Origin of the sequence: Streptacidiphilus albus JL83 (genome assembly GCF_000744705.1) — a bacterium.
GTDB lineage: Bacteria > Actinomycetota > Actinomycetes > Streptomycetales > Streptomycetaceae > Streptacidiphilus > Streptacidiphilus albus.
Genome location: NZ_JQML01000001.1, coordinates 2,231,726 through 3,154,471 on the forward strand (window position 1 = coordinate 2,231,726; position 922,746 = coordinate 3,154,471).

General features: G+C 71.7%; 772 protein-coding genes, 12 tRNA genes, 1 other RNA gene, 13 pseudogenes and 1 riboswitch (2 of these 799 only partly in view). Of the genes and pseudogenes, 385 read left to right on the forward strand and 413 right to left on the reverse strand.

Annotation, left to right across the window (positions count from 1 at the left end; all coding sequences use genetic code 11):
* The 3 genes from BS75_RS09690 to BS75_RS09695 all read left to right on the forward strand — a co-directional run.
* A protein-coding gene (locus tag BS75_RS09690) for a hypothetical protein (protein WP_034087926.1) crosses the window boundary here: on the forward strand, positions 1 to 1,004 show its 3' portion. 100 nt of this gene lie to the left of the window's left edge; 1,004 of the gene's 1,104 nt are visible here — the last part of the coding sequence; its start codon lies beyond the left edge, outside the window; its stop codon occupies positions 1,002 to 1,004.
* A 1,528-nt stretch (positions 1,005 to 2,532) separates the two neighbouring features.
* On the forward strand, positions 2,533 to 3,879 hold the full coding sequence (locus BS75_RS47965) for a hypothetical protein (protein WP_152646419.1): 1,347 nt from the start codon (positions 2,533 to 2,535) through the stop codon (positions 3,877 to 3,879).
* A gap of 377 nt (positions 3,880 to 4,256) precedes the next feature.
* The gene (locus BS75_RS09695) at positions 4,257 to 4,586 is read left to right on the forward strand and encodes a histone-like nucleoid-structuring protein Lsr2 (RefSeq protein WP_034087927.1); all 330 of its coding nucleotides are present in this window, start codon (positions 4,257 to 4,259) and stop codon (positions 4,584 to 4,586) included.
* 231 nt (positions 4,587 to 4,817) lie between these two features.
* Here BS75_RS09695 and BS75_RS09700 read toward each other — a convergent pair whose 3' ends face one another.
* Positions 4,818 to 5,750 carry a hypothetical protein gene (locus tag BS75_RS09700; protein ID WP_034087928.1) on the reverse strand — a complete coding sequence of 311 codons (933 nt, stop codon included), beginning with the start codon at positions 5,748 to 5,750 and terminating at the stop codon, positions 4,818 to 4,820.
* A 342-nt stretch (positions 5,751 to 6,092) separates the two neighbouring features.
* Between BS75_RS09700 and BS75_RS09705 the strand changes: the two genes are divergently transcribed.
* Both BS75_RS09705 and BS75_RS47970 read left to right on the forward strand, forming a co-directional pair.
* Entirely contained in the window at positions 6,093 to 6,602 is a 510-nt protein-coding gene (locus tag BS75_RS09705) for an acyl-CoA thioesterase (protein WP_042441176.1), read from the forward strand.
* 631 nt (positions 6,603 to 7,233) lie between these two features.
* Positions 7,234 to 7,770 carry a DNA alkylation repair protein gene (locus BS75_RS47970; protein WP_052069304.1) on the forward strand — a complete coding sequence of 179 codons (537 nt, stop codon included), beginning with the start codon at positions 7,234 to 7,236 and terminating at the stop codon, positions 7,768 to 7,770.
* 9 nt (positions 7,771 to 7,779) lie between these two features.
* Here the strand turns inward: BS75_RS47970 and BS75_RS09715 are convergent, their stop codons facing one another.
* Positions 7,780 to 9,129, reverse strand: coding sequence for an IS701 family transposase (locus BS75_RS09715; protein WP_034087588.1), 1,350 nt, complete (start codon positions 9,127 to 9,129; stop codon positions 7,780 to 7,782).
* A 156-nt stretch (positions 9,130 to 9,285) separates the two neighbouring features.
* On the opposite strand from BS75_RS09715, the gene BS75_RS09720 reads away from it, so the two are divergent.
* Positions 9,286 to 9,999 (forward strand): hypothetical protein, encoded by a 714-nt coding sequence (locus BS75_RS09720; protein ID WP_034087930.1) that lies wholly within the window; start codon positions 9,286 to 9,288, stop codon positions 9,997 to 9,999.
* Positions 10,000 to 10,006: 7 nt separating this feature from the next.
* On the opposite strand, the gene BS75_RS09725 is transcribed toward BS75_RS09720, so the two are convergent.
* Positions 10,007 to 10,399: a hypothetical protein gene (locus BS75_RS09725; protein ID WP_034087931.1), complete on the reverse strand. Its 393-nt coding sequence runs from the start codon at positions 10,397 to 10,399 to the stop codon at positions 10,007 to 10,009.
* A complete protein-coding gene (locus BS75_RS09730; RefSeq protein ID WP_034087932.1) occupies positions 10,396 to 11,241 on the reverse strand; it encodes an IS5 family transposase in 846 nt (281 codons plus the stop codon). Before BS75_RS09730 ends, BS75_RS09725 begins: the two co-directional genes overlap by 4 nt.
* Before the next feature lie 418 nt (positions 11,242 to 11,659).
* Between BS75_RS09730 and BS75_RS09735 the strand changes: the two genes are divergently transcribed.
* Positions 11,660 to 12,679, forward strand: a complete 1,020-nt coding sequence (locus BS75_RS09735; RefSeq protein ID WP_034087933.1) for a hypothetical protein — start codon at positions 11,660 to 11,662, stop codon at positions 12,677 to 12,679.
* Here BS75_RS09735 and mobF read toward each other — a convergent pair.
* Positions 12,672 to 17,696 (reverse strand): MobF family relaxase, encoded by a 5,025-nt coding sequence (gene mobF, locus BS75_RS51400; RefSeq protein ID WP_034087934.1) that lies wholly within the window; start codon positions 17,694 to 17,696, stop codon positions 12,672 to 12,674. The genes BS75_RS09735 and mobF overlap by 8 nt on opposite strands.
* Positions 17,697 to 18,013: 317 nt before the next feature.
* Between mobF and BS75_RS09745 the strand changes: the two genes are divergently transcribed.
* A complete protein-coding gene (locus tag BS75_RS09745; protein ID WP_152646301.1) occupies positions 18,014 to 18,502 on the forward strand; it encodes a hypothetical protein in 489 nt (162 codons plus the stop codon).
* A 94-nt stretch (positions 18,503 to 18,596) separates the two neighbouring features.
* Here the strand turns inward: BS75_RS09745 and BS75_RS09750 are convergent, their stop codons facing one another.
* From BS75_RS09750 to BS75_RS09760, 3 genes are all read right to left on the reverse strand, one after another.
* The gene (locus BS75_RS09750; RefSeq protein ID WP_034087936.1) at positions 18,597 to 18,980 is read right to left on the reverse strand and encodes a hypothetical protein; all 384 of its coding nucleotides are present in this window, start codon (positions 18,978 to 18,980) and stop codon (positions 18,597 to 18,599) included.
* 60 nt (positions 18,981 to 19,040) lie between these two features.
* On the reverse strand, positions 19,041 to 19,946 hold the full coding sequence (locus BS75_RS09755) for an RNA polymerase sigma factor sigma-70 region 4 domain-containing protein (protein WP_034087937.1): 906 nt from the start codon (positions 19,944 to 19,946) through the stop codon (positions 19,041 to 19,043).
* 200 nt (positions 19,947 to 20,146) lie between these two features.
* Complete coding sequence (locus BS75_RS09760) at positions 20,147 to 21,379, reverse strand: hypothetical protein (RefSeq protein ID WP_052069305.1); 1,233 nt, start codon at positions 21,377 to 21,379, stop codon at positions 20,147 to 20,149.
* Positions 21,380 to 22,188: 809 nt separating this feature from the next.
* Here BS75_RS09760 and BS75_RS09770 point away from each other — a divergent pair.
* Positions 22,189 to 24,120, forward strand: a complete 1,932-nt coding sequence (locus tag BS75_RS09770; RefSeq protein ID WP_042440640.1) for an alkyl/aryl-sulfatase — start codon at positions 22,189 to 22,191, stop codon at positions 24,118 to 24,120.
* Positions 24,121 to 24,236: 116 nt separating this feature from the next.
* Here the strand turns inward: BS75_RS09770 and BS75_RS09775 are convergent, their stop codons facing one another.
* The 5 genes from BS75_RS09775 to BS75_RS09795 form a co-directional block, all read right to left on the reverse strand.
* Positions 24,237 to 26,699 (reverse strand): tyrosine-type recombinase/integrase, encoded by a 2,463-nt coding sequence (locus tag BS75_RS09775; RefSeq protein WP_331281410.1) that lies wholly within the window; start codon positions 26,697 to 26,699, stop codon positions 24,237 to 24,239.
* Positions 26,692 to 28,269: a tyrosine-type recombinase/integrase gene (locus BS75_RS09780; RefSeq protein WP_331281411.1), complete on the reverse strand. Its 1,578-nt coding sequence runs from the start codon at positions 28,267 to 28,269 to the stop codon at positions 26,692 to 26,694. Before BS75_RS09780 ends, BS75_RS09775 begins: the two co-directional genes overlap by 8 nt.
* Positions 28,244 to 29,293, reverse strand: a complete 1,050-nt coding sequence (locus tag BS75_RS44080) for a DUF2637 domain-containing protein (RefSeq protein WP_160312327.1) — start codon at positions 29,291 to 29,293, stop codon at positions 28,244 to 28,246. Before BS75_RS44080 ends, BS75_RS09780 begins: the two co-directional genes overlap by 26 nt.
* A 2-nt stretch (positions 29,294 to 29,295) precedes the next feature.
* A complete protein-coding gene (locus tag BS75_RS09790) occupies positions 29,296 to 29,865 on the reverse strand; it encodes a hypothetical protein (RefSeq protein ID WP_152646300.1) in 570 nt (189 codons plus the stop codon).
* 107 nt (positions 29,866 to 29,972) lie between these two features.
* Positions 29,973 to 30,245 (reverse strand): ATP-binding protein, encoded by a 273-nt coding sequence (locus tag BS75_RS09795; RefSeq protein WP_269330733.1) that lies wholly within the window; start codon positions 30,243 to 30,245, stop codon positions 29,973 to 29,975.
* A 20-nt stretch (positions 30,246 to 30,265) separates the two neighbouring features.
* On the opposite strand from BS75_RS09795, the pseudogene BS75_RS09800 reads away from it, so the two are divergent.
* A pseudogene (locus tag BS75_RS09800) lies at positions 30,266 to 30,526 on the forward strand (ATP-binding protein); the annotation flags it as partial.
* A gap of 36 nt (positions 30,527 to 30,562) precedes the next feature.
* On the opposite strand, the gene BS75_RS09805 reads toward BS75_RS09800, so the two are convergent.
* Complete coding sequence (locus tag BS75_RS09805; protein WP_160312328.1) at positions 30,563 to 31,150, reverse strand: tetratricopeptide repeat protein; 588 nt, start codon at positions 31,148 to 31,150, stop codon at positions 30,563 to 30,565.
* A gap of 257 nt (positions 31,151 to 31,407) precedes the next feature.
* A complete protein-coding gene (locus tag BS75_RS50130) occupies positions 31,408 to 31,668 on the reverse strand; it encodes a transposase family protein (protein ID WP_081982217.1) in 261 nt (86 codons plus the stop codon).
* A 320-nt stretch (positions 31,669 to 31,988) separates the two neighbouring features.
* Here BS75_RS50130 and BS75_RS47980 point away from each other — a divergent pair, with 320 nt between their 5' ends.
* On the forward strand, positions 31,989 to 32,723 hold the full coding sequence (locus tag BS75_RS47980) for an ABC-three component system protein (RefSeq protein ID WP_152646302.1): 735 nt from the start codon (positions 31,989 to 31,991) through the stop codon (positions 32,721 to 32,723).
* A gap of 272 nt (positions 32,724 to 32,995) precedes the next feature.
* On the opposite strand, the gene BS75_RS09825 is transcribed toward BS75_RS47980, so the two are convergent.
* Positions 32,996 to 33,841 carry an IS5 family transposase gene (locus BS75_RS09825; RefSeq protein WP_034087932.1) on the reverse strand — a complete coding sequence of 282 codons (846 nt, stop codon included), beginning with the start codon at positions 33,839 to 33,841 and terminating at the stop codon, positions 32,996 to 32,998.
* 191 nt (positions 33,842 to 34,032) lie between these two features.
* Between BS75_RS09825 and BS75_RS47985 the strand changes: the two genes are divergently transcribed.
* The 3 genes from BS75_RS47985 (at position 34,033) to BS75_RS09835 (ending at position 35,936) form a co-directional block, all read left to right on the forward strand.
* Positions 34,033 to 34,521 (forward strand): three component ABC system middle component, encoded by a 489-nt coding sequence (locus BS75_RS47985; RefSeq protein ID WP_156164234.1) that lies wholly within the window; start codon positions 34,033 to 34,035, stop codon positions 34,519 to 34,521.
* A gap of 227 nt (positions 34,522 to 34,748) precedes the next feature.
* The gene (locus tag BS75_RS09830; RefSeq protein WP_197091913.1) at positions 34,749 to 35,456 is read left to right on the forward strand and encodes a transposase family protein; all 708 of its coding nucleotides are present in this window, start codon (positions 34,749 to 34,751) and stop codon (positions 35,454 to 35,456) included.
* A gap of 96 nt (positions 35,457 to 35,552) precedes the next feature.
* The gene (locus BS75_RS09835; protein ID WP_034087943.1) at positions 35,553 to 35,936 is read left to right on the forward strand and encodes a hypothetical protein; all 384 of its coding nucleotides are present in this window, start codon (positions 35,553 to 35,555) and stop codon (positions 35,934 to 35,936) included.
* Here the strand turns inward: BS75_RS09835 and BS75_RS09840 are convergent.
* Positions 35,920 to 37,166, reverse strand: a protein-coding gene (locus BS75_RS09840) for an IS3 family transposase (RefSeq protein ID WP_408022524.1) whose coding sequence is annotated in 2 segments (ribosomal slippage) — positions 35,920 to 36,830 and positions 36,830 to 37,166 — 1,248 coding nt in all. Because the reading frame shifts where the segments join, the coding sequence is not laid out codon by codon here. The two genes, BS75_RS09835 and BS75_RS09840, sit on opposite strands and share 17 nt — an antisense overlap.
* A gap of 268 nt (positions 37,167 to 37,434) precedes the next feature.
* Here BS75_RS09840 and BS75_RS09850 point away from each other — a divergent pair.
* The gene (locus tag BS75_RS09850) at positions 37,435 to 39,189 is read left to right on the forward strand and encodes an IS1182 family transposase (RefSeq protein WP_034087946.1); all 1,755 of its coding nucleotides are present in this window, start codon (positions 37,435 to 37,437) and stop codon (positions 39,187 to 39,189) included.
* A 406-nt stretch (positions 39,190 to 39,595) separates the two neighbouring features.
* Positions 39,596 to 40,684, forward strand: coding sequence for a DUF3732 domain-containing protein (locus BS75_RS09855; RefSeq protein WP_231607731.1), 1,089 nt, complete (start codon positions 39,596 to 39,598; stop codon positions 40,682 to 40,684).
* 191 nt (positions 40,685 to 40,875) lie between these two features.
* Here BS75_RS09855 and BS75_RS09860 read toward each other — a convergent pair whose 3' ends face one another.
* From BS75_RS09860 to BS75_RS47990, 4 genes are all read right to left on the reverse strand, one after another.
* On the reverse strand, positions 40,876 to 43,452 hold the full coding sequence (locus BS75_RS09860) for a DEAD/DEAH box helicase (RefSeq protein WP_034087947.1): 2,577 nt from the start codon (positions 43,450 to 43,452) through the stop codon (positions 40,876 to 40,878).
* 1,223 nt (positions 43,453 to 44,675) lie between these two features.
* Positions 44,676 to 46,136 (reverse strand): IS1380 family transposase, encoded by a 1,461-nt coding sequence (locus BS75_RS09865; protein ID WP_081982220.1) that lies wholly within the window; start codon positions 46,134 to 46,136, stop codon positions 44,676 to 44,678.
* A gap of 407 nt (positions 46,137 to 46,543) precedes the next feature.
* Positions 46,544 to 47,758 (reverse strand): Shedu anti-phage system protein SduA domain-containing protein, encoded by a 1,215-nt coding sequence (locus tag BS75_RS09875; RefSeq protein WP_034087950.1) that lies wholly within the window; start codon positions 47,756 to 47,758, stop codon positions 46,544 to 46,546.
* A 20-nt stretch (positions 47,759 to 47,778) separates the two neighbouring features.
* The gene (locus BS75_RS47990; protein WP_152646399.1) at positions 47,779 to 48,948 is read right to left on the reverse strand and encodes a hypothetical protein; all 1,170 of its coding nucleotides are present in this window, start codon (positions 48,946 to 48,948) and stop codon (positions 47,779 to 47,781) included.
* A 1,512-nt stretch (positions 48,949 to 50,460) separates the two neighbouring features.
* Here BS75_RS47990 and BS75_RS09880 point away from each other — a divergent pair.
* Positions 50,461 to 50,703 (forward strand): hypothetical protein, encoded by a 243-nt coding sequence (locus BS75_RS09880; protein ID WP_034087951.1) that lies wholly within the window; start codon positions 50,461 to 50,463, stop codon positions 50,701 to 50,703.
* A 39-nt stretch (positions 50,704 to 50,742) separates the two neighbouring features.
* On the opposite strand, the gene BS75_RS09885 is transcribed toward BS75_RS09880, so the two are convergent.
* From BS75_RS09885 to BS75_RS09905, 5 genes are all read right to left on the reverse strand, one after another.
* A complete protein-coding gene (locus BS75_RS09885) occupies positions 50,743 to 51,786 on the reverse strand; it encodes a UDP-N-acetylmuramate dehydrogenase (RefSeq protein ID WP_042441048.1) in 1,044 nt (347 codons plus the stop codon).
* A 17-nt stretch (positions 51,787 to 51,803) separates the two neighbouring features.
* A complete protein-coding gene (locus BS75_RS09890; protein WP_034087952.1) occupies positions 51,804 to 52,847 on the reverse strand; it encodes a serine hydrolase domain-containing protein in 1,044 nt (347 codons plus the stop codon).
* Entirely contained in the window at positions 52,847 to 54,148 is a 1,302-nt protein-coding gene (locus BS75_RS09895) for a UDP-N-acetylglucosamine 1-carboxyvinyltransferase (RefSeq protein ID WP_034087953.1), read from the reverse strand. Before BS75_RS09895 ends, BS75_RS09890 begins: the two co-directional genes overlap by 1 nt.
* 5 nt (positions 54,149 to 54,153) lie before the next feature.
* On the reverse strand, positions 54,154 to 54,891 hold the full coding sequence (locus BS75_RS09900; RefSeq protein WP_152646400.1) for an LbetaH domain-containing protein: 738 nt from the start codon (positions 54,889 to 54,891) through the stop codon (positions 54,154 to 54,156).
* A gap of 130 nt (positions 54,892 to 55,021) precedes the next feature.
* Entirely contained in the window at positions 55,022 to 55,516 is a 495-nt protein-coding gene (locus BS75_RS09905; protein ID WP_052069308.1) for an ATP-binding protein, read from the reverse strand.
* Between the two features lie 571 nt (positions 55,517 to 56,087).
* On the opposite strand from BS75_RS09905, the gene BS75_RS09910 reads away from it, so the two are divergent.
* The gene (locus tag BS75_RS09910; protein ID WP_156164236.1) at positions 56,088 to 56,984 is read left to right on the forward strand and encodes a hypothetical protein; all 897 of its coding nucleotides are present in this window, start codon (positions 56,088 to 56,090) and stop codon (positions 56,982 to 56,984) included.
* On the opposite strand, the gene BS75_RS09915 is transcribed toward BS75_RS09910, so the two are convergent.
* Complete coding sequence (locus tag BS75_RS09915) at positions 56,966 to 58,729, reverse strand: transposase (protein WP_197091908.1); 1,764 nt, start codon at positions 58,727 to 58,729, stop codon at positions 56,966 to 56,968. The genes BS75_RS09910 and BS75_RS09915 overlap by 19 nt on opposite strands.
* Before the next feature lie 168 nt (positions 58,730 to 58,897).
* Here BS75_RS09915 and BS75_RS49190 point away from each other — a divergent pair, with 168 nt between their 5' ends.
* The 8 genes from BS75_RS49190 to BS75_RS09955 all read left to right on the forward strand — a co-directional run bounded on the left by BS75_RS49190 (position 58,898) and on the right by BS75_RS09955 (position 66,504).
* Positions 58,898 to 59,449, forward strand: coding sequence for a hypothetical protein (locus BS75_RS49190; protein WP_052069310.1), 552 nt, complete (start codon positions 58,898 to 58,900; stop codon positions 59,447 to 59,449).
* Between the two features lie 52 nt (positions 59,450 to 59,501).
* On the forward strand, positions 59,502 to 60,686 hold the full coding sequence (locus BS75_RS09925) for a hypothetical protein (RefSeq protein ID WP_052440085.1): 1,185 nt from the start codon (positions 59,502 to 59,504) through the stop codon (positions 60,684 to 60,686).
* A gap of 437 nt (positions 60,687 to 61,123) precedes the next feature.
* The gene (locus BS75_RS09930; protein ID WP_034087955.1) at positions 61,124 to 61,525 is read left to right on the forward strand and encodes a hypothetical protein; all 402 of its coding nucleotides are present in this window, start codon (positions 61,124 to 61,126) and stop codon (positions 61,523 to 61,525) included.
* 80 nt (positions 61,526 to 61,605) lie between these two features.
* A complete protein-coding gene (locus tag BS75_RS09935; protein WP_034087956.1) occupies positions 61,606 to 62,349 on the forward strand; it encodes an ATP-binding cassette domain-containing protein in 744 nt (247 codons plus the stop codon).
* A gap of 4 nt (positions 62,350 to 62,353) precedes the next feature.
* Positions 62,354 to 63,631, forward strand: coding sequence for a DUF7224 domain-containing protein (locus BS75_RS09940; RefSeq protein WP_034087957.1), 1,278 nt, complete (start codon positions 62,354 to 62,356; stop codon positions 63,629 to 63,631).
* On the forward strand, positions 63,628 to 64,218 hold the full coding sequence (locus BS75_RS09945) for a hypothetical protein (protein WP_034087958.1): 591 nt from the start codon (positions 63,628 to 63,630) through the stop codon (positions 64,216 to 64,218). Before BS75_RS09940 ends, BS75_RS09945 begins: the two co-directional genes overlap by 4 nt.
* Positions 64,219 to 64,333: 115 nt before the next feature.
* Positions 64,334 to 65,320 (forward strand): response regulator transcription factor, encoded by a 987-nt coding sequence (locus BS75_RS09950; RefSeq protein ID WP_331281412.1) that lies wholly within the window; start codon positions 64,334 to 64,336, stop codon positions 65,318 to 65,320.
* Complete coding sequence (locus tag BS75_RS09955; protein WP_152646085.1) at positions 65,248 to 66,504, forward strand: histidine kinase; 1,257 nt, start codon at positions 65,248 to 65,250, stop codon at positions 66,502 to 66,504. The genes BS75_RS09950 and BS75_RS09955 overlap by 73 nt, the downstream gene beginning before the upstream one ends.
* A gap of 512 nt (positions 66,505 to 67,016) precedes the next feature.
* Here BS75_RS09955 and BS75_RS09960 read toward each other — a convergent pair.
* The gene (locus tag BS75_RS09960; protein WP_034087959.1) at positions 67,017 to 67,853 is read right to left on the reverse strand and encodes a MerR family transcriptional regulator; all 837 of its coding nucleotides are present in this window, start codon (positions 67,851 to 67,853) and stop codon (positions 67,017 to 67,019) included.
* 152 nt (positions 67,854 to 68,005) lie between these two features.
* On the opposite strand from BS75_RS09960, the gene BS75_RS09965 reads away from it, so the two are divergent.
* Positions 68,006 to 68,371: a nuclear transport factor 2 family protein gene (locus BS75_RS09965; RefSeq protein WP_034087960.1), complete on the forward strand. Its 366-nt coding sequence runs from the start codon at positions 68,006 to 68,008 to the stop codon at positions 68,369 to 68,371.
* Between the two features lie 130 nt (positions 68,372 to 68,501).
* Here BS75_RS09965 and BS75_RS09970 read toward each other — a convergent pair whose 3' ends face one another.
* On the reverse strand, positions 68,502 to 69,416 hold the full coding sequence (locus tag BS75_RS09970; RefSeq protein ID WP_034087961.1) for a helix-turn-helix transcriptional regulator: 915 nt from the start codon (positions 69,414 to 69,416) through the stop codon (positions 68,502 to 68,504).
* A 195-nt stretch (positions 69,417 to 69,611) separates the two neighbouring features.
* On the opposite strand from BS75_RS09970, the gene BS75_RS09975 reads away from it, so the two are divergent.
* The gene (locus BS75_RS09975) at positions 69,612 to 70,541 is read left to right on the forward strand and encodes an SDR family NAD(P)-dependent oxidoreductase (protein WP_231607732.1); all 930 of its coding nucleotides are present in this window, start codon (positions 69,612 to 69,614) and stop codon (positions 70,539 to 70,541) included.
* Here the strand turns inward: BS75_RS09975 and BS75_RS09980 are convergent.
* Together BS75_RS09980 and BS75_RS09985 are read right to left on the reverse strand one after the other, a co-directional pair.
* Positions 70,521 to 71,165 (reverse strand): GNAT family N-acetyltransferase, encoded by a 645-nt coding sequence (locus BS75_RS09980; RefSeq protein ID WP_081982221.1) that lies wholly within the window; start codon positions 71,163 to 71,165, stop codon positions 70,521 to 70,523. The two genes, BS75_RS09975 and BS75_RS09980, sit on opposite strands and share 21 nt — an antisense overlap.
* 95 nt (positions 71,166 to 71,260) lie before the next feature.
* Positions 71,261 to 71,785 carry a PadR family transcriptional regulator gene (locus BS75_RS09985; RefSeq protein WP_034092746.1) on the reverse strand — a complete coding sequence of 175 codons (525 nt, stop codon included), beginning with the start codon at positions 71,783 to 71,785 and terminating at the stop codon, positions 71,261 to 71,263.
* A 144-nt stretch (positions 71,786 to 71,929) separates the two neighbouring features.
* Between BS75_RS09985 and BS75_RS09990 the strand changes: the two genes are divergently transcribed.
* Both BS75_RS09990 and BS75_RS09995 read left to right on the forward strand, forming a co-directional pair.
* Complete coding sequence (locus BS75_RS09990; RefSeq protein WP_034087963.1) at positions 71,930 to 73,258, forward strand: carotenoid oxygenase family protein; 1,329 nt, start codon at positions 71,930 to 71,932, stop codon at positions 73,256 to 73,258.
* Positions 73,259 to 73,437: 179 nt separating this feature from the next.
* Positions 73,438 to 73,995, forward strand: a complete 558-nt coding sequence (locus BS75_RS09995; protein WP_034087964.1) for a hypothetical protein — start codon at positions 73,438 to 73,440, stop codon at positions 73,993 to 73,995.
* Between the two features lie 29 nt (positions 73,996 to 74,024).
* Here BS75_RS09995 and BS75_RS10000 read toward each other — a convergent pair whose 3' ends face one another.
* Positions 74,025 to 75,173: a PP2C family protein-serine/threonine phosphatase gene (locus BS75_RS10000; RefSeq protein ID WP_042439599.1), complete on the reverse strand. Its 1,149-nt coding sequence runs from the start codon at positions 75,171 to 75,173 to the stop codon at positions 74,025 to 74,027.
* Between the two features lie 179 nt (positions 75,174 to 75,352).
* Here BS75_RS10000 and BS75_RS10005 point away from each other — a divergent pair, with 179 nt between their 5' ends.
* Both BS75_RS10005 and BS75_RS10010 read left to right on the forward strand, forming a co-directional pair.
* Positions 75,353 to 75,787, forward strand: a complete 435-nt coding sequence (locus tag BS75_RS10005) for an SRPBCC family protein (RefSeq protein WP_034087965.1) — start codon at positions 75,353 to 75,355, stop codon at positions 75,785 to 75,787.
* 113 nt (positions 75,788 to 75,900) lie between these two features.
* Positions 75,901 to 76,344, forward strand: a complete 444-nt coding sequence (locus tag BS75_RS10010; protein WP_034087966.1) for a helix-turn-helix domain-containing protein — start codon at positions 75,901 to 75,903, stop codon at positions 76,342 to 76,344.
* Between the two features lie 94 nt (positions 76,345 to 76,438).
* Here the strand turns inward: BS75_RS10010 and BS75_RS10015 are convergent, their stop codons facing one another.
* Both BS75_RS10015 and BS75_RS10020 read right to left on the reverse strand, forming a co-directional pair.
* Positions 76,439 to 77,041 (reverse strand): ClpP family protease, encoded by a 603-nt coding sequence (locus BS75_RS10015; RefSeq protein WP_034087967.1) that lies wholly within the window; start codon positions 77,039 to 77,041, stop codon positions 76,439 to 76,441.
* Position 77,042: 1 nt separating this feature from the next.
* Entirely contained in the window at positions 77,043 to 77,681 is a 639-nt protein-coding gene (locus tag BS75_RS10020) for a ClpP family protease (protein ID WP_034087968.1), read from the reverse strand.
* 247 nt (positions 77,682 to 77,928) lie between these two features.
* On the opposite strand from BS75_RS10020, the gene BS75_RS10025 reads away from it, so the two are divergent.
* The 4 genes from BS75_RS10025 (at position 77,929) to ligD (ending at position 80,829) form a co-directional block, all read left to right on the forward strand.
* On the forward strand, positions 77,929 to 78,378 hold the full coding sequence (locus BS75_RS10025) for a nitroreductase family deazaflavin-dependent oxidoreductase (protein WP_034087969.1): 450 nt from the start codon (positions 77,929 to 77,931) through the stop codon (positions 78,376 to 78,378).
* Between the two features lie 220 nt (positions 78,379 to 78,598).
* Positions 78,599 to 79,102 (forward strand): AAA family ATPase, encoded by a 504-nt coding sequence (locus BS75_RS10030; RefSeq protein WP_034087970.1) that lies wholly within the window; start codon positions 78,599 to 78,601, stop codon positions 79,100 to 79,102.
* Positions 79,103 to 79,270: 168 nt separating this feature from the next.
* Positions 79,271 to 79,720 carry a nitroreductase family deazaflavin-dependent oxidoreductase gene (locus tag BS75_RS10035; RefSeq protein WP_034087971.1) on the forward strand — a complete coding sequence of 150 codons (450 nt, stop codon included), beginning with the start codon at positions 79,271 to 79,273 and terminating at the stop codon, positions 79,718 to 79,720.
* Between the two features lie 86 nt (positions 79,721 to 79,806).
* Positions 79,807 to 80,829 (forward strand): non-homologous end-joining DNA ligase, encoded by a 1,023-nt coding sequence (ligD, locus tag BS75_RS10040; RefSeq protein WP_034087972.1) that lies wholly within the window; start codon positions 79,807 to 79,809, stop codon positions 80,827 to 80,829.
* Positions 80,830 to 80,890: 61 nt separating this feature from the next.
* Here ligD and BS75_RS10045 read toward each other — a convergent pair whose 3' ends face one another.
* Both BS75_RS10045 and BS75_RS10050 read right to left on the reverse strand, forming a co-directional pair.
* Complete coding sequence (locus tag BS75_RS10045) at positions 80,891 to 81,949, reverse strand: ATP-dependent DNA ligase (RefSeq protein ID WP_034087973.1); 1,059 nt, start codon at positions 81,947 to 81,949, stop codon at positions 80,891 to 80,893.
* A 179-nt stretch (positions 81,950 to 82,128) separates the two neighbouring features.
* Positions 82,129 to 82,767: a TetR/AcrR family transcriptional regulator gene (locus BS75_RS10050; protein ID WP_034087974.1), complete on the reverse strand. Its 639-nt coding sequence runs from the start codon at positions 82,765 to 82,767 to the stop codon at positions 82,129 to 82,131.
* A gap of 122 nt (positions 82,768 to 82,889) precedes the next feature.
* Between BS75_RS10050 and BS75_RS10055 the strand changes: the two genes are divergently transcribed.
* Positions 82,890 to 84,488 (forward strand): FAD-dependent oxidoreductase, encoded by a 1,599-nt coding sequence (locus tag BS75_RS10055; protein ID WP_034092748.1) that lies wholly within the window; start codon positions 82,890 to 82,892, stop codon positions 84,486 to 84,488.
* Here BS75_RS10055 and BS75_RS10060 read toward each other — a convergent pair.
* A complete protein-coding gene (locus BS75_RS10060; protein ID WP_081982222.1) occupies positions 84,443 to 87,295 on the reverse strand; it encodes a molybdopterin-dependent oxidoreductase in 2,853 nt (950 codons plus the stop codon). The genes BS75_RS10055 and BS75_RS10060 overlap by 46 nt on opposite strands.
* Positions 87,292 to 88,116 (reverse strand): FAD binding domain-containing protein, encoded by an 825-nt coding sequence (locus BS75_RS10065; protein WP_034087975.1) that lies wholly within the window; start codon positions 88,114 to 88,116, stop codon positions 87,292 to 87,294. The genes BS75_RS10060 and BS75_RS10065 overlap by 4 nt, the downstream gene beginning before the upstream one ends.
* Positions 88,117 to 88,363: 247 nt before the next feature.
* Between BS75_RS10065 and BS75_RS10070 the strand changes: the two genes are divergently transcribed.
* From BS75_RS10070 to BS75_RS10085, 4 genes are all read left to right on the forward strand, one after another.
* Positions 88,364 to 89,905 (forward strand): PucR family transcriptional regulator, encoded by a 1,542-nt coding sequence (locus BS75_RS10070; RefSeq protein ID WP_034087976.1) that lies wholly within the window; start codon positions 88,364 to 88,366, stop codon positions 89,903 to 89,905.
* Positions 89,906 to 90,135: 230 nt separating this feature from the next.
* Positions 90,136 to 91,167, forward strand: coding sequence for an L-threonine 3-dehydrogenase (gene tdh, locus BS75_RS10075; protein WP_034087977.1), 1,032 nt, complete (start codon positions 90,136 to 90,138; stop codon positions 91,165 to 91,167).
* Between the two features lie 49 nt (positions 91,168 to 91,216).
* Complete coding sequence (locus tag BS75_RS10080; RefSeq protein WP_034087978.1) at positions 91,217 to 92,410, forward strand: glycine C-acetyltransferase; 1,194 nt, start codon at positions 91,217 to 91,219, stop codon at positions 92,408 to 92,410.
* Positions 92,411 to 92,414: 4 nt separating this feature from the next.
* Complete coding sequence (locus BS75_RS10085; protein WP_034087979.1) at positions 92,415 to 93,335, forward strand: LysR family transcriptional regulator; 921 nt, start codon at positions 92,415 to 92,417, stop codon at positions 93,333 to 93,335.
* A 102-nt stretch (positions 93,336 to 93,437) separates the two neighbouring features.
* On the opposite strand, the gene BS75_RS10090 is transcribed toward BS75_RS10085, so the two are convergent.
* The 5 genes from BS75_RS10090 to BS75_RS10110 all read right to left on the reverse strand — a co-directional run bounded on the left by BS75_RS10090 (position 93,438) and on the right by BS75_RS10110 (position 98,539).
* On the reverse strand, positions 93,438 to 93,776 hold the full coding sequence (locus BS75_RS10090; RefSeq protein ID WP_034087980.1) for a P-II family nitrogen regulator: 339 nt from the start codon (positions 93,774 to 93,776) through the stop codon (positions 93,438 to 93,440).
* 189 nt (positions 93,777 to 93,965) lie between these two features.
* Positions 93,966 to 95,342, reverse strand: coding sequence for a macro domain-containing protein (locus BS75_RS10095; protein ID WP_042439617.1), 1,377 nt, complete (start codon positions 95,340 to 95,342; stop codon positions 93,966 to 93,968).
* 170 nt (positions 95,343 to 95,512) lie between these two features.
* Entirely contained in the window at positions 95,513 to 96,220 is a 708-nt protein-coding gene (locus BS75_RS10100; RefSeq protein ID WP_034087981.1) for a TIR domain-containing protein, read from the reverse strand.
* A gap of 5 nt (positions 96,221 to 96,225) precedes the next feature.
* Entirely contained in the window at positions 96,226 to 97,728 is a 1,503-nt protein-coding gene (locus BS75_RS10105; RefSeq protein ID WP_034087982.1) for a hypothetical protein, read from the reverse strand.
* 94 nt (positions 97,729 to 97,822) lie between these two features.
* The gene (locus tag BS75_RS10110) at positions 97,823 to 98,539 is read right to left on the reverse strand and encodes a hypothetical protein (protein ID WP_052069313.1); all 717 of its coding nucleotides are present in this window, start codon (positions 98,537 to 98,539) and stop codon (positions 97,823 to 97,825) included.
* A gap of 354 nt (positions 98,540 to 98,893) precedes the next feature.
* Here BS75_RS10110 and BS75_RS10115 point away from each other — a divergent pair, with 354 nt between their 5' ends.
* The 4 genes from BS75_RS10115 to BS75_RS50135 all read left to right on the forward strand — a co-directional run bounded on the left by BS75_RS10115 (position 98,894) and on the right by BS75_RS50135 (position 102,255).
* Positions 98,894 to 99,970, forward strand: a complete 1,077-nt coding sequence (locus BS75_RS10115) for a right-handed parallel beta-helix repeat-containing protein (RefSeq protein ID WP_231607733.1) — start codon at positions 98,894 to 98,896, stop codon at positions 99,968 to 99,970.
* A 54-nt stretch (positions 99,971 to 100,024) separates the two neighbouring features.
* On the forward strand, positions 100,025 to 100,717 hold the full coding sequence (locus BS75_RS10120) for a class I SAM-dependent methyltransferase (RefSeq protein WP_034087984.1): 693 nt from the start codon (positions 100,025 to 100,027) through the stop codon (positions 100,715 to 100,717).
* The gene (locus BS75_RS10125; protein ID WP_034087985.1) at positions 100,711 to 101,718 is read left to right on the forward strand and encodes a class I SAM-dependent methyltransferase; all 1,008 of its coding nucleotides are present in this window, start codon (positions 100,711 to 100,713) and stop codon (positions 101,716 to 101,718) included. Before BS75_RS10120 ends, BS75_RS10125 begins: the two co-directional genes overlap by 7 nt.
* Positions 101,719 to 101,916: 198 nt before the next feature.
* Positions 101,917 to 102,255 (forward strand): RNA polymerase-binding protein RbpA, encoded by a 339-nt coding sequence (locus BS75_RS50135; RefSeq protein ID WP_081983249.1) that lies wholly within the window; start codon positions 101,917 to 101,919, stop codon positions 102,253 to 102,255.
* Between the two features lie 70 nt (positions 102,256 to 102,325).
* Here the strand turns inward: BS75_RS50135 and BS75_RS10135 are convergent, their stop codons facing one another.
* Complete coding sequence (locus BS75_RS10135; protein ID WP_034087987.1) at positions 102,326 to 103,846, reverse strand: CocE/NonD family hydrolase; 1,521 nt, start codon at positions 103,844 to 103,846, stop codon at positions 102,326 to 102,328.
* 288 nt (positions 103,847 to 104,134) lie between these two features.
* On the opposite strand from BS75_RS10135, the gene BS75_RS10140 reads away from it, so the two are divergent.
* Positions 104,135 to 106,099, forward strand: coding sequence for a phosphocholine-specific phospholipase C (locus BS75_RS10140; protein ID WP_034087988.1), 1,965 nt, complete (start codon positions 104,135 to 104,137; stop codon positions 106,097 to 106,099).
* Between the two features lie 50 nt (positions 106,100 to 106,149).
* Here the strand turns inward: BS75_RS10140 and glpK are convergent, their stop codons facing one another.
* The 4 genes from glpK to BS75_RS10160 form a co-directional block, all read right to left on the reverse strand.
* On the reverse strand, positions 106,150 to 107,664 hold the full coding sequence (glpK, locus tag BS75_RS10145; RefSeq protein ID WP_034087989.1) for a glycerol kinase GlpK: 1,515 nt from the start codon (positions 107,662 to 107,664) through the stop codon (positions 106,150 to 106,152).
* Positions 107,665 to 107,710: 46 nt separating this feature from the next.
* Positions 107,711 to 108,541 (reverse strand): MIP/aquaporin family protein, encoded by an 831-nt coding sequence (locus BS75_RS10150; protein ID WP_042439621.1) that lies wholly within the window; start codon positions 108,539 to 108,541, stop codon positions 107,711 to 107,713.
* 66 nt (positions 108,542 to 108,607) lie between these two features.
* On the reverse strand, positions 108,608 to 110,323 hold the full coding sequence (locus BS75_RS10155; RefSeq protein WP_034087990.1) for a glycerol-3-phosphate dehydrogenase/oxidase: 1,716 nt from the start codon (positions 110,321 to 110,323) through the stop codon (positions 108,608 to 108,610).
* Positions 110,324 to 110,504: 181 nt separating this feature from the next.
* A complete protein-coding gene (locus tag BS75_RS10160) occupies positions 110,505 to 111,626 on the reverse strand; it encodes a tetratricopeptide repeat protein (RefSeq protein WP_034087991.1) in 1,122 nt (373 codons plus the stop codon).
* Between the two features lie 127 nt (positions 111,627 to 111,753).
* Here BS75_RS10160 and BS75_RS10165 point away from each other — a divergent pair, with 127 nt between their 5' ends.
* Positions 111,754 to 113,322, forward strand: a complete 1,569-nt coding sequence (locus BS75_RS10165; RefSeq protein ID WP_267970529.1) for an MFS transporter — start codon at positions 111,754 to 111,756, stop codon at positions 113,320 to 113,322.
* A gap of 33 nt (positions 113,323 to 113,355) precedes the next feature.
* The gene (locus BS75_RS10170) at positions 113,356 to 114,231 is read left to right on the forward strand and encodes an MBL fold metallo-hydrolase (protein WP_034092753.1); all 876 of its coding nucleotides are present in this window, start codon (positions 113,356 to 113,358) and stop codon (positions 114,229 to 114,231) included.
* A gap of 7 nt (positions 114,232 to 114,238) precedes the next feature.
* Here the strand turns inward: BS75_RS10170 and BS75_RS50140 are convergent, their stop codons facing one another.
* From BS75_RS50140 to BS75_RS10180, 3 genes are all read right to left on the reverse strand, one after another.
* On the reverse strand, positions 114,239 to 114,784 hold the full coding sequence (locus BS75_RS50140; RefSeq protein ID WP_231607734.1) for a zinc-binding dehydrogenase: 546 nt from the start codon (positions 114,782 to 114,784) through the stop codon (positions 114,239 to 114,241).
* Complete coding sequence (locus BS75_RS50145) at positions 114,712 to 115,245, reverse strand: alcohol dehydrogenase catalytic domain-containing protein (protein WP_231607735.1); 534 nt, start codon at positions 115,243 to 115,245, stop codon at positions 114,712 to 114,714. The genes BS75_RS50140 and BS75_RS50145 overlap by 73 nt, the downstream gene beginning before the upstream one ends.
* A gap of 61 nt (positions 115,246 to 115,306) precedes the next feature.
* Complete coding sequence (locus BS75_RS10180) at positions 115,307 to 116,551, reverse strand: cytochrome P450 (protein ID WP_042439627.1); 1,245 nt, start codon at positions 116,549 to 116,551, stop codon at positions 115,307 to 115,309.
* Between the two features lie 272 nt (positions 116,552 to 116,823).
* On the opposite strand from BS75_RS10180, the gene BS75_RS10185 reads away from it, so the two are divergent.
* From BS75_RS10185 to BS75_RS10195, 3 genes are all read left to right on the forward strand, one after another.
* Positions 116,824 to 117,444 (forward strand): acetate uptake transporter, encoded by a 621-nt coding sequence (locus BS75_RS10185; RefSeq protein ID WP_034087993.1) that lies wholly within the window; start codon positions 116,824 to 116,826, stop codon positions 117,442 to 117,444.
* Between the two features lie 186 nt (positions 117,445 to 117,630).
* Entirely contained in the window at positions 117,631 to 119,322 is a 1,692-nt protein-coding gene (locus BS75_RS10190) for an MFS transporter (protein WP_042439630.1), read from the forward strand.
* A gap of 425 nt (positions 119,323 to 119,747) precedes the next feature.
* Positions 119,748 to 120,872 (forward strand): phosphatase PAP2 family protein, encoded by a 1,125-nt coding sequence (locus tag BS75_RS10195; RefSeq protein WP_063771554.1) that lies wholly within the window; start codon positions 119,748 to 119,750, stop codon positions 120,870 to 120,872.
* A gap of 25 nt (positions 120,873 to 120,897) precedes the next feature.
* Here BS75_RS10195 and BS75_RS10200 read toward each other — a convergent pair whose 3' ends face one another.
* Entirely contained in the window at positions 120,898 to 124,035 is a 3,138-nt protein-coding gene (locus tag BS75_RS10200) for a bifunctional [glutamine synthetase] adenylyltransferase/[glutamine synthetase]-adenylyl-L-tyrosine phosphorylase (protein WP_034092757.1), read from the reverse strand.
* A gap of 456 nt (positions 124,036 to 124,491) precedes the next feature.
* On the opposite strand from BS75_RS10200, the gene BS75_RS10205 reads away from it, so the two are divergent.
* A complete protein-coding gene (locus BS75_RS10205) occupies positions 124,492 to 125,910 on the forward strand; it encodes a DUF2079 domain-containing protein (protein WP_081982224.1) in 1,419 nt (472 codons plus the stop codon).
* A 42-nt stretch (positions 125,911 to 125,952) separates the two neighbouring features.
* On the opposite strand, the gene BS75_RS10210 is transcribed toward BS75_RS10205, so the two are convergent.
* The gene (locus BS75_RS10210; RefSeq protein WP_034087994.1) at positions 125,953 to 127,314 is read right to left on the reverse strand and encodes a glutamine synthetase family protein; all 1,362 of its coding nucleotides are present in this window, start codon (positions 127,312 to 127,314) and stop codon (positions 125,953 to 125,955) included.
* A 189-nt stretch (positions 127,315 to 127,503) separates the two neighbouring features.
* On the opposite strand from BS75_RS10210, the gene BS75_RS10215 reads away from it, so the two are divergent.
* Positions 127,504 to 129,261, forward strand: a complete 1,758-nt coding sequence (locus BS75_RS10215) for an NAD+ synthase (protein WP_034087995.1) — start codon at positions 127,504 to 127,506, stop codon at positions 129,259 to 129,261.
* Positions 129,262 to 129,354: 93 nt separating this feature from the next.
* Here the strand turns inward: BS75_RS10215 and BS75_RS10220 are convergent, their stop codons facing one another.
* The 4 genes and pseudogenes from BS75_RS10220 to BS75_RS10230 all read right to left on the reverse strand — a co-directional run bounded on the left by BS75_RS10220 (position 129,355) and on the right by BS75_RS10230 (position 132,763).
* Entirely contained in the window at positions 129,355 to 130,383 is a 1,029-nt protein-coding gene (locus BS75_RS10220) for an endonuclease/exonuclease/phosphatase family protein (protein WP_052069316.1), read from the reverse strand.
* A gap of 57 nt (positions 130,384 to 130,440) precedes the next feature.
* Complete coding sequence (locus BS75_RS10225; protein WP_231607736.1) at positions 130,441 to 130,845, reverse strand: TetR-like C-terminal domain-containing protein; 405 nt, start codon at positions 130,843 to 130,845, stop codon at positions 130,441 to 130,443.
* An 18-nt stretch (positions 130,846 to 130,863) separates the two neighbouring features.
* Positions 130,864 to 130,992, reverse strand: a pseudogene (locus BS75_RS51405) (helix-turn-helix domain-containing protein); the annotation flags it as partial.
* Positions 130,993 to 131,119: 127 nt separating this feature from the next.
* A complete protein-coding gene (locus BS75_RS10230; RefSeq protein ID WP_034087997.1) occupies positions 131,120 to 132,763 on the reverse strand; it encodes an MFS transporter in 1,644 nt (547 codons plus the stop codon).
* 182 nt (positions 132,764 to 132,945) lie between these two features.
* Here BS75_RS10230 and panB point away from each other — a divergent pair, with 182 nt between their 5' ends.
* The 3 genes from panB to BS75_RS10245 all read left to right on the forward strand — a co-directional run bounded on the left by panB (position 132,946) and on the right by BS75_RS10245 (position 135,817).
* Positions 132,946 to 133,842: a 3-methyl-2-oxobutanoate hydroxymethyltransferase gene (gene panB, locus BS75_RS10235; protein WP_034087998.1), complete on the forward strand. Its 897-nt coding sequence runs from the start codon at positions 132,946 to 132,948 to the stop codon at positions 133,840 to 133,842.
* Positions 133,843 to 133,970: 128 nt separating this feature from the next.
* Entirely contained in the window at positions 133,971 to 134,993 is a 1,023-nt protein-coding gene (locus BS75_RS10240) for a daunorubicin resistance protein DrrA family ABC transporter ATP-binding protein (protein ID WP_034087999.1), read from the forward strand.
* Positions 134,990 to 135,817 (forward strand): ABC transporter permease, encoded by an 828-nt coding sequence (locus BS75_RS10245; protein WP_152646086.1) that lies wholly within the window; start codon positions 134,990 to 134,992, stop codon positions 135,815 to 135,817. Before BS75_RS10240 ends, BS75_RS10245 begins: the two co-directional genes overlap by 4 nt.
* A 2,247-nt stretch (positions 135,818 to 138,064) precedes the next feature.
* Here the strand turns inward: BS75_RS10245 and BS75_RS50155 are convergent.
* A pseudogene (locus BS75_RS50155) lies at positions 138,065 to 139,327 on the reverse strand (BTAD domain-containing putative transcriptional regulator); the annotation flags it as partial.
* On the opposite strand from BS75_RS50155, the gene BS75_RS10260 reads away from it, so the two are divergent.
* Complete coding sequence (locus BS75_RS10260; protein WP_034092761.1) at positions 139,314 to 139,871, forward strand: DUF421 domain-containing protein; 558 nt, start codon at positions 139,314 to 139,316, stop codon at positions 139,869 to 139,871. The pseudogene BS75_RS50155 and the gene BS75_RS10260 sit on opposite strands and share 14 nt — an antisense overlap.
* Before the next feature lie 156 nt (positions 139,872 to 140,027).
* On the opposite strand, the gene BS75_RS10265 is transcribed toward BS75_RS10260, so the two are convergent.
* Both BS75_RS10265 and aspT read right to left on the reverse strand, forming a co-directional pair.
* A complete protein-coding gene (locus BS75_RS10265; RefSeq protein WP_034088002.1) occupies positions 140,028 to 141,671 on the reverse strand; it encodes a bifunctional aspartate transaminase/aspartate 4-decarboxylase in 1,644 nt (547 codons plus the stop codon).
* Between the two features lie 39 nt (positions 141,672 to 141,710).
* Positions 141,711 to 143,393: an aspartate-alanine antiporter gene (gene aspT / locus BS75_RS10270; protein ID WP_034088003.1), complete on the reverse strand. Its 1,683-nt coding sequence runs from the start codon at positions 143,391 to 143,393 to the stop codon at positions 141,711 to 141,713.
* Positions 143,394 to 143,752: 359 nt separating this feature from the next.
* Between aspT and BS75_RS10275 the strand changes: the two genes are divergently transcribed.
* Positions 143,753 to 144,559, forward strand: coding sequence for a site-2 protease family protein (locus BS75_RS10275; protein ID WP_034088004.1), 807 nt, complete (start codon positions 143,753 to 143,755; stop codon positions 144,557 to 144,559).
* 43 nt (positions 144,560 to 144,602) lie between these two features.
* On the opposite strand, the gene BS75_RS49200 is transcribed toward BS75_RS10275, so the two are convergent.
* Together BS75_RS49200 and npdG are read right to left on the reverse strand one after the other, a co-directional pair.
* Positions 144,603 to 144,764, reverse strand: a complete 162-nt coding sequence (locus tag BS75_RS49200) for a hypothetical protein (RefSeq protein WP_169790797.1) — start codon at positions 144,762 to 144,764, stop codon at positions 144,603 to 144,605.
* A gap of 138 nt (positions 144,765 to 144,902) precedes the next feature.
* Positions 144,903 to 145,643, reverse strand: a complete 741-nt coding sequence (gene npdG, locus BS75_RS10280) for an NADPH-dependent F420 reductase (RefSeq protein ID WP_034088005.1) — start codon at positions 145,641 to 145,643, stop codon at positions 144,903 to 144,905.
* Between the two features lie 182 nt (positions 145,644 to 145,825).
* Here npdG and BS75_RS10285 point away from each other — a divergent pair, with 182 nt between their 5' ends.
* Positions 145,826 to 147,202 carry an MFS transporter gene (locus BS75_RS10285; RefSeq protein ID WP_081982226.1) on the forward strand — a complete coding sequence of 459 codons (1,377 nt, stop codon included), beginning with the start codon at positions 145,826 to 145,828 and terminating at the stop codon, positions 147,200 to 147,202.
* 7 nt (positions 147,203 to 147,209) lie between these two features.
* Here the strand turns inward: BS75_RS10285 and BS75_RS10290 are convergent, their stop codons facing one another.
* From BS75_RS10290 to BS75_RS10315, 6 genes are all read right to left on the reverse strand, one after another.
* Positions 147,210 to 147,881, reverse strand: coding sequence for a hypothetical protein (locus BS75_RS10290; RefSeq protein ID WP_052069317.1), 672 nt, complete (start codon positions 147,879 to 147,881; stop codon positions 147,210 to 147,212).
* The gene (locus BS75_RS10295; RefSeq protein WP_034088006.1) at positions 147,878 to 149,275 is read right to left on the reverse strand and encodes a DUF58 domain-containing protein; all 1,398 of its coding nucleotides are present in this window, start codon (positions 149,273 to 149,275) and stop codon (positions 147,878 to 147,880) included. The genes BS75_RS10290 and BS75_RS10295 overlap by 4 nt, the downstream gene beginning before the upstream one ends.
* Positions 149,272 to 150,267, reverse strand: coding sequence for an AAA family ATPase (locus BS75_RS10300; protein WP_408022525.1), 996 nt, complete (start codon positions 150,265 to 150,267; stop codon positions 149,272 to 149,274). Before BS75_RS10300 ends, BS75_RS10295 begins: the two co-directional genes overlap by 4 nt.
* Before the next feature lie 119 nt (positions 150,268 to 150,386).
* Positions 150,387 to 150,935, reverse strand: a complete 549-nt coding sequence (locus BS75_RS10305; RefSeq protein WP_034088007.1) for a hypothetical protein — start codon at positions 150,933 to 150,935, stop codon at positions 150,387 to 150,389.
* On the reverse strand, positions 150,932 to 151,978 hold the full coding sequence (locus BS75_RS50160; protein ID WP_231607737.1) for a DUF4129 domain-containing protein: 1,047 nt from the start codon (positions 151,976 to 151,978) through the stop codon (positions 150,932 to 150,934). Before BS75_RS50160 ends, BS75_RS10305 begins: the two co-directional genes overlap by 4 nt.
* A 227-nt stretch (positions 151,979 to 152,205) precedes the next feature.
* On the reverse strand, positions 152,206 to 152,397 hold the full coding sequence (locus tag BS75_RS10315) for a hypothetical protein (protein WP_034088008.1): 192 nt from the start codon (positions 152,395 to 152,397) through the stop codon (positions 152,206 to 152,208).
* Positions 152,398 to 152,519: 122 nt separating this feature from the next.
* On the opposite strand from BS75_RS10315, the gene map reads away from it, so the two are divergent.
* Positions 152,520 to 153,368, forward strand: a complete 849-nt coding sequence (gene map / locus BS75_RS10320) for a type I methionyl aminopeptidase (protein ID WP_034088009.1) — start codon at positions 152,520 to 152,522, stop codon at positions 153,366 to 153,368.
* Positions 153,369 to 153,389: 21 nt separating this feature from the next.
* Here map and BS75_RS10325 read toward each other — a convergent pair whose 3' ends face one another.
* Positions 153,390 to 154,103 (reverse strand): bifunctional DNA primase/polymerase, encoded by a 714-nt coding sequence (locus BS75_RS10325; protein WP_034088010.1) that lies wholly within the window; start codon positions 154,101 to 154,103, stop codon positions 153,390 to 153,392.
* A 114-nt stretch (positions 154,104 to 154,217) separates the two neighbouring features.
* On the opposite strand from BS75_RS10325, the gene BS75_RS10330 reads away from it, so the two are divergent.
* Positions 154,218 to 154,430: a hypothetical protein gene (locus BS75_RS10330; RefSeq protein ID WP_034088011.1), complete on the forward strand. Its 213-nt coding sequence runs from the start codon at positions 154,218 to 154,220 to the stop codon at positions 154,428 to 154,430.
* A gap of 18 nt (positions 154,431 to 154,448) precedes the next feature.
* Here BS75_RS10330 and BS75_RS10335 read toward each other — a convergent pair whose 3' ends face one another.
* From BS75_RS10335 to BS75_RS10350, 4 genes are all read right to left on the reverse strand, one after another.
* On the reverse strand, positions 154,449 to 155,018 hold the full coding sequence (locus BS75_RS10335) for a hypothetical protein (protein WP_034088012.1): 570 nt from the start codon (positions 155,016 to 155,018) through the stop codon (positions 154,449 to 154,451).
* A 113-nt stretch (positions 155,019 to 155,131) separates the two neighbouring features.
* Positions 155,132 to 155,773: a response regulator gene (locus tag BS75_RS10340; protein WP_034088013.1), complete on the reverse strand. Its 642-nt coding sequence runs from the start codon at positions 155,771 to 155,773 to the stop codon at positions 155,132 to 155,134.
* A 4-nt stretch (positions 155,774 to 155,777) separates the two neighbouring features.
* Positions 155,778 to 157,265, reverse strand: a complete 1,488-nt coding sequence (locus tag BS75_RS10345) for a sensor histidine kinase (protein WP_081982228.1) — start codon at positions 157,263 to 157,265, stop codon at positions 155,778 to 155,780.
* 113 nt (positions 157,266 to 157,378) lie between these two features.
* On the reverse strand, positions 157,379 to 158,119 hold the full coding sequence (locus BS75_RS10350) for a TetR/AcrR family transcriptional regulator (RefSeq protein ID WP_231607738.1): 741 nt from the start codon (positions 158,117 to 158,119) through the stop codon (positions 157,379 to 157,381).
* 11 nt (positions 158,120 to 158,130) lie between these two features.
* On the opposite strand from BS75_RS10350, the gene BS75_RS51410 reads away from it, so the two are divergent.
* From BS75_RS51410 to BS75_RS51415, 5 genes are all read left to right on the forward strand, one after another.
* Positions 158,131 to 158,721 carry an MEDS domain-containing protein gene (locus tag BS75_RS51410; RefSeq protein WP_081982229.1) on the forward strand — a complete coding sequence of 197 codons (591 nt, stop codon included), beginning with the start codon at positions 158,131 to 158,133 and terminating at the stop codon, positions 158,719 to 158,721.
* Between the two features lie 156 nt (positions 158,722 to 158,877).
* Positions 158,878 to 160,323, forward strand: a complete 1,446-nt coding sequence (locus BS75_RS10360; RefSeq protein WP_042440620.1) for an aldehyde dehydrogenase family protein — start codon at positions 158,878 to 158,880, stop codon at positions 160,321 to 160,323.
* Positions 160,324 to 160,369: 46 nt separating this feature from the next.
* Entirely contained in the window at positions 160,370 to 161,455 is a 1,086-nt protein-coding gene (locus tag BS75_RS10365) for a Zn-dependent alcohol dehydrogenase (RefSeq protein WP_034088015.1), read from the forward strand.
* Positions 161,456 to 161,570: 115 nt separating this feature from the next.
* The gene (locus BS75_RS10370) at positions 161,571 to 163,184 is read left to right on the forward strand and encodes a peptide chain release factor 3 (protein ID WP_034088016.1); all 1,614 of its coding nucleotides are present in this window, start codon (positions 161,571 to 161,573) and stop codon (positions 163,182 to 163,184) included.
* A 277-nt stretch (positions 163,185 to 163,461) separates the two neighbouring features.
* On the forward strand, positions 163,462 to 163,995 hold the full coding sequence (locus BS75_RS51415; protein ID WP_197091924.1) for a LapA family protein: 534 nt from the start codon (positions 163,462 to 163,464) through the stop codon (positions 163,993 to 163,995).
* A 21-nt stretch (positions 163,996 to 164,016) separates the two neighbouring features.
* Here BS75_RS51415 and BS75_RS10380 read toward each other — a convergent pair whose 3' ends face one another.
* The 3 genes from BS75_RS10380 to BS75_RS10390 form a co-directional block, all read right to left on the reverse strand.
* The gene (locus BS75_RS10380; RefSeq protein ID WP_081982230.1) at positions 164,017 to 165,156 is read right to left on the reverse strand and encodes an ABC transporter permease; all 1,140 of its coding nucleotides are present in this window, start codon (positions 165,154 to 165,156) and stop codon (positions 164,017 to 164,019) included.
* A gap of 23 nt (positions 165,157 to 165,179) precedes the next feature.
* A complete protein-coding gene (locus BS75_RS10385; RefSeq protein WP_042440619.1) occupies positions 165,180 to 166,865 on the reverse strand; it encodes a sugar ABC transporter ATP-binding protein in 1,686 nt (561 codons plus the stop codon).
* A gap of 136 nt (positions 166,866 to 167,001) precedes the next feature.
* A complete protein-coding gene (locus BS75_RS10390) occupies positions 167,002 to 168,150 on the reverse strand; it encodes a sugar ABC transporter substrate-binding protein (protein WP_160312324.1) in 1,149 nt (382 codons plus the stop codon).
* An 838-nt stretch (positions 168,151 to 168,988) separates the two neighbouring features.
* Here BS75_RS10390 and BS75_RS10395 point away from each other — a divergent pair.
* Entirely contained in the window at positions 168,989 to 169,645 is a 657-nt protein-coding gene (locus BS75_RS10395; RefSeq protein WP_034088018.1) for a TetR/AcrR family transcriptional regulator, read from the forward strand.
* 77 nt (positions 169,646 to 169,722) lie between these two features.
* On the opposite strand, the gene BS75_RS10400 is transcribed toward BS75_RS10395, so the two are convergent.
* The gene (locus BS75_RS10400) at positions 169,723 to 170,640 is read right to left on the reverse strand and encodes an alpha/beta hydrolase (RefSeq protein ID WP_042440618.1); all 918 of its coding nucleotides are present in this window, start codon (positions 170,638 to 170,640) and stop codon (positions 169,723 to 169,725) included.
* Between the two features lie 243 nt (positions 170,641 to 170,883).
* Between BS75_RS10400 and BS75_RS10405 the strand changes: the two genes are divergently transcribed.
* Entirely contained in the window at positions 170,884 to 171,711 is an 828-nt protein-coding gene (locus BS75_RS10405) for an amidase domain-containing protein (RefSeq protein ID WP_034088019.1), read from the forward strand.
* Positions 171,712 to 171,795: 84 nt separating this feature from the next.
* Here BS75_RS10405 and BS75_RS10410 read toward each other — a convergent pair whose 3' ends face one another.
* The 5 genes and pseudogenes from BS75_RS10410 to BS75_RS52180 form a co-directional block, all read right to left on the reverse strand.
* Positions 171,796 to 172,281: a hypothetical protein gene (locus BS75_RS10410; RefSeq protein WP_034088020.1), complete on the reverse strand. Its 486-nt coding sequence runs from the start codon at positions 172,279 to 172,281 to the stop codon at positions 171,796 to 171,798.
* Between the two features lie 338 nt (positions 172,282 to 172,619).
* Positions 172,620 to 173,153: a hypothetical protein gene (locus tag BS75_RS10415; RefSeq protein WP_034088021.1), complete on the reverse strand. Its 534-nt coding sequence runs from the start codon at positions 173,151 to 173,153 to the stop codon at positions 172,620 to 172,622.
* Between the two features lie 115 nt (positions 173,154 to 173,268).
* Entirely contained in the window at positions 173,269 to 173,493 is a 225-nt protein-coding gene (locus tag BS75_RS48000) for a hypothetical protein (protein ID WP_156164238.1), read from the reverse strand.
* Between the two features lie 31 nt (positions 173,494 to 173,524).
* The gene (locus BS75_RS50175; RefSeq protein WP_052069319.1) at positions 173,525 to 173,743 is read right to left on the reverse strand and encodes a DUF397 domain-containing protein; all 219 of its coding nucleotides are present in this window, start codon (positions 173,741 to 173,743) and stop codon (positions 173,525 to 173,527) included.
* Positions 173,744 to 173,822: 79 nt separating this feature from the next.
* Positions 173,823 to 174,571, reverse strand: a pseudogene (locus tag BS75_RS52180) (helix-turn-helix domain-containing protein); the annotation flags it as partial.
* A 148-nt stretch (positions 174,572 to 174,719) separates the two neighbouring features.
* On the opposite strand from BS75_RS52180, the gene BS75_RS10425 reads away from it, so the two are divergent.
* A complete protein-coding gene (locus tag BS75_RS10425) occupies positions 174,720 to 174,998 on the forward strand; it encodes a hypothetical protein (RefSeq protein ID WP_034088022.1) in 279 nt (92 codons plus the stop codon).
* Positions 174,999 to 175,195: 197 nt separating this feature from the next.
* Here the strand turns inward: BS75_RS10425 and BS75_RS10430 are convergent, their stop codons facing one another.
* A complete protein-coding gene (locus tag BS75_RS10430; RefSeq protein WP_034088023.1) occupies positions 175,196 to 175,432 on the reverse strand; it encodes a hypothetical protein in 237 nt (78 codons plus the stop codon).
* Positions 175,429 to 175,752, reverse strand: coding sequence for a hypothetical protein (locus BS75_RS10435; protein WP_042440615.1), 324 nt, complete (start codon positions 175,750 to 175,752; stop codon positions 175,429 to 175,431). Before BS75_RS10435 ends, BS75_RS10430 begins: the two co-directional genes overlap by 4 nt.
* Positions 175,753 to 176,701: 949 nt before the next feature.
* Here BS75_RS10435 and BS75_RS10440 point away from each other — a divergent pair.
* The 5 genes from BS75_RS10440 to BS75_RS10460 all read left to right on the forward strand — a co-directional run bounded on the left by BS75_RS10440 (position 176,702) and on the right by BS75_RS10460 (position 179,934).
* On the forward strand, positions 176,702 to 176,971 hold the full coding sequence (locus tag BS75_RS10440) for a DUF3761 domain-containing protein (protein ID WP_042440614.1): 270 nt from the start codon (positions 176,702 to 176,704) through the stop codon (positions 176,969 to 176,971).
* Positions 176,972 to 177,340: 369 nt separating this feature from the next.
* Complete coding sequence (locus BS75_RS10445) at positions 177,341 to 177,721, forward strand: SAV_915 family protein (protein ID WP_152646287.1); 381 nt, start codon at positions 177,341 to 177,343, stop codon at positions 177,719 to 177,721.
* The gene (locus tag BS75_RS10450) at positions 177,722 to 178,024 is read left to right on the forward strand and encodes a DUF6317 family protein (protein ID WP_034088026.1); all 303 of its coding nucleotides are present in this window, start codon (positions 177,722 to 177,724) and stop codon (positions 178,022 to 178,024) included. It begins immediately after the preceding gene.
* 11 nt (positions 178,025 to 178,035) lie between these two features.
* Positions 178,036 to 179,259, forward strand: a complete 1,224-nt coding sequence (locus BS75_RS10455; RefSeq protein WP_034088027.1) for a hypothetical protein — start codon at positions 178,036 to 178,038, stop codon at positions 179,257 to 179,259.
* A gap of 42 nt (positions 179,260 to 179,301) precedes the next feature.
* Entirely contained in the window at positions 179,302 to 179,934 is a 633-nt protein-coding gene (locus BS75_RS10460; protein ID WP_034088028.1) for a hypothetical protein, read from the forward strand.
* 180 nt (positions 179,935 to 180,114) lie between these two features.
* Here BS75_RS10460 and BS75_RS10465 read toward each other — a convergent pair whose 3' ends face one another.
* Positions 180,115 to 182,568: an ATP-binding protein gene (locus tag BS75_RS10465; RefSeq protein WP_197091925.1), complete on the reverse strand. Its 2,454-nt coding sequence runs from the start codon at positions 182,566 to 182,568 to the stop codon at positions 180,115 to 180,117.
* A 150-nt stretch (positions 182,569 to 182,718) separates the two neighbouring features.
* On the opposite strand from BS75_RS10465, the gene BS75_RS49210 reads away from it, so the two are divergent.
* A complete protein-coding gene (locus tag BS75_RS49210; RefSeq protein WP_034088029.1) occupies positions 182,719 to 183,093 on the forward strand; it encodes a hypothetical protein in 375 nt (124 codons plus the stop codon).
* Between the two features lie 493 nt (positions 183,094 to 183,586).
* Here the strand turns inward: BS75_RS49210 and BS75_RS48010 are convergent, their stop codons facing one another.
* On the reverse strand, positions 183,587 to 183,901 hold the full coding sequence (locus BS75_RS48010) for a hypothetical protein (RefSeq protein ID WP_156164239.1): 315 nt from the start codon (positions 183,899 to 183,901) through the stop codon (positions 183,587 to 183,589).
* Positions 183,902 to 183,913: 12 nt separating this feature from the next.
* On the opposite strand from BS75_RS48010, the gene BS75_RS48015 reads away from it, so the two are divergent.
* Positions 183,914 to 184,108 (forward strand): hypothetical protein, encoded by a 195-nt coding sequence (locus BS75_RS48015; RefSeq protein WP_156164240.1) that lies wholly within the window; start codon positions 183,914 to 183,916, stop codon positions 184,106 to 184,108.
* A 140-nt stretch (positions 184,109 to 184,248) separates the two neighbouring features.
* Here the strand turns inward: BS75_RS48015 and BS75_RS10480 are convergent, their stop codons facing one another.
* The gene (locus BS75_RS10480; RefSeq protein WP_042440621.1) at positions 184,249 to 184,536 is read right to left on the reverse strand and encodes a hypothetical protein; all 288 of its coding nucleotides are present in this window, start codon (positions 184,534 to 184,536) and stop codon (positions 184,249 to 184,251) included.
* A 250-nt stretch (positions 184,537 to 184,786) separates the two neighbouring features.
* A complete protein-coding gene (locus BS75_RS10485) occupies positions 184,787 to 186,799 on the reverse strand; it encodes a UvrD-helicase domain-containing protein (RefSeq protein WP_052069323.1) in 2,013 nt (670 codons plus the stop codon).
* Positions 186,800 to 187,067: 268 nt separating this feature from the next.
* Here BS75_RS10485 and BS75_RS10490 point away from each other — a divergent pair, with 268 nt between their 5' ends.
* From BS75_RS10490 to BS75_RS44110, 5 genes are all read left to right on the forward strand, one after another.
* A complete protein-coding gene (locus tag BS75_RS10490) occupies positions 187,068 to 188,312 on the forward strand; it encodes an IS4 family transposase (RefSeq protein WP_034088031.1) in 1,245 nt (414 codons plus the stop codon).
* A 396-nt stretch (positions 188,313 to 188,708) separates the two neighbouring features.
* Positions 188,709 to 188,939 carry a hypothetical protein gene (locus tag BS75_RS48020; RefSeq protein WP_152646046.1) on the forward strand — a complete coding sequence of 77 codons (231 nt, stop codon included), beginning with the start codon at positions 188,709 to 188,711 and terminating at the stop codon, positions 188,937 to 188,939.
* Positions 188,940 to 189,596: 657 nt separating this feature from the next.
* Entirely contained in the window at positions 189,597 to 189,956 is a 360-nt protein-coding gene (locus tag BS75_RS10495) for an effector-associated constant component EACC1 (RefSeq protein ID WP_052069324.1), read from the forward strand.
* A gap of 2 nt (positions 189,957 to 189,958) precedes the next feature.
* Positions 189,959 to 191,905, forward strand: coding sequence for a caspase, EACC1-associated type (locus tag BS75_RS48025; protein WP_052069325.1), 1,947 nt, complete (start codon positions 189,959 to 189,961; stop codon positions 191,903 to 191,905).
* The gene (locus tag BS75_RS44110) at positions 191,902 to 193,335 is read left to right on the forward strand and encodes a serine/threonine protein kinase (protein WP_052069326.1); all 1,434 of its coding nucleotides are present in this window, start codon (positions 191,902 to 191,904) and stop codon (positions 193,333 to 193,335) included. The genes BS75_RS48025 and BS75_RS44110 overlap by 4 nt, the downstream gene beginning before the upstream one ends.
* Positions 193,336 to 193,450: 115 nt before the next feature.
* Here the strand turns inward: BS75_RS44110 and rnpB are convergent.
* An RNA gene (rnpB, locus tag BS75_RS45460) (RNase P RNA component class A) lies at positions 193,451 to 193,851 on the reverse strand.
* A 144-nt stretch (positions 193,852 to 193,995) separates the two neighbouring features.
* Between rnpB and BS75_RS10510 the strand changes: the two genes are divergently transcribed.
* A complete protein-coding gene (locus BS75_RS10510) occupies positions 193,996 to 194,559 on the forward strand; it encodes a Uma2 family endonuclease (protein ID WP_034088032.1) in 564 nt (187 codons plus the stop codon).
* A gap of 18 nt (positions 194,560 to 194,577) precedes the next feature.
* Here the strand turns inward: BS75_RS10510 and BS75_RS10515 are convergent, their stop codons facing one another.
* A complete protein-coding gene (locus tag BS75_RS10515) occupies positions 194,578 to 196,014 on the reverse strand; it encodes an RNB domain-containing ribonuclease (protein WP_034088033.1) in 1,437 nt (478 codons plus the stop codon).
* Positions 196,015 to 196,230: 216 nt separating this feature from the next.
* Between BS75_RS10515 and yaaA the strand changes: the two genes are divergently transcribed.
* On the forward strand, positions 196,231 to 197,025 hold the full coding sequence (gene yaaA / locus BS75_RS10520; RefSeq protein WP_034088034.1) for a peroxide stress protein YaaA: 795 nt from the start codon (positions 196,231 to 196,233) through the stop codon (positions 197,023 to 197,025).
* Between the two features lie 15 nt (positions 197,026 to 197,040).
* Here yaaA and BS75_RS10525 read toward each other — a convergent pair whose 3' ends face one another.
* From BS75_RS10525 to BS75_RS10535, 3 genes are all read right to left on the reverse strand, one after another.
* Complete coding sequence (locus BS75_RS10525) at positions 197,041 to 198,228, reverse strand: bifunctional RNase H/acid phosphatase (RefSeq protein WP_034088035.1); 1,188 nt, start codon at positions 198,226 to 198,228, stop codon at positions 197,041 to 197,043.
* A 70-nt stretch (positions 198,229 to 198,298) separates the two neighbouring features.
* The gene (locus tag BS75_RS10530) at positions 198,299 to 199,042 is read right to left on the reverse strand and encodes a zinc ribbon domain-containing protein (protein ID WP_081982236.1); all 744 of its coding nucleotides are present in this window, start codon (positions 199,040 to 199,042) and stop codon (positions 198,299 to 198,301) included.
* A 159-nt stretch (positions 199,043 to 199,201) separates the two neighbouring features.
* Positions 199,202 to 200,068: a Nif3-like dinuclear metal center hexameric protein gene (locus tag BS75_RS10535; RefSeq protein ID WP_034088037.1), complete on the reverse strand. Its 867-nt coding sequence runs from the start codon at positions 200,066 to 200,068 to the stop codon at positions 199,202 to 199,204.
* Between the two features lie 504 nt (positions 200,069 to 200,572).
* Here BS75_RS10535 and BS75_RS44115 point away from each other — a divergent pair.
* Both BS75_RS44115 and BS75_RS10545 read left to right on the forward strand, forming a co-directional pair.
* Positions 200,573 to 202,720: an alpha/beta hydrolase family protein gene (locus BS75_RS44115; protein WP_160312291.1), complete on the forward strand. Its 2,148-nt coding sequence runs from the start codon at positions 200,573 to 200,575 to the stop codon at positions 202,718 to 202,720.
* A 243-nt stretch (positions 202,721 to 202,963) separates the two neighbouring features.
* Positions 202,964 to 203,149 carry a hypothetical protein gene (locus BS75_RS10545; RefSeq protein WP_034088038.1) on the forward strand — a complete coding sequence of 62 codons (186 nt, stop codon included), beginning with the start codon at positions 202,964 to 202,966 and terminating at the stop codon, positions 203,147 to 203,149.
* Positions 203,150 to 203,266: 117 nt separating this feature from the next.
* Here BS75_RS10545 and BS75_RS10550 read toward each other — a convergent pair whose 3' ends face one another.
* The 4 genes from BS75_RS10550 to BS75_RS10565 all read right to left on the reverse strand — a co-directional run bounded on the left by BS75_RS10550 (position 203,267) and on the right by BS75_RS10565 (position 208,951).
* Positions 203,267 to 204,211 carry a 3-oxoacyl-ACP reductase gene (locus BS75_RS10550; protein WP_034088039.1) on the reverse strand — a complete coding sequence of 315 codons (945 nt, stop codon included), beginning with the start codon at positions 204,209 to 204,211 and terminating at the stop codon, positions 203,267 to 203,269.
* 92 nt (positions 204,212 to 204,303) lie between these two features.
* Positions 204,304 to 205,383, reverse strand: coding sequence for a zinc-binding dehydrogenase (locus BS75_RS10555; RefSeq protein WP_034088040.1), 1,080 nt, complete (start codon positions 205,381 to 205,383; stop codon positions 204,304 to 204,306).
* Between the two features lie 120 nt (positions 205,384 to 205,503).
* The gene (locus tag BS75_RS10560) at positions 205,504 to 206,373 is read right to left on the reverse strand and encodes a MaoC/PaaZ C-terminal domain-containing protein (RefSeq protein WP_034088041.1); all 870 of its coding nucleotides are present in this window, start codon (positions 206,371 to 206,373) and stop codon (positions 205,504 to 205,506) included.
* A 256-nt stretch (positions 206,374 to 206,629) separates the two neighbouring features.
* Positions 206,630 to 208,951: an acyl-CoA dehydrogenase gene (locus BS75_RS10565; protein ID WP_034088042.1), complete on the reverse strand. Its 2,322-nt coding sequence runs from the start codon at positions 208,949 to 208,951 to the stop codon at positions 206,630 to 206,632.
* A gap of 310 nt (positions 208,952 to 209,261) precedes the next feature.
* On the opposite strand from BS75_RS10565, the gene BS75_RS10570 reads away from it, so the two are divergent.
* The 3 genes from BS75_RS10570 to BS75_RS10580 all read left to right on the forward strand — a co-directional run bounded on the left by BS75_RS10570 (position 209,262) and on the right by BS75_RS10580 (position 213,668).
* Positions 209,262 to 209,636 (forward strand): DUF3592 domain-containing protein, encoded by a 375-nt coding sequence (locus BS75_RS10570; protein WP_034088043.1) that lies wholly within the window; start codon positions 209,262 to 209,264, stop codon positions 209,634 to 209,636.
* Between the two features lie 332 nt (positions 209,637 to 209,968).
* Positions 209,969 to 212,038 carry a phosphocholine-specific phospholipase C gene (locus BS75_RS10575; RefSeq protein ID WP_034088044.1) on the forward strand — a complete coding sequence of 690 codons (2,070 nt, stop codon included), beginning with the start codon at positions 209,969 to 209,971 and terminating at the stop codon, positions 212,036 to 212,038.
* Positions 212,039 to 212,195: 157 nt separating this feature from the next.
* Positions 212,196 to 213,668, forward strand: coding sequence for a M48 family metalloprotease (locus BS75_RS10580; protein WP_034088045.1), 1,473 nt, complete (start codon positions 212,196 to 212,198; stop codon positions 213,666 to 213,668).
* A 75-nt stretch (positions 213,669 to 213,743) separates the two neighbouring features.
* Here the strand turns inward: BS75_RS10580 and BS75_RS10585 are convergent, their stop codons facing one another.
* Complete coding sequence (locus BS75_RS10585; protein ID WP_034088046.1) at positions 213,744 to 214,793, reverse strand: hypothetical protein; 1,050 nt, start codon at positions 214,791 to 214,793, stop codon at positions 213,744 to 213,746.
* A 476-nt stretch (positions 214,794 to 215,269) separates the two neighbouring features.
* Between BS75_RS10585 and BS75_RS10590 the strand changes: the two genes are divergently transcribed.
* The 5 genes from BS75_RS10590 to BS75_RS10610 all read left to right on the forward strand — a co-directional run bounded on the left by BS75_RS10590 (position 215,270) and on the right by BS75_RS10610 (position 220,645).
* The gene (locus tag BS75_RS10590; protein WP_042439183.1) at positions 215,270 to 215,929 is read left to right on the forward strand and encodes a class I SAM-dependent methyltransferase; all 660 of its coding nucleotides are present in this window, start codon (positions 215,270 to 215,272) and stop codon (positions 215,927 to 215,929) included.
* A gap of 99 nt (positions 215,930 to 216,028) precedes the next feature.
* A complete protein-coding gene (locus BS75_RS44120; RefSeq protein WP_052069328.1) occupies positions 216,029 to 217,225 on the forward strand; it encodes a hypothetical protein in 1,197 nt (398 codons plus the stop codon).
* Positions 217,215 to 218,198, forward strand: a complete 984-nt coding sequence (locus BS75_RS10600) for an N-acetylmuramoyl-L-alanine amidase (RefSeq protein ID WP_081982237.1) — start codon at positions 217,215 to 217,217, stop codon at positions 218,196 to 218,198. The genes BS75_RS44120 and BS75_RS10600 overlap by 11 nt, the downstream gene beginning before the upstream one ends.
* Before the next feature lie 93 nt (positions 218,199 to 218,291).
* Positions 218,292 to 219,410 carry a hypothetical protein gene (locus BS75_RS10605; protein WP_034088047.1) on the forward strand — a complete coding sequence of 373 codons (1,119 nt, stop codon included), beginning with the start codon at positions 218,292 to 218,294 and terminating at the stop codon, positions 219,408 to 219,410.
* A gap of 224 nt (positions 219,411 to 219,634) precedes the next feature.
* Positions 219,635 to 220,645, forward strand: a complete 1,011-nt coding sequence (locus BS75_RS10610; protein ID WP_034088048.1) for an LLM class F420-dependent oxidoreductase — start codon at positions 219,635 to 219,637, stop codon at positions 220,643 to 220,645.
* A 167-nt stretch (positions 220,646 to 220,812) separates the two neighbouring features.
* On the opposite strand, the gene BS75_RS48030 is transcribed toward BS75_RS10610, so the two are convergent.
* The 3 genes from BS75_RS48030 to BS75_RS10620 form a co-directional block, all read right to left on the reverse strand.
* The gene (locus tag BS75_RS48030) at positions 220,813 to 220,962 is read right to left on the reverse strand and encodes a hypothetical protein (protein WP_156164241.1); all 150 of its coding nucleotides are present in this window, start codon (positions 220,960 to 220,962) and stop codon (positions 220,813 to 220,815) included.
* Between the two features lie 102 nt (positions 220,963 to 221,064).
* Complete coding sequence (locus BS75_RS10615; RefSeq protein ID WP_034088049.1) at positions 221,065 to 221,427, reverse strand: hypothetical protein; 363 nt, start codon at positions 221,425 to 221,427, stop codon at positions 221,065 to 221,067.
* A 278-nt stretch (positions 221,428 to 221,705) separates the two neighbouring features.
* On the reverse strand, positions 221,706 to 222,488 hold the full coding sequence (locus tag BS75_RS10620; protein ID WP_063771534.1) for a maleylpyruvate isomerase family mycothiol-dependent enzyme: 783 nt from the start codon (positions 222,486 to 222,488) through the stop codon (positions 221,706 to 221,708).
* Positions 222,489 to 222,599: 111 nt separating this feature from the next.
* Between BS75_RS10620 and BS75_RS10625 the strand changes: the two genes are divergently transcribed.
* Complete coding sequence (locus tag BS75_RS10625; protein ID WP_034088050.1) at positions 222,600 to 222,875, forward strand: hypothetical protein; 276 nt, start codon at positions 222,600 to 222,602, stop codon at positions 222,873 to 222,875.
* Between the two features lie 76 nt (positions 222,876 to 222,951).
* Here the strand turns inward: BS75_RS10625 and BS75_RS10630 are convergent, their stop codons facing one another.
* From BS75_RS10630 to BS75_RS10645, 4 genes are all read right to left on the reverse strand, one after another.
* Positions 222,952 to 223,674: a maleylpyruvate isomerase family mycothiol-dependent enzyme gene (locus BS75_RS10630; RefSeq protein WP_034088051.1), complete on the reverse strand. Its 723-nt coding sequence runs from the start codon at positions 223,672 to 223,674 to the stop codon at positions 222,952 to 222,954.
* An 86-nt stretch (positions 223,675 to 223,760) separates the two neighbouring features.
* On the reverse strand, positions 223,761 to 224,849 hold the full coding sequence (locus tag BS75_RS10635; RefSeq protein WP_034088052.1) for a prenyltransferase/squalene oxidase repeat-containing protein: 1,089 nt from the start codon (positions 224,847 to 224,849) through the stop codon (positions 223,761 to 223,763).
* Positions 224,846 to 225,589 (reverse strand): class I SAM-dependent methyltransferase, encoded by a 744-nt coding sequence (locus BS75_RS10640; RefSeq protein WP_034088053.1) that lies wholly within the window; start codon positions 225,587 to 225,589, stop codon positions 224,846 to 224,848. Before BS75_RS10640 ends, BS75_RS10635 begins: the two co-directional genes overlap by 4 nt.
* 102 nt (positions 225,590 to 225,691) lie before the next feature.
* Complete coding sequence (locus tag BS75_RS10645; protein WP_042439179.1) at positions 225,692 to 227,044, reverse strand: glycosyltransferase family 4 protein; 1,353 nt, start codon at positions 227,042 to 227,044, stop codon at positions 225,692 to 225,694.
* A 262-nt stretch (positions 227,045 to 227,306) separates the two neighbouring features.
* Here BS75_RS10645 and BS75_RS10650 point away from each other — a divergent pair, with 262 nt between their 5' ends.
* A complete protein-coding gene (locus BS75_RS10650; protein WP_034088055.1) occupies positions 227,307 to 227,900 on the forward strand; it encodes a TetR family transcriptional regulator in 594 nt (197 codons plus the stop codon).
* Positions 227,901 to 227,980: 80 nt separating this feature from the next.
* Here the strand turns inward: BS75_RS10650 and BS75_RS10655 are convergent, their stop codons facing one another.
* Both BS75_RS10655 and BS75_RS10660 read right to left on the reverse strand, forming a co-directional pair.
* A complete protein-coding gene (locus BS75_RS10655) occupies positions 227,981 to 228,214 on the reverse strand; it encodes a ferredoxin (RefSeq protein ID WP_034088056.1) in 234 nt (77 codons plus the stop codon).
* On the reverse strand, positions 228,214 to 229,731 hold the full coding sequence (locus tag BS75_RS10660) for an aldehyde dehydrogenase (protein ID WP_042439176.1): 1,518 nt from the start codon (positions 229,729 to 229,731) through the stop codon (positions 228,214 to 228,216). Before BS75_RS10660 ends, BS75_RS10655 begins: the two co-directional genes overlap by 1 nt.
* Positions 229,732 to 229,942: 211 nt before the next feature.
* On the opposite strand from BS75_RS10660, the gene BS75_RS10665 reads away from it, so the two are divergent.
* The 7 genes from BS75_RS10665 to BS75_RS10695 all read left to right on the forward strand — a co-directional run bounded on the left by BS75_RS10665 (position 229,943) and on the right by BS75_RS10695 (position 237,932).
* Complete coding sequence (locus BS75_RS10665; protein WP_081982239.1) at positions 229,943 to 231,169, forward strand: MBL fold metallo-hydrolase; 1,227 nt, start codon at positions 229,943 to 229,945, stop codon at positions 231,167 to 231,169.
* 75 nt (positions 231,170 to 231,244) lie between these two features.
* Positions 231,245 to 231,315, forward strand: a riboswitch (adenosylcobalamin-variant (AdoCbl-variant) riboswitch).
* A 60-nt stretch (positions 231,316 to 231,375) separates the two neighbouring features.
* Positions 231,376 to 232,725, forward strand: a complete 1,350-nt coding sequence (locus BS75_RS48035) for a prenyltransferase/squalene oxidase repeat-containing protein (protein WP_152646044.1) — start codon at positions 231,376 to 231,378, stop codon at positions 232,723 to 232,725.
* Positions 232,722 to 233,456, forward strand: a complete 735-nt coding sequence (locus BS75_RS10675) for an SCO2322 family protein (protein WP_042439173.1) — start codon at positions 232,722 to 232,724, stop codon at positions 233,454 to 233,456. The genes BS75_RS48035 and BS75_RS10675 overlap by 4 nt, the downstream gene beginning before the upstream one ends.
* 124 nt (positions 233,457 to 233,580) lie before the next feature.
* Positions 233,581 to 234,708, forward strand: a complete 1,128-nt coding sequence (locus tag BS75_RS10680; RefSeq protein WP_042439170.1) for an energy-coupling factor transporter transmembrane component T — start codon at positions 233,581 to 233,583, stop codon at positions 234,706 to 234,708.
* Entirely contained in the window at positions 234,705 to 236,378 is a 1,674-nt protein-coding gene (locus BS75_RS10685) for an ABC transporter ATP-binding protein (protein WP_042439165.1), read from the forward strand. The genes BS75_RS10680 and BS75_RS10685 overlap by 4 nt, the downstream gene beginning before the upstream one ends.
* A 59-nt stretch (positions 236,379 to 236,437) precedes the next feature.
* Entirely contained in the window at positions 236,438 to 237,232 is a 795-nt protein-coding gene (locus tag BS75_RS10690) for an ECF transporter S component (RefSeq protein ID WP_081983254.1), read from the forward strand.
* Positions 237,233 to 237,293: 61 nt separating this feature from the next.
* Positions 237,294 to 237,932 (forward strand): hypothetical protein, encoded by a 639-nt coding sequence (locus tag BS75_RS10695; RefSeq protein ID WP_034092791.1) that lies wholly within the window; start codon positions 237,294 to 237,296, stop codon positions 237,930 to 237,932.
* Between the two features lie 250 nt (positions 237,933 to 238,182).
* Here BS75_RS10695 and BS75_RS10700 read toward each other — a convergent pair whose 3' ends face one another.
* Positions 238,183 to 238,986, reverse strand: coding sequence for a helix-turn-helix domain-containing protein (locus tag BS75_RS10700; RefSeq protein WP_408022589.1), 804 nt, complete (start codon positions 238,984 to 238,986; stop codon positions 238,183 to 238,185).
* A gap of 52 nt (positions 238,987 to 239,038) precedes the next feature.
* On the opposite strand from BS75_RS10700, the gene BS75_RS10705 reads away from it, so the two are divergent.
* On the forward strand, positions 239,039 to 239,476 hold the full coding sequence (locus BS75_RS10705; protein ID WP_034088058.1) for a DUF2000 domain-containing protein: 438 nt from the start codon (positions 239,039 to 239,041) through the stop codon (positions 239,474 to 239,476).
* Between the two features lie 29 nt (positions 239,477 to 239,505).
* Here the strand turns inward: BS75_RS10705 and BS75_RS44125 are convergent, their stop codons facing one another.
* The 3 genes from BS75_RS44125 to BS75_RS10720 all read right to left on the reverse strand — a co-directional run bounded on the left by BS75_RS44125 (position 239,506) and on the right by BS75_RS10720 (position 243,235).
* On the reverse strand, positions 239,506 to 240,426 hold the full coding sequence (locus BS75_RS44125) for an LAETG motif-containing sortase-dependent surface protein (RefSeq protein WP_052069330.1): 921 nt from the start codon (positions 240,424 to 240,426) through the stop codon (positions 239,506 to 239,508).
* Positions 240,427 to 240,758: 332 nt separating this feature from the next.
* On the reverse strand, positions 240,759 to 241,967 hold the full coding sequence (locus BS75_RS51420) for an adenylyl-sulfate kinase (RefSeq protein ID WP_052069331.1): 1,209 nt from the start codon (positions 241,965 to 241,967) through the stop codon (positions 240,759 to 240,761).
* 98 nt (positions 241,968 to 242,065) lie between these two features.
* The gene (locus tag BS75_RS10720; protein WP_034088059.1) at positions 242,066 to 243,235 is read right to left on the reverse strand and encodes a steroid 3-ketoacyl-CoA thiolase; all 1,170 of its coding nucleotides are present in this window, start codon (positions 243,233 to 243,235) and stop codon (positions 242,066 to 242,068) included.
* A 171-nt stretch (positions 243,236 to 243,406) separates the two neighbouring features.
* On the opposite strand from BS75_RS10720, the gene BS75_RS10725 reads away from it, so the two are divergent.
* From BS75_RS10725 to BS75_RS10750, 6 genes are all read left to right on the forward strand, one after another.
* Complete coding sequence (locus tag BS75_RS10725) at positions 243,407 to 244,639, forward strand: cytochrome P450 (protein WP_034088060.1); 1,233 nt, start codon at positions 243,407 to 243,409, stop codon at positions 244,637 to 244,639.
* Positions 244,640 to 244,710: 71 nt separating this feature from the next.
* Complete coding sequence (locus BS75_RS10730) at positions 244,711 to 246,792, forward strand: MFS transporter (RefSeq protein WP_081982240.1); 2,082 nt, start codon at positions 244,711 to 244,713, stop codon at positions 246,790 to 246,792.
* Positions 246,793 to 246,906: 114 nt separating this feature from the next.
* Positions 246,907 to 247,905: a peptidoglycan-binding protein gene (locus tag BS75_RS10735; protein WP_034088061.1), complete on the forward strand. Its 999-nt coding sequence runs from the start codon at positions 246,907 to 246,909 to the stop codon at positions 247,903 to 247,905.
* A 100-nt stretch (positions 247,906 to 248,005) separates the two neighbouring features.
* Positions 248,006 to 248,992 carry an aldo/keto reductase gene (locus BS75_RS10740; RefSeq protein WP_034088062.1) on the forward strand — a complete coding sequence of 329 codons (987 nt, stop codon included), beginning with the start codon at positions 248,006 to 248,008 and terminating at the stop codon, positions 248,990 to 248,992.
* A gap of 151 nt (positions 248,993 to 249,143) precedes the next feature.
* Positions 249,144 to 250,766: a glycosyltransferase family 39 protein gene (locus BS75_RS10745; protein ID WP_197091927.1), complete on the forward strand. Its 1,623-nt coding sequence runs from the start codon at positions 249,144 to 249,146 to the stop codon at positions 250,764 to 250,766.
* Positions 250,767 to 251,333, forward strand: a complete 567-nt coding sequence (locus BS75_RS10750) for a DUF1697 domain-containing protein (protein ID WP_034088064.1) — start codon at positions 250,767 to 250,769, stop codon at positions 251,331 to 251,333. It begins immediately after the preceding gene.
* Here BS75_RS10750 and BS75_RS10755 read toward each other — a convergent pair whose 3' ends face one another.
* Together BS75_RS10755 and BS75_RS51425 are read right to left on the reverse strand one after the other, a co-directional pair.
* Entirely contained in the window at positions 251,334 to 251,903 is a 570-nt protein-coding gene (locus BS75_RS10755; RefSeq protein WP_042439152.1) for a methylated-DNA--[protein]-cysteine S-methyltransferase, read from the reverse strand.
* Positions 251,904 to 252,057: 154 nt separating this feature from the next.
* A complete protein-coding gene (locus BS75_RS51425) occupies positions 252,058 to 252,183 on the reverse strand; it encodes a hypothetical protein (RefSeq protein WP_267970517.1) in 126 nt (41 codons plus the stop codon).
* Positions 252,184 to 252,302: 119 nt separating this feature from the next.
* On the opposite strand from BS75_RS51425, the gene BS75_RS10760 reads away from it, so the two are divergent.
* The 3 genes from BS75_RS10760 to BS75_RS10770 are packed head-to-tail and all read left to right on the forward strand — an operon-like array spanning position 252,303 to position 255,427.
* Positions 252,303 to 253,532, forward strand: coding sequence for a HesA/MoeB/ThiF family protein (locus BS75_RS10760; RefSeq protein WP_231607741.1), 1,230 nt, complete (start codon positions 252,303 to 252,305; stop codon positions 253,530 to 253,532).
* Positions 253,529 to 254,779 (forward strand): hypothetical protein, encoded by a 1,251-nt coding sequence (locus BS75_RS10765; protein WP_042439150.1) that lies wholly within the window; start codon positions 253,529 to 253,531, stop codon positions 254,777 to 254,779. The genes BS75_RS10760 and BS75_RS10765 overlap by 4 nt, the downstream gene beginning before the upstream one ends.
* Before the next feature lie 48 nt (positions 254,780 to 254,827).
* Positions 254,828 to 255,427 (forward strand): GNAT family N-acetyltransferase, encoded by a 600-nt coding sequence (locus BS75_RS10770; protein ID WP_034088065.1) that lies wholly within the window; start codon positions 254,828 to 254,830, stop codon positions 255,425 to 255,427.
* Between the two features lie 124 nt (positions 255,428 to 255,551).
* Here the strand turns inward: BS75_RS10770 and tuf are convergent, their stop codons facing one another.
* The 3 genes from tuf to BS75_RS50195 all read right to left on the reverse strand — a co-directional run bounded on the left by tuf (position 255,552) and on the right by BS75_RS50195 (position 257,481).
* Positions 255,552 to 256,739 carry an elongation factor Tu gene (gene tuf / locus BS75_RS10775; protein ID WP_034088066.1) on the reverse strand — a complete coding sequence of 396 codons (1,188 nt, stop codon included), beginning with the start codon at positions 256,737 to 256,739 and terminating at the stop codon, positions 255,552 to 255,554.
* Between the two features lie 143 nt (positions 256,740 to 256,882).
* The gene (locus BS75_RS48040; RefSeq protein ID WP_156164242.1) at positions 256,883 to 257,032 is read right to left on the reverse strand and encodes a hypothetical protein; all 150 of its coding nucleotides are present in this window, start codon (positions 257,030 to 257,032) and stop codon (positions 256,883 to 256,885) included.
* 98 nt (positions 257,033 to 257,130) lie between these two features.
* Entirely contained in the window at positions 257,131 to 257,481 is a 351-nt protein-coding gene (locus tag BS75_RS50195; protein ID WP_052069332.1) for a hypothetical protein, read from the reverse strand.
* Positions 257,482 to 257,768: 287 nt separating this feature from the next.
* Between BS75_RS50195 and BS75_RS50200 the strand changes: the two genes are divergently transcribed.
* Positions 257,769 to 258,095, forward strand: a complete 327-nt coding sequence (locus BS75_RS50200) for an EamA family transporter (RefSeq protein WP_052069333.1) — start codon at positions 257,769 to 257,771, stop codon at positions 258,093 to 258,095.
* Positions 258,096 to 258,098: 3 nt separating this feature from the next.
* On the opposite strand, the gene BS75_RS10785 is transcribed toward BS75_RS50200, so the two are convergent.
* Complete coding sequence (locus BS75_RS10785) at positions 258,099 to 258,668, reverse strand: methyltransferase family protein (RefSeq protein WP_034088067.1); 570 nt, start codon at positions 258,666 to 258,668, stop codon at positions 258,099 to 258,101.
* A 201-nt stretch (positions 258,669 to 258,869) separates the two neighbouring features.
* Between BS75_RS10785 and BS75_RS10790 the strand changes: the two genes are divergently transcribed.
* On the forward strand, positions 258,870 to 259,550 hold the full coding sequence (locus BS75_RS10790) for a hypothetical protein (RefSeq protein ID WP_034088068.1): 681 nt from the start codon (positions 258,870 to 258,872) through the stop codon (positions 259,548 to 259,550).
* Between the two features lie 66 nt (positions 259,551 to 259,616).
* Here BS75_RS10790 and BS75_RS10795 read toward each other — a convergent pair whose 3' ends face one another.
* Positions 259,617 to 260,042 carry a nitroreductase family deazaflavin-dependent oxidoreductase gene (locus tag BS75_RS10795; protein ID WP_231607742.1) on the reverse strand — a complete coding sequence of 142 codons (426 nt, stop codon included), beginning with the start codon at positions 260,040 to 260,042 and terminating at the stop codon, positions 259,617 to 259,619.
* Between the two features lie 266 nt (positions 260,043 to 260,308).
* Here BS75_RS10795 and BS75_RS44140 point away from each other — a divergent pair, with 266 nt between their 5' ends.
* Positions 260,309 to 261,736: a hypothetical protein gene (locus BS75_RS44140; RefSeq protein ID WP_052069334.1), complete on the forward strand. Its 1,428-nt coding sequence runs from the start codon at positions 260,309 to 260,311 to the stop codon at positions 261,734 to 261,736.
* Between the two features lie 49 nt (positions 261,737 to 261,785).
* Here the strand turns inward: BS75_RS44140 and BS75_RS10805 are convergent, their stop codons facing one another.
* Entirely contained in the window at positions 261,786 to 262,013 is a 228-nt protein-coding gene (locus BS75_RS10805; RefSeq protein WP_034088069.1) for a hypothetical protein, read from the reverse strand.
* A gap of 228 nt (positions 262,014 to 262,241) precedes the next feature.
* Between BS75_RS10805 and BS75_RS51885 the strand changes: the two genes are divergently transcribed.
* Both BS75_RS51885 and BS75_RS51890 read left to right on the forward strand, forming a co-directional pair.
* Positions 262,242 to 262,475 carry a hypothetical protein gene (locus BS75_RS51885; RefSeq protein ID WP_331281413.1) on the forward strand — a complete coding sequence of 78 codons (234 nt, stop codon included), beginning with the start codon at positions 262,242 to 262,244 and terminating at the stop codon, positions 262,473 to 262,475.
* A 402-nt stretch (positions 262,476 to 262,877) separates the two neighbouring features.
* On the forward strand, positions 262,878 to 263,591 hold the full coding sequence (locus BS75_RS51890) for a hypothetical protein (RefSeq protein ID WP_331281414.1): 714 nt from the start codon (positions 262,878 to 262,880) through the stop codon (positions 263,589 to 263,591).
* Here the strand turns inward: BS75_RS51890 and BS75_RS10815 are convergent.
* Together BS75_RS10815 and BS75_RS10820 are read right to left on the reverse strand one after the other, a co-directional pair.
* Positions 263,575 to 265,740 carry a tetratricopeptide repeat protein gene (locus BS75_RS10815; RefSeq protein WP_331281415.1) on the reverse strand — a complete coding sequence of 722 codons (2,166 nt, stop codon included), beginning with the start codon at positions 265,738 to 265,740 and terminating at the stop codon, positions 263,575 to 263,577. The genes BS75_RS51890 and BS75_RS10815 overlap by 17 nt on opposite strands.
* A 134-nt stretch (positions 265,741 to 265,874) precedes the next feature.
* A complete protein-coding gene (locus BS75_RS10820) occupies positions 265,875 to 267,206 on the reverse strand; it encodes a vWA domain-containing protein (protein WP_034088071.1) in 1,332 nt (443 codons plus the stop codon).
* A 117-nt stretch (positions 267,207 to 267,323) separates the two neighbouring features.
* On the opposite strand from BS75_RS10820, the gene BS75_RS10825 reads away from it, so the two are divergent.
* Positions 267,324 to 269,579 (forward strand): transglycosylase domain-containing protein, encoded by a 2,256-nt coding sequence (locus BS75_RS10825; protein ID WP_034088072.1) that lies wholly within the window; start codon positions 267,324 to 267,326, stop codon positions 269,577 to 269,579.
* A 57-nt stretch (positions 269,580 to 269,636) separates the two neighbouring features.
* Here the strand turns inward: BS75_RS10825 and BS75_RS43290 are convergent.
* Positions 269,637 to 272,821, reverse strand: a pseudogene (locus BS75_RS43290) (S41 family peptidase).
* A gap of 124 nt (positions 272,822 to 272,945) precedes the next feature.
* On the opposite strand from BS75_RS43290, the gene BS75_RS10835 reads away from it, so the two are divergent.
* Positions 272,946 to 275,717 carry an alpha/beta fold hydrolase gene (locus BS75_RS10835; protein WP_034088073.1) on the forward strand — a complete coding sequence of 924 codons (2,772 nt, stop codon included), beginning with the start codon at positions 272,946 to 272,948 and terminating at the stop codon, positions 275,715 to 275,717.
* Between the two features lie 9 nt (positions 275,718 to 275,726).
* Positions 275,727 to 276,692, forward strand: a complete 966-nt coding sequence (locus BS75_RS10840) for an ABC transporter permease (RefSeq protein ID WP_081982243.1) — start codon at positions 275,727 to 275,729, stop codon at positions 276,690 to 276,692.
* Between the two features lie 37 nt (positions 276,693 to 276,729).
* On the opposite strand, the gene BS75_RS10845 is transcribed toward BS75_RS10840, so the two are convergent.
* A complete protein-coding gene (locus BS75_RS10845) occupies positions 276,730 to 277,950 on the reverse strand; it encodes a saccharopine dehydrogenase family protein (RefSeq protein WP_034092801.1) in 1,221 nt (406 codons plus the stop codon).
* Between the two features lie 117 nt (positions 277,951 to 278,067).
* Here BS75_RS10845 and BS75_RS10850 point away from each other — a divergent pair, with 117 nt between their 5' ends.
* Positions 278,068 to 278,802 carry a TetR/AcrR family transcriptional regulator gene (locus BS75_RS10850; protein WP_034088075.1) on the forward strand — a complete coding sequence of 245 codons (735 nt, stop codon included), beginning with the start codon at positions 278,068 to 278,070 and terminating at the stop codon, positions 278,800 to 278,802.
* A 2-nt stretch (positions 278,803 to 278,804) separates the two neighbouring features.
* On the opposite strand, the gene BS75_RS10855 is transcribed toward BS75_RS10850, so the two are convergent.
* Together BS75_RS10855 and BS75_RS10860 are read right to left on the reverse strand one after the other, a co-directional pair.
* The gene (locus BS75_RS10855) at positions 278,805 to 279,041 is read right to left on the reverse strand and encodes a hypothetical protein (RefSeq protein WP_034088076.1); all 237 of its coding nucleotides are present in this window, start codon (positions 279,039 to 279,041) and stop codon (positions 278,805 to 278,807) included.
* Between the two features lie 101 nt (positions 279,042 to 279,142).
* The gene (locus tag BS75_RS10860) at positions 279,143 to 280,717 is read right to left on the reverse strand and encodes a PP2C family protein-serine/threonine phosphatase (RefSeq protein ID WP_034088077.1); all 1,575 of its coding nucleotides are present in this window, start codon (positions 280,715 to 280,717) and stop codon (positions 279,143 to 279,145) included.
* A gap of 585 nt (positions 280,718 to 281,302) precedes the next feature.
* On the opposite strand from BS75_RS10860, the gene BS75_RS51430 reads away from it, so the two are divergent.
* The 4 genes from BS75_RS51430 (at position 281,303) to BS75_RS10875 (ending at position 284,688) form a co-directional block, all read left to right on the forward strand.
* Complete coding sequence (locus tag BS75_RS51430) at positions 281,303 to 281,428, forward strand: hypothetical protein (protein WP_267970516.1); 126 nt, start codon at positions 281,303 to 281,305, stop codon at positions 281,426 to 281,428.
* Positions 281,425 to 282,399, forward strand: coding sequence for a decaprenyl-phosphate phosphoribosyltransferase (locus BS75_RS10865; RefSeq protein WP_052069335.1), 975 nt, complete (start codon positions 281,425 to 281,427; stop codon positions 282,397 to 282,399). Before BS75_RS51430 ends, BS75_RS10865 begins: the two co-directional genes overlap by 4 nt.
* A gap of 148 nt (positions 282,400 to 282,547) precedes the next feature.
* The gene (locus BS75_RS10870) at positions 282,548 to 283,915 is read left to right on the forward strand and encodes a phosphodiester glycosidase family protein (protein ID WP_034088078.1); all 1,368 of its coding nucleotides are present in this window, start codon (positions 282,548 to 282,550) and stop codon (positions 283,913 to 283,915) included.
* Positions 283,916 to 284,067: 152 nt separating this feature from the next.
* Positions 284,068 to 284,688, forward strand: coding sequence for a class F sortase (locus tag BS75_RS10875; RefSeq protein ID WP_408022527.1), 621 nt, complete (start codon positions 284,068 to 284,070; stop codon positions 284,686 to 284,688).
* On the opposite strand, the gene BS75_RS10880 is transcribed toward BS75_RS10875, so the two are convergent.
* A complete protein-coding gene (locus tag BS75_RS10880) occupies positions 284,655 to 285,218 on the reverse strand; it encodes a phosphatase PAP2 family protein (protein ID WP_034088080.1) in 564 nt (187 codons plus the stop codon). The genes BS75_RS10875 and BS75_RS10880 overlap by 34 nt on opposite strands.
* Before the next feature lie 99 nt (positions 285,219 to 285,317).
* Between BS75_RS10880 and BS75_RS10885 the strand changes: the two genes are divergently transcribed.
* The 4 genes from BS75_RS10885 to BS75_RS10900 all read left to right on the forward strand — a co-directional run bounded on the left by BS75_RS10885 (position 285,318) and on the right by BS75_RS10900 (position 289,122).
* Positions 285,318 to 286,661, forward strand: a complete 1,344-nt coding sequence (locus BS75_RS10885) for an FAD-binding oxidoreductase (RefSeq protein WP_034088081.1) — start codon at positions 285,318 to 285,320, stop codon at positions 286,659 to 286,661.
* Between the two features lie 68 nt (positions 286,662 to 286,729).
* Positions 286,730 to 287,485, forward strand: coding sequence for a decaprenylphospho-beta-D-erythro-pentofuranosid-2-ulose 2-reductase (locus BS75_RS10890; RefSeq protein ID WP_034088082.1), 756 nt, complete (start codon positions 286,730 to 286,732; stop codon positions 287,483 to 287,485).
* 293 nt (positions 287,486 to 287,778) lie between these two features.
* Positions 287,779 to 288,285, forward strand: coding sequence for a hypothetical protein (locus tag BS75_RS10895; protein ID WP_034088083.1), 507 nt, complete (start codon positions 287,779 to 287,781; stop codon positions 288,283 to 288,285).
* Positions 288,286 to 288,381: 96 nt separating this feature from the next.
* Positions 288,382 to 289,122 carry a hypothetical protein gene (locus BS75_RS10900; protein ID WP_034088084.1) on the forward strand — a complete coding sequence of 247 codons (741 nt, stop codon included), beginning with the start codon at positions 288,382 to 288,384 and terminating at the stop codon, positions 289,120 to 289,122.
* Here the strand turns inward: BS75_RS10900 and BS75_RS10905 are convergent.
* A complete protein-coding gene (locus BS75_RS10905) occupies positions 289,052 to 290,503 on the reverse strand; it encodes a PP2C family protein-serine/threonine phosphatase (protein ID WP_160312289.1) in 1,452 nt (483 codons plus the stop codon). The genes BS75_RS10900 and BS75_RS10905 overlap by 71 nt on opposite strands.
* Positions 290,504 to 290,856: 353 nt before the next feature.
* Between BS75_RS10905 and BS75_RS10910 the strand changes: the two genes are divergently transcribed.
* The gene (locus BS75_RS10910; protein WP_034088085.1) at positions 290,857 to 291,108 is read left to right on the forward strand and encodes a DUF5133 domain-containing protein; all 252 of its coding nucleotides are present in this window, start codon (positions 290,857 to 290,859) and stop codon (positions 291,106 to 291,108) included.
* 59 nt (positions 291,109 to 291,167) lie between these two features.
* Here BS75_RS10910 and BS75_RS10915 read toward each other — a convergent pair whose 3' ends face one another.
* Both BS75_RS10915 and BS75_RS10920 read right to left on the reverse strand, forming a co-directional pair.
* The gene (locus tag BS75_RS10915) at positions 291,168 to 291,848 is read right to left on the reverse strand and encodes a CDGSH iron-sulfur domain-containing protein (protein WP_034088086.1); all 681 of its coding nucleotides are present in this window, start codon (positions 291,846 to 291,848) and stop codon (positions 291,168 to 291,170) included.
* A 73-nt stretch (positions 291,849 to 291,921) separates the two neighbouring features.
* Positions 291,922 to 292,836, reverse strand: a complete 915-nt coding sequence (locus BS75_RS10920) for a LysR family transcriptional regulator (RefSeq protein WP_034088087.1) — start codon at positions 292,834 to 292,836, stop codon at positions 291,922 to 291,924.
* Positions 292,837 to 293,011: 175 nt separating this feature from the next.
* Between BS75_RS10920 and BS75_RS10925 the strand changes: the two genes are divergently transcribed.
* Positions 293,012 to 293,917 carry an SDR family oxidoreductase gene (locus tag BS75_RS10925; protein ID WP_034088088.1) on the forward strand — a complete coding sequence of 302 codons (906 nt, stop codon included), beginning with the start codon at positions 293,012 to 293,014 and terminating at the stop codon, positions 293,915 to 293,917.
* A 67-nt stretch (positions 293,918 to 293,984) separates the two neighbouring features.
* Here BS75_RS10925 and BS75_RS10930 read toward each other — a convergent pair whose 3' ends face one another.
* Together BS75_RS10930 and BS75_RS10940 are read right to left on the reverse strand one after the other, a co-directional pair.
* Positions 293,985 to 294,848: an SCO6745 family protein gene (locus tag BS75_RS10930; protein ID WP_034088089.1), complete on the reverse strand. Its 864-nt coding sequence runs from the start codon at positions 294,846 to 294,848 to the stop codon at positions 293,985 to 293,987.
* 208 nt (positions 294,849 to 295,056) lie between these two features.
* Positions 295,057 to 295,896, reverse strand: a complete 840-nt coding sequence (locus tag BS75_RS10940) for an alpha/beta fold hydrolase (RefSeq protein ID WP_042439140.1) — start codon at positions 295,894 to 295,896, stop codon at positions 295,057 to 295,059.
* A gap of 119 nt (positions 295,897 to 296,015) precedes the next feature.
* Here BS75_RS10940 and BS75_RS10945 point away from each other — a divergent pair, with 119 nt between their 5' ends.
* Positions 296,016 to 296,735: an AraC family transcriptional regulator gene (locus tag BS75_RS10945; protein WP_052069337.1), complete on the forward strand. Its 720-nt coding sequence runs from the start codon at positions 296,016 to 296,018 to the stop codon at positions 296,733 to 296,735.
* Here BS75_RS10945 and BS75_RS10950 read toward each other — a convergent pair.
* Positions 296,732 to 298,390, reverse strand: a complete 1,659-nt coding sequence (locus tag BS75_RS10950; RefSeq protein WP_197091885.1) for an IS1634 family transposase — start codon at positions 298,388 to 298,390, stop codon at positions 296,732 to 296,734. The genes BS75_RS10945 and BS75_RS10950 overlap by 4 nt on opposite strands.
* Before the next feature lie 369 nt (positions 298,391 to 298,759).
* Between BS75_RS10950 and BS75_RS10955 the strand changes: the two genes are divergently transcribed.
* Positions 298,760 to 299,233, forward strand: coding sequence for a hypothetical protein (locus tag BS75_RS10955; protein WP_152645629.1), 474 nt, complete (start codon positions 298,760 to 298,762; stop codon positions 299,231 to 299,233).
* A 22-nt stretch (positions 299,234 to 299,255) separates the two neighbouring features.
* On the opposite strand, the gene BS75_RS10960 is transcribed toward BS75_RS10955, so the two are convergent.
* From BS75_RS10960 to BS75_RS44145, 3 genes are all read right to left on the reverse strand, one after another.
* On the reverse strand, positions 299,256 to 299,504 hold the full coding sequence (locus BS75_RS10960; protein WP_034088093.1) for a hypothetical protein: 249 nt from the start codon (positions 299,502 to 299,504) through the stop codon (positions 299,256 to 299,258).
* Between the two features lie 122 nt (positions 299,505 to 299,626).
* Positions 299,627 to 300,127, reverse strand: a complete 501-nt coding sequence (locus tag BS75_RS10965) for a hypothetical protein (protein ID WP_331281416.1) — start codon at positions 300,125 to 300,127, stop codon at positions 299,627 to 299,629.
* A gap of 178 nt (positions 300,128 to 300,305) precedes the next feature.
* Complete coding sequence (locus tag BS75_RS44145) at positions 300,306 to 305,246, reverse strand: MSCRAMM family protein (RefSeq protein WP_052069338.1); 4,941 nt, start codon at positions 305,244 to 305,246, stop codon at positions 300,306 to 300,308.
* A gap of 416 nt (positions 305,247 to 305,662) precedes the next feature.
* Here BS75_RS44145 and BS75_RS44150 point away from each other — a divergent pair, with 416 nt between their 5' ends.
* A complete protein-coding gene (locus BS75_RS44150; RefSeq protein WP_052069339.1) occupies positions 305,663 to 306,607 on the forward strand; it encodes a CHAP domain-containing protein in 945 nt (314 codons plus the stop codon).
* Here BS75_RS44150 and BS75_RS10980 read toward each other — a convergent pair.
* On the reverse strand, positions 306,604 to 307,743 hold the full coding sequence (locus BS75_RS10980; protein ID WP_034088094.1) for a Dyp-type peroxidase: 1,140 nt from the start codon (positions 307,741 to 307,743) through the stop codon (positions 306,604 to 306,606). The two genes, BS75_RS44150 and BS75_RS10980, sit on opposite strands and share 4 nt — an antisense overlap.
* Positions 307,744 to 307,888: 145 nt before the next feature.
* On the opposite strand from BS75_RS10980, the gene BS75_RS10985 reads away from it, so the two are divergent.
* Entirely contained in the window at positions 307,889 to 309,289 is a 1,401-nt protein-coding gene (locus tag BS75_RS10985) for a right-handed parallel beta-helix repeat-containing protein (protein ID WP_081982247.1), read from the forward strand.
* Between the two features lie 48 nt (positions 309,290 to 309,337).
* Here BS75_RS10985 and BS75_RS10990 read toward each other — a convergent pair whose 3' ends face one another.
* Positions 309,338 to 309,958, reverse strand: coding sequence for a hypothetical protein (locus BS75_RS10990; protein ID WP_231607743.1), 621 nt, complete (start codon positions 309,956 to 309,958; stop codon positions 309,338 to 309,340).
* A gap of 899 nt (positions 309,959 to 310,857) precedes the next feature.
* Between BS75_RS10990 and BS75_RS10995 the strand changes: the two genes are divergently transcribed.
* A complete protein-coding gene (locus BS75_RS10995) occupies positions 310,858 to 311,769 on the forward strand; it encodes an aminoglycoside phosphotransferase family protein (protein ID WP_034088096.1) in 912 nt (303 codons plus the stop codon).
* A 12-nt stretch (positions 311,770 to 311,781) separates the two neighbouring features.
* On the opposite strand, the gene BS75_RS11000 is transcribed toward BS75_RS10995, so the two are convergent.
* Complete coding sequence (locus BS75_RS11000) at positions 311,782 to 313,218, reverse strand: hypothetical protein (protein ID WP_231607744.1); 1,437 nt, start codon at positions 313,216 to 313,218, stop codon at positions 311,782 to 311,784.
* Positions 313,219 to 313,431: 213 nt separating this feature from the next.
* On the opposite strand from BS75_RS11000, the gene BS75_RS49215 reads away from it, so the two are divergent.
* The 4 genes and pseudogenes from BS75_RS49215 to BS75_RS11020 all read left to right on the forward strand — a co-directional run.
* Entirely contained in the window at positions 313,432 to 314,025 is a 594-nt protein-coding gene (locus BS75_RS49215) for a hypothetical protein (protein ID WP_052069340.1), read from the forward strand.
* Positions 314,015 to 314,317 carry a hypothetical protein gene (locus tag BS75_RS11010; RefSeq protein ID WP_034088097.1) on the forward strand — a complete coding sequence of 101 codons (303 nt, stop codon included), beginning with the start codon at positions 314,015 to 314,017 and terminating at the stop codon, positions 314,315 to 314,317. Before BS75_RS49215 ends, BS75_RS11010 begins: the two co-directional genes overlap by 11 nt.
* A 133-nt stretch (positions 314,318 to 314,450) precedes the next feature.
* Positions 314,451 to 314,648 carry a hypothetical protein gene (locus tag BS75_RS11015; RefSeq protein WP_034088098.1) on the forward strand — a complete coding sequence of 66 codons (198 nt, stop codon included), beginning with the start codon at positions 314,451 to 314,453 and terminating at the stop codon, positions 314,646 to 314,648.
* Between the two features lie 211 nt (positions 314,649 to 314,859).
* A pseudogene (locus BS75_RS11020) lies at positions 314,860 to 315,195 on the forward strand (tyrosine-type recombinase/integrase); the annotation flags it as partial.
* Positions 315,196 to 315,310: 115 nt separating this feature from the next.
* On the opposite strand, the gene BS75_RS11025 reads toward BS75_RS11020, so the two are convergent.
* Positions 315,311 to 315,382: transfer RNA gene (locus tag BS75_RS11025), tRNA-Val, on the reverse strand.
* A 176-nt stretch (positions 315,383 to 315,558) separates the two neighbouring features.
* Between BS75_RS11025 and BS75_RS11030 the strand changes: the two genes are divergently transcribed.
* On the forward strand, positions 315,559 to 316,764 hold the full coding sequence (locus BS75_RS11030; RefSeq protein ID WP_052069341.1) for a coiled-coil domain-containing protein: 1,206 nt from the start codon (positions 315,559 to 315,561) through the stop codon (positions 316,762 to 316,764).
* A gap of 74 nt (positions 316,765 to 316,838) precedes the next feature.
* On the forward strand, positions 316,839 to 317,063 hold the full coding sequence (locus BS75_RS11035; RefSeq protein ID WP_034088100.1) for an FmdB family zinc ribbon protein: 225 nt from the start codon (positions 316,839 to 316,841) through the stop codon (positions 317,061 to 317,063).
* 45 nt (positions 317,064 to 317,108) lie between these two features.
* Here the strand turns inward: BS75_RS11035 and BS75_RS11040 are convergent, their stop codons facing one another.
* From BS75_RS11040 to BS75_RS11050, 3 genes are all read right to left on the reverse strand, one after another.
* Positions 317,109 to 317,948 (reverse strand): HAD family hydrolase, encoded by an 840-nt coding sequence (locus tag BS75_RS11040; protein ID WP_034088101.1) that lies wholly within the window; start codon positions 317,946 to 317,948, stop codon positions 317,109 to 317,111.
* Positions 317,945 to 320,539, reverse strand: coding sequence for a phosphoribosyltransferase (locus tag BS75_RS11045; protein WP_042436979.1), 2,595 nt, complete (start codon positions 320,537 to 320,539; stop codon positions 317,945 to 317,947). Before BS75_RS11045 ends, BS75_RS11040 begins: the two co-directional genes overlap by 4 nt.
* Positions 320,540 to 320,651: 112 nt before the next feature.
* On the reverse strand, positions 320,652 to 321,857 hold the full coding sequence (locus tag BS75_RS11050) for an HpcH/HpaI aldolase/citrate lyase family protein (protein ID WP_034088103.1): 1,206 nt from the start codon (positions 321,855 to 321,857) through the stop codon (positions 320,652 to 320,654).
* Between the two features lie 235 nt (positions 321,858 to 322,092).
* Here BS75_RS11050 and BS75_RS11055 point away from each other — a divergent pair, with 235 nt between their 5' ends.
* Positions 322,093 to 322,941: a TerD family protein gene (locus tag BS75_RS11055; protein WP_034088104.1), complete on the forward strand. Its 849-nt coding sequence runs from the start codon at positions 322,093 to 322,095 to the stop codon at positions 322,939 to 322,941.
* 114 nt (positions 322,942 to 323,055) lie between these two features.
* Here the strand turns inward: BS75_RS11055 and BS75_RS11060 are convergent, their stop codons facing one another.
* A complete protein-coding gene (locus BS75_RS11060; RefSeq protein ID WP_034088105.1) occupies positions 323,056 to 323,784 on the reverse strand; it encodes a Tellurium resistance in 729 nt (242 codons plus the stop codon).
* Positions 323,785 to 324,318: 534 nt separating this feature from the next.
* Between BS75_RS11060 and BS75_RS11065 the strand changes: the two genes are divergently transcribed.
* Entirely contained in the window at positions 324,319 to 325,338 is a 1,020-nt protein-coding gene (locus tag BS75_RS11065; RefSeq protein ID WP_034088106.1) for a DUF2637 domain-containing protein, read from the forward strand.
* Positions 325,339 to 325,371: 33 nt separating this feature from the next.
* Positions 325,372 to 326,550: an ROK family transcriptional regulator gene (locus tag BS75_RS11070; RefSeq protein WP_042436976.1), complete on the forward strand. Its 1,179-nt coding sequence runs from the start codon at positions 325,372 to 325,374 to the stop codon at positions 326,548 to 326,550.
* A gap of 73 nt (positions 326,551 to 326,623) precedes the next feature.
* Here the strand turns inward: BS75_RS11070 and BS75_RS11075 are convergent, their stop codons facing one another.
* The 7 genes from BS75_RS11075 to BS75_RS11105 all read right to left on the reverse strand — a co-directional run bounded on the left by BS75_RS11075 (position 326,624) and on the right by BS75_RS11105 (position 331,396).
* Entirely contained in the window at positions 326,624 to 327,724 is a 1,101-nt protein-coding gene (locus BS75_RS11075; protein WP_034088107.1) for a DUF475 domain-containing protein, read from the reverse strand.
* Between the two features lie 106 nt (positions 327,725 to 327,830).
* A complete protein-coding gene (locus BS75_RS11080) occupies positions 327,831 to 328,409 on the reverse strand; it encodes a TerD family protein (protein ID WP_034088108.1) in 579 nt (192 codons plus the stop codon).
* Positions 328,410 to 328,602: 193 nt separating this feature from the next.
* On the reverse strand, positions 328,603 to 329,178 hold the full coding sequence (locus BS75_RS11085; protein WP_034088109.1) for a TerD family protein: 576 nt from the start codon (positions 329,176 to 329,178) through the stop codon (positions 328,603 to 328,605).
* 149 nt (positions 329,179 to 329,327) lie between these two features.
* A complete protein-coding gene (locus tag BS75_RS11090) occupies positions 329,328 to 329,786 on the reverse strand; it encodes a peroxiredoxin (RefSeq protein ID WP_034088110.1) in 459 nt (152 codons plus the stop codon).
* 122 nt (positions 329,787 to 329,908) lie between these two features.
* Positions 329,909 to 330,073 (reverse strand): hypothetical protein, encoded by a 165-nt coding sequence (locus BS75_RS11095; protein ID WP_197091928.1) that lies wholly within the window; start codon positions 330,071 to 330,073, stop codon positions 329,909 to 329,911.
* On the reverse strand, positions 330,061 to 330,825 hold the full coding sequence (locus BS75_RS11100; RefSeq protein WP_034088112.1) for a hypothetical protein: 765 nt from the start codon (positions 330,823 to 330,825) through the stop codon (positions 330,061 to 330,063). The genes BS75_RS11095 and BS75_RS11100 overlap by 13 nt, the downstream gene beginning before the upstream one ends.
* Before the next feature lie 124 nt (positions 330,826 to 330,949).
* On the reverse strand, positions 330,950 to 331,396 hold the full coding sequence (locus BS75_RS11105) for a DUF3052 domain-containing protein (RefSeq protein ID WP_034088113.1): 447 nt from the start codon (positions 331,394 to 331,396) through the stop codon (positions 330,950 to 330,952).
* A 606-nt stretch (positions 331,397 to 332,002) separates the two neighbouring features.
* On the opposite strand from BS75_RS11105, the gene aceE reads away from it, so the two are divergent.
* The 4 genes from aceE to BS75_RS11125 all read left to right on the forward strand — a co-directional run bounded on the left by aceE (position 332,003) and on the right by BS75_RS11125 (position 337,517).
* Positions 332,003 to 334,753, forward strand: coding sequence for a pyruvate dehydrogenase (acetyl-transferring), homodimeric type (aceE, locus tag BS75_RS11110; RefSeq protein ID WP_034088114.1), 2,751 nt, complete (start codon positions 332,003 to 332,005; stop codon positions 334,751 to 334,753).
* An 80-nt stretch (positions 334,754 to 334,833) separates the two neighbouring features.
* Positions 334,834 to 335,601 carry a G1 family glutamic endopeptidase gene (locus BS75_RS11115; RefSeq protein ID WP_052069343.1) on the forward strand — a complete coding sequence of 256 codons (768 nt, stop codon included), beginning with the start codon at positions 334,834 to 334,836 and terminating at the stop codon, positions 335,599 to 335,601.
* A 116-nt stretch (positions 335,602 to 335,717) separates the two neighbouring features.
* Complete coding sequence (locus BS75_RS11120; protein WP_034088115.1) at positions 335,718 to 335,900, forward strand: hypothetical protein; 183 nt, start codon at positions 335,718 to 335,720, stop codon at positions 335,898 to 335,900.
* Between the two features lie 411 nt (positions 335,901 to 336,311).
* On the forward strand, positions 336,312 to 337,517 hold the full coding sequence (locus tag BS75_RS11125; protein WP_034088116.1) for an alpha/beta hydrolase: 1,206 nt from the start codon (positions 336,312 to 336,314) through the stop codon (positions 337,515 to 337,517).
* Between the two features lie 25 nt (positions 337,518 to 337,542).
* On the opposite strand, the gene BS75_RS11130 is transcribed toward BS75_RS11125, so the two are convergent.
* A complete protein-coding gene (locus BS75_RS11130; RefSeq protein WP_034088117.1) occupies positions 337,543 to 338,559 on the reverse strand; it encodes an aldo/keto reductase in 1,017 nt (338 codons plus the stop codon).
* A gap of 5 nt (positions 338,560 to 338,564) precedes the next feature.
* Positions 338,565 to 338,975, reverse strand: a complete 411-nt coding sequence (locus tag BS75_RS11135; RefSeq protein ID WP_042436971.1) for a MerR family transcriptional regulator — start codon at positions 338,973 to 338,975, stop codon at positions 338,565 to 338,567.
* A gap of 112 nt (positions 338,976 to 339,087) precedes the next feature.
* On the opposite strand from BS75_RS11135, the gene BS75_RS11140 reads away from it, so the two are divergent.
* Positions 339,088 to 339,915 carry a serine hydrolase domain-containing protein gene (locus BS75_RS11140; RefSeq protein WP_034088118.1) on the forward strand — a complete coding sequence of 276 codons (828 nt, stop codon included), beginning with the start codon at positions 339,088 to 339,090 and terminating at the stop codon, positions 339,913 to 339,915.
* 39 nt (positions 339,916 to 339,954) lie between these two features.
* On the opposite strand, the gene BS75_RS11145 is transcribed toward BS75_RS11140, so the two are convergent.
* The gene (locus BS75_RS11145) at positions 339,955 to 340,710 is read right to left on the reverse strand and encodes a pirin family protein (RefSeq protein WP_052069344.1); all 756 of its coding nucleotides are present in this window, start codon (positions 340,708 to 340,710) and stop codon (positions 339,955 to 339,957) included.
* A 365-nt stretch (positions 340,711 to 341,075) separates the two neighbouring features.
* Between BS75_RS11145 and BS75_RS11150 the strand changes: the two genes are divergently transcribed.
* The 5 genes from BS75_RS11150 to BS75_RS11170 all read left to right on the forward strand — a co-directional run bounded on the left by BS75_RS11150 (position 341,076) and on the right by BS75_RS11170 (position 346,145).
* Entirely contained in the window at positions 341,076 to 342,272 is a 1,197-nt protein-coding gene (locus tag BS75_RS11150; protein ID WP_034092815.1) for a PucR family transcriptional regulator, read from the forward strand.
* Positions 342,273 to 342,375: 103 nt separating this feature from the next.
* Positions 342,376 to 343,320: an ACP S-malonyltransferase gene (locus tag BS75_RS11155; RefSeq protein WP_034088120.1), complete on the forward strand. Its 945-nt coding sequence runs from the start codon at positions 342,376 to 342,378 to the stop codon at positions 343,318 to 343,320.
* A gap of 107 nt (positions 343,321 to 343,427) precedes the next feature.
* The gene (locus BS75_RS11160; RefSeq protein ID WP_042437072.1) at positions 343,428 to 344,423 is read left to right on the forward strand and encodes a beta-ketoacyl-ACP synthase III; all 996 of its coding nucleotides are present in this window, start codon (positions 343,428 to 343,430) and stop codon (positions 344,421 to 344,423) included.
* Positions 344,424 to 344,503: 80 nt separating this feature from the next.
* Positions 344,504 to 344,746, forward strand: coding sequence for an acyl carrier protein (locus BS75_RS11165; protein WP_034088121.1), 243 nt, complete (start codon positions 344,504 to 344,506; stop codon positions 344,744 to 344,746).
* A gap of 133 nt (positions 344,747 to 344,879) precedes the next feature.
* Complete coding sequence (locus tag BS75_RS11170) at positions 344,880 to 346,145, forward strand: beta-ketoacyl-[acyl-carrier-protein] synthase family protein (RefSeq protein WP_034088122.1); 1,266 nt, start codon at positions 344,880 to 344,882, stop codon at positions 346,143 to 346,145.
* Positions 346,146 to 346,339: 194 nt separating this feature from the next.
* Here BS75_RS11170 and BS75_RS11175 read toward each other — a convergent pair whose 3' ends face one another.
* The 5 genes from BS75_RS11175 to BS75_RS11195 all read right to left on the reverse strand — a co-directional run bounded on the left by BS75_RS11175 (position 346,340) and on the right by BS75_RS11195 (position 354,254).
* On the reverse strand, positions 346,340 to 348,376 hold the full coding sequence (locus tag BS75_RS11175) for a S53 family peptidase (RefSeq protein ID WP_042436969.1): 2,037 nt from the start codon (positions 348,374 to 348,376) through the stop codon (positions 346,340 to 346,342).
* 432 nt (positions 348,377 to 348,808) lie between these two features.
* Complete coding sequence (locus BS75_RS11180) at positions 348,809 to 350,734, reverse strand: S53 family peptidase (RefSeq protein WP_052069345.1); 1,926 nt, start codon at positions 350,732 to 350,734, stop codon at positions 348,809 to 348,811.
* Between the two features lie 476 nt (positions 350,735 to 351,210).
* Positions 351,211 to 351,708 carry a DUF3145 domain-containing protein gene (locus tag BS75_RS11185; RefSeq protein WP_034088125.1) on the reverse strand — a complete coding sequence of 166 codons (498 nt, stop codon included), beginning with the start codon at positions 351,706 to 351,708 and terminating at the stop codon, positions 351,211 to 351,213.
* 313 nt (positions 351,709 to 352,021) lie between these two features.
* The gene (locus BS75_RS11190; protein ID WP_042437070.1) at positions 352,022 to 353,008 is read right to left on the reverse strand and encodes a LacI family DNA-binding transcriptional regulator; all 987 of its coding nucleotides are present in this window, start codon (positions 353,006 to 353,008) and stop codon (positions 352,022 to 352,024) included.
* 223 nt (positions 353,009 to 353,231) lie between these two features.
* Positions 353,232 to 354,254 (reverse strand): NADP-dependent oxidoreductase, encoded by a 1,023-nt coding sequence (locus BS75_RS11195; protein WP_034088126.1) that lies wholly within the window; start codon positions 354,252 to 354,254, stop codon positions 353,232 to 353,234.
* A 93-nt stretch (positions 354,255 to 354,347) separates the two neighbouring features.
* On the opposite strand from BS75_RS11195, the gene BS75_RS11200 reads away from it, so the two are divergent.
* Both BS75_RS11200 and BS75_RS11205 read left to right on the forward strand, forming a co-directional pair.
* Complete coding sequence (locus BS75_RS11200) at positions 354,348 to 354,818, forward strand: MarR family winged helix-turn-helix transcriptional regulator (RefSeq protein ID WP_042436966.1); 471 nt, start codon at positions 354,348 to 354,350, stop codon at positions 354,816 to 354,818.
* A gap of 192 nt (positions 354,819 to 355,010) precedes the next feature.
* Positions 355,011 to 355,084, forward strand: a tRNA-Ile gene (locus tag BS75_RS11205).
* A gap of 127 nt (positions 355,085 to 355,211) precedes the next feature.
* On the opposite strand, the gene BS75_RS51435 is transcribed toward BS75_RS11205, so the two are convergent.
* The 4 genes from BS75_RS51435 to BS75_RS11225 all read right to left on the reverse strand — a co-directional run bounded on the left by BS75_RS51435 (position 355,212) and on the right by BS75_RS11225 (position 356,892).
* Positions 355,212 to 355,964, reverse strand: a complete 753-nt coding sequence (locus BS75_RS51435; RefSeq protein ID WP_052069346.1) for a DUF4232 domain-containing protein — start codon at positions 355,962 to 355,964, stop codon at positions 355,212 to 355,214.
* A 228-nt stretch (positions 355,965 to 356,192) separates the two neighbouring features.
* Positions 356,193 to 356,642 (reverse strand): type II toxin-antitoxin system PemK/MazF family toxin, encoded by a 450-nt coding sequence (locus BS75_RS11215; protein WP_034088127.1) that lies wholly within the window; start codon positions 356,640 to 356,642, stop codon positions 356,193 to 356,195.
* Positions 356,643 to 356,718: 76 nt separating this feature from the next.
* A tRNA-Asn gene (locus BS75_RS11220) sits at positions 356,719 to 356,791 on the reverse strand.
* A 28-nt stretch (positions 356,792 to 356,819) separates the two neighbouring features.
* Positions 356,820 to 356,892 (reverse strand) — tRNA-Asn (locus BS75_RS11225).
* 299 nt (positions 356,893 to 357,191) lie between these two features.
* Here BS75_RS11225 and BS75_RS11230 point away from each other — a divergent pair.
* A complete protein-coding gene (locus BS75_RS11230) occupies positions 357,192 to 357,491 on the forward strand; it encodes a hypothetical protein (RefSeq protein ID WP_034088128.1) in 300 nt (99 codons plus the stop codon).
* 50 nt (positions 357,492 to 357,541) lie between these two features.
* Positions 357,542 to 358,972, forward strand: coding sequence for an FGGY family carbohydrate kinase (locus tag BS75_RS11235; protein WP_034088129.1), 1,431 nt, complete (start codon positions 357,542 to 357,544; stop codon positions 358,970 to 358,972).
* A 3-nt stretch (positions 358,973 to 358,975) separates the two neighbouring features.
* On the opposite strand, the gene BS75_RS11240 is transcribed toward BS75_RS11235, so the two are convergent.
* The 5 genes from BS75_RS11240 to BS75_RS11260 all read right to left on the reverse strand — a co-directional run bounded on the left by BS75_RS11240 (position 358,976) and on the right by BS75_RS11260 (position 366,108).
* Positions 358,976 to 360,067: an RNA polymerase sigma factor gene (locus tag BS75_RS11240; protein WP_408022590.1), complete on the reverse strand. Its 1,092-nt coding sequence runs from the start codon at positions 360,065 to 360,067 to the stop codon at positions 358,976 to 358,978.
* 503 nt (positions 360,068 to 360,570) lie between these two features.
* Positions 360,571 to 362,493 carry a DNA primase gene (dnaG, locus tag BS75_RS11245; RefSeq protein WP_081982250.1) on the reverse strand — a complete coding sequence of 641 codons (1,923 nt, stop codon included), beginning with the start codon at positions 362,491 to 362,493 and terminating at the stop codon, positions 360,571 to 360,573.
* 46 nt (positions 362,494 to 362,539) lie between these two features.
* Positions 362,540 to 363,799 carry an NAD(P)/FAD-dependent oxidoreductase gene (locus BS75_RS11250; RefSeq protein ID WP_034088131.1) on the reverse strand — a complete coding sequence of 420 codons (1,260 nt, stop codon included), beginning with the start codon at positions 363,797 to 363,799 and terminating at the stop codon, positions 362,540 to 362,542.
* A gap of 115 nt (positions 363,800 to 363,914) precedes the next feature.
* Positions 363,915 to 365,177 carry a deoxyguanosinetriphosphate triphosphohydrolase gene (locus BS75_RS11255; RefSeq protein WP_034088132.1) on the reverse strand — a complete coding sequence of 421 codons (1,263 nt, stop codon included), beginning with the start codon at positions 365,175 to 365,177 and terminating at the stop codon, positions 363,915 to 363,917.
* Positions 365,178 to 365,220: 43 nt separating this feature from the next.
* Positions 365,221 to 366,108, reverse strand: a complete 888-nt coding sequence (locus tag BS75_RS11260; RefSeq protein WP_052069347.1) for a trypsin-like serine peptidase — start codon at positions 366,106 to 366,108, stop codon at positions 365,221 to 365,223.
* 439 nt (positions 366,109 to 366,547) lie between these two features.
* On the opposite strand from BS75_RS11260, the gene BS75_RS11265 reads away from it, so the two are divergent.
* Positions 366,548 to 367,654, forward strand: coding sequence for an alpha/beta hydrolase (locus BS75_RS11265; protein WP_063771406.1), 1,107 nt, complete (start codon positions 366,548 to 366,550; stop codon positions 367,652 to 367,654).
* A gap of 16 nt (positions 367,655 to 367,670) precedes the next feature.
* On the opposite strand, the gene BS75_RS11270 is transcribed toward BS75_RS11265, so the two are convergent.
* Positions 367,671 to 368,630: a proteasome assembly chaperone family protein gene (locus BS75_RS11270; protein WP_034092823.1), complete on the reverse strand. Its 960-nt coding sequence runs from the start codon at positions 368,628 to 368,630 to the stop codon at positions 367,671 to 367,673.
* A 425-nt stretch (positions 368,631 to 369,055) separates the two neighbouring features.
* Between BS75_RS11270 and BS75_RS11275 the strand changes: the two genes are divergently transcribed.
* Positions 369,056 to 369,742: a GNAT family N-acetyltransferase gene (locus tag BS75_RS11275; protein ID WP_034088133.1), complete on the forward strand. Its 687-nt coding sequence runs from the start codon at positions 369,056 to 369,058 to the stop codon at positions 369,740 to 369,742.
* Between the two features lie 249 nt (positions 369,743 to 369,991).
* On the opposite strand, the gene ppdK is transcribed toward BS75_RS11275, so the two are convergent.
* From ppdK to BS75_RS11290, 3 genes are all read right to left on the reverse strand, one after another.
* Complete coding sequence (gene ppdK, locus BS75_RS11280) at positions 369,992 to 372,745, reverse strand: pyruvate, phosphate dikinase (protein ID WP_042436963.1); 2,754 nt, start codon at positions 372,743 to 372,745, stop codon at positions 369,992 to 369,994.
* A 447-nt stretch (positions 372,746 to 373,192) separates the two neighbouring features.
* Complete coding sequence (gene dusB / locus BS75_RS11285) at positions 373,193 to 374,356, reverse strand: tRNA dihydrouridine synthase DusB (protein WP_042436961.1); 1,164 nt, start codon at positions 374,354 to 374,356, stop codon at positions 373,193 to 373,195.
* 62 nt (positions 374,357 to 374,418) lie between these two features.
* A complete protein-coding gene (locus BS75_RS11290; RefSeq protein ID WP_042436958.1) occupies positions 374,419 to 375,324 on the reverse strand; it encodes a helix-turn-helix transcriptional regulator in 906 nt (301 codons plus the stop codon).
* A 108-nt stretch (positions 375,325 to 375,432) separates the two neighbouring features.
* On the opposite strand from BS75_RS11290, the gene BS75_RS11295 reads away from it, so the two are divergent.
* Complete coding sequence (locus BS75_RS11295; protein WP_081983257.1) at positions 375,433 to 376,911, forward strand: MFS transporter; 1,479 nt, start codon at positions 375,433 to 375,435, stop codon at positions 376,909 to 376,911.
* Positions 376,912 to 376,989: 78 nt separating this feature from the next.
* Here the strand turns inward: BS75_RS11295 and BS75_RS11300 are convergent, their stop codons facing one another.
* Genes BS75_RS11300 through BS75_RS11325 form a run of 6 tightly spaced genes read right to left on the reverse strand, consistent with a single transcriptional unit; the run spans position 376,990 to position 383,264 of the window.
* Entirely contained in the window at positions 376,990 to 378,063 is a 1,074-nt protein-coding gene (locus BS75_RS11300; protein ID WP_231607745.1) for an LLM class F420-dependent oxidoreductase, read from the reverse strand.
* Between the two features lie 7 nt (positions 378,064 to 378,070).
* Positions 378,071 to 379,711 carry an ABC transporter substrate-binding protein gene (locus tag BS75_RS11305; protein ID WP_034088134.1) on the reverse strand — a complete coding sequence of 547 codons (1,641 nt, stop codon included), beginning with the start codon at positions 379,709 to 379,711 and terminating at the stop codon, positions 378,071 to 378,073.
* A 52-nt stretch (positions 379,712 to 379,763) separates the two neighbouring features.
* On the reverse strand, positions 379,764 to 380,549 hold the full coding sequence (locus BS75_RS49220) for an ABC transporter ATP-binding protein (protein WP_042436954.1): 786 nt from the start codon (positions 380,547 to 380,549) through the stop codon (positions 379,764 to 379,766).
* On the reverse strand, positions 380,546 to 381,397 hold the full coding sequence (locus BS75_RS49225; protein WP_197091929.1) for an ABC transporter ATP-binding protein: 852 nt from the start codon (positions 381,395 to 381,397) through the stop codon (positions 380,546 to 380,548). Before BS75_RS49225 ends, BS75_RS49220 begins: the two co-directional genes overlap by 4 nt.
* The gene (locus BS75_RS11320; RefSeq protein WP_042436951.1) at positions 381,394 to 382,272 is read right to left on the reverse strand and encodes an ABC transporter permease; all 879 of its coding nucleotides are present in this window, start codon (positions 382,270 to 382,272) and stop codon (positions 381,394 to 381,396) included. The genes BS75_RS49225 and BS75_RS11320 overlap by 4 nt, the downstream gene beginning before the upstream one ends.
* A 47-nt stretch (positions 382,273 to 382,319) precedes the next feature.
* Positions 382,320 to 383,264 carry an ABC transporter permease gene (locus BS75_RS11325; RefSeq protein ID WP_034088135.1) on the reverse strand — a complete coding sequence of 315 codons (945 nt, stop codon included), beginning with the start codon at positions 383,262 to 383,264 and terminating at the stop codon, positions 382,320 to 382,322.
* 867 nt (positions 383,265 to 384,131) lie between these two features.
* On the opposite strand from BS75_RS11325, the gene BS75_RS48050 reads away from it, so the two are divergent.
* The 7 genes from BS75_RS48050 to BS75_RS11360 all read left to right on the forward strand — a co-directional run bounded on the left by BS75_RS48050 (position 384,132) and on the right by BS75_RS11360 (position 391,647).
* Positions 384,132 to 384,965, forward strand: coding sequence for a response regulator transcription factor (locus BS75_RS48050; protein ID WP_160312221.1), 834 nt, complete (start codon positions 384,132 to 384,134; stop codon positions 384,963 to 384,965).
* A gap of 186 nt (positions 384,966 to 385,151) precedes the next feature.
* Complete coding sequence (locus tag BS75_RS11335) at positions 385,152 to 385,913, forward strand: hypothetical protein (protein ID WP_052069349.1); 762 nt, start codon at positions 385,152 to 385,154, stop codon at positions 385,911 to 385,913.
* Positions 385,913 to 387,760 carry an asparagine synthase (glutamine-hydrolyzing) gene (asnB, locus tag BS75_RS11340; protein ID WP_034088137.1) on the forward strand — a complete coding sequence of 616 codons (1,848 nt, stop codon included), beginning with the start codon at positions 385,913 to 385,915 and terminating at the stop codon, positions 387,758 to 387,760. The genes BS75_RS11335 and asnB overlap by 1 nt, the downstream gene beginning before the upstream one ends.
* Complete coding sequence (locus BS75_RS11345; RefSeq protein WP_052069350.1) at positions 387,757 to 388,293, forward strand: flavin reductase family protein; 537 nt, start codon at positions 387,757 to 387,759, stop codon at positions 388,291 to 388,293. The genes asnB and BS75_RS11345 overlap by 4 nt, the downstream gene beginning before the upstream one ends.
* Positions 388,293 to 389,846 (forward strand): 4-hydroxyphenylacetate 3-hydroxylase family protein, encoded by a 1,554-nt coding sequence (locus BS75_RS49230; protein WP_063771404.1) that lies wholly within the window; start codon positions 388,293 to 388,295, stop codon positions 389,844 to 389,846. Before BS75_RS11345 ends, BS75_RS49230 begins: the two co-directional genes overlap by 1 nt.
* On the forward strand, positions 389,843 to 390,688 hold the full coding sequence (locus BS75_RS49235) for a class I SAM-dependent methyltransferase (protein WP_034088138.1): 846 nt from the start codon (positions 389,843 to 389,845) through the stop codon (positions 390,686 to 390,688). The genes BS75_RS49230 and BS75_RS49235 overlap by 4 nt, the downstream gene beginning before the upstream one ends.
* Before the next feature lie 80 nt (positions 390,689 to 390,768).
* Positions 390,769 to 391,647, forward strand: a complete 879-nt coding sequence (locus tag BS75_RS11360; RefSeq protein ID WP_042436948.1) for a helix-turn-helix domain-containing protein — start codon at positions 390,769 to 390,771, stop codon at positions 391,645 to 391,647.
* A 57-nt stretch (positions 391,648 to 391,704) separates the two neighbouring features.
* Here BS75_RS11360 and BS75_RS11365 read toward each other — a convergent pair whose 3' ends face one another.
* Together BS75_RS11365 and BS75_RS11370 are read right to left on the reverse strand one after the other, a co-directional pair.
* On the reverse strand, positions 391,705 to 392,991 hold the full coding sequence (locus BS75_RS11365) for an MFS transporter (RefSeq protein WP_052069351.1): 1,287 nt from the start codon (positions 392,989 to 392,991) through the stop codon (positions 391,705 to 391,707).
* 178 nt (positions 392,992 to 393,169) lie between these two features.
* Positions 393,170 to 393,541 carry a VOC family protein gene (locus BS75_RS11370; protein ID WP_034088139.1) on the reverse strand — a complete coding sequence of 124 codons (372 nt, stop codon included), beginning with the start codon at positions 393,539 to 393,541 and terminating at the stop codon, positions 393,170 to 393,172.
* A 147-nt stretch (positions 393,542 to 393,688) separates the two neighbouring features.
* On the opposite strand from BS75_RS11370, the gene BS75_RS11375 reads away from it, so the two are divergent.
* Both BS75_RS11375 and BS75_RS11380 read left to right on the forward strand, forming a co-directional pair.
* Positions 393,689 to 393,928 (forward strand): DUF6479 family protein, encoded by a 240-nt coding sequence (locus tag BS75_RS11375; RefSeq protein WP_034088140.1) that lies wholly within the window; start codon positions 393,689 to 393,691, stop codon positions 393,926 to 393,928.
* A 107-nt stretch (positions 393,929 to 394,035) separates the two neighbouring features.
* Positions 394,036 to 394,644 carry an NADAR family protein gene (locus BS75_RS11380; protein ID WP_042436945.1) on the forward strand — a complete coding sequence of 203 codons (609 nt, stop codon included), beginning with the start codon at positions 394,036 to 394,038 and terminating at the stop codon, positions 394,642 to 394,644.
* Here BS75_RS11380 and BS75_RS44165 read toward each other — a convergent pair.
* From BS75_RS44165 to BS75_RS11395, 3 genes are read right to left on the reverse strand one after another with little or no spacing between them, the layout of a single operon-like run.
* Positions 394,637 to 395,401 carry a DUF4097 family beta strand repeat-containing protein gene (locus BS75_RS44165; protein ID WP_052069352.1) on the reverse strand — a complete coding sequence of 255 codons (765 nt, stop codon included), beginning with the start codon at positions 395,399 to 395,401 and terminating at the stop codon, positions 394,637 to 394,639. The genes BS75_RS11380 and BS75_RS44165 overlap by 8 nt on opposite strands.
* A complete protein-coding gene (locus BS75_RS11390) occupies positions 395,398 to 396,042 on the reverse strand; it encodes a response regulator transcription factor (protein ID WP_034088141.1) in 645 nt (214 codons plus the stop codon). The genes BS75_RS44165 and BS75_RS11390 overlap by 4 nt, the downstream gene beginning before the upstream one ends.
* On the reverse strand, positions 396,030 to 397,367 hold the full coding sequence (locus BS75_RS11395; RefSeq protein WP_081982254.1) for a sensor histidine kinase: 1,338 nt from the start codon (positions 397,365 to 397,367) through the stop codon (positions 396,030 to 396,032). The genes BS75_RS11390 and BS75_RS11395 overlap by 13 nt, the downstream gene beginning before the upstream one ends.
* A gap of 173 nt (positions 397,368 to 397,540) precedes the next feature.
* On the opposite strand from BS75_RS11395, the gene BS75_RS11400 reads away from it, so the two are divergent.
* Together BS75_RS11400 and BS75_RS50210 are read left to right on the forward strand one after the other, a co-directional pair.
* On the forward strand, positions 397,541 to 397,975 hold the full coding sequence (locus BS75_RS11400; RefSeq protein ID WP_034088142.1) for a hypothetical protein: 435 nt from the start codon (positions 397,541 to 397,543) through the stop codon (positions 397,973 to 397,975).
* Positions 397,972 to 398,463 (forward strand): hypothetical protein, encoded by a 492-nt coding sequence (locus BS75_RS50210; RefSeq protein ID WP_152645625.1) that lies wholly within the window; start codon positions 397,972 to 397,974, stop codon positions 398,461 to 398,463. The genes BS75_RS11400 and BS75_RS50210 overlap by 4 nt, the downstream gene beginning before the upstream one ends.
* Positions 398,464 to 398,533: 70 nt before the next feature.
* Here BS75_RS50210 and BS75_RS11410 read toward each other — a convergent pair whose 3' ends face one another.
* Positions 398,534 to 399,922 (reverse strand): glycine--tRNA ligase, encoded by a 1,389-nt coding sequence (locus BS75_RS11410; protein ID WP_034088143.1) that lies wholly within the window; start codon positions 399,920 to 399,922, stop codon positions 398,534 to 398,536.
* Between the two features lie 291 nt (positions 399,923 to 400,213).
* Here BS75_RS11410 and BS75_RS11415 point away from each other — a divergent pair, with 291 nt between their 5' ends.
* Positions 400,214 to 400,651 carry a Fur family transcriptional regulator gene (locus BS75_RS11415; RefSeq protein ID WP_034088144.1) on the forward strand — a complete coding sequence of 146 codons (438 nt, stop codon included), beginning with the start codon at positions 400,214 to 400,216 and terminating at the stop codon, positions 400,649 to 400,651.
* Positions 400,652 to 400,673: 22 nt separating this feature from the next.
* Here BS75_RS11415 and BS75_RS11420 read toward each other — a convergent pair whose 3' ends face one another.
* From BS75_RS11420 to leuA, 4 genes are all read right to left on the reverse strand, one after another.
* Entirely contained in the window at positions 400,674 to 401,522 is an 849-nt protein-coding gene (locus BS75_RS11420) for an isoprenyl transferase (protein ID WP_034088145.1), read from the reverse strand.
* A gap of 17 nt (positions 401,523 to 401,539) precedes the next feature.
* On the reverse strand, positions 401,540 to 402,319 hold the full coding sequence (recO, locus tag BS75_RS11425) for a DNA repair protein RecO (protein ID WP_034092841.1): 780 nt from the start codon (positions 402,317 to 402,319) through the stop codon (positions 401,540 to 401,542).
* 39 nt (positions 402,320 to 402,358) lie between these two features.
* Entirely contained in the window at positions 402,359 to 403,024 is a 666-nt protein-coding gene (locus tag BS75_RS11430; RefSeq protein WP_034088146.1) for a hypothetical protein, read from the reverse strand.
* Positions 403,025 to 403,246: 222 nt separating this feature from the next.
* The gene (gene leuA, locus BS75_RS11435; protein ID WP_034088147.1) at positions 403,247 to 405,037 is read right to left on the reverse strand and encodes a 2-isopropylmalate synthase; all 1,791 of its coding nucleotides are present in this window, start codon (positions 405,035 to 405,037) and stop codon (positions 403,247 to 403,249) included.
* Between the two features lie 331 nt (positions 405,038 to 405,368).
* Here leuA and BS75_RS11440 point away from each other — a divergent pair, with 331 nt between their 5' ends.
* Together BS75_RS11440 and BS75_RS11445 are read left to right on the forward strand one after the other, a co-directional pair.
* Positions 405,369 to 406,514, forward strand: coding sequence for a M4 family metallopeptidase (locus BS75_RS11440; RefSeq protein ID WP_042436942.1), 1,146 nt, complete (start codon positions 405,369 to 405,371; stop codon positions 406,512 to 406,514).
* Between the two features lie 70 nt (positions 406,515 to 406,584).
* Positions 406,585 to 406,872, forward strand: a complete 288-nt coding sequence (locus BS75_RS11445) for a protealysin inhibitor emfourin (protein WP_034088148.1) — start codon at positions 406,585 to 406,587, stop codon at positions 406,870 to 406,872.
* 31 nt (positions 406,873 to 406,903) lie between these two features.
* Here the strand turns inward: BS75_RS11445 and era are convergent, their stop codons facing one another.
* From era to BS75_RS11455, 3 genes are all read right to left on the reverse strand, one after another.
* Positions 406,904 to 407,896: a GTPase Era gene (gene era, locus BS75_RS11450; RefSeq protein WP_042436939.1), complete on the reverse strand. Its 993-nt coding sequence runs from the start codon at positions 407,894 to 407,896 to the stop codon at positions 406,904 to 406,906.
* Positions 407,897 to 407,962: 66 nt separating this feature from the next.
* Positions 407,963 to 408,121, reverse strand: a complete 159-nt coding sequence (locus tag BS75_RS48060) for a hypothetical protein (RefSeq protein WP_156164243.1) — start codon at positions 408,119 to 408,121, stop codon at positions 407,963 to 407,965.
* 91 nt (positions 408,122 to 408,212) lie between these two features.
* Entirely contained in the window at positions 408,213 to 408,572 is a 360-nt protein-coding gene (locus tag BS75_RS11455) for a cytidine deaminase (protein ID WP_034088150.1), read from the reverse strand.
* 60 nt (positions 408,573 to 408,632) lie between these two features.
* Here BS75_RS11455 and BS75_RS11460 point away from each other — a divergent pair, with 60 nt between their 5' ends.
* Positions 408,633 to 409,529 carry an LLM class flavin-dependent oxidoreductase gene (locus BS75_RS11460; RefSeq protein ID WP_034088151.1) on the forward strand — a complete coding sequence of 299 codons (897 nt, stop codon included), beginning with the start codon at positions 408,633 to 408,635 and terminating at the stop codon, positions 409,527 to 409,529.
* Between the two features lie 58 nt (positions 409,530 to 409,587).
* Here BS75_RS11460 and BS75_RS11465 read toward each other — a convergent pair whose 3' ends face one another.
* Positions 409,588 to 411,027: an MFS transporter gene (locus tag BS75_RS11465; protein WP_042436935.1), complete on the reverse strand. Its 1,440-nt coding sequence runs from the start codon at positions 411,025 to 411,027 to the stop codon at positions 409,588 to 409,590.
* 167 nt (positions 411,028 to 411,194) lie between these two features.
* On the opposite strand from BS75_RS11465, the gene BS75_RS11470 reads away from it, so the two are divergent.
* Positions 411,195 to 412,223 carry an Lrp/AsnC family transcriptional regulator gene (locus BS75_RS11470; RefSeq protein WP_034088153.1) on the forward strand — a complete coding sequence of 343 codons (1,029 nt, stop codon included), beginning with the start codon at positions 411,195 to 411,197 and terminating at the stop codon, positions 412,221 to 412,223.
* A 10-nt stretch (positions 412,224 to 412,233) separates the two neighbouring features.
* On the opposite strand, the gene BS75_RS11475 is transcribed toward BS75_RS11470, so the two are convergent.
* Positions 412,234 to 413,436: a M20 metallopeptidase family protein gene (locus BS75_RS11475; RefSeq protein WP_034088154.1), complete on the reverse strand. Its 1,203-nt coding sequence runs from the start codon at positions 413,434 to 413,436 to the stop codon at positions 412,234 to 412,236.
* Positions 413,437 to 413,548: 112 nt separating this feature from the next.
* On the reverse strand, positions 413,549 to 414,433 hold the full coding sequence (locus tag BS75_RS11480) for a helix-turn-helix transcriptional regulator (protein WP_034088155.1): 885 nt from the start codon (positions 414,431 to 414,433) through the stop codon (positions 413,549 to 413,551).
* Between the two features lie 81 nt (positions 414,434 to 414,514).
* Between BS75_RS11480 and BS75_RS11485 the strand changes: the two genes are divergently transcribed.
* The 5 genes from BS75_RS11485 to BS75_RS11505 all read left to right on the forward strand — a co-directional run bounded on the left by BS75_RS11485 (position 414,515) and on the right by BS75_RS11505 (position 420,300).
* Entirely contained in the window at positions 414,515 to 415,978 is a 1,464-nt protein-coding gene (locus BS75_RS11485) for an MFS transporter (RefSeq protein ID WP_034088156.1), read from the forward strand.
* A 216-nt stretch (positions 415,979 to 416,194) separates the two neighbouring features.
* The gene (locus tag BS75_RS11490) at positions 416,195 to 417,046 is read left to right on the forward strand and encodes a nucleic acid/nucleotide deaminase domain-containing protein (protein WP_034088157.1); all 852 of its coding nucleotides are present in this window, start codon (positions 416,195 to 416,197) and stop codon (positions 417,044 to 417,046) included.
* A gap of 70 nt (positions 417,047 to 417,116) precedes the next feature.
* A complete protein-coding gene (locus BS75_RS11495) occupies positions 417,117 to 417,698 on the forward strand; it encodes an SUKH-4 family immunity protein (protein WP_052069354.1) in 582 nt (193 codons plus the stop codon).
* Positions 417,695 to 418,588: a nucleic acid/nucleotide deaminase domain-containing protein gene (locus BS75_RS11500; RefSeq protein WP_034088158.1), complete on the forward strand. Its 894-nt coding sequence runs from the start codon at positions 417,695 to 417,697 to the stop codon at positions 418,586 to 418,588. The genes BS75_RS11495 and BS75_RS11500 overlap by 4 nt, the downstream gene beginning before the upstream one ends.
* The gene (locus BS75_RS11505; protein WP_034088159.1) at positions 418,585 to 420,300 is read left to right on the forward strand and encodes a WD40 repeat domain-containing protein; all 1,716 of its coding nucleotides are present in this window, start codon (positions 418,585 to 418,587) and stop codon (positions 420,298 to 420,300) included. Before BS75_RS11500 ends, BS75_RS11505 begins: the two co-directional genes overlap by 4 nt.
* A gap of 24 nt (positions 420,301 to 420,324) precedes the next feature.
* Here the strand turns inward: BS75_RS11505 and BS75_RS11510 are convergent, their stop codons facing one another.
* The 11 genes and pseudogenes from BS75_RS11510 to hrcA form a co-directional block, all read right to left on the reverse strand.
* Positions 420,325 to 421,740 carry a hemolysin family protein gene (locus tag BS75_RS11510; RefSeq protein WP_081982255.1) on the reverse strand — a complete coding sequence of 472 codons (1,416 nt, stop codon included), beginning with the start codon at positions 421,738 to 421,740 and terminating at the stop codon, positions 420,325 to 420,327.
* Positions 421,741 to 421,747: 7 nt separating this feature from the next.
* Positions 421,748 to 422,236: an rRNA maturation RNase YbeY gene (ybeY, locus tag BS75_RS11515; protein ID WP_034088160.1), complete on the reverse strand. Its 489-nt coding sequence runs from the start codon at positions 422,234 to 422,236 to the stop codon at positions 421,748 to 421,750.
* A 14-nt stretch (positions 422,237 to 422,250) separates the two neighbouring features.
* On the reverse strand, positions 422,251 to 423,315 hold the full coding sequence (locus BS75_RS11520) for a PhoH family protein (RefSeq protein ID WP_034088161.1): 1,065 nt from the start codon (positions 423,313 to 423,315) through the stop codon (positions 422,251 to 422,253).
* Positions 423,316 to 423,467: 152 nt separating this feature from the next.
* Positions 423,468 to 424,388 (reverse strand): ribonuclease Z, encoded by a 921-nt coding sequence (locus tag BS75_RS11525; protein WP_034088162.1) that lies wholly within the window; start codon positions 424,386 to 424,388, stop codon positions 423,468 to 423,470.
* Between the two features lie 4 nt (positions 424,389 to 424,392).
* A complete protein-coding gene (locus BS75_RS11530; protein ID WP_034088163.1) occupies positions 424,393 to 424,767 on the reverse strand; it encodes a histidine triad nucleotide-binding protein in 375 nt (124 codons plus the stop codon).
* 83 nt (positions 424,768 to 424,850) lie between these two features.
* Positions 424,851 to 425,924 (reverse strand): tetratricopeptide repeat protein, encoded by a 1,074-nt coding sequence (locus BS75_RS11535; protein WP_034088164.1) that lies wholly within the window; start codon positions 425,922 to 425,924, stop codon positions 424,851 to 424,853.
* A pseudogene (locus BS75_RS43295) lies at positions 425,921 to 427,293 on the reverse strand (ATP-binding protein). The gene BS75_RS11535 and the pseudogene BS75_RS43295 overlap by 4 nt, the downstream one beginning before the upstream one ends.
* Before the next feature lie 96 nt (positions 427,294 to 427,389).
* A complete protein-coding gene (locus BS75_RS11545) occupies positions 427,390 to 430,680 on the reverse strand; it encodes a S41 family peptidase (protein WP_034088165.1) in 3,291 nt (1,096 codons plus the stop codon).
* A gap of 58 nt (positions 430,681 to 430,738) precedes the next feature.
* Positions 430,739 to 431,482: a 16S rRNA (uracil(1498)-N(3))-methyltransferase gene (locus BS75_RS11550; RefSeq protein WP_034088166.1), complete on the reverse strand. Its 744-nt coding sequence runs from the start codon at positions 431,480 to 431,482 to the stop codon at positions 430,739 to 430,741.
* A gap of 81 nt (positions 431,483 to 431,563) precedes the next feature.
* Positions 431,564 to 432,708, reverse strand: a pseudogene (gene dnaJ / locus BS75_RS43300) (molecular chaperone DnaJ).
* A 61-nt stretch (positions 432,709 to 432,769) separates the two neighbouring features.
* Positions 432,770 to 433,801, reverse strand: coding sequence for a heat-inducible transcriptional repressor HrcA (hrcA, locus tag BS75_RS11560; protein WP_034088167.1), 1,032 nt, complete (start codon positions 433,799 to 433,801; stop codon positions 432,770 to 432,772).
* A 183-nt stretch (positions 433,802 to 433,984) separates the two neighbouring features.
* On the opposite strand from hrcA, the gene htpX reads away from it, so the two are divergent.
* The 3 genes from htpX to BS75_RS11575 are packed head-to-tail and all read left to right on the forward strand — an operon-like array spanning position 433,985 to position 436,377.
* Positions 433,985 to 434,902, forward strand: a complete 918-nt coding sequence (gene htpX / locus BS75_RS11565) for a zinc metalloprotease HtpX (RefSeq protein ID WP_034088168.1) — start codon at positions 433,985 to 433,987, stop codon at positions 434,900 to 434,902.
* Between the two features lie 57 nt (positions 434,903 to 434,959).
* On the forward strand, positions 434,960 to 435,538 hold the full coding sequence (gene pspAB / locus BS75_RS11570) for a PspA-associated protein PspAB (protein ID WP_034088169.1): 579 nt from the start codon (positions 434,960 to 434,962) through the stop codon (positions 435,536 to 435,538).
* Between the two features lie 8 nt (positions 435,539 to 435,546).
* Entirely contained in the window at positions 435,547 to 436,377 is an 831-nt protein-coding gene (locus BS75_RS11575) for a DUF3097 domain-containing protein (protein ID WP_034092845.1), read from the forward strand.
* Between the two features lie 14 nt (positions 436,378 to 436,391).
* Here the strand turns inward: BS75_RS11575 and BS75_RS11580 are convergent, their stop codons facing one another.
* The 5 genes from BS75_RS11580 to hemW all read right to left on the reverse strand — a co-directional run bounded on the left by BS75_RS11580 (position 436,392) and on the right by hemW (position 440,898).
* The gene (locus BS75_RS11580) at positions 436,392 to 437,348 is read right to left on the reverse strand and encodes a hypothetical protein (protein ID WP_034088170.1); all 957 of its coding nucleotides are present in this window, start codon (positions 437,346 to 437,348) and stop codon (positions 436,392 to 436,394) included.
* Positions 437,345 to 437,779 carry a hypothetical protein gene (locus BS75_RS11585; protein WP_034088171.1) on the reverse strand — a complete coding sequence of 145 codons (435 nt, stop codon included), beginning with the start codon at positions 437,777 to 437,779 and terminating at the stop codon, positions 437,345 to 437,347. The genes BS75_RS11580 and BS75_RS11585 overlap by 4 nt, the downstream gene beginning before the upstream one ends.
* The gene (locus tag BS75_RS11590) at positions 437,772 to 438,821 is read right to left on the reverse strand and encodes a hypothetical protein (protein ID WP_034088172.1); all 1,050 of its coding nucleotides are present in this window, start codon (positions 438,819 to 438,821) and stop codon (positions 437,772 to 437,774) included. Before BS75_RS11590 ends, BS75_RS11585 begins: the two co-directional genes overlap by 8 nt.
* A complete protein-coding gene (locus BS75_RS11595) occupies positions 438,821 to 439,534 on the reverse strand; it encodes a WXG100-like domain-containing protein (RefSeq protein ID WP_034088173.1) in 714 nt (237 codons plus the stop codon). The genes BS75_RS11590 and BS75_RS11595 overlap by 1 nt, the downstream gene beginning before the upstream one ends.
* A gap of 122 nt (positions 439,535 to 439,656) precedes the next feature.
* Positions 439,657 to 440,898 (reverse strand): radical SAM family heme chaperone HemW, encoded by a 1,242-nt coding sequence (hemW, locus tag BS75_RS11600; RefSeq protein ID WP_034088174.1) that lies wholly within the window; start codon positions 440,896 to 440,898, stop codon positions 439,657 to 439,659.
* Positions 440,899 to 440,994: 96 nt separating this feature from the next.
* On the opposite strand from hemW, the gene lepB reads away from it, so the two are divergent.
* The gene (gene lepB / locus BS75_RS11605; RefSeq protein ID WP_034088175.1) at positions 440,995 to 441,885 is read left to right on the forward strand and encodes a signal peptidase I; all 891 of its coding nucleotides are present in this window, start codon (positions 440,995 to 440,997) and stop codon (positions 441,883 to 441,885) included.
* Positions 441,886 to 441,939: 54 nt separating this feature from the next.
* On the opposite strand, the gene BS75_RS11610 is transcribed toward lepB, so the two are convergent.
* A complete protein-coding gene (locus BS75_RS11610) occupies positions 441,940 to 443,868 on the reverse strand; it encodes an AMP-dependent synthetase/ligase (RefSeq protein ID WP_042436926.1) in 1,929 nt (642 codons plus the stop codon).
* Between the two features lie 365 nt (positions 443,869 to 444,233).
* Between BS75_RS11610 and BS75_RS11615 the strand changes: the two genes are divergently transcribed.
* Both BS75_RS11615 and BS75_RS11620 read left to right on the forward strand, forming a co-directional pair.
* Positions 444,234 to 445,967 (forward strand): ABC transporter ATP-binding protein, encoded by a 1,734-nt coding sequence (locus tag BS75_RS11615; protein ID WP_034088176.1) that lies wholly within the window; start codon positions 444,234 to 444,236, stop codon positions 445,965 to 445,967.
* Positions 445,964 to 447,934: an ABC transporter ATP-binding protein gene (locus BS75_RS11620; RefSeq protein ID WP_034088177.1), complete on the forward strand. Its 1,971-nt coding sequence runs from the start codon at positions 445,964 to 445,966 to the stop codon at positions 447,932 to 447,934. Before BS75_RS11615 ends, BS75_RS11620 begins: the two co-directional genes overlap by 4 nt.
* Before the next feature lie 85 nt (positions 447,935 to 448,019).
* On the opposite strand, the gene BS75_RS44170 is transcribed toward BS75_RS11620, so the two are convergent.
* Together BS75_RS44170 and BS75_RS11630 are read right to left on the reverse strand one after the other, a co-directional pair.
* Positions 448,020 to 448,433, reverse strand: coding sequence for a cytochrome P450 (locus BS75_RS44170; protein ID WP_081982256.1), 414 nt, complete (start codon positions 448,431 to 448,433; stop codon positions 448,020 to 448,022).
* 60 nt (positions 448,434 to 448,493) lie between these two features.
* Positions 448,494 to 449,291 (reverse strand): helix-turn-helix transcriptional regulator, encoded by a 798-nt coding sequence (locus BS75_RS11630; RefSeq protein ID WP_034088178.1) that lies wholly within the window; start codon positions 449,289 to 449,291, stop codon positions 448,494 to 448,496.
* Between the two features lie 67 nt (positions 449,292 to 449,358).
* On the opposite strand from BS75_RS11630, the gene BS75_RS11635 reads away from it, so the two are divergent.
* On the forward strand, positions 449,359 to 449,940 hold the full coding sequence (locus BS75_RS11635) for a TIGR03086 family metal-binding protein (protein ID WP_034088179.1): 582 nt from the start codon (positions 449,359 to 449,361) through the stop codon (positions 449,938 to 449,940).
* A gap of 36 nt (positions 449,941 to 449,976) precedes the next feature.
* On the opposite strand, the gene BS75_RS11640 is transcribed toward BS75_RS11635, so the two are convergent.
* The 3 genes from BS75_RS11640 to BS75_RS11650 all read right to left on the reverse strand — a co-directional run bounded on the left by BS75_RS11640 (position 449,977) and on the right by BS75_RS11650 (position 454,551).
* Positions 449,977 to 452,001 carry a serine/threonine-protein kinase gene (locus BS75_RS11640; RefSeq protein ID WP_052069356.1) on the reverse strand — a complete coding sequence of 675 codons (2,025 nt, stop codon included), beginning with the start codon at positions 451,999 to 452,001 and terminating at the stop codon, positions 449,977 to 449,979.
* Between the two features lie 115 nt (positions 452,002 to 452,116).
* Positions 452,117 to 453,988: a translation elongation factor 4 gene (lepA, locus tag BS75_RS11645; protein ID WP_034088180.1), complete on the reverse strand. Its 1,872-nt coding sequence runs from the start codon at positions 453,986 to 453,988 to the stop codon at positions 452,117 to 452,119.
* A 230-nt stretch (positions 453,989 to 454,218) separates the two neighbouring features.
* Positions 454,219 to 454,551: a DoxX family protein gene (locus BS75_RS11650; RefSeq protein WP_042437045.1), complete on the reverse strand. Its 333-nt coding sequence runs from the start codon at positions 454,549 to 454,551 to the stop codon at positions 454,219 to 454,221.
* Positions 454,552 to 454,768: 217 nt separating this feature from the next.
* Here BS75_RS11650 and BS75_RS11655 point away from each other — a divergent pair, with 217 nt between their 5' ends.
* Both BS75_RS11655 and rpsT read left to right on the forward strand, forming a co-directional pair.
* The gene (locus BS75_RS11655; protein WP_034088181.1) at positions 454,769 to 455,074 is read left to right on the forward strand and encodes an antibiotic biosynthesis monooxygenase family protein; all 306 of its coding nucleotides are present in this window, start codon (positions 454,769 to 454,771) and stop codon (positions 455,072 to 455,074) included.
* Positions 455,075 to 455,190: 116 nt separating this feature from the next.
* Positions 455,191 to 455,457: a 30S ribosomal protein S20 gene (rpsT, locus tag BS75_RS11660; RefSeq protein WP_034088182.1), complete on the forward strand. Its 267-nt coding sequence runs from the start codon at positions 455,191 to 455,193 to the stop codon at positions 455,455 to 455,457.
* A 246-nt stretch (positions 455,458 to 455,703) separates the two neighbouring features.
* On the opposite strand, the gene holA is transcribed toward rpsT, so the two are convergent.
* The 5 genes from holA to BS75_RS48070 all read right to left on the reverse strand — a co-directional run bounded on the left by holA (position 455,704) and on the right by BS75_RS48070 (position 461,362).
* A complete protein-coding gene (gene holA, locus BS75_RS11665; protein ID WP_034092850.1) occupies positions 455,704 to 456,687 on the reverse strand; it encodes a DNA polymerase III subunit delta in 984 nt (327 codons plus the stop codon).
* A 156-nt stretch (positions 456,688 to 456,843) separates the two neighbouring features.
* Entirely contained in the window at positions 456,844 to 457,116 is a 273-nt protein-coding gene (locus tag BS75_RS11670) for a hypothetical protein (protein ID WP_231607747.1), read from the reverse strand.
* Between the two features lie 48 nt (positions 457,117 to 457,164).
* Positions 457,165 to 459,675: a ComEC/Rec2 family competence protein gene (locus BS75_RS11675; RefSeq protein WP_042436922.1), complete on the reverse strand. Its 2,511-nt coding sequence runs from the start codon at positions 459,673 to 459,675 to the stop codon at positions 457,165 to 457,167.
* 12 nt (positions 459,676 to 459,687) lie between these two features.
* Positions 459,688 to 460,695 (reverse strand): ComEA family DNA-binding protein, encoded by a 1,008-nt coding sequence (locus tag BS75_RS11680; RefSeq protein ID WP_081982257.1) that lies wholly within the window; start codon positions 460,693 to 460,695, stop codon positions 459,688 to 459,690.
* A gap of 319 nt (positions 460,696 to 461,014) precedes the next feature.
* Complete coding sequence (locus BS75_RS48070) at positions 461,015 to 461,362, reverse strand: hypothetical protein (protein WP_152645622.1); 348 nt, start codon at positions 461,360 to 461,362, stop codon at positions 461,015 to 461,017.
* 221 nt (positions 461,363 to 461,583) lie between these two features.
* Between BS75_RS48070 and BS75_RS11685 the strand changes: the two genes are divergently transcribed.
* From BS75_RS11685 to BS75_RS11700, 3 genes are all read left to right on the forward strand, one after another.
* Positions 461,584 to 461,973 (forward strand): hypothetical protein, encoded by a 390-nt coding sequence (locus BS75_RS11685; protein ID WP_231607748.1) that lies wholly within the window; start codon positions 461,584 to 461,586, stop codon positions 461,971 to 461,973.
* Positions 461,966 to 462,265, forward strand: coding sequence for a 4a-hydroxytetrahydrobiopterin dehydratase (locus BS75_RS11690; protein WP_034088184.1), 300 nt, complete (start codon positions 461,966 to 461,968; stop codon positions 462,263 to 462,265). The genes BS75_RS11685 and BS75_RS11690 overlap by 8 nt, the downstream gene beginning before the upstream one ends.
* A 225-nt stretch (positions 462,266 to 462,490) precedes the next feature.
* On the forward strand, positions 462,491 to 463,153 hold the full coding sequence (locus tag BS75_RS11700; RefSeq protein ID WP_152645621.1) for a hypothetical protein: 663 nt from the start codon (positions 462,491 to 462,493) through the stop codon (positions 463,151 to 463,153).
* A 38-nt stretch (positions 463,154 to 463,191) separates the two neighbouring features.
* Here the strand turns inward: BS75_RS11700 and BS75_RS11705 are convergent, their stop codons facing one another.
* From BS75_RS11705 to BS75_RS11745, 9 genes are all read right to left on the reverse strand, one after another.
* Positions 463,192 to 464,031 (reverse strand): DegV family protein, encoded by an 840-nt coding sequence (locus BS75_RS11705; protein ID WP_034088187.1) that lies wholly within the window; start codon positions 464,029 to 464,031, stop codon positions 463,192 to 463,194.
* Positions 464,032 to 464,114: 83 nt separating this feature from the next.
* Positions 464,115 to 464,696, reverse strand: coding sequence for a hypothetical protein (locus BS75_RS11710; RefSeq protein WP_042436917.1), 582 nt, complete (start codon positions 464,694 to 464,696; stop codon positions 464,115 to 464,117).
* Between the two features lie 200 nt (positions 464,697 to 464,896).
* Positions 464,897 to 467,773 (reverse strand): leucine--tRNA ligase, encoded by a 2,877-nt coding sequence (leuS, locus tag BS75_RS11715; protein WP_034088188.1) that lies wholly within the window; start codon positions 467,771 to 467,773, stop codon positions 464,897 to 464,899.
* 317 nt (positions 467,774 to 468,090) lie between these two features.
* The gene (locus BS75_RS11720) at positions 468,091 to 468,942 is read right to left on the reverse strand and encodes a hypothetical protein (RefSeq protein WP_034088189.1); all 852 of its coding nucleotides are present in this window, start codon (positions 468,940 to 468,942) and stop codon (positions 468,091 to 468,093) included.
* The gene (locus BS75_RS44175; protein WP_052069357.1) at positions 468,939 to 471,158 is read right to left on the reverse strand and encodes a polysaccharide deacetylase family protein; all 2,220 of its coding nucleotides are present in this window, start codon (positions 471,156 to 471,158) and stop codon (positions 468,939 to 468,941) included. Before BS75_RS44175 ends, BS75_RS11720 begins: the two co-directional genes overlap by 4 nt.
* 103 nt (positions 471,159 to 471,261) lie before the next feature.
* Positions 471,262 to 473,184: a glycosyltransferase family 2 protein gene (locus BS75_RS11730; RefSeq protein WP_408022528.1), complete on the reverse strand. Its 1,923-nt coding sequence runs from the start codon at positions 473,182 to 473,184 to the stop codon at positions 471,262 to 471,264.
* Positions 473,181 to 474,512, reverse strand: coding sequence for a nucleotide sugar dehydrogenase (locus tag BS75_RS11735; protein ID WP_081982258.1), 1,332 nt, complete (start codon positions 474,510 to 474,512; stop codon positions 473,181 to 473,183). The genes BS75_RS11730 and BS75_RS11735 overlap by 4 nt, the downstream gene beginning before the upstream one ends.
* A 395-nt stretch (positions 474,513 to 474,907) precedes the next feature.
* Positions 474,908 to 476,935, reverse strand: a complete 2,028-nt coding sequence (locus BS75_RS11740; RefSeq protein WP_042436915.1) for a S53 family peptidase — start codon at positions 476,933 to 476,935, stop codon at positions 474,908 to 474,910.
* Between the two features lie 98 nt (positions 476,936 to 477,033).
* Positions 477,034 to 477,723 carry a lysophospholipid acyltransferase family protein gene (locus BS75_RS11745; RefSeq protein ID WP_034088190.1) on the reverse strand — a complete coding sequence of 230 codons (690 nt, stop codon included), beginning with the start codon at positions 477,721 to 477,723 and terminating at the stop codon, positions 477,034 to 477,036.
* A gap of 89 nt (positions 477,724 to 477,812) precedes the next feature.
* Between BS75_RS11745 and BS75_RS11750 the strand changes: the two genes are divergently transcribed.
* Positions 477,813 to 478,415 carry a dienelactone hydrolase family protein gene (locus BS75_RS11750; protein WP_034088191.1) on the forward strand — a complete coding sequence of 201 codons (603 nt, stop codon included), beginning with the start codon at positions 477,813 to 477,815 and terminating at the stop codon, positions 478,413 to 478,415.
* Between the two features lie 59 nt (positions 478,416 to 478,474).
* Here BS75_RS11750 and BS75_RS11755 read toward each other — a convergent pair.
* Positions 478,475 to 478,547, reverse strand: a tRNA-Ala gene (locus BS75_RS11755).
* Positions 478,548 to 478,754: 207 nt separating this feature from the next.
* Here BS75_RS11755 and BS75_RS50215 point away from each other — a divergent pair.
* Positions 478,755 to 478,958: pseudogene (locus tag BS75_RS50215) on the forward strand (MmyB family transcriptional regulator); the annotation flags it as partial.
* A 157-nt stretch (positions 478,959 to 479,115) separates the two neighbouring features.
* Here BS75_RS50215 and BS75_RS11760 read toward each other — a convergent pair.
* From BS75_RS11760 to BS75_RS49255, 8 genes are all read right to left on the reverse strand, one after another.
* Positions 479,116 to 479,188, reverse strand: a tRNA-Ala gene (locus BS75_RS11760).
* Between the two features lie 36 nt (positions 479,189 to 479,224).
* Positions 479,225 to 479,297, reverse strand: a tRNA-Ala gene (locus BS75_RS11765).
* 122 nt (positions 479,298 to 479,419) lie between these two features.
* A complete protein-coding gene (locus BS75_RS11770) occupies positions 479,420 to 480,070 on the reverse strand; it encodes a histidine phosphatase family protein (protein ID WP_034088192.1) in 651 nt (216 codons plus the stop codon).
* Entirely contained in the window at positions 480,067 to 480,537 is a 471-nt protein-coding gene (gene rsfS, locus BS75_RS11775) for a ribosome silencing factor (RefSeq protein ID WP_042436912.1), read from the reverse strand. Before rsfS ends, BS75_RS11770 begins: the two co-directional genes overlap by 4 nt.
* A 131-nt stretch (positions 480,538 to 480,668) precedes the next feature.
* The gene (locus BS75_RS44180; RefSeq protein WP_052069358.1) at positions 480,669 to 482,582 is read right to left on the reverse strand and encodes an LCP family protein; all 1,914 of its coding nucleotides are present in this window, start codon (positions 482,580 to 482,582) and stop codon (positions 480,669 to 480,671) included.
* Complete coding sequence (gene nadD, locus BS75_RS11785) at positions 482,579 to 483,268, reverse strand: nicotinate-nucleotide adenylyltransferase (protein WP_081982259.1); 690 nt, start codon at positions 483,266 to 483,268, stop codon at positions 482,579 to 482,581. The genes BS75_RS44180 and nadD overlap by 4 nt, the downstream gene beginning before the upstream one ends.
* An 89-nt stretch (positions 483,269 to 483,357) precedes the next feature.
* A complete protein-coding gene (locus tag BS75_RS49250) occupies positions 483,358 to 483,513 on the reverse strand; it encodes a hypothetical protein (RefSeq protein WP_034088193.1) in 156 nt (51 codons plus the stop codon).
* Positions 483,514 to 483,656: 143 nt separating this feature from the next.
* The gene (locus BS75_RS49255; RefSeq protein WP_034088194.1) at positions 483,657 to 483,800 is read right to left on the reverse strand and encodes a hypothetical protein; all 144 of its coding nucleotides are present in this window, start codon (positions 483,798 to 483,800) and stop codon (positions 483,657 to 483,659) included.
* A gap of 201 nt (positions 483,801 to 484,001) precedes the next feature.
* On the opposite strand from BS75_RS49255, the gene BS75_RS11800 reads away from it, so the two are divergent.
* Positions 484,002 to 485,108: a M48 family metallopeptidase gene (locus tag BS75_RS11800; protein WP_034088195.1), complete on the forward strand. Its 1,107-nt coding sequence runs from the start codon at positions 484,002 to 484,004 to the stop codon at positions 485,106 to 485,108.
* Between the two features lie 33 nt (positions 485,109 to 485,141).
* Here the strand turns inward: BS75_RS11800 and BS75_RS11805 are convergent, their stop codons facing one another.
* The 11 genes from BS75_RS11805 to BS75_RS11855 form a co-directional block, all read right to left on the reverse strand.
* On the reverse strand, positions 485,142 to 486,509 hold the full coding sequence (locus tag BS75_RS11805; RefSeq protein ID WP_152645618.1) for an SCO2583 family membrane protein: 1,368 nt from the start codon (positions 486,507 to 486,509) through the stop codon (positions 485,142 to 485,144).
* A 169-nt stretch (positions 486,510 to 486,678) separates the two neighbouring features.
* Positions 486,679 to 487,194 carry an SCO2583/SCO2584 N-terminal domain-containing protein gene (locus BS75_RS44185; RefSeq protein WP_052069360.1) on the reverse strand — a complete coding sequence of 172 codons (516 nt, stop codon included), beginning with the start codon at positions 487,192 to 487,194 and terminating at the stop codon, positions 486,679 to 486,681.
* Between the two features lie 124 nt (positions 487,195 to 487,318).
* Positions 487,319 to 488,704 carry a glutamate-5-semialdehyde dehydrogenase gene (locus BS75_RS11815; RefSeq protein WP_081982260.1) on the reverse strand — a complete coding sequence of 462 codons (1,386 nt, stop codon included), beginning with the start codon at positions 488,702 to 488,704 and terminating at the stop codon, positions 487,319 to 487,321.
* Positions 488,705 to 488,794: 90 nt separating this feature from the next.
* Positions 488,795 to 489,301 carry a hypothetical protein gene (locus tag BS75_RS11820; RefSeq protein WP_034088196.1) on the reverse strand — a complete coding sequence of 169 codons (507 nt, stop codon included), beginning with the start codon at positions 489,299 to 489,301 and terminating at the stop codon, positions 488,795 to 488,797.
* A 73-nt stretch (positions 489,302 to 489,374) separates the two neighbouring features.
* Positions 489,375 to 490,493: a glutamate 5-kinase gene (gene proB / locus BS75_RS11825; protein ID WP_034092865.1), complete on the reverse strand. Its 1,119-nt coding sequence runs from the start codon at positions 490,491 to 490,493 to the stop codon at positions 489,375 to 489,377.
* A 152-nt stretch (positions 490,494 to 490,645) separates the two neighbouring features.
* Positions 490,646 to 491,662 (reverse strand): adenosine deaminase, encoded by a 1,017-nt coding sequence (locus BS75_RS11830; protein ID WP_042436908.1) that lies wholly within the window; start codon positions 491,660 to 491,662, stop codon positions 490,646 to 490,648.
* Between the two features lie 2 nt (positions 491,663 to 491,664).
* Entirely contained in the window at positions 491,665 to 493,137 is a 1,473-nt protein-coding gene (obgE, locus tag BS75_RS11835) for a GTPase ObgE (protein ID WP_042436906.1), read from the reverse strand.
* Positions 493,138 to 493,292: 155 nt separating this feature from the next.
* Positions 493,293 to 493,547, reverse strand: coding sequence for a 50S ribosomal protein L27 (gene rpmA, locus BS75_RS11840; RefSeq protein WP_030250668.1), 255 nt, complete (start codon positions 493,545 to 493,547; stop codon positions 493,293 to 493,295).
* 12 nt (positions 493,548 to 493,559) lie between these two features.
* Positions 493,560 to 493,874 carry a 50S ribosomal protein L21 gene (gene rplU / locus BS75_RS11845; protein WP_034088197.1) on the reverse strand — a complete coding sequence of 105 codons (315 nt, stop codon included), beginning with the start codon at positions 493,872 to 493,874 and terminating at the stop codon, positions 493,560 to 493,562.
* 312 nt (positions 493,875 to 494,186) lie between these two features.
* Entirely contained in the window at positions 494,187 to 497,879 is a 3,693-nt protein-coding gene (locus BS75_RS11850) for an Rne/Rng family ribonuclease (protein WP_456243016.1), read from the reverse strand.
* Between the two features lie 296 nt (positions 497,880 to 498,175).
* Positions 498,176 to 498,967: a TIGR03936 family radical SAM-associated protein gene (locus BS75_RS11855; RefSeq protein WP_034092868.1), complete on the reverse strand. Its 792-nt coding sequence runs from the start codon at positions 498,965 to 498,967 to the stop codon at positions 498,176 to 498,178.
* 213 nt (positions 498,968 to 499,180) lie between these two features.
* Between BS75_RS11855 and BS75_RS11860 the strand changes: the two genes are divergently transcribed.
* Positions 499,181 to 499,540, forward strand: coding sequence for a VOC family protein (locus BS75_RS11860; protein ID WP_034088199.1), 360 nt, complete (start codon positions 499,181 to 499,183; stop codon positions 499,538 to 499,540).
* 62 nt (positions 499,541 to 499,602) lie between these two features.
* Here BS75_RS11860 and BS75_RS11865 read toward each other — a convergent pair whose 3' ends face one another.
* The 10 genes from BS75_RS11865 to BS75_RS11910 form a co-directional block, all read right to left on the reverse strand.
* Entirely contained in the window at positions 499,603 to 501,546 is a 1,944-nt protein-coding gene (locus BS75_RS11865) for a TIGR03960 family B12-binding radical SAM protein (protein ID WP_034088200.1), read from the reverse strand.
* A 100-nt stretch (positions 501,547 to 501,646) separates the two neighbouring features.
* Positions 501,647 to 502,861, reverse strand: coding sequence for a rod shape-determining protein RodA (rodA, locus tag BS75_RS11870; RefSeq protein WP_034088201.1), 1,215 nt, complete (start codon positions 502,859 to 502,861; stop codon positions 501,647 to 501,649).
* Positions 502,858 to 505,110: a penicillin-binding protein 2 gene (gene mrdA / locus BS75_RS11875; protein WP_052069361.1), complete on the reverse strand. Its 2,253-nt coding sequence runs from the start codon at positions 505,108 to 505,110 to the stop codon at positions 502,858 to 502,860. The genes rodA and mrdA overlap by 4 nt, the downstream gene beginning before the upstream one ends.
* Before the next feature lie 143 nt (positions 505,111 to 505,253).
* On the reverse strand, positions 505,254 to 506,000 hold the full coding sequence (gene mreD, locus BS75_RS11880) for a rod shape-determining protein MreD (protein ID WP_081982261.1): 747 nt from the start codon (positions 505,998 to 506,000) through the stop codon (positions 505,254 to 505,256).
* A gap of 168 nt (positions 506,001 to 506,168) precedes the next feature.
* Positions 506,169 to 507,044: a rod shape-determining protein MreC gene (gene mreC / locus BS75_RS43305; RefSeq protein WP_042436904.1), complete on the reverse strand. Its 876-nt coding sequence runs from the start codon at positions 507,042 to 507,044 to the stop codon at positions 506,169 to 506,171.
* A gap of 96 nt (positions 507,045 to 507,140) precedes the next feature.
* Complete coding sequence (locus BS75_RS11890; RefSeq protein WP_034092871.1) at positions 507,141 to 508,166, reverse strand: rod shape-determining protein; 1,026 nt, start codon at positions 508,164 to 508,166, stop codon at positions 507,141 to 507,143.
* A 351-nt stretch (positions 508,167 to 508,517) separates the two neighbouring features.
* Complete coding sequence (gene ndk / locus BS75_RS11895; RefSeq protein ID WP_034088202.1) at positions 508,518 to 508,931, reverse strand: nucleoside-diphosphate kinase; 414 nt, start codon at positions 508,929 to 508,931, stop codon at positions 508,518 to 508,520.
* A gap of 205 nt (positions 508,932 to 509,136) precedes the next feature.
* A complete protein-coding gene (locus BS75_RS11900; RefSeq protein ID WP_034088203.1) occupies positions 509,137 to 509,469 on the reverse strand; it encodes a DUF4233 domain-containing protein in 333 nt (110 codons plus the stop codon).
* Between the two features lie 62 nt (positions 509,470 to 509,531).
* Complete coding sequence (folC, locus tag BS75_RS11905; protein ID WP_034088204.1) at positions 509,532 to 510,917, reverse strand: bifunctional tetrahydrofolate synthase/dihydrofolate synthase; 1,386 nt, start codon at positions 510,915 to 510,917, stop codon at positions 509,532 to 509,534.
* A gap of 134 nt (positions 510,918 to 511,051) precedes the next feature.
* Positions 511,052 to 511,237 (reverse strand): DUF6126 family protein, encoded by a 186-nt coding sequence (locus BS75_RS11910; protein WP_034088205.1) that lies wholly within the window; start codon positions 511,235 to 511,237, stop codon positions 511,052 to 511,054.
* A 128-nt stretch (positions 511,238 to 511,365) separates the two neighbouring features.
* On the opposite strand from BS75_RS11910, the gene wecB (BS75_RS11915) reads away from it, so the two are divergent.
* Positions 511,366 to 512,508, forward strand: coding sequence for a non-hydrolyzing UDP-N-acetylglucosamine 2-epimerase (wecB, locus tag BS75_RS11915; RefSeq protein WP_042436901.1), 1,143 nt, complete (start codon positions 511,366 to 511,368; stop codon positions 512,506 to 512,508).
* Positions 512,509 to 512,576: 68 nt separating this feature from the next.
* Here the strand turns inward: wecB (BS75_RS11915) and BS75_RS11920 are convergent, their stop codons facing one another.
* Positions 512,577 to 515,216 (reverse strand): valine--tRNA ligase, encoded by a 2,640-nt coding sequence (locus BS75_RS11920; RefSeq protein ID WP_034088206.1) that lies wholly within the window; start codon positions 515,214 to 515,216, stop codon positions 512,577 to 512,579.
* Positions 515,217 to 515,365: 149 nt separating this feature from the next.
* Between BS75_RS11920 and BS75_RS44190 the strand changes: the two genes are divergently transcribed.
* Complete coding sequence (locus BS75_RS44190; protein WP_152645616.1) at positions 515,366 to 516,286, forward strand: hypothetical protein; 921 nt, start codon at positions 515,366 to 515,368, stop codon at positions 516,284 to 516,286.
* 85 nt (positions 516,287 to 516,371) lie between these two features.
* A complete protein-coding gene (locus BS75_RS11930; RefSeq protein ID WP_034088207.1) occupies positions 516,372 to 517,142 on the forward strand; it encodes a peptidylprolyl isomerase in 771 nt (256 codons plus the stop codon).
* Between the two features lie 116 nt (positions 517,143 to 517,258).
* On the opposite strand, the gene clpX is transcribed toward BS75_RS11930, so the two are convergent.
* From clpX to BS75_RS11960, 6 genes are all read right to left on the reverse strand, one after another.
* A complete protein-coding gene (gene clpX / locus BS75_RS11935; protein WP_034088208.1) occupies positions 517,259 to 518,542 on the reverse strand; it encodes an ATP-dependent Clp protease ATP-binding subunit ClpX in 1,284 nt (427 codons plus the stop codon).
* 401 nt (positions 518,543 to 518,943) lie between these two features.
* Positions 518,944 to 519,606, reverse strand: a complete 663-nt coding sequence (locus BS75_RS11940; RefSeq protein ID WP_042436898.1) for an ATP-dependent Clp protease proteolytic subunit — start codon at positions 519,604 to 519,606, stop codon at positions 518,944 to 518,946.
* Between the two features lie 52 nt (positions 519,607 to 519,658).
* Complete coding sequence (locus BS75_RS11945; protein WP_034092875.1) at positions 519,659 to 520,297, reverse strand: ATP-dependent Clp protease proteolytic subunit; 639 nt, start codon at positions 520,295 to 520,297, stop codon at positions 519,659 to 519,661.
* Positions 520,298 to 520,633: 336 nt separating this feature from the next.
* Positions 520,634 to 522,055 (reverse strand): trigger factor, encoded by a 1,422-nt coding sequence (tig, locus tag BS75_RS11950; RefSeq protein ID WP_034088209.1) that lies wholly within the window; start codon positions 522,053 to 522,055, stop codon positions 520,634 to 520,636.
* A 281-nt stretch (positions 522,056 to 522,336) separates the two neighbouring features.
* Positions 522,337 to 523,860 carry an MDR family MFS transporter gene (locus BS75_RS11955; RefSeq protein ID WP_063771400.1) on the reverse strand — a complete coding sequence of 508 codons (1,524 nt, stop codon included), beginning with the start codon at positions 523,858 to 523,860 and terminating at the stop codon, positions 522,337 to 522,339.
* Positions 523,861 to 524,092: 232 nt separating this feature from the next.
* Positions 524,093 to 524,166 (reverse strand) — tRNA-Pro (locus tag BS75_RS11960).
* Positions 524,167 to 524,331: 165 nt separating this feature from the next.
* Here BS75_RS11960 and BS75_RS11965 point away from each other — a divergent pair.
* A tRNA-Gly gene (locus tag BS75_RS11965) sits at positions 524,332 to 524,405 on the forward strand.
* A 62-nt stretch (positions 524,406 to 524,467) separates the two neighbouring features.
* Here BS75_RS11965 and BS75_RS11970 read toward each other — a convergent pair.
* The 11 genes from BS75_RS11970 to BS75_RS12020 all read right to left on the reverse strand — a co-directional run bounded on the left by BS75_RS11970 (position 524,468) and on the right by BS75_RS12020 (position 531,549).
* Entirely contained in the window at positions 524,468 to 525,613 is a 1,146-nt protein-coding gene (locus BS75_RS11970; protein WP_034088210.1) for a tyrosine-type recombinase/integrase, read from the reverse strand.
* A complete protein-coding gene (locus BS75_RS11975; protein ID WP_034088211.1) occupies positions 525,613 to 525,822 on the reverse strand; it encodes a helix-turn-helix domain-containing protein in 210 nt (69 codons plus the stop codon). Before BS75_RS11975 ends, BS75_RS11970 begins: the two co-directional genes overlap by 1 nt.
* Complete coding sequence (locus BS75_RS11980) at positions 525,815 to 527,128, reverse strand: replication initiator (RefSeq protein WP_034092877.1); 1,314 nt, start codon at positions 527,126 to 527,128, stop codon at positions 525,815 to 525,817. Before BS75_RS11980 ends, BS75_RS11975 begins: the two co-directional genes overlap by 8 nt.
* Before the next feature lie 77 nt (positions 527,129 to 527,205).
* Positions 527,206 to 527,502: a hypothetical protein gene (locus BS75_RS11985; protein ID WP_034088212.1), complete on the reverse strand. Its 297-nt coding sequence runs from the start codon at positions 527,500 to 527,502 to the stop codon at positions 527,206 to 527,208.
* A gap of 25 nt (positions 527,503 to 527,527) precedes the next feature.
* Positions 527,528 to 527,722 carry a hypothetical protein gene (locus BS75_RS11990; RefSeq protein WP_034088213.1) on the reverse strand — a complete coding sequence of 65 codons (195 nt, stop codon included), beginning with the start codon at positions 527,720 to 527,722 and terminating at the stop codon, positions 527,528 to 527,530.
* 15 nt (positions 527,723 to 527,737) lie between these two features.
* The gene (locus BS75_RS11995; protein ID WP_034088214.1) at positions 527,738 to 527,929 is read right to left on the reverse strand and encodes a mobile element transfer protein; all 192 of its coding nucleotides are present in this window, start codon (positions 527,927 to 527,929) and stop codon (positions 527,738 to 527,740) included.
* A gap of 11 nt (positions 527,930 to 527,940) precedes the next feature.
* The gene (locus tag BS75_RS12000) at positions 527,941 to 528,546 is read right to left on the reverse strand and encodes a DUF2637 domain-containing protein (protein WP_034088215.1); all 606 of its coding nucleotides are present in this window, start codon (positions 528,544 to 528,546) and stop codon (positions 527,941 to 527,943) included.
* 22 nt (positions 528,547 to 528,568) lie between these two features.
* A complete protein-coding gene (locus tag BS75_RS12005; protein WP_034088216.1) occupies positions 528,569 to 528,781 on the reverse strand; it encodes a hypothetical protein in 213 nt (70 codons plus the stop codon).
* A 67-nt stretch (positions 528,782 to 528,848) separates the two neighbouring features.
* Positions 528,849 to 530,225: an FtsK/SpoIIIE domain-containing protein gene (locus BS75_RS12010; protein WP_034088217.1), complete on the reverse strand. Its 1,377-nt coding sequence runs from the start codon at positions 530,223 to 530,225 to the stop codon at positions 528,849 to 528,851.
* A gap of 4 nt (positions 530,226 to 530,229) precedes the next feature.
* Positions 530,230 to 530,580 carry an SCO3933 family regulatory protein gene (locus BS75_RS12015; protein ID WP_034088218.1) on the reverse strand — a complete coding sequence of 117 codons (351 nt, stop codon included), beginning with the start codon at positions 530,578 to 530,580 and terminating at the stop codon, positions 530,230 to 530,232.
* 180 nt (positions 530,581 to 530,760) lie between these two features.
* On the reverse strand, positions 530,761 to 531,549 hold the full coding sequence (locus BS75_RS12020) for a GntR family transcriptional regulator (RefSeq protein WP_034088219.1): 789 nt from the start codon (positions 531,547 to 531,549) through the stop codon (positions 530,761 to 530,763).
* A gap of 107 nt (positions 531,550 to 531,656) precedes the next feature.
* Between BS75_RS12020 and BS75_RS12025 the strand changes: the two genes are divergently transcribed.
* Genes BS75_RS12025 through BS75_RS12035 form a run of 3 tightly spaced genes read left to right on the forward strand, consistent with a single transcriptional unit; the run spans position 531,657 to position 532,886 of the window.
* Positions 531,657 to 532,064 (forward strand): NUDIX hydrolase, encoded by a 408-nt coding sequence (locus BS75_RS12025; protein WP_034088220.1) that lies wholly within the window; start codon positions 531,657 to 531,659, stop codon positions 532,062 to 532,064.
* Between the two features lie 46 nt (positions 532,065 to 532,110).
* Positions 532,111 to 532,545: an ATP-binding protein gene (locus tag BS75_RS12030; RefSeq protein WP_034088221.1), complete on the forward strand. Its 435-nt coding sequence runs from the start codon at positions 532,111 to 532,113 to the stop codon at positions 532,543 to 532,545.
* On the forward strand, positions 532,536 to 532,886 hold the full coding sequence (locus BS75_RS12035; RefSeq protein WP_052069363.1) for a hypothetical protein: 351 nt from the start codon (positions 532,536 to 532,538) through the stop codon (positions 532,884 to 532,886). The genes BS75_RS12030 and BS75_RS12035 overlap by 10 nt, the downstream gene beginning before the upstream one ends.
* Before the next feature lie 1,345 nt (positions 532,887 to 534,231).
* Here the strand turns inward: BS75_RS12035 and BS75_RS12045 are convergent.
* Entirely contained in the window at positions 534,232 to 534,486 is a 255-nt protein-coding gene (locus BS75_RS12045) for a hypothetical protein (protein ID WP_034088223.1), read from the reverse strand.
* A 69-nt stretch (positions 534,487 to 534,555) separates the two neighbouring features.
* Between BS75_RS12045 and BS75_RS12050 the strand changes: the two genes are divergently transcribed.
* The gene (locus tag BS75_RS12050) at positions 534,556 to 535,374 is read left to right on the forward strand and encodes an integrase (protein ID WP_152645615.1); all 819 of its coding nucleotides are present in this window, start codon (positions 534,556 to 534,558) and stop codon (positions 535,372 to 535,374) included.
* A gap of 27 nt (positions 535,375 to 535,401) precedes the next feature.
* Here BS75_RS12050 and BS75_RS12055 read toward each other — a convergent pair whose 3' ends face one another.
* The 7 genes from BS75_RS12055 to BS75_RS12085 form a co-directional block, all read right to left on the reverse strand.
* Positions 535,402 to 537,324 carry a WD40 repeat domain-containing protein gene (locus BS75_RS12055; RefSeq protein WP_034088224.1) on the reverse strand — a complete coding sequence of 641 codons (1,923 nt, stop codon included), beginning with the start codon at positions 537,322 to 537,324 and terminating at the stop codon, positions 535,402 to 535,404.
* 143 nt (positions 537,325 to 537,467) lie between these two features.
* Positions 537,468 to 538,313 carry a nucleic acid/nucleotide deaminase domain-containing protein gene (locus BS75_RS12060; protein ID WP_034088225.1) on the reverse strand — a complete coding sequence of 282 codons (846 nt, stop codon included), beginning with the start codon at positions 538,311 to 538,313 and terminating at the stop codon, positions 537,468 to 537,470.
* Positions 538,314 to 538,346: 33 nt separating this feature from the next.
* Positions 538,347 to 538,916 carry an SUKH-4 family immunity protein gene (locus BS75_RS12065; RefSeq protein ID WP_034088226.1) on the reverse strand — a complete coding sequence of 190 codons (570 nt, stop codon included), beginning with the start codon at positions 538,914 to 538,916 and terminating at the stop codon, positions 538,347 to 538,349.
* Positions 538,917 to 538,936: 20 nt separating this feature from the next.
* Positions 538,937 to 539,503 carry an SUKH-4 family immunity protein gene (locus BS75_RS12070; protein ID WP_160312220.1) on the reverse strand — a complete coding sequence of 189 codons (567 nt, stop codon included), beginning with the start codon at positions 539,501 to 539,503 and terminating at the stop codon, positions 538,937 to 538,939.
* A gap of 19 nt (positions 539,504 to 539,522) precedes the next feature.
* The gene (locus tag BS75_RS12075; RefSeq protein WP_034088228.1) at positions 539,523 to 540,083 is read right to left on the reverse strand and encodes an SUKH-4 family immunity protein; all 561 of its coding nucleotides are present in this window, start codon (positions 540,081 to 540,083) and stop codon (positions 539,523 to 539,525) included.
* A gap of 89 nt (positions 540,084 to 540,172) precedes the next feature.
* On the reverse strand, positions 540,173 to 541,027 hold the full coding sequence (locus BS75_RS12080; protein WP_034088229.1) for a nucleic acid/nucleotide deaminase domain-containing protein: 855 nt from the start codon (positions 541,025 to 541,027) through the stop codon (positions 540,173 to 540,175).
* Complete coding sequence (locus BS75_RS12085; RefSeq protein WP_034088230.1) at positions 541,024 to 541,737, reverse strand: WXG100-like domain-containing protein; 714 nt, start codon at positions 541,735 to 541,737, stop codon at positions 541,024 to 541,026. Before BS75_RS12085 ends, BS75_RS12080 begins: the two co-directional genes overlap by 4 nt.
* Positions 541,738 to 541,880: 143 nt before the next feature.
* Here BS75_RS12085 and BS75_RS12090 point away from each other — a divergent pair, with 143 nt between their 5' ends.
* Together BS75_RS12090 and BS75_RS12095 are read left to right on the forward strand one after the other, a co-directional pair.
* Complete coding sequence (locus BS75_RS12090) at positions 541,881 to 542,285, forward strand: VOC family protein (protein WP_034088231.1); 405 nt, start codon at positions 541,881 to 541,883, stop codon at positions 542,283 to 542,285.
* A 243-nt stretch (positions 542,286 to 542,528) separates the two neighbouring features.
* Positions 542,529 to 543,296: a DUF6348 family protein gene (locus BS75_RS12095; protein ID WP_034088232.1), complete on the forward strand. Its 768-nt coding sequence runs from the start codon at positions 542,529 to 542,531 to the stop codon at positions 543,294 to 543,296.
* Positions 543,297 to 543,348: 52 nt separating this feature from the next.
* Here the strand turns inward: BS75_RS12095 and BS75_RS12100 are convergent, their stop codons facing one another.
* From BS75_RS12100 to BS75_RS12125, 6 genes are all read right to left on the reverse strand, one after another.
* The gene (locus BS75_RS12100; protein WP_034088233.1) at positions 543,349 to 543,546 is read right to left on the reverse strand and encodes a hypothetical protein; all 198 of its coding nucleotides are present in this window, start codon (positions 543,544 to 543,546) and stop codon (positions 543,349 to 543,351) included.
* Positions 543,547 to 543,791: 245 nt separating this feature from the next.
* Entirely contained in the window at positions 543,792 to 544,943 is a 1,152-nt protein-coding gene (locus tag BS75_RS12105; protein WP_034088234.1) for a PP2C family protein-serine/threonine phosphatase, read from the reverse strand.
* 469 nt (positions 544,944 to 545,412) lie between these two features.
* A complete protein-coding gene (locus BS75_RS12110) occupies positions 545,413 to 546,252 on the reverse strand; it encodes an Fpg/Nei family DNA glycosylase (RefSeq protein ID WP_034088235.1) in 840 nt (279 codons plus the stop codon).
* 59 nt (positions 546,253 to 546,311) lie between these two features.
* Complete coding sequence (locus tag BS75_RS12115; RefSeq protein ID WP_034088236.1) at positions 546,312 to 546,800, reverse strand: ribose-5-phosphate isomerase; 489 nt, start codon at positions 546,798 to 546,800, stop codon at positions 546,312 to 546,314.
* Positions 546,801 to 546,868: 68 nt separating this feature from the next.
* Positions 546,869 to 547,465 carry a biotin transporter BioY gene (locus BS75_RS12120; protein WP_034088237.1) on the reverse strand — a complete coding sequence of 199 codons (597 nt, stop codon included), beginning with the start codon at positions 547,463 to 547,465 and terminating at the stop codon, positions 546,869 to 546,871.
* Positions 547,466 to 547,776: 311 nt separating this feature from the next.
* Entirely contained in the window at positions 547,777 to 548,415 is a 639-nt protein-coding gene (locus BS75_RS12125; protein WP_034088238.1) for a mycothiol-dependent nitroreductase Rv2466c family protein, read from the reverse strand.
* A 298-nt stretch (positions 548,416 to 548,713) separates the two neighbouring features.
* Between BS75_RS12125 and pepN (BS75_RS12130) the strand changes: the two genes are divergently transcribed.
* Positions 548,714 to 551,317, forward strand: coding sequence for an aminopeptidase N (gene pepN, locus BS75_RS12130; RefSeq protein ID WP_034088239.1), 2,604 nt, complete (start codon positions 548,714 to 548,716; stop codon positions 551,315 to 551,317).
* Between the two features lie 55 nt (positions 551,318 to 551,372).
* On the opposite strand, the gene BS75_RS12135 is transcribed toward pepN (BS75_RS12130), so the two are convergent.
* A complete protein-coding gene (locus BS75_RS12135; RefSeq protein ID WP_063771399.1) occupies positions 551,373 to 552,488 on the reverse strand; it encodes a helix-turn-helix transcriptional regulator in 1,116 nt (371 codons plus the stop codon).
* 39 nt (positions 552,489 to 552,527) lie between these two features.
* Between BS75_RS12135 and BS75_RS12140 the strand changes: the two genes are divergently transcribed.
* Positions 552,528 to 553,007 carry a hypothetical protein gene (locus BS75_RS12140; protein ID WP_034088240.1) on the forward strand — a complete coding sequence of 160 codons (480 nt, stop codon included), beginning with the start codon at positions 552,528 to 552,530 and terminating at the stop codon, positions 553,005 to 553,007.
* Between the two features lie 117 nt (positions 553,008 to 553,124).
* On the opposite strand, the gene BS75_RS48075 is transcribed toward BS75_RS12140, so the two are convergent.
* From BS75_RS48075 to BS75_RS48080, 3 genes are all read right to left on the reverse strand, one after another.
* Positions 553,125 to 553,322 carry a hypothetical protein gene (locus BS75_RS48075; RefSeq protein WP_042436887.1) on the reverse strand — a complete coding sequence of 66 codons (198 nt, stop codon included), beginning with the start codon at positions 553,320 to 553,322 and terminating at the stop codon, positions 553,125 to 553,127.
* 170 nt (positions 553,323 to 553,492) lie between these two features.
* Positions 553,493 to 557,326 carry a polymorphic toxin type 30 domain-containing protein gene (locus BS75_RS12150; protein WP_152645612.1) on the reverse strand — a complete coding sequence of 1,278 codons (3,834 nt, stop codon included), beginning with the start codon at positions 557,324 to 557,326 and terminating at the stop codon, positions 553,493 to 553,495.
* Complete coding sequence (locus BS75_RS48080; protein WP_156164245.1) at positions 557,323 to 557,475, reverse strand: hypothetical protein; 153 nt, start codon at positions 557,473 to 557,475, stop codon at positions 557,323 to 557,325. The genes BS75_RS12150 and BS75_RS48080 overlap by 4 nt, the downstream gene beginning before the upstream one ends.
* Before the next feature lie 228 nt (positions 557,476 to 557,703).
* Between BS75_RS48080 and BS75_RS12155 the strand changes: the two genes are divergently transcribed.
* Positions 557,704 to 559,344 carry an outer membrane protein assembly factor BamB family protein gene (locus BS75_RS12155; protein WP_034088242.1) on the forward strand — a complete coding sequence of 547 codons (1,641 nt, stop codon included), beginning with the start codon at positions 557,704 to 557,706 and terminating at the stop codon, positions 559,342 to 559,344.
* A gap of 49 nt (positions 559,345 to 559,393) precedes the next feature.
* On the opposite strand, the gene BS75_RS12160 is transcribed toward BS75_RS12155, so the two are convergent.
* Genes BS75_RS12160 through BS75_RS12170 form a run of 3 tightly spaced genes read right to left on the reverse strand, consistent with a single transcriptional unit; the run spans position 559,394 to position 562,703 of the window.
* Complete coding sequence (locus BS75_RS12160) at positions 559,394 to 560,851, reverse strand: S8 family serine peptidase (RefSeq protein WP_052069365.1); 1,458 nt, start codon at positions 560,849 to 560,851, stop codon at positions 559,394 to 559,396.
* A 34-nt stretch (positions 560,852 to 560,885) separates the two neighbouring features.
* Complete coding sequence (locus tag BS75_RS12165; RefSeq protein WP_034088243.1) at positions 560,886 to 562,319, reverse strand: WXG100 family type VII secretion target; 1,434 nt, start codon at positions 562,317 to 562,319, stop codon at positions 560,886 to 560,888.
* Positions 562,320 to 562,364: 45 nt separating this feature from the next.
* Entirely contained in the window at positions 562,365 to 562,703 is a 339-nt protein-coding gene (locus BS75_RS12170) for a hypothetical protein (protein WP_042436884.1), read from the reverse strand.
* Positions 562,704 to 562,943: 240 nt separating this feature from the next.
* On the opposite strand from BS75_RS12170, the gene pepN (BS75_RS12175) reads away from it, so the two are divergent.
* Complete coding sequence (pepN, locus tag BS75_RS12175; protein ID WP_034088244.1) at positions 562,944 to 565,541, forward strand: aminopeptidase N; 2,598 nt, start codon at positions 562,944 to 562,946, stop codon at positions 565,539 to 565,541.
* An 85-nt stretch (positions 565,542 to 565,626) separates the two neighbouring features.
* Here the strand turns inward: pepN (BS75_RS12175) and BS75_RS12180 are convergent, their stop codons facing one another.
* Both BS75_RS12180 and malQ read right to left on the reverse strand, forming a co-directional pair.
* Positions 565,627 to 565,869, reverse strand: coding sequence for a hypothetical protein (locus BS75_RS12180; RefSeq protein ID WP_034088245.1), 243 nt, complete (start codon positions 565,867 to 565,869; stop codon positions 565,627 to 565,629).
* A gap of 170 nt (positions 565,870 to 566,039) precedes the next feature.
* The gene (gene malQ, locus BS75_RS12185) at positions 566,040 to 568,256 is read right to left on the reverse strand and encodes a 4-alpha-glucanotransferase (RefSeq protein ID WP_408022591.1); all 2,217 of its coding nucleotides are present in this window, start codon (positions 568,254 to 568,256) and stop codon (positions 566,040 to 566,042) included.
* Between the two features lie 488 nt (positions 568,257 to 568,744).
* On the opposite strand from malQ, the gene BS75_RS44195 reads away from it, so the two are divergent.
* Both BS75_RS44195 and BS75_RS12195 read left to right on the forward strand, forming a co-directional pair.
* Positions 568,745 to 572,839, forward strand: a complete 4,095-nt coding sequence (locus tag BS75_RS44195) for a beta-N-acetylglucosaminidase domain-containing protein (RefSeq protein WP_052069366.1) — start codon at positions 568,745 to 568,747, stop codon at positions 572,837 to 572,839.
* A 73-nt stretch (positions 572,840 to 572,912) separates the two neighbouring features.
* Entirely contained in the window at positions 572,913 to 573,299 is a 387-nt protein-coding gene (locus BS75_RS12195; RefSeq protein WP_042436882.1) for a YrdB family protein, read from the forward strand.
* A 121-nt stretch (positions 573,300 to 573,420) separates the two neighbouring features.
* Here the strand turns inward: BS75_RS12195 and BS75_RS12200 are convergent, their stop codons facing one another.
* On the reverse strand, positions 573,421 to 573,987 hold the full coding sequence (locus BS75_RS12200) for an HNH endonuclease (protein ID WP_034088246.1): 567 nt from the start codon (positions 573,985 to 573,987) through the stop codon (positions 573,421 to 573,423).
* A 367-nt stretch (positions 573,988 to 574,354) separates the two neighbouring features.
* On the opposite strand from BS75_RS12200, the gene BS75_RS12205 reads away from it, so the two are divergent.
* The 5 genes from BS75_RS12205 (at position 574,355) to BS75_RS12225 (ending at position 580,896) form a co-directional block, all read left to right on the forward strand.
* Positions 574,355 to 575,398, forward strand: coding sequence for a mechanosensitive ion channel family protein (locus BS75_RS12205; RefSeq protein WP_034088247.1), 1,044 nt, complete (start codon positions 574,355 to 574,357; stop codon positions 575,396 to 575,398).
* Positions 575,399 to 575,625: 227 nt separating this feature from the next.
* Positions 575,626 to 576,837: an ROK family transcriptional regulator gene (locus BS75_RS12210; RefSeq protein WP_231607749.1), complete on the forward strand. Its 1,212-nt coding sequence runs from the start codon at positions 575,626 to 575,628 to the stop codon at positions 576,835 to 576,837.
* A gap of 97 nt (positions 576,838 to 576,934) precedes the next feature.
* Positions 576,935 to 578,323 carry an extracellular solute-binding protein gene (locus BS75_RS12215; RefSeq protein WP_034088248.1) on the forward strand — a complete coding sequence of 463 codons (1,389 nt, stop codon included), beginning with the start codon at positions 576,935 to 576,937 and terminating at the stop codon, positions 578,321 to 578,323.
* 153 nt (positions 578,324 to 578,476) lie between these two features.
* Entirely contained in the window at positions 578,477 to 579,760 is a 1,284-nt protein-coding gene (locus tag BS75_RS12220) for a 6-phospho-beta-glucosidase (RefSeq protein ID WP_034092888.1), read from the forward strand.
* A complete protein-coding gene (locus BS75_RS12225; RefSeq protein WP_081982264.1) occupies positions 579,751 to 580,896 on the forward strand; it encodes an N-acetylglucosamine kinase in 1,146 nt (381 codons plus the stop codon). Before BS75_RS12220 ends, BS75_RS12225 begins: the two co-directional genes overlap by 10 nt.
* Before the next feature lie 67 nt (positions 580,897 to 580,963).
* Here the strand turns inward: BS75_RS12225 and BS75_RS12230 are convergent, their stop codons facing one another.
* The gene (locus BS75_RS12230) at positions 580,964 to 581,338 is read right to left on the reverse strand and encodes a cupin domain-containing protein (protein WP_034088249.1); all 375 of its coding nucleotides are present in this window, start codon (positions 581,336 to 581,338) and stop codon (positions 580,964 to 580,966) included.
* A gap of 137 nt (positions 581,339 to 581,475) precedes the next feature.
* Here BS75_RS12230 and BS75_RS12235 point away from each other — a divergent pair, with 137 nt between their 5' ends.
* From BS75_RS12235 to BS75_RS12295, 13 genes are all read left to right on the forward strand, one after another.
* Positions 581,476 to 581,922, forward strand: a complete 447-nt coding sequence (locus BS75_RS12235) for a MarR family winged helix-turn-helix transcriptional regulator (RefSeq protein ID WP_152645635.1) — start codon at positions 581,476 to 581,478, stop codon at positions 581,920 to 581,922.
* 107 nt (positions 581,923 to 582,029) lie between these two features.
* Positions 582,030 to 582,731, forward strand: coding sequence for a hypothetical protein (locus BS75_RS12240; protein ID WP_034088250.1), 702 nt, complete (start codon positions 582,030 to 582,032; stop codon positions 582,729 to 582,731).
* A 135-nt stretch (positions 582,732 to 582,866) separates the two neighbouring features.
* Entirely contained in the window at positions 582,867 to 584,399 is a 1,533-nt protein-coding gene (locus BS75_RS12245; RefSeq protein ID WP_034088251.1) for a hypothetical protein, read from the forward strand.
* 83 nt (positions 584,400 to 584,482) lie between these two features.
* Positions 584,483 to 585,502 (forward strand): glutamate ABC transporter substrate-binding protein, encoded by a 1,020-nt coding sequence (locus tag BS75_RS12250; RefSeq protein WP_042436879.1) that lies wholly within the window; start codon positions 584,483 to 584,485, stop codon positions 585,500 to 585,502.
* 182 nt (positions 585,503 to 585,684) lie between these two features.
* Entirely contained in the window at positions 585,685 to 587,040 is a 1,356-nt protein-coding gene (locus BS75_RS12255) for a hypothetical protein (protein WP_231607750.1), read from the forward strand.
* A 14-nt stretch (positions 587,041 to 587,054) separates the two neighbouring features.
* A complete protein-coding gene (locus tag BS75_RS12260) occupies positions 587,055 to 589,754 on the forward strand; it encodes a serine/threonine-protein kinase (protein WP_034088252.1) in 2,700 nt (899 codons plus the stop codon).
* A gap of 48 nt (positions 589,755 to 589,802) precedes the next feature.
* Positions 589,803 to 591,110 (forward strand): PP2C family protein-serine/threonine phosphatase, encoded by a 1,308-nt coding sequence (locus tag BS75_RS12265; RefSeq protein ID WP_408022530.1) that lies wholly within the window; start codon positions 589,803 to 589,805, stop codon positions 591,108 to 591,110.
* Between the two features lie 3 nt (positions 591,111 to 591,113).
* Positions 591,114 to 592,502: a vWA domain-containing protein gene (locus BS75_RS12270; RefSeq protein WP_034088253.1), complete on the forward strand. Its 1,389-nt coding sequence runs from the start codon at positions 591,114 to 591,116 to the stop codon at positions 592,500 to 592,502.
* Between the two features lie 102 nt (positions 592,503 to 592,604).
* The gene (locus BS75_RS12275; RefSeq protein WP_034088254.1) at positions 592,605 to 593,684 is read left to right on the forward strand and encodes an FHA domain-containing protein; all 1,080 of its coding nucleotides are present in this window, start codon (positions 592,605 to 592,607) and stop codon (positions 593,682 to 593,684) included.
* 87 nt (positions 593,685 to 593,771) lie between these two features.
* The gene (locus BS75_RS12280) at positions 593,772 to 594,179 is read left to right on the forward strand and encodes a globin (protein WP_034088255.1); all 408 of its coding nucleotides are present in this window, start codon (positions 593,772 to 593,774) and stop codon (positions 594,177 to 594,179) included.
* A gap of 124 nt (positions 594,180 to 594,303) precedes the next feature.
* On the forward strand, positions 594,304 to 597,600 hold the full coding sequence (locus BS75_RS51440) for an FtsX-like permease family protein (protein ID WP_034088256.1): 3,297 nt from the start codon (positions 594,304 to 594,306) through the stop codon (positions 597,598 to 597,600).
* On the forward strand, positions 597,597 to 600,365 hold the full coding sequence (locus BS75_RS12290) for a hypothetical protein (RefSeq protein WP_042436870.1): 2,769 nt from the start codon (positions 597,597 to 597,599) through the stop codon (positions 600,363 to 600,365). The genes BS75_RS51440 and BS75_RS12290 overlap by 4 nt, the downstream gene beginning before the upstream one ends.
* Positions 600,362 to 601,348 (forward strand): ABC transporter ATP-binding protein, encoded by a 987-nt coding sequence (locus BS75_RS12295; protein WP_042436867.1) that lies wholly within the window; start codon positions 600,362 to 600,364, stop codon positions 601,346 to 601,348. The genes BS75_RS12290 and BS75_RS12295 overlap by 4 nt, the downstream gene beginning before the upstream one ends.
* 39 nt (positions 601,349 to 601,387) lie before the next feature.
* Here BS75_RS12295 and BS75_RS12300 read toward each other — a convergent pair whose 3' ends face one another.
* Together BS75_RS12300 and BS75_RS12305 are read right to left on the reverse strand one after the other, a co-directional pair.
* Complete coding sequence (locus BS75_RS12300; protein ID WP_034088257.1) at positions 601,388 to 602,554, reverse strand: dihydrofolate reductase family protein; 1,167 nt, start codon at positions 602,552 to 602,554, stop codon at positions 601,388 to 601,390.
* Between the two features lie 49 nt (positions 602,555 to 602,603).
* Positions 602,604 to 603,317, reverse strand: a complete 714-nt coding sequence (locus tag BS75_RS12305) for a 4'-phosphopantetheinyl transferase family protein (protein ID WP_231607751.1) — start codon at positions 603,315 to 603,317, stop codon at positions 602,604 to 602,606.
* 64 nt (positions 603,318 to 603,381) lie between these two features.
* Here BS75_RS12305 and BS75_RS12310 point away from each other — a divergent pair, with 64 nt between their 5' ends.
* The 3 genes from BS75_RS12310 to BS75_RS12320 are packed head-to-tail and all read left to right on the forward strand — an operon-like array spanning position 603,382 to position 605,469.
* The gene (locus tag BS75_RS12310; protein WP_197091931.1) at positions 603,382 to 604,224 is read left to right on the forward strand and encodes a CYTH domain-containing protein; all 843 of its coding nucleotides are present in this window, start codon (positions 603,382 to 603,384) and stop codon (positions 604,222 to 604,224) included.
* Positions 604,143 to 604,991, forward strand: a complete 849-nt coding sequence (locus BS75_RS44200) for a CHAD domain-containing protein (RefSeq protein WP_231608123.1) — start codon at positions 604,143 to 604,145, stop codon at positions 604,989 to 604,991. The genes BS75_RS12310 and BS75_RS44200 overlap by 82 nt, the downstream gene beginning before the upstream one ends.
* 34 nt (positions 604,992 to 605,025) lie before the next feature.
* A complete protein-coding gene (locus tag BS75_RS12320; RefSeq protein ID WP_042437012.1) occupies positions 605,026 to 605,469 on the forward strand; it encodes a YchJ family protein in 444 nt (147 codons plus the stop codon).
* Positions 605,470 to 605,491: 22 nt separating this feature from the next.
* On the opposite strand, the gene BS75_RS12325 is transcribed toward BS75_RS12320, so the two are convergent.
* The gene (locus BS75_RS12325; RefSeq protein WP_042437009.1) at positions 605,492 to 605,803 is read right to left on the reverse strand and encodes an SCO5918 family protein; all 312 of its coding nucleotides are present in this window, start codon (positions 605,801 to 605,803) and stop codon (positions 605,492 to 605,494) included.
* Positions 605,804 to 606,113: 310 nt separating this feature from the next.
* On the opposite strand from BS75_RS12325, the gene BS75_RS12330 reads away from it, so the two are divergent.
* The 10 genes from BS75_RS12330 (at position 606,114) to BS75_RS12370 (ending at position 615,798) form a co-directional block, all read left to right on the forward strand.
* The gene (locus BS75_RS12330) at positions 606,114 to 606,317 is read left to right on the forward strand and encodes a cold-shock protein (RefSeq protein WP_034088259.1); all 204 of its coding nucleotides are present in this window, start codon (positions 606,114 to 606,116) and stop codon (positions 606,315 to 606,317) included.
* A 256-nt stretch (positions 606,318 to 606,573) separates the two neighbouring features.
* Positions 606,574 to 607,044 carry a molybdopterin-dependent oxidoreductase gene (locus tag BS75_RS12335; RefSeq protein WP_042436860.1) on the forward strand — a complete coding sequence of 157 codons (471 nt, stop codon included), beginning with the start codon at positions 606,574 to 606,576 and terminating at the stop codon, positions 607,042 to 607,044.
* 198 nt (positions 607,045 to 607,242) lie between these two features.
* Positions 607,243 to 607,365, forward strand: coding sequence for a putative leader peptide (locus tag BS75_RS51445; RefSeq protein WP_267970411.1), 123 nt, complete (start codon positions 607,243 to 607,245; stop codon positions 607,363 to 607,365).
* Between the two features lie 288 nt (positions 607,366 to 607,653).
* Positions 607,654 to 608,901 carry an LLM class flavin-dependent oxidoreductase gene (locus BS75_RS12340; RefSeq protein ID WP_034088260.1) on the forward strand — a complete coding sequence of 416 codons (1,248 nt, stop codon included), beginning with the start codon at positions 607,654 to 607,656 and terminating at the stop codon, positions 608,899 to 608,901.
* A gap of 22 nt (positions 608,902 to 608,923) precedes the next feature.
* Positions 608,924 to 610,333, forward strand: a complete 1,410-nt coding sequence (locus BS75_RS12345; protein WP_034088261.1) for an NtaA/DmoA family FMN-dependent monooxygenase — start codon at positions 608,924 to 608,926, stop codon at positions 610,331 to 610,333.
* Positions 610,330 to 611,421 carry an LLM class flavin-dependent oxidoreductase gene (locus BS75_RS12350; RefSeq protein ID WP_034088262.1) on the forward strand — a complete coding sequence of 364 codons (1,092 nt, stop codon included), beginning with the start codon at positions 610,330 to 610,332 and terminating at the stop codon, positions 611,419 to 611,421. Before BS75_RS12345 ends, BS75_RS12350 begins: the two co-directional genes overlap by 4 nt.
* A 32-nt stretch (positions 611,422 to 611,453) precedes the next feature.
* Positions 611,454 to 612,599: an LLM class flavin-dependent oxidoreductase gene (locus BS75_RS12355; RefSeq protein ID WP_034088263.1), complete on the forward strand. Its 1,146-nt coding sequence runs from the start codon at positions 611,454 to 611,456 to the stop codon at positions 612,597 to 612,599.
* A 181-nt stretch (positions 612,600 to 612,780) separates the two neighbouring features.
* Positions 612,781 to 614,244, forward strand: coding sequence for an MFS transporter (locus BS75_RS12360; protein ID WP_042436857.1), 1,464 nt, complete (start codon positions 612,781 to 612,783; stop codon positions 614,242 to 614,244).
* Positions 614,241 to 614,951 carry a TetR/AcrR family transcriptional regulator gene (locus BS75_RS12365; protein WP_052069369.1) on the forward strand — a complete coding sequence of 237 codons (711 nt, stop codon included), beginning with the start codon at positions 614,241 to 614,243 and terminating at the stop codon, positions 614,949 to 614,951. Before BS75_RS12360 ends, BS75_RS12365 begins: the two co-directional genes overlap by 4 nt.
* 106 nt (positions 614,952 to 615,057) lie before the next feature.
* Positions 615,058 to 615,798 carry a hypothetical protein gene (locus BS75_RS12370; protein ID WP_052069370.1) on the forward strand — a complete coding sequence of 247 codons (741 nt, stop codon included), beginning with the start codon at positions 615,058 to 615,060 and terminating at the stop codon, positions 615,796 to 615,798.
* Between the two features lie 48 nt (positions 615,799 to 615,846).
* On the opposite strand, the gene BS75_RS12375 is transcribed toward BS75_RS12370, so the two are convergent.
* Together BS75_RS12375 and BS75_RS12380 are read right to left on the reverse strand one after the other, a co-directional pair.
* Complete coding sequence (locus BS75_RS12375; protein ID WP_197091932.1) at positions 615,847 to 616,611, reverse strand: hypothetical protein; 765 nt, start codon at positions 616,609 to 616,611, stop codon at positions 615,847 to 615,849.
* 82 nt (positions 616,612 to 616,693) lie between these two features.
* A complete protein-coding gene (locus tag BS75_RS12380; RefSeq protein WP_034088264.1) occupies positions 616,694 to 617,503 on the reverse strand; it encodes an AraC family transcriptional regulator in 810 nt (269 codons plus the stop codon).
* A 194-nt stretch (positions 617,504 to 617,697) separates the two neighbouring features.
* Here BS75_RS12380 and BS75_RS12385 point away from each other — a divergent pair, with 194 nt between their 5' ends.
* Genes BS75_RS12385 through BS75_RS12395 form a run of 3 tightly spaced genes read left to right on the forward strand, consistent with a single transcriptional unit; the run spans position 617,698 to position 619,474 of the window.
* Positions 617,698 to 618,825 carry an MFS transporter gene (locus tag BS75_RS12385; protein ID WP_152645633.1) on the forward strand — a complete coding sequence of 376 codons (1,128 nt, stop codon included), beginning with the start codon at positions 617,698 to 617,700 and terminating at the stop codon, positions 618,823 to 618,825.
* A 5-nt stretch (positions 618,826 to 618,830) separates the two neighbouring features.
* Positions 618,831 to 619,082, forward strand: coding sequence for a hypothetical protein (locus tag BS75_RS12390; protein WP_034088265.1), 252 nt, complete (start codon positions 618,831 to 618,833; stop codon positions 619,080 to 619,082).
* On the forward strand, positions 619,082 to 619,474 hold the full coding sequence (locus BS75_RS12395; protein WP_034088266.1) for a DNA-binding protein: 393 nt from the start codon (positions 619,082 to 619,084) through the stop codon (positions 619,472 to 619,474). Before BS75_RS12390 ends, BS75_RS12395 begins: the two co-directional genes overlap by 1 nt.
* A gap of 3 nt (positions 619,475 to 619,477) precedes the next feature.
* On the opposite strand, the gene BS75_RS12400 is transcribed toward BS75_RS12395, so the two are convergent.
* A complete protein-coding gene (locus BS75_RS12400) occupies positions 619,478 to 620,275 on the reverse strand; it encodes a DeoR/GlpR family DNA-binding transcription regulator (protein ID WP_034088267.1) in 798 nt (265 codons plus the stop codon).
* 422 nt (positions 620,276 to 620,697) lie between these two features.
* On the opposite strand from BS75_RS12400, the gene BS75_RS51450 reads away from it, so the two are divergent.
* Positions 620,698 to 622,911, forward strand: a complete 2,214-nt coding sequence (locus tag BS75_RS51450; protein ID WP_063771398.1) for an NEW3 domain-containing protein — start codon at positions 620,698 to 620,700, stop codon at positions 622,909 to 622,911.
* 130 nt (positions 622,912 to 623,041) lie between these two features.
* The gene (locus BS75_RS12410) at positions 623,042 to 623,911 is read left to right on the forward strand and encodes an SMP-30/gluconolactonase/LRE family protein (RefSeq protein WP_034088268.1); all 870 of its coding nucleotides are present in this window, start codon (positions 623,042 to 623,044) and stop codon (positions 623,909 to 623,911) included.
* Between the two features lie 37 nt (positions 623,912 to 623,948).
* Here BS75_RS12410 and BS75_RS44205 read toward each other — a convergent pair whose 3' ends face one another.
* Positions 623,949 to 624,593, reverse strand: coding sequence for a hypothetical protein (locus BS75_RS44205; protein WP_052069371.1), 645 nt, complete (start codon positions 624,591 to 624,593; stop codon positions 623,949 to 623,951).
* 339 nt (positions 624,594 to 624,932) lie between these two features.
* Here BS75_RS44205 and BS75_RS12420 point away from each other — a divergent pair, with 339 nt between their 5' ends.
* The 6 genes from BS75_RS12420 (at position 624,933) to BS75_RS12445 (ending at position 636,931) form a co-directional block, all read left to right on the forward strand.
* Positions 624,933 to 626,420 carry a dihydrolipoyl dehydrogenase family protein gene (locus BS75_RS12420; protein ID WP_034088269.1) on the forward strand — a complete coding sequence of 496 codons (1,488 nt, stop codon included), beginning with the start codon at positions 624,933 to 624,935 and terminating at the stop codon, positions 626,418 to 626,420.
* Positions 626,421 to 626,549: 129 nt separating this feature from the next.
* The gene (locus tag BS75_RS12425; protein ID WP_081982268.1) at positions 626,550 to 630,164 is read left to right on the forward strand and encodes a DUF4132 domain-containing protein; all 3,615 of its coding nucleotides are present in this window, start codon (positions 626,550 to 626,552) and stop codon (positions 630,162 to 630,164) included.
* 29 nt (positions 630,165 to 630,193) lie between these two features.
* Positions 630,194 to 631,288 (forward strand): ATP-binding protein, encoded by a 1,095-nt coding sequence (locus BS75_RS12430; protein WP_034092909.1) that lies wholly within the window; start codon positions 630,194 to 630,196, stop codon positions 631,286 to 631,288.
* Entirely contained in the window at positions 631,288 to 633,603 is a 2,316-nt protein-coding gene (locus BS75_RS12435; protein ID WP_034088270.1) for a DUF5682 family protein, read from the forward strand. Before BS75_RS12430 ends, BS75_RS12435 begins: the two co-directional genes overlap by 1 nt.
* The gene (locus tag BS75_RS12440) at positions 633,600 to 634,829 is read left to right on the forward strand and encodes a VWA domain-containing protein (RefSeq protein WP_081982269.1); all 1,230 of its coding nucleotides are present in this window, start codon (positions 633,600 to 633,602) and stop codon (positions 634,827 to 634,829) included. Before BS75_RS12435 ends, BS75_RS12440 begins: the two co-directional genes overlap by 4 nt.
* Positions 634,826 to 636,931: a hypothetical protein gene (locus tag BS75_RS12445; protein ID WP_042436850.1), complete on the forward strand. Its 2,106-nt coding sequence runs from the start codon at positions 634,826 to 634,828 to the stop codon at positions 636,929 to 636,931. The genes BS75_RS12440 and BS75_RS12445 overlap by 4 nt, the downstream gene beginning before the upstream one ends.
* 24 nt (positions 636,932 to 636,955) lie before the next feature.
* Here the strand turns inward: BS75_RS12445 and BS75_RS12450 are convergent, their stop codons facing one another.
* Positions 636,956 to 637,921 (reverse strand): DUF1152 domain-containing protein, encoded by a 966-nt coding sequence (locus BS75_RS12450; protein WP_034088271.1) that lies wholly within the window; start codon positions 637,919 to 637,921, stop codon positions 636,956 to 636,958.
* Positions 637,922 to 638,347: 426 nt separating this feature from the next.
* On the opposite strand from BS75_RS12450, the gene BS75_RS12455 reads away from it, so the two are divergent.
* The gene (locus BS75_RS12455; RefSeq protein ID WP_152645608.1) at positions 638,348 to 638,914 is read left to right on the forward strand and encodes a hypothetical protein; all 567 of its coding nucleotides are present in this window, start codon (positions 638,348 to 638,350) and stop codon (positions 638,912 to 638,914) included.
* Between the two features lie 600 nt (positions 638,915 to 639,514).
* Here the strand turns inward: BS75_RS12455 and BS75_RS12465 are convergent.
* A complete protein-coding gene (locus BS75_RS12465; RefSeq protein WP_034088274.1) occupies positions 639,515 to 640,474 on the reverse strand; it encodes an NADP-dependent oxidoreductase in 960 nt (319 codons plus the stop codon).
* Positions 640,475 to 640,699: 225 nt separating this feature from the next.
* Between BS75_RS12465 and BS75_RS12470 the strand changes: the two genes are divergently transcribed.
* Both BS75_RS12470 and BS75_RS48085 read left to right on the forward strand, forming a co-directional pair.
* Positions 640,700 to 641,557 (forward strand): helix-turn-helix transcriptional regulator, encoded by an 858-nt coding sequence (locus BS75_RS12470; protein WP_034088275.1) that lies wholly within the window; start codon positions 640,700 to 640,702, stop codon positions 641,555 to 641,557.
* Between the two features lie 261 nt (positions 641,558 to 641,818).
* On the forward strand, positions 641,819 to 641,992 hold the full coding sequence (locus tag BS75_RS48085) for a hypothetical protein (RefSeq protein WP_156164247.1): 174 nt from the start codon (positions 641,819 to 641,821) through the stop codon (positions 641,990 to 641,992).
* Between the two features lie 58 nt (positions 641,993 to 642,050).
* Here the strand turns inward: BS75_RS48085 and BS75_RS12475 are convergent, their stop codons facing one another.
* Positions 642,051 to 642,650, reverse strand: a complete 600-nt coding sequence (locus BS75_RS12475; RefSeq protein ID WP_034092912.1) for an acyltransferase — start codon at positions 642,648 to 642,650, stop codon at positions 642,051 to 642,053.
* A 532-nt stretch (positions 642,651 to 643,182) separates the two neighbouring features.
* Between BS75_RS12475 and BS75_RS12480 the strand changes: the two genes are divergently transcribed.
* The 7 genes from BS75_RS12480 to BS75_RS12510 all read left to right on the forward strand — a co-directional run bounded on the left by BS75_RS12480 (position 643,183) and on the right by BS75_RS12510 (position 651,027).
* Positions 643,183 to 644,379, forward strand: a complete 1,197-nt coding sequence (locus BS75_RS12480; RefSeq protein ID WP_034088276.1) for a hypothetical protein — start codon at positions 643,183 to 643,185, stop codon at positions 644,377 to 644,379.
* On the forward strand, positions 644,376 to 645,251 hold the full coding sequence (locus BS75_RS12485; protein WP_231607752.1) for a WecB/TagA/CpsF family glycosyltransferase: 876 nt from the start codon (positions 644,376 to 644,378) through the stop codon (positions 645,249 to 645,251). The genes BS75_RS12480 and BS75_RS12485 overlap by 4 nt, the downstream gene beginning before the upstream one ends.
* Positions 645,251 to 646,507 carry a nucleotide sugar dehydrogenase gene (locus tag BS75_RS12490; protein ID WP_034088277.1) on the forward strand — a complete coding sequence of 419 codons (1,257 nt, stop codon included), beginning with the start codon at positions 645,251 to 645,253 and terminating at the stop codon, positions 646,505 to 646,507. The genes BS75_RS12485 and BS75_RS12490 overlap by 1 nt, the downstream gene beginning before the upstream one ends.
* A 3-nt stretch (positions 646,508 to 646,510) precedes the next feature.
* Positions 646,511 to 647,638 (forward strand): non-hydrolyzing UDP-N-acetylglucosamine 2-epimerase, encoded by a 1,128-nt coding sequence (wecB, locus tag BS75_RS12495; RefSeq protein WP_231607753.1) that lies wholly within the window; start codon positions 646,511 to 646,513, stop codon positions 647,636 to 647,638.
* 151 nt (positions 647,639 to 647,789) lie between these two features.
* Positions 647,790 to 648,626, forward strand: coding sequence for a Wzz/FepE/Etk N-terminal domain-containing protein (locus BS75_RS12500; protein WP_052069372.1), 837 nt, complete (start codon positions 647,790 to 647,792; stop codon positions 648,624 to 648,626).
* Positions 648,623 to 650,191: an oligosaccharide flippase family protein gene (locus tag BS75_RS12505; protein ID WP_231607754.1), complete on the forward strand. Its 1,569-nt coding sequence runs from the start codon at positions 648,623 to 648,625 to the stop codon at positions 650,189 to 650,191. The genes BS75_RS12500 and BS75_RS12505 overlap by 4 nt, the downstream gene beginning before the upstream one ends.
* 17 nt (positions 650,192 to 650,208) lie before the next feature.
* Entirely contained in the window at positions 650,209 to 651,027 is an 819-nt protein-coding gene (locus tag BS75_RS12510) for a glycosyltransferase family 2 protein (RefSeq protein WP_034088279.1), read from the forward strand.
* 15 nt (positions 651,028 to 651,042) lie between these two features.
* On the opposite strand, the gene BS75_RS12515 is transcribed toward BS75_RS12510, so the two are convergent.
* Both BS75_RS12515 and BS75_RS12520 read right to left on the reverse strand, forming a co-directional pair.
* Positions 651,043 to 651,981 carry a glycosyltransferase gene (locus tag BS75_RS12515; RefSeq protein ID WP_034088280.1) on the reverse strand — a complete coding sequence of 313 codons (939 nt, stop codon included), beginning with the start codon at positions 651,979 to 651,981 and terminating at the stop codon, positions 651,043 to 651,045.
* Between the two features lie 4 nt (positions 651,982 to 651,985).
* On the reverse strand, positions 651,986 to 653,995 hold the full coding sequence (locus tag BS75_RS12520) for an O-antigen ligase family protein (protein ID WP_034088281.1): 2,010 nt from the start codon (positions 653,993 to 653,995) through the stop codon (positions 651,986 to 651,988).
* A 92-nt stretch (positions 653,996 to 654,087) separates the two neighbouring features.
* Between BS75_RS12520 and BS75_RS12525 the strand changes: the two genes are divergently transcribed.
* Positions 654,088 to 654,828 carry a hypothetical protein gene (locus tag BS75_RS12525; RefSeq protein WP_174515021.1) on the forward strand — a complete coding sequence of 247 codons (741 nt, stop codon included), beginning with the start codon at positions 654,088 to 654,090 and terminating at the stop codon, positions 654,826 to 654,828.
* On the opposite strand, the gene BS75_RS12530 is transcribed toward BS75_RS12525, so the two are convergent.
* From BS75_RS12530 to BS75_RS12565, 8 genes are all read right to left on the reverse strand, one after another.
* Complete coding sequence (locus BS75_RS12530; protein ID WP_034088282.1) at positions 654,747 to 655,793, reverse strand: glycosyltransferase family 2 protein; 1,047 nt, start codon at positions 655,791 to 655,793, stop codon at positions 654,747 to 654,749. The two genes, BS75_RS12525 and BS75_RS12530, sit on opposite strands and share 82 nt — an antisense overlap.
* A gap of 124 nt (positions 655,794 to 655,917) precedes the next feature.
* Positions 655,918 to 659,310 (reverse strand): DUF4082 domain-containing protein, encoded by a 3,393-nt coding sequence (locus BS75_RS12535; RefSeq protein ID WP_231607755.1) that lies wholly within the window; start codon positions 659,308 to 659,310, stop codon positions 655,918 to 655,920.
* Positions 659,311 to 659,403: 93 nt separating this feature from the next.
* Entirely contained in the window at positions 659,404 to 660,540 is a 1,137-nt protein-coding gene (locus BS75_RS12540) for a DegT/DnrJ/EryC1/StrS family aminotransferase (protein WP_034088283.1), read from the reverse strand.
* A complete protein-coding gene (locus BS75_RS12545; RefSeq protein WP_042436842.1) occupies positions 660,537 to 661,271 on the reverse strand; it encodes an acetyltransferase in 735 nt (244 codons plus the stop codon). Before BS75_RS12545 ends, BS75_RS12540 begins: the two co-directional genes overlap by 4 nt.
* Positions 661,268 to 662,428, reverse strand: coding sequence for a DegT/DnrJ/EryC1/StrS family aminotransferase (locus tag BS75_RS12550; RefSeq protein WP_034088284.1), 1,161 nt, complete (start codon positions 662,426 to 662,428; stop codon positions 661,268 to 661,270). The genes BS75_RS12545 and BS75_RS12550 overlap by 4 nt, the downstream gene beginning before the upstream one ends.
* Entirely contained in the window at positions 662,425 to 663,426 is a 1,002-nt protein-coding gene (locus tag BS75_RS12555; RefSeq protein WP_034088285.1) for an NAD-dependent epimerase/dehydratase family protein, read from the reverse strand. The genes BS75_RS12550 and BS75_RS12555 overlap by 4 nt, the downstream gene beginning before the upstream one ends.
* 51 nt (positions 663,427 to 663,477) lie before the next feature.
* On the reverse strand, positions 663,478 to 664,542 hold the full coding sequence (locus tag BS75_RS12560) for a Gfo/Idh/MocA family protein (protein ID WP_034092919.1): 1,065 nt from the start codon (positions 664,540 to 664,542) through the stop codon (positions 663,478 to 663,480).
* A gap of 58 nt (positions 664,543 to 664,600) precedes the next feature.
* Complete coding sequence (locus tag BS75_RS12565) at positions 664,601 to 666,043, reverse strand: sugar transferase (protein WP_042436839.1); 1,443 nt, start codon at positions 666,041 to 666,043, stop codon at positions 664,601 to 664,603.
* A 648-nt stretch (positions 666,044 to 666,691) separates the two neighbouring features.
* Between BS75_RS12565 and BS75_RS12570 the strand changes: the two genes are divergently transcribed.
* The 3 genes from BS75_RS12570 (at position 666,692) to BS75_RS12580 (ending at position 669,975) form a co-directional block, all read left to right on the forward strand.
* A complete protein-coding gene (locus tag BS75_RS12570; protein WP_231608124.1) occupies positions 666,692 to 667,573 on the forward strand; it encodes a glycosyltransferase in 882 nt (293 codons plus the stop codon).
* A gap of 72 nt (positions 667,574 to 667,645) precedes the next feature.
* The gene (locus BS75_RS12575) at positions 667,646 to 668,926 is read left to right on the forward strand and encodes an MFS transporter (RefSeq protein WP_034088287.1); all 1,281 of its coding nucleotides are present in this window, start codon (positions 667,646 to 667,648) and stop codon (positions 668,924 to 668,926) included.
* Between the two features lie 26 nt (positions 668,927 to 668,952).
* On the forward strand, positions 668,953 to 669,975 hold the full coding sequence (locus tag BS75_RS12580) for a TolB family protein (protein WP_034092921.1): 1,023 nt from the start codon (positions 668,953 to 668,955) through the stop codon (positions 669,973 to 669,975).
* A 46-nt stretch (positions 669,976 to 670,021) separates the two neighbouring features.
* Here BS75_RS12580 and BS75_RS12585 read toward each other — a convergent pair whose 3' ends face one another.
* The 3 genes from BS75_RS12585 to BS75_RS12595 all read right to left on the reverse strand — a co-directional run bounded on the left by BS75_RS12585 (position 670,022) and on the right by BS75_RS12595 (position 673,512).
* Positions 670,022 to 670,672: an adenylate kinase gene (locus BS75_RS12585; RefSeq protein WP_034088288.1), complete on the reverse strand. Its 651-nt coding sequence runs from the start codon at positions 670,670 to 670,672 to the stop codon at positions 670,022 to 670,024.
* Between the two features lie 84 nt (positions 670,673 to 670,756).
* A complete protein-coding gene (locus BS75_RS12590) occupies positions 670,757 to 672,151 on the reverse strand; it encodes a DUF2079 domain-containing protein (protein WP_034088289.1) in 1,395 nt (464 codons plus the stop codon).
* Positions 672,152 to 672,681: 530 nt separating this feature from the next.
* A complete protein-coding gene (locus BS75_RS12595) occupies positions 672,682 to 673,512 on the reverse strand; it encodes a gamma-glutamyl-gamma-aminobutyrate hydrolase family protein (protein WP_042436833.1) in 831 nt (276 codons plus the stop codon).
* 96 nt (positions 673,513 to 673,608) lie between these two features.
* Between BS75_RS12595 and BS75_RS12600 the strand changes: the two genes are divergently transcribed.
* A complete protein-coding gene (locus BS75_RS12600; protein WP_034088290.1) occupies positions 673,609 to 674,346 on the forward strand; it encodes a FadR/GntR family transcriptional regulator in 738 nt (245 codons plus the stop codon).
* Positions 674,347 to 674,432: 86 nt separating this feature from the next.
* On the opposite strand, the gene BS75_RS12605 is transcribed toward BS75_RS12600, so the two are convergent.
* The 3 genes from BS75_RS12605 to BS75_RS12615 form a co-directional block, all read right to left on the reverse strand.
* Positions 674,433 to 675,626, reverse strand: coding sequence for a membrane protein (locus tag BS75_RS12605; RefSeq protein ID WP_034088291.1), 1,194 nt, complete (start codon positions 675,624 to 675,626; stop codon positions 674,433 to 674,435).
* A gap of 185 nt (positions 675,627 to 675,811) precedes the next feature.
* Positions 675,812 to 678,892 carry an SGNH hydrolase domain-containing protein gene (locus tag BS75_RS12610; protein WP_052070610.1) on the reverse strand — a complete coding sequence of 1,027 codons (3,081 nt, stop codon included), beginning with the start codon at positions 678,890 to 678,892 and terminating at the stop codon, positions 675,812 to 675,814.
* Positions 678,893 to 678,998: 106 nt separating this feature from the next.
* Positions 678,999 to 680,819, reverse strand: coding sequence for a glycosyltransferase family 2 protein (locus tag BS75_RS12615; protein ID WP_081982272.1), 1,821 nt, complete (start codon positions 680,817 to 680,819; stop codon positions 678,999 to 679,001).
* A 195-nt stretch (positions 680,820 to 681,014) separates the two neighbouring features.
* Here BS75_RS12615 and BS75_RS12620 point away from each other — a divergent pair, with 195 nt between their 5' ends.
* The 7 genes and pseudogenes from BS75_RS12620 to BS75_RS12650 all read left to right on the forward strand — a co-directional run bounded on the left by BS75_RS12620 (position 681,015) and on the right by BS75_RS12650 (position 686,849).
* Positions 681,015 to 681,659 carry a DUF2461 domain-containing protein gene (locus BS75_RS12620; protein ID WP_034088293.1) on the forward strand — a complete coding sequence of 215 codons (645 nt, stop codon included), beginning with the start codon at positions 681,015 to 681,017 and terminating at the stop codon, positions 681,657 to 681,659.
* A 40-nt stretch (positions 681,660 to 681,699) separates the two neighbouring features.
* Positions 681,700 to 682,323, forward strand: coding sequence for a helix-turn-helix domain-containing protein (locus BS75_RS12625; RefSeq protein WP_081982273.1), 624 nt, complete (start codon positions 681,700 to 681,702; stop codon positions 682,321 to 682,323).
* Between the two features lie 74 nt (positions 682,324 to 682,397).
* Positions 682,398 to 683,033 carry a GNAT family N-acetyltransferase gene (locus BS75_RS12630; protein ID WP_042436824.1) on the forward strand — a complete coding sequence of 212 codons (636 nt, stop codon included), beginning with the start codon at positions 682,398 to 682,400 and terminating at the stop codon, positions 683,031 to 683,033.
* 105 nt (positions 683,034 to 683,138) lie between these two features.
* Positions 683,139 to 683,939, forward strand: a complete 801-nt coding sequence (locus tag BS75_RS12635) for a hypothetical protein (protein WP_052069374.1) — start codon at positions 683,139 to 683,141, stop codon at positions 683,937 to 683,939.
* A gap of 415 nt (positions 683,940 to 684,354) precedes the next feature.
* Positions 684,355 to 685,422 (forward strand): annotated as a pseudogene (locus BS75_RS12640) (RNA polymerase sigma factor); the annotation flags it as partial.
* A 167-nt stretch (positions 685,423 to 685,589) separates the two neighbouring features.
* On the forward strand, positions 685,590 to 686,102 hold the full coding sequence (locus BS75_RS12645) for a methylated-DNA--[protein]-cysteine S-methyltransferase (protein WP_034092928.1): 513 nt from the start codon (positions 685,590 to 685,592) through the stop codon (positions 686,100 to 686,102).
* A gap of 12 nt (positions 686,103 to 686,114) precedes the next feature.
* Positions 686,115 to 686,849 (forward strand): 2OG-Fe(II) oxygenase, encoded by a 735-nt coding sequence (locus BS75_RS12650; RefSeq protein WP_042436815.1) that lies wholly within the window; start codon positions 686,115 to 686,117, stop codon positions 686,847 to 686,849.
* A 10-nt stretch (positions 686,850 to 686,859) separates the two neighbouring features.
* Here the strand turns inward: BS75_RS12650 and BS75_RS12655 are convergent, their stop codons facing one another.
* The gene (locus BS75_RS12655) at positions 686,860 to 687,792 is read right to left on the reverse strand and encodes a DMT family transporter (protein WP_034088294.1); all 933 of its coding nucleotides are present in this window, start codon (positions 687,790 to 687,792) and stop codon (positions 686,860 to 686,862) included.
* 70 nt (positions 687,793 to 687,862) lie between these two features.
* On the opposite strand from BS75_RS12655, the gene BS75_RS12660 reads away from it, so the two are divergent.
* Positions 687,863 to 688,807 carry a LysR family transcriptional regulator gene (locus tag BS75_RS12660; protein ID WP_034088295.1) on the forward strand — a complete coding sequence of 315 codons (945 nt, stop codon included), beginning with the start codon at positions 687,863 to 687,865 and terminating at the stop codon, positions 688,805 to 688,807.
* 76 nt (positions 688,808 to 688,883) lie between these two features.
* Entirely contained in the window at positions 688,884 to 689,183 is a 300-nt protein-coding gene (locus tag BS75_RS12665) for a YciI family protein (protein WP_034088296.1), read from the forward strand.
* A 70-nt stretch (positions 689,184 to 689,253) separates the two neighbouring features.
* Here BS75_RS12665 and BS75_RS12670 read toward each other — a convergent pair whose 3' ends face one another.
* The 6 genes from BS75_RS12670 to BS75_RS12695 form a co-directional block, all read right to left on the reverse strand.
* Positions 689,254 to 691,032 (reverse strand): bifunctional 3'-5' exonuclease/DNA polymerase, encoded by a 1,779-nt coding sequence (locus BS75_RS12670; protein ID WP_042436991.1) that lies wholly within the window; start codon positions 691,030 to 691,032, stop codon positions 689,254 to 689,256.
* A 146-nt stretch (positions 691,033 to 691,178) separates the two neighbouring features.
* Entirely contained in the window at positions 691,179 to 692,396 is a 1,218-nt protein-coding gene (locus BS75_RS12675) for a DNA polymerase III subunit beta family protein (RefSeq protein WP_231607756.1), read from the reverse strand.
* Between the two features lie 84 nt (positions 692,397 to 692,480).
* Positions 692,481 to 693,152, reverse strand: a complete 672-nt coding sequence (locus BS75_RS12680) for a hypothetical protein (protein ID WP_034088298.1) — start codon at positions 693,150 to 693,152, stop codon at positions 692,481 to 692,483.
* Positions 693,149 to 693,568, reverse strand: coding sequence for an acyl-CoA thioesterase (locus tag BS75_RS12685; RefSeq protein ID WP_034092931.1), 420 nt, complete (start codon positions 693,566 to 693,568; stop codon positions 693,149 to 693,151). The genes BS75_RS12680 and BS75_RS12685 overlap by 4 nt, the downstream gene beginning before the upstream one ends.
* Positions 693,569 to 693,722: 154 nt before the next feature.
* Positions 693,723 to 695,387, reverse strand: a complete 1,665-nt coding sequence (ettA, locus tag BS75_RS12690) for an energy-dependent translational throttle protein EttA (RefSeq protein WP_034088299.1) — start codon at positions 695,385 to 695,387, stop codon at positions 693,723 to 693,725.
* A 95-nt stretch (positions 695,388 to 695,482) separates the two neighbouring features.
* Entirely contained in the window at positions 695,483 to 696,049 is a 567-nt protein-coding gene (locus BS75_RS12695; protein WP_034088300.1) for a single-stranded DNA-binding protein, read from the reverse strand.
* 458 nt (positions 696,050 to 696,507) lie between these two features.
* On the opposite strand from BS75_RS12695, the gene BS75_RS12700 reads away from it, so the two are divergent.
* A tRNA-Arg gene (locus BS75_RS12700) sits at positions 696,508 to 696,580 on the forward strand.
* Here BS75_RS12700 and BS75_RS46355 read toward each other — a convergent pair.
* The 5 genes from BS75_RS46355 to BS75_RS12725 form a co-directional block, all read right to left on the reverse strand.
* Entirely contained in the window at positions 696,542 to 698,587 is a 2,046-nt protein-coding gene (locus BS75_RS46355) for a recombinase family protein (RefSeq protein ID WP_331281469.1), read from the reverse strand. The genes BS75_RS12700 and BS75_RS46355 overlap by 39 nt on opposite strands.
* Positions 698,588 to 698,815: 228 nt before the next feature.
* Positions 698,816 to 699,937 (reverse strand): DNA cytosine methyltransferase, encoded by a 1,122-nt coding sequence (locus BS75_RS50240; RefSeq protein ID WP_034088302.1) that lies wholly within the window; start codon positions 699,935 to 699,937, stop codon positions 698,816 to 698,818.
* The gene (locus tag BS75_RS12715) at positions 699,934 to 700,977 is read right to left on the reverse strand and encodes a TRM11 family SAM-dependent methyltransferase (protein ID WP_063771394.1); all 1,044 of its coding nucleotides are present in this window, start codon (positions 700,975 to 700,977) and stop codon (positions 699,934 to 699,936) included. The genes BS75_RS50240 and BS75_RS12715 overlap by 4 nt, the downstream gene beginning before the upstream one ends.
* Before the next feature lie 37 nt (positions 700,978 to 701,014).
* Complete coding sequence (locus tag BS75_RS12720; protein ID WP_034088303.1) at positions 701,015 to 701,911, reverse strand: hypothetical protein; 897 nt, start codon at positions 701,909 to 701,911, stop codon at positions 701,015 to 701,017.
* A 225-nt stretch (positions 701,912 to 702,136) separates the two neighbouring features.
* Positions 702,137 to 702,394: a hypothetical protein gene (locus BS75_RS12725; RefSeq protein WP_152645607.1), complete on the reverse strand. Its 258-nt coding sequence runs from the start codon at positions 702,392 to 702,394 to the stop codon at positions 702,137 to 702,139.
* A gap of 483 nt (positions 702,395 to 702,877) precedes the next feature.
* Between BS75_RS12725 and BS75_RS12730 the strand changes: the two genes are divergently transcribed.
* The 9 genes from BS75_RS12730 (at position 702,878) to BS75_RS12770 (ending at position 714,553) form a co-directional block, all read left to right on the forward strand.
* Positions 702,878 to 703,672, forward strand: coding sequence for a sigma-70 RNA polymerase sigma factor region 4 domain-containing protein (locus BS75_RS12730; RefSeq protein WP_052069375.1), 795 nt, complete (start codon positions 702,878 to 702,880; stop codon positions 703,670 to 703,672).
* Between the two features lie 366 nt (positions 703,673 to 704,038).
* Entirely contained in the window at positions 704,039 to 704,272 is a 234-nt protein-coding gene (locus BS75_RS48090; protein ID WP_174515020.1) for a pilin, read from the forward strand.
* 35 nt (positions 704,273 to 704,307) lie between these two features.
* Entirely contained in the window at positions 704,308 to 706,236 is a 1,929-nt protein-coding gene (locus tag BS75_RS12740) for a hypothetical protein (protein WP_152645606.1), read from the forward strand.
* Positions 706,233 to 707,189, forward strand: a complete 957-nt coding sequence (locus tag BS75_RS12745) for a PrgI family protein (protein WP_042436813.1) — start codon at positions 706,233 to 706,235, stop codon at positions 707,187 to 707,189. The genes BS75_RS12740 and BS75_RS12745 overlap by 4 nt, the downstream gene beginning before the upstream one ends.
* Positions 707,183 to 708,976, forward strand: coding sequence for a VirB4 family type IV secretion system protein (locus tag BS75_RS12750; RefSeq protein ID WP_152645605.1), 1,794 nt, complete (start codon positions 707,183 to 707,185; stop codon positions 708,974 to 708,976). The genes BS75_RS12745 and BS75_RS12750 overlap by 7 nt, the downstream gene beginning before the upstream one ends.
* On the forward strand, positions 708,973 to 711,357 hold the full coding sequence (locus BS75_RS12755) for a type IV secretory system conjugative DNA transfer family protein (protein WP_034088307.1): 2,385 nt from the start codon (positions 708,973 to 708,975) through the stop codon (positions 711,355 to 711,357). Before BS75_RS12750 ends, BS75_RS12755 begins: the two co-directional genes overlap by 4 nt.
* An 11-nt stretch (positions 711,358 to 711,368) precedes the next feature.
* Positions 711,369 to 712,376 carry a replication-relaxation family protein gene (locus BS75_RS44215; protein WP_042436807.1) on the forward strand — a complete coding sequence of 336 codons (1,008 nt, stop codon included), beginning with the start codon at positions 711,369 to 711,371 and terminating at the stop codon, positions 712,374 to 712,376.
* Positions 712,377 to 712,388: 12 nt separating this feature from the next.
* A complete protein-coding gene (locus tag BS75_RS12765; RefSeq protein WP_034088308.1) occupies positions 712,389 to 713,351 on the forward strand; it encodes a C40 family peptidase in 963 nt (320 codons plus the stop codon).
* A gap of 257 nt (positions 713,352 to 713,608) precedes the next feature.
* Positions 713,609 to 714,553: a hypothetical protein gene (locus BS75_RS12770; RefSeq protein WP_034088309.1), complete on the forward strand. Its 945-nt coding sequence runs from the start codon at positions 713,609 to 713,611 to the stop codon at positions 714,551 to 714,553.
* A gap of 198 nt (positions 714,554 to 714,751) precedes the next feature.
* On the opposite strand, the gene BS75_RS12775 is transcribed toward BS75_RS12770, so the two are convergent.
* The 3 genes from BS75_RS12775 to BS75_RS12785 form a co-directional block, all read right to left on the reverse strand.
* A complete protein-coding gene (locus BS75_RS12775; RefSeq protein ID WP_052069376.1) occupies positions 714,752 to 715,159 on the reverse strand; it encodes a hypothetical protein in 408 nt (135 codons plus the stop codon).
* A gap of 319 nt (positions 715,160 to 715,478) precedes the next feature.
* Complete coding sequence (ltrA, locus tag BS75_RS12780) at positions 715,479 to 716,747, reverse strand: group II intron reverse transcriptase/maturase (protein ID WP_197091934.1); 1,269 nt, start codon at positions 716,745 to 716,747, stop codon at positions 715,479 to 715,481.
* Positions 716,748 to 716,849: 102 nt separating this feature from the next.
* Positions 716,850 to 718,553, reverse strand: coding sequence for an IS1634 family transposase (locus BS75_RS12785; RefSeq protein WP_034088310.1), 1,704 nt, complete (start codon positions 718,551 to 718,553; stop codon positions 716,850 to 716,852).
* 929 nt (positions 718,554 to 719,482) lie between these two features.
* Between BS75_RS12785 and istA the strand changes: the two genes are divergently transcribed.
* From istA to BS75_RS12810, 4 genes are all read left to right on the forward strand, one after another.
* Positions 719,483 to 720,757: an IS21 family transposase gene (gene istA / locus BS75_RS12790; RefSeq protein WP_034088311.1), complete on the forward strand. Its 1,275-nt coding sequence runs from the start codon at positions 719,483 to 719,485 to the stop codon at positions 720,755 to 720,757.
* The gene (gene istB / locus BS75_RS12795; RefSeq protein WP_034086704.1) at positions 720,754 to 721,602 is read left to right on the forward strand and encodes an IS21-like element helper ATPase IstB; all 849 of its coding nucleotides are present in this window, start codon (positions 720,754 to 720,756) and stop codon (positions 721,600 to 721,602) included. The genes istA and istB overlap by 4 nt, the downstream gene beginning before the upstream one ends.
* Positions 721,603 to 722,438: 836 nt before the next feature.
* Positions 722,439 to 723,685, forward strand: a protein-coding gene (locus BS75_RS12805; protein ID WP_152646220.1) for an IS3 family transposase whose coding sequence is annotated in 2 segments (ribosomal slippage) — positions 722,439 to 722,766 and positions 722,766 to 723,685 — 1,248 coding nt in all. Because the reading frame shifts where the segments join, the coding sequence is not laid out codon by codon here.
* Between the two features lie 47 nt (positions 723,686 to 723,732).
* Positions 723,733 to 725,142, forward strand: a complete 1,410-nt coding sequence (locus BS75_RS12810) for an IS110 family RNA-guided transposase (RefSeq protein ID WP_034088313.1) — start codon at positions 723,733 to 723,735, stop codon at positions 725,140 to 725,142.
* A gap of 21 nt (positions 725,143 to 725,163) precedes the next feature.
* On the opposite strand, the gene BS75_RS12815 is transcribed toward BS75_RS12810, so the two are convergent.
* The 16 genes from BS75_RS12815 to BS75_RS48095 form a co-directional block, all read right to left on the reverse strand.
* On the reverse strand, positions 725,164 to 725,721 hold the full coding sequence (locus BS75_RS12815; RefSeq protein ID WP_034088314.1) for a hypothetical protein: 558 nt from the start codon (positions 725,719 to 725,721) through the stop codon (positions 725,164 to 725,166).
* 64 nt (positions 725,722 to 725,785) lie between these two features.
* Positions 725,786 to 726,343 carry a hypothetical protein gene (locus BS75_RS12820; protein ID WP_034088315.1) on the reverse strand — a complete coding sequence of 186 codons (558 nt, stop codon included), beginning with the start codon at positions 726,341 to 726,343 and terminating at the stop codon, positions 725,786 to 725,788.
* A 79-nt stretch (positions 726,344 to 726,422) separates the two neighbouring features.
* On the reverse strand, positions 726,423 to 726,761 hold the full coding sequence (locus tag BS75_RS12825; RefSeq protein ID WP_034088316.1) for a hypothetical protein: 339 nt from the start codon (positions 726,759 to 726,761) through the stop codon (positions 726,423 to 726,425).
* A gap of 66 nt (positions 726,762 to 726,827) precedes the next feature.
* Entirely contained in the window at positions 726,828 to 727,010 is a 183-nt protein-coding gene (locus BS75_RS12830; protein ID WP_034088317.1) for a hypothetical protein, read from the reverse strand.
* Between the two features lie 77 nt (positions 727,011 to 727,087).
* On the reverse strand, positions 727,088 to 727,303 hold the full coding sequence (locus tag BS75_RS12835) for a hypothetical protein (protein WP_152646216.1): 216 nt from the start codon (positions 727,301 to 727,303) through the stop codon (positions 727,088 to 727,090).
* Between the two features lie 995 nt (positions 727,304 to 728,298).
* The gene (locus tag BS75_RS46365) at positions 728,299 to 731,220 is read right to left on the reverse strand and encodes a LysM peptidoglycan-binding domain-containing protein (protein WP_081982278.1); all 2,922 of its coding nucleotides are present in this window, start codon (positions 731,218 to 731,220) and stop codon (positions 728,299 to 728,301) included.
* Positions 731,217 to 731,666 (reverse strand): hypothetical protein, encoded by a 450-nt coding sequence (locus BS75_RS12845; protein WP_042440185.1) that lies wholly within the window; start codon positions 731,664 to 731,666, stop codon positions 731,217 to 731,219. The genes BS75_RS46365 and BS75_RS12845 overlap by 4 nt, the downstream gene beginning before the upstream one ends.
* Positions 731,663 to 732,127 carry a TadE/TadG family type IV pilus assembly protein gene (locus tag BS75_RS12850; RefSeq protein WP_160312311.1) on the reverse strand — a complete coding sequence of 155 codons (465 nt, stop codon included), beginning with the start codon at positions 732,125 to 732,127 and terminating at the stop codon, positions 731,663 to 731,665. The genes BS75_RS12845 and BS75_RS12850 overlap by 4 nt, the downstream gene beginning before the upstream one ends.
* Before the next feature lie 40 nt (positions 732,128 to 732,167).
* A complete protein-coding gene (locus BS75_RS12855) occupies positions 732,168 to 732,566 on the reverse strand; it encodes a TadE/TadG family type IV pilus assembly protein (RefSeq protein WP_034088321.1) in 399 nt (132 codons plus the stop codon).
* A gap of 117 nt (positions 732,567 to 732,683) precedes the next feature.
* Positions 732,684 to 732,893: a hypothetical protein gene (locus BS75_RS12860; RefSeq protein ID WP_034088322.1), complete on the reverse strand. Its 210-nt coding sequence runs from the start codon at positions 732,891 to 732,893 to the stop codon at positions 732,684 to 732,686.
* Between the two features lie 70 nt (positions 732,894 to 732,963).
* On the reverse strand, positions 732,964 to 733,890 hold the full coding sequence (locus BS75_RS12865) for a type II secretion system F family protein (RefSeq protein ID WP_034088323.1): 927 nt from the start codon (positions 733,888 to 733,890) through the stop codon (positions 732,964 to 732,966).
* Positions 733,887 to 734,825, reverse strand: a complete 939-nt coding sequence (locus BS75_RS12870; protein WP_052069379.1) for a type II secretion system F family protein — start codon at positions 734,823 to 734,825, stop codon at positions 733,887 to 733,889. The genes BS75_RS12865 and BS75_RS12870 overlap by 4 nt, the downstream gene beginning before the upstream one ends.
* Positions 734,825 to 736,255, reverse strand: a complete 1,431-nt coding sequence (locus BS75_RS12875; RefSeq protein ID WP_081982281.1) for a CpaF family protein — start codon at positions 736,253 to 736,255, stop codon at positions 734,825 to 734,827. Before BS75_RS12875 ends, BS75_RS12870 begins: the two co-directional genes overlap by 1 nt.
* Before the next feature lie 93 nt (positions 736,256 to 736,348).
* The gene (locus BS75_RS12880; protein ID WP_052069380.1) at positions 736,349 to 737,155 is read right to left on the reverse strand and encodes a P-loop NTPase family protein; all 807 of its coding nucleotides are present in this window, start codon (positions 737,153 to 737,155) and stop codon (positions 736,349 to 736,351) included.
* A gap of 7 nt (positions 737,156 to 737,162) precedes the next feature.
* The gene (locus BS75_RS44220) at positions 737,163 to 737,981 is read right to left on the reverse strand and encodes an SAF domain-containing protein (RefSeq protein ID WP_156164249.1); all 819 of its coding nucleotides are present in this window, start codon (positions 737,979 to 737,981) and stop codon (positions 737,163 to 737,165) included.
* Between the two features lie 43 nt (positions 737,982 to 738,024).
* Complete coding sequence (locus BS75_RS48095) at positions 738,025 to 738,318, reverse strand: hypothetical protein (protein ID WP_156164250.1); 294 nt, start codon at positions 738,316 to 738,318, stop codon at positions 738,025 to 738,027.
* On the opposite strand from BS75_RS48095, the gene BS75_RS44225 reads away from it, so the two are divergent.
* Positions 738,308 to 738,589 (forward strand): hypothetical protein, encoded by a 282-nt coding sequence (locus BS75_RS44225; RefSeq protein ID WP_052069382.1) that lies wholly within the window; start codon positions 738,308 to 738,310, stop codon positions 738,587 to 738,589. The two genes, BS75_RS48095 and BS75_RS44225, sit on opposite strands and share 11 nt — an antisense overlap.
* A gap of 307 nt (positions 738,590 to 738,896) precedes the next feature.
* On the opposite strand, the gene BS75_RS12895 is transcribed toward BS75_RS44225, so the two are convergent.
* A complete protein-coding gene (locus BS75_RS12895) occupies positions 738,897 to 739,373 on the reverse strand; it encodes a hypothetical protein (protein ID WP_034088324.1) in 477 nt (158 codons plus the stop codon).
* Between the two features lie 616 nt (positions 739,374 to 739,989).
* Between BS75_RS12895 and BS75_RS48100 the strand changes: the two genes are divergently transcribed.
* Positions 739,990 to 740,151 (forward strand): hypothetical protein, encoded by a 162-nt coding sequence (locus tag BS75_RS48100; protein WP_156164251.1) that lies wholly within the window; start codon positions 739,990 to 739,992, stop codon positions 740,149 to 740,151.
* Complete coding sequence (locus BS75_RS44230) at positions 740,148 to 740,657, forward strand: ATP-binding protein (protein ID WP_052069383.1); 510 nt, start codon at positions 740,148 to 740,150, stop codon at positions 740,655 to 740,657. Before BS75_RS48100 ends, BS75_RS44230 begins: the two co-directional genes overlap by 4 nt.
* A gap of 193 nt (positions 740,658 to 740,850) precedes the next feature.
* Here BS75_RS44230 and BS75_RS46370 read toward each other — a convergent pair whose 3' ends face one another.
* Positions 740,851 to 741,312, reverse strand: coding sequence for an ATP-binding protein (locus BS75_RS46370; RefSeq protein ID WP_331281419.1), 462 nt, complete (start codon positions 741,310 to 741,312; stop codon positions 740,851 to 740,853).
* A 199-nt stretch (positions 741,313 to 741,511) separates the two neighbouring features.
* Here BS75_RS46370 and BS75_RS12910 point away from each other — a divergent pair, with 199 nt between their 5' ends.
* Positions 741,512 to 742,159, forward strand: a complete 648-nt coding sequence (locus tag BS75_RS12910) for a nucleotidyltransferase domain-containing protein (protein WP_034092948.1) — start codon at positions 741,512 to 741,514, stop codon at positions 742,157 to 742,159.
* A 152-nt stretch (positions 742,160 to 742,311) separates the two neighbouring features.
* On the opposite strand, the gene BS75_RS12915 is transcribed toward BS75_RS12910, so the two are convergent.
* From BS75_RS12915 to BS75_RS44235, 3 genes are all read right to left on the reverse strand, one after another.
* Entirely contained in the window at positions 742,312 to 742,788 is a 477-nt protein-coding gene (locus BS75_RS12915; RefSeq protein WP_034088325.1) for a PPC domain-containing DNA-binding protein, read from the reverse strand.
* Positions 742,789 to 742,838: 50 nt separating this feature from the next.
* A complete protein-coding gene (locus BS75_RS12920; RefSeq protein ID WP_408022531.1) occupies positions 742,839 to 743,831 on the reverse strand; it encodes an asparaginase in 993 nt (330 codons plus the stop codon).
* 65 nt (positions 743,832 to 743,896) lie between these two features.
* On the reverse strand, positions 743,897 to 745,438 hold the full coding sequence (locus tag BS75_RS44235; RefSeq protein ID WP_052069385.1) for a helix-turn-helix domain-containing protein: 1,542 nt from the start codon (positions 745,436 to 745,438) through the stop codon (positions 743,897 to 743,899).
* A gap of 172 nt (positions 745,439 to 745,610) precedes the next feature.
* Between BS75_RS44235 and BS75_RS49265 the strand changes: the two genes are divergently transcribed.
* The 11 genes from BS75_RS49265 (at position 745,611) to BS75_RS12975 (ending at position 754,835) form a co-directional block, all read left to right on the forward strand.
* On the forward strand, positions 745,611 to 746,363 hold the full coding sequence (locus BS75_RS49265) for a hypothetical protein (RefSeq protein ID WP_197091935.1): 753 nt from the start codon (positions 745,611 to 745,613) through the stop codon (positions 746,361 to 746,363).
* A complete protein-coding gene (locus BS75_RS12935) occupies positions 746,360 to 747,058 on the forward strand; it encodes a dTMP kinase (RefSeq protein ID WP_034088326.1) in 699 nt (232 codons plus the stop codon). The genes BS75_RS49265 and BS75_RS12935 overlap by 4 nt, the downstream gene beginning before the upstream one ends.
* Positions 747,049 to 747,918 carry an isocitrate lyase/phosphoenolpyruvate mutase family protein gene (locus BS75_RS12940; RefSeq protein ID WP_034088327.1) on the forward strand — a complete coding sequence of 290 codons (870 nt, stop codon included), beginning with the start codon at positions 747,049 to 747,051 and terminating at the stop codon, positions 747,916 to 747,918. The genes BS75_RS12935 and BS75_RS12940 overlap by 10 nt, the downstream gene beginning before the upstream one ends.
* Positions 747,919 to 747,974: 56 nt before the next feature.
* Positions 747,975 to 748,433 (forward strand): NUDIX domain-containing protein, encoded by a 459-nt coding sequence (locus BS75_RS12945; RefSeq protein WP_034088328.1) that lies wholly within the window; start codon positions 747,975 to 747,977, stop codon positions 748,431 to 748,433.
* A gap of 5 nt (positions 748,434 to 748,438) precedes the next feature.
* Positions 748,439 to 749,104, forward strand: coding sequence for a TylF/MycF/NovP-related O-methyltransferase (locus BS75_RS12950; RefSeq protein WP_042440205.1), 666 nt, complete (start codon positions 748,439 to 748,441; stop codon positions 749,102 to 749,104).
* Complete coding sequence (locus tag BS75_RS12955) at positions 749,101 to 750,039, forward strand: NAD(P)-dependent oxidoreductase (RefSeq protein WP_042440187.1); 939 nt, start codon at positions 749,101 to 749,103, stop codon at positions 750,037 to 750,039. The genes BS75_RS12950 and BS75_RS12955 overlap by 4 nt, the downstream gene beginning before the upstream one ends.
* Entirely contained in the window at positions 750,036 to 750,911 is an 876-nt protein-coding gene (locus BS75_RS12960) for a nucleotidyltransferase family protein (protein WP_034088329.1), read from the forward strand. The genes BS75_RS12955 and BS75_RS12960 overlap by 4 nt, the downstream gene beginning before the upstream one ends.
* A 37-nt stretch (positions 750,912 to 750,948) precedes the next feature.
* A complete protein-coding gene (locus BS75_RS12965; RefSeq protein ID WP_042440189.1) occupies positions 750,949 to 752,847 on the forward strand; it encodes a radical SAM/SPASM domain-containing protein in 1,899 nt (632 codons plus the stop codon).
* Positions 752,844 to 753,590, forward strand: coding sequence for a hypothetical protein (locus tag BS75_RS12970; protein WP_034088330.1), 747 nt, complete (start codon positions 752,844 to 752,846; stop codon positions 753,588 to 753,590). The genes BS75_RS12965 and BS75_RS12970 overlap by 4 nt, the downstream gene beginning before the upstream one ends.
* Before the next feature lie 78 nt (positions 753,591 to 753,668).
* On the forward strand, positions 753,669 to 753,830 hold the full coding sequence (locus BS75_RS49270; RefSeq protein ID WP_169790810.1) for a hypothetical protein: 162 nt from the start codon (positions 753,669 to 753,671) through the stop codon (positions 753,828 to 753,830).
* An 84-nt stretch (positions 753,831 to 753,914) separates the two neighbouring features.
* Entirely contained in the window at positions 753,915 to 754,835 is a 921-nt protein-coding gene (locus tag BS75_RS12975) for an aKG-HExxH-type peptide beta-hydroxylase (protein WP_052069386.1), read from the forward strand.
* 133 nt (positions 754,836 to 754,968) lie between these two features.
* Here BS75_RS12975 and BS75_RS12980 read toward each other — a convergent pair whose 3' ends face one another.
* The 3 genes from BS75_RS12980 to BS75_RS46375 are packed head-to-tail and all read right to left on the reverse strand — an operon-like array spanning position 754,969 to position 755,815.
* Positions 754,969 to 755,259 carry a hypothetical protein gene (locus BS75_RS12980; RefSeq protein WP_034088331.1) on the reverse strand — a complete coding sequence of 97 codons (291 nt, stop codon included), beginning with the start codon at positions 755,257 to 755,259 and terminating at the stop codon, positions 754,969 to 754,971.
* Positions 755,260 to 755,317: 58 nt separating this feature from the next.
* Positions 755,318 to 755,593, reverse strand: coding sequence for a DDE transposase family protein (locus tag BS75_RS43310; protein WP_081982284.1), 276 nt, complete (start codon positions 755,591 to 755,593; stop codon positions 755,318 to 755,320).
* A 30-nt stretch (positions 755,594 to 755,623) separates the two neighbouring features.
* Positions 755,624 to 755,815: a hypothetical protein gene (locus BS75_RS46375; protein WP_081982285.1), complete on the reverse strand. Its 192-nt coding sequence runs from the start codon at positions 755,813 to 755,815 to the stop codon at positions 755,624 to 755,626.
* 143 nt (positions 755,816 to 755,958) lie between these two features.
* Here BS75_RS46375 and BS75_RS12990 point away from each other — a divergent pair, with 143 nt between their 5' ends.
* Entirely contained in the window at positions 755,959 to 756,378 is a 420-nt protein-coding gene (locus tag BS75_RS12990; protein ID WP_408022532.1) for a very short patch repair endonuclease, read from the forward strand.
* Between the two features lie 90 nt (positions 756,379 to 756,468).
* Positions 756,469 to 757,344: an NgoMIV family type II restriction endonuclease gene (locus BS75_RS44240; protein ID WP_052069387.1), complete on the forward strand. Its 876-nt coding sequence runs from the start codon at positions 756,469 to 756,471 to the stop codon at positions 757,342 to 757,344.
* 181 nt (positions 757,345 to 757,525) lie between these two features.
* Here the strand turns inward: BS75_RS44240 and BS75_RS52185 are convergent.
* Positions 757,526 to 758,362: pseudogene (locus BS75_RS52185) on the reverse strand (NaeI family type II restriction endonuclease); the annotation flags it as partial.
* 114 nt (positions 758,363 to 758,476) lie between these two features.
* Here BS75_RS52185 and BS75_RS13005 point away from each other — a divergent pair.
* Positions 758,477 to 759,337, forward strand: a complete 861-nt coding sequence (locus tag BS75_RS13005; protein ID WP_152646219.1) for a hypothetical protein — start codon at positions 758,477 to 758,479, stop codon at positions 759,335 to 759,337.
* Between the two features lie 40 nt (positions 759,338 to 759,377).
* On the opposite strand, the gene BS75_RS13010 is transcribed toward BS75_RS13005, so the two are convergent.
* Positions 759,378 to 760,538, reverse strand: a complete 1,161-nt coding sequence (locus BS75_RS13010) for a DNA cytosine methyltransferase (RefSeq protein WP_042440190.1) — start codon at positions 760,536 to 760,538, stop codon at positions 759,378 to 759,380.
* Positions 760,539 to 760,688: 150 nt separating this feature from the next.
* Entirely contained in the window at positions 760,689 to 761,855 is a 1,167-nt protein-coding gene (locus BS75_RS13015) for a DNA cytosine methyltransferase (RefSeq protein WP_042440191.1), read from the reverse strand.
* Positions 761,856 to 763,022: 1,167 nt separating this feature from the next.
* On the opposite strand from BS75_RS13015, the gene BS75_RS13020 reads away from it, so the two are divergent.
* Genes BS75_RS13020 through drmB (BS75_RS13035) form a run of 4 tightly spaced genes read left to right on the forward strand, consistent with a single transcriptional unit; the run spans position 763,023 to position 774,742 of the window.
* Entirely contained in the window at positions 763,023 to 767,717 is a 4,695-nt protein-coding gene (locus tag BS75_RS13020) for a sacsin N-terminal ATP-binding-like domain-containing protein (RefSeq protein ID WP_042440192.1), read from the forward strand.
* Positions 767,702 to 769,624 (forward strand): ATP-dependent helicase, encoded by a 1,923-nt coding sequence (locus tag BS75_RS13025; protein ID WP_034088335.1) that lies wholly within the window; start codon positions 767,702 to 767,704, stop codon positions 769,622 to 769,624. The genes BS75_RS13020 and BS75_RS13025 overlap by 16 nt, the downstream gene beginning before the upstream one ends.
* Entirely contained in the window at positions 769,621 to 772,890 is a 3,270-nt protein-coding gene (locus tag BS75_RS13030) for a helicase-related protein (RefSeq protein ID WP_034088336.1), read from the forward strand. Before BS75_RS13025 ends, BS75_RS13030 begins: the two co-directional genes overlap by 4 nt.
* Position 772,891: 1 nt before the next feature.
* Positions 772,892 to 774,742: a DrmB family protein gene (gene drmB / locus BS75_RS13035; protein ID WP_081982287.1), complete on the forward strand. Its 1,851-nt coding sequence runs from the start codon at positions 772,892 to 772,894 to the stop codon at positions 774,740 to 774,742.
* Positions 774,743 to 775,045: 303 nt separating this feature from the next.
* Here drmB (BS75_RS13035) and BS75_RS13040 read toward each other — a convergent pair whose 3' ends face one another.
* Together BS75_RS13040 and BS75_RS13045 are read right to left on the reverse strand one after the other, a co-directional pair.
* Entirely contained in the window at positions 775,046 to 776,233 is a 1,188-nt protein-coding gene (locus tag BS75_RS13040) for a NaeI family type II restriction endonuclease (RefSeq protein ID WP_231607758.1), read from the reverse strand.
* Positions 776,234 to 776,327: 94 nt separating this feature from the next.
* Positions 776,328 to 777,431: an MrcB family domain-containing protein gene (locus BS75_RS13045; RefSeq protein ID WP_034092962.1), complete on the reverse strand. Its 1,104-nt coding sequence runs from the start codon at positions 777,429 to 777,431 to the stop codon at positions 776,328 to 776,330.
* 411 nt (positions 777,432 to 777,842) lie between these two features.
* Here BS75_RS13045 and BS75_RS13050 point away from each other — a divergent pair, with 411 nt between their 5' ends.
* Both BS75_RS13050 and BS75_RS13060 read left to right on the forward strand, forming a co-directional pair.
* Complete coding sequence (locus BS75_RS13050) at positions 777,843 to 778,958, forward strand: IS4 family transposase (protein WP_052069390.1); 1,116 nt, start codon at positions 777,843 to 777,845, stop codon at positions 778,956 to 778,958.
* Positions 778,959 to 779,006: 48 nt separating this feature from the next.
* Positions 779,007 to 780,253, forward strand: a protein-coding gene (locus BS75_RS13060; RefSeq protein WP_152646220.1) for an IS3 family transposase whose coding sequence is annotated in 2 segments (ribosomal slippage) — positions 779,007 to 779,334 and positions 779,334 to 780,253 — 1,248 coding nt in all. Because the reading frame shifts where the segments join, the coding sequence is not laid out codon by codon here.
* On the opposite strand, the gene BS75_RS49280 is transcribed toward BS75_RS13060, so the two are convergent.
* Positions 780,243 to 780,770 (reverse strand): WD40 repeat domain-containing protein, encoded by a 528-nt coding sequence (locus BS75_RS49280; protein ID WP_197091936.1) that lies wholly within the window; start codon positions 780,768 to 780,770, stop codon positions 780,243 to 780,245. The genes BS75_RS13060 and BS75_RS49280 overlap by 11 nt on opposite strands.
* Before the next feature lie 631 nt (positions 780,771 to 781,401).
* Here BS75_RS49280 and BS75_RS13070 point away from each other — a divergent pair.
* Positions 781,402 to 783,069 carry an IS1182 family transposase gene (locus tag BS75_RS13070; RefSeq protein ID WP_034092494.1) on the forward strand — a complete coding sequence of 556 codons (1,668 nt, stop codon included), beginning with the start codon at positions 781,402 to 781,404 and terminating at the stop codon, positions 783,067 to 783,069.
* Here BS75_RS13070 and BS75_RS13075 read toward each other — a convergent pair.
* From BS75_RS13075 to BS75_RS13085, 3 genes are all read right to left on the reverse strand, one after another.
* The gene (locus BS75_RS13075) at positions 782,978 to 783,889 is read right to left on the reverse strand and encodes an IS3 family transposase (RefSeq protein WP_034087471.1); all 912 of its coding nucleotides are present in this window, start codon (positions 783,887 to 783,889) and stop codon (positions 782,978 to 782,980) included. The two genes, BS75_RS13070 and BS75_RS13075, sit on opposite strands and share 92 nt — an antisense overlap.
* A gap of 115 nt (positions 783,890 to 784,004) precedes the next feature.
* Positions 784,005 to 785,264, reverse strand: coding sequence for a group II intron reverse transcriptase/maturase (gene ltrA / locus BS75_RS13080; protein ID WP_034088338.1), 1,260 nt, complete (start codon positions 785,262 to 785,264; stop codon positions 784,005 to 784,007).
* A gap of 473 nt (positions 785,265 to 785,737) precedes the next feature.
* Positions 785,738 to 786,043 (reverse strand): transposase, encoded by a 306-nt coding sequence (locus BS75_RS13085; RefSeq protein ID WP_052069391.1) that lies wholly within the window; start codon positions 786,041 to 786,043, stop codon positions 785,738 to 785,740.
* Between BS75_RS13085 and BS75_RS51455 the strand changes: the two genes are divergently transcribed.
* A complete protein-coding gene (locus BS75_RS51455; RefSeq protein WP_156164252.1) occupies positions 786,042 to 786,437 on the forward strand; it encodes a transposase in 396 nt (131 codons plus the stop codon). The genes BS75_RS13085 and BS75_RS51455 overlap by 2 nt on opposite strands.
* Before the next feature lie 826 nt (positions 786,438 to 787,263).
* On the opposite strand, the gene BS75_RS13095 is transcribed toward BS75_RS51455, so the two are convergent.
* Positions 787,264 to 793,167, reverse strand: coding sequence for an RHS repeat domain-containing protein (locus tag BS75_RS13095; protein WP_160312224.1), 5,904 nt, complete (start codon positions 793,165 to 793,167; stop codon positions 787,264 to 787,266).
* Positions 793,168 to 794,532: 1,365 nt separating this feature from the next.
* On the opposite strand from BS75_RS13095, the gene BS75_RS13100 reads away from it, so the two are divergent.
* The 13 genes from BS75_RS13100 to BS75_RS43320 all read left to right on the forward strand — a co-directional run bounded on the left by BS75_RS13100 (position 794,533) and on the right by BS75_RS43320 (position 815,122).
* Positions 794,533 to 799,215 (forward strand): LamG-like jellyroll fold domain-containing protein, encoded by a 4,683-nt coding sequence (locus tag BS75_RS13100; protein ID WP_152645661.1) that lies wholly within the window; start codon positions 794,533 to 794,535, stop codon positions 799,213 to 799,215.
* Between the two features lie 407 nt (positions 799,216 to 799,622).
* The gene (locus BS75_RS43315; protein ID WP_042437179.1) at positions 799,623 to 800,108 is read left to right on the forward strand and encodes a winged helix-turn-helix domain-containing protein; all 486 of its coding nucleotides are present in this window, start codon (positions 799,623 to 799,625) and stop codon (positions 800,106 to 800,108) included.
* On the forward strand, positions 800,060 to 800,671 hold the full coding sequence (locus BS75_RS13110) for an IS630 family transposase (RefSeq protein ID WP_042437180.1): 612 nt from the start codon (positions 800,060 to 800,062) through the stop codon (positions 800,669 to 800,671). The genes BS75_RS43315 and BS75_RS13110 overlap by 49 nt, the downstream gene beginning before the upstream one ends.
* A gap of 1,103 nt (positions 800,672 to 801,774) precedes the next feature.
* Entirely contained in the window at positions 801,775 to 802,563 is a 789-nt protein-coding gene (locus BS75_RS13115) for a G1 family glutamic endopeptidase (RefSeq protein ID WP_034088341.1), read from the forward strand.
* A 248-nt stretch (positions 802,564 to 802,811) separates the two neighbouring features.
* Positions 802,812 to 803,834: a LacI family DNA-binding transcriptional regulator gene (locus BS75_RS13120; RefSeq protein ID WP_042437181.1), complete on the forward strand. Its 1,023-nt coding sequence runs from the start codon at positions 802,812 to 802,814 to the stop codon at positions 803,832 to 803,834.
* A gap of 192 nt (positions 803,835 to 804,026) precedes the next feature.
* Positions 804,027 to 805,349 (forward strand): ABC transporter substrate-binding protein, encoded by a 1,323-nt coding sequence (locus BS75_RS13125; RefSeq protein WP_081982291.1) that lies wholly within the window; start codon positions 804,027 to 804,029, stop codon positions 805,347 to 805,349.
* A gap of 56 nt (positions 805,350 to 805,405) precedes the next feature.
* The gene (locus tag BS75_RS13130) at positions 805,406 to 806,134 is read left to right on the forward strand and encodes a ThuA domain-containing protein (RefSeq protein WP_034088343.1); all 729 of its coding nucleotides are present in this window, start codon (positions 805,406 to 805,408) and stop codon (positions 806,132 to 806,134) included.
* Positions 806,131 to 807,240 (forward strand): Gfo/Idh/MocA family protein, encoded by a 1,110-nt coding sequence (locus BS75_RS13135; protein WP_152645662.1) that lies wholly within the window; start codon positions 806,131 to 806,133, stop codon positions 807,238 to 807,240. Before BS75_RS13130 ends, BS75_RS13135 begins: the two co-directional genes overlap by 4 nt.
* 88 nt (positions 807,241 to 807,328) lie before the next feature.
* Entirely contained in the window at positions 807,329 to 809,836 is a 2,508-nt protein-coding gene (locus BS75_RS13140; protein ID WP_034088344.1) for a glycosyl hydrolase family 95 catalytic domain-containing protein, read from the forward strand.
* A complete protein-coding gene (locus BS75_RS13145) occupies positions 809,833 to 810,804 on the forward strand; it encodes a carbohydrate ABC transporter permease (RefSeq protein ID WP_231607759.1) in 972 nt (323 codons plus the stop codon). The genes BS75_RS13140 and BS75_RS13145 overlap by 4 nt, the downstream gene beginning before the upstream one ends.
* A gap of 83 nt (positions 810,805 to 810,887) precedes the next feature.
* Positions 810,888 to 811,685 (forward strand): carbohydrate ABC transporter permease, encoded by a 798-nt coding sequence (locus BS75_RS13150; RefSeq protein WP_081983269.1) that lies wholly within the window; start codon positions 810,888 to 810,890, stop codon positions 811,683 to 811,685.
* Between the two features lie 52 nt (positions 811,686 to 811,737).
* The gene (locus BS75_RS13155) at positions 811,738 to 813,939 is read left to right on the forward strand and encodes an alpha-galactosidase (protein WP_034088346.1); all 2,202 of its coding nucleotides are present in this window, start codon (positions 811,738 to 811,740) and stop codon (positions 813,937 to 813,939) included.
* A 46-nt stretch (positions 813,940 to 813,985) separates the two neighbouring features.
* The gene (locus tag BS75_RS43320; RefSeq protein WP_231607760.1) at positions 813,986 to 815,122 is read left to right on the forward strand and encodes an alcohol dehydrogenase catalytic domain-containing protein; all 1,137 of its coding nucleotides are present in this window, start codon (positions 813,986 to 813,988) and stop codon (positions 815,120 to 815,122) included.
* A 51-nt stretch (positions 815,123 to 815,173) separates the two neighbouring features.
* Here BS75_RS43320 and BS75_RS13165 read toward each other — a convergent pair whose 3' ends face one another.
* Positions 815,174 to 815,491 carry an ArsR/SmtB family transcription factor gene (locus BS75_RS13165; RefSeq protein ID WP_034088347.1) on the reverse strand — a complete coding sequence of 106 codons (318 nt, stop codon included), beginning with the start codon at positions 815,489 to 815,491 and terminating at the stop codon, positions 815,174 to 815,176.
* A 115-nt stretch (positions 815,492 to 815,606) separates the two neighbouring features.
* On the opposite strand from BS75_RS13165, the gene BS75_RS13170 reads away from it, so the two are divergent.
* The 3 genes from BS75_RS13170 to hrpA are packed head-to-tail and all read left to right on the forward strand — an operon-like array spanning position 815,607 to position 821,639.
* The gene (locus tag BS75_RS13170) at positions 815,607 to 816,590 is read left to right on the forward strand and encodes a quinone oxidoreductase family protein (protein ID WP_034088348.1); all 984 of its coding nucleotides are present in this window, start codon (positions 815,607 to 815,609) and stop codon (positions 816,588 to 816,590) included.
* A gap of 57 nt (positions 816,591 to 816,647) precedes the next feature.
* Positions 816,648 to 817,151 (forward strand): GNAT family N-acetyltransferase, encoded by a 504-nt coding sequence (locus BS75_RS13175; protein WP_042437184.1) that lies wholly within the window; start codon positions 816,648 to 816,650, stop codon positions 817,149 to 817,151.
* A 30-nt stretch (positions 817,152 to 817,181) separates the two neighbouring features.
* Positions 817,182 to 821,639, forward strand: a complete 4,458-nt coding sequence (hrpA, locus tag BS75_RS13180; protein WP_169790758.1) for an ATP-dependent RNA helicase HrpA — start codon at positions 817,182 to 817,184, stop codon at positions 821,637 to 821,639.
* A gap of 26 nt (positions 821,640 to 821,665) precedes the next feature.
* Here the strand turns inward: hrpA and BS75_RS13185 are convergent, their stop codons facing one another.
* Entirely contained in the window at positions 821,666 to 822,127 is a 462-nt protein-coding gene (locus tag BS75_RS13185; RefSeq protein WP_042437185.1) for a MarR family winged helix-turn-helix transcriptional regulator, read from the reverse strand.
* A gap of 382 nt (positions 822,128 to 822,509) precedes the next feature.
* On the opposite strand from BS75_RS13185, the gene BS75_RS13190 reads away from it, so the two are divergent.
* Positions 822,510 to 823,481 (forward strand): hypothetical protein, encoded by a 972-nt coding sequence (locus tag BS75_RS13190; protein ID WP_034088349.1) that lies wholly within the window; start codon positions 822,510 to 822,512, stop codon positions 823,479 to 823,481.
* Between the two features lie 96 nt (positions 823,482 to 823,577).
* Complete coding sequence (locus BS75_RS48105; protein ID WP_156164253.1) at positions 823,578 to 823,748, forward strand: hypothetical protein; 171 nt, start codon at positions 823,578 to 823,580, stop codon at positions 823,746 to 823,748.
* 85 nt (positions 823,749 to 823,833) lie between these two features.
* On the opposite strand, the gene BS75_RS13195 is transcribed toward BS75_RS48105, so the two are convergent.
* From BS75_RS13195 to BS75_RS43325, 3 genes are all read right to left on the reverse strand, one after another.
* Positions 823,834 to 824,877, reverse strand: coding sequence for a hypothetical protein (locus BS75_RS13195; protein WP_152645663.1), 1,044 nt, complete (start codon positions 824,875 to 824,877; stop codon positions 823,834 to 823,836).
* A 258-nt stretch (positions 824,878 to 825,135) separates the two neighbouring features.
* Positions 825,136 to 825,405: a GlsB/YeaQ/YmgE family stress response membrane protein gene (locus BS75_RS13205; RefSeq protein WP_034088352.1), complete on the reverse strand. Its 270-nt coding sequence runs from the start codon at positions 825,403 to 825,405 to the stop codon at positions 825,136 to 825,138.
* A gap of 95 nt (positions 825,406 to 825,500) precedes the next feature.
* Positions 825,501 to 826,649, reverse strand: a complete 1,149-nt coding sequence (locus BS75_RS43325) for a PP2C family protein-serine/threonine phosphatase (RefSeq protein ID WP_052069395.1) — start codon at positions 826,647 to 826,649, stop codon at positions 825,501 to 825,503.
* A 174-nt stretch (positions 826,650 to 826,823) separates the two neighbouring features.
* Between BS75_RS43325 and BS75_RS13215 the strand changes: the two genes are divergently transcribed.
* From BS75_RS13215 to BS75_RS13230, 4 genes are all read left to right on the forward strand, one after another.
* Complete coding sequence (locus BS75_RS13215) at positions 826,824 to 827,909, forward strand: PrsW family intramembrane metalloprotease (protein ID WP_063771417.1); 1,086 nt, start codon at positions 826,824 to 826,826, stop codon at positions 827,907 to 827,909.
* A gap of 114 nt (positions 827,910 to 828,023) precedes the next feature.
* Positions 828,024 to 828,821: an SGNH/GDSL hydrolase family protein gene (locus tag BS75_RS13220; RefSeq protein WP_034088353.1), complete on the forward strand. Its 798-nt coding sequence runs from the start codon at positions 828,024 to 828,026 to the stop codon at positions 828,819 to 828,821.
* Positions 828,822 to 829,107: 286 nt separating this feature from the next.
* Positions 829,108 to 829,320: a heavy-metal-associated domain-containing protein gene (locus BS75_RS13225; protein ID WP_034088354.1), complete on the forward strand. Its 213-nt coding sequence runs from the start codon at positions 829,108 to 829,110 to the stop codon at positions 829,318 to 829,320.
* A gap of 92 nt (positions 829,321 to 829,412) precedes the next feature.
* The gene (locus BS75_RS13230) at positions 829,413 to 831,719 is read left to right on the forward strand and encodes a heavy metal translocating P-type ATPase (RefSeq protein ID WP_081982292.1); all 2,307 of its coding nucleotides are present in this window, start codon (positions 829,413 to 829,415) and stop codon (positions 831,717 to 831,719) included.
* On the opposite strand, the gene BS75_RS13235 is transcribed toward BS75_RS13230, so the two are convergent.
* The 3 genes from BS75_RS13235 to recD2 form a co-directional block, all read right to left on the reverse strand.
* The gene (locus tag BS75_RS13235) at positions 831,716 to 832,435 is read right to left on the reverse strand and encodes an SDR family NAD(P)-dependent oxidoreductase (RefSeq protein WP_034088355.1); all 720 of its coding nucleotides are present in this window, start codon (positions 832,433 to 832,435) and stop codon (positions 831,716 to 831,718) included. The genes BS75_RS13230 and BS75_RS13235 overlap by 4 nt on opposite strands.
* A 499-nt stretch (positions 832,436 to 832,934) precedes the next feature.
* Positions 832,935 to 834,224, reverse strand: a complete 1,290-nt coding sequence (locus BS75_RS13240; RefSeq protein ID WP_034088356.1) for a citrate synthase — start codon at positions 834,222 to 834,224, stop codon at positions 832,935 to 832,937.
* Between the two features lie 169 nt (positions 834,225 to 834,393).
* Complete coding sequence (recD2, locus tag BS75_RS13245) at positions 834,394 to 836,661, reverse strand: SF1B family DNA helicase RecD2 (RefSeq protein ID WP_034088357.1); 2,268 nt, start codon at positions 836,659 to 836,661, stop codon at positions 834,394 to 834,396.
* Between the two features lie 186 nt (positions 836,662 to 836,847).
* Here recD2 and BS75_RS13250 point away from each other — a divergent pair, with 186 nt between their 5' ends.
* Together BS75_RS13250 and BS75_RS13255 are read left to right on the forward strand one after the other, a co-directional pair.
* Positions 836,848 to 837,336, forward strand: a complete 489-nt coding sequence (locus BS75_RS13250) for a glutathione peroxidase (RefSeq protein ID WP_034088358.1) — start codon at positions 836,848 to 836,850, stop codon at positions 837,334 to 837,336.
* Between the two features lie 53 nt (positions 837,337 to 837,389).
* On the forward strand, positions 837,390 to 837,845 hold the full coding sequence (locus tag BS75_RS13255; protein WP_034088359.1) for a GNAT family N-acetyltransferase: 456 nt from the start codon (positions 837,390 to 837,392) through the stop codon (positions 837,843 to 837,845).
* A gap of 23 nt (positions 837,846 to 837,868) precedes the next feature.
* On the opposite strand, the gene BS75_RS13260 is transcribed toward BS75_RS13255, so the two are convergent.
* Complete coding sequence (locus BS75_RS13260) at positions 837,869 to 838,213, reverse strand: DUF2218 domain-containing protein (RefSeq protein WP_034088360.1); 345 nt, start codon at positions 838,211 to 838,213, stop codon at positions 837,869 to 837,871.
* Positions 838,214 to 838,393: 180 nt separating this feature from the next.
* Here BS75_RS13260 and BS75_RS43330 point away from each other — a divergent pair, with 180 nt between their 5' ends.
* The 3 genes from BS75_RS43330 (at position 838,394) to BS75_RS13275 (ending at position 840,854) form a co-directional block, all read left to right on the forward strand.
* Positions 838,394 to 838,882 (forward strand): MarR family winged helix-turn-helix transcriptional regulator, encoded by a 489-nt coding sequence (locus BS75_RS43330; protein WP_052069396.1) that lies wholly within the window; start codon positions 838,394 to 838,396, stop codon positions 838,880 to 838,882.
* Positions 838,883 to 838,966: 84 nt separating this feature from the next.
* Complete coding sequence (locus tag BS75_RS13270) at positions 838,967 to 839,806, forward strand: trypsin-like serine peptidase (RefSeq protein ID WP_042437186.1); 840 nt, start codon at positions 838,967 to 838,969, stop codon at positions 839,804 to 839,806.
* A 67-nt stretch (positions 839,807 to 839,873) separates the two neighbouring features.
* Positions 839,874 to 840,854 carry a LysR family transcriptional regulator gene (locus BS75_RS13275; protein ID WP_081982293.1) on the forward strand — a complete coding sequence of 327 codons (981 nt, stop codon included), beginning with the start codon at positions 839,874 to 839,876 and terminating at the stop codon, positions 840,852 to 840,854.
* On the opposite strand, the gene BS75_RS13280 is transcribed toward BS75_RS13275, so the two are convergent.
* The gene (locus BS75_RS13280) at positions 840,835 to 841,650 is read right to left on the reverse strand and encodes a ZIP family metal transporter (RefSeq protein ID WP_034088361.1); all 816 of its coding nucleotides are present in this window, start codon (positions 841,648 to 841,650) and stop codon (positions 840,835 to 840,837) included. The two genes, BS75_RS13275 and BS75_RS13280, sit on opposite strands and share 20 nt — an antisense overlap.
* Before the next feature lie 172 nt (positions 841,651 to 841,822).
* Positions 841,823 to 843,187, reverse strand: coding sequence for a restriction endonuclease (locus BS75_RS13285; RefSeq protein ID WP_034088362.1), 1,365 nt, complete (start codon positions 843,185 to 843,187; stop codon positions 841,823 to 841,825).
* 292 nt (positions 843,188 to 843,479) lie between these two features.
* Between BS75_RS13285 and BS75_RS13290 the strand changes: the two genes are divergently transcribed.
* From BS75_RS13290 to BS75_RS13300, 4 genes are all read left to right on the forward strand, one after another.
* Positions 843,480 to 845,525 (forward strand): hypothetical protein, encoded by a 2,046-nt coding sequence (locus tag BS75_RS13290; RefSeq protein WP_152645664.1) that lies wholly within the window; start codon positions 843,480 to 843,482, stop codon positions 845,523 to 845,525.
* A gap of 148 nt (positions 845,526 to 845,673) precedes the next feature.
* Complete coding sequence (locus tag BS75_RS13295) at positions 845,674 to 846,537, forward strand: hypothetical protein (protein ID WP_034088364.1); 864 nt, start codon at positions 845,674 to 845,676, stop codon at positions 846,535 to 846,537.
* Positions 846,538 to 846,672: 135 nt separating this feature from the next.
* Positions 846,673 to 846,795, forward strand: coding sequence for a hypothetical protein (locus BS75_RS51460; RefSeq protein WP_267970418.1), 123 nt, complete (start codon positions 846,673 to 846,675; stop codon positions 846,793 to 846,795).
* A gap of 148 nt (positions 846,796 to 846,943) precedes the next feature.
* A complete protein-coding gene (locus BS75_RS13300; protein ID WP_034088365.1) occupies positions 846,944 to 848,059 on the forward strand; it encodes an oxygenase MpaB family protein in 1,116 nt (371 codons plus the stop codon).
* Here BS75_RS13300 and BS75_RS46385 read toward each other — a convergent pair whose 3' ends face one another.
* The 3 genes from BS75_RS46385 to BS75_RS13315 form a co-directional block, all read right to left on the reverse strand.
* Complete coding sequence (locus BS75_RS46385) at positions 848,060 to 852,130, reverse strand: ABC transporter ATP-binding protein (protein WP_081982294.1); 4,071 nt, start codon at positions 852,128 to 852,130, stop codon at positions 848,060 to 848,062.
* Between the two features lie 88 nt (positions 852,131 to 852,218).
* Entirely contained in the window at positions 852,219 to 852,641 is a 423-nt protein-coding gene (locus BS75_RS13310) for a PPOX class F420-dependent oxidoreductase (protein ID WP_034088366.1), read from the reverse strand.
* A 107-nt stretch (positions 852,642 to 852,748) separates the two neighbouring features.
* Positions 852,749 to 853,381: an SACE_7040 family transcriptional regulator gene (locus BS75_RS13315; RefSeq protein ID WP_034088367.1), complete on the reverse strand. Its 633-nt coding sequence runs from the start codon at positions 853,379 to 853,381 to the stop codon at positions 852,749 to 852,751.
* Positions 853,382 to 853,503: 122 nt separating this feature from the next.
* On the opposite strand from BS75_RS13315, the gene BS75_RS13320 reads away from it, so the two are divergent.
* The 4 genes from BS75_RS13320 (at position 853,504) to BS75_RS13335 (ending at position 859,701) form a co-directional block, all read left to right on the forward strand.
* Positions 853,504 to 855,132, forward strand: a complete 1,629-nt coding sequence (locus tag BS75_RS13320) for a carboxyl transferase domain-containing protein (protein ID WP_034092979.1) — start codon at positions 853,504 to 853,506, stop codon at positions 855,130 to 855,132.
* Between the two features lie 113 nt (positions 855,133 to 855,245).
* A complete protein-coding gene (locus BS75_RS13325; protein ID WP_034088368.1) occupies positions 855,246 to 857,432 on the forward strand; it encodes an acetyl/propionyl/methylcrotonyl-CoA carboxylase subunit alpha in 2,187 nt (728 codons plus the stop codon).
* Positions 857,432 to 858,448 (forward strand): hydroxymethylglutaryl-CoA lyase, encoded by a 1,017-nt coding sequence (locus BS75_RS13330; RefSeq protein WP_081982295.1) that lies wholly within the window; start codon positions 857,432 to 857,434, stop codon positions 858,446 to 858,448. The genes BS75_RS13325 and BS75_RS13330 overlap by 1 nt, the downstream gene beginning before the upstream one ends.
* 71 nt (positions 858,449 to 858,519) lie before the next feature.
* Positions 858,520 to 859,701: an acyl-CoA dehydrogenase family protein gene (locus BS75_RS13335; protein WP_034088369.1), complete on the forward strand. Its 1,182-nt coding sequence runs from the start codon at positions 858,520 to 858,522 to the stop codon at positions 859,699 to 859,701.
* An 80-nt stretch (positions 859,702 to 859,781) separates the two neighbouring features.
* Here BS75_RS13335 and BS75_RS13340 read toward each other — a convergent pair.
* Positions 859,782 to 860,225 (reverse strand): annotated as a pseudogene (locus tag BS75_RS13340) (universal stress protein); the annotation flags it as partial.
* Between the two features lie 895 nt (positions 860,226 to 861,120).
* Here BS75_RS13340 and BS75_RS13345 point away from each other — a divergent pair.
* The 4 genes and pseudogenes from BS75_RS13345 (at position 861,121) to BS75_RS13360 (ending at position 864,960) form a co-directional block, all read left to right on the forward strand.
* Complete coding sequence (locus BS75_RS13345; RefSeq protein WP_034088370.1) at positions 861,121 to 861,798, forward strand: HAD family hydrolase; 678 nt, start codon at positions 861,121 to 861,123, stop codon at positions 861,796 to 861,798.
* Between the two features lie 628 nt (positions 861,799 to 862,426).
* Positions 862,427 to 863,410: pseudogene (locus BS75_RS51895) on the forward strand (helix-turn-helix domain-containing protein); the annotation flags it as partial.
* A 758-nt stretch (positions 863,411 to 864,168) separates the two neighbouring features.
* Positions 864,169 to 864,771 carry an oligoribonuclease gene (orn, locus tag BS75_RS13355; RefSeq protein ID WP_034088371.1) on the forward strand — a complete coding sequence of 201 codons (603 nt, stop codon included), beginning with the start codon at positions 864,169 to 864,171 and terminating at the stop codon, positions 864,769 to 864,771.
* Positions 864,772 to 864,884: 113 nt separating this feature from the next.
* Positions 864,885 to 864,960: transfer RNA gene (locus BS75_RS13360), tRNA-His, on the forward strand.
* A 106-nt stretch (positions 864,961 to 865,066) separates the two neighbouring features.
* Here the strand turns inward: BS75_RS13360 and BS75_RS13365 are convergent.
* The 3 genes from BS75_RS13365 to BS75_RS13375 form a co-directional block, all read right to left on the reverse strand.
* Entirely contained in the window at positions 865,067 to 866,080 is a 1,014-nt protein-coding gene (locus BS75_RS13365; RefSeq protein ID WP_081982297.1) for a slipin family protein, read from the reverse strand.
* A gap of 104 nt (positions 866,081 to 866,184) precedes the next feature.
* Entirely contained in the window at positions 866,185 to 866,928 is a 744-nt protein-coding gene (locus BS75_RS13370) for a pentapeptide repeat-containing protein (RefSeq protein WP_197091938.1), read from the reverse strand.
* A 112-nt stretch (positions 866,929 to 867,040) separates the two neighbouring features.
* Complete coding sequence (locus tag BS75_RS13375) at positions 867,041 to 868,093, reverse strand: LacI family DNA-binding transcriptional regulator (protein ID WP_042437188.1); 1,053 nt, start codon at positions 868,091 to 868,093, stop codon at positions 867,041 to 867,043.
* A 263-nt stretch (positions 868,094 to 868,356) separates the two neighbouring features.
* Between BS75_RS13375 and BS75_RS13380 the strand changes: the two genes are divergently transcribed.
* The 8 genes from BS75_RS13380 (at position 868,357) to BS75_RS13415 (ending at position 878,427) form a co-directional block, all read left to right on the forward strand.
* Positions 868,357 to 869,901, forward strand: coding sequence for a glycoside hydrolase family 1 protein (locus BS75_RS13380; protein ID WP_081982299.1), 1,545 nt, complete (start codon positions 868,357 to 868,359; stop codon positions 869,899 to 869,901).
* A gap of 193 nt (positions 869,902 to 870,094) precedes the next feature.
* Entirely contained in the window at positions 870,095 to 870,586 is a 492-nt protein-coding gene (locus BS75_RS13385) for a hypothetical protein (protein ID WP_034088372.1), read from the forward strand.
* A 426-nt stretch (positions 870,587 to 871,012) separates the two neighbouring features.
* The gene (locus BS75_RS13390) at positions 871,013 to 872,137 is read left to right on the forward strand and encodes a LacI family DNA-binding transcriptional regulator (protein ID WP_052069397.1); all 1,125 of its coding nucleotides are present in this window, start codon (positions 871,013 to 871,015) and stop codon (positions 872,135 to 872,137) included.
* Positions 872,138 to 872,151: 14 nt separating this feature from the next.
* Positions 872,152 to 873,138 (forward strand): ABC transporter permease, encoded by a 987-nt coding sequence (locus BS75_RS49285; protein WP_034088373.1) that lies wholly within the window; start codon positions 872,152 to 872,154, stop codon positions 873,136 to 873,138.
* Positions 873,139 to 873,141: 3 nt separating this feature from the next.
* Complete coding sequence (locus BS75_RS49290; RefSeq protein ID WP_042437190.1) at positions 873,142 to 874,101, forward strand: ABC transporter permease; 960 nt, start codon at positions 873,142 to 873,144, stop codon at positions 874,099 to 874,101.
* Between the two features lie 56 nt (positions 874,102 to 874,157).
* On the forward strand, positions 874,158 to 875,291 hold the full coding sequence (locus tag BS75_RS13405; RefSeq protein WP_176572875.1) for an ABC transporter ATP-binding protein: 1,134 nt from the start codon (positions 874,158 to 874,160) through the stop codon (positions 875,289 to 875,291).
* The gene (locus BS75_RS13410; protein WP_231607761.1) at positions 875,288 to 876,343 is read left to right on the forward strand and encodes an ABC transporter ATP-binding protein; all 1,056 of its coding nucleotides are present in this window, start codon (positions 875,288 to 875,290) and stop codon (positions 876,341 to 876,343) included. The genes BS75_RS13405 and BS75_RS13410 overlap by 4 nt, the downstream gene beginning before the upstream one ends.
* 386 nt (positions 876,344 to 876,729) lie before the next feature.
* A complete protein-coding gene (locus BS75_RS13415) occupies positions 876,730 to 878,427 on the forward strand; it encodes an ABC transporter substrate-binding protein (protein ID WP_034088374.1) in 1,698 nt (565 codons plus the stop codon).
* A 57-nt stretch (positions 878,428 to 878,484) separates the two neighbouring features.
* On the opposite strand, the gene BS75_RS13420 is transcribed toward BS75_RS13415, so the two are convergent.
* The gene (locus BS75_RS13420; protein WP_042437191.1) at positions 878,485 to 879,426 is read right to left on the reverse strand and encodes a spermidine synthase; all 942 of its coding nucleotides are present in this window, start codon (positions 879,424 to 879,426) and stop codon (positions 878,485 to 878,487) included.
* A gap of 37 nt (positions 879,427 to 879,463) precedes the next feature.
* Positions 879,464 to 879,871 (reverse strand): hypothetical protein, encoded by a 408-nt coding sequence (locus BS75_RS13425; RefSeq protein ID WP_231607762.1) that lies wholly within the window; start codon positions 879,869 to 879,871, stop codon positions 879,464 to 879,466.
* 241 nt (positions 879,872 to 880,112) lie between these two features.
* Here BS75_RS13425 and BS75_RS13430 point away from each other — a divergent pair, with 241 nt between their 5' ends.
* Positions 880,113 to 881,441, forward strand: a complete 1,329-nt coding sequence (locus tag BS75_RS13430; protein WP_034088375.1) for a hypothetical protein — start codon at positions 880,113 to 880,115, stop codon at positions 881,439 to 881,441.
* A 265-nt stretch (positions 881,442 to 881,706) separates the two neighbouring features.
* Entirely contained in the window at positions 881,707 to 881,877 is a 171-nt protein-coding gene (locus tag BS75_RS48110) for a Gfo/Idh/MocA family oxidoreductase (protein ID WP_156164254.1), read from the forward strand.
* Positions 881,878 to 881,942: 65 nt separating this feature from the next.
* On the opposite strand, the gene BS75_RS13435 is transcribed toward BS75_RS48110, so the two are convergent.
* A complete protein-coding gene (locus BS75_RS13435; protein ID WP_034088376.1) occupies positions 881,943 to 882,587 on the reverse strand; it encodes a histidine phosphatase family protein in 645 nt (214 codons plus the stop codon).
* 171 nt (positions 882,588 to 882,758) lie between these two features.
* Here BS75_RS13435 and BS75_RS49295 point away from each other — a divergent pair, with 171 nt between their 5' ends.
* The 7 genes from BS75_RS49295 (at position 882,759) to BS75_RS13470 (ending at position 889,895) form a co-directional block, all read left to right on the forward strand.
* The gene (locus BS75_RS49295; RefSeq protein ID WP_034092993.1) at positions 882,759 to 884,198 is read left to right on the forward strand and encodes a hypothetical protein; all 1,440 of its coding nucleotides are present in this window, start codon (positions 882,759 to 882,761) and stop codon (positions 884,196 to 884,198) included.
* Positions 884,195 to 885,826, forward strand: a complete 1,632-nt coding sequence (locus BS75_RS13445; RefSeq protein ID WP_034088377.1) for a hypothetical protein — start codon at positions 884,195 to 884,197, stop codon at positions 885,824 to 885,826. Before BS75_RS49295 ends, BS75_RS13445 begins: the two co-directional genes overlap by 4 nt.
* On the forward strand, positions 885,823 to 887,178 hold the full coding sequence (locus BS75_RS13450) for an AAA family ATPase (protein WP_034088378.1): 1,356 nt from the start codon (positions 885,823 to 885,825) through the stop codon (positions 887,176 to 887,178). The genes BS75_RS13445 and BS75_RS13450 overlap by 4 nt, the downstream gene beginning before the upstream one ends.
* Positions 887,179 to 887,300: 122 nt before the next feature.
* Complete coding sequence (locus BS75_RS13455; RefSeq protein ID WP_034088379.1) at positions 887,301 to 887,651, forward strand: hypothetical protein; 351 nt, start codon at positions 887,301 to 887,303, stop codon at positions 887,649 to 887,651.
* A 181-nt stretch (positions 887,652 to 887,832) separates the two neighbouring features.
* A complete protein-coding gene (locus BS75_RS13460) occupies positions 887,833 to 888,477 on the forward strand; it encodes a bifunctional DNA primase/polymerase (RefSeq protein ID WP_174515030.1) in 645 nt (214 codons plus the stop codon).
* A 99-nt stretch (positions 888,478 to 888,576) separates the two neighbouring features.
* A tRNA-Lys gene (locus BS75_RS13465) sits at positions 888,577 to 888,650 on the forward strand.
* Positions 888,651 to 888,809: 159 nt separating this feature from the next.
* Positions 888,810 to 889,895, forward strand: coding sequence for a hypothetical protein (locus BS75_RS13470; RefSeq protein WP_034088380.1), 1,086 nt, complete (start codon positions 888,810 to 888,812; stop codon positions 889,893 to 889,895).
* Between the two features lie 88 nt (positions 889,896 to 889,983).
* Here the strand turns inward: BS75_RS13470 and BS75_RS51900 are convergent, their stop codons facing one another.
* Positions 889,984 to 891,051 carry an SMI1/KNR4 family protein gene (locus BS75_RS51900; protein ID WP_331281420.1) on the reverse strand — a complete coding sequence of 356 codons (1,068 nt, stop codon included), beginning with the start codon at positions 891,049 to 891,051 and terminating at the stop codon, positions 889,984 to 889,986.
* A 178-nt stretch (positions 891,052 to 891,229) separates the two neighbouring features.
* Here BS75_RS51900 and BS75_RS13480 point away from each other — a divergent pair, with 178 nt between their 5' ends.
* Positions 891,230 to 893,332 (forward strand): hypothetical protein, encoded by a 2,103-nt coding sequence (locus BS75_RS13480; protein ID WP_034088381.1) that lies wholly within the window; start codon positions 891,230 to 891,232, stop codon positions 893,330 to 893,332.
* Positions 893,333 to 893,505: 173 nt separating this feature from the next.
* Here the strand turns inward: BS75_RS13480 and BS75_RS13485 are convergent, their stop codons facing one another.
* Complete coding sequence (locus BS75_RS13485) at positions 893,506 to 894,111, reverse strand: TetR/AcrR family transcriptional regulator (RefSeq protein ID WP_034088382.1); 606 nt, start codon at positions 894,109 to 894,111, stop codon at positions 893,506 to 893,508.
* A gap of 82 nt (positions 894,112 to 894,193) precedes the next feature.
* Here BS75_RS13485 and BS75_RS13490 point away from each other — a divergent pair, with 82 nt between their 5' ends.
* Positions 894,194 to 895,036 carry an alpha/beta fold hydrolase gene (locus BS75_RS13490; RefSeq protein ID WP_042437192.1) on the forward strand — a complete coding sequence of 281 codons (843 nt, stop codon included), beginning with the start codon at positions 894,194 to 894,196 and terminating at the stop codon, positions 895,034 to 895,036.
* Positions 895,037 to 895,041: 5 nt separating this feature from the next.
* Positions 895,042 to 895,977, forward strand: a complete 936-nt coding sequence (locus BS75_RS13495; RefSeq protein WP_034088383.1) for an NADP-dependent oxidoreductase — start codon at positions 895,042 to 895,044, stop codon at positions 895,975 to 895,977.
* A gap of 96 nt (positions 895,978 to 896,073) precedes the next feature.
* Here BS75_RS13495 and BS75_RS13500 read toward each other — a convergent pair whose 3' ends face one another.
* From BS75_RS13500 to BS75_RS44245, 9 genes are all read right to left on the reverse strand, one after another.
* Complete coding sequence (locus tag BS75_RS13500; RefSeq protein ID WP_034088384.1) at positions 896,074 to 896,646, reverse strand: 3'-5' exonuclease; 573 nt, start codon at positions 896,644 to 896,646, stop codon at positions 896,074 to 896,076.
* A 145-nt stretch (positions 896,647 to 896,791) separates the two neighbouring features.
* Positions 896,792 to 897,130 carry a hypothetical protein gene (locus tag BS75_RS13505; protein ID WP_034088385.1) on the reverse strand — a complete coding sequence of 113 codons (339 nt, stop codon included), beginning with the start codon at positions 897,128 to 897,130 and terminating at the stop codon, positions 896,792 to 896,794.
* A gap of 385 nt (positions 897,131 to 897,515) precedes the next feature.
* Positions 897,516 to 898,448 (reverse strand): aminoglycoside phosphotransferase family protein, encoded by a 933-nt coding sequence (locus BS75_RS13510; RefSeq protein WP_034088386.1) that lies wholly within the window; start codon positions 898,446 to 898,448, stop codon positions 897,516 to 897,518.
* Positions 898,445 to 899,734: a TIGR02679 family protein gene (locus BS75_RS13515; RefSeq protein WP_034088387.1), complete on the reverse strand. Its 1,290-nt coding sequence runs from the start codon at positions 899,732 to 899,734 to the stop codon at positions 898,445 to 898,447. The genes BS75_RS13510 and BS75_RS13515 overlap by 4 nt, the downstream gene beginning before the upstream one ends.
* Positions 899,731 to 903,849, reverse strand: coding sequence for a TIGR02680 family protein (locus BS75_RS13520; protein WP_034088388.1), 4,119 nt, complete (start codon positions 903,847 to 903,849; stop codon positions 899,731 to 899,733). The genes BS75_RS13515 and BS75_RS13520 overlap by 4 nt, the downstream gene beginning before the upstream one ends.
* A complete protein-coding gene (locus tag BS75_RS13525) occupies positions 903,846 to 905,627 on the reverse strand; it encodes a DUF2398 family protein (RefSeq protein ID WP_063771421.1) in 1,782 nt (593 codons plus the stop codon). Before BS75_RS13525 ends, BS75_RS13520 begins: the two co-directional genes overlap by 4 nt.
* The gene (locus BS75_RS13530; protein ID WP_034088389.1) at positions 905,624 to 907,159 is read right to left on the reverse strand and encodes a TIGR02677 family protein; all 1,536 of its coding nucleotides are present in this window, start codon (positions 907,157 to 907,159) and stop codon (positions 905,624 to 905,626) included. The genes BS75_RS13525 and BS75_RS13530 overlap by 4 nt, the downstream gene beginning before the upstream one ends.
* Positions 907,160 to 907,422: 263 nt before the next feature.
* The gene (locus BS75_RS13535; RefSeq protein ID WP_034088390.1) at positions 907,423 to 908,097 is read right to left on the reverse strand and encodes a DUF4870 domain-containing protein; all 675 of its coding nucleotides are present in this window, start codon (positions 908,095 to 908,097) and stop codon (positions 907,423 to 907,425) included.
* 219 nt (positions 908,098 to 908,316) lie between these two features.
* On the reverse strand, positions 908,317 to 909,285 hold the full coding sequence (locus BS75_RS44245) for a LysR family transcriptional regulator (protein WP_052069400.1): 969 nt from the start codon (positions 909,283 to 909,285) through the stop codon (positions 908,317 to 908,319).
* Positions 909,286 to 909,720: 435 nt separating this feature from the next.
* Between BS75_RS44245 and BS75_RS13545 the strand changes: the two genes are divergently transcribed.
* The 5 genes from BS75_RS13545 to BS75_RS13570 all read left to right on the forward strand — a co-directional run bounded on the left by BS75_RS13545 (position 909,721) and on the right by BS75_RS13570 (position 914,953).
* The gene (locus BS75_RS13545; RefSeq protein WP_231607763.1) at positions 909,721 to 910,161 is read left to right on the forward strand and encodes a methyltransferase family protein; all 441 of its coding nucleotides are present in this window, start codon (positions 909,721 to 909,723) and stop codon (positions 910,159 to 910,161) included.
* Between the two features lie 1,148 nt (positions 910,162 to 911,309).
* The gene (locus BS75_RS13555; RefSeq protein ID WP_034088392.1) at positions 911,310 to 912,170 is read left to right on the forward strand and encodes a helix-turn-helix domain-containing protein; all 861 of its coding nucleotides are present in this window, start codon (positions 911,310 to 911,312) and stop codon (positions 912,168 to 912,170) included.
* A 2-nt stretch (positions 912,171 to 912,172) separates the two neighbouring features.
* Entirely contained in the window at positions 912,173 to 912,397 is a 225-nt protein-coding gene (locus BS75_RS13560) for a DUF397 domain-containing protein (RefSeq protein WP_034088393.1), read from the forward strand.
* Between the two features lie 252 nt (positions 912,398 to 912,649).
* On the forward strand, positions 912,650 to 913,663 hold the full coding sequence (locus BS75_RS13565) for a DNA cytosine methyltransferase (RefSeq protein WP_042437194.1): 1,014 nt from the start codon (positions 912,650 to 912,652) through the stop codon (positions 913,661 to 913,663).
* A gap of 132 nt (positions 913,664 to 913,795) precedes the next feature.
* Positions 913,796 to 914,953 (forward strand): DNA cytosine methyltransferase, encoded by a 1,158-nt coding sequence (locus BS75_RS13570; protein ID WP_063771422.1) that lies wholly within the window; start codon positions 913,796 to 913,798, stop codon positions 914,951 to 914,953.
* A gap of 109 nt (positions 914,954 to 915,062) precedes the next feature.
* Here BS75_RS13570 and drmB (BS75_RS13575) read toward each other — a convergent pair whose 3' ends face one another.
* The 4 genes in view from drmB (BS75_RS13575) to BS75_RS13590 are tightly spaced (at most 2 nt apart) and all read right to left on the reverse strand, a layout consistent with a single transcriptional unit that may run on beyond the window.
* Entirely contained in the window at positions 915,063 to 916,931 is a 1,869-nt protein-coding gene (gene drmB, locus BS75_RS13575) for a DUF1998 domain-containing protein (RefSeq protein WP_034088394.1), read from the reverse strand.
* A 2-nt stretch (positions 916,932 to 916,933) separates the two neighbouring features.
* Entirely contained in the window at positions 916,934 to 920,176 is a 3,243-nt protein-coding gene (locus tag BS75_RS13580; protein WP_034088395.1) for a helicase-related protein, read from the reverse strand.
* On the reverse strand, positions 920,173 to 922,125 hold the full coding sequence (locus BS75_RS13585; RefSeq protein WP_034088396.1) for a UvrD-helicase domain-containing protein: 1,953 nt from the start codon (positions 922,123 to 922,125) through the stop codon (positions 920,173 to 920,175). Before BS75_RS13585 ends, BS75_RS13580 begins: the two co-directional genes overlap by 4 nt.
* Positions 922,122 to 922,746, reverse strand: partial view of a DEAD/DEAH box helicase gene (locus BS75_RS13590; RefSeq protein WP_034088397.1) — the 3' end only. 4,151 nt of this gene lie beyond the right edge of the window; 625 of the gene's 4,776 nt are visible here — the last part of the coding sequence; its start codon lies beyond the right edge, outside the window — the gene reads right to left on this strand; the stop codon is at positions 922,122 to 922,124. Before BS75_RS13590 ends, BS75_RS13585 begins: the two co-directional genes overlap by 4 nt.

Genomic DNA, 922,746 nt, shown 5'->3' on the forward strand with positions numbered 1-922,746 from the left:
TCATCCCGGCAGCCGAAGGCATTCAGCAGAGGCTGGAATCCGAGGTCATGCGTTGCCTGCTCGACTACCCCAGCACCTACACAACTCGTCCGCTGCGTGTCGAACGCGTCGTCCCGAGGCCGGATACGCTCATTGTCCGATTCGCCGCTGACAACGATCCGGACGGACTGACCGACCAACTGGCGTGGGGCCTGTTCCCCACCGGAGGGCGAGACGACATGAGAGGTGTACCCGGCCTGCGTCTCCAGACAGCCGCGCACGACCGCTTGGACGTCATGCTCCTGGGAACCTCGGCGCGAATCCGGCTGGAGGGCGTCCCGACGCGCTCATGGCGAGAGATCGAAAGGGTGCGAAGCGCACGCGCACGCGCCAGCAACGAACCCCTGGCAATGCGTCACCCCACTCTGACACCGAACGAATCCGCCTACCTGAACGAGCACGCCAAGTACATCAGCCATGGTCATTCAGCCGCCCCATTGGGCAGTGCGTTGCTGCGCCGCCTCATGATCTTCCGGAGCGCGGCGCACTGGCACGACATGGCCGGCTACCACAAGCACTCAACCACTTTTGCGTTCCGCATGACGTTCACCCGCGCCAGCATCGAACCCCACCAAGCTCTGCTCCAAGCGCTCAGCGACCCACGATGTGGCATTCCCCTCACACTCCGGACTGACGCTTGCCACTGCCAGTGGGGGTATGACGAGTGCAGGCTCTACCTCGAAGCGGATGGATGCGGGGACGGCCGGGTCGAACTGCAATTCCACACGATCAGTGACTGCCACATCCCCGCCGCAGTAGAGGTACTGCGATTCTCCGGTTCGCCGTGCGCGCACATCGTGCAATACCTACCCCCGCCGACAACTGCGTCGCGTTGTGACCACCCAGCCGACTACCACGGAGGGACCATCCGATTCCTCCAGAAGCTGGCGAGAGGTCGCCGGGTGGAGCGCGAGAGCGTACAAGATCCGGTTGACGGCTCCTACGCGGGGAGTGCGGACAGCTGAGTGTCGGCAATGAGTGAACCGTATTCACCCGTCGCCGACACTGAGCACACTTGATCGCTGGGGTGCGAGCGAGCGGCAGCCTCAGCTCAGTTCCCGAACTCACTGCTCTCACGAGTCAGGTCGCGCCAGGTGGCTGTGATGGTGGTGATCCGGTCTCGCTGGAGGGTGTCAAAGATGCGCTTCCACCAGCTGCCTGATGGAGCTGCATAAGTGCCTGGACTTGATCCTTGGGTTCAGCGATCCTGCCGATAGCCAGCAATGCCGCCCGTTGCACCTGACGCTGATCTCGAATCCTCAGCCAAGCACGCATCTCGGAGCTGAGCGGGACCGCCAGACCTACGAGGAGGGCGGCAGTCAGCGCGACCCACCATGGCACCCCGGCAAGGGCGGCGGGCAACCCCACGGCTCCTGCAACGAGGGGGGATTTGATGATCTGGCTCACAGCCAGGCCCTTCCGGCAAGGAACGGCCATGCCGCTCCTTGCCCAGACGTGCCGGAGACCGGCCAGCGGGAAGTGGAGCGGCCCACGAGGGCCAGTGAAAGGAAGTCTGAGTCGTTGCGCCGTGAACCCCGACCGATGAATGTGGCCGGGTTCAGAATCAGGGCAGGCTGAAGCTTCCTCAGAGATCCAAGAGGGCCGGATTTCAGAGGATTTAGATCAGTATTTCTTCTCGTTGTGGAGAAGCTGGAGCTTCGGGGCGGAGGTGCAATTCGGCCTGTTTTTGGGTATCCCGAGGAATTAAGCTGTCCTAGTAAGACGAACTAGGATTGCTTTTCCATTCAAAAACATAAAGCCGATCCATGAACCTCTGACGCCCTCCAATCGCAATCCGCAGTATGGCTACATCATCCGGATCAAGCCGGACCACCCGCCAGTGTGGCGCAAGGGGCAGCATGGGGGCAAGTTGCTGATCGGAGGTCAACTTACGGACCGTTGGCGCTTGATCGGGATGTCGGGTGCTGGGCTGACGGGCTGACCGTCCGCATAGTGGCAACTCCCCGAATGATCCTGTGGCAGGCAGCTGGATCGGGACTCTGGCTGATCGCCGGAAGTTGCACAGCGGCATCCGGGCGGGACGCTGGTGACGCAGTCCTTGGTGGGCTGATCAGTGGTGCGTCCGCCGGGATGACGCAGAGTGGGCGACGTGGCGCGGTTGCTAGGTCGGAGGTGTCAGTGGAGAAGGTAGTGAAGCACCAAGTCTGCGAGGGAGCGAGTAACGCCGGCACATGCACCACGCACAGCGGCGGCGAACAGCACTTGGCGTCCCTGGTGTTGAGCTTCGAACCGATCGGGCACGAGATCTCCATGAGATGCAGAGAGCGAGTTGGGATAGCTCCAAGGCTTGCCCATGCGCCGAGCGGTGGAGCGATTCCTTACGCCACCTGACAGTTGTTGACGAGGCAGCCCAACTGGCGGGCATGTCAGGATGATGAGGACTCGCAACAGAGGGGGGTGGGCGTGCCCGGTATCCGTATGCCAGGGGAGAGCGACTGTCCAGCTGGGCCGCGTAGGAACCTGGTCGTGGCCTTGTATGAACTCTACGGCCTCGCGGGCAAGCCGTCTTTGCGCTGGCTGGCCAACACCATTCGAGAGCGGGACGACCTTCCCGGGTTGCTCAGCCATGCTGCGATCAGCGACACCTTGAGAGGAGTAGGAGGGCTCCCCGGCTGGCCCCGGCTTGAATCATTGGTCAGAATTCTTGCGGAGAAATCAGCCTCGCAAGTAAATATTGAAGAAGCAGTTCTGCGCATTCACGGATTCTGGCTGGAGGCAGATGAGAAGCGCCCAGAACTGAAATCCTCGATTGACTCAACCTTGAAAGGAGTCAAGAGCAGAGAGAGTCTACTTCGGGACTATCACGAGGCGACCGACCAATTCTCTCGGGAGTATACAAGGATTTTGGCGGCTGTCGAGCAGATGAATGATTGGCTGGTATTTCTCCGGGCTGGAGGAATCGAAGCCCTCATCGGAGCCTTGGCGAGTAGAGGGCTGCAAGAGGAAGCCGAGTTTCTAATGTTCCCGGAGGAGTGGGCGCTTGAGGAATTTTGGAAATCTGGAGATCTCCTCGACATGGAGTTAGAGTTGGTCCTCTACTATGGTGCTGCGTGGCGGTCCCCGATCGAAATTGCGCAAGCCGCTGCCGCGCTTGAAGCGCGAGACAAGACGTCCTCGCCTTTGATGATGACTTTGATGATGGCGGCCTTCTGGAGGTCGCCACGGGATGCCGCACTGCTCCTGCGCTGCCTTGACTCGGATGACCACTCCGTGCTGTTTGGGATGGCGCTAGGGGTGAGCTGTCGTCGGGCGGTTAGCGAGATTGCGGAAATCGTTGACGCCTTGCAGCGAATGGGCGGAGGGAGGGCGTTTGATGCCATCTGTGATTTTATCGTTAGGCGGCCTTCTGAATTGCTCCTTCCAGTAGTCAAGGAGCTTAGGGAGATTGAATCAGTTGTTGCCGCAAATAACGTTCTATTCCTCGCTTCGCGTCGTGGTGCAGAAGATGTGATGGCCCTGCTCACTCTGCTCCGGGATGAGGGGATGCACTCTGATGCGCAATATTTTATCAGCACTTGTTGCTATCGCACTCCTAAGGACATGTGCGCCCTTATCGATGCTCTCCGAAGCAGTCGGCGAAGTCGTGCAGCCGTAGATCTTCTGGCTGCCGTACTTCAGACAGGAACCAGCAGGGTGCTCAATATGTTGATGTTCCTGCGGGAGCGGCAACGGTTCGATGACATGAACCACGTATTCGCTGGCGAAGTGCGTAATGAATGTAGGGCGGAGCTGGCAGAAGCCCTAGAACTCCTAGGGTTCTCGGACGAGGCGAAGAAAGTGAGCACAGGTGGCCTCGCCCCATCAATAGACAACCGCTGATGAGTGAGTGAATACTCAGAGTCAGAGCCGATAGACCCACGGATGGCGTCAGAACCTACGCCCAGTCCATTTCCAAGAAGAGGCTGCTGTCGCCCTGGAACTCCCACACGATCAGAAGCGTGGACCCAAAGCGAAGCTGACCAAGGCCGTGGACAAGTGGTGTCGAGAAGAGCCTGACGCCGTCAAAGCCGCCCTTTGCGGAGTCGGCAGCGGAGATTATGGCCGTACTCCAAGAGATCGACCAGGAGCTCTTCGGCCTGGCCTAGCACGATGAGAGTGATCCCCCCGCGATGCGTCCGGCCCAATGCGGGTAGCCTATGGCTAATAGTCAATGACCCCTCTCTCCGTAGAGTGGGCGTCCTGAGAGAGGCACTCCAGTGGCACAAAAGGTTGTAGTTGAACTCCTGGATGACCTGGACGGCTCCGAGGCCGTCGAGACCATCGTCTTTGCCCTCAACGGTCAGTCATACGAGATCGACCTCGGCGAGAAGAACGCAGGCAAGTTCCGTAAGGCCCTCGCCCCGTTCGTGGAGGCCGGACGTAAGCAGGGCGGCGCGAAGCGTGGAAAGACCCGGGTATCCGTTCGCTCCGGCGGTCAGCCGAACCCGGTAGTGGTGCGAGCATGGGCGTCTTCTCAGGGCATCGAGGTGGCCGCGAGGGGCCGGGTGCCGGCCGAGGTCATCACGAAGTATCAGGCGGCCCACTGAGCCCTTCTGGTCACATCCATATGCCCATGGTCGAACAAATGTTCGTATGATCGCAACCCCGTGACCAGCGCCGTTCATTCGATGGCTGGTGTGACTGGTCGAGATAGGTGTCACCTGACCGCGATATCTGTCACCCGCGACTACACGACCTTCCTGCCCTGGCCGGCCCCGCTGTCCTGTCGCATTGAAGCTGTCGGATTCTCACGGCTTCTCGTCCGCGCTGCCAGATTCTCATGCGGTGTGGAGCTCAAGGAAGGTGATGGATTCCGTGGGGTCGCGGTGGCAGGCGATGGATCCGATGCGGTGCTCGGGGACTTCGGCCAGGAGACAGCGCAGGTCTCCTTCGTTGCGGTGCAGAACGAACCAGTCCATCACCGCCTCCAGGTAGGCGGTGTCACGGAAGTAGGTCAGGTGCGGAATCAGCAGCCGTCCGCCGGGTGCGAGAGAGGTGACCAGCGCCCGGGTAAGCGGCATCGCGGTTCGATCGCTGAGGTAGTCGTACAGGCCCGCGCAGGAAATGAAGTGAACCGTCTCCGGCAGGCGGCCAGCACGCATGATGTCCCGCACACCCATGGGCACACCGATCACTCCGTACTGGCTGTACTCGTGCTCGGCGACCTTCAGGGACTCGCGGTCCTGATCGACGGCAAGGTAGCGCGGAAAACTGCCGTTACGGATGGAGACGGACTCGTTGACCTCGCGCAGGTGCCCCGCACCTACAGCAGCGCCCGTGCCGCCGAAGTGGACGGCTGCGGCGGCGTCGGCCCGCTCGCCGCAGTGCACACGCCGGTAGCGGGCAGCGGCAAAGACCGGCAGACGGTAGGTAAAGGAGTACACAGCTCCGGCAAGGCCGTCCGTGGGCACGTTGTCGTGCATGCCGTACAGGAGGTCCATGGTCACGGCGTCGCCCGGGTAGCCGCGGGGCTTACTGAAGGCCCGGTCCGTGAGCGGGCACAGCGTACGTAGCTTGAGGGACAGTGGATGGTGCAGGGTGTATTCGCGCAGGTCTTCCCACTGGGCTGGGGTCAGGAAGCGCCTCTGGTCGCGTAGCCAGTCGCGCACTTGAAACAGGGCAGCATCAAGTTCTTCCTGAGTGATCCCCTCGCGCAGGAGGGCATGTGTGGCGTCGAGGATATCTGTCCTCACAGGGATGCCTGTGGTCACTGGCTGCTCCGAACGCTCTGGCGGGAGACTCTTGCAACTGACCGCGTCATATGTGCGGCATAGTCGTCTACAAACGATGGATCATCCGAATTGGTTGCCAATAGCTGAATTCCGGACAGATTGCAACGGGGTCCCGGTGGTCGCAAGGCGTTTTCTTTGTGTGCTCGTGACTGTGGGGCAGGTGGGATGATCTCCGATCATGGCTCGTGGGATTGGTTGAGACTTCTGATCCTCCTATTCCCGGTGGGCCGCATGTGAGGGTGGCTGATTGAGGCGGGCGAGACTACCGCCAGCGCCTACCTTGGCAGCGACGCCCTCCCTTCTCACGTGCGGTGCTTCACGATGACGAGAATCAGTTTCAGTGATGACGGTTACGGCGACTACTGGGATGCCGTGATTGAATCTACGGAGAAGCTCGATCTGCGCTCCAAGGAATCCGTATATGCGGAAGTCAGCTTCTATCACGCCGTCCAGAGGTACGACATCGACGCATCTGGGATGTGCAGCCCGGCCGCCTTATGGCGCTGGTTCGAGGAAGCTGAAGGTGCCCTTTTGGAAAGGGTGGGACTGGAGCCAGGCTTCTGTTTCCGGCTCCTGGCCGTGCACCAGGAAATGGACTACCGTCGCCGACTCCGCCACGCGGATGAGGTGCAGATCCGTCTGGCAATCGCCGGCGTGGGACGCTCTACCGTCTGCTACCGACTGCGGGCCGAGCACGATGGTCAGATATGTATGTCCGGCCGGACCGTACGCGTGCTCGTCGATCCGGCAACAGGCGGCTGCCAGCCGTGGCCGGACATGGTGCGCACTCTTCTCACGCGGTCGCCGGACAGCGATGATCGCGCACGGTAGTGGAAGCCATGTCCGTTGGCCGTGTACCACCTGGAGCGCGGGCTTCGTTCCCGCTGATGACATCGCCCCGCCCCGCCCCGGATTCCACAGAAGCCAGATGCAATGGGAATCCCGAGCCGAGTGTTCTCATCCGACCTGGCAACCCCGCAGCTCAGCACAAGATCCACAGACAGGCCCAACGCGACCGGACACCCGCCGTGCTGGCGCTGGGCGCGGCCGTCCTGCTGTCCCTGCCGTTGCTGCGCGGACCACGTCCCGGGCTCGACCCGGACGGAAGGCCGACAGTCGGGCGTCCGGCCCTGGTCGGCTTCGCACTGGCGCTCTCGGCGGTAGTGCCCGCCCCCGCGGCCTGGAGTTCGTCGGTGTTCAGTGCGAAGTACAGCCACTCCGGTCGGCCTGGGTCGAGCACAGCTGTGCCACCGTTCCCGCCGGAAGCTACGGCTGCGGAGTGGAGGGACAGCGACTGTACCGCTGCGCGACTGCCTGGCCGGGTGCCCCCGCCACCGAAAGGGCGGCCGGACCGCCCGTCGCTTCCCGTCCGGCCCGCGGGCCGCCGGGGAGCGGGAGCCGCGGCCCGGCCCCCCGAGCATGTGAGGATGACCCTGTGCCAGATCAACTCGCAGATACGATCATGACCAGGCTGGTCAAGCTCTACAGCGCCGCCGCCGACCCCGAGCAGGCTGTCGCGCAGTCCGCCTACCTGCGCAATCGCTTCACTCACCTCGGCATCCCCACCCCGCAGCGCCGCGCCCTCTCGCGCGAGGCGCTGGAGGGACTCCCGCTGCCGGAGGAGGCCGACTGCATCGCGGTGGCCCAGCGCTGCTGGGAGCTCCCTGAACGGGAGTACCACTACTTCGCCGTCGACTACCTGCGCGGCCACGTGGACCGTTGCTCGGCCGAACTGCTCCCGGTTCTCCGCCAACTGATCGTCACCCACTCCTGGTGGGACACCGTCGACCACCTCGCCGCCAACGTGGTCGGACCGCTGGTGGCCGCCGATCCGGCTCTGGTCAAGGCCATGGACAAGTGGATCCGTGACGAGAACCTCTGGCTCAACCGCGCCGCGCTGATCCACCAACTCGGCTATGGCGAGGCGACAGACCCGGAGCGCCTGTTCAGCTACTGCTCGATCCAGGCCCGGGACGAGCACGGCAGCTGTAGATCGTGATCTTTGGGTTCATGGGGTGCTGTCGGCGTAGGCGTGCCAGCGTTGGTGGCAGGCGCGGGCGCGGTGTTGGTGGCGGCGTCGCCAGGCGGACCAGCGCAGGACGTGGCCGGCGTCCCGGCGGGGCGTGGGGAGGATCAGTAGCCGGAGCAGGCGCAGGAGTTCGAAGCTGCTGAGTGGGACCAGCTCGAGCCCGGCGGGTGTGGGTTCGCCTGCTTCGAGGGCGGTGGCGACGGCGAGGAATGCGTAGGCGACCAGGGCGGCGGTGGACCAGCGGTGCCAGCTGGTCCAGGTGGTGACCTGGCCTTTGTCCAGGCCGACGGTGTTCTTCGCGGCTTGGAAGTCTTCCTCGATCTTCCAGCGCAGGCACACGATGCCCACCAGCCGCGCCAGGCTCGCCGGTATCGGGCTCCAGCAACGGTAGTAGGAGACGGTTCCGGTGTAGCGGTGGCGGCGGGCCAGCAGCACCGAGACCCCGCCTTCCGCGTGGTCGGCGGGGGTGTCGTCGGGGTGGACGTCGAGCATGGCCCAGTCGTAGTCGCGTGCGCCCTTGCTGCCGGTTCCGGTGCGCATCCGCTGCCAGGCCCCCTTGGGGACCAGGGCTTTCGCCTTGGCGGCGGACAGCCTGGCGCCCGAGGGCAGGGTGAGGTGGTGGCTGCTGCGGACCGCGACTGCGTAGCCGAGGCCGAGCCGGCGGCAGGTGGTCCGCAGGGCCTTGGCGCCGTAGACCTCGTCCCCGGCGAAGAAGCTCGCGCGGACCCCGGCGGCGTGCGCCTTCTCCAGCATGGCCTGGGCCTGGGCGGTCTTGGTTGCGAACATCAACTCCTCTGGCACGCCCGTGTGTTCGCGACGCTCCTCGTCGGCGGCCCACTGACGGCCGAGGTAGTGGACGCGGTCGACGATGGTGTGGCCGCGGCTGGTGGCGTAGGTGAGGTGGACGGCGACCTGGCACAGGCCGATCCCGCCGAGCGAGCCGGAGTACTGGTGGGCGGCGCCGACCGCGTCGGTGGAGGACTTCGCGTCGCCGGTCTCGTCCGCGATCAGCACCGCGTCGCCGTCGTCCAGCGCGGCGACGGCCCAGGCGGCGGCCGCGTCCAGCACCGCTTCGTCGTCCCAGCTCGCGCGGGAGAGCAGGTGCTGCAGGCGGTGTGGGCCGCTGTGGCCGATCGCCTCGGCCAGGGTCCAGCAGTTGACGTTCTCCAGTTCCATCAGCAGCCCCTCGGCGAGCTGGCGGAACGTCGAACGCGTCTCCCGGCGGGGAAAACCGCTGGCCACAGCGCCCATGAGGTCCTCGAAGAGCTCACGGTGCCAGTCATGCGCTATCGTCGGCGCGGCAGCCGCCGCGTACTGATGTTGAGTCACATCTCGTCATGATCGCGGCGGCTGTCCTCATGCCCGCAGACGGCCCCGGCCTCGCTGACCAGGAGCAACACCACCGAGATCACGATCTACAGCTGCCGTGATATCCCACCTCCCACGTAGGCCAGTCACGGGCAGCGCCGCAATGGAGGATCTGCCATGCACCAGAACCATGCCAGGAAGAACGCCGCCCGCGAGGTGCAACGCCAGCAGGGACTTAAGTACGCAGAGGCATTGAAACTCGCGCGAGCCGAGCGGGCCACCGGTGGCGCGGACGGGACCACCCGTCCCAGCCAGCAGATCCGTCCCGGCGACCCCAGGCCGGTCGAACTGCGCGATCTGGTGGCTCATCACTTCGACTCGATCAGCGCCTATTTCTACGAAATCCTCAGCCACGGTGAGATCGCCCACGACTACGCGGAATACTGCCGGATGCTGGGCTACCGGTTGACCGACGCCCTGGAACACATGCTGCTCCTCGTCGGCACGTACACCGCGCACATGCAGGAGAATCGACTCTCTCCGGACCGCATCCGTACCTATCTCCAAGTCCGAGATCATGCGGAGGTCGACGCCTTCGTTACACCTGCCGCCCGGCAGCAACTCGGCGGGCTCATGGGTCGGCCAGATACCGAAGGCGACCTGAGCGTCTGGCACCACGTAGGTGAAGGTGTGAGAAATCGTGGTGCTTGGGTGGAGGCGGATCGCGAAGCGATGCTCCTCGGGCTCCTGGCCTCCCTGTACGCCAACGTCCCCGATGACAGCCGAGCTCTCGATCACCTCCCGCCAAACGTCCGCAGGTACGCCCACGATGCACTCGCCCTGAGGTTCAACGCCGATGCAGGGCAGGATGCCCCGGAACCGCCCATCTGAGAGGGCGTTAAGTCCGTTTTTGGTAGATGCCTCGTCCGGGTTGGGTGAGGACGCCTTGGCGGACGAGTCGGCCCAGGCGACTTCGGGTGGTGTTCACGGAGGCTTCGTCGGTGGGCAGGTCTAGGAGTTCGTGCAGTTCACGGGCCCGGAAGGACTGACGGGGATGGTCGTTGAAGTGGGCCACGAGGCGCTGGTAGGTATCCGGTGCCGGCCGCGGTTCGGCCCCGGGGCTGATGATGCCGTCGATGACCTTCGAGGTGGTCTGCAGTTCCGTGAGGTGTGCTCGGGCCTCGACGAGGGCCGCCGTGAGGTCGTCGATCTGCCGTTGCAGGTCCTCGGTGTGTGCGGCGGCCTGGTCCTGCTCAGCCTGGAGGTGCCGCAGCAGGTCGGAGACGTTCACGCGGCCAGCTCGAGGTCGCGCCAGGGGCAGGCGGGGACCGTGAGCCGGCGGGCCATGTTCGCGATGGCCGCCCAGTAGACACGGGCCGTGGAGTTCTCGGGACGGTGGTCGTACTCGCGCACCAGTCGCCGGTGCAATATCAACGTGCCGTTGACCTGCTCGACCACCCACCTCTTGGGCTGCGGAACGAAGCCCTTGTCCTCGGGGTTGCGCTTGACGACGTCGACTGTGATGCCCAGCACCGCACCGTGGATGATCACGGCGTCCTTGAAGCCCTGGTCGACCAGCGCCTTCTCCAGGCGGTTGCCACAGCGCTCGGCGGCCTGGTCCAGCAGGGCGATTCCGGCGGTGTTCTCGTGGGCCGAGGCCGGCAGCACCACCACGCCGATGATCAGCCCCATCACGTCCACAGCCAGCCCACGCTTGCGTCCCGGAGTCCTCTTCGCCGCGTCCAGTCCCGTAGTCGTCCTGGGCACCCCGGCAGCCGCCCGCAGCGACTGGGTGTCCAGGACCACCAGGGACGGGTCCTCTAATCGGCGCGCCCGCTCCCGGACCTGGCAGCGCAGCAGTTCCTGGATCCGCTGGTCCAGGCCGTCCCTGCGCCACTGGGTGAAGTAGTAGAACACCGCCGACCAGGCCGGCAGGTCATGCGGCAGATACCGCCACTGGCAACCCGTCCGGTTCTGGTAGAACAGCGCGTTCACGACTTCCCGCAGATCGCACGACCCCGGGTCCCCGGTCGCCGACCGCGCCACCCGCTCCAGCTTCCACGACGTGATCATCGGCTCGATCAAACCCCACTGATCATCCGTCAGATCACTCGGATACGCCCGACGTTCCATGCCCCCATGACACAGCCCAAGCCCCAACGGGCACCCCCGGATGCCGGAGAGTCCCACGAACGAGCGACGCCAAACCATCAAGAACGGGACTTAACGCCCTCTGAGACGACGGTTCCGGAGTGCAATGCCTCGGCTAGCACCCCGGAGGCCGCCGTTCTGGCGCGTCGGAGTAGTTCCCTGGGGCCGTCATCTTGTTACTGCCGTGGGAGTCACGATCTAGCGACGCCTCAGCGAGCCGGCCGCGAGCCTCCTTGCCATGGTCCGCATGATGGGATTGCATAGACGTGGCTTACCAGGGGCCTTCTGTGCACTTGCCCGACCAGCGGGTGTACTGAAAAGGAGCTCGGCTCACCTGTGCTTGTCGTCATGCCCATGGTCATGTTGTCCTTCTTGCCGGGTCGGCGGCTGAGGTAATGACATGCCCCGTGACATCAGTGCGCGCTTGGCTCGCGCCGTGTCCTGCTACACCGGCGAAGCGCACGAGTCTCTGCGTGCGCGCATCCAGGCTGCTCCGCCCGACTCCGCATTGATCCCTGAACCCACACAGGAGCAGGCTTGCCTGGAGCGACAGATCTTCCACACCTTGGCATGGCCGGACGATATGGCGCTCTACCCGTGGGGAATCAAGCGTGTGGTGCCGACGATCCACGGCCTGACTTTGGAGCTCGAAGGCGATCACGTCGCCCCCCACGCCGCCAAGCTGTTGCCTCGAATCGACGAGTACGAGGAGGTCCGTGGCGTCCCTGGGCTGCGGGTAGAGAAGTGGGTCGATGAGCAGCTCCAGCTTCATGTCCTGGGCACTTCGGCAGCGGTGACCCTGACTGGATTGAGTCGGGGTGCCTGGGAGACAGCAGTCAAGAACATGAGTGGCATCGCCCGCGAGGAGGGCGAGACGATGTGCGACCGGGTCTGCTCAGGAGCGTTGACTGAAGGAGAGTGGTGGTTCGCGCGCGGGATGCTACAAACAGCGGCTCCCGTGGCATGGGTCACGAGCGGATTGTTGCGCCGGATCGCGCTCTTCAACACGATCGGGATGCCGATTTACTTCACCTCCTGGCGGGGCTGGGGAGGCGGCGACGAGTTGTGGTGCTTCGATCTAGACCATCAACCCCGTGGCGATGGCTGCGAGCACCACTCCTTCTTGCGCGCGCTGACGGATGAGACCTTCGGGCTGCCACTAACTGTGCTTGACATGCGCTGCGGTGTCGACAAGCCCTGGCACGGCAGTTGCTCACTCGATGTTGGCAGTTCTAGCGGAAGACCGGGGCAGATGAACTTCCGCTTCAACCGGCGCAAGGGCGAGCGGGTAGAGCGCTGGGCCCAGTGGCATCCCGAGTTCATGGAGGCCAAGCAGCAGATGTGGGGCTCGCCCACCCGGCAACCCTTGGCCTCGCTGTTCCGTTGGCAACTCCGGCGGAACCGATTGTCTCTTACCTGAGCCTTGGTCCCTGCCGGTCCTGCCGGGGCTGTTGGGGAGGTTGTGCCAACTGGCGCGGAATTTGGACGTCGGCGCGCTCCGGACGCGACTCAGCTGCTTGTTGCGGAGTTGCCGGGGTCGTGCGCCGTTGCGGTGCATTGGCCGTGCGGGATGCCCTGCCACCGCGGTGCTGAAGTTGCTCGCGGTGGGCCTCTCGCTCGGCGGCGCGGCCGGCCCGGCGGCGCTCAGCGAGGGTGGGTTCCTTGTCGGGGGCGGCGTAGGGCGCCGTCGAGTCGACGGGTGCCGCGCTGCGGGCGGTGCGGCTCTCCTCGGTCAGGTGGCCGGCCTCGGTCATGACGGTCGTCAGGCGTTGCGTGACTGCGGGGGTGCGCAGGGCGGTGTCGTCCAGGGTGGGGTTGTGAGTGAGCCATGTGGCTCCGGTGCGGGTGGCGAGGTCGCGGACGACGGCTGTCTGTTCCTGGGGGGTCAGGGTGCGGAAGAGGTCGGCGGCCAGGGTGCGCCGGGCGGTGTCGTCCCGCGTCGGCGCGGGCGTGTTGGTCCCCTGGGTGCTCTGGGTGAGGTGCTGGGCGGCGAGGGCGGCTGCGGCGGCGGTCCAGTAGGCGGTGTGTCCGGTGCGGCCGGTTTCGATGTAGGGGCCGGCGGGCAGGGCGGGGTCGTTGTCGGTGATCTGGTACTGGTCGCGGTAGGCGGCGATGGTAGCGAGGTGGCGCTGCCAGTCGGCGTGCGCGGACGGGTCCTGGGGAGCGTGGCCCAGGTCGCGGCTCCAGTCAGGGCGCTGGGTGGTGACGCGCTCGGCGAGAGTTGTGAAGCGGTCGGCGATCAGCTGGGCGCGCTCGCTTAGGTAGGCGCGGTGCATCGGGTTCATCGCCTGGTCCGCAAGCGGGGCGGCGACCCACGCGGGCAGATCCGAACGAAGATCCGCGCCTGCGCCCTGAAGTGCGCGGACCTGCCCCATCAGCTCCGGCAGCCGGTTGCCGTGCTCGTGTCCCACGGCGGGGGTGAGGTCGATGCCGTTGTTCTCGGCGGCCTTGAGCGTCCAGGCCAGGGTGCGCCACTGCTCGGTTCCGCGGCCGGAGGCGCGCAGCTCGGTGGCGGGCGTGGGGTCGGTGGCGAGGTAGCGGTTGATACGCCAGGCCAGGACCTGGCTCACGCTGTCGACGCCGGTCACCGCACGCGCCTGGGCCGCTTGGCGCAGCAGTTCATCGGGTTGGTGGCCGCCTGTCTCGGCGCGGCGCAGGGCGGCGGTCAGGGCGGGCCAGGCGGGTTCGGCTTGGGCCTGGAGGGCGAGCTGTTCGCCCAGGGCGGTGTGGGCGGCAGCTCGGTGGCGGAGGGCGGCGGGGATGCGCTGCTCGTGGTCGGGCACGCCGCGTTCGACCAGCAGCGTGCGGCTGTGATGGGCGAGGTCGTTCAGCAGGTCCGGGCCGGGGGCGGTGCGGGCGTGGGCGGTGTCGAGCAGCACGGTGGTGTCGTGGCCGGCGCGGTGGGCGGAGGTCAGGGTGGCTGCGAGCTGAGGCCAGTCACGGTGGGCGGTGACAGTGGCCGGGGTGGTGCCCGTGCTTCCGGCGACCTGGGCGACGTACCGGTCCAGTTCCTCGCTAGACACGTAGGGGTGACCGGCGGGGGTGCTCCCGGAGGCCGCGATGGTCCGTAGGGCCGCGGGGGTGGCGATGGCGGTGGTCGGGGTGAAGTCGCTGGCGGCCAGGCCCAGCAGGGCTGCGTAGCGGGCGGCGTCGGCGGTGGTGGGCCGGTGCAGGTGGGCGGGAGCCTGGTGGTCCTCGGTGTGGTGGTTGATGCGCCAGGACAGCAACTGGGCCGGTGAGTCGGCGGTAGTCAGATCGCCTTGGCGGGCTGCTGCGGCGAGGAGTTGTTCGGGCTGCCAGCCCGCTGCTTGGGCGGTGCGCAGGGCGCGGGTGACGGCGCTGAAGGCGGGGTCCTCGATGATGCGTGCGGCGAGGTCCGGCCCGAGGACGGTGGTGGTGAGCTGGGTGTAGTGGTGGCGGGTGAGGGTGTCGGTGGCGTGGTCGTAGCGCGGGACCAGGGTGGCCAGGGATCCGGCTTCTTCCTGGCTGTTCTTGATGGTCTCGGTGGCGGTGTGCTGGGCGCCTTCGCGGGCCAGGACGCGTTCGAGGACTTCGCGGGCGGCGAAGGTGTCCGGGTCGTGGCGGGTGGCGTCGAGCTGGTCGTCGGTGTCGAAGGCGAGGAGTTCGTGGGTGACGGTGTAGATGGTGGTGCGCTCGCGGGCACGGGAGATCTGGACGTAGAACTGTTCCCGGTTCATGTCCTCGGTGACCAGCGGGTGGGCGGAGTCCACGGTGCCACCCTGGGAGCGCATCACGGTGGAGGCGTAGAGCAGTTGGACGTTGTCGCTCACGTACGCGGCTGGCAGGGTCAGGCGTCCGCCGTGGTCCAGGTGGCGCACCTTGAGTGAGCCGTCCTGGTGGCGGGCCATCACCTGCCAGGCGTCGCCGTTCTTAACGAAGTCGCGACCCCGGTTGGTGGTGATCTTCCGCGCGTTTTCGCGGGTGACGATCCAGTCCCCGCGCCCGGCCCGGTTGCCGTCGGCCAGCTGCACCCCGTCTGCCTCGACCTGCCCGGCGGTCACACGGTCTTCGCGGGCGCGGGCGGACAGGGCGGTGACATCGGTGTTGGTGGCGGTGCTGATCAAGGTGGTCTTCCCCGCCAGCATGTCCGCCTTCCACCCCTCGTAGGCGGCATCGACCATCGCTTGGCGCGACCCACCGTGGATGCGCTCACCGGCCAGGTAGAAGTCCAGGCCGGCCCCGTCGCCAACGCGGATCTTCAGCGTGGCGGCGGCCTCGTCCTTGTCGGCGAATCGGTGCAGTTCGGTCAGCTCGTAGGCGCCGACCTCGTGGTGCACCTGGCGCAGGATGCCGCCCGATTCCACGGCGGCCAACTGGCGGTAGTCGCCCAGCAGCCGCACCACCGCACCGCGGGCGGCGGCGAACTGCACCAGGGCGTCGACGTTGGCGGTGCCCGCCATCCCGGCCTCGTCCAGCAGCACCACATCCCCCGGGCGCAGCAGGAAGGAGGCGCGGCTGCGCGGCACCGGGCGGCCGGACTGGAGAGCCTGGGCGGCGGGGCCCTGGATGTACTCCCACAGGAACTTGTGCAGGTTCTCCGCCGGGCGTCCGAGGTCCTTGGCCAGGACGGCTGCGGCTGCCGCTGAGGTGGCCAGGGGGATGACGCGCTGGCCGGCCTGGGAGGCGACGTGGACGTACGCCTGCATCGCGGTGGTCTTGCCGGAGCCACCCGGTCCCAGGCCCACCACGACCATGCGGGCGTCGGTGGCGAAGCCCTCGACCAGGGCCCGCTGCCCGGGGTCCAGGGCGCGGTGGCCGCTCTCGAAGCCGTCCAGGGCGGCGGCGGTGAACGGTCCGGACAGCCCGACCGCCGTGGAGGTCTTCGCCGCACTGACGACGCGCCGCTCGGCGTCCAGGACAGCTTGGGAGGTGTAGCGGACGGCGGCGTGCTGCTCGAAGACCGAGGCCCCGTCCGAGCGCTGGAGCTCGGCGGGCTCAGAGATCAGTGCGGGTGCGGTGACCTGCACGCTGCGTTCCGGGGCCAGGGCCGCGGCCACGATCCGGGCCGTCCAATCACTGTGCTCCTCGCTGCTGGCGGGGCTGTGGTCGCGCACCAGGCGCTCGGCCTGGGCGCGCAGATTCCACACCGTCCAGGTGGATCGGCCCTCCGCCACGGCGAGGATCGCCCGGTCGGCCAGGGCGCCGAAGTCGAGCACCGGCCGCTCGCTGCCCGGGGCTGGCTGGGGCTGGTGGGCGGTGGTCGGCACAGCAGTCATGAGCTGGCCGATGGCGGCGGGTCCGTGGACCTGGATCAGGCTGCGGGTCCAGTCGGTGCGCATCTCGTTCAGGGAGCGGGCGGCCGTCTTGCCCTCGCGGGTATCGAGGTTGGCCTGCCGCGCCAGCTTGTGCGCAGCCCCCGTTCCGGGGTCGCGGCCGTGGTCGGCCCGGTAGCTGCGCAGCAGTTGTTCGTAGCGGGCTTCGATCTCGGTGCGGCGTGAGGAGAAGTGGGTGATGAACTCGGTCGGGACGCCGACGATCTCACGCACCGGCTCCTTGCTAGAGGAGCCCGGACGGGCGGCGAAGGAGACGCCGAGCCGGGCGGTGAGCTCGGTCTCGAAGCGGGTGTTGTAGAACTCGGAGGCGGCCACCGTGGTCGCGTACAGGGCCCGCGCGTCCAGTGAGCGCCACTTGCCGTCCACCCCCATGACCTTGGCTGAGACGGCGACGTGGGTGTGCAGGTTCGGGTCGCCGGCGCGGGAGTCGAAGTGGTCGAACGCGGCAGCGATCAGGCCCTTCGTCTCGATTTGGGCCTGCCCGGTTGAGCCGGTGCGGGTGAACGCGGCGTGCTGCTCCAGTAGCTCCAGCGCGGCGCCCCGGGCGGCTTCGTGGGCCTGACGCACGGCCGCGCGCACCTGGTCACGCTCGTCTAGCGCCCACAGCAGCGCGGCCGACTTCACCGGCGCGAACACGACATCGAAACCGGCCACGGCCGCGCGCTGGCGGGCGGACTCCTCACGCTGGACCTTCTTGACCTCGGTCGCGGTGGGTTCGCGCCGCGCCCGCTTCTCAAGGACCTCCAAGCGGCCGGCCACGCGGGACTTGAACGAGGCCAGGGCCTTGTACTCGGGGAAGCCCCGGCCCAGGGTGGCGCTCTTCACCGCAGCGGCCACGACCTTCTCCCGCTGCTCCTCCCCCATCCCGGCGGTGACGTTCTCCTCCAGGTAGGCGGCAATCATCCGCTCCGCGTCCGGGTGCTGCCCCAGGCCGAAGAGGTGCTTCATCTGCGCCTCGGTGACGGTCTGCCCGTCCAGGTCCAGCAGGGGTGCGCCGGCGCCCACCCAGATGCCCGCGGGGTTGCCCTTGGCGGTGTAGTAGTCGGCCGCGGACTGGCCGCGCTGGCGCTGCACGTCGCCGCCCGCGACCTGCCGCGTCAGGTAGGTGTAACCCGTCCCCGAGGTGAGCTTGTGGATGGTCATCAACGCGACCACCACTTGACTGATTGCGCCGGGATACAGCGAGGGGACGACGCTATTCGCGCCGCCTTTTCCACTGCTCCCGATCGTGTCATGGGAGCAGCTTATATCCGCGCAGCGGGCCATGCTCAGAATATCTGCAAGAGGTGTCTGGCTGGCTTCACTGATGCTGCGTACCTGCTGCTCAGAGCGTCACTGTGCTCGGATCGTGAGATTCTTCTACGGTTCACCTTCCATTGTTTCTCATTGCTTCTCATCGTTTATCCGCAGCAAGATCCGGGGGTTTCCTGACCTGGGGTTCTGCGGTTATGGTGCGGTGCATGAGTGGACGAATTGCAGCGTCGCGTTCAGCGGCGGTCAAAGCAGCACAGGCGGCGAAGGCGCAGCGAGATGCTGAGCGGCTGGAGCACGAGCGGAAGGTGGAAGCGGCGCTTGCTGACTTCTACGAAGGGATGGCGAAGGCGACTGCTCTGAGGGCGCAGGCGCAGGTTCGCGCGGCGAGGCTGATCGCGGAGGCCGAGGTCTCCGCGGTGGAGCCGGAGAGGGCGGCGAAGGAGGCGTTGCGCACGCTGGCCGGCCTGGGCGAGTCGCGAGATCAGATCGCTGAGCTGACGGGGCTCGCCATCGCGGATGTCCGGGCGGCGCTGAGCACGGCTTCGGCTTCGGCTTCGGCTAAGCGGGGCCCGGGAGGCAAGAGGGCAGCTCCGAGCGAACCGGAGCCCGCAGAGCGGAGCGGTCGTCCGTTGGATCAATCGGAGGGTCGGGAGGTGGCGAATACGTCGTTGGAGGCGGTGTCGGTGCCGCCGTGATCAAGTGCAACCGTCAGGTCGCTGTGCCTAGTCATGCCGATGCCCGGCCCCAGTCTTGCTGGGGCCGGGCATCGGCATGTCCGAGGCGAGTCGCCTATGCGATGTGCGGGACGAAGCCGCCCCGAACGTCGGCTCTGGACACCAGCTCGAAGAGGTGGGTGTCCATCAGCTCCGCGGGGGCCTGGAGGACGAGTACGCCGCCAGCTCCGGCGACTGCGTCAGCCCACTCCGTGCGTTCGGCGAGCTGCCCCTGCTCGCTGATGGTCGGGATGAGGACGCCCACGTCGCCTGGGCCGTCGAGCACGCACATGGTCGGACGGGCGAGGGCGGTCCAGTCCGCCAAGCGGACCGGTGCGCCGCCGTCGTAGAAGGCGAGCGGTGGTAGGTCGGACACGCCTTCTGCTTCGGCGGGTATCACCACGCTGGGAACGGGCGAGATCAGGAAGCGGCAGCTGTCGCCGGGGATGAGGTTGGGCACCTGGCGATTATGACCCGCACGTCCGACAGCATGACGACCACACCGGCCGCCTGCCCCACCTCAGCGCTTCCAGAAGGTGTCGAACTCGCGTGGGTGGTAGCGCTTCACGGGGGCGCCGGGATCTACCGGGCCCGGGGGCTGGTTGCTGGGGTCATCGCTCTCTTGAGCGCGCTTGATCCGCTTGCTGATGGCACTGAGGGTGACCCCGTAGTGCTCGGCGAGTTCGCTGGCGCTCTGCGGGGCGCCGCTGAGCCAACGAAGCTCGTCTGCGGTGGCCTCCCGGGGCTCGGTGATGTATCCGAGCTTGGTGAGTTCGGTGAGGAGTCGGAGGCGGGGCCAGAAGCGCGAGCGGCCGATCTTTCCGATGCTCATCGCGGCCAGCTCGGGACGGCGCATGAGGGACTTGATCGCTTCAACGTTGCGCCCCGTGAGCTCGGCGATGCCATTGATGTCGATGACATCCTCGCCGGCTGCGGTGGTCGGCGCAGGCTGCTCCGTCTCCTGGGGGATGGAGGTCGTCGCGCGAGCACCCCCCCGGGTGCTTCGGCGAGACAGCCACGCTGCGACGTCGCCGGCCCGCCGACGTCCGAGTCCATCTCCTTCGGGGAAGGGGTCCTTCGCCGAGGGTCCGTACATATTGGGGTAGGTGCTGACTGTCTTCGCGTTGAGTCCGGTGCGCTTGGCGACCTCGGGCAGGGTCAGTAGTAGATCTGGGTCCTTCACGAGTTCGCTGACATCGATTCGGCCGGCCTCGTTGTCCCGAAGCCAACCCTCGGCGCCCACCCGGGGATAGTGCTTTTGCCGTCCGGGAGTCTCGATCTCGTCGGGCCAGCCCGGCAAGGTCGTCCAGTTCCGGGCAGTCGACTCGGAGACGCCCGTCGCTTCCGCGAGCTGCTTCACGTTGATCACGTCGGGCAGTCCGGCCAGGCGGTCGGCCAGTGGCACGGGCGGGGTGTCGACTGACATCCGTGGGTCTCCTCGGTGGCTGACGGGGAAGCGATTCCTTCTCCGCTTCAACATGCACTAATTTACCTAGTGCGGGACGCGTCCTTCGGGCAGCGTCTTCGTGGGAGAAGACCGGCGACTTGCCCAAGCCGACCCATCGAGGTCGGTACGTCCCCCTCGGGGGACGTGTCGCCGGTCTTCGTCACGTCGTGCACCTGCTGCTAGGCGGCAAGGTACAGATGATGGCGGGTCGAGTCCGGTTGCCGCTGCTCGTGGACCAGTCTCTCCCACCAGCTCTCGAAGGCTGTGCGCTGCTTGGCCAGCGCTCCGGCAGGTGCGACGGCCAGGGTGCGTTCCAGGGCCGGAAAGCTGGGCCCACGAGGAACGATCTCAGCCCTGGTGATGCCGTAGCCGTCCGCACTGGCGGAAGCTCCTGCCTTGTGAGCGTGCCAGCGCGCGGCTTCCTCCACATCACCTCGCGCCCCCGTGTAACCGATACGGACCGAACGCCAGGTGGCCCCCTTCCTGGTCGGGTCGTCACGTCTTGGGTGGACGATTCGACGCACGTCGTAGAGCGACCACATCTGCTCCGGCTGTTCGAGTCGGTACTCGAATCGCCGTTGAACCTCGTAGAGGCCGTGGAGGCGGACGACGTCCTGCGCGGACCGAGAGCCGAAGAGACGGGACCGCGGGTTCAGGGCCAGCGCGGTGTACTCCAAGGCGAGCGCGTCGGCCCCGATCTCAGGTTCCGCGCGCCACCGCTCGACCAGCTCAGGCAATCCGGCCCGGCTACCCGCGAAGGGACAGTACCCGCACGCCGAACGCGACCAGCGCTGGTTGAAAAGGGAGTAGAGAAAGCGGTCGCACTGCTCCCGGTCCCACCCCCAATCGTTGATCAGGGGGTACTCGGGTTGTCGGCAGGCCGTGGTGTAACTCTGGTCTCGGACCGCCCTTCGTACCTCCTCAGCTGCGAAACCGATCACGTGCCGGAACGGGTGCCCTTGGTACTCGTCGGCATACCAGGCATCCAGCACGGAGCCTTTGGCTCGCCAACTACACAGGCGCCGCTTGGCGGCCACCTGCGGCACAGTCCCACTTGTCTTGAGTTCATCGGACAAGCGCCACGGACCACGCATGATCATCCGCTGGGGCTCCCGGGAGTCGTCCAGGACCACGTACCCCCCGGCCTGGGCTGCACGGGATATCTGTACGAACCGCACCTCAGCTGCACGCATCAGCGGGAGCAGGTGCTGCTCCATCAACCTGCGGGTGATGTCGGGTTCATCGCCGGTCATTGCGGTGACGACCGTCAGCCGGTCCAGAGGGAAGTCTCGCGTCTCCGGCTCGACCAACCAGCGGGCGAGGATGGAGGCGCTGTCCAGCCCCATGCCGAAGCTGAGTGCAACCGGCAGATCGGCGATCGGATTCACGCGGCGCACCCCGTCCCAGGCCACGGAGCAGCACCTGCTCCGCATCCGCGAGGCTCCTCCGACAGAAGGGACCGCGCGCCAGAGAGTTCACTGGCCTCGCTGATGATCTGCTTCATCGACAGGTCGTTGCGGAAGCGGTGTCCGATCTCGTCCTCGACCTCGGCGTACTCCGCAGCAAGCTCCGGGTTCATGCGGGCAGAGATCGTCAGGTCCCTCCGTGACGCGAGAGGGCAGAGCCGGCAGGAGAGTCGACTGACAGAGCGGTAGGCGGGGTGCCAGGGTGCTCCGCTCGCCTTGATCGTCCGCCATACCTCCTCGGTACTGAAGTCGCGTATCGGAAGCCAGCTGGTCACCTCCCTGCGCCCGGAGCTGGCTGCCGTGTCCACGGCGACCGTCGGCCGCCGGGCGCGGGCGCGGCTCTCGGCAGCTCGGAGCCCGAGGGCGGACAGCAGGCGTGCGGGCCGGCCGGGGATTGCCAGCTCCCTGGCGGTCTCGGTGTAGAACTTCCGGGCTACGTCTCGCTTCATCCCGGAAGTGCTTCTCTGCACTTCACCCATTCGGGTGCAACGGGTGGTCCTGAACTCGCTATACCTGGTCGGTGTCAGCTGCTTGTCGCTCACGAGGTCGGCCAGATCAGCTCGTCCAAACCTCCCACCTTGGCTGGACCGGCTCTGATCGTTCCGACCCACGTCGCCGTCCGCCTTGGATACGGGGAGGGACAGCTTGTGCAGGGCCACCCGAATGGGCCTGTCGCGTTGCTGGTCCAGGGGTGCGCGGCAAGCGTGTGGCGTGGGGCATCGTGCCTGCGACCGCGTCGTTGTTGCGGTCGGCTGATGGACGTGACCGATTGGAGTCCTCTCGTGGTCTACTCGCCCAAGCCCGCCACTGCCGCGACCGCCGCATCGAACCGCGAGGCCGTTGCTCGGTTCGACATGGATGACCGGCAAGACTTCGCGGACGCCGACCGGGACCTGATCGCGCCGTTCCCGGACAAGCTGCGCGGCGCGGACGGTCACCTGATCTTCGACACCGCCAAGTTCGACTACCTGTCCGACGACGCCCCGGCCCCCGACACCGTGCACCCGAGCCTGTGGCGGCAGTCGCAGCTGATGCGCAAGGGCGGCCTCTACAAGGTGGTCGACGGCATCTACCAGGTGCGGAACAACGACCTGGCCAACCTCACGGTCATCGAGGGCGACAGCGGCCTGGTCATCGTGGACTGCGCGTCCAATGTTGAGGCCGCCTCCCAGGGCATGGCGATGATCCGTGAGCACGTCAGCGACAAGCCGGTCGCCGCCGTGATCTACACCCACACGCACATCGACCACTACGGCGGGGTCAAGGGCGTCGTCAGCGCCGAGGACGTGGCCTCGGGGAAGGTGCCGATCATCGCGCCGGGCACCATCGCGTCCTTCGACAAGCACGCCATCGGTGAGAACGTCATCGCCGGCAACGCCATGTCGCGGCGGGCCGGCTACGCGTTCGGCAGCCTCCTCGAACTGGACCCCACCGGTTGCGTCACCTGCGGCATCGGCATCACGTCGCTCCCGGGGGTGACCGTCTCCTACATTCCGCCGACCGACCCGATCACCGAGACCGGGACGAAGCGGGACCTGGGCGGGCTTGAGTTCGAGTTCCTCTACGCCCCGGACACCGAGGCGCCCGAGGAGATGCACATCTGGATCCCGCAGCTGGCTGCGCTGACCTGCGCGGAGAACGCCAACCACTCGCTGCACAACATCCAGACCCTGCGCGGGGCCCGCACCCGCGACGCGCGCAACTTCGCCCGCTACCTGGACGAGACCCTGGAGCGCTGGGGCGACGACGCCCAGGTCCACTACGGCCCGCACACCTGGCCGGTCTGGGGCAACGAGAACATCACCGGGTTTATCGAGTCCCAGCGCGACACCTACAAGTACATCCACGACCAGGCGCTGCGGCTCGCGAACAAGGGCTACACCCCGCTGGAGGCGGCTGAGGAGATCGAGCTGCCCGAGGAACTGGGCCGCAAGTGGTTCAATCGCGGCTACCACGGCACCCTGCACCACGACGTGCGCGCGGTGTTCACCAAGGAACTGGGCATGTGGGACGGCGACCCGGTCTCCCTGCACCCCCACCCCCCGGTCGAGTCCGCCCGCCGCTTCGTCGACCTCATCGGCGCCGAGAAGGTCATGGCCGAGGGCCGCCGCGCCATCGACGCCGGCGACTACCGCTGGGCCGCTCAGATCCTGCACACCCTGGTCTTCGCCCAGCCCGACAACCAGGCTGCCCGCGAACTCCAGGCCGACGCCTACGAGCAGATGGGCTACCAGGCCGAGGGCCCGCAGTGGCGCGGCATCTACCTGACCGCCGCCAAGGAACTGCGCCAGGGCGTCCAGGCCGCCACCTTCGCCACCGCCAGCCCCGACACCATCCTGGCCATGCCCCTGGACATCCTCTTCGACTACGCCGCCGTCCACCTGATCGGCGACAAGGCAGCCCAGGCGCACCTGCGCATCGACTTCCACTTCACCGAAGCGGACGAGACCTGGACCATGTGGGTCAACCGCGGTGTCCTGAACGCCCGCCGCGGTGCCTCCCCAGACACCCAGCTCACCGTCACCGGCCCCAAGGCCGCGCTGGTGGGCGCCCTGCTGAAGCCCACCGCTGCCGCACAGCTCGCCCAGGCCGGCCAGCTGAAGCTCGACGGCGACGAGCAGGTTCTGCTGACGCTCGCCGGACTCTTCGACGAGTTCGACCCCAACTTCAACATCATCAGCCCGTGACAAGGGGCTGATGGGCGCGCCCGGCGGGCGTTGGGGCTCTCGCCCAGCTTCTGCGACCACGCAGGCAGCTGGGCGAGAGACGTATTCGGGCTCGCGGGATGGGCGTATGAAGGAGGTCATGCGGGGGGCTCCAAGGGCGGCTGAGTGATTCGGGGTGTCGGGATTCCAAGGTCGACCGCGGGCCTGCGGGCTCGGCGCCCGGCTTCCTCTCTCTTCGTGCGGAGGAAGCTCAGGGTGAGGTCGATGCCTTCGATCTCACCTGCCCAGCCCTCGGCTCGGGCACGGTCGCGTCGGACGATCAGGTCGTCTTCGAGCTCGCCCAGTCGGTCGAGCATTTTCGGGTTGACGTGGAGCATGGGGCAGCGGATGCAGGCGTGTTCGTGCTGGCAGGGGCTGCCGTAGGGTCGTCCGCAGGCGCCGAGTTCGACTTTGCGGCGGTCGAAGTGCTCCTGGAACTCGTTCCACTCCTCGGTGGTGGTGTCGCGGTACTCGTCGGCCGGACGGGTCTCGCGGCGGTGCTGGAGATGGGCCTGGTAGTGGCGGATGACGTCCTCGTCGAAGACCGCGACGTAGCCACGAGTGGTCTGGATGTTCAAGTGACCGAGCAGGGCGGCGCCGATGTGGATGGGCAGGCCGCTGTTGACCAGCTCGGTGATGAAGATTCTTCGGAAGTCGTGCGGGGTGAACGTCAGTCCCTTGAAGCCGGGGTGCTGCTCGGCCAGGGCCAGGCATCGGCGCTGGATGATCTGCGTGATCGCGGCGGGGCTGAAGACCGCGGGGATGGTGCCCTTCTGCCGCTGGAACAGGAACGGCATGGGGGCGCTCCAGACCTTGTCGTGCGGGTCGTAGCGGGTCAGCTGCGGGATCGGCCGGCCGGTGCGGGCGTGGCGGCGGATGATGGACGCGATCACGTGGAACAACTCGGCCGACATCGGGATCACGCGCTCGCGGTCAGTCTTCGAAGGGGCGATGACCAGCAGGGCGATGACCTCACCGCCGGGACGCTGGTACTGGCGGATACTCAGGTGGGTCAGCTCGCACAGTTCCTCGATGCGCACCCCGGAGTGCCGCAGGGTCTCCACGCTGGCCCAGTCCCAGAAGGCGGCCTCCTCGACGCTGGCGATGTGGACGTTCTCGCCGCTGTCCTCGTTGCGAAGCCGGGGCGGGACGGGCGCGCAGTGGCGGCTGAACTTGCGGTCCTGCTCGCTCAGGATGCGGGTGTATGTGGTGCCCGCGAAGGTGAAGGACTCGCCCTCGACGGCCTTCTCGGCGAGTGCCAGCAGTTGGCGGGCGTGGTCGTAGCGGGACTCGACGTGCTCGACCAGCGCGGGCAGCAGGGGTTGGCGCTGCCGGGTGCGGTCGGCGGAGCGCTCGTTGATCCGCCGTCGGCGGGCACCGAGACCGTGCAGTTCGGAGGGCGGGACCGGGCAGGGGGCGACCCACAGTGCCCAGCGTTCGGGCTCCTGGGCTGCCCAGGTGTGCAGGTCGTAGTAGAAGCTGCGGAGCGAGATGACCAGGCTGTCCGCGCCGGCTCGCGGGGCGCCGTTGTCCTTGACGCTGATCATCTGCCGCCAGGCCGCGTAGACCTCGGGGCTGATCCGCAGGTCGGTCTGCTCGGGGTTGATCCGCTCGATCTTCTCCCAGAAGTGGTGGGCGATGTGCAGCACCAGGTTCTTCAAGGTGGCGTAGTCGGTGTCCGCGCGGCGGCGTCCGAAGTAGTCGATGAGCAGACCGCGGACCGCGCGGTTGCGGATCGGGTAGTGGTCGACGAGCTCCTCGATGCTCTTCTGGCCGCGCATCAGGGCGGCGCGCATCGTGGCTGGGGCGGTCGGCGGTAGGTGGCCCACTGCGTGCAGGACATGCCACACGCCCTGGCCGCGCAGCCGGTTCCCGGTCTTCTTCGTCGGGTCCAGGACCGACCAGGCTCGCCGGTTCTCCTGAGCGAAGTGCAGCAACGACGGAGCGGTGACGTCACTCAAGGCGATGCCCTGGACCGTCAGCAGGGCGCACAGGTCGAACAGCGCCTCGGCCCGGTGCGCGTAGCTGTGCTGATGGGCGGTGACCTGCTCGGTGAACGCCGTCAGCAGCGGGTCGCTCTGGGCGGTGACGAACATCGCGGAGAAGCTGGTCATCTGGTGGCGGCGGAACGCCAGCAGCGTGGGCTGGACCACGCGCAGGCAGAACATCGACCGCAGGCCCACGGTGAGAGCGATGCTGGCACTGCTGCGGCACTCCAGATCGTTGACGTTCACCTGCCCCTGGCCGACCGGGCTGGCGTCCCACCGCTCCTGCCAGGTCGCCCCGGGGAATCCGGACAGGTAGACCAGGACCTCGCGGGTCGCGGAGCCGCGCTGGTAGCGGGTGACGGGGGCGCCGTCCCAGGTCTCGACGGCGAGATCGGCGATGGTGCGGGCGGACGCCCCTGCGAGGTTGCCGAACGGCCGGGGTGCGCACGCGGCGACGGCTGGTTCGGGGGTCATCGGGCCGCCGACGAAGCGGCTGGGATAGTCCAAGCCCTCGGCGATGGGGCCGTGGCGGCGGCTGACGCCGGTGGCCGTGCTCAGGATGCTCTTAGGCACCGAATACCGCCTGGATGTCTGCGGCGTCGTAGCCGGTTGGGTAACTGGCTTGTGGGCGTGGGCGGTTGTAGTGCTCCAGCAGGGCGTCGAAGATCTCTTCGACGCGGACAGCCAGGTAGCGGCTGGTGGTGGCGATGTTGGCGTGCCGCATCACGGTCTGGATCTCGGCGAGGCTGAGCTTGCCGCCGGCCGCCATCCGACCCGCGGCGGTATGCCGAAGGTCGTGAAGCGTCCAGTTGGTGGCCGCCTTCTCCTGGGCGCGTTGCAGCACCCGGCGCATCGCCCAGTAGGTCAGCGGCCGGCTCTCGCCGCGGCGGGTCCGCCAGATCGGCGCTCCTGCTCGTGGCACCCCGGACTCGTCGAGGTAGCGGGCCAGGCGCACGCACGCCTCCGGCGAGATGGGCACCAGGTCCCGCTTCCGGGTGCCCTTGGAGATCACATACAGACCCGGGGCCGCCCAGTGGACGTCCTCGATCCCCACGCCCAGCAGTTCCTCCGCCCGCGCCCCGCTGGAGACGTAGCACTCCAGCAGCGCGCCGTCGCGCTCGCAGTTCATGGCCGCGAACAGCTCGTCCCACAGCCGGTCCGGGATCGAGCGCGGCGGACGGTCAGTGACCTTCTGCCGCAGCCGGGACCGGCCCAGGACCGGCTTGTTCTCCAGCGGGCTCAGGTGGCCCAGGGCCCGGCGACGCTGGGCCGAAACGGGCACCGGGTTCACCACCGGACCACGCCCGCAGTGGGCCTGGAACTCGTAGAAGCCGCTTACCACCGACAGCGCGTGGTTGATCGTCGTGGGCGCGTACCCGGCTCGCAGGTAGGGCTTGCCCGTGTGGGCATTGATCGAGCCCGGGACCGCTGATGCCGGGGAGAGTCGACGACGCTGCGGGTTCGGGGCTGTGCGCAGCCAGCCGGTCATCACCGCGGCCTCCGCCTCGGTGGCCTTCTCCCACGCGACATCCAGTAGCCACAGCAGGCGGAACCACCGGAGCATCCCGAAGCCGTAGCTGCGGCCCGTCAATGGGCTGCTGTCGCACAGCGCCAGATCGCGCAGGTACTCGGTAACCGGCCCGATCTCCACGTCGAACCCGTTAAGGACGATGTACGGCGGGTGTGCCTCGGATGTCGGGACTACGGTGCCGACGCGGGGCACCGTTGCTCGACCTTCCATCAACTCGTTGCGTAGATCCATTTCCCACTCCTTGATCGCAGTGACTGGCACGGCGATCAACGAGCAGAAGATGGTGCAGATAACGGTGCAGTACCTAGCCTGCGCACTCATCCAGAGGCCACGGTGACGGACCATGTCCAAGAGGCTGCCCTGCTCACGGCGGCGGATCTCGAAGCGGACGCCGTAATAGTCGGCCTGAGCGCGGGCTACCTCAGCCGCGCCGACCCACTCTGCCGGGCCAAGATCGCAATGGAGCACGACCATTCGTTCGAGCACCCCGGCGTCGTCTGCGAGGGTCGCGGCCTGATGGAGGGCGACTTGGCTGTCCTTGCCACCGGACGAGCTGAGGATCAGGGAGTCGAATCCACGAAGCCAGCTACGGGCCTGTGTGGTGGTACTCATGCTCTTCTTCCTCGGTGCGGGTTGGCGGTCGCTGCCGCTTTCTGGTGTCGCTTTGGGAGGCGCTGGTGGGCGCGGCAGCGGGTGCCAGCGCCGAGCGCCTGGGCAGCATCGCTGTGACCGATGCGAGTGGGGCCGCAGCGCTGGTCTCCGTGGTCAGCTCGGCACTGACGGGCGGCTGGAGAACGGGTGGCTCGGTGCGGATCGCCTCCGCGTACGGCTGACGCCGGGCGTCCTGGGCGATACGGAGCCGCGCCTCAGCGACACGCTTCTCACACCACGAGAGGCTGTAGCCGGTCCGTGCGGTGAGCTCGGTGTAGTCCGGCTTCCAGTCCGCGTCGGCGGTGATCTCCGCGTGCAGGGTGGCGACGATCGCGGCGCGGCTCGGCCGACGCTGTGTACGCGCCCCGGTCTCGGCCCCCGCGGGCTCGGGACCGTCGCTCGCCCGCCGCTCGGAAGAACGGACCGTACGCGCTTGGGCGATGCTCGGCGACAGCTCGGGGGCCTCCGGCTGCCGTACGGGTTCGGCCTCCGGCTGCCGTACGGGTTCGGCCTCCGGCTGCCGTACGGGTACGGGCTCCGGCTGCCGTACGGGTACGGGCTCCGGCTGCCGTACGGGCTCGCTGGAGCGAGTCTCGATGAGGCCAGCCACGGCCAGGAAGGCGAGCTGCGGCCAGGCGGCCATGATGAAGCCCCACACCGTGGGTTGGGCCGTAGCCAGGTTGGCAGCCAAGCTCATGACCACGCCGAGTACCAGCACGCCCCTTGGCCAGTTGACCTGCTCGCCCTGGCGTCGGCGTCGGCGCATCTCGGTGACGGCAGCCAACGCCATCAGTTCGACGCTGGCGGCAATGCCGTCGGCTACCCACCCGATCTGTCCAGACCGCACGGCGAGGCGTTGCACATGGGTGAAGGACACCGCGAATGCGGACAGGCCGAGTACAGCGACCACGATGTTCGCCGTCGCCGCGTCGCGTCTGGAGGCGTCGTCAGGCAGCCGGGGCGGGGCCGTTTCCCCACTGCCCACGGTCACCATGGGTAAGGTCCGAGCGTACGGGCCAGCTCGGTGAAGCAGGCTGCCTGAACGATCAAGTCCGCGCGGTTGAGAAGCGTTCCGTCCGTATCGGCCTCGATGGATGGGCGGACCTGTGCGAGTCGCCTCAGCTGATTGGCGGCGGCCGTGAGCAGGGTGCTGAGCGTCGAAGTCGTCAGTACAGTCCGCCAGGGCGTTGGTGCGCCGGAGCCGCTGCGGTGGAAGCCGTCTGTATTGCGCTGCGCGATGAGTTGGAGCCCCCGCTGCGGCTCCTGCCACCTGAAGGGGTCGGCCGGCTGCGTGGTGAAGTCGCAGGACTTCACCAACCGGTAGTAGTAGCTGGTTCCGCTGGCCAGGTTCTGCCTGTTGGTCCCCGCGTCGTCAAGGGACAGCGCAAGGATCTCGGCGAAGGTCATGAAGTCGATGGGGTCGGGGTCCGCCTCGCTCTCACGGCAGGTCATCAGGTACTCGGCGATGGTCGGGACGACGATGTGCGGGTGTCCGAGCCGGGTGCGCTGGCGGGCGATGGGCTCGCCGTTGTAGTCGTGCCAGTCGATCACTGCCACGGCGGGGAGGTGTTGGAAGGGGATGCGTGCCGGATGTCGGCGGCGGCTGAACTCTGACCCAGTTTCGCCGGTTGAACGCTGACCCTCGGGTCGTCAGTTGATCTTCATTAGCTGGTTTCGTTGACGGCGGTGGGGACGCGGCCCAGGTCGTGGCCGCGCATGCGGTAGGAGTCGCCTTTGAGGGAGTGGACCTCGGCGTGGTGGACGAGGCGGTCGATCATGGCGGCGGCGACGGTCTCGTCGCCGAAGACCTCGCCCCAGCGGCCGAAGGGCTTGTTGCTGGTGACGATCACGCTGGCGCGTTCGTAGCGGTTGGAGATGAGTTGGAAGAAGAGGTTCGCGGCGTCGGCCTCGAAGGGGATGTAGCCGACTTCGTCGATCTATGCCGATATCCGCATAGATCGACGAACTTGGCTACCTCGAACTGGACCGCCGCGGCGCCGAGATGCTGTTCCAGGTGCTGACGGAGAGGGAGGAGAAGAACAGTGTCGCCATCGCCTCGAACGAGTCGTTCAGCGGCTGGACCAAGACCTTCACCGACCCCCGGCTCTGCGCGGCCATCGTCGACCGCCTGACCTTCAACGGCGCCATCATCGAGACCGGCACCGAGTCCTACCGCCTCGCCCAGACCAGAGCCAAACAGCAGAGCGCCGCCCACTAGAAACTCGCGCCCACCGCCTACGGACATCGGGTGTCGTTACTGCCCCTTGCTCTGCTGATTGCGCAGAACAGCAATCATCGACTCACCCCAGCCGACGTCACCGGCCAGCCGGGCCGCCTCGCGGATCTCCTCGAAACTCATCCGGGAGGCGAACTGGAACACCTCATGGATGCCGTCGCCGTTGCCCTTCCCGAGCATCGCGAAGAACCACCGGGCGGCCTGCACCAGGTCGACCTCACCAGAAGAGCCGTCACGGAACCAGCCAGCAACCTTCTGCATGGCGATGACGTCGCCGGCCTCTGCGGACTGCACCATCAATGCGGTCGCCTTGGCTTGGTCTCTGTCGCCCCCCTGCCCTTCGGCATAAAGCCACCCCAGGCAGCGCAGGCCGACGGCGCTGCCCGCCGCCGCCGAACTCTCGAACCACTGACGCGCACGCTTCGGATTTCCCTCGACCTCAAGCTCGATGCCACCAAGGATGTTGCTCGCCTCGGAATCACCAGCCGAAGCCAACTCGGCCAGTTCCGGCATCAACGCTCGGCCCAGCTTCCTCCGGTCCCGACGGCTCAGGTCACCAGGCCCGAGCAGCAGACGGGCACGGCCCTTGATGTCGCCTTCTGCCACTGACTCCGAGCCCATCGAACATCCCCTCGCTACGGCTTGCCGGACATGGCCCGGCGGATCCGGACGATATCACCGAGCCGGCATGTCGCCAGGCCGGCCCTAAGCCATGGAGCTGAGCGGATGCACCTTCACCTCATAGCCGCACCACCGGAGCCACCCAAAACCGGAACCCGGGGCCGAACCAGACCGGAAGACGAACCCCCATCAGGACCGAGTGGGGCCTACTCAGACCGGAAATCCGGGGCCAAATCAGACCATTAACGCCAGACCCGGGCACCGAGGCGGGCCAGAGCGTCCTGCGGAGCGTTCGCGGACCACTGGCCGATGGCCGCATACGAGCGCGCGCCGGCGACCACCGCCGAGGCGGCGACCAGCAGTACCGCCACGAACGGGTGACGCACCCCGCGACGCCGACGCGGGTCGGGCAGCACCCGCAACCGTTCCACCAGCGACAGTCCCGCCACACGGTCCAGCGCGGGCGACTTGGTCAGGCAGACGGTGGCAGACTGACGGCACATCGAAGCTCCGGTGGTTCAGGGCGACTTGGGAAGGTCACCCCGTTCAACCGGAGCTTCGTTGCATTCGTGACGGCCCGGCCTATACTCCTGGCGCCGCCACGACCTGCGGACTCACATGATCACCGGGACTTTGAAAGGCCCCTGGAGCCTGCCTGACGGCAAGCCGGTCAGGTGGGAAGCGGGATGAGGTCGAGGCGCTGAGGCTGCTAGACGCGGCGCGTGCCAGTTCAACGGCCAAGGGCCCGGCTACCCTGGCCAACTTTGCGGCCTGGGACGCCCTGGACGCGGATCAGCGGCTGGACCTACTCAAGCGCATCCAAGTGCTCGACGAAGCCGAAAACATCACCAAGACAGGAGAGCAGTTGCGAGGCCGAGCGGCGCTGGCTGTAGGTCACGCACACGCTCAAGCTTTCCTGCAACGCCTGGAGGGTTGGTTCTTCCAGCGCTCCATCACACACCTGGCGGGTATGGGCTCCGGTCCGGTCACCGGCGTCGAATTCGACGACGTCTTTGATCAGCGCCGCAACCAGTTCAGGCCGGATAACCTTCCCATCGATGCCGACATCGTCAGCCTGACCGGCGAGCCAACTGAGCATGCCGAGAAGACATTTGTACGGCAGCTCGCGCTCGTGGGGATCGGCAACGCCCGCATCCGGATGGCCGTGCGGGACTTCGTCCGAGCATATGAACAGCGCTCCCGGTGGTCTAGCGAGAATCTCCTGCGACCAGGGGAACTCGGCGACTATGAAAGGCGCCTGGTCGAAGAGTGGGAGAGACGCTTCAACGTGATGGTGGACGACCTCGGAGAGGACGCGGCCGAATCGGAGATGCGGGCGCAGGCGAAGTTGATCTATGCATGGGTTGAGCAGAATGCCAGATTCAGAATCAGAGACGGCTGCGACGAGGCCTTCGTGACTACCGGGTCCTATCAGAGGGCGTTAAGTCCGTTTTTGGTAGATGCCTCGTCCGGGTTGGGTGAGGACGCCTTGGCGGACGAGTCGGCCCAGGCGACTTCGGGTGGTGTTCACGGAGGCTTCGTCGGTGGGCAGGTCTAGGAGTTCGTGCAGTTCACGGGCCCGGAAGGACTGACGGGGATGGTCGTTGAAGTGGGCCACGAGGCGCTGGTAGGTATCCGGTGCCGGCCGCGGTTCGGCCCCGGGGCTGATGATGCCGTCGATGACCTTCGAGGTGGTCTGCAGTTCCGTGAGGTGTGCTCGGGCCTCGACGAGGGCCGCCGTGAGGTCGTCGATCTGCCGTTGCAGGTCCTCGGTGTGTGCGGCGGCCTGGTCCTGCTCAGCCTGGAGGTGCCGCAGCAGGTCGGAGACGTTCACGCGGCCAGCTCGAGGTCGCGCCAGGGGCAGGCGGGGACCGTGAGCCGGCGGGCCATGTTCGCGATGGCCGCCCAGTAGACACGGGCCGTGGAGTTCTCGGGACGGTGGTCGTACTCGCGCACCAGTCGCCGGTGCAATATCAACGTGCCGTTGACCTGCTCGACCACCCACCTCTTGGGCTGCGGAACGAAGCCCTTGTCCTCGGGGTTGCGCTTGACGACGTCGACTGTGATGCCCAGCACCGCACCGTGGATGATCACGGCGTCCTTGAAGCCCTGGTCGACCAGCGCCTTCTCCAGGCGGTTGCCACAGCGCTCGGCGGCCTGGTCCAGCAGGGCGATTCCGGCGGTGTTCTCGTGGGCCGAGGCCGGCAGCACCACCACGCCGATGATCAGCCCCATCACGTCCACAGCCAGCCCACGCTTGCGTCCCGGAGTCCTCTTCGCCGCGTCCAGTCCCGTAGTCGTCCTGGGCACCCCGGCAGCCGCCCGCAGCGACTGGGTGTCCAGGACCACCAGGGACGGGTCCTCTAATCGGCGCGCCCGCTCCCGGACCTGGCAGCGCAGCAGTTCCTGGATCCGCTGGTCCAGGCCGTCCCTGCGCCACTGGGTGAAGTAGTAGAACACCGCCGACCAGGCCGGCAGGTCATGCGGCAGATACCGCCACTGGCAACCCGTCCGGTTCTGGTAGAACAGCGCGTTCACGACTTCCCGCAGATCGCACGACCCCGGGTCCCCGGTCGCCGACCGCGCCACCCGCTCCAGCTTCCACGACGTGATCATCGGCTCGATCAAACCCCACTGATCATCCGTCAGATCACTCGGATACGCCCGACGTTCCATGCCCCCATGACACAGCCCAAGCCCCAACGGGCACCCCCGGATGCCGGAGAGTCCCACGAACGAGCGACGCCAAACCATCAAGAACGGGACTTAACGCCCTCTCAGATGCTGGCAGACGAACGGCGCGTCGGCTGGCACCCGGACTTCGAAGCCAGGCTGATGGCGCTTCTGGAGCCCGCAGGGATGAACCGATGACGACGGCCATCGCGCTGAGCCGCGAGGAACGGGCACTCTTCAATCCAGCGTTCATGGCCCTCGTCACCTGCCGCGCGGTCCAAGGCCATCAGCGTATTAGCGGAGCATGCCCACTCCCCATCGCAGTCACCGCCGCAGTCATGGCCCTCCAACCAGCCATCCGGACGCTCCTACCTGGAACAACGGCGGCCAGTCTTGCAAAGTGGACTGAAGACAATCAAGTGGTGCGAGTCCTGATGGCGACCAATGCGCCCGCACTGGCGGCCATGGTTCGCCCCGGTGTTCTTCTCGCTCTACAGACGGATCTGCTCAGCCTCGACGAAGCCGCACACCTAGCCCTAAGGAATCGCGCGATACCGGCGACGATATCGGGTACTTCGGAGACCGTCGTCGCGATCCAGAAGACTGCACAAATGCTCGGCCGGTGGCTCCCCACCGGCGGAAGCACCGCCACGACCCTCACCCTGCTCGGAGTACGCCTGTGACCTTCCAGGAAGGTTATTCAGAACCCTTCGCGGTGGTCTGAACCGCTGTGGGGTGGCCTGGACCGGTTCGCGCTGGCTGGCGGTGGCGCGGACGTGACCGGTCCCCTCGGCGTAGCGTGCGAGGTGACACCCATCAGCACGAGCGCGCGGGGGGACCGATGCGCTTCCACCGTACAACCGGCCTGAGCCCGCATCAGCTGGACGTCCTGCTTTCCCGTGTGGAGCGGATGATCCCCGACTGGGACAAGCCGACGGGCCGTCCGCACGCGCTGCCGCTGTGGAAGGCGGTGGTCGTGCTCTGCTTCCTCCTGCGACACAACAACGCGCAGGTCCTGGCCGCCGAACTGTTCGAGATCTCCCAGCCCACGGTCTCGCGCTACAGCACCCGGTTACGCCCCGTGGTGCGCGACGCGATCAAGGAGTTGGGGTTCGGGCTCGCCCGGTTACCCCGGGACGAGCCGGTCCTGGTGGACGGGTTCCTCGCCGAGTGCTGGGACTGGAAGGCCGCTGAACAGCTGTTCTCCAAGAAGCACATGCAGTCCGGGCACAACGTCCAGGTCGTCTCGGACACCCGGGGCCGGCTGCGGGAGGCGGGGGCGCCGCTGCCAGGGGCCCGCCACGACGCCTTCGCCTATGTCGCCTCGGGCATCAAAGCGAAGATCCAAAAGTACCGCCACCGGCTTGGCGACAAGGGCTACCAAGGCAGCGACCTGCTCACCCCCTACAAGAAGCCGCCGCACCGCAAGCTGACCGAGGTGGAGAAGGCGAGCAACCGGGCGCACTCCCAGATCCGCTCTGCCGTCGAACGCTGCATCGGCCACCTGGAGAACTGGAAGATCCTCGGCGGCTGCTACCGCAGCCCCCTCGACCGCTTCCCCGAGACACTCGACACCGTCGTCCAACTCGAACTCCTACGGACCTACGAACCCGCCTGACCCAGGATCACGCCAGCGCGAACCTCATGATCGACAGAGTTCTGAATAACCTTCCAGATCAAATCGTTGACTCTGTACGGGCGCCACACCGAGGAAATGCGCGTCCTCGCTCTCAATCCGGGTCGGCTCAACATCGTCACAGGCGACTCCCGAACCGGCAAGACCTCCATCTGGACCATCACCGACTACTGCATGGGCAGCAGCGACTATCCTGTCCGCGCGGGCAAGGTACGCGACTACACCAGCGTCTTCGCCCTGCAACTGACGCGTGGCGACCAACAGCTATTCATTGCTCGTCCTGCTCCCGAGAACAGCACCAGCCCCGCCCCCAGACTGTGTCTGCAGTTCCAGAGCCAGGGCGCACCTCCACTGCCTCGCGAGAGCATCGACTTCACGTTCCCGCTCGACGCAGCGCGCCGGCTGCTCGGGCCTTCGCCCGTGATGGTGGACACGCGGTTGGTTGTCACGCGGCGAGGGTGAGTTTAGCGGTGTGGTGTCGGCGTTCGTATTCGTCGGGGCTGAGGTAGCCGTTGGTGGAGTGGCGTCGGCGGGTGTTGTAGCGGGTCAGCCAGGCGAACACGGTTTTGCGGCAGGTGGCGGGATTGCCGTAGTCGCGGGCGCCTTGGAGGGTCTCGCGTTTGAGGGAGGCGTGGAAGCTTTCGCAGGCGGCGTTGTCCGCGCTGGTGCCGACCGCGCCCATCGACTGGGTGATGCCCAGGTCGGAGCACAGGTCCGCGTAGGCCCGGGATCCGTACTGGGCCCCGTGGTCGCTGTGGAACACCGCCCCGTCCAGGCTGCCGCGGGTGGCTGCGGCCATGTGCAGGGCGTCGGCGACCAGCGTGGTGCGCATGTGGTCGGCGATGGACCAGCCGACGACTTTGCGGCTGAAGCAGTCCAGGACGGTCGCCAGGTAGAGGAACTGGCCGCCTGCCAGAGGGAGGTAGGTGATGTCGCCCATGTACTTGCCGCCTGGTTCGGTGGCGGTGAAGTCCCGCCGGAACAGGTCCGGGACCTGCTGCGCTGCCGGGTCCGCGATGGTGGTGCGGACCCGTCGGCGCAGGCGGATGCCGGCGATGGAGTGCGCGCGCATGACGCGGGCGACACGCTTGTGGTTGACCTGCCTGCCGCTCTCGCGCAGTTCCGCGGTCACCCTGGGCGAGCCGTAGGCGCCACCCGAGCCGGCGTGGATGGCGCTGATCTCCTGGGCCAGGGCCTGGTCCGCGCGGCGGCGGGCGGCCCTGGCGTCGGCTCCGGCGAGCCACTTGTAGTAGCTGGACCTGTTGAGGTCCAGGACCTGGCACAGCCGCTTCACCTCGTAGGTGTTCCGGTGGTCGTGGACGAACTGGAAACGGCTCACCAGTTCGTCTCTCCGGCGAAATACTTGGCCGCCTTGCGCAGGATGTCCCGCTCGGTGGCCAGCTTCCGCTCGCTGGCTTCAAGCTCGGCGACCCGGGCCTCCAACTGCCGGATCCGGTCCTCTGGATCGTCGGTCACCAGCGGGCGCGATGCTGCGGGCGTGGTGGGCTGTCCCGGCCGCGAGCCGGCGGGCACGATGCCGCGGCGATCGCGGTCCCGCAGCACCCATTCACGCAGCGTCGCCCTGTTGATGCCCAGGTCAGCGGCGATGTCCTTGTACGTCGCCCCGGGCGTGGACTCGTACAGGGCCACAGCGTCGGCCCTGAACTCGTCCGAGTAGTCCTTCATCGCCATCGGCGGTGTTCTCGCTTCCTCCGGATCAAGCAGATCCAGTATCAGCGTGTCCACCCATCAGGGCGAAGGCCCCTCAGCGAATTCTGCGGCATCGACCAGACGGTTCGTATCCCAGCCGCACGTGGCACCACCATGTCACCGTCCATTCGCCACGCACTGTTCTTCTGCCTCCGACTCTGCTGCGCAATTCGCTGCATGAGCATGATGGTTGAGGGGATGATCGCTTCTGCGGCCACTGTCCTGTCGTGGGGTCGCAGGGGGTGGTGCGATGTCGTTGCAGGTTAGGGGCTTGCCGGAGATTCCGGCGGATACGGTCCGGGTGGCACGGTCGGCGTTTCCGCAGGGGTCGCTGGCGATGAGCGTGCGGGACAGGCTTGGTGAGGTCTTCGCGGACGAGCCGTTCGCGGGTGCGTTCGGGGTCCGGGGTGCCCCGGGGCTGTCGCCGGCCTTGTTGTCGCTGGTCACGGTGTTGCAGTTCGCCGAGGACCTGACGGATCGGCAGGCGGCGGCGATGGCGGTTCGCGCGATCGACTGGAAGTACGCGATGGGGATGGAGCTGGGCGCGACCGGCTTCGATGACAGTGTGCTGGCCCGGTTCCGGGCGCGGCTGGTCGAGCACGGGATGGAGCGTGTGGTCTTCGACCGGCTGCTGGACTGGTGCCGCGGGCAGGGCCTGGTCGGGGCCGGGGGCAAGCAGCGCACGGACTCCACGCACGTGATCAGCGCGGTGCGTGACCTGAACCGCCTCGAGCTGGCTGGGGAATCGGTGCGCGCGGCGCTGGAAGCGCTGGCGGTGGTCGCTCCGGCCTGGCTGGCCCAGGCAGTGAACGTGCCCGAGCTCGCGCTGCGCTACGGCGAGCGGGTGAACGGTTGGAAGATACCTTCCTCCCAGGTCAAGCGGGAACGGCTGGCCACGGTGTTCGGGCAGGACGCCGTCGCCCTGCTGCGGGCGGTGTGGGCACCGACAGCCCCTCCGGTGCTGCGGACCCTGGAGCCCGTTGCGCTGCTGCGGCGGATCACGGTGCAAACGTACCTGGTTGCCACCGACACCCGGGGACGGGAGGTGATCCGCAAGCGGGAGGCCGACAGTGACGGCGTCCCGCCCGGCCATACGCGCCTCGCCTCTCCGTACGACCCGGACGCGCGCTGGGCGGCGAAAGGCGGGGACCTGTTCTGGTGCGGATACAAGATCCATCTGACAGAGAGCTGCGATGCTCCTCCCGAAGCCGAAGCCGAAGCCGAAGCCGAAGCCGAAGCCGAAGCCGGTGGTGAGCCGTCGCCCGGGCGTCTGCCGGTGCGGCTGATCACGGATGTGTACACCACCGACGCGACCGTGCCGGACGTGAACGCCACCGCGCCGGTCCAGGAGAACCTGGCGACGCGGGGCCTGGCACCGGGCGAGCACTACCTTGACGCCGGATACCCTTCCGCCGCGCTGGTCCGGGCCGCCTCCGAGCAGGGCATCACCATGGTCACCCCGCTCCGGCCCGACACCTCGCCCCAGGCCAGGGCCGACACCGGCTACGCCAAGGACGCCTTCCGCATCGACTGGAAGGCCCGCCAGGTCCGCTGCCCCGAAGGCAGGACAAGCAGCGGCTGGTACCCGGTCCGGCAGCACGGCCACGACGCGATCGTCGTCGACTTCGCCCGCAGCGACTGCCGGCCCTGCCCCGCACGCGAGCAGTGCACCGCCTCGCGACGCGGCACCCGCATGCTCACGCTCCAGCCCCGCGAGCTCCACCAGGCACTGACCGCCGCCCGCACCGAGCAGAAGACCGATACCTGGCAAGCCAAGTACGCCCTGCGCGCCGGGATCGAGGGCACCATCAACCAGGCCCTGGACGTCACCGGAATCCGCCGGGCCCGTTACCGCGGCCTGCCCAAGGTCCGTCTCCAGCACGCCTTCTCCGCCGCCGCACTCAACGTCATCCGCCTCGACGCCCACTGGAGCACCGAAGGAACCCCACCTGCACTGTCACGCGCCAGCAGACTCACCCACCTCAGCTACCGACTCACCGCATAACCGAATAGCGCAGCAGAGTCGCCTCCAGGCACAAAACGAGATCGCCAACCCTGATCACCTGTTCCACTCTCAAGGGCACGAGTGGCGGCCACAGGCCATCCGCGACACACTGCCCTACTTCCTAGGAGCAGTCGACCCCGAACAGGCCATACAGTATGCGCGGCTCAAGCAACTACGGACCGACCTGAGGAACATCGAGCGTCAGGTCACCCACGCTGAGCAAGCCGCACCCGCGCCGGGACAAGCCCGCGCCCTGATCGCCGAGGCAGAGAGCGCAGGCATCATTCCAGCTGCCTCACTCGACGGCACCGTCAACTATGACGAAGCACTGCGCACTCTCGCCTCCATCCTCACCTACTCCCCCGGGGAACTCCAAGACCCCGACTCCACCGATCACGCAGCACTGTTGGACCGCGAGCGCCAGGAGCTGCGTTCCCTGCATCAGGTGATCAGAGCCCGAATTGGAGAGCTTCGCCAAACCTTGACCGAGGAGAGCAACTACCTGGTTCAAGCCCGAGACCAGCGCGAACGACTCGCCTCCCTCGGCCTATTGCGCACTACAGGCGATGGTGCCGGCCAGCATTGCCCTGTCTGCGACAGTGTGGTTACCCCGGCGCAGCAGACCGTTCGAGCGATCCGTGAGGATTTGGAGCGCTTGGACTCCGACGTCGCCTTCGTGAGCGACGATGCCCCTCTCATCCACAGCATGATCGCCGCTGAGGAGGAGCGGCTTCAGGACCTACGCACGGAAGTGGTCCGCAACCGTGAACAGCGCGAATCGCTGGACCCCGGCCTGCGCGACGCGGCTCGGTTCCGGAGCCAAGCTCTACGCGCGGCTTCGGTCCAAGGCAGGATCAGTCTCTTCCTCGAAAATGCAGCCCGGGCCGAACATGCTCCGCCCATCGCCGACACCCGTGAAGAACTGCGTCGGGAGATCAGCCACCTGGAGGATCTGCTCGGTGCAGACACCCAGGCGGACCGGCTGACCAGTTTCCTCTCGTTGATCAACCAGAAGATCATGGCGAAGGCTCGCATCCTGGGCCTGGAGCACTCCGAGCATCCGGTCCGACTGGACCTTCGCCGCCTCAGCGTGGTTGCCGACACGCCCCGCGGGCCGGTGCCGCTGAGCGACATGGGCAGCGGCGCGAACTGGCTTGGTTACCACATCGCCACCCTATTGAGCCTGCACGAGTGGTTCGCTGAACAGGGACGCCCGTTGCCGCGTGTCCTGGTCCTCGACCAGCCCTCCCAGGTGTACTTCCCATCCGACTACGACGGGGCACAGGTAGATCTCGAAGGCGAGGATCGAGCATCGCTTCTTAAGATCTACCAAGCGATCAGCGACACGGTCAGCCACCTCGGCGGAACCTTCCAGGTCATCGTCATGGAGCACGCCGACCTGGAAGACGAGATCTTCCGCTCCGCAGTCGTAGAACGCTGGAGAGGCGGCCGTGCAGCTCTCATCCCACCGGCCTGGATCGTTCCGAACAACTGATATCCAGCACTGCCCGAAGGCTTCTGTGCGGCGACAATGCCAACCCGGAGATGTTCGTCCGCGACGGCGATGACGTCATCCGGATCGACGGATCCGATGCCGGCACCTCGGCAACTTGGGCCGTGGACCCCGTGCGCACGAGTTCCATGGTCCACGGCCGTCTCACGCTTGCAGCCTGCACGCGCACTTCATCAGTCGCCCGGACGGATCCGAGTCTGCATGAGGCGGTCGATGACTTGACTCGGCAGGCATCCGTGCTCTGTCATCACCGCTCGGACATGCTGCCGCAGCAGTTGTTCGGCCTGGATGCCTGTCGCGCTGGTGAGCAGATCGCTCCACACCGTGGAGATATCGCCGGCGATCTGCTCTACGGTCTCGGTCGAGGCAAGGTAGACGTTTGCGTTCGCAGCCCGCGCATGTTGAGGATCGACGGTCAGGCGGTCTGACACGATAATCGCCGGACTGCCGGCCGGAGGGTGATCCATGGAGCGATCCCCCGCCAGCTGGTCGAGCTGAGTATTCGCCTGGCGGATGTCATGGAGCGGCAGTAGGCCATCGGGGTGCTGTTCGGACTTAGCCTCGATGGTCATCCAGATTGCGGTGCCCCATACCCAAGCCGAGTCACACCGTCCCTGCCCCCTCGGCTTGGACGCCTCAGCCCCGAGGAACGTGCCGAGGGTGGTGAGCCCTCCTTCGTAGATTGTCGACTCGTCCTGAGCCACCGCCTCACGCATCTTCTGCAGTTCCTCCGTCACGCGGTTCGGGCGGAGCTGACCGCGAAGGCGCGCCACGATCGCGTTGACGGCGATCACGTCCATATCTGCGAGCGGGACTTCCTCGGCCCCGGGGAGCTCCGGCATCTCCTTGAGCCAGGTGCCACGGACGTTTGACGCGGCTGCTGCCTGGCGCACAAGATCTCTCGCTCGCGCGCGCCGGGTCTCATCCTCTGCTCCGAGGTGCAGCCAGACGCCCGCGAGGTACAGCAGGAGACCGCGGTAGCCGCGGGTGCTGTCACCGCCGGTGCCGACTCGTCGTGCCGCCTCCTGGAGTTGTTCGCTCGCGGCGAGCCACTCGCCTCGGAAGGCCATGTGCCACGCCTCGACCTCGAAAGCGGCCGAGTTTCCGAGGGCGTCGGCACTCGGCGACTCAACCTTTAGAGCGTCTTGCCGGAACTCCGCCACGAGCCGTTCGCCGTTCTCACGCCAGGGGGCGTCGTGGGCAAGGAACGTCTCAACGTTCCCGATGACGTCGTCCGCATCCATCCCGCGGCTGTTCCGCCAGCCGAACTCGACCTCAGCCTGCAACTCGGGCTCAAGGGCTGCACGGTTGTCCGGTCGGCCGAAATACCTCGTGATATCCGATCCGAGCACGACGACGACGGCGTAGTCGTTGGGTCCACGGGTACACCGCCCCGCTCCCTGGACGATACGTGTCCGAAGACGTTCAGCAAGTGCGGCACTTGCTTCAGCACGCTCGCTGAGGAACCTCTCCTGCAGACCGACCGCGTCCGGCTTCCCGCCGAGCACAACGATCCGGCAGGCCCGGCCTGGAAGGTCCAAGCCGTCGTAGCGGTTGGCCAACCCGAGTACCCCGAACGGCGCCTTAGCGAAGAAATCGAGAGTCAGTTCGACATCGTCCCGACCCATCACAGGTACGCCGTCGCCGGCCAGTGCAGCCGCAGCCTTTTCCGCGTTCGCCAAAGTCTCCTGGCTCAGCACCAGGGCCTTGTTCGTGAGACCGACGATCCGCTTGGAAACACCGACCGCATCCCCGCCCTCTACGAGGTCGGGAAACACAAACAGGCGACGGCCGGAGCGCGGTGGAGTCTTGGTCGGTAGCGGCATCCTGACGACCTGTGCACGACCAAAGGCTCGTTCTAGTTCACCTCCGGAGCCGAGGGTCGCCGAGAGGTAGATCCGCTGCTCAGTATGCGAGAAGATCCGATTGTCGAACGTCGGCGGGATCATCGGACGGATCTGGATCCCACCGTACGACAGGTACACACAGCAGGACGCCAGGCCCGACCGGATCATGGCGAGATCGAATTTGTACTCCGGAAGAGTGGCCAGGGCGGCGTCGAGCTTCGCGATCGCCTCCGGGCGGATGGCAGGAAGAAGCAGACGAACCTGGTGGTGCGCGCCGGGATCAGGTGCACCTCGGAGCCGTTGGAGCAGCAGTCCGGATAGGAACGGGGACAGCGCGTCGAGGACCATTTCGTAGGCCGCGGGGTTCTCATGGCGGCGGATGGTGACGCCGTACTCCGTGCCGACGAACTGCTCGCCAGCGTGGGCATCGTCGAGGACGATCAGGCGGGGTTGTGGAAGCTTTGGGCTACTGTTGAAGATCGCGCTGTAGGTGGTGACGCCGATCGCTTCAGCACCCTCCACGGCGCTTGCCTCGGTGATGTCCCACTGCCGGTGGTTCCCGATGAGCAGATGACTTGGCACGCCCTCGCGGCGCGCAGTCGCCAGTACCTGCCGTGCCAACTGCTTGGTCGGAGTCGCGTAGATGACGGGGCCTTCGCTCTTCCGGCGCACCCACTCAGCGATCAGAACTCCGGGAATCGTCTTGCCGGATCCCGTCGGTAGCTCAAGGGCGAGGTCTGGCGTCTTCTGATGGTGTTCCGCGTAGGCCCGGATGACATCGCCCTGGTGCAGCCAGAGTCCATCGACTGCCTCGGTCGTTCGAGGCAGTGTGCCACTGAGGTAAAGCTCCTCCGGCGAAGGGAACTGCTGCTGGGCGCGCGTGCTCTTGCCTTGGAACGCCAAGGTCTGGCTCCCGTCAATCTTGTCGAGCCCTAGATCATATGAAGGGTGCGTTAGGTTCTTCGGGCTCTGCGGCCCGGGTGACGGCCTGGAGACCTGCGTACATAGAGGGCGGGATGCCCGAGTTCGGGGTGTGGCCCGAGTTCGGGGTGGGATGTCGCTGGTAGAACCAGTCTATGTACTCCGAGACGAGTATTTGTCTGGTTCTCCGCGTCAGGATCCTGTGTCGGCCGATTGCTGCGACTACGGCAAAACTGGTGTGCTGGGATGCCGGATTCAGCCTCCGGTACCCCGAGGTAGCTGCACTGCACCGTTTTCGCCCGTGGCTTCAGCCATCAGCTCACAGGCTTGCAGTTCAGCCAGCTCCAGGTGTCGATCACGAGCACGCAGACCTACGGGGTTCCTCCAAGCAGTTCAGGCCACGCGCCCGACAAACACGCGGAACTCGCTGTGGCCCGCCATTCGACTAAGCGGGACGCCGACGAAAAGCGGCAGTAGTGCTGCTGTCGTTGGCGATCTCGGGCCTGTGCGAACGGCTCATAGCCCTGACCGGCGCAAAAGCGATCATCGCACTCGCTCAAGTCGTACTCCGCAATACCGCGCACCGCTCCCCAAAGAGTGAAGGCCAGCAGCCAGTCTAAACCGCAGCCAACCCCCGAAGCGCTTCCAGCGTCAACCACCGAGTAGCGCTGCGAAGTGTCCCGCCGCGCACGGTCGGCGCTGCGGTTCTCGTCACCGCTCGATACTTCTCAACGCGTCTCATCAGTTGAAGCTCCGGTGTGTGCACCGGTTGTGCACCGGACCTCTAGGAGGTCGCATACGTGCAGGTCAGAGGCATGTTTGTACTCTACTTCGACCTGTAAAGAGCCTCTGACCAGGGGTTATTCAAAATTACCACAAGCGCGTCGCTGCAGGCCAGAGCTTTTTGGGCCTGCAGCGACGCTGCGTTTGGAGCATCTGGACAGCGCTCCAGCCCCCGTCGTGTGCACCCGTTGTGACCCGAGATCGAACTCACCAGACCTCACTCGGGACGGTCACCTGCGGTTCGGGCATTAGCCTCGATTGCTCAGCGGCCTGACGTCGGTAGTTGGCTCGGCTGCATGACCGGTTTGTCCTCGGCCGTTCGAGGTTGGTCCGTCGCGTGACGCTGCGGGGTGCGCCGGGTTCCACGGCCCGGTGGCTTGCCCTCTCTCCTTGCTGGTCCTTGTCGGGGTAGTGGCCGGCCGTCAGGCGGGGGCCGGAAGCTCGGTGGCGCGCTGCCAGGCGGTGGTGAAGGCCGCTGCCCAGGGCCATTGCCGGTCCAGGTGCAGGGTGCGGCGTCTGGCATGGGCGGTGAGGCGGGCAGGGAGGTGGTAGAGCTTCCTGCGGATCGTTGCCGGTTCGGCGCCTGCCAGTTCTGGCTCGTCATGCAGCAGTAGGAGGCGGGTCCAGGCGTCTAGGTCGGCGGCGAGGGTGGAGGCCACCACCCAGGCCGTGTTGACCTGCCAGGACTTGGAGGGCAACAGCCCGAGTCCGACCCGTTTGATCGCCTTCACCCGGTCCTCCACCTCGGCGTGATCGCGGTACAAAGCGTCGAGGAACCAGGCCTGGCCGGAGCCGGGGACGGCGCAGAGGCCCTGGTGGGCGGGGATGTTGGTGGCCACGATCTGGTAGCGCCAGCCGGTGTGCTTCTCGAAGGCGGTGAGCTTCTTGGAGTCGCGTCGCGAGGGCTTGACTCGGCGCACGATCAGCCGCAACCCAGTGGGCCAGCCCGACAGGTCGCGCAGGCCGGTAATCTCGGCGACCTGGTAGGTGACGGTGCCGCCGTCCTCGGCCTTGATCTCGTGGATGCTGCCGTCCTGGCGTAGTGCCGCAGTCCACACGTGTCGGGGCAGCAGGGCGATGGCCTGCTCGTCGGCTTGGTTGATGGCCCAGCCGGTGACGAAGCGGACCCGGCGTCGTGTGGTGGTCAGGGCCTGGAGGTGGTCGAGCAGGCCGTGGGAGAACGCCGCGCCGTCGATGCGGACCAGCAGTTTCGACCACAGGGGCAGCGGGATCTGCCGCAGGGAGGCGGCCAGGACCGTCTTGTGGTCGGCGATGTCGTTGGGGGCGGCGTTGCCCGGCCGCAGCAGCATGGCGACGCACTCGCGGGTGTTGGCGACCCAGGCTCCCAGCGGCATGTGTCCGAACGATCCTTTGTAGGTGCCGGCCGCGCCTTCCTTCTTGCTGGTGCAGGGCACGATGGTGGCGTCCAGGTCAAGGACGTACCAGCCGGTCAGCACCCGGCCGGCGACCTGTATCCAGGGGAAGCCGCCGGGCCGCAGCGTCAGCCAGGTCCACACCACGCGCCGGATGGCGGCCCGCACCCGTTCGATGCGCGCGGCGACCGGGGCGTCGATCGCCTCCAGGGTGCGGCGCAGAGTGCTGTCGGAGACTGGGCTCGGGAACAACGGGCGCCAGTGGAACTGGAGGTGCTCGGCCTCCAGGAGGTTCGTGGCTCCCAGGGCGATTGCGCAGGCCAGCTGGACCAGTGCCAGGCCGCGGTCCCGCCAGCCCGGCCCGCTGCCTGCTGGGAGTACAGCGGCCAGCGCGCGGGCCAGGCCGAGCCGGTCGGCGACCTTGCGCAGCAGCACGATGCCCGCCTGCCCGACCAGGTTCTTCACGTCGGCCCGCACGGCGAGCCGGTGATCCCATTGGGTACTCTGCACCTGTTGGGTGTCTCTTCTCTGCGGCGTTCTTGATCTCAGCAATCAGATCATCGCAGGTGGGAGGCACCCTTCTGCTGTCGGTGCGTCAGCTCGCATTCTCTGCTGAATATCCGAGGTTAGGGTGGCCCGATTCCACGTCCGCGTCTCACCAGGAGTGTTCGCATGACCCCGCCGCCGACCTCCTCGACCAGGCCGTAGGCCACGTCGAACACCTCCGCATCGCCGGCGCCCGGCCCACCGAGCCCGACGAGGAGCCCGGGCTCGCCCGCTGAATGGAGGGCAGCTCCCGATCTCCACTGCTGTTCCAGACAGGGGGTAGCTACTACCTCCTCAGCAACCGCAGCATGCGGACTCGCAGGCCGTTGGGCGAGGCGGTGCCGCCGCTGGTCATCACCGCGATCGTCCAGTCAGACCGACGCCGCCAGGTACAGGCGCATGAGAGTGTCGTAGTCGATGATGTCGAAGGGTCGGTGCAGACGTGTCGCCTGGCGCACCTCCTCACCATCGAAGTTCTCGTCACTTCCTACGACAAGGCAGAGCGACGGGATAGTCGGTGCTTCACCCAGCAGCTCTTGCGCAGCCATCAGGTTCTTGGAGAACCCGAAGTATTCTTCATAGTTGGCCAGCTGGTGTACGCCGTCAGCCACTGAGAGCGTGAACCGTCGCCGAGCGTGGTTACCTGCAGTCAGCGATTTCTTGTCCAGCAGCGGGAGCTTGAACTCAACGATCTTCCACTCACCGCCCCTGGTGCGGAGGAGCACGTCAGGCTGAATGGACTCCTCAGTTGGATCGGGGTTCCCTTCCCGCCACGCAAGCTCCGGCTGATAGAACACCTTGTCGGCATCAAAGACTCGCTCAATGACCTCGCTGTGCTTCTCCAGGAACGCCGTGATGGTTGTCTCGCGGACACCTTGCAGGTACAGCGTGGCAAAACCAGCTGCCGTCCTGGCTGCTTCTGCCTTCCCAAGCGCCGCTGCTTGAATCCCTGGGACAAGCTTGCCGGGCACTGGTTTGAGAACCGCGAGATCAGCCGCAATCTCGGCCGCATCCGCATCAATCGAAACGGCATAGAGGAAATTGACGAACTTCGGCCGAATCACCTCTTCGACTCGGCTGGTCAGCATGCAGTTGTCGAGCGCGATTGAACGAATCCTCTCAGCGTCGATGGCCAAGAGACTGGGAACCACGCTAAAGCTTACAAGGTTGGGCAGGGCGTCAAAGACCGTGACGCCCGGGAACCTAGCTGCGAGGCTGCCATCCGGGAACGCCCCGAGCAGGTTTTGCCCCTTCCAGTTAAGGTGCATGTTCGTCGGCTGTGCACCTTCAGTTCCCAACACGTAGAAGCTGTCGCTCTTTGGAGAGAAGTTATTGACCACCTGGTTGAGCGAGGTCGCATTACGATCTTTGACTTGAAGGGGGTCAAGCTTGCGCATGGCACCGATCAGCTCGAAGACGTAGTGCGTCTCCGTCTTCGTGTACAGCAGCGTACTGGGAAACAGGAAGATAGCTTCCTCCCCTGCACTCATGATGCCCTTCGAGATCAGGTGCTTCACTTCAACGTAGTGCTCGTCGATGAGCTTCTTGGTTGTCTTCTTGAACTCATCAAAAGAGATGCCAGGCACGAAGTGTTTACTCCCTCGGGTCAGCCCGTGATCGAGACAGAGGACGTAGTCATTCTTGGTGGTGCTACGGAGGGTTCTGTCAGCTCATCGTTCTTAAATTTCTGTGGAGAAATCTCCTCACGGAGCCGCCTCAAGAGAAGTCTGTGCGATGCCTCTTGCGTCATATGCAAGATCCAGTCGAAATCCTGATTAATTGGGCTGGATAGATCAACCAAGTGCCCACCGGGAATGAACTCAGCCCCATGCAATCGGCCAGTATGCACAGTCAGAGAGCGACGACCATACGCGGCTGACATTTGTGCTGCCGTTTCGGAGCCCACAGCAAGCTTCAACGCCTCATTGAATGATTCCGTGAGCTCATCATTCCTATCGCGACCGGAGAGCTCAAGGTAGATAGCTTCGATCGCTGAAACGAATGCTACGAATCCTAGGCTTGGATGGTTCTGCCTGAGGCGCATTCCCTCCATGTGCATAGATACCGCAGTGCTAATCTTCTTCCGCTTCTTGGCGAGCGTCCAAGCACCATGGAACCAGTCGGGAAGGGACTTCTCCGTGCCCATTAAGGAGTCCACCTTCCCTTTCAGAAAGATGGGTTCGGCGATCCATGGGATCGAATCAGGTAGCTCGAAAGCACCACGTTCAAGAGGGTGGGGCAGCTCCCTGATATCCATACACGTCGACCAGGCCAATGAAACCAGACCGACGAGCCTGTTCAGCTCTTGTGAAGCCCGTTCACGTGCATCCCACCAGTCGTACCCTTGAGTCTTTCCATGAACCATAATGGGATTGGAGATCCAAGGCTGCCAACCTACGATCGATCCCGCAACTGGCCGCACCTCTCGCAATTGCTTATCTCCGGGCGTGATACGGAGCCCGTCCAACCTCACGACCTTATCCAGCAAGATTGGATTTCTGTCTCGCACGATCCCTGGCGTTTGCCCAATCACAGCCACCCACGGGAAAGTGTGAGCAGAGCGCCCAGCATCCGAGGCGGCTTTCGTGATCACATCGTCCCAGATCGCAGTCTCGCGCTCGCCCTGCTCTTCTCCCAAGACTCCGGAGATTGTGTACTCGGCATTCACTCCATCCTGGGTGCGAATAATCAACTTAGAAGCTAAGGCTTCGCCGTCGTCGTACAGCGTGGCCTCGATGCGTTGCTCGCCGTACTGTCCTGCTGAGCTCAGATTCACACGAGCTTCCCCTAGGAGCTCAGCTGCACTCTTTGATAGCTGACTTAGCCACTTGCTGCCCCTCTCAGTCCAGTTCACCGGAACTGGCTTGGGTTCTCCAGAGGAGGGATGGGGATCAGGGACGTCATCCGGGACAAGTGACACGCACACCTCACCTTCCGACGCCTATGCGTCGGCCAGAGCGGTCACCGCCCAACGGGCGGGGCCAATCACTCTAGGGCGTTCCGTTCATCCTCAGCCACTGTGATTCACACGTACCGCAGGGCAAGTTGACGATCATCTGCCGGTAGTCCCACCGATGCGGGCTGTACCGCGGGGCGCACTGAATGAGTCCGGCCTAGAGGTCGTGGCCGGCGTGGGTTGGGTGGGGGAGATCCAGACGACCAAGTCCAGCAACTTGAACGGCTGCCCCTGGCCGACCGCCCGCCGTACAGGCCCTATATGGCGCCGCCGGTCTCACCTGGGGCGACTTGATCACCTGGTGGCGCACCCAAACGCCCTTCCCAAAGACGCAACCGATCAAGATGTGGGCCGCGCTCTCTACAAGCGGCTGTCGGCCTCTCATGCCCACATCGGGGTGACCGCGACGGTGTACGCCCACGGCCGACTCTGCCTCCAATGCGACGCCATCGAGTCCTCGGCAACGCCCTCCGGCCTCCCACCGAGCCTGCCGTTCGACCCAACGACGGCGACGACCCACCCGTTTGTGCAGCACCCGTCCGCTGACGTTGCCATCAACTACTGCCGTCAAGCAGGCCGGAAGCCGCCAACACCCTCTCCTACCCTTCGCCGCCGGAGCTGTTGGCTGAGACGCAAGATCCTCGCCTGTCTGGGCAGGTCAGCGACCGACAACGGCGGGTGACCCCAAATAGCCCTGCCTCGCGCAGCGGCGATCATCGCACTGTCCGGAGTCGCGCTCCTCAATACCGCGCCCCGTTTCCCAAAGGGTTGAAGGTTAGCCGCCCCTCCAAACCGCAGCTGGCCCCCGAGACGCTCAGGGCGACAACCGCCGAATAGCGCTCCGTACTGGCCCGCTGTGCACGGTCGGCGCTGCGGTTCTCGTCACCACTCGATACTTCTCCACGCGTCTCATCAGTTGAGGCTCCGGAGTGTGCACCGGTTGTGCACCGGACCTCCACGAGGCCATATACGTGCAGGTCAGAGGCATGTTTGTACTCTACTTCGACATCTGAGCAGGTAGGGCAAACCGGCCCTTGTCCGACAAGGGCCGGAGCCTCGCGAACCAGCCCTGACCTGCGGCGATACACAGCAGCAGTACGCGTTGGTCAGCAGTGGTTTTCGACCTCATGTGGAACGCATGTGGAAGATGATCTTGTTTGGCTGAATACCCGTCAGCGAGCCCCGGGCTCTCGCCACTCACCACCAGGAGCGGCGGGAGCCCGGTGGCGCGGCGCGACCCGTCATTCCACGCTTCACTACAGGCGCCCTAAGCCCCCAGGGCAGCACGGCGACGCCCTATGAGTGACACAGGCCGCGTGGGATCATCTCGGTATGCGCCTGGTTGCCGACGGGACCACCCCGACCTCGCGGTTGGTGCTGGTGAATGACCTTGAGACCGACGACGGCTACGCCTTCCAGTTGGCGAGCCCGCTTCTCCTCGCCCCTGGTGATCGAATCAGCTTCGAGGACGAAAAGCTCGTCGTCGTACGCGTGAGCGGGCAGCGCACACTACCCGCCGGCAATTGGTCCACCCGCTGCCACACGACTCGGGCCACGCAGAGCATCGGCGGGTGAGTCCACCCCGACCAGAAAAGCCCGTAGGCGACACGGATATCAGCGTGCCGCAGGGCGCTTACGGGTGCGCGTGGTCGGTTCCAGGTGCATCTGTATCCCTGTGGCCTGCTCGACCTCTCGGCTTAGCCGGTAGAGGATGCCTAGGTAGTTCTCGCTGGTCACTGAGCCTCTGGCGACAACCGTGAGGGTGCGTTGGGTTGAGCAGTAGATGCCTTCGGCGAGTCGGCAGCCCGGGGCATACCCCACGTGCTGAAGGAGCCATCCGGCACTGACGCGGGCCTCGCCTCGGGCGTCGTAGTGGAGCGGGCCGCCATAGGCCCGGACGTGAGCGGCCTGGTGCTCGTTGACGGTCGGGTTCAGGAAGACGGAGCCGACCTGCCGGGCATCCGGTCCGCTGGACGGCAGGGTGAGGCCCCGTGCCTGCCGGTCGGTGGCCACAGCGACAGCGGCCTCTGCCAGCGGCGGTCGTGTTCCGAGTGGCACGTTGAGCACGTCGGCGAGTAGTTGGTAGGTGACCGGTGCCGCTTGGCTCGCGCGGCGCAGGTGCAGGGTGGTGGTGAGGATGGTGAAGCGGCCGGGGTGCCTCTTGAAGGAGCTGATGCGGTAGCCGAAGCCGCATTCGGAAGCGGGGATCCGGACGATCCTGTGGGTAGACCAGTCGTAGGCCGTGATGCTGGTGAGGGTGTCGCTGATCTGCTGGCCGTAGGCGCCGGTGTTCTGGATCGGGGCTGCTCCAGTGGTGCCTGGAATGCCGACCAGGTACTCGACTCCGGAGAGTCCTTCGGTCAGGGCGAAGTCGACGAGGGAACTCAGTGGCTCGCCGGCCTCAACGGTGACCTCTACCTGGCCTTGCTGTAGCGCTCGGGCGGTGATGCCCCTGGTGGCCATACGGACGACCATGCCCGGGAACCCGGCATCGGTAGCAATGATGTTGCTGCCGCCGCCGAGAATGAGCCGCGGCTGCTTGGGCTCGCAGGCTGCACGGGCGATGTCGGCCCAGTCAGCGGGGTCTGTGTGGGTGATGAAGGAGTTGGCGGGGCCGCCGAGGCGCAGGGTGGTGTGGTCGGCCAGGGGTTCGCGCATCGGGGCCTCCGGGGGAATCAGTTGGACGATGTGGTCTTGAGGGCGAGGGTGCGCAGTGGGGCGAGGCGTTCGCGGGCGGGGCCGTGGTAGATGGCGTTGGTGCAGAGGGCGAGGTAGCGGCCGTTTTCGGGGTTGAGGTAGAGGCTGGTGCCGGTGAAGCCGTGGTGGTAGGCGGTACGGGTGCCGTCGGCGAGGATCCAGGACAGGCCCCGGTCCAGGCCGGGTTCGATGGCGGCTTGGGGGACCTGGCTGGCGCGTAGCCACTGGCCGATCGGGGTGTTGTCGCTGTCGGCGTGGGCGGTGAGCAGGTGTTCGGCGTAGGTGGCCAGGTCGGCGGGGGTGGAGAAGACTCCGGCGTGGCCGGCGATCCCGCCCAGGAGCGCGGCGTTGTCGTCGTGCGGGGCTCCCCAGGTGCGGGGTGTTCCCGGGATGCGCTGTTCGGTGGGGGCGACCTGGGCGGCGCGGGCCACTGGCCCGTAGACGGTGCTGGTCATGCCGATACCGGACCAGAGTTGGTCGGCGAGCGCGTACAAGGATTGGTTGTGGACGTGGGAGAGGGCCAGGCCGAGGAGGATGTAGCCGCGGTTGATGTAGCGGTGCTGGCCGGGTTGTTCGTCCAGGGGTTCGCGGCACATCAGTTCGTGCAGTGGGGCGCCTGCGCCTCGGTACTGGTCGAGGCGGGTGGAGGCGCGCAGGCCTGAGGTGTGGGCCAGGAGTTGGCACACCGTGGCCTCGCCGCTGGGAGCTTCGGCGTGGATGGCGGGGAGGAAGTCTCGGATGGGCGCGTCGAGGTCGAGCAGCCCTTGATCGAGTGCTCGGCCGACCAGCGGCCAGGTGGCGACGACTTTGGTGAGCGAGGCGATGTCGTACAGCGTGTCCTGGTCCGGGCGCGTGTCGCCGCACTCGGGTGCCACCAGTCCGGCGGTGAGGATCCGGTGGCCTCCGTCCCTGGTTCCGAAGACGACCACGCCGCCGGGGCTGCCGCCGCTGGCCACGAGCGCGTCCAGTGCCTCCTGGAGGCGGTCGGCGTCGGAATCGGTGAACGGAGTGCTTTGGGGCATCAGTTGGTCTCCTGGTCGAGGGTGATATCGGCTCCCAGCGTGGCGAGGTTGTCGAGCAAGTGGCCGTAGCCGCGCCGGAGGTGGTACATCCCTCGGATCGTAGAGGTGCCTTCGGCGGCCAGGGCGGCGATCAGCAAGGCGGTCACCGCCCGGATATCGCCCGCCTCAACTGCGGTCGCCCGCAGCGGGCTCGGGCCGACCACACGGGCAGAGGATCCCTGGGCGCTGACCTCGGCGCCGAAGGCGCGCAGTGCGGTGATGTGCGTATCGCGGCGGGGATATATCCGCTCATGGACCAGGGACACTCCTCGCGCTTGGGTGAGCATGGCCGCGAGCTGCGGAGCGGTGTCGGTGGGCAGGCCGGGATGCGGGCCGGTCGCCGCCTCGACTGCTTCCAACGGACCGCTGGAGCTAGCCAGTCCGCCGCTGCGAGCGGTGAGGGCGATGCCTGCGTCGGCGAGGACGTGGCGCAGCCCTTCGGGGAGATCTGCCACCGTGATTCCGTCGAGTTGGACGTCTCCCCCGGTGGCTGCCGTTGCCATGATCATCGTCCCCGCTTCGATCCGGTCACCGGCGACGGCGAACGTACCTCCCGTCAGGTGGCTGGTGCCGGTGACGTGGACCCCTTCGTCGTCCCACTCGATCTGGGCACCGCCTTGTTCCAGGAACCTGGCCGTCTCGACGACTTCGGGTTCGACGCTGGGGTGGCTGATCAGGGAGGTTCCCTCGGCGCGGGCGGCGAGGAGGAGGGCGGTAACGGTGGCTCCGAGGCTGGGGCCGTACGGGGTGTTGACGTCCGTGGTGAAGGCGCGGACGCCGCGCATGGCGCAGGTGGCGCGGAATCCGTTGTCCTCGCACAGCACGTCCGCTCCGGCTGCCTTCATGGCGGCTAGGTGCCGGTCGATCAGGCGCGGGCAGAACGCGTCGCCTCCAGGCGCGGGGAAGACGGCCCTGCCGGTACGGGCCAGCAGGGCTGCTGCCAGCACCACGGTGGTGCGGACCCGCCTGCCCAGCACCGGGTGGACCAGCGACTGCGGGCGGCTGGTGGGGGTGACCCGGAACCAGCCCTGATCAACGGCGACCTCGCTGCCCGTGTGCCGCAGGATCGCCGCGCAGACGGAGGTGTCGAGGATGTCAGGACACCGCTCCAGGGCCGTGGGAGTGTCCGTGGCGAGGGCCGCCGCGTACAGGTGCAGGGCGATGTTCTTGCTGCCCTGCACCTGTACGCGGCCCGACAGCCTTCGTCCCCCGGTGACTTGGATGTGGGCCGTGTCCTGCGTGGTCTGGGTCGGGATTGTCATCGCTTTCACCTGACCCGGCTGCCGGCGGGCAGGATGCCGCCGATGTGGGTGTGCGGGTAGATCACCGTGCCAGGGCCGATCAGAGTGCCTGGTGACAGGACGGTGGCGGCTGGCAGGCCGACCTCGTCGCCGATGACCGCACCGAACTTCGTCTGCCCGGTGCTGATCCGCGCCTCGTCCAGCGTGATCGTGACTTCGTCGACAGCGGGTTCGCGGACGGGACCGGTGCCGTTGCGCATGCCGGTGGTGGAACAGAAAGCGCCCAGGTGGACGTGCCTGCCAAGGATGGAGTCCCCGACGAACGAGACGTGCTTCATGAACACCGCCTCGACCAGGAGGCTCCGGGTGATCTCCGCGCCGAAACCGACTGCGCTGCCGGGGCCGATCACGGAGTGGTCGCGCACCAGGGCACCGGCAGCGATGACCGCGCCAGAGCAGATCAGCACCGGGCCGATAACGTGCGCACCGGACTCGATCCGGGCCCCCTGCTGGAGGTAGACGGGGCCTTCCACGATCGCTCCGGCATCGATGGTGCCTGCGGGGGCATGGTCGAGTCCGCAGGCGGCTGGGTCGTCGAGGTCGGCGACCATGAGCGGCTTGATGTCGAACACCGTCTCCGCACGGGCCAGGAGGCCAACGATGTACGCGCTGGCCAGGTCCTGCTGTCGGTGGATGTAGTAGTCCGGGGTCAGCCGGACGTCGGTCATGGACGTCGTGGATGTCTGGGGGTCGGCGACTGGCATTGCGGACTCCTATGGGTGAGCAGGACCGGCACGGTGCGTAGAAGCGGTGGATCGTCGCGTAGCGGGCGTAGGGAGGACTGAGTAGGGGCGTCCGGCTCCCGCAAGGAGCCACTGGAGGGACAGCACTGGTCTATGGGGTGGTGCTGACCACGTAGGGCTTGGGCCGAACTGCCTGGACCATGCAGTCGAGAACCCGCTGACGGCGCTCGTCGAGCGGCTGAGGCGGCAAGGGCATCGTGGCCAGCACCCGCTTTCCCTGAGGCGTCCGCTGAGTGGTCCAGCGGCCGTCGGTCAGGGCGTTGACGATGAACATTCCTCTGCCGCTCTCGTCGTCCGGATCTGCGCGTCGGAGTTCGGGGACGTCGGGACTGGCGTCGAGTACGTCGATGGTCATCGAGCGTTCGGTGCGGCTGGCGTAGAGGCCGACGGTGATGGGCTGGCCATCCGCATGTGTCAGAGCATTGGTCACCAGTTCGGAGACCAGCAGATCGATGTCTTCTGCGCTGCTGCCCAGGTAGAAGCCCCAGATCTGCAGGGTCGCCACCACCCGTGCCCGAGCAAAGCGCACCGCCCCCTCGAACGACATCAGCGGCCAGCTCGTGCCGAACGTCTCCTCGTCGTTCATGACAACGCCTCGCTAAGTTGCCGTACCTGGTCCTTGGGCTCGTGCCTCGGCAAGGTGTCGAGGGACAGGATGGGTGGATACATGGAGACTCCTGTCGGGGGCGAGGACCAGGCGAACCGCACGGGCCTGTCCAAAAGCGGATCCGAGCCCTTCACGTCTGCTCGGACTACTGACCATGGCCTCTGCCCTCCGCCCGTTCCATGCCAGAAACCCATCCCGGGTATACACGGAACGCATAGATCGCCCACGCTCCAGCACGCAGGTGACTACGCTTCAGGTGACTGGCTGCCGAGTCCCGGACGGGGAGGTGACGATGTCTGCGCCTCTCCCACAAGGGGCTCGTCGCTGCCGACAGTGCGGGGCCGGCCTCGCGGCGGATCATCAGGCACTGACCTGCTCGCCGTGCTCTCGCCGGGGCTCGACAGCAGGACTGCCCAGCCCGCCAGAACTCCCGCTCGAACTCTGGGAATCGTCCTCCCTGAGTGCTGCCCTCGCTACGCGCCACATGGGAGCCGTCATCAGGGCGTACCGGCTCCACCCGTCCCATCTGCCCGAGTACGGGAAGCGCGGAGTGCCGCAGAGCGTCGTCGGCGAGTGGCTCGGCCTGACCCAGGCCCAGATCAGCAGGATTGAGGCGGGCGGTCCGCCGCAGATGCTGGACATGCTGATCCACATCGCCCGGACCTTACGAATTCCGGCCGCTCTCCTCTGGTTTCGCCTCCCCGCCTCAGACCGCCAGGGCCCTGCGGTGGAGCAGGTGGAACGGCCGACCCGTGGAGATCTGCCGGTCGATGTCGAGGTGCGCGCCAGTCAGCGGGCATGGCGCTCGATCCGCCGACATCTGAACACGAACCGCGCCGGACTGGCTGCTGCTGCGGCTGAGCTGTACGACCAGGACACCCGCATCGAACTGACCTCGCTGCTGGCCCCAGCCTCGTGGCTGCCAGCCCAGCCGGTGCCACTGGAGAACGTTACGCTGCGTTGGGATGTGGAGCCCGTCGAGGCGATCTTGGACGGTGCCGCGCCGGAGGGCCAGGCCAGCCGCCCGCTCCGCCTCCCCGGCCAACGCTTCGACCGCTACACGCTGGCGGTTCGCTACCTGGACTCGCCGACCCTCTTCGAGAACCGGCCCAGCTACCGGCTCACCGGGATCCGCTGGGGTGATGGCGGCGGCGAGCTGTCGTTCGGCCTGTCCACCTACTTCGACAAACTGGATCTGTGCGAGGCCATCGGGCACGAATACGCCCTGGCGACCTCCAATGCGCCCATCGGGGAGACGGACCGCTCCCTGTGGCGCCAACTGCCGCTCCGCCGAGCTGTGGGCGATCCGTTCGACCTGCGCATCCGGCCGATGATCCCGGCCATCACCACGCTGCTGCTACGACGGCGCCCCAACGGCGAGGCGACGTTCTTCCTTCACTGGCGCGACGACTCTGCTGCGCTATTCGGTTATGCGGTGAGTCGGTAGCTGAGGTGGGTGAGTCTGCTGGCGCGTGACAGTGCAGGTGGGGTTCCTTCGGTGCTCCAGTGGGCGTCGAGGCGGATGACGTTGAGTGCGGCGGCGGAGAAGGCGTGCTGGAGACGGACCTTGGGCAGGCCGCGGTAACGGGCCCGGCGGATTCCGGTGACGTCCAGGGCCTGGTTGATGGTGCCCTCGATCCCGGCGCGCAGGGCGTACTTGGCTTGCCAGGTATCGGTCTTCTGCTCGGTGCGGGCGGCGGTCAGTGCCTGGTGGAGCTCGCGGGGCTGGAGCGTGAGCATGCGGGTGCCGCGTCGCGAGGCGGTGCACTGCTCGCGTGCGGGGCAGGGCCGGCAGTCGCTGCGGGCGAAGTCGACGACGATCGCGTCGTGGCCGTGCTGCCGGACCGGGTACCAGCCGCTGCTTGTCCTGCCTTCGGGGCAGCGGACCTGGCGGGCCTTCCAGTCGATGCGGAAGGCGTCCTTGGCGTAGCCGGTGTCGGCCCTGGCCTGGGGCGAGGTGTCGGGCCGGAGCGGGGTGACCATGGTGATGCCCTGCTCGGAGGCGGCCCGGACCAGCGCGGCGGAAGGGTATCCGGCGTCAAGGTAGTGCTCGCCCGGTGCCAGGCCCCGCGTCGCCAGGTTCTCCTGGACCGGCGCGGTGGCGTTCACGTCCGGCACGGTCGCGTCGGTGGTGTACACATCCGTGATCAGCCGCACCGGCAGACGCCCGGGCGACGGCTCACCACCGGCTTCGGCTTCGGCTTCGGCTTCGGCTTCGGCTTCGGCTTCGGCTTCGGCTTCGGCTTCGGCTTCGGCTTCGGCTTCGGCTTCGGCTTCGGCTTCGGCTTCGGCTTCGGCTTCGGCTTCGGCTTCGGCTTCGGCTTCGGGAGGAGCATCGCAGCTCTCTGTCAGATGGATCTTGTATCCGCACCAGAACAGGTCCTCGCCTTTCGCCGCCCAGCGCGCGTCCGGGTCGTACGGAGAGGCGAGGCGCGTATGGCCGGGCGGGACGCCGTCACTGTCGGCCTCCCGCTTGCGGATCACCTCCCGTCCCCGGGTGTCGGTGGCAACCAGGTACGTTTGCACCGTGATCCGCCGCAGCAGCGCAACGGGCTCCAGGGTCCGCAGCACCGGAGGGGCTGTCGGTGCCCACACCGCCCGCAGCAGGGCGACGGCGTCCTGCCCGAACACCGTGGCCAGCCGTTCCCGCTTGACCTGGGAGGAAGGTATCTTCCAACCGTTCACCCGCTCGCCGTAGCGCAGCGCGAGCTCGGGCACGTTCACTGCCTGGGCCAGCCAGGCCGGAGCGACCACCGCCAGCGCTTCCAGCGCCGCGCGCACCGATTCCCCAGCCAGCTCGAGGCGGTTCAGGTCACGCACCGCGCTGATCACGTGCGTGGAGTCCGTGCGCTGCTTGCCCCCGGCCCCGACCAGGCCCTGCCCGCGGCACCAGTCCAGCAGCCGGTCGAAGACCACACGCTCCATCCCGTGCTCGACCAGCCGCGCCCGGAACCGGGCCAGCACACTGTCATCGAAGCCGGTCGCGCCCAGCTCCATCCCCATCGCGTACTTCCAGTCGATCGCGCGAACCGCCATCGCCGCCGCCTGCCGATCCGTCAGGTCCTCGGCGAACTGCAACACCGTGACCAGCGACAACAAGGCCGGCGACAGCCCCGGGGCACCCCGGACCCCGAACGCACCCGCGAACGGCTCGTCCGCGAAGACCTCACCAAGCCTGTCCCGCACGCTCATCGCCAGCGACCCCTGCGGAAACGCCGACCGTGCCACCCGGACCGTATCCGCCGGAATCTCCGGCAAGCCCCTAACCTGCAACGACATCGCACCACCCCCTGCGACCCCACGACAGGACAGTGGCCGCAGAAGCGATCATCCCCTCAACCATCATGCTCATGCAGCGAATTGCGCAGCAGAGTCCGCGACCCCGGCAAAGTCGCCACCGCAGGGGGCCTCTACGACGCCATCCCCGCCGGCGAGTTCCAGCCCAGCAGCATCCTCTCCCCGCCCAACGGGCCCGACTTCGACCTGTGGCGCAACATCGTCCGCGAGCTCAACGAGGAACTCCTCGGCGCGCCGGAGTTCGACGGCAGCTCCAGTCAGCAGCTCAACTACGAGCGCTGGCCGCTCTACCGCTCGCTCCAGCGAGGCCGGGAGACCGGCAGAATCAAGGTCTACTGCTTCGGTGTGGCCTGCGACGCCCTCACCCTCGCCGCCACGATCCCCAGCGTGCTGGTCATCGACGACGAGGTCTTCGACGAGTTGTTCGGCGACATCGCGCCGCAGAACGCCGAAGGCATCACCGTCACCGGGCTGGACGGGCAGCCAGCAGCCACGGGAATCCCCTTTTCTCAACAGAACATCACACAATTCCTCAGGAACGAGCCCATGGCTCCCCCGGGCGCGGCATGCTTGGCTCTAGCCTGGAAGCACCGCGGGCTGCTGCTCAGCCGCTGAAGCTGCCGTCATGGCGGTGCCGATGCAGCAGGTCCGCCAGGGAAGGAGCCTCGTGGGGATCGAACAGTCAGCCGCGCCCGAAAGCGGCCCGGAGGCCACCCGGGACCTCTGGCTGCGAACTCGCAAGCACCTCAACGCGCACCGCCACGAGCTGACCAGCCTGGCCCTGAAGGACTTCGAACCCTCACGCTTCATCCCCGGCACCCGCCTGCTCGCGCGGCAGCACTGGGTACCGGAGCAGCCGGTCCCCCTGGAGGACGTACAGCTCCACTGGTCAACGATGGAGACGCCCGCCGCGATCGACGGCGACGCCCCCGAGTTGGATGCCATTCGACCGCTGCACGACGACCGCACTCCCTACCGCCGCTATGCCGAGGCAGTCGGCGACCTCGCCCGGCCCCGGCTGTTCGAGGACCGCACCTGCTACCGGCTCCAGGACGTGCAGGCCAACAGCGAGACGCCGACTCTCACCTTCGGTCGCGGCTCCTACTTCGACGTCATCAACATCTGCGAGGCGGCAGCGCACGAGTTCGCCGCCGCACACCCCGACCTGGACGCCGGCCAGCCCAGTCGCGGCACGCCCTTCCGTCGCGCACTCGGCGACCCCACCGACCTGGATCGGCGCCCGGTGATGGGCGCCATCAGCACCCTCGTCATCCGCCACGACCGCCGAAGCGGCGACGCGGAGTTCGTCCTGCACTGGCGCGACCCGGACAAGGTCGCCAGCGGCGGCAACCTCTACCAGGTCATGCCCGTCGGGATGTTCCAGCCCTCCCACGACGCCCCCTGGAACGAGGCCAACGACTTCGACCTGTGGCGCTCCCTCGTCCGCGAACTCAGCGAGGAACTCCTCGGCAGCACCGAGGACTACGGCAGCAGCCAGCACCCCGTCGACTACGACGCCTGGGAGTTCAACAAATCCCTCCAGCACGCCCGCGACCAGGGCACTCTCCGCGTCCACTGGCTCGGGCTGGGCATGGACCCGCTCACCTTCGTCACCGACATGCTGACCGTCGCCGTCTTCGACGCCGACCTGTTCGACGAGACCTTCCAACGCCTGGTCACCACCAACGACGAAGGCCACCGAGTCGAACTCGAAGACGGCACCGGCCGAGCTGCCGGCATCCCGTTCCGGGCCGACCACGTCATGCGCCTCACCCACGACGAGCCCATGCAGCCCGCCGGGGCCGCGCTCCTCCACCTGGCTTGGAAGCACCGAGCGACGCTGCTGGGCTAGGGAGCCGCTGTTTCAACGTCGGTGCTGACTGCGGGAGGCGTCCGAGACGGCTGGGATGAAGCCAGCGTTACGAGCAACATCACTGGATGCGACTCGCTTGGTCTGCCTGCTGCGGTTGGCAGCTGCCGGTGCACACGACCAACGGCCTCGTCCTGGCTCCGGACACCGAGCTGTCCCAGGTCACCGCGCCGCACACAGTGCTGATTCCCGGCTGCCCGGTCGACCAGGGCGGGGCGGATCGTGTCCATCTGCACGGGCGCCTTCTTCGGCCAAGCCGCCGGACTCCCCCCGATCGGGGTGGCGGCAACCACGCTGTCCGGCGGGGGTCTTCCGGTCGATGGGAGGTGGGTCAGCTGGATGTGTCTCCGTATGTTGATCGTGCAACTGCGGGGGCGTCAGTTCGAGTACCTCCGCGTCGAACCAATGCAAGGAATTACGTGCTCTCGCTCAAGCGTGCCGCCGCCGTCGGCGTTGTCTCCTTCACTGCGGCCCTGATCGCGGCCCCCGCGTATGCCAACGGCGGCTTCAATTCCTACATCTCCGGCTGGGGCACCGGCCACAACTCGCGTACCTGGACCGAAGGGAACGACACCGTGGCCACCAGCGTCGCCCTGTCCGGCTGCAGCGCCTCCGGCGCCAAGTTCGCCAACGTCACCCTGCAGCTCTCGCAGGTCCATTCGCTCACGCCCGACACGGACGAAGGCCACAAGGTCAACTACTGCAGGACATCCTCATGGGGCCGTCAGTCCGCAGCCGACTACCGCTTTGCCGTGGTGGACATCAACGGCAGCGACTACGGCCTGCAGGTGAGCGCGAAGGGGGTCTCAGTCCAGTACTGAGCCCAGGGGGCGGCAGCGGGAACCGTCCGCCGCCCCTCGTCTCTCCGTTCACGGCACATCTCCTTCGGCAAGGTTCGCACATGCCCATCCGCTTTGAGCACTGCACATTCGGCTACAGCAACAGGAGGGACGTCATCACGGACCTCTCCTTGGAGCTCCCCGAGGGCTGCACGGTCCTGCTCGGCCCCAACGGTGCGGGGAAGTCCACGCTGCTCTCCCTGGCCGCGTCAGTCCGGCACCCGAAAGCGGGCAGAGTCTCCTACCGGCACCTCGACCCTGCGCGGGGCCGGAAGCTGGCCGACTACCGGCGGCGGGTGGGCTGGATGCCACAGGACATCACCGCGGTCCCCGGCCTGAAGGTGCGTGAGCAGGCGGCCTACGCGGCCTGGTTGAAGGGCATCTCCCGGCGTGAGTCCTGGGACCGGTCGCTTGGGGCGTTGCGCATGGTCCGGCTGTCCGATCTGGCCGACCGGCCCGCCCGGACGCTCTCCGGTGGGCAGCTGCGTCGACTGGGTATTGCGCAGGCCCTGGTGCACGGCTGCGAGGTCGTGCTCATGGACGAACCGACCGCCGGACTGGACCCGGTGCAGCGCGCGGGGTTCCGCGAGCTGATGGCCGAACTCAACGGCACCGTCCACTGCGTGGTCTCCACCCACCAGACCGAGGACCTGGACGCCGTCTACGACTCCACGATCGTCCTGGAAGGCGGCCAGGTCCGCTACCAGGGCTCGACCGCCGACTTCCTCGCGTACGCCGGACAGCACACCGCGCCCGAGCGACGCGCCGAGGCGGCGTACCTGCAGTTCGTCGCGCGGGAGGCGTGACCGCATGCCCTGGTTCACGCAACTGCGCACCTCCCTGGCCGCATGGCTCTCCCTCCCGCTCGTCTGCGGCATCGTCCTGTACGCCCAGGGGGACCTGGTGCAATGGGCCACGACCGGCTACTGGGAGTCGGCCAGCGGAAAAGCGGCCTACCTGCTGTTCATGATCGCCCCGGCGGCGGCGCTGGCCGGAGCATGGGAAGGCGGCCGCATCCGCCGCGCCCGGGTGGCCGGATGGGCCCCGGCGCGGTCCCAGCTGCGGATCGCCACCGCCCACTTGCTTCCGGTGTTCGCAATGGTGGCCGTCGGCGTCACCGCAGCCTTCGCCGCCACCGCATCGACCGCGCTGGGAGCACCGGGATTCCCGGACCCTTGGATGATCCTGCTCTGCCTGGCTGTCGGCTGCTCCCACGCCGTCCTCGGCTACGCGGCCGGGCTCCTGCTCCCTGTCCCGGTCTCCCTGCCGCTGTGCCTGGCGGTTTCCTACGTGTGGACCGCGTACACGGGCACGGTGGAGCCCTTGTGGCTGAGATACCTGACAGGGATGTACCTCGACGACTGCTGCGCGCTGGACCAGGTACCGAAGACCGGCGTGCTGGTATCGCCGGTCGTCATGGCGCTGGGCCTGGCCACAGCCGGCGGACTGCTCATCGCGGCCCGGCGACGGCTGCCCGCCGCTCTGGGCGCCGTCGTGGCGGTTGCGGTCGGCTTCGCCCTGGCCGCCTGGCCGGTCCATCACCTCGGAGCCGATCCGACACGGGCACGGACCGGCACGCAGTGCGCCGGCACGGGCCCGCAGATATGCCTGTGGCCCGAGCAGCAGCGGGCCGCTGACCGCATCCGTCTCACCGTGCGCACCGGCTACGCCCGTCTGGCAGCGGCCGGCCTCCACCTTCCCGACATCGTCAAGGCCTCCGACGACGCCCGGCAGCACGGCGCGCTCACCCTGCTCGCGTCCACGAGCCCGACCACCCAGGAGATCACCGACGACCTCTCCCAGGCCATCCTGCCCGCCGGCCCCCCAGCGTGCTCCGAGGACACGCCCTACCCTGGAAACGCGGCCTACGGCCCCCTTCAGGCATGGCTCGACCTCGCCCAGGGCGGCACAGGACGGCTGCTCGCCGGAGAGGTCACAGCCACCGACATCCAGCTCGCCGAGCACGTGCGGGCGCTGCCCCGCGATGAGCAGTTGTCCTGGTTCGCCGCCGACATGAACTCGCTGACCCACTGCGACACCCCCATGGCGATGCTGCCCGCCACCGCCGGCAAGGAGCGTGCCCGATGAGGTGGTGGCTCAGGATCCGCCTGGTGCCCTGGACCCTCGCGGCGCTCACCGGATGCGCGATCGCGGCAGCGTCGATGCCCGGGGCGTCGATGCCGATGCCGAGCCTGGCCGGCGGCCTCCTGCTGCCCGTGCCGCTGTCGTTGCTGGCCCCTCTGGTCCCCTCGCTGCTCGCGCTCCACGCAGTGGACCGGGCTGTGACCGCTGCCGAGGACACTGCCACCCGGCCCGTACCGCGCATGGACGGTACCTACCTGCTGCTGTGCGCACTGCTCGCCCTCGCCGCCGGAGGTTGCGGACAGGCTCTGGGCTGGTGGCCGCTGGGTGAGGGATTCGGACGCAACGTCGCAGGCACGATCGGCCTGGGGCTGCTTGCCCGCTGGGTCGCAGGACCGCTGGCAGCGACTACGGCCCCGGTCGCCTTCACCGTCATCTGCACCTTCTTCGGCGTGAGCCTCGGCGGACACGCCCGCGCATGGGCCTGGCCTCTCGCTGCCCCGACCTCACTCAGCGCCCTCGTGATCTCCCTGCTCCTCCTCACGCTCGGCCTCCACGGCATCGGCAGGCGTGGTGCGTGGCTGCGGCATTGAACGCAGCTCGGCACCTTGGCAACCCGCTCCCGGGGCTCCTCGGCGGACCCCCGGGGGCGGGGATTCGCTGTCCGCGCGCTACGCGCCGGGGGAACGACCAGTACGCGTACGCACCATGGATCTGCTGGTCACGCTGAGGGTGAAGCCAGAACTGGCGGCCGTCGTGAACGCACCGGCACCCCCGTTTCCGGTCCTGAAAGGTGGGAAATTCGGCGTGGCCGTGATCCGCGGGCCCGGGCACACTGTTTCAGACGGCGCCACCGGAGCGGCTCCCGTGGCGCGTGGATCTCCTTCCGGTCCTTTCCACAAGCAGCAGTTGTTTCAGAACGGAAAGTTGTTGGGCGAGGGCATGCACGGGGCAGCGCAGGCATTGGACGGCGCGCTCGGCGTTGTGGTGGTGGACGACGAACAGCTGGTGCGTGCCGGGTTGCGGATGATCCTCAACTGCGCACCGGGCCTGGACGTCCTGGCCACCTGCGACGGCCCTGAGGCACTGGCCGCCGTGGACCGGCACCAGCCGGACATCGTGCTACTGGACATCGAGATGCCGGGTACCGACGGCATTGCCGTCCTGCGCCGCATTCAGGGTCTGCCGAAACCGCCGACGGTCGCGATGCTGACCACCTTCGACACGGAGTCGTACGTGCGCGCTGCCCTGGAGCACGGCGCGGCCGGCTACTTCGTCAAGGACACCGACCCCGACCAGTTGATCCAAGAGGTGCACGCCCTGGCCTCGGGCGGCCGGCCCTTGGCACCCGGTGTGACGCGGACCGTCATCGACGGATACCTGGCCGGCAGCCACCCCTCGCCCCCGGACGAAACCACTGCGAGGGTCGCTGCGCTCACACCTCGCGAACGCGAAGCGCTGCTCCTGCTCGGCTGCGGCCTCACCAACGCTGAGATCGCCGGTCACCTGAATATCGCCCCCAGCACCGCCAAGGACCACGTCAGCACGCTTCTGGCCAAAATCGGACGACTCAACCGGGTCCAGGCAGCCGTCTGGGCGGCCCGCGCCGGACTCCTGCCCAGGTGGAACAGCCAACAGCAGCGCGCCGACCGGCCCAGGACCACCGGCCGACCCGCCGCCGGGGCCACCCGATGAAGCCGCGCCGACTCCTGTGGCTACTGACCCCCACCGGAGTGGCGGCCCTTGAGGCCTGGCAACGCACCACCTCACCACCGCTCACCCCGCTGCAGACGGTGCTGCTGCTCTCGACCCCCTTGGTCCTGCTGGCCCGGCGCCGATGCCCCCTGGTCGTCTTCCTCGGCACGCTGCCCGACACGTGCACGGTCTCCGGCCTACCGTCACTGCTCGCGCTCTACACGGTGGCACTCACCAACTCCCGCCGCGCAGTGGCAGTCGGCTGCGCTCTCGCCTTCGTCCTCGCCTTCGAGTACTACGCCGGCGCCAACGATTTCCGGCATGCCTTCCACGGAGAGGTCTGGGAACTGTTCCTCCTGGCAGCGTGCGTCGCCGCACCCACTGCCCTGGGCCTGCTCGCCCGCACCCGGCTCGTACTCTCCGCCCGCCTGCACGACCTCGAACGCTCACGCCATCGCGAGGACCAACTCCTCGCCCAGCAGGTCCAGTCCGCCGAGCGTGCCCGCCTGGCCAGAGAGATGCACGACATCGTGGCCCACAACGTCAGCCTGATCAGCCTCCGGACCGCAGCGCTCCAGGTCAGCACCACCGACCCGCAGATCAAGTCAACCGCCCGCGAACTGCGCAACCTCGCTGCCCGGACCTTGGACGAGCTTCGCGAAATGGTCGGTCTGCTGCGCGCCTCGGGCGGCACCAGCGCCCCCCAACCACGCCTCGTGGACCTGCCCCGGCTCATCGCCGAGAGCCAACTCCCCGTCGAAACCCGGTTCGACATCCCCCTCGCCGACCCGCCGGCCAGCCCCTGGCCCGGTCCTGTCCAGCAAGCGATCTACCGCACCGTCCAGGAATCCCTCACCAATGTCCGCAAACACGCGCCCGGCACCCGTGTACACATCCACCTCTACCTGGCCGACCAACATGTGCATGTAGATGTCCGGAACGGGCCGCCCGCCCCCGAGGCGCCACCACTGCTGCTGCCATCCGGCGGGCACGGCCTCAGGGGCCTCCACGAACGAGCCCACCTGACGGGGGGTGCTCTTGATGCCCACCCCACCGAAGGCGGCGGCTTTCACGTGCACGCCGTCTTTCCCATCGCCCGATCCACGCGGGCCGAGGCTCTGCCGAGACCGGCGTCCGAGACTTCCGTGGACTCCACGCGTCTTCTCAATTGTGACGTCCCCTGAAGTGAACTGACACATCGACTGTCCTCGCTTTGCTGGATCCTCGTCGTACTCCTTGCACTGGGAGGCGGCTGTCCGTCAGTTGTCATGCAGGCCGTGGCCTCTGCCTGGGATCCAGCGCAACCCCCGCGGCAACATCTCGCCTCGCACGGCACCGGCACGGGAGTGTCCTCGAGAACGGCTCCCTTCTCATGGAGCGCCCCGCGGTGAATGCCCTGCACGATGTGGCCATGGCCGGACGCGTTCGCCGGTCAGGCTACGAGCACGCCGAGGGCCTGAGTCTGCAACAGGCTCAACGCGACCTCAGGGACCTCGTCACCGCCCGAATCCTCGAACCAGTCGGCCGAACCCGAGCCCGCTACTACAAAGCCGGGCCCCACTTCCCTCAGGCCGCCCTCGACATCGCCCGCACACCCATGACCTTGACCGATCCCTACGCCAACCGACGGGAGCCAGGACGACCCGGCCGCCGCGGCGGGTTCGAGGCCGAAGCGACCCGGAGAGCCCTGGCGGGATCACGCCGAGTGGGCGGGATGGTTGTCAGCGCGGAAGACGGGCCAGCCGATCTCGGTTTCCCAGCGGGTCTCGTCCGGTGTGTCGTGGGCGTCGCGCAGGTAGGTCTCGCGCAGCGGGCCGTCGACGCTGATCTCGTGGGTGGTGGCGTAGGAGCCGAGTTCGGCATAGGCGAGGTCGACATCGGCCAGGGGGCCGTGGTGGGTGATGACCGCGAGTTCCGCGGCGGGCACCAGGAAGGGCTCCACCCGGCCGATCGCGCGCACATCGCCGTCGACGGGGATGAACACGATGGCCTCTCCTCGGTCGTTCTGGAACAGCTCGCTGTCATACAGGCCGCCGCTCGGCCCGGCCCGGTGCAACTGCTGGGCATGGACGGTGGCGTGCAGTTCGCCCAGGGCGCCGTGCCACCAGGCGAGGATGTCGTCACGGTCCACGGTCTGCCGGATGCCGACGGCCGGGGTCGCGGGCACGGTGCGGTGCTTGATGGACCTGGCCGCCGCTGGGCCCTGCAGCAGGTTGCGCAGGGAGTCGACGGCGGCGCGGGTCTGGGCGAGTTCGGTCTCAAGCCGGTTCAGGTGGGTGGTGATCAGAGCGTTGCGCGCGGCGGTGCCGGGGGCGTTCAGGACGGCCTTGACCTCGGCGACCGGCATCTCCAGGTCCCGCAGCCGACGGATGACCTGGGCGGAGGGGATCTGGTCGGGCCTGTAGTAGCGGTAGCCGTTGCCCGGGTCCACCGTGGCGGGCTCCAGCAGACCCACCTGGTGGTAGTGCCGCAGCGTCTTGACGCTCAGGTGCGTGGCCCGGGAGAAGTCCCCAACAGTAAGACCTTCTTTCATGGTCCCAGTGTCAACCCTCCCCGTGCGGGAGGGTCAACGCGCCACGGTGGTGTTGACCCTCCCCCGGCCGGAGCGCCGAGCTTTGACATCGGGCCGCCGGATCGGTGGTCCGGGAAGCTCGATGACTCGATGACTCGATGAGGAGAAGTGCCATGACCGATACCAGTACCTCGCTCAGTCCGGTGCTCGCGGAGCATGTCCGTGCCGTCAACGCCTTCGACGTGGACGCGATCGTCGCGACCTTCGCCGAGGACGCCCTGGTCAACGACGCGCGACGGGAGTTCTGGGGTGCTGCGGCGATCCGCCGCTGGGTCACGAAGGAGCTGGTCGGGGACAAGGTGACCCTGGAGGTGACCGAGGTCATCGACCACCACGGCGACGCGATCGTGCGTGCGCGCTACGACGGCCAGTACGACAAGACGAACCTGCCCGACGAGCTGATCATGACGAACTACTTCACCGTTCGTGACGGCAGGATCGTCAGCCTCCTCGTCATCCGGAACCAGACAGCGAACTGAAGACAGCGAACTGACCCGACAGTGCGCACTGTGACGCCCGCCCAGGTCCGGTTCCGGCGGCCTGGGCTGCGCGCAGGATCGGCTTTGGCGGTGGCCGCCGCCCAGGGTCGACCCCGGGGTCGACCGCTGGTCAGCCCTGGCCGGGCGCGGGGTCCGGCAGCGGCGCGGCTGTCGGAGGGCTGCTCCAGGTCGGAGGGGTGCTCCAGGCGGCCAAGAGCCGTAGTGCGTCCGCCGACGGTGACCCTGGTTCGGCAGTGTGCAGGCCGAGGGTCTGCTCGGGGTCACCGGTGGGGTTGAGGGCCTCGTAGTCGAGGGTGAGCTCGCCGACCAGGGGGTGGCGGTACCGCTTGCTGCCGTGGCTGCGCTGCAGCACGTCGTGGTCGGCCCACCAGCGACGGAAATCGCCGTCGCGCAGCGAGAGTTCGCCCACCAGCTCGGCGAGCCGGGGGTCGTCCGGGTGCGCCCCTGCGTAGAGGTGCAGCGAGGCGACGGTGCCGCGGGCGGACCGCTCCCAGTCGACGTACAGCTCACGGGCGGCCGGGTCGAGGAACACGAAGCGGGCCATGTTGCGTTCGCGCTGCGGCAGCGCCTCGAAGTCGGTGTACAGGACCCGGGCCAGCCGGTTGCTCGCCAGCACGTCCGAGCGGTGCCCCAGGACCAGGGCCGGATTGCCGGTCAAGGTGTCCAGGATGCGGTACAGGCCGGGCCTGACCCGCTGCGGGGGCAGCGGCCGACGGCGGCTACGGGTGGGCCTGGCCAGGGCGAACAGGTGGCCGCGCTCGGTGTCGTCGAGGCACAGGGCCCGGGCGACCGCGTCCAGCACGCCCTCGGAGACGTTCGTGCCGCGACCGCGCTCCAGCCGCACGTAGTAGTCCACGCTGACCCCGGCCAGCTGGGCGACCTCCTCACGGCGCAGCCCGGGCACCCGCCGGGTGCCCGATCGCGGGGGCAGCCCGGCGTCCTCGGGGGTGATCCGGGCCCGGCGCGAGCGCAGGAAATCCCGCAGCTCGGCGTTGCCGCCCGGATCGGCGGAAGACTCACTCATGCTCCCCAGGTTAGGACCACCCCGGGCCCTGGGCACGGCGCGTGGGAGGTACTGCTGGACCCCCGGTCGAAGCAGCACCCTCTACCCCGCCGCGGAGCCGGTGGCCGGTGGTTCGCTGGTAGTGGGCCGTCCGCCGGGCGACCCCGCGCGCCCCACCCGGGGGCCTGACCGAAGGGCAGTCCGATGAGTGAACCCATGCGCATCACCACACCGTTCGACGAGCGGTCGACCGCTGCCGAGGTGGTGGCCGGCGTCGACCTGACCGGTCGGCGGGCCGTCGTCACCGGTGGCTCGTCGGGCATCGGCGTCGAGACCGCCCGGGCCCTGGCCGCGGCCGGCGCCGAGGTGACCTTGGCGGTGCGGGATCCTGAGGCCGGTCGGCGCAGCGCCGAGGACCTCCGGTCGAGCACCGGCAGCAAGCAGGTCCTGGTCGCCCCGCTCGACCTGGCCGACCAGCGGTCGGTCCGCGCCTTCGTCGCCGCGTGGGAGGGGCCGCTGCACCTCCTGGTCAACAACGCCGGGGTGATGCGGACACCCGAACAGCGCACACCCGAGGGTTGGGAGCTGCAGTTCGCGACCAACCATCTGGGCCACTTCGCACTCGCCGCCGGGCTGCACCCGGCGCTGGCGGCGGCAGGTCACGCCCGGGTGGTGTCGCTCAGCTCCGTCGCCCACCTGCAGGCCCCGGTGGACTTCGACGACATCCACTTCCGGCGGCGGGCCTACGATCCCGGCACCGCCTACGCCCAGTCCAAGACGGCCACCGCACTCTTCGCCGTCGAGGCCCAGCGTCGCTGGGCCGGCCACGGCATCACCGTCAACGCGGTTCATCCGGGGGCGATCCTGTCGAACCTGACGCGGCACATGGACCAGGAGGCACTCGACGCCACGATCGCCACCGGCGGCTACGTGTTCAAGACGCCCGAGCAGGGCGCCGCCACCTCCGTGCTCGCGGCGACCTGGCCGCAGCTCGACGGCGTGGGCGGCCGGTACTTCGAGGACTGCAACCAGGCCCACGCCCACGTGGACGGCACGCCCGGCGGGGTGGCGGCCCATGCCCTGGACCCGGAGGCCGCCGACCGGCTCTGGCAGGCATCCCTGGATTCACTGGCCGGGACCGTGTAGCGCGCGGAGCCGTTGACCGGCTCGGCGCCCGGTCGGCCCGGCCTCCCCCCGGGGTCGGCCGGGTGCGCTCACCGACGGTTCCGGGGCGGCCAGTTGGCTCCAGCGGTCGGTGAGCAGCCCGAAGAGCAGGTCGTCGGTCCACTCGCCCTTGATCCAGGTGTTCGCGGGGCGTCGCCCCTCGTTCTGGAATCCAACCCGTTCCAGGAGCCGTGCGGAGTCCTGGTTGCGGGCGTCGCACTCCGCAGACACTCGGTGCAGGCCGCGCCGCTCGAACAGGTCCTGAAGTACGGCGTTCACCGCCTCGGCGGCATATCCGCGCCCCTGTCGCTCCGGAGCCAGCGTGATCCCCAACTCGGCCTGCATCCGGTTCTCGTGCAGTTTCACTCCCACATCACCTACCAGGCAGCCGCCGTCCTTGAGCTCGACCGCGTACTGGAACCACCCGGGCTGCCCTGGGTCGCCACCGGCGAACTCCCGGACGAGAGCGGTGGCGGACTCCACCGACACCGGCGCCGTCCACCCCTGGTAGCGGGCGACCTCCGGGTCCGAGCGATAGGTGGCGAACGCAGGGGCGTCGTCCGCCCGGAAGCGCCGCAGAGTGAGTCGGGCTGTCTCCAGAAGCATGCGGCGAGCATCTCACCCGTGCCACGCTGCGTCGATCGGATTGCCTGCCCTCAGGGGAGAGCAGCCGGGCGCTGTGGTCGGGCGAGCTGCGGACTTCATTCCGCGGCGGAGGTGATCTGGCTGCTGGCCCACTGCGCCCACTCCTCCTGCATCGCATAGAGGCGCAGGCCGTATTCGAGCGCCAGTCGGCCGTTGGTGGTCAGCGGGCCCTGCTCGGTCCAGTCGAGGGAGTCCTGCAGCTGCCGTAGCGCGGCGTGGTCCGCCGCGGCCTGCTCGGCTGCCTTGGCCAGGTAGTCCGCGGCCTGTTCCGCGTCGAGCACCCCCATGAAGAAGACACGCAGCAGGGCGCTGCTGCGCCGCGGCTCCGGCTTGTCCTCGATCAGCCAGCGTCGCAGCTCGGCCAGGCCCGCATCGGTGAGGGTGTACTCCTTGCGTCCGCGCGGTCCCTCTGCGGCGACGTCGATCAGGCCGCCGTCGGCGAGGCGGGCGAGTTCCCCGTAGACCTGGCTCTGGGTCGCCGGCCAGACGTTGGCCAGCGACGTGTTGAAGCGCTTCATCAGGTCGTAGCCGCTGGCGGGCTGGTCGACGAGGAGGCCGAGGACTGCGTGGCGAAGGCTCATGCCGACCATCCTACATTCCTCTATTGACAGGTCAGATCCCGACATTCTAGTTTCGACATATCTGGATTGGAATATCAGGCCTCCGCCCCCTCTCGCCGGGCGGGACCTCGGCCGCCGAGCCGACCGACACCTTCGGAGTGCGCCATGACCACCACCGCCCCGCACCTACTGGGCAACTTCGCCCCCGTACCCGACGAGCTCACCGTCACCGAGTTGTCCGTCACCGGTTCCGTACCGCCCGAGCTGACCGGCTGGTACCTGCGCAACGGACCCAATCCGCGCGAAGCGGCCTCCGCACACTGGTTCCTGGGCGACGGCATGGTCCACGGCGTGCGACTGGAAGGCGGCAGGGCCGCGGCCTACCGCAACCGCTGGGTTCGAACCGCCAGCTTCACCCGCGGCGCCCGCCCCTACGACGAGCACGGCAACCACGACCTGACCGCCGGCGTCGCCAACACCCACGTCGTGCGGCACGCGGGGCGCACCCTGGCCCTGGTCGAGTCCTCCCATCCCTACGAGCTGGACTGCCGACCCGGGCACGAACTCGACACCATCGGCGCCTACGACTTCAACGGACGCCTGCACACCCCGATGACCGCCCACCCCAAGACCTGCCCCACCACGGGCGAACTGCACTTCTTCGGCTACGGCGGCCTGACCGCCCCCTATCTGACCTACCACCGAGCGGACGCGGCAGGGGAACTGACGGTCAGTCGCCCCATCGACATACCCGCGCACACGATGATGCACGACTTCCAACTCACCTCCGCGCACGTGGTCTTCATGGACCTTCCGGTCGTCTTCGACCTGGCCAAGGCCAGGGCCGGCGCTCCCGGCATGCCCTACACCTGGACCCCCGACCACGGCGCCCGGCTCGGCGTCCTGCGCCGCGACGATCCCCACGGCGCCGTGCGCTGGTTCGAGATCCAGCCCTGCTACGTCTTCCACACCCTGGGCGCCCACGAGGAGGCGGCCGGGCAACGACTGGTCCTGCACGTCATCCGCTGGGACAGACTGGGCGACGGCGTGGACGTCAACGGCCACGGGTCACTGTGGCGCTGGACCATCGACCTGGCAGCAGGGAGCGTCCGCGAGGAGCAACTGGACGACCGGAGCACCGAGTTCCCCCGGATCGACGACCGCCTCACCGGCCTTCCCCACCGCCACGGCCACACCAGCACCGCGAAGGGCCCCGACGGCGGCGCCATCCACCGCTACGACCTTCGCGCCGGCACTGTCACCAGCCACCTCTTCGGCTCGGGCCGCACCCCGGGCGAGGCCTCGTTCGTCCCGGCCGACGACACGCCGGGAGGCCCCGGCTGGCTGATGGCGTACGTCCACGACGCCGCCACCGATCGCAGCGATCTGGTCATCCTGGACGCCGACCGCCTTGCCGACCCTCCGGTCGCCAGCGTTCACCTGCCCCGACGCGTTCCCTCCGGCTTCCACGGCAACTGGCTCCCCGACGCCTAGAGGGGGCGCCCCGGCCCCGCACGGCCCCGGCAGCGTGCAGGCGCGGGCCCTCACCAACGCGGCCACCCCCAGAGCGGCCACCCTCGATTTGGATACTCCTGTCTTGACATGTCGAACTAGGAACTTCTAGATTTGACATGTCAAAACAGGAGTCTTGCCAGAGCCTCAGGGAGTACGTCATGTCGTACCTGCGCACCTTCGCCCCGTGGATCGTCTACGCCGCCATCCCCTCGGCGAACTGGAACGGGGGGGCGCTGGCCGCCCTGCTGGTCTCGCTCCTCGTCATCGGCCGACAGGTCGGCGCCGGCCGGCCCCTGGACGCACAGATCATCGAGATCGGCTCCGCCGTCTTCTTCGCCGCGATCACCGTGCTCGCCTTCGCGGACCCGCACACCGCGCTGCACCCCTATGCGCCGGCGCTCTCGTCGACCGCGCTGGCCCTGATCGCCGGCGCCTCGCTGGCCGCTCGGCACCCGTTCACCCTCGGCATCGCCAAGCAGACCACCCCGCGCGAGTTCTGGGACCAGCCGCTCTTCATCCGCACGAACGTCATCATCACCGCCGTCTGGACGGCGAGCTTCGTGATCGGCGCCATCGTGCTCGCCGCCGTCGCGCATGACTCGACCGCGCGGACCGTCGTCCAGGTCGCCGCATTCGTCGCCCCGGCGACCTTCACGATCCGCTACTCCCGGCACATCCAGGCCAGGACTGCGGCGCTCCGCGCCCTGGCCTCCTGACCCGCAGACGCCCGGCCCGGAAATCGTCACTACCCTTGCGCGCGAGGGCCGCCGCCGTTGCCGAGGGCCCGCCCGCCGCTCCCGGGCAGACCCTCCCGGCGCACCGCCAGCACCGCGGCGTCGTCGTTCATGCCGTCCGGGACGTACGCCCGGACGTCCGCGAGCAGCCGGTCCAGCAGCGGGCCCGGCTCCAACCCGCCGATCCGCCGCAGCCGTTCCGCCAGCGGATAGAACACCCCGGCCGCGTCCCTGGCCTCCGAGATGCCGTCGGTGTACAGCAGCAGGGTGTCGCCCACGGTGAAGTCGAAGCGGCGTTCCTGGTAGGCCGCACCGACCATGGCGCTCATGGCCAGCGGTGGCAGCCGCAGCAGCGGTTCCACCGGGTGCACGCCGCCGTCGTGGCACAGGAAGGGGTCGGGATGGCCACAGTTGACCATCCACGCCGGGCCCTCCCGCTCCGGCAGGCCGAACAGGACCGCCGTGACGAACTCCTCGCTCTCGGGGCGGCGGGCCAGCGCAGCGTCGATGCGTCCGGCGACCGCGGCCAGCTCCGGCTCGGAGCGGGCGGCGTCCCGGAACACCCCCAGCACGTCCGCCGCCGTCTCCACCGCGGGCAGTCCCTTGCCGCGCACGTCGCCGAGGATCAGCCGGATGCCGTACGGCGTGGGGAGCACCTCGTAAAGGTCGCCGCCGATCCGGGCCTCGGCCTCGGCGGCGAGGTAGCGCACCGCGATCCGCAGCGGCCCGAGGCGCTCCGGGACCGGCCGCAGCAGCGCCCGCTGCGCCGCCTCCGAGACCCCGCGCACCTGCGCCAGTTCCCGCTCCCGGGAGGCCACCAGCACGACGGCGGCGGCGCTGGTGCAGGTGATGGCGAGCACCGTGACCGCAGAGGTGACGTGCACCGCCAGTGGCACTCCCCCGTTCTCCAGGGCCAGCACGATCACGCCGATCAGCGCCAGCAGCCCGGCGAGTATCGGCACCCGTGCCCTGCGGGTACCGATACTGGCCAGTACCGGTACTGCGGCCAGTACCGGCGAGAAGGTCGAGCCGGGTCCGGTGGCCAGGTCGGCGCCGATGGCGGCGCCGAGCAGCAGGTAGGCGGCGGCGAGGAACCCGCGTACCCGACGGGACAGCAGGATCGGCGGCAGCCCCACCAGTGTGTCGGACGCGCCTGCCACGGTCGCTCCTCGGTTGCCGGACGGACCTGAGTCCAGTCTCGGCACTGGTCGGGGGCTTCGCCACCGCTCCGGCCGGCGCCGGCCCGGCGGCGCACGGGGTTGCGGCGCCGGGCCGGACGGGCGAACCGGCGGACGGTCGCCGGACGATGGTGCGGTGACCGCGCGCCTACTCTTCGAGCATGGCGTTCTTCGAGATCACCCGTTCCGTCCCGGTCGGCGTCCGGGAGTGCTGGCTGCGGGTGACCGACTGGCCGCGCCACTCCGCCCTGGTGCCGCTGACCACGGTCGCGGCGGTCGGCGGCGGCGCGACCGCACTCGGCAGCGTGGTGACGGCCCGGACCGCGGTCGGCCCGCTGGGCTTCGACGACCCGATGGAGGTCGTGGTCTGGCAGCCGCCCACGGCGCAGGCCCCCGGGCGGCTGCGACTGGAGAAGCGCGGGTCGGTGGTGCTCGGCTGGGCCGAGATCGAGGTGCGCGCCGACGGCGCCGGGAGCCTGTTGCGGTGGCGCGAGGAGATCCGGTTGCGCGGCGTTCCGGCGCCGCTGAACGCCGTGCTGGCGGGCGGCGGCCGCAGGATCTTCGGCCGGGTCGTGGACGGCCTGCTGCGCGGCTGACGCCGCGTCGGCCGCCGGAGGCGGACGCGACGCCTCCGGCCCGGCCGCACGGCTTCGCCCAGGGCAGAGCGCCGTTCCCTTCCCCGAACGCCCCGGATCCCTAGGCTGAAGGGGTGAGCACTCCTGCGCCGAACGAAGCCCACGTCATCCCGCTGCGCCCGCGGGTCCGCCCGCCCGGTTCCGGTGCGGCGCCCCGTACCCCGCAACGACCGACGGGAACGCCTCAGACCCCCCAGGCCCCCGCCGCGAGGGAGCCACTGTGGCGCCACCTGGTCGGCGACGTGCTGCGACGCGAGCGACTCGCCCAGGAGCGCACGCTGAAGGACGTCGCCGAGGCGGCGCGGATCTCCATGCCGTACCTGTCGGAGGTGGAGCGCGGACGCAAGGAGGCCTCCTCCGAGGTACTCGCGGCCGCCGCCCACGCCCTCGGGCTCGGCCTCGGCGACCTGCTCTCGCTCACCCAGGACGAGCTGGCCCGGCACCCCCGCAACCGGGTGGCCGGCCGGGACCGCACGGCGCCTACGGCGCGGTACGACGGCCTGTGCCTCGCCTCCTGAGCGACTGACGCCGGTACGACGGGGCGGCACCACCGCCGTACCGGCCGGCCGGCCGGTACGGCGGCCTGCCGGCCTTCGGCGACGGCTGCGCGGGTCAGCCGAACGCGAGCCGTCGGTGCAGCACCTCGTCGGCGACCCCGTAGGCGACGGCCTCCTCGGCGGTGAGCACCTTGTCCCGGTCCATGTCCGCGCGCAGCGTCGCCGCGTCGTGGTGCGTGTGCCGGGACAGGACCTCCTCCACCTGCGAGCGGATGCGGGCCATCTCCTTGGCGGCGAGGCTGAGGTCGGAGACCGTCCCCTGTTGGCCGTTGCTGGCCGGCTGGCCGAGCAGCACCCGCGCGTGCTCCAGCACGAACCGTCGCCCGGGATCTCCGCCGGCCAGCAGCACCGCCGCCGTCGACGCCGCCTGACCGACGCAGAACGTGGAGATCGGCGCCTGAACGAACGTCATCGTGTCGTAGATCGCCATCAGCGAAGTGAACGACCCGCCAGGCGAGTTGAGATAGATGGAGATCTCCTGCTCGGGATTGGCCGACTCCAGGTGCAGGAGCTGCGCGATGACCACGTTGGCGACCCCGTCGTCGATCTCCGTGCCGAGGAAGATGATCCGCTCGTTCAGCAGCCGGCTGAAGACGTCGTAGGAGCGCTCGCCCTGCGCGGTCCGCTCGATGACGTAGGGAACCGTGTACGACCCCACGTCACAACCCCATCCGCGGGCGGGAGGTGGCCGGGCGGATGCTGGCGAGCGACTCCACCACCTGGTCCACCATCCCGTACTCCCTGGCCTGCTCGGCCGTGAACCAGCGGTCCCGGTCGCCGTCCCGCCTGATCGTCTCCTCGCTCTGCCCGGTGTGCTCGGCGGTGATCTTCTCGATGGCCTGCTTGGTGAACTGGAGGTTCTCCGCCTGAATCTCGATGTCCGCAGCGGTGCCGCCGATGCCCGCGGAGGGCTGGTGCATCATGACCCGCGCGTTCGGCATCGCGAACCGCTTGCCGGAGGCCCCGACGGTGAGCAGGAACTGGCCCATGCTGGCGGCGACCCCCATCACCAGCGTCGAGACGTCGTTCGGGACGAGCCGCATGGTGTCGAAGATGGCGAGACCTGCGGTGACCGACCCGCCGGGGCTGTTGATGTACAGGCTGATGTCGGTGCGCGGGTCCTCCGCAGACAGCAGCAGCAACTGCGCGCACACCCGGTTGGCCGACACCTCGTCGACCTGGGTGCCGAGGAGGACGATGCGCTGGGCGAGCAGCTGGGCCGCGAGGTGGTCGTCGAAGCGGCCGTGCTGGGTGTCGCCCTCCTCCGCGCGGGGCTGGAGGGTGGTCAGTGGAGTCATCTGGGTCTCCTTGTCGGGGTGGTGATGCCGTCGACTCCACTCTTGCCCCCGGGAGAGCCGCGATCGCGGTTCCTCTGCCCGCCGCAGATTCGCCACGGGCAGAGTGAGGCCCGGCCGTGACCGCGCCGCCTCCTACCGGCCCTGCGGCCGCGTGGTGGATCATGGAGGCGACAGATCCGAACGAGGGCCCGCAGCAGCCGACACCCGGCCGGCCGCGGGAGCCCTCCCCTGACGGAACGAGAGCAGCATGCCCCTCAGCGGTGAGTACCAGCCGAGCCCGGACCAGTTCGTGAGCGACCAGGTCGCGCTGTACGAGGCTTCCGGGGGCACCGAGGGCACGACCCTGGAGGGCGTGCCCGTCATCGTGCTGACCAGCCTCGGGGCCAGGAGCAGGAAGATCCGTAAGACCCCGCTGATGCGGGTGGAGCACGAGGGCACGTACGCGGTGGTGGCCTCGCAGGGCGGCGCGCCCAAGCACCCCACCTGGTACCACAACCTGGTCGCGCACCCGCAGGTCGAGCTCCAGGACGGGGCAGTGCGGCAGGACATGACGGCCCGTGAGATCAAGGGTGCGGAGCGGGAGCTGTGGTGGGCCCGCGCGGTCGAGGTCTGGCCGGACTACGCCGAGTACCGGAAGAGCACGGACCGGGTGATCCCCGTCTTCGTACTGGAGCAGACGCCCGGCGCGACCGGCTGACGGCCGCCACCTGCTCGCACCCGGGGGTGCGGTCGGGCCGGGGCGGACCGCCTTGACCCGGTTGCCGGTCTGCGTGCCGGTGGCCGACGCACCGCCGACCGCTGGTCGCGTCCTTCGTGGCCGCCGCGCTGGGCTCCGCGCTGGGACGCCGCCGCTGGGCTCCGCGCTGGACGCCGCCCTCGCACCGGGCCGGGCCGGAGCCCGGCGCTACGCTGGCGCCGTGACGCGGCGAATGGGCACAGTGGTGCTGATGTGCGGACTCCCGGGGGCGGGCAAGACCACCTACGCGATGGAGCTGGTACGGCGCGGCTACGCCCGGATCTCCATCGACGAGGTGGTCTGGCAACGGCTCGGGCAGCGCGACGCCGGCCTGGTCCTGGAGGAGGCGGAGTTCGACCGGCTCAAGGAGGAGGTCCGCCGCGAGCAGCGGCAGGAACTGGTCGAGCTGATGCTGGCCGGGCGCGACGTGGTGGTGGACTACAGCTTCTGGAGCCGTGCCGCCCGCGACGACTACAAGGCCCTGGTCGAGCGCCACGGCTGCCGGTGGGAACTGGTCCACCTCACGGCCGACCGGACCACGCTGGAGCGCCGCCTCCGGGCCCGGAGCGCCATGGCGGGCGCCAACTGCGTCACCGTGGACGAGCAGCTGTTCCTCCGCTACCTGACCGGATTCGAGGTGCCCGAGGGCGAGGGCGAGCAGGTCGTCGAACAGCCGTCGGCCTGAGGCCGACGGGCTGAGGCCGCCCTCGCCCGGCACGCGCTCCGACCGTGCCGCCTACCGGCGGACCGCGGCCTTCTGGGGAATCATGGAGGCGGCAGATCCGATCGAGGGCGCCGCACGGCTGACTCCGACTCAGCCGCAGGGCTCCTCTACCAGCGGGATGGGAGAAGCATGCCTCTCAGTGGTGAGTACCAGCCGAGCCCGGAACAGTGGGTGCGCGACCAGGTCGCCCTGTACGAGGGCTCCGGGGGCACCGAGGGAACGACCATGCGGGGCGTGCCCGTCGTCGTCCTCACCAGCCTCGGGGCGAAGAGCGGCAAGATCCGCAAGAACCCGCTGATGCGGGTGGAGCACGAGGGTGCGTACGCGGTGGTGGCCTCGCAGGGCGGCGCGCCCAAGCACCCCACCTGGTACCACAACCTGGTCGCGCACCCGCAGGTCGAGCTCCAGGACGGGACCGTGCGGCAGGACATGACGGCCCGTGAGGCCGAGGGTGCGGAGCGGGAGCTGTGGTGGGGCCGCGCGGTCGAGGTCTGGCCGGACTACGCCGAGTACCAGAAGAAGACGGACCGGGTGATCCCCGTCTTCGTGCTGGAGCCGACGTCCGGCGCGAACGGCTGACTGCGCCCCGTCGCCGCGCCCCGGCGGGCACCGGCGCGCGGCGGCCTCCGCATGCGGAGGCCGAAGTGGGCACATAGCCTACGTCCATGAGCAGCAGTGAGGCGTTCGTCACGGTCGCCGGGCGTCGCGTACGCGTCTCCTCGCCGGAGAAGGTCTGCTATCCGGCGGTCGGGGTCACCAAGCTGGACCTCGCCGAGTACTACCTCGCTGTCGCCGACGGGCTGATGCGCTCGCTCGCCGAACGCCCGATGGCGCTGCACCGGTTCCCGGGCGGGCTCGACGGCGGCAGCTCCTTCTACACGAAGCACGCGCCCAAGGGCCTTCCCGACTGGGTGGAGACGGCGGAGGTGACCTTCCCGAGCGGGCGCACCGGCCGCGAGGTGTGCGTGACCGAGCCGGCGACCGCGCTGTGGGCGGTGCAGATGAACGCCCTGGAACTGCACCCGTGGCCGGTGCGCCGTGCCGACCCCGACCACCCCGACGAGCTGCGGCTGGACCTCGATCCGCAGCCCGGCACCGGCTTCGCCGAGGCGGTCGAGGCCGCCACCGAGGCCCGGGCGCTGTTCACCGAGCTCGGCATGGCGCCGTTCGTGAAGACCTCCGGCGGACGCGGCCTGCACCTGCTGGTGCGGATCGAGCCGCGCTGGTCCTTCGTCGACGCCCGGCGGGCGGTCATCGCGCTCGCGCGCGAGCTGGAACGCCGCCGCCCGGAGCTGTTCACCACCTCCTGGTGGAAGGAGGAGCGCGGCGAGCGGATCTTCACCGACTTCAACCAGATGGCCCGGGACCGGATGCTCGCCGCCGCCTACTCCACCCGCGCCACCCCGGACGCCCGGGTCTCGATGCCCGTGCGCTGGACGGAGCTCCCGGACGTCGTCCCGGAGGACTTCACCGTGCGCACCGTCCCCGCGCTGTTCGCCGCGCACGGCGACGCGCACCGGGACCTCGACGGGTCGCCCGCCACCCTGGACGCGCTGTTGGAGATGGCCGAGCGGGACCAGCACGACCGAGGGCTCGGCGACCTGCCGTACCCGCCGGAATTCCCGAAGATGCCCGGCGAGCCCAAGCGCGTCCAGCCGTCCAAGGCCCGCCGCCCGGCGGAGGACTGACGGCGCCGGAGCCCGGCTGCGCGGTGTCCGGACCACGCCACGGACGGGCGCCACGGACGGGCTACGCCGCCGACGGACCGAGCACGTCGGCGAGATCGTAGGCGGCGGGCACGTCCAGCTGGTCGTATCCGCAGGACTCGGGCTGCCGGTCGGGCCGCCAGCGCAGGAAGCGCGCGCTGTGCCGGAACCGGTCCGCCTGCAGCTGGTCGTACCGCACCTCGCACACCCGCTCCGGGCGCAGCGCCACGAAGGAGCGGTCCTTGCCCGCGTTCCACCGGTTGAGCACGCCCGGGCGCCGGTGCCCGCCGTCGTCCTCGCCGGTCCAGGGATGGTCCTCCCCCTCGGGCAGCACCAGCGGTGCGAGTTCCTCGACCAGTTCGGCGCGCCGGGCCATGGTGAACGCGCTCGCGCCGCCCACGTAGTTGAGGACGTCCCCGTCGAGGTACAGGCCGAGCATGAGCGAGCCGACGACCGGGCCGCTCTTGTGCAGCCGGTACCCGGCCACCACCACGTCGGCCGTGCGCTCGTGCTTGACCTTCACCATGGCGCGTTCGCCGGGCCGGTACGCGCCGTCCAGCCGCTTGGCGACCACGCCGTCCAGTCCGGCGCCCTCGAAGGCCTCGAACCAGGTCCGGGCGAGGTCGGCGTCCTGGGTGGCCCGGGAGACCCGCACCTGGGGGTGCGGTGCGAACAGCCGAGCCAGCAGCTCGTGCCGCTGGGACAGCGGGCGACCCATCAGGTCCTCGTCGGCGAGCGCCAGCAGGTCGAAGGCGACGAACGTCGCCGGCGTCTGCTCGGCCAGCAGCCGGACCCGCGACTCGGCCGGATGGATCCGGTCGCTGAGCCGGTCGAAGTCGAGTCGGCTGCCGTTGACCACCACGATCTCCCCGTCCAGCACGCACCGCGGCGGCAGCGCCTCGGCCAGGGCGGCGATCAGCTCCGGGAAGTAGCGGGCGAGCGACTTGCCGCCGCGGCTGCCCAGCTCGATGTCGTCACCGTCGCGGAAGACCAGGCAGCGGAAGCCGTCCCACTTGGGTTCGTACAGGTAGCCGCCGGTCGGCACGGCCGCTGCGGACTTGGCGAGCATGGGCTCGATCGGGGGCGTGACCGGCAATGCCATCGCACATCCTCGCTGGTCGTCCTGGCTCGTCGGGCGCCCTGGATCGCCGGGCGTCGTGGCGCGCCGGGCGCCCTGGCTCGCTAATCGTCCTGGAGGCAGCGCACCATGCCCGGCCCGGTGTCGGCACCCGCTGGGGGCCGAACCGGTGACGGCGTCGCCGCCAGCGCCGATCGCGGTGGCTAGCGGGCGGGCCCGGAGATGCCGTTCAGGATGAAGCGGGTGAGCGTGTCCACCGCTTCCCCTTCGCTCAGCTCCCGGCCCAGCGCGGCGGCCTCCCCCTCGCCGAGCAGCCAGGTGGAGGCGAACTGGGAGATCAGCGAGATCAGCGCCGAGGCCACCACCAGCGGGTCGCCCGGCAGCTGCCCGCCGCTCGCGCGGATGTGCTCCAGGTGGTGCGCCATGTCGTGCAGGTTCGGTTCGAGCAACTGCCGCAGCCGCCGGGCGAAGTGCTCGTCCACCATGGCGGCCTGCGAGAGCGCGACCACCACCGGCTTGTTGGCGCTGACGAAGTTCCAGTAGGCGGCGACATGCCAGCGCACCGCCTCCGGGTCGGTGAAGTCGGGGCTGTGGCCCGGATCCTCGACCCGCTCGTCGCTCTCCGCGAGCATGTCCACCAGCAGCGCCTCCAGCAGCTGCTCCTTGCTGCCGAAGTGGCTGTAGAACGAGCCGGCCGCGCGGTCGGCCTCGGCGGTGATGTCCGTGATCTTCGCCTTCAGGTAGCCGGTGCGGGCGAAGACCCGTTTGGCGGCTTCCTTCAGCGCGGCCTCGGTCTCGGCGGACCGCGCCTTGCGCACGCCGACCGTCCCTGAACCGGTCATTCCACCGCGGCCTTCCTCTGCTCACTGCGCGAACCCCGGGCCACGCCTTGCCCAGGACGGTAGCAGCAGCTAATCTGAATCCAGATTCACTGAATGTTGATTCATTCCACTTGGGGAGCATCGTGCCCGACACCGACACCGAGCAGCGGACCCGCGTACTGATCACCGGAGCCGGTCCCGCCGGACTCGTCCTGGCCTGCGAGTTGGCCAGGCGCGGCGTCGCCCACCGGCTGATCGACAAGGATCCGCGGCACTTCGCCGGGGCCCGCGGCAAGGGGCTGCAGCCGCGTACCCAGGAGGTCTTCGAGGACCTCGGCGTGCTGGACCGGGCGCGCGCCCTCGGCGGCCCCTACCCCGCCATCCGCGCCCACCGGGGCGACCAGGTGGTCTGGGAGGGGCGGATGGACGAGGAGCGCGAGCCCACCCCCGACGTCCCGTACCCCAACGCCTGGATGCTGCCGCAGTGGCGCACCGGCGAGATCCTGCGCGAACGCCTGGCCGAGCTGGGCTCCGCCGTGGAGCTGGGCACCGAGCTGCTCTCCTTCACCCAGGACGCCGACGGTGTGACCGCCGTGGTCCGACGGGACGGGCAGGAACAGCGGATCCGCGCCGACTACCTGGTCGGCGCCGACGGCGGGCACAGCACCGTCCGCCGGGCCCTGGGCGTCGGCTTCGCCGGGGAGACCCGGGAGGAGCAGCGCATGGTCATCGCCGACGTCCGCGCCGAGGGCGTCGACGCCGACCGCGAGTTCTGGCACGTCTGGCCCAGGGAGGACCCGGGCCTGGCGATGTTCCCGCTGGCACTGTGCCCGCTCGCCGGAACGGACGCCTTCCAGCTGATGCGGCCCGTGCTCGCCGGCGAGCAGGCGCCCGAGCCGACCCTCCCCGAGCTGCAGCGGGTCCTGGACGAGGCGGCCGGCCCGGGGCGCGTCCGGCTGACCGAGGTGCTCTGGTCCTCGCTGTTCCGCGCCAACATCCGGATGGCGGAGCGCTTCCGGGTCGGCCGGGTGTTCCTCGCCGGGGACGCCGCCCACATCCACTCCCCGGCCGGCGGGCAGGGGTTGAACACCAGCGTCCAGGACGCCTACAACCTCGGCTGGAAGCTGGCCGCCGTCACCGCCGGCGCACCCGCGGGGCTGCTCGACAGCTACGAGGAGGAGCGGCTGCCGGTCGCCGCCGGCGTCCTGGGGATCAGCACCAGGCTGCACGACAAGGGCGTCGCCGGCGACGCCGACGCGCACCGCCGCGACGACCCCGAGCTGCACCAGCTCGGCCACGGCTACCGCGACAGCCCGCTGAGCCGCGAGGAGCGCTCGGCCGTCGGCGCCGTCCGCGCGGGCGACCGTGCGCCCGACGCCCCCGGCAGCGGCCCGCAGGGCGAACCGGTCCGGCTCTTCGAGCTGTTCGCCGGCCCCCACGCCACCCTGCTCGCCTTCGGCCCGGAGGCCGCGCGCTCGGCCGAAGGGCTGGCCGGTCGCGACGGCCTGCGGACGGTGGCCGTCCTCGCCCCGGACGCCCCCGACGCCGTCCCCGACGACCTGTACGTCTTCACCGACGCCGGGAGCAACGCCCGCGCGGCCTACGGCCCGGACGCCGGGATGCTGCTGATCCGCCCGGACGGCTACCTGGGCCTGGCCCTGGACCCGGGCGCGCGGTCCGCCGACCGGATCCGCGACTACCTCGCCGCGCTGTCCGCGGTCGCCGTGCCGGCCGGGCACTGACCTCGCCCACCGGTGCCCGCCTCCACCTCGCGGACGTCGGCGCGGGCGTCGGCGACGGCACCGGCGCGGGCGTCGGCGCGGTGCTGCTCGATGGCCTGCCAGACGCGGTCGCGGAGGAGCGGGACCTCGGTGAAGCGGACGCCGGTGGCGTCGCGCAGGGCGTTGGCGAAGGCCGGGGCGACCGGGTTGAAGGGGCTCTCGCTCATCGACTTGGCGCCCAGCGGCCCGATGGCGTCGGAGGTCTCCGTGAAGTGGACCTCGGTGCGCGGGACGTCGGCGTAGGCGGGCAGCCGGTAGCGGCGGAAGGCGGCGGTGGTCACTCGGCCGCCCTCGTCCACGAGCACCTGCTCGAAGAGGGTCGCACCGAGCGCCTGGGCGACTCCGCCCTCGACCTGGCCGCGGCACTGCAGCGGGTTCATCACCTTGCCGGCGTCGGCCGCATGGACGCTGCGCAGGATCCTGATCTCCCCGGTGTCCGGGTCGACCGCGAGCCGGAACCACTGGGCGTTGAAGGCCACCGAGCGCGGGGTGCCGCCCCAGTGCCCGTCCGCCGTGAGGGCCACCTCCTGGCCGCGCGCGGCCTCGAAGAGCTCCTTGAGCGACACCGACCGGCCCTCGCACTCGACCGAGTCGGCCGTCAGCCGGCACAGGCTGCGCGACACCCTGAGATGTTCGGCGGCGAAGCTGACGATCTGTTCGGCCAGGGCGTTGGCGGCCTTCGTCACGGCCTTGCCCGCCACCACCGTCCCGGCCGAGGCGAAGGCCCCGGTGTCGTGCCTGACCACGTCGGTGTCGGACTGCCGGATGGCGATCCGGTCGACCGTGGTGCCCAGGGCCCCGGCGGTGATCTGCTTGTGGACGGTGGTGGTGCCGTTGCCGAACTCCGCCGTGCCGACCGCGATGTCGTAGCTGCCGTCCTCCAGCAGCTTGACCGTGGCGTCGGCGAAGTGTCCGCCGGGCGGTCCGGTGGCGATCATCGACATGGCGGTGCCCTGTCCGACCAGCCAGCCCTCCGGCGCGTCGGCGGCGCTGCGGTCCTCGGCGATGGCGTTGCGGACCACCTGGAGGCACTGGTCCAGGCCGTAGCTGGCGATGTGCAGGTCCTCCTCCTCGCCCCCCGGGCTGACCATCCGGTCGCCGGGGCCGATGATGTTGCGCTCCCGGAAGACCAGCGGATCGATGCCGAGGCGGCGGGCCAGCTCGTCCATCGCGGACTCGACGGCGAAGGTCACCTGCCCCAGCCCGTAGCCGCGGAACGCCCCGGCCGGCACGCAGTTGGTGTAGACGGAGTAGGCGTCGACCTGCTTGTGCGGCGCCCGGTAGACGGCCATCGACTCGCCCACGCTGTGGAACATCACCGCCGGGCCGTGGTTGCCGTAGGCGCCGGTGTTGGCGACCACCCGGAGCCGGAGCGCGGTCAGCGTGCCGTCCGCCGTCGCGCCCGCCTTCAGACCGATGGTGAAGGGGTGCCTGGTGGTGGCGCCGAAGAACTGCTCGGCCCGGGTGAACTCCAGCTTCACCGGCCGTTTCAGCCGCAGCGCGGCCAGCACCACGACGTCCTCGACCAGCATCTCCTGCTTCCCGCCGAACCCGCCGCCGACCCGCCCGGCCACCACCCGCAGCCGCTCCGGCGGCAGGTCGTACAGCGCGCAGAGGGCACGTCTGGTCAGGAACGGGACCTGGGTGCTGGAACGGACCACGATCCGCTCCCGGCCGTCCTCCTCGCTCTCCTCGAAGTAGGCGACCGCGCCGTGCGTCTCCAGGCTGGCGTGCTGCACCCGCTGGGTGCGGAAGGTCTCCTCGTAGACGATGTCCGCCTCCGCGAAGCCCTGCTCGACGCTGCCGATCTCGCCGTGCACCTCGCCGACCACGTTGTTCTGCGGCCGGGCGATGCGGGACTCGGGGCCCTTGGGGTGGATCACCGGGGCGCCGGGCGCCATCGCCAGCTCCGGGTCGATGACGAAGGGCAGTTCCTCGTACTGCACCACGATCCGGCGGCAGCCCTCCTCGGCGGCCTGCTCGGAGTCGGCGACCACCGCCGCCACTCGCTGCCCGACGAAGCGGACCACGTCGTCCAGCACCCGGGTGTCGTCCGGGTCCTCGGTCGGGTGCTCGTGCCGGGCCGAGGAGTAGAGCCGCTCGGGGGCGTCGTGGTGGGTCAGCACCAGGTGCACGCCGGGCACCCGCAGGGCGGCGGCGGTGTCGATGGAGACGATCCGGGCGTGCGGGTGCGGCGAGCGCAGCAGTTTCATCTGCAGCAGCCCCTCGACCTCGATGTCGAAGGTGTAGCGCGCGGTCCCGGTGACCACCTGCGGCCCGGCCGGCGCGCCCAGGCTGCGGCCGACCGCCTGCCCGGCGGCGGGCTCCTCGGTGTGCTTGACCCCGCGCACGGCGTCCTCGATCGCCCGGTAGCCGGTGCAGCGGCACAGGTTGCCCTTGAGCGCCCGGGGCAGGTCGGTCAGCTGCTCGGCGTTCAGCGCCGAGGCGGTCATCAGGAACCCGGCGGTGCAGAAGCCGCACTGGAAGCCCTGGGCGTCCAGGAACTGACGCTGCATCGGATGCAGCTCGCCGTTCCGGGCCAGGCCCTCGACGGTCCGCACCGACCGGCCCTCGGCCCGCACCGCCGGGTAGAGGCAGCTGTGCACCGGCTCGCCGTCGACCTGCACCGTGCAGGCGCCGCAGTCCCCGGCGTCGCAGCCCTTCTTCACCCCGAACCAGCCGCGCTCGCGCAGATAGGTGCGCAGGCACTGGCCCGGGCGGGGCTCGGCGTCGAAGGCCTCGCCGTTGACGCGGATCTCGAAGCTCATCGTCCGGCTCCTTCGGTCAGTTCGCGGCGGATCTCCTCGGCGAGGCGGAAGGTCAGGTGCCGCCGCCAGGCCGGAAGCCCGTGGATGTCGTCGAAGTACTCCCCCGGCGCGACCGCGTCCTCGATCGCCTCGCGCAGCGCCGCCGCGTTGGGCGCGGGCGGGAGGCGGAGCTGCACCGGCCGCACGGTCGAGGCGGTGACGGTCACCGCGAACGTCCCGTCCAGCGGGTCCAGCGTCCCGATGACCAGGGCGCCGGAGCGGCCCAGACCGTACAGCGACGCCTGCCGGAACGCCGTGCGCCGGGCCAGCGCCCGCGCGGGCAGCGTCACCGAGCGCAGCAGCTCGCCGGCGTCCAGGACGTTGCGGCCGGCGCCGGTGACGAAGTCCGCCACCGGGACCTCGCGCACCGCCCCGGACTGGGAGAGCAGTCGGCAGACCCCGCCGAGGGCGGCCGTGAGGGAGATCATCGGCCCGGCCGGCAGCGAGTTGCAGAGGTTGCCGCCGAGGGTGGCCATGTTCCAGATCTTCCACGAGGCCAGAAAGGCCCGGCAGCACTGTTCGAACAGCGGCCCGGCCGGCCACCACGACGGCTTGGGGAAGCGGGAGAGCTGGGCGATCGTACAGGTGGCGGCGATCTCCAGGTCCCCCTCGGCGGTCACCCGCAGCGGCTCCCAGCCGGTCCGGCTCAGGTCGATCAGCCGGCGGAGGTGCGGCTGCGGCTCGGAGAACAGGTAGGTGCCCCCGCCCAGCCAGGCGTCACCCGGCCGCCAGCCGTCGCGCCGGCGGGCGTCCCGCACCTCCAGCACCGTGTTCAGATCCATCTGGCCCCTGCCTCGTTCGTTCTCCGCCCGGGGCGCTCGGGTTCCGCCCCGGCTCGATTGAAACAGCGGTGCGACGCGGCGGGCCATTGGCGATGGGCACCACGTCCGAGCTGCCGGACTGGTTGATCAAACAAGAGGTGTACCGCCCACATCGGCCTGCACCTACGATGCTCTGACGCATCTCGTCCTCGCATCTGCGGCTGGACCCCTCGACGGACCCCCTGATGCGGAGCACAAGGAGCACGGCATGATCGTCGGAGATCTACTCACCCTGGAGGACCTGCGGCTGGGCCTGGCCTGGGGCACGCCCGAGCTGCTGGACCGGCGGGTGACCGGGGTGACCTCCACCGACCTGCAGGACCCGGCCCGCTATCTGCAGCCCGGCGAGCTGGTGCTCAGCGGCCTGGTCTGGTGGCAGCCCGACGCCGAGGACGAGACCGGACGGACGGACGCCGCGATGCGCTTCGCGACCTCGCTGCACAGTGCGGGGGTGGCGGCGCTCCTCGGCGGCGAGGGCACCCACGGCTCGGTCCCGGCCAGCCTGGTCGACGCCTGCCGCACCCACCGCATCCCACTGCTGACCGTCCCGGCCGGCACCAGTTTCCGAGCCGTCACCGACCGGATCTACCTCCGGCTGTGGGGCGACCTGAGGAAGTCCTCGCCGCAGGCGGCGGCGCTGCCGGAGACGGTACGGCGGGAGCTGGCGACGATGCTGGGCGCGGGCGCCCCGCTCGCCGAGGTGCTGACGCTGGCCGTGGCCCGCCTCGGGCTGCCGGAGTGCTCGGTGCTCTCCGCGGGCGGACGGACGATCGCCGCCTCGGGCAACGGCGAAGGCGGCGGCGAGAGCGCCGGCCATGGCGACGCTGTCGGCGACGGCGCGGTCAACCTCCCGCCGCACCGGCCCCTCCCCCCGCAGGCGATCCGGCTCGGCCCCGCAGGCGGATCGCCCTTCCACGCGCGCTACCTGGTCCCCGGCACCCACCCGATGATGCCCGGCCTCGCCGAACTCCTGGTCCCGGTGGTCGCGTCCGCGCGGTCGACGGCCGCCGAGCGGCGCAACGCGGCGGCGCGGCTGCTGGCCCTGCTGGGCGCCGCGCGGGAGGCCGACCGCAGCGACCTGGCCGACGCGGTCGGGAGCTGCGGCCTGCCGCCGGGCGTGCCGTTGACGGCGGTGACCGCCCGGATCGACCGGGCACCGACCGCCTGGGCGCTGGACGCGCTCACCGAGGCCCTGCACAGCATCGACGCCGTCTTCGCCGCCGGCCCCGACCAGCACGGGGAGGCCACCGCCCTGGTGGTCGGACCCGTCGACCGGCTGCGCACCCTGCCCCCGGTGCTGCAGCGGCAGTTGACCGCCAGTCAGCGGCTGCGCCTCGGCATCGGTCCGGCCGTCGGGCAGACCACGCCCGCGCTGCGGGCGGCCCTGGTGCGGGCCCGCTACGCGCTGGCGGCAGCGGACCCGGTCGGCCACGCGGACGACCTGGACTCGCTCGCCGAGCTGCTCCGGGGCGTCCCGGCCGAGGTGGCCGCCGCCTTCCGGCAGCGGATCCTGGACCCGCTCACCCGACACGACCAGGAGAACGGCGTCTCGCTGCTGGACACCCTGTCCGTGTTCCTGGACTGCGACTGCTCCTGGGCCAGGACGGCGAGGGCGCTGCACATCCACGTCAACACCGTCCACTACCGGATCCGCCGGATCGAGACCCTCACCGGCCGCGACCTGTCCCGGCTGGCGGACCAGTGCGACCTGCGCACCGCGCTGCTCTGCCGACCGCTGCCCGACTGCTGACGACCGGCCGCGCCGACGGTGCCTCAGCCGCCGTCCAGGTCGTGACGGGCCGCATCCGGACGGCCGGTCCGGCGGCGGCCGGTGCACCACTTCGGTCCGCTTCCCGCGCGCCTCCCGATCGTGAAGCTCTGCTGTTGCCAGAGTGAAGAAAACCTCGATGGACTTAACAGTCCGGGCCGGGCAGATTGCTGTGTGCCCCGCCCCGCCCCACCGTGCACAGGAGCCGCCGCGTGAAAGCACTCGTGAAGGACAAGGCCGAGCCCGGCCTCTGGCTGCAGGACGTGCCGGAGCCCGAGACCGGCCCCGGCGATGTCCTGATCAAGGTGCTCCGCACCGGCATCTGCGGCACCGACCTGCACATCCGGGCCTGGGACGGCTGGGCGCAGCAGGCCGTGGCCACGCCGCTGACGATCGGTCACGAGTTCGTCGGCGAGGTCGCCACCGTCGGCCGCGACGTGGCCGACGTCAAGGTCGGCGACCTGGTCAGCGGCGAGGGCCACCTGGTCTGCGGGAAGTGCCGCAACTGCCTGGCCGGGCGCCGCCACCTGTGCCGCGCGACGGTCGGCCTGGGCGTGGGCCGGGACGGCGCCTTCGCCGAGTACGTGGCGCTGCCGGCGTCGAACGTCTGGGTGCACCGCACGCCGGTCGACCTCGACATCGCCGCCGTGTTCGATCCCTTCGGCAACGCCGTGCACACCGCGCTCTCCTTCCCCCTGGTCGGCGAGGACGTGCTGATCACCGGTGCGGGCCCGATCGGGATCATGGCCGCCGCCGTGGCCAGGCACGCCGGCGCCCGCAAGGTGATGATCACCGACGTCAGCGAGGACCGGCTGGAGCTGGCCCGCAAGGTCGGCGTCAGCCTGGCGCTGAACGTCGCGGAGCACTCCATCGCCGAGGGCCAGGCGCTGCTGGGTCTGCGCGAGGGCTTCGACGTCGGCCTGGAGATGTCGGGGCGTCCCGAGGCCATGCAGGACATGATCGCCAACATGACCCACGGCGGGAAGATCGCCGTGCTGGGCCTGCCGACGGCGCCGTTCCCGGTCGACTTCGCCAGGATCGTCACCTCGATGATCACCATCAAGGGCATCTACGGCCGGGAGATGTTCGAGACCTGGTACGCCATGTCCGTGCTGCTGGAGGCCGGTCTCGACCTCAGCCCGGTGATCACCGGACGCTACGACTTCCGGGACTTCGGAGCGGCCTTCGACGAGGCGGCCGGCGGACGCTGCGGAAAGATCGTCCTCGACTGGACCAGCGCCTGACCCGCGCGCCCTTCCCGAACGCACCAGCCCCGAAGAGGAGAGCCTGACCATGTTCGACACGGTCCGTGACGACATCCGCGCCACCCTGGACGAGATCCGCGAGGCGGGCCTGCACAAGCCCGAGCGGGTCATCGGCACCCCGCAGTCCGCCTCCGTCGCCGTCACCTCCGGCGGCCGTCCGGGCGAGGTGCTGAACTTCTGCGCCAACAACTACCTCGGCCTGGCCGACCACCCCGAGGTGGTCGCCGCCGCCAAGGAGGCGCTGGACCGCTGGGGCTACGGCATGGCCTCGGTCCGCTTCATCTGCGGCACCCAGGAGGTGCACAAGCAGCTGGAGGCGCGGCTGTCGCAGTTCCTCGGCACCGAGGACACCATCCTCTACAGCTCCTGCTTCGACGCCAACGGCGGCGTCTTCGAGACCCTGCTGGACGAGCGCGACGCGGTCATCTCCGACGCGCTCAACCACGCCAGCATCATCGACGGCATCCGGCTCTCCAAGGCCCGCCGCCACCGCTACGCCAACCGCGACATGGCGGACCTGGAGCAGCAGCTGAAGGACACCGCCGACGCCCGCCGACGGCTGATCGTCACCGACGGCGTCTTCTCCATGGACGGCTACGTCGCCCCGCTGCGGGAGATCTGCGACCTGGCCGACCGCTACGACGCCATGGTCATGGTCGACGACTCGCACGCGGTCGGCTTCGTCGGCCCCGGCGGCCGGGGCACGCCCGAGCTGCACGGGGTGATGGACCGGGTCGACATCGTCACCGGCACCCTGGGCAAGGCGCTCGGCGGCGCCTCCGGCGGCTACGTCGCCGCCCGTGCCGAGATCGTGGCGCTGCTGCGGCAGCGCTCGCGTCCGTACCTGTTCTCCAACTCGCTGGCGCCGGTGATCGCCGCCGCCTCGCTGAAGGTGCTGGACCTGCTGGAGCAGTCCGAGGGCCTGCGGCAGCAGCTGCGGGACAACACCGCGCTGTTCCGCTCACGGATGGCCGAGGCCGGCTTCGAGATCCTGCCGGGCGACCACGCCATCGCCCCGGTGATGATCGGTGACGCCGCGGAGGCCGGACGGATGGCCGAGCTGCTGCTGGAGCAGGGCGTCTACGTGATCGGCTTCTCCTACCCGGTGGTCCCGCTCGGCAAGGCCCGGATCCGGGTGCAGCTCTCGGCCGCCCACAGCACCGCCGACGTCGAGCGGGCCGTGCAGGCGTTCATCACCGCCAGGGCCGCCCTGGCAGGATGAGAGGGTGATCGATTCCAGACGGCTGCGCACGCTGCGGGCCGTGGCGGACCACCGGACGGTGACCGCCGCGGCGGCCGTGCTGTACCTCACGCCCTCCGCCGTGTCCCAGCAGCTGGCCGCGCTGGAACAGGAGACCGGCCACCGGCTGCTCCAGCGGGACGGGCGCGGGGTGCGGCTCACCCCCGCCGGCGAGATCCTGCTGGTCCACGCGGACGCGGTGCTGGCCCAGCTGGAGCGGGCCGAGGCCGAGCTCGCCGCGTACTCCTCGGGGGCGGCGGGCGAGGTCACCGTCGCCTCCTTCGCCACCGGCATCGCCCTGGTGCTGGCCCCGGCCCTGGTCGCACTGGCCGGGACCGCGCCGGGCATCCGGGTCCGGGTGCTGGACGCCGAGGGCGACGAGAGCCTGCCGATGGTGCTGGAGGGCCGGGCCGACCTCGCGGTCGCGGTCGAGTACCGGGGCGCGCCGCGCGACGACGAGCAACGGCTGGTCCGGGTCCCGCTCTACGCCGAGCCCTTCGACGCGGTGCTGCCTCCAGGGCATCCGCTCGCTGCCGGGGCCCGGGTGCCGATGGCGGCGCTGGCCGAGGAGCCGTGGATCGGCCCCTACCCCGGCAACCCCTGCCACGACGTGGTCGTGCTGGCCTGCGAGCACGCCGGTTTCCAGCCCCGGCTGCGGCACTCCTCGGACGACTTCCGGGCCGTGGTCGCGCTGGCCGGGGCCGGGGCCGGAGTCGCCCTGGTGCCGCGCTCGGCCCTGCGCGACCTGGACCTCTCGCAGGTCGCGGTGCGGCCGGTGGACGGCGTCCCGGCGATCCGCCGGGTCTTCGCCGCGGTGCGGCGCGGCGCGGAGGGGAACCCGCTGCTGCGCCCGGTCCTGGACGCCCTGCGCACCGCCGCCGACGGCTCCAGCTCCACGCCCGACTGACCGACTGACCGGCGACCGGCGACCGGCGACCGGCGACCGGCGACCGGCGACCGGCACAGCGGAGCACGGGACAGGCCGCGCCGGATCGGGCCGCGGGCCCGCTCAGACCGCGGCCGGGCCCTGCTCGCCGGTGCGCACCCGGACCACGGTCTCGACCGGCACCGACCAGACCTTGCCGTCGCCGACCTTCCCGGTGCGGGCCGCCGCCACGATCGCCTCCAGCACCGCCTCCGCCTCGGCGTCCTCGACCAGGACCTCGATCCGGACCTTGGCCACCAGGTCGACCTGGTACTCGGCGCCCCGGTAGACCTCGGTGTGCCCGCGCTGGCGGCCGTAGCCGCTGGCCTCGGTCACCGTGAGCCCGCGCACGCCGACCTCGTTCAGGGCGGTCTTCACCGAGTCCAGACGGAACGGCTTGATGACGGCGGTGATCAGCTTCATGACGCGTGGTCTCGTTCCGGTGGGCCGCGGGCCCGGTGGGTGGGCCCTGGTGGATGACGCCGTGATCGTATGCGGTCTCCGCGGCGCCGGTGGCATCGGGCGGATGCATTCCTCTGAAGGGCGAGCACTACCGGGCGCCGGACGTCGCGGCGGTGCTGCGCCGGCAGACGGAAGGGGACTGAGCGGCCGTCAGCCCTGGGGGCCGCCCACCGCGCTCCGGCCCCGGTCCAGCAGCTGGAGGTACCGCTCGACCGCCGACAGGTCGGTCTTCGCCAGCTCGGCCGGACGGATGACGATGCGCAGCTCCGGCGCCACCGGCGGACCGCTGCGGCAGCTGCGGGCGAAGGTCTCGATGATCAGGGCCATCAGCTGCGAGCGGTCCAGGTCGACGATCCGGGCCAGCCCGGAGCCGACCAGTGGGATCGCCACCGGCTTGAACAGCCCGTGCCGGGCCACCGACCGCCACAGCTCCTCCAGGCTCGCCCGCAGGTCGGCCGGGCCCGAGCGGGCGACCAGGTCGTTGCCCAGCCGCGAGTACGCGGTCGCGAAGACCCGGCGCCCGCCGATCGGGAGCGGGACGGTGGTGCCGATCGGGTAGCGGGTGCGCCGGCCGCGCGGCTTGTCCTGCACCCGCTCGGTGCCGACCGGGGTGAACCCCTTGAGGCCCAGCCGCAGCTTCTCGTCCAGCAGTTGTGGCCGCCCGCCGAAGAACCGGTCGACCAGCTGGCCCTGGACGCTCTCGCTGCTGATCACGTAGTCCTGGTCGGTGGAGGTGTCGAAGGTGTCGGTGAAGCCGACCACCAGGTTGGCGTCCGACTGGTCGAAGAGGTCGCCCCGGCACACCACCACGTCGGCGTGGAGACCGGGCACCGAGTGCCGGAGCAGTTCGTCGCCGTGCCGCTCGCGGAGCCGGGCCCGCAGGGCGCCGAGGACGTCGGCGGCGGCCGGGTCGTCGGGCCGCTCCTCGGCCATCCGTTCGGCCACCGGCAGCGCCAGGTCGTGCCGCCCCAGCTTCATCTGATTGTGGATCAGCTCCTGGCGGGCGGTCTCCTGCAGTTGGCTCAATCGCCGGGTCAGCACCACGGAGTAGCTCTCGCCGCTGACTTCGAGCAGCGGCCGCCCGCGCACCAGGGCGAGCGCCGTCGCCAGCTTCCGCACCGCCGAGGCCGGGGTCGCGTAGAGGGCGGAGTTGATCAGTTCGGTGAATTCGGCCGCATCCAGCTCCCCCGGCCTTAACAGCAGTCGGTACGCGGTCTCCGGGCCGCCGGCGGTGAGCAGTTGCTCGGTGCGCAGCATCCGGGCGCCCTCGCCGGTCTGTTCGGGGTCGAGCGCGCGGCGCAGTTCCAGCACCCGCTTCTGCACCTCGTTCCGGCTGCGCTGCGCCTGGTGCGGCAGCTCGGTGACCAACCCCCAGACCTCCCGCCGGAGTTGGCGAACCGGCACGGCCTCGCCCTCGGCCGCCACCAACCGCACCAGCAGCCGGGTGGTCAGCGGGGTGAGCCGTACCGGGACGTCGTCGACCTCCAGCGTGACCGGCCCCAGAACGCTCACCCGTATGCGCGCCATGCGGACCTCCATACGCTTCGCCCCCCGCGTCGAGTGATCTCGGAAGCGGTGTCGGTCAGCGTATCAAGGCAGCTTGGAGGGGTGTTGTCACTTTCTGCTGTTCATGCCTGACAGGTTCGGCCCGAGTCCGGCGGGCGGTCGGACCGGCCCCCGGCGCACCGGCGGGCGGCTCACGGCCGGCCGGGGCGGCGGCCGTAGGCGGCGAGGTGCCGGAAGGGCCAGGTCTGCCGCCAGTCCGAGCCGGTGTCGTTGACCTGGCAGCCGGCCCGCTTCAACCGCTCCACGACCTTGCCGATGGCGGTCTCCGAACCGTCGAACTGGATCACGTTCCGGCCCGCGATGTCGCTGGCCGGGCGCAGCGTCCCGAACTCGACGATGAGGGTGCGCTCCGGGTAGGCCATCAGCACCATGCCCAGCTCGATCAGCACGTTCGGCCGGGCCTGGCCGGTCGCCCGGGTCTCGTGCACGGGCTCCTCCTCGCGGTGCAGCGAGGGGTGCAGCCGGGCCTCGTCGTCCGGAGTCAGCAGCACCAGCGCGGCCTGCGCGAAGTGCGGCGCCCGGGCGACGACCTCGCCGATGAACGGCGACGCCTGGCCGGTCGCCCCGACCAGGTCCTCCCACTCCAGCGGACGCAGGTCCAGCCGGCGCAGCAGCTCGAACACCTCCCGCCGCACCTGCTCGTCGCGTCCGTGGACGACGAAGACGTTCCGGGAGCGGTCGGCCGGGGACTCCGGGGCGGCGGCCCCCGACTTCCTGGAGCGGTCCGGGAAGCCCACCGTCATCGGCGAGCGGTCGCCCTGGGTCTGCTGTCCCTGGTTGTCGTAACTGACGTTGCCGGTACCGAAGTTGCTCTTGTCACCGAAGCGGGGTCCGGTCATCGCTGCTACTCCTTGCCGATGGATGAGTTGTCGCCCTGGGTCAGCTGGCCCTGGTTGTCGTAACTGACGTTGCCGCTGCCGAAGCTGGCCTTGTCCCCGATGGTCTGGTTGAGGATGTTGGTCTGGTGGGCGTTGTGCTCGTGGAGGTCGACGTTGTTCTCGGCCAGGAAGGTCCCGATGATCTGCAGCAGCCGGCGCTGGACGATCTGCATGTACTTGGTCCGGTCGGCCGCCTGGAAGAACAGCGAGAGGTCGTCGCTCATCGCCATCTCCCGGACGCTGGTGAGCGCGCCGGTATTGACCGCCCTGACCGCGTAGCGGTCCAGGCCGAACTGGCTGGTCTCCTCCTGCCGCAGCTTCCGGCCGCGGGACCGTCTGCGGGGCACCAGCCGGAGGAGCAGCCTGCCCAGCGCCCGGAAGGCGACGCCCGGTGCGCCCTTGAGCACGTGCCAGGCCACCCGCCGCATCAGCGGTCCGTCGACGGTGGCCGGCAGCAGGTCGACCAGGTGGAAGCTCTCGATGATCGGCGTCAGCACATAGGTGTAGAACTCGGTGTGCAGGGTGTCGCCCTGGCGGTCGAACCGGACGAACATCGAGGTGACCAGCTCCTGGTCCCAGGAGCCGACCCGGACGCACAGGTAGTCGCGCTCCTTCTCCCGGTTCTGCTCCGGCCGGGCGGCGGTGTCGGTGCCGGACGACGCACCCCCCGATGCGCCGTCCGGCACCTGGTTGGCAGTGCGGTAGGTCTGCCGCTCGATGGTGAGTCCCTGGATCTGCTCGCCCTCGACGGCCTCGTCACGCAGCTGCCTGGTCATGTGGTCGGTGACGTACGCCGTGATGTCGGCGACCGTGAACGGCTTCACCTGCTTGCGCTCCAGCGCGCCCTCCGGCTCGGACGGGTCGGGTACCGGCCGGGAGATCCGCTTCTCCAGGACGTTGACCGGGGCGCCGATCAGCAGTTCGGTGTTGGCCCAGCCGTCGACACCCACGCCGGCCCCCACGAACGGGGTGTAGTCGCCGAAGAGGACCATGTTCTCGTCGGCGGTCTGCTGCCGGTGGATCTTCGCGACCAGCTCCGCGGTGAGCCGCGAGGTGTCCGGGTAGTCGCCGTCGAAGCCGCCGGCGCCCCGCTGCGGCCGGAGCCGGGTCACCAGGGCCTGGAGCGTGGCGATCCGCCGCAGGTAGGCGGCGCCCCAGAGCAGCCAGAGGAAGAGCAGCACGCCGATGGACGGGTCCAGCAGCCCGGCGTACATCAGCACCAGCAGCACGACGGCGCCGCCGGCCACGATCGACGCCTGGGTGCGGCGCAGCCGCTCCGCAGCGAGGGCGTGCGCCAGCACGGGGACCGCGTCATAGCCGTAGGACGGCGCCACCACCCGGAAGCGGTTGGTCAGCAGCTCTCTGATGACGGACTTGCGGTAGCCGGGGTCCAGGTAGGTGCCGGCGCAGAGCAGACGGGTGGCCTTGCTGGTCGCGTCGCCCTTCGGGGGGACTGCCGTACTGGTCATGGCGAATCGATTCTCCGCTGAGGGTCGAGGGGGTGGGAGCGGGGGTGGACGGGGCCGTGGGGCGGTGCGGACGCCCGGACGGACCCGGAGCGGTTCAGCCCGTCTGCTGCATCCGGGCGCCGGTGATCACGTTCCCGGCCACGGTGTAGGTGCCGCTGAAGCTCTGCTGGCTGCCGTCCGTCTGGGTGGACACCAGGTCCACGGAGACCACGCCGCCGTCGACCGAGAGGATGGTGACGGCGTCCTGCTCGGTGTCCACGTAACCGGCGACGAAGTTGCTGTAGTCCGAGTCGAGGTTCTTCCCCCCGAGGCTCCAGGCGGTCTCGTAGTCCTGGGAGCTGATCGCGGCGAAGTAGGCGGTGACGGTGGCGGCCGGGCCGGTCTCGGAGGGCGAGGGGGTGGCCGTGTCGGTGTCGGTGGCCGCGTCGGTCACGGGGGCGTAGAGGTCGGTCGGGGTGGCGTAGAGGTCGGTCGGGGTGGCGTACGGGTCGGTCGTCGCGGTCGGGTAGTCCGTCTCCGGTGTGGGGACGGACGTGTCGGTCGGATAGGCCGGGGCGCCGTTGTAGCTGCCGGGGACGGCCCCGGAACCGTTGTCCGTCGCGGACGAGCCGCCCGCCCACGACCAGGGGTGCAGCGCCAGCAGCACGATCAGCAGCAGCGGCACCCCGAGCACTCGCAGCACGTACGTCCGGACCGGTCCCGCTCCCGGGATCAGACCCGGGGCGGGGTAGCGGGCCTGCGTGGCCCGGGGCGCGCGCCGGACCAACAGGGTCTCTTCCGCCGGAGTGGACGACGTCTCGAACTCGTCCATGGGCCACCTCATCCGCTACTGAGAAGTCGATCTGGTTCCCGGTGCGGACCGGCTCGCCGGCCGCGCACCTCAACAGGCCGTCGGAGCGGCCGTCCACCGTGTCTCTGCACCCGCACCGGCCCCGGCAGGGGTTGGGTGACCCGGGTGTGGATTCGATGCCACCAGGTACTCCGCTTCCGCAGCCAGCGCCAGGTGCTTCCGGAGTGCTTCCGATCCGCTTCCGGCCCGCTTCGCCCCCGCCGAGCAGATGGCGCATATGACGGTTTTCCGGTGCCCGGGACGATTCGCTCCCATAAGGTTCGGACGGAGCTCGGACAGGACGCGGTGCCGCTACCAGATCCCGGGATGGCGATCATGCAACGGACGAACCGACGCACGCTGCTCGCGGGGGCGCTGCTGGCACTGCTGCTGACCGTGCTGCTCGCCTACTGCTCGGGCACGGCGGACAGTCCGGTCGGGGTCCCGTTACCCGGCCCGGTCGGCAGCCGCCCGGCCGGAACCTCCCCCGGCAGCCCGTCCCCGAGCCGGACCCCGGCGCACAGCCGACCGGCGTCCCCGGCACCGTCCACCGCCGGCACCCCCGGCTCCGACGCCGCCCGCGGCGGCCCCTGTACCTCCCCCGGCGCCTGCGGCTTCCCCGACGCGGCGGACACCGGCCCGCGCATCCCGCTGACCCCGCACAACGTCGGGTTGCTGGAGATCACCACCAACGGCACCACCATCTCCGGCTGGGACATCACCGGGGCGCTCGACATCTACGCCGACGACGTCACCGTGATCGACAGCCGGATCACCTCCTCCAACTGGTGGGGCATCAACCTCCGGGCCGGCTTCAGCGGACTGCGGGTCCTGCACAGCACCATCACCGGCGTGCCGGACAAGGGCCCGGACAACGGCGGCGAGGACTACGCCATCTCCAACATGGGCGGCAGCTCGATCGAGGTCGGCTGGAACAACATCTCGGTCTTCGGCGACGCGCTGTCCATGGGCCAGGGCGACCTGCACGACAACTACGTGCACGACATCGTCCCCTTCGTGAACCTGGACGGCCAGTACCAGCACACCGACGCGGTGATCAGCGACGGCGGCAACAGCGGCACCCTGACCATCCGCCACAACACCCTGCTCAACGCCACCGACGCCGCCCACGGCGCCTCCGCCAGCATCGGCCTCTACGCCGACACCGGGGACGTCGCCAACTGCGTCGTGGACGACAACTGGCTGGCCGGCGGCGCCTACTCGCTCTACGGCGGCGGCGCCGGGGCCAACGGCATCCGGGTCACCGACAACGTCTTCTCCACCGAGTACTTCCCCGGCGCCGGCGTCTACGGCCCGGTCGCCTACTGGAACGCGGGCGGCCGGGGCAATGTCTGGAGCGGCAACCGGATGTCCGACGGCACCGCGCTCGCTCCCCCTCCCCCGACCGGCTGAACCGCGTACCCGCACCGTCCCCGTCCCTCCTCACCCTTTCAGGTGGTTGATCCGATGCCCGGCCCCCGCGCCCTCCGCAACCGTTTCGTCGACGAACCGGGATCCCTCGGCGAGCGACTCCGCGTCGCCCGCTGGGAGACCTTCCGGCGCTTCTTCCCCGACATCGAGTCGATGACCGTGCTCGACCTCGGCGGCACCGCCGAGATGTGGCAGCGCGCGCCGCTGCGCGCCAAGCAGGTGCACCTGGTCAACCTGGCCGAGCACCCGGCCGCGCTCCCGGACTGGATATCGGCGGAGGTCGCGGACGTCACCGATCCCGCCGTCGCCGCCGCCCTCGGCGAGTTCGACCTGGTCTTCTCCAACTCGACCATCGAGCACGTCGGCGGGCACAGCCAGCGCCGCCGGTTCGTGGCCGCCGTCGAGTCGCTGGCGCCGCAGCACTGGATCCAGACCCCGTACCGCTACTTCCCGGTGGAGCCGCACTTCGTGGCCCCGGGCTTCCAGTTCCTGCCGCTGGCCGCCCGGGCCCGGCTGGTCCGGCGCTGGCCGCTGGTGCACAGCCGGCCCGACAGCCCGGCGTCGGCGATGGACGCCGTCGTCAACATCGAGCTGCTGACCCGCGCCGAGATGCGCTACCTCTTCCCCGACTCGGTCCTGGTCAGCGAGCGCTTCCTGGGCCTGACCAAGTCGCTGACCGCCGTCCGCGCCACCGCCCGTCTCCCGCGCCGAGAGGACTCCGGATGCTGAACAACCTGGTCAACCGCCATGACGCGGACCGGCTGGTGCGCAAGGTGCGACGGCTCGAACTGGAGCCGGTGCTGGCCAAGCTCCGGGTGCGCGGCGGCGCCCGGGTGGTGGCCCACTGGTCCGAGGTCGAGCCCTCGATGACCCAGTGGTGGGCGATCCCCGCCGTGATCCGGCGCTGGAACCTGCTGATGACCGGGGACGCCGACACCACCTATCCGGAGTACGTCGCCCGCAGGCACTTCGCGCCCCGGACCGACCTGCGCGGGCTCTCGCTCGGCTGCGGCACCGGCGGCAACGAGCTGAACTGGGCCAGGACCGGCGCGTTCGCGCTGCTGGAGGGGGTGGACGTGGCACCGGAGCGGATCGGCTTCGCCACCGCGACCGCCGCCGAGCAGGGCCTCGGCGACGTCCTCCGGTTCCGGGTCGCCGACGTCGAGCAGATGGAGCACGACGGGGAGCGCTTCGACGTGCTGCTCGGACTCCAGTCGCTGCACCACTTCGACCGGTTGGACGAGACCCTGCCGAAGCTCTCCCGGCTGCTGGAGCCGGACGGGATGTTCGTCGTCGACGAGTTCGTCGGCCCGACCAGGTTCCAGTGGACCGACCGCCAGCTGGAGGCCGCCAACGCCCTGTTACGGCTGCTCCCGGAGGAGCGCCGGCGGCAGCCGGACGGCCGGGTGAAGCACCGGGTGGTCCGGCCGAGCCGGATGTCGATGGTGCTCGACGACCCCTCCGAGGCCGTCGACGCCGCCTCGCTGCTGCCCGGACTGCGCCGGGTCTTCGACGTGGTCGAGGAGCGCCCCTACGGCGGGACGCTGCTGCACATCGTCTTCTCCGGGATCGCCCACAACTTCCTGGAGCCGGATCCGGAGACCCTGGCGCTGCTCGACCGCTGCTTCGCCGCCGAGGACGAGGCGCTGCCGGAGGTCGGCCACGACTTCGTCGCCCTGGTCTGCCGCCCGCGGGCCGGCACCCCGACGGCGGTTCGCTCGGACAGTTGAGCGGGCATGCTCGAAGGGGCGCGGTTGAAAGAGCGCCCCGGAAAGAGTGAGACTCTGGTAGCTGAGCCTCCGGGAGCAGCGAGAACGGCCGCACCGTCGGCCCGCAGGACCCGCTGTCGCTCGGCGGCCCACCGGGAACGTACACTGGCGGCTCGCCGCGGACCGGGCAGCGAGACATCGAGCAGGGGAGTGACCACCGTGGCACAGGGACGAAGCGGCATTCGCGGCAGCAGGATCGGCGCGGGCCCGATGGGTGAGACCGAGCGGGGCGAGCTGGCGGCCCGCACCGTGGTGTCGTTCTGGTGCGGCAACGGCCACCACATCCGGCCCAGCTTCTCCAGCGAGGCAGCCATCCCGGAGACCTGGGACTGCCCGAAGTGCGGCCTCCCGGCCGGCCCGGACCAGGACAACCCTCCGGCCGCCGCGAGCAGCGCCCCCTACAAGACCCACCTCGCCTACGTCCGCGAGCGGCGCAGCGACGCGGACGGCGAGATCCTGCTGAACGAGGCGCTGGCCAAGCTCCGCGGCGAGTTCTAGTCGGAGACAGTGCACGGCAGCGCGCCCGGGGACCGGAATTCCGGTCCCCGAGCGCGCTGCTGACGTCAGGTCAGCCGACGGGCACGGTCAGCGTGCCGCCGCTGAAGGCGTCGGTCGAACCGGTCTGGTCGGCATCGGCGTAGAGCAGGTCCTTGGTGCCGACGACCAGCGCCAGGTGGTCGCCGGCCGGGACGTCGTAGTCGATGGCGTTGAGGTCCAGCGAGACCGACAGCGGCTGCCCGGGGGTGGCGCCGAGGTAGCTGTAGGGCGCATGGGTGACCAGGGCGGCGCTGCCCAGCCAGTTGACGTCGTAGAGGTAGGCCACCAGGGTGCCGCTGCCGGCGCTGGGCGTGACCGTGAGCCGGACGTCGGGGATGCCCCGGACGTCGGCGCCGGACCCGAGCGTCGGCCCCTCCCAGACGGCGGCGTCGGAGCGGTCCACCAGCGGCAGCCAGACGGCCGGCGGGGTGCCGGTGATCTGGGTGAGCCCGTTGGTGACGAAGGGGACTCCGGCGTTGGCCACGGTGTAGTAGCCGGAGTCGATGGTGGTCGCCCCCAGGTTCACCGTGTCCGTGCCGGTGGAGGTCGAGGCCCAGTCCGGGTAGTGCTGCTGGACGCCGGAGCCGACGGCGGTGAGGTCGACCCCGGTGGTGGCGGTGGACGCGCCGTCGAGGTAGGTGTCGAACCAGTCGCCGACATTGGTCCAGACGGTGTTCGGCAGTCCGGCCAGGCCGGTGAGCTCGACCGTGGCGTGGTCGCCGGGGGCGAGGTCGAGCCGCTTGGGGCCGGTGTACTGGTTGAAGAACGAGACGATCTGGTCGGGGGCGAAGAAGCTGTCGCCGAAGGCGTTGGAGATGTAGACGGCCGGGTGGTTGGCGTCCAGCTGGCTCAGGTAGCTGTCGGGTGAGCGGACCGCGGCCCAGGACTCGACCCAGGGAATGTCCGTGTTGCTGCTCAGGTCGCTGAGCGCCTGGGTGAGTTGGGCGTCCGGACGGCCCGTCAGCTGTCCGAGGAAGCCGAGCAGGTCGGCGGCGAGCAGGTGCCGGGTCTGGTTGCCGTAGAGCGAGTAGGTGAGGTCGGTCCAGGCGCTCATCGCGGCGACGGCCCTGATCCTCGGGTCGTGGGCGGCGGCCAGCAGCGAGAGCCCGGCGCCGTAGGAGACCCCGGCGAAGCCGATCCGGCCGGGGTCGGCGCCGGTGTTGGCCAGCATCCAGTCGATGACCGAGGAGGCGTCGGCGACGTCCTGCGGGCTCGCGACATGGATCTGACCACCGGAGTCGAGGAAGCCCTCGGGTGTGTACGAGAACACGACGTAGCCGCGCCGGGCGAGCTGGACCTCCTGCGCGATGTACTCGACGTCGTTGAGAGACCAACTGGAGATGAACACGATGGCCGGGTGGGGTCCGGGGGTGGTCGGCTGGTCGACATTGGCACTGAGCAGCGTCCCGTCCGCCCCCGGGATGCTCAGGAAGGTCGGTCCGGTGGTCGGGAGGGTGGTTGCCGCGGTGGCCGCGCGGGCGGCCGGAGCAAGGCCGACCAGTGCACAGATCAGTGCCGCGACCAGCGACAACAGACTCAGACGCCTGGGCATGGGGGTGCCTCCAACGGGATGTTACTTAGCGGAAACATCGATGGTTACTGGAAGGTAAGGTCTCACGCGCCCAAGCACAATGAACATGACGAGATTTCTGCTCCGACCGGCGCGCGAGACCTACCGCGAGAGCGTTCCGTCATCTACGGTTCACCCGTCGGACAAGAAACATGTCCAGACAAGTGGGCGCCGTTTGCCGCACCTTTCTCTGTGTCGTGACCCACGTGTGCCGCGCGTCCCCCTGGTCGATTCCGTTGGCCCCGCGCTGCCCTGACGAAAGGTCCCCGCATGTCCCCGATCTCCCGTCGGACGCTTCTCGGCTCCGCCGCCGCCATCGGCGCCGGCAGTGCCCTGGGCGTACTGCCGCTCAACGTCCGCAAGGCCATGGCTGCCAGTACCGGTTCCGGTTCGCTCTCCTCGGTCAAGCACGTGGTGATCCTGATGCAGGAGAACCGATCGTTCGACCACTACTACGGAACGCTCCAGGGCGTCCGGGGTTACGGCGACACCTCGCTGCTGCGCTTCCCCAAGGGCTCCAACGTCTGGAACCAGAACACCAAGGGCTCGGCCGGCGGCGGATCGACCCTGCTGCCCTGGCACCTGAACACCGCGCTCACCGACGCCCAGCAGGTGGAGGACCTGGACCACTCCTGGAGCGGCACCCACGGCGCCTGGAACGACGGCCTGAACAACAACTGGATCCCGGAGAAGACCGGGTACACCATGGGCTACTACAACCGCACCGACATCCCGTTCCAGTACGCGCTGGCGGACGCCTTCACCATCTGCGACCAGTACTTCTGCTCGGTCCAGGGTCCGACCAACCCGAACCGGCTGTACCAGTGGACCGGCATGATCGACCCGAACGGCACCGGCGGCGGACCGGTCACCGACAACAGCGAGGACGGCTACTCCTGGACCACCTACCCGGAGATGCTCCAGGACGCGGGCGTCTCCTGGCGGGTCTACCAGGAGCCGGACAACTTCGACGACAACCCGCTGGCCTGGTTCACCCAGTTCAAGTCCGCCTCGACCAGCTCCCCGCTGTACACCAACGGCATGGCCCGGGTCAGCAGCGTCAGCTCGGCCATCGCCTCCGACATCGCCAACGGCGTCTTCCCGACCGTCTCCTGGGTGGTCGCCCCGACCGCGCAGAGCGAGCACCCGGCCAACCGCCCGGCCGACGGCGCCAACTTCGTCAGCGGCGTGCTGTCGGCCATCGCGACCAACCAGGCCGTCTGGGACTCCACCGTGGTCTTCTACAACTTCGACGAGAACGACGGCTTCTTCGACCACGTCGCCCCGCCGACCGCGCCCTCCGGCACGGCCGACGAGTTCGTCAGCGGGCTGCCGATCGGCATGGGCCCGCGCGTCCCGATGACCGTGATCTCCCCCTGGTCGACCGGTGGCCTGGTCAACTCGCAGACCTTCGACCACACTTCACCGCTCCAGTTCGCCGAGCTGGTCACCGGCGTCCAGTGCGGCAACATCTCCGCCTGGCGGCGCCAGGTCGCCGGCAACCTGACCAGCGCCTTCAACTTCGGCGTCAGCCCGGTCGCCTTCCCGACCACCCTGCCGAACACCGCCGCGCTGGTCACCGCCGCCAACAACCAGGAGTCGCTGCCGGCTCCGACCGTCCCGAAGTCCGGCGCGCTGCCCGCGCAGGAGTCCGGCGACCGCCCGGCGCTGCCCCTCGGCTACGTCTTCAACACCACCTCCTGGACCGACACCTCGACCAACCGGATCTGGTTCCAGACGGTCTCGGCCGGCACCCTCGGCGGCGGCTTCACCGCCTACACCGTCAATGACCGCACCTTCGCCGCCTGGCAGTACACCTGTGCGGCGGGCGGCACCATCTCGGACTACTTCTCCGCCAAGACCTACGGCGGCGGCCCCTACGACTTCGACGTCCACGGCCCGGACGGCTACCTGCGCGGCTTCCAGGGCAACGTGCTGACCTGGACCAACAGCAGCATGGCGCACCCCGAGGCGTACGTGGTCGACAACAAGGACGGCGCCACCCTGGCCCTGACCGTCAGCAACGCCGGATCGGTCTCCACCGTCTTCACCATCAACCCCAACGCCGCCTACCTCGCCTCCGGCGGCACCGCCACCACGGTCACCGTCGCGGCCGGCGGCAGCCACAGCACCACCCTGAAGGCCACCTCGGCCGGGCGCTACGACTACACCGTCACCGCCTCCACCGGCGACGGCTTCGCCCGCCGCTTCGCCGGCCGGCTCTACGCCCAGTAGCAGGTCGGTGGGCCGGACACCCCGCCCCGGGGCGTCCGGCCCACGCCGCGTCAGCCGACGTCGGCCCAGTTCAGCGTGCGCTCGACGGCCCGCTTCCAGTCGGCGTAGCCAGCCTCGCGGGTGGCCCGGTCCCACTGCGGGTCCCAGCGCCGGTCCTGCTTCCAGTTGGCCTTGAGCTCCTCGGTGTCGCGCCAGAAGCCCACCGCGAGACCGGCCGCGTAGGCGGCGCCCAGGGCCGTGGTCTCGGCGACCACCGGCCGGATCACCGGCACGCCCAGCACATCGGCCTGGGTCTGCATGCAGAGGCTGTTGGCGGTCACCCCGCCGTCGACCTTGAGCACCGCCAGCTCCACCCCGGAGTCCTTGGTCATCGCCTCCACCACGTCCCGGCTCTGGTAGCAGATCGCCTCCAGGGTGGCCCGGGCGATGTGGGAGTCGGTGTGGAAGCGCGAGAGGCCGACGATCGCCCCGCGGGCGTCGGAACGCCAGTAGGGCGCGAACAGCCCGGAGAAGGCCGGCACGAAGTAGACCCCGTCCGAGCCGTCGACCCGGCGGGCCAGCACCTCGCTCTCGGCGGCGTTGCTGATGATGTGCAGCTGGTCGCGCAGCCACTGCACGGCGGAGCCGGTCACCGCGATCGAGCCCTCCAGCGCGTAGACCGGGGCCTCGCCCGCGAACTGGTAGGCGACGGTGGTCAGCAGGCCGTGCTTCGAGTGCACCAGCTCCTGGCCGGTGTTGAGCAGCATGAAGTTGCCGGTGCCGTAGGTGTTCTTGGCCTCGCCCGGGGAGAAGCAGACCTGGCCCACCGTGGCGGCGTGCTGGTCGCCGAGGATGCCGCTGATCGGGATGCCCGCCAGCGGGCTGGCCTCCGGCGACACCCCGTACCCCTCGGGGGCGTTGGACGGCCGGATGGTCGGCAGCATGGCGCGGGGGATGCCGAAGAAGGACAGCAGCTCGTCGTCCCAGTCGAGGGTGCGCAGGTCCATCAGCATGGTGCGGGAGGCGTTGGTGACGTCGGTGACATGGACGCCGCCGCGGACTCCGCCGGTGAGGTTCCACAGCACCCAGGTGTCGACCGTGCCGAAGATCGCCTCGCCCCGCTCGGCGTCCCGGCGCGCCCCGTCGACGTTCTCCAGGATCCACTGGATCTTGCCTCCGGCGAAGTAGGTCGCCGGCGGCAGCCCTGCCCTGGCCCGGATGATGTCGCCCTTGCCCTCGCGTTCCAGCGCGCTGGCGATCCGGTCGGTACGGGTGTCCTGCCAGACGATCGCGTTGCCGTACGGGCGGCCGGTGCGCCGGTTCCACACCACCGTGGTCTCACGCTGGTTGGTGATGCCCAGCGCGGCGATGTCGGACGGGGCCAGGTGGGAGCGGTTCAGCCCGGTGGCGATGACCGACCGGGTGCGCTCCCAGATCTCGACCGGATTGTGCTCCACCCAGCCCGCGCGCGGCAGGATCTGCTCGTGCTCCATCTGTTCCCGGGCGACCTCGTTCCCGCCGTGATCGAAGATCATGAAGCGGGTGCTGGTGGTGCCCTGGTCTATCGCGGCAACGTAGTCCGCCATGGCGGCTGTCCTCCACAGGTGATGTCGGTCGTCAGGGGTTCGGAGGTCACTCGTCGTCCTCGGTGAGGACGCGTCCGGCCTGCACCTCCTGGGTGGGCAGGAACCGGGCGACCAGGAACTGGTAGATCGCGGCGCCCACCGGGCCGCCGATCAGCGGGCCGACGATGGGGACCCAGAAGTAGAGGTCGCCGTACTGGTCCCGCCAGGCGTGCCGGTAGCCGGTGAGGTAACTCGCCAGCCGGGGGCCGAAGTCGCGGGCGGGGTTGATCGCGTAGCCGGCGTCCGCGCCGAAGGCCATGCCGATGGCCACCACCAGCAGTCCGGTGATCAGGGCGCCCATGTTCGCCTTGGGGGCGGTGTTCCTGATGTCGGTCAGCGCCATGATGACCAGGACCAGGATCGCCGTCCCGATGATCTGGTCGCGCAGCGCGCCCCACTCGCTCACCGGGAAGGTGCCGTTGCCCGGCAGGGTGGCGAAGATGGTCTGGGTCTTGATGGTGTGTCCGGGGTCGGCCTTGGCCAGGATCTCGGTGTAGTTCCAGCGGACCAGCAGCGCGGCGACGAAGGCCCCCGCGGTCTGCGCCAGGGCGTAGGGCAGCACCTTCGACCAGGAGAAGCCGCGGAAGATCGCGAGCGAGAGGGTGACCGCCGGGTTGAGGTGCGCACCGGAGACCCTGGCGGCCACGTAGACCCCGAGCATCACGCCGAAGCCCCAGGCCCAGGCGATGCTGTCGTGGTTGCCGAGATCGGCGGCGACGACCTGGGCGACGACGCCCACGCCGAAGAGGATGAGGATCATGGTGCCGACGAACTCGGAGAGCAGTTCGCCGAGGAGTTGGCGCGAGGCGCCGGGTACCGGCAGGGTGGCCGAGGCCATGGTGGGAGTCCCTTCTCGGGGCGGCGGGAGTCTCGGGGCGGCGCGAGCCTCAGTGCGGCGCGAGTCTCAGTGCAGCGGGAGGATGTCGGGGGCGCCGAGCCTGGCCGCGTCCGCGGTCTGGTCGTCCGGCTGCTGCTGCGCCTCGCGCTCGGCCTCGACGCGCTTGCGGTAGTGCTCGACCTCGTCCCGGATCTGGTCCTCGTTCCAGCCCAGCGGCCCGGCCATCAGCCGCGCCGCCTTGTCCGCCGCCGCGAGGCCGCGGTCCCAGGACTCGATCGAGGCCCGGGTCCGCCGGGTGAGCACGTCGTCCAGGTGCCGCGCGCCCTCGTGGGTGGCCGCGTAGACCACCTCGGCCTCCAGGTAGTCGTCCGCCCCGGCCAGCGGCGTGCCCAGGGAGGGGTCCGCCCGCACCAGGTCGAGCACCTCGTCGACCAGCGAGCCGTACCGGTTGAGCAGGTGCTCGATCCGGGCGACGTGCAGCCCGGCCTCCCGCGCCAGGCTCTGCCGGCGGTTCCACAGCGCGCGGTAGCCGTCCGCGCCGGCCAGCGGCACGGACTCGGTCACCGAGGGCGCGGCCGCTCCCCCGTCCAGGGTGCGGACCGCCTCGTCGACGGCGTCCTTGGCCATCACCCGGTAGGTGGTGTACTTGCCGCCGGCCACCACCACCAGCCCGGGCACCGGGTGGCCGACCAGGTGCTCCCGCGAGAGCTTGCTGGTCTCGGCGGCGTCCCCGGACAGCAGCGGCCGCAGCCCGGCGTACACGCCCTCGACGTCGTCCCGGGTGAGCGGCGTCGACAGCACCGCGTTCACGTGCTGGAGCAGGTAGTCGATGTCCCGCGAGCTGACCGCCGGGTGCTGCTTGTCCAGGTCCCAGTCGGTGTCGGTGGTGCCGATCAGCCAGTGCCGGCCCCAGGGGATGACGAACAGCACGCTCTTCTCGGTCCGCAGGATCAGTCCGGACTGGGAGTTGATCCGGTCCCTGGGCACCAGGATGTGCACGCCCTTCGAGGCCCGGACATGGAACTGGCCCCGGGTGTCGGCCATCGCCTGGGTGTCGTCGGTCCACACGCCGGTGGCGTTGATCACCTGCTTGGCGTGGACCTCGAACTTCCGCCCGGTCTCCATGTCGCAGACCAGCGCCCCGGTCACCCGCTCGCCCTGGCGCAGGAAGCCCTCGACCCGGGTCCGGTTGGCCACCAGCGCGCCGTAGCCGGCCGCGGTCCGGGTGATCATCATCGTGTGCCGGGCGTCGTCGACCTGCGCGTCCCAGTACTGGACCGCGCCCACCAGCGAGTCGGCCTTGAGCGCGGGCACCTCGCGCAGTGCGTGGCGCCGGCTCAGATGCCGGTGGAAGGGCAGCCCCCGGGAGTTGCCCGAGGTGAGGCCCATGGTGTCGTAGAGCAGCACGCCGGCCCCGACATAGGGGCGCTCCCACACCCGGTGCTTGAGCGGGTAGAGGAACTTCACCGGGTGGACCAGGTGCGGCGCGAGCCGCTGGATCAGCAGGCCCCGCTCCTCCAGCGCCTCCTGCACCAGCCGGAAGTCCAGCATCTCCAGGTAGCGCAGACCGCCGTGGATCAGCTTGCTGGAGCGGCTGGAGGTGCCGCTGGCCCAGTCCCTGGCCTCGACCAGGCCCACGGTCAGTCCACGGGTCACCGCGTCCAGCGCGCACCCCGCCCCGACCACGCCTCCGCCCACCACCAGGATGTCGAGCTCGCCACCGGACTCCATGGCGTGCAGTGCGTCTTCCCGGGCCTGCGGCGAAAGGGCGACCGGCTTCATCAGCCATCTCCTCATGGTGTTTCGGACAGAATCCACGCTGCTGTCATTGGAACAACCAGTGGCCGCTGCCGCACTCGGAGCGACGCCCGTTCGGCGCAGCGGGAACGGCGAAGGCCGCCGTCCCGACCCCCTTCGCGGGGGGCGGGACGGCGGCCTTCGGGCAGGTCAGCGCACGGCCGTGTCAGTTCGACCCGGCGAGGCGGCGCAGCTCGGCCGTCTCCTCCTCGTCGGCGCCCAACTCGGCCGCCTGGTCCAGCAGGTCGGCGATGTCGGCGCGGCGGCCCCACTGGCGCAGGAACTCGGCGTAGGCGAGCAGCGCCTGGAGGTCCCCGGCCTCGATCCCGCTGCGGTAGCACTCCTCGGCCGTGCGGCGGTCCTTCCGGTCCTCGTGGATCAGCGCGAGGTTGAGCCAGGCGTTGGTCTCGCCCTCGGCGGCGGCGGCCTGGTACTCGACCACGGCCTCGTCGAAGCGCTCGTGGTCGGCGAGGTAGAGCGCGAAGTCGAAGTGCGCGCCGGGCTCCTCCTCGGCCAGCGCCCGGCGGTACTGCGCCTCGGCGGTGGCCTGCTCCTCGCGGGTGCCGTGCTCGGCGCAGAAGTTGGCCCAGGCCAGCCTGGCCCCCTCGGTGCCGTCCGCGAGCGCGTCGTTGAGGTGGCTGCGGGCGTCCTCGATCCGGCCGAGCAGCTGCTCGGCCTCGGCCATCGGCACCAGCACCGAGCGCACCCCGGCGTCAAGACCGCGCACCAGCCAGGGCAGGGCGCGCTCGGGCTCGTCGCCCTCCAGGTGCATCCGGCCGAGGTTGCCCAGCGCCATCAGGTCGCCGCGCTCGACGGCGAGCAGCAGCACCTCCTCGGCCTCCTCGATCCGGTCGGGGTCCTCGCTGAGGAAGACGCCGAAGTCGTTCAGGGCCTCGGTGTCGCCGGTGGCGATGGCCCGGCGGTACCACTCCTCACCGCGCTCGCGGTCGCCCATCTCGTCGGCGAGCACCGCCGCCGTCCACAGCGCGACCTCGCGGCCGGCCCGGCCGGCCGCGTCCAGCGCCGCCAACGCCTCCTCGGGCTCGTCGAGTTCGAGCAGCAGCACGGCCAGCGCCTCGTAGGCGCCGGCCACGCCCCCGTCCGCGGTCTTCTGCAGGATCTCCAGCGCGGCCTCGACGTCCTCCCAGTCCTCGACGAGGTCGAGGAGTTTGTCCGCGACCTCGTCGTGCCGGCTGTCCCACGCCCGCGCATACAACTCCAGTGCGGCTGCATGGTGTCCCTGGGCAGCCTCTTGGTCCGCGCGCTGCACGAGAACCTGGTCGAGCATGGTGTGTCCCTTCCACGGTGGTGTCCCCCCAAGTATGGGGACTGTCCGTACTGCGGCACCGCAGAGCACCCGGCGGCGGCCCTGTGGGAGGGTGTCGCCGTAAGGACCGTCAGAGGGGTGGATGCTGATGAGTGACGGGGAGAAGCACCAGGACGGCGCCGAACTCTCGGAGCAGCCCGACGGTTCCGGCATATCCGGACCGGACGCCGCGCACCGCCGCCGACGCCTGGTCGTGGCCGCCCTGATGCTGGCGATGGCGCTGGCCGCGATGGACTCCTCCATCGTCTCGACCGCGGTGCCGCAGATCGTCGGCCGGCTCGGCGGGTTCAGCTACTTCTCCTGGATGTTCACCGGCTATCTGCTCACGGTCACGGTCACCCTGCCCGTCTACGGCAAGCTCGCGGACTCGGTCGGGCGCAAGCCGGTGCTGCTGGTCGGCTGCGCGATCTTCCTGCTGGGCTCGCTGCTCTGCGCCTCGGCCTGGAACATGCCCAGCCTGATCCTCTTCCGGATGGTGCAGGGCCTCGGCGGCGGCGCGATCCAGGGAACGGTGCAGACCATCGCCGCCGACCTGTTCAAGCTGAAGGAGCGGGCGAGGATCCAGGCCGCGATCTCCACCGTGTGGGCCGTCTCCGCCGTCACCGGTCCGGCCATCGGCGGGCTGCTGGCCACCTACGCCGGCTGGCGCTGGATCTTCCTGGTCAACCTGCCGATCGGGCTGCTGGCGCTGCTGCTCCTGCTCCGGCACCTGCACGAGCAGGTCGAGCGCCGGGCGGTGCGGATCGACTGGCAGGGCGCGACCGGCCTGTTCCTGGCCACCGGGGCGCTGCTGGTCGCGCTGGTCCAGGGGGGAGTGGCCTGGCCCTGGCTGTCCGCCCCCAGCCTGGCGCTGTTCGCGGCCAGCCTGCTCTCGGCAGCGGCCACGGTGCGGATCGAGCGGCGGGCCGCCGAACCGATCATCCCCTCCTGGGTGTGGCGGCGGCGGGTGATCGTCGGCGGCAACCTGGCGCTCGGCTTCCTCGGCGTGCTGATGATCGCCCCGACGGTCTTCCTGCCGATGTACGCCCAGTCCGTGCTGGGGCTGACCCCGGTCGCGGCGGGCTTCCTGCTCTCCTCGATGACGATCACCTGGCCGCTCTCGGCCGCCCTCTCCAACCGCGTCTACCAGCGCCTCGGCTTCCGCGACACCGCCGTCATCGGCGCGGCCGGCGGCACCCTGGTGCTGCTCGCCTTCACCCTGCTGCCCTACCGGGGACCGGCCTGGGAGCCGGCCCTGGTGATGCTGGCGCTCGGCGCGGTGCTCGGGATGTTCCAGCTGCCGCTGATCGTCGGCGTCCAGTCCAGCACCACCTGGAGCGAGCGCGGCACCGCCACCGCCTCGATCCTGTTCTGCCGTCAGGTCGGCCAGAGCGTGGGCGCGGTGCTGTTCGCCGTGGTCGCCAACTCCACCCTCACCTCCTGGCTGCACCGGGCGCCCGGCGCCCTCCACGGTCGGCTGCCGGGCAGCCTGGACGACGTCTCCAACGCCCTGCTCGACCACGGCCGGCTGGGCCCCTCCGCCACCGGCTACCTCCAGCACGCGGTCACCGCCGCCGTGGACCACGTCTTCCTCGGCGCGGCCGGGGCGGCGGCGCTCGCCCTGGCGGTCCTGCTCACCGTCGCGCCGCGCCACTTCCCGCTTGCCGAGTCCGACTGACCCGCGCCCCGCCGCTGTGGCATGCTCACCCCCATGAACGACGCCACCACCGCCTGGACAGAGGTCGCCGACCGGGTGTTCCAACGCCGCTACCAGCCCTGCGACGTCACCGTCAGCGTGATCCTGGGCGCCGACGGGCCGGCCGTGGTCGACACCCGCTGCAGCCTCGCCGAGGCCCGGGAACTGCGGGAGCACCTGCGGCAGTTGACGGCGGCCCCGGTGCGCTGGGTGGTCAACACCCATGTCCACTTCGACCATGTCTGGGGCAACGCCGAGTTCGCCGCGCCCCGGCAGACGCCGCCGGCCGAGTTCTGGGGCCACACCGCCACCGCGGCGGCGATGAACCGGGCCGCCGAGGACCCGGAGGCGGCGGCGTTCAAGGCCGAGCTGGCGAGCAGGGGGCCGGAGCAGGCCGCCGCCATGGCCGAGCTGGTGGAGATCGCCCCCGACCACCTGGTCGTCACCGCGCACACCCTCGACCTCGGCGACCGCGCCGTCGAGCTGCGCCACTTCGGGCGCGGCCACACCGACGGCGACCTGGTGGTGCAGATCCCCGACGCGGACGCGCTGCTCACCGGGGACCTGGTCGAGCAGTCGGGGACGCCGTACTTCGGCGCGGACTCGTTCCCGCTGGACTGGGCGCCGACGCTGGACGGCCTGCTTGCGGCCACCGGCCCGGACACGGTCTTCGTCCCCGGCCACGGCACGGCGGTGTCCACCGGCTTCGTCCGCGCCCAGCGGGACGCGATCCGGGCGGTCGCCGAGCGCTGCGCCGAGCTGCACGCGGGCGGCGTGCCGCTCGCGGAGGCGGTGGCGGCGGGCGGCTGGCCCTACGAGGCCCGGCTGCTGCACGGTGCCGTCGAGCGGGCCTACGCCCAGCTCGACGGCACCGTGCCCGCCGCAGGTTGACGAGGCGTCAGCCGACGTCGATCAGCACCTTGCCGACGACGGCGCCCTCGACCGCGTCATGGGCGTCGGCGGTGCGCGCCAACGGGTAGTGGTGCCAAGGCAGTCCGGCCTCCTCGCCGCCGCGCAGCGCCCCCTCGGCGACGGCCGCGACGATCGCCGCGACCGCGTCCGCCTTGGCCTCCGCCGGGATGGTGTAGATCAGGACGCCGGACCAGGTCAGGTTACGGACCATCAGTTCCAGGACCGGGAGCACCACTTCGTCGCCGCTGTTGGTGGCGTAGAAGGCGACGGCGCCGCCCGGCGCCAGCACCGCGACGTCCAGCGCGGCGTTGCCGGCGGTGGCGACCTCCACCACCAGGTCCACCCCGCCGGGGACGAGCGCCCGGACGGCGGCCGCGGCGTCCTCGGCCCGGTAGTCGATGACATGGTGCGCGCCTGCGGCGGCGGCGAGCTTGGCCTTCTCCGGGCTGCTGACCGTGGTCAGCACGGTGGCCCCGGCCCAGCGGGCGAGCTGGATCGCGGCGTTGCCGACCGCCCCGGCGCCGCCGGCCACCAGGACGTGCCGGCCCGCGAGCGCCCCCGGGCCAGCCGGGCGGGGGCGCCGGGAGCCAGCGTCAGCGCCCGGTGGGCGGTCATCGCCGGGATCCCGAGGCTCGCCCCGAGCTCGAAGGAGGCGTGCTCCGGCAGCGGCACGGCCTGGTGCTCCGGCAGCACGACGTACTCCTGCGCGGTGCCGTCGGTGCGCTGCCAGGCGGCCTCCCAGATCCACACCCGCTGCCCGAGCCGCGCCGGGTCGACCCCCGCGCCGACGGCGTCGACCACACCGGCGCCGTCCTGGTTCGGCACCTGCTCCCCCGCGCTCCGGCCGCCGGCCCGTCCGCCGGACCGTCCCTTCCAGTCGGTCGGGTTGACCCCGGACAGCCGCACCGCGACCCGTACCTCCCCCGCTCCGGGTTCGGGTACGGGCCGCTCGACGAGCCGCAGGACATCGGAGCCACCACTCTGCGTGAACACGATTGCCTTCATGCTCAACGACAATCCGCACGCCCCGGCCTTCTATTCCGGCGCCACGCCGTCACCTCCCCAACCGCACCGGCAGCTCCGCGTAGCCGCGCAGCACGATCCGGTCCTGCCGCACCGGTACCGCGCCCTCGGCCGGGGCCAGTTCCGGGAACCGGGCCAGCAGCGCCGGAAAGGCCACGGCGGCCTCCAGCCGGGCGAGCATCGCCCCGAGGCAGTAGTGGATGCCCGCGCCGAAGCTCAGCGGGGCGTTGTCGGCACGCCAGGGGTCGAAGCGCTCGGGCTCGGCGAAGCGGGCCGGATCGCGGTTGGCCGCGCCGAGCAGCAGCAGCACCTCCGCCTGCCGGGGCACCGGGACGCCCTCGATCTCCAGCCCGTCGACCAGCGCGACCCGCGAGGTCAGCTGCACCGGCGAGTCGTAGCGCAGCACCTCGTCGACGAAGAGCGCGGGCGCGAGGCCGCCGCCGGCCAGGGCCTGCCGCACGGCGGGGTACTGGAACAGCAGGGCGAGGCCGTTGCCGAGCAGGTTGGTCGTGGTCTCGAAGCCGGCGAACAGCAGCAGCACCAGGTTGGCGACCAGCTCGGGATCCGACATGCCCGAGTCCGGCCCCCCGTCGTCCGGGGCGCCCTCGTCCGGCCGGCTGACCAGGGCGCTGACCAGGTCGTCCTGCGGATCGGCCCGGCGCCGGGCGGCGAGCGCGCCGAAGTACTCGGCCAGCTCCCGGCCCGCCTCGTCCGCCAGGACCAGCTCCTCGGGGCCGACCCGGAACTCCAGGGCCCGGGTCAGGTCGTGGGCCAGCTCCCGGAACCGGTACCGGTCGGCCTCGGGCACGCCCAGCAGCTCGCAGATCACCCGGACCGGCAGGGCGTAGGCCAGGCGGTCCATGAAGTCCACCACCGCCCCGTCCGCCCCGGCTTCGGCCATCCCGTCCAGCAGTCGCTCGACGGCGAGCGTGACGGCCGGCTCCAGCGCGGCGATCCGGCGCGGGGTGAAGACGGCGGCGATCGGGGTCCGCATCCGGGTGTGGCGCGGCTGGTTGCTCTCCAGCATCGAGCGGGCCAGCAGGTCCATCGAGCCGGTCCCGGTCCGGTCGTCCCGCTCGGGGCCGACCTCGCCGCTGCTCGCCCCGAACGCGGTCGTCCGCAGCACCTGGTTGACCGCCCGGTGGCTGCTCACCAGGAACGTGCTCGGCCCGACCGGCACCACCGGCCCAAGCGCCTGCGCCCGGACGTAGATCGGGTAGGGATCGGCCCACCCCTGGGTTCCGAACAGGTCTTCGACTATCGCTCCAGCGTTCAAGGAACACCTCCCCCAGGAGAACCGGGCCCGTGCTTCCCGGGTTCCCGCCGGCCCGCACGGGTGCGGCGGACGGGGCCGGAGGGGCCGGGGGGACGGCGGCTTGTCCGTGTTCACCCGATTGACCGTGACCAATCGGGCGCTTGATCCCCCGGTCCGTCACATACTTGTGCTGTCAGCTTCTTGTGCCTGTCCTCGGGCCGGCTCGGTCGGTGGAGTCACTTTCCTCCGGCATATGCGGAACGCGAGCGGGCACTCACCGGAAGGGGCATTCCATGTCCTCCGCATCCGAGCCCGTCCCCGCGACCAGCTCGACCAGCTCCGTCAACATCGCCGATCCCGCCCCACTCGGGCTGGCCGGCTTCGGTATCACCACCCTGGTGCTCAGCTGCTTCAACGCCGGCTTCCTGAACAACTCGGCCGAGGCGGTCGTGCTCCCGCTCGCACTCTTCTACGGCGGCCTGGGGCAGCTCCTGGCCGGCATGTGGGAGTTCCGCAAGGGGAACACCTTCGGCGCCACCGCCTTCACCTCCTTCGGCGCGTTCTGGCTGTCGTACTACCTGCTGGCCAAGGACATCCTGCCCAGCCTGACCGGCTCCACCGCCTCCAACACCGGCAATGCCGTGGGCCTGTTCCTGCTGGCCTGGGGCATCTTCACGCTCTACATGACCGTGGCCGCGCTGCGCCAGAGCCGGGCCGTGCTGGCCATCTTCGTGGCGCTGACCGCCACCTTCGTGGTGCTGGCCATCGGAGCGTTCGAAGCGAACACCACCGTCACCAAGGTCGGCGGCTGGCTTGGGCTGGTCACCGCCGCGGTGGCGCTCTACACCTCCTTCGCCGGGGTCACCGCCGCCACCTACGGCCGGCCGGTCCTGCCGACCTTCCCGCCGAAGTAGCGTCCGTCACAGCCGGGATCCCGGGGCCGGCGCCCCGGGACCCCGGCGTTTTTTCCAAGTCGGCCGTGCGCGCATCTAGTCCGTACCGACTGGTCGGTCATACCCTCCCTTCACGCCCTCGCCGCCGGATGCGCTTCCCGGCCCCGACTGCGCCCTCCCACCCGAACCGGTGCCATGAGGAGCAGCATGAGCAGCACGCCGTTCACCGCCGACGACCGACCAGCCAGACCCGTGCCCGCGCGCAGCCCGCTCGACCGGCTGCTCCGGCGCGATCTGGACGCCTACCCCGACAGTGGACGCCGCTACGCCTACCTGGCCATCGTGGTGCTGACCACGATCGTGCTGTACTACGCCCTGTACATCCAGTACGCGGTGGCCACGTCGATCATCACCCACTACGGGATGAGCTACCGCTACTTCGTCTGGATATCGGTCGTCGGCAACGCCGTCGGCGCCTTCGCCTCGCTGGTCGCCGGGCTCGCCGACCGCTGGGGCCGGGCCAACCTGGTGGTGTACGGGCTGCTGGTGGTCGGCCTGCTGGTGCTGTTCGGCCTGCCGAACGCCCCGAACAAGACCACCTACCTGCTGCTCTTCGCCGTGGTCGGCTTCGTCGAGGGCATCGTCCTGGTCGCCACCCCCGCCCTGATCAGGGACTTCTCCCCGCAGCTGGGCCGGGCGACGGCCATGGGCTACTGGACCATGGGCCCGGTCGTCGGCAGCCTGGTGGTCACCACGGTCACCAGCAGCACGCTGAACTCCGCCGACTGGCAGGACGAGCTGCGCTACGCCGGCGCGGCCACCCTGGTCGTCTTCGTGGTCGCGCTGCTGGGCCTGCGCGAGCTGGCGCCGCGGATCCGCGACCAGATCATGGTCAGCCTGCGCGACCGGGCACTGGTCGAGGCCCGGGCCAAGGGCCTGGACCCGGAGGAGGCGCTGAAGGGCAGCTGGCGGCAGATGATGCGGCTGAACGTCGTCGGCTCGGCCTTCGCCATCAGCGTGTTCCTGCTGCTCTACTTCGCCGCCGTCGGCAACTTCGTCGTCTACTTCGCCACCGTCTTCGGCTACAGCGAGCAGCGGGCCAACGCCCTCGCCAACTGGTACTGGGCGGCCAACGTCATCGGTCTGGTCGTCGCCGGGCTGCTCTCGGACCGGCTCAAGGTGCGCAAGCCGTTCATGGTGGTCGGCGGCGTCGGCACGGCCGTCCTCACCCTGGTGTTCACCCTGCTGACGACCCACCCGGCGACCGGCTACTACACCTTCGCCTGGGTGTTCGTCGGGATCGGGGTGTTCAGCGGCCTCGCCTACGCCCCGTGGATGGCGAGCTACACCGAGACGGTCGAGACCCACAACCCGGCCGCGACCGCCACCGGGCTCGCGGTCTGGGGCTGGATCATCCGGATCGTGGTCGCGGTCTCGGCCGCGTTCGTGCCGGTCGTGGTGACCTCGGTGACCCCGCTGGTGGACCACGGCGCCCAGGTCGCGGCGGCGGAGCAGCAGGCCGGCCCGGCGCTGGCGATCGTGGACGCCCACCCGGCGCTCTTCGCCGAGCTGTCGAAGTACTCCCCCTCGGCGATCCCGCCGGCCCTGCTGGCCCAGGCCGCCCAGGAGGTCGGCGTGCCCGCGCTGCAGACCGTGCAGCAGGCCCAGCCGCAGCTGGCGGTGCTGCAGAAGTACGGGACCCAGGTGCAGCGGGCCGCGGCCGACAATCCGCGGAACTGGCAGCACTGGTGGTGGGTGGCCTTCGCCGGGCAGCTGCTGTTCCTGCCCTTCATCTTCGTGATGGCGGGGCGCTGGAGCCCGAAGAAGGCGCGCGAGGACGCCGAGGAGCACCAGCGGCTGGTGGACAGCGAACTCGCCGCGCTGAACGCCGCCGGCTGAGCAGCGCGGGCGGCTGTCGTGGCCCGGTCACCCTTTCGAAGGGGCGGCCGGGCCGGACCGCGCTCTCCCCCGGGCTTCCTCGGGGGCCCGAGCGGGCTTCACTCGTTCGGCGGACAGGGCAACGGCCCCGACCTGCACCGACGCAGAAACCACTCACGGATTCCGGCGTCGGCGGTGGCACCGCACCCCGGATTTCGGGTGACAATCAGACGTACACCACGTGGACCTGTGGCCCTGCCGAAGGCTCCGATCACGGGCAGTAGGATCGACAAAGAGTTCGGAGCCGCTGTCCGCTCGGGCAGCGGCTCTACGTGTTCGGACCTGCGGCTGCATACAACCGTAGGACTTCAGAGGGATATCAGGCGGCGAATCCCCAACCAGAGGGTGATCAGGTCGCGGGAGGCTGCATGGCAGACTACTGCCCCATGGGGGAACCTGAGCGGGACCAGGACGGCGGCACGACCGCCACAGCGGTGCGGTCTTCCGGTTCCGTCTCTCCGGACGGAGCCACCCGCGCCGCGGTCCGGCGTTCCCCGGTGACTCGCGGGCTGCGGTACTGCGCCCGCTCGCTGGGCGGGCACTTCCGCTCCCCCGGCCGTCCCCGGGTCTGGTTCGAGCTGGCCCTGATCGGCATCAGCTACTGGCTGTACTCGCTGGTCCGCAACGCGGTCCCGACGATGGAAGTCACCGCCGAGCGCAACGCCCACGACATCTGGCACTTCGAGCAGTTCCTGGGCATCGCCGACGAGCGCGTGATCAACCACGCCTTCGACTCGGTCACCTGGCTCATCGTCGGGATGAACTACTACTACGCGACGCTGCACTTCATCATGACCATAGGCGTCCTGGTCTGGCTCTTCCGCAGCCATCCGGGCCGCTACGCCGCCGCCCGGCTGGCGCTGTTCGTGACCACGGCCATCGCGCTCTTCGGCTACTACTTCTACCCGCTGGCCCCACCGAGGCTGATGACCGGCGGGGACTTCATCGACACCGTCGCCAAGCACCACACCTGGGGCTCGATGGCCTCCGGCGACATGGCGCAGGTCTCGAACCAGTTCGCGGCCATGCCCTCGATGCACATCGGCTGGTCGCTCTGGTGCGGGCTGACCATCGCCTTCCTGGCGCGCCGCCGCTGGGTCAAGCTGGTGGGGCTGCTCTACCCGCTGGCCACCCTGGTGGTGATCATCGCCAGCGCCAACCACTTCTTCATGGACGCCGTCGCCGGCGCCCTGTGCACCCTGGTCGGCCTGCTCGTCTCCCGGGTGGTCTACGGCAAGTGGGCCTACGCCTTCCCGAAGCAGCCGGTGGACGCGACGGCCGAGGCGGAGGCCGAGGCCGAGGCGGAGGCCCGGGAACTGCCGGTCGGGACCCCGGCCGCCGCGCCCGCCGCGGAGTCGGAGCAGGTCGCGGCCGAGGGCACGGCCGAGGACGGGCAGCCCGCCGACCCGGCCCCCGGAGCCGGGCCCGGGACCGACCCCGGGACCGATCTCGGCTCCGGACCGGTCCGCTCGGCCGGCGCCGGCCGGCCGCGGGTCTCGGTCCACCGCTAGCGTCCCAGCCGGACCGAACCGGCTGTCAGCCGTAGAAGACCTCTTCCACCACCAGCCGCGCCCGGCGGGCGCAGCGACGGTAGTCGTCGACCATCTGGCCGGCGTGGCCGCTGCCGTAGCCGAGGTAGCGGGCCACCCCGGCCAGCTCCCTGGGGTCGCCGGGGAAGCTGTCGCCGGGGCGCCCGCGCACCAGCATCACCGCGTTGCGCACCCGTCCTGCCTGCACCCAGGCGGCGTCCAGGTCGGCGGCGGCGGCCGGGTCGATCAGGCCCTCGGCCACGGCGACCGCCAGCGCCTCCCTGGTCCGGGTGGTGCGCAGGCCGGGCAGCCGGTGCGCGTGCTGCAGCTGGAACAGCTGCACCGTCCACTCGACGTCGGCGAGCCCGCCGGGGCCGAGCTTGGTGTGGGTGGTCGGGTCGGCGCCGCGGGGCAGCCGCTCGGTCTCGACCCGGGCCTTCAGCCGCCTTATCTCGCGCAGCTCGCTCTCGCCGACCCCCTCGGCCGGGTAGCGCACCGGGTCGACCAGCTCGACGAAGGCCGCGCCGAGGCCGGGGTCCCCGGCGACCGGCCGGGCCCGGAGCAGCGCCTGGCTCTCCCAGGTCCGGGACCAGCGGCGGTAGTAGGCGGCGTAGGAGGCCAGGCTGCGGACCAGCGGACCCTGTCGGCCCTCGGGCCGCAGATCGGCGTCGATCAGCAGCGGGGGCTCGGTCGACGGCAGCTGGAGCAGCCGGCGGACCTCCTCGAACACGTGCCGGGCCGCATTGCCCGCCTTGGTCTCGTCCGCCCCGGGCAGCGGGTCGTGGACGAACATGACGTCGGCGTCGCTGCCGTAGCCGAGCTCGCCGCCGCCGAAGCGGCCCATGCCGATGATCGCCAGCCGGGTCGGCAGCGGCTCCCCGGCCGCCAGCTCCACGGCGGCGGCGCAGGCCTGCAGCGCTCCGGCCAGGGTGACGGTGTTGAGCGTGGTCAGCGCGTCGGCGGCGGCCTGGAGCGCCTCGCCGGGGCCGTTCGGGGTCCGGGCGTCCTCGCCGGAGAGCCGGCCGAGGACGTCGGCGGCTGCGGTGCGGAAGAGCTCGCGACGGCGGACCGAGCGGGCCGCGACCACGGCGGCGGGCGCGCCGGCGGCGCGGCCGACGGCCGACCGCACCTCGCGCTCCAGCGCGGCCGGGGTGCGCGGCGCCAGGCCGTCGCTGTCGCCCAGCAGCGCGACCGCCTCGGGGGCGCGCAGCAGCAGGTCGGGGGCGAGCCGGCCGGAGGAGAGGATCCGGGCCAGGTTCTCCGCCGTCGCCCCCTCGTCCCGGAGCAGCCGCAGGTACCAGGGGGTGGAGCCGAGGCTGTCGGAGACCTTGCGGAAGCTCAGCAGCCCGGCGTCCGGGTCGGCGGAGTCGGCGAACCAGCCGAGCATCACCGGCAGCAGGGTCCGCTGCAGCGCGGCCCGGCGGCTGACCCCGGAGGCGAGGGCCTGGAGGTGGCGGAACGCGTCGACCGGGTCGCGGTAGCCGAGGGCGGCCAGCCGGGTCCGGGCCGCCTCGGCGCTGAGCCCGGCCTCCGGGCTGACGTCCAGGCCGCCGGTGAGCTCGGCCTCCTCCGTGCCGAGCCGGGCGACGGCGGCCAGCAGCGGGCGGTAGAAGAGCTTCTCGTGCAGCCGGCGCACCTCGCGGCTGTGCCGCCGCCACTCCTGGTTGAGTTCGCTGACCGGGTCGGCGCGCAGGCCCAGCGAGCGGCCGAGCCGACGCAGGTCGTCCTCGCCGGTCGGCACCAGATGGGTGCGGCGCAGCTGGTAGAGCTGGATCCGGTGCTCCATCGAGCGCAGGAACCGGTAGGCGTCGTCGAGCGCGGCGGCGTCCTCGCGGCCCACGTAGCCGCCGGCCGACAGGGCCGCGAGCGCGGTCAGCGTGGTCGAGCTGTGCAGCGCGGAGTCGGCCCGGCCGTGCACCAGCTGCAGCAGCTGCACCGAGAACTCGACGTCGCGCAGCCCGCCGGGGCCGAGCTTCAGCTCCCGCTCGACCTCGGCGGCGGGGATGGCGTCGATCACCCGGCGGCGCATCTGCTGGACGTCCTGGACGAAGTTGGCGCGCTCCGAGGCGTGCCAGACCAGCGGGGTGACCGCGTCCAGGTAGGCCCGGCCCAGTTCGGCGTCGCCGGCCACCGGGCGGGCCTTCAGCAGCGCCTGGAACTCCCAGGTCTTGGCCCAGCGCTGGTAGTAGGCGAGATGGCTGGCGAGGGTCCGCACCAGCGGCCCGTTCTTGCCCTCGGGGCGGAGGTTGGCGTCCACCGGCCAGATGACGCCCTCGCGGGTGGTGTCGGAGCAGAGCCGCATCATCCGGGCCGCCAGCCGGGTCGCGGCCTGGACGGCGGTGGTGTCGTCGGCGGCCGGCTCGCCGGTCGGGGTCTGCCGGGCCTCGCCGACGAAGACCACGTCGACGTCGGAGACGTAGTTCAGCTCGTGTCCGCCGCACTTCCCCATGGCGACGACGGCCAGCCGGCAGATCGCGGCGGCGGCCGGGTCCTCCTCCCGGGCGATGTCCAGCGCGGCCTGGAGGGTGGCCCCGGCCAGGTCGGACAGCTCGGCGGCGGTCCGGCCGAAGCCGTCCTGGCCGCTGCCCGGGACGCCGTGCCCGGGCCGGTCCCCGGTGGCGGTGCCGGTCAGGTCGCGGGCGGCGATCCCCAGCAGGCAGCGGCGGTAGCCGGTGCGCAGGGCGTCCGCGCGGGAGCCGGCCGTGGCCGGGTCCTCCCAGATGTGGGTGTAGAGGGTGCGCAGGAACTCCTCGGGACCGGGGTGCATGTCGCGCAGTTCGAAGGTGACCAGAGTGTGCCAGTCGTGCGGGTGCCGGGCCAGGTGGTCGCCGAGGGCGGCGCTGGCGCCGAGGACGCCGAGCAGCCGGTCCCGCAGCGGCTTGCTGGTGGTCAGGGTGTCGAGCAGGGTCCGGCGGTCGTCCGGCGGGCAGGCCTCGGCCAACCGGGCGAGGCCGAGCAGGGCGAGGTCCGGGTCGGCGGTGGCGGCGAGGGCGTCCAGCAGCACGGTGTCGCCGACGTGCGGGGCGAGCGCGGGCTCCGCCAGCCGGCGGACCGCCGCCTCGGGGTCGGTGAAGCCGCGACGGACCAGGCGCGCGGCGGGATTGCTGCGCCGGGTGCCACTGCTGCGCCTGTCGTCGCCTGTCACGCTGCCGCTCCCTGGCTCCACGCCTGCCTCCGGTGCCGTCCACAGCCGTTCGGGAATCCACTCGACCATCGAACAAGATCCGAGCCTACGTGTCCCTGAGCGGTTCTTCCCCCAGAGGCTGCCGTGACTCCTCCCGGGGCCCGGGTGATCCGGCTGATGCCCCGTCACCCCGATTCCGGCGCCACCCGTCGGCGCCGCCGACCGGGAGCGGAGCGGCCGGAGCCGGGCCTGGCGGCAACCCCGTCCGCTATGCCCCCTGCCGTCGCGGGAGGGGTAGCGCCTAGCCTGTCCTCCGGGCCTTCCGTCGCCCCGCGGGCCCGCCCGCGGCGGAACCGGGCGCGATCTTCCACCGTCCTACACTCGACGTCCGGCAAGGTCCGGCTCCACCCGTACCGTCGCACGCCTTGCCGAGTACCGCGTACCACCGCCGACCACCGCAGCCGGAGAGAGATCCACATGGCCCTGGGAGTTTCGTTCGAGCCGGCACCGGCCGAGCTCAGCACCGACCCGGAACCCGGGACCCGGCTCCGGCGGTCCGCCCCGCTGATACTCGGGCTGGTCTTCTCGCTCCTCTACTCGCTGCTGTCGGCCCTGCGCTACTACCGCTTCGGCGACACCTCCTGGGACCTGGGGATATTCGAGGAGGCGGTACGCCACTACGCGCACTTCCAGGCGCCGATCGTCGACATCAAGGGCCCCGGGTTCAACATCCTCGGCGACCACTTCAGCCCGCTGCTGGCGATCCTCGCCCCGACCTACTGGATCTACCCGAGCGCCGTCTCGCTGCTGGTCGCCCAGGGCTTCCTGCTCGGGATGTCGGTGGTCCCGATCGCCCGGGCCGCCGTCCGGGCGCTCGGCTTCGGCAGCGGGATCGGCATCGGCATCGCCTACGGGCTCGCCTGGGGGCTCCAGCGGGCCGCCGACAACACCTTCCACGAGGTCGCGCTCGCCGTCCCGCTGCTGGCGCTGTGCCTGGAGCGGCTGCTCGACCGGCGCTGGAAGTCCGCCTTCCTCTGGTGCCTGCCGCTGGTCCTGGTCAAGGAGGACCTGGGGCTGACCGTCGCCGCCATCGGCGCCTACCTGATCCTGCAGCGGCAGCAGCGGCTGGGCCTGGCCGCGGTCGCCTTCGGCACCGGCATGTTCGCCCTCACCCTCGAAGTGCTGATCCCGGCGATGAACCCGTCCCACCAGTACGCCTACTGGAACAAGGTCGGCAGCGGCGGCGGGATGCTGTCCTCGGTCTTCAACGGCGCGGACGTCAAGCTGGACACCCTGGTCGTGATCTTCGGTGTCACCGGCCTGCTGGCGCTGCGCTCACCGCTCAGCATCCTGGTCCTGCCGACCCTGGGCTGGCGCTTCGTCTCCACCGACACCGACTACTGGGGCACCGCCTGGCACTACAACGCGGTGCTGATGCCGATCGTCTTCGCCGCGCTGATCGACGCCATCGTCAAGTCCAAGGCCTCGGAGCACCGGCTGCTGCGCGAGTACGCGAGCCACCTGGTCCCGGTCGTCGTCGGCATCGCCGTCACCTTCACCCTGGCGGGCAACCTGCCGCTGAAGGATCTGACCGACTCCTCCTCCTACAGCCGCGGCTCCCGGGGCCCCGCCGAACTGCTGGCTCTCTCCGAGATACCGGACAACGCCAGCGTCGAGACCAACATGACCCTGATCTCGCACCTCTCCGGCCGCTGCGACGTCTACTGGGTCGGCGCCGCCGGCAATGTCGTCCCCGAGTACGTCGTGCTCGACCTCTGGGCCGGCTGGTCCTCCCCGATCAACAACCCGGTCGGCTACGCCGAGTCCCTGCACGCCGGGGTCCAGTACACGATGATCTCCAACGACCAGGGCCTCGCCGTCATGAAGCAGAGCTGACCCACCGGCCGGCGGTTCGCACCGCCGGCCGGTGGGGCGGGGTCAGAGGACCGGGAGGTTCTTCCGGAGCTCGAAGGCGGTGACCTCCTGGCGGTACTCCTCCCACTCCTGGCGCTTGTTGCGCAGGAAGAAGTCGAAGACGTGCTCGCCCAGGGTCTCCTGGACCAGCTCGCTGTGCTGCATCAGGTCGATCGCCTCGCCGAGGTTCTGCGGGAGCGGCTGGATGCCCATCGCGCGGCGCTCCATGCTGCTGAGCGCCCAGACGTCGTCGTCGGCGCCTGGGGGCAGCTCGTAGCCCTCCTGAATGCCCTTCAGGCCGGCTGCGAGGATCACCGAGTAGGCCAGGTAGGGGTTGCAGCCGGTGTCCAGCGAGCGGATCTCGACCCGGGTCGAGCCCTGCTTGCTGGGCTTGTACATCGGGACCCGGACCAGCGCGGAGCGGTTGTTGTGGCCCCAGCAGATGTAGGAGGGGGCCTCGCCGCCGGCGCCGGCCGCGCGCTGGGAGCCGCCCCAGATGCGCTTGTAGGAGTTGACCCACTGGTTGGTGATCGCGGCGGTCTCGGCGGCGTGCTTCAGCAGGCCGGCGATGAAGGAGCGGCCCACCTTGGAGAGCTGGTACTCGGCCCCGGCCTCGTGGAAGGCGTTGCGGTCGCCCTCGAACAGCGAGAGGTGGGTGTGCATGCCCGAGCCCGGGTACTGCGAGAACGGCTTCGGCATGAAGCTGGCGTGGACGCCCTGCTCCAGCGCGACCTCCTTCATGACCGTGCGGAAGGTCATGATGTTGTCGGCGGTGGACAGCGCGTCGGCGTAGCGGAGGTCGATCTCCTGCTGGCCGGGGGCGCCCTCGTGGTGGCTGAACTCCACCGAGATGCCCATCGACTCCAGCATGGTGATGGCCTGTCGGCGGAAGTCGTGGCCGACGCCGCGCGGGGTGTGGTCGAAGTAGCCGGAGTGGTCGGCCGGGGTGGGCACGCTGCCGTCCGCGGGCAGGTCCTTGAGCAGGAAGAACTCGATCTCGGGGTGGGTGTAGAAGGTGAACCCGAGGTTGGAGCACTTCTCCAGGGTGCGCTTCAGGACATAGCGCGGATCGGCGTAGGAGGGCGAGCCGTCCGGCATCAGGATGTCGCAGAACATCCGTGCGGTCCCGGGGGACTCGGACCGCCAGGGCAGTATCTGGAAGGTCGACGGGTCCGGCTGGGCCAGCATGTCCGACTCGTACACCCGGGCGAAGCCCTCGATGGCGGAACCGTCGAAGCCGATCCCCTCCTCGAACGCCTGGTCGAGCTCGGCGGGTGCGACCGCGACGGACTTCAGAAAGCCGAGGACGTCCGTGAACCACAGTCGGACGAACCGGATGTCGCGCTCTTCGAGTGTGCGGAGAACAAACTCCTGCTGCTTGCCCATGGCGACAGTCTCACCTCTGCTCTTTACGTCCGCGTTAACGGGGCGCGGCCTCCTGGGTCGACGCGCCCCGCGCCGTCTTGTCCGCTGGTCGCATCATCGCAGATCCGCGCCTGGCCGTGGCGGGTCACGAGCCCCCCGTCCGGGCGGCCCGACTGCCCATAGCGTCGCTCCGACGATTACGCTGACCGGGTGCCTCACCTTCGCCTTGCGCTCAACCAGATCGACACCACGGTCGGCGACATCGCCGGCAACAGCGACCTCGTCGTGCACTGGACCCGCCACGCCGCCGAACGCGGCGCCCAGCTGGTGGCCTTCCCGGAGATGGCCCTGACCGGCTACCCGGTCGAGGACCTGGCGCTGCGCCCCTCCTTCGTGGACGCCTCGCGCTCCGCGCTGGTCGCGCTCGCCGAGCGGCTGGAGGAGGAGGGCCTGGGCGGCACCGCCGTCGTCGTCGGCTACCTCGGCCGCTCCACCAACGCCTCGGAACGGCTCGGGCTGCCCACCGGTTCGCCGCAGAACTGCGCGGCGCTGCTGCACGGCGGCAAGGTCGTCACCCGGCTGGCCAAGCACCACCTGCCCAACTACGGGGTGTTCGACGAGTACCGCTACTTCGTGCCCGGCGACACCCTGCCGGTGGTCCGGCTCCACGGCGTGGACGTCGCCCTCGCCGTCTGCGAGGACATCTGGCAGGACGGCGGCCGGGTGCAGGCCGCCCGGCAGGCCGAGGCCGGGCTGCTGCTGGTGGTCAACGCCTCCCCCTACGAGGCGGACAAGGACGGCCTCCGGCTCGACCTGGTGCGCCGCCGGGCGGTCGAGGCCGGCTGCACCCTCGCCTACGTGAACCTGGTCGGCGGCCAGGACGAGCTGGTCTTCGACGGCGACTCGGTGGTGGTCTCCGGCGCGGGCGAGGTGCTCGGCCGGGCGCCCCGCTTCGCCGAGACCTGCCTGCTGCTCGACCTGGAGCTGCCCGAGGCCACCGCCGAGACCGGGCAGGGCAGCCGGTTCGTCGCCGACGGCCTGGAGGTCCACTACAGCGTCGTCGCCGAGGAGCTGCTGCCCGAGCCCGCCGTACCGCTGTCCCCGGTCCAGGCGCCGCGCCTGGACCCGGAGGAGGAGATCTACCAGGCGCTGGTGACCGGGCTGCGCGCGTACGTGCGGAAGAACGGCTTCAGCTCGGTGCTGATCGGCCTCTCCGGCGGCATCGACTCGGCGCTGGTCGCCGCGCTGGCGGTGGACGCCGTCGGCGCCGACAACGTCCACTGCGTCTCCATGCCGAGCGCCTACTCCTCCCAGCACTCCCGGGACGACGCCGCCGAGCTGGCCCGGCGCACCGGGCTGCACTTCCGCACCGTGTCGATCGCGCCGATGTTCGACGCCTACATGGGCGCGCTGGGGCTGACCGGGCTGGCCGAGGAGAACCTCCAGTCCCGGCTGCGCGGCACCCTGCTGATGGCCATCTCCAACCAGGAGAACCACCTGGTCCTCGCCCCCGGCAACAAGAGCGAGCTGGCCGTCGGCTACTCCACCCTCTACGGCGACTCGGTCGGCGCCTTCGGCCCGATCAAGGACGTCTACAAGTCGCTGATCTTCCGGCTGGCGGTGTGGCGCAACGAGGCGGCGGTGGAACGCGGGGAGACCCCGCCGATCCCGGAGAACACCATCCTCAAGCCGCCGAGCGCGGAGCTGCGCCCGGGGCAGGTGGACACCGACTCGCTGCCGGACTACGAGCTGCTGGACGCCGTCCTGACCGCCTACATCGAGCAGGACCACGGCCGGGCCGAGATCCTGGCCGAGGGCTACGACCCGGCCGTGGTGGACCGGGTGATCCGGCTGGTCGACACGGCCGAGTACAAGCGTCGGCAGTACCCGCCGGGCACCAAGATCTCCTCCAAGGGCTTCGGCCGGGACCGGCGCCAGCCGATCACCAACCGCTGGCGCGAGAGCTGACGCCGGGGGCGGAGCCTGTCGCGGTTCGGCGCTCGCCGCGGTTCGGCGCTCGCCGCGGTTCGGCGCTCGCCGCGGTTCGGCGCTCGCCGCGGTTCAGAGTTCGATGTGGGCGGCGATCGGGAGGTGGTCGCTGCCGGTGCGGGGCAGGGTCCAGGCGTGGGTCGGGGTGACGCCCCGGGTCATGATCTGGTCGATCCGGGTCATCGGGAACTCCGCCGGATAGCTGAAGCCGAAGCCCGAGCCGGCCGAGCCCTGCGCCGAGCGCATCTGCGAGGTGACCGGGGCGAGGCTGCGGTCGTTCATGGTCCCGTTGAGGTCGCCCAGCAGGATCACCCGGGGCAGGGTCTCCGCCGCCAGGGCCAGGCCGAGGGCGTTGGCGCTGGCGTCGCGCTGGTTGGCGGTGAAGCCGTTGTCGAAGTTCACCCGCACGGACGGCAGGTGGGCCACATAGACGGCGACCTTCCCCTGGGGCGTCTCCACCACGGTGCGCAGCGCCCGGACCCAGCCGATCCTGATGTCCACCGGCGCGGTGTCGACCAGCGGATCCTTGGACCAGAGGCCGACCGTGCCCTCGACCGCGCGGTAGGGGTACTCCGCCGCCAGGTCGTGCTCGTAGACCGGCAGCGCCGTCGCGGTGACCTCGACCAGTGAGATCACGTCCGGGTCGGCCGCCTCCAGCACCCTGACGGTGCCGGGGATGTCCTTGTTGTAGGCCCAGACATTGTGCTGGACCACGGTGAAGTCGTACGACCCGCCGCCCTTGCTGGTCAGCAGCGCGCCGAAGAGGTTGACCCAGAGCAGCACCGGCACCATCAGCGCCGCCAGCGCCGTCGCCGAGCGCCGGACCAGGGCGGCCACCAGCAGCACCGGGACGCCGACGCCGACCCAGGGCAGGAAACTCTCCAGCAGGCTGCCGAAGTTGCCGAACCGGTTGGGGACCTCGGCGTGGAAGGCCAGCAGGCAGGCGAGCAGCAGCGCGAACAGGGCCGGCAGCAGGCCGCGTCGCCAGGTGTTGTGACCCCGTCGGTCGCGCCCCCAGCCGCCGACCCCGGGGATCCGCCGTCTGCCGGCGGCGTCGCTCGCTGCGGCCTGCGGTTCGGTTCGGGCCGTGTCGTACCCCATGTGCCCTGCTCATCCCTGTCGTCAACGTATGAGGAGAAGGACGTGCGGGCCGGGCTGTCAGGTTCCGGCAGTCCGCGGCGCGATGCCCTGGAGCACTGTGTCGACGATCACGGCCGGCAGGTCCGGATCGTCGAGCGATGCGTCCGGATGCAGCATGGCACGGGAGAGCATGGGGCCGATGATCAGCTCGCCGAGCAGGTCGGGGTCCACGTCGCCGCGGATCTCGCCGTTGGCCACGCCCTCCTCGATCAGTCGGCGCAGCCGGGCCCGGCGAGGGGCGACGACCTGGGCACAGTAGCGGTCGTAGAGGGCGGGCGTCGAGCGCAGGTCGGCCACCGCGCCGGCGAAGGAGGTCGGATCCCGCCGGGCCATGGTGGACTGGCGGAGGTACTCCAGAATCTCCACCAGGGTGTCGCGCACCGTGCCGCCCCGGTACTCGGGCTCCGGCGGCTCGGCCCGCACCAGGACGTCGAAGAGCAGTTCCTCCTTGTTGGGCCAGCGCCGGTAGATGGTCGCCTTGCCGACGCCGGCCTGGGCGGCGATGCCCTCGATCGAGATGTTGTTCAGGCTGCTGCCCCGGGTGAGCAGTTCCAGCGCGGCCTCGATGATCGACTGTTCGGCCGCCTCGCTGCGGGGGCGACCCCGGCGGGGCCCGGCGGGGCACGGAGCGCCCGCCGGGCGCTCCCCGCCGCCGGACCGGCTGCTGTCTGTTCGTCCGCCTCGCTGATCATGCTGTCTATCCTGCCGTCTCCGGCACTGCTTCGGCGCCCGGGGCGGCGGCGGGGGCGGCGCCCGGACCGGTGGCGGGGCCGGCCCCGGGGGCGGCGCCCGGCGCGCCGACCCGGCCCGGCAGGAAGGCCGCGGCCACGATCGCGCCGATGACCGCCACCACTCCGGCGGAGAACGCGGTCACGTGCATCGCGTGCATGAAGGCGTCCTTCGCCGGGTCCACCAGGCCCGCCGCCCGCGGGCCGACCCGCTGGACGACGCCGAGCGTCCCCTCGATGGACTCGCCCGCCGGGGCCCGCAGCGCGGCGGGCAGCGCGCCCAGCCGGTTCTGGATCCCGTCGCGGTAGCTGGTGGACAGCACCGCGCCCAGGATGGCGACCCCGAGCGAGCCGCCGACCTGCCGGAAGGTGTTGCTGACCGCCGAACCGGAGCCGGCCTTCTCCCGCGGCAGGCTGGACATGATGGTCACCGTGGCCGGGGGCATGACCAGGGCCATGCCGACGCCCTGGACGAACGCCAGGACCTCCAGCACCCAGATCCCGGTCTCCCGGCCCAGCAGCATGAACCCGCCGAAGGCCAGCGCGATCAGCAGCATCCCGGCGGTGCAGGTGGCGCGGACGCCGAAGCGGGTCACCGCGTGCCGGGCGCGCGGCGAGACCAGCAGCTGGCCGACGGCCATCGGCAGCAGCAGCAGACCCGCCTGCAGCGGGCTGTAGCCGCGGATGCTCTGCATGTAGAAGACCCCGAAGAAGGTCACCCCCATCAGCGCGAAGAAGGTCAGCCCGATGGCGACCACCGAGGCCGAGAAGTGCCGGTTGCGGAACCAGGCGATGGTGAGCACCGGGTGGCTGGCGCGCTGCTGCTGCCAGACGAAGAGCCCGAGCAGCACCAGCCCGCCGAGCAGCGGCACCCAGCAGTGGGTGGTGGTGAAGTCGGCGTCCTGGCCGCCCTGGATGATCCCGTAGATCAGCGCGACCAGGCCGAGTATCGAGAGCAGCACCCCGGTCGGGTCGAGCCGGCCCGGCTTCGGGTCACGGGAGTCGGGGACCAGCCAGACCATGGCGACGACGGCCAGCACCACGATCGGCACGTTCACCAGGAAGACCGAGCCCCACCAGAAGTGGGCCAGCAGGATGCCGCCGACCACCGGGCCGATGGCGATGGCCATCCCGACCGCGCCGGAGTAGATGCCGATGGCGCGCGGCTGCTCCTCGCGCTCGAAGACGTTCATGATGATCGCCAGCGTGGCCGGCATCACGAAGGCGCCGCCGAGGCCCATGGCCGCACGGAAGGCGATGAGCTCGCCCGGGGTGTCGGCCAGGGAGCAGAGCAGCGAGCCCGCGCCGAACAGCACCATGCCGATCAGCAGGGCCTTCTTCCGGCCGAACCGGTCGCCGAGCAGGCCAGCCGTGAACAGCAGGCCGGCGAAGACCAGGGTGTAGGCGTTGACCGCCCATTCCAGCTGGCTCTGGGTGGCGCCGAGGCCGGTGGGCGCGGGACTGGCGATGGTCTTCATCGCGACGTTGAGGATCGAGCTGTCCAGCACCACGACGAGCAGGCTGCACAGCAGGACCGCGAGGACGGCCCACCGGCGGCGGTGGACCGCCTCGGGGACTCGGCGCGCCGTCGGCGCGGGGGCAGTGGTGGTCATGGCCACATGCTAGCCGTCTTTACGATACGAGACGTCCTCGTATCGTAAAGATTCGGCAACGGTCACGTGCCGCAGAACACGCCTGCCCGCCCCTTTGCGCGCGTGGGCCGGCGTGACAGCATGGAGGGGAATCCGGGGACGCCCCTGCGGCGCCACGAGACGACCCACACAGGAGAACTGCCATGCAGAACGGTTCGCTTCAGCCTGCCCTCGCACCGTCCGACGCGGAGAAGCCCGCCGCGGAGAAGCCCGCCGCCTCCCTCTACGGCGGCGTCACCACCCGCCGGGTGACGGTGCGCGACCTGGCCACCGCCAAGCAGCGCGGCGAGCGCTGGCCCATGCTCACCGCCTACGACGCGCTCACCGCCTCCGTCTTCGACGACGCCGGGATCCCGGTGCTGCTGGTCGGCGACTCGGCCGGCAACTGTCACCTCGGCTACGAGACCACCGTCCCGGTGACCATGGATCAGATGGTGATGCTCTCCGCCGCCGTCGTCCGCGGCACCAAGCGCGCCCTGATCGTCGCCGACCTGCCCTTCGGCTCCTACCAGGAGTCCCCCGCCCAGGCCCTGCACAACGCCGCCCGGCTGATGAAGGAGGCCGGCGTCGGCGCGGTGAAGCTGGAGGGCGGCGAGCGCTCCGCCCACGCCATCGAGCTGCTGGTGCAGGCCGGTGTGCCGGTCATGGCGCACCTCGGGCTGACCCCGCAGTCCGTCCACGCCCTGGGCGGCTACCCGGTCCAGGGGCGCGGCGACGAGGCCGCGCACCAGCTGCTGCGGGACGCCAAGACGGTCGCGGCGGCCGGCGCCTTCGCGGTCGTGCTGGAGGCCGTACCGGCCGAGCTGGCGACGCAGGTCACCGCCTCGGTGCAGATCCCGACCGTCGGCATCGGCGCGGGCCCCGACTGCGACGCCCAGGTGCTGGTCTGGACGGACATGGCCGGGATGACCGCGGGCCGGGTGCCGAAGTTCGTCAAGCAGTACGCCGACCTCCGCGCCACCCTCGGCGACGCGGCCCGGGCGTTCAGCGACGACGTCATCGGCGGCAGCTTCCCGGCTCCGGAGCACACCTTCCACTGACCTTCCCACCGAGGCCCGGTCCCCGTCGGCACGCTGACGGAGGCCGGGCCTCCGTGACGGAACCGCTGACGGAACCGCTGACGGACGCACGACGGGGCGGTGACGGGGCGGCTCGCGACAGTGGGGGCATGACATCGAGCGCAGGAAGCACCCCCGCCGTCGAGGTACGGGGGCTGGCGAAGTACTACGGGGAGACCAAGGCCCTGGACGGGGTCGACCTGACGGTGCGTGAGGGCACCGTCAGAGGGGTGCTGGGGCCGAACGGGGCGGGCAAGACCACGCTCGTCCGGATCCTGTCCACCCTGGTGAAGCCGGACGCGGGCACCGCCCTCGTCGGCGGCTGGGACGTGCTCCGGCAGCCCCGGCAGCTGCGCCGGACGATCGGGCTGACCGGCCAGTACGCCTCGGTCGACGAGCTGCTGTCCGGCTACGAGAACCTCTACCTGATCGGCCGGCTGCTGGACCTGTCGCCCAAGGGCGCCAAGGCCAGGGCGACCGAACTGCTGGAGCGCTTCTCGCTGACCGAGGCCGCCAGGCGTCCGGCGAAGACCTACTCCGGCGGGATGCGCCGCCGGCTCGACCTGGCCGCGTCGATGACCGGCCGGCCCCGGGTGCTGTTCCTGGACGAGCCGACCACCGGGCTCGACCCGCGCACCAGGAACGAGGTCTGGCAGGAGGTCCGCCGGATGGTCCACGAGGGTTCGACGGTGCTGCTGACCACCCAGTACATGGAGGAGGCGGAGCAGCTGGCCGAGGACCTGACCGTCTTCGACCACGGCCGGGTGATCGCCGACGGCGGGGTGGAGGAGCTGAAGCGCCAGGTCGGCGGGCAGACCCTGACGGTCCGTCCGGCACGGCCGGAGCAGCTGGACGAGATGGTCGGCTGCCTGGCCCGGTACGGCGCGTCCGCCGACCGGGAGTCGGGCCTGCTGACCCTGCCGGTGATCGGCGAGGAGCAGCTCACCGCCGTGATCGCGACGCTGGGCGCCGGCGGCTTCGGCATCGCCGCGATCGAGACCCGGATGCCGAGCCTGGACGAGGTCTTCCTGGCGATCACCGGGCTCCCGGATGTCCCGGTCGGGACCGCCGGGGCGCCGGTCGGCGCAGTTCCCACCACCAGCACCAGCGAGCAGATGGAGAGCGTGGCATGAGCGTGATGACGGCGCCGCCGACCCTGGCGGACGAGCTCCGCAGGACCGAGGACCAGCGGATCAGCCTCGGCGCCTCGCTGCACCACATCGCGGCGCTGACCCGCCGCAACCTGATGCGGATCAAGGCCGACCCGGAGTCCATGCTGGACGTCCTGCTGATGCCGATCCTGTTCACCCTGATCTTCGTCTACGTCTTCGGCGGCGCGATCTCCGGCAGCCAGAGCGACTACATCCAGTACATGGTGCCGGGGATGCTCGGGCAGATCGGGCTCAACCTGGCGATGGCCGTGGGCACCGGGCTGAACCAGGACTTCGGCACCGGGGTGATGGACCGGTTCCGCAGCCTGCCGATCGGGCGCAGCTCCGTGCTGATCGCGAAGCTGCTGGCGGAGTGCGTCCGCTCGCTGATATCGCTGCTGGTGCTGGTGCCCTTCGCGATGATCCTGGGGATGCGGATCCACACCGGCCCGGTGCAGCTGCTGGCCGCGCTGGGGCTGGCCCTGGCCTTCGGCTCGGCGATGGTGTGGGTGTCGATGCTGCTCGGGATGTCGCTGAAGAACGCCCAGGCCGTGCAGGGGATCGGCATGCTGATCACCATGCCGCTGCAGTTCGGCAGCTCGACCTTCGCCCCGACCAGCACCATGCCGGGCTGGCTGCACGCCTTCACCCGGGTCAACCCGCTGTCCGCGCTGGCCGACTCCAGCCGGGCGCTGATCAACGGCGGCCCGGTGCTGCACCCCGCGCTGGAGGTGCTGGCCTGGACGGTCGGGCTGACGGCGGTGTTCGCCCCGCTGGCGGTGGCGAAGTACAAGAAGCGGACCTGAGCCCGCCTCAGGCGTCGCGCAGCAGGGCCGCGACCGCAGCCGTGTCCAGGGACTCCCCCTCGGCGCGGGCTGCGGCGTAGGCCTGCTCGCCGAGCAGCTCACGCAGCCCGGCGACGGTCTCCGCCAGCGACTCCCGCTCCAGGTGGTGGCTGGCGTCGCGGGCGAGCTGCCGGCCGGCGGCGCCGAGCAGCGCCGCTGCCCGCCAGGCCGGTCCCGGCTCGCGCGCCGACGCCGACGCCCCGGCCCCTCACCCGCCGCCTCCCCCGCCCCCTCCGGCGAGCGGCCGGAGGCGTCGGCGCGGGCGCACTCGAACAGGATCGCGGCGGCCGTCGGCGCCAGTTGCAGGGCCAGCTGCGCACCGACCAGCTCGCTCATGACATTGCCGTCCATGGACTTCAGCCCGGCCCGCATCCGCCGCAGCCCGTCGTGGGGACGGCCCTCGACCGCGTCCAGTCGGCCGAGGACGGCCTCGACCATGCCGACGAGCATGGCGCCCATGCCGGACACCGCGAGGTTGTCCCGGAGCGGTTCCAGCAGGGCCCGGGCCTCCTGCAGGCGGCCCTCGCGCGCCGCCAGCAGGGAGAGCACGGTACTGCCGTAGAAGGCGGCGCCCTGGGTGCGGGGGGCGGTGCCGGCCGCGGCGGCCACCCCGGCCCGGAGCTGTCGCTCCCCCTCCTCGAACTCGCCGAGGCCCAGCAGCGAGTCGCCGAGGCGGACCAGCAGCATCGGCAGGTCCTGGAGGGCGCCGACGCTGCGGGCCAGTTCGACCGCGCGGCGGGAGGCGGCGACGGCCAGGGCGAAGTCACCGGTGAAGGCCGCGGTCTCGGCCTGGCCGGCCAGTGCCTCGGCCATGCCCCAGCTGTCGCCGAGCCGGGTGAACACGTCCAGGCTCTCCTGGACGTCGGCCCGGGCCCGTTCCAGGCCGCCGACCTGGTCGTTGGAGAACTTGCACCTCATCTGCAGCGCGTAGGCCAGCTCCCAGGGGCGGCCGAAGGCCCGGCAGCAGTCGACCAGTTCGTCGACGGACCGGCCCATCGCCTCGAAGTCGCCGGTGAAGATCACCGAGTAGACCCGGAGCAGCCCGGGCAGCCGCGCGGACTGCGGCAGCTCCGGCGGGTAGGCGGCGAGAATCTGCCGGCCGTACTGTCGGCTCTCCTCGGTCGGGGCCATCAGCCCCTCGGACTGCCCCAGCAGGTAGTAGCAGAACTCCACCGCCCGGCGGGCCTCCGCCAGCACCGGCGCGGGCCAGGGCGGGGCCAGGTCCAGCGGCCCCTCCGGCAGCGGGGTCGGCGGCCCCGACTCGGCGGCGAGCGCGTCGCCGGGACCGAGCGCCATGACGGCGGCGGTCCACTGGGTCGCCTCCGCCTCGTAGCCGCGCAGCTGCCAGAACCAGCAGAGCGAGAGCAGCAGGCTGCTCGCCTCCTGCTCGTCCCCGGTGGCGACGGCGCGGCGCAGCGCCGCCCTCAGGTTGTCGTGTTCCAGCTCCAGCCGGTCCAGGGCCGCGAGCTGGCCTGCCCCGCGCAGCAGCGGATCGGTGGTGCGGGCGAGTTCGCGGTAGTGACGGATATGGCGATCTGTCAGCTGTGAACCGTCCGCCGCTTCCTGGAACCGCTGCTCCGCGTACTCGTGGATGGTCTCCAGCATCCGGTAGCGCGGGACGGCGGCGTCCAGGGCGACCTGGACCAGGGACTTGTCGACCAGCGAGGCCAGCAGCGGGGCGATGTCCGGGTGCGGCAGCTGCTCGTCGGCGCAGACCTGCTCGGCCGCCTCCAGTGTCCAACCGCCGGCGAAGACCTGCAGCCGGGCCAGCAGCAGCCGCTCCGGCTTGTCCAGCAGCTCCCAGCTCCAGTCGACGACCGCCCGCAGCGTCTGCTGCCGGGGCAGATGGGTGCGGCTGCCGCCGGTGAGCAGCTCGAAGCGGGCGTCCAGCCGGTCCGCGAGCTGACGCGGCGTCATCGCCCGCAGCCGGGCCGCCGCCAGCTCGATGGCGAGCGGCAGGCCGTCCAACCGGCGGCAGATCTCGGTGCAGGCCACCGGGTCCTGTTCCGGGTCGACCGCGCCGCGCTCCGCGAGCAGCCGCAGCGCGGCCGGGTCGGGCAGCGGCTCGACCGGGACCAGGGCCTCGCCGGGCACGCCCAGCGGCTCCCGGCTGGTGGCCAGTACGCTCACCCCCGGGCAGGCCATGATCAGCTGCTCGACGAGTTCCGCGGCCGCCTGGACCAGGTGCTCGCAGTTGTCCAGGACGATCAGCAGCCGACGCGATGCGCAGTGGTCGAGCAGCCGGTCGAGCGGCTGCTCCACCTCGGCCACGGCGACGATGGTGTCGGTCTTCCCGGTGACGTGGAGGGCGGTCGCGCGCAGCCCCAGGGCGCTGAGGACGGCGTCCGGAAGGGCCGACGGGTCGTCCAGCGGGGCCAGTTCGACCAGCCAGACGCCGTCCGGGCAGGAGTCGGCGGGACGGCTCGCGGCGCTCTCCTCCGCCAGCCGGGTCTTCCCGCTGCCGCCGGGGCCGGTGAGGGTGAGCAGCCGTCGGCGCGGCAGCTCCGCCCGGAGCGCGGCCAGTTCGGCGTCCCGCCCGACGAAGCTGGTCAGCCGGGGACGGATATTGGTCCGCACGGGGCCGTCGCCCCGGGGCTTCGGAGCCGACGGCGCGTCCTGCGCCCCGGCCCGCGCCCCGACAGCCTGCGCCCCGCCACGCGCCCCGGCCGCCGCGCCCGACGGCGCCAGCAGCTCCGCGTGGACGGCCCGCAGCTCGGCGCCCGGGTCGGCGCCGAGCTCCTCGGCGAGCCGGCGGCGGAACTCCTCGTACCCGAGCAGCGCCTCCGCCGTCCGCCCGGCGGCCTGCAGCGCCCGCAGCCGCAGCGCCTGCAAGGCCTCGTCCAGCGGCTGGAGTTCGACCAGTGCGGCCAGCTCCTCCAGCACCGTCCCGGTACGGCCGCGGGCCAGCTCGGCGGCGAGCAGCCGACGGCGGACGGCGTCCCGCTGCGCCTCGCAGCGGGCGGCGGCGTCCGCGCGCGAGGGCAGGTCCGCGAGCGCGGGCCCGCGCCACAGCGCCAGCGCGGCGGCCTCGGCGCCCTCCTGCGCGGCCAGCGTCTCGAAGCGCCGCAGGTCGGTGTCGGCGGAGGCGAGCCGGTAGCCTTCGGGCGCGGAGAGCACCTGGTCCGCGCCGAGCGCGCGGCGCAGCCGGGCGACCAGCGTCTGCAGCGCGTCCTGCGGGTCGCCCGGTGGCTCCTCGGCCCACACCTCGTCGATCAGCGCCCAGGCCGGGACCGCCCGGCCGGCCCGCAGGGCCAACGCCGCGAGCAGCGCGCGCAGCCGCGCCCCGGCCAGCGGTACCGGGGTGCCGTCGTCGCGGATCGCCTGCGTGGTCCCGAGGATGCCGTACTGCACCCGGTCATTGTCGTGCATGACTGCTCGGTACCGGAACCGCACAGCGATCACCCGCCGCCGGAGCGGCGGCCGTCCGATCGGCCGGACCGGGCCTAGGCTGCACCGGGTGTGGCACGACATGTTCAGCTCCGGGATCCCTTACGCGGAGAAGGCGATCCGCACCGTGCTGGTCTACCTGGCCCTGCTGGTCCTGCTCCGGCTGGTCGGCAAGCGCGGGCTGGCCCAGCTCAACACGTTCGACCTGGTGGTGATGATGCTGCTGTCGAACGTGGTGCAGAACGCCGTCATCGGCAACGACAACTCGCTCGTCGGCGGACTGTTCGGGGCGGCGGTGCTGCTGTTCACCGACGCGGTGCTGGTCCGCCAGGCCGCCCGCTGGGGCTGGTTCTCCCGGCTGACCGAGGGCACCGCGACGGTCCTGGTCCGGGACGGGCGCTACGACGAGCGGACCCTCCGCCGCCAGGGGGTGAGCCCGGGCGCCCTGGACGTGGCGGTCAGCGTCCAGGGCGGCGACGGCATCGCCGAGGCCGAACTGGTGGTGCTGGAACCCGGCGGCCGGCTGCTGGTCCACCTCCGCCCCGGGGACCAGGTCGCCGACAAGGACGACGTCGCCGCGCTGCGCGCGCTGCTCACCAGCATCGACCGGCGGCTGGCCGGGGGCTGAGCGCGGCGCGTACCGCCCCCTTCCGGGCTCGGTGTTCCGGTCCGCCGGCCCGCCGGAGCGGGAGCTGGAGAGCGGGAGCGGGAGCGGGAGAGCGGGAACGGGTCGGCCGGAGGGCGCCGGCCCGCGCCGCCGGGCGGCGGTGCGGGCCGGCCGGGGTCACTTGCCCGCGGCCCGCCACTCGGCGACGTAGTCGTTGAAGATGTCGCGGAGGTGGTGCCCGATCTTGAGGTAGTCGAGGTCGTTCAGGTTGGCCAGCGAGGCCCGGACCGACCACTCGGGGCCGTCGAAGCCGCCGCCGTTCAGCAGCACCACGCCGGTCTGCTCAGCGAGCCGGAACAGCGGGTCGACCGGCTCGTAGGTGGCCTTCAAGTAGTCCGCGAAGCCCTGGCCGTGCACCCGCTCGGCCTCGGCCAGCAGGTCGAGCTCCACGTAGTAGCCGGCCCGCAGCGGGTCGTCCGCGATCTTCATGGCGGCGCCCTCCAGCAGCAGGTCCAGCCGCCGGTGGACGATGGTCCGGATCAGCTCCTTGTACTCCTGGCCCTCCTCCAGCATGTCGAAGAGCGAGAGCAGCACCATCATCACCTGCTGCGGGGTGGACAGTCCGGCGGTGTGGTTGAGCGCGACCTGGCGGGAGTCGGCGACCAGCCGGTCGATGAACCTGATCTTCTCCGGGTCCAGCGAGAGCCTGCGGTAGCGCTTGGCCAGCCGGTCCTTCTCGGACTGCGGCAGCGCGGCGATCTTCTCGTCGATCACGTTGTCGTCGTTCAGTCCGATCACGCCGAGCCGCCAGCCGGTCACCCCGTAGTGCTTGGAGTAGGAGTACACCAGCAGGGTGTTGCGGGGCAGGTCGGTGGCGATCGAGCGGAAGTCCTCGACGAAGGTGCCGTAGACGTCGTCGGTGACCAGGATCAGGCCCGGGTTCTGGTTCGCGACGATGTCCCTGAGCTGCTCGGCGACCCGGGGGCTGAGCGCGAGCGACGGCGGGTTGGAGGGGTTGACCAGGCAGACCATCCTGATCGACGGGTCCTCCAGCTTGGCCACCTCCTCCTTCGGGTAGCGCCACTCCCGCACCCCCTGCTCGGCGAAGGAGCCGGCCTGGACGTAGGTGATGTCGAAGCCGTAGGCGTCCAGCTCCGGGATCTCGATGTACGGGGTGAACACCGGGACCATCAGCGCGATCCGGTCGCCCCGCCGCAGCAGCCCGTTCTGCATCAGCGAGTCGAAGATGTAGCACATCGCCGCCGTGCCGCCCTCGGTGGCGAACAGGCCGAGGTTCCCGGCCGGCGGCTGCCCGTTGAACATCTCGTCCGCCAGGTAGCCGCGGATGACCTGCTCGGTGCAGGTCAGGATCCGGTCCGGCACCGGGTAGTTGTCGGCGATGGCGGCGTCGGCCAGCTCGTGGACGAAGGTGTCCTTGTCGAAACCGAAGCGCTCCAGCGCGTGCTCGACGCAGGACTGGAGCAGCTCGATCCCGGGCAGGTCCGGGTGGCGGCGGACGAAGGCGTCGAAGCGCTCGCCGCTGCCGGCCGGGGCGGGCATGCCGCCCAGGTCGTCGGCGGTCCAGACCCGGCGCGACTCCTCCACCGAGAAGTAGCCGAGGGCGTAGAACGCCTCGCGCGGACCGGTGGCCACCCAGTTGGGGTTGCCGCGGCCGGCGTTGAGCATCTGGACGGCGGACTTGCCCTGGTGGCTGGTGGCCGCCGCCTTCTCGGCCAGGTCGATGAAGACGTTCTTCAGCTCGAACGGGCTCAGCTGCGCGTACGAGCGGATCTGCTCTCGGGTGAAGGTCGACTTGGGCATGTCCGTCCTCGGTGGGTGCGGTGGCTGGTGGGGCTGCGGTCAGGAGCCCAGTACGCCGACCAGGACCGGCCCGGTCAGCGGCAGCAGGAAGTTGGAGAGGGTGTAGGTGATGGTGTAGCCGAGCATCGGCACCGAGCTCTGGGCGACCTGGGTGATCGAGGTGATGGCCGGGGTGGAGCACTGCTGGCCGGCGATGGCGCCGATGAGCAGCGGTTTCTCGATCTTCAGCAGCGACCGGCCGACCACCAGCGAGATGGTGGCCGGTACCAGCACCATCAGGATCCCGGAGACCGGGAGCAGTGCCCCGTACTGCCTGAGCAGCGGTCCGGCCTCGCTGCCGGAGGCCAGACCGGTGCAGGCGATGAAGATCGCCAGGCCCATGTCCTTGAGCGTGGTGGCGGCCTGGGGCGGGAACGCGCCGAAGGTCTGCCGGCGCGAGCGGAACCAGCCGAAGATCAGGCCGGAGATCAGGCAGCCGCCGCCGGTGCCCAGCGAGAGCGGGATGTCGCCGGCGTGGATGACGACCTGGCCGAGCAGCGAGCCGCAGACGATGCCGAGGCCGAGGTAGACGAAGTCGGTGCTGCTGTTCCTGGCGACGGTGCCGATCCTGGCGACCACCTTGGAGACCCCGGACCGGGACCCGGCCACGGTGAGCACGTCCCCCCGGTGGATCACGGTGTCCGAGGTGGCCGGGAAGTCCTGGTCGTTGCGGAGCACGTCGGTGACGAAGACACCGTTGTCCGTGAACTCCGGGTGCTCCCCGCGCAGGTCGCCCAGGCTCCGGCCGTCGACGGAGCGCTGGGTGACCACCAGTTGGGCGGTGGCCAGCGGGCCGTCCATGCCGGGGATGGCGGCGGTCTCCGGGCCGACCAGCGCGCCGGCGTCGATCACCGCGTCGCGCCGGCCGACCAGCAGCACGGTGTCCCTGCTGCCGAGGACCAGGTCCTCGGGCGGCGGGCTGAGCACCTTGCCGCCGCTGGAGACCGACTCGACGGTGGCCCCGGCGCCCATCGCCGAGCGCAGCTCGGCCACGCTGCGGCCCTTCCCCTGGACCACGTGGTAGGTCCGGCCGACCAGGCCCGGCAGCGCCTCACGCTCGTCCGAGCCGATCGCCCCGTCGCCGCTGCCGCGCATCTTCTCCCACAGGTCGCGGGAGGCGTCGCGCAGGTTGATCCGCAGCATCATCGGCATGATCTGGCTGGTGTAGAGCACGATGGTGATCAGGCCGAACAGGTAGCAGACGGTGTAGGCCGTGGCCACATGCCCCTGATAGGTGGTGATCTGATCCGCGGTCAGTCCCGGCAGCTTGGCGATGGCCTCGGTCGCGGTGCCGACCACGGCCGACTCGGTGGCCGCTCCGGCGAGGATCCCGGAGGCGGTGCCCACATCGAGGTTGAAGATCTTGGCCGCGCCGTAGGCGATGCCGAGCACGCACACCAGTTCGATCAGGCAGAGGGTGAAGAACTTGAGGCTCTTCCGGTTGAGGTTGTTGAAGAACTGCGGGCCCGCCAGGTAGCCGAGCGAGAAGATGAAGAGGGCGAAGAAGACCGTCTTGACGTCGTCGGACACCTTGATGTGCTGGGTGCCCAGCAGCAGGGACACGATGAGGGTCCCGCAGATGCCGCCGAGGGTGATCGGACCGACCCGCAGCTTGCCCACCAGGTACCCGGCCGACAGGCACAGGAAGAGGGCCAGTTCGGGATGGTCTTTGATGACGCCCATGCCACCTCGTTCGGGAGCAGGGCCCCGAAGGGCCGGATGCGGACTTTGCTCTCCCTGTACCAACAACCACCCGCGCGGCCGTCCGGTCGGCGCGGGATTGCCCCTGAATGGCGCATTCCCCTGAACGGCGCAGCGGCGCGCATCTGTCCGGCGCCCCCGTCGGGCCCGGCCGCCCTGCGCCGGACTCCCGACCGGAGAGGTGCCGCCACCATCCGGGGCGGCACCGGGTACGGCCCCGAGCCCGCCGGAACCGGAGGTCGGCGGGCTGCGTTCAGCGGGTAGCCGCCTGGCGGCGCTTGTCCCGGGGGGAGCCGGGGCGGGATGATCGGCACCCACCGAGTCTCCGGAGCCCAGTCACCATGACCTTCAGCCACCACCACCCGCACTCCGAGCGGCGGATCAGCACGATCTTCCTGGTCCTGCTCGCCGTCATGGCCGCGTCCGGCTACGCGCTGTGGGCGAACTGGGGCAGCAGCCCCCGGGTCGGGGTCTTCATCTTCGTGGTGGCCGGCTGGCTGGTCTCGCTCTGCCTGCACGAGTACGCCCACGCGCGGACGGCCCTGCACAGCGGGGACATCTCGGTGGGGACCAAGGGCTACCTCACCCTGAACCCGCTGAAGTACACCCACCCGATCTACAGCTTCGTGATGCCGCTGGTGTTCATCATCCTCGGCGGGATCGCGCTGCCGGGCGGAGCGGTGTTCATCGAGCGGGGCCGGATCCAGGGCAAGTGGAAGCACAGCCTGATCTCGGCAGCCGGACCGCTGACCAACGCGGTGTTCGCCCTGGTCCTGCTGCTGCCGCTGAGCCTCAGCGACCCCCTGAACACCGGTCACGGCTACTTCTTCAGCGCCCTGGGCTACCTGGCGCTGCTCCAGGTGATGGCGACCGTCCTGAACCTGGTGCCGATGCCGGGCCTGGACGGCTACGGGATCGTCGAGCCCTGGCTCTCCTACGAGAACCGGCGCGCGTTCGCCAACCTGGCCCCGTACGGGATGATGATCATCTTCCTGCTGCTGTGGAACCCGACCATCGGCGGCTGGTTCTTCAACGACGTGATCTACGTGATCCTCGGCTGGTTCGGCCACTCCGACGTGTACGCCAGCGCCGGCTCCGGCCTGTTCCACTTCTTCAACTTCAACCTCGGCAGCATCTTCGGCCACTGAGGCCGAACTGCGGGCGACACGGCGGGTGTCGGGTGGCGGGCGCTCAGACCCGGCTGCGGCGCCACTGGACCCAGCCGATGTTGCTGGACAGGCCCGCCAGCAGCACCCAGCCCAGTCCGAGCCAGAACCCGGCCAGGACCGACACCACGGCGGCGACCAGCGCCAGCGCGGCCAGGGTGAACGCAAGCAGGGCGAAGCGGGGCATCTCAGGACTCCAGGGACGGACCGGGCGGGGCGGGGCGGTGCGCGGCCGAACCACCGGTCCGGCCGTGCACCATTGTCGCCGACGCCCCGCCCGGAACCGCGCAGGGGTCCCCGTCGCCGTCCCGGATGTCGGCGGGTCTCAGACGTCGGTGATCCGCAGCCCGGCGTGGGCCTTGTAGCGGCGGTTGACCGAGATCAGGTTGGCCACCAGCGACTCCACCTGGTGGGCGTTGCGCAGCCGCCCGGCGAACACGCCGCGCATCCCGGGCACCCGCTCGGCCAGGGCCTGGACGGCGTCGGTGGCCGCCCGCTCCTCGCCGAGCACCAGCACGTCGATGTCGACCTCCTCGACGCCCTGGTCCAGCAGCAGCACCGCCGAGAGGTGGTGGAAGGCGGCGGTCACCCGGGAGTCCGGGAGCAGCGCGGCGGCCTGCTGGGCGGCACTGCCCTCCTCCGGCTTCAGCGCGTAGGCGCCCTGCTTGTCGAAGCCCAGCGGGTTGACGCAGTCGACGACGATCTTGCCGGCCAGCTCGGCGCGCAGCGAGGCGAGCAGCTCGGCGTGGCCCTCCCAGGGGACGGCCACGATCACGATGTCGCTCTCCGCCGCCGTGGTGGCGTTGTCCGCGCCGCGCACGCCGAAGCCCAGCTCCTCGGCCTTCTCCTGGGCGCGCTCGGCGCTGCGGGAGCCGATCACGACCCGCTGGCCGGCCTTGGCGAGCCGGTAGGCGAGGCCCCGGCCCTGCGGTCCGGTGCCGCCCAGGACACCGACCACCAGGCCGGAGACGTCCGGCAGTTCGTACGGGCTGCGGGTGGCGCCGGGGGCGGCGGCGGAAGCGGATACGGGGGCGGGGGCGGCGGCGCCGTCATCGGTTGCACTCATGCGCGCATCCTCGCATCCGTCGCACCGTCAGGCGATGCGTCCGGCATCACACCCGCGCCGGACCGGTCGGCCGCAGCGGCGGTGCAGTGGCGGAACACCGGCGGGAGCAGCGGCGGGGCACACGTGGGAGCAGCGGAAATCCATTTGCCGGACGGGCGGCGCCCGGGTGAGGATCGGGCATCGTGACCCCGAACGCCCCTGCCTCCCGAAGATCGCGGATTCGCCGCCTCGCCTCCCAGCTCAGCGTGGACCTGTCGCCCTGGCACAGCTCCCGCGACTTCCGGCTGCTCTGGAGCTCCGGCGCGATCACCATCGTCGGCAGCTACCTCACCCTGGTCGCGGTCCCGCTCCAGCTCAAGCAGCTGACCGGCTCCTCGCTCGCGGTCGGGCTGATCGGTGCGGTCGAACTGGTGCCGCTGATCGTCTGCGGGCTCTGGGGCGGGGCGCTCGCCGACGCGCTGGACCGGCGGCGGCTGGTCCTCTACAACGAGGTCGCCCAGGGCGTCTGCGCGGTGCTGCTGCTGGCCAACGCGCTGCTGCCGCACCCGATGGTCTGGCCGCTCTACGCGATAGCCGCGCTCAGCTCGGCCTTCGGCGCGATCCAGCGTCCCTCGCTGGACGCGATGACCCAGCAGATCGTCCCGCACGACCAGCTGACCGCCGCCGCCTCGCTCAACTCGCTGCGCTGGAACGTCGGCGCCATCGCCAGCCCGGCCCTGGCCGGGCTGATCGCCACCACCGCCGGCGTGTCCGTGGCCTACGGGCTGGACGCGGCGACGTTCGTGGCGTCCGTGCTGCTGATGTACCGGCTGCGTCCGGTGCCGCCCTCCGCCGGGGCCGAGAAGCCCTCGGTCCGGGCGATCCTCGACGGGCTGCGCTACGCCCGCAGCCGTCCCGAACTGCTCGGCACCTACGCGGTGGACCTGGCCGCGATGTTCTTCGCCATGCCGACCGCGCTCTTCCCCTTCCTCGCCGACCGGCTCCACGCGGACTGGTCGTTGGGGCTGATGTACGGCTCCTTCGCGGTCGGCGCGCTGGTGGTGACGCTGACCAGCCGCTGGGCCTCGCGGGTGCACCGGCACGGGCGGATGGTGGTCTGGGCGGCCATGGGCTGGGGCGCGGCCATCGCCGGGGCCGGGCTCAGCGGCGATGTCTGGCTGGTGCTGCTCTGCCTGGCGGCGGCCGGCGGCGCCGACATGGTCAGCGGGCTGTTCCGGTCGACCATGTGGAACGGCAGCATCCCGGACGAGCTGCGCGGACGGCTGGCCGGGGTCGAGCTGCTGAGCTACTCGGCGGGTCCGCAGCTGGGCCAGGTCCGGGCCGGCGGCACCGCCTCGCTGATCGGCGTGCGCGGCTCGATCTGGGTCGGCGGCCTGGCCTGCGTGGCGGCGGTCGGCGCGCTGGCGGTCTCGCTGCCGGCGCTGATGCGCTACGACGCCCGCACCGACCCGCACGCCCTCGCCCTCCGCGCCCACCGCGCCGGGGCGACGGCCGGGGCCGCGCCCGAGCCGGCCGGGGCCGAACCCGCGCCGGCCGGGGCGGCGCAGCCGGTGGGCTGATCCGGCGTCAGCGGCGGGGGTCGGTGCGGCGCAGCCGGAGCACGGTCGCGGCCGTGGCCACCGCCGCGATCAGGGCCAGCGCGGCCAGCAGCCGGGCCCAGGCGCCGCCGCCGTGGACCGGGAGCAGCGCCGCGGCCAGCACCAGCGCGCTCGCGCCGACGGCGGCCAGCAGCACTCGCGGGCGGCGCAGCAGCCGCGCGCCGGGCGGGCCGGCCACCACGCCGTCCAGCAGCAGCAGGTAGCCGAGCAGCAGTGCGGTGTCGACCGCGGCGAGCCAGCCGGGCGGCCGGTTCACGGCGGCCACCAGCACGCTGCCGAGCACGAACGCGGTGTTGCGGTGCCGGAGCAGCTGGATCCGCCAGCGGAAGTCGCCGCCCGTCGGCCGGGCCGAGAGCGGGGGCGCGGCGACATAGGCCGCGGCCAGCGCGCACAGCGGCAGCAGCAGCCGGAGCGCGCTGCCGGCGAACCAGGCCGTCGGGTCGGAGACGGCGACGGCGATCAGGCAGCCCAGCAACCGCATCGGCCAGGCGAGGTCGTCGGCCGGGCGTGGGCTCGCCCAGAGGTCGGCCTCGGGCGTGGCGCCGCCGGGCGCGGTCGGCGGCGGCGGAACGGCAGGGCCGGGCGCGGGGACGGGCGCGGGGACGGGCGCGGGGACGGGCGCGGGCGCCGGGGCGGTCAACTGACTCTCCCTTGGATCCGGGTCCGCAGCAGCGGGGCGAGCGAGAGGTCGAGGGTCTCGCCCTCCCAGGGGACGACCGGGATGCCCTTGTCGACCAGGCTGTAGCGCAGCGCCTGGCGGTCCAGCCGCCACAGCCGCAGGGCGAGCTCCTGGATGCTGTCGTTGGGGTTGACCCGCGGGTCGGCGATCGGGATCTCCACGATCACCACCGGGTTGCCGCGTTCCGCCAGACCGCCGAGGACGTCCATGATCCGCGGGTCGGCGAGCGAGGTCACCGCGTAGACCAGGGCGCTGTTGGGGATGGCCGGCGGGGGCAGCCGGTTCAGGTCCGGGGTGGAGAAGGTCAGGTCGCGGCGGACGTCCAGGACCGCCTGCACCAGCCGGTAGAAGTGGGCGTCGCCGGTGCCCGGCTGGAGCCAGTTGAGCCTGCCGCCGACCGAGACGATGCCGACCCGGTCGTGGCTGTGCAGATAGGTGCGGACCAGTCCGGCGGCGACCCGCAGCGACTCGTCCAGGCTGGACCTGCCGACCGGCTCCGGGCCTGCGATGTCGCAGAAGGCGTCCAGCAGCACCACCGCGTCGGCGGCGCGCTCGGCCGCGAACTGGTTGACCTGGATGCTGCCGCGCCGGGTGGTGGCGGCCCAGTGGATCCGGCGCTGCCGCTCGCCCCAGACGTGCGGGCGGACGCCGACGACCTCGATGCCCTCGCCGGTCTGCCGGGCGGTGTGCTCGCCGAGCCGGTCCGGCAGCCGGACCGGGATCGGGGTGAAGCTGCCGTCGGCCGGCATCGGGAAGACCTCTATCTCGCCGAGGTCGGCCCGGACGGTGCGCCGGGTGAGGCCGCCCGCGTCGTAGAGGTCGAGGTCGACCACGCCCAGCGTCCAGCGGCCCCAGCGGCGGGCGGTGTAGCCGAGGGTGACCACGGGCCCGTCCACGTCCACCGAGACCAGGTCGGTGCCGGGGCCGAGCGAGACCCCGGGGTCGACCCAGCCGACGACGCCGTCGAAGACGGCGGTGACGGTGACGACCACCCGCTCGCCCTCGAAGCAGCGGCGCGAGGGCACGTCCGCCACCACCCGGACCCGCTGCGGCTGGGCGTCGTCGGTGGCGGCGACCACCAGCAGCACCAGCGGACCCGCGGCCAGCGCGAGCAGCCACGGCTGGCCGGTCACCAGCGCCAGCAGCACGGCCAGCGCGGTCAGGCTGGCCAGCCGCAGGGTGCGCGGCGCGGCCCGCCACTCGGTCGGCCGGAGGCTCGGGGCCTCGGCGTCGTCGGCCTGCCGGCCATCGCTGCCGAGTGCCCGCAGCACCTCCGGCGCGGGCGGGGCGGTGCTGCCGGACCGGCGCGCCCGGGCGGCGGCCACCGACCGGCGCTCCGGGGCGGGGCCGGTCATGCCGTGCGGGGGGTGGTGCGCGGCGTCGGGACGCTGTCGACCAGCCCCGCTATCACGTCGTCGGAGCTGATCCGACGGACCCAGAGCTCGGGGCGGAGGCTGATCCGGTGCGCCAGCGCGGGCACCGCGACGGCCTTGACGTCCTCCGGGGTGACATAGTCGCGGGCGGCCATCACCGCGCGGGCGCGCGCCAGTTGGACCAGGGCGAGGCCGCCGCGCGGCGAGGCCCCGACCTGGATCTGGGCGTGCTTCCGGGTGGCGTCGATCAGCGCGACGATGTAGTCGACCAGGTCGTCGTCGATCTCCACCCGCTCCAGGCTGGCGCGCATCGCCAGCACCTCGGCCGGGTCGGTGTGGGCGCTGAGCACCGCCTCGGGCGCGGCCCGGTCCAGCCGGCGGCGCAGCATCGCGGCCTCGTCGGCGACCGGCAGGTAGCCCATCCGCACCCGCAGCAGGAAGCGGTCGAGCTGGGCCTCGGGCAGGGTGTAGGTGCCCTCGTACTCGATCGGGTTGTCGGTCGCGATGACCACGAACGGCGAGGGCAGCGCCCGGGTCACGCCGTCGACGCTGACCTGGGCCTCGGCCATCGCCTCCAGCAGCGCGGCCTGGGTCTTCGGGGGCGTCCGGTTGATCTCGTCGGCGAGCAGCAGGTGGGTGAAGACCGGACCGGGCCGGAACACCATCTCACCGGTGCGCTGGTCGTAGATCGGCGCACCGGAGACGTCGGAGGGCAGCAGGTCGGGGGTGAACTGGATGCGGCTGAAGTCGAGGCCGAGCACGGTCGCGAAGGACCGGGCGAGCAGCGTCTTGCCGAGTCCGGGCAGGTCCTCGATCAGCACGTGGCCGCCGGCCAGGACGCCGAGCATGACCAGTTCCAGCGCGGCGCGCTTGCCGACGACGGCGCGCTCGACCTCGTCGAGGACGGCGTGGGCGCGCACGCCGGCCTGCTGGGGCGTCAGGACGGTGGCGTCCTGCTGGCTCACGGGGGACACGGTGCTCCTTGGAGGACTGATCCGCGGATGGTCGCGGGGCGCGGCGGCAGCTGGTGTGGTGGCAGGGGGTGCGGTGCCAGGGGGTGCGGTGGTGGGGGGTGCGGTGGCGGGCGGCTGGGTCACAGCGCCTCCAGCCGCTCGACCAGGGCGATGATCAGCCGGTCCGGCAGCGGTCGGCGCAGCGCCGGGTCGACGCTGACCGCCCCGCCCGCCGCGTCGGTGCCGAGCCGGGGCCGGGCCGGGTCGATCCACGGCCACAGCTCCGGGCCGACCAGTGCGGCGGCGCGGACCGGGTCGGTGTGGATCGAGATGCCGTGCCGTTCGGCCAGCCGCGCCCCGTAGAGCCGCTGCAGCAGCGGCCTGAGGTGCAGTTCGTAGCCGAGCAGCGACTCGCGGGCGTCCTCGACCGCGGCGTCCCAGTAGCGCAGGGTGGGTTCGCGGCTCTTGACCAGCTGGACCTTCCGCCGGTAGTTGCTGTCCACGGCGTCCGCGCCGGCCACGTACCTGGCCCCGGCCAGGGCCGCCGCCGCCAGTACGCCGGCGCCGGTCGCCGCCGCCGGGAGCCCGCCGACCAGGGCCAGCATCACCTCGGCGCCGACGGCGGCGCTGACCAGGACGGTCAGCGCCTCCCGGACGATGCCCATCTGCGGGACGCGGCGCGGGTTCACCGGGTCACCGTCCGCTGCCCGGCGCCGGCCGAAGCGTCCACCGGGGCGTCGGCGGGGGCGTCCGGGCGGTCGACCTCGGCCGACCAGGCCGCCGCCTGTTCCTCGGCCTCGGCGCGGCGCCCGGCCAGCAGCGCGCCGATCGCGTCCAGCGCGCCCCGGGCCCGTTCCAGCTGGTCGCGCCCCATCGGGTGGGTGGAGTAGCGGGCCTCGCGGAAGAGGTCGGCCAGCGCCTCCGGGGCCGGGCCGGTCAGCAGTCCGGCCCCGGCCGCGCGGGCCAGCAGGTCCGACGGGCTGTCCGAGGCGTGCCGGCCCACACCGTTGGCGGTGAGCGAGGTCTCCATGGCGGCGTAGCAGGCGATCACTGCGGCCCGGGTGTCGTCGCCCTGGAGGGCGGTCCGTCCGGCGCTGACCGCCTCGGCGAGCCGGACGTCGTCCGTCTCGGCGGCGGCCGGCGCCGAGGAGGCGACCAGGACGGACCGGTTGAGGATCCGGAACCGCCGGGCGAACAGGAACACCCCCATGATCAGGATTCCGGCGAGGAACACGATCAGCAGGATGCGCAGGATCGGCAGCAGTTCCATGGTGTTCGGCGCGTGGTTGTTTCCCTGCGGGACACCGTTGTTCGGCACCGGGATACCGGGCGGACGGCTCGCCACCGGCTGGGGCGGCGTCGGCGGCTGCTCCGGCTTGCTCGGCAGTCCGCTGCCGATGACCGCCAGGCTGATCACGGTCGCGCCGATCAGGGCGAGCGTGCCGAAGACGACGACCGCGGTGATCCGGTCCTCGCGGGCGGTCATCCGCGGGCGCTCGTCCTGCCGGGAGCGGTAGGTCATCACCGTGGGTATGCCCGCGACGAAGGCGAAGATCGCGAACAGCAGCCACTCGTGGGCCAGCGGTCCTTCGCCGAAGACCGGCACCGCGGAGGTGGCGTGCAGGCAGAGCGCCGCCAGGGCCAGTCCGACGGCGAGGGCCAGGCCCAGCAACGGTGCCGCGCCGCGCAGTCGGAGACCGTCCGGCCGCCGTCCACCTGTCCCACCCGTCACGCCGTCCGCCACCCGTGTGCCCCCACGCCCGTCCTTGCCCGACCGCACGGCTCCGTGCACGAGTCAGTTGCTTGGGCCACCCTGGCACGTCCGACGGCCCAGCGCCAAGGCCATGCCGGGTTTGTCCAGTTGGACGGGAACCTCCCCGCTCCGGGCAGGCGCCCCGACCGGTGCGCACCCGAACCGCCGCACTTCGGCCCGGCGGCCGGGGCTCACCCGTGGGACCGTCACTTCCAGCGGGGGTCGTTGTCCCAGGACTCGTTGCGCTCGCGCGCGGTCTCCAGCGCGCGCTCGGCCTCGGCCTGGGTCGCGTACGGACCGAGCCGGTTCCGGGCCGGGCAGACCATGCCCTGCTCGGCGGTCTTGTGCTTGAGGCAGTAGTACCACTGGTCGTCGCTCGACCCACTGCTGTCCGTCATCGCGTCGTTCTCCCTCGGTCGATCGGCCGCGCGGTTCCTCGGTCGACCGCGCCGGTCTCCCTCAGGATGCTGCCCCGGACCGCTCCCCGCACGCCTCGACCACGATCGTTAGACTGAGGTCCATGGCTCCCCTGGTTCCCGGCACCCTGTCGCCCACCCGCAGCGTCCCCGCCCGCATCCCGCGCCCGGAGTACGTCGGCCGCAAGGCGCCCAGCCCCTACACCGGCCCCGAGGTGCAGTCGGCCGAGACGATCGAGAAGATGCGGATCGCCGGGCGGATCGCCGCCCGCGCCATGGACGCCGCCGCCGCCGCGATCGCGCCCGGGGTGACCACCGACGAGCTCGACCGGATCGCCCACGAGTACATGTGCGACCACGACGCCTACCCCTCGGACCTCGGCTACCGGGGCTTCCCGAAGTCCATCTGCACCTCCGTCAACGAGGTGATCTGCCACGGCATCCCGGACTCGACCGTGCTCCAGGACGGCGACATCGTGAACCTCGACGTCACCGCGTTCATCCACGGGGTGCACGGCGACCTCAACGCGACCTACCTGGTCGGCGATGTCGACGAGGAGTCGAAGCTGCTGGTGGAGCGCACCAGGGAGGCCACCCGGCGCGGCATCGCGGCGGTGCGGCCCGGACGGCAGATCAACGTCATCGGCCGGGTCATCGAGTCCTACGCCAAGCGCTTCGGCTACGGCGTGGTGCGGGACTTCACCGGGCACGGGATCAACACGTCGTTCCACTCCGGCCTGATCGTGCCGCACTACGACAGCCCGCACGCGACCACGGTGATCAAGCCGGGGATGACCTTCACCATCGAGCCGATGCTGACCCTCGGCACCTACCAGCACGACATCTGGGCCGACGGTTGGACCGTGGTCACCAAGGACCGCAAGCGGACCGCCCAGTTCGAGCACACGATGGTGGTCACCGAGACCGGCACCGAGATCCTGACCCTGCCCTGACGCCCACCGCCCGGACGTCCGCTAGCCGATGAACCAGTGCTCGCCGACCGACACCGCGCCGACCGCGGTGCACGCGTCGGCGAGCAGGTCCAGCACCCGCAGCGGGTCCGGCAGCTGCTGCTCCGGGCCGCGCACCCAGGTCACCGACGAGCCGTCGGTCAGCCGGGACGGCGGCACCAGCACGTAGCTGCCCCGGGTGTGCCAGCGGATGCCGGGGTGCTCGGTCAGGTTCTCCGGGTCGGTGTCCAGCTCGGAGGTCCACCACTCGTCCTCGTCCAGGCTGGACCGGGTCGTGGTGAAGAAGAGGTACCGGTCCTCGCCGACGGCGGCGACCGGCCCGGGTACCACCCCGAGCTCGTCCATCCGCTCCAGCGCCAGCCGGCCGGCCTCAGCCGGGACGTCCAGCACGTCGTGGGCGCGGCCGGTGGCGGTGACCGCGTTGGCCAGCGGGTCGCGCGACAGCCAGCGGGCGACCTGCTCGGCGTCGACGGTGGCCATCGACTGCCAGGCGAAGGACAGCGGGTGCTGCGCCGGGGCGGGACAGCCCATCCGGTCGCAGGAACATCGGTAGTCGACCGGGTGCGCGGCCGGGGCGACCGGGAACCCAGCCCGGGTCACGGCGAGGAGTCCCTCCAGCCGCGAGGCGCGCTGCTCCGCGTCGGCCGTGGCGACCGTCTCGGCGTCCGTGCCGGACCGTCTGCGCCACCAGTTGCTCAGCCTGCCCGCGGATTCCATCGAGCCCCTCTCGCCTCTGTACGCGCACCGGGGTTACCGGGGTGCGTACAGAGCAGGATACGGGTGTGTCGGAGGTGTGATGAGCGCGGGTCGCGGAAGTGCGAAACTGACCGCATGCGACAGGTGAGGACCGAGTTCGTCGGGGGACCGTGGGACGGCCGGGTACGGCCGGTCGCGGTGAACCTCGCCGAGCGGGTTCCGGCGGAGTACCTGGTCGAGCTGCCCGCCCCGGAGGGCGGGCCGGTCCGGGTGGTCGTCTACCGCCGCGAGGCCTCGCACGGGCCCGACGGCCGGCGGCGCTGGCGCTACGTCTTCGTGAGCGACTGACCGCGGCTGCGGCTGCGCTCAGCTGCTGACCATCTGGGTCAGCTGCCCGGCCGAGGGGACGTTGTCGGTGACGGTCGCCCCGTTCGCCGCGCCGGCGCTCTTGATGCTGTTGATCACGTTGTTGCCCTGGTTGAAGTCGGCGTCGGTCGCGGTGCCGCCGCGCACCTTGCTCGCCAGCCCCTTGAGGCTCGCCACGCTCGCCGACAGCGCGCCCGTCGCCTTGGACAGGGTCGGGTCGCCCTTGGCGTCGGTCAGTGCGGCCGAGAGCCGGTTGTAGGTGAACGCCCCGGCCAGACCGCCCTTGACCAGCGCGAGCGTCCGGCCCTTGGCGCCGCTCTTGAACGTCCCCGCCTTGAAGGGCTTGTAGAGCCACTGGTAGAAGGCGCCGGCCGCGAGGCTCGCATTGGCCACGAACTTGGTCTTGGCGAACTTCACCGCCTCGGCGCTGCTGGTCGGCGAGGCACTGCTGGTGGCGGCGCTCATGTCGGTGGCGGAGTTGCTGGACTTGCTGGAGCAGGCCGGGACCACCAGCAGCGAGACGGCCAGCGTCCCGGCGGCGAGGGAGTTGCGGAGCAGCGGGGTCGACACGGAAGTCCTCCGGAGGTGTTCGTGGATCGTGTGACCACGCTCACACGCCCTCCGGGGGGCGGCGAGCCGCTGCCGCCCGAACGGGTGAGCGGACGCTCACTCCGGGTAGCCGCTCAGCCCAGGTAGCGCAGCACCGCCAGCACCCGCCGGTGGTCCGCGGCGTCGACCGGGAGCTGCAGCTTCAGGAAGATGTTGGCCACGTGCTTCTCCACCGCCCGCTCGGTGACCACCAGCAGCCCGGCGATGGCCGCGTTGGAGCGGCCCTCCGCCATCAGTCCCAGCACCTCGCGCTCGCGCGGGCTCAGCGCGTCCACCGTGCTGCGGCTGGGGCTGGCGCCGACCAGCTGGCCGACCACCTCCGGGTCCAGTGCGGTGCCGCCGGCCGCGACCCGTTCCAGCGCGTCCAGGAAGTCGCGGGCGTCCAGCACCCGCTCCTTCAGCAGGTAGCCGACACCGGCCGCGTTCCCGGCCAGCAGCCGACCGGCGTACTGGGTCTCCACGTACTGGGAGAAGATCAGCACCGGCAGCCCGGGCTGCCGTTCCCGCAGCTCGATCGCGGCCCGCAGGCCCTCGTCGGTGTGGGTCGGCGGCATCCGGATGTCGGAGACCACGATGTCCGGTCCGTGCTCCGCGACGGCCGCCCTCAGCAGCTCGGCGTCGGCGACGGCGGCGACCACCTCGTGGCCCTCGTCCTCCAGCAGTTGGACCAGTCCGGCCCGGAGGATGGCGGTGTCCTCGGCCACCACGATGCGCATACGGCTACCTGCTTCCCATCTCGATCTGGACAGTGGTCGGTCCCCCTGGCGGGCTGTCCACGGACATCTGCCCGTCGACGGTGCGCACCCGCTCGGCCAGGCCGCGCAGCCCGCTGCCCGCACCGGACAGCACCGCCCCGCCCCGGCCGTCGTCGGTGACCAGCAGCCGCAGGCCCTCGCCGGCGCCGGCGCCGAGCAGGGTGACCGCCACGGCGCCGGCGCCGCTGTGCTTGGCGGCGTTGGTGAGCAGCTCGGCGGTGGCGAAGTAGAGCATGGTCTCGACCGAGGCCGCGGGCCGCCGGTCCAGCTCGGCCCGGACCGTCGTCGGCAGCGCCGAGCGGGCCGCGAGGGTGGTCAGGGCCGGCTCCAGACCGGCGTCCAGGGCCGGGGGGTGGATGCTGCGGACCAGCTCCCGCAGCTCCTGGACGATCTCCTTGGTCTCCTCGCGCGAGGCGCGGACCAGTTCCAGCGCCAGCTCGGTGTCGCCCTTGCCGAGCCTGGTCTCGGCCCGGCCGAGCCGCATCCCGAGGGCGATCAGCCGGGCCTGGGCCCCGTCGTGGAGGTCGCGCTCGATCCGGCGCAGGGTCGCGGCGGCCTCGTTGACCGCGTGCTCACGGGTCTCGGTCAGCTGGGCCAGCCGCAACGAGGTGGCGGAGGGCCCGAGCAGACGCGCCATCAGCCAGCGGTCGGCCAGGACCGGCCCGCGCTGCACCCAGGGCCAGGCGAGCAGCATCAGCAGTCCGACGGCGCTGACCGCGAACCAGCCGCCGACCGACCGGCCGTCCGTCACCGGCCCGGGGCGGACGCTCAGCGCCGCCTGGAGCGGGGCGAGCACCGGGCGGAGCAGCAGCGACAGCCCGTAACCCCACCACGCGAAGCCCAGCAGGAACTCGCCCAGGCCGAGCGGGAAGCGCAGGGTGCAGTAGCCGACGGCGCGCCAGGTCGACGGGTCCGCCAGGTGGTGGGTCAGGAAGCCCAGCACGCCGGGGCCGCGCGGCCGGCGCGGGGGCTCGTCGACGCGCAGTCGCAGCAGCCCCAGGGCCAGCCCCCGCTGCAGCTTGGCCAGGCCGCGGATCTGGGTGAGGAACAGCGGCAGCAGCGGGAACAGCACGATGCCGGCCGACAGCAGCCCCAGCACCGCGGACAGCAGCACGAAGAGCATCCCGAGGACCGCCAGCGGCAGGCTCGCCAGGGAGTAGAGCAACTCGCGCCAGGTGCGCGGGGCAAGGGGTTCCCGCAGCGCGCCCCCGATGATCCTCATGGGGATGATTCTGTCCCACCCGACGATCACACGTTGCGCTTCTCCAGCGAGATCCGGGCCACCAGGAACATCAGTTGACTTCCCGGCCCCGTTGGGGCCGAGGAACCCGGTCACCCGGCCCGGCCGCACCACGAACGACACCTGGTCGACGACGGTCCGTCCGCCGTGGCGGCGGGTCAGTCCGCGCGCCTCGACGGCCGCTCCGGCGCCTTCGTCCTGTGTACTCGTCATGGGCCCAGCCTGGCCGCCGCCGACCGGGCCGGACGAGGGGACTGGCACCCGTGTTCCGAGGTGGTGCCAGCACGAACTCCCAGGCTGCACCCCCGGCCGGGCCCGGTAGCGGGCTACGCCGGGTCGGCCGCCGGGTCGCCCGGACCGGTGCCGTAGCGGGCGCCGTGGAGCCGGGGTTCGAGCCCGATCCAGATCACCGACATCAGTCGGCGGGCGGTGTCCTCCGGGGGTTCCGGGCCGGTCTCCAGCACCCAGCCGGCCAGCGCGTCCGCCGCGCCGACGATGGCCTGGGCCACGGCCGCCGCCTCGCCCCGGTCGCGCCGGGAGCCGGCCTCCCCGGCAGCGTCGCCGCGCGGCTGCGGGACGGAGGCGCGGGCGGCCCGGCGCACCAGCGCCGTGACCGCGTCCACGACCTGACGGCGTGCCGCCGCCACCTCCTCGACGATGGGCTCGCCCTGCGCCCTGGCCTGCTGGTAGAGGACGATCCAGCTCTCGCGGTGCTCGGCCACGAAGGCGAAGAACGCGGTCAGCCCGCGCCGCAGTTGCTCACCGGTCTCCAGTCCGGGCTCGGCGGCCTGGGCGACGGCGGCGATCAGCCGGTCCGCCTCGCGCCGGATGCACGCGGCGAACAGCGACTCCTTGGAGCCGAGGTAGAGGTAGAGCATCGGCTTGGAGACGTCCGAGGCCTCGGCGATCTCGTCCATGGACGCCGCGTGGTAGCCGCAGCGGGAGAAGACGCGCACGGCGGCGTCGAGCATCTGCTGCTCGCGCTGGGCGCGGGGCATCCGCTTGGCCTTGGGCGGCGCTGCGGTGGCCCCGGCGTCCGGGGCGTCGGGGCGTACGTCCGGTCGCATTGGCTGAGTCTATGGCGTCGGCGTTGACGGCGTTGACGTGCGGGGGTGCGTCCGACGCGGCGGCCGGGCCGGTGGCCGGAACCGCCGCCTCCGCCGCGTGCGCGGCCGGATTTCGCCGAGCCGCGGACGGGGGCCGCCGACCCGGCCTAGATTGGGTCCACCGTTTGCCGACACCGCCCGTCGGCTCCCGTCCCCCCAGGAGGCCACGTGGCCGCCCGCCAGCCGCTGCACCGGTCTGGGCCTGCCGCTCGCGGGCCGAGGCGACCGCCTGGAAGCGGATGGAGTCGCAGCTCAACGCCCTGCTGACGGACACCGACATCTGGATGGTCTGCCCCTACGACTCCCGGATCGCCCGCCCGGACGTGCTGGCCGACGCCCTGCGCACGCACCCCGAACGGCTCGACGGCGACCGGGTCGCGGCCTCCCCCGACTACCTCGACCCCGCCCGGTTCCGGCCGCCGGGCCCGACCGCGCCGCCGCCGGGCCCGACCGCGCCGCCGCCGGGCCCGGCCCCGGCCAGGGCCTGTGGCTGGCCCGCCAGATCTGCGAGTCGGTCGAGGTCCACCCGACGGAGTCCGGCTGCACCGTCCGCCTGGAGCTGACCGGCACCCGCGCCCAGGAGCTGTAGCCGAAGCCGACCGGGTCGGGTACGTGAGCCGGAGCACGGCGTGGGGCCCTTGCGCCGGGGCCCGTCCGGGCATTGACTAGCACTGCTAGTTTTCAGCCCCGGCAGTGCAGCCGCGACGGAAGGACCCCCGGTGGAGCAGCAACCGCAGCAGCAGCAACCGCAGCAGCACCGCGATCAGTACATCGGCGGCGGTTGGCGGCCCTCGCTCGGGAGCGAGTCGATCCCGGTGCTGAACCCCGCCACCGAGGAGGTCATCGCCTCGGTACCGGCCGGGACCGCCGCCGACGTCGACGCCGCGGTGGCCGCCGCCCGGGGCGCAGCGCGCGCCTGGGGTGCGACCCCGCCGGCCCAGCGGCTGGAGCACCTGACCCGGCTGCGGGACGGCCTCGCCGCCCGACAGGCGGAGATCACCGGGACGGTGGTGGCCGAGCTGGGCTGCCCGCTCTCCTTCGCCACCCCCGTCCAGGCCGGACTGCCGCTCGCGGTGGCGCACTCGTACATCGAGATCCTCTCCGGGTTCGCCTTCTCCGAGCAGATCGGCAACTCCACGGTCCACCTGGAGCCGGCCGGGGTGGTCGCGGCGATCACCCCGTGGAACTACCCGCTGCACCAGATCGTCGCCAAGGTCGTGCCGGCCCTCGCGGCCGGCTGCACGGTGGTGCTGAAGCCGGCCGAGGACACCCCGCTGGTGGCCCGGCTGTTCGCCCGGATCGTGGACGGGGCCGGCTTCCCGGCCGGGGTGTTCAACCTGGTCACCGGGGTCGGCTCGGTGGCCGGCGCGGCGCTGGCCGGGCACCCGGACGTCGACCTGGTCTCCTTCACCGGCTCCACCGCCGTCGGCCGGCAGATCGCCGCGACGGCCGGCGCCGGGATCAAGCGGGTCGCGCTGGAGCTCGGCGGCAAGTCCGCCAACGTCGTCCTGCCCGGCGCCGACCTGGCCCGCGCGGTCAACGTCAACGTCGGCAACGTGATGTCCAACTCCGGCCAGACCTGCAGCGCCTGGACCCGGCTGCTGGTCCACCAGGACCAGTACGAGGAGGCCGTGGCGATCGCCGCCAAGGCCGCCGCCAAGTACGTGCCGGGCGACCCGGCGTCCGCGGAGACCCGGCTGGGCCCGGTGGTCAACGCCAGGCAGCGCGAGCGGGTGCGCGGCTACATCGAGACCGCGGTGCGCGAGGGCGCCCGGGTGGCGGCCGGCGGCGCGGAGGCCCCGGAGGGGCTGGCGACCGGCTTCTACGTCCGCCCGACCGTGCTGGCCGACGTCACCGCCGACATGACCGTGGCCCAGGAGGAGATCTTCGGCCCGGTGCTCTCGGTGATCGCCTACCGGGACGAGGAGCACGCCCTGGAGATCGCCAACGGCACCGCCTACGGGCTGGCCGGCGGCGTCTGGGCGGCCGACAACGACACCGCCGCCGCCTTCGCCCGGCGGATGGACACCGGCCAGGTGGACATCAACGGCGGCCGCTTCAACCCGCTGGCGCCCTTCGGCGGCTTCAAGGGCTCGGGTGTCGGCCGGGAGCTGGGCCGACACGGTCTGGAGGAGTTCCTCCAGCCGAAGTCGCTGCAGTTCTGAGCCACCGCCACCTTCCCCGTCCGACCTCCGGAAAGCCGAGATCCCCATGGTCCGTGCCGTCCTGCTCACCGATGTGGGCGCACCGCTCCAGATCACCGAGATCGACCTGCCCGAGCCCGGCCCGGGCCGGGTCCGGGTGAAGCTCGCCGCCGCCGGGGTGTGCCACTCCGACCTGTCGCTGTCCAACGGCGTGCTGCGGCCGACCACCCCGACCGTCCTCGGCCACGAGGGCGCGGGCACGGTCGTCTCGGTCGGCGAGGGCGTCAGCTCCGTCCGGCCCGGTGACCGGGTGGTGCTCAACTGGGCCCCCGCCTGCGGCCACTGCCACCTCTGCGGCCTCGGCGAGCCGTGGCTCTGCGAGAACCAGTACGCCGCCACCACCGAGCCCTACGCGGCGCTGCCGGACGGCACCGCGCTCTACCCCGGCCTGGGCGCGGCCGCCTTCGCCGAGGAGACGGTGGTGCACGAGAACGCCGTGGTCCCGCTGCCCGAGGGGGTGGACCTGGCCTCGGCGGCGCTGCTGGGCTGCGCGGTGCTCACCGGCTACGGCGCGGTCCACAACGCGGCCCGGCTGCGCACCGGCGAGTCCGCGGTGGTCTTCGGCCTCGGCGGCGTCGGCCTGGCGCTGCTGCAGTCGCTGCGGATCGCCGGGGCCGCGCCGATCATCGCCGTGGACGTCTCGCCGGAGAAGGAGGAGCTGGCGCGTCGGCACGGGGCGACCGACTTCCTCCTCTCCGACGAGCAGACCCCCAAGGCGGTCCGCAGGCTGACCGGCGGCCACGGCGCCGACCACGCCTTCGAGTGCGTGGGGCGCGGCTCCACCATCCGCGCCGCCTGGTCCTCCACCCGGCGCGGCGGGCGGACCACCGTCGTCGGCATCGGCGGCAAGGACGACCCGGTCGCCTTCTCCGCGCTGGAGGTCTTCCACTTCGCCCGCACCCTCAGCGGCTGCTGCTACGGCAACAGCGTGCCCGCGAAGGACATCCCGGTACTGGCCGAGCACGTCCGCGCCGGACGGCTCGACCTGGAGTCGCTGATCACCGACCGGATCACGCTGGACCAGGTCCCGGCGGCCTTCGAGCGGATGGCGGCGGGGCACGGCGGCCGCTCGCTGGTGGTCTTCGAGCCCTGACGGCCCCCGGAGCGTGACTGGGAACGGCCTGCCGGGACAAGATCATTCGACTCGGCGGGCAGTTCCTCGTTAAGGTGGTTCGTTCGCCCGCACCAGCCCAGGACCGAGGAATCACGTGAGCTCCGACCAGCCCGCCACCGCGACCCAGGTCCTGCAGGAAGCGGACCGGCGCCGAACCTTCGCCGTGATCAGCCACCCCGACGCCGGAAAGTCGACCCTGACCGAGGCGCTGGCCCTGCACGCCCAGGCCATCACCTCCGCCGGAGCCGTGCACGGCAAGGGCGGACGCAAGGGCGTCACCTCCGACTGGATGGAGCTGGAGAAGGAGCGCGGGATCTCCGTCACCTCCGCCGCGCTCCAGTTCGGCCACCGCGACCATGTGATGAACCTGGTCGACACCCCCGGCCACGCCGACTTCTCCGAGGACACCTACCGCGTCCTGGCCGCCGTGGACTGCGCGATCATGCTGGTGGACGCGGCCAAGGGCCTGGAGGAGCAGACCCGCAAGCTGTTCTCGGTCTGCCGCCACCGCGGCGTGCCGGTGATCACCTTCATCAACAAGTGGGACCGCCGCGGCCGCGAGTCGCTGGACCTGCTGGACGACATCGAGAACGTGCTCGGCATCACCCCGGTCCCGATGGTCTGGCCGGTCGGCAACGCCGGCAACCTCCGCGGGCTGGTCCAGGCCGCGGACACCGAGCAGATGCTGCGCTTCACCCGCGTCCCCGGCGGCACCCACAAGGCGGTCGAGGAGCGGCTGACCGCCGACCAGGCCGCCGAGCAGGAGGGCGCGCTCTGGGAGACCGCGCTGGAGGAGCTGGAGCTGGTGCTCTCCTCCGGCCCCGGCTGGGACGAGCAGGCCTTCCGGGACGGAAAGATCACCCCGGTCTTCTTCGGCGCAGCGCTCACCAACATCGGCGTCGGCCTGCTGCTGGACGCGGTCGTGGACCTGGCTCCCGAGCCCGCCCCGCGCCCGCTGGCCAAGGGCGGCACCCGGCCGGTCGAGTCGGACTTCTCCGGGCTGGTCTTCAAGATCCAGGCCAACATGGACCCGGCCCACCGCGACCGGATCGCCTTCGTCCGGGTCTGCTCCGGCGTCTTCGAGCGCGGCATGAACGTCACCCGCGCCGCCAGCGGCCGGGCCTTCGCCACCAAGTACGCCCACACCGTCTTCGGCGCGGAGCGCACCGTCGTCGACACCTCCTACCCGGGCGACGTGGTCGGTCTGATCAACGCGACCGCGCTGCGCGTCGGCGACACCCTCTACGCCGGCAAGAAGGCCGAGTTCCCGCCGCTGCCGGCGTTCGCCCCGGAGCACTTCGCGGTGGCCCGGCCCAAGGACATCAGCCGCTCCAAGCAGTTCCGCAAGGGCATCTCGCAGCTGGACGAGGAGGGCGTGGTGCAGGTGCTGACCTCCGACCGGCGCGGCGACCAGGCCCCGGTGCTGGCGGCGGTCGGCCCGATGCAGTTCGACGTCGTGCTGCACCGGATGGAGCACGAGTTCTCCTCGCCGATCGCGCTCGACTACCTGCCGTACAACATCGCCCGGGTCACCGACGCCGAGGGTGCGGCCACGCTGCACCGCTCGCGGCTGGTCACCGGCGAGGCGCTGACCCGCCGCTCGGACGACGTGCTGCTGGCCCTGTTCGGCGACAAGTGGCAGATGAACAGCTTCGTCCGGAGCAACCCCGACGTGAAGCTGGAGGCGCTGATCGCCACGGCCGACTGACCCGGGTCGGGGTCGGGGTCGGGGTCGGGACAGGATCAGGAGGACCGGGTCGGGGTCGGGGTCGGGACCGGGTGAGGGTCGGGTCGGCCTCGGCGCGGGGGCGGCGTCGGCCCGGCGGGCCGGTGGCACCCGGTCGGGTTGGAGATCGCCGCGACACACCCGGACACGGAGCGCGGAACGGGGCGTCGCGCGAGACTGGCTTCACCCCGTCGGGGTAGTCGAACGGTAACGCCATCGGGCGTCGCCCCGACCGCGCACCGCCCCGGAAGGACACGCCGTGACTTTCAGCTTCGGCAAAGCGAACAGATCGCCCGACGCGGAACAGCCGGGGACTTCGGAGGACGTGGCCGACCCGGCGCCGCAGCCGGAACCCGCCCCGGCGGTGCGGACCCCGGAGCCGGACCCCGCACCCGTCGACCCCGCCACCGACCCCGCCCCTGTCGGAGGACCTGCGGCCGCAGATCCCGCCCCCGCAGGGCCCGCGCCGGCCCCCGGGACGGTCGCGGCCGCACCGGCGCTGGAGCCGGTGCGGCGCACCCGGGTCGGGGCCCTGTGGATGTCGGTGATCCTGGCCGCCGTCGTGCTGGTGCTGCTGCTGGTCTTCATCATCGAGAACAGCGCCCGGGTCGACATCAGCTTCCTCGGCGTCCACGGCCACCTGCCGCTCGGCGTTGCGCTGCTGCTCGCCGCCGTCAGCGGCATCCTGCTGGTGGCGATCCCGGGCACCGGCCGGATCATCCAGCTGCGCCGCCAGGTGCGCCGGGGTCGGCGTGCCTACGCCGAGGACCGCTTCCCGACCCGGACGCCCTGACGACGGCCCTCCGGCCACCACTCACTCGGCGGTCGACTCGCCGCCGATCACCCGCGCCAGGAACAGTGCGATCAGGATGACGCCCCCGTCGATCGCCTCGATCCAGTAGTTGGAGACATTGGCCAGGTCCAGGATGTTCTGCACCAGGCCGAGCAGGATCACGCCGGTGGCCGCGCCGACCATGTTGCCGCGTCCGCCCTTGAGGCTGACGCCGCCGATGACCGCCGCCGCGAAGACCGAGAAGATGATCCCCTCGCCGTAGCCCTGCTGGCCGGTGACGGCCGAGACCCGTCCCGACTCCATCAGGCCGCCGATCGCGGCCAGCACGCTGCCCGCGACATAGACCCCGATCCGCACCCGGTCCACCCGGATCCCGGCCGCCCGCGCCGCGTCCGGGTTGCCGCCCACGGCGTAGATCGCCCGGCCGGTCCGGTGGTAGCGGAGGAACAGGCCGACCAGGACGAAGATCGCCACCGCGACGATCAGCGACACCGGGATCCCGCCCACATAGGCCGACCCCAGGTAGCCGAAGGCGGTCGGCAGCTGGAACAGGGTCTGCGCCTTGACGATGCCGTTCTGCAGACCGGCCAGCACGATCGTCATCCCGAGGGTGACGATGAAGCCGTTCAGCCGGCCCTTCACGATCAGCAGGCCGTTGATCAGCCCGATCACCGCGCCGGCCAGGACCAGTACCAGGATGCCGAGGTAGGGGTTGAGCATCAGGCCGTCGCCGAAGGAGGAGACCGGCAGGATCAGCCAGGCCGCGAGCATCGGCGCCAGGCCGTAGGTCGACTCCAGCGACAGGTCCATCCCGCCGATCATCAGGATCAGGCTCTCGCCGACGACCACCACGCCGAGCGCGGAGATCTGCTGGCCGACGCCGGAGAGGTTGGACACCGTCAGGAAGGCGCTGCTGACCAGCGATCCGACGATGAGCAGGATCACCAGCGCCGGGAGCAGCGCCGCCTGCCGCATCACGTCCACCGCCTGGATCCGCCGCCGCCCGGCGGGGGCGGTGGCGGGGCCGGGCTTCCCGTCGGGTGCGGGCTGCTGGTCCGGGGCTGCGGACTGCTCCGGGATCGCGGCCGCCGCAGCGGCCGGCTCGGCCGGGGTCGTGGTGTCCGGATCGGGGCCGGCCGTCCGGGGGGTGCCGGGGGTCATCGGGGTGCCTCCTGAAGTCTCGTTCATGCTGTGGTCCGGACGGTGCCGGTGCTGCCGTGGCTCACGCCGTTGCCCCTGCCGATTCCCTCGCCGATGCCCGCGCCCGCGCTGATGCCCTCGGTCGCGGCGATCAACTGCTCACGGTCGAAGGGCGGCTCGGTGAACTCGGCGAAGACCTCCCCGCGTACCAGCACCACCACCCGGTCGCAGAGGACCAGGTCGTCGAGCTCGTCGCTGGCCAGCAGCAGCGCGGCGCCGGTCTCCTTGGCGAAGCGGGTGAGCGAGCCGAGCAGCAGCGCCTTGGAGGCGACGTCCACACCCCGGGTCGGGGTGATGGCGACGATGACGGCGGGGTCGTGCAGCAGCGTCCTGGCCACGGTGACCTTCTGCTGGTTGCCGCCGGAGAGTTCGCCGACCGGCTGGTCCGGCCCTGAGGCCACCACCGACAGCGCCTCGACCAGCGGCCGGGCTGCCTCGGCCCGTTGCACGGGGCGCAGCAGGCCGAGCGCGCCGGCCAGCCGGTCGCCGATCGACATGGTGGCGTTCTCGGCGACGCCGAGGTGGGCCACGAAGCCCTCCGCCCGGCGGTCCTCCGGGATGTAGCCGATGCCCGCCTTGAGCGCCAGGTCGCGCCGTCCGAGCCGGACGGTCTGCCCCTTCACCAGGACCCGGCCGCCGTGGCAGGACTCGGCGCCGGCGACCACCCGGCCCAGGGTGGAGACCCCGGCGCTGAGCAGCCCGGTCACCCCCACGCACTCCCCCGCCGCGATCTCCAGCGACACCCCGTTGAGCCGTCCCCGGGGCGAGGCGCTGGCCAGCCCCTCGACGACCAGCACCGGCGCGCCGCCGGCCGCCGACCGCTCGCGCTGCTCCGGCTGCTGCTGCGACTCCGGCTGCCCCTGGGACTCCGGCTGCTCCGGCTCCTTGGCCGACATGGCAGCGGCCGTCCCGGCCGAAGGCTGCTCGCGGGTGGAGGCGCCGCCGACCATCACCGCGACCAGCTGCTCCTTGGTCAGCTCGGCCGTGGGCGCGGTGGCGACCACCTCGCCGTCACGGAGCACCACCACGTCCTGGCAGATCTCGAAGACCTCCTCCAGGTGGTGCGAGATGTACATCACCGCGACGCCGCCCGCCACCAGCTGGTTGACCCGGTCGAAGAGCCGCTGCACCGCGCCGCGTTCCAGTGCGGCGGTGGGCTCGTCCAGCAGCAGGCAGCGGGCGCCGGTGGCCAGGGCGCGGGCGATCTCCACGATCTGCAGCTGCTCGACCGTCAACTTCTCGCACAGCGTGGTGGCGCTGATGTCGAAGCCCCACTCGCCCATGATCGCGTCCGTGCGCTCGCGCATGGTGCGCCAGTTGACGCGTCCGCCGCGCGCGGTCCGCCAGTTGCCGAGGAAGACGTTCTCGGCGACGGTGAGCTGCGGAACGACCATGGAGTGCTGGAAGACGGTGGCGATCCGGCCGTGCCAGGCGTCCACCGCACCGGCGGGCGGGGCGGGTTCCCCGTCGAAGAGCACCTGTCCGGCGTCGGGGGCGAGCAGTCCGCTCAGCACCGAGACCATGGTCGACTTGCCCGCGCCGTTGCGGCCGACCAGGCCGAGGCAGCGGCCGGCGTCGAGGCTGAGGTCGACGCCGCGCAGGGCGTGGGTACTGCCGAAGTGCTTGTCGATCCCGACGGCCTGGACCGCCGGCACCTGATGGGGCGTCATCCTTCTGCCTCTCTCACTGTCGCACCGCCGCCCCCGCAGTGGTGGGGCGGCGGCCGGACCGGGTGCGTCCGCCGGTCCGGTCCCGTCGGCTGGGCCGACGGGACCGGACGGACGGCCTGCCACGTCTTCTCTGCGGCTAGGAACTGCTGCACACACCGCCGTTGGCGGCGCCGTAGACATTCCCCCAGAGGGTGCTGTCGGAGACCCCCGTGGTGGTGAAGCTGCCGGGGAGCCCGTCGACCGGGCTGGGCACGGTCAGCGTGGTCGCGGTCTTGGTCACCAGCGGGGCGACGATCGGGTCGGACAGGTTGGTGTCGCCCTGGTAGCTGACGTTCTGCAGGGTCGGCGCGCCGCCGCCCGGGTCGCCGGCGGCGAGCTTGACGCCCTTGGCCGCGTCGACGGCGTAGGTCAGGGCGTACTGGGCGTAGAGGTTGGCCGGCTGGGACTGGGAGGCGTCCACCGTCCCGTTGCCGATGTCGCACATTTCGAACGGCACGCCGTCGTCGCTGACCAGCATCACGTGGTTGGCCGAGCCGCTGCCGCCGAGGCCCTTGGACTTCAGCAGCGGGATGATGCCGGTGTCCGGCGCGGACCACTGGCTGTAGATCGCCTTCAGCTGGCTGCCGTAGGCGTTCACCGCGTTCTGGGCGTCGGTGACGGCGGTGGCGTCGGTCCAGACCGTCGGGTCCTTCAGCACCTTGAGGTTGGGGTAGTTGGCGGCCATGCAGGAGTCGAAGGCGTTGCTCCGGTCGGCGCCGTTGGAGGAGGTCAGGTCGCCCTCCAGCTCCAGCACGTAGCCGGAGGTGGCCTTGGAGCCGATGTAGGCGCAGGCGTCCTGGCCGTAGGTGGTGTTCGAGGCTCGGACGACCATGTAGACGTGGCCGACGCCAACGACGGTGTCCACCGTGACAAGCTGGACATGGTGCGCGGAGGCGTAGGCGATGGCCGGGCCGAGGCTGGTCGCGGTCTCCGGGTTGACCACGATGGCCTTGGCGCCCTCGTTGACCAGGTCCTCGATCTGGGTGTTCTGCTCGCTCGCGTCCGCGCCGGCCAGCAGCGGGCCGATCAGCTTGATGTGCATCGACGCCGCGTACTGCTTCTCGTAGTTGATGTAGGCGGCCCAGAAGGCGGTGTTGTTGAAGGTCAGATCGACCCCGATCGTGATCTGTCCGGACGCGGAGCCGGACGAGCCCGAGCCGGCCGTGGTACCCGCGCTGGAGCTGCACGCGGCCAGCAGCAGGGACGCACCCGCGACCACTACGGCCGACTGCAGACGACCTGTCACTCTCATGGCATTCCAATCACGAAGCTGGGTGGTGGTGTGTTGGGAGGGAACCGCCTCCGGGGCGGACGGGGATGCTGATCGAAGTCGCTGCCTCGACTGCGGGCAGCAGTTGACGTCGGGTCAATGTTCTCGATGTGTAGGCAGACAGACATACGGACGCCCTGTCGGCCGTGCGTCCTCACGGCCGGATGGTGAGGACACTACGAGCAACCCGCCGCCTCGACAAGACCACTCATCGGACGAATCTAAAACGTGATGCGTCCCGAAAGGCCCCCATGGGCCATGAGCAGCGAAGATCGAAATCGTCCCGCTCCGGGGCGAACCGGTTCCTCGTCAACCGGTCCGTACCAGGACGAGGCCCGGCGGACGGCCGTGGCCACGCACACCCGGGGCACGTGCGGGCCCGCCAGCGGCCGGGCAGCGACAGCGGGGCGAGTCATCCGACCTGCGGGACCGAGAGCCCCGCCGGAGCCCGGTCGACCCGGGGAACCCCACCCCGGCCATTCCCTCATCAAACCCGTGGATACATCCGATGAATCGCCATGATCATCGGCCTGGGCGGTCCAACCCGGACGGCTTGCCGCGCCGCAGCGGGCACAGTGTCCGCACGACCGTCCACTCAGTACCATGATGAACCCGGGGGCGACTGCCCCGAGGACCTCGGCGAGGGTTCGGCGAGCGTTCGAAGAGGGTCCAGCGAGGTTCGGCGAGGGTTCGGCGAGGGTTCGGCGAGGGTTTCGACGGACCGGCCGGGATCCCGCGAAGGGTCCGAGCCCGGGTCCGATCCCGGGTCCGAGGCGGGATCCGACGAGGGGTCCGAGAGAGGCGGAGGCGGCGGATGGCCGGGGAACGCAAGGACAACCGGATCGAACGCGGCAACCGGACCCGGCAGCTGGTCCTGGACCGGACCGTGCAGATCGCCTCGGTCGAGGGCCTGGAGGGCCTCTCGCTGGGAAGGCTGGCCGGTGAGCTGGAACTGAGCAAGAGCGGGGTCTTCGCGCTCTTCGGCTCCAAGGAGGAGCTGCAGCTCGCCACCGTACGCGCGGCCATCAGGATCTACGCCCAGTACGTGGTCGGGCCGACGCTCGACATCCCGCCCGGTCTCGACCGGCTCCGGCAGCTGTGCGACAACTGGATCGCCTACTCGCAGCAGCGGGTCTTCCCCGGCGGCTGCTTCTTCTACTCGGTCACGGCCGAGTTCGACGCCCGTCCCGGCCCGGTGCGCGACGCGCTGGCCCGCGCCCGCCGCTCCTGGCTGGACTTCATCGAGACCACCATCGAGGAGGCCCGCGCCGCAGGCGAGGTCGCCCCGGACACCGACGCCCCGCAACTGGCCTTCGAGCTGGTCTCGTTCCTGGAGACGGCCAACGCCGAGTCCGTCCTCCACGACGACCCGAGCAGTTACGCCAAGGCGACCAAGGCCGTCCGCAGCCGACTGCGCTGGGCGGCGACCGATCCGTCCCTGGTTCCCCCGGACCCGACCCCCACCGCGTAGCCGGCCCGGGGGAACGCGCGTCGCGCCTCAATGCACCCGAATGCACCCCAATGCACCTGAATACACCTCAGTGCACCTCAGCGCATCGCGACCTCGGCGGCCAACCCGTCCGGTTCGCCGTGCCGCTCCCCTCCCGCCTCCCCGGCGGTCCGCGCCGTCACGAAGTCGAGTACCTCGGCAACCACCGCCGGAGCGACCAGGATCCGCCGGTGGCCGAGGCCGCGCGTACTGACCAGCCGGGCCCGGTCGCCGTACGCGGCCACGATCTGCCGCCCCTGGTCCGGCGAGACCGTGTCGTCGTCCTCGTCGTGGACGACCAGGATCGGCAGCGCGACCTCCTCCGGCCGGTGCACCACCGAGAACCGCGCCCAGATGTCCGCCTCGCCCGGGAACATCTCGCGCTCGATCCTTCGCCGCAGCTCCCGCTCCAGCGGCGCCCGCAGCCGCAGCGCCGCGCAGAAGGCGTCCACCACCAGGCCGAAATCGGCGACGCCGCCGATGGTGGCGATCCGGCCCGCCCGCACACTGCCGCGCAGCGCGAGGAATACGCCGACCACGCCGAGCGAGTGGGCGATCACCGCCTCGAAATCGCCGTACTCGGCATGGAGTTCGGCGAGAATGTCGCGGAACTCCAGGACGGTGGTGGTCGAGCCCTCGGAGTCGCCGTGTCCGGGTGCATCGAAGGCCAGCGGGCTGTAGCCGCGATCCAGCAGGGCGTCGACGAATGCCGACAGTCGCGAGCCCCGCGACTCCCAGCCGTGCACCAGCAGCACCGGCCGCCTACCGTCGCCCCACTGGTACACCATCACCGGGCGACCTCCGGCATCGATCGTCCGAACCAGCGCACGCGCCATCACCGTCCGTTCCCCGGTGCGGATCCGGCTCCTCCCCCGTGGGAGCCGGAACAGCCGCAGTGCCCCCTTCCCGGCCAGCCGCTTGGACACCAGTGACGTGCCGTTGAGAGCCGACCGGACAACTGCCGCAGTGACATCCATGCCACGTCCTCCAGGGATCGGCCGGTGATCAGCCAGATATTAGCACGACCGTTCGCACAGTTTTGTTGTGACCGGGCGTCACTGCGTCCCGCATACAGGTGATTTCGTAAAGAAGTTCGTATTGAGTGCAACCTTGCAGCTCGGAGCGGCGTGTTGAGGTTGGGACCGGTGTGTCTCGGCTGCTCCACTGAGCGGCGAGTCCTCCTGGTCCTCTCCGATGAAACCAAGTAACAGCAGGGATGAATGATGCAGCAGACACGTCGTAGGCGTCTGGCCGTCGCCGCGGTCCTCGGTGGGGTCCTCGTCGGCAGCGCGCCCATGCTCAGCGCTCCGGCCTTCGCCGCGCAGCCGAGCACCGCTGCCGCCAGCTCCGCCCCGGCGAGCGCGCACTCCGCCGTCAACCGCGACTCCATCGCGGACACCGTGATGCGTGACATCGAGGTGGACTACGCCAACGCCCACTGGAACTGGACTGCCTGGAACGACAGCACCCCGGTGGCCTTCGGCAGCGGCCAGGACAACTACCAGTGCGCGGAGTTCGTGGCCCGCTCGCTCGCCGCCGCCGGCCTGATCCCCGGACTGGGCCCGAACGACCCCCAGTCCGACTACTTCACCTACCACGCGCCCAACGGCGAGGTCTACGACCTGCTGCTGATCTCGCCGCTGCCGCAGTACCACAACCTGTCCGACTACCTGGCGGACTCGGGCATCGGCAAGGACATCGGCGACCAGCCGCAGCTGGCCAAGCCCGGCGACATCGTCGTCACCTACGCCGGCCTGAACGGTGAGGCCAGCCACACCGGTCTGATCGTCACCCCGCAGACCGCGACCAGCGAGCCGCTGGTCGACGCCCACAACAACGCCCGGCTCGACTACGGATACCACTACTACGCGCCTTCGCACGTCGTCCAGCTCGTGCCCAACGCCCTGGTGGAGGTCTGGACCTGGGCAGCGGAGGAGGAGCTGATCCACGGTCCGCAGACCCAGCCGACCGCGCCCACCACCACGGTGCCGCAGAACCGCCTCTTCGCCACCCCCGGCTACAGCGACCCGGCCGGCCCGCAGGTCTGATCCGGTAGAACTCCGAGCCTGCCCGGGGCGGACCACCTCCCCGGGCAGGCTCGGTGACACCCGCTCGGGCCCGTCGACACCCGCTCAGCAGCGCGCGGCCCCGTCCGGCCACACCCGGACCACGGTCATACCGGCGGCGCGGGCGTGCTCCACCATGTCGCCGGTCCCGCCGCGCACCGTCGAGGGCACTCCGTCCCAGACCGCCACGAGCTCGTCGGCCCGCTCCAGCAGCAGCGCATTGGCCGCCGCGTAGGCCTCGGACCCGGCGTGGTCGAAGGGCATCACGATCACCCCCGACGCCTCCGCCACCAGCCCGTCGAAGACCTCCGCGTGGTCGGGCCCGACCGTCGAAGCCCGGTAGTCCTCCGAGGGGACGACCGCGACCAGCTCGCCGCCGACCGCGAGCACCGCCTCCGCGAAGAGGCTGTCCGCGCCCTTGGCGATGCACGAGATCCCGGTCAGACTGCCCTCCGCAGCCCGCGCCCGCAGCAGCTCCAACAGCGCGGTGCGGACCAGTGCCACGGTCGGTCCGGTGAGGTGGAGATGGCCCGTCACAGCCAGCACAGCCACGGAACCCCCTCGGTCCGCTAGTCGGTCGCTCGCCCGGTGGGTGGCTCGGTGGGTCGCCCGCTGTCCGGCGGCCTTCGGACAACCTTCGGAGCGTAGCGCCGACCAGCACCGGAGGGCCAAGCCCAGGTCGGCAGGGGTGCGCTTTCCGGCCCCCGCCGACACCAAACCCACCCGCCCCGCCGGTCGCACGCCCACCCGGGGCACCCCGCGCGCCCACCCGGTCCCGCTCAACGACTCACCGCAGGCGGGGCACCCCGGGCAAGTACTCCGTGTCCCCCGCCCACGGTCCCGTCACCACATGGGCCGGAACCCGATGCCCGGCCGGCCGCCGTGCGCGCTCAGCGCGCCGGGCGCACCTCCAGGCCAGCGGCCCACTCCGCGAGCTGCCGAACGTGCTCGGGCAGCAGCCCGGTGCTGGGACTGACCGTGATCAGCAGTGCAGGGGCGGGATGGTGGTCGGCGACGAACGCCCGGTCTGCGTCGGTCACCTGGTCGTCGATCCAGGCGAACGCCCGTCCTCGCGCCCACTCCACGACCGTCGGCGTCTTGAAGTACAGGCTCTCGTCGACGTCCCGGGAGTCGACGTCCTCGAAGGAGATGTACTCCAGCTCCGGCAGCCCCACGCGGGGACCGATCCACTCGTTCGCGTCGGCCTCCCAGGTCGTGCACCAGACCAACTCGTACGGCAGCGAGAGCAACTGCGGTCCGTGCTCGGGCGTGAGCCACACCCGGAGCGGCTGCAGCGGCTCCTCCCAGCCCGACGGGCGCATCACATGCAGCGCAAAGCCGTCCGGGCGCTCCTCCGGCTCCGCCGCATACGGGTTGAGCGGCCCGTCGACGTCGATGAGCAGCAGCGGCCGTGCGTCGGTCATGGTGGACCCCCGGAGTCGGACAGGTAAGCGGTGAAGGGCCTCTGTCTACCGCATCCCTGGTTCCCTCGGCCATGTGGTCGATCCCGACATCGGCGTGCCTACCAGCCGATATCGACTACTGGTCGGCGAATTCGGCGTTCGCCTTCGCGGTGACACGGGCGAGCGCGCGGGCGGCGTTCTCGCGCTCCTCCGCCGGAAAGTCACCGTACAGCCGCTCGGCCAGCTCGGCGTAGGCACGGAAGCAGGCGTAGGGGGATTCGACGTGCGGCAGGGGATCCGCCGTCATCTGCGCCGTGGCCCGTTCGCCCTCCGCAGCGCACCGCCACTCGGATCCCAGCATCGGCGGCCCCGCCGCGTGCGACACGAGTCGATCAGACGCCGGGCAGCTCGCCGGACTTCACCGCGTCCACGAACGCCGACCACGCCGCAGCAGAGAAGGCCAGCACCGGACCCGACACATCCTTGCTGTCACGTACGGGGACGGCGTCGCCGAACGATACGTGGTCCGCTTCGATGCAGTCGCCGCCGTTCTGGCCGCTGTACGTGCTCTTGCGCCACTTGGCCTGAGCCAGGTCGAGGGGGGTACTCATGACCGTGTCTCTCCATTGCTTCGCTTATCCACTGGGCCGAGTCGCGCTGGTTGAGCGTGCTCGCGGAAAGCACATCATAGATTTGCCGGTACTTGCTGATAATTGACAGGTCGTCGTTCAGATAGCCGCGCTCCGCGGACTCGCTGTAGAGCCACTCCGCCCCGTCCGGCATGGTGATCAGGGACAGCGGCATGTCGGGCGGCCGGAGATCTGGGAAGTCGATCGGGGCGACCTGGATGCAGATGTTGGGCCGCTTGCCGATGGTCAGCAAGTGCTGCAGCTGCTGCCGCATCACGCCCGGACCGCCGACTGAGCGCCGGACCGAGCTCTCGTTCAGTACCACGATCAGCAGCGGTCCGTCCTCGTCCAGGAATCGGTCCTGTCGACTGAGGCGGCCGCCACGCGCCCGTCCAGATTGTCTGCGGATTCGCGGCGCAGTAGCGTCCTGGCGTAGGCGTCGGTCTGGACCAGGCCTGGCAGCACGTCGGACCCGAATACCCGGATCGCAGAGGCCTTCTCATCCAGGGCCGCCCGACGCTCGAACCAGTTGGGGTGGTTCTTGGGCGCTGTCCAGTCGATCTCCGCCCACATGGCAGCCAGCAGACCGCCCGTCTCAAGCACCCGGTCGCAGGCGACGGCGAATCCCTCAGACGGAGCGCGGGTGCCTGCCTCCACCTTGGTGACCATAGACCGGTCGAAGTCGATCGCCGGCGCCAGGGCGTCGGCCGTAAGCCCCGCTGTCTCCCGGAGCCGCCGCAGGAGCTTGCCGAACACGGCCGCAGTGGTGTCCGCCGCGTGGCCCAATCTGGATGTCCTTCGCCGAGCCACGGCAACTCCTTCGCACCGAAGTTGGACCGACCGACATTCGAGTCGGGACAGATCCCCCCTGTCCCCGGTAAATCCTGTTCCCCCACCAGTCGCTGCGGAACCATTGGAATACGGACAGTGATATTCCCGGAGCCAGGAGCGAATATTGATGGACGATCAGACCGAAGTGCGACCAGGGGCAGAGTCGGCCGGCGACCACTCTGAGGCCGCCCATGCAGCACAGTTGCGCTTCTTGGCCGTGATGCACCGGCTTCAGGTGCCGGTGACCGCCGGCACCGTCCGGCCAATGCCGAACGGCGGGTACGGCGTACGCTTGGGCACAATCGGGACTGCGGCCCTCGACCGGCTCGCGACCCTGCTGGAGGCTGCTGCTCTCGCGCACCGCATCGACGCGGCCGCCGTCGCCGAGAGCGGGTGCGTGGAGTGAGCCGGATGACGCTCACGGTGCACCTGCTCAACGCAGCCACCGGCGAGCAGACCGAACTTCCGCACGTCGACCCGAGTCCGCTCCCTTCCCCCGGCCTCAGCCAGAGCTTCCCGCCGTGCACGTGTCCACGTTGCCTGCCCAGGGGCCGCCGAACCGCCCCAGGACGAGCAGTAGCCTTCGCTTGCCCCGGCTGCAGGTCAGCGGTCGAGCTCGGATTGCGCACCGGCGGCATTGGCAGAGCCGATCAGGTCGGCGCTCCAGGGGTGTTCGCCCGCTCGGCAGTGATAGCAGTGGGCAACGACGTTGTCGTGGTTGTACCACTCGTGGGCTCCGCAGTCCCGCTTCCCCTTCGCGGCCACCTCCAGGTTGAGGATGAACCACGGCAGGTGCACGCGGATTCTGCTGCGCCACCGGTACTTGCCGATCCGTGTCATGCCCGGAGGCTAGTACTCGGGCGGCCTGCCGGTCGCGGCGTCTCGGGGCCGTCGTAGTCGATCGTCGCCATCCGCAGCCTCCCCGCGAAGTGGGCGGAGGCCGTCTCGTCGATCGGCCCGTGCGCGGCCACGCCGTCGCGAGCGTGCCCGCGTAGCCGCTCCACACTCCAGTTACCGTGAGTGACCCCGATGATGCGCTCTGGCAGCCTGTCCTTCAGTGACAGCTGGTAGAGCGCGGGCAGCAGCATCTTCTTGGCCAGATCGCCGGTGATGCCGAACAGGACCATCGCGTCACCGTGGCCCGAAGTGGTCTTGGTCATCACGTCCCGCCTTCGCGTCCCGCAGCCGACGCCCTGGCCTGGGCGGGCCTGGTCCGGGCGGGGCCCATCGGTTGCCTCGGGGTCCCCTCGATCCCGGTGTGGGCGCCCGACGGCCGGCTGTCGTGCGGTGGTCGCCCAACAGCGGTGGTCGCCCAACAGCGGCAGCTCGCGCCCCGGATCGATCCGGGGCGACCGGCCGTGCACAGGGCGTGAAGCTGTGCAGCAACGGCACCGAGCAGCGTCCCTGGCCCCGCCGCCCCCCGGCACCCGCGTCTTCCATCTTCCCGCTCCGGCCACACAGCCCTCTCGGCAGCAGCCTCGTGCAGACGGACTTCCACGAACGAGCTTCCAGCGGCGGTGCCAGTTCGGCCCAGGTCCGCGCAGGTCCTTACCGGTCCTCACGGTCCGGCGGGTGATCGTCCCGTCGTCCCTCTCGGTCTCTCCCCCGCAAGGAGCTGACGAAGGCCAGCCGTCGGTCGCAAGAGCGTTCGCGCGTCTGGTCCATGGGAGACGACTCCGGTGCTCATTCCCGAGTCGGCCGCTGTGCCCCTCAGGGGCGTGCGACAGGTCGACTGAAGCAACTGACGCTACGCGTCTCAGCGATCCCGACGACGGCCCTCCGTGCCGGACTGGCGACCGGACTTGAGTGCCCTGACGAGGCGGATGATGAGGCTGATCAACATGGCGGAGATCCTTCCGTATTCCGCAGTTTCACTGCGGTTCTTCCCCTGACAACAAGCTACGTCGGGGCCGTTCGACCCACGTCGGCCCAGGGGTTGAGGGACGGGTGGAGAACCGGTGGACGGCCTGCACCCGCGCCGGATCGACCGTCCTCGGCCCGGTACCACCACGCCAGCGCCCTCGACTGGCTTGCGGTTTCGATGGATCGCACACACGACCGGATCCTGCTCGGTAGGGTCTGACAATTCCTCACCACCCAAGGAGACCCGTGCTTCGTCGTTCCCTCGCGGTCATAGTTGCGGCTGCCGCGTTCGCGCTGGCCCCGGCCGCCGACGCGATGGCAGCCACCTCGCTGCCCGCCAACAACACCGCGCACAGCTGCGTCCGTCACACCACCGGCCTGTGCGGCTGGACCCACCGCCAGCGCCCCGCGAACAAGCGGGAGACGGCCCAGTGCCGTGACTACTCGATCAGCTACAGCGCGCACTCGTCCGGCACTTGCTCCTACCACCACGGCGTGAGGTACTGGTTCAAGTAGTTCGCCAGGCAGCACGGTCCCGCGCCCGTCGCGGCGCAGCGACTCGGCGATACCCGGTCGCTACCGCCAGGGCCTGGCAGCAGCCCTGCGAGGCGGGGGCCGGGCGCTGGACCATCGCAATGCCGAGGGATGCCTGCGGCGGCACGGCCGGGCTCCTCAACGCCCGTGCCGACCTCCGTCGCAGGGACCCGTCCACGGACCGCAGCGTGAGCGCAGAGCGCGCCGGTCGGCTGCCGACCCAGGGTCGCACCGGGCGCGTGGTCGGGTGGCACGGTCGGCAGACGCGCGGGGCCGGCGAGGCGCTCGGCCTGGGGTCGACTTCCCGCGACCCGCTCCCCCGTCGTCCTTCGCTGGAGTAGCCTGCGCCGCGTGATATCGAACGAACGTATGATCCAACGCTCGCCGTCGATAGCGGCACCCTTGGAGGGTCCGGCCGGTGGCACCGCTCTGCCGCGCGATACCGACCTCCTCTGCGTTCCGGCCCATCCCGCCATGGGTCCGGTCGAAGCCGGCGTCGAGTTGCGGCGCCTCTCGAACGGGGACGTCGTCGCGATCGGCTTCAGCAGTCCCCGCCGACTGGTCGCCGCTCTCGGCCCGAACCAGCCCTGGATCGGCCTTCCGGCCCTGCTGTTCAGCGCCCTGGCGGACGCGCTGCAGGTGGACCGCGTGCTGATTGACCCCGTGTTGGATCCGGGCTCCGCGCGGTGGACCGCACAGGATGTGCGGGACGCCATCGAGCAGGTGGTCTGAGTGGGCGCCGGCTACCAGGTGGTCCTGCACGACCTCGCGAACGCCGCGAGCACCTTCACCGCCCAGTCGGCGGAAGTCCAGTCCCTTCAGGGCATCCTGTCACCTGCCCCGGTTGAGACCGGGGATCCCACCCTGGACACCGTCCTGCGGGACCTGCTGATCTCCATCGGCGCCATCCACGACGGCATAGTGAAGCAACTCGCCGCGCACGGTTCGGCGCTGAAGACCTGCCACGACAACTACAGCGGGAGCAACGCTGACGTGGCACGGCTGTTCCAGACCATGATGGATGCCTACACCTGACGGGGACGAAGATGGCGGAGATAGCGGGCGACATCGGCGGCCTGAACGGAATCAGGTTCCAACTCGGACAGGCCAAGGACCCGCTGGACGATGTGGTCAACGCCATCGACGGCGTGGTGTCGCACCTCGTCGGCGATACCGGGTGGAACGGCGACGCAGCCAGTCTGTTCACCGGCGCCTGGGAACAGGACGCTGCAGCCACCAGCATCCTGGCGTCGAACGTCGCCAGTGCCTGCGCCACACTCGCGACGCTGAGCGGAGCGCTGGCTGCGGCCCAGAGCCAGTGCGACAACGCCGCGCGACCGGCCGCAGCAGCGGGGGTCAAGTTCGACGCCTCCGGCGATCCGGTGCCGGGGCAGCAGCTGTCCGGAGCCGTAATGACGGCCTGGAACACCTACCAGGGAGCGGTTGCCGCCGCCCAGGCCCAGGCCCAGCAGGCCCGCGAGGACGCCAAGGCGCACCTGTCCGCCATGCTCGCCATCCTCGACCCGACCGCCAATCCGGACCTGCTGGGGTCGGCGGAGGGATCGTCGATCGCGGCCCTCATGCACGACTATTTCTACCTGCCCACCGGCCGCAAGCAGGCGACTCTGGCCAAGGACATCGGCTCGCTGCAGAGTTACTACCGGGACCTCAAGATGGGACAGACCCCGCTGACCCGGCGTGAAGCGCAGTTGGCACGCGCGGACATCCGGCAGGTGGTCAAGTCACTCACGGCCGAGCAGGCGGCGGTGGAGACGCTGGAGGCCGAGAAGCTCAAGGGGAAGTGGTTCAACACGACCATCTCCGACCTGCTGGACGAGGAGAAGGTCGACAGCCGACTCATCAAGATCGGGGACCAGCTGCCCGTCCTGGACGTCCTCGCCGCGACGCTCGGGACGTACGCCCAGGCCAAGTACGACCACGAACTCGGCTGGAGTTGGCCGCACGCGGTCGCCGTGGACGGCGGCGCGAACCTCCTGGGCATCGGCGCGGAGATCCTGAGCGCCGAGACCGGACCGTTCGCCCCGATCATCGGGTACGCGACCACCTCGCTGTTCAGCGAGTACACCCACAACGTGCCGTGGGACCTGGACGTGCATAATCACGGAGTCGTCGCCGGTGTCGGCCTTGGCGTCGGGCAGGGCTTCAAGGACCTGTGGAACAACGACGTGGTAGGCGCCGGAAAGCAGATCGGTGAATCCGCGGAACACCCCGTCGCGGCCGTCAAGAGCCTGTGGCACAGCATCTTCTGAGTCAGGCGGCCGTGCCCACCCACCGATCCGGGAGAGCAGAGAATGTCATCCAACAGCGAGTGGCTCGCGAACCTGCTGCGTGAGTGGTCCCGGCGCGACCACCTGCAGCGCCGCGAGTGGCTCGTCCAGTCCTACGCGGCGACGAACCACGGGGAACCGGAGATCGGCTACCTGGGGCGAACCTGGGTGACCCGAGGCGCCTCGTACTGGACCCGACGGCTGGCGCTGACGTTCGCGTACTTCCTGCTGGCCGCCTTCATCGGCTCCATGTTCCTGAGCCTGGGCCCCTACCTGCTCTTCAGCCGTGACTACGCGTTCAACGGGCACATCCCGCTGATCGCGAAGATCGCCCTGCTGATCGTCTGGTACGCACCTGCGGCAGCCGCCTACCTGATGATGTACCGCTCCCTGGTCCTGTACGGCTTCCGCCGGGATCGGCTGCTGGACGGCCCGGCCCCGACCGGGTTCCTGGCCGGCCGGCTGCTCATCCTGCTGGCAGTACCGTTCCTGTCCATCGCCGGCGGACTGCTGCTGGCCATGTTCACCGCGACGCTCCGCGCCCAGTTCCCGGGCGAGGGCGCCGCCCGCGCCGCGCAACGCCTCTACGCGGACGAGCAGCGCTCCCGGGCTGCGGTGCGGCGAGGTTCGTCGAAGCAGCGGAAGCGCGGCCGCTGACGGCGTCGCGCGCGCCGCGGGAGGCGCGCTCGCTCGCGCCGCGCCTTCGGCCGGAGGCGGAGGCGCGAGACCGTCCCCCGGCGGAGCCTGCCTCGCTCTCGAAGAGCCCCGTCACCGCTCACATCGGAGAGAGACCGCTGTCGGGCGGTGCAACGTGCCGGCTGATTGCCGGCATGCCGCCTACCAGGTCCGCCGGGGGTCGGGAGCCGTGTCGGCTTGCAGCAGGGCTTCCAACTCGGCGGCTCGGGGATGGTGCAGGTCGTGGAGGATGGCCAGGGCCTGCTCCCAGTGTCGCCTGGCATCGAGGGCTTGCCCCTGGCCGGTGCTGGCGTGGCCGAGTACTTCCAGTGCTACGGCTTCGTCGATGCGGTTGCCTGTCTGGCGGTTGGCCTCGTAGGCCCGCCGGGCGTACTCGGCTGCCTCGTCCAACCGGTCCAGCCGCCGTAGGGTGTCCGCGATGTTGCTCTGCTCCCTCCCGCGGCGGAAGGCGTCGTCGTCACGGTGAAGGCCGAGGGCGGTCCGGTGATGTTCAAGGGCGATGTCGAGGTGACCCAGCTGTTTGTGCGCCTCGCCCAGATTGGTGTGCGCGGCGCCTTCGAAGATGGGCAAGTCGAGGCCGCGGAAGATCTCGGCGCAACGCTCCAGGAGGGGCACGGCTTCGGCCCCGCGTCCGCCCTCGGTCATGGTGTGTCCCAGGTTGCCCAGGCAGGACGCCTCACCTCGGAGGTCCCCAACGCTCCGGCGGATCTCGATGGCCTGCAGCAGGCAGGCTTCGGACTCGGGCATCCGGTGGAAGCGGCGGTATGCAGGGGCGAGGGCGTTGAGAACCCAGGAGACGGCTTCGGGGTCGCCCAGCCGGCGTGCGCTCGCCAAGGCCAGTTCATAGGTGGGGATGCCGTTGCGTTCCTCGTGAAGGTTGAACAGCTCCCACATCGTGTTGGCGAGCTTCCAGGCGATTTCGTCCCGGCCGGACTCGGCGGCCAGTGCCACAGCGGCGACGAGGTGGTCGGCCTCGGTCTCACACCAGGCGCGCGCGTCGTCGGACCCGTCGAAGGTGAGCGGTCGGCAGTCCGACTGCATGGAGGCGAGGTCGAGGTGGCGTCGGTCCGGCTGGAGCACGCGGGACGCGGCCCCGGTCGTGCACAGCAGCCAGCGCAACAGGCGGTCCGTCGCCGCGTCGCGCTCGTCTGCGCACTCGTCCGTGTGAGCGCATTCGGCGGCGTAGATGCGGATGAGGTCGTGCATGGCGTAGCGGCCGGGCGAGGACTGTTCGACCAGGTGCACCGCGGCCAGGCCGTCGAGGTACTCGGCGGCTTCGCGCGGCGGGAGGTTCAGGAGCGCGGCGGCGGAAGGGAGGCTTGTGGCCGCCGGCCCGGGACTGAGCGCGAGCAGACGGAAGGCTCGGGCCTGCTCAGGCGACAGGTTCCGGTAGCTCACCGCGAAGGTCGCCCGCACCGCGCGGTCCTCCACACTGAGCACGTTCAGCCGCCGTGTCTCGTCGGCGAGTTGGTCGGCCAGGTCCTGCACGGCCCAGTCCGGACGGGCTACGAGCCTGCTGGCCGCGAGCCGGATCGCGAGCGGAAGACCGGCACACGCCCCGAGCACCGCACCTTCCGCCTCCGGCTCGGCAGCCGCCAGCTCCGCGCCCACGACGCGGCGGAAGAGCGCCAGCGACTCCTCCTCCTCAAGCACGCCGAGGGTCAGGCGAACCGCTCCGTCGAGCCCCACGAGTGCACTGCGGCTGGTGATCAGCACCCGGCTGCCTCCAGCCCCCGGCAGCAGCGGGCGCACTTGGGCGGTGTCGCGGACGTTGTCCAGGAGGATCAGTACGCGTCGCTCCGCCAGCAGGCTCCGGTACTGGGCGCCCCGCTCGTCCGGATCGATGGCGATCTCTTCCGCCGGTGTGCCGAGAGCCCGCAGGAACCGGGCGAGGACGTCCTGGGAACCGGCCGACACGGTGCCGGCGCCGGCGCCGTGCAGGTCGACCTGCAACTGACCGTCAGGAAACCGTCGGAGCAGACGGTGTGCGACGTGCACTGCCAGCGATGTCTTGCCCACGCCTCCGCTGCCGCTGATCGCCGTGAGCACCACGGGCGCCGCAGGACTGGAGGACTCCTGCCCCAGCAGAGCCGCCAGGCGTTCGGCCACGGCTGTGCGGCCGGTGAAGTCGGTCAGATCGGCTGACAGCTCGGCAGGCCTTGCCCCTGCGCGTCGGGGCCTGGCCTTGGCGTGGACCCGCACACACGCTGCGCGCCATTGGTCGACGGCCTGCTTGTCGAGGCCGAGGGCGCGGACCACCGCCACGACCAAGTCCTGGCTGAGCCTGCGCCGACCAGGCTGGAACAGGTCGGCGATGGTCGATTTCGACACCGGCTGCGGCGGACGCAACAGCAGCCCGACCCGCTTCGCCAGGTCCCGGAAGGACGGGTCGCCGCCCCACACCCGGAGCCGGTCCAACAGCTCGATGAACTCAGCCAGATCCGAGGCATTCCGCGGATCCGGCAATGCGCTCGCCTGCGCTTCGGCCATATCTTCCCCCGTCGCCCTGTGCATTTCCCCCAGTTGCCCTGTGCGGGCCCCGTGCCATGGCAGGTGCAAGCCTAGCGTCCGGGCAAGTCCGGGAAAGTAGCCCACGGGATGGGCAACCAGCCATCGTCGAGGCAATGCAGACGGGCCGCCGCCTCCCGGGACGGCCACTGGGCCGGGTTTCCGGCCTGGTGATCGGCGTCTGTCCGCAGGTCGGCAGGGAATCCGCATCACGCTCGTCCACCAAGGGAGAACAGCATGCGCATCAGGAAGACCCTCGCTGCCCTGGCCATCGCCACCACGGCGATGGCCGGCATCGGCGCCGCGAACGCCGGCACCGCGTCCGCCACCCTGTCCGGCAGCGACAGCAACACCAGCCATGTGGGCACGTGGTACCAGGTCTACGTCACCGGCGGGAACACCGTCGGCTGGTTCGTGAACGTCGGCAGCACCGACGAGCGGATGTACCTCAGCGCGGAGGACACCTGCGGCAACGTCAACACCTGGAACTGGAACGATGTGAGCGAGTCCGGCTGGAACAACGCGCACTACCTGTTCCCCTGCCCGGTGGCGTGGGCAAAGCTCTACCCGACCAACGACGGCGTCCAGGACGGCCGGACGGTCACGCGGTGATCCACCTCGGAGCCGTCGCCAACCCGCTGCCCGGCGGCCTGCACAGGGGTCAGACCGGCGGGCAGACCAGCGACCTGACCGGCGGCTGAGCGCCATATGCGCCGGACCTTCACGCAGATTTGACAGGTTCCCCACCGTCCCTCGCTTTTCGGTCGGTGGGGAATTTGCAATGCTCGACGGACCGTCAGGCAACTTGGGACCCAAGGTGGTTCCGGCAGCAAACGAGGGTACGGACATTCCGCCGGCCGACCGGAACGAAGGCGAACGAACCCTGGAGCGCAGTGCCCGCGGTCCCGCTGCGGAACATGCGTCGGCCGGGGGCCGAGCAGTGACCCATCCTCGGCTCAGCGCTCGCATGCATGCTCACAGGGCGTAGGAGTCGAAGCCGCCGGCCAGCAGTTCGGGCTCGCCCCCGTCGTACCTGCACCGGCCAGAGTCCAGCAAGATGATCCGCCACCGCCATGAGGTCATGGTCATTGGCGGAAGGCCTCGATCAGTTCTCGTCGTAGGGGTAGTCGGCTGCCCGGGGATACGTGGTGTCATCGAAGCCGATCGCGAGCAGGTCGGCGGAATCGAAGGTCGTGTCCGCCTGAGTACCGAGGACGTGAGCCGCGAGCGCGTCGAGGATATCGAGGTGCGCATTCTGCGAGGCCCGGTGAGTCTCCTCGATCGACCGGCTGGCCTCGTTCACCCGCTGCCCGACAGCACCGGTCGCCTCCAGACGAGTGATGAGAAGCCCGGCCTCCTGGAAGCCACTCCACGGAGTCCGCGCACCGAGGTACGAGCGCATGGTGCTGCTGAACAACATGAGCAGGACCCGGTGGTCGAAACCGGCCGCCCGCCGAAGGTCAAGAGTCGCGCCGAAGAGTTGTTCCAGCGCGCACAGGAGCCTCTGCTGGTACTGGAGCAGGGCCGCGTTGAAGGCATCGCATTCTCGGTCGTACTCGCCGAATCCGCTGCGTGGGTCCGCGTGGACATGGAGATGGCAGCGAACGAGGGCGGCACGGTCGTATGACACTGATGACTCCAGGCTGAGGAGCGAACCTCCGCCGGATCGCATTCGCGCGACCGTCGTGGCGCAGGCGATCCGGCGGAGCTGCTGGTCGTGGATGGGGATGGGGGGGTGAACTGGCCGTAGCAGCAATGAATTTCGGTTCAGGCAACCCGAAGTTCGATGAGGCCAAAGCGGTCGATTTCACAGGGCGCTGCGACCGTGACGAGGACAGTGCTGTCGTCGGGAAAGCGCAACGTGAAGAGCGGCTCGAGTGCCATGAGGAAGGCGAAGCCCTCACGGTCCTCATCGCTCCACGGGGCTGTAGCCACTCCCACGGCTCGCCAGCCGCCGGGCTCGGCCGTGATCCTGACCGACAGTTCGAAGCGTCCTAGGCATGTCGATCGGTTGGCCCACCACTCCAGGTGAGCAACCGATTCGTAGAACTCCATGTGGGCCAGTGTGGCCATGGGTCGGGCAGCGACGCGAACGACTTTCCGAGTCCCGAGGCGCTTGACAGCGTCGGCCACGCCGCGACAGGTTTCCGCACGTCCCGCACGTCCCACCGCCGAGCCCGTCCCGCTTCAGCAACGGCCGCGAGGTACGCGTCGACGAGCTGGTGATACTCGGCCGGCTGCAGCGACAGAGCCCCGCCAGGAACCCTGCAGTCGTGCCCGCCCCAAGCTGCGGTCGCGATCAGGTTCAACGGCCACCAGTCGCCTCGGAAGCAGCATTTCCAGGAATGGATCCGAGCCACAGGGTGTCACGCGCACGAGTCATGGCCACGAAGAGCTGACGACGTGCCAGATCGGCGCGCTCGCGGCTGGCGGCAGCGGAGCTGTCCTGGCCCGTTCCCGTGATCTTGACGTTGGGCGTGGTAGCGGTGATCTCGTCGTAGCGGGGAAGGAAGACATGCTTGAAGTCCAAGCCCTTGGCCCGGGTGTAGCTGCCGATCTTCACGGCGTCCGAGGGAGTGCCGTCGTAGTCCTCCAGCAGACAGATCGAGACGCCGTGGCTGCGCAGTAGGTGGGAGTAGTGCTCGACGGCCCTTCTGGTCGCGCCGAGGACGGCTGAGGCCGCAGTGTCCGGGCTCGTCCTGACGGCGCGGATGAGCGCGTCGTCGTGGTCAGACAGGGAAGCGAAGCGCTGGACGGTGACCGTGCCGTCGTGGCATACCAGTTCCACATCCCGAGCTCCGCGGCCACTGGTGTCGTCGAGGTCGTCGTAGGCGACGTCGGCAACCACTTCGAGGGCTGCGGCGAGGATCTGCGGGGCATTGCGGTAGTTCACCTTCAGCACCTGGCCCCGGTCGCCGCGAATGTCCACCCCGGCGTCACTCAGCCGGAACCCTCCGGGGTAAACGGACTGCTGGCCATCGCCGACCAGGAGGAGCCCGTTGGGGGCATCACCGACCAGTGCGTGGAGGAATTGCACGGCGACCTGCGGCAGGTCCTGCGCCTCGTCCACGATGACGGAGCTGTATTTCGACAGAGAGGAGTCACGGCGGATCGCATCGCGAGCGGCGACGAGGACGTCGGGGAAGTCCTGGATGGGTTCGCGTTCCGCTTTGAGGCGCTCGTAGGTCTCGTAGAGCTCCCATACGGCTTCACGGTCGCGGCGCTGCGGTACGGTCCCTCGGCCCCGGCCACGTCGCGAAACGACAGCGTATGCGGCAAATTCGGTGATGCCACGACCTTTGATCACATATTCGATTTCGTCCTGCCAGTAGCGCGGGTCCGGAACGAGCTCGGCGAGTCGCCCGGACCGCCCGACCTTCGCCCATGCGCGGTTGAACACGGTCCTGGCCCGGTCCCCGTGGAGGTGGGGAGTTGCTCCGGCGTCGCGTAGGAACTCCTGGGCGAACGCGAAGAGACTGCGGAAGTCGACGCGCGCGGCGACATACGGCGCCATGGCGTGCAGGAAGCTGCTCTGCACGCGCGGCAGGTTGCGGGCGTAGGTGATGTAGAGGATCCGACTGGTGGTGCGCTGGGCCAGGTGGGCGGCGCGGTGCAGGCCGACCACCGTCTTGCCGGTACCCGCTGGGCCGCTGATCCGGGCGGGCCCCTGCCAGTTGCGGCGGACCAGTGACAGCTGGTCCTGCGCCAGGAACGTCATCCAGCTCTCGATCGGGGCCGCAAGGACGCTGTCCATCAGACGGTTCCGCAGTTCACCAAGATCGAAGAGGCCGTCGGAATCGCCCTCTGCTTCGCGCTCCGAAGCGTTGGAAACGGTGCCTGTCATGTGCTCGGAGTCGGGCGCGGCCGCGAGATGAGACGGGAACGCCCCCGCGAGTTGGTCAGCGACGAGACGCGCCTGGGTCGGCGTCAACCGCCGGCGTTCTGCGTGCAGGGCGGGGGCGAACTGGCGGACGTCCAGCCGCCACACCAGCCCCCTGGCCTCGTTTGCGTCTGCTTCCTCGCAGATGTGGAGGGCCCGCACCGCAATCGGCGCCAAACCGAGTTCGCCGGCGGCGCGAGCGGCAGTCCGGGTAGCCGCATCAAGACGACTGCTTTCGGCATCGGGCGCACCTCCGACTGCGATGACGAACGCGCCGCCCGGACCGACGAGCAACGCATCGGCCTGCAGGGCAGAGGACCCTTGTTCGAGCCATCGGCGGTCAAGAAGCAGATGCCACTGTGTGCCGGCCAGGGTGAGGAGTTGCGTGATGGCCGAGAGTTGGAAGGACGTCGCCGTCGGCCACTGGCTCCGGGCCATCTTTCGCGCTCCCGCGAAGACCCGATCCAGCTTCTGCTCCTGTGCCCGTCGGTCTTGCACACCCACCCCCAGGGAATCTGTTCAGTTCCTACGTACACATTGATACATGTCAAGTCATCAAATGTCGAAGTGGAATGAGGCGTTCGCAGGCACGACGCCCGGCCAACGCCCAATGCCGCGAAGCTTAAGTTGATCAAGGAGTGGTTCGCCGGGGAGCTGCCCGGTGCGCTGCTCAACGTCCCGTCAGTCGTGCGGCTAGGGTTGCCGCATGGTTCAGGGGTCCGTCGAATCGGATGGTCCGGTCGCGCGACCGGACCAGGTGTCGTTGGGAGTCTTGGTTGCGGCGGTGCCGCGATTCAAGGTCGATGAGGCCGCAGCGGTGTGCGGGGTGGCCGAGCAGCGTCGAGGGGGCAAACTCCCTCCGCACGTGACCGCCTATCTGACGATGGCGCTGTGCCTGTTCTCTGACGACGCGGCCGAGGAGGTCGCGCAGAAGGTCACCGGATCGCTGTCGCAGTTCGGCGTGTGGGACGCCGCGTGGGAACCGCCGACGTCGTCGGGGATCACCCAGGCGCGCAAGCGGCTGGGCCGGGATGTGCTGCGCGAGACGTTCTACCGGGTGGCAGAGCCGGTGGCCACCAGTGAGACCCGGGGCGCGTGGCTGCGCGGATGGCGCCTGATGGCCATCGACGGTTTCGACCTCGACCTTCCCGACTCGGCCGAGAACGCAGCCGAGTTCGGTTACGCCGGCAACGACCAGTCCCGCTCCGCGTTCCCCAAGGCCCGGGTGGTGGCCGTCGTCGAGTGTGGTTCGCACGCCTTCGTCGACGCCGAGGTCGGCCCGTGGAACCGCAGCGAGAAGGCGATGGCGGCGTCGCTACTGCCCTCGATCTCCACTGACTGGCTGCTGCTGGCCGATCGGGGCTTCTACAGCTTCGCCGCGTTCAGCGCCGCTGCCCAGACCGGGGCGGCGCTGTGCTGGCGGGCACCGACGCAGCTGTCGCTGCCGGTCCTGAAGGTCCTGTCCGATGGTACGTATCTGTCGGCCCTGGTTGATCCGCGCCTGCGCGGCCGGCAGCGGGAGGAACTGCTGCAGGAGGCGAAATCCGGTGCGAAGCCGGACCCGGCCGCCGCCCACGTGGTGCGGATCGTGGAGTACGACGTCCCCGACCGCGACGGCGGGGAGCTGATCTGTCTGATCACTACGGTCACCGAGCCGGAGGACGCGACCGCCGCTGAACTGGCGGCTGCCTATCACCAGCGGTGGGAGGAGGAAGCCGCGAACGGCCAGCTGAAGACGGTTCTGCGCGGCCCTGGGAAGGTACTTCGGTCCAAGAGCCCGGACCTGGTCCACCAGGAGATCTGGGCCTACCTGCTGGTCCACTACGCGATCAACTCCCTGATCTGCCAAGCCGCGACCGGTGCCGACATCGACCCGGACCGGATCAGCTTCCTCAGGACCCTCAACATCGTCCGCCGCACCGCCACCGGGACGGCGGCCTTTCCCCCCTGAACGCTGGGAAGCGGTCAAGGCGGATGTTCTCGCCACGCTTGCCGCGCGCCGAAACTGCAACCCAGCGCGCCGCCACCGCTCCTACCCACGTGTGGTCAAGCGCGCCCGCCACAACTCCTACCGGGTGAAGAGGACTTCGGATGCAGGCACCCGACACGCGGGGCCACCGAGCCTGAAGTTCGCCTCACTCGGGACCGCACCGCCCGCCACTCCAAGATCAACTTAAGCTTCGTGGCATTGGGCCAACGCCTAGCCCGTGGAGGAAATGACGGAAGCGGCCATGTGTCGACTCTCTCATGATCCTTGGATAGCGCCCATGCGCACGGAACTACGTCTTCGGCATCGCCCAAATGGTCTCGCTCCAGGGCAGCACCGGCATCTATATGCAGTACGCCCATGGCCTTCTACGGCATTGAGGTCGTCCAGCTGGTGGAGGCGGGCTTCATCAAACCAGGGGCCAGCAGCAACCCTGGCAAGACGAAGTCCGACATGCTCGCCGTAGTCTTGGCGGATGGGCGGATCCGCACCGCAGATGGCCAGGTCTTCAATGCTCTCTCCGGCTGGCGCCCATGTGAAGGGCACCAAGGCCAGCCCAGGCTGGGACTTCTGGCATATCGAGCGGGATGACGTCCTCGTCCCGCTCAGGGATTTGCGCGACGAATTCGTACGGGCGCGCCGCTGATTGCCGAGGCCGGGTCTCTGCCCGAGACGATCGGCATGGAGCGGCTGCACTCCTCCCAAGCCTTCGACTCCCTCCGGCAGTGTCGGTAACGGGTGAAATGAGGTTCTGGATCAAGCTGCTGAAGCGGCAGGTGTTCGGTCGGGGCGACGTGGATCTCCTGCGCATCCTTCTGGCCCGTTGACCCGCTTCCCGGACACCCCGCGCCGCCGGCGACCCTCCGCCGGCCCTGCACCAAAAGTGACCCAGAACCTCATTTCACCCGTTACCGCCGTCGATGGCGGTCGGGTCATCGCCATCGACGACAGGAGCCCCGGCCGAGATCCGGGAACGTGCCGTGCGCCTGGCGGCCGGGGCACTGAACCGCTCAGCTCTCGGCCTGGAGTGGTCGACTTGTCGACTGGAGGCTGCGCTACCTGATCGACTTCGGGCATTGCGGCCTCCGGAGGGATCCCCGCCGATCATGCGACCGGGCCCTTGCCGGGCCGGACCACCGCACGAGTCTCTGATGTACCGTCAAAAGTCATGCCCAGAGGGAACAACCTCTGACGGTGGGACGTCCTAGAGTGTGGCTGTCCTTCTGCAGGCTGACGATTGGTGGTGCCGTGAACTCTGTGCTGCATGTCGAGGGCAGGAGCCCCGACGCCCTTACAGAGCTGCGTTCCTGGCTGTCCGACGAGGACACGCTGCGCGGCAGGGTGCAGGTGGTGCCGCCCGCATCACAGCCCGGGCAGCTGGGATCCTGGGCAGACACCCTGGTCGTGGCCGTGGGGGCGGGCGGGGCGCTGACCACGCTCGCCCGCTCGCTCACGGTGTTCCTGGGCCGCCCGCGCGCCACCGCGGTCAAGGTCACTACCGTGGCGCCGGACGGCACCCGGACCGAGGTGACCGCCGACCACGTCCGCAAGTCCGACGTCGAGTCGCTACTCCGAATCGCCCTGCACGACCAGGAGACTGCCGACTGACGATGTTCCGACTTCCAGACGCCTCGCACTCCCGGGCGGTTCTGATTGGGACGGCCCGGTACGCTGAGCAGACCGGGCTGTCGTCCGTGCCCGCGGTCGCGAACAACGTGCACGACTTCCGGGAAGTCCTCCTTGAGGGACAACCCGGGGCCTTCGCTGCCGAGCACACCACCGTGGTGGTGGACCCGAAGCAGCCCAGCGAGCTTGGCCTCCCGCTGATCTCCGCAGCCAGGGCAGCCCAGGACGTCCTGCTGGTGTACTACTCCGGGCACGGGCTGATCGGCGCCCAGCAAGCGGAGCTCTACCTCGCGATGTCGGAGACCGACCAGGACCTGCCCTCGCTGACAGCCTGTCCGCTCTCGGTGATCCGCGAGGCGTTCCGCAACAGCCCTGCTCGGATACGGGTGCTCATCCTCGATTGCTGCTTCTCCGGACGGGCGGTCGTCGGTGGTCTCGCGGGGGGACCGTCGCCGATCACGGAGCAGTTGGAGATCGCCGGCGCGTACACACTGGTCTCCTCACCGCCCAACGAACCGTCACACTTCGAGGAGGGCAAGCGACACACCGCCTTCACCGGCGAGTTGCTCCGGGCGCTGCGCCACGGCTTCGACGGGGCGGGCTTCGACGGAGTGACCCTCGGTGCGCTCTATCCGCACCTGCGAGACCGGTTGCGTGAGCAGGGCCGACCGGAGCCACAGCAGTGCGGGACCAACAACGCGGCCAACCTGATTCTCAGCCGACCCCGGAACCGCCGACCGGTCGGCGAGAAGGGCGAGGAGGGCCGGTCACGACCGGACACGGACCGTGAGCGTCTGCAGGCTCGCCGTGAGGAGGGTCGGCGAGTGGGCCAGGGCGGGGAGGCACATCGGGCCGCCACCATCCTGGGCGAGGTGTTGGTCGAGATGGCCGACCTGCTGGGCGCGGACGATCGGGTCACGCTGGCCGGGCGGATCGAGCACGCGCAGTGGGTCGGGCAGTCCGGGCGGCCCGGCGACGCCCTGGAGCTGTCCGCCTCCGCGATCGGCGAGATGGCCAGGATCCTCGGCTCGGACGACCGGGTCACCCTGGCAGGGCGTGCTCAACTGGCCCACTGGACCGGTGCGGTCGGTCGCCCCGTAGAGGCTACGATCCTCGCTCAGCGGGTCGTCGCGGACCTGAACCGTGTCTTCGGTCCCGACGACCGGGAGACTCTGCTCGGGCGCGGTCAGGTGGCGCACTGGACCGGTGTCTCGGGTGACACCGCTTCGGCCGCCGAGCAGAGCGGGGGTCTCATCGGCGACCTCTCCCGAGCGCTGGGAGCCGACGATCGGGAGACGCTGGTCGGCCGGATCAATCACGCGCAGTGGACTGGCAAGTCCGGCGAGACCCGTCGGGCCGTCCGGCTCTACCGGGGACTCGTCCCCGACCTGCACTGGATCTTCGGCGCCGAGGACCTGTACACCGTGGTCGGCCGCTCCCGGTTGGGGCAGTGGACCGGCATCGGCGGAGCGCCGAAGCGGGCCCGCGACCTCTTTGGCGCCGTTGTGCCGGACCTGAGCCGCGTGGCCGGCCGTGACGCCACTGAGACCCTGTTGGCGCGCAGCCAGCACGCCCACTGGACCGCCGAGTCCGGAGATGTCGGCACCGCAGTCCGGCTCCTGCGCGACCTGGTGGAGGATCTCTCCTGGATACTCGGTGATCACGACCAGGTGACCCTGGTGAACCGCGCTCGCCTGGCTCACTGGACCGCCGTCGACGGGGACGTGCGGGCCGCCATCCGTACCTACGCCGAGGCCCTGCCGGAGCTGCGCCGGCTGTTGGGACCGGATCACGTCGAGGTCCGGGCCAACGAGACGCTCCTTGCCGAATGGCGCCGCCGGGCCGACACCCGCTACACGGCGGAGATCTTCTACGGTCCGGCGCGGCCGCAGAGCCGTTCCGGACCTCCGTTCCTGAGGAGACGAGAATGACCGACTCGGCCGGCACGACACCGCAGAGCGGGCTATCGCCCCTCCTGCCCGGGGATCCCGAACACGTCGGCCCCTACCGTCTGCTCGGCCGACTCGGCGAGGGCGGCATGGGCATCGTCTACCTGGGCCGTGGGGCCAGCGGGCGGTCCGTCGCCGTCAAGGTGTTGCATCCGGACCAGGTGCGGGACCGCGAGGCGCGGGAACGGTTCCAGCGCGAGGTCCGCCTCGCCACCCGCGTGGCGGACGCGTTCACGGCCCCCGTCCTGGACTCCGGGGAGGACGGCGACCGGGTTTGGATGGTTACCTCCTTCATCCCCGGCCTTTCCCTCCAGCAGAGCGTCCGGGACTACGGCCCGCTCCCGCCGGACTCGCTCCGGACTCTCTGGTACGGGCTGTTGCAGGCACTGCGCTCCGTCCACGAGGCCGGCGTGGTGCACCGTGACATCAAGCCCTCCAACGTCCTGCTCACGACCCAAGGACCCCGCCTGATCGACTTCGGCATCTCGATGCTGACCGACACGGCCACCACCAACATAACCGCGACCGGCCACCTTGTGGGCACACCCAGCTACATGTCGCCTGAGCACGTCCAGGGGCAACTGGTGGGGCCTCCTGCCGACGTCTTCGCCCTCGGATCGGTGATGGTCTTCGCAGCGTCCGGCCAGGCGCCCTTCCAGGGCTCCGGCCTGGTCCAGGTCATCTTCGATGTGGTGAACGGCGAGCCGCAGTTGTCCGGTCTCCCCGACGATCTGGCGGCCGTCGTCCGAACCTGCCTCCACAAGGACCCCTCCTATCGCCCGCGCGCTGCGGAGATGATGGGTCAATTCCCGGTGGCGGACATCACCCGGGCCAAGAGTCAGATGGAACAGGGGAGTTGGCTCCCCGCCGCCATCGCGCGCGCCTCGCTGACCCGCGCCCAGTCGGTCCTCGACCTCGACGAGCCGTACACCTCGACGACCCGGTTGCGCCCCCCACCCACGGCACATGAGACGTCCCCATCTGTCGTGACCGAAGAGCAAACGGCCGTACCGGAGCCTCCCGACGGGGAAGCTGCAATGATCCAGGCGCCCGAGGACGCGGTGCCGGACGGCTGTCGGCCACCGGTACCGCCGACCAACCCGTGGCGCCTGCCGTCGCCCTCGACCAAACTGTCGGAGGAGCCACCCGCGGCACTCGGTCTACCGTCCTCTCCTCTGCCGCCGGCCCCACCGAACCCGCCGGCGAACGGGCCTGCGCCAGCAGTCCCGTTCGCGCAGCCCCGGGCGACGGCGTGGCCGGCGGGGGACGACGGGGACGGAGATTCGGAGGGTGCTGACCCGACGGTGCGGCCCACCACGGCAATTCTCGGGGCGGATCTGCCGCCACCGCCCAAGCTAGGGGCCCGCCCTGGATGGCGACGCCGACTCGGCCCGCGTCGCGAGGGCAGGTAGCCGGGGCACAGGGCACTCTGTCCCGGGACTCACGGGAAACTGCAGGCAGGCGAAGGCGGTCCCACGCCGGGCCGACGGCTTCGACGGGGTGTTCGTGCAGGCACAGTACAGGCGGCGGACGAGTCGGCCTGTACGCCGGGTTCTGTCTCGCGTGGACCTTGCGGTCCGCGCGGAGGCGGTCATCCATCTACGGCTGCCGTTGCCGACAGCCTCTAGCGGTCTACCCGCTGGCTCGGGCGGGCAGCCCTCGAACGCCAGCGCAGGACGTCAACCGACGTCCCCTCTTGACCTTGCTCCAGGTGGGGTTTACCTAGCTGCCCAGGTCACCCTGGGCACTGGTGGTCTCTTACACCACCGTTTCACCCTTACCGGAGGTTGCCCTCCGGCGGTCTGTTTTCTGTGGCACTTTCCCGCGGGTCACCCCGGGTGGGCGTTACCCACCACCCTGCCGTATGGAGCCCGGACGTTCCTCGGTGCACCCCGTGAGGAATGCAACGCGACCGCCCGGCCGACTCGTCCGCCGTGTGGACCATGCTACCGGCAGCGGGAGGGTCATCCGAACGGCGCAACCCCGGTCCGGGTCAATCGTTGAACGGTACAGTCGGCCTCGGACGACCTGCGACCCGTCGAGACCGGTTCCCCCGGGAAGGAGTACTCATCATGACGATCCAGCACGATGTGTTCACCTACGACGAACTGCTCCAGGTGCTTGAGGATCTGGAGACTCCCCCGGGCTTCAAGTCCGAACTCGTCCACGGGGAGATCGTCCTGTCGCCGCAAGGAGAAGAACACAGCGAGATCATTCTCGCCGGGCAGGAGGCCGCACGTGCCGCTGGGCTGCCGCGGTGGCGAGCCACGTCGGACGTGCTGTCGCCGTTCCCTGAGCATCGGCACGGGTTCTGCCCGGATGTGGCGATCCTGCGGGCCGGCGCCACTCGCGGCGAGAGGCCGCGGCTGCCTGCGGACATCGCGGCCGTGATCGAAGTGGTCTCCGGGGATCTCGGAGCCAATGACTACGGCGTCAAGGTGCTGGAATATGCGGCAGCAGGGATCGAGGCGTACCTCATCGCCGATCCGCGTCTGGGCCGATGCACCCTCTACACGGGTCCGGTGGACGGACGGTACCGCGAGCCGGAGGTCCTCGCGTTCGGTGCCGTGGTCCGCTTCACTGCCGACGGTACGGAGTTCGTGCTGGACACCGGCGACTGGCCGCGCACGGGCTGACCGCAAGCACGGCCGGGCTCACGCCGGGGCGAAGCGGACGGTGGGGGTCGCAGTGTCGGCGCGGGTGAGGCGGACGCGGATGCGGGTGCCGAGGGGTAGCGGCGGGGCGTCGGGGCGGTCGTCGGTGATGCGGGCGCGGACGGCGGGGCGGCGCAGCTGGACGGTGCCGGTCAGCGGCCTGCGCTCGTCGACGTCCACCACCACGCCGTCGAAGAGCTCGCCCTCGCGGCCGCGCAGCAGGTGCGCCTCGACCAGGTCGACGCATTCGCGTTCGACCTGGTGGGCGCGGCGGTCGCCGGTGTCCATCAGCTTGGGCAGCAGCGGCAGCGCGGTGCGGACCCACTCCGGGACCGGGCGGCCCTCCGCCAGTGCGACGCAGGTCTCGCCGGTGAAGCGGTCGGCGAGGCGGCGCAGCGGGGCGGTGCAGTGGGTGTACGGGGCCGCGACGGCGGCGTGCCCGGGGTCGGGCGGGACGGAGCCGTCGAAGGCGGTGTAGCCGGCGCCGCGCAGCAGGGCGGTGCACTCGTTGAGGAAGGCGGCGTGGGCCGGGAGGCCCGGGTCGAGGGTGCGGAGCAGTTGGGCGTAGGGCAGGTCGGGCGGCCAGGGGACGTCGAGGGCCTGGGCGACCCGGCGCAGCCGGGCGTAGGCGGCCGGGGGCGCGGCCGGCATGGTGCGGAGCAGGCCGATGCCCGCGTCCAGCATCAGGGCAGCGGCGGCCATGCCGGTGAGCAGCGAGATCTGGGCGTTCCAGCCGTCGGCGGGGCGGGGTGCGCGGTAGGCGAGGGCGTAGCCGCCGCGCACCTCCTCGACCTCCTGGTCCGGGAGGGGCAGGCTGATGCCGCCCCGGTCGCGTTCCTGCTGCTCGCGCAGCGGGCCGATGACACCGAGCAGGGCGAGGGCGGGGTCGGCGGTGCCGGCGTCGATGGCGTGCTGGACGCCGCTGTAGTCGAGCTTGCGGCGGCTGCGGACCAGGGCGCGGCGCAGTCCGGTCCGCTCCAGCGCGCCGTCGGCGTCGAGGTCGAGCTGCCACAGCAGCGCCGGGACGTCCTGGCCGGGCAGCAGGCTGGCCGCGTCCTCGGAGAGCTGCGGCGGGTGCAGCGGCACCCGGCCGTCCGGGAAGTAGAGGGTCTCGACCCGCCGCCGGGCCTCGGTGTCGACGGCCCCGCCGGGGCGGACGAAGGCGCCGACGTCGGCGATGGCGTAGTGGACCCGGTAGCCGCTGCCGCGCCGCTCCAGGTGCATGGCCTGGTCCAGGTCGCGGGAGTCGGGCGGATCGATGGTGAACAGCGGCAGGGCGGTGGCGTCGTACGCCGGGAGCCGGGGCGCGCGGGCGGCCTGCTCGGCCTCGGCGAGGACGTCCTCGGACCAGCCCTCGGGGATCTCCAGCCGGGTGCGCAGTGCGGCGAGTTCCGTGGCGAGGACTGACGTCCGCACGCTCAGATGACGACGGGGCATGGATGCCAGCGTAGGGGGCGGACGGCGACGTAGGGGCGAACGGCGACGTAGGGGCGAACGGCGGCGGACGGCAGGAGGTCCCGGCCGGGGTGGACGGCGGCGCCGAGGGGTCGGCGGAGTCCGTAGGCTGGATCTCTGCGCGGTCGGCCTTCTGTGAGGCGGCGGCGCTTGTTCCGTGCTCGTCGGGTATCCGCTGGTCTGTTGGGGAGAACTGCTGTGCTGGTGCTGTTGCCGCCGTCCGAAGGCAAGGCCGCGTCCGAGTCGGGGGCGCCGCTGGCGCTGGACACCCTCTCGCTCCCCGGCCTCAGCGCCGCGCGGGAGCGCGCGGTGGCCGCGCTGATCGCGGTGAGCACCGGCGACCCCGACACGGCGGCGGCGGTGCTGGGCCTGACGCCCGGCCTGCGCGGCGAGTTGGCTCGCAACGCGGTACTGCGAACCGCGCCGGCGCTGCCGGCCGGGGAGCTCTACACCGGCGTGCTCTACGACGCGCTCGGGCTGGCGACGCTGGACGCCGCCGCGCAGGCGCGGGCGGAGGAGTCGCTGCTGGTCTTCTCCGGGCTGTGGGGCGCACTGCGGATCAGCGACCGGGTGCCGCCGTACCGCTGCTCGGGCGGGGTGAAGCTGCCTCCGCTGGGCGCCCTCGGCGGGTACTGGCGCGGACCGCTGGGCGAGGTGCTGCCGGTCGCGGCCGGGGACGGCCTGGTGCTGGACCTGCGGTCGACGGCCTACGCGGCGCTGTGGCGGCCCACCGGGGAGCTGGCGTCCCGGACGGCGACGGTGCGAGTGCTGCACGAGCGGGTCGTCGGCGGGGTGAGCAAGCGGTCGGTGGTCAGCCACTTCAACAAGGCCACCAAGGGCCGGCTGGTCCGCGACCTGCTGGAGGACGGCGCGCAGCCCGGCTCCCCCGCCGAACTGGTGGAGGCGCTGCGGGAGTTGAAGTACACGGTGGAGGCGGCGGAGCCCGCTCCGGGCAAGCCGTGGGCGCTGGACGTGGTGGTCAGCGAGCTCTGACTCCGACGGGGCTGCTCAGCGCAGGTGCGAGGTGTCGTTGAGCAGCCGCAGCGAGGCGTTGCCGTCCGCGTAGTACTGCACCGCCGACAGCGAGGCTGCCGAGAGCTCCATCTTGAACATCGACTCGGACGGCGCTCCGATGGCGAGCCGGACCAGTGTCTTCACCGGCGTGACGTGCGAGACGACCAGGACGGTCCGGCCCGCGAACCGGGCCAGCAGCTTGTCGCGGGCGACCGCGACCCGCTCGGCGACGGCGGCGAAGCTCTCGCCGCCGGGCGGCGCGGTCGTGGCGGAGGCGAGCCAGGCGTCCAGCTCCGCCGGGTACTGCTGTTTCGCCTCGGCGAAGGTGAGCCCCTCGAAGGCGCCGAAGTCGGTCTCCCGCAGCCCCTCCTCGATCCGGACGTCGAGGCCGAGCCGGTCGGCTGCTGCCTGTGCGGTCTGCCGGCAGCGCAGCAGCGGGGAGCTGACCACCGCCTGGACGCTGCCCCGTGCGGCGAGCGCGGCGGCGGTGCGCCCGGCCTGGACGAGTCCGTGCGCGGACAGCTCGGGGTCGCTGCCGCCACTGCCGGAGAACCGCTTCTCCGGGGTGAGCGCGGTCTCGCCGTGGCGCAGCAGGACGAAGGTGGTGGGCGTGGCAAGGTCGGGCGGCAGCCCCCAGCCAACGGTCGGCGGGGCGGGGAGCGGTTCAGGGTCAGCGGCAACGACAGCGGCGGCAGCGGCGGCAGCGGCACCGGCACCAGTAACGGCAGCAGCGCCGGCGGGCCGGGGCTTGGGCTCCCACTGGCGGCCCGCCTTGCCGGCGTCCATCGCCTCGTTGGCGAGCCGGTCGGCGTGCTTGTTCTCGTTGCGCGGGATCCACTGGTAGTGGACCTGCCCGCGCGGGAAGACCCGTCCGGCCTCGGCCGCCAGCGGCTGCATGTCCGGGTGCTTGATCTTCCACCGGCCCGACATCTGCTCGACGACCAGCTTGGAGTCCATCCGGACGTCGACCCTGGCCGTCGGGTCGAGGGTGTGGGCGGCACGCAGGCCGGCGATCAGGCCCCGGTACTCGGCCACGTTGTTGGTGACGTGGCCGATGTACTCGGCGGCCTCGGTCAACAGCTCGCCGGTGTCGCCGTCGCGCACGGTCGCGCCGTACCCGGCGGGCCCCGGGTTGCCCCGGGAGCCGCCGTCGGCCTCGACGATGAACCGTCGGGTGCTCATGTCTCCGCCTGTCCTCGCTGCCTGAACCGCGCCGTCGGTTACCGTACTGCCTGGCTACAGGCCTACCGGCCTACAGGCCGGAGTCCGCGGTGCGGATCAGGATCCGGCTGCAGTTCTCGCAGCGCAGCACGGTGTCGGGGGCGGCGGCGCGGACCTCGCGCAGGTCGGTGATGCTGAGCTCGACCCGGCAGCCCTCGCAGCGGCGCTGGAAGAGCCGGGCCGCGCCGACGCCGTTCTGGGTCTGCCGCAGCCGGGTGTAGACCTTGAGCAGGTCGGCGGGGATGACCACGGCGACGGTCTCGCGCTCGCGGGTGACCTTGGCCACCTCGGCGTCGATCTCGGCGGTCGCGGCGTCCCGACGGGCCTCGGCCTCGGCGGTGCTGTGCTGGGCGTCGTCGCGGCGGGCGGTCATCTCGGTGACCCGGGTCTCGGAGGACTCCAGCCGCTCCATGATCTCCAGGACGACGTCCTCCAGGTCGCCCTGGCGCTTGGCCAGCGCCCCGACCTCGTGCTGGAGGTTGGCGAGGTCCTTGGCCGAGTTGACCGAGCCGGAGTCCATCCGCTGCTGGTTGCGGGCGGCCCGGGTGCGGACCTGCTCGACGTCCTGCTCGGCCTTGACCAGCTCGCGCTTGGTGTCGCTGAGCTGGGTCTCGGCGGCGACGGTGAGGGAGCGCAGCTCCGTCAGGTCGGCGTTGCGCTTCTGGATCTCGGCGTGCTCGGGCAGGTTCTCCCGGCGGTGGGCGAGCTGGTCGAGCCGGGCATCGAGGGCCTGGAGGTCGAGCAGGCGGATCTGGTCGGCGGGCGCGGCGTTCAGGGGGTGCTCCTTGGTGATGCGTCAGCGTGCTGCGGGTGGCGGTTCGGGGGACGGCGCGACCTGTGCCGATCCAGTCAGCGGGTCACGGCCGTCAAGATCATGGTCGCCAAGTCACGGTCGTCGGGTCGCGGCCGTCGAGTCGCGGTCGTGGGTGCGCCGTCATGGGTTCACGTTCGTGGGTTCGCGGTCGTCGGGCGTCGCGGCCATCGGGGCGTGCAGCGTCCAGGGGTCGGTGACCTGCTGGGAGACCCGGGTCTCGAAGGTCCAGCCGCGCTTCTCGGCTGCGGCGTGGAGCTCGCGCTCCGCGCTGCGCAGCCAGGGCCACTCGGTGGCCCAGTGCGCGGCGTCCACCAGCGCCAGCGGGCTCGCCTCGCGGGCCTCGGAGGCGGGGTGGTGCCGCAGGTCGGCGGTGACGAAGGCGTCCACCCCGGCCGCGCGGACGTCGGCGAAGAAGGAGTCGCCGGAGCCGCCGCAGACCGCGACCCGGCGGATCGGCCGGTCCGGGTCGCCTGCGGCACGGACGCCCTGGGCGGTGGCCGGCAGCCCGGCGGCGACGCGGGCGGCGAAGGCGGTCAGCGGCTCCGCCTCGGGCAGCTCGCCGATCCGGCCGTGGCCCCGGCGTCCGGCCGGGTCGGTCGGGTCGGCGACCAGCGGGCCGGTGATGCGCAGGCCGATCGCCTCGGCGAGGGCGTCGGAGACTCCCGGGTCGGCGGAGTCGGCGTTGGTGTGGCAGACCAGCAGCCCGATGTCGTTGCGGATCAGGCTGTGCACGACCCGGCCCTTGAAGCTGTCGGCCGCGACCGTCGTGGTCCCGCGCAGATAGAGCGGATGGTGGGTGACCAGCAGGTCCGCGCCCCAGGCCACGGCCTCGTCGACGACCGGCTGGACCGGGTCGACGGCGAACAGCACCCGCCGGACCTCGGCGCCCGGATCGCCGCAGACCAGGCCGACGGCGTCCCAGGACTCCGCCCGGGCGGGCGGGTAGATCTCGTCGAACAGGTGTTGGACGTCGGAAAGGATCGGCACCCGTCGACTTTACCGAAGTTTCCCGGCCGGAACCGCCGGGTGGGCCGCCTTCGACCTGCTCCGCACCGGCTCACCCGTATGAGTGAAGGGGCATCGATCCGTTCGGATGGCCCCTGGGGCCTGAGTAGCGTCTTTGATGCGGCGGGGGGCGTCGGCCCGATGGCCCTTCCGCACCGCGCCCGGCCGAGGACCGCTGCGGTCCCGCCCTCATCCTCGTGGTGGTGACCCAACGCAATGACTGTGACACCTCAGCCCCTGCCGCAGCCTTTACCGCTGCCGCTGCCGGTCCCCCAGCCTCTGACTGCGCCCCTGCCCCCGGCCCTCACGCCCGTCCCCGCCCCGGCCCTCTTCGGGACCATGGCCGCAGCGCCCCTGCTCCGGGTGTCGGAGGGGTACCTGCCCACCGGCCAACCGCTCGAACCCGCGCCCGCACCCGCACCCGCCGGGCAGCCGGCACAGTCGGCGCGACCGTCGATGCCGTCAGTGCCGTCGATGCAGCCGTCAATGCCGTCGATCCACCCGCCCTTCCAGCCCGCTCCCTTTCCTTCCTTCCCGCCCCCGCCGGGCGGCGCCGCCGGCGGCCATGAGCCCGCGTTGACGCTGGTCGACACCCTGCCGTCGGAGCCGGAGCGGGTGGTGGCGCCGGTGCTGCGACGGGTCGGCTTCACCTTCTCCTCCGACGGCGGCTACGCCGCCTGCCTGGCGACCTCCGGGGACAGCGGCTGGTACCCGGAGAGCTGGTGGCTGGGCGGCGCCGGCGGCCCCGAGCCGATGCCGCTGCTCTCCGGCGGCGTCCCCGGCGGCGCGACCGGGCCCGAGAGCCTGCATTCGCAGCTGGTCTCGCTGCAGGACGGCCGGGTGCTGATCTGTCGGCAACAGCAGGAGGCACAGGCCCCGCAGGGCGGCGTTCGGCAGGATCTGCTGGTGCGGACGCCCGGCCGACCGGGCGAGCAGCTGGTCGGCAGCCTGCGGGTGCCGGCCCTGCGGCTGCTGGCGCTGCCCTCGGCCGGGTTCGGCGCACCGGTCGCGGTCGCGCTCGGCGCGGACCAGCGGCAGATCACCTCGGCCTGGCTGATCAGCGCGGACGGTGCGCCCCCGCAGCAGGTCGCCGAGTTCTCCGGCCAGGTCGGCGGCGGCGTGTGGCTGGACCGGGGCGGCCGGATGCTGGCGCTGGACCATGTCCGGCCCGGCGAGCACGGACCACTGGTGAAGACGGTCGTGCTCGACCTCGCCACCGGGGTGCTGAGCCCGCTGCTGGAGCTGGCCCCCGGCAGCAACGACCGGCTGGTGCTGGCGGACCCGGTGAGCGGCCTGATCCTGGTCCGCAGCGACGCGCCCGGCGTCGACCGGCTGGGCTGGGGCGTCCTCGGCGGGGAGCAGCCGCTGCGGTTCCCCGACTGCCTCCATCCGCCGCAGCGCTTCCTCCGGCCGGTCGCCATCGAGGCCGCGACCGACCCCGGCACCCCGGCGGCGGAGCTGCGGGTCGCGCTGCAGGGCGACTGGGGTGTGGCCTCCTCGCTCACGGTCTGGAGCCCCGGCGAGGGCCGGTGCGAACCGGTGGCGATACCGTCCGGCCGGCTGGGCGGGGTCGGCCACTGGTCCGCCGCCGGTCTGCGGATGCCCTACTCCGCGCCGGACCACCCGGCCGGGATGGCCACCATCGACGTCGACCTGCTGACCGGCGAGCAGCCGCAGCCGCAGGTCGTCGCACCGACGATGCCGCTGCGGCTGGCGCCGCTGCAGGGCGGCCGGGCCGGGGTGCACAGCCTGCTGCGCACCGTCCCCGACCCCTCGACGGTGCGGCAGCTGCGACCGAACCGGCCCGGCTGGCGGCTGGACGGCAGCTCGCCGCCCGGCGGCGGCGGACGCTGGCAGCCCGCCCGGACGGTGGAGCTGGCCGGAGCGGCCGGACCGGTGGAGGCCGTGGTCTACGGCGGGGACGCCTGGCTGACGGCGCAGCACCTGGTGCTGGCCCTGCACGGCGGCCCGGCCGATGCCTGGCGGATGGAGTTCGACCCGACGCTGCAGCGGATGGCCGCCGAGGGGCTGGCCGTGGTCGCCCCCAACCAGCGCGGCAGCACGGGGTACGGCATCGAACACGCCCAGGCGGTTCAGGGGGCCTGGGGCGGACCGGACCTGGACGACGTGCTGACGCTGCTGTCCTCGGTGAGCGGGCAGCGGGTCGCCTCGGGGCTTGAGCCCGCGTCACTCTTCGGGGTGAGTTACGGAGCGTTCCTGGCGCTGCTCGCGGCCTCCACCTCGCCGCACCTGGTGGCGCGGTGCGCGGTGGTCGCCCCCTTCCTCTCCGGCGCGCGGCTGCTGGCCGAGGCGACGCCCGGGGTGCGGTCGCTGACGGTGCGGATGGGCGGCGCGCAGGAGCCCGAGGACGGACGCGGCCCGCGCGACGTGCTCCGGCTGTGCCACCGACTGGTGGCTCCGCTGCTGGTCGTGCACGGGGACCAGGACGACGTGGTGCCGGTCGGGCAGTCCCGGACGCTGCGTCAGGAGCTGCTGCGGATGGGCCGGCGGGAGGGCGCGGACCTCCGGCTGGTGGAGGTGGCGGGGGCCGGGCACGAGGTCCTGGCCGAGGAGAGCGGGCCGGTTCTGCACGAGTTGTTGGCCGGATTTCTGCGAACCGGCCGCACCGGCTGATCGGTACGGGCAGGATGAGCGGCGGTCAGCAGCGGGTCCGGGGGCGGGCTGCGGGCGGCATCGATCGTGCACTCTTCGTTACCATGCCGGTGCAATAGGCGTAGAGAACATTGAATAGGGTGGCGCGGGGCAGGTGACCTGCAACGGGGTGATTCTGCCCGTACCTTTCCGGGCCGCCCGACGCCGGACCGCCCGACGCAGCCCGCAATCAGATATCGCACACAACGGAGAATGACGACTCTCATGTCCGATGCCCTCACCGACATCACTGAGAACCGCCTGGACACCGCACCGGGGGACAGTGACACCGAATCGGCCAAGGCCATGGCCCTGGCCGGCCGGCACCGCGGCCACACCGCGGACGACGACCGGGAGGGCCGCCGCGAACCCGCCGGTCACGGACGGCACCGCCGCGCCGGCACCGACTGAGTCGGCCACAGCGGCAGCCACGCGGGTGAGCCACGGCGGTGCGGAGCGATCGGGCGGGCCTGTCCCGATCGTTCCGCAGCGCCGCAGCACCACCACAGCAAGGCAACTGACGGTACGTCAATCGCCGTGCCGCAGGCCGAGGACGGCGACATTGGCATAGCCGTCGCCGGGAGTGCGGTCCGCGTAGAACGGGCTGAGCAGGTCGTCCAGCTCGGCCACGGTGAACAGGTCCTTGGCGGTGTCGAACCTGGCCAGCACCGGAGGCTGCCCGAGCACCGCGACCAGTCCGCCGTGGACGACGAACACCTGCCCGTTGACCCGCTCCGCCGCCGGCGAGGCCAGGTAGCCGACCAACGGGGAGACATGCTCGGGAGCCAGCGGGTCGAGCCCCTGCTCCGGGGCGGCCATCGTGCCGGTGAACACGTCCTCGGTCATCCGGGTACGGGCGCGCGGGCAGATGACGTTGCTGGTCACCCCGTACCGGGCCAGCGCCGAGGCGCAGCTGAGGGTGAGGCCGACGATGCCGCCCTTGGCCGCGGCGTAGTTGGGCTGTCCGGCCGAGCCACCGACGAACGCCTCCGAGGCGGTGTTGACGATCCGTCCGTAGACCGGTCCGCCCTCGCGCTTGGCCCGGTCGCGCCAGTACCCGGCGGCGGCGCGGGTGGTGGCGAAGTGGCCGCGGAGGTGGACCCGGATCACCGAGTCCCACTCCTCCCCCGTCATCGAGAAGACCATCCGGTCGCGCAGGATCCCGGCGTTGTTGACCAGGATGTCGAGTCCGCCGAACTGCTCCACCGCCAGCTCGACCAGTTGCCCGGCGGTGTCGAGGTCGGCGATGTCGCCGTAGTGGGCGACGGCGCGGCCGCCCTCGGCGACGATCGCGGCGACCGTCTCGTCCGCCGGGGCGGCGGACGCCGCGCCGCTGCCGTCGCGGCCGGGCGCGCCGAAGTCGTTGACGACGACGTTGGCGCCGAGCCGGGCCAGTTCCAGCGCCTCGGCCCGGCCGAGGCCGCGTCCGGCGCCGGTGACCACCGCCGTCCTGCCCTCCAGTGAGGTGCTCATGCTGCGGACTCCCGTTCTGCACAGAAGGTTCAGGGGTTCAGCGGTTCAGCGGTTCAGGCATTCAGACGTTCAGGCGTTCGGCGGTTCCAGGCTCAGAGGGTGATGACGGTGCGCAGGGCCTCGCCGGTCCGCATCTGCTCGATGGCGTCGTTGATCCCTTCGAGCCGGACATGGTGGGTGATCATGCCTTCGAGGTCCAGCCGCCCGGCCCGCCACAGGTCGATGATGGTCCGGTAGCCGCGCAGTACGTCCGCGCCGCCGTAGAGGGAGGGCAGCAGCCGCTTCTCGTTGAAGAACAGCTCGAACATGTTGAACTGCGCCATGTCGTCCATCGCCCCGGCGCCGACCACCACCACGGCGCCGCCGCGCCGGGTCGCGTCGTAGGCGGCCCGGACCGTCGCCGAGCGGCCGACCACCTCGAAGGCGTAGTCGAAGCCCTCGCCGCCAGGGGTCAGCCGCTGCTGCACGGCGGCCAGCCCCTCCGGGGCGACCGCCTCGGTGGCGCCGAAGCGCAGCGCCCAGTCGCGGCGTGCGGCCACCGGGTCGACCGCCACGATCTGCGCGGCGCCGGCGACCCGTGCGCCCTGGATCGCGGCGATGCCGACCCCGCCGCAGCCGATCACCACGACCGAGGAGCCCGGCTCGACCTTCGCGGTGTGGATCGCCGCACCCACCCCGGTGGTGACGCCGCAGCCGATCAGCGCGCCGACCTCGAAGGGCACGTCCGCGGGCAGCTTCACCGCGCAGCCGGCCGCGACGACGGTCTCCTCGGCGAAGGTGCCGGTACCGGAGAAGCCGAAGATGTCGGCGCCGTCGTAGCGGTAGTTGGGGGTGCCCATGTTGGCGAACCCGGCGAGGCAGAGGTTGCCCTCCCCACGCAGGCAGCTCGGACAGGTGCCGTCCGGCGGCATCCAGCAGATGACCACGTGGTCGCCGACCGCGAGGCCCTTGACGTCCGCACCGACCTCGGTGATCTCGCCGGCGCCCTCGTGGCCGGGGACGAACGGCGCGGGCTGCGGCAGCACGCCGCTCATCGCGGACAGGTCGGAGTGGCACAGGCTCGCCGCCCGCATCCGCACCCTGACCTGGCCCGCGCCGGTGGCGGGCAGTTCCACGCCCTCGTGGACCTCCAGCTTCTCCTGACCTGTCTGGTGCAGAACTGCTGCGCGCATAACGGCTCCCTGTGCGGCTCGGTGGATCGGTGGATCGGGTGCGGATATATCGAGTGACGGTGCGAGTGGTCAGGCGGTGCGGGCGGTCAGGCAGCGCGGGCGGTCAGGCAGCGCCGGTGGTCAGGCGGGGCGGGTGGTCAGCACGGTGTCGGCCAGGACGGGGGCGTCGGCGCGGTCCACGGCCGAGGCGGTGAGCAGGAAGCGGTCGTCGCCCTCCGCCCAGATCCGCACCCGCAGCGTCTCGCCGGGGAAGAAGACCCCGGCGAAGCGGGCGCTGTAGCCGAGGACCCGGCTCGCGTCGCCGTCCAGGACGGTGTCCACGGCGGCCTTGAGGGTGATCCCGTAGGTGCAGAGACCGTGCAGGATCGGTGTGTCGAAGCCGGCCGCCTTGGCGAAGTCGGGGTCGGCGTGGAGCGGGTTCCAGTCGCCGGACAGCCGGTAGAGCAGCGCCTGGTCGTGCCGGACCGGGATCTCCAGCTCGTGGTCCGGGGCCCGGTCGGGCATCTCGACCCGGCTGCTCCCTCCGCGCTCGCCGCCGAAGCCGCCCTCGCCCCGGGCGTAGATCTCGGTGTCGCAGGTCCACAGCGGCCCGTCGGCGTCGGCGGCCTCGCTGCGCATCACCAGCACGGCGGCCTTGCCCTTGTCGTGGATCGCGGCGAGGCTGCTGGTGAGCACGGCCCGTCCGAAGACCGGGACGGGGCGGTGCAGTTCGATGCGCTGGCCGCCGTGCAGCACCCGGGTGAGGTCGATGTCCAGGCCGGGCTGACTGAACGCCCCGGCCTTGGCGAGTCCGCCGCCCGCGACCGTGACGAAGCCGGGGAGGACCTGGAGGTCCTTCTCGTAGGTGTACCGCAGTTCGTCGGGGTCGGTGGCCGGTCGGTGCGCGCCCGCGCCGACGCCGAGGTGGTAGAGCAGCACGTCCCGCTGCTCCCACGCGATGTCGGTGCTGCGGGGCGGCGCTGCGAGGGCGGCGGCGGGGTCAATGGGCATCGCGGGTCTCTCCCTGTCGGGCCGGGTCATGGCCTGGGCCCGGGCCGGTGCCCGGGCCGGCACTCCGTGTGGACGGACCCCGGTGCGGCCTTCCGCACCGTCGGACGCACCGGGGCCGCTCGGCGCGGATCCCGGCTCGGTGACACGGCCGACTCCGCGGGTCTGTGGATGGGGCTGATTTGTAGAACCTGTTCTATCTTTCTGCTCGTCAGGTATAGCGCATCTCTCCGGCGTTGAGAATCCCTTCGCGCCCCACTCAGTTGCGCGCCGTCGGCTCGGGATCGCGCGGCAGCCCGAGGATCCGCTCGGCGACCACGTTGAGCTGGACCTGGGTGGTGCCGCCGGCGATGGTCAGACAGCGGGACATCAGAAAGGCGTGGCCGATCCGCGCACCCGCCCCCTCCTGGACCGCGCCCTCCGGACCGCTCAGCTCCAGTGCCGATTCGGCCACGCGTTGGGCGTGCGGGGCTGAGACCACCTTCCTGATGCTGCCGCCGGCTCCCGGGTCGAGCCCGTCCAGGCTGCTGAGTGCGGTGCGCAGGTCGATGCAGCCGAGGACGTGCTCGTCGGCCGCCAGCCGGCCCAGGGTCGCCGGGTCCGCGCCGGGCACGGCCAGCAGTTGCCGGACCGCATCGAGAGTGGGGCTGGCATCGGCCATGTGCACCCGCTCGTTGCCGAGGGTGTGCCGGGCCACCCGCCAGCCGCCGTCCACTTCGCCGACGACGGCGTCGGCCGGCAGTTCCACGCCGTCCAGGAAGACCTCGTTGAAGACCGCGTCGCCGGTGATCTCGCGGAGCGGGCGGATGTCGATTCCGCGCGTTGTCCGCATGTCGACCAGGAAGTAGGTCAGCCCCTGGTGCTTGGGCTTCTCCGGTGCGGTGCGGGCCAGCAGGATCCCGAAGTCGGCGGTGCGGGCGCTGGACGTCCAGACCTTCTGGCCGTCCACCCGCCAGCGGCCGTCCGGCAGCCGTACCGCGCGGGTGCGCAGCGAGGCGAGGTCCGAGCCGGCCTCGGGCTCGGAGAACAGCTGACACCAGCTCAGCTCACCGCGCAGGGTCGGCATCAGGTAGCGCTCCCGCTGCTCCGGCGTGCCGTGGGCGACCAGCGAGGGGACGACCCAGGTGCCGATGGTCAGGTCCGGCAGCCGGACCCCGGCCGCCGCGAGCTCCTGGTCGACCGCCAGCTGCTGCAGCGGTCCCGCGCCGCGCCCGTAGGGGACCGGCAGGTGCGGCGCGGCCCAGCCGTCCGGGGCCAGTCGGCGCCGCTGCTCGGCCGGGTCGAGCCCGACGACGGACGCGGCGGCGGCGCGCGCCTCGGTCCGGAAGTGCTCGGCCTCCGGCGGGAGTTCCAGCGCCGGCCGGGCCAGCCCGTGCGCGACGGCAGCCCGCCCCACCGCCCCGAACAGCGCCCGCTCGCCGCAGCCCACGCCACCGCCCACGCCGTCACCACCGCCACTGCCCACGCCGGCGAGCAGTTGCCGCAGTACGGCCGCCCGGCGCAGCCGGAGGTGCGCGCCGTGCTCCCAGGTGAAGCCGATCCCGCCGAGGATCTGGATGCAGTCCTTGGCGTTCTCGTAGGCCGCCTCCAGCGCCAGCGCGACGGCGACTGCGGCGCTGACCTCGGCGCGACCGACGGCGCCCCGGTCCACGGCCTCCCGGGCCACGGCGGCCTGATCCACGGCGTCCCGGGCCAGGGCGTCCCGGGCCAGGGCGTCCTGATCACGGGCCGCCTGCCAGACGGCGGCCGTGGCCTTCTCCGTCCGCACCAGCAGGTGTGCGCAGAGGTGCTTCACCGCCTGGAACTGGCCTATCGGCCGCCCGAACTGGTGCCGGAGGGTGGCGTGCCGGACGGCGGTGTCCAGCGCCCAGGCCGCGATCCCGCAGGCCTCGGCCGCGATCGGCACCGCGAGGGCGGCCCGGAGCGCCGGGGTGTCGGCGGCCACCCGCCGCTCGGCGGGCAGGACGACGTCCAGCTCGACCCGGAGCAGCCCCCGGGTGAGGTCGAGCGAGGGCAGCGGGGTGAGCCCGGCCTCGGTGGCCTCGACCAGGTACCAGTACTCACCCTCACCCTCGCGCGCGCCCCCACCGCCACCCTCACCCTCGCCCTCGGCGGAGCGGGCCGGGAGCAGCAGCAGATCGGCGCCCTCGTCGCCGAGCACCACCGGCGTGCTGCCGTGCAGCCGCAGCCGGCCGCCGGCCACCGGTTCGGCGCGCAGCCCGCCGGGGTCGAGGGCGACGGCCGCGCTACGACTGCCGTCCGCGAGGGACGCCGTCTCCGGACCCGAACGGCCGCCCCGGTCGACGACGACGGTGGCGAGCACGGTCGGCAGGTGGTTCCCCGGCAGCAGCGCCCGTCCGGTCTGCTCCATGACGACGGAGAGGTCGAGCAGGGTGCCGCCGCCTCCCCCGGCCTGCTCGGACAGGTGGGGACCGATCAGCCCCTGCTCGGCGAGCGACTTCCACCAGCCGGCCGGGGATCCCGGAGCCCGGTCCGGTGCGGCCTCGCCGAGCTCGCGTTCCAGCAGTCCGCGCACGGCGGCGCCCAGCGCTCGGTGGTCCTCCGTGATGCCGATGGCCATGCGAGTCCCTCCACCGTTGGGCGCAGCACGTTTACTGACGCACCGTCAGATTAGAACGTGTTCCATCGCACCGGTAGACCCGGCCGCAGCCAACCTTCTACCCGGCACCCTGCCCGGCTGCGTCAGGAAGGGGTAGCGGGCGTCGGCAGGGCGGCGGCCCGGCTGGTGGCGCAGACGAGCACCACCGCCTCCGACTGCCGTGGCAGTCGAACGGCCACCGTTGCCCGCGCAGTGCGGGCCACGTATGCTCCTGCCCCCAGCCTTCGGCGCCCCTGCCAGTCGGCCGGCAGACACGACGCGGGCGGAGCGCATGGTTGATAGCGGGGTCCTGTTCACCGGCGGAGTCGGGGCGGCCGTCTGGGTCGCCGCCGGATGGCAGGCGGCCCGCCAGTGGCAGGCCACCACCGGACGCCGTGCCACCGGGTTGGTGTCGCGGGTGAAGGTCGCCCCGCGTGGCGGCACCTCCAGCACGGTGCGCTTCATGGACGAGTCCGGCGTTCCGCACCAGTTGGAGTCGGCCTTCCGCGGCAGCGTCGGACAGGAAGTGCAGGTCGGCTATCCGGCCGGCAAACCGCAGCGCGCCCGCATGATCGGCGGCTTCTCTCCCTGGGGGTTCCCGATCACGGCGACGGTGGTGGGCGGCGCCTTCCTCGCAGTCGCCGCAGCCCTGCTGACGGGGCGCTGAGCCGGTCGGCCACTCGGAACGCGGACTCACGCCGGCGTGGGCGGCGAGGATCCGCCAGGCGCCCTCGGCGTGGACCCAGGCGTGGGTGTACTGGAGGCGCGCGGCGAACGGCTGGCCGGCGGCGGCGCCCCGGAGCGTGGCCAGCACGCGGCCTCCGGCCGGCGGCTGCCGCACGAGCCTTTTTCCCTTCAGTTCCCTTCAGCTCTCTTCCGGATTGCGCCCGTTCCCGACACCATGCGGACTTGTCCCGTTCACGCCAGCCACACTCCTCGGCCCCCGCTGTGCCCGACCGTGTTACCCGCAGGTATCCGACCCCTCACTTGGAGTCCCCCGTGTCCCCGCTCACCCGTCGCACCTTCCTCGGCTCAGCCGCCGCGCTCGGCGCAGCCCTCGGCCTGGACAATCTTCCGAGCACCGTGTCCAAGGCCTCGGCCGCGGGCACCACCGGCACTATTGCTGATGTGAAGCACGTCGTGGTCCTCATGCAGGAGAACCGCAGCTTCGACCACTACTTCGGCTCGCTGAAGGGGGTCCGCGGCTTCGACGACCGTGCCACCATCCAGATCAACGGCGGCAACAGCGTCTTCAACCAGGCCAACGGCAGTGGCCGGCAGTACCCGTGGCAGCTGAGCGCCACCGACACCTGGTACTTCGGGGTGAGCAAGGAGCAGCTGGCGCAGTGCGACGGCTCGCTGGACCACTCCTGGTCCACCCAGCACGAGGCGTGGAACAACGGCAAGATGGACTCCTGGGTCTCCGCCAAGGGCTCGGTGCGGACCATGGGCTTCATGAACCGCTCGGACATCCCGTTCCACTACGGGCTGGCCGACGCGTACACCATCTGCGACGCGTACCACTGCTCGATCCTGTCGGCGACCGGCCCGAACCGCACCTACCTGTGGTCCGGCGAGATCGACCCGACCGGCACCGCGGGCGGCCCGGCCTACGACGGCGGCAGCGAGTCCGGCCTGAAGTGGCAGACCTACGCCGAGACCCTGCAGAACGCCGGGGTCAGCTGGAAGGTCTACCAGAACGCCTCCGACAACTTCGGTGACAACGCGCTGGCCTACTTCAGCCAGTTCGCCAACGCGTCCACCAGCAGCGCGCTCTACCAGCAGGGCATGGGCTCGGTGCCCAGCACCGGCAACACCCCGGTCGACATCGCCAACGCCATCGCCGCCGACGCCAAGGCCGGCACCCTGCCGCAGGTCTCCTGGGTGGTCGCCAGCCAGCTCTACTCCGAGCACCCGGACGGGCCGCCGGAGAACGGCGCCTACTTCGTCAACCTGGTCTTCCAGGCCCTGGCCGCGGACCCGGACGTCTTCAACTCCACCGTGCTGTTCCTCAACTACGACGAGAACGACGGCTTCTTCGACCACGTCCCGCCGCCGGTCGCCCCGACCGGGACCGCCAACGAGTTCTACTCCGGCGAGAACATCGGCCTGGGCTTCCGGGTCCCGATGATCATCGCCTCGCCGTGGAGCCGCGGCGGCTACGTCGACTCCCAGGTCTACGACCACACCAGCGTCATCCAGTTCCTGGAGACCTGGACCACGGCCCTGGGCACCCCCGCCCTCTGCAACAACATCAGCGCCTGGCGCCGCCAGGTGTGCGGTGACCTCACCGGCGCCTTCGACTTCGCCAACCCGGTCTACGGCGCGCCGACCCTGCCGGCCGCGACCGCCACCATCAGCCAGGCCACCGCCAACGTGATGGTCAACCCGAGCCCGGGCACCAACTCCATGCCCACCCAGGAGGCCGGCACCAAGCCCGCCCGCGCGCTGCCCTACCAGCCCAACGCCTGGGTCGACCACATCGAGTACGACGCGAACAACGCCACCCTGCTCTGGCTGGACCTGGCCAACCAGGGCCCGCAGGCCACCGCCCACGCGCACTACTCGGTCTACTCCAACGCCGGCAACACCGGCGGTCCCTGGCAGTACACGGTGGCCCCGTACAACGCCGCCACCGGCACCGACGGCAGCACCAGCGCCTCGTTCAGCATCGGCGCCAACAACGGCAACGGCGCCTACGACCTCACCGTCCTCGGCCCCAACCGCTTCCTGCGGCACTTCGCCGGCAACGCCACCACCGCCGGCAGCACCGCCGAGGCCGTCACCTACTACGCCACCGCCCCCAACACCGGTGCGGAGGCGGTCTGGTTCACCATGAAGAACACCGGCACCAGCGCCGTCACCTTCACCATCACCTCGAACAACTACCGCACCGACGGCCCGTGGACGTACAACGTCGCCGCCGGGGCCAGCGTCTCCGACTACTTCAACGCGGTCACCATCGCCAACGGCTGGTACGACTTCACGGTCACCGTCAGCAGCGACTCCAGCTGGAGCCGCCGGGCCACCGGCCACATCGAGACCGGCGCGGTCAGCGTCACCGGCTGACGCCGCAGCGGGCCGACGGGCCGCAGCAGACCGGTGCAGGCCCGGTCCGGGGCCGGAGCGCGAACCTTCGCGGTCCGGCCCCGAGCCGTCGTCGGCCCGGCCGCCACCGGCCACCCGCTGTGGTGCCCGGGCGGGGCTACCGGCATCATCATCCGTCGTGACCTCCCCTTCCCCGGTCTTCCCGGACGCCGCAACCGAGCCGGCCGCCGCCGACTCGACCACCCCCGCCGACGCCCGGCCCTGCCCCGAGTGCGGTTCACCGCTGACCAGCGACCCGCGCTTCGTCGAATGGTGCCCGTCCTGCGAGTGGGGCGCGCTGCCGAAGACAACGCCGTCCAACACCCGCCGGGACCGCCTCAACCGGAGGTTCAACCGGGGGCTCGAACAGCGACTGTTCGACCGGGTCGTCGCCGGCGCCGACCGAGGGCGCTCCGCTCCGAGCGGCACGGACCTCGTCGTACTGGTCCTGGCCGGATTCATCCACCTGGTCACCCTCGCCCTGTTCGCGGCCGGCGTCGCGCTGCTGCTGCAGCCCCTCTGGCCGCCCCGGGTGCTCGGTGCGGTGCTGATCGCCGTCGGCTGTCTGTTCCGCCCGCAACTCGGCCCCGGCCGCCGGTCGCTGCGCAGGCAGACGGTTCTGGAACGCAGCGCGGCGCCGGCCCTGTACGCCCTCGCCGACCGCGTGGCCGCCGAGGTCGGCACCGCGCCCGCTGCGGTGATAGCCGTCAACGGGTGGCACAACGCCTCGTACCACCGGGTCGGCCTGCGACGGGAGGTGGTGCTGACGCTGGGACTGCCGCTGTGGGAGACGCTCGCCCCCGAGCAGCGACTCGCACTGCTCGGCCACGAGTTCGGCCACGGCGCCAACGGCGACTTCCGGCGCGGCCTGTGGGTGGGCTCCGCACTGCGGAGCCTCCAGGAGTGGTACTACCTGCTGAGCCCGGGGGCGGGCCCGCAGGGACGGCGGGTCGGGCGCGGCCTCGTCGCCTCCGGTACCGCCGTGGCCACGGTACTGCTGGCCGGGTTCGCCTACCTGGTGCTGCTGTTCCACCGGCTGCTGACCCGGTTGACCGCGCTGTCCAGCCGTCGCGGGGAGTACCTGGCCGACGGCTTCGCGGTCCGCGTCGCGGCCAACGACGCGACCGTGGGAATGCTGGAGATGCTGACGCTGGGCAGCTCCGTCGACCATGTGGTGCGCAGGCGGCGGCTGAACGCCAAGCCGGTCCGCCGAGTCCGTGCGAGTGCCCGGCCCCGACCGGCGCCCGAGGCAGCGCCGCGACCGGCGTACGAGTACCAGCCGGTCCGACGACCTGCGGAGGCACCGGCCGCGCCGGCGCAGCCGACCCCGGCCGCGCAGCCGGCGGCACCCGACCTCTGGTCCGAGCTGCGGTCGTACCTCGCCTCCATCCCGCAGAGCGAGCGCGCCCGTCGACTCGTCGCGTCCCGGCTGGAGGAGGCCGCCGTGGACGCCTCGCACCCGCCGACGCACCTGCGGATGGCCTATGTGCGGCAACTGCCCGCGACGAAACCGGCGATCGTGCTCACCCCCGCCGAGATACGAGCCGTGGACGCCGAGTTGGCCCCGCTGCGGGCCGCCCTGGCCCGCAGCCTGGACCAGAGGCCGGCCTGAACCACGAGGCAGGGCCCGGACCGCGCAGTCGGCGGTCCGGGCCCTGCGGGTTCTCGTTGGGGGCGGACTGAGGGATCAGCCGGCGAGGCTGCCCGAGTCGGAGCCGGAGTCGGAACCGCCGTCGGCGGTCATGCTGGTGATCAGGTCCTGCAGCGTGCTGGCCTCCAGCGCCGTCGCCCCGCTGGGCGCGGCCGGGGCGGGCGCCTGGTCGTTGAAGGTCAGCGACAGCGGAAGGTGCTCGCCGGGCTTGCCGTCCGGGTTGAGCTGCCAGAAGTCGAACGCGACCTTGGACAGCGAGCCGTCGCTGCCGATGTAGAGGTCGGCCGAGATGTCCTTGTTCGGCGCGGTGCTGGACGAGGCGGAGGGCGCGGCGCTGGGCGAGTCCGAGGAGGAGCTGTCCTTGAGCGCGTCGCTCAGCCCGGGGATCTCCTTGACGATCGGCGTGAGGGCCTGCGTGAGGTCGGCCTCCAGCTTGTCGGCCGGCGCCGACACCACGATGTGGTCCTGCCCGTTGCTGCTGCCCTTGTCGGTCAGCGTCACATCCTGCTGGAAGACCTGGCTCAGCGCCTGGGCCAGCTTCTGCTCGGTGCCCGCGGCCAGGGTCGGCACCGCCGTCGGCAGACCCGACGGCAGACCCGACGGCAGGCCCGAGGCCCCCGAACCGGCCTGGCTCTGGAGCTCCTTGCTGAGCTGCTCCAGCTGCTTCGGGTCCACCGACACCCACTTGTCGGACAGCAGCGCCTTGAGGGCCGCGTACTCGGCCGGCATGCTGCCGATCTCCTGCTGCATCTGGGAGACCGAGGCGGCCTCGGACGGGTCGTCACTGAGCGCGGCGATGGCGGCCATGTCGACCCGGACATAGTCGACCTGGTTGACCACGCGCAGCTCCAGCAGCGGCTTCTGGTTCCCGGCGTGCACCTCGAAGGAGGCGTCGACCCCGGCCGGCAGCTGGCTCTGGCTGCTCTCCTGGGTCTTCATCACCTGTCCGAGCGGCTTGTCGGCGCTGAGCACGAGCGTCGCGCCGAGACCCGCGACCTTCTGCGCGTCGACCATCTTCATCGCGTCGGAGGTGCCCTTGTCGAGAGCGACCAGTTGCGCCGCGGTGGCGTCGAGCGAGAAGGACACGGAAAGAGTCTTACTGTCACCGATCTTGCCGAAGGCCGAACCGACCTTCTCCCCCGTGGTGATCTGCTTGACGGCGCCGCAGGCGGCGACCCCGGCCGCGAGGCCGACCGTGCAGGTGAGAGCGAGAGCGACCGTGCGTATGCGGGTAATGACAGACTCCTTGACAGATCGTCGACCGCATCACCGGTCGCTTGCTATTTTCTTACCCTAGAGGTGGATGATCACGATCGGAGCGGCTGATGATCACGCCGAGATATCGGTCTGTATCCATCTCGCCATTTCGTCCTTTACAACCGCTTTACAGATGACTCCGGACGGCGGGCCACAACTGACGGCCCGATACCGCAGCGGAGCCGAACGGCACCGGCTTCGGCGGACGTACCGTCCAGTAGGGTCCCTCTCGGACGGGACCGGTTCGACGGCCCCGGTCCGCAGCGAGCGAGCGGCGCGAGCACCGGAAGCAGGGAGAGCAGCAGATGGCCGACACGGCACAGGCGGACGCGGGAGCCCGGGTTCCGGCAGCGGAGGTGCTGGCGGCGTTCGAGTCGGCCACCGGCTTCATGCCCGTCGACGAGGGGCTGGCCCTCTACGCCGCGGCGGCCGGTGCGGCGGCGGCCACCGGACTGCCGCTGCTTGAGGTCGGCAGCTACTGCGGACGCTCGACGATCCTGCTCGCGGACGCCGCCCGGCAGGCCGGGACGGTCGCGCTGACCGTCGATCACCACCGGGGCTCGGAGGAGCAGCAGCCGGGCTGGGAGTACCACGACGCCTCGCTGGTCGACCCGGAGGTCGGCCTGATGGACACCCTGCCCCGGTTCCGCCGCACCCTGCACGCGGCGGGCCTGGAGCAGCACGTGATCGCCCTGGTCGGGCGCTCGCCGCAGGTCGCGGCGGTCTGGGGCGGTCAGCTGGGACTGGTCTTCGTCGACGGTGGCCACACCGACGAGCACGCCACCGCCGACTACGAGGGCTGGGTCCCCCATCTCGCCCCGGAGGGCCTGCTGGTGATCCACGATGTCTTCCCCGACCCGGCCGACGGCGGACAGGCCCCGTACCGGATCTACCTGCGGGCGCTGGCCGAGGGGTTCGCCGAGGTCTCGGCGCACGGCTCGCTGCGGGTGCTGCGCCGACGCTGACGCCGATCTCCCGTCAACCCGCACGGTTCCGGCACGTGGTTCGGTACCGTGGCCGGAACGCAGCAGGTGCCGGCGCAGACGAGGGGCGGGGAGGCCGCGATGTCCGACACGAACGACAGCACACCGGCAGTCTGGGACCCGTCCGCGCGCGACGGCGCGGGCGGCTGGGTCCGCCGCCGCGCCGAGCCCGCCGACGCGGCAGACGCGGCAGCCGCGGCGGCTCCGGCGGCTCCGGCGGCTCCGGCCGGGTCGGCGGACGAGCAGCCGACGGCGCTGCTCCCGCTGGTCCCCGACCAGCCCGACACGGCGGACACCTGGTCCGGGGCCGCGACGGAGCCGTTCACGGTCCGCACCCACCCGCAGTACGGGGCACCCGGGTACGACGCGCCGCCGACCGTGCCGCTGCCGCCGGTCGATCCGCCGCCGATGCCCCTGTTCCGACCGGACGCCGCCCCCGCAACCCCCTTTCCCGGCACCGCCCCCGCCCCCGCCCCTCGCTACGGACCGCCGTCGGTCCCGCCGCAGGGGACGCCGCAAGGGGTGCCGCAGGGGGTGCCGCAGCAGTGGCAGCAGCAGCCGGAGGAGCAGCCGGCGCGACGCGGCGGCCCGTCGCGGCGGCTCCTGCTCGCGGTGGTCGCGGCGCTGGTCGTGGTGGGCGTGGTCTGGGCGCTCAGCCGCTCCGGTTCCGCAACCGGCGCCCGGGCGGGGGCGACCGTGAGCCCGACCGGCCCGGCGGCCGGGGCGGCGCCGTCCGTCAGCGCCGCCAACTCGACCACGCCCTCTGCCTCCCCCTCCACTTCCGCTTCCGCTTCCGCTTCCGCGTCCGCGGGTGCCGACGGGCAGGCGGAGGCCGCCGCCGTGGACAAGCTGCTCGCCGCGAGCGTCGGTTACCGCCAGCAGGTGGTCGACGCGGTGTCCGCCGTCCAGCAGTGCACCGACACCGGTTCGGTGACGGCCGCGCAGTCCTCGCTCTCGCAGGCCGCGAGCGAGCGGCAGACGATGGTGACCCAGCTCGCCGCGCTGGACGTCTCGCAGATCCAGGGCGGTGCCGCCGCCGTCCAGACGCTGTCCCGGGCGTGGACGGAGTCGGCGACCGCCGATACCGACTACGCCTCCTGGGCCGGAATGATGGCGGCCGGCGGCTGCACCCCGGGCAACGCGCCGGACACCACGGACTACGACAACGCCCAGGCGCAGAGCGCCTCGGCGACCACCGACAAGAACTCCTTCGTGGTCCTGTGGACTCCGATCGCCATGCAGTACGGCCTGCCGACGAGGACCGCCGATGCCATCTGACCGTGACCGCAGCGGCGACCACGACCGTCCCGCCGGGCGCGGGGAGCAGGATCGGGGCTTCCGGGCCACGACGCTGGTGGTGGTGCTGGCGGCGCTGATACCGCTGAGCTTCGCGGGCTGGCTCGGCTGGCAGGCCGTGGCCAAGGGAAAGGAAGCCACCGGCGCGACCGCCGGCCGGACCGCCGCCGTTTCCGCCCCGGCGGCGGCGCCGTCCTCGGCGTCAGCTTCGATGTCGGCGTCAGCGTCAGCGCCGGCGTCGGCGTCGGCGTCGGCCGCGCAGGCCGCCGCCGCGCTGCCGCTCGCCGGGAAGGTCGTGACCATCGACCCGGGCCACAATCCCACCAACTACCTTCACCCGCAGCAGATCAACGCCCTGGTGCAGGTGGGCAACGGCAGCAAGGCCTGCGACACCACCGGCACCGCGACCGACTCCGGCTACCCCGAGGCGGACTTCTCCCTGGACGTGGCCCGCCGGGTCCGGGCGATCCTCCAGGCCGAGGGCGCCGAGGTGGTCCTCACCCAGGACGGCAACCTGCCCTGGGGCCCCTGCGTCACCACCCGGGCGGCGATCGGTAACCAGGCGCACTCCGACGCTGCGATCTCGATCCACGGGGACGGCGCCGGGCCGACCGACATCGGCTTCCACGTCATCCTTCCGGCGTCGGTGGTGGGCGGCGGCGCCGACACCGCGCCGATCACCGGCCCCTCGCGCACCCTCGGGCTCGACGTGCGCTCCGCCTTCCACAGCGCCACCGGGGAGCCCTTCGCCAACTACGTCAACGGCGGCACCGGGCTGGACGTCCGGAGCGACCTCGGCGGACTCAACCTGTCGACCGTCCCGAAGGTGTTCATCGAATGCGGCAACATGCGCAATGCCACTGACGCGCAGCGGATGACCGATGCCGCCTGGCGACAGCTCGCGGCCAAGGGGATCGCGGCCGGGCTCACAGCGTTCCTGATCCAGCAGAGTTGACGACCGAACACCAACCACGTGCCATCAGTACCGCACGCCCCAGTACGCTATGGGCGGTCTTACCATCATCACTCATGAGAGGGTCTGGACTCGGTGAACCTCCGAACCGTCACCAGGGGGGACGCCGCGCTCGCGTTTGCGGCCCTCCTGCTTCTGATCGCCTCGTTCCTCCCGTTCTACTCGGTGGACATCTCCTACGGCGCGTTCGGCGGTAGCGACAGCTACTCGCAGAACGCCTGGACGCTGACCCGGATGCCGCTGCTGCCGGCGGTGTTCTTCCTCGGGATCATCGGGGTGGCGCTGGTCCTGGGGTCGAAGCTGCTGCCCGCCGATCCCCGGCCGGCCGGCATCCAACTGAGCCACTGGGGGGCGGTGCTGACCGTCGCGGCGTTCTGGTCCGCGCTGTGGTCGCTGCTGAGCGCGCAGGGCGGGCTGAGCCTCGGCATCGGCGCCTACCTGGGCTTCATCGCCGACCTGCTGGCCGCAGGCCTGGTCCTGGCCGGACCCCGGGTGCCCGCGCTGGCACTGCCGCTGACGTCCGCCACGCCGGGGCAGACCCCGCCGACCGGCTACCCGCAGGGCCAGCAGGGCGGTCACCACTTCGGCCAGCCGGTGCAGCAGGCCCAGCCCGGCCAGCCGTTCAGCGGCCCGCAGACGGGTCAGACCGGCGGCTACGGCTACCCGGACCCCAATGCCCCGCAGCCCGCGCAGGGCGGCTACGGCTACCCGCAGCAGGGCGGGGAGACCGGCCGACCCTTCGGCGCCCCGGCCCAGGAGGCCGCTCCGGCCCCCGCTCCGGCGCCGGCCCCCGCACCGACGCCGACCCCGCAGGATGCACCGCCGCAGCAGGACCACGCCACGGCGATGCTGACGCCGGTGGTCAAGCCCGAAGCGGCCGAGCCCAAGACGGTGCCGCTGGCCGAGCCCAGGACCATGGCCCTGGGCGAGCCGAAGGCCGTGCCCGAGCCGAAGACCGTCCCGGAACCGAAGCCCGTGCCGGAGCCCGCACCGGCCTTCGCGCCGTTCTGGTTCGCCGTCCCGGCGGCCCGCGCCCTCTCCCCGGAGCAGGGCCCCGAGGGCGCGCCGGTGGGCGAACTCGTCCCCGGCACCTGGTACCTGGCCATCGCCCAGCGCGGCGACGCGCTGGTCACCCAGACCCAGGAGGGCAAGCGCGGACTGCTGACCGACACCTCGGGCATCCAGCGCGGATAGCCGGACCGCCCGACCGGGCAGAGCCCGGCAAACGGCCGCTGCGGGCCGGAACGGTGACCACACCGTCCCGGCCCGCAGTCATGTCCGCGCAGCCATGTCCGCGCAGTCGTGTCCGCACGGTTGCGTCCGCGTGCTGCCCCGGCGGCGGCGTTGTGGGTCGGCGGTCTCCGGCCTATGCTGCCCCCACAAGCTGACGCGCCGTCAGAAAATGGGGGTACCAAGCCATGCGCCTCGGTCTCGCTCTCGGCTACTGGGGTGCGGCCCCCACCGAGGACTTCGTCGGACTCGCCCAGGAGGCGGAACGCCTGGGCTACGGCTCGGTCTGGACCGCCGAGGCCTGGGGCTCCGACGTCTTCACCCCGCTCACCTGGATCGCTGCCCACACCAGCCGGATCGCGCTCGGCACCGCCGTCGCCCAGATGGCCGCCCGCACCCCCACCGCCACCGCGATGCACGCGATGACCCTCGACCACCTCTCCGGCGGCCGGTTCACGCTCGGCCTCGGCCTGTCCGGACCGCAGGTCGTGGAGGGCTGGTACGGCAGGCCGTTCCCGCGCTCCCCGCTCACCTCGATCCGCGAGTACGTCGACGTCGTCCGCCAGGTGCTGCGCCGCGAGAAGCCGGTGGTCCTCGACGGTGCCTACCACCCGCTCCCCTACCCGGGACAGGACGGCTCCGGCCTCGGCAAGCCGCTGAAGTCGATCCTGCACCCGCTGCGCCCGGACGTGCCGATCCTGCTGGGGGCCGAGGGCCCGCGCAACATCGCCCAGACCGCCCGGATCGCCGACGGCTGGCTGCCGCTGTACTTCTCCCCCGAGCGCGCCCACCTCTACACGGACGCCCTCGCCGCCGCCCGCCCCGGCTTCACCGTCGCCCCCCTGGTCCACGCCCGGGTCTGCACCGACGTGGAGGCCGGACTCGCCCCGATCCGGGCCATGCTGGGCTTCTACATCGGCGGCATGGGCGCGCGCGGCCGCAACTTCCACGCCGACCTGATGGCCCGGATGGGCTACGAGTCCGAGGCCCGCCGGATCCAGGAGCTGTTCCTGGCCGGGCAGCAGGCCGAGGCCGTGGCCGCCGTGCCCGCCGCCTTCGCCGACGAGATCTCGCTGGTCGGCCCGCGCGAGCGGATCGCCGAACGGCTCGAAGCCTGGCGCGCCGCCCCGGTCACCGACCTGCTGCTCACCAGCCGCGACCCGCAGACCCTGCGCACCCTGGCCGAACTGGTGCTCTGAGCAAGGGCAGGGGCATCCCACCATCAGAGCCGGGCTTGCGTCCGGCCCAGACTGGGCGACTTGCATGACGGAACGTCAGGGCAGGCACTTGCATCGGCCAACGTTGCGGGACGGCGATCCGATGGCGCAGGGACGGGATCTCGGCGGACTTGTCGCGGTCGCTCACGCTACGGGTGCGGGATTACCCGGAGGATGAAGACTCGCTCAAGCCGCGGATGGACGGCGAAGACGACGATGCCGTCTCCGGCAGTCATCTGCTCCAACGGCAACGGCCCGCCGCTGTAGGTACTGCCGTCCAGGTAGAGCGCTTCCGCCATCCTGACCAGCTCCGCCGCCTTGGTCTCGACCGCCGCCAGGAGGCCCGGGGACGCCTGGCCGGCGACCCATTCCTCGTTCGGGGTCGTACTCCCACGCCCAGGTCACGCACTCACGGCCTTACAGGCGCTGCGATAGATCTCACCGTACGCGTGGACGTACTTCCGACAGTCGTCCAGGCTTGCCGCATGGTCAGCGAGGTACCGAGCACGGTGGAACGTCTCCGCCGTCTCCGGGAAGCGTTCGATCTCCACGATCGCGGCCCAGTGCTCCAAGAACGCACGCACAGGGCCGATACTGCCCGCCTTGATCGCCTCGTCCGTAGCCTTCGTGTGTTCCTCTGCCAGGCGGGCAAACTGATCGGGGGCGACGACCGCGAGGGCCGCCCTGATGTCGGCGATGGTCCTTGCCGGCCTAGGGGCGATCTCGCCTCCGCCGACGACGGACTCGTCGGGCTGAGCAGTCATGATCTTCCTCCTCGGCCGGGTGCCGGATGATGGCGCACTCTGGCTGGACCCAGTCCATGGGGGCACAGGCTTCCGGTCGGCCGTACTGCGCGAGGGCCTCGCTGAGCCATTGACGTGAGACATGCACCACCCCAGCCCCATGATGAAAAATTCGCGGCGCACGACGGTCAGCAGGGGCTGCGACCCGAATTCGGGGGCCGCCCCGAGCAGGCCGGTCACTGTGGTGGACTGACTGGCGTCAACCATGGCGACCGGGCTGCGGGGGCATGGCGGGACCGTCAGTCGAAGACCAGGCCCTCGCTCCAGAGGCGGGCTACCTCGGTGTCGCCGAGTACCTCGACCTCGGCCGGGCCGCGTCGGTTGATCCAGAGCAGGAGCTCGCGCGCGGTGCCGCGTACCGCTGCTGCGCCCTTGGCGTGGCCCTCGTCGTAGGCGAAGCCCTCCGCCGTGCGGCGCAGCAGCCACTCCCCCGGGGTGTCGGTGCAGTGGAGGTGGAGGGTGCCGTCGCCCTCCTGCGGCTCCGCCCCGGTGACGGCCAGGGCCTTGAGGTTGGGGAAGGCCCGTGCGCCCCGGGCGGTGGCGTTGTGCAGCAGCTCGTCCACATTGTCGGCCGCGAGGTCCGCGTCCACCGCCGAAGCCCTGCCGGTTGCCTGCTCGGCGTCGATCCGGTGCACCAGGGTCTCCTGGGCCATCCGCCGGGCCCAGAAGCCGGTGTGCCGCTCCCAGGCCCAGCCCCAGACCGGCTCCGCCGGTCCGCGTTCCCGCAGCAGCGCGGCCAGCCGTCGGCTGCCGCTCTCGAACCAGCGGGCGAGTCCGGCGCCGTCGGCCGGGGCCTCGGCGTCGGGGAGGTCGTCCCAGCCGGGACGTTCCGTCGCCCGGGTGTCGACGATGTGGAAGGCCCAGCGGTGGACCGTCCCGGTGTGGCGGACCAGCGCGCCGAGGTCCCAGTCCGGGCAGGCCGGCACCCGGGCCTCCGGGTCGCCGTCGGCGACCGCCTCGGCGAGGGCCGCCGTGTCCGCGTCCAGCGCCGCCAGGTACCGCTCGTGTTCCAGCCACTGCACGGCCGTCACCCCTGTCCCGTCTCGGTCTCCGCTACGTCACGGGACCGTAGCAGTCGGCGGCATCGGCCGGTGGAACCGTTTTCGGTGACGGGAACGGGGCAGGCGTTCAACATGAGTGTGTTGACCCGATTGATCGCCCTCGCGGCGAATGTCGCCGCGCTGATCCTTGTCGTCTGGATCCTCCTCTACCTCTTCGACGCGAACGCCGGCAACAATGTCGTCCACTGGTTCCAGCAGGCGGCCGACTGGTTGGCGACCTGGTCGAGGCATCTGTTCAGCGATGATGTCGGCAACCCCAAGCTGCATGCCGTCCTGGTCTTCGGCGTCCCGGCCGTCGTCTACGCCGCGGTCGGCAACGGTCTCCACCGAGCCGCGAGCCGGGACTGAGCCCCGGGGACCCGGTCAGTAGCGGGCCGCGTCGTGGCGGACCGAGCCGTGGCGGGCAGAGTCGTCGCGGGCCGAGTCAGTAGAGGGGCGGCAGCGCGGGCAGCGCAGCCGCCCCGCGCTGGTCGAGCCCGGCCCCGTCGGAGCGGCCGGTCAGCCAGCCGAGCAGCTCGGCCTGCGGGCCGGCCACCGTCGGAGCCTGCCGGTCGCCGGGGGCGGGCTCGTGGCACTCGCCGGTGTCGGTGGCGAGCAGCCGCACGGCCGGCGCGTCCGCGCGGGCGCGGAAGGACGCCACCACCCGGCCGAGCAGGTCCCGGACGAAGTCCGGGGGCCACTGCGCGCAGCCGAAGCCGGCGTCGAGATCGACGTGGTGCAGCAGTACCTCGGCCAGCCGGGAGTCGGCGATCCGGGCCGCCCGGTGCTCCTGCCCCCGGGTCCAACGGACCGTCACCTCCCAGGCGCTGGAAGGCATCCGGCGGTACTCGGCGGCGAAGCGGTCGGCACTGTCGCGCAGATCGGCGAGCAGCTCGGCCGCCCGCCGCCCCGCCCCGGCCTCGATCTCCGCCGCCCGGGCCGCCGGGCTCGGGTACTCCTGGGCCGCCACCCCGGTCCGCGCCCAGCCCATCAGCCGGAGGCCGCCGTCGGCGTTGCGGGCCAGATGCGTCAGCACGTGCCTGCGCGACCAGTCGGGCAGCAGCGAGGGCCGCCGGACGTCGGCGTCGCCGAGTCCGGCCGCCGTCGCCAGCAGCTGCCCGGTGGCGTCGTCGATCCGGTCGAGGAGCACGTCGGCGTCGAAGACCATGCCACCATCCTGCCCCGGGGACCGGATCGGCACCCCCGCGCCGGGGCGTGCCGCGCCGGGTCACCCGACTGCGCCAGGTCGCCCGACTACACCGGGTCGCCCTGCTCGCAGCAGTCGCTGGCCAGCCCGGCCGGCAGGCTGTCGCCGCCGAAGACGGTGCTGGTGGCGTCGTCCCCGCCGAGGGCGGCGACCGCCAGCAGCAGCGCGCCCGCCGTCCAGGTGGTGCGCTCCTCGGGCCAGACCGCGTCGTCCTCGAAGACGTAGCCGGTCCAGTAGCCGCCGTCGACGTGGCGCAGGTGGCCGATCGAGCGCAGGATCTCCACGGCGCGGTCGGACTCGCCCACCGCCCAGAGCGCCAGCGCGAGTTCGGCGCTCTCGCCGCCGGTGACCCAGGGCCGGTCGGAGACGCAGCGGACACCGAGGCCGGGGACGACGAAGCGGTCCCAGTCGCGGGCGATCCGCTGCTCGGCCTCCGCGCCGCGCAGCGCGGTGCCCAGGACCGGGTAGTACCAGTCCATCGAGTAGCGGTCCTTGTCGAGGAACCGCTCCGGGTGGCAGGCGACCGCGTGGCCGAGCTGACCCGCCGCCAGTTCCCAGTCCGGCTGCGGCTCTTCGAGGTAGTCCGCGATGGCGAGGGCGCAGCGCAGCGCGTGGTGGACGCTGGAGCAGCCGGTGAGCAGCGCCTCGTCGGGAACGCTGCCGTCCTCGGCGCGCCGCCAGGCGACGGTGCCGTCGGCACGGCGCAGCCCGAGGACGAAGCCCACGGCGCGCTCCACCGTCGGCCACAGGTACTCCAGGAAGGCGTCGTCCCCGGTGGCGAGGTGGTGGTGCCAGGCGCCGACCGCGATGTAGGCGCAGAAGTTGGACTCCCGGTTGCGGTCCGTCACTTCGCCGTCGGTGTAGGCGGAGTACCAGGAGCCGTCCGGGTTCTGACGGTCGATCATCCAACGGTAGGCGGCCTCGGAGGCGGCGTGCTCACCGGCGGTGTCGAGGGCCATGGCGGCCTCGACGTGGTCCCAGGGGTCGAGGTGGCCACCGGTGAACCAGGGGATGCCGCCGTCGGGGCGCTGCTCGGCGAGGATGCTGCGGACCGTGGCGGCGGCCTGCTCGGGGTCGAGCACCCCGGGCAGCAGCAGCGATTCGGGGACGGCGACCGGACCCGTGCCCGCCGTCACCCGAGCTCCTGCGTGCGGGCCTGCGGCTTGGTCGCGTAGGCGACGAAGCTCTTGCCGATCAGCGGGTTGAGCGCGGCCTCGGCGGCCTTGGTGATGCTGCTGATGACCGGCGTGCCGACGATGTCCCAGACCAGCAGCTGATGGTAGGCCCGGACCGGCAGCGCCTTGTCGTTGTCGACGCCGACCGCGCACTTGATCCACCAGTACGGGGAGTGCAGCGCGTGGGCGTGGTGCTCGCCGTAGGGGGTGAGGCCGGCCTCGCGCATCTTCCCGACCAGCTCGTCGCCCCGGTAGATCCGGATGTGTCCGCCCTCGACCTCGTGGTAGGCGTCCGAGAGGGCCCAGCAGATCTTCTCCGGCAGCCAGCGGGGGACGGTGACGGCGATCGAGCCGCCGGGCTTGAGCACCCGGACCATCTCGGCCAACAGGCCCTTGTCGTCCGGGATGTGCTCCATCACCTCGGAGATGATGATCTTGTCGAAGCTGTCGTCGGGGAAGGGCAGCGCCAGCGCGTCCCCCTCCATGGCGACGGCGGAGGCGCCGGCCGGGGCCTCGCCGGCCTGCTCCATCGCCTCGAACCAGCGCTTGACCTCGCGGATCTCCTCGGCGTTGCGGTCCAGGGCGACCACCCGGCCGCCGCGCCGGTAGACCTCGAAGGCGTGCCGGCCGCCACCGCAGCCGAGGTCGAGCACCCGGTCGCCGGGGGCGATCGGGAATCGGGAGAAGTCGACAGTCAGCACGGTCGTGGGGCTCCATTCACTTCGGGCTGGGCAGGCAGGGCCGACGGGCTTGGCTGGGGCCGGTGGAGAAGACGGGGACGGGACGGGCGGAAGGGACTGAGGCTAGACGTAGCGCCAGCCGTGTCCGGCCCGGGCGTGCTGCCCGATGCCGGTGGCGATGGCCGCGCGGTAGCGCTCGGCGGTGAGTTGGGCGGCGCGCTCCCAGGTGAACCGTTCCAGGACCCGGGCACGCCCGGCCCCGCCGATCCGGCGGCGCAGCTCCGGATCGTCCAGCAGCCGCCCCAGGGCCAGGGCCAGGGCGCCGGGGTCGGCGGGCGGGACGGCCAGGCAGGTCTCCCCGTCCGGTCCGGCGACCTCGGGGATGGCGCCGCCGGTGGTGGCGACCAGCGGGGTACCGGTCGCCATCGCCTCGGCCGCCGGCAGCGAGAAGCCCTCGTAGAGCGAGGGGACGCAGGCGACCTCGGCGCTGCGGACCAGGTCGACGAAGGCCGCGTCGTCTATGCCGCCCCGGAACTCGACGGCGCCTTCGAGCCCGAGCCGGCGGATCGCCTCGGCGACGGGTCCGTCCTCGCGCCGCTTGCCGACCACGACCAGGTGGGCGTCGCGCTCGGTGCGGACCTTGGCCAGCGCCTCGATCAGGTGGACCAGCCCCTTGAGCGGCACGTCCGCGCTGGAGGTGGTGACGATCCTTCCCGGCACCTCGGCCACCGAGGCGTCCGGCGACCAGATCCGCACGTCCGCGCCGATCGGCACGACGTGGATGCGCCCGGGGTCGACGCCGAGGTGCTCGGCGATCTCCCGGCCGGAGCTCTGCGAGACCGTCAGCACCGAGTCCAACTGCCGGGCGACCCGACGCTGCATCCGGGTGAAGCCGTACCAGCGGCGCACCGAGAGCTGTCCCTTGAGCCCGTCGGCAGCGGCCAGGTCGAGCGCGCGGTCGACGGTGATCGGGTGGTGCACCGTGGTGACCAGCGGGAAGCCGATCCGGTCCAGTCCGAGCAGCCCGTAGCCGAGGGTCTGGTTGTCGTGGACGACGTCGTAGCGGCCCCGGTGCCGGGCCAGGTGCCGCCGGGCGCGCAGGCTGAAGCTCAACGGCTCGGGGAAGCCGCCGGTGCGCATGATCGCGTACTCCAGCGCGTCCACCGGGCCCCGGTACTCGGCCAACCGGGGATTGCGGAAGGGGTCGGGGCTCCGGTAGAGGTCGAGGCTGGGGACGGCGGTGAAGCGGAGCCGGCCCGCGCCCTCGCCGTCGCCCGCCGTCTCGTCGACGGCGTCCAGGACCGGGTAGGGCTGGCCGCCGAGGACCTCGACGTCGTGGCCGAGCCGGGCCAGCTCCCGCGAGAGGTGCCGGACATAGACGCCCTGCCCGCCGCAGAAGGGGTTGCCCTTGTAGGAGAGCAGCGCGATCCGCAGCGGCCGGTCAGCGGATACGGAGTCCCGCACAGCACTGGTCACCTAGGGTCGTCTCCTCTGAAGTCACGGTCTTCTGCGCCACCGCCCGCCCCGCCTACTCCCGGTGGCCACCTCGGCCAGGGTAATCTAGAACACGTTCCAATGACGGAGCGGATGGAGACCTTGAGGTTACCGGCCCGTAAAGGGGCCCCTCGGGGCAGGGCGGGTGATTCGCGCCACCCCTGCCCGCTGCGCCATCATGGTCCCATCGGGACCGGTCAGCAGAGCCAGCAGTCGGCGACCAGCCGGGAGACGGGGAGCGCAGTTGAGCACCAGCCCCAGGTCGTCCGCCCCTCCGCTCACCGAACGGCAGGAGGCCCGCCGCCGCCGGATCCTGCACACCGCCGCCCAGCTCGCCTCGCGCGGCGGCTTCGACGCCGTGCAGATGCGCGAGGTGGCCGAGGTCTCCGGCGTGGCCCTGGGCACGCTCTACCGCTACTTCCCCTCCAAGGTCCATCTGCTGGTCGCGACCATGCAGGACCAGCTGCAGCTGATGCAGGACGCGGTGCGCAAGCACCCGCCGGTCGGCGACACCCCCGGGGCGCGGGTCACCGAGACCCTGATGCGGACCTTCCGCGGCCTCCAGCGCGAGCCGCAGCTCGCGGAGGCCATGGTCAGGGCGCTGACCTTCGCCGACCGCTCGGTGAGCGCCGAGGTCGACCAGGTCAGCCGGCTGACGACGGCCCTGATCGGCGACGCGATGGGCCTGGACCACCCGCCGACCCGGGAGCAGCTGGCCGCCGTCCGGGTGATCGAGCACACCTGGCACTCGGCGCTGGTCACCTGGCTCTCCGGACGCGCCTCGATCGCCCAGGTCCGGATCGACCTGGAGACCGCCTGCCGACTGCTCGGCGAGTGACGGTCCCCGGGCTTCGACCCGCCGGCCCGGTCCTCGGACGGGGCCCGGTCCTCCGGCGGGGCCCACTCCTCCGGTGATGCTCAGTCCTCCGGCGGGAAGACCGGGTCGCCGCTCGCCGCCAGCAGCAGGCTGATCGCCTCGACCGGACAGCTCTCGGCCGCCGCCAGCAGCGCCTCGGACGCGTCCGCCTCCGGCTCGACCGGGTGCGACTGGCGCGCCCCGTCCAGCCGGAAGCCCTGCGGGGCGGAGGCGGCGCACATCCCGGAGCCGATGCACACCGAGCGGTCCACCTCGACCCGCCACCGGTCCCCCATCAGCCCTCGCCCCCGGTCTCCCGCTCCGGGGAGGGCGGCTGCGGCGGGACGTAGCCCTGGGGCAGGTGGATGGTCTTGTCCTCCAGGAAGGAGGCCAGCCCCTCGGGCCCGAACTCCCGGCCGATGCCGGAGTTCTTGAAGCCGCCGAACGGGCCGAGGAAGTCGAGCCCGAAGGTGTTGACCGAGTAGGTCCCGGTGCGGACCTGCCGGGCGATGTCGATGCCGTGCTCGACGTCGCCGCACCAGACGCTGCCGGAGAGGCCGTAGTCGGAGTCGTTGGCGATCCGCAGCGCGTCGGCCTCGTCCTCGTAGGGGATCAGGCAGACCACCGGGCCGAAGATCTCCTCGCGGGCGACCCGCATCCGGTTGTCGACGCCGCCGAGCAGCGTCGGCTCGACGTACCAGCCGGTCGGCTGGGCGGCCGGGACGCAGCCGCCGGTGAGGACCTTGGCGCCCTCCTCCTGGCCGAGCCTGATGTAGTCCAGGTTGCGCTGCTGCTGGCGGCGCGCGACCAACGGGCCGACCTGGGTGGCGGCGTCCAGCGGGTCGCCGACCACCAGCGCGCCGACGGCCGCGACCAGCCGGTCGGCTATCTCGTCGTACTGGGCGCGCGGGGCGAGGATCCGGGTCTGGGCGACACAGGCCTGGCCGTTGTTCATGTAGGCCGAGCCCATCAGGTTGTCGACGGCGGCGCCGAGGTCGGCGTCCGGCAGCAGGATGGCGGCGGACTTGCCGCCGAGCTCCAGGGTGATCCGGGTGAGGTTGCGGGAGGCCACCTCCATGATCCGCCGCCCGGCCGGGACCGAGCCGGTGAACGAGATCTTGTCGATGCCGGGGTGGCCCACTAGGTACTCGCTGACCTCGCGGTCGGCGGGCAGGATGCTGAGCACGCCCTCCGGCAGCCCGGCCGCCGCGCAGATCTCGGCCAGGATGTAGGAGTCGAGCGGGGTCTCCGGGGACGGCTTGAGGATCACCGTGCAGCCGGCGATCAGCGCCGGCGCCAGCTTGGCCGCCGCGACGAACTGCGGGACGTTCCACGGGACGACGGCGGCGACCACGCCGACCGGCTCGCGCCGCACCAGCAGCGGGTTGAGCACCCCCGCCCGGTGCTCCTCGAAGGCGAAGCCGCGGGCGGTGGCGATGGCCGCGTCCCAGATCATCATCGGGCCGTAGGCCTGGGCCAGGATGCTCCAGGAGAAGGGTGAGCCGTTCTCGGAGCTGATGCAGCGGGCGATCTCCTCGGCGCGGGCGGCGATGCCGTCCTTGATCCGCTCGCAGACCGCGAGCCGCTCCTCCAGGCCCGTCCGGGGCCAGGGGCCCTCGTCGAAGGCCTGGCGGGCGACGGCGACGGCGTGGTCGACGTCCGCCCGGGAGGCGTGCGGCACCCGGCCGATGACCTGCTCGGTGTGCGGGGAGACCACCTCGATGGTCTCGTCCCCGGCCGGGGCGACCAGCACCCCGCCGATGACGAGCCGGTCGTGTTCGCGTACCTCGGGGCTGGTGGGATTCTCGGCCATGTTCGGGCTCCCTGCTGACGACCCGTCACTTTTGACGTTGCATAGAACTGATACCAGTTCTAGTAATCAGGGGCAACGGCCATGCAGTAGGCTGCCCGACTAGTTGCATCAGGAACGTAACGTGTTCTAGTCAGCGCGCTCCAAGAACCTCGTACCAAGAACCGCGTTCCAGCAACCGTGATCCAGTACAGCGGCGGGAGAGGACGGCGCCATGCCCACCCAGAGTCAGGACGCGGAAGGCGAGCAGGGCCGCGACGGCGGAGCCTGCTGCGGCGAGGGTGCGGCGGTGAGCGGGGCCCCGCTCACCGCTGCACCCGACGCCGGGGCCGAGACCGCCCCGGACGTGCTGGCCTGGCGCAGCCGGACCCTGCCGCCGGTGCAGTACCGCGGCGGCGGGATCTGGAGCATCCCGGTCCCGATCCCGAACAACCCGCTCCGCTACACCCTGGTCTACGCCCTGGAGACGCCGCGCGGTCCGGTCCTGGTCGACACCGGCTGGGACGACCCCACCGGACGCACCGCGCTCGCCGACGGCCTGGCCACGGCCGGGTTCGCGCTCACCGACGTCCACGGCATCCTGGTCACCCACCACCACCCGGACCACCACGGGCTGTCGGCGCACGTCCGCGAGGAGTCCGGCGCCTGGATAGCCATGCACGGCGCCGAGGCCGCCGTGATCCGGGCGATCCGCAGCGTCCCGTCCGGACGCTGGGCGGACCGGATGGCGCGGGCGATGAGCGGCGCGGGCGTGCCGGAGGAGCACCTGGCGGCGCTGCGGGCCTTCGGCGGCAGCCGGGACGACGACAGCGCGGCCGGCGGCAGCGCGCGCGGCAGCGGCGCGGGCGGCAACGCCGGCGTGATCCTCTCCGACGCGCTCCCCGACCGCGAGCTGGTGCACGGCGAGTCCGCCGGCGTCCCCGGACGCGACGTCCGGGTCCTGTGGACCCCCGGTCACACCCCCGGCCATGTCTGCCTCTACCTGGACGAGCCCGACCACCCCAGCCGGCTGCTGTCCGGCGACCACCTGCTGCCCACCATCAGCCCGGTGGTCAGCCTCTACCCGGAGAACCCCGGGGACGAGCCGGCCGACCCGCTCGGCGACTACCTCGACTCGCTGGAGCGGATCGGCGCGCTCGCCCCGGAGGAGGTCCTCCCCGCGCACCAGTACCGCTTCACCGACAGCCCGGCCCGGGTGCGGGCGCTGCTCGGCCACCACGCCGACCGGCTGGCCGAACTGCACGCCCACCTCAAGCAGGGACCGCTGACCCTCTGGGAGGCCGCCCAGGGCATGCACTGGAACCGCCCCTGGTCGGAGCTGGGCTTCCTGGCCCGCCACCTCGCCCTCTCGGAGGCCGCCGCGCACCTGCGGCGCCTGGTCAAGACCGGCCTGGCCGAGGAGGTCCCGGACACCGACCCGGCCCTGCACCGGGCACTGTGAGCACGGGCCCGGCCACCGGGCGCTGCGAACCGGGCCCGGGGCGGCGGATACAGTGGCTGCACCCAGTTGATCCGCGTCCAGACAGGGAAAGCCGGTGCGACTCCGGCGCTGACCCGCAGCCGTAGAGCCGGAGTGCCTGTCTGGACGTGAGCGGCCCCGTCGAGGTCTACGGATCGCCCACCGCTCCCCGAAAGGCATGACCAGCCATGCTCACCGCCGCCCGCCTGGGCGCCGTCGCGCTGACCGCAGCCGTGCTCACCGGCACCGCCGCGCCCGCGTTCGCCGCCACCGCGTCACCCTCGGGCTCAGCGTCGCCCTACGCGCTCGTCACCGCCCCCGCCACGGACTCCGTCCTGGCGGCGGCTGCGGCCGCGGCCTCCGCGTCGGCGACCCCCTCCGCCCCGGCCTCGGCCGCCCTGCCCGCCGGGCTCTACGGCCAGGCCGACCCCACCTACGACGGCGTCTTCCGGCAGGGCCTCAGCCTGCTGGCGCTGCACACGGAGGGCATCACCCCGGCCGCCTCGGCGGTCGACTGGCTGACCGGCCAGCAGTGCGCGGACGGCGGCTGGCCGTCCTACAACCCGACCCCGGCCAAGGCCTGCTCGGCCGCCGCCGAGGACACCAACGCCACCTCGATGGCGGTGCAGGCGCTGGTCGCCCTCGGCGGCCACGACAGCGCCGTGGCCAAGGCGGTGGCCTGGTACAAGCAGGTGCAGAACAACGACGGCGGCTGGTCCTACAACCCCGGCACCGCCAGCGACGCCAACTCGACCGGGCTGGTCGTCTCCGCCCTGCTGGCCGCCAAGGCCGACCCGGCGACGGTCGTCAAGGGCGGGCACAGCGCCATCGCCGGACTGGACTCCTTCCAGCTCGGCTGCTCCGCGCCCAAGGCCGACCAGGGCGCCTTCGCCTACCAGCCGAACAAGAACGGGTCGCTGACCGCCAACAACGCCGCCTCGGTGCAGGCCGCCCTCGCCATCGGCGGCGGGTTCCTGCCCGTCACCGACCCGGCCGCGGCGTCCTCCGCCCAGCCGTCCGCGACCTGCTCGGACGCGATGCGCTCGGCCTCGCAGTACCTGTCGGCGCAGCTCGGCGCCGACGGCGGGCACCTCACCGCTCCGCTGGCCGGCTCCTCCACCCCGGCCCCCGACTACAACGACACCGCCTGGGCCGCGCTCTCGCTCGCCAACAACGGCTGGCCCGCCCCGGCGAAGACCGCCGTCGAGTGGCTGCGGCAGAACGGCGAGGCCTGGATCCAGGGCAGCACCGGCCAGGCCTCCCCGGCCGCGCTCGCCCTGCTGATCCTGGACGCCAAGGCCACCGGCCTGGACCCGCACTCCTTCGGCACCACCGACCTGGTCTCCCAGCTGGTCGCCACCGGCCCCACCCCGGCCGCCGTCCCTGCCGCGAGCGCCGCCACCGGCGCCCCGACCGCCGCCGCGAAGAAGTCCGGCAGCGGCGGCCCCAACTGGCTGATCTTCGGCGTGCTGTTCGTCGCCGCCGTCGGCGGCGGGATCCTGATCAGCTACAACCGGGCCAAGGGCAAGCGCTCATGACGCTCCGTCACCTCAGTCGGATCCGGCGCCCCGGCCACCTCCGGCGCGGGCTCACCGTGGCGGTCCTGCTGTCGGCCGCCGCGCTGCTCGGCATCGGCCCGGCCGCTGCCAGCAGCTACCGCTACTGGTCGTTCTGGGAGGGCTCCGGCAGCGGCTGGACCTACCAGCAGTCCGGACCCAACACCTTCGTCCCGGCCGACGGCTCGGTCGACGGCTGGCGCTTCGGCGTCAGCGCGGACAGCAGCGCGGCCGAGAAGCCGCGCAGCGCCCCGGACTTCGCCGCCGCCTGCGCCCACACCCCGGCGGTGAGCGGCAAGAAGCGCGTCGCCGTGGTGATCGACTACGGGACGGCGGCCGACTCCGGCAGCAACGCCACTCCCCCGGCCGAGCTGACGCTCTGCGCCACGCTGGCCGAGGACGCCAGCTCGGCGCAGCTGCTGGCACAGGTGTCGCCGCCGCTCCGGTACGACAGCAACGGCATCCTGTGCGCCATCACCGGCTACCCGCAGAGCGGTTGCGGCGAGGTGGTCAGCGGCGCTGCGGCCACGGCCACTGCCACGGCGGCCGACGGGTCGACCGCCGCCACCGCACCATCCGCCACCGCGACCGCGAAGAAGGCCGCGCCGAAGCCGACCAAGTCGAACCCGGCGGCGCTGGCCATCGGCGTGCTGTTCTTCGGCCTCCTGATCGGCGGCACCCTGGCGATGAACCGCCGCCGCCGCAACCGCTGAGCCCAGCCGCCCGGCTGCTCGGCGCGGCCGCTCGCGCCGCCCGCCGTCCACCGCCCGGGGTTCGCCCCGGGCGGTGGACGGCAGTCCCCGTCTTCCCCTCTCCCCAGCAACTGGACGTCCCCCCATGCCCGTTACGCCGCCCATCCGGCACCTGCACCCGGGCGCCTGGTGGTTGTGGGCCCTGGGCCTGGCCACCGCCGCCTCGCGCACCACCAACCCGTTCCTGCTGCTGCTGATCGCGGCCGTGGCCGGGTTCGTGGTCGCCGCCCGGCGCACCGACGCGCCCTGGGCGCGGGCCTACGGCGCCTTCCTGAAACTGGGGTTGGTGGTCCTGGGGATCAGGATGCTGTTCTTCGTGGTCCTCGGCGGGGACGTGCCCGGGACCCACGTCCTGATCACCCTCCCGCAACTGCCGCTGCCGCACTGGGCCCAGGGCGTCCGGATCGGCGGACCGATCACCCTCGAAGGGCTGCTCTTCGCGCTCTACCAGGCGATGATGCTGGCCGTCCTGCTGGCCTGCATCGGCGCCGCCAACGCCCTGGCCAACCCGGCCCGGCTGCTGCGCTCGCTGCCCGGCGCGCTCTACGAGGCCGGCGTCGCCGTGGTCGTCGCGCTCACCTTCGCCCCGAACCTGGTCGCCGACGTCCAGCGGCTGCGCGCCGCGCGCCGGCTGCGCGGCCGGACCGAGCGGGGCGCGCGGGCGCTGCTCACCGTCGGCATCCCGGTGCTGGAGAGCGCCCTCGAACGCTCGGTCAGCCTGGCCGCCGCGATGGACACCCGGGGCTTCGGTCGCACCGCCGACGTCCCGGCCGCCGTCCGCCGCACCACGGCCGCGCTGACGCTGGCCGGACTGCTGGGCGTCTGCGTCGCGGTCTACGGGCTGCTCGGCGCGGACGGCACCGCCTGGGCGCTGCCGCTGCTCGCCCTCGGCACGCTCGCGGCGGTGGCCGGACTGGCCCTGGGCGGACGCCGGGCCGTGCGCAGCCGCTACCGTCCCGACCCGTGGGGCCTGCGCGAATGGCTGGTCGCCGGATCCGGGGCGGCGGTCGCGGCGGTCATGGTGACGCTCGGCCCCGGCTACACGGACGCCCTGAACCCGCCGGTCGTCCCGCTCGCCGTGCCGCTGCTGCCGCTGCTGCCGGCCCTGGCCATCGCCGTCGGCCTGCTGCCCGCGCTGGCGGCCCCGCTCCCGCCCCGCCCGGCCCCGCCGTCGACCACCGCCCGCTCCTCCGGTCCGAAGGACAGCCGATGATCACCTTCGAACAGGTCTCCGTCACCTACCAGGACGCCGCCGCCCCGGCCCTCTCCGGCCTCGACCTCACCGTCCCCGAGGGCGAGCTCTGCCTGCTGGTCGGGCCCTCGGGCGCGGGCAAGTCGACGCTGCTCGGCGCGGTCAGCGGGTTGGTCCCGCACTTCACCGGCGGAGTGCTGCGCGGCCGGGTCACCGTGGCCGGCCGGGACACCCGCACCCACCGTCCGCGCGACCTCGCCGACGTCGTCGGCACCGTCGGCCAGGACCCGCTGGGACACTTCGTCACCGACACCGTCGAGGACGAACTCGCCTACGGGATGGAGTCGCTGGGCCTGCCGCCGGAGGTGATGCGGCGCCGGGTCGAGGAGACCCTGGACCTGCTGGGCCTGGCCGAACTGCGCGACCGCCCGCTCGCCACGCTCTCCGGCGGACAGCAGCAGCGGGTGGCCATCGGCTCGGTGCTGACGGTCCAGCCGAAGGTGCTGGTACTGGACGAGCCCACCTCGGCACTGGACCCCGGCGCGGCGGAGGAGGTGCTGGCCGTGCTGCAGCGGCTGGTCCACGACCTCGGCACCACCGTGCTGCTCGCCGAGCACCGGCTGGAACGCGTGCTCCAGTACGCCGACCAGGTCATCCTGCTGCCGGGCGACGGAAGGCCGCCGGTCCTCGGCGGGCCGGCCGAGGTGATGGCGGTCTCGCCGGTCCATCCGCCGGTCGTCGCGCTCGGACGGGCGGCCGGCTGGACACCGCTGCCGCTCTCGGTCCGCGACGCCCGCCGCCGGGCCGCGCCGCTGCGCGCGCTGCTCGCCGGACGGACCCCGGCCGCCGCCCCGCTCCCGTCGACGGCGGCCGCGCCGGTGGCGACGGTCGCCGCGCTCGCCGTCCGCCGGGGCGCCGTGGACGCGCTGCGCCGGGTCGACCTCGCCCTCCGGCCCGGCGAGGTCGTCGCGCTGATGGGCCGCAACGGCTCGGGCAAGTCCACCCTGCTCGGCTCACTGGTCGGCCTGCACGCCCCGACCGGCGGCCGGATCGACGTCGGCGGCCTCACCCCGCACCGGGTCAGGCCGGTGCAGCTGCTGCCGCTGGTCGGCCTGGTCCCGCAGGAGCCCCGCGACCTGCTCTACTGCGACACCGTCCGGGCCGAGTGCGCGGCGGCCGACCAGGACACCGGCTCCCCGGCCGGCACCTGCCGGGCGCTGGTCGAACGGCTGTTGCCCGGCATCCCCGGGACCACCCATCCGCGCGACCTGTCCGAGGGCCAGCGGCTGACCCTCGCCCTGGCCGTCATCCTCACCGCCCGCCCGGCGCTGATCCTGCTGGACGAGCCCACCCGGGGCCTGGACTACGCGGCGAAGGCGCGGCTGGTCGAGATCCTGCGCGAGTTGGCCGCCGAGGGCCACGCGGTGCTGCTGGCCACCCACGACGTCGAGCTCGCCGCCGAACTGGCGCACCGCACGGTCATCCTGGCCGAGGGCGAGATCGTCGCCGACGGCCCGACCCCGGAGGTCGTGGTCTCCTCCCCGGCCTTCGCCCCGCAGGTCGCCAAGGTGCTCAATCCGGAGCCCTGGCTGACCGTCAGCCAGGTAGCCGCCGCGCTCGCCGCGCCCGCGAGCGAGACTGCGAACGGGACTGCGAACGAGAGCGAGACCGAGCCGGAGGTCGCGCCGTGACCACCTCCATCGCCTCGGCCCTCGCCCGCCCGGTCCCGCTGGGCCGCCGCTCGACGGTGATGCTGCTGCTGACCACCGCCGTCGGCGTCGCCGCCTTCGGCTGGCCGCTGCTGGCCCGGCCCACCTCCAGCCTGGCCCACTCCACCGACGCCCCCTGGCTGTTCGCCGGACTGCTGCCGCTGCTGCTCGCGGTCGTGGTCGCGCAGATCGCCGAGGGCCGGGTCACCACCGGCGGCCAGGCCGGGCTGGAGGCCAAGTCCATCGCCCTGCTCGGCGTCCTCGCCGCCGCCGGAGCGGCGCTGCGCCCGCTCGGCGCCGGCACCGCCGGTCTCGAACCGCAGTTCTTCCTGATGGTCCTGTCCGGACGGGTGCTCGGCCCCGGCTTCGGCTTCGTCCTGGGCAACATCTCGATGTTCGCCTCCGCACTGCTCACCGGCGGTGTCGGCCCCTGGCTGCCGTTCCAGATGCTCGCCATGGGCTGGGTCTGCCTGGGCGCGGGGCTGCTCCCCCGCCCGGCCGAGCTGCGCGGACGCCGCGAGCTGTGGATGCTGGCGCTCTACGGCGCGGTCTCGGCCGAGCTGTACGGGCTGGTGATGGACCTCCAGGGCTGGCCCTACATCCTCGGCATGGGCACCGGCGTCTCCTTCGTCCCCGGTGCCCCGCTCCACGCCAACCTGCTCCGCTTCCTGGCCTACCACTTCACCACCGCGATGGGCTGGGACATCCCGCGCAGCGTGCTCACCGCCGTCCTCTGCCTCAGCCTCGGCGCGCCCCTGCTGCACGCCCTCCGCCGGGCCTCCCGCCGCGCCGCGTTCGCCGCGTCGGCCGCCTTCGAGCCGCCGGAGCCGGGGTGACCCCCCTGCGGGGAACTTGTCCAGTTTTTCCGGACAACTGCGCTTCTCTAGGATGATCACCATGGACCGCCCAGCCGCCCGAACCCCGCACCCGCTGCTGCGCATCCTGCTGGAGGCCGCCGACAACCGCTTCCCGCCGGTCGACGGCGGCGTGACCGTACTGCCCGGCCTCGGCCGGGGCCTGTCCTGCTCGGTCGCCTTCACCGGCCACGCCGTGGTCGCGACCGACCGCCCCGAGGCCGAGGTGCTGGCGCAGCGCCCGGACGGCTACGGCCGGTCGATGGGGCCGGACTTCCTCCGCTGGCTGGCCGGACCGGACACGGTCATCGGCGAGGTCGACGTCGTCCTGGCCGCACGCGGCACCGGCGGTCCTTCCGAACTCGCACTGCGGCACGATGTCGAGGACCATCCCCGGGTCCGCTACGCCCGCAGCGTCCGTACCCGGGTCGAGGTCCACGGCGACGAGCGCGGCTTCGTCACCCTCGCCGACGGCCTCGCCGGACGCCGCGAGTTCAGCATCGAGCTGGGGCTGCCCGGCCGGGGCCACGGCCGCTCGCTGCTGACCGACGCACTGACCCTGGTCCCCGAGGGCGAGCCGGTCTTCGCCGCCGTCTCCCCCGGCAACGCCCGCTCCCTCCGCGCCTTCCTCGCCGCCGGCTTCACCCCGATCGGCAGCGAGTCCCTCATCCGCCCGGCCTGAGGAGGGGCAGCCGGATGCCCGTCGACGTCTTCGCGCCCGGAGGCCGCACCAGGCCGCTCAGAACCCGGCGCTTCCGGCAGCCGTCATGCTGCGCGCCGCTGACGCCTCACTCGGAGGAAGCGGGCGCCACAACCGGTCCTGCACGGTCGGCCGTCGTGGCCGGGGCCCCTGGCAGCCGTGAACCCAGGGGCGTGGATGCGGTCAGGTCCTGACGACTCGGACCGCCGGGCCGCAGAGCTGCTGCAGGTCCTCAGGGCGCCCGGGCCGCCGTGTTCGCGTAGCGGCCCGGGGTGGTGCCGACGACGCGCTTGAAGTGGCGGGTGAGGTGGGACTGGTCGTAGAAGCCGGCGGCGGTGGCCACCTCGCGCGCGGGTCGGCCCTCCAGCAGCAGCCGGCGGGCCAGGTCGACCCGGCGGGAGACCAGGTACTGGTGCGGGGCGAGGCCGAAGACACCGCCGAACGCCCGTACCAGGTGCGCGGGATGGGTGTGCAGCAGGCGCGCGGCCTCGTCCAGGGCGATGCCCTCGGTCAGCCGATCGTCGAGGAGGTCGCGCAGGTTGCGGGCGACGCCCCGGTCGGGCACGGCGCGGCCGAAGGCCGGGCTGGGGCGCAGCCACCCGCGCAGCCGCTCGCCAATGAGGGCCAGCCGGCTCTCCGCCTCGAACTCGTCGCCCCGGTTCGCCAGGGCCGTGTGCAGCTGGCCGACCTGTCGGCGCAGCACGGGGTCGATGATGTCCGGCGCGTCCACCGCCGGACCGATGAAGCGCTCGTCCAACTGCGTCAGGTCGAGGTAGACCACCCGCTTGCGGAAGCCGTGGTCGGTGGCGGGTGAGCCGTTGTGCGGGACCTGCGGCGGAAGCAGGCTGACCGTGTCGTTCGGCGTGCCGCGCCGGTGGCGGTCCAGGTCGTAGCGGACCGCGCCGTCGTCGACGATCAGCAGCGTCCACGCCTCGTGGACGTGCATGGGGTAGGCGTGCTCGATGAAGTGGGCGTGGAACACCTCCACCACTCCCGCCACCGGAGGGCGCCAGGCCAGGATCTCCTGCTGGGGCATCACGCTCAGAACGTACAAGACGGGGCGGGCCCGCAGCCCGCAGTCTCAAGGCATGAGAACCGACAACGAAGAAGCACCGATCCGCTTCGACACCAAGATCGCCGTGCTGCTGCGCGACGACCTCGAACCCTGGCAGCGGCTGAACGTCACCGCCTTCCTGGTCAGCGGGCTGGGCACGGCCGTGCCCGAGGTGGTCGGCGAGCCCTACCGCGATGTCGACGGCGCCGAGTACCTGCCGATGTTCCGTCAACCGGTGCTGGTCTTCCAGGGGTCGAAGGAGACCATGGCCGCCGCCCACGGCCGGGCCCGCGCGCGTGCGCTGGCGAGCGCCGTGTTCACCTCGGACCTGTTCCGCACGGGCAACGACCGGGACAACCGCGCGGCGGTGCGAGCCGTCGGCACGGACAGCCTGGACCTGGTCGGACTGGCCGTCCACGGGCCCCGGAACGTGGTGGACAAGGTGCTCAAGGGCGCGCAGATGCACCCCTGAGCACCACGTCCGTCCCTGGTCACGGGAGGTCAGCTGTGCGAACCGCCCCTGCGGCGGCGGGTGACGACCACGGCGGCACCACCGGCCGCCAGCAGCACGCCGGCGGCGCCCGCGAGCAGGCCGGTGTCGGAGCCGCCACCGGTGACGGCCAGGGCCGGGCCGGTCGGGCTCGCGGAGACCGGGGGCGTGACGGCGGCCGACGCGGAGTCGGAGGACGAGGGCGAGGCCGGGACGTGGGACGAGCCGGAGGCGCTGGGCGCGACCGAGGTCGTGGCGGTGGGCGTGCCCGAGCCGGTCCTGCTCGCGCTGGGCTTGGGCGCCGCGCTGGTGGACGAGGTGGGCGGCGTCGTCGCGGCCTTCACCACGGTGAACGAGGCGGCCGAGGTGTAGATGCCGTCCTCACAGTAGTTGCCGGGCTTCATCGGCGAGTCGGAGTCGCTGGACTGGGCGTTCGCGTCGGACAGCGAACCGACGAACGCGGCGCCGATGTACGTGCCGGTGGGCGTCTTGGCCGGTGCCGAGACCCGCAGGCTGAAGCTGTCCTTGCTGCCCGCCGGCCAGTCCTCGCCCAGCCGGAAGAACAGGGAGTCCTCGTTGTAGGCGAGCTTGGACCACTTTCCGGTCCGGGGGTCCTTGGCCTCGACCAGCAGCGCGCTGCTGGGGTCGTCGGCCGTCTCCAGGCCCAGGGCCATCATCTCGATGACGTCGGCGATCTTCTTGCCGGAGACGTTGGTGAAGGTGACCTGGGCGTTGACGGGCGCGCCGCCGACGGTGAGCTTGGCACCGCTCAGGCCGGTGAGGGAGGCAGTAGCAGGGCACTTCGCCGGGGCCTTCGCGGCCGGGGCGGGGGTGCTGCTCACGGTGGCCGAGGCGCTGGGGGCGCTGCCGAGGAGGGCGAGCCCGGCCAGCACCGCCGCTGCGGCGGCTGCGGGTATGCGGCTGTTACGCATGGGTGTGGAGTTTCCTCTGGTGGATCGGACAAGAGCTGTTCGATGGATGAAATCAGCACACTAGCCCGGTTCGTGACAGAGGATTGAATCGCTGGTCAAGATCGATACAGTAATGAGACGATAAAATTAGAGTAAGGATCCTCTTGGGGGTCGAGATTCATGATCATGCCTGGTCAAGTACGCCGCGAGTCGGGGAAATCGGCACCGTGGGGCCGAGCAGAAGGTGGCAGTCTCATGACATACTCAGACTGCTCATGCATTGCCCTTACCTGACCTGCTGTCATGCCACGGCCCTCGGCATCCCTGGAAAAGGGACGCTTCACCCCCTGCCGTCACCGTCGGTCAGGGTCCACCGGCAGGCCCGGCCAGTTGCCGCCGGCCCGGTTGCGGACCAGGGCGGCCAGCTCGGCCGGGGGGATGCCGTCGGTGGCCACGTTCAGATGGGCGAAGCCGGCCCGGGTCAGTGCGTCGGCCTGGTGCCCGGCCCGCTCGGCGACGCGGCGCAGGGCCGGCTCGGGGAGCCCGCGCAGCTCGTCGCCGGGGATGGGCGGGCCGCCGCCGCGCCCGCGCCGGAGGATGCGCTCGGTCAACTGCTGCTGATCAGCCGTCAGTAGACACAGCGTCAGTTCGAGGTCCGGCAGGGCGTCGCGGTAGGTCCCGACCACGTCGCGGTCGTCCACCGGGCCGGAGACGATGAGGCAGCGGGCCCCGTGCTCCCGGAAGACCGGCCACATGACACCGAGGTTGGCGGCCTTCAGCCGGTGGTTGCCGGGGTCGTCGACCGGCGCCGGTCGCAGGAACCCGATCTGGCCGAGATCGACATAGGCGGCCTTCACCCCGCCCGTCCGGACCTGGGTGAAGAGGTCGTAGCCGACGGTCGACTTGCCGACGCCGGTGGGGCCGCAGAGCCAGAGCGCCGGGGCGGGGGCGGCGGTCGCCGCCCGGTCGCCCGGGTGCGGACCGACCCCGGCCACCGGGCCTCGGGCTGCCGCAGCGGCGTCGGCGGCCGACCCCGGGCGCAGCCGGTCACCGGCCGCCGCGCGGACCCGTCGGGCCACCTCGGCGACCGGCAGGCCGTCCGTGTCGACGGTCAGGTCCGCGAAGTCGCTCCGGTCCAGCGCGTCGGCCTCGGCCACCGACTCGTCGGCCAGGTGGGTCAGCCATCCCCGGTGCTCGATCCGGGCCCGGAGCGCGTCGTGGCCGACCCGGAGCCGACAGAGCGTCAACTCAGTTCCCCGGAGCGGCTCCGCATAGGACCGGACCAGTTCGGGGGTGACCACGCCGCCGGAGAGGACGAGGCACTCCGCCCCCGCCGACCGGTACGCCGGCCACATCGCGGCCAGGTTCCGCACCTTGATCCGGTGGTTGTCGGGGTCCTCCGCCGGGGCGGGGTAGCACAGCCCGATCTGGTCGAGGTCGAGGTAGGCGGTGCTGATCCCGGCCGCGTTCAGCTGGGTGGAGAGCTCCCACCCCACAGTCGACTTGCCGACGCCGGAGGGGCCGCAGAGCCAGAGCACGGGGATGGGGCGGTTGCTGGGCATGCGCGCGAGCGTAGTGCGCGGCCCCCGGGGCGGCGACCGGATTTCGGCCCCGCGCCCCGGCCCGCATACCGCGCCAGCACCGCGGGCCCGCCCCCGCGCTAGAGCCGCTGCAGGATCGTCCCGGTCGCCAGCGCGCCGCCGGCGCACATCGTGACCAGGGCGAACTCCTTGTCCGTGCGCTCCAGTTCGTGCAGCGCGGTGGTGATCAGCCGGGCGCCGGTGGAACCGACCGGGTGGCCCAGGGCGATCGCACCGCCGTTGACGTTCACCTTCTCCAGGTCGGCGTCCATGACCTGGGCCCAGGACAGCACGACCGAAGCGAAGGCCTCGTTGATCTCGACCAGGTCCATGTCGGCGAGCCGCATACCGGCCTTGCCGAGCACCGCCTTGGTCGCGTCGATCGGCCCGTCCAGGTGGTAGTGCGGGTCGGTGCCGACGACGGCTTGGGCCACGATCCGGGCGCGCGGGGTCAGCCCGAGGGCGCGGGCCGCGCGGCGCGAGGCCCACATCACCGCCGCCGCACCGTCCGAAATCTGCGAGGAGTTCCCGGCCGTGTGGATCGCCGAGGGCATCACCGGGCGCAGCCCGGCCAGCGCCTCGGCCGAGGTGTCGCGCAGCCCCTCGTCCATGTCGAACAGCCGCCACATGCCCTGCCCGGCCAGCTGCTCCGACTCGGTGGTGGGCACCTGGACGGCGTAGGTCTCGCGCTTGAAGCGCTCCTCGGCCCAGGCCGCCGCCGCCCGCTGCTGCGAGAGCAGGCCGAGCCGGTCGACGTCCGCACGGGTGAGTCCGCGCCGCTTGGCGATCCGCTCGGCCGCCTCGAACTGGTTGGGCAGGTCGACGTTCCACTCCTCCGGGAACGGCCGTCCGGGCCCGTGCGCGGAGGCCGCGCCCAGCGGTACCCGGGACATGGACTCGACGCCGCAGCCGATCCCGACGTCGATGACCCCGGCCTGGACCATGTTGGCGACCATGTGGTTGGCCTGCTGCGAGGAGCCGCACTGGCAGTCCACGGTGGTGGCGGCCACCTCGTACGGCAGGCCCATCGCCAGCCAGGCGTTGCGGGCGGGGTTCATCGACTGCTCGCCGGCATGGGTGACCGTCCCGCTGACGATCTGTTCGACGACGTCGGGCTGCACCCCGGTCCGGGCGAGCAGTTCGCGGAAGGTCTCGCCCAACAGGTAGGCGGGATGCAGGTTGGCAAGCGCCCCACCCCGCTTGCCGATGGGGGTGCGGACTGCTTCGACGATGACGGGTTCAGCGGCCATGACTCGTCCTCCGGGCGCCCAGTGAACTCAAGAGAACTGATACGCGTTCTAGTTCTGCGCACCTTTCTATTCTGCGTACGTCGGTCCGCGCAAGGCTCTTGCACCGACTAGAACGCGTTACTACTGTCGAGTCGGATACCTGACACAGCGTCAGATGACTCGGAGGCCCCGATGACGTGCCCCGCGCTGCCCGAAGGCTTCGACTTCACCGATCCCGGCCTCAACCAGACCCGGGTGCCGCTCCCGGAGTTCGCCCTGCTCCGCAGCACCGAACCGGTGCGCTGGATCCCGCAGCAGCCGGGGACGACCGGCTTCGACGACGGCGGCTACTGGGCGGTCACCCGGCACGCCGACGTCAAGGAGGTCTCGGTCCACCCGGAGACCTACTCCTCCACCCTCAACACCGCGATCATCCGGTTCCACCCGGACATGGACCGCTCCGGCATCGACGGCCAGCGGCTGATCATGCTGAACATGGACCCGCCGGAGCACACCCGGCTGCGGCAGATCGTCCAGCGCGGGTTCACCCCGCGCGCCGTCAACGCGCTCCAGGACGCCCTGCGCGACCGCGCCGAGCAGATCGTCGCCGCCGCGCGGGCCGAGGGCAGCGGCGACTTCGTCCGCGACATCGCCTGCGAGCTGCCGCTCCAGGCGATCGCCGAGCTGATCGGGGTGCCGCAGCAGGACCGGGCCCGGATCTTCGACTGGACCAACAAGATGGTCTCCTACGACGACCCCGAGCTGGCGATCACCCCGGAGATCGGCACCGAGTCCGCGGTCGAGCTGATGATGTACGCCATGGGCATCGCCGAGCAGCGCAAGAGCTGTCCGGCCCACGACATCGTCACCCAGCTGGTCAACGCCGAGGGGCAGGGCAACCTCGGCTCGGACGAGTTCGGCTTCTTCGTGCTGCTGCTCGCCGTGGCCGGCAACGAGACCACCCGCAACGCCACCAGCCACGGCATCCACGCCCTGCTCACCCACCCCGAGCAGTGGGAGCTCTACAAGGAGCGCCGGCCGCGCACCGCCGCCGACGAGATCGTCCGCTGGGCCACCCCGGTGATGTCCTTCCAGCGGACCGCCACCACCGACGTCGAGCTGGGCGGCGCGAAGATCTCGGCCGGGCAGCGCGTCGGACTCTTCTACAGCTCCGCCAACAACGACCCCGAGGTCTTCGACCGTCCGGCCGCCTTCGACATCCTCCGCGACCCCAACCCGCACCTGGGCTTCGGCGGCGGCGGACCGCACTTCTGCCTCGGCGCCAACCTCGCCCGACTGGAGCTGGACCTGGTCTTCAACGCCATCGCCGACGCCGTCCCCGACATCCGGCTGGCCGGTGAGCCGCGCCGGCTGCGCTCCGCCTGGCTGAACGGGATCAAGGAGCTCCGGGTCCAGTACACGTAGCGCCTGACAGGGTGTCCGTTCGTCCGTTCGGACTTCCCGGCGGGCAGTCGGCCGCGTCCACTGAAAACCTGATGGTCAGTCCACCAGGCAGCGGAGGGGTCGATGTCCCAGGAGTACACATCGGACGAGCGGCCCCCGGCCGTCTCCGGGGCCGGCGCGCCCCCGACTCCCCCCACGAGAGCAAGCGCCAGGTCACCCTGGTCTTCGTCGGCGTGATGCTGGGGATGTTCCTCGCCGCGCTGGACCAGACGATCGTCTCCACCGCGCTGCCCACCATCGTCGGCGACCTGGGCGGCGCCAACCACCTCTCCTGGGTGGTCACCGCCTACATGCTGGCCGCCACCGCGACCACCCCGCTCTGGGGCAAGCTCGGCGACCTGTTCGGCCGCAAGTACGTGTTCATGGTCAGCATCGTCATCTTCCTGATCGGCTCGGTCCTCTGCGGCCAGTCCCGGAACATGCTGGAGCTGATCATCTTCCGCGCCCTCCAGGGCCTGGGCGGCGGCGGGCTGATGGTGCTGGCCATGGCCGTGATCGCGGACGTGGTGCCGCCCCGCGACCGGGGCCGCTACCAGGGGGTCATCGGCGCGGTCTTCGGCGTCTCCTCCGTGGTCGGACCGCTGCTCGGCGGCTTCCTGGTGGACAACCTCAACTGGCGCTGGGTCTTCTACGTCAACCTCCCGGTCGCCGCGGTGGCGCTCGCGGTGATCACGGTGGCGCTCAAGGCGCACCACCCGGAGACCCGGCCCAGCATCGACTACCTGGGCACCTTCCTGCTGGCCGCCGCCTCCACCTGCCTGGTGCTGATCACCAGCCTCGGCGGCTCCACCTGGGCCTGGAACTCGGTCGAGGTCTGGGGCTGCGGCATCGGCGCGGTGCTGCTGATCATCGCGTTCATCGTGGTCGAGCGGCGGGTGTCGGAGCCGGTGCTGCCGCTGCGGCTGTTCCGCAACCCGGTCTTCTCCCTCTGCTGCGGCATGGGCTTCGTGATCGGCCTGTGCATGTTCGGCTCGCTCTCCTACATCCCGCTCTACATGCAGGTGGTCAACGGCAACTCGCCGACCGTCTCCGGGCTGCGGCTGCTGCCGATGATGGCGGGCATGCTGGTCACCTCGATCGGCACCGGTCAGCTGATCAGCCGCACCGGCAAGTACCGGATCTACCCGATCATCGGGACCGCGCTGATCGTGGTCTCGCTGGTGCTGCTGTCCCGGGTGGACGAGAAGACCAGCTCGGTGATCATGGGTCTGGACATGCTGGTGCTGGGCCTGGGGCTGGGGCTGGTGATGCAGGTCCTGATCATCGCCGTGCAGAACTCCTCCCCCTTCGCCGACCTGGGCACCGCCACCTCCGGGGTCACCTACTTCCGCTCCATCGGCGGTTCCTTCGGCGCCTCGATCTTCGGCACCGTGCTGAACAACCGGCTGAACTCCAAGATCACCTCGGCGCTCAAGGACGGGACGCTCTCGCCGCACTTCCCGGTGCAGCAGGTCCTGGCCGACCCGACCATCGTGCAGAAGGCCCCGCCGGCCGACAAACCGCTGATCGAGCCGTTCCTGCACCTCTTCGCGGTCTCGCTGCAGACCGTGTACCTGGTCGCGGCCGGGATCGGGGTGGCGGCCTTCCTGCTCTCGCTCTTCCTGCGCGAGGTCCCGCTGCGCACCGCCAACCGGGCCGCCGAACCCGGCGAGGCGGCCGGGCTGCCGACCTTCCGCAGCTCCGCCGACGAGATCGAACGCATGGTCACCCGGCTCTCCAGCAAGGAGAACATCTGGGAGCGCTACGGCCGGGCGATCGACCGGGCCAACCTGGACATCAGCGTCCCGCACGCCTACGGGCTGTTCCGGCTGCACCAGGCCGGGCCGGTGACGGAGGAGGAGATCTGCCGCCGCAACAACCTCGGTCTCGACGTGGTCCGGCCCAAGGTCGACGCGCTGATCTCGGCCGGCCGGGTCCAGAAGGGCACCGACGGGCTGCTCACCCTCACCCCGGCGGGCGAGGACGTCGTCGCCAGGCTCACCGAGGCCCGGCGCTCGCTGCTGAACGAGAAGCTGGAGGGCTGGTCCGAGGACCAGCACGCCGAACTGCTGAAAATGCTGCGCGACCTGGCCGACAACTCGATGGACGCACCGGGCCAGGTGCTGTCCCCCTGACGCCCGCCGGGCGGCGCCGGGGAGCGCCGGGGGGCGGCGGAGCTGGACCCGGGTGTCCCCCCGCGCGGCCATCCTGCATAATCGGTCCCCGTTCGACCACAGCAGGGGGATGGGATGACGGTCCGGTACTGCGGCAGATGCGCCGAGACGCTCACCGAGAGCGGCGGGTGCGCCTGCGGCTGGAGTGCGGGCAGTGACTCGGAGACCGCGGTCATCCCGGTCGTCGGCGGACCGGAGCTGGTCCGGCCCTACTTCCGCGCGGACGGGGGCGCCGTCGGCACCGCCCTCAGCGGCGAGGTGCTGAGCAGCGAGACCTCACCGGGATCCGGCGGCTACCAGGGTCCGACCCAGCTGCTGCCGCCCGTGCCGCCGGCACCCCGGTCGGCCGGCGGAGCCGGGGCGCCCCCTCGGGGCGGACGCGGCTCCGGGCCCCGGGGCTCCGGGCCGCAGCGGGGCGGGCGACGCGGTCCCTCGCGCAACAGTGTGCTGATCGGGGCCGCCATCGTCGCCATCGCCGGACTCGGCGTCACGGCGGCGCTGATACCGTCGATGCTGGGCAGTCACACCGTGGACTACGCCCAGCCCCAGCCGGGCGTCACCGCCCCGCTGCCGACGGCGACCGGCGCGGCCGGAGCCACCGCCGACCCCTCGGCCTCGGTCACCGCCTCGGCCGCCGCCGCCGCGCCGACCCGCTCCGCCGCCGCACCGACGAGCGCTCCGGCGGCGGCGCCGACCGCCTCCGCCGCACCGACGCACAGCGCCGGCCGCACTCCCGTGACGGGCGGCTCCACCGGGGCCTCGGCCCCGGTGAGCCCGACGTCCGGAGCCTCGGCCGGGGCGTCGACCAGCAGCTCCCCCTCCGGCAGCCTCTCCTACGGCGACGACGGACCCGCCGTGACCACCCTCCAGCAGGACCTCGCCGAGCTGTACGTGGATCCGGGGCTCGACGACAGCGGCAGCTACGACCAGCGCACCTACCGGGACGTGGTCCGGTTCCAGATGTGGTACGGCGTCACGGCCGACCCGAGCGGGGTCTACGGTCCGGCCAGCCAGGCCGCGATGGCCGAGGCGCTCCAGCAGCTGGACGGCGAGCAGGGCGGCTCCGGCCAGTAGCGCCGCGGGGGGCGCCCCGGCCGGCCGGTGATCCCGCCGACGAAGCCGAAGTTGCCGGAGGGTCTCGACAGCGGGGACCCTCCGACGCAAGGGTGGGTCCATGGAGTACACCTCTCTCGGCCGTACCGGCCTGTCCGTGTCCCGCCTCTGCCTGGGCACGATGAACTTCGGTCCGCTGACCGACGAAGCCGACTCGCACGCGATCATGGACTCCGCCCTCCAGGAGGGCATCAACTTCTTCGACACCGCCAACGTCTATGGATGGGGTGAGAACAAGGGCCGGACCGAGGAGATCATCGGCAGCTGGTTCGCCAAGGGCGGCGGCCGGCGCGAGCAGACCGTCCTCGCCACCAAGCTCTACGGCGCGATGCCCGGCCCCGGCGGCGAGGAGTGGCCGAACCGCGGCAAGCTCTCCGCGCTGAACATCCGCCGCGCCTGCGACGCCAGCCTCAAGCGGCTGGGCACCGACTACATCGACGTCTACCAGATGCACCACGTGGACCGGGCCACCCCCTGGGACGAGGTCTGGCAGGCCATGGAGGTGCTGGTCGCCCAGGGCAAGATCCTCTACACCGGCAGCAGCAACTTCGCCGGCTGGCACATCGCCACCGCGCAGGCCGCCGCCGAACGGCGCGGCTACCTCGGCCTGGTCGCCGAGCAGTCGCTCTACAACCTGCTGGCCCGGACCGTCGAGCTGGAGGTGCTGCCCTCGGCCCAGCACCACGGCCTCGGCGTGATCCCCTGGTCCCCGCTCCAGGGCGGCCTGCTCGGCGGCGTGCTGCGCAAGGCCGGCGAGAAGGGCGGCCGCAGCGCCGACCGCGCGGAGAAGCTGACCGCCGCACAGCGCGACCAGCTCCAGGCCTACGAGGACTTCTGCGACAAGCTCGGGCACGAGCCGGGGACGGTGGCGCTGGCCTGGCTGCTGCACCAGCCGGCCGTCACCGCGCCGATCGTCGGTCCGCGCACGGCGGGGCAGCTGACCACCGCGCTGGCGGCGCTGGAGGTCACCCTCGACGCGGACGCGCTCGCCCGGCTGGATGAGATCTTCCCGGGCCACCGCACCGCCCCCGAGGACTACGCCTGGTAGTCCCCGGCCACACGGGGAGCTGGGAAGTCCCTCCCGGGACCGCGTCCGAAGGGCCCGTGGCCGCGCCGAACACCCGACCGGCGCGGCCACACCATTCTCACAACTTCTGTATGTTTCGAAGCTGTACCATCCGTCGAGTCCCCCTGACGATGTGACGGATACGAAGGACCACGTGACCACCTCGGCCCAGCCCCTGCCCACCGCTTCTCCGGCCAGCAAGTCCGCCGGACCTGTGTCGGGGCGAAAGCTCGGCTGGACGGCCGTGGCACCCGGAGTACTGTCGCTGCTCCTCGGCATCTACCAGGTCGGCAAGCCGGAGCTCTGGCGCGACGAGATCGCCTCGGTCAGTGCCTCCTCCCGCAGTCTCGGCGACCTGTTCGAGCTGCTCGGCCACGTGGACGCCTCGACCGGCTTCTACTACGTACTGCTGCACTTCTGGACCGGCCTCTTCGGCGACTCGCTGATGGCGCTGCGGCTGCCCTCGGTGATCGCCATGGCGGCCGCGGCGGTGCTCACCGCGCAGATCGGCGCCCGTCTCTACGGCAACGCCAGCGGGCTGGCCGCCGGTCTGGTCTTCGCGCTGACCCCGGGCATCTCCCGGTACGGGCAGGAGATCCGGGCCTACGCGCTCGCCGTGTTCGCGGTGGCGCTCGCGACCTTCCTGCTGCTCCGGGCACTGGAGCGGACCGGCAGCCGGGTCCGCTGGCTGGCCTACGCCGCCGCCCTGGTGCTGGTCGCGCTGGCGCATGTGGTGGCGCTGTCCTGCCTGATCGGCCACCTGGTCGCGGTGCTGCTGCGGGTGCGGCGGGACGGGCGGCGCGGGCCGCTGCTCCGGTTCGGCGGGGCGGTCCTGCTCGGCGTGGTGTGCGCCTCGCCGCTGATGCTGATCGGGCACTCGCAGGTCAAGCAGCAGCTCTCCTGGCTGAAGGCGCCGGACCTCTCCGATCCGCTGCACGTCGGCTACCAGCTGTGGCTCACCCTGTACGCCTCCCGCAGCGCCGCGTCGATCGCCGCGGTGCTGGTCGTGCTGGGCGTGCTGGCGCCGCTGCTGCGCGAGCGGAAGCGCGAGGCGACGGTCTTCGTCGTCTCCAGCGCGGTCCTGCCGATCGTCGCGGTCGCGCTGATCTCGCAGCTCGGCACCTCGTACTTCATCGCCCGCTACCTGCTCTTCACCCTGATCGCCTGGTCGGTCCTGGCCGGCGCGGGCCTGGTCGGCGCGGCGGCGCTGCTGACCGAGCGGGTGCGGCTGCCGCTGGTGCGGTGGCCGGGCGCCCGGCCCGTCGCCGCCGTCCTGCTGTCGGCACTGGCACTCGCTGCGATCTGGCCCAGCCAGACCGCGGTCCGGAGCTACGCGGCGCACGAGTGGACCAACATCCCCATCGGCAAGAGCCCCGGCTACCTCTCCTACGAGGGCACCGCCGACCTGCTGGCGGCCCACGCCCTTCCCGGGGACGGCCTGGTCTTCATGACCCACAGCGCGATGATGGTCGACCTGGGCGTCGACTACTACCTGCACGACCGGGTGCGGCTGGACCAGGTCCTGGTGACCCGGACCCCGCAGCAGAACGCCTCCTACTACTCGTCGCTCTGCCCCGCCCCGGCCGCCTGCCTGGCGACGGCGCCGGGCCGGATCTGGCTGGTCACCGAGACCCCGGTCTCCTACCTGACCCCGGTGCAGACCATCGAGCGGACGGCGCTGCTCTCGCACTACCGGATCGCGAAGACCTACTACCGCTCGGACATCCACGTGAGCCTGCTGGAGAGGACGAGCTGAATGGCCGGGTCCACGACCTGGATCGGGTTCCTGCGCGCGGTCAACGTCGGCGGCCGCAAGGTCGAGATGGCCCGGCTGCGCGAGCTGCTCGCCGGTCTGGGACTCGACCGGGTCCGCAGCTACATCGCCAGCGGCAACGCCTTCTTCGACAGCGACCTCGACCCCGGCTCGCCCCGGGCGCGGGCCGAGCTGACCGCCGCCGTCGAGCAGCGGCTGCGGCAGGAGTTCGGCTTCGAGATCCCGACCGTGCTGCGGACCGTCACCGAGGTCGAGGCGGCGCTCGCGGCGGCGCCCTTCGACGGCATCGAGGTCACCCCGGACATCCGGCTCAGCATCGTCTTCCTCTCCGCGCCCCTGGTCGGCGCGGAGCTGCCGCTGCGCTCCCCCAAGGGCGACTGGGAGCTGCTCGCCGCCACCGACGGCGAAGCCTTCGTGCTGTCCCGGCTGCGGGACGGACGACTCGGCGCCAACCCGGTCGCGGCGGTCGAGAAGACCTTCGGGGTGACCGCCACGGCGCGGTTCTTCCACACCACCGAGAAGATCGTCGCAGCGGCGAGGAAGCCCTAGTCAGGCCGGGCCGGTCCAGTCGAGGGTGGGCGGCAGCACGCCCTCCAGGGTGAGCAGCCAGCGTTTGACCTCCATCCCGACCGGGCCGCCGCCGAAGCCGCCGATCCCGTCGGCCGCGACCACCCGGTGGCAGGGCACCAGCAGGAACAGCGGGTTGGAGCCCATGATGGAGCCGACCGCGCGCGCCGCCGGGCCGAGGCTCCCGGCCTCGATCTCGGTGGTGAACACCTCGCTGCGGACCGCGAGTTCGCCGTAGCTGACGGTGCTGCCCCAGCCCACGGTGCGCTCCAGCGTCTGCAGCACGCTGCGCTGCGGACCGGCGGTGGTGAGCCGCCAGTCGACCGGCAGCCCGAGCCGGCGCCGGGTGCCGGCGAAGTACTCGGCGAAGTGCCGGGCGACCAGGGCCGCCTTCGGCTCGTCCCCCGGCCGCACGGCGTCGCCGACCGGCGGGCCGCCCCCGGCGACGGCCTCGAAGCTGACCGAGGCCACGCCCTCGGCGGTGATCCCCACCCGGACCGGGCCGCTGGGGAGCGGGGTGGCCAGGGTGATCCAGGAGACGGGCACTGCCATGCCGCTCCCCTCCGTACCTTCGTGCCGACCGGTCCCCCGGCCGTGTGCCGCAATGTGCCGCCACTGTAACCCCGGCCACCGACAGCCGACCGGGGACCGTTGCCGTCCCCGGCCGCCGGTGGCGGCTACCGGCCCGCGCTCGGCCGCCGGGCGGTCACTGGCCCTGGCTGTTGCTGTCCCCCGTGGTCTCCTTCTTGTCCAACCGGCGGATCTGGATCACCAGTTCGTCGACGTCGGACGCGCCCTCGGTCATCGGCTCTTCGTGCGTCTGCTCGGGCATAGCAAGCCTCCCAGTAATGGAACTGATCGAGTACATCCCTACGTGCCCTTGTCAGTAGCTCACTTGTGGCATGAGAGTGTCAATACGCGACTAGTGATGCGCAGTTGAAGGAGTTGAAGGTGACTGACGGCCCGGCCCGCCTGCGGATCAAGCCGGAGCACTCCCCGTACCGGACCAGCTCCGGCAACGTCCGCATCGGTGGGGTGGTCTTCGGCATCGGCGCCGAGCTGGCGGATCCCCACGGCTGGCTCTGGACCCTGGTGCAGGCCCTCGACGGCTCCCGCGACGTCGAGAGCGCGGCGGACGCCGTGCGCGCCCTGCACCCGGGGATCAGTCGGACCCAGGCCCTGCGTGCCATCACCAGGCTGAACGAGGAGGGTTTCCTGGAGGCGGCCACCGGTTCGTCCACCCTCCCGGAGCCGCCGGCGCGGCTCGCCCTCACCGCGCGGGAGCGCAGTCGCTACTCGCGCGGCGTGACCCTGCTCCGGTGGATGGACCGCACCCCGAGGCCGTCGGCCTGGGAGCCGCAGATCAGGCTGCGGGACGCCCGGGTCCTGATCGTCGGCCTCGGCGGGACGGGGTCGAGCGCCGCCCAGGCCCTCGTCGCCTCCGGGGTGGGCCACACCCACTGCCTCGACGGCGACGTGGTCGAACTGTCCAACCTGAACCGTCAGCTCCTCTACACGGAGGCGGATCTCGGCCGGGCCAAGGTCACGGTCGCCGTCGACCGGTTGCGGTCGTCCAACCGGGACGTCACCGTCTCCGGCGAACGCACCGTGATCCGCGGCGTCGAACAGCTCACCGGCATTCTGTCCGCCCCGCCACCGGCTGGTGACGGGGCCCGCCCGGACGGGACCCCGGCGGCCGGGACCGGTGGATTCGACCTGCTGCTGCTCTGCGCGGACGACCCGCCGGCCGTTCGCGACTGGGCGAACCGGGCCTGCCTGGCGACCGGGACCCCCTGGGTGACCGGTGGCTACAGCGGCCCGCTGGCCAGCGCCGGGGTCTTCGTCCCCGGCGTCGGCGGCTGTTGGAGCTGCCTCCGGCTGGGCGAGGCGGACCGGCGCGACCTGGGGCTGGCGCCGGGCCAGGACGAGCGCGTCGCCTCCGCGAGGCTGCCCTGGCACCCGGCCAACGCCGTCACCGCCGGGCTGGCCGGGCTCTTCATCGCCCATGCCGCGCTCGCACTGCTCACCGGCATACCCCGGCTGGAGCCGGGCTTCCGGTACGGGCTGAACACGGCCGTCCCCGGCGAGCCCGTCCTCGACCGGTACCCGCGACGCCCCGACTGCCCCGCGTGCGGGCCCTCCTCCGGAGCGGAGACGGCCGGTCACGGAGGCGCGGAATGACCGCGGTCGAGCCGGCCGCGACCCACGTCGGCCGGGGAACCGCGACGCCGCTGGGCCCGGACAGCGTCGTCCGGCTGCACCGGCTGGACAGGCGGCGCGAGCACGGCGAGTGGCTGGTCGGCCGGATCGACATCGGCGAGGTGGTCGCCCTCCCCGACACCGGGGTAAGGGTCATCGACCTGCTCGCCGACGGCCTGACCGTCGATCAGGCCCGACTGAGGCTCACCGGTGAGGTACGACGTCCGGTCGACGTCGCCGGCTTCGCCCGGGAGCTGCTCCGACTCGGCTTCGTGGCCGCGGTCGACGATGTGCCGCAGCCCTCCGCACCGCCGCGCAGGCCCATGTTCGCCCGGCTGCTCCCGCGCCACACCGCCTGGATCCAGCACCCCGCGACCGCCTGGTGCCTGGTGGCCCTGGTCCTGGCCGGTGCGCTGCGCACGGCCTTGGCCCCGCACTCCTTTCCCGACTACCGCACCCTGCTGTGGAGCCGCCGGGGCAGCCTGGTGCTGGCCACCACCTTCGTCGGCGGCTGGGCGCTGCTGATGCTCCACGAGTGCGCGCACCTGGCCGCGGCCCGTGCCGTCGGCATCCCGTCCCGGATCCGGCTGGGCACCCGGCTGCAGTTCCTGGTGGCCCAGACCGACATCAGCGGCATCGAACTCTTTCCGCGACGCTGCCGGCTGACCGCCTACCTGGCCGGCATCGCCGTGAACCTGGGCGTGACCTCCGCCGCCGTCCTGGCCCTGCCGTTGGCCGGCCCCGGGAGCGCCGTGCACCGGGCGGTCGCCGTGGCGGCGCTCCTCTCCGCCGTACAACTGCCGTTCCAGCTGCTCGTGTTCATGCGAACCGACCTCTACTCCGTGCTGCAGGACCTCACCGGCTGCCGCGACCTCCACCAGGACGGACGGGCGTACCTCCGCTACCTCCCGGGCCGGATCCGGCACGCCCTGGGCCTCGGGGACCGCTGTCCGGACGACCCCACCCGAGGGCTGCCCGCGCGCGAACGGACCGCCGTACGCTGGTACAGCGTGCTGCTGGCCCTGGGCAGTTGCGGCTGCCTGCTGGTGCTGGCGACCGTGACGCTGCCCACCGACGCCACCCTCCTGCTCCGGGCCGGGAGGCACCTCGGCCCGGACGAGCCGGTCGGCGTCAACCTGGACGCGGCCACGGTGCTGCTGGTCCTCGGCGGGGTGCAGGCGATGTGGATCAGCGCGAAGATCCGCGGCCGACGACGGCGCGACGCCTGAACAGCCGGTCGGCCGACTCCAACTCAACCCCAGGGGAGACCAAGCACTGTGAATGACACCACCCAGGGCACCGCGCGTCCGCCGGAGCTGATCCCGCTTCCTGCGGGCCTGGTCCTCCGTCGCCGCTCGCTCGTCCCCGACCAGGCGTTCAACGACGCGCTCACGGCCGACCTCGACCACCTGCGGGTCTGGCTGGCCTGGGCGCAGGAGGCACCGACCCTGGCGGAGACCGCGATGCACCGCGCCGCCCAGGACGAGAGCTGGGAGGCGGGGCAGGCCTACGGCTACCTGGTCACGCCGGCCGAGGGTGCGCCGACGGTCCTGGGCGGGTGCGCCATGTTCGGCGGCGACGGTCCGGGCGTGCTGGAGATCGGCTACTGGCTGCGCTCCGAGCAGGTCGGCCGCGGCATCGCCGCCGAGGCCGCCGCGGCGCTGAGCGCCATCGGCCTGGCGCTGCCCGGCACGGAGCGGATGGAGATCCACTGCGACCAGGCCAATGTCCGCAGTTCGGCCGTGCCGCGCCGGCTCGGCTACCGGCTCGACCGGATCGAGCCGGACGAGCCGGTCACCGCCGCCGAGGTCGGCCGCAGCATGGTCTGGGTGCTCGACGACGCCACCCGGCTGCGATCCGGCCGGGACCTCGGCTGACCACTCCCGTCGGCGGAGACGTCAGCCGAGGGCGAGCAGCGAGGACCGGCTCGGCTGTGCCGGATCCGGGTGTTGACAGATGTCGGCGGCGGGCGGGGTGTCGGCCCCGCCCGCCGCCGGCCGGTCAGTCGAGCAGCGCGGTGACGTTGCCCGCGCCGACCGTGCGGCCGCCCTCGCGGACCGCGAAGCCGAGGCCCGGCTCCAGCGGGACCGGTCGGCCGAGCTCGACGGTCACCTCGACCGTCTCACCCGGACGCGCGACGCCCGCGTCGCCGAGCAGCGTCACGTCGCCCACGACGTCCCCGGTCCGCAGGTAGAACTGCGGGCGGTAGCCGGTGGCGATCGGCGTCCGCCGGCCGCCCTCGGCGGTGCCGAGGAGGTAGACCCTGGCCGTGAACCGGTGGTGCACCGCGATGCTGCCGGGCTCGGCCACGACCTGGCCGCGCCGCACCTGGCCGCGTTGCACCCCGCGCAGCAGCAGCGCGACATTGTCCCCGGCCTCGGCCGACTCCATCGTCCGGCCGAAGGTCTCGACCCCGGTGACCACGGTCGAGACCTCCTCGCCGCCGAGGCCGAGCACGGTGACCCGGTCGCCCGTCCTGACCCGGCCGCGCTCGACCGCGCCGGTGACGACCGTGCCGCGCCCGGTGATGGTGAGGACGTTCTCCACCGGCAGCAGGAACGGCGCGTCGGTGTAGCGGACCGGCGTGGGGACATGGGTGTCCACCGCGTCGAGCAGGGCGAGCAGCGCCGCCGTCCACTCCGGGTCCCCGGCCAGCGCGCGCAGCCCGGACACCCGGACCACCGGCAGCTCGGACCCGGGGTAGCCCTGGTCGGTGAGCAGTTCGCGGACCTCCAGCTCGACCAGGTCGAGCAGCTCCGGGTCGCCGACGTCGGCCTTGTTGAGGGCCACCACGATGTGCTCGACCCCGACCTGACGGGCCAGCAGCACGTGCTCGCTGGTCTGCGGCATGACGCCGTCCTGGGCGGAGACGACCAGGATCGCGCCGTCCAGCTGGGCGGCGCCGGTGATCATGTTCTTCACGTAGTCGGCGTGTCCGGGCATGTCGACGTGGGCGTAGTGCCTGGTGTCGGTCTCGTACTCGACGTGGGCGATGTTGATGGTGATGCCGCGGGCGGCCTCCTCCGGGGCGCGGTCGATCCGGTCGAAGGGCACGAAGCTCCCGCCGTTGCCCCGGTCCGCGAGGACCTTGGTGATGGCGGCGGTGAGGGTGGTCTTGCCGTGGTCGACGTGACCCATGGTGCCGATGTTGAGGTGCGGCTTGGTGCGGATGTAGGCCTGCTTGGACATGGCTGTACCTGGCTTCGCTTCCCGGGCGCGGGCGGGCGGCTGCACGGAGGCAGGACGCGGCCGGCGACCCGTAGGACGGTGGCGGGGACCTCAGGGACGGGCCGACCTTCCCCGTCCGAGGTCCCGGGACATCCCGGGGAAGGTCAGCTTCGCGCGCCGTCGAACGGCGCTGCGGCCGCGAGTGCGGCGGGCGTCGCCGGAAGTGCCGGCAGTGCGGGCAGTGCCGAAAGTGCCGGGGCAGCAGCCATCGCACCCGCGACTGCGGGCTTCTGGGCGATGACGTGGCTGGACATGGGACCCATCCTGGAGTGAACACCCGGGTGGGCGCGAGCGAATTTCCACCGCCCGGCGCTGACGTCGGCCCGTCCCGCTGGCATGCTGGGCCAATTGATCATCCGCCCGCCCGGGGCAGGGGCGTCCAGCCCGGGGCAGCGGCGTGGACCGCGCAGAGGACCCGATGGCTGAGCACGGCATACCCGAGTCGACGAAGGTCGCCGCAGCGGCCACCGGACTGCTCGGACGGGCCCCCGCACCCGGACTCGTGCTCGGCGGGGTCGTCGGGCTGCAGTGCGGGGCCGCGCTCTCGGTCGGCCTCTTCACCCGGGTCGGACCGGCCGGGGTGGTCCTGCTGCGGCTGGCCCTGGCCGCGCTGCTGCTGGGCGCCCTGTGGCGGCCGAGGCTGCGGCTGGACCGGCGCACCCTGGGAACCGTCCTCGCGGCCGGCACCCTGCTGGCGGTCCATCACCTGTCGTACTACGAGGCGGTGGGACGGATCCCGCTGGGCGCGGCCACGACCGTCGAGTTCCTCGGGCCGTTCGCGATCGCCCTGGCCGGCTCCCGGCGCGCGGTCGACCTGGTCTGGTCGCTGCTGGCGGCGGCCGGCGTGGTGCTGCTGGGCGCGGGCGGGACCGCCCTGGACCCGGTCGGGCTAGGCTTCGCCGCCCTGGCCGGGGCCTGCTGGGGCGGCTACATCCTGGTCTCCGCGCGGCTCGCCCGCTCCGTCCCCGGCGGCGGGGGCTGGCGCTCGCCGTGGCCTGGGGCGCTCTGCTCAGCCTGCCCTACGGCCTGGTCCGGGCCGGACGGGAACTGCTCGACCCCCGGGTGCTGCTGCCGGCGCTGGCGGTCGCGGTGCTGTCCAGCGTGCTGCCGTACTCCTTCAACCTGGAGGCGCTGCGCCGGATACCGCCGCGCGTCTTCGGCGTGCTCACCAGTCTGGAGCCGGCGGTGGGCGCGGTGGTCGGGTTGCTGCTGCTGGGCCAGCGCCTCGGCCCGTGGCAGTGCGCGGGGGTGACGGCCGTCGCGCTGGCCTCCATCGGCGCGACCCGGCGCAGCGCCCGCGACGATCGGCAGGGGTGACGTTCAGAAGACGTAGGGCAGCAGCCGGTGGGTGCGCCGCCGGTAGTCGGCGTACTCCGGGCCGAAGACCTCCACCAGCAGCTTCTCCTCGGCGTTGATCCGCCACCCGTAGGCGGTCAGCAGCAGCGCCGCGACCAGGATCATGGCGATCCAGTTGCCGAGCCCGAGCGAGTAGCCCACCCAGACCAGCAGGCTGCCGAGGTAGCCGGGATGACGGATCACCCGGTACGGGCCCTCCTGGACCACCCGCTGGTCCTCGCTGGTGCGCAGGGTGCGGGTGTAGAAGCGGCCGAGGGTGCGCATGCCCCAGGCCCGGAGCGCCAGGCCGAGGGCGATCACGGCCACCCCGATCCAGCGCCAGCCGGTGGACACCTGACCGACTCCGGCCACCGAGAAGGCCAGGTTCAGCAGCACGGCGGCGGCGTAGGAGCCCAGCAGCAGCCGGGTGCTGCCCCGGTCGGCCCGGCCGCCGTGCCAGTCGGCCGTGCCGGAGTCCTCGCGGTGACGGAGCACCAGCTCGTAACCGACCCAGAGCAGCACGCCGATGACGGCGAACAGGTTGGGCAGTTCCATCCGGGGCTCCTGGGGTCGGGGCGTCGCCGTCCGGATTCCAAGATCGCACAGGGCCGCAGCGGCGACCACCGCACACGGCGAACCAGGACGAACCATTTCGAACGCCGCGTCACCATCCGGCAACTTCCGCACCGAGTGTTGTCGGACGATGACATGGTGTTGCGCATCCGAGGCCACACCGTCCCCAGGGGGAACAGCGCCATGTCCGAACAGACACCCGTACCGGCGAACGGGGGGAGCCCGCGGCGGCGGCTCCTCCGGATCGGCGGCATCGTCCTGCTGCTGGTCGTGGCCGGGGTCGCGGTGGCCCTCGCCGCCTCGGGCGGCGGCCGGGCGGGCACGGCCGGCGGCAGCGCCGCCCCGGCCGGCAGCACGGCCACGGCCGGCGCGGGTGACGCCGCCGCGCCGGGCAGCAGCGCCTCCACCGGCCCCGGCGGCATCCACATCAACAACAAGGACGTGGCCTCGGCCGGGACGACCGCGCTGGCACTGCCGGACATCCGTCCGGCACCCGCCTCGGCCCGGAGCGCGGCGGAGACCACCCTCACCGCCGACGACGCCCACTACCGGCAGGAGCTGGCCACCGGCGAGGGCCTGCTCGGGCGGGCCGGGTTCGCCGCCTGGGCGGCCGGAGCCCTGCAGGACAGCCGGAACCAGGGCGACTTCGCCCGGGCGGGGGCGGACTTCACCGCGACCGACCGCCCGCCGGCGCTGAACACCTGGCATGCCGACAGCGACACCGCGGCCGCCGCCGTCCAGCAGTTCGCCAAGGACGGCGAGGGGCACGGCTCCACCGTCGCGACCCGGACGGACGCGGCGGACGCCGTCGCCTACCTGGCCGACGCGGACCAGGTCGCGGCGCAGGTCGGCAGCGGCAAGTAGTAGCCCGGGCGGACGACTGCGGCGGGACGGTCCCCTCGTCCCGCCGCAGTCGTCCGCCGACGCAGGTCAGTCCGCGCGGCGCTCCAGTGCGACCACCGGGATCACCCGGCTGGTCTTGTCCTGGTAATCGCCGAAGCCGGGGTTGCGCGCGACCTGCTCCGCGAAGAGCCGGTCACGCTCGGCGCCCTCGATGACCACGGCCCGCACCGGGATCCGCTCGACCCCGCCGCCCGCCGCACCGAACTCGGCGACGGCGTCCGGGTTGGCGACGATGTTGTGGTACCAGGCCGGGTGCTTGGGCGCGCCCGCGTAGGAGGCGAACACCAGCCAGCGCCCTCCGTCGGCCTGGTACATCATCGGCGTGGTGTGGTCCTTGCCCGACTTCGCCCCCTTGCTGGTCAGCAGCAGCAGCGCCCCCCCGGCAAAGGGGCCGCCGACCTTGCCGTCGTTGGCGCGAAACTCGGCGATGATCTCATCGTTGTACGAGCTCAAGACTTCCTCCGTCAGACAGTGACACCCGGTCAGTGGCACCCGGTCAGTGGCACCCGGTCCCGGCCAGCCTAGGCCGATGGCGTCCGGCGGGGCGTCAGAACCCGGGAGACACAGGAAGGTTGTGCGCCGGGAGGGTCGGCGGGGCCGTTCGGGTGAGAAAGCGGACGACTCGCGGCCACCCTCCGCCGACGGCCCTCGGCCCGGCCCGCTGCGTGGTTCCCTGTGGCCTCACCACAGCACCTTCGGCGTCCCTGGGAGACATCCACGTGCAGTCGTTCACCCCACCCCCCGGTCGCAGGAAGCCCGGAATCGGACTGATCGGCGCCCTCGGCGCCGCCGCCGTGCTACTGGCGCTCACGGCCGGGCCCGCCGCAGCGGCCGGATCCGGCGTCTACGGCCAGTGGTCCCTCTCCGCCGGCGGCTCGGGCAGCCTCACCGTCCCCGCCGCCGGCTTCCCCCGGGCGACGGTCAGCACCACCAGCACCGGCCTGGGCCGTGCGGTGGGCACCGGAACCAGCACCTACCTCAACACCGGCACGGCGTTCGGCACGGCGTACGGCTCCTCCCGGGACGAGGAGTACCTGCTGCTGGGGACGGCAACCGGCCGGGCCCCGTCGGTCACCACCCTCACCTTCGCCTCGCCCACCCCCGTCGGCTGGGGCTTCGCCCTGGGCGACGTGGACGCCGACCAGGTGCAGGTGAGCGCCACCACCGTCGGCGGCGGCCAGGCGACCGCGGCCGAGCTCGACTGGGAGGGCTCCTTCAACTACTGCAATACCACCCCGCCCCGCCCCAGCAGCTGCCTGGGCAGAGTCTCCAGCGACCTCCCGGTCTGGAACCGGACCACCGACACCCTGGTCGGGAACGGGTCCGACACCAACGGGGCCTCCGGCTGGCTGCGGCCGACGGTACCGCTCACCTCACTGACCCTGACCTTCACCGCCAGGAGCGGCACCCCGGTCTACCAACTCTGGGTGGCCTCACCCACCACGTCCGTCAGCGGCACGGTCGGCTCCGCCTGCCACCACGGCGGACCGGTGACACTGGCGCTGCTCCGGCCCGACGGCAGCCCGGCCCACGACGCCGAGGGCCGGGCGGTGACCGCCACCACCCGCCCGGACGGCGGCTACACCTTCGAGCGGCTGGCCCCCGGCCGCTACACGGTGCGGCTGGACGTGCCGTACGGCTACCTCACCGGCCAGGACCGGCGGCCGGCCGACACCGCGACCGGAGCGGAAGCCCGCGGCGTCGACTTCACCCTGGGCTGCCCGAAGCCGATCAGCCAACCGCCGCTGACCGTTCCGCCGTTCGCCGTCTCGGTGGACATCCCGATCAGCCCCGTGATCGACATCCGCCGTCCGGTGGTGATCACCGACCCGCCCGCTCTCGGCACCGTCCGCGAGCTCCGCCCCGGCGTCCTGGTCTACGTGCCGCGCGAGGACGTCAACGGGACCGACAGCTTCGTCTATGTCGGACGCGGCCGGAGCGGGGAGCTGGTGGCCGTGCGGGTCACCGTCCGGGTCCACGGCCGGGACCGGGCCCACGGCGGCTCGACGCTGCCGGACACCGGCGCCGACCCGGCGCTGCCCTGGCTGGCCGGCGGCGCGACCGGGCTGGTGCTGCTCGGCCTCGCGGCCAAGGCCGTGGTCCGCCGACGAGCCCGCCCCCACCCCGCCGACCCGGGCCGGGAGTAGCGCCCCGCCGCCCCGGCACGCCCCCGCCGCTTCGATATCGTGGCCCGGATCACGGCTCGACCGTGGCCGCGACGAGCGACGGGGGCGAACGGGTGGCTGGGCAGCAGGAGCGCTGGATACGGGTGCCCGTCGGCGCGGAGTCGGCCCGGTGGGCGACCCGGGGGCGCTGCCGACGGGTGCTGCTGGTGGTCCACAACGTGACCTCGGCGACCCGGCTGCTGGACGTGCTGCCGCTGTTCCGCGACGACCTGCGGGTGCAGCTGCTGGCGACCTGCACCGGGTCCTCGCCGTTCCAGGACGGCGTGGCGGAGCTGCTGGCGGGGACCGGGCTGCCGGTGCTGCCGTGGGAGCAGGCCCTGCGGACGCCGGTGGACCTGGCCGTCTCGGCCAGCTTTGGCGGACAACTCCAGGATATTCAGGGCAAGTTGGCGGTGCTCTCGCACGGCGTTGGCTACAATAAGACACACCGGACACCGGACACCGGACACCGGACACCGGAGCGCCGGTGTTCGGGCTCTCCCCCGAATGGCTGCTCGCGGACGGCGTCCCGATCGCGGACGCGCTGGTGCTCTCCCACCCCGAACAGCTGGAGCGGCTCCAGGCCGGCTGCCCCGAGGCCAAGCCGAGCGCCTTCCTCGGCGGTGACCCCTGCTACGACCGGATCCTGGCCGCCCGGGTCCACCGGGAGCGTTTCCGCCGGGCGCTGGGATCGGGCCGCGCCAGCGACTGGTGCTGCTGAACTCCACCTGGAACCCTGAGTCACTGTTCGGGGACGCCGACGGGGCGGACGTCCTGCCCTCGCTGCTGCCCCGGCTGGCCGCCGAACTCCCGGCCGACGAGTACCGGGTCGCGGCCGTGCTGCACCCCAACATCTGGCACGGCCACGGCCCCGGGCAGGTCCTGTCCTGGCTGGACCGGGCACGACGCGGCGGACTGGCGCTGGTCGACCCGCTGCACGACTGGCGGCAGGCGGTGATCGCGGCGGACGCCGCCGTCGGGGACTTCGGTTCGGTCAGCTACTACCTGGCCGCCCTCGGCACTCCGGTACTGCTCGGCGCCACGCCCACGGCCGGGCTGGACCCGGCCCGCGTTCGTCCGCCAGGCGCCGGCCCTGGACCCGTCCGCGCCGCTGCGGCCCCAGTTGGAGCGGCTGCTGGCCGCGCACCGGCCACTCGACGGGCCGCGCGAGCTGACCAGTTCGGTGCCGGGCGGGTCGGCGGAGCTGCTGCGGGGCCTGTTCTACCGGCTCATCGGCATCCCCGAGCCGCCGGGGCCCGCCCTGCTCGACCCGCTGCCGCTGCCCGAGTACCGGCCCCCGCTGCGCACCGTCCCGCTCCGGGTACTGACCTCCAGCCCCGGCTCCGGTCCCGGCTCCGTCGGCGTCGGCGGCGGCCCGCTCGCGCTGGAGCGCTACGCGGACGCCCCACCGCCGCTGTCCGCGCCGCAGCGGGACGAGGACGGGCTCTCGCTCCACACTGCGGTGGACGAGGAGACCCGCGACCCCGGCCGACTGGCCCTGGCCGATGTGATCGTCCGTCATGGGACGTCGGGCGATCCCCGGTTGGGCACACCGGAGCAGTGGACCGCCGAGATCCTGGCGCGGTTCCCGCACTGCGCCGTGGCGGCCTTCGTCAGCGGCCCGGCCGACTGCACCGCCCGCACCGCCGGCGGCGCACTGTTCCGGCTGAGCGACCCTCGGCAGAGCCTGGAGCCGGCCGCCTTCGCCTCGGCGCTGTACGCCGCCCTGGCCCGGGGCGACTCCCCGGAGCGGCTCGCCGCCGAGGGGCTGACCGTGCGGATCGGCTTCGCCCCGGACGCCCCGGTGGTTACCGTCGCAGTCACCCCGCTGTCGTGAGGCACTGGGCGCGCAGCCGCCGCAGATGGACCAGGTGCAGCTCGGCGCCCTCCTTCGCCAGGATGCCGATCGCCCGGTCGATCAGCGGCAGCGCGGCGGCCCGCTCGCCCTCGTCGAGAAAGGTGTCGGCCAGGTCGGTCAGCGTCCTGGCGGCGTTGTAGCGGTCGCCGGGTCCGTCGGGGCCGTCGAGCTCCTCGAAGGCCCGCAGGGCGGAGCCGAGCAGTTCCCGGGCCCGGTCGAGGCGGCCGAGGCCGCGCAGCGCCCGGCCCCGGTGGCGGAGCAGCAGCGCCCGGGCGCGCGGCAGGTCGGCCGCGCCCTCCTCGCCCGGGCCGATGGCGTCCAGCAGCGCCGCCGAGGTCTCGAACAGGTCGGCGGCCTCCTGGTAGCGCCACTGCCGCAGCCGCAGCAGGCCGAGCGACTCCACCGCCGTCGCCCGGCCCCGGACATGGCCGGCCTCCAGCTCGGCGGCTGCAGCGGCGGCGAGTTCGACCTCGGCCTCGTCGTACTGCTGCAGCTCGACCAGGGCGAAGGAGAGCTGGGTGTGCATCCGGCCGGAGATCCGGCTGCCGGGGTGCAGCGCCTCGGCCGCCCGTACCCCGGAACGCAGGGCGGGCAGCAGCTCGGTGTGGTGCCCGGCCTTCAACTGCAGCGCCCACAGCGCCTCGCACAACTGCCAGACCATCGACAGCCGGCCGAACTCCTCGGCCGCCCGCACCGCCTCGACCAGGTTGGCCAGTTCGGCGGTGAGCAGCGCCAGCGCCGCCCCCGGGTCGGCGCTGGGGGCGGGCACGGACTCGGCGTAGCGCGGACCGAGGTGCCAACGTCCGGGCAGCGCGGCGTAGTCGGCGCGGACGGCGAGCCGGAGGCAGTGCTCTACGGTCCGGTGCACCGTCGCGGAGCTGGCCGCGATGCCGTCCTCGGCGGCGGCGGCCCGCGCGGCGTGCCGGCGCACGGCCGGACGGTAGCGGTAGCGGCCGTCCTCCAACTGCTCCAGCAACTGCTGCTCGGCCAGTTCGGCCAGGATCCACCCGGCCCGGTCCGGCTCGGCGCCGAGGGCTGCGGCAGCAGCGGCGGCGTCCAGGAAGGGCCATGGCCAGACCGACAACTGACGGTAGCCGCGCGCCAGTTCCGGGTCCAACTGACGGTAGAGCGCCTCGGTGGCCGAGCCCACCGGGTCGCCGCCGGGGTCGGCGCCGGTCCCGGCGGGAGCCGCTCCGGGAAAGCCCTCGGCCCGGGAGAAGACCGACAGCCGGGGGGCCGCCGCCCGCAGGGCGAAGGGCGATCCGCCGCAGCGGGCCAGCACCGAGGGCAGCACGGCCCGGGCGGCGGCGACCGCCTGCTTGCCCGCGAGGTCGGTCAGCAGCCGCACCGCGTCCTTGTCGGCCAGCGGCCCGACGGGGATCCGGACGGCGTCCAGGCCGAGCACCGCGCGACTGGAGACCACGATGGTCAGCACCGCCGGGGCGGAACTGAGCAGTGGGCGCACCTGGGCCGCCGAGTGGGCGTGGTCGAGCACGACCAGCAGCCGCCGGTCGGCGACCAGGGCGCGGAACAGCGCGCTGCGCTCCTCGACCGGCGGCGGGATCTCGTCGGCCGGAACCCCGAGCTGCCGGAGGAAGGCGCCCAGCACGGCGGCGGCGGTCAGCGCGCCCTCGGCGGAGTCGCCGCGCAGGTCGGCGTAGAGCTGGCCGTCGGGGAACCGCTCGACCTCGCGGCAGCCCCAGTGGACGGCGAGCGCGCTGGTGCCGATGCCCTCGGGTCCGTGCAGCAACGCGACCCGGGGCCGTCCGTCGGACTTGCGCGCGGCCTCCCGGTCGAGCTGCTTCATGGCGTTCTGACGGTCCGTGAAGAACCGGGTGGAGACCGGGAAGCGGGAGGCCACCGGAGAGCCGGCCGGCGGCTGGGGCGCGGCCTGCATCCACTGGGACACCGCCTCGGCCTGGGCCGGGCTGCGCCGCGCGGCCTCGGCCAGCAGGCGGGACAGCTCCTCGCGCTCGGCGGCCCCGGCCGGGGCCGGGACCTCGTGCCCGGCGATTCTGCGGGCGAGCGAACCGGCCGATCCCCAGGCCCACTTACCGGCCTCGCCGGCTATCCCGCCGCTGACGGCGCTGAGCACCGACATGACCGCCGCGACCGAGGTGGGATCCACCACAGCACACCCCCACGTTCTTCCAAGTCCTCTGTGGTGCGCCGTCGGCACCACTGCCACCGCTCCCGCCGAACCTTGCCATGGACACGTTAGCGTGTCGTTCGGCCACGGTGAGTGAGCTCCGGGACTTCCGCTCAGCGCAGCACGCCGAGCCGACGCGCCTCGGCCAGCCACTGCGGGAACTCCGACAGCAGCAAATCGTAGAGCTCCGCATCGGTGATCCCGTCGATGTCGTCGACCTGGAAGAAACCGGCGTTGTCGACCAGCCGCCCGGGCAGGCTGTCGAAGCGCTCCAGGATCCCGTAGTCGGACCGGCCGAGTCCGACGAACTGCCAGAAGACCGGCTCGGCAGCGGCCTTGACCAGCAGTTCCTCGATCTGCCGACTGCGGTTGACGCCGCCGTCGGAGAAGAACAGCACCAGCACCGGGTCGCCGGGCTCGGCCGCGAAGGTCTCCAGGATCTCCCGCATCACCTCGGGCTCGTTGTTGCCGCCGAAGACTCCCGCCAGGTGGTCGGGCACCCGCAGGCCGCCGTCCGGCAGCGGCGGCAACTGCCGGTTCCCGGCCCTGATGTAGACCTGGCGCTCGATCCACTCGGTCAGCTCGGTCGGCCGCAGGGTGGGCAGCCGGGCGCAGTGGTCGGCGAAGGTCCAGGCGTCCAGCCCGCCGTCGTCGTCCAGCACGGCCGCGACCGGCGCGATCCGCTCGACCAGCCGGCCGACCGCGCCGCTGCTGTAGAGGGCGCGCATGGAGCCGGAGCGGTCGAGCACCAGCACCACCCGGGCCCGCACCCCGGCCGCGCCCCGCTTCTCCAGGTTGACCCGGACGATCTCCTTGCGGAGCGAGATCCGGTCCCCGGCGACAGCACCGGGCACGGGCTCGGCGACCGGCACGGGCAGGGCGACCGGCTCGGGCACGGCAGCGGTGACCGGCTCGGGCGCGGGCGGGGCGTCCTGGTCCACGGCCACCCCGAAGTCGGCCGCCAGTCCGGCCAGTCCGGTGGCGTAGCCCTGGCCCAGCGCCCGCAGCCGCCAGCCGCCCTGGCGCCGGTAGACCTCGCCGAGCAGCAGCAGGGTCTCCGGTCCCCCGGTGCGCACCGGGAAGGTCTCCACCGCCGCCCCGGTCCCTTCGGCGCCCTCGCGGAGCTCAAGGACCAGTCCGCGCAACGGGTCGGAGCTCCCCTCGTCCAGGGAGACCGCCACCACGACCCGCTGCACCCCTTCCGGCAGCGCCCCGGGATCGATCCGCAGCGAGGCCCGGCCGGGGTCGGCGCCCAGCAGCCGCACGGCGCCGCCCTCGGCCTCCGGCTGGTTGTAGAAGACCAGGTCGGCGTCGGAACGCACCCGGCCGTCCGCGGCGAGCAGGACGGCCGCGGCGTCCAGCGCCGCGGCGCCCTCCCAGCGCGCGGTCAGCACCAGCGCACCTGGAGGGACGGGGATGTTGGCACCGGCGACGAGTTCAGTCATGCCCGCATTCTGCTGGACGCATCGGTCTCATACCGAAATCTCAGTGACGCGATCGGGATCAAGAAGCGTCTGTAGGAGAACGGATCGGAAAAACCGATCCCCGGCAGAGCGGCGGCCATGCGAGAGCGCGAGACTACGGCAGAGCCCGGGACAGCAGCGGGGACGGCGGCGGCGGGGCCTGCGGCGGCGCGGCCCCGACGCACCGGGTACCACCGGATCATCGACTACCCGCGCCAGGGGCGGACCGGCTGGCGCCGGCTGGTCCCCTCCTGGCGGCTGGTCTGCGGCAGCCTGCTGGGCTCCGTGACCGTGCTGGCCGGTCTGGTGATCGCGGTCTACGCCACCGTGAAGGTGCCCGACATCAACAAGCTGAAGATGCCCACGGCCACCGTGTACGAGTACTCCGACGGCACCGTCTTCTACGCGGTGGGACTGCAGAACCGTCAGCTGGTGCCCATCAGCCGGGTTCCGACCGTGATGCGCGACTCCATCGTCTCGATCGAGAACCCCACCTTCTACTCGGACGCCGGCGTCGCGCCCAAGGGCATCGTCCGCGCCCTGGTCAGCGATGTCCAGGGGGGCGAGTTCGAGGGCGGTTCGACCATCACCCAGCAGTTCGTCAAGAACGCCTATCTGACCGACCAGCAGACCTACACCCGGAAGCTGGTGGAGATCTTCAAGGCGGTGAAGATCACCCAGACCTTCCCCAAGACGGAGATCCTGGACGACTACCTCAACACCGTCTACTTCGGCCGGGGGTCCTACGGGATCGAGGCCGCCTCGGAGACCTACTTCGGCGTTCCCGTCGACCAGATCACCGACCCCGGACGGGCGGCCTACCTGGCTGCGCTGGTGAACGAGCCGACGGTGCTGTCGCAGACCGACCCGGTCTCGCAGAAACTGCTGAAGGCCCGCTGGACCCTGGTCCTCAAGGCCATGGTGAAGGCCGGGCGGCTGACCCCGGCCCAGATGGAGGCCGCGACCTGGCCGACCGCGCTGGTGCCCGCCGGCGTCGTCAGCTACGACGCGAACGGGGTGGACGACTCGGCGATGGCGCAGGTGGCCGACACCTACCTGGACCGGCTGCACCAGCAGAACCCGAACGTCCCCGACTCCGCGACCGCGCACGCGGGCGGCGACGTCATCCGGACCACCTTCGACCGGGCGGACATGGCCGCCGCGGTGCGGGCCGTGAAGTCCGGTCTCGACGACCGGCTGAATCCCAAGAGCCGGTCCCAGGCCACCGTCGACCGCGGGGTCCAGGTCGGCCTCGCCAGCGTGGACACCCGCAGCGGGGAGTTGCTGGCCTTCTACCCGGGCGCCGGCGGGCAGTACGACGACGCGACCCTGGCCCAGATCGAGCCGGGATCGCAGATGTCGGCGTTCGCCTTCGCCGCATCGCTCGGACCCGGCACGACCGGCGCGGGTGGTGCCGGTTCGGGTGGCACCGGGTCGGTCACCTTCGGGTCGAACTCCTCCCCCGACTCCGGCAACGCCGCGCAGCTCTGGGCGTTGATGGGCCGAGTGGGTCTGACCCAGAACCTGCAGGCGAACCCCGGTGAACTGCCCGAGCCCCTGGGCAAGCTGAGCAAGGACCCGCAGCTCGCACTGGGCATCGCGCCGGAGTCCCCGGTCCGGATGGCCGCCGCCTATGCGGCCTTCGCCGACGGCGGGGTCTACCACGAGCTGTCGATGGCGCTCGCGGTCACCGTGAACGGACGCACGGTGTGGACCTACCGGCCGCAGGGAACGCCGGCGGTCTCCGCCGACACCGCCGCGGAAGTCACCGGTCTCCTGGCAGCCCAGGGCCAGGTCTCGGGCGTCGACTCCACTGCGGCGCTGCCGGCCGGGGAGGTGGCCGGCCAGAGCGGCACCATCGGCGGGGACACCAGCGCCTGGTACTCCGGCTACACCACCGGCATCGCCACCACCGTGGGCCTCTGGGACCAACTGGTGGACAGCAAGGGCCGGACCGTCGTCCACTCGCTGGACCACCTCGGCGACGTCCCCGCCGCGCAGAGCGCCATCTGGCCGACGGGCATCTGGCAGGACTACATGCAGGCGGTCACCGGGGGGCAGTCCACACCGTTCCCGTCCCCGCCCCAGTCGGTGGCGGTGGGGGCGTCGCAGGCGCCGGCCCCCGAGGAGGGCGCCCGGTCGGGCTTCGTCCCCGCCCCCGCGCCCAGCCTGACTGCTCCCCCTTCGGCCACCGCCGGCAACGGCCGGAGGACGCCGTCGCCGCGAACCTCCGGCACCTCTGCCGACACCTCCTCCGACGCCTCCTCCAGCATCCCCTCCGCACCGCTCCCGGCAACGCATTCGGCGCCGCCGTCGCCGTCCACGCCGCCCACCCCGCCCACCCCGCCGAGCTGACGTCCGGACCCGGACCGGTGACCCGCACCGGTGCGGGTCACCGGTCCGGCCCTTCGACTACGGCTCCGGGATCGCCGGCGCGGTCAGCGCCGCCGGCCGCTGCTCCAGCGCGTCGAGGGCGATCCTGACCGCCGTGTCCAGCTGCGGGTCGCGGCCGGCCGCCCAGTCCTGCGGGGCGCAGACCACCTCGACGTCCGGGTCCACCCCGTGGTTCTCCAACCCCCAGCCGTAGCCCTCGTACCAGGTGCGGTAGCGCGGCTGGGTGACCTCGGTGCCGTCGACGAGCCGGTAGTGCATGTCGATGCCGACCACCCCGCCCCAGGTGCGGACGCCGACGACCGGGCCAAGCCCGAGCGCCTGGAACCCGGCGTTGATGTTGTCGCCGTCGGAGCCGCAGAACTCGTCGGCGACCGCGACCAGCGGCCCGCGCGGCGAGTCCTCGGGGTAGACGACGGGGGGCTGCCGGTCCCGGATCACCTGCCACTTGACGATCCGTCGCCGCAGCTTCTCCAGCACCAGCTGCGAGGTGTGGCCGCCCCGGTTCTCCCGGGTGTCGACGATCAGCCCGTGCTGCGCCGCCTCGATGTGGAGGTCCCGGTGCAGCTGGGCCCAGCCGGCCCCCATCATGTCGGGCAGGTGCAGGTAGCCGAGCCGTCCGCCGGAGAGCTCGCGGACCCGCGCCCGGGCCCGGTCGACCTCGTCGTGGTAGCGCAGCGGCTGGTCGTTGGCGAGCGGCACGACCACCACGGAGTACTCGCCGCCGTCCCGGCCCAGGGTCAGCTCCACCGGCCGGCCGGCCGTGCCGACCAGCAGCGGAGCCGGTCCGGCGACCGGGTCGACCGGGCGGCCGTCCACGGCCAGGACCGCGTCCCCGGGGGCGGCCCGGACGCCGGGGCCGGCCAGCGGACCGCGTGCGGCCGGGTCGGAGGACTCGCCGGGAAGGATCCTGACGATCCGCCAGCTGCCCTCGGCGTCCCGGGCCAGGTCGGCGCCGAGCAGGCCCTGGCGCTGGGCGGCGGCGGTGTCGGCGGCCGGCGGGCTGACATAGGCGTGCGAGGTGCCGAGCTCCCCCTGCACCTCCCAGAGCAGGTCCACCAGGTCGTCGTGGCAGCCGATCCGGTCCAGCACCGGCCGGTAGCGGCGCTGCACCGCCTCCCAGTCGACGCCGCCGAGGTCGGTCCGCCAGAAGTTGTCCCGCATCAGCCGGCCGCTCTCGTCGAACATCTGCCGCCACTCGGCGGCGGGGTCGACGGTGACCCGGATCCGGGCCAGGTCGACCTTGACGTCGTCGTCCTGGGCGTCCTGGGCGGGCCTGCGGTCGGCCGGGACGATCCGCAGGGCGCCGTCGTCCAGCAGCGCGAGCCGGCTGCCGTCGCCGGTGACGGCGAAGCCGTCGACCGCGTCCGCCAGCGTCTCGGTGCGGTGGGTGAGCAGGTCGAAGCGGAGCAGCGAGGGGCGGGCGGCGGGGGTGTCCGGGGTCGCCCTGGCCGAGCCGGTCACCCCGGCCGGCGGACGGCTGAGCCAGAGCAGGCCCTGGCCGGCGGCCTTGAGGCTGCTGTAGCGGCCGGCCGGGACGGGCAGCGGGACCAGCCGGTGGGCGATGCCGTCCAGATCGATCCGGGTGGCGGTGACTCCGGTCTGCCCGCCGTCGGCCTCCTCGGCCCCGGCCGTGGGCCTGCCCGGGGCGCGGCCGTCGAGCCGGGGCGCGAAGGGCGAGGGGTGTCCGCCGCCAGCGGCACCAGGAAGGGGCGGCAGGCGACCGGGAAGCCCAGGTCGAAGACGTGCTCGTCGTAGACCGGGTCGAAGTCGCGGCGCGAGAGGAAGGCGAGGTACTTGCCGTCCTCGGTGAAGACCGGGTCGAAGTCCAGGAAGCGGAGCGAGGTGACCTCGGTGACCCCCGCTCCCGCCTCGCCGTCCACCCGGGCCAGCCGGATCTGCCGCAGCCGCTCGCTCAGGTCCGCCGCGTGCGACCAGGCCAGCCAGGCCGAGTCCGGGGAGAAGGCGAGACCGGCGGCCTGCAGCGCCTCGCTGCGGTCGATCTCCCGCACCGTGCCGTCCTCGACCAGCAGCACCAGGCCGTCGCGGTTGGCGACGGCGAGCCGCCGTCCGTCCGGGGAGGCGACCAGTTCCTCCACCCGGCCCAACTCGCCCAGGCCGACCCGGCGGCCGTCGGAGAACTCCAGGGCGTCCTCGCCCCCGGCGTCGGTGACCCAGACCGACGCCCCCTCGGGCAGCGCCTGCGGCAGCCGGTTGCGCACGCCGGGGGTGACCGCGAGGGCGCGCACCGGTCCGTCCCGGTGGGTGACCCGGTGGACCGTGCCGCGCACCTCGACCACGCTGGAGCGGCCCTCGGCGTCGGGCGAGACCGTGCCCAACCGGCCCTGGGCGGTCAGCGGGTAGGGCTGCCGGGAGCTGCGCGGACCGCCGAGGCGCAGTTCGAGGCGCCGGGGCCGGGCCTCGTCCAGGTCGTCCAGCAGCCACAGCCGGCCGGCGCTCTGGTAGACCACCCGGGTGCCGTCGGTGGCGGCCTGGCGGGCGTAGAACTCGTCGTCGTCAGCGGCGTGCCGACGGAGGTCGGAGCCGTCCGGGCGGGCGGAGTAGAGCCGGCCGAGGCCCTCGTGGTCGCTGAGGAAGGCGATCCGCCCGCCCACCCACATCGGCGAGTCGACATTGCCGTCCAGCTCCGACAGCACCCGCTCGAACGCGCCCTCGGTGCCGATCCAGAGCTTGCCGGCACGACCGCCGCGATAGCGCTTCCAGTGCGCGGGCTCGCGGTTGACGGCGGAGCTGAGCAGCGCCCGGTCACCGCCGGGCTCCAGCGCCACACCGCCGAGCCGGCCGTAGGGCAGCTCCCGGGCGGGGCCGCCGTCGAGCGGCAGCGCGAACGCCCAGGGGTGCGCCCGCGACCGGCGTCCGGTGCTGCTGATCGCGATCGGCTCGCCGTCCGGGGTCCAACCGGCCAGGGTGGTCTGGGCATTGCCCCAGTAGGTCAGCCGCCGGGAGGGGCCGCCGTCGACCGGGGCGAGGTGGATCTCGGAGGCTCCGTCCCTGGTCGAGGCCCAGGCCAGCAGCGTCCCGTCGGGGGAGATCCGGGGCCGCGACACCGGCACCCGGTCGGCGCTCACCCGCCAGGCCCGGCCGCCGCCCTCGACCGGGGCGAGCCAGACGTCGTCCTCGGCCACAAAAGTGACCAGTTCTCGGTGTACATGCGGAAATCGGGCGTACTCGTCGACAGAGGTCATCAGCCCAACCTAACTGCCACCACTGGCAGTGCGGGAGGAATTACCGACGGCCCCGGCCCGGCCGGAGGGGCCGAGGGCGTGGGCGCTGGACAGGACCGGGTCGGAGGCTGAGAAGATCGACGCCATGCACCCTGTCCTCGGCCGCGCCCGCGCCGTCCTCAGCAGCCGACTGCGGGTCGCCGCCGCCGTCCTGGCGGCCCTCGCGGTCCTGGCCGTGGTGGTCGGCGGCTACTCGGCGCTGGCCGACGGTCCCCCGCACGTCCGCGAACAGGTCGTCAGCATCCTGGGCACGCCGGAGCCGGACGGGCAGCCGGTCCGGCTGGACGCCACGCTCTACCTCCCGGCCGGCTCCGCGCCCGAGCCGGCCGTGGTGCTGGCGCACGGCTTCGGCGGCAGCAAGGACGACGAGGCCGCCGACGCGCTCTACCTGGCGCAGCACGGCTTCGTGGCGCTGGCCTACTCCGCCCGGGGCTTCGGCCGCTCCGGCGGACTGATCCACCTGGACTCGCCGCAGTACGAGGTCCGCGACGCCGAGAAGGTGATCGACTACCTCGGCACCCTGCCCCAGGTGCAGCAGGACGGTCCGGACGACCCGAGGATCGGCTTCACCGGCCCCTCCTACGGCGGCGCGCTGAGCCTGCTGGTGGCCGGCTACGACCACCGGGTGGACGCCATCGCCCCGGAGATCACCTGGAACGACCTCGGCGGGGCGCTCTTCGGCCAGAACGTCCGGGGCAGCAGCACCCCCGGGGTGTTCAAGAAGTCCTGGGCCGGGCTCTTCTTCGGCTCCGGCTCGGACGCCGACGCCGCCGGGGTGACCAGCACCGACCCGGCCGGCTCCGGCCCCTGCGGCCGGTTCGCCCCGGTCATCTGCCAGGACTACCAGGCCACCGCCGCCGGCGACGGCACCCCGGCCCCCGGTCTGCTCCCGCTGCTGGACGCCTCCAGCCCGGCCACCGTGCTGAACCGGATCACCGCCCCGACCCTGCTGGTCCAGGGCGAGACCGACTCGCTCTTCGGCCTGAACCAGGCGGACGCCAACGCGCGCGGCATCGCCGCCCACGGCACCCCGGTCCAGGTCTCCTGGTACTCCGGCGGCCACGACACTCCCGGCACCAGCGCCGAGACCGACCGGATCCGGTCGATGACGCTCACCTGGTTCGACCACTACCTGAAGCACCGTCAGCCCGCCCCGGGCAGCGCCTTCACCTTCACCAAGGCCGGCTCCGGGCTCTCGCTGACCAGCGGCACGGTCTCCAGCACCACCATGACCGCCGCCGGATACCCGGGGCTGCCGGGCAGCGCCCCGGCCCGGTCAACCGCCGTCCGGCTCGCCGGAACGGCGCAGACGGTGCTGGCCCCGGCCGGCGGCTACCCGGCGGCGATCAGCAGCCTGCCCGGACTCGGCACCGCGCTCACCCAGTTGAGCAGCGGCAACGCCCAACTGGGCGCGCTGCTCGGCGGACCCGCCAACCAGCAGGCGGTCTTCACCAGCAGCCCGCTGCCCGCCGCCGTGCACCAGGTCGGCGTGGCGCAGGTCGGTCTGCGGGTGACCTCCAGCACCACCGACGCCACCCTCTTCGCCAAGGTCTACGACGTCTCGCCGAGCGGCGGCAGCACCCTGCCGAACCAGCTGGTCGCGCCGATCCGGCTGACCGGACTGACCCCCGGCGTCGCCACCACGGTCACCGTCGACCTGCCCGGCATCGTCCACGACTTCCCGGCCGGGAACCGGATGCAGCTGGTGGTCACCAGCACCGACCAGTCCTTCCAGCTGCCGGACGACCCGCGCAGCTACCAGGTCGCGCTGGACGGCGCGGGGCTGACCGTCCCGCTGGTCGCCGCCACCGCCGACAGCGCCGGCGGCACCACCGGCGTGCTCTGGGCGCTGGCCGCGCTGGCCGTCGCACTGCTGCTGGGCGCGGCGCTGCTGTGGCTGCTGCGCCGTCGGCGCGCCGCCGCCCGGCTGGCCGACACCGACCCGGAGCTGGCCCGGGTCCCGGTCGCCATCACCGGCCTCGGCAAGGCCTACCGGGACGGCTTCCGCGCCGTCAGCGACCTCTCCTTCACCGTCGAGCACGGCCAGGTGCTGGGCCTGCTCGGCCCCAACGGCGCGGGCAAGACCACCACCCTGCGGATGCTGGTCGGGCTGATCTCCCCGACCGAGGGCGCGATCCGGGTCTTCGGGCACCGGATCGTCCCCGGATCGCCGGTGCTGTCCCGGGTCGGCGCGTTCATCGAGGGCCCCGGCTTCCTGCCGCACCTGTCCGGTCTCGACAACCTGACCCTGGCCTGGGCCGCCACCGGACGTCCCGAGGCGGACGCCGACTTCGCCGCCGCGCTGGAACTGGCCGGGCTCGGCGACGACGTCCACCGCAAGGTCCGCACCTACAGCCAGGGCATGCGGCAGCGGCTCGCGGTCGCCCAGGCCATGCTCGGTCTGCCAGACCTGCTGGTGCTCGACGAGCCGACCAACGGCCTCGACCCGCCGCAGATCCGCGAGATGCGCGAGGCGCTGCGGCGCTACGCGGCGACCGGCCGCACCGTCGTCGTCTCCAGCCACCTGCTGTCCGAGGTCGAGCAGACCTGCACCCACTGCGTGGTGATGGCGCGCGGACGGCTGCTGGCGGCGGGCCCGGTGGACGAGCTGATCGGCGCGTCCTCCTCGGTCCGGATCGAGGTCGACCAGCCGGAGAAGGGCGCCGAACTGCTCGGCGCACTCCCCGGTGTGCTCGCCGCCCAGGTCGACGAGGACGGCAGCCTGGTCGTCGAACTGCAGGCGATCCGGCCGTCCGAGGCGGTCCGGGTCCTGGTCGGCGCCGGGCTCGCGGTCGACCGCATCGCCCCCCGGCACCGCCTGGAGGACGTCTTCCTCGAACTCGTCCACGAAAGCTGAGGGACCGTCATGTCATCGAGCGAGGCGCCCAGGACCGGACGCGGCGTGGGCCGCGACGGCGGGCGCGGAGTCGCCAGGGGCGGGCACGAACAGCTCGCCCACGCCCCGACCCCGCCGCCGACCGCCGCCCGCAACGGCGCCGCGCCCGGCTTCGACCCGCGCCGGACCCTGCCGCTGCGGGTCGAGCTGCGCCGGCAGATCGGCCGCCGGCGCACCCAGGTCACCCTGGGGCTGATCGCCGCGCTGCCGCTGCTGCTGGTGCTCGCCTTCGAACTGGGCGCGCCCACCCACGACCGCAACGGCGACATCACCCTCGCCGACTTCGCCACCGTCGGGGCGGCCAACTTCACCCTGTTCGCGATCTTCGCCTCGTCCAGCTTCCTGCTGGTCATCGTGGTCGCCCTGTTCTGCGGCGACACCGTGGCCAGTGAGGCGAGCTGGTCCAGCCTGCGCTACCTGCTGATCTCCCCGGTCGGCCGGGCCCGGCTGCTGCGCCGCAAGCTCGCCGTCTCGCTCGGGCTGTCCGCGTTCGCACTGGTGCTGCTGCCGGTGGTGGCGCTGCTGGCCGGCTGGGCCGCCTGGGGCTGGCACCCGGTCCAGTCGCCGACCGGCTCCACCCTGGGCACCGGTCAGGCGCTGCTCCGGCTGCTGATCATCATCGGCTACCTGGCCGTCAGCCTGCTCTTCGTCGCCGCCCTCGGCTTCTGTGCCGGGGTGTACACCGACGCCCCGCTGGGCGCGGTCGGCGGCACGGTGCTGATCGTCATCGTCTCCAGCATCCTGGACAACGTCACCGCCCTCGGCAGCCTCCGCGCGCTGCTCCCCACCCACTACACCGCCGCCTGGCTGGACGCCCTGGACCCCACCGTCCAGTGGGGCGAGATGCTGCGCGGCGCCCTGTCCTCGCTGCTCTACAGCACCGTCCTGTTCGCCCTGGCCTGGTGGCACTTCCAGCGCAAGGACATCGTCAGCTGACGGTCAGGCGCACGCCCCGGGGCGTGCGCCTGGGGGCTCACTGCTCGCGCCGGCCCCACGGGGAGCCGTACTCGACCAGCAGGTCGAGGAAGGGCTTGGGGGCGAAGGCCTCCGGGCCGAGGATGCCGGCGCCGGTCCACACCCCGGCGGCGATCAGCTCCAGGGCGATCACCGGGTTGATCGCGGTCTGCCAGACCACGGCCTGGGAGCCGTACTCCCGCATCGACCACTGGTTGTCGACCACGTGGTAGAGGTAGACCTCGCGCGGCTTGCCGTCCTTGACGCCCTTGACCCAGGTGCCGGCGCAGGTCTTGCCGTGCATCCGGTCGCCCAGACCGGCCGGGTCCGGCAGCGCGGCGGCCACCACGTCGCGGGGCGAGACCTTGACCGGGCCCCGGTCCGAGTTCACCGTCAGCGGCTCGGTCCGGTCCAGACCCAGCGCGTGCAGGGTCTTCAGCTTGGCGATGAAGTCGTCGCCGAGGCCGTACTTGAAGGTGACCCGCTTGGCGTCGACCCAGCGCGGCACCAGCAGCACCTCCTCGTGCTCGACATTGACGCACTCGACCGGGCCGATGCCCTCGGGGAAGTCGAAGACCTCCGGCTCGCTGAACGGCGCGGTGGTGAACCAGCCCCGGTCGGCCTCGTAGACGACGGGTGGGTTGAGGCACTCCTCGATCGTGGTCCAGATGCTGAACGAGGGGGCGAAGTCGTAGCCCTCGACGGTCAGGTTGGCGCCGTCGCGGATGCCGATCTCCTCGATGTCGTCGAAGAGCTCGTCGGCCGCGTAGCGGGCGAAGACGTCGGAGAGGCCGGGCTCGACGCCCATACCCACCAGTGCCAGCCGCTCGGCCTTCTCCCAGGCCCCGGCCTGCTCGAACTGGGCGTCGCCGAGCTTGACCCCGCACAGCTCGTGCGGCTGCTCGGGATGCGGGTGGGACAGCGACATCGCCATGTCCAGGTAGTTCGCGCCGGCCGCGAGCGCGGCCTGGAACAGCGGCATCACGAAGCGCGGATCGGTGGCGTTGACCAGTACGTCGCAGCGCTGCTCGGCCAGCAGCGCGGTGACGGCGGCCTGGTCCGAGGCATCGATCCGGGCGGCGCTGAAACGCGTCTCCGCCTCCCCGAGCGCCGCCACGGCGGCCTCGGCGCGCGACAGGTCGTAGTCGGCCACGACCATGTGCTCGAAGAACGGCCGCCGGCTCGCGATCTTCGTGATCGCAGTACCGACGCCGCCGGCTCCCACCAGAAGGACTCGCATGACGGACATCACTCCACTTTCCTTGAACGGGGGCTCTTCTTCGATGGAACCCTGCCGTCCGCACCAACGTCTATGGTGTTGGCATAAGGACCCGGCGGCCACCGGAAGGAGCCCGGCATGCCCAAGCAGGTCGTCCCGGAGGCGGACCGGCAGCGCCGCCGCCGCACCAAGCAGGGCACCGTGCTCAGCCACCGGCTGATCGTGGAGACCGCCCTGCGGATGCTGCACGAGCACGGCGCGGCGGGCCTCAGCGCCCGTCGGCTCGGCCTGGCCCTGGGCACCGACGCCAGCACCGTCTACCGCTACTTCCGGGGCATGGACGACCTCACCCTGGCCATCGCCGACGAGCTGATCAGCGGCGCCATGGCGAACTGGCGGGCCACCGGCGACTGGCGGGCCGACCTCCGCGACCTCGGGCTGCGCATCCACGCCGCCTACCTCACCCACCCCCAGGCGGCCGTGCTGACGGCGAACCGGGTCAGCGGCCGGGCGCACGAGGTGGCCTCGGACGAGGCGATCCTCGGCACCCTGCGCACGGCCGGCTTCCCGGACCGCGCCGCCGCGCGGATCTACCACGCCTTCATCGACCAGACCCTGGCCTTCGCCGCGCTGGACGCCGCCTCGCTCGCCCTCCCGGAGGCCGCCCGTGAGGCCGACGAGCAGGTCTGGCAGGCCACCTATGCCCGGCTCCCGGCCGAGACCCACCCCCATATCGCCGCCACCGCCGAGCTGTTGGTGGCCCGGATGAACCGCAGCGCCTACCCGGCGGCCCTGGAGATGCTGCTGAACAGCGCCGCCGCCGAGCTCGCCGCGCCGAGGGCGGCGGACGGCGGTGGCAGCAGTGGCCGCTAGCCTCAACCGGCCCGGTGGGCGACCTCCCCACCGACCAGCAGGTCGTCGTCGAACTCCTTCTTGACGGCGGTGAACCGCTCCAGGTCGTCGATCCCGTTCTGCGGCTCGACGATCGTGGTGATGCCGTAACGGGCCGCGTCCCGGAGGTTGGTGACGATCCGTCGGTACCGGGCGTCGTTGCCGTAGCCGGGCAGCACCGCCTCCAGCGCCCGCTGGCCGATGGGGTGGATCCCCAGCACCGCGAAGTCCCGGACGAATCCGGTGGGTCGGCCGAGCTGCGGGCACTGGACCGGGCACGTCAGTCCGGGCGCGTCGGGCTGGGCGCGTCGGGCTGGGCGCGTCAGTCCGGGTCGACCTCCGCCGCGAGCACGGTCAGGTCGTCCCGGTGCCAGTCGGTCCCGTGCCGCTCGGCCTCCTGGTGGAGCCGCTGCAGCACCTCGCCGGCCTCGGCGGCCGGGAGCCGGGCGATGGTGTCGGCCACTCGCTCCTCGCCGAACTCCGCGCCGGCCGGGCTCCTGGCCTCGCTCAGGCCGTCGGTGATCAGCACCAGCAGCTCGCCGGGGGCGAAGCCGGTGCCGGAAGTGGTCCAGACGTCGGCGGTGTCCGGGATCAGCGAGCTGACCAGCGGGCCGGTCGTCTCCAGCCGGACCACCCGGCCGCCCCGGCGGCGGAGGAAGGGCTCGACATGGCCGGCGTTGAGCCACTCCACCGCGCCGCCGACCGGATCGATCCGCACCAGGACCAGGGTCGCGAACCGCTCGTCCTCGTCGGTGAGGACCTGCCGGGCCGCCCGCGCGGCGGCCCGGAGCCCGAGGTCCAGCGAGAGTGCGGCCGAGACCGCGCACTTGAGCCTGACCGCCAGCAGCCCGGCCCCGACGCCGTGCCCGGCCACGTCCCCCAGGACCAGCACGGTGGAGCCGTCCGGCAGGGCGACCGTGTCGACGAAGTCCCCGGCCATGATGCCCTCGGCCGCGATCAGCGCCCCGGCGACCCCGACCCGGGGCCCGGGAGCGCCGCAGGCGGTCAGGATCCGGTGCAGCCCGAGCACCGCCTCGCCCTCCTGCTCCAGCGCCTCGGAGTCCCGGCGCGAGGCCGACTGGTACTCCTTCAAGCGCAGTTGGACGTGCTCGATCTCGTGGTAGGTCGAGGTGACCCAGCCGCGCGGCGGCGTGGTCGGCGGGCCGTCCTCCAGGGTGCCCCGGGCGACCTGGTGCAACTGCTGCTCCAGCGCCGACACCGGGAGGATGATGCGCCGGGAGGTCACCGCCGCGAGGCCGAGGGTGCCGATCAGCAGGGTGACCGAGACCGCCGCGAAGTAGGCGATGACGGCCTCCCGGGCGTCGTCCACGCTCCGCCAGGCGGCAGCGGTCTGGATCCCGAGCCCCGTCTCCAGGACCTTGGCGCCGCTGCTCACCCCCTGCAGGGCGACCGCCGCCGGGACCGCGTCCCCCGGAACCGGCCCGGACCCGCCGGGGTGCACCGTCATGGCGCAGGCCGGGGAGCCGGCCGGGGCGGCCAGCAGCCAGGCGTCCAGCTCGGCGGAGAGCGCCCGGTCGGAGCGGTCGAGCGCGGGGTAGCCGCCGAGCAGGCTCCGGACCCGCTCCATCTGCGCGGTCGCCCGGTCCGCCTCGGCCGCCCAGTCCTGCCGGGCCGAGCCGCCGGACGGCGGCTGCGGGCTCAGGCAGGCGATCCGCTGGTTGTCGACCGCCCCCACCACCTCGGCGAGCGCCACCTGGGCCGGCTGGAGGTGGTCGTGGACGGAGGCGACCGTCCGGTGGTAGTTGCGGTTCACCACCACTCCGGTGACGACGACGGCAGCCACCACGGCCAGCACCAGGCCGACGCAGACCCAGAGCCGGACCCCCAGCGCGGAGGCACGGCCGCGTACCCCCCGGTGCGGATTCCCGCCGCTCATGGAGCTCCTCTCCCGCGTCACCGGTGGTACTCCGTCGGGGCACCTCCGGTCCTCCGACGCCTCCGCCCCTCCACTATGCCCGGCTCCCCGCCCGGGTGCCTGAGCACTCAGGCAGGCGCCGCCGACCGCCGCCACCCCCGCGAGCTGCGGCGCAGCCGCCGCCCCCGGCCCGGCGCCACGGACCCTCGGACCCGCCGCGCAGCGGGCACCGGCTGACGAACCGTCACCACCGCTGCCGCACAGCCGCACCCGGCCACCGTCGAGCCCGATCGGGCCGTAATCGGCGCCACCCTTCCGGCCGCCCCGCACCGACCCGAACAACGCTTTACCGCAAGCCGGTTCCGGCGTACCCGAATCGGTCCTTCCGCGTGCCGTCCCCACCCTCCCGGTCACACCCCGCCATCCCCCGAACTGCCTAGTCGAGCGGGCGCGGAGGCGGGTCGCTGCCTAGCGTGAAGCGCGCCGAGACATTCCTGGGCCGGACGCCGTGAGCGCGTCCCAAGCCCGTCGTCCCGATTCGCGGCGCCATTCCCTGGGCCGCATCGCAGGAAGCAGGTTTGTGTGCGAACTCAATGCCATGGCCACGTGACCTGGAAGTCCGCCATGAACTGCCGACCAGCCCCGTCCGCCGGACCCGCCGACGCGCTCGCGGTCGGGCCGGTCACGGCCGGACCCGCCGTCCGCCGCGCCGACGCGGCGCCGGGCATATGAGCCTCCAGCCGCCGGCCCGGCCCGGTCCCGCCACGGTCACGGCCTCGGTCGCCGCCCCGCTGCTGACCGCTCGCCGCCCGGTCTGGGCCCGGCTGCCGATGGCCGCGCTGCGCACCTCCCGTCCCCGGCAGTGGCCGAAGAACCTGCTGGTGTTCGCGGCCCCGGTGACCGGCTCCGCGCTCGGTCGCAGCGGCACCGCCATGGGTGAGGCCGTGGCCGCGTTCATCGTGTTCACCCTCGCGGCCAGCAGCGTCTACTTCGTCAACGACGTCCTCGACGCCGAGCGCGACCGGCAGCATCCGCGCAAGTGCCTGCGCCCCATCGCCTGCGGCGACCTCGCCGAGACCCACGCGCTGACCATGGCCGCGCTCTGCGCGCTCGGCGCGGTGCTGGTCGGGCTGCTCACCCCGGGGCTGGGGCTGACCCTGACGGCGGTGGCCTACCTGGCCGTCTCGCTGCTCTACTGCACCCGGCTCAAGCACGTGCCCTTCGTCGAACTCACGGTCGTGGCCTCGGGCTTCGTGCTGCGGGCCCTGGGCGGCGCCTCGGCCGCGAAGGTCCCGCCCTCGGGCTGGTTCGTGCTGGTGTGCAGCCTCGGCGCACTGCTGGTCGTCGTGGCCAAGCGCTACACCGAACTGGCCTCGCTGGGCGGCGCCGCGACTGCGCACCGGCCCAGTCTCCGGTACTACTCCCCCGGTGGGCTCCGGCTGTCGCAGCGGCTGATCACGCTGTCGATGGTGGCCGCGTACTGCACCTGGGCCGCCACCGAGGCCGACCCCTGGACCGTGGACTGGCACCTGGCCTCGACCGTGCCGCTGATCGCGGCCCTGGTCAGGTTCGACCGGCTGACCGCCGCCGGCAGCACCCGGCACATCGAGGACCTGCTGGTCCGCGACACGGTGATGGTCTGTCTGGAGCTGACCTGGCTGGTGGTCTTCGTCGTCGGACTGGCCACCCACGACATCTTCTGAGCAGGCCGCCGCGACCACCCGTCACCTGTCCGGTGGCGTCCCGGTGGCCGGGCGGACGGGGGGTGGCTTGGATGGAAAAGGCGTTCCCCGGAAACAGTGCCGGCCAGGTCGGCGGGCACTGGTGGTGAGTGACGAGGAGTCAGCGACAGTGGAGTCACAGCAGCCGAACGAGGTCGAGTTGACCTCCCGTCCCGACTCCGACCCGGACCTGGTGCTGAACCCGGCTCCGGAGCTGAACCCGGCTCCGGAGCCGGGCCCGGACCCGGTCCCGGCCGGGCTCCCCCGGGAGGAACCGGCCGGGACCGAGTCGCCCGACCAGCCGCCGCCGGGCGCCCCGAAGCCACGGCGCTCGCTGCTCACGCCCTGGCGCCCGGCCAGGACGCTGACGCCCGCCCAGCGGCACCGGCGCCGCTTCGTCGGGGTGTCGACCCTGGCCGTGGCGCTGGCCTTCGGCGGCGTCGTCGGCCACTCGGTGTACGGGGCGATGGCCGCGCCGGGCACCGACAGCACCTCGGCCCGGCTGGCCGAGTGGGGCCGGGACCACGGGCTGAACTCGGTGATCGACTGGCTGGAGGTGCACACCTACACCCCGCCCCGGTCCGGCGGCGCCCCCTCCCAGGCGGACCTGGACCGGATGCTCGCGGCCGAGGGCGCCGCCAAGCGGGCGCGGATGGCCGCGGCCGTCCCGCTGCACTCCCCGATCGAGCCGCTGGCCTCGCCCGCGCTGCCCGGCGAGGGCTACTTCGCACCCCTGGTCACCGTGAAGGGCCAGCCGGTGGTCCAGACCGCGCTGATGCGTCCGGACACCACCTACACCTCGTTCCCGGTCGGCATCGCCTGGATGAAGCAGTCCGCGCTGGCCTTCCAGCTGCACCCCGGCTTCGAGGAGCCCGGCGGCAGCTGGAGCGTCCCCTCGACGATCCCGCCCGGCGAGCGGACCGGGCTGGTCGCCTCCTACAACGGCGGCTTCAAGGTCTCCAACGGCGACTCCCACGGCGGGTTCTACCTCGACGGGCGCACCGTCGGCACCCTGACCGACGGCGCGGCCTCCGAGGTCTTCTACCGCAACGGCTCGGTCAAGGTCGGCACCTGGGGCCAGGACGTCACGATGACCCCGGACGTGGTCGGGGTCCGCCAGTGCCTGGTGCCGCTGGTCGCCCACGGCCAGGTGACCGCGGCGGTCGACAACGGCGGGACCGAGACCTGGGGCCTCACCGACCAGGGCATGCCGCTGGTGCCGCGCTCCGGGATCGGCATCGACAGCCAGGGCAACCTCATCTACGTCGGCGGCCGGGTGCTGTCGGTGCACACCCTGGCCACCGTGCTCCAGCGGGCCGGGGCGGTGACCGCGATGATGCTGGACATCAACCTGAGCTGGCCGTCGTTCATCTCCTACGACAGCAGCGTCGACCCGAGCGACCCGACCCCCTCGAACCTGGTCAACTTCGTTCGCGGACCCGGCCGCTACTACGACCAGTCGAGCCGCGACTTCGTCGCCGTCTACGCCCGCCACTGACCGCCGCACACACGGAGAGGTGCCGTCCTTGACCCGCCACCGGCCGACCGTCCCGCCCCGCGCACGGACCCGCCGCCCGCTCCGCCCGCGGGCCGGGCCCCCGGTGGCGGTCGTTCGGCGACCGGGCGACGGCGCTGCTGCTGACCGCCGCCGTGGGCGCGGGCGGCTGGATGCTCTACGACGGCACCCGGACCAGCCACCCGCCGCAGCCCTCCGCCGTCGACGCCTTCAGCGCCCCGGCCGGCGGCACCGCCCGCCCCCCGGTCGACGTGTCGGGCAACACCCCGGCGCACCACAAGCCGACCCCGCTGCCCTACTCGGTGCCGGTGCGGCTGCGGATCCCCACCATCTCGCTGAACGCGCCGCTGGTGGAGCTGGGACTGGACGGGAGCGGACAGCTCCAGGTGCCGGACAACCACAACCGCAACCTGGCCGGCTGGTACAGCGGCGGCGTAGCGCCGGGCGCGGCGGGCAACGCGATCATCGACGGCCATGTCGACACCAAGCAGGGCCCCGCCGTCTTCTTCCTGCTGGGGGCGCTGCACAAGGGCGACACCATCGAGGTCGACCGGAAGGACGGCCGCGCGGCGCTGTTCGCCGTCGACGCCATCGAGGTCTACGCCAAGGACGCGTTCCCCTCCGCCCAGGTCTACGGCCCCACCACCGACCCCGAGCTGCGGCTGATCACCTGCGGCGGCGGCTACACGGTCAGGACCGGCTACCTGGGCAACGTCGTCCTCTACGCGCACCTGATCGGCAGCAAGCCGGTCTGACGGTTCAGCACCCAGCCCCGGCCGGCCCGGGCCGACAGTGCGCCGAGCAGCGCGCCGGCCGCGACGTCGGTCGGGTAGTGCACGCCCACGACCAGCCGGGAGACCCCCATCGCCCCGGCGCCCGCGGCCAGCGCCAGCGCGCCCGGCCAGGGCAGCGCCGGTCCGTAGAGCACCGCCGCCGCTGCCGCCGAGGCCGCGTGCGAGCTGGGGAAGCTGTGCCGTCCGGCGGTCCGCACCAGCGGCTCCAGTCCGTCCAGCTGCGGACGCGGGCGGCGGACCACCCGCTTCACCGCCATGCTCGCCAGGTGGGCCCCGGCCACCACGGCGGTGGCCCGCAGCCACCGGGTCCGGTGCGGCCGGTCCACCGCCGCCCCGGCCAGACCGCCGACCACCCAGAGCGCGCCGTGCTCGCCCGCGAAGGACAGCGCCCGCGCCGCGCCGGTGACCCGGGGTGCTGCCAACCGTGTCCGCACCGCGCGGAGCAGCGCGGCGTCCGCGCCGGGACGGCCGCTGGGGCGGGGCTCGGCCATCACGTACCACCGTTCCGGATGCTGACGTCCTGTTAGATTGCCTGACGAAAGGATATGAGTGATTTGCCCGGTTTGCCCGGAAGGATCAGAAGGAGTCGCATGGAATCCCTCGCCGGGTGGGGCCGCACCGCCCCCACCCTCGCCCGGGTCGAACGCCCGAGCACCGTCGAGCAGGCCAGGCGCGCGATCCGGACCGCCGGTCCGCGCGGGGCCGTCGCGCGCGGCCTCGGCCGCTCCTACGGCGACGCCGCGCAGAACGCCGGCGGCTCCGTCCTCAGCATGACCGGCCTCGACCGGATCCTGGCCGTCGACCTGGCCGCCGGGACCGTCACCGCCGAGGCGGGGGTGAGCCTGCACCAGCTGATGCGGGTGCTGCTCCCGCTCGGCTGGTTCGTCCCGGTGACCCCGGGCACCCGCTACGTCACCCTGGGCGGTGCGATCGGGGCCGACATCCACGGCAAGAACCACCATGGCAGCGGCAGTTTCTGTCGCCATGTCAACTCCTTCGACCTGCTGACCGCCGACGGCGGGCTGCGCACCGTCGACCGCGAGCAACACGCCGACCTCTTCCACGCGACCGCCGGCGGCATGGGCCTGACCGGCGTGGTCACCGCCGCGACGGTCCGGCTGCTGCCGGTGCGGACCTCGCTGATGTCGGTGGACACCGAGCGCGCGACCGACCTGGACGACCTGATGGCCCGGCTCACCGCGACCGACCACCGCTACCGCTACTCCGTCGCCTGGATCGACCTGCTGGCCAAGGGCTCCGCCCTCGGCCGCGCCGTGCTCACCCGGGGCGACCACGCCGAACCCGGGCAGCTGACCCCCGCCCAGCGGCGCGACCCGCTCGCCTTCCGCCCGGGGACGCTGCCCGCCGCGCCGTCCTGGGTCCCCGGCGGGCTGCTCCGCCCCGCGACCGTCGGCCTCTTCAACGAGCTCTGGTACCGCCGGGCGCCGCGCGAGCGGCACGGCGAGATCCAGAAGCTCAGCACCTTCTTCCACCCGCTGGACGGCCTGCCGGAGTGGAACCGGATCTACGGCCCCGGCGGCTTCGTCCAGTACCAGTTCGTGGTCGGACTCGATCAGGAGCGGGCGCTGCGCCGGATCGTCGAGCGGATCAGCCGGGGCAACTGCCCCTCCTTCCTCGCCGTGCTCAAGCGGTTCGGCAGCGGCGATCCGGGCTGGCTGTCCTTCCCCACCGAGGGCTGGACCCTGGCCCTGGACATCCCCGCCCGGATGCCCGGTCTCGCCGCCCTGCTCGACGCCCTCGACGAGGAGGTGGCCGCGGCGGGCGGCCGGGTCTACCTCGCCAAGGACTCCCGACTGCGCCCGGAACTGCTGGACGCCATGTACCCGAGGCTGGGCGACTTCCGCCGGCTGCGCGCCGAGCTGGACCCGGCCGGACTGTTCACCTCCGACCTGGCCCGCCGCCTCCGGCTCTGACGCCGCCCCTTCCCCTCTCCTCCCCCGCCTCCCCATCCCCCGCCTCCCCTCCCTCGCAAAGGAACCCGATGAAGAACGCTCTGGGAGACCCCCAGTCCCTGTTGGTGCTCGGGGGCTCCTCGGACATCGCCCGGGCCACGGCCCGGATGCTGGTCCGCCGCCGGACCACCAGGGTCCACCTGGCCGGCCGCCCCTCGCCCGCCCTGGACGCCGCCGCCGCCGAACTGCGCGCCCTGGGCGCGGAGGTCAGCGTGCTGGACTTCGACGCCGCGGACCCCGGCAGCCACGCCGGGGTGCTGGGCAAGGCCTTCACCGAGGGCGACATCGACCTGGTGCTGCTCGCCTTCGGCGTCCTCGGCGACCAGGCGGCGGACGAGCAGGACCCGGTCGCCGCCGCCCGGGTGGCGCAGGTCAACTATGTCGGCGCGGTGTCCGCCTCACTGGTCTGCACCCAGCAGTTGCGGGCCCAGGGCCACGGCACGCTGGCGGTGCTCTCCTCCGTCGCCGGCGAGCGGGCCCGCAGCTCCAACTACATCTACGGCTCGACCAAGGCCGGGCTCGACGCCTTCGCCCAGGGTCTCGGTGACTCGCTGCAGGGCTCGGGGGTGCAGGTGATGGTGGTCCGGCCCGGGTTCGTCCGCTCGCGGATGACCCAGGGAATGCGGCCCGCCCCGCTGGCCACCACCCCGGACGCGGTCGCCGCCGTCATCCTGGCCGGGTTGCGTCGCAACGCCCACACGGTCTGGGCCCCGGGGGCGCTCCGGCCGGTGATGGCCGGTCTGCGCCACCTGCCGCGCCCGGTCTTCCGCCGCCTGCCGCTCTGACCTCCGACGGCCTGATCCGCTGCAGCCAAAGGTTGCTGACGGTGACTCAGGTCGACGGTGGCGGGACCGCCCGACTCCGGTCCGGAACCGGGGCCGGACCGGGTCGGGGACGGACACCTCGCTGACGAGCTGCCAAGTGACACGCCGACAGCAGCCGAGGACGATCACCCGTTCGCTGCGTTCGAGATGTATGCCGCTTATGTCCGACTTAGCGTCAGTCGTGTTGCAGCGCGGTATCCCGTACCCGGGGAACGCCCCGGGTGCCCGCGCCGCAGAAACTCGGAGAACACCTGATGCGTCGTACCCCGCGCCTTGCTGCCGCCGCCGCGCTGACCGCCCTGATGACCGGGCTGGCGGCTCCGGCAGCCATAGCCGCGTCCACCCCCACCTGGGGCTGGAGCGTCTCGCCCGGCACGGTCGCCCCCGGTGGCCAGGTCACCCTGAGCGCGCACGGCTGCCCCGTCCCCACGGTCACCGTCTCCTCGGGCGTCTTCGACACGGTCACCCTGAACGAGGGCCGCCCGGCGAAGGCCAGGGTCGACTGGGACGCCAAGCCCGGCGCCCAGTACACGGTCACCTTCAAGTGCCAGAAGCAGACCGGGACGGTCGAGCTGACGATCGCCTCGAACCGGCCGGTCCACCCGGTCCACCCGGTCCACCCGGTCGGTCCGGTCAACACCGGGCTGGGCGGTGGCACCAGCGGCATGAACGCCGCCGAGCTGACCGGCGGTGCGCTGCTGCTGACCGCTGCCGTGGGCACGGTCGTGCTCCGTCGCCGCCGGGCCGACGGCCGCGTCTGACGGGCACCCCGCAGTCGAGACCCGCCGACCGACGGTCGGCGGGTCCTCGCACGTCGTACCGCACCACCCCCGCAGGTGCTCCCCCGGGACGGACCGATGACCATCACCTTGGCGAGCAACCGTTCGGCACTGCTGTTCATGCTGGCCGCCTTCATCCTGACCTTCCTGGTGACCCGGCTGGTGGTGCGGCTGATCCGCGCGGGCCACGGCCCCTTCGGCAACATCGAGGCCAACGGCGTCCACATCCACCACCTGGTGCCGGGCATCTTCCTGATGCTGGTCAGTGCGCCGCTGCAGTTCGTCCTCGATCCGCAGGGCCTCGGCCGTGATGTGCTGGCCGCGCTCTTCGGCGTCGGCGCCGCGCTCACCCTGGACGAGTACGCGCTCTGGCTGCACCTCACCGACGTCTACTGGGAGCAGGAGGGGCGCAAGTCGGTCGACGCCGTGGTCACCGTGGCCGCGATCGGCGCCATCGGCCTGCTCGCCGCCAACCCCTTCGCCCGGGACCCGGGCGAGAGCGACGGGATCTTCGCGTCGGTGCTCGCCGTCCAGTGCGTACTCTCGCTGCTGGCGGTGCTGAAGGGACGGATGGTGCTCGGCATCGGCGGGCTGCTGATCCCGCTGCTCTCGCTGTACGGCCTCTGCCGGCTGGCCCGTCCGGGCTCGCCGTGGTTCCGCCGGTTCTACCGCGAGGGCGGGCGGAAGTACGAGCGGGCGGTCCGCCGGGCCCGGCGGCGCGGGCTGTCCGACCGGCTGAAGGGGCTGATCAGCGGCGTTCCGGGGCCGGAGGCGGGTCCTGGGCCGGGGCCGGGTTCTGGGTCCGGGGCGCAGCCGTGAGCGCGGCACCCGGCGGGCGCGAGCGCACCCGGGCCGCGACGACGGCGATGTCGTCCTCGGCCGACTGCGGGACCAGGCCGGACAGGACCAGGTCGAGCAGGTCGTCGAGCGGACCGGTCACCGGCAGCCGGAGCCGGGTGACCCGCTCCAGCGAGCAGTCGATGTCCTCACCCCGCCGCTCCACCAGCCCGTCGGTGTAGAGCAGCAGCACCTGGTCCGGCCGGAGCTCCCGGGTGACCGACTCGTAGCCGCCGAAGCCGGTGCCGAGCGGCGGGCCGGTGGGGACCTCGATCAACTCGACGCCGCCGTCGGCCCCGAAGAGCGCGGGCGGGAGGTGTCCGGCCCCGGCGTAGGTGGCGCGGCCACGGGTGGGGTCGACCAGGACCAGCAGACAGGTCGCCGGACGGGCGGTCCCGGCCTGCGCGATCAGGTCGTCGACCTGGCGCAGGATCCGGTGCGGCGGCAGGTCGGTCCCGGCCACGTAGCGCAGCATCGCCCGGTAGCTGCTCATGTCCACGGCCGCCTCGACCCCGTGGCCCATCACGTCGCCGATGACCAGCAGGGTGCGTCCGTAGGACAGCCGGACGGTCTCGAACCAGTCGCCGCCGACCACCGCGCTGGAGCCCGAGGGCAGGTAGCGGGACGCCAGTTCGAGGCTGGGGTGCGGGCTGCCGGGCTCGGTGAGCAGCGCCCGTTGCAGTTCCAGGGTGACGTTCTGGGAGCGGGCGTAGCGCAGGGCGCTGTCGATGTCGGGGGCGGCGCGGCGGGCCACGTCCCGGGCCATCGCGATCTCGTGCTCGGTGAACCCGGCCTCCCCGGTCCGTTCCAGGGTCAGCACCCCGAGCACCTGCTCGCGGGCGCAGAGCGGCACGGTCAGCACCGTGCGGCCGTCCGGCGGGCCGCCGTGGTCGGCCGGCGGCGTGCCGGGTGACGGGGGGTGCAGCCCCTCCGCCGGCAGCGGCTGCCGCAGCACCGGTTCGCCGGACAGCAGGCAGCGGACGACCGCCGACTCCGGCTCGTACTTGCACTCCTGGCCCACGGCCGGCTGCTCGCGCCGTGGCGACCGGTCCGGCTGCTCCGGTCCGATCGCCACGGCGGTACGGCGCAGCCGCTGGACGCCGGGGACCGCGAGGGTGCGCCCCCGGACCGACTCGGCCGGCAGCAGCTCGACCACGGCCACCTCGGCCAGCAGCGGGACCAGGAAGTCGGCGAGTTCGGCACAGGTCCGGTCGCAGTCGAGGGTGGTGCCGATGCGCAGCCCGGCGTCGTCCAGCAGGGCGAGCCGTTCCCGGGCCTGCCGCAGCTCGTCCTTCAGCCGGTCGTCGCCCGCGGTCGGACCGGTGGGCTCGACGTCGCCATGGCCGCGTCCGTTCAACCGCACCCTTCGGCCGGATCCCCGGTCGAACCTGGGAGCCATGGTCACTGTCGTTCTCCCGCACCTGTGGTAGGCACTCGTGGGCCGCAGCCGGGGCACGACGGCCGTGGTCCCCTTCGCGAGCACCCGCCTGCCCGCATCGGCGCACCTAGATTTAGCCCCCGGCCCGGCCCGCTGCGGGTGACGCCGAGGTGAGCATTGGCCGAACTGTTGGGGCGACCCGGCGCCGGGCCCCGTTCCGCCGTTCCGTCGGCGCACAGCTGTGGCAAAGCGGGTCAATACACCGCGTTGCGCCCGGCATACCGTCCACTGGACGCAGGGGCTGCCGCCCCCGATGTCGCGTCCTGAACGGAGCACCCATGCCGCTGATCAACTTCGCCGAACTCCGCCGCCTGGTCACCGAACTCGACTCCCTGGACCGCGCGTCCACGCTCGGGTCCGACGTGCTGTCGGCCCGGCGCCGGGAGGACCTCCACTACACCCTCGGCGTCTGGGTCGGCATCCGCGACCCGCACCAGGCGCGGGCCCGGGCGCTCGACCTGCTCGCCGCGGACGCCCTCGGCCGCCGCGAACGGAGCAGCGCCGAGACCGTCCGGCCGTCCGCCCCCTGACTGCGGGAGTCCCGGCTGCAGCTCCTGCTCCTGCTCCTGCTCCGGCTCCTGCTCCGGCCTCAGGAGGCCGTGAAGCCGATCTGGGCGTGGGTTCCGTCGCAGAACGGCTTGTTGCGCGAGCTCCCGCAGCGACAGAGGGTGACCCGGTTGCGCACCTCGTAGACCGTGCCGTCGGCGGCCTTGACCGGGATGCCGCCACGGACCCAGATGCCGCCGCTGCACTGCTTCTGCGGGTCCTCGACCAGTCCGATGGACGGCGGGAGCTCGGGTTCCAACTGCTCGGCCGAGTCCGCCGCGAGCTTCCAGGCGACCAGTCGGCCCGACGGGCAGAGCCCCGCCTCCCGCTCGACGGCCCCGGCCCGGCCCGGCTCCTCGACCTGCTGCCAGATGCTGCCGTCCACGTCGCAGAAGCGGCCGAAGGCGCAGAGCCGCTGAGCGTCCGTCAGGGTGACCTCGGGTCCGTCCTGCTCCCCGGACTGCTGCAGATAGGGAAGCCTGGAGGCGGTCTCCTCGCCCTCGAAGCCGACCCGGAGATGACTGCCGTCGCAGTAGGGCTTGTCGGCGGACTGACCGCAGCGGCAGAGCTTGTACTCCGCCGCGGCCTCGTAGCTCCGCCCCCGTTCCCACGTCCGCGAATCCCCGGCCGCGTCCGTGCCGATGACCTCCTCGGCCAGCGGCACCCCGCCGGTGACCACGTACGGACCGTTCTCGGTGACCTGGACTGCGTATTCCTCCGTCATGGCCCCCAGTATCGAACGGCCGTCCGGAGTCGGCGCGTCGAGCGGAGGGTCGGCTGTGCCTCTCCGTCCTCCCTCAACTCGTCGGCAGGGCCCCGGGCGGTGGGCCGACCAGCAGCGCCTCGGCGGACCGGCGGAACGCCGCCACCAGTCGGCTGCGGTCGCCGGCCCGGCTCGCCAGCACCACGTGGCTCGGCTCGACACCCTCCAGCGGGACCGTGGTGAGGTCGGCCCGGAGGCTGGTGGAGCGCAGGCCCGCCGCGACGATGGCCACCGCCTGCCCGGCCGCGATGAACTCCAGCTTGTCCTCGACCGCCGCAACCAGCGGGCCGTCCGGCGCCGGGCGTCCGTCGGGGCGCGGGTCGATGCGCCAGAAGGCGTTCCAGGCCGGGTCGGGCACCTTGGGCACCGGCTCGTCCGCGATGTCGTCGAGGGTGACCGACTCCTTGCCGGCCAGCCGGTGGTCGACGGCGACCAGCAGCATCCGGGGCTCGTCGTAGAGCACGGTCACCTGCAGCTGGTCGGTCCGGAACGGCAGCCGGGTCACCGCCACGTCCACCCGGTGGTCCAGCAGGGCGTCGCGCGCCTCGCCCCAGTCCAGGTGCAGGCTCTGCACCTCGGCGTCCGGATGCCGGTGCCGCAGGTCGCGCACGGCCGGGGTGATGATCAGCCCGAGCGTGTAGCCGACGGTGATCCGACTCGGCCGGGCGGCGGCCTGGGCGGCGGCGGCCGACTGGGCCGCGGAGCGCAGCAGGGCCCTGGCCCGGGGCAGGAAGACCTCCCCGGCCTCGGTCAGCCGGCTGCCCTGCGGCGTGCGGTCCAGCAGCCTGACCCCCAACTCCCGCTCCAGGCGGGCGACCTGGCGACTGAGCGAGGGCTGGGTGAGGTGCAGCGCCGCAGCGGCGCGGCCGAAGTGCCGGTGCTCGGCAACGACGGTGAAGTACCGGACCAGCCGCAGATCGAGGTCCGGCGCACGGTGGGGCTCGGTCATGCCTGAAGCGTAAGCCCTCCGATCCCGCCCGCTACCGCAGAACTCCGGGCTGAACTGGGACGATGCCTGAAATGCATGGCCCGGTACGGAACAGGCCTTGGACCCGGCCGGTGCCCCGCCCGGACGATGGAGGCACCGACAGCCAACCACCCCCTGCTCGTCCAAGGAGCGCATCATGCGTGTTTTCGTCACCGGCGCCACCGGCTATGTCGGCTCCGCCGTCGTCCGCGAACTGATGGACGCGGGGCACCAGGTCCTCGGCCTCGTCCGCTCGGACGCCGCCGCCGACTCGCTCAAGCAGACCGGGGCCGCCGTGCACCGGGGCGACCTCACCGACCTCGACAGCCTGCGGGCGGGGGCCGCCGACGCGGACGGGGTCGTCCACGCGGCCTTCAACAACGTCGGCCCCGACACCGACTTCGCGGCCTCCTGCCGGATCGAGCTGGACGCGGTCGGGGCGCTCGGGGAGGCGCTCGCCGGATCCGACCGCCCCCTCGTCGTCACCTCCGGGACCGGGTTCCTGCCGCAGGGCCGGCTCGCGACCGAGGAGGACGCGGCCGACCCGCAGTCGTTCCTGGCGATCCGGAGCGGCATGGAGGGGCTGGCCCTGTCCTTCGCCGCACGCGGCGTCCGGGTGTCACTGCTGCGGCTCGCACCCTCGGTCCACAGCGACGCCGACAAGCGGGGCTTCCTCCCGACGCTGGTCAGGATCGCCCGGTCCACCGGCGTCTCGGCCTACCCGGGCGAGGGCGCCAACCGCTGGCCCGGCGTCCACTGCCTGGACGCCGCCCGGCTGTACCGGCTCGCCCTGGAGTCGGCCCCGGCCGGCTCGCGGCTGCACGCCGTCGGCGAGGAGGGCGTGCCGCTGCGCGAGATCGCCGAGGTCATCGGCCGGCACCTGGGGGTGCCGACCGTCAGCCTGACCGGCGAGCAGGCGGAGCAGCACTTCGACTGGATCGCCCACTTCGTGACCCTCGACAACCCGACCTCGAACGCGCTGACCCGGCAGCGGCTGGGCTGGAACCCGGTGCACCCGGCGCTGATCCCCGACCTGGAGGCCGGGCACTACTTCCAGGCGTAGCCGGGTCGTTCCGGGCGAGGCCGGGTCAGGGCGCCGGGCCCCGGTCGGCGCGCGCCGGGTCGGCTGCTCAGCGCCCCGCGAAGATCTCGCCCGGGAACGCGCCGTTGACCAGCACGGTACGGGTGAGCCGCTTGCCGATCGCGGTGAGCCGTTCCACGCCCTCGTCCCCGAGGTGCTCGTAGGGGGCGTGGGCGAGCCGGTCGGTCGTCTGCTCGACCTCGCGGCGCAGCTCGTGGCCACGCTCCGTCAGCTCGCCCGAACCGTCCAGCAGCCCGCGGTCCCGGAGCCGGTCGACCGCCGCGTCCCACTGCTCCTGGGACCAGCCGCGGTTGGCGCGGGCGAACTCGGCGGTGAAGCCCTTGCCGGTGGCGGTGTGGGTGATCAGCGCCTCCAGTCCGTCGAGCTCGGCCACGTCCAGCGCGGCCAGGTGGCCGTCGCCCCGGTGCTCGCGCAGCAGGGTGGCGGCGTGCCACAGGGCCAGGTGCGGCTGGTCCGGGACGGGGTGGTCGGCGTGCGCGGCGTACAGCGGTCGGCCGGCGGCGGTGCAGCCCGAGGTCGCCCCGACCGCGAGGGCCGCTGCCTCGGCGAGCTCCGGATCGGCCAGGACCTCCTCCCCCAGCAGCCGGTGCAGGGCCGAGTCGACCGCGCGCAGCCGCGCGCCCAGCACCTCGGCCGGGGACGCCAGCCCCCAGGCCCGTGGGATGTGGGCGGCGACCAGGCCGGGGCTGAAGTTGTAGAAGGTGGCGGTGACCGTGCCCGGGCCGACCGCTCCCATCGCCGCCGCCCGGCCCGCGAAGTAGCACATCCGCCCCGGCCGCAGCCCGACGGCGGTGAACTCCTGCTCCGCCTCGGGGGCGAAGTAGATCAGCGAGTGCAGCGAATTGAGTGCCTGATAGCAACGCCTACTAGCCAGTAGCTCCATGTCCGACATGCTAGCGAGCAGGCGCGCGCGGGGCACCGCCCCGAGGCAACCGATTCCCGCCTTCGCCCGACCCGGCCGACCCGGCCGCTTGTCGTACCCCCTTGCTACGGTCGGCAGCAGTCGAGGAGAGGTGGGGACCACCATGGGCGAGGTAGCGCTGCGCGTGATCGAGATCGAGGAGAACCTGCTCCGTCTGGACTGACGCCGCAGCGGCCGTTCACCGGTCGACGCCGCGCGGTTCGGCCGCGACGAAGCCCAGCAGCAGCGCGCCGGTGGTCTCCGGCTCCTCCAGCATCGGCGAGTGCCCCACACCCGCCAGCGCCTCGACCCGGGCGCCGGGAACGTCGCGGTACGCGGCGAAGGCCGCAGGGCGCCACCGGTGGTCCTCGGTGCCGAAGACCACCAGCACCGGTGTCCCGAGCCCGGCCAGCCTGGCCGGAATGCTCTGCCGGACCAGGTAGTTCAGGCCCTCGCGATTGGTCTCCACGACCGTGCGGTACGACATGGCCCGCGCGGCAGCGATGGCGGCCGCGGGAATCCCGACGGGGCGGGTGACCGCGTTCCGCATGCCCTTGCGGATGATGGGCCCGTTGAGGAGGCGCCACAGCAGCCGTCCGGGAAAGGGCGCCATCAGCAGCCCGCCGAGCCGCCCCTGGGGGATGAACGCGTCCGGGCTCGGGCCGGTGTTGATCAGGGCCAGCGACGCCACCAGCTCCGGCCGCTGCTCGGCCAGGGCGGTGGCCACGTTCCCCCCGCTGGAGTGCCCGACGACCGCCGTCACCCGGTTCACCCCGAGCCGGTCGAGCGCGGCGCCGACCCGGCGTGCCTGCGCCGGGACCTCGTACCCACCGGTGGGATCCGCCGACCTCCCGTGGCCGAGCAGGTCGACCCGGATCACCCGGTGCCCCTCGGCCAGGCTCGGGACCACCGGGTCCCACCAGGCAGTCGATCCCGCGGTGCCGTGGATCAGCAACAGCACCGGCGCCCCCGGCCGGCCGTCCTGCACCACGTGCATCGTCCCGTCGTCGAGCTGAACGAACCCGTCGTCGCTGTGCATGTGCCGCTCCCGTCTTCCCGTCAGGTGACTTGACCACCGTCCCATCCACGAGCAGCCTGGCAGTCATGAACGCCGGCACGCTTCCACAAACGTGCGGTACCGACGGCGGAGCGCCGCCAGTGGCCTGGATCCGGCCGGGACAGGTCGGCTACCTCGGTCCTGACCTGGGCGTCGACCTGCACGCCACCTCGATCGCCGTGCTCACCGTCGGCCTGGACGCACCGTTCGCCCTGCACACGCCCGACCACGGCACGATCACCGCACGCAGCGCCTACGTGCCCGCCCGCATCGCCCACCGCGTGGTGGCTCCCGAGGGTCGGATCCTGCTGCTCTTCCTCGATGCGGCCGACCTCCCCGGCGGACGCGTGGCCGCCGCCATGCAGCGGCAGGTCGGCCCCTACGGCCTCGACCACCGGCTCGAACGGGAGTTGCTCGCAGCGTGCGGGCGCAGCGGCGCGCCCGACCTCCTCGGCGCGCTGGCCGCTCCCGCGCTGCCCGGCACCCCGGACCGGCGTATCGGCCGACTGGTGGAGTCCATCCGGGCCGACCCGGGGCAGGTCCTCCGCGCCGAGCAGACCGCAGCCCGGCTGGGGCTGTCCACCTCGCACTTCCTCCATCTGTTCGCCGAGCACACCGGCACCACCTTCCGCCGCTACCAGCAGTGGGCCCGGATGCTCCACGTCGTCCGCGGCCTCGTGGCCGGTCACGACCTCACCCGCTGCGCCGCCGACGCCGGCTTCGCCTCCCCCTCGCACCTGAGTGACACCTTCCGCCGCACCCTCGGCACCTCCGCCACCGCCGTGCTCAACTCCCGCGTCCGGTTCGACCTCGACGGCTAGCTGTGTCCTTCGCACATAGGGAAACGTGTGTCGAGCCAGCGGGGGTGGGTTGGGTCGACTTCGAGTATGTCTAGGAGTCGGGCCTGGATGCCTTCGCTGACTAGGACGACTGGTGGGCTGGTGGCGGTGCCGCTGCGCATACGCAGGTCGGACAGTGCGGTCAGGATCAGTTCGCCGGTCGGCCGCAGGGCCTGGTTGCTGCCGGGCTGGAGGCCGTGCATGGTGCGCTGGTCGCCCAGGGCCTGGCGGACCTGGCGCTCGATCAGGGAGAAGACCAGCAGGGCCAGGCAGATCACGGTGATCAGGGCGGCGATGCGGCGGTTGTTCTGCAGGAACATCGGCGCGATCGCGAAGGGGCCCTTGACGTGGCTGTAGCGGCGTTCGACGGTGCCCTGGCCCTTGTAGTGCAGGAGCACCTGGGCTGCGGTGGCCTGGTCGGCGGGCAGGTTGGTCAGCAGCGTGTACCAGCCGTCGACGGCCGCTTCGGCGTCGACGGCGTCCTGGTCGAATGACCAGGTCAGGGTGGGTTTCCCGTCCGGGCTGGTGCTGACATCAGTGTGCAGGTAGGCGGTGACGCGGCGCTTCTTGGCGATCACCGCGACCGTGTCGGCGACCTTCCTGGCGTCGGGGTAGTGGCGGGTGCCCAGGTTGCGCTGGATCTTCTCCAGGTCCTCGCGGGCCCGGGCCAGCTTCTTGGTGCGGGCCTTGAGCTGTCCGGTCGCGTTGGAGCTGGAGTGGACCAGGATCCGGCGCATCGTCAGCGCGGGGTCCTTCCTGCGCCGGCCCTTCCAGGTGAACCGGTCCTCCATGACTCGGTAGAGGGCGCGCTGGTCAGCTGGCTTGTCGGCGTCGCGTTCGGCGGTGTACTCCACGGGTTCGGCCGACTGCAGGTCCAGAGCGGCGTAGACGGCGCTGTCGACGCTGGCGGCGGCAGCCGGAGCCAGGAAGTGGACGCCTTCGGCCGTCATCGCGGACACGTTGTCGTAGGTCAGCAGTTTGCTGTCGCCTACCAGCAGCAGGTCCGGGCGCTTCGCGATCTGCCGCAGGGCGGTCATCGCGTCCACGACCTGGGAGACCTCGGCGGCTCCGCCGCTGAAGGCGCGGTGGGTGACGGGGATGCCGCCGTCGCCGGTGACCGCCAGTCCGGCCTGGATCTGCTTCAGGTCGGTGCGCCGGTCCTTGGGGTGCCCGAACTTGACCACTGGGTAGTCACTGTCGGGGTTCTCGTAGGCGCCGTAGAGGGAGACGCTGGTCATGTCCCAGTGGCAGCGTGAGGCGTCGATGCCGAACTCGGTGATCGCCTTGGCCCCGATGGAGCCGACGAGTTCGTCCAGGTGCGGGGCGACGGCGTCCAGCGCGCGGGCGATGCGGTCGTCGTTGAGGAAGTCGGCGTGGATGCCGAAGACGTCCTCCACGGCCCATTGCTCGGCCCAGCGGGCCACCTTGAACAGGGGCGTCGGCGAGGACAGCCGGTTGGCGATCAACGCCTCGACGACCTGTCCGTGGGTGAGGTGGGCGACATCGCGCACCGGGCACAGTCCGTCGATGATGCCGGCGATGTCCAGCCGGCGCAGGAAATGCGCACAGGCCGGCAGCGCCCCCAGCCGCTTCTCCACCACTGCGGTGATCAGAAGCTCGGCTCGGGGACGCTGCACACGGGAACGGTCGCGACCGACGAAGACAGGCACGCCACCATCAACGCGCACATCCCGGCGACGACACCGCCGAGGACTAGGAATCGCCACAAAGAGTCATGTGCGAAGGACAGGGCTAGCCCGTCCCGGCGACGGGCTCGAAGGAGCAGGTCTCCCAGTAGCTGGCTTCCGCGCTGTTCCAGATCCGGTTGGAGGTCCCGTCGGTCAGGTGGTGCTGGTAGGCGTCAGTCGAGACGTGACTGCTGGCGGATCGACCACGTCCTGAGCCATGATCGGCCCAGCGTCCGGTCTTCGGTCACCGGCGGGGGGAGCAGCATGGACGTCCGTACGGGTGGTTGGTCGCGAGCGAGACGGTGGAGCGTCGTCGCCGTGGCGTCTTCATCGGTGCTGCTGGGCCTCTGGCTGGTGCCGACCGCGTGGTCGGCGGCCCAGGGCTTCCTCGCGGGGCCCGACGCTTCGGAACCGTCGTGCTCCTGGTCCGCCGACATTCGGCAGGCGGACGCGGACCAGGGCCGGCTGATCCGCTGCTACCTGCGCGCGGTCGCCGAGCACAGCGAGAGCGGGCTGCGTGCGGTGGTCCCCTCGACGGACAACGACGGACCCACTGGCTTCACCGCCACCGACTTCGCCCACACCCGGGATGCCGACCGCGGAACCACGACCGTGCTGGTCGCCGGAAACGCCGTGGACAGCGCCGACGCCACCGTGACCATCCGCTATGCCGACGGCGCGTGGCAGCAGTTGGAGATCCACCTGGCCGACCCGGGCTCGACGCACTCCTGGCGGTTCACGGACGTGGGCACTTACCCGACCTCTCCCTCCTATCCGACGGCGGCGGCCTGACCCGTCGACCGCACCCGGCGCGTCAGTACGTGGGCGGTTCCTCCAGCTTGGAGAACCACTCAAGGTGCCCGCACGCGGAACAGCGGTGCGCAGTGATCATGGCCCGCCTGCGCTTGTTCTTCTTGGCGAGGCCGCCGAACACACCGGGTTCGTCCGCGCCGCTGTACCAGGTGCCGGTCCCGTTGTCGTAGGCGCCGCGTCCTGGCTGATGCCAGACCAGGCCCTCCTCCAGTTCCGTCGACTGGCAGTGGGTGCAGTGTCGTTCCGTCATCGTCTCCCCCGGGACTTGATTACGCCGGCCCCGGCCATGCTCCCAACGCCGGCACCGGCGCGGCAAGCCTGAGCACAACGGCGCTCCGGGCGGGACGCTCCGCTGCTCACTGCTCGTGCCGCTCAATCCACGACACCGAGATCCTCACGCATGATGCGACGCATCACGGCAAGCTCGGGCTCGGCGCGTTTTAGGATGAGGCGCGCGGCCTCGGCCGTCTCTCCCTCACACGGGTGACCACGATCGATTCGCTTGGCGATCGCATCCGCCTTGGCCAGCTCCTCGTTGAGAGAACGGGACGCTTCGAGCACCCGCTCGGAGGCGATCATCTGCGCTCCGGCACAGCAGTCCCTGTGCTCACGTCGGGATTCCTCAAGGCGGGCTCGGTCCTCGTCGGTGTACCGGCCGGCGCTGATCCGGGGCACGGCGTCCTTGAGCAGGGTGTGCAACTGCGCCGAGGCCCCGACCATCGCCGTGTAGCCTGCGCGGCGCTCCTCGAATCGCCGCCGGTCGCTCGCTGCCGCATCCTCCCTGGCGCGCTGGCGCGACGTCGCACGAACGGCGAGGAAGGGCGCAAGCAGCGTGCCCAGCACGCCCACCACGCCGGTGACCATCGAGGCCATGGCGTCATTCACACAGCCGACCTCAGCCAATTCGGCATCGCCCAAGGCACGGTAGGCCGTCGACCTCATCTCCCGTCGACGACCGGCCTCGCGCCTTCGCGGGGACACGCTGCGGGGTGGGAGTCCGGATCACCCGGGCTCCCACCCCTCAGCTGTACCGCCTCACTTCACGTCGCGGCTACGGCTGCAGCCGCCTGCGTCGCCGACCCCACGCGGCCGCCGCGATGATGCCCGCGCCGAGCAGGACAGCGGAGGCGCTGGCCTCCTCCAGCAGGAGCACGTTCCCGGCGCCGGTCGGCGGCAGTGGCGGCGTCAGCCGGTCCACCGCAGTCACCTGGCCCCCGGCCTGGTAGTTGGTCATGGTCAGGGTGAGTGGTCCGAAGACGTCCGGTGTGGGCTTGAGGTAGCCGCTGGGAGCGGTGACTTCCTGCCAGTAGTAGGTGCCGATCGGGATCTGCGGGCTGGTGCACTTCCCGGACGGGCCGGTGGTGCACGGCGGGCCGATCTTGGTGTCCGCCCCGGGGCCGGTGGTCTGCAGGCCGTTGGTGCCGTTGGTGTCCTGCCACAGCTGGAACACCGCACCGGCCAGGTGCTTTCCGTGCTGGTCGGTCTTCAGCACCGTGACCGCGCCCAGGGCCTGCTGGTCCACCGCAGTCACCTGGCCACCGGCCTGGTAGTTGGTCATGGTCAGGGTGAGTGGTCCGAAGACGTCCGGTGTGGGCTTGAGGTAGCCGCTGGGGGCGGCGACTTCCTGCCAGTAGTAGGTGCCGATCGGGATCTGCGGGCTGGTGCACTTCCCGGACGGGCCGGTGGTGCAGGGCGGGCCGATCTTCGTGCCGGCGTTCGGGCCGGTGGTCTGCAGGCCGTTGGTGCCCTTGGTGTCCTGCCACAGCTGGAACACCGCACCGGCCAGGTGCTTTCCGTGCTGGTCGGTCTTCAGCACCGTGACCACCCCCAGGGCCTGTTGGTTGGTGACGGTGACGTCGATACCCGCGGTGATGTTGGCCGAGGTGAGGACCAGGGGACCGAAGACGGTCGTGGAGGGCAGCAGATACCCCTCCGGGGCGGCGGTCTCCTGCCAGTAGTAGGTCCCGAGGGGGACCTGGGGGCTGTGGCAGTCGCCGCGGACGTCGGTGACGCAGGGCGGGCCGATGGGGGTGTCCGCGTCGGGACCGGTGGTCTGCAGCCCTTCGCTGCCGTTGGTCTTCTGCCACAGCTGGAACGTGGCCCCGGGCAGCCGATTGCCGTTCTGGTTGACCTTCACCAGCTTCAGCACGCCCTCCTGGCGCTGGTTCACCACCGTCGTCGAGACGCCTGCGGCGTAGTTGGCCATCGTCAGCTCAAGCGGACCGACCGCCGACAAGAGCCGGCTGTAGCCGTAGGGGGCGGCGGTTTCCTGCCAGTAGTAGGTGCCGATCGGCACCGGCGCGCTGGCACACACCCCGTTCACGTCGGTGGTGCAGGGCGGGCCGATCTTCGTGTCCGCGTTCGGACCGGTGGTCTGCAGTCCGGCCGTGCCGTTGGTCTTCTTCCACAGCTGGAACACCGCACCCGGCAGCGGATTGTTGTCCTGGTCGATCTTGAGGACCCTGACCACGCCCAGGGCCTGCTGGTTCGACGCGGTGACCGAAACACCGGAGGTGTAGTTGGCCATCGTGAGCACGAGCGGACCGAAGACCGCCGGTGAGGGCATGAGGTAGCCGTTGGGGGCGGCGGTCTCCTGCCAGTAGTAGGTGCCGATCGGTACCGGTGCGCTGGCGCAGGTTCCGGTGGCGTCGGTGGTGCAGGGCTGTCCGACGGGCGTGTCGGCGTCGGCACCGGTGGCCTGCAGGCCGGTGCTGCCGTTGGTCTCCCTCCACAGCTGGAACACCGCACCCGGCAACGGATTGTTGTCCTGGTCGATCTTCAGGACCCTGACCACGCCCAAAGCCTGCTGGTTCGACGCGGTGACCGAGACGCCGGCGGTGTAGTTGGCCATGGTCAGCACCAGCGGACCGAAGACCGTCTGCGCGGGCATCACGTAGCCGTCGGGAGCAGCAGTTTCCTGCCAGTAGTAGGTGCCGATCGGCACCGGCGCGCTGGCGCACACCCCGTTCGCGTCGGTGGTGCAGGGCTGTCCGACAGGCGTGTCGGCGTCGGCACCGGTGGCCTGCAGGCCGGTGCTGCCGTTGGTCTCCCTCCACAGCTGGAACACCGCACCCGGCAACGGATTGTTGTCCTGATCGGTCTTCAGGACCTTCACCACGCCCAGGGCCTGCTGGTTCGACGCGGTGACCGAGACGCCGGCGGTGTAGTTGGCCATGGTCAGCACCAGCGGGCCGAAGACCGTCTGCGCGGGCATCACGTAGCCGTCGGGAGCAGCGGTCTCCTGCCAGTAGTAGGTGCCGATCGGCACCGGCACGCTGGCGCAGACCCCGTTCGCATCGGTGGTGCAGGGCTGTCCGACGGGCGTGTCGGCGTCGGCACCGGTGGCCTGCAGGCCGGTGCTGCCGTTGGTCTCCCTCCACAGCTGGAACACCGCACCCGGCAACGGTTTGTTGTCCTGATCGGTCTTCAGGACCTTCACCACGCCCAGGGCCTGCTGATTCGACGCGGACACGGTCTGCACGGTGGCGTAGTTCGTGATCGTCAGGACCAGCGGGCCGAAGACCGTCTGCGTGGGCATCACGTAGCCGTTGGGGGCCGCGGTTTCCTGCCAGTAGTAGGTGCCCAGGGGCACCTGGGCACTGGTGCATGCGCCGTTGGCGTCGGTGGTGCAGGGTTGTCCGACGGGTGTGTCGGCGTTGGGGCCGGTGGTCTGCAGGCCGGCGCTGCTGCTGGTCTTCTGCCAGAGCTGGAAGGTCGCACCTGGCAGCGGGTTGTTGTCCTGGTCGGTCTTGAGGACCTTGACCACTCCGGTGGGTTGGTAGAACCCGAAGTCATAGGTGTGGTTGTTCTGCCCGGGGCCGCCGGTGGTGATGCTGTCCTGCGGGTAGGTGCCGCCCGGTGGGACGACGCCCACGCTCTGGATGAAGCCGTTGGAGCCGGCGTTGGCCACCGTGGGTACCCACTGGTAGAGCGGCCCGCCTGCGGCGTAGTCCGCGGGGTTGTCGAGCTTGATGGTGTACTGGGTGTTCGGCAGCAGGCCGTCGTTGATGCTGTCGAAGTAGTACTCGCCGCGGGCGGTGGTCTTCTTCGTCGCGATCAGCTTGCCGGTGCTGTCATAGAGGTTGACGGTGGCGCCGGGCACGGGCTTCTCGCCCTGCGGGTCCTGGATCCCGTTCTTGTTGACGTCGTACCAGACCCGGTTGCCGATCTGCAGCGGTGCCTGGTTGCACAGCACCTGCAGGCTCGCCATCGACCCGCCCTTGCCGAAGGTCGCGGTCAGCTGGTTGCCCAGCCCCAGGGCATTCGTGGCTGGAGCCAGGTCCCTGCCCCCGGTACGCAGGGTGAAGCCGATGCCGCCGGTGTAGACGTTCTCGATCGGGTCGAGCATGGTGCTCGCGATCGAGTACTCGACCTTCGACAGCGCCGTTCCGCCGTTCGCCCCGTAGTTGTGGTAAACGGTGCGTTGGGTGTTGAAGTAGTTGGTGCCCAGCGTCGTCATCCCGCAGCCGTTGTTCACGTCCATGACGTACATGCCGCTGCTGTTCTTGCACGCCAGGTTCAGGTCGCCACCGGTGCCCGAGCTCCACAGGGTGTTGTTTCCGACGGCCTGTGGGTCGTTGAGCCCGACCTGGTCGCCGAACCGGTCGCGGAACCCCAGGAGCATCTTGCCGTTGGTGTCGATCACGATCGAGGCCAGCTGGGGCTGCGGGTAGCCGTTCAGTCCGGCGATGCAGGTGAGCGTGGAGCCGTTGGAGTACACCTGCTGGGTGGTGCGGAAGGTGTCCGACCAGGGGTACCAGCCCGCGCCCGGGCAGATGAAGCCCTGGACCGCCGCCTTGCGCGGGTAGGTCAACGGCTGGTCCAGCACCGTGCCGGTGAACGCGCCGGCCACCGGGTCGAAGGTCTGCACGATCGCACGCATGTCCGACTGCTGGCCGGTGGACTGGCCGGAGCAGACGCCGCCGACGTAGACCACGCCGTCCTGCATCCCCAGCCCGTAGGGCCGCCAGTCGCTCGGGTCCGGGCAGGCCGGACTGGGCGCGGGGATCGGGTAGACGCCCTTGGGCCTGGTGGCCGTGGTCTGGGTGGCGTCATAGCGGTAGAGCTGCTTGTCGGCCAGGTTGACGACGTACAGGTCCTTGCCGTCGGGGCTCACATACAGGTCACCCAGCGACTCCTTGCCGACCGCGGGCATGAACGCCGCATCGGAGTAGGACGTGGAGACCGTGGTCCCGGGCGTGAAGGTGATCTGATGATCCGTGGAGCCGACATCGGGCACGGTGGCGAACAGGGTCGTCGGCCCGTTGGGCGTGGTCCCGCTGGTGGACTGGTTGACGGTGACCGGGGTCAGATAGATCGCACCTGCACCACCCGGACCATAGGGCGCGTTGCGGTGCGCGGTGGCCGAGGAGAAGATCCACTGGTTCGGCTTGCTCCAGCCGATCCCGAACAGTGCGCCGGTGTCGGCGTTGGTCGCCAGGTTCGAGGTCTGCGCGTTGGTGCCGCGCGCGTGGTAGGGGAAGGTCAGCACAGTGGTCTTGGTGGACGCATCGGTGCCGGAGGGCATGCACGCGGTGGCCAGCGGAGCGTTCTGCTGGCAGTAGTCGTCCGGGTTCCACAGGCCCGTGGTGTAGGAGACGTTCGCGCCGCCGGAGAGGTTGACGAACTCCTCGTTGCTGCTCAACTGGGTCGGCGCCCCGATCCCGCCCTGGACGGCGGCGAACGCGGGGAAGAACACCTTCGGGTTCGGATTGATCACCTGGACCCGGTACTGACCCCCGGTCAGCGGACTGCCGGCCGGGCTGAGCGTCACCGTGCCGTCAGCGGCGGTGCTGCCGGTGATGGTGCTTCCGGCGTTGTCGGTCAGGTTGACCTGCACACCCGAGAACCCCGGTTCGAGGACCGGGTTGTAGACACCGTCCGCGGTGACCGCCCGCACCACCCGCACGGTCACCGTCCCGTCCCCGGTACCAGCGCGGGCGACCGTCCCGGCGGCCACGACGCCTCCGGTCGCGGTCAGCAGCAGAGCCACGGCCGTGGCAACGGCGCGCCGGAGCGAGGACGGCAGTCCCCACCGTCTGTGCCGGTCTTCAGGCAACTGCCCCCGTGGATGGGACTGTGATGTCACGTCATGCCTTTCTCGGACAGGTCAAGAAATCTATGCATACATATTTCTTGTCGCGCACCCACGGCCGCATCGCCCGTCGCCGACTGATCGGCCGAGTTGTTTCATCCACCCGGCTCATACCAATATGGATATCATTATGGAAATCTTTCATGATGGTTGATGAGCATGCCGCGGCGGCGTGGCACGCTCGGACAATTGAACTTGATTCGGTTGTATGTCTACTGACTTCGTTCCTGGAACATTCGAGGGAAATTGACATGCGCTTGCGAAGTACTACGGCTGCAGGGCCGCGTCGTGTCCGCGCCACACTGGTGACCGGCATGGTCCTGGCGCAGGCCCTGGTGGCTGCGACGGTGGCGAGCGCAGACGCTGACGATCGGACGGCGTCCCTGATCGTGGCGGTGGCCGAGAGCCAGGCGACCCGTTCGTCGGCGGGCGCGAGTTCCCTGCCGCGGGTCCGGGCGACACCGCTCGGCGTCGGCCCGTGCGGGGTGAGCGGCGGATTCTTCGCTCAGGACAGTGGGCAGACGTCGAGCTGTACTGATTACGGAACGAAGGCACACGCCTGGTGCGCCGACTTCGCGGGCTGGGTGTGGCAGCAGGCCGGCGTGCCCGGCCTGGGGACGCTGGACGATCTCGCGGTGAGCTTCAAGGGCTACGGTCTGGTCAACGACACCTGGTCGTCGACCCCGGCCGTGGGCGATGCGGTCTACTTCCACCCGCTCTCGGGGCACGGCACCCAACACGACCACGTGGCGATCGTCACGGCGATCAATGAGGACGGCACGCTGCAGACGATCGGCGGCAATGAGCGGACTGCCACGGGAATTGTCCACGAGGATGTCGAATTGCCGTCCGCCGTCGGAGCGGTCGCGTGGCTCGACGACGAGGTGCCCGTACGGGTGGCCGGCTATGCCGCCCCGGTGCAGCCGGCGCCCGAGCCCCCGGCACGCCCCCGGTTGGATGTGCCTGCGGGGCAGGTCGGGGGCGCAGTGACGTTGCGGGTGCACGAATCCGATCCGTCGGTGCACTCGATCACGTTCAGCGTGGACGGCCGGGAAGTCGGCACCCGGGGCGAGGCCGGCGACAGCTACACCTTCGTCTGGGACGCGACGCCGTTCACGGATGGAGCACATACGATCGCCGCGACCGCGACCGGCCCCACCGGAATGCAGGCCGTCACCGTCTCAAAGGTCGACGTCGAGAACACCGCGGTCATGCTTGACCATCTGCTGCCGGTCTTCGCATTCGTGTCCGCCCCCTAGAAGAGGGTGGCTCCCAGCGGTCGGCCGGGCAGCGCCCCGGGCAGGATGTAGCAGACTGCCGAGGCCCGGTGCTCGACGTAGGGGCTCAGCGCGTCCGTCGCGTCCAGCCGCGTCTGCACACGGGTGAACAGCGCCGGGTCGCGCATGTAGGCGCAGAACAGCAGCCCTTGGTCGTCGATGCCGTCGTCGTAGCTGTATCCGCGGCGCAGCATCCGCGCGCCCGCGTCGAAGCGGGGGTTGGTGAGCCGGACATGTGCCGCAGCGGGGATGACGTAGCTGCCGTCCGGGTGCTTGGTCCACAGGTCGACCGTGTCGTGCTCCGCACGGCTGCCGAGCGGTGCGCCGTCGGCCCGGCGCCGACCGATCGCGGCCTCCTGCACGGGCAGCGCGAGGGCCGCGAACGCGCCGGTGTCGAGGTGGATCCGCCGGTAGACCATGATCGTGCCGTGTTCATGCGGTCCGGGCGGCAGCCAGATCCACTTGTCCTGGTCGGCGGGGTCCGGGTTGGCCGTGCCGTCCTTGAAGCCGAGCAGGTTGCGGGCGGTTGTCCCGTCCGGTTCGCGCGGCAGGAAACCGGCCTGCTGCCAACGAGTGGTCAGCAGCCCCCGGGCGCGGTCCTGGAGGAGGTCGGCGGCCGCGGTCAGCGGCCAGCGGTCCTCCGCGCACAACTGGACCAGGACATCGGCTCCGCTGCGCTCCGGATCGAGCCGGTCTCCGGGGTGGGCGGGCAGTTCGCCCAGCGCCTCGGGTACGTCCAGGCGCAGGCGGGTGGCGAGGGCGGGGCCGATGCCCACGGCGGCAGTGAGCCGTGACCGGGTCGCGTCGCGTGCCAGCAGTTGCGGTGCGGTGCCGGAGACGGCCCGGTCGAGCAGGCCGGTCCAGTCTGCCAGCAGCGCGGCCAGGCGAGTGCGGGCCTCGGCGACGGGCAGCGCCGGGTCGGTCCGGTCGGCGCCGAACAGCAGGGTGTAGAGCTGTTGCGGGGCGCAGACCGCCGACTGCCTCGGGCCGTAGAACGGCAGTGTCGCCGGGGTGTGCGGCGCCACCGAGGCCGCGCGCGGCACCGCGGCAGCCTCGGCCAGGACGCCGGCGGCCGTCGTGGCCACAGCGGCACCGGTCAGCAGCGCTCTGCGGGACATCGGCAGAGCGAGCGGTACCGTCGCCGACGACGACGTGATCGACGCGCGCGCTGCCGCGCCGTCCGGTGGGCGGGGGCTGTCGGAGGGTGGCTGTCGGGGGCCGCCTGCGTGCATGGCGGTCATTGAAGCCGATAGACAGGGCCCCATGCGAATCGTTCCCAAGCTGTCCGCCGGGGCACCCGCGCGCCTCGCCAATCCACGCCGCCTCCGGCCCGCCGCAGCCCTGTTCCTGCTGCTCAGCTGTGTTCTGGTGCTGGTGGCCGGGTGCGCGGGGCCGAGCCCTTCACAGGACCGGGCACACCGGTCCGGCCGCTCGGTCCTGCAGGTGCCGGGGGACTTCGGCACCATCCAGGCCGCGGTGGATGTCGCTCGACCGGGTGACCTGGTGCTGATCCATCCGGGCGTTTACCACGAGAGCGTCACGGTGACGACGCCGGACGTCGTGCTGCGCGGCACGGACCGCAACACGGTGGTGCTCGACGGGCGGTTCCTGATGGCCAACGGCATCACCGCGACCGGCGCCGGAACAGTGGTGGAGAACCTGACGGTACGTGACTACCAGTTCAACGGACTGCTGTTCACCGGGGTCACCGACCAGCAGCTGCAGCAGGCCGGGGCCGGCGGCTCCGAGTACGACCCGCTGGACACCGCGAAGTTCCCGGAGGTGGTGGGCTTTCGCGCCTCCTATGTCACCGCCTACGACAACGGCCTGTACGGGATCTACGCCTTCGACGCACGCAACGGCCTGATCGAGGACACCTACTCCTCCGGGCAGGCGGACTCCGGGATCTACGTCGGCCAGTGCCGCCCCTGCGCCACCGAGCTGCGCGGCAATACCCTGCAGCACAACGCGGTCGGGGTGGAGCTCACCAACGCCTCCGAGGGGGTCTTCGTGCTCGGCAACCGGATCGTCGCCAACCGGGTCGGGCTCACCGCCCAGTCCGATGACCTGGAGGCACTCGCGCCCCAGCACGGGGCGGTGGTCAGCGGCAACGTCATCTCCGGGAACAACGAGCCGCAAAGCCCGGAACAGGCCGACGGGGGCTTCGGCATCGGCATCGGCATCGGCGGCGGCACCGGCGACCTGATCACCCGCAACCTGATCACCGCGAACTCGGCGGCCGGCGTGGATGTGTCCGATGTGCAGGGCTACCGGGCGCTGGGCAACACCGTCTCCGGGAACCGGGCCAGCGGCAACGGGGTGGACCTGGTCCTGAACACCCCTGAAGGAACCGGCAACTGCTTCACCGACAACTCCCCGGCCGGCCAGAGCCCGGCGCGCCTGGAGCAGCTGGCCCCGTGCGGGCCCGGTGCCGGACCTGGTACCGGACCCGGTGGTGCGCTGCCGCCGGGCCGGGCCGCGGCGGTCACCGCGCCGCCGGGCGTCTCCTTCGAGCTGCTGCCCGCGCCGCCCGACCAGCCCCAGCTGCCCGGAGCCGCGAACGCACCGATCCGCGCCGCCGTGGGCCTGCCCGGTCCGGTGGATCCCCGGGCCTATCCGCTGCCCCTGGACGTGGCCGCGGTGCCGCAGCCGATCGGACGCTGACGGAGCGGGCACCGACCGATCCGCCACTGACGGACAGTCAGTGGCGGCTCAGTGCTGCCAGGGGGTGCCCGGGACCTGCTGGGCGGAGTCGTGGCCGAGGAGGTCGACGACCGTCGGCGCGGCGATGCCCGGCACCCGCATCCGCACCCGGCGCAGGTCACCGGTGGCGTCGATCCAGTACGTCAGCGGGGACAGGCCGCCCGGGTCCGCGGTGCCGGACTGCTGCGGTTGCGGGTGCGGGCCGGAGAAGATGTCGTAGTGCCGCCCGTCGATGTCCTGGGCGCCCAGCCAGCGCGGGCCGGACTGGGCCAGCAGCTGGGCGTTGTCCGGCCGGTCCGTACCCAGGCCCATCAGCAGTTGCAGCGCGGCGTCCAGGGGGTCGGCGGTGTAGGCGCGCGGGGACCAGCCGCTCGGGGGGATCCGCGCCGCGGCCACCGCGGGCGCGCTGCCGTCGCGCGGCAGCGGAGCCAGGCCCAGGCCACCGGTGTCCCAGGCAATCAGGCCCCGTCCCAGCACGACCTGGTGCCCCGTCGCGATGTAGCTGCCCACCGCGTGACCGGTGCGGTAGTCGACCAGGCCCCGCACCTCCTCGACCATGCCGTTGTCGTCGACGCGCACCGTGACCGCGACCGGGCTGGCCATGTAGGTGGTCAGCCGGGCCAGCGCCATTCGGTTAGCCTCGTCCGAGCTGATCGCCCGTACGACAGCGGACCGGGGCTCGCTGGACACGGCGAGACCGGCACCGCCGACAGCCAGGCCCAGAGCCATAGCCGCAGCCAGCCACATCCTCGGCGACCTCCGCAGTGGCAGTCGCATCGGGTTTCTCCTCAACAGCTCGGGGGACGGCCGGAAGCGGTGCACGAGCAGGCAGAACGTCCGCTTCGTTTGCAGCCGTGACCGGCGATCAGCCGAGCAGGAGCCGAACCAGGATGCAATCAGGCGCGCCAGCGCGGGTTCCGACGGATCGTCCGTGCAGCTCAGTGCATGCGGTCGGGGCATTCCGAGCCGACTGTGCCGTTCCGCTCTGCTCATCCGCTCGGTCGTCATTGCCCGGCGCGGCGACCGGCTGCGCGGTGGCGTGCCGTACCGAGGGATGATCCGCGAGGACCAGCAGCCGAAGGAACCGCCGCCGGAGGAGACACCCGGCAGCTCCGGGGAAGCATCTGGCACGTAAGTGGCACGGCGGTGATCAGTACCGCTGCCACCCTCGGAAACGATCAAGGCCCAGTTCTCGGGATCATCCCCGCTGAGCTGGGCCTCGGTCGTACTGTGCGATCACTCGCAGGCTGTGGGCACAGACGGTTTCGAACCGCCGACATCTGCTTTGTAAGAGTATGCAGATGATCAGGCCACTGAGCTGCGGCTGCCCCGGGCGGGCACTCGAACACTTCCGGTGTCCGCCGGTGACCGCCGTTGACCGGTGATCGCTCCCCGATCTGGCACGGATCTGGCACGGCGGCGGCGCCCCGGCGCTCATCGTGGATCACCTCGGCCGAGGGCCGCCAACTCCTTGATAGCACTCCCCTCGTGGACACACACCGGCCCGGTGATCGGGGTAGCTTCAAGTCATGAGCGCTGCCGGAGAGAGTGGACCCTTCACCGTCGAGAGCGCGGGACGTGCGCTCGCCGATGCCTGCCGGACGGCGGCGCTCGACGCTTCGGACGCCGTGTTGCTGCGGCTCGGCTCGAATGCTGTCTACAGCCTCCCGTCCGAGCGGGTGATCGTCCGCATCGGGCCGAGTGCCGCAAAGTTGAAGGGTGTCGAGCGACTGGTTCGGGTCGCCCGGTGGCTGGAGGCCGAGGACTTCCCGGCGACGCGTCTCGTGACGGGCCTGCGTCAGCCCGTGGTGGTCGACGGCCGGACGGCAACGTTCTGGGTCAATGCGCAGGATCGTGAGGAGTACGCGAGCATCCCGGAGTTCGCGGACTTGATCCGACAGCTCCACTGGCTGACGGAACCGGAGTCGCTGGGTCTGTCGACGCACGACCCGCTCGGCGCTTGGGACGCCAGGCTGGCCAGACTCACGGCGGTGCCGGCGGATGACGTTGAGTTCCTGAGCCAGCGGTTCGAGGAACTGCGCAAGCTGTACGGTCGGCTGGACTTCGTGCTGCCGTACGGGATCATCCACGGGGACGCCAACGTCGGCAACGCGCTCCGCGACCGCGCCGGCCGCGCGATCCTGATCGACCTGGACGACGTCGCCCTCGGAGAGCGTGAGTGGGACCTCGTGCTGACCGCCATGTACTACGAGCGGTACGGCTGGCACACCCGGGAAGAGTACGAGTCGTTCGTCTTCCACTACGGCTTCGACGTGATGAACTGGCCCGGCTACCCGGTCCTCGCCGACCTGCGAGAGCTGCTGATGGTCGCCTGGCTGGGCGGAAAGGTCGACGGCGAGCCGGAGGCGTACGCCGAGTTCGCCAAGCGCATGCAGGCAGTGCGAACTGACGGAAGCCGCCGCGACTGGCGTCCGCTGTGATCTGTCCGATCGTCAGCCGGATCGGTTCCACTGGCGGTATTCGGCGGCCTGGCCGGTGAGGTCCTGCACGGCTGCGGTGTCGGCGAAGCGGAGCAGGTGCTTGCGGAAGTCCCGGACGTAGGTCACTGCGCGGGCGGACTTGAGCTGCTCCCCGAGGTCGAGCGCGTCCAACGCCGTGGCGCAGGCAGCTTCGAGGTCTCCGGCGCCGAGGTGGGCATCGGCCAGCACCATGGTCGCGAAGAAGTCACTCCGGACGTGCCCGCTGGCGGCGCCCTGGGCGTGGACGACTGCCTGCTTGGCCTTGGCCAGATCGCGGAAGCAGTGCCCGGCTTCGGCGGCGAGCTCGGCCGCGTCGAAGTAGGTGATCCACTCGGGCTCGTCCTCCAGCCGTTGGGTCTCCAGCGCGCGAGCGGACTTGGCGAGGGCGGCTTCGGCTTCGCGCACGTCTCCGGCCCCGGCCAGTCCCCGGGCCTCCATCGCGTGGAACTGCGCCCGCAGGGTGGGGGTCGTCACCCGCGAGATCCCCATCTGCGCGGCGCGCGCGAGCCGAGTCGCCTCGCGGAAGCGCCCGAGGAACGTCGCCTGATGGCTCATCGCGGACAGGATGCTGCCGGCCAGACGCCGGTCCTCGCCGTCCTGGGCCAGGCGCAGGGCCTGGACGAAGTACCGCTGGGCGATGCCGTGGTGCGCGGTGTCGTAGGACATCCACGCGGCGAGAAGCGTCGCCTCAGAGACCGCGCTGAACAGCGCACGACCGACAGCCTCGGTATAGCGGCCGGTGAGTAGCCCGGCGACTTCGCTGTTCAGGTACTGCATCAGCATCGGCCGGGCATGACCGCCTCCGTAGGAGTCGTCCATGGCAGCGAACATGTCCGTCGTGGCCTTGACCCGCTGCACGTCCCGCAGCCCCACCCGGATGCCGGTGGCATGCTCGGGCATGGATGCTGACGCGGGGGCTACGAGCCACTCCATGGACGCGGCGTCCGAGGCACCGTCTTCCGGCTGGGCAGTGAGCAGGGCTCCGGCCTGGTCGAGATCCGCGCGCCACAGGCGGGCCACAGTGGTCAGCGCCTCTTCGGGCGTCTCGGGATAGCTCGCCCCGGGGAGCTCCGCTGCGGGGACCTGGGCCTCGGGTAGAGCAAGCGCCGCCGGGGACTTGCCGTACGCGCGACACAGTAACCGCGTGTACAGCTCGTCCGGCTCCGCGCCCTCGTTCTCCCACATCGCAATCCGGCGCGAGACGCTGGCATCAGTGGGAAGGGTGACGCCCTCCTCGGCGGCTGCGCTGCGCAGGGCGTGGATGAGCTGCGCCTTCGACCATTTGCGAACGGCGCGCTCGTGCTTGAGCCGTTCGCTTCTGCGCTGCTGCTCGGCGTTCGTCTGCGTCGCCTCCCCAGGCCGTCCCGGGCGCACGCGCTCGGGACCGGTGTCCATGATGGCTCTGCTCACGATGGGGAGTCAAAGGACTCCAAAGCGTCTATCTTCGTCGGCAGTTGGCCGGCGTCGCCTCCCCGGGTGACCAAGACGGCCGGACGGGCGTCAGGGGATGTCATCCCGCGTCACCCCTCGTCATCTGCCTACGATCGATTCCGGGGCGGAAGCTGCTTGTAGGGCGGCTGACCAGCCGTCATACCTGACTTCCGAAATGGGTCGTGGTGGAAGATGACGTTCAGGCGTGGCATAGGGTGGCTGATCGACTCGGCGGAGAATCCGGCGGACTGCCGCCGGGCATGGGGCAACGAACCGCGCAACCCGTACCTGATCCCCACAGGTGAGACCTTCGACCTGATCTCGGTGGACCTCCGACTCGGCCTGAAGACAGCCGACCTGCTGCGCAGACGACGGCTTCCGCTGGGACCGGTGGCGCTGGACTACAGCGCCCGTCGCGCCGGCTTCCTCCTCCCGCCGGGATCGCGGGACACCTTCGAGCGACTGGTCTTCCTGGAGACGCTGCGCGCACCGCAGTACCGCTACCTGGACGAAGGCTCGTTCGCCGTGCTCCCCGGCCCTGTGGCACTGGCGGCGGACTGCCACCAATGGCTGATCTCTCCCCCGTACCGGCCGACACCCGAACTGCGGCAGGCCACGGCGCTGGCGCTCATGCTCGTCGCGGCGGCCGAGCTGCTCAGACGAGCGGACCGCTTCGGCGATACGCCTCCTCCCTCGGCTCCGACGGCGGACCAGACCGACAGCGCCGACTTCATGGACGCCGTGGACACAGCCCTCAAGCGGATGGCAATGAACAGTGCCCACTGACGAGACACACGGCCACGGCCCGGACGCAGCACGCTGGGAACCCATCGGCTCGGCGGCCTGGTACGAGGCACGAAACGCTGCGGCGGCACTGCGGGACGTCCTGATCGCGGCAGGACTGGCGGAGCACTTCCCCTTCCTGCGCGCCGAGTTGAACGCCTTCGGCCACGGCATCGTCGACCTCGGCCGCACAACCCCCGAAGCCGCCGCCCGAATCGCCGAACTCCTGAACCTAGGCATCGAGATGACCAAGAACCCTGGACAGCGCGGGCCGCACCGTACGGAACGGGGCTGACGGACCATGGGAACGAGGTCGGCATCCATGCGCAAGTACCCCGGCGAACGGACGGCGTGCGCCCCTCGCGCCGAGATCCTCCAAGAAGGGATTCCCTACAGCGGGCTGGTCGGCCGCGCAACGCTTCACGAATATGCTCGCAGAGAGCCTCCTCTATGCCGACCTGACGGAGGGTTTCGGCGCGCTCCGCGCGGACGTTAGCGTCCACGGGCAGGGCCTCGTCTGCCTGGGCGCCCTCCCCTCCGCCGTGGCCGAAGAACTCGCCCGACTGCTCGCAGCCGGGCTATGCGCCGAACTGGACGGCACTGACGGCAACCAGGCTGCCGCATGACGTGTGCTGCCGGGCCACTACGCCCTTGGTTGGGTGGAGCCGTTTAGCTAATAGCCCTCGATCATCTCGGCGCGGTTGATGGGATGCCACATATCAGAGAAGTGCCTCAAGTCGTGACGTATACGATTGTGTCCACAATTCAGAGAAATCACATGTAGCCAAACACGTACGAGCCGCCATGGCCTCGACCCCCTTGACATGAACTGGCGCGCTAGGGCCGCGCAAGGGACTGCTCCGGCGCAGCAATTTCCGGGACGACTGGGTCAAGGCCAAGAAGGACGCTGGGATCTCCGCCGATGTGCACTTCCACGATCTCCGGCGCACGGGCAACACCCTCGCTTCGAACGCCGGGGCGAGCACCCGGGAGCCGATGACCAGGATGGGCCACAGCAGCACTCGGGCCGCGCTGATCTATCAGCACATGACCGCCGGCCGGGACCGCGCCATCGCCGACAAGCTCGGCGAGATGATCCGCAAGGACCATCAGCCGAAGGAACAGCCGCCGGAAGAGCCGTCCGGCAGCTCTGGGGAGGCATCTGGCACGTAAGTGGCACGGCGGTGATCAGTACCGCCGCCGCTCCCGGAAACGATCAAGGCCCAGGTCGCGGGAACGTCCCCGCTGAACTGGGCCTTCGTCGTACTGTGCGATCACTCGCAGGCTGTGGGCACAGACGGTTTCGAACCGCCGACATCTGCTTTGTAAGAGCAGCGCTCTACCACTGAGCTATGCGCCCCTGGGCGAGGCACAAGGATACCCGCTCCCCGGGGTGGTCCGTGTCGGGCTGGATGCGCGGGGCGTGGGGCGGGTGCGAGGATAAGGGCACGGGGGTCGGCGCGGCCCGGTGGTGCGGGTCGGTGAGCGGGAGACGACGTGGCGGGCGGATCGGCGCGGTGGCGGCGTGGCGAGGGTATGCGCGCGGACGCACAGGCCGCCAAGGATGCTGCTGCCCAGGCTTTCTACGACCTGGACATGGCCCAGCGCGACGTGCGGATCTCGGTGGAGGCGGTCACCGCCGCCGACAACTCCCCCGGCGCGCGGCGCGCGATCGCGGACTTCGCCGAGCTCGGCAACCGGATCGACCGGATCAGCTCGGACTACATCACCGCCCTCGACTCGATCGATCTGGACGCCCAGGAGCTGGACGCCGGGGCCGTCGCCCGGGCCCGGCAGAGCCTCGAACAGTCGCGGCAGCAACTGCTCGGCGCCAAGGCCGAGCTGGAGCGCTTCTCCGGCTTCCTGCAGCCGCTGCTGGACGCCGCCGAGACCCAGTTGGCGCAGGTCGTGCCAGCCGTGGAGCGGGCCAAGCAGGGGTGGCTGGCGGCGAGCAACGCGCTGGACGCCGTCCGCGCGGCGCGGCTGAACGCGGACGATCTCGCCCGTCGGCTGGCGGCGCTGTCGCCGCAGCTGACGCTGCTGACCGAGGGCGCGGGCAAGCACGGCGTCCAGGCGGTGCTGCGGACGGCGGCGGAGGTGCAGCGGAGCGCCGAGGCGGTGCGGGCCGAGGCCGAGCGGCTGCCGGAGCAGGCGCGCGAGATCGACCAGCGGTTGGCCTCGCTCCGCACCCGGACCGACGCGCTGGAGACCAGGGCCGCCGGGGTCGACCCGACCCTGAGCGAGCTGCGCCGACGCTTCAGCGCGGCCTGCTGGGAGGACCTCCAGCAGGTTCCGCAGCAGTCGGTGGAGGCCGTCCGCAACGCCCGGACCCGGCTGGTGGAGGCCGAGAAGGCCCGGGACGAGCAGCGCTGGGCCGACGCCGGCAACGTCCTGGCGACCGTGCGGACGCTGCTGGCGACGGCGGACGGCGCACTGTCGACCGTCAACGAGCGGCTGCACTCGCTGAACGAGGCGCAGCGCGCGCCGCAGGCCGAGATCGAGCGGACCCGGTTCGCGCTGCGCGACGCCCAGCGGCTGGCGATGACCGGTCGCAGCGCGCCCGACCCCCGGCACGCCGCGCCGCTGGACGCCGCGCTGCTCCGGCTGGACCGCGCGGCCGAGGCGCTGACCGGCCGGCACCCCGACTACTGGCAGTTCCTGACCGAGATGGCGGCGGTCCGGGAGACGGCGGCGCAGGTGGTCCAGCTGATCCGCGAGGAGCGCGGGGCCGGCGCCCGCTGAGGAGCCATCTCACGGACCAGGTCGGGGACGGCGGGGACGGCGACGGGGAGCGGCGGAGACCGTAAGCTTCGGCCATGCCTCGTTATGACTACCGCTGCCGTTCCTGCGGAGCCACGTTCGAACTCCGCCGTCCGATGTCCCAGGCCAACGCCCCGGCGATGTGCCCGGCCGGGCACGAGGACGCCGTGAAGCTGATGTCCATGGTCGCCGTCACCGGCACCGCCGGCGCTGCCGCCGGCGCGCCGAGCGCCCCGAGCGGTGGCGGCGGGGGCTGCTGCGGCGGCGGCTGCTGCGGCTAGTCCCACGCCGGGGAGACGGAAAGCGCTGGTAGAAGCGCGCCCCGGCTAGCCGACCGCCGCCGTCACCAGAACCCGGGCGAGCAGGCGGCGGACGATCTCCTCGCCCGCCGCGACGCCGACCTCGGTCAGCGCGGTCACGCCCGGCGCGACCCAGCCGCTGTCGGCGAGCTCGCCGTGGCCGGGGCGATAGCCCGCGTCCGCCGCGAGCAGCAGCTCGGCGTCCAGCAGCGAGTCGCCGGCGGAGAGCACGGTGGAGGCGCCGGTGCGCCGTTCGACCTCGGCCAGCGCGGCCGACTTGGTGAGCGGCTGCGGCACCAGGTAGACCTTCCGTCCCTGCAGCGAGACGGTGTAGCCGCGGGTGTCGGCCCAGCCGGTCAGCTCCTCCACCCAGCCCGTCGGCAGCAGTTCGCGTTCGACCACCAGATAGGCGAAGAGGTCCTCGGCGACCCGGCGCTTCAGCGTCCACTCGGGGTCGGCCTCCAGCGCCAGGTGGTGGACGACCTCCTCCAGCGGGGCGCAGTTCTGCGCCAGCGCGGCGCTGACCTGGGCGGCCCAGTCCTGGTCGGGCTCGCCGTCCACCAGCAGGTGGCCGCCGTTGGCACAGACCGCGTAGCGCGGGGACCAGCCGGGGACCGGTCCGGGCAGGTGGACCCGCTGGTACTGGGCCCGGGTCCGGGTGGTGACCGGCACGAACTCGGCCGCGCCGATCAGCTCGACCAGCAGTTCGGCGCAGCGCTCGGTCATGAACGACAGCGGCTTGCCGTGGTGCACCTCGACCGCGATCAGCCGGGGCGCGTCCTCGTCGGACATGTCGAGCGCCAGGGCGCGCGGCGAGTAGATCAGCGTGCGGTCCAGGTCGCTGCCGATCAGGAAGCGGGTGTTCATACGGCGGTGCCCTCGTCTCCGGTTGCCCCGCGGTTGTAGCGGGGGTGGATCAGTCCGACGCAGCTGTAGGGGAGGTCGTCGACGACCTCCACCGGAACCCCGCGCTGCTCGGCGAGCAGCCGGACGTGTCCGAGCTCGGCGTCCGCACCGCGCCGGACCAGGACCCGCCAGGGCACGCGCCGCAGCAGGACCCGGGTGGTCTCGCCCACGCCGGGCTTGACCAGGTTGACGCTGTGGATGCCGTACTCCTCGCTGATCCGCTCCATCGCGGCCCAGCCGGACCAGTCCGGTTCGCGCTCGGGCGCGTCGGCGGACATCGGCACGGCGGTCCCGGCGGCCCGGACGTCGGGGAAGCAGGCGGCGACGGCGTCCAGGAACTGCTCCGAGACGTCGCCGCCGGCCAGTTCGCGGTAGTACTTCGCGCCGTGGAAGTCGTCCGGGCCGATCAGTCCGGGCCGCAGCACGGTGCGCGAGACCAGGCCCGAGACGGTCGAGTTGAGGCAGGCCGAGGGGATCAGGAAGTCCTCGCGGGTGCCGAAGGTGCGGACGCAGCGGGCGGGGTCGGCCAGGACCGCCATCGCCGGGTCGAAGCCGGTGCCCTCCAGCGCCGCCGCCAGCTCCCGGGTGATCGCGCCCTTGCCGGTCCAGCCGTCGACGAAGACCACGTCGGCCGGGTCGTGGTGGGCGCGGAGGTAGCGCAGCGCCACCGGGTCGATGCCCCGGCCCCGGACGATGGAGACGGCGTAGTGCGGCAGGTCCAGGCCGTGGGCGTACTGCGCCCAGCGGCGCATCAGGATGCCGACCGGCGTCCCGGCCCGGGCCAGCGAGGCGAGGACGGCGCCCCGGCCGCGCTCGGCCAGGAGGGTCTCGGTCACCACGGCGACGGCCTCGGCGATCCGGCCCGCCGAGTCCCGCAGCGCCGCGTGGAACAGCTGCTGGTAGGCGTCGGTGGGCTGGTACTCGATCGGCAGCGACTCCGCGTAGTGCGCGCCGCCCTGCTGGACGGCCTCCTCGCGCTCCTCGGTCGGCGCTTCGAGGGTGACCCCGGACAGGTCCTTCAGCAGCCAGGAGACCTCGTCCGCACGGTAGGAGGAGAAGGCCGGTCCATGGAGCGGGGTCGGCAGCACCGCCACCGACGGCACCGGCGCGGAAGGCACCGCCACCGACGACACCAGCGCGGGCAGCGCCGCTGCCGACGGCACCGGCGCGGGGGCGGTCCGGCGCGGCCGGTGGGCGGGGACGGCGGCCAGCAGCACCAGGTCGGTGACGCCGCGCAGCCGTTCCAGCAGCCCCCGTCCCGGTGTGTGCAGCGGGGCGGCGTCGCCCTGCGAGTCGACCACCAGGACGATGGCGTCGAAGCGCCGCGCGGGGTCGACGCCGGGGTCGACGTTGTAGGCGTAGCGGGTGCCCTCGCCGTCGGCGGGCGCGTCGTGGGCGGGGAAGGCCAGTCGGGTGCGGATGGCGTAGCCGGGGTCGTCGACCGCCAGCACCGGCGAGCGGGTGGTGCTGGAGAAGAACACCGCGTCCTCCGGCTGCGGCAGCGCCTCCTGGAGCGCGGCGGCGAGGCGCAGCGGGGTGTACATCAGCTCCTCGGTGCCGAGCACCAGCACCCGGCGCGCGGAGCCGCCCTCCGCCGTGAGCGCCGAGGCCAGCCGCGCGGCCATGCCGGGCAGCGCCGAGGCCAGCCGCGCGGCCATGCCGGGCAGCGCCGCGTCCAACCGGGCCCGGTCGGCCGCGTCGTAGCCGTGCCGGCCGCCGTCGCGGAGGCCGGTCGGCCAGCCGAGGTCGACCCGGCGCAGCGGGGCGTGGCTGCCGTCGGTGAGGGTGCGGGCGGCGCAGGGGTTGCGGCCGTCCTCGGCCTCGACCAGGGCCGTGCCCCGAGCGAGCACGTCGGCCGGCAGGCCGACGGTGCCGCTGACGGTGGCCACCACCTCGATCCGGGTGCCGAGGTCGGCGGCGGCCTTGGCCAGCCGGTCGCGGTCGCGGTCCGCGCGCAGGTCGACCATGGTGGCGACCACGTAGCGGGCCCGGGGGTGGCGGGCGTGCAGCGCGGTGATGGTGTTCACCAGTGTCTGCCCGGTGGAGAGTTCGTCGTCGACCAGGACCAGCGGGCCGGGTCCGGCCAGCAGGTCGGCGTCCTCCGGCAGCAGCAGGTGCGAGGTGGCGTGGGAGTGCTCCTCCTCGAAGCCGCCGACCGGCTCCACCCCGGCGACCGGCCGCCGGGTCGAGTGGAGGTAGCGGGCCGGGATGTCGCCGCCGAGGCCGTCCGCGACGCAGTGGCCGAGGCCGGTCGCGGTCTCGGCGTAGCCGAGGACGACCGCCGCCGACGCCTCCGCGCCGAGCAGCTCGCGGACCGCCCGGCCGAGGTCGTGGCCGGCCCGGTAGACGGTCGCCGGCCGTTGCGGCACGTGCTTGCCGAGCACCTGGGAGACCAGCAGGTGCGCCCGCAGCGGATTGCGGCGCAGCGCCAGCCCCAGCAGCTCCCGCGCCGGGCCGGCCGGGAGCCGCACGCCGAGGCGGCGCTCGACCCACTCCCCGGGCCAGACGTCGGCCGCTTCCACGGTTGCGGTGGGCTGCTGCTCAGCTTTCATCAGGCTGCCTTCTTTGTTGCTCGTTCATGCTCAGCTCACCAGCCGCAGATGACGGCCGGGTGTCGTCCGGCCGACCGGAAGATGCAGGTCGGCCGTTACGGGGGGAGCCGCCTCAGCGGCACAGGCAGGCGGCCAGCAGCTCCGCGAAGGTGACGTCCTCACGGGCGACGCCGAAGACCGAGGCCCGCAGCATGACCCGCTGGGCCCAGGCCCGGTGCGGCTTCACCTCGTTCATCTTGTTGGTGTACGCCGAGCGCAGCACGCCGCCGCCGGAGCGGTCCTGGTGCAGGATGTCGGCGGCGTCCGACCACTCCTCGTGGGTGGCGACGGCGAGGGCGTGGACGGCCGGCACATGGCTGGGGTGGATGCAGGTCTTGCCGAGCAGCCCGTTGGCGCGGTCGAGCTCTATCTCGCGGATCAGCCCGTCCAGGTCGTGCTCGATCAGCCGGCGCCGGACGCCGTCGGTCGGCGGCTCGGTGCCGGAGAACGGCGACTGCCGCAGCTGGGGCTTGAACTTCCGTTCCTGGACCGGGAAGTACTCCCAGACCGGACCGGTGACGGTGAAGCCGCTGCCGTCGGCCCGGCCCAGCACATTGACCACGTCGCCGATCACCGAGGCCACCAACTGGACGTCGTAGGCCGTGAGTTCCGGCGGACGGCGGAGTCCGTAGGCGGAGCAGAGGTCGGTCACGCCGAGCCGGACGGCGAGGATCTGCTCGCGGTGCTTCTCCAGTGCCCGGGCGATGCCGGAGAGCGTCTCCCGACGGGTCTCCAGGTGCGCCAGCTCCGGCGACTCCAGCACCGGCATGGCGAACAGCCGCAGCCCGGTCGCCGCCCGGACCGAGGCCAGGGCCTCCAGGAACGGCAGCCCGGTCTCCTCGGTGAACTTCGGCAGGACGAAGCCGGAGAGCAGCCGCAGCGCCGGTCCGAGCCGGGCGGCCAGGTCGGTGATCTGCCCGGCGCGGCGGACCCGGACGAAGAGCAGCGGGACCGGTGCGGCGGAACCCGACGCCCCGTCCTCCGCCCGGAGCTCCTCCTCCTCGGCCAGCCGGGTCAACTGCCGGACCAGGTTGGCCTCGGCGTCGGCGACCTCGCGGTCGTCGATGGCGTCCTCCAGGCAGAGCACCATGGACACCACGCCCTGCGCCGCCTGCTTGCGGATGTCGGCCAGCAGGTGCGGGCGGGTGGCGGGCGAGTAGAGGGTGGCGCCGAGGGCGGTCGAGAGCACGCCGGGGGCGCTGTCCCGGTCGAAGTGCGCGGGTTCGTGCAGAAAGAGCCGTTGCCGGGTCTCCGCATCCAGTTGGCTGAAATGGTGCACGGGCCCCCCAGAGTGTGGTGTGCCGAGGAAAGTCATGGGGCGTGGGGGCCTGCCGGGATCCACCGGGGCCGTTGGGTGATCATCGTACGTAAGAAGTCGCCATAATCCAGCCAGGAAACATGACGTTTTCGGAAGCGTGGCCACCGGTTAACACACCGGTCTCATCTGCCGACTCGTCCGGGCGCCGGAGGGCCCCGCATTGTCCTGGGCCTCCGCCGGACGGCAGGATGAGCCCATGACCCGGGTGATGCCCAAAGGCTCGAACACTCCCCTGTCCGCCGTCGACGCGGTACGCGCCGTGCTGCGCTGGCGCGTCGCCCCCGGTGGACCGGACATCGACGTCGTCGCGCTGCTGCTGGGCACCGACGGGCGGGTGCGCAGCGACGAGGACTTCGTCTTCTACAACCAGCCCCGGCACCCCTCGGGCCGGGTGCGGCACCGCTCCAAGACCCGGCGCGGCGAGGACCTCACCGACATCCTGGACATCGACCTGGCCCAGCTTCCGGCCGAGGTGGAGCGGGTGGTGGTCGGCGGAGCCGCCGAGGGCGGGAACTTCGCCCAGGTCACCGGGCTGTGCATCCAGCTCTACGACATCGCCCGGGGGCCGGACGCCGAGCCGCTGGCCCGCTTCGACATCGCCGACGCGAACCAGGTGACCGCGATGCTCTGCGGGGAGATCTACCGCCGCTCCGGCGGCTGGAAGTTCCGCGCGATCGGGCAGGGCTACGCCTCCGGGCTGGTCGGGCTGGCCACGGACTTCGGCGTCACCGTGGACGAGGACGAGGAGGAGGCCGGCGCGTCGGCCCCGGTGACGGTGCCCGCCCAGCAGTCCGTCCCGGACGGGACCGCGCCGGACCAGGGGTACGGCTACCCGCAGCTGCTGTCCGCCCCGCCGATGCCGGAGACGGCGCCGGAGGTACCGCCGCAAGCGCCCCTCACGGCGCCGGAGGTACCGCCGCAAGCGCCCCTCACGGCGCCGGAGATGCCGACCCAGCCCGCGCCGTTCCCGATGCCGCCGCTGCTGCCGGAGCCGGAGGGCTTCGCCCTGCCGCCCCAGGGCCCGCAGTTCCTGTCGGTCGGCTGAGGCCGAGGCTGAAGCTGAGGCACGGGCCCCGGACCGGGAGCCGGGCCCGGCCCCGGGTCGGACCCGGCCGAAGCCGGGCCCGCCTCAGCTCACCTCAGCTCACCTCAGCTCAGCTCAGCTCACCGGCTTGTAGCCCCGCTGCCACTGGAGGCCCCAGCCGTACAGCCGGTCGAGTTCCGCCTGGAACCCGTACACGTACTTGGCCTCGCGGCGGACCTTCAGCACCCCGTCCCGGTTCTCGATCAGCGCCACGGCACAGGAGCGCGCCTGCGCGGCCTGCTGGTCGAGCTTGACCTCGATCGGCTTCCCGCCCGGGGGGAAGAGGGTCACCAGGGCGTGGGTGCGGTCGAAGGCCGGGGTCTCGTCGTAGATGTAGACGAAGATGAGCAGCCGCCGGAAGGAGTCCTTCTTCGACAGGTCGATGTACATCGTCTCGCCCGAGGGCGCACCGGAGCGGTCGTCGCGGCTGAGCTTGATGAACGGCGAATGCTGGAGGTCCCCGTACAGCTCGCCCAGCGGCTGGATCACCCCCTTGGTGCCGTCGGTCAGTTCGTACAGGCAGCCGAGGTCCAGGTCGACCGCGGTCGGCTGCGCCGAGGCCACCGGCAGCGGCATCGGCTTGAACAGCGTCGGGCGCAGCAGCCCCCGCCAGACCTCGCCGGAGCTGCGCCGGGCCGGGCCCTCCTCCCGGTTGGTCCAGTGCAGGTTGACCTGCATCGTCCCGGCGACCACGCCCTTCTCGGTCAGCGCCACCTCGGGTGAGCCCTTGCTGAGCGTCACCCGGTCCACACCGGCGTCGAAGCTCGCCTCGGCCCGGCGCAGGAAGTCCTTCAGTCCAGCCATCGTCCACCCCCCAATCCGGGCCAGGCCGCCACCGCGCCTGACAGCCAGTCATCACCATCGAACTACCCAGCGAAGACCCGTCGCGCACCACTCTTCCGCAACGGCCGGGGCCCGGTCGGGGCGCCGTCGGCGCAGGGCCGGAACCGGAGCCAAACCGTCCGAAAGCCGACGGCCCGACGGACCTGCGGCACCGCCGGAATCCCGCGCAATCCCCGGCGCGGCAGCCTACTTGACGCCGACCCAGCCGTGCTCGTCCATCCATCCCGGCAACGGCCGGCACATCCCGCCGAGCCACGAACAACCGCTCGTACGGAGTGCCCGCGCACCACCGAGGAACACCCCTCCCCCGGGGGACAACCGCCCCGCGCGTACGATGTGCAACCCTGCAACGCGATATCGTCTCCCCGCACGCGTGTCGCGGCGTCAGTTCCGCCGCATCTGGGGGACACGGCAGTCGCACCCGGTGCCGTCAGGCGCCACCCCGGTTACTGTCCCGTCCCCTGCCGCCCGACCCCGAAGCCGAGGCCCTACCGCATGAACCTTTCCTCCATACAGCTGGTGTGGCTGGTCATCGCCTGCGCGACCGCACTCGCCGTCGCTGTGATCATGGGCCTGCTGCGTTCCAAGAAGCCCAAGCACGCCGCGCCCGCCGGTGGCGGTGACGACTCCTGGGAGCGCAGCGAGGCCCGCCGCCGCCGCAAGGAGGCCCTCTACGGCAGCGCCTCCTACGTGCTGCTGTTCGCCTGCGCCTCGGTCGCCGCCGCGCTCTCCTTCCACGGGCTGGTCGGCTTCGGCCGGGAGAACCTGAACCTGTCCGGCGGCTGGGAGTACCTGGTGCCGTTCGGCCTCGACGGGGCGGCGATGTTCTGCTCCGTGCTGGCCGTCCGCGAGGCCAGCCACGGCGACGCGGCCTTCGGCTCGCGCATGCTGGTGTGGCTGTTCGCCGGCGCCTCCGCCTGGTTCAACTGGGTGCACGCCCCCCGTGGCGGCATGCACAACGGCGCACCGCAGTTCTTCGCCGGCATGTCCCTCTCCGCCGCCGTCCTGTTCGACCGCGCACTGAAGCAGACCCGGCGCGCGGCGCTGCGCGAGCAGGGGCTGGTCCCGCGCCCGCTGCCGCAGATCCGAATGGTGCGCTGGCTGCGCGCCCCCATCGAGACCTACCGCGCCTGGTCGCTGATGCTGCTGGAGAACGTCCGCACCCTGGACGAGGCCGTCGACGAGGTCCGCGAGGAGAAGCGCGACCGCGAGGCCGCCGCGCAGCGCCAGCGCAGCGAGAACCGGCGCGAGCGCGCCGAGTTGAAGGCCCTGTCGCGCTCCGCCCCGCTGCGCGAGCTGACCACCCTGGACGCCTCCGGCGGCAGCGAGCAGGCCGCCGCGCTGGAGCCCGTCTCCCCGCGGGGTCTGCTGCCGCACCGCCGGCGCCGCGAGGTGCTGGAGCCGGTCGGCACCCAGACCGGCTCCGAGGTCCAGGGCGACGAGGAGGTGGACGCGATCCCGCGTCTGGACTCCCTGGAGAAGAAGCTCAAGGACCTGGAACAGCAGTTTGGCTGAGTCCGGCACAGGTGACCCCCGTACAGTGTCACCATGATTGCCAGGCCTGCGACCTCCTCCACGTTGAAGGAGATCAACCTCCGTACCGTCCTCGATGTCATCCGTACCGCGCCGCCGGTCTCCCGGGCGGAGATCGCGCGGCGGACGGGCATCTCCAAGCCGACCGTCTCGGCGCTGCTCCAGGACCTCCTGGAGATGGGCCTGGTGTCCGAGACGGTCCGCGAGGAGCTGGGACCGACCTACGGCGCACTCTTCTTCGCCCCGCGCCCCGAAGCCGCCCACGTCCTCGCACTGGACGTCGGCGCCCGCCGGCTGCGCGGCGCCGTCGCCGACCTCGAAGGGGCCGTCCACATCCGCCGTGACGTCCCGGTGGAGGGCATGGACGCGCACCAGGTGGTCGGCACCGCCGCCGCCCTCGCCGAGGAGCTCTGCGCCGAGGCCGGGATCAACCGCTCCGCCCTCCAGCACGCCGCGATCGGCGTCCCCGGCGTGGTGGACCGCCGCGACGGCCGGATCTGGCAGGCCACCAATGTGCCGGCGCTCGACGGCTTCCTGGCCCGGGACGCGTTCGAGAAGGCACTCGCGCTGCCGGTCACCGTGGAGAACGACATCCACCTGGCCGCCCTGGGCGAGCAGCGGCACGGCACCGGCGGCAGCACCGGGACGGACGCCGAGAGCTTCGTCTTCCTCTCCGTCGGCACCGGGGTGGGGGCCGGGCTGATCCTCCACGGCGAGCTGCACCGGGGCTTCGCGGGCGCGGCCGGCGAGCTGGACTGCGCGCTGGAGCCGGAGACCTTCGACGACAACGACCCCTGTGCGGTCGCGATCCTGCAGTTCGCGGCGCGACGGCTGCCGGGCCATCCGGACCTGAGCACCGAGCAGGTCTTCGAGCTGGCCCGCGCGGGCGACGAGGACGCCTGCGCGGTGGTCGACGAGGAGGCCCGGCGGATCTCCGGCTACCTCTCGACCGTCGCCGCGGTGGTCGACGTGGAGCTGGTCGTCCTCGGCGGCGGCATCGGCCTCAACGGCGACCTGCTGCTGCCCCGGATCCGTCGGCGGCTGGAGGAACGGCTGCCCTATCCCCCGGTGGTGGGGATCTCCGCGCTCGGCGACGCCGCCGTGCTCACCGGCGCGGTGGCCGTGGCCACCCGCGCGGCGCTGGAGCAGATCCTCAGCCTCCGCTTCGGCGCGCCCGGACGCCGCCGGGGCTGACCCGCCCGGTACCGACGGCAGAGCGGCGGTGGGCCCGGTCCGGGCCCACCGCCGCTCCGTGGTTCCACCGCTGCTAGGCCGGGCCGGGGGGCGTTCCGGCCTCCAGTGCGATCCGGCGGTTCCGCAGCATCGAGGAGAGCAGCGCCAGGCCGATGAAGGCGACGCCGATCAACCCGGTGACGATCTCCGGGATCTCGTACTCGATGGAGACCATCAGGATGACCGCCAGCGCGCCGATGGCGTAGTGGGCACCGTGCTCCAGGTAGACGTAGTCGTCCAGGGTGCCCTGGCGGACCAGGTAGACCGTCAGCGAGCGGATGTACATGGCGCCGATGCCCAGGCCCAGGGTGATCTGGAAGATGTCCTGGCTGATGGCGAAGGCCCCGACGACGCCGTCGAAGGAGAAGGAGGCGTCGAGCACCTCCAGGTAGAGGAAGAGGAAGAACGCGGCCTTGCCCGCGACCAGCACGGCGGACTTGCCGCCGGGCTTGGCCACAGCGCCCTCCTCCGCCTCCTCGCCGTCCTCGTCCTCGCCCGCGCCCTCGAAGAGGTCGGACAGGCCGCTGACCGCCAGATAGGTGGTGAGTCCGGCGACACCGGCCAGCAGTACCGTTTCAGCACGGTCCCCGGCGAAGAACCGGGCCGAGAGCATCAGCACCACCATCGACACCACGACCGAGAGCTGGTTGAGCTTGCCGACCTTCTCCAGCGGGGCCTCGACCCAGTGCAGCCAGCGGACCTCCTTCTCACCGAGGATGAAGTCCAGGAAGATCATGAGCAGGAACATCCCGCCGAAGGCGGCGATGGCCGGGTGGGCGGCGTTCAGGTGCTGGGCGTAGGTGAGGCCCTGGTAGGTCTTGCCGGAGTCGAGGGCCAGCTCGACCACGGTCTGCGGGCCGATGTGCGCGGTGAGCGCGACCACCAGCAGCGGGAAGACCAGCCGCATGCCGAAGACGGCGATCAGCACGCCGACGGTAAGAAAGATCTTCTGCCAGAACGGGGTCATCCGCTTGAGGATGGTGGCGTTGATGACCGCGTTGTCGAAGGAGAGCGAGATCTCCAGGACGGAGAGGATCAGCACGACACCGAAGCCGTCCGCCCCCCAGAAGTAGGCGGCCGCCGCCAGCCCTAGCGCGGTGATCCCGAAGGACCAGCCGAAGGTACGGAGTAGCACAGGGGTCAGTCCCTTTCGGTAGCGTGCGGCAACAGCGGCGACGGGGGCCACCGTTCGACCGGTTCGCCGCGGTCCGGACGACCCCCGTACCCTGCCGCACGTTCTCTTACTGAACGTTAACCCCGAAGTCTAGGGCGATGCCCCTGAGCCCCGACGCGTACCCCTGCCCCACGGCGCGGAACTTCCACTCGTTGTTGTAGCGGTACAGCTCGCCGAAGATCATCGCGGTCTCGCTGGAGGCGTCCTCGGTGAGGTCGTAGCGCGCCAGCTCCTGGCCGTCCGCCTGGTTCAGCACCCGGATGTAGGCGTTGCGGACCTGGCCGAAGCTCTGCAGCCGGGACTCCGCGTCGTAGATCGAGACCGGGAAGACGATCTTGTCCACCTGTGGCGGGACCATCGTCAGATTGACCTTCACCACCTCGTCGTCATCGGCCCCGGTGCCGCCGACCAGGTCGTCGCCCATGTGCTCGACCGAACCCTCGGGGCTCTTGAGGTTGTTGTAGAAGACGAAGTACTCGTCGCCGAGCACCCGGCCGGCCGAGCAGAGCAGGGCGCTGGCGTCCAGGTCGAAGTCGGCCCCCGTGGTCGCCCGCGCCTGCCAGCCGAGACCGATCTGCACGGCCGTCAGATTGGGTGCGGCCTTGGACAGTGAGACGTTGCCGCCCTTGGCGAGCGTGACACCCATCCGTTCTCCCCTTCCTGGAACAGCCCGGCCACCGACCCGGACCAGGCTCTGCGCGAAGTCTAAGCTCCTCCGTCCGCCCGGGGACCGCAACGCCCCCGTCCCGGCCTCCGGTGCCCGCCACGACGCCGCGAGGGCCGACCCGATCCGGGCCGGCCCTCGCGGAAGGCACCGCTGTGCGGCCGGGAGGCCGGGGTCAGACGTTGACGCCGAAGTCCTGGGCGATCCCGCGCAGGCCGGAGGCGTAGCCCTGGCCGATGGCGCGGAACTTCCACTCGGCGCCGTTCCGGTAGAGCTCGCCGAAGACCATCGCGGTCTCGGTCGAGGCGTCCTCGGTGAGGTCGTAGCGCGCGATCTCCTGGCCGGTGGCCTGGTTGACGATCCGGATGTACGCGTTGCGGACCTGGCCGAAGCTCTGCAGCCGGGACTCCGCCTCGTAGATCGAGACCGGAAACACGATCTTCGCCACGCCGGCCGGCACGCCCGCCAGGTTGACCTTGATGACCTCGTCGTCGCCCTCGCCCTCACCGGTGAGGTTGTCGCCGGTGTGCTCGACCGAGCCGTCGGCGGACTTGAGGTTGTTGTAGAAGACGAAGTCCTTGTCCGAGACGACCTTGCCGGCCTCGGAGGTGAGGATCGCGCTGGCGTCGAGGTCGAAGTCGGCGCCCGTGGTCGTACGGGCTTCCCAGCCCAGACCCACGAGAACGGCCGTCAGGCCCGGCGCCTCTTTGGTGAGCGAGACATTGCCACCCTTGCTGAGGCTGACACCCACGAGTCCTCCAGTTGCAGGGGGAGCACATCGCCGTGCCCCCGTCAGTGCGGTTCGGTTACTGTCCAGCCAACGGCTCGATCGTAGTGTCGGGTTCCCCGACTACGCAGCCGCACCGCACCAACGGGTGCCGGGCGTGTCCGCCCGCGCCGTCAGAGCGCGGCGAGCGCGGCCAGGTATTCCTTCTGGTCACGGGCGTCCGGCAGGCCGTTGACGACGCTCCAGCGGACGATGCCCTCCTTGTCGACGACGAAGGTCCCGCGCACCGCGCAGCCCTTCTCCTCGTCGAAGACGCCGTAGGCGCGGGAGGCCGCACCGTGCGGCCAGAAGTCCGACAGCAGCGGGTACTCCAGGCCCTCGCGCTCGGCGAAGACCCGCAGGGTGAACGGCGAGTCGTTGGAGACCGCGAGGATCTGCACGTCGTCGTTCTGGAAGTGCGGCAGCTCCTTCTCCAGGCTGCACAGCTCGCCGGTGCAGACGCCGGTGAAGGCGAACGGGTAGAAGACCACGACGACGTTCTTCTCGCCGCGGAAGTCGGAGAGCTTGACCAGCTCGCCGTGCTGATTCTTCAGCTCGAAGTCCGGAGCCTCGGTGCCGAGCTCGATAGCCATGTGAAAACCCCTCAAGTGCTCGTGGGCCCCGCGCGCGTCGTGCGTGCGGGCAGCCCTGACCGGTCGTCGTGCCCGGCCCCATCCTGCCACCCCGTGATCGGGCGCCCGGCTCCGGTGCCCGCTCAGCGCATCCCGGGCAGCCGTCCGAGCAGTCCGACCACGCCGACGGCCCGGCGCAGCAGCGCGCCGCCGGGCAGTCCCGGCACCTGCTCCACCAGGGGGGCGAGCGCCATCAGCCCGCCGATCCGGTGCAGCCTGAGCTCGCCGCGGGCGATCAGGGCGGGCACCGCGGCGCGCCCGGCCGGGACGGCCAGCACGGTGGCCGCCGCGCCCTCGATCCCGGGGACGTCGGGGCGCCGTCCGGCGGCAGCGCCGAGGTGGTCCAGCCGCCCGCGTCGGCGCGGAAGACCCAGCCCCGGGTGCCTGCGCCCCAGACCCCGGCGGCGACGCGCAGCCCCTGTCGGCGGGCCAGCGCCCCCACCACGTCCACCAGGGCGGCCACGCCGGCGTCGGTGACCGGCTCGGGCACCGAAGCGCCGGGCAGCCGCAGCGCGGCGAGGGCGAGCTCGTGGCCCATCGCGTGGATCTGGGTGAGCAGCGGCAGCGGCCCGAGCGCGGAGTCGGGCTCGGCCAGGCCCAGGGCCGGCCGGGCGGCGGCCCGGTCCAGGGCGGTGGCGACCCGGTCCCTGGCCTCGGCGAGGGCCTCCAGGATCCGTCGGGGGTCGTCGCCCGAGTGGTCCCGCCTGTGCGGCTGGGAGCCCGCTGCGGGGCCCGCGCCGGAGCCGTCGGCGGCTCCGTCCCCGAGCAGGTCGAGGGCCTGGGCCAGCAGCCGGGCCAGCACCGGCCGCTCCGGCCAGGAGCCGAGCTCCGCCAGCGGCCCGATCCCCTGCCCGGCCGCCTCCCGTGCCGCGGCGAGCGTCAGCAGCGCGTCCCAGCCGCCGAGGACCCGCTCGCGCAGTTCCTGGGCCGGCCAGCCGGCCGCACCCCGCCGCAGGTCCGGTCGGGGGTCCGGTCGGAGGGTCCCGCCGCGATCGTCCATAGGGGCATTCTGCCCATCCTCCGGGGCCGGGGCAGCACGGAACGGCCCCCCGTGCACGCTCTTCGCGGGTGCACGGGGGGCCGGTTCCGTCACGGTGAGGTAGCTCCGTCAGCCAGTCGGCCCGTCAGCGCTTGCCTGCCTTGGCGGCCTTGGGGGTAGCCAGTCGAACAGCCGACCAGTCCTTGCTGACGGCCACGGTGCTGGTCTGGGAGAGGCCCGCGGTCTGTGCCGCGTCAGCGATCTCGCTGGCCTCCACATGCCCGGTACGCCCGGTCTTGGGGGTGAGCAGCCAGACGAGGCCGCCCTCCACCAGGTACTCCTGGGCGTCGACGAGGGCGTCGGTGAGATCGCCGTCCTCGCTGTCCTCGCGGAACCACATCAGCACGGCGTCTGCGACGTCGTCGTAGTCCTCGTCGACGAGCTCGGTGCCGGTGAGGTCCTCCACGGCCTCACGCAGATCCTGGTCGACGTCGTCGTCGTAGCCGAGCTCCTGGACCACCTGTCCGGGCTGGAAACCCAACCGGTTTGCCGGGTTGGACCTGTCCTCCGCGGGGTCCGCGGTCGCGCTCACGGGAATTGCCTCCTATATCCGACCCTGTCTCCTGAAGTCAGGGCTGTGGCGGTAGTCCACACGGGCGGGACGCTCAGCGCAAGTACCCGACGTCCGATCCCGCCCGTTCGATGATGTCCCACAACGCGACACGCCGCGCGACGTGACGCAGATCACTACTGTTTGCCCCAGTATCACCGACTATGACGATCGGCGCTGCGGATTTGCCGACTCCCCGCCCGGACACCCCCGACGGTCACCCTCCGCGTCCGCCGTCGACCCGTCGGTGACCGGCCCCGAACAGGGAGCAAGAGCATGGTCACAGCGGGCGTAGAGTTCCTGTTCGGCCCTCCCAGCTCCACCCGTGATGGAAGGTGCTTCGCACCCCCAATCGCCACAACGTGGTGGCGAGCGTCGGGTCACCTCGTCGTCGCACGGATCCGAACACCCCGGAGGTCCGCGCCGCAGGACGGAGCCGGTTTCACCCGAAAGGGAGACCGATGTACCGAAATGTCATCGGGCACGAACCGGTTACCCATGGGTAGAGATGACGTTTCTCGACCTGCGGTCCACGATGGAGGCGGCGCGACACCACCTCATAGTGACGACCGACAGTGAAGGAACAGCGTGGCTTCCGGATCCGATCGCAACCCGATCATCATTGGCGGCCTGCCCAGCCAGGTCCCGGACTTCGATCCCGAGGAGACCAGCGAGTGGCTGGAATCGCTCGACGCGGCCATCGACGAGCGCGGCCGTGAGCGTGCCCGCTACCTGATGCTCCGCCTCATCGAGCGCGCCCGCGAGAAGCGTGTCGCCGTGCCGGAGATGCGCAGCACGGACTACATCAACACCATCGCGACCAAGAACGAGCCGTTCTTCCCCGGCAACGAGGAGATCGAGCGCAAGGTCCTCAACGCGACCCGCTGGAACGCGGCCGTGATGGTGTCCCGGGCGCAGCGCCCCGGCATCGGCGTGGGCGGCCACATCGCCACCTTCGCCTCCTCCGCGTCGCTCTACGACGTCGGCTTCAACTACTTCTTCCGGGGCAAGGACGCCGACGGCGAGTCCGGCGACCAGATCTTCTTCCAGGGCCACGCCTCCCCCGGCATCTACGCCCGCGCCTTCCTGCTGGACCGGCTGTCGGAGCAGCAGCTCGACGCCTTCCGGCAGGAGAAGTCGAAGGCCCCCTACGGCCTGTCGAGCTACCCGCACCCCCGGCTGATGCCGGACTTCTGGGAGTTCCCGACCGTCTCCATGGGCCTCGGCCCGCTGGGCGCGATCTACCAGGCGCGGATGAACCGCTACCTCCAGGACCGCGGCATCAAGGACACCTCGTCCTCGCACGTCTACGCCTTCCTCGGCGACGGCGAGATGGACGAGCCCGAGTCGCTGGGCCAGCTCTCCCTCGCCGCCCGCGAGCACCTGGACAACCTGACCTTCGTGGTCAACTGCAACCTGCAGCGCCTCGACGGCCCGGTGCGCGGCAACGGCAAGATCATCCAGGAGCTGGAGTCGCAGTTCCGCGGCGCCGGCTGGAACGTCATCAAGCTGATCTGGGACCGCAGCTGGGACCCGCTGCTCGCCCAGGACCGCGACGGCGTCCTGGTGAACAAGCTCAACACCACCCCGGACGGCCAGTTCCAGACGTACGCCACCGAGTCCGGCGCGTACATCCGGGAGAACTTCTTCGGCGGCGACCTGCGGCTGCGGAAGATGGTCGAGGACATGACCGACCAGCAGATCCAGCACCTGGGTCGCGGCGGCCACGACCACGCCAAGGTCTACGCGGCGTTCAAGGCCGCCCGCGAGCACGTCGGCCAGCCGACCGTGATCCTCGCGCAGACGGTCAAGGGCTGGACCCTCGGCCCGAACTTCGAGGGCCGCAACGCGACCCACCAGATGAAGAAGCTCACCACCGAGGACCTCAAGCGCTTCCGTGACCGGCTGCACCTGCCGATCACCGACAAGCAGCTGGACGAGGGCTACCCGCCCTACTACCACCCGGGTCGCGACTCGGAGGAGATCCAGTACATGCACGACCGCCGGAGCGAGCTCGGCGGTTACATGCCGACCCGCAAGGTGCGGCCGCGCAAGCTGGAACTCCCCGGCGACGACGCCTACAAGACCCTCAAGAAGGGCTCGGGCAACCAGGAGATCGCCACCACCATGGCGTTCGTCCGACTGCTCAAGGACCTGATGCGGGACAAGGAGATCGGCAAGCGCTTCGTGCCGATCGCGCCCGACGAGTACCGCACCTTCGGCATGGACTCGCTGTTCCCCTCGGCGAAGATCTACAACCCGCAGGGCCAGCAGTACGAGTCGGTCGACCGCGAGCTGCTGCTCGCCTACAAGGAGTCGCCGACCGGGCAGATGCTGCACGACGGCATCTCCGAGGCCGGCTGCACCGCCTCGCTGATCGCCGCCGGGTCGTCCTACGCGACCCACGGCGAGCCGATGATCCCGATCTACGTCTTCTACTCGATGTTCGGGTTCCAGCGCACCGGCGACCAGTTCTGGCAGATGGCCGACCAGCTGGCCCGCGGCTTCGTCCTCGGCGCCACCGCCGGCCGGACCACCCTGACCGGTGAGGGCCTGCAGCACGCCGACGGCCACAGCCACCTGCTGGCCTCGACCAACCCGGCCGTGGTGGCCTACGACCCGGCCTTCGGGTTCGAGATCGCCCACATCGTCCAGGACGGCATCCGGCGGATGTACGGCAGCAGTGCCGAGCACCCGCACGGCGAGGACGTCTTCTACTACATGACGGTCTACAACGAGCCGATGCGGATGCCCGCGGAGCCCGAGAACGTCGACGTCGACGGCATCCTCAGGGGCCTGCACAAGTACGCCCCGGCGACCGCCGGCCAGATCCCGGCGCAGATCCTCGCCTCCGGCGTGGGCGTGCCGTGGGCGCTGGAGGCGCAGCGCATCCTGGCCGAGGAGTGGAACGTGGCGGCCGACGTCTGGTCCGCCACCTCCTGGACCGAGCTGCGCCGCGACGCCATCGCGGTGGAGGAGTTCAACCTGCTCCACCCGGACGAGGAGCAGCGCGTCCCCTACGTCACCACCAAGCTGACCGGCTCGGAGGGCCCGTTCGTCGCGGTCTCCGACTGGATGCGCGCGGTGCCGGACCAGATCTCCCGCTGGGTGCCGGGTCAGTGGCAGTCGCTGGGCGCGGACGGCTTCGGCTTCGCCGACACCCGTGGCGCGGCCCGTCGCTTCTTCCACATCGACGCGCAGTCGGTGGTCCTGGGCGTGCTGACCGAGCTCGCCAAGCAGGGCAAGGTCGACCGCACCGCACTGAAGGCGGCCATCGACCGCTACCAGCTGCTGGACGTCACGGCGGCGCACCCGGGTGCGGCCGGCGGCGACGCCTGAGTACGTGAGTAACAGTTAGGCGGTCCCCGCCCGGTGACGAAAGGTCACCGGGCGGGGATTTTCCGTTGTGAAGGAGCCCCATGCTGACCACGCGTTGCGCCACCGCCCTGTTCGCCCTGCTGCTCCCGCTGCTCACCGGAGCCGGAGCGGTCCCGACCGGGGCCGGGGCCGGGGCCGGACCCGCCGCCGGGCCGCTCCAGGAGCCGGCCGGCCGCCAGTCGGCGCGGAACGGCCGAATAGTCCAGGCGACCAGCTCCAACTGGTCCGGCTACGCCGTCAGCGGGGGCCGCTACAGCAGCGTCGCCGCCCACTGGGTGCAGCCCGCCGCCCACTGCACCCGCACCACCTCCTACGCCAGCTTCTGGATCGGCCTGGACGGCGACGGCAGCCACTCCGTCGAACAGACCGGCACCGAGACCGACTGCTCCGGCGGCACCCCGATGTCCTACGCCTGGTACGAGATGTACCCGGCCTACCCGGTGGCCTTCACCCACCCGGTCCGCCCCGGCGACCGGATCAGCGCCTCGGTGACCGCTACCGCCGCCGGGGCCTTCACCCTGGTGCTCAGCGACGCCACCGGGCACTGGAGCGAGACCGTCCGCCGCAACCTCCCCGGCGCCACCAGGGCCTCCGCCGAGGTCATCGCCGAGGCCCCCTCCGGCAACACCGGGGTGCTGCCGCTGACCGACTTCGGCACCGCCTCGTTCACCGGCGCCTCGGTGAACGGCCGTCCGCTGGCGGCGCTCGCCACCGAGCGGATCACCATGACCGCGGGCCCCGCCGTCCTCGCCACCACCTCCGCGCTGGCCGGCGGTGGGAACTTCGCGGTGACCTGGCGGCGCGGCTGAGGACGGGAGGCCCTCGCGCGGCACCCTCCCGAACCTGACGCACACCCGGTGCGCCTATGCTGTGGCCGGATTCCGTCGGCACCGGGTCGGCGGGGTTTCGGGAGGTATCACCACAGATGGACAGCCAGATCATCCACAAGGCCGCGTTCCTGCTGCACGAGTGCCACGAGCCGGAGCAGACCGTGGTGGAGCGGCTCAAGGACTACTTCCCCGAGCTCACCCTGATCGAGCGCGAGCGGTACGTGTCGGAGGCGTGGGACCAGGTCCACGGCAAGCAGGCCGAGGACATCGAGGTCTGACCGCGGAGCGGTCGGTCCGGAGCCGGGGCAGTCGTCGTTCCCACGACGGCAGCCCCGGCTCGGTCGTTCCGGGCGCGGGCGCTCCGCGGCGCGGTCATGGCTCGGCGCGGCGCCTCCCGCGCCGGAACGCGCGCCGTGCGCGCCTTCCGCGCCGTCCGCACCGGGCCGCGCACCGCCGGACGGACGACCCGGCGCAGTCCGGCAGCCATCCGAATTCCATGAATTCGCCGGGAATCAAGGGTCGTTCCACCCGCCTTTGTGAGGCTTGTCGCATTATGCGAATCGCCCGTACGTCGTACGCAGGCCTGCGGTGCGCTTACGCTTGCGCAGAACATCTCAGAATCATCTCGAAGCGAGACCCCCGGGCCCGGCCCGTGCGACGGTCGCCGTACCCCCCGAGGAGTCACGCGTATGCGGTTCAGGCGCACCTTGATTGCGGCCATGGTCTCCGTCACCATCCTCGCCGGAACCGGAGCCGCCGCAGCCGGCGCCGCCGTCTCCGACGAGCAGATCGCCATCACGACGCCGCCTGCGGGCAGCACCGCCTGGACCCACGACCACTCGCTGGGCCTGACCATGCCGAACCCCGCCACCGCGAGCGCGACCGACGTCGCCCGCTTCTTCGCCGGGCTCTCCGCCGCCGAGCAGCAGCGGCTGGTGCGCAAGTACCCGCTGGTGGTGGGGAACTTCGACGGCGCCCCGCCAGCCCTGCGCTACCAGGCCAACGAGCAGGCGATGCAGCAGGAACTGGCCCACCAGCAGGCCAAGGTCGCGGATTCGTCGACCGACTCCGCCGACCGGATCGCGGCGCAGAGCCGGATCGCCATGCTGCAGCGGCTGCTCACCCCCGGCCACCAGGTGCTGGCCTTCGACCCGCGCGGACGCGGACTGGTCGCCGAGGTCTTCGGTGACCTCTCCACCGCCGAGCGGGTCTCGGTCCTGGTCCCCGGCTCCGACATGGACCTGGAGCACTTCTACGGCACCACCGCCGCCCCGCTGAAGGGCACGGCCGGCATGGCCATGCAGCTGCGCTCCGAGGAGGACGCGGTCTCGCCCGGCACCAGCACGGCGGTCATAGCGTGGTCCGGCTACGTCACCCCGGTCGGCCTCGGCGCGGACGCCGCCACCGCGCGGCTGGCGCAGGCCGCCGCGCCGCGCCTGGAGAGCCTGATGTCCGGGCTGGCGGTCACCGCCCACCCGGACGCCGCCCCCTCGCTGTTCTGCCACTCCTACGGCTCGGTGGTGTGCGGGATCGCCGCCCCGGACATCGCCGCCCCGCAGGGGGTCAGCGACATGGTGGTCTTCGGCAGCCCCGGCATGGACGTGCCGGACGCCGCCGCGCTGGGCGACGGCGTCCGGCTGTGGGCGACCGCCCGCAACCCCGGGGACTGGATCGGCGACGTCCCGTACCTGGAGGTGGCCGGCCTCGGCCACGGCGCCGACCCGACCAGCTCGGACTTCGGCTCCCGGGTGATCTCCTCGACCGGCTCCTACGGCCACGCCGACTACCTGGACCCGGGCACCGCCAGCCTGCGCAACTTCGCCGACATCGGCCTCGGCCGCTACCCCGACGTCACCTGCCGCACCACCGGCGACAGCTGCCTCAGCGGCCTCTAGCCCGGGCCCCGCGCACCCCGGGCCGCTACTCCCGCGCGGCGGACGTGCTGCTCATGTCCGGGTAGCGGTCGCCGGCGACCTGCGCGGCGATCGGCTCCAGCAGGGCCAGCTCCTCGGCGCTCAGCCGCAGCGCCGTGGCGCCGGTGTTCTCCTCCAGCCGGGTGCGCCTGCGGGTGCCCGGGATCGGGACCACCGCCGTCAGCCCGTGCACCTCGGCCCGCTGCTGCACCCAGGCCAGGGCGACCTGGGCCGGGGTCGCGCCGTGGGCGGCGGCGATCTTCTGGACGGGGACCAGCAGCGCGGCGTTGCGGGCGGCGTTGTCCCCGGTGAAGCGCGGCTGGCTGTTCCGGAAGTCGCCCTGGCCCAGCTCCGACGCGTTGGCGAAGGAGCCGGTGAGGAAGCCCCGGCCGAGCGGCGAGTAGGGCACGACGGCGGTGCCGAGCTCGACCGCGGCCGGGACCGCGCTCAGCTCGACGTCGCGGGAGAACAGCGACCACTCGGACTGGAGTGCGCTGATCGGGTGAACCGCGTGCGCCTCGCGCAGCTCCGCGCCGGTCACCTCGGAGAGCCCGAGGTGACGGACCTTGCCGGCCGTGACCAGCTCGGCCATGGCGCCGACCGACTCCGCCAGCGGCACCTGCGGGTCGCGGCGGTGCATGTAGTACAGGTCGATCACGTCCACGCCGAGGCGGCGCAGGCTGGCGTCGACGGCCTGCCGGATGTAGGCCGGGTCGTTCCGGACCGCCCGGTAGGTCGGGTCGTCGGCGCGGCGCTCGATGGCGAACTTGGTGGCGAGCACCACCTTGTCCCGGTTGGCCCGGACGAAGGGGCCGATCAGCTCCTCGTTGTGACCGCTGCCGTAGATGTCGGCGGTGTCGAACAGGGTGACCCCGAGCTCCAGCGCGCGCTCCAGCGTCGCCAGCGCCTCGGTGGTGTCGGTCTCACCGTAGAACTCGCTCATGCCCATGCAGCCGAGGCCCTGGACGCCCACCACCGGGCCGTCGGTGCCGAGGGTGGTGGTCGGAATGACGTTGCTGCTCATAGCTGTTACTGCCTCTCCGCGTATGCGTCGATCTTGCAGTCGATGATCAGAAGGGTGGCCTGGAGGTCGGCGATCCGCTGCCGGACCTCCTCGCGGTGCCGCACCAGCAGCTCGCGCCGGGCGGCGGCGGTGCACTCCCCCTCGCGGCGCAGCTCGGCGTAGCGGACCATGTCCGCCACCGGCATCGCGGTGAGCCGGAGCTTGCCCAGGAATTCCAGCCAGGCCAGGTCGCGGTCGCTGAAGCGCCGCTGGCCGGAGTGCGAGCGGGCCGGGTGCTCCAGCAAGCCGATCCGCTCGTACCAGCGCAGGGTGTGCGCGCTGAGTCCGGTGCGGCCGACGACCTGGCCGATGGTGTAGCGAGGGGTGTCGTCCTGGCTCCCCACCGGTTCCACGGGCAGTGCGACCGCGAGTGACATCGCCGCTTCCTTCCGTCGTTCGTTCGTCTGACATCGAACCTACAGAGTTGGAGTGCACTCAAGGCAAGCGCTGCCGGAAGTCCGGCCGGGGGCGTTCGGTAGGTTGGGGGCCATGGACAGCCTGCGGATGATCGATACATGGCCGGTGCCGACCGCTGCGGTCGCCGTGGTCCGGCGCGACGGCACCCTCGCCGGGAGCCACGGACCGCAGCAGCACCCCTTCCCCCTCGCCTCGGTGACCAAGCCGCTCACCGCCTACGCGGTGCTGGTCGCGGTGGAGGAGGGCGCGCTGGAGCTGGACGACCCGGCCGGCCCCGAGGGCTCGACCGTGCGCCACCTGCTGGCCCACACCTCCGGTCTCGCCTTCGACGAGAACCGCCCGATGGCCGCCCCCGGCACCCGCAGGCTCTACTCCAACGCCGGCTTCGACGTCCTCGCCGAGACCGTGGAGAAGGCCACCGGCATCCCGTTCCCCCAGTACGCCGCCGAGGCGGTGTTCGCCCCGCTCGGGATGGACGCCACCGTGCTCGACCCGGCCGCCAAGAGCCCGGCCGGCGCGGGCGGCCGGTCCACCGCCGCCGACCTGGCCCGCTTCGCCGCCGAGCTGCAGGCGCCGAGGGTGCTCGACCCGGCCACCCTGGCCGAGGCGACCGCCGTCGCCTTCCCCGGGCTGAGCGGCGTGCTGCCCGGCTTCGGCCACCAGCGCCCCAACGACTGGGGCCTGGGCTTCGACCTGCGCGACCACAAGGCTCCGCACTGGATGGGCCTGGACAACTCCCCGACCGCCTTCGGCCACTTCGGCCAGAGCGGCACCTTCCTGTGGGTGGACCCGGAGGCCGGCGCGGCCTGCGTCGCGCTGACCGACCGCGACTTCGGCCCCTGGGCCGCCGAGCTCTGGCCTGCCTTCAGCGACGCCGTGCTGCGGGAGCTGCGGCACTGAGCCCGGCACCGGGGACGGCTGCTCCGGGCGGGCCGCCGCTCAGCCGTGGCGCAGACCCGAGTGCATCGCCCAGAGCAGCACCTCGACGCCGTCCGGACCGGCCACCGGACCGGCCGGAGCGGCCGCGCCGCTGATCCTGAGGCTGTCGCCGGGGCCCAGCTCCCGGCCGACCCCGCGCGGCCCGGGCTGCGTCCGGAAGCCGAAGCCGCCGCGGACCACGTGCAGGTAGCGGTAGGGCGCTTCCGGCAGCGCGGGCAGCGGACGGCCGGGCCCGGCCCGGAGCAGGTGCAGCGCCGCGTCGCCGCGCCGCAGCCGGGCGCCGGACACCAGCAGCGAGGCGTCCTCGTCGACGGCGCCCAGCGCATAGGCGGGCTCGGCGCCGAAGACCTCCGGCTGGAGCCAGAACTGCACGAACCGCACCGGCTCCGTCGCACCGGCGACATTCCTCTCGCTGTGGCTGACCCCGCTGCCGGCGCTGAGGTACTGCAGCCGACCGGGTCGGACGATCGCGGCATGCCCCCGGTCGTCCCGGTGCGCCAGCGCGCCCTCGACCACCCAGGTCAGGATCTCGGTGTCGCGGTGCCGGTGCGGAGCGAAGCCGGCTCCGGGCGCCAGCAGCTCCTCGTTGCAGGCCAGCAGCGCCCCGAAGTGGGTGTTGGCCGGGTCGTAGTGCCCGGAGAAGGAGAACGCGTGCCGGGTCAGCACGCCGGGCTCCGGGGCGGAGGTGTGGCGCTCCTCGGCGCGGTGCACCGTCAACGCGGGCGCGGGCGGCTCTTCCGGGGTCCGTTCAGGCATGCCCCGACGCTATCGTCCCGGCCGGGTGCACGGCCCGACGGCACGTCCGCCACCCGCACAGCCCCGCTGTGACCGTTGCCACGCGGCGCATCCGTGCTGCTCGGCGCTCGGACCGCCCCGCGTAGGGCAGGCTTGGACCCGTGCCTGCCGCCCCTGCGAAGAAGTCAACGCCGACGACCGATCCGGCCACCGACCCGAAGGCCACGTCGAGGCCCGCCTCGAAGACCTCCGCGAAGTCCCGGGCGAAGACGGTCCCCAAGGCTGCCGCCGACCGGCCCACCGCCGAGGACACCGCCGCCGAGGAGACCACCGCCGAGGAGGCCACCGCCGCTCCCCCGCACCGGGGCTCCCCGCGCGGGACGGCCATAGAGCGCCGGACCGCCGCCGAACGGGCGGAACGGCACGCCGCCACCCTGAAGCGGCTGGAGCGCGCCGCCGGGAAGCTCTCCACCGCCGCCATCGCGCGGATGGACGAGAACCTCTCCTGGTACCGCAACATGCCGCCGGAGCACCGCTCCTGGATCGGCCTGGTCGCCCAGGCCGGCATCGCCGCCTTCACCGAGTGGTTCCGCCACCCGGAGGCCCCCCAGGCGATCAGCACGGACGTCTTCGGCACCGCGCCGCGCGAGCTGACCCGGGCGGTGACGCTGCGTCAGACCGTGGAGATGATCCGGACCACCATCGAGGTGGTCGAGGAGGCCATCGACGAGGTCGCCTCCCCCGGCGGCGAGGACGGGCTGCGCGAGGCGGTCCTGGTCTACGCCCGGGAGATCGCCTTCGCCACCGCCCAGGTCTACGCCCAGGCGGCGGAGGCGCGCGGCGCCTGGGACGCCCGGCTGGAGGCCCTGGTCGTCAACTCGCTGCTCTCCGGCGACGCGGACGAGGGCGTGCTGTCCCGGGCCGCCGCGCTGGGCTGGGGCTCGCCGGACCGGGTCATGGTGGTGATGGGCAGCGCCCCGGCCGGGGACAGCGAGCTGGTGGTCGAGGCCATCCGCCGGGCCTCCCGGCACGCCAAGCTGCACGTGCTGACCGGGGTGCTGGGCTCGCGTCTGGTGGTCGTGGTCGGCGACGGCGGGCGCAAGCCGGAGCGGGTCTTCGACCCGGTCCCGGCCGCGCGGGCGCTGATCGGCCAGTTCGCGGCGGGTCCGGTGGTCATCGGCCCGATCGTCGGCGACCTGCTGTCCGCGACCCGCTCGGCCCAGGCCGCCGCCGCCGGGCTGAAGGCCTGCGCGGCCTGGCCGGACGCCCCGCGCCCGGTGCTCGCCGACGACCTGCTGCCGGAACGGGCGCTGGCCGGCGACCCGGCGGCGCGGCGCCAACTGGTCGAGGAGATCTACACCCCGCTGGACGAGGCCGGATCGGCGCTGCTCGACACCCTCTCCGTCTACCTGGAGCAGGCGTCCTCGTTGGAGGGCGCGGCCCGGATGCTGTTCGTGCACCCGAACACCGTCCGCTACCGGCTGCGACGTGTGACCGATGTCACCGGCTACGCTCCCTCCGACGTGCGTTCGGCCTTCACCCTGCGCATCGCCCTGGCGCTGGGGCGACTCCAAGCAGGGTGAGCTGCACAAATATGCTCCTGTAGGGAATCCACAACTGCGGCTGCGGTTCTTCGTGGCCGTCCCCACCCGCGCCCGGTGGCCCCGTCGAGAGAAGGTTGGTTCTGTGCTCGTAATCGTTGCTCCCGGACAAGGCGCTCAGACGCCCGGATTCCTCGCCCCCTGGTTGGAGGTCGAGGGCGTGGCCGACCGCCTGCACTGGTGGTCCGCCGTGGCCGGGCTCGACCTGGTGCACTACGGCACCGAGGCGGACGCGGAGACCATCAAGGACACCGCCGTCGCCCAGCCGCTGCTGGTCGCGGCCGGACTGGCCGCCGCGCACGCGCTGCTTCCCGGCGCCGCGCAGCTGGGGCGGGTCGGCGCGGTCGCCGGACACAGCGTCGGTGAGATCACCACCGCGGTGCTCTCCGGGGTGCTGTCCGCCGAGTCGGCGATGGCCTTCGTGCGCCAGCGCGGGCTGGCCATGGCCGGCGCCGCGGCCACCACCGCGACCGGGATGTGCGCCGTTCTCGGCGGCGACCCGGACGAGGTGACGGCCAAGCTCGCCGAGTACGGACTGACCGCTGCCAACAACAACGGCGGCGGCCAGATCGTCGCCGCCGGCACGCTGGAGCAGTTGGCGGCCTTCAAGGCCGACCCCCCGGCCAAGGCCCGGCTGATCAGCCTGTCCGTGGCCGGCGCCTTCCACACCTCGCACATGGCCCCCGGCGTGGACCGGCTGGCCCGGATCGCCCCCGGCATCCCGGTCGCCGACCCGGCCGTGCCCTACGTGTCGAACGCCGACGGCAAGACCGTCGACGGTGGCACGGAGGTGCTGGCGCGGCTGGTCTCGCAGGTCTCCAACCCGGTCCGCTGGGACCTCTGCATGGAGGCGCTGGAGCGCCTGGGCGCGACCGCGGTGATCGAGGTCCCACCTGCTGGGACGCTGACCAACCTGGTTAAGCGGAACCTGAAGGGGGTGGCTACCCTCGCCCTCAAGACTCCCGCCGACCTGGACCGGGCCCGTGAGTTGATCGCCGAGCACGCCATTCCCGAGGGGGACGCCGTATGACCGCACAGCCTTCCGACGCACAGCCGACCGGCGGTTCCTCGGACTCCGCCGAGTCCCCGAGCGTCCCGCAGATACAGGCCGGAACCGGTGCCGCGTTCGCCCGGATCATGGGCGTGGGCGGCTACCGCCCGGTCCGGGTGATCCCGAACTCCGAGGTGCTGGAGTGGATCGACTCCTCCGACGAGTGGATCCGCACCCGCAGCGGCATCACCGAGCGCCGCTGGGCCGGGCCCGAGGAGACCGTCGCGGAGATGTCCGTGCAGGCCGCCGGGAAGGCCATCGCCCAGGCCGGGATCGCCCCCGAGCAGATCGGCGCGGTGATCGTGGCCACCGTCTCGCACCTCAAGCAGACCCCGGCCATCGCCACCGAGATCGCCCTGCGGCTCGGCTGCGGCACCGCCCCCGCCTTCGACATCTCGGCCGCCTGCGCCGGCTTCGGCTACGGCCTCGGCATCGCCGACGGCCTGGTCCGCAGCGGCAGCGCCGAGTACGTCGTGGTGATCGGCGTCGAGCGGCTGTCCGACCTGACCGACGTCACCGACCGCTCCACCGCCTTCATCTTCGGCGACGGCGCGGGCGCGGCCGTGGTCGGCCCCTCGGACACCCCCGGCATCGGCAAGCTGGTCTGGGGCTCGGACGGCGCCCAGAAGGACGTCATCAGCCAGACCGAGGCCTGGGACACCGCCTTCGGCAAGGTCGACGCGGTGAACGGCCCGAGCGAGGCCCACGAGGAGGGCACCAGCAGCTGGCCGGCGCTGCGGATGGAGGGCCAGGCGGTCTTCCGCTGGGCCGTCTGGGACATGGCCAAGGCCGCGCAGAAGGCGCTGGACGCCGCCGGGATCACCGCCGACCAGTTGGGCGCGTTCATCCCGCACCAGGCCAACATGCGGATCATCGATGCCATGATCAAGGCGCTGAAGCTGCCGCCGAACATCCCGGTGGCCCGCGACATCGCGGAGACCGGGAACACCTCGGCCGCCTCGATCCCGCTGGCCATGGAGCGGATGCTGCAGACCGGTGAGGCCAAGAGCGGCGACCTGGCGCTGATCATCGGCTTCGGGGCGGGTCTGGTCTACGCCGCGACAGTCGTTACCCTCCCCTAGTACCACCCGCACCACCACCGACGACCGTGACCCGCACTCCCGCGGATCACGGGGAGCGCACAACAAGAAGGAGTGCCGACATGGCCACCAAGGACGAGGTCCTTTCCGGTCTCGCGGAGATCGTCAACGAGATCGCCGGGATCCCGGCCGAGGACGTCGAGCTGGACAAGTCGTTCACCGACGACCTGGACGTCGACTCGCTGTCCATGGTCGAGGTCGTCGTCGCCGCTGAAGAGCGCTTCGACGTCAAGATCCCGGACGACGAGGTCAAGAACCTCAAGACCGTCGGCGACGCAGTGGACTACATCCTCAAGCACGCCTGAGTCCTGAGTCCGAGTCCGAACTCTGGATGAGGGGGCACCCCGTCCGCGGGGTGCCCCACCCCCCGTACCTCTCAACCCGACACAACCGGCCCTTCATGCCCTCCGGGCAGACGCAGACGTGGGAGAAACAGCAGTGACCAACGACAACCGCACCGTGGTCGTCACAGGGATCGGCGCTTTCACGCCGCTCGGCGGCGACGCCGCCTCCACCTGGGAGGGTCTGGTCAACGGCCGCTCCGGCGCCCGCGAGCTGACCGAGGCCTGGGCCGCCGACCTGCCGGTCCGGATCGCCGCCCGGACCGCCGTGGAGCCCGGGGAGATCATCCCCAAGCACCAGACCCGCAAGCTGGACCGCTCCGCCCAGTTCGCGCTGATCGCGGCCCGCGAGGCCTGGGCCGACGCCGGCTTCGAGACCCCGGCGACCGCCGAGGGCTCGACCGTCGACCCCGACCGGCTGGGCGCGGTCGTCGCCTCCGGCATCGGCGGCGTGACGACCCTGCTGGACCAGTACGACGTGCTGCGGGAGAAGGGCGTCCGCAGCGTCTCCCCGCACACCGTCCCGATGCTGATGCCGAACAGCCCGGCGGCCAACGTCGGCCTGGAGATCGGCGCGCGGGCCGGCGTGCACACCCCGGTCAGCGCCTGCGCCTCCGGCGCCGAGGCCATCGGCTACGCCATCGAGATGATCCGCACCGGCCGGGCCGACGTCGTGGTCGCCGGCGGCACCGAGGCGGCGATCCACCCGCTGCCCATCGTCGCCTTCGCCAACATGATGGCGATGTCCAAGAACAACGAGCACCCGCAGACCGCCTCGCGCCCCTACGACAAGGCCCGTGACGGCTTCGTCCTGGGCGAGGGCGCCGGCGTGATCGTGCTGGAGTCCGCCGCGCACGCGGCGGCCCGCGGCGCCCGGGTCTACTGCGAGGCCGTCGGCCAGGGCCTGTCCTCGGACGCCCACCACATCGCCCAGCCCGAGCCCACCGGCGCCGGCATCGCCCGCGCGCTGGCGCACCTCTTCGAGTCGACCGACCTGGACAAGGCGGAGGTGGTGCACCTGAACGCGCACGCCACCTCGACCCCGCAGGGCGACGTCGCCGAGATCAAGGCGCTGCGCAAGGAGCTCGGCGACCACGTCGACCACATCGCGATCTCCGCGACCAAGTCGATGACCGGCCACCTGCTCGGCGGCGCGGGCGGCATCGAGACCGTCGCCACCGTCCTCGCCCTGCACCACCGGCTCGCGCCGCCCACCATCAACGTGGACGACCTGGACCCGGAGGTCGACGCCGACATCGTCATCGGCGAGGCCCGCGCCCTGCCCGAGGGCCCGATCGCGGCGCTGAACAACTCCTTCGGCTTCGGCGGCCACAACGTCGTGCTGGCCTTCCGCCGCGCCTGACCGCCGCCTGACCGCCGCCGGGCCCGCCCGGCCGCCACGCTCCCGCGCCCCGCACGGACCACCCGTGCGGGGCGCGGCGCGTTCCGGAGCGGCGACCGTGACGCACGAACCGGGGCCCGGTGGAGGATTCCTCCACCGGGCCCCGGCGTCATGAGCGGTGCGGTACTGCGTGCTGCTGCACTACTGGCGAATCGTTACTTCTCGAACGACTCCAGGTAGGCCGCCGTCGGCGAGCCGACGCCGGTGGCGTCGTCGTAGCCGGGGGTGGCGGTCAGGCCGTAGTCACGACCGAAGGCGACCAGCTGGGCGCCGAGGCTCCCGTTGACCATGCCCGGGTCGAAGACCGCGCTCAGCGGCGGCTGGCCGTTCAGCGCCGTCTTGTTGACGACGTCGTAGAAGTCCTTGCTGCCGTAGCGCGAGTAGATCGCCGGGTTGGCGAAGCCGAAGGCGCGGTGCGCCGCCTGCATGGCGTCGGCCTGCACAGCGGTGAACTCCGGGGAGGAGACGCTGGTGCCGCCGTAGCCGCCCTCGCTGTACGGGCTGCCGTCGGAGAAGCCGACCAGGACCGAGGTGAACAGGTCGCCGTTCATCGCCACGTCCGGGGTGACCCGCTGCGCGGTGGTGCTGGCGGCACCGGTCATCAGGGTGTGCGACAGGCTGCTCGGCACGATGCCGACCTGGTAGAACGGCTGGGCGAAGTAGGCACTGGTGCCACCGCCGCCGCCGAAGAAGAACTGACCGGGCAGCGGGCTCCAGCCCTTGCCGTTGGCGGTCAGGTTCGACACCAGCGAGCCCATGTCGGTCTCGGACTTGAAGCCGCCCTTGGCGTTGGACACCTCGAGCGCCGCACCGCCGACATCGGTCACCCACGGGTCGGAGGACGGGTACTCCGCCTGCGCCTGGGTGGTGCTCGGGTCGCAGTTGACGCCGGTCGCCGCGGCGGCCGGGGAGTCGTTGCCGCAGTCGCCCGCGGAGAAGTCGAAGCCGATGCCCTCGGCCGCGCCCTCCTGGAAGATCTGCTCGTACGCGGCGATCGAGGTCGGGGACTCGCCGTCGCCCGCAGCGTTGGAGTACATGATGCCGGCCCACGAGTTGGACACGATGTCCGCGAGGTGGCCGTCGACGATCTTGGCCAGCGCGGCCGAGAGGTCGTTGTCGTTGCAGGAGTTGGCGCCGACGTAGACGACGTTGGCGTCCGGGGCGAGCCCGTGCGTCATCTCGACGTCCAGGGCCTCCTCGGGGGCCCAACCGGCGGCACCCTGGCAGGCGTCGAGGCTGTTCCAGTCCGCCGGGGTGACGTCCTCGGTGTACTGGCCCTTGCGGAACGCCTTGTCACCGTGGTTGGTGGCGTACTGGTTGGCGTCGGCGAGCATCGTCGAGGAGCCGTAGGCGTCCACGATGGCGACGGTGACACCCTTGCCGGTCAGCCCGGTCTTGGTGATCCCGTAGGCCTCGCGCAGCTGCGCCGGGTCGAGGGCGCACTGGTCGTAGTAGGTCGAGTCGGTGTAGCCGCGCGGGGCGCCGACCGCCTTCTTCGAGTCCCAGCTGGTGGAGCAGGTGGCCGTGGTCGCCAGCCCGCCCTTGGACGCCGAGGCGCCGGTGGCCCGCGCCAGGGCGCTGACCGGGACCGCCTGCGACTTCACGGTGGGGGTACCGGAGTTGAGGCCGGTCACGCCGAGCACGTAGGAGGCCACGGAGGCCGGGACGACCGCGTTGCTCGCCGGGGCGCGCAGGGTCTGGCCCTTGATGTCGTAGCTGTGCAGCGTGGTGCCGAAGGCCACCTTCATCTGCGCGGCGGTGCCGCTGACGTTGATGGCGTGCTCGGTGGGGGTACCGACGATGTGCAGGCCGGCCTTGGTCAGCCAGAGCCGGACGGCGGCGATCTGCTGCGGGGTGGCCAGGTACTCGGACTTGATCTGGGCGGCACTCAGGAAGTGGCCGTAGAGGGCGTTGCCCGGGGTGGAGGCGGCCGTGGCGTACGCGGCCAGACCGGCGGCGTTCGAGGCGGCCAGGTAGACCGTGGCAGTGCTCTGCGTCGCGGCCGGGACGGCGCCCTTGTCGGCGGCGGCGGTCGCCCACTGCGGGTGCGAACCCGGGAGCACCTTCGCCTGCGGAGCGGCGGCGGCGGGGGCCGCCTGCGAGGGCGAGGCCAGGGCCAGGGTGCCGGTCGCCAGGGCCAGCGAGGCCACGGCCACGGTGCCTATGCGGGTGCGCCGTCCACGGGAGGACATGGTTTCGGAAATGACGACTCCAGGAGTGATGGTCCGTCAGGACATGGGGGGAGGTGCACCCCATGTGAACGCTCGTTCGGAGTGCTCAGGTGATGTGTACACGGGGTGAGAATTGAGGCGCAAGAGGTTCACCCGAAGTACTGCCGAAACTGTCACCACGGCCAGTGGATGCAACATCCGGTTCACCTCCGCGATATATGACGAGACAGCAGGTGGGAGGCCCTTCAGGGGTTCCGGCGCGCAGGAAAGGCGCTGTTTGTCGACTCTGTGACGAATGGTCGATTCGAGCGGAACGGTCCCCGGAGGAAATCCGTGGGAACTCCTCGTGGATATTCCGGACAGTCCGGCTATTTCGACGGGACGCCGACCCCGCCGGAACGCGCCGGGGCCCGGCGGAGGAGTTCTCCGCCGGGCCCCGGTCCTGCCGTCGGACTACGACCAGTGGCCGAACCACGGCTTGAAGGAGTCCAGGTAGAGCAGGTTCGGCGAGCCGACGCCGGTGGCGTCGTCGTAGCCGGGGACCGCCTGGAGGCTGGTGTCCTCGCCGAAGGCGACCAGCCGCACCCGCAGCGAGCCGCTGATGACGCCGAAGTCGGCGACCGCGCTGAGCGGCGTGCTGCTGTGCTCGGCCTGCCGGTTCACCACGTCGGTGAAGAGGTCGGCGCGGGCGTAGATCTCCGGGTTGGCGAAGCCGATCGCGTGGCCCTGGGCCTGGATGGCGTCGGCCTGGACCGCCGCGAACGACGGGGAGGAGACGCTGGTGCCGCCGTAGCCGGACTCGCTGTACGGGCTGCCGTCGGACATGCCGACCAGCACCGAGGTGTACAGGTCACCGTTGATCGCCACGTCCGGGGTCACCCGCTGCGCGGTCGCGCTGTGGGCGCCGGTCATCAGGGTGTGCGACAGCGAGTTGGGGACGACCCCGCGCTGGTACCAGGGCTGGGTGAAGTCCTGGCTGGTGCCACCGCCGCCGCCGAAGTAGAACGAGCCCGGGAGCGGCGTCCAGCTGCTGCCGTCGGTCGAGAGCGCCGAGCGCAGCGTGCCCATGTCGGTCTCGAAGCCGTAGACGCCGGACTTGGTCGCCAGGCCGAGCGCGGTGCCGCCGACCGAGGTCACCCACGGCGACGAGTCCGGCCAGTCGGCCTGCGCGTACGGGGTGTCCGCCTGGCAGTTGGCGCCGGTGGCGGCGGCCAGCGGCGAGGAGTCGCCGCAGTCGCCGGCCGAGAAGTTGATGCCGATGCCCTCGACCGCGGCCTGCTCGAAGACCTGGGTGAAGGCGGCGATCTCGGCGCTGCTGATGTCCTGGTTGTCCGTGGTGTGCATGAGCTCACCCCACGAGTTGGAGATGACGTCCGCGAGGTGGTTGTCCACCACGTCGGATATCGCGCCCAACAGGTCGCTGTCGTTGCAGGAGTTGGCGCCGACGTAGACGACGTTGGCGTCCGGGGCGAGCCCGTGCACCATCTCCACGTCCAGCGACTCCTCCGGGGCCCAGCCGCTCGCCCCGCCGCAGGCGGCCTGGCTGTTCCAGTCGGCCTGGTTGACCACCTCGGTGTACTGGCCGGCCCGGAACGGCTTGTCGCCGTGGTTGGTGGCGAACTGGTTGGCGTCGGCCAGCATGGTCGAGGAGGCGTAGGCGTCCACGATGGCCACCGTCGCGCCCTTGCCGGTCAGGTGCGAGGCGTTGATGCCGTACGCCTTGCGCTCCTGCGCGGGGTAGAGCGCGCACTGGTCGAAGGAGGTCGACTTGGTGTAGCCCGCGGGCGCCCCGGTGGCGGTCTTCTGGCCCCAGTAGTTCGAGCAGGTCGCCACGGTCGGCAGACCGTGGCCGCTCTTGCTGCCGGTCCCGGTGGCCGAGGCGTTGACCCGGACGTAGTCCGGCTTGGCGGCCGGCGCGTTGCCGGCCAGGCCGACCACGCCGAGGACGTCGGCGGAGACCCCGGCCGGGACGACCGCGTCCGCGACCGGAGCGTGGACCAGGGTGCCGTTCACCCGGTACTGCTCGATCCGGGTGCCGAAGGCCTGGCTGATCTGCGCGGGCGTGCCGGAGACGGTCACCTCGTGCGCGTTGTTCGTGGTGATCCGGAGGTGGGCGCTCTCCAGCCAGCCCACCACGGCCGCGCGCTGGGCCGAGGACGGCAGGAACTCGGCGCCGGCCTGGGCGGCGCTCAGGAACCGGCCGTAGGCCGGGTTGGCCTTGCCGTCGACCGTCGGCTCGGAGGCCAGGGTGGCGTCCTGGGCCAGCAGCGCGGAGTTCTGGGCGGCCAGGTAGACAGTGGCGCTGACCTGGGTCCCGGCAGGGACCGCGCCGGCGTCGGCCGAGGCGGTGGCCCAGTCGGGATGGGTGCCGGTCAGCACCTTGGCCTGCGGGGCAGGAGTACCGGCCTGGGAGGGTTCGGCAAGCGCGAGCGAGGCGCCCGCCAGGGCGAACGAGGCGACCGCGACGGTGGCCGTCCGCGCCAGCCGTCCGCGTGAGGCGTGGTTCTGGGAAATGACGACTCCAGGAGTGAAGGTCCATCAGTGCATGGACGCGGAGCGACCTGTGGGAACACGTGTGCTGGATGTTCCCGTGATATGTACACGGGTAAGGATTTGGTGCGCAAGGGAGTGGCGTGAACTGGTCGGCATCAGCCACCACAGCGGGTGGATGCAGCGCCGACTCACGCGGACACGGGCTGACGGCGAGTCAGCCGAAACGGCGGGGGCGGGGCGAGTGCCTCCACGGAGGCATACCCGCCCGCCGGGCCCCGGGCAGCGCTCGGCCCGGCCGGAACGGGATCACGGTGAAGTCGGGGGGCGCGCAGGTGACGGCCGGGCGCGGCCCGGCGCGGGACTCAGACGACCTGGTGCAGCCAGCGGACGGGTGCGCTCTCGCCGGCGTGCCGGAACGGCTCCAGTTCGTCGTCCCAGGGCTTGCCCAGCAGCCGGGTGATCTCGTCCTCCAGTGAGCAGTCGGCGCCCACCCGGGAGCGCAGCAGCGCCGAGCGCAGCCGGTCCTCGGGGATCAGGATGTCACCGTGGGCTCCGGTGACCGCGTGGAAGATGCCCAGCTCGGGAGTGCTGCTGTAGCGCTCGCCCTCGACGCCCGCACAGGGTTCCGCGGTGACCTCGAAGCGCAGCAGCTGCCAGCCGCGCAGCGCCGAGGCGAGCCGGGAGGCGGTGCCGGGGTCGCCCTGCCAGGAGTACTCGGCGCGCCAACTGCCGGGCGCGACCGACTGGCGGGTCCAGTCGAGGCTGATCCGCAGGTCGAGCACGCCGCCGACGGCCCACTCGACGTGCGGGCAGAGCGCGCGCGGCGCTGAGTGCAGGTAGAGAACTCCACGAGTCGTCACCGGGACCTCCTGAGTGGTGCGAGGGGCGCCTTCCCCAGCGGCCTCGTGCCACCTGCGGCAGGCGTTGCCCGCAGTGACTTCGTGCAAACACTGTTCACTTCGGTTATCTCAACAGGGAGTAATCTCAACAGGAGACGTCGCAGCGGCGGATGACTGAGGAAACGGTACCGTGCGAGGGGCCGCCGTGGGTGCCCGTCCAGCGGAACCACCCGAAAGCGCGCACCTGTCGCCCGTATGGGGGCGCGCACCACCCGTACCAGCCCATCATCACACCCGCGCAGCACTCCTGTCGCCGCGTCAGCTCCGGTCCGGGTCAGCTCCGGACCGCGGCCGTGCTGCGCCGCAGCACCAGTTCCGGGGCGACCAGCACCCGGTCCCGACCGCGGCTCCCGTGCTCCACCTCGGCGACCAGCAGTTCGAGTCCGCGCCGTCCCAGCTCGCCGAAGTCCTGACGGACAGTGGTCAGCGGCGGGGTGAAGTAGGAGGCCTCCGGGATGTCGTCGAAGCCGACCACGCTGACGGCGGCCGGGATCCCGCGCCCGGCCTCGTTGAGCGCCCGCAGCAGCCCGAGCGCCATGTGGTCGTTGGCACAGAAGACGGCGGTGACCTCGGGGTCGGCCAGCAGCCGCAGCCCGGCCTGGTAGCCCGAGCGGGCGCTCCAGTCCCCCGGCACCACCTCCGGCACCGGCGCGCCCGCCGACTCCAGCGCGGTCCGCCAGCCGGCCTGCCGCGCCTGGGCGTCCAGCCAGTTGGCGGGCCCGGCGACATGGTGGACCGTGCGGTGGCCCAGCTCCAGCAGGTAGCGGGTGGCCGCCAGCGCGCCCGACTCGTTGTCCACGGCCGCACCGGAGATCCGGCCGTGGGCGCCCGAGCCCAGGGCCACCATCGGCACCGCGCTGCTGACCTGGGCCAGCGCCCCGACCGACGAGGTCTGCGGCGCTATCACCAGCACCCCCTCCACCGCCTGGTCCCGCAGCCGGTCGACCGCGTCCTGGACCGAGCGGGCGTCCAGCGAGCGGACGCTGGCGATGCTGACGAAGTACCCGGCGCTGCGGGCCGCCTGCTCGATCCCGTAGAGCATGGAGGCGGGGCCGTAGAGGGTGGTGTCGAAGCTGACCACGCCCAGGGTCTTGGAGCGGCGGGTGACCAGCGCCCGGGCGGCCGAGTTCGGGTGGTAGTCGAGCTCCCGGATCGCGGCCAGCACCCGGTCCCGGGTCTGCTCCTTCACATGGGGGCTGTCGTTGAGCACCCGGGACACGGTCTGGTGCGACACTCCGGCCAGCCGGGCCACATCGGCCATCACGGGCTGTCGTCCGGTGTCGACGTTGCCGGCTGCCACGGCGTCCTCGTTTCCGCTCGGATTCACGGGCTGTGCTCAGGTCCTGGGCTGTGCACGGACCTCGGGAGCTACGCTACGCGCTCCGCACCGGCCGCCGCCCCGTTCCGGGTGAACGCTCACACGGGGACCCCGGAAGGCCCCGATCCCGGACCGCGCCGGGGTCGGGGCCTTCCGGGAGGCGGCCTCAGCCGTCCACGCGCACCAGCATCTTGCCGGTGTTGGCGCCCCGCAGCAGGCCGAGGAACGCCTCCACCGTCCGGTCGAAGCCCTCGACCACGGTCTCCTCGAACACCAGCCGGCCCTCGGCCATCCAGCCGCCGACCTCGGCGACGAAGGCCGGCTGCAGCGCGTAGTGGTCGCCGACCAGCATGCCCTCCAGCCGCAGCCGCTTGCCGATGGCCAGTGCCAGGTTGCGCGGCCCGACCGGCGGCGTGGTGTCGTTGTACTGGGCGATGGCGCCGCAGAGCACCGCGCGGCCCTTCAGCCGCAGCGCGCCGATGGCCGCCTCCAGGTGCTCGCCGCCGACATTGTCGAAGTAGACGTCGATCCCCTCGGGCGCGGCCTTCGCCAGCTGCTCGGCGACCGGCCCGTTCCGGTAGTTGAAGGCCACGTCGAAGCCCAGCTCCTCGGTCAGCATCCGGACCTTCTCGTCCGAGCCGGCGCTGCCGACGACCAGCGAGGCCCCGCGCAGCTTGGCGATCTGGCCGACCATGCTGCCCACCGCCCCGGCCGCGCCGGAGACGAAGACCGCCTCGCCCGGCTGGAAGCCGCCGACCTCCAGCAGCCCCGCATAGGCCGTCAGCCCGGTCATGCCGAGCACCCCGAGGTAGGACTGGAGCGGCAGCGCGTCGTCGACCCGGATCGCCTTGTCCGCGTCCAGGGTGGCGTACTCGCGCCAGCCGAGCCCGTGCAGCACCGCGTCGCCCACGGCGAAGCCCTTGGCCGCCGAGGCGACGACCCGGCCGACCGCGCCGCCGTCCATGACCGCGCCGAGCCGGAACGGTGGCACATAGGACTTGACGTCGTTCATCCGGCCGCGCATGTAGGGGTCCACCGAGAGGTACTCGTTGCGGACCAGGATCTGACCGGCGGCGGGGGCCTGCACCGGCGCCTCGACCAGCGCGAAGTCCTCGGGGACCGGCCAGCCCTGGGGCCGGGCCGCCAGGTGCCACTCACGACCGGTGCTCGGCAGCGTCTGCTCAGTCATTCCATCATCCTTTACGTCATAGTCCATTGACCAGCTCAAGCAACTGTGAGGGTGAAAGGTTCACCATGTCAAATATTCAGGTAGACTGAAGCCATGCCGCAACCACAGGGACAGCAACTGGAGGAACAGCAACCGGAGGAGCAGGATCCGATCACCCTGGAGGTGGTCGACCTGATGGCCAACCTGGTCTCGCTGTTCCACAAGGACTACGAGGACGCCGCCGCGGCCCGCGCGCTGACCGGGGCCCAGGCCAAGGTGCTGGGGCTGCTGCGGCGCGGCCCGCTGCCGATGCGGCAGATCGCCCAGACGCTGAGCTGCGAGCCGTCCAACATCACCGGCATCGTCGACCGGCTGGAGGCCCGCGGCCTGGTCGAGCGCCAGCCCGACCCCGCCGACCGCCGGATCAAGCGGGTCCAGGCCACCTCCACCGGCACCGCCGCCTACGCCGAGCTGCGCCAGTCGCTGGGCCTGGCCCGGGAGCCGCTGGCGGCCCTCGCCCCGGCGGAGCGGGCGGAGTTGCGCGACCTGCTGCGCCGGATCATCGAGGGCGCGCGCCGGGACTGACCGGGCGTCCGGTCCGGGACGCGGAGCCGGGCGCGGTACCGACCGGGCCGAGCCGGGCAAAGATCCAGAAGATGGAACCCACCGCGCGAACGACGTGCCGCACCGGCTATGCTGCGGCGAGTGGCCCATCCGTGGGCCACTCGTGCTGATGTGCGACGGAAGCCGACGGCGACCGGCGCGCTTCGAGAGCACGGGGCGGTAGCTCAGCCGGTTAGAGCAGGGGACTCATAATCCCTTGGTCGTGGGTTCGAGTCCCACCCGCCCCACTCGCAGGAAGTAGTGCCTGACCAGCACATACGTTAGAGCAACGGCCTGTCGATACGTGTATCGACAGGCCGTAGTTCACTCGATTGGGGATGTACTCGGGGCCGCGGCCCCGTTCCGGGGCCGTGCTCAGTCGTTCGCGCCGGGGACGCCCGCGAAGGGCTGCACCGTGAGCGCGTTGCCGCAGATGTTCAGCGTGTTCCCGTCGACGCCGCCGCCGGTGACCTTCACCTGGAGCACCGTGGTGGTGTCGGGCAGGATCACCTGCGCCTGGGAACCCTGTACTCCGCAGACGTGCGTGGCCGAGGCCGTGCCCTGGGTGTTGACGTCGTTGTACTCAAGGTTGGCGTTGGCGAGCTGACCGGGCGCCAGGGTCACCGGGGTCGCCGGGAAGCCGGTGGCGCGGCCGGCCGTGACCGGGCTGCTCTTGCCCTGGTCGTCGGCGACCTTGACCCCCGGGTAGCCCTGCAGGGTGCAGCTGGACGCGGAGACGTTGACCACGTGGACGGCCGCGATGGCCGGCTGCTGGTCGCTCGCGTACCCGGAGGGGCCGAGGACGGTGACCCGGAGGTTCGCCGCAGTGCATTCGCTGCCCTTCGCGCTGCCCGAGCCGCCGCCGGAACCGCCCGTGGAGCCGGAGCCGCCGGTGGAGCCGGAGCCGCCCGTGCTGCCACCGGTGGAGCCGGTGGAGCCGCCCGTGCTGCCGCCGGTGGACGGGGCCGAGGTGGACGAGGCACCCGCGCTCGCACCGGCCGAGGCGGTCGCAGAAGCCCCGCCCGCGGCATTGGCCGAGGTGGAGCCGCCGGTGCTGCTGCACGCGGTCAGGGCCAGGCCTGTCGCCAGTACCGCCGAGGCCGCGAGAGCGATGCGCCGAGCACCCATGAGAATCCCCCAAGGAAGATGTTGTCGGTCCGCGGCAGTTCCGCGGTCTCAAGATCCATTGTCGGGGACCGGAACCGGCGGAGTCACCCTCCGTGCCATCCGGTGACAGAGGCGTGACGATGTATCAAAACGGTCCCGGCGTCGGTCCACGCCTTGTCTTCTCCAGCGACGCACGCATGTCCGATGGCGTCCGCCCGTCCACTGCGGGGCGCTGATCCCGTTCCCGGGCTAGGCCCGGGCCCGGCGGACCCGGGCCCAGAGCTGCGGGTCCACGGGGCCGACCCGGCGGCGGAAGTCGGCGAGCGGCACCTCCCGCGACTCGTCCGCCTCCAGCCAGCTGGCCCGGTGCTCGCGGTCGTCGACCGTCCCCGGCGGCAGCGGGATCACGCCCGGCAGTTCGGCGTGGTGCTTGCTGGTGATCTTCAACACGGTGGCGCTGTGCGCGCCCCGGCGCAGCACCAGGCAGGGCCGGTCCTTGGCGCCGGTGCCGTCCTCGAACGGCACCGTGGCCCACCAGATCTCGCGCGGCTCCGGCAGCCGGGCGGGCGGACCGGCCGGCGTCCGCCCCGGGCCGGAGGGTACGGACCGCCTGCGGCCCCGGACCAGGCCCCAGCCGACGACCAGCACCACCACCAGGATGCCGACGACCACGATCGGCCCCGTGCTGCTCCCGTGCATTCCTGCCCCTCCCGGACCGCCGCACCCGCAGAACAGCAGAGGCCCCGGCGACTGCCGGGGCCTCTGCGAAGGAAAGCTCCTCCAATTGGACTCGAACCAATAACCTGCCGATTAACAGTCGGCTGCTCTGCCAATTGAGCTATGGAGGATCGAACAGGCCGAGGTCGCCCTCGGCAGCTCCCCCAATTGGACTCGAACCAATAACCTGCCGATTAACAGTCGGCTGCTCTGCCAATTGAGCTATGGGGGAAGGTGCTGCCGCCGCCGCTCCGAGCCCCGCCCCGTGGGACGCGGCGCCGGTGTCGGCTGCGGGACATACATTAGCGCACGTAGGGGGGTGCTCCGCCAATCGATTGGTGCGCGGCCCGTCCGTCCGGGGTTCGGTGCGGTGCGCCGGGGGTAGGCGCCCGGGAACGGCCGGGGCAGCGCGGCCCCGGGAGGAACGGCGCGGCAGGTTAGCGCGCCCCCGCAGGCCACCGTAGGCTCCCAACCAACGGCGGCGCGGGCGCGGGCAGCGCGCGGACGGCCGCACTCAGAGGTGGAGGCGACATGCGCAAGTTCACGTTCCTCGCGGGGCTGGCCCTGGGCTACGTGCTGGGGACGCGCGCCGGACGCGAGCGCTACGAGCAGCTCCGCAGGACCGCCAAGGACCTGTCGCAGACCTCGGCGGTCCAGTCGGCAACCCGGGGCGCCAAGCAGGCGGCCGGCACCGCCGCCTCGAAGGCGGCGGACGCCGTGGTCGGCCGGGTCGGCGACCGGCTGCCCGACTCGCTCACCGAGCGGGTCCCCTACCTGCGGGACCGGGCCGGTGTCGGGGCCGCCGACGACTGGGGCAGCAGCACCCGCTGAAGCGCCGCAAGAGGGCGCGCGAACCGGTCCGGATCAGGCATGATCTCGACATGGCGATATCGGCGGGTCTTGACTGCTCCACCCAGAACACCAAGATCGTTGTATGCGACAGCGACACCGGCGCGGTGCTGCGTGAGAGCCGCGCACCGCACCCCGGGATCGGCTCCGGCAGCAGCGTCACCGAGATCGACCCCCAGTCCTGGCTCCGCTCGCTCGGCGCCGCCGCCGACGGCGGCATGCTGGAGGGTGTCCGGGCCATCGGCGTCTCCGCCCAGCAGCAGGGCCTGATCGGTCTGGACGCCGGCGGCGTGCTGGTGCGCCCGGCGCTGCTCCGGGCCGACCCCCGGGCCGCCGGGGCCGCCGCCCAGCTGGTGGCCGCCCTGGGCGGCCCCGCCGCCTGGGCCGAGGCGGTCGGCGGCGTGCCGCACGCCGGCTCGACCGTGGCCAAGCTCCGTTGGCTGGCCGAGCACGAGCCGCAGAGCGCCAAGCGCATCGCCGAGGTGGTGCTCCCGCACGACTGGCTGGTGTGGCAGCTGCTGGGGCAGTCCGCCCGGCGCACCACCGACCGGGGCGACGCCTCCGGCACCGGCTACTGGTCCCCGCAGACCGGACAGTACCGCCCCGACCTGGTGGAGCTGGCCCTCGGCCACGAGATCACCCTTCCGGACGTACTGGGCCCCGCCTCGGCGGCCGGCCACAGCCCCGAGGGCCTGCTGATCTCGGCCGGCACCGGCAGCACCATGGCCACCGCGCTGGGTCTGGGCCTGGGCCCGGGCGACGCCGTGGTCTCGGTCGGCACCAGCGGCACCGTCTACGCCGTCCACCAGGAGGCGCTGACCGACCCCAGCGGCACCATCACCTCGCTCGCCGACGCCACCGGACGGCATCTGCCGCAGGTCGGCACGCTGAACGCGGCCCGGGTGCTGCGGGCCACCGCCGAGCTGCTCGGCACCGACGCCGAGGGGCTGAGCGAGCTGGCGCTGCAGTCCACCCCCGGCTCCTACGGGCTGGTGCTGCTGCCCTACCTGGACGGCGAGCGGACGCCCCATCTGCCGCAGGCCGCCGGGACGCTGGCCGGGCTGCGGGTCGACTCGATGCGTCCGGAGCACCTGGCCCGGGCCGCCGTCGAGGGCATGCTCTGCGGACTCGCGGACGCGCTGGACCGGCTGCGGGAGCGCCAGGTGCCGGTCCGCCGGGTCTTCCTGACCGGCAGCGGCAGCCGGCTCGCGGCCGTCCGGGCCATCGCCCCGCTGATCTTCGGCGTCCCGGTGGTGGTGCCCGCCCCCGGCGACTACGCCGCCCTCGGCGCCGCCCGGCAGGCCGCCTGGGCGCTGGCCGGGACGCCGCAGCCGCCGCAGTGGGAGCTGCCCGAGGCGGTCACGGTCGACCCGGGCGAGGACGTCGCGGTCGGCGAGGCGATCCGGCAGCAGTACGCCGCGGTGCGCGAGCAGATGCACCCGGGCGCGGCGGCGGGGGCCTGAGCCTCAGTCGAGGTAGCCGCGCAGCTGGTCGGCGAAGGCGTGGTCGCGGAGCTTGTTGAGGGTCTTGGACTCGATCTGCCGGATCCGCTCCCGGGTCACCCCGAACAGCCGGCCGATCTCCTCCAGGGTGCGCGGACGGCCGTCCACCAGCCCGTAGCGGAGCTGGACCACCTTGCGCTCGCGCTCGCCCAGCGTCGACAGCACCGCCTCCAGGTGCTCCCGGAGCAGCATGAACGCGGCCGACTCGACCGGGGAGGCGGCGTCACCGTCCTCGATCAGGTCGCCGAGGGCGACGTCGTCCTCCTCGCCGACCGGGGCGTGCAGCGAGACCGGCTCCTGGGCCAGCCGCAGCACCTCGGCGATCCGCTCGGGCGACAGCTCCAGCACCCGGGCCACCTCGGCCGGGGTCGGCTCGCAGCCGTGCTCCTGGAGCAGCCGGCGCTGGACCCGGACCACCCGGTTGATCAGCTCGACCACATGGACCGGCACCCGGATGGTCCGGGCCTGGTCGGCCAGGGCCCGGCTCATCGCCTGCCGGATCCACCAGGTGGCGTAGGTGGAGAACTTGTAGCCCCGGGCGTAGTCGAACTTCTCGACCGCCCGGATCAGCCCCAGATTGCCCTCCTGGACCAGGTCGAGCATGGTCAGTCCGCGTCCGACATAGCGCTTGGCGACCGAGACGACCAGCCGCAGGTTGGCCTCGATCAGCCGGCGCTTGGCGATCCGGCCGAGCACCACCAGCTGGTCCAGCTCGTCGGCGAGCCGGTCGTCGTCCAGCGCGGGACGGGAGTTCAGGTACTCCTCGGCGAAGAGGCCGGCCTCGACCTGGCGGGCCAGCTCGACCTCCTCCACGGCGGTGAGCAGGGCGACCCGGCCGATCTCGCGCAGGTACTGGCGGAAGAGGTCGGCGGCGGGGCCCGAGCCCTCGTCCAGCGCGGGGGCCGACGGTTCGTCAGCGTCCTCGGCGGCGGTCAGGTCGGCGGCGGTCAGGTCGGCGGCGGTCAGGTCGGCGGCGGCCGCGTCCAGCTCCTCGGCCGGCGGATCCTGCGGCTCGGGCTCGGGCTCGGACCGCCCGTCGAGCGACGCCCCGTCCATCGGCTCCCCCTCCATCGGCTCCCCGTCCGCCGGAGCCTCGTCCGCCGGGGCTGTCCGGGCGGCCGCCCCCTCACGGGGCGCGCGGGCGGCCCGGGCGACGGGGCGGGGTGGCGTGACGAGGTCCATGTCCGTCCCCTCCGACGCCGGGGCCCGGCCCCTCGGGGGCGGCGCCGACGCCTGCTGGCCGGGAATCCGACGGGGGTGGCCGCCGGGGTCGTCGGTGCCACGGGACCGTCGCGCGGAAGGGTGGGGCACCATCACACAGTGTGCTCCCCCACTGACGCTCAGGCAGAGACGCGTGCGTGCCCTTTTTCTGAGCAGGGCGGTCCACCGGCAGCGGGGTACCAGGCAGCGGGGTACCAGGCAGGGGGCGCACCGGGCAGAGGGACGCGCCAGTCGGCGGGGCGCACGCCGGGGGTCGGCGGGGTCGGCGCGGGCTCGCACCGACGCGTGCTTCGCCGACGCGTGCTTCGCCGACACGTCAGCGGCCCGCCCGGGTCCGGCTAGAGCGCGGCGGCGCCCCGGTCGCGGAGGGCCTGCCGGTACTGCTGGAGCTGCCACAGCTCGTCGCGGACCGCCGCCAGCTGCTCCTCGCTCGCTCCGGCGCCGAGCCGCTGCATGTGGGCCCGGCAGTCGGCGATCCGGCGGTCCACCGCCTGCAGCCGCAGATTGACCAGGAACGTGCCCGCGTAGACGGCGTCGGCGGTCCTGCGGGTGCGCACCGGCTCCACCGTCAGCTCGGTGATCAGCCCGCGCACCGCGTCGTCCGGCGCGGCCTCGCGCACCCGGGGCGACCAGGCGTCCGGCGCGGCGGCGCCCGCCGCCACCCCGCCCGCCGCCGCGATGGCGCCGCGCACCAGCGCGTACGGCGGCGTGGGGAACTCCTCGGCGGCGTAGGCGTCGAAGGTCGGCGCGACCAGGGCCGGGAACTGGAGCGCCAGCTTCAACAGCTCGCGCTCGACGAACTGGGCCGGGTTGCGCGGGTCCAGCCGGAAGGCGGGGCGCGGCGGCGCGGCCGGGGCGGCGGCGTCGGCGGGCTGCGCCCTGCGGTCGCCGGGGCGCTGCGCCTGTGCCCGCTCGCGTTCGCGCTGCCGGCGCGCCAGCTGCGAGATCCGCCGGACGACGAACTGCTCGTCGCCGGTGAGGGTGCCGAGCATGCCGGCGAGTTGGATGGCGTAGTTGTGCTGGATCGACGGGTCCTTGATCGCGGCGACGATCGGCGCGGCCTGCTCCAGCGCGGCCGAACGACCCTCGGCGGTCTCCAGGTTGTGCTGGGCGACGGCCGACCTGATCGCGAAGAGGAACAGCGGGACCGGCTGCTCGATCAGGTTGCGGACGGCCTCGTCGCCCTGGGCCAGCCGCAGCTCGCAGGGGTCCATGCCGCCGGGGCTGACCGCGATCGAGGTCTTGGCGGCGAACTTCTGGTCGTCGGCGAAGGCCCGCAGCGCGGCCTTCTGCCCGGCGGCGTCGCCGTCGAAGGTGAAGACCACCTCGCCCCGGTAGGTCGAGGTGTCCATCAGCAGCCGACGGAGGATCTTGATGTGGTCCTCGGCGAAGGCGGTGCCGCAGGTCGCCACGGCGGTGGTGATCCCCGCCAGGTGGCAGGCCATGACATCGGTGTAGCCCTCGACCACGACCGCCCGGCCGGTCTTGGCGATGTCCTTCTTGGCCAGGTCGATGCCGTAGAGGACGTGCGACTTCTTGTAGAGCGGGGTCTCCGGGGTGTTCAGGTACTTGGGGCCCTTGTCGTCCTCGCGCAGCTTCCGCGCGCCGAAGCCGACCACCTCGCCGGTGATCTCGCGGATCGGCCAGATCAGCCGGCCCCGGAACCGGTCCATCGGACCCCGGTTGCCCTCCGAGCAGATGCCGGAGACCAGCAGCTCGCGCTCGGTGAAGCCGCGTCCGCGCAGGAACCGGGTCAGGTTCTCGAATCCGCCGGGGGCGTAGCCCACGCCGAAGTGCGCGGCGGCCTCGGCCTCGAAGCCGCGCTCCTTGAGGAAGCGGCGGCCCACCTCGGCCTCGGGGCTGCCCAGCTGCTCGGTGAACCAGGTCGCGGCGATCCGGTTGAGCTCCAGCAGCCGGGTCCGCTCGCCCTGCTGACGCCCGGGCAGGTAGCTGCCGCCCTCGTAGTGGAGGGTGATCCCGACCTGCGCCGCCAGCCGCTCCACGGCCTCGACGAAGGACAGGTGCTCGATCTTCATCACGAAGCCGAGGGTGTCCCCGCCCTCCTGGCAGCCGAAGCAGCTGAAGACGCCCTTGCTGGGGCTGACGTAGAAGGACGCGGACTTCTCGTCGTGGAACGGGCACAGGCCCTTCAGCTGGCCGCCGCCGCCATTGGTGAGCTGGACGTACTCCCCCACGACAGCGTCGATCCGCGCTGCGGTCCTGACCGCCTCGATGTCCTCGTCCCTGATCCGCCCTGCCACGTCGTGCAGTGTATGCCGGTGACGGGGCGGGCGGGGCCGGAGGCGGTCAGAGCTCGGCGAGGGGGATGCCGGGGTCGGCGAGGCGGTCGGGGTCGACCGGGCGGGCGGAGCGGACGAGCTGCTGGATGCTGTTGGCGACGTCCCAGGTGTTGACGTTCATCCCGGCCAGCACCCGGTTGTCCGGCCCCTGCCAGAAGGCGATGAACTCGCGCTTCCCGGCGTCCCCGCGCACCACCACGTGGTCGTAGGAGCCGGGGGCCGCGTGGCCGGAGTACTCCATTCCCAGGTCGTACTGGTCGGAGAAGAAGTACGGCACCCGGTCGTAGACGACCTCCTGGCCGAGCATGGCGCGGGCGGCGGCCGGGCCGCCGTTGAGGGCGTTGGCCCAGTGCTCGGTGCGCAGTCGGCGCCCGAACAGCGGGTGCAGCGCGGAGGCGACGTCCCCGGCGGCGAGGACCAGCGGGTCGGAGCTGCGCAGCGAGGCGTCCACGGCGATGCCGCCGCCGTCCTCCGGATCGGCGATCTCCAGACCGGCCGCCGCCGCCAGCGCGGTCTGCGGGGCCGCGCCGACGGCGACCAGCACGGCGTGGGCGGGGTGCTCGTCGCCGTCGTCGGTGTGGGCCGCGAGCACCATGCCGTCCTCGCCCTCGATCGCGGTGACGCTCGCGCCGAAGTGGAACTGCACCCCCCGGTCCTCGTGCAGGTGCGCGAAGAAGCCGCCGAGCTCCGGGCCGAGCGCGTCGTGCAGCGGGGTGGACCGGCGTTCGACCACGGTCACCTCGGCGCCGTAGGTGCGGGCCGCCGCCGCGACTTCGAGGCCGATCCAGCCGGCGCCGACCACCAGCAGCCGGCCGTTCTCCCGGCCGAGGGTCTGCAGGGTCGCCCGGAGCCGTTCGGAGTCGGGGAGCCGGCGCAGGTAGTGCACGCCGCCGAGGTCGATGCCGGGCACCTCCAGCGGGCGCGGCGCGGAGCCGGTGGCCAGCAGCAGCCGGTCGTAGGGCAGCACGCTGCCGTCGGCCAGGGCGACCGTCCGCCCCGCCCGGTCCAGCGCGGTGGCCGGGGAGTCGAGCCGCAGCTCGATCTCGTGGGCGGCGTACCACGAGGAGTCGTGGACGAAGAGGTCCGCCCGCGGGGTGCTCCCGGCGAGGTAGTTCTTGGACAGACCGGGCCGCTCGTACGGGTGCTCCCGTTCCTCGCCGACCAGGATCACCCGGCCGGTGAACCCCTCGGTGCGGAGGGTCTCGGCGGCCTTCGCCCCGGCCAGCCCGGCCCCGACGATGACATGGGTCTCGTGTGCGTCCACCACGTGCGCTCTCCTGACCGCTCTACGGCTGTGCGTCCAGCGTCCTGCAAGGGAGGGTAGCCGTGAAGACCGCCGGTCCCGGGGACCTCGCCACGACCCGGCCAGCGCCCGGCGTCGGTCAGCTTGCGGTGCCGGTCAGCACGCGGTGCCGGGCGGCGGCCGAGGCGTCGGTCAGGGTCGCGATCTGGTCGACGACCGCGCGCAGCCGGCCCGCGTCGTCCGCGGCCTCCTCGTAGAGCGCCCGGAAGACCGGGTCGAGCCCCTCCGGCGCGCTGCGGACCAGCGCCTCGGCCAGTTCCGCGATGACGCTGCGCTGCCAGCCCCGGAGCCGCTCCTGGTCGTCGCGCTGCATCACATAGCGGTCGGCGACGGCCTTGAGCACGGCGCACTCCAGCCGGACGCCGCGCGGCACCACCAGACCGGCCCGGTAGCGGCTGAGCGGTCCGGGGCCGTGCTCGGCCCGGGTGGCCTGCTCGGCGGCGGTGCAGAAGCGGCCGATCAGCTGGCTGGTGGCGTCCTTGATCGCGGCCCGGGCCCGGGCCGAGCCGTCGTAACCGCGCGGCCACCACTCCTCGGCCTGCAGCCGGTCCAGGGCCTCCGCGAACTCGTCGGGCTCGGCGGTGGGCGCGTAGCGGGCGGCGACCCGGAACAGCTCGGCCCGCTCCTCCGGCGAGTGCAGCGCGGCCGGGACGACATGGCCGGCCTGGAGCCCGTCCTCGACGTCGTGGACGGAGTAGGCGACGTCGTCGGACCAGTCCATGACCTGGGCCTCGAAGCAGCGGTGGTGGTCGGGCGAGCCCTGCCGGAGCCAGCGGAAGACCGCCAGGTCGTCCTCGTACACGCCGAACTTGTGCGGGAGTTCGGGGTGGCTGCCGCGGGTCCAGGGGTACTTGGTGGCGGCGTCGAGGGCGGCCCGGGTGAGGTTGAGCCCGACGCTCCGCCCCGACGCGCGGTCGGCGAAGCGCTTCGGTTCGAGCCTGGTGAGAATGCGCAGGCTCTGGGCGTTCCCCTCGAAGCCGCCGCAGGCCGCCGCGGCGAGGTCCAGGGCCTCCTCACCGGTGTGGCCGAAGGGCGGGTGGCCGATGTCGTGGGACAGGCAGGCGGTCTCGACCAGGTCCGGGTCGCAGCCGAGCGCGGCGCCGAGCTCCCGGCCGACCTGGGCGCACTCCAGCGAGTGGGTCAGCCTGGTCCTGGGGAAGTCGGCGGCCAGCGGGGCGACCACCTGGGTGGTCCCGGCGAGTCGGCGCAGCGCCGCCGAGTGGAGCACCCGGGCGCGGTCGCGCTGGAAGGCGGTCCGGCCCGGCCGCTTGTCCGGCTCCTCCACCCAGCGAGCCTGTGCCGCGGCGCTGTACTGCGTGCTGACCAGTGAAGTGTCGTCCATGCCGAGCAGCCTAGGCGGGGGGTGCGACGATCGGGGGGCGGGCCTACGGCGTGGCGGTGGCCTGCTGGTAGAGGCTCTGCACCGCCGGGCCCAGCACCGACGCGTAGGAGATCGCGGCGGTGTACCCGCCCTCCTGGTAACCCCCTATGACCCCGACCAGTCTGCCCCGGCCGGTGGCCGGGTCGACGCCGACCAGCAGCGGTCCGCCGCTGCTGCCGTTGGTGAAGCCGGCGCAGTCGAACTCCGACTGGGTGGGCTGGTAGACCGTCAGGGTGTTGAGGCAGGCGATCGGCTTGTCGTCGCTGGAGGGGTAGCCGATCCCGCTGACCACGGCGGGCAGCCTGGCCGCGAAGGAGATGTGCTCGGAGCCGACCACATCGGCCAGCCTGGCCGCCGGGTGCCCGACCTCGCGCAGGACCGCGAAGGCGATGTCGTAGTCGGGGTTGCTGTTGGTCGCCCAGTGCGGGTCGACCAGCACCTTCACCGGCGTCCAGGTGCCGAAGGGCTCCTGGCCGTCGTGGTAGCCGGGGACGAAGACGAAGGGGGCGATCGTGGTGCTGCCGTTGGCCGGGTCCTCCAGGCAGTGCGCGGCGGTGGCGATCAGGTTGCCGCCCGGGCTGTCGATGACGCTGCCGGTGCAGAAGTGCTGGCCGGGGACGCCGGCCTGACCGGCCGTGAACAACGCGCCCACCATCGGCATCCCGACGAAGGAGGTGCTGACCGGGGCCGGGGTGGCCGACTTTCCGCCGAGGATCGCCGGCACCTGGGCCGAGGCGGGTTCCGGCACCGAGAGCGGCGCGCCGGCCAGCCGCTGCTGGCCGCTGCTGCCGCTGCCGGCGGCCCGGTCGAGAACCAGGACGAAGCAGATCCCGAAGACCAGGATGCCGAGCGTCCGGGCGAGGACACGCACCTGCGACTGCGTCACGGCCATGCGTCCCACCCCGTTCCATCGTTCGGCGAGGGAGGCCCTCCACCACTGACACCGTCGGATGATATGCGCGAGTAGCTGGTACGTACACTGCTCCGCGCCGTTCCGGCGCCGAGTACCGAGCGATTCCTCGTCCCCCTGGAGGGATTCGGCAAGAGCGGCCATTTCCCGGATTATGCCGCAAAAGATCCGAGAAATCCGGGTATGGCCAACGAGTCCGGCAGTGCGCAGGTCACGCGTCCCACACCTTCACGCGGTCGGCTCACACCGAGCGCCCCCGTCGGACCCCCGGGTAAGGGGCGACCGGGGCCGGGCCGGAAAAATGACCACGCAGCTCAGCTAAGGTGCTTAGTGGACATATCCACGCGGTAGGGAGGGTCGCCCGGGCAGAGCGGCCGTCCTGGCGACCGCCGCGACTGCGGAGAGCAGGAGACCGAAACCTGTGAGCCTGACCGGGAGCGCGTTCTTCTACGTCCTCATCCTCGCCACCGTGCTGGCCGCGATCGGCACCCTGGCCCTGTGGGGGCGGGTCCGCGGGCCACGCCCGGTGCGCTGGCTCGGTCGGCTGGCGATGATCGTGATCTGCCAGCTCACCGCCATCGCCGTCGTCGCCACCTGGATCAACAACAGTTACGGACTGTACTCGTCCTGGAACGACCTGCTCGGCGACGACAACGGCACGGCGACCGCCGCCATGCCCGGTCCGCCGGCCAACCGCGCCATGTTCACCCGCTCCAGCAACGGGATCCTGGAGACCTACTTCCGCGGCAAGTACTCCAAGCTCTCCGGCGAGGTGCTGGTGTGGACACCGCCGCAGTACGACCAGGCCCAGTACAAGGACTACAAGTTCCCGGTGATGATGCTGCTGCACGGCGTCCCCGGCTCGCCCAGCTCCTGGATCGAGGGCGGCGGGATGCCGAACGCCCTCGCCGCGATGATGGCGGACGGCACCGTCAAGCCGGCCATCGTGGTGATCCCGGTGATCAACCCCGGCGGCATCGACACCGACTGCAGCGACACGCCGCTCCGGAAGAACGCCACCTGGCTGACCAGGGACGTACCCGAACTGATCGACAACCAGTTCCGGGCGCTGAGCGAGCCCAAGGCCTGGGGCCTGCTCGGACTGTCCACCGGCGGACTGTGTGCGATCAAGCTGCCGATGCAGTACCCGAAGGTCTTCGGCTCCGGCGCGGCGATGGACGCCGACCCGTTCACCGGCGACACCTCGGTGCTGACCGACCCCGAACTGCGGCTGGTCAACAGCCCGATCTGGCTGGCCAAGCAGCGGCCGGACGTCTCGCTGTTCGCCGCGACCAGCGCCCAGGACCGGTTCAGCCCGCCGTCGAACATCACCGCGCTGCAGAAGGTGATCCAGTGGCCGACCACCCTGGCCGAGCCGCTGATCCTGCCGGACGGCGGCCACAACTGGAACACCTGGCAGCGGATGTACCCGACCGTCTTCCCCTGGCTCAGCGAGCACCTGGACGACGCCCGGCTGGTCCCCAGGACCGTGCCCACACCGGCGAAGACCCCCAAGTCGGACCACTGACGGCGGGCCGGCCGAGCTACTCGCCCTGGCCGTCGCCCTGCTCGGCCAGGAACTCCTCGAAGGCCCGGCCCAGCTCGTCGGCCGAGGGCAGGTCGGTCGGCTCGGCCAGCAGGTTCTCCCGGTCGGCCGCGCCGGCCACCGCGTCGTACTGCTGCTCCAGACCGGCCACGGCGCTGCGCAGCTCCCCGTCGCCCTCGGCGATCTGCTGGTCGATGTCGGTGCGCACCTCGGCCTGCCGGCTCCGGAGCGAGACGCCCGGCAGCACCAGCCCGGTGGAGCCCTGGATCGCCTCCAGCACCGCCACCGCGGCCTGCGGGTAGGGGGTCCGGGCCAGGTAGTGCGGGACGTGGGTGGCGAAGCCGATGACGTCGTGGCCGGCCTCGGCCAGCCGGAACTCCAGCAGCGCCGCGATGCTCGCCGGGACCTGCACCTTCTCGAACCAGCGCGGGTAGAGCCCGAGCAGGTCCTCGCGGTTGCCGTGCGGGGTCAGTCCGACCGGCCGGGTGTGCGGCACGCCCATCGGGATCCCGTGGAAGTTCACCGTCAGCCGCACCCCCAGCCGCTCCACCACCTGGAGCACGGCCGCGCCGAAGCGCTCCCACTCGACGTCCGGCTCCGATCCGCTGAGCAGCAGGAACGGCGCCCCGGTGGAGTCGTGCAGCAGGTGCAGGTCGATCGCCGGGGCCTCGTAGGAGGTCCACTTGTCCCGGTCGAAGACCATGGCCGGGCGCCGGGCCCGGTAGTCCACCAGCCGGTCCGCGTCGAAGCGCGCCAGCAGCTGCCGGTCGTCGTCCTCCAACAGGTGCTCGACGACCTGCGCGCCGGCCTCCCCGGCGTCCATGAAGCCCTCGAAGAAGTGCAGCAGCACGGGACCGGAAGCCGCTCCGGCCGCCTCGCCGCCACGCGTGCCGAAGGCTGCCTCCACGGCGGCCAGGGCCTGCGGCTCGAATGCGTACAGCGCCTGCGGATCAAGCACGGTCAACCCAATCTTTCGAGGTCATCGGTAGAGGTCCGGACCCTGCGGCGGGCGGACGACACTCACTGGGACCAGCATCCCGGACCACGCGTTCATTCCCGAACCCGGGAGCCCCGCGACGCTCCTTCAAGTCTCCCGCGCGGCGCGGGATGACTTAACCCCGTGAGGCCGGTATGGTCCTCTCGCTGCCCGCATTGCTGCCGTCGGCAGACGTGGCAGAGTTCTACCTTCGCTCGACCCCCGCATCGCACCTTGCCTTCACCTGGCCGCCCGCTGTCCTTCGCGCTCTCGTTCCTTCCTCGGCCATCTTTCGGACACACACTGTCCCCTCGCTCCCTGCGCCGCCACGGCTGACGCGCTCCGTCGCCGTACCCGGATCCCGGCAGGTTGCACCCCCCTGTCCCGACCGCTGAAGGATCAGGCCCGTGCCCGAATCCGTCTTCCTCCTCGGCCGTACCGTGCGGCTGGAGCCCCTCGCGGAGCGCCACATCGAGGCGCTTGCCGCAGCGTCCGCCGAGGATCGCAGCAGTTATGCCTTCACCCCCGTCCCCCACGGGGTGGAGGCCACCGCGCGCTACGTCGCGGACGCCCTGGCCGCCCAGCAGGCCGGTCACGCCCTGCCGTTCGCCACGCTCAGAGCCTCGGACGGGCTGGTCGTCGGCTCGACCAGGTTCCTCAACCTCGACTACTGGCAGGGCCCGGTGATCTGGCCGCCGGCCCCGCGCGGGCCGGTCGGCGATCCGCTGTCGGCGATCCCGGACGCCGCCGAGATCGGCGCGACCTGGCTGTCCTCCCGGGCCCAGGGCACCGGGATCAACACCGAGGCCAAGCTGCTGATGCTCCGCCACGCCTTCGAGACCTGGGGCGTGCGCCGGGTCTCGATGCGCGCGGACGCCCGCAACGCCCGTTCCCGGGCCGCGATCGAACGGCTGGGCGCGGTCCTGGAGGGCGTCCACCGGGCCCACACCCGGGGCCTGGACGGCCTGGTCCGGGGCACCGCCTTCTACTCGATCCTGGACGAGGAGTGGCCCGGGGCCCGGGCCCAGCTGGAGCGCCGGGTCGAGGCCCCGCGGGTGGTCGCCGCCGAGACCCGCCCGCTGATCTCGGCCTGACCCGCTCCGGGGCACGCAAGGCTCCAGGAGCACGAAAAACCGGGGCGGTGGACGGACGCCATTGTCCGTACCACCGCCCCGGCCTGGTACACGGCGGCTACTCTGCGCCGAGCTCCGCCGCGTCGGTCGCGGGCAGCGCCCCCTCCTGGTTCCTCATCCTTGGTCGGGGACGGGGCATGCGGAGGGGGGTTTCCCGCGCTGACACCGGGTGAGGGCCGCCCTTGAGGGAAGGGCCCCGGTGAGGGTGTGTCAGCGCGAGTCGCTGCCCGCCGTCTCGATGGCGGCACGCCCTGCTTCCAGGCGCGCCACCGGGATCCGGAAGGGCGAGCAGGACACGTAGTCCAGCCCGGCCTCGTGGAAGAAGTGGACCGAGTCGGGGTCGCCGCCGTGCTCGCCGCAGATGCCGAGCTTGAGGTCGGGGCGGGTGGCCCGGCCCTCCCGCACCGCGTGCTTGATCAGGGCGCCGACGCCGTCGCGGTCGATGGTCTCGAAGGGGGAGACTCCGAAGATCCCCTTCTCCAGGTAGGCGGTGAAGAAGCTGGCCTCGACGTCGTCGCGGGAGAAGCCCCAGACGGTCTGGGTGAGGTCGTTCGTCCCGAAGGAGAAGAACTCGGCGGCCTCGGCGATCTGGCCGGCGGTGACGGCGGCTCGCGGCAGCTCGATCATCGTGCCCAGCTTGATCGGCAGCGTCACCCCGGTCGCCGCGGCGACCTCGGCGAGCACCTGCTCGCACTCGTCCCGCACTATCTCCAGCTCCTGGACCGTGCCCACCAGCGGGATCATCACCTCGGGACGCGGGTCGCCGCCGCCCAGACGGCGCTCGGCGGCCGCCTCGGCGATGGCCCTGACCTGCATCCCGAACAGGCCGGGGATGACCAGGCCGAGCCGCACCCCGCGCAGCCCCAGCATCGGGTTCTGCTCGTGCAGCTTGTGCACCGCCTGCAGCAGCCGGAGGTCGTTCTCGTTGGGGTCCTTGCGGGCCTCGGCGAGGGCGACGCGTACCGAGAGCTCGGTGATGTCGGGCAGGAACTCGTGCAGCGGCGGGTCGAGCAGCCGGACCGTGACCGGGAGTCCGTCCATGGCCTGGAAGAGCTCGACGAAGTCGTTCTTCTGCAGCGGCAGCAGGACGGAGAGCGCGGCCTCGCGGTCCTTGTCGTTGTCCGCCAGGATCAGGTGCTCGACCTCCTTGCGGCGCTCCTCGCCGAGGAACATGTGCTCGGTCCGGCACAGGCCGATGCCCTGGGCGCCGAAGCGGCGGGCGCGGTTGGCGTCGTCGGCGTTGTCGGCGTTGGCGCGGACCCGCAGCTTGCGGCGGACGTCGGCGTGGGCCATCAGCCGGTGGACGGCCTGGACCAGCCCGCCCTCCTCGTCGGCGCCGGCGTGCAGGGTGCCCTCGAAGTACTCGACCACCGGGGAGGGCACGACCGGGACCTCGCCCAGGTAGACCTTGCCGGTGGAGCCGTCGATGGAGATCAGGTCGCCCTCCTCGACGACCTGCCCGTCGGCGGTGGTGAAGCGCCGCTTCTTGGTGTCGACCTCCAGCTCCTCGGCGCCGCAGACACAGGTCTTGCCCATGCCGCGGGCGACCACGGCCGCGTGCGAGGTCTTGCCGCCGCGCGAGGTGAGGATGCCCTCGGCGGCGATCATGCCGTCCAGGTCGTCCGGGTTGGTCTCGCGGCGGCACAGGATGACCTGCTCGCCGGAGCGGGACCACTTGACGGCGGTGTAGGAGTCGAAGACCGCCTTGCCGACGGCCGCGCCGGGCGAGGCGGCGATGCCCCAGGCCACTCGGGGCGCCTTGGTCGACTCGTCGAAGCGGGGGAACATCAGCTGCGCCAGCTGGCCGCCGGTGACCCGGTGCAGCGCCTCGTCCAGGTCGATCAGGCCCTGGTCGACCAGCTGGACCGCGATCCGGAAGGCGGCGGCGGCGGTGCGCTTGCCGATCCGGGTCTGCAGCATCCACAGCTTGCCGCGCTCGATGGTGAACTCGATGTCGCAGAGGTCCCGGTAGTGGTTCTCCAGGGTCTTCATGATCGACATCAGCTGGTCGTAGGACGCCTTGTCCAGGCCCTCCAGCTCGGCCAGCGGGACGGTGTTGCGGATGCCCGCCACCACGTCCTCGCCCTGGGCGTTCTGCAGGTAGTCGCCGTAGACGCCGGCGTGGCCGCTGGCCGGGTCGCGGGTGAAGGCGACACCGGTGCCCGAGTCGGCGCCCAGGTTGCCGAAGACCATCGAGCAGACGTTGACCGCGGTGGCCAGGTTGCTCGGGATCCGCTCCTGGCGCCGGTAGAGCTTGGCCCGGTCGCTGTTCCAGCTGTCGAAGACGGCGTGGACGGCGAGGTCCATCTGCTCGCGCGGGTCCTGCGGGAAGTCCCGGCCGGTGTGCTCGCGGACGATCGCCTTGAAGGTGCCGACGATCGCCTGCAGGTCGGCCGCGTCCAGGTCCAGGTCGTCCGCGGTGCCCTTGGCCTGCTTGGCCGCGTCCAGGGCGTCCTCGAACAGCTCGCCCTCGACGCCCAGCACGGTCTTGCCGAACATCTGGATCAGCCGGCGGTAGGAGTCCCAGGCGAAGCGCTCGTTGCCGGCCTGGGTGGCGAGGCCGCCCACCGAGGCGTCGGACAGGCCGATGTTGAGGACGGTGTCCATCATCCCCGGCATGGAGAACTTGGCTCCGGAGCGGACCGACACCAGCAGCGGGTCGGCGGCGTCGCCGAGCTGCTTGCCCATCTGCTGCTCCAGCGCGACCAGGTGCGCACTCACCTCGTCGCGGAGCGGAGCGGGCTCGGTGCCCGTCTCCAGGTAGACCTTGCAGGCCTCGGTGGTGATCGTGAATCCGGGAGGGACCGGAAGCCCGAGGTTGGTCATCTCGGCGAGGTTTGCGCCTTTGCCGCCGAGCAGATCCTTCAGGTCTTTGTTGCCCTCGGTGAAGTCGTAAACGTATTTCTGCTCTGCCGACACGGTTTCGGTCTCCTGCCGCACGGTTGCCCTGACGCCGGAGAACATACCCAGATCGAAGGCCGTTCAGCTCCCCCATTGGGTCGACAGTGCCTTCTACCCGGGGGTAACCCGATAGATCGAAAGCACCGGATCAGCCTTCGCCTGCGAAAGTAAAATCGTCGGGGTGACGCTAGGCTGCGTTCGACTAGTGAACGCATGGACACCACAAGATCACACGATCATGACCTACCGCACCCGCTGGATGGCGAACGGGTTACCTTGGCTTGATCCCCTGTACGCAATCCCCCGTTCATGACACGTGCACGTTCGAAAGCCGATCCGCCCCCCGCGCCACCTGCTGTTTTACGTCCAACTGACGCAAAGTGAGCGCCGATGTGGCCAGAGTCACGTCCTCCGGCGGGGCCCGCCTCAGCCCGCGTGCGTAGGGTTCCTCACCCTGGGAGTCCGGCCGCGTACCGTCCGCCGTGATCATTTGCCGAAGACAGGGCGCGCTCAGCCGCCGGAGCTGTCCAGCTCGGCGTCGGCGCCGGGGACCGCACAGTCGTAGGGGTCGTCCAGCCAGCCCTCGGGCAGCACCACCCGGTTCGCGCCGGAGGTACGGCCGCGCGGGCCGTCCGCGCTCTCCGGCCAGCTCTGCTCCTGGTCGACCTGGGCCAGCAGCTCCGCCAGCTCGTCCAGCGAGGAGGCCAGGCCGAGGCCCCGGCGCAGGTCGGAGCCGACCGAGAAGCCCTTGGTGTACCAGGCGACGTGCTTGCGGAAGTCCACCACGCCGTGCCGCTCGTCGCCGATCCACTCGCCCAGCAGCTGGGCGTGCCGGTGCATCACCTTGGCGACGTAGGTGAAGTCGGGGCGCGCATACTGCGTCTCGCCCTCGAAGACCGAGACCAGCTCCTTGAACAGCCACGGGCGGCCCAGGCAGCCGCGGCCCACCACCACGCCGTCGCAGCCGGTCTCGCGGACCATCCGCACCGCGTCGTCGGCCGACCAGATGTCGCCGTTGCCCAGCACCGGGACGTGCGCGGGCACCGCCTCGCGCAGCCGGGCGATCGAGGACCAGTCGGCGACGCCGCTGTAGTGCTGGATCGCGGTCCGGCCGTGCAGCGCGATCGCGGCCACGCCCTCCTCCGCGCCGATCCGGCCGGCGTCCAGGTAGGTCATGTGGTCGTCGTCGATGCCCTTGCGCATCTTCATGGTGACCGGCAGGCGCCCGGCCCCGGCGACCGCCTCGCGGAGGATCTGCCGCATCAGGTTGCGCTTGTACGGCAGCGCCGAGCCGCCGCCGCGGCGGGTGACCTTGGGCACCGGGCAGCCGAAGTTGAGGTCGATGTGGTCGGCCAGGTCCTCCTCGGCGATCATCCGGGCCGCGCGGCCGACGATGGCCGGGTCCACCCCGTAGAGCTGGATGGAGCGGGGCTGCTCGGAGGCGTCGAAACGGATCAGCCGCATGGTCTTCTGGTCCCGCTCGACCAGCGCCCGGGTGGTGATCATCTCCGAGACGAACAGGCCCTTGCCGCCGCTCTGCTCCCGGCACAGGCTGCGGAACGGGGCGTTGGTGATGCCCGCCATCGGCGCGAGCACGACCGGCGGCCACACCTCGATCCGCTCGCCCAGCCGCAGCGGGGCGGTGGCGACGGGGGCCTCGACGGTCGTGGTCATCGTGCTGCTCCAATTTCCCGGGGGTGCGGTGCGGCCCCGAGCGCTGGGCCGGGGCGGACCCCCTATTGTCCCACCGCCGCCTGCTCCTTGGAGACGGCGTAGGCGTGCAGCCGTTCGATCCGCTCCCGGGTCTCGTCGTCGGCCGGGCTGTAGGTCACCAGCCGGGTGCTCTGCCGCGGGCCCAGCCACAGGTTGGTGAACTCGAAGTGCAGCAGGCCCACGTGCGGGTTGCGGAAGCGCTTCTCGCCGTGGCCCACCATGCCCACCTCGTGCCGCTCCCACTGGGCCTCGAACTCCGGCGAGGCCAGTCGCAGCCGCTTGAGCAGCGACTTCCAGGCCGGCTCGGCCACATGGTCGGCCATCGCCCCGCGGAACTTGGCGACCATCGAGGCGGTCGCCCCCTCGTAGTCGACCAGCACCTTCTTCCACTCGGGGTGGGTGAAGGCCAGCCAGAGGAAGTTGCGGTCCTCCGGCGCGACCGCGTCCAGGTCGGTGATCAGGTGCCGGTAGGTGCGGTTGACCGCCATGATGTCGCAGCGGGAGTTGGTCACCACCACCGGCATCGGCTCCAGCTGCTCCATGATCGCCCGGACGGCCGGGGTGACCGTCGGGCACATCGCCGGGGGCGCCGGATCGGTGGCGTCGGCCAGGGTGAAGAGGTGCGCCCGCTCGTTCGGGTCCAGCAGCAGGCCCCGCGCGATGGCGTCCAGGACCTGGGTGGAGACCTGGATGTCCCGGGCCTGCTCCAGCCAGGTGTACCAGGTGACGCCGACGGCGGCGAGCTGCGCCACCTCCTCGCGGCGCAGTCCCGGCGTGCGGCGGCGGCCGAGCGCCGGCAGCCCGACCTGCTCCGGCGACAGCCGCTCGCGGCGGCTGCGGAGGAAGGCGGCGAGCTCGCGTCGACGGATTTCCTCGGGCTTGGCGGAGGTGGAGTGCACAAGGGCGAGCGGGGCGGCTACGGTGCTCATGGGTTCCAGGATGCCGGACTCCGCATCCCTGTGCCAGGTACTTTCAATACCAGGATAACTGGACACTGGTACCAGGCTGACGCGGAGCGGATCGTAGAGCCCGTGACCATGACCCGACCCTCCTCCGCAGCAAGCGTCCTGCCGCGCGTCACCCGCCTCGGCAGGACGGAAGCCCCCGGCTCCTCACCCACCGGCACCGGCGCCACTCCCCGGCTCAGCACCCTGGGCCTGATCACCGTCCTGCTCGGCGCCTTCCTGCCGATGCTGGACTTCTTCATCGTCAATGTCGCGCTGCCCACCATCGACCGGGACCTGACCGCGGGCCCGGCCACCCTGGAGCTGTTCGTCGCCGGCTACGGCATCGCCTACGCGGTGCTGCTGGTCCTCGGCGGCCGCCTCGGCGACCTCTTCGGACGCCGCCGGCTGTTCATCGCCGGCTCGATCGCCTTCGGCCTCACCTCGCTGGCCTGCGGCATCGCCCCGACCGCCCTGGCGCTGGTGGCCGCCCGGGTCGCTCAGGGCGCGGCCTCGGCGCTGATGCTGCCGCAGGCGCTCGCCACCATCCAGTCCGCCACCCAGGGCGAGCGCAAGGCGCGGGCCATGGGCATCTACGGCGCGGTCGGCGGCATCTCCGTGGTCATCGGCCAGGTGCTCGGCGGCGTGCTGCTCTCGGCCGACCTGTTCGGGACCGGCTGGCGGCTGATCTTCCTGGTCAACGTGCCGGTCGCGGCGGCCGCCGCGCTGCTGGCGCTGCGCTCGGTGCCCGAGACCCGCTCGGCCGACCCGGCCCGGGTGGACCTGCCCGGCACCGCGCTGCTGGCCGCCACCCTGCTGGCGCTGCTGGTCCCGCTGATGGAGGGCCGCGCGCTCGGCTGGCCCTGGTGGACCTGGGCGCTGCTGGCAGCCTTCCCCTTCCTGGTCGCCGCCTTCGTGACCGTGGAGCGCCGCGCGGAGCGGGCCGGCGCGGTCCCGCTGCTGCCCTTCTCGCTGCTGCGGATCCACGGCCTGCGCACCGGGCTCACCATGGCCGTCCCCTTCTTCGCCGGCTTCGGCGGATTCATGCTGGTGATGGCCGTCGCGCTGCAGCAGGGCCTGTACGAGGGGCCGATCGCCTCGGGCCTGGCGATGGTGCCGATGGCGGTGGGCTTCTTCACCGCCTCGCTGGCCGGACCCCGGCTGCTCAACCGCTTCGGCAGCAAGGTCATCACCACCGGCGCGGTCGTCCAGCTGGTCGGCCTGGCCGTGCTGGCGCTGACGGTCGGCCTGGACTGGTCCGGGCTGAGCCCGCTGGTGCTGCTGCCCGGCATGGCGATCGCCGGCACCGGTCAGGGCCTGGTGATGCCGCCGATGATCCGGCTGATCCTCTCGGAGATCCCGGCCGCGCGGGCCGGCGTCGGCGGCGGGATGTTCGCCACCACCCAGCAGTCCAGCCTGGCCCTCGGCATCGCCACCCTGGGCACGCTCTTCCTGACCCTGGCCCCGAGCGAGGGCATGCACCACGCGCTGACCCTGGTGCTGGTCCTCCAGGCAGTGCTCACCGTGGTGGTGATCGCCCTCTCCACCCGGCTCCCCCGCCACGTCGGGTGACCCCCGCCGTCCCCCCACCGGTCACTCCCCCGCAGCCCCTCGTCGCCCCCGGCGACGAGGGGCTGCGGCCGTGCCCGGTCAGCCCCCGGCCGGGCCCAGCCGGGTCAGCGTGTCCAGCAGCCGGGCGCGGCTGACGAAGACCTCCGGCGGCAGCGAGACGTAGAGCTGGATGGTGGTCACCCCGGGACGGTGGTAGCGGAGGATCCGCTCCCGGCACTCCTCCGGCGAGCCGCTGATGAACAGCCCGTCCACCACCTCGTCCGGCAGCGCCTTCTGCGAGCGCTCCGGGTCGCCGGCCGCCCACAGGTCGTGCGACTCGCGCAGCAGGTCGCCGTGGCCGAGCCACTCGTGGAACTTCCGGTAGGGCTCGCGGTTGAGGATCCAGGCCAGGAAGGGACGGGTGGCGCGGCGGGCGTACTCGGTGTCCTCGGTGGGACAGACGAAGACCTTGACCACCAGCTCCTTGCCGGGCGGCTGCGGGCCGACGGCGTCCAGGATCCTGGGCACGTCCCCGGGGAAGAGCAGGTTGGTGATCGCGCCGTCGCCCTCGTTGAAGCCCAGCCGGAGCATCCCCGGGCGGAGCGCGCCCAGGATCACCTTGACCGGCTCGGTCGGCGGGTGCGGCAGCCGGTAGCCGCTGATGGAGAAGGTGTCGAAGTCGCCGGCCACGTGCTCGCCGCGGAGCGCCCGGGTGACGAACCGGAGCACGTCCCTGGTCCGCTTGAAGGGCTCGTCGAAGGGGATCCCGTTGATGTCGGTGACATGGGCGGGGACCGAGGCGCCGAGCCCCAGCAGCACCCGCCCGGGCGCGAGCTGGGCCAGGGTGGCGGCGGTCTGGGCGAGCACGGCCGGCCCCCGGGTGTGCACCGGGACGATGCCGGTGGCGATCCGCAGCGACGGCGACCAGGCCGCCGTCGCCGCGAGCGGGGTGAAGGCGTCGGTGCCGCCGCCCTCGGCGCTCCAGACGTCGGTGTAGCCGAGGTCCGGCAGGCGTTCGATGATGAAGCGGTGCCGGTCGATGGTCAGTCCCGGCAGCGGAAGGGTGACCCCCCATCGGGGCGGTGCCGCCGGGGCAGAACTCGGCTGGTCGTGCTGGAGGGTCATCGCGATGCTCGTTCCGTCGGGTCGGGTCGGTTGGGTCCTGGCGGTCATCGGGCGGCTACTTGGAGACCCAGACCTTGGTCAGGTCGACGAACCAGGACTGGGGCTGCACGAATCCGTGCACCTTCGGCGAGAGGGCGCGCGGATTGCGGTCGTTGACCACGAACAGCCAGGGGGCGTCGGCGGTCACCCGGGCCAGGGCCTGGGTGTAGTCCTGCTGCCGGGTCGCCTGGTCGGTCGAGGCCGAGGCCGCCGCGATCAGCCGGTCCACCGCCGGGTCCGAGTAGTGCCCGGTCCAGAACGGGCTGTTGCTGCCGAGGAACAGCGGCAGCAGCGACTCGGACTGGAACAGCGTGGTGGACTGGGCGAGGGCGTCCGAGCCGAGCGCCACCTGTCCCTTGGCCTCCGCCGAGAGCAGGGTCGACCAGTCGATGGTGCGGATCTGCACGGTGATGCCGACGGCCGCGAGGTCGTGCTGGATCGCCTCGCTGATCGGCACCGGCAGCAGGTTGCCCGAGCCGGCCGTGGGGACGGTGACGGTGGTGGTGAACCCGTGGGCGAGACCGGCCTGGGCGAGCAGCGCCTTGGCCTTGGCCGGGTCGTAGGAGTAGACGTTGCCGTTCGGGTCGTAGGCGAAGGTGCCCTTGGGCGCGGCCTGGTAGGCCGGCGAGGCGGTGCCGTGCAGCAGGTCCTGGGCGATGGCCTCGCGGTTGATCGCGTAGTTGGCGGCCTGGCGGACCAGCGGGTTGTTCCAGGGGGCCTTGGACTCGTCCAGGATCCAGTACCAGATCTGGTCGTAGCTGTTGGTGTCGATCTGCACGCCGTCGCGCTGGAGGGTCGGGATGTCGTCCGGGTTCGGGTAGTCGATCATGTTGACGTCGCCGGAGAGCAGCGCGGCGGTGCGGGCGGCCGGGTCGGGCAGGGACTTGATCACCAGCCGGTCCAGCCTGGGCGCCCCGCGCCAGTAGTGCTTGTTGGCCACCAGGTCGATCTCCTGGCCGGGGGTCTGCGAGACGAAGGCGAACGGGCCGGTGCCGACCGGGTGCTGGGCGAAGCCGGTGGTGCCGTACTTCCGCACCGCGGTCGGGCTGGCGATCAGGATGTGCGACAGGTCCTCGGGGAAGTGCCCGTTGCGGACGCTGGTGACCAGGACCACGTGGTCGGCGTCGGTCGCCCGGTACTGGGTGATGTCGCCGGCGTACTCGGTGGCGGCGGCGCCGAGCGCGGCGGTGTAGTAGGGACTGCCCTTCTTCAGGTAGCGGTCCAGGTTGAAGACCACCGAGGACGCGTCGAAGGCGGTGCCGTCCTGGAAGGTGACGCCCCTGCGGAGGGTGAAGGTCCAGGTCCGGCCGTCCGGGGCGACGCTCCAGGAGGTCGCCAGGGCGCTGGTGATCGGGGCGGGCGCATCGGCCCGGGACAGGTCGTAGCGGGTGAGGCCGTCATAGATCTGGAAGCTCACCAGCGCGGTGCCCTCGTAGCCCGCGCCGCCGATGAGGGTGTCCGGATTGGGCAGGGTCCCGGTCGATCCGATGACCAGGGTCCCGCCGCTGCCGCCGGTGGCGGAGCTGTCGGCGCTGGTGGTGGCGGCGCCCGCGCTGCAGCCGGCCACGGCCGTCAGCAGCAGGGCGGTCAGCAGGGCCCTGGCCCGGGAGCGGATCCGGCGGCGTGGTCCGTCCTGGTGCGGCGGTCGGTTCGTCATGTGCGTTCTCTCCTGGTCGGGTCGGGTGCGGTGGCGCGGAGTCAGCGCTGGGTCAGCGCTGGGTCGGCGCGGCGGGGCGGTCGGCGGTGGCCGCCGCCAGCAGCGCCCGGGTGTAGGGGTGCCGGGGCGCCTCCCAGAGCTCGGCGGTCGGGCCCTGCTCGACGACCCGGCCCTGCCGCAGCACGGACACCCGGTCGGCGAGGTGCCTGACCACCGCCAGGTCGTGGGAGATGAAGAGGTAGGCCACACCGGTGGTCGTCTGGAGCTCCGTCAGCAGGTCGATGATCCGGAGCTGCACGCCCTGGTCCAGGGCGGAGGTCGGTTCGTCGCAGACCACCAGCCGGGGCCGGGTGGCCAGCGCCCTGGCGATGGCCACCCGCTGCTGCTGGCCGCCGGAGAGCCCGCGCGGAAAGCGCCGCGCCAGCGCCGGGTCGAGTCCGACCTGCTCGAACAGGGCCGCCACCGCCTCCCGGCGCTCCCGTCGGGGCGTGCCGTTGACGGCGAGGGCGAAGGCCACCGAGGAGCCGGCCCGCAGGCTGGGGTTGAGCGAGCCGCCCGGGTTCTGCGGGACGAACTGCAGGCCGGAGCGGACCGCCCGGGCCGAGCGCCCGCGCAGCCGGAACGGGTCCCGTCCCTCGAAGCGGACGGTGCCGAGGTCGGGGGCGAGCAGCCCGAGGGCGATCCGGGCCAGCGTCGACTTGCCCGAGCCCGACTCACCGACCAGGCCCACCGTCTCGCCGGGCGCGACCTCCAGGCCGACGCCGTCCAGCGCGGTCCGACCGTCCGCGCCGGGGTAGCGCTTGGTCACGTTCTGCAGGGACAGCAGCGGGGCGGTCACGGGCGGGCTCCCGGTCGGGCGGCGACGAGTTCGGCGGTGAGGGCGTGTTCCGGCCGGTCGAGCACCTGCTCGGCCGGGCCGGTCTCGACGATCCGTCCGGCCTGCATCACGGCCACCCGGCCGCCGATCCGGCGGGCCGCCCCGAGGTCGTGGGTGACCAGCAGCAGCGCGGTGCCGCGCTCCGCCCGCAGCCGGGCGAAGAGGTCCAGCACATGGGCCCGGACCAGGGCGTCCAGCGCGGTGGTGGGCTCGTCGGCGATCAGCAGCTCGGGCCCGCAGCAGATGGCGAGGGCGACCGCGGCGCGCTGCCGCAGACCGCCGGAGAGCTGGTGCGGAAAGCTGCGGGCGACCCGCTCGGGCTCGGTGATGCCGGCCGTGTCGAGCAGCCCGGGCACGGCCGCGCGGGCCGCGCGCCGGTCGGCGGCGATCCGGTGCCGCAGCAGCACCTCGGCGAGCTGCGCGCCGATCCGGCGCAGCGGGTCCAGCGAGCCGGTCGGGTCCTGCGGGACGTAGCCGATCCGGCGGCCCCGGATCCGGGCGAGCTCGCGCTCGGGCCGGCCGGTCAGCTCGGTCCCGCCGAGTTCGACCCGTCCGTCGACCCGGGCACCGCGTCCCGGCAGGCCGAGCACGGTCCGCGCCAGCGTGGTCTTGCCGCTGCCGGAGCGGCCCAGCAGCACCAGCGCCTCGCCCGGGGCGACGGTCAGCGAGACCTCGTCCACGGCGAGCACCGGACCCTCGGGGTGCGGGTGACGGACGCTCAGTCCGTGCACCGCCAGCGCCGGCGGAGGCGGGCCACTGCTCACCGGGGCGCCGCTCACCGGGCCGCCGCTCATCGGGCCACTGCTCATCGGGCCACCGCCGTGAGCAGGTCGCGGCCCTCGCCGAGGCGGCGGCGCAGGGCCTCGCCGAGGGAGTTGAAGATCACCGAGACGACCAGGATCCACAGCCCCGGCAGCACCGCGACGGCCGGGTGCGTCAGCAGGCTGGGCCAGAGCTCGTTCAGCATGCTGCCCCACTCCGGGGTCGGCGGTTCCACACCCAGGCCGAGGAAGGAGAGCCCGGCCGCGTAGACCACGGACAGGCCGATCAGCGAGGAGCAGTAGACCAGCACCACCGGGGCCACCACCGGCAGCACCTGACGCAGCGCCACGGCGATCCGTCCGGCGCCGCTGACCTGGGCGGCCTCCAGGTACTCGGCCGTGCGGATCCGCTGGACCTCGGTGAACACCACCCGGGCCACGGCCGGGGTGAGCACCACCGACAGGGAAAGCACCACCGCCTCCAGCCCGGTCCGCAGCACCGTCGCCACGGCCATCGCCAGCAGGATCCCGGGGAACGCGTAGAGCACGTCCAGCGAGCGCAGCAGCGCCTGCTCGGTGACCCTGCCGCCGAGCCCGGCGGCGAGCCCGAGCGCGGTGCCGGCCGCCGCCGCCACCGCGACCGGGGCGAAGCCGCCGATCAGCGAGGGACGGGCGGCCCAGATCAACCGGCTGAGCAGGTCCCGGCCCTGGCCGTCGGTGCCGAGCAGGTGGCCCGCGGTGCCCGGGTCGAGCAGCCGGTCCTGCAGCGCGCCGGTCTCCGGCCCGTACGGGGCCAGCAGCGGCGCGGCGAGGGCGAGCAGCACCAGCAGCAGCGCCAGGACGGCGGGCAGCAGCAGTCCGAGGTCGGCGCCCGGGCGTCCGGCGCGGAACCGCAGCCGGCCGGTGCGCCGCGGCGCCGGCACGGTCCCCGTCGTCCCGCTCGTCGACGATCCCCTCATCGACGACCCCCTCATCGACGGACTCGGGGATCGATCAGCGCATGCGCCGTGTCCACCAGGATGTTGACGCCGACGAAGGCCACCGCGACCAGCAGCACGCCGCCCTGGACCAGCGGCAGGTCGCGCGCGGACAGCGCGTTGTAGAGCAGTTGGCCGATCCCGGGCCAGGAGAACAGGGTCTCCACGAACACCACGCCTTCGAGCAGATAGGCCAGTTGCAGGCCGCCGATGGTGAGCAGCGCGGGCGAGGCGTTGTGCAGGCAGTGCCGCAGCACCGCTGCGCGGCTCAGGCCCCGGGCCCGCAGCGCGTCCGGCAGTTCGCCGGCCAGGACCTGGCCGAGCGCGGCCCGGAAGACCCGGGCGGTGAGACCGAGCGGCACCAGCGCCGCCGACACCGCCGGCAGCACCAGGTGCCGGAGCTGGTCGAGGGCGCCGCCGTCGCCGAAGACGTCGTGGGTGCCGCCGGCCGGCAGCACCCGCCAGCGGATCGCGAACAGCGCGATCAGCAGCAGCGCCACCGAGTACTGCGGGGCGGAGACGGACAGCGTGCTCAGCGCGCCCGAGAGCCGGCCGGCCGGACCGCCGGGCCGGACCGCGCCGAGTGCGCCCAGCAGCGTCCCGCCGACCAGCACCAGCACGAACGCCGCGCCGGTGAGGATCAGGGTCTCGCCGAAGGCGGGCAGCAGCAGTCGCAGGACCGGGCGCTGGGTCGCGATCGAGGTGCCCAGGTCCCCGTGCAGCGCGTGCCACAGCCAGCTCAGGTACCGCACCGGCAGCGGCCGGTCGAGGCCGAGGCGCCGGGTCAGCTCCTGCCGGGCCGCCGCGGGCGCGCCGGGTCCGAGGAAGGCGGTCACCGGGTCGCCCGGGACCAGCGCCACGGTGGCGAAGACCACCACGGTCACCCCGGTCAGGGTCGGCACCGCCAGCAGCAGCCGGCGCAGCAGGAACCGTCTCATCGCGGGCGCTCCACGGGACCGGCGACGGCGGGGCGGGCGGGGGCGGCCATGGCGGAGTCCTCACGGGTGCGGGGCGGTCGGGTGCGCGGGGCGGTCGGGTACGGGCGGCGGTCGGGTGCGGAAGCGGTCGGCTACGCGGGGCGGTCGGGCCGGGTGTCGGCGGCGGGCGCTGCGGCGCCGGGGCGGGGCCGTCGGTTCCGGCGGCGGGGCGGGCGGCCCGCCGGGCCTGGTACGGGAGGCGGGCCCGGCGGGCACCGCGGTGTGCTGCGGCCGGCCTCGCGGCTGCTGTGACGGAGTCTGGACGCGCCGCGACCGGTCAGCCAGTCAGGTCTTCATGCTGATACCGGAGGTCACAGGCTGCGCCGGAGCCGCCGCGAACCGGCCGCCGGGTGGCCGGAGCCATCCTTGACCTGCTAATGAGCACCCAACTACGCTGTGACGCATGGGAATACGACGCTCCGACTTCACGCTGGTCGGCATCGGCGGTTCCTGGCACCGCAGATGCTTCGACGAGCTCTGTCGCCCGCGCCCCCTCTCCGGCTGACCCGCCCGGCCCTTCCGTGCCGCGGCAGCCGCCTCCGCCGCCTCTCGGCGGGTCCGCCCCGCTCACCGGGAGCCCTCCCGGTTGATCGTCCGGCGGTCCACGCCCCCGGCCCACCGCCGTCCGCGGGTGGGCCACCCCGTGTCCCAGCGACGCCCGCGGTCGGCGCATGCGCCCGGCCCGCGCGGGTCGGCTGGGGACCACCGGGCCCACGGGCCCGGTTCTGCCGCGCTCCGAGGGGACCGTATGCCGAACCACCGCTGTGCCGCCGTCCACCGTCCCGCACCCGCACCCGTATCCGTACCGGCACCGAACGGCGGTCTGCGATGGGTGCGTTGACCGGGCTGCCCGGGGCCGTCCCCGGGCCGGGAGCACCCCGGACCGTCCGGCGGGGCGGGCGGGTGCACCCCGCCGCCGCGCGGTCCGGGACGGCCGCCCTGGACGTCGAGATCAACAATCCCTTCGACCTGGTCGCCGGGCACCAGCTGCTCAGGGACTCCGGGGCCGGGAGCATCCGGGTGTTCCTGGTGGAGCGCCATCCGGTGGCCAGTGCCGGGCTCCGCAGCGTGCTGGCCGCCGAGCCGGGCATGATCGTGGTCGGCAGCTCCGCCACCACCGAGCGCGCCCTGGAGGCGGTGCGCCGGGTGCGACCGGACGTGTTGCTGCTCGGACGCGGCGACTCGCTGGCGGAGGACCTGGCCGCCGTGCTCCGGCTGCGCGGCCCCGAGGGGGCGCCGGAGACCAAGGTGCTGTTGCTGCGGCGGGCCGAGAGCACCGCCGAGGCGAGCCGGGTGCTGCTCGCCGGGGCCAGCGGCTGCTTCCCGCTGGACCTGGCCGAGGAGCGGATCATCGGCGCCGTGGCGATGGCCGCGGCCGGCGGCTCGATCTTCCTGCCGGCTCCCCCGGCGGCCCGGGTGCACTGGGCCAGCGTCGCCGGGAACGGAGCCGAACCGCCGCCGCAGCAGTGCGGGCTGACCGACCGTGAGCGGGACGTGCTCGCCCAGCTCGCCCGGGGTCTGAGCAACGCCGAGATCGCCCGGGAACTGGCGCTGGCGGAGGCCACGGTGAAGAAGCACCTGACCCAGGCGATGCGCAAGACCGGGCAGTCCGACCGGCTCCGGGCGGCGCTCTACGCGCACCGGCACGGCCTGGCGAGCTGACCGCTCTCCCCGCGCCGCGCCCGGCGGCGGCGCGGGGAGGGGCGACCTTTGGAGCATCCGCGGTCGCCCATGGTCGCCGCAATCGGCTCCGTTGGGCGCTACTGACGCCCGGGCGGCGACCCTAGCGTTGCTGGCGACCGGGGCCGGGAGGGCCGGCCCCGGTCCCATCCGCCGAAGGAGATCACGATGAGCGATGCTCCCGACCGGGCCGTCGCACGCACAGTCGCCGCACCCGCGGCCGCGGCGCCCACGGCCGCCGTCCCCGCCACCGTCGGCCCCCGCTACCGGTCGATGCCAGAGGCCGAGCGCTCGGCGCTGTGGCGCCAGCGCCTGCACGAGGCGGAGGCCGGGCTGACCAGGCTGCTGGTCCAACGCGGAGACGACACACCCCATCTGACCGACTGGTTCGCCCTGCAGTCCGCCCTGTTCGCCGACCTGCCCGACCCGTTGACCGCACCCGCCGCCGACTGGCAGCGGATCTTCTTCCGGGACCAGGCCCTGATGGAACGCTTCCTGGTGACCCGCTACGGCGAGGAGATCCTCGCCGACTGGGCCCGGGCCAACGCCGAGGTGTACCGGGAGGTCGAGCCCGACCACGGCCGGGGCGCGGCCGACCCGATCCACCGCATCGCCCGCCAGGCCGAGCTCTACGGCTCGGACTACGAGTTCGACGAGGACGAGGGGCCGGCGCTCACCATCACCCACTGCTCGATCTGGGACTACCGGGAGCGGGCCCGGCGCAGCGGGGTCCGGCTGACCCTCGCCTCCCCGTGCACCTACTGCACCGAGGCGCTCACCGCCAACATCGAGGTCAAGGGCTACCGGGCGAGCCACCGGCTGCGCACCGGGCCCACCGGGCACGGCTGCCGCTGGGAGGCCGCAGACCCGGGCGACCCGGCCGACGACACCGAGCGCGCACCCGCGCCCGACGACGCCCGGGAGGCGTGATGTGCGGAGTCACCGGCTGGGTCGACTGGGAGGTCGACCTGCGGACCCGGGCGCGGACCGTCCACGCCATGACCGACACCCTCGGCTGCCGGGGCCCGGACGCCGACGGCGTCTGGCTGTCCCGGCACGCGGCCCTGGGCCACCGGCGGCTCGCGGTGATCGACCCGGCCGGCGGCCGGCAGCCGCTGGCCGCCGAGCGGGGCGCCGCGGCCGAGGAGTCGCCGCGGGCGGTGCTCAGCTACAACGGCGAGCTCTACAACCACCGGGAGCTGCGGCGGGAGCTGGAGGCCCTGGGCCACGTCTTCCGGAGCCGCTCCGACACCGAGGTGGTGCTCCGGGCCCACCTCCAGTGGGGCGCCGAGGCCCCGGCCCGGTTCAACGGCATCTTCGCCTACGCCCTGTGGGACCCGGCGCGCGAGGAGCTGCTGCTGGTCCGCGACCACCTCGGCATCAAACCGCTGTACTGGCACCGGCACCCCAGCGGCGTGCTGTTCGGCTCCGAACCCAAGGCGGTGCTGGCCAACCCGCTGTTCACCGCCGAGCTGGACGGCGAGGGCATCGCCGAGCTGTTCGCGCTCCCGGCCGCCCCCAGCGCCGGCCACGGCCTGTTCCGGGGACTGCACGAGGTGCGCCCCGGCCATCTGGTCCGCTTCGGCCGCGGCGGCGCCCGGGAGACCCGCTACTGGGCCCTGGTCTCCCGTACGCACACCGACGACGCGGCGACCACCGGGGCGACCGTCCGGGCGCTGCTCGCCGACTCCGTGGAACGCCAGCTGCTCAGCGATGTGCCGCTGTGCACCCTGCTGTCCGGCGGCGTGGACTCCAGCGCGATCACCGCACTCGCCGCCTCGGCCCGGGAGCGGAACGGCCTCGGCAAGGTCACCAGCTTCTCGGTGGACTTCCCCGGCAGCGCCGACCGCGTCCCCGACGCCTGGCGCACCAGCCAGGACGCGCCCTACGTCCGGGCCGCGGTCGAGCACATCGGCACCCTGCACACCTCGGTCGTGGTCCCCGACGACGACCTGCTCGACGCCCGCGACCAGGTGCTGCGCGCCCGCGACCGGCCCGGCTGGGGCGAGATGGACGCCTCGCTGCACCTGCTCTTCCGGGAGGTCCGGCGGCACTCCACGGTGGCGCTCTCCGGCGAGGTCGCGGACGAGGTCTTCGGCGGCTACCCGTACTTCCACGACGCCGCCGCGCTCGCCGCCGACACCTTCCCCTGGCTGCACGGCCGGACCACGCCGGCCGCGCTGCTGCGCCCCGAGGCCGCCGCCGAGGCCCGGCCGGAGGAGTACACCGCCGAGGCGTACCGCGGCTCGCTGGCCGAGGTGGACCGGCTGGAGGGCGAGCAGGGCGCCGACCGGCGCCTGCGCGAGGTCTCCCACCTGGCGCTGACCCGGTGGCTGCCGCCGCTGCTGGACCGGGTGGACCGGGTCAGCATGTCCGTCGGCCTGGAGGTCCGGGTGCCCTTCGCCGACCACCGGCTGGTGGAGTACCTCTGGAACGTCCCCTGGGCGCTCAAGGCGCCCGAGGGACGGTCCAAGGGGCTGCTCCGGGACGCGGTCCGGGACCTGCTGCCGCCGATGGTGACCGACCGGCCGAAGAGCGGCTACCCGTCGACGCCGGCGGTCCGCTACACCGAGGTCCTCACCGCCCGCGCCCAGGAGCTGCTGGCCGACCCGAACGCCCCGGTCTTCCAGCTGGTCGACCGGGCGACGGTGCGGCGGCTGCTGGCCGACGGCGAACCGCTGCCGAGCCCGCGCACCGCGCCCAATCCGGTCGGCGGCCTGGACCACCTGGTCCAGGTGGACGAATGGCTCCGGGCCTACCGGGTGGGGCTGCGATGAGCAGCGCCGTGCAGGGCGGCCGGACGGCGGAGGCCGAGGCACTCCGCGGGGCCGCACGGCAGTGGTCCACCGGGGTCGCCCTGGTCACCGTCCAGGACGGCGAGGAGCTCTTCGCCAAGACCGTCTCCTCCTTCTGCGTCCTCTCCCTGGAACCGCCCCTGGTCAGTGTCGCGATCGACCGGCGCAGTCCGCTGGTGCGGGCCGCGCGCGGCAGCGGCAGCTACGCCGTGTCGATCCTGAACAGCCGTCAGGAACAGGTCGCCCGGCGCTTCGCCACCCCGGGTGCGGGCCGCGCGCTCGGCCCGTTCACCGGGGTGCCGATGCGCGCCGCCGAGTCCGGCGCACCGGTGCTGGAGCACTGCCTGGCCTGGTTCGACTGCCGGTTGGACGGCGTCCTGCCCGGCGGCGACCACGCCGTCCTGGTCGGCCGGGTGCTCTCGGCCGACCCGGGCGGCGGCGAGCCGCTGCTCTACCACGACGGCGGCTACCGCCTCCTCGACCATTCCCCGCACGCCCCGACGGGAGCTCCCTGATGACCCGCACGACCACCCCCGGCACCGCCCGGGGCCTGCTCACCGGCGACCGCTACCGGGACGAGCTCGACGACGGCCGCGAGCTCTACCTCGACGGCCGGCGGATCACCGACCCGGCCGACCACCCGGCGTTCAAGCCGGCCGTCGACGAACTCGCCCGGCTGCTCGACTTCCAGCACGACCCCGAGCACCGTTCGCTGCTCACCTGGAAGGACCCGGAGTCCGGCCACCGCCTCGCCCGGGGCTACCAGCCGCCGCGCACCCTGGAGGAGTTGCGGACCCAGCGGCGCAGCGCCGAGTTCTGGCACGCGGAGGCGCTGGGCCAGCACGGGCGCTCCCCGGCCTTCATGGCCTCGATCGCGGTCGGCGTCTACGACTTCCGGCACCGGCTGGAAGCCGCGCACCCCGGCTTCGGCGCCAACGCCGAGGCCTGGTACCGGCACTGCGCCGAGAACGACCTGGTGCTCTCGCACGCCCTCGGCGACCCGCAGATCGACCGCTCCGCCAACCCGCTGGACGATCCCGACCTGGCGCTGCGGGTGCTGTCCGAGAACGAGCAGGGCATCGTGGTGCGCGGGGCCAAGCAGCTGACCACGCTGGCCCCGCTGGCGCACGAGGTGCTGGTCTACCTGTCGGCCTCGTTCGCCGAACGGCAGGGCGAGCAGTTCGTGGTCTGGTTCGCGCTGCCGCTGAACACCCCCGGGCTGGTGACGCTCTGCCGGGAGCCGCTGGGCAGCGCGCCCTGGGGCCACTCCCACCCGATCGGCGCCCGCTACGACGAGCAGGACGCCATGCTCTTCTTCGACGACGTGCTGGTGCCCTGGGACCGGGTGTTCCTGCTGCGCGACAGCTCCCTGGCCCGGACCGGCCTGGGCCGGATCAACGCCTGGAGCGCCTACATCGGCCACGTCCGCTACCGCGAGCGGCTGCGCACCCTGCTGGCGACGGCGACGCTGGTGGCCGAGAGCATCGGGGTGGACGGGTTCCGCAACATCCAGGAGGACCTGGGCCGGCTGGCCGGCTACGCCGAGCTCACCGAGTACTTCCTGGACGCCGCCGAGGCCCGGGCCACGGTCACCGACAGCGGGCTGCTGGCCCCCGGGGACACCTCGGCCGCCCGGGTCTGGTCGGCCGAGGTGGCGGGCAGTGCGGTGTCGGTGCTGCGCTCCATCGGCGCCTCCGGCCTGTTGATGCAGCCCACCGCCAACGACCTGGCCAACCCCCGGCTCCGGCCGCACCTGGACCGCTACATGCGCGGGCGGGGGATCGGGGCCGAGGAGAAGTCCCGGCTCTTCCGGCTCGCCTGGGAGCTCACCGGGGACGGCTTCGGCCAGCGCCAGGACCTGTACGAGTACGTCCACCGGGGCGACCTGGCCCGCAACCGGATCAACCTGTTCAAGCGCTACGACCAGAGCGGCGCCCGCGAGCGGGTGCGGCAGCTGGTCACCGCGCCCGCAGCACCCGAACCCGCGGCGCCCGCGTCCGCGGCACCCGCACCTGCACCCGCACCCGCACCTGCACCCGCACCCGTCGCCACGGAGGTCCAGCAGTGAGCACGTCCGCCGTCGAGATACAGGCCAGCACCCTGGCCGGCTACGCCGAGGCCAGCCGGCTCCGCCAGGTGCAGGACCGGGACTGGGTGCTCGACCAGGTCACCGGGGCGCCCGAGGTCCTGGTCGACCTGGGCAGCGGGATCGGCCAGCTGCTGGAGAGCGCGCTGGACCGGCTGCCCTCGCTGCGGCTGGCCGTCGGCCTGGAGCGCTCCGAGCACCGGATCGCCGAGGCCGGGGAGCGGCTGCGGCGGCACGGCGACCGGGTCGCCCTGCACCGGGCCGACCTCACCTCGCCCCCGCCGCTGGAGCTCGGCGCGGACGTGGTGACCATGACCTCGGTCCTGCACTGGCTCCACCCGGTGGAGGACCGGATCGCGGACTGGGTCGCCGACCGGCTGAACCCGGACGGCCGGTTCCTGCTGACGACCTATCACCCGGCCGCCGACGAGCACGGGCTCGGCGGCGAGGACGACATCGTCCGCGACGCGCTGACCGCTCTGGGCGTCGAACGGGACGCCGTGCCAGGGCTGTTCGCCCAGCGGCGGATCGTCCCGATCGCCACCCGCACCCGGAGCACCGACGGCCTCGACGAGCTGCTCGGCCGCCGGCTGCGGACCGCCGCCGTGCTGGAGCGGGAGGCGGTGGTCACCGTCGGCAGCGCGGCCCAGTACGAGCACTTCCATGCCGCCACCTTCGGGGACTACTACAGTCGACTGGTCGAACCCGCGCTGGGCGCCGCGTTCTTCCGCGCGGTGGGCGAGGCCGCCTGGCGTCGGCAGCAGGAGCTCGGCCGGGTGAGCAGCATGCCCGTCCGCTTGTGGACGCTCGCCCCGCTGGGGTGAGCGTCGGCCCGGGACCGCTCCCCCACCCCGGTCCCGGGCCTTCCCCGTCGCCGTCACGCCGTACCCAGGAGGCGAGCACCATGCCAGGTCCCCTTGTCAGTCAGGAGTTGGGGTCCTTTCTCCGGGCCCACCGGGAGCGGCTGCAGCCGTCCGACGTCGGGCTGAGCGCGACCGAGCGCCGACGCACCCCCGGGCTGCGCCGGGAGGAGGTGGCCTCGCTCTCCGGCGTCGGACTGGCCTGGTACACCTGGCTGGAGCAGGGCCGGGTGACCGCCTCCCGGCAGGTGCTGGAGGCGGTCGCGCGGGCGCTGCGGCTGGACCCGGCCGGGCTCCGCCACGCCATGCGGCTGGCCGGGCACCACGAGCCGGTCGGCCTGGCCGACGAGGCCTGCGCCGACGAGCTGGCCGCCTCGGTGCAGCCGGTGCTCGACGCCTGGCCGGCCACCCCGGCCGTACTGGTGGACCGGCACTTCGACCTGCTCGGCTGGAACGCCCCCTGGAGCGCGCTCTGGGGGGCGCCGGACGTGCTGCCCGCGGACCGCCGCAACCTGCTCTGGATCATGGCGGCGGACCGGCGGCTGCGCCGGGTGCTGCCGGACTGGCAGCCGCTGGCCATGAACGTCTTCCAGTACTTCCGGGCCCAGGCCGGGCTCTCCCGCGCCGACACCCGGACCGAGGAGGTCTACCGCCGGCTGGACGAGGACGCCCCTGAGCTCAGCCACTGGTGGGGCTGCCACTCGGTGGCGGAGCTGACCGCCCGCCGGGTCACCGTCGACCCGGTGGGCGGCCCGGGCCCGATCCGGCTGACGCTCTCCTCGTTCCGCCCAGTCGACGACCCCTCGGCGCTGGTCCTGCTGTTCACCCCGCTCGCCGAGGAGGACCGGCGCCGACTGGCCGACCTCACCCAGCACCCGCTGCGCGCGGTCGGACCGTGCGACGCCGACCGGCAGGCCGGCTGACCCGGCCGGGCCGGCGCCCGCCCAGCTCGGCACCGGCTCAGCCGGCTCGGCACCGGCTCAGCTCGGCACCGGCCCGGCCGCCTCGGCGCGCCGCAGGCCGCGACCGGTCAGCAGGGAGCCGGCCGCGGCGAGGAGGCCGAAGGCCAGGCCGATCGTCAGCACCCCGGTCGAGACGTCGGTGAAGGAGCCCACCACCCAGGCCCCGAGGCCGGTTCCGGCGTACATGGTGGAGGTCAGCCAGGCGTTGGAGGTGGCCCGCAGCTCGGGCGCGACGCTGCCGGTGAGCAGCTGCTGGTCGATCACGAAGCCGCCGCTGGCCAGGAACCAGACCGCCACCCCGACCAGGGCGAGGACCAGCCACGGGCTCTCCGCGGTCAGCGCGATGCCGGCCGCCAGCAGCACGCCCCAGCGCAGCGGCAGCCCCGGCCGCTCCCGGCCGGCCGCCCGCGCCCGGTCGCCCAGCCGTCCGCCGGCCATCGAGCCGACCACGCTGCCCGCCCCGACCAGGATGCCGACCAGGCCGAGCTCGGTCACCGTCAGCCGGAACCGCTGGGCCAGCAGCACCCCGAGGAAGGTGTACGCCCCCAGGTTGGCGGTGTGGAAGACCAGGTTGACCAGCAGCGCCCGGCGCAGCGCGGGATCGGCCCAGCCGGCCACGATCGCGCGCACCGCCCCGGTCCGCGCGGGCCGCGACCCCGGGTCCGTGCCCGGCTCCGTCCCCGGCTCCGGGGCGGCGGCCGGGGGCCGCGCCGCCACCTGGCGGAACAGCAGCGGCAGGGTGGCGGCGGTGCCGATCGCCAGCGCCAGGAAGGCCGAGCGCCAGCCGGCCAGCCCGGCCAGGAAACCCCCGAGCGGTACGCCGATCACCTGGCCGCAGGAGAACAGCGCCATACCGAATCCGAGCGCCCGGCCGCGCACCCGGTCCGGCACGGTCTCCGCGATATGGGCCCAGATGGCCGGTCCGGCGGCCGCGGCGGCCAGACCGGCCACGGCCCGCGCGGCCACCAGCAGCAGCAGCCCGGAGGCGAGCGCCGCCGCCGCGTTGGACAGCACGAACAGCGCGGCCCCGGCGAGCAGCGTCCGACGGCGGCCGAACCGGTCGCTGAGCAGCCCCAGGAAGGGCGCGCTGAAGGCGTAGACCAGGACGTACGCGGTGACGCTGGTGGCGGCGGCGGCCTTGCTGACATGGATGCTGGCGGCGATCGTCGGCAGCAGCGGCGACACCAGGAAGGTCTCCGTCCCGAAGAGGAAGAGCAGGACGAAGACCCCCGCGTAGCGGAGCCGGTCGTAGCTGTCGGCCTCGGCGGCGACCGGTTCGACCGGTGCCTCGGAGATGCTGCTCAAGCGAATCACAACCTCTGGAGCGCGGCGGGGGCCGGCCCCGCAGGGCACGGCGCCGGCGGGATCGGACCCGCCCGGTGCCGCCATCCTGGGCCGGTCCCGGCCGGCCAACCAGGCAGGCATTCATCCTGTGACCGCTAGTCACAGCCCCGGCGGTGGCCACCCCTGGGCCGCGCCCGCGCTAGCCGCGTTCGGCGGCGCTGCGTTCGACGCAGAACTCGTTGCCCTCGATGTCAGCGAGGACCGCCCAGCCGGTGCCGTCGGGTCGCCGCTGGTCGTCCACCAGCACCGCGCCGAGCGCCAGCAGCCGGACGACCTCCTCGTCCCGGCTCCGGTCCTCCGGCTGGAGGTCGAGGTGGAGCCGGTTCTTCACCGCCTTGGCCTCGGGCACCGCGATGAAGAGCAGCGACGCGCCGGGCGCGTCGACCAGGGCCTCGGGGTCGCCGGGCTCGTCCTCCTCGCCCAGCGGGACCTCCAGGACCTGGGCCCAGAAGCTGCCGAGGGTGTAGGGGTCGGCGCAGTCGATCGTCACATGCCGTACGCGGGTAGCCATGACCGTCACTATGGCGCAGGCCCGCACCGCTGCGCAGGGTGATGGGCTTGCCCAAACCCGACAAAAGGCACACGCTGGAGGAAATCCGTGGTCGCCTCGGATTGGACCGAGACGACGGGAAGCACTCCGCAGGGATGGGAGTCCTCCATGTTCCTCCTCGCCGCAAACATTTCGAGCACCGGAGCGACCGTGATCGGCGCCGTGGTCGGCCTGGTCATCGTCGCGGCCCTGATCGGCGCGTTCGTCCTCGGGTCGCGCCGGAAGGAGAAGGAGCCGGTTCCCGACCTCGACCCGATGAACCCGGTGCGCGACTCCTGGGCCACTCCCAGGTTCACCCCCGGACACGAGCACCACGGCGACCCGCTGTCGCCGGTGCACCACACCTGACACTGCCCGGCCCGAGGGCCCGGTCCCCCGGCCGGGGGACCGGGCCCTCGGCGCGCGCCGGCGAAATCCGCTGGTCCGCTGTCAGTGACGGCTGCCAGGATCGGCCCATGACCGAGATCCCGAACCCACGTCCGCACCCGGCCCGGACCCGCAGCCGGGAGGAGCTGGCGGCGCTGACCGCCGCCGGGGCCACCCCGAAGTGGCTGATGTTCTGGGGCCACCAGCCGCAGCGGGACGGCAGCATCGGCCCGGGCTCGCTCAGCCAGTGGTGGCCCTCGCCGTTCACCGTGGACGGGGTCGGCTACCCGACCGCCGAGCACTGGATGATGGCCGGCAAGGCCCGGCTGTTCGGCGACGAGGCCGCGGTGGAGCCGATACTCGCCGCCCGGACGCCCGCCCAGGCCAAGAACCTGGGCCGGCTGGTACGCGGCTTCGACGAGGCCGGCTGGGACGCCGCCCGCTCCGAGCTGGTGGTGCGCGGCAACGTGGCCAAGTTCGGCCAGGACCCGGCCCTGCGGGCCTACCTGCTGGGCACCGGCAACCGGGTGCTGGTCGAGGCCAGCCCGCGCGACCGGGTCTGGGGCATCGGCCTGGGCGCGGCCGACGAGCGCGCCACCGACCCGGCCCGGTGGCGCGGCCGCAACCTGCTGGGCTTCGCCCTGATGGAGGCCCGCGCCCGGCTGGCCGCAGCGGCGGCGGGAACGGACGTCAGGTGATGTCGACCGGGCCCGAGGTGCTGTCGGCCCTGACGGAGCCGGGCGCCGAGGGGTCGGCCAGCCCGTTCTGGACGTCGCGCGGGCCGGAGGTGGAGCCGCCGCTGACCCGGTAGTGGCTGCCCGGCGGCAGGTCCAGCTCGATCGGGCCCGAGGTGGTCTTCGCCCGCACCCGCAGCGGCGCCCCGGCGAAGCCCAGGTCGATCGGGCCCGAGCTGCTCTCCGCGTCGACGTCGGTGCTCAGCAGCCGGTTGCCGTTGATCGGGCCCGAGGTGGTCAGCACCTGCACCCGGCCGCTGACCCCGTCGAGTTCGATGTCGCCGGAGTCGGACTGGAGGTTGAGCGGTCCGGTCAGCTGCCGGGCGGTGAGCTGCCCGGAGTCCGAGTTCGCGGTCACCGAGGCCGTCGGCGGCACCTCGATCCGCAGCTGGACCCCGCAGCCGAAGGAGGAGATCGGGCCGTAGTCGTTGCACTGGACGACGATCCGCATGCTGCCGGGGGCGTGGTCGATCTCCACCGTGGGCCGGGTGGTGGTCCAGGTCAGCTGCTGGTCCACGGTGACCTGGCCGACCGGTCCCTGGTCGATCTCGATCTCGGCGGAGGTCGCGTCGACGGTCAGTGCGGTCAGCTGCTGCCGGTAGACGGCGGTGTGGTCGTACTGCTGCTGCACCACGCCGCGCAGCCACAGCAGGCTGCTGGCCAGCGCCACCACCAGGCCGGTGGTCAGCGCCAGCGCCTGCCAGCCCCGCCGCCGGTTCACGTGTTGTCCAGGAAGCGCAGCACGGCCATCACCCGACGGTGCTCGCCCTCGGTCGGGGAGAGCCGGAGCTTGGTGAAGATGCTGTTGATGTGCTTCGCCACCGCGCTCTCGCTGACCACCAGCGCCTGGGCTATCGCCACATTGGACAGCCCCTCGGCCATCCGCCCCAGCACCTCGCGCTCACGCGGGGTGAGCGAGTCCAGCGGGCCGCTCTGCCGCCGCAGCAGCAGCTGGGAGACCACCTCCGGGTCCAGCGCGGTGCCGCCGCCGGCGACCCGCTCCAGGGCGTCGAGGAAGTCGTCGACATTGGCGACCCGCTCCTTGAGCAGGTAGCCCACGCCCCGGGTGTTGCCGGACAGCAGGTCGACCGCGTAGCGCTCCTCGACGTACTGGGAGAGCAGCAGCACCGCCGTGTCCGGCCACTGACGGCGGATCATCAGGGCGGCGCGGACGCCCTCGTCGGTGAAGCTGGGCGGCATCCGGACGTCCGTCACCACCACGTCCGGCCGCAGCCCGGCGACGACCGTCAGCAGCTCCTCGGCCTCGCCGACCGCGGCCACGACCTCGTAGCCGACCGCCTCCAGGACCTTGACCAGTCCGACCCGCAGCAGGACCGAGTCCTCGGCGATCACAGCTCGCATGGCAACTCCACAGTCAGAACGGTCGGGCCCCCGGAGGGGCTGGTGATGGTCAGGGTGCCGTCCACGGAGGCGGCGCGCTGCCGGAGGCCTTCGAGCCCGCTGCCCCGGCTCGCGTCCGCGCCGCCGATGCCGTCGTCCCGGACGGTGATCAGCAGCCGGGCGCCGCCCAGCCTTTGGTCGGTCCGCCGTTGGTCGGTCCGCCGTGGGCGAGTCTGCCGTACGGTGACCTCGGCCCGCGAGGCGCGGGCGTGCTTGGCGATGTTGGTCAGCGCCTCCGAGACCACGAAGTAGGCGACCGCCTCGACCGCCGGCGCGGCCCGCTGCGGCAGTTCCACGGTGAGCCGGACCGGCAGCGGTGCGCGGGCGGCGATGCCGGACAGTGCCGCGTCCAGGCCCCGGTCCTCCAGTACCGCCGGGTGCAGCCCGCGGACCAGGTCGCGCAGTTCGACGATGGCGGCCTGGGCCTCCAGGTGCGCCTCGTCGATCACCGCCATGGCTCGCGCCGCCTGCTCCTCGGCCGAGAGGTTCTTCAGCATCCGCTTGGCCAGGCCCAGGTTCATCGCCAGCGACACCAGCCGCTGCTGGGCGCCGTCGTGGAGGTCGCGCTCGATCCGCCGCCGCTCGGCGTCGGCGGCGTCCACCACCTCGCTCCGGCTCTCGGCCAGCGATTCCACCCTGCGCTGCAGCTCCCGGGCCCGGTTGGGGCCGAGCAGCGCGGCGGCGGCCCGCTTGTCGACCGCGACCACCAGCGCGGCCACCCAGGGCGTCAGCCACAGCAGCAGCAGCCCGGACACGGTCAGCCAGTACTGCGGCCGTCCGTTCGACTGGTTGACCAGGCTGCCCTCCGGCGCCAACCAGGCCCAGCCGTAGACGGTCGTGTAGACCAGCCCGCCGGTCCAGCCGGCGAGGACGCCCACCGCGCCTGCGGAGACCAGCGGTCCGGCCACCAGGTGGTAGCCGAACTGCCGCCAGGTGGTGTCGGAGCGCAGCCAGCGCAGCGTTCCCGGGCCGAGCCACCGGCCCTCGCGGTCGGCGGTGGCGGGTATCTCCAGGTCCAGCAGGGAGCGGAACCGGTCCCGCTGCAGCCCGGTCAGCAGCGGCAGCGCCAGCAGCAGCCCGACGCAGACCGCGAGCAGCTCCCAGCCGATGACGTCGACCGAGAGCAGCGTGACCACGCCCGCCACCGGCAGCGCCAGCGGCACTCCGGCGGCGAGGAAGCCCGTGTCCCGCCAGGCACGCCGGCTGAAGGGGGCGTAGGTCACCCGCAGGGCGGTGCGCCAGGGGGATCCGCGGCCGGGCCGGGCCGCGGTGGTGGTGGTTGCCATGCCGGAAAGCCTAGGACTCATGATCTTTCCCCACCATGGCCCCTGGTTCCCCTTAGGGGTGGAGCTGGCACCACCCCCGATTCGGTTTCCGGCACTACTGATTCGGCCGGGCGGTTGGGCCAGGCTGATGCACGGGCCCGGCAAGCGGGTCCATCACTGTGGGGGGAACCTCTATGAACAACCGTCAGTCGAATGCGAACCTGGTGCTGGACCTGGACCAGCGGGGGCTGCACCTGCTGGACTCGCCGTGGTCGGTGCGGTTCGCCCGGGGCACCCGGGACCGGGTCGCGCTGGAGGTCTACAACGGCGGGCTGTTGCTGGACGTCCTGGTCGCCCGGCCGTTGGCGGCGGACGTGCTCCGCGGGGCGCGGCGCGGCGAACGCGACGGCCGGCCCTCGGTCCTCGCCTGGGGGCACCTGCCACCGGACGGGGCGCCACCGGACGTGTCCTTCGAACGGAAGCACGCCGGCTCCTGGCCGGCCGAGGCCGTCGCCACCGCCGGGGCGTTCTGGATCGCGCTGACCGACGGCTGCTGGGACCGGGTCTCGGCGACCCGCCCGGACGGGATCACCGAGCAGCTGCGGGTGCGCGCGGGGTGGTCGCGATGACGATGACCCTCCCCCTGGCCCGCCCGCAGGCCCGGCCCCGGCCGGCGGCCACGGCTCCCGCCCCGGCCCCGGCCCCGCTCGCAGTTCCGGTTCCGGTTCCGGTTCCCGCTGCCGCCGCCCGGCCGAACCGGGCGGCCCGACTGCTGGTCGGCCTGGGCCTGGCGCTGCTGCCCTGGCTGGTGGTGCTGGCGACCACCCTGCCCGCCACCACGACCGTCTCGCACTGGTCGCTGGCCTGGGTCGGGCTCGACTGCCTGGAGGCGGTCGGGCTGATCAGCACCGGCGTCCTGCTGCGCCGGGGCGACCCGCGCCGCTGCCTCACCGCCATGGCGACCTCGGTCCTGCTGGTCTGCGACGCCTGGTTCGACGTCACCACCTCCGCCCCCGGCGCGGAGGTCGCCTCGGCCCTCGCGATGGCGCTGCTGGTGGAGCTGCCGCTGGCGCTGTTCTGCGCCCGGCTGGCGGTGCGCGCCCTGCCGCGCGGCTGAACGACGAACGCCACGGCCGCCCGGCGCGCAGAGCGCGTCGGGCGGCCGTGGCATTCTCGGTCGTGCCTGGTCAGCAGCCCAGCAGCTTGCCGGCCAGGAAGCCCTCGACCTGGTCCAGCGAGATCCGCTGCTGCTCCATGGTGTCGCGCTCGCGCACGGTCACCGCGTTGTCGTCCAGGGTCTCGAAGTCGACCGTGATGCAGAACGGCGTGCCGATCTCGTCCTGGCGACGGTAGCGGCGGCCGATCGCACCGGCGTCGTCGAACTCGACGTTCCAGTGCTTGCGCAGGTCCGCCGCCAGGCCGCGGGCCTTGGGCGAGAGCGCGGCGTTGCGCGACAGCGGCAGCACCGCGACCTTGACCGGCGCCAGCCGCGGGTCGAGCCGCATCACGACGCGCTTCTCCATGACGCCCTTGGCGTTCGGCGCCTCGTCCTCACGGTAGGCGTCGAGCATGAACGCCAGCATGGCGCGGTTGACACCGGCCGCCGGCTCGATGACGTACGGGAACCAGCGCTCGTTGGACTCCTGGTCGAAGTACTTGAGGTCCTGGCCGGAGTGCTCCGAGTGCTGGGTCAGGTCGTAGTCGGTGCGGTTGGCGATGCCCTCCAGCTCACCGAACTCGTTGCCGCCGAACTGGAAGCGGTACTCGATGTCCACGGTGGCCTTGGAGTAGTGCGAGAGCTTCTCCTTGGCGTGCTCGTAGAAGCGCATGTTCTCCTCGCGCAGCCCGAGGTCCGTGTACCAGTTCCAGCGCTCCTGCTTCCAGTACTCGAACCACTGGTCGTCCTCGCCGGGCTTGACGAAGAACTCCATCTCCATCTGCTCGAACTCGCGGGTGCGGAAGATGAAGTTGCCGGGCGTGATCTCGTTGCGGAAGCTCTTGCCGGTCTGGGCGATGCCGAACGGCGGCTTCTTGCGCGAGGTCTGCTGCACCGCGGCGAAGTTGACGAAGATGCCCTGGGCCGTCTCCGGGCGCAGGTAGGCGCGGCCGGCCGGGTCGCCGGCGTTGAACGCGCCGAGGTGGGTCTCCAGCATCCCGGACATCGGCTTGGGGTCGGTGAAGCCGCCCTTGTTGCCGCAGTTCGGGCAGTTGATGTCGGCCAGCCCGTTGGCGGGGACGTGGCCGTGCTTGGCCTCGTACGCCTCCTCCAGGTGGTCCGCGCGGTAGCGCTTGTGACAGGAGGTGCACTCGGTGAGCGGGTCGCTGAAGGTCGCGACGTGGCCGCTGGCCTCCCAGACCTCGCGGGCCAGGATCACGGACGAGTCGAGGCCGACCACGTCCTCACGGCCGGTGACCATGTTGCGCCACCACTGCCGCTTGATGTTCTCCTTCAGCTCGACACCCAGCGGACCGTAGTCCCAGGCGGCCTTCTGGCCGCCGTAGATCTCGCTGCAGGGATAGACGAAGCCACGGCGCTTGCTCAGGCTGACGATGGTGTCGATCTTGTCGGCGGCCACAGTGCTCTCTTCAGTACGACGAATGCGGTCAGTGATGGATTTCATTGCACGCGGGACGCACACCGGAACCATGCCGATGTCACGACCGAATACCCAAGGTTACCGGGCAGCACGCCCGAGGTTTCAACTCGCTGGGCTCGGGGATACGGCGACCGAGCCCCCGACCGGGCCCCGGCACGGCCCGGCGCCCGGCGCGGCCGCACCGGCCTTGCCGACGTTGGTCGTACTTCTGGCCCCGGCTGGCACAATGGCGACGAAGGCCACCCCTGTTCGAGAGCATGAGGAGACCCGGTGACGTCCCCCGCGAACCAGTCGTCCCCCGCACGGTCGACCCGGCAGCGCACGGCCGTCGCGTCGCTGCTCGCCGAGGTGGACGACTTCCGCAGCGCCCAGGAGCTGCACGACCTGCTCAAGCACCGGGGCGACTCGGTCGGGCTGACCACGGTCTACCGCACCCTCCAGTCGCTCGCCGACGCCGGTGAGATCGACGTCCTGCGCACCGACGAGGGCGAGGCGGTCTACCGCCGCTGCAGCAGCGGGCACCACCACCACCTGGTGTGCCGGCGCTGCGGGCGCACGGTGGAGGTGGAGGGCCCGGCCGTGGAGCGCTGGGCCGAGGGCGTGGCCGGCGAGCACGGCTTCGTGGACATCGCCCACACCCTGGAGATCTTCGGCACCTGCGCCGACTGCGCGGCGGCCGCCGCCGAGGCCGGCCGGGACCGGCCCTGAGACCGGTCCGACCGCCCGGCGCTCAGCGAACCGGCTGCTCCGGCAGCACCGCGGCCGAACCGGTCTCGTTGGGCAGCGCCCCGCCGTACCGGCGGTCGCGGGAGGCGAACTCCTCGCAGGCCCGCCACAGGTCCCGGCGGTCGAAGTCGGGCCAGAGCACGTCCTGGAACACCAGCTCCGCGTAGGCCGACTGCCAGAGCAGGAAGTTCGAGGTCCGCTGCTCGCCGCTGGGGCGGATGAACAGGTCCACGTCCGGCATGTCGTGGTGGTACATGTACTTGGCGAGGGTCTTCTCGTTGACCTTCTTCGGGTCCAGCCGACCGGCCGCCACATCGGCCGCCAGCGCCGCCGCCGCGTCCGCGATCTCGGCCCGGCCGCCGTAGTTGACGCACATGTACAGCGTCATCGCGTCGTTGTCGCGGGTCATCTCCTCGGCGACCTGGAGCTCCTGGACGACGCTCTTCCACAGCTTGGGCATCCGTCCGGCCCAGCGGACCCGGATGCCCATCGCGTGCATCTCGTCCCGGCGGCGGTGGATCACGTCCCGGTTGAAGTTCATCAGGAAGCGCACCTCCTCCGGCGAGCGCTTCCAGTTCTCGGTGGAGAAGGCGTAGAGCGAGAGGTTCTTGACCCCCAGCTCCAGGCAGCCCTTGAGCACGTCGAGGACGACCCCCTCGCCGACCTTGTGCCCCTCGGTGCGCGGCAGACCGCGCTCCTTCGCCCAGCGGCCGTTGCCGTCCATCACGATCGCGACGTGCTCGGGGACCAGCTCGCCCAGGAGCTTCGGCGGCTGGGCGCCACTGGGGTGGGGCGGCGGGGGCAGGTACTCGCGCTGCTTGCCGCCGAACAGTCCGCGTCGTGCAGTTGCCATGGGCCTTCGGTTCTCCACTAGCTCCGGCCGGCCCGGCTCACCGGGCCGGGCAGACGGTCGACGTACTTCAGGGACCGCAGTCCCCGCTCCAGATGCCATTGGACGTACGCGGCGACGAGCCCGCTGCCCTCGCGGCAGTGGCGTTCCTCGCAGGCGTCCGCCGTCTCCCAGTCGCCGGAGAGCAGCGCCCCCAGCAGTTCCATTGTCTCAGGGGAGGGTACGACACTGCCGGGTACCCGGCAGTCGTGGCAGAGTACCCCGCCGGTCTGGATCGAGAAGAAACGGTTGGGTCCGGGCAGTCCGCACTTGGCGCAGTCGTCGAAGCTCGGCGCGTAGCCGTTCACCGACAGCGAGCGCAGCAGGAAGGCGTCCAGGACCAGCGAGGGGGCGTGCTCGCCGGCGGCGAGCGTGCGCAGCGCGCCGATCAGCAGCAGGTACTGCTGGACCGCCGGCTCCCCCTCGTTCTCGGTGAACCGCTCGGCGGTCTCCAGCATCGCGGTGGCGGCGGTGTAGCTGGGGTAGTCCGCCACTATCCGCCCGCCGTACGGCGAGATCGTCTCGACCTGGGTGCAGAGCGCCAGATGGCGGCCGACGATCTCCTCGCCGCGCGAGAAGAACTGGACGTCGACATGGGAGAAGGGCTCCAGCCGGGCGCCGAACTTGGACTTGGTGCGGCGCACTCCGCGGGCGACCGCGCGCACCCGGCCGTGCTGGCGGGTGAGCAGGGTGATGATGCGGTCCGCCTCACCCAGCTTCTGGGTCCGGAGCACCACGCCGTCGTCGCGGATGAGGGTCATGCGGCCCATTGTCCCTCAGCCGACCGCCCCTCGGGGCGGTCACGAGTGCGGCTGCCTCGTCGCGGCGGTCAGCGTGGCGTCGATCCGGTCGGCGCTCAGACCCAGGCAGCGGCCGGTCGCGCGGAGTGCCTCGCGCTCGGTCGGCCGGTAGGGGCCGTCGGCCAGGGCGATCCAGGCGCCCTGCAGCAGCAGGTGCTCCAGGCCGGGGCCGGCCAGGTGCGGGATCAGCGGTTCCAGCGCGGTGTGCAGCTCCACCGCCAGGCCGCTGCCGCAGCCGTAGAGTTCGGACAGCTCCTCGTCGCCCTCGCGCAGCGCCGCGAGCGCGGCCAGCACCTGCGGCTCGTCCAGCTCCGCGTAGCCGGCCTCGTGGATCACCCCGACCGCGGCCTCGCGGGCCGCGCGGACGCCGGTGCCGCCGGCCGCGAGGATCGCCAGCGCGATGGTGTACTGCGCGGTCCTCAGCATGGCCAGCAGGTTGCCCGAGGTCGGCCGCTCCAACGCGTCCAGCTCGTAGCGGGTGGCGCAGGCGGTGCACTGGAGGCTCGCACCGGCCTCGCCCAGCGGCAGCACCGGCAGCCCGAGCAGCCGGACCCATCTGCGTCCGTGCTGACGGCGGTAGTTGCGGTCGCCGCCGCAGCCGGGGCAGAAGAACTCCCCCAGTGCGTCGGTGCGCCACCGGGCGCTGACACCCACGAGCTGCGTCATGGCGCGACTCCCCTGCCTGCCACACCGACTGCGCTGCCGGTTGCACCGATGCTGCCACGACCTTGACGCCCTGTCAGTACCCCGAACGGCCGGTGGATCAGAAAATTGTGGCGGACGACACACAGGCTCCCCGCCGATCGGCGGGGAGCCTGTGCACTACCCAGGTTTCGGGGGTTCAACCGCCGTCCCCCGGGCCGGGAAGCAGTGGATGAACTGCTGGTGTCAGTTGCGCTGCGCCCGGTTGACGGCGCTCACCACGGCCTTGATCGAGGCCCGGACGATGCTGGTGTCGATGCCGACGCCCCACAGCACTTTGCCGTCCACGGCGCACTCCCAGTAGGAGGCGGCCTGGGCGCCGGAGCCCTGGCTCATGGTGTGCTCGACGTAGTCCAGCAGTCGGGCGTCGACGCCGATCGCGGCCAGCGAGGCGAAGAAGGCGTCGATCGGGCCGTCGCCGGTGCCGCTCAGGGTGACCGGGGCGCCGTCCACCACGGCCTCGACCGCGATGGTGTCCTTGCCCTCGGGGGTGGTGCCGATCTGGTAGCCGCCCAGCTGGATCCGGCCCCAGGGGGCGTCCGGGGTGGGCAGGTACTCGTCCTCGAAGGCCGACCAGATCTGCGCCGGGGTGACCTCGCCGCCCTCGCTGTCGGTCTTCAGCTGGATGATCTTCGAGAACTCGATCTGCATCCGGCGCGGCAGGTCCAGCTTGTGGTCGTTCTTCAGGACGTAGGCGATGCCGCCCTTGCCGGACTGGCTGTTGACCCGGATCACGGCCTCGTAGGAGCGGCCGACGTCCTTGGGGTCGATCGGCAGGTAGGGCACGCCCCAGGTGTGCTCGCCGACCGGGTGGCCGGCCGCCGCGGCGTCGGCCTCCAGCGCGTCGAAGCCCTTCTTGATGGCGTCCTGGTGGGAGCCGGAGAAGGACGTGTAGACCAGGTCGCCGGCGTAGGGGTGGCGCTCCGGCACGACCATCTGGTTGCAGTACTCGTAGGTGCGACGGATCTCGTCGATCTCCGAGAAGTCGATCATCGGGTCGACGCCCTGGGAGAACAGGTTCATCCCGACGTTGACCAGGTCCAGGTTGCCGGTGCGCTCGCCCTGGCCGAACAGGCAGCCCTCGACCCGGTCCGCGCCGGCCATCAGCGCCAGCTCGGCGGAGGCGACGCCGGTGCCCCGGTCGTTGTGGGGGTGGCTGGACAGCGCGACGAACTCGCGGCGGGACAGGTTCCGCGACATCCACTCGATCTTGTCGGCGTAGACGTTGGGGGTGGACCGCTCCACCGTGGTCGGCAGGTTGAGGATGATCTCGCGGCCCTCGCCGGGCTGCCAGACGTCCATCACCGCCTCGCAGACCTCCAGCGCGTAGTCCAGCTCGGTGTCGATGAAGATCTCCGGCGAGTACTGGTAGCCGAAGACCGTGTCCTCGCCCAGCAGCTTCTCGGCGTACTCCATCACCAGTCGGGTGCCGTCCACCGCGATGTGCTTGATGTCGTCCTTGGAGGCCTTGAAGACGACCCGGCGGAACAGCGGCGAGGTGGCGTTGTACAGGTGGACGGTGGCCCGGGGGGCGCCGATCAGGGACTCCACCGTGCGGGCGATCAGGTCCTCGCGGGCCTGGGTCAGCACGCTGATGGTGACGTCCTCGGGGATCGCGCCCTCCTCGATGATGGAGCGCACGAAGTCGAAGTCGGTCGCACCGGAGGAGGGGAAGCCGACCTCGATCTCCTTGTAGCCCATCCGCACCAGCAGGTCGAACATGGCCCGCTTGCGGGCCGGCGACATCGGGTCGATCAGGGCCTGGTTGCCGTCCCGCAGGTCGGTGGACAGCCAGCGCGGGGCCTTGGAGATGACCTTGCCCGGCCAGGTGCGGTCCGGCAGGTCGATGGTGCCGAAGGGTACGTACCGCTGGTACGGCATCCTGGAGGGCTGTTGACGGACCGAGGCCGCGGTGATCGGAGTGGGCCGCTCGACGAAGGGGCGCTGCTCGGCTGCGGGCTGCTGGGTGTCGGACATGTCTCTCATGCTCCCTGATCGGTGTGGGCTGTCGGAAACCGACGGCCGACCTACTGCGGCAATGAGAAGCGCACAGCACGAGTCCCCGCGGCGAGGGAGTCGGCCTTGTGTGAACTACAGGCCCTCGCCGCGGCAGCTAAGAAGAAGCAGCCCGATGCGCATGATGTGGCCACCATAGCCCAGCCCCCCGGCCGGTCACAGCGAAACCGGGGTTGTCCCGCCCAGTGAGACGGCCTGTCCGGCGCCCGTGTCACCACCTGCGGTGACACCCGCGATGACACCCCGTCAGCGGTGGCCTGGATCACGAGTGACATCTGACACATTGGGTGATATGCCGACAATTCACCCACAGCCTTCACCCCATTTCTGCGGAATCATCCCGCCGCACATGTTGGAGCACCTGGCCCGCTCACCCGAGGAGGACCTCCGCGAGGCGGCCCGGAGATCACTCGCACTGGACGCGCACAACCGGGAGCAGCGCGCCCTCACCGCGCTCCGCACGCTCGCCCCCGCGCCGCCACCGGCCGCCCCGCCGACCGCGCCCGGGTCCGCCCCCTCGCCGCAGCGCACCATCCACGACGCCGGGCACCACGCCCGGCTGCCGGGCCCCGCCGTCCGCGCCGAGGGCTCCGCCCCGATCGCGGACGAGTCGGCCGACCGGGCCTACGAGGGACTCGGCGCCACCTTCGACTTCTTCCTCGGCGCCTACGGCCGCCGCTCCGTCGACGGCCTCGGCCTGCCGCTGGTCGCCACCGTCCACTACGGCGTGCGCTACGACAACGCCTTCTGGAACGGCTCGCAGATGGTCTTCGGCGACGGCGACGGCCGGGTCTTCAACGACTTCACCGCCTCGCTGGACGTCATCGCCCACGAACTGGCGCACGGCGTCACCCAGTACACCGCCAACCTCGACTACCGGGGCCAGTCCGGGGCGCTCAACGAGTCGCTGTCGGACGTCTTCGGCTCGCTGGTCAAGCAGTACGCCCTCGGCCAGACCGCCGAGCAGGCCGACTGGCTGATCGGCGCCGAGTTGCTGGCACCGGGCGTGCACGGGATCGCGCTGCGCTCGCTGAAGGCCCCGGGAACCGCCTACGACGACCCGGACCTGGGCCGGGACCCGCAGCCGGCCACCATGGCCGGCTATGTCCGCACGGCCGCCGACAACGGCGGGGTCCACCTCAACTCCGGCATCCCCAACCGCGCCTTCCAGCTGGCCGCGACCGCCCTCGGCGGCCACGCCTGGGAACGCGCCGGGCAGATCTGGTACGACGTGCTGACCGGCGGCGCACTCGCCGCCACCGCCGACTTCGCGGCCTTCGCCGCCGCCACCGCCGGCGCCGCGCGCGAGCGCTACGGCGAGGGACCGGAGTTCCGGGCGGTGCGCGAGGCCTGGGCCGAGGTCGGGGTCAGGGCCGAGGTGGAAGTGACCAGTGTGACGGATCTTGCGGGCGCCGCACCCCCGGCCACCTGGAATTAACGCCTGGCTGAGAGACCGACAAGGTTTCGGCCCTGTCGCCGCGCGCACCCAACGGAGCACACTGGACACTATGCGTATCCAGGTCACCCGCGACGGCGGCGTCACCGGTGTCGAGCGCCAGGCCGCGCTCGACACCGAGGGGCGCCCCGATGCCCCTCACATCCACGCCCTGGCCAGGGAGGTCCTCGGCTCCGGCACCCGGTCGCCCAGCTTCGGCGTACCGGACGGCTTCCACTACGCCATCACCGTGGACGGGCGTGCCACCGTGCACTGCACCGAGCCGCAGTTGACGGACGGCCAGCGCGACCTGGTCGGGCTGGTGCTGAGCCAGGGGACCCCGGTGTCCGTGGACAGCTGACCGGGGCGGGGCCGGAGCGGCTCGCGGTCGGTCAGAACCCCAGCTTGCGCAGCTGCTTCGGGTCCCGCTGCCAGTCCTTGGCGACCTTCACGTGCAGGTCCAGGTAGACCGGGGTGCCGAGCAGCGCCTCGATCTGCTGGCGGGCGACCGTGCCCACGTGCTTGAGCCGGGCGCCCTTGGAGCCGATCACGATGGCCTTCTGGCTCTGCCGCTCGATGTAGACATTGGCGTGGATGTCCAGCAGCGGCTTGCCCTCCGGGCGGCCCTCGCGCAGCAGCATCTCCTCGACCACGACGGCCAGGGAGTGCGGGAGCTCGTCCCGGACGCCCTCCAGCGCGGCCTCACGGATCAGCTCGGCGACCATGATCTGCTCGGGCTCGTCGGTGAGGTCGCCCTCCGGGTACCACTTCGGGCCCTCGGGCAGCATCGGCACCAGCAGGTCGGCCAGCAGCTCGACCTGGTCGCCGCTGACGGCCGAGACCGGGATGATCTCCGCCCACTCGAAGCCGAGCTCCGCCCCCAGCTGGGAGATCGCGATCAGCTGCTCGGCGAGCTGCTTGGACTCGACCAGGTCGGTCTTGGTGACGATGGCGACCTTGGGCGTCCGCTTCATCGCCGCGAGCTCCTTGGCGATGAACTTGTCGCCCGGGCCCAGCTTCTGGTCGGCGGGCAGGCAGAAGCCGATCACGTCGACCTCGGCCCAGGTGGAGCGGACCACGTCGTTCAGCCGCTCGCCGAGCAGGGTGCGCGGCTTGTGCAGCCCGGGGGTGTCCACCAGGATCAGCTGGGCCTCGGGCCGGTGCACGATCCCGCGCACCGTGTGCCGGGTGGTCTGCGGGCGGTCCGAGGTGATCGCGACCTTGGTCCCGACCAGGGCGTTGGTCAGGGTGGACTTGCCCGCGTTGGGCCGCCCGACGAAGCAGGCGAAGCCCGACCGGTGCGGCAGGCCCCCCTGCGGGGCGGCGGCGTCATCGGTGGCGGGCTTGGCGGACTGCTGGGTGGGGCGAGAGCTCATGGGGACCATTCTCCCCTATCGCGGGCGCCGCACGGTTCGTCGGTGCGGTCGGACGCACCGCGGCGCGGGCCGCGGTCACTTCTTGCGGTTGAAGAGCGCACCGAGGCCGCCGAAGACGGTGAAGATCGCGACGATGATCGAGGCCGCGAGCCAGCCCTGGTTGTGGTCCTCCTGCCAGTGCCCCATCCCCATGAGCACGAACAGGACGCCCGCGACAAACGCTACGCCCCCCAAGGCTCCGCTCCCCCGGTCGTCGTGGTCCCTGCCCCGACCCTAACCGGGCCGGCCCGGAAAACAAGGGCCGCGACGGTGTTCGCGGCCGGGCTCAGCCGGTCTCGGTGGAGAGCCGGAGGGTGCCGTCCGGCCTCGCCAGCAGCACCGGGGTGCCCGCGCCGCCGAGGTCGCGGACGGCGGCGAGGTCCGCCGCCGCCGGCTCCTCGGCCGCGCTGACCACGGCCGCCGCCTCCAGGCCCTTGGCACCGCTGGCCACCGCCATGGCGACCGCCGTCTGCAGTGCGCTGAGCTTCAGCGACTCCAGGTCGACCGTCCCGGCCACGTAGGTGCGCCCGGTCTCGTCGCGCACCGCCGCGCCCTCGGCCACGCCGTTGCGGGCGCGGGCCGACCGCGCCAGCGTGATGATCTTCTTGTCCTCCGGGTCCAGCACCGGTCCCACAACCTCGCTCATGCGTCCGAGGATACGGGCAGGCCATTGATCCAACGGGTCGGACCTGCCTAGCGTGGCCGCATGACGACGCATCGGATCGCTGTGATGTACGACCGCGGCTGGGAGCCCGAGGGGCTGACCGGGTTCGCCCGGGCCGTGGAGGAGCTCGGGGTGGAGGAGCTCTGGGTCGTCGAGGACCTGGGCTGGGCCGGGGCCATGTCCTCGGTCGGCGCGGCCCTCGCGGCGACCGGGCGGCTGCGGCTGGGCATCGGGATCGCTCCCGCGCCGCTGCGCAATCCCGTGCTGCTGGCGATGGAGCTGGCGGCGCTGGCCCGGATGTTCCCCGGCCGGGTCACCGCCGGGATCGGGCACGGCGTGGCCGAGTGGATGGCGCAGGTCGGCTCCGCGCCGACCAGCACCATGGCCAGGCTGGAGGAGACCGTCACCGCCGTGCGCGGACTGCTGCGCGGCGAGGAGGTCACCCTCCACGGCCGGGAGGTGCGGCTGGACGCGGTGCGGCTGGTGCACCCGCCGCGCGTGGTGCCGCCGGTCGTGGTCGGCGCCGTCGGCCCGCGCACCCTGGCCCTGTCCGGCCGGATCGCCGACGGCACGGTGATGGACGAGGGCCACGGCCCGGACGAGGTCGCCGCCGCCCTCGCCCACATCGGGAAGGGCCGGGCCGACCGCACCGACGCCGACCGGGCCGACGCCGACCGGGCGTCCTCCGGGCTGAACGTGCTCACCTTCCTCTGCGTGGACGAGGACCCGGCCGCCCTGCCGCGCGCCCTCGCCGTCCAGGCGCCCTGGCTGACCGGGCCCCTGGACGCCGTCCACGCGGCCGCCGGCACGGCCGCGCAGGCCGCCGCCACCGTGCGCGAGCTGTGGGCGGCGGGCGTCGACACCGTGGTGCTGCGCCCGCTCGGCCCGGAGCCGCTGGCGCAGCTCGCCGCCGTGCACGAGCAGCTCGCCGGGGGCTGAGCCCGCCGGCTGCTCGGCCGCCCACCGCTGAGCCGGCCCACCGCTGCCCGCCCACCGCTCAGCCGGCCGCCGCCCCGACCGGCTGCGGGGCGGTAGCCGACCGCTCCGGGCCGGTTCCGCGCAGCGCCAGCGCGACCGGCACGCCCAGCGCGCACAGCGCCGCGCAGCCCAGCCAGACGGACACGTAGCCGCCCTCGGTCGGGACCGCGGCGCGCAGCAGCCAGTGGTCGAGCACCGCGGCCGCCGCCGCTCCGGCGACCGCACCGGCCAGGGACTTGAGGGTGTTGTAGATGCCGGTGCCGATCCCGGTCTGGTCGGCCGGCAGCCGGCGCAGCAGCAGCGCCGGCAGCAGGCTGAGGCCGATGCCCGCGCCGTAGCCGGAGACCGCCGCCGGGACCGCGACCTGCCAGTCCTGGCTGTGGGCGACGCCGATCGCGGCGTAGCCGAGGGTGCACAGGCCGAAGGCGCCGGCCAGCACCGTCCGGGCGCCGAAGCGGCGGCCCAGCCGGTCGGCGGTGACCGCGCCGAACAGGGCGCCCAGCGTCGGCGGCAGCGCCAGCAGACCCAGGCCGAGAGTGGTGACGCCGAGGCCGTAGCCGTCCCGGGCCGGGTCGGCGGCCTCGAAGGTCAGCATCGGGCCCTGGGCGCCGTAGAGGGCGCAGCCCAGCAGGAAGCTCAGCGCGAAGACCGGGGCGGTGGCCCGGCGGGCCAGCATCCGGACGTCGACCATCGGCTCGGCGCCGCGCAGCTCCTGCCGGACGAACAGGGTCAGGAACACGCCGCCGGCCGCCAGCAGCGCCAGGGTCAGCGTGAACGGTTCGGCGGCGGCCTCGCCCAAGGCGGCCAGCACCAGGGTCAGGCCGAGCGAGAGCAGGGCCGCGCCGGTCCAGTCGATCCGGCCGCCGGCCCGGGTGGCGGATTCCGGCACCCAGCGCCAGGCCACCAGCATCGCCAGCGCGGGCAGCACCGCCAGCCCCCGGAGCAGCGGCTGCGGGCCGAGCCCGGCCGCGCTCAGCCCGCCGACCACCAGTGCGCCGAGGGTGCTGCCCAGGGTGAGCGAGCCGACCAGCAGCCCGATCGCCCGGCCGCCCCGGTCGGCGCCGATCGTGTCCCGGACGATGGCGAACTCCAGCGGCAGCCAGCAGGCCAGGAAGCCGGACAGCACCCGCGCGAGCAGCAGCACCGGCAGGCTCCCGGCGAGCGCGGTGAGCAGGTAGCCGAGCAGGGTGAGCAGCACCGTGGCGCGGAGCAGCCGCCGGTGCCCGTAGAGGTCGCCGAGCCTGGAGCCGAGCGGCACGGCCACGCCCGCGACCAGGAACTCCACGCCCAGGGCCAGGCTGACGTCGCCGGCGCCGAGGTGGAGCCCGGACACGTCGTCCGGCAGCAGGATCGGGAAGCCGCCCTGGAGCACGCCGCTGCAGAATTCGACCAGGACCAGCAGGCCGACCACCGGGACCGCTCTCGGCCGGGGAACCTCTGGGACTGCGGGCTGGGGCATGAGACACGTCCTCGGGTCCGGCGAACAGGGGTGCTGGTGCGGGGCCTGGCGGTGCGGGGCCCGGCCTTGCGGGGCCCGGCGTGGGCGAAAGGATCGCTAACCTGGGCCGTGATGAGTCCGCACCGCACGAATCCGCTGTCGCAGCCGTTCGCATGCATGGATCAGCCATGATCGACGAGCTGGACCTCGCCCTGGTCGACGCGCTGCGGGTGGACCCGCGCGCGCCGTGGTCGCGGCTGGCCGCGCCGCTGGGCGTGGATCCGGCGACGCTGTCCCGGCGCTGGGCACGGCTGGCCACCGGCGGCGACGCCTGGGTGACCTCCTACCCCTCGACCGACCGGCTCGGCTACGGGCTGACCGCGCTGATCGAGGTGGAGTGCCGGGCGGACCGGGTCACCGCCGTGGCCGAGCGGCTGTCGGGCGACCCGCAGGCGGCGACCATCGAGATCGTGACCGGCGGCGCGGACCTGCGGCTGACCGTCGGCGCGGTCGATCCGGCGATGCTGACCCGCTACGTCCTGGACCGGGTGGCAATCGTGCCCGGGGTGCTGCGGACCCGGACCTCGTTGGTGGAGCGGACGGTCCGGGAGGGCAGCCGTTGGCGGGAGGGCGCGCTGGACCCGGTGCAGCGGGAGGCCATCGCGCTCCCCGCCGCAGCCGCGTCCCAGGGACGGGCGCCCACCCGCAGCCCTGGCCACCGGATCGTGGCGGACCGCTCGCTGCTGGCCGCCCTCGGCGAGGACGGCCGGATGCCCTACGCCGAGCTGTCGGAGCGGACCGGACTGCCGGCCTCCACCGTCCGGCGGCGGCTGGCGGAGCTGCGGGACAGCGGCCGACTGGTGCTCCGCTGCGACGCCTCGCCCCGGCTGACGGGCCACCCGATCGGCACCATGCTCTGGCTGGAGGTGCCGGCCGACCGGCTGGAGCCGGTCTCGGCCTGGTTCGCCTCGGTGCCGCAGGTCCGGATGTGCGCGGTCACCCTGGGCGCGGCCAACCTCGCCGTCTATGTGATGGTGCGCCATGTCGCCGAGCTGCGGCGGCTGGAGGAGCAGCTGGGCCGCCGCTTCCCGGAGGCCCGGGTCCGGGAGCGGCAGCTCACGCTGCGGACGGTGAAGCTGGTCGGCCGGCTGCTCGACGCCGAGGGCCGGGCCTGCGGCTACGTGCCGCTGGACCCGTGGGCGCCCTGGCCCGGCTGAGCGGGACCGGTCACCGCGCCAGCCGCCCCAGGGCCAGCCCGGCCAGCAGCGCCGCCGCGTCGGCGAGGACGGAGTCGTCGAAGGCGGCCTCGGGCGAGTGGTTGTAGGGCGCGGTGAACAGGTCCCGCCCGGGCGGGCAGGCGCCCAGCATCAGGTAGGCGGACGGCACCAGCTCGCCGACCACGGCGAAGTCCTCGGAGCCGGCCACGGCGTGCGGCATCTCGATGTAGCGGTCCGCGCCCAGCACCCGGCGGGCCGTCTCGGCGGCGAACCCGGCCTCGCCGGCGTCGTTGACGGTGACCGGGTAGCCCTCCTCGATGACGGCGTCCACGGCCAGTCCGTGCGCCTCGGCGATCCCGCGCACCACCCGCACCGCCTCGGTGTGGACCAGCGCCCGCGACTGCGGCGAGAAGGAGCGGATGGTGGCGCTGAAGACCGCGTCGTCGGGGATCACGTTGTTCGCGGTCCCGGCGTGGAAGGTGCCGACGGTGACCACGACCGGGTCGAAGGCGTCGAAACGGCGGGTGACCATGGTCTGCAGCGCGATGACCGCCTCGCAGGCGGCCGGGACCGGGTCCAGCGCCAGGTGCGGGCTGGAGCCGTGGCCGCCGCGTCCGTGCATGGTCACCCGCAGGACGTCGGCCGCCGCCATCACCGGTCCGGGCCGGGTCGCGGCCCAGCCGTTCGGCAGCACCGACGCCGCGACGTGCAGGGCGTAGCCGGCGACCACCCGCTCGCCGGCGGCGTCCAGCACGCCCTCCTCGACCATGACCCGGGCGCCGCCCTCGCCCTCCTCGGCGGGCTGGAACATGAAGACCACGCTGCCGGCCAGTTCCTCGCGCAGCCCGCAGAGCAGCCGGGCCGCGCCGACCAGCCCGGCGGTGTGCAGGTCGTGGCCGCAGGCGTGCATGGCGCCGGGGATCCGCGAGGCGTACTCGAGCCCCTCGGCCTCCTGCACCGGCAGCGCGTCCATGTCGCCGCGCAGCAGTACCGCCGGGCCCGGCTTCGCGCCGTGCAGCACCGCCGTGACCGAGCTGAGCTGCTTGCCCAGGGTGATCGTCAACGGCAGCCCCTCCAGCGCCGCCAGCACCTTGGCCTGGGTCAGCGGCAGCTCCATGCCGATCTCGGGCTCCTGGTGCAGGGCCCGGCGCAGCGCCACCAGCTCGGGCTGGAGCGCGGCGGCGGACTCACGAAGGCGTGCGACATCGGTCATGGCTTCTCCTCTGAGGGTGTCCCTTGGGCACATCCTCACCCCGGCCGCGCCGCCCGGCCGGTTCGCTGCACGCATCCGCCGTCACGCCCGGCGGCGCCGCAAGGATGCGCCGTCAGCCAGCGACCCGTCGCAGCGATCCGCGCCGCGCCTCGGGCGAGGCCAGCCACTCCAGCTTCTCGGCGGTGCCGGTGTCCGGCGCCGGATTGTGCAGCACCACGATCAGGTCGGGCCGCTCGGGCACCTTCAGCTGGGTGCTCTCGAAGGCCAGCGCACCGACCAGTGGATGGTCGATGTGCTTGCAGCGGGTGCCGAGCGGCTGGACGTCGCCCCTGGCCCAGATCTCGGCGAAGAGCGGGCTGGCCGCCCGCAGCTCCTCCACGATGGCCCGGAATCCCTCGTCCTCGGGGAAGTCGGTGGCCGCCGCCCGGTACTCGGCCACGACCCGGGCCGCGTCCTGCTCCCAGCCCACGTGCCGGGCCTGGTAGACCGGGCTGGTGAAGAAGTTGACGAAGCAGTTCCGGCAGTCGGCGTCGATGCCGAAGACCTCCTGGAGCGCCTCGTTGCCGGCCACGTTGTTCCAGTAGCGGTCGATGATCTGCGCCGGGTACGGCATCCAGGCCTCGATCAGCCGGGTCAGCCCGGCGGAGGCGGGGCGCTGCTCGCCGACGACCCGCACCAGCGGCGGGTTGAGCCCGGCCAGCACATAGAGGTGGCGGCGCTCGGCCTCGGCCAGCCGCAGCACCCGCGAGACCGAGTCCAGCACCTGTCCGGAGACGGTGATGTCGCGGCCCTGCTCCAGCCACTGGTACCAGGAGACGCCGACCCCGGCGAGGACCGCGACCTCCTCCCGCCGCAGTCCGGGAGTACGCCGGCGGGCGCCGCCGTCCGGCAGTCCGGCCTCGGTCGGGCTGACCCGGGCCCGGCGGCTCATCAGGAACTGGCGCAGGTCCGCGCGTCGGCGCTCGTCGGCGGTGGTGGTCTTCGCGGTGGCGTCCACGTGGCTCCCCTACCTGGTGGCTGTACCAACAGGATAAGCGCACTCTCTCCACCCCCAGGAAGATCACAGAACCATGGAGCCATGACAACGGACACCGCCGCACGGACCGCCCCGACCACCGCCACCGGCACCCCGCCCGATCCGGCAGCCGGTCTCCCGCTCCGGGCCCGACTGGTCCTCTTCCTGCTCTGCGCCGCCCAGTTCGCGGTGGCGCTGGACTTCTCCATCCTCAACATCGCCCTGCCGACGCTGGGCCACGACCTGCACATGACCCAGGCCAACCTCCAGTGGGGGATGACCGCCTTCGCCCTGCCCTCCGGCGGCTTCCTGCTGCTCTTCGGCCGGATCGCCGACCAGGTCGGACGGCGCCGGATCTTCGTCACCGGTCTTTCGGTGTTCACCGCCGCCTCGGTGCTGGCCACCCTCGCCTGGTCGCCGGCCGTGTTCCTGGCCGCCCGCGCCCTCCAGGGCCTCGGCGCGGCGGCGATCGTCCCCTCCGGGATGGCGCTGCTGACCACGACCTTCCACGAGGGGCCGCAGCGCGACCGGGCGCTGGGCGTGATGGGCAGCCTGATGGCGCTGGGCTTCACCGTCGGCATGGTCCTCGGCGGCGTCCTCACCGAGACCCTGACCTGGCGCTCCACCATGGGCCTGAACGTGGTGATGGGCGTGGTGGTGCTGGTCGGCGCCCCGCTGCTGCTCACCGAGAGCCGCAACGAGCACCGCTCGCGGATCGACGTCCCCGGGGCGATCACCGTCACCGGCGGGCTGCTGGCACTGATCTACGGCCTGTCCACCGCCGCCCGGACCGGCTTCGGCGACCCGGCGGTCCTCGGCTCGCTGGCCGCGGCCGTGCTGCTGCTGACCGGGTTCGTGGTGATCGAGGCCCGCACCGCCGAACCGCTGGTCTCGCTGCGGGTGCTCCGCCGCCCGACCGTGGCCTTCGGCAACCTGGGCGGACTGGGCACCTTCGCCATGATGAGCGCCGTGGTCTTCCTGGGGACGCTCTACCTCCAGCAGGTCAACGGCCTGTCACCGGTGACCACCGGACTGGTCTTCGGGGTGATGGGCGTCTCCTGCGCGATCAGCGGCGCCGTCGCACCGAAGGTCGTCGCCCGGATCGGCTCGGCCCGCACCCTGGTCCTCGGCCTGCTGGTGCAGGCCGTGCTGACGACACTGCTGGTCACCGCGGGCCCCGGCTCGCTCGGCACCTGGATCTTCATGCTGGCCGGCGCGGCCGCCGCCTTCGGCCACCTGGCGGCCATCGTCTCCTACAGCGTCACCGCGACCTCCGGCCTGCCCGACGACGAGCAGGGCCTGGCCACCGGCCTGGTCACCACCACCCAGCAGGTCGGCATGACCATCGGCATCCCGCTGCTCAGCGCGGTGGCCTCGGCCCGCTCGGACGCCCTCCGCTCGGCCGGCCGCACCCTGGCCCGGGCCACCATGGGCGGCGTCCGGCTCGGCCTCGGCGTGGACGCGGCCCTGGTCGCCCTGCTGGCCCTGACCGTCGCCCTCGGCCTCCGTGTCCTCCGCCGCCGCTGACGCCCGCTCAGTCCCTGTGTCCCACAAGCCGTCGGCCGATCCCCGCACCGGGGGTCGGCCGACGGCAGCTCAGCAGGAGCATCCGCACCGACCGCCAATTGTCTTATCATCAGGTACTTCTGATGCGGCGGGGGGCGGCGCGACCATGGACAGTACGGCGGCGGTGACGACGCCTCCCCAGGTCGTCGTCGCCCGGCGGGGCCGGGTGACGCTCGGATGAGCGGCAAGATAGCCGAGGCCCTCGACGGCGCCTCGAAGAAGCTCGGCAAAGGCTTGGCCGAGGACTTCGCCGATGCCTACCACGGCATCCTCAAGGACACCGAGAGCAAGACCGGCCAGGTCGCCGACAATGCCGCCGAGAACGAAGCGGAGCACGCCGCCCGGTTGGCGGCGATCAACAAGGCCCGGCAGGATCTGCACGGGCAGATCGGGGAGACTCCGGTCTACCGGCTCAACGACGACCTGTCAGTGGACCGGCTCACCCCGGACGGGGCGGTGCCGCTGACCGACGCCGAACGCGCCAAGCTTCCGCTGGGGTTGGACGGCGAGGACAAGGTCCCGATGCGTCCGACCGGGGAGGACAGTCCCTACAACAATCCCAAGATCAAAAAGAGAGAAGCCCGTCCGCGGGTGGCGTCGACAGAGGTCCCGGCCGGTAGTACGGACCTGGCCGCAGCCACCCAGCTCGCCAGGCATGAGGCGGGCGACTACGGCACCCTTCGCGGATCGAATTTCACGAGCAAGAACTACGCAGCCGTGAGATACGGCGAGTCCGGTGATCCGGACAGCTTCATCCTGGTCGGACGCAGCAAATACCCCACCCACTCCGAACGCGTTCTAGGAATACCCTTCCTTCAAGACGGTTCGTCATCAGGCATGAGTGAGCTCTACACCGAACGAGAACCATGCACGAACAGCGTCAACTGCAGTGCTTGGATGAGCGAGTACCTGCCCTCGCACGTCAAGGTTTCGCACAGCATCGAGTACGGCAGCACCGCTGCCTCGCGCAAGGCAGGCAACGAGGCCATGCGCAAGTACCTCGACGGGTTGGTTCCCGGTGGACGGTGAATCCCGCACCACCGACCGGCGGTACGGTGAGCGCAACGGATCGGACGCCGTAGTAGATAGGATTTGAGGTATGCCGCAGACAGTCGACCGGGCGCTGATGGAGTCGGTCTTTCCGTCCAGCGACCTGGTTACCGTGCCGGAGAGCGCACTCGGCCCGATCTCTCACGCGCGCACCCGTGAACTCCTGCGCGACGTCGGCCTGCCCGACCAGAACACGGGGTGGTTCCAGACCGCCACGGATCTTCCAGCGAGGATCGCCAACAAGGGCTGGGCACGCGAACGCGATCTCCTTCCTCCCCAGCAGTCCGACCCCGGTGAGTGGTTCACGATCGGTGGAATCCCCTACGACGACATGGTGGTCGACGGGGCGAGTGGCGCCGTCTACTGCCTCCCGGGGAACAGCGAGGATCCCTACCTGCTCAACAGCAGCCTGGACTGCTTCCTCTACTTCCTCTACCGCGTCGAGGCCGAACGTCCGAACTACGACGCCGAATTCGCCGAGGAGAACGGCTACGAGGACGACGGGAGCTTCGGCGAGGGAGTGGACGAGCGGCTGATCGCCGTCATGCGGGAGACCGACCCGGTCGCCCTGGAGAATCCGGAATCGACCTGGTACACGGTCCTGGAGTACGTAAGGACCTTCGGCGAATGAGCGGGCCCGGCGCGATTCCGCCCGACGACGCGGTCGTGACCCGCTTCGGTGGCGAGGGCGTACGACACTTCGGCACGGATGCGGCGAGCGCAGACCCGGCTGCGCCGGAGGCCGCCGCGCTGGACCGGATCGCCGCACTGACCCTGCCGCTCCAGGTCGGGCCGTACTTCCGCACCGCCGAGGGCGAACCCGCCTCACTGCGCGGCTACGCCGTGGCAGCATCGCAGTCGTTGACCTCGGCGGACTACCTGACCTGGTCCCGCCTCGGGTCCGACAGCGCATTCGAGATCGTCGCCGGCCCCGAGGGCCGGGTCCACGCGATGCTCCTGGGCTACAGCGAGCCGCTGCGGTTCGTCAGCTCCGGCCCCGAGGAGTTCGCAGCAGCGCTGCTCGGCCTGGACGTCCTCCTGGAGGAGCTGGGCGCGACCGAGAGCCAGGAGCACGCGCAGACCGCGTTCGACCAATTCCGCCGGCAACTGCAGGACGCCGACCCGCAGGCCTTCGCGGACCGGGAGAGCTGGTGGCCGCTGGTACTGGACGACCTGCGCGACACCGGGGGTGTCGAGAATTTCGCCGCGTTCGAGGTCGTCGACGCCACCGGCCAGAAGAAGATCTTCACCAGCCCCGGTGCGATCGCGCTCCACCCGGAAGAGCGGCTGTGGGCCTCGCTGCAGAGCGCCGGGATCGGCGCAGAGCAGGTGACGGGCATTCACACCGACCTGGCCCCCTGCTTCCTGCCGGGGCACTACTGCTCGATGTGGCTCGCCTCGGCCTTCCCGACGGCCCGGCTCACGCACAGCTTCCCCTACGGGGAGACCGCCGAGTCCCGCGCCGAGGGGATCGACCGGCTGCGCGCCGAGGCGGCCCGACCGGCCCAGGGGTCCGCGTGACGCTGCCGCCACAGCCCGCCGACTGGCCGCCACTCACCGGGGCTGCGGCCACGCTCGCCCCGGCGCTGTTGGACTGGGCCGCCCGGGACGACCGGGCCTGCCCACGGGTCTGCCTGGTCACCGGTGGGCGCGCCACCGGCAAGAGTCACCTGCTGGCCTGGCTGGTGGCCGGCTCCGACAGTCATCCAGCCACCACCGTGCACGCGACCGTTCCGGCCAGGGGACACATCGCGCAGACCCTGTCCTGGGAGCTGGGACGGCAGCTCGGCTACGGTCCCATCGACCCCGGCCGGCTGCTGGAGCGGGTCGCTGCCGACCCCCGGCCGCTCCGGATCGTCATCCCCGACCTGCACCTGGCCGGCCGGGGCACCGATGACCCGCCGTCAGCCGCGCCCCAGCGGATCGTCGCCGAGCTGTTGGCCCCGTTGCTGGCCCTGCCCCGGGTCCGGGCTGCCGTCGAACTCGATCGGCCCGAACTGCTGCAGGCCGTCGAACCGCTGTTGCTGGCCCTGCCGGCGGACGCCCCCGCCCAGCCGCGACCTGCGCCGGAAGCAATCGAGCCGCCCGAGCCCGGCGCGCCCGGGCCGGGCTGGCGAGCAGCCACGGCCGCGACCCGCGAGGGGGCGCTCGACCTCGCCGTGGGTGCGGGCACCGCATCGCGGTTGCTCGCCGACCCCGACCACCTCGTCCACGGGTCGGCCCTCGCCATCACGGCAGCCCTCGCCGACCGCCGGATCGCCGCCCCCCGGGGGCTGCGGGCCACCTGGGCCGCCGCAGGCCCGATCCTCAGCTCCGGCGAACTCTCCGACCCCGAGCGGGCGGCCGTCCTCCACTCCGCTGCCCTGGCCACGGATCCGCGGCTCGCGGAGTACCTGCGCCCGCTCGCCGAGCAGCATGTCTGGACCGCCCAGTGGTCCAGAGCGGATCTCCGCACGACGGGACTCGCACCGGCCGAGCGCGGCTTGCTGATCATCGACGGCGCCGGGCGGCTCGGTCTGTACGAGCCCACGGACGGCACGATCATCGCCCGCATCACCGGCAATCCGCGTCAACGGCCCACCGGTCTCGCTGTCATCGGCTCCGGCCAAGCGCTCGGCGTCGACCCCGACGGCCGCATCCACCTCTTCGCCGTCCCCTCCGCAGGAACGGACGAGGCTCCCGGCGAAGGCGCTCTCCACCAGGCCCTGGGGCGTCATGCCGCCGCCGTCCTGACCGGAGCGGCCGCCCGGGTCACCGCAGTCGCCTCGGGCAACGGGTCCGTCGCCGTCGGTGACGCCGAGGGATGGTTCCGGCTCTGGCCCGCCGGCCACCCGTCCTTCGGCGCGCAGCGCCCGCACCAGGTTCCCATCACCGCGATCGCCTGCCTCGGGTGGCCCGAGGCCCGCAACGGTCTGCGGCTGGTGTTCACCGGTGGAGCGGACGGCACGGTCCGGCTCTGGGACTCCGAGACCGGCCGGTCCATGCCTGGCGCCGTCGAACGGCGCAACGCGCTGCCGACCGCGCTGGCCGCGGCACACACCGCGGTGGGACCAGTGCTCGCCGTCGCCTGGTCGGACCGTCGGCTGCACCTCTGGCGGCCGGCCGACGGGCGCTCGACAGCCGTGCCGTCCGTCCGGGACATCGACAGTCTCGCGCTGTCCCCGGAGGGCCTGCTCGTCTGTGGCGGCCCGCAGGGGACCGGTGCTCTCAGGATCGACCTGGCAGCTCTCTGACCCGCACCGGCCCCTGCGAGGCGCTCAGTCGTCCGGGTGGTCCCGGCCCCGGTCGGGGTGGCGGTCGGGGTGGCGGTCGGCGGCGGGCTGCTCGTCCTCGTCGCGGTCGTCCTCGCGGTCGCGGCGGCCGCCGCGGCGGACCCGCTCCTTGGGGACCGGTTCGGCGAGCAGGGTGCCGATCCGGTTGCGGCGTCCGGCCGTGCTCTCGGCGGTGATCCGGATCGCCGCGATGGACGCGTCCTCGCCCTCCGGCACCGGGACCTCGACCCCGGAGCCGGGGATCGGCACCCGGCCGAGGGCCTTGGCCAGCAGGCCGCCGACGGTGTCCACGTCCTCGTCGTCCAGTTCGATGCCGAAGAGCTCGCCCAGCTCCTCGACCGGCAGCCGGGCGGTGATCCGGAACGCGCCGTCCGCCAGCGCCTCCACCGGCGGGGCCTCCCGGTCGTACTCGTCGGTGATCTCGCCGACGATCTCCTCCAGGATGTCCTCGATGGTGACCAGTCCCGCGGTGCCGCCGTACTCGTCGATGACCACCGCGACGTGGATCCGGTCCCGCTGCATCTCCCGCAGCAGGTCCGCCACCGGCTTGCTGTCCGGGACGTAGGTGGCCTGCCGCATCACCGCGCCGACCGACTCGGACTCGGCCGCGCGGTCCACATGGGTCCGGCGGACCAGGTCCTTGAGGTAGACGATGCCGACGACGTCGTCCTCGTTCTCGCCGACCACCGGCATCCGGGAGAAGCCGCTGCGCAATGCGAGCGTCAGCGCCTGCCGGACGGTCTTGCCGCGCTCGATCATCACCAGGTCGGTGCGGGGCACCATGACCTCGCGGACGATGGTGTCGCCGAGCTCGAAGACCGAGTGCACCATCCGGCGCTCCTCGTCCTCGATCAGCGAGTCCTGCTCGGCCAGGTCGACCAGTGCCCGCAGCTCGGCCTCGGAGGCGAACGGCCCCTCGCGGAAGCCCTTGCCCGGGGTGAGCGCGTTGCCCAGCAGGATCAGCAGCCGCGGGATCGGGCCGAGGATCCGGTTCAGCGGCAGCAGCACCACCGAGGCGGCGGTGGCCACGTTCATCGGGTGCTGCCGGCCGATGGTGCGCGGCGAGACGCCGACCGCGACGTAGGAGACCAGCACCATGGCGCCGATCGCGACCAGCGCCGCCTGCCAGGTGACGTGGAACGAGCGGACGCAGACCACGGTCACCAGCACCGCCGCCGCCATCTCGCAGGTGACCCGGATCAGGGTCGCCAGATTGAGGAAGCGGATGGGGTCGGCGGCCAGGGCCAGCATCCGCTCGGCCCCCCGCCGACCGTTCCTGACGGCCTCCTCGGCGCGGAAGCGGGACACCCGGGAGATGCCCGCCTCCGCACAGGCCGCCAGCCACGCGAAGATCACGAGGACGACGGCCACCACGAGGAAGCCGGTACTACTGCCACTCATCTCGCACTCACGTCGTCGTCGGGGCGGGGGAGGGACCGGTCTCGCCGCGCTCGGCCCGCCAGTCGTCCAGGATGCGCTTCTGCAGCCCGAACATCTCCCGCTCCTCGTCCGGGTCCTCGTGGTCGTAGCCGAGGACGTGGAGCACCCCGTGGACGGTGAGCAGCTGGAGCTCGGCGTCCATGGAGTGGCCGTTGGTCGCGCCCTGCTGGGTGGCGACCTCGGGGCAGAGCACGATGTCGCCGAGCAGGCCCTGCGGCAGCTCCTCGTCCTCCTTGCCCGGACGGAGCTCGTCCATCGGGAACGACATCACGTCGGTGGGGCCCGGCAGGTCCATCCACTGGACGTGCAGCGCCTCCATCGCCTCCGCGTCGACGACGATCACGGACAGCTCGGAGAGCGGGTGGATGCGCATCCGGTCCAGGGCGAAGCGGGCGACGTCCAGGATGGCCTGCTCGTCCACCTCCGTACCGGACTCGTTGTTGATGTCGATCGACATGGGGTGCGGGGTTCTCAGCTTTCGTTGCGTCGGGGTGTGCGCGGCGCGCGTGCGGCGCCGTCGTGCTGGGCCTGCTGCTTGGCGTCGTAGTGCCCGTAGGCGTCCACGATCTTGCCGACCAGCTTGTGCCGGACGACGTCCTGGCTGGTGAGCCGGGAGAAGTGGATGTCCTCCACGTCCTCCAGGATCTCCTGGACGACCTTGAGTCCGCTCTTCGTGCCGCTCGGCAGGTCGATCTGGGTGACGTCGCCGGTGACCACGATCTTGGAGTTGAAGCCGAGCCGGGTCAGGAACATCTTCATCTGCTCGGCGCTGGTGTTCTGCGCCTCGTCCAGGATGATAAAAGCATCATTCAAGGTACGGCCCCGCATGTAGGCCAGCGGGGCGACCTCGATGGTGCCGGCCGCCATCAGGCGGGGGATCGAGTCCGGGTCGATCATGTCGTGCAGGGCGTCGTAGAGCGGGCGCAGGTAGGGGTCGATCTTGTCGTAGAGGGTGCCGGGCAGGAAGCCCAGCCGCTCCCCCGCCTCGACCGCCGGACGGGTCAGGATGATCCGGGTGACCTGCTTGGCCTGGAGCGCCTGCACGGCCTTGGCCATCGCCAGGTAGGTCTTGCCGGTACCGGCCGGGCCGATGCCGAAGACGATGGTGTGCCGGTCGATGGCGTCGACGTAGGTCTGCTGGTTCAGCGTCTTCGGCCGGATCGAGCGGCCCCGGTTGGACAGGATGTTCATGGTGAACACCGACGAGGGGCTGGTGGAGCCCTCGGCGCTGCCCGGGTCCTGCTCGGCCTTGCGCAGCATCGCGATGGAACGCTCCACCGAGTCCTCCGTCAGGGGCTGGCCGGTGCGCAGCACCAGCATCATCTCGTCGAACAGTCGCTGGACCAGTCGGACCTCGGCGCGGTCGCCGGTGACGGTGACCCTGTTGCCCCGGGCGTGGATGTCGAGGTCCGGATAGGCCGTCTCGATCACCTTCAGCAGCGAGTCCCCGGTGCCGAGCACGGTCACCATCAGGAACTGCTCCGGAATGACGATCTTCGCCTGGGCAGTGCGCACATCTGGGTTCGTGGAAGTCATGGGTCGGCGCTGAGGCCTGCCTCATCCCATCTCGGTAGGGTCCGCCAGCCTCTCGGGCGTGGTGCGTCCAGGGTACGACGGACGGAAGGGCCATCGGGAACGATGGTCCGCCTGTTCACGGGGGTGACGCCAGCGGTTTAAGCGACACCGCCTCACAGCCGGCGCGGGACCGGCACCCGCATCAGGTCCTCGGCCAGCACCAGCTCGCCGTCGAAGTGGCGCCGGGCCTCGACCAGGTGGCCGGTCAGGTCCGGGTAGCGCTGGGAGAAGTGGGTCAGCACCAGCGTCCGCACGCCGGCCTCGGCGGCGACCCGGGCGGCCTGGGCGGCGGTCAGGTGGCCGTGCTCCTCGGCCAGTCGCCGGTCGGCCTCCAGGAAGGTCGCCTCGATCACCAGCAGGTCGGCCCCGGCCGCGAGTTCGGCGACCCCGGCGCAGAGCCCGGTGTCCATCACGAAGGCCGCTCGCTGGCCCCGCCGCTCCTCGCTGACCTGCTCCAACGCCACCGTGGCCCCGTCCGGGGCGGTCACCGTGCCGCGCCGCTGGAGCTCGCCCACCAGCGGCCCGGTCAGGCCGAGCGCGGCCAGCTTCGCGGGCAGCAGCCGCCGTCCGTCCGGCTCGGTGAGCCGGTAGCCGAAGGACTCCACCGGATGGGACAGCCGGACTGCCTCCAGCGCGAAGGGCGCGCCGGGCGCCTTCAGCTCACCCGATCCGGTGACCGGCTCCGGCAGCAGCGTCACCGTCTCGTGGAAGGCGCTGGCATGGTGCAGCCGCTCGAAGAACTGCTGCCCGGACGCCGGGTAGTAGGCGCTGACGGCGTGCGGTACCCGGTCCAGGTTGATCCGCTGGATGATGCCGGGCAGGCCCAGGCAGTGGTCGCCGTGGAAGTGGGTGACGCAGATCCGGGTGATCGCATGGGCACTCACCCCGGCGTGCAGCAGCTGCCGCTGGGTGCCCTCGCCGGGGTCGAACAGCAGCCCCTCGCCGTCCCAGAGCAGCAGGTAGCCGTTGTGGTTGCGGTGCCGGGTCGGGACCTGACTGGCCGTCCCCAGCACCACCAGCTCGCGTGGCGACACCCGGTCAGATCAGCTTCTCGCGCAGGCCGTCCCCGCCGCCCAGCACGTGGACATGGGCGTGGAACACGGTCTGGCCGGCGCCGCTGCCGGTGTTGAAGATCAGCCGGTAGCCCGCGCCGCCGGCCTGGACCGCGACCTTCTCGTCCTCGGCGACCCGGCCGGCCTCGGCCAGCAGTGCCCCGGCCAGCGCCGGGTCGGCGTCGGCGAGCGAGGCGGCGTCCGGGTAGTGGGCCCGGGGGACCACCAGCACATGGGTGGGGGCCTGCGGGTTGATGTCACGGAAGGCGAGGGTCTCCCCGGTCTCCCGAACCACCGTCGCCGGAATCTCCCCGGCCACGATCCTGCAGAACAGGCAGTCCGCCTGCGGCTCTCCCGACACGTCGTCATCTCCTGCTGGTTGAGGGCTTGCTCGGGCGGTAACGGCTGTCCGCCGCATCGTACCCGCGGCAGTGGTCGGCACGGTCACCCGCGCAGCGCGGCCTTGTCCTGCTCCACCGAGCGCCGGGCGGCCTGCAGCGCCAGCGCCTGGGCGACGATCCCGGCGACCAGCACCACGGTGGCCACCCCGGCCAGGGCCGGCACCGACAGCAGCGCCAGCGCGGCTATGGTCAGCGCCGAGACCCCGAGCAGGCTGTAGCCGACGTAGCGGCTGCGCCTGGCCGACAGCAGCAGCGGACGGCGCAGCTGCGCCGGGACCTGGCGGACCGCCCACAGCAGCCAGCCGCCCCAGGCCAGGACCACGACCCCGAGGCAGATGCCGCGTGCGGTCCAGTCGGTCTGCCCCTGGGCCTGCACCATCACGTTGACCAGCAGGAAGCAGGCGATCGAGATCCACCGGGCGGGCGCGATCAGCCGGACGGTGACCACCCGGAGGTTGTGCACGCCCAGGCCCGAGGTCGACTGGTCGGCCGCGGCGACGGCGGCGAAGCCCTGGGCCGCGCCGTAGTTGTCGCCGCGCTGCATCTGCAGCAGCGCCAGCTGGTTGCGGGCGGCCCGGTGCTCGGGGTCCAGCCGCAGCGCCTCGCGGTAGCACTCCTCCGCCTCGGGGCGGTGCCCGGAGCGCTCGGCGACCCGCCCGAGGATGAAGTGGGTGTCCGGCTCGTGGGGGGCGAGCTCCCTGGCCCGGAACGCCGCCTGCTGGGCGACGGCGGAGTGGAAGTAGCCGGCCGTGTTGGCCAGCAGCACCTTGGCCACCAGCATGTGCCCGTACCAGTGGTGCGGGTCCAGCCGGACCGACTCCCCGGCCGCCGCCCAGGCCGGCTCCCACTGCTCCAGCTCGATCAGCGCCAGCGTCCGGAAGCGCCAGGCCACGACCTGGTCGGGCTTGTGCGCCAGCGCCTGGTCGGCGGCGTGCAGGGCCTCCCGGTAGTCGTGCTGGGCGTAGTGGCAGCGGGCCATCACGCACCAGGCGTCGACGTTGCCGGGCTGCTCGGCCAGGGCCTCGGCCAGCAGCGGCAGGGCCTGCTCGGGGCGGCCGAGGTCCATCAGCGCCCGGGCCCGCTGGAGCCGCCCGAGGGCGGCGTCGTCGTCGCTCACAGCTTCCTGTTCTTCTTCAGGTAGGCCACCAGGTCGTCGTACATGCCGCCCTCGTTGGCGAACATGGCGACGTTGCGGGCGGCGGAGAACCAGGCCTCGACCGAGGGCTTCACCTGCTCGGCGGCGTCCAGCAGGTCGCGCATCCCGATCATCCGGACCTGGCCGCTGGCGGCGGAGTCCAGCAGCGCCGTCTCGGCCGCCGACTCGCAGACGTGGGCCAGGTCGGCGCCGGAGTAGCCGTCGGTCTTCTTGGCCAGCTTGCCCAGGTCCACGCCCTCGATCGGGCGGTCCCGCAGGTGGTAGCGGAGCACCGCCTCGCGGGCGGGCTGGTCCGGCGGCAGCACCAGCAGCGTCCGGTCCAGCCGCCCGGGGCGGCGTAGCGCGGTGTCGACGTCCCAGGGGTGGTTGGTGGCGGCGAGGACGAAGACGCCCTCGTTGTCGGACTGGGCGCCGTCCAGCTCGGTCAGCAGCTGGTTGACGGTGCCGCGCATGGCGTTGTGGCGCAGGCTGCTGCGCTTGCCGCCGAGGGCGTCGATCTCGTCCAGGAAGATCACACAGGGGGCGTTGCGGCGGGCCGCCGCGAAGACCTCGTGCAGGTTCCGCTCGGACTGGCCGATGTACATGTCCAGCACGTCGCTGAGGCTGACCGAGATGAACTTGGCGCCCAGCTCGCCGGCGACGGCGCGGGCGATGAAGGTCTTGCCGCAGCCGGGGGACCGTAGAGCAGCAGCCCGCCGCGGAGCGACTTGCCGTAGAGGCGGCGCAGTTCGGGGTTGCGCATCGGGGCCAGGAAGGCGGCCTGGAGCCGCTTCTTGACCTCGGTCATGCCGCCCACGTCGGCGAGGCCGACCCGGCTGGTCTCGACGTCCCAGTCGAACTGGTCGCCCGGGGCGTCCTCGCCCTCGGCGGCCATCCGCTCGGGCTCCGGGTCCGGGTCGACGAAGCGCGGCTGGACCACGTCGCTGAGCTGCTGCTCGGCGGTGCTCCAGTCGAAGACCGGGGGCTCGGACGGCGGCAGCGGCTGCGACTGCGCAGGCTGGACGGGCGGCACCGGTTGGGCGAGCTCGGCCGACTCGGGCATCGACTCGGGCATCGGGTCCGGCAGCCCCTCCGGCACCGGTTCGGCAGCGGGGGCAGGGGCGGGGGCAGGGGCGGGCGCGGCCGGCAGGCCCATCGCGCGCAGCATCAGCTCCCGGGCCTCGGGGTTCCCCGGCTCGTACTGCAGCGCCACCGCGACCTGGGACACGGCCTCCTGGGGCGCGCCGGCGTCCAGCAGCAGCGCGGCCAGGTGCAGGCGCAGGGGGACGTCCGCCGGAGCCGCCTCGACGGCGGCGCGCAGACTGCGGATCAACGGGGAGTCTTCAGCCATACGGCTGACCCTACGGGGTGGTGATCTGCGGGTTCCACAGGGTCGGGGCTATTGCCCCGGTCCTGTCCTGCTTCTCACATTCGCCCGCCGCCCGCGCTACAGCCGCGGCACCTCCGGCGGGGTGGCCGCCGGGTGCTCCGCGAGCGCCTCCAGCGCGATCCGCACCGCCGTGTCCAGCTGCGGGTCGCGGCCGGCCACCCAGTCCTGCGGGGTGCAGACCACCTCCACGTCCGGGTCCACCCCGTGGTTCTCCAACCCCCAGCCGTAGCCCTCCATCCAGGTCGAGTAGCGCGGCTGGGTCACCCCGGTGCCGTCCACCAGCTCGTAGCGCGAGTCGATCCCGATGACGCCGCCCCAGGTGCGGACGCCGACCACCGGACCCAGCCGCAGGGCCTGGAAGGCGGCGTTGACGATGTCGCCGTCCGAGCCGCAGAACTCGTCGGCGACGGCGACCAGCGGGCCGCGCGGCGCGTACTCGGGGTAGGTGTACGGCGTGCGGTCCCGCGTCCGGCTCCAGCCGATGACCCGGCGGTTCAGCTTCTCCACCACCAGCTGCGAGGTGTGCCCGCCCCGGTTCTCCCGGACGTCGACCACCAGGCCGTCCCTGGCCATCTCCCGCTGGAGGTCGCGGTGCAGCTGCGCCCAGCCGCTGGCGACCATGTCCGGGACGTGGAGGTAGCCCAGCCGGCCCTCGGACAGCGCGTGGACCCGGGCCCGCCGGCCCGCCACCCAGGCGTGGTAACGCAGCGGCTCCTCGTCGCCGATCGGTACCACCACGACCGCGCGCTCGGCCCCGTCGACCCCGGCCACGGTCAGCTCCACCGGCTTGCCGACCGTCCCGGCCAGCAGCGGCGCGGGGCCGGTGACCGGGTCGACCGGACGGCCGTCCACCGCCAGCAGCGCCTCCCCGGCGCGGACGTTGACTCCGGGGGCGGCCAGCGGGGAGCGGGCGGCCGGGTCCGAGGACTCGCCGGCCAGCACCCGGACCACCCGCCAGCGGCCGTCGCCGTCCCGGGCCAGGTCCGCGCCGAGCAGGCCCTGTCGGCGCCCGGGCGGCGCGCCGTGCCCGAAGTCGCGGACGTAGGCGTGCGAGGTGCCCAGCTCGCCCTGGAGCTCCCAGAGCAGGTCGACCAGGTCGTGGTGGCTGCCGACCCGCTCCACCAGCGGACGGTAGCGGCGCTGCACCGCGTCCCAGTCCAGGCCGCCCAGGTCGATCCGCCAGAAGTTGTCCCGGGCCAGCCGGGCGGTCTCGTCGAACATCTGCCGCCACTCGGCGGCGGGGTCGACGGTGACCCGCACCCGGGCGAGGTCGACCTGGACGGACTCGTCCGGGTCCTCCCGGCCGACCTTGCGGTCGGCCGGCACGATCCGCAGCTCCTCGTGGTCGACCACGGCCAGTCGGCTGCCGTCGCCGGAGACGCGGAACCAGCTGAGGGCGTCGACCAGGGTCTCCGCCCGGCGGCCGGCGAAGTCGAAGCGCTCCAGCGCCGCCCGCTCGGGCTTGGCCTCCGGGGTGGCCCTGGCCGTGCCCAGCTGGCCGGCCAGCGGCCGGCTCAGCCAGGCCACCCCGCCGTTGACCGCCTGCAGCGCCGAGTAGCGCCCGGCCGGGACCGGGAAGGGCACGATCCGGTCGGCCAGGCCCGCCAGGTCGACCCGGGTCGGGGCGGGCCGGTCCCGCTGCTCGGCCGGCGCAGCCGGGTCGTCGGCCGCGACCGGGTCATCCGCCCCGGCGCCGTCGACGGGACCGGCCGCGGCGGCAGGGGCCGCGACCGGGGCCGGGGTCGGCCCCTCGCCGCCCTTGCCCGGCGGGCGACCCCGGAGCTCCGGGCCGAAGGGCGACAGGGTGTCCGCCGCCAGCGTCAGCAGATAGGGGCGGCAGGCCAGCGGGAAGGACAGGTCGAAGACATGGGCGTCGTAGACCGGGTCGAAGTCGCGGACCGACAGGAAGGCCAGGTGCTTGCCGTCGGTGGTGAAGGCCGGGGAGAAGTCGGTGAAGCGCGGCTCGGTCAGCTCGGTCACCGAGCCGTCCGCGAGTCGGGCGATCCGCAGCTGCCGCGGGGACTCCAGCTGGTCGACCCGCTGCGACCAGACCAGCCACTGCGAGTCCGGCGAGAACACCGGGCCGGTCGCCTCGCCCCCGGCGCTCCGGCCCAGCTCGGTGACGGCGGGGTCGCCGTCCGGGGCCGCCGCGTCGAGCAGCAGCACCCGGCCGTCGCGGTCGGCGACAGCCAGCCGGGCGCCGTCCGGGGAGACGGCCAGGGCCTCGACCCGGCCGATCCGCCCGGCCGCGATGCGCCGGCCGTCGGCGAACTCCAGCGCGTCGTCGCCCTCGGCGTCGGTCACCCAGACCGCGCCGCCGTCCGGGAGCACCCGGGGCAGCCGGTGGCGGACGCCCGGCGCGTCGGCCAGCACCCGCGCCGGGCCGTCCCGGTGGGTCACCCGGTGGATCGTGCCGCGCACCTCGACCAGGCTGGACCGGCCCTCGGCGTCCGGCTGGACGGCGCCCAGGTAGCGGCCGGCCTGGACCGGGTAGGGCAGCCGCCCGGTCGACGGGCCGCCGAGGCGGATCTCCAGCCGGCGCGGCCGGGCCTGCTCCAGGTCGTCGACCAGCCAGAGGTCGCCGCCGCTGTGGTGGACGACCCGGACGCCGTCGGTCGAGGCGTTGCGGGCGTAGAAGTCGTGTTCGCCGTGGCTGCGCAGGTCGGAGCCGTCCGGCAGGCTGGACCAGAGCCGGCCCTGGCCGTCGTGGTCGCTGAGGAAGGCGATCCGCTCCCCCACCCACATCGGCGAGTCGATGTTGCCGTCGAGGTCGGCGTGGATCCTGGCGAAGTCCCCCTCGGCGCCGTCCGTGCCGGGCGTGCCCAGCCAGAGCTTGCCGGCCGTGCCGCCCCGGTAGCGCTTCCAGCGCGCCGGCTCCACGCCCATCCCGGCGCTGCCGAGCAGCACCCGCGCGCCGCCGGGCTCGGCGGCGACCGCGCTCACCCGCCCGTACGGCAGTTCCCGGGCCGGGCCGCCGTCCAGCGGCACCGCGAAGGCCCAGACATGCACCCCGGACATCCGGCCGACCGAGCTGAGCGCCAGCACCTCGCCCTCGGCGGTCCAGCCGGCCACCGCGGTCTTCGCGCTGCCCCAGTGGGTCAGCCGCCGCGCCGGGCCGCCCTCGACCGGGGCGACGTGCACCTCCGGCGCCCCGTCCCGGCTGGAGGTCCAGGCCAGCAGCGTGCCGTCCGGGGAGAACCGGGGACGGCTCACCGGCGCCCGGTCCGCGCTCACCCGCCAGGCCCGGCCGCCCTCGACCGGGGCCAGCCAGACGTCGTCCTCGGCCACGAAGGCGACCAGTCCGTCATGCAGATGGGGATACCGGAACCAACCCGCGGGTGGAGTCACCCGGCCACAGTAACCGCGCCGCTGACCGTTCGACAGGGTGCGTTCCGCGGCTCCGGGCTCAGCTCCAGCGCCCGCTGCGGCCGAGCAGCAGCGCCCCGGCGGCCACGCCGGCGGTGGAGGTCCGCAGCACCGAGCGGCCCAGCCGGACCGGGGCCGCGCCGGCCTCGGCGAAACGCGCCAGCTCGTCCGGGGAGACCCCGCCCTCCGGGCCGACGACCAGCACCACGTCGCCGGAGGCCGGCAGGGTGGCGTCCGCCAGCGGCTGGGCGCCCTCCTCGTGCAGCACCGCGCCCAGCGCCGCGCCGGCCAGCAGTTCGGCGACCTGCCGGGTGCTCATCGGTTCCGCGACGGTCGGGAAGCGGAGCCGGCGGGACTGCTTGCCGGCCTCGCGGGCGGTGGCCCGCCACTTCGCCAGCGCCTTCGCCCCGCGCTCGCCCTTCCACTGGGTGATGCAGCGGGAGGCCGCCCAGGGCACCACCTCGTCCACGCCGACCTCGGTCATCAGCTCGACCGCCAGCTCGCCCCGGTCGCCCTTGGGCAGTGCCTGGACCACGACCAGCCGGAGCTCGGGAGCGGGCTCGGCCAGCAGCCCGCCGACCCGGACCTCCAGCACGTCCTTGCCCTCGACGCCGCAGACCTCGCCGGACACCCCGGCTCCGGCGCCGTCGGTGAGCACCACCTGCTCGCCGACGGTCAGCCGGCGCACGGCGACGGCATGCCGGCCCTCCGCCCCGTCGAGGCGGACCACCCCCCCGACGGGGGCGAGCCGGGCGGTGTCCACGACGAACACGGGGGCGGTCACATGGTCTCCAAGCGGGGAGAGCCCGAGGGGGCGGGCCGTCAGCGGCCCGCCCCCTCGGTGGTCGGTTCTGTGCGGACGGGCTCAGCGCCCGTTGAACGCGTCCTTCAGCCGGGAGAAGAGTCCCTGCTGGCCGGGGGCGAAGGTGCCCGAGGGGCGCTCCTCGCCGCGCAGCTTGGCGAGCCGGCGGAGCAGGTCCTCCTGCTCGGCGTCGAGCTTGCTCGGGGTCTGCACCTCGACATGCACTATCAGGTCGCCCCGGCCGCCGCCGCGCAGGTGGGTGATGCCCCGCCCGTGCAGCGGGATCGACTGGCCGGACTGGGTGCCGGGACGGACGTCGATCTCGACGCCGCCGTCCAGGGTCTCCAGCGGGACCTTGGTGCCCAGCGAGGCCGCCGTCATCGGCAGGGTGACCGTGCAGTGCAGGTCGTCCCCGCGCCGTTGGAAGGTCGAGTGGGCGTTCTCGCTGATCTCGACGTAGAGGTCGCCGGCCGGGCCGCCGCCGGGGCCGACCTCGCCCTCGCCGGCCAGCTGGATCCGGGTGCCGTTGTCGACACCGGCCGGGATCTTCACGGTCAGGGTGCGCCGGGCGCGGACCCGGCCGTCGCCGGCGCACTCGGGGCAGGGGGTCGGCACGACCGTGCCGAAGCCCTGGCACTGCGGGCACGGGCGCGAGGTCATGACCTGGCCCAGGAAGGACCGGGTGACCTGCGACACCTCGCCGCGACCGCGACACATGTCACAGGTCTGGGCGGAGGTACCGGGGGCCGCGCCCTCGCCGTTGCAGGTGGTGCAGACGACGGCGGTGTCCACCTGGATGTCCTTGGTGGTGCCGAACGCCGCCTCTTCGAGGTCGATGTCGATCCGGATCATCGCGTCCTGGCCGCGCCGGGTGCGCGAGCGCGGGCCGCGCTGGCCGCCGGCCGCGCCGCCGAAGAAGGCGTCCATGATGTCGCTGAAGCCGAAGCCGGCCCCGGCGCCGAAGCCGCCGGGCCCGCACCGCCGCCGTTGGCGGAGAGCGGGTCACCGCCCAGGTCGTAGATCTGCCGCTTGTTGGGGTCCGAGAGGACCTCGTAGGCGGCGTTGATCTCCTTGAACCGCTCCTGGGTCTTCGGGTCCGGGTTGACATCCGGATGGAGTTCTCTCGCCAGACGGCGGAACGCCTTCTTGATCTCGTCCTGACCCGCGTCACGCCGGACGCCGAGTACCGCGTAGTAGTCCGTGGCCACCAAAATGCTCCGCTTGTTTCCGTTCGCGCCGACGATCCAGTATCCAGCTCAGGCAAGGACGCTAGGACGCCGCCAGGATCTGGCCGACGTACCGCGCCACTGCCCGGACGGCGCCCATGGTGCCCGGGTAGTCCATCCGCGTCGGCCCGACCACGCCCAGTTTGGCGACGGTCTCGTCGCCCGAACCGTAGCCCACCGACACGACCGACGTGGAATTCAGCCCCTCGTAGGCGTTCTCCCGGCCGATCCGCACCATCATGCCCGCGTCCGCGGTCTCTCCGAGCAACTTCAGCAGGACCACCTGCTCCTCCAGGGCCTCCAGCACGGGGGCGATGGTGAGCGGGAAGTCGTGCGGGAAGCGGGTGAGGTTGGCCGAACCGCCGATGACGATCCGCTCCTCGGTCTGCTCCGCCAGCGCCTCGAAGAGGGTCGACAGCACGGCCGTGACCACGCCCCGGTCCTCGTGCTCGAAGCCCTCGGGGAGGTCCTGCAGCAGGGTCGGCACCTCGGCGAAGCGCTGGCCCCCGGCACTGCTGTTCAACCGCGCCCGCAGGTCCGCGAGCAGCGTCTCGCCGACCGCCGAGGGGCAGTCGATCAGCCGCTGCTCGACCCGGCCGGTGTCGGTGATCAGCACCAGCATCACCCGGGTCGGGGTGAGCGAGACCAGTTCGACGTGGCGCACGGCCGAACGCGAGAGCGAGGGGTACTGGACCACCGCGACCTGCCGGGTCAGCTGCGCCAGCAGCCGCACCGTCCGGGCCACCACGTCGTCCAGGTCCAGCGCGTGGTCCAGGAAGTTGCCGATGGCTCGGCGCTCCGCCCCGGACAGTGGCTTGACCTCGGTCAACCGGTCGACGAAGAGCCGGTAGCCCTTGTCGGTCGGCACCCGTCCGGCGCTGGTGTGCGGCTGGTGGATGTAGCCCTCGTCCTCCAGTGCGGCCATGTCGTTACGCACGGTGGCCGGGGACACGCCGAGATTGTGCCGTTCGACCAGGGCCTTCGAGCCCACCGGCTCCTCGGTCCCGACATAGTCCTGGACGATGGCACGCAGCACCGCGAGCTTGCGGTCGTCGAGCTTGCGCTCCTCAAGCACGGGGCACGCACCTCCTGCGGTCGGTCGGTTCTGGCACTCTGGGGAAAGGAGTGCCAATACCCGTCCGGCCAGTGTAAGGCGGAAGGGTGCGCCACCGGAACGGCCGGGCCGCCCCGGACGTACTTGTGGGTAAGCCCGACAGGGCAGAATTGCATGGAGAAGGCACACTTTGAGGAGAGAGTCATGGCCAGGACACGCTTTGCCCCCGACCGGGGCTTGACCAACCGCATGGTCCTGACGATGTTCCTGATCGGGCTGCTGTACGTGGTCTTCGTCGGCGCGCTGATCGTGCTGCTCAAGGGCGCCTGGCCGATCGTGGTCGTGGTCGCCGCCGGGCTGTTCATCGCCCAGTTCTGGTTCAGCGACAAGATCGCCGCCTTCAGCATGGGCGCCCGCGAGGTCACCCCGCAGGAGTTCCCGGAGCTGCACGGCGCCGTGGACCGGCTCTGCGCGCTGGCCGACATGCAGAAGCCGCGGGTGGCCGTCGCTCAGAGTGACGTACCGAACGCCTTTGCGACCGGCCGCAACGAGAAGAACGCCGTGGTCTGCGTCACCACCGGGCTGCTCCGCCGGCTGGAGCCGGAGGAGCTGGAGGGCGTGCTCGCCCACGAGCTCTCCCACGTCGCCCACAAGGACGTGATGGTGATGACCATCGCCGGCTTCCTGGGCGTGCTGGCCGGTGTGATCACCAGGGTGGGCGTCCAGTTCGGGATGTTCGGCGGCTTCGACCGCCGCGACAACCGGGACGACAACAGCGGGATGATCATGCTCGCGGTGATCGCGGTCAGCGCGGTCGCCTACGCCATCAGCTTCCTGCTGACCCGGATGCTCTCCCGCTACCGCGAGCTGTCCGCCGACCGCTCGGCCGCCGAGCTGACCGGCCGCCCCTCGGCGCTGGCCTCGGCGCTGACCAAGGTCACCGGGCAGATGGCCGCCATCCCCACCCAGGACCTGCGCCGCGCGCAGCCGTTCAACGCCTTCTACTTCGCCCCGGCGCTGAAGCCGAGCGAGGCGATCAGCAACGCGTTCTCGACCCACCCCTCGCTGGAGAAGCGGCTGGAGCAGCTCGGCAAGATCTCCGCCGAGCTCGGCCGCCAGTAGCCCCTTCGGGGCCCGCACCGCCTCCTGCCCGCCCTGCCTACCGAGGAGCTGACCCCCATGGGCTTCCTGGACGCCCTGCTCGGCCGCACCAAGCCCGTCAAGCCCGACCTGGACCAGCTCTTCGGCCTGCCCTCGGCGGCGATCACGCTGGAGGCCGCCGCCGGGTTCAAGCCCACCGGCGTCGGCTCGGTCTGCTTCGCCGCAGCCGAGGGCGGCGCCTTCGCCCAGATCCAGCAGGACGTCCAGGCGCTGCTGGACGCCGACACCGGCCGGGGCGGCACGCCGATCGAGTCCAGCCGGGACTCCTACGGCTACACCTGGCTGACCTCCCGGCACGACCCGGAGGACTTCGTCTCGCTGGTCAACGACATCCACGCGGTCAACAGCGCGCTGGAGAGCACCGGCTTCGGGCCGCAGCTGCTCTGCTCGCTGGTCAACTTCACCGACGTCCAGCACCGCCGGCTGGCGCTGGTCTACCTGTTCAAGCGGGGCAGCTTCTACCCCTTCGCCCCGCTGCCCGGCGAGAAGCGGGACAACCCGCTGGAGATCCAGATCAAGGCGATGATCGGCAACGACCTGCGGCTGGAGCAGGACCTCACCCGCTGGTTCCCGGTGTGGGGAGCCCCCGGCCTGTGACCCGCCCCGTGGACAGCCGCCGCTACAGCCCCGACCTGACCCCGCCGTGGAAGCGGTCGGTCCCCGCGCCCGAGGTGCCCGCCGAGCGGGACCTGGTGGTGGAGGAGGTCGTCACCGGCTTCTGCGGGGCCGTGCTGCGGGTCGAGAAGACCGCCGAGGGCTTCACCGTCACCCTGGAGGACCGGCACCGCAAGGTCCGGGTTTTCCCGATGACGCCGAGCGGCTTCCTGCTCGACGGCAAGCCGGTGACCCTGGTCCGCCCCGGCACCGCCGCCGGACCGGCCGCGCCCGCGCGGACGGCCTCGGGATCGGTGGCCGTCAAGGGCGTCCGGGCCCGGGTGGCACTGCCCAGCCGGATCTACGTCGAGGGCAAGCACGACGCCGAGCTGGTCGAGCGGGTCTGGGGCGACGACCTGCGGATCGAGGGCGTGGTGGTGGAGTACCTGGAGGGGATCGACGACCTCCCGGCGATCGTCGCCTCCTTCCGCCCCGAGCCGGGACGCCGGCTGGGGGTGCTGGTCGACCACCTGGTGCCGGGCTCCAAGGAGTCCCGGATCGTCCAGCAGGTCGGCGGGGCCGACGTGCTGGTGGTCGGCCACCCCTACATCGACGTCTGGGCCGCGGTGAAGCCGGCCTCGGTCGGCATCCCGGCCTGGCCGGAGGTGCCGCGCGGCGAGGAGTGGAAGCTCGGCGTCTGCCGTCGCCTCGGCTGGCCGGCCGACACCGGAGACGCCTGGCGGCGCCGGATCCTGGCCTCCGTCAACTCCTACAAGGACCTGGACCCGACGCTGCTGCGCGCGGTCGAGGAACTGATCGACTTCGTGACCGCTCCGGCGTGACCGCTCCGGCGTGATCAGCGGGCCGGACCGGGCGCGGCGAGCGGGCGGAGCTCCTCGGTCATCTCGTCGAGGTCGTCCGCCGGGACCCGGGCGCGCCAGGCGTGGCGGCCGGCGGCGGAGAGGCCCAACCAGGCGGCCTCCTCGGCGTTGCCACTGGTGAGGGCCAGGGTGGCGATGCCGTCGGTGGTCGCCAGGACCTCGAAGGGGGCGCCGCGCCAGGACACCAGCAGCCGGCGGTAGCCGACCTCCTCGCACTGGGCGAATTCCAGCCGCCGGGTCAGCGTCGTGCCGTCCTCGGCGGCCCGGTAGGCGGTGGCCTCGCCCGGGTTCGGGCCGAAGTCGGCGAGGTGGGGCGTGCCCTGGAAGGTGACCATCAGGCCGCGCGCTACGCCGCCGCCTCCCGGAGCGGGCACCACGGGGCCGGTGGGCAGGCCGAGGTCCTCGGCGGCCGGGAAGGCGTGCCAGCCGGAGTGGCGGCCGGAGTAGCGGGCCAGTGGCTGCTCCCAGCCTTCGGCGCCGTCCTCGGCCAGGTGCCAGAGTTCGGCGCCGACCGGGGCCTCGGTGAGCTCCAGCCAGTACTCGGGAACGGCCACCGGCAGGTACTCGGTGTAGCCGGTGCCGAGGAACGGGGCGGGCAGCACCAGGGTGGAGCCGAGCCTGGCCGCAGCGGCGGTGCTCCGGCCGCCGAACGAGGCCCGGAACAGCTCCGGCCAGTGCGCCTGGAAGCGCAGCACGAACAGGCCGTCCCCCACCGGGAAGTCGGCTTCGGCCCCGGCCAGCCCGTGGTGGGCCCGCACGGCCGCGCCCGACTCGGCGTCGATCACGTCCACCAGGCGGGAGCACAGCCCCCACAGTGCGGACGGCTCGAAGCTGCCGGGCACGACGGTGTTGGCCAGGTACTGCCCGGCGAGCTGCCGGGTGACCGGCAGCTGGATGACGGTACGGGGGGAGAGCCCGGCGGTGGTGGTCATTCCGGGTGCCGTTCCTTCCAGGTGGCGAGCAGGTCGTGGCGCTCCTCGGTGAGGTCGGTGACCTCCTCCAGGGGAAAGGTGCCCTCGTACTCGATGGCCCCGGTCCGCGTCAGGTGGGCGTCGGCGAAGGCCGCCCCCTTGGTGCCCAGGTAGTACCCGTTGATCCGGCCGTCACGGGCTCCGCCGCTGGAGAAGAGCTCGCCCTTCCAGCGGAACGTCCAGCTGGAGGCGTACCAGGCGGTGACGTCCGCGGGCGCGACGAGGAAGACGTCGGCACGTCCCCCGGGATCCGGTTCCAAGCCCTCCGGGACGGGCGCGCGCCCCTCGACCCGGAGCGGGATCATCGGCAGGCGATCGTCGGTCAGGGCCCGGTAGGTCCGGCCCCGGTACTCGACGAACCGACCGGGGCGGTACGGGCGTGCGCTAGCCATTGATCTTGATCCACCTGATTCCGTTGAAGTGGGCGGCGAGAGACTCCTTGCCGTCCGAAGTCATTCTCCAGATCTCGGACCCGCCGGGCAGGGGGCCGCGAGCGGCCTCCCACTCGGGTATCCCTCCGCCGGTGTAGCCGGTGCCGATGAAGGGGTCCTGCCAGGGGCGCCCGGTGCTCACCCCGGCCAGGTCGGCGACGTGCTGGGCGACGGCCGGATCGTCGACCGCGCCGAAGGTGACGGCGGTGTCGAACTCCTCGGGGGCGCGCAGCCGCAGCTGGTAGGCCTCACTCGCCCCCTCCGGAACCGGGGTCCAACCGGCGCCCTTGTCGTCGAGGGCGAGGGCGTCGCGCAGCTCGGCGGGGGTGGTCAGGCCGGCGGTGTCGGTGCCGCGCGCGACGGAGCCGCCGAACTGGGTCGGATCGAACTCGCGCCCGTTGGGCAGGACCTCCGCGTTCTCCATGTAGGACTTGGCGACGTCCTCGCCGAGGACCTTGGTGACGACCTGGCCGTCCGAGATCGTGATGGTGTTGCGGACGTCCACCACCTGCTGGATCTGCTCGTCCGTCAGATCGTTGGTGGGGGTGGTCCGGAGCCGGTCGTGCTCGGCGCGGTCCAGTCCGCGGGCGTTCAGCTCCTGGTCGATCTGGGTGTCGAAATCCGGCGAGTCGCGCAGCGCGTCGCGGCCCAGCCGGGGCGTCCCGGGATCGAGTGCGGCCGGGGCGCCGTCGGGGAGGGGATCGGGGACAGGATCGGATCCCGGGCCGGAGTCCAGGGCATCGGCGATCCGGGAGCCTCCCCCCGCCTCCTCGGGCAGGCCGGGAGGCGTCGGGGCGGGCGGCGTCTCCTCCCTGGGCATGGTGGAGCGGAAGGACTCGGCGAGTTCGCTCTCGTTGGCCGCGTGGTCGGCGAGGTTCCTGGTCCCCTTCTCCACCGCCGCGTCGACCAGCTCGGCGTGCTTCTCGGCGATCTTCGGCAGGGACTTCTCCGCGTCCGCCCGCAGCCCCTCGAAGACCGCCTTCTCCTCTCCGCCTGCGGCCATCAGAAGGCCAGCCCGGCGACGCCGCCGCGCAGCACCTGCGCGTGGCCGCGCATGGTCTCCGCGTACCCGCTCAGCAGTTGGAGGTGCGTCCCGGCGGCGCCGTGGTCGACGGAGAAGCCGTCCCCCGGGCCGTCCTGGCCGGGCGCGCCGGTCTGCGACCAGTCCAGGCCGGACATGGCCTCCTCGATCCTGGCGAACAGCGGTTCGGCGGCGGCCTCGACGACCTCGCCGACGATGTGCTGGATGATCTCCTGCTTCAGCGTCTCCAGCAGTTCCTTCCCGGTCGCGACGATCAGCGGGACGGCGGCCTCCGCCAGCCCGAGCGTCACCACCGAGGCCGCCTGGTCCGCCACGAACGTCGCCGCCATGCCGACCAGCTCGGCCAGCGCCTCGGCCTTCTGGGCGACGATGTAGTCCGCCGCCAGGTCCAGTGCCTCCGCCAGCACCCGGCAGCCGTCGAGCAGGTCCTGGACGTGCTGCTCGGAGAGCCGGGACCAGCCGGACTGCATCCGCCGGGTGGCCGCCCCCTGGTAGGCCTGCGCGAAGTCCGCCACCGCCGTGCCGGCGTCCTGGTGCGTCCGCTCCAGGGCCGCACCGAAGTCCCGGACCAGGCCGGCGAACCGGCGGACCTCGTCCTCGTTCAGGTAGGGCCAGGGCACGCCGATGACATTGAGGAAGATCACGACCGGGCCCGGCAGATCGTCGACAGCCAAGATGCGCCCCGTTCGCGTCCCGCCAGGCCTGGGAGATTCGTGGTCGGAACCGGACCCTACCGGGTGCCGGATCCCGACCCGGCGAGGGGGTGCGCCGGGAGGGACGGGCGGTCCGCCGGGTCTCAGTCCACCAGGTCGCGCACCACCGCGTCGGCCAGCAGTCGGCCGCGCAGGGTGAGGACGGCCCGGCCGGCCGCGTAGGGCTCGGCGGCGAGCAGGCCGTCGGCCAGCGCGCGGTCGGCGGCCTTGCGGCCGGTCTCGTGCAGCAGCTCCAGCGGGCAGCCGTCGGCGAGCCGGAGCTCCAGCAGGATCCGCTCGACCCGGCGGTCCTCGGGCTCCAGCCGCTCGCGTCCGTGCGCCGGGGTGCGCGCCTCCGCGAGCGCCTGGGCGTAGGCCGCCGGGTGCTTGACGTTCCACCAGCGGACGCCGCCGACATGGCTGTGGGCGCCGGGTCCGGCGCCCCACCAGTCGGCGCCGGTCCAGTAGAGCTCGTTGTGGCGGCAGCGGGCCTCGGCGGTGGTCGCCCAGTTGGAGACCTCGTACCAGTGCAGCCCGGCCGCGCTCAGCAGTTCCTCGGCGATCAGGTAGCGGTCGGCGTGGACGTCGTCGTCGGTCATCGGGATCTCGCCGCGGCGGATCCGGGCGGCGAGCCTGGTGCCCTCCTCGACGATCAGCGCGTAGGCCGAGACATGGTCCGGGCCCGCGCCGAGCGCGGCCTCCAGCGAGGCGCGCCAGTCGTCGTCGCTCTCGCCCGGGGTGCCGTAGATCAGGTCCAGGTTGACGTGGTCGAAGCCGGCCGCGCGGGCCTCGGCCACGCAGGCCTCCGGGCGGCCCGGGGTGTGCCGGCGGTCGAGCAGGTCCAGCACGTGCGGCCGGGCGCTCTGCATGCCGAAGCTGAGCCGGTTGAAGCCGCCCTCGCGCAGCTCCGCCAGGTAGGCCGGGTCGACCGACTCCGGGTTGGCCTCGGTGGTGACCTCGGCACCCTCGGTGAGGCCGAACTCCTCGCGGATCGCGGCCAGCATCCGGACCAGGTCCCGGGCCGGGAGCAGAGTGGGCGTGCCACCGCCCAGGAAGACGGTCTGCACCGGCAGGTCGACGTCGCCGAGGGTGCGCCGGGCGTGCCGGATCTCGGCGACCAGGTTGTCGGCGTAGGTCTCCTGGGAGGCGACGGCGCCCGAGTCCCCGGCGGCCGAGCGCAGCTCGGTGGCGGTGTAGGTGTTGAAGTCGCAGTACCCGCAGCGGGTGGCGCAGTAGGGCACGTGGACGTAGAAGCCGAAGGGCCGCGTCCCGAGCCCGCGCAGCGCGGATTCGGGCAGGGCGCCGTCGGCGGGGACGGCTTCGCCGTCGGGGAGAGCGGAGGGCATGCCCTCCATTGTCCGGCATGCGCCGTCCGAACCGCGCCGCGCGGGAACTACCGTTCGTTGGGGTGATGGGTTGATCGGCACGGAGGGGACGGCGGAATGGACGAGCAGGCGGCGGGTGCGGTAACGGACGGGGCAGCGTCGGACGGAGACGTGGCCGAGGCGGTCCGCGGTGGTGGGAGCAGGACCGGAGCAGCGGCGAAGCCGCAGCGCTCGCTCTGGAAGGAGCTGCCGTTCCTGGTGGTGATCGCGCTGGTGCTGGCGGTGGTCATCAAGACCTTCTTCGTCCAGGCCTTCGTGATCCCCTCGGTGTCGATGGAGAACACCCTGGTGAAGAACGACCGGGTGCTGGTCGACAAGTTCAGCCCCTGGTTCGGGGCCGAGCCGCAGCGCGGCCAGGTGATCGTCTTCAAGGACCCGGGCGGCTGGCTCACCGGCGCGGAGGCGCCGCACCCGAGCAGCAACGCGATGGTGCGGGACACCCAGTCGGTGCTGAGCACCATCGGGCTGATGCCCTCGGCCGACGACGGCGACCTGATCAAGCGGGTGATCGCGGTCGGCGGCGACACCGTGGTCTGCAAGGCCGGGGCGCCGCTCTCGGTCAACGGCGTGGCATTGAAGGAACCGTACCTCTACCCGGGGGCCACCCCCTGCGACCAGGAACCGGTCGGCACGGTGACCGTGCCCAAGGGCTACCTGTGGGTGATGGGCGACAACCGCGGCGACTCGGAGGACTCCCGCTACCACTACCAGGGCCCGGGCAGCACGGCCGGCTTCGTGCCGCTGAGCGACGTGGTCGGCCGGGCGTTCGTGGTGGCCTGGCCGGTGGCGCACTGGGCGAGCCTGCCCTCGCCCGCCGACTTCCACCAGCCGGGGCTGCAGCAGGGCGACGAGGTCGCCGCGCCGGTCGCGCTGGGCGGTCTGGTGGTGCTCGTCGGCGCCGGGCTGGTGCTGCTGCGGGTGCGCCGTCGGCGCAGCCCGCGCGGCTGAGAGCGGTCGGTGCGGGCTGCCGGGGCCCGGTCGCGGGCCCCGGCAGCCGGGTGCTCAGGCCTCGTTGGCGCCCTCGTACATGGCCTCGATCGCGGCTGCGTTCTCGCGCTCGACGACCGGGCGCTTGACCTTGAGGCTGGGCGTCAGTTCGCCGTGCTCGATGTCGAGGTCGCGCGGCAGCACGGTGAACTTCTTGATCGTCTGCCAGCGCTGGAGGTCGCCGTTGAGGCGCTGGACGAAGCCGCCGATCAGCTCGTGCACCTCGTCGGAGGAGCAGACCTCGGCGTAGCTGCGGCCGGCCTGGCCGTGGGTCTTCGCCCACTGGAGGATGGTCGGCTCGTCCAGGGTGATCAGCGCGGTGCAGTAGTTGCGACTGTTGCCGATGACCAGGATGTTGCTGACGAAGGGGCAGACCGCCTTGAACCGGCCCTCGACCTCGCTGGGCGCCACGTACTTGCCGCCGGAGGTCTTGAAGATGTCCTTCTTGCGGTCGGTGATCCGCAGGAAGCCGTCCTTGTCCACCTCTCCGATGTCGCCGGTGTGGAACCAGCCGTCGCTCTCCAGCACCTCGGCGGTCTTCTCCGGGTTGTTGTGGTAGCCGCGCATCACGCCGGGGCCGCGCAGCAGGATCTCGCCGTCCTCCTCCGCGATCCGGACCTCGGTGCCGGGCAGCGGGGTGCCGACGGTGCCGATCCGGTAGTCCTCGCCGGGGTTGACCGTCGAGCCGGCGCTGGACTCGGTCAGGCCGTAGCCCTCCAGGATGTGCACGCCGGCGCCGGCGAAGAAGTAGCCGATCTCCGGGGCGAGCGCGGCGCTGCCGGAGACGCAGGCGCGCATCCGGCCGCCGAAGGCGTCGCGGATCTTGGTGTAGACCAGCTTGTCGGCAATGGCGTGCTGGAGCTTGAGCCCGAAGGGGACGGTCCGGTTGCCGGTGGCGATCAGCGACTCCTGCCCGGCCCGGGCGTAGTCGCGGGCGACCTTGGCGGCCCAGAGGAAGATCTTGTACTTCAGCCCGCCCTCGGCCCGGGCCTTGGACGCGATGCCGTTGTAGACCTTCTCGAACACCCGGGGCGCGGAGGCCATGTAGGTCGGCTTGACCACCGGCAGGTTGTGGATGATCCGGTCGACCCGGCCGTCCACCGCGATGACCGTGCCCAGCTGGATGTGGCCTGAGGTCAGCGTCTTGCCGAAGACGTGGGACAGCGGCAGCCAGAGGTACTGGACGTCGTCCGGGCCGAGCAGCCCGGTGCTCGACTGCGCGGCGGCCTGGTAGGCCCAGCAGTCGTGGACCAGCCGGACGCCCTTGGGACGGCCGGTGGTGCCCGAGGTGTAGATCAGGGTGGCCAGCTGCTCGCGCTCGATGGCCGCGACCGTGGTGGCGACGGCGTCCGGGTGCTCCTTGAGGTAGGCCGCGCCGCGCTCCTCCAGCTCGGCCAGGGAGAGCACCTCGACGCCCTCCTGCGGCTCCTCCGGCTTGCTGCCGTCGATGGTGACCACGAACTCCAGGGCCGGCAGGTGGCCGCACTCCCCCAGGATCTTGGCCAGCTGCTTGCCGTCCTCGGCAATAACGCCGCGGCTGCCGGAGTCCTCCAGGATGAAGGCGGTCTCGTCGGCGTTGGTGCTGGGGTAGACCGCGGTGACGGCCGCGCCGGCGCACATCACGCCGAGGTCCGCCAGGATCCACTCGATCCTGGTCGAACAGGAGATCGCCACCCGCTCCTCCGGCCGGATGCCCAGCGCCATCAGCCCGCCCGCGAGCGCCTCGACCCGCGCCGCCGCCTGCGCCCAGGTCAGCGAACGCCAGACCTCGGCGCCGGGGGCGCCGTCGGCGGCGTGCTCGTCCACCGGGACCGGGTAGCGGAAGGCCTCGCGATCGGGGGTCTGCGCGACCCGGGAGAGGAAGAGCTGCGCCACCGAGTCGGGCCGGCTGTCGATCAGCGACGGGCCGGACCCGGACGTCGCGCTCTGTGCTGTGGGGCTCACGGCTACCTCCGAGGGCCCAGTCACCGGGCCGAGACGGTTGTTAACTCACGAGTAACTAAGGGGCAACGATCAGGGTAGAACGTCACGGCCGTCCATGTAAGAGGCGTCGGTCCGCTACCTGCGCGGCACCCTCCGGAAATACACTTGCCGGTCGGCAAGTAAGCGAATTACCATGACTGCCCTGACCCGATGCCCCACCACTGCCCCGCAAAACCGGGTACGGTGTACGCAGATGTAACGCCGCTCCCTGTCGCCCCGATGGCCCACCGGAGGCGGAACCCGTGCCATCACCCGATGATGTGCCCACAGCCGGCCCACCGCCCGCTCCACCACAGCTGCCCACCTCGACCTCCTGAGAGAACCGTGTGCTGATCCGACTCCTGCGCGCCCATCTGGGCCCCTACACCAGGCCCATGACCTACCTGGTGCTGCTGCAGCTGATCCAGACCATCGCCACCCTGTACCTGCCGACGCTCAACGCCGACATCATCGACAACGGCGTGGTGAAGGGCGACACCGGCTACATCCTGCAGACCGGCGGGATCATGCTCGGGGTGACCGTCGCCCAGGTCCTCTGCGCCATCGGGGCGGTGTACTTCGGTGCGCGCACCGCCATGGCGCTCGGCCGCGACATCCGGGCCTCCGTGTTCGACCGGGTCCAGTCCTTCTCCGCCCGCGAGGTCGGCCACTTCGGCGCCCCCTCGCTGATCACCCGCAGCACCAACGACGTCCAGCAGGTCCAGATGCTGGTGCTGATGACCTTCACGCTGATGGTCTCCGCGCCGATCATGTGCGTCGGCGGCATCATCATGGCCCTCAACCAGGACGTCCCGCTGTCCACCCTGCTGGTCGCGATCGTGCCGGTGCTGGGCGTGGTGATCGGTCTGATCGTCAGCCGGCTGCGGCCGCTGTTCCGCTCGATGCAGGTGCGCATCGACGGCATCAACCGGATCCTGCGCGAGCAGATCACCGGCCTCCGGGTGATCCGCGCCTTCGTCAAGGACACCCACGAGCGCGAGCGCTTCGCCGTCGCCAACGAGGAGCTGACCGACAACGCGATCCGCGTCGGCAAGCTGCTGGCGCTGATGTTCCCGCTGGTGATGATGGTCGTCAACATCTCCAGCGTGGCCGTGCTGTGGTTCGGCTCGTACCGGATCAACAGCGGCGGCATGCAGATCGGCGCGCTCACCGCGTTCCTCAGCTACCTGATGCAGATCCTGATGTCGGTGATGATGGCCACCTTCATGTTCATGATGGTGCCCAGGGCCGAGGTCTGCGCCGAGCGCATCCAGGAGGTCCTGGACACCGAGAGCACCGTGATCCCGCCGCTGGCCCCGGTCCGCGAGCTGAAGCGCACCGGCTACCTGGAGCTGCGCGGCGCCGAGTTCCGCTACCCCGGGGCCGAGTCGGCGGTGCTGCGCGACGTCAGCATCGACGCCCGCCCCGGCGAGACCACCGCGATCATCGGCAGCACCGGGTCCGGCAAGACCACCCTGCTGACGCTGATCCCCCGGCTCTCCGACGCCACCGACGGCAGCGTCCTGGTCGACGGCGTGGACGTCCGCGACCTCGACCCGGTGCTGCTCGCCAAGACCGTCGGCCTGGTCCCGCAGAAGCCCTACCTCTTCTCCGGCACCGTCGCCACCAACCTGCGCTACGGCAACCCGGCCGCCACCGACGAGGAGCTCTGGGCGGCCCTGGAGACCGCCCAGGCCAAGGACTTCGTGGAGAAGCTGCCCGAGGGCCTGGACGCGCCGATCGCCCAGGGCGGCACCAATGTCTCCGGCGGCCAGCGCCAGCGGCTGGCCATCGCCCGGGTCCTGGTCCGCCGCCCGGAGATCTACCTGTTCGACGACTCCTTCTCCGCCCTGGACTACGCCACCGACGCGCGGCTGCGCGCGGCCCTCGCCCGCGAGACCGCCGACGCCACCGTGGTGATCGTGGCCCAGCGGGTGAGCACCATTCGCGATGCCGACCGGATCATCGTCCTGGACGAGGGCTCCGTCGTCGGCACCGGAACCCACCACGAGCTGATGGACACCAACGAGACCTACCGCGAGATCGTCCTGTCCCAGCTGACCGAGGCGGAGGCGGCATGAGTTCCGAACAGGAGGCAGCGGCCAAGCGCCGCGGGCCCGCCGCGATGCCCGGCCCCGGCCGGATGATGGCCGGTGGCCCGGTCGAGAAGTCGCTGAACTTCAAGGCCTCCGGCAAGCGGGTGCTCGGGCTGCTGCGCCCGGAGAGCGCGCTGCTGGGCATCGCGCTGGCGCTGGCCCTGGTCAGCGTCACCCTCTCGGTGATCGGGCCGAAGATCCTCGGCCACGCCACCGACCTGATCCTGGCCGGGGTCTTCGGCAAGAAGCTGCCGGCCGGCGTCACCCAGGCCCAGTACGCGGCCGGGCTGCGCGCGCACGGCCACGGCGACCAGGCCAAGCTGATCACCTCGATGCAGGACGTCCACCCCGGCCACGGCATCGACTTCAACGCGGTCGGCGGCGTGCTGCTCTGGGTGCTGGGCATCTACGTGCTCGCGGGGCTCTGCGGCATCGTCCAGGCCCGGCTGATGAACCGCTCGCTGCAGCGCGCCGTCCGGCGGCTGCGCACCGACGTCGAGGAGAAGATCGCCAGGCTGCCGCTGAGCTACTTCGACCAGCAGCCGCGCGGCGAGGTGCTGAGCCGGGTCACCAACGACATCGACAACATCGGCCAGACCCTGCAGCAGACGCTCAGCCAGATCCTGGTCTCGCTGCTGACCATCGTCGGCGTGCTCACCATGATGTTCTACATCTCCTGGCTGCTCGCGCTGATCGCCCTGGTCAGCGTCCCCGCCTCGGTGATCGTCGCGACCAAGGTCGGCAAGCGCGCCCAGCCGCAGTTCGTCGCCCAGTGGAAGACCACCGGCAAGCTCAACGCCCACATCGAGGAGATGTACAGCGGGCACGCGCTGGTCAAGGTCTTCGGCCGGCAGGAGGAGTCCGCCGAGCTGTTCCGCGAGCAGAACGAGAAGCTCTTCGCCTCCAGCTTCAAGGCGCAGTTCGTCTCCGGTCTGATCCAGCCCTGCATGATGTTCATCGGCAACATCAACTACGTGATGGTCGCCGTGGTCGGCGGGCTGCGGGTCGCCTCCGGCGCGCTGTCCATCGGCGACGTCCAGGCGTTCATCCAGTACTCGCGGCAGTTCAGCCAGCCGCTGACCCAGGTCGCCAGCATGTCGAACCTGGTGCAGTCCGGCGTCGCCTCCGCCGAGCGGGTCTTCGAACTGCTCGACGCGCCGGAGCAGGAGCCCGACCCGGTGAACCCGGAGCGCCCGGCCGAGCTGCTGGGCCGGGTCGACTTCGAGCACGTGGCCTTCCGCTACGCCCCGGAGAAGCCGCTGATCGAGGACCTGTCGCTGACCGCCGAACCCGGCCACACGGTCGCCATCGTCGGACCCACCGGCGCCGGCAAGACCACCCTGGTCAACCTGCTGATGCGGTTCTACGAGGTGACCGGCGGCCGGATCCTGCTGGACGGGGTGGACATCGCCGGCATGTCCCGCGAGGAGCTGCGGGACGGCATCGGCATGGTGCTCCAGGACACCTGGCTCTTCGGCGGCTCCATCGCCGACAACATCGCCTACGGCCGGGCCGGGGCCACCCGCGAGGAGGTCGTCGCCGCCGCCAGGGCGGCCCACGTCGACCGCTTCGTCCGGACCCTGCCCGAGGGCTACGACACGGTCATCGACGACGAGGGCACCGGTGTCAGCGCCGGCGAGAAGCAGCTGATCACCATCGCCCGGGCGTTCCTGGCCGAGCCCTCGATCCTGGTCCTGGACGAGGCGACCAGCTCCGTCGACACCCGGACCGAGGTGCTGATCCAGCGCGCCATGGCCAAGCTCCGCACCGGCCGCACCGCGTTCGTCATCGCCCACCGGCTGTCCACGATCCGCGACGCCGACACCATCCTGGTGATGGAGGACGGCGCGATCGTCGAGCAGGGCAACCACACCACCCTGCTGGAGGCCGAGGGCGCCTACGCCCGGCTGTACTCGGCGCAGTTCTCCCAGGCCGTGGCCGAGGTGGACTGACCGGGCGTCAGCACGCAGTGCCTGCGGGCCGGCTGCCGGGGATCCCCGGCAGCCGGCCCGCCTGTTCATCCGACCCGACCGCTCGTCACCAGAGGACCGGCAGCCGCTCCGGAATCCGCTTGATGAAGCCGGTGCGCCACACCAGCCGCTCCTCCGGGACGGCCGGCCGCAGCTCCGGCAGTCGGCCCAGCAGCGCGGTCAGGGCCACCTCCGCGTGCACCCGGCCCAGCGCGGTGGCCGGGCAGTAGTGGCGGCCCGCGCCGAAGGACAGGTGCGGGTTGTGCTCCCGCTCCGGGTCGACCCGGTCGGCGTCCGCGAAGACCTCCGGGTCGAAGTTGGCCCCCTCGACGCAGACCAGCACCAGCTCGCCCGCGCGGACCAGGACGTCGCCGAGCTCGACGTCCGCCGTCGCCAGCCTCGGCAGGCCGTCGCCGATGGAGAGGTTGACCCGCAGCAGCTCCTCGACGGCGGCGCCGATCCGCTCGGGCCGCTCGCGCAGCCGGTCCGCGAGCCCTCGGCCACCGGCCGAAACCCGCGGTCAACGCGGCGCTTCCGGCGCTCAGCGCGGGGCGTAGTGGGTGGGTGGCAGACCGACGACGGCGGTGAAGTCCCGGCTGAGATGGGCCTGGTCGGCGTAGCCGAGGTCGGCCGCGAGCAGCGGCCAGTCGACCGTTCCGCTGTCGGCGCGGAGCGCGGCCTCCTGCAGCCGGGCGCGGCGCAGCACCCATTTGGGCCCGACGCCGACGTACTCGGCGAAGAGCCGCTGCAGGGTGCGGACCGAGACCTCGCAGCGCGCGGCCAACTGCTCGACCCGGAGGACGGAGCGGTCGGCGGTGGCGGTGTCGACCATCGCCGCGACCTGCGGGACCAGCGGGTCGGCAGCCGGCAGCCGGTCGAGCAGGAAGGCGTCGGCGAGCCCGGCCATGGCGTCGGGATCCGTCTCCGCGAGGATCCGGCGGCCCGCGTCGTCGACCGCCGGGCCGAAGACCTCGACCCCGAGCAGCACCCGGTCGGCCAGCTCCTGCACGGGCCGCCCCCAGAACGGGCGGAAGCCGCCCGGCCGGAACTTGATCCCCAGGACCTGGCCGGCGCCCTCAAGGCGGCGGACGAACAGGCCCCGGTTCACCCCGTGGACCGCGGCCCCGGGCTGCTCGAACACCAGGTGGAGGTTGGGGTGGGAGAGGACCTGCTGCTCGTGCGGGGGGCGGCCGCGCAGGTCCCAGCGCACCTGCCAGTAGCACTCGACCAGCTCCGCGAGCCGGGCGTCCGGCGCCCGCCGCTCCAGCGTGAACCGGTCCGCCGCCTGCCGGTAGCGCAGCACGCCGCGCGGCTGCTCCTCCGCGTCCGCGCTGGTCATACCGTCCAGCCTACCGATGTCGCGTTTCTTCAAGACGCCCCCGCGCCCCGGGCCTAGCGTGGCGGGTATGACCATCATCCTCCCCCAGTTGACCGACGCCGCCGCCGAAGCCGCACGGGTCGTCCGTGCGGTCACCCCCGACCGGTTGACCGACCCCACCCCCGCGAGCGAGTGGGACGTCCGAACCGCCGCCAACCATCTGGTCCTGTGGACCTCCTACAACTTCGAACTGCGGGCCAAGGGCGGGGCCGCTCCCGAGGAGTGGCAGCAGCGGGACTTCACCGCCGAGCCCGGTTGGGCCGACGCCTACGCCGCCCAGCTGGACCGGGCCCTCGCGGCCTGGTCCGACCCGTCCGTCTGGGAGGGCGAGGTGAAGATGGGCGACTCCAGCATGCCGGCCGGGGCCGTCGCCGGGATGGTCCTGCTGGAGCTGGTGCTGCACGGCTGGGAGGTCGCCCGGGGCACCGGCCAGGAGTTCACCGTCCCGGACCCGGTCGCGACCACCGCGCTCGGCCTGGTCGAGCAGTTCGGCGACATGTACCGCTCGTTCCCGGGCGGCTTCGCCGACGTGGTCGCCGTCGCGGACGACGCCCCGGCCCTGGACCGGGCGCTCGCCCTCTCCGGCCGTGACCCGCGCTGGACGGCCTGACCCGCGCCGGACGTTCCGCCCGGCGCGTCGGCCGCCTCAGCTGGAGCTGCGCAGCGCGGGCCAGGTCTGCTGCCCCACCTCACCGTCGACCCCGAGTCCCTTGTCCCGCTGGAACGCCTCCACGGCGTTCTTGGTGTTCGGGCCGAACTGGCCGTCGACCCCGTCGACGACGTTGTAGCCCCGGTAGCTGAGGATGCACTGGATCTCCTTGACCGCCGCCACATCCGTGGACCCCGGGTCGGTCTCGGCGCTGCCGGAGTAGTAGTGGCAGTTGGCGATCCAGGCCGGCTGGGCCGGAGGCGCCGGGGTGGCCGTCGTCTGGGTCGGAGTCGGCGCGGAGGGCTGGGTCGACGTCCCGTCGGTCCCCGGCTGGCTCGGCGTGGCGGCGGAGGCCCCGGCCGTGGGCGAGCCGCCGTGGTGGGAGCGGGCCGTCGCCGAGCTGCCGGCCGAGGCCGTGGCCGTGGCCGTGGCCGTGGCCGAGCCCGAGGGCCGGGCGGCCGTCGCGCTGCTCCCGGCCGAGGCGGAGCCGGAGCCGGACGGGGCCGCGCCCGCCTGGAACGAGCCGCCCGCGCCGTTGGTGGCCGAGGCTCCGGCGGTGCCGCTGCCGGCCGCCGAGGCGTGCCCGCTCGGTCCGGCCACCAGCAGCGCCAGCCCGGCCGCAGCGGCGACGGCCACGGCCGCCCCGCTGACCAGCAGCCCGATCCGCCTGGGCCGCTCCTGCGGGGCCGGCTGCGGCGCGACGGGGCCGGGCTGCGGGCCGGGGGCCTGGATGACGTACGGGGCGAAGCGGCCGGCCGCCTCCGTCGGCGGAGTCGCCGGCACGGCGCCGGGGTGGACGGGCGCCTGGTGGACGGGCCCGGGGTGGACGGGCCCGGCCTGGTAGGGCGCGGCCTGGAGCGGCGCGGTCTGGACCGGTGTCGACCACGCCGACCGGCCGTCCCCGGCGGCGGGCACGGTGGCCGGGGTGTGCGGTCCCCGGGGCGTCGGCGGGCCGGACGGGGGAGGGGTGTGCGCGCCGAGCACGAAGGTGCCCTCGACCGCGGCCGGACCCGGGGCGGCTGCGGGGCCGAGCGGCTCCAGCGGCAACTGCGCCACCGCGTCGGTCACCTGAATGCACGTCATGATCGCGTCGCTGAGCCCCTGCGGCCAGGGCGCGAGCACCTGCCGGGTCAGCGCCGTCGCGATCACTTCCTCCGCGCTGGGCCGCCGGTCCTGCTCCTTGTCCAGGCAGGCCGCGACCAGGGCGGAGAGGTCGGTGTCGACCGCCGCCACCCGCTCCAGGACCTCCGGCTTCGGCGGCTCGAAGGCGACCCGGTGCAGCACGTCCACGCTGGTCCCGTCCCCGAAGGGGGCATTCCCGGTGACCGCGTAGGCGAGCACCGAGCCGAGCGCGAAGACGTCCGAGGAGGTGACCACCGGCAGTCCCCTGACCTGCTCCGGCGACATGTAGGCGGGCGTGCCCACCTGCTGGCCGGTGACGGTGATCGAACTGGTGCCGGACGCCTGGGATATGCCGAAGTCGATCAGTCGGCAGCCGTCCGGGCCGAGGACGACGTTGGACGGCTTGATGTCGCGGTGGACGACCTCCGCCCGCTCCAGCGCCGCCACCGCGCGGCCCAGGTCGGCCGCCAGCCGCCAGGCCGCCGCCGGGCCGAGGACGCCGTGGTCGGCCACGGTGCCGGTGAGGCTGAGCCCGGGGATGTACTCGGTGGCCATCCACAGCAGGTCCCCGTCGAAGCCGCTGCCCAGCAGGACGGCGGTCGGCCCGCCCTGGACCCGGGCCAGGGCCTCCGCCTCCCGCTCGAAGCGGCGGCGGAACTGGGGGTCCTCGGCGTACTCGGGCCTGATCACCTTGACCGCGGCCAGCCCCCGGTACACCGGCGCGCCCGGTTCGCGTCCCAGGTAGACCCGGCCCATGCCGCCGCCGCCGAGCAGCGCCAGCAGCCGGAAGGGCCCCACCTGCACCGGGTCGACCGGACGGAGCGGGGCGGCACCCAGGTGGTCCAGGCCGGTACCGGCGAAGACGCGCGGATCGGAGAGGGCATGGATGTGCTCTGGCATCTGACGACCCGGCTTCCCCTCGTACAACAGTTTGCAGCGGGAGGCTACCGCAGCCCGGGAAACGCCGGAGGGGCCCGCCGGAAGACGGGCCCCACCGATGGCACTCAGGTGCGCGCTACTTCTTCTTCTCCGCGGGTCCGTCGGCGTCCGTCGACAGCGCGGCGATGAAGGCCTCCTGCGGGACCTCCACCCGGCCGACCATCTTCATCCGCTTCTTGCCCTCCTTCTGCTTCTCCAGCAGCTTGCGCTTCCGGGAGATGTCACCGCCGTAGCACTTGGCGAGGACGTCCTTGCGGATGGCGCGAACGGTCTCGCGGGCGATCACCCGGGAACCGATGGCGGCCTGGATCGGCACCTCGAACTGCTGGCGCGGGATCAGCTTCTGCAGCTTCCCGGCCATCATCACGCCGTAGTTGTAGGCCTTGTCCTTGTGCACCACGGCCGAGAAGGCGTCGACCGCGTCGCCGTGCAGCAGGATGTCGACCTTGACCAGGTCGGCCGCCTGCTCGCCGATCGGCTCGTAGTCGAAGGAGCCGTAGCCCCGGGTCTTGGACTTCAGGATGTCGAAGAAGTCGAAGACGATCTCGGCCAGCGGCAGGGTGTAGCGCAGCTCGACCCGGTCCTCGGAGAGGTAGTCCATGCCCTGGAGCGCGCCGCGCCGGGCCTGGCAGAGCTCCATGATCGCGCCGACGAACTCGTTGGGCGCCAGGATGGTGCCGCGCACCACCGGCTCGTTCACCTCGGTGATCTTGCCGCCGGGGAACTCGCTGGGGTTGGTGACGGTGATCTCGCTGCCGTCCTCCATCACCACCCGGTAGACCACGTTGGGCGCGGTGGAGATCAGGTCCAGGTTGAACTCGCGCTCCAGCCGCTCCCGGATGATCTCCAGGTGCAGCAGCCCGAGGAAGCCGCAGCGGTAGCCGAAGCCCAGCGCCACCGAGGTCTCCGGCTCGTAGACCAGCGCGGCGTCGTTCAGCCGCAGCTTGTCCAGCGCGTCGCGGAGCAGCGGGTAGTCGCTGCCGTCCAGCGGGTAGAGGCCGGAGAAGACCATCGGGCGTGGTTCCTTGTAACCGCCCAGCGCCTCGGTCGCACCCTTGTGCATCGAGGTGATGGTGTCACCGACCTTGGACTGCCGGACGTCCTTCACCCCGGTGATGATGTAGCCGACCTCGCCGACGCCCAGGCCGTCGGCGACCTTGGGTTCCGGGGAGATGACGCCGATCTCCAGCAGTTCGTGGGTGGCGCCGGTCGACATCATCGCGATCCGCTCGCGCTTCGTCAGCTCACCGTCGACGACCCGGACATAGGTGACCACGCCGCGGTAGGTGTCGTAGACCGAGTCGAAGATCATCGCACGGGCCGGGGCGTCCTTGACGCCGACCGGGGCCGGGACCCGCTTCACGACCTCGTCCAGGATCGCCTCGACGCCGAGCCCGCTCTTGGCGCTGGCCCGCAGCACGTCCGAGGGCTCGCAGCCGATGATCCGGGCCAGCTCCTCGGAGTACTTCTCCGGCTGGGCGGCCGGCAGGTCGATCTTGTTCAGCACCGGGATGATCGTGAGGTCGTTCTCCAGCGCCAGGTAGAGGTTGGCGAGGGTCTGCGCCTCGATGCCCTGGGCCGCGTCGACCACCAGCAGCGTGCCTTCGCAGGCCGCGAGCGAGCGGGAGACCTCGTAGGTGAAGTCGACGTGGCCCGGGGTGTCGATCATGTTGAGGATGTGGGTGGTGCCCTGCTGCTCGCCGCTCAGCGGCGCCCAGGGGAGCCGTACGGCCTGCGACTTGATGGTGATGCCGCGCTCGCGCTCGATGTCCATCCGGTCGAGGTACTGCGCACGCATCATCCGGGGGTCGACGACGCCGGTGATCTGCAGCATCCGGTCGGCGAGCGTCGACTTGCCGTGGTCGATGTGGGCGATGATGCAGAAGTTGCGGATCAGCGCCGGGTCGGTGCGGCTGGGCTCCGGAACGTTGACGGGAATGGCGGGCACGCAGGATCCAATGGTGGTCGAGTGGCTGACGGAGTCGATCGTGTGGCGGTGACGGTGACGTGGGCGGTTCGCGGAAGTGCTCGCGGACGGGGTCGCGGGGGTACTCCCCGCCTATCGTCCCACGAGCGGGGACCTCACCGCTCGGAGCCGTCCACCGGCCGTACCGGCCCGTCGGCCGGAGGCGCTGTTCAGCGCCGGTCGGAGTCGGTTCAGCGCCGGTCGGAGTCGGTTCAGCGCCGGTCGGCGTCCGCGCCGCGGCTCACCGAGAACGCCCAGCCGAGGAGCGGGGCCTGCAGCGGCAGTCGGCCGAAGGCGAGGGCCCGCTTCGGCGCGGAGGCGTTCCGCCAGTTGTAGGCCATCTGCACATTGGCCGGGAACACCGCCGCGAACAGCCCCGCGGCGGCCAGGGCGCCGCGCCGCCGAGTGGCCGGCAGGGCGACGGCGGCGGCCACCGCCAGCTCGGCCACCCCGCTGACCTGGGTCCAGCCCCGCGGGCTGCCCGGCAGCACCGGCGGGATCATCGCGTCGAACGGCCTGGGCACCGCGAAGTGCAGCACGCCCATGCCCGCCAGCAGGCCGGAGAGCAGCAGCGCCGAGCGCGGGCCGGAGGTCGCGGCGCCGAGCCGGCCGAGGCGGAGGGAAGGGAGGGTGCCGTTCGCACGGACGGGGTTCCCGCGTAGGGAGGGGGGCTTCGAGACGGTTCTGGTGAGGAGGGTCATACGCTTCAGCCTGGCACGGGTGCTGGCGTGATCGGGGGCGGTTCCGGCAGGATTCCCGGGCATGATCATCGAATCCGCCCGCCTCGACGTCCGGCCGGGCCGCGAGGACGATTTCCTGGCCGCCTTCGAGCAGGCCCGCCCGCTGATCTCGGTCCAGCGCGGGTTCGTCTCGCTGCGGCTGCTCCGCTGCCTCGACCCCGGCCAGGAGTCGCGCTTCCTGCTGACGGTGGAGTGGGAGCGGCTGGAGAACCACACCGAGGGCTTCCGGAAGTCCCCGGAGTACGAGCGGTGGCGGGAACTGCTGCACCACTTCTACTCCCCGTTCCCGGTGGTCGAGCATTTTGGGGAGCCGAACCGGCCCTGGTAGCCTGGACCACCGTGTCTGCGATGCCCCATGCCCTCTCGGCCCCTTCGGTCGGAAGCGCGGCGGGCGGACCGGACGCACCACCACCCCGTTCCAACAAGACAGACTGAGGCTCCTTCGTGGCGAACATCAAGTCCCAGATCAAGCGCATCAAGACCAACGAGAAGGCTCGTCAGCGCAACAAGGCTGTCAAGTCCTCGCTGAAGACCGCCGTCCGCAAGGCCCGTGAGGCCATGGAGGCCGGCGACGTCGAGAAGGCCACCGTGCTGACCCGCGATGCCGCCAAGAAGCTCGACAAGGCCGCCAGCAAGGGCATCATCCACAAGAACCAGGCTGCCAACAAGAAGTCGGCGCTCGCCGCCAAGGTTGCCGGGCTCCAGGGCTGATCTGCTTTCTCGGGTCGCGCTTGACGACCTGCCGGAACGGATGACGCGGTCCCTCTCAACCGCACCGCTCCGGCCCTGCACAGACCGTCCGGCCCTCTACCCGGACCCTGTGCACACACGCATCGCACGCGGCCTGCGTTCGCCACGCGGGTGCGGTGCAGCAGTACGGAACCAGTCTTTGGACCGCACGAAGGCCCCCGTCTCCTCGGAGACGGGGGCCTTCGTGGTTGCCGGTGTGGCCGGCTCTCAGCGCTGGGAGCGGGCGGCGCGGGCGATGGTGACCACGCACTGCTCCAGGGCGTAGGCCGGGTCGCCGGAGCCGCCCTTGACCGCCGCGTCGGCCTCGGCGATGGCGCGCAGCGCGACGGCCACGCCGTCGCTGCTCCAGCCCCGGACCTGCTGGCGGACCCGGTCGATCTTCCACGGCGGCATGCCCAGCTCGCGGGCCAGGTCGCCGGGGCGCAGGCTGCGGTCGGCGGTCGCGACCCGGCCGATCGCACGGACGCCGGAGGCCAGCGCGAAGACGATGCCGGTGGGCTTCTCCCCCACCGCGAGCGCCCAGCGGAGCTGCCCCAGCGCCTCGGCCGCCCGGCCGGTCACCGCGAGGTCCGCCACCTGGAAGCCGGAGGACTCGGCCCGTCCTGTGTAGTAGCGGGCGACCACCGTCTCGTCGATGGTGCCCTCGGTGTCGGCAGCCAACTGGCTGCAGGCCGAGGCCAGTTCGCGCAGGTCGCTGCCGACCGCGTCGAGCAGCGCGGTGCAGGCGTCCTCGGTCGCGGAGCGCCCGGTGACCCGGAACTCGGCGCGGACGAAGGCCAGCTTCTCGGCCGGCTTGGTCAGCTTGGGGCAGACCACCTCGCGGGCGCCGGCCTTCTTCGCGGTGTCCAGCAGGCCCTTGCCCTTGGCCCCGCCGGCGTGCACCAGCACCAGCATCACCTCGGGGGCGGGGTCGTCCAGGTAGGCCTTGACCTCCTTGACGGTGTCGGCGGCGAGGTCCTGGGCAGCCCGGATGACGATCACTTTGCGCTCGGAGAAGAGCGACGGGCTGGTCAGCTCGCTGAGCATGCCCGGCTGCAGGACGCCGGGTTGGAGGTCGCGCACATCGGTGTCGGCGTCGGCCTGCCGGGCCGCCGAGGTGGTCTGCGCCACGGCGCGGTCGAGCAGCAGCTCCTCCTGGCCGACCACGAGCGTCAGCGGGGAGAGCAGGTCGTCACTGGGTTTCCTGGCCATCACGGCCAGCGTAGCGGCTGCCACCGACAGTGCCGCGCGCTTCGGGCCCGGGAGGATCGGGACCGGAAGGATCGGGGCCGCGCGCGTCGGGCCCGCGCGGATCGGGACCGGAAGGATCGGGGCCGGGCGGATCGGGCCCGCGCGGATCGGGCCCGGCTACTCCAGCCAGCCCTCGTGCTCGGCGGCGAGCGCGGCCAGCACCGCCCGGCTCGGCCCGGCGGACAGCGGCGGGGTGAGCACCACCAGCCACTGGGCGTCCTCGGCGTCGTCCTCGCCGGCCAGGGCCTCCCGGTGCAGCTCGGGCTCGGGCAGGGCGGGGTACTCCTCGGCCAGCTGCTCGGCGACGGCCTCGGCGGCGTCGCGGTCGGGCAGGACGAGGACCAGGGGCTCGTCGTCGGAGAGGTCGGCGGGGTGGGTGTGGGTCTGCACCCGACCATTATCGGGGTCGCCCATCGGGGTTCGGTCATCGCGGGTCGGTCATCGCGGGTTGGTGGCAGTGGCCAGGTGGCCGTTGTCGTCGGTCACCGCGAGGTCTCCCTGGATGTCGGTGCGGAGCACCGTGCTGCCCACCGAGCGCAGCAGGTCCAGGGTGGACGGGGCCGGATGGCCGTAGGAGTTGCCGAGGCCCACCGAGATCAGCGCCAGCCTCGGGGCCAGTGCCCGGACCAGCTCGGCGTCCTGCTTGGCCGAGCCGTGGTGGGCGACCTTGAGCAGGTCGACCCGGCGCAGCTCGGGGTAGCCGGCGAGGTGGGCCAGCAGCCGGTCCTGGGCCGGTGGTTCGAGGTCGCCGAGGAAGGCCATCCGCAGTCCGGGCGCGGTGACCAGCAGGGCGATGCTGGCGTTGTTGGGTCCCGGGGTGTCCGGGCCGAGCGGGCCGTCCGGCCACAGCACCTGCCAGCGCAGGTCGCCCAGGCTGCGCCGCTCGCCCGGCACCACCTGCACCACCGGGACCCCGGCGGCGGCGGTCCAGCGCCGGACCCGCGCGGTCTCGCCCTGGGGGTCGGTGTCGGTGGTCGTCTCCACCACCCCGACCTCGCGGTCGTGCAGCACCCCGGGCAGCCCCTCGACGTGGTCCGCGTGCTCGTGGGTGAGCAGCAGCAGCGGGATCCTGGTGATGCCGAGGGTGCGCAGGCAGAGGTCGATCGCGTGCGGGTCCGGGCCGACGTCGATGACCAGGGCGGACCCCGGATCGGTCCCCGGGGAGAGAACGAAGGCGTCGCCCTGGCCGACGTCACAGGCGACGACCCGCCAGTGCGGCGGCGGCCAGCCGGTGACCAGCCGGGTGAGCGGCGCCGGGCGCAGCAGCAGGGCGATCAGCGCCAGCACGAGTCCGAGCGCGACCGCCCGGTGCCGGAGCACCGGCAGGCAGGCGACCAGCGCGCAGGTGACCGCCACCAGCAGCAGTGCCCCCGGCCAGCCGCCGGGCCAGGCGATCTCGGCCCCCGGGAGGTCGGCGGCGAAGCGGGCGAGGCCGCAGATCCAGGCGGTGGGGACGGCGGCCAGCCGGGCGAACAGCACGGCGGCGCCCGGGGACAGCGGGGCGACGGCCAGGGTGGCGAAGCCCAGCAGGGTGGCCGGGGCGACGGCGATCTCGGCCAGCAGGTTGCAGGGGATGGCGACCAGGCTGACATGGGCCGCCTTCAGGGCCAGCAGCGGGCCGCAGACGGCCTGGGCCGCGCCCGCACAGGCCACGGCCTCGGCGAGGCGGCGCGGCCAGCCCCGGGCGACCAGCGCCTCGGTCCAGCGCGGGCCGAGGACGAGCAGCCCGCCGGTGGCGAGCGCGGACAGGGCGAAGCCGAAGGAACGGGCCAGCCAGGGATCGGCCAGCATCAGCAGCAGCGTGGCTCCGGCGAGCGCGGCCAGCGGCGAGGTCCGGCGGCCGGTCGCCAGGGCCAGCAGCATGACCAGCCCGGTGGCGGCGGCCCGCAGCACGCTCGGGTCCGGACGGCAGAGGATGACGAAGCCGAGGGTGAGGCCGGTCCCGGCGAGTGCGCTGAGCCGGAGCGGCAGGCCCAGCCGGGCGGCGAGGCCGCCGCGCTCCGGGGTGCGCGAGCGGGAGGCGGCGCCGATCAGCAGCACCATCAGGATCGACAGGTTCGCACCGCTGACGGCGGTGATGTGGGCCAGGTCGGTGGCGAGGAAAGCGGCCTCCAGATCGGCGGGCACCCGGCTGGTGTCGCCGACGACCAGCCCGGGGAGCAGCGCCCGGGGATCGGGGTCCAGCGGCTCGGTGGCCCGGCGCAGCCCGGACCGCAGCGCCCCGGCCACCCGTTGGGCCGGTGAGGGCGGCGCGAGCAGCCGGGGCGGTCCCCGGGTCAGCAGCAGCGCGGCGATGTCGTCGCCGTCCTCCACGCTGCGCAGCCGGGCCTCGGCGGCGACCCGGGTGGACGGCAGCAGGCCGAGCCAGCGGCTCGCCTCCGGCCCCTGGGCGATGACGGTCACCGGGGTCCGGATCCGCGAGGCCGCCGGGTCCGGGGGCGGGAGCCGGACCTGGTCCACCGTCGCCCGGAGCACCACGTAGTCGGCGCCGGTCGGGCCGCCGCCCGCGGACGGGTCCTTGGTGACGGTGAGTTCGACGTCGACGGTGGCCTGGCGGCGGGCCAGGCCGGGGATCGGCCCCCGGTGCAGGTCGGCGGTGGCGAGGGTGGTGGCGACGGCCGCCGCAGCCGCGCTGAGCAGCAGCCCGGCCAGCGGCCGGCACAGCGCGCGCAGCGGTGCGCGCGGGGTCGCGCCCGAGGCCGGGCCCGGGGATGTGCCCGGGGTCGCGCGGTGCCGACGGAGCCGACGGTCCGTCAGCAGCAGGGCCAGCGCGGCGGCTCCGGCGAGGGCGGCGGCGGCCAGTGCCCGGGGAGCCCACCCCGCCGGCGCGTCCACCAGGACAGCCGCCGTCCCCCAGACGGCCAGCGCCGGGCCGAGCAGCCGGATGTCCTGCGGCGGCTTCGGCGCCCGGCCGCCCGGCTGGCCCGCCGGTGCTGCATCGTCCCCCATGGTCTGCCCCGTTCAGGGCCGCAGGACGGCCCGGAGATCCTTCAGTCGGCGTTCGCCGAAGCCGCTGACCTGCCGGAGCTGGTCCACCGACCGGAACCCGCCGTGCTGGTCGCGGTACTGGATGATGCGTTGGGCGAGGACCGGCCCGATGCCGGGCAGCGCGTCCAGTTGCTCGGCGGTCGCGCTGTTGAGGCTTATCGGGGCCCCGGCCGCCGGGCCCGCGCCACCGCCGGCAACGCCTGGCGCGGCGGCCGGGGCCCCGACCACGACCTCCTCCCCGTCGGTGAGCAGCCGGGCCAGATTCAGCGTGGTCAGATCGGTACCGGCCAGCGGACCGCCTGCGGCCTGGACGGCGTCCTGGACCCTGGCGTCCGGCGGCAGGGTGCGCAGCCCCGGCTCGCGGACCTTGCCCGCGACGTCCACCACCAGCCCGGTCGGCCGGGACGCTCCGGGCGAGGGCCCCGGTCCGGAGGCCGACGCCGTCGGGCCCGGTCCGGCGGGCGCGGGCGGGGGCGAGCCGGCCGCCGCCGCGCCGTCGGCGACCGGCACCGCGACCGGCTCCGGCCGTCCGGCCCAGAAGTGCTGGGCGCCGTAGCCGAGGGCGAGGACCAGCAGCACCGAGAGCCCGACCAGGGCCCGCCGGTCGAGGTCCAGCCGCTCCTGGAACGCCAGCGGCAGCCGTCCGGCCAGAACGGTCCGCACCCGCCGGGCCCCGGCCGCAGGCGGCCGGGAAGCCGACGGCAGGGACGGCGGCGGTGCGGGCGGCAGCGGCAGGGACGGCGGCGGCAGGAACGGCGGCGGTGCGGCGGCCGACGGACGCGCGGCGGCCGGCAGCTCGTCCGGCGCGTCGTCCCCCGGGGCGACGTGACCGGCCGGCGGGTGCGGCGGCCCGGGTGCGGGATGGATGCGACGGACGGCCGCCGGGCGGGTCGACTGCTGCTCCGGACCGAACAGCGCGTCCATCCGCTGCCGGACCGAGTCGTCGGAGTACCGGCTCGGGCCGGTGGTCACGGATCTCATGCCGCCGACGCTAGTCCGGCCCGGGGACTCCCCCGGGCCGGCGACGGGCACCTGTGGACAACCACCGGGGTGTGGACAACTCCGCCACCCGCAAGGGTGAGTGACGCGACAGCAGATTGACCGCTACCGGGGCAAGACCACCGCCAGCAGGCCCGGACCGACATGGGCACCGATCACCGCGCCCAACTCCCCGACATACGGCTCGCCCAGCCTCCCCGCCGAGAGAGCGCTCTGCCATGCTCGCCAGCATGCGGTACAGGGAACAAGCTGTCCCCCACAACGCATGATCTTGCCGGTAGCGGCGATCCGAAGCCACGGTTCAGCCGCGACGAACCCTCAGCCTCGATCGCCATGTGCCGCGCGCCGGCGCCGGCTCGTCGTCCGGTGGCGTCCAGGTCAGGCCATTGAGCTGCACCTGACGCAGTATCCACTCTCGCCCTTTGGGCCCTACCGTCTGCCAGGCATACGCGAAACGGCGTTGGCCGTCTCGCGAAGGTCCAGGCAGGAACGGCATGTTGTCGCACAGGTTCGCCAGGAAATAGGCACGGGATCGGCGTTCCTCCTCGACTTGGTCGGGCCGCACCATGAGCGAACGGATCTCCAGTAGCGCCTCGTGGCGCAGCAGCGCCCCGAGTACCCAGTCCTCGACCTCTCGCTCCCGCCGCACTACGCCCCCTCGTCAGTGATCGCCAAGGGTACGCACAATCTGCCGATCCTTCACATCCCACGGGAGTGATCGCCGAGGGCTCTAGAACCGGCGCGTGCCAGGTGGCGGCTTCGGCTTCAGGTCACAGACCGGGCAGATCAGCACCGTCCAACCTGGCCCGGACGCCTGGTCGACATTGCCGAGTACTCGGCCTCGACCAAGCCGCGCGGATGCTGCGCCGCGTGTCTGCTGAGCAGTGGGGCACCGCGTGTCTGCGGAACCCGCAGTATGTCGAGGTGCAGCGCGCCACCTGCTACACCCGGCTCGGCGAGGCACGGGCAGCCGATCGGCTGTGGTCGCAGATCATCCCTTCGGCACCGACGGCTGCGCGGCGCGACGTCGGGGTGTGGACGGCACGGCAGGCCACTGCGGTGGCCAAGGGCGGCGAGCCGGAGCGCGCGGTGGAGTTGTCCAGGTCGGCGGTCCGGATTGCCCTGGATACGGGATCGGCGCGGGCCCGGCGGGAGTTGGGCACCGTGGAGACGGCGATGCGGCCGTGGCAAGCTGAGGCGATCGGCCGGGACCTGGCGGAGGTGCTGGCACCTGTCACCGAGGGGCGTGATCATGGCTGAGGCACTGTCGCAGGCACAGATCGAGGAGCGGTTGAAGGATCTTCCGGGCTGGTCGACGGACGGCCGGAAGATCGAACGCAGCTACTCGATCGGCCACGTTCCGGGCGCGGCGTTCATCGTGCATATCGCCGCGATCCAGGATGACCTCGGGCACCATTCGGATGCGACGCTCGGCTACAGGACGGTCCGGATCTCGATCAGTTCCAGCGACCTCGGCGGCTACGTCGCCGAGCACGACGTCGAACTCGCCCGCAGGATCGAGGCGGCGGCCGGAGCGCACGGAGCCTTCTGACGGGCCCCAGTATCGCCGCACGGGGGTCCTGGCCAAGGTCGAGCAGGACCCCGACCGCTGCACTCCGTAACGGACCGGCAACGTTCCGACGATCAGGCATATGCCACTGCAAGGCTGGCGCTCCACACCAGCCCCAGGGGGAACAGCGTGACCACTCCGCCGTACGGACAGCCCACGCCACCGCCATCATGGGGGCAGCCTGCGCAGAGGCACGCAGCACCCGGCATGTCCAAGCGCAGGAAGGGCTGTATCGGCTGCAGCGGCCTCTTAGTCGCGTTCGGGCTGCTGATCATCATCATCGCGATCGTCGACCCACCCAAGAAGACAACGCCTGCCGCCGCTCGGGTCGCGTCCACTCCCGTACCGAGCAGCGTCGCCCCGACGCCCGGGGCGACCACCAGCTCGACTCCCAAGGCCAGCACGAGTAGCCCTGCGTTCACCATGCCCACTGACCCGGCCGGCTACCTGGCGCCCCTCGCTGTGCGAAACAAGGCCGCTGGCATCCTCCACGCCGACGATGCCTACTACCAGAACGAGTACAACCAGGGCGTCACGGTAATCCTCGACCGGGGCAGCGCGGGCAGCTATCCGGCATTCAGCGCCTGGTACCAGAAGGCCGTCACTGCCGATATCAAGCCCGGCATGACTGCCTTCAGCCAGGCCAACGCCCTGTTCAATGCCGGCGACGAGCCGCCGGGAGTCTCGAACTGGCAGGGCGACAACGGCACCGTGTCCTCCGACCTCGTCAGCCTCGCCAACGATGGCCTGGGTGTCGGCGGCCCTGACGACAGCTCAGCCCGGCAGCAGGTTCTGGCGGACGAGAAGCAGTTCCAAACGGACTTCGCAACCGCCGAGCAGGACGCCGATGACGTTGCTGCAGGCAAGTAGCAACGTTTCCAGCCAGGACTGCGGCGGGCGCTCCGGCGCTACCGGGGCGAGACCACGACCGCCAGCAGGCCCGGACCGACATGGGCGCCGATCACCGCGCCCACCTCGCCGACATACAGCTCGCGCAGTCCGGGGATCCGCTCCCGCAGCCGCTCCGCCAGGATCTGGGCCCGCTCCTCCGCCACCAGGTGGTGCACGGTGACGTCCACCTCGCCGGTCCCGGCCTGCTGGATGGCGATCTCCTCCAGCCGGGCGATGGCGCGGCTGGAGGTGCGGACCTTCTCCAGCGGCTGGATCCGGCCGTCCTGGAGGTGCAGCAGCGGCTTGACCGCCAGGGCCGAGCCCAGCAGCGCGCGGGCCGGGCCGATCCTGCCGCCCCGGCGCAGGTACTCCAGGGTGTCCACGTAGAAGAAGCCGGTGGTCTCGGCCGCCCGCTTCTCGGCGGCGGCGACCACCTCGTCCGGCGTCCCCCCGGCGCTCGCCGTCTCGGCGGCCGTCAGCACGCAGTAGCCGAGCGCCATGGCGACCATCCGGGTGTCCACCACCCGGACCGGCAGCGGGGCCCCGGCGGCGGCGAGCAGCGCGGCCTCGTAGGTGCCGGAGAACTCGGCCGAGAGGTGCAGCGACACCACCGCGTCCGCACCGGCGGCGGCCGCCGCCCGGTAGACGGCGGCGAAGGCCTCAGGACCGGGACGGGAGGTGGTGACCTGGACGCGCCGCTGGAGGGCCTGGGCGACCTCGGCCGAGGAGGCCCCGCTGCCCTCGGTCAGCACCTCGTCGCCCATCACCACGCTGAGCGGCACCACGTCGATCCCGTACCGGAGGACCGCCTCGTCCGGAAGGTAGGCCGTGGAGTCGGTGACGATGGCGACGCGCATGTCGGGAGATTACCTGGCCCGGCCGGGGAGGGACAGAGGATCAAGCCCTGACGGGCCCGGGACCTCGGCCGGCCGCCCCCCGGTCAGGAGGGTCCGGCCTCCACTCCGGTGGCCGGACCGGACGCGGAGGTCCAGTGCCGCAGGGCCCCGGCCTCGGTCTGGCACTCCTCGCCGAGGCGGGTCAGGTCGTCGGCGGCGAAGCGGTGGAGCCGGTCCTGGGTGGCCCAGCGCAGCGAGGATGCCGAGTGGACGATCCGGTCGGCCCGCTCCTTGACGGCCGCCAGCCGCCCCTCCACCCGGGCCTGGTCGGGCTCGCGTTCCAGCAGCCGCAGTTCGGCGTCGAGGGTCTCGGCATGGGCGTCCAGCCGGCCCAGCAGCCCGAGCGCGTCGACCAGTTGCGCATCGTCGGCGGCGCCGGACTCCAGCACCCGGCGCGAGGCCGCCAGTGAGCCGCGCACCTCCGCGCGCAGGGAGGCGACCTGGCGGTGGGCCCCGGCCCGGGTCAGCGCGCGGGCCTTGATGCCGACGTCCTCGGCGGCCCGCCGCGCCTGCGGCACGGCCCGGCCGACGGCCCGGCCGGTCTTGACCACGGCGAAGCTGATCAGGCCGACGACAGCGCCCAGGAACAGCACGACCAGGCCGAGCAGGACTGCCAGTGCCTCCACGACGGGGCTCCTTCCACGCGCACGTCACGAGCCGTTCGGCGAGCCCGGTTCCGCCCGGCGGGCAGGCCGGTGAAACGGCTGTCCCCCCACGGTAGACCCGTGGGGGGACAGCCGGCTCGTGCTTGAGGGGGAGCTCAGGGACGGCTCGGGGGAAACCAAGGGTTCCGCTCGGCCCTGAACCCGGCCCCGGCCCCCGTCGCTCAGCCGGTGACGATGTTCACCAGCTTCGGCGCGCGGACGATCACCTTGCGCACCTCCGCCCCGTCGATCGCCGCCACCACGCCCGGCGCGGCCAGCGCCAGCGCCTCCAGCTCGGCGTCGCCGATGGCCGGCGGCACCTCCAGCCGGGCCTTGACCTTGCCCTTGACCTGCACCACGCAGGTGACCGTGTCGTCGACCAGGTAGGCCGGGTCCGCCTCGGGCAGGGTCTCGTGCACCAGCGACTCGGTGTGGCCCAGCTTGGACCACAGCTCCTCGGCGATGTGCGGGGCCAGCGGCGCGACCAGCAGCACCACCTGCTCGGCCACCACCCGGGGCGTGCTGCCGCGCTTGACCAGGTGGTTGTTCAGCTCGGTGGCCTTGGCCACGGCGGTGTTGAAGCGCAGCCCGGCCATGTCCTTGCGGATGCCGTCGATGGCCTTGTTCAGCACCCGCAGGGTGGCCTCGTCCGGCTCCTCGTCGGTGACGACGACCGCGCCGGTCTCCTCGTCCACCACGGTGCGCCACAGCCGCTGCAGGAAGCGGAAGGAGCCGACGACGGCGCGGGTGTCCCAGGGACGGGAGACGTCCAGCGGGCCCATCGCCATCTCGTACAGCCGCAGGGTGTCCACGCTGTACTCGCCGGTGACCTCCTCCGGGGCGACCACGTTCTTCAGCGACTTGCCGATCTTGCCGATCTCCCGGCTGACCCGCTCGCCCTCGAAGTACCAGGCGCCGTCGCGCTCCTCGACCTCGGCCGCCGGGACCGGGAAGCCGCGCTCGTCGCGGTAGACCTGGCCCTGGATCATGCCCTGGTTGAACAGCTTGTGGAAGGGCTCGCCGGAGCTGACGTGGCCCAGGTCGAACAGCACCTTGTGCCAGAAGCGCGCGTACAGCAGGTGCAGCACCGCGTGCTCCGCGCCGCCGACGTACAGGTCGACGCCACCGGCCGGCTTGGCCGCGTCCGGACCCATCCAGTACTGCTCGTTGACCGGGTCGACCACGACCTCGGCGTTGTCCGGGTCGACGTAGCGCAGCTCGTACCAGCAGGAACCCGCCCAGTTGGGCATGGTGTTGGTCTCGCGGCGGTAGCGGCGGACGCCGTCGCCCAGGTCCAGCTCGACGCTGACCCAGTCCTCGCGGCGCGACAGCGGCGTCTCCGGGGAGGTGTCGGCGTCGTCCGGGTCGAAGGTGCGCGGCGAGTAGTCGTCGATCTCCGGCAGCTCGACCGGCAGCATCGAGGCGGGCAGCGGGTGGGCCACGCCGTCCTCGTCGTAGACGATCGGGAAGGGCTCGCCCCAGTAGCGCTGACGGCTGAACAGCCAGTCGCGCAGCTTGAAGGTGACGGTGCCCTCGCCGATGCCGCGCCCGGACAGCCACGCGGTGACGGCCTTCTTCGCCTCGGTGACGCTCAGCCCGTTCAGCGAGACCTCGGCGTTGGCGGAGTCGATGATCGCCGCGTCGTAGGAGTCGAAGGAGTCGTCCCACTCGACCGGGTCGGTGGAGCGACCGTCGCTCGGCTCGACCACGCAGCGCATCGGCAGCCGGAAGGCGCGGGCGAAGGCGAAGTCGCGGGTGTCGTGCGCCGGGACGGCCATGATCGCGCCGGTGCCGTAGCCGGCCAGCACGTAGTCGGCGATGAACACCGGGACCTGCTCGCCGCTGACCGGGTTGACCGCGTAGGCGCCGGTGAAGACGCCGGTCTTGGTGCGGCCCTCGGCGGAGCGCTCCATCTCGGACTTGGCGGCGGCCTGCTTGCGGTAGGCGGCGACGGCCTCGGCCGGCGTGGCGTGGCCGCCGGTCCACTCGGCCGGCAGTTCGCCGGACGGCGCGGCCGGCCAGGCGTCCGGCACGATGCCGTCGACCAGGTCGTGCTCGGGCGCCAGCACCATGTAGGTGGCGCCGAACAGGGTGTCGGGACGGGTGGTGAAGACGGTGACCACGGCGTCCGGGTGGCCGGCCACGGCGAAGTCGACCTTGGCGCCCTCGGAGCGGCCGATCCAGTTGCGCTGCTGCAGCTTGATCGCGTCCGGCCAGTCCAGCAGGTCCAGGTCGTCGATCAGCCGGTCGCTGTACGCGGTGATCCGCATCATCCACTGGCGCAGGTTGGACTTGAACACCGGGAAGTTGCCGCGCTCGGAGCGGCCGTCGGCGGTGACCTCCTCATTGGCCAGCACCGTGCCCAGCCCGGGGCACCAGTTGACCGGGGCCTGCTTGATGTAGGCCAGCCGGTAGTCGCTCAGCACCTCGTCCCGCTCGGCCGGGCTCAGCTCGGACCAGCCGCGGCCGTCCGGGGTGGCCTGGTCGCCGCGCTCGAAGCGGGCGACCAGCTCGGCGATCGGCCGGGCCTGCTGCGCCTCCGGGTCGTACCAGGAGTTGAAGATCTGCAGGAAGATCCACTGGGTCCACTTGTAGTACGTCGGGTCGATCGTCGCGACCGAGCGGCGCAGGTCGTGGCCCAGGCCCAGGCTGCGCAGCTGGCGGCGGAACTCGACGATGTTCGCCTCGGTGGTGACCCGGGGGTGGGTGCCGGTCTGCACCGCGTACTGCTCGGCCGGCAGGCCGAAGGCGTCGAAGCCCATGGTGTGCAGCACGTTGTGACCGGTCATCCGCATGTGGCGGGCGTAGACGTCGGTCGCGATGTAGCCCAGCGGGTGGCCGACGTGCAGGCCACTGCCCGAGGGGTACGGGAACATGTCCATGATGAAGGCGTGCGGACGGTCCGCGACGTCCGTGCCGTCGGCCAGGGTGCCGCTCGGGTTGGGGGCGTTGAAGACGCCCTCGCGCTCCCAGCGGTCCTGCCAGTGGCTCTCGATCCGCGCCGCCAGCGCGGGGGTGTAGCGGTACGCCTCGGGCGCCTCGGGTGTGGTCTCGCTCATCGTCCTCAAACTCCATCAGGGGTTCGGGCGGGCCGTACCAGACCCGTCCACCAGCAGAACCGTGCAGCCTCCGAGCTGCAGCCCTCTAAAACGCAGAAAGACCCCTCGCAGGAGGGGTCGCCACGCCGACTCCGACCCCACCGCCGGGGGTGGGTCGGTCCTTGTCAGCGCGGCAGGCTAAGGAGCAGGCTCGCGGTTCGCATGGCGACAGGTTACCGCAGCCCCGGCCTCCCCCGGACGGCAGTTTCGCGCCGGGGTCCGGCCGGGCCGGCCGCCCGGCGCTCCCCGGGATCGGGGCGGCGCCGGGCGGCCGTCGGTCAGCCCGCCGGGTGGGTGGCGGTGAAGTCCCGGAAGTACAGCTCCGAGTTGTCGACCCGGAGGCCGACGCCGCCCGGCCGGAGCAGCGGCCCCGGCGCGTGGTCCACCACCGTGAGGGCGGTTCGGCCGTTGATGCCCAGGGTGAGCAGCACCGTCCCGGCCGGGCCGTCCACCGCGCTCGCCGTGACCTGCTGCCAACTGCCGTAGGGCATGGCCAGGTTGGTCTGGGCCAGGGTGGTGTAGTCACCGCCGTCGACGGCGGCGGCGTCATGGGCGGCGATCTTGCGCTTGATCACCACGGCGCCGTCGCGCCGGCGGAAGCTCAGCGCGTACAGCTGCTGCGGGCTCTGGTAGCGGAGCCAGACGTGGCCGCCGTCCCAGTCCGAGACCGGGGTGCGCCTGGTGGTGATCGGCCGGTCGACCAGGACCGAGGTGGAGACCTGCACCGAGCCGAAGTCGCGGCGCCGGGTGACCAGGCGGAACACCGCCGAGTCGGTGTGCACCGCCGAGTCGGTCCCGGTCTCGCCGTCGTCCGGGACACCGGTCCAGCCCTCGCCGTCCTTGGCGAAGAGCGATCCGCTGGTGACGATCCAGTCCGCCGAGTCGTGCGCCAGCGGGCTGCTCGGCGAACGGTAGGCGTACTCGTTGGTGACCAGCCCGTTCTGCGGGAAGCTCGCGACGAAGGGCACGGTGCTGCCACCGTCGCCGCTGCCGTCGCCGCCGCTCGGACCGGAGGCTGCGGCCGAGTGGCCCCAGTCCTCCAGCGCGGCGACCGCGGCGGTGCCGGCGGCGGCCACGCCCAGGGCGAGGCCGCCGATCACCGCACGCCGTGAGGGGGTGCGACCGCTCATCCGGTCGCACCGCTCAGCTTCAGCCCGGTCACCGTCGGCCAGGAGCGCCTGGTCAGGTCCCGGTAGGCGGAGTAGGCGACCCCGCCGGTCTCCCCCTTGGCCAGCAGTGTCATGCGTACGGTTCCGTCCACGCTCACCAGCGTCTCGGTCGGGGTGACGGTGATCGACACCAGGTGGGTGGGCGAGGCCGCCAGGGTCCGGCTGCCGACCAGCTGCTGGCTGTCGGCGTTGCCCGAGAACACGTCCAGCTCGTTCCGGTAGACCTGGACGCTGATCGCCAGCGGGCTGCCGACCCTGACCCAGAGCGCGCCGCTGACGGCGGTGCTGGTGAGTCGGCCGACGGTGCCGCTGACGGTGTAGCCGGTCCAGTCGCCGGTCCGCGCGGGCTCGAAGGCGCCGTAGGCGGAGAGGCTCGCGCCCTGCGGCTCGATCTCGTTCGGGGTGATCCGGAAGGGCGCGGTCACCCCGGGGGCGGCCTGCCAGCTCGCCCCGGGGTCGAGCAGCACCGCCGAGCCGACGGACAGTTCGTCGGCGCCGGCGGTCCGGGAGACCGCGTCGACCGGCGAGATGCTGAGCGCGGTGAACGAGGGCCAGCTGATGCCGGCCCGGTTGATGCCGACCCGCAGCCCGATCCCGCCGGTGAGGGTGGAGGGGTCGGTCAGCTTCGAGGTGTAGCTGACGGTGGTGGTGCCGTCGATCACGGCGGTGGTGACCGGTCCCTCGACGGTGACCCGGATCGAGTGGGTGCTCGAGTCGGCCACCTTCTTCTGCACCACCACGTCCCCGGCGTGAGTGAGCGTCACCGTGCCCCGGCTGAGCCCGACGGCGATCTCGTCCGCGCTGTCGTTGCGCACCCCGACCGACACCTGGTTGGTGCCGTCGGTCAGTCCGGCGGCGGTCGCGTCGACCTGGTAGTCGTCCCAGTCCAGGCTGCTCATCGGGCGGAAGTCGGAGGCCGCGTAGTGGCTGCCCTCCGGGTAGGGGCCCTTCCCGGTGTACGGGCCGACGCCGGTCTGCTTGGAGCCGTCGGTGCGGCTCCACAGGGCGGGCTCGGACAGCGGGGCCTGGTCGGACGGGGCGACCTGGGTCCAGGTCGCCAGCTCGCTCAGCAGCTCCGCGGGTGTGGTGGTCTTCAGCACCTCAAGACGCTGGACGTCGTGGACGCCGGCGGCCCGCCGACTCGCGGTCAGCGGCCGGGAGGAGACGTCGGACATGGTCGCGACGAAGTACTTCTGCAGGATCGTCTGGATGGTCGGACCCGGCTTGGGCAGGTTGGCCCGCTCGGTCGCCTCCGAGTAGGGGTAGGCGAAGAACAGCGGCTTGGGCAGCCCGTGGCTGGTGATCTCGTCGATCGACTTGGTGATGTCGTCGTTGACCCGGGTCTGGTACTCGTCGTAGGTCTCCAGCCGGCCCTCGGCGGGCAGCCAGATCCGGTTGGCGAGGGCCGAGGCCTGGTCCCCGGCCGCGTCGATGGCGGTCCGGTAGTGCAGGGCATTGGTGTGGTCCTGGAAGTCCCAGCGCCCCGAGGCGGCCATCCGGGTGATCTCGTTCCAGGTCAGGTAGTACGGACGGGAGTGGTCGACCCGGCCGGTGATCAGGAACGAGGTGCCGTGCATGTGGTACTTGGCCAGGATCCGGTCGCCGTAGACCCAGAGGCCGTTGGTGCCGTCGTCGAAGGTGATGAAGACCGAACGCGGCGGGGCCGGGCCGCCGCGCAGGTAGTCGGCGAACTCCTCGCTGGTCAGGCTGCGGTAGCCGGCCGCCTGGAGGGCCGCCATCTGGGCCGCGAAGGTGCTCGGGCTGACCACGTACGGGCTGTCGTTGGACGGACTGATGTCGTGGTAGGTCAACACGATCGGCGCGGAGGTCGCCGGCAGCGACTTCACCTGCCCCGACCAGGCCGCGGTCTGCTGCGAGTCGAGCTGCAACAAGGTGTCCGGGGCCTGCGGGGTCATGTACTTCTGGTACTGGTAGTACTCGGCCGCCGCGTAGAACGGCATGGCCAGGATCGCGAACGCGAGCGCCAGCAGCCCGAGTCGGGCGGCCCAGTGCCCGGAGCGGGCACCGCGCGCGGTGGCGTCGCGCCGGGCGGCGCGGACCTCGGCGGCGGCAGCCTCGGCGGCGCGCCGGGCGGTCTCCGCCGGGTCGGCCGGCAGGCCCGCCGCGGCGGCACCTGCCGCCGACGGGTCGGGATGGCCGGGATTGGGCCTGGTCACGGCAGGATGCTCCCTCTGCTGAGCACGATGGCGTAGATGCCGCAGACGACGGCGACGGAGATCAGGGCGGCCAGCAGCCGCCCCACGGCACGCAGGGCCTTCATCAGGTGGCGCTCCTCGACCAGACGCCGCGCCGGATGGTCGCGAAGGAGTAGGGCAGCAGCCAGGCCAGCAGCAGCGAGGAGAGCAGGCTCATCAGCGGCCGGTAGCGCCAGCGGGTGTCCCCGGGATTGTCGACCTTGAAGGCCAGCCCCCAGACGCAGCCCTTGAGGACCACGCCGCACAGGTACAGCAGGGTCAGGAAGGCCGCGCCGTTGGCGGGCGCCCAGATGATGTGACGGAACGCCATGATCGGTGCGGCGACCACCCAGAGCGCGTGGCCGTAGTAGAGCAGGGCGGGGCCGGGGCCGCGCCGCCACATGAAGGAGCCGGTGAAGAACATGTTCCGGATGAAGCTCTTCTTCCAGCGGATCTGCTGCTTCATGAACGGCCGGAACCTGGCCGGGACATTGGTCCACACCTTGGCCGACTGGACGTAGCCGATCCGCCACTTGCGCTCGGGGTAGTCCTGCGCGGTGACGAAGGGCGAGTCGGCGTACTGCTTCTTCAGGCCCTTGCCGCGCCAGCGCTGGCCCAGCACGTAGCCGGTGAGCTGGCGGTCGGTGGCGAAGCGGAAGGGCGCGCCCATGAACCGGTCACCGGCCCAGGCGGGCAGGTAGTTGTAGATCGCCTCGCGGCGGAACACCGCCAGCGGCCCGGAGACGCAGGTGACCGAGCCGAAGGTGGACTCGGCCGCCTTGGCCACCCGGAACTGTCCCTCGTACCAGACGTCCTGCATCTTGGTGAACATGGTGTCGCCGGCGTTGAGCGCCCGGGCGTGGCCGCTGACCGCGCCCAGCTCCGGGTGCGCGACCAGGGCCTCGACACAGCGGGAGAGCGCGTCGGGGGCCAGGATGCAGTCGGAGTCGGTGAACGCGATGATCTCGCCGTCGGCGATCTCGCAGGCCTTGACCAGGGCGTGCTTCTTGCCGAGGTTCTTCTCCAGGTAGAGCACGGTGATCCCGAGCTCCCCCTCCATCCGGCGCAGCACGTCCCGGGTGCCGTCCTCGGAGAGGTCGTCCACCACGATGATCTGGGTGTTCCGGTAGTCCCCCAGGGCCATCGAGCGCACGCACTCCTCGATGACGTCGACCTCGTCCTTGACCGCCAGCAGGAAGCTCACCCGGGGAGTGGCCGTGGCCACCGGGGGGAACTCCGCCAGGTCGCGCGGGCGCTTGCGCAGCGTCCGCTCGGACGGGTCGTCATAGCGGCTGTACGCGATGAAGAGCATGGATATGGTGCCGACCAGGACGGTGAAGCCGTAGCCCAGCACCAGCGGGCTCTGCTCCAGCCTGGGGGCCTCCCGGGCCAGGATCAGCAGCAGCGGGAGCAGGCAGAGCAGGGTCAGCACCCGGCGGGTGGCGTGCCGGACGGACGGGTGCATCCGGTCCAGGACGCGCCGCAGCGGACCCGGCGGCCGCTTCACCGCGGAGCGCAGCGGCGGGAGCGGCGGCGGCGCGGGACGGAAGGCGGGTCCGGCCGGGCGCGGCAGCGTCGCGGTCGCGGTCACGCCGCCGTCGTACCCGGCGGCACCGTCGAAGGCGGCGGCGCCGGCCAACGCGGCGCCGGCGAAGGCCGGTTCCTGCGGGTGGCCGTAGGGCTCGGCCGACTGCTGGTCCGCGTACGGGCGGTAGGGCCGGTAGGGCTCGTAGGCCGTCCGCGGCTGGTCACCGGCCGAGGGCTGACGCGGGGCCAGCGGCTGGTAGCCGGCGAACGGGTCCTCGACGACGGGCGGCTCGTAACCGCCCCGGGCTTCCTGGCCGTACTGCGGTTGGTAGCCGGCCTGGGTCTCGTAGCCGCCCTGGGCTTCGTGGTTGCCGAGCGGTTCGTAGCTGCCCAGCGGCCGGTAGGAGTCGGCCGGCGGGTACGGCTCGGTCGGCCGGTACGGCTCCGGCGGCCACTGTGCGTCGTGCGTTCCCTCGGTCACAGGATGGCCCTCGCCGGGAACGAGTCGAGGCGGTAGGTGGCGTCCAGGACGTTGGAGTGGTCGGCCAGCCAGCCGAGGTCGGTCCCGGCGTGGACGGTGTGCACCAGGACCAGGTCCCAGTCGCCGCGCTCGGGGGCGCTCTCGCTGCGGAGGACCTCGTCGCCGAGGCGCAGCGAGGGCACCAGCGCGTCGACGAAGCCGACCTTGGCGCCTTCCGCGGCCAACTCCTCGATGATCTCCAGGGCAGGCGATTCGCGCAGGTCGGCCACGCCCGGCTTGTAGGCCACGCCGATGACCAGGATCCGGGCGCCGGACACGCTGAGGCTGCGCTCGGAGAGCAGTTCGCGGACCCGGCCGACGACCTTGCGCGGACGGGTGGCGATCGCGGTCATGGCCGCGTCGATGAGCGGCGAGGAGATCCGCTTGGCCCGCAGCTGCCAGAGCAGGTAGTGCGGGTCGCAGGGGATGCAGTGGCCGCCGACGCCGGGGCCGGGGTAGAAGGGCATGAAGCCGTAGGGCTTGGTCGCCGCGGCGCCGATGATCGGCAGCGGGTCCAGGCCCAGACCGCGGCAGTCCTCGGCGAACTCGTTGGCGAGCGCGATGTTGACGGCCCGGAAGGTGTTCTCCCAGAGCTTGGTCATCTCGGCGTCCTCGGGCGAGGACAGCTCGTGGACCGAGGGCGCGGTGCGGCGCAGCACGGCGGCAGCGAGTCCGGCCGAGAGCGCCCCCGCGCCGCCCACGACCCGAGGGGTGCTGTCCTGCGTGTGGTGCGCGTTGCCGGGGTCGATCCGCTCCGGGGAGAAGGCGACGAAGACGTCCTCGCCGACCACCAGCCCGCGTGCGGCCAGCGGCTTGACCAGCAGGTCCCCGGTGGTGCCGACATAGGTGGTGGAGGTGAGCACCAGCAGCTGGCCGGGGACCGCGTGGGCGACGGCGGTGGCGCAGGCGCCGGCCATGGCGGTGAGGTCGGGGACCTGGTGGCGGTCGACCGGCGTGGGCACGCAGATGATCACGGTGGCTGCCCGGGCGAGTTCGGCCGGGTCGTCGGTCAGGGTGAGGATCCGGCCGTCGAGGTGCTCGGCGAGCCGTTCGTGGTCGCTCGGCAGCAGGTCGACCTCGCGCCGCCGAATGGCTTCCAGGCGAGCACTGCTGACGTCGAGTCCGATCACCTCGTTCCCTGCGGCGAGCAGGGCCAAGGCGGTGGGCAGGCCCACATAGCCGAGACCGACCACGGCGACGGTCGCCTGCGCGTGCCGCTCTGGATCGGGGGAACCGACGCGGGACGACAGTATGCCGTCCACCGGTTCTGTGGGCGTGGGGAAGCGCATGAGCTCTCCGCGACAGGGTCGACGTTGGATGAGCGCTGACCGGTCGCACGCGAAATCCTCGCGGTTCTGACCGATGCTGACGACAAGTGCGGTGGTAAGGGTCGCCAGGCTGGGTCCAGCGGTGAGTAAGAGTCTGCTCAGCCGTGTTTGAAAGTCAAGCGACAGCAAAAGCACGGCACTTGACTCTTTTAACTGAGTACGTCCGCTATTGTCGTCGGGCCTGCCGGGGGTTTTGACGGTCTTTGTCCGACATTACCGCTACCTGCCTTGTGAAGAGATGGTGGTTATTACGTCATGAAACTGAGATGGTGATCGCCGATCACCATCGATCACTTTCAGTCACCCGCGGGCCCGGCGACGGACGGTGGCGCGGCCGACCGCCCGCCGCCGGGGCGTCACGGGCGCCGGGCGCCGGCCGGGCGTCCGCCCCGGCCCTGGAAACCGGTGAATCCAGGCCGGTAGGAGGCCAGGTAGCCGGGCGCCGGCGAGCCCACCCCGGTCACGTCGTCGAACCCCTGGGTCGCCCTGAGCGAGGAGTCGTGCCCCATGGTGCGCAGGCTGGTGTCGATCCCGTAGGCCGGGTCGACGCCGTCGTGGTAGTCCGCTCGGACCTGCGCCAACTGCGTTGCGGCGCCCAGCGGGTGGTCGGTCACGTCATGGAAGGCGGCGGTGCCGTAGCGCTCGTAGACGGCCGGGTTGGCGAAGCCCAGCGGCAGCCCCAGGGCCTGCTGCGCCAAGGCCTGGATGGCCGCGAACACCGGGCAGGCGACGCTGGTCCCGCCCTCGCGGAACTCGCCGTAGCGGGTGCTGCCGTCCGGCCAGGTCTGGGTCTGCCCGACCAGGAATCCGGTGCCGCTGTCCGCCACCGCGGCGACGTCGGGAACCACCCGCTTCCGGCCACCGTTGGCCTCGGCCAGGGCGTTCGGGACGACCGGGTACTGGTAGACCGGCTCGGGCACCCGGCTGCTGGTGCCGCCGCCACCGCCGCCCAGGAAGGTGCCCGGCAGCGGGCCCCAGCTGCGGCCGTCCGCCGACAGCGGGGAGCTGTCCGTCCCCCAGCCGGTCTCGAAGCGGTAGGCGCCGTTCTTGTCCAGCGCCAGCGAGGTCCCGCCGACGGCGGTCACCCACGGTAGTGAAACCGGCGAACCCACCGTCCTGGTCCCGCTCGCGGCGAGGTTGTCGCCGTCGTCGCCGCTGGAGAAGTAGAAGCCGATCCCCTCCACCGCACCGCGCATGAAGGTCTGGTCGTAGGCCGCGTCCATGGACGAGTCGGTCGCGCTCTCGGTGTCCCCCCAGGAGTCGCTGACGATGTCGGCGAGCCTGCCGTCGACCACCTTGTTCAGAGCGTCCATCAGGTCCGCGTCCTGGCAGGAGGAGGCGCCGACGTAGACCAGGTCCGCGTCCGGGGCGACCCCGTGCACCGCCTCCACGTCCAGGGTCTGCTCGCCGTACCAGCCCGAGGCCCCGCAGCCGCCCGGGAACTTGTCGCTGGGATCGACCGTGTCCGTCCAGACCGCCGGGTCGACCCGGGTCAACTGGGTTGCCCGGTAAGGGGCGTCCCCGTGCGCGGCGGCATAGGTGGCGGTGTCCGGGCCGAGCGTCGGCGAGTCGTAGGCGTCCACGATCGCGACGGTGACATCGGCCCCGGTCAGTCCGGTGGCGTCGGCGCCGTAGGCGTGCCGGAGCTGCTTGGCGTCGAGCCCCTTGACCACGTACGGCTGGACCCGGCCGTAGGCAGGGGGCAGGCCGGTGGCCGGCCTGGCGCCGAAGTAGCCGGAGAACGGGCCGGAGTTGACGAAGGCCGGGGTGGGCGCCGGCAGGACGTCGCGGCGGCTGCCGTGCGCCGCCAGGTGCGGCGCGGTGTCCAGGCCGGTGACGGTCAGCACGTCGGCGGCGACCGAGGCCGGGGCGGAGGCCTCGGCGGCGGGCGCGAGATAGGTGTGCCCGCCCTTGCGGTAGCTGTGCAGCCGGACCGCGAAGGCCCGCTGCACGGCGTCGGCGTCGCCGCGGACGGTCAGGTAGTGGGCGTTGCTGCCGACCACCCGGAAGCCGGAGCCGGCCAGCCAGGTCCGGACCGCGGCCTGCTGCTTCCGGGTCGCCCCGAAGCGCCGGGTGACCTGGGCGGCGGTCAGGTAGTGGCCGTAGGAGGGCGAGGCCGGATCCGAGACCGTCTGCGCGAGCCGGGTCAGCCCCGCCCGGTCCCGGCCGGCCAGGTACACCCGGGCGGTGATCGGGGCGGCGGACGCGGCCTCGCCCTGGTCCGCCGCCTGCGCCGTCCAGCCGGGGACGGTGCCGGGCAGCGCCACCCGGGCCGACAGCGACTCGGCGCGGGCCGGGAGCCCGGCGGCCCCGGCCGCCAGCAGCAGCGGGACCGTCAGAAGTGCGGCCGTACCGACCTTGGGCCGTGACCAGCTGCGACGCATGGGACACCTCTCTGATAGCAGCGCGTTCATATGAAGAATGCGCAGCTCAGAACAGGTCTCCCCGGCCCCGCGCCGTCGGCGGCCCGGAGATCGGCTGATTATTCATCAGTTCGGGTGCACGCGCCGGCACTGGCGCGGGCAGTGGAGCCGGTGCGGGCGGCGGCGGTGCGCCAGGCCGCGGTGACCGCCTCGTGCGCCTGCGCCGCGGCCTCGGCCGGCGAGCCGCTGAGCCGGACCGGCGCGCCCAGGTGGACGTGCAGCCGGGGACGCCGCAGCGGCGCGGTCAGCAGCCCGGCGACCTGCTTCGGCCGGCTGCCGGAGGTGATCCGGCGGGCGCCGGCCTGGCCCAGCGGCACCACCGGGGCGCCGGTCGCCAGCGCCAGCCGGGCCACCCCGGTGCGGAAGTCCCGCGGTTCGCGGTCGCCCGAGTCGGACCAGTCCGGGATCCCGCCCTCCGGGTAGAGCACCACGATCCGGCCCCGGGCCAGTGCCTCGGCCGCCTGCTCCAGGCACTCCGCGGCCCGGCGGTCGCCCCGGCGGACGGCGATGTGGCCCTCGGCCCGGAGCCGCCGGCCGAGCACCGGGATCCGCCACAGTCCGGCGGCGGCCAGCACGATCGGCCGGTCGACCTGCCGGCGTGCCAGCGCGGCCAGCACCAGCCCGGGGTCGATCAGCGAGCTGTGGTTGGCGGCGACGATGGTGCCGGGCGCGAGGCCGTCCGGGTCGTCGGCGGTGACGTCGAGCCGGCCGAGGGCGGGCACGAGGCGCTGGGCGAGGTCGCTGAGCATGCGGCCATCCTCGCGCCGCGGTCCGGCGGGCACATGAGTACGGGTACTCGGTCGGCCCGATTGTCGGACCCGGGTGCTAGACCTGCCCCATGGCAGAAATCATCCTGTTCCACTCGGTGCTGGGCCTGCGGGCCGGGGTCGCCGACGCCGCCGAGCGGCTGCGCGCCGCCGGGCACACCGTGCACACCCCCGACCTCTACGACGGGGAGGTCTTCGACGACTACCCGACCGCCATGGCCTGGGTGAAGTCGAACGGCGGCTTCGCCGAGCTGGCGGCCCGCACCCGGGCGGCGGTCGCGGAGCTCCCCGAGGCCCTGGTCTACGCCGGCTTCTCCAACGGCGGCTGCTCCGCCGAGCTGCTGGCCGCGACCAGGCCCGGCGCCCGCGCCGTGGTGCTGCTGCACGCGGCCCTCCCGCTGGAGGCGCTGGACGTCCAGGGCGCCTGGCCCGCGGACCTGCCGGTGCAGGTCCACTACGCGGCCGAGGACCCCTTCCGCGACGAGCAGCACTACCTCGACGCCTTCGAGGCCGAGGTGCTGGCCTCGGGCTCCGGCTACGAGTTCTTCGAGTACCCGGTCTCCGGGCACCTGTTCACCGACCCGGGGCTGCCCGAGGAGTACCACCCGGAGGCCGCCGAGACCCTCTTCTCCCGGGTCCTGGCCTTCCTCGAACAGGTCGACCGCCGGCCGTAGGGCCGGGAAACGCGAAGGATCCCGTCCGGAGCGCTACCGGACGGGATCCCTGTCGAATGTGGAGCTACGGGGAATTGAACCCCGGACCTCTTGCATGCCATGCAAGCGCTCTACCAACTGAGCTACAGCCCCGTGTCATGCTGCGGTTCCCCGCGGCGACATGCTCCACTCTACACGGTCCCCGACCCGCCCCACCAATCACTTGTTCCGCCCCGTCCCGCCTCCGACCTGCGAGGTCGGCGGCGGGACGGAGCTCCCCCGAGCTCCGGGCGGGCGGTTCGCCGCTACCCGGGCACGGTGGCGGTCCGGCCGCACGCCGGCTGCCCGGTCTCGCCGGCGATGCAGGTCATCCTGGACGCGCTGAGCCCGCTGCCGGCCGCGGTCAGCAATGCCCGCTACGACGTCCTGCGCTGGAACGACGCCTGTGCCGCCCTGTTCCCCGGGCTGACCCGGCCGGACGCGCCGCTGCGGAACACCCTGTGGGCCAGCGTCACCGTGCCCGAGCGCTGCAACGCCTTCGCCAACTGCGCCGAGCAGCTGCCGCTGATGGTCGCGCCGCGAGGCCATGGCCCGGCTGCTGGCCGAGCCGGACCTGCCGGCCAGCTGCGTGTGCGAAGCCCATGCGGCGGCCCACTGAGCCGGCCGGGCACGGGGGCCGAACGCAGAAGGGACCGCCCCGAGGGGCGGTCCCTTCCTACTGTGGAGCTACGGGGAATTGAACCCCGGACCTCTTGCATGCCATGCAAGCGCTCTACCAACTGAGCTACAGCCCCGTGCTGTTCACTTGTCCTGCGTCGAACTCTCCTGCGTGGAGCTACGGGGAATTGAACCCCGGACCTCTTGCATGCCATGCAAGCGCTCTACCAACTGAGCTACAGCCCCGCGTGTCCCGCACACCAACTCCGAAAAGCTGTTGTCCGAACGAGGAAGACTTTAGCGGCAGGGGGGCCGAACTGCGAAATCCGGCCCCTGCGCCACTCCCCCGCACCGCCGCAGTGCGGGCTTCAGACGTCGTCGCCGAGCACCGGCTCGGGCAGCGTGCCCGCGTTGTGCTCCTGCAGCCGCCAGCCCCGCGCCCCCTCGCCCAGCACCGACCAGCAGCAGTTGGACAGCCCGGCCAGGGCCTCCCAGTGGTACGGGTCCAGCCCCAGCAGTCGGCCGATGGCCATCCGGATGGTGCCGCCGTGGCTGACCACCACCACGGTGCCGTTGTCCGGCAGCGCCTTCACGGCGTCCAGGACCACCGGCACGGCGCGGTCGGCGACCTCGGTGTTCAGCTCGCCACCGCCCCGGCGGACCGGCTCGCCGAGCCGCCACAGCCGGTACTCCTCGGGGTAGCGCTCCTGGATCTCCGTGTTGGTGAGCCCCTGCCAGACCCCCGCGTAGGTCTCCCGGAGCCCGGAGTCGTGGGTCACCTCCAGGCCGGTCACCGCCGCCAGCGCGGCGGCCGTGGCCGCCGTCCGCTGCAGATCGGAGGAGACCAGGCTGTCCGGGCGCAGCGCGGCCAGCAGCCGGGCCGAGCGCCGGGCCTGGGCCAGGCCGTCCTCCGTCAGCGGGATGTCGGTGCTGCCCTGGAAGCGTCCCTCCAGGTTCCACGCGGTCTGGCCGTGCCGCCAGAAGACGATCCGCCGGCCGCGGAATGGTGTCCCGTTCAGCGAAGGCTCCGATCGGCCTCGGCCTGCAGGACGGCCTCCACGTGGTCGAACTCGTTGGGCTCGCGGACGAAGACCTCATCGTCCGGCCGGTTGCGGCTGGCCACGGCGTCGGCCGGCAGCGACAGCTCCGGGCAGTCCTTCCAGAGCCGCTCCAGGCCGTAGTAGGAGCGCTCCTCGGAGTGCTGGACATGGACGACGATGTCCAGGAAGTCGAGCAGGATCCAGCGGCCCTCGCGCTCGCCCTCGCGGCGCACCGGCTTGACTCCGTGCTCCTTCTGGAGCTGCTCCTCGATGGCGTCCGCGATGGCCTTGACCTGACGGTCGTTGGGCGCGGAGGCGACGACGAAGGCGTCGGTGATGGCCAGGGCATCACTGACGTCGAAGGCGATGATGTTGTGGGCCAGCTTGTCGGCCGCCGCCTGGGCGGCGGTGTTGACGAGCTCGACGGCGTGGTCGGTTGCAGTCACGGGGTGCTCTCGGTTCGGGGACGCGGGTACCCTCCAGGATCTCATGAACGGCGGACAGCCCGCTCTGCCCTTTCCGGGGGCACGGGAGCGGGCTGTCGCGACAGCCGGCCGGTCGGCGCAGGTGGCGCAGGTCAGTCCTGGTGGTAGTCCTTGCCCAGGACGACCAGCAGGTCCACCGACTGGGAGGTGGTGACCTTCCTCACGGCCGTGGCCGGCAGCCCCAGGTCCTCGGCCAGCTGCTGGGCGTCGTCGGCCCGGGCCGGGTCGGTGTAGCTGATCGTGGAGGTGGCCTGGGTGGCCGCGGTGGTGGCGCCCGGCACCTGGGTGAAGCCGCTGTTCACCACGGCCGCCTCGGCCAGGGCGGTGTTGTTGGCGACGCCGGAGGCGTTCACCAGCCCGACCCGGGCGACGGTGACCCCGGCCCCGCCGGTCACCGCGCCGCCGAGCAGCTGCTTGACCACGGTCGGAGCGGTCGAGCCGAGGGCGCCCTGCGAGGTCACCGGCAGCGACTCGGTCTGGTAGTTCCCCGCGTTGGCGTCGGCGGACAGGGTCGCCATCAGCGCGCCGAGGGTGGAGTCCGGCAGCGAGGGGTCGGCCACCTCGCCCATGGCGGTGATGTCGGCGGCGGCCTGGGTCGGGTCCGTGGGCATGGCCTCGACCAGCGCCGCCAGCACCTGGCCGTAGCGGGTCATCAGGGCGCTGTCCGGCTCGCCCTTGGCCTGGTAGGTGGCGTAGGCGATGGCCGCCGCGCCGTTCAGGGTGGAGCTGCCGGCCGGGACGAGCACCTTGCCGCCCTGGCTGATGCTGGTGTTCGCGTCGACGGTGATGCCGCCGACCTTGTCCACCAGCAGCTGGAGGAAGGGCGTGTAGAGGCTCCAGCTGGCCGTGATGTTGCTGCCCAGCATGCTGTTCAGACTGGTCCGGATCGCCTGGTTGCCCTGGCTGTCGACATTGGCGGCCAGCGGCACCGTCCCGCCGCTGCCCTCCGTGGCGATCGCCAGGTTGCCGGGAATGAGCAGGGTCGCGCCCTGGCCCGCCTTGCCGCCCGAGCCCGGGTCGGAGACCAGCAGCGCGGTGTAGACGTTCTTGTCGGTGTCGTGCAGGTGGACGGCGATGACCTCACGGGTGGTGGACGCGGCGACCACCCCGGAGGAGCCGCCGAGCCGTCCGCTGGCCCACAGGTAGCCGAACCCGCCGCCGACCGCCAGCACCAGGACCACGCCCAGCGCGATCAGCCGGAGCCGGATGGTCCGGCGGCGCTCGTCGCGGCGCTCGCCCCGGGTCTCGCTGAAGTTCATCCAGTCGATGACGTCCTCGGACTCCTCCGCGTCGTCGACGAAGGTGAACTCCTCGTTGTCGTAGCCGCGCGCCTGGCCGTCGGCGCCCCCCTCCGGACGCGGCTTCGGGCCGCGCTGCTGCGGAACGGACTCCGAGGGGAACGCGGACGCGGCCGGGGAAGGCGCGGCGCCCCGGCGCCCGGCCGGGGCCGGGGCCGGAATCGGAGCCGGGGCCGGGGCGGTCCGGGTCGGCGCGACCGGCGCGGTCGGCGCGGCGGGCTCGGCGGGCTGGTAGGCCGGGGTGTAGCGGTTCGGGGCGGCGTCGGCCCCGCCGACCTGGCCCGGCACCGGCGCCGGGCCCTGCCACTGGTCGTACTCGTAGCCGTAGGGAGCGGGCTCCGGCGCGGCGTAGGGCTGCTGGTACTCGTAGCCGGCCGGCTGGGCGTACTGCTGCTGCCCGTACTGGTCGTACTGCTGGGCGTACTGCTGCCCGCCGTACTGCTCCGGCTGCGGCGCGTAGCCCTGCGGCGCCTGCTGCGCCTGCTGCTGGCCGTACTGCGACTGGCCGTACTGCGACTGGTCGTACTGCTGCTGGTCGTACTGCGGCTGCCCGTACTGGTCGTACTGCTTGGCGTACTGCTGCCCGCCGTACTGGTCCGGCTGCGGCGCGTAGCCGCTCTGCCCGTAGGGGGGCTGCTGCTCCGGGTGCTGCTGCCAGTACTCCGCCGGGTCCTGGGCCGGGTACTGCTCCCCATCGGTGCCGCTCACGCCGCTCCCATCCCTGGTCGCTCGCCGAACTCGTGCTGGTTGCCGCCGGGCCCCGCCGCGTCGAGGTCGAGGTCGCGGTAGAGCTTGCGCTTGTCGATGTAGCGCACCACCTCGTCCGGCACCAGGTACCAGACCGGCTCGCCCCGGGAGACCCGGAGCCGGCAGTCGGTCGAGGAGATGGCCAGCGCGGGCACTTCGACCAGGGAGACGCCGCCCGCCGGGAAGCCGGGGTCGGTCAGCGTGTGCCCGGGCCGGGTCACGCCGATGAAGTGCGCGAGGTCGAAGAGCTCCTCGGCGTTCCGCCAGGAGAAGATCTGCGAGAGGGCGTCGGCGCCGGTGATGAAGAAGAGGTCCGCGTCGGCGTGCAGGGCCCGGAGCTCCCGGAGGGTGTCCGTGGTGTAGGTCGGGCCCTTGCGGTCGATGTCGATCCGGCTGACCGAGAACTGCGGGTTGGACATGGTGGCGACGACCGTCATCAGATAGCGGTCCTCGGCGGGCGAGACCGGCCGCCGGTCCTTCTGCCACGGCTGACCGGTGGGTACGAACACCACCTCGTCCAGGTGGAACTGGCTCACCACCTCGCTCGCGGCAACCAGGTGCCCGTGGTGGATCGGGTCGAAAGTCCCGCCCATCACCCCGAGGCGCTTCTTCACCGGCGCTTCCGCGGATTCAGCCTGCTGCTCCATGACCCGTCACTGTACGTGATCCGTACGTGGTTCGAACGTCCCGGCCGTACGAGGGGGTGTGCGGCACGGCCGGGGTCGACGTCGGCGCTCTAGCGGTCCTTGTTGAAGCGGGTCACCAGGAACAGCAGGATCAGGAAGATCACCAGGGCGCTGCCGCCGGTGAAGATCGGGTTCAGGCTGTGGTGGGCGTCGGGGCCCTCGGCCAGCAGGGAGGAGAGGCCGGGCGCGACAGTGTGCAGGCTCATCGGTAGGGGGACCTTCTGACTCGGAGGCGTGTTGGGTGCCGATCAATCGTGCTCATGCTACGGGGAGCCCCGCAGCAACCGCGCGGCGGCTCCACGCGTCTGACTGCACGTGTGCTCCGAAGTGGGTCAGGAAGGCCGGCGGCTCAGTCCCGGTAGCCGCGCAGCAGGAAGAACGCCATCAGCACGACGCCGACGACCGAGATGATCACGATGGTGCGCAGGAACATGCCCGGACCCGAACCGTCGGAGATCGCGGCAAGCTGCTGCAGTGCGGTAGTGGTGCGCATGGGGGCATGACTCCTCGGGAGAACAACTCCGGACAGCTCAGCGTAGACCGACCCGGTTCAGGATCCGTCGCCGGGATCGCGGGTTGGCCGACAGGGGTCGGGCGTACTGTGTCCGACTAGGGGACGAGCGGTAGAGACAAGGACGGCGGGGGGCGGTGACAACGCCCGGGGTCCGCCACCGATCGGGAGGAAAGCAGTCAGATGACCGAACCCAGTGACAGCAACGTGCCGAGCCGCACCCGCAAGCGCTTTCCCGGCATCTCCACCCGGGCCTGGGAGCACCCCGCCGACCGCTCCGCGTTGGTGGCGCTGCGCAAGCTCAGCGGATTCGACGAGATCCTCAAGAAGCTCGGCGGCATGGTCTCCGAGCGCGCCGTCCGGCTGATGTTCCTGGCCTCCGCGGTGCGGGCCTCCGAGCGGCAGTTCTCCCACCTCCACGAGATGGTCCGGGACGCCGCCTACACCCTGGACCTGGAGAAGGTCCCGCCGCTCTACGTCACCCAGGACCCGGTCCCGAACGCCATGTGCATCGGCATGGACGCCCCGGTGATCGTGGTCACCACCTCCCTGGTCGAGCTGCTCGACGAGGAGGAGATGCGCTCGGTGATCGGCCACGAGGTGGCGCACGCCATGTCGGGCCACGCCCTCTACCGGACGATGCTGCTGATCCTCACCAACATCGCCGCCAAGATCGCCTGGGTGCCGCTGGGCAACATCGCCATCCTGGCGGTCATCACCGCGCTCAAGGAGTGGTTCCGCAAGGCGGAGATCTCCTGCGACCGGGCCGGGCTGCTGGTCGGCCAGGACCCGCAGGCGTCCATGCGCGCCCTGATGAAGCTGGCCGGCGGGCACCACCTGCACGAGATGAACACCGACGCCATGCTGGAGCAGGCCGAGGAGTACGACAAGGCCGGCGACCTCCGGGACAGCGTCATCAAGCTGCTCCAGGTGCTGCCGCAGACCCACCCCTTCGTGGCGGTGCGGGTGCGCCAGATCAAGCAGTGGTCGGAGGGCGAGGAGTACAGCTCGATCATGGCCGGGGCCTACCCGCGCCGGGACACCGACTCGGACGCCTCGGTGTCCGACAACGTGAAGGCGGCGGCCGACTCCTACGCCCAGTCCTTCAAGGACACCAAGGACCCGCTGATGGGCCTGATCCGGGACGTCGCCGGCGGCGCGGGCGACCTCGGCGGCAAGCTCCGGGACGTCTTCGCGGGCCGCACCAGCGCCCCGGCGGACCAGCCCGCCGCCGATGCCGAGGGCCAGGACGGCCCGACCGACTCCACCCCGCCGAGCAACGGCAGCTGACCCGACTCGGTCCCGTTCGGCTTCCGGCAGTACTCAGAGCGTCGGCCCGGTCATCACACCGCACACCGCCCAGGCGGGGCGGGTGTGGTCGAACGGGTCGACGCTCGGTGCCGTGGTGGCGGGCTCCGGCCCGATCGGGGTGGTCGGTGCCGAGCTCCCGGTGTGCCGGCCCGGGACCACCGGGGCGACCGCCGCCGGGAACAGCGGCTGGAGGTAGGAGCTGACGTCGGCGTCGCAGGACATCGGCCCGGCCTGCACCACCGAGTCGATGATCTCCAGCTGGTTGGCGTTGAGGTCGGCCAGGGTGAAGCGGTAGCGCAGCTCCCGGCGGACGGTGAACAGGATGGTCGGCGGCTGCGCGGCGGAGACGCTGCTCGCACCCGCCGCCGGGGTCGCCGACGCACTCGCCGACGGGGTGCCCGACGCCCCGGGCGCGGGCGTCGGGGTCGCGGCCGGGATCTCGGTCAGCGCGTAGACGAAGGTGTGGTCGCTGGTCACCTCCAGCGTCCCCGGGGAGACCTCCTGGTAGGTGAGCGTGCCCTGGACCCGGACGTCGTCCGGCGCGGCCAGCCGCACCTTGCTGGGGTCGAAACGGACCAGCCAGCCGGTCACGTCGTGCTGCTGGTCGTCCTGCGGGTGGGCCAGGCTGGCGTCGAACTGCGCGGTCTGACTGGGGGCCAGCAGGTCGCGCACCGAGCCGGTGTCGGCGCCCGTGAGCACCTGCGGGTCCAGCGAGGACGCCTGGAGGTAGGTGAGCACGGTGTTCATCGCGTGCAGCACCTGGTCGTGGCTGAAGTCCGCGGTGTGCCGGGGCACCGGCACCTGCATCCCGGAGATGCCCACCGCGTAGTCCTCCAGCGGCGTCCCGGCGAAGGGGCCCGGGGCCACCGAGGCGGAGGCCGACGGGGAGGCCGAACCCGAGGTCGTCGGGGTCGCCGAGGCCGTCGCGGACGCCGAACCCGAGGCGGACGCGGAGGCGGAGGCGGACGCGGATGCGGCGGGCGAGCCGGCCGCCGGGGCGCCGGCGGCCGAGGCGGCCGCCGAGCTGGCAGCCGTGGGGATGCCCCCGGCTCCGGGCTGCAGCGGGATCACCGTGATGCTCAGCGGCGTGGTCCCGGCGACCGCCTCCGGGTAGGGATGCCGGGTGCCCAGGTAGACGGCGGCGGCGAAGGCCATGGAGACCAGCAGCATCAGCGCCAGCGCCTGCCGCGGCAGGCCGCCCGTCCGCAGGCCGCGCCGACGGACCGGCCGGGTGCCCGAGGACATCCGCTCCTGGGCCGAGAGCTCCTGGATCCGGGCAGCACGGACGAACGACTCGTCGAACACGACGGGTCGGATTTCGTCCTCTCCCCCGGAATCGCCCTCGGGCGCACCCTCCGGGGGCTCTGCCCGGCCACCCATACCTCAAGGGTAATTCGCCCCGGGTGTCGTGGAGAGCCCCCACGGGCCAAGTTCTCTCCCGGATTTGACCTTGGTCATCCGGAAATTCGAACAGCAGTGAGCGGAAAATCACACCAAGTCATAATAAACCAGACAAATGCCATGGCCACCGCAGACTGCCGACGGTCCGTCAGCCCTGCACTGCCGCTGCCCCCGCGGGAACGGCCACGGCGGCCGCCCCGCTCGCGGAGGCGGTCCGCACGGCCGAGGCACGCCCGGCGGACGGGTCCGCAGCGGTGGACCCCGAAGCGGTGGACCCCGAAGAAGTGGACGCGGTCGAGGCCGGCGACTGGCCCGGCTGCCGCTCGGTGCCGCCGCCCCGGTAGACCGCGGCGGCGGCCACCAGCATCGCCAGCATGCCGAGGACCACCAGCATCACCTGTGCCACCGTCCGCTGCCAGCGGAGCGGGGCCGCCTGGTGCCGGCCCCGGCCGAACGGTCCGCGCGAGCGCGGACGGCGCGAGCCCCGGGGGTAGGCGCTGCCGAAGCCGGCCGCGTCCAGCAGCGCCGCCTGGCGCTCCCGGGCCGAGGGCTCGTGGATCAGCGCGGCGCGGACGAAGCGCTCGTCGAGGACCAGGGTTGCGAACTCGTCGTCCGCGCCGCCACCGTGGTTGGCGCTGCCGGCGTCAAAGCCTTCGGAATACACGGAGCCCCCGCATCTCTCGGCAAAGCTGCCTCGGGTACACAAAGCAGCCTAATGCCGCAAGAGCGCTTTTGTCTGTGGCTCCGCGTCCCCGCGCCGCCGGTCGAACGGGTGTCGTGGCGGGCGGTCAGCCGCGCACGTGCCCGTCGCCGGTGACGATGTACTTGGTCGAGGTCAGCTCCGGCAGGCCCATGGGACCACGGGCGTGCAGCTTCTGGGTGGAGATGCCGATCTCCGCGCCGAAGCCGAACTGGCTGCCGTCGGTGAACCGGGTGGAGGCGTTCACCATCACCGCCGCCGCGTCGACCACCCGGGTGAAACGGCGGGCGGCGGCCTGAGAGGTCGTCACGATCGCCTCGGTGTGGCCGGAGGACCACATCCGGATGTGGGCCACGGCCGCGTCCATCGAGTCCACCACTCCGGCGGCGATGTCGTAGGAGAGGTACTCGGTCTCCCAGTCCTCGGTGGTCGCGGGCACCACCACGGCCTTGGAGCCCGAGGCCTCGGCCACCGCCTGCACCCGCTCGTCGCCGTGGACGGTCACCCCCGCCTCGGCCAGCGCCGCCAGCGCCAGCGGCAGGAACTCCTCGGCGATGTCCTGGTGCACCAGCAGCGTCTCCGCCGAGTTGCAGACGCTGGGGCGGGAGGCCTTGGAGTTCACCAGGATCTCCACCGCCACCGCCAGATCGGCCTCGGCGTCGACGTAGACATGGCAGTTGCCGGTGCCGGTCTCGATCACCGGCACGGTGGACTGCTCGACCACCGTCCGGATCAGCGAGGCGCCCCCGCGCGGGATCAGCACGTCGACCATGCCGCGCGCCCGCATCAGCTCCTGGACCGAGTCCCGGCTCTCCCCCGGGACCAGCTGGATGCAGTCGGCCGGCAGCCCCGCGCCGCCGACCGCGTCCCGGAGCACCTCCACCAGCTTCTGGTTGGACGCGTACGCCGAGGCCGAGCCGCGCAGCAGCACCGCGTTGCCGGACTTCAGGCAGAGCGCCGCCGCGTCCACGGTCACATTGGGCCGGGCCTCGTAGATGATGCCGACCACGCCCAGCGGCACCCGCACCTGGCGCAGGTCGAGACCGTTGGGCAGGGTGGAGCCGCGGACCACCTCGCCGACCGGGTCGGGCAGCCCGGCCACGTGCCGCACATCGGCGGCGATGGCGGCGACCCGCTCGCGGTTCAGCGTCAGCCGGTCGATCACCGACTCGGCGGTACCGGCCTCCCGCGCCTTCGCCACGTCCACCGCGTTCGCCTCGACGATCTCGCGGGTGCGGACCACCAGCGCGTCGGCGATGGCGAGCAGCGCCTCGTCCTTCGGCGTCCGCGGCAGCGGTCCCAGCTCGGCGGCGGCGGCCTTGGCCCGGTAGGCGGCCAGCAGCACCGGGGACTGCGGCAGCGGCGACGGCAGGCTGGGCGAGGGGAACTCGGTCAGCGGCGCGCCGTCCGACGGGTTCTCAGTCGACGACGCGGAGTTCGAGGGGCTGGCGGCGGGGTCCGGAGAGCTGCTCATGGCGGCAAGCGTAATCCGTCCGGTGCGGGGAGTTCCGGTCCGTCCGGCAACCGGACCGGTCGGCGGCGCCGTTCGGAACGGGGGCGCCGCTCAGAACGGGTGGACTCCGCCGACGAAGGCCGGGGACTCGCCGTAGCCCTCGGCGATCCGCTGGTGGTAGGTGCGCCGGTCGACCACCTCCAGGCCGACCACCTCCCAGGGCGGCAGCTTGGCGGTGGCCTTGTGCTCACCCCAGAGCCGCAGCGCCATCGCCGCCGCGTCCTGCAGGTCCTCGGCCTGCTCCCAGTACCGGATCTCACCGTGGTCGGCGGCATAGCGGGCGGTCATGAAGGGGGTGTGATCGTGGGCCAACTGTTCGAGTCCGCGCTTCAGCTCCGCCAGCGGCGTGGCCCGGCCGGCGACGCTCAGCACGACGTGCCACAGCCGGCCCGGCTCTCCGCCCTCGTCCCGGTGGGAGGGCGGCGGGGTGCTCCGGGGATAGGGAGCGCGTTGTTCTGCTTGGGGGGCGGAGGGTCTGCGCGACGCGCCCCCTTCGATGCTCGTGAGTACCGGATCCGCGGTCCCCGAGGGTCGCGCACCCTGGCGCCTGCGCACCACTGCCGGCCTCCTCGCTGTCGGTGATGGTCGTCTGACTGCACCGTCCGGGCCGCATCGCCGCCGGACGCGCCGGTCAGCGCCGGTCGGACGCGGAGGGCAGCACCACCAGGTCGTCCCGGTGCACCACCTCGCGCTCGTACGCGGGGCCCAACTCCCGTGCCAGGTCCCGCGTTGACCGCCCCAGGAGTTGGGGAAGCTCCCGCACATCAAAGTTGACCAGCCCGCGCGCGATGATGTTGCCGTTTTCATCAAGAAGGTCGACCGGATCTCCGGGAACGAACTCTCCCTGGACGCCGGTGACCCCGGCCGGCAGCAGTGAGCTGTGACGCTGCACCACGGCGGCCACTGCGCCGGCGTCGAGCCGGAGTGCGCCCCGGGGCGCACTCGCGTGTTCGAGCCACAACAGCCGGTCGGTCGAGCGGCGCCCGGTGCGGTGGAACAGCGTCCCGGTCTCCCGGCCGGCCAGCGCGTCGGCCGCGAACCGCGCCGCCGTCAGCACCACCGGGATGCCGGCGCCGGTGGCGATCCGCGCCGCCTCGACCTTGGTCACCATCCCGCCGGTGCCCACCCCGGCCTTGCCGGCGCTGCCGATGACCACTCCGTCCAGGTCGGCCGGGCCGTGCACCTCGGCGATCCTGCTGGTGCCGGGCTTGCTCGGGTCGCCGTCGTACAGGCCGTCCACGTCCGAGAGCAGGACCAGCAGGTCGGCCCGGACCAGATGGGCGACCAGCGCCGCCAGCCGGTCGTTGTCACCGAACTTGATCTCGGCGGTGGCGACCGTGTCGTTCTCGTTGACGACCGGCACCGCGCCCATCACCAGCAGCTGCTCCAGGGTGCGGAAGGCGTTGCGGTAGTGGACCCGGCGGCTGGCGTCCTCGGCGGTCAGCAGCACCTGGCCGACCCGCAGCCCGTAGCGGGCGAAGGAGGCGGTGTAACGGGCCATCAGCAGGCCCTGGCCGACGCTGGCGGCGGCCTGCTGCCGGGCCAGGTCCCGGGGGCGCTGCTCCAGGCCGAGCGGGGCCAGTCCGGCGGCGATGGCGCCGGAGGAGACCAGCACCACCTCCCGGTGGCCGTCGTACGCCTTGGCCAGCACGTCCACCAGGGCGTCGACGCGGTCGGCGTCCAGCCCACCCGACGCCGTGGTCAGTGAGGAGGACCCCACCTTGACGACGATCCGGCGTGCGCCGAGCACGTCCTCCCGCAGGCTGCCTGTCACTGCGCCCCTCCCGAGCTCCGTTGCCGATCCCCGCACGTTGCCGCACCGCGCAGCAATGTACGCGAAGTGGGCGGGCGGCGTCCGCAGGACTCAGCCTGCGGACGCCGCCCGCCCGGTGCCGTGCCGTGCTACTGGTTCGCGTCCAGCTCGGCCAGCAGCTCCGCCCGGCGGGCGTCGTCGACGAAGGACGCCAGGAAGGAGTTGCGGGCCAGCCGCCGCAGCTGATCGTCCGTCAGCCCGAGCGCCTGCCGCAGGCCCCGGTAGTTGTCCTCGACGTACCCGCCGAAGTACGAGGGGTCGTCCGAGTTGACGGTGACCAGCAGCCCGGCCTCCAGCATGGCCGGCAGCGGGTGGTCCTCCAGCCGGTCCACGCAGCGCAGCCGGACGTTGGAGAACGGGCAGACGGTGAGCGGGACCTGCTCCGCCACCAGCCGCGCGACCAGCTCCGGGTCCTCCATGCAGCGGATGCCGTGGTCGATCCGCTCCACGCCGAGCAGGTCCAGCGCCTCGGCGATGTAGGCGGGCGGGCCCTCCTCGCCGGCATGGGCGACCAGCCGCAGCCCGGCCTCCTTCGCCGCCGCGTAGACCTCGGCGAACTTGGCCGGCGGGTGGCCGACCTCGGCCGAGTCCAGGCCGACGGCCGAGATCAGGTGCAGGTACGGGGCGGCGTCGGCCAGGGTCTTCAGCGCGTCCTCGGCCGGGAGGTCCCGGAGGAAGCTGAGGATCAGACCGGTCGACAGGCCGTGCCGCTCCCGACTGGTCTCCAGCGCCCGGGACAGCCCGAGGACGACGGTGCCCAGATCGACGCCGCGCCCGGTGTGGGCCTGCGGGTCGAAGAAGATCTCCGCGTGCCGCACCCCCTGCGCGGCGGCGCGCACCAGGTACGCCTCGGCCAGGTCGGTGAAGTCCTGCTCGGTCCGCAGCACGTCGGTGAGCTGGTAGTACAGGTTCAGGAAGGACTGGAGGTCGCTGAACGCATAGGCGCTGCGCAGCTCCTCCGGGGTGGCGTAGGGCAGGTCGATGCCGTTGCGCTCGGCCAGCGCGAACGCCAGCTCGGGTTCGAGCGTCCCCTCGATGTGGAGGTGCAGCTCGGCCTTGGGCAGGACGCCCTCGGGCAGGGGGTGGGCGTGGTGGGACACGGTCATGCTCAGAAGTCCTCGTCGGGTTCGATCTCGCGGCGGGGCATCGGGTCGAAGCGGGCGTACTCGGTCGCCGCGTCGTCCCGGATCAGCTCGCGCTGGCGCTTGCGGGTGACGGCGTCGCGCGGCGACTCCATCCGGTGGTCCTCGCCGCGTCGGCCGAGCATCTCGGCGCCGGCCGCCATGCTCGGCTCCCAGTCGAAGACCACGGCGTTCTCGGAGGCGCCGATGACGACGGTGTCGCCCTCCTTGGCGCCGGCCTTGGCCAGGGCGACCTCGACCCCGAGCCGGGCCAGCCGGTCGGCGAGGTAGCCGACGGCCTCGTCGTTGGAGAAGTCGGTCTGCTTGATCCAGCGCTCGGGCTTGCTGCCGATGATCCGGTACAGCTCCTCGGCCGCGTCGTACTCGACGGTGAAGCCGGCGTCGTCCACGGCGGTCGGCCGCAGCACGATCCGGGTGGCCTCCTCGACCGGCTTGGCGGCGCGGGCCTCGGTGACGATCCGGGCGAGGGCGAAGCTCAGCTCGCGCAGGCCCTTGCGGGAGGTCGCGGAGACGTCGAAGACCTCGTAGCCGCGCTCCTCCAGCGAGGAGCGGGTGATGTCGGCGAGGTCCTGGCCGTCGGGGATGTCGGTCTTGTTCAGCGCGACCAGCCGCGGCCGGTCCTCCAGGCCGCCGTACTGGGCGAGTTCGGCCTCGATCATGTCCAGGTCGGACAGCGGGTCGCGGTCGTTCTCCAGCGTCGCGCAGTCCAGCACGTGCACCAGCACCGAGCAGCGCTCGACATGGCGCAGGAATTCGAGCCCGAGGCCCTTGCCCTGGCTGGCGCCGGGGATCAGTCCGGGGACGTCGGCGATGGTGTAGACGATGTCGCCGGCGGTGACCACGCCCAGGTTGGGGATCAGGGTGGTGAAGGGGTAGTCCGCGATCTTCGGCTTGGCTGCGGACAGCACCGAGATCAGCGAGGACTTGCCGGCGCTCGGGTAGCCCACCAGGGCGACGTCGGCGACGGACTTGAGCTCCAGCACGATGTCGCGGTCGTCGCCGGGCTCGCCCAGCAGCGCGAAGCCGGGGGCCTTGCGGCGGGCGGAGGCCAGCGAGGAGTTGCCCAGACCGCCCCGGCCCCCGGCCGCGACCACGAAGCTGGTGCCGTTGCCGACCAGGTCGGCCAGGACCTCGCCGTCCTTGCCGAGGACGACGGTGCCGTCCGGCACCGGCAGCACGAGGTCGAAGCCCTCGCCGCCGGTGCGGTGGTCGCCCGCGCCCGGCTTGCCGTTGCCGGCCCGGCGGTGCGGGGTGTGGTGGTAGTCCAGCAGGGTGGTCACCTGCGGGTCGACGACCAGGGTGACGTCGCCGCCCCGGCCGCCGTTGCCGCCGTCGGGACCGCCCAGCGGCTTGAACTTCTCCCGGTGCACGGAGGCGCAGCCATGGCCTCCGTTACCCGCGGCGACATGCAACTCGACGCGGTCCACGAAGGTGGTCATGGTGCGGTGCCTTTCGTTAGGGGGGTACTCGGCTGTTCTTGTCCAGAAACACCGAGGGTGGACCGGAATGTTCCGATCCACCCTCGATGTCACGTTGTCACACGCTGTTCCAGCTCGTGCTGGTCACTCCGAACAGGTCCTGCGGTCCGCCTGGATCAGGCGACCGGGACGATGTTCACGACGCGACGGCCACGGTGGGTGCCGAACTCGACCGCACCGGCGTTGAGCGCGAACAGGGTGTCGTCGCCGCCACGGCCGACGCCGGAACCCGGGTGGAAGTGGGTGCCGCGCTGGCGGACGAGGATCTCGCCGGCGTTGACCTTCTGGCCGCCGAAACGCTTGACGCCGAGGCGCTGAGCGTTCGAGTCACGACCGTTACGAGTAGAGCTTGCGCCCTTCTTGTGAGCCATTTCCGCCTCCCCTTACTTCGCCGAGTCGATGCTGGTCACGCGGAGCGCGGTGTGGCGCTGACGGTGGCCCATGCGCTTGCGGTAACCGGTCTTGTTCTTGTACTTCATGATGTTGATCTTCTCGCCCTTGTGGTGGTCGACCACCTCGGCGCGAACCTTCACACCGGCCAGGACCCACGGGTCGCTGGTGACCGCGTCACCGTCGACGATGAGGATCGTCGAAAGCTCCACGGTCTCGCCGACCTTGGCGTCAACCTTGTCGGACTCGAAAACATCGCCGACAGCAACCTTGTGCTGCCGACCGCCGCTACGCACGATCGCGTACACCGCGAACCCACTCTCAACTCGGTCGGAGCTCCTGACGCCAGCCTCCCCGCAACGAAACGGCAAGGGGCCTCCCCCGGGCGCGAGGCTCGGGAGGGATGTGCTCAGGAGCGGGGCGTGACAGTACAGAATGCAAAGCACGCCGAGGGTCAAGGCTACGGACCGCGAGCCTGTGGGTCAAACCAGCCCACCCGGGACAGCGGCGCAGGCCGGAAGGGGTGCCCAGAAGCTCTGCGGCGGCCCGCAACGGCCCCGCCCCCGTCCCTCCGGAGCTCCGGAGGGACGGGGGCGGGGCCGCCGTGCTGCGTGCTGCTGCTACTCGGCCGCGGTCTCGGCGGCCGCGCTCTTCTTGGTGGCGGTGCGCTTGGTGGCGGCCTTCTTGGCCGTCGCCTTCTTCGCGGTCGCCTTCTTGGCCACGGTCTTCTTCGCCGCCGCCTTCTTGGCCGGAGCCGACTCGGCCGGGGCCTCGGCGGCGTCCGCGTCGGCGGCTGCCGCCTTCTTGGCGGCGGCCTTGCGCGGGGCGCGCTTGCGCGGCGCCACCGGCTCCTCGACCACGGGCTCCTCGACGACCGGCTCGGCCACGACCTCGGCCACGGGCTCCGCCACGACGGTCTCGGCGACCGGCTCGGCGGCGGCCTCGGTGCGGGCCGGGACGACCAGCACCGCCGCCTCCTGCGCCGCGGTCGGCGGACCGGCCGGCGAGGTGGCCTTGCGGACCGCACGGCGACGGGTGCGCGCCGGACGGGCCGAGGCCTCGATCATCGCCTCGGCCAGTTCCTCGGCCTCGGCCTGCACCGCGGCGTCCAGCGGAACCGGAGCGGCAACCACGGTCTCGACCGCCGCGGGCTCGGGCTCCACCGCTGCGACCTCGACCACCTCGACGACCTCGGCGTCCGGGGTGACGATCTCCAGGTCCTCGACGTCCTCGGCGTTCAGGCCGCGCGCCAGCACCTCGTCCGCGAGGTCGTCCAACTGCTCCTCGTGGTCGTGCTCGTGGTCGTGCTCGTGCTCGTGCGTCTCCAGGCCGTCGCCGCCGCGACCGCGACGGCGGCGCTTGCCGCCGCCGGCCTGGGCCGAGCCGCCGGACTCCTCGCCCGGACGCGGGCCGGAGAAGCCCTTGGGCACCGCCGGGGGCTGCTCCATGTGGACGATGACGCCGCGTCCGTTGCAGTGGACGCAGGTCTCGGAGAAGGACTCCAGCAGGCCCTGGCCGACCCGCTTGCGGGTCATCTGCACCAGGCCCAGCGAGGTGACCTCGGCCACCTGGTGCTTGGTCCGGTCCCGGCCCAGGCACTCCAGCAGCCGGCGCAGCACCAGGTCGCGGTTGGACTCCAGCACCATGTCGATGAAGTCGATCACGATGATGCCGCCGAGGTCGCGCAGCCGCAGCTGGCGCACGATCTCCTCGGCCGCCTCGATGTTGTTGCGGGTGACCGTCTCTTCCAGGTTGCCGCCCTGGCCGGTGAACTTCCCGGTGTTGACGTCGACCACGATCATGGCCTCGGTCTTGTCGATCACCAGCGAACCGCCGCTGGGCAGCCAGACCTTGCGGTCCAGCGCCTTCATCAGCTGCTCGTCGATCCGGTAGGTGGCGAAGACGTCCACCTCGGAGGTCCAGCGCTGGAGCCTGGGCACCAGGTCCGGGGCGACCCCGGCGACGTACTCGCTGATGGTCGACCAGGCGGTGTCGCCGGAGACGATGACCTTGGTGAAGTCCTCGTTGAAGATGTCGCGGACGACCCGGACGGTCATGTCCGGCTCCCCGTAGAGCAGCGTCGGCGCGTTGCCGCTGCTGACCTTCTTCTGGATGTCCTCCCACTGCTGCTGCAGCCGCTGGACGTCGCGGGTCAGCTCCTCCTCGGAGGCGCCCTCGGCGGCGGTGCGGACGATGACGCCCGCGTCGTCGGGGACGATCTTCTTGAGGATGTTCTTCAGCCGGGCGCGCTCGGTGTCGGGCAGCTTGCGGCTGATCCCGGTCATCGAGCCCTCGGGCACGTACACCAGGTAGCGGCCGGGCAGGGAGATCTGGCTGGTCAGCCGGGCGCCCTTGTGGCCGATCGGGTCCTTGGAGACCTGCACCAGCACCGAGGAGCCGGACTTCAGCACCGACTCGATCCGGCGCGGACCGCCCTTGACGCCCAGCGCCTGGAAGTTCACCTCACCGGCGTAGAGCACGGCGTTGCGGCCCTTGCCGATGTCGATGAAGGCGGCCTCCATCGACGGCAGCACGTTCTGCACCTTGCCCAGGTACACGTTGCCGACGTAGGAGGTGGCCTGCTCCTTGTTGACGTAGTGCTCGACCAGCACGTTGTCCTCAAGGACGCCGATCTGGGTGCGCTCGCCGTGCTGACGGACCACCATGACCCGCTCGACGGCCTCGCGGCGCGCCAGGAACTCGGCCTCGGTGATGATCGGCACCCGGCGGCGGCCCTGCTCGCGGCCCTCGCGGCGGCGCTGCTTCTTGGCCTCCAGACGGGTCGAGCCCTTGATGGACTGGACCTCGTCCGGGTCGAACGGGATGTCCAGCGGCGGCGTGCTCGACACCGAGGTGCGGCGGCGCGGCTCGCGGACCTTCACCACGGTGCGCTCCGGGTCGTCGCCCGAGGCCACGGCCTCGACCTCGGCCGGACCGTCCCCACTGCGGCGACGGCGGCGGCGACGCCGACGGCTGGACGCGGACAGCGCCTCGCCGAGGTCGTCGTCCTCCTCGTCCTCGTCGTCCTCGTGGACGGCGTCCTGCGCCTGGGCGGCCTGCGGCTCGCCGTTGGCGGCCTCGAAGTCGTCGCCCTCGCCACGACGGCGGCGACGACCGCCACGGCGGCGGCGGCGCGAGGGGCGGCCGTCCTCCCACGGCTGGTCCTGCTCGGCGCGACCGTCCTCGGTCTCCTCGACCTCGTCCAGCTCCTCGACCTCGTCGAGCGGCTCGACCGGGGCCGCGACCGGCGCGGTGAAGGCCGGGGCGGAGGTCGCCCGGCGACGGCGGCGGCGGTTGCTGTAGGACTCGTCCTCGTCCTCGGCGGGCTCGGCGACCGGCGCCGGCGCGGGCCGGCGGACCGGCTCGGCGCCGAGCGGGGTCCGGCCGCTGGAGAGCTGGAACACGGCGGGCGCGGTCGGCGCGGCGGGCGCGGAGGCGCGGGCCCGGCGGGCCTGACGGTTCAGGAAGGGCTCCGGCGCGGCCTCGGTCCCCTCGGTCTCCTCGACCGGGGTGGTGACGGGCGCGGCGACCGGCGCGGTGGCCCGGCGACGGGTCCGACGGCGACCGTCCTCGACCGGCTCGTCCGACTCGGCGGCCGTCCGCTCGACGGCGGGGGTCGCCACGGCGGCGGGGGTCGCGGCCTCGGCCGGCGGGGTGAAGGCGGCGACCGGCACGGCCGGGCGGGCCGGGACGACGATCTCGGCGGGCTCCTGGAACACCGGCGCCTGGAAGATCGCGGTGGAGGGCCGGACGGCGCGGCGGCGGCCACGGGTCCCGGTGTGCTCCTCGGCGGGCTGCTGGACCGGCGCGGGGGTGGGCTCGACCACGGCCTCGGGCTCCACGGCCTCGGGCTCGACCGGCTCGGCCTCGTCCGCGACAGGCTCGGCGGGCTGCTCGGGAAGGGCGATCTCGGTCTGCACCGGCTCGGCCTTCTTACGGGTCCGGCGGGCGCGCTTCACCGGCTCGGCCGGGGCGTCGACCGACGTCTCGACCGGCGCATCGACGGCAGCCGGGCTCTCCACGGCGGGCGCCTCGACGACGGCCTCGGCCGTCGGCTCCGGCTCGGCCTTCTTGCGGGTGCGGCGGGCGCGCTTCACCGGCTCGGCCGGGGCCTCGGTCACGGCCTCGGCGGCCGACTGCGCCTCCGTCCCGGCGGACGCGGGCGCGTCGCCGGCGTTCGCCTCGGCGACCGGCGGACCGGCCGGACGGCTGGCGGCCCGGCGGCGGCGCGGGGCCGCCTTCGGGGCTGCGCTGCCGGCCGGGGCGGTGCCCTCGGCGCTGTTCTGTTCGTTCGATTCGTTCTGTTCGTTGATGTCGAGCATCCGGGCGGTTCTCCCGTCATGCCCCCGGGCGCCGCGCTTCTCAGCGGGCGCCGCACAGGGACTCACGTGTGTCGATCAGCGGTCCGCCGGGCGGTTCCGCCGATAAGTCTTCTGGTCCGGCCAGTCTTCAGGTCGTATGTCGCGCCGGGCCGTGCACTGGTGCGGGCACGGCCGGGTGCCTGGTCCCCGGGTGGCTCCCAGGGGCCCGCACAAACGCGGTCGGGCTTCGACGACGAGCCGCGGTGCACCTTCGGCACAGTGCGCAGACCAGACCGGCCGACCGCTGCCTACACGGGCTGCGACTCGGGCTCCTCGGATGGGAGCGCCGACGCCGCGCCACGGTCGGGCGCGAACGGGTCGGTCACCGTCCCGGACTCCTCGTCGAGCGGCCCCTGCGCCAGCCTGGTCACCCCAGCGGGGACCGGCAGCGCGAGGTCGGCCGTCGCACGGAGACCGGACAGGACGTCATCGGGTCGGACGGCGGGTGTTGCGTGCCGAACAACCAGCCGCAGTATCGCACAGCCACGGCCTGCGGGGATATCGGTAGTACTTTCGGGCAGCGCCGGTACACCCGCGTCCACCTGCGATTCGGTGACTTCGAGACTCACCACGGCCCCGCGCGCGTCGAAGGTGCGCAGGCCGTTCTTCATCTGCCGCTGCACCTCGACGCTCTCCTCGGCGAGGAAGGCGGCGACCGCGGCGCGCGCGGCGTCGGGGTCGACCCCGTCCAGCCGCAGCTCCCAGAGGGAGGCTTCGAGCCGGTCGGTGAAGTTCGACGTGCGGGCCTCGACGGCGTCGATGATGTCGAGGCCGATCGGCAGCGACTCGTCCAGCTGGGCCCGGAGCAGTTCGACGTCGCGCGGGGCGCTGAGCGCCAGCTCGACGTACTCGGCCTCGCTGGCGGAGCCGGTGGGGGCGGCGTTGGCGAAGCTGATCCGGGGGTGCGGGGAGAAGCCCGCCGAGTACGCCATGGGGACTGCGGAGCGGCGCAGCGCGCGCTCCAGGGCCCGCTGGAAGTCGCGGTGGCTGGTGAAACGCAGCCGGCCGCGCTTCGTGTAGCGCAGGCGGATGCGCTGCACCACCGGCGCGGGCGGCGGACCGTCGGGCGTGCGGCGTGCCAGTGCGCTCAGTCCTTAGGGAGGAGGAACAGGAGTCTTGTCTACTCCCCCAAGGGTACGCGGCTCTGCTGTGCCCACACCACGCGTGCCCTCGCGAACGGAGCAGCGGCACGCCGGCGCCGCGTCCTGGAATCCCGCCGACACGACGAGCGCGCCCACGACGAGGGAGTCCCGATGATCGGCCGACTGCAGACATTCGCCCTGGACTGTCCGGACCCGGTCGCCCTGGCCGGCTTCTACGCCGGGCTGCTCGGCGGCAGGATCGAGGACGACGGCGAGGGCTGGGTGGACCTGATCGGCGACCACGGCACCGCCCTGGCCTTCCAGCGGGTGGACGACTACCGGGCGCCGCAGTGGCCCGACCCGGACCACCCGCAGCAGGCGCACCTCGACATCGCCGTCCCCGACATCGCCGCCGCCCACCCCGAGGTGCTCGCCCTCGGCGCGACCCCGCCGGCGGACTGGGACGGCAAGCAGTCCTGGCGCGTCCACGCCGACCCGGCCGGCCACCCCTTCTGCCTCTGCGTCCATTAACTGCAGCGGGAATTGACGATGCGTCAATTCCCGCTGCAGTTACTGGACGGAGTCCGTGACGGCTACTTGTTGACGACCGCCAGGGGCAGCAGCTTCACGCCGGTCGGGCCGATCTGGATGCTGGTGTCGAGCTGGGGGCAGACGCCGCAGTCGAAGCAGGGGGTCCAGCGGCAGTCGTCCACCTCGACCTCCTCCAGCGAGTCCTGCCAGTCCTCCCAGAGCCAGTCCTTGTCCAGGCCGGAGTCGAGGTGGTCCCAGGGCAGGACCTCCTCGTACTGGCGCTCGCGGGTGGTGTACCAGGCGACGTCGACGCCGGTGCCGGCCAGGCCCTTCTCGGCGGCGCGCATCCAGCGGTCGTAGGAGAAGTGCTCGCGCCAGCCGTCGAAGCGGCCGCCGTCCTCGTAGACCGCGCGGATGACCTTGCCGAGCCGGCGGTCGCCGCGCGACAGCAGGCCCTCGACCAGGCCGGGCTTGCCGTCGTGGTAGCGGAAGCCGATGCTGCGGCCGTACTTCTTGTCGTTGCGCAGGACGTCGCGGAGCTTCTTCAACCGGTCGTCGGTCGCGTCGACGCCGAGCTGCGGGGCCCACTGGAAGGGCGTGTGCGGCTTGGGCACGAAGCCGCCGATGGAGACGGTGCAGCGGATGTCGTTCTGCCCGCTGACCTCGCGGCCCTTCTGGATGACGTTCTTCGCCATCTCGGCGATCTGCAGCACGTCCTCGTCGGTCTCGGTGGGGAGGCCGACCATGAAGTACAGCTTCACCTGGCGCCAGCCGTTGCCGTAGGCGGCGGCGACGGTGCGGATGAGGTCCTCCTCGGACACCATCTTGTTGATCACCTTGCGGATCCGCTCGCTGCCGCCCTCGGGGGCGAAGGTCAGACCGGAGCGGCGGCCGTTGCGGGTGAGCTCGTTGGCCAGGTCGATGTTGAACGCGTCGACCCGGGTGGACGGCAGCGACAGGCCGACCTTGTCCGCCTCGTAGCGGTCGGCGAGGCCCTTGGCGATGTCCGCGATCTCGGTGTGGTCGGCGGAGGACAGCGACAGCAGGCCGACCTCCTCGAAGCCGGTGGCCTTGAGGCCGCGGTCGACCATCTCGCCGATGCCGGTGATGCTTCGCTCCCGCACCGGGCGCGTGATCATGCCGGCCTGGCAGAAGCGGCAGCCGCGGGTGCAGCCGCGGAAGATCTCCACGGACATCCGCTCGTGCACCGTCTCGGCCAGCGGGACCAGGGGCTGCTTGGGGTAGGGCCACTCGTCGAGGTCCATCACGGTGTGCTTGGACACCCGCCACGGCACGCCGGAGATGGTCGGCACCATCCGGCCGATCCGGCCGTCCGGCAGGTACTCGACGTCGTAGAACCGGGGCACGTACACCCCGCCGGTCCGGGCCAGCCGGAACAGCAGTTCGTCGCGCGGGCTGCGGCCGTCCGCCCCGGGGCGGCCCTCGGCCTTCCAGGCCCGGATGACCTCGGTCATGTCCAGCACGGCCTGCTCGCCGTCGCCGATGACGGCGGCGTCCAGGAAGTCCGCGATCGGCTCCGGGTTGAACGCCGCATGGCCGCCGGCCAGCACGATCGGGTCGTCCACGGTCCGGTCCTCGGCCAGCAGCGGGATGCCGGCCAGGTCCAGCGCGGTGAGCATGTTGGTGTAGCCCAGCTCGGTCGAGAAGCTGAGGCCGAAGACGTCGAAGGCCTTCACCGGGCGGTGCGCGTCCACGGTGAACTGGGGCACCCGGTGCTCGCGCATCAGGGCCTCCAGGTCGGGCCAGACGCTGTAGGTGCGCTCGGCCAGCACGCCCTCGCGCTCGTTCAGCACCTCGTAGAGGATCATGACGCCCTGGTTGGGCAGGCCGACCTCGTAGGCGTCGGGGTACATCAGCGCCCAGCGGACGTCACAGGCGTCCCAGTCCTTGACCGTGGAGTTGAGCTCGCCACCGACGTACTGGATCGGCTTCTGGACGTGCGGGAGGAGGGCCTCCAGGCGCGGGAAGACCGACTCGACAGACATAGAGGAGGACTTTCGTGTGGACACAGGGGTGACCACTCAGGATAACGCGGCGCGGGGGTCCGCCGGGCCGCCCGGCGATCCGGCCGGTGGCCGGGCGGTCTCAGCCGCCCATCGGCGAGCGCTGCATCCGGACCGACTGGAGCAGTCCGATCCCGGTCCAGATCGCGAACATGGAAGAGCCCCCGTAGCTGACGAAGGGCAGCGGGATGCCGGCCACCGGCATGATGCCCAGGGTCATGCCGATGTTCTCGAAGCCCTGGAAGCCGAACCAGGCGACCACGCCGGCCGCGACCAGGGTGCTGTAGAGGTCGTCCGCCTGCCGGGCGATCCGGCAGGCCCGCCAGAGCACCACGCCGAGCAGCACGATGATCAGCCCGGCGCCGACGAAGCCCAGCTCCTCCCCGGCGACGGTGAAGACGAAGTCGGTCTGCTGCTCCGGCACGAACTGCCCGGTGGTCTGGGTGCCGTGGAAGAGCCCGCTGCCGGTCAGCCCGCCGGAGCCGATGGCGATCCGGGCCTGGGCGGTGTTGTAGCCGACACCGGAGGGGTCGAGGCCGGGGTCGGCGAAGGCCGCGAAGCGGGCGATCTGGTACTGCTTCAGCAGGTGCAGCCGGACCACCGCGAAGGCGCCGAGGCCCCCGCCCGCGACCAGGCCGAGCAGCCAGCGGGTGGAGGCCCCGGAGGCCAGCAGCAGGCCGAGGATGATCACCACCATCACCATGGTCGAGCCGAGGTCCGGCATCAGCAGGATGACCCCGATCGGCAGCCCGGCCAGCAGCAGCGACTGGATGATCGCCCCGCCGCGCGGAAACCGGTCCTCCCCCGCGTCCACCCGGGCCGACAGCAGGGTGGCCATGCCGAGAATGATCGCGATCTTGCAGAACTCGGAGGGCTGGACCGAGAAACCGCCGCCCAGCACGATCCAGGAGTGCGCGCCGTTGACGGTCGAGCCCAGCGGGCTGAGCACCGCCAGCACCCCGACCAGCGCCAGGGCGTAGAGGAACGGCACGGCGGTGCGCAGCCGGTGGTGCCCGAGCAGCACCACGGCCGCGCACAGGCCGATCCCGATCGCCGTGTTCATCAGGTGCCGGACCAGGAAGAACTGCGGATCGCCGTGGTTGATGTCGCTGCGGGCGCGGGTCGCCGACCAGACCAGCAGCGAGCCGATGCCGGAGAGCGCCAGCGCGGCCAGCACCAGCGGCCAGTCCAGCCGCCGCAGCGCCGAGCCCTTGGCCGTCAGCCGGCCGAGCAGCCCGCGCTGCGGGGTGTAGCGGGGGCTGCGGTAGCTGGTCGTCAGTCCGCCGAGGCCGGTCATGCGCCCTCCCTCCGCTCCGGGGCCAGGGCGAAGAGCGGGCCGGGACCCGCCGCGAACGGCAGGCTGGAACCGGGCGCGGAGACCGTCACCGCCGGGACGCTCGCCTCGGCCTGCTGCACCGCCGCCGCCCGGAGGTCGTTCTGCTGGAGCGCGGTGGCCTGCTCGACGATGCCGGAGGGGGCGAAGGTCGGCAGCGCCGTCTGCGGGGTCGGCAGCAGCGCCTTCTTCGGGTCGATGCTGTTGTCGGCCTGGATGCCGTAGAGCGCGTTGTAGATGTTGCGGACGGCCGGTCCCGCGCCGCCGGAGCCGGTGCCGCCCTGGGAGATGGTCATCACCACGGCGTAGTCCTTGGTGTAGGTGTCGAACCAGGAGGTGGTCTGCTTGCCGACGACCTCGGCGGTACCGGTCTTGGCGTGCAGCTGGATCTTGTCCTGCGGCCAGCCCGCGAACTTCCAGGCCGCGGTGCCCTCGGTGACCACGCCGGCGGTGGCGGCGTCGATGTACTGGAGGGTGCGCTGGGTGTCCGGGAGCCTGCCCTGCACCACCGGGGCGATGTTCTGCACCAGCTTGCCGGTCGGGGTGACCACGGCCTTGGCGATCTCCGGTTTGTACAGCGTGCCGCCGTTGGCCAGGGCCGAGTAGATCCGGGCCATCTGGATCGGGGTGACCAGGGTGTCGCCCTGGCCGATGGCGTAGTTGACCTCGTCACCGGCGCGCAGGGTGGCGAAGTCGGTGCAGTCCTCGCGGGCGATCTGGGTCAGGTAGTCGTTCTTCCCGGAGGCCGCCTGCTGGCACCAGGTGTTCTTCATCTCGGCGTAGTAGGCGTCGTGCCAGGCCCGGTCCGGCACCCGGCCGGCGACCTCGGCGGGCAGGTCGATCCCGGTGGCCTGGCCGAGGCCGAACTGGTGCGCGGCCTTGTAGAGCCAGTCGGCCGGGTGGGTCGGCCTGGTTCCGCCGTCCTTCATCCACTGCTGGTAGGCGATGTTGTAGAAGACGGTGTCGCAGGAGACCTCCAGCGCCTTCGACAGGTTGATCATGCCGAAGTTCTCACCCTCGAAGTTCTTGAACTCCCGGCCGCCGATCATCATCGAGGAGGTGCAGGGGAAGGTGTCGCTGTAGGTGTAGCCCGCGTTGATCGCCCCTGAGGTGCTGACCACCTTGAAGGTCGAGCCGGGCGCGCTCTGACCCTGTATGGCCCGGTTCAGCAGCGGGAAGTCGGAGTTCGCGTTGGTCAGCGCGGCGTAGTCCTTCTCCGAGATGCCGCCGGTCCAGATGTTCGGGTTGTAGGTGGGCGCGCTGGCCATGGCGATCACCCGCCCGGTGTGGACGTCCATCACGATCACCGCGCCGGAGTCCGCCTTGAAGTTCTCCTTGGTGACGGTGTCCCAGGTCTTCCGCAGCGTCACCAGCGCCTGCTGCAGCTGCTGCTCGGCGATGCCCTGGATCCGGGCGTCGATGCTGGTCACGATGTCGTTGCCGGGGGACGCCGCGCTCTGCCCGGCACTGCCGATCACCCGGCCCAGGTTGTCGACCTCCAGGTTGTCCACGCCCGGCTGGCCGCGCAGCTGGGTGTCGTAGACGGACTCCAGGCCGGCCCGGCCGACCTGGTCGGAGGCCGCGTAGGCGGACTTGCCCTCGGCGTTGGTGGCGGCGTTGATCTCGTCCTGGGTGACCGGCGACAGGTAGCCGAGCAGCTGGGCGGCGTTGGCCCCGGCCGGACCGGGGTACTGCCGGACCGCCGTGGGGTCGGCGGTGACACCGGGGAAGTCCTCGCGGCGCTCCATGATCTGCATCGCCTGCTGGGCGGTGGCCTGCTCGGTGACCGGGATCGGCTGGTAGGGCGAACCGTTCCAGCAGGGCTGCGGGGTGACCGCGTCGCACAGCCGGACCTTGTCGTGGACCTCGGTCGGGCTCATCCCCAGCACCTGGGCCAGCCGGCCGAGCACGGCCTTGCCGCCGTCCTGCTGCTGGAGCAGCGCGGTGCGGCTGACGGAGACCACCAGCTGGGTGGAGTTGTCCGCCAGCGGCATGCCGTTGGCGTCCAGGATCTCGCCGCGCACGGCCGGGACCAGCACCGGCCGGATGTGGTTGGAGACTGCCTCCTGCGAGTACTGCTGGCCGTTGCGGATCTGCAGGAACCAGAGCCTCCCGCCGAGGGTCGCCAGCAGGGACAGGACGATGACCTGGAGGATCAGCAGGCGTCCGGTCACCCGGCTGCTGCGCCCCCCGGTCTCCGGGGTGTGGTTCATGGGTCTCGCTTCCCGCCCTGGTGGTACGGATGCCGGTGGTACGAAATGCCAGTGGTGCGAAATGCCGGTCGTGCGAAATGCCGGTCGTGCGAAATGCCGGTCGTGCGAAATGCCGGTGGCCGTGCGCCCGAGGGCGGCCCGGCTCAGTCGTCGACGCCGCTCACGCGGCTGTTCCAGTCGCTCTCGTCGGTGCGCATGATCCGGCCGCCGTCGCGGCCCGCGCGCCGGCCGCCGTCGCCGAAGCCGGGCACCGTGCCGAGGCCCGCCGCGCCGCTGGTGCGGTCGCCGCCGGTGCCGAAGAAGGAGCCCCGGCGGTCGAGCCCGGAGCGGCCGCGGGTGGTCCGCCGCATGCCGGCGCCGAAGACGGTGCCGCCGTGGCCGGCCAGGTCGTCGACCGAGCGCCGGGCCAGCGCCATCACGCCCGGCACCACGAACGGCGCCAGCAGCACGTCGTAGACCACGGCGGTGACCAGCAGGCCGGGCATCCCGACGTGCCGGGCGGCGGTGTCGCCGACCATCGCGCCGACGGCGGCGTAGAGCAGCGTCGCGGTGATCGCCGCCGCAGCGACCACCAGCAGCGGCAGCCCCACCGAACGGATGTGCCCGCCCGGCGGGCGGATCAGCCCGGCCGCGTAGCCGAGCACGCAGAGCACCAGCGCGTAGCTGCCGACCGCGTGGTCGGACGGCGGGGCCAGGTCGGCCAGCAGCCCGGCGGCGAAGCCGACCAGGCAGCCGCCGACGGGGCCGTAGACCAGTGCCAGCCCTATCACCACGAGCAGCATCAGGTCCGGCACGGCGCCGGGCAGGCCCAGCCGGGCGAGGACGCTGACCTGGACGACCAGCGCCACCACGATCAGGACCGCGGAGAGCAGGATGCGGTGCAGCCACATGCCGGTCGGCCTTTCTCAGCTCTGTCGGTACCGCGTTGTCTCAGTGCGGCGTTTCGGTGATGGGCCGGGCCATCAGTACAGCGGTACCGCACGGCGGCGGCCCCGCGTCGCTGACACGCCGTCCGTCCGACGGACCGTCACAGTGACGCCACGTCAGCAGCACGGCCGTCAGTGGCCGGTGGCCGGCTTCGCCGGCAGCACGGCGTAGCGGGGGTCGGTCGCGGGCGGCTGGACGACCACGCCGACCAGGTCGAGCGTGGTGAAGCTGACGAAGGGCTGGACCAGCACGGTCCGGGTCAGCTGGCCCGGGGTGTTCTCGACCCGGACCACGGTGCCGACCGGCACCCCGGGCACGAACGGGCGGTCGTTCTGCGAGCCGAAGGTCACCAGCCGGTCGCCGGTCCTGACCCGCGCCTGTCCGTTCAGCAGTTCGACCCGCATCGGGCCGTTGCCCTGACCGGTCGCGAAACCGATCTCGCCGCTGCCCTCCATCCGGGTGCCGACGCCGAAGTCCGGGTCGCTGGCCAGCAGCACCGTCGAGGTCTCCGGGCTGACCGTGGTGACCCGGCCCACCAGGCCGTCGCCGTTGATGACGGTCATGTCGCGGCTGATGCCGTCATTGCTGCCGATGTCGATGGTGACGGTCCAGGAGAAGCCCTGGGCCGCCCCGATCGCGACGACCTGGGCGGCCTTGATGGTGTACTGGCCCGCCCCGGCCACGCCGAGCAGCTTGGTCAGCTCGGCGGAGCGGCTCTGGACCAGGTCCGAGCTGGAGACCTGCTGCTTCAGCCGGGCGTTCTGCTGCTCCAGTGCGCGGATGCGGTCGCCGCTGGTCCCGGACTCGCGCAGCGAGCGGAAGGCGTCGGAGACCGGCTGGACCGCCCCGGCGACCCCGGTCTCGACCGGGCCGAGGACGGAGGCGGCCGTGTCCCGGGCCCCGTTCAGGGGCGAGTGGTCGCCGCCTCGGATGTCGACGGTGATCAGTGCGAACGCGACGGCGACCAGCAGGACGAGCAGGAGCCGACTTTCTCGTGTGTCCCTCACGGTCCTCGGCGGGGCCCTTCAAGAGGTGCGGAGCTCCCGGGAGCTGTGGTTCCCGGGACCTGTCAGGATACTGATGGTGCGTCAATCAGCGGGGGCTCAGCGACGCGGCTGGGAGTCCAGCACCTGCTGCAGCGCCTCGAACTCCTCGACGCACTTGCCGGCGCCCAGGGCGACCGAGTCGAGCGGGTTCTCGGCGATGTGGACCGGCATGCCGGTCTCCCGGCGCAGCCGTTCGTCGAGGCCGCGCAGCAGCGCGCCGCCCCCGGTGAGCACGATGCCCCGGTCCATGACGTCGCCCGCGAGCTCCGGGGGGCACTGGTCGAGGGTCGTCTTCACCGCGTCGACGATGGCGTTGACCGGCTCCTCGATCGCCTGGCGGACCTCGGCGGCGGAGATCACCACGGTCTTCGGCAGGCCGCTGACCAGGTCGCGGCCACGGATCTCGCTGTGCTCCTCCTTGTCCCCGTCGATCGGGAAGGCGGAGCCGATGGTCATCTTGATCTGTTCGGCGGAGCGCTCGCCGAGCAGCAGCGAGTACTCCTTCTTGATGTGCTGGATGACGGCGTTGTCGAGCTCGTCGCCGGCCACCCGGATGGACTGCGCGGTGACGATGCCGCCGAGCGAGATCACGGCGACCTCGGTGGTGCCGCCGCCGATGTCGACCACCATGTTGCCGGTGGGCTCGTGCACCGGGAGGCCCGCGCCGATCGCGGCGGCCATCGGCTCCTCGATGATGTGCACCTGGCGCGCCCCGGCCTGCCGGGACGCCTCGATGACGGCGCGTCGTTCCACCCCGGTGATGCCGCTGGGCACGCAGACCACGACCCGGGGGCGGGCCAGGTAGCGCCGGCGGTGGATCTTCAGGATGAAGTAGCGGAGCATCCGCTCGGTGATCTCGAAGTCGGCGATCACGCCGTCCTTGAGCGGGCGGATGGCGACGATGTTGCCGGGCGTGCGCCCGATCATCTTCTTCGCCTCGGAGCCGACGGCGAGGATGCCGCCGGTGTTGGTGTTGACAGCGACCACTGACGGTTCGTTGAGGACGATCCCGCGGCCCCTGACGTACACGAGCGTGTTGGCGGTGCCGAGGTCGACAGCCATGTCACGACCGATGAACGACATGCTGTTGTTCGCCATGGGCTTGGGGGGCCTTCCCGAGGTTCGAGGGTGGGGGCGGCTGCGGGCTCGCGATGGCAGACCGTCAGCCACCGTTGCCGAGTAGCTCCATGGTAGCCATGGAGGCACACAGGGTGACCGTGGACTTGTGTCCAGTATTCAGGCAGACGATCAGATTTTTCACTATTGGGACGCCTGTGTCGGCTGCCAGGTTCCACGGAATCATTACTTCCGATTGCCTGACAACTCCTGTGCCCCCACTCGGACAGGTGGGTGACGGCCATACGGCCGAGCGGACCGGACGCACCGTCAGCTGCGTCCGGTCCGCTGTCGGCCGACCTCGAAGACTCGGAAGGATCAGGCGTGGGCCGGGAAGAAGATCTTGATCTCGCGCTCGGCGGAGGCCTCGGAGTCGGAGGCGTGGATCAGGTTCTCCCGGGTGATGGTGGCGAAGTCGCCGCGGATCGTGCCGGGGCCCGCCTCCAGCGGGTTGGTCTTGCCGGCCAGCGCCCGGATGCCCTCGATCACGCTCTCGCCCTCGACGATCAGCGCCACCGACGGACCGGAGGACATGAACGTGAGCAGCGGCTCGTAGAACGGCTTGCCGAGGTGCTCGGCGTAGTGCTGCTCCAGCGTCGCCGCGTCCAGCGTGCGCAGCTCCATGGCGGCCAGGGTCCAACCGGCCTTGCGTTCGATCCGGGAGACGATCTCGCCGACCAGTCCGCGCCGGACGGCGTCGGGCTTCAGGAGGACGAGGCTGCGCTGCGACATGGGGCGCTCCGAGGTTCTGGTGGCGACGGCGCTGCCGGGTGGCGACAGCGGTGATGATCGGTGCCGAGCCTACCCGGAGCGAATACCGGGACGTCAGCCGGTCAGCTGTGCGGCCGGAGGCCCGTCAAGGCCCCGGTACAAAAGTCAGGTGAGAAGTCCGGCCGGACACCCCGATGGCCGTACCGGGGCCCGGCCGGACGTCCGCTCAGACCGCGGCGGCCCGGGCCGCCTTGATCACGTCGATCTTCCGCCCGTAGTGCACCGAGGCCCACCACAGCGCGGCGAAGATCACGCCCAGTGCGTACATCATCCCGACCACCGCGCCGCTGGCGATCAGCGCGACCTGGAGCACCCACCCGACGGCCACCGCACCCGGGCGCGTGATCATCCCGCAGAGCAGGACGCAGAGCGCCATCGCCGCCCCGCACACCGCCCAGAGGGTGCCGTGGGAGACGGAGGAGAGGTGCATCGCCACCAGGGCGGCGAAGCCCACCACCATTGCCTCGGCGATCAGGGTGGAGGAGCAGAGGGTACGCACAGCAGGGGCCTCTCGGGCGGGTGACTCGGAACGCAGGAACTCGGGAAAGCGGGGGTCGTGCCTCAGCGCGGCCCGAGCAGGATACGGGCCTCGCCGACGGTGATGATGGAGCCGGTGACGAGCACGCCCGAGCCGCCGAGCTCGCCCACCTCCTCGGCCAGGGTGACCGCCGCCTCGATGGCGTCGTCCAGCCGGGGCTCGACCTGCACCCGGTCCGCGCCGAAGATCTCGACGGCGGTCTCGGCCAGGGCGTCCACCGAGGTGGCGCGCTGGGTCGAGTTCTGGGTGATGACGACCTCGGTCAGGACCGGCTCCAGCGCCTCCAGCAACCCCGCCGAGTCCTTGTCTCCGCTGGTGCTGATGACCCCGATCAGCCGGGTGAAGCCGAAGGACTCCCCGATCGCCTCGGCGGTGACCCGCGCCCCGGCCGGGTTGTGGGCGGCGTCCAGCACGATGGTGGGGCTGCGCCGGATCACCTCAAGCCGGCCGGGCGAACTGACGCCGGAGAAGGCGGCGCGGACCTTGTCGATGTCCAGCGGCTCCTCGCGGGCCGTGCCGACGCCGAAGAAGCCCTCGACCGCGGCCAGCGCCAGCGAGGCGTTCTGCGCCTGGTGGGCGCCGTGCAGCGGGACGAAGATGTCGCCGTACTCGTGGCCGGAGATCCCGCGCAGCGTCAGCATCTGTCCGCCGAGCGCCACATCGCGGTGCACCACGCCGAACTCCAGGCCCTCACGGGCCACCACGGCGTCGATCTCCACCGCGCGGCGCAGGATCACCTCGGTGGCGTCCAGCGGCTGGTGGGCGACGACGGCCAGGCCGCCCTTCTTGATGATCCCGGACTTCTCCCCGGCGATCTTGCCGGTGGTGTCCCCCAGCCAGCCGACGTGGTCCAGCGAGATCGGCGTGATCACCGAGACCGTTCCGTCGATGATGTTGGTGGCGTCCCAGCTCCCGCCGACGCCGACCTCGACCACGGCCACGTCGACCGGGGCGTCGGCGAAGGCCGCGTAGGCCATGCCGGTGACGATCTCGAAGAAGGACATCGGGAACGGCTGCGCGGCGTCGACCATGTCGACATAGGGCTCGATGTCGCGCCAGGTCTCGACGAAGAGCTCCGGGCTGATCGGCTCCCCGTCCAGGCTGATCCGCTCCGTGATCGACTCCACGTGCGGGCTGGTGTAGCGGCCGGTGCGGAGCTCGAAGTGGCGCAGCAGCTGTTCGATCATGCGGGCCGTGCTGGTCTTGCCATTGGTTCCGGTGATGTGGATCGCCGGGTAGGACCGCTGGGGCTGGCCCAGGATGTCCATCAGCGCGGCGATCCGGTCCAGGCTGGGTTCGAGCCTGGTCTCGGGCCAGCGCGCGAGCAGTTCTGCCGTCACCTCCTGCAGCTCGGCTGCGGGGTCGGAGGGGTCGGCGGGCTGCTGGCTGCTAAGGGGGGCGTCGCTCACGCGGACAGTCTACGGTCGCCCGGCCCCCCGAACCGAGGCAGGAGCCGACCGCCCCCGGGCCCGCCCGGAACCGGCCCGCTGCGCCGGTGCCGGTGGTGCTGGTGTCAGCAGTGCTGGTCTCAGTGGTGCTGGTCTCAGTGGTGCTGGTGCGAGCCGACGTAGAAGAGCAGCATGATGAAACCGGCGAAGACGTGGAAGCCGATCACGTAGATCGCCGCGCGGATCCAGACACCTTTGTTGGCGCGCCGTCCGCCGCCCTCGCTGCCGTCGTCGGGGACCTCGCCCGCGCGGCCGCCGTCCACGGAATCGCTCTCGCTCATCTGTTCCCGCCTCCGCTGTCGACAGCCATCGTCCCATCCGCCCGGACCGCGCCCAAATCCCGCAGGCCGGGCCGGGGCCGGTCGGGCCTCGGCGCGCACATCACCGGAACCGGCTGAATTCTGGTCGTATGACTTCCTCCCACTCCCCCCGGGACCGGTCGGTGCACAGCCTCGCCGGCCGCGTCGCCGTCGTCCTCGGCACCCGACCCGAGCTGGTCAGGCTCGCCCCGGTGCTGCACCGGCTCGGGGCGCGGGGCCGACTCGTCCACACCGGGCAGCACTGGGACGAGGAGCTGTCGGGACGGTTCGTCGACGAGCTCGGACTGCACACCGCCGTCCGGCTGGAGGGCATCGGCGGCAGGACGAGGGCGGGCCAGATCGCGCACGCGCTCGACCAGCTGGACCGGCTCTTCACCGAGGAGCGGCCGAGCGCCGTGATCGTGCAGGGCGACACCAACGCCACCCTGGCCGGGGCGCTGGCCGCGAACGCGCTGGGCATCCCGCTGATCCATGTGGAGGCCGGGCTGCGCAGCCACGACCGGGCCATGCCCGAGGAGCACAACCGGGTGATGGTCGACCACCTGGCCGACATCCTCTGCGCCGCCACCGGGACCAACCGGGACAACCTGGTCCGCGAGGGCGTGCAGCCCGGACGGATCACCCTCACCGGCAACACCGTGGTGGAGGTGGTGCTCCGGGAGCTCCCGGACGCGGACGCCCGCCACGATCTGCTGCGCCGGCACGGGCTGACCGCCGGCGGCTATCTGCTGGCCACCCTGGACCGCCCGGAGAACACCGACCTGCCCGAGCCGTTGCGGGCGGTGCTGACCGAACTGGGAACGCTCGCCGACTCCGGCACGCCGGTGCTGTTCCCGATGGGCCCGCGCACCGCCGCCGCAGTCGCCCGGCACGGACTGCGGCGGCTGGTCGCACCGCTGCGGGTGGTCCCGCCGGTCGGCTACGCCGAGTTCCTGGGCCTGGCCCGGCACGCGGCGCTGCTGGTCTCCGACTCCGACGGGGTGCAGGAGGAGTGCACGGTGCTCAAGCGGCCGCTGCTGGTGGTCCGCCGCTCCACCGAGCGGCCGGAGGCGGTGGACGCCGGGTTCGCCGCGCTGGTGCGGCCGGGGCCGGAGGTCGGCGTGCTGGCCCGGGCCTGGCTGGCCGACCTGCCCGAGCGGCTGTCCCGGCTGGCGGCGACGCCCAGCCCCTACGGCGACGGCCGCGCCTCGGCCCGGATCGCCGAGCTCAGCGCCTCGCTCGCGCCGGTCTGAGCCCCCATGGCGAGGGCCCCTGTCCCGTCCGCACCGTGTGCGGACGGGACAGGGGCCCTCGCTGCGGATCAGCCTGCGGGCAGCGCCGCCAGCTGGGCGGTGAGCCGGGCGATGTCGGCCCCGGCCTTGGCCTCGCGGCCCTGGATCTTCTCGACCGCCGCCGGGGCGGCCTTGGCCAGGAACGCCTCGTTGCCGAGCTTGGCCTGCGACTGCGCCAGCTCCTTCTCCGCCGCCGCCAGGTCCTTGGCCAGCCGCTTGCGCTCCGCGCCGACGTCGATGGTGCCGGAGAGGTCCAGCTCCACCGTCGCGCCGGCCACCGGCAGGGTCGCGGTGGCGTGGAAGCCCTCGCCGGCCGGCTGCAGCTTGGCCACCGACCGCAGCGCCGCCTCGTGCGCCACCAGCGACGTACCGGCCAGGTCGAGCCGGGCCGGGACCTTCTGGCCCGGCTTGAGGCCCTGCTCGGCGCCGAACCGGCGGACCTCGGTGACCACCTGCTGGAGCGTGGCGATCTCCTGCTCGGCCACCTCGTCCCGACGGGAGGCGTCGGCGGTCGGCCACTCGGCGACGACGACCGACTCGCGGCCGGTCAGCGTCGTCCACAGGGTGTCGGTGACGAAGGGGATCACCGGGTGCAGCAGCCGGAGGGTGACCTCCAGCACCTCGCCCAGCACCCGGCGGGTACGGTCGGCGGCCGGGCCGCCGGCGATCAGCGTCGGCTTGGACAGCTCGACGTACCAGTCGAAGACCTCGTCCCAGGCGAAGTGGTACAGGACGTCGCAGAGCTTGGCGAACTGGTAGTCGTCGTAGAAGGCGTCGGCCTCGGCGACCACGGCGTTGAGCCGGGAGAGGATCCACCGGTCGGTGGCCGAGAGCTCCTCGGCGGCCGGCAGCGGGCCCTCCAGCGTCGCACCGTTCATCAGCGCGAACCGGGTGGCGTTCCAGATCTTGTTGCAGAAGTTCCGGGAGGCCTTGACCCAGTCCTCGCCGATCGGCACGTCCGCGCCCGGGTTGGCGCCGTTGGCCAGGGTGAAGCGGACGGCGTCGGCGCCGAACTCGTTCATCCAGTCGAGCGGGTCGACCGCGGTGCCCGAGGACTTCGACATCTTCTTGCCGAACTGGTCGCGGACCAGACCGGTGAAGGCCACGGTGTGGAAGGGCGCCTGACCGTCCATCGCGTAGAGGCCGAACATCATCATCCGGGCGACCCAGAAGAAGATGATGTCGTGCGCCGTCAGCAGCACGTCGGTCGGGAAGAACTTCTCCAGGTCGGGGGTCTGCTCCGGCCAGCCGAGGGTGGAGAAGGGCCACAGGCCGCTGGAGAACCAGGTGTCCAGCACGTCCGGGTCCTGGTACCAGCCCTCGCCGGTGGGCGGCTGCTCGTCCGGTCCGACGCAGACGACCTCGCCGGCCGGTCCGTACCAGACCGGGATCCGGTGGCCCCACCAGAGTTGGCGCGAGATGCACCAGTCGTGCATGTTGTCGACCCAGTCGAAGTAGCGCTTCTCCATCTCCTTCGGGTGGATCTGCACCCGGCCGTCACGGACCGCCGCGCCGGCCTCGGCCGCCAGCGGCTCGACCCTGACCCACCACTGCAGCGACAGCCGGGGCTCGACCACGGTGTGGCAGCGCGAGCAGTGGCCGACGGCGTGCATGTAGGGGCGCTTCTCGGCGACGATGCGCCCCTGCTCGCGCAGTGCGCCGACCACGGCCGAGCGGGCCTCCAGCCGGTCCAGGCCGAGGAAGGGGCCGTGCACGGTGATCACACCGTGCTCGTCCATCACGGTCAGGTTCGGCAGGTCGTGCCGCTGGCCGATGGCGAAGTCGTTCGGGTCGTGCGCCGGCGTCACCTTGACCGCGCCGGTGCCGAACTCCGGGTCGACGTGCTCGTCGGCGACGACCGGGATCCGACGGTCCGTCAGCGGCAGCGCGATGGTCCGGCCCACCAGGTGGGCGTAGCGGGCGTCGTCCGGGTGGACGGCCACGGCGGTGTCGCCGAGCAGGGTCTCGGCCCGGGTGGTGGCGACGACGATCGAGTCCTCGCCGTCCCCGTAGCGGATCGAGACCAGCTCGCCGGGGCTGTCCTCGTGCTCGACCTCGATGTCGGAGAGCGCGGTGAGGCAGCGCGGGCACCAGTTGATGATGCGCTCGGCCCGGTAGATCAGGCCGTCGTCGAAGAGCTTCTTGAAGATGGTCTGCACGGCCTGGGACAGGCCCTCGTCCATGGTGAAGCGCTCACGGGACCAGTCGACGCCGTCGCCGAGGCGGCGCATCTGGCCGAGGATCCGGCCGCCGTACTGCTCCTTCCACTCCCAGACCTTCTCCACGAAGGCCTCACGGCCGATGTCGTGGCGGGAGAGCCCCTCCTGCGCCAGCTGCTGCTCCACCTTGTTCTGGGTGGCGATGCCGGCGTGGTCCATGCCGGGCAGCCAGAGCGCCTCGTAGCCCTGCATCCGCTTGCGCCGGGTGAGGGCGTCCATCAGCGTGTGCTGGAAGGCGTGCCCGAGGTGGAGCACCCCGGTGACGTTCGGCGGCGGGATGACGATGGTGTACGGGGGCTTCTCGCTCTTCGCGTCGGCGGTGAAGTAGCCGGCCTCTACCCAGCGCTCGTACAGCGGGCCCTCTACCTCCGCCGGGGCGTACTGGGTGGGGAGGGTCTCGGCTGCGCTGTGGTCCCCGTTGTTGTCGGGGCGCTGGTTGGTGTCGGTCACGAGGCACAGTTTACGAGGCCGCGGGCGTGGTCACGAACGCCTTTCCGGCGGGCGGAGGGAGCCGTCCCGGAAGGAGTGACGAGGGAGGCCGGGAGATCAACTGCGTGGACACCGGCCTACGAGTGCTGATCTGATGTTCGACTATGTCGATGTATCCGCCGCCCCCGCAGGGGGACCCGAGCCAGGGCCCCCACGCCGGCGACCCTGGCTACGGCCAGCCCGCTCCCGCCGCCTACCCGCCGCCCGCCCAGCAGCCCCCCGGCCAGGGCCAGGTTCCGCCGCAGCCGGGCCCCTACGGCGCGCCGTACCAGCAGGCTCCGTACCAGGACGCGCCCTACCAGCAGGGGCCGTACCAGGGCGCCCCGCAGCCGGGCCTGCCCTACCCGGGCACCCCGTACCAGGGCCAGGGCTACCCGGATCCCGGCACCGGCTACGTCGACCCCAACGCTCCCTGGGGCTACCTCCCGCAGCCGCCCCCGAAGAGCCGCAAGGGCCTGAAGATCGGCATCGGCATCGGCGCCGCGTTCATCCTGGTCGTGGGCAGCACCATCGCCTACTTCGCGCTGAGCGAGGCCGCCACCGTCGGCAAGTACAAGCTGGTACCGCCGGCCACCTTCCAGGGCTACGACCGGGACGACTCCAGCCAGGTCGCCCAGGCCATGGAGAAGGACTCCGGGAGCATGCCCCAGGAGCTGACCCGGGTCGTCACCGTCTACGACTCCGGACCGACCCAGCCCCAGTTCGCCTTCATCGGCGCCTACGGCGAGATCCCCGGCGCCTCGCTGGAACTCAGCCAGTTCTGGACCGGCACGACCGCCAACGGTTCGGCCACGGTGGAGGACAAGACCGACGAGTCGGCCGGCCCGCTCGGCGGCGCGATGCAGTGTGCCTACCTGGTCTACGCGGGCAACGGCACCAAGCTCCCGGTCTGCGTCTGGGCCGACAACAGCACCTACGCCGCCATCATGGACGCCAGCAGCAGCGACGCGACGTCCGCCGCCCCGCAGAGCCTCGACTCGATGGCCGCCGACACCCTCGCCCTGCGCGCCCTCGCGGAGGTCAAGAAGTAGTCCGCGTCGCGCCTCCCGCCACCACCTGGGCTTACTCTGATCAACTGTCAGCCGACAGCCAGCGGGTACCACAGGAGGAGTCCAGGTGAGCGAGGACCGGAACGTCGCCAGGCGAGCGCGGATCGAGGAGCTGCGCGCCGCCGAGAAGGCCAGGGCCAAGCGGCGCAGGAACACCGCGATCGGGGCCGGGGTACTGGTCGCGGCCCTCGTCGCCGGCGGCATCACCTGGGCCGTCGTCGGCAACAAGAAGAGCAGCGGGAGCACCACCGCCGCCGCGTCGAAGGGCTTCTGCGGAAACGTCACCCCCGGCTCGCCCAACGGCAAGCAGTGGTCCAGCGCCCCTGCCATGACCATCGACACCGCCGCCGCGTACACGGCCACGCTGCAGACCTCCTGCGGCGACGTCACCATCGCCCTGGACGCCAAGGACGCGCCGAAGACCGTCAACAGCTTCGTCTTCCTGGCCGGGCAGCACTACTTCGACCACACCCACTGCCATCGGCTGACCACGGCCGGCCTCTACGTGCTCCAGTGCGGCGACCCCACCGGCTCCGGGAGCGGCGGCCCCGGCTACCAGTTCCCGGACGAGTACCTGAACGACCCGGTGATCAAGGGCGGAACCTACCCGGCCGGGACGGTCGCGATGGCCAACTCCGGTCCCAACACCAACGGCTCGCAGTTCTTCCTGGTCTACCAGGACAGCCCGCTGCCGGCCTCCTACACCCCGTTCGGGAAGATCACCGCCGGTCTCGACGTGGTCCAGCACGTGGCCAAGGACGGCGTCAACGGCGGCGGTACGGACGGCGCGCCCAACGACACCGTCTACATCAACTCGGTCCCGGTCACCAAGAGCTGACCACCCGACCACGCGCAGCCCCGGGCAGCGCGAAGGCCCCGTCCCCGAACGAATCGGGGCGGGGCCTTCAGGCGTCGGTCGGCCTGCGCCGGTCGGCCTGCGTCGCGCGGTCGCGACTACGCGGACTTCTCCCGGCGCTCGCGCTGGGCGCGCAGGTCGCGCGGCACCAGGGTCGGGTTGACGTGCTCCAGCACGACGTCCTCGGTGACCACCACGCGGGCGACGTCCTTGCGCGAGGGCACCTCGTACATCACGGACATCAGCACCTCCTCCATGATGGCGCGCAGCCCGCGCGCACCCGTGGAGCGCTTGATGGCCTGGTCGGCGATGGCGTCGAGCGCGGTGTCGGTGAACTCCAGCTCCACCCCGTCCAGCTCGAACAGCCGCCGGTACTGCTTGACCAGCGCGTTCTTCGGCTCGGTGAGGATCTGCAGCAGCGCGTCGCGGTCCAGGTTGTGGACGCTGGTGATGACCGGGAGCCGGCCGATGAACTCCGGGATCATCCCGAACTTCACCAGGTCCTCCGGCATGACCGCCCGGAACTGGTCGCTGGACTCGATCTCGTGCTTGCTGCGGATGGTCGCGCCGAAGCCGATGCCCTTCTTGCCGGCCCGGGACTCGATGATCCGCTCCAGGCCCGAGAACGCCCCGCCGACGATGAAGAGCACGTTGGTGGTGTCGATCTGGATGAACTCCTGGTGCGGGTGCTTCCGCCCGCCCTGCGGCGGCACCGAGGCCGTCGTGCCCTCCAGGATCTTCAGCAGCGCCTGCTGGACGCCCTCGCCGGAGACATCGCGGGTGATCGACGGGTTCTCGCTCTTGCGGGCGACCTTGTCGATCTCGTCGATGTAGATGATCCCGGTCTCGGCCTTCTTGACGTCGTAGTCCGCCGCCTGGATCAGCTTGAGCAGGATGTTCTCGACGTCCTCGCCGACATAGCCGGCCTCCGTCAGCGCCGTGGCGTCCGCGATCGCGAACGGCACGTTCAGCATCCGGGCCAGCGTCTGCGCCAGCAGGGTCTTGCCGGAGCCGGTCGGGCCGAGCAGCAGGATGTTGGACTTCGCCAACTCGATGCCCTCGTCGCGCCCGTGCTTGCCGGTCTCACCGGCCTGGACCCGCTTGTAGTGGTTGTAGACGGCCACGGAGAGGGACTTCTTCGCGGCCTCCTGACCCACCACGTAGCCGTCCAGGAACTCGTAGATCTCCCGGGGCTTGGGCAGCTCTTCGAACCGCACCTCCGAGGTCTCCGCGAGCTCCTCTTCGATGATCTCGTTGCACAGGTCGATGCACTCGTCGCAGATGTACACGCCGGGCCCGGCAATGAGCTTCTTCACCTGCTTCTGGCTCTTCCCGCAGAACGAGCACTTGAGCAGGTCGCCACCGTCACCGATGCGTGCCACGAGGTGCTTCCCCTTCGCCAACGGCTCCGCAGGGGCAGGAGCCTGGTGCTTGGTTTCCGACGGTACTCCGTCAGGACCCCCGATCCGCCGACTTCGGCGGGCTTCCCTCTTCCGCCCTGGGCGAATTCATCGCTCGGACAGCCGGGAGAGGCTGCAGGGAGGTCGTTGAGGAAGAGTACAGAGTCCTGGGGACTCACCGACACGCGGCCCGGTCCTGGACCCCTGAAGGATCACCCAGGAATCACGGGCGCGGGACGGTCGGTGCACAGTCGGTACCACCGATGGTGCCAGGCCGAGGCCCCCGCTCCAAGAGCCGGGGGCCAACAGCCTGGGTGGTGCTCGTCTCAGCGGGCCGGGCAGTGCGGCCCGCCGGGACCCGACCCGCGGCACGAAGCCGCAGGTCAGTCCTCCAGCGAACCCTTGCGAGTGGCCGTGATCTGGTCGATCAGGCCGTACTCCAGCGCCTCGGCGGCCGTGAGGATCTTGTCGCGCTCGATGTCCTCGCTGATCTGCTGCGGGCTCTGGTTGGAGTGCTTCGACAGCATCTCCTCCAGCTGCTCGCGCATCCGCTGGATCTCCTTGGCCTGGATCTCCAGGTCCGACACCTGGCCGCGGCCGGTCTCGGTGTACGGCTGGTGGATCAGGATCCGGGCGTTCGGCAGCGCCATCCGCTTGCCGGGGGCGCCGGCCGCCAGCAGCACGGCGGCGGCGGAGGCCGCCTGGCCCATGCAGACGGTCGCCACGTCCGGGCGGACGAACTGCATGGTGTCGTAGATGGCCGTCAGCGCCGTGAAGGAGCCGCCGGGCGAGTTGATGTAGAGGGAGATGTCCCGGTCCGGGTCCATCGACTCCAGGCACACCAGCTGCGCCATGATGTCGTTCGCCGAGACGTCGTCGACCTGGGAGCCCAGGAAGATGATCCGCTCCTCGAAGAGCTTGGAGTACGGGTTGTACGTACGGACGCCCTGCGAGGTCCGCTCGGTGAACTCAGGGACGATGTAGCGGCCCTCGGCACGCATGTCCTCGACGCGCGCACGGGCGCTGGACAGGCTGGGGATGTTCATGGGGTTCGGCCTCCGGAAGCGAACAGGCTGTGGACGTTGACGAGGGGGTGGCTCACGCCGCGCCCGTGCCGCCGCCACCGGGGACGTCGGCGGCGCTGTACATGATGGCGTCGATGAGGCCGTACTCCTTGGCCTCGACGGGGGTGAACCAGCGGTCGCGGTCGGAGTCCTTGATGATCTGCTCGGTGGTCTGGCCGCTGTGGTGCGCGATCAGCTCCGACATCCGCTGCTTGAGCCGGATCAACTGCTGGGCCTGGATCCGGATGTCGGTCGCCGAGCCGCCGAGGCCGGCCGACGGCTGGTGCATCAGGATCTCGGCGTTCGGAAGCGCGAAGCGCTTGCCCTTGGCACCGGCCGTGAGCAGGAACTGCCCCATCGAGGCGGCCATGCCCATGGCGATGGTGATCACGTCGTTCTTGATGTACTGCATGGTGTCGTAGATCGCCATGCCGGCCGTGACCGAGCCACCGGGGGAGTTGATGTACAGGTAGATGTCGCGCTCGGGGTCGGCCGCCAGCAGCAGCAGCTGCGCCGTGATCTTGTTGGCGATCTCGTCGTCGACCTGCTGGCCGAGGAAGATGATGCGCTCGTTGAGCAGACGGTTGTAGACCTGGTCACCCAGACCGCCGCCGCCGATGTCGCCGGCAGCACGCGGAACCGTCGCCCCCGAGATCGGGAACTGGCCGGGCATCTGGAACTGGGGAGTCGTCACGTATCCACCCGCTCGTTGTCTTCGGACGGCTGGTCTTCCGCCGCCACAAGGTCTCTTACGAAGGTTCGGTCGAAGGTCGGTTCCGGTGGCCGCACTGGCGCTCTGGCCAGTGGTGGACCGACAGTCACCCTGCCCCTCGTACCAAGGACCCTAACGCGCAGGCGGGGCCTGGCCATCCCTCACACTGAACTGTTCGCTGTGAGCGCAGGGTCACCAAGCCCCCCAGGAGGCAGGCCGAAGGGCCCGGACGCGAGGTGCGTCCGGGCCCTTCGGCGGTGCCCAAATCCCTGCGGGCGGCAGGGGTGGTCGGGCGGATCAGGCCTCGGTGGCCTCGTCCTTGGCGACCTCGTCCGTGGCGACCTCGTCGCCGACGACCTCGGTGACGACCTCGGCCGCGGCCTCGGTCTCCTCCTCGTCGTCCTCGAAGTCGACGACGTTGCCCTCGGTGTCGACGACCTTGGCGGCCTCGACGACCACGGCCAGCGCCTTTCCGCGGACGACCTCACCGACGAGCAGCGGGACCTGGCCGCCCTCGACGACCTGCTGGGCGAACTGGTCCGGCGTCATGCCGGAGCCGGCGGCACGGCGCAGCAGGTGCTCGGTGAGCTCCTCCTGGTTCACCGCGAGCTCCTCCTTGGCCGCGATGGCGTCCAGGACGAACTGGGTCTTGATGCCCTTCTGGGCCTGCTCGACCAGCTCGGCCTGGAACTCCTCGGCGGTCTTCTCCTGGAGCTTGAGGTAGCCCTCGATGTCCAGACCCATCTGCGGGAGCTGGTGGTGCTCCAGGTTGTGCTTGCGGGTCTCGACCTCGTCCGCGAGCAGCTTCTCCGGGTAGGGCATCTCGACGAGCTCCATCAGCTTGTCGAGGACCCGCTCCTGGGCCTGGGTGGCCTGGTCGAACTCCTTCATCCGGACGAGCCGCTGACGGGAGTCGTCCTTCAGCTCCTCCAGGGTGTCGAACTCGCTGGCGAGCTGGGCGAACTCGTCGTCCAGGGCCGGGAGTTCCTTCTCCTGGACGGTGGTCACGGTGACGGTGACCTCGGAGTCCTTGCCCTCGGCGCTGCCACCCTTGAGCTCGGTGGTGAAGGTCGCGGTGCCACCGGCCTCCAGGCCGATGACGGCCTCGTCGATGCCGTCGAGCAGTCGGCCGGAGCCGATCTCGTAGGTGACGCCGGTGGCGGTGCCGTCGTCCGGAACCTCACCGTCGACCTTGGCGACCAGGTCGACGACGACGATGTCGCCCTCGGCCGCGGCGCGCTCGACGGTGTTGACCGAGGCGAAGCGGTCGCGGAGCTGCTTCAGCGTCTCCTCGACGTCCTCGTCCGTCACCTTGATCGGGTCGACCTCGACCTCGATGCCGGTGAAGTCGGGCAGGGTGATCTCCGGACGGATGTCCACCTCAGCGGTGAACTTCAGGTCTCCGCCGTCGGCGATGCGCTCGACGCCCTCGAGGCCGTCGATGTCGGGCTGGCCCAGCACGTCGACCTTGTTCTCGTCGACGGCCTGGGTGTAGAAGCGCGGCAGCGCGTCGTTGACGGCCTCTTCCAGCACGGCGGCACGGCCGAAGCGCTGGTCGATGACGCGAGCCGGGATCTTGCCCTTACGGAAGCCCGGAACCGTGACCTGCTGGTTGATCTTCTTGTACGCCGCGTCGAGGCTGGGCTTGAGCTCCTCGAAGGGCACCTCGACGGTGAGTCGAACCCGGGTCGGGTTCAGAGTCTCCACGGCGCTCTTCACGGTTGGGTCTCCTTGGGGGCTTTGCGGTCGGGGTGTCCGCCGCGCGCTGCAGGGCAGTGCACGGCGAGACGGGTGATAAGTCAGAGGCGACATCGCCCGCCGGGGTGGGGTGGACGGTGAGCTCGCTCCTCGCCCTCGTGACGGCCGTGGGCGCGCCGTCCCTGCGGTCGGGCACCGTGCCGGTGGGCACCGTGCTCCTTCCGATGGACATGCCACGTATACAGCCGCCAGCAATCCATCCTACCGGTACCACAATCTGCGTCTGTCCCGGCAAGCCGGGTCTAGCCCCGGGCGGCCGTCGGCAGGCCCTCGGAACCTTCTCCGGGGAGCTCCGCCGGCGCGCCGCCCCCGGCGCCGCCGGAAGCCTCCGGAGGCGGTCCCGCCATGGTCGGAGCGGCGTCCCGGTCGGAGATCAGGAGGGCGGTCAGGGCCGCCAGCAGGGCCAGCCCGGAGGCCACCAGGAAGGCCGCGTGATAGGCCGTCAGGTTCGCGCTCGGCGTACCGTGGGCAGCGCCCGACGTACCGTGGGCGTGCGTGGTGACCGTGCCGACGGTGGCCAGGACGGTCCCGAGCAGCGCCACCCCGAGCGCCGAGCCGAGTCGGCTCTGGGCGTTGAAGAGGGTGGAGGCGCGCCCGGTCGCGCTCGCCGAGACGGTGGCGAAGGCGGCGGTCTGGACCGGCATGAAGACGTGCGCCATGCCGAAGCCGGTGGCGAACATCAGCGCCCGGGCCGCCCAGGCGCTGGTCTCGGGCGTGAGCAGGGACATCAGCCCCAGCGTCACGGCGACCAGGCCGGAGCCGGCCGCGACCAGCCGGCGGGGGCCGATCCGCGGGTACAGCCGACTGGCGATCTGCGAGGCGACCATCACCCCGATGGCCTCGGGGAAGGTGTTCAGGCCGGTCCGGAAGGCGCTGGCGCCGACGGCGTTCTGGTAGAAGAGCGGGAAGACGTAGAGCATCCCCAGGAAGGCCGCGCCGGAGGCCAGGCTGACCAGGTTGGTGGTGCGGAACAGCCGGTCCTTGAAGAGCCGCAGGTCGAGCATGGGCTCGTCGGCGCGCAGCTCCACCACGACCAGCGCGGTCACCGCCGCCGCGCCGACCGCGATCGCGGCCAGGATCCGGGGCGTGGCCCAGCCCTGGTCCGCGCCCTCGGCCAGGGCGTACATCACCAGACCGAAGCCGACCGCGGCGAGCAGGAACCCGGCCAGGTCGAACCGCCCGGCCCGCTCGGTGCGGAAGTCCGGCAGGAAGCGCAGCCCGAAGACGAGCGCGGCGATGCCGATCGGGACGTTGACGATGAAGACCCAGTGCCAGCTGAGGGCGTCCACCAGCCAGCCGCCGAGCACCGGTCCGAGCGCGGGGGCGACCGCCGTCGGCACCATCAGCACCCGGGTCGCCCGCATCCGCTCCTCCTGCGGGAAGGCGCGGAACAGCATGGTCATCCCGACCGGAGTCAGCATCCCGCCGCCGGCCCCCTGCAGGATCCGGTACAGGCTGAGCTGGTCCAGGCTCTGCGCGGTGCCGCAGAGCAGCGAGGCGACGGTGAACAGCGCGAGCGCGAACAGGAACACCCGCCGGGTGCCGAACCGGTCCCCCATCCAGCCGGACAGCGGGACGAAGACGGCGAGGCTGACCAGGTAGCCGACGTTGACGACACCGACGGACGCGGCGTCGACCGAGAACTGCCGCCCGATCGCGGGCAGCGCCACGTTGACGATGGTGGTGTCCATGATCGACATGAACAGCGAGGCGACGAAGACGACCGCGACGGCGGCCTTGGGGTCGAGCCGTGAGCGCGTGGGCATGACGGTGGCGGCCCGCCTTCCGGTCGGGGTGGATGGTGGTTGCGAAGTGGGAGAGGAGTTCCAGTGCCCCGGCACAACAATGTCTGAGCGCTCATATATTCCGGGCGCCGGCGGAGGCGGAAGCGGCGTCGAACCGCGTCGACACGACAAAGGCCCCACCGCACCCGGCAGGGCCTGTCACCTGAACGCTGTCGCCTGAAACGCTGTTGCTCGAACACTGCTGCTGCTGTTGTCGGGGTGACCGGATTCGAACCGACGACCTTCCGCTCCCAAAGCGGACGCGCTACCAAACTGCGCCACACCCCGTCTGGACGAGACGTAGCGTACATGCTCGCCCCCCAGCGCCCACCAGCTTTTTCCCCACGCCCCCGGCACACCACCCCCGCGCCCCACGCCACGCCCGATACCGGTGTGCGATCGCCCGACCGAGTCCGCTACGCTGATCCCCGAACGCGCAGCGATGCGCGCTCTGCGGGCGTAGCTCAATGGTAGAGCCCTAGTCTTCCAAACTAGCTACGCGGGTTCGATTCCCGTCGCCCGCTCCAACGGGCTCGGCCCCAGCTCAGCGATGGTTTCGCTGGACTGGGGCCGATCTTCGTTTTCGGGTCTACTCCCCCGGCGTGCCCGCTGCGTGCCCGTTCCGGCCGGAGCCCCGCTTCATGCCCTCGATGATCTGGGCGTTCAGCGCGTCGGCGATAGTGCGCTGCCGTTCCTCGGTCGCGTGCTGGTAGATCAGCGCGGCGCGGGTGGTGCTGTGCCCGAAACGGGCCATCAGTTCCTTGGTACTGGCCCCGGTCGAGGCGGTCAGGGTGTTGCCCGTGTGCCGAAGATCATGGAAGTGCAGATCCTTGATCCCGACCTCTCCGCACGCCTTGTGCCACAACCGGTTGAAGTGGTTCCGGCGAGGCGTCGCCCCCTTGGCACCGATGAAGACCCGTCCGTCGCGGCCCGATTCCGCGAAGATGCCCATGTGCAGACGCAGCGCCGGCAGGATCACTTCCGGGATCGCCACCGTCCGCACACCGGCCCTGCTCTTCGGTGGCTTGGTGACCCGCTTCCCGCTCCGCAGCTCGGCGACGGCAGCCCGGACCCGGACCGTCCCGGCGTCGAGGTCGATGTCCTGGCCCCGCAGAGCGATCAACTCGCCCCAGCGCAGACCGAGGAAGCTGGCGAGCAGGACCAGCAGCCGAAACCGGGGCTGAATCGCCTCGGCGAGCTGGAACACCTCGGGCACGGTGGCGGTGGGCCGCTCGGGGGTGTCCACCACGCTCCCGCCCTTGATTCGGCACGGGTTCCGGGTGATGAGCTGGTCCTCCAGCGCGGTGTTCATGACTGCCCGCATCAGCGCGTATGCCTTGGCCACGGTCGGGGCACCGGCCGTTTCGAGGCGATCGGCCCGCCACATCCGGACGCCGGCCGGGGTGACGTCAGCGATGGGGACGAGACCGAAGGTCGGAACGAGATGCAGGCGAAGCAGCGTCTCGTACAGTTCCCGCGTCGTCTCCTGCAAGCGCCGCTGCTTGACCCAGGCGGCGGCATAGGCCCCGAACGGGATCTTCCCGGCGTCCGGGTCGATCCAGGCCCCGCTACGAACCTCTGTCTGCTTGTCAGCAAGCCAGTCCGTTGCCTCCTTCTTCGTACGAAAGGTCGAAGGGGCCGGACGGTCCAGCCCGTCCGGTGCGGGGTACCGAGCCTGCCAGCGGCCGGACGGGAGCTTGCGGACGCGGCCGAACGCGCGCTTTCCGGTGGCCATCAGGCAGCCACCCCCAGCCGACGGCGCGGGACGACCGGGTGCACGGTGTTGGCCGCCAGGTAGGCATGGACGGCGGATTCGGAGATCCGGACGTGCCGCCCGACATGCACGAACTCGATCCGGCGTTCCTCGATGAGTCGGCGCGGGAAGCGCTCCGTGGTGCCGAGCAGTTCGGCCACCTGGGCGACGGTCAGCAGGCGATCAGGCATGAGTGGGTTCTCCTTCCGTACCGGGGGCTGGGGTTGCGGCTTCGGTGAGCCAGCGTTCGCCGGGGGTCAGGCCGACTCCGGCGAAGGTCCAGTGGGCGAGAACGAGGGTGCTCTCCTCGGCCTGGCCGGCAGCGGGCTCCGGGTGCCGGCCATTGTCGGCGGCGGCCGCCATGGCTTGGTCGCGGCGCCAGGCGGCGCGTGCGTCGCGGAGTGTGCCCAGGGTGGTGGAGTAGCGGCGGGTCTTGGTGGAGAAGTGGCCGCGGAAGCCGAGCATGTGGGCCCAGGGCCGCAGTCGCAGCTCTGCCAGCTCCGGGCGGGTGCCGAGTTCCCAGCAGGTCCGGATCATCCGGCGGGCGTGCTCGGTGATGTCCAGGTGCGCCAGCTCGGCGAGGAACTTCACCGGGCGGTCCAGGGTGCCTGTGGCCGTCTCGGCGCCCTTGGTGGCGTACTTGGCGATGTACGAGGCCACGGCCCGCTCGGTCAGGTCGGTGCCGCCGTCGAAGTCGGCTGTGCGGATGGTGCGGATGTCGAGCTGTGTGCCGAACATCGGGGTGTGGACTGTGCCGTCCACCTCGGGCCCTGGGACACGGGCGGTAGCGGCAGCGGCTCGGATGGCGTCCGCCAGGAGATCGGGGGTGGCCCAGGCCGGGGGCGGGGTGGTGCCTCCGGCCGGGCCGTCGATGCGGATCACCGCGTGGAAGTGGACCAGGCCGCGCCGCTGGTACTCGGCGACCTTGGCGAAGGAGACGAGGGCGTACTCCTTGAAGGCCCGTTGGCTGAGCCCGGCCCGCTTGGCGATCTCCCGGCGCAGGTAGATCGAGAAGCGCCGCCAGAGCGCCCCGGCATGGGCGTTCCACAGGACGGCCCCGCGATAGTCGTACGTGTCGGGGTTGAGCGGGGTGCCCAGCGCGGGCGCGTCCTCGGGGTGGAGGGCCCCGCAGCGGCAGGGGCGGGCCGTTCCGGCCGTGGTGGTCGGGCGGTTGTGGACCGGGCCGAAGGACGGCGCGGTGAAGGTGGCGAAGACCCGGGGATGGGTGGCGACCTCGTCGGGCGTCCCCTTGCCGCCGTGGAGACCGGCGGTGATCAGGTGGAAGGTGTCGCGTCGGTAGGTCTCGGCGCACGCCTCACAGCGGGTGGCGCGGCGGTTGTTGCAGCGGACCAGGAGGTGGCCGGCGGGCAGGTCGGCCGAGCGAAGTTGGTGCAGGATCTCGCCGGTCCGGGTGTCGACGTCGGTGCGGTGGCCGTCCAGGCGGATAGGACGGGTGCAGCCGCCGAGGCCCTGGAGCTGGCGCAGGAGGGCGGGCATGGTGCCGAGTTGGGCGAGGGAGGCCAGGTCGGCGATCGGGGGCGGGGTGCTGGCGGGCATCGGGTGCGGGCTTCCTTTCAGCGGCGGTGGTTCGGGGCGAGCAGCGAGCGCAGGACCAGGGCGCAGAGGGCGACGGAGACGGCGGTGATCGCCACGGTGGCGAGGAGCGCGGTCAGGACGACGCCCACGGCGACAACGGCGGCGACCCCGCCTGCTCCGGCGGCGACCATCGGTGCGATCGAGCGCCGGGGAGCGGGAGCCGGGGCGTGCTGGCAGGCGCAGGGGGCCGGAGCGTGGCCATGCTGGGCCGAGGTGATCAGGTGGGTCGGCGTGGCGGAGGGGGCAGGGGCGGTGGGCAGTGTGGGTCGCAACACGGTTTGCCTCATCTCAGCTAGTCGTCTATATGTGTTTGCCGTTGACGATCTGGACTCCGGTGCGGGTGCCGGACTCCACGGCGGGTGCGAGGAAGGTGTGGGCGAGCCAGAAGCCGAACAGGGCGATGACGAGGGCGGCCCACAGGCGGATGCCGAGGAACTTGATCGCGGCCCAGGCGATGACGCCCAGGACGAAGACCACGGGCAGGGTGATGGTCACGGCGGAGGACTCCTCTTAGCGGACCGGGCAGCGGTGGGTACGTGCGGCCAGCTCGGCGGCGGCGCGTGAGTCGTAGTCGGCGGAGAAGCCGCAGCGCGGAGCCGTACAGGCAGCGGTGTGCTTCTCCTGGCCGCGCGAGTCGTAGGAACTGCCGACCTGGACCGGGCCGATGCGGACGAGCTGGCGGAAGCGGCGGCGGGCGGACATGGGTTCTCCTCTCAGAGCTGGGCGGCGATGGCCTCGGCGAGCGGTGCCGGGACGCCGAGTCGGGCGCGGAGGGTCGGCGTGTCGATCGCCGCTCCGGTGCGGGTGAGGTGGTCGGCGGAGAGCTTTCGGGCGTGCTCGACCAGGGCGACGGGCACAGTCGGGCCGGGCCGATCGGCCGGCGGGGCTTCCGGGGTCGGCTGCTGTTCGGGTTCGACGGGCAGTGCTTCCGGGGCAGCGGCGGCCTCGGCGGGCTTCGGGGCGGTGTGGGCGAGCAGGGTTCCGCCGAGGAACGCGACCGCAGGCCACCCGGCGACGAGGATGCGTAGCCAGGCGGGCACGGCGGCCTCGTTCAGGAGACCGGCGGTGGCGACATTCGCGCCCAGGGAGGCGGTGAGGGCGATGAGGAACCAGCACCACCCGGCGGTCTTGGAGGACCCGGACCGCAGCCGCCGCCAGGCTGCGACCAACAGCAGGTCGACGGAGACGGGGTAGGCCCAGGCTTTCCAGCCGTGCTGTCCTGCCGCCGAGGCGATGTCGTGGAGGTGCGCGAAGGACAGTGCGGCGGCGATGACCGCTTGGACCACTACCGCGTCGATACGGGCCAGGGTTGCGCGCATGGTGCGGACTCCTCTCGGACGGTCACCGGTCGGTCGACGTGAGCTGTTCGGCCCGAGCACGGGCGTTGGCAGCGACTTCGGCCGCGTCGGCGTCGCCGGGGCGGGCGGCGGCGATGCGCTCCAACAGGTCCGCCTTGCGGGTCATGAGATCGGCGTAGCCGTCCGGGTCGGAGGGGTCGCGGCCGGCCAGGGCGGCGAGGAAGTCGGAGATATCGGCGGCGGAGGGCTCGGACATGGCCGTTCCTTTCTGGGTTCGGGCATGGCGGGGTAGGGACGTGGCGCGCGGGCAGGTTGGGGATCGGTCAGCTGGTGGCGGGCTGCGGCTTGACGAGCGGGACCGGCCGGTCGGCCGGCGTCGTGGGAACAGCGGGCCGGAACGGATGGAGCGCGGCGATGTGCGGCACGAGGTCCGTGGTCTGGGCGCAGACGGCGGCGGCGGCGCCGAGGGACAGGTAGGGGGTGCGGATGCGGGACCAGCCGCCGGAGGTGTCGCCGACGACGGCCAGGCCCGGTCGTTCGGGTGCGATGGCGCATGCTGCCCCGACTGCTTCGGGGGCGATGTCGCCGAGCGCCATCTTGGCGGACGCCTCGTCGTTGACGCGGTGGCAGACGCGTCCGGTCAGCTGGGCCCGGAGCATGGTCGCTCCCTTGCCCAGCTCCGCGCCGAACCGCTGGCCGCAGACCTCCAGGTAGATGCCCGCTGCCCGGCCGAGCTGGGCGAGGCGGATGAGCTGGGTGACCATCTCGTCCCGCCGGTCCTCTTCCTTGCGTGTGGCGACCATGAACAGCTCGGCGACCTCGTCCACGAACAGCACGACCGGGACGGGGCGTTCGGCTTCCGGCAGGCCCCAGATGTCCGAAGTGATCTCCTCGTCCGGGGTGCTGGCCGCGATCCCCTGCCGGGCCTTGATCAGGTCGTACCGGTCCTCCATCAGCTGCACGAGCACCGGCAGCAGCTCGGCGGCCTGCTCCGGATCGGTGGCCAGCGCCGACAGCCGAGGAGCGAACGGCGCCAGCTCGACACCGCGCTTGCAGTCGATCCCGACCAGCGCCACCCGCTGAGGAGCAAGCCCCGCCACCAGGTGCCGCTGATACATGGACTTGCCCGACAGCGTCGCGCCGAGCGTCAGCTGGTGCGGGATCGCCCGGTAGTCCCGGACGAAGGCCGTACCGTCTTCCCTCAGCGCGACAGGCACCTTGAGGTAGTCGGCGACCGTCCGCCGAGGCATCCGCACCCGACGCAGGACGTCGAAGCCGACCAACCGCAGCTCGACCACGCCCGGCTTGATCTCCGAGACGTACACGGCGTGCACGCCCCAGGCATGACGGAGCCGTTCCGCCGAGGCCGCAACGTCCGCCGGCTCCTGGCCGGGTGCCAGGCGCAGCCGAAGCCGCATGCCGGTCGAGGTCGGACGGATGACCCCGCGTCGCGGCGGGACCGGCCGTACTTCGCGGCGGGTGGTGGCCCGGACCGCCAGGGCCCGCAGCCGGGACGGCGCGACAGTCAGCCCGCACGCCTCCATGACCGACATGTAGGAGCCCAGCAGCCGCGCAGTGGAGATCGGCAGACCGACCGTGCACCAGTAGGCGGCGGGGCGCCGGGCCCGGAGGTAGGCGGCCCCGCCACCGAGCGCGGCAGCCGGACCACCCACCTCCATCAGCGTCAGAAGGTCCGACATTGCGTCAGGCCCCGATCGCCATCGGGAACGCGCCGGCCATTACGGCGGTGGCACGGAACGCGATGCCGTGCCGCTGCTGCCCGTTGAACGTGCTCTCCCAGGGACGGGCCACCAGGCCGGGCAGCGAGACCGGGGAGCCGAGAGCCAGGCCCTCCCCCACCCCGCTCGCCGGGACGGTGACCTTCAGCAGCGAGGACTCACCGTCCTCGATGTAGACAACCCCGACCGTCTTGAGCGCTTCCCCGCTCACCGCGTCCGTGGCGATCTCCCCGGTCTTACGGTCCTTGACCTTCGTCTCGGGAGCCTCGGTCAGCAGGATCGTGGCCGACGAGGTTTCAACTCGAATGGAACGCAACGCCTTCTCCTCATCAAGACAGCTACTCGTCTATACAAGTAGCAGTGGTTGCAACCGCCGGAGCGGGTGCGAGCACCACTGTGTCACAGAGCTTGGCTACTCGTCTAGATAAGTTGGCGTATTGCCGTATACGAGTTCCGGAGATGACACCGACGACCACGCCGGCACTCCCACCGGCCGTCAGGTGGCGGGCAGTTGGTAGGCCAGGACGTAGGCGTCGGCCGCCATCAGCGTGTCGCAGACCTCCACCGGACGGCCCTCGGAGTCGTACGCCGTGCGGATCAGGTGGAACACCGGCACACCGGACGCCAGGCGCAGCGTCTTGACCTCGTCCGGGGTGGGCATCCGGGCGCGGATCTCCTCATCGAAGTGGTCGAGGCGGTGGCCCATCTCTTCGAGGCGGGCGTAGATGCCGCCGGGGCCGGGATTGGGCTCGGCGATCGGGGTGTTCCGCGCCAGGTCGAGCGGGAGGTACGACACGGCGAACTCGACCGGCCGGCCGTCGAGCAGGTAGCGACGGCGGCGCGCCAGGACCTTTCGGGCGCCGCCCAGGCGAGTAGCGATGTCCTGGGACGGCTTCTCCTCGCGCACCACCAGACCGTCGACCTCGGAGTGGGCCCCGGCCGCTTCCGCTTCCACAGTGAAGGCCGACTTGCCCTGCTCGCGGTGCCGGCGGGCGAAGCGGTCGGACGCGAGACGCCGCACCGGGGGGCGCGGGCGGACGAATACGCCCTTCCCGTGCTCCGACGCAACCAGCCCCTCCCCCTGGAGGACCGAGATCGAGTTGCGGATGGTCATCCGCGAGACGCCGTAGTGCTCGATCAGCTCCGTTTCCGAGGGGAGCTTGTCGCCCTCGGCGAAGCGCCCCTTGTCGATCGCTTCGCGCAGCTGGTCAGCGATCTGGCGGAACACAGCGCGGTCGCTGGTCGAGTCCAGCGCACCGAGCAGGCCCGAGGAGAGAGGAGGCATTTGTACTCCTTAGGATATCTAGACGAGCAGGTGAGTTTTGTTGCTACGGTGGAGAGCCTAGCCATTCGAGGGGACTGAGGAACGTGAGTGCTGAACGCCCCCACTCCGTGAGCGTCGCCGGAGTCATCGTCGACCACCGGGGCCGCGCGCTCCTGGTCCAGCGGCGGGACAACGGCCACTGGGAGCCCCCGGGCGGCGTGCTCGAATCCGGCGAGACGATCCCCGACGCCCTCCAGCGCGAAGTACTGGAGGAGACCGGCATCAAGATCGCACTCCCAGCCACCCTCACCGGCGTCTACAAGAACATGACCGGCCTGATCGTGTCCCTGGTCTTCCGCTGCGAGGCCATCGACGGCACCCTGACCACCGGTGACGAGACCAGGGCACTGCGCTGGGCAACCCGCGACGAGGTCACCGACCTTGCCGACGAGGCGTACGCGATCCGCGTCCTGGACGCCCTTGATGTCATGTCGCCGCCCGCAGTCCGAGCGCACGACGGCGTCAAACTCATCTAGCCGAAATCCACTACCCATGGCGGCCCACCAGCATAAAGGAACTTGTATGGACGAGTATATGAGTAGCCCACGGGTCTGGGGGCTCAGTTGCCCAGGATTACCCGAAGAAATCAGCCGGGCCCGCCGCTGGGTACGCGAAATCCTCAGCGAAACACCCTGCTCCGACGACGCCGCCCTGATCGTCAGCGAGCTGGGCACCAACGCCCTCCGCCACACCGCCAGCGGCGACCCCCACGGCACGTTCCACGTGATCGTCGCCCTGTCGGACCACGTGCTCTCCATCTCCGTGACCGACGACGGCGAGACCGACACCGTCCCGAAGATCGAGCAGCCGGGCCCCGAGGCGACAAGGGGCCGAGGGCTCGGCATGGTGTCCGTCCTGGCCGCACACGTAGAGATCCGTCCCGGGGCCCACGGGCAGACCGTAACCGCAGAGCTGCTGATGCCGGACACCAGCCCAAGGGGGCTGACGTGCCACTGACCCTGGACCGACGACACCGGTTACCCGGATCACCGCTCAGCGCCGGCTACTGGTGCGAGGCACTCGCCCACACGCCGCAGGACGGCCGGAGCTTCCAGCTCGGCTCCGCCAGCACACCGACCCCCCGCCTCGCACTCCGCTGGCTCCTCCGCCGCACCCAAGACGTCCTCGACCAGCTCGAACCCACCGTGACTTGGCCGGCTCACGAGTGGCTCGTCGACCGCCCGGAGCACGAACGGGCCCTGGCCGCCCTGACCCGAGGCGAGACCTACACCCTCTCGATCTCCGAGGACACCACCCACTACGTCCTGACCGCCCGCCCCACCGGGAGCACGCAGTGAACGAGCCGACGCTGCCAACTCTTCACTCCGGCTACTGGTGCGAGTGCTGGACACAGAGCCCCGCCACCGGAGAAGGCCCCACCCTGCTCACTTCATTCCGGGCAGCGACAGCGGGCCAAGCCGTCCGCTGGATTCGGATAGCCCTCCGAACCCTCGCCTCAGGGCTGAACCCCGAGGCAGCCGAACACGCATGGACCTGGATCAGGGCCGGCTACCTCAACGACATCGAAGCCCTCATGCACGACCAGCCGTGCGCCATGACCATCAGCCACGGCTACACCCACATCGGCTGGACCGCCCGCCCCGCGCTCTTCCTGCCCATGGCCCATCCCCAGGCCACAGAACTCCCCGCGTGCATCTCACGGTTCATCTCAAGTCCCGAGCCAACTGAGTAACAACCTTCTCTACGGGTTCAAGGCACCCGGCGTCGCTCACGCTCCGCCGGGCGCGCGAGCGGTGCGCTCGCGCCTGCGCTCCTGTCTTCGCCCCGCGCCGGCGCGGCTCCCCGCCCGCGCGCCCGCAGGAGATAGGCCCGGAGGCATGAAGGGCGAACTCCAGCAGCCCGGCATCTGGCTCAGGGCGATGCCTCCGGCGGGGGCACGCCCCGACACCGGGATGGCCACGGTCCAGCCGGCGGGCTCAGGTCGTGGTTGATGCAGGGAGCTGCCATCCCGCCTGCCGTCGTCCCAGGCAAAGCCAAGCAGACCTGCCCCCTGGGGTCCAGGTCGTTCGTCCAGTGGGGCGCTCCACCTGGACCCCAGGGGGCAGGCCCGCTTCACTGACGTGTGGGACGACGGCAGACGGGATGGCAGCGGGGACCGTCGTGGTTCCTGCGGAGCTGTATCGTGCAGGTCATGCCGACGGAGAGCCCGCCAACCTGCCCGTCGTGTGGACACCGGCTGCTCTGCGGCGGGATGGCGCTGTGTCAGCGTGAAGACGACGACACCCGAGTCTGCCGAGCCATCTGGGGTTGCGACCAATCGCACATCTGGTGGCTGTGGGCCGACCGCCCTACAGATCCTTTGGAACCCTGTCCCTACCCCGACCTCTTCGCACCCTGAGCGGCCCCACAGGGCTTCGGCCGTCGTGCCCGAAGCGTGCCCGGTCCGGCGGGATTCTGCGGGGCACCAGGGGGACTCACAGCCCATCGGCCGCTCCGCCGCAGGTCAGCGAATCGCCAGGTCAGCCGTCATCCCGTAGCGGACTCTTCCAAACTAGCTACGCGGGTTCGATTCCCGTCGCCCGCTCCGAACGGTTCGGCCCCAGGTCAGCGATGGTTTCGCTGGACTGGGGCCGGTCGTCGTTCGGGGCAGTGTCGGGCAGAGGCTGCGGGGTGGGTGTGGGCTCAGGTGTTGCGGGCGCTTCGGCGGGCGATCAGTAGGGCCGAGTAGCCGAGCACGGCGAGGATCGGTCCCCAATGCCAGTGCAGCAGCCCCAGCGCCAGGCCGGAGGTTGCTACGGCGGCTGCCGCGGACTCCTTGCGCAGCTGGTCGGCGGAGCGACGGCTCGTGGACGGGCGGATGAGCTGACGGCCGGTCATCAACTGCACCAGGTTCACTGCGGCGACCAGCCCGCAGAGCACGGCGAGGGTGATCATCATGGAGCCGGACTCCAGGACACCGGGCGACTGTGGTGGAACCCGGTCCCTCCGTGGGCGAGGATGTTGATCGTGAGCACTGTGATCGCCAGTGAGGCGAACCCCGGGCGGGAGAACGAGGACTGCGCGGTGGGCGGTCCGGAGCTGGTCGTCGTGGTGGACGGGGCCGGGACGCCGAAGCGGCTGGACACCGGCTGCGTCCACGGGACCGCCTGGTACGCGCGGCGGCTCGCGCTGGCGATGTACGACGAAGCGGTGGACGGGACGGACGGGCTGGCGGACGGGCTGGCCACCGCGATCGAGCGCACCGCGCGGCGGCATGCCGGGAGTTGCGACCTCGGCGACCCGATGACCCCCTCGGCCACGGTCGCGGTGCTCCGGGTGCGGCAGCAGGAGCAGCGGTTGGAGTGGCTGGTGCTCGCCGATGCGACGGTGGCCCTCGACCTGCCGACCGGGCCGTTGACCGCCTCCGACCACCGGGTCTCCGAGCTGACGCGGGCACAGCGGGTGGAGCTGGCCGAGGTGCTGGCGCCGCTGGACCCGGTGGCGCGGTTGGACACGCTGGTGCGGGCGCAGCGGTCGATGATGAACGTCCACGGCGGCTACTGGGTCGCTGCCGCCGATCCGAAGGCCGCCGGAGAGGCGCTGACCGGGTCCGTCCCGCTGGCGGAGGTCGGGCTGGCGGCGGCGCTCAGCGACGGCGCGGCCCGGCTGGTCGACGACTTCGGGGTGATGGGCTGGCCCGGACTGCTGGCACTGCTCGCGGCCGAGGGGCCGGCGGAGCTCATCGCCCGGACCCGCGCGGCGGAGCGCAGCGACCCGGACGGTCTGCGCTGGCCGCGTGGCAAGCGGCATGACGACGCGACGGCGGCGATCGTCCGCCTGGGCTGAGGACCGGGCCGGGTCCGGGCTTCGGCGTCAGAGGTCGATCGCGACCACCCCGTCGGGCAGGCCGAGCACCAGCAGCCCGTCGGCTGTCAGGGCCATGGACTCGACCCGGGAGCCGAGCCGGAACTCCAGCACGCCGTCGGGGTCGTTCAGGCGCCTGATCCGGACCAGTCCGTCGGACCAGGCGGCGGCCGTCGTCAGCCCTGCGCGCGCCGCGTCGCGGTTACCGTCGAGCACGGCGACGGCAACGGCGGTCACCGGGCAGGCGCGCTGGTCGGCCGGCTCCGCCATCGGGACGGAGTCCGGGCCCCAGAGCCGGACGGCCCCGTCGAGGCCGCCGCTCACCAGCAGCGGAAAGCCGGGGTCGGGATCGGCGTCCTCGTCCTGGTCGTCGTCGCTGTCGCTGTCGGCGCTGAGCAGGGTCGCGGCCAGGGCGGTGACCGGCCCCTGGTGCAGGCGTACGCTCCGGATCCCGTCCGGGTCCTCGGCGTCCTCGCACCAGTGCACCAGTCCGGACGCGTCGCCGAAGGCCACCGGGGGCGGCTCCAGTCCGTGCACCGTCGCAACCGCGCTGAGCGCGCCCCCGGCCGCCGCCCGCACTGCGGTGACCTCCTCGACCAACGCCTTGACCCCCGGTCCCGGCTCACCCCGGGGCACCACCTCGACCGCGCCCCAGGCGTCGAGCAGCAGGACCGAGCCGTCGGCGGCCACGGCGAGGCCGCTCAGCGGCCTGGGGTTCGCCACCGGGACGGAACCGAGGCGGCTGCCGTCGGCGGCCTCGTACATCCGCACGATGCCGCTCGGATCGGCGAGCAGGACGCGAGCTGAGGCGCGGCCCGAACTCAGCACCCCGTAGCAGGCCGCCGCGACGGCGGGGCCGGGCCAGGTGTCCCCGGCGGGCTCGTCCCGCCAGTGTGCCCAACGGGCGGACCAGGGAGACGACGGCACGGCCGCATCGGCCAGCACGGCCGCTGCGGCGTCGTCCACGCCCAGCAGCCGGGTGCGCAGCACGGCGGCCCGGACAGCGGGGTCGGGCTCGTCCACCAGCGCGGGGCCGGCGGCGTTCCAGGCCCGGGCGAAGGCTGCGGCGCGGACCCCGAACATGCCCTCGCGGGCCTCCAGGGCGGCGGCGACCGCGAGCGGCCGGGCCAGCACCCCGAGCAGCGGGTCGGCCAGCAGGGAGAGGGCGGGAGACGGCGGACCTGAATCCCCCGCCCTGGCTATCGCCGTCCAGATCTCCGAGAGCAGGTCCTCCCCGGCCGAACGCAGGTCGAGGCGGCCGTCCGGGGTCATCGGCACCCTGGCGAGCAGGTCCACCACGCCGGCCGGCTCGGGCCGACCGGTCGGCCCGAGCGCCAGGCCCGGGCAGGGGTACGCGCCCGCGTCGGCCCCGCGCTTGGCGCACCAGGCGGCGAAGCGCTGCCGGTCGGTCCACTGCGGGTCGTCCAGGTCGAGGACGGCCGCAGCCGCCGGGTCACCGAGCACGCGGGCCGCCGGACCGCCGGCGCCCGCCTCCACGATCAGCCTGACCTGCGGCAACTCCAGCATCGGCAGCAGCAGTCGAGTGATCAGTCGTTCGGGGTCGACCGCCCGGTCCAGCTCGGGCACGCAGACCACGGTGCGCCGGTCGTCGGCGGCGAGCGCGGCGATCAACTCCTCGGGATCATGGGCGAGCAGACCGAGTTGCTGCGCCAGCGACCAGGCCGCGCCGCGTACGCCCACACCGTCGGCGGGCAGGACCGCGTGCACCCGCTGCTCGACCGGCGTCCCCGGGGTCGTGCAGGCCAGGAACAACCAGGCCAGCAGGTGCGATTTGCCCGCCCCCGGCGCCCCGGCGACCCGGCAGAGCCGCGGTGCCGACGGGTCGTCCAACCATCCGAGCAGGGCCAGCCCCGCCGACCGCCGCCCCGCCCCGAGCGGCGGAATCCGTCGCCCCTCCACGACCGTGCCCACGGTCCCTCCCGTTCGTCCCGGACTTCCCGGCCCTGCGATTCCCAGCCCTGCGCTGCCAGCTTTGCGATTCCCGGCCCTGCACTTCCCGGCCCTGCGATTCCCGGCCCTGCGCTGTCGGCTCTGTCCTGCTACCGCGCGCGGTACTACTGCCGGTCGCGCAACTCTGCCACGCTGCGCATCAGCTCCTTCACGCCCGCCTCGCGCGAGGCGGCGGTTTCGCCGTAGTCGAAGCTGTGGGTGAACGCGGCGTTCGGAAACGTCCGGGCCATCCACAGCGAGCAGTAGTGGCCCGGCATCATGCACGCCTCCAACTCGCAGTAGACCCGGGTGACCTGCTCCGCCCGGACGCCCTCGGCCCGCAGCCGGTACCAGGCCAGCTCCTCGGGGTGCGGCAGGCCGATGCTCCCGATCGCGGTCGCGATCTGCTTCTCACCCCGACTGTCGAGGTACTCGAACGCCGCCGAGGAGTCGGTGTTGAGCGGCCTGCGCAGATCGTCCAGCACCCGGGGCCACCAGCTCTCCCGGTACTCGAACGCGGCGGCGTCCAGCGCGATCAGCGCCTGCCGCAGCTGCTGGTAGCCAGCCAGCGCCCCGGGGCGGTCCTCGGCGTCGCTCAGCGCCGGCAGCTGACGGTCCAGCAGCAGCAGGCCTTCGACGAAGGCCGCGACGCTGCTGTTGACCGGCAGGTCCGGCAGCCCGGTGCCGAGCAGGGCCGCCCGGACGGAGCCGTCGGGCGCGAGGTAGAACTCCGCGCCCCGGTCGGTGCCGAGCCGCAGCTGACCGGCCATCGGCCCGGCCTCCTGGCCCTGCTGCTCCGCGTACTGCCCCAGCGCGAGCGGCTCAGCCGGACCTGCGGCGCTGAAGTACACCCCCACCTGCACCGGCAGCCCGGGCCCGCGCAGCGGCCCCTCCGGCGCGACGGGATTGCTCCGCAGCCCCTGCGCCCCGAAGTGCGCCAGCAGCGCGGCCGTCAGCTCGTCGCTCGTCATCGGTCGAGATCCATTCTCTGCTCGGTCCATCGCTCAGTACACGGGGTAGGAGTCGAGATATCTCTCCCAGAAGCCGTCCGCATCGGCAAAGGGAGTCACATCCCAGCGGGTGATCTTCTGCCGGATCGAGTCGACGGCCTCGCACCAGTCGAGGCCGTCCGGATCCTCTTCGTCCCTCGGCCGCTCCGCCTTCAGCAGGTACAGCATGTAGGCAAAGGAAGACACGTCCTGGTGCATCTTCTCGTACTCGATGTCGCAGTCGATGTCGGAGATCCAGACCGAACCGTCGGCGGGATCGGTGAACACCTGGTTGTCGAAGATGACCCCGATGGGCTGGAAATTACCGTGCGGCGTGTCGACGGGCAGCGCCTCAAAGGGAATCGTGGATTCCTGGAAGGCAGTCGCCGAGGCCTCCGACTCCCGCACACTGATGCCCGCCAGAATCCTGAACGGGCCCTCGCCGCAGTGGAATCCGACCGTCGCTGCGAAGCTGGCGGCGGCCGCATCGCCCCAGATCCGGGCAGCGCAGTCGGGCCTCATCCTGACCGGGCTGCCAAGCGCCTTCTCGACGACGATCACATCCCAGTCGACCTCTACCAGCATGAAGCAGTCCCCTCGGGGCCTCAGTACATCGGATAGGAATCGAAGAACATTCCCCAGTAGCCACGGGGATCGGCACACGGAAGATCGTCCCACCGAGTGATCTTTTCCGAAATGATGCGGATCGACTCCTCCCATTTCTCATAGGGTGCGTATCCACCTTCGACCGGCCTCTCGCTCTCCAATAGCAGCAGCAGGTAGACCAGCGACGACAGGTCCCGATGCACCTGCTCGTATTCGACATCACTATTGGAGTCGGAGAACCAGATCGTGCCGTCGGCCGTACTTACATAGAGTGCAGTGTCGTCGGAGAGCCAGCCGAACCGAAAGAGTCGACCGACCGGAGTCTCTTCCGGTTCCGACTCCGGCGAATTCTCATAAGAATCTGCAGGCCGCCCCGGGTTCTCTCCGGCAACACCGGACAGCAAGGAGAAGAGCCCGCCGGTCCAAGGGATCCCGAACTCCGATGCGAACCGTGCGTCATCCGGATCGGGCCAGAGCCGTACAGCAAGCTCCGGACGAAACTTCAAGAGGTGCCCGCTCGGCACCTCCACTCTCGCCCAGTCAATTTTCACCAGCACACTACCCACCCTGCCCACCAGGTCGCGATCAGTACATGAGATAAGACTCGAAGAATCTGCCCCAAAAGCCCTCGGCTTCGGCACAGGGAATCTCGTCCCAATGGGTGATCTTCGCTCGGATTCTTTCCTCTGCGGCAATCCAGTCACGCGTGTGCGGATCGCTCTCCGGCAGCGGGCGCTCCGCCTCCAAAAGGTAGAGCATGTACGACAACGAGGAGAGGTCCGCATGGATCAACTCGTACTCGGTCTCCGACTCCGGGTCTTCCACCCAGATACCGCCGTCGGCCGCGTGGGCGTAGAGAGTCCCGCCGTAGAGATCACCCAACGGCATGAGCTTTCCGTGCGGGGAGTCATGGGGCACGAACTCCGGCCCTACGACCGACGAGCCCCTGGGGTTGTCGGGATCTGCCACCCCCACTGCGGCGTACATCTGAAAGAGGCCTCGACAGTACGGGATCCCGAAATGCTCTGCGAACTGCGCGTCGTCCGGGTCGGCCCAGATCCGTGCAGCCACCTCCGGCCGAACCTTCAGGAGATGCCCACGCGGGATACCCGCCGCCACTGACGGCCAGTCCACCTTCACCAGCACCGTTCCGCTTCCTCTCAGTCGTGCGACCGAACCCTGCTGGGTCCAGAAATCCCTGCTCAGCGCGCCCCGTCGGCGGGTCCGAAGCCAGACTAGTCGAAAGCGCCATTGCCCATGGTGGGCGGGCGACCGGGGAGGCCGTGGTTGTCACGCAATGCGGCAATGTAGGCCTCGTGCCCGGCATTGCGTTCCTCCTTCCCCAGTGCAGCATCGTACTTAACCCCATGAGTGACACTGAGACCCGGATTCGCCTTCTCGAAATAGCGCCCGAGCCATCGCTTGCAGTTGGGCGACGCCTGACAGGGCTCCCGTTCGGTGTAGAGTTCCTTTACATTCATCTCCCGGCCACCCAGCATCGGTTTCCCGATCGACCTCTCCGAGTGGTTCCGTGCGTAGGAGCTCTTTCCGACCAGGATAAATTCGTTTCCGTCGTCGTCGTGATACTTCAGCGCCGCATAGTTGCCACCGGAGTAGTCCCCCCGGGCGAATCTGGCATCCTCCACCGCTTTGGACAGGTCGGTCGGCGCAGATATCTTGGTGCTCTGCACCCCGCTCTCACCGGGATTATTCTTGTCCTTGTTTCCGTGATACTTCTTCCTCATGTCCTCCGGCGAAGGGTCGACTGCCTTGTCGTCGGAGTCCAGGATGGTGCGGATGCCGGAGCTGTCGTCGGCGGTGATGGGGTGGAGTTCGCCGTCCTTGAGTGCCTGGACCGAACCGTCGTCGTCGATGAAGTAGGTCTTGACGTTCTCGGCGTCCTTGCCGCCGGCGCGGGTCAGGTCCTTGGCGAGGCCGGCCTCGGTCTCCTCCACGTTGCCGGCCACCTGCTCCGCGCCGTCGGCGACCGAGTGGAACGCGCGCTTCAGGGCGTTCTCGGTGTCGTGGACGGCCGGGACCAGGACCTCGTCGGTGCCGTTCTTGAGGGCGTTGGCTATCGCCTCGCTCATGTGTAGGTCACTCCCGCGAGCCGGCTGCTCAGCAGGGCGGCGTGACTGGACACCGTCTCGGCGTGGCCGCGCATCGTGGCGGCGTGGCCGCGCAGCTTCTCCGGGTGGACCGCGTAGCCGGGCCCCGTGCTGACGCCCAGCGCCCCTGCTGCGGCGTTGAAGACGAAGCCCTCGATCGCCCGCTCGATCACCGGGCCCAGGGCCTTGAAGCCCGCCTCCACCACCTCGGAGATGATGTACTGCACCAACTGCTGTTCCAGGAAGTCCATCGCCTGCTCGGCGAGTTCGTCGGTGGCCACCGCGGCCGCCTCCGACGCACCGAAGGTGACCACCGCGGCCGCCTGCTCGGCGACGAACGCCGCTGCCAGGCCGACCAGTTCGGCGATGGCCGAGACCTTCATCGCGACTATGTAGTCGGCCGCGGCGTTCAGCGCGGTCACCACGTTGCGGCAGGCGTCCAGCAGTTCGGTCATGTGGGTGGCGGACATGTCCGCCCAGCGCTGGACCAGCTGCTGGTAGGAGTCGGCCTGGTAGGCGTCCCCCATCGCGCCGATGGTGTCGGTGGCGTCCTGGTGGGTGCTCTCGATGCTGTCCGCGAACTCCGCCACGAAGCCGGCCACCTCGCGCACCGTGTCCTCGTTGATCGACGGCCAGTTCACGCCGATGAACTGAAGGAACTGCACCACCTCCGACGGCGGATCGAGCGCCATCCCCCACCCCCCGACCGACACCTGAGTTCGATACTCGATCGAGCAGGCTGCCACGGGGGTGGGATACAGTCAACATCGGTAAAGGAGAGGCAAATTGTTGCCTCCGACAGGTCGTGGACGCGGGTTTCTACAGGGGTGGGCACATGGAACTGGTGCAGGTGCGACTGGTTGTGACGGACTTCACCGCATGCTTCCGGTTCTACCGGGACGTGCTCGGACTGAAGCCGCAGGTGGACGACGAAGCCGGCCCCTACGGGAAGTTCAGCCTCCCCGAGGGCAACGCCGCCATCGCGATCCAGCAGCGCGAGCACCTGGTGCAGAGCACCCCGTGGCTGCGCGGGGCCCCCGACGGCCGGGTGGACGGCCAGCTGCTGGTACTGAAGGTGGACGACGTCGACGCGGTGGTCGCCGACCTGCGCTCCCGGGGAGCGGAGTTCCTGGCGGAGCCGGAGACCCAGTGGGAGCGGCTCCGGGTGGCGTACCTGCGGGACCCGGAGGGGAACCTGATCGAGTGGCAGCAGTGGCTGGCCCCCCGTCCCCCGCAGTAGGGCCCCGCAGTAGGGTCCCGCACTCACGCTCCGCACCCCGCACCCCGCACTGAGCGCTCGCCCTGAGCACTCGCACCGAGCGCTCGCCTGAGTACCCACGGAGCACCCACGGAGCATCCGCGCCGAGCGCTGAACCCGTGCCGTGACGCTGCGGCGACCGCAGCGGCGCGACCAGGGTCGAACGCAGGTACGCTCACGCTCATCGGGCGTTCTTCGCCGCTCTCCCACCTGCGGAGTCCCACCGTGCCCCAGCCCCAGCGGCTCCAGCTCATCCAGCACTGCATCGTGCGAGAAATGGCCTGCCTCGGGCGTGAGTTCGTGATCGACGTGGAGGACGGCCTGGTACGTGGCCCGGGGACCACCGCCGTGACCGTGCGCGACCACGCGGACGCCACCGGCGGCCATGTCGACCTGGGCTACGTGCTGCGGCTCGGCGACGGCACCGGGCCGGTCGTCTGGGACTGCGCGGCCGGACTCGGGCGGACCGAGGAGGAGCGGCTGGAGAACGCCGTCCGGATGTGGCGGACGACCACCGCCTCCGCCGTGGTCGAACTGCTGGAACGGCGCGGCGTCCACGGCGACCACTATCCGCCCGGAGCCCCCGGGGGAATGGCGGGCTGGCACACCGTCCAGGGGCCGGCCTGCGTCTTCGGCTTCCACAGCGGTCCGCTGGGCGACTGGGTGGCGGAGAACCAGCTGCTGTCGGCCATCGCCGACCAGATCCGACCACAACTGCGGGAACCCGCCCTCAACGGCGTCCGCTTCTTCTTCGGCGGACGCTCCGGCGACGAGGTCGCCGAGGTGCGGGTGAACGGGGAGTCGGTGCCGGACGCCTCGGCGGCGCTGCGCGGCCTCTCCTGGCCCAGGGGCGAACGGCTGTCCTGGGCCCGGTGCTTCGTGCTACTGGCCGCCGATCCCCATGCCCTGGGTGGGGTGGAGGGACAGGTACGGCGGGCAGAGCGAACTACCGGAGCGGGCGTGGGGCTGCTCCGGCGCTGGCTGTCGTCCTGACCTGCCGAGCGGGTGAGCGCAGCAGCGGCGACCGGTATGGAACGGCTTGCGCCTATTTGACGATGCCGTTGATGGTGTTCGCGACCTGGTCGATGAAGCTCTGCAGCGGGGTGGCCGCCGAGGTCTTCGCCAGGAAGAAGCCGAAGAGGATGGCAAGTATCGTGTAGCCGAGTCTCATGCTCTTGTTCCTGACGAACACGATCAGGAGAATGCCCAGCAGGACGACGGCGGAGACTGAGAAGGTTGTCACTCGGGTCCACTTCCTCGTTTGGGGCACGCTGGGTTACGGGCCCACCCGGCAGGCCGGTTCACTGTGCCGTCGTCCGGCACTGCGCCCTCCTCCCCCTCGCCCGACCCTCAGTGTCTCCGGAGCGGGACGCTCCGTAAAGCACTTCCGGGGCACAGGTGCCCAACGTGATCCAATTCGGCCGAGTTTGGCCGAACTTACATGTGAAGATCTCGGGTTGAATGCTACAAGTGCAGGGCAGGCCTGGGCTATTCGCGCCAGATCAGCAGTAGTGCCCGGTCGTCGTTGAGATCCTTGGCCACGCTCTCGATGAGCCGCCAGGCGGTGCCGGTGAAGGTCGACCCCATGAGCCGGTCGGCCTCTCCCATCAGCCGGTCCATGCCCTCGGTGAGGTCCCGCCCGGGGACCTCGACCATCCCGTCGGTGCAGAGCATCAGTACGTCCCCGTGGCGCATCCGGCCACGCAGCCCGTTGAACTTGGCGCCGTCGTAGATACCCAGCAACGGGCCCTCGGCCTCTTTGGTCTCCCAGTTGCCGTCGCCCATGCAGCGCTGCATCCCCGGCAGGTGACCGGCCGACAGCAGTTCGTACTCGCCGTTGTCCAGATCCAGGACCAGGTGGACGGCGCTCGCGAAGCCCTCGTCCCACTCCTGGCGCAGCAGGTAGCCGTTGGCAGCGGGCAGGAACTCGTGCGGCGGCAGGGAGCCGAGCAGGCCGCCGAAGGCTCCGGAGAGCAGCAGGGCGCGGGAGCCGGCGTCCATGCCCTTGCCGGAGACGTCGGCGAGGACGGCCTCCAGCACCCGCTTGTCCTCGCCGGTGCGGGCGGCGACCAGGAAGTCCCCGGAGAAGGACTGGCCGCCGGCCGGGCGCAGCGCCATCTCGGCGTGCCAGCCCTCGGGCAGGCTCGGGATCTGGCTCTGCACCTTCAGTCGCTCGCGGAGGTCGAACAGCATCGAGCCGCCGCCGCGCCAGGGCACGCCGACCCGGTTGCGGAGCTGGGCGAGGAACAGCCCGCCGGCGCCGACGGCTGTGACCACGATCACCGCGCCGGGGGTGAACTTGCCGTTGCCGCCCGGGCCGAGCACGACCGAGTCGACGCCCAGCGCGGTGGCGGCGACCGCGTACAGCAGCACCAGGCTGCCGGGGCGCAGCAGCAGCGCCCCGATGAGGACCGGCACCACCAGCGCGGTGGGCGGGCACCAGAGCGGGGCGAGCACGGTCATGACCGTCAGCAGCGGCATGACCAGCAGCAGGGCGACGAAGGGCAGCCAGTCGGAGGCGTCACCGCGGAAGTAGTCGACAGCGGATCGGCGCAGCTTTCGGCGGGCCCGGTAGAACGCTCTGCGCCCCCGTGCCGCGACTGGGTCCCGAGGCGGTCCCTCGGGCGGTCGGCCTGCCATGCTGGCTGACCCTACCGAGGGAAGGCGTCGCGCGTCGATGTCGGCGTCCGTGGCACCTGCGCCGCCCTTGCGAAGAAGTGTTCGTCCTGGCGGCGGGACTGTGGCGGGTGCGGGGCACGGCTGGACAGCCGTTCGCCCCGCCCGGGTCCTCGACCGGGTCCCCGGACGTCCGCGTCCCGCGTCCGGCCTCCGCTCCCGTGCCATCACCGATCTCCCCCCGAAGCCGTACTGCTGCCGGAGTGTCCCTCCGGCGGGAACCCCGAGTCCCCCGGGAACGAGTCCGGTGGCAGGAGCGTACCGAGCGGACCGGCTCACCGGGGCATCGCGCGACAATCGGCTGCGCCGGGCGCACGCCGGTGCTCCATGCAGCAGCGTACGGCGGATCCCCACGCGCCTCCCCCCACGACAGCACGCCCCCGACAGCACGCCCCCGAGGGCCGAGCAGCGGACGGCGGTCGGCGGCGCGGGGTCAGTGCGGCAGGTTGTGCGGGGGTTGGCAGCGCGGGCACCAGAACAGGTTCCGGGAGGCGTGGGTCTCCTCGCGGACCGGCGTGCGACAGACCAGGCACGGGCGTCCGGCACGGCGGTAGACGTACACCTCACCGCCGTGGCGGTCCTCGCGCGGCGGACGGCCCATGGCCTCGGGGGTGTGCTCGGGCCGGACGGTGTCGATCCAGCCGTCCCGGACCCCGTCGCTCATCAGCGTCCGCAGGTCGTCCCAGATGGCGTCCCACTGGGCACGGGTGAGGGCGCGTCCGGGCAGGTGCGGGTCGATGCCCTGCCGGAACAGCACCTCGGCCCGGTAGATGTTGCCGACCCCGGCCAGCACCTTCTGGTCCATCAGCAGCACCGCCACGGTGGCGCTGCTGCGGCTGACGCGCTGCCAGGCGGCGTCCGGCAGGTCGGCCAGGCGCAGTGGGTCGGGACCCAGCCGCTGGTGGATGTCCTTCTTCTCGAAGCTGCTGATCAACTCGCAGGTGGTCGGACCGCGCAGGTCGGACCAGCGGTCCTCGGCGGTGATCCGCAGCCGGATCTGGCCGACCGGCGCGGGCGCGGGGCCCTCGCCGAAGCGGACCTTGCCGTAGAGGCCGAGGTGGATGTGGATCCAGCCGGCCCGCTCCCCGGCCCAGTTGCGGAAGCCGAGGAAGAGGTGCTTGCCGTGCGACTCGGCCACGTCGAGGACGCAGCCGTCCAGGCGCGTCGCGGCGGGTGCGAACGGCCCCTGCGGGCTGCTGACATGCACCGACTCGCCACCGAATACCGTGCGGTACTGGGTGGCGAGTCGGTGGAGGGTGTGGCCTTCCGGCATCGTCGCTTCGTTCGGCTAGAGGGTCTCGGCGGCTCTCGGACGGTCCGGCCGGGGCCGGGTCAGCCCTGCTGCGGGTGGTGAGCCGGGACCGGGGGCAGCTCGCCGGTGGTCTCGTACTCACTGATCATGTCGATGCGACGGATGTGCCGCGGGTCCTCCGAGAAGGGGGTGCCGAGGAAGACCTCGACGAACTTGGTCGCCTCGTCCAGGCTGTGCATCCGCGCGCCGACGCTGATCACGTTGGCGTTGTTGTGCTCACGACCCAGCTCGGCGGTCTCGACGCTCCAGGCCAGCGCCGCGCGGACGCCCTTGACCTTGTTGGCGGCGATGGCCTCGCCGTTGCCGGAGCCGCCGATCACGATGCCCAGCGCCTCGGGGTCGGCCGCGGTCCGCTCGGCGGCGCGGAGGATGAACGGGGGGTAGTCGTCCACCGCGTCGTAGATGTGCGGGCCGCAGTCGACCGGCTCGTGCCCGGCGTTGGTCAGCCACTGGACCAGGTGCTGCTTGAGTTCGTATCCGGCATGGTCGGATCCCAGGTACACGCGCATGGTCGTCAGTGTGGCACGCCCCGGTGACAGGCTGCGCGCCAACCCTCGCCGTCCGGCGGCCGAGTGGGTCAGCCCTTGCGGCCGACCAGCTTCCAGGCGGCCGGGAGCAGGCCCATCGCCAGCGCGATCTTCAGCGCGTCACCGATCAGGTACGGGTACAGGCCGAGCGAGGCCGCCTTGGCGAGCGAGACGTGGACCGACGCGGCCAGGTAGGTGACGCCGACGGCGTAGATGGCGAGGTTGCCCAGGACCATCGTCCCCGCCGTGCGCAGCGCGCCGCGGTCGGCGCCGCGCCGGGCCAGCGCGCCGACGAGCGCGGCGGCGACGACGAAGCCGATGACATAGCCGAAGGTGGCGCCGGTGCCGGAGGTGCCCGAGGCGAACCAGGGCATCCCGGCCAGGCCGGCCAGCAGGTACAGGGCCATCGAGGCGACGCCGCGCCGGGCGCCGAGGGCGGTGCCGACGAGCAGCACGGCGAGGGTCTGGCCGGTCACCGGAACGGGCGAACCGGGCACGGGCACCGCTATCTGCGCCGCGAGGCCGGTGAACGCGGCGCCGCCGACGACCAGGGCGACGTCCCGGGCGTAGCCGCGGGCCCGGGTGGAGGCGGGCACGAGGTCGGCGAGGACGGCACCGGGACGCAGGGAGGCAGTGGCGAGGCTCATGGGTCTTCTCCGCAGGGCAGGATCCGGCAGTGGGCGCCGGACGGGGACGGGCAGTGGGTACAGGCGGGCGGGGCGCCGGCGGGGGGCTCCAACAGTCGGGGTGGTGGCCTTGGCAGTGGGTCGGACTGTGAACGCCTGTGAACCTATCGGCGAACCTAGTCACTGCGGGGCGCGTGCGCGTATGGCCTTCCCCACAAAAACCCAGGTCCCCGCCTTGGATGCTTACGACGTGGAGCCCGGAACCGACCGCTGGAGGTCGGCTCCGGGCTCCACGCGTACCGGCAACCTGTGTACCGGCAGGGGCTCGACTACTACTCGAAGCTGGGGCCCGCCTTGCGGGTGCGCTTGATCTCGTAGAAGCCGGGGGTGGACGCGACCAGCAGGGTGCCGTCCCAGAGCCGGGCGGCGGCCTCGCCGCGCGGGGTGGGGGTGACCACGGGGCCGAAGAAGGCGACCTGGTTGCCGTCGGCGCCGGGGACCGCGATCACCGGGGTGCCGACGTCCTCGCCGACCAGGGAGATGCCCGCCTGGTGGGAGGCGCGCAGCGCCTCGTCGTACTCCTTGGACTCGGCCGCGTCCGCGAGCTCGACCGGCAGGCCGGCCTCGGCCAGCGCGGACTCGAAGACCTCGCGGGTCCGCGGCAGGTCCTGGTTGTGGAAGCGGGTGCCGAGCGCCGTGTAGAGCGGGCCGAGCACCTGCTCGCCGTGCGCCTGCGCGGCGGCGATGCAGATCCGGACCGGGCCCCAGGCCTCGTCCATCAGTGCGCGGTACTTCTCGGGGAGGTCGCGGCCCTCGTTGAGGACGGCGAGGCTCATCACGTGCCACCGGGTCTCGACCGGGCGCTGCTGCTCGACCTCCAGCATCCAGCGGGAGGTCATCCAGGCCCAGGGACAGAGCGGGTCGAACCAGAAGTCGGCGGGGGTGGGAGTGCTCTCTGCCGCAGCAGGCATGGGGAATCTCCTCGGAGGCGGAACGACGTACGCGGGGACGCGGAAGCGTCCCGACGCCTGCGGCAACATGCCCGCCCCGCAGTTCATTCCCGGTGCCGCGCGCCCGCTGCGCCCGCCCCGCGCCCCCGGTACGCCCGCAGTACGCCCGTGCCTTCGGCCGACGGAAAATTCGGTCGGCCGAATTGTCCGGTGGGCTGTGCCGTTGCCCCGTGAAAGGATGCGCGGGAATCAGCAGCACACGGTTGACCGTCCGCGCCCCTCACCCGGACGGACGACGTCGAGGTTAGGGAGTAGCGCAGTGCCCGGGACCAATCTCACCCGCGACGAGGCCCGCGAGCGGGCCCGCATCCTCACGGTGGACAGCTACGACGTCCAGCTCGACCTGCGCTCTGCCGTCCTTCCCGTGGCGGAGGGACAGGGGGCCGGCCGGTTCGGCTCGCGCACCGTGCTGCGCTTCCGCTGCTCCGAGCCCGGCGCGGACAGCTTCGCCGACCTGCTCGCCCCCGCCGTCCGCAGCGTCGTCCTCAACGGCGTGGCGCTGGACCCGGCCGTGGTCTTCGACGGCTCCCGGGTCGCCCTGCCGGGGCTGGCCGAGACCAACGAGCTGGTCGTCGAGGCCGACTGCGCCTACAGCCGGAGCGGTGAGGGTCTGCACCGCTTCACCGACCCGGTCGACGGCGAGACCTACCTCTACACCCAGTACGAGCCGGCCGACGCCCGCCGGGTCTTCGTGACCTTCGAACAGCCGGACCTCAAGGCCCCGTTCAGCTTCACGGTGACCGCCCCGGCGCACTGGGAGGTCTTCTCCAACTCCCCCGCCGGCGGTGACCCCGACGCCGTGGAGTCCGGGCTGACCTGGAGCTTCTCGCCGACGCCGCGGATCTCCAGCTACATCACCGCCGTCGTCGCCGGTCCGTACCACGTCGCCCGCGACCACTACAGCCGAGTGCTGGAGGACGGCCGCCGGCTGGAGATCCCGCTGGCCGCGATGTGCCGCAAGTCGCTGGCCAAGCACTTCGACTCGGACGAGATCTTCACCGTCACCAAGCAGGGCCTGGACTTCTTCCACCAGGAGTTCGACTACCCCTACCCCTTCGGCAAGTACGACCAGGCCTTCGTCCCCGAGTACAACATCGGCGCGATGGAGAACCCCGGCCTGGTCACCTTCCGCGAGGAGTACGTCTTCCGCTCCAAGGTGACCGAGGCCGCCTACGAGGGCCGCGCCAACGTCATCCTGCACGAGATGGCGCACATGTGGTTCGGCGACCTGGTCACCATGCAGTGGTGGGACGACCTCTGGCTGAAGGAGTCCTTCGCGGACTTCATGGGCGCCTTCACCCAGGTCGCGGTGACCAAGTACGGCGCCGGCTGGATCACCTTCGCCAACCGCCGCAAGGCCTGGGCCTACCGCCAGGACCAGCTGCCGACGACCCACCCGATCACCGCGGACATCCGCGACCTGGAGGACGCCAAGCTCAACTTCGACGGCATCACCTACGCCAAGGGCGCCTCGGTGCTCAAGCAGCTGGTGGCCTACGTCGGCCGGGACGCCTTCTTCGAGGGCGCGCGCCGCTACTTCAAGCGCCACGCCTTCGGCAACACCACCCTGGCCGACCTGCTCGCCGTCCTCGCCGAGACCTCCGGGCGCGGCGCGGAGGCCATGGCCGAGTGGTCCCGCGCCTGGCTGGAGACGGCCGGCGTGAACGCGCTGACGCCGCAGCTGGTGACCGACGCCGAGGGCCTGATCACCGGCTTCGCGGTGCTGCAGGAGGCCGCCGAGAGCCACCCGACGCTGCGGCCCCATCGGGTGGCCATCGGCCTCTACGACCGCGACGAGGACGGCCGGCTGGTCCGCACCCACAAGGCCGAGCTGGACGTCGCGGGCCCGCGCACCGAGGTCCCGGAACTGGTCGGGCTCGCCCGCCCGGCCCTGGTCCTGGTCAACGACGAGGACCTGACGTACTGCAAGATCCGCTTCGACGAGAACTCGCTGGCGACGCTGCGTGACGGCCTTGGCGACGTCGCCGACCCGCTCGCCCGCGCGCTGTCCTGGTCCGCGCTGTGGAACATGACCCGCGACGGGCTGATGCCGGCCCGCGACTACCTCGGCCTGGTGCTGCGCTTCTCCGGCCGGGAGAGCGACATCGGCGTCCTCCAGTCGCTGCACCAGCAGGCCAAGACCGCCCTGGACATGTACGTCACCCCGGAGCACCGGCCGGAGTGGGCCGCGCGGCTCGCCGAGGGCGCGCTGCGCGAGCTGCGCGCCGCCGCGCCCGGTGGCGACCACCAGCTGGCCTGGGCCCGGTTCCTGGCCCAGACGGCGACCTCCGAGGCCGACCTCCAGCTGGTCTCCGGACTGCTCGCGGGCACCGCCCGGATCGACGGCCTCGACGTCGACCAGGAGCTGCGCTGGGCGCTGCTGCACACGCTGGCCGCCGAGGACGTGGCCGGCGAGGAGGAACTGGCGGCGGAGCTGCGCCGGGACGACACCGCCAGCGGCAAGCGGCAGCTGACGGCCTGCCAGGCCGCCCGGCCGACGGCGGAGGCCAAGGCCGGCGCCTGGCACCGGGTCGTCGAGACCGACGAGCTGCCGAACGCCCTGGTGGAGGCCGAGATCAGCGGCTTCCAGCAGGCCGGTCAGCGCGACCTGGTCGCCCCCTACGCGGAGCCCTACTTCGAGGTGCTGGAGAAGGTCTGGGCCGAGCGCTCGATCGAGATCGCGATGCGGATCGTCAGCGGCCTCTTCCCGCGTCTGGTCACCACGGAGCGGACGCTGGAGCAGACCGACACGTGGCTCTCCGAGCACGAGGACGCGGCCCCGGCGCTGCGCCGCCTGGTCCTGGAGTGCCGCGACGACCTCGCCCGGGCCCTCCGCGCCCAGGCCAGCGACGCGGCCCACTGAGGGTCGCGCCGCGCACGGTCGAGTGACGTGCCGTCACCACGCTGGCGACGGCCCGTCACTCGGCTGATCCCTCGACCACCCGCTCGGCTGCCGGCCCGGCGGACGGCCCGGCTGCACGCTCAGCCGTCAGTCCGGCTGCCGGCTCGGCTGCCGCCGGGGCGTAGCGGGCAGCCAACGCGCGTGCAGTCTCGGCCATGCGGGCCCGAAGCTGCGGTGGTCCGAGAACCTCGACCTCCGTGCCCAGTCCGAGGAAGACCTCGTGGGCGTGGTCGAGGGACTCAATGGGCAGCACCGCACGGGTCCAGCCGTCCGGCTCGGCGGTACCGGTTTCGGCCAGCGCCCGGGCGACGGCTCCGGTGAGGCGGGACGCGGCGCGCGGGGAAACGCGGACCACCGCTTCGTCCGCGTACAGCCGGGCGTGGAAGTCCGCCTGCTGGCGCTGCCAGTAGTCGGCCAGGTCGAAATCCTCCGGAGGTTGGAACTCCTCCTCCCGGACCGTGAGTTCGAGGATCTGATCGACCCGGTAGGTACGGGCCCGCCGGTCCGCGTTGCGCTCCGGATCGCGTTCCTGCCTCTGCCTCTGCCTCTGCCCCTGCCCCTGCCCCTGCCCCGCGACCAGGTACCAACGGCCGGCCTTGAGCACCAGGCCGTACGGCTCCAGGCACCGGTCCACGTCGGTGGGCTCCTTCCAGCGCCGGTATCGGACGTCGAGCACCCGGCTGCGCCACACCGCGTCCGCGACCCGGGACAGCTGCGGGGTGTCGTCGTCCTCCGCGTACCAGCCGGGCGCGTCCAGGTGGAATCGGGAGCTCATCCGGTCCGCCTGCGCGCGCAGCTCGGGCGGGAGCGCCGCGCGCAGCTTGAGCTGGGCGCCTGCGAGGGCCGTGCCGAGCCCGAGCTCGGCGGCCGGCCCCGGGATGCCGGAGAGGAACAGCGCCTCCGCCTCGCCGGCGCTCAGCCCGGTCAGCCGAGTGCGGTAGCCGTCGAACAGCTGGTAGCCGCCGGAGTGCCCGGCATCTCCGTAAAGGGGTACGCCCGCCGCGTGCAGCGACTCGATGTCGCGGTACACGGTGCGGATCGACACCTCCAGCTGCTCAGCGAGTTGAGCGGCGGTCATCCGGCCCCGGGTCTGCAGCATCAGCAGGATCGACAGCAGACGGCTCGACTTCACTGACACAAGATGTCAGTGAAGTCGTCCTACGGTCCAGCCATGGCTTTCACGGAGAAATCGCTACTGGTGCTTCCACCGATCGAGGTGGGCGTTCGCCGGATCAAGCGCTACCACGTCAGCGGGGACCCGGCCGGCATCGAACCCGCAGTCGAGAAGGCGGCGTACGCGATCCTGCCCGAACTTCTGCCGGAGCCGGACGGCACACCGACTGCCTCCTTCGTCGTCCTCCACCGGGGAGGGGACGACGGCGCCTATCTGAACGTCTACAGCTGGGCGTGGGACAACGCCGTGCACTTCGCCGGGGCGGCGGCAGGCCAGCCGGTGCTGGGCTGCCCGGACACGGACCCGACGCACTTCGTCCGACTGGACGGGTCGCTGATCGGCTGTGTCTGGGAGCTTCCGCCGATCCTCCACGAACGTGACGCCTGGGTACGCCACATGCTCGTGCCCGACCGACCCGACCTGGCCGCATACCTCGCCGACTCGCTCGCCGAGGGCACGACGGGAGACCGCGCATGAACGACTTCGACTTCTTCACCGATACCTGGGACGTCGCCAACCGATAGCTGACGTAAATGCCACGTTATAGGCGTCGAAGCGCACCGGTTCCGCGCCCCAGAGGCCACAAAAGGCGAGTCAGCAGTCCCCGATCTCCATGAGCGCGTCGATGTACTCCCTCTCGCTGACCCCCAGCTCCCTGCGATCAAGGCTCTTGATAGGTTCAAAGAACTGCATGCCGAAGAGCCCGGTATCCGAGATTTCACCGAGTGCGTGCAATTCGTCTTCGCGACAGCCCGGGTCGGACTCCACCACGGCAATTGTCGACAGGGTCATGGCAAGTAGCCTGACCTGGAATTGGTCGAACGCAGTGACCCAGTCAGTGATGGTCCCACATGCAGCACTTCGTTCATCGCGGCTTTTCGAGGTCAACCCCCGAACAAGGTCCAACAATTCTGAATTGCCTACTGACACGATCTTCCCCGCTCTCCGACGGTAGGTATTCACTAAAGTCCTGGAAATTCCGAGGGCCATGGCATATGAGTGTTGTTGGCTGCCGTCGGATTGTAGTGCGGACTGTTGGGATTGTGGACGTTGGGATGGAACAGATTTCCGTCAATGTCTTGGTAGCGCTTGCCCACCTGAACCCTGTAGACGTCTCCCGTTGCTGCGTGCGAGCCAACCGGTGCTGTTCCGTCGGGTCCATGAGCCCGGAGACGCACCGTGTTGCCGTCGTCGTCCGACCATTTGAACTCCACGCCATACTGGGCGCCGCCGTTCGAATGTGGCGTGAGCCATCGCACCTCTGCATCGTCCGGAACGATACTCATCGGGTCCTTTCCTCGAAGATCGTAGCCATGAGCCGGATTCTTCGCCGCTTGCTGAGGACCAGCCGTCTCGTGGGGTGAGAGGCCGAGAGGATCAGTCCAGGTGTGGGGGTTGCTGACGTAGGTGTCGGGGTTCGGGGCGGGGGTGAGGCCGAGGGGGTCGGGGGTGGTGTAGCGGGCGGTTTCGGGGTCGTAGTAGCGGTTGAGGTTGTAGTGGAGGCGGGTTTCGGGGTCGTAGTACTGCCCCGGGAAACGGAGGGGGGTGTAGGTGGTGCTGTCGCGCGGCCAGGTGGTGTTGCCCCAGAGGGTGGTGGTGGCGCGCCAGGCGATGGTGCCGGTGGCCGGGTCGAGGAGTTCGGTGGGGGTGCCGACGAGGTCGGTGACGATGGCGAAGAAGCGGCGGTCGATCCGGGCCTGGTCGTCCTGGGCACTGGGGGTGGTGATGGTCTCGGTCTGGGTGAGAGGGGTGAAGCCCTGGTGGTCCCACGTGATGGTGTGGGGGCCGGGAAGGTGGGATGCGTGGGTGGTCTGCTCGGTGAGGGTGGGGCCGTCCCAGGTGAAGTCGGTGCGCTCGACGACGGTCTGTCCGTCGGCGGCCAGGCGGGACTTGGCGAGCCGGCGGCCCAGGGGGTCGTAGTGGTAGCGCCACTGGGTGCCGTCGGGGGTGGTGACCTGGGCGAGCTGGTTCTCGGCGTTCCAGGTGTAGTGCCAGCTGTCGGGCTTGCGGGACAGCCGGGTGACCTGGCGCAGGGTGACCCGGCCGGCGGCGTCGTGTTCGTAGCGGACGCGTCCGGCGGTGGTCAGCTGGGTGCCGGTGTAGGTGCGGCTGCCTTGGGCGAGAGTGCCGGCCGGGGTGGCCGGCCACTGGGCGTCGGTGAGGTTGCCGGCGGGGTCGTAGGCGTAGCTCTCGGTCCAGTCGGCGGCGCGGACGGCGGTGACACGCCCGGCGGGGTCGAGGTCGAAGCTGCGCGGGCCGGTGAGGTGGTCCTCGGTGCCGGTGAGGTTGCCGTCGCTGCGGTAGCGGTAGGCGCGGCGCTGGAGGACGGTCTCGCCCGCCTGGACCGTTTGACCAGTGAGACGGGTGAGCTGGTCCCATTCGTTGGTCAGGGTGAGGGTGCCGGCGATGGTGCGGCGGCGTTCGCGTCCGGCCGGGTCGTGGGCGAAGTCGAGGGTGCCGCCGGTGGAGGCGAGGGTGGTGACCTGTCCGGCCGGGTCGTAGGCGTAGAGGGTGCTGTGGCCGGTGGGGGTGGTGCGCCGGGTGCGCCGGCCCAGGGGGTCGCGGCTGTGGTTGAGGGCGCGGCCGTTGACGGACTCGCCGAGCAGGTTGCCGAGCGGGTCGTAGGCGCGGGATATCTCGGCGTCGGTGTTGGCGGCGTGGACGAGGCGGCCGGCGGGGTCGTAGGCGTAGCTGGTGGTGCGGCCGTCGGCGGCCTTGGCGACGGTGCGGCCGAGGATGTCGTACCGGTAGTCGGTCCGGATGCCCAGGGGGTCGGTCAGCGCGGTCAACTGGCCTGCGGCGTCGCGCTGGTAGCGCACCGAGCGGCCGTGGAAGTCGTCCTCGCCGATGAGCTGTCCAGCGGCGTCGTAGAGGTATCTCCACTGCCGTCCCAAGGGGTCGGTGACGGCGGTGAGTTGCATGTGGGCGTCGTGGGTGAAGGCGATCCGGGCGCCGTCGGGACCGGTGCGCGCGGCCAGGGTCTCGAAGTGGGTGTACTCGTAGCTGGTGGCCTGCCCCAGTTCATCGGTGTGGACGAGGAGGTTGCCTTCGCCGTCCCACTGCCAGGTCTGGGTGGAGCCGTCGGCAGCAGTGCGGGTCGCCGGTCGGCCCTCCACGGTCCAGGTCGTCCGGGTGACCGCGCCCAGGGCGTCGGTGAGTGTGACGGGTCGGCCGAAGGCGTCGCGTTGGCAGCGGACCGTGGCGCCGTTCGGGTCGGTGCTCTCGACCGGCAGTCCGGCGGCGTCGCAGCGGATGCGGGTGGTGTGGCCGAGGGCGTCGGTGACGGCGGCGAGGTGGCCGGCGGCGTCGTAGGCGTAGTGGGTGGTGGCGCCCAGGGGGTCGGTCAGGGTGGTGCGGCGGCCTTGGGCGTCGTACTCCTGCTGCCAGGCAGCGCCGTCGGCGTCCACGACCACGGTGGGCAGGCTGAGTTCGGCGTCGTAGGCGGCGGTGGCCCGGGAGCCGTCGGGGCGGGTGACGGCGGTGAGGTCGCCTTCGGCGTCGTAGTCGAAGCGGACGGTGCGGCCCAGGGGGTCGGTCTCGGTCAGCAGGCGGTCGTACTCGTCGCGTTGGTAGTGGGTGGTGTGGCCGAGGGGGTCGGTCCGGGCGGTGACCTGGTGGCGGTCGTTGATCCGGTAGGCGGTGGTGTGGCCCAGGGCGTTGGTCTCGGTGTGGACGCGCAGGCCGGTGTCGGGGTCGGGTTCGCCGTAGCTGAACTGGAAGCGCAGGGAGCCGTCGGCGCCGCCCTCGTCGATGACGCGGTTGCGGTCGTCGTAGGTGTACCAGTAGTGGCTGTTGTTGCGGTCGGTCCAGGAGGTGATCCGGCCCCAGGCGTCGTTGGCGAACCGCATCGGCAGGCCGGAGGAGTTGTAGACCTCGGTGAGGTGGCCGTCGGTGTAGCCGTAGCGCATCAGGCTCTGGTCGCCGCCGTCGGGGGCGGCGCCGGCCAGCAGGAGTTCGGTGATGCGGCCGTACGCGACGGTGACCAGCAGGCGGTAACCGCCGGAGTGGGTGATCGAGAGAGGGGTGCCGTTGCGGTCGTAGTCGAGGTCGTAGTGGCGTCCTGAGCGGTCGCGGACCTGGGTGAGCAGGGCGGTGGCGCCGTCGGGTTGGACGGTGAACTCGCGGGCCAGGCCGCTGGCGCGGTCGGTGAGGGTGTAGAAGCGCTCCGCGTCGTCGACGGTCAGGTCGCGCCGGACTCCCGCGCTGGCCTGGACGGCCTGTCCGGGGGCGGGGTGGGGATAGGCCTGGGTGCGGCGGTCCGCGCCGAGGTGGACCACGCCCTGGTCGTCGATCTCCAGCCGTTCGTCGAAGGTGCAGACCCAGCGGCGGCCCATCCAGCGGCCCGCCCGGTAACCGGACTCGAAGCAGCGGGTGAACAGCAGCGGCAGCGAGCCGGGGAGGGAGGCGTCGGTCTGGTCGATGAACATCCGGCCGGTGGCCATGTCGACGGGCTCGCCGCCGTCGCAGACCGCGTTCTCGGCGCGTCCGGCGTCCTGCGGGTCGGAGACCTGGTCGCGCCCCGCGCCGGGGCCACTGTCGCCCGTGTCCCCGCCTACCGGACCGGGGTCCTCGGGGTGGGGGTCGCCCACGGAGGGTTCTCCGCCGGGGCGTTCGGCGGACTTGGTGAGGTCGTCGACGGTCTTGGCCTCGTTGTCGGCGGCGTTGTCCGCGACCTGTCCGGCCTTCTCCTCGGTGTCCTTGAGAATGCCGTGGTAGGCGTCGGAGAAGTCCTTCGACAGGCCCTGTTCGGCCTTCTTCGCAGCATCTTCCAACGCGTGGGCTATCGCCTCGCTCATGACGCGAAGTGCAGACCGGCGGGGGTCCGGGCGTAGGTGCGCAGGCCGTCGGGATGGAAGGCGGCGCGTGCCCGCTGCCGGGCGCCCCGTAGCTTCGCCCCGATGAGCTGCGGGAACGTCCCTGTTCCGCTGGACAGTTCGATCGCCATCCGTACCCCCGAACACACGAACCCGTGACCGTGGGGCTCACGCTACCAAGACTCACAAGCCCATTTGCAGCGAAGTGAGTTGACCCTCGCTCCAGGCTCACGTCCCATTGACGGCCACCATGTGACGGCTCGACGGCCACCGCCACGGACCGCCTGCCGTGAGCCCCGAGGGCTGCCCCTACGATGTCTCGGGTTCGAGAACGGTCGACGGATAGGGCGTGGCGGGGGATGTCGGATCAGATACCCGGACCGGGGCAGCAGCAGCCGGGATGGACACCGGGACAGCAACAACAGCAGCCGCAGCATTGGCCGGGCCACCCGCCGGCGGCGGGGCCGCCCGGGCCGGAGGCCGCCGCCACCCAGACCTACGACCCGCGCTACGGGCAGCAGCAGCCCGTACCGCCCGCGCAGCAGGGCGAGATCCACTACGCCCCGACGCAGCCCGCCCAGCCGAGCGTGCCGCAGCAGGCCGCCTACCCTCCGCCGCAGTACCCCGCGCCCGGCCCGCAGGCCCAGGGCTACCCGCCGCAGAACTATCCACAGCCGGTCGGCTACCCGCAACCGCAGCACCAGCCGCCCCTCGCCGGGTACCCCGTGCCCCAGCCATCGACGCCGAAGCGCGGGCTCAGCGGCGGGGCCATCGGCGGGATCATCGCCGCCGGGGTCGTGATCGCCTGTATCGCCGGCGCGGTGGTCATCCTCAACAACGCCGACAGCAGCGCCTCTGCCGGAGCCGCCTACAAGAGTGCCTGGACGGTGGGCAACGGTGCGGACTCGGGTTCGGACGAACTCGTGGGCGGCTGGCTGACCAGCACACTCATCGTCCGGGCCGGCAGCCTCGGGGTCTCGGCCTACAACCTGAGCAACGGCTCCACGGCCTGGACGTTGCCCGCGCCCCAGGGAACCACCCAGCCCTGTGCGATCTCGCCCACGCTCAGCGCCGGCGGAATCGGCACCATCGCCTTCGGCACCAGCACCACGTCCTGCTCGCTGCTGACGGGGGTCGACAGCAGCACCGGAAAGATCCTCTGGACCATCCGACTCACCGACAGTCAGAACCCGACCCCGACTGCGGCCCAGACCTACGTCCAGGGTTCGGTCGCGACCGTCATCGCCGGTGAGGTCTTCGGCGGCGTCGACGTCGCCACCGGCAGGACCGCCTGGAACTACACCAATCGCAGCGCGAGCTGCGCCGACCGGGCCTACGGCACCACCGGGGTCGTGCTGGTCGTGGACGACTGCTACGGCAGCAGCCCGGAGAACGCGCTGACGGCGGTGGACGGGGTCACCGGCAAGGTCGAATGGCAGCACAGCGAGAGCAGCATCGTCGACTTCGACGGCGTCATCGCGGCCGAACCGGTCGTCGGCGTCGAATCGGGAGACAGCGGGGACAGTGCCCTGCTCTTCGACAACTCGGGCAACACCACACCGTTCCAGGTACCCGACGCGCTGAACTCGCCGACCGGCCCCTTCTCCGATTCCGGGACCGCCCGAGTCGTCGGGCAGAACCTGATCGTCCAGTCCCAGGGGCTGGTCACCGTCAGCGGCGGCGGCAGCACCGGCGGCACGGTCGAGGCCTACAACATCTCCACCGGGGCACTGGCCTGGTCCTACTCGGGCGAGAGCAAGTACGGCGCCGAGTTGGTCGCCCCGTCGCCGGACGGCGTCGTGTACGCCATGTCCACCGGCAGCGACGACGGAACCCCGCACCTGGTCCGGCTCGACCCGGTCACCGGCAAGTCCACCATCATCGGCCGGTTGACCGGGACCAGCGGCTTCGAGCTGTCCGAGGACGACTTCTTCATCCTGCCGGGCGGCGGCGTCGTCTACCTCGGGTCGATGGGCGACGACGTGGAGGCCTATCACTGAGGCCCGCGCCGACGACGATCCGTGGGCGCGGGCCTCAGCTCAGCTCGGCTCAGCCCTGGTAGGGGCCGTTGCTGTTGCCGCCGCCGTTGCTGTTGCCGTACGGCGGCTGGTAGTTGGGCGGCTGCTGCTGCGGGGCCTGCGGCAGCTGCCCGTACGGGTCGTACGACGGCTGCCCGGGCTGCTGCGGCGGCGCGTAGGGCTGCGTCGCGGGCTGGTAGGCGGGCTGGGCGTAGGGCTGCTGCTGGTACGGCAGCGCGGCGCTCTCGTCCGCTGCCTCCCGCTTCCGCCGCCGCGAGCGCGACACGCGCACGAACAGCAGGATGATGAGCAGCAGGACGACGAGGCCGCCACCGAGGAGCGCCAGGGCGATCATGTCGTCGTCATCGGCCCCCGCCGAGCTGCCGGCCGGCGCCGCGACGGTCGGTGTCGACGAGGCGAGCGCCGCCTGCGGCAGCGGCCCCGCGGCCGGCCCCGGGTTCTTGGCCAGCTGCGCCCACAGGGTCCACTGGTCGGCACGGGCTGTCCCATAGCCGTAGTGCAGGTCCGGAGCCGTGGCACCGGCCGGCAGGGAAGCCCCCTTGATGATCATGTTAATGATCTGACCAGCCGTCAACTGTGGGTATGCGGATCGGAGAACCGCGGCAATAGCTGAGACATAGGCCGTCGCGTAGCTGGTGCCGTCGTCCTTGTACATCTGGGTGTCGCTGCCGTCGCCGTCACGCACAATGCCGACCGCCGGCGCGGCTACGACGACGTGGGAACTGAAGGTCGATCCGGACCATGCACTGCCGCTCTGATCCACGCCGCTGACGGAGACGACACCGGGGTAGGAGGCCGGATAATCATCCTCCTCAGTACCACTGTTCCCCGCACCTGCGACAACCACTACGTTCTTGGATTCCGCATACGCAACGGCCTGCTCCTCCGGCACACTCTCGGAAAACTGTGCGGCCAACGACAGGTTGATGACCGATGCCCCGTGATCGACGGCATACCTGATCCCTTGAGTCACGGTCACGGTGTTCGGGACGTTCCCCACACCCACTGGCAGGATCTTCGCTCCCGGCGCCAGGCCCATGATGCCGTCCTCATCGTTGGGGCCGTGGCCATGGCCTGCGATCAGACTGGCTACCCCGGTGCCGTGGCCGTCCGTCGAATAGTCCGTCTGGCCGTTGCCACCGTGGACGAAGTCGGTTCCTGGAAGCACCTGGCCGGTCAGGTCGACGTGAGTTGCCCTCACACCGGAGTCGACGACAGCGACGATCACGCCTTTGCCGGTGGAGTGCGGCCAGACAAGTTGCGCCGCGCCGTAGGCCGACAACGGCCACTCCGCCGCCCGTGCTCCGTCGTTGGCGCTCGCCGCCGGAGCGGCCGACAGTACCAACGCCCCCGCCAGAAGGGTGCCGACACCGGCACGCAGCACTCCCGCGACTCGCATGACCCGCCCCAATCGTCCTGTTTCATGGCGCTGGCTCCACAGGCACTCCTGTGGAGCCAGCAGGACCATACTCACACTTCCTGGGATCGCCTCGTGCGGGTCGTCAGGAAATGACCGCCGGGTTCACCGCGACCGGTGCACCCCATGCGTCCTCGTCCGCCACGAGATAGGACGCGCGCGCCTTGCGCTTCTTCTTCTTGGCGGCGGAGCCGAGGCCACCACCCATACCGCCCATCTCGCCCATGGCGCCCTCGCCCTCGCCGCTTGCGCCGACTCCGCCGACCCCGTCCCCAGAGCCGAGTTCGCCTTCTTCGCCCGCTGCCCCGGCACCGGCACCGTCGGCACCGTCGGCGTCTCCGGAGACCAGCCCCGAATCGCCCCCATAGCCATCGGCGCTATCGCCTTCACCAGCGCCAAAGGCTCCAGAACCTACGCCGCCGACGCCACCGAAGCCGAACCCGGCCCCATTGCCGCCACAACCGACCTGACCGACGGAGCCGTATCCGCCACCGCTGCCGAATCCGCCGCCGTTCCCGCCGCCGCCGTATCCCGAACCGACACCGGTGACCGGACCTCCGGGGGTGCCGTCGATGGTGGTACCGGGTGGGGTGACCGGCTTGCCCGGCTGACCGCCGTAGATACCGCCGCCAGGATTCGGCGACTGAATCGGGGCCCCAGGAGTCGGCTGGCCCGGCACGTTCACACCTGGAATCGGCGTGCCAGGGCCGGTCGGATCGGTCGTCGGCGGAAGCAGGCCGCTCGAACCGGGCGACGGTGGAACGGTGCCGACCGGCTCCGTGACCGGAGGACCGGGAGAGGTGGCGGGAGGCGGAGGCCAGACCCCGCCTCCGGTACCGACGTGGGGCTGACTCTGAAGCTGGCTGGTCGAACCGTTGTACGCCTTACCCAGGGCTTCCATGACCAGCACGGCCTTCTGCTGCGCCTCCTCATTGGCAGAGAGCTGGCCTCCGTCCAACTGGATCGCCTTACTCAGGCCCAGCTTGGCGGCGTCCTCCTTGAACTGGATGTCACTGCTCTCGCTGGTCAGCTTCCGCGACGCCTTGGCCCAGAAACTGGGGTCGTGCGGCATGTCCCCCTTGGCGGTAGTCAGGGCCTTCGATGCGCTCTCCAGCGCGGTGGAAGTGTTGGTGGCGTAGGCCGCGCCGTTACTGAGGCTCTCGTTCAGGCTGCTCGCGCTCTTGCGGAACGCGTCTGCGCTGGAACCGCTCCAGTGCTCCAGCAGGTTATTGACGTGAGTGCTGAGCCCCTTGGAGATGCTGGTGAGATCGTCGCTGACGCTGCTCCAGTGCTGGGACACCGTGTGAATGCCGTCCGGGTCGGCCGACTCGATCATGGCCCGGAGGCCGTCGAGCCCACCCGCCGCCTCGAAGTTCGTGCTGAATCCGCTGTCGCCGCCACCGGCGTTTGCCGCCAGGGCCTTCTTCCACTGCGCGTCTGCCGCCGCCTGCTGCTTCGCCTGCGCCGCATTGGCAGCTGCCAGGGACTTGGCCGCCTGGGCATCTCCAACACCACTCATGTCGTTCCCTCCCCCATCGTGCTCACTGTTGCCTCTGCTCTTCCGCTAACTCAACTGCGTGACAGTCTGGGCGTCCTGGGCCGCGTAGGTGTCGTGGGTGTAGCCGACCTTGTCGGTGAAGTCACTGATCATCGAATTCAGGGTGGTGATCATCTGATTGATCGATTCCCTCATCGAGTCGTGCGCGCCCGACAGCGCCTCGGCCTCCGCGAAACCCGTGCCGAACTGCGAGGGCTTCAGATTGGTGTTGTAGTTGGCCTTGCCCTTGGTCGCGTCCATGTCGCTGAGCAGGCCCTGCAACTGCTTCACGGCGGTCTTCAGCGCGTCGAGGTCGACCTCGTAGCCCGTGCCCGCCGGTGTACCCGTGCCTGTCTTCGTGCTCATCACTGCCCCCGTCCCCGTCGCGCCCCGGGTCCGCCTCTGCTGCGAACGCCCACGCGTACCGCACACATCATAAGGAGAGCATCAAAGACTATGCATCTCTCTTCGCTTCCGATTCGGACAGCCCTCCCGATCACCCGCCGTTCCCGTTCCCGTTCGCCGGGGGAGGAGTCGGGTCGGACATGCGTCCGACGTGGGAGGATGCCTGGAAGCTGAGAGAACCTGACGAAGGAGTCACGCAGCGTGCCTGGCACCAACCTGACCCGTGAGGAGGCCCGAACCCGGGCCGCGCTCCTCACCGTGGACGCGTACGACATCGCGCTCGACCTGAGCACCGCCCCCGAGGGGGGGACGTTCCGGTCCACCACCGTGGTCCGTTTCACGGCCACCACCCCTGGCGCGTCCAGTTTCATCGACCTGATCGCGCCCACCGTGCACGAGGTCGTCCTCAACGGCACGTCGCTCGACCCCGCCGAGGTCTTCGCCGACAGCCGGATCGCGCTGCCGGCACTGGCCGCCGAGAACGAGCTGCGCGTTGTCGCAGACTGCGGCTACACCAACTCCGGCGAGGGCCTGCACCGGTTCGTCGACCCGGTGGACCAGCAGACCTACCTCTACACCCAGTTCGAGGTCCCGGACGCGCGGCGCGTGTTCGCCTCCTTCGAACAGCCCGACCTCAAGGGCACGTTCCAGTTCACCGTGACCGCCCCCACCGGGTGGAAGGTGATCAGCAACGAGGTCTCGCCGGAGCCGGAGAAGGGCGAGTCCGAGGGCACCGAGGTGCACCGCTTCGCGGCGACGCCCCGGATCTCCTCGTACATCACCGCGCTGATCGCCGGTCCCTACGTGGGCGTGTTCGACGAGTACCGCAACGACGAGGACAACCAGCGGGTGCCGCTCGGCATCTACTGCCGTCCCTCGCTGGCGCAGTACCTGGACGCCGAGGCGATCTTCGAGGTCACCAAGCAGGGCTTCGAGTGGTTCCAGGAGAAGTTCGACTGCGCCTACCCGTTCAGCAAGTACGACCAGCTGTTCGTGCCGGAGTTCAACGCCGGCGCGATGGAGAACGCGGGCGCGGTCACCATTCGCGACCAGTACGTCTTCCGCTCCAAGGTCACCGACGCGGCCTACGAGGCCCGCGCCGAGACGATCCTGCACGAGCTGGCGCACATGTGGTTCGGCGACCTGGTCACCATGGAGTGGTGGAACGACCTCTGGCTGAACGAGTCCTTCGCGACCTTCACCAGCATCCTCTGCCAGGCCGACGCGGCCGGCAGCCGCTGGCCGCAGGCCTGGACGACCTTCGCCAACTCCATGAAGACCTGGGCCTACCGGCAGGACCAGCTGCCGTCCACCCACCCGATCATGGCGGACATCAACGACCTGGAGGACGTCCAGGTCAACTTCGACGGCATCACCTACGCCAAGGGCGCCTCGGTGCTCAAGCAGCTGGTGGCGTACGTCGGCAAGGACGAGTTCTTCGCCGGCGTGCAGGCCTACATGAAGCGCCACGCCTGGGGCAACGCCCGCCTCTCCGACCTGCTCGGCGCGCTGGAGCAGACCTCCGGACGCGACCTCAAGGCCTGGTCGAAGGCGTGGCTGGAGACGGCCGGGATCAACGTCCTGCGCCCGGAGATCGAGGTCGACGCCGACGGCGTGATGACCTCGCTCGTCGTCCGCCAGGAGGCGCCCGCGCTGCCGGCCGGCGCCAAGGGCGAGGCGGTGCTCCGCCCGCACCGGATCGCCATCGGCCTGTACGACCTGGACGCGGACGGCGCGCTGGTGCGCACCGACCGCATCGAGCTGGACATCGACGGCGAGCTGACCACCGTGCCGCTCCCGGCCGGACGCCGCCGCCCGGCGGTCGTGCTGCTCAACGACGACGACCTCTCCTACGCCAAGGTGCGCCTGGACGCCGAGTCGCTGGCCAACGTCACCGCGCACATCGCCGACTTCACCGAGTCGCTGCCGCGCGCCCTGTGCTGGGCCTCGGCCTGGGACATGACCCGCGACGGCGAGCTCGCGGCCCGTGACTACCTGGCGCTGGTGCTCAGCGGCATCGGCCGGGAGTCCGACATCGGCGTGGTCCAGTCGCTCACCCGGCAGGTCAAGACGGCCGTCGACCTCTACGCCGACCCGGCGTGGCGCGCCGAGGGCCTGACCGCCCTCGCCGACGCCTCGCTGGAGCAGCTGCACGCCGCCCCCGCCGGTGGCGACCACCAGCTGGCCTGGGCGCGGATGTTCGCGACCGTGGCCACCACCCCGGAGCACCTGGCCGTGCTCTCCGGCCTGCTCGACGGCGGCACCGTGGTCGAGGGCCTGTCCGTCGACGACGAGCTGCGCTGGTCGCTGCTGGTCCGGCTGTCGGCGACCGGTGTCGCGGACGAGGCGGCGGTCCTGGCGGAGCTGGAGCGGGACAACACCTCGGCCGGTCAGGCCCACGCCGCGACCTGCCGGGCCGCGCGTCCGACGGCCGAGGCCAAGGCTGCCGCCTGGGCCTCCGTGGTCGAGGCGGAGACGCTGACCAACACCGTCCAGGAGGCCGTGATCCACGGCTTCGCCCAGGTGGAGCAGCGCGAGCTGCTCGCCCCCTACACGGCGAAGTACTTCGCCGCGGTCAAGGGGATCTTCGAGCAGCGCTCGCACGAGATGGGCCAGCAGATCATCGTCGGGTTCTACCCGACGATGCAGGTCGACCAGGCCACGCTGGACGCCACCGACGCCTGGCTGGCCTCGGCCGAGCCGGCTCCGGCACTGCGCCGGATGGTCGTCGAGTCGCGGGCCGGCGTGGAGCGCGCGCTGCGCGCCCAGGCCGCGGACCGCGCGGCCGGCGCGAAGTAGCGGGTCCGGAACGGACGACAGCCCCGGTCGCCTCCCTGAGGGAGGCGACCGGGGCTGTCCTGTCGATCGGCCAGGTGCCGGGGGGTCAGCTGTGGTTCTTGTCCGGCTTGGTGAGCAGCAGCACCAGGCCGGCGATGATGACGAAGAGGCCGACCGGGCAGCCCACGTAGAGGCCGATGGCCTGGGCCGGGTTCAGGCCCGCCAGCAGCTCCGAACCGGCGGGGGCGCCCGCCGGGGCGAGCGCGAAGGACGGGGCGGTCATGAGCAGCAGCGTGAGCGCGGTACCAGCGGCGACAGCGCCGGCGCGCAGGGAGGTTCGAGTCAGCACGCTCTCACCGTAAGGGCGGGTGCCTCCGGCCCGCGCGGCGGGGTAACCCCTTTGGGGTGCCCTTTACCTTTGCCCGCCCACAGCAGCGCCTTCGTCCGGGCACAGCCGCACCGTCGTTCCCGGTCGCGACCCCGCCGCCGCTCCCGGTCACGGCAACGCCGGAGCCCCGGTCACGGCTGCTCCGCCGGGGGCTCGTTCAGCACCGCGCCCAGGGCCGCGGTGCGCGGCGAGGCGGTGAACTGTTCGAGCCCGGCCGGGCGGCCGGTGTCGTCGGCCAGCGGCAGCCGCCAGTTGGGGTACTCGGTGGAGGTCCCGGGCAGGTTCTGCGGGCGGGGGTCGCCGAGCGCGTCCGGCAGCCAGACGCCGACCAGCCGGGCCGGCGTGCGCAGCAGGTAGCGGTGCAGCGCGGCGACGGCCTCGGGCAGGACGTCGCCGCCGGCCCCGTCGCCGCCGGACTCGGCGGCCGGTCCCTCGCCGTAGGGGGGCACCGAGAGCAGCCCTTCGCGGGCCAGCTCGCCGAGCCACTCCTCGCGGTCGGCGTCGGCCTCGGCCTGCTCCTCGGCCAGCGGCCGGGTCAGCAGGCCCAGGCTCTGCCGCAGGTCGACGTACTCGCCGCTGAGCCGGGCGGCGGTGCTGGGCAGGTCGTGGGTGGTGAGGGTGGCGAGGCACCGCTCGCGCCAGCGCTCGGGCGGCAGCGGCCCGCCGCTGCCGTTGCCGGCCGCGTCGGCGTAGTCCCGCTCGAACCAGAGGACGGAGGTGCCCAGCACGCCCCGCTCGGTCAGGTGTTCACGGACGCCGGGCTCGACCGTCCCCAGGTCCTCGCCGATGACGGCGGTACCGGCCCGTTCGGCCTCCAGCGCGAGCACGCCCAGCATGGCCTCCGGGTCGTAGCGGACGTAGGCGCCCTCGGTCGGCGGGCGGCCCTCCGGCACCCACCACAGCCGGAACAGGCCCATCACATGGTCGATCCGCAGGGCGCCGGCGTGCCGGAGCGCCGCCCGGAGCAGTTCCGCGTAGGGGGCGTAGCCGGCGGCGGCCAGGGCGTCGGGCCGCCAGGGCGGCAGGCCCCAGTCCTGGCCACGGGCGTTGAAGGCGTCCGGCGGGGCGCCGACGGAGATGGCCGGGGCCAGCGCCTGCTGGTGCGCCCAGGCGTCGGCGCCCTCCGGGTGGACGCCGACGGCGAGGTCGTGGATCACCCCGACGGCCATCCCGGCGGCGTGGGCAGCCTCTCCGGCGGCGGCCAGCTGCTCGTCGACCAGCCAGGCGAGCCAGCGGTGGAACTCGACCCGCTCGCGCACCCCGGGGGCGTCGGCAGCGCTGCGGACGGCGGCGCTGCCGGGGTCGCGCAGCCCGGTCGGCCAGCTGCGCCAGGCGGGGCCGTGCACCTCGGCCAGGGCGCACCAGCGGGCGAAGTCGTCCAGCGCCGCGCCCTCGCGCTGCTGGAAGGCCCGGTAGCCGGCCTCCCGCCCGGGGCTCCGGGGGACGGCGTGGACCAGCTCCAGCGCCTCGCGCTTGAGCCCCCAGACGGCGTCGCGGTCGATCAGGCCGTCGTCCAGCAGCACGCTGTCGCGCAGGGCCGCGCCGCGCCGGGCCAGGGCGGCGACCTGCCGGTGGGCCCCGGCGTCCAGGTAGGCGTACTCGGGGACGGCCTCGACCCGGAGGTGGACCGGGTCGGCGAAACGGCGCGAGGAGGGCCGGTAGGGGGAGGGGTCGGCGGCGGCCCCCGGCGCGGCCGGGACGCCCGCGTGCATCGGGTTGACCTGGACGAAGCCCGCGCCGAGGGTGTGCCCGGCCCAGCTCGCCAGGTCGGCCAGGTCACCCAGGTCGCCCATCCCCCAGGAGCGCTGCGACAGCACCGAGTAGAGCTGGACCAGGAACCCCCAGCTGCGACCGGTGCCGGGGCTCCCGGCCTCGGGCGCCCCGGCATCAGGGACGCGGACGACATCGGGCACCCGGACCGGCGCGACGATCAGCGGCGCGGCGGCGGCACGGTCCCGCAGCCGGGCGCAGAGGGTGTGCCGGCCCACCGGCAGGTCGGCCGGGAGCCGGCCGTCGTGCACACCGCGCACGACGCCACCGGTCCCGCCGCCGGTCCCGCCGCTGCGCCCGCCGGGCGGCTGCTCCAGTTCGATCCAGACCTCGGCGGTCTCGGGCAGCCCGTGCTCGGCGCGGAGGTCGACGCCCCGGCCGACCCGGGTGACCAGGCAGCGGGGCAGCAGCCGGGCGGCGGCCTGCCGGTGGTGCAGCTCCAGCGCCGCACGGGCGGCCTGCGGGGTGGCGGCGTCGACGTCGAACGCGGCGAGGATCGCGACCAGGGTGTCGGCGGAGACCTGGCGGGCTCCGTCCGGGCCGTGGTGGACGGTGTCGATGCCGTGGAGTCCGGCCAGCTCCCGGAGCGTGTCCGAGGCGCTCTCGTCCTCCAGCGAGGGGGCCGGCCGCGAGGGGGCCGACGGCGAGTCCGGGGCTGACGGACCGGCAGCTCCGGAGTCCGACGGCTCGGCTGACGGCGTGACGGGCGGGCGGACGGCTGCGGCCACTGACGGGGCTCCTCGGCGCTCGGGCGCGGTCCGGACCGGCGATGCACCGGTCCGCGTGTGCTCCTACCCGTTTCCGGGGGTGCCCGACACCGGCCGTTGGAGTGACCGGCACAGTAACCGAAAAGATGACCGGCAAGATATTGATCACCAGACGTTCACCGCACAAACGGACATAACGCCCGGAACCACCCTCCTCGTTGACAGTGCACACGGCTCTCTGGTGGGCTTGCCCCGCATTACCCGATGTCAGCATCGTCCGACAGCGCACGAATCGCCCGTAACATCCGCGTTCCGCCCGTCATCCGTCCAGCGCAGGCCGACCGCCACCGAGGAGACCCGTGGACCACCGCTCGTCCCTCCCCGCAACGGTCGGCAGCGGTCTGCGGCGGCAGCTGGTGCAGAGCACCGCGCTGCAGGCGCTGCTGAACTCCACGCCCGCGCTCAGCGCCCGCCGGACGGCGGCCAGGACCGCGCGGCGGTTGGCGCCGGAGACGGCGGACCGGCTGATCGCCGACATCAAGGGGACCGAGCCGCTGCTGGCCCGGGTCCGGCTGGCCACGCACCGCACCTCGCACCGGGCGGCGACGCTCCGCGCCAGCGCGGCCCTCACCGTCGCGGCAGTGGTCGGCGGCATGGTGAGCGGGCCCGCGGCCTATGCCGCCGGGCCGTCCCACCTGCCCGCCGCCGCCGCGCCGACCAGCGAGGACATGTCCGCCGCGGCCGACGCCTCGCCCACCGCGAACGCCTCGGGACGGACCGGCTCGCCGCTCGGCGCGACGCTGCCGCAGATCTACCCCACCCCGCAGTCCGAGCAGGCCTCCGGCCAGGCCGTGGGGATTCCGCAGGCGGTGACGCTGGTGACGGCGCCGCGCGCCGACGCGGGCGCGGTGGCCGCCGTCCGGCAACTGCTCTCCGCCGCCGGGGTGCGCCGCTTCGTCGAGTCCGACGGCAGCGCCGCGCCCGCCCGGTCCACCCTGACCGTGTACATCGGCGGGCTGGCCGAGGGCGCCGGCGGGGCCGCCGACCGGGCGCTGCGCGGGATCGCCGCCGCCTCCGGCGCGGGCGCCGCGCTCACCCCGGCCGGGCTGCCGTCCGGGGGCTATGTGCTGACGGCCGGGCAGATCGCCGTCGACGGCGGCACGGCCGGCGCGATCGTGCTGGCCGGGGTGGACGCCGACGGCACCTTCAACGCCGCCCAGTCGCTGCGGCAGCTGGTCGTCACCGCCCCCTCCGGGGTGACCGCGGTCGCCGGGGTGCGCGTCCGCGACTGGCCGGCGACGGCGGTGCGCGGCACCGAGGAGGGCTTCTACGGGACCCCCTGGACCGCCGCGCAGACCGGGTCCGAGCTGGACTTCCTCGGCCGGACCAAGCAGAACTTCTTCCTCTACGCGGCCGGCGACGACGCCTACCGCAGCAGCCAGTGGCGCGATCCCTACCCGGCCGCCGAGCAGGCGCAGCTGGAGTCGCTCACCCGGCAGGCCGCGCTCGACCACGTCACCTTCGGCTATGCGCTCTCGCTCGGCCAGACCGTCTGCTACACCTCCAAGGCGGACCAGAACGCGCTGGTGGCGAAGCTGGACTCGCTCTGGGGCGCCGGGGTGCGCGCCTTCGAGCTGCAGTTCACCGACATCAGCTACACCCACTGGAACTGCCAGGGCGACCTGGACCACTACGGCCAGGGCCCGAGCGCCGCCGCCAAGGCGCAGTCCGACCTGGTCGCGCTGGTGCTGAAGCGCTTCCTGTCGAACCATCCGGGCGCGAACCCGCTGACGGTGCTGCCGAGCGAGTACTACCAGAGCGGCGCGACCCCCTACCGGACCGCGCTGGCGAAGTACCTGGACCCGTCCGTGCAGGTGGCCTGGACCGGGGTGGGCGTCCAGCCCGCGATCATCACCGGCGCCGACCTGGAGACGGTCCAGCAGGCCTTCGGCCACCCGGTGGTCACCCAGGACAACTACCCGGTCAACGACTCCTCGCCGGACCGGCTCTACCTCGGCGCCTACCAGGGCCGGGACCCGCTGGTCGCCTCGGGCTCGGCGGCGCTGCTGTTCAACGCCATGCAGCAGCCGCTGGCCTCGCAGATCCCGCTGTTCACCGCCGCCGACTTCGCCTGGAACCCGGCCGGCTACGACCCGCAGTCCTCCCTGCAGGCCGCGGTCCGCGACCTCGCGGCGAACAGTGGCAGCTCCGGAAGCAGCGGATCCACGAGCAGCGGATCCGCGCAGGCCGGAGCCACGGCCGGCACCGTCGCCGCGCTCACGGCGCTGGCCGGGAACAGCTCCTCCTCGCAGCTCGGGCAGCAGGAGTCGGCCTACCTCCAGCCGCTGCTGGACGCCTTCTGGGCGCACCGGGCCGACCCGGCCTCCGCCGCCGCGCTGCGGGCCGCCTTCACCACCATGGCCGACGCCCCGGCGACCCTGGCCGGGCTCGACGGCGGCGCGCTCAGCAGCGAGGACGGCACCTGGCTGGCGCAGCTGGCGCTGTACGGGCAGGCCGGGCGCACCGCGGTGGACATGCTGACCGCGCAGCGTGCCGGGCAGGGCTCGCTGGCCTGGACGCGGCAGGTGGCGCTGCGTCAGCTGGTGCAGCAGCTGGGGCAGTCCACGGTGACCGTGGGCGCGGGTGTGCTCGACCCCTTCCTCCAGCAGGCGCTGTCGGCCTGGGCAGACTGGGCGGGCCTGCAGACCGGCCAGGTCACGGCGACCACCACGATGGGCTCGGCCCCGGGGCACGACGCCTCGATGATGCTGGCGGAGACTCCGGGCAGCTTCTACTGGAGCTCGAACCCGCCGCTGGTCGGCGACACCCTCGGGGTGGACCTGGGCAGCGTCCAGCCGGTCGGCTCGGTCCGCATCAGCATGGGGCTGAGCGGCGGCGCGGCCGTCGGCGACGACGCGAGCAGCGACTCCGGCGCGGCCGGGGACTACCTCCAGGACGCGGTGCTGGAGTACTCGACCGGGGACGGCACCTGGCACCAGGTCGGGGTCTACCACGACCGGATGAACATCAGCGCCCAGCTGCCGGCCGGGGCCATGGCGCGCTACGTCCGGCTGCGGGCGACCGCGACCCAGGAGAACGCGGTCGCGGTGAGCGACTTCTCGGTCGGCGCGCCCAGCGCGGCGGACCCGACCGCCGGTGCGACCGCGAGCGCCCCGCCGGCCCTGGCCGGCTACCCGGCCGCCAATGTGGTCGACGGCTCGCTGCAGACCGCCTACCGGGCCGCCGCCGCCCCGGCCGCGGGCGACGCGCTGACCGTCTCGCTGGGCGCGGCCCGGCCGCTGGACCAGGTCGTGGTGCTGACCGACCCGACGCTGCGCTCCGCCGGTTCGGTGGAGGTGCACCGGCCGGGCAAGGGCTGGGTCCGGATCGGCGCGCTGGGCGCCGGCTACACCCAGCTGCCGGCCGACGGGAGGACCGCCGTCGACGGCATCCGGCTGGTCTGGGCGGCCGGCGACCCGGCGCCGGTGGTCTACCAGGTGGTGCCCTGGTACGCGGACACCCCGGTGGCCGCCCTCCAGCTGCCGCAGCAGAGCGTGGACCTGGAGGCCGGCGGGACGGCGGCGCTGTCCGCCACCCTCCAGGCGCTGGGCGCGCACGGCGTCACCGGGACGCTCCGGGCGCAGACCCCGGCCGGCGCGGTGGGCCTGACGGTCGCCGCCCCGGCCGCGCAGGTGCTGCCGCGCGGCGGCCAGAGCTCGGTGGCGCTGCAGTTCGCCGCGAGCGCGGCGACCTCCCCCGGCACCTACGACGTGCCGGTCTCCTTCACCGCCGACGGACACACCGTCAGCCAGACCGTCCAGGTCCGGGTGCATCCGGCGACCAGCGCCCCGGACCTGGCGCTGACGGCGACCACGGACGCCTCCGGCGACCTCAGCGCGGACTACATGTCGTCCAACGTCAACGACGACGACAGCAACACCTCCTGGATCTCGGCGGCGCTGAACAACTCCTGGGTGCAGCTCCAGCTCGCGCAGCCGGCCACGATCGGCAAGGCGGTGCTGCGCTGGGGCGCCTCCTACGCCTCGCAGTACCTGGTGCAGACCTCGACCGACGGACAGCACTGGACCACCGTGTCGACGGTGCTGGACGGCAGCGGCGGCGACGAGACGGTGTACTTCGACGCGCCCGACGTCGACTACGTCCGGATGCAGGGCATCGCCCCCGGGACGGCCAGCGGCGAGTACGCGCTGACCGGGTTCGAGCTCTACGCCGTCGCGAGCACCGGCCCGGCGGCGGGGACCGGGCCGAGCGCCGGCGCCCCGGCGAGCGGCGTTCCGGTGGCACCGGTCTCGCCCGAGCCTTCGCCGACCGGCAACGGGGCGGGCGCCCCGGGCCCGAAACCGAGCGGCACGGCGACCCCGACCGCTCCGGCGTCCGGCATCGCCGGCTCGGCGCCGTTCACCCCCGGCGTGACCCCGCCCCCGGCGGACTAGGCGACGTCCGGCAACCGACCCAGCTACCCGACCCGACCGGGCGACCGCGCCCGACGACCCGATCGAGGCTGCCATGCCGCTCCGCGTACTCCCCCGTCCGGTGCACCTGGTCAACGAGGCGCTGGCCTTCCTGCTGGAGCTGGTCGCCTTCGGCGTGCTCTGCTGGTGGGGGTTCGACACCGGCCACGGGCCGGCCGTGCACCTGCTGCTCGGGCTCGGCGCACCGGCCGTCGCGATCGTGGTCTGGGCGCTGTTCGCCGCCCCGAAGGCGCGGTTCCCGCTGCCGATGCCGGCCGTGCTGCTGGTGAAGGCGCTGGTCTTCGGCGCGAGCGCGCTCGCCCTGTGGGGGCTGGGCCGTCCGGTCCTCGCGCTGGTGCTGGCCGTGGTCGCGCTGGTCAACACGGCGCTGGCCGCGGTCGACCGGGAGGCGCTGACCACCAGCAGCCGGGCGGCGCGCTGACGCCCCCCGTGGCCCGCTGGGGCGGGGCGGAGGGCGTCGGCGGCGCGGTACTGCGGGTACTGCGGGTACTGCGGGAACTGCCGGGGTCGGTTCAGGCCCCGGGCCGGGGCTCGGGGCGCCGTCAGGCGCTGAGCTCGGCCGGGACCTCCCACGGTGGGCCGTCGGGGGCGACGTGGGAGACCTCCTCCCGGGAGCCGTAGGGCTCCAGGTAGGGGCGCCAGCGGGGATCGCGGTGACCGGTCCCGATGATCCGCCAGGCGAGGCCCGACGGCGGGGCCGGGGCCCGGTTCATCCGCCAGCCGAGGTCGGCGAGGTGCCGGTCGGCCTTGACGTGGTTGCAGCGGCGGCAGGCCGCCACCACGTTGTCCCAGCGGTGCTGGCCGCCCCTGCTGCGCGGCACCACGTGGTCGACGCTGGTTGCGACGCCACCGCAGTACACGCACCGGCCGCCGTCGCGGGCGAACAGCGCCCGCCTGGTCAGCGGGACGGGACCACGAAAGGGGACCCGCACGAAGCGGGTCAGTCGGACGACGGACGGCGCCGAGATGGCGCTGGTGGCGCTGTGCATCAGAACCCCGGAGTCCTCAAGGCTGACTGCCTTCTTGTCGAGGACCAGAACGAGGGCGCGGCGCATCGAGACGACGCCGAGTGGCTCGTACGACGCGTTGAGGACCAGGACATGCGGCACGATGGCCTTCCTTTCCGCCGACGGCGCGTGGCTCGCGCCGGGACGAGCACGCCGTCCGGGCGGACGGTGTACCGGTCACACATGATTCATTCGCTTGTTCGACCTGTCGCACCTGCCCGGATTGCGGGCGCTCCAGACGATCTCCCAACCAGTGTCGCCTCAGGGCTCCCCGCAGCGCCACCAATCCAGGAATACCGGGGACGGCCGTGTGGGACGTCCCACACCGTTCATGCCCAGGATCCCCCCGGAATCCACGTCCGGTCCCGGTCCCCGCGCTGCTCCGGACACCTGTACGGGCGTCCGCCGCAGGGGTGAGCGGCCGTCCGGGGCGGGAAGGGCGGGGGTCGGTGCTCGGTAGGATGTGCTGATGGCTACGCAGATCCCCGCCCCCGGCCCGTCACTGACCGAGGCCACTCAGAGCGCGGGCCAGGCCGTCAGCTACCTGGACAGCCACTGGGAGGGCTGGGTCACCGGGGCCCTGCAGATCCTCTTCATCACCGTGGTCGCGCTGGTGCTCCGGGCGACCATCCGGCAGCTGATCACCCGGATGGTGGCCCGGATGGCCCAGGGCCACCAGCGGGACACCCACCGGGCGCTGATCAGCAACCTGATGGAGAACGCGGAGCGGCGCAAGCAGCGCTCCCAGGCGATGGGCTCGGTGCTGCGCAGCGTGGCCTCGTTCCTGGTCATGGGCACGGCGGCGCTGACCGTGCTGTCGGTGCTGGGGATCGACCTGGCGCCGCTGCTGGCCAGCGCCGGCGTCGCGGGCGTCGCCATCGGCTTCGGCGCGCGCAACCTGGTCACCGACTTCCTCTCCGGCGTGTTCATGATCCTGGAGGACCAGTACGGGGTCGGCGACACGATCGACACCGGGGTGGCCACCGGCACCGTGCTGGAGGTCGGGCTGCGGGTCACCAAGCTGCGCGGCCCGAACGGCGAGATCTGGTACATCCGCAACGGCGAGGTGAAGCGGATCGCCAACCTGAGCCAGGGCTGGGCGACGGCGAGCGTCGAGGTGCCGGTCGGCTACGACGCGGACCTGGAGCTGGTGCAGAAGGTGATCCTGGAGACCTCGGCCGCCATGGCCGAGGAGGAGCCCTGGAGCGAGCAGCTCTGGGAGCCGGTGAAGGTCCTCGGCCTGGACAGCCTGGGCTCGGACTCGGTGGTGGTGCAGGTCGCGGCGAAGACCATGCCGGGCAAGGCGGTCCCGGTCGCCCGGGAGCTGCGGCAGCGGATCAAGGCGGCGCTGGACGCGGCCGGCATCCAGGTCGGCCCGGCGTCGGTGCCCGCGGCGCGGGGCAGGCGCGAGGACTCGGCCGACTTCAACGCCCCCTCGGTGCTGGGCGACCCGCTGTCCGCGCAGTCCCGGGCGACCGCCGCGATACCGGTCCCGGAGGACCAGCGCCGATAGCCCTCCCCCGCCGCTCGCGGCGGCGGAGGATAGGCCCCGGCCCCGGCTGCTGCGACCCGCAGCCGGGGCCGGCCTCAGTTTTCATGTTATTCATGCACTTCGGCACGGGCGTTCCATTGACACTGTCCCGTGATGGCCGTACGTTCCTCTTCGTAAGTTAGGAAGGTTTCCTAACAGTGATGGGGCAGGCCGAGGCCGCCCCGGACGGCGACGCGGAGTGAGGAGCGATGATGACGACAGGCCAGCGCGGCAGCCACCACGGCAACACGACCCAGCCGGGCACACCCAGCCTCCTGCGCGCCATCAACGACCGGGCCGCACTGGAGCTGCTGCTCGACCAGGGCCCGCTGTCCCGGAGTCAGCTCGGCACGCTCACCGGCCTTTCCAAGCCCACCGCCTCCCAGCTGCTGGCCCGGCTGGAGAACGCCGGCCTGGTCGTCCCCGTGGGCACCACCGCCGGACGTCCCGGCCCGGGCGCGCAGCTCTACGAGATCAATCCCGACGCCGCCTTCGTGGCCGGCCTCGACGTCAACGCCTCGCGCATCCGGGTCGCCGTCGCGGACATCACCGGCAGCGTGGTCGCAAATTACCGCCTGGCCACCCCGGGCCGCCAGGCCACCGGCACGGTCGACCGGGTCCGCGAGGCCGTGGACGCCGCCGCGGAGGCCGCCGGGCTGGACCGGGGCATCCTCCGGCAGATCGTCATCGGCACCCCCGGCGCCCTCGACCCGGCCACCGGCAAGCTCCGCTACGCCCCGCACCTGCCCGGCTGGCACTCCCCCCGGCTGCTGGAGCAGCTCACCGAGGGGCTGGGCGTCCCGGTCGCCATCGAGAACGACGTCAACCTCGCGGCCATGGCCGAGCAACGGGTCGGCGCCGCCCAGGGCGTCGAGGACTTCGTGCTGCTCTGGGTCGAGGACGGGGTCGGCGCCGCCGTCGTCCTCGCCGGACGGCTGCACCGCGGCCACACCGGCGGCGCGGGCGAGGTCGGCTACATGCCGCTGCCCGGCGCGCCGCTGCTGCGCAACGTCCGCCGGGAGAACTCCGGCGGGTTCCAGCAACTGGCCGGTGCTCCGGCCGTCCTGGCCCTGGCCAGGGAGCACGGGCTGAGCGCCCGCACCGCCAAGGAGGCCGTCACCGCGGCCGTGGCGGCGGCCCAGGACGGGGACAACACGGTCCTCTCGGTGCTGGCCCACCGGCTGGCGACCGGACTCGCCGCGATCGTGGCGGTGGTGGACCCGCAACTGGTGCTGCTCAGCGGCGACATCCCGCTGGCCGGCGGCGAGGAGCTGCGGTCCCTGGTCCAGGAGGAGCTGACCGGGCTGGCGGTCCCCCGCCCGCAGCTGGCCCTCAGCACCGTGCCGGGCTCGCCGGTGGTCGTCGGCGCGACGCTGGCGGCCCTGGCCACCGCCCGGGAGAGCGTCTTCAGCACGTACTGACCGACGGTTACTGATCACCCGTTAGGCTCCAGCCCGACCCCGGCACGACCGGACCACCCCTCCGGCGGTCCCGCACCGCCTTCCCCTGGAGGTTTCCGTGACGACCCCGCACGTCCCCGGCCCCCCGAGACGCCGTCCCGCCCCGCTCGGACGCACCGCCGCCGCCCTCTTCTGCGCCACCGCCGTGGTCCTGGCGGCGGCCGGCTGCGGCAGCGCCGGCGGCCACGGCCCGGGGACCGGGTCGGGCAGCGACGCCGGCCGACCGGTCACCATCACCTTCTGGCACCAGTGGAGCGACCCCTCCGAGATCGCCGCCGTCGACACCGACATAGCCGGCTTCGAGAAGCTCTACCCGAACATCAGGGTGAACGCGGTCGCCAACGTCAGCGACCCGGTCATGACCAAGGCGCTGCAGGCCGGTTCGGCCGACGCCCCGGACGTGGTCTCCGACTCCGACACCCTCGACGTCGGCCCGCTCTGCTCGGCCGGGGAACTGGTCGACCTCGGTCCGCTGATGCACGGCTCCGGCATCGACCCGGCCGCGACCTTCCCCAAGGAGATGCTCGACTACAGCCAGTACCAGGGCAAGCAGTGCACCCTGCCGCTGCTCGGCGACGCGTACGGGCTGTACTACAACATCGACATGTTCCACGCCGCCGGGATCAGCGGGCCACCGCACACCTTCTCCCAACTGGCCGCCGACGCGGTGCGGCTCACCAAGGCCGACGGCGCCCAGCAGCTCGGCTACATGCCGCTGTACGAGGACTACCAGAACGACACCGGCACCCTGGTCGCCCAGTACGACCCGCAGTACCTCACCACCGCCGGGAAGTCGAACTTCGCCGGCGACCCGGGTTTCGCCCAACTCCTCGGCTGGCAGCGGAACCTGGTGAACGAGCTCGGCGGCTACCCGCTGCTGTCCAAGATCTACGACAGCTTCGGCGGCGAGTACACCGCCAACGCCTTCGACAAGGGCCGGGTGGCGATGCAGGTCGACGGCGAGTGGCGGGTCGCCATGCTCACCCAGGAGAAGGTGCCGTTCCAGTGGGCGACCGCGCCGTTCCCGGTGCCGGACGACCAGGCGTCGCAGTACGGGCGCGGACTGCTGGCCGGCACCGTGATCGGGATCAGCCACAACAGCCGCGAGCAGCAGGCCGCCTGGCAGTTCGTCCGCTACCTGACGACCGACACCTCGGCCGTCGTCGACTTCGCCAACGCCATCGAGAACGTGCCCAGCACCTACGCCGCGCTGGACTCGCCCTCGCTCCAACTCCCGGCCGCCTTCCAGACCTTCCTCACCATCGCCGACAACCAGTACTCGGTGACCCAGCCGGCCACCGCCGACGGGGGCAACTACCTCGCCGTCCTGCAGACCCTCGGCACCCAGTACGAGTCGGGCAAGGTCACCGACCTGGCGGCCGGCCTCAGGGCGGCCGACCAGGCCGAGGACAGCTCGCTCGCCAAGGCCGGGCAGACGGCCGGATGACCACACCCGACCGATCCGGACACACACCGTTCCTCGCACCAGAGCCTTCACCGAAGGCGTGACACTGACAGGGGTCAAGGGCTGATGAGCCGCACCGACACCACCATCGACACCTCCACCACCCACCCGCTGCCGAACCCCCGGTCCGGCGCGCTGAAGCTGGTCGTCGTGGGTGGCGGTTCCACCTACACACCCGAACTCATCGACGGCTTCGCCCGGCTCCGCGACACCCTGCCGATAGCCGAACTGGTCCTGGTGGACCCGGCCGCCGACCGGCTGGCGCTGGTCGGCGGGCTGGCCCGACGGATCTTCGCCAAGCAGGGCCACCCCGGCACCATCACCACCAGCACCGACCTGGACGCCTCCGTGGTCGGCGCCGACGCCGTGCTGCTCCAGCTCCGCGTCGGCGGCCAGGCGGCCCGCAACCAGGACGAGACCTGGCCGCTGGAGTGCGGCTGCGTCGGCCAGGAGACCACCGGCGCCGGCGGCCTGGCCAAGGCGCTGCGGACCGTCCCGGTGGTGCTGGACATCGCCGAGCGGATCCGCCGCGCCAACCCGGACGCCTGGATCGTCGACTTCACCAACCCGGTCGGCATCGTCACCCGCGCCCTGCAGACCGCCGGCCACAAGGCCGTCGGCCTCTGCAACGTCGCCATCGGCTTCCAGCGGAAGTTCGCCGGGCTGCTCGGCGTCGTCCCCGAGCGGATCCGGCTCGACCACGTGGGGCTGAACCACCTCACCTGGGAGCGCGGGGTGCACCTGCTCGACGCCCCCGGCTCGGCCACCGGCCGCGACGTGCTGCCGGAGCTGCTGGAGAACTTCGGCCCGGCCATCGCCGAGGACCTGGAGCTGCCGCTGGACGTGGTCCGCGACCTGGCCGTGGTCCCCTCCTACTACCTCCGCTACTTCTACGAGCACGACCGCGTCGTCGAGGAGCAGAAGGTCAAGGGCTCGCGCGCCTCCCAGGTCGCCGAGATCGAGCGGCAACTGCTGGAGATGTACGGCGACCCCTCCCTGGACGAGAAGCCCGAACTGCTCGCCAAGCGCGGCGGGGCGTTCTACTCCGAGGCCGCCGTCAACCTGGTCGCCTCGCTGCTGGGCACGGGATCCGCGGCCGGCGACATCCAGGTGGTCAACGTCAGCAACAACGGCACCCTGCCGTTCCTGCCGGACGACGCGGTGATCGAGGTCCCGGCCCTGGTCGACGCCACCGGCGCCAAGCCGCTGCCGGTGCCCACCGTCGAGCCGCTGTACGCCGGGCTGGTCGCCCATGTCACCGGCTACGAGCAGCTGGCCCTGGAGGCAGCCCTGCACGGCGGCCGGAACCGGGTCTTCCGGGCCCTGCTGGCGCACCCGCTGGTCGGCCAGATCGACCTGGCCAACCAGCTGACCGACCGTCTGATCGCCCACAACCACGAGCACCTCGCATGGGCGTGACCGAGAAGGAGAGGCAGGCCGTCGCCGTGCCGCAGCCGTCCGAGCCGCAACCCGCCGCACCCCCGGCCGACGGTCCGCTCGGCTCCGGCAGCGTCGGGGCGGTCGGCCGGGAGCTGGTGCCGGGCGTGCTGGCCATCGACGGCGGCAACAGCAAGACCGACGTCGCGCTGCTCACCGCCGAGGGCCAGGTCCTGGGCACCGCCCGGGGCGGCGGCTTCACCCCGCACCGCATGGGCGTCGAGGCCGCCGTCGCCGGACTGGAGCCGCTGATCCGGGCGGCGGCCGACGAGGCCGGCTTCGACATCTCGGCCGGGCTCGGCCCGCTGGCCACCCATGTCTCCGCCTGCCTGGCCGGGGCGGACCTGCCGGTCGAGGAGCGCCGGCTGCAGGACGTGATCGCGGCCCGGGGCTGGGCCCGCACCGTCGTGGTCGCCAACGACACCTTCGCCCTGCTGCGCTCGGGCACCGACGCCCCGCGCGGCGTGGCCGTGGTCTGCGGGGCCGGCATCAACTGCGCCGGCCTGCTGCCCGACGGCCGCACAGCACGCTTCCCGGCCCTGGGGACACTCACCGGGGACTGGGGGGGCGGCGGCGGACTGGCCGATGCGGTCATGTTCGCCGGCGTCCGGGCGGAGGACGGGCGCGGTCCGCACACCGCGCTCGCCTCCGCCGCGGCCGAGCACTTCGGGCTGCCGAGCATCGGCGCGGTGGCCGAGGCCGTGCACTTCGGCACGCTGCCGGAGATCCGGCTGCACGAGCTGGCCCCGGTGCTGTTCGCGGTCGCCGAGGCGGGCGACCGGATCGCGCTGGAGCTGATCGACCGTCAGGCCGCGGAGATCGTCGGCATGGCGCTGGTGGCGCTGCGCCGGCTCGACCTGCTGGACACCCCGGTGGACGTGGTCCTGGGCGGCGGCGTCCTGGCCGCCCGGCAGCCGCTGCTGCTGGACGGCGTCAACGCCCGCCTCGCGGCGGACGCACCGCTGGCCGTGCCGCGGATCGTGACCACCCCTCCGGTGGTCGGCGCGGCCCTGCTGGGACTGGACCACCTGGCGGCGACGGGGCGCGGGAGCGCGCCCGGCGCGCAGGAGCGCCTGCGGGCCTCGTACCCGCGCAGGCTGGGCGCGCGAACCGCTTGAGGGGGCGGAACGCGCACAGCGGCCCGGCGGGGAGTCCCCCGCCGGGCCGCGCTCCGGTGACGGCGGCTCAGCCGGCCCAGGGCGGGGTGATCAGCGTGCCGTCGGCCAGCTCGGCGGTCAGCCCGACACTGGTGGCGACCCACATGGTGGCCTCCGCCCCGGAGACGTTGTCCACCCGGAGCGTCGCCCCGGCCGGGACGATGGCGACGTCCCCGGCGACCAGGTCGGCCTCCTCGCCGTCCACCGTGAGGCGCAGCCCGCCGGTCAGCAGCTGGACGACCTCCTCGCGGCTGACGGTGTGCGGGACGCCGTCGGTGCCGGCCGGGACCTCGGTGCGCCAGGCACTGAGCTCCTTGCTGCCGCTGGCGGGATTGGCATAGGCGACGAAGCGGGCGCCGTGGATCTCATGGGTGACGGCGTCGGCGCTGCGGACGAAGGGCATGGGAGTCTCCTCGAATAGTCAAGCTGCTTGACCTCTTGAGAACAGTCAAGCTGCTTGCCCTTTTATAGTCAAGGCCCTTGTCCGTCCATGGCAGACTGATCCCCATGGACCGCCCCGGCACCCCCGTCACCATGGAGCTGTTGGCCGCCGACTCCCGTGCCCTGCCGGCCCTGCTGCTCGGGCTCTCCGGCGAGCTGGTCGCGGGCATCCAGGCCGGCGGCGCGGCGCGCGGCTTCGACGACATCCGGCCCGCGCACGGCTTCGCCTTCGCCCGGCTCGCACCGCACGGGGCAACCGTCGGCGAGCTGGCCGAGCACCTGGGCGTCACCAAGCAGGCCGCCAGCCAGCTGGTCGAGGAACTGGTCCGCAAGGGCTACGTCGAACGCCACCCGCACCCGGACGACGCCCGCGCCCGGCTGGTGGTGCTGACCGAGCGCGGCTGGGCCTGCACCCGGGCCGCCGATGCGGCCGCGGCCGACACCGTCCGCCCCTGGATCGCCGCCCTCGGCCCCGAGCGCTTCCACGCCCTCTGCGCCGACCTGGCCCGGCTCGCCCCGCGCGGCCCGGTCCGCCCGACCTGGTGAGCCGACCCGGCCGCTCTTACCGGAATCGTATGGAAGGCGTCCGGCCGGGATGCGAGGATCGGCCCTCGCACCCCATCCGACCAGCCCGTTCGAAGGATCTCGGCACCATGGCCCGCAGCACCCCGTGCCGCCCGCTCGCAGCCGCCTCGATCGGCCTCCTGCTGGCCCTGGCCGGGTGCAGCGCCGCGACGCCCGCACTGTCGAGCGGGACCTCCGCGCCGCCCGCCGCGAGCGCCACCGACGGGGCGACCGCCGACGGCCTGCCGGCGCTCACCGCCGACCTGCTGGCCACCGCGCTGCCGCCGCTGCCGACCGGGGCCAAGCTGTGGCCGGCGACGCTCGGGCCGACCGGACCGCTCACCGCCCCCCAGTACGCCACCGCCATGTTCGGCACCGCCGACGCCAGTGCCGACCTGCTGGTCGAGCGGCAGCGAGGGCTGGACTTCGGGGCGGTCCGCCGCTGGAACCAGCCCGACGGGGTGATGGTGAGCGTCTTCCTGGGCCACTACTCCCTCCCCCGGGGCGCGGAGAGCGCGTTCCTGACCCAGTCCACCTCGGAGAAGCGCACCGACGCGGCGGACCGTCACTTCACCGTCCCCGGCGTGGCCGAGAGCTACGGCGTCGCCATCCCCACCCTGGACTCCTACGGCAACGCCCTGACCAATCTGCACCTGGTCGCGGGCGACGTGCTGATCCGGGTCGCCGTCGGCTCCCCGGCCCAGCCCGACCCGGAGGTCGCCGCAGCGGTCGCGGCGACGGTGTACACCAACGTCTGCCGGGTCACCGACTGCACGCCCTCGGGCGGCTGACACCGCACGTCCGGCCCCCCACGTCACAACCGCGTCGCGAATGCTCAAGATCGGCGCAAGTCGTGTGTGGATACCGGTGGTGACGGCCATACTGCTCCCCTAGGACATGGCGTGACCGGGGGAAGGGGCTGACACATGACGACGCCGGGACAGAACGGTGGGCAGGGGTGGGGACCGCCCCCCGGCGCCTTCGGCCCGCCGCCGGGTACGTCGCAGCCCGCCCTCCCGCCGCAGCGTCCGACGCAGCCGCTCTCCCGGCCCGGGCGCGCGTCCGGGGCGGTCGGCTCCGGGGCGGTCTCCTCCGGGGCGGTCGCGGTCGCCCCGCGCCCCGTCGTCCGGGAACCGGAGGGTGTCACCGTCGCCGGCAAGGGCGGCGGCAACGGCGTCGTCCGCTGGGTGTCGCGGACGCCGACCCGCCGGCTGTGGTCGGTCGGTTCCGGACTGGCCGTCCTCGCCCTGCTGTTCGGCGTCCTGACGTACATCCAGGTGGTCCAGCGGACCGACGCCGCCACCAGCGTGGTCGAGCACAGCCAGCCGCTCAGCGACGACGCCGCGCAGATCTTCCGCACCCTCGCGGACGCCGACACCACCGCCGCCACCGGCTTCCTGCAGGCCGGGAACGAGACGGCGGCCATCCGCACCCAGTACAACAACGACATCGCCACCGCCTCGACCCTGCTCGCGCAGGCCGCCGCCAGCGCCTCCAGCGACGACCCGGGGCAGCGCCAGATCCAGCTGCTGAGCTCCCAACTGCCGACCTACACCGACCTGGTGGGCGTGGCCGGGGCGGACGACCGGGTGGGCTACCCGCTCGGCGGCGCCTATCTCCGCTACGCCTCGGGCCAGATGCAGAACACCATGCTGGCCGAGGCCCAGACGCTCTACCAGACGGAGACCGACCGGCTGCACCACGACTACGGCAACGCCCGCTCGCTGCCCTGGGCCGCCGTCGTCCTCGGGCTGCTGCTGCTGGCGGCGCTGGTCCGGGCGCAGCTGCGGCTGTACCGGGACACCAACCGGGTCTTCAATGTGGGCCTGGTGCTGGCGTCGACCGCCGTGGTGCTGGCCCTGGGCTGGCTGACCGCCGCGCAGAGCGTGGCCGCCGCGGACCTCGGCCAGAGCGACACCCGGGGCTCGGCCCCGCTCCAGGTGCTGAACGAGGCGCAGATCAAGGCCCTCCAGTGCCGGGGCGCGGAGAACCTCAACCTGGTGGCCCGGGGCTCCACCGACAGCTACGAGACGACCTGGGGCGTCGTCAGCAACCAGCTGGCGGGCAAGGGCGGGCTGCTGCCCCAGGCCCTGGCGATGACCTCGGCCGACGGCAGCGCCCAGCAGTCGGTCGCCGCCGCCCAGGCGGACTTCGGCACCTGGCAGCAGCGCCACGACACCGCGATGAACGCCAACAACAGCGGCAACTACGGCACCGCCGTGGCGGAGACCATCGGCACCCCCGGCGGCTCCTCCGCGCAGACCACCAACGCCGCCTTCGACCAGCTGGACACCAACCTGAACAGCGCGATCACCCACGAGCGGAGCAACTTCGACCAGCTCGCGGCCGACGGCCGGGCGGACACCGCCGGCCTCGCCGCGGGCGGCCTGGCCCTCGCGGCGCTGGCGGCCTTCGGCGCCCTCTGGGGCGTCAACCGGCGCGCCGCGGAGTACCGGTGAGGCGGCGCGCCCCCGAGGGCGGGGCGGCGGCGGGCAGTACGGCAGTGACCGAGGGCGGAGCGGACGGAGCGGGGGCGGCAGGGATGGCGGACACAGCGGACCGGGCCGGGCGCGACGAGCGCGCGGGGCGGGTCCGGCGGCTCCGGCTGACCGGACTGGTGAAGCTCTCGGCGCTGGCCGCGGCCGGGCTGCTGCTGGGCTCGGCGGCGCTGCCGACGGGTCCGGCCGCCGACCGGCTGCCGGAACGGGTGACCCTCAGCGGCAGGCCGGCCCTGGCGCCGGCCGTGGCCGGCTGCACCGACGGCCCGAACGGCGGCAGCTCCGTGGTCAGCCTCACCCCGAGCACGGACGACTCCGGACCCGACGTCCAGCGGATCATCAAGCGCGGCAAGCTGATCGCGGGCATCGACACCAACAGCTACCTCTGGGGCTTCCGCGACCCCTCCAGCGGGAACCTCGAAGGCTTCGACATCGACCTGGTCCACGCCCTGGCCCAGTCGATCCTGGGCAACGCCGACGACGTGGAGTTCCTCTCGGTGCCGACCGCCGACCGGATCACGGCGCTGCAGAGCGGCGAGGTCGACGTGGTGGTGCGGACGATGACCATCAGCTGCGCCCGCGAGCAGCAGGTGGCCTTCTCCTCGCCCTACTACCTCGCCGGGCAGGAGGTACTGGTTCCGAAGTCCTCCTCGATCACGGGCTACAACAGCACCCTGGCGGGAAAGAAGGTCTGTGCGGCGACCGGATCGACGGCCGTCGACAACTTCCTGGACCAGGACAAGAAGGGATCGACCGTCGTCCAGGTCGAGAACCAGCTGGACTGCCTGGTCCTGATGCAGCTGGGCCTGGTGGACGCCACCATCACCGACAACGCGCTGGGCGCCGGGCAGGCCGCCCAGGACCCGACCATCCACCTGGTGGGCGGGCTGATGGACGCGGAGTACTACGGGGTGGCCATGAAGCTGGGCGCCGACGACCTGGTCCGCCGGGTCAACGCGGTGCTCCAGTCCTACCTGGCCGACCAGTGGAACGCCGAGTACGACGAGTGGCTGAAGCCGGTGGGCCCGAACCCGGGACCGCCGTCCGTGACCTACTCGGGCTGAGCCGGGACGCACGGGCGCCCCGGACCGTCCGGGGCGGGCGTCAAGATCTCGACAGGGCGGGTACCCGGTCTGCCCAGGGCGCTAAGGGTCTGACAATCTGACTACCGGCACCGACCGGCATGACGGGGGCAGGGCGAGCGAATGGCAGAAGGATGGCGCTGACGGGACCTGGTGGCTCGGTGATGACCCGGGAGGAGGTCGACCGGGCGCTGACACGCCTCGGCGCGGAGCGCGAGGCGGTCGAGGCGTCACTGCTGGCCCTCCAGGACCACCCCGGCTGCCGGCTGCTCCAGGGCGCCGCGCTGACCGGCCGGACCAGGGAGCGCTGGGAGCAGGCCGAACCGGGCCTCAGCCTGCTCTGGTCGATGTTCGACACCTACACCGAGGCGCTGGCCGCCGCCCGCGCGGTCCGCTCCCGCCGGGTCCGCCCCAACCAGGCCGAGCTCTACGAGCTGACCGAGCTGCTGCGCGGCAGCGGGGTGACCGTCTCGGCCGTCCGGGCCGTCAACGGCGGGATCAGCCTGACCGGCGGGGCCCGGCTCAGCGAGCAGGTCAGCCTGACCGAGCTGGTCGAGCGGATGAACACCTGGTACGCGCGGATCATCGAGACCGCCTCGGCGGCCGACGCGGTCTGGTCCGCCCTGCCCGCCCGGATCGACCTGCTGCTGGCCGAGCTGGGCCGGGTCCAGGCGCTGGCCCGGTCGGTCGGGATCCACCCCGGCGAGCATCCGGCCGGGGACACCCTCCAGGAGATGGAGCGCGAGCTCTCCTCGCTGCGGGCCGAGGTGATCGCCGATCCGCTGGTCTTCTGGACCCCCAGGCCCAGCGGCCACAGCTCCGGCAGCGGCTACGGAGGCGGCGGGACCGGCAGCCAGGTCGCCGGGACGGTCGACACCGGCCGCTACGACCGCTCCGCCCGGGCACTGGACGACCTCCGGCTGGAGCTCCAGGACCTGACCCGGCTCCGGGACGAGGCCGACGAGCGGCTGGAGGGCGTGAGCGACACCCTCGCCCGGGCCGACGCCACCCTGGCCGAGGCCCGCCGGGCCCGCGGCGAGGTGCTGGCGAAGATCGCCGCGACCGAGGTCCCGGCGGTGCCGGGTCCGGCCAGCGCGATGCGCGAACGGCTGGCGCAGGCCGACCAGTTGCGCCGGCACGGCCAGTGGCACCGGCTGGCGCCGCTGCTGGACACCCTGGAGGGCGCGGCCCAGCGGGAACTCCTGCGGGCCAGGGAGTCGTTGACGGCGGTGACCGCGCCGCTGGCGATGCGCGCCGAACTGCGCGGTCGGCTGGACGCGTACAAGGCGATGGGCGCCCGGCTGGGCGTCTCCGAGGACCCGGAGCTGATCGAGCGCTACGACCAGGCACGACGGATGCTGTGGAGCGCGCCCTGCGACCTGCGCGCGGCGGAGAACGCGGTCCAGCGCTACCAGCAGGGCCTGCGGCCGGCCGCCGGCCAGCAGCAGGAACAGCAGTACCAAGAGCATCAGCGGAACCGACAGAACGGGCCGGTGGACGGCCGCCCTTACGGGGTTTGAGGGGGATGACAGCAATGACGGGCACATCGTGCACCAGGCCGGACTGCACCGGCGGGGTGATCGACGCCGACGGGTACTGCACCGAGTGCGGCCTCGCGCCGGCGGCGCCGGCGCCGGTCCGGGCCGCGACGTCGGCCGCAGCGGCGGCACCGGCGGCGGGGCCGGGGGCGCCGTGCACCAGGCCGGACTGCACCGGCGGGGTGATCGACGCCGACGGCTACTGCACCGAGTGCGGCCTCGCGCCGCTCCCGGCGGCGGCGGGCCTGCCGCCCGCCGCGTCGGCCTCCACCCCGGCCGGGACCTCGGTCGGCGGTTCGCGGTCCTCGCGGTCCTCGCGGTCCTCCTCCCGCTCCATGTCCGGGCGTTCGCGCTCGTCCCGGAGCGGCACCCGGGGCACCTCCGTCTCGGTGCGCAGCACCCGGGGCAGCACCGGGCAGTCGAGCCGGGGACGGCTGGGCGCCGGCCTGGTGACGGTGCCGCCGATCCCGCGTCCCGACCCGCGCGCGATGGTGCTGCTCAACCCCGAGGTGCCCGAGCGCAAACGGTTCTGCAGCAAGTGCGAGGCCCCGGTCGGCCGGGCCCGCAACGGCAACCCGGGCCGTCCCGAGGGCTTCTGCAGCAAGTGCCGGACCGAGTACTCGTTCTCGCCCAAGCTCTTCGCGGGCGACGTGGTCGGCGGCCAGTACGAGGTGGTGGGCTGCCTGGCGCACGGCGGCCTCGGCTGGATCTACCTCGGCATCGACCGCCGGGTCAACGACAAGTGGGTGGTCCTCAAGGGCCTGCTGGACACCGGTGACGAGGAGGCCCTGCAGGTCGCCATCGCCGAGCGCCGCTACCTGGCCGAGGTCGACCACCCGAACATCGTCCGCATCATCAACTTCGTCGAGCACCCGGACCTGCGCAAGGGCACCACCGACGGCTACATCGTGATGGAGTACGTCGGCGGCAAGTCGCTCAAGGACATCGCCGACGCCCGCCGCGCACCGGACGGGCGGCGCGAGCCGCTGCCGGTGGAGCAGGCCATCGCCTATGCGCTGGAGGCCCTGCCCGCCCTCGGCTACCTGCACGGCCACGGCCTGATCTACTGCGACTTCAAGCTGGACAACGTGATCCAGTCCGAGGACCAGCTGAAGATCATCGACATGGGCGCGGTCCGCCGCCAGGACGACGACGGCGCGATCTACGGCACCATCGGCTACCAGGCCCCGGAGATCGCCACCGACGGCGTCTCCCCCGCCTCCGACCTCTACACCGTCGCCCGCTCGCTGGCCGTGCTGACCTTCGACTTCCAGGGCTACTCGACGGTCTACCGGGACACCCTGCCGGGCCCGGAGGACATCGAGGTCTTCGCCCAGTACGAGTCCTTCTACCGGCTGCTGGTCCGGGCCACCGACCCGGACCCGGACAAGCGCTTCTCCTCCGCCCAGGAGATGGCGGACCAGCTCACCGGCGTGCTGCGGGAGATCCTGGCGCTCCAGGACGGCGAGCAGCGCCCGGCGCTGTCCACCCTCTTCGGCCCGGAACTGCGGGTCGTCGACACCGAGCTGGTCGGCCCGGCCGGCTTCGACGCCCCGCCCTCCGGCAACCGGGCCGGGCGCCGGGCCGCCAAGGCCTCCGGCGGCGCACCGGTGCCGGCCCAGCGTCCGGGCGGCGGCTTCGGCCCGCCGACCCTGCCGTCCACCACCGGCCGGACCGGACGCCACCCCACCCTGTCCGGCATCCCGGCGATCTCGCCGGACGCCCTGGCCGCCGCCGCGCCCTCGGTGCTGCCGCTGGCCACCAGGCCGGCCGCGCTGGCGCTGCCGGTGCCGCGGATCGACCCGGGCGACCCCAACGCCGGCTTCCTGGCCGCGCTGATGGCCACCGCGCCCAGCGACGTCATCTCGGCGCTGCGCTCGGCCCCGCTCAACTCGGTGGAGCTGCGGCTGCGCGAGCTGCGGGCACTGATCGAGATCGGCGACCTGCCCGCGGTGGACGCCGCACTGGCCGCGCTCTCGGACGAACACCCCGACGACTGGCGGGTGGTCTGGTACCGGGGCCTGGCGGCGCTGGTCGCCTCCGGCACCCCCGGCGGCCCCGAGCCGCTCGCGGCGGCGGGGGCGGCGGCCGACGCCTTCGACGCCGTCTACGACGCCTTCCCCGGCGAGGCCGCTCCCAAGCTGGCGCTGGGCATCTGCGCCGAGGCGCTGGGCGAGCGCGAGGACGCCGCCGAGTTCTACCGGCTGGTCTGGACGACCGACCGGGCCTATGTCAGCGCCGCCTTCGGCCTGGCCCGGGTCCGGCTGGCCTCCGGCGACCGGGTCGGCGCGGTGGCGGCGCTGGAGTCGGTGCCGGAGACCTCCAACCACTACGTCGCGGCCCGGGTCGCCGCGGTCCGCGCCCGGCTGCGCGACCGTGCCCCAGGCGAGGCGCTGCGGGCCGACCTGGACGCCTGCTCCAACCAGCTCACCGGGCTGGGTCTTGACGCCCGGAGGCGCGAGGAGCTCTCCGCCGAGGTGCTGGGCAAGGCCCTCGGCTGGGTGATCTCCGGACGCCCGGACGGCGCGGCGGGCGCGGGCCCGGTCATGCTGCTGGGGCATCCCGCGCAGGAGCGGGAACTGCGGTTCGCCCTGGAGCAGTCGTACCGAGTACTTGCGCGGCTCGCGGAACAGCCCGAGAAGCGCATCGAGTGGGTGGAGCGGGCGAACCGCACCCGGCCCAGGACGTGGGTGTAAGCAGGCATGGACCAGTTGACCCTTTCCTGTCCCAGCTGCGCGCAGCCCGTGGGTGAGAGCGACCGCTTCTGCGAGAACTGCGGGATCGACCTGCTCGCCGCGGACGCGGCGGCTCCGGACACGGCAGCTGCGGGCGTGGTGGCTCCGGGCGTGGCGGCTCCGGGCGGTGTGGCTGCGGGCGGTGTGGCGGAGGAGGACCCGCTCTCCGGCGACCCGCGCGCCGGGATCGCCCAGCCGCCGCTGCCGCCGGTGCCACCGCACCCCCCGGGCGCCACCGGTGACTTCGTCCTGGCCGCCCCGGCCCGGATCCTGGTCGGCGAGGCCGCGCAGGCCGGGCCGGGCGGACCGGCCGGGGCCGTCGAGGACCCCTGGGGCGAGCCCGAGCACGACCCGACCGAGGTCGTCCCGGTGATCGACCCCGACGCGGGTCCGGTCTGCACCGGCTGCGGGGCCCAGCACTTCGACGCCGACGGCTACTGCGAGACCTGCGGGCGCTCGCAGCCGCGCCCCCGCGACCACCAGGAGCGCGCGCTCGCGGGCGTGTGCGGGGTGAGCGACCGGGGCCACCGGCACCACCGCAACGAGGACGCCTTCGCGGTCGCCGCCACCTCGCGTCCCGGCGGCGTCCCGGCCGTGGTGGCGGTCGTCTGCGACGGCGTCTCCTCGGCGACCCGCCCCGACGAGGCGTCACAGGCCGCCGCCGACACCGCCAGTGAATACCTGTTGGAGGCACTGGAGTCCGGCTCCGACCCCAAGTCGGCGATGCACGCCGCGATCATGGCCGCGGCCGACCGGGTCGAGCAGCTGGCGAGCGAGGGGCCGCTGGAGCCCAGCCGCAACTCCCCCGCCTGCACCATCGTCAGCGCCGTCGCCACCGAGGGCGAGGTCACCGTCGGCTGGGTCGGCGACAGCCGCGCCTACTGGTTCCCGGACGATCGCTCCGGGTCCGAACGGCTGACCCTGGACGACTCCTGGGCGGCCCGGATGGTCGAGGCCGGGCTGATGAGCGAGGCCGAGGCCTACGCCGACCCGCGCGCCCACGCCATCACCGGCTGGCTCGGCGCCGACGCGGTCGAGGTCGAGCCGCACGCGGTGGTCTTCACCCCCGCCGTCCCCGGCGTCGTCCTGGTCTGCACCGACGGCCTCTGGAACTACGAGGAGTCGGCCCCGGCCCTCGCCGCCGTCGTCCCGGCCGACGCCCGCAGCCAACCGCTGCGCGCCGCCCAGGAGCTGGTCAGGTTCGCCTGCGCACGAGGCGGGCACGACAACATCACCGTCGCCGTCCTGCCCTGCAACCCCGCCGTCCCGCCCGCCGGTTCACCGCCGCACGCCTTCGCCCAGAACCAGGAGAGCTGAATCATGGCCAGGCTCACCAAGTCCAACCTGCCCCAGTTCGCCGTCGACATCTTCCAGAACGAGTACCTGGCGGAGGGCGCACGCGAGGTCAACGCCATCGTGACGGTGACCGCGACCGGCGGCGGGACCAGCGCCCGGGTCGAGAGCCGGGCCGACTCCTTCGCCGACGGGCCCGACGCCGCCGTGGTCATCATGGTCGACTGCTCCGGCTCGATGGACTACCCCTCGGCGAAGATCCACGCCGCCCGGGAGGCCACCGCCGCCGCCATCGACGCGGTCCGCGACGGGGTCGCCTTCGCGGTGATCGCCGGCACCCACGAGGCCAAGGAGGTCTACCCGGGCAGCGGGCAGCTCGCCGTCTCGCACCCGGGCACCCGCGAGGAGGCCAAGCAGTCGCTGCGCCGGCTCACCCCCGGCGGCGGCACCGCCATCGGCACCTGGCTGTCCAAGGCCGACCAGCTGTTCCTCTCCCGCCGCGACATCTCCATCCGGCACGGCATCCTGCTCACCGACGGCCGCAACGAGCACGAGAAGCCGGCCGACCTCCAGCGGACCCTGGACCGGGTGCAGGGCCACTTCACCGCCGACTGCCGCGGCGTCGGCACCGACTGGGAGGTCGAGGAGCTGCGCCGGATCGCCTCCGCGCTGCTCGGCACGGTCGACATCGTCGCCGACCCGGCCGGCCTGGCCGACGACTTCCGGGCGATGATGGAGCACGCCATGGGCAAGGAGGTGGCGGACGTCGCCCTGCGGGTGTGGACGCCGGCCAACGCCCTGGTGAAGTTCGTGAAGCAGGTCGCCCCGGCGGTGGAGGACCTGAGCGGGCGCCGGAAGGAGTCCGGGCCGGTGGAAGGTGCGGCGCGCAGCGCCTCGGACAAGGGTGGCGGTGGGCGACGGGTGGGGGACTACCCGACGGGGTCCTGGGGTGACGAGAGCCGTGACTACCACGTGTGCATCGAGGTCCCGGCGGCGTCCGTGGGCAACGAGATGCTGGCCGGCCGGATCAGCCTGGTCGTCCCGCAGCCGGACGGCGGCACCGAGGTGCTGTCCCAGGGCCTGGTCAAGGCCGTGTGGACGGACGACCTGGCCGCCTCCACCAAGATCAGCCCCCAGGTGGCGCACTACACCGGCCAGGCGGACCTCGCGGTCGCGATCCAGGAGGGCCTGGACGCGCACCGGCGCGGTGACGTGGACAACGCGACCTCCAAGCTGGGCCGGGCGGTGCAGCTCGCCCACGCCTCCGGCAACGAGGACACCTTCAAGCTGCTGGCGAAGGTGGTGGACGTGGTCGACGCGAAGGAAGGTACCGTTCGATTCCGTAAGAACGTGAGCGAGGCGGACTCGATGACCCTCGAGACCCGCTCGACCAAGACCGTCCGCGTCAAGAAGTAGCGCAAGAGCACAGCCGTACCGCGCACCCGACCGAGAACAGCGGCAGCTGCGGGCCCCTCCGGCCCGCGGCTGCCGCACCCACGAGCCAGAGGGGGGCTCCCCATGCCGATCTGTCCGCAGGGCCACGATTCGCCGACCGACGACTACTGCGACTACTGCGGCTGGCCCATGTCCGCCCCTGGGCAGCAGTCGCAGCAGTCGCCGCAGCAGCCTCAGCAACCGCAGCAGCCGTACCAGCAGCACCCGCCGAGCACGACGGGGCTGGTGATGTGCCCGATCTGCAGCACCCCGCAGACCGAGCGCTACTGCGAGGAGTGCGGCTTCGACTACGACCTCGCCTCGCCCTCGCGCCGGGTCCAGCCGCCCGCCCCGGCTCCGGCTCCGGCAGCTCCGCAACCGCCGCAGCACCAGCAGCCCCAGCACCAGCAGCAGGCCCCGCAGCAGCAGCCGCAACAGCCGCAGCCGCCTGCGTACGGCTACCCGATCCCCCAGCCGCCGTCCCAGTCCCTGTCGCAGCAGCAGGCCCAGCAGCAGCCCTACCAGCAGCAGCCACCGCAGCAGCAGGGCTACCAGCCGCAGCAGCAGGCCCCGCAGCAGCCGCAGGCGCCGCAGCCGTCGCCGCCGTACGGCGTGCCGGCCGGGACCTACGGCGGGGTCAGCTACTCGACCGGCGAGACCAGCGGCGGCTTCAGCACCGACTTCATGCTGCAGCCCCCGGTCTCGGGGGCGGACCCGATGCTGAACCAGCCGCAGCAGCCGCAGTCCCCGGGGCGCGGCACCTGGGTCGCCGTGGTGGCCGCCGACCGCGCCTACTTCGACGACATGATGGCGCGCAGCGGCCCGGACGCCGCCGGGCTGTACTTCCCGCCGTACACGCCGGAACGGCGGGTGCCGATGACCGGGCGCGGGCAGCTCCGGATCGGTCGCCGCAGCCACCAGCGCGGCACGGTGCCGGAGATCGACCTGTCGATCGCCCCGGAGGACCCCGGGGCCTCGCACCAGCACGCCCTGCTCCAGGAGCAGCCGGACGGCGGCTGGGTGGTGATCGACCAGGACTCCACCAACGGGACCACCCTGAACGGCGCCCCGGACCCGCTCGACGCCCACCAGCCGATCCAGCTCCAGGACGGCGACCGGATCCACATCGGCGCCTGGACCACGGTCACGGTCCACCGCTCCTGACCCCAGCGCTGCTGACCCGGGTCCCGGCCCGCAGGCCGTCCACCGATTCCCGGTGGGCGGCTTGCGACCGTCTGAGACCATGGAGGCGTGGATCAGATCAAGCGCGGGACCCTGCAGACCGAGACCTTCTACGAGCAGGTCGGCGGTGAGCCGACGTTCCGCCGCCTGGTGCACGCCTTCTACCGAGGGGTCGCCGCCGATCCGCTGCTGCGGCCGATGTACCCGGAGCAGGACCTCGGCCCGGCCGAGGAGCGGCTGGCGCTGTTCCTGATGCAGTACTGGGGCGGGCCGCGCACCTACAGCGAGCAGCGGGGCCACCCCCGGCTGCGGATGCGGCACGCGCCGTTCACCGTGGACCGGGCCGCCCACGACGCCTGGTTGCGCCATATGTTCGCCGCCGTGGACGAGTTGGAACTGGCGCCGGAACACGACGCGCAGCTGCGGGACTATCTGACCTACGCCGCCGCCTCGATGGTGAACACCCCGGAGGCCTGAGCCCCCCGCCAGACCTCAATATTCACACGAATAACGCAAGAACCTTTCGCCACCACTGGCCACCGTGACAGGATCGCCTGCGAACCGGGCGAGTACCGGCGTCATGGGGGCACGGGGGGAATGGATGGGCGGCTTCGTCCTGCTGCGCTTGCGGGCGCACCGACTGCTGGTCACCGCCGCTCTGTTGACGATGGTGCTGACCGTGGGGCTGCTCTCGGCCCTGGTCGGTTTCAGCTCGTCGATCGACAACGCCGGGGTCCAACGGGCACTGCAGTCCACCGACGCCACCCAGGCCACCCTCAACGTCTCCGCCCAACCCGCCGCCGGCACTGCCGCCGCGGTCGACCGGAGCGTCCGGCGCTACGCCGCCCAGGCCTTCGGCGGGCTGCCGGTCGACGTCCGTTCCAGCACCGTCTCCGACACCTTCGGGCTTCCCTGGGCCTCCACCGCCGCCGCCACGCTCGCCGCGCGCACCGGCGGCAACCCCGACCTGACCATGCTGGCCACCCTCGACCGCAGCAAGCTGACGCTGCTGCACGGCAGTTGGCCGGGGAAGGCGGCCACGGGCCAGCCGGTCCCGGTAGCCGTCCCGGTCGCCGCCGCGAGCCGGCTGCCCGCGGTCGGCGGCCTGCTGACCATCCAGGACCGCGACAGCCAGCGCGAACTGCGGATCCGGGTGGTCGGCGTCTATGCGCCGACCAACAGCGCCGACCCCTACTGGCAGCTGGACACGCTGGGCGGATCGGGCATCCAGCGGGTCGGCTTCTCCACCTACGGCCCGCTGCTGATCGACGCCGGCGACTTCACCAGCGGCGCGGTCCCCGCGCAGACCGTGGCCTGGGTCGCCACCGCCGACTTCGCCGGTATCGACCTGAGCCGCGCCGACGCCTTGCCCGACACCGTCAACGAGGCGATCGCGGCGATCATCGCCGACGGCTCGCTCGGCTCGCAGACCACCGCGACCAGCGGGCTCCCGGCGCTGCTGCCCTCGGTGGACCAGGCCGTCGCCGTCTCCCGGAGTTCGCTGCTGGTCGGCGCGGTGCAGCTGGCACTGCTGGCGCTGTTCGCGATCCTGCTGGTGTCCCGGCTGATCAACGACGCCCACACGGGCGAGACCGCCCTGCTGCAGGCGCGCGGCGCGGCCCCGCGCCGATTGGCCGCCCTCGGCGCCGCCGAGGCCCTGCTGCTCACCCTGCCGGCACTGGTCGCCGCGGTGCTGCTGGCCGGTCCGCTGATCGGACTGCTCGCCGCACACGGGCCGACAGCCACCGCCGGGGTCAGGATCGGCGCCCTGCCACTGGGACCGGTGCTGCTGACCGCCGCCGTCGGCAGCCTGGGCTGCCTGCTGTTCCTGCTGCAGCCGTCGCTGCGCCGCTCCGCACTGAGCGCCCGCACCCCCGGCGCCTCCCGGACCGGCACCCGACTGCTCCGCCGAATCCCGGCCGGGCTGCTCCGCACCGGCGGCGACCTGGTACTGCTGGGCTTGGCCGCAGTCGCCTACTGGCAGCTCCGGAACGACAACGGCACCGGCAGCACCGGCATTGACCCGTTCCTGGTCGCCGCCCCGACGCTGGCGCTGTGCGCCGGGGCGACCCTGGCCATGCGGCTGCTGCCCCCGCTGGCCGGAATCGCCGAGCGGATCGCCGCCAGGGGGAGCGCACTCTCGGGCGCGCTGGCCGGCTGGCAGCTGGCCCGACGGCCGCAGCAGATCGGTGCGCCGGTGATGCTGCTGGTGCTCGCCGTCGCCATGGGCACCCTGGCGGTCGGCCAGAACAGCAGCATCAACCGCTCGCAGAGCGACCGGGCGACCTTCACCGTCCCGGCCGACGTCACCGTCACCGGGGCCGGCTCCCCCGGCTTCGGCCAGGGCGCCGCCTACGCCGCGCTCCCCGGGGTCACCGGCGCCGTCCCGGTGATCCGTGAGCCGCTTCCCTCGCTCGGGCAGAACCAGGGAGCAGCCCCCGGCCTGCTGCTCGCCACCGACACCCGTGCCGAGAGCAGCGAGTTCCCGCTGCGCAGCGACCTGGCCGGGACCTCCGTCCGCCGGCTCCTGGCCCCGCTCGCCCCCGCCGCCGAACCCGTCTCCGAGCTGGGCATCCCGATTCCGGGACGCCCGCGCTACCTGGAGCTCGACGTCAGCGACAGCGACTTCGCCGGGGTCGCGGCACAGGACTCGCTGGTGGTCACCGTCACCGACCGGTTCGGCGTGCCCTACCAGTTCACCGCCCTGCCGATCGACGCGGACGGCCGGACCCACACGCTGCGACTCGACCTCGACGCCGCAGCCGGCGCCCCGCTCGGCCTTCCCGCCTATCCACTGACGATCAGTCAGTTGTCCTTCAGCTACAGCATTCCGTCGCAGATCACGGACCAGCAGCTGCTCGCCCTCCTCGGCGTCCGCGCCATCCGGGCCGACGGCACGGCTCTCGCCCTGCCGCCCGGGCTGGCGTGGCAGGCCAAGGTGAGCGATTCCGCTCCTTCCGGGACGGCGGGGCTGACCGACGCCTCCGTCGGCCGGGAGACCGGCGGAGGAATCGCCTCGGTGACGGCCCGCGCCGCCACCAACTACTTCAGCGGCGTCATCAACCAGGGCACGGTCGACCTGACGCCCGCCGGCGGCAGCGCGCTGCCGCCCAGCCTCCCGGCCGTCGTCACCACCGGGTTCCTGCAGCAGACCGGGGCCACCGTCGGACAGACCGTCGGTCTCTCCACCGGAATGCCCTCGTTGCGGATCGTCGCCGCCGTCCCCGAACTGCCCGGCACCACCGCGGCCGACGGCGGAGTCGCGCTGGTCGACCTCACCGCCTACGAGCGCTGGCTGACCGCTCAGCAGCAGCCCGGGCAACCCGCCACCGACTGGTGGCTCTCGGTCTCCCCGGACACCCCGCAGGCCCAGGCCCGGGTCGCCGCCGCGCTCCGCGCCCGCGCCGACGACCCGACCGTGCAGGTCCGGGACGAGGTGCTGGCGGGGCTCCGCAACGACCCGTTCTCGGCCGGGCCGCAGACGGCGCTGCTCGCGCTGGCGATCGTCGCGGCACTGCTGGCCGCCGTCGGCTTCACGGTCAGCGCGGTCGGCGCGGTGCGCCGCCGGGCGAACGAGTCGGCGCTGCTCTTCGCGATCGGCGCGACCCGACGGGAGCTGGCCAGGTCCACCGCCGTCGAGCTGGGCGTCCCGGTCCTGCTCAGCCTGGCCGTGGGCCTGCCGGTGGGGGCGCTGCTGACCCGGATCGTGGTCCCGCTGTTGGTGCTGACCTCGACCGGAACCAGGCCGGTGCCACCGGTGCTGGTCCAACTGCCGCTGCCGCAGCTGGGACTGCTGGTGGCCGCGGTCGCGCTGGTCCCGCTGGTGGTCGCCGGCCTCGCCGGACGCCTGGGCGGCCCGGCCACCACCGCCACGCTGCGCAGCAAGGAGGAGCAGTGAAGAGCACCGGTGCGGGCCGCAACGGCCAGGTCGCCTGGGTGAGGGTCCGGCTGCTCGGCAGCCCGGTGGCGACCGCCGCCCTGGCTGTCCTGGTGCTGGTCGCCTCGTTCCTGGCGGCGGCACTGCCGCTCACCATGGACCGCAACGACGACACCGGGCTGCGGCAGCAGCTCGCCGGGCTCCCGGTGTCCACGGCCTCGATCAACGGCGCGGCCATACCGGTCGTCGCGCCCGGGGTGTCCGCGGCGAGCCAGGTGGACCTGGGCCTTTTGGCTCCGGTCGCGCGGGCGCTGGCGTCCGGAGTCCCGGCACCGCTGAACGGCCTGCCGGACCAGTCCTCCTACGGCGTGACCACGACCGCGCCGGCCGCCGCCGCGGCGCTGCCCCGGCTCGACCCGCTGGCGTCGACCCAACTGGACCTGGTCGCCCAGGCCGACGCGGACCAGCACGCCACGCTGCTCCACGGCAGCTGGCCGGTCGACCAGGGCCCGGGCACGGCGCTGGAAACGGCCGTCAACGCCACCACCGCCGCCAAGCTGGGGCTGCACGTGGGCTCCGTGATCGACACCTCGCTCGGGGCACTGCGGGTCGTCGGCGTCTACCGGCCCACCACCCCGACCGGACCCTACTGGACCGCGCAGCCCTTCCTGACTGCCCCCGGTGTCGCCTACACCCCGGGCGGCATCAACGGGCCGCCGACGCCCTACTGGCACATATCACTGCTGCTCTCGGACGACGCTGCCGTGGCGTTGCCACTGAGCTCCCTCCAGCTGTACTGGCACCAAGCGCTCGACACCCGCGCACTCCACGCCTACCAGATCGGCCCGGCGCTGCGAGAGCTCGCCAGCCTGCTCGGCGGGGCGCAGGCGCAGCACGTGTTCAACGTCTCCGAGACGGCCGGAGTGCCGGCGCCGCAGCTGACCTCACAGCTGCCGACCGTACTCGGCGAGGTGCAGATGCAACAGGCGGCGGTGGTGCCGCTGCTGACGATCGGCGGGGCCGGGGCGGCCGGCAGCGCGGTCGCGGTGCTGCTGATGCTCGCCGTACTCGCCGCCGAGCGCCGGGGCGAGGAGCTGCGGCTGCTCCGGGCCCGGGGCGTCTCGCTGCGCTGGCTCTTCGGCCGACTGCTCGCCGAGAACGCCGCCATCGGCGTGCCCGCCGCCGCCATCGGCACGGGAGCGGCACTGCTGCTCCTGCCGGGCCCCCGGCCGGGGCCGTCGCTGGCCGCCGCCGGAGCCGTGGTGCTGATCACCGTGCTCGGGCTGCCGCTGCGCGCCGTGCTCCGGCACCGTCGGCCGACCCCGGGCAGCGACCGGGAGGAACTGGCCACTGCCCGTCCCGGCAAGGGTCGGCTGCTGCTGGAGCTGGGCGCGCTGGCCCTGGCCGTGCTGGCCGCCGTCGGCCTGCGACTGCACGGGACCTCGACCGGCGGCTCGCTGGACCCGCTGGTCGCCCTGGCCCCGCCGCTGCTCGCCCTCGCCGCCGCGCTGCTGGTGGTCCGCCTGCTGCCGCTGCCGCTGCGGCGGCTCGGCCGAGCACTGGGACGCGGCCGGGGCGCGGTCTCCTTCCTCGGCACCGCCCGGATCGGCCGGGCCGGTACCGGCGTCGCGGTGCTGCCGCTGCTGGCGCTGCTGCTGGCGCTCAGCACCGCCGCCCTCGGCTCCACCGTCCTCGCCTCGGTCGACGCCGGGCGGGACCGGGCCGCGACGCTGGCGGTCGGCGGCGACACCAGGATCGACGGCAGCCCGCAGCTCGCCCCGGGCTTCCCGGCCGCGATCGCCGCCGTCCCCGGCGTCCAACGGCTGGTCACCCTCCGGGAGATGACGCGGGTCACCGCACCGGTCACGAACGATGCCGTGACCCCGCCGGTCCTGACCGTGGTCGGCGTGGACCCGGCCCAGTACGCGGCCTACTCGAAGGCCGTCGACATCGGCGCCTTCGATCCGGCGCTGCTCCAGGGCGCGGGTTCGACCGGCAAGGGCGCAGCGCCGATCATCACCAGTCCCGACGTCTTCGCCGTCTTCGGCAGCAGCCCGTTCCAGATCAGCGTCACCACCGGCACCCTGGACGTCCGGATCGTCGGCACCCTGACCGGTACTCCGGGGATCGCCCCCGGCGGTTCCTTCGCGCTGCTCCCGCAGGCGGCCGAGCTCAGCCAGCTGGCCGTCAGCGTGCCGCCGACCCAGTACGCGCAGAACGTGGTGCTCACCCTCGACCACGCCGACCCGGCCACGCTGGCCGCCGCGGCCGTCCGGGCCACCGGCGGCTTCTACGCCCCGGTCGGCATCCAGACCCGCGCCCAGGTGCTGGCGAGTCTGGCGACCACCCCGACCCAGCGGCTGGCCGAGCAGCTCTACCGGGCGACGGTGGCGGCAGCCGCGCTGTTCAGCCTGCTGGCGCTGGTGCTGTCGCTGGTCCAGGCGGCGCCCGGCCGGGCCGCACTGCTCACCCGGCTGCGCACCATGGGACTGACCCCGCGCCAGGGCTACGCGCTCAGCCTCACCGAGTCGCTGCCGTCGGTCCTGGTCGCCGCCGTCGCCGGGGCGCTGCTCACCGTGGGGCTGACCGCGCTGCTCGGACCGGCCCTGGACATCGGCGCGCTGATCGGGACCACCATCCCGATCCCGCTCGTCACCCACGCCACCGCGCTGCTCACCCCCACCGCGCTGCTCGCGCTGCTCGCCGCCCTGGTGGTGCTGGCCGAGACCGCGCTGATCACCCGACGCCACATCAACACCGAACTACGAGCGGGGGACCGACGTTGAACACCACCGCCGAGGAGCAGGGCGACCTGCCCACCCTGGACGAACTGCGCGGACGCGCCGCCGACGCCCGGGCCCGCCCCTCCTACGGGCACGATGCGCTGATCGCCTGCGACCAGCTGGTCCGGATCTTCGCCACCGACGACGTCGAGGTGCAGGCCCTCCAGGGGCTCGACCTGACGGTGACCGCCGGGGACCTGGTGGCCCTGGTCGGCGCCTCCGGCAGCGGCAAGTCCACCCTGCTGCAGATCCTGGCCGGGCTGGACGTCCCCACCGCCGGACGGGCCAGCGTGGCCGGCTGCGACCTGCTCGGGATGGGCGCCAAGGAGCGGCTGCGCTACCGCCGGGAGGTCGTCGGCTTCGTCTGGCAGCAGACCGCCCGGAACCTGATGCCGTTCCTGAACGCCCGTCAGAACGTGCTGCTGCCGATGCAGTTGCGCGACCGATCGGTACGGGCCTCGCGCCGGGACCGGGCCGACCGGGCGGCCGAGCTGCTGGACCTGCTGCAGGTCGGCCACTGCGCGGAGCGCCGCCCGGCGCAGATGTCCGGCGGCGAGCAGCAGCGGGTGGCCATCGCCGTCGCCCTCGCCAACAGCCCCTCGGTGGTCCTGGCCGACGAGCCCACCGGCGAGCTGGACTCGGACACCTCGCACCTGATCTTCGAGGCCTTCCGGACGGTCAACCGCGAGCTGGGGGCGACCGTGGTGATCGTCACCCACGACCTGATGGTGGCCGGCGAGGTCCGCCGCACCGTGGCGATCCGCGACGGCCGGGCCGCCGCCGAGGTGCTGCGCGAACTGACCACGGACGAGCACGGCCAGGAGTCGGTGGTCTCCCGCGAGTACGCCACCCTGGACCGCGCCGGACGGCTGCAGCTGCCCCGCGAGTTCCTGGACGCGCTGGGCATGGAGCAGCGGGTGGAGGTCACCCTGGAGCCGGACCACCTCGGCGTCTGGCCGGAGCACCCGGAGCCGGCCGCCGACTGAGCGGGTCGCCCGATCGGGCGACCCGCACGGCCGAACGCCCTACCAGAGGTGGGCGTTGACCGCGCGGGCCTCCTCGGCCAGCTCGGGGCACTCCAGCACGGTGACCCCGGCCTGCTCCAGCAGTTCGATCCCCTGGCAGTCGGCGACGAACAGGGCCGGCTCGCGCCAGGCCAGCACCACCCGCGGGATGCCCGCCGCCAGCGCCAGCTGGGCGCAGGGCGTCGGCCGCGACGCCCTGCGGCTGCACGGCTCCAGGGTGGTGTAGAGGGTGGCGGTCCGCAGCCGCGGATCGGCCGGGTCGATCTTGGCCAGCGCCGACTCCTCGGCGTGGACGGTGGCGTCGGTCTCCCGGGAGTAGCCGCGCGCCAGCTCGGTGCCGTCGTCGGCGACGACGACCGCCCCGACCGAGTAGGCGGTCTCCGAGGCCGGGCACTGCCGGGACAGCTCGACGGCGAGCGCGAGCCGCCGGCGGTCGTCCTCGGTCAGCCGGTCGGCGGCCGGCTGCTCCCGCTTCTCGTCCTGCTTCTCCGGCACCCGGTAGTGGAGCAGCGCGACATCGCCGACGGCGTCGGTCCCGACCAGCTCCATCCGGTGCAGCGCGTCCTGCGGGAACCGGCCGGCGTTGACGAAGCGCGGGGCCTCGTCCGCGCCGACGAAGAAGGGCGCGACCGCGAGCCGGATCTCGTCCACCAGTCCGGAGGTGAGGAACAGGGTGTGGACGGCTCCCCCGCCCTCCACCATCAGTCGGCGGACGCCGCGCACGCCCAGGTCGTCCAGGACCGCCCCGAGGTCGAGCCCGGCGCCGGTGCCGACCACCTCGGCGAGCCCGGCCAGCCGCGCCGTCAGCCGCGCCACCGCCGCGTCGGGCGAGTAGACCAGCTTGGCGCGGCCGTCGCCGTACTGCCACAGGCGCAGCTCCGGATCGAGGTCGCCGCCGCCGGTCAGCACGATCCGCAGCGGCTGCCCGGGCAGGCCGGCGGCCCGGCGCTCGGCCTGCCGCTGCTCCGAGTTGACCAGCAGCCGGGGATTGTCGCTGCGCAGGGTGCCCGCGCCGATCAGCACCGCGTCGCTGTCGGCGCGCAGTTGGTCGACCCGGTCGAGATCGGCCGGGTTGGAGAGCAGCAGCCGCTCGGGGGCGGTGTCGTCGATGTGCCCGTCGATCGACATGGCGACGCTGAGCAGGACATGGGGGCGGCGTGCGGTCATGCCCCCACCGTGCCACATCGCTGCCGCCGCAGTGTCCGGAAACCTGGTGTCAGCGTTGGACCAGCGCCGGCGCATCCCCGCCCGACGCCTCCAGGCTCAGGGCGACGGCGGCGGCGAATCCGGGGGGCATCTCCAGGTCGGTGAGGGTCCAGCCGACCGGTCCCGGCTGTCGGCTGCCGACGTAGTCCAGCTCCGGCCCCCGGCCGAGACCGGTGCCGATGCCCTTGAGGTACGCCTCCTTGCGCGTCCACAGCCGGGCGAACTCCTGCGGCAGCCGGTCGGTCCCCTCCGCCTCCGCCAGCTCCGCCCGCTCCGCCGGATGCAGCACGGTCGCCAGGTCGGCGACGGTCCCGGGCGCGGGCAGGGCCTCGACGTCGGCGCCGACCGCCCGCTCCGCCACGGCGAGCAGCACCAGCGGCCCGGCGTGCGAGAGCGAGAAGTGCAGCCCGGTCGAGGGGTCCGCCGGCGCCGGCCGGCCGTGCGGGGCGCCGCAGCAGGGGCAGGGCTCGCGGGTGAGGGCCACCTGCCCCGGCGGCAGCCCGAGGTACCCGCCGAGCACCCGGCGCAGCATCAGGTGCGCCGCCGTGTAGCGCTCCCGGTCGACGGCCCGGAAGAAGCGTCCGGCCCGCTCCCGCTCCCCGGCGTCGAGCACCGCCTCCGCCTCCCGCTCGCCGCCGAGCACCAGCGGGTCGCCGTCGGACCGGGCGTCGGCCCCAGGGACCTCGCGGAGCCAGATGTGTACCTCGTCACGGTGCGGCCGCATCATTCCTCACTCACGGGGGAACCCTAACGGGTTGGCAGGCACACACCACGGCATGGGCGGCGTTATGACGAGCATGCAGTACGAGAAGGAACTGAAGTTCGACGGCGCCACCGACGTCGAGCTGCCCTCGCTGGAGGGTCTTCCGGGGGTCGCGGCGGTCGCCGCCGCCACGCCCGAGGACCTGGACGCCGTCTACTACGACACATCCGACCTGCGGCTGCTCGCCCACGGGATCACCCTGCGCCGCCGCACCGGCGGCCATGACGCCGGCTGGCACCTGAAGCTCCCGGCCGGCGGACCGGACACCCGCCTGGAGCTGCACCACCCGCTCGACCCCGAGCCCCGGCGGCCCCGCCCCAGGCGGCCCCGAGCCCCGCTCCCCGACCGCGGTTCCCCGGCCCCGCCGACCGAGCTCACCCTCCGGGTCCGGGCCTACCTCCGCGACGCGCCGCTCGGGCCCGTGGTCGACCTGCGGACCCACCGCCGCCGCACCCTGCTGCTGGACCGCAGGCAGCGCCCGCTGGTCGAGGTGGCCCGGGACGCGGTGACCGCGCGCCGGACCGGCGAGGCCACCGCAGCGGCCTGGACCGAGGTCGAGGCGGAACTGCTACGGGGCGATCCGGCCCTGCTGGACGCGGTGGCGCAGCGGCTGACCCGGGGCGGGCTGCGCCGCTCCGCCAGCCCCTCCAAGCTGGCCCGGGCCCTGTCGACGGCGGCGGTCCGGACCCCGCCGCCCCGCCCGCCCCGATCGGCGACCCGATCGCCGACCCGATCGGCGCGGCCGTCACCGCACTGCTGCGGACCCAGGTCGCCGCGCTGCTGGCGCTGGACCACCGGGTCCGCACCGACCAGCCCGACGCGGTCCACCGGATGCGGGTCACCGTGCGCCGGCTGCGCAGCGCGCTGAAGACCCACCGCGCGCTGTTCCGCACCTCGGCGGGGCCCGGGCTGGTCGGGCTCGGCGAGGAGCTGCGCCGGTTCGCGGCGGTCCTCGGCGCGGCCCGCGACCGCGAGGTGCTGGGCGCGGCGCTGACCGACGAGATCGAAGGGCTGGCGCCGGAGGAGTGCCCGGGTCCGGTCCGCGAACGCGTCACCGCCTGGGCCGGGGCCCGCTACCAGGAGTCCTGGACCGGCGTGGTGGCGGAGCTGGACAGCGCCGGCTACTTCGCACTGCTGGACGCCCTGGAACGGCTCGTCGCCGCACCGCCGCTCCGGCGACGGGCGGCGGCGCGGCCCGCCGGTCCGGCCTTCGAGCGGCGGCTGGCCGCGGAGCAGGGCCGGGTCCGCCGGCTGCTGGCCGCAGCCGCCGGGACCGAGCCGGGTCCGGAACGCGACACCGCGCTGCACGGGGCCAGGAAGGCCGCCAAGCGGGCCCGCTACGCCGGGGAGGGCGCCAGGCCGGTGCTCGGCGGGTCCGCGCAGCGCTTCACCCGGCGGATGACCTCGATCCAGGAACTCCTGGGGACCCGCCAGGACGCGGTGCTGGCCTGCCGCGAGCTCCCCGGCCTGGCCGCCGAGGCGCATGCGGCGGGCGAGCCCGGCTTCGGCTACGGGATCCTCTACGCGGGCCGCCGGGCCGTGGTGCGGCGCTGCGACGCGGAGCTGGCCGAGCGGCTGCCCGCGCTGCTCGCCGAACTGGAGTCGACACCCGTGCAGCGGCCTGCGGCGGAGTGAACCGGACCCGGGAGGCTGGGGCAGAATGCCGACCATGGCGAAGCAGAAGAAGGTCGTGGCCCCGGGCGCGCACGGCCCCGTGGCCCATCGGGGCCCTGACACGGCGGCCCCCTGTCCCTGCGGGCTCGACCTGGCCTACGGCGACTGCTGCGGGGTCTTCCACCGCGGCGAGGCCGCCGCCCCCACGGCGGAACGGCTGATGCGCTCGCGCTACAGCGCGTTCGCCGTCGGGGATGCCGGGTACCTGCTGCGGACCTGGCACCCGACCACCCGCCCGGCGCGGCTCGACCTCGATCCCGGGACCCGCTGGGTCCGACTGGAGATCATCGCCACCGCCGAAGGCGGTCCGTTCCACACCGAGGGCACGGTCGAGTTCCGCGCCCACTACCGGGAGCGCGGCCACGACGACTCGCTGCACGAGCTCAGTCGATTCGTCCGGGACGGCGGCGCCTGGGTCTACCTCGACGCGCAGCAGTAGCGCGGGAGGAGGTCGGCGGCTGCTACAGCAGCTGCTCGGACTCGTTGCTGGGGAAGATCTCCCCGACCGAGGGCTCGGCGCTCGGCGCCGGGGCGGCGGAGGGCGCGGGGCTGCAGGTGAAACCGAGGCGCTCCATGGCACGGACGACGTCCGCGGCGCTGAAGTCACGGCGGTCCTGCTTGGTGATCACAGCACCGACCTGCTTGATCGGATACGAACGACGGCCGATCTTCACGGACTCCCCGGTGACGGGCTCGGCTTTCACATCACGCATAAGAGCCACTACCTCGCTCGCCTGCAGGTAGAAGGAGCAGCCGGCGATGGTGAAGCGCATCATGCCTCGCAGTTTGAAGAGGTTTTCAGTACAACCAGCCTCGCACAGCGCGGGGCGCACGGAAAGGTCGGTTCCCCCGTCGGCGGTATCGGGATCCGGAGGTTCGCCCGGTCGTGTGCTAGCTTTGGTGATGTTGCAGTTTTGGTTCCCATGAACGTTGTGTGCGCCTTGCGGGTTGTAACCCAAGGCGCACTTTTGTTTTTATTCCGGTTTTTTGTGGTGCATGTCGCAGCCGGAGCGGGGCGATCATCGCGGCGACGACGGGATCCGTGCTGTGCGGTTCCCGACTTGCCCCATGAAGGAGATAGACATGGCTACTGGCACCGTGAAGTGGTTCAACGCGGAAAAGGGCTTCGGTTTCATCGAGCAGGACGGTGGCGGCGCTGACGTCTTCGCCCACTACTCGAACATCAACGCCCAGGGCTTCCGCGAGCTGCTCGAGGGCCAGAAGGTCGAGTTCGACGTCACCCAGGGCCCGAAGGGCCCGCAGGCGGAGAACATCCGCCCGCTGTGATGCGGGTCGGGCGCGAGCCCGACGCTGACTGACCGACTGACCCGGAAGGGCCCCGCCGTTCGACGGCGGGGCCCTTCCGCATTGCCTGGCGGCTACGTATATTCGGCTGCACCTGCGAGCCCCTGACGCCACCTCAGCTCGCACATACGGCCATTTTGGTGACACAGGCTCGAACATGCGGGTTCTCCCGGGCGTCGGCGGGTACCACCCCTGCAAGGCTGTGCCCCAGAGCCGCACCGGAGGGAGCGCCAGCGCCATGAGCACCGCAGCGAGCAGCACCGCCGAGAGAAGCAGCGCCGCCGTCGTACGCATCCACGGCCATGTCGCCGAACCCCTCGAACTGACCGTTCAGCACCTGCGCCGGCTGCCCGAGCAGCGGGTCACCGTGAGCTTCGACTGCCTCAAGGAGGGACCGCAGTTCCACGACTTCGAGGGACCGACGCTGTGGGACGTGCTGCGCACCATCGGTCCGAGCCCGGACTACGCCGCCCGCAAGCAGCGCAGCCGGCTGCTGCTCACGGTCACCGGCGCCGACGAGCACTGCGCGGTGCTGTCCTGGGGCGAGGTCGACCCGGAGTTCGGCGGCCAGCGGATCCTGCTGGCCACCAGCATCGACGGCCTGCCGCTGGACAGCGCGGGCCCGCAGCTGGTGGTCCCCGCCGACGTCTGCGGCGCCCGGTACATCTCCGGCATCCGCGCGGTCTGGGTCGGTCCGGCGGCCTGCTGAACACGATCGAAAGCTGAACGAGAGCGGCACCGACGGGCTGGGCAGGTCGCCGGCCGGGTGCCGCTTCGGGCGCTGACCGGGCACCCCGCACCTGCTCGGGGCCGGGATGGGGATTGCCAGGTCCTCCCCCGCCCGGATAGCCTCGGGCCAGGTGGCGATCCACCTGGTGGAGACGATCGAAGAGGAGGGCGGCCGACCATGCGGAGCACGCGTCAGCAGCACGCCGCCCCCGCCCTCGCTCCCCGGCGCAGCCTCGTCGGCGCCTTCTCGCGCCGCCACATCGACCTGCAGCGCGTCGCCGGCGCACTGTGTACGGGCTGACGACGCCCCTTCCGGTCCGCCGCACCTGCACCGCCCGGCTGAACTGACCCCGGTCCCGCACGTGTCCGGCCGTCCGGCCGTTCCTCCGTCCGGACGCGGTCCGGCGACCCGCCTTCGCCCACCTCACCGCCGCCGCCCCGGCTGACCGCCGGGTCGTGACCGGCGACCCCTCCCGCACGCCCTCCCCTGCCGCCCAGGCCCACGACGGCCGGCCCCGGTCCGCTCCGGCGCCGCGGCCCGTCGGCATGCCCGCAACCGATCCGCAGCCGAGCAGAGAGCGATCCGACCATGGCTTCCGCACACCCCGCACACCCCTCCCCCGCCGCTCCGCTGCATCTGGCCGTCGCCCTCGACGGCAGCGGCTGGCATCCCGCCGCCTGGCGCGAACCAGGTTCCCGGGCAGACGAGTTGTTCACCGCCGGCTACTGGGCCGAGCTGGTCGCCGAGGCCGAGCGCGGCCTGCTGGACTTCGTCACCATCGAGGACTCCCTCGGCTTCCAGTCGTCCACCCCCGGCAGCCCCGACGGGCGGACCGACCAGGTGCGCGGCCGGCTCGACGCGGTGCTGATCGCCGCCCGGATCGCCCCCCTGAGCCGGCACATCGGACTGGTGCCGACCGCCGTCGCCACCCACACCGAGCCCTTCCACCTGTCCAAGGCCATCGCCACGCTCGACTACGTCAGCGGCGGGCGCGCCGGGGTCCGGGTCCAGGTGTCCGGACGGCCCGACGAGGCGGCCCACTTCGGCCGCCGCGAGTTCCCCGCCTTCCCGGCCACCTTCGAGGAGTTCGGGCGGCCCGAGGTGCAGCAGCGGATCGCGGTGCTGTTCGAGGAGGCCTCGGACTGGATCGAGGTGCTGCGCCGGCTCTGGGACAGCTGGGAGGACGACGCCGAGATCCGCGACGTCGCGACCGGCCGCTTCGTCGACCGGAGGAAGCTGCACTACATCGACTTCGAGGGGGAGCACTTCAAGGTCAAGGGGCCGTCGATCACGCCGCGCCCGCCGCAGGGACAGCCGCTGGTCACCGCGCTGGGCCACGACACCGTCCCCTACCGGCTGATCGCCGGCTCCGCCGACGTCGGCTACGTGACGCCCCACGACGCCGACCGGGCCCGGGCCGTGGTGGCCGAGGTCCGCGCGGCGCAGGCCGAGGCCGGACGGGCGGAGGAGACCGTGCACCTCTTCGGCGACCTGGTGGTCTTCCTGGACCAGGACGGCTCCGCCGCCGCCGGGCGCAGGCAGCGGCTGGACGAGTCGGCCGGGGCCGAGTACCGCAGCGACGCCCGGATCTTCACCGGCACTCCTGCCGAACTGGCGGACCTGCTCCAGGAGTTGCAGCAGGCCGGGCTGACCGGCTTCCGGCTGCGGCCGGGCGCGCTGCCGCACGACCTGGAGCAGATCACCCGGGGCCTGGCGCCCGAGCTCCAGCGCCGGGGCGCGTTCCGCTCCGGCTACGAGGCGGACACCCTGCGCGGGCTGCTGGGCCTCTCCCGCCCCGCCAACCGCTACGCCGCCACCCCCGCTGCCGCCGTCTGATCCCGGAAGGACCTCCCCCGTCATGAGCAGCACCACCGACTCCGCCAAGCCCCTCAAGCAGATCCACCTCGCCGCGCACTTCCCCGGCGTGAACAACACCACCGTGTGGAGCGACCCGCAGGCCGGCAGCCACATCGAGTTCGAGTCCTTCGTCCGGCTCGCGCAGACCGCCGAGCGGGCCAAGTTCGACTTCCTCTTCCTCGCCGAGGGGCTGCGGCTGCGCGAACAGGGCGGCGAGATCTACGACCTGGACGTGGTCGGCCGCCCCGACACCTTCACCGTGCTGGCCGCGCTGGCCGCGGTCACCGAGCGGCTGGGCCTGACCGGCACCATCAACTCGACCTTCAACGAGCCCTACGAGGTGGCCCGGCAGTTCGCCAGCCTGGACCACCTCTCGGCCGGCCGGGCCGCCTGGAACGTGGTCACCTCCTGGGACGCCTTCACCGGCGAGAACTTCCGGCGCGGCGGCTTCCTGCCGCAGGAGGAGCGCTACTCCCGGGCCAAGGAGTTCCTGGCCACCGCCTCGGAGCTGTTCGACTCCTGGCAGGGCGGCGAGATCGTCGCGGACCGGGAGGGCGGGACCTTCCTGGCCGACCCGCTGGCCGGCTCCTTCCGGCACCAGGGGCCGCAGTTCGACATCGCCGGGCAGTTCAACGTCCCGCGCAGCCCGCAGGGGCGGCCGGTGATCTTCCAGGCCGGGGACTCGGACGAGGGACGCGAGTTCGCCGCCTCCACCGCCGACGCCATCTTCAGCCGGCACAGCACCCTGGAGCCGGGCCGGGCGTTCTACGCCGACGTGAAGGGCCGGCTCGCCAAGTACGGCCGCCGCCACGACGAACTGCTGATCCTGCCGGCCGCCACCTTCGTCCTCGGCGACACCCCGGAGGAGGCCCAGGAGGCGGCACACCGGGTCCGGCTCCAGCAGGTCAGCGGGCAGACCGCGATCCGCTTCCTGGAGCAGCTCTGGAACCGCGACCTCTCCGGCTACGACCCGGACGGCCCACTGCCGGAGATCGACCCCGCGGTCGGCGAGCACACCGTCGCCCGCGGCCGGGCCAGCGTCCGGATGTTCGGCGACCCGCTCACCACCGCCCGGGAGTGGCGGGAGCGCGCCGCCGCCGAGAAGCTCTCCATCCGGGAGCTGATCATCGAGGTGACCGGCCGCCAGTCCTTCGTGGGCACCCCGGCCGAGGTCGCGACCAGCATCAACGACCTGGTCCAGGCGGATGCCAGCGACGGCTTCATCCTGGTCCCGCACATCACCCCGGGCGGTCTCGACGGGTTCGCGGACCGGGTCGTGCCGCTGCTCCAGGAGCGCGGCGTCTTCCGGACCGAGTACCGGGGCACCACGCTCCGCGACCACCTCGGCCTGGCCGAGCCCGGCCGGGGCGGCGCCGACGCCCGCGCCGGGCAGGAGCGGGTGGCCTCGTGAAGTTCCTCGCCATCACCCTGATCGCGCACACCCCCGACCCGGTCACCGGGGTGCGGAAGAGCACCCGGGACCGCTTCCGCGAGGTGCTGGACAACGCCCTGCTCGCGGAGGAGCTGGGCTTCGACGGCTTCGGCGTCGGCGAACGGCACGAGCGTCCGTTCATCTCCTCCGCACCGCCGGTCGTGCTCAGCCACATCGCCGCGCTGACCTCCCGGATCCGGCTGTTCACGGCGGTGACCACGCTCAGCCTGCTGGACCCGGTGCGCGCCTACGAGGACTACGCCACCCTGGACCACCTGTCCGGCGGGCGGCTGGAGCTGATCATCGGCAAGGGCAACGGTTCGGCCCAGCGCGAGCTGTTCCAGGTCACCCCCGAGGACCAGTGGGACCGCAACGCCGAGGGCTACGAGCTGTTCCGGCAGCTCTGGCGGAACGACAAGGTCACCGCCGAGACCCGGTTCCGGCCCTCGCTGCACCAGGCCGAGGTCTGGCCGCGTCCGCTGCAGCAGCCGGTCCGGGTCTGGCACGGCAGCGCCACCAGCAGGGAGTCGGTGGACCTCGCCGCCCGCTACGGCGACCCGCTGTTCTCGGCCAACGTCACCAACCCGATCGAGCCCTACGCCGAACTGATCCGCCACTACCGCGAGCGCTGGGAGCACTACGGCCACGACCCGGCCGCCGCGGTCGTCGGGGCGGGCACCGCCGGCTACTACGCGACCCGGACCTCGCAGCAGGCACTGGCGACCTACCGGCCGATCTTCGAGGCGCAGACCGCCCTCCAGCGGACCCTCGGGCTGGAGCCGGTCTACGGCTCGCTGGAGGACTTCGTCGAGCGCAGCTCGGCGCTGATCGGCAGCCCGCAGCAGGTGCTGGAGAAGGTGCACCGCTACCACGCACAGTTCGGCCACAGCGTGCTCCACCTCCATGCCGAGGCCGGTGGACTGACGGACAGTCAGCACCGGGACTCGCTGGAGCTGTTCCAGGCGGAGATCGCCCCGGAACTGCGCCGGACCATCCCCGACCCCCCGTGGCAATGGGGACCGGTGGCGCCCGCCGCCGAGCCCGAGCTCGCCGCCACCCCCGCCTGACCGACCGTCACCACCCGAAAGGAGGCGCGGCCGTGAACGCCACGCCGCTCGCCGTGCTCGACCTGGTGCCGGTCTCCTCCGGCTCCTCCGCCCCCGAGGCGCTGCGCAACAGCATCGACCTGGCCCAGCAGGCCGAACGACTCGGCTACACCCGCTACTGGTTCGCCGAGCACCACCTCAACCCCGGCGTCGCCGGGACCTCCCCCGCCGTGCTGCTGGCGCTGACCGCGTCCGCCACCTCGACCATCCGGATCGGCTCCGGGGCCGTCCAGCTGGGCCACCGGACGGCGCTGTCCACGGTCGAGGAGTTCGGCCTGATCGACGCCCTGCACCCGGGCCGGATCGACCTCGGCCTGGGCCGCTCGGCCGGACGGCCGCCCAAGCCCGGGGCGCCGGTGCGCCGGCCGGCGCTGGTGGGCGCGGAGCGGACGGCGGTGGTGGACGGCCGGACCGCCAACGGGCTGCGGATACCGCCGAAGTTCTCCTTCGCCGGGCTGCTCTCCTCGCCCCGCTTCGTGCTGCACCAGGAGCTGCTCCAGCAGCGCCACGCGGAGTCGCAGGACTACACGGAGCAGATCGGCGACATCCTGGCGCTGCTGGCCGGGACCTACCGCTCCGCCAACGGCGAGGAGGCGCACATCGTGCCCGGCGAGGGCGCCGACCTGGAGCTGTGGATCCTGGGCAGCAGCGGCGGCGAGAGCGCCGAGGCGGCGGGCGCCAACGGGCTGCGCTTCGCGGCCAACTACCACGTCAGCCCGGGCACGGTGCTGGAGGCCGCCGAGGGCTACCGGGCGGCGTTCCGCCCCTCGGCGGTGCTGGACCGCCCCTATGTGACGGTCTCCGCCGACGTGGTGGTGGCCGAGGACGAGGCCGCCGCGCGGGAGCTCGCCGCCGGCTACGGGCCGTGGGTGCGCTCCATCCGCACCGCCGCCGGCGCGATCAGGTTCCCGACCCCGGCCGAGGCCCGCGCCCTGCCCTGGTCCGACGCCGACCGGGAGCTGGTCGCGGACCGGGTGGACACCCAGTTCGTCGGCACCCCCGGCCAGGTGGCGGACCAGCTGGAGCGGCTGCGGGACGCGACCGGCGCGGACGAACTGGTGGTCACCACCATCACCCACGACCACGCCGACCGGGTCCACTCCTACCGGCTGCTGGCGGAGGAGTGGGCGCGCCGCTGACCACTGTGGGCGGGGAGTGACGGGGCGGCGCGGGGAGGGGACGCGCCGCCCCGTCACTTTGCGCTGCCGTCACCGGGGTTCCACCCCGCGGACCCCATCCGGAGTCACTTCTCCGCTTGTGCTAGCGTACGCATCCGGAGTCGTATCTCCGGTTAACTTCGTCAGTGGGATCCACACACTTATGGCCAGGACCAGTACCCGTCCCCATTACAACGTCACCTTCGCCGTCCTCCTGCTCGGAGTGGCGGCCTACTCCCTCCTCCAGTCGATGGTCGTCCCGGTCCTGCCGACGCTGATCACCGACCTCCACACCACCCAGGACACCGCGACCTGGCTGATGACCGCCTACCTGCTCTCGGCCTCGGTGGCCACGCCGATCCTCGGCCGGATAGCCGACATGGTCGGCAAGGAGCGGATGCTGATCGTCACGCTGCTCGCGCTGACCGTCGGCTCGGCGCTGGCCGGGCTCTCGCACTCGATCGGGCTGATGATCGTCGCGCGAGTGATCCAGGGCCTGGGCGGCGGCGTGCTGCCGATCTCCTTCGGCATCATCCGCGACGAGTTCCCGGCCGTCCGGGTGCGCGGCGCCGTGGGCATCACCGCCGCGCTGACCGCCGTCGGCGGCGGCTTCGGCCTGATCCTGGCCGGTCCGATCGTCGACAACATGGACTACCACTGGCTGTTCTGGTTCCCGATGATCATGACGGCCATCGCCACCGTCGCGACCTGGCTGTTCGTCCCCGAGTCCCCGGTCCGCACCCCCGGCCGGATCAGCTGGGGCGCGGCCGCGCTGCTCTCGGCCTGGCTGATCACCCTGCTGCTGGGCGTCTCCGAGGGCCCGATCTGGGGCTGGGGCTCCGCCCGGATCATCGGCCTGTTCGCCGCCGCCGTGGTCTGCGCCGCCCTCTGGATCCTGGTCGAGCTCCGCTCCGACGCCCCGCTGATCGACATGCGGATGATGCGGATCCCCGCCGTCTGGACCGCCAACCTGGTGGCCCTGCTCTTCGGTGTCGTGATGTACACCACGATGACCTTCCTGCCGCAGCTGGTGCAGACGCCGGAGAAGCTGGCCGGCTACGGCTTCAGCGCCAGCATCACCCAGTCCGGCCTCTACATGCTGCCGATGACCATCGGCATGTTCATCCTCGGCGTGGCCACCGGACCGCTCGCGGCCCGGTTCGGCTCCAAGCGGGTGCTGGTCGCCGGCGGTCTGGTCACCGTGCTGCCGTTCCTGCTGCTGGCCCTCCAGCACGACGAGGCGTGGGAGCTCTACACCGCCTCCGCCGTGATGGGCGTCGGCATGGGCCTCGCCTTCTCCTCCATGTCCTCGATCGTGGTCGAGGCCGTCTCCCCGGAGCAGACCGGCGTCGCCAGCGGCATGAACGCCAACATCCGCACCATCGGCGGCGCGATCGGCAGCGGCATCGCGGCCAGTATCCTGGCCTCGGGCGTCACCGCCGCGCACCCGTTCCCCCCGGACTCGGGCTACACCAACACCTTCTGGATGCTCACCGGGGCCGCCGTGCTCGCAGCGGCGGCGTCGCTGATCATTCCGACGGTCCGCAAGGGCGTCGGACCGGCCGCGCCCGGGCACCCCGGCGCACAGGACGCGGCATCCGAGGGCGAGGAAGCAGCCATCGCATGACCGAGAGCCCGGTGCGGCCGACGCCGCCCGCCCCCGAGGCACCCCTGCCGACGCCGGACGCCGGGACGGCCGCCGCGCCGAAGGCGCTGCGGCGCGACGCGGCGGAGAACCGGGAGCGGCTGCTCCGGGCCGCCTGGCAGGTCTTCGCCGAGCACGGCCCGGACGCCGGGGTCGAGGAGATCGCCCGGCGGGCCGGGGTCGGCATGGGGACCCTCTACCGCCGCTTCCCCACCAAGGAGGCCCTGGTCGAGGCGCTCAACGACGGGCTGCTGGCGGAGATCCTCAGCAGCGCCCGCCGGGCGGTGGCCGAACAGCCGCACGGGCTCGGCCTGGAGGCCTACCTCTGGTACACCGGGACGACGATGTCGGCCCACCACGGCTGCCTCTCCCGGCTCTGGCAGGGCGCGCCACCGGCGAGCGACCCGCGCCGGGTGGAGCTCTGGAGCCTGGTGGGCATCCTGCTGGAGCAGGCCAAGGAGGCCGGCGAGATCCGGCAGGACCTGACCCTCACCGACGTCTACCTGTGCGTGCTGACCCTGCGCAGCCTGATCGACGACACGGCGGCCCAGGCCCCGGACATCTGGAAGCGCCACCTGGCGGTGGTGCTGGCCGGCTTCCGCCCGGCCGGGACGCCGCTCGGGCACCGTCCCGAGGACGACAGCCTGGTGCAGACCGGCGTCGCCTGCCGCCCGCAGCGGCACCACTGACCCTGCGTCGACACCGCCCCGGGGGCAGGCCGTCCCCGGCGGGTTCCGACCCGGCCCCGGGGAGCGGTCGCTTGGTGCTGTCGTAGCCGCGTGCAAGTCTTGGGGCATGAGCGACACGCGGCGCAGTCAGCGCTACTCCGTGCCCACCGGGCGGCCCTTCCTGCTCGGCGAGCTCAGGACCAAGCTCGCCGCCATCGAGGGCCAGGCCCGGGCACTGTACGAGAACTCCCACCCGGCCGAGATCGAGGTGGTGGCCGACGAGCTGTACCTGCTCTTCACCACCGCCCGCAACCTCGCCCCGCCGCGCACCTACACCGGCTGCGACCGCCACCCCAACGGCGCGATCGACCCCGAGGCGCCGCAGGGCTGGACCCGCTGCCTGCTCTGCAACGAGGCCCGGCGGCGCGGCACCGCGTCGACCGCCGTCCCGGCGGTGGCCCGGGCCACCGCCCTGGGCTACCCGCTGCCGGACGGCCCCTACACCGTCGAGCTGCTGCTCGGCTTCCTGCGCGCGACCACCGAGCAGGCCTATGCGCTGGACCTGCGCTCGGCCGAGTCCGCCTACGCCGACCTGGCCGACGTGGTGCACCAGGCGTTCATCGTCGCGCGCGAGCTCTCGCGTCCGCGCAACACCTCGGGCTGCGACCGGCATCCGGGCGCGCCGACCGACCCGACGGCGGACAACGCCTGCCTGTTCTGCGTCGCCGACCGCCGCCGCCGGCTGGACGAGCGCGACGGCGTCCCGGTGATGACCGCCCGAGCGGCGCTCCGCGGCACCCAGCGCCGCCGCCCGAGCGCGCCCCGGCCCAACCCGGGCGCCGGATCGGAGACCTCGCCGCCACAGTAGGCCGACCGCGGTCGGCAGCCGTCCGGCGGTGGCGGACCGCCGCGCGGGTCAGCCGATCGGCTCGGTGGAGTCGCCCGCCAGCAGCAGCTGCGGGACCTGGGTGAAGTCCCAACCGCCCCCGCTGCGAGCGGTGAGCACCCAGACCAGGTCGAAGCGGTCGTCCGGCCAGGAGGACGGCGGAGTCGGGCTGACCGGACCGAGGTGGTCGATGATGGCGGCGATGCTCTCGTGCTCCCAGGCGACCAGCCGGGGTCCGGCGGAGGCGAGCAGCGCCGCCGCGAGCGCGGCCTCCTGCCCCTTGGCGAAGCGCAGGTCCAACTGGACGCCGAGGGCGGCGGCGGTCGGGGTCGCCGTCTCCTCCGGCCGGCGGCTACCGCCGCTGCTCGGGTCGGCGGCGTGGACGCCGGCCGGCCGGACCAGCCCGGTCCTGACCGGGACCGGGGCGCCGCTGCCGTCGCGCGGCGCGAACAGTCCGGTCAGCGCGCCCGCCCGGGTCCAGCCCTGGACGGTCAGCGACTCGGAGTCCTTCTTCCCGTCGGCGGTGATGCCGTACGGGGCTCCCGAGCCGGTGGGCTTCTCCGCGTGACGGATGATCATAATGACGTCCGGGCCGGCCGCTGCCGACCCGGCCGACGGGATCGGCGCCGCAGTCGGGTCCCCGGCCCGAGCCCCGGTCGGCGTCGCGGCCTTCGCCGCGTCCTTCCCGTGGCCGCCGCAGCCGGCCAGCAGCGGCACCGCCGCCGACGCGGCGAACAGGCCCAGCACGGCGCGGCGCGGTCGCCCTGATGCTTCGGAAACTGGAGCCTCGGACATGGTCGGTCCCCCTCCGCCCGGAGGCAGTTGCCATCGGCGCGGCGCTCCGGGCGGCGCCACGGCCGCCCACCCTAACCGTCCATTACGGGACAAAATCCGAATCACCGGTAAGAGGCGGGTACGAAGCATCGGACCGGTCCGCGGTCGGCTGCCGGTAGCGCCCCGGCGTGGTGCCGAAGGCGTGGCGGAAGGACTCGATGAAGGCGCTGGTGCTGCTGTAGCCGCAGTCGGCGGCGACCGCGGTGACGGAGGCCCCGGACGCCAGCAGCACCAGCGAGTGGTGCAGCCGCAACTGGGTGCGCCACTGCGGGAAGCTCATCCCGGTCTCCCGCCGGAAGAGACGGCTGAGCGTGCGCTCGCCGGCGCCGACGGCCGCGCCGAACGCGGCCAGGTTCCGCTGGTCGGCCGGGTCGGCGTGGAGCAGCGCGGCGATGCCCCGCAGCCGCTCGTCCGCCGGGGACGGCAGGTGCAGCGGAAGCGTGTCGACCTGCTGGAGCTGGTCGAACGCGACCTGCCGCAGATTGCCCCGCCGCCGGTCGGCCTCGGCGCCGGTCCCGTCGAGGGAGGTCAGGCTGATGATGACCTCGCGCAGCAGCGGGGAGACGGCGAGCACCGTCGGCCGGTCGACCCGGATCGGGTCCATGGCCCGGTCGAAGGCCAGCGTCCGCATCAGGGTCGGGCCGTGGGCCCGGTGCGCGTGGGCGGCCCCGGCCGGGATCCAGACCGCGCGGTGCGGCGGGACGATCCAGCCGCCCGCCTCGGTCGACACCGCCAGGACGCCCCGGCTGGGGTGGATCAGTTGGTGCACGGCGTGGTCGTGCCAGTCGATGGTCTGCCGGTGCGCGAGCTCCGAGCGGGTCGAGCCGGACAGCGAACGGCGGGTTGGCGACACAAGTAGGCAGACTATCGATAGCCGATCCTCCCCGCCGCTCGACACCATGAGGTCGTCCCCGGGCACAGCCCGAGCGCCGACAGCGACGTAGCCGACAGCGACGAAGGAGAGCGGCCGTGACCGACACCGGCATCGACGAGGCAGCCACCGCCGGGGCGGACGGCGCCGCCGCCCCCCTCGGCGCCTGGCGGCGGATGCGGCTGTGGGGCATGGCCCACGCCGTCGACGACCTCTACCAGGGACTGATCCCGGCCAGCGTCCCCTACTTCGTGCTGGACCGGCACTACGGCTACGTCGCGGCCTCCGGGCTCACCCTGGCCGCGACCATCGGCAGTTCCGTGCCGCAGCCGTTCATCGGTCTGGCCGTGGACCGGATGCGGCTGGGCCGGCTGCCCGCCATCGGCATCGCCCTGGCCGGGACCGGCCTCGGGCTGTCCGGGCTGCTCGGCTCCTACGCCGCGGTCTGGTGCGCGATCCTGCTCTCCGGCCTCGGTATCGCCATGTTCCACCCCTCGGCCGGCAAGGCCGCCAGGGAGGCGGCCGGGGACAGCGCGAGTGCGATGAGCATCTTCGCGGCCGGCGGCAGCGTCGGCTTCTTCCTCGCCCCGGTGCTGGCGACGCCCGCGCTGATCGCCTGGGGCGTCGGCGCGACCGCGCTGTTCCTCCCGCCCGCGCTGCTGACCGCGTTCGTACTGCTGCGCCACCGCCGCCGCGGCGGCGACCTCGGCGCAACCGCCGTGCTGCGCACCGGCCGTGACCGCTGGCGTCCGTTCGCGGCGCTGACCGGGGTGGCGGTGGTCCGGTCGACCGCGTTCTTCGGCATCAGCACCTTCATCGAGCTCTACTGGCTGCACCAGCTGCACGCCTCGCGCGCCCTGGCCGGGGTGGCGCTGACCTGCTTCCTGGCCGGCGGGGTCGTCGGCACGCTGCTCGGCGGCCGGATCGCCGACCGCTTCGGGATGGTGCGCACCGTGCAGTCCGGCGCGGCCCTGCTGCTGCCGATGCTGATCGGGCTGCGGCTGACCTCCGGCAGCCTCCTCCCGCTGGTGTTCGCGGCGCTCACCGGGATCGCGCTGAACATCCCGTTCGCGGTGCTGGTGAAGCTCGGCCAGGACTACCTGCCGACCCGCCCGGGCACGGCGGCCGGGGTCACCCTGGGCCTCGGCGTCAGCATCGGCGGCCTGACCGCCCCGGCCTTCGGCCTGATCGCCGACGCCAACGGCCCGCAGGGCGTCCTGGACGCCCTCTGCCTGGTCCCCCCGATCGCCGTCCTGCTCGGCCTGCTCCTGCCGGAACCGGGCGGAATACCTGCGGTAGCATGAGTAGCATGAGCAGTAGCAAGAAGTACTCGGTCAGCCTCCCGGAGGACCTTGCCGAGACCGTCCGCTCCCGGACCGGACCGGGAGCGTTCTCGGCCTACGTCGCCGAGGCACTCGAACACAAGCTCGCCATGGACAAGCTCGCGGAGATCGTCGCCGACTTCGAGACGGACAACGACCCCATCACGCCGGAAGAGCTCGCCGCCGCCATGGCGGACCTGGACCACGAGACCCCGGACAGCCGGAGGCATGCCGCCTGATGCCGGGCACACTGCTTCTGGACAGCGAAGGACTCTCCAAGCTCTACCGCAAGGACCGCGGGGTCATCGCGTACATCGAAGCCGCGAGAATCCGGGGCGTCCGGACCGGATGCACCGTCATGACCCTCCTGGAGGCGGACGACCCCCGGATCCACCGGGCCCGGATCTCGTTCGCGCTCTCCCTGATCGATGTCCACGACGTCAACCGGGAACTGGCCGACGCCGCTGCCGCCATGCTGCGCACTCATGGCCTGCGCGGCCACAAGTACGCCATCGACGCGGTGCTGGCAGCCCTTGCCCGGTCCGGTCCCGGGCCGGTCACGGTACTGACCTCGGACCCGGAGGACCTCACCCTGCTCTGCGGGCCCGCCGTCCGGGTCGTCAAGGTCTGACCCTCAGGCGCGGATGACGGTGACGCCCTGCTCCTCGAACTGCTTGACGATCTCCTCGGGGGCGCCGGCGCCGGTGATGATGGTGTGGATCTCGCGGACGTGGCAGATCCGGGCGAAGGCGCTCTTCTCCAGCTTGGAGCTGTCGGCCAGGACGACCACCTGCTGGGCGCGGCTGGCCATCAGCCGGTTGATGCTGGCCTCTACCTCGTGGTGGGCGGTGGCGCCCAGGGTGTGGTGCAGCGCGTCGACGCCCAGGAACATGACGTCCAGGGTGAGTTCGTCCAGGATCCGGCTGGCCAGCGGGCCGATCAGCTCGTAGGACTTCTCCCGGGCGACGCCGCCGGTGACCACCACCCGCATGTGCGGACGCACCGTCAGTTCGGAGGCGATGTTCAGCGCGTTGGTGACGACGGTCGCGGTCCAGCCCTCGTTCCGGCCCTCGCCCTGGGTGCCGGCGTCGCCGCGGACCGCGATGGCCCGGGCCGCCTCGGTGGTGGTGGTGCCGCCGTTCAGGCCGACCACCATGCCCGAGCGCACCAGCTTCGCCGCGGCCAGGCCGATCCGCTGCTTCTCCTCGGCGTGCCGCGCGGTCTTGTAGCGCAGCGGCAGGTCGTAGCTGACGTTGCCGGCGACCGCTCCCCCGTGCGTGCGCACCAGCAACTGCTGCTGGGCCAGGTGGTCCATGTCGCGTCGGACGGTCGCGGTCGACACACCCAGCCGCTCGGCGGCATCCTCCACCGCGATGCTCTCGCGCTCGGTGAGCAGCTCCAGCAACATGGTGAGGCGCTCGTGGCGATTCACCGTAGACCCACCTCTCAGGCCGGCACCGGCGCTCGGATGCGCACGTTCACAGATGCCTCGTCCGGTGAGCATAGCCCTGCGCGCGGCGTGCAGGTGTATGCACGCCAAGGACGGCTCGGGGAAGCACTCGTTCCGGCGGTCCGTGCAGCCCGTCCCAGCAGCCGAACCCGCCCGCCCGCGCGCTCTCCCGGGCCCCGTCCGGCCGTTGTCCGGTCCGGGCCGACGCCGTCCGTGCGCAGCGGGGCGCCCCCTCGCCTTCCCCTTTCTCTGCATACTCATGCTTGCTCATACAGTTTTACGCTTGTTTTGACTGAGCTCTTGTCAACTATGAGCAGCATGAGTAGAAATCTCTCAGGTGTTATGGACACGCCTGGCTCGCCCAGGCCCCGCCCAAGGCTCGAACGACCTGTGAGGTTGCCCCCGTGTCTTCCCCGTTCACCCGTCTCTCCCGATCGGCCCTGGCCGGCTGCTGTGCGATCGCCACAGCCTCCGCCGGACTGCTGATGGCCGTTCCCGCCACCGCCGCCACCGCCGCCGCCGCCCCCGCGTCGGCCCGGCCGGGCGCGGCCGCCGCCACCGCCCAGTACCCCAACCTCGCGCCGACCCCGCCGATGGGCTGGAACGACTGGTCCTACTACCAGTGCGGCGAAACCGAGCAGAACGTCCTCGCCAACGCGAAGGCACTGGTCACCAGCGGGCTGGCGGCCAAGGGCTACAACACGGTCACCATCGACGACTGCTGGATGGCCCCGAACCGCGACGCCAACGGCAACCTGGTCGCCAACCCGACCACCTTCCCCGACGGCATGGCCTATGTCGGCAAGCAACTCCATGCCATGGGGCTGAAGTTCGGCATCTACGAGGACGCGGGCACCAGCACCTGCGGCGGCTACCCCGGCTCCATGGGCCACTGGACCGAGGACGCCGACCTGTTCGCCTCCTGGGGCGTCGACTACGTCAAGCTCGACGGCTGCAACGTCCCGGACTACCCCGGTGAGAACGACGAGCAGAGCTACTACACCGCCTACTCCGCGATGAGCTCGGCGCTGCTGAAGAGCGGCCGTCCGATGGTCTTCTCGATATCGGCGCCCGCCTACTTCCAGGGGACCTCCGACTGGGACACGGTCATCAAGTGGTCGGCCCAGCTGGGCAACCTCTGGCGCGAGGGCGCGGACACCGCGCTCGGCCAGGAGAGCGGCGCGGCCAAGTGGGACGCGATCACCTACAACTACGGCTACAACGTCGGCCTGGCCGACCTGCAGAGCCCCGGCCGCTGGAACGACCCCGACTTCCTGCTGGCCGGCGACTCCGGCCTGACCCAGGACGAGATCCAGAGCCAGGTGGCCCTCTGGTCGATGATGGCCGCACCGCTGATCTCCAGCACCGACCTGACCAAGCTCTCCGCCGGGGCGCTGGCCGCGCTCGGCAACCAGGCCGTCATCGCGGTCGACCAGGACCCGCTGGGCCTCCAGGGCCGACTGGTCCAGCAGGGCACCGGCTACAACGTCCTGTCCAAGCCGCTGACCGGCGGTGACCGCGCCGTCGCGCTGTTCAACTCCTCGGACTCCGCGCAGACCGTCACCACCTCGGCGGCGACGGCCGGCTTCGGCTCCGGCTCCTCCTTCCTGCTGAAGAACCTGGAGACCGGGGCGGTCACCCAGACCACCGGCACCATCTCGGTGGACGTCCCGCCGCACGGTACGGCGATCTTCCGGGTCAGCCCCGGCGGCAAGCCCGCCACCACCCGCAAGGTCCAGCCGTCCACCGCGATCACCTGGCAGAACGTCTCCACCGCGACCATGCAGAACACCTACCTGGTCAGCCTGACCGACCTGGGCTCGGCCCGGGTGACGGACGCCAAGCTGTCCGTCTCGGCCCCGGCCGGCTGGAAGGTCTCCCCGGTCACCACCAGGCTGCACCAGGTGAACCCGGGCGCGTCCGCGTCCGCCACCTACCGGATCACCGGCCCCGAGGCCGTCCCGGGCACCACCACCACGCCGATCACCGCCACCGCGACCTACCGGGCCGGCGCCGCCGGCCCGGGCTCGGTCAGCGGGCAGGAGACGATCACCAGCGTCGTCCCGTACCCGACCCTGGCCGGAGCCTTCAACAACGTCGGCATCACCGCCGAGTCCACCCCGGCCCCGGGCAACTTCGACGGTGACGGCGACAGCTACTCGGCCGACGCCCTCGCCACGGCCGGAGTCACCCCGGGCTCGACGGTCAGCGCCAACGGCGCCACCTTCACCTGGCCCGACGTCGCCGCCGGCACCGCGGACAACGTCGCCGCCGCCGGTGAGGCGATCACCCTCAGCGGCAAGGGCAGCAGCCTCGCCTTCCTCGGCTCGGAGACCGGCGCGGTGTCCGGCACGGTCACGGTGACCTACACCGACGGCACCACCAGCACCGGCAGCCTCGGCTTCCCCAACTGGTGCTGCACCCCGCCGACCGCCTACGGCGCACAGGTGGCGATCACCACCGACCACCGCGACACCCCCAGCGGCCCGGCCAACTTCGGCATCAGCTACCAGGTGTTCACCAACACCGTGCCGCTGACCGCCGGCAAGACCGTGGCCAGTGTCACCCTGCCGGACCAGGCGGCGATCCACATCTTCGGCCTGTCCGTCGAGCCCTGACCGTCCCCTTCGAGAACCGGGGCGCGGCGGCCACTCCCTCCGGGGAGGGGCCGCCGCGCCCCGGTCCGTCGGGTGCGGCGACAATGCGGACAGACGTCCGCTCATGTCCCACCGGTCAGGGAGTCCCCGCATGCCACTCGAAGTCGCCGACACCGCCCGGCTCTCCCTCGGCGAGGGCTCCCTCTGGGACCCCGAGGCGCAGCGCCTCTACTGGATCGGCATCGAGGACCGACAGCTCCGCTGGCTGGACCACGCCACCGGCGGCTCGCACCTGGTCCAGCTGGACACCCGGCCCGGCACCGTCGCCCTGCACCGGGGCGAGCGGGTCGTGCTGTCCGTCGCCGAGGGCTTCGCCGAGCTCGACACCGCGACCGGCGCCCTGACCCGGGTCGCCGACGTCGAGGCGGACCGCCCCGACCGGCGGATGAACGACGGCAAGCCCGACCCCTACGGCCGACTGGTCGCCGGGACGATGACCGTGGACGAACCGCGCCGCCCCGGACCGCTGTACCGGCTGGAGGCCGGCCCCGACGGCGCACCGCAGGCGGTGGTCCTGCGCGGGGGCATGCTCATCCCCAACGGCCTGGACTGGCCCGAGCCCGACCTGCTCTGGCACATCGACACCCCGACCCACCGCGTCGACCTCTACGCCTACCCGGAGCGGGGCCCGCTCGCGGACCCGATCCGCTCGCTGGACCTGTCCGAGCACAGCGGCTGCCCGGACGGCATGACCCTGGACGCCGAGGGCAACCTGTGGATCGCCTTCTGGGACGGCGGCGCGGTCCGCTGCTTCTCCCCGGAGGGCCGGCTGCTGGAGACGGTCGAGGTGCCGACGGCGCAGCCGAGCAGCTGCGCCTTCGGCGGACCGGACCTGGACACCCTCTACATCACCAGTGCGGGCGGCGGCCCCGGGGCGGCCGACCCGGAGGCGGGCGCGCTGTTCCGCTACCCCGCGCTGACCCTCGGCCGCCCCGCCCGCCGCTGGTCCGGGGCGGCCTGACGCGGCGTCGGTCCGCGCTGCGGCGCGGCGACGGCGCTCAGCCGGCCGGGCAGTCGGCCCAGTCCTTCACCAGCCCGGCCGGGATCTGCGCCGGGCAGCCGCCGGCCGGGGGGAAGACGTCGCTGCCCGTGTATCCCCAGCCGGTGGACCCGGTCCAGCTGAAGTACTTCCGCACGCTGCCCTCGTCCTGCATCCCCACCAGGGTGTTCTGGTCGGCCCCGGCGGTCACCTCGAAGCGGGTGGCGGCGTAGCGGGTGCCGCCGCAGGAGCCGTAGAAGAAGCCGCCCGGAGCCGGCTGGATGTGGTTGAACCGCGGGTTCGCGGCCTCGTAGGCGGCCGTGACGGCGGCCTTGACGCCGGCCGTGGCGGTGAGGTTCTGGCAGCCGGCGGCCGTGCCCGCAGCCGAGCCGCCACCGGCCGGGGCGGGCGCGGAGCTCGCGGCCCCGGGAGTGGCCGCCGCAGGCGCGCTGCTCGCGGCGGCGGCGGTGGCCGGGACGCTCGCGGCGGGAGTGCCGGCGGCGGGAGTACTGGCGGCGGGAGCGGATCCCCCGGTCGCCGAGGCGACGGCCGAGGGCGCGCCGGCGGCCGACCCGCCGCTGCCCCCGGAGCCGCAACCGGCGACCAGCAGTGCGGCGGAGAAGGCGAGAACGGCGGTGGCCGATCGGTGTGCTGACAACTGCATCGAAGTCCCCCTGCTGAGCGTGGTCCGTGTCTGCGCGCAGTCAGTGTCCACCCTGCGTTCCGGCGCCGAGCACCCGCCCCGGCGACTCCGCCGACGCCGCTGCCACCAGCCCGCCGATCCGGTCCGGGTCGGTCTGCGCCGATCCCCGAAGTCATTCGACTTCGAACGACCTGGCCGGTGCGGGCCGGCGGCGCGGCGGCCCCGTCCGACATTCCGTCAGAAGCCGTCGATCGCGGGCGCGTCCATCAGAATGGCGGTGCCGGCGGACGCACCGCACCTGCCCCGCCGCCGGTCGCCCCACCCCTCACCGCCGCACCCACCTGCAAGGACGGTCCGCCCATGGATGAAGCGCAGCTCCAGGATTCCGCGTACTCCGCGTACGACGTCGTCGTCATCGGCGCCGGACCGGCCGGTGAGAACGCGGCCGACTACGCCGTCAGGGGCAGCGGACGCACCGCCGTGCTGATCGAGGCGGAGCTGGTCGGCGGCGAGTGCTCGTACTGGGCGTGCATGCCGAGCAAGGCGCTGCTGCGGCCGGTCGAGGTGCTGGACTCGGTCCGGACGCTGCCGGGGCTCTCCGGCACGGAGCTCGACGTGGCCGGGGTGCTCGCCCGCCGGGACGCGTTCACCAGCCACCACGACGACTCGGGCCAGGTGCGCTGGGCCAACGGCGCCGGGATCGACGTGCTGCGCGGACGCGCCCGGCTGACCGCCCCGCGGACGGTCGAGGTCACCGCTGCCGACGGCACGGTGACCACCCTCCGGGCGCGGCAGGCGGTGGTCCTGGCCACCGGCACCGGTGCCGCGGTCCCGCCCGTGCCGGGCCTGGCCGAGGCCCTGCCGTGGACCTCGCGCGACGTCACCAACCTCGCCGAGGTACCGCGCCGGGTCGCGGTGATCGGCGGCGGCGTGGTCGGCTGCGAGTCCGCGACCTGGCTGAACGGCCTGGGCGCCGAGCAGGTGACGCTCATCCAGTCCAACCGGGCACTGCTGCCGCGCGACGAGCCCTTCGTCCACGATCTGGTCGCCGAGCGGCTGCGCGACGCGGGCGTCGAGATCCGGACCGGCGCCAGGCTCGAATCCGTCAGCCGCCCGCACGCCGCCGCCACCGGCATCGGCCATGTCCACGGCGGCGAGGCCACCCTGTTCGTGGACGGCGCGGAACTGGTGGTCGACGAGGTCGTGGTCGCCGTCGGACGCACCCCGGCCACCGCCGGCCTCGGCCTGGACGCCGTCGGCGTCGCCCTCGACCCGCGCGGCTACGTCCCGGTCGACGAGCACCTCACGGTCCGCACCGACGGGGCGGAGGGCGACTGGCTGTACGCGGTCGGCGACGTCAACGGCCTCGCCCTGCTCACCCACATGGGCAAGTACCAGGCCCGGGTCTGCGGCGCGGTCATCGCCGCCCGCGCGGAGGGCCGCCCGCTGGACGGCCCCCGCTACCGGAACCTCGCCGGGACCCGGGTGGTGCCGCAGGTCGTCTTCACCCTGCCGCAGGTGGCCACGGTCGGCCTCACCGAGCGGGCCGCGCGGGACGCCGGCCTCGACGTCGAGACCGTCGAGTACGACCTCGCGGCGCTGGCCGGGACCTCGCTCCAGCGCGACGGCTACCGGGGCCGGGCGAAGCTGGTCATCGACCGGGCCGAGGACGTCCTGCTCGGCGCGACCTTCGTCGGCCCCGAGGTCGCCGAACTGGTCCACGCCGCCACGGTCGCCGTCATCGGCGCGGTCCCGCTGGAGCTGCTCCGGCACGCCGTCCCCTCCTACCCGACGCCGAGCGAGATCTGGCTGCGGCTGCTGGAGTCCCGCGAGGCGCCGAAGAAGTAGCCGCCGACCCGGCCCACCCGCCGGTCACAGCATTGTCAGTCGACCTCGCTACTGTGCTGAACAACTGATCGCCGGAACACCTGTCCGGTGGTGTTCGGCGTGGTTGTTCGTGGTGGTCGAGGAGGGGCTGTGCGTCGCTGGGAGTTTGTCGGCGGTGGGTCGGAGAAGTTCTGGGAGGCGGCGGCGGACGGGGTTTCCGTCAGCGTCCGCTTCGGCAGGGTCGGGGCGGAGGGGCAGCGGCAGGAGAAGCAGTTCGACTCCGCCGAGGCGGCGCTGCGTCACTTCACCAAGGCCGTCGCCGACAAGGAGCGGAAGGGCTACCGCGAGGTCACCTCGGGCACGGTCGCCGAAGCCGTCGAAGCCGTCACGGACGCCGTCGGCGAACCCGTCGCGGAGGCCGTCGCGCCGACGCGTCCCGACGAGTCGACCTTCACCCTGCCCCCGGCCTGGCGGCGGGCGGTCCACCCCCGGCGCGGCGGGTTCGGCGGCAGCCTGACGGCGGTCGCCGACGACGCCCTGGCGACGGTGCAGCAGCGGAACCGGGAGGAGGCGGCCTGGGTCGAGCAGGTCTTCGGCGGGCCGCAGGGCGATCCGCAGCTGGTGGCCGCCGGGCGGGAACAACTGGCCGACGCCGCCAGCCCGTTGGGCGCGGCCGTGCTGTTCGCACTGACCCGGCAGTACCGGCTCACCGAGTCGCTGTACGTGGACGCCTGGGTCGAGCTCGGGGGCCTGCCGTTCGCGGCCCGCGCCGTCGCCGAGTACGCCGGGATCGAGGCGAACTGGCAGCAGCACGGCTCGACCCGCTCCGGTGGTTCGATCCGCTTCCGGAGGCCGGACCAGGGGCTCGACCGGTACTGGCCCCGCGGCCTCGCCGACCGGGTCCGCGCGCTGCTGTCGCGGACGGACGACGCGACCTACCGGGCCACCGTCGCCGCGCTGGACGGCTACCGGAACAACACCCGGGACCGGATCCTGGTGTCCTACCTGCTGCCGTCCGAGCGGGACTGGCTCGACGAGTGCCTGACCGACCCGGCCGCCCTGACCACCACCGACCCCGTGCTGTACGGGATGCTGCTCTGCTCGCTCGGCGCGCCGGAGCAGTTCGCCCGGCTGGACAGCAAGGCCGACCTGGGCTGGAACGGGTGGTCGCTGGCCCTGGTCGCCACGGTCGCCGAGGGGACCGGTACCGCCTGCGTGCCGCTGGTGGAGCAGGCGATCGAGCACGCCTACGGCTCCGACCGGCTCAAGGCCTTCGCCGGGATGGCGGTCGAGTTCCCCACCGACGAGGCCTTCGGACTGCTGGTGGCCCGGATGGACGACAAGCACGTGCGCCCGCAGCTGCTGGAGGCCGCCCGGCGCTACCCGGTGCGGGCGCTGCGGCTGATCGGCGCGGCGGCGGTGGGGGCGGGCAAGAACGCCCTGATGGCCCGTCAACTGCTGACGGGCCATGTCCAGGCGCACCAGGAGCTCACCCTGGCAGTGCTGCCGGAGCTCGACGCCCGGGTGGGCGAGCTGGTCCGCTCGCTGGTCGAGGCGAGCGACCGGGTGGCCGACGCGCCGGTGGCTGCGCTGCCGCCGCTGCTGGTCAGCCCGCCGTGGACGCGGCGCAGCGCACCGCCCAAGCCGCGGGTGCTGGAGGGGCTGGTGGCCGAGGACGAACCGCGGATCCTCTGGCAGGAGGGCGAGCAGCAGCACTGGGCCAAGGACGCCCCCTGGCACTGGCGCTACCCCGAGTCGACGGACTGGGTGAAGGAGGCCGAGGAGAAGTTCAACGGCACCGGCAACTGGGGCAGTTACCAGCAGATCCGGTTGCTGGCCCAGGGGCCGGCCGAGGTGCTGGCGCCCTACGTGGTGAACTGGTCGCCGAGCGACCTCGGGAACGGCGCCGAGGTCTACCGGCCGGTCGTGGCCAAGTACGGACTCGCCGCGCTGCCGGTGGCCCTCCAGGCGGCCGCGGCCCAGCCCGCGCACCTGTCCGGGCTGCTGCTGCCGTTCCTGGATCTCTACGCCGCCCGGCTGCTGGCGGACGGGCTGGTGCGGCTGAAGTCGGTGGCGCCGGCGGCGCGGGCCTGGCTGGGCCGGTACGGTCTGGACGCGGTCAGGCTGCTGGCGCCCGACGCCGTGGGCAAGGCCGCCCGGCCCCGGCGGGCCGCGGAGCAGGCGCTGCGCACGGTCGCGGCCGGGCTCGGCGCGGAGGCGGTGCTCGACGCGGTCACCGCCGCCTACGGCGCGGAGGCCGCCGGGATCGTCGCCGAGGCGCTGGCCACCGACCCGCTGGAGAACGGGCTCCCGGCGAAGCTGCCGACCGTGCCGAACTGGGCCGCGCCCGCGCTGCTGCCGCAGCTCCGGCTGCTGGACGGGGCCGGGGCGCTGCCCGCCGAGGCGACCCGGCACGCGCTGATGCTGCTGGCGCTGTCCCGGCCGGGCGAGGTCTACGCCGGACTGTCCGCCCTGACCGAGGCCTGCACCGCCGACTCCCTGGCCGAGTTCGCCTGGGCGCTGTTCGAGGAGTGGCGGCTGGCGGGGATGCCGCCCAAGGAGAGCTGGGCCCTGCACGCCCTCGGCTGGCTCGGCGACGACTCGACGGTGCGCCGGCTGACCCCGGTGCTGCGGGCCTGGCCGGGCGAGGGCGCGCACCACCGCGCCGTCGAGGGGCTGGAGGTGCTGGCCGGGATCGGCAGCGACATCGCCCTGCTGCATCTGCACGGCATAGCCCAGCGGGTGAAGTTCAAGGCACTGAAGAGCCGGGCCCAGGAGAAGATCGCCGAGGTCGCCTCGGGCCTCGGGCTGACCGGCGAGCAGCTGTCCGACCGGCTGGTGCCCGACCTGGACCTCGGCCCCGACGGCACCACCGTGATCGACTACGGTCCGCGCCGCTTCACCGTCGGCTTCGACGAGCAGCTGCGGCCCTATGTGCTGGACGCCGACGGCAAGCGCCGCAAGGACCTGCCGGCGGTGGGCGTCAAGGACGACCCGGAGCTCGCGCCCGCCGAGAAGAAGCGCTTCGCCGCGCTGAAGAAGGACGTCCGCACCATCGCCGCGGACCAGATCCAGCGGCTGGAGGCGGCGATGGTGGCGCAGCGGTCCTGGTCGGTGCCGGAGTTCCAGGAGCTCTTCGTCCAGCACCCGCTGACCCAGCACCTGGTCCGCCGACTGGTCTGGCTGGCCGAGGCGGAGGGCACCACCACCGCGTTCCGGGTCGCCGAGGACCGCACCTTCGCCGATGTCGGCGACGACGAACTGGTGCTCGCGGAGGGCGCGCGGGTGCGGCTCGCGCATCCGCTGCTGCTGGCCGGGGAGGTCGACGACTGGGCCGAGGTCTTCGCCGACTACGAGATCCTCCAGCCGTTCCCGCAACTCGGCCGGCCCGTGTTCGCGCCCACGGAGGCAGAGGCCGGGGAGAACCGGCTGGCCCGGTTCGAGGGCTGCACGGTCCCGGTGGGCCGGCTGCTGGGGCTGACCAAGCGCGGCTGGGAACGCGGACAGCCCCAGGACGCCGGTGTCGAGCGCTGGTTCTCCAAGCGGCTGGGCGACGACTGCTACCTGGTGATAGCGCTCGACGAGGGCATCGCGGTGGGGGTGGTGGACATGTTCCCCGACCAGACCTTCGAGACCGTCTGGCTGGCCGCCGCGCCCGGGGACTACTGGCCGAACCACCACTCGTACACCCGGCGCTTCGGCGAGCTGGACCCGGTGACCGCCTCCGAGCTGCTGGCCGACCTGACCGAGGTGACCGCCAAGTGAGCACCGTCGGCCTGGAACCGGACGGCGGGCTGGAGGAAGCCGGGCAGCAGGACGACGCACAGCTCCAGCGCCCGCCGGCCGAGGTCCGCCACGCGGAGGAGCTGGCCGCGCTGCGGGCCGGGGACACCGCGCCCCGCCCGCCCGGCTGGCAGCTCAGCCTCCGAGCCGCGCGCCGCTTCATCGTCGGCGACGCGGAGGCCGGGATCAGCCGGAAGTTCGTCGGCAACGCCTCGCTGGTGGAGCGCGCCCTGGTGACCCTGGCCACCAGTCGCGGGCTGATGCTGGTGGGCGAACCGGGGACGGCCAAGTCGCTGCTCTCGGAGCTGATCGCGGCGGCGGTCAGCGGCATCTCGACGCTGACCGTGCAGGGCGGGGCGGCGACCACCGAGGACCAGATCAAGTACTCCTGGAACTATGCGCTGCTGGTGTCCGAGGGCCCGTCGACCCGCTCGCTGGTGCCCGCGCCGATGCTGCGCGGGATGGCCGAGGGACGGGTCGTCCGCTTCGAGGAGATCACCCGCTGCGCCCTGGAGGTGCAGGACTCGCTGCTCTCGCTGCTGTCCGAGCGGGTGCTCGCGGTGCCGGAGCTGACCGGTCCGGACGGGATGGTCTTCGCCCGGGCCGGGTTCAATGTGATCGCCACCGCCAACACCAGGGACCGGGGCGTCAACGAGATGAGCGCGGCGCTGAAGCGGCGCTTCAACTTCGAGACGGTGTTCCCGATCGCCGACTTCGAGACCGAACTGGCCCTGGTCGAGGCCGAGGTCAGGACGCTGCTGCTGAGCTCCGGGGTGGAGCCCCCGCCCGACCGCGACGTGCTGGAGGTCCTGGTCGGGACCTTCCGCGAGCTGCGCGGCCAGCAGGCGGGCGGCGAACGGCTGTCGGCGGTGATGAGCACCGCCGAGGCGGTGTCGGTGGCCCATGCCGTGGGCCTGCGCGGCTGGTTCCTGCGCGGGGAGCCGGGCAGCGCCGCAGACGTGGTGGCCTGCCTCGCCGGGACCGCCGCCAAGGACAGCCCCGAGGACCTGGCCCGGCTGCGCCGCTTCCTGGAGCAGCAGGTCTCCCGCCGCCAGGGCCCGCACTGGCAGGCCCTGTACGACGCCCGCCACCTGCTGGCGGACTGATGGGAGCCCCGGTCCTGCTGGGCGTGCGGCACCACTCCCCCGCCTGCGCCCGGCTGGTCGCGCACACGGTCGAGTCCCTCCGTCCGGCCTACGTGCTGGTGGAGGGACCGGTCGAGATGAACGACCGGCTGCCCGAGCTGCTGCTCGGCCACGAGCTGCCGGTCGCGGTCTTCAGCCACTACCGGGACACCGAGCGCACCGCCACGTCGTGGACGCCGCTGTGCGACTACTCCCCGGAGTGGGTCGCGCTGACGGCCGGCCACCGGTCCGGGGCACAGGTCCGCTTCATCGACCTGCCGGCCTGGCATCCGGCCTTCACCGACCGGGCCGGGGGAGCCGCCAACCGCTACGCCGACGCCGAGGCCCGCTACGCCGAGGCGACGGAACGGCTGTGCGTCCACTACGCGGTGGACTCGGTGGACGCCCTGTGGGACCGGCTGTTCGAGGTCGGGGCGGCCGGGACCGCCCCGGAGCGGCTGGCGGAGCGCTTGGACGCCTACTTCGCGCTGGTGCGCGGCGAGGCGGCGGCCGACGCCGGGGACCGGGCCCGCGAGGAGTACATGGCCTCCTGGGTCCGCGCGGCGCTCGCCCGGGCCGGGGAGCGCCCGGTGCTGGTGGTGACCGGCGGCTTCCACCAGCCGGCCCTGCGCCGGCTGGTGGAGGGGGACCCGGGGAGAGCCGACTGGCCCGAGGTCCCGGCCCCGCCCGCGGACGCGCTGGGCGGAAGCTTCCTGGTGCCCTACTCCTTCAGGCAGTTGGACGCCTTCGCCGGCTACCAGTCGGGCATGCCCTCGCCCGGCTACTACCAGCAGGTCTGGGAACACGGCCCGGCAGCGGCCGGGCGCGAGCTGCTGCGCACCGTCACCGCCCGGCTGCGGGGGCGCGGGCTGCCGGTCTCCACCGCCGATCTGATCGCGGCGCGCAGCCTCTCCCAGGGGCTGGCGGCGCTGCGCGGCCATCCGCACGAGTCCCGGGTCGACCTGCTGGACGGTCTGGCCGGGGCACTGATCAGCGACGACCTGGAGCAGCCGCTGCCGTGGACCGGACGCGGCCCGATCGGTCCCGGCACCCATCCGGTGGTGGTCGAGATGGTGGCCGCCTGCACCGGCGAGCGCAGCGGCCGACTGCACCCGGACACGCCGCTGCCGCCGCTGGTGCACGACGTGGAGGAGCAGCTGGCCCGGTGGGGCCTGGCCGACGACCAGCGGCACCTCCTCGACCTGGCCACCCCGGACGGGCTGATCCGCAGTCAGCTGCTGCACCGGCTGCGGGTACTGGACGTTCCCGGCTTCGTCCGCAGTTCGGGTCCGGAGCACGGGGCCGATCCGGTGGTCATCGAGCGCTGGGAGCCCGGCCGCGCCGGCGGTCGGGGCGCCGCGCTGATCGAGGCCGGCGCCTACGGGGCGCGGCTGGACGAGGCCGCCACCACCCTGCTGGCCCAGCGGGCGCGGACGGCCGCGGACGCCGGGGCACTGGCGGGACTGCTGTTCGACGCGGTGCTGATCGGAGCCGAGACGCTCTCCGCCGAGCTGCTGTCCACGCTGGCCGCCCGGGTCGGCGGCCTCGGCGAGCTGGGCCCGCTGGCCGAGGTACTGGTCACCGCGCTCGGCCTGTGGCGGCACGACGCCGTCTACGGCGTCGCCCGCAGCCCGGGGCTGGGGGCCGTGGTCGCGGGCGCGGTGGACAGGGTGCTGTGGCTGGTCGAGGGGGTGCACGGCGGAACCGGGGTGGACCGGGCCCGGCTGCGGGCGCTGGCCGCGGTCCGGGACGCCCTGCTGCACGCCGAGGGGCTGCTGGCGACCGACCGGGCCACGGTGGCCGGGATCGCCCGGCGGATCGCGGCCGACCCGCGCTCCCCGGCCGACCTGCGGGGCGCGGCCTTCGGCCTGGGCTGGTCCCTCGGGGCCGCGGCCGACCCGGCCGCGGCCGCGCAGGCGTTGACCGGTACCGGGGTGGTCGTGCTCGGCGACTGGCTGGCCGGTCTGTTCTCCCTCGCCCGCGACGAGGTGGGGCGCGACCAGCCGGCTCCCGACCGCCCGGAGACGCTGGTGGACGTGCTGGACGGGATCGTCACCGCCCTGGGCGAGGAGGAGTTCCTGATCGGGCTGCCCGCGCTGCGCCAGGCCTTCGCCTTCTTCCCGCCCCGCGAGCGCGAACGCATCGCCGCGCGGCTGCTCGACCGCCGGGGCCGGCGCGGCTCCGCGCGCTCGCTGCTCCGGACGACCGCCGACCCGCTGCTGCTGGCCCGCGCCGCAGCCCTGGAGGAGAACGTGACCCGCATGCTCGACCGGCACGGCCTGCGAGCCGTCCGATGACCGGCTCGACGCCCGCCGGCCGGACGCCCGCCGGCCCGACACCCGCTGCGCCGACGTCCGCTGCGCCGACGTCCGCCGATCCGACGACGCCCGATCCGGGCCTGGAGCGCTGGCGGCTGATCCTCGGCTCGGCCGCCGAGCGCTGCACCGGACCGCTCGGCGCCGAGGGCTCCGCCCGCGACGCCGCGCTCGACTGGCTCTACGGCCGCGACCAGGACCTGCTGGAGCGGGGCCGCCGCCGCGGCGGCGCCGCCTCGCCCCGCTCGGAGGGCGGCAGCGGCCCCTCCCAACTCACCGCCATGGACTGGCTGGACGACATCCACCGGCTCTTCCCCAAGGAGACGATCGAGCGGCTGGAGCGCGACGCCGTCGAGCAGTACGAGATCCAGGAGATCGTCACCGATCCGGAGGTGCTCTCCCGGGTCGAGCCGAACCAGGCGCTGCTCCGGGCCGTGCTGCGGACCAAGCACCTGATGAACCCGCAGGTCCTGGCGATGGCCCGGCAGATCGTGGAGAAGGTGGTGCGGCAGCTGACGGAGCGGATGCGGCCGGAGTTCCGCCGGGCGCTGACCGGCGCCCGCTCCCGGCGGCCGAGCCGGCTGCCGCTGGCCCGGGACTTCGACTTCCGGGGCACCGTCCGGGCCAACCTGGGCCACTACCAGCCGGAGCAGCGCCGGGTCCTGATCGAGCGTCCGCGCTTCCACTCCCGCACCCGGCGGCACCTGGAGCAGTGGCAACTGGTGCTGGTGGTCGACCAGTCCGGGTCGATGGTCGGCTCGGTGATCCACTCGGCGGTCACCGCGGCCTGCCTCTGGGGGCTGCCCGGGCTGAAGACCCACCTGATCGCCTTCGACACCTCGGTGGTGGACCTCACCTCGGAGGTGAGCGACCCGGTCGAGCTGCTGATGCGGGTCCAGCTCGGCGGCGGCACCGACATCGCCCGCGCCGTCGACTACGCCGCCGGGCTGGTGGAGAACCCGCGCCGCTGCATCGTGGCCGTGGTCTCCGACTTCTACGAGGGCGGCGACGCCTACCGGTTGGTCCGCACCGTGCGCGGGCTGGTCCAGCAGGGCACGACCGTACTGGGCCTGGCCGCGCTGGACGAGGAGGCCAACCCCGCCTACGACCGGGACCTGGCCGGGCGGCTGGCCGAGGCCGGCGCCCACGTCGGGGCGATGACGCCCGGCCGGCTCGCCGAGTTCGTCGCCGAGAAGGTGTCCCGATGAACGGCACCGGCGCCACCACCGGCGCCACCACCGGCAAGGCCGAGCCGCGGGCCGATCTGCTGGCGCTCACCCCGGACACCCTGGCCGCACTGGCCAACCGGGGCCTGGTCAAGCGCGCCGCCAAGGAACTGGAGTCCGGTGCCGGACCGGAGGTCGACCGCGCGGCGGACGGCACCGTCAGCGGCCGTCACCCGGACGGCACGCTGACCGAACTGCCGCCCGGGCTCGGACTGGACGCGGCGCGCTGCAGCTGCGGGGCGGCCGGAGTCTGCCGACACCGCATCGGCCTGGTCCTCGCCTACCAGCGGGAGGCCGCCGCGGCCTACCGGCGCGAGGCCGCCGCGCACCCGGAGGCCGGGCCGACCAGGTCCGGCGCCGCCCCGGCCCCGGACGGGCCGCCGTTCACCGCCTGGTCCCCCGCCGAGTTCGACGACGCCGCGCTCACCGCCGCGCTGGGCCGCACCGCCGTGGCCGGCGCCCGGCGCAGCCTGGACCGGGGGTACTCGGCGGTACTGCACCGGGCCACCCCCGAGCAGCCGGCGCCCCGGGCCGAACTGCCGACCTGCACCGTGCGGTTCCCGGTCCCGCACGAGCTCGGCTATGCGCTCACCGATGCCGCCGCGCCGCTGCGCGGCGAGGTGGTGGCCCTCGCGGTCTGGGCCTTCCGCGCCGCCGAGGCTGCGGACGGCCCTGCGGACGACCCTGCGGACGGCCCTGCGGGCGCCGGGGCCACCACCACCGTGACCGTCGGCGGCCGGACCGCCCCGGCTGCCGCCGGCGACGCGGAGGCGGCGCTGGACGCCGCGCTCGCGCTGGCCGACCGACTGCTGCTGGAGGGCGTCGCCCAGGCCGGCCCGGTGTTCACCGGCGTCCTGGACCGGGCCCGGGAGGCGCTGACCGCCGCCGCCTGCCACTGGCCCGCCGCCGCCCTGGCCGAGCTGAGCGGCCAGCTCTCCGACTACGCCGCCCGGGACGCCGGTTACCGGGCCGAGCGCTACGCGCTGCTGCTCACCGAGCTGCACGCGCGCCGCCGGGCCGGCGCCGTCGACCCGGTCGCGGTGCTCGGCACCCGGGAGGCCGGGGAGACGCCGCTGCGCCGGGTCCGGCTGGTCGCGCTCGGCTGCAGGATCGGCGGCAGCGGCCGCAGGCGCACCGCCGACGTCTTCCTCGCCCACCCGGTCGCCGGGATCGCCCTGGTCCTGCACCGGCGCTGGGACCTCGCCGAGGCCGACCCCGGCACCGGTCACGAGCTGGGCGCCCGCCGGGTGCTGGGCTCCCCGCTGCGGGCGCTGGCCGCCGCCAACGTGGTCAGCGAGCACACCTCGCGCAGCGCCGGACGCGCCGTCAGCATCGGCCGGGGCCGGATCGCGGCCACCAGTGTCACCCCGGTCGGCACGGCCTGGGCCGAGCTCCCGGACAGTCTGCTGGTGCGCGACCTGGCGGAGCACCTCCGGCCGTGGGCGGACCGCCCGCCGCAGCTGGTCCGGCCCCGGGTGGAGGCCGAGGCGGTACGGGTGCTCGCCGTCGAGGCGGTCGAGCACGTCGGCTACGACCCGGCCGCCCAGCAGCTGGAGGCCCTGGTCCGCGACCCGTCCGGGCACCGGGCCCTGGTCCGGGCCGACTACAACCCCCACTGCCCCGGCGGGTTGGACGCGCTGGCGGCGGCCCTCGGCGGCGACGGGGTGCGCTTCGTCAGCGGCTCGCTGCGACGGGAGGGCGGCGGTGTCGTGCTCGACCCGCTCGCGGTACTGGGCGACGACGGCCTGGTCGTCCCGGACCTCGCCCCCGGCGACGGTGCGGCCGACCTGACCGCCGCGCCGCAGCGAGCGGTCGACGAGGTCACCGGAGCGCTGGAGGCCGCACTCGCCGCGCTGGCCGGGGCCGCCCACCGGGGGCTGCGCCACCTCGGCGGCGCGGACCACGAACGGATCGCGGGCTGTGCCGACCGGCTGCACCGCGCCGGGCTGCACACGGCGGCCGGACTGGTCCGCGACTGCACCGGGCCCCGGCGGCGCGCGGGCACGGACGCCGCCGGCGCCGCCTGGGTCGAGGCGCAGCTCCACCTGCTGGTCGCGCTCGAACTGCACCAGGAGCAGGGCTGATCGAAGGGGCGGGGCCGGTGGGCCTCAGTGCGGGAAGACCCGGGGCGGGCGCTGCCGGGGCAGGGTGTCCCGGAACTCCTCGATGATGGTGCTGATCTGCCGGGTCAGCACCGTCTGCTCCAGCCGGGGCAGGTAGCGGTTGCGCTCGGCCAGGCCGACCGCGTCCACCGTGAAGTACACCGCCATCAGCGGATTGACGAACAGTCGGCTGCCGCTGGTGCGCTCGGTGAACCGGACGTCGCCGAAGTCGCCGCGCACTGCGGCGGCGACCGAGCCGTTCACGATGCTGGGGTGGCTCGGCGTGGAGGCCTGGGCATGGGCCACGGCGTCCAGGTAGAGCGCGCCCTCGCGGCTGTCCCTGGGCAGCGAGAAGGCGCCGAGGTAGGCACCGTCGCGATCCAGCGCGGCCAGGTTCTCCAGCACCAGCGAGTGGTTGACGCCGTGGTAGGCGTCCACGCCGAAGCCCAGGCAGCAGACCAGCCGGTGCTCGATCTCCGGCATCCCGTACACGGCCGCGAGGCTGGCCATGTCCTCCTCCGGCGTGCCGAGCCCGGCCTCGTCGCCGGTCATCAGGATGTCCGTGCCGCCGTCGACCAGCACGATCGCGTCCACCCCGCCGAGCCGGGCGACCAGCGCGCGGTAGGCGGCGCGCAGCGGCTGGACCCCGGCGCGGTTGAAGGCGTAGACGGTGGGCGGCAGCCCGTGCAGCTCCAGCCAGCGGGCGAGGGTGCGCTCGGGGAAGTAGTCGCCCCTGGCCTCGGTCCCCGGCCCGATCTCGGCCACGTCAGGATCCAACCAGACGTCCTGGTCCAGGCCGTAGAGGTCGACGAAGGAGAGGTTGGCCAGGGCCACCTCCTTCCCGGCGGCGCGCAGCGCGAGCGCCAGCGGCAGCCCCGCGTACACGTCGAATCCGCCGCCCGCGCCGGCGACCAGCACCCGCCGGGCGTCGCGCAGCCGGGTGAACAGCGGCGGCTCGTGAAGGGAGAACATCAGCTCACCGTAGCGAGCGGCCCCGGGACGGGCGAGCGAAATCCGGTGCCGTCCCGCTTCCGACCTGCTTCCACTCCACTTCCACCGGGGCCCGAGCCCCGGCCCCCCGACGAGCTCCCGCCGCTCGACGACATCCTCGCCCAGGAGACGCAGAGCGGCCCCCGCTTCAGCCGGGCCTCTCACGCCGTGGTGTCCACCGTGATGATGCAGCAGTCGCGCGGTTCGAGCCCGATGCCCTGAGCACCCCTGCGCCACGACTGCCTTTCGCAGGCCGGCCGGTGTTTTCCAGGGCGAGTTTCCCACCTATCCTGCCATGCGGTATTCCCTCGCACCCTTCATGGCGGGAATTCGGGCCGCCAACTCGGCTTGCGGGTAGGCGTATTGGGAGAGACGTCTAGACCTTTTCGGCGTGCAGTGAATGCCGGAGTGGAAACAGAGCACGGCGCTTCGTGGCGCTATGTTTCCTTCTGCGGCCGATTCGGCCGGTATCCCATTCACATCGACCTGAGGGCCGTCCGCTTTGCGCGGGCCAAGGAGACCTTCATGCACAAGAGCCTGCGTCTCATCTCGGTGACTGCCGTCGCCGCCGTCGCGATCGGAGTGGCCGGTCCCACGGCGTCAGCGGCGCAGGTCCCTACGCCGGCTGCCGCCGGGGCGGATTCGACCGCCCTGCAGGTCGTTCAACTGACGGCCGACGAGGCCACCGAGATCCAGCGGATCGCCGCGCAGATCCAGGCCGAGACCGCCGCAGCCAACGACGAGGACGCTCCGCAGATGCTGAGCGCCAAGTCCGAAGCGGGCAAGATGATGATCGACCTGCTCAAGAAGTCCCCTGGCCTCTTCAAGGCGGCCATAAAGGCGGCGAAGAGCGGCCACAAGGCGTTCAAGGACTGGATGGGCAAGCAGAACACGGCGGTCCGCGGCGCCTGGTGGCTCCTCAGCGGCGGTGTGCAGAGCTGGGTCATCGACGAGCTCGCCAAGCTGGTCAGCTGAATCCGACCCCGCTGGTTCGCTCGACCGGGCGGACCGGCCCTGTACGACGAAAGGCCCTCGATGTCCCTTTCCCGCGCTCAGCGCAGAAGCACTCCTCAAGACGCCGTTGCCGTGTTCGGTGCACTCCTGGTGCTCCCCGCAGGAGTTCTGCGGATCGCGTCCCAGCAGGTCCACGCCGACTACCTGATGTGGGCCTGGGGATTCCAGGGCGCGGCCATGGCTTTCATCGTGCTGGGGATCCTCATCGGGGCCGCGAAGAAACGGAAACCCTCTCCCGGAGTCTGGGGTGTCCTAGTCGTGTGGATCCTGGCAGCTGTTCACGGGCTCACTTATCTGTGATATCGGCACCCCGCGCGTCGAGGCGGACGGCGCGTCCCGGAATTCGGGTGACGAAAAACCACCGACGCGTGCCCGCCACGGTGCTCGGGCACGCGTCGGACCCTAGTAGCGTTTCGCTGCTCAGATATGGCATGTCCGGCTGGGAGGTTGGTGTCTGGCGGATTTCTTCCCCTTTGCCGGACAGCGCGCCGTTGCCGCAGCCGTGAGCGGCGAGCCGGAGCAGGCAACGGCCATGACGAGCAGCGGGTCGACGTCCCCGGCTCAGGGCAGCAGGACGATCTTGCCCAGGCCGTGGCCGTCCTCGCTCAGCCGCTGCGCCTCGTCGGCCTGCGCCAGCGGCAGCGCCGCCCGGATCGGCAGTTCCAGGGTGCCGGCCGCGACCAGTCGGGCGACCCGGGCCAGTGCCTCCGGGGAGCGGTCCTCCTCCGGGCCGCCGGAGCTGAACCGTACGCCCAGCGGTCCGGCCTCGGCCAGGTCGACCAGGGAGACCACCCGCGCGGCACCGCCGACCAGGTCGACGGAACCGGCCAGCACCCCGCCGCCGCCCAGGTCGAGCACCGCGTCCACGCCCTGCGGCGCGGCCGCGCGGACCCGGTCGAAGACGCCCTCGCCGTAGCTGACCGGGACCGCGCCGATCGACCGGAGGAAGCCGTGGTTGGGCTCGCTCGCCGTGCCGACCACCCGGATGCCGTCAGCGGTCGCCAGCTGGACGGCGAGGATCCCGACCGCCCCGGCCGCGCCGTGCACCAGGACCGTCTCCCCGGCCGTGGCCTTGACCGACTCCAGCGCCCGGTAGGCGGCCTCGGCCGCGACCGGCAGCCCTCCGGCGGCCTCCAACTCCAGCCCGGCCGGCACCGCGGCCAGCCGATCGGCGTCGGCGAGCGCGTAGGCGGCGTAGCTGTTCGGGACGGGGCCGAAGACGGCGTCGCCGACCGCCCAGGCGGTCACCCCGGGCCCGGTGGCGACCACCGTTCCAGCCGCCTCCAGCCCCGGGACGTGCGGGAACGAGACCGGGAAGACCTCGGCCAGGTAGCCGCGCCGGATCTTCCAGTCCACCGGGTTGACCCCGGCGGAGCGGACCTCCAGCAGCACCTGCCCCGCACCGGGGCGGGGCACGGCCGCGTCGGCCAGCTGCAGCACCTCGGGGCCGCCGAAGGCGGAGAAGGAGACGGCGGGGGCCTGCTCGGGAAGCGCGGTGGGGTCGTTGGACACGGTGGACATGGGGAGCCTCTTTCGGATGGGTGGGACCGGCCTGAGGGGTGCGGCCGGTTCGGTGGGGCGGTGCGGTCTGGCCGCGTTCGGCCCGACACCAGGACCGTGCCACGGCTGCTGCGGGCTGAGGAGCGGAGAGCTTTCCCTAGGACCGGCGGTCCGGGTCTCCGGCCGCGCGGCCGGCCCCGGGGACCGGGAATCCCGGCCCGGTTCCCGGGCGTTGGGGGGATCATCATGACGACCGAGATGGACCGCACCCAGTTGGCCGACTTCCTCCGCCGCTCCCGCGAGCGGCTGCGGCCGCAGGACGTCGGGCTGCCCGAGGGGCCGCGCCGCCGCACCCCCGGCCTGCGGCGGGAGGAGGTCGCACTGCTCTCCGGCATGTCCGCCGACTACTACATGCGGCTGGAGCAGGCCCGCAGCCCGCAGCCCTCGGTCCAGGTGCTGTCCGCGCTGGCCCGGACCCTGCGGCTGAGCGACGACGAACGCGACCATCTCTACCTGCTCTCCGGACACCGGCCGCCGGCCGGACGGCCCGCCGGGGCGGAGATCCGGCCGGCCCTGCGGCATCTGCTGGACCAGCTGTCCGACGCCCCGGCCCAGGTCCTCAGCGACCTGGGCGACCTGCTCGGGCAGAACGCCACCGCCGAGGCGCTGTTCGGCTGCGTCTGCGGGGTCGAGGGGGACGGCCGCAACCTGATCTGGTCCTGGTTCACCAACCCGCTCATGCGGGCCTCCTATCCGCCGGAGGAGTGGCAGCACTACAGCCGCTCCCATGTGGCCGACCTGCGCGCCGCCACCGTCCGGCGCGGCGGCGACGCGGCCTCCACCGGGCTGGTCCAGCGGCTGCTGGCGAGCAGCAAGGAGTTCGCCGAGCTGTGGGAGCGGCACGAGGTCGGGGTGCGGCGCAGCGCGGTGCTGCGGGTGCGGCATCCGCAGCTCGGTCCGGTCAGCCTGCTCTCGGAGCTGCTGCTCACCCCGTCCGAGGACCAGCGGCTGCTGCTGTTCACAGCGGTGCCCGGGAGTCCGGACGCGGCCGTGCTCGACCGGCTGCGGGAGATCGGCGCCCGGGACTTCGCCGGCCTGCACTAGCCGGGGCGGTGCCGCTGGAAGACCCCGGCCGGGTCCTCCCGGGTGCCGAAGACCGAGCCGACGACCCTGGCGCCGTTCAACACCCCGCCGAGGACTGGTGCGGGGCCGGATCGGGAATCGGTCGGTCCTCGAAGACGAGGGGTTCGGCGAACGTCCGCACGACTGCAGCCTTCATCGGGCACTCCTTGGGTGAACACCCCCACCGTCCGCACCCAGGATATCCGTGGGTGACCGGACGACCACTCGGAGTGCCCGCCCCCGGTGCGGCCGGCCCGGGCCGGATATCCGGCCTCGGTCGGCTTCGCGATCGGCCTCGGCCGTACCCCACCCCCGGCGGCGGTGCTGGCCGGGATCGCCGCCGACTGGCGCCGGGGCCTGCCCGGGGTGACCCTCACCCCGGCCGATCCCGGCACCGTTCCGGCCGGGCTGGGCTGACCGGAGCCGCTCGGCGGGAGTTCACCCACCCCGGTCGGCCCTCCCCGGTCGCCCCCGGTCAGCCCTCCTCGGTCAGCACGCCGTCCTGCTCCAGGTGCCGGGTGCCGGTCTCCGGGCAGTGCCAGACTCCGGGCTCGTCGGCGTGCTCGACCAGCCGCACCCCGGCCCGGCCGACCCAGCCGATCCGGCGCGCCGGGACGCCCGCGACCAGGGCGAAGTCGGGGACGTCGCGGGTGACCACGGCCCCGGCGGCGACCAGCGCCCAACGGCCCACCCGGACCGGCGCGACGCAGACCGACCGGGCCCCGAGCGAGGCCCCCTCGGCGACCCGGACGGCCACCGGCTGCCAGTCGCCGTCCCGCTTCTGCCGGCCCTGCGGGTCGACCGAGCGCGGGTAGAAGTCGTTGGTGAGCACGGCCGAGGGGCCGACGAACACGCCGTCGGCCAGCTCGGCGGGCTCGTAGACCAGCGCGTAGTTCTGCAGCTTGACGTTGTCGCCGATCCGGACGCCGGGACCGACGTAGGCGCCGCGTCCGACCACGCAGGAGCGGCCGAGCCGGGCCTCCTCCCGGATCTGGGCCAGGTCCCAGACGGCGCTGCCCTCGCCGACCTCGGCACTGGGATCGACCTGGGCGGTGGGTTGGATCCTGACGCTCACGCGGTTGGCCCCTTCCGGCGGCGGTGCACTGGTGGTGACACTGACCATATGCCGGATGCACCGTCAGATTCCCTCGATGACGCACTGGTTGATCATCCGCGCCGCAGTTGGCCGGATGACGGTGCGTCATCGGGCCGAAACCGTCCGGCAGCAACGAAGGTTTTCCCAAAACGTCGATCCACGGCCATCCACGGACTTATCGTGTGTCTGTACGCTTCACGCTGGGCACAGCAACAGACAACTGCCCCGACCGGCACCAAGGTCGAGCACAACCGGCAGTTGCAGCAGGGGGGTTGTACCCATCCGGGGACACCGGTGGCAGCGGGACCGGAGGGGAGACCGGGTCCGACCGCCATCGTTCCGCCGTGCCCGCAGCCGACCCGCTCGCGGTCGTGCACCGCTGCGGCATCCCGGCGACCGAACGTCCTTCGCGCAGCCCCTCTTCGCCGACGCTCCCGACCCGTCCCACCGTGCGTGCCCCGGGCGCGCACGTGTCAGGCTCCGTCATGTCCACGACCTCGGTGAAGGTTTGATGACCACCACACGAATGCAGGCGCTCGCCCGCGACGACCTGCCGCTCCACGCGCTCGCGACCCGGCTGCTGGCCGTCGCCGAGGCCGGTCTTCCGGCGATGTACCGGCCGGAGGACGAGGCCTTCGCCTTCACCCTGGCCGGCAGCCGGGCCCCGGACGGCTCCTGGCGGCTGGAGCGGCGCGGCACCAGCACCCGGTACGCCGCGATCACCGTGCTCGGCGCCCGCTACCTGCCGGAGCCCCGCCAGCGGGCGGTGCTCGGCGGCCACAGCGCCGAGGAGTTCACCAGCCTGCTGGTACAGCGGCTGCCGGAGGTGGCCAACCTGGGCGACGCGGCGCTGATCGCCTGGGCCGCCGCCGAGACCGGTCACCCCAAGCTGGCCGACGCCCTGGCCCGGACGGCCGCGCTGGACGCGGACGGAGGTCCCCGCTACACCGTTGAGGCCGCCTGGGTGCTGTCCGCCCTCGCCGCCGCCCGGCACTCCGAGGCCGGCGGCACGGAGCTGGAGCGACGGCTGAGCACGGCCCGGGACCGGCTGCTCCGGGCCAGGAACGCCGGCAGTCCGCTCTTTCCGCACGCCACCGGGCCCGGCCTGGTCCCCTGGTACCGGGCGCACGTGGCCTGCTTCGCCGACCAGACCTATCCGCTCCAGGCCCTCGCCAGGACCCATGCGAGCGCCGACGGGCCCGGCGGCGACCCGGAGGCCCTGGCTGCGGCCGACGCCTGCGCGAAGCGGATCTGCGAGCTCCAGGGCGAGGGCGGCCAGTGGTGGTGGCACTACGACGCCCGGCCGGGCCGGCTCGTGGAGGGCTACCCGGTCTACAGCGTGCACCAGCACGCGATGGCGCCGACCGCGCTGTTCGACCTGGCCGACGCCGGCGGCGCCGACTTCTCCGCCGAGATCCGGCGCGGACTGCGGTGGATGACCGAGGTGCCGGAGCTGGCCGTCGGCTCCCCCGGCGGCACGCCGTCCGAGCCGATGATCCTCGACGACCTGGGCGTCACCTGGCGCAAGGTCCACCGGGGCGACCCGCGCAAGGCGGTCCGCGCCGGGCAGGGGCTGGCCTCGCTGGCGCGGCCGGGACGGCGGCTGGCGCTGCTGGACCGGCTGTACCGCCCCGCCTCGGTGGACCGGGAGTGCCGACCGTACGAGTTCGGCTGGATGCTGCACGCCTGGCTCGGAGGTGCGCAATGACCGACCTGTCCTTACCGGGCCAGTCGATACCGGAGCAGTCGATGCCGGAGCAGTCGTTACCGGTCGCGCGCCGGAGCCTCTTCGGGGTCGAACTGGACCCGCTGACCATGGACCAGACCGTGGAGCGCTGCCTGGCGGCGGTGCGCTCGGGCGAGCAGCTGGAGATCGGCGTGGTCAACGCCGCCAAGCTGGTGAACATGCGGCGCGACCCGGGGTTGGCCGAGGCGGTGTCCGGCTGCGACCTGGTGCTGGCCGACGGGCAGGCCGTGGTCTGGGCCGCCCGGGTGCTGCGCACCCCGCTGCCGGAGCGGGTGGCCGGCATCGACCTCTTCCTCCGGCTGCTGGCCGAGGCCGAGCGCGGCGGAATCCCGGTCTACCTGCTGGGCGCCGAGCAGTCGGTGCTGGACCTGATGCTCGAACAGACCGCGCTGAGCTTTCCCGACCTGCTCGTGGCCGGGAGCCGCAACGGCTACTTCGAGGACGCCGAACAGGGCGCGATCGCCGACGCGATCGCGGACAGCGGAGCCCAGTTGCTGTTCCTCGGGATGACCTCGCCCAAGAAGGAGATCTTCACCGCGGGCTACGGCCGGCGCAGCGGCGTCCGGGTCGTCCACGGCGTCGGCGGCTCCTTCGACATCCTGGCCGGCGTCACCCGGCGGGCCCCCGCCTCCTGGCAGCGGCTGGGCCTGGAGTGGCTCTACCGCGCGCTGCAGGAGCCGCGCCGACTCGGGCGCCGCTACCTCACCACCAACGTCCGCTTCCTGCTGATGACCGCCCGCGAGCTGGTGCACCGCACCCCGCCGCCGGTCCGCAGCCAGCCCCGGCAACCCGCTCCACCGTCAACCGGATCCGTGCACAGGAAGAGGCAGTGATGCGCGTCGTCGTCGTGGGACAGGGCTATGTGGGCCTGCCGCTGGCCATCAGGGCCGCCGAGGTCGGACACGAGGTGGTCGGCTACGACGTGGACTCCCGGCGGGTCAAGTCGCTCGCCGCCGGGGAGTCGTACGTCGAGGACGTCTCGGCGGAGCGGATCCGGGCGGCGCTGGCCGACGGCAGCTACCGCCCGACCGACCGGGCCCGGGACTGCGGCGGTTTCGACACCGCCGTGGTGACCGTGCCGACGCCGCTGCGCGAGGGGCTGCCGGACCTCAGCTACATCGAGGAGTCGGCCCGCACCCTGGCCCGCTACCTGCGTCCCGGGGCCACGGTGGTGCTGGAGTCGACCACCTATCCCGGCACCACCCAGGAGCTGTTCGCCCCACTGCTGGAGAACGGCTCCGGGCTCACCGCAGGCCGTGACTTCCACCTCGGCTACAGCCCGGAGCGGATCGACCCGGGCAACGCGGTCTGGGGCTTCCAGCAGACGCCCAAGGTGGTCTCCGGGGTGGACCCGGAGTCGCTCCGCGCCGTCCAGGAGTTCTACGACGGGCTGGTGGACACCACGGTGCCGGTCCGGTCCCCCAAGGAGGCCGAGCTGGCCAAGCTGCTGGAGAACACCTTCCGGCACGTCAACATCGCCCTGGTGAACGAGATCGCGATGTTCGCCCGGCACCTGGGCATCGACGTCTGGGAGGCGATCGACGCGGCCTCCAGCAAGCCCTTCGGCTTCATGCGGTTCACCCCGGGACCGGGCGTCGGCGGCCACTGCCTGCCGATCGACCCCTCCTACCTGTCCTGGCGGGTCCAGCGCGAACTGGGCCAGAACTTCCGCTTCGTGGAGCTGGCCAACGACATCAACAACCACATGCCGGAGTACGTGGCGCGGCGGCTGGCCGACGCCTTCAACGAGCGCCGCCGCTCGGTGAACGGCTCCCGGGTGCTGCTGCTCGGGCTGGCCTACAAGAAGAACACCGGCGACGCCCGGGAGTCGCCGGCGCTGCGGGTGGCCCGGCTGCTGCTCGACATGGGCGCCGAAGTCAGGGCGGTCGACCCGCACGTGGTCGAGCACGCGCCGGTCGACTCCCGGGTGTGCCGGGTCGAGGCGAGCCCGGAGGAGCTGGCGGCGGCGGACGCGGTGGTGCTGCTCACCGACCACGACTCCTTCGACTACGACGAGGTGCTGGCGCACTCCCGCTACGTCCTGGACTGCCGGCGCCGGATCGCCGGCCCCACGGTGGAGGTGCTCTGAGCCGTGGCGACGACGAACACGACCATGACGCGGATCGTCTGCGTGGCCGGGGCCCGGCCCAACTACATGAAGATCAAGCCGGTGATGGACGCGCTGGAGCGGCGGGGCGCGGAGGTGCTGCTGGTCCACACCGGGCAGCACTACGACGAGTCGATGAACGGGGTCTTCTTCCGGGACCTCGGGCTCCGCCCGCCGGACCACTTCCTCGGCGTCGGCTCCGGCAGCCACGCCGAGCAGACCGGCCGGGTGATGACCGCGTTCGAGCCGCTGCTGGCGCGGCTCGCCCCGGACGCGGTGGTGGTCGTCGGCGACATCAACTCCACCCTGGCCTGCGCCCTGGTCACGGCGAAGGCGGGGCCGCTGCTGGCGCATGTCGAGGCCGGGCTGCGCAGTCGCGACTGGGGCATGCCGGAGGAGGTGAACCGGGTCGCCACCGACCGGGTCAGCGACTACCTGCTGGCCTCCTCCCCGGACGCGGCGGACAACCTCCGCGCCGAGGGCTACCGCGCGGACCAGGTCCACCTGGTCGGCAACGTCATGATCGACACCCTGTTCGCCAACCTGGAGCGGGCCCGGCAGTCGGACGTCCTCCGGCGGTACGGACTCACCCGGGGCGGCTACGGACTGGTGACCCTGCACCGGCCGGCCAATGTCGACGACCCCGGGGTGCTGGCCGGGCTGCTGAAGGCGCTCGGGGTGATCGCCGAGCACTGTCCGCTGCTGCTGCCGGTGCACCCCCGGGCGGCCGGGCGGCTGACCGAGCTCGGCGTCCCCGGCGGGCTGCGGCTGGTCCCGCCGGCCGGCTACCTGGACTTCATCGCGCTCCAGGACGCCGCCCGGATCGTCCTCACCGACTCCGGCGGGGTCCAGGAGGAGACCACCGCGCTCGGCGTCCCCTGCGTCACCCTGCGGGACAACACCGAGCGCCCGATCACGGTGGAGCAGGGCACCAACGTCCTGGCCGGCCGCGATCCGGAGCGGATCACCGCGACCGTGGCCCGGGTGCTGGAGCACCCGCCCGCGCCGCGCAGACCGGCGCTGTGGGACGGCAGGGCGAGCGAGCGGATCGCGGACGTGCTGCTGACCGGCGGCGGCGCGGCGACCCGCCCCCGGCCCACCGACCTGATCTGAACCCTCGATCCTGATTCGGCTGACGGCCGCTCCGGCACAACCTATGCTCGATCTTGGCTCATGCGTTCGCTCCTGAGTCAGGGTCAGATGACGGCGACGTCGCGACCGCTGCGGCGCGACACTCACAATGCGGGCCTCGAAGGGGAGCACCATGGATCTCGCGGAGATCTTCCGGGTGATGCGCAGGCGGTGGTACGTACTGCTGCCGGGACTGCTGCTCACCGCCGCACTCGCGGCCGGCGTCCTGGTCGCGGACCCGACGAAGTACCAGTCCCAGGCCACCGTGGAACTGCTCAACTCGCAGAAGGCCACCGTCTCCTTCGACGGGAACCCGTTCCTCAGCACCCAGGTCGCGCTGACCTCGATGGCCGACACCCTCTCCCGCGACCTCAACTCGGACGCCTCGGTCGCCGCGCTCAAGTCCCAGGGTCTGACCGGCACTTCCAATGCCATGATCGCGGACAATGCCGAGGCGCCGCTGCTGTGGCTGACCGTCACCGGCACCAACAGCGCGGAGGTGCTCAAGTCCGACCGGATCATGGCCGGTTACGCGGCGCAGCGGCTGCAGCAGCTGCAGCAGCAGCTGTCGGTGAACCCCGACGCGATGATCCGGATGATGACCATCGTGCCGCCGCAGGCGCCGGCCGCGCAGACCAAGACCAAGATCGAGTACATGGCACTGGCCGGGGTGCTGGGCCTGGCGCTCACCCTGGCCGGCTGCTTCTACGCGGAGGCCCGCACCCGGCCCCGGGTGCTGCCGGAGTCCATGGCCGTCGAGAACTCGGCGGCGGGCGGGGCCGACGGCGACGGCGACCTCGGCGACGAGGGCCCCGATCCCGACGGCCTCGATCCCGACGGCCTCGACGCCGATGGTCTGGACGCCGAGGCGGCCGCCGACGAGACCGTCCAGCTCGCGGTGCTGCCCGCCACCGCCGCGGGGACGCACCGGGCCGCCGGGGCCGCCGCCGAGTCGCTCTGGCTCTCGTGACCCTCGCGCCCCCGGGCCCCGGAGCCGAGGAGGACCCGGCTCCGGACCACGACGCAGCCTCGGCCTCCGCCACGGCCACTGCCACCGCCGTGCCCGCCTCCCTCGGCACCAAGGTGCGCTCGGCCGCCCGCTGGAGCCTGATCAACACCGTGGTGATGCGGCTGGGCAACTTCGCCACCGGCATCATCCTCGCCCGGTACGTGCTCGGCCCGGCGGCCTGGGGCGTCTACGGGATGGCGCAGACCGTGCTGCTGGTGCTGCTGTCCGCCAACGAACTGGGCGTGGGCCTGGCCATCGTCCGCTGGGACGGCGACCCCCGGCGCTTCGCGCCGACCGTGCTGACCCTGAGCACCCTCTCCAGCAGCCTGCTCTACGCCGTGCTCTTCGCCGTCGCCCCGGCCGTGGCCGGGCTGCTGGGAACCCCGAGCGCGGCCGGGGTGCTCCGGGTGATGTGCCTGTGCGTGGTGCTGGACGGGCTGTCGCAGGTGCCGGCCGGCTTCCTCACCCGGGAGTTCGCCCAGGGGCGACGGATGGTGATCGACGCCGTCAACTTCGCGCTGAGCACCGGGATCACGCTGGCGCTGGCGTTCCGCGGCTGGGGCCCGATGAGCTTCGCCTGGGGCTCGGTGGCGGGCAATGTCGCCGCGCTGATCGGCTGCTGCCTGGCTGCGCCGGGGACGCTGCGCTTCGGCTGGAACGCCGAGCAGGCACGGGCGCTGCTGCGGTTCGGGCTGCCGCTGGCCGGGGCCAGCCTGCTGGCGCTGGGCGTGGTCAACGTCGACACCATGGTGGTCGGCGCCACCCTGGGCAAGGTCGAACTCGGCTTCTACGTCCTGGCGTTCAATATGTCAGGCTGGCCGGTGCGGATCATCTCGGAGGCGGCGAGACGGGTCTCCTTCGCCGGCTTCTCCCGGTTGGCGGACTCCCCGCAGGCGCTGGCCGCCGGCTTCTCCCGGGCGCTGGGCGTGCTGGTCACCGGCACCGTCCCGCTCTGTGTGCTGCTGGCCGGGCTGGCCGCGCCGGTGGTCCAGCTGGTCTACGGCTCGGAGTGGCTTCCGGCCGCCAGGGCGCTGCCCTGGCTGATGGCGCTGGGCCTGGTCCGGATCGGCTGCGAGCTCTCCTACGACTGCCTGGTGGCCTGCGGACAGCGCCGACTGCTGATCATCGCCCAGGGCGTGTGGCTGGGCGCGCTGATCCCGGTGCTGATCGTCGCCGCCCGGACCCGCGGCATCGTCGGGGTGTCCGAGGGCCATGTCCTGGTCGCGGCCGGGATCGTGGTCCCGGTCTTCCTGCTGGGACTGCACCGGGGCGGCATCGGCCCCGCCGCCGTGGCCCGCGCCTGCGCCTGGCCGTTCCTCGGCGGGGCGGTGATGGCGGCCGGGATCTGGGGCCTGGAGCACGCCCTCGGCACCGGCCGTCCCGCACTGCTCGCGGTCGCGGCGGCGGTCACCCTCGCCTACCTGGTCTGCGTGCTCCCCAGCCGCGGCTTCCTGCTGGGCCGCCCCGCCCGGCCCGGACGCCACCGGGCGGCCGCCCGCCCCCTGCCGACCCCGGTCGACCGGTAACCGAAGGAGAGTGGACGATGCGTCAGATCACCCGGCTGCCCTGGGACCTGCTCAAGGAGACCTTCGGCTGGCTGGTCCTCTACGAGGCCCGCAACAAGGTCGCGCTGGCCTCCTCCGCCCGGCGGCTGCACCGGTTCGAACGGGCGGAGGTCGCGCGGCTGGCGGCGACCCTGCCGACGCCGCGCCACGCCGCCCCCTCCGCCCTGGTGGCCACGGTGATCGCCACCCACCGGCGGCCCGAGTCACTGCTGGCCGCGGTGCGGTCGGCGCTGGCCCAGACCATCACCGACCAGGTGGTCATGGTCGTCGACGACGGCGCGGGACTGCCCGCGCTCCCCGACGACCCGAGGCTGTTCGCCGTCTCGCTCTCCCGCAACACGGGTGTCGCCGGGGTGGTCCGCAATGTCGGGATCGGACTCACCCGCTCCCGCTTCGTGGCCTTCCTGGACGACGACAACCTCTGGGAACCGGACCACCTCCAGCAGGCGCTGACCGCGCTGGTGCCGTTCGGCCCCGAGGGCGTCTACACCGCGCTGCGCCGGGTGCTGCCCGACGGCAGCGAGAAGGACGTGCTCTCCGTCCCCTTCGACCGCCGCCGCGCAGCCCGCGAGGCCTTCCTCGACACCAACGCCTTCGTCGCCCGCCGCAACCGCGACCTCCACTTCAGCCGCCTCCGCCGCACGCCCGAGGTGCTGCCGCGCGAGGACTGGGAGCTGATCCACCGCTACAGCCGCCGCCACCCGGTGGTCCACCTCCCGGTCGCCACCGTCCGCTACCTGGTCAACCCCGACAGCTACTACAGCGCCTGGGACCGACCGCCCGCGCCGACCGGGTAGCCGGGCCGGACCGGCTCACGGTCCGGGGGTGGCCCGGAGGGCGGCGTTGCTGAGGAGGGCGGCGGCCGCCGCGCGGCTCGGGGCCCGGCCGAGGGCGGCCCGGCTGGCCTCGCGCAGCAGCACCGCGGCGCGGAAGGCGGTGGAGGCGAGGCCGCCGTGGCGGCGGCGGTGCAGCCGGACCCGGTTGAGCACCAGCAGCGTCCACAGCCGGGGCGATACCTGGGAGTCGCCGCCCAGGTGCTCGGCCGAGGCCGTGGGCTGGAGCCGGGTGGCGAAGCCGAGGTCCCGGGCCCGGAGGCAGTACTCGGTCTCCTCGGAGTAGAGGAAGTAGGACTCGTCCCAGCGCCCGCAGGCGTCCAGGCACTCGCGGGAGAGCAGCATCAGCGCGCCGGAGGCCCAGTCGGCGCGGGTCCGGCGGGTGTAGGCGGCCGGGTCGGTGATCAGTTCGCCCAGCGCCGGGAAGCGCCCGGCCCGGCGGTTGCCGATGACCGCCTCGCCGAGCGCCCGGACCACGCTGGGCTCCCGGCGCAGCGAGGGCATCCTGGTCCCGTCGGCCTCGTACAGCAGCGGGACGGCGATGCCGACCCGGTCGCCGTCGGGCAGCTGCTCGCCGAGGGTGTCGACCAGGGCCGCCGCGCAGCCGGGGTGCAGCCGGATGTCGGGGTTGCAGATCAGCACCGCGCGGACGTCCGGTCCCGCGGCGTCGAGGGCGGCGTTGATCGCGGCGGAGTAGCCGGCGTTGCGGCCGGTCTGCACCAGGGTCGCGTCGGGGGCCTGCTCCCGCAGGAGGGCCACGGTCTCGTCGGCGGAGTCGTTGTCGGCGACGACGAGCCGCCAGTCGTCGACTCCGGCCAGGCCCTCCTCCAGCGAGGCCAGGAAGCCGGGGAGGACCCGGGAGCTGTTCCAGGTGACGGCGATGACGGCCACGGTGGTCGGCTTGGGTGAGGTTGGCATCGGTTCAGTTCTCCACGAGTTGGGGGACGGGGTGGCGGCGGACGGGCGCGGGCAGGGCGGTCGCCGCCTCCGCGTCGGCACGGACGAAGGCGAGGTAGCGGCCGCCGGCGCCGAGGGTGAGGAAGAACATCCCGGCGAACATGGCGAAGCTCAGCGAGTCGAAGGTGGCGCTGATCACCAGGGCGACCAGCGCCGAGGCGAAGAACGCCTGCCCCAGCTCCCGGTCGGACTCGGTGCGGGCCAACCGCCGGATCGCACCGCCCTGGTGGATGCCGGTCAGGTAGAGCGTCAGCAGGGCGACCAGCCCGAAGGCGCCCATCTCGGCGGCGGAGAGCATGTACTGGTTGTCGGTGAAGAAGTAGAGGTCCGGCGTGAAGGTCCCGAACCCCCGTCCGAACAGCGGCCGTTCGGTGAGGTACGGGAGGATCTCGGAGTACTTCACGGTCCGGGCCTGGGTGCTGCTGTCCGAGTTGGAGAGGAAGGAGGAGAAGAGGTTGATGATGGTGCCGATCAGCCCGGGGATGACCATCTTCAGGGCTCCGACCGAGGCGATGACCACGCCGATCGCGGTCCACCGCCGCTGCGGCCGCCAGCGGAGCACCATCACGGCCAGCACCAGCGCGATGCCGATGATGGAAGTCCGGGAGACGGTCAGCGGCAGTGCGCCGCCCATGATCACCACCGGCCCCCAGCGGCGGACCAGGTGCAGGTGCCGGCGGACCGGGTCGAAGGCCTGCTGGATGGCGAAGGGCAGCAGGATGGACAGCATCCCGCCGAACTCCAGCGGCTGCGCCGTGGTCGAGCGGGGCCGGGTGAACGAGCCCCGGTCCATCGCCGAGATACCGGTGGTGCTGGCGTGCAGGCCGGGGATGTTGATGGAGTCGGCGATGTTGGTGGAGGTGAAGAAGTCGTAGTAGCCGAGCGCGGCGACCACCGTGGCCATCACGATCAGCCGGCGCATCAGCGTGTCCAGCCGGGCCCGGTCCTGGATCCCGGCCGAGGTCAGCACCACCAGGCCGACCCAGGCCAGCAGCCCGATCAGCCCCCGGTCGGCGCCCATCACCTCCTCGTGCGAGCTGGAGCGCAGCGCGTCGGCGACATAGGAGCAGAGCACCGCGCCGGTCAGCACGCACATCGCCAGCCTCGGCCCGCGGGTGCCGGCCGCCGGGACGATCCGGTCGCAGAACCAGGTCGCCAGGTACCACATCAGTCCGAGCAGCGCGAAGACGTTGGCCGGGGTGCCGACCCCGCCGAGCGCCGGCAGCGCCAGGTCGGAGGGGATGAACAGGGCCAGCGCCAGGTAGACGGTGAGCACGGTGGTGGCGTCCACCGGGTGGCCGAGGAGCCGGCCGGCGGCCCGGCGGACCGGCCAGGGGTTGATCCGCGCCCCCTGGAACGGCCGCCTGCGTCGTGCCAGCACCACGCTCTCGGTGACGAAGGAGAGCAGCAGCCCGCCGGTGGCGCCGAGGATGACCACCCCGGCCACGAACTGGTACTTGCTCTTGGACTGGGTGACCGGCGCCTGCGGCAGCACCACCGGCGCGGTGGTCACCATGTAGGCGGCCGGCACGCCCGCCTGCTGCTGGAGGGCCGCGAGTTGGGATCCGGCGAAGGCGGTGATGGTGCTGGTCTCGTGGAGCACCTTGTCCCGGTCGGGGCCGGTGACGGTGAGCGTGATCAGCGGGCCCGAGGCGTCGGCGGCGAAGCCGACGGTGTAGGCGTCGGTGACGCCCAGCCCCTGCAGCGCCTCGGCCGAGTCGCCGGACTCCACGGTGCGGATCAACAGGTCGGCAGTGACCACCAGCGAGCCGCCGGCGTTGGAGATCGGGTTGCCGTAGGTCGGGGCGAGCTCGGCCACGGCCGAGGAGTCGAGCAGCGAGACCGAGCTGGTCGACTGGTAGACCGGCGGCACGTGGACGTACAGGTAGCCGCCGGCCAGCAGCCCCAGCAGGGTCAGCGGCACCATCAGGTACCAGCGCCGGCGCAGCACGGCCAGAATCTCACTGATGGTCATGTCCGGCCCCCTGCAACGGAGTCGGTGCTGCGTGAATCGGTGGCAGCGGCCGGAGCGCCCTGACAGTATCGGTGCTGACGGAAGGATGTCCCTTGTCGCCCGGTGAGTTCCTTCGTGTGCTGATCCGCCGCTGGTACCTGCTGGTGCTGGCGCTGCTGCTGGCCCTGGGCGGCGCCTACCACGTGCTGCGGCCGACCCGGCTGTACCTCAGCTCGGCGGTGATCGTGCTCAAGCCGCCGGTGACCGGTGGACAGCCGAACCAACTGGCCAACCTCCAGCCGACGCTGGCCACGGTCTCGGTCGCGGTGCTGCAGCAGATGCAGTCGCCCTCCGGCCTGGCCGAGCTGCACGCCGCCGGGGTGCACGGGACGTACGGGCTGCTGCCGAGGAACAGCGGGACCAGCGCCACCCCGCAGTACCTGATCCCCTCGGTGCAGGTGCAGTCCGAGCTGACCGACCCGGCCTCGGCGAACCGGGTGGCGCAGGAGCTGATCGCCGTCTACACCCGGCACGTGGCGGACCTCCAGGCGGCCGAGGGCGTGCCCCTCGCCTCCCGGATGAGCGTGGACGTGCTGGTGGCGCCGAGCGCGGCCGAGGTCTTCGGCACCAAGAGCCGGGGGCTGGCCGGGGTCGGCCTGCTGGGCCTGGTCGGCGGGGTGCTCGCGGCACTGTGGACCGACCGCTGGGCCCTGGCCCGGCAGCGCCGACGCGCGGCGCGGGGCGCGGCGGACGGCGGGACGGACGGCGGCGGTCACAGGCCGCGCCGCTTCCAGGACTCCCACCACAGCCACTCGCGTCCGCGCTCGGCCACGGCCGAGAGCACCAGCGGCTGAAGGTAGGGCATGGCCCGGGCGCCGATCCGCTGCCGCAGCCGCAGCGCCCGGTACTCGGGCAGCGCCGCGAAGCCCGGCAGGCAGTCCTCGGCGAAGGCGACCAGCTCGTCCACCGGGACGACCCCGGTGCGGCCCCGGTCGTAGGCGCGGTAGGCGCGGCGCAGCGCGAACCGGGCCAGCCTGGTGTGCACCACGGTCGCCAGCCGCTCCGCCTCCGGCAGCTGGTCGGCGCACTTGACCAGCACCGACTCGAAGGCGGCCCGGCGCTGCCTGAGGTCGTCCAGCTGGCCGCCGAAGTCGGTGGTGGACATGTTGTTGCCGTGCACCCGGTAGTACGCCTGGTCGGCGCCCCGGACATGGCCGACGTCGGCGTGGGCGGCGAGCCGCATCCACATCTCGATGTCGCCGGCGTGCGGGAGGGCCGGATCGTAGCCGCCGACGGCCCGCTGGAGGCTGGTGCGGACCACCACCTCGGGCGAGGTGATGCAGCCGGTGCCCTCGCGGAACCGGCGCTCCAGCCACCAGTGCCCCGGGTAGACGGCCGAGCCGGTGCCGGTGGTGCGGGCCCTGGGCAGCGGTCCGCCGTGCTGGAACCGCAGCGGCCGGCCGTAGGCGAAGCCGACCTCCGGATGGGCGTCCAGCAGCGCGGCGGCGCGCACCAGCGCCCCGGGGACCAGCCGGTCGTCGGCGGAGAGCAGCGCGACGTAGTCGGTGTCGGCCCACTCCAGCAGGCCCTCGTTGTAGGTGGCGATGTGCCCCTGGTTCCGTTCGTGGACCCGGACCTCGATCCGGGGGTCGGCGGCGGCCAGTTTCCCGGCGACCTCGGCCGAGTCGTCGGGCGAGGCGTCGTCGATGATCAGGACCCGGACGTCGAGCCCGGGTTGCTCGTCGAGGATGCTGTGCACGCAGTCGGCGAGGAAGTGGCCGTACTTGTAGCAGGGGACAACGACACTGAGGGAGCTCATCGGCAGGCGGCCTATCCCCGGTCGGCCTCGGGGGGAGGCGGCCCGGCGCGGGGCCGGATCGCCTCCCCCGGGCCGCACCGGCAGGTGCGGGTGGATGCGGTGGTCAGGGCGGGTCGACGCCGGGTCAGTCCAGGATGTTCTCCGATCCGGAGGGCGACGGCTTCGGCACCGGCTTGCCCTGCTTCGCCGACTGCGTCTCCGCACTGCCGCCGGCACCGGCCGAGGCGGAGGGCGAGGGCGACGCGGCGGCCGAGGCGCTGGGGGTGAACAGCGGGCCGACCCAGTAGTTGTCGTTGCCGTAGCTCCCGGTCGGGAAGGCCGAAGCACCGTAGCTGTAGAGGCCGTTGGCCGATCCGGTGGCATCGGCCAGGGCGGTCAGCGGGTAGTTCTCGAACGCCTGGCCGAAGTAGCCGGAGTTGTAGGCGTAGTTGCCGTTCGGCGCATGGTACGAGACCACGTAGGGCGTGTTCGCGGCGATGGTCACCGGGGTGGCGAAGGTCAGCGTCTGCCAGCCGGAGGCGGTCTCCTTGGTGAAGGTGCCGGTGGCCAGCAGGGTGCCGCCGTTGCTCCACAGGCTGCCGGTGTGGGTGCCGGTGTTGCCCGTGCCCTTGTAGAAGGTGACGCCGGTGACCTGGCCGGCCACCGCGGACTGGAACCGGGTGCCGAGCTCGACCGAGTTGGGATCAGTGGTCTCGTCGGTCACCGTCGGCGTGGTGCCGCCGCTCCACAGCCCGCAGGGGCAGTTGAGCGTCGGCGGGGTGGGGCTGGTGGTGAAGGTCCAGGTGACCGGGGCGGTCATGGCGTTGCCCCAGAGGTCGGTGGCCGACACCGAGGCGGTGTAGGTGGTGTTCAGCGCCAGGTCGCTGGAGGGGGTGAAGGTCACCGAGTCGCCGGTGCCCGGGGCCGCCGTGCCGGGCACGGCGTGGCCTGAGGAGTCGGTGAGGGTGAAGGCCAGCGTGCTGCTGTCGATCTCCTCGTTGAAGGTCGCCGACACCGGCGCCGCGATGGAGACCCCGGTCGCCCCGGAGCCCGGGGTGGTCGTGGTGACCGAGGGCGGGGTGGTCGAGGCGGTGGCGGTGGTCAGCACCGCGTCCACCCAGTAGTTGGCCCCGTTGGAGGTGGAGGTGGGGAACCCGCCCCCGGCGCCGTAGCGGTAGACGCCGTTGTCGCCGTCGGCGCCCTCCTGGAGCGCGGTCAGCGGGGCCAGTCCGGCGCCGCTCCTGGCGAAGTAGCCGGCGTCGTAGGAGTAGTCGCCGCCGGGCGCGTAGTAGCCGGCCACGTAGACGGTGTTGGCCTTGACCGGGACCGGCGTGGCGAAGTCCATCTCCTGCCAGCCGGAGGCGGTCTCGTTGGTGAAGGTGCCGGTGGCCAGCAGGGTGCCGGAGCTGGTCCACAGGCTGCCGGTGTGGGTGCCGGTGTTCCCGGCCGACTTGTAGAAGCGGATGCCGGTGATGGTGCCGGGCACCGAGCTCTCGATCTTGACGCCCACCTCGATCGCGTTGGCGTCCCCGCTGTTGACCGTGCCGGGCACGGCCGAGGCCGGGAAGACCGTGCACGGGCACTGCTGGGCGCCGACGGTGACCGGGACGGTGGCGGTCGCGCCGACGTTGGCGCTGTCGTCCTCGGCCCGGACCTCGATCCTCGCCGCACCGGTGCTGGTCGGGGTCCAGCTGTAGCTCCAGGTCCCCAGGCCGGTGGCCGGGTTCCAGGTGGTCCCGCCGTCGGTGGAGACCTCGACCCGGGCCACCACGGCGCCGGTCGCGGCGGTGGCGGTGCCGGTGATGGTCACCGGCTGCTGGGCCGGGACGGTCGAACCGGCCAGCGGGGCGCGGACGGTGACCGTCGGCCCGGTGGTGACCGCGGACTGGGTCGCCGCCACCAGGCCCGACTGGATGGTCTGCGGCTGGACGCCCATGTCGGCCAGGATGTTGACGGTGGCCTGCTGCATGTCCGGGTCGGCCGTCACCACCTCGTCGGCCGGGTCGGCGGCCGGGACGTTGGTCAGCCCCCAGGACCACTGGACCGTGCCGGTGCCGAAGACCAGGGCGTTCGAGGTCGGGTCGCGGAACTCGACCAGGTTGTTGGTCGCGGTGCCGGTGCCGTAGGTGTTGCCGTAGTCCAGCCGGACGTACTCGCCCGAGGTGATGTTCACGGTGGTCGAGGAGAGGTCGATCTCACCGCTGGGTCTGGTGGAGTCGTTGAGGTCGCTGTCCCACTCGTAGCCGAGCGTCCCGGCCGGGAAGGTCGCGGTCTGCGTCGGGCCGAGCTTGGCGACCGAGGTGTTCCGCCAGATCCGCAGACCGGCATAGGTCCCGGGGACGGTGAGCGCGTCGTTGCGGTTGCCGTTCATGATGAACAGCGAGCCGGTGAGGATGTTCTCCGCCTCCAGTGGCTGCCCGTAGGCGGCACTGCCCGGGTCCAGGAAGGCGCCGGTCCACACCCCCGTCGGATCGGCCACGCCGTCCGGCGGCGTCTGTTCCAGCTTGGTCATCTTGTAGCAGACCAGGGTCCGGTCGGTGGTCGAGGTGCCGTCGATGCTGGCGGCGAACCTGGTCTCCCAGGAGACCTCGTTGCCGCTGAAGAAGGCCTCGTTCACCCCGGCCCTGCGGGCGTTGAGGACATTGGTGAACTGGCTCTGGGTCCAGTACTCGTCGTGGCCGGAGGACATGAAGATCTTGTGGCTGGTCAGGTCGGCCGGTCTGGTCGAGACGTCCGCCCCGGACAGGTAGCTGACGTCGTAGCCGTTCTCCTCCAGCCAGGAGATCATCTCGAACTCCGAACCGAAGATCCCGTTGGCGCCGCCGATGTCCAGCGGGCGGTTGTAGCTGACCGCGTAGGCCCGCCCGTCGGGCGCGGGGCCGTTGCCCTGGTAGAGGTCCTGGCCGCCCCACATGTTGTAGGCCTGCCAGGTCTCGTCGTCGGTCTGGACCACGATGTTCGAGGTGCTGGCGTCGTCCCTGACCACGAACGGGTAGGGCATCACCCCGTTGCCGTCGGTCTGGTCGAGCTCGGCGATGTAGAGGCCGGAGACCGCGTCGGCGGGCACCTGCCAGGTCGCGGTGACCGGCCAGTTGCCGCAGTCGACCAGCCCGGTGCTCGCCTGGGTGTCGCAGGCCAGCGCCTTGCCGTTGGCGACGCCGTCGGTGGTGCCGTTGTCGGCCGGGGCTCCCGGCTTGCCGGTGGTGGTGAAGTTCGCCGGATAGGTGACCGCCGCCTGGGCCGCGGTGGACCACAGCCGCGCGCCGTCACCGCCGTAGTAGCCGAGCCGGTAGATCTCGATGGTGTACGGGATCGGCGACTGCACCTTGAAGCTGACGGTGTCGCCGGCCTGGTAGCTCTCCTGGTCGGTGAAGCCCTCGACGGTGCCGTAGGCGTTGGCCGAGAACCAGTCCGACATCGGCGTGCCGGGCTTGGAGTTCTCACAGACGATGGGGTTGCTGCCCGCCCCGCAGGGGTCGCTCGCCGCGTGGGCGGAGCCGGACAGCGGCAGTGCGGCGAACAGCAGAGTGGCGACCACGGAGAACAACCATCCCCGTAGCAATCTTCCTCTGTTCCTCATAGTGACCTTCTTACTTCGTTCTTCCCCGGATACAACACTTGTGACGGCGCGTCAGCCCAGCGCACCGACGAGGGCGTCCACCACTCGCTGCTGCTGCCGCTCGGTGATCTGCGGGAACAGCGGCAGCGACAGCATCCGCCCGGCCGCGGCCTCGGCGTGCGGGAAGTCCCCGCGCCGGTGCCCCAGATGGGCGAACGCCCCGGTGAGGTGGACCGGGACCGGGTAGTGCACCCCGGCGCCGACGCCCTCCGCATTCAGCTTGCCCACCACCGCGTCGCGGTCGGCGCCGTCGACCCCGCCGGCGCCGAGCCGCACCACGTACAGGTGCCAGACATGGGTGTTGCCCGGGGCGGTCACCGGCAGCACCAGCCGGCCGGCCGAGGCGGCCGCACCCAGCAGCGCGTCGTAGCGGGCGGCGGCGGCCCGCCGGGCGGCGTTGCCGGCCGCCAGCCGGGCCAGCTTCGCCCGCAGCACCACCGCCTGGAGGCCGTCCAGCCGGCTGTTGAAGCCGGCCACGTCGTGCCGGTACTTGGCGGTGCCGCCGTGGTTGGCCAGCGCCCGGACCAGCCCGGCCGCCTCCGCGTCGTCGGTGAGCACCGCCCCGGCGTCGCCGTAGGCGCCCAGGTTCTTGCCGGGGTAGAAGCTGGTGGCGGCGATGGAGCCGCGGCCGGGACTGCGGCCGTCCCGGGTGGCGCCCTGGCTCTGCGCCGCGTCCTCGACCATCCGTACCCAGTCCGGCAGGCCCGCCGCCAGCACCGCCGTGTCGGCGCACTGCCCGTAGAGGTGGACCGGGACGACCGCCCGGGTGGCCGGGCCGACCGCGTCCAGGGCCCGCTCCGGGTCGATCAGCAGGGTGTCCGGGTCGCAGTCGACCAGCACCGGCCGGGCGCCGATCCGGGCGACCGCCCCGGCGGTGGCGATGAAGGTGTTGGCCGGCAGCGCCACCTCGTGTCCGGCCCGGACCCCGGAGGCCCGCAGCGCCAGCTCCAGCGCGTCGGTGCCGTTGGCGACGCCCACGCAGTGGTCCACCCCGGCGAAGCCGGCGTACTCCCGCTCGAAGGCCGCGACCTCCTCGCCGCCGACGAAGGCGGTGGCCGCGAGCACCCGGGCGAAGCCGGCCGCGATCTCGTCGGCGACCTCGGCATGTGCCGCCGCCAGGTCCACCAGCGGGATTTGACGCTCGCTCATCTCCGGGACTCCTCCGCTGTGGTGACCGAAAGGGCGGCGTCGCGCCGCAGTTCTTCGAGTGCGGCGGACCCGGCCGGGCGCAGCTGCCGGGCCGGGCCGCCGATCCAGACCTCGCCGGGCGGCACGTCGCCGAGCACCGTCGCGCCCATGCCGACCAGCGACCAGGCGCCCACCACCGCGTACTCGCGGACCAGCGCCCCGGCGCCGACGTAGGCGCCGCGCTCCAGCCGGACCCCGCCGCCCAGCCGGACCCCGGAGGCGACCGTGGCGAAGTCGCCGACCTCGTCGTCGTGGGTGAGCACCGCCTGCGGCATCACCGCCACGTGCGCGCCCACCCGGACCGCCGCGGTCAGCACGCAGTGCGCCAGCAGCACCGACCCCGGACCCACCGAGGAACTGGCGGAGACCGCGGCGGTCGGGTGCACCACGGTCGCGTAGCACTGGTCCGGCAGCCCGAACCGCCGGACCAGCCGGGCCCGGACCGCGTAGTCGCGCGGACTGCCGACGCAGACCACCACCCGCAGCCCCGGCCGCTCCCGGAGCAGCCCGTGGACCAGCTCGCAGCCGCCGAGCACCGGCACCCCGTCGACCGCGCGGCCGTGCAGCGCCGGGTCGTCGTCCAGATGGCCGAGCAGTTCCGGACCGCCGCCGAACGTGCGCGCGGCGCGGACGGCCTGCGCGGTCTCCCGCGCGAAGCCACCCGCGCCGACGATCACCAGCCCGCCGCTCATCCGGTGCCCCCGGCGGCCGGTCCTGCGGCTGCCGCTCCGCGGAGTGCCGCGACCACCCGGTCCTGCTGGGCCTCGGTCATGGTGTGGAACAGCGGCAGGATCAGCGAGTCGCGCCCGATCCGCTCGGTCACCGGCAGCGGTCCGGCCGGGTGGCCGGCATAGGCGGGCTCCAGATGGGTGGCCATGATGCCGCGCCGGGCGGAGATCCCGGCCTCGGCCAGCAGTGCCAGCAGCTCGTCCCGGCCGACCGGGAACTCCGGGGCCAGCAGCACCCAGTAGGACTGGAAGTTGCCCCGCCCGTGCGCCGGGTCGGTGACCGGGGTCAGCCCGGGGACGTCCGCCAGCAGCTCGGCGTAGCGCCCGGCCAGCTCCCGGCGGCGCTCCAGCATGGCGTCCAGCTTGCCGAGTTGGACCAGGCCGACCGCGGCCTGGATGTCGGTCATCCGGTAGTTGTAGCCGGTCTCCAGGTAGCTCTCCAGGACCGGGGTGCTGCTCGCGTGGCGCTGGGCGGCGGAGGCGTTCATCCCGTGCTCGCGCAGCCGGCGGAGCCGGGCGGCCCAGTCGGCGTCGTCGGTGGTGAGCATGCCGCCCTCGCCGGTGGTGACGATCTTGCGGGGGTGGAAGGACCAGGCCGCCAGCAGCGCGCCGTGGCCGACCGGCTTGCCGCCGACGGTGGAGCCGATGGCGCAGGCCGCGTCCTCGACCAGGGCGAGGTCCCAGTCGGCGCAGGCCGCGCGCAGGGCGTCCACGTCGGCGGGCACGCCGCCCTGGTGCACCAGCAGCACGGCCCGGGTGCGCGGGCTGCGGACCGCGTCCACGGTGGCCCGGGTGAGGTTGCCGGTGCTCAGCTCGACATCGGCGAAGACCGGTTCGGCGCCGGTGTAACGGACCGCGTTGGCGGTGGCGATGAAGGAGAGCGAGGGCACCACCACCTCGTCGCCGGGGCCGAGGCCGAGCGCGACCAGGGCCAGGTGCAGCGCGGTGGTGCAGGAGCTGACGGCGACCGCGTGCTCCGCGCCGACCCGCTCGGCGAAGGCCCGCTCGAAGGCGGCGACCCGGGGGCCCTGGGCGACCCAGCCGGAGCGCACCGCCTCGGCGGCGGCCTCGGCCTCCGCCTCGCCCAGCCACGGGAGCATCACCGGGATCCGGCCGGTCATGCCCGCACCGCCGCATCCGGCACGGCCGCCGCGTCGGCGGCGCGCTCGGCCAGCCACCAGTCGACCAGGTCGCGCAGCCCGCTGCCGAGGTCGATCTCGGCGGTGAAGCCGAGCCGCTCGCCGGCCCGGCTGATGTCGGCGAGCCTGCGGGTCACCCCGTTCACCGCGCGCGCCGGTCCGTGCACCGGGACCAGGTCGGAGCCCATCGCGGCGAGCAGCGCCAGCGCCAGGTCGCGGAGGCTGGTCTCGGTCGCGCTGGCGACATTGAAGACCTCGTCGGTCAGCTCCGACTCGGCGGCCAGCAGGTTGGCCCTGGCGATGTCGCGGACATGGACGAAGTCCATGGTCTGGGTGCCGTCGCCGAGGATCAGCGGCGGCTCCCCGGCCGCGATCCGCTCCATCCAGCGGATCAGCACCTCGGTGTAGAGGCCGTGGATGTCCATCCGCGGGCCGTAGACGTTGAAGTAGCGCAGGGCGATGTAGTCGAGACCGTACATGGCGTGGAAGCTGCGCAGCATGCCCTCGTTGAACGCCTTGGCGGCGCCGTAGAAGGTGTCGTTGTTGTAGGGGTGGTGGCGCTCGGTGGTGGGGAACTCCTCGGCGAGGCCGTAGACCGAGGCGGAGGAGGAGGCGATCACCTTGCCGACCCCGGCGGCCGCCGCGGACTCCAGCACGTTGAAGGTGCCGTCGACCATGACCTCGTTGGCCAGCCGGGGCTCCTCCGCGCACTGGGTGATCCGGATCGCGGCGAGGTGGAACACCAGGTCGGCGCCGTCGGTGGCCTTGCGGACGGTGTCGTGGTCGCGGATGTCGCCCTCGACCACCCGGACCAGCCCGCTGGGCATCGCCCCGGCGAGGTTGGCCATCCGGCCCCGGACGAAGTTGTCGAGCACGATGATCTCGCCCGCACCCCGGTCGACCAGGAGGTCCACCAGGTTGGAGCCGATGGTGCCGGCGCCTCCGGTGACCAGCACCCGCTTGCCTCGTACGCTGCTCAAAGCTCTTCCCTCGCTGCTGTGATGACGGTTGGCCAACTGTGTTTCGGAGGATCAGCGGTGCCCGGTGCGCAGGCCGACGACCGCGCCCCGGAACTCCAGGCTCCGGGAGGCGGCCTCCAGGATGTCCAGCACCCGGAGCCCGGCCCGGCCGTCGGTGAGCGGGGCCCGGCGGTCGCGGATCGCCTCGGCGAACTCCTCGACCATGGCGCGCAGCGCCTCCTTCTCGCCCAGCGCGGGCGCGACCATGTCGCCGGAGCGGTAGGAGACGAGCATCTCCCGGCGCTCGTCGGCGCCCAGCTCCTGCGGCGCGGCCAGGTCCACGCCCCGGTCGAAGAGCGCGACGCGCTGCGCGGGGTTGAGGTCGTCCCAGATCAGGGTGCGCTTGGAGCCGCCGACCATGGTGGTCCTGACCTTGGTCGGCGAGAGCCAGTTGACGTGGACGTGGGCGATGGCGCCGGTGTTGAGCTGGAGCGTCAGATAGGCGACGCAGGCCTGTCCGGCGCCGATCGGGTCGGCCCCGTGCGCGGCCACGGCGACCGGCTGCACCTGCTCGGGGAGGATGAAGTCGAGGATCGACAGGTCGTGCGGGGCCAGGTCCCAGAGCACGTCGATGTCCTTCTGGACCAGCCCGAGGTTGATCCGCACCGAGTCCACGAAGTGGATCTCGCCGAGCTCGCCGGAGCGGACCGCCTCCCGGATCCGGCCGACCGCCGGGGTGTAGCAGTAGGTGTGGTCGCACATCAGGGTCAGCCCGCGCTCCTCGGCCTCGGCGACCAGCCGGGCGCCGTCGGCGTAGGTGGCCGCGAGCGGCTTCTCCACCAGCACGTGCTTCCCGGCCCGGAGCGCGGCCAGGGCCACGTCCAGGTGGGTGCCGGCCGGTGTGGCCACGGCGACCGCGGCCACCTCCGGGTCGGCCAGGACCGCCGCGTAGTCGGCGGTCGCCCGGACCGTGGAGTAGCCGCCGAGCACCCGCTCGGCCCGGGCCAGGTCCAGGTCGCACAGCCAGCGCAGCCGGAAGGCGCTGCCGGCCTGGAAGTTGCGGACCAGGTTCGGTCCCCAGTAGCCGGCGCCGACGACCGCCACGCCCAGCGGCTCCGCCGCTCCGTTCTCCGTCACGCTGCCGCGCCCCTTGTCGTGATCTGCCGACGACTGGTCGGTCCGCTTGCTGTGCATGTCAGTAGGCCCCCGTTCCGCGCATCACGGCCGGTCCGGTGCGGAGCAGGATGGCCAGGTCCAGGCCGAGGGACCAGTTGTCCACATAGCCGAGGTCGAGCCGGACCGCCTCGTCCCAGGGCAGGTCGGAGCGGCCGCTGACCTGCCAGAGGCCGGTGAGGCCGGGTTTGACCAGGAGTCGGCGCTTGACCTCCTCGGTGTAGCCCTCGACCTCCTCCGGCAGCGACGGCCGGGGGCCGACCAGCGACATGTGGCCGCTGACCACGTTGATCAGCTGCGGCAGCTCGTCCAGCGAGTAGTGCCGCAGCACCGAGCCGACCCGGGTGATCCGCGGGTCCTCGCGGACCTTGAACAGCACGCCGTCGCTGTTCTGGTTGAGGTGGGCCAGGTCCGCGCGCTGCTCCTCGGCGTCCTGGCGCATGGTGCGGAACTTGAGCATGGTGAAGTGCTCGCCGTGCTTGCCCACCCGCCGCTGCCGGAAGAACGCCGGACCGGCGCTGTCCAGCCGGATCGTCAGGGCGACCCCCGCCAGTACCGGGGAGAGCACCAGCAGCAGCACCGCGGCCAGCAGCCGGTCCACCAACTCCTTCGGCAGGCGCGGGATCCGGGAGAGCACGGCCGGACTGATGTGCAGCATCGGCACCCCGCCGTGCGGCCGGGGGGCCAGTCGGGACGCGGCCACGTCCGCGAGCATCGGCACCACCAGGAAGTCCACGGCCTGGGCGGCGGCGATCCAGGAGAGCCGGCGCAGCACCGACGCGTCGATCTCCGGAGCCGGCAGCACCACCACGGTGTTGCAGTGGGTGGAGCGGATCGCGGCGGAGACGTCGCCGAGCCCGCCGCCGACCGGGATGCCCATCTCGTCGACCACCGGCGCATTGGCCGGATCGGTGAGGCAGACCGCCATCACGCTCAACTCCTGTACGCCGCCCCGCCGCAGGACCGAGCTGAGCTCGGCCACCGTGCGCGAGGGACCGACCAGGAGGGCGGTCCGGCGGTCGCGGCCCTGCGCCCAGCGACGGTGCAGCCGGCGGCGCAGCAGATAGCGTCCGCAGACGCCGATCAGCGCGGCCGGGGCGGCGGCGAGCATCATGTCGTGCAGCAGATGGGAGTTGTGGGTGAACCACCAGCAGGCGACGGCGGTCAGCGCCGGCAGGGCGACGGCGCCGCGCATGACCCGGCGGAACTCCTCGGTCCCGAGGCCGAGGGCGCGCCGGTCGTAGGCCCGGTAGGCGAACATGGCGAGGATCCAGGCGGGTGGCAGGCCCAGCGCCACGGACCAGCGTCCGTAGCCGGCATGGACCACCAGCGCCGCGAAGAGGGCCGCGAGACAGTCCGCGGCCAGAAGGACGACTGTGTAGTTCCGCTCCCTACGTCGTCGCCGGGCCCGTAAGCTCCGGCGTTCCACCACCTGCAACTCGTGCGTGACCGGTTCGACGGCCATGCAGACCCCCCACCACGGGCGCTCGGCTCACTCCACGCGTCGCCGGATCTGCCCCCGGCACTTGCCGCGCGGCCGGAGTCGGCCGTGCTGTGCCTGTGCCTGTGCGATGGGGACGGGGACAAGCAGCGACGACGGGTGAGTGCTGGGCTCTTCCACCTGACCGGCCGGGAGCACGGACCCGCGGTTGCTGATGGACACCCCCGCAACCGGAATCCGTCGTTCTCGGCCGTGAACGACTGCCCGCAACGGTGCGCGGACGATCGGATCTCATGTGTGCTGTGCGGGACCGGATTGACCCGTCCGGCCCGATGGAGCCTCTTGCTGAACCGATCCCGGACGACTATTCCAGGATCTCGTGCACCGATCATTACCGTACCGATGACCAGTCGATACGCTGGGATGAACTATTGCTTTCGGCTGGAACTACACCCCGTGCACGCGTCCTGGACAGATCAACTCCAGGGCCGCGACCAGGAGTCGGGCCGTTCCGCTCGGTTCCTGGACGACCACGGCCGCCGGGGAGGGTTCCCCCGCAAACCGGGCGTCCGCCGCTCAATCTAGACCACCCGGGGCCGCGTCGGGAACATTTGGCCGAAACATCAGAATCACCCACCGACGTGGCGTCATACTGCCCGAGTGACAAGCATTGTGATCCCTGCTCACAACGAGGCACAGGTCATCGGACGGCTTCTTGATTCACTCCTGTCCCAGCCATCCCAGGCACCCCAGGGATTCACCGACGAGATAGATATTGTTGTGGTGTGCAACGGCTGTACGGACGACACCGCACAGGTCGCGGGCGCACGCGGGGCAGGCGTCCGGGTGGTGGAGATCCCGACCCCGTCCAAGCACACCGCACTGCGGGTGGGCGACCAGCACGCCCGGGGCTTCCCCCGGGTCTACGTGGACGCCGACGTGGTGATCAGCGGGGCAGACGTCCGAGCAGTGGCCCGTCCGCTGGCGGCGGACGGCGACGGCGGGACGTCGGTACTGGCCAGTGCGCCGGGCCGGGAGCTGCCGCTGGCCGGCTGCGCCTGGAGCGTCCGCGCCTACTACCGGGTCTGGCAGCGGCTGCCGACCGTCCGCCAGGGGCTGTTCGGCCGGGGGGTGATCGCGGTCTCCGAGGCCGGCCACGCCCGACTCGCCGCCCTCCCCCCGCTGATGGCCGACGACCTGGCCGCCTCGCTGGCCTTCGCCCCCGAGGAGCGCACCGTGGTCGAGACGGCCCGGGTGGTCGTCCATCCGCCGCGCACCTGGGGCGATCTGATCCGCCGTCGGATCCGGGCCGCCACCTCGACCGCCCAACTGGAGCAGCACCAGCGACGGGAGGCGGCGACCGAGGCTCCCGCCCCCTCCGCCCGCACCGGCCGGGCCGACCTGCTCGCGCTGCTGCGCGCCGACCCCACGCTGCTGCCGGCCCTCCTGGTCTTCGCCGCCGCCGCGGTCGCCGCCCGGCGCGGCTCCCGACGCGCCATCGAGGCCGGGGACTTCGGCACCTGGCTGCGCGACGAGAGCAGTCGCGGCGCCTGACCGAACGTCATCCGGCTTCGGTCGTCTGACTGTTGCCGCTTCCGTCGCCCCGCCTGTCAGGAGGATCCGACGATGTACCTGGCCGACCGCGCCGCCCCCGCCGAGGGGGCCGCGCCCTCGGGCGGCCCCCGACAGTTGGCCAGGGCCGTCTCGTCGACCGTGCTCGCCCTGGGCGCCGTCAGTCTGATCACCGACGTCTCCTCGGAGATGGTCACCGCCGTCCTGCCGCTCTACCTGGTCACCGGGCTCGGTCTGAGCCCGCTCGGCTTCGGCGTGCTGGACGGCCTCTACAACGGAGTCGCCGGACTGGTCCAGCTGGTCGGCGGCCACCTCGCCGACCGGGGGCGGAACCACAAGCTGGTCGCCGGGCTCGGCTACGGCTTCTCCGCGCTCTGCCGCCCGCTGCTGCTGATCGCCCACACCCTGACCCCGCTCGGGGCGATCCTCGCCCTGGACCGGACCGGCAAGGGGCTGCGCACCTCTCCCCGGGACGCGCTGATCTCGCTCTCCTCCGCCCCCGAGCACCGGGGCCGGGCCTTCGGCGTGCACCGGGCCATGGACACGGCCGGCGCCGCCCTCGGGCCGATCACCGCCTTCCTGATCCTGCGCCAGGCCGCCAACGGCTATGACGCGATCTTCGGCGTCAGCGGCTGCATCGCCGCGCTCGGCGTGCTGGTGCTGATCCTGTTCGTGCCCGGCCGGCCCCGGGCGGCAGCGGGGGCTCCGGCCGAGGCGGCCCCCGCCCGGAAGCGGGTGGACCTGCGCGAGGCCGCCACCCTGCTCAAGCTGCCCCGGCTGCGGGCCCTGGCCGGCTGCTCCATGCTGCTCGGCCTCACCACCATCAGCGACGCCTTCGTCTACCTGCTGCTGCAGCACCGGACCGGCATCTCCGACGAGTGGTTCCCGCTGCTGCCGCTCGGCACCGCCACCGGCTTCCTGCTGCTGGCCGTGCCGCTGGGCGCGCTCGCCGACCGGATCGGCCGCCGCACCGTCTTCCTCGCCGGGCACGGCGCCCTGCTGCTCGGCTACGGCCTGCTGCTCTGGGCCCCGGCCGGCCCGGCCCTGCCGTTCCTGGTGCTCGCCCTGCACGGCACCTTCTACGCCGCCACCGACGGGGTGCTGCCGGCCGCCGTCGCCGACGTCGTCCCCGAGGCCCTGCGCGGCACCGGCCTCGCCCTGGTCGGCACCGGCCAGGCGCTCGCCCGCTTCCTCTGCTCGCTCGCCTTCGGCGCGGCCTGGACCGCCTGGGGCGACGGCCCCGCGCTGACCGCCTCCGCCGTCGGCCTGCTCTGCTGCGCCGTCACCGCCGGCGTGGTGCTCCGACCCACCCGCACCCCGCAAGGAGACCAGTGACCGACCCGGCCCCCGGACGCGCCCCGATGACGTCCCGCACCCGGCTGCTGATCCTGGCCGTGGCCGTGGTGCTGCTCGCCGGGCTCGGCACCGGCTTCGTGCTGCACGCCGCCGACCGCGCCGACCGGCGCACCCGGCCCCGGGCCGGCGGCCCGCCGGTCGTCGCCGGAACGGTCTCGCTCGACCGGCCGGGACAGCTGTTCTTCGTCGACATGGCGCCCGGTCCCTATGTCGACCACGTCGTCTCGGTCCCGGCCGACGACCCGGGCGGCACCCGCACGGCCACCCCGCTGAAGTGCGAGCGCTTCTTCGCCGCCGCCGGGACCGGCGTCTGCCTCCAGTCCGACCAGAACGTGTTCACCACCGGCAACCGGGCGCTGATCCTCGACGCCTCGCTGCACACCGTGCGCACCGTCCCGCTGGCCGGCATCCCCAGCCGGGCCCGGGTCTCCGCCGACGGCCGCTTCGCCGCCTGGACGGTCTTCGTCGGCGGCGAGTCCTACGGCGCGGCGTTCTTCTCCACCCGCACCTCGATCCTGGACACCCGGACCGGGACCCTGATCCCCAACCTGGAGACCTTCGCGATCACCCTCAACGGCCAGCAGTACCACGCCGCCGACGACAACTTCTGGGGCGTCACCTTCGCCGCCGACGACGACACCTTCTACGCCACCCTCGGCACCGCCGGGCACACCTACCTGATGCGCGGCTCGATCTCCCGGCGGAGCGTCACCAGCCTCACCGAGAACGTGGAGTGCCCCTCGCTCTCGCCCGACGGCACCCGGATCGTCTTCAAACGGCGGGTGCTGGCCGGCTCCTCGCTCTGGCACCTGACCGTGATCGACCTGCGGACGCTGAAGGAGACCCCGCTCGCCGAGCACCGCAGCGTGGACGACCAGGCCGAGTGGCTGAACAACAGCACCGTCGCCTACGCCCTGCCCACCCCCGGCGACATCGGCAGCGACGACCTGTGGAGCGTCCCCGCCGACGGCGGCGGCACCCCGCAACTGCTGTTGCCCGGCGCCTCCTCCCCCGCCCTGCTCCCGTAGCGGCGGCTGCAGGGAGCGGCGGCTGCAGGGAGCGACGGCGCGGCGATCAGCCGGTCGGCAGCACCGCGCGGATCCGCTGCGCGACCTCCGCCACCGGACCGGTCGCGGCCACCCGCCGGAGCAGCCCGGCCGCCTCGTAGTAGGAGATCAGCGGCACCGTCTCGGCCCGGTAGACCTGCTGCCGGCGCAGCACCGTCTCCGGCCGGTCGTCCTCGCGCTGGAACAGTTCCCCGCCGCAGTGGTCGCAGACGCCGGGATCGGCCGGCGGCGCGGTGTCCAGGTGGAAGGAGTGGGCGGCGTCGGCGGCGCAGACCCGGCGTCCGCCGATCCGCCGGACCACCTCCTCGTCGGGCAGGTCGAGCAGCACCACCGCCGTCAACTCCTGTCCGTGCGGCGCGAGCAGCGCGTCCAGCGCCTCGGCCTGCTCGGTGCTGCGCGGGAAGCCGTCCAGGATGAAGCCCTCGGCGGCGTCCGGCTCGGCGATCCGCTGCTCCACCAGTCCGAGGGTGACCGGGGTGGGCACCAGCCCGCCGGTGGCCATCACCTCCGCCACCTGCTCCCCCAGCGGAGTCCCGGCCCGCGCCTCGTCGCGGAGCAGCACCCCGGTGGAGATGTGCGGCACCCCCAGCGACGCGGCCAGCAGCGTGGCCTGGGTGCCCTTCCCGGCGCCGGGAGGGCCGACGAGTACGAGGCGCATGGGACATCCTTTCGGCGACCGGGCAGGACGACCAGTATCACCGAGCGGAGGATCCACGGCCCCTGCGCCGCGCTCTTACGGCGCTCAGCCGGTGCTGTCGCGCCGCAGCAGGACGAAGCCGTCGTCCGAGGCGATCTGGTGGTAGCCGTGGGCCAGGGCCTGGGCCACGTCCGCGCGGTAGAGCACCGACCGGTCGGGCCATCCGACCGGGGAGGCCGGGTTGGTGATGATGTACTGCGCGGTCGGCAGGCCCGGGTTCGGATAGCTGGGGAAGAGGAAGACCGTGGCCCGGTCGGTGAGCTGGGCCGCCAGATCGTTGTCGGCGGCGACCGTCGCGCCGTTCGGGATCCGCCCGGCCAGTTCCCGCCCGGCTTCCGCGACCGGCGAGACCGCATAGGTTTTCGGCCGGCTCAGCGCCCCCAGGGGATGGTCGGGGATCAGCACCGCCGAAACCGCCAGGCTGACCGCCAGGACCGCCCGGAGCCGGCGCGGCGACCAGCCCTGCCGGCGACACTGGGCCAGGGCGTCCACGAAGGCCGCGAACACCACCGGCATCAGGTCGGCGCTGTAGTGGAAGGTCATGCCCCAGTAGGCGGGGGTGTCCGAGAGGAACCGCCAGAGCAGCGTCGGCACCACGACCAGCGCCAGCCGTGAGCGCAGTGCCAGGAAGGCGGTGGGCGCGAACAGCGCGATCAGGGTGACCAGTTTCACGTGCGGCAGGATCAGGTTGTGCGGTACCGACAGCAGTTGGTGCACCAGCCCCTGGTGCACCGCAGCGCCTCCGGCCGCCGCCGCGCCCGCGCCGCCGGCGCCGAGGGACTTGGCGAAGTAGGCGTAGCCGCTGTCGGAGGACAGCGGGATCAGCACCAGCACCTCGACCAGGCTCGCGGCCACCCCGAAGGCGGCGGCGGCCAGCCCGAGCAGTCGGGGCCCCTTCCAGGCGACCAGCAGGCCGATGGCGGCGAGGGTGAAGCCGAGGTCCTCCTTGACCAGCACCAGCGGCAGCGCCCACAGCAGCGCGGTCCGCCAACGCTCGGCCGCCAACGCCTCCAACGAGAAGGCGATCAGTGGGACGGCGAAGCAGACCTCGTGGAAGTCGAAGCCGACGGCGGCGGCGATGCCCCAGGAGCTGCCGTAGCCGAAGGCGATGACGACGGCGGCCTCCGCGCCCAGCTCCCGGTGCGCCCAGCGGGCCAGCGGGACCAGGGCGACCGCCAGCAGGAACGCCTGGGCCACCAGCAGGGTGTCGGCGGTCGGCAGGATCCAGTAGAAGGGGACCAGCAGCACCAGCACCGGGCTGAAGTGGTCGCCCAGCACGCTGTAGTGGGCGGAGCCCTTGAGCGCCGCGTAGGGCAGGTGGCCGCCCGCGTAGGAGCGCACCGCCTCGTCGAAGATGCCCAGGTCGTAGCCGTCGGTCAGCAGGTTCTGCTGGCGGCTGATCGCGAGTGCCGTGTAGGCCACGAAGAAGAAGCCCGCCATCCCCCACCACAGCAGTGACCGCCTGCGGCGGAGGACCGGGGATATTCGGGCCAGGACCACCGGTGGCGGTCCGAGCGGCGGTACACGTCGTACGGCTGCGACCGGTGGAGCGACTGGCATGGTGGATTACACCTGTCGGCGTCGGGGACACGGGTTCACTGGTGGTCGCCGGGCAGCTCGAAGGACCGCAGCCTCGTTGGCGCGGTCTCCGGGCAGTCCGTGCGTGTGCCGCTCGACTCCCACTCTCTGCACTAGTAACGCCACAGTGGCAGGAGTGGTTGCAGCGAAAGTGAAATCCGGCCGAACAGTCGGATGTACTACCGGCACAAACCACCCCAGGCCCGCACACTCGGGACGGGTGCGGACCGGCGGACGGGGTCGGTACTCCGGATCGGTACTCCGGATCGGTACTCGGGATCGGTGCGCTCAGCCGACGGCGGTCGAGGTCTCCGGCGGCACCGGATGGTCGCACTGCCGGAGCCGGGCCGCACCGTCGGCGGGCGCCACGGCTCCTCTCGGAGGCTCGTCGCTCATCCGCGCGCCGCCTCGCGCACCTCGCGCACCTCGCGCACCGCCCGCGCCTCGCGGCAGAGCGCCGCGAACAGCGGCAGCCGCAGCGCGTCGCTGGGGACCTCCGCCTCGGGGTGCCACTGGACGCCGACCGTCCACGGTGTGCCCGGCAGGCTCTCCACCGCCTCGACGCAGCCGTCGGCCGCGCGGGCGGTCACCCGGAGCCCTGCACCGGCCCGGTCCACCGCCTGGTGGTGGCCGGACGCGATCGGCAGCGTCCCCCCGGCCGCCACGACCTCGGCCGCCCCGGCCGCCCCGGTCGCCCCGGCGTAGGCCGCCGCGACCCGGCTGTCCGGCGCCACCTCGACGTCGTGCAGCGCCCACTCGTCCCGGGTCACGCCGGTCGGGTCGTGCAGCACCGAGGTCCGCGCCAGGTCGACGTGGAGCGAGCCGCCGTACTCGACGTTCAGCAGCTGCATCCCCCGGCAGATGCCGAGGTAGGGACGGCCGGTGCGGCGCGCGTGGCGGATGACGGCCAGGTCGAGCCGGTCCTGCTCGCGGTTGACGTCGTAGAGCGCGGGATGGTCCACCGCTCCGCCGTACAGCGCGGGGTCGACGTCCCCGCCGCCCGGGACGAGGAAGCCCTGGCATCCGTCCAGCAGTCGTTCGGTCTCCTCCTCGGTGCCGGAGCCGACGAGCACCGGCTCGGCTCCGGCCGCGCGGACGAGGTCGACCACGTCGGCGAAGATCTTGTTGGCGCCGCCCACCCGGGGGTCCGCGTCGCCGACGTCCCCGTCGCTGAGCCTGACCGGTACGGCGATGGCGGGCATACCGGTCCCTCGGCTGCTCATAGGCTCTCCTTGGTACTCTGCCCGGGAGTGGCGATTTACGAAATCTAGAGGTTGTAGTTCGTGGATGACAAGGGCTGGCGGGAACACATTCGTCCGGTGCGGGCCGCAGGGGCTGCCGAGGCCATCGCGCGCAGGCTGAGCGAGCTGATCGGCGCCCGGATGCTGGTCGCCGGGGACCGGTTCCCCTCCGAGAAGGCCCTCGCGGAGCTGTTCGAGGTGGCGCCGATGACCATCCGCCACTCGATGGCCGTGCTCCGCGAGGAGGGCCTGGTCGAGACCCGGCGCGGGCACCTGGCCGGCACCTATGTGACCCCCGAGGTGCTGGACCGGGTGCGGGAGCTCACCGCCAGGCACGCCTACACCGAGGCGGAGGTGGAGGAGCTGACCGTCTGGCGCGAGGCCGTCTCCGGCGAGGCCTCCGCCCGCGCCGCCGCCCGACTGACGACGGACTCCACCGGGACGGACGCCGCCGACGCCGTCACCGGGCTGCGGGACCGCCTGCGCGAGCTGGAGGCCAGGACCAACGCCGAGCTCGGCGACCCCGGCGCCTACCGCACCGCCGACGCGGCGCTGCACCTGTTCATCGCCGAACTGTCCGGCTCACGGCGGCTGCTGGAGGCCGAGCAGGGCATCCAGCACGAGCTGACCCGACTGCTCGCCGCCGACCCCGGCGGCACCGAGTCCCGCAGCACCCCGGCCCAGCTGCACGGCCCGCTGGTCCGCGCCATCCTGGCCGACGACCCGGCGGCGGCCCGCGAGGAGTTCCGGATCCACGCCCGGGCCACGGCGGACATGTGCCTGATCCTCAGCCGGCCGCTGGACACCACGGCCTAGTCAGACCGGCGGGAGTACGCCGACAGGCGGGTGTTGTCCCGGAAATCCGGACAACACCCGCCTGCCGCCCCGTCGGGTCGCCGCACTCAGACCCCGACCGCCTCCTCGACCTCTTCCTCGATGTCTTCCTCGGACCGCTCGGACCGCTCGGACCGCTCGGACCGCTCGTCCGCGCCGACCGGCGCGGCCGTCCGCAGCGCCGTCGCGGTGTCGACCGCCGTGGCCCCGGCCAGGACCGGGACGGCGACCGCGTCGCCGACCACCGCGTCGCTCGCTGCGACGTCGCTCGCCGCCGCCCGCTCACGGCGCCGCTCGACCGCTCCGGCGATCGTGGTCACCGCGAGGCCGACCACCAGCCAGATCGCCAGCGTCCAGATGCCGCGCGGCAGTCCGTGGCCGTGGAAGTACACCAGGTCGCGGTTGCCCTCCAGGTAGCCGGCGCCGTTCCAGAAGGCGTGCAGGCTGCCGAAGAAGCCGTTCTGCAGGGCGGGCTCGTAGATGCCGCCGGAGCTGGTGAAGTTGAGCATCACGAACAGCACCATCACGCCGAGCGTGGTCCACCGCTTGAGGAAGGTGTGCAGGCCGACCCCGACGAAGAGGATCCCGGCGGAGTACAGCCAGCTCATCGCCCAGACGCCCCACAGCCCGTGGGAGACCAGGTGGAACAGCGGCCCGGCGAAGAGCGCCCCGAGCAGGCTGACCACGAAGGAGGTACCGACCACCAGCAGCGCCCGCAGCCTCATCGGCAGGCTGCCGCCGACGCCGCCGAGCACCGCCACCGAGGCGTAGGAGCCGATGCTCACCGCGACCAGCAGGAAGAACAGCGCCTGCCCGGTCGGGTCGCCGTGCGCGGTGGGCGCCAGGTCGGTGATCGTGAGCGGGGCGCCCTGGGCGGCGGCGACCGGGGTGAAGGCCTGCTCCACGACGGTGGCGCTGGTGTCGGAGCCGGCCGAGGCGACCAGCACCTCCGGGTGCGCGCCGGGGATGTAGGCGCCGCTGATGTCGCGGGCCATCAGCTCGTCGGCGGCGGTCTGCCGGTCCGGCACGGTGCGGACGTCCAGGGCGTTGCCGGCCTTGTCCTGCACGGTCTGGGCGAAGACCTTGACCTCGGCGGTGGTGCCGACGACGGCGACCGGCAGGTGGTGCGGCGAGGGCGCGGCGAAGGCGCCCAGGTAGGCCAGCCCCATGCCGAGGCACATCAGCAGCGGAGTGATCAGGTGCGTCAGCACATGGCGCATCGCCGGACTGCGCAGACCTTGGACGGTACTCCCCGTGGTCATCGGTACAACCTCCATATTCGTTGGCTTCTACAACTAAGCCACGAGTTGTACTATACAACTAAAGACCGGGACCGAGAAGCGGGGCGCCGAGTGCCGACCGCCGAGTCCCCTGCCCCCACCCCTTCCTGAACGCACGGTGGGGCTGCCCGCCAACCGCGCGGACGGCCCCACCGATTCCCGACTGCTCAGCCGCCGCTGCCGGTACGGGACATCACGGTCACCTGCTGCACCAGCATCGGGTTGCCCGGCTGGGTCGCCGCCGTGGGCGCGGCACCGCCGTAGGCGCCGGGCAGCGAGCCGCCGACCGCCAGGTCGAGGATCAGGAACACCCCGTGGTGGACGGCGGCGTCCCAGGTCGCAGCGTCCATCCGGTTGGCCGACACCTGGTGGTAGAGGGTGCCGTCGATGTACCAGCGGACCTGCTCCGGCGAGACCGAGCGGTCGATTTCGACCGTGTAGGTGTGGAAGCCCGAGGTGCAGGCCTGGCACGGGTACGCACCCGAGCCGAGCCCGGTCGGCTCGTCGCAGGGACCGCCCGGGGTGATGCCGCAGTGCATCGTCCCGAGGACCGAGGGCAGGCCGTTGACGTTCTCCATGGCGTCCAGCTCGCCGACGCCGGGCCAGGTCGCGGCCCCGGTTCCGGTCGTGCTCCCCTGGCGCAACCCCGCGCCCAGGGTCCAGAAGGCCGGCCAGTAGCCGGTCGCGGCAGCCCCGGAGACATGTGGCAGGGCGATCGTGGCCGAGATCCGGAGGATGCCGCCGGCCGGCGCGGCGAAGCCGTCGCCCCGGGACTCGATCCGGCCCGAGGACCAGGCGCCGGTGCTGCCGTTCCGGGTGGGGACGATCTCCAGCGCGCCGTGGCCGTCCAGCCGGACATTGGCGGTGGAGTCGGTCATCGTCTCCACCTCGCCGGTGCCCCAGTGGTTCGCCACGCACGGCTGGTAGCAGGTCCCCACGTCGTACTGCCACAGGGCGGGATTGGGACGGGCTCCGGCCGGACCGGCGAAGTCGTCGTCGAGCAGGGTGGTCCAGCCGTCCGCCGTGCCGCTCCCGGCACCGCCGGCGTCCAACAGCCCGGCGGCGAGCAGCAGGTGCTGCAGCCGGGGTTCCAGGACCACCACGGCGGCATTGGTCAGGTGGGCGGTGTCCCGGTACAGCAGGATCCGGTCCAGCACGGCCGGGCAGCTGCTCCCCCCGGCCGGGCAGAGCACGTCGTTGACGCCGACCGTCTGCACCCCCGGCTCCTGCCCGGCCGCGATCGCCCCGGCCAGCGGGTCCGGCCACAGCGCCTGGGAGCGCGGCACCGCGCAGTCGCCGAGGGTGTCCTGATGGTCCGACACGCAGGCGGGGATGTCGGTGCCGGGGACCGGGGTGTCCTGGAGGTAGACGATCGGGACGCCCAGGGCGCGCAGCGGGGTCAGCGTCCCGTTCCACGCGGCCAGCAGCTTCGCCTGCTCGGCCGGGGTCTGGTCGGCGGCGTAGCGGTTGAGCGAGGCGACCACGATCAGGTCGGGTTTGGGCTCGCTGCGCAACCGGGCCAGCACATTGGCCCGCCACACCCCGCACTCGGTGTAGGTCCGGCCCAACTGCGGGTTGGTGACCGTCAGCTGGGCCAACGGGCAGCCCTGCTTGACCAGTTCCTCCAGTGCGTCGTGCCGGGAGGCGGCTATGCCCAGCATCGCCGAGAACCACTGGCCCGCGTGGGAGTCGCCCAGCAGCACGATCCGGTGCCCGCTGCCGGTGTCGCCGAAGAGGCAGGGCGGGCTGGTGACGGCGGCCGGGGGGACCTCGCAGGCGCCGTCCGGCGGGAAGTCGTTGCGGGCCTGGATCGGGGTCGGCACGACGTCCCCGCTGCCGACCGCCTTGGCCCCGCCGACCAGCAGGCTGGTCCCGGTGACCGCGCCCGGCGGCAGCCCGGCGGTGTTCACCGGCGTGGCGGAACCGAGGCTGTGCAGGGTCATCGCCCCGGCGGTCAGCGCCAGCACCACCGGGATGGTGACCGAGCTGAAGCCCAGCGACAGTCCGCGCCGGGGCAGTTCGACGACCACCCGGGAGCTGCGCAGCGGTCGCTCGACCCAGCGCATGGTGGCGGCGGCGGGCAGGACGGCGGCGAGGGTGAGCGCGGCCTTGGCCGGCCAGCTGAGGGCCCAGCCGTAGCGGTCCCCGACCAGGACCAGGATCGGCCAGTGCCAGAGGTAGAGGTTGTAGGAGAGCCGTCCCACGGCGCGCGGCGCGCGGGCGCCGAGCAGTCGGCCGACACCGTACCCGGCTGCGCCCCGCGCAGTGCCGTCGGTCCCCTCGGCACCGGCGCGCCCCGGCACTCCGGCCAGGATCACCGCCGCCGCGCCGAGGGTCGGCAGCAGCGCGGCCGTACCGGGGTAGGGGGTCGCCGTGGTGTAGCGGAAGACGGCCAGCAGGATCGCGGCGAAGCCGGCCCAGCCGCAGAGCGCGCGCAGCGGCGCGGTCAGCGACCCGGGGACGCGCGCCGAGAGCCTGGTCGGCAGCCCGCTGGACAGGCCGCTCGGCAGCCCGGTCGGCAGCAGCGCGATCAGCGCGCCGACGCCGAACTGCCAGACCCGCGAGGGGGTGCCCAGGTAGGCCAGCGACACCGAGTCCTGGCTCCAGCGCAGGCAGAGCACCAGCGACGCGACGGTGGCGACCAGGGTGAGCCCGGTCAACGAGAGCCGCAGCAGCCGTCGGCGGCGGGCCGGGTCCGCGACCCTGCGGGTCAGCAGCCAGGCCAGCAGCGCGCAGAGCGGCGCCCAGAACAGGTAGAACTGTTCCTCCACCGCCAGCGACCAGAAGTGCAGCAGCGGGCTGGGGGCCTGCCCGGCCGCGAGGTAGTTGGTCTGTTCGCTGATGAAGCGCCAGTTGGCCACGGAGAGCGCGGCGGCGAGGACGTCGTGGTAGAGGTCGGTCCGGGAGAGCGGGCCGACCAGCAGCAGCGCCGCCAGACAGACGGCGGCCAGCACCAGTCCGGCCGAGGGGAGCAGTCGGCGGGCGCGGCGGGAGTAGAACTCGTCCAGCCGGATCCGGCCGGTGGTGAACGCCTCGCGGAACAGCAGTCCGGTGATCAGGTAGCCGGAGATGACGAAGAACACGTCCACGCCGACATATCCGCCGGTCATACCGGGGACGGCGGCGTGGTATCCGAGGACGGCGACGAGCGCCAGGGCCCGCAGGCCCTCGATGTCCGGGCGGAACGCGTGGCGTGACTCCCGCGCGGGAGTCACTGCCGTGGGGGACGCGTCCTGGTTCCGGTCCACGACCGGAGCAGCATAGGACGACATTTTTCTGATGGCCTTTCATGGAGCCTGTGGTGCAGGAGCGTTCGGTCGACTGCCGACCGGAACGCCAAGGTGTGCGGACGCGCTACGGAAGCATCGGGGCGACCCAGCCGGAGGCGACCAGGGCGACCAGGGCGAGCAGGGAGGTGACCGCCAGCGCCTCGGGCCAGCGGCGGGGCTGCATGGCCGGGCGCGGCACCCTGACCCTGTTCCGGACCCGACCCGGGCTCCGGCTGCCGTCGCCCGGACGCAGCTCGCGGAGCAGGTCGCGCAGCAGCGGCAGTCCGATCTGACACTGCACCAGCACATAGAGCAGCAGGCCCCAGGTCGGCGCCCAGCCGACGCGGTGGACGTCCAGGGCGAGCCCCGCGACCGCACCGCCGAGGGTGAGCACCAGCCAGACGGCGGCGGTCTGCACCACCCGGCGGGCCAGCCCTCCGGGGCGGGCCCGGCCGGCGCCGGTCGGCACCCAGGCGGCGCCGTGCCCGCGCAGGGTGTGCAGGAAGGCGGCTCCGGCGGCCAGGCTCATCAGCAGGTTGGCGCGGATCACCTCCATCCGCCAGCGGGTGCGGCTGACCTGCGGCAGCAGCACGTGCCAGAGCCAGAGCGGCGCGAGCATCGGCAGCACGTGCCAGGGCCGGACCAGCTCCGGGTAGCAGAACATCATCACCAGCGGCGGCAGCGGGGCGGCGACCACGTTGACGAACATCGACAGGTAGCCGACGACGCCCTCGTAGAAGCAGAGCCGCATCCGCCAGGGCGCGCCGATGCGCTTCAGGTCGCGGGTGCGGACCAGGTGCAGGTTGCCCATCGCCCAGCGGTACTGCTGGTTGACGAAGGAGCCCAGGCTGTCCGGCGAGGTGCCCTTGGCCAGCAGCACCGGGACGTACAGGGTGCGGAAGCCGTGCTCGTACAGGGCGAGCCCGGTGTACATGTCCTCGCTGTGGTCGAGCCGGGCGATGCCGCCGGCCCGCTCCAGTGCGGTGCGCCGGTAGAGCGCGTTGCTGCCGCAGCAGACGGCGGCGTCGCTGGCGTCCCGGGAGGGCTGGATCCAGCGGAAGAACCACTCCTGGGCCGAGCCGGCCGCGCGCTGGATCCAGCCCATGCTCTCGGTCGTGTCGAAGCACTGCGGGCTCTGCACGATGCCGACGGCGGGGTCGGCCAGATAGGGCGCGAGGTGCAGCAGGAAGTCCGCGCGGGGCGCGAAGTCGGCGTCCAGGATCGCGATGTAGTCGCCGTGGCTGAGGGTCAGGGCGTGGTTGAGGTTGCCGGCCTTCTTGAGGTGCCCCCGGTCGGGGCGGACCACGTAGTGGTAGCCGTGCTCCGCCGCGAGCGCGGCGACCTCGGGCCGGTCGGCGTCGTCGAGCACCCAGATGTCGAGCTGTCCTGGCCACTCCATCGTCGCCACCGCCCGGTAGGCGTTGGCGAGGATGTCGAGCGGTTCGCCGCAGGTCGGCAGGTAGAGGTCGACGCTGGGCGCCTCGGTCGGCTGCCAGGCACGGATCAGCACCTCGTGCGACTGCCGGGTGAGCCGGCGGCTGCGCAGGCTGTTGGCGCTGGACAGCAGCGAGGCCACGACATTGAGCCCGAGGACGGCGAGGAAGCCCCACAGGGCCGGGGTGCGCAGGGAGAAGGCCAGCATGCTGGCGGCGGTGAGGACGAAGGCGAGCGAGGTGCAGATCAGCACCCAGCGCCGCTGCGGCCCGAAGTACCAGTAGAGCTCCCGGTCGTCGGGCGGCGCGGGCAGGTGCGGTTCGGGCAGGCGCGGTTCGGGCAGGCGCGGCGGGCCGATGTCCGATGCGCCGATATTCGGTGCGCCGGCCTGCGGCGCAGCTGTGCTCGTCGGGGTCGGCCGGTCGCGAATTTGCGCATGGACCTGCCGAACGGTCGGACGTATGTCGGTCATGGTGCCCCCAAGCTGGTGAAACGTCAGCTCCAGCGACCGATAGTAGCAAAGTGGTCTAGACCACGGCGCATCCAGTCTACGTCCATTCGTTGAACAGACCGCGAACTACCCACCGAATAGCGGACATGACAGTGGATCAGCGAACCGCCTGTGCCGCTCCCCACCCCGTCCGGCCTGGGGGGTTAGCCTGGCCCGGTGACCTTCCAAGGCTGGCCCGCCGAAGCGCTGGAGTTCTACGAGGGACTCGAAGCCGACAACTCCCGGACGTTCTGGAACGACCACAAGGAGGTCTACGAAACCTGCGTGGCGGCACCGATGCTCGACCTGCTCGACCGACTGGAGGACGAGTTCGGGGAGGGCCGGGTTTTCCGGCCGTACCGGGACGTCCGCTTCAGCGCGGACAAGTCCCCCTACAAGACCGCGATCGGCGCCACCCTCGCCGCCGGCGGCTACATCCAGCTGTCGGCCGACGGGCTGGCCGTCGCCGGCGGCTACCACCAGCTCGCCCCGGACCAGCTGGACCGCTACCGCCAGGCAGCCGCCGACGACCGGACCGGCCGTCAACTGCTCAGGACCATCGGCGCCGTGGAGAAGCGCGGGCCGCAGGTCCGCTCGACGGAGCAGCTGAAGACCGCGCCGCGCGGCTACCCGAAGGACCACCCGCGGGTGGAACTGCTGCGCCACAAGAACCTCTACGCCTGGCAGGAATGGCCCCCGGAGAGCTGGCTGGGCACCCCGGCGGCCGAGCAGTACGTGGTGGACGCCCTGCACGCCATCGCCCCGCTCCGGCGCTGGCTGGACGAGCACGTGGGGGACTCGACCGCGCCCGCCCGACGCTGAGCCCGAGGGGTCGTCCCGGATCTGGGATATCCTCTCCCTTATGAGAGACGACGCCCCCGCCGCTGCTCCCACCCCCGCTCCCGCCGAGGCCGACGCGGACGCCGTGGCCGCCGCCCTGGAGGACCGACTGGCGGCCCGGCTGGCCGAGCTGCGCACGGAGCACGGCTGGTCGCTGGACGAGCTGGCGAGCCGCAGCGGAATCAGCCGCTCGACGCTCTCGCGGCTCGAACGCCGGGAGATCAGCCCCACCGCCGCGCTGCTCGGCCGGCTCTGCGCGGTCTACCGGCGGACCATGTCCCGACTGCTGGCGGAGGTGGAGCCGGAGCCGCCGCAGCTGGTACCGGCCGCAGCCCAGACCGTCTGGCAGGACCCGGCCTCCGGCTTCACCCGCCGCGCGGTCTCCCCGCCCCACCCCGGCCTGCGCGGGGAGGTCGTCGAGGGCGTCCTGCGCCCCGGCGCGGACATCGCCTACGACGGGCCGCCGGTCCCGGGACTGGAACAGCACATCTGGGTGCTGGAGGGCGCCGTGGAGATCAGCGCCGACGACCGGGTACAGCGACTGGAGGCGGGCGACAGCCTCCGCTTCCGACTCTGGGGCCGTTCGCGCTTCCACTGCCCGGGGCCGGAACCGGTGCGCTACGCGGTGTTCGTGGTCCTGCCCTGAGCCCCGCCGCTCACCCGCCTCGCCCCGGCCCCGGCCACACCCCGCCCCGCCCCGCCGCCGTCAAGGAACAGCCGATGTCCGCCACCGCTCCCCCGACCCCCGTCCTCTCCCGACTGTCCGCCGCCGACTTCCCGGCAGCCGCCGCCGACCTGGCCGGCCTCCTCGCCGACACCGTCGCGGACGGCGCCTCGCTGGGCTTCCTCAGTCCCTTCGGACACGCGGAGGCCGCCGCCTGGTGGACCGACCGGGTCCCGGCCGTGGCCGGGGGCAGCCTGCTGGTCTGGCTCGCCCGCGACGCCTCCCCCGCCTCCTCCTTTTCTGCTTCCCCCCTTGGCGGCGTCGCTGCCGACGCCCCCGCCGCCGTCGGGACTGTCAGCCTGGCCCTGGAGTCCAGGCCCAACGGCCGGCACCGCGCCGAGGTGGTCAAGCTGATGGTCCACCCGAGCGCCCGGGGCCGAGGGCTCGCCCGTGCCCTGCTGGCCACCGCCGAGGCGGCCGCGGCCGCCGCCGGCGCGGACCTCCTGCTGCTGGACACCGAGACCGACAGCTCCGCCGAACACCTCTACCGCAGCGCCGGCTGGACCCGCTACGGCGTCGTCCCCGGATACGCGGCGGACCCGCACGGAACGCTGCGCGACTGCAGCTTCTTCTACAAGCGACCGGCCCCGGCGGCGGACCGCCCCGGGCCGGGGTACTCAGCCGCCGACTGAGTACCCGTACTCTATTACTGACGAGTAGTCATATCGGACGATGGCACCCCGGTCGCGGCGGGGCGCCGACGGGGCGCCCGTGGCGGCCCGACGAGGGAGCGTCCAGTGAGTTCCAACGACTCCAAGGGCACGGCCTGGCTGGTCGGCGCGGTCTGCGTCGCACTCGGACTGGTGTTCTATTTCTGCGCCCGGGTCACCCCGGTGAACCTGCTGACGATCATCGCCGCCGGCATCTTCCTGCTCTGGCAGATCGTGCTGCTCACCGTGCCCTGGGGCCTCTACTTCCAGGCCCGCTCGGTGGTCCGGCAGGTGGGGATCGGCCGGGCGGCGGGCATCGACGTACCGGAGGAGCGGGCCGTCGAGGCCGCCAGGATCGCCCGTCGGCTGCTCCGGATCGCGATCGGCGGACACCTGCTCTCGGCCGTGGTCGTGGCCGTGATCACCTTCTTCGCAGGCCACAGCATCGGCTACTACTTCTCCGGCTTCTACCTGCTCAGCACGCTGTTCCGGCCGGCCCAGGCCTACTTCGCCCATCTGCGCGCCCACCTCGGCACGATGCTCCGGGAGGCGACCTTCCCGCCGGACGACGTCAAGGAGCTGAAGCGGCTGGTCGGCGACCAGGGGCGCCGGCTCAAGACCCTGGAGGAGCAACTCGTCCGGATCGACGGACGCACCGACGGCCTGGAGAACCGCCTGGTCACCCGCACGGACCAGATCGAGACCAGGCTGACCTCCCGCGCCGACGCCGCCGGCCAGCAGCTCCGCACCCGCGCCGAGGCCACGTCCCAGCAGGTCCAGGCCCTGGGACGGCGCTTCGAGGAGGCCATCGACACCTTCTCGGACAATCAGGAGCTGGTCACCGGGCTGCGGGCGTTCCTCCGGCTGCTGCGGGCCGAGCAGGCCTGAAGAGCGACAAAATGAATCCCGGGCAATGCCCGCCGACTGTGTCGCAGGTCACGCAATTGCAGCCGTAACGAAATGCGGTGGCTTACGATATAGCCATTGGTGTTGGCAGACGGCCGATTCGTCCCTGTGGAGTCGCCGCAGCCCGTCAACCCACCCGCTGCGTGTCGTGCGCAACCTCGACCAGGTACTCGAAGAGGGAGGCGTGACGCCCATGGCGACCATTGCCAACGTGTCCGACCAGGCCGGAGACAGCGCTGCGGGAGAGGCCGGCGCTCATTCCGGCAAATCAACTGCTGCCAGAACTCCGGTCCGGCGCCGCAGAACTGCGAAGAAATCTCCTGAGCCGACAGGCAAGACTCCCGGGATTGAATCCGGGGCCGACTCACCGTCAGCCGGGATTCCACTCGACGCGCCGACGGCCGGGGAAAAGCCCGACGAATCGGCTGCGCCCGATGCGGACGCCGCCGAGGGCGCGGACACCCCGGACGCCGCTGACTCGCCCGACTCCTTCACCGTGTCGGACGAGGACGAGGACGACGCGCCCGCGCAGCTGGTCATGGTCGCCGGGGCGACCTCCGACCCGGTCAAGGACTACCTGAAGCAGATCGGCAAGGTCCCGCTGCTCAACGCCGAGCAGGAGGTCGTGCTCGCCAAGCGGATCGAGGCCGGGCTGCTGGCACTGGACCTGGTCGAGGGCGAACACGCGGCCGAGTTGGATCCGGCGTACCGGCGCGAGCTGGAGATCCTCAGCGAGGACGGCCGCCGGGCCAAGAACCACCTGCTGGAGGCCAACCTCCGACTGGTCGTCTCCATCGCCAAGCGTTACACCGGCCGCGGGATGCTGTTCCTGGACCTGATCCAGGAGGGCAACGTCGGGCTGATCCGTGCGGTCGAGAAGTTCGACTACACCAAGGGCTTCAAGTTCTCCACGTACGCCACCTGGTGGATCCGCCAGGCGATCACCCGCGCCATGGCCGACCAGGCCCGCACCATCCGCATCCCGGTGCACATGGTCGAGGTGATCAACAAGCTCGCCCGGGTGCAGCGGCAGATGCTCCAGCAGCTGGGCCGCGACGCCACGCCGGAGGAGCTGGCCAAGGAACTCGACATGACCCCGGAGAAGGTGGTCGAGGTCCAGCGCTACGGGCGTGAGCCGATCTCGCTGCACACACCCCTGGGCGAGGAGGGCGACAGCGAGTTCGGCGACCTGATCGAGGACAGCGAGGCGGTCGTCCCGGCCGAGGCCGTCAGCTTCACCCTGCTCCAGGAGCAGCTGGACTCGGTCCTCGACACCCTGGCCCCGCGCGAGGCCGGCGTGATCTCCATGCGGTTCGGCCTGACGGACGGCCAGCCGAAGACCCTGGACGAGATCGGCAAGGTCTACGGGGTGACCAGGGAGCGGATCCGGCAGATCGAGGCCAAGACCATGTCGAAGCTGCGCCACCCCTCCCGGTCCCAGGTCCTGCGCGACTACCTGGACTGAGGCCCGCCCCCCTGCAGGGCCGTGTCCGATCCCCGCCAGCACCGGGACGGGCGCCGCGCCAGAGTGGTCCAGGTACCCGTTCGGCCAGGGAGCCCCGCGGCGCCCGTGCGGCCGATGGGACCAGTGGACCGGTGGGGCCCGCTCGGCCCGTGCAGGAGGAGATCGGCATGACCGTCTACACCAGAATCGAAAGCCCGCTGGGCGAGCTGCTGCTCGTCGGCGAGGACTCCCCGACCGCGAACGGCGGCACCGCGCTGACCTCGCTGTCCATGCCCGACCAGCGGAACGCGGCGCGGATCGGGACCGACTGGCGGGCGGCGGACGCGGCCTTCGACGAGGCCGCCCGCCAGCTCCGGGAGTACTTCGAGGGCCGGCGCACCGCGTTCGAGCTGGAGCTCGCCGCCGAGGGCACCCCCTTCCAGCAGCGGGTGTGGGCGGCGGTGGACACCGTCGGCTACGGCAGCACGGTCAGCTACGGCGAGCTCGCCCGCCGGGCCGGTGTCGCCCGGTCCGACGCCCGGGCGGTGGGGACGGCGGTCGGGGCCAACCCGCTGCTGCTGGTCCGCGCCTGCCACCGGGTGATCGGCGCCGACGGCAGCCTGCGCGGCTACGCGGCCGGCATCCCCCGGAAGGAGGCCCTGCTCACCCTGGAGGGCGCCCTCCAGCCCCAACTCGGCTGAGCGGGGCCGACCATGACCACCACTCTCACCACCGCCGGGGCCGGACCGGCCGCCCGCGTGGCCGAGGCCGACTGGCCTGCCCTGGCGGAGGAACTCGACGCCTTCGGTGCCGCCACGACGCCGCTGCTGCTCGACCCGGCCGAGTGCCGGGCCGTCGCCGACCTGTACGACGCCCCGGGGCTGTTCCGCTCCACCGTCGACATGGCCCGGTACCGGTTCGGCTCGGGTCAGTACCGGTACTTCAGCTATCCGCTGCCGGAGCCGGTCGCGCAGTTGCGGGCAGCCCTGTATCCACGGCTGCTGCCGATCGTCCGGGCCTGGGCCGACCGGCTGGGTCGGCCGGCGCCCTGGCCGGAGAGCCTGGACGAGTGGCTGGCGATGTGCCACCAGGCTGCCCAGCTCCGGCCGACGCCCATCCTGCTGCGCTACGGGCCGGGCGACTGGAACGCCCTCCACCGCGACCTCTACGGGGACCTGGTGTTCCCGCTGCAGGTGGTCATCGGCCTGGACGAGCCGGCCACGGACTACCGGGGCGGCGAGTTCCTACTGGTCGAGCAGCGTCCCCGGGCCCAGTCCCGGGGCTCGTCGACGGTGCTGCGACAGGGCTGCGGCCTGGTCTTCGCCACCCGCGACCGGCCGGTGCGCTCCGCCCGGGGCTGGTCCGCCGCCCCGGTCCGGCACGGGGTCAGCACCGTCCGCTCGGGCCGGCGCCACACCCTGGGCCTGGTCTTCCACGACGCGCTGTGACCGCGCGGGCTCAGACCCGGAACGCGGCCTGTCGCCCCTCGACCAGCGCCGCCGCCGGCTCCGGGGTGCGCTCCACCGCCGGGGCGGCCCGGCGGGTGGACAGCCAGGAACCGATCAGCACCAGGACGAAGCCGGCCAGCGCGGAGGCGTGCAGCGCCTCGTGCAGCACGGCCACGCCCAGCAGCACGGCGATGATCGGGTCCACATAGGTGATCAGCGCCGCACGTCCGGCGCCCGCCTCGGCGATCAGCCGGTAGAAGGCCAGGAACGCGGTCGCCGTGCAGAGCACCCCGAGCAGGGCCACCGCCCCGAGCGCCGAGGCGTCGGGCAGCCTGGACGGGGCGGTGAGCAGCGCGACCGGGAGCAGCACCACCGTGTTCAGGGTCATCGTGGAGGCGACCACCCCCAGCGGCGGGACGTCCGCGAACCGGCGCTTCACAATGAGCGTGGCGGCGGCGTAGCCGAGCGCCGCGAGCAGCACCATGCCGGCACCCAGCAGCCGGTAGCGGTCGCCGCTGGTGTCGAGGCCCACCACGCAGACCACCCCGGCCAGTCCGACCCCCAGTCCGACCGCGCGCCAGCCGCGCACCTTCTCCGAGGCGTCGTTCCCGCGGACGGCCAGGATCGCGATCAGCACCGGCTGGGTGGCGATCAGCAGCGCGGCGAGCGAGGAGGGGATATGGGTCTCGCCGTAGGTGATCAGCAGGAACGGCCCGGTTATATGAGTGAGCGTCAGCAGCACGATGGAGCCCAGCCTTTGACGCATCCCCCGGAGCGCACCGCCGCGGACCGCGAAGGGCAGCAGGATCGCCGCCGCGATCCCGGTTCGGGCCACGACCACCACCGGCGCGGAGAGGTCGGAGACGGCGATCTTGATCAGCAGGTAGGGGATCCCCCACAGCACCGACACCAGGGCGAACAGCAGCCACGCTTTGCGATTCATGGCCTCATCGTCCCGGAGTATCGTCACAAGCAGAAGTGACGAGTTACTGGTGGCGCGGTAAGGAGAACTTATGGTTGACGTACGTCGGCTCGGCATCCTGCGCGAGGTCGCCCGGCAGGGCAGCTTCGCCCGCGCCGCCACCGCCCTGCAGCTCACCCCCTCCGCCGTCTCCCAGCAGATCGCCGCGCTGGAGCGCTCGCTGGGCGTGCCGGTGGTCGAGCGGAGCACACGCGGCGTCCAACTCACCGAGTCCGGACGGATCATGGTGGACGCGGCGGAGGCGGTGGCCAACGAACTGGCCGACGCCCAGTGCCGGATCGGCGACCTCACGGCCGGCCGGATCGGCACCCTCACCGTCGAGACCTTCACCACCGGGGGCCAGTTGCTGCTCCCGGGGGCGCTCGCCCGGCTGCTGGCCGAGCTGCCGGAGGTCCAGCTGTCGGTGACCGAGACCGCGCTGGAGGCGAGCATCACCCATGTCCGCGACGGCAGTACGGACCTGGCGCTGGCCTTCCACTTCGACACCGCCCCCACCCCCGATCCCGCGCTGACCTGGACACCGCTGGTGTCCGACCCGATGCTGGCGGTACTGCCCGAGGGCCACCGGCTGGCCGGGCGGGCCGGCCTCCGGCTGGCCGAACTCGCGGACGACCCCTGGGTGATGGGCTGCATCACGGCAACCGAGATGATCGTCCAGTACGGGGCGGTGCTCGGGTTCCGGCCGCGGATCGTCTGCCGCTCCAGCGACTACGTCTTCGCCCAGTCGCTGGTGGCCGCCGGCGTCGGAGTGACCCTGGTGCCGCAACTGGTGCTCGACGGCCCGCACGGGCCGGCCTCGGGCATCGGCGGGACGGTCGCGGTACCGCTGCGCGGCCCGGCCCCGACCCGGTACATCGCCGCCGTCACCGCCCGCCGTCGCTGGCCGCAGCCGCTGGTCCGCACGCTGCTCCGGGCGCTGCACGAGACCGTCGCCGACCTTCCCGCAGGGCGCGAGCCGGAGCGGGCCCGCGCCTGAGCCGGTCCGGGGCCGGTGGCAGAGTGGTGGTCAGTGCACGGGCCGTCAAGGGGCCCGGGGATCCGAGGAGTCGCAGATGTTCGTCGTCACCATCACCTACACCGCGCCGCTGGCGCAGATCGACGAACTGGTCCCCGCGCACCGCGACTGGCTCGACCGCGGCTACGCCTCCGGGCTGCTGCTCGCCTCCGGTCCGCAGCTGCCGAGGACCGGCGGGGTGCTGCTGGCCCGGGCGGCGAGCCGGGAGGAGCTGGACGCCGCCCTCGCCGAGGACCCGTTCAACCGGGCCGGGGCGGCGACCTACCAGGTGGTGCGGTTCACGGCGGCCAAGACCGCGCCCGAACTGGCCCACCTCCAGGAGCAGCCGACCGGCTGACCGGCCGGCCCCATCCCTCCCCGGCTTGCCCGGTCGACCCGGTCGGCTCCGTCGGCTCCGTCGGCTCCGGTCAGTCCTCGTCCTCCGGCTCGTCGTCCGTGCCCTCCTTGGCATCGAGGTAGGTGGCGGCGACATGGGTGTCCAGCGGGAAATGGACCGGGGTGTCACCGAAGACCAGCCGGCGGGCCTCCTCACCGGCTGCCGACACCGCCTCCCGGACCGCGTCGGCCAGCTGCGCGGGTGTGTGCACGACCACCTCGTCGTGCTGGAAGAAGACCAGGCGCGGCCGGTCGCCGGGGACCTCGGAGGGGATCAGCGCGAGCCGTCGGCGCAGCGCCGCGATCATCGCCAGCGCCCAGTCGGCCGCGCTCGCCTGGATCACGAAGTTGCGGGTGAAGCGACCGCGCGAGCGGCTGTCGCGGGCGGCGTCGTCGGCGAGACCGTCGCCCGCGCGGGCCGCGCTCTCGTTCCGGTCGAGCCATTCGGCCGACGGCGGCGGGCAGACCCGGCCCAGTCGGGAGCGGACCACCCCACCGGTCTCACCGGTCCGGGCGGCGGCCTCCACCAGGCCCATGGCCTGCGGGAACTTGCGCCGCAGCACCGCGACCAACTGGCCGGTCTCACCGCTGGTCTGCCCGTACATCGCACCGAGCAGTCCCAGCTTGGCCCGGGCCCGGTCACCGCCGAAGGCCTCGGCCGCCAGCCCCGCGTAGAGGTCGCCCCGAGCCCCGGCCCTGATCATGCCCGGGTCCCCGGAGAGCGCAGCCAGGACCCGGGGCTCCAACTGGCCCGCGTCCGCGACCACCAGCAGCCAGCCCGGATCGGCCACCGCCGCGCCGCGCATGATCCGCGGAATCTGCAGCGCACCGCCGCCCCGGCTCGCCCACCGTCCCGACACCACGCCGCCGACGACGTACTCGGGACGGAACCGGCCGTCCCGCACCCAGGCCTCTCGCCAGGCCCAGCCGTGCGCGACATGGATCCGCGACAGCTCCTTGTACTGGATCATCAGCGGAGCGGCCGGATGGTCCACCTGCCGCAGCAGCCAGTTGCGGGTCGAGGCCAGGCTCACCCCCTGCTCGGCGAAGGCACGCAGCACCTGGGCCGGGGAGTCGGGATTGATCGGGCGACCGCCGAGCGCCTGCTGGAGTTCGGCGACCAGCGCGGCCAGCTTCGGCGGCTGCTGCTGGCTACCGCCGCGCGGTCGCGGGCCGAGCAACTCGACCAGCAGCGCGTCGTGCGCCTCGGCGCTCCACGGCAGCCCGTCGTGGCCCATCTCCGCCGCGATCAGCCCACCGGCCGACTCCGCCGCGCACAGCAGCCGCGTCCGGGCCGGGTCGGCCGTCGCGGCGATCCGGCGCTGCTGCTCGGCGTGGACGGCGACCAGGGCGGTCAGCGGGTCGGTCCCGGGCGGCAGCCGACTGCGGTCGGGGGCGAAGAGGGAGTCCTGGTCGCTGTCGGCGGCGGCCGGTCCCTCGGGGAGGTCGGCCGGGACGGGCTGCCCGTGCAGTCGCGCCCAGGCCGCGCCCAGGGAACGCGGCTCGCCGTAGCGGTCCTCCTGGGCCAGCAGCAGCGGCTCGACCAGCTTGACGTCGTGACAGCGCGCCAGCCGGCGCTCCGGAAGGTCGGGCAGCAGCCGCGAGTACAGCTCGTCGGTGGCCGCCCAGACCCACCGGGGCCCGGCGGGCGGAACTTCCTCCCATGCAGCCATCGCGGCGACCAGGTCACGCACCCGCAGCGGAGCGCCGAGCGGCGTCCCGCCCTCGGTCAGCGGCTGGAGGCTGCCACCGCGACCGTCCGGATCAGCGACGACGGCGACCCGCGCCGCCGGTGCCGATTCCGGCGTCATCGCCGGCGCCGGCGCCAGGCGCTCCGCCGTTCGGTCGTCCTGCTGACCTGCCACCTGCGCTGCTCCGTTCGTCGCCCTCCTGCCACCCCAGCGGAACGTACCACCGGGAGCTGACAACGACGGCCGAGCGCTGCCGTTCCGGCAGGTCACGCCTCCAGGCGCACCGGCATCAGCAGCGAGAAGGTGTCCTCGCGCTCCGGCAGACGGAGCGCGAGCGGGGTGATCGGGCCGCCGAGCTCCAGCACCAACTGGTCCCGTCCGCTCACCGCGAGCGCGTCCAGCAGGAACTCCCGGTTCACGCCGACCCACTGGGCGGAGTCGTACCCGCCGTCGCCCCCGTCACTGCCGTCACGGCCGTCACTGCCGTGGGCAACGGGGGCGCCGGGAGCGCCGGTGGCCTCGTCGAGCACCGAGACGGTGCCCTCCGCAGTGAGGCGGAGCACCGAGACCGCGTAGGCGACGCCGTCCTGCTCCCGCTCCGCGTTCCGGGTACCGCCCTCGACCAGCGCCGTGCGCAGGGCCGCCACGTCCACCGTGACCCGGCGCCCGGCGGCCAGTCGGGAGAGCCGTCGGTAGTCGGGGAAGTCGGCTTCGATCCTCAGCCCGGCGGTCCGGCTCTCGCCGACCTCCAGGGTGATCCGCTCGCCCTCGACCGTCAGCACCGCGCTCGTGTCCGCGCCCCTGCTCGTATCCGCCCCCGTGCCCGCGCCGAGCAGGGCACGCATAGAGTCGATCAGCGTGGCCGGGACGAGGACCTGCACCGACGGCCCCTCGGCGGAGCTGACCGCGGCGGCGGAGAGGGCCATCCGGTAGCGGTCGGTGGCCACGGTGCGCAGCTCACCGGCACCGTCCGGCTCGCCGACCGTGATGTCCAGCAGCACACCGGCGAGCATCGGGAACTCCGGGTCGGTGCCGACGGCGAAGCGGACGGAGGCCAGCGCTGCCGCCAGTTCCGCCCCGGACAGGGTGAGCCGGGTACGGACGGCGGATGCGGTGGTCGTGTTCATGGGGATCTCCCTCAGGGCGAGTAGCTCTCGGACCGTGGAGAGTTCGCGGCGCGCATCGGCCAGGCCGTCCTCCAGCCGCAGCAGGTGCTCGTCGAGCACCTTGCGGACGAGCGACGGGTCCGCAGCGGCCCAGCCGGCGAGGACCATCCTGATGTCCGCCAGCGGAAGCTGGACCCGGCGCAGCCGGGCCAGCAGCCGCGCCTCCGCAAGCTGCGCGGCCGCGTACCAGCGGTAGCCGCTGGACGGGTCCACCCAGGCCGGGACCAGTACCCCGGCACCGTCGTAGAAGCGCAGGGCGCTGACGGTCAGACCGCTGCGGCGGGCCAGTTCACCGATGCTGTGCATCTCGTTCTCCACACCGAGGACTCTGCGGGCTCGACCAGGTCGAGGGTCAACCACCCGAGGCGGCCTCCGCCGCCGACGCCTGTGCCCTGGACCCTGTCAGCGGGGTGTCAGGCCCAGGCCGACACCGGGCGCGGGGGCACGACGCGTGATCACGTAGCCGCGCGGTCCGGACAGCCGGAGCCAGGCCGGATGCCGGTGCAGCGCCACCTCGTCCGGCTGCCGCAGCAGGCCGGTGAGCTGCGCGGCATGGACGGCCCGCAGGGTCAGGCCGGAGGGATGCACCTGCCGAGACCAGATCGCTTCGGCGAGCACCTCGGCATCGGCGCCCTCGCGGCGGAATTCGGTGACGGCCGCCCGCACCGCTGCGCGCAACGGCTCGGTCGGCAGGTCGGCCAGGTGCTCCCAGCCGGTCCTGGGCGGAAGCAGCCCGGCCCAAGCAGGGCCGGTGATCGCGCCCGGCAACTCCAGCTCCCCGAGGCCTTCGGCTGCGCCAGTGCCCTCGGCTGCGTCCGCACCCTCGGGGGTGTCCAGCGCATCGAGCAGTTGTCCGGCCGAGACGGTCAGGTCCAGCGGGGTCTCCGCAGCCAGCCGGGCGGTGCGGATCGCCAGCGGACCGCTCTCCCCCAGCGGCAGCCGGGCGAAGACCGCCAGGCCGGCACCGGCCGTCTGCAGCCGGACCGCGGCCGCCTTGTCGAAGCGGATCAGCCGGACCAGGAAGGCTCCCAGGTCGGCGGAGTCCCGGGCGTCGGCGAAGCGAAGGCGGGTCACGCGGCGACCGCTGCGCTGTCCAGGTAGTCGGACAGGAAGGCGCGCTCACCGACGGTGAGCCGCCGCGGGCGTCCGGCCGCCAGGTCGTAGGGCACGACCACGGTCGAGGCACGGACGTACACCGTGTCCCCGTCCTTGATCTCGTAGGAGACCGTGAAAGAGGCGTTGCGGAGCTGGGTCAGCCAGGTCTCGATGGTCACCGGCGTCGGCCGGTAGACCAGCGGCCGGAGGTAGTCGATCTCGTGGCGGGCCACCACCGAGCCCTCGGAGAACGCCTTCTCCCCGGCCTCGCCGGCATTGGTGAACGTGAAGTCGATCCGCGCCTCTTCCAGGTACCGGAGGAAGACCACGTTGTTGACGTGCCCGAACGCGTCCATGTCGGACCAGCGCAGGGGGCAGGCGTATATGTGACGGATGGCCACGGCGTTCTCCGGGAGGCTGGGGCGGGGTACCGCCGGGACAGGGCTTCGGCCCGGTGCAGGGAATCCTGCACGGAGCCGAGCCTGCCCCGGCGGTATTGCGGTCAGGTGACGCACGGATCAGCTCAGGCTGACCCGGGGAGCGCGAGGATCAGCCGCGGGTGAGCTTCTTGTAGGTGGCACGGTGCGGACGAGCCGCATCGGCGCCCAGACGCTCGACCTTGTTCTTCTCGTAGGACTCGTAGTTGCCCTCGAACCAGTACCACTTGGACTCGCCCTCGTAGGCGAGGATGTGGGTGGCGACCCGGTCCAGGAACCACCGGTCGTGGGAGATGACCACGGCGCAGCCGGGGAACTCCAGCAGCGCGTTCTCCAGCGAGCCGAGGGTCTCGACGTCCAGGTCGTTGGTCGGCTCGTCGAGGAGGAGCAGGTTCCCGCCGACCTTGAGCGTGAGGGCCAGGTTCAGCCGGTTGCGCTCACCGCCGGAGAGGATGCCGGCCGGCTTCTGCTGGTCCGGGCCCTTGAAGCCGAAGGCCGAGACATAGGCGCGGGACGGCATCTCGACCTGACCGACGTTGATGTAGTCCAGCTCGTCGGAGACGACGGCCCACAGCGTCTTCTTCGGGTCGATGTTGGAGCGGCTCTGGTCCACGTAGGAGACCTTGACCGTCTCGCCGATCCGGACCGTACCGGAGTCGGGCTCCTCCAGGCCGAGCAGCATCTTGAACAGGGTCGTCTTGCCGGCGCCGTTCGGGCCGATGACGCCGACGATGCCGTTGCGGGGCAGGGTGAAGCTCAGGTCGTCGACCAGCATCTTGTCGCCGAAGGACTTCGAGAGGTTGTTCACCTCGACGACGATGCTGCCGAGGCGCGGGCCCGGCGGGATCTGGATCTCCTCGAAGTCCAGTTTCCGCATCTTGTCGGCCTCGGCCGCCATCTCCTCGTAGCGGGCGAGACGGGCCTTCGACTTGGCCTGGCGGCCCTTGGCGTTGGAGCGGACCCACTCCAGCTCTTCCTTGAGCCGCTTGGCGCGCTTGGCGTCCTTCTGGCCCTCGACCTTGAGGCGGGTCGCCTTGGTCTCCAGGTAGGTGGAGTAGTTGCCCTCGTAGGGGAAGGCGCGGCCGCGGTCGAGCTCCAGGATCCACTCGGCCACGTTGTCCAGGAAGTACCGGTCGTGGGTGACGGCGACGACGGTGCCGGCGTACTTCTCCAGGTGCTGCTCCAGCCACTGGACCGACTCGGCGTCCAGGTGGTTGGTGGGCTCGTCGAGGAGGAGCAGGTCGGGGGCCTCAAGCAGCAGCTTGCAGAGCGCGACGCGGCGCTTCTCACCACCGGAGAGGTTGTTCACCGGCCAGTCGCCGGGGGGGCAGCCGAGGGCGTCCATGGCCTGTTCGAGCTGGGCGTCGAGGTCCCAGGCGTTGGCGTGGTCGAGCTCGTCCTGGAGCGTGCCCATCTCTTCGAGCAGCGCGTCCGAGTAGTCGGTCGCCATGAGCTCGGCGATCTCGTTGAAGCGGTTGAGCTTCGCCTTGACCTCCTTGACCCCGTCCTCGACGTTCTCCAGCACGGTCTTGGTCTCGTCGAGCGGCGGCTCCTGGAGGAGCATGCCGACCGAGTAGCCGGGAGAGAGGAAGGCATCGCCGTTGGAGGGCTGCTCCAGTCCGGCCATGATCTTCAGAACAGTGGACTTACCGGCGCCGTTGGGGCCCACGACGCCGATCTTTGCCCCAGGCAGGAAGCTGAGCGTCACGTCGTCAAGGATGACCTTGTCGCCGTGAGCCTTCCGTGCCTTGCGCATGGTGTAGATGTACTCAGCCAAGGTGAACCGTCCGGCGTCGTTGGGGGGTGGTTACAGCCTTCCATTGTGCCGCACCCGAGGGGGCCTCCCGGCAGCACGGTGCGCCGGCCCCGGGCTCAGCCGGCCCGCTCGCCGCAGACACCGCCGCCCGTCCCGGCCCCCGCGCCGGCTCCATCGCCCACATCGACGGACCGGCCGGCGCAATCACCCACCCCCACCGCCATCGCGGCCGCCGTCGACCCGGTCGCCGCCGCGCCCGAGGCACGCTGCGTACTCGCCTGGCGATCCGCCGCCGTGGCCACCAGCTCGGGCCGCCCGCGCACGGTTCGTCGGAAGGCCGACGTCCCCCGGGACAGGTCGTGCCCGATGGCCGCGGCCTCGATCTCGGCCAGCGCACCCTTGGCCTGACCTGCACCGTTGTCCAGCTCACGGACCCGCAGCCGACCGGTGACCAGCAGCGGATCCCCCCGGCCCACCGAGCCGAGGACGTTCTCGGCGAGCCAGCGCCAGCACCACACGACGAACAGGCTGGTGTCCCCCTCGATCCACAGCTGTCGCTGCCGGTCGTACCGCCGGTCGACGGCCGCCAGCCGGAAATTGGCCACCGGCACCCCGCCGATCGTCGTGGAGTACTTCACCTCGGAGGCCACGCTGCCCACCAGAGTCACCATCGTGCCGTTCATGGCGCCGCCCCTATTCCTGCTCCCCGATTCCTGCTCCCGGTCCGAAGCGACTGCTTCTGGAACGAGCCTGCCGCAGGCTGCGGACCATCCAGGCCGACAACGGCAGAACTGTGGACAAACCCAACCTGTGGAAAACACCGCCACTCGATCGGGTGTACTTGCCCCCTCCACATCGGCGTCCCCCGAACGCCGCAGCCGTGCTCGCATGTACCGGTCAGGCCGTCATCGACCGACCCGACCGCATCCATAACAGCTCAGGCAGCAGCGCCGTAACGAGTGAACAACAGCCAGGACCAAGAGCTCCCGCACCGCTGCGCTCACGAGCCCTACCTGCGATTATCAGACCGCTCCACCGGGGAATCGGCCACCACCGCCCCAGCGGCGCACCAGGCAAGGAGCCCTGCCCCGCTTATCCTGTCCATCGGCAGGACCCCCCGGCGACACCAGGCCCCTGTCCCGCCCCCATAGCTCAGTGGATAGAGCAGGTGCCTTCTAAGCACTTGGCCGCAGGTTCGAGTCCTGCTGGGGGCACCCCGTAAAGGGCTGGCTAACGCCGGCCCCGCACCGGCCTGCGCTGTCGGCGGCCGTGACCGCGTCCACGACACGCGAGAGTTCCTTAGCGAGTCCAGCTCGGACGGTGACTTCGATGTCAAGGTGCCGATCCGGTCCTCGGTACGTGATCCGGAGCTGAAAGGCGTCGAAAAGTCGCCGCTGCAACTCCAGCGGTGTCGCGTCCCAGTCCACGCCGATTTGCGGGAGCAGGTCGAGAATCGCCACGTCCGAGGTTGGGATGCCATCCGCTGCGCCGATCGTGGCGATCTCCTGCGACAGCTCGATTCGGCTCTTCTCAGCCGCGTCGTAGCGCCGCCGGATACCCCGCCGGAATTCCCGGGCGGTGGCCGGGTCTCCTTCGTCGTCCTCGGAAAGCTGGTCGAGGAGTCTTTCCTTGCGGCGTTCCACCTCGACGACGGCGGCACGCAGTCTCCGGAGCCGCGGGCCGTGGTCGCCGACAGGTTCGGCGGCGAGGGCAGCCAGGTCGGTCCGGAGGATCTCGATGCGTTGCGGACCCAGGACACGCTCCGTGAAGAAGGTCCGCACGGCCTCGACGAGTGGGCGTTCCCCGATCCAGACTGCCTTGGGATGGGCGGCGTACCAGTCCGCGTCCTGGTCATGATCCGCTTTGGGCTGGCAGGCGTAGTAGGGACGTCCCTTGCTCAACTTGCCGTACATCCGGTGTCGACACAGGCCGCAGAAGACGTACGAGCGCAACTGGTACACATGGTCCTCGGAGCGGGCCGGCCCGCCGACACGCCCGCCACGCTGGGTCCGCTGCCCGCCACCTGCGGTGGCCAGAGGGGTGGCGGCGTCGAAGAGCTCGCGCGTGACCAGGGCTTCGTGCGTGGGGTGCGGCGACCAGATCCATTCGCTGATGGGGTTGGCTGTGTTTCCCTTCTTGCGGGCCTTGCGATTCCAGACCTGGTAGCCGGTGTACTTGGGGTTCTCCAGGATTCCGCGCACGGCCGAGGCCGTCCAGCGTCCGATGGCCGCCTCCGCACCGCGCGTGGGCATGGGAGGCGGAGCGGTTTCCGGACCCTCGGCCTGTAGGACCAGGGCAATGTCCCGATAGCTGCGCCGTTCCAGACCGCGCAGTTGATAAATCCTGGTCACAACCGGTCCGCGCACCGGGTCGGGGATCAACCTGTGCTTGGTGCGGCCTTCGGAACGGCGGGCCGGGACGGGATGCGGAACCCGATCGGCTGCATAGCCGTAGGGGGGCTTGCCGATGTTCCAACCCTGCTTCGTGTGTTCGACGAAGCCGTCCCAGGACAACTCCAGCATCTGCAGGACGTACCACTCGGCCACGGCCTGCTTCACGCGCCGGGTCAGTGTCGGTGTGGCGCGCTTGGCCTTCCCGTCGGTACTGATCGGCTCGTCCGCCGCGCACAGCGCCACGCCGTGACCTTCGAGCTCGTGCTCGACCTTCGTCCCGTAGTAAGTGCGCCGGGCGACACGCTCGATGGACTCGCAGATCACGGCAGCGAAGCGTCGGTCGGGGCGGGATGCCTCACTGAGGAGGTCGGCGATGCCGCCGTCGCGCGGGATCGGGATGTGGAAGCGCTCATGGGCGAGGCTGTGCCCGCGTTCGTCGAGGGCCTTCCTGCCCGACTCCACGTCGTAGAAGTGGGCAACGATCACCCAGTTCGCGGGCAGGGCCTTGCGGGAGTTGGTGAGTTGGCGCGGCAGGGAGAGTGTCGGGTCCTGCGCGTCCTCGTCCGAAGTCCGCCCCAACCAGGCCACTGGGACTGTGACCGGGGCGGACTCGGCGGCGATTTCGGGAACGGCCCAGGGGGTACCAGGGGTCGGGGTGGGAGGGAGGGAGGAGGGCGGACTTTCGGCCATGCTGATCGATCCTTGGGCTGGAGCAGCGTTGTGGTCACCTTTGGACGGCTTCATCGCTGCCGGCGGACTGCCGGGCATAGAGCCACAGCAAGCGCTCTCTGATTGCAGTGACCTGGCGGTGATGAAGAGCGTCGCCATCGGGGCCGTCGATCGTTCGGCAGGTCACGGTCACTCGGAGCGGTTTGGACTGGGTCAGGAGTCGAGCGCGGTCGGTCGGGGTAGCGGTGTCGCAGACATCCGGTTCCCTCCATGCACCCGTGCATGGAGGCCGCATGTCAAGCGAGTCCGGGAGTTGATCGACGGAAAGCGCGCTGGTGGGGGGCGCGGAGACCGCTGCGCGCCCCCCTCCAGCATGTTGAGGTGACCTCACTCGGCGGAGATGGCGTCGTCCGGACAGCGCATCTGAGCGAGGCGCGACAGCGCGGCGACGGTCTGTTGGACCACGGCACCGTTTCCGAGCGCCTTCAACTGATTGGCCCGGCTCAGACCCGACACCTCCGAGAAGTGAGCGGGGCAGCCCATCATCCAGGCGACGAATTCGGGGCGGAGCCTTCGGTGTTCGTCGGCGGGGTGGGGTGCCCGGTGGCCGAGAACTTGTTCCCAGCGACGGATGGCGGCTTCGTACTCGCCCCAGTCGATGTCGGGGACGGCGGTGCCGAGTCTGTCGGCGTCGTCGGCGGCGAGGTGATCGGGAGCAGGACCTGGGACAGGGGTGGACGGTAGCCGGTGCCGGCCCTGCGCCCCGGGGTTCCGGTGTCGCTGGCTCTGGGAGTCGGTAGGAGGCGGACCTTGGCGGCGGTGGCGGCCAGGGTGGGTCCGTTGCTGTAGCACTGGTTCGGGGATCCCTTCGCTCCGTCGCAGGCCCGGGGCGTAGGGAGCAAGCGGGGCGATGACGGGGTGAGTTCGCCGATCTCCGCCGCCAGGGAGAGGCCGTGTCGCCCAGCGCGCTGGGAGGGGCTGCGTCGGGTCTGCCGCTGCTCGCCCGCCGACGCGCGGGGTGTGGGTAGCAAGGAGGAAGAATCTGCGGCGAAGGTGGCAGGCGCCGACTTCGGCAGCCGCCACAATGTCCCACCGGCACACATACCCGTAGAGGGCAAGCGCGGCGAGGGCGTCGGGCAGGCCGAGGGTGACGAAGCCGGGGACGTTCTCCAGGAGCAGGACGTCCGGTCGAAGTACCCCCACCGCTGCGGCGATGTGGGGCCACAGGTGGCGCGGGTCATCGACACCCCGTCTCTTGCCGGCCAGCGAGTAGGGAGTGCAGGGCGGTCCGGCGACGATGACGTCGACCTCGGGCACGTCCAGCCAGTCGACCTGGGTGATGTCGCCCAGGTTCGGAGTGTTCGGCCAGTGGTGGGCCAGGACCGCCCGGCAGGTCGGGTCGGTCTCGGCGTGCCAGGCGACAGCGCCACCGAAGACCTGCTCGGCGGCCAGGTCCAGGCCGCCGTAGCCGCTGCAGATGGAGCCGATGCGCGGCCGACGGGGCGTCACCGGGAGCTCCAGGTGGCTGCGTCGGGCCAGGTTGTGGGGCGGATGTCCTGGAGGTCGCGAACGATTCCAGCGGCGAACCCGCAGGTCGCGGGTACAGAGCCGTAGCCGTCCCCGGGGGTGGCCGGCGGCGCGCTGTGGTACCGGAACAGGAGGACGTCCTCGTGCACGATCAGGTGCATGGGTACTCCCTGGGCTCGGGCGTTGCGGATGTTGCGGAGCTGGTGGAAGGAGCCGCGGGCGACGAGGTGGTCGTCGCGGACGCCAGCCAGGAGCGCGATACAGCGTTCGACGGGGACCAGTCCGGCAGCCCGGCCGGCGCCGATGACGGCTGCAGGCAGGTCGACGAGCTCACCGTGCTCGCGCCAGGGCCGTGCGGTGACGGCGATGGTGGCACCGTCGGCGAGCAGGCTGCGGCAGCCGGTGAGGATGGCGGTGAACGCCGTCAGGAGTTCGTCGGTGGGGGCGTGGGCGAGGTTGCCGGGGGCGTTGCCGTAGGAGTCGTGGAACTTGAAGATCCCGGGTCGGCCGGTGTCGCGGGTGGCGCGGACCTGGCCGTGCAGGGAACCTCCGTAAGGCGGTGAGGTGAGCAGGAGCCGGGCGGGGCCGTGGCGTCGCGAGTCGACGAGGTCCGCGGCATGCCGACCGTCGCCCTGGTAGACGTGACCAGTGCCGGGCGCGCCCTGGGCGTAGGCGAGCTGCAGATTGCGCCGGGCGATCGGCGGCCACTGGGGTTCGAGTTCCACGCCGACGGCGTGGCGGTCGAGGTGGACGGCTTCGACCAGGGTGGTGCCGATGCCGCACATCGGGTCCAGGACGGTGTCGCCGGGGCGGGTGTAGGTGGTGACGGCGTGCCGGGCGATGGCGGGGAGCATCCTGGCGGGGTGCTCCATGGCCTCGGGCAGGTAGCGGTCCTTGCGCTGGGTACGGGAGTCCTGCTGGGCGGTGACCCACACGCTGGTGGGAAGCGAGGCCAGCGTGGCGTCGGGAGGTTCGGGCCGTGCTCCGGGCTCGCGCCGGTGCGGGTGGGTGGGAGTGGTCATCGGGATTCCTCCTCGGGCGGGTCGGTCCGGTTGTCGATCACGGGCGGGTGAGGACGAGGAGGTCGTTGTGCAGGACGGTGTGGACCGCGCCGTCGGGAGCGTCACCGGGACAGGTGCAGTCGGGACCGTGGTCGGTGGTGTCGGCGAGGGGCTGGAGACGGCTGGCCGTGGCAGTGGCCTCGACGGCGGCGATGTGCTGGAGGTAGGTGAAGCCGGCAGCCTGGGCATGGGCGGTCAGGGTCCCGGCGGTGTCCTGGCCGGGGGTCTGCCGCGAGCAGATGACCACGATCCCGCCGGGGCGCAGGGCGCGTTCGGCCGCGTCCAGGAGGGAGGCCAGCTCCCGGGGGCTGACCGGATCGTGCGGTGCAAGGACCGTCAGGGCGGCACGGGCAGCGATGCGTCCGCTCTGGGCGGCGAGGTCGCCGGGGGCAGGGGCGTTGCGGATGATCGCCAGACTGGCCAGTTCGGTGGCCTGCTCGTGCAAGTGTTCCTGGGTACGCCGACCCTGGTCGCTGCCGCGAACGAGGGCCAGGACCTTCCGTCCGCCCTGGACGGCGGCGATCAGAGCGGTGGCGTTGCCGGCGTCGGGGACGAAGACGATGTCGCCGGAGCGGGAGAAGGCGTCAGTGATCTGCCGGGCGAGGGCGAGCGGCAGCCGATTCGCGCAGGCTGCCGAGGTGGGCTCCTCGCAGCGGCGGCAGCAGCCGACCAGCGGCTCGGACAGCCACACCGACAGCGGGACCGGAGGCAGCGGATTGCTCTTGGCACGCAGGCCGGAGCCAGTACGGCGCTGGCCCCGGCGCGAGCCCGGCAGGGCCGGGACGGGGTCACCCGGGTTGACCGGACCTTCGGTCGAGGAGGCGGAGCGGGTGGGCTGATGCATGGCGGTGGGCCCGACGGCCGCCGCGAAGACGCTGACAGTTACCTGAAGCACGGATTCAGGCCGGATTCTGCCATCGTGTCCAGTAGTTCATATTTTAGAATCTTGTTGATCATGAATGGTCAGGGCCCACCACCACCAGCCCGACGACTGAGGAGCGCTTCGGTAACCCTCTGTACTCGACCGCCCGAGAAGGGTGCATCTGCGCCGATGGGTCCACTGCCCTTCCGACTGTGCCCGCCTGTTCGTTCGGCGGGACACGGCCGGAAGGGCAGTGCGCTACTTCACGGTGTTCTTGTCGGTTGCGGCGAGCGGAAACTCCTCGGTGTAGTCAGTCCAGTTGTAGACCCACTCCTTGCGAACCTTGACCGTGTCGGCCCACGGGAGCAGGGCCTCGGCCAGGCCGATGATCCGGTCGGCCATCGTGTCCAGCGCCTTCTGGATGTCGGTGCCCCGAATGTTGGCCTTCAGCCCACGCGGCACCGTGAACTCCAGACTCAGACGCAAGGATCGCGGAGTTCCCTCGTTCTCGCTCATGATTCCCCTCTCGTGGCGACTATCACCATTCATGAGACTAGTCATATCTAACGATAAGTCAACACTCTTGTGAGGCTCGCACTTTCTCGTGAAGGTCGGCCGAGTTCCTTCGCCGCGCAGCAAGTTGGCCGTGGTTCGCGATCACCACCCGCACGACCTCCGCCGAGTCCGCCGCCACTGTGACGGTCCGGACGGCCCAGCGAGCGGCACCGAAGACCCATGCAACTCCGTCAGGAACAGTTCGCCTCGGAAAGTTTCAGCGCGCCTCCGTCTGTCCGTAGCTGTCGTGCGGTCCGTGGTGTCTTCGCAGGTGAAGGGCTGATTCGGGAAGCGGTCGGGAAAGGCGAACAGGACCGATTCCCGACCGGTTGTGGACGGCTTGCGGATGCGTTCGCGGCTGCTTGCCGATCGGGTGCCGAGGGGGTGGGGCGCGATGGCGGCAGACGGCGATCCTGCGCCGTCGTGACCGGAGGGACCGTCATCATGCGTGGACACAGTTGGACCCGGTTCGGGAGCGAGCCGCTGGAGACGGTGGAGCGGGAGTTCCGCTCGCTGAGCGAGGGGGCGGGCGGCCTGCTGCTGGAGGTCGGGGACCTGGGCGGGCAGCTGCCGCAGGAGCCGCTGGACATGGTGGAGTTGCGGGCGCTGCTGCTGCACCCGTCACTGGACTGGCAGGACCGGGGCCTGATCTGGGGCCGTCTACTGGTCCTGGCTCAGGAGCCGGGTCGGGCCGGGGAACAGTGGCGGCTCGCGGCGACCGGGATGGTGATGCCCGGGCTGCGGCGGGCGGCCTCGCGGCTCTGCCCGCAGCTGCCGGAGCACAATGAGGACCTCCAGCAGGCGATGCTCGTCGGCCTGTGGGAGGCCCTGGCCGGCCTCGTGCGCCGTCAGCTGCCGGACCCGGTGCGCACCGCGTCCCGGCTGGTGTGGGCGGCAGACCGGGCCGGACGCGCCTACCGCAACGCCCTGCTGGAGGACGAGCGGCGGTGCACGGCGACTGAGGACGCCGGTGAGCTGGGCGCTGCGCCGCGACAGCCGGTCCACCCCGACGTGCTTCTGGCGCTGGCGGTGCGACAGGGGGTGGTCGATGTCGCAGAGGCGGAGCTGATCGGCCGGACGCGACTCGGTGGCGAGCCGACTCGAACAGTGGCCGAACAACTGGGCATCTCCCAGCAGGCCGTGGCGAAGCGGCGGCTGCGTGCGGAACGGCGCCTGATCAGGGCGATCACCAGTGGGGAGCTGGCCTTCGAGGCGTTCGAGCAGCTGATCGAACGTTGAGCAAGCGGCCCGGAACGGTGCTTCAGGAACCGTGAGGGGAGCCCGGAGCGGTCGGCCGGGGCAGGGGACGGGGTCCGCCGGAAGGCGCTGACACCCCGACCGGTACCGCACCCGATCCGACCCGTGAGGGGAGGTGGGGTCCACGGAACCCGTCCGCTGCCCCGGTGCCGCCCCGGGCGCCTCCGCGTGCCGCCCGTTCCCACTGCCCTCCTGGAGTGACCAATGCCCTGTCGCAGCAATCCACGGCCTCGCCGACCGCCCCGCAGTACCGTCCTGGTCACTCTGGTGGCCGCGTGGTGCTGGGGCTCCGCTCCCGCGACCTTCGGGGACGCACGTGCGGCTGCGGCCGGCCACGCTCTGCTGGGGGTGGCGACAATCGCGCAGACGGTCACGAACATCACCGACTGGATCGTGGGGCTGCTGGCTGGGTTGGCGACGATGTTCCTGACCATCGGTGGCCTGCGCTACCTCATGGCGGGCGGTGATCCCGGCGAAGTGGAGAAGGCCAAGAGCGCGTTGCGCAGCGCCGGCATCGGCTACATGCTCGCGCTCCTGGCACCGATCATCGTCGGGGTACTCAAGGGCTTGGTCGGCGCATGACCGTACTCCGGCAGCAGGCACCTCGGCGACGCGTCTTGGTACTTGCACTGTCGGCGCTGCTGCTGGCCATGGCGTTGGGCAGCGCGCGGGCTGTCGCCGACCCGGCTCCCCCTCCGCCACCCGCCGCAGCTCCGGCGGCGCTTCCAGCAGCGGGCGGCGGGGTGGTGGACCCGGTCGATCCGGTGGTGGCGCCGAGGCCGGTCCCGGCGCCCGCGCCGGGTAGCTCGCCCACCCCGACCCCCCGGCCGACCGTGCCCAAGCCCCGGCCCGCGCCGCCGCCCGGAGGTGGACTGGCCCCGCCGGCCGATCCGGCGCCGACCGGCGGACCGAGCATCTTCGACATCCCGGGACAGATCAAGGCCGCGTTCGCCTCACTGCTGGCGTCGTTGCTGCAGCCGATGGCCTTGCCGCTGATGAACCTGTTGGTGCGGTTCCTGCTCTCCACTCCGGACGTGACCGGGCTGCCCCGGGTCGTGGACCTCTGGGACAGCCTGCGGGTTCTGGCCTGCTCGCTGTACGGGCTGTTCGTACTCGCCGCCGGCGTGCTGGCGATGGGCCACGGCACGGTGCAGCAGCGCTGGGCCGTTCGGGACCTGTTGCCCCGCCTGGTACTGGGGATGCTTGCGGCGAACCTCTCGCTCTTCGTGTGCGGTCAGTTCATCGCCCTGTCCAACGCGGTCAGCACGGCGGTGTTCGGCAACGCGATCACCGCCGACGATCTCGCCGGAACCCTGGTGGGACTGCTGACCAATCTCAACACGACCACCGCCCCGCTCTACCTTCTCGTGTTCACCGGCGTGGTGCTGATCAGCGGCTGGCTGCTGGTGGTGACGCTGCTGGTCCGCACGGCGGTGCTCACCGTGCTGGTCGTTGCTGCCCCGCTGCTGCTGGCCTGCCATGCCTCCCCGGCGACCGACGGTGCAGCCCGGCTGTGGTGGCGGGCGTTCACCGGCGCCATGGCCGTCCAGATCGTCCAGTCAGTCGTGTTCCTGACCTGCGTGAAGGTCCTGTTGGACCCGGCGAACTACAGTCTGCTCGGCCTGCCGACCCAAGCCGGGCTGATCAACCTGATGGTGCTCGGCTGCACCATCTACATCCTGCTGAAGGTCCCCGGACTGATCAGCCGACTGGTCACCGCACCGGTCCGACAGTCGGTGGGCGGCGGGGGCGGGGGCGGCGGGATGCACCTGCTGCGGAAGGTCGCCCTGGGCGCGATCGGCCTGCCGATGGGCCCCTACGCCTTCGGCGCGCAGCTCGCCGGGAGAGCCGGGATGCGTGGCGGCCTGGTGAAAGGCCTCGGTGCCGGACGCGGTCGTCCTGGCGGAAGGCCACCCGCCGGAGGCGGCAGGAGGGGCGGCCGTCCCCCAGGCGGCGGAAAGCCGAAGTCCCCGGCTGGACCGGCAGTCGGCCCCACCGTGCCACCGCCGTCCCGACGGCTGCGGCTCACCGGCCCCAACCGGCCCCGGCTACGAGCCGCCGCGCCACCCCCGCGCCCCGCGCCGGGCGGCCGACCGTCCCCGACACCACGTGCAGCGCCCAGGATCACCGGCCCCAACCGGCCCCGGCTACGAGCCGCGACACCTCCGCCGCGCCCTGCGCCTGGCAGCCGGCCGACACCCGCACCGCCGCGGGCGTCCCCACGAATCACCGGCCCTAACCGGCCCCGTCTGCGGGCCGCCGCGCCCCCACCACCATCCGTGCCCCCGATCGCACCGAGTCGGGCGCTGCGGGTCACCGGCCCGAACCGCCCCAACCTACGGGCCGCCGCACCCCCGACCCGTCCCGCGCCGACACCCAGCGGCCGAACGTCCCCGCCGCTGCCGCCCGCAGCGCCACGGGCTGCCGGACCCCCGCCACCGCCCGTGCGCCGCACCGGGCCGCCGGCCGCGCGCGCCGCGCAGCTGGGCACGCCGCTGCCGGGACCGCCCTCGTTGAACCGACCCAACCGGAAGAGGCATCGATGAGCAGTCGCGAGCGTGAGCCGGTGCCCTGGGAGGCGCTGGTGCGCATCCCCGCCGACGTCGACAAGGAGGACCACGTCCTGGCTGGGCTGACTGCCCGCCAGTGTGCCCAGCTGGCCGGGGTGGCGGCGGTGCTGTGGCTGGGCTGGCACGCCTCGGCCGGGCTTGTGCCGCCGCTCCTCTACGGCGCAGGCGCAGCGGTGGTGCTGGCGGCAGCGGTCGCGCTGGTGATGGCCCGGCGCGAGGGTGTCTCGCTGGAGCTGTGGTTGACGGCGGCCTGGCAGCACCACCGTGCTCCGCACCACTTCGTCCCGGTCCTGCCCGAACGGGGCGACGACGCCTGGCCGCCGGACCTCGACGACCCCGGAGCTCTGTCACCGCTGGCGCTGCCGGTGGCCTCACTGGACCGGGACGGGACACTACTGCTCGCGGACGGCGGGGTGGCCGTGCTGGGTGAGTGCGCGACCGTCAATTTCGCCCTGCGCACTCCGGGCGAGCAGCAGGTGCTGGTGGCCGCGTTCGGACGGTGGTTGAACGCGCTCACCGCACCGGTGCAAGTACTGGTGCGCACCGAGCTGCTGGATCTCGCTCCGGTAGCTGCGGAGTTGGAGCGTCAGGCGGTGGAGCTGCCGCATCCGCTACTGGAGGACGCGGCCTGGGAGCATGCCGGGTTCCTGGCCGAACTCGCTTCCGAGCGGGACCTGCTGGCCCGACAGGTGGTACTGGTGCACCGCGAGGCGGCCGGGGACCTGGCAGCGGTACTGCGGGCACATCGCCGGGCCGAAGAGGCCGTCGCGCTGCTCGCCGCCGCCGAGGTGCGGGTCAGCGTCCCGGACGCGGCCGGTTCCTGGCGGGTCCTGACCGCCGCCTGCGACCCGGCGAGTCCCGCCCATCCCGCGCCCGCTCTGCCCGATTCCCCCGTCACCGCAACGTCAGGTGGAGGTTCCGCATGCTGAATCACCTGTTCCGCTCCCCCGACGAACGCGCCCCCTCCGGCTTCGAGGCAGACCCGCAACCAGGATCGGGCACGGGGCTGGGGCCGGACAGTGTGCAGGTCGAACCGCGCTGCCTGGCTGTGGGCGACCTGCTCGCCGCAACGCTCGTCGTCACCGGCTACCCCGCCGAGGTCGCCCCGGGCTGGCTGGACCCGCTGCTCTGCTATCCGGGCAGACTCGACGTGTCGCTGCACGTGGAGCCCGTCGCACCGGTGGTGGCGGCCGACCGGCTGCGCAAGCAGCGCGCCCGGCTGGAGTCCGCCCGCCGCACCGGCTACCAGCGCGGTCGGCTGGAGGACCCGGAGACCGAGGCGGCTGCGGGCGATGCGGCCGAACTTGCCTGGCGACTCGCGCGCGGTGAGGGTCGACTCTTCCGCGTCGGCCTGTACCTGACCGTCTACGCTCCCGACCGTGAGGCGCTGGCCGACGAGGTGTCGGCGGTGCGAGCTGTGGCGGAGTCGCTGCTGCTCCGGGTCCAGCCCGCGACCTGGCGGGCCCTGGCCGGTTGGACCAGCTGCCTTCCGCTGGGCGTCGACCGCCTCGGCCGCACCCGTACCTTCGACACCGCCGCCCTGGCCGCCGCGTTCCCCTTCTCCTCACCCGACCTGGCCCCGCCCCCGGGCCGGCCAACCAGTACCCCGACCGGTGTGCTCTACGGCGTGAACACCACCGCCTCAGGTCTGCTGTTCTGGGACCGCTGGACGCAGGACAACCACAACTCCGTGACCCTGGCCCGCTCCGGAGCCGGGAAGTCCTACCTGACCAAGCTCGATGTCCTGCGCTCCCTCTACCAGGGCGTCGAGGTCCACGTCGTGGACCCCGAGGACGAGTACACCGCCCTCGCCGACGCGGTCGGCGGCACCGTGGTCCGCCTCGGTGAGCCCGGAATGCGGCTGAACCCGCTGGACCTGGACCCGGACGGCGGCGCGGACGAGCTCACCCGCCGAATGCTGTTCGCCCACACCCTCCTCTCCGTCCTGCTGCGGGAACCTATGGCACCGGACGAGCGGGCCGCCCTGGACCGGGCCCTCCTCGCCACTTACAGCGATGCCGGGATCACCCCCGTCCCGCGCTCCCATGCCCGTCCCGCTCCCCTCCTCGCCGACCTGGCCACCGCCCTCACCGCGTCGGAAGACCCGGTCGCCACCCGGCTCGGCGACCGACTCACCCCCTTCACCACCGGCAGCCACCGACAACTCTTCGACGGACCTACGACCACCGCTCCCGGCGGCCACCTCACCGTCTACTCCACCCGGCACCTGCCCGACGAACTCACCGCCACCGGAGTACTACTCGCCCTGGACCGGATCTGGCGCGCCGTTACCGACACCCGCCGCCTTCGCCGACGCCTGGTCGTCGTCGACGAGGCATGGCTGCTGATGCGTGAGGAGGAGGGAGCCCGCTTCTGCCACCGGATGGCGAAGTCCGCCCGCAAGCACCGGGCCGGACTCGCCGTCGTCACCCAGGACACCGCCGACCTCCTCTCCACCGACCTCGGCCGGGCGGTGGTGGCGAACGCCGCGACCCAGATCCTCATGCACCAGGCCCCGCAGGCCATCGACGCCGTCGCCGACACCTTCCACCTCTCCGCCGGCGAAGCCGCCCACCTGCTGACCGCACAGCGCGGCGAAGCCCTGCTCTGCGCGGGCCCCGGACGCCGCGCGGCATTCTGCGTGACCGCGTCTGCCGGGGAGGACGCGCTGTGCCGCACCGGCATCGAGGCCGACCAAGCAGCGGCTGCCCGATGAACGGGACAGACGGTCCATTGGGCTACCTCCTCGGCCCCGATACCCCCTTCGCCCACCTCCCTGCCGAACTCTCCCTCCTGGTACGCGCGGACGGCTGGTGGCTCGCACCTTCCCTGCTCACCGCCGTCGGATCCGCCCGCCTGACCCGACTCCTGCTGCACCGCCGCCGCCAGCGACAACTGACCGCCGACGGATACTCGCTGGTGATCTGGGCCCCACCGGTGATCGACCCGGCCAGCGCCGCCGCCCTGTGGTCCCACCTGACCGGGCTTCTCCGTCCCTGGTGGAAGCGCACCCTGGGCCAGCAGCAGCATCTGGTGTTCGAGTACCACTTCACCACGGCCGGACTCGCCGTCCGTCTGTGGGCACCGGCCACAGTGCCCGCTGTGCTACTGCATCGGGCCGTCGAATCCGCGTGGCCCGGAGCGCACGTCAGCACCCACATCGAACCTGTCTTCCTGGCCAAGAGCACACCACGCACCACCGGCGGCACCCTCCGCCTCGCCCGCCCCGAGATCCTGCCGATCCGACACCAGCACGACACCGACCCGCTGCGCGCCCTGCTCGGCGCGGGCCTCGCGCTCGGCCCCGAGGAGAGCGTCAGCGTGCAGGTCCTCGCCCGGCCCGCCACCGGCGCGCGGGTCCGCCGCGCCAGATACCGGATTCGCGCCCTTCGCGCGGGCGTCAGCAGCCCGAACCGGCCTCGGGCGCTCCTCGATCTGCTCACCCACCAGCCCTCGCGCGCCACCGCAGCCGCCCGCGACCCCGAACAGGCCGACCAGCTGCGCGCAGCCCTTACCAAACACGCCGGACCCCAGTGGGAGACCTGCGTCCGCTACTCCGTCGCCATGCCCGACCACGCAGACACTGCCGACCGGCTGCGCGGCCGGGCGCACGCCGTGGCCTCAGCCTTCGCCATCCACTCCGGCCGCAACTGGTACGCCCGCCACCGACTGAGCGACCCCGCGCGTCGGATGACGGAGCGCCATTTCCCGATGCGCGGCGACCTACTGTCCGTGCCGGAGCTCGCCGCGATCGCCCACCTGCCGTTGGACACCGCCGCCCCCGGCGTCCAGCGAGCCGGGGCCCGCTCCATCCTTCCCATCGCCGCCGTCCCCCTGCCGGGACCGGCCGCCAAACCGCTGGGGCGCTCCGACCTCGCCACAGAACGCCCCGTCGGCCTGGCCGTCGCCGACGGGCGGCACCACCTGCACATCATGGGCGCCACCGGCTCCGGCAAGTCCACCCTCATGGCCACCATGGTCCTGGCCGACGCGGAGGCCGGACGCGGCGCTCTGGTCATCGACCCCAAGGGCGACCTCGTCCTGGACATCCTCGCCCGCCTCCCCGAAACCGCGCTCGGCCGCACCGTCGTCCTGGACCCCGGCGACCACGCCGCCCCGCCCCGGCTCAACGTCCTGGAGGGCGACCGCGCCCAGGCCGACGTCGTCGTCGACAACCTCGTCGGGATCTTCCGCCGGATCTTCACCGCCTTCTGGGGGCCACGCACGGACGACGTCATGCGCGCCGCCTGCCTCACCCTCATGACCTCCCCCACCGCCGGCGCCACCGTCACCCTCGCCGACATCCCCCGCCTGCTCACCGAACCGTCCTACCGCCGACGCGTCGTCAGAGGACTCTCCGGCGCCGACAAGACCCTGCGCGGCTTCTGGACCTGGTACGAACAGCTCTCCGAACCCTCTCGCGCTGCCGCCACCGGCCCGCTGATGAACAAACTCCGTGCCTTCCTGCTCCGGACGTTCGTCACCGACACCATCGCTTCCGGGGCCTCCACCTTCCACCTGGACGATGTGCTGGACGGCGGCCTCGCCCTGGTCCGGCTGCCCAAGGGCGTCCTGGGGGAGGAGACCTCCCGCCTCCTCGGCTCCTTCGTCGTCGCCAAGACCTGGCAGGCCGCCGCCGCCCGAGCCGCCGCCGGGGAGTCCGCCCGCCGCGACGCAGCCATGTACCTCGACGAGGCCCACAACTTCCTCACGCTCCCCTACCCCCTGGAGGACATGCTCGCCGAGGCCCGCGGCTACCGGCTCTCCCTGGTCCTGGCCCACCAGAACCTCTCCCAACTGCCGGGAGACCTGCGCGAGGGCATCTCCGCCAACGCCCGCAACAAGGTCTTCTTCAACTCCTCGCCCGAGGACGCCCGCCTTCTGGAACGCCACACCGCCCCGCTCCTGGGCGCACACGACCTCGCCCACCTCGGGGCGTTCCAGGCCGCCGCCCGACTGGTCGTCGCCTCCGCTGACAGTCCCGCCTTCACTCTCGTCACAACCGCCCTGCCTCCCAGGACCCCCGGCCGGGCCACCGCCGTCCGCGCCGCCTCCCGCACCGTCTTCGGCCCCACCCCCGCACGCCCCACCCCCTGAGGAGAACCCCCATGCCCCCGCGCGCCACGCCACCGGTCACCGTCCGACGCGGCCCCACCGCTCCTGCCTCCGGCAGCGGACGCCGGCGCACCCCGCTGTCCGCGCTCGCCGCCCGGCTGACCCCGCGCGACCTGTGGCTGCTCGACATGCTCGCCGAGCACACCGTCCTGACCAGCCACCACATCACCGACCTCGCCTACACCGGCCACCGTTCGGCCAACCGACGCCTGCACACCCTGCACGGACTCGGCCTCCTCGACTCCTTCCGCATCCGCCAACAGATCGGTTCCGGTCCCGAGCACTACGTCCTGGGCCAGACCGGCGCAGCCCTCCTCGCCGCTCGCCACGCCACCACCCCCGCTGCCCTCGGCTGGCATCCCGAGCACGCCTCCCGCACCGCCTACAACCCCGCCCTGACCCACAACCTTGGCGTCGCAACCCTGTTCACCCAGCTCGTAAGCCCACCCGCCGACAACCTCGGCACAGCAGCGGCATGGTGGTCGGAACTGCGTTGCGAACGCACGTTCGGCGACCTGATCCACCCTGACGGCTACGGCCGCCTCAGCCACCGCGACCACAGCAGTGCCTTCTTCGTCGAGTACGACACCGGAACCGAGGCCCTGACCCGGCTGCTGGCCAAACTCGACGACTACCGGGAGGCCGCGCGAGCCCTGGCCGGACGCCCCTTGGTGCTGTTCACCCTCCACAGCGCCCGCCGCGAGCAGAACCTCCACCACCGCCTCACCGGTCACCCCGCCCTGACCGAAGTCGCCGTGGCCACCACCGCCCGCGACACCCCAGCCGACGGCCGCGAGACCCACCACCCCGCCGAGGCGGTCTGGCTGCCCGCCGGCCGTCCCAGCCACCGCACCCGCCTCCTCGACCTGCCCGCTGCCTGGCCTGCCGCCGGACAACCCACCGATCCGGCCGTCACGCTCACCGACGCCTTCCCCTTGCCCGCACCCGACCCAGCACCGCCGACCGGCCTTTGGCAGGCCGGACACCTCCAACAGAACTGATTCGCCCCGCCCATGGCCGCCGCAACGGCCCGTGCCGCAGCCGGACTCGCCGTCGGCTGCGGCACGGTCCTCACGCTCTTCCTCGCCGCCGCCATCGCCGCCGTGACCGCAGCCGTCGCCGTCGCCACCGGCGGCCTGTCCCTGCTCCTCGACGGCGGCGCCCCCAGCCCGCAGGCCACTGCGGACATCCCGCCCGCGATGCTCTCCCGCTACCGGCAGGCCGCCACCACCTGCCCCGGCCTGCCCTGGACCATCCTGGCCGGCATCGGCAAAGTCGAGAGCGACCACGGCCGCGCCCGCAACCAAGTCTCCTCGGCCGGTGCGGTCGGGCCGATGCAGTTCCTGCCCAGCACCTTCACCGAGTACGACCAGCCCGTCCCGCCCGGCGGCGCGAACCCGCCCACACCCTGGGACGCCACCGACGCGGTCCAGGCCGCCGCCCGGCTCCTGTGCGCCCACGGCGGCCGAAACGGGAAGGACCTGCGAAACGCCGTCTACCAGTACAACCACGACGAGCAGTACGTAGACACGGTGATGGCCTACGCCACCCGCTATGCGTCCGCCGACAGCTCCGCTACCGACGCCGCCCCACCTGGAACAGGGGCGGCCCGAGCCCTCGCCTTCGCCCGCTCGCAGGTCGGCGTCCCCTACCAGTGGGGCGCCGAGGACCCCGGCCACGCCTTCGATTGCTCCGGCCTCACCCAGGCCGCCTACGCAGCCGCCGGGATCATCCTGCCGCGCGTCGCCCAGGACCAGTACGACCACGGCCCCCGACTCCCCACGGGGACACCGATCCAGCCCGGCGACCTCGTCTTCTTCGGCACCAGCACGGACAGCATCGTCCACGTCGGCATCGCCGTCTCCGGCACCACCATGATCGATGCCCCGCACAGCGGGACACTTGTTCGCCTGGAGTCGATCGGTCGTCCGATCGGGGCTGCACGGCCCAGCACCGCCTCCGCCGGGCAGCCGTAGGAGCCTGCACCACCCAACGCGCTTCGGATCGTCGCGCACGGTTCATCGGTCGCCCGCACCGATTCCAGTCGCTCTGCCCATGCTGACCAGGAACGATTCCCCGAGGGCGCTTGACAGGAGCCGGGTCGCAGAGCGACCAATGGAGCCGGGCCCGAACCACGCGGTGCGCACCGCTCGGACCCCGGACGGCCATTGCGCCCTCCGCCCCGGCCGGGGACCCTCCATCCCCCTCAGTTCCACCGACCCGGAGGTCCCCTGTGAACCCCAACGACCGGACTGCCCCGTCACCTCACGCCCCCGCAGCCCCGCCTAGCGCCAGCGCCGCCACCCTCCACCGGGCCGTACTGGCCGAGCCCGGCCGTACCGCCGCCGCCCTTGCGCTCGCCGCCGGCCTGGGTCGCTCCACCGCAGGCAAGCTCCTCACCACCATGGAGACCGGCGGCTTGGTCCGCCGGGAGCCCGGCGGCCACGACGGCACCCGCCGCCTGCCCGACCGCTGGCACCCCACCACCACCGCCACCGCACCGGACAACGCCCCGCAGCCAGGGCCTGAGAGGGAACAGACGGGCTCGGCAGTCGCCCCCGCCGCCGAGTCCGCCAGTGCGACAGAGCGCGGAGAGGAGCCAGTCCAGCGGGCATCGACCGCTGAGGACCCGAGCAGCGCCCCCGCCAGCCCGGCCTTCTCGGTCCAACCGCCAACCGAACGGGACACTGATCCCCAGGAGGAGGTTGAGGCGCCCGGGCCGGAGGCGGGCACCGACGAAGCGGCGGATCCCTCCCATCGTGACCTGGTCAACGCACTTGAACGGGGCACTGCGGATTCGGGAACTCCGGACGAGCCCACGGCCGCCGTCCCAGTGACGCAGGACGGCGACGACGGGCTGGCATCGCCCTCCCCCGGCACTGGGGCAGCCGCCGACGGCGTCTGCCCGATGTGCGGGCATCGACGGCGCGTTCCGGGCGTACGAACGACCAGCAGCGGCACCCGACTCGGCCAGGGCCAGCTGCACGAACTGGCGCTGGAACACCTTCGGTCCTACCCGGATGAGGAGTTCACCGCGACAGGTATCGCCAAGGTGATCGGCAGGTCCTCCGGAGCGATCGCCAACGCCCTGGCCACGATGGTGAATCGGGGTGAAGCGGAGATGACCTGCAGCGTCCCGCGCCGCTACCGTGCCCTTCCCGGAGGCGCCAGTAGGTAGGCGTTCGACAGGCACCACGGCCCCGGCGTCCATGACGCTGGGGCCTGGAGTCCGGATGGGGATCTGTGCCGTGAGCGGCCCTGTCCCTTGTTGCCCCGCTTCCGTCACTATCGTTCGCGGGCAATGGGAGCCCTCAGCACGGACGCTGTCGGACTCGATACTACTTTGATCAACCAACGAACCTTGCGCTACTTGAGGTCAGTAGTTCCCGTTACCGAGGATGCTGCCGCCGGCGTTGTATACGGTGATGAGCCCGACCCCGAACGCCGGAGGGTACGCCTGCTTTGCCCAGTCAGTTGCGGCTGCGACGATGAGGGTGGCTGTACTGCCGTCGGCGCTGCCGAGCCCACCGGAAAGGTCTGTGTAGACGCTGACGCTGCCGTTGTTCGCGTCGACCTTCGTGACGTGGTTCGCCACCGCAGCCTTCATCTGTGACGTGTCGGAGCCGGAGCCCGCGACAAACGCACTGAGCGCGTCCGCCTGGGACTTGGTGTCCGGGGTGCCGGTTGTGGTGGATGTGGAGTTCACCGAGGGCGAGGGAGACGTCGATACGGACTTCTTGCTCCCGCTGCTCGCCGCAACGACGATGATCACGATGATGATCACGAGGCCCAGGAGCGTACCGCAGCCGCCAAAGAGGCATCCACGGCCGAATCGACTCTTCTTCTCCGGTGGTGGCAGAGGCTGATTCCATCCCTGCGCGAGGCCGGCATCGTGCGGCGGCTCGCCCCCCCGTCCGGGCCTGAGCCGGTCGGCTGGCCTCCCCACGAAGGTTTCCCATCCGCTGCAGGCTCCTGGGGCTCCGACGGTTCGCTCATTGGTAGTTAGAGGCGCGGTGCTCTTGCGAGTCCGTTTCCTCTGTCCCCTTTCAATCCGTGCATGCGGTTTTCCCGCACACGGCTTACCGATGATCTTCTTGACATGGTTACGCCGCCTTCGGATAGCGGATCGTGCCACGCAGTTGGTGCAGGCCGTGCCCGTTGAACCACTCTTCCGTCCAGACATTGCTCTGACCTGCCCGTAGGTTGCGGCCCCGCTTCTTCACCATGAGTCCGCGTAGCCGCCATACGACGTAGTCATCGACCTGTCTGAACTTCCGGGCGGCATTCCCGGTTCGGAAGTAGGCGCCCCAGCCGCGCAGGATCGGATTCAAGTCCGCGATCACGTCGCGGACATCCGTTCCCGACCGGCGGCGGTCGGTCCTGTCATGGACCTTGTCCCGGAGTCGCTTCATCGCCGCTTGCGAAGGCCAGCGATGCAGGAAGAACCGCACCTTGCGGTACTTCTTCCACATCCGGCCCGAGAACTGGGCTCTGAAGTGGCAGCCGAGGAAGTCGAGCCCTCCCCGACCCTCTCTGAGGTCAACCACCTTCGTCTTGTCCGGGTGCAGTTCCAGCCCCAGCGAGTCGAGAATCTCCCCGACCACCTCCAGGGCCCTCCTGGCATTGGCCACCGACCGGCACAGGACGACACCGTCGTCCGCGTACCGGACCAGTTCGCCGACACCGCGCTCAGCGAGCTCGGTGTCCAGGACGTGCAGGTAGATGTTGGCCAGCAAGGGTGAGATCACCCCGCCCTGAGGAGTCCCGGCGACCGTCCGCTGGAGTTCCCCGTCCACCATCACACCCGCCTGGAGCCACAACCGCAGCAGCTTGAGCACCCTGCGGTCCGACACCCGCCGCCCCACTTCGGCGAGGAGGCGACCGTGGTCGATCTCGCCGAAGAAGTTGCGGATGTCGAACTCCACGACCACGCAACGGCCCTCGATGAAGCCCGTCCGAAGACGCTCCATCGCCTGCGTCGCCGACCGCTTGGGCCGGTACCCGTACGAGGACGGCAGGAAATCCGCCTCGAACACCGGTTCCAGGACGATCTTCGCCGTCTGCTGAGCCACCCTGTCGCGCACCGTGGGGATGCCCAGCGGCCGCTTGCCACCCTGCGGTTTCGGGATGTCCACACGCCTGGCCGGCGCGGGACGGTACACACCTGAGCGAAGAACCTCCTGGAGCTCGCCGAGCATCCGGCCAACCCCGTACTGGTTCTCCACGAACTCCAGGGTGACCCGATCCACCCCGGCGCTCCCTCTGTTGGCCCGGACCCGCTCCCATGCCTCCCACAGGACGTCACCCCGGTGGATACGGTCGTACAGGGCATGGAAACGCCGCTCCGGAGACTGCTTGGCCCTGAGTTCCACAGTTGGCAGTGCCAACTAGGACACGAATATGTGGGTTGACCTGCGGAAATGCCTGTAGACACGCCGGGATGGCGTGTCACTAGGCGTGGGGATAGTGCCTGGTCAGCGGCCTGCGGTCAGGTCGATGATCTTCTTGGGCGGGGTGACGTCCAGGGCGGTGAGGATGTCGCGCTGGGGCTTGGTGAGCTCGGTGGACTGGCGGAAGGAGCCGGCCGGGCCGGTGTAGCTGACGGCGTGCAGCCGGTCCAGTTCCTTGCGCAGGCGGTTCCAGGTCTGGCCGGTGCCGGTTTCGGCGACGCGGATCAGCAGCAGGGCGAGCCAGCACAGCACGACGTGGGCGCGTATGCGGTCCTCGCGGCGGTGGTAGACCGGCCGCAGGTCGATGATCTGCTGCATGTCCCTCCAGCCTCGTTCCACCTCAAGAAGCTGTTTGTATCCCAGGGCGATGTCCTCGGCACTCAACTTCGGGTCGCTGCACCGTAGGAGGTACTTCCCGTCGAGCCGTTCCTCGGCGGCGATCTTCTTCTTGTCCACGCGCAGGAGGCCGCCGGGGGTCTGGCGCAGGAAGCGCCGCAGGCCGGGTTTGGTGGACAACTGTCCGGCGAGCTGGTCGCGTTCGGGGCGGGGCAGCTTGTCGGTGTCGGCGATGGCCTCGGTCAGGCGGGTGGTGAGCTGGTCGCGGATGGCGGCGTCGCGGGTGGCCTGGTCGGGGTTGAAGCAGATGACGAAGCGGTCGTCGGAGTCGATGTTGACTTCCTTGACCTGCATGTTGTCGCGCACGGTCGCGTAGCGGCCGGGGCGGGCCAGGGCTTGGCGGACTTCGGGGCTGTCGGTGCGGAGCTTCTCGCCGATGATGTATCCGCCGCCGCCCTGCATGAGGGTGCGGCGGTTCAGCGCGGAGGAGAAGCCGCGGTCGGCGACCCAGACGATGCGCGACAGGGTCCATTCGCGCAGTTCCGCGCGGACTTGGCGGATCAGGGCCTGGTCGCCGGTGCTGCCGGGCCAGGACCAGACGCGGACTGGGATGCCTTCGCGGGTGACGGCCATGCCGACCACGACCTGGGGCAGGTCGTCGCGGGAGTCCTTGGACTTGCCGTGGGTGCGAAACCCCGTCTCCCGGGCGGCGGTTGCCGGATCTTCCTCGGGGTCCAAGCGGCGGCCCTCGCTGTCGCGTGGGACGGGTTCGTCGGCTTCCTCGGTCTCGAAGTAGGTGGAGGTGGTGTCGAAGAACAGCAGGTCCACTTCCAGGTTGAGCAGGTCGGTGACCTGGAAGTACGCCTCCTTGGCCAGGGCGGGCTCGATGGTGAGCAGGTAGTCCATGGCCCGGTAGCAGGCCTCGTCGTTGATCTGGTCCAGGCCCTCGACGTGGACGTCGTCGGCGATCCATTCGGTGGCGGCGAGTTTGCTGGAGGCGGCCAGCGCACGGTTGGCGACCAGCGCGAACAGCACCCGCTCCACGCGCGGGTCCAGGCAGCGGCCCTCCAACTGCCGTCGGACGGCCTGGCCCAGGCCCAGGCGGTGCCACAGGCCGTCCAGGGCGTGGGTGCCGCCCAGCGGCCGGGAGCCGGTCAGGGTCAGATCGCCGGGCGTGGTGGCGACCAGGGCCTCGGCAGGATCGAGGAGCCGAGACAGGGCGGCGACCAGGCGCTTGACCGCGTCGCGGTCCAGTTCGTCCTCCCGGCCGAAGGAGTACAGCACTCGGGTACGCGAACGTCCCGCTTCCGGGTCCCACTCGTTGTGGGCCAGTTGCAGGTAGCGGACCGTCTGCCCGCTCTTGTTGCGGCGGGACGAAGCCTTCACGTACACGCCGCTAGACGATACGCCACTTTCCACAGGTCAAGAACCAGATGGCATGAGAATCGTGTCACTAGGCGTTTCCGGCCCGCGCCACTAGCCGCAACGCGCTGACCAGCGCTGATTCCTGACCTGACCCTACGAAACCCCGCTGAACTGTGGAACCCAGGTTGGCCGCAGTCCATAGCACGCGTTGCAGCTGTCGCACTTTAAGGACGGACGCACGCCCGTCCACTACGGCAGGGACGTCCCCGCCGGGGTAGTTGGCCGGTCTCTCTCCGGCCATGCCCTCGCGCTTACCCGCTCCACGAACATGATCAAAGTGGGGGTCCTTCCCTCCCAGCGCGTTATGTTGCACGCCGATCAGCGGTACTACGGCCCCCTCGGACTCCCGCTGCCCTCCGGACGACTTCACCATCGGCTTATACATCCGGTCTCCTGCCCGACGAAAGGCGTGGTCAGACGGGTCTCTCCTGTTCCGGCCCAGGCTATGCACACGTGCCGCCCCCCATACCCCGGGAGAACCCGAAGGGCTGACCCCGGAACAGGGCCCCCCGGACGTGGCCTTCGCTCTGACATGAGGGGCTCGGCTTCTCCGTTGTCGGTTTGACGAGGCTGCAAGGTTCGCTTGATGCTACGGCCCGCGTGCTTGCTCCCCCCCGAAGGGGCTCTTGACATCCCGCTCAGCCCGCCGCGTCTCCACGACGAACCGGGACCTGCTACCGGGCACTCCGGTGCCTACCCGGACGGGACTTCCACCCGCGAGTCTGGACCAGCTTTCAGGACGCACCATGCGACCACCGTAGGGTCGCGCTCCCGCCGCCACACCCCAGGTCTGTCGGCGTCGGGTGAATCCTGACCGCTATTCGGCGGTACAAATCTGACCCACCTGATGGTCGTCCGGTCATCCTGATCTTGGTGTTCAAGGTCAGGAGGAGAGGGTGATATCCGTGGAGGACTGGGCTGAGATCCGTCGGCTCCATCGGGCCGAGGAGATGCCGATCCGGGCGATCGCGCGTCATCTGGGCATCTCGAAGAACACGGTCAAGCGGGCGATCGCGACCGATCGGGCACCGGTCTACGAGCGGGCGGCGAAGGGCTCGGCGGTGGACGCCTTCGAGCCTGCGATCCGCGAGCTCCTGAAGGCGACGCCGTCGATGCCGGCCACGGTGATCGCCGAGCGCATCGGCTGGGAGCGCGGGATAACGGTCCTCAAGGAGCGGGTCCGTGAGCTGCGCCCCGCCTACCTGCCCGCGGATCCCACCGGGCGGACCCAGTACCTGCCTGGCGAGCTGGCGCAGTGCGACCTGTGGTTCCCGCCGGTCCACATCCCGGTCGGCTACGGCCAGGTCGCCTGCCCGCCGGTGCTGGTCATGGTCTCGGGCTACTCGCGGATGATCACCGCGCGAATGATCCCGACCCGGCAGACCGGCGACCTGATCGCTGGCCATTGGCGGCTGCTGTCCGACTGGGGCACGGTCCCCAAGATGCTGGTCTGGGACAACGAGTCCGGCATCGGCCAAGGCAAGCTGACCACCGAGTTCGCCGCGTTCGCGGGCCTGCTCGCCGTCAAAGTGCATCTTTGCCGCCCTCGTGATCCAGAAGCGAAAGGGCTGGTCGAGCGGGCCAACGGCTATCTGGAGACCAGCTTCGTGCCCGGCCGCACCTTCACCGGCCCCGACGACTTCAACACCCAGCTCGGCGACTGGCTGCAGGGCGCGAACCGGCGCCTGCACCGCAGCATCCAGGCCCGCCCCGTGGACCGCTGGGAAGCCGACCGCGCCGCCATGCTGGCCCTGCCTCCGGTCGGCCCCCCGCAGTGGTACCTCTTCCACACCCGCATCGGCCGCGACCACTACCTGCGCATCGACCTCAACGACTACTCCGTGCACCCGCGCGCCATCGGCCGCCGCGTCCAGGTCACCTGCGACGCCGACCTGATCCGCGTCGTCACCGACGGCGGCGACCTGGTGGCCGAGCACCCGCGCTGCTGGGCCCGCCACCAGACCCTCACCGACCCCGACCACAAGAGTGCCGCCGACCAGATGCGCGGCGACTTCATCCACGCCAAAGCCGCCGCGGCCGCACGCTCGCGCACCGCCACCGCCCTGGCCCCCGACAACCTGGGCATCGAAGTCGAGGAACGACAACTCGACACCTACGACAGGATCTTCACCCTCATCCAGGGCGGCGCCGGCCAGGAGGAGAACCGATGACCAGCACCATCGAAACCGATCAGGACGCCACCGAACCTGCCTCCACCAAGGCCGCCAGCGGGCGTCGCACTGCCAAGCAGACCGCCTCCGACCTGGCGTTCTACGCCCGCGCGATGAAGGCCCCAGTGCTACTGGACGCCGCCGAACGCCTGGCCGAGCGGGCCCGGGCCGAAACGTGGACCCACGCCGAGTACCTGGTCGCCGTCCTGCAGCGCGAGGTCGCCGCCCGCGAGTCCCACGGCGGCGAGGGCCGCATCCGCGCCGCCCGCTTCCCCGCGGTCAAGACCTTGGAGGAGCTCGACGTCACCCATCTGCGCGGCCTGACGCGCCAACAGCTCGCCCACCTGGGAACATTGGACTTCATCACGGGCAAGGAGAACGCCATCTTCCTGGGCCCGCCCGGGACCGGGAAGACACACCTGGCCACCGGCCTCGCGGTCCGCGCCTGCCAGGCCGGACACCGCACCGCGTTCGCCACCGCCGCCCAGTGGGTCGACCGCCTCAAGGAAGCGCACGCCGCCGGACGGCTGCAGGACGAACTCGTCAAACTCGGCCGCTACCCGCTCATCGTGATCGACGAAGTCGGCTACATCCCCTTCGAGGCCGACGCCGCGAATCTCTTCTTCCAACTCATCTCCAACCGCTACGAACGCGCCAGTGTGATCGTCACCAGCAACAAGCCCTTCGGCCGCTGGGGCGAGGTCTTCGGCGACGAGACCGTGGCCGCCGCCATGATCGACCGCCTCGTCCACCACGCCGAGGTCCACTCCCTCAAAGGCGACTCCTACCGCATGCGCGGCCACGACCTGGGCCGCGTCCCCACCGCCGTCAACGAAACCAGCTAATGAAGATCAACTGACGACCCGAGGGTCAGCGTTCAACCGGCGAAACTGGGTCAGAGTTCAGCCGCCGCCGACAAGGTCAGCCGAATGGGGCCCGGAAGGGGCCGGGCAAGCAGTGGCACCCCCTTCAGTACTGCATCGGATGCCGTGAGGACTTCGCCGAAACCAGGCAGCGATCGCCGAACTGGTCTCGGACCGCTTCGCCCGCCGGGTGGCCCGGCGCTGGGTGAGCACACACGCCAAGGTCGGTGGCTGCGTTTGCAGCCCTGATGCGAGCGCACTCGGCGCGAGACCGTCCAGGCCAGACATTGACGGAGCCCCGCTGCAGCCATCGGAGTGACGGTCAATGAAGGGGATGGTCGCCGGGAGGATGTTCTGGTGCGTGGAGCGGGGCCGCCGGTGGGACGGCCCCAGAGCGAGGAGGGGTCATGTAAGGAGGATCTGGGTTTGATCCCCTCGGGTCCTCGGGGTTCCACTGGAAGCCCCGACGGGTTCGGTGTAGCGGCGGAGAGATAGGGGTCTGGGTCGGTGCCTGTGGGTGCCGGGCCCCGTACGCCTGATTGCCGTCACCGGCCCCGGCCGTGGATGCCCCGCATGAGGAAAGTGGGCAGGTCCGAGCTTCGGGTCTGGCCCGGTTGCAGCACATGAGTGGGTGCCGCAGCTCGACGCCGGTGCCACCGGCGGTCTTCGGCCGCCGTGGTGGGACCATCGCCGAAGCCGTCGTGGGATCTCTCTTGCCCGTGAAACGGAGGCGCGACGATGGAAACCAGGGCATTCCCCCCAATAGGTGAACATCGCGGACACTGGATCTCGTGGATCCAGAGGAAGAGATGGCACTCATGGTGCACAGGCACTATTCGGCGGAGTTCCGGGCTGACGCGGTGGGGCTGTACCGCTCCGACCCCAGGCTCACGTATGCGCAGGTCGGGTGGGATCTGGGGGTCCACGCGGAGACGGTGCGGCAGTGGGTGCGGGCCGAGGGTGCCGCCCCGGGCCCCGACGGCATCGTGCCGCCTGTCGCCGCGGCTGCGAACACGCCCGAGGAGCGGATCGCACGGCTGGAGGCGGAGAACGCGGCCCTGCGCGCGGAGAACGGCACGCTGCGCAAGGACAAGGACACCCTCGGCGTCGAGCGGGACATCCTGAGGAGGGCGACGAAGTATTTTTGCGCAGAGACGAACTGGTGACGCACCGCTTCCAGTTTGTTGAGGACCACCGAGAGGCCTTCGAGGCCAAGCGGCTGCTGGAGGCGATGGAACTGTCGGCCTCGACGTACTACAAGTGGCGCCGGACCGCGCCGGCCCGCCTGGCCCGAGCCGAGGCGGACTCTGCGCTCGCCTCCGAGATCCGCAGGATACACAGCGACTCCGACCACGCCTACGGCTCACCGCGCGTCACCGCCGAGCTGCGGTCCCGCGGCCTGCTCGTCAACGAGAAGAAGGTGGCGCGCGTGATGAGCAAGTTCAGCATCGTCGGCACCCACCTGCGCAAAAAGGTCCGCACCACGGTGCCCGACCCCTCGGCGACGCCGGTGGCGGACCTGTTCAACCGGGACTTCAACGCCGATCTGCCAGGAACCAAGCTGATGGGCGACATCACCTACCTGCCGGTCGGGGACGGCGAATTCCTTTATCTGGCAACGGTGCTGGACTGCTTCAGCAGGAGAGTGATCGGCTGGTCGATCGCCGACCACATGCGCACGGACCTGGTCGCCGACGCCCTCGCGATGGCCGCGTCCACCCGCGGCGGCCTGGACGACGCGATCTTCCACTCCGACCACGGAGCCCAGTACAGCAGCCGCCAGTATGCCGACCTGTGCGGCAAGTTGGGCGTCACCCAGTCCATGGGCGCGGTCGGCACCAGCGCCGACAACGCCGCCTGCGAATCGTTCCACGCCTCCCTGAAGCGGGAGATCCTCAAGGGTGCCCGGCGCTGGCCGGGAGCCGCCGCCTGCCGCAGCCAGGTCTTCTACTGGATCAACCGGTACAACACCTGGCGGCGCCACCGGGCAAACGGGCAACTCAGCCCAGTCGAGTACGAGCGTCAGCACGAACTCCAGTCAGGTAGCCTGACACTCACCGCATAACCCCACAAAACCGATGTTCACCACTCGGGGGGAAGCCCCCCAGGCTCATGGGGGTCGACCTGGGAATCGCCACTAAGCACGTGGCGGCGGTCCTGGACAGCGGCGGGCGGCCGCTGATGCGACGCTCGTGCCGACCCACCGCCCAGTCCATGGGCTGGCTCGAACAGCAGGCCCTGAACGGAGCGGCCCCCGATGCCCGCCTGGTCGTGGTCATCGAGCCGACAGGCCCCGCGTGGCTCCCACTGGCGGCGTTCTTCATCGGACACGGCCACCAGGTCCTGCGGGTGTCGTCCGCGAAGGCCCACGACCTGCGGAAGTTCTACGCCCGCCACACCAAGACCAACGGCATCGACGCCGAGGCCCTGGCCCGCATCCCCCTCGCGGACCCCGCCGGCGTGCACCCGCTGGTGCTGCCCGCCGCGGCCCCTGCCGCGCTGGACCGCCGGGTCCGCGCGGTGGACCGGCTCACCCGCGAGGGCGCCGAGCACAAGGTCCGCCTGCGCGACCTGGTCCGCCAGATCATGCCTGACTCCCCGCTGCACGCCGACCTCGGCGTCGCCGACCTGGCTGTGCTGGAGCACTACGCGGACCCGCATGCCCTGGTCCGCCTCGGCCCGGCCCGTCTGACCGCCCTGATCCACCGTGTCTCGCACAGCCACCAGGGCGCCGAGCGTGCCGCGGAGTGGCTGCACGCGGCCCGCGTCTCCCTGGAGGTCTACGCCGGCTACACCGGCATGCCCTTCACCGACCTGGCCGAGGAAATCGCCACCGAGGTCCGCCGGATCCGCGCCCTGGACACCGAGACCGGCCACCATGCCGCTGCCCGGGACCTGGCCTACCAGTTCACCGACCCCCGCCGACTCGCTGCGACGCTGCCGGGCCTGGGCGTCATCGGCGCACCGGCGGTCACCGCTGCGATCGGCGACCCGCACCGCTTCCGCACCGCGGGGAAGTTCAAGTCCTACACCGGCCTGGCCCCACGCGTTTCGCAGACCGGTGACACCGACCGCAAGGGCCAGTCGATGACCAAGGCCGGCCCGCAACTCCTGCGCTCCACCCTGGTTCGGGCCGCCGACATGGCCCGCAAACAGGACCCGCAGCTCGCGAAGGTCTACTACACCCAGATGGTCGAGCGCGGAGCCCCGCATATCAAGGCCCTGTGCGTCACCGCCGCCCACCTCGCCGAACGCCTGTGGACCACGATGGAACGCCAGATGCCCTACGTGATCTGCGACCCCGACGGGCACCCCGTCACCCCGGCCCAGGCCAAGGAACTGATCGCCCGAAGCTGGACCGTTCCTGAGGAAGTCCGCGCCCGCCGCCGCAACACCAAACGCGAGAAGAAAGCGGGGAAGGCCCCTCAGCAGGTCCGCGCGGGACGTGCAGGACGAGGCGACCCTCCCCTGCCACAAGCCTCCGCGCCGAACCTGCAAAGCGTCAAACGCTCCACAGGTTGACACAACATCCTCCATAGGAAATCAGGTGCGGCGGACGCATCCGGCGTGGCCGCAGCCGCCGCACCAGCCGCCGTTCGCGCAGGCGCAGGAGCACCGTCCGCTGGTGCCGCGCACTCGTGACAGGCGACGGGTCGGTACGGAGTCGATGCCAAGTTCGGGCCGCACGGCGACCGGAGCGGCCGGGGCGGTGAGGTGGGTGTAGGTGTCGATCTGGGCGCCGAGGGTCTCGCTCAGGAGTTCCTGGTGGTGCAGGCACATGTCGATCTCGGCACCGAGGACGGCCATCGTGTTGGAGGCGGGGTGAGGGCTGACGCGGCCTCCGTCTGCGAGGCATTTGGCGTGCTCGCGCAGGATGGCGATCTTGCAGGCGAGGGTGCTGGCGGTGGCGTCCAGGCGACTGACCGTATCGGTGATCTGCGCAGAGATCAGCACCGGGCCGGGGCGGCCGTCGGCGCGGGCGGCGGCGAGGAGGTCACGTGGGCGGGCAACGCCCAGCCGCCGATGCAGCAGGTGGCGCCCGGGGGTGGTCACCGGGTCCGGGGTAGTGGTGGGCCGAGGCTGGGCGGGGTCGATCGTCATGGTGTGCCTTCCGATGTGGTGGCGGTGTCGCCCCATCGCGGGGCAACACCGGTGTGAGAGTGGGTCAGACTGCAGGGTCGAGATCGGCGTGGGCGGCGGCCTTGACGGTGGTGGGGTGAAGGGTGCCGTCGGGCAGCAAGATTCGGCCGCAGGAGGTGACGAGGCCGAGGTGGACGCCATCGCGCTCTCGCTGGGCGGCGAGGGACAGAACGTCGCCTGGGCGCAGGACACCCGTCGCAATGAGGAGGGCAAGTTCGCCGAGGGGTTCGGGGTCGGGGTCGCAGGTGGCGAGCTCGACCGCCAGTGCGGCCAGGCGCAGCGCGCGCTCGGCGGTCGGCCGCAGCCGCTCCAGCCAATTGCCGGGCCACACGGTGTCGATGATCGGCATCGGGTCGTGGGCGCTGCCCAGCCACAACTGGACCGGGGTTCCGGCGGTGGCGGCCGGTCCCCAGGCCAGGCCGACCTCGCCAGGTTGCAGTAGCCGTCCCCAGGGGTGGGGGCGGGCGGTGAACGCACCACCTGCGGTGCGGTCGACCCGTGTTGCGGTCACGTGGGCCCAATCGGCGGGCATCGCGTCGGCTGCGTACGGACGGAGGTCGAGGATGTCGGGGTCGTTGGTCACGGGAGGGCTCCTTCAGGAATTCGAGGGGTGGGTGGGGCCGGGGCGGCAGGGTGCTGCCGCCCCGGAGTTGGAGGGAAGGTCAGTCCTCCGGCCAGGACTGGGGCTGGCGGGGGTGGATCGGGCAGGTTTCGGGGGCGGTGTCGCGTAGTGCGGGGTCGGCTTCCTGGTCGAGGTCGGGGGCGAGGTGGACGGTGTAGTGGGCGGCACGGATCATGCGGGCGGCGTCGGTTGCCATCGCGTTCTCGCTGCCCGGGCGCAGGTCGTAGGGCAGGCGGTGGAACACCGTGCCGAAGAAGTCCTCTCGCCAGAACCCGGCCCTGGCCAGGAGGAGCGCGATCAGGGGGTCGCAGCCGTGGGCGGTGGTGCCGCTGCTGGCGTGGCGGCAGATGTAGACCTCGACGTCGGGTGTGCGGGCCATGGCGGTGCTCCTTCTCAGCTTCGGGAGGCGTTCGGGCCGGGCAGCGGGGTGGCGGGTTGGGTCACGTCAGCGTTGGGTGGTCCAGGCGGTGGGCGGGTGTCCGCCCCGGGTCAGCCAGTCGTCGAGGGCTTCGATGCCCTCCAGGGCTTCGGTGGCCACGCCGGACCAGTCGGCCTCGGGTTCGCGGCCGATCTCGTCGATGCGGGCGATCAGTTGGCGCAGGGCGCGCAGGATCGTGTCCGGGTCCATGGGGGTCCTCCTCCGGGCAGGTGGTGCGGGGGGTGAGGTTGCGGTCGGACCCGCCAGGGCGGGTCCGACACGGTGCGCTATCGGCGGCGGTCGGTCTCAGGGAGGAGCTCCACCCGGCGGTGCGAGCCGAGGACGCTGGTCAGCGGGGGCGTGCCGTCCTCGGGTACGAGGGTGATCCGGGACCAGCCCCGTCCTCCGGTCATGCCGTTCTGGACCCGGGTCAGTCGCCCCCGGAAGGTGACCTCGCTGCCGAGTTCCCCGTGACCGCCCGCCGCCATCTCGGACGTGATCATGGTGGTGAACTCCGCGCGTCGCCCCGCATGCGCGGGCCGAAGTTCCACCGCGTTCAGCAATTCCTGTCGCTCCACTTTCGTCCCTCTTTCTTCCGTCGCCGGGCATGGGAATCCCGGGATAGAGTTCCTCGGGGTGCCCTTTTCGGTGGACTTTCCGCTTTCCGGTATTCCCGGGCACATTTCAAAGATAGCTCGACAACCGCCGACGAGTCGAGCGGAAATGGGGCTCCGAACCGCTGGAATATCGGCGGATTCGCGACGCATCGCAATGCAATTCCGGAATTCCTCGACGCAAAGCGTCGTCGCCACGGCGGGCGACAACCGATCGCCGGACCGTGCGCAACCGCCACCCCATGCCAACAATCATGAAACCGCCGGCTTGACTCCATGATCATTCCGACGGGCGGCCAGACGCCCCGGCCAACGGGGCGCACCTCCGGCGGGCGGTGAGCGGGCGACGGACGCGGAGTGATCATCTGCCCACGCCGTTCCACCCGCGTCCGCTCCTCCCGGCGAAACGACAGGAGGTGCGGGTTGGGCCGAGCACGGGCTGGACCTGTCGACCGGGGAGGAAGGAAAGACGTACATAAGACTGCGAGGAAGAGAGAGGAAAGCAGGATGACGGATCCGAAGCAGCAGCCGCCGACGGGCCGACACGTGCGCGAGAGACCGGGTGGGGACCGATCCCGGTATTGGAGTCTGACCACCTCGCGGTTCCCGATCTGGGCCTGTGGACTGCGGCTTCTCATGCCGGACAGGGTGTCGTGCCTCTAGCGGGACGGACTGCGGGACGCCCGAGACAGGACACCCGAGACAGGACGGGCTGTGGGACGGACCGTCGCGCCTCGGCCCCCGCCCGAGGGGGTATCCCGATCGACCTACTCCGGGCGACCGGTCCGGCTTTCCAGCCACCCGTCCCCCTCCAGCACTCCTGCCGCCGCGTCGCTGCGCAGCAGCGGGGGTGTCTCCATTGGTCGCTCGCCACACGGTGGTTGTCAACGCCGTGTGCGGGGGACTGCCTCAGGCGTAAGGCGGATAGGCGTCGGACGAATGGTGGGGTCCAGGAGGCGGCGGAACTCGACGACGACGGCGGGCGACGGGCGTTCGTCGATCTCGCCGAGGTGCTGTTTGAGCTGTTCCAGGGTGCGCAGGACAGCGTCGCTGCGGCCGAGGGAGGCAAGGAGGCGGGCCTGGCGCAGATGGAGGTGTTCGTTGCAGGTGTCCAGGCTCAGGGCGTGGCCGAGATGCCGGAGGGTTTCCTCCGGCGGTTGGCCGGGTGCGGAGGCGAGGGTGTCGAGGCAGTCCAGAAGGCGCCGTCGCAGGTCCTCGCGGTGAATGTCGAGCCATTCGGCGTCATCGGCCCCCAGGAGCGGACCAGTGTCCAAGTCGGCCGCATGGCGGCAGGCCGCCAGTCGCGCCTGAGGGGCAGCGGCCCGGTGGGCAACTTTCAGAGCGCTGCGCAGGTCGTCCAGATCGCTGCTGATGAGCTGGGGATCGAGTCGCCAGCCGACCGGGTTCTGGACAAACAGCATCGCAGCAGATGCTCCGAGGGCGTCGCGCAGCAGGCGTCGGGCGTATGCCTTGGTGTTGTCGAACTTCGCCTGTGCGCGCTCGGGGGTGGCGGCATGTGCCGGCCACAGAGAGGTGGCGATCAGTTGGGTGGAGGCACCGGCGTCGTGGACGGCCAGGAACGCCAGGAGTTCACCGACGCTGCCGGACAGTGGTCGGCCCGCGGAACCGCGCACGTCCATCGCAGCAGTACCGAGCAGAGTGAGGCGGAGCGGCCGACTCCTGACGTGGAGCCCAGCCGTCGGAGGGGGCGCCGACTCGGCCTCCGACTCCAATGCGGGAGTGACAATGTTCGTGGGCTGTGGCTCGACGACGGTCGTTGCCGTGACCGCCCGGACGGGCCCGGCCGAAATCTGCACAGGAATCGCAACCGGCGCGGGATCCGATTCGGGCGGAGGGGCCGAATTTCGCGCCACCTCAGGAATTGAATGAGAATCCTCGTGCTCCTCAGGTGAGGATTCCCGAATTCCAGAATAGCCCTCTTCGCAGTTCCTGTCCGGTGCGGCTACGTGTGCAGCTCGGATGACGCGGAGCAGGATATCGGCGGAGTTCTGAGCCAGATGGAAGAAGCGTGGCAGGAAGGCGTCGTCGGGGCAGTAGTCGTGGTTACGGGTGGTGCCATCGGATGCGACCTCGTAGTCGGCCAGGTCTGAGGTCGGGCCGAGGTGGACGGCACCCAGGCACCGGCTTGCGCCGCGCAGTATGCGGTCCAGGCGGTGCTGTTGGCGGCGGTCGAGTCCAGAGGCAACCAGGACCAGGCGCGGCACGCCGCCGGAGTCCTCGTCGCCCGTGGTCTCGATGTCGCCGTCGCGGGCGTGGTCAAGGGCATGGTCTTCCAGGTACTGCAGTGCCGCGTCGGTGGTCTCAGCGATGGTCACGCCGAGTAGCTGAGTGCCGATCAGAGCCGGAACGAGGCGCTCTGCCTCGGCTGCAGCCAACACGAGGTGCTCGCCGCGGCCAGTGGGCGCCGTGGTCAGGGCGGAGACCAACAGCGCACGGACGGCATCGTCGGCACCGGGACCGGTCAGCGCGAACTGAGCGCCAGGGGAGCGGTCCAGAACATCGGCGAGGGCGAGCGTGCCGTCCGCCGCCGTCCCGAGGGATACGCGCGGCATCTGCTCGTCACCGACCAAGGGCTCATCCCACTCGCGGGCCAGACGGCGTATGCCGTGGATCAGCGGGTTCTGTTCGGGACCGGCAGGTGTCGGTGTCCTCAAGGGCCTTGGAGCGGTGGGTCGATACGAGTCGCGTCGGCGGCGGCGGGCGAGTAGTGCAGCAGCGGAGCCCAACGCAGCCAGTGTGGCAACGTCGATGTAGCCGACGCCGCCGGGCAGTTCTACTCCGTGGCGCCGCCGGCCGACCGACTCGTGCGGCGCAGACCCGGAGGTCGGTTGACTGTGCTGGTCGGGGTGGCCGGGCGAGGACATCTGCGGCACCTGACCTGTCGGCGCAGGGGCGATCGGTGCGGGGATGACCGGAGTAGCAGTGACGGGTGCGGGCGCGCTCGGTGCGGAGGCGGTCCTGGGCTGTGGGCTCGCAGGCCATGCGCCGCCACCACGCCCAAGCGGTGACGTGGTGGGTTCGGGGGTTCCGAGGTTCTCAGCCGGCAGGGCGAGTTGCCAGCCGGGGTAGATGCGGTCGGGGTTCGTCAGTCGGCGGCCGTCGGCCTGTTCGCGGCCGTGGTTGAGCCGGTAGATCTCCTGCCAGCGCAGAGGGTTGTCCAGATGGCGGCGGGCCAAGTCCCAGAGGGTGTCGCCGTGCCGCACCGTGCACACCGAGTCCTGCGGGGTCGACGAATCCAGCGGTCGCCACTGTCGCTGGGTCGAGGTCGCCACATCGGCTCCGTAGTCCGGGCCAGGTGTCAACGGGGCGGTGACGGCAGGCAGGGTGTAGGCGGCGGGCGTCGGAGTGCCCGGGGCAAGGGCTGGAACATGTTCTGCGCGCACCGCTGCGAGCAGGCCCAGGACCAGAGTGGCGATCAGCACACCGGTGAGGCCGCGCCGAGCAGCGAGTAGCCGGACATCCGTGCCGCGCAGGACGGCCGGCAGCTGCCGTAGCCACCAGGCCCCCTCAAGAAGGGTGTTGAGGCACAGGACTGCCCAGGTCACCCACCCCGCCACGACGAGGGCTTCCAGCAACAGCGGAACGCTGGGAGGACTCTGGACGGTGTTCCACAGGTCCTCAAGGCTCGGCAGGCGGTCGGAGAGCAGCCAGCCGCCGTAGTGGCGGAGGACGTAGGGCAGTCCGGAAAGCAGGGCGATCAGGAGGGTGGCGGAGCCGGCGGCCTGAGCGAGGCTGGCCAGGCGGCACCGCTCTGGCCCGCAGGGAAGTCGGGTACGGCTGTTCATCGGACGCCGGTAGTGGCGGCGTGTGCAGTGGAGTCGGCCTGGACGGTCAGGGTGCTCAGGCCGACGAGGGTGAGCAGGGTGGTGTGGATGGTGGCATGGACAGTGACGGCGACGTTCTGGGTGGTCGCGCGGGCGGTGCCGGTGGCTCCCTCGGAGGCGAGGTACTCATCGGCAGCCTGTCCGGCAGCGGCGGGTGAGAGTTGGACGGTGCCGCTGGTGCGCAGGCGGTCGAGGTCGATGGCCTGCGCACCGGCGCGGGCGGCGTCCTCGGCCTGGCCCATGGCCTTGACCTCGGCGGTCAGGGCCAGGCCACCGTCGACGACCAGTCCGGTCACTGCCAGCAGGGCGACGACCATGACGGCGGTGAACGCCGTCACCGTGCCCGCATCGCGCGGACGCCGACCTGCAGGGGCCGGTCCGGGGCGGCGGGACTCGGAGGATGTCACGGGTTGCCTCCCAGGTCGAGTGCGCTGCGGTAGGTGTCGATCGGGGCGCGCGCGTCACCGGCGCTGGTATGGGAGATGGGCACGATGGAGCCGAGGTCGGCCAGGTCGGTGGTGCAGGCAACGCGGACTGCGACGCTTCCGCCGGGCCGGAAGGCGCTGGTGTCGGTGGTGACGGCGAGGTTGCGGCAGTAGCGTCCTGCCTGTGCGAGAGTCTGCCCGGCGGCGAGCTCGGCCGCCTGCACCGCCGCTCCGGGACTGCGCGTAAGCGAGGCCGCGCGGGCGGCCTGCTGAGCTGCGTCGGCGACGTCCATGTGCGTGTTGACCAGTTCCCCCAGTGCGACGGTGACCGTCAGCACCAGCGCCAGCAGCGGGACGACGAGCACCATCTCCAGGCTCGTCGAACCCCGTTCGGCCTCGGTGTGGGTCCACATCCCCGCTCCCAGCCGGTGGTACGCAGTCATGCTGCTCCCCCGTCTGCGCCGGCGTGCGGCAGAGACGCGGTCATCCGCCGGGTCCGCTGACATCCTGGGTGATCCGTTCGACAGGTCCGGCCGCATGGGCGCGGATACGCAGGTGGACGAAGGGGACGACCTCGGTGGCCGTGCCGGTGATCGTGACCGTGGACTCCTGGTCGGTTCGGGTCACTGCGGCCCGGGTGTTCAGGAGGTTCCGCCCGGCCAGTCGGCTCAGGTCGGATGCGGCCTCGGCCTGCCCGGCCGCAGCACTGGAGCCCTCGGCATTGGCGACGGCCAGGGCCCGATCGGCGACCGCCTGGGCGATCTGCTGGGCGTGCAGCGCGACACCGAACTGGACGACCGCCAACATCGTCAGCAGCAACAGCGGAACCGCCACCAGCAGCTCGGGCGTCGCCGACCCTCGGTCCGAGGGTCTTCGCGCCAACCGTCGCCCTGGGGCGGACCGGTGCCGTGCCGACAGCTCGGCGCAGCTGTCGCGGGTTCCTGGTGATGGCGGCATGGGGCACGTCTCCGTCGGTGTTCGTCGGGGCCGGAGGGGATGTCATGGGTTGAGGTTGATGCCCTTGGCCAGGTTGACGACCTTGGAGCTGAGGATCGCGATGACGGTGATCGCCATGAGGACGAGCAGCGCGGTGATGATGACGGTCTCGGTGGTGTACCCGGCGTCGCTGGGTTGCTCGGACAGGCGGGCGCGCATCCTTGTCCACAGGGTGTGGGCGATGGCGGCGGTGGCGGCGACATAGGCACGCATGGGTCGATTGCCCCTTTACAGTCGGTGGGTTGGTGCTTTGCCTGGAGTTGACCTGGTACTTGAGGGCTCCTCAAAGGCGGTTCATCGCGTTGGTGATCGCCGGGTAGCAGACGAACACCAGGAAGGCGGCGAAGAGCAGCGCAACAGGCAGGCTCATCTGCTCGGTGGCCGCGCCCGCCTTGGCCTCGGAGTCGGCAAGGAGGTGGGCGCGCAGCGATTCGGCCTTGACGGTCAAGGAGGCGGTGACCTTCGCGCCCTCGCTTCCCGCGAGCTGGATCGCGGAAGCGAGTTCGTCCAGTTCGCCGATGCCCCACCGCTGTCCGAGGCGTCCCAGCGGACCCCAGGGGGCGGTGTGGGTGATCTGTGCCTCGGTGATGGCGTGCCGGAACTCGGCGAAGGCCTGTCCGTGGCCGGCCTCGGCGGCCTGGGCGAGGGCCTGCTGGACGCCGGCCCCACCGGAGAGTGCGATCACCGCCGTGCCCAGGAAGAGCGACAGCGCGTAGCGCGCGTCCGCACGCAGCACCGCCGCACGGTGGCGGACGTCCACGCCGGGGACGAACAGCCCGCCGACGCCCATGAGCAGCGCTGCCCACACCGGCACCAGCCAGCCCAGGGACCGGCCGTTGGCGGCGAGGGCGAGTCCTGCGAGCAGTGGGGCGGTGAGGCCGACCGCGGCGGCGGCGGCCATCTCGGCGAGGTGCCGTTCGACGGGGACGTCCAGGGCGCGCAGGTCGCCGGCCAGCCTGCGGCCCGGCAGTCCGGCGGCGGCCAGCAGCGGTGCCATCGGTCGCCCCAGCCGGTGCGCCCAGCCTGCCGTCCCGTCCCCGTCGCGCTCCCCCACGAACGGCGCGGACACAGGAGACGCGGCAGGGAGCACGGGTCCGCGGTCGCCGTGGGCGAGCTTCTCGGCCAGGGTCGGCCGGTGCGGTCGAAGGGCGTTCCACAGGGCCCACAGACCCAGGCCGAAACCACCCCCCAGCAGAAGGTCAAGGATCATGACGCGGCCTCCCGGGCGTACGTGGACTTGTCGGCCGCCGCCGTCCGACCGACCGGATCGGTGGGGTCAGGACTCCTCGGTGCGAGTAGCCGGGGCGGGTCGGGGAAGGCGCTGATCCGTGCGAGCCACCAGAACGCCGTCGCGAACAGTGCAGCAACGACAGTGACGGCGACCTGGCCGGTCGGAGTGCCATAGGGGTCGAGGTAGTGGCGGTTGAGAACGAACAGTCCGCCCGCCAGTGCGAGGGTCGCACCGACGGTGACGCGTACCGAGGTCCTGACGCGGGCGCGGGCGGCGACGGTACGGGTCCGCATCAGCGCGTGCGCGCGGGTCGAGGACGCCAGCGCGGTCAGCAGGTCGGCCAGCCGTCCGGTCTGACGTCGGCTCGCTCCCACCAGCGCGACCACGACAAGATCGGCGAGGGGGTCGTCCAAGTCGTGACCGAACGCCTGCAGCGCTGCAGGCAGCCGCTGCCCGCCGGCCAGCCGCTCCGCCAGCGCCGCCACGTCCGGACGGATCTCGACCGGGGCGGTGGTGGCAGTGGCCTGCAGGGCCTGTTGAAGGCCCGAGGCGGCCGACAGGGTGTCCCGCAGCTGCTCTGCCCACCCGGCCAGGGCCTCGATACGGGCGATCTGCTCCTTCTCCTGGTCTCCGCGGCCCAGTAGGTCCGGAAGGGTCCACGCGGCCACCGCGCCGATCGGCAGCGCCACCGGCCACCCCGTCAGCGCCACCCCGGCGATTCCCGTGACGGCCGCGGCTGTCGCCCGCCGTCCGGGATGGCGGCGACGCCTCCACCAGGCCCGTGCCCCGCGCCGCAGCCGCGAGGGCTGCGCCACCGCGGCGGGATCGACACCGTGCAAGGCACGGGCCAGGGCGTAACAGGCCAGGCCGAAGCTCGCCCCGCACAGCAGCGGCCAACCGAGGTAGGGGTTCATCACGCCGCGCCTCCCCAGGAAGGGTCGACGTCGGCGCGAGACCCGCGGTCGGCCGGGTCGCGGGCACCGTACTCGACGGCGGCCAGGTCGAAGTCGTCCTGGGTCTCGGGCTGCAACGGGCAGGCGAACACCGCTCGACGGTCCGAACCGGGGCGGTAGACCTCGTTGGAGATGATCTGGTTGCCGTCCGCGCCGACGATCTCGCGGATCGAGGTCACGCAGCGCCGTCGGTCGCTGTCCCAGCCGAGCTGGACCACGAAGTGCAGCGCAGAGGCGACCAGCAGGTTCGTCGCCTCCACGTCCAGCCCCTCCGCGCCCTGAGCCGCGTAGGAGGCGAACTTGGTGAACACCCCGCGCGAGGTGCTCGAATGGATCGTGGACAGGCTGCCGTCGTTGCCCTGCGACATAGCGTTGCACATCGGCACCACCTCACTGCCGCGCACCTCACCCACGATGACCCGGTCCGGGGACATCCGCAGTCCCCAGCGCACCAGCTGCGCCTGGGTGACCTCGCCCGCACCCTCCAGGTTCGCCTCCCTCGCCTGCAGGGCCACGACGTTGGCATGGACGCCGTTGCGGTTCAGCCCGATCTCGAAGGTGTCCTCCACAGTGACGATCCGTTCCTCGGGCGGGATCGCGGCCGCGATCGCCCGCAGCAGCGTCGTCTTGCCGTTCTTCGTCCCCCCGGCGATCGTGATGTTCTTGCGCGCCAGCGTCGCCAGCCGCAGGAAGTCCTCGATCTCCGGGCCGAACATCTCCGCCTCGCGCAACTGACGCAGAGTCGCGCGGGGGAAGCGGTGCTTGCGGACCGTCACACTCGGCCGTTCCGAGACCGCCATGAGTGCGAACAGTCTTGACCCGTCCGGCAGCTGGAGGTTCAGCTGCGGACTCGCCCGGTCGAACCGACGCTCCTCCTGCCCCGACGTCGCCGCAAACTGCTGGAGCAGCGCCACCAGCTCCTCGTCGGACTCGCACAAGGGCTCCAGCCGCACCCGGCGGCCGTCCGCGTAGCGGGCGAAGACGTTGTCGCAGCCGATCGCGTGCAGGTCCTCCAGCTCCGGATCGGCCAACCAGCGCTCCAGCACCCCCATTCCGAACAGCGCGCTCTCCACCTGTGCCACCACCCTTTGCTCGGCCTCGGGTTCCAGCAGCGGCACGCCACGGCGCAACCGCTCGGCCGTGCCGGCCTGAATCTCCTCGCCGAGCATCCGCTGCCCGGCCGCCCGCCGCTCCTGCGCAAGCAGTTCCCCGAGCCCCTGCCGCTGCCGCCGCCGCGCCTCGGCGACCAGCCGAACCGTCACCCGCTCCCGCAGCTCAGCGGCCAACTCCCACTCCAGGTCCTGCCCGGGAATGTCACCCCGCGCCCGGTGCCGGCCCGGGTCGGGCGCATCGCGCAGTCCGGAGAAACCCCGGGACACCTCTGGCGTCATCTCACTCCTCCATCGTCCGTGTGGTCGGGCGGGCGGGCGGCCTGAGGCGCGCCCTTCCGTCTCATCAGCCCTCGTCGGCCACCGTGTCCGGGCTCAGTTGCTGCGCTGGACGGCGCCCACGAGATCGACCCGGCCTCTGGGCGGCTCGACCGGTGCCGGGTCCGGCGGCGCCGAGACCACGGGCAGATGGGGCCGCAGGACGTCGCCGAGTAGGACGACATGTCGCATCAGTTCGTAGGTACCCCGCTCACCGCGTCGCCGCCTGGGTTCCGGCTCCCCTCGCAGCACCGCCGCGCTGACCTCGTCGCGCGGCACCATCACCACCGCCTCGACCCCCAGCGCGGTCGCGATCTCCTCACGGCTGTGCTCGCTGTGCCCGGACACGGCCACGACCACGGACTTGAGCTGCCCCTCCACCTTGCGGATCGCGTGACCGGTGTGCGCGAGCGCCGCAGCCGAGCCGCCCGACACCATCACCGCCACGTCTGCCCGCGCCAGCAGTTCCCTGCCGGAGACCATGTCCAACCGGCGGCCCACATCGGCGACCACGTACTCCCCGTCCAGATCCGCATCCGCCCACAGCGGTGCCAGAAGGTCCAGGACCGCCCCGGTCCGCTCCGCGCTCACCGGCGCGGGGACCACTCGCGCTCCCCGGTGGAGTGGGCGTGAGTGTGCGGCCACCAGTGCCGCGTCCAGCCCCGAGCGCCGCGCTGCCGAAGCCAGCGACACCAGCCCCGGACCGTCCTCCAACTGGAAGTTGACCAACAGGTCACCGCCGCCGGGATCGGCCTCCACCAGCAGCGGCTTCGCCGTCCCCGGACGCCATGCCCCGGCCAGAGCGAGCGCGACCGTGGACACCCCAGCCCCACCCTTCGCACTCACCACCGCGATCAGTGCCATCGTCCGCTCACCGCCCGCCCGCCGAGACCTGCACCAGCGACGGATCCCCCGCCACCGCCAAGCGGGCCGCTCCGGCCGAGCCCGTCCGCACCACGACCACCGCCCCGCCCTCCCCCGCACTCGCCGCACCGACCGACAGCACCGTCGCCAACACCGGACCCGCCGCGGCAGCAGAACCGGCAGGCGTTGAGCCGGCTTGTGAGGCGGGGGCCATGCCCTCCGTACCATCCGAGCCTGCGTCGTAGACGGCCACCGACTGCCCGGCCGCCAGGGTCGGCGGAAAGCGACCCTCCTTCACCTCCAGCGCCAGCACCCCGTTCCCTGCACCCGGATCACCGCTGCTCAGCGCCTGCGGCGCCAGTAGCGCCCCAGCCCACAGCGACTGCGCCGCCCGCTGACCGACCACTCGCTCCTCCTGTGCTGCCGGCAGCACTGCGACGCCGCTGCCGGGCGGTACCAGCACTCGGGTCAGATCGGACGCCGCGATCACCTGCCCGGCCTCCACCGGCCTGGCCAGCGCCAGCACCTCGATCCGCTGCCCGCCGGCACTCGCCAACCACGCGAAGCCCACCGCACAGGCCACCGCCGTCCCTGCGGCCGTCAGGATCTGCCGTCGACTGCGCCGACGCCTCTCCCTGTCACCGGACGCCAGGGCCTGAATCGCGTCACCGGCCCCGTCCACAGCGCTCACACCGCCGCCGCCCGCGCCCTGCGTCCGCTGCCGAACGAACGGCAACGCCGTCCTGCTGAACTGCGTCATCATCAACTCCCCGTACATTGCGCATCGCTGCGAATTCCGCTGCCGCGTCCCGGGCGCGCCAGCCACATATCCCACCGGCCCGCCCCGCTCGGCCGGTGCCCTCCGGTCATCACGTGGGACCGTCCGACACCGTCTGCACTTCCTCCACCTGCACCGCGACAGCCGCCGTCGACATCAGGTCGGGAAATGCCCCGGCTTGGCCCGCGCCGTGCCAGGCCACCCGCCAGTGCGCCGTCGCCGTGACCGTGAACACCCCGCCCGACACAAAGTCCGACGCACGCGCGAACGTGTGCCCGCAGTCCGGCGAGGGCGCTTTCGGGTCAAGGCCGCGATGCCAGGGCGTCCCGGCGCCGGTACACGTCAACAGAGCCGAACCGTCGCCCGGATCCCAGGTGACCGACATCGGAGTCGCCGTCGCCGTCACCGAAGCTCCCGGCACCGACGCTGTCGAGGACACCGGTGACCAGGCCGACGACTCCAGCCAGAGCCACGTCGGAACGCCGACCACCTGGAACGTCGAGGGACTCATCACGACGACCGGCCGAGGCAGCGACAGCTGGTTCTCCGCCTGCAGCGCCACGGCCCTCGGATCCACCGGCGGCACCTTCGGCGACGGCTGGCCCGCCGGAGCGAACTCCGGCAGCGCCGGACCGTTCAGCAGACCCTCGGGATAGCCGCTGCCGCACTCCCGCTGATAGAGCACCCACTTCGAGCCGTCAGCCCCTGTCACCGGCCCGCCGGGTACCGGGGTGATGACGCACGCAGCCGCCGGACCACCAGTGCGTGCAGGCGCGCCGGCCGACGGTCCTTGCAGCGGCGTCGACTGCCGACTCCAGGAATCCAGGGAGCAGGAGCTGGCGCTGCATTGTGTGCTCGCGCCCTGGCTGGGTCCGAAGCCGCCCTCCGAAGTGCCGGATGCACCGTTACCGGTGACCAGCAGGAGTGCGAGTGGAACGACGGCCATGGGCGTATCCACCGCGCTCAGCAACTTCCCGGCTTTCCGAAGACCTGCTCGGTCGCCTTCCAGTAGCCGTCGGTATCCAGATTGAGCAAGGCCTCGGTCCGCTCCCGCACCCCGGGGCTGCTGTCCACGGGCCTGTGCGTCGTAGCGGACACCGTGATCCACTTGGTGCTGTCGAAGCAGTCGGCGATCTCCACCTGGGTCGGCTTCGAACTGGCATCGACCTTGACGACTCGTGGATCGATCAGCGGCGCTCCGGAACTGACCTGACCGAGCTTGGCGTAGTTCGCGAGCGTCTGCGACCAGTCGACCAGTGGCTTGTCGGTCATGTACTCACCCAGCTCTGGGTCCTTCCAGCCCTGTTCCGACTGGCCGATGGTCGCGAGGTCGGCCCACATGCCCCGGTAGGCCGCCAACGCCGCGACCGCTGCCGCCTGCTGCGCCGGAGAGGCCGTCCGTGACACCCACGGAGTCGGCAGCGCCAGCGCCGGCGACATCGAGACCGATGGGCCCGGGGCCACTGACGGAGCAGGTGAGGCACCAGGCTTGACGGGCGCAGAGTCGGAGCCCGGGCCCGACATGCCCCGCGAGGGGCCACAGCCCGCGACCACCGCGAGTGCGGCAATGACCGAAAGCGTCAGCCCGACCCGATGGACCATCATTTTTCGTTCCACAAGCCACCACCCCTATCCGGACTCGTGCGACCACGACCAGGTCAGCCGCAGCCTTCGCCACGAGTCACAGGTGTAGATGAGAGTGAGGCACTTGCGGATCCCTTTGTCCCGACACATCACCCTTTCTGCTTACGAGCGGCACCTCGTACAACCGGCCGGACCAGTGAATTCTCCTCGGCGGATCGTCCCCGCCCTCCAGTCAGCAGAGCGTTTCGTGCGCCCCCGAACGGATGAGCCCGGCCGAGTTCCTCGCCATCCAAAGACCGTGCGCGATCCGGTCCATGGCCCGCAGCGCCGCGCCTGGAGCCGGGCTTCCGGGGCGGCCCGTCGCCCAGGCCGCCGCAACATCGGCCGAAGTCATTGCCGAGTGGGGGTTCCGCTTACCGCGAGCGCCGAGTTGATCTGTATCGCACCAGGTCAACCCATCCGGGAGGTCCCGATGCTGCTCCTGCTCGCACTACTCGTCCTGTTCGACTTCACTCCGCACCATGTCAACCTGCTCGCCGCAGACACCAGCAACCGTCTGCGGCCTGGCGCCGGTCGGCACCGCCACTCCGCCGCCCGCGCCCGCCACGCCGCCACCAAGGCGGTGCAGCGATGAAGCGCCTCTTCCGCCCGCGCCGACGCTCCCCCCACCGCACCCTCCTCGCATGGAACAGCGGCGCGGAGCACCCGGCCGGCGCCGCCCGGCAGCTCCTCCGCCACTTCCTGGCCGAACTCCGAGTGGACGACGCCCAGATCGACGACGCCCTCGTGATGACCAGCGAGCTGGTCACAAATGCAGTCCGCCATGCCCAGGGACCCTACGAGCTCCGCATCCGCCGCACCCAGGCCGAGGTGATCGTCGAGGTACACGACCGCACCTGCCACATCCCCGTGATGCAACGCCTACCCGTCGAGAAGCTGATCCCCGTGCAGGACCACGACCGCGGGAGCGGGGCCGACGCGCTCCTCGCCCGAGTCACCGAGTCAGGCCGCGGGCTGGGCATCGTCGCTTCCCTCTCCGTCGGCTGCGCCGGCGGGCGGAGGACCCCGACCGGCAAGGCGATGTGGTTCGCCGTCCCCACCCCCAGCTGCGAACCCACGGCCCAAGGCGGCACGCCCTGATCCGACTCGACGGGATGCGGTGGATGAGTGTCCGTCATCGCACGGCTTGCGTCTCGCACAGGCTCTCGGGGCGGGTGAGCAGGAAGCGGGCGAGGCGCTCAGGGATGATGCCCGGCCAGTCGCCCTTGCCCCGGCCTTGGGCAAGGTAGCGGTTGAGCAGGTTGCAACATCGGAATCCGGGCGGGCCGAGACGCTATCGGCTCGCGATCTCGCACCAGACGACCTTGCCGCTTCGCGCGGGGGCGTGATCAACCCCCCACCCGGCGGAGAGGGCCCGGACCAGCAGCAGTCCGCGCCCGTGCTCGTCGTCGGACATGGGCTCGCGGACCTGCGGGGCTGAGGGGTTGGTGTCGGCAACCGAGACCCGAAGTCGACCACGCTCCCGGTCGACGGTCACGTTCAGAGTGAGGCAGCCGGCTGGTTCCTTCGAATGAATGACGGAGTTGGTGACGAGCTCCGAGACGCACAACTCCGTGATGTCGCCGATCTCGCCCAACCCCCACTTCTTCAATGCTGCACGAACCGCGTGTCGCAGTCGGCCCACGCTCGTGTCGACGGCCGGTAGGTGCCAGGTGGCCTGTTCGATGGGCCGGCACCCCCCGCTGTCGGGTGGGTGCTCCTCTGCGGGGGTGTCTCCTGACGTTCGTAGCTGCACGTCCGACCTCCTCAGCGAACCTGTCGGCGGGCTGAGACAGCACGCCCATCGTCAACCCTGGCGTCGATTTCCTGTCGCACTGATGGGTGTTTATGCGCCATCGCCGAAGATCGACGACCTCTCGTGAGGGCATTGGAGGTGACGGCGGTGCGTTCCTGCCGGACGGCTCGTGGGGTAGAGGATTGGCGTCGTGATCGATATGAGCGCTGCTGGCTCGGAGCTGGGGCCCTGGGTCCCCACCACACCTCCCGCGGTAGCGGAACTGTTCGCAGAGGCAGGATTCCCCTGGTGGATCGCCGGAGGCTACGCGATCGAACTCGCTGTCGGTCGGCCGCTGAGGGAACACGGAGACCTGGACGTGCTCGTCCTTCGGCGTGACCAGACTCGGGTCCGAGAACTACTGGCCTCCTGGGACCTGCACCTCGCGGATCCGCCCGGAGCCGGGACGCTACGCCGGTGGAACCCCACGGAGGGCGTCCCGTCGCTGGTCCATGACGTATGGTGCCGTTGCGCGCCGGAGGCACCCTGGTCCCTCCAGCTGATGTTCGACGAGTCCGACGGCCCCGAGTGGGAGTCCCGCCGGGATGCCCGCGTACGCCGGCCCGTCACCGACCTCGGTGAAGTCTCGGCGGCGGGGATTCCCTACCTCCGCCCGGCTGTTCAGCTCTACTACAAAGCCAAGTCGGTTCGTGAGAAGGACCAGCTGGACTTCGACGCAGCCCTCCCGCTCCTGAGCAGCAGGGAACGGGCTTGGCTGGCGTCGGCGGTGACGATGACGCTCCCTGGGCATCCATGGCTCGACCGACTTGCCCCGACGGTCACTGGAACAGCTCAGCCCGGACGGTGAGTTCGAACGCCGGAGGAGCGTCGCGGTGCGGCGTTGGAGGAACGTGTCCGCGATCTGCGCGCCGACACGGACGTCTTCGACCGCGACCGCAGACGTCCGGCTCCGATGTCCGCGCCCGGACGTGCCGTTCGCCACCCTGCTGCTTCCGCGGCTCAGGCTCCGACGGTAGGCGACCCGAAGGTGAGCAGGGGGACGTCGTACAGGTCGGGGTTTCGGGGCCTGGTCATGGTCGGTGCGGCGACCTCGGTGATGAGCAGCTCGCTGAGGAACTGGACGCGGGCGCTCAGCAGATGGCTGGTGCGTCCGGCAGCGCTGTCCCCCTTGATGCCTGCGGCGAGGTGGATGTGCGGCAGGACCAGGCCGGTGTCGGAGTCGAAGGCGAGGGTTCCGCCGCCGAGGGCTTCGACGTGTGCGACTCGGGTGCGGTCCCAGAGCGGCTCCTCGGGGTGGGTGAGCCCGTTGCAGGTGCCGACGATCTCGGCTTCGGAGAACGCGCCGATGAACATGGGGACGTAGCCCTGGCGGACCTCGTTCTCCTCGCAGAAGGCGGCCAGCGCCTGGAAGAAGTCCTCGCCGTGCTCGAAGGTGACCCCGAAGGTCCTGCCGAGGGTCAGCTCACTCGCGCGCATGTACGGTTCCCTGTTTCGAATTGGGTGGTCGTTGGACGGAGCGAGCGGAGTCACGCGCCTGCGGTGGCGAAGGCGGCGGCGATCTCGTTCGTTCCTCGGCCCTGGGAGAGAAGGACGTGAAGCAGCAGCCGTGCCTTGTAGGGGTCCAGGGATCCCCCGCTGATGAGCCCCCTGGACAGGAGGTCCTTCTCTGAGCCGGGGAAGCTGTAGGTCTGTTGCAGGACCGGTCCGTTGCCGATTCGGCTGGTGAGGATGACCGGCATTTCGGCGGCGGCCTTGTCCAGGACGGAGACGAGGTCCTGGGGGACGTGGCCGACACCGAAGGCGGCCACGACGAGCCCGTCGCAGTGCTCCGCCATGCCCGCCAGAAGCTTCCCGTCGTCGCCCAGGGTCGCGGTGTACAGGCCCACCCGGACGGCGACATCGTTGATCGGTCCAGCAACAGCGATGCGGCCCGCCAGAGGGCCGGCGAGTCGGACTCGGCCTTCGTAGAGGTGCCCGAGTGGTCCGGTGCTGGGCGAAGCGAACGCAGCCGGACTGGTGCTGTGCGTCTTGCGCACGGCCCGGGCGGCGTGGATTTCGTCGCCGAGAACGACCACGACCCCCGCCCCGCGCAGTTCCTCGCCGGCGGCGGCGAGGACGGCCGCATAGAGGTTCGCGGGACCGTCCGCCCCCGGCAGGGTCTGGTTGCGCATGGCGCCGGTGACGACGATCGGCTGGTCGCGGTCGTGGAGGAGGTCCAGCAGGTAGGCCGTCTCCTCGATGGTGTCGGTGCCCTGGGTCACGACGACCCCGTCGCAGCCGCTGTCCACGGCCTCGGTGATGGCTGTGCCCAACGCGGCCAGGTCCTCGAATCCGAGCGACGCTCCTGGCAGGCGTCGGAAGTCATGGACCCGCAGTTCGATACCGGTCGACGTGAGTGCGGGGACAGCGGCCAGGAGGTCGTGCGCCGACAGGGCGGGCACGACGCCGCCGGCTGCCGGGTCGGTGGTCATGGCGATGGTGCCGCCGAGCGAGAAGATCGCAACTGTTCTGCCAGTCACCGTGTTTCCCCACATTCCAAGCCGGGCCGTGCGCCGCCGGACCGGCTGCATGGCACGCGGGCAGGCTACCGGTTCTGCTCCGCGAACTGATGGGCGACGAACCAGCAGGCGGTATCGAGTCCTTCGAGTCCGAGCAGACGGTTGCGGGGTTGGGCGAGCGCCGCGGTCCCTGCCCCGCTGAGCTGGTCGCAGCGTCGGGCCAGCCATCGGAGGTCCAGACCGAGGTAGTCGGCGGTCGCGGCGAGCCGCTCGCGTGCCTGGTCGGCTGCGGTGACGGAGTGCGCTCCGGCGTGGCCGGCCGCGTCGGAGAAGGTGCGCAGCTGTGCAGTGCGGTTGGTCTGGGCGAGCTTGGAGACCCCCTCGGCCCGTACCCAGCTCGCGATCACCGCACGCTGTCGGGGCATCAGGACGAAGCCCTCGGTGTCCGCGTAGCTGGGATCCGCTGTGATCCAGGTCCTGATGCCGAAGGACTCCATCAGGGCGATGGCCAGGAAGAGCAGCACCCGCTCATGGGTGGGAGAGCTGACGACGGCATCCTCGGGGATGCAGAACGCCCGTCCGCTGCCGTCGTCCGGACGCCCGGGAGCAGTGCGCCTCAGATAGTCCAACTTGTGGCTGAAGAACAGCCAGGTCGCGGCTTCCTCACCGCTGCGCTCCCGGGTCCAGAAGACAGGTGCCTCGCCCAGGAACGGCCGACGGTCGAGGATGTAGCGGGCGGACGCCTGCGAGCCGACCAGCATCAGTGACCCGGCAGTCAACTCCCGGCGGCAGAGGGCTTCGGCCACCGGGTCGAGGTCGGCCTCCGCCACGAGTGGCAGGACGCGGTGCAGCACGTGGTCGTCGCCGAGCAGTGCCGCGTCGAATCCGGCCACGGCCCACAGGACGCCGTACGTGAGGTCGTCGAGCTCGTAGGCAGCCGGGATGCGCAGGCGGTCGGAGTCGGCACCGGTACTGTCCGGTGGCACCTGCCCTCCGTGGCGGGCATCGACGGCGAAGTAGCGGGTGGCCCCGTCGATCAGGCGGGACCCGATGACCAGGGCCCGGGTCGGCATCCTGGTCCAGGCGGTCAACTCAGGGCTGCGGCCGAGGTGGAGTTCGTTGCCCCGGAAGGTGTCGGCGGGCAGCGTGAGCGTGGGCAGCAGCGTCGCGGTGATGCTCTGTCCCGCAGGCAGCATCAGCTGGTGGGTACCTTGGGACATCTGGTTGACCGGCAGGTAGGACGCGTTGGCGTGGCCGGGTGAGGACGTGGTCACCTCTGCGGGCAGCGGGCCGGCTAAGTGGTCAGGAAAGCCCAGGATCTGCGCCCACTGGAGCAGTTTCCGCCGGTCCTTGATCGCCCGCTGCCCACGTTCCAGGCGGCTGACCTCCGACTGGTCGCAGCTGACCAGCCGGGCGAAGGCGATCTGCGACAGTCCGGTGTGCTGCCGCACGAGCCTGCACACGGTCCCGAGGTCCCAGGCCAGCAGCGCCTGGCGGACCTGCGGGTCCTCCCAGAAGCCGGGGGCGAGCTTCAGTCCGCGCTGGCACGCGCCGCACCTGGCGTCAGCGTTGTACCGGCTCAGCGGAATGCCGCAGGAGCCGCACCGCCGCCGCTGATTGCTGTCCACCCCCGCATCCTCTCGCACAGTGACGTTGAGGAACCGATTCGTGTTGAGCCTGCCATAAACACGCATAACCGCGGACCGCCACCGCCGCGATGGTGGGGGATGCGGGGTCGGAGCAGACCGCGTCGTCGCAGAGGGTCGGGCGACCGCTCCAGCGATCAGGAGGGACACGAGGGTGAGTACATGGGCAGGTCCTGGCCGGGGCGGAGGAGCGCCACCGCTACGCGAAGCGTGGCAGCTGCTCGCCGACGGCTTGGTCATCCAGCGGCTGCATCTGCACATCGAGGAGTGGCGTGAGGTCGTGGAGAACCCCGGAAGCCTTCCCGACATCAGTGGCGCACCTGTCGCAGCCCTCGGGCAGCGGCCGTCCCACCCACCGTCCCCCGAGGCACAGCAACTGCTCGAATCGGCCGGGCTGACGTACTGGTGGAACCTCCCGCAGTCGCACGGCCTGGACCGCGCACCCGAAGCGGCGGTGACGCAGCACGGTTCGGCGCAGACCGCGCAACGCCTCGTCGGCTGTCTGCCGGTCACCTCGTGGACGGAGGCGGTCATCGCTGCCTGCGAAGCGAGTGCCTGGTGGGTCGGCTTCTTCGCGGTGATCCGCCACCGCGGAGTCCGGTACCTGTCGCTGGAGCCCAAACCGGCACCGATCCACGCACAGGTGCTCTCCAGTGCGGCCCGCGCGGTCGCGCTCGGAACCTCGTCCCGCGTACTGGCAGCGCAGCTCCGCGTCGCTGATGGAGAAGCCGTACGCCGGGCCTACTGCGAAGCGGTCACCTCCGGTATCGAGGTCGAACGCGAACTGCCCGCGCTGCTGGACGAGCTCGGGGAGCTTCGGCTGGTGGATCTGGTGACCACCACCGTCCCGTGGCGCGGCCAGTTCACCAAGTACGCAGGCGGCACCGGAGCGGGGCAGGTCGAATGACGCAGCAGCGCTACCCCTTCATCGCCGTCGAGGGCCTGGACGGCACCGGCAAGACGACGCTCCGCAAGGGCCTGTTCCGGCTCTGGCAGGGGCTGTTCCGGACCACACCGCTGTGCGTGTTGACCACCAACTTCCTGGCCCCTGACGAAGCCGGAGCCATCGTCGAAGGCAAGTACCGGCCCTCCGCGGAGAACGGCGCGGCCTACCTCGCCGCGATCGTCGCGGACAAGAAGAACACGCTGGACCAGCTCGTCCGCCCCCAGCGGACGGCACGACCGGTGATCGCGGACCGCTGGCTGCTGAGCGAGATGGCGTTCTTCGCGGTCAAGCACGGCGCGAAATCGGCCGAGACCTACCAGGCCCTGGCGGCCGGCCTCTCCGAGGGACCCGACGTGACCCTCGTCCTGGAACTTCCCGCTGCGGACTCGATGGACCGGGCCAAGGACCGCAGCGGCGACGCGGTGCGCCCCGACTGGGACGTCCACCACGTCCAGGCCGCTGTCCAGAAGGTGTACGCCGAGGTCACCGGCGCGCCGGAGTCCTTCCCACTGCTGGGTACCGTCGTCCGGCTCGACGCCGGCCTTCCTGCGGCCCAGGTCCTGGCGGCGGCCTGGAACACGCTCGAACACCTGGGCCTGATGCCCGCTCTGGAAGCCACCGTCACCGACAGCAGGGAGAGCAGCCGATGCACATAGCCAACGCGGCAACCGGGTTCCGCCAGTCGCTCGCCGCCCCGACGCCCACCCGGCCACTGCTCGCTGCGGGGGCTGTCAACGCGATGGCCGCCCGCCTCGCCGCCGAGGAGGGTTTCGACGCCCTGTGGGTGAGCGGACTGGAGGTGTCCGCCGCCCTCGGACTCCCGGACGCCAACGTCCTGGGCGTCCGGGACCTGGCCGATGTGGTGGGAGCACTCGGACGGGTCACCGAGCGTCCGGTGATCGTGGACGTCGACAACGCCGGCGGGGCGCTGGGCACCGCCGCGCGCTTCGCCACCGACCTGGCCAGGGCCGGTGCTGCGGCAATCTGCCTGGAGGACAGCAGCTACCCCAAGTGCAACAGCTTCGCGACTCATAGCTCCCAACAACTGGCGGACGTTGACCTCGTAACCCGGCAGATCGAGCGCATCCGCAAGGCTGTCGGTGATGACCTGGTCGTGATCGCGCGCACCGAATCACTGATCACGGGGAGCGGAATGGCCGAGGCCCTGGCCCGGTCTACCCGCTACACCGAGGCCGGCGCGGAAGCCGTCCTCATCCACTCCAAGGACCCCACCGGAAGCGAGGCACTGCGAGTCGCCCGCCAATGGCGCCGGGCGATTCCACTGGTCACCGTGCCCACCGCCTTTCCCCAGCTCACCGCCGACGAGCTCGGCCGGGCCGGCTTCCGACTGTGCATCTACGCCAACCAGTTCAGCCGTGCGGCCCTGGCCGGGATGCGCGCCGCCGCGCGCCAGTTCACCCGCGAGGGAACCTTCCGCACCAGCACGGACGCGCCGCTCGCCGCCGTCGGAGAGCTGCTCCGCATCGGCGAACCCGACGCCCTGTCCTGCATCTGACACCCGACCACCCCCGCAGGCCCCCTCGTATCCCGGCACCCAAGGAGCAGACCCCGATGCCACTGCCCGAGATCAGCGTGTCGGTGAAGGCCGCCGTCCTCCACGAGGACCAGGTCCTCCTGCTCTCCTACGAGGACCACTCCGGTTTCCACTACAACCTGCCCGGCGGCAAGGCCCAGGAAGGTGAGGGCCTGCGCGATGCCGTCCATCGCAAGGTCCTCCAGGAGACCGGTCTGGAGGTCACCCTCGATCGCCTGCTGCTGGTCACCGAGTACGTCCCTGCCGCCTGGAACGACGAGTTCGGAACCGTCCAGAAGACCCAGTACACCTTCCTGGCTCGGCCGCTGGGGGACACGACCCCGCGTTTTCCGGAGCCGCCCGACCCGGACCAGGTCGGCTTCGAGTGGACGTCCCTGGTCAAGCTCGGCCAGGTCTTCCTGCTGCCCAGGATCAACGCGCCGTTGCTCGCAGCGCTGGACGGCACCCTCCGCAACCCCTTCATCGACAAGTGGTGATCAACATGGACAAGATCCGCGAATGGCTCCTCTCCGAGCACGCCGGCACTGTCTGCGCCGACCGGCTCCACGTGGTCGCCGACGAGCTCTTCCGCCTCCGCTGGCGCGGCCAATCCGGCGCCATTGTCGAACTCGGCTGCTACCGGGGGGCCATGGCCCTGTGGATGCGCCACATGCTCGACGCCCTCGGCGAGGGCGAGCGCGAGATCCACGTCTACGATGGATTCGCCGGAATGCCCGCCCCGGGACGCCAGGACTCCGACCACCTCGCCGAGGGCGAGCTGCGCTCCTGTCCCCAGGACGTTCTCGACACCCACGCCCGCTGGGACAAGAAGCCACCCGTCATCCACCCCGGCTGGTTCGACCAGACCCTCGCCGACGAACTGCCGGACACCATCGCCTTCGGATACCTGGACGGCGACTTCTACGCCTCCACCCTCACCGGACTGCGACACACCGTCCCGCGCCTGGCCCCGGGTGCGGTGCTGCTCATCGACGACTACGCCGACGTCGCCGCGAACCCCCGTGCCTGGAACGGCCTACCCGGCGTCAAGCACGCCAGCGACGCCTACTTCGGCCATCCGTCACCGGTGGAGGCCCTGGTCGGCGACGACGACCTCGCCGTCGGCCGCTACACCGCACCGGCACGACAAGGCGGAGCTTCTACATGACCGAATCCGTGCTCGTCCTCACAGGCGCCGCAGATCTCATCCGTCTCCAGCACGCCTGCCCCGGAGCGGAGTTCGTGGAGATCAGCGATACCGATGTGCTTCCCGAGGCCGCCGACCGCGCCACAGTGATCGTCCTGCGCTCCGGTGTCGCTCTCGGTGAACCGCAGCTCATCCGCCTCCCGGCCCTCCAGCATGTCGTCCGGCCCGGGTCGGGCACCGACAACCTCGACCTCGCCGCACTCGCCCGCCGTGGCATCGTCCTGCACCGGCACCCACAGGCCGGTGCCGCAGCTGTGGCTGAATGGGTCCTCGCGTCGGCACTGTGCCTGACCCGGCGCATCCCGCTCGGCCACAACGCCCTGGCCCGGGGCCTGCACGCGAAGGCGGCCTGCGTGGGAACGCCACTGGCGGAGGCGGATGTCGCCGTCTGGGGTGCAGGACCGGTCGGCCGAGCCGTCGGCCGGACCCTCGCGCCGTTCGTGCAACAGGTCACCTTCGCCCGGTGGCCCTCCAACCCGCCGCAGCTCCCCCAGCAGTCGGCGCACACGCTGATCGAGCAGTCTGCGATCCACGTCATCGCACTTCCGCTTCGACCCGGTACACGCCACCTGTTCGGCGAACCCTTCCTGACTCGAATCGCCGAACGATCGCCGCTACTGATCTGCGCCGGCCGCGCGGAGACGCTCGACCTCTCAGCCTGCCTGCGCGCCCTCGGGGAGCAGCGTCTCGCCGGCCTCGCCCTGGACGCCGTCGAGCCCGAGCACATCCCGCTGCTGCACACGACGACCGAGCCGCTCAACCTGCTGGCCACACCGCACATCGGAGCACAGCGCAGCGACGTCCGAACCGAACTCGACACCTGGGCCGGAGAGCTGATCGTTCAACTCACCAGCCCGCAGCGTGTTTCCTCCGCAGCGGTAGGAGGGAGGCGGTGAACGGCTCTGCACAGCGCAGACTGCGCATCGCGGGCCAGGCTGCGATCGAGCTGCTGGCCATGGACAAGGACGCCGAAGTCTGGTTGGAAGGAGCCTTGGCCACGGGTCTCGCCCACGCCGCCAGCGACATCGACCTGCGCCTGATCAGCAGCTCACCGCAGCGTCCGGGGCCCCGATCGCGGCTCGTGGACGGCGTGAGGGTCGATCTCCAGGTCTCCACTCCGCAGGAGATTGGCGAGTTGCGCACGCTGCTGCTGCAGTTCGGCATTCGCCAGGACGACCTGGCGATGTTCCGCCGAGCACGACAGCGGATGGGCGACCTCACCTGCCTGCGGACAGCGTTGTCGTTCCACCACGGCCAGTGGGTCCCCGTGGTCTCCGCAGCCGAAACGGGCACCTACCGGGCCTGGGCCGTCGCCGACCGTGCCGAAACAGTGGCCAGCCTGGCCGAGGACCTCATCGGCCTGAGTGCCGACGGCCTTCACCCGTCGGCGGATATCGTCCTGCAGCGCCTGACGTTGGCCCTGACCTCTGCGGAGTGCGCCGCCACCGGCCATCCGCTGCTCGGCGAGAAGTGGCTCCCCCTGCTCACCGGAGACCCGTGGACCGTCACCCCGGCCCCGGTGGACTGGCAGGACCAGGACTGGCGGTGGTTCCGATCCCTGCAACGCCGACTCGCCCTGGCTCTGCTCAGCTGCCATCCGCTCTCCGACTCCGGTCACGAGTCGCCCGCCCCACCGGTGGAGGGGGCCGCCTGGCTCCCGCAGTACTACAGCGACGGCTGGTTCCTCCGGCGTGCGGACGAGCGCATACCCGTCACCGACGACGCCCTGAACGCCTGGATCAACCAGTTGCAGTCCTCAAGCAGGTAACCCCGGCAACCGCTCCGTCCCTCCCAGGAGGCACGCGATGACCACCGATCTGCCCTTGCTCGACACCCACGACATCTTCGCCCCGCTCGACCCGGACGACCGGCTCTCCGCCGTCTCAGTGATCCTCAAGCTCCGCGGCGAGACCTGCGACATCGACTGCCTGTACTGCTTCGAGAAACGCAAGCAGGCCCCAGGCGGTCGACGAATCACCGCAGACCAGGTCCACTCCCTCGCCCGACTGTTCGCCGGTCGCCCCATGGCCGTCGAACTGCACGGAGGCGAACCCCTGACCGCTGGCAAGGACGAGATCGCTGCCGTCCTCGACGCGCTCGCCGCCAACCCCGACGTCGTCCGCGTCAGCATGCAGACCAACGGCCTACTGCTCGACGACGCCTGGCTCGACCTCCTGTACGCCCACTGTCCGGGTCTGGAGATCGGGCTGTCCCTCGACGGCGATGCCCTCGGCAACAGCTGGAGGGTCGGATACGACGGCAGGCCGACCTACCCGCGAGTCGTGGAGACCCTCCAGCTCCTGGAGCGGCGCTCCCGGTCCGTCGGCATCATCTGCGCGGTCACCCCACACGTCCTGGGCCGCGCCGCCGAGGTCATCGACCACCTCGCAGCCTTCGGTGCTGTGAGCGCGATCAGCCTCGTCCCCTGCTTCGACGCCTCGGTCAGCACCCCGACCAGGGCCCCCGCCCGCCGCAGCCCCGCGAGCCGGCGCCAGCAAGTCGCTGCACTCGGCCCCGGTGGCCCGGCCTGGGCCATCACGCCCGACCAGTACGCCGCCTTCGTCCTGGCCGCAGCGACCCGCTGGATCGGCACCGGCCTGTTCAGAACCGTCAAGCTGGACCCCGTCGTGGCCATCATCCGTCGACTGCGCGGCCTGGAGTCGGGCTCCTGCCATTTCGACAACCTCAAGTGCGACCACGTGTTCACCCTCTACCCCGACGACCGCCTCGGCAGCTGCGACGAACTCCCTTGGCCACAGGCTCGGCTCACCTCACTCACAGCTGCCGACTCCCAACAGACCCTTCGCCGCGCACACGAAAGCTCCTCTCTACTGCGTGACGGACGCTCACTGATCCGCACCTGCACCACCTGCGACTACCGCAGCAGCTGTGGTGGCGGATGCCTCGCCGTCCGCTTGCGCCACACACTCGCCGGCGACGACGAGGCGTACTGCCGGCACCGCATGCGCCTGATCGACGGCATCGCCGCCCTGGTCGCCCAGCCCGAACACCCTGGGGCCGCCTGGTGCACCCACCTGCACTGGAGGCCCCGGCAACCCAACGTGATGCACGGCGTCGAAGCCTTCCTCGTCCGCTGGGACGACCCCGCCGCGCCCCGTGAGCCCGCCCGACTGCACACCAGCGACCTCGGCAACATCAACACCATGGGACTGCCCGGAGTCCACGAGGCCGACGACCTCGACCCTCGCCACCCACAGTGGCACGACGGCCTCGAACCCGGCGTCCGCCCCCTGGTGCGCGCGTTCGCCGAGGGCTGGGGATTCGTCACCTACGACAGCTGCCAGGGCCACCCCGCCGCGCCCACGGCCGCGCAACGCCCCCTGTCCGTAGGCATCCTGCCGCGCGACCGCCACGAGTACGCCCACGTCGCCGCCCGGCTCTGCCGCCTCGCCGAGGACGCCGAACGGGTCCTCCCCGCCGGATACGACCTGGAACTCGGGCGATGCCTGCTCACCAGCGGCACCACTGGGGTACAGCATCACGCGCTGGAGCTGAGACTGGTACCGGCCCTCGGCAGCGACCCGCAGACCTACTTCGCCGGCTTGGCCGATGCGGCGGCAACCCTCGCCGACCTCACTACGGCCCCCGCCGACAGCAGTGGGCAGGCTCCCCACGGTTGTGCCTGCCCCATCCCACAGGACGCCGACCGCTCCCTCCCGGAAGAGGCAGGGACCAGCCGGTGATCCACATCGCGGAGACGCTCAGCATCCACACCGTCGAAGGGTTCCTCACCCACCCAGAGGTGCACCGGCTCAATGAACTGATGGACCTCACTCTCGAACACGACGGCCGTGACCGGTACGACGTACAGCGAAGCGGAACCATCCACGAGATCCCGGACCTCCCCTCCGAACAGGCCCGGATCATCTACGAGCCGCTCGGCCGACTGGAGATGACCGAGCTGCCTCCCGGTGCCCAGTCCATCCTCGACACCGCCCTCGACCGCACCCGCCCCTCCATCGTGCGGGCGCTGCCATCGATCACCGGCCACCGGCCATGGATCTTCCTGGAGTACCAGGCCGGCCAGCACATCACCGCCCACGCCGACGGCATCGCCCCCGACCCGAGCGCCTGGCCCCGCCAGATAGCCGCCGCCAGCGTCACCATCCGAAGCGCTACCGACGGAAGCGGCTCCTTCTACGTGGAGACCAGCGGCAGCGATGCCCCCTGGACCCCGTCCTCGACCGACATCCCCGTCGGCTACACCGACGGCATGCGCTTCACCCACGACGGGGCCGACTGCTCGTCCCCCTGGTTCAACGCCATGCAGCGGACCCGGTGGACGGTGCACTCCGCCCTGGGCTCGCTGGTCGTCTTCGGCAGCCAGCTCGTCCACGGCACCGAACCGGTCGGCACGGGGACGGTCCGCAAATTCCTCACCCTGCTCACTGCAGAGGAGAAGCCGCCGAGTCCCGGAAGGAGGTGAGGCCGGTGCCGCGCACCCGAGCCCCGCCTTCCGCACAGCCGAGCCCGCCCCCGACCATCCACAAGCGAGGAGTGATCAGTGGACAACAACGACCAGTTCAGCGACTTCCTCAAGGCCGTCGAGGCCCTGCACGACGACGGCCCCGTGCGCACCACCGCACACACCTCCAACTCGTCGGCCGCCGGTTGGGAAACCCGCGCCATGACAGAGACACCGACACCCGCAACCGACACCCAGTAGTCCCCGCCGCACGACAACGGAGTCCGCCTGGCCCCGGTCGAGAAGCCCCGGTGCCAGGCGGACTCCCGACAAGGAGACCACCCCATGACCACTGTCCTGACCAGCGGGTCGTTCATGCTCCCCGGCCTTGAACAATGGCGGCGTGCCAGGACCGAGCAAATCGGCGAGGTCCTCGGCACTTCCTTCAACACCGCCAACCCCTCGGGCCGGCCGATCACCCACGCCATCGCCCACCACCTCCTGGAAGGTGCCGAACAGGCCGCCCACGACCGAGACGAGGACCTCTTCGCCTGGTACCGCCGCACCGGCACCCGAGACCTGGCTTACCTCCTCGCCACAGGAGCCGCCGGTACCAGCACGCACCTCCTCCTGAACCCGGACCACCGTGACCTGCTCCGCTCGCCGCTGTCCGAAACGGCCTACTACCTCGTCCGCCCCGACACCGCGCAGGCCGAGACCGTCGCCCGAGACCTTCTGCCTGCTGCTCTCGATTCCGCCGCCGAGCACGGCTTCGGCCCGCTGCTCGAACAACACGCTCCGGTGATCTGCCTCCTGGAGCACCGCGACCTGGCCGACGCCCTGTTCAGCTGGAGCATCACCCGCCTCCCCGGAACCGTGTTCACCGACTACACCGACCACCATGAGATCCTCGCCCGCGACCTCATCCACGAAGCCGGCCACCACTGGCTCAACGACGCTCTCGCCCTCGCCGCAGCCGAGCTCCCGGAGGACGTCACTTTCTACTCGCCGTGGCGGCGCACCGAGCGCCCGGTCTTCGGCTTCCTCCACGCCTGCTGGGCCTTCTCCCTGACCATGATCTACTCAGCCCGAGCCCTTGAACACAGCGGCTCTGCCGCTCGAACTTTCCTCGCCAACTACCTGACCGAGCAACGGAGCCTGCTCATGGACGCAGTCCCCACACTCACCAAGGCGATTGGCTTCATCAAGGACGAAGCCATGCGGGGGCGCCTGGCGTCAACTGTAACGGCGGCCATGCGCTCGTGATTTCCGCGAGGACAATTCGGGAATATGCAACTTTTGCTTGGCCCTGAGCGAGCTGCGCCACCGAGGGCAGCACCAGCCGCTTCTGGAGCCGGGGGCCCGTAGCATCCGCCGCAAAAATGGCAGGTACCGCTGATCAGCAGGGATGCGGCCCAGCCCCATGGTCAACCTTCGAGTCCGGAGGGTTCAACAGTGGCACCTTCTCGGTGTTGCGGAGCTCCCGGTTCAGCGTGGAGCGGCTGACGCCGAGCTCGGCGGCGGCCTGCTCCCGGACCGCGCCGTACTTGATCCACTGAGCAGCCCCGCCGCTGGTGGCGTTCGGCTTGGTGCGACGTCCGGTGGGCAGGCCGCAGCCGTTCCTGGCGGTGCCCTCCGGCATGTAGACGCATTCCATCCGGACGAACATGACCAGGAAGGCGATGGCCATGTCCGTACTGGGCTCGGGGGCAAGGCCTCGGCGTCATCGCGTTGCGTCCGGTTTGTGATCATCCGAGGCCGAGGAACGTGAGGGGTCGGCAGGCGTTGCGTGTGTTGCGGCGGAGGCCGGCGGCCATGTTCTTGACGCCGCCCAGCCGCATGGCGCCGATGGCGAGATTGCGCCAGGTCGCCATCGCCCGGGGTGCATTGCCTGTCCACAGTTGGGAGGCGTCCTCAGCGAAGGTGGTGTCGCGGACGTGGTGCAGGGCCTCGATCTTCCAGTGGTCCTGGACCAGCTGTGCGCGCCGGGCGAGCGCGGCCTGCTCGGCGGTCAGGCTGGTCACCGCGTAGGACGCCCTGCCCCTGCGGGACGATTACGACAATGTCCCGCGCTCAAGTAGCGTCCGGATGGCGTCTGCCTCTCGCTGCAACACGATCCGCCCGTCGCCGTCACTGTAGGCCAGGAGCGCACTGCCCGTGTCCAGGCCGGCCTCGGCCAGCAGTCCGAGCGGAAGAGCAACCCTTCCGTCATGCTCGATGGTCAGTTCAGCAGGTTCACGGATCACGGAAGAAGTATGGCAGCAGCGGCGAGGCATGGATGTTGCGAGGATCGTCGAGCCCGAAATGGCGCATCATCCCGGAGCCGGCTGCAGGAGGTTGAACAGACTCGGTGCCCTTTTGGGGAGCGGAACCGATGGAGAATGGAAGGATGTCGCCGAGTGCATCGTCCCCTGCTGTCTCCCGCCGCATGAGTCGACAGGCATCCCGTGATACGGAGCAGGAGCTCGCGGTCCGGCGCCGCCTTCACCGGGCCGGACTGCGGTATCGGGTCAATACTCCTGTTCCAGGCATACCTCGCAGGACGATCGATATCGCTTTCGGTCGCTTGAAGATCGCCGTGTTCCTCGATGGCTGCTTCTGGCACGGCTGCCCGCAGCACGCCACCAGCCCCAAGGCCAACGCCGAATGGTGGCGCAGCAAGCTCGACCGGAACATGGCCCGAGACCGGGAGACCTCGGAGCATCTCATCGGGGTGGGGTGGACGGTCCTCCGCTTCTGGGAACATGATCAACCGGAGGATGTCGCCGCGCAGGTGACCACAGCGGTGCATCTGCGCCGATCAAGCTGACTTCCCACGGTCCGTCTGCGAAGCGGCCGTCGAGTCGGCTGTCGGACTGCGCTGGTACGGTGCGCGTCTCCGAGCAACTGAGGAGTTCTTGTGACGGCGCCCTTTTCGACAGTCCTGTGCGGCTACCGCAACGGCCTGCCCAACACCAGCGATGCCAGCGACAAGCTCTCGATAGAGATCGGCAGCGCGCTCTTCGAGCACCTCGGTGTGCCGGTCGACCAGCCGGCGACACCCGTGGCCAAGGAATGGGCCGTGGCCATGGCCGACGACCTTCAGGAAAGGCTGAGCATCCCGGCGCCGCACCTTCTGATCCAGGCCGAGCGCAAACTGCTCCACTTCGAGCAGTACGCGCATCTGGATGTTGCACGAAGCCTCGCCAACGATGACGGCCTCGAAGTCGCCGGTGCGCTGGCCGCTCTCGATGCACTGACCGCAGCCGATTCGCTTCTCGGAGGTGAACCGCTGGTACAGGCGGTGAACTCGGTGCGTGCGGCTGTCGCAGGAGCCGATGAGCGGCGGAAGCTGCTTATCGATCTTATGGCCGACGAGTCACCACTCAATCTGGACCTCGCTGTCGAGCGGCCCACCATCGCTGCCGTCGTGCCGGGCACGGTACTCCTCCCGCACCTGGTGGCGGGCTTTTCCTTGAAGTGGTCGCTGCGCACCGACCGGCTCCAGGACCCGCGTACTCAGGGGTCGCAGATGGCGGCGATGCGTCGGGGAAGGATGCCCCACTTCGCAGCCGTCACGATGGAGCCGCGGCCCTACTATCTCGGACGCCTGGCCATGGGCACCGGGGATCTCGATTGTGTGTATCACCTTGCACTGCCCGAACTGTCCAAGGCGGTGGAGGAGGTGTATGTCGGACCGAAGCGGGCCAAGCAGTTGGACACCTTCCACAGGTTGGTGGATCAGCGTCGTCTGCGTGACTACGACGAACTTGTGACCTACCTCGCAACGCTCTGACTCGCCGGTCAGTAGGTGTCGGGAGCTGTCGCGGGCAGGTCGCCTTCCTCCTCCCGGAAGGCGACGTGCTGCTTGCCGTCGAGGACGACATACGGACGAGTATCACCGGGGGGCCCACGCCGAGGCGTACAGCCACATAGGAGCCCTTGGTGGGAACCGGCAGGTGCAGCGCGCGGGCTAACCCAGGATGATCGCCCGGATGGCCAAGTATGAGGATGCCATCCGGGCGCAGAGCAATGCGGGCATCGCGCACCCGCTTGGGGGAGTCAGCCTGGCTGGCGACTGTGACCACGGTGTTCCGGTCGACCAGTTGCTCCTGGATCAGCTGAAAGAGAGCGTTGGTCCGGGATTGGCCACCCGGCCTGCGCCCCGAGCGGCCGTGACCAGCGGGTGGGTCGAAGATCGCCCGAACAGTTTCGGGCGACTGGCTGAGCAGCAGATTGCGGGGCAACTGCCCCTCGGAGACGATCCACTGGATGGCCGCGCGTCCCGCCTGGCTCAACGACTTCTTCTTGTCCCTGTTCTCGCCCTTGTTGAGGGCCGCATCAGTAATACGGACGAGTCCGACGCGGAACGTCGACTTCCTGTCGTCCGCCTGCATCAGCAAACAGATGTGCCCCATCGCCTCCACAGGGATCGTCCAGTTGAAGGTCCGACCGCCGTGGTTGCCGCTCTTCGTGCCGCTGGTGAACTTGGCGTCGACGTCGTACCCCGCGACCAGGTAGTCCATCCGACTGCCTTGCCCGAGGTCGAACTCTGCCCGGGCCACAATTTCAACCTTCGTCCCCAGGTAGGTCTTCTCCGTGGATGCAAGGGCGTCGATGTCGAAGCGGCCGGTTCGCTGGCCGTCCAGCACCTCGTCGATCGACTGACGCAGTACGGCTCCGAAGCGATCTGCCACGTACCGGTGCTCCTGAAACCAGTGCAGCACGGCTTCAATGCCTTCGTCCGCTTCGTGGCCTTCGTCTGCAAGGCCGAACGGCAGGAGATCGGCAACGTGCTTCGAATGAGCGTCCACACCAAGAACCTACCGGAGAGAGGCCAGGGCCTGGAGCGCGAGGCTCTTGCAGTGTCAGACCCCTGTCCTAGGATTCGAAGTGACTGATCATCAAGTATGTTCGGGGGTAGGGCCATGGCGGTTACGACGGCCCAGGACGTGCTCGCTCACTTCGCGGTGACCGAAGCAGCAAAGGCTGCCTATCTTGCCTGGCAAACGGACGATCGATATCGATCCACGGTTGTCCCATGCGTCCTGGGCCACCGCGTCGCGGCGGCCTACGCGCTAACCCACGAAGATGTGCTGCGGGCCTGCGCGGCCACGGAGCTCCCGTACGGTCACGCTCTGGGGACGGTCCGGAAGGCGGAGGCGGAGCGAGTCGTACCCATCAGGGACTGGAATCCGCCCTTCGCGTTCACCCAGGTGCTCCACCACCTCCTGGAGCAAATGGGGTCCATCCCGACCTGGCCGGAGTTCGTCGACTACATCCGCTGGTCGCGCGAAGGACGGGAGATGCTCGGCAACGACGCCGGGCTTGTATTGAGAGCTGCCGGCGCCCGTGTCGACAGCGCGGGCAATCCACGATGGACGGCGCCAGCGATCAACGACGCCCTGCGCTGGCGGTTGGGCAATGCCTACTACTCCTTTCTTCGCGAGCTTCACGTGCTGGTCCACCTCCGTGCCCGCGGGTTGGACGCCCGTGTACACCCCCTGGCCGATGCTCTCTTTCGAGCGGATGCCTGGATCGGCAGGACCGTCCTGAGCATCTATATCGGCAACCCCAGGTACCGGCACGAGCACGAGGGGCGCAAACAGGAAGCGCAGCGGCTCCTGGGCGCCGCTCCTCGGCCATTCACCTTCGAATCGATCAACCTGCCCAACGATGCGCGAAGGGGAATGGCCTATCTCGCGCCCGATACCCTTCTGGAACAGCGAGTCCAGGAGCTTCTTGCCCAGAGCCCGCGTGCCCCTGGCACCAAGGCCTTGCACGGCTGATGTACTCCGCCCAGAGGCGGAGATCCCGGTGGCCTGGCGGTCAAACGTTGCTGGACGCCACAGGGCCCGGTGAAGCCGGAAGATCTGGAGTCGCGGACCCCAGCAGATAGGGCTTCAGGTGGTTGGCGATAGCGGCCGCCAATGCCGGAGGGACTGCATTGCCGATCTGCTTGGCAATATCGATCTTACTTCCGCACCAGAGGAAATCGTCGGGGAAGGTCTGCAGCCGCGCGGCTTCCCAGTGCGTGATCGGGCGGTTCACACGATTCATCGGATCGTGTTCGTCCCACTGGGGGTGCAGATACTGTCCCTTCTCAGGCTTGAAGAACTCTGTCCTGATCGTCAGAGACGGTCGGTCCCAATGCATCCGACCCATCACGTCGGTGGTTCCGCTTTTCTTGTCCCGCCAACATCTCGGCAGCAGCCTCTCGGGCAGATCGAACCGGCCGCCGCCGGGGGGAACGTGGTCGTATCGCTCCAACGACATCGCTGTAGGGGTCCGGCCGAGATGAAGATCGCTGCTCCTGAAGCTTCCAGGTACCGTTACTCCAAAGAATTGCGTGGACGCCGCCGGCAGCTCGGTTGTTCCGGGGAGCCTCGGCAAGTCGGAAATCGCGTCCCGTACCGTACGCCACTGGTTCGTGCCGAGTAGTTCCGTTGGGCCATGAGTGGCAGCGGGCATCGGAATCCCGCCGATTCGGGACCCGAAGAGGATTGTGCGCTTTCTGCGCTGAGGAGCTCCGTAGTCCGCAGCCAGGAGCAGACTGTAGGTGAGTTCGTATCCGGCGAGCAGACCACCGGCACCGGTTTCCTTCAGCAGTATTTGGAATTCAGTTGACGCAAGAAAGCGGTCGACGTTCTCAATCACGAAGATCTTCGGCTTCGCATGCTGCACGAAGCGAATGTACTCGCGCCAGAGCTTGTTGCGCGGGTCGCCGGCCTCCCGGGAGCCGAGGTTGGAGAACCCCTGGCAGGGTGGCCCGCCGATGATCACGTCTGCCTCTGGGATCCGAGCGTCGTCGATCTTTGCGATGTCGCCCCACTGCATATGCGACTCGCCGAAGTTGGCGGCATAGGTGGCGGCAGCGGCGAGATTCCACTCGACCGCCATCACGGCCTTGTAGTCGGAGGCCCCCTTGAAGCCCTGGGTCATTCCGCCGCAGCCGGAGAACAGGTCAATTACAGTGATGCCGTCGGTCATGCTCGACAGAATAGACGGATTGACATCGCGATGCAGGCGATCGAACTATTCCGCAAATCATTATCATGTGAAAATATCATGCCAATTGGAGCATTCGCATTCTTATCCCAACCCGGTGCCCGAGTTGGGAACGAGTTGAATTTTCCGCACTCAGTTTTCGGGGCCATCCGCGTCCGGGGCAGGAGTGGGGGCCCGGAAGGCTACGTCGGACTCGGAGCCGATCGGCCTGACCAGCAGCAGGGGTGTGCCTTCCTCAGTACTGGCCCAGGACCCACGGACGGCAGTGTCCAAGGAGTTCTCCTGGAGCTCCCAGCCCAGCGCAGCGGCCAGAACGTGGGCTGCCAGACGAGGCGGGATGGCATTGCCGATCTGCTGGGACACATCCTTGCCAGACCATGGGTAGTCCCGGGGGAAGGTTTGGAGGAGCCCAGCTTCACTCGTTTCGAAGCGCGGGAGTTCATGGGATTCGTCACCCGGCGCGTACAGGCGATTTCGTGAGATTTTTCCGGTGACGGTCGCCGAGGGCTCGTCGGACGATCGCCGCCCACGAGCTTTGGGGTCGCCCCCGGTGCCGTAGTTGGAGACGACCTCAAAGCTGCCGGACCGGGAGAGGGCGCTGCCCATGGTGACCCATGGGAGGAGGGACTGGTCACCGTCCGATCGGGCAACGCCCTTTCGATAGCGGCGATGGGTAGGCTTCGGCAACTGCGGCTGATGATCCCGGTGCGCGATGAGGACTGCTCGGCGGCGAGTCTGCGGTACGCCGAAGTCCTCGGTATGGAGGATCCCGCTCACTGTCTTGTAGCCGATTCCTGCGAGTACTTCTTCCATGGCCTTCCAGACCGGGAGTACGGCAGGTACCTGTTCCAGCACAATGGCCTGGTACGGCTTGTCGTCGCTTGCTGCCTCCAGGGCCCAGCGAAGCGGCTCGAGCACAAGACCGGTGCGCTCGTCCTCCAGGACCTTCACGCTCTCGGTCACATCGATGCCGGCTGCCATGTCCTTGACGAAGCCGAGTACCGTGTCCAGCGCCCGGCGCCCGGCGCCGCCACCCGCCACTGTGAAGGTCTGGCACGGGGGCCCCCCAGTCAGCACCGAAGCATCGGGGTAGCGCTTCGGCCCGTGCTCCCGGACGTCGTCATGGAGAGTGCCCAGCCCGGCCTGCGTACGCGTAGCGCAGGCGTTCCCGTCCCACTCGATCCCATGTACACCTAGCCCCAGCCAACGTGCCGCCACATCGAGTCCGCCCGGCCCCGCGAACAGATCGACTAGCTGAAGAGGCTGCACTCGGGGCGGTTGTGGCTGCGTGGAGGTCATGGGGTGGAATTTTATAGGCTCCGTGACCGAGGAGCTCCCATGTCGTCGATCCGAGCAGCCGGGCAACCCCAGGAAGACGCCGGCCGACCGATCTCTGCTGCCAGCCGGCGCCACGATGGATCCGTGCCCTCTACTTCACTCCCCCGCGCCTCGTTCCGACGGAACGCCATCCTGCGTCGGACGCCCGGCGGGCCTGTCGGTTGCGGTACTCGCGGGCCTCATCGAGTTGCTGCTTCAACACTCGGTCGCCCACCTGGCGAAGTCTCTCCTCCTTGGCCAGAGCCGCCAACCGTCGATCTGTGCGACGCTGTTGCACAGCGGTACTCCTCCCTCTTGCAGTGTTGTGGGGGGATGAGGTTGGGCCGCGGGGATGTCCTCGTTCTGGTTTGCACGCCGAGTGACGTAGGACATCCCCACGCCTTCGCCGGGGGGTCGTGGGCGCAAGTCGAGGGGACTGCGGCAAACACTCTGGATTTTTCCCTTCGTTAGCGCTGTTGCCTGACTCTGCCCAGTGAAGCTCGGTGAGCTCGGTCGAAGAGCGCCATCAAAGGCGCTCCGAGCGTGCAGAGATGACGGCCACGGCTACTTGGCTCGGCTGCGCCCAGCGGAGATGAGCTGCGATCGCAGAAATTGTTCGACAGCCCTGCTGTTGAATCCTCCATATTTAGACGAGCCCTCCGTCATATTCTCCGGCACGCCCCTCTTGATATGCAAGACACGGCCAATTTATTGGCATGATCAAGAGGTGGTGTGTTATGGGCCCGTCAGATGATTCGAAAAGCGGCGCCGGGCGACCCGGAACCCGGGAACCGGCAAAAGCTCACTGGTGCTGATAATACAGGGCGAGGGCGACTCAACGGGCATATCGGACTGGTGGGCACAAGGCTGGCAATTGGTTCGGAGCGGGAGTCCAGTGAAACTTTGGTCGGGTTCGTGCCCAGTTAGCTGATTCTCGTTGCCCGCCAGTCGGATAGCTGGCTATGGTTGATTCCTCTTGGGACTGCTTGCTCGGGCGGTAAAACCAGAGGGCAGTGGCCCTTCCATGCCTTCGCTCTCATGTTCGCATCGGGTTGAGTGGGCCTCTGGGATGACGTTCCCGAGAGTCCCTGCATCCTGCGTTTCCAGTACTCGTCGCGATGACGATCCTTTGTCGAGAGGTGCTCGATCTTGTTGGTCCCCGAGCTGCACGAGAACGATGTACTTGCTGTTGTCGAAGATCTCTCGCGTCGAGTACTTGACGTCTATCGTGCCGACCCGGGCCACGTGCAGGAGCATGCGAACAACGAGCGGCGCATCACCCAAGGTGGCTACGGCGAACGCCAGTTGTACGAGTTGGTGCAGAACGGGGCGGACGAGAACTTCGACTGCCGTCCGCCGGGCGAATCAAAGATCCACGTGGTGCTGACCGAATCCAGGCTCTACTGCGCCAACACCGGCGAGCCGATGACCCCGGATGGGGCCGATACCATCCTCAGGATGGCTGTCTCCCGAAAGCGCTCCGGAAAGATCGGTCGGTTCGGGGTGGGCGTGAAGTCAGTCCTCAGTGTTTCGGACACGCCACGCTTCTATAGTCGCACCGGCTCGTTCGGTTTTGACAAGGAATGGTCGTCGCGAAGAATCCGAGAGACAGTCCCGGGGCTGCCCTACACCGATCCAACGCCCGTCCTGAGGATGGCGCAGCCTCTTGAACTGGAGGATGCCTGCCTCCGGGACACGCTTCTCGGCACTTTGATGCAGTGGGCCTCGACGACAGTCGTCCTTCCTCTCAAACCGGGAACCCAGGAGCGGCTCGGAGAGGATCTGCGCGATTTTCCCGCGCACTTCATGCTTTTCTCGCCGCATGTGGATCGCCTTGTTCTTGAGGACGCCCGCTCGGGCTCTCCCTACAGCAGGGAGCTTGCCCAGCAGATCTCCGGCAGGAGATCTGAACTCATTGTGACCTCGGACGGGAAGCCTCACGGGCAGGAAGTGTGGAAGGTCTTCCGTGTTGACCACCCACCGTCTCCCCAGGCCGCAGACGCCGCAGGGGAGCTCCACGGCCGCTCCAGCGTCCCAATCTCCTGGGCGGTCCCGGACAAAGGGAACCCTGCCCGGGGCAAGCGGGGAAATTTCTGGGCCTACTTTCCGACCAATTACAGTACGACACTCACCGGAATTCTGAATGCCCCGTGGCGCACCCCGGAAGACAGGCAGAATCTCACACGAAGCATCTTCAACGAGGAGTTGATGGAGAGGGCGGCGGAACTTGTTGTAGATTCGATTCCAGAATTGATGGAGCAGGAGGATCCGGGATCCTACCTTGCACTTCTGACCGCGCGCGGACGTGAAGCGCCCCAATGGGGGGACGACATGTTGAGCGCCCGGGTATTGGCCGTCGCGGCCGGCAGACCGTCCCTGCCGGACCAGGACGGAATGCTGCGGTTGCCGGCCCACCTGCTGCTCCATCCACAGGACCTCGACCCGAGCTGGCTGAAGGAGTGGGCAGAGCATCCCGGACGGCCCCGCAACTGGTGCCACCACAGCGTCGAGTCCCGAGAACGTCGATCCCGAGCCAGGGAGATCCTGGACCGAGCCGAAACCTCGGTGGCCACGTTGAGTGCGTGGCTGGAGGCTCTGACGGAGGACCGGTCGATCGAAGGCGCCAAGGCCGCGCTGAAGATCGCTGCCGCGATTGTGGACAAGGGAACTGCGGCCCAGGCCACCGAGGCCCGGCGCGCGCGCATCCTGCTTACCGAACGCGGAAACCTCAGGTCTGCGGCCGAAGGAGCTGTCTACCGTGGGCAGGGCGGCAGCCGGCTGCCCTCCGAACCCACGCTCTACCTGCACCCACTTATCGCCGAGGACCCTGACCTACTTAAGGCGCTGCAACTACTCAACATTCAGGAGGCGAACCCGGTCGGCCGGCTCACGGCGGCGGCAATAGCGGGATTTACCCGCTACAGGAGCGGTGACTGGGAAGACTTCTGGAAGCTCGCGAGAGTGGTGGAAACGGGAGAGGCTGCCGAGGTACTCAAGTCGAATCTGGGCGACCCCTCGGGTGAACTGCGCGTGCGCACAGCTGCTGGAATCTTTCGTCCGGTTCGGGAGACCCTGTTGGCCGGGCCGGTCGTTCCGGCGCGCGAGGAGCGTGACCGTTCCGTGCTCATCGACCCGGTCTTCCATGCCGGCGACGTGCAGCTTTTGCGTGCCCTGGGTGCCATCGACCGTCCCCTTGCCGCTCTTGCAGCTCAAGGGAGCAAATCTTTCGACGATTATAGGCAGGTCCAGTACAACCGGTACCTTGCCGCACTGCCGCCGCATGCGACCCGGCCTCGGCAGTCGTCGGTCGCTCTTGCTGGGGCACTGCCGCCGGGTCCGCTGGAACTGCTGCGCGAGCTTTCACCCGAGGGACGGGCTGCATTCGCTCGGGAACTGCCCGAAAATGGAGACAGCTCGGAGTGGTGCTGCTACAGGACAAACGGTGCCCATCTGCGCCTGTGGGTCGAGTCACCGCTGGTGTGGATGCTGAGCGAGTACGGCACCCTGACAACGTCGATGGGGCTTCTCGACCCCAAGGATTGCGTCAGTCCGGAGCTCGACATCAAGGGGGAGTTCCTGCCCAGGGCAGACATACCCGTTCAGTACGCCCGGGCTCTCAAGCTGCCTGCTCACCTCAAGGATGTCCCGCAGAAGCTGTGGCGAGAACTCATCAAGCGCACCGAGAGGACCCAGGACGCGGCCTTCGCAGGTGCCGCATACACCTTCGTGCTGCGATCAGCACCCGCAGGGATCCTCGACTCCGCAGCCTACCGCTTCCGGTGCAACGACGCCGGGCAGACAGCCCTGGCGGTCGATATCGCCGTCACTCACGAGCCCGATCAGTACAAGGTCCTCCTTCATGAGCGTGTTCCGGCTCTGCTCGTGCCCACCGAGGACGATGCTCAGTATCTGGTCGACCGTCATCGCTTCCGTTCACCATCGGACCTGCTGGTCGAAGAGATCCATGGAGTACCGCTGGAGACGCCGGTCCCGCTCACCGACCTCTTCCCGCGCCTGCGTCAGGTGCTGCCACGTGGAAGTGCGTGGAAGCTCGTGCATTGCTCGAGCCTGGTCAGGATCGTGCGGAATCCCGAGGGCCGGCGCGAGGAGCCGCTGTCCGAGGCACTTGACGGATACACCGTCCTCCTGGCCGACGAGCAGGACGAAGAGCCGACCCTGCGGACCGTGGATCGGTTGCTCGGACTGCGTCTGGGGGAGGCAGGCTGCCGAGCACTGCTGGAGCAACAGGCCAAGGACCGCGAGAGCGAGAAATTCCTGAAGGTGCGACAGGAGTCTGACCTTGCAGGAAAGCTGCTGCTTGCTCTCGGGGAGAGCAGGCTCATGTCGGAGCTTCCTCCCGGGCTCGCACTGGCTGATGCCACGATCGACGGTGTCACCACGGACGGGCGGCGCGCAGCTCAGCTGCTCATGGCGGCCCACGGGGATGACGTTCTGCGGGTCCTGGCCTCGGCCCTGGCTGATGCGGGTTTTGATGTCCCACACTGGTGGACAGGTGGCGCAACAGCACAACGATTCGTCAACCACTACGGCTTCCCAGCCTCCTGGGCGGGGGACCCGGAGTCGCCGAGTTCGCCTGCCCCCTACGAGACCGTCCCTGGACCGAGGCGTCCAATCGCGCTGCACGAGTACCAGGTCGAACTAGTGAACCGGATGTACGCCCACCTCACCCAGGATGAGGAGCGGCGGGCAATGCTTCAGATCCCGACCGGTTCGGGGAAAACGAGGATCGCTGTCGAAGCAGCGGTGCGGGCGATACGGAACGGTGTTCTGAAGGGGCCGGTCCTGTGGATCGCGCAGAGCCAAGAACTGGCCGAGCAGGCCATCGAGACCTGGGCTTACGTATGGCAGACGGAGGGCGACGACCGACCGCTGCGCATCACACGCATGTGGGGGGGGATCCCCAGCGCGGTGCCGGTGCCGGACGGTCCTCAGGTGGTAGTAGCCATCGACGACACCGCAGTGAAGCGGCTGCCCCAGGAAAACTACGCCTGGCTGCGCGAGTGCTCCCTGGTCCTGATCGACGAGGCTCACTTCGCGGTACCTGCGACCTATACGAGCATCCTGAGCTACTTGGGCATCGACCAGCACCGGACGTCCCGGCACCTCATCGGCCTGACGGCCACGGCGTTCCGTGGCGAGAACGAGAAGGAGACCCGGACCCTCGCCTCCCGTTTCGGGCACAAGCGTCTCGACCACGGCGCATTTGCCGGGGACGATGCCTATGGCCACCTGCAGTCGCTGAAGGTGCTTGCCAAGGTCGAGCACGAGGAACTTCTCGGCGGTTCCTACGTCCTGTCATCCCAGCAGGTGCTCGAGATGCAGCGCAATCATGCGATGGCGCTGCCGCCCGCAGCTCTGCATGATCTTGCGAAGGACGTCGGGCGTACCCGCAGGATCGTGGACCGGATCGAGCAGCTGCCGGAGGACTGGCCTGTCCTGGTGTTCGCCACTTCGGTCGAGCACGCCCAGGTGCTTGCCGGACTGCTCCAGGTCCGGGGTGTCACCGCAGCCTCTATCGACGGTCAGACCCCGCCGAACTCACGGCGCCGTCGCATCGCCGCCTTCAAGCAGGAACGCATCCGTGTCCTCACCAATTTCAAGGTGCTGACCCAGGGGTTCGATGCGCCCGCAGTGCGGGCAGTGGTGGTGGCTCGGCCGACGTTCAGCCCGAACACCTACATCCAGATGGTCGGACGCGGGCTGCGTGGTGAGCTCAACGGCGGAAAGGATTCCTGCTTGATTCTGGATGTCGCCGACAACATCGAGAACTTCGGTCGCGAGCTCGCCTACACCCGGATGGAGCACCTGTGGCACAGAGGATGACCGTATCGGCCCCTGAGCCCACCAAGGCCCAGCAGCTTGTCGTCAAGGCACCGCAGGAGACGAAGACACTGGTCACCGCCGGTGCCGGGGCCGGAAAGACCTTCACCCTGGTCCGCAGGATAGAGCATCTCGTTCTTGGCGGACTGCGGGCGTCCGAGCTTCTCGTGCTGACCTTCTCCCGTGCTGCTACTGCGGAGCTCCGGGAGCGGCTGCGAGCGGCAGGCGAGGCCACGGCGCACGTGCGAGTCTCCACCTTCGATGCCTGGGCGTTGCAGATCCTTCGGGAATCTGCCAGCGATGAGGCGTGGGCTGGCAGAACCTTCGAGGAGCGGATCACCGCGGCGGTCGTTCGCCTGGCAGATCCCGGCAGCGCCCCCGAATCGCTGGAGGACGTCCTGCATGTTGTCATCGACGAGGTACAGGACCTGGTCGGTGCACGCCGGGAGTTGGTGCAGACGTTCCTTGACGCCTACGAATGCGGATTCACAGTCGTGGGGGACCTCGCTCAAGCTGTGTACGGATTCCAGGTCGCCGACCCCGAGGCGCGGGGAACGGAAGCCGGAAGATTCATGTCCTGGCTGCGCGAGCACTTCGAGGGCGAGCTCGTGGAGTTCACGCTGGACCGGAACTTCCGAGCCGAGACCGAAGAGGCGGCGTGCGCGCTGAAGCACGCAACCCAGGTACGGCAAGCATCCACGGCTGCAGAAGGTCGTGCCGCTCTGGAGGTCCTGCAGCTGGAACTGGCCGAGCGCTTGGAGTTCGGCGATCTGTCGGTGCCCTACGTCGCCCGTGCGCTGGGCAGCGACCTCGGGAGCACGGCCATCCTTTGCAAGACCAACGGACAGGCCATGCTGATCTCTCGTTGGCTCGCAGACCTGGATCTTTCGCACCGAGTCCGACGAGGCGCCGACGAGCGGAATGCGCCGGCCTGGGTCGCCGGCGTGGTGCGAGGATTCGGCAGCGCCCCGGTCGTGACGAAGCGGGACTTCCTGTCTGCATGGAGGGAGTCGCAATCCTCACAGACACGTGAGTCCGGCGATCGTGCATGGGACCAACTGTGGCGTGCAGCCGGGGGCGGCACCGGGGGCAGCGTGGTGCTGGAACGCCTGCGTACGGCCGTGGCGCAGGGCAGTGTCGCTGACGACCTTGACGCTCAGGATCCTTCGCCCCTGGTCGTATCGACGTTCCACCGTGCCAAGGGACTCGAGTTCGACCGGGTCCTGATCGTTGAGCCGGGGCCGCCGACGGAGCGGCCGGGCCAGCGGGAAGCGGCCCTGGGGGACGAAGCGCGGGCGCTCTACGTCGCCATGACCCGGGCCCGCCAGGAACTGTACCGGCTGGCCCCTCCCGACGCGTTCCGGACCCGCACTCGCGGGTTTGCTCTGGTGCGGAAGGTCGACGGCACCGATCGGTGGGGGCGGTACGGCTACCAGAAGTACCAACGCCTGGGACTGTCCGCCATCGCCGGAGATGTCCACCATCCGCACCCCGCGGGCATTCAGCAGATCGACTGTGATCCGGTCAAGATCCAGAAGTACCTGGCCGAGCGGGTTACCCCGGGGGACGCGGTGGAATGGTCGCGCGCCGACGGGGTGGCGTGCGACCACGACCAGCGACTCTCGCCCGGATACGCCCTCCGCCACGAGGACAGGGAGATCGGAATCGCATCGGAAAAGTTCCGCCGCGACCTGTACCGGTTCATGAAGCGGAATCCGAAAGACAAGCCCACACACTGGCCGCGCACGGTCGGGGAACTGCGCATCGACGTCGTGGAGACAGTAGCCGGCGAGGGCTCCGCCGCATCCCTTGCGGGCCTCGGACCGCACGGTCTATGGCTCGCTCCCCGACCGTTCGGCCTGAGCCGGTTCACGTACGACCCCACGGAGACGCAGGAGAAGGACGCATGACCGACCCCCACTCTCAGCACGAACGCTTCAGGGCCGCGCTCGTGAGCCAACTGTGCACCGAACTGCTCGGCCCGCACGGCCCCAGCCGTGACCAGGTGGAGACACTGACGGACTGGCCGGTCAGCACCTACACCACCGGCGTGCTCTTCCCCCGCACCCGCCGCGAAGCCGCCGCAGAGAACGACGAAGACCTCCTGGCTGCGGACCACGACGACGCCGACACCACCACAGCCGTCGACGAGACCCCCGACCCCGGTATCCCCCCCACTCGGTCGACCCGCCCCTCCACCACCGGCATAACCTTTGCGGTCGACCCGGCGCGCAGCAGGCAGATCGAGATCCGGACGCAGGCCGCGATGTACGATCCCGTCGACGCCCAAGGCCTCCCCAAGGTGCCGGAGCGCGCCGAACAGCGCAGCACCGAGCAGCCGGACCTCCGATGGCGCCGCCGCACGCTTCCCCTCCCGGTCACGTCCGTAGACGTGATGGCGAAGGCAGGTACGGTCAGCGACATTCCGCTGACAGATGGGCTCTACCTGCACCTACGGGTACGAAATCCCGACGACAGCGGTGTTCTGGCCGTCACGGCCATGCTGGTGAACGGCTTCAGCGTCGATCCGAGCGACCTCAAGGACCCGAAGTGTTTCTTTCAGGTCGGCCTGGAGATCACAGTGCCCGACGGCAGTGGAGCTTTGGTCGAGCGCCCCTCCATCCGACGGGCGGACGACGAGACGCTCCTGACCCGATTGCTGTACCGTCACGCCCCCACCTTCGCGGTCGGCCACGGTTGTGCCGCCGCCTGGACCTGGACCCCCGAGCCGGTCGGTTCCGCCGGCCGTTACGACGAGCCCGTCGGGGTGTCCCAGCTTTGCACCGAGCACATCCCTGCTACTGAGGTCCTGCTCGCCGACTCCAACCCGAACATCCCCATTGCCGACCTCGGCATGCAGTACCTGTCAGAGGCCCCGACCGCCGGGCTCGTTCATGTCCTACGGGAGTTCGTCGCCGGCTACGAGCGGTGGATCGTCGCCCGAGGAGCGGACGCAGACTTGCTTCGCGGGGGAATCCACGGCGATGACCGAACCATGGCACTCGCACACGACCAGCTGAAGCGCTGTCGGGAAGCCGGTCGTCGCATGGCTTCAGGAATCGAGCTCCTCGAACGCGACCCGCACGCGCTCACCGCATTCCGCCTGGCCAACCGAGTCATGGCGCTGCAGCGCGGCCGCGGCCAGTGGATCCGAAAGGCCCGACTAGGCAACCCGGAACCCGAGGGCACCTGGCGACCGTTCCAGCTCGGGTTCATACTCCTCTGCCTCAACAGCATCGTCGACGACAACCACCCCGAGCGAGAGATTGCCGACCTGCTCTGGTTCCCGACGGGTGGCGGAAAGACCGAGGCATATCTCGGCCTGATCGCGTTCACCACTTTCCACCGCCGACTGCGCCTGGGGACCGCCGGTGGGGGCGTCACAGTCCTCATGCGCTACACACTGCGGCTGCTGACCCTGCAGCAGTTCGAGCGCGCAGCGCTGCTCATCTGCGCGATGGAACGCGTTCGCGCGGAACAACCCGAACGCCTCGGAGACGAACCCGTCTCCATCGGCATGTGGGTGGGTAAGGCCGCCACCCCGAACAAGTTGTCGGAGGCGGCGAAGTCCCTGCGCAAGTTGGCCAGGGGCGAGACGCTCAAGGAGCAGAACCCCGTCCAGCTCCGTCACTGCCCTTGGTGTGGAACTCCGCTTCTCGTCCGCGACCATGAGGTCAACGAGCAGGACGGGTACATGGCCATCCGGTGCAGCAACGGCAGCTGCGATTTCTCCCACGGCCTCCCCGTGCACGTGGTGGACCACGAGCTCTACCGTGTGCGCCCCACCCTTGTGATCGCCACCGCGGACAAGTTCGCGCGCATCGCCTGGCGCGAGGACACCGCCGCACTGTTCAACCGCGACACGAAGCGGCTCCACCAAAAAACCCCACCCCCCGAGCTCGTCATCCAGGATGAACTCCATCTGATCTCAGGTCCCCTGGGCACTCTCGCCGGACTCTACGAGGCCGCTGTCGACATCGCCTGCGCCCGACCGAAGATCATCGCTTCGACCGCCACCATCCGCCGCGCCCAAGAACAGGGGCAGGCCCTGTTCGACCGTGCGGTCGTGCAGTTCCCGCCGGCCGGAATCGATGCCCGGGACTCCTGGTTCGCCGTCGAGGTATCCCCCGGGTTCCCCGTCGAGGCATCCCACGAGCGCAAGCCGTCACGCCTGTATGTCGGCCTCCTCGCCCCTGGCCTCTCCCAAGCCACACTGCTGATCCGTGCGTACGCCTCGCTGCTCCATCATGCGAAGCACCTCAAGGGCCCCGAGGAGGTGCGTGACGCCTACTGGACGCTGATCGGATACTTCAACAGCCTCCGGCTTCTGGGCGCTGCCGAGCTCCAGGTCCACACGGACGTCAACGAACGACTGCGAACCCTGGCCGGGCGGACCGAAGCGGAAGCTCGAGAGGTACTCCCCGTCGAGATCACCAGCCGCGTTCCTTCGAGCGCGCTTCCCGACCTGCTCGGCGCCCTCGGCCTGTCCCTGGGGACAACCGGTGTTCTGGACGTTCCGTTGGCGACCAACATTATCTCCGTCGGCGTCGACTTCGACCGACTCGGCCTGATGGTCGTCACCGGGCAACCGCAGACCACCGCCGAGTACATCCAGGCCACCAGCCGTGTCGGCCGTGCCCACCCGGGGCTGGTCGTCACCCTCTACAACGCTGTCCGGTCCCGCGACCTGTCCCACTACGAGGGATTCACCGGCTACCACAGCGCTCTCTACCGGCAGGTCGAGTCCACCAGCGTCACCCCGTTCTCCCCCCGCGCACGCGACAAGGCCCTGCACGCCACGTTCATCGGCTTGCTCCGCCTTCTGCACCCACAGACTCGCGAAAACCACCATGCGCGCCACCTGGCATCGTTCGGCCCGTCCATCGACTCTGTCCGCGAGGACCTGGTGAAGCGCGTCCGGCAGATCTCCCCGGCTGAGGCCGACCACGTGGACGCCGAAATCCGTTCCTTCGTCGGTCGCTGGCGTCGGCTCGTCGAGAGCAACCCCGACGGCCTCGTCTACGAGGCGCCCTACCTGTTCACGAACAACCCCCAACGTCGTTCGGACACAGCGCTCCTGTGCACCCACCAGGACCGCGACCTAACCGAGGGCCGCCCCACGCTGTGGAGCCTGCGCGACGTCGACGTCGAGTCCCACCTTTACCTGGAGAGGTGACATGCCCCGCAGATCCCCCGCCGACGCAAGTGCCACGAACGGCGAAGAGAATCGCAAACTACCGGCCGTCGGCTCAGTCCGCCGTGCCCAACAGATCACCACCTACGGAGTCGGCGGCCTGATGGCGATAGCCGACCAGTCCTACATCATCCGTGGCCTGGACAGCTGGGACGTTCCCAAGGAGCCCACACTCCACGACGTCCGTCTGGAGCCGCGACTCAACGTCGACGGCTTCCACCGACCCCCGGCGACCCGGGTCGCCAACGGATACGGCGTCCACGTCCGCCGCTTTCCCAAGACCTACTCCTGCTCCAAGTGCAATGCACTGGGCGAATTCGCCGACCTCGCCAAGAGCTGGACCGACAACCGGTGCACCCGCTGCGAGGTCCCGCTTGCGCCTTCCCGATTCATGATGGCTTGCGAGGACGGGCATCTCGACGAATTCCCCTACTGGGACTGGATCCATGCCGACCCGGAGAATCTCCGGGCTCCGAGCAACTGTTCACGAAGGACGGCCGTACTGGCGCTCACCACCGACGGGCGCACCGCCAGTCTCCGAAGCATCGTCATCACATGCAGTTGCGGACTGCACGCCTCCATGGAGGGAGCCTTCGGCCGCCTCGCATTGCGAACCCTCAAAATCCCCTGCCGCGGCTACCGCCCATGGATTCGGGGCGACCGAGCCACGCAGTGCACGAAGGTGCCACAGACTCTCCAGCGTGGTTCGTCCGCCGCCTGGTTCCCCGAGCTCAGATCAGCGCTCTCGATCCCGCCCTGGCACACCGAACTCATGGGGCAGGTCCAGGTGCGCCGACGACACTTGGTCGGCAAGTCGGCCGAGCGTATCGAGGACTTCGCCCAGGACGAAGGCTGGCTGGACCCTGGACGCTACACCGCCGAGCAGGTCCTCCGGACTGTGCGAGCGCTCGAACTGGCGACGGCCGTAGAACCTGACGACGAGGACCAGGAAACCTTCGCTTTCGAAGCCTCCAGCACGCTGCGGCAGGAGGAGTACGAGCAACTTCGCAAGACCACGGAGGACCTCCCAGAGAACGAGCACTTTGTCTGCGAGCCTCCCAGCGACGACGCCGACCCGATCCCTGGCATCGACGAGGTGATGCAGGTCAAGCGTCTGCGTGAGGTCCGCGCCCTGACCGGGTTCACACGCATTCGGCCCTCACAGGGCTCCAAGGCCGATCGGGCCCGGATCGCCGCCCTCAGCAGCAGCCCTGAGACCCGCTGGCTGCCCGCGATCGATGTGGTCGGCGAAGGTGTGTTCCTCACCCTCGACCCGCATCGTCTTGAGGCGTGGGAGGCAGAGGTTAACGGCACTTCAGGGCGCGTCACCAGGCTGCGTGCCGCGCACGAAGCAGTGCTGGCCTGGCGCGGCTGGGAGGACCCGAGCTCGCCGCTGACCGCACGCTTCGTGCTCCTGCACACGCTGGCTCACGCATTGATCAACGAATGGAGCCTGGACTGCGGCTACCCCGCCGCCTCACTCCGGGAGCGCCTCTACGTCAACGACCACATGGCCGGTGTCCTCCTGTACACGGCGACCAGCGACTCCGCAGGCAGCCTGGGAGGCATCGTTGCCCAGGGAGAGCGGAGCAGACTCGAACGATCGCTTGCGCAGGCCCTCGACCGCGCGGCCTGGTGCTCCTCCGACCCCCTCTGCATGGAAGCAGATTCGAACGGCGCCGACGGACTCAACCTGGCAGCCTGTCACACCTGCATCCTCCTACCGGAGACAAGCTGCGAGCTGAACAACACCTTCCTCGACCGAGCCCACCTCGTCGGCACGCCGGACGGCAGCTTCCCGGGCTACTTCCCCCAGCCCGGAGCCGGCGGATGACCGGGCAGGTGGAACGTCGGGCCCAATCACCAGGGCGTCTCGTATGGGCTCGGCTTTTGCGTGAGGCGCTCGACCTCCAACAGCGCTGGGCAGCCAGCAGCACCCCCTCGATGGATGAGAGGGGGTGGCTGATCCGCAAGGAGCTGCCTGCTCAGCTCAAGTCCGCCCTCCCTGCCCTCAGCTTGCCTCTGTCGGTGATCTTGATGTTCCCGGTGTGCGAGCATGATCGACGGGCATGGCGAATTCGTTGATGGTGCCCTCCACTCCGGAGTGGACCGCGTAGCGCATGGCCCGACTACCCAATCAGTCCACTGGCCCATCGATCTCTCGGTCGTCAGGAAGGTCGGGCGCAGGATGCTCCGGCTCGTTCCCATGAGCGCGCGCCCAGAACTGGCCGTCCAGTGAGAACTTCGGTCGCGGATCGTCAGGTGAGACAGGAACGAGGCGGGTGGAGATCCACTCGCCCTTGATCGGTACCGGCAGTTCGAGCGCACGGGCGGCGTGTGGGTGCGCCCCTTGGTGGCCCAGTACGACGATGCCCTGCGGGCGCAGATGCTTCCGTGCGTCGCGGGCACGCTTCGGCGAGTCGTCCTGCTGGCCGACGGTCAACACCGCCTGCCGGCCCACGATCCGGTCCTGCACCTCGCGGAATAGCTGGTTCAATCGCTGCTGGCCCGACGAGCGTCGGCGCGGCAGCGATGCAGTGAGAATCCGCTCGCGTGCTTCGGCAGCCAGGTGGCGGAGCAGGTTCGTGGGCAGATCTGCTTGGAGGCCACCCCAGAGCCAGTACACCTCAGACTTGGCGCCGGCAGAGAGCTTGCGCTTGTTGTCTCGGTTGTATGCACGGACGCGGCCGCTGTTTGCATCCAGCTCGTTCTTCCAACGCAGGCGCTCATCAGTGATCCGCACGATGCCTGCGGACCACTGACTCGTGTCGTCGTCCATCCAGGTCACAACTGCAGCATGGTTGGCACGACCGCCCCGCTCACCGTGCTCAGCGCACAGATACATCTCCATCGGGATCTCCCAGCCACCGAGATCCTTGGAGAACTTGCAGTCGATGTCGAGGCCGGCGATGGACCAGTCGAGGTCTGCGCCGTTGGCGATGTCGAACTCCCTGGTGAGGTTCACCTCGACGGCCGTGCCGAGATACGTCTTCTCGGTCTTCGTCAGGTGCTGGTACGCCCAGCGCCCCGTCCGCTGACCATCGAGCAACTCGTCGAGGGAATCACGCAGCGCCCATCGGAAGCGCTCTCGCGCCTCCGGCTGGTTGTTGAACCACTCCACGAACGGGGCAAGGTCATCGGGGACCTGCTGGGTAAGATCAGACGGAATCCGCCACTCGCGCGGAATCTTGCTCATGGCCTCGCGCGGGGGATCCCAGGTGCGGAACGTATTGCGGCGCGAGTGAAGCGCCGCCAACGCTCGCGACTCCTGCATTCCAACTTGAGCAGCATCCTGCGGGAACGGCGAACCTTCTTGAATCGTCACGCGCTGCAGTCTGGCAGCAGGCACCGACAGTCTGACTGCCTGAGGGTCCGGCCGGATGTCCGGACCGACGGTGGCCTTCGACCAGCGCACCAGTTCACATACCCGTGTTGTACACAAACGAAATCGCGGTCAGGTCGTCCTCTGCGATTCTCCATGGAGAGGTGCACACCAGCACCCCGCCGCTCGCCGTCACAACCGCAGCACCTCGGTCCAAGACAATGGAGTGGACCACAACGAGTGCGTTGTGCGGCGCCAGTTCGCGTTGGCGCTCGACCTCGGCCCGGGTGAGTACGACCTGCGCACCGGGAGACGTGGTAGCCTTCACTTCTACGTGCAGTCGCCCGTCCCCGCGCTCCAGCAGGAGGTCAAACGACTCCTTCGCGCCGACGTCCTTGACCGACCAGCCTTGCTTTTCGAAGTGCTCCGTGGCCAGGCGGACGCCGTGCAGTTCGAGGACCCTCCTCTCTTCCGCGGAGGGGCGGAAGCCCTGGCCAGTTGCGGCGCGCCTGCGATTGCCAGCCGTCCTTGTTGCTGCCTCCTGCGCTTCAACGACTTCGGGCGTCGGGTCTCCGGGGACATAGGAGGCCAGGTCTTCGCCGCGGTAGATCTCCCGGAGTAGCTCACACATGAACAGCAGGTCGCTCAGGAGCACTGTCGAGTCCGGGAGAGCGTCGCGTCGGTACTCGATCGCAACCACGTTTCCGGTCTCATAGCCGCGGCTCAGCTTGGACCTGTTGCCCTGCAGCGTGATGTCGGTCAGCAGATCGGTGCGGCCAGTGAGCCGGTCCGCGAGAAGCGGGCGGGCCCAGTCGACGCGGTCCTTCAGGTCCGCCGCCTTGCGCGGGGCGAACATGCCGCCGGTCCACACCGTGGTCCCCTGCATGAGCGACAGGTAGACCCGGTCCCCGGTGGCGCTCACGAGGTACACCACGTACCAGCCCGTCGTGGCACCGGGCGAGCGCCGGCGGTCGAAGACCCGGACCCAGGGAATCTCGGCGTTGAGGCCAGCGCCGTCACTGCCCTCGACCCCGAGTCCCGTCTCCTCCACACCGAGGGCGGATGCCAGTTGTGGGAGAGCGCCCTTCAGCCTCTCCGGGAGCTCCCTGCGGATCAGCCGCCCCCGTTCTTCCATCGCGGGGGTCGTGCCGGCCGTCCACAGCTGCTGAAGATCGAGCGTTTCACGCCAGAGCGAGTCCATGGTCAGGAGCGTACTGATCGGGTCTGACAATCACTGGTCGATCAGTCCCCCAGCCTCGAATGCGACCGTCCACCGTCAATGCCGCCCCCACCCAAGTACTACCGGCGAGGTCGGCTGCGAGAGGCTCAACGACTTTCGCAGCTGGTGCAGTTGCTCGCCATGTGCGAGGTACTTCGACGTCGGGTACCGTACATTGCTATGCCGCTCCTGTGATCAACACCATCGTGGGGCACCTCGAAATCACGATTCCGCCGTACTGGCGTCCTGGCTGCGGGGGCTGGGCTTCTCGCGCTGTTGCCCGCCAGCATCGGCACCGCGCCAACGTCGCTTCACTTGGCCATGATCGATTAGAGTCCTGGTCTTGTGCCTCGTGATCACATAGTTGGTGAGACCTACCCTGAGCGGCTCCGGATGGGCCTGCTGTCGCGTACTTTCACGCCCGAGCTGGTCGACCTCGTCGTCGATGAGGCGGGGGCGCGGGAGGAGCGGACCAGGTCCCTGCCCTCGTCGCTGATGGTCTATTTCGTGCTGACGATGTGGCTGTTCACCGGGCAGGGCTACGGGTTGGTGCTGCGCGAGCTGGTGGAGCACTGGCCGCGGGCGGGCGAGCGGTGGCAGCCGGCGCGGACGGGGTCGCTGACCAATGCGCGCAAGCGGGTGGGGCCCGGCCCGTTGCGGCTGCTGTTCGGCCAGGTCGCCGGCGCGTGCGGCACCCCCGCGACGCCGGGTGCGTTCTGGCGCGGCCTACGGCTGGCCTCGTGGGACGGGTCGCTGTTCGACGTGCCTGCCAGTGAGGCGAACTCCGCCGCGTACACGCGTTCGTCCAACGGCTCGGGTCCGGGGCCGTTTCCGCAGGTGCGGCTGCTGGCGCTGGTCGAATGCGGTACCAGGTCGGTCATCGGCGCGGTCTTCGACTCCTTCGCGGTCGGCGAGCGAACCCTGGCCAGACGCCTGCTGCACCACCTGGAGCCGGGGATGCTGCTGATGGCCGACCGCGGATTCCCGGCCTGGGACCTGTGCGGGGCCGTCGCCGCCACCGGGGCCCAACTCCTGTGGCGCGTCTCGGAATCCTTCACCCTGCCGCTGGTCGAGGTCCTGCCCGACGGCACCTACCTCAGCTACCTGCAGGGCCCGCGCAAGAACCAGCGGATGCCGGTGAGGGTGGTCGAGTACACGGTGACCACGACCACCGAGAATCCCGACGGCGACACCGAGACGACCTCGGAACTGTTCTGTCTGATCACCACCCTGCTCAACCCGGAGCAGGCTCCGGCCGGCGAACTGGCCGAGCTCTACGCGGCCCGCTGGACCAGCGAAACGATCTTCAAGCACATCAAGATCGAACAGCGCGGCGGACGTACCGCCACCCTGCGCTCCAACAGCCCCGCCATGGTCGAGCAGGAACTGTGGGCCATGCTCTGCGTCTACCAGGCCGTCCACCACCTGGTCGCCGACACAGCCCGCAGCGCGGGCCTGCCCGTGTCCCACATCAGCTTCAAGCAGACGGGCATTCCCCCCAATAGGTGAACATCGCGGACACTGGATCTCGTGGATCCAGAGGAAGAGATGGCACTCATGGTGCACAGGCACTATTCGGCGGAGTTCCGGGCTGACGCGGTGGGGCTGTACCGCTCCGACCCCAGGCTCACGTATGCGCAGGTCGGGTGGGATCTGGGGGTCCACGCGGAGACGGTGCGGCAGTGGGTGCGGGCCGAGGGTGCCGCCCCGGGCCCCGACGGCATCGTGCCGCCTGTCGCCGCGGCTGCGAACACGCCCGAGGAGCGGATCGCACGGCTGGAGGCGGAGAACGCGGCCCTGCGCGCGGAGAACGGCACGCTGCGCAAGGACAAGGACACCCTCGGCGTCGAGCGGGACATCCTGAGGAGGGCGACGAAGTATTTTTGCGCAGAGACGAACTGGTGACGCACCGCTTCCAGTTTGTTGAGGACCACCGAGAGGCCTTCGAGGCCAAGCGGCTGCTGGAGGCGATGGAACTGTCGGCCTCGACGTACTACAAGTGGCGCCGGACCGCGCCGGCCCGCCTGGCCCGAGCCGAGGCGGACTCTGCGCTCGCCTCCGAGATCCGCAGGATACACAGCGACTCCGACCACGCCTACGGCTCACCGCGCGTCACCGCCGAGCTGCGGTCCCGCGGCCTGCTCGTCAACGAGAAGAAGGTGGCGCGCGTGATGAGCAAGTTCAGCATCGTCGGCACCCACCTGCGCAAAAAGGTCCGCACCACGGTGCCCGACCCCTCGGCGACGCCGGTGGCGGACCTGTTCAACCGGGACTTCAACGCCGATCTGCCAGGAACCAAGCTGATGGGCGACATCACCTACCTGCCGGTCGGGGACGGCGAATTCCTTTATCTGGCAACGGTGCTGGACTGCTTCAGCAGGAGAGTGATCGGCTGGTCGATCGCCGACCACATGCGCACGGACCTGGTCGCCGACGCCCTCGCGATGGCCGCGTCCACCCGCGGCGGCCTGGACGACGCGATCTTCCACTCCGACCACGGAGCCCAGTACAGCAGCCGCCAGTATGCCGACCTGTGCGGCAAGTTGGGCGTCACCCAGTCCATGGGCGCGGTCGGCACCAGCGCCGACAACGCCGCCTGCGAATCGTTCCACGCCTCCCTGAAGCGGGAGATCCTCAAGGGTGCCCGGCGCTGGCCGGGAGCCGCCGCCTGCCGCAGCCAGGTCTTCTACTGGATCAACCGGTACAACACCTGGCGGCGCCACCGGGCAAACGGGCAACTCAGCCCAGTCGAGTACGAGCGTCAGCACGAACTCCAGTCAGGTAGCCTGACACTCACCGCATAACCCCACAAAACCGATGTTCACCACTCGGGGGGAAGCCCCATGGCAGCGTGGCCACGGCCGTCGGATAGTCGATCAGATGCATCCGCCGGAAAGGATTCCGGCTCCGCATGGTGCGTACGACCCGGTGGGATTCCGGGTCCCACAACCGGATGGGGCACTTCCCGTCTCCCAGCGCGAGCAGGCTCGGGCCATCGGGCATCGGCACGGTGACCGGTCGACCGGCTGAGCCCTCAAGCGGCTGAGCCATGGGCAGTCCGCTGGAGGCCTCCCACAGTTGGAGAGTGTTGTCCATGTTGATGGATGCGAGGAGCGACCTACTCTGCCGCATGGCACCCGGCCGGGCAGGTAACGAGGCCAGCTGGTCAATGGGACCGGCCAGCGGGTCGTCGATATGGCCAGCTGATTCGGGATCCCAGAGCTGGACGGTACCGTCCTCGCCGCCGCCCGCCACGAAGGCTCGCCCGTCGGCGGTTTGGAGGCTGGTGAGCGCGCGCACGCCGCTGTTGCGGGCGGACATCGGTGCCCCGACGGGCGTGCCGGTCGTGGGGTCCCAGGCCCGTACCGTGCGGTCGCTGCCGACCGTAACCAGTGCGGTGCGATTGTGACGGAGGCGCACAGTGGAGGCCCCTACTACGTCGGCGCCGTTGCCGTGCAACCACTCCCCGACCTGTGTGGGGCCCTCTGGGTCGAAGAGCCGCACCACGCCGCCGCCGCCCGCGGTGGCCAGGACCTGACGCCCGTCGCGTAGCGGTACCGTGGTCAGGGCCGTGAGGGTGCCGCTGTACCCAGTGCGGAGTCCCCACGCTAGCTCGCCTGTGGCGATGTCCCACGCCCAGAGGCGGCCATACATGAAATCGGTGGAGCCGTCGATTGAAGTTCCCCCCTGATCTTGGACAGCGGGTGTTTACGCTGCGGGGGTGAAGTCGTGCTGCAGTCTGGCTCGGGTTTCGAGTGGGGTGAGGTACCCGAACTCGGGGTGCTTGCGGAGCCTGGTGCGGTTGTACTCGACTTCGATGACCCTGTTGCCCAATTGGGTGAACCTGAGGCGATCTGCCCGCTGGGGGCGACCTGGGCCGTGAGACTGCGGTTGGCGGTCTGATCCAGTTGTGGCGCATCGTTCGGCCGCAGGACGGGGTGGCGTGGTGTCGATGGGGCTGGGGTCAGGGGCAGAGGTTCCGCAGGTGACACGGCAGGTGGCTATCGCCGCTTTCCCCAAGGGCTGCCTGGCCATGCGGGTCCGGGACGAGCTTGGCCCACTGTTCGCCGACGAGGTGTTCAGGTCCGCCTTTGGAGTCCGGGGCCGTCCCGGTATCTCGCCGGGGCAGCTGGCCCTGGTCTGCGTCCTGCAGTTCGCCGAGAACCTGACCGACCGCCAAGCCGCGCATGCGGCGCGGGCAAGGATCGACTGGAAGTACCTGTTGGGCAGCGAGCTGTCGGACCCAGGGTTCGACTTCACCGTGCTGACTGGGTTCCGCGACCGCCTCTTGGCGCGCGGGATGGAGGAGACGGTCCTGGACCTTCTGTTGCGGCGATTGGTGGAGCTGGGATTGGTCGCCCCCGGGGGGCGGCAGCGCACCGACTCCACACATGTCCTGTCCGCAGTACGGGACTTGAACCGTCTTGAGTTTGTCGGAGAGACGCTCCGAGCGACCCTGGAGGCGATCGCGGTCGCCGCCCCGGCATGGCTGCGGACGTGGATGGACCCGTCCTGGCAGCAGCGCTATCGCGCGCGGGTGGACGCCTATCGGTTGCCCGGCGCGCAGGACGAGAGGGACGAGTTGGCGCGGCAGATCGCCATTGACGGATACCGGCTGCTCAAGGCAGTCTTCACACCTGCAGCGCCGGGCTGGCTGCGGGAGGTCCCCGCTGTCGCCGTCCTGCGGACGGTGTGGATGCAGCAGTTCAGCCGCACCGTGACTGACGGGATCGAGGAGGTGGCATGGCGGGGCAAGGAGGACTGCCCGCCCAGCAGAGTCAGGGTCACCTCGCCCTACGATGTGGATTCCCGCTATGCCGTCAAGCGCGGATCCGGCTGGGACGGTTACAAGGTCCACTTCAGCGAGACCTGCGACGACCCTGCTGAGGTCGGGCGTCCGCACGTGATCACCCACGTCGTCACCACCGATGCCACAGTCCACGACGCGGCGGTCGTCGGGCAGATCCACGATCGCCTTGGCGACAAGGGCTTGCTACCGTCCGAGCACCTCCTGGACTCCGGTTACATCTCCGCCGAACTGCTGTTGACGTCGCCGGTGGAACGCGGTGTCGAAGTTGTCGGTCCGGTCAGGCCCAACAGCACCCGCCAGGCCGTCCAGGCCGCCGGCTACGGCAAGACGTCCTTCAGTATCGACTGGGATGCCCGGCAGGCGACATGTCCGAGCGGGGCCAACAGCAGGTACTGGACTGAGGGTTACGACCACAGCGGCCGCCTCGCAGTCCGGATCCGCTTCGCCACCCAGACGTGCGCGCCCTGCCCGGTGCGCGATCAGTGCACCCGCTCAACCCGATACGGTCGGCAACTCACTGTCCGCCCCCAGGACCAAGACATCCTCCTCGAACGCGTCCGGGCCGAGCAGGACACCGACGAGTGGAGAGCCCGCTACGCCGCCCGCGCCGGAGTCGAGGGCACCATCCATCAGGCCGTTGCTACCACCGGAGCCCGCCGCACCCGCTACGCCAGCCTGCCGAAGACACGCCTGGCCCACATCTTCATGGCCGCCGCCATCAACCTGATTCGACTCGACGCTTGGTGGAACGGAACTCCACTCGCACCGACGCGCACTTCCCACCTCGCAGCCCTCGACCTCGCCGCGTGAGATCAATTGGGCAACAGGGTCCTTCGATGAAGCGGAAGACGTCGGCTCGGGCCTGTGCCCGGGTGGCCCATACTGTGGTGCCGATTTCGGCCTTTAGCAGGGCAAACCAACTCTCCGCCGCGGCGTTATCGTAACACGAGCCGACTCGTCCCATACTCTGCCGGAGATCCAACTCCTGTATCGCCGACCGGAATTCGGCACTGGTGTACTCGCTGCCCCGGTCGGTGTGCATGATGCAGCCCGACTCCAGACTTCCGCGGCCCGCGGCCATCTGCAGCGCTGCCACCGGAAGCTCGGCGCGGTGGTGGTCGGCCATCGCCCATCCGAGCATCTCGCGGGTACCCAGGTCGATGCACGTCGCCAGGTACAACTTCCCTTCCTCGGTGACCAGTTCAGTCATATCGCCGACCAGCCGCATCCCCGGACGCGGAGCGGTGAAGTCCCGTCCGATCAGGTCGGCGGCGAACACCGCCCGCTTCGCCTGCCGGGTCAGCCCGCGCCGACGGCGTCGGGTCACGCCCTCGATGCCGTTCTCCCGCATCAGCCGCTCGACCCGCTTGCGATTGACCGCCCTCCCCGCCCGGCTCAGCGCGGCATGGACGCGCGGCACCCCGTAGGCACCGCGCGATCCCGCGTGCAGCACCCGGATCTCACCCAGCAGCCGCTCCTGGTCCCGGTCACGGACCTGACGGACGGGGGCAGCGGCACAGTGGGCGTAGTAGGTCGAGCGCGGCAGTCCCAAAGTCCGACACAGCAGGGAGACGCTGTAGCCGTCGGGGTTGTCCTCGGTGGCCTTCTCCGCGTCGATGAAGCGGCACACAGTGCCTACTCCACCAGCTCCTTCGCGAAGTCGGGTGGCCCGGGGGAATTTCGCCCCCGGGCTCCCACAGATCCGTACGTGACAGTCTCCTGTCATACGGCTCTTGTCGTCCTGGTCACCAGACCCGGGCAGGCTTGGACATCCAGACCCAGTGCGCGAAGAATCGGGGATGCAGATCCACCCCGGACCACCACGCACGGAAAGTCGCTGCCCAGCTCCGCCGCAGCCTGCGGTATTTCCCGCGCAACCACCGGACCAAGTAGGCATTGATCCGTTTCAGGAGGGGAAACAGGACCGACCTGTTGAAGGCCCCGTAGTACTGCATCCATCCCCGCACGACCGGGTTGATCCAGTCGGCGAGGTCTCGGACCTCGCCCTGCACCCACCGGTGCAGGCGCCAGGAACGCACCACCTCGCCCATCCGCTTCAGGGCCTTGTCCGAGACCGCCGGAGAGAAACTCCGGAACAGCCCGTTTCGCCCGTCCGCGGTGCGCTCGCGAAAGTCGTAGCCCAGGAAGGTGAACCGCGTGTGCTCGAAGGAGCCCTTGCGGTTCGCGTCCCGGCAGTAGACGATCTGCGTCTTGTCGGGGTGCAGTTGAAGGCCGACCGAGTCCATGCGCGCCTCCAGCGCGGCCAGCACCGCTCTCGCCTGGGCGAGACTGCGGCAGTGGATGACCGCGTCGTCGGCATAACGTTCGAAGCCGATGCCCGGAAAGCTCCGGTCCAGCCATGTGTCGAACGCGTAGTGCATGAACAGGTTCGCCAGGACCGGGGAGACCGCCGAACCCTGCGGGGTGCCCGTGGTGCGCTCGATCAGCGCACCGTCCGCGCGTTGCAGCGGGGCGGCGAGCCACCGCTTGACGTACAGCAGCACCCAGGGCAGCTCGCAGACCGAGCCCACCGCCTTGAGCACCAGGTCCCACGGCACCGAGTCGAAGAACGCCTTGATGTCGAGATCGATCACCCAGTCGTACTTCCAGCACCGCTCCCGGCACCTGCCCACCGCGTCGATCGCCCCGCGCCCCGGACGGTAGCCGTAGGAGTCCGGATGGAAGATCGGCTCGACCCTCTTCTCCAGCACCATCGCCACCACAGTCTGCGCGACCCGGTCTCCCACGGTTGGCACGCCGAGAACCCTGATGCCGCCCTGCGGCTTCGGGATCTCCACCATGCGCACCGGCGGCGGGAAGTAGCAGCCCGAGGACATCCGATTCCAGATCCGGTACAGGTTTCCCCGCAGGTCCTCCTCGAACGCCTCGATGGCCACCGCGTCCACGCCCGGCGCGCCCTTGTTCGCCCTGACCTTCTCCCAAGCCTCCATCACCAGCAGCTTCGGAATACCGAACGGCTTGACCGGTGCTTTCAACTCATCCACGCCAATTCCTCCCGGAGAACGTCCGGTTGATCGAATGAACAAGCCACGAACGACCCGGCCCCTTCGCTCCACCCCCATTACAGGGGCTTCGCCGCTACTACGAGCCGGTCCGCCGGCGCACGCCCGAGGCGGCCGTGCGCCTTCTCCTGTTCCGCACAGATCCCGCAGACCGGGCTCGCGCCACCTTCACGCCGGACACCGCCTGGCCAGGAATACGGACACCCGCCAGGCTCATCCCGGGGAGCCTTCAAGCCCCGGTTTCGATGTCGTCCAAGCATTTCGACGCATCAGCAGTGGTTCGCTCGCGCTCGCCTTCCCGATCCCCACCTGACGCCCTCTCAAGGACGCCTTTTCCTCCGACGCTCACCACGACGGTCTTCAGCCAACGCAGCAGGAGGCGGTTTGAAGCCTCCCTCCGCGGGGGCGACTCCGAGGGGCCAAACCCTCATCATCTGTGCAGCATCATCGAGTTGCTACCGGCCTACACCGGCAGCCCCTTTCCGTTCAGGACACACGAAGGCCGCCGCTTTTAGCAAGATCGCGTTCGCCTTCTTCACCTCGGCCAGCTCCCGCTTCACCCGGGCCAGCTCAGCCTTCTCGTCAGTGGTCGCCGCCCCGGCCGGCCCCTGGCCGCTGTCGATCCGGGCCTGCCTGACCCAGCCCCGCAGGCCCTCGGAACTGATCCCCAGCTCCCGCGCGACCTCGGTCACATTCCGACCTGGCGAACACGCCAGCGAGACCGCATCCCGCTTGAACTCGGCCGAGTACCGCTTGCTCATGTTGCTCTTACTACTCACTGCTTTGGACTGCTTCCTCCGGGACCATACGTCCCAGTATCAACCTGTCCAGCTCAGAGGGGGAACTTCAGAGGGGGAACTTCAGGTCGGCCTCGGCCTGCTGCCTTCGAAATCCTGGCAGGTCAACGCGGCCTGGGTGCTGGCCGCGACCATCGCGGCCGACCTCGACGCCTGGACGCGGCTCCTGCTGCTGCACGACGCCCCCGAACTGGCCAAGGCTGAACCGGCCACGATCCGCACGAAGCTCTACCACCTCCCGGCCCGCCTCACCGCCCACGCCCGCCGCCGTGTCCTCCACCTGGACCGGTCATGGCCCTGGGGGCACGCGTTCACCACCGCCTGGCAGCGAGCCACCGAGCTACCGGCCCTCACCTGAGGGCCGGCCACCACAACGACGAGCAGCAGGAAGGAGCAGACCAGCAGGCCACCGGGCCGTGGAACCCGGCGCACACCGCGGCGTCACGCGACGGACCCGCCTCGAACGGCCGAGGACAAACCGGGCACACAGCCGAGCCGAACCCCACGATCAGGCCACTGAACAATCGAGGTTAAGCGGCTAGTTAAAGATCAGTACGAGCTCCAAGCACCGACGATAAATCCCTGCCAGCAGGACAGCAACCCCCATGAGATGCAAACCCCGAATCTCGGAACCTCGACCCGATCAGATAATGGCCTATCGACCACGATTGACTTTGGCAGCACTCCGGAAACAGAGGACTCCCACATCAGCCCCAGCCCGAACGGACCCGAAATGCCTTAGGGGTCGTATCTGATGAATCAGATACGACCCCTAAGCTGTGACTAAAGACTAGCATCCGATTCGGGATGACAGGATTTGAACCTGCAACCCCCTGACCCCAAACTACGAGGCCATCTCAAGAAAATGCCGATAAACCAAGCCTAGCAGCGCAGCATACGCATGCTGCAAACGGGCGACCGCCTGATCGGCATCCGAAGCTTCACAACTGAGTCGATCAGTTAGATGCAGGACACCTTGGAGCAATGCAAGTACGTCTACAGGCGCCGGCTTATGGATCCCACGCTCCACAAATCTAATTACCGTCGTAACGTACTCGTCAGCCTCCACCAGATCACTGTGCGCCAAAACCAGGTCCTTACACGCCCCACTTGGAGGGAACGGCAGGCAGCGCCACAAAGTGTAGGCATCCATAAAGCCTAGCTCCACTTACAATCCCCATTCCCTAATGAGCAGACGAATACCAGAAGGAGACAACCCTTCCATCTGGGCCAATAATCCCCCCCATTCCCCCATTGGGACTTGAGAACTTTATGCCATATTGGCCATCACCGAAAGGCATTCTCTTCGCATTCAAGCCCGCCTTCCCTCCCGGCTGCGTCAGACCTTCGGCCCAGTCCGTTGAATCTAGCAAATACTGTTCAGGCGTGACCCCCATCGGCGCACCGTGCTTGCCGAAGTGATATTCGAGACTATCTTCCGGGGAAGCAAAAGTACCTTCATGCCAGGCATTCGCACCGCCTGTCGATCCAGAACTTGCCGACGTATCAGATCCCTCTGACATCGCCGTATTCACATCACTGTCGAGCCCATGGATGCCATAGCCAGCCATGCCTCCGCCTGAAGTGATACCTGCGGTGGCGACAAGGGCTGCGGGGACAGTCACTTCACCGAGCGTGCCAACACTGATGACCGTTGCTGCGCCCGCCGCAACATCGCCAGCTATTCCGACCGCCATAAGGAGTCCACCCATGACGATCTCCGAGCCATGCATGAGCATCTCGGGTGATTGCTCAAGCCACGGTTCTGCGGCGCTCCATGCACTGGAGGCGTCATTCCATGCGCTTCGGTACCAGGGGGTTGCTGATGCAGCGTTGGCTTGTGCTGCTTCCGTGGCGAGTTGGTTGTTGGCGAGTACCCGTTTGGCGTTCTGGTTGGCCCAGTAGTTGGCCCAGTCCGTTGCTTGTGTGGCGTTCTTGAAGTAGCTCCTGTGGCGGCTGGACCAGCCTGGGGCGGTGGGGTCGCTGTCGTAGGGCTGGGTGCCGTTGTTGGCGAGGCTGGGGTCGCCGCCGGGTGCGCTGCTGTCGACGCCGCTGCCGTTGTCGTCAGGGGCCCCGCCGCCGGGAGGCGCCGGGTCGCCGCCGTAGTCGCTGCCGTTTTGGCAGCCGTCGGCGAAGACGCCGTTGCCGCACAGTCCGGTGGGGTCGGACATGTTGATGGGGTCGTCGCCGCTGTAGGTGTAGCCGTTGAGCTGTTGGCTGTCGGTGGCTTCGAAGAGGGGGTCGAGGCTGATGAAGCGTCCGGTGACGGGGTCGTACTGGCGGGCGCCCAGGACGGTCAGTCCGGTGTCGGTGTTGTTGGGGGCGTTGAGGAAGCCGTGGTTGTCAGTCCAGGCGACGGTCGCGCCGCGGGTGGCACCGTAGGGCGTGAACTGGCGCCAGGTGGGGTTCTGGGCGGTGGAGTCGAGCATCAGGCCGCTGGTGCCGTGCAGGTCCGTGACCTGGAAGGTGTACGTGCTGGTGGAGCCGCTGGCGGTGCTGCCGGTGCGCTCGGCGATCCCGCCGCCGGGCATGGCGTAGGTCCGGATGCCGCTGATGGTACCGGCTCCGGTTCCGGTGCCGGTGTTGAGGGCGAGCTGCTCACCGGGGAGGTAGAGGGTGGTGGTGCCGGGGTCCTCCTGGAGCAGGACCGATCCGTCGGGGCCATACACGTAGTTGGTGGTGCCGGCGGTGCCGCCGCTGATCTGGGTTAGCTGACCGGCGTCGTTCCAGGTCAGGGTCTGGGTGCCGGCTGCGGGGGTGGTGCGGGTGATGGTGTTGCCGTCAGCGTCGTAGGCGTAGCTGCTGTTGGAGGTGCTGGCGCCGGTGGTGCTGGTGGAGGTGAGGGTGTCGGGCTGGGCTGCGTTGGCGTAGGCGTAGCCCGTTTGGGTGGCGGTGCCGCCGGTGGTGGAGTAGTCGGTCTCGGTCTGCCGGTTGCCCAACGCGTCGAAGGTCCAGCCGGACCAGTAGGCGGTGCCTCCCGCGAGTTGGTCGCCGACAGTGCTGGAGCTGCCGACGGTGGGGGTGGCGGCGCAGGAGTCGGTGGCGGTCCAGGCCTGGTTGAGGCGGTCGAGGCCGTCGTACTGGTAGCACTGGGTCTCGGTGGCGGTGGTCGCTCCCAGGCGGGTGGAGACCTGGGAGGTGATGTTGCCCGAGAGGTCGTAGGTGTAGTGCTGCTCGTCGACGTCGGCGGGGGTGGCGGTGGTGCGGGTGACGAGCTGGTCGGTCAGGGCGCTGGTGTGCGGGTCGTAGGTGTCGGTCAGGAAGGCTTCGCTGGTGCCCGAACCGAGGGTCTCCTGCTGGATGCGGCCGTAGGCGTCGTAGCTGGTGGTGTTGGCGTAGGTGTTGGTGCCGCCGATTCCGGAGGGCAGGTCGAGTGCTCCGGTGTAGCTGGAGGCGACGGTCTCAGCCGGCAGCCCGCCGGCGGCGGCGTAGACGGTCTTGAGGGGCAGGCCGATCTCGGAGCTGTAGTAGTTCTGGAAGGTGTACGTCCCTGCCAGGGCTCCGACCGCAGTGCTTGCCGGCACGGTGACGCTCTCGCCCGTGGATTCGCCGAAGATGTTGAAGCCCTTTGCCTGCACGATGTAGGCGAGTCCGCCGCTGTAGGACGTCTGGGTGGTCAGCTGTCCGACGGCGTCGGTGATGCCCGTGATGCCGTTGCCGTCATAGCTGTTCGCGGTGAGCTCGTTGCTCGCGGACTGGTTCGCGACCGTGGCGTCGTAGCTCGCGGTCTGACGCCCCAGGGCGTCGTAGGTGTAGCTGATGGTGTTGTTCAGCGCGTCGGTGGTGGAGGCCAGTTGTCCGGCCGCATCGTAGGCCATGGTGCTCGAGCCGGCGGTGGGGTCGGTCTTGGCGACGACCTGGCCGAGGATGTTGGTCGTGGTGGACCAGGTCTGGCCGCCGGAGGTGGTGCTGTCCTGGTTGCCGCGGCTGTCGTAGCCGTAGGTGATCGCCTGGGTCGTGCCGCTGCTGACCGACCACAGGCCGGTGAAGGTGTTGGCGGGGGTGCTCACCGTGGGGGCGGTGGTGTAGGAGTCGAGTTCGATGGTGCGGCCGAGCGGGTCGGTCAGCGTGGCCTTGGGGGTGCCGCCCTTGGGCGGGATGACGGTGGTGCGGTCGCCGTTGTAGACGGTGGTGGTCGCCGAGACCACCGCGCCGTCGTTCTCGGACTGGTCGACCACGACGCGGCCCAGGCCGTCGTAGGTGTAGTAGTCCTCGCTGGGGACGTCGTCCTTGAGGCTAGCGGCTGATACCAGGGTGGTGTTCGGGCCGGTGGCCGAGTCCCACCAGCCGTTGTAGGTGGCGGACTTCCAGCCGCGGGAGTCGTAGAAGATGTCGGTGACCATGCGCCCGCCCTGCGGGGTGGAGGTCTGGGTCTGCCGCGGTCGCATCATCGCGTCGTACAGCACCGTGGACACCACGTACCCCGACGCGTCGTTGAGGGTGTCCGTGGTGACGGCGGTGATGGCGCTGTTGGAGACGGTGTAGGTGTAGGTGGTGTTCGCCGGCAGGGTGGTCGCCCGCGAGTAGTTCCACACACCGGTGGGCCGCCCCAGGGGGTCGTACTGGGTGGTGGTGGTGACGCCGTTCAGGTCCTTGGTCGTCAGTGTGAGGTTGCGGGCGGGGTCGAGCGTGGTGGAGGAGGACTGGGTGAGCGCGTTGGTGTCGGTGGTGCCGACGACCAGTCCGACGGAGTCGGTGCTGTAGGCGGTGGTCGTCTTGGCGCCCACTGAGTTGTAGCTCGCGGTGGTCCGACCGGCGCTGTCGTAGACCTGGGCGCTGGTGGTGGTCCAGGTCATGGTGGATCCGCTGCCGCCCGACGCCTTCTGCACGATCGAGGCGTCGCCCAGGGTCGGCGCACTGGCCTGGGGGAAGGCCAGGGTCGGCCAGGAGGCCGGGTTGGCGGCGTCCGTGGGGTCGTCGTAGTAGGTGCGGCTGGCGGTCACTACCTGGGCCGGGGTGACGGAGGCCGGCGCTGTGAGGGTGTTGACGCTCTGCGGGGCGCTGCTGTTGGCGGCCTCGGTGAACCCGCCGCAGGCCACCGAGTCGGTCTCGGAGCCGTCGACCAGGCCGACCAGGTTCGCCGTGGTGTTGGCGGGCGCGTAGCTGGTGGTGGTGCAGCTGTCGTAGGCCGTGTTGGCCGGGACGGTGTGGGAGTAGGTGAGGGTAGGCAGTCCGAAGTCGGTGTCGGTGGTGGTGGCGTCGTAGCTGGAGTCGGTCTCGTGGATGCGCCACGTGGTGCTGCCGCCGTCGGTCAGGGCCTGCCGGGACCACACCTCGACGGGCGCGACCAGGTTCGCGGTCAGGGCGGGCAGCCCGGTGCGCGTACGTGACGCGGTGGCCGGTGACACCCAGTAGGAGGTGATCGTGGAGTGGTCGATCGGTCCCCCGGCGCCCAGGTAGGTGGTCTGTTCCAGGGCGCTGCCGGACAGTTGGTCGGTGTCGTCGTGCGTGCCGTGCTGGGAGTCAGTGAGGGTGACGGCCGTGGTGTTGTTGTCGTCCGACATGCCCTGGTAGTAGACGGTCTCGGACTCGGTCTGCGCGTCGCTGACGCCGTTGCCGCCGTATGCCTGGACGTCGTGGTATCCGCGCCACTGGCCGTAGGTGCGGTACTTGGCCTGCACGACCTCGTTGTCGTCGTAGTGCCAGGCCGCCCCCGCGTACTTGTAGGAGGTGACCACGGTGGCCGCGCCGCCGGTGGGGTCGGACTGGGTGACGCTGCCGACGGCGTACTTGTTGAACCAGTCCAGCAGCGGAGTGGAGGTGTTCTGCGGGGTCCAGTACACCGGGAAGCACGATGAGGTGTTGCTCGAGGGTGTGATCGTGACAGGAGCGGTGCACGGGTTCGTCAGCTCGTAGTTGACGTCGGTGGCCGACCCGGTCGCGGTGGTGACGGTCGCTATGCGGTACCGGTACAGGTCGGGCAGCCCGTCGGTGGACGTGCCAACCCGGTTGGGCATGTCGATCTGGCCGAACGAAACCGTCTGTGGCGGGACCGCCGTCTGGGAACCCCCCGCGCGCGGGTCGGACGCCTGGCGCGTGATCGAGCCCAGCCACAGGTTGGCGTAGCCGTCCGCGGTGGTCGGCATCGACTCGTTGAGGGTGTAGGTGTCGATGGTGCTGTAGCCGGGCGTGGCCAGGGTGGTGTTCCACTGCTCGGTGGTGATCTTGGCCAGGCGCACCGTGGAGAAGAACGCCGGGCTTTCGCTGGTGCAGGTCGCGCCCTTGGCGCAGACCAGGTCGAAGGGCACGTCGGGCCAGTTGGCCTCGGTGCCGGAGCTCAGCGGGTCGCAGGCCGCGGTGGTGCCCATGCAGCGGTCGCCGGTGGTGAACACGACCTTGTCGGCGACCGTGCCGTAGGCGTTGCCGTCGGTGAAGCCGTAGTCGATGTGGTCCAGGTAGGAGTCGCGCACGTAGGCGGCACTATTGGCACCGTTCTTGGCACCGTTGTCCTGACCGTAGTAGTTGGTGTCCTGGTCGTAGTAGTACGCCATGGCCTGGCCGTGGACGCTCTTCACGTAGTCCAGGTTGTAGCGGTAACCCATGGTGCACACAGAGGAGGTGAACCCGGAGGAGCTGTAGCAGGGATCGGTGGGGTGGGCGGAGTAGACCGGGACGGTGTCCACCGAGTGCGTGGTCGGCTTGCCCGTCGTCCAGCCGGGGAGCTCGTTCAGGCCGAAGTCGTAGGTGTCGCCCGCACGGTCAGTGACCGTCCAGTAATCGGTGTCGTAGGTGCCGTCGCCGTTGTTCGCACCGGTCACATGGGTGACGATGTCGCCGTCGTCGTTGGCGACCTTCCAGGTGTTGCCCGATCCGACCCGGATCAGCTGCGTCGTCGAACCATCAAGTGACAGCGTCAGTACCGGTCCCGCATAGCACTGGTCGCCGGTGGAGGTCGGTGAGGCCGTGCCCTCCGGGGAGTCCGAGCAGGAGACGAACGTCTCCTCCACGTAGGACTGCGGGGTGCTCCACCCGTCACCGGCCCACCCTGCCTGGTTCTGCGTGGCGGCGGTCTCGCCGTCCACCGACCCCGAGTCGTAGGACAGATCCAGCTTGGGCGCCAGCGAGGACCCGGACGGCGGGGCCGTCACCGGATAGTCGTACGAGAATCCCCCGGAGGAGTCCCCACTGCTCCAGGACCCGGATGCGCTCAGCGTCGTAGAGCCGAACGTGCCTGCCGGGCCACCACCGTCCGCCGGGGAGGACACGGCCGCCAGTACCATGGCGCCGGTCATCGGCTGCGACGCAGTGTGCGCTGCGTCCGAAACGGCGGAGGTCGTGCCGGCCGCGGCTCCCTGCAGGGCGAGTTGCACGCTCAGGGTCTGCGTCCTGGCGTCGTTGGCTCCCTGCAGCGGCCGGCGTGTGCGGCAGGCCGCGAGCTGAGGTGTTGTCAGTGCGCAGGCGGGAAGCTCGACCAGGGCGAGGCGGGCGCCGAATCCGGCGCCGTATGCCTGCGCGAAAGAGGAGTAGTTGAGGCGGACATTCGCAGTCCCCTGCCCGCTTCCCACAGGGGTGACGGTGAACAGGACCCCGCTCACTCCGGCCTTCGCCGCCGCCTGCCGTCCCTGCACGGAAACCTGGACACTGCCCGGCCCGTGGTAGGTACCGCTCTTGGGTGAGACAGGCGTGACCGTAACCGGGCCTGAAGTCGCAACGTCGGCAGCGGACTTCACACCCGATGCAGTCGACGTACTGCCGGCAGCAGCCGACTTCCCCAGTGCGAGCCGGGTGGTAGATGCCTCGGGCCAGGTAGTGGCCGTGGCCCGGTAGGCGGGGCCCGAGTGGGCCGCAGACACCGGCTTCGCGGGTACCGCCACCACGTTCTTTACTGATGGAGTGACTGCGAGTTGGGGCGCTCCGGCCAGTGGGGCGGAAGCGACATTCGGGAGGGCGGCCTGGCTCATCGCCGTGCTGGTCATTACCGCGAACGCCGCTATCAGAGCAACGGCTGCAGTACGCACCGTGCGCGGTCTGACGAACAACGCCCTCTCGCCCGTACTGCCGATCCGCAACCGTGCCATCGCTCTTGCCCCCACCTTAGGAAATCGACATGAAAGCAAGTCAGATGCCATGGGTGTCTCACAGGCATGACCGGCGAGGGTAACGATCACACGGGTAACCCCACCCGCGGGGTAACAGCGGGGTAACGAACGCAAGGAAAGGTGATCATTGTCCATTCTTGGTTCGTTTGCGACTGGTGATCTCGATCACATCCACAGGAACTTCTCAGCACAGCGCCTACGGTGACGGATGCTCGGGGGCGAGTGATCCCTGGCAGAGAGAGATCCTCCATGCACACCCCTCCCCTGCGCGCGCGTGCGCGCCTGTCCCGACGGGCAGCCGGTGTCCTTGCGACGGTAGGCCTGCTAGCAACAAGCGTCGCTGTCTTTCCGTCGGTTGCCCAGGCGGCGTCCCCCGCCGACGCGACCTCCAACCCGGCCTCCTCTTCCGCGTCGGTGGGGGTGCAGCAGGCCCTGCAGCAGGCTGCGGCGAGCGGCCAGAGCGTCCAGGCCACCGGCGCGACGACACCCTCCAGCACCCTGACCGCCTCACCCGACGGCTCCCTGACTCTCAGTCAGTCCGTGGCGCCGGTTCGCAAGCTGGTGAACGGCGCGTGGACCGGCCTGAACGACACGCTGGTCCAGAACGCGGACGGGACGGTCAGCCCGCAGGTGACCACCAGTTCGCTTGTCCTGTCCGGCGGTGGCAGCGGGCCGCTGGCCACGATGTCGAGCGGCGGGCAGAGCCTGGCGGTGTCCTTCCCCGACCCGCTGCCGGCCCCGACCCTGTCGGGCAGCACGGCCACGTACACCAATGTCCTTCCCTCGACGAACCTTCAGATCACCGCTGACGACCAGGGCGGGTTCGACGAGGTCCTGGTCGTGGAGAACGCCGCGGCGGCGGCCAACCCCGCCGTGCAGGACCTGGCGCTCACCACGACCACGCGCGGGCTCGCGGTGTCGACCGACGCGGCGGGCAACCTCACCGCGAGGACGAAGGCCGGAGTCGCGGTGTTCACCGCGCCGGCCCCCCGGATGTGGGACTCCGCCAAGCCGACCGCCGCCCAGGCGAAGGTGCGTACGGTCCGTGACCCGCTGATGAAGACAACGGTCAACGCCGTCAGCGGCCTCCCGGTGGCCTCCTCCGCCAAGTCTCCGGGCGAGGGCGCGCACATCGCTCCCGTCGCTGCCCGCGAGCACGGCGGGAAGCTGTACCTCGTGCCCGACCGCGCGCTGCTGACCTCGCCGTCCATGGTGTTTCCGGCCTACATCGACCCCAACTTCATCGCGCCGAGCGCGGCCACACCCCTGCAGGCCTGGACGCAGACCAACTCGTACTACAACACCGCGAGCTACTGGAAGTCCTCGGACCTGCTGCGGGTCGGCGACCAGAACTGGGAGTCCCCGACGTTCACCGCGCGGTCCTTCGTCCAGCTGTCGATCCCCTCGAAGATCGTCGGCGCCAACATCATCTCCTCCAAACTGAACTTCACCGAGGAGTGGTCCCCCTCCTGCACCGCCACCGGCGTGCAGCTCTTGTCCACCTCGGCGATCTCCTCCGCGACGACATGGAACAACCCGCCGACCATGGGCAAGCAGGTCGGCGCGACCCAGACCGTCGCCGAGGGATACAGCTCCTCGTGCCCCGCCGGCCCGGTCGGCTACGACATCTCCAGCGCCATGACCCTGGCCGCCTCGCCCACCAAGCCCCTGTCCACCCTGACCTTCGGGCTGGTAGCCAGCAACGAGTCCGACCCCTACGGCTGGAAGGAGTTCGCCAACACCATCACCTACGACACCACCTACGACCACGCCCCCAACACGCCCACCAGCGCGAGCATGAGCACCAGTCCGACTACCGCGTGCACCGGAGGCCCGCCCGTCGGCGACGCCCCGGTCACCCTCTACACCAAGGTCAGCGACCCCGACGGCGGAACCCTGGGCGCCACCTACAGCGTCACCAACGCCAACACCGGCGCGGTCATCGCCTCCAGCACCCCCACCAACCTGTACGCGGACTCCGGGCAGACCATCCCCCTGCAGATCTCCAAAACCACCCTTGAGACTGCGGCCAACGGCAAGGCCACACTGTTCGACTGGAAAGTCCAGATCTACGACTACCACTCCTACAGCAACTGGTCCACCGTCTGCTCCTTCACCTTCGACCCCACACGACCGGGCCAGCCCACCGTCACCCTTCCCAACGGCAACACCTGCGGCGCAGCTGCCGCCAGCGGCGCCCCCGTCCCGACCGTCGGCAGCGTGGGCAGCAGGATGACACTCACCGTCGCCCCTAGCACCGGCACCGGCACGGTCACGCCCTCCAGCTACGTCTACCAGCTCAACGGCGGCGCACCCCAGGCCCTGGGCGCCAGCAGCGGAAACATCACCATCACGCCCACCCGGTTCACCAACACGCTCACCGTCTCCAGCCTGTCTGCCGGCGCCAACTACGGCGACACCACCAACTGCATCTTCAACTCCGCCGAGCCCGCCACCAACGCCGCGCCCGGCGACCTGACCGGCGGCGGAGTCCCCGACCTGCTGGAGACCGGCAACCAGAAAACCCTGCCCGCTGGCCTGTGGCTGGCCAGCGGCCAAGCCGGCCCCGGCCACACCGGCGACGGACACATCAACGCCGACGCCACCGACCTGGGCATGTACGGCAGCGGCATCGAAACCACCGCCCCCAACGGCAAGGGCCAACCCTCCGACTTCAACAACACCATCGTCATCAGCGGCCTGTTCACCCGCAACCCGTTCCAGGACGTCCTGGCCTACTACCCCGCCACGGGCACCGGCGAGATCCTCCAGGGCAACGGCGACGGATCCGCCCTGGACCCCACCAGCGCCCAGAACATCTCCAGCGGCTCCATGGCCGACGCCAACGGCGACAACCCCATCCAACTCGTCAACGCCGACAACGTCACCGGCGACTACACCGCCAACACCTCCGTCGACCCCGACCTGATCGGCATCTCCGGCGACGCCACCAACGGCTACAGCCTCAACCTCTACCAGGGCGCCGCCACCCTGGGCACCTACAACGGCACCGTCGGGAACACCACACCCCTGCCCAACACCGCAGGCAACGCGCTGCCGACCCCGGCCGGCGACGCCGACTGGAACAACTGGACCATCACCTCCACCCAGATCGCCCAGAGCGGCGGCACCTGGACCACCGCGATGTACCTGTGGGACAAGACCACCGGCGCGCTGTACCTGTGGACCAACCTCGCCTACAACACGAACGCAACCGGCACCACCGACCCCTTCAGCTACACCCAGACGCAGATCGCCGCGTCCGGCTGGAACACCGGCGACAACCTGACCCTGCAGGCCGCCGACATCACCGGCACCGGCACCCCCGACCTGTGGACCACCGGCAGCACCGGCACCGTCACCGCCTACATGCTCAACACCGCCGGCACAGGCTTCACCTCCACCCCCGGCACCGACACCCTGGCCCCCATCGCCCACCAGTGGGACCTCGACGACCAGTCGAGCACCACCGCCGTCAACCCGGTCACCACCGGCGCCGCGGCCGACGCCACCGGCGGCCTGCCGCTCAGCGGCAGCGCCGGCACCGTCGCCGGCAGCACCGCACCCACCTGGAACAACGGCGACCTGTTCAGCCCCGACGTGGCCATGAACACCGGCACCACCGCCACCAGCTCCTCGCTGACCACCACCGGCCCCGCCATCAACCTCAGCAGCAGCTTCAGCGTCTCGCTGTGGGCCAAGCCCAACGCCGCCGGCGGAGCCATCCTCTCCCAGATCGGCACCCAGTCCTCCGGCCTGCTCATCTACCCGGACCTCGACACCGGTAAGTGGCACTTCTGCCTGGGCACCGCCGACAACACCTCTTGGGACTACGACTGCGCCTACGGCGCACCGATCATCGTCGGTGCCTGGACCCACCTGACCGCCACCTACAACAGCACCGACAAGAAGATGGCCCTGTACGTCAACGGCGTCGACGTCGCCACCGCCACCCACACCCCCGTCGCCACCAGCCTGTTCCGCGGGGCACTGACCGTCGGCGCCTACCGGTATCAGGGCGCCTCCAGCGACTACTTTGACGGCCAGGTCTCCCAGATCCAGACCTGGAACCAGTACCTGACCCCCAGCCAGGTCGCCGCCGCCACCGGGAACACCGGCTCCCTGGTGTTCCCCTCCGATGCCAGCACCTACCCCAGCGGCAGCACCTGGACCCAGGGCGCCACCGTCACCGCCTTCAACCAGGGCCAATTCACCATCACCACCGCCGGCACCCCGACGTACAGCGTCGGCACCCCCACCAACCCCGGCGCCGTCCTGACCCTGCAGAGCGACGGCAACCTCGTCGCCTACCCCAACGCCGCCGACGCCGCCACCCAGACCGCAGCCCTGTGGTCCACCCTCACCAGCGGCAACAGCGCTGACACCATGCTGATCCAGCCCGACGGCAACACCGTCGTCTACTCCGCCGACGGCGCCGTGCTGTGGGCCTCAGCCACCTACTACCCCGGCGCCGACCAATGGCTCCTGGCCGGCAACACCAACGACACCGCCGGCACCAACCCCTCCACCGCAACCAGCAGCGTGACCTGGGGCCCCAACCACAACGGCACCGCCAACACCGCCGCAGTCTTCAACGGAACCGACGGCGTCATCCGCACCACCGCCCCCGCCGTCAACACCACCGGCAGCTACACCATCAGCGCCTGGCTCAAAGTCAACGCCCTGACCGGCACACAGACAGCCCTGGGCCAGGGAACCGTCAACCACCAGGCCTTCTACCTCGGCTACAACGCCACCGACGGCGGCTGGACCTACGTCACCACCACCACTGACACCACCAGCTCCGCCTTCCCCACCGCCGAAGCCCCCGCAACCGCGGGCGTCTGGACCCACCTCACCGCAACCTACGCGGCATCCACCGGCACCATGACCCTCTACGTCAACGGCGTCGCCAAAGCCACCGCCACCAACACCACCCCCCAGTACAACCAAGCTGGAGCACTGACTATCGGTGCCATCAGCAACGTCGGAACAACCGGCACTTACCAACCATTCGCCGGATCCGTCTCCGACGTCCGCACCTACCCCGCCGCCCTGACCGCCACCCAGGTCACCGCCCTCTACACCAACTCATAACCCCCAACACCACCCTGTAAGCACGGCAACCGTCAGCAGACACAAAGCAGACCGACCGGCGAGCCGCCCATGCCATCTGTTGTGCGGACGTCATCCCCAGTGCCGACCGCCAGAGCCGCTCCAGGGTTCGCTCGGGAATGCCTTACGAGATCCCGTCGAGAAGCATCTTCTCGACGGGATCTCGTCGATTCCGGGGATCTGCAGGGTCCGCGCCGTGGAGTCTCGTGGGATCTTGGACTTCTGGCGTCGTACCTAAATACATTTGAAAGTCTTGCAGGAGCAGCCCGGAATCCGACCGGCTGGGCTGCCCCTCGGTCGGGAGGGTGGAACTAGGGGTGAAAATCCCTTCAAGTACTGATCTTTAGTGCAGGTCTTGACACTACGTCAGCTCGTGGTATGTCAATGATATGAGTGCAATTACAGGGCGTCCTAGTTCGGTCGCCGAGCGTGAGAAGCGGCGGTTGGTGGCTGCGGGTCTGTTCGAACAGGGCGTGCGGCAGGCGGAAGTGGCGAGGTTGCTGGGGGTCACGCGTCAGGCGGTGTCGCTGTGGCATGCGGCGTGGGAGGCGGATGGTGCGCAGGGGTTGATGGCGCGGCCCTCGGCGCGTTCGTACCTGAGCGCCGCCCAGGAGGCGGAACTGCTGGTGCAGTTGAGGCGTGGGGCGCAGGAGTTCGGCTGGGAGGACCAGCGGTGGACGCTGGCGCGGGTCGCCCGGGTGATCGATGAGCATTACGGAGTGAGGTTCTCGGTGCCGGGGGTGTGGTACTTGCTGGACCGCCTCGGATGGTCGTGGCAGGTTCCCGTGGTTCGTGCGACGCGGCGGGACGAGGAGGCGATTACCGCATGGCGCACCCAGACGTGGCCTGCGGTGTCCCATCCGGCGAAGCGATAGATCAACACCGGTGGATCGTCTTCCAGGACGAGTCCGGCACCGCGCTGACCAGCGTCGTCGGCCGCACCTGGGGCAAGCGGGGCCAGACCCCGGTGATCCAGCTCAACGGATCGCGTCGTGGCCGTGACAACATGACGGCGTTCCTGGCCTACCGCGCCGGCGAACCACCGCGGCTGTACGCCTGGGCGAAGACAGGCGACGGCTACACCAAGGACGACTTCCCGCTCCTGCTCACCATGCTCCACGCCCGCCTCGACGGCCCCGTCACACTGATCTGGGACAACTACTCCAGCCACACCAGCCACCTGGTCCGCGACTGGACCCGCCAGCAGCCCTGGCTCAAGGTCGTCCCGCTGCCCCCGTACGCACCAGAGCTGAACCCGGTCGAGCTCCTCTGGAAGATCGTCAAGGACAGGATCGCCAACCGGGCCTTCCGTTCGATTCAGGAACTCGCCGACGCCGACGATGCCGCCCTGTCCACGATCAAGAAGAACGCCACCCTCCTCATCGGATTCCTCGCCGGAACGCGACTCCCATTGCCCGAAGTACTGTCAAGCGCCTAGAGAAAGTTCAGTAGGCATCAGTTGGCTGTATCTCGGGCCCAAGTGGCTGTGGAGAACACCGTCCCCCATGTCCGTGCCCAAGGCGGCGACCACCACGCTCACGGCGACCACAGCCACCAGAAGTGCGACAGTCTCGCATCTCGTGCGGCTGTGGCGCCTCGACTCAGTCGGCACGTGTCCGGGGAAGGACCTTGGCCGCATGAAGGATGAAGGTGCCCTCGCAGCCCGCCGGCCCCGATGGTCGACCAGCCCTGGCCGTCGGCTCCTGCTGGGGGCACCCCGAATCGCCCGCCCGCGCGCCCGCGATTCAGCCGTCGTCCTCGCTGGTCAGGCCCGTGCAGGCGTGACCGCTCCAGCCACCGGACTGCCGCCTTCCGAGTAGGCGGCAGTCCGGTGCTGTCCGACTGGAACCGCATCGGGCGGCTCCGTGACGCAGGGGCGGCAGTCGACCGGGCCGGCGCGGGCTCGGTGATCAGGCGCCGCCCCCACCGCCGGGGTGCACCGCTGCCCGAACCGCTCGCCTTCCCGTTCTCCAGGACAGCATCCGGCATGGCGGCCAGGGGGCGGCCGATCGCCGGACCGCCACTTCTCCGTTCCCGGGCAGCGCGGCTGTCCCGGCAGCGCTGCCCGACAGCCAGGGGATCCGACGCCGGACGGGACCGAGGCCCAGGATGCCGAGGCACTGCGACGCTGGAATCCCGCAGTAACAGTTGGCCCACCGACGATATGTCTGACCCACCGTCAGCAATGGTGCAGAAAGGGGGGTGCGATGGAGAAACAGCAGGGTGCCTAGGACCACCGCAGCCGCCCCGGCGCCCGCCGACCGCTCCGCCGACCCCGGTCCGGCTCCACCGACCTCGCCAGGTAGGCGCTTCCTGGCAGAACACTGAGAGGTCCATACGTCCTCTTGCTCCACCAGTCGTTCCTTCGCTACGTTCATACGCCAAGACACCACCGACCGTGGTGACTCCACGTCGATGATCTTGTCATAGACATGCCATCCAAGCCGCCGCCCCGTCCTCGGCCGCGGCACTCCCTCGCGTACGGCGCAGACCGATCCACTCGCGTCCTTGTCCGGGCACACCTAGACACGCAGGAGACCCATGTCCCCCCGTCGTTCCATAGTCCTCGCCGCTCTCACCGCGCTGGCGACCACCGCCCCGATGGCCGTCGTCGCCACGGCCGCCGCCCCCATTGCCGCGCCGATGATCCAGGCCCCCATGCACGCGGTCGGGGGCAGCGGCAGCTCGGTCCCGTTCTTCATCTCGCACGGCGGCGGTGTCCGCCACGCCAACGCCACCAGCACCAACTGGGCCGGCTACGCGGCGACCGGATCGACCTACACGAGCGTGAGCACCACCTTCACCCAGCCCAAGGTCACCTGTACCTCGGGCGACCAGTACTCGGCCTTCTGGGTCGGACTCGACGGCTACAGCTCCGACTCCGTCGAGCAGACCGGCACCGAGGCCGACTGTGCCGGCCGGACCGCGGAGTACTCGGCCTGGATCGAGATGTACCCGGCCGACCCGGTCACCTACTCCAACACCGTCAAGGCCGGTGACGTGATCACCGAGACGGTCACCGAGGCGTCCAACAAGTACACCCTCACCCTGGTGGACTCCACCGAGGGCTGGACCAAGACGACCACCAAGACCGAGAGCGGCCTCGCCCGCTCCTCCGCCGAGGTCATCGCCGAGGCCCCGTACTCCAACGAGGTGCTCCCGCTGGCCAACTTCGGCAAGGTCACCTTCAACAACAACACGGTGGACGGCTCCTCGCTGAGCTCCCTCAGCCCGGCCGGGATCAACATGGCCACGTCCTCGGGCACCCTTGAGGCCACGACCTCCGCGTTCTCCGGCAACTCGTTCTCCATCACCTGGAACAGCAAGTAGCACCGGCGGGTGTGCCGACGGCCCGACCACCGTCGGCACACCCCACGCAGCACCCCCACGAAGCACCCCCACACAGCACCGCCGGCACAGCACCGCCGGCGCTTCTCCGGTCACCGGAAACAGTGAGCCCCGCCCGGCTGTCGGCGGGGCATTGGCAGTTGGAGGCGTTCTCTATGATGGGCGGCGCAGCCGAGCACGGTGGCTGCCGTCGACCCCGATGATCCGAGTGCCAGGAGAGGCCGCCGCCCATGACGCCCGAGACGGGCCCCCAGCCGGGAGAAGACGTGGGTGCGCGCCCGAAGCGCGCGACCATCGAGGACGTGGCGCGCCTGGCGGGTGTCTCGCGGCAGACCGTGTCCCGGGCCGTCAACGACAAGCCGGAGATCGACTCCGAGACCAAGCGGCGGGTGCTGGCGGCCGCGCAGACGTTGAACTACCGGCCGAGCCGGTTCGCGCGCGGACTGATCCGCCAGGACACGATCACCCTCGGGCTGGTCATCTCCGACATCGGCAACCCCTTCTTCCCGGAGCTCGCCTCCGGTGTGCTGCGCGCCGCCCAGGCCCGCGACTGGCAGGTCGTGCTGTACGACACCGGCGACGACTCCGAACGGGAGCTGCGCACCCTGACCTCGCTCGCCGACCAGGCGGACGTCGGGGCCGGGTTCCTGAGGTCGGCCGCCGGGCTGACGCACGCCCAGCGACTGGGCGTGCCGTTCGCGGTACTGGACGCCGGCTGGGGCAACGGACGGTCGCCGGGCGTCGCCATCGACTTCGCCGCCGGGGTGCGCCAGGCCGTGGAGCACCTGGCCGCCCGGGGCCACCGCCGGATCGGGATGCTCGACGGGGCGTCCAATCCGCTGGACGCCCGGCGCGTCAGCTTCCTGACCGCCGCGCGCGAGTCGGGCCTGGACGCCGACGAGTCCCGGATCGAGAACGCGGCCTGCTCCATGGAGGGCGGCACGGCCGCCCTCCACCGGCTGCTCGACCGGCGTCCGGACACCACGGCGGTGTTCGCCTACAACGACATCATGGCGGTCGGGGCGCTGCGGGCGCTGCGCGCCCGGGGGGCGCGGGTGCCGGAGGACTGCGCGGTGGTGGGCTTCGACGGGGTGCCGCTGGGCGAGCTGGTGGAGCCGCCGATCACCTCGGTGTACGTGGACATCCAGCGCATGGGCGAGCTCGCGGTGGACGCGGCGGCGGCGCTGCTGGCCGGCCGGGCGCCGAAGCCGGTGGTCCTGGAACCGGTTCTCCGGGTCCGCTCCTCCTCCTGAGCATTCTCGGAGCGGGCGTTCTCGGAAAGCTGCTTACCGAGATTTGACGAAGACTCTTGACGAGCTTGCGGGCATCCAGCACGCTACTCCCGTGAGCGCTCACGGGAACGTTCACGGGAGCGCTCACGGCGTTCGCTGGACCTCGGCGGCCGGACCCCGCCGGGCCCTCACCCACCCAGCGGGAGACAGCCAATGACATCGCGTCGGCACCCAGCTCTGGCAAGACCCAGCACGATCCTCGCGGCCTCCGTCGCCGCCGCGCTGCTGCTCAGCGCCTGTTCCGTCGCCGGTGGCTCGGGGACCCAGACGTCCTCCGGCGGCGACAGCGGGACCATCACCTTCCTGACCTTCGAGACGCCGAACCTCACCCCGGCCTACTGGAACGCGGCCATCGAGCGGATCACCGACCAGTACCCGGGGATGAAGGTCAAGCGGCTGGTCTCACCGACCACCGACCGCACCAGCTACGCCAAGCAGCTGCTGGCCTCCGGACAGTTCCCCGACGTGATGATCGCGGTGACGCCGGCCGGCTTCGCCCAGGCCGGCGACCTCTATGCCTGGCAGCCACAGGAGTTGACGCAGTTCGAGGTGCCCGACGGCGGCGCCATCGGCGGCAAGGTCTACCAACTCCCGGCCAACACCCAGACCATCCCGATGGTCTACTACCGCAAGTCGATGTTCGCGAAGGTCGGCATCGCCGCCCCGCCGACCACCTACAGCCAACTGCTCGCCGACAGCGCCAAGCTCAAGGCCGCCGGGATCACCCCGTTCCAGGTCGGCGGCGGCAGCGACCCCTTCGCCGCGGTGCTGCCGCTCTCGGCGACGGTGGCCACCCAGGTCTACCGGAACGACCCGAACTGGATGGTCGACCGGCACGCCGGCAAGGTGAAGTTCTCCGACCCCGACTTCGTCGACGCGCTGAACCGGGTCGGCACGCTGGCCGCCGACGGCTACATCGACCGGGCCGGCCTCTCGCGGAACTACGCCGACAGCCAGAAGGCGTTCCTGGACGGCGACGGCGCGATGTACCCGATGGGCATCTGGTTCGCCTCGGCCGCCGACGCCAGCCCGATCAAGAGCGACATCGGCGTCTTCGCCTGGCCCACCGACGACGGAAAGCTGGTCATGCCCGCCTACACCGGCGGCGGCCTGGAGGTGAACGCGCACTCCAAGAACCTCGACATGGCCAAGAAGTTCGCCCTCGCCTTCCAGCTCGACAGGACCAACCTGGACGCCAACGTCATGGACGACGCGCTCTTCCCGGCGATCAAGGGCTACACGCCGCCGTCGACCACCGGTCCGGTCTTCGACGAGAGCTACGCGCTCTACCAGAAGGCGCTCACCCAGGGCCAGGTCGTGAAGGCGTTCAGCTGGGAGTCCGGCGACGACGCACTGCTGCCCGGCATGGTCAACGTCGTCTACGGCACGGTCGAGGACGTGATGCTCGGCCGCAAGACGGCCAAGGCCGCCGCTGCCTACCTCGACTCCGAGTGGACCGAGCAGAGCAACAACTGACGCCCGCCGTGCGGCCCGGAGCTGCGCCGGATCGGAACCAGAACAGGACAACTCCCTTGCGCATACTCGTGTTCAACGAGAACCACCACGAACTGACCCGGCCCGGGATCGCCGCGCGCTTCCCGCTGGGCATCCACGGCACGCTGGCCGCCGCCCTGCGCGAGCGGTTCGGCGCGGACGCCGAGATCACCACCGCCACCCAGGACCAGCCCGGATACGGCCTGGGCCCCGAGGAGTTGGACCGCACCGACGTGCTGGTCTGGTGGAGCCACCTGCTCCACGCGGAGATGGACGACGGGACGGTGGCCCGGCTGCGGTCCCGGGTGCTGGCCGGCATGGGACTGGTGGTGCTGCACTCCGGCGCCGGATCCAAGCTGTTCACCGCGCTGATGGGCACCAGCTGCGACCGGCGTTGGCGGCACGGCGAGGACCGGCAGTTGGTCTGGACGGTCAAGCCCGGCCACCCGATCGCCGCCGGCGTGCCGAACCCCCTGGTCATCCCGCACGACGAGATGTACGGCGAGCCCTTCGACCTGCCCGATCCGGACGAACTGGTGTTCATCAGCTGGTTCAGCGGCGGCGAGGTGCTGCGCAGCGGGGCGTGCTACCACCGCGGCGCCGGAAAGATCTTCTACTTCAGTCCCGGGGACCAGGAGTGCCCCGTCTACCACCAGCCCGAGGTGCAGCACGTGATAGCCAACGCCGTGCGCTGGGCCGCGCCCTCCGCTCCGGTGGCCAGCCCCTACGTCGACGCCCAGTCCCCCGAGGGCTGGTGGGCGCGATGACCCGGGACTCGACCGCGACGGCCGCGACCACCCCGCCCTTCGCGACCACCGCGACGGCCGCGCCCTTCGCGACCGTCACCACGCCCGGACCACTGCGCGCGGTGGTGATCGGCGCCGGGTTCATGGGCCGGCACTGGGCCCGCGAGCTCGCCGCCCACCCGGACGTCACCCAGGTCGGCTGGGTCGACCAGGACACCGACCGGATCGCCGAGGCGCTGCGCGAGCAGCAGGGCGAGCAGCAGGGCGCCGTCCGGACCGGCACCGACCTCGCCGCGGTGCTGGCGGCCGAACAGCCGGACCTGGTCATCAACTCCACCACGCCCGCCGCCCATCTGGCGGTCACCACGGCAGCCCTGGCACACGGCTGCGCGGTGCTCACCGAGAAGCCGATGGCGATGAACCTGGCCGAGGCCCGCGCCCTGGTGGAGGTCGCCGAGCGGACCGGGCGGCTGCTGGCGGTCAACCAGGACCGGCGCCAGTTGGCGGGAGTGGCCGCGCTGCGCGAGGCCGCCCGGCGCCTGGCCCCGCTGACCCGGTTGGAGATCGACTTCCGGCTGCCGCACCAGGCCGGGCCCTACGTCCACCTGTGGGACGAGCCGCTGCTGCGGGAGATGGCCATCCACCTCTTCGACGCCGCGCGCTCCGTCACCGGCGCCGACGCCGTGTCGGCGTTCGGCCGCACCTACCGCACCCCCTGGTCCTGGTACCCGGGCAACTGCTCGGCGGACGTGCTCTTCGAGATGGAGGGCGACCTCGCCTTCGCCTTCACCGGCTGCTGGACGGCCCGCTCGGCTTTCACCTCCTGGTCCGGCTCCTGGTACCTCGAAGGCGCGGGCGGCTGCGCCCGCTGGGACGGGGTGACCGCACCGGTGCTCACCGCCGCGCGCGGGGAGAACGAGCCCGAACCGCCGGCCGTACCGCTGCCCGTCGCGATCCAGGACTCGCCGTTCCCCGGCCTCGCCGAGGTCCTGGCCGGCTTCGTCACCGCGCTGCGCACCGGCGCGGTTCCGGCCGGTGAGTGCCACGACAACCTGCGCAGCCTCGCCATGGTCGAGGCGGCCGTCGCCTCGGCCCGCGCCGGGCGCCCGCTCCCCGTCGAGCGCTGACGCCGAGCTGACCCCGACCGGATCCCCGGCAACCAGCAGCTCGTCAGTGCTGCTGCTCCAGCACGATCCACCGAGAGAGGGAGATCACGTGTCCAGCACCGAGAACACAGGCACACCGGCGTCCGGATCGGGCGTCAGCCGCCGCGCGCTGCTCACCGCCGCGATCGGCGGGGCCGGCGCGGTGGCGCTGGTCGGCACCACCGCCGGCAGCGCCGTCGCCGCCGGCCGGGGCGGCCGACCGGCGGCCGGGTCGACCGGGCCCGGCGCCGGGGTCGGGGCCCACCGTCCCGGTCGGCTCCGGTTCGGCCGCGAGAACGCCGTGGACTGGGCGGGCGTCCAGCAGCAGCTCGCCGCGGTCGGACCGAGCGTCACCGCGCCGATCAGCGGTGTGGTCACCAACAAGTACACCCCGGGCATGCTGCTGGGGAACGGCTACTTCGGTGCGACCGTCGGTGACTCCTCCGCCGCCCAGCAGACGTTCCACTTCGGCGTCCACAACTTCTGGGGCAACGCGACCTACACCGCGACGACGTGGCAGGGCTCGGTGCTCGGCGCCGGCTCGCTGACCGTCTCCGCCCCCGGCGCGAAGACAGCCGCCGGCTACGCCATGACCACCGATCTGGCCGGGGCGGCGGTGACGACCGTGCTGGCGTTCTCGGGGGTGAAGGTGACGCTGCGGTCCTGGACCGCCGACAACGACAGCGTCCTGGTCACCGAGATCTCCTCCCCGGCCGGGAGCGCCTCGGTCAAGCTCTCCGCCCTGCAGTCCGTGCCGGTCGACGCGACCTACCCGTCCGGGGCCGGGGTGCGGAGCGGCGCGCTCTGGACGACCCGGCAGAACCAGTCCCCCACCTTCACCGCCACCGGCTACACCCCGCCCAGCCTCCGGGCCACCATCGCCTCGGCCACCCGGCTGGTCGGCGCGAACTTCGCCTCCACCAGCTCCACCGCGAACACCGCCACCGGCACCTTCACCCTGCCCGGCGGCGGCTCCGCCACCCTGGTCACGGTCTACCGCTCGCACGCCCAGGACGTCTCGGACACCACGACCGCGCCCACGCCGAGCCAGCTGGCGAGCACTGCCGCCACCGCCGCGGCCGCGATCGACGCCTCCTGGCTGACGAGCGCCGCCGCCGGGCACACCGCCTTCTGGCAGGACTTCTGGACCCGGTCCAACATCGCGGTCGGCGACCAGCAGTTGGAGGCCTTCTACTTCAACGCCCAGTACGTGCTCGGCTCGGCCACCCGGAGCGGGGCCGACGCGCCCTCGCTGTGGGGCCAGTGGCCCACCAACGACACCCCGGAGTGGGGCGGCCGCTACTTCCTCAACTACAACGAGGAGGCGCTCTACTACGGCGCCTTCTCCTCCAACCACGCCGACCTGTCCGAGCCCTACCGCCAGGTCATCCTCAACGAGGTGGCCTGGCAGCGGAACATCACCCACGCGGCCGGGTACCAGGGCACCGCCTACCAGCGCACCCTCACGCCGTTCCACCTGTACGAGAGCCAGCCGGCCACCGTCGCGGTCGCGGCCACCAAGGACTGGACCAAGCTGCCGGCCGACCAGAAGTCCAACGGCAGCTTCGCCGCGCTGCCGCTGATCTGGCACTGGGAGTACACCCGGGACCAGAACTACCTGAAGACCCAGCTCTACCCGCTGCTCAAGGAACTCGACGCCTTCTGGCGCGACTTCGCGGTCTGGGACGGCACCCGCTGGGTCTACCAGCACAGTTCGGCGCACGAGGGCGGCAACGACACCAACCCCAACCTCGACCTCGGGTTCACCCGGAAGGTGATCAACACCCTGCTGACCACCTCCGCGATCCTCGGCGTCGACGCCGACCTGGTCCCGGTCTGGCAGTCCTACCTGGACAAGCTCAGCGCCTACCCGACCGGCACCTACAACGGCGAGACGGTGTTCTACACCGCCGAGATCGTGGACAACCCGAGCAACCCCGTGTACGCCCTGTTCGAGCCCGGCAACCAGCCGATCAACATGGAGGGCGGGATCTTCCCCGGCGAGCAGCTCTCCATCGGCGGGGACCCGGCGCTGCTCAAGATCGCCATCAACACCATCGACCAGATGGGCTCCTGGGGCGACGCCAAGAACCCCAGCGCCAACAACGGGTTCCCCAAGGAGTTCACCATCGCCGCGCGGTCCGGCTGGCCGGCCGAGGACCTGGTCGAGAAGTTCAAGGCGTCGATCGCGTACCTGTGGCGCTCCAGCAACAACACGGTGTTCCAGGGCGGCGGCGGCATCGAGACCACCGGCGCGACCGAGACCCTGAACTCGATGCTGATGCAGAGCGAGGCCGGTGTGATCAGGGTCTTCCCCTGCTGGCCGAGCTCGCGCGACGCCTCCTTCACGCTGCTGGCCAAGGGGGCGTTCCTGGTCTCCTCGGCGATCCGGGGCGGCACGGTCGACTCGATCGCCCTGACCAGCCAGGTCGGTGGGGAGGTCACCGTCGAACTGCCGTGGAGCGGCGGCACCGCGACCGTCACCGACTCCACCGGCGCAGCGGTCGCCTCGACCGTCAGCGACAACCAGGTCAGCTTCGCCACCCGAGCCGGGGCCGGCTACGAGGTCGCCCCGTGACCGTGACCGACAGCGCCGCGCGCCGCCCGGAGGAGGCGGCGCGCGGCCCGCGCCCGGTGCGGACCTCACGGTCCGGTCGGTCCGGGCGGTCCCGACTCCGCTCCAGGGCCGGGTACTTCCTCGGCTTCGGGGCCCCGGGGCTGCTGTTCTACACCTGCTTCGTGCTCGCGCCGCTGCTGCTCAGCCTCGGCTACAGCCTGACCAACGCGAACGCCTTCCAGTCGCAGACCCGCTTCGTCGGCCTGCGGAACTTCTACCGGCTGTTCCAGGACCCCGACTTCCTGATGGAACTGCGGGTGACCACGATCCTGACGCTGATCATCGTGATCGTGCCCAATCTGGGCGGGCTCGGCGTGGCGGTGCTGCTGAACCGCTCCGGTCGGCTCTACCGGATCCTGCGCAGCGTCTTCTTCGTCCCGGTCGTGCTGAGCTCGGTGGTCGTCTCCGTGGTCTGGCAGGCGATGCTGACCGACGGCGGCCTGCTGGACACCGCCCTCCGGTCCCTGGGCGTGCACCACCCGCCGGGCTGGCTGTCCGATCCGGGCATCGCGCTCTACTCGGTGGCCGGGATCGCCAGTTGGCAGCTGCTCGGCTTCTGCTCGGTGGTCTACCTGGCCGGGCTGCAGGGCGTGCCGGACGAGCTGATCGAGGCCGCCGGCCTGGACGGGGCCGGCCCCTGGGCCCGGTTCCGGCACGTCACCTGGCCGATGCTGGCCCCCGCGCTGACCATCAACACGGTGATGCTGCTGATCACCGGCTTCAAGACCTACGACTTCGTGCAGGTGATCACCGCGGGCGGCCCCGGGACCGGGACCACCGCGACCGTGGCCTTCGGCATCATCCAGACCGGCTTCACCGACAACGACACCGGGATGGCCTCGACCATGGCGGTGGTGATGCTGGTGATCGTGGCCGTGGTGTCCAGCGTCGTGCTGCGGCTGCTGCACCGCCGGGAGGTGGAACTGTGAGCCGGACCGAAGCTTCTGCGGCACCGGCGCGCTCCGGGGGCCCGCACTCGTGGCGGGAGGAGCGCGCACCCTGGGTGCGGCCGGTGCTGGCGCTGGCCGTGACCACGGTCTTCGCGCTGCCGCTCTACCTGGTGCTGGTCAATGTCTTCAAGCCCGGGAACAGCATCTCCGGCTCCCCCGCCGCGCTGCCGCTGCCGCCGACCCTCGCCAACCTGCAGGCCGCGCTGGACCGGCCGGACCACCTCTACTGGGACGGTCTGATCAACAGCGTCATGATCACCGGACTGTCGATCGTCGTCCTCGCCGTGGTGTCCGCGATGCTCGGGCACTACCTGTGCCGGACCCGGAGCCGGTTCGCCCGGGTCGCGATGCTGGTGCTGCTGACCGGGCTGATGGTCCCGCCCCAGGTGATCCTGGTCCCGGTCACCAAGATCCTGCAGCTGGCGCACCTGATGTCGACGCTGTCCGGCATGGTCGCCTTCAATGTCGGCTACTACGTGCCGTTCGGCGTGTTCGTCTTCGCCGGGTTCATCCGCTCGATCCCGATCGAGCTGGAGGAGGCCTCCTGGCTGGACGGCGCGGGACGGTGGCGGACGTTCTGGACCGTCGTCTTCCCGCTGCTGCGGCCGGCCACCGCCAGCGTCCTGATCTTCCTGGGCGTGTGGATCTGGAACGACTTCCTGGATCCGCTGATCATCCTCGGGCCGGTCGGCGGCACCACCGTCACCGTCGGCGTCTACCGCGCGCTCGGCGAGCACCAGTCGAACTACGGCCAGCTGTTCGGGTTGATGTTCCTGGCCGCGCTGCCGGTCGTGGTGTTCTACCTGGCGCTCCAGCGGCACTTCGTGAAGGGCCTGACCGGGGGCGCGGTCAAGGGCTGAGCCCGCGAGCGGCGGAACCCGACGCACAGCTCGAACCACCAGAGAGGAATCCATGCCCACCGCGGCGATACATCATGATCCCGAGCGCCGGCTGTGGCTGCTCTCCACCGCGGCGTCCAGCTATGTGCTGCACGTCGACGACCGGGACCGGTTGCACTGCCGACACTGGGGCGTCCGGCTCACCCCCGAGCAGGCGGCCTCGCTGCTGGACCGGCCGGCCACCGACGACCGGCCTCCCACCGACGTTCGGCCGGCCACCGACCTCTGCCCGCCCGCCGACGCCTGGCCGTTCGAGGACGGCAGCGAACTCCCGCTCGACCTGGCCCCGGCGGCGGCGTTCCGCTTCGGCCACGCCCAGCTCGCGGTGCGCTTCGCGGACGGGACGCGGGAGCTGGAGCTCCGGCACCGGGGCCACGAGATCCGGCAGCGTCCGGACGGCGTCGAGCTGGTGCTGGCCTTCGCCGACCGGCACTATCCGCTGGCCGTCGACGCGCACTACCGGCTGCGGGACGACAGTGCGGTGATCGACCGGCACCTGGTCCTGCGCCACACCGGCGAGGCAGGGGACACCGGCGGGGCCGGCGAGGCCGTCACCGTCGTCCGCGCGGACTCCGCGACCTGGCCGCTGCCGCCGCTGGCCGACTACCGGCTCACCCAGGTCCGCGGCCGCTGGGCCGCCGAGACCCGGCTGCACCGCACCGCGCTCCCGTTCGGGGAGACGGTGCTGACCAGCCGTCGCGGCCACACCGGGCACGACGCCAACCCCTGGGCGATGGTCGACGACGGCACCGCGAACGAGGAGCACGGCGAGGTCTTCGGCTGCGCCCTGGCCTGGAGCGGGAGTTGGACGCTCACCGTCGAGCGCACCACCGCCGACCGGGCCGCGCTCTCGGCCGGCTTCGGCCACGCGCCGCTGACCTGGCAACTGGGCCCGGGCGAGCGGCTGACCACGCCCGTCTCCTCCGGAGCCTGGACCGACGGCGGCTTCGGTGCCGCCGCCCGGCAGTTCCACGACCACCTGCTGCGCTTCGTCCTGCCGCACCCCGAGGAGCTGCGGCCGGTGCTCTACAACTCCTGGGAGGCGACCGGATTCGAGGTCTCCGTCGCCGGACAGCTGGAGCTGGCGAAGCGGGCGGCCGACCTCGGCGTGGAGCTGTTCGTGATGGACGACGGCTGGTTCGGGACCGGCCGCAGCGCGCGGACCGGGGACCATGCCGGACTCGGTGACTGGGACCCCAATCCGGACCGGTTCCCGGACGGCCTGGCCCCGCTGGTCGACGGGGTCCGCGCGCTCGGCCTGCAGTTCGGGCTCTGGGTCGAGCCGGAGATGGTCAGCCCGGAGAGCGAGCTGTACCGGGCGCATCCGGACTGGGTGCTGCACCAACCGCACCGCGTACGCAGCGAGCACCGGAACCAGCTGGTGCTGAACGTGGCGCGGGAGGACGTCGCCGAGTGGATGCTGGACCGGCTGGACCAGCTGGTGTCCGAGCACGGGATCGACTTCCTGAAGTGGGACATGAACCGGCCGTTCACCGAGGTCGGACCGGGCGACGGCGACCTGCTGTGGCGGGACTACGTGACCAACCTCTACGGCGTGCTCGACCGGCTCCGCGCCAGGCATCCGCAGCTGCGGATCGAGTCCTGCAGCGGTGGCGGCGGACGGGTCGACCCGGGCATCCTCGCCCGGGTCGACCAGGTGTGGACCTCGGACAACACCGACGCCCGGCACCGGCTGGCGATCCAGGACGGCTATGCCCAGCTGTACCCGGCACGGGCGATGGCCGCCTGGGTCACCGACAGCCCCAACCCGCTGACCGGCCGGCGCGTCCCGCTCGACTTCCGCTTCCACGTGGCCATGGCGGGCGTGCTGGGCATCGGCGGCGACCTGGCCGAGTGGAGCGCGGACGACCTCTCCCGGGCCCGTGCGCTGGTCGCCGCGTACAAGCAGGTCAGGCCGCTGGTGCAGCACGGCTCGCGGCACCGGCTGCGGCCGGCCGGGGACGACTTCAGCGCGGTGCAGTTCCTCGCCCCGGACGGCTCCGCGACGGCGGTGCTGGCCTACCGCACCTCGCGCGGATTCGCGGCGGCGGAACGGCCGCTGGCACTGCGCGGTCTCGACCCGGCGGCCCGCTACCGGGACCTGGCCGCCGACCGGGTGCACCACGGCGCGGTGCTGCTCAGCCAGGGGCTGGTGCCGGTACTCGGACCGGACGACTACGCCAGCGCCCTGGTCCACCTGGTGCGCGAGCCCTGACCGACGGTCACCCCGGTGACTCCCACCCCCTGAGAGGAATGAAGACATGCGCGCAGTCCAGGTCGTCGGCTACGGGGAACCGGTCGTCGTCGCCGAGGTGCCGGAGCCGGAGGTGACCGGCCCGGAGGACGTGGTGGTCCGGGTGGCCGGGGCCGGTGTGTGCCGCACCGACCTGCACATCATGGACGGCGGGTTGGCCGAGGCGTTCGCCCAGACCCTCCCGCTGACGCTCGGGCACGAGAACAGCGGCCACGTCCTCGCGGTCGGCCCGGCGGTACGGCACCTGGCCCCGGGCGACCCGGTGATCGTCCACCCGGCGGTGACCTGCGGCCACTGCGACGGCTGCCGCCGGGGCAACGACATGCACTGCCGCAGCTGGCGCTTCCCGGGCGTCGACGGCCGCCCCGGCGGCTACGCCGAGCTGCTCCGGACCTCGGCCCGGTCCCTGGTCCGGCTCCCGGCCGGGACCGACCCGGCCCCGCTGGCCCCGTTCGCCGACGCCGGGCTGACCGCGATGCACGCGGTCCGCCGCCTGGCGCCGTTCACCGGCCCGGACGCCACCGTCGTCTGCCTGGGCTCCGGCGGGGTGGGCCAGGTCGCGATCCAGCTGCTGCGGATCCTGACCACGGCCCGGGTCGTGGTCGTGGAGCCGGACCGGGACCGCGCGGCCACCGCCCGCCGCCTCGGCGCCCACGAGGTGCTCGCCGTCCCCGCCGAGGCGGCCGCCGACGCCGTACTCGACCTCACCGCCGGTCGCGGCGCCGAGGCCGTGCTGGACCTGGTCGGCGACGGCGAGGTGCCCGCAGAGGCGATGCGGATGCTGGCGAAGGGCGCGGTCTACTCGGTCGTCGGCTACGGCGGCGGCGTCCGGATCGAGCACCTCGACCTGATCAACCGCGAACTCACCCTCATGGGCAACCAGATCGGCTCGCACGGCGACCTGGTCGACCTGATGGCGCTGGTCACCTCCGGACGGGTCGCCCTGGACACGGAGCTGTTCCCGCTCGACGACGCGGCGGAGGTGCTGCGCGCGGTGGCCGGGGCCGCGTCGCCGGCCGCGCGGTGCTGGTGCCGTAGTCGCACGGTACCGGCCCGGCCGGGTGCACCCGTACGGCGAAAGTCGGGATCCGGCGCCGGGTCGACCCACCCCTGGGTTGACCCGGCGACTACCGCACCGGGTTGAAGACAGCCGCCGTCAGCCGGGCTTGACCATCATGGACGTCCACGTGGACGGCTAAGCCTGGGATCGACCGACCAGCGACCAGAGGCCGGGGAAGGCCGCATCGACCTCTGCCCGGCGGAGGCGGTTCACCCGGCGGGCGCCCTCGTCGCGCTGCTCGACCAGGCCGGCCTCGCGCAGCACGGTGAAGTGGTGACTCAGACCTGCCTTGCCGACGGCCACGTCGAAGGAGCCACAGGAGCGCGACCAGTCCTCGCTCCCGGCGAGCTGGCGCACGATGGACAGCCGGACCGGGTCGGCGAGGGCGGCGAAGACCGTCTCGACCGGTACGTCCTCCGGGCGGTTGTGTCGGGGCGCCGCGCGGTGACCCATTCCGTCCTCCGTTCTCGCTGCTCTCGGGTTTCGGCAATCGGCTTGAACTGTTCGATCGTTTCCGTACACTCATGAGTGTTCGCAAATCACCGAACACTCTACCTGGGGGTACACCGTGCGCGCAGTCGTGGTCGAAGAATTCGGCGGACCTGAGGTCCTGCAGCTCCGCGAGGTTCCCGTGCCTGTTCCCGGGCCCGGGCAGGTCAGCATCGACGTCGCCTTCGCCGGGATGAACTTCGCCGAGATCCAGGCCCGGACCGTCGGCTACCGCGTCGCCTCCCTGCCCTTCGTGCCGGGACTGGAGGTCTCCGGCCGGATCCGCGCCCTGGGCGAGGGGGTGACCGGGTTCCGGCCCGGCGACCGGGTCGCGGTGATGCTCACCGGCGGCGGCTACGCCGAGGTGGCCCTCGCCGACGCCGACACCGTCATCGCCGTTCCGGCGGGGCTGGACCTGCGGACCGCCGCGACCCTTCCGACCGTGCTGCCCACCGCCTATGCCCTGATCCACTACGCGGGGCGGCTCAGGGCCGGCGAGAGCGTGCTGGTCCAGGGCGCGGCGGGCGGCGTCGGCACCGCGCTCGGGCAGGTCGCCCGACTGGCCGGGGCCGGCCGGGTCTACGGCGTGGTGTCCAACCACGACAAGGCCGCGTTCGCGGTGAAGCACGGCTACGACGAGGTCTTCGTCGGCGAGGACTTCGACCGGCAGCTCGCCGCCGCCACCGACGGGCGCGGGGTCGACCTGGTGCTGGACTCCGTCGGCGGCAGCACCTGGGAGCGCAGCCTGGCCTCGCTCGCCCGCTACGGGCGGGCCGTCTCCTTCGGCAACGCCGGCGGCGCCGCGCCGTGGAGCGCCGGCATGGCCGACCTGGCCCCCAAGAGCCTGTCCGTGGCCGGCTTCAGCATCCTCGGCCTGTCCGCCGCCGACCCGGCGCTGCTGCGCCGGCTGAGCGCCGAGGCCTTCGCGCTGGTGGCCACCGAGGGCCTGGAGCTCCCGGTCAGCGCCGAGTTCCCGCTGGAGGAGGCGGCGGAGGCGCAGCGCCTGCTCGGCGGTCGCGCCAGCACCGGCAAGCTGCTGCTCCGCGTGGGGGCGGAGGCGTAGCCGGGGGACCGCGCGGCCGGGGGCGAACGGTGGGACGGGTATCGCCGCTCGCCGCTCGTGAGCGGGATACTGCTGTACGTGATCGCCACCGAGCGCCTGCGGCTGCATCCCGCCTCCCCCGACGACGCCCGGCAGCTGGCCTACGGGCTGGACGCCGGCTGGATCTGGCTCGGCGGCGGACCCGGCCAGGGCACCCGTGACCTGGCCGGGATCGTCGAGCGCGCGGCCGAGGTCGGCTGGCACCGTCCGCCCTGGGGCCTCTACGTGACCGTCCGCGCCGCCGACGGGGTCGCCGTCGGCGGCGCGGGGTACCACGGACCGCCGGACCTCCACGGCACCGTGGAGATCGGGTACGAACTGGCCCCGGAGGCCCGAGGGCTCGGCTACGCGACCGAGGTCGCCCGCGCGCTGGTCGCCTTCGCCTTCACCGATCCGGCCGTCGGCACCGTCACCGCGTCGACCTACCCGGACAACCAGGCCTCCCAGCGCGTCCTGCTCCGTACCGGGTTCAACCGCGAGCCGGACCTGGACGGGTTGCTGCGATATCGACTCGACAGGTGAGGGGGCCGCTTGCGTAGGCTGGGGGACGCAATGGGTACCCCGCAGAGCTCCACCGCCGCAGACCAGTCCGCCGCAGCCGCCTCCGCCCCGCCGCCGTCCACCGACGGCTCCTCGGCGTCCGGCGCTGCCGCGCAGAACAGTCGCCCCCGCCGCAGCCGTCCCCGTCCCGCGCGCGCGGGCGAGCACGGCCGCGAGCGCGCTGCGGGCGAGCACCCGCCCGCGTCCGCGTCCGACCCCGCCGCCGACCCCGGCGAACGCGCGGCCGGCGAACGCGCGGCCGGCGAACGCGCGGCCGGCGAACGGGCACCGGGCGAACGCGCGCGCGGCGACCGTCCTCCGCGCCGACGTGGTCCGCGCCGCCAGAACGCCGCCGCGGCCGCTCCGACGGGCGCCGAGGACGGCACCGCCGGACCGGCCCTCGACGCACCCGCGGCCGACAGCGCGACCGCGACCAACACCGCGACCGACAACGTCACCACCGCTGCGACGCCTACCGCGACCGTCGCCGAGCTCGCGGCCCGGCTGCCCGCGCTGACCCTCCGCGACGAGGAGCGGCTCGGCCGTCGGCTGGAGGGGCTGCGCAAGGTCCGCGAACCCGAGAAGCGCGAGCGCCAGCTGGCCGGGGTGGCCGGCGAGATCGAGTCGGCGGAGCTGCGCCTGGCCAACCGTCGGGCCTCGATCCCGACCCCGACCTACCCCGAGTCGCTGCCGGTCAGCGCCCGGCGCGAGGACATCCTCGACGCCATCCGGGACCACCAGGTCGTGATCATCGCCGGTGAGACCGGCTCCGGGAAGACCACCCAGATCCCGAAGATCTGCCTGGAACTCGGGCGCGGGGTGCGCGGCCTGATCGGCCACACCCAGCCGCGCCGGATCGCCGCCCGCACGGTCGCCGAGCGCGTCGCCGAGGAGTTGGGCACCGAGCTGGGCTCGACCGTCGGCTGGAAGGTCCGCTTCACCGACCAGGTCGGCCCGGAGACCGCCGTCAAGGTGATGACCGACGGCATCCTGCTCGCCGAGATCCAGAACGACCGGCTGCTGCGCCAGTACGACACCCTGATCATCGACGAGGCGCACGAGCGCAGCCTCAACATCGACTTCATCCTCGGCTACCTCAAGCAGCTGCTGCCCAAGCGTCCCGACCTCAAGCTGGTGATCACCTCCGCCACCATCGACCCGGAGCGCTTCGCCCACCACTTCGCGGACCCCCGCAGCGGCGAGGACGCGCCGATCATCGAGGTCTCCGGCCGGACCTTCCCGGTCGAGGTCCGCTACCGCCCGATCGTCGAGGAGCTTGAGGACGAGGACGAGGAGGGCAACGCCCAGAGCGACGTCGACCGCGACCGCGACCAGGTCCAGGCGATCTGCGACGCCGTCGACGAGCTGGGCCGCGAGGGCCAGGGCGACATCCTGGTCTTCCTCTCCGGCGAGCGGGAGATCCGGGACACCGCCGACGCGCTGGAGAAGCTCAACCTCCGCTTCACCGAGGTGGTCCCGCTCTACGCCCGGCTGTCCTCGGCCGAGCAGCACCGGGTCTTCCAGCAGCACAACGGCCGCCGGATCGTGCTGGCGACCAACGTCGCGGAGACCTCGCTCACCGTCCCCGGCATCCGCTACGTGATCGACCCGGGCACGGCCCGGATCTCCCGCTACAGCCACCGCACCAAGGTCCAGCGGCTGCCGATCGAGGCGGTCTCGCAGGCCAGCGCCAACCAGCGGAAGGGCCGCTGCGGCCGTACCTCGGACGGCATCTGCATCCGGCTCTACTCCGAGGACGACTTCCTCTCCCGTCCCGAGTTCACCGACCCGGAGATCCTGCGCACCAACCTGGCCTCGGTCATCCTGCAGATGACCGCCGCCGGCCTGGGCGACATCGCCGCCTTCCCGTTCCTGGAGCCGCCGGACCGCCGCAACGTCAAGGACGGCGTGGACCTGCTCCAGGAGCTGGGCGCGCTGGACACCTCCGAGCGCACCAACAAGCTGACGCCGATGGGCCGCAAGCTCTCGGCGCTGCCGGTCGACCCCCGGCTGGCGCGGATGGTGCTGGAGGCCGAGCGGCACGGCGTGGTCCGCGAGGTCATGGTGATCACGGCGGCGCTGTCCATCCAGGACCCGCGCGAGCGCCCGGTCGAGAAACGGGCGCACGCCGACCAGCTGCACGCCCGCTTCACCGACCCGACCTCCGACTTCCTCACCTACCTCAACCTCTGGCGCTATCTGAAGGACCAGCAGAAGGAGCTGTCCTCCAGCCAGTTCCGCCGGATGTGCAAGTCCGAGTTCCTGAACTACCTGCGGATACGGGAGTGGCAGGACATCGACGCGCAGCTGCGCCAGGTGGCCAAGTCCCTCGACATCGCGGTCGGCCACCCCTCCGACGAGGTGGACGGCGACGCGGTGCACCGCTCGCTGTTGGCCGGGCTGCTCTCCCACATCGGGCTGAAGGACGCCGAGAAGCAGGAGTACTTCGGCGCCCGCAGCGCCAAGTTCGCGATCTTCCCCGGCTCCGCACTGTTCAAGAAGACCCCGCGCTGGGTGATCGCCGCCGAGCTGGTGGAGACCTCCCGGCTCTGGGCCCGGATCGCGGCCAAGGTCGAGCCGGAGTGGATCGAGGAGCAGGCGCAGCACCTGCTGAAGCGCAGCTACAGCGAGCCGCACTGGGAGAAGGACCGGGGCCAGGTCGTCGCCTTCGAGAAGGTCACCCTCTACGGGGTGACCCTGGTCGCCCAGCGCCGGGTCGGCTACGGCTCGATCGACCCCGAGCTCTCCCGGGAGCTGTTCATCCGGCGCGCCCTGGTCGAGGGCGAGTGGCGGACCCACCACCGCTTCTTCCACGACAACCGGAAGCTGCTGGACGAGGTCGAGGAGCTGGAGAACCGGGCCCGCCGCCGGGACATCCTGGTCGACGAGGAGACCCTGTTCGACTTCTACGACCAGCGGATCGGCGCCGACGTGGTGTCCGGGGCGCACTTCGACAGCTGGTGGAAGAAGATCCACCGGACCCGGCCCGACCTGCTGACCTTCACCCCCGAGCTGCTGGTCAACGACAACGCGGCCTCCGTCACCGAGCGCGACTACCCCTCGGTCTGGCGGCAGGGCGAGATCGTCCTCCCGCTGACCTACCAGTTCGAGCCCGGTACGGAGCAGGACGGCGTGACCGTCCACATTCCGCTGACGCTGCTGAACCAGGTCCGCCCGGCCGGCTTCGACTGGCAGATCCCGGGGCTGCGCGAGGACCTGGTGACCGCGCTGATCCGCTCGCTGCCCAAGCAGCTGCGGCGCAACTTCGTCCCGGCCCCGGACTTCGCCAAGCACGTGATGAACGGCCTGGCCGCCGCGGCCGCCGCCGAGCAGGGCCCCGGTACCGGCGGCACCGAGGACAAGCCGCTGGTGGAGCTGCTGGAGTGGCAGCTGCACCGGCTGCGCGGGATCCCGGTGCCGCGCGACAGCTGGAACTACGAGGCGGTCCCGGACCATCTGCGGATCACCTTCCGGGTGGTCGACGACAGCGACGCCAAGCACCCCAACCGGAAGCTGGCCGAGTCCAAGGACCTGGACGCGCTCAAGCTCGACCTGAAGACCCGCACCCAGGCCGCGATCGCCGAGGCGGCCGGCGGCCTTGAGCGGCGCGGGCTGAAGGACTGGACCATCGGCGAGCTGCCGCAGGTCTTCGTGCAGAAGCGCGGCAGCCAGACGGTCAAGGGCTACCCGGCGCTGGTGGACGACGGCGACTCGGTCTCGGTCCGACTGCTCGACACCCCGCGCGCCCAGCAGCGCGCCATGCTGGCCGGGACCCGTCGGCTGCTGCTGCTCGGGGTCAGCTCACCGGTGAACTCGATCCAGTCGCGGCTGGGCAACGGCGCCAAGCTGGCGCTGGCGGCCAACCCGCACGGCAGCACCGAGGCGCTGTTCGCCGACTGCCTGGCCGCCGCGACCGACAAGCTGATCGCCGACGCCGGCGGTCCGTCCTGGGACGAGAAGGACTACGCCCGGCTCCGGGACTCGGTCCGCGCCGAGCTCTACGACACCACGGCCGACACGGTGGTGAAGGTCGCCAACATCCTCGCCGTCAACCACCGGGTGCAGGAGCGGCTGAAGAGCATCGGCAACAGCCTGCTGCTGATCACCGGGCTGACCGACATCCGGGCGCAGCTGGCCGAGCTGGTCCATCCGGGCTTCGTCAGCGACACCGGCCACCGCCGGCTGCCGGACCTGCTCCGCTACCTCAAGGCGGTGGAGCGCCGGCTGGTCAAGCTCCAGGAGGACCCGCACCGCGACCGGGACCGGACCAGCGTGATGCTGCGGATGCGCGACGCCTACGACGAGCTGCTGGCCGTCCTGCCCCCGGACCGGCGGGACGAGGAGGGCACGCTGCAGGTCCGCTGGATGCTGGAGGAGCTGCGGGTGAGCCTGTGGGCGCAGCCGCTGGGGACGCCGTACCCGGTGTCGGAGCAGCGGATCCTGCGGGCGATCGAGGCGCTGGGCGGCTGAGACCGCGGTGGCGGCGGTGCTGGGGGCTACTTCTCCAGCACCGGCCGCAGCCGCTGCAGCAGTCCGTGGAGCACGATCCGCTCCTCGTCGCTGAGCAGGTCCAGCGCCTCGTTGGTGCTCTGCATCTCGGCCCGGACGGCCTGGATCGCGGCGTGGCCCTGGTCGGTGGCGACCACGGTCTTGATCCGCCGGTCGGCGGCGCTGACCTCGCGGCGCACCAGTCCGCGCACCTCCAGCCGGTCGACCAGCCCGGTGACGTTGGAGGCGTCGCAGACCAGCTGCTCGGCGATGGCGCGCATCGGCAGCGGCTTCCGGGTCAGCACCGACAGTGCCTTGGCCTGGACCGAGGTCAGCCCGTGGCGGGCGGCGACGACGGCGAAGTCCTGGTAGTAGGCCGCCCCGATGGCCGCGAACTCCTCCATCAGGAGTGCCTTGCTGGGGACGGGCGATTCGACGGCCACCTCGGCCGGGGCGGTGGAGCTACTCATGGCACGAGGGTACTCCAAGAACTTGACATCATCAACTATTCATGCCGACCCACCGCTGTCCTCCTCCCCACCCGTGGCGCATACTCTCCTCTGCACCGTCACCTGAGGGGGGAACAGGTTGAAGAGCAACGGCTGGAGACAGCTGTCCGCAGGACTCGGCCGTCGGGTTCGCCTTCCCGGTACGCAGCCACCGCCCTGCCCATCCGGCTGACCGCGGCCGGTCGGCCGCTGTGGCGGGCCCCCGAGCGCGGCAGCTGGGAACGGGCCGCCCGCACGGAGCCGGGCGACCTCCCCCGGCGGCGCGGGACCGTCACCGTGCACCTCTGACCGCCCCGCCTGCTCCGCTCTTTCCGTCCGTACCGACCCGGTGTCAGGAGTGCCCGTGTACACCCTCCGTGCCCTTCGCTCCGCCCTGTTCCGCCGCTGGCGGGGCCTAGGCCGCGCCCGTAGCTGGGTGCTGCAGGGCCTCCTCGGCCTGCCCGGTCCGGTGCTGCTCTGCCTGCCCGGACAGGACGCCACCGGCAGGTGCCTCGGCCTGGCCTTCATCGTCCTGGCCGGCTCGCTGCGCTGCTGGCGCGCGCCCGAGGAGGACCTGCCGGACGCGCTCCGCGCCCGCGAGCTCAACCGCCGGATCTGCTGGCGCGCCTCGGCCCTGCTGCTGCTGGCCGGCCTGCTGCTGGCCTCCGTCCAGGACGGGTCGAGCACTGCCACCACCGTACTGCTGGTGCTCTCCCCTCTGCCCCGGCTGCTGGACCCGCTGACCTGGCGTGCCTGGCCGCTCCCGTTGCGGCAGACGGCCCGGGTCGCCGAACTGCTGCAGGACATCAGCCGCAACCAGCCCACCTACCGCAACCGGCTGATCAGCGGAATGCCCGAGCCCTTCCTCCAGCAGGACGCCGGGCCGCCCTCGGCCAGGGCCTGCTCCACCTTCGGCAGGAAGCGGCGCCGCAAGGGACATACGGTGATCCACTGGGACGGGCGAAGGCTGACCGTCACGGACCAGGAGGGCTACGTCCACGCGGTCTCCCTGGTCGGCCGGGCCGACGTCCCGGCGAAGCCGCCGGTGCCGGGCGCCGGACGGATCCGTCCGGTGGCCGCGATGGTCTGGCTGACCCGGGGCAGCACCCGGAGCGGCGTCCGGAGCCGCACCACACTGCTGCTCCTGGACGCCGCCGGTGACCGCGCGGTCACCGTCAACGACCTGCGCTGCCTGCGGGAGAACGTGGCCCAGGTCGCCCGCGCGGCCGGCCTGCCCTTCACCGCCTACGACCTCGGCTTCGCCGGCCCGCGCCAGGAGGAGCTGGCCGGGGCCCTCTTCCGGGACGGCGCCACGGTGCTGACCTGCTACGGCTGAGTCCGCTGCGGCCTCCGGACCCGGAGGGAACCTGTTCGGCCGACGACACGTCATACGGGCACGGCGGTCGAGGGACGACCGGTGGAAGGGGGGCCGATGAGCATCGATCAGCTGCCGGTGGCGGAGGCCGCCGGCGAGAGCGGCAGGAAGCGGCGCACCTACCTCGCCCTGCTGGTGAGCCTGGGCCTGCTCACCTGCCTCGCCGTGGGCGCGGTCCTGGCGTTCGCCACCGTGGCCGGGGCCGCCGGGGGCTGCGGCGGCCCATGAGCCCGATGCCCGCGGCGGGCGCCGGGCGGCACGGGGGACCGCCCGGCGCCCCGCCGCGGGCGTCCGGACGGGCGCGCGGAGGGTTTCAGCCCAGCAGGTACGGCAGTCGTCGGCCCAGGAAGCTGCGCGGGAACTCGTCGCGCAGCCGCCACAGCCCGGCGTCGACCACGAAGTGGGCCATCACCGCGCCCAGGTAGGCGCCGTAGACGGCGCGGGCCGCCGGGCCGCCGGTGTGCAGGTGCGAGGAGAGGTTCAGGGCCAGGCCGAGGATCAGCCCGATGTTCAGCAGCACCGCGAGCGCCACCAGCCGCACCGCCCGTGGCCCGCTGCCACCGCCCGCGACCAGGCCGACGATCAGCAGGTACTGGTAGCCGTGCGCGACGGTGAGCCCGGCCACCGCCGCGTACGGCGAGTGGAACAGGAAGACCGGCAGGAAGAACAGCAGTGAGCTGAGGTAGACCCCGGCGACCGCCGGGCCCCGGTCCCTGGGCGGGCGCCGCATCAACTGCACCGACCCGTAGCCGAGGGCCAGCGCGTAGGCCCCGGCCGCGACCGGGAAGACCAGCCCCAGCCGGGGCACGTCGGCGAGCTGCAGCAGCGCCGGGTGGCTCAGCAGCCCCGCCGTCCCGGCGACCCCGGCGGCGGTGATCGCCAGCCGTTCGCCCCGCCGCAGCGGCCCGCAACCGTACGCGGCCGAGGCCAGCGCGGCCAGGCCCAGGTTCTGCTTCTGGAAGTGGAAGAACTGCCAGCCGAAGTAGGCCAGCAGCAGCAGCGTGAACGGCTGCTCGGGCACGATCGCGGCCAGCGCGGCGGTGCCGGCCAGCAGGGCCACCGGCGCGGTGACATAGCGTCCCCGGTGCCCGGCGATGTGCCGGCGCACCTCGGGCACGGTGTAGAACCAGGCGGTCGTGGCGACGTGCACGGAGGAGCCGAGGAAGAGCAGTCCGCCGAGCGCCCGGCCCGGGGAGTCGTTGCCGGCGGGCGCGAGCAGCGGGGCGCAGACGAGCGAGCCGAGGGTCAGCAGCAGGGTCCCGACCAGCCAGAACCGGCGCATTCCGGGGCGCGCGGCGGGGCGCGGCGGAGCGCCCTCACGGCGGGCGGTTGCGGGTATCGGTCCGACTGGCGACATCGCGCCAGCATAAGCGCTCTGGCATCACGTCAGTTCCGCACGCCTGTCCCCCACCGGACCTGACTCCGCCAGTCCCGGAACCTGACTCCGTCAGTCCCGGACACCTGCTTCCCCTCCCGGAACCTGACTCCGTCAGTCCCGGACACCTGCTTCCCCTCCCGGAACCTGACTCCGTCAGTCCCGGACACCTGCTTCCCCTCCCGGAACCTGACTCCGTCAGTCCCGGACACCTGCTTCCCCTCCCGGAACCTGACTCCGTCAGTCCCGGGACCTGATCCGGGGCCACGCGGCGGATCCGGCGGCGACCGCGACCACGGCGCAGCCGATCTGCAGGATGTGCCGGATCCAGTCGATGCCCCGGGTGTCGTTGACCCCGATCATGGTGGCGAGGAAGTTGCCGATCAGGGCGCCGAGCATGCCGCAGAGGACGGTCAACCACGCGGGGATGGACTGCTTCCCGGACAGCAGGAACTTGGCGAGGTAGCCGAGGACCGCGCCGACGATCACGATCCAGATGACCTGGAACATGTCCAGCTCCCTCCGTTGGTGGTGGTGACAGCGTGGTCCGGGCCGGGGCGGCGCGCACCCCGGCGGACCCGGACGGGTGAGGGCCTGTCGGTGCGTCAGCCGAGCCGGTCCGCCGACTGCGGCGGCCCCAGCGGCTCCGCGCGGGCGAGCAGCAGCAGGACCGCGTCGTCGCGGAGCCGGCCGCCGGTGTGCCGGAGCAGGTCCGCATAGATCCGGGCGACCGCGGTCTCCAGGTCGGTACCGCAGTCGGCGACCAGCGGCGGGACCCGTTCGGCCAGTGGGTAGAAGGCGCCGTCGGTCTTGGACCGCGCCTCGACCACGCCGTCCGTGCAGAGCAGCAGCACCTCGCCGGGGCCGAACGGCACCGTCCACGGGCGCGGTTTCCCGGTGGCGAGGGCGCCGAGGCCGAGCGGCACCCAGGGGTCGGGCGGGTCGATGGTCCGCACCGTGCCGTCGGCGGCGATCAGCAGCGGCGCCACATGGCCGAGATGGAGCAGTTCGGCGGTGTCGGGGGCGGCGAAGCCGACCAGCAGCGCGGTGGTGAACTCGTCGGTGGGCACGTGCCGGGACACGCTGCTCTCCAGCCGCATGGCCACCCCGGTGAGTTCGGCCTCGTCGTAGGCCGCCTCGCGGAAGGCGCCCAGCACCACGGCGGAGGTCCGCACCGCGCCGAGCCCCTTGCCCCGGACGTCTCCGATGATCGCCCTTACGCCGTACGGGGTTTCCAGGACGGCGTAGAGGTCACCGCCGATCTGCGCGGAGTCGGCGGCGGAGACGTAGCGGACGGCGATCCGGATGCCGCCGACCTGGGGTTCGGGCGGTCGCAGCAGCGCCCGCTGGGCGGCCTCGGCGACGGTGCTGACGGCGACCAGCTGCCGGGCCCGGACCACCCGAAGGTAGGAGATGACCGCCCCGGCCAGGGTGAGCGCCGCGTAGGCCACCAGGGTGCCGTGGTAGAGCCGCAGATCGTGCACGCTGCCGAGGCCGTCGTAGCGGCTGAGCAGGACCAGCAGCACCATCCCCAGGCTGCTGACGAGCACCAGTTCCAGCGGGTAGAGGGTGAGCGCGGCCAGCGGCGGGACCACCGACATCAGCGAGGCCAGATAGGCGTCGGGCCCGGAGAAGTAGTCGATGAGCGACACCAGCAGCATGGCCGCCAGCGGCGTCAGCACCCTTAGCCGGAAAGGCGCGTTGAGCAGTTCCGCCTCGTCGCGCAGCTGAGGCGACCCCGGGCGGAGGTCCATACCGTCCTCCCGGTCACCGGGCCGCCGCTTCTCCACCAGGCCAAGCTATCGGATCATGCGAAGAACTGCGCCTACAACACATCTCCTCACTTTCTTCCGACAACCGCTGAAATCACCATCTTCCATGCCATACTCCAACTCCCCAGCAATCACGAGGGGCGTAGACCGCGCACGATGGCCACCGCAGACACTCCCCCACCGGACGGCTTCCCCCGGTGGGCCACTCCCCCGTCGGCACCGTCGGCGCCGCGCCGGCCCCGGACCCGGCACTGGGCCACCTGCTTCTTCGGCGGACTGACGCTGTGGACGGCCACGGTGCTGGTGACCTACTGGACCGGCAACAGCAACCTGCTGCCGACCATCGTGCTGCTCGGCAGCTTCCTGGTGCCGGCCAGCTTCGTCATCTGGGCGCACGAGCGCTACGCGGCGGACATCGGCACCGACCGGATCATCACCTGTTTCGCCGTGGGCGGGATCATCGGCGTGCTCGGCGCCTCCCTGCTGGAGTACTACCTGCTCAAGGACGACGTCTGGCTCTACGCCGGGGTGGGCCTGATCGAGGAGGCGGCGAAGGCGGCCGCGCTGATCCTGGTGACCCGGCGGATCCCCGGCTCGGGGCTGCGCCACGGCCTGGTGCTGGGCGCGACGGTCGGCTTCGGCTTCGCGGCCTTCGAGACGGCCGGCTACGCCTTCAACGCGGTGCTCACCGAGAGCGGCCTGTCGCTGCGCGACCTGGTGTCCACCGAGATCCTGCGCGGGGTGCTCGCCCCCGTCGGGCACGGGCTCTGGACCGCGATCCTGGGCGGGGTGCTGTTCCGGGAGCGCCGGAACGACCGCTTCGTGATCAACGGCCCGGTGGTCCTGACCTACCTCGGGGTCTCCGCTCTCCACGCGTTCTGGGACAGCACCCACGGCCTGGCCGCCTGGCTGGTCGCCCGACTGACCGGGGAGGGGCAGCGGGTGGTCCTGTTCAACCCGGCCTTCCGGGCCGACCCCTCGGAGTACCAGGTCGAGCTGTTCAGCGTGCTCTCCACCAGCGGGTTGGTGCTGGCCTCCGTCCTCGGGCTGTTCTGGCTGCAACTGCTGATCCGCAGCGCCCGCCGGGCGGGCCACCGCACCGGCCCGCAGTGGCCGCCGACGGCTCCGGGCCCTTCGACGACTGCGGCCTCTTCGACGGCTGCGGCCTCGTCGACGACTTCGGGCCGGACCGCCGCTCCGGGCCCGCCGCTGGACCCCACCGGGATGCTCCCGCCCTGCTGACCAGCGGTCCGGCCGGGCCCGGCGGCTATTCCCCGGGCTCGGGTGGGACATGTCACGCCCGGAAGGGCCGACCTACGGTGGCGTAGGTCACTTCATGGGGTGAAGTATTTTCCCATGTCCGTGCAGACGCCATCCAATCCTGACCTCACGTCCTACGTGGCCATCGGTGACAGCTTCACCGAGGGCCTCAACGACCCCGACCCCGACGGCGGCTTCGCCGGCTGGGCCGACCGGCTGGCCCGGATCCTCGCCGAGACCAGGCCGAAGACCGAGGACGGCCGCTACGACTTCCGCTACGCCAACCTCGCGGTGCGCGGACGGCTGCTGGACCAGATCATCGCCGAGCAGGTGCCGCAGATCCGGGCGATGCAGCCGGACCTGGTGAGCTTCTGCGCCGGGGGCAACGACATCCTGCGCCCCGGCAGCGACCCCGACGAGGTGGCCGAGCGTTTCGAGGCCGCCGCCGTCGACCTGCTGCAGTCGGCCGGGACGGTCCTCATCTGCACCGGCTTCGACACCCGGGACACCCCGGTGCTGCGCCATCTGCGCGGCAAGATCGCCACCTACAACGGCCACCTGCACGCCATCGCCGACCGCAACGGGCTGGCCGTGGTCGACATCTGGGCGCTGCGCGCGATGCGCGACCGCCGCGCCTGGAGCGAGGACCGGCTCCACCTCTCCCCCGAGGGTCACCAGCGGGTCGCCCTCCAGGCCGGCCGCGCCCTGGGCCTGGACGTGAGCGACCCGGACGCCGCGTGGCCGCCGCAGGCCGCGCACACCCCCGCCGAACTGCGCCGCGAGAACATCCAGTGGGCCCGCGAGTACCTGCTGCCCTGGGTCGGCCGCAGGCTGCGCGGCGAGTCCTCCGGCGACCACGTCGAGGCCAAGCGGCCGGACCTGCTGCCGCTGTAGCGGGCGGGGCCGCCGCCCACCCCTCGGCCACCCCTCGGCCCATTCGGCCGCTCCGCTCGGCCCGCCCGGTCCCCACCGGGCGGGCCGACCGCGTTTCCGGAGACACGCCAGCGGCCCTTCGGGCACCCGGAGGCTACGGACAGCACGCGGATGGCTACCCTCTGCATCGGCAACCCTCACCCCGGGGGTCTCCACCCGTCCCGCACTGGAATACCCCCTAGGGGTATGGTGTTATGAAGAAGCACACCAACGGTGCAGCGCGATCCGACCGTCCTGGAGGAACACCATGTCCACTGCCGTCTTCACCGTCTCCGGCATGAGCTGCGGCCACTGCGAGAAGTCGGTGAGCGAGGAGCTCGGCTCCCTGCCCGGCGTCACCGAGGTCTCGGCGGACGCCAAGGCGGGGACGGTCACCGTCTCCTCCGAGCAGCCGCTGGACGACGCCGCCGTGCGCGCGGCCGTCGACGAGGCCGGCTACGAGCTGGTCGGCCGGGCCTGAGCGCCGCGGGCCGGGCCGGGTCCACCGCGGCCCGGCCGCCCCGCCGGTCACGGCATCCGGTGATCGCACCACCCAGTGAAGGAGAGCGCATCATGAGCACGGCCGTCCCCAGCGCGGGCTCCGCGGAGTCGAGCGCCGCCACCCGGCCCCGCGACCGCGTGGAGCTGGCGATCGGCGGCATGACCTGCGCCTCCTGCGCGGCCCGGATCGAGAAGAAGCTCAACCGGATGGAGGGCGTCGAGGCGACGGTCAACTACGCCACCGAGAAGGCCGTGGTCAGCCACGCGCCCGGGGTGACCGTGGACGACCTGATCGCCACCGTCGAGCGGACCGGCTACAGCGCCGAGGCCCCGCGCCCCCAGCCGGTCGAAGCGCCGGCCGCCGGTAGCGGCGAGCCGGTCGACCCCGAGCTCGGCGGGCTGCGCCGGCGACTGATAGTCACCGCCGCGCTCGCGGTACCGGTCATCGTCCTCTCGATGGTGCCGGCCCTGCAGTTCCGCAACTGGCAGTGGCTCTGCTTCGCCCTCACCGGACCGGCCGTCGTCCACGGCGGCCTCCCGTTCCACCGCGCCGCCTGGACCAACCTCCGGCACGGCGCCGCCACCATGGACACCCTGGTCTCCATCGGCACCCTGGCCGCCTTCGGCTGGTCGACCTGGGCGCTCTTCCTCGGCACCGCCGGCATGCCGGGGATGCGGCACGGCTTCGACCTGAGCCTGTCCGCGACCGACGCCTCCGGCACCCTCTACCTGGAGACCGCCGCCGGGGTCACCGCCTTCATCCTGCTCGGCCGCTACCTGGAGGCCAGGGCCAAGCGCAGCGCCGGCTCGGCCCTGCGCGCCCTGATGTCGCTCGGCGCCAAGGACGCCACCGTCCTGCGGGACGGACGCGAGCTGCGGGTGCCGATCTCCGAGCTGGCCGTGGGCGACCGCTTCGTGGTCCGCCCCGGCGAGAAGATCGCCACCGACGGCACCGTGGTCGAGGGCAGCTCCGCCGTCGACACCTCCCTGCTCACCGGCGAGTCCGTGCCCACCGAGACCGGCCCCGGCGACGCGGTGACCGGCGCCACCGTCAACTCCGGCGGACGGCTGGTGGTGGAGGCCACCCGGGTCGGCGCGGCCACCCAGCTCGCCCGGATGGCACGGCTGGTCGAGGAGGCGCAGAACGGCAAGGCCGCCGCGCAGCGGCTGGCCGACCGGATCTCCGCCGTCTTCGTGCCCGTGGTCCTGGTCCTCGCCCTCGCCACGCTGGCGGTCTGGCTACTGGTCAGCGGCAGTCCGAGCGAGGCCTTCACCGCCGCCGTCGCGGTCCTGATCATCGCCTGCCCCTGCGCCCTCGGTCTGGCGACGCCCACCGCGCTGATGGTCGGTACCGGGCGCGGGGCCCAGCTGGGCATCCTGATCAAGGGCCCGGAGGTGCTGGAGTCCACCCGCGCCGTCGACACGGTCGTGCTGGACAAGACCGGCACGGTGACCACCGGCCGGATGACGCTGCTGGCGGTGCACCCGGCCGAGGGCGTCACCGAGGCCGAGGCGCTGCGGCTGGCCGGCGCGCTGGAGCACGCCTCCGAGCACCCGATCGCCCGTGCCATCGCCGAGGCCGCAGCCGCTGCCGCCGGTGACCGGCCGCTGCCGGCGGTCGAGGAGTTCCGGAACGTCCCCGGACGCGGCGTCCAGGGCGTCGTGGAGGGCCGTGCGGTGGTCGCCGGGCGCGAGCAGTTCCTCGCCGACTGGGCGCAGCACCTGCCGACCCCGCTGGCCGCCGCCAAGGCCGCCGCGGAGACGGCGGGGCGGACGGCGGTCGCGGTCGGCTGGGACGGCGCGGCCCGGGCCGTGCTGGTGGTCGCCGACGCGGTCAAGCCGACCAGCGCCGAGGCGGTCGCCCGACTGCGGGCGCTAGGGCTGACGCCGGTGCTGCTGACCGGGGACAACCGGTCGGTCGCGCTGAGCGTCGCGGCCGAGGTCGGCATCGACGCCGAGCAGGTGGTCGCGGAGGTCCTGCCCGAGGACAAGGCGGCCGTGGTCCGGCGGCTGCAGGCCGAGGGCCGGACCGTGGCGATGGTCGGCGACGGCGTCAACGACGCCGCCGCGCTGGCCCAGGCCGACCTGGGCCTGGCCATGGGCACCGGGACCGACGCGGCCATGGAGGCCGCCGACCTGACCCTGGTCCGCGGCGACCTGCTGGCCGCAGCGGACGCGATCCGGCTCTCCCGGCGGACCCTGGCCACCATCAAGGGCAACCTGTTCTGGGCCTTCGGCTACAACGTCGCGGCGCTGCCGCTGGCGGCCCTGGGCCTGCTGAACCCGATGGTGGCGGGCGGCGCGATGGCCTTCTCCTCGGTCTTCGTGGTCAGCAACAGCCTCCGGCTGCGCCGCTTCCGCGCCGCCGCACCGGCCTAGCGGCCGAGCAGTTCGCCGCCGTTGACGTTGAGGATCTCGCCGGTGACGTAGCCGGCCTCGGGCGAGGCCAGGTAGTGCACCGCCGAGGCCACGTCGTCGGGTACGCCGATCCGGCCCACCAGGGTGCGGCCGGACCGGCGTACCGTCTCCGCCTCGTCCAGCCGTCCGCCGAAGAACTCGGTCCCGGCGATGGTGCCCGGGGCGACGATGTTGGCGGTGATCCCGGAGGGGCCGAGCTGGGCCGCCAGGAAGTGGTTCCAGGCGTGCAGCGCGGCCTTGGACGCGCCGTAGGAGCCGGCCCCGCGCAGGGCGGCGATGGAGCTGATGGTGACCACCCGGCCGCCGCCGGGCGCGAGCCGGTCCCGGACGCACTCGGTGAGCAGCACCGCGGTCAGCACATTGCGCTCGAAGTCGCCGCGCCAGCGGGCGAGCACGGCGTGGGCGCCGGCCCCGATCCCGATCTCGCGGCTGCCGGCGTTGTTGACCAGCACGTCGATCCGGCTGGGCAGGTCGCCGAGCAGCGACTCCACCGCGTCGGGGTCGGTGAGGTCGCAGGCGATCGGACGGACCCGGGCGCCGAGGGCGGTGGCCGCCTCGACCAGCACCTCGCGTCTGCGGCCGACGATGGTGACGTCGTCCCCGTGCTCGGCGAAGCGCCGCGCGACTGCCAGTCCGATGCCCGTACCGCCACCGGTGACGACGACGTTCCTGCCCATATCAGCCCCTTCGACTGGAGTGGGCTGATTCTTACCACGCCTTTGCGCGGCGCCCTCGGGGCGGGGGCGCGAACGCCCCCGCCGGAAGCAGGGTGTATGGAGCTCAGCAGCCGGAACGGGCCGTAGGCGCGCTCGCACGCAGCGACGTGAGAGCAGAGTCACATGCCGACCGCGTAACCTTGCACACCGGTCCACGTGTTACAACACGTGGACCGGGGGACGAGTCGGCAACGCCGTCCGCTCCCCGGCTGGAGTTCCGGCGGACTCCACAGGTCGGCCGCCGTCGCTGGACGGCCGACAGGGCACGGCGCGCGGTTGCGGGGATGGGTTGAGCGGCCTCTCCCGGCACATACCGCGCGCCGTGTGCCCCGCCCGCGCCGCTGCCGTCCGCTGCCGTGTCAGTTCCCCTGCCGTGTCCGGTGAACGCCCGAGGGGCCCAGCCGTGGTGCGGCTGGACCCCTCGGAAGTCGGTGCGGCTCTCCCCGGTGGGGGTCGGCGGTCAGCGGGCCTCGATCGGCACGAACTCGCGGATGACCTCACCGGTGTAGATCTGCCGCGGGCGGCCGATCTTGTTGCTGGGGTCGGTGATCATCTCCTGCCAGTGGGCGATCCAGCCCGGCAGCCGGCCGAGCGCGAACAGCACGGTGAACATGCTGGTCGGGAAGCCCATGGCGCGGTAGATCAGGCCGGTGTAGAAGTCCACGTTCGGGTAGAGCTTGCGGGAGATGAAGTAGTCGTCCGTGAGGGCGTGCTCCTCCAGCTTCAGCGCGATGTCCAGCAGCTCGTCGGCCTTGCCCAGCTGGGCCAGGACGTCGTGGGCCGCGCCCTTGATGATCTGCGCGCGGGGGTCGAAGCTCTTGTAGACGCGGTGCCCGAAGCCCATGAGCTTCACGCCGTCTTCCTTGTTCTTCACCTTGCGGATGAAGGCGTCGACGTCGCCGCCGTCCTGCTTGATCTTGGTGAGCATCTCCAGCACGGCCTGGTTGGCACCGCCGTGCAGCGGGCCCCAGAGGGCGTTGATGCCCGCCGAGATCGAGGCGAACAGGTTGGCCTGGGAGGAGCCCACCAGCCGGACCGTCGACGTGGAGCAGTTCTGCTCGTGGTCGGCGTGCAGGATGAGCAGCTTCTCCAGGGCGCTGACCACGACCGGGTTGAGCTCGTAGTCCTCGGCCGGCACCGCGAAGGTCATCCGCAGGAAGTTCTCGACGTAGCCGAGGTCGTTGCGCGGGTAGACGAAGGGGTGGCCCTGCGACTTCTTGAAGGCGTAGGCCGCTATGGTCGGCAGCTTCGCCAGCAGCCGGACGGCGGACAGCTGGCGCTGCTCGGCGTCGAACGGGTTGTGGCTGTCCTGGTAGAACGTGGACAGCGCGCTGACCACCGAGGACAGCATCGCCATCGGGTGGGCGTCGCGCGGGAAGCCCTGGTAGAAGCGCTTGACGTCCTCGTGCAGCAGCGTGTGCTGCGAGATGTCGTGCTGGAAGACGGAGAGCTGGTCGGTGTTCGGCAGCTCGCCGTTGATCAGCAGGTAGGCGGTCTCAAGGAAGGTCCCGCGCTCGGCGAGCTGCTCGATCGGGTAGCCCCGGTAGCGCAGGATGCCCTGGTCGCCGTCGATGTAGGTGATCGCGGACTTGCAGGCGGCGGTGTTTCCGAAGCCGTTGTCCAGCGTGGTCAGGCCGGTCTGGCTGAGCAGCTTCGAGATGTCGAAGCCGGCGTTGCCAACGGTGGCGTCCACCACCGGGTACTCATACTCGTTGCCCTGGTAGCCGAGTACTACAGAGTTGTCGCTCACGTCTTCCCTCACCAGCGAAATGAACCTCTTCAAGGGGTGCCCTGACTCTGTCCTACCATCCCCCATCCGAGCGACCTACGGGTAACCCGGGTGACCCAAAAGAGCCGGGACCTACAAAGAAGCATCCTCCTCGCCTTGGATTCCCAACAGTGGGCAATGGTTGCTGAACTCAACCGGATCGGAGCCGATGGTCGAGGGCGGTATGGCGTCGACCTGCGGAAACGGCCCGCACGGCCTGCGCCAGCGCCCTTCGTGAACCGACCAGGACCACGATCTTCTTGGCCCGGGTGACCGCGGTGTAGAGCAGGTTCCGCTGGAGCATCATCCAGGCGCTGGTAGTGACAGGGATCACTACGCAGGGGTACTCGCTGCCCTGCGAACGGTGGATGGTGACGGCATAGGCGTGGGCCAGTTCGTCCAGTTCGTCGAAGTCGTAGGGGACCTCCTCGTCCTCGTCGGTGAGGACGGTCAGTCGCTGCTCCTCCAGGTTGAGGCCGGTGACCACACCCACCGTTCCGTTGAAGACCCCGTTCGCGCCTTTGTCATAGTTGTTCCGGATCTGGGTGACCTTGTCGCCGACCCGGAAGGTCCGCCCGCCGAAGCGGCGCTCGGGGAGGTCCGGGCGGGACGGCGTGACCGCACCCTGGAGCAGCACATTGAGGTTGCCCGCCCCGGCCGGTCCGCGGTGCATCGGCGCCAGCACCTGGATGTCCCGGCGCGGGTCGAGGCCGAACCTGGCCGGCAGCCGGCGGGCGACCACGTCGACCGTGAGCCCGGCGGCGAGCTCGGCGTCCTCCTCCGGGAACAGGAAGAAGTCGGCCAGCCCGTCGGTGATCGGCGGGACGCCCTCGTTGATCCGGTGGGCGTTGCTGACCACGCCGGACTGGGCCGCCTGCCGGAAGATCCGGGTCAGCCGGACCGCCGGGACCGGGCTGCCCGGCGCCAGCAGGTCCCGCAGCACCTCGCCCGCACCGACCGAGGGCAGCTGGTCGACGTCGCCCACCAGCAGCAGGTGCGCCCCCGGCGGGACCGCCTTGGCCAGCTTGTTGGCCAGCAGCAGGTCCAGCATCGAGGCCTCGTCGACCACCACCAGGTCGGCGTCGAGCGGCCGGTCCCGGTCGTAGGCGGCGTCGCCGCCCGGCTTGAGCTCCAGCAGCCGGTGCACGGTGGAGGCCTCACAGCCGGTCAGCTCGGCCAGCCGCTTGGCCGCCCGCCCGGTGGGCGCGGCCAGCACGATCTTCGCCCCCCTGGCCTGGGCCAGGGTGACGATGGAGCGCACCGTGAAGGACTTGCCGCAGCCGGGCCCGCCGGTCAGCACGGCGACCTTCCGGGTCAGCGCCAGCCGGACCGACTGCTCCTGCTCCGGGGCGAGGTCGGCCCCGGTCCGGCCGCGGAGCCAGGTCAGCGCCCGGCCCCAGTCGACGTCGGCGAAGGCCGAGAGCCGGTCCTCCGTGGTCCGCAGCAGCCGCAGCAGCTGCCCGGCCAGGGAGATCTCGGCCCGGTGGAAGGGGACCAGGTAGACGGCGGCCAGCCGCTCCCCGGCGGTGTCGGAGTCGGCGCCGCCGTGCTCGGGCGGCAGCTCCTCGCGGACCACGCCCTCCTCCGCGACCAGCTCGGCCAGGCACTCGATGACCAGGCCGACGTCGACCGCGAGCAGCTTCACCGCGTCCGAGATCAGCTGCTCCTCGGGCAGGAAGCAGTGGCCCTGGTCGGCGCTCTGGGAGAGCGCGTACTGGAGGCCGGCCTTGACCCGCTGCGGGCTGTCGTGCGGGATGCCGACGGCCTGGGCGATCCGGTCGGCGGTCAGGAAGCCGATCCCCCAGACGTCCGCCGCCAGCCGGTAGGGCTCGTTGCGGACCACGGTGATGGAGGCGTCGCCGTAGTTCTTGTAGATCCGCACGGCCAGCGAGGTGGACACGCCGACGCCCTGGAGGAAGACCATGACCTCCTTGATCGCCTTCTGCTCCTCCCAGGCGGCGGCGATCAACTTGGTCCGCTTGGGCCCGAGTTTGGGGACCTCGATCAGCCGCTCCGGCTGCTGCTCGATGACGTCCAGGGTGTCGGTGCCGAAGTGCTCGACGATCCGGTCGGCCAGGCGCGGGCCGATGCCCTTGATCAGCCCGGAGCCCAGGTAGCGGCGGATGCCCTGGATGGTGGCCGGCAGCACGGTGGTGTAGTTCTCCACGGTGAACTGCTTGCCGTACTGCGGGTGGCTGCCCCAGCGGCCCTGGAGCCGCAGGCTCTCGCCGGGCTGCGCGCCCAGCAGCGCGCCGACGACGGTCAGCAGGTCGTTGGCGCCCCGGCCGGTGTCGACCCGGGCGACGGTGTAGCCGGTCTCCTCGTTGGCGTAGGTGATCCGCTCCAGGACGCCGGTGACCTCGGCGAGCTGGATCTGCGGCGCCCCCGGCCCGGCCGGCCTGCGCTGGTCGGCTGTCATCTGCCACCCGCTCCCAAGTTGCTGCGGTCCGCTGTGGGTGCACCGTACCGCCCGGCTCCGACAGCCACCGCCCCCTCGAACGGCGCAGCGCGCGGCCGGTGTCGGGGAAGAACTCGCCATGGGGCACTGTTGCGAGTGTCGATCGCATCTGTTCCGGTACCAGCACCCCTTCGCGGAGGTCTTCCCATGAGCCTGTACGACATCCCGCTGCACACCCTGACCGGTGACGCCACCAGCCTGGCCGAGTACCGGGGCCGGGCCGTGCTGGTGGTCAACGTCGCCTCCAAGTGCGGCCTGACGCCGCAGTACGCGGGCCTGGAGCGGCTCCAGCAGCAGTACGGCGAGCGCGGGCTCACCGTGCTCGGGGTGCCCTGCAACCAGTTCGCCGGGCAGGAGCCGGGCAGCGCCGAGGAGATCCAGGCCTTCTGCTCGACCACCTACGGCGTCAGCTTCCCGCTGCTGGCGAAGGCCGACGTCAACGGCGAGGGCCGGCACCCGCTCTACACCGAGCTGGTCCGGACCGAGGACGCCGCGGGCGAGGCCGGCGACATCACCTGGAACTTCGAGAAGTTCCTGCTCTCCCCCGCGGGCGAGGTCGTCGGCCGGTTCCGGCCGCGCACCGAGCCGGAGTCGGCGGAGGTCGTCGCCGCGATCGAGGCGCAGCTGCCGAACTGAGCGGAGGCGGACCGCCTGTACCGTGCCCCGGCCCGAGCCCTAGGCTGAGGATCATGACTGACCTCAGCTTCCGTCGGGCCGGCATCGCGGACCTGCCCGCGATCGTGGCCATGCTCGCGGACGACGAACTAGGCGCCCAGCGCGAGTCCCGCAACGATCTGACGCCGTATCTGGCGGCCTTCGAACGAATAGACCGCGATCCCGGCCAGCACCTGCTGGTCGCGGACCGCGGCATCGAGGTCGTCGGGACCCTGCAGCTGTCGGTGATACCGGGCCTGTCCCGGCGCGGCGCCACCCGCACGGTCATCGAGGCGGTGCGGGTCCGGGCCTCCGAGCGCGGCACCGGGCTGGGCAGCCTGCTGATCGAGTACGCCATCGAGGAGTCCCGCCGGCTCGGGGCCGACCTGGTCCAGCTGACCTCGGACGCGAGCCGGGCCGACGCCCACCGCTTCTACGAGCGGATGGGCTTCGTCGGCTCCCACGTCGGCTTCAAGCTCAGCCTCGGCTGATCCCGGCCGCCCCCGGCGCGGGATCAACCCGCGCTGGGCTCGTCCTCGCTCAGGTTGCGCTGCACGGTGCCGGGCAGGCCGTTGTCGCGGTGCCACTCGGCGACGAGCTCGTCCTTGACGCCGAAGCGCACCAGGTGGCGGCCGACGACGTCCTCCAGCTGGTCGAGGTGCTCGGCCTCGCCCTCGACGGCGAGCAGCAGCACGCCGGGCTCGGCGGTCAGCGTGGCGGTGCCACGGCCGAAGGTCACGGCGCCGAGGCCGGTCTCCTCGTCCCAGCTGGTCTCGACCTTGCGGCCGAGGTGGGAGGCGAGCTGCTTGGCGTAGCGGTGCGGGCGGTCGGTGACGACACGGGCTTCGGAGCGGGGCATGGGTGTCCTCCGGGACAGCTGGGGCCCTGCGGGCTCTCATGGGCGCAGGATCTATTTAGGCTAGCCTAATGGAAAATATGAGCAAAGCTCTCTAATTTCTCGGTGACAACCGGCGCCGGGCCCTCCGGCCCGGTGTTCGAGGCCGATATCCTGGTTCTCCCACCGAACCAGGAGCCCCGAGTGACCGTCGATGTCCCCGCCGAGGTGGAGCTGGCGGACGCCGTCATGCGCGCGAGCAAGCGCATGCGCCGAGGCACGTTCCATCGACTCTCCCCGTACGGGATCACGCCCTCGCAGGGACGTGCCCTGGACGTGCTGGCCCGGAGCCCGCACCAGAGCGGTCGGATCCGGCTGAACCAGCTGGCGGACCGGCTGCACATCGCCCCGCGCTCGGTGACCACCGTCGTCGACGCGCTGGAGGCGGCCGGCCTGGTGGCCCGGGTCCAGGACCCGGAGGACCGCCGGGCGATCCTGCTCCAGCTGACCGAGGCCGGCGAGCGGATGGTCGAGGAGATCAGCCGGGTCCGCCAGGAGGTCGCCGAGGAGTACTTCGGCGCCATCGCACCCGAACAGCGGAGCAGCCTGCTCCAGCTGCTGCGGACCGTGGACGAGGCGTACGAGCAGGCCCATCCGCACCACGGGCACCACCACGGCCAGCCGGTGCCGTAGACCGCCGGCCGCAGAGCCGGGGCCGTCACCCGCATGCCCTCGGTCGGTGGCGGCGCGCCCGACCGCCCGCGAGCATCGGTCCATATGACGCACCGTTCGCCGTACCACCGCCCGCTCCAGCGCCTCCTGACGGTCCGTCCGCCGGCCGCCCGCTGCCGCCGGATGCTGTCCGCGCTGGTGATCGCCCTGACTCCGCTCCAGGTCCTGGCCCCGGCCGCCCCCGCCGCCGCGCTCGCGCCCACGCTGCGGCCGGGGTCCGCCCCCTTCCTCGGCGCCCCCAGGGTCGGCGCCGTCTTCGCCACCGTGAACGGCAGGCCGAACGGTCACTTCTGCACCGCCTCGGTGGTCGACAGCCCCGGCCACGACCTGCTGGTCACCGCCGCGCACTGCGTCGTCGCCCCGGGCAGCGGCCGGGCCCGCGACGGCCTGGTCTTCGTCCCCGGCTACCACGCCGGCCAGGAGCCCTACGGGCGCTGGCGGGTCCGGGCGGTGGTGGTGGACATCCGCTGGGCGCAGCACGGCGACCCGGACTACGACGTGGCCTTCCTGAAGACGGTCCCGGTCACCGGCGCCCGCCGGGTGCAGGACGCCGTCGGCGCCGAGGCCATCGCCTTCAACGCCCCGCACCGGGTCGGGGCCGTGGCCGTCGGCTACCCGAGCGGCACCGAGATCCCGGTCCGCTGCCGCAGCAGCCTGCACGAGTTCGGCGGCGGCCAGTCGGAGTTCGACTGCCCGGGGCTGCCCAACGGGACCAGTGGCGGGCCGCTGCTGGCCGGCGGCGACCCGGCCGGCGCCGGGCGCGGCACCGTCGTCGGCGTCATCGGCGGCTACCAGCAGGGCGGCCTCAGCCCGGACGTCTCCTACACGCCGTACTTCGGCTCCGGGATCGCCCAGGTCTACCGGAAGGCGCTGGCCGTGCGCTGACCGGTCCGGGGCTGGTCCGGGACCGGTCCGGGGCCCGGCCGGTCCGGGGCTGGTTAGGCTGGGCGGCATGATGGACCTCGGACGTCTGCGGGCGCTGCACGCCGTCGCGGTGCACGGCTCCGTGGGCGGGGCCGCCGCGGCACTCGGCTACACCCCGTCCGCGATCTCCCAGCAGATCACCAAGCTGGAGCGGGAGACCCGGACCCCGCTGCTGGAGAAGCGCGGCCGGGGCGTCGTGCTGACCGACGCCGCCCGCGAGCTGGCGGCCGCGGCGGAGCAGGTGCTGGCACTGGTCGAGTCGGCGGAGGTGGCGCTGGAGGAGCGCCGGGGACAGGTCTCCGGACGGCTGGTCATGGCCGCCTTCGCCACCGCCGCGCGCGGGCTGATGCCGTCCGTCCTGGCCGACCTGACGGCCCGCTACCCGGAGCTGGAGCTCCGGCTGCTGGAGAGCGACCCCTACCCGATGGCCGAACTCGTCGGCCGCGGCGAGGTCGACCTCGCGGTGGTGCAGGACTGGCCGAACACCCCGCTCCCGGTGCCGGAGGGCGTCGCCCGGCTCCCGCTGGGCGAGGACCCGGTGGACGTGCTGCTGCCCGCCGGCCACCCGCTGGCCGCGCTCCCCGAGCTGACCGTGGCGGACCTGGCCGGCCAGCAGTGGATCAGCGTCCCGCCGGGCAACATCTGCCACGACTGGCTGGTCCGGACCATGCGCGAGGCCGGCGAGGAGCCGGACGTCCGCTTCCAGGTCGGCGAGTTCGAGACCCAGATCGCGCTGATCGCGGCCGGGCTCGGCACCGGTCTGGTGCCCCGGCTCGGCCGGGGGGCGCTGCCGGAGGGCGTGGTCGCCCGGTCCGTCCGTCCCGAGCCGAGCCGGCGGGTGTTCGCGCTCTGGCGGGAGCAGGCGACCCGTCGGCCGGCGATCGCCGCCGCGCTGGAGACCCTGCGGGCCCGCTGGCCGGAGCGGGAGTCGGCCCCGGTGCCCGCCCCGGTCCCCACCCCCGTTCCGGTCCCGGTGCCGGGCTCCGGCTTCAGCTCGCGAGGCCGATGACCAGCCACATGAAGCCGGTGCCGGCCAGGGTGCAGAGCAGCGTGGAGCGCGAGGGGTGCGGGCTGTGCGCCTCGGGCAGGATGTCCGAGGTCGCCAGATACATCAGGAACCCGGCGAAGAAGCCCAGGTAGAGCCCGACCAGGTGCTCCGGGATGGTGAACAGCAGGGTGATCCCGGCCCCGAGCACCGGGGCCGCGGCGTCGCAGCCGAGCAGCACCAGCGCCCGGCGCCGGTCGTTCCCGTAGAGCCGGGTGATCGTGTAGGTGTTGAAGCCGTCCGCGAAGTCGTGCGAGATGACCGCGATCGCGACCACCGCCCCGAACCGGTCGCCGACCTGGAAGGCCGCGCCGATCGCGAAGCCGTCCATCACGCTGTGCAGGCAGAGCGCGGCGGCCGCGGCCAGCCCCAGGTTCTCGCTGCGCCCGTGGGCATGACCGGGGCCGGCCCCGGCGACCGCGCCCTGCGGGTGGCCGTGCCCCGGTATCGACAGGTGCGGCGGGCCGGTGTGCCGGTGCTCCGCGTACTCGGACTCGTGCGCCCGGTGGATGGCGACCGAGCGCTCCACGACGTGCAGCACCAGGAAGCCCAGGACGAACATCAGCAGCCCCTCCGGCACCCCGAACAGGTCCTCGGACGCGGCGTGGAGGGCCTCCGGCAGCAGGTCGAAGCCGACCACGCCGAGCATCAGGCCGGCGGCCAGCCCGAGGACCAGGTGCCGCCGGTCGCCGACCCGGCCCGCGACCAGGCCGCCGACCAGCGTCATCAGAAAGGCCCCGAGGGCCACGATCACCGGCATCAGGCCACCCCCGCGCTCACGAAGCAGGACTCTCACGAAGGAGGACGGCGGCGTCCTGCCCAGCCGCCGCCGTCCTCCGTGTGGGCCGAACCCGTGCCCTCGACTCCATCGTGGCCGGTGCCGCGCACCCCCGCCCGCCGGAATGCTCCGGACGGGGCGTCAGCCGCTGCGGTCAGCCGCCGAGGTCCGCGCCCAGGTGGGCGCGGATCAGCGCCCGGAGCTCGCCGCCGTCGATCAGCTTGAGCTCGGGCAGCGAGGCGGCGGCTATCACCGCGTCCGGGTGGAAACTGCCGGTGGTCGCCCAGATCCCGCGCTCGGCGGCCTCCTCCACCACCACCTCGGCCACATTGCGGACCACCTCGGCGCCCACCACCTGCGGTCGGCGGGCCGCGCAGACCACGTACGGGACCTCGGCGAAACGCCGGCCGTCGCCGTGGCCGAGCGCGAGCAGCCCGTCCTGCCCCTGCAGCCGGGTCTCCCACTCGTCCAGGCCCAGGTGTTCGAACAGGTCCGCGATCAACGCGGCGAACTCGGTGGGCGAGAGCTGCTCGGGCGCGGGCGGACCCGCGCTGCCGACCGCGTAGGGCTCGACCGGCTCCGGGACGAACGGGTCGCCGGTGATGCGGCACGGCAGCTGCAGCAGCCGCTCGACCGAGGCGCCGTGGTCGCCGGGCAGCAGCGAGCCGGCGTACAGGTCGGCGCGCCTGGCGTCGATGCTGACCACGCAGCTCTCCCCGGCCTCGGCGGTCACCGCCCGGCCGTTCAGCACGATCCCGTCGAGCCGCGACTCGGTGTCGGCGGCCAGGATCGCGTCCAGCGCGCGCAGCACCAGCCGGGCGACGAGCTGCAGGTAGCGGGCGTGGAAGTGCTCCAGCGGGCGCGGCACCGGCTCGACCCCGCCGTTCAGCACCACCCGGAACTCCAGCGCCGGCGGGACCACCGCCGTGCTCGGGAGCACCAGTTCCACCACCGCGGTCCGGGTCAGCGCGCGGTAGGAGACCCGCGCCGGGACCTCCAGGCCGGGCAGCCGGCCGGCTGCGGCGAGCGCGCGCTCCAGCACCGACTCGACCGCGGCCGGCTCGCCCCGCTCGTAGGCCGCGCGGTAGTCGCCGAGGCGCTCGTTGTACTCGCGCACGGTGCGGGAGCGCCGCTGCTCCTCGCGCTCGTGGGCGAGCCGCGCCTCCTCCGCCTGGCGGCGCAACTCCTTCTCGTTGTGCCGGTATTCACGCAGCGCCCGCTGGTGGTCCAGCCTGGCCGCCGCCAGCTGCTGCTGGTAGGGCCCGCTGAGCAGCGGCTTGCCGGAGGCGCCGACCGGGAGCTGGCCGGGGTCCGGCGCGTAGTCGACCCAGCGCGGCGGCTCGACCAGGGCGTCGGCCGGCAGCGGCCTCGGCTCGTAACTCCGGTGCAGGGCGTCGAAGTCCACGGCGGGCGACGGCTCGGCGGCGAGCCCGAGCAGTTCCTCCAGGCGCTCTTCCGCCTCCTGGGCCACCTCCGTGTACTGCCGCGCGAGGTGGGCCCGGCCACCACCTGCCGTCATCCTGGCTCCCCGTCACCTGATCGCTTCAGAAGGCAAGCATCTCATCAGTAGGGGCTCCACTTCGCCCCCATCGGCCCATCGAAGTGCTCCTGCCACCGGCTCCGGGTGCCCGTCCGCCGATACGCCCAAACCGGACGGAGCCTGGGAGTAGGACGGCAGTCGGGAAACCGCCCCCCGAACGCTCGGTGAACACTCCCTCCGGGTTCTCCCGCAGCGGTCCCGGGCGCGTCAGGATCGCGCCGAACGTTCACCCGGCCTCGAAGAAGCACCCACCCATCTCGAAGGGTTCCCCATGTCTCGTCGTCGTATCGCGACGGCCGCGGCAGTCGGCGTGGTAGCACTCGCCTCCGTCGCAGCAGCCTCCAGCACGGCCCTCGGCGCCACTGCGGTCCAGCCCGCCAACAAGCACGAGCACGGGCACAACACCCTTTCGTACACGGTGTCCACCCCCGTGGTCGACAAGATCAAGAACGGCCCCTGGACCCTGTCCCAGGGCGACGCCTCGGTCGGCGGCCCGACCGTCACCGTCGACGGCGTCACCTACCCGAACGCGGCGGTCGACCCCTCCGGCACCGGCGCGGTCCCGGCCCAGAGCGGCATCACCGGCACGCCGAGCCCGCTCACCGGCTACTGCTCCGTCAGCAACGGCGCCAACCCCTCCTCCGGCACGGTGCTGCGCCAACCCGCGCACACCACGCTCGCCATGCAGCCGTACTACTTCCCCTTCGTGACCAGCAGCGACGGCGGCAAGACGCTCACCGGCTACTTCGACTACCGGCCGAAGGACACGGACGAGGCGGTCGTCTCGGCCACCTCGACCGACCACGGCAAGACCTGGACCTACACCGGCGAGGCGCTGGAGCAGAACTCCGGCCTGTGCGCGAACGGCAACACCAACGACGACGGCCAGGGCCACGCCTTCGTCATGACCGTGCCCGGCTACGGCGGCAACGGTCAGGCCGACAGCGGTAGTTCGGCGCAGATCCTCTACACCCTGAGCCGCCCGCTCGGCGACGCGCCCGGCATCAACCTGATCGTCCACAAGCTCACCCCCAAGGGCGACGACCCGCTGGCCGGCCTGCCCGCCAGCGAGCCGGTCGGCGAGGGCGGCGGCACCGCCGCGACCGCCGCCGTCACCGTCCCGGCCGGCCCGCTCGGCGCCGGGGTGACCGTCAACGTCGGCTCGACCGACAACTTCGAGCAGCCCGGCCACTTCAACGTCGACGGCCACATCGTCGACTGCAACGACGACAACGCCACCGCGACCGCCTTCACCGGCTGCACCACCCGCGACGGCGCCGGTGTGACCATCGCCGCCGGCGACGCCGTGACCGCCGACTCGGTCATCCCGGCCGGCGACCAGCAGACCTCCGGCCTGATCGCCCCCGACGGCATCATCAGCACGATCCCCGACTACAAGGCCGCCCCCAAGGGCAGCGTCGCGGTGCTCTACACCGAGAAGATCGACAACTACTACATCCCGACCACCACGACCGCCGCGGTCACGCTCCCCGCCGCGACCGTCCCGGTGGCCTCCACCTCGGCGCTGCCGCTGACCGACGGCTCGGTCACGGTCAGCCTGGGCACCGTGGCCGGCATCGTCCAGACCACCTGCACCGGCGAGACCGCCACCAGCCTCACCGGCTGCACCGGCGGCACCGGCGCGGTCGCCAAGGGCAGCGACGTCGGCGCCCCCGGCGCGGCGGTCGTCCCCTACGCGACGCTGGCGCTGACCGGCGAGGGCAAGAACAAGCCGAAGAGCCTGTTCGGCAACAACGAGGACCTTGAGATCGTCCGGGTCGCCTACACCTACGACGGCATCCACTTCACCGACCTCGGCCCGATCACCGGCCTGAACGACCCGAACAGCAACAGCACCACCGAGCTCCGCTGGGTCGGCTCGCGCGGCACCGTCATCACCAACCCCGACGGCACCTACGGCCTGTTCCTCTCCGGCGCCTACGCGGCGGACGGCGACAGCGACGCCTTCAACCAGATCTTCTACTCCTCCTCCACCAACGGAGTGAACTGGAGCGCACCGCAGAAGCTACTCGGCACCGACTACACCTTCTCGGCGGAGGCCCAGCAGGCCGCGAACGGCGGCGCTCCGGCCGTCAGCGGCTACTACGCCGGCCGCGTCTACGACCCGACCGTGGTGCAGAACAGCAACGGCACCCTGACCATGGTCTTCGCCGGCTACGGCACCCCGAAGCCGCTGCCGACCACCGGCTCGGTGCTGGGCACCGACCCGAGCTCGCTGTTCACCGTCCCGGCCGCCGAGGCCGCCGACTACCGCACCATCCTCAGCCTCACCCTGCGCCCGTACTGGACCAAGTGACGCCCCGGTAGCACCGACGCGGAGGGCGGTCCGGACCCCTGGTCCGGACCGCCCTCCGCGTCGTCCGGCGTAGCGCCGCCCCGTGCTGGGTAAGTCGGAGGGCAGGTGACTCGGAGCACAACGGCCGGCGACAGGCGGGGGTGACGCGGTGATCGGGGACATGTGGGTCCGGGTGGCCCTGCTGGACCGGCCCGGCTACCTGAGCAACGGCCGGTCCGTCATCGTGACCGAGCCGCAGCTCTACGCCCTGGCCGACGAGGACGACAGCAGCGGCGGCGTGCGGATCCCGCTGGACCGGGCCGAGTGGGAGTCCTGGCGGGCCGCCGCCCGGCGCTACCGACTGGTGCTGGAGGGCGCCGCCGCCGAACTCCAGGCCGCCGAACGGCGCAGCCGCCGCGCGGCCGCGCGGACCCAGTCCGGCGCCCGCCGCCGGGCCGCCGTCGCCGCCGAGGCCGCGTTCGCCGAGGCCGCCGAGCGCTACCCGGTCCGGGTACGGGCGGCCTCGGACGCCTACTGGCCGATCCACTGCGAGATCCAGCGCCGGGTGGAGGCCCAGGCCGGGGCCCGGCGCTGGACCGAGATCCTGGCCCGGTTCGAGGGCGCGGAGCAGGAGCGGCTGTGGGGCCTGGGCCTGGTCGGGAGCGGAGCGGCCAGCTGCGAGGTCCATGTCTTCCGCTGGGACGTGCCGACCGTGCTGCCGGAGCAGGTGGTCTGCTCGGAGCGGCAGTTGACCGCGATGGAGCTGGACCGGGCGCTGCTGTCGCTGCGGGCCGAGTGGCGGGTGCGGCGGGTCCACTGGGCGGCCGAGGCCCGGGCCGCGGTGGAGCGGGAGACCGGCGGGGTGCCCTTCGAGCTCTGGTGGCGGGCGGCGACCACCCGGACCGACGCCCAGGAGAAGGTGATCTCCCCGCGCTCCCCGGCCGGTCCCGGCGGGCTGTCCCGGCCGCGCCGCACCGGCCGCCGCCAGGAGGTGCTGCAGCTCCCGGACGGCGACGGGGAACCGCTGCTCTAGGTAGCGCTGCTCCAGGCGGCACTGCGCGAGGCGCGCGCGGCGCGCCGCCGCGAAGGAGCGGAGCGCCCGCCGCACGGGCCGGAACCCGGCAAGCAGCCGCGGCCACCCCACCGACTCACCCGACAGGGAGCGACGATGAACAAGGTATGGCTGATCACCGGTGCCGGCAGCGGCTTCGGCCGGGCGATCACCGAGGCCGCGGTCCGGGCCGAGGTGACGGCCTGGGAGAAGACGGCCCGCGACACCACCTTCGACTGAACCGCGTCCGTCCCGTCCCGCCCACCCGGCCCAACGCCCCGCGCCCGGGGCCGGGTGGCGTGATAGACCGACAGCGGGGGTCGGCCGCCCGGCGTTCACAGGGAACACGGCAACGGGACACGGAACGGGAACGGAACGAGGACAGCGGATGGTCACCTACGCCGACATGCTCACCCTGAAGCCGCTCGGGGACCCACCCGCGGACCGGGTCGCGGCGGAACTGCTCGACACCGGGCAGGTCGGCGACGTCGAAGCGCTGCTCCGGACCGTCTCCTCGATCGGCCACGACGTCCCCGGGAACACTCCGCAGCTGCTCCGGGACCACCTGGAGGAGACCCGGGGCTTCCCGGAGTGGACCGACCCGGACCGGGTGGCCCACATCTCCGCCTTCTACCGGAAGCACCGGCGCTCGGCCGACATCGTGCTGTGCACCACCGGGCTGGTCGGCACCTACCTGTCGCCGGTGGGGGCGAGGACGCTGCACTCCGCCCACCGGCCGGACCGGCCGCACCGACAGCTGGCGCAGTCGACCGGGCTGTTCCTCGCCATGGGCGAGCCGGACGCCTTCACCAGCCGCTCCGGGCTGATCCCCGCCTGCCAGAAGGTCCGTCTGGTCCACGCCGCGATCCGGCTGCTGCACACCCGTTCGGGCCGGTGGGACAGCGAGCGGGACGGGATGCCGGTCTCACTGCTCCAGACCTACGGCGCGGCCCTGGTCTGCTCGATCGCCACCCTGGACGGCCTCCAGCAGCTGGGCGTGCAGGTCAGCCCGGTCGAGGAGGACGGCTACTACTACGCCTGGCGGCTGATCGGGCACTGGCTGGGCCTGCCCGACCGGCCGGTGCCGCTGCCGGACGGCGTCGGCGAGGCCCGGACGCTGTGGCACGAGGCCAGGGACGGGGGTGAATGGGCGCCCAGCGAGGAGGGGGTGCTGCTGACCCGCAGCTGCACCGAGCTCTACGAGTCCTACCTGCCGCCGGGGTTGAAGGGCATCGTGCCGGCGCTGCTGCGGCAGACCCTGACCGACAGGTTCGCCGACATGGCCGGGCTCCCGCACGCCGTCCACCGGCGCGGCACGCCGCCGGCCGAGTCCGTGGAGGAGCGGCTGCACCACCACTCCTCCACCGGCAGCGGCCACCGCCGGCTCCACCACTACCGCGACCACCAGCTGCTGGAGGCGCTGGGCCATGTCGCGAGGAAGGTCGGCCGCGGCCCGGAACGCTCCCACGAGGGCTCCGAGCCGCAGCTTGCCGACCACTGCTGACTACCGCGCGGCGGCGGACTCCTCCTCGCCGGCGAAGGCCCGCCAGAGCCGGGCGTAGGGGCCGTCCAGCTCCAGCAGTTCGTCGTGCGGGCCGTCCTCGACGATCCGCCCGTGGTCCAGCACCACGACCCGGTCGGCCCGGGCGGCGGTGGTGAGCCGGTGGGCGATCACCACGGTGGTCCGGCGGGTGCCGGCCCGCTGCGACAACCGGTCGGCGGCGCGGTTCACCGCCGCCTCGGTGGCCAGGTCGAGCGCCGCGGTGGCCTCGTCCAGCAGCAGGATGTCGGGGTCGACCAGCTCCGCACGGGCCAGGGCGATCAGCTGCCGCTGGCCGGCCGAGAGGTTGCGTCCCCGCTCGCTCACCTGGTGCAGGTAGCCGCCGTCCAGACCGGCGATCATCTCGTGCGCCCCGACCGCCCTGGCCGCACTCTCGACCTCGGCGTCCGAGGCCTCCTCGCGGCCGTAGGCGATGGCGTCCCTGACCGTGCCGGAGAACAGGTACGCCTCCTGCGGGACCACGCCGAGCCGGTGCCGGTACTCGGCCAGGTCGAGCTCGCGCAGATCCATCCCGTCGACCCGGACCGCGCCGCCGGTCACGTCGTAGAACCGGGCGAGCAGCTTCACCAGCGTCGACTTGCCCGCGCCGGTCTCGCCGACCAGGGCCACGGTCTGCCCGGCGGGGATCCGCAGGTTGATGCCGGTGATCACCTCCGACTTGCGCGCCGGTTCGGCCCCGGCGGCGTCGTGCTCCCCGGCGGCGTCGTGTTTCGCGGCGGTGCCGTTCTTCGCGGCGGCGTTGTTCTTCGCGATCGCGGTGTGGGTGATCGCGTTGTAGGCGAAGTGGACGTCGTCGAACTGGATGTCGCCGCGCAGTCGGCCGACCGGCTTCGGCTCGGCCGCCTCCGGGGTCGACGTGGGCGTGCGCAGCAGGTCGCGGATCCGGCTGAGGCCGACCACGGCCTGCTGGTAGCCGTCGAAGACCTGCGAGAGCTGCTGCACCGGCGAGAAGAACAGGTCGATGTAGAGCAGGTAGGCGACCAGCGCGCCGGTGGTGAACGTCCCGGCGTCGACCCGGTGCGCGCCGACGATCAGCACCAGCGCGGCTGCGACGCTGGAGAGGAACTGCACGAAGGGGAAGTAGAGCGAGATGTAGAGCTGCGCCCTGATCCGGGTGTGCCGGTAGTCGTCGCTGAGGTCGGAGAACCGGGCCCGGTTGCGGTCCTCGCGCAGGAAGGCCTGCACGATGCGCATCCCGGCGACGTTCTCCTGGAGGTCGGCGTTGACCGTGCTGACCTTCTCGCGGGCCAGGTTGTAGCTGGCCGAGGACTTCTTCCGGAACACCAGGGTGGCGATGATCAGCGCCGGCAGCACCGCGAACACGAACAGCGCCAGCTGGACGTCCAGGACCAGCAGCACGATGAAGATCCCGAAGAAGGTCAGCAGGCTGACCACGGCGGTGACCACACCGGTCTGCAGGAAGGAGCTGAGCGCGTCGACGTCGGTGGTCATCCGGGTCATGATCCGGCCGCCGAGCTCGCGCTCGTAGTAGTCCAGGCCCAGCCGCTGGAGGTGCGCGAAGATCTTCACCCGGAGCGAGTAGAGCACCCGCTCGCCGGTGCGCCCACTGATCTGGGTCTCGGCCCACTGCACCGCCCAGTCGCCGAGCACCACCAGCAGCGCGACCACCGAGGCGAAGACGATGGCCGTCTCCGCCTTCTTGTTCACGCCGCTGTCGATGCCGTGCCGGACCAGGATCGGCAGCGCCAGCGAGGCCAGGGCGTCCAGGGTGAGCAGCACCAGGTCAAGACCGAGCGGCAGCCGGAAGGGGGCGAGCATCCGGCGGAGGTTGAACTGCGGCTCCGGCCGCTTGGCCTGCTCCAGGTCGATGTCGGGCACCCCGTTGGCCGGGGGCAGGGCGGCGACCTTGGCCAGCAGGTCCGGGGTGGCCGGCATGCTGCCCATCGCGTTCATCACGCCACCGCCGCCGCCACCGCCGCCACCGCGGCCGCCACCGCCGCGGCCACCGCGCCCGGCGCCGGCGAAGCCGCGGCCACCGGCCCCGCCGAGACCGACGGCACCTGCTGCCGGGGCCGCGCCCGCGGCTGCCGCCGGAGCCTTGCGGACACCGGCGAGGTCGTTGTCCTCGGCGTCGGGGAAGCGCTCCCGGTCCCACAGGGCCGGGGTGATGCCGTGCCCGTCGACCGCCGCCGGGGCGTGCTCGGCCGCGTCGGCCAGCAGCCTGGCGACCGGGTCGGCGGTCCGGACGTCGCCGGCGAGCGCGTCGGGGTCGGTGAGCAGCGAGCGGTAGAGCGAGCAGCGGCTCTCCAGCTCCTCGTGGGTGCCGATGTCCACCAGCCGTCCCGCCTCCATGACCGCGATCCGGTCGGCGAGCAGCAGGGTGGAGCGGCGGTGGGCGATCAGCAGGGTGGTCCGCCCCTGCATGACGGTGCGCAGCGCCTCGTGGATCTCCGCCTCCACCCGGGCGTCCACGGCGGAGGTGGCGTCGTCCAGCAGCAGGATGCGCGGGTCGGTGAGGATGGCGCGGGCGAGGGCGACGCGCTGGCGCTGGCCCCCGGAGAGGGTGAGGCCCTGCTCGCCGACCACGGTGTCGTAGCCCTTGGGCAGTTCCTGGATGAACCCGTCGGCCTGGGCGGCCCGCGCGGCCGCCTCGACCTCGGCCAGGGTGGCGTCGGGACGGCCGTAGGAGATGTTGCTGCGCACCGACTCGGAGAACAGGAAGCTGTCCTCGGGCACGATCCCGATGGCGGCGCGCAGCGAGCGCAGGGTCAGGTCGCGCACGTCGTGGCCGTGCACCCGGACGCTGCCGGAGGTCGCGTCGTAGAAGCGCGGGAGCAGCATCCCGACCGTCGACTTGCCGGAGCCGGAGGCGCCGACCAGCGCCAGGGTCTCCCCCGGGGCCAGCTGCAGGCTGAAGTCCCGGACGACCGGGTCGCTGTGCTCGGAGTAGGCGAAGTCGACGGCGTCGAAGGCCAGGGCCGGCACCCCGTCGGCCTGCTCGATCTCGTTGGCGTCGAGTTCGACGGCGTCCTCGCGCTCGCTGATGACGGGGCGCTGGTCGATCAGCTGGAAGACCCGCTCGACGCTGGCACGGGCCTGCTGGCCCACGGTCATCAGCATGGTCAGCGTCCGGACCGGGGCGGTCATCTGGGCCACGTAGGTGGAGAAGGCGACGAAGGTGCCGAGGGTGACCTCGCCCTGCAGCGCGAGGTAGCCGCCGAGGGCCAGCACCGCGACCTGGCCGAGCGAGGGGATGGCCTGCATGGCGGGGCTGTAGCGGGCGTTCAGCCTGATGCCGCGGAGCCGCAGCGCGAACAGCCGGCGGCTGGTCCGCTCCAGCCGGTCGAGCTCCTGCTCCTCCTGGCCGAAGCCCTTGACCACGCGGACGCCGGAGACCGCGCCGTCCACGACGCCGGCCACGGCGCCGGCCTCCTGCTGGGCGGACCAGGTCGCGGGGAACAGCTTCTTCCGGCTGAGCTGGGCGAACCACCACAGGGCCGGGGCCATGGCGATGGCGATCAGGGTGAGCAGCGGGGAGAGGAAGAGCATGACGACGATGGAGAGCACGAAGAGCAGCACGTTGCCGATCATCATCGGCATCATCGACAGCAGGCCCTGGATCATCTGCAGGTCGGAGGTGGCCCGGCCGACCACCTGGCCGGTGTCCAGCGAGTCCTGCCGGGCGCCGTCGAGCCGGGTGAGCGAGTCGAAGAGGTCCTCGCGCAGATCGTGCTGGACGTCCAGGGCGAGCTTGCCGCCCCAGTAGCGGCGGACCAGGGTCGCGCCGAAGACCAGTGCGGCCGCCCCGATCAGGGCGATCGCCCAGGGGGTGAGCGACCTGGTGTGGGCGGTGATCACGTCGTCGATGATCAGCCGGGGGATCAGCGGCACCAGGGCGCTGACGGCCATGCCGAACAGCGAAGCGCCGAAGGAGACGATGACATTGCGCCGGTAGCGCCAGCAGTAGGAGCTGAGGCGCCGCAGCCAACCGGGCGGTGTGCCGGGTATGGCGTCAGCGTTCTGTTCCGCGCGTGACCTGTGAGCCTTGAGCATAATTAGCCATGCTAACTGTCTCGGGAGTGGGCCGTCTACAGACCTTCCCGCCAACGCGCAACGGGATGCGCGGCGGCGTTCCGTGGACTCAGCGGGCGGAGCCGTAGACCCGCTCCACCGCCAGCCGGATGACGAGGCGTCGGTCGGCGACCATCGCCGCGCGGTACTCGTCCCAGTCGGGGTGCTCCCCGGCGACGGCCCGGTAAACGTCGATCAGCTCCTCGACGGTCGCGTCGTTCGGGTCGGCGGCCACCGGGGTGAGCTCCGCCGTGCCCTCGGCCACGGCGTAGGACCACTGGTCCGTGGAGGTGACGTAGTAGCTGGCGCGCGGGTCCCGGCGGAGGTTGGCCACCTTGGCCCGGTCCGCGGTGGTGGAGATCCGCAGCAGCCGGGTCTCCGGGTCGAAGGTGTGGGTCACATTGGAGAGCTGGGGGCGCCCGTCCCGCTTGAGCGCCACCAGCGCGCCCCCGTGCGACTCGGCGATCAACCGCTCAAGATCCTTGGCTGACATCTGGTCGTCCTCCCACTGGCTCGGTCCCTGGTTGGCTCAGCGCCATCCTGCCCCGTCCTGTTCCCGGGCGCCCCCGAACGCCCCACCGGGACACCGAACTCGGTGGTTCAGGCCGGAGTGGGCCCGGCCGCCGTGGGGCCGGCCGGGGCCGGGGCCGCGGCCGCGGCCAGCGCGCCCAGGGCCAGCCGGTGCAGCAGCGCCGACATGGCCCGGCGGTCGGGCTCCCGGTCGGCGGCGACACTGTGCGGGGTGGAGTTCAGCAGGCCGAACACGGCGTGGACGGCGGCGCGGGCGTCGTCGCCGAGCCCGGGGTAGGTCTGACCGGCGATGCCGACCCACAGCTCGACGTACTGCCGCTGGAGACTGCGGACCTGGCGGCGCTCGACCTCGGGGAGGTGCAGCAGCTCGCGGTCGTGCAGGGTGATCAGCGCGCTCTCGTCCAGGGCGAAGTCGATGTGCCCCTCCAGCAGCGAGTCCAGCGCCGCCGCGGGGTCCGGGGCGGCCTTCACCCGGCGCAGCCCCTCGGTGAGCAGTCGCTCGCTGATGCCGATGAGCAGGTCGGCGAGCATCGCGTCCTTGCCGGCGAAGTGCCGGTAGAGACCGGGCCCGGAGATGCCGACGGCCTTGCCGATCTCGTCCACGCCGACCCCCATGAAGCCGCGCGCGGCGAAGAGCCGGGCCGCCTCACGACGGATCTGGGCCCGACGGGGGCTTTCCACGGGACTCGGCTGGGTCGACATCCCACCATCCTAGACAGCGGGGTTATCGGACGTTAACCTGCGAAGGGCAGTTAACGATGATTAACACACGGCAGGCTCGCTGCGGAACGGCGCAGGAGCACGCAGAGGAGAGCACGGCCATGATGCTCGCTCAGTCCGCGGCGCCCCGGTTGGACACGGCGGTAGACCCCGCCTCCGACACCGGCCGCGCCAACGCCGCCGCCCAGGGCGCGCTCGTCGAAGAACTCCGGGACAGGCTCGCGGCAGCGGCCCAGGGCGGCGGCGAACGGGCCCGCGCCCGGCACACCGCGCGCGGGAAGCTGCTCCCCCGCGAGCGCGTGGACGCCCTGCTCGACCCGGGGTCGCCGTTCCTCGAACTCTCCCCGCTGGCGGCCGAGGGGCTCTACGGCGGGGACGCGCCCGCCGCCGGACTGATCACCGGCGTCGGCCGGGTCGCCGGGCGCGAGGTGGTGGTGGTCGCCAACGACGCCACCGTCAAGGGCGGCACCTACTACCCGATGACGGTGAAGAAGCACCTGCGGGCGCAGGAGATCGCCCAGGAGAACCGGCTCCCCTGCATCTACCTGGTGGACTCGGGCGGCGCCTTCCTGCCGATGCAGGACGAGGTCTTCCCGGACCGGGACCACTTCGGCCGGATCTTCTACAACCAGGCCCGGCTCTCCGCCGCCGGGATCCCGCAGCTGGCGGCGGTCCTCGGCTCCTGCACGGCGGGCGGCGCCTACGTCCCGGCGATGAGCGACCAGACGGTGATCGTCCGCAACCAGGGGACGATCTTCCTCGGCGGGCCGCCGCTGGTGAAGGCCGCCACCGGCGAGGTGGTGACCGCCGAGGAGCTGGGCGGCGGCGAGCTCCACTCCCGCACCTCCGGGGTGACCGACCACCTGGCCGAGAACGACGCCCATGCGCTGGCGATCCTGCGCACCGCCGTGGCCGGACTGGGCCCGCGCAGCCCGAGGCCCTGGCCGGTCGAGCCGACGGAGCCCCCGGCGGTGGACCCGGACACCCTCTACAGCGCGGTGCCCGCGGACCCGCGCACCCCCTACGACGTGCGCGAGGTGATCGCCCGGATCACCGACGGCAGCCGCTTCGCCGAGTTCAAGGCGGAGTACGGCCCGACCCTGGTCACCGGCTTCGCCCGGGTGCACGGCCACCCGGTCGGGATCGTCGCCAACAACGGCATCCTCTTCGCCGAGTCCGCCCTCAAGGGGGCGCACTTCATCGAGCTCTGCGACCAGCGCGGGATCCCGCTGGTGTTCCTGCAGAACATCTCCGGCTTCATGGTCGGCCGCCAGTACGAGGCCGGGGGCATCGCCAAGCACGGGGCCAAGATGGTCACCGCCGTCGCCGGCACCCGGGTGCCCAAGCTGACGGTGGTCATCGGCGGCTCCTACGGCGCGGGCAACTACTCGATGTGCGGTCGGGCCTACTCGCCCCGCTTCCTGTGGATGTGGCCGGGGGCCAAGATCTCGGTGATGGGCGGCGAGCAGGCCGCCTCGGTGCTGGCCACGGTCCGCCGCGACCAGTTCGAACAGCGCGGCGAGAACTGGTCGGCGGAGGACGAGGAGGAGTTCCGCCGCCCCGTGCGCGAGCAGTACGACCGGCAGGGCAACGCCTACTACGCCACCGCCCGGCTCTGGGACGACGGCGTGATCGACCCGCTGGACACCCGCACCGTGCTCGGTCTCGCGCTCAGCGCGTGCGCCAACGCGCCGCTGCCGGACCCCCGCCCCTACGGCGTCTTCCGGATGTGACGGTCCGCCGGATCCGCGCCTCGCCGGTACGACTCACCGGCGGGGCGACTCACCCGATCCGCCGGACCCGCCGTATCCGCAGCTGAATGTGAATGTGACGGAGGCTCACCCCCATGTTCGACAGTGTCCTGATCGCCAATCGCGGCGAGATCGCGGTCCGGGTCGCGCGCACCCTGCGCCGGATGGGCGTGCGCTCCGTGGCCGTGCACAGCGGCGTGGACGCCGGAGCGCCGCATGTGCGCGCCGCCGACACCGCCGTCCTGCTCGGCCCGGCCGACGGCGCGGCGGCGGCGACCAGCTACCTGGACATCGGGCAGCTGCTGGCGGCAGCCGCCCGGACCGGCGCCCAGGCCGTCCACCCGGGCTACGGCTTCCTCGCCGAGAACGCCGCCCTCGCCCGCGCCTGCGCCGACGCCGGCCTGGTCTTCATCGGTCCCCCGCCCTCCGCGATCGAACTGATGGGTGACAAGATCCATGCCAAGGCCGCAGTGCAGGCGGCCGGCGTGCCGGTCGTTCCCGGCAGCGAGGGCGACCGCCTCAGCGACGAGCAACTGCTCGCGGCAGCACAGGACATCGGCCTGCCGGTGCTGCTCAAGCCCTCCGCCGGAGGCGGCGGCAAGGGCATGCGGCTGGTCCGCGACGCGGCCCGGCTGCCCGAGGAGATCGCCGCCGCCCGCCGGGAGGCCAGAGCCTCCTTCGGCGACGACACCCTCCTGGTGGAACGGTGGATCGACCGCCCCCGCCACATCGAGATCCAGCTGCTCGCCGACGCCCACGGCACCGTCGTCCACCTCGGCGAGCGGGAGTGCAGCCTGCAACGGCGGCACCAGAAGCTCATCGAGGAGGCGCCCTCCCCGCTGCTCACCCCGGAGATCCGGGCGGCGATGGGGCAGGCCGCCGTCCAGGCCGCGGAGTCCTGCGGCTACACCGGCGCAGGCACGGTCGAGTTCATCGTTCCCGGCGACTCCCCCTCCTCCTACTACTTCATGGAGATGAACACCCGGCTGCAGGTGGAGCACCCGGTCACCGAGCTCACCGCCACCGTCGACGGCCACCGGCTCGACCTGGTCGAGCAGCAGCTGCGCATCGCCGCCGGCGAGCCGCTGGGCTTCCGGCAGCAGGACGTCGGCAGCCAGGGACACGCCGTCGAGGCCCGGATCTGCGCCGAGGACCCCGGGCGGGGATTCCTGCCGACCGGAGGCCGGGTACTGCTGCTGCACGAGCCCGAGGGCGAGGGGATCCGGGTCGACTCCGGGCTGGCCCCCGGCCTGCTGGTCGGCAGCGACTACGACCCCATGCTGTCCAAGGTGATCGCGTACGGCCCCGACCGGCCGACCGCGCTGCGAAGGCTGCGCGCCGCCCTCGCCGAGAACTGCACCCTCGGGGTCACCACCAACGCCGGCTACCTGCGCCGACTGCTCGCCCATCCGGACGTCGTCGCGGGTCGCCTCGACACCGGCCTGGTCGAGCGCCACCCCGAACTGACCGTACCGGCGCCCACCGACAACCGGCCGCTGCCCACCGACGGCACCACGGCCGCCGACGGCACCGTGCCCGCCGCCGAGCCGGCCCCCGCCGACCCCACCGCGGACGAGGCGCTCGCCGCCGCCGCGCTGGCCCGGCAGCTCGACCTCGGCGCGGGTACGGACGGCGGCGAGGACGGCTGGGCCGACCCCTTCGCCCTGCCCTCGGGCTGGCGGACCGGCGGGCAGCCCGCCTGGACCCACCACTGGCTGCGGCTCCCCGGCCAGGAACCGGTCGACGTCAGGACCCGCCCGCTGTCGCCCCGCACCGTCCTCGACCCCGCGGACCGTCAGGCCGACGGCGGGACCGGCTTCGAGGTCGCCGTCGGCGGCGCGCAGCCGGCCGCCGTGCACGTCCGCAGCAGCGGGGACCGGCTGAGCGTCACCCGGGACGGCCTCACCCGTACCTTCTCGCACGCCACCGACGGCCGGGCGGCCGACGGCCGGTCGGCGGCCGTGCACTGGCTGGGCCGTGACGGCGACAGCTGGGCCGTCCACCCGCACGACCCGCTGGCCGACCTCGCCCTGGGCACCGGCGGCGCCCGGGGCGCCACCCTGAACGCCCCCATGCCCGGCACGGTCACCCTGGTCAAGGGCGTGCTGGGCGAGGTGGTGACGAAGGGTCAACCACTGCTCGTACTGGAGGCCATGAAGATGGAGCACGTCATCACCGCACCCCACGACGGCGTCCTCGACCAGTTGCGGGTGACCGCGGGCAGCACCGTCGCCATGGACGAGCTGCTCGCCGTGGTCACCCCGCACGAGGAGGTCTCCTGATGGCCCCGACCGACTCCGCCGTCCCTCCGTCCGCTGCCGCCGAACCGGGCGTCCTGGACCTCGGCCTGCCCGCACCGGTCCCGCTCCCCGGGCTGCCGCGCAGCGTCCGGATCCACGAGGTGGGCGCCCGCGACGGGCTGCAGAACGAGGCGACCGCCCTGCCGGTCGAGGTCAAGGCCGAGTTCATCGCCCGGCTCGCCGCCGCCGGGCTGCGGACGATCGAGGCCACCAGCTTCGTCCACCCCAAGTGGGTGCCCCAACTAGCGGATGCAGAACAGCTGTTCCCCCTGGTCTCCGGGCTCTCCGAGCAGTACTCCGGGCTGCGGCTGCCGGTCCTGGTCCCCAACGAGCGCGGGCTCGACCGGGCCCTCGCCCACGGTGTGGCCGACATCGCGGTCTTCGCCAGCGCCACCGAGAGCTTCGCCGAGCGGAACCTGGGCCGGGGCGTCGAGGCCTCGATGGAGATGTTCGCGCCGGTGGTGCAGCGGGCGCGGGCGGCCGGGATCCGGGTCCGCGGCTATCTGTCGATGTGCTTCGGCGACCCCTGGGAGGGGCCGGTGCCGGCCGCCCAGGTGATCGGCATCGGCCGGCGGCTGCTGGAGCTCGGCTGCGAGGAGCTCAGCCTCGGCGACACCATCGGCACCGGCACCCCGGGCCAGGTGGCGGCGCTGCTCGGCGGCTTCGCCGCCGCCGGCGTGGGGCCGGAGCGCCTGGCCGTGCACTTCCACGACACCTACGGCCAGGCCCTGGCCAACACCCTGGCCGCCCTCCAGTGCGGGGTCGCCACCGTCGACGCCTCGGCCGGCGGCCTCGGCGGCTGCCCCTACGCCAAGAGCGCCACCGGCAATCTGGCGACCGAGGACCTGGTCTGGATGCTGCACGGCCTGGGCATCGAGACCGGCGTCGACCTGCCCGCCCTGGCCGCGACCAGTCGGTGGCTCGCCGACCGGCTCGGCCGTCCCAGCCCCTCCCGTGCTGTCCGCGCCCTGACCGGGAGCGGCAGCCAGCAGCAGTAGGCAGCAGCTGTCGGCCCGCGGCCACCCGCCGCGCGCCGCACGAGCGTCCTCCCCACCCTCCAGGAGTCTCCATGCTCGACCACCGCCTCGCCCCCGAGTACGAGGATCTGCGGCGCACCGTCGCCGAGTTCGCCCACGACGTCGTCGCCCCCAAGATCGGGGAGTACTACGAGCACGACGAGTTCCCCTACGAGATCATCGCCGAGATGGGACGGATGGGCCTGTTCGGCCTGCCCTTCCCCGAGGAGTACGGCGGCATGGGCGGCGACTACCTGGCGCTCTGCCTGGTGCTGGAGGAGCTCGCGCGAGTGGACTCCTCGGTGGCCATCACCCTGGAGGCGGCGGTCTCGCTCGGGGCCATGCCGATCCACCGCTACGGCACCGAGGAGCAGAAGCGCACCTGGCTGCCCCGGCTGTGCTCCGGCGAGATGCTGGGCGCCTTCGGGCTGACCGAGCCGGAGGGCGGCTCGGACGCCGGGGCGACCCGGACCACCGCCCGCTACGACGAGGCCACCGACGAGTGGGTCATCAACGGCTCGAAGTGCTTCATCACCAACGCCGGGACCGAGATCACCGGGCTGGTCACCGTCGCCGCCCTCACCCTTTCGAAGGAAGAGGGGGCCGAGGGCTCGCCGACCCGGGAGATCTCCACCATCATCGTGCCCAGCGGAACCCCGGGGTTCACCGCCTCGAAGAAGTACTCGAAGGTCGGCTGGAACGCCTCGGACACCCGGGAGCTCTCCTTCACCGACTGCCGCGTCCCGGCCGCCAACCTCCTCGGTGAGGCAGGCCGCGGCTACGCCCAGTTCCTCAGGATCCTCGACGAGGGCCGTATCGCGATCGCGGCCCTGGCCACCGGCCTGGCCCAGGGGTGCGTCGACGAGTCGTTGGGCTACGCCGCCCAGCGGCGGGCCTTCGGCAGGCCGATCGGCGCCAACCAGGCCATCCAGTTCAAGATCGCCGACATGGAGATGCGGGCCCACACCTCCCGGCTGGCCTGGTACCACGCCGCCTCCCGGCTGCAGGCGGGAGAGCGCTTCAAGAAGGAGGCCGCGATCGCCAAGCTCCACTCCTCCGAGGCGGCCGTCACCAACGCCCGCGAGGCCACCCAGATCCACGGCGGCTACGGATTCATGAACGAGTACCCCGTCGCCCGGATGTGGCGCGACAGCAAGATCCTGGAAATCGGCGAGGGCACCTCGGAGGTGCAGCGGATGCTCATCGCCCGCGAGTTGGGCATGACCTACAGCTGACTCCGCCGCCCGCCACCGAGCCGCCCCCCATCGAGCCGCGCAGCGGGCTCAGGGGGGCTCAGGGGGCTCAGGTCAGGGGCTCAGGGGATCACTACGACCGGTCGGTTGGCGCGCCGCGCCAGCCGGCCGGCCACCGAACCGAAGATCCGGCCGAGGAGCCCGTGGGTGCCGCCGACGACGATCGCGTCGGCCGCGTACTCACGGGCGACCTCCTCCAGCTCGTGGCAGATGTCGCCGCCGCGCTCCACCAGCACCCAGGGCACGTCCCGCAGATAGTCCGAACACGCCAGTTCGAGGCCGAGCACCTCGGTCCGGTGGTCCGGGACGTCCACGAAGACAGGCGGCTCGCAGCCCGCCCAGACCGTGGCCGGCAGCCTGTTCGCCACATGGACGATCACCAGGCCGGCCCGGGAGCGCCGGGCCATGCCGACGGCGTACGCCAGCGCCCTCTCACTGGAGACCGAGCCGTCGAATCCGACGACGACGCCGTGGAGGAACGCCGGGTCACAGGGGCGCACTCCCTGCGACTGGACTTCAAAACTGGGCATGGATGGATGGATTCCCGTCAGGGGCTCGGGCGGGGGCTTGTGCGGATGCTGGTGCGGGGAGTCGGGCGACGCGTTCTCGCCACGACTGGGCACTGGGCCCGGTGAGCCGAGGGGGGACTTCCACAACTTGGATTTGGGCCTGGGCAGACGCGGCTTCGGCCGCTCCGTGGGGTGAGCCACGGACCTGCCGTCACTGGGCTCTGGAAGCTCGTAACCGGCCATGGTCATGGTCGTTTCGGCGAGGTGGGATATGGACTGATATGCATGGTCACGACCCGCAGCACGTTGGACCGGGGGCGCCTCCACTGCGCTCTGCCCCGTTTCCGAAGCAGGCCGAGTGTCGGCTTGCGTGACCTCTTCCCTCCAGGGTACGGCGACAATCTGTCCGCGCCCAGATGCGGAGCGCAAGGAGCTCACGGTTACCACGAATGGCGGTCGCGTACGCCGGAGCGCCCGGGGCGTGCATGGAGCATGCCGCAGCAACGGCACATTCGCAACGGTGCCCGCAGACCGTTCGCACGGGTGCGGCCTCCGTCGCCCGGCGGGAACCGCCGCACCGGCAACGGCCGCACCGGGTACGGGCACCGGGGCGGAGGATCCGGCGCGCCCTCCCGGCCGCCCGAGCGGCCTCCACCGCCCCCAGCGGGGCCCTGCGCCTTCCCCGGGGCCCTGCGCCTCCCCCGGCGGGGCGCTGCGCCTGCCAGGGGCCCCGGCCACCCCTGCCCGACCCCCGGCGGCCGCAGCGGACCCGGCAGTCCGCCCGCCGGCATCGCGCCACGACCCACAGCCGCGCCCGATCCGGCAGGCCAGTTTCGGCCAGTATGGGTAACTTGCCTCGTGCATATGCCAACCGACTGAAACGATGCGTCCCATGCCGCCGCTGATGCTGTTCGACCTCGACAACACCCTGATCGACAGAGACCGCGCCTTTCGCGCCTGGGCCGCCTCCTTCCTCGCCGACCGCGACCTCCCGCCGAGCGGCCTCGACTGGCTGGTGACCCTCGACTGCGGCGGCTACGCCGGCCGACGGGTCGTGCTGCAGGCGGCGGTCGAGCACTTCGGCCTCAGCGAGGACGTCGAGCCGCTGCTGGAGGAGTACCGGGAGCACCTGGTGCAGTTGGTGGAGTGCCCCTCGGCCCATCTGGACGCGCTGCAGGCCGCCCGCGCGGCCGGCTGGACGATCGGCATCGTGAGCAACGGCGACACCAAGCCCCAACTGGCGAAGATGGAACGGACCGGCCTGGCCGACCTGGTGGACGGGTGGATCATCTCGGAGGAGGCCGACTGCGCCAAGCCCGACCCGCGCATCTTCCGGCTGGCCGCCGAGCGCTGCGGAGTCCGACCGGACTCCGACTGGCCCGAGAACAGTTGGATGGTGGGCGACCACCCGCCGGCCGACATCGCCGGAGCCCGGCTCACCGGGCTGCGCAGCGTCTGGCTCGCCCACGGCCGCCCCTGGCCCGAAACCGCCTACGCCCCCACCTTCACGGCCGACGCACTGCCGACCGCCGTGACGCACATCCTCGACTCGACCGGCGCACTCGACTGAGCACACGCAACCGCCGTTACGCGCCCCCCTTCACGCCCGTACGCCCCCTGCGCTCCCAAGCATTGGTTTTCGGTCAACTTCGTCGGGTTCCCTCATGATTGAATGCGCGTCCGGTTCTGTATCCCGCGCTGAGCTGCAGGTTCTCGCGAACCGGCCAATCGGCCGTGCGACAACTGGCCAGCACCTGACACGCCCCCTTCCCCGACGGCCCGTCGGGTGCGACCCTCGGTGATCGAATGCTTCACGCCAAATTGCCTTGTCGACATAGCGTTAGATGGTGAACTAGTCGCACCAACATCCCTGGACACAGTAGATTCGATCTTGGCGAGTGCGGGGGGCCGCGAAATGCTGCACAGGACCGATCAACCATGACGCCCCAGGCGTGGGCCGCGCGCTCGAGCACTCCCGGTGATATGCCGGGCGTTCCGCGCGTCGCACCACTCACGTCAGCGGCACACACGACCGAGGGGGCCGGAGCGCCTTGAGCAGGGTGAGTAGGAGCGCCGCAACAACGGACGGCGCAGCGTCCCCGCACGAACGGCGCGGAGCGTTCGCCGCGCTCGGTACCGGTGAACGTGTCGCCAGCGTCCCCACACCTACTCCCCCCTCCGACGAACCGTCAGCCGGCGCTGCTCCCCGCAAGCTCTCCGGTCGCCGTCGCCCCGAGGTCGTCGCCGTCCTCCTGTTCAGCGGAGCGCCGATCTTCGAGAGCTCCATCCCGCTCTCCGTCTTCGGCGTCGACCGCCAGGACGCCGGCGTCCCCCGTTACCGGCTGCTGGTGTGCGCCGGGGAGGACGGGCCGCTGGCCACCACCGGCGGGCTGACCATGACCGCCCCCTACGGCCTGGAGTCCCTGGGACGGGCCGGCACCGTGGTCGTGCCCGCCTGGCGCTCCGCCGCCCAACTCCCGCCGCCCGAGGCGCTGGAGGCGCTGCGCAAGGCGCACCGCGAGGGGGCCAGGATCATCGGGCTGTGCACCGGCGCCTTCGTCCTCGCCGCCGCCGGCCTGCTGGACGGACGGCCGGCCACCACCCACTGGATGTACGCGCCCACCCTCGCCAAGCGGTACCCGCAGATCCAGGTGGACCCGAGGGAACTGTTCATCGACGACGGCGACGTCCTGACCAGCGCCGGCACCGCCGCCGGGATCGACCTCTGCCTCCATGTGGTCCGCAGCGACCACGGGGCCGAGGCGGCAGCCGCGTTGGCCCGCCGACTGGTGGTACCGGCGCGCCGCAGCGGAGGACAGGCCCAGTACATCGATCGGTCTTTACCTGAAGAGATCGGCAACGACCCGCTCGCCGAGGTCGTGACCTGGGCCCTGGACAACCTCTCCAAGCAGTTCGACGTGGAGACCCTGGCGGCCCGCGCCTACATGAGCCGGCGCACCTTCGACCGGCGCTTCCGTTCGCTCACCGGCAGTGCTCCGCTGCAGTGGCTGATCTCGCAGCGGGTGCTGCAGGCGCAGCGGCTGCTGGAGAGCACGGACGTGTCCGTGGACGAGGTGGCCAGGCGGTGCGGCTTCCGTTCGCCGGTGGCACTGCGAGGGCACTTCCGTCGACAGCTCGGGGTCTCCCCCGCCGTCTACCGGACGTCCTTCCGGGCCCGGCAGTCGGTTCCCGCTCCCTCGGACGGCCAGTCGGCGTCCCCGACGGGCAGTCAGGTCGGCGGCGGCTCGTTCATCGGTGCGGCCGCCTCGGCCTTCCCCGGCCAGGGCGCCCCGTCCCAGGGGTTCGCCGGGCAGGGGCTGACCGGGCAGGGGTTGGGCGGCCAGGGCTTCGGCGGCCAGGGGCAGGGGTTCGGCGGGCACGCGGCCGGCCAGGGCTTCACCGGCTCCGGGCAGGGCCTCGGCGGCTCCGGCCTCGGCGGCTCCGGGCAGGGCCTCGGCGGTCAGGTGGTGAGCGGTCAGGGCCTCGCCGGTCCGGGTTTCTCCGTCCCGGGCAGCGGTGACGCCCCACGCGTCCCCCGGCCGAACACCCGCTCGCGGCGGACCGGTCGGCCCGGCCCCGGCGATCCGGGGCTGGCCGACCACGCCGCCACCGAGGACGGCCGAGGCGAACGCGACTTCCCCGAGCCCCCCGGCGGCGGGGGCGGGACGGCGCGGGCGCACCCCGACGCCGTGGCCCCGGTCCTCCAGCGGGGCGCGCGGGAGTAGCGCGGAGGCAGGCGGAGCAGGTCCGGGCCGAAACGCGGCGGCCCGGACCCGAGCCGACCGCGTCGGCCGTACGGGCCGTGCCCCGGCTGCGGCGCGGTTTGACTTGCGCACCGGACGACGGATGATCGACTATGCGGGACCGGTACGTCGCCCCGGCGTCCCACCGGTTCCGCACAGCCCGTATCGGACGAAAGCCACTCAGGACGGTGAACCGCGTGAATGATCGCATGGTCTGGATCGACTGCGAGATGACAGGGCTCGACCTCGAACGGGATGCGCTGGTGGAGGTCGCCGCGCTGGTCACCGACTCCGAGCTGAACATCCTGGGCGAGGGCGTGGACGTGGTGATCCGTCCCCCGGCCGAGGCGATCAACACCATGCCGGACGTGGTGCGGGAGATGCACACCGCCTCGGGCCTGCTCACCGAGCTGGAACAGGGCGGCACCCTGGCCGAGGCCGAGGCGCAGGTGCTCGCCTACATCCGCGAGCACATCCCCGAGGCCGGCAAGGCCCCCCTGTGCGGCAACTCGGTGGCGACGGACCGCGGCTTCCTCGCCCGGGACATGGCCACCCTGGAGCAGCACCTGCACTACCGGATCGTGGACGTCTCCTCGATCAAGGAGCTGGCCCGGCGCTGGTACCCGCGCGCCTACTACAACAGCCCCAAGAAGGTGGGCAACCACCGTGCGCTGGCGGACATCCGCGAGAGCATCGCGGAGCTGCGCTTCTACCGCGAGGCCGTCTTCGTGCCCCAGCCGGGCCCGGACACCGACGCCGCCCGGGCCATCGCCGCGCGGCACCAACTGCCCCCGGCCTGACCTGCTGCGACAACCGGGGCCGACACGCACGACCGGCTCGGAAAGCCGGTCGTGAGCACCGCTCGGGATCCTGTAGAGTTATCCCCGTCAGCGCGACAGAGCGCAGACGGATGGTGGGTGTAGCTCAGCTGGCAGAGCACTGGGTTGTGATCCCAGGTGTCGCGGGTTCGAGCCCCGTCACTCACCCCATCGGTAGGGCCCGGTTCTCCTGGAGAACCGGGCCCTACTTGCTGTGCTCCGTCGCCCGGTCGGTCCGTGCCCAAGCCCCAGGGGCGACCGGCGGGCTGTCGCCCCGTCAGCCGGCTGCGCCGTCGGGCCGCTCGTCGACGGGCGGGCCATCGATCCGGTGCTGCGCCTCCGGCTCGGGCCCGTCGAGTTCGCGGACGTCCAGCTCGGGCACCTCGACGGCGGGCACCTCGACGGCGGGCACGTCGACCTCCGGCACTGCCAGCTCGGGGACGTCGGCGATGTCCGGCAGCGCCGCCAGCGCCTCGTCCAGCGGGATCGGCTCGGGCATCGGCCTGCGCGGCACCGAGGTCGGCGACTTGGACCGCTCGGGGGTGGCCCCGTCCAGGAAGCGGAGCAGTTCCACCGGGAAGGGCAGCACCAGCGTGGAGTTCTTCTCCGCCGCGACCTCGACCACCGTCTGCAGCAGCCGCAGCTGGAGCGCGGCCGGGGTCTCACTCATGATCATGGCGGCCTCGGACAGCTTCTGGGAGGCCTGGAACTCACCGTCCGCGGTGATGATCCGCGCTCGGCGCTCACGCTCGGCCTCGGCCTGCCGGGACATCGACCGCTTCATCGACTCGGGCAGCGCCACATCCTTGATCTCCACCCGGTCGATCAGGATGCCCCAGCCGTTGGAGGGGCTCTCCAGCATCAGCTCCAGGCCCTGGTTCAGCGGCTCGCGGTTGGTCAGCAGGTCGTCGAGCTCGCTCTTGCCGATGATCGACCGGAGCGAGGTCTGCGCGACCTGGGACATCGCGAAGGTGTAGTTCTGCACATTGACCGAGGCCAGGACCGGGTCCTTGACCTGGAAGTAGACGACCGCGTCCACCCGGACCGTGACGTTGTCCCGGGTGATGCCCTCCTGGGCCGGCACCGGCATGGTGATGATCTGGACGTTGACCTTGCGCAGCCGGTCGGCGACGGGGATCAGCAGGGTCAGCCCTGGCTGCCTGATCGACTTGTGGACCCGCCCGAAGCGGAAGACGACGCCGCGCTCGAACTGCTGCACCACCCGCACGCCGGTGGCCACCCACAGCGCACCTGCCCCCAGCACACCCAGAAGCACGTCAACTCCGAGCATCCCAGCACCCCACCTCATCAGCACATACGGTGGCCCGACAGCTGTCGGTAACAGTCACTCCCAACGTTACTCGGCAGTCCCTGTCACCGGAACGGTTAGGACGATCAACCACTCACCGGGATCACCTGTACGCCGAAGGCGGCCAGCAGCACCGCTGCCTGCCGCTCCGAGACGCAGGCGCCGCGCAGCACCGGAATGTCCGTGACCGTCGGCTCGCCCAGGTCGGCGCCCCGGAGATCCGCCCCGGCGAACCGGGCGGAGCGCAGTTCCGCCCCGCCGAGCCGGCAGCCGTCGAGCACGGCGTCCCGGAAGTCGCAGCCGGTGAGGTCGGCCTCGGTGAAGTTGAGCCCGTCCAGCACCGCTCCCCGGAAGTCCAGACCGGCCACGTCGGCGAGGCCGAGATGGCAGCGGACGAAGGTGTAGCCGATCCCGCGCAGGGCCGAGAGCCGGGCCCCGACCAGTCGGCACTCCTCGAACCGGGCGCCGGCCAGCAGGGTCTGGCCCCACTGCGAGTTCGCCAGGTCGATCCCGTGGAAGACCGCGTCGGTCAGGTCCGCCCGTCCCGCCTTGAGGAAGGCGGCGCTGCCCCCTTCGAACCTGGCCTGGTCGAGCATGGCCCCGCCGAGGTCGGCCCGGTCCAGCCGGCAGTCGAGGAAGGCCGCCTCGGCCAACCGGACCCCGCGCAGGTCGCTGTCCTCGAAGCCGCAGTTGCGGAAGGTGAAGGGTGCGGCCGGGTAGGACAGCGCCCGGCGGAGGTCGAACCCGGAGAAGTCGACGCCGACGTGCTCCCGCCGGTCGGCGAGCAGGCTCCGGGCATCGAGGTCGGTCTCGGGACGTTGAGTGGTCACCCGGCCCACGCTCTCACACGGCTCCGACAACCGGTCCTGGCGCACGGCGCCGAGGACCGCCCGGCCGCGCCCGCCCTCGCCCGCGCTGCTCGCCCGCGCCGCGCGCCCCGGCTCAGGCCGAGGCCCGCAGCACCAGCTCCGTGGCCAGCTCGATCCGCTCATGGGTGCGGTCCGGGGCCGCGATCTCGTCCAGCAGCAGCCTGGCCATCATCCGTCCCATCTCCTCCGTGGGCTGGCGGATGGTGGTCAGTGGCGGATCCGTGTGCCGGGCCACCGAGGAGTCGTCGAAGCCGATGACCGCCACGTCGTCGGGCACCCTGCGCCCGGCCTCGCGCAGGGCGCGCAGCGCGCCGACCGCCATCAGGTCGGAGGCGACGAAGACCCCGTCCAGCTCCGGCCGTCGGCCCAGCAGTTCGCGCATCTGCCGGTGCCCGGTCTCCTCGGTGAAGTCACCGTTGACCACCAGCTCCTCCTGCTGGGGCAGCCCGACCGCGTCCAGGGCCTGGCGGTACCCCTGGAGACGGCTGCGTCCGGCCTCCATCCCCAGCGGGCCGGTGATGGTGGCGATCCGGGTGCAGCCGCGACTCGCCAGGTGGCGGACCGCGGCCTCGGCGCCGCCGCGGTTGTCGCAGTCCACGTAGCTCAGCGTCTCCAGGACCGAGCGGCGACCGCCGAGGACGGCCGGCAGGCCGAGCCGTTCCAGCAGGTCGAGCACCGGGTCCTCGGTCCGGACGGAGACCATCAGCACCCCGTCCACCCGGTGTCCGCTCAGGTAGGTGCCGAGACGGGTGCGCTCCTGGTCGGTGCGGACCAGTATCAGCAGCAGCTGCATGTCGGTCTCGGCCAGCTCGGTGGCCACGCCGCGGATGATCTGCGCGAAGAAGGGCTCGGAGGCGAGCCGGCTCTCGGTCTCCGGGATGACCAGGGCGACCGCGTCGGTCCGGCTGGTGACCAGGGTGCGCGCGGCGCGGTTGGGTACGTAGCCCAGCTCGGCGATGGCCTGCTGGACGACGGCGCGCGCCTGGTCGCTCACCCCCGGCGAGCCGTTGACCACCCGGGAGACGGTGCCCCGGCCGACCCCGGCGTGCCGGGCGACCGCCTCCAGCGTGGGGCGGGCGGCCCTCGGCTTCGACACGGGGTGCGGGCGTTCGGCAGCGTCGGTCATCGCGGGCCCTCCTTCTCGTTCGAGTGGCACCTTAGACCACTCCCGTCGGAAGGGTTGCCGTCTTCACGGGTGCGCTGACCCGCGTTGCTTGACAGTCGCTGCGGTTGGGGCGACGATTTCGAGAGGTTCGATTGGGAGCGCTCCCATCCACATGGACACTCCCCACGCTTCCCGTCGGACCGGACCGACCGGACCGACCGCACTGGCATGCGCGTGCACCCGACCCGTCCCACCGTCCACCAACTTTTTGGGAGCGCTCCCGTATGACCGCACTCCAGACCTCCCTCGGCCGGCCCAACCCAGGCCGTACCCCGTGCCCGGTACCGGCCCAGAGCCCGGGCGCGGCCGACGCCGTCACGGCCGGACTCACCGCGGACGAGGGCCTGCTCCGCTTTCCCACCGACTTCCTCTGGGGCGCCGCCACGGCCGCCTACCAGATCGAGGGAGCGGTGACCGAGGGCGGACGGACCGCCTCGATCTGGGACACCTACAGCCACACCCCCGGCCGGATCCGCAACGGCGACACCGGCGACACCGCGGCCGACCACTACCACCGCTTCCGCGAGGACATCGCGCTGATGTCCGACCTCGGCCTGCAGGCGTACCGCTTCTCGGTCTCCTGGTCCCGGGTCCAGCCCACCGGGCGCGGCCCGGCGGTGGAGCACGGCCTGGACTTCTACCGGGCGCTGGTGGACGGCCTGCTCGAAGCCGGCATCACCCCGGTGGCCACCCTCTACCACTGGGACCTGCCCCAGGAGTTGGAGGACGCCGGCGGCTGGCCGGTGCGCGACACCGCCGAGCGCTTCGGCGAGTACGCGGCGCTGATGGGCGAGGCCCTCGGCGACCGGGTCGGCCTCTGGACCACGCTGAACGAGCCCTGGTGCTCGGCCTACCTCGGCTACGGCTCCGGCGTGCACGCCCCGGGGCGCACCGAGCCGGCCTCCGCCCTCCGGGCCGCGCACCACCTCAACCTCGGCCACGGCCGGGCGGTCTCGGCGCTGCGCGCGGCGCTCCCCAGCTCGGCCCGGCTCTCCATCACGCTGAACCTGCACGAGGTCCGGCCGCTCAGCGACAGCCTGGCGGACCAGGAGGCGGCGCGCCGGATCGACGCGGTGGGCAACCGGGTCTTCACCGGGCCGATCCTCGACGGCACCTACCCGGAGGACCTGCTGGCCGACACCGCCCACCTGCTCGACTGGTCCGAGGTGATCCGTCCCGGCGACGTCGGGGCGATCTCGGCGCCGATCGACCTGCTGGGCATCAACTACTACACGCCCACCCTGGTCTCCTCCCGGCTGGGCACCGACGGCCTGGGTGCCGGCAGCGGCGCGGCCACCAGGGACGACGGCCACGGCCGGAGCGAGCACTCGCCCTGGCCCGGGTCCGAGGACGTCATCTTCCACCTGCCTCCGGGCGAGCGCACCGCGATGAACTGGAGCATCGACCCCAGCGGGCTGTACGACCTGCTCACCCGGACCGCCCGGGAACACCCCGGCCTGCCGCTGCTGGTGACCGAGAACGGCGCGGCCTTCGACGACTACGTCAACCCCGAGGGCGAGGTCCGCGACCCGGAGCGGATCGCCTACCTCCGGTCGCACCTCGCCGCCGTCCACCGCGCGCTGGCCGAGGGCGTCGATGTGCGCGGCTACTTCCTCTGGTCGCTGATGGACAACTTCGAGTGGGCCTACGGCTACGGCAAGCGCTTCGGCGCCGTGTACGTGGACTACGCGACCCAGCGCCGCATCCCCAAGTCGAGCGCCCTCTGGTACTCCGAGGCGATCCGGCGCGGAGGCGTGAGCGGCAGCTGAGTGAAGTGCACCGAGCCGCGCCGCGCCCCCGTTACGGGGGCGCGGCGCGGCTCGTTGTGTCGGGTGGATCACCGTCGCGCGCCCGCCCCTCCGGCGGGCCGCCCCGAGGCGGATCCAGGCAGCACGCCCCGACCCGGCCCGGCAGGCCCCGCCTGCCGCGACCGGCCAACTCGGCGAGGAAGTACCGAACCTGATGCGCCCCACGCCCCGCCGGTCGCCGTTGCGCCGGTCCGTGCCGATGGCCGCCCTGCTCCTGCTCCCGGCCTGGGCCCTGCTCACGGACGGGGGTGCGCGGCCGGAGCCGCGGCCGGCCGTGCGGGCGGCCGGACCGACCTCGGTACCGGCCCTCCCGGTGGCGGCACTGCGCCCCGGCCCGGGCCGGGGGCTACCGACCCTGAGCGCCCCGCCGCCCCTCTCCCCGGCTTCCCCGACTCAGCTCCCGCCCGCCCCGACTCCGCTCGCGCCCGCTGCGGCCCGACCCGCCCCGCCGCCGGGCACCCTGCCCCCGCACCGGGCCCCGTCCCCGCCGGCACCGACCCGGCATCCGGACGTCCCAGTGGCCGAGACCGGCGCCACCGCCCGGGAGGCGGAGGACCACAGCTCCGCGCTGGTGCCGATCGCGCTGGGCCTGGCGCTGACCGGAGCGGCCGTCTACAAGCACCGCGGCCTGCCCGGGGGCCACTGAACTGCACTGTCGGCGTAAGCGCTTCCAGACGCATCAGGAATCTCCCGGCGACGCACGGATCCGCAACCCCGGCCGGCCCCGGCCGCCCTCCGTGGGCTCGGCGCACCGCAGCCGAAACCTTCGGGCCCTGAACATTCGGCCCGCCTCTCCCGGACCTCCGACCGGCACCGGTCCAACCCGTCCCACCTGCAGTTATCACCATCCGGCGGGCACCTGGCGGCACATCGGGCCATCGGTCGGGCACGCTCCTACCGTTCATTTCCCGAAGGCAAACAGCCTGTTTCCGGCTGATGAACCAACGGAAAGTCACATCAACGTAACGGCAGCGACATTCACTCTTGCGGGACTCGGGGCACCGCCCTACCTTCATCGCAGACCCACCCCGGTAAGCGCTTACGGAACACCCCGACCTGGAGAGGTCCCCCCATGGATGCACGAGCCACCACCGGTGCGACACCGACGATCTACGACGTCGCCCGCCGTGCCGGTGTCTCCATCGCGTCCGTTTCCCGGGTTCTCAACGGCCGGGACAATCCGCGACCGGCCACCCGCGACCGGGTGCTGCAGGCCATCAGCGAGCTCGGCTTCGTCCCCGACGGAGCGGCCCGCGCGCTGAGCAGCCGGCTGAAGCACGTCGTCGGCGTGGTGTTCCGACGGGTCTACGGAACCGACGACGGCATGTTCGAGGACGAGTCGGAGAGCCTGCTCTTCGGCGACCAGATCAATCGGGGCATCGAGATCGTGGCCCAACGCCGCGGCTACGACCTGCTGGTGAGCTCCGTCAACATCGACGAGCACACGCTGCCCAACCGGATCATGACGATCGCCGGCAAGTGCGACGGGCTGATCCTGCACGACCAGGTGCTCTCCCCCGCGGGAATCGCCAACATCGCCCGGACCGTCCCGGTGGTGACCCTGGCCGGCGCCAGCGGCGGTCCGACCGCCAATGTCCGCGGTGACAGTGCGTCAAGCATGCGGGAGCTGGCCCAGCACCTGGTCCAGGACCACGGCTACCGCCGGCTCGCCTACATCGCCGGGCACGCGGACAGTCCGGACAACATCGTCCGCGGCCGTTCGTTCATGTCCGAGGTGCGGGCGCTCGGCGGCGAGTGCCTGACCGGCCCGGCCTGGCAGGGCGACTACTCGGCCGGCAGCGGGGTGCAGATCGTCCGGGGCCTGATCGCCCTGGGCGCGACCCTTCCCCGGGCCATCGCCTGCGCCAACGACCAGACCGCACTGGGCGTCATCTACGCCCTGGCCGAGCACGGGCTCGACGTGCCCGGTGACGTCGCCGTCACCGGCTTCGACGACCTGCCCTTCGCCCGGCACCTGCGACCGCAGTTGACCACCGTGCGCCAGCCCATCCAGGAGATCGGCGCCCGAGCCTTCGAGGTCCTTCACAGCATGATCACTACCGATAGCGGCGGGAGCGCTCCCAAGGACGAACGGGCGGCCCCACCCGACATCGTCCTGCCGACCAGGCTCGTCCGCCGCGAGAGCTGCGGCTGCCCACCCGATTCCCAGCCGCCCGTGTGGCGCCAGGTCAACTGAGAGGAGGCAGTCCCATGCGCACCATCCTGCGTCGGCTCGGCTTCTACGTCCTCGCCGCCTTCGCCGCCCTGACTCTGAACTTCTTCCTGCTCCGCATGCTCCCGGGGAACCCCCTGGCCGCCGCGCTCGCCAAGAGCACCGCCCAGGTCACCCCCGCCGAGCTCAAGGGCCTGGAGCAGCTCTACGGGATCGGCACCCACCAGAGCCTGATCTCCCAGTACCTCACCTATCTGGGGCAGTTGCTGCAGGGCAACCTCGGTACCTCCACCGCCAAGAGCGTCCCGGTGACCACCCTGATCTCCACCGACCTGCCCTGGACGCTCGGCCTGATCAGCGTCGCCACCGCCGTCTCCTTCATCCTCGGGACGCTGATCGGCATCCTGGTCGGCTGGCGGCGCAGCGGACTGCTGGACGCGATCCTGCCGGCCAGCACCTTCTTCCAGGCGGTGCCGTACTTCATCCTCTCCTTCCTGCTGCTGATCACCGTCGGCTACTACGGCGGGCTGCTGCCGATCGTCGGCGGCTACGACACCTCGCGGGACTCGACCGTCACCGAGGGCTGGAACATGGGCTTCGTCGGCAGCGTGATCAGCCACGGGGTGCTCCCGGCGGCGGCGATCGCGCTGGCCTCGATCGCCGGCTGGATCGTCGGGATGCGCAACATGATGATCACCACCATGGACGAGGACTACGTCCTGGTCGCCGCCGCCAAGGGGCTGCCGCAGTGGAAGGTCGCCGCCGTGGCCGCCCGCAACGCGCTGCTGCCGAGCATCTCCAACTTCGCGCTCTCGATCAGCCTGGTGGTCACCGGCTCGATCGTGACCGAGATCGTCTTCACCTATCCGGGTCTCGGCAACGAGATCTACCAGGCGATATCCAACACCGACTACCCGGTCATGCAGGGGATCCTGCTGGTCATCGTGTTCACCGTGCTGGCCGCCAACTTCCTGGCCGACCTGGTCTACGTCGCACTCGACCCGCGCGCCCGCAGGGAGGCCTGAGCCATGCGGTACCTCCGTTCCACCAAGGTCGTCATCGGCCTCGGCATCCTGGTGGTCTTCATCCTGACGGCGCTGTTCGGCCCGCTGGTCGCGCCGCACTCGGCCGACTGGCAGGCGAGCACCAGCGACTTCAAGGCCCTCTCCCCCTCCGGCCGGTTCTGGCTCGGAACCGACGTCCAACAGCACGACCTGTTCTCGCAGTTGCTCGCCGGCGGCCGGGACACCCTGCTGATCTCGCTGCTGGCCGGGCTGATCGCCACCGTGCTGTCGGTGGTGATCGGGGTGACCGCCGGCTATGTCGGCGGCCTGGTGGACGACCTGCTCTCGGCGCTCACCAACATCTTCCTGGCCCTGCCCGGGCTGCTGATCCTGATGGTGGTGCTGCGGGCGCTGCCGCAGGACATGACCAGCAATCCGCTGACCATCGGCGCGGTGATCGCACTCACCGCCTGGGCCTGGGGGGCCAGGGTGCTGCGGGCGCAGACGCTGACCCTGCGCAACCAGGACTACGTCGAGGCCGCCCGGGTGATCGGCGAGCGCAAGCCCCGGATCATCGTCTTCGAGATCGTGCCGAACCTGCTGCCGATCCTCGCCTCCTCGTTCATCTTCACGGTGATCTACGGCATCGGCACCTACGCCACCCTGGCCTGGCTGGGCCTGATCGGCGGCAACAGCGTCACCTGGGGCACCATGCTCTTCAACGCCCAGCAGCAGGGCGCGCTGATCTCCGGCTGGTGGTGGTGGTACGCCCCGCCCGCGCTCTGCGTCGCCGCCGTGGGTGTCGCCCTCGCCCTGCTGAACTTCGGCATCGACGAGATCATCAACCCCCGGCTGACCTCGGCCCGCGGCACCCGCGGCCACCGGATCCGGTTCGTGCTGGGCTTCACGCCCGTCGTCAGGGCCTCGGCCCCGCGGCCGGCGGCCGACCTCACCCCGGACCTCACGAAGGAAGTTGTCCAGTGACCCCGACGACTCCGACCACCCCGACGACTGCGCGGCCCTCGGCGGCGGCGTCCACCGTGGGCGCGCCGGTGCTGGAGATCCGCGACCTGTGCGTGGACTACGGCCTCGGGCCGAAGGCGGTGCGGGCGATCACCGACGCCTGCATCACCCTGCACCGGGGCGAGGTGCTCGGCCTGGCCGGTGAGTCCGGCTCCGGCAAGTCCACTCTCGCCTATGCGCTGACCAGACTGCTCCGCGCACCCGGCGTGATCACCGACGGCGAGGTGCTGTTCCACGCGACCGGCCCGGACGGCGCTCCGGCCCCGATGGACCTGCTCGCCGCGACCCCGGCCGAGCTGCGCCGGATCCGCTGGTCGCAGCTGGCGGTGGTGTTCCAGAGCGCCATGCACGCGCTCAACCCGGTCGCCCGGGTGGACGCCCAGCTGACCGACGCGCTCAAGGCGCACCGTGCGGGCATGACCTCGGCCCAGCGCCGGGAGCGGGCGGTGGAGTTGCTGCGGATGGTCGGCATCAGCGAGGACCGGCTGCGCAGCTACCCGCACGAACTGTCCGGCGGCATGCGGCAGCGGGTGATGATCGCCATGGCCCTGGCACTGGAACCGCAGGTCGTCATCATGGACGAGCCCACCACCGCGCTGGACGTGGTCACCCAGCGGGAGATCATCGAGGAGCTGATGCTGCTCAAGGAGCGGCTCGGGTTCGCGATCATCTTCATCACCCACGACCTCTCGCTGCTGATCGAGCTGGCCGACCGGATCGCCATCATGTACGGCGGCCGGATCGTGGAGCAGGCCGACGCCCGGCAGCTCTTCCACGCCCCGCGCCACCCCTACAGCCTGGGGCTGCTCAACTCCTTCCCCTCGCTGCACGGCGAGCGGGTCCGGATGGAGGGCATCCCCGGCTCGCCGCCGTCGCTGGCGACGCTGCCGTCCGGCTGCGCCTTCCATCCGCGCTGCCCCTACGCGATGGACCGCTGCCGGGAGGAGGTGCCGGTGCTGATGTCCCCCACCGGCGAGACCGGGGAGCGCACCGCCGCCTGCTGGCTGCAGGACGGACGGCAGGAGGTCCCGGCCCCGTTGGCGCTGACCGCCTCGCCGGCGGCCACCCCCACCGCATCGAACCCGACCGCGACCCTGCCCGCCCCCCAGCGCCCGGCCGGCGCTGCCCCGTCCGACGGGAGCCCCCTGTGACCACCGAGGTAGAAGGCCGCGTGGTGCACGGGCCGAAGCGTCCAGGCGTCCCCGCCCTGGAGGCCCGCAGCCTGACCAAGCACTTCCCCGTCCACAACGGGCTGCGGCGCGGCAGCACCCAGTTCGTCCACGCCGTCGAGTCGATCTCGCTGGCGCTGCCGGAGGGAACCGTCACCGCCGTGGTCGGCGAGTCCGGCTCCGGAAAGTCCACCCTGGCCAGGATGCTGGTCCAGCTGATCGCCCCGACCTCGGGCGAACTGCTGCTCGACGGAGAGCCGGTCGGCACCAGCGCCAAGGCCCGGCGCGACTACACCAGCCAGGTCCACCTGGTGCTGCAGGATCCTTTCTCCTCGCTCAACGCCGTGCACACCGTCCGCTACCACCTGGAGCGCCCGCTCAAGCTGCACCGCCGCCCCGGCAGCGCTGAGGAGCTGGACGAGCTGGCGAAGTCGCTGCTGGAACGGGTCGCCCTGAGTCCGGCCGACCGCTACATCGACAAGTACCCGCACGAGCTCTCGGGCGGTCAGCGCCAGCGCGTCGCCATCGCCCGGGGGCTGGCCGTCGAACCCCGGGTGCTGCTCGCCGACGAGCCGGTCTCCATGCTCGACGTGTCGATCCGGCTGGGTGTCCTCAACCTGCTGGACGAGCTCCGCGAACGCGAGCGGCTGGCGGTGCTGTACGTCACCCACGACATCGCCTCGGCCCGCTACCTGGCCGACACCGTCGTGGTGATGTACGCCGGCCAGGTGGTCGAGTCGGGACCGGCGCTGCAGATCACCGAGAGCCCGGCCCACCCGTACACCCAGCTGCTGCTCAGCGCGGCCCCCGACCCGCAGCGCGAGGGCACGGTGGTGCTGCGCGGCCGGGGCGCGCCGCCGAGCCTGATCGACCCGCCGAGCGGCTGCCGCTTCAACACCCGGTGCCCGTTCGCGATGGACATCTGCCGGAGCAGCACGCCCCCCGCGCTGCCCGTCGGCGACGACCAGGTCGCCGCCTGCTGGCTGCACAGCCCGGACCACAAGCCCGAAGCCCCGGTCGCGCCCGCGCCCTGAGCCCGGGCCACCCGGTCACGCACCGGAGGCACCCCGCCCGCACCACCCCACCCTCGCACCCCACCACCAGGCACCACCCTCGCGCACCACCCTCGCGCACCACCCTCGGCACGACGAAGCAGCGGCAACGACCATGCGACAGGACGAGGAGACGACATGGGAGACCCCGTCAGAACCGGCTCGCGCCGGGACCCGCCCAGAGCCGGCGCCCGGCGCGCCACGGACGGTCCGTCCCCGCCCCCGACCGGGGCGGACCGGCAGGTCCCGGAGGAGTGGCCGCTCCTCCGGGACGCGACACGGAACACCGCAGCACCCTACGCAGCACGCACGAGACATCCGGACACAAGGAGCGTAGAACAGTGACTCGCAATACCACCATCAGAGCGATGGCCGTCGTGGCTGCCCTCGGACTGGGTCTGACCGCCTGCTCCTCCAGCCACAGCACCCCCAAGGCCGGCGGCTCGGGCTCGACCGGCGCCGTGGGCAAGACCCTGGTCATCGAGGACAGCCCGGCGACCTCGTTCACCGAGGACTTCAACCCGTTCGTGGCCGGCGCCGACTTCAGCGGCAACCAGAACGCCAACTCGCTGGTCTTCGAGCCGCTGTTCCAGATCAACAGCCTCAACTCGACCGAGGCGCCGCTCCCGTGGCTGGCCAAGTCGCAGACCTGGTCCAACGACAACAAGACGCTGACGCTGGACCTCCAGCCCGGCGCCAAGTGGAGCGACGGGCAGGCCTTCACCTCGGCCGACGTCGTCTTCACCTTCAACCTGATGAAGCAGTACCCCGCCGCCGACAGCGGTGCTCCGATCATCAGCAGCGCCAGCGCGCCCGACGCCACCACCGCCGTGCTGAACTTCGCGACCCCGCAGGCCGCCAACTTCGTCGCGATCGACCAGCAGCTGATCGTGCCGCAGCACATCTGGTCCAGCCTGGGCGACCCGACCAAGGCCGTGATCACGGCGGCCCAGGCGGTCGGCACCGGACCGTACACGGTGGACCAGTTCTCCTCCCAGAAGGTGAGCTACAAGGCCAACCCGAGCTACTGGGGCACCAAGCCGACCGTCCCGGAGATCGAGTTCCCGGCCATCGCCACCAACGACGCCGCCCAGCTCCAGCTGTCGCAGGGACAGATCGACCTCACCGGCAACAACATCCCGAACGTCCAGAACGTCTTCGTGGCCAAGGACCCGGCCCACAACCACCTGTTCACCAGCAGCGCGCCGTACTTCCCGGCCGGCAACACCGTGTCGCTGTTCTTCAACCAGAAGAGCCCGAACGCCCCGGCCCTGACCGACCCGAAGGTCCGCCAGGCGATCAGCGCCGGCGTCGACCGGCAGACGCTGGCCAACCAGTGCGAGACCGGCTACGAGGCGCCCGCCAGCAGCTCGGGCGGCCTGATCGCCCCGGTCAGCGGGAGCCTCATCCCCAGCTCGCTGACCAACGACCTCCAGTCCACCAGCGACTCGGCCAAGGTCACCAGCCTGCTCACCGGCGACGGCTACACCATGGTCGGCGGCAAGTGGACCAAGGGCGGCAAGACGATCAAGTTCAGCGTCCTCGACCCCTCCGACTACAGCGACTACTTCTGCGACGCGGGCGACGTCGTCAGCCAGCTGAACAAGCTCGGCTTCGACACCACCCAGGTCACCGGCGTCCAGAGCACCGCCTGGGCCCAGGACGTCGCCGAGGGCCAGTACGACGTGACGATCCACTGGGGCCAGGGCGCGACGCCGTTCCTGCAGCTGCAGTACCTGCTCGACTCCACCCAGTCCGCCGCCATCGGCCAGTCCGCCGCCGGCGACATCGAGCGCTACAGCAGCGCCGCCGCCCAGGCCGCGCTCACCAAGTACGAGGGCGAGTCCGCCTCGGACACCGCCTCCCAGAACACGGACCTCGCCGCGCTGGAGCAGATCGTCTCCACCGACGTCCCGGCCGCGCCGATCCTCTACGGGGCGTCCTGGTACGAGTACAACGACGCCAACTACACCGGCTGGCCCAACTCGGCGAACCCGTACATGAACCCGAGCCCGAACAGCCAGGCGTACGAGTACATCATCCTGCAGCTGAAGCCGACCGGCTGATCCCGACAGCCCGTCGGAGCAGCCCGGCCCTGGTCGACCGGACGACGCTCCGGCCGGTCAGTCGAAAGCTCCCGACGGCGGCGCGGGAGAGGGTCGCGCGCCCTCGTCGGTGACCGGCACGGCCCCTGCCTGGAAATCCACCAGGCGGGGGCCGTGCTCGATGCGTCCGGGGAAGGAGTCGGTGGCGATCCGCCGGGTCAGCTCCGGGATCGGCAGCGGCTGCCGGGCCGCCAGCAGGACCAGGTTGCCGAACCGGCGGCCCCGCAGCACCGTCGGGTCGGCGATCAGCGCGACCTCGGCGAAGACCGCCCGCAGGGTCGCCACCTGGCCCCGGGCGAAGTCGAGCCGGCCGCCGTCGGTGATGTTCACGGCATAGCGGCCCTCGGGTCCCAGGGCGTCGTCGACCAACCGGGCGAACTCGACCGAGGTGCAGTGGGCGGGGATGCGGGCACCGCTGTAGATGTCGGAGACCACCAGGTCGGCTCCGCCGCCGGGGGCCCGCGCCAGGATCTCGCGGGCGTCGCCGCCACGCACCCTGAGCTGCCAGTTGCGGTCCAACGGGAGCTCCCGGCGGACCAGTTCGGTCAGCCGGGTGTCGATCTCGGCGACCTGCTGGCGCGAGCGGGGACGGGTCGCGGCGATGTAGCGGGCCAGGGTCAGCGCCCCGCCGCCGAGGTGGAGCGCGGTCAGCGGCCGGTTCGGCGGTGCGGCCAGGTCCGCGATGTGCCCGAACCGGCGCTGGTACTCGAAGGACAGGTAGGTCGGGTCGGCCAGGTCGACGTGCGACTGCGGTGTGCCGTCGAGCAGCAGCGTCCAGGCGCCGGGGCGGTCCCGGTCCGGCACGATCTCGGCCGTCCCGGAGGCGACCTCCTCGGTGACCGGCCCGCCCCCGCGCTGCCGCGCCGGATCCGGCTGCTTGGCCGTACCCGACTGCTTGGCCGTGTTCGCCTGCTTGGCCGTGTTCGATTGTCCGTCTGCGCCCTGCCGCTTGCGTGCCACCCCCCGAGTATGCCGGTGCGCCGCAGGAAGCCGCCGGTCAGAGGCAGTCCGACCCGCTCGCCGCGAGGGTCCTGGCGGCCTCGCCGAGAGCAGCGCGGAGCAGCACCGGGTCGGTCAGCGAGCGTCCGGGCGAGGGCGGCAGCAGCCAGCTGCGGTCGGAGTCCGGCGGGGGCGTCCTGACCCCGGAGTCGCCCGGGAGGTGCCAGGTGTCCGCCGCGCCGAGCGGGACCAGGAACGACAGTGTGGCCTCGCCGTCCTCGTGCAGCACCGGGCCGCAGGCTCCCCGGAGCCGGAGGATGTCCACGGTCTCCAACCCCTGCCGCTCCGGCACCGTCACCACCTCGCACAGGGGCCCGGCCGGGCCCCCCGCACCGTGCGGGCCGCTCACGCCGTGCGGGCCGCTCGGCAGGCAGGCCGGCAAACCGTTGTGCACACCGTTGTGCATGGACGCCTCCTCAGCGTGCGCCACCCGGACCGGGCGGCGTGTCTGACCAGCACAACGCAGGAATCGGCCGCAGGCCACGGGCGCGACCCATGGCAGGTCATGGCATTTCATAGCAGAACGCTGCAAGTGTGTCCGCTTTGCCGGAAAACCCTACGTGTTCGAATGCTGACGGAGAGTACTGTCTTGCCACACCCCAGCAGCCTCGATCCACCCAGCAGCCCGACCGACAAGGGGCAGCACCATGAACAACTCCCTTGGCCCTTCCCCCAACGCGTTGATGCGGGAGCTCCGCGGCGACCTCTCCGCCGGCGAGTTCGCCGCCACCGTCCGCCGTGCCGCCCGAGAGATCGGCGAACACGTATCGTGTGACGCGCGCTACGTCGGGCGGATCGAGTCGGGCGAGATCAAATGTCCCAACTACGCCTACCAGCGCGTGTTTCAACACATGTTCCCCGGCTCGTCCCTGGAGGAGCTGGGCTTCGCCTCCCGTCGGGAGGCACGGCACGGCCAGCAGCGCCACCGCGTGCCTCCCGGGCCGGGCGACCCGATCCACGAGGAGAACGACGACGTGCATCGACGCACGTTCCTGACCGGTGGCCCCGCCGCCGTGGCCACCGCACTCGGCCTCGACCACCCCGCCGGCGCCACTGAGATCCCCGCCGGGACGAAAGTCGGCGTGAGGGATGTCCGCACGGTGGAGGAAGCCGTCCGCAACATCCGACTGCTGGACGACGTCCACGGCGCGGACACGCTGTTCGAGCGGGCCGGCCGCTCCCTGCGGACCGCCTACCAGCTGCTCAACTGCGGCAGCTACAACAGCCGGGTGGAACAGCGGCTGCAGGCCGCCGCCGGCGAACTGGCCATCTCCGTGGGCTGGCTGGCGCACGACTCGGGCCGGCTCCCCGAGGCCCGGTCGTTCTACTCCGAGGCCCTGGCCACCGCCCGGATGTCCAACGATCCGGCGTTGGAGGCACACTCCTTCTGCAACAGCGCCTTCCTCGCCCGGGACGCCGGCCGTCCCCGGGAGGCCGTCCGCGCCGCCCAGGCGGCGCTGCAGGCGGCCGCGCCGCTGCGCTCGGCCCGGCTCCGCTCGCTGCTGGCCATGCGCGAAGCGGGGGGATGGGCGCTGCTGCAGGACCGCAGCGCCTGCGTCCGCTCGATCGCCCTGGCCCAACGGTTGTTCGCGGCGGGCCCGGCGGATGCCGATCCGGAATGGATGTCCTTCTACGGCGAGGCCGAACTGCTGGGGCTCGAATCCCAGTGCTGGTCGGCGCTGGGGGTGTGGGGGCCGGCCACCGACCGCGCCCGCCGAGCCATAGAGCTGCAACGCCCGCACTTCGTCCGCAACCGGGCGCTGTACACCGCCGAACTCGCCCAGAACCAGCTCGGCGCGGGTGAAGTGGCGGCTGCCGGCGCCAGCGGATCCGAGGCGGTCGCCCTGCTGGACGGCGTGCGGTCCACCCGGATCAGGGGGATGGTCGCGGAGACGGCCGCGCGGCTGCGTCCGTACCAGTCCGTGCCCGAGGTCGCCGACTTCGTCCACCGCTACGGCGTCGCCCTGGCCGGGTGATCCACCGCTACGCCTGGCACCACCGTCCCCCGATGAGGTGATCCCTGATCCACCGCGCCCTTCACCGAAGGAAGGAGCGATCGCCCGCCCCTTGCTTCACTGAGAGCATGACTTCCGACTCCACCACCCCGCTCCTGGTCGCGCTCGTCGGCTACGGTCTCGCGGGCAGGAGGCGGCGCTGCGGGCCGGGCGCGCCCCCGCCGAGGACGGCCGGGGCGAGCGGCCACCGGCCGAGTACGGCCGGCTCGGCGCGGGCGAGGACACCGTGCCCCACCCGCCCCTGCCCGGCGCCTACCAGGAGTTCTACCTCGGCATCGCCGAGGCCGTACGCGGCCACGCCCCGGTGCCGGTCGAGGCCCGGGACGCGGTGGCCACCCTCACCGTCCTCGAAGCGGCGCGGCTCTCCGCCAGGAACCGGCAGGTGGTGACCGTCTGATCCGGCCGCCCCGGCCGCTCCTACCGCCCCTGCCGCTCCTGCCGCCCCTGAAGGTTCAACTCGGGTCAGTCCAACCCGAGATGGGCCGCATCGTTCCAGCGTTCCACGGCGCGCACCCCGTACTCCCAGGTCAGGACGGACAGCGTGGCCGGGCCGAGCTTGAACCGCTGCCCGTTGACGGCCGGCAGGCCGAGCCAACGGGCGGTGAGGATCCGCAGCAGGTGTCCGTGCGCGAAGACGAGGATGTCGTTGTCGGCGGAGTGCATGGTGGTGGTGTCCGGATCGGGCACCCCGCCGGTCTCCGCCGTCCAGTCGATGAACCGGTCGACGCGGGCGGAGACCTGCTCCAACGTCTCGCCCCCGGGCACACCGTCGCGCCAGATCAGCCAGCCGGGCCGGTCACTGCTGCGGATGTCCGGACCGGTCCGGCCCTCGTACTGCCCGTAGTCCCATTCGAGCAGGTCGGGAGCTTCGGTGAGCCGCTCGCCGAAGCCCGCCAGCTCGGCGGTCTCCCGCGCCCGGACCAGCGGGCTGGTCAGCACCCGGGCCTCGGGCAGTCCGCCCCAGGGGTCACGCTTCAGCCGGTCGCCCAGGCGCCGGGCCATCTCCCGTCCCTCCTCGGTGAGCGGGATGTCGGTCCGGCCGGTGTGCCGACCACTCGCGGACCATGCGGTCTCACCGTGTCTGACCAGCAGAATCCGCGACGGCATGAGACGACTCCTTGCGCTCGGGGCAGTGCGAGCCGGGGCTCGCCCGGTGACTCCACGGTCTCCCGGTGCCCTCCATGATCCCTGATCCCGATTCCCGGACGGATGCCCCACCTGCTGCTACGGACGACCGGCACCGAATTGTCGGTACGGGATGCGAGACTGGCCCGCACCATGAACCACGTTGAAACCGGGGCGCTGCGCACCCCACTCGAGCAGCGTCTGGCCGCTCTTCGCGGCAGCGCACCACAGCGCAGCCTGGACGCCCGCGCCCTGGCGGCGCTCGCCGCCAACCCGGGCTGCCGCCGCCGGGCCGTGCTGGACGCCGCCGGAGTGGACAAGGCGGCGCTGGCCGGTCGGCTCGGCCATCCGGCACCGTTCGGCCAGTCGCCGTTCGCGATCGCCCGCGGACTGAGCTTCGAGAAGCGGATCACCAGCGACGGCTTCGCCGACCTGCTGGAACTGCTCCGCCACCACCTCGCGCTGCCCGCTCCCTACGGTTCGGACGACGCCTGCCCGGTGGAGACCCCGCAGTTGGTCACCGATCCGAAGCGCCCGGCCGAACGCGTCGCCTCCACCCGGGCGGCGCTCGCGCGGGCTTCGCGTACGCCCGGCGTCTGGACGCTGCTGCACCACCCCCTGCTCCGGCTGGCGGTGGCCGGCTCCACCGTCCTGCTGGAACCGGACGTGATCGCCGTCCGCCCGGACGGGCGGTGGACGGTCGTGGAGATCAAGTCCTTCCCCATCCTGGACGGCGGCGCCGACCCGGCCAAGGTCGGGGCAGCGGCCCGGCAGGCTGCGGTCTATGTCCTCGCCCTGCGCGCGACCGCAGCCGAACTGGACGCCGAGGCGGCCGACAAACAGGCGGCCGACAAGAAGGTTGTCAGCCAGGAGACGGCCGGCAAGCCCGAGGACGACACGTTCCGCGACGGCCCCGGCGCACTCCGGGAGCCGTTCGACCCCTACCTCGAACCCGAGGGACTCGCCGGTGCGCCCTCCGGCACCGTGCTGCTGGTCTGCCCGAAGGACTTCTCCAACCGGCCCACCGCCGCCACGGTCGACGTACGCAAGCCGATGGCAGTGACCCGGCGTCAACTCGACCGGCTCACCCGGATCGAGGAGCTGTTGGACGCGCTCCCGCCCGGCAGCTCCTTCGACCTCGCCCCCGACCGGGCGGACTCCGAACTCGGCTCCACCGTCGCCGCCGTGGGTGCCGCGTACTCCCCCGACTGCCTCGCCAGCTGCGAACTGGCCTTCCACTGCCGGGCGGAGGCCCGCTGCGCGGGAGCGGTCGAGACGCTGGGCCGGGGCGTCCGAGGTGAACTCGGCAGCCTGCGCACGGTGGACGAGGCACTCGCGGCAGCCCAGGGAACGGCGTCGGCAGCACCGGCCCACTCCGCCGTCACCGAGCAAGGCCCCGTCGTCACCAAGCAAGGCCCCGTCGTCACAGAGCAAGGCTCCGCCGTCACCAAGCAAGCCGTCGCCGAGGAAGCCGTCGCCGTCGCGGACGAGGCGGTCGCCCGGCTGGCCCACGCGGCAGCGCTCCGGGCCGAGGCCCTGGCCTGCGCGGTCCCGAACCGCGTCCACTCCCCGGACGGCGGTCCCGAGGCATGAGCCTGCTCACCACCCTCGCCCGGCTGGAGGCGGTCCGCAGCGGACACGCCGAGCCGCTGGCGACCGTCCGGCACCGGCACCTCGCCGAACAGCCGCTGGTCCTGATCCCGCTGGCCACTGCCGGTGAGACCGGCGCTCCGCTTGCCGTGATGCTCGGCCGCGACCGGGAGCGGCCGACGCTGCTGACCCTGCCGCAGCCGCTGGACCGCACCCGGCGCTTCGTCCTCCTCGCCGAACTCGCCACCGAACTGCTGCCCTACCTGGAGTCCTTCGGGGCGGACGTCGAAGTCCTCACCAGGGAGACCAAGGACGCCGAGACCGGTGAGCCGGCCGAGGTCACCCGTGAGCTCTGCCTGGACGCGCCGCAGGTCATCGTCCCGAACCGGGGCGGCATCGAACTGCTCGGCCTGCTCGGGCGGTCGACCCGGTTCCGGCGCACCGCCGAGGACCCGGACCCCGGTCCCTACCCCGCCCCGCCCCGGGTGCCGCTGCTGGGCCGGTGGCTGACGCACCTGCGCGACCGCGCCCAGGTGCCGGGCTCCTCGCTGCTGCTCGCCATGACCGACCTGCTCGGTCGGCACTGGGCGACCGGCCAGAGCACCCTGGAGGACCAGCACCTCGGCGCGCTGCTGGCCTGGTTGGACCCGCCGGCCGGACTGACCGGCGCCGAGGCGGCACTGCGCGCGGAGACCGCGCGCGACCCGAACGGCCAACTGCTCTGCCCACCGGCCGGCCCTTCGACCGATCCGCACTTCGACAGCACGCTGTTGGCACCGGCGATCACCCGCTACGACGCGGCCCGGCAACTGTCGGATCCTGCCGCCACGGCGGCCCGGGAGCAGGACATCCACCGGCTGCTCGAAGGGCTGCTGCTCCCGGTCTGGGAGCAGCTGTGGCGAGGCGTGGACCTGCTGCGCGCGCTGCCCGAGGCCGCCCATGTGCCGGAGCGCTGGACCGGCGACCGCTGGTCCTACACCGCGCACCGCGACCGGTTGGCGGCCGGCGAGCCCCCGCAGCCGGTGCAGGACGACGCGGTCACCGCCGCTCGCAAGCTGGCGCAGCGCGAACGGGAGCAGACCACGGTGGGCGTGCAGGAGGCCCTGGACGACCCGCTCGCCATGGCCGAGCACCGACTCGCCGGAGAGGCCCTGGCCGGCGTGGTGGTCGGGGTCGAACTGGAGTACGACACCAGCAGGAAGACGGCCAAGCCCCGGCCGCTGGTGACGATCCGCACGGCGGACCGGCTGCACGCCGATCCCGGCCAGGAGCTGCACCGGGCCGGCGGCCCTAAGCCGCAGAAGGCCGAGCTGGTCGCGGTCGGCCCGGCCGGTTCCCACCAGCCCCTCCGTTCCCCCTCGGAGCCGGCCGGTGTTGCGGGCACGGTCACCGTCCGGCTGCTGAACGGCATGGGCCGGAAGAAGGAACCCGATCCCGGGACCGTTCCCGCCCCCGGTGACCAGGTCTGCTTCACCACTTTCGAACTGACGGCCCGCCAGTCCGCGCCCCTGCCCGAGCCCGAGGACACGCCCTGGACCCACGGCGGTCCGCCGCGAGCGTCCCTGCCCGCGTCCGAGCCCGCGTCCACGTCCGCACCCGCGTCCGAGCCCGAGGAAGAGGCCGACCGTTGAGCCCGCTCTCCCCCGCCCCGTCCGGAGCCGACGGCCCCGGCGCCGAGGCCGACCGGGCCGTCGCCGCGATCCTCGACGCGACCCTGCACGGCAGCGAGCGCGGCACGGTCGTGGACTCCCCGCCGGGTGCCGGCAAGTCCACGCTGGTGGTGCGGGCCGCCCGGGAACTGGTCGGCTCGGGCGAGCGGCTGATGATCGTCGCCCAGACCAACAGCCAGGTGGACGACCTGGTGGACCGGCTGGCGACGGCCGATCCCGGGCTGACCGTGGGCCGGCTGCACGGAAGCGACGCCGCGCCCGACCCGATGGCGCTGCGGCATCCCAACGTCCTGCCCTCCACCAAGGCGAGCGAGCTGCTGGAGCAGTCGGTGGTGGTGTCGACGGCGGCGAAGTGGCAGTGGGTGAAGGGCGTCGACCCGTGGCGGCACGCCATCGTGGACGAGGCCTACCAGATGCGCTCGGACGCCCTGCTCGCCGTGGCGCGGCTGTTCGACCGGGCGCTCTTCGTCGGCGATCCGGGACAGCTCGACCCGTTCACTATCGTCGGCACCGACCAGTGGGCCGGGCTCAGCTACGACCCGTCCAGCAGCGCGGTGGTCACCCTGCTGGCGCACAATCCGCGGATCGTGCCGCACCGGCTGCCGGTGTCCTGGCGGCTGCCGGCCTCCGCCGCGCCGCTGGTCTCGGCGGCCTTCTACCCCTATGCGCCGTTCCGCTCCGGGACCGGCCCCGGCGACCGGCGGCTGGAGCTGCCCACGGCCGGGGACGGCTCGGCCGCCGACCGGGTGATCGACATCGCCGCCGACACCGGCTGGGGCCTGCTGGAGCTGCCGGCCCGGCACACGGTGCGTACCGACCCGGAGGCGGTGCACGCGGTGGCGCGGGTGGTCCGGCGACTGCTCGACCGACGGGGGACCTGCGTCTCCGAACGCGGCGAGTCGCCGCTGACCGCCGACCGGATCGCCGTCGGCACCGCCCACCGCGACCAGGCCGCCTCCGTCCGCGCGGCCCTGACCGGGCTCGGCGTCCCGGTCGGCGGGGCGGACGGGGTCACCGTCGACACCGCGAACCGGCTGCAGGGACGCGAGTACGACGTGACCGTGGTCCTCCACCCGCTGTCCGGGCGCCCGGACGCCACGGCGTTCCACCTGGAGACCGGACGGCTGTGCGTGCTGGCCTCACGGCACCGGCACGCCTGCATCGTGGTCGCCCGGGCCGGGATCGCCGAGCTGCTGGACGAGCATCCGTCGACCGAACCGGTCCGGCTCGGGGTCACGGTCAAGTTCCCCGACGGCTGGGAGGCCAACCATGCGGTCCTCGCCCACCTGTCCGAACACCGGGTGCGCGGCTGAGAAAGCGCGCCCCGGACGGGAATACCAGCGGCCTGTTGCCCTGTTCCGTACCTGGCGGCCTGCCCCGACAATGGAACGCGGCCGACTCCCTCGTCAGCCGCGACCCGCACGGAGGTGCACCGATGTCCGACTCCCCCGCCGAACGCTCGCCGCAGCGCAGGCTTCGCCCTGCACCGCTGCTCTTCGAGCCCAACCTGGTGGAGCCGGAGCAGGAGCACTTCTTCGACCTGGAGTCGATCGAGGACCCCCGGGAGCTGCTGCGCCGCTCCACCGAGCTGGCCCTGGCCTTCCGCGCCGCCGCCGAGCGGGCGACCGAGTACCAGGCCGTCGCCGCGGCCCAGCTCGCGGACCCCCGGCACTTCGACAGCCTCAGCTGCGAGGAGATCGCCGCCCGCGCCGACTGGACCCCGGACTACGCGGCGAAGATGGTCGAGCACGGACGCGGCCTCCAGCGCGGCCAACGCCACCTCTGAGGCACCGGCGCGCGTCGCCCGCCGACCGCATCCACCGACCGCATCCCACCCGGCCGGCAGAGCCTCACCCGCCCGCTGGCATATGCCGCCGGAGGATACGCCGCGCCAACCGCTACTGTCCGGCGTTCCACCTTTCCCACCCTTCTGCCGAGCGCCCCCCGGTAGCTCTAGAGGGGTGGATATGTGGACGCATCAATCGATCGAGTACGTGACCGTCGCCGGCGAGGCGTGGCTCGCCTCGGCCAGCGAGTACCCCCGCAGCATGCGTGCGCTGTGGGAGTCCCAGCCCTGGGCGCCCACCGTCCTGCCCTGCGGGCGGACCTTCGACATCGTGAACCTGCCGGGCGTCTTCGGCCGACGGGTGCTCGACGAGCTCTGGGAGTCCGGCCCCGGCTGCGGCCCGGTGGCGACCCACCGGGGCCGGATCCTGGTCTTCGCCGAGGTCGGCACCGCCGCCCGGCTGCGCACCCTGCTGGTCTGGGAGGAGTGGGCCCGCGACGTCCCGCCGCTGCTCTGCCACGGCCTCGGCGACGCGATCACCGTGCCCCCGGTCCAGCGGATGGCCGACGCCCCGGAGGGTCCCAACCGCTGGATCGTCGCCCCGGACTCCCACGAGCCCTGGCTCCCGGGAGCCGCCGTCCTGCTCTGGGCCTGCGTCCGCGCCGCCCGCGAGGACCACGGGGCCCCTGCGGTCCCCACCCGCCCGGCCCCCGAGCCGGCTCGGACCTCCCGCCCGCGCACCCTCACCGACCACGACCTGCTCGACCCCGCCCCGCACCACCCGGGCCACCTCCAGCTCCTCAGCCCCGGCCTCCCCCCGGCCTGACCCCGGGCCGGTCCCGGGCCGATCCCGGATCCAAACCCCCTCCAGGTATTGGATTCGGCATCCAGCGCCTTCGTCCTGTAATGTCTACGACGTCAGCAAGCGCCGCTAGCTCAGTTGGTTAGAGCAGCTGACTCTTAATCAGCGGGTCCGGGGTTCGAGTCCCTGGCGGCGCACAGCAGATAGGCAGTACGAGCAGGGCCCTCTCCCTCCGGGGAGAGGGCCCTGCTCGCTTTTCCGGCCGCCTTTCCGGCCGCCGACAGGGGCCCAGACGATCCGGAGACCTGGACGGCCCCGGCTTGACGATGACGCCGCGCAGACCTCGGGCCTAAGGTATGCCGGTGATCTTCAAGAGGAAGCAGGGGGCTTCGAGCCTCACCACAGCCGTGTCCGAGCTGGAGGACGCGGTTGCCGCTCGTGACGGCGCCCGCACCGGACCTGCCTTCTCCGCCGTGATGAACGTGGTGCAGTCGGCGTCGGATGCTGAACGCGTACCGGCGGGGCCCCGGTTGGCAGCGCTGCTGCCCGCCTTCCCGCCCATCGGCCCGCGGCCGATGCTGGCCATGGCGGCCGGCTTCTGCGTCGAACACGGCGCCGATCCGGCGGCCTGCGCCGAACCGATCCTCGACGGCGTCCTCCGGGACCTGCGCGACGCCCTGGAGTTCGCCCGCCGCTGGACCGCCACCGGCGGGACCGAGGACGATCTGCCGGAGCCGGACGAGAAGATCATCGACGACACGCTGCTGGCCCGCCTCGCCCCCGACGCATACCTGGCCACGCGGCTGGCGCTGGCCTGGTGCTCGATCGAGAAGTGGCAGCCGCCGGCGCTGGCCGTGCTGTGCCGCAGCGCCGAGGTGCGCCGCCGGGACACATCCGCGATCCTCTCCGCCTGTCGCGACCTGGCGGCCCTGGAACGGCACGACCTCAAGTGCCTGGCCTACGCGCTGGCGGTCCTGGACGACGAGACACTGGTCGTGCTGCACCGGCCCACCGGAACCGGCTTCGAGGTGCGCATCGGCGGCATCGGGGACAACTTCCAGTTGCACACGCTGCTCGCCCACACCCTCGTCGGGGGCGGCCACGTGCCCGGCACCCCGCCCTCCGCAGAGAGTGTCCGTCTGGCCACGGACCCCGAGCCCGCCCGGGGCCGCACCGAAGCCATCGCGACCGGGGCCTTCGAGCTCCTCGCCCCGAACGGCGCGCGAATCTGGAACGAAGGGCTGCCCGACGACATCCCCGTGGTGGAGGGACGTCGCCTTCTCGTGCTCGACGAGCCGACATACAAGCGCAGTTGGAACGCCGACCGGTTCTTCCCGAATCTCCCCGGCACGGCCGAGCTGACCCGCGTCCTGACCGCCGACGAGACACGGGTCTGGTCCGCCCACACCTCGCCGGACAACGGCACCCGCCCGCCTTCCTGACTCGGCGGGCCGGGGCGTCACCGCGCTCCGGGAGGACGGCCGACGACGCGCTCGTCACCGACGGGACGGCTTTCGCCGCACCGCCCTGCTACGGGCGGTCGTTCGAGGTCGCGAAGTCGGCGCCGATGTTGTTCCACATGTAGTCGCTCTTCCAGGCGCTCTCCCCCGAGGCCCATCCGGCCATGGCGTTCAGCACCCGCTCCCGGGAGACGGTGCGTGTCTGGTAGTGCTCAGCCGCGACACCGTCGCGGTACTCCAGTTGGTAGGTGTTGTCATCGCGCAGCAGCACCTGGATGTACCAGTCACCGGACTGCTCGTCCTCTCGCTCGACGACGAGGCTGTCCCCACGGCGCAGGTTCTCGATCCAGGTGCCCAGCCGGGTCCTCGTCGGCTTCAGGTGCGAGGCCGCGCCGGCCCTGACCCGCACTTGCCGCGTGGACGCAGGAGCGCCCGATGGCGCTGCGGCCTTGGTGGTCGTCGTGGACGACACCGCTCCACGCTGCTCCGCATCGGCGAGCCAGCCCAGATACCACTGGGCGAAGGAGACCGGCTCTCCCTCGTCGTCACGGAGCGGTTCCAGGTCCTCGTCGTCGACCCGGCCGTCCCACCAGATGCGCCCGCGTTCTGGCCCGCTGAGGACCAGCCACTGCCGAACGGCACAGCCCGACGTGGAGATCACCACCGCACCCACGGTCCGGTCCGCCGACCACATCAGCGCTGCCCAGCGCTGCTCCCAGGCTTCGACGGCGCCGTCGAAGTCATCGAGTTGCTCGTAGTCCTCCTCCTCGGGGCGTTCGTCCAGGAGCGCACGGAGTGCCGCCGGATCCGGCCCTTGGACCGGGAACGGCTCGGCCAGCCTGGAAAGGTCCGCCAGCTCGACTCCGTCGCCCTCCCAGCACCATCGGTCCTGGCAGCGTGCGGGGTAGATGCCGTAGTACGGTCCCGCACCGCCGGCGCCGACCTCCAGCAGGAAGGTCCGGTACTCGTCGGGCAGCGCGACGCCTATCTGCGCTTCGAGGGCGTCAACCTCGTCCGGAGTCAGAGGGTCATCAAGAGCGAACCCATGCCCGATGGAGCCGAACACCTTCCTCCCCGACACCGACTCCGCCAGCGCGCGCACCCGCTCCCGCACACCTGCCCATATCTGATCGTTCATGGCCGCAGACTACGAGGCGGGTGTGACAAAGATTCGGCAAGGTCGATCAATCCGGACCACGCCGGGTCCGTACCATGCCGGCCACTCGTGCGGCGCGCTGCGACATGCCCTCCGGCGCGTGGGCGGTCCACTACCGTGGGACTCGTCAAAGGCCCGTCCTGGAGGAGTCCATAGCCCCATGCGTACGTTCTTCGAGGCTGATGATCAGGATGGTTTCACAGCAGGGTCCCGGGAGTTGTCGCGCCGAGCGGCGGAATGGGGCCGCCTCGCGGACGAGCCCGCCGATCCGCTCGTCATCACCTCGGCGCTGGAGTACCGGCATCGCGGCACCGTGGACGGCCGACTGGGGCTGTGGCAGCAGCGGCATGTCGAGGAGTTCCTGCTGGACTGGCTGCCGCGCACCCTGACGGAGCTTCCCGGCCGGCCGGGCGCCGACGGCCCGGGCGGGCTTCGGGTCCTGCTGCGCTACCTGGACGCGCACGGCCTCACGGATCCGCGCGGGGACAGCCTCCAGGTACTGGAACAGACCATCGACCGGGCGAGCGAGGGCTTCGCGGCCGCGATGGCCGACCGCACGCGCTGGGGCGTGGCGAAGTTCTGGGCAGCCACAGCCGCCGAGCAGGGCGTCGACATCGTGGACCAGGCATCGCTGACGCGCTTCATCGAACGTGCCCAACGCGGCCGGATTCCCTATGACGGGGACACCCTGGACGCCATCTTGGACCGCCACCGGCGCACCGGTCCACCGCTCGTGGGTCGTGCGGAGCCTCAGCTGCCGGTCGTCCTCCCCGACGAGGACGAACTGCGCGCCAAGGCCGCGCTCTCGCCGCTGGTAGGCCAGTTGGCCGGGCTGGTGTCCTGGGTGGGACCGGAGGGCCGGGAGCTGACCAAGCTGGCCCGCCTCAGGCTCAACGACGCCCGCGAGCTCGTGCACCTGCTGGAGACCGGTGACCGCCCCGGCTCGCCCCGCACCAGCGCCGAACTGCCGCGGCTGAACCTGCTCTTCGCCTGGGCCAAGCAGGCCCGCCTGGTCCGCACCGCCAAGGGCCGCCTCTACCAGGTGGCCAAGGCCCGCCCGCTGCTGCAGGATCCGCTCGCGCTGTGGCTGCGCGCCTTCGAGGCGCTCTTCGAACTGCGCCAGCCGCTGCTGGGCGGCCCACCGGACACCTTCATGCCCACCTCGATGCTGTACGGCATTTACGAGGACGTGCTCCCCGACGTCCTCAACACCCTCTACAGCCTCCCCTTCCCCATGCCCTGGCCCCGGCTGCGCGACTCGGTCCACCTGGCCTACCGCGAACGCTTCGGCCTGGCCGGGGCCGAGCCCCACAACGTGCGCGGCTGGCTGCTGGACGCCGACCACGACCTTCACCACGTCCTCGGCTCCCTGGAACACCTGGGCGTGGTCGACCGGAGCCAGGGCATCGCCGACCCGGTCTTCCTCGACGCCCCCGACCTGGACCTGCCCGCGCCGCCCCTGCCGGAGGGCATGCCGCCCGAGATCGCCCAGCTGCTGTTCGGGGCATCGTCCGTACCCGACCCCGAGGCCGCCTCCCGGGCCGAGCAGCTGCGCGCGGAACTGGCCGCCGGGCCGGTGGAGTTGATCCGGCTCACCGCTCTCGGCACCCACGCCGTCCGCAGCCGCCTGCTCGCCGAGGGGCGCGACGCGCCGCTGGTCGGTGAACTCACCGATGCCCCGGCCGCCGGCCTGCTCGGGGTGATCGCCGAGCACTACGACCCCGACTCCGCCCGCACCGAACTCGCCCTCTGGACCGAGGCCCACAACGGCGCCGACGCGGCACGCGAGCAGCTGCTCCAGGCCGTGCGCGCCACCCCCTTCCGCAGCCGCGCGGAGGCCATGCTCGACGTCCTCGTCGCCGCAATGCCCGAACCACACGGCGAACTGATGCTCCGTTCCCTGCGCAGCGACCCCGTCCTCGCGCCGACCGCACTCAGCGTCCTGGTCCGCCGCGAACTCCTGGAACCCGACGACGTCACCGACGCCGAAGCACCGCTCATGGTCGCCGAGAGCCTGCTCCAACTCCTGGAGAACCTCGGCGAGGAGGCCACGGCGAAAATGCTGCTGGCCGAGGGCGCCGCCCAGGCCCGCGCCGCCGTCTCCACCGCGCTCACCTCCGGCCACCCGGACCGCGACGGACTCGCACGGCTGCAACGCCTGGCGGACGGGCCGCTGCAGGGCCTGGGCGCGCAACTCGGCCGCCTCAGCGCCGCCCGCGCCCGCCAGGGCCGCGCCAAGCCCACCCGCCGACGCCGACGCTGAGACTGACACTGAGCGTGGCCCGACGCCGACGCCGGCGCGGCGCCCAGCCGAGTTCACCGAGCGGGGCCGAGCGGGGCCGAGCGAAGCCCGCTGTGCTCGCCACCCGACGGCCGCTTCACCACACCCCGCTGCCGTCCAAGCGATGCGTCGCGCGGGGGGGGTGGCGCTCGATGTCAGCGCGGCCACGCCGCCAGCGCGACGTCCACGATGCTGTCCAGCTCCGCGCGGGTGGCGCCGTCGGCGGCCTGGGTGTCCATGCCCTGGATCACCGCCGCGTAGAACCGACCCAGCGCGACGGCGTCAGTCCCGGCCGGGAGCACCCCGTCTGCCACGTCCTCGGCGATCTTCTGGGCGATGCGGGCCTTGGCCTGCTCCCGGAAGCCGCGCAGCTCCTGCTTCACCTCGGCGTCGGCTTCGGCGACGTTGACCGCGGCGCTGATCACCAGGCACCCGGGCGGGTGGGCCGGATCGGTGTAGCCCTCCGCGGCTTCTCGCAGCATCCTCTCGATCGCCGCGCGCGCCGTCGGCTCCTCGGCGAGCGGACGGGTCCCGTACTGGCCCCAGGTCTCCGCGTAGCGCGCGGTCGCCTCGCTGAACAGTTTCCGCTTGTCGCCGAACGCCGCGTACAGGCTCGGCGGGCTGATGCCCATCGCCTTCGTCAGCATCGAGATCGACGTCGCCTCGTAGCCGTGGCGCCAGAACAGATCCAGCGCCGCGTCGAGCGCCGCGTCGCGGTCGAAGCCGCGCGGGCGGCCTCGGGTCGTCGGTGATGCAGTCATGGGGAAATTCTATAGCGGTCGCTAGGGACCGTGGTAGCGTTCTTTTTGTAGCGAACGCTACACAACAGGGGAGGGAACAACCATGCCCGGGACCGCGAAGGTCAGCCAGGTCACACAGCGCACACAGCTCACGCCGGTTTCCGTCACCGTTGCCGGCAACGGCGCCGGCCTCGTTCTCGCCCACGGTGCGGGAGGCAGCGTCGAGGCGAACTACGGCCCGATCCTCGACGCGCTCACGGCCGGGCATACGGTCGTCGGCATCGACTACCCCGGCACCGGTGCCTCGCCCCGCTCCGAGACACCGCTGGACGAGGACTGGCTCGCCGATCAACTCGTCGCGGCGGCCGTCGCGGAGGGCCTGGAGACCTTCGCGGTCTCGGGCTTCTCCCTCGGCGGTCCGATCGCCGTCCGCGCGGCCGCCCGCCATCCCGAGCGCGTCACCGCGTTGATCCTCACCGCGACCTTCGCGCACGCCGACACCCGCCTGGCACTCTCCGCCCGTCTCTGGCGCGACCTCCACGCCGCCGGCGACATCTACCGCCTGGCCCAGTTCCTCACCCTCGTCGGATTCAGCACCCAGGCGCTCGCCGCGATCCCGGAGGCCCAGCTCGGGCAAGCGCTGAAGGACTTCGCCGCCGCAATACCCGCCGGCACCCCGGAGCACACCGAACTCGTCGAGCGCATCGACGTCCGGGCCGACCTCGCCGGCATCACGGTCCCGACACTCGTCATCGTCACCGCGAACGACGCCCTGGTCGATCCCTCGCTCCAGCGCGAGCTGGCCGCAGCCATCCCCACGGCCAAGACCGTCGACATCCCCACCGGTCACCTCCCGATGGCCGAGCGTCCCGAGCATTGGCAGCAGCTCATCACCGACTTCCTCGGCTCCATCGAGCCCATCGAGCCCGCCACCAAGGAGAACTGAGCAGCATGCGCGCGATCACTCAGCACGCCTTCGGCAACCCCGATGTCCTCGAAGTCGCCGAGGTCCCCAAGCCGGTCCCGATCCCGTCCGAGGTGCTGGTCCGGGTCCACGCCGCCTCGATCAACCCCGTCGACACCTATGTCCGCTCCGGCGCCTTCCCGCTGCTCGGAGAGCCGCCGTTCATCCTCGGCTGGGACATCTCAGGCGTCGTGGAGGAAGTCGTGCCCGGCGTGACCCGCTTCGGCGTCGGCGACGAGGTGTTCGGCATGCCGTTCTTCCCCAGGGCAGGGAGCGCCTTCGCCGACTACGTCGCCGTCCCGTCGCGGCAACTCGCCATGAAGCCTGTGAATCTCACGCACATTGAGGCGGCGTCCGTCCCGCTCGCGGGCCTGACCGCCTGGCAGGCCCTCGTCGACACCGCAGGCGTCACCGAAGGCGACCGGGTACTGATCCACGGGGGCGCCGGCGGCGTCGGCCACTTCGCCATCCAGATCGCCAAGGCCAGGTGCGCCCACGTCACGACCACCGCCAGCTCCGCCAAGCACGAGTTCGTCAAGGATCTCGGCGCGGACGAGGTGATCGACTACCGCACGGCCGACTTCGCAAGGCGACTCCGCGAGACCGGCGTCGACGTCGTTCTGGACGCGGTCGGCGGCTACGGTGACGCCTCGATCGCCGCCCTCAGGCCCGGCGGCCGGTTCATCACCATCGTCGAGCGCACCGACCGCGACCTCGCGCGCCGCATCGAGGCGGCCGGACGCCGCTTCGCGGGAGTCACCGTCGAGCCCGACCACACCGGCCTGGAGCGGCTCGCCGCACTCGCCACCAACGGTGCGTTGCGGCCGCACATCCAACAGACGTTCCCGCTGGCGGAGTCCGCCGAGGCGCACCGACTGGTCGAGTCGGGCCGCACAGTCGGCAAGATCGTGCTGACGGTGTAGCGAGCGCATCGCACCCGTGGCCGAGCAGCCGGGCAGGACCGGGTTCGTACCACCGACTGCCGACTGCCGACTCCGCCGAGCTCGCGTCGGCCGGCCTCAGGGGTGGGGCGTGCCGGGCCAGCTGCCCTGGGCGTTGAGGTTGAGGATGAGCGCGGCAATGTTCCAGGCGTCGTCCTCACCGCTGTGGTGGCGTCCTTCCAGTGGCAGTTCGGCGATCCGCAGCGCCTGGGCCATCCCAGGTCGCTTGCGCAGTTGGTGGGCCCGAGCGAAGACCGCCTTGGCGTTGGTGTGCTGGTGGCCGAAGGGGTACGGGGTACCGGTCGCCTGGCACTGCCGGGTGAACTGGTGCCGGTCGTAGTCACCCCAACTGGCCCACGGGCGCGTCCCGGCGCGGTGTTCGGCTGCCAGGAGCCGGCACGCGCCGTCGAAGTCCAGGCCGGTGTCCACCTCGGCCTGGGTCAGTCCGGTCAGCTCGGTGCAGAAGGCACTGACGGCGGATCGGGCCGGTCGCACCAGAATGCGGTGCTTCCCGATCCGCTCGCCCGTTCCGAGATCGACGACGGTCAGGCCGATCTCGATGATCTCGTTGACCGCCCCGACGGGTGGCTCGCCGTCCCAGCACGTCGCCTCGACGTCGACGACGTTCAGCAACTCTTCGCTTCTCTCCATGGCGCCGAGCGTAGAGAGCCGGTCGCCAGCACGTCGCCTCGTTTTCCATGGGCCGACCGCGTCCGACGGAGGCCGCGTGCCGCCGACTGTCAGGTGTTCGCGGGCCGTGCTTTGCGTGCTCACGGGCCCTTTCCGGGTGCGGCGGTCACAGGCCGTGCTGGTCGAGGATCTTCATCAGGTTGCGCTTGCGCTTCTGTTCGGCGCGAAGGCCGGCCAAGTAGGTCTCGAACTCCGCTGTGGTTCCGAGGTGTTGGTGACAGTTGCGGGCGCGCAGGAGGAGCCGGGCGATTTCCTGGTACGTAGCGTCCCCGGTGACGGTCTTGAGGGGCTCGATGGCACGCAGGTACACCTCCAGCGCCTCGGCGGGGCGGTCGTCGGCGAGGTGGTCGGCCCGGGTGAGCTGCTGCCGTGCGGTGGCCACGCCGGGAGCGGCGGTCCAGGCGGCGGCGATGTCGCCGTCGTCGATCAGGGCGTCGATCCACACCGTTGGGCCGTGCCAGGTCCGTGCAGCGTCCTTCACGGCGTCGGCGCGCAGCAGTTCCAGCGCCGGTCCGCGCTCGGCCTGCCAGCACTCGGCGGCACGCGCGGCTGCGCGCAGCTGCTGGTAGGCGGTCAGGGTACGGTCGGCGCGAAGACGGTCACGGCGTACCGCGACGGCGTCGGCTCGAACGAGCGTGGTCCGGCTGCCGCCCGCAGATCCGCCTGCGTGAAGCCGATGACGACTGCCATACCAGCGTGACCGTCCCCTTCATATGCGCGTCGGGCCGCGTACCCGCCCGACCCCGGCTTCGAGTATCCCGAACTCCGGGCCGGCGGTGCGCGGGCGTACGTAGTAGCCATACCCGCTCCCGTGCCGGGGAGATCGTGCGCTAGGCACGCTCGGTGAGCAAGGTGGCCAGGCGGTCGACGAATTCGGTGAGCCGGTCCAGCCGCGGTCCGCTGCGGGCAATGCGGAACCCGTGGCGGCGGGCCCCGAACGCGGCCTGGACAGCGTGGAACTGGGCCCAACGGCGGGCACATTCGCGATCGAGCTCCGCAGCCTCGACGAAGACATCCAGCGTGCGGCGGACAGCCGTACGCAGGTCGTCTGCTTCGAGAAGCCGCAGCGCGCGCGACTTGAGCAGCGTGCCGCCGTCGTAGGCGGGATCTCCGGCGTAGCCCTTGGGGTCGACGGCCAACCAGGGCTCACGGTCGGCGCGCAGGATGTTTCGGGCATGGAGGTCGCCGTGGACCAGGGTGTCCGACTCGATGTGCCCCAGCTCGCGTACGGTCGCCACGGCGGCGTCCACGGCGTAACGCGACAGTGGGTGTGTCAGCTCTGCGGCGTCCTTGCGCAGCTGCTCCTCCCAGGCAGCGGCCCGCTCGTGCAGCCGGGGCAGATTGGGCGGCGCGTGGACGGCCAGCCGACGATTGATCCGCCCCGCGACTGTCGCCACCTCGTCCTCGTCATCGACCTCTGCCAGGGTCGATGCCTGGACCCGCTCCAGCAGCATCGCGAAACGCTCGTCGTCGCGTTCGAGCAGCAGGACCGCGCCGCGCCCACCCCACGCCGCGAACGCGTCCGGCTCATGGGCGTTGCCGGGGTGCGGAAAGGACACCTTCAGCACAGCGGTCCCACCCGCCCGCCGTCGCACCGGGACGATCAGTCCGACACCCCCGTGCATGACCTCGCCGTCCGGCACGCACTCCCAGCGCCCCAGCAGCCCCTCCACGATCACCGGCAGCTCGGCCAACCACGCCGCTCCGCCCTCCCCCTCGCGTTCGACCGTGCTCCGCGAGAACGCCTCCGGTGTCCTGGTCATCCACTCGCCCTCCGCCCCGGGCCGGTGAGGTCGGCCAGCAGTAGCGGGAGCAGGCGCTCCTCCATCACGGCGCTGTCCTGGGCGGCCAACTCCTCGGCCAGGAAGGGGTCCCAGGGGCTGGCGGCCGGGGCGCCGACCAGCGGCGCGCCCGCGCCCTCGGCGAGGGCGGAGCGGTAGTCCGCGGCGGACATCCGCCAGTGGGTCGACCGGGGGGCGTCGAGCAGGGAACCCGCGATGCGGAGCCCGGCCCAGTCGAAGTCGGCGCGGACGTGCAGCCGGGCGCCGGCGCGGACGGCCGCGTCCAGCAGCCGGCGGCAGGCGGCCGAGGGCACGCCCTCGGTGCACACCAGTGCCGCGCAGTCCTCCTCCAGCTCGGCGGCCGCAGCGCGCAGCACGGCCGGGTTCTCGCAGACGTAGAGGTCCCTGGCGGTGGGGGTGAGCGGATCGAAGGTCAGCTGTTGCAGGGTCAGCCGGAAGGGGATGCCGAAGCCGGCCGCGTCGTCCAGCCAGCCGGCCACGACATGGTCCTCCCGCGCCCTGACGTTCAGCACCAGCACCTGGCTGGCCAGGTCGTCGGCGACGGCCCCGAAGCGCTCCCACAGCAGCCGCTGCCCGACCCGGTCGCGGGGCGGTTCGGTCTCCGCGCGCAGGGCCAGGGCGCGGAGCACCAGGGCAGCCAGCGGGCTCCCGGGGATCAGCGCCTTGGTGTCGCCGGTGGCACGCTCGGCCAGCACCGGGAGCGGCAGCAGTTCCCTGGAGGGCAGCCGCCCCTCGGACGGCAGCAGTTCGCTGGAGGGCAGCCGCTCCAGGACCGCGACGGCCCAGCCCAGCAGTTGACCGTCGCCCCGGCGCAGCAACCTGGTCAGCGTCCCGTCGGTGTCGACGGATTCGGCCCAGGCGGCGTACCAGGGTTCGGCGGCGTGGCGGCTGCGGGCCAGTGCGGCACGGAGCTCGTCGCGTTGGCCGGACTCGGTGCGGCGTTCGGCGGGGCGGTCGCGCAGCGGCCCGTCCAGCAGCGCCAGCACTGCGACCAGCCCCCGGCCGTAGGCGGTGTGGAGGGCGGCGTCGAGGTCGGCGAGGCCGACGGTGAGCCGCTTCGCGGTCTCCGGGCGGTAGCGGCCGGTGACGCCGATGACGGCGCGGCGCTCGGCCTCGTCCGGGGCGGTCAGGCCGATGGTGCCGTCCAGGGACCAGCCGTCGCGCTCCAGCCTGCGCCGGGCGGCGGCCAGAAGCCGCCGCCACTCCGGGCCGCGCAGTTCGTCGAGCGAGCGGGAGCCGGCGCTCATCCGGCTGCCTCGACCCGCCTGGTGCCGGGCGACCCGAGGGCCAGGGCAAGTTCCCCGGCGTCGTCGGCGAGCAGCCGGGAGCCGTCCCAGACCAGCAGCAGGGCACTGACCGTGTGCTCGGCCGGCGAGTGCGCCAGGTCGTAGTGGGCGGCGGCGGTGACCGAGCGGTGGGCGGCCCAGAGGTCGTAGCCGGTCATGAACAGATCGAGGTCGAACTGGGCGGCCAGGCTGAGGAGTTCGCCGCGTCCGGTGTCGTCGACCCCGGCGAAGGCCTCGTCCAGGGCGAGCAACCGGGGCGCGTGCGGCAGGGCGGAGTTGAGCATCGCTTGGGCGGCCGCGAACAGCGGCAGGTGCAGCGAGACGGACTGCTCACCGCCCGAGAGTCGGCTGTGCCGGGCCCGGGTCAGGGTCTCCTCGCTGCCGTCCGGGCGGACCAGCTGGAAGACGAACTGCCGCCAGTCGCGGTAGTCCAGGACCTCGGCCAGCAGCTCCCGGTAGGGGCGGTCGCGCCAGCGGGCCCTGGCGTTCTTGATCTGGGTGGCGAACAGGGCGCGCATCCGGCCCAGGGCGTCCGGGCCGAGCCGGTTGGCGTCGGCGTCGAGCAGGGCGCAGACCGCGCGCTGCTCCTCGTCCAGCTTGTCGGCGAGGTGCCAGGCGACGCCGACAGTGGTCCCCGAGGACATCCGGCGGGCCCGCATCTCCTTGTTCATCCGGCCGATCAGGTCGCGGGCGTCCACTGTGCGGTCGTGGATCTGCTGGGCCAGTCTGGTCAGCAGCGCGTCCTCCAGGATCCGCTGCTCCGAGTCGCTGAGCAGTTGCTGCTGGTCGCGGCGCGCGGCGGAGATACGCGCCGCGAACGCGCCGACCGGCAGCGGGCCCTGCTCGTCGGCGATCCGGACCACGATGACGCCGTCCGCGCCGTCCCACTCGGGACGGTAGTCCTGGCCGGCGGCGCCGAGCTGGGACTGGAGCTCGTCCAGGGCCTTGGTGAGCCGGGTGGTGGACTGCTTGAGCGAGTTCTCGGTCGGGGTGAGCTCGCGGGTGGCGGCGAGGATCGCGTCATGGACGGAACGGACCGCCGCCGGCAGCTCCTCCTCGGCCCAGTCGGCCTCCTGGGCCGGCCAGTTCAGGCCGGGCGGGCACTTCAGCACGTCCAGCAGCTCGCGCTGGGCGTAGGGGGCGAGCTCGCGCGCGGTGGCGCGCTCCTCCGCTACGGCCACGGTGCGGGACTCGCGGGCGGCGGTGAGCCGTTCGGCGGCGGCGGACGCGGCGGTGAGGGCGGTGCGCTCGGCCGCGCGGGCGGCGGCCACCTCGGCCTCGGCCCCGGACCGGGCCGCTTCCGCCTCCTCGACCCTGGCCAGCACCTCGGTGGCGTCGGCGCCCACCGCCTCACGCAGGGCGTCGAGCTTGGCGCTCTCCTCGGCGCTCCGGCGGCGGGCGGCGCGTTCTGCCCCGGCCGCCGACTCCTGGTCCTCGGCGGCGAGTTCCATCCGGGTGTCGGCGGCGGCGACGGCGTCCTGCTGGCGGTCCTCCTCCCGGCGCTGCCCGGCCAGGGCTGCGGCGGCGGACCGGAAGCGGTGCACGGCGGCCTCGACCGCGTCCGTCCGCTCCGGGTCGATCCGGTGCTCGGCGGCGGCCCGGCGCACGGCCCGGTCGGTGACCCCGGTGGCGGCCACGGCCTCGTCGTAGGAGGACTGGGCGGCGTCGGCGGCCTCACGGGTGGCCCGCAGCCTGGCGTCGGCCCGGCCGAGGGCGGCCAGGGCGGCCAGCACCGGGGCGGGACGGGGCAGCGCGGCCCGGGCGGTGGCGAACCCGGCGAGGGCGTCGGCGCAGTCGGCCGCCTCGGTGTCGAGCCCGCTCAGCCGGTCCGCCAGCGTGGCGATCCGGGCGTCGCAGTCGGCCAGGCGCGCGGCCCGGCGGCGGGCGCGGGCGGTCGCGCCGATGTACTCGGCGTGCGGCTTGCGGTGCGCGCCCTGCTGCGCGCCCTGGGCGTAGCGGCCGTCGGCGGTGACCACGGCCGGACGCGAGGCCTCGGCGAGCTGCCCGCCGTCGGTGGCCAGCGAGCGCAGGATCGCAGTGACCCTGGCGGCCGGCACACCGGTGTCCTCCTCGGTGTCCTCCTCGGGCAGCAGCAGCTCGGCCAGGCTGGGACCGTCGACGGCCGGTCCCGGGCGGAGGCAGGCATCGCTGGCGCCGGCCGCAGGCGGCCGGTCCTGCGGGTCGACCCAGGCGTCCAGCAGCCCGGCCGCCTCCAACGCCGCCTCCACACCGGCCGCCTGATCATCCGTCACCTCCGGTGCGAAGCTGACCAGTTGCCACAGCGGCGCACCCGGTCGGCCCTCGCGGGAGTCGGCCCTGGCCGGGTGGGCGGCGGGGGCGTCGTCGTGCTCGGCGGCGATCCTGACCCGCTCGGCCCCGGCCTGCTCCTGCTCGGCGGCGGTCCGGGCACGTTCGGCCCGCAGCTCGGCCTGGCGGTCGCGGAGCCGCTCGGTGGCGGGAGCGGTGGCGGCGGCGAAGACGTCGACCAGGGCCGGCGCGTCCGGCTCGCCGACGGCGGCCAGCGCCTCGGCCAGGGCCTCGCCCAATTCGTCGGCCACCCCCAGCTCGTCCGCGGCGCCGGCACCGGAGCCGGTGCCGGCCAGCAGTGCGCGGTACCGGGTCAGCCAGGCGTCGAGTTGCTCGGCGGCCCGCCCCCGGGACTCGGCGAGCGACTCGGCCGCTTCCTGCTCCGCCGTCTCGGCCCCGTCCACCGCGGCCTGGGCCCGGTCCAGGTTCGACCGGGCCAGGTCCCTGGCCTGTTCGGCCTGCCGGTGCGCGGCCAGCGCGGCCCGGGCGGCGCGTACCGCCTCGGTGCGCTCGGCGGCGCGCAGGCCGGCGCGTTGGGCCAGGACCTCGGGCGCGGCGTCGGCCGCTGTCCACTCCGCGCCGGCGGCTGCGGCGTGGTCGGCGAGCTCGGCGGCGGTCCGGGACACCGTCGCCGCCAGCTCGGCCAGCAGGGCACCGGCCCGCTCCAGTTCGGCCCTGGCCCGTCCGGTGGCGGCGGCACGGCGACCGTGCTCGGCCTCGGCCTCCCGCGCGGTCTGCTCACAGGTGCGGACCAGCCGCTCCAGGTCGGCCAGTTGCTCGACGGCCTGGTAGGCGGCGCTGGACTTCAACTGTTCCAGCCGGGCCCGCAGCCCGGCCAGGCCGTTCTCGGCGAGCTCCAGCCGGGTGGCCGCGGACTCCTGCCGCTCCTCGGCGGCGGCGAGGCCGGACGTGGCCTCGGCGACGGCGGTCCGGCGGTCGGCGGAGGACTCCCGACGGCGGGTCAGGGCGTCCGCGGCCCAGCGGGCGTGGACCCGGAGGTACGTGGTGTAGCTGGCGAGGAAGGCCGTGGTGGCCTCGTCGGCCGCGGTCAGGCCCTCCAGGGTGCGCTGGACCGCCTCCATGTCGTCGAAGGAGCGGGCCGCCTCGGCGACCAGGTCGTCGTCGACCGGCCGCAGCCCGGCGCTGAGGGTGTCGGAGAGCTTGGCCGGGTCGAGGTTCTTCGCCAACTGCGGCCTGCGGAGCGTCAGGATCAGGGTCAGCAGCTGTTCGTAGCGTTCCCGGCCGAGGCCGAACAGCCGGTGGTCGATCGCGGCGCGGTAGTCGGCGGCCGAGTCGTACAGCTGCTCTGCCGCCCCGGCCGCGTCCAGCTCCGCCGCCAACTGCTTCTTGGTCATCGGCCGGTCGTCGTCGGTGAACAGCGAGAAGTCCTCGCCGACCCTGCCCCGCGCGACGAAGTGCCAGCGGACCGGCTGGTCCCGGTGCCGCTGGGCGTGGAGTCCGATGCCCACGGTGACGCAGTCCCCGGTGTCGCGGTGCCGCAGCTCCAGCCAGACGTAGCCGACCGCGTTGTCCTGGCCCCGGAACAGCAGGTTGGACTTCATGGTCCGGTCCTCGGCGGCGAACGGGTTCAACCGCTTGGGGTCGATCCTGCCGTCGAACACGAAGGGGAACAGGCACTCCAGTGCCTTGGTCTTGCCCGAGCCGTTGGGGCCGCGCAGCACCAGCCAGCCACCGGCGAAGGAGAACTCCTCGTCCCGGTAGTCCCACAGGTTGACGATGCCGGCGCGGGTGGGGACGTAGCGGCTCACGGGGTCGGGTCCTCGGGTGTGGATGGGTCGAACAGGGTCTGCTGGGCGGGTTCGGGCTCAGGGGCGGGCTCAGGCTCGAACTGGGCGGCGGGCACAAGGTCGAACTCAAGGTCGGCCCCGGGCTCCGGTTGCGTCCCGGACGCCGTCCGCGACTTCGGCCGCGACTTCGGCCGGGAGGTCGTACGCGAGGTCGCCCTCGATGCCGCGCTCGATGCCGCGCTCGATACCGTCCCGGCCGTCGGCCGGGACGTCGATCGGGACCTCGGCGGGGACGTCGGCTCAGACGTCGACTCGGGCGTCGCCCGGGTCCCCGGCCGGGTCCGCGGCTGGGTCTTGACCACCGCCGTCGCACCCCGGTAGCGGGCCAGCAGCGGCAGCGCCAGCACGCCGCCGTCCACCGGTGCCACCAGCCGCAGATCGGCCAGCAGAGCCACCGCGAGCCTGGCGAGCCGCTCCGGGTCTGCGACCAGCGCGTCGGACAGCCCCATGCCGTAGTCGGCGGCCAGTTCTCGGATCGTGCGGCGCAGCCAGGCGTCGGTGACGAAGGGATACTCGGTCTCGGGCAAGTTCTCAGCGATCGCTGCGGCCCCTACGGCCGCTACAGCCCCGGCCGCCTCGCCGGCCTCCACGCCCGTTGCCCCACCGTCCTCGGTCCCAGCGCCCTCGGTCCCACCGTCCTCGGTCCCGGCGTCCAGGTCCGCCGACTCACCCGGCTCGGCCAACTCGGCCAGCGCACCGCTCAGCCCGCGGTCGGGCATCGCCGCGTCGAGCCTGGCCGCCGCCTCCCCGCGCCGCTCGGCGGCGGTCGCGGCGGGCAACCGCTCGGTGCCCGGGCGGGCGGCCTGCTCCGCGATCCGCGCGCCCAGCAGCAGCGCTGCCTGCGCGACCGTGCCGCCGGCCGGGAAACCCAGGTCGGAGAAGCGCCGGGCGGAGTCCAGCAGGGCCAGCCCCTCTGCCCTGCGCTCCACCGTCAGCCCGGTGAGCCGCTCCAGGTCCTCGACCAGGCCCGGCGCCCGCAACTGCCCGCGGAGGTCCTCGTCCACATCGGCGTAGTACACGGCCGGCTGCTCCAGGACCAGTCTGCGCGCCCGCCGGGAGGCCGTCCGGCGCCGCTCCTCCCGGCCCTGGGAGATTCCGCCGACGCCCTCCCGGCCCAGCAGCTCGCCGACCGAACCCAGGTGCTGCAGCACCCGGTTGGGCCGGTAGACGGCGGTGGTGACCTCGCGGTCGATGTCGTAGAGCGCCTCGGCCCGCTCCGGATCGCTGGCCCAGGCGGCGGCGGAGCCGTCGGCGGTGCGCACCGCCCCGCGCGCCTCCAGCCAGGCGACGGCGTCGACGAACGCGTCCCGGTCGGCCTTGCGGGCGGTGTCCATGCCGAGCCCGTCGATCCGTCCGGCGTCGGCGGCCACCGCGTCCGCCAGCTCGCTGAGCGCGATCTGCGTCCCCGACCGGCCCAACGCGGCCAGCGTCAGCACCAGGTAGGCGTAGCGGCGGCGGTCGAACACCCGCTTGGTGGTCTTCCCTGCGGTCACGGCGGGCTGGGTCGGGTCCAGCTCGTCCTGGACCCGCAGCAGCCGTGCCGTGTCCGAGGTGGTCACCAGTCGGTAGCCCAGCACCTCGTGCAGATCCGTGCGCAACTGCTCGGCCCACCGCCGCACCAGCGGCAGCGCGCCCGCGTCCGGGTGGACGGCGGTGACCAGCGGCTGGCGCAGGATCAACCGCACCGCCTTCTGGTAGTCCGCCAGTTCCAGCGGCGAGACGTTCTCGGCGACCCTCACAGGGCGCTCACCTCCAGTCGCAGCCGGTCCAGGTGCAGCCGGCCCCGGACGGTGCGGACCGTGCTGGAGCCGGCCGCCGGATGCAGGGTCAACCGCACCCCGTGCGCACCCGCGGCGGCCAGGTCCTGCTGTCCGCCACCGCGCACCCCCCGGCTGACCGGTACCGGCAGCCGGGCGGCCAGGGCCAGGTTGAGCAGCCCCAGCAGCGCGTCCGTCTCCGGCTCGTCCAGCACCCGCCCGTACACGCCGTCGCCGGCCAGCGCGGCGGCGGCGGTCCTGGTCTCCGCCTGCGCCTTGAGCTGCTTGGCGCGCAGCAGCTCGCGCTGCTCGTGGTTCCGCTCGACCCGGCCCGGGCCGCTGAGCCGGGGCTCGCGTCCCGACTTGACCAGGGTGCGGGCGAGTTCCACCGGCGGGGCCTGCCACCAGGAGGTGCGGCCCGGAATCAGCTCGGGATCCTCGTGGAGCACCGAGACATGCCGTGGCGAGCCCAGGTCGAAGGCCGCCCGGAACAGCGCATGGGCATCCGCGTCCGTCGGACAGGAGACGAACCACTGGGCCAGGTAGCGCAGTTGGCTCTCCTGGCTGACCCCGCCCCGGGTTGCCTCGGTGACCCGCCGCAGCAGCGCCAGCACGCCGCGGATCGCGGTGACCGTGGCGTTCTGCAGCCGCTCGCTCTCGCTGCGCTCCCCCTCCGCGAACCAGTGCACCAGTCCGGACCAGCGCTGCCGCCAGTCCTCCAGCCGCTCGACAGGGGAACGGAACAGCCGCTCGTCGACCAGGGCGGCCCGCTCCACCAACTCCTCCACCCCGGTGGCCGCGACCGCCTGCACCGCCTCGGCCAGCAGCGGGGTGAACCTGGCCAGTTCGCCGTTGAACTCCTCCATGTGGGAGAGCAGCGCGTCCTTGTGGGCCAGGAACACCTCGGGACGGGTGTCGTTGGTCCTGGCCAGGTCGCCGAGCATCAGATAGAAGCGGGCGGAGCGCTGCGCCATGTCGGCGAGGACGGCGTCCAGCCGGGACAGCTTGCGGTAGACCTCCTCGGCGTCCCCCGCCGCGTTGGCGGCGGCCAGCGCCCGCAGGTCCGCCAGGATGTCGGGGAACACCAGGCGCGAGAGCTGGGCGTCCTCCAGGCTCGCGCCGAGGACCTCCTCGACAGCGCGGAAGGCGCGGTAGCCGGCCTGGGTGAACTGGTAGACGTAGTGCCGGTTGCGGTACTCGGCCAGGTTCGCCGCACGGGTGCCGTCGTAGCTCCGGTCCAGCAGCTTCCACTCCGCCAGCGCGTCCAGCAGCGGCTGCACCTCGCCGACGGCGCGGGCCGACGGATTGTCCTCGGCCAGCTCCGCCAGCAGCTCCCGGGCATCCGCGACGTGCAGCAGCACCTGGTAGTTGGCCCGCCCCCGGTCGAAGGCCCGCAGCAGCCACAAGTAGTCGTTGCGCTTTTCCGCCGCCGCGAAGTGGAACAGCCGAAGGCGGTCGTCCAGGGTGAAGGCATCGATCCCGAAGGAGCCGCCCTCGTCCTGCCCGTCGTTCACGCGTTCCTCCACCGACTCGTCACCCTGGGTAGCAATTGTGCCTCACCCTGGCCGACACCTCGCACCTACTGGACAGATCAGTCGCCTTCAGGTATTGGACCGGCGGCAGCGACGCCCCCGTGCACCCACCGTACCCGAATCATCCACTCCGACCGGTTCCCGTGGAGGGCCCGCTGCCTCAACGCCGCAGGCGCCCGTCGGCGCCACGAGAAGTCCACCCGCAGACGCCGACTGGCCGACTGGCCGACTGATCGACGCAGTACTCAGACCTGGGGCGGCCTGATGAAGCGGATGCCGATGGGATAGCGGTACTGCGCTCCCTGGCTGGCCTTCACGGCCGCCATGATCTGGATGATCAGACAGCCGACGAGCAGCAGCAGCCGCAGCAGGGCGCCGAGCGGGGGTGACGCCATGGACAGCACGAGGATCACCACACCGGGGATGATGACGCTGAGCTGGAAGTTCAGCGCCTCCCGGGCGTGCTCCCCGGTGAACTCGGACTTCGCGGTGAGCATCACGATCAGCGGGGGGATGAAGCAGAGGAACACCGCGAACGTGCCGATGACGAAGGAGAAGACCACCGCGACGGCCAGCGGCAGCCAGTGCGCGAGGGAGGCCATGGTGCGGTCGCTGGCCGCCCCGGGCGTGGACGGCGGGTACCCGGGCGGCGGATACCAGCCCGGCGGCGGCGATGCGGAGTACTCCGGCGGACGGTCGTACCCGGCGTTCCCGGGTCCGGCCGGCGGCGGCGGGAAGTGGTTCGGCGGCGGCGGGTAGTTCGGCGGCACCGTCTGTCCGAAGCCGGCGCCTGGACCGGGGCCTGCGGTCGACCCGGGGCCGGGGCCGTACTGACGCTGGTAGCGGAAGAGTTGGCACGAGTGGCAGTAGCAGGTCTCCACATTGTGGGGCGCCTGCTGGGAGTTGGGGACGGCGTCCATAGTCCTGCCTGTTCGGGGAACGGGAATCCGGCCGACGTCGTCCCGTCGGCCCCCCTTGGCCCGGCCAGGGCACGGCACAGCACAGCCGTGTGGATGGCGGGCGAAGGCGGCGCCCCAGTATCGCCAGAGGCCGCGAGGCACACCAGAAAGCGCTGCTAACCACGACCGTTAGCACGGCTGTCGGGCGCCGAACCGAGGTTGTCGGCGGCCCCGGCAGGTTCAGTGCTTCGGGATGCCAAGGCCGGGCTTGATGAACGGCTCCCGCTCCAGCACACCCAGCTCGGCCACGGCCTCGGCGGCCAGCAGCGTGGCTTGGTGCAGGGCAGTGACCGTGGCCTGTATGGCCGGTGACGGCCCGCCGACGCCGATCCGGTAGTAGCAGCGCACGTGGCGGGCGCCCGGGACCGGGAGCTGGGTGACGGCCACGTCCCGCATGGTGGCCGCAGTACTGGAGGAGAGGATCGCGGCCCCCAGTCCGGCCGTGAGCATCACCTGCGCGGCCTGGGGTGTGGTCGCGACGTGCAGCCGGGAGGGGGTGAGGCAGTGGGCGGCGATGAGTCGTTCGAACGCGCAGTCGTAGGCGGAGCCGGGATCGCCGGTGATCCACGGAACGCCGTCCAGCTCGGCGAACGAGGCCAGCACGGGCCAGCCGGCCGGTACGACCAGGCGGTACCGCTCCTCGATCCTGATCTGGTACTCGGTACCCGCCGGGGTCGGCGGCGCCTCGTCCGCATCGCAGATCATGACGAGGATGTCGACCAGCCCGTTGCGCAGAGCGCTGAGGTCGGCCGCACCGGCCGCCAACTGCTCACGGACGGTGGGCTCCAGCGCCGGGAACCGCTCGGCAAGGATCGCCATCGCCGAGCAGACCACCGGGACGTAGCGCGGGACTGCGCCGATCGCCACCGGTCCGGCGATCGGGGCGCCGAAGTCGGCCAGGTCGCGGCCCGCACCGTCGAGCTCGTCGGCGATCCGGCGCCCGCGCTCGGCCAACGCCCTTCCGGCGGCGGTCAGTTCGATCCGCCCGCCGGAGCGGTCCAGCAGTGGCACCCGCGCCTGCTGTTCGAGCCGGGCCAGAGCCTGCGAGACGGCCGAGGACGTGACCGCAAGCCTCCGCGCGGCCGAGGCGACCCCGCCGGTCTCGGCGAGCGCATGAAGAACCAGCAGACGCTTGGGATCCAGCTCCATGCAGACATCACATCACGGGGGCATGGGCTGATATCGGAGCACCGTGTGCATCTCGGCCATGCGGCCATCCGGGACGCTGACGCTTGACACGTCAACGTCTCTGGTGGATGAAGGATTCGTACGATGTCGGTACGCGGGGTACGCGTTTAGCCGTTCGCCCGAGCGCGTGGTCCGCCCAGTGAAGGGGTGGCCGATGGCGAAGATAACGCCGGAACAGGATGCTGCCTACGCCCTGAGGTTCGGCGTAGCGAGGAGCTCGCTGTCCGCTGAGGCGCAGATCATCTATGACCGACTGGCGGAGCAGCAGAAACACTCCCAGTCTCCGGCGCTTCCCCCGCTGCGGGACGCGGAGGCCGCCGGCAGTCAGGTGGCCATGCCCAGGTTGGCGAGCGTTGCGGTAACAGTCCTAAATCCTTTCCCATGGGGCCGGGGCTGGTGGTCGTGCTGTTGCCGTTCTTGATCACGCGATGGCATGAGGGTGCGTCCTACCCGCTGGCGGTGCGGGCCCTGGGAGTGACCCTGATCGCGGTGGGCGGCTTGCTGATGGTCGCGGCGTTCGTACGGTTTCCCGTCGAGGGCGAGGGCGTGCCGTTTCCGACTATCCCGCCCAGCTCGCAGCGGGTGATCGTCGGCGGCCCCTACCGGTATGTCCGCAACCCCATGTACGTCGCCTTAGGCGCAGCGATCGCAGGACAGGCGTTGCTGCTCGGCCGCCCGATTCTGCTGCTCTACGCGGCCGCGCTCCTTGCCGCCCTGTTCGCGTTCGTCCGCCTGTACGAGGAGCGCACGATGCTCGCCCGCTATGGCGAGTCATACGAGGTATACCGCAAGCGGGTCCCCGGCTGGTGGCCGCGCCTGCCACGCCGAAAGCCCTGACCTGCCCTCCAATCACAACGCTCGGAGGCTGATCCGGCTCGGACCTCGACGGGGAGCACCGGCTCCAAATCCTGGATCTGCACATCCCAGATCCACTCGTTCGCCCCGCCAGCGGTGTCCCAATCGCCCAACAGTGCACCGCACTCCGGAGCATCGTCGGCGGCGGGATCCGAGTGGATCACGCACACCGCTCCCGACAACGGCGACGCCGTCGGATCGGGGTGAATCCTGTACCGGTGAAATCGACACGTCCTCGTCAGCCCCATTGCAGACCCCTAACAACCGTCCGGCGCAGAACCTGAACCCTCCCTCACCCGTAGCCCATCTGGGCCAGTCGCTACCAACTCGTGCATGTCGAGCAAATGACGGCGCATCAGTACTCGCGCATCAACAGCCCCCGACGGATCCCGGGTGATCGCCGCCAATGCTGCCGCCATACGGGCGCACACTTCGCACCCAGGCACGGCAACCGGAGCCGGCCGAGGGAAGCCATAGTCGAACGAGGACGAGAACCATGGCGGCCGATGGAATTCCCTGCGGGACTGCACCCGCGACTCGCTCACAGCCCCTGCCTCGATCGCCTGTTTGCCTCCGCCACCCAAGCACTCAACTCGGCCGCCCGATCAATGGGCTCCAGATCCTCCGGAAGCGCCTGCCACTCCAGCCCACCGCCCACTGGACGCAGGAAGACCCATCTGGGCCCGACTTCCATCACCACCCCGATCACGTCACGCCTCATGTCGTGGATGAGGGTCGAAGGGGTCAACTCGACGTCGGGGATAGAACCGTGCTCCCCACCGGGGAGACAGACAGGCCCTGGTGCAACCTGATCCGGGATTCGCCGGGCGTCCGACTGCGAAGCAGAAGCACCGTCCCCCAGAGGGGATAAACCGAGATCACTCATGAGACATCCTCCGAGAAGGCGCGCCGATGCAACCGCGCGCCCGACGATCAGCGTTCAGCGCCTTTTGGACAGAGGATCACTGACGATGCGTCAAGGTCACCCAGCGCCGAGCGTCGAGCTACGCACCGTAAGGATGCGCCTGGAAGTTGCGAGGTGCAAGTCCTACCGTAGAAGCTCATAAAGATTGCTGCGGAAGGGTGGGACGGGGCAGACTGACAGCTCACATCCGTAGGAGGCCCCGACCGTGCCTGTGAACCGCAACCCCACTGTCCGCCAACGGCGTTTGGCCAGGACGCTGAGGGAGCTGAGGATCGGAGCCGGCCTGACGCTCTTGCAAGTTGCCCAGCACCTCGAATGCGCCGAGAGCAAAATCAGTCGCATCGAGACCGCCCTGTCGGGCGTCCGGCCGATCGACCTGCGGATGATGCTGGACTTGTACGGTGCGACGAACGCGGAGCTGCGACGCGAACTTGAGGAGCTGTCGCGCAATGCCCGCCTTCGCGGATGGTGGGATCGCTACTCTGACGTTCTCTCACCTCGATACGCGCAGTTCATCTCCTTGGAGGCCGACGCCTCCCAGGTGCGCAGCATGCAGACGCTTCTAATCCCCGGACTGCTGCAGACCGAGGAATACACGCGGGCCGTTCTGAGAATTCAGGTGGACGGTGCAACCCCGGCTCAGATCGAGACGCATACCCAGGTTCGGCAGGAGCGACGCTCGGTACTCACGCGGGAGCCACCCCTGGAGATGCGCGTGGTCCTCTCCGAGAGGGCTCTCCGTCATGGTGTGGGCGGTCCGGACGTCATGCGCCCGCAGTTGGAGTACCTGGCCGCAGCGGCAGGGAATCCGAACATAGAGATCCGGGTTCTGCCCGACGCATCGGATATCCATGCCGCCCTGCTGAACCCCGTCACCATTCTCAGCTTCCCTGATTCGTCGGAAACTGACGTAGTGTATGCCGATCACCTGCTCGGGACCATCTATTTCGAGGAACCCACCGAGATCGACATGTACACCAGCCTCTTCCGCCGCGCAACGGAAGAGTCGTTGCCGCCGGACAAGTCAATCGCTCTCATTGAGCGCGCCTCAAAGGAAATGGGCTAGTCATGGCAAGCAACTTCCTCGAATCAGCGCCTGCTGCCGACGTTCAGTGGCGGAAGTCCTCCTTCTCTGGAGCGCAGAACGACTGCGTGGAGATTTCCGAGAGCCTGCCGGGTGTTGTACCTGTCCGTGACAGCAAAGACCCGGAAGGTCCTGTTCTCACCTTCGATGCGACTGCCTTCGCTTCGTTCATCCATGCGGTCAAGTCCGGCCACTTCAGGACCGTCTGACCCAAGGGCCACCAGCTGACAAAGGGCAGTCTCCTACTGCGAGTTGCGCCAGGGGACCGTCTTCGCCTCGGGCTGTCGCGGCAGGCCCGGCGGCGCCGAGTACATCGGCAGACTCAAGCGCTGACCTGCACTCCCAAGAACTGACCTCGCTGCCTACTCCGACCGCGTAGCGTGCTTGAGCGAGGGCCGCAACATTGCGTCGCCGTCCGAACGTGTCCGGCACCATCGACCACGGAAGAAGCGCCGCTGACCATGGGCATGCCTCACGGGTGCACAACGAACAGCAGGTTCACATCCATCGAAATCTGCGCCGGTGTTGGCGGCTCCGCGCTCGGGCTGGAGCGGGCCGGTTTCGATCCGGTCCTGCTGATCGAGAACCGTCCGGTTGCCTGCGAAAGCCTGCGCGCGAATCGACCTGATTGGCGAGTGCTGGAGCAGGATCTGATCGACTTCGTACCCGAAGAGCATCCGCAGTGCTACGACGTGGACCTGCTCTCGGCCGGACTTCCCCGAGTGAAGGCCGACGCTGCGGTCGGCAGGTCCCGGGACGACGAACCTGAGTTGTCGCTGCTCAAGGCAACCGCCTTCCTCATGCACGCCGTCCAACCAAAGGCCCTGCTCATCGAAAACGTCCCCGGCCTGGTGACCAGGGACGCCTATGCGCCGATCCGAACGTTCCTGGAGGAGGAACTTCACCACCTCGGCTACCGTGCGCGCTCCCTCGTGCTGGAGTCCGCCGACTTCGGCTTGCCACAGAAACGCCAGCTCGGCATCATTATCGCCTTCAGGGGAGACCTGCTCGACTCCTTCGAGGAGCCGATCCATCTACCGGGGCCGCCCCTCACAGTCGGCCAGGTCCTCGGCCCCTCCATGGCAGCGGACGGTTGGCCCGAAGCGGCAGAGTGGGCCGCACAGGCCAACCGCCCGGCTCCGACGATCGTGGGTGGCTCCTGGGAGCGTGGTGGTCCCGACCTCGGTCCAACCGGCGCGAAACGATCATGGGCAGGCATGGGCGTCGATGGTGGAACCGTTGCCGATCAGATTCCAGGTCCAGGATTCCAATGGCGACCGGAGGAGGGACGTGCGGGCATGATGGCGCTCACCGTTGAGCAGGTCGCGCTGCTCCAGGGGTTCCCACCGGACTGGCATGTGGCCGGCCGCAAGACAGCCCGCTACCGGCAGGTCGGCAACGCGATGCCCCCACCGGTCGCGGAGCAGCTCGGGCACTCGATCGCCGCAGCCCTGACAGCCGAGCGGTCGTTCTGACTGCCCTTGTTGCGAGTGCGTCCAAAACGAGGCCCACGGCCGGCTAGCATGGGGACCGTTCAGCCCTGTGTGATCCCGGGTGAACCACGACACCGATGAGTTGTTCATCGTCCCGCCCCGCAAGGATTGTACGTGTCCAAGACCTTCAAGATCGTCGACCTGTTCGCCGGACCCGGCGGACTCGACCTCGCTGCCCAGAATTTGGGAGTTACGGTCGACCGGGGAATCGAATTCGACCCTGGCGCCTGTGCGACGCGCAAGGCCGCCGGGCTGGGCACCACGCCGGGCGACGTACGCAATTTCGGACCGGCTGACTATCCGAACGCGAATGTACTGACCGGCGGACCTCCCTGCCAGACTTTCTCGGTCGCAGGCAAGGGTGAGGGCCGGACCGCATTGGCCGAGGTGGAGAATTTCGCCGACCAGTATTTTAAATGCTTCGAAACCAGGGACATCGAGGGATTCAAGAGGATCCACGACGATCTCAAGCAACTCAGCGATGACCGTACCGGCCTGGTCCTGGAGCCCTTGCGATGGGCACTCGAAGCCCTCATGGGCCAGAATCCGTATCAGGCGATCATCCTGGAGCAGGTTCCCACGGTTCTGCCGGTCTGGAAAAAGTTCGCAAATATCCTTGAGGCCACGAACAGCTATGCGGTAGCTGAGCCGGCAGTGCTGCACACGGAACAGTTCGGCGTGCCTCAGACCCGTCGAAGGGCGATCATGATTGCCCGTTTCACCGGACCCGATGCGATGTTGCACGGAGTCCCCAAGCAGCCCGGACCGACCCACCAGTCCTACCGCAAGAACGTCCCCCGACATGTACAGGGCGCCAACATCCCGGGCTGGGTGACAATGGCCGACGTCTTGAAGCGCCACACCCCGTACGAGGTGAAGTCGAACTACGGCACCGGTGGTGACCCGGAAGCGCGGGGCCGACGCCGTCACGACAATCCGTCGGCCACCGTGACCGGAAAGGCGTCGCGCAACAGGCTGGAGTGGGGAGGGCAGGAAATCGGCGAGTTCTCCCTCAGGGAATTGGGCGAACTACAGACGTTCCCCGCTGACTACCCATGGCGTTTCATCGACCGGGACGGCACAGAAAGAGATGCCGTGGACGGGAACGGAAAAGAGCTGCCCGGCGTCCGCAGTGTCATTTCTCAGCAGATCGGGAATGCCGTTCCCCCCCGTTTTGGCATGCATGTGCTGGCCGCCGCACTGGACCTTCGATCCGACCTGCTGGACGACACAACGAAGCCGCTGACCTGGAAGCGTCCGCACACCGTATAGTGCCGATCCGATCGACAGCGTGACTCGCCGGCTCGGCAGTAAATACTCCACTCGGCCTGCCCAAAAGGTCAGGCCGAGTGGACCCCCGTACGACCCAACGGACCGCAGGTCACCAGGGGCCGAAGAACCCAGGCACCGAACCGTCCTGGGTGCCCACCAGGGCAGCTCGGTCAAGGATGGTGTTGTTGACCTCGCAGCTGGTTTCCGGGAGCAGAACGCAGGCGTGGCAGGCCGCGAGGTTGAGGCTGTCGGTACCGGCGGCCTCCGCCTCCATACACAGTGGGTCGTTGGAGCACCACCGCGCCCGATCGAGTGCGGAGCGGAGGGTCTGGCGCAGGCGGCCCGGTTCACCCTGGGCGACAATGCCACCGAGGCTGCCGGCCGAGTCGCTGGTCGCGGTGTAGATCAGAATGCCCGCCATATCGGGCCCGACATACAGCCGCTCGCGCAGAGATGCGGCTGGGTAGCCACCGTCCAGGCTCCATTCATTGATCAGAATGTGGGCCAACGTGTGCACCGCGAGGAAGCGGGGCGAGGCTGGGGACTCCGGGATCGGCTTGGCTGCGTCGACCGCGCGACTACGCAGCAGACCGTCGTGATTGGTCCGGATACGCTCCGCTCTGTCGAATGCAGCCTGGTAGCCGACCTGTTGCTCCCAGTCCTGTAGGCGCTGCGGGTCCAGAGTGACGAAGACTCCTTCACCGCTGACCTCGATCGCGGGAAGCCATCCCAAGGGTTCCCGGGACAACTTCGCGCGACGCCGTGGCTCGTCGGCCGCGCTCGGCTCCTCAACGCGGGTGAAGCTCTGCAGCGCCCTGACCTCGCGAAGGCGTTTCACCAGCATGACGCGCTCGACGCCCAGGTCCAGAAGAGCCTCGGCCCCGCCTCGGGGCGGTTCACAGACGAAGTCCTGGCGTTGAGCGCTGCCCTCTTCGGGGTGGTGAGTGTTGAGGCTGCGGAACTCCTCCTGGTAGATCTTCTCTCGGGGGGAGCCTGTGACAGGGGACTCGTCGGCCGGTCCGTCCTTGGCCGCATTCAACCGCTCCACCAACTCGATGACCGCTTCGGCGGTGTACTCAGGATGATGGGTGAAGAACTTCTCATAGCGGAGGATGACTTGGATGTCCGCCGGTGATTCATCCCTTATCCGGTCGTAGTAGGGAGCGACAGCCTTGTAGAGGCCCTCACTCCACGGCGGGATTGACAAGGCGGAGTGCACAACCGGATTCCACGCGCTGGAGGAACCTCGCTGCAGGGTACGCGGAACGGCGTCGCAGAACTCGTTGGGAGCGTCCCTCAGCCAAGGACTCCGCCCGGTGCAGCGGATACCCAGATCCTTGAGCGCACGGCTTCGGAAGGCTCCCTCCAGCGAGACCTTCTTGACTCCACAGGTACAGCCGATCAGCACCGAACGGAGCGAGGCTGTCGAACCCTCGGCGTGAAGGGTCAGATTCCCACCGCACGAGCCTCCCGAAGCGGCGTCGCCCCGCTGATAGTCGGCAGAGCGGTGCAGCCATTTCCAGTAGGGGAAGTCGTCGATGTGTCCGTACGGGCAAGCGACGACGAAGCGGGAGGGAACCAAATCCAGCTGACACTTGCCGCATTCTGCCTTGCCCATAGGCGAGTTGAAGCTGCGAAAACGCTGCAGATCGCCACAGTTCGGGCAGGAGTACCAGACCGGGAATCGTGCAGCTCTGACACCGTCCCTGGCTCTCTCGGGCTCAGGAGCCGGCGGAAGTCGGAAATGGTTCACACCGAGAGGTCGGGAGAGCCGAGGCTCCCAGATCGGGTGAGCCTCTGCAATGTCCCAGGAGTCCAAACCGGTCAAGATGAAGGACTCGTTGTCCACTGCGATCATCGCGCCGACGCCGTACGTCGTGATCAGCTGGGAGCGTCGGATCTCCCCCAGCTTTCGCGCGCGGCGAACAGCGGGTCCACTGGCGACGCGGCTTCGGGAGCGGGGCGGCATGGGGCTCATGATCAGTGCTCCAGAAAGAATGAGGATGAGGCATCGACGTCGCGCAGGCTCCACAGCGTGGCCCAGCCGGAGTTGGCGTCGGGCTCGGCCGTGAAATTTCTGAGCAATGCTGGAGACCGGCGGCCCGGCGGGCGCTCGTAGACAAGGTTCGGGTTGTCCGCTGCAGCCGACTTCCACCACCCGGTGAACTCGTCGAAGGCTCGTTCTGTCGCGTCATATTCGGCTTCGTCGACCGCTCGCACCCGGTCGAGCACGGCCCCCCTCACCAACCGGCCGTTGAGATCGGCCCAGAAGTCCTCAACGCGCGCAGCTGCCTCGTTGGGCCGTGCCTGGGGAATCAGGATCCGGGCGAGGGCAACAATCACAGCATGCAATCCGCGGTCACGGGCGCGGGAGGAAAAGGGGGTGACGCTCGTCGACTCCACCTCTCGGTAAAGCGCGGAGTGGAAGTGCTGGAAGCTCTCGTAGTGCGAACGATCACGTGAGCGCGTCGAGTTCAGCATGACCGCGACCAGGCCGGGGTGACGGCGACCGACACGGCTGGTCGCCTGGATGTATTCGGCAGTGGTCTGCGGCTGACCCATGACCGCCATCAGCCCAAGACGATCAACGTCAACGCCGACCGAGATCATGTTGGTGGCGAGCAAGACGTCGAGCACGTCCTTGCTCGGCAGCGCGAGTTCGACCTCCTTGAGCCGCTTTGGGATCTCGCTGGCGCCGGCGCGGCTGCTCAGTTCGGAAAGCAGCTCGACCGCTCGAGATTGTGCCTTGTCGCCTCCGTCGCGTACGGCAAGGTACGTCAGGCGGTCTTGGACGTCGTCAAGGACCTGCAGTTCCGCTGCCGACAGCAGGCGGAGACTGTTGAAGTAGCCGACGAGGGTCCAGTAGGCGTCCTTGACCCCAGGGACATCGTCTTCGATGAACGCTTGATGCAGTAGGGCCGCGTAGGTCCTAATGAGCAGGGTGGCCTGGCTGGTACTAGAGGTGAACAACCCGATATAGCGTCGGGCCGCCTTTCGGTCGCGTGAGGTCTCGACGGCGAACCAGGAGTCACGGGAATCCAGACCGCTGGGCGGGAACTGACTGACCGTCCGGGCGAACAGATGCTTGCCCTGTTCGTCGGCGCGACGGATGGTGGCGGTCGAGGCAATCACCTTGGGGCGGTCGGCCAGCATGTCCACCGCTGTCTCGTAGAGCCCCGTGAGCGTACCGAGGGGGCCGGAGATCAGGTGGAGTTCGTCCTGGACGACGAGTTCGGGCGGCCTGACGCCGTCCTCCTTGTCACGGTTGAAGAGCGCGGCAGTATCCTCGCGCCACGGCATGGAAGCGAACTTGTCCACGGTCGCGATGATCAGCGTCGGGCGAGCCCGGTAGACCGCCTCGTCGATCAGATGAACAGGGAGGCCGTGTCGGAAGTCGCAGTCCGCTGCCGGGCAACGGATCACCATTCGCTGTTCGGCCGCGATGACCTCGTAGTCGGAGGCGTCCAGTGCGGTGCCGCACCATGAGCATGCCTGCAACTGCACGGGGTTCTCGGTCTGCAACGGCCGCCCGGGGTTGGAGCGCAGTTCCTGGAGCTTCTCCGCAGCCGCTGCCAGAGTGTTGGGAGTCGCAGACCTCCCGACCCACATGCCGATCGAGATCTCCTCGGTCCCCAAGGTACGAGGATCGGCTGTCCGCCGACGTTCCATCGCACAGATGAGTGCCGCCGCACGTTCGAACTGCTGCAGCGTCAACAGCCGCAAGGTATAGCGCATCAGGACCGTGACGCCGCCGCCCTGGGCACCATCGCGCAGCCGGCGCAGAAATGTGGTGAACGCGATCAATCCGAGGTAGGCCTCGGTCTTGCCTCCACCGGTCGGGAACCACAACAGGTCGGCTACGCCGCGGTCCTCATGATTCGGGTCAATGATGCCCTGCAGGCACAGCAGGATGAACGAGACCTGGAACGGCCGCCACCTGCCCTCCTGGGGCTTGATCGGGCCCTGCTTGCCCCCCTTGATCCAGGATGTACGGGCGCGCTGGTCCGCCATCGCCAGATTGGCAAGTTGGAACGCGCGCATGACCTCAGGTTGGCCTTGATCCCCAAGTAGGTCCACACCCTTGTGCATACGTTCGAGGGCTTGGCGACAGAGCTCGATCTGCCTTTTGGCCGTGGCCCCGTGTTCGCCGGCACTGAGCAGTTCGGCCTCGGCGGCTTGTGCCGCGATCCACGCCTCGTATCCGCTGAGCAGCGTACGCAGAGCGGTGATCACGTCGGACGCCGGCGCAGTGCCCAATCCGTGCATGGTCAAGGCACTGTCGTCGATGGTCGGGTTCGAGTCGGTGAGCAACACCTCATGCGCGGGGACGAACTCGGTGCGCACAGCGGCCACGGCGGATCGGGCAGATGGGGCGCCGATCGCCGGAGGTGTCCAGTCCCACTGGGCCGCGCAGCCATGGCCGGTCGCGAAGCTGGGCGCATGGCGATGCAGCAGCCGACTCAGAGCCTGCTCGGGGTCGACCGCTCCCTGGACCGAGAGTCGCTCCACGAACGGAACGCTGCCCTCCTTAGCCCCAGTAACGATCAGCACCGGCTGGTAGAAACAGTGGGCGTCACGCAGGTCGTACTTGCCGACGAGCAGACTGTTGACCAAGGTGGCAGTCACCGTGACAGTGCCGCGGGGCCCGGTTGCCGGGCGGACGAGCACGCGCAGTTCCAGCCCCGGGTGCAGCTCCACGCCGGGATGGGCGGCCGGTGAGGTCACGTCGAGGGTGACTGGCTCGAGCTGCAGCGTGATGCGGCGCCAACGCTCCCGCTGCTCCTCGGTACTGCGAGCCTCGGTCCGGATGGCCGGAACGGGGTTGCCGTCATCGTCCTCCGGCACGTAAACGGCCGTCTCCACCGTCAAGGTGATCGCCGACGACGCTGACGGATCGACGGCGAAGGTCAGGCCCATGGACGAGGGGCGACGAGTATTGGCCAGCGCGACTCCGAGGTCCGGCTGCGACTCCTCGTGATCACCGCGCGCAGGGTACGCAGCCTCGTCCTGGCCGTCCTGATCACGTACGGCATCCGCTGCTTCAACCGCCGCTTCCTCGTCCCTGGCCTGAGGAAACAGAACGCCGACCGGGTAGACGGTGATCGGGGCGTCGTCCTTGAGGATCTCGCTCTCGCCACCGACCGGCCCAAGGAGGTCCAGGCGCAGAGCATCAATGATGGAATCGCGCAGTTCGTAGTGGGCTTTGTAGTCCGGAACGCTCACTGGGTTCCTGTTCCTGAAGATGTGTCTGCGGACGGATCGTCATTGGAGGTGTCAGTGGCCGGCCACCATTCGAATCGACCGAGCCCACTGAGCCGGGGAGCCAGCCAGCAGCCGTGCGAGCCCAGACCAGCGCGTTCAGTCGCGGCCGGGGTCCCGGCAACGGACTCGACGCACTCCACCCGCAACCCGGTGATGCGGCCGGGCCAGCTCTCGTCGGCCCAGTTGTCCCCACGGATAAGCATGCGCTGCAGGTCGCGCCGAAAGCCCTCGGAGACCTCGGCGATCGGTTGGCCGTCGTGGACAACAGCATAGGGCGGTGACTGCTCCGGCCCTTCCGGTAGGCGGTGCAGCAATCGGAGCTCGACCGGGTCACCTTCGACGACCGTTGTGGCCAGCTCCACCTGAATCCTGCGCGGATCCCCGGGAAAGCCACGAACTCCCGGTGGATGCTCGTGGCTCACGTCCGATCCGAGGGCCTCGATGCCGTTGCGGGCCCAGGAGCTGCGGCCACCGACATACCAACGATCGAGGCGGCGGTCCTTGCGCAGCAGCCAGGTGTTGAGCGCCTTGAGGTAGTAGATGTCGTCACGAGGGCGGGTCATCGCCACATAGAGCAGACGGGTCTCGGCGGCCGGGTCGTAGTCGTACTTCTTCTTGGCGACTCGCTTGGGCTCCACCAGGAGTGCGGGCTCGACGATGAGAACGCGGTCGAACTCGAGACCCTTGGCCCGATGAACGGTGGAGACGACGAGCGACGCGGGTGCGGGTGCCGTGAGTTCGTCAGGGAGCCGGCTCTCGGCTACGGCACGATGCAGGGCCTGGATGTTCACTGTTGCGCGTGGCCCTCGGGCAACCTTGCGCACCGAGCGCCACAGCAGCGCCGGATCCTGCTCGGGTCGCGGGTCGAGATCGGTCACCAGTTGGGTGAAGCGCTCTTCGGTGAGGCTGCTCGACTCCGTGGCAGCGAGCAGCCGGGCGATCCAGGCCGGAGCGGGACGATCCCGGACCGAACGCTGGAGCCGGTAGTGAATCCGAGCCTCGTCCAGAATCTCGCCGATTCGAAGGGCCTGACCATTGTCCCGGCAGAGGATCGCGGTTGTGCCGTCGAAGTACTTCAGCGATTCCTGCGGGAAGGAGTCGCTGAGATCCCCGAAGAACGGCGCATCCAGAAGGTGCCTGCGCAGTTCGCGGTGAATGCTCTCCGCCTCGGCGGCAGCCGCGTCCGCTTCCCCCGGCAGCTTCTGGAGTTGCTCGCCGAAGGCCAGTGCAACGCGCGCCTGAGGAGTCCGGGCACGGAAGTTGTCCGCGAGGTGGACCTCGACCAGGTCCTCGCCGAAGGAGCCGCGGATCCAGTCGAAGAAGTAGTTGTTCTCCTGCGCCCGCTCGTCCGGATCCGCCACCTGGAATCCGTACACAGCCTGGGCAGCGTCGCCCACAACAGTGAAGCCACTCTGCTCGGAGAACCGGTCGAGCAGTTCCTCGACCATCTCCCTACGGACCCCAACCAGGTCCTGAACCTCATCGATCAGAACGTGCGCGGGTGCGCCGTGCTCACCGGCCTCGACCGCGCCGAGGCCGATCGCCCTGGTGGCCTCGACGATGCGCTCGTCAAAGGTCGTCCCGGACCAGTCGCCGTCCGGATAGGCCTGGGCCAGCAGCGAGCCAGCCCAGGAGTCGAACGTCTGGGCCCTGACCCGCTGGGCAGCGGTGGCGTGCCGGTCGATGCGCTCGCGCAACTCGCGCACGGCGGCGCGGGAGAAGCTGAGCACCAGAATCTCGGCGGCCTCCAGTTCCTCACGTTCGACCAGAGCATCCAGGCGACGCACCAGGGTGTGGGTCTTGCCGGAGCCGGCCCCGGCGGTGACCAGAGTGCGGGCGCTCCAGGGCTGATCGACCACCGACTGCTGAGCTGGTGTCAGGACATGGTCGTCCAGATCGTCGGCAGTCACTTCTCGGCCCCCCAGAGGTAGTCGAACTTCGTGAATGCCAGCGCCTCCTGATAGTTCGTGATGTTGTCACGCACATTGAGGATCAGGCAGGATTCCTTACCGTTGTTCTTGGGGCCGCGCAGCCCACGCCCGATCATCTGCTGATAGATGTTGGGACTGTAGGTGGGACGGGCGACGACGACGGCTCGGGTAGCCGGAGCATCGAAGCCCTGAGTGAGGACGCCGTAGTTGGTCAACACCTGGATGCGTCCGTCGCGGAAGTCCGCGATGCGCTTGCGACGTTCCCCCGTGGGTGTGGCCGAGTCGATCGCGGAGGCCTTGATACCGCGATCCCCGAGCTTCGCGGCGAGGTACTTGGCGTGGGCGACGGAGGTGGCGAAAACCAGCACCGGCCAGTCGGCCGGCATGTTGCTGATCTCTGCCACGATACGCTGATTGCGATCGTGATCCTCGGCCAGTCGCTGCTCCGCGCCCTTGGGCAGGACACCGCCGAACTGCTCGGAGCGACTCAACTCGTCCGAGGTGAGCTCGATCTCCGCACCGGTGAGTTCCCGGTGCCGGACATGGGCGAGAACACCCTGCTCCTGCAACTGCTTGATTGCCGCGACCTGGTCGCCGCCG

Bases quoted from the DNA above. Each gene is read 5' to 3' on its own strand.
- BS75_RS09730 (WP_034087932.1), bottom strand. From the start codon at position 11,241: ATGGAACGTCGGGCGTATCCGAGTGATCTGACGGATGATCAGTGGGGT.
- BS75_RS48050 (WP_160312221.1), top strand. From the start codon at position 384,132: ATGGGTGCGTTGACCGGGCTGCCCGGGGCCGTCCCCGGGCCGGGAGCA.
- BS75_RS10630 (WP_034088051.1), bottom strand. From the start codon at position 223,674: ATGGTCTTCGACGCCGACGTGCTCCTCGACCGGATCGACGACGCCACC.
- tuf (WP_034088066.1), bottom strand. From the start codon at position 256,739: ATGTCCAAGCAGGCCTACATCCGCACCAAGCCGCACCTCAACATCGGC.
- BS75_RS12485 (WP_231607752.1), top strand. From the start codon at position 644,376: ATGACCGACCTGTCCTTACCGGGCCAGTCGATACCGGAGCAGTCGATG.
- BS75_RS11675 (WP_042436922.1), bottom strand. From the start codon at position 459,675: ATGGGGGACGATGCAGCACCGGCGGGCCAGCCGGGCGGCCGGGCGCCG.
- BS75_RS50130 (WP_081982217.1), bottom strand. From the start codon at position 31,668: ATGTGCCGTCAGTCTGCCACCGTCTGCCTGACCAAGTCGCCCGCGCTG.
- BS75_RS10275 (WP_034088004.1), top strand. From the start codon at position 143,753: ATGACCTTCAGCCACCACCACCCGCACTCCGAGCGGCGGATCAGCACG.
- BS75_RS12385 (WP_152645633.1), top strand. From the start codon at position 617,698: ATGCGGCTGTGGGGCATGGCCCACGCCGTCGACGACCTCTACCAGGGA.
- BS75_RS11800 (WP_034088195.1), top strand. From the start codon at position 484,002: ATGACCGAACCCAGTGACAGCAACGTGCCGAGCCGCACCCGCAAGCGC.
- BS75_RS10080 (WP_034087978.1), top strand. From the start codon at position 91,217: ATGTTCGACACGGTCCGTGACGACATCCGCGCCACCCTGGACGAGATC.
- BS75_RS10850 (WP_034088075.1), top strand. From the start codon at position 278,068: ATGCCCAAGCAGGTCGTCCCGGAGGCGGACCGGCAGCGCCGCCGCCGC.
- BS75_RS12395 (WP_034088266.1), top strand. From the start codon at position 619,082: ATGCCGGGCACACTGCTTCTGGACAGCGAAGGACTCTCCAAGCTCTAC.
- BS75_RS11750 (WP_034088191.1), top strand. From the start codon at position 477,813: ATGGCAGAAATCATCCTGTTCCACTCGGTGCTGGGCCTGCGGGCCGGG.
- BS75_RS12585 (WP_034088288.1), bottom strand. From the start codon at position 670,672: ATGCGCCTCGTACTCGTCGGCCCTCCCGGCGCCGGGAAGGGCACCCAG.
- BS75_RS13165 (WP_034088347.1), bottom strand. From the start codon at position 815,491: ATGGGTCACCGCGCGGCGCCCCGACACAACCGCCCGGAGGACGTACCG.
- BS75_RS10245 (WP_152646086.1), top strand. From the start codon at position 134,990: ATGAGCGTGATGACGGCGCCGCCGACCCTGGCGGACGAGCTCCGCAGG.
- BS75_RS12165 (WP_034088243.1), bottom strand. From the start codon at position 562,319: ATGAGTGGTGTTGGAGATGCCCAGGCGGCCAAGTCCCTGGCAGCTGCC.
- BS75_RS10980 (WP_034088094.1), bottom strand. From the start codon at position 307,743: ATGTCCCGCAGAGCGCTGCTGACCGGTGCCGCTGTGGCCACGACGGCC.
- BS75_RS11325 (WP_034088135.1), bottom strand. From the start codon at position 383,264: ATGAGACGGTTCCTGCTGCGCCGGCTGCTGCTGGCGGTGCCGACCCTG.
- BS75_RS12580 (WP_034092921.1), top strand. From the start codon at position 668,953: ATGACGTCCCGCACCCGGCTGCTGATCCTGGCCGTGGCCGTGGTGCTG.
- BS75_RS10610 (WP_034088048.1), top strand. From the start codon at position 219,635: ATGCGCCTCGGTCTCGCTCTCGGCTACTGGGGTGCGGCCCCCACCGAG.
- BS75_RS13115 (WP_034088341.1), top strand. From the start codon at position 801,775: ATGTCCCCCCGTCGTTCCATAGTCCTCGCCGCTCTCACCGCGCTGGCG.
- BS75_RS10140 (WP_034087988.1), top strand. From the start codon at position 104,135: ATGTCCCCGATCTCCCGTCGGACGCTTCTCGGCTCCGCCGCCGCCATC.
- BS75_RS12320 (WP_042437012.1), top strand. From the start codon at position 605,026: ATGGCGAAGCAGAAGAAGGTCGTGGCCCCGGGCGCGCACGGCCCCGTG.
- leuA (WP_034088147.1), bottom strand. From the start codon at position 405,037: ATGTCCGACACCCAGCAGCCCGCAGCCGAGCAGCGCCCCTTCGTCGAG.
- BS75_RS12310 (WP_197091931.1), top strand. From the start codon at position 603,382: ATGACGAGCATGCAGTACGAGAAGGAACTGAAGTTCGACGGCGCCACC.
- BS75_RS12205 (WP_034088247.1), top strand. From the start codon at position 574,355: ATGGCTACGCAGATCCCCGCCCCCGGCCCGTCACTGACCGAGGCCACT.
- BS75_RS09830 (WP_197091913.1), top strand. From the start codon at position 34,749: ATGATCCCCGACTGGGACAAGCCGACGGGCCGTCCGCACGCGCTGCCG.
- BS75_RS44120 (WP_052069328.1), top strand. From the start codon at position 216,029: ATGTCCGACACGAACGACAGCACACCGGCAGTCTGGGACCCGTCCGCG.
- BS75_RS11445 (WP_034088148.1), top strand. From the start codon at position 406,585: ATGCGTATCCAGGTCACCCGCGACGGCGGCGTCACCGGTGTCGAGCGC.
- BS75_RS44205 (WP_052069371.1), bottom strand. From the start codon at position 624,593: ATGCAGTTGTCAGCACACCGATCGGCCACCGCCGTTCTCGCCTTCTCC.
- BS75_RS09975 (WP_231607732.1), top strand. From the start codon at position 69,612: ATGCGCATCACCACACCGTTCGACGAGCGGTCGACCGCTGCCGAGGTG.
- BS75_RS13480 (WP_034088381.1), top strand. From the start codon at position 891,230: ATGCGTACGTTCTTCGAGGCTGATGATCAGGATGGTTTCACAGCAGGG.
- BS75_RS10385 (WP_042440619.1), bottom strand. From the start codon at position 166,865: ATGACGCCCCATCAGGTGCCGGCGGTCCAGGCCGTCGGGATCGACAAG.
- BS75_RS10380 (WP_081982230.1), bottom strand. From the start codon at position 165,156: ATGACCCCCGGCACCCCCCGGACGGCCGGCCCCGATCCGGACACCACG.
- BS75_RS48105 (WP_156164253.1), top strand. From the start codon at position 823,578: ATGAGCATCGATCAGCTGCCGGTGGCGGAGGCCGCCGGCGAGAGCGGC.
- BS75_RS11640 (WP_052069356.1), bottom strand. From the start codon at position 452,001: ATGCCAGAGCACATCCATGCCCTCTCCGATCCGCGCGTCTTCGCCGGT.
- BS75_RS13330 (WP_081982295.1), top strand. From the start codon at position 857,432: ATGGCCCCGACCGACTCCGCCGTCCCTCCGTCCGCTGCCGCCGAACCG.
- BS75_RS10725 (WP_034088060.1), top strand. From the start codon at position 243,407: ATGACGTGCCCCGCGCTGCCCGAAGGCTTCGACTTCACCGATCCCGGC.
- BS75_RS10705 (WP_034088058.1), top strand. From the start codon at position 239,039: ATGAGAACCGACAACGAAGAAGCACCGATCCGCTTCGACACCAAGATC.
- BS75_RS13235 (WP_034088355.1), bottom strand. From the start codon at position 832,435: ATGGGCAGGAACGTCGTCGTCACCGGTGGCGGTACGGGCATCGGACTG.
- BS75_RS10515 (WP_034088033.1), bottom strand. From the start codon at position 196,014: ATGCCCCGTCGTCATCTGAGCGTGCGGACGTCAGTCCTCGCCACGGAA.
- BS75_RS12080 (WP_034088229.1), bottom strand. From the start codon at position 541,027: ATGAGCGAGGCGATAGCCAACGCCCTCAAGAACGGCACCGACGAGGTC.
- BS75_RS46365 (WP_081982278.1), bottom strand. From the start codon at position 731,220: ATGAACAGCCGTACCCGACTTCCCTGCGGGCCAGAGCGGTGCCGCCTG.
- BS75_RS47970 (WP_052069304.1), top strand. From the start codon at position 7,234: ATGACCAGGCTGGTCAAGCTCTACAGCGCCGCCGCCGACCCCGAGCAG.
- BS75_RS10965 (WP_331281416.1), bottom strand. From the start codon at position 300,127: ATGGCCTCGATGGTCACCGGCGTGGTGGGCGTGCTGGGCACGCTGCTT.
- BS75_RS12605 (WP_034088291.1), bottom strand. From the start codon at position 675,626: ATGACCACGGGGAGTACCGTCCAAGGTCTGCGCAGTCCGGCGATGCGC.
- BS75_RS12615 (WP_081982272.1), bottom strand. From the start codon at position 680,819: ATGACCGACATACGTCCGACCGTTCGGCAGGTCCATGCGCAAATTCGC.
- BS75_RS49285 (WP_034088373.1), top strand. From the start codon at position 872,152: ATGCGCACCATCCTGCGTCGGCTCGGCTTCTACGTCCTCGCCGCCTTC.
- BS75_RS13485 (WP_034088382.1), bottom strand. From the start codon at position 894,111: ATGACTGCATCACCGACGACCCGAGGCCGCCCGCGCGGCTTCGACCGC.
- BS75_RS11070 (WP_042436976.1), top strand. From the start codon at position 325,372: ATGATTGCCAGGCCTGCGACCTCCTCCACGTTGAAGGAGATCAACCTC.
- BS75_RS11690 (WP_034088184.1), top strand. From the start codon at position 461,966: ATGGCTGAGGCACTGTCGCAGGCACAGATCGAGGAGCGGTTGAAGGAT.
- BS75_RS11235 (WP_034088129.1), top strand. From the start codon at position 357,542: ATGGCGATATCGGCGGGTCTTGACTGCTCCACCCAGAACACCAAGATC.
- BS75_RS12365 (WP_052069369.1), top strand. From the start codon at position 614,241: ATGACCGAGAGCCCGGTGCGGCCGACGCCGCCCGCCCCCGAGGCACCC.
- BS75_RS13430 (WP_034088375.1), top strand. From the start codon at position 880,113: ATGAACAACTCCCTTGGCCCTTCCCCCAACGCGTTGATGCGGGAGCTC.
- BS75_RS48075 (WP_042436887.1), bottom strand. From the start codon at position 553,322: ATGACCCTGTCGACAATTGCCGTGGTGGAGTCCGACCCGGGCTGTCGC.
- BS75_RS11510 (WP_081982255.1), bottom strand. From the start codon at position 421,740: ATGAGTGGCAGTAGTACCGGCTTCCTCGTGGTGGCCGTCGTCCTCGTG.
- ndk (WP_034088202.1), bottom strand. From the start codon at position 508,931: ATGTCGCAGCGCAGCCTCGTCCTCCTGAAGCCCGACGCCGTCCGGCGC.
- BS75_RS10560 (WP_034088041.1), bottom strand. From the start codon at position 206,373: ATGCCCATTGACCCCGCCGCCGCCCTCGCAGCGCCGCCCCGCAGCACC.
- BS75_RS11240 (WP_408022590.1), bottom strand. From the start codon at position 360,067: ATGGACGGGGCGTCGCTCGACGGGCGGTCCGAGCCCGAGCCCGAGCCG.
- BS75_RS12500 (WP_052069372.1), top strand. From the start codon at position 647,790: ATGGATCTCGCGGAGATCTTCCGGGTGATGCGCAGGCGGTGGTACGTA.
- BS75_RS10125 (WP_034087985.1), top strand. From the start codon at position 100,711: ATGCTGAACAACCTGGTCAACCGCCATGACGCGGACCGGCTGGTGCGC.
- BS75_RS11060 (WP_034088105.1), bottom strand. From the start codon at position 323,784: ATGGCTGGACTGAAGGACTTCCTGCGCCGGGCCGAGGCGAGCTTCGAC.
- BS75_RS48020 (WP_152646046.1), top strand. From the start codon at position 188,709: ATGGCCTTCTACGGCATTGAGGTCGTCCAGCTGGTGGAGGCGGGCTTC.
- BS75_RS12545 (WP_042436842.1), bottom strand. From the start codon at position 661,271: ATGAGCGGCGGGCTGGTGATCGTCGGCGCGGGTGGCTTCGCGCGGGAG.
- BS75_RS13285 (WP_034088362.1), bottom strand. From the start codon at position 843,187: ATGACGGCAGGTGGTGGCCGGGCCCACCTCGCGCGGCAGTACACGGAG.
- mobF (WP_034087934.1), bottom strand. From the start codon at position 17,696: ATGACCATCCACAAGCTCACCTCGGGGACGGGTTACACCTACCTGACG.
- BS75_RS49230 (WP_063771404.1), top strand. From the start codon at position 388,293: ATGACCCGCACGACCACCCCCGGCACCGCCCGGGGCCTGCTCACCGGC.
- BS75_RS13275 (WP_081982293.1), top strand. From the start codon at position 839,874: ATGATGGACCTCGGACGTCTGCGGGCGCTGCACGCCGTCGCGGTGCAC.
- BS75_RS12815 (WP_034088314.1), bottom strand. From the start codon at position 725,721: ATGACGATCGACCCCGCCCAGCCTCGGCCCACCACTACCCCGGACCCG.
- BS75_RS09895 (WP_034087953.1), bottom strand. From the start codon at position 54,148: ATGACAATCCCGACCCAGACCACGCAGGACACGGCCCACATCCAAGTC.
- BS75_RS12435 (WP_034088270.1), top strand. From the start codon at position 631,288: ATGGGAGCCCCGGTCCTGCTGGGCGTGCGGCACCACTCCCCCGCCTGC.
- BS75_RS09900 (WP_152646400.1), bottom strand. From the start codon at position 54,891: ATGCCAGTCGCCGACCCCCAGACATCCACGACGTCCATGACCGACGTC.
- BS75_RS13455 (WP_034088379.1), top strand. From the start codon at position 887,301: ATGTCCGACTCCCCCGCCGAACGCTCGCCGCAGCGCAGGCTTCGCCCT.
- BS75_RS11115 (WP_052069343.1), top strand. From the start codon at position 334,834: ATGCTGACCACGCGTTGCGCCACCGCCCTGTTCGCCCTGCTGCTCCCG.
- BS75_RS09720 (WP_034087930.1), top strand. From the start codon at position 9,286: ATGCACCAGAACCATGCCAGGAAGAACGCCGCCCGCGAGGTGCAACGC.
- BS75_RS13535 (WP_034088390.1), bottom strand. From the start codon at position 908,097: ATGGACGCCGTCCCCAACTCCCAGCAGGCGCCCCACAATGTGGAGACC.
- BS75_RS11305 (WP_034088134.1), bottom strand. From the start codon at position 379,711: ATGACGAACCGACCGCCGCACCAGGACGGACCACGCCGCCGGATCCGC.
- BS75_RS10985 (WP_081982247.1), top strand. From the start codon at position 307,889: ATGCGAATCGTTCCCAAGCTGTCCGCCGGGGCACCCGCGCGCCTCGCC.
- BS75_RS09950 (WP_331281412.1), top strand. From the start codon at position 64,334: ATGGATCTGCTGGTCACGCTGAGGGTGAAGCCAGAACTGGCGGCCGTC.
- BS75_RS12390 (WP_034088265.1), top strand. From the start codon at position 618,831: ATGAGCAGTAGCAAGAAGTACTCGGTCAGCCTCCCGGAGGACCTTGCC.
- BS75_RS12865 (WP_034088323.1), bottom strand. From the start codon at position 733,890: ATGATCCTTGACCTTCTGCTGGGGGGTGGTTTCGGCCTGGGTCTGTGG.
- BS75_RS49225 (WP_197091929.1), bottom strand. From the start codon at position 381,397: ATGAGCAGTGGCCCGATGAGCGGCGGCCCGGTGAGCGGCGCCCCGGTG.
- BS75_RS12370 (WP_052069370.1), top strand. From the start codon at position 615,058: ATGAGCGACACGCGGCGCAGTCAGCGCTACTCCGTGCCCACCGGGCGG.
- BS75_RS12300 (WP_034088257.1), bottom strand. From the start codon at position 602,554: ATGACCGCACGCCGCCCCCATGTCCTGCTCAGCGTCGCCATGTCGATC.
- BS75_RS11215 (WP_034088127.1), bottom strand. From the start codon at position 356,642: ATGCACGGGAGCAGCACGGGGCCGATCGTGGTCGTCGGCATCCTGGTG.
- asnB (WP_034088137.1), top strand. From the start codon at position 385,913: ATGTGCGGAGTCACCGGCTGGGTCGACTGGGAGGTCGACCTGCGGACC.
- BS75_RS10590 (WP_042439183.1), top strand. From the start codon at position 215,270: ATGGCCGACACGGCACAGGCGGACGCGGGAGCCCGGGTTCCGGCAGCG.
- BS75_RS13495 (WP_034088383.1), top strand. From the start codon at position 895,042: ATGCGCGCGATCACTCAGCACGCCTTCGGCAACCCCGATGTCCTCGAA.
- BS75_RS51455 (WP_156164252.1), top strand. From the start codon at position 786,042: ATGTTGCTCTTACTACTCACTGCTTTGGACTGCTTCCTCCGGGACCAT.
- BS75_RS11485 (WP_034088156.1), top strand. From the start codon at position 414,515: ATGACAACGGACACCGCCGCACGGACCGCCCCGACCACCGCCACCGGC.
- BS75_RS10625 (WP_034088050.1), top strand. From the start codon at position 222,600: ATGAGTGTGTTGACCCGATTGATCGCCCTCGCGGCGAATGTCGCCGCG.
- BS75_RS48025 (WP_052069325.1), top strand. From the start codon at position 189,959: ATGTTCCGACTTCCAGACGCCTCGCACTCCCGGGCGGTTCTGATTGGG.
- BS75_RS13290 (WP_152645664.1), top strand. From the start codon at position 843,480: ATGTCTCGTCGTCGTATCGCGACGGCCGCGGCAGTCGGCGTGGTAGCA.
- BS75_RS12715 (WP_063771394.1), bottom strand. From the start codon at position 700,977: ATGACCACTCCCACCCACCCGCACCGGCGCGAGCCCGGAGCACGGCCC.
- BS75_RS10365 (WP_034088015.1), top strand. From the start codon at position 160,370: ATGGTCCGTGCCGTCCTGCTCACCGATGTGGGCGCACCGCTCCAGATC.
- BS75_RS10025 (WP_034087969.1), top strand. From the start codon at position 77,929: ATGCCCCTCAGCGGTGAGTACCAGCCGAGCCCGGACCAGTTCGTGAGC.
- BS75_RS10545 (WP_034088038.1), top strand. From the start codon at position 202,964: ATGTCCGATGCCCTCACCGACATCACTGAGAACCGCCTGGACACCGCA.
- BS75_RS09850 (WP_034087946.1), top strand. From the start codon at position 37,435: ATGTCGTTGCAGGTTAGGGGCTTGCCGGAGATTCCGGCGGATACGGTC.
- BS75_RS11805 (WP_152645618.1), bottom strand. From the start codon at position 486,509: ATGGGTGGCCGGGCAGAGCCCCCGGAGGGTGCGCCCGAGGGCGATTCC.
- BS75_RS13070 (WP_034092494.1), top strand. From the start codon at position 781,402: ATGGGGCTGGGGTCAGGGGCAGAGGTTCCGCAGGTGACACGGCAGGTG.
- BS75_RS10485 (WP_052069323.1), bottom strand. From the start codon at position 186,799: ATGGCCCGGAGCCAGTGGCCGACGGCGACGTCCTTCCAACTCTCGGCC.
- BS75_RS11290 (WP_042436958.1), bottom strand. From the start codon at position 375,324: ATGAGCACCGTAGCCGCCCCGCTCGCCCTTGTGCACTCCACCTCCGCC.
- BS75_RS12670 (WP_042436991.1), bottom strand. From the start codon at position 691,032: ATGACGCCGGAATCGGCACCGGCGGCGCGGGTCGCCGTCGTCGCTGAT.
- BS75_RS12255 (WP_231607750.1), top strand. From the start codon at position 585,685: ATGACCCGGGAGGAGGTCGACCGGGCGCTGACACGCCTCGGCGCGGAG.
- BS75_RS13280 (WP_034088361.1), bottom strand. From the start codon at position 841,650: ATGCCGGTGATCGTGGCCCTCGGGGCCTTTCTGATGACGCTGGTCGGC.
- BS75_RS10655 (WP_034088056.1), bottom strand. From the start codon at position 228,214: ATGGGGGACCGGTGGCGGGTCGAGGTGGACCGCTCGGTGTGCATCGGC.
- BS75_RS12490 (WP_034088277.1), top strand. From the start codon at position 645,251: ATGCGCGTCGTCGTCGTGGGACAGGGCTATGTGGGCCTGCCGCTGGCC.
- BS75_RS10525 (WP_034088035.1), bottom strand. From the start codon at position 198,228: ATGAGCACCCGACGGTTCATCGTCGAGGCCGACGGCGGCTCCCGGGGC.
- BS75_RS10345 (WP_081982228.1), bottom strand. From the start codon at position 157,265: ATGACGAGTACACAGGACGAAGGCGCCGGAGCGGCCGTCGAGGCGCGC.
- pspAB (WP_034088169.1), top strand. From the start codon at position 434,960: ATGGGCTTCCTGGACGCCCTGCTCGGCCGCACCAAGCCCGTCAAGCCC.
- BS75_RS10785 (WP_034088067.1), bottom strand. From the start codon at position 258,668: ATGGAACTGCCCAACCTGTTCGCCGTCATCGGCGTGCTGCTCTGGGTC.
- BS75_RS12245 (WP_034088251.1), top strand. From the start codon at position 582,867: ATGACGACGCCGGGACAGAACGGTGGGCAGGGGTGGGGACCGCCCCCC.
- BS75_RS12965 (WP_042440189.1), top strand. From the start codon at position 750,949: ATGACCACCGATCTGCCCTTGCTCGACACCCACGACATCTTCGCCCCG.
- BS75_RS10415 (WP_034088021.1), bottom strand. From the start codon at position 173,153: ATGACCGACGCACGGCCGCTGCTGCTCATCGACGTCGACGGGCCGCTC.
- BS75_RS11860 (WP_034088199.1), top strand. From the start codon at position 499,181: ATGATCGGCCGACTGCAGACATTCGCCCTGGACTGTCCGGACCCGGTC.
- BS75_RS10135 (WP_034087987.1), bottom strand. From the start codon at position 103,846: ATGCCCAGGCGTCTGAGTCTGTTGTCGCTGGTCGCGGCACTGATCTGT.
- ligD (WP_034087972.1), top strand. From the start codon at position 79,807: ATGAGCAGCAGTGAGGCGTTCGTCACGGTCGCCGGGCGTCGCGTACGC.
- BS75_RS10110 (WP_052069313.1), bottom strand. From the start codon at position 98,539: ATGGACGAGTTCGAGACGTCGTCCACTCCGGCGGAAGAGACCCTGTTG.
- BS75_RS10555 (WP_034088040.1), bottom strand. From the start codon at position 205,383: ATGCGCGCAGCAGTTCTGCACCAGACAGGTCAGGAGAAGCTGGAGGTC.
- BS75_RS51420 (WP_052069331.1), bottom strand. From the start codon at position 241,967: ATGCCCAGCAACCGCCCCATCCCCGTGCTCTGGCTCTGCGGCCCCTCC.
- BS75_RS13205 (WP_034088352.1), bottom strand. From the start codon at position 825,405: ATGTTCCAGGTCATCTGGATCGTGATCGTCGGCGCGGTCCTCGGCTAC.
- BS75_RS10915 (WP_034088086.1), bottom strand. From the start codon at position 291,848: ATGACGGAGGAATACGCAGTCCAGGTCACCGAGAACGGTCCGTACGTG.
- BS75_RS10615 (WP_034088049.1), bottom strand. From the start codon at position 221,427: ATGACTGCTCAGCCCGACGAGTCCGTCGTCGGCGGAGGCGAGATCGCC.
- BS75_RS11475 (WP_034088154.1), bottom strand. From the start codon at position 413,436: ATGACCGATGTCGCACGCCTTCGTGAGTCCGCCGCCGCGCTCCAGCCC.
- BS75_RS12045 (WP_034088223.1), bottom strand. From the start codon at position 534,486: ATGATGATCACCCTCGCCGTGCTCTGCGGGCTGGTCGCCGCAGTGAAC.
- BS75_RS44245 (WP_052069400.1), bottom strand. From the start codon at position 909,285: ATGGAGCTGGATCCCAAGCGTCTGCTGGTTCTTCATGCGCTCGCCGAG.
- BS75_RS10150 (WP_042439621.1), bottom strand. From the start codon at position 108,541: ATGGCCTCGGCCACCCTGCCGGTACCCGGCGCCTCGCGCCAACTCCTC.
- BS75_RS13315 (WP_034088367.1), bottom strand. From the start codon at position 853,381: ATGTCGACCCAGCCGAGTCCCGTGGAAAGCCCCCGTCGGGCCCAGATC.
- ybeY (WP_034088160.1), bottom strand. From the start codon at position 422,236: ATGTCGATCGACATCAACAACGAGTCCGGTACGGAGGTGGACGAGCAG.
- BS75_RS10045 (WP_034087973.1), bottom strand. From the start codon at position 81,949: ATGGCATTGCCGGTCACGCCCCCGATCGAGCCCATGCTCGCCAAGTCC.
- BS75_RS10490 (WP_034088031.1), top strand. From the start codon at position 187,068: ATGGTTCAGGGGTCCGTCGAATCGGATGGTCCGGTCGCGCGACCGGAC.
- BS75_RS12595 (WP_042436833.1), bottom strand. From the start codon at position 673,512: ATGAGCAGCCGAGGGACCGGTATGCCCGCCATCGCCGTACCGGTCAGG.
- BS75_RS49280 (WP_197091936.1), bottom strand. From the start codon at position 780,770: ATGTCCGCCCGCAACAGCGGCGTGCGCGCGCTCACCAGCCTCCAAACC.
- BS75_RS12225 (WP_081982264.1), top strand. From the start codon at position 579,751: ATGGGCGTGACCGAGAAGGAGAGGCAGGCCGTCGCCGTGCCGCAGCCG.
- BS75_RS12880 (WP_052069380.1), bottom strand. From the start codon at position 737,155: ATGGCACTGATCGCGGTGGTGAGTGCGAAGGGTGGGGCTGGGGTGTCC.
- BS75_RS10405 (WP_034088019.1), top strand. From the start codon at position 170,884: ATGATGCAGCAGACACGTCGTAGGCGTCTGGCCGTCGCCGCGGTCCTC.
- BS75_RS12630 (WP_042436824.1), top strand. From the start codon at position 682,398: ATGTCCGCCACCGCTCCCCCGACCCCCGTCCTCTCCCGACTGTCCGCC.
- BS75_RS09825 (WP_034087932.1), bottom strand. From the start codon at position 33,841: ATGGAACGTCGGGCGTATCCGAGTGATCTGACGGATGATCAGTGGGGT.
- BS75_RS11130 (WP_034088117.1), bottom strand. From the start codon at position 338,559: ATGAGCAGCAACGTCATTCCGACCACCACCCTCGGCACCGACGGCCCG.
- BS75_RS10315 (WP_034088008.1), bottom strand. From the start codon at position 152,397: ATGACGGACAGCAGTGGGTCGAGCGACGACCAGTGGTACTACTGCCTC.
- BS75_RS11370 (WP_034088139.1), bottom strand. From the start codon at position 393,541: ATGGCTACCCGCGTACGGCATGTGACGATCGACTGCGCCGACCCCTAC.
- BS75_RS10120 (WP_034087984.1), top strand. From the start codon at position 100,025: ATGCCCGGCCCCCGCGCCCTCCGCAACCGTTTCGTCGACGAACCGGGA.
- BS75_RS13375 (WP_042437188.1), bottom strand. From the start codon at position 868,093: ATGACCGACGCTGCCGAACGCCCGCACCCCGTGTCGAAGCCGAGGGCC.
- BS75_RS09995 (WP_034087964.1), top strand. From the start codon at position 73,438: ATGTCGTACCTGCGCACCTTCGCCCCGTGGATCGTCTACGCCGCCATC.
- BS75_RS12420 (WP_034088269.1), top strand. From the start codon at position 624,933: ATGGATGAAGCGCAGCTCCAGGATTCCGCGTACTCCGCGTACGACGTC.
- BS75_RS11910 (WP_034088205.1), bottom strand. From the start codon at position 511,237: ATGAGCGAGAGCGATTCCGTGGACGGCGGCCGCGCGGGCGAGGTCCCC.
- BS75_RS11295 (WP_081983257.1), top strand. From the start codon at position 375,433: ATGACCCGACCCTCCTCCGCAGCAAGCGTCCTGCCGCGCGTCACCCGC.
- BS75_RS11705 (WP_034088187.1), bottom strand. From the start codon at position 464,031: ATGCGCGTCGCCATCGTCACCGACTCCACGGCCTACCTTCCGGACGAG.
- BS75_RS44215 (WP_042436807.1), top strand. From the start codon at position 711,369: ATGCCCCCGCGCGCCACGCCACCGGTCACCGTCCGACGCGGCCCCACC.
- BS75_RS10105 (WP_034087982.1), bottom strand. From the start codon at position 97,728: ATGACCAGTACGGCAGTCCCCCCGAAGGGCGACGCGACCAGCAAGGCC.
- hemW (WP_034088174.1), bottom strand. From the start codon at position 440,898: ATGCCCTCCGCTCTCCCCGACGGCGAAGCCGTCCCCGCCGACGGCGCC.
- BS75_RS13230 (WP_081982292.1), top strand. From the start codon at position 829,413: ATGAGCACGGCCGTCCCCAGCGCGGGCTCCGCGGAGTCGAGCGCCGCC.
- BS75_RS09880 (WP_034087951.1), top strand. From the start codon at position 50,461: ATGCGCCTGGTTGCCGACGGGACCACCCCGACCTCGCGGTTGGTGCTG.
- BS75_RS10060 (WP_081982222.1), bottom strand. From the start codon at position 87,295: ATGAGCTTCGAGATCCGCGTCAACGGCGAGGCCTTCGACGCCGAGCCC.
- BS75_RS49295 (WP_034092993.1), top strand. From the start codon at position 882,759: ATGAACCACGTTGAAACCGGGGCGCTGCGCACCCCACTCGAGCAGCGT.
- leuS (WP_034088188.1), bottom strand. From the start codon at position 467,773: ATGAGCGAGACCACACCCGAGGCGCCCGAGGCGTACCGCTACACCCCC.
- BS75_RS10510 (WP_034088032.1), top strand. From the start codon at position 193,996: ATGACGATCCAGCACGATGTGTTCACCTACGACGAACTGCTCCAGGTG.
- BS75_RS10765 (WP_042439150.1), top strand. From the start codon at position 253,529: ATGACCGCGGTCGAGCCGGCCGCGACCCACGTCGGCCGGGGAACCGCG.
- BS75_RS10750 (WP_034088064.1), top strand. From the start codon at position 250,767: ATGGCCGGGTCCACGACCTGGATCGGGTTCCTGCGCGCGGTCAACGTC.
- BS75_RS12195 (WP_042436882.1), top strand. From the start codon at position 572,913: ATGCCGCTCCGCGTACTCCCCCGTCCGGTGCACCTGGTCAACGAGGCG.
- BS75_RS09745 (WP_152646301.1), top strand. From the start codon at position 18,014: ATGAGTGGACGAATTGCAGCGTCGCGTTCAGCGGCGGTCAAAGCAGCA.
- BS75_RS11065 (WP_034088106.1), top strand. From the start codon at position 324,319: ATGAACCTTTCCTCCATACAGCTGGTGTGGCTGGTCATCGCCTGCGCG.
- BS75_RS12745 (WP_042436813.1), top strand. From the start codon at position 706,233: ATGAGCAGTCGCGAGCGTGAGCCGGTGCCCTGGGAGGCGCTGGTGCGC.
- BS75_RS12510 (WP_034088279.1), top strand. From the start codon at position 650,209: ATGCGTCAGATCACCCGGCTGCCCTGGGACCTGCTCAAGGAGACCTTC.
- BS75_RS11975 (WP_034088211.1), bottom strand. From the start codon at position 525,822: ATGCCTGATCGCCTGCTGACCGTCGCCCAGGTGGCCGAACTGCTCGGC.
- BS75_RS13085 (WP_052069391.1), bottom strand. From the start codon at position 786,043: ATGAGCAAGCGGTACTCGGCCGAGTTCAAGCGGGATGCGGTCTCGCTG.
- BS75_RS11460 (WP_034088151.1), top strand. From the start codon at position 408,633: ATGACGACGCATCGGATCGCTGTGATGTACGACCGCGGCTGGGAGCCC.
- BS75_RS11700 (WP_152645621.1), top strand. From the start codon at position 462,491: ATGTCCAAGCGCAGGAAGGGCTGTATCGGCTGCAGCGGCCTCTTAGTC.
- BS75_RS48080 (WP_156164245.1), bottom strand. From the start codon at position 557,475: ATGGCGATCGAACTGTCCAGCGGAACAGGGACGTTCCCGCAGCTCATC.
- BS75_RS10860 (WP_034088077.1), bottom strand. From the start codon at position 280,717: ATGAGCGGCGGGAATCCGCACCGGGGGGTACGCGGCCGTGCCTCCGCG.
- BS75_RS44190 (WP_152645616.1), top strand. From the start codon at position 515,366: ATGTATCCGCCGCCCCCGCAGGGGGACCCGAGCCAGGGCCCCCACGCC.
- BS75_RS13120 (WP_042437181.1), top strand. From the start codon at position 802,812: ATGACGCCCGAGACGGGCCCCCAGCCGGGAGAAGACGTGGGTGCGCGC.
- BS75_RS12105 (WP_034088234.1), bottom strand. From the start codon at position 544,943: ATGGCAGGCCGACCGCCCGAGGGACCGCCTCGGGACCCAGTCGCGGCA.
- BS75_RS12980 (WP_034088331.1), bottom strand. From the start codon at position 755,259: ATGGCCATCGCCTTCCTGGTCATGTTCGTCCGGATGGAATGCGTCTAC.
- BS75_RS51460 (WP_267970418.1), top strand. From the start codon at position 846,673: ATGAACAAGGTATGGCTGATCACCGGTGCCGGCAGCGGCTTCGGCCGG.
- BS75_RS12910 (WP_034092948.1), top strand. From the start codon at position 741,512: ATGAGCGCTGCTGGCTCGGAGCTGGGGCCCTGGGTCCCCACCACACCT.
- BS75_RS13320 (WP_034092979.1), top strand. From the start codon at position 853,504: ATGCTCGCTCAGTCCGCGGCGCCCCGGTTGGACACGGCGGTAGACCCC.
- BS75_RS11255 (WP_034088132.1), bottom strand. From the start codon at position 365,177: ATGGACGACACTTCACTGGTCAGCACGCAGTACAGCGCCGCGGCACAG.
- BS75_RS11055 (WP_034088104.1), top strand. From the start codon at position 322,093: ATGACCCGGGTGATGCCCAAAGGCTCGAACACTCCCCTGTCCGCCGTC.
- era (WP_042436939.1), bottom strand. From the start codon at position 407,896: ATGGTCCCCATGAGCTCTCGCCCCACCCAGCAGTCCGCCAAGCCCGCC.
- BS75_RS13045 (WP_034092962.1), bottom strand. From the start codon at position 777,431: ATGGACTCGCTCTGGCGTGAAACGCTCGATCTTCAGCAGCTGTGGACG.
- BS75_RS12835 (WP_152646216.1), bottom strand. From the start codon at position 727,303: ATGATCACGTCCGAGATGGCGGCGGGCGGTCACGGGGAACTCGGCAGC.
- BS75_RS51440 (WP_034088256.1), top strand. From the start codon at position 594,304: ATGGGCGGCTTCGTCCTGCTGCGCTTGCGGGCGCACCGACTGCTGGTC.
- BS75_RS11345 (WP_052069350.1), top strand. From the start codon at position 387,757: ATGAGCAGCGCCGTGCAGGGCGGCCGGACGGCGGAGGCCGAGGCACTC.
- BS75_RS11635 (WP_034088179.1), top strand. From the start codon at position 449,359: ATGACCATCATCCTCCCCCAGTTGACCGACGCCGCCGCCGAAGCCGCA.
- BS75_RS12565 (WP_042436839.1), bottom strand. From the start codon at position 666,043: ATGGCCGTCGAACCGGTCACGCACGAGTTGCAGGTGGTGGAACGCCGG.
- BS75_RS12990 (WP_408022532.1), top strand. From the start codon at position 755,959: ATGTCGCCGAGTGCATCGTCCCCTGCTGTCTCCCGCCGCATGAGTCGA.
- recD2 (WP_034088357.1), bottom strand. From the start codon at position 836,661: ATGACAGCCGACCAGCGCAGGCCGGCCGGGCCGGGGGCGCCGCAGATC.
- BS75_RS12155 (WP_034088242.1), top strand. From the start codon at position 557,704: ATGTCGGATCAGATACCCGGACCGGGGCAGCAGCAGCCGGGATGGACA.
- BS75_RS12250 (WP_042436879.1), top strand. From the start codon at position 584,483: ATGGCGGACACAGCGGACCGGGCCGGGCGCGACGAGCGCGCGGGGCGG.
- recO (WP_034092841.1), bottom strand. From the start codon at position 402,319: ATGACCCTCATCCGCGACGACGGCGTGGTGCTCCGGACCCAGAAGCTG.
- BS75_RS11120 (WP_034088115.1), top strand. From the start codon at position 335,718: ATGGACAGCCAGATCATCCACAAGGCCGCGTTCCTGCTGCACGAGTGC.
- BS75_RS12540 (WP_034088283.1), bottom strand. From the start codon at position 660,540: ATGAGCGAGCGTCAAATCCCGCTGGTGGACCTGGCGGCGGCACATGCC.
- BS75_RS11490 (WP_034088157.1), top strand. From the start codon at position 416,195: ATGAGCGGCAAGATAGCCGAGGCCCTCGACGGCGCCTCGAAGAAGCTC.
- BS75_RS13385 (WP_034088372.1), top strand. From the start codon at position 870,095: ATGCGCCCCACGCCCCGCCGGTCGCCGTTGCGCCGGTCCGTGCCGATG.
- BS75_RS11865 (WP_034088200.1), bottom strand. From the start codon at position 501,546: ATGTCTGTCGAGTCGGTCTTCCCGCGCCTGGAGGCCCTCCTCCCGCAC.
- BS75_RS09940 (WP_034087957.1), top strand. From the start codon at position 62,354: ATGCCCTGGTTCACGCAACTGCGCACCTCCCTGGCCGCATGGCTCTCC.
- BS75_RS10735 (WP_034088061.1), top strand. From the start codon at position 246,907: ATGACGGTCCGGTACTGCGGCAGATGCGCCGAGACGCTCACCGAGAGC.
- BS75_RS13030 (WP_034088336.1), top strand. From the start codon at position 769,621: ATGACCGACCCCCACTCTCAGCACGAACGCTTCAGGGCCGCGCTCGTG.
- BS75_RS11390 (WP_034088141.1), bottom strand. From the start codon at position 396,042: ATGCGAGCTGTGATCGCCGAGGACTCGGTCCTGCTGCGGGTCGGACTG.
- BS75_RS09885 (WP_042441048.1), bottom strand. From the start codon at position 51,786: ATGCGCGAACCCCTGGCCGACCACACCACCCTGCGCCTCGGCGGCCCC.
- BS75_RS12725 (WP_152645607.1), bottom strand. From the start codon at position 702,394: ATGAGCGAGAACGAGGGAACTCCGCGATCCTTGCGTCTGAGTCTGGAG.
- BS75_RS51900 (WP_331281420.1), bottom strand. From the start codon at position 891,051: ATGAACGATCAGATATGGGCAGGTGTGCGGGAGCGGGTGCGCGCGCTG.
- BS75_RS11655 (WP_034088181.1), top strand. From the start codon at position 454,769: ATGATCATCGAATCCGCCCGCCTCGACGTCCGGCCGGGCCGCGAGGAC.
- BS75_RS11465 (WP_042436935.1), bottom strand. From the start codon at position 411,027: ATGCCCCAGCCCGCAGTCCCAGAGGTTCCCCGGCCGAGAGCGGTCCCG.
- BS75_RS09965 (WP_034087960.1), top strand. From the start codon at position 68,006: ATGACCGATACCAGTACCTCGCTCAGTCCGGTGCTCGCGGAGCATGTC.
- BS75_RS10155 (WP_034087990.1), bottom strand. From the start codon at position 110,323: ATGAAGCCGGTCGCCCTTTCGCCGCAGGCCCGGGAAGACGCACTGCAC.
- BS75_RS11190 (WP_042437070.1), bottom strand. From the start codon at position 353,008: ATGGCCGATGTGGCCCGGCTGGCCGGAGTGTCGCACCAGACCGTGTCC.
- BS75_RS13185 (WP_042437185.1), bottom strand. From the start codon at position 822,127: ATGAGTAGCTCCACCGCCCCGGCCGAGGTGGCCGTCGAATCGCCCGTC.
- BS75_RS12915 (WP_034088325.1), bottom strand. From the start codon at position 742,788: ATGCGCGCGAGTGAGCTGACCCTCGGCAGGACCTTCGGGGTCACCTTC.
- BS75_RS10185 (WP_034087993.1), top strand. From the start codon at position 116,824: ATGTCCTCCGCATCCGAGCCCGTCCCCGCGACCAGCTCGACCAGCTCC.
- BS75_RS10835 (WP_034088073.1), top strand. From the start codon at position 272,946: ATGCACCCTGTCCTCGGCCGCGCCCGCGCCGTCCTCAGCAGCCGACTG.
- BS75_RS10960 (WP_034088093.1), bottom strand. From the start codon at position 299,504: ATGACGGAACGACACTGCACCCACTGCCAGTCGACGGAACTGGAGGAG.
- BS75_RS12445 (WP_042436850.1), top strand. From the start codon at position 634,826: ATGAACGGCACCGGCGCCACCACCGGCGCCACCACCGGCAAGGCCGAG.
- BS75_RS12270 (WP_034088253.1), top strand. From the start codon at position 591,114: ATGGCCAGGCTCACCAAGTCCAACCTGCCCCAGTTCGCCGTCGACATC.
- BS75_RS12125 (WP_034088238.1), bottom strand. From the start codon at position 548,415: ATGCCTGCTGCGGCAGAGAGCACTCCCACCCCCGCCGACTTCTGGTTC.
- BS75_RS13445 (WP_034088377.1), top strand. From the start codon at position 884,195: ATGAGCCTGCTCACCACCCTCGCCCGGCTGGAGGCGGTCCGCAGCGGA.
- BS75_RS12810 (WP_034088313.1), top strand. From the start codon at position 723,733: ATGGGGGTCGACCTGGGAATCGCCACTAAGCACGTGGCGGCGGTCCTG.
- BS75_RS10480 (WP_042440621.1), bottom strand. From the start codon at position 184,536: ATGGAGTTCTACGAATCGGTTGCTCACCTGGAGTGGTGGGCCAACCGA.
- BS75_RS11035 (WP_034088100.1), top strand. From the start codon at position 316,839: ATGCCTCGTTATGACTACCGCTGCCGTTCCTGCGGAGCCACGTTCGAA.
- BS75_RS11135 (WP_042436971.1), bottom strand. From the start codon at position 338,975: ATGTCACTCGCGGTCGCACTGCCCGTGGAACCGGTGGGGAGCCAGGAC.
- BS75_RS12275 (WP_034088254.1), top strand. From the start codon at position 592,605: ATGCCGATCTGTCCGCAGGGCCACGATTCGCCGACCGACGACTACTGC.
- BS75_RS12360 (WP_042436857.1), top strand. From the start codon at position 612,781: ATGGCCAGGACCAGTACCCGTCCCCATTACAACGTCACCTTCGCCGTC.
- BS75_RS10100 (WP_034087981.1), bottom strand. From the start codon at position 96,220: ATGACCGGACCCCGCTTCGGTGACAAGAGCAACTTCGGTACCGGCAAC.
- BS75_RS12465 (WP_034088274.1), bottom strand. From the start codon at position 640,474: ATGTCCACCGTGTCCAACGACCCCACCGCGCTTCCCGAGCAGGCCCCC.
- BS75_RS43320 (WP_231607760.1), top strand. From the start codon at position 813,986: ATGCGCGCAGTCCAGGTCGTCGGCTACGGGGAACCGGTCGTCGTCGCC.
- BS75_RS11380 (WP_042436945.1), top strand. From the start codon at position 394,036: ATGACCGAGATCCCGAACCCACGTCCGCACCCGGCCCGGACCCGCAGC.
- BS75_RS12750 (WP_152645605.1), top strand. From the start codon at position 707,183: ATGCTGAATCACCTGTTCCGCTCCCCCGACGAACGCGCCCCCTCCGGC.
- BS75_RS12325 (WP_042437009.1), bottom strand. From the start codon at position 605,803: ATGCGCTTCACCATCGCCGGCTGCTCCTTCTACCTGCAGGCGAGCGAG.
- BS75_RS10160 (WP_034087991.1), bottom strand. From the start codon at position 111,626: ATGCTCGACCAGGTTCTCGTGCAGCGCGCGGACCAAGAGGCTGCCCAG.
- BS75_RS12340 (WP_034088260.1), top strand. From the start codon at position 607,654: ATGGCTTCCGCACACCCCGCACACCCCTCCCCCGCCGCTCCGCTGCAT.
- BS75_RS11815 (WP_081982260.1), bottom strand. From the start codon at position 488,704: ATGAGCAGCTCTCCGGACCCCGCCGCCAGCCCCTCGAACTCCGCGTCG.
- BS75_RS12755 (WP_034088307.1), top strand. From the start codon at position 708,973: ATGAACGGGACAGACGGTCCATTGGGCTACCTCCTCGGCCCCGATACC.
- BS75_RS11455 (WP_034088150.1), bottom strand. From the start codon at position 408,572: ATGAGCGAGGTTGTGGGACCGGTGCTGGACCCGGAGGACAAGAAGATC.
- BS75_RS10460 (WP_034088028.1), top strand. From the start codon at position 179,302: ATGTCATCCAACAGCGAGTGGCTCGCGAACCTGCTGCGTGAGTGGTCC.
- BS75_RS10690 (WP_081983254.1), top strand. From the start codon at position 236,438: ATGCTGCTGCTGACCACCGCCGTCGGCGTCGCCGCCTTCGGCTGGCCG.
- BS75_RS10755 (WP_042439152.1), bottom strand. From the start codon at position 251,903: ATGGCAGTGCCCGTCTCCTGGATCACCCTGGCCACCCCGCTCCCCAGC.
- BS75_RS10095 (WP_042439617.1), bottom strand. From the start codon at position 95,342: ATGGCGCGCATACGGGTGAGCGTTCTGGGGCCGGTCACGCTGGAGGTC.
- BS75_RS13255 (WP_034088359.1), top strand. From the start codon at position 837,390: ATGACTGACCTCAGCTTCCGTCGGGCCGGCATCGCGGACCTGCCCGCG.
- BS75_RS10435 (WP_042440615.1), bottom strand. From the start codon at position 175,752: ATGACCAAGACCACTTCGGGCCACGGTGACGCGATGGTCCTGTTCGGC.
- BS75_RS11745 (WP_034088190.1), bottom strand. From the start codon at position 477,723: ATGCTCAGCGACCTCGCCCAGCGCCTCGTGCCCGCCCTCGGCCGGCTC.
- BS75_RS13565 (WP_042437194.1), top strand. From the start codon at position 912,650: ATGGGCATGCCTCACGGGTGCACAACGAACAGCAGGTTCACATCCATC.
- BS75_RS10020 (WP_034087968.1), bottom strand. From the start codon at position 77,681: ATGACTCCACTGACCACCCTCCAGCCCCGCGCGGAGGAGGGCGACACC.
- BS75_RS12005 (WP_034088216.1), bottom strand. From the start codon at position 528,781: ATGTCCGAGCCCTCCGCCGCCGATATCTCCGACTTCCTCGCCGCCCTG.
- BS75_RS47985 (WP_156164234.1), top strand. From the start codon at position 34,033: ATGACGACGGCCATCGCGCTGAGCCGCGAGGAACGGGCACTCTTCAAT.
- BS75_RS10885 (WP_034088081.1), top strand. From the start codon at position 285,318: ATGGAATCCCTCGCCGGGTGGGGCCGCACCGCCCCCACCCTCGCCCGG.
- BS75_RS10700 (WP_408022589.1), bottom strand. From the start codon at position 238,986: ATGCCCCAGCAGGAGATCCTGGCCTGGCGCCCTCCGGTGGCGGGAGTG.
- BS75_RS09835 (WP_034087943.1), top strand. From the start codon at position 35,553: ATGCGCGTCCTCGCTCTCAATCCGGGTCGGCTCAACATCGTCACAGGC.
- BS75_RS10050 (WP_034087974.1), bottom strand. From the start codon at position 82,767: ATGACCGGTTCAGGGACGGTCGGCGTGCGCAAGGCGCGGTCCGCCGAG.
- BS75_RS10265 (WP_034088002.1), bottom strand. From the start codon at position 141,671: ATGCCCAAGTCGACCTTCACCCGAGAGCAGATCCGCTCGTACGCGCAG.
- BS75_RS11740 (WP_042436915.1), bottom strand. From the start codon at position 476,935: ATGCGTCGCAGCTGGTCACGGCCCAAGGTCGGTACGGCCGCACTTCTG.
- mreD (WP_081982261.1), bottom strand. From the start codon at position 506,000: ATGTGGCTGCACCGCATCCTGCTCTCCGCGGTCCTGATCGTGGTGGCG.
- BS75_RS12375 (WP_197091932.1), bottom strand. From the start codon at position 616,611: ATGTCCGAGGCTCCAGTTTCCGAAGCATCAGGGCGACCGCGCCGCGCC.
- BS75_RS10065 (WP_034087975.1), bottom strand. From the start codon at position 88,116: ATGGATCTGAACACGGTGCTGGAGGTGCGGGACGCCCGCCGGCGCGAC.
- BS75_RS10920 (WP_034088087.1), bottom strand. From the start codon at position 292,836: ATGACCGAGCCCCACCGTGCGCCGGACCTCGATCTGCGGCTGGTCCGG.
- BS75_RS12860 (WP_034088322.1), bottom strand. From the start codon at position 732,893: ATGCGTGCCTATGTCGCCGCCACCGCCGCCATCGCCCACACCCTGTGG.
- BS75_RS09935 (WP_034087956.1), top strand. From the start codon at position 61,606: ATGCCCATCCGCTTTGAGCACTGCACATTCGGCTACAGCAACAGGAGG.
- BS75_RS09770 (WP_042440640.1), top strand. From the start codon at position 22,189: ATGGACGTGACCGATTGGAGTCCTCTCGTGGTCTACTCGCCCAAGCCC.
- BS75_RS10930 (WP_034088089.1), bottom strand. From the start codon at position 294,848: ATGTCGGACATGGAGCTACTGGCTAGTAGGCGTTGCTATCAGGCACTC.
- BS75_RS11175 (WP_042436969.1), bottom strand. From the start codon at position 348,376: ATGTCCTCCCGTGGACGGCGCACCCGCATAGGCACCGTGGCCGTGGCC.
- BS75_RS12665 (WP_034088296.1), top strand. From the start codon at position 688,884: ATGTTCGTCGTCACCATCACCTACACCGCGCCGCTGGCGCAGATCGAC.
- BS75_RS09980 (WP_081982221.1), bottom strand. From the start codon at position 71,165: ATGCTTCTGGAGACAGCCCGACTCACTCTGCGGCGCTTCCGGGCGGAC.
- BS75_RS10230 (WP_034087997.1), bottom strand. From the start codon at position 132,763: ATGACCACCACTGCCCCCGCGCCGACGGCGCGCCGAGTCCCCGAGGCG.
- BS75_RS10170 (WP_034092753.1), top strand. From the start codon at position 113,356: ATGAACGACGCCACCACCGCCTGGACAGAGGTCGCCGACCGGGTGTTC.
- npdG (WP_034088005.1), bottom strand. From the start codon at position 145,643: ATGAGTGCAACCGATGACGGCGCCGCCGCCCCCGCCCCCGTATCCGCT.
- BS75_RS13015 (WP_042440191.1), bottom strand. From the start codon at position 761,855: ATGACCTCCACGCAGCCACAACCGCCCCGAGTGCAGCCTCTTCAGCTA.
- BS75_RS12115 (WP_034088236.1), bottom strand. From the start codon at position 546,800: ATGCGCGTGTACCTGGGATCCGACCATGCCGGATACGAACTCAAGCAG.
- BS75_RS10720 (WP_034088059.1), bottom strand. From the start codon at position 243,235: ATGGCCGCTGAACCCGTCATCGTCGAAGCAGTCCGCACCCCCATCGGC.
- BS75_RS49255 (WP_034088194.1), bottom strand. From the start codon at position 483,800: ATGCGCACCACTACCGCACTGCAGCAGCTTGCCGCGATCTCCGACGGT.
- obgE (WP_042436906.1), bottom strand. From the start codon at position 493,137: ATGACCACCTTCGTGGACCGCGTCGAGTTGCATGTCGCCGCGGGTAAC.
- BS75_RS11970 (WP_034088210.1), bottom strand. From the start codon at position 525,613: ATGGCCACCGGAAAGCGCGCGTTCGGCCGCGTCCGCAAGCTCCCGTCC.
- dusB (WP_042436961.1), bottom strand. From the start codon at position 374,356: ATGACCACGACCGTCGAGGCCCCCGTCGCCACCGCCCCGCTGCGGCTG.
- BS75_RS51425 (WP_267970517.1), bottom strand. From the start codon at position 252,183: ATGCCCGAGCAGACGCACGAAGAGCCGATGACCGAGGGCGCGTCCGAC.
- BS75_RS44125 (WP_052069330.1), bottom strand. From the start codon at position 240,426: ATGCGTAACAGCCGCATACCCGCAGCCGCCGCAGCGGCGGTGCTGGCC.
- BS75_RS10205 (WP_081982224.1), top strand. From the start codon at position 124,492: ATGGCCCTGGGAGTTTCGTTCGAGCCGGCACCGGCCGAGCTCAGCACC.
- aspT (WP_034088003.1), bottom strand. From the start codon at position 143,393: ATGGGCGTCATCAAAGACCATCCCGAACTGGCCCTCTTCCTGTGCCTG.
- BS75_RS11580 (WP_034088170.1), bottom strand. From the start codon at position 437,348: ATGACCACCACCGCCGGGCTCTCCCCCCGTACCGTCATCCAGCTGCCG.
- BS75_RS10680 (WP_042439170.1), top strand. From the start codon at position 233,581: ATGCCCGTTACGCCGCCCATCCGGCACCTGCACCCGGGCGCCTGGTGG.
- BS75_RS09905 (WP_052069308.1), bottom strand. From the start codon at position 55,516: ATGAACGACGAGGAGACGTTCGGCACGAGCTGGCCGCTGATGTCGTTC.
- BS75_RS13560 (WP_034088393.1), top strand. From the start codon at position 912,173: ATGGCAAGCAACTTCCTCGAATCAGCGCCTGCTGCCGACGTTCAGTGG.
- BS75_RS13435 (WP_034088376.1), bottom strand. From the start codon at position 882,587: ATGCCGTCGCGGATTCTGCTGGTCAGACACGGTGAGACCGCATGGTCC.
- BS75_RS11890 (WP_034092871.1), bottom strand. From the start codon at position 508,166: ATGTCGTTCATCGGTCGTGACATGGCTGTCGACCTCGGCACCGCCAAC.
- BS75_RS12850 (WP_160312311.1), bottom strand. From the start codon at position 732,127: ATGACTGCGTACCACCGGCTGGGAGCGGGGATGTGGACCCACACCGAG.
- BS75_RS12520 (WP_034088281.1), bottom strand. From the start codon at position 653,995: ATGACCATCAGTGAGATTCTGGCCGTGCTGCGCCGGCGCTGGTACCTG.
- BS75_RS44230 (WP_052069383.1), top strand. From the start codon at position 740,148: ATGAAGCGCCTCTTCCGCCCGCGCCGACGCTCCCCCCACCGCACCCTC.
- BS75_RS44115 (WP_160312291.1), top strand. From the start codon at position 200,573: ATGCCGTCGATCCACCCGCCCTTCCAGCCCGCTCCCTTTCCTTCCTTC.
- BS75_RS10035 (WP_034087971.1), top strand. From the start codon at position 79,271: ATGCCTCTCAGTGGTGAGTACCAGCCGAGCCCGGAACAGTGGGTGCGC.
- BS75_RS10430 (WP_034088023.1), bottom strand. From the start codon at position 175,432: ATGACACGGATCGGCAAGTACCGGTGGCGCAGCAGAATCCGCGTGCAC.
- BS75_RS11945 (WP_034092875.1), bottom strand. From the start codon at position 520,297: ATGCCCGGCCAGTTCCCGATCTCGGGGGCGACGGTTCCGCGTGCTGCC.
- BS75_RS11470 (WP_034088153.1), top strand. From the start codon at position 411,195: ATGATCGACGAGCTGGACCTCGCCCTGGTCGACGCGCTGCGGGTGGAC.
- rpmA (WP_030250668.1), bottom strand. From the start codon at position 493,547: ATGGCTCACAAGAAGGGCGCAAGCTCTACTCGTAACGGTCGTGACTCG.
- BS75_RS10600 (WP_081982237.1), top strand. From the start codon at position 217,215: ATGCCATCTGACCGTGACCGCAGCGGCGACCACGACCGTCCCGCCGGG.
- holA (WP_034092850.1), bottom strand. From the start codon at position 456,687: ATGGCCAGGAAACCCAGTGACGACCTGCTCTCCCCGCTGACGCTCGTG.
- BS75_RS10240 (WP_034087999.1), top strand. From the start codon at position 133,971: ATGACATCGAGCGCAGGAAGCACCCCCGCCGTCGAGGTACGGGGGCTG.
- BS75_RS13050 (WP_052069390.1), top strand. From the start codon at position 777,843: ATGGGCCTGCTGTCGCGTACTTTCACGCCCGAGCTGGTCGACCTCGTC.
- BS75_RS10990 (WP_231607743.1), bottom strand. From the start codon at position 309,958: ATGGCGCTGGCCCGGCTGACCACCTACATGGCCAGCCCGGTCGCGGTC.
- BS75_RS12480 (WP_034088276.1), top strand. From the start codon at position 643,183: ATGACCACCACACGAATGCAGGCGCTCGCCCGCGACGACCTGCCGCTC.
- BS75_RS46355 (WP_331281469.1), bottom strand. From the start codon at position 698,587: ATGGCGACGCTCTTCATCACCGCCAGGTCACTGCAATCAGAGAGCGCT.
- BS75_RS12120 (WP_034088237.1), bottom strand. From the start codon at position 547,465: ATGAGCCTCGCCACTGCCTCCCTGCGTCCCGGTGCCGTCCTCGCCGAC.
- BS75_RS13365 (WP_081982297.1), bottom strand. From the start codon at position 866,080: ATGCTCGGAGTTGACGTGCTTCTGGGTGTGCTGGGGGCAGGTGCGCTG.
- BS75_RS11420 (WP_034088145.1), bottom strand. From the start codon at position 401,522: ATGGCAACTGCACGACGCGGACTGTTCGGCGGCAAGCAGCGCGAGTAC.
- drmB (WP_034088394.1), bottom strand. From the start codon at position 916,931: ATGAGCCCCATGCCGCCCCGCTCCCGAAGCCGCGTCGCCAGTGGACCC.
- BS75_RS10165 (WP_267970529.1), top strand. From the start codon at position 111,754: ATGAGTGACGGGGAGAAGCACCAGGACGGCGCCGAACTCTCGGAGCAG.
- rodA (WP_034088201.1), bottom strand. From the start codon at position 502,861: ATGACCGGCCTCGGCGGACTGACGACCAGCTACCGCAGCCCCCGCTAC.
- BS75_RS11040 (WP_034088101.1), bottom strand. From the start codon at position 317,948: ATGAACACCCGCTTCCTGATCGGCAGCGACCTGGACCGCACGCTGATC.
- BS75_RS12330 (WP_034088259.1), top strand. From the start codon at position 606,114: ATGGCTACTGGCACCGTGAAGTGGTTCAACGCGGAAAAGGGCTTCGGT.
- BS75_RS11735 (WP_081982258.1), bottom strand. From the start codon at position 474,512: ATGCGCTTCCCCACGCCCACAGAACCGGTGGACGGCATACTGTCGTCC.
- BS75_RS12945 (WP_034088328.1), top strand. From the start codon at position 747,975: ATGCCACTGCCCGAGATCAGCGTGTCGGTGAAGGCCGCCGTCCTCCAC.
- BS75_RS12450 (WP_034088271.1), bottom strand. From the start codon at position 637,921: ATGTTCTCCCTTCACGAGCCGCCGCTGTTCACCCGGCTGCGCGACGCC.
- BS75_RS11125 (WP_034088116.1), top strand. From the start codon at position 336,312: ATGCGGTTCAGGCGCACCTTGATTGCGGCCATGGTCTCCGTCACCATC.
- BS75_RS12240 (WP_034088250.1), top strand. From the start codon at position 582,030: ATGGCCCGCAGCACCCCGTGCCGCCCGCTCGCAGCCGCCTCGATCGGC.
- BS75_RS12110 (WP_034088235.1), bottom strand. From the start codon at position 546,252: ATGCCGGAAGGCCACACCCTCCACCGACTCGCCACCCAGTACCGCACG.
- BS75_RS12010 (WP_034088217.1), bottom strand. From the start codon at position 530,225: ATGTCGGACCTTCTGACGCTGATGGAGGTGGGTGGTCCGGCTGCCGCG.
- BS75_RS11015 (WP_034088098.1), top strand. From the start codon at position 314,451: ATGCTCGCAGAGAGCCTCCTCTATGCCGACCTGACGGAGGGTTTCGGC.
- BS75_RS09755 (WP_034087937.1), bottom strand. From the start codon at position 19,946: ATGTCAGTCGACACCCCGCCCGTGCCACTGGCCGACCGCCTGGCCGGA.
- BS75_RS10005 (WP_034087965.1), top strand. From the start codon at position 75,353: ATGGCGTTCTTCGAGATCACCCGTTCCGTCCCGGTCGGCGTCCGGGAG.
- drmB (WP_081982287.1), top strand. From the start codon at position 772,892: ATGCCCCGCAGATCCCCCGCCGACGCAAGTGCCACGAACGGCGAAGAG.
- BS75_RS10790 (WP_034088068.1), top strand. From the start codon at position 258,870: ATGTCCGAACAGACACCCGTACCGGCGAACGGGGGGAGCCCGCGGCGG.
- BS75_RS10325 (WP_034088010.1), bottom strand. From the start codon at position 154,103: ATGGAATCCGCGGGCAGGCTGAGCAACTGGTGGCGCAGACGGTCCGGC.
- BS75_RS12345 (WP_034088261.1), top strand. From the start codon at position 608,924: ATGAGCAGCACCACCGACTCCGCCAAGCCCCTCAAGCAGATCCACCTC.
- BS75_RS12655 (WP_034088294.1), bottom strand. From the start codon at position 687,792: ATGAATCGCAAAGCGTGGCTGCTGTTCGCCCTGGTGTCGGTGCTGTGG.
- BS75_RS12875 (WP_081982281.1), bottom strand. From the start codon at position 736,255: ATGACGCCAGAGGTGTCCCGGGGTTTCTCCGGACTGCGCGATGCGCCC.
- BS75_RS12065 (WP_034088226.1), bottom strand. From the start codon at position 538,916: ATGCTGGTAGAGGTCGACTGGGATGTGATCGTCGTCGAGAAGGCGCTT.
- BS75_RS50210 (WP_152645625.1), top strand. From the start codon at position 397,972: ATGACGATGACCCTCCCCCTGGCCCGCCCGCAGGCCCGGCCCCGGCCG.
- BS75_RS10940 (WP_042439140.1), bottom strand. From the start codon at position 295,896: ATGCACAGCGACGACGGGTTCGTTCAGCTCGACGACGGGACGATGCAC.
- BS75_RS12625 (WP_081982273.1), top strand. From the start codon at position 681,700: ATGAGAGACGACGCCCCCGCCGCTGCTCCCACCCCCGCTCCCGCCGAG.
- BS75_RS12895 (WP_034088324.1), bottom strand. From the start codon at position 739,373: ATGTCGCCGGCGCTGGCGCTGCCGACTCCGTGGGTGTCACGGACGGCC.
- BS75_RS10115 (WP_231607733.1), top strand. From the start codon at position 98,894: ATGCAACGGACGAACCGACGCACGCTGCTCGCGGGGGCGCTGCTGGCA.
- BS75_RS11375 (WP_034088140.1), top strand. From the start codon at position 393,689: ATGTTCCTCCTCGCCGCAAACATTTCGAGCACCGGAGCGACCGTGATC.
- BS75_RS09990 (WP_034087963.1), top strand. From the start codon at position 71,930: ATGACCACCACCGCCCCGCACCTACTGGGCAACTTCGCCCCCGTACCC.
- BS75_RS10455 (WP_034088027.1), top strand. From the start codon at position 178,036: ATGGCGGAGATAGCGGGCGACATCGGCGGCCTGAACGGAATCAGGTTC.
- BS75_RS09780 (WP_331281411.1), bottom strand. From the start codon at position 28,269: ATGAGTACCACCACACAGGCCCGTAGCTGGCTTCGTGGATTCGACTCC.
- BS75_RS11195 (WP_034088126.1), bottom strand. From the start codon at position 354,254: ATGACTGAGCAGACGCTGCCGAGCACCGGTCGTGAGTGGCACCTGGCG.
- BS75_RS09970 (WP_034087961.1), bottom strand. From the start codon at position 69,416: ATGAGTGAGTCTTCCGCCGATCCGGGCGGCAACGCCGAGCTGCGGGAT.
- BS75_RS10925 (WP_034088088.1), top strand. From the start codon at position 293,012: ATGCGTGTTTTCGTCACCGGCGCCACCGGCTATGTCGGCTCCGCCGTC.
- BS75_RS51410 (WP_081982229.1), top strand. From the start codon at position 158,131: ATGGCGTCGGCGTTGACGGCGTTGACGTGCGGGGGTGCGTCCGACGCG.
- BS75_RS10730 (WP_081982240.1), top strand. From the start codon at position 244,711: ATGGTCAGTCCACCAGGCAGCGGAGGGGTCGATGTCCCAGGAGTACAC.
- BS75_RS12935 (WP_034088326.1), top strand. From the start codon at position 746,360: ATGACGCAGCAGCGCTACCCCTTCATCGCCGTCGAGGGCCTGGACGGC.
- BS75_RS49210 (WP_034088029.1), top strand. From the start codon at position 182,719: ATGCGCATCAGGAAGACCCTCGCTGCCCTGGCCATCGCCACCACGGCG.
- BS75_RS10890 (WP_034088082.1), top strand. From the start codon at position 286,730: ATGAAGAACGCTCTGGGAGACCCCCAGTCCCTGTTGGTGCTCGGGGGC.
- BS75_RS09985 (WP_034092746.1), bottom strand. From the start codon at position 71,785: ATGAGCCTTCGCCACGCAGTCCTCGGCCTCCTCGTCGACCAGCCCGCC.
- BS75_RS10665 (WP_081982239.1), top strand. From the start codon at position 229,943: ATGCCCACCCAGAGTCAGGACGCGGAAGGCGAGCAGGGCCGCGACGGC.
- BS75_RS48030 (WP_156164241.1), bottom strand. From the start codon at position 220,962: ATGGCGGAAGCGCTCTACCTGGACGGCAGTACCTACAGCGGCGGGCCG.
- BS75_RS43315 (WP_042437179.1), top strand. From the start codon at position 799,623: ATGAGTGCAATTACAGGGCGTCCTAGTTCGGTCGCCGAGCGTGAGAAG.
- BS75_RS12170 (WP_042436884.1), bottom strand. From the start codon at position 562,703: ATGAGCACGAAGACAGGCACGGGTACACCGGCGGGCACGGGCTACGAG.
- BS75_RS11980 (WP_034092877.1), bottom strand. From the start codon at position 527,128: ATGCCCGCCCTCCTGCGCCAGCTCCAGGGCCTCGGCGGCTGCACCCGT.
- BS75_RS13470 (WP_034088380.1), top strand. From the start codon at position 888,810: ATGCCGGTGATCTTCAAGAGGAAGCAGGGGGCTTCGAGCCTCACCACA.
- BS75_RS11335 (WP_052069349.1), top strand. From the start codon at position 385,152: ATGAGCGATGCTCCCGACCGGGCCGTCGCACGCACAGTCGCCGCACCC.
- BS75_RS13135 (WP_152645662.1), top strand. From the start codon at position 806,131: ATGACCCGGGACTCGACCGCGACGGCCGCGACCACCCCGCCCTTCGCG.
- BS75_RS11300 (WP_231607745.1), bottom strand. From the start codon at position 378,063: ATGACCGCCAGGACCCAACCGACCCGACCCGACGGAACGAGCATCGCG.
- BS75_RS13490 (WP_042437192.1), top strand. From the start codon at position 894,194: ATGCCCGGGACCGCGAAGGTCAGCCAGGTCACACAGCGCACACAGCTC.
- BS75_RS10350 (WP_231607738.1), bottom strand. From the start codon at position 158,119: ATGCGACCGGACGTACGCCCCGACGCCCCGGACGCCGGGGCCACCGCA.
- BS75_RS12515 (WP_034088280.1), bottom strand. From the start codon at position 651,981: ATGCCAACCTCACCCAAGCCGACCACCGTGGCCGTCATCGCCGTCACC.
- BS75_RS10660 (WP_042439176.1), bottom strand. From the start codon at position 229,731: ATGGCCGAGAATCCCACCAGCCCCGAGGTACGCGAACACGACCGGCTC.
- BS75_RS10070 (WP_034087976.1), top strand. From the start codon at position 88,364: ATGATCGTCGGAGATCTACTCACCCTGGAGGACCTGCGGCTGGGCCTG.
- BS75_RS13345 (WP_034088370.1), top strand. From the start codon at position 861,121: ATGCCGCCGCTGATGCTGTTCGACCTCGACAACACCCTGATCGACAGA.
- BS75_RS13510 (WP_034088386.1), bottom strand. From the start codon at position 898,448: ATGACCAGGACACCGGAGGCGTTCTCGCGGAGCACGGTCGAACGCGAG.
- BS75_RS13110 (WP_042437180.1), top strand. From the start codon at position 800,060: ATGGCGCACCCAGACGTGGCCTGCGGTGTCCCATCCGGCGAAGCGATA.
- BS75_RS11955 (WP_063771400.1), bottom strand. From the start codon at position 523,860: ATGCCCACGCGCTCACGGCTCGACCCCAAGGCCGCCGTCGCGGTCGTC.
- BS75_RS13415 (WP_034088374.1), top strand. From the start codon at position 876,730: ATGGCCGTCGTGGCTGCCCTCGGACTGGGTCTGACCGCCTGCTCCTCC.
- BS75_RS10910 (WP_034088085.1), top strand. From the start codon at position 290,857: ATGCCGCTGATCAACTTCGCCGAACTCCGCCGCCTGGTCACCGAACTC.
- BS75_RS12260 (WP_034088252.1), top strand. From the start codon at position 587,055: ATGACGGGCACATCGTGCACCAGGCCGGACTGCACCGGCGGGGTGATC.
- BS75_RS10840 (WP_081982243.1), top strand. From the start codon at position 275,727: ATGTCATCGAGCGAGGCGCCCAGGACCGGACGCGGCGTGGGCCGCGAC.
- BS75_RS10895 (WP_034088083.1), top strand. From the start codon at position 287,779: ATGCGTCGTACCCCGCGCCTTGCTGCCGCCGCCGCGCTGACCGCCCTG.
- BS75_RS10880 (WP_034088080.1), bottom strand. From the start codon at position 285,218: ATGGCCGAGCCCCGCCCCAGCGGCCGTCCCGGCGCGGACGCCGCGCTG.
- htpX (WP_034088168.1), top strand. From the start codon at position 433,985: ATGGCCAGGACACGCTTTGCCCCCGACCGGGGCTTGACCAACCGCATG.
- BS75_RS13125 (WP_081982291.1), top strand. From the start codon at position 804,027: ATGACATCGCGTCGGCACCCAGCTCTGGCAAGACCCAGCACGATCCTC.
- BS75_RS13225 (WP_034088354.1), top strand. From the start codon at position 829,108: ATGTCCACTGCCGTCTTCACCGTCTCCGGCATGAGCTGCGGCCACTGC.
- BS75_RS12090 (WP_034088231.1), top strand. From the start codon at position 541,881: ATGGAACTGGTGCAGGTGCGACTGGTTGTGACGGACTTCACCGCATGC.
- BS75_RS12085 (WP_034088230.1), bottom strand. From the start codon at position 541,737: ATGGCGCTCGATCCGCCGTCGGAGGTGGTGCAGTTCCTTCAGTTCATC.
- map (WP_034088009.1), top strand. From the start codon at position 152,520: ATGGCTCCCCTGGTTCCCGGCACCCTGTCGCCCACCCGCAGCGTCCCC.
- BS75_RS11045 (WP_042436979.1), bottom strand. From the start codon at position 320,539: ATGAAAGCTGAGCAGCAGCCCACCGCAACCGTGGAAGCGGCCGACGTC.
- istB (WP_034086704.1), top strand. From the start codon at position 720,754: ATGACCAGCACCATCGAAACCGATCAGGACGCCACCGAACCTGCCTCC.
- BS75_RS10340 (WP_034088013.1), bottom strand. From the start codon at position 155,773: ATGCGCATCGTGGTGGCCGAGGACACCGCCATCCTCCGGGCCGGACTG.
- BS75_RS09890 (WP_034087952.1), bottom strand. From the start codon at position 52,847: ATGCCCCAAAGCACTCCGTTCACCGATTCCGACGCCGACCGCCTCCAG.
- BS75_RS10190 (WP_042439630.1), top strand. From the start codon at position 117,631: ATGAGCAGCACGCCGTTCACCGCCGACGACCGACCAGCCAGACCCGTG.
- wecB (WP_042436901.1), top strand. From the start codon at position 511,366: ATGACTTCCTCCCACTCCCCCCGGGACCGGTCGGTGCACAGCCTCGCC.
- BS75_RS11830 (WP_042436908.1), bottom strand. From the start codon at position 491,662: ATGACCGTGTCCCACCACGCCCACCCCCTGCCCGAGGGCGTCCTGCCC.
- BS75_RS12870 (WP_052069379.1), bottom strand. From the start codon at position 734,825: ATGAACCCCTACCTCGGTTGGCCGCTGCTGTGCGGGGCGAGCTTCGGC.
- BS75_RS11430 (WP_034088146.1), bottom strand. From the start codon at position 403,024: ATGACGCAGCTCGTGGGTGTCAGCGCCCGGTGGCGCACCGACGCACTG.
- BS75_RS12160 (WP_052069365.1), bottom strand. From the start codon at position 560,851: ATGGTCCTGCTGGCTCCACAGGAGTGCCTGTGGAGCCAGCGCCATGAA.
- BS75_RS11165 (WP_034088121.1), top strand. From the start codon at position 344,504: ATGGCCACCAAGGACGAGGTCCTTTCCGGTCTCGCGGAGATCGTCAAC.
- BS75_RS13310 (WP_034088366.1), bottom strand. From the start codon at position 852,641: ATGTCAGCCAAGGATCTTGAGCGGTTGATCGCCGAGTCGCACGGGGGC.
- BS75_RS11940 (WP_042436898.1), bottom strand. From the start codon at position 519,606: ATGAACATCCCCAGCCTGTCCAGCGCCCGTGCGCGCGTCGAGGACATG.
- BS75_RS10675 (WP_042439173.1), top strand. From the start codon at position 232,722: ATGACGCTCCGTCACCTCAGTCGGATCCGGCGCCCCGGCCACCTCCGG.
- BS75_RS13005 (WP_152646219.1), top strand. From the start codon at position 758,477: ATGGCGGTTACGACGGCCCAGGACGTGCTCGCTCACTTCGCGGTGACC.
- BS75_RS11590 (WP_034088172.1), bottom strand. From the start codon at position 438,821: ATGGCCGCAGGCGGAGAGGAGAAGGCGGTCTTCGAGGGGCTGCGGGCG.
- BS75_RS10820 (WP_034088071.1), bottom strand. From the start codon at position 267,206: ATGACTGAACTCGTCGCCGGTGCCAACATCCCCGTCCCTCCAGGTGCG.
- BS75_RS11630 (WP_034088178.1), bottom strand. From the start codon at position 449,291: ATGACCAGCGCGGACGCGGAGGAGCAGCCGCGCGGCGTGCTGCGCTAC.
- BS75_RS13380 (WP_081982299.1), top strand. From the start codon at position 868,357: ATGACCGCACTCCAGACCTCCCTCGGCCGGCCCAACCCAGGCCGTACC.
- BS75_RS13390 (WP_052069397.1), top strand. From the start codon at position 871,013: ATGGATGCACGAGCCACCACCGGTGCGACACCGACGATCTACGACGTC.
- BS75_RS11200 (WP_042436966.1), top strand. From the start codon at position 354,348: ATGCCGCAACCACAGGGACAGCAACTGGAGGAACAGCAACCGGAGGAG.
- BS75_RS11500 (WP_034088158.1), top strand. From the start codon at position 417,695: ATGAGCGGGCCCGGCGCGATTCCGCCCGACGACGCGGTCGTGACCCGC.
- BS75_RS13010 (WP_042440190.1), bottom strand. From the start codon at position 760,538: ATGACCGACGGCATCACTGTAATTGACCTGTTCTCCGGCTGCGGCGGA.
- BS75_RS48100 (WP_156164251.1), top strand. From the start codon at position 739,990: ATGCTGCTCCTGCTCGCACTACTCGTCCTGTTCGACTTCACTCCGCAC.
- BS75_RS11995 (WP_034088214.1), bottom strand. From the start codon at position 527,929: ATGTCCGCCCGCCGCCGCTTCCGCCAGCTCGTCCGCATCGGCCCGGTC.
- BS75_RS48035 (WP_152646044.1), top strand. From the start codon at position 231,376: ATGCTCACCGCCGCCCGCCTGGGCGCCGTCGCGCTGACCGCAGCCGTG.
- BS75_RS11680 (WP_081982257.1), bottom strand. From the start codon at position 460,695: ATGAGATCCGTGACCACCGGCCCGAGCCGGTACTCCGACGACTCGGTC.
- BS75_RS12830 (WP_034088317.1), bottom strand. From the start codon at position 727,010: ATGGACCCGGACACGATCCTGCGCGCCCTGCGCCAACTGATCGCCCGC.
- BS75_RS12020 (WP_034088219.1), bottom strand. From the start codon at position 531,549: ATGCCTCCTCTCTCCTCGGGCCTGCTCGGTGCGCTGGACTCGACCAGC.
- BS75_RS13500 (WP_034088384.1), bottom strand. From the start codon at position 896,646: ATGGAGAGAAGCGAAGAGTTGCTGAACGTCGTCGACGTCGAGGCGACG.
- BS75_RS49290 (WP_042437190.1), top strand. From the start codon at position 873,142: ATGCGGTACCTCCGTTCCACCAAGGTCGTCATCGGCCTCGGCATCCTG.
- BS75_RS10570 (WP_034088043.1), top strand. From the start codon at position 209,262: ATGGTTGATAGCGGGGTCCTGTTCACCGGCGGAGTCGGGGCGGCCGTC.
- BS75_RS12575 (WP_034088287.1), top strand. From the start codon at position 667,646: ATGTACCTGGCCGACCGCGCCGCCCCCGCCGAGGGGGCCGCGCCCTCG.
- BS75_RS09705 (WP_042441176.1), top strand. From the start codon at position 6,093: ATGACGAGAATCAGTTTCAGTGATGACGGTTACGGCGACTACTGGGAT.
- BS75_RS11100 (WP_034088112.1), bottom strand. From the start codon at position 330,825: ATGGACGATCGCGGCGGGACCCTCCGACCGGACCCCCGACCGGACCTG.
- BS75_RS12825 (WP_034088316.1), bottom strand. From the start codon at position 726,761: ATGGCCCGCACACCCGACGTCGAGGTCTACATCTGCCGCCACGCCAGC.
- BS75_RS10395 (WP_034088018.1), top strand. From the start codon at position 168,989: ATGGCCGGGGAACGCAAGGACAACCGGATCGAACGCGGCAACCGGACC.
- BS75_RS48040 (WP_156164242.1), bottom strand. From the start codon at position 257,032: ATGTCCAGCCACGTCATCGCCCAGAAGCCCGCAGTCGCGGGTGCGATG.
- BS75_RS48095 (WP_156164250.1), bottom strand. From the start codon at position 738,318: ATGTCGGTCACCTGGGATCCGGGCGACGGTTCGGCTCTGTTGACGTGT.
- BS75_RS12000 (WP_034088215.1), bottom strand. From the start codon at position 528,546: ATGCGCGCAACCCTGGCCCGTATCGACGCGGTAGTGGTCCAAGCGGTC.
- BS75_RS12440 (WP_081982269.1), top strand. From the start codon at position 633,600: ATGACCGGCTCGACGCCCGCCGGCCGGACGCCCGCCGGCCCGACACCC.
- BS75_RS50195 (WP_052069332.1), bottom strand. From the start codon at position 257,481: ATGGACCGCCAGCAGGGTGCCGGCCGCGAGGACGGTTCCCAGGGTGCG.
- BS75_RS10550 (WP_034088039.1), bottom strand. From the start codon at position 204,211: ATGAGCACCTCACTGGAGGGCAGGACGGCGGTGGTCACCGGCGCCGGA.
- BS75_RS49250 (WP_034088193.1), bottom strand. From the start codon at position 483,513: ATGAGCCTGCACACTGTCGCGCCCGGCCTCTCCTCCCTGCTGGCCGAG.
- BS75_RS12650 (WP_042436815.1), top strand. From the start codon at position 686,115: ATGACCACCACTCTCACCACCGCCGGGGCCGGACCGGCCGCCCGCGTG.
- BS75_RS43325 (WP_052069395.1), bottom strand. From the start codon at position 826,649: ATGGACCTCCGCCCGGGGTCGCCTCAGCTGCGCGACGAGGCGGAACTG.
- BS75_RS13515 (WP_034088387.1), bottom strand. From the start codon at position 899,734: ATGAGCGCCGGCTCCCGCTCGCTCGACGAACTGCGCGGCCCGGAGTGG.
- BS75_RS11495 (WP_052069354.1), top strand. From the start codon at position 417,117: ATGCCGCAGACAGTCGACCGGGCGCTGATGGAGTCGGTCTTTCCGTCC.
- BS75_RS10845 (WP_034092801.1), bottom strand. From the start codon at position 277,950: ATGCGAGTCCTTCTGGTGGGAGCCGGCGGCGTCGGTACTGCGATCACG.
- BS75_RS11260 (WP_052069347.1), bottom strand. From the start codon at position 366,108: ATGGCCGTGACGCAGTCGCAGGTGCGTGTCCTCGCCCGGACGCTCGGC.
- BS75_RS12590 (WP_034088289.1), bottom strand. From the start codon at position 672,151: ATGGCGGGCTTCTTCTTCGTGGCCTACACGGCACTCGCGATCAGCCGC.
- BS75_RS09915 (WP_197091908.1), bottom strand. From the start codon at position 58,729: ATGAGCGTGCGGGACAGGCTTGGTGAGGTCTTCGCGGACGAGCCGTTC.
- BS75_RS12530 (WP_034088282.1), bottom strand. From the start codon at position 655,793: ATGAGCTCCCTCAGTGTCGTTGTCCCCTGCTACAAGTACGGCCACTTC.
- BS75_RS12550 (WP_034088284.1), bottom strand. From the start codon at position 662,428: ATGACCGGCCGGATCCCGGTGATGCTCCCGTGGCTGGGCGAGGCGGAG.
- BS75_RS13425 (WP_231607762.1), bottom strand. From the start codon at position 879,871: ATGCACAACGGTGTGCACAACGGTTTGCCGGCCTGCCTGCCGAGCGGC.
- mrdA (WP_052069361.1), bottom strand. From the start codon at position 505,110: ATGAACCACACCCCGGAGACCGGGGGGCGCAGCAGCCGGGTGACCGGA.
- BS75_RS12695 (WP_034088300.1), bottom strand. From the start codon at position 696,049: ATGAACGGCACGATGGTGACTCTGGTGGGCAGCGTGGCCTCCGAGGTG.
- BS75_RS11440 (WP_042436942.1), top strand. From the start codon at position 405,369: ATGCCGACAATTCACCCACAGCCTTCACCCCATTTCTGCGGAATCATC.
- BS75_RS12150 (WP_152645612.1), bottom strand. From the start codon at position 557,326: ATGAGCGAGGCGATAGCCCACGCGTTGGAAGATGCTGCGAAGAAGGCC.
- BS75_RS10565 (WP_034088042.1), bottom strand. From the start codon at position 208,951: ATGGCCATCGGCATCACGGAGGACCACCGAGCGCTGGGCGCCGCCGTG.
- BS75_RS10400 (WP_042440618.1), bottom strand. From the start codon at position 170,640: ATGGATGTCACTGCGGCAGTTGTCCGGTCGGCTCTCAACGGCACGTCA.
- BS75_RS10695 (WP_034092791.1), top strand. From the start codon at position 237,294: ATGGACCGCCCAGCCGCCCGAACCCCGCACCCGCTGCTGCGCATCCTG.
- BS75_RS09735 (WP_034087933.1), top strand. From the start codon at position 11,660: ATGCCCCGTGACATCAGTGCGCGCTTGGCTCGCGCCGTGTCCTGCTAC.
- BS75_RS46385 (WP_081982294.1), bottom strand. From the start codon at position 852,130: ATGCTCAAGGCTCACAGGTCACGCGCGGAACAGAACGCTGACGCCATA.
- BS75_RS51435 (WP_052069346.1), bottom strand. From the start codon at position 355,964: ATGGGTGCTCGGCGCATCGCTCTCGCGGCCTCGGCGGTACTGGCGACA.
- BS75_RS12955 (WP_042440187.1), top strand. From the start codon at position 749,101: ATGACCGAATCCGTGCTCGTCCTCACAGGCGCCGCAGATCTCATCCGT.
- BS75_RS12030 (WP_034088221.1), top strand. From the start codon at position 532,111: ATGGACGAGTATATGAGTAGCCCACGGGTCTGGGGGCTCAGTTGCCCA.
- BS75_RS11400 (WP_034088142.1), top strand. From the start codon at position 397,541: ATGAACAACCGTCAGTCGAATGCGAACCTGGTGCTGGACCTGGACCAG.
- BS75_RS11650 (WP_042437045.1), bottom strand. From the start codon at position 454,551: ATGGGCGTGCTGCACTTCGCGGTGCCCAGGCCGTTCGACGCGATGATC.
- BS75_RS10330 (WP_034088011.1), top strand. From the start codon at position 154,218: ATGCGACAGGTGAGGACCGAGTTCGTCGGGGGACCGTGGGACGGCCGG.
- BS75_RS13155 (WP_034088346.1), top strand. From the start codon at position 811,738: ATGCCCACCGCGGCGATACATCATGATCCCGAGCGCCGGCTGTGGCTG.
- ppdK (WP_042436963.1), bottom strand. From the start codon at position 372,745: ATGTTCTCCGGCGTCAGGGCAACCGTGCGGCAGGAGACCGAAACCGTG.
- BS75_RS10425 (WP_034088022.1), top strand. From the start codon at position 174,720: ATGGACGATCAGACCGAAGTGCGACCAGGGGCAGAGTCGGCCGGCGAC.
- BS75_RS12950 (WP_042440205.1), top strand. From the start codon at position 748,439: ATGGACAAGATCCGCGAATGGCTCCTCTCCGAGCACGCCGGCACTGTC.
- BS75_RS12410 (WP_034088268.1), top strand. From the start codon at position 623,042: ATGCCACTCGAAGTCGCCGACACCGCCCGGCTCTCCCTCGGCGAGGGC.
- lepB (WP_034088175.1), top strand. From the start codon at position 440,995: ATGGACGAGCAGGCGGCGGGTGCGGTAACGGACGGGGCAGCGTCGGAC.
- BS75_RS10995 (WP_034088096.1), top strand. From the start codon at position 310,858: ATGAGCGCTGCCGGAGAGAGTGGACCCTTCACCGTCGAGAGCGCGGGA.
- BS75_RS49200 (WP_169790797.1), bottom strand. From the start codon at position 144,764: ATGCCCCGCTTCGCCCTGCTTGCGTTCACCCTGGCCGCGCTGGCGCTG.
- BS75_RS12645 (WP_034092928.1), top strand. From the start codon at position 685,590: ATGACCGTCTACACCAGAATCGAAAGCCCGCTGGGCGAGCTGCTGCTC.
- BS75_RS13195 (WP_152645663.1), bottom strand. From the start codon at position 824,877: ATGTCGCCAGTCGGACCGATACCCGCAACCGCCCGCCGTGAGGGCGCT.
- BS75_RS12730 (WP_052069375.1), top strand. From the start codon at position 702,878: ATGCGTGGACACAGTTGGACCCGGTTCGGGAGCGAGCCGCTGGAGACG.
- BS75_RS11230 (WP_034088128.1), top strand. From the start codon at position 357,192: ATGCGCAAGTTCACGTTCCTCGCGGGGCTGGCCCTGGGCTACGTGCTG.
- BS75_RS13215 (WP_063771417.1), top strand. From the start codon at position 826,824: ATGGCCACCGCAGACACTCCCCCACCGGACGGCTTCCCCCGGTGGGCC.
- BS75_RS10295 (WP_034088006.1), bottom strand. From the start codon at position 149,275: ATGACCGGCCCCGCCCCGGAGCGCCGGTCGGTGGCCGCCGCCCGGGCG.
- BS75_RS12210 (WP_231607749.1), top strand. From the start codon at position 575,626: ATGATGACGACAGGCCAGCGCGGCAGCCACCACGGCAACACGACCCAG.
- BS75_RS13260 (WP_034088360.1), bottom strand. From the start codon at position 838,213: ATGCCCCGCTCCGAAGCCCGTGTCGTCACCGACCGCCCGCACCGCTAC.
- BS75_RS12060 (WP_034088225.1), bottom strand. From the start codon at position 538,313: ATGACGAGCGACGAGCTGACGGCCGCGCTGCTGGCGCACTTCGGGGCG.
- BS75_RS11720 (WP_034088189.1), bottom strand. From the start codon at position 468,942: ATGAGCGGTCGCACCCCCTCACGGCGTGCGGTGATCGGCGGCCTCGCC.
- BS75_RS10195 (WP_063771554.1), top strand. From the start codon at position 119,748: ATGGGGGAACCTGAGCGGGACCAGGACGGCGGCACGACCGCCACAGCG.
- BS75_RS10825 (WP_034088072.1), top strand. From the start codon at position 267,324: ATGCGAGAGCGCGAGACTACGGCAGAGCCCGGGACAGCAGCGGGGACG.
- BS75_RS51445 (WP_267970411.1), top strand. From the start codon at position 607,243: ATGCGGAGCACGCGTCAGCAGCACGCCGCCCCCGCCCTCGCTCCCCGG.
- BS75_RS13460 (WP_174515030.1), top strand. From the start codon at position 887,833: ATGTGGACGCATCAATCGATCGAGTACGTGACCGTCGCCGGCGAGGCG.
- BS75_RS11030 (WP_052069341.1), top strand. From the start codon at position 315,559: ATGCGCGCGGACGCACAGGCCGCCAAGGATGCTGCTGCCCAGGCTTTC.
- BS75_RS10220 (WP_052069316.1), bottom strand. From the start codon at position 130,383: ATGGGGTACGACACGGCCCGAACCGAACCGCAGGCCGCAGCGAGCGAC.
- BS75_RS48010 (WP_156164239.1), bottom strand. From the start codon at position 183,901: ATGTTGTTCAGCAGCACCATGCGCTCGTACCTCGGTGCGCGGACTCCG.
- BS75_RS13335 (WP_034088369.1), top strand. From the start codon at position 858,520: ATGCTCGACCACCGCCTCGCCCCCGAGTACGAGGATCTGCGGCGCACC.
- BS75_RS12940 (WP_034088327.1), top strand. From the start codon at position 747,049: ATGCACATAGCCAACGCGGCAACCGGGTTCCGCCAGTCGCTCGCCGCC.
- panB (WP_034087998.1), top strand. From the start codon at position 132,946: ATGCAGAACGGTTCGCTTCAGCCTGCCCTCGCACCGTCCGACGCGGAG.
- BS75_RS13300 (WP_034088365.1), top strand. From the start codon at position 846,944: ATGGTCACCTACGCCGACATGCTCACCCTGAAGCCGCTCGGGGACCCA.
- BS75_RS48000 (WP_156164238.1), bottom strand. From the start codon at position 173,493: ATGCTGGGATCCGAGTGGCGGTGCGCTGCGGAGGGCGAACGGGCCACG.
- BS75_RS12305 (WP_231607751.1), bottom strand. From the start codon at position 603,317: ATGCGGCCGCACCGTGACGAGGTACACATCTGGCTCCGCGAGGTCCCT.
- BS75_RS12660 (WP_034088295.1), top strand. From the start codon at position 687,863: ATGGTTGACGTACGTCGGCTCGGCATCCTGCGCGAGGTCGCCCGGCAG.
- BS75_RS12765 (WP_034088308.1), top strand. From the start codon at position 712,389: ATGGCCGCCGCAACGGCCCGTGCCGCAGCCGGACTCGCCGTCGGCTGC.
- hrpA (WP_169790758.1), top strand. From the start codon at position 817,182: ATGGGTACCCCGCAGAGCTCCACCGCCGCAGACCAGTCCGCCGCAGCC.
- BS75_RS11620 (WP_034088177.1), top strand. From the start codon at position 445,964: ATGAGTTCCGAACAGGAGGCAGCGGCCAAGCGCCGCGGGCCCGCCGCG.
- BS75_RS10090 (WP_034087980.1), bottom strand. From the start codon at position 93,776: ATGAAGCTGATCACCGCCGTCATCAAGCCGTTCCGTCTGGACTCGGTG.
- BS75_RS11140 (WP_034088118.1), top strand. From the start codon at position 339,088: ATGGACAGCCTGCGGATGATCGATACATGGCCGGTGCCGACCGCTGCG.
- BS75_RS49215 (WP_052069340.1), top strand. From the start codon at position 313,432: ATGACGTTCAGGCGTGGCATAGGGTGGCTGATCGACTCGGCGGAGAAT.
- BS75_RS13220 (WP_034088353.1), top strand. From the start codon at position 828,024: ATGTCCGTGCAGACGCCATCCAATCCTGACCTCACGTCCTACGTGGCC.
- BS75_RS10865 (WP_052069335.1), top strand. From the start codon at position 281,425: ATGAGCCTCCAGCCGCCGGCCCGGCCCGGTCCCGCCACGGTCACGGCC.
- BS75_RS11145 (WP_052069344.1), bottom strand. From the start codon at position 340,710: ATGCCTGAACGGACCCCGGAAGAGCCGCCCGCGCCCGCGTTGACGGTG.
- BS75_RS44150 (WP_052069339.1), top strand. From the start codon at position 305,663: ATGGTCCTGGCGCAGGCCCTGGTGGCTGCGACGGTGGCGAGCGCAGAC.
- BS75_RS09945 (WP_034087958.1), top strand. From the start codon at position 63,628: ATGAGGTGGTGGCTCAGGATCCGCCTGGTGCCCTGGACCCTCGCGGCG.
- BS75_RS10685 (WP_042439165.1), top strand. From the start codon at position 234,705: ATGATCACCTTCGAACAGGTCTCCGTCACCTACCAGGACGCCGCCGCC.
- BS75_RS10740 (WP_034088062.1), top strand. From the start codon at position 248,006: ATGGAGTACACCTCTCTCGGCCGTACCGGCCTGTCCGTGTCCCGCCTC.
- BS75_RS10900 (WP_034088084.1), top strand. From the start codon at position 288,382: ATGACCATCACCTTGGCGAGCAACCGTTCGGCACTGCTGTTCATGCTG.
- BS75_RS11520 (WP_034088161.1), bottom strand. From the start codon at position 423,315: ATGACTTCCACGAACCCAGATGTGCGCACTGCCCAGGCGAAGATCGTC.
- BS75_RS44110 (WP_052069326.1), top strand. From the start codon at position 191,902: ATGACCGACTCGGCCGGCACGACACCGCAGAGCGGGCTATCGCCCCTC.
- glpK (WP_034087989.1), bottom strand. From the start codon at position 107,664: ATGGCGGACTACGTTGCCGCGATAGACCAGGGCACCACCAGCACCCGC.
- BS75_RS11080 (WP_034088108.1), bottom strand. From the start codon at position 328,409: ATGGGTGTCACGCTCGCCAAGGGCGGCAACGTCTCACTGTCCAAGGCC.
- BS75_RS12470 (WP_034088275.1), top strand. From the start codon at position 640,700: ATGACGACCGAGATGGACCGCACCCAGTTGGCCGACTTCCTCCGCCGC.
- BS75_RS11585 (WP_034088171.1), bottom strand. From the start codon at position 437,779: ATGGCTAGCGCACGCCCGTACCGCCCCGGTCGGTTCGTCGAGTACCGG.
- BS75_RS09960 (WP_034087959.1), bottom strand. From the start codon at position 67,853: ATGAAAGAAGGTCTTACTGTTGGGGACTTCTCCCGGGCCACGCACCTG.
- BS75_RS11090 (WP_034088110.1), bottom strand. From the start codon at position 329,786: ATGGCTATCGAGCTCGGCACCGAGGCTCCGGACTTCGAGCTGAAGAAT.
- BS75_RS10210 (WP_034087994.1), bottom strand. From the start codon at position 127,314: ATGGGCAAGCAGCAGGAGTTTGTTCTCCGCACACTCGAAGAGCGCGAC.
- nadD (WP_081982259.1), bottom strand. From the start codon at position 483,268: ATGGAGCAGCAGGCTGAATCCGCGGAAGCGCCGGTGAAGAAGCGCCTC.
- BS75_RS11360 (WP_042436948.1), top strand. From the start codon at position 390,769: ATGCCAGGTCCCCTTGTCAGTCAGGAGTTGGGGTCCTTTCTCCGGGCC.
- BS75_RS50175 (WP_052069319.1), bottom strand. From the start codon at position 173,743: ATGAGTACCCCCCTCGACCTGGCTCAGGCCAAGTGGCGCAAGAGCACG.
- BS75_RS13325 (WP_034088368.1), top strand. From the start codon at position 855,246: ATGTTCGACAGTGTCCTGATCGCCAATCGCGGCGAGATCGCGGTCCGG.
- BS75_RS11395 (WP_081982254.1), bottom strand. From the start codon at position 397,367: ATGGCAACCACCACCACCGCGGCCCGGCCCGGCCGCGGATCCCCCTGG.
- BS75_RS12975 (WP_052069386.1), top strand. From the start codon at position 753,915: ATGACCACTGTCCTGACCAGCGGGTCGTTCATGCTCCCCGGCCTTGAA.
- BS75_RS13270 (WP_042437186.1), top strand. From the start codon at position 838,967: ATGACGCACCGTTCGCCGTACCACCGCCCGCTCCAGCGCCTCCTGACG.
- BS75_RS12140 (WP_034088240.1), top strand. From the start codon at position 552,528: ATGGCTTTCACGGAGAAATCGCTACTGGTGCTTCCACCGATCGAGGTG.
- BS75_RS12335 (WP_042436860.1), top strand. From the start codon at position 606,574: ATGAGCACCGCAGCGAGCAGCACCGCCGAGAGAAGCAGCGCCGCCGTC.
- BS75_RS11160 (WP_042437072.1), top strand. From the start codon at position 343,428: ATGGGCGTGGGCGGCTACCGCCCGGTCCGGGTGATCCCGAACTCCGAG.
- BS75_RS13250 (WP_034088358.1), top strand. From the start codon at position 836,848: ATGAGCCTGTACGACATCCCGCTGCACACCCTGACCGGTGACGCCACC.
- BS75_RS12230 (WP_034088249.1), bottom strand. From the start codon at position 581,338: ATGCCCTTCGTCCGCAGCGCCGACGCCGTCACCCATGAGATCCACGGC.